The sequence below is a fragment of the Kitasatospora sp. NBC_01302 genome, from assembly GCF_035976515.1.
Taxonomy (GTDB): Bacteria; Actinomycetota; Actinomycetes; order Streptomycetales; family Streptomycetaceae; genus Kitasatospora.
Genome location: NZ_CP108404.1, coordinates 5,586,671 through 6,509,416, shown reverse-complemented (window position 1 = coordinate 6,509,416; position 922,746 = coordinate 5,586,671). Strand labels below are relative to the sequence as shown.

General features: G+C 72.1%; 812 protein-coding genes, 16 tRNA genes, 6 rRNA genes, 6 other RNA genes, 4 pseudogenes and 2 riboswitches (1 of these 846 running past the window's edge). Of the genes and pseudogenes, 323 read left to right on the top strand and 521 right to left on the bottom strand.

Annotated features, from left to right (window positions below):
- Positions 1-115: 115 nt before the first annotated feature.
- Both OG294_RS28565 and OG294_RS28560 read left to right on the top strand, forming a co-directional pair.
- Positions 116-430 (top strand): barstar family protein, encoded by a 315-nt coding sequence (locus OG294_RS28565; protein WP_327069414.1) that lies wholly within the window; start codon positions 116-118, stop codon positions 428-430.
- A gap of 51 nt (positions 431-481) precedes the next feature.
- Positions 482-1,123, top strand: coding sequence for a MarC family protein (locus OG294_RS28560; protein ID WP_327069413.1), 642 nt, complete (start codon positions 482-484; stop codon positions 1,121-1,123).
- A gap of 52 nt (positions 1,124-1,175) precedes the next feature.
- Here the strand turns inward: OG294_RS28560 and OG294_RS28555 are convergent, their stop codons facing one another.
- Entirely contained in the window at positions 1,176-1,610 is a 435-nt protein-coding gene (locus tag OG294_RS28555; RefSeq protein ID WP_327069412.1) for an Lrp/AsnC family transcriptional regulator, read from the bottom strand.
- Between the two features lie 148 nt (positions 1,611-1,758).
- On the opposite strand from OG294_RS28555, the gene OG294_RS28550 reads away from it, so the two are divergent.
- The gene (locus OG294_RS28550) at positions 1,759-2,610 is read left to right on the top strand and encodes a tryptophan 2,3-dioxygenase (RefSeq protein WP_327069411.1); all 852 of its coding nucleotides are present in this window, start codon (positions 1,759-1,761) and stop codon (positions 2,608-2,610) included.
- A complete protein-coding gene (gene kynU, locus OG294_RS28545) occupies positions 2,607-3,857 on the top strand; it encodes a kynureninase (RefSeq protein ID WP_327069410.1) in 1,251 nt (416 codons plus the stop codon). The genes OG294_RS28550 and kynU overlap by 4 nt, the downstream gene beginning before the upstream one ends.
- Positions 3,858-4,002: 145 nt before the next feature.
- On the opposite strand, the gene OG294_RS28540 is transcribed toward kynU, so the two are convergent.
- Positions 4,003-5,568, bottom strand: a complete 1,566-nt coding sequence (locus tag OG294_RS28540) for a choice-of-anchor A family protein (RefSeq protein ID WP_327069409.1) — start codon at positions 5,566-5,568, stop codon at positions 4,003-4,005.
- 273 nt (positions 5,569-5,841) lie between these two features.
- On the opposite strand from OG294_RS28540, the gene OG294_RS28535 reads away from it, so the two are divergent.
- A complete protein-coding gene (locus tag OG294_RS28535) occupies positions 5,842-6,342 on the top strand; it encodes a hypothetical protein (protein ID WP_327069408.1) in 501 nt (166 codons plus the stop codon).
- A gap of 4 nt (positions 6,343-6,346) precedes the next feature.
- Here OG294_RS28535 and OG294_RS28530 read toward each other — a convergent pair whose 3' ends face one another.
- Positions 6,347-7,417, bottom strand: a complete 1,071-nt coding sequence (locus OG294_RS28530; RefSeq protein ID WP_327069407.1) for an Lrp/AsnC family transcriptional regulator — start codon at positions 7,415-7,417, stop codon at positions 6,347-6,349.
- Positions 7,418-7,521: 104 nt separating this feature from the next.
- On the opposite strand from OG294_RS28530, the gene OG294_RS28525 reads away from it, so the two are divergent.
- Positions 7,522-8,334, top strand: a complete 813-nt coding sequence (locus OG294_RS28525; RefSeq protein ID WP_327069406.1) for an inositol monophosphatase family protein — start codon at positions 7,522-7,524, stop codon at positions 8,332-8,334.
- A gap of 117 nt (positions 8,335-8,451) precedes the next feature.
- Positions 8,452-9,090, top strand: a complete 639-nt coding sequence (locus OG294_RS28520) for a histidine phosphatase family protein (protein ID WP_327069405.1) — start codon at positions 8,452-8,454, stop codon at positions 9,088-9,090.
- Here the strand turns inward: OG294_RS28520 and OG294_RS28515 are convergent.
- The 10 genes from OG294_RS28515 to OG294_RS28470 form a co-directional block, all read right to left on the bottom strand.
- Positions 9,087-9,743, bottom strand: coding sequence for a uridine kinase (locus tag OG294_RS28515; protein WP_327069404.1), 657 nt, complete (start codon positions 9,741-9,743; stop codon positions 9,087-9,089). The two genes, OG294_RS28520 and OG294_RS28515, sit on opposite strands and share 4 nt — an antisense overlap.
- A gap of 16 nt (positions 9,744-9,759) precedes the next feature.
- On the bottom strand, positions 9,760-10,719 hold the full coding sequence (locus OG294_RS28510; RefSeq protein WP_327069403.1) for a zinc-binding dehydrogenase: 960 nt from the start codon (positions 10,717-10,719) through the stop codon (positions 9,760-9,762).
- 64 nt (positions 10,720-10,783) lie between these two features.
- Positions 10,784-11,644, bottom strand: coding sequence for a GNAT family N-acetyltransferase (locus OG294_RS28505; RefSeq protein ID WP_442789237.1), 861 nt, complete (start codon positions 11,642-11,644; stop codon positions 10,784-10,786).
- 20 nt (positions 11,645-11,664) lie between these two features.
- A complete protein-coding gene (locus OG294_RS28500) occupies positions 11,665-12,228 on the bottom strand; it encodes a DUF4291 domain-containing protein (protein ID WP_327069401.1) in 564 nt (187 codons plus the stop codon).
- 116 nt (positions 12,229-12,344) lie between these two features.
- Positions 12,345-14,351 (bottom strand): Ig domain-containing protein, encoded by a 2,007-nt coding sequence (locus tag OG294_RS28495; RefSeq protein ID WP_327069400.1) that lies wholly within the window; start codon positions 14,349-14,351, stop codon positions 12,345-12,347.
- Between the two features lie 203 nt (positions 14,352-14,554).
- Positions 14,555-16,000: a DUF2079 domain-containing protein gene (locus tag OG294_RS28490; protein ID WP_327069399.1), complete on the bottom strand. Its 1,446-nt coding sequence runs from the start codon at positions 15,998-16,000 to the stop codon at positions 14,555-14,557.
- 89 nt (positions 16,001-16,089) lie between these two features.
- Positions 16,090-16,635 (bottom strand): DUF3515 family protein, encoded by a 546-nt coding sequence (locus OG294_RS28485; protein WP_327069398.1) that lies wholly within the window; start codon positions 16,633-16,635, stop codon positions 16,090-16,092.
- A gap of 32 nt (positions 16,636-16,667) precedes the next feature.
- Positions 16,668-17,552 carry an SGNH/GDSL hydrolase family protein gene (locus OG294_RS28480; RefSeq protein WP_327069397.1) on the bottom strand — a complete coding sequence of 295 codons (885 nt, stop codon included), beginning with the start codon at positions 17,550-17,552 and terminating at the stop codon, positions 16,668-16,670.
- Positions 17,549-18,721 carry a glycosyltransferase gene (locus tag OG294_RS28475; protein ID WP_327069396.1) on the bottom strand — a complete coding sequence of 391 codons (1,173 nt, stop codon included), beginning with the start codon at positions 18,719-18,721 and terminating at the stop codon, positions 17,549-17,551. The genes OG294_RS28480 and OG294_RS28475 overlap by 4 nt, the downstream gene beginning before the upstream one ends.
- Complete coding sequence (locus tag OG294_RS28470; RefSeq protein ID WP_327069395.1) at positions 18,718-19,965, bottom strand: glycosyltransferase family 4 protein; 1,248 nt, start codon at positions 19,963-19,965, stop codon at positions 18,718-18,720. Before OG294_RS28470 ends, OG294_RS28475 begins: the two co-directional genes overlap by 4 nt.
- Positions 19,966-20,228: 263 nt before the next feature.
- Here OG294_RS28470 and OG294_RS28465 point away from each other — a divergent pair, with 263 nt between their 5' ends.
- The gene (locus OG294_RS28465; RefSeq protein WP_327069394.1) at positions 20,229-23,057 is read left to right on the top strand and encodes a penicillin acylase family protein; all 2,829 of its coding nucleotides are present in this window, start codon (positions 20,229-20,231) and stop codon (positions 23,055-23,057) included.
- A 52-nt stretch (positions 23,058-23,109) separates the two neighbouring features.
- Here the strand turns inward: OG294_RS28465 and OG294_RS28460 are convergent, their stop codons facing one another.
- On the bottom strand, positions 23,110-24,684 hold the full coding sequence (locus tag OG294_RS28460) for an MFS transporter (RefSeq protein ID WP_327069393.1): 1,575 nt from the start codon (positions 24,682-24,684) through the stop codon (positions 23,110-23,112).
- Between the two features lie 200 nt (positions 24,685-24,884).
- On the opposite strand from OG294_RS28460, the gene OG294_RS28455 reads away from it, so the two are divergent.
- The 4 genes from OG294_RS28455 (at position 24,885) to OG294_RS28440 (ending at position 30,413) form a co-directional block, all read left to right on the top strand.
- Positions 24,885-25,937, top strand: coding sequence for a TetR/AcrR family transcriptional regulator C-terminal domain-containing protein (locus tag OG294_RS28455; protein WP_327069392.1), 1,053 nt, complete (start codon positions 24,885-24,887; stop codon positions 25,935-25,937).
- Between the two features lie 96 nt (positions 25,938-26,033).
- Positions 26,034-27,566 carry an MFS transporter gene (locus OG294_RS28450; RefSeq protein ID WP_327069391.1) on the top strand — a complete coding sequence of 511 codons (1,533 nt, stop codon included), beginning with the start codon at positions 26,034-26,036 and terminating at the stop codon, positions 27,564-27,566.
- Between the two features lie 84 nt (positions 27,567-27,650).
- Complete coding sequence (locus OG294_RS28445; RefSeq protein WP_327069390.1) at positions 27,651-28,403, top strand: TetR/AcrR family transcriptional regulator; 753 nt, start codon at positions 27,651-27,653, stop codon at positions 28,401-28,403.
- A gap of 174 nt (positions 28,404-28,577) precedes the next feature.
- Positions 28,578-30,413, top strand: a complete 1,836-nt coding sequence (locus tag OG294_RS28440; protein WP_327069389.1) for a glycoside hydrolase family 15 protein — start codon at positions 28,578-28,580, stop codon at positions 30,411-30,413.
- A gap of 137 nt (positions 30,414-30,550) precedes the next feature.
- Here the strand turns inward: OG294_RS28440 and OG294_RS28435 are convergent.
- Positions 30,551-30,625 (bottom strand) — tRNA-Val (locus OG294_RS28435).
- Between the two features lie 118 nt (positions 30,626-30,743).
- Here OG294_RS28435 and OG294_RS28430 point away from each other — a divergent pair.
- Both OG294_RS28430 and OG294_RS28425 read left to right on the top strand, forming a co-directional pair.
- Positions 30,744-32,144: a hypothetical protein gene (locus tag OG294_RS28430; protein ID WP_442789236.1), complete on the top strand. Its 1,401-nt coding sequence runs from the start codon at positions 30,744-30,746 to the stop codon at positions 32,142-32,144.
- 193 nt (positions 32,145-32,337) lie between these two features.
- Complete coding sequence (locus OG294_RS28425) at positions 32,338-32,556, top strand: FmdB family zinc ribbon protein (protein ID WP_327069387.1); 219 nt, start codon at positions 32,338-32,340, stop codon at positions 32,554-32,556.
- A gap of 21 nt (positions 32,557-32,577) precedes the next feature.
- Here the strand turns inward: OG294_RS28425 and OG294_RS28420 are convergent, their stop codons facing one another.
- The 3 genes from OG294_RS28420 to OG294_RS28410 are packed head-to-tail and all read right to left on the bottom strand — an operon-like array spanning position 32,578 to position 37,299.
- A complete protein-coding gene (locus tag OG294_RS28420) occupies positions 32,578-33,534 on the bottom strand; it encodes an HAD family hydrolase (RefSeq protein ID WP_327069386.1) in 957 nt (318 codons plus the stop codon).
- Positions 33,531-36,131: a phosphoribosyltransferase gene (locus OG294_RS28415; RefSeq protein ID WP_327069385.1), complete on the bottom strand. Its 2,601-nt coding sequence runs from the start codon at positions 36,129-36,131 to the stop codon at positions 33,531-33,533. Before OG294_RS28415 ends, OG294_RS28420 begins: the two co-directional genes overlap by 4 nt.
- A gap of 34 nt (positions 36,132-36,165) precedes the next feature.
- Complete coding sequence (locus OG294_RS28410) at positions 36,166-37,299, bottom strand: HpcH/HpaI aldolase/citrate lyase family protein (protein ID WP_327069384.1); 1,134 nt, start codon at positions 37,297-37,299, stop codon at positions 36,166-36,168.
- Between the two features lie 489 nt (positions 37,300-37,788).
- Between OG294_RS28410 and OG294_RS28405 the strand changes: the two genes are divergently transcribed.
- Positions 37,789-38,853: a TerD family protein gene (locus tag OG294_RS28405; protein WP_327069383.1), complete on the top strand. Its 1,065-nt coding sequence runs from the start codon at positions 37,789-37,791 to the stop codon at positions 38,851-38,853.
- Between the two features lie 28 nt (positions 38,854-38,881).
- Here OG294_RS28405 and OG294_RS28400 read toward each other — a convergent pair whose 3' ends face one another.
- The gene (locus tag OG294_RS28400) at positions 38,882-39,604 is read right to left on the bottom strand and encodes a TerD family protein (protein WP_442789235.1); all 723 of its coding nucleotides are present in this window, start codon (positions 39,602-39,604) and stop codon (positions 38,882-38,884) included.
- 413 nt (positions 39,605-40,017) lie between these two features.
- Here OG294_RS28400 and OG294_RS28395 point away from each other — a divergent pair, with 413 nt between their 5' ends.
- Positions 40,018-41,145, top strand: coding sequence for a DUF2637 domain-containing protein (locus OG294_RS28395; RefSeq protein WP_327069382.1), 1,128 nt, complete (start codon positions 40,018-40,020; stop codon positions 41,143-41,145).
- Between the two features lie 101 nt (positions 41,146-41,246).
- Here the strand turns inward: OG294_RS28395 and OG294_RS28390 are convergent, their stop codons facing one another.
- The 5 genes from OG294_RS28390 to OG294_RS28370 form a co-directional block, all read right to left on the bottom strand.
- A complete protein-coding gene (locus OG294_RS28390; protein WP_327069381.1) occupies positions 41,247-42,386 on the bottom strand; it encodes a DUF475 domain-containing protein in 1,140 nt (379 codons plus the stop codon).
- A gap of 50 nt (positions 42,387-42,436) precedes the next feature.
- Positions 42,437-43,021 carry a TerD family protein gene (locus tag OG294_RS28385; RefSeq protein WP_327069380.1) on the bottom strand — a complete coding sequence of 195 codons (585 nt, stop codon included), beginning with the start codon at positions 43,019-43,021 and terminating at the stop codon, positions 42,437-42,439.
- Positions 43,022-43,323: 302 nt separating this feature from the next.
- On the bottom strand, positions 43,324-43,899 hold the full coding sequence (locus OG294_RS28380; RefSeq protein WP_327069379.1) for a TerD family protein: 576 nt from the start codon (positions 43,897-43,899) through the stop codon (positions 43,324-43,326).
- A 210-nt stretch (positions 43,900-44,109) separates the two neighbouring features.
- Entirely contained in the window at positions 44,110-44,568 is a 459-nt protein-coding gene (locus OG294_RS28375) for a peroxiredoxin (RefSeq protein ID WP_327069378.1), read from the bottom strand.
- A 349-nt stretch (positions 44,569-44,917) separates the two neighbouring features.
- Positions 44,918-45,355: a DUF3052 domain-containing protein gene (locus OG294_RS28370; RefSeq protein WP_327069377.1), complete on the bottom strand. Its 438-nt coding sequence runs from the start codon at positions 45,353-45,355 to the stop codon at positions 44,918-44,920.
- A gap of 551 nt (positions 45,356-45,906) precedes the next feature.
- On the opposite strand from OG294_RS28370, the gene aceE reads away from it, so the two are divergent.
- The 4 genes from aceE (at position 45,907) to OG294_RS28350 (ending at position 51,238) form a co-directional block, all read left to right on the top strand.
- The gene (aceE, locus tag OG294_RS28365) at positions 45,907-48,657 is read left to right on the top strand and encodes a pyruvate dehydrogenase (acetyl-transferring), homodimeric type (RefSeq protein ID WP_327069376.1); all 2,751 of its coding nucleotides are present in this window, start codon (positions 45,907-45,909) and stop codon (positions 48,655-48,657) included.
- A 137-nt stretch (positions 48,658-48,794) separates the two neighbouring features.
- On the top strand, positions 48,795-48,980 hold the full coding sequence (locus OG294_RS28360; protein WP_327069375.1) for a hypothetical protein: 186 nt from the start codon (positions 48,795-48,797) through the stop codon (positions 48,978-48,980).
- A gap of 239 nt (positions 48,981-49,219) precedes the next feature.
- Complete coding sequence (locus OG294_RS28355) at positions 49,220-49,888, top strand: TetR family transcriptional regulator (RefSeq protein WP_327069374.1); 669 nt, start codon at positions 49,220-49,222, stop codon at positions 49,886-49,888.
- A gap of 171 nt (positions 49,889-50,059) precedes the next feature.
- Positions 50,060-51,238 carry an alpha/beta hydrolase gene (locus tag OG294_RS28350; RefSeq protein ID WP_327069373.1) on the top strand — a complete coding sequence of 393 codons (1,179 nt, stop codon included), beginning with the start codon at positions 50,060-50,062 and terminating at the stop codon, positions 51,236-51,238.
- A gap of 19 nt (positions 51,239-51,257) precedes the next feature.
- Here OG294_RS28350 and OG294_RS28345 read toward each other — a convergent pair whose 3' ends face one another.
- Together OG294_RS28345 and OG294_RS28340 are read right to left on the bottom strand one after the other, a co-directional pair.
- Positions 51,258-52,301 carry an aldo/keto reductase gene (locus OG294_RS28345; protein WP_327069372.1) on the bottom strand — a complete coding sequence of 348 codons (1,044 nt, stop codon included), beginning with the start codon at positions 52,299-52,301 and terminating at the stop codon, positions 51,258-51,260.
- A 5-nt stretch (positions 52,302-52,306) separates the two neighbouring features.
- Complete coding sequence (locus tag OG294_RS28340) at positions 52,307-52,756, bottom strand: MerR family transcriptional regulator (RefSeq protein ID WP_327069371.1); 450 nt, start codon at positions 52,754-52,756, stop codon at positions 52,307-52,309.
- Between the two features lie 101 nt (positions 52,757-52,857).
- On the opposite strand from OG294_RS28340, the gene OG294_RS28335 reads away from it, so the two are divergent.
- Positions 52,858-53,691 carry a serine hydrolase domain-containing protein gene (locus OG294_RS28335; protein ID WP_327069370.1) on the top strand — a complete coding sequence of 278 codons (834 nt, stop codon included), beginning with the start codon at positions 52,858-52,860 and terminating at the stop codon, positions 53,689-53,691.
- A gap of 3 nt (positions 53,692-53,694) precedes the next feature.
- On the opposite strand, the gene OG294_RS28330 is transcribed toward OG294_RS28335, so the two are convergent.
- Positions 53,695-54,468, bottom strand: a complete 774-nt coding sequence (locus tag OG294_RS28330; protein WP_327069369.1) for a pirin family protein — start codon at positions 54,466-54,468, stop codon at positions 53,695-53,697.
- Positions 54,469-54,703: 235 nt separating this feature from the next.
- Here OG294_RS28330 and OG294_RS28325 point away from each other — a divergent pair, with 235 nt between their 5' ends.
- The 5 genes from OG294_RS28325 to fabF all read left to right on the top strand — a co-directional run bounded on the left by OG294_RS28325 (position 54,704) and on the right by fabF (position 59,620).
- Positions 54,704-55,852: a PucR family transcriptional regulator gene (locus OG294_RS28325; protein WP_327071699.1), complete on the top strand. Its 1,149-nt coding sequence runs from the start codon at positions 54,704-54,706 to the stop codon at positions 55,850-55,852.
- Between the two features lie 95 nt (positions 55,853-55,947).
- Entirely contained in the window at positions 55,948-56,892 is a 945-nt protein-coding gene (locus OG294_RS28320) for an ACP S-malonyltransferase (protein WP_327069368.1), read from the top strand.
- A complete protein-coding gene (locus OG294_RS28315) occupies positions 56,889-57,935 on the top strand; it encodes a beta-ketoacyl-ACP synthase III (RefSeq protein WP_327069367.1) in 1,047 nt (348 codons plus the stop codon). The genes OG294_RS28320 and OG294_RS28315 overlap by 4 nt, the downstream gene beginning before the upstream one ends.
- Before the next feature lie 81 nt (positions 57,936-58,016).
- Positions 58,017-58,256, top strand: a complete 240-nt coding sequence (locus OG294_RS28310) for an acyl carrier protein (RefSeq protein ID WP_327069366.1) — start codon at positions 58,017-58,019, stop codon at positions 58,254-58,256.
- A 95-nt stretch (positions 58,257-58,351) separates the two neighbouring features.
- Positions 58,352-59,620 (top strand): beta-ketoacyl-ACP synthase II, encoded by a 1,269-nt coding sequence (gene fabF, locus OG294_RS28305; protein ID WP_327069365.1) that lies wholly within the window; start codon positions 58,352-58,354, stop codon positions 59,618-59,620.
- Positions 59,621-59,739: 119 nt separating this feature from the next.
- On the opposite strand, the gene OG294_RS28300 is transcribed toward fabF, so the two are convergent.
- Both OG294_RS28300 and OG294_RS28295 read right to left on the bottom strand, forming a co-directional pair.
- Complete coding sequence (locus tag OG294_RS28300; protein ID WP_327069364.1) at positions 59,740-60,234, bottom strand: DUF3145 domain-containing protein; 495 nt, start codon at positions 60,232-60,234, stop codon at positions 59,740-59,742.
- A 400-nt stretch (positions 60,235-60,634) separates the two neighbouring features.
- Positions 60,635-61,660 (bottom strand): NADP-dependent oxidoreductase, encoded by a 1,026-nt coding sequence (locus OG294_RS28295; RefSeq protein WP_327069363.1) that lies wholly within the window; start codon positions 61,658-61,660, stop codon positions 60,635-60,637.
- Positions 61,661-61,762: 102 nt separating this feature from the next.
- Here OG294_RS28295 and OG294_RS28290 point away from each other — a divergent pair, with 102 nt between their 5' ends.
- Positions 61,763-62,206 (top strand): MarR family winged helix-turn-helix transcriptional regulator, encoded by a 444-nt coding sequence (locus tag OG294_RS28290; protein ID WP_327069362.1) that lies wholly within the window; start codon positions 61,763-61,765, stop codon positions 62,204-62,206.
- 24 nt (positions 62,207-62,230) lie between these two features.
- Here OG294_RS28290 and OG294_RS28285 read toward each other — a convergent pair whose 3' ends face one another.
- Together OG294_RS28285 and OG294_RS28280 are read right to left on the bottom strand one after the other, a co-directional pair.
- On the bottom strand, positions 62,231-64,930 hold the full coding sequence (locus OG294_RS28285; RefSeq protein ID WP_327069361.1) for an HAD-IC family P-type ATPase: 2,700 nt from the start codon (positions 64,928-64,930) through the stop codon (positions 62,231-62,233).
- The gene (locus OG294_RS28280; RefSeq protein ID WP_327069360.1) at positions 64,923-65,303 is read right to left on the bottom strand and encodes an ArsR/SmtB family transcription factor; all 381 of its coding nucleotides are present in this window, start codon (positions 65,301-65,303) and stop codon (positions 64,923-64,925) included. The genes OG294_RS28285 and OG294_RS28280 overlap by 8 nt, the downstream gene beginning before the upstream one ends.
- Positions 65,304-65,532: 229 nt before the next feature.
- On the opposite strand from OG294_RS28280, the gene OG294_RS28275 reads away from it, so the two are divergent.
- The 4 genes from OG294_RS28275 to OG294_RS28260 all read left to right on the top strand — a co-directional run bounded on the left by OG294_RS28275 (position 65,533) and on the right by OG294_RS28260 (position 71,433).
- Positions 65,533-67,545, top strand: a complete 2,013-nt coding sequence (locus OG294_RS28275; protein WP_327069359.1) for an FtsW/RodA/SpoVE family cell cycle protein — start codon at positions 65,533-65,535, stop codon at positions 67,543-67,545.
- A 195-nt stretch (positions 67,546-67,740) separates the two neighbouring features.
- Positions 67,741-69,267 (top strand): LCP family protein, encoded by a 1,527-nt coding sequence (locus OG294_RS28270; protein ID WP_327069358.1) that lies wholly within the window; start codon positions 67,741-67,743, stop codon positions 69,265-69,267.
- Positions 69,268-69,341: 74 nt separating this feature from the next.
- Positions 69,342-69,623 (top strand): hypothetical protein, encoded by a 282-nt coding sequence (locus tag OG294_RS28265; protein WP_327069357.1) that lies wholly within the window; start codon positions 69,342-69,344, stop codon positions 69,621-69,623.
- An 88-nt stretch (positions 69,624-69,711) separates the two neighbouring features.
- Positions 69,712-71,433 (top strand): hypothetical protein, encoded by a 1,722-nt coding sequence (locus tag OG294_RS28260; RefSeq protein WP_327069356.1) that lies wholly within the window; start codon positions 69,712-69,714, stop codon positions 71,431-71,433.
- Between the two features lie 148 nt (positions 71,434-71,581).
- On the opposite strand, the gene OG294_RS28255 is transcribed toward OG294_RS28260, so the two are convergent.
- Positions 71,582-71,655 (bottom strand) — tRNA-Ile (locus OG294_RS28255).
- 244 nt (positions 71,656-71,899) lie between these two features.
- Here OG294_RS28255 and OG294_RS28250 point away from each other — a divergent pair.
- Together OG294_RS28250 and OG294_RS28245 are read left to right on the top strand one after the other, a co-directional pair.
- On the top strand, positions 71,900-72,760 hold the full coding sequence (locus tag OG294_RS28250; protein ID WP_327069355.1) for a trypsin-like serine peptidase: 861 nt from the start codon (positions 71,900-71,902) through the stop codon (positions 72,758-72,760).
- A gap of 121 nt (positions 72,761-72,881) precedes the next feature.
- Entirely contained in the window at positions 72,882-73,649 is a 768-nt protein-coding gene (locus tag OG294_RS28245) for a trypsin-like serine peptidase (protein ID WP_327069354.1), read from the top strand.
- Positions 73,650-73,762: 113 nt separating this feature from the next.
- Here the strand turns inward: OG294_RS28245 and OG294_RS28240 are convergent.
- Together OG294_RS28240 and OG294_RS28235 are read right to left on the bottom strand one after the other, a co-directional pair.
- Positions 73,763-73,835 (bottom strand) — tRNA-Asn (locus tag OG294_RS28240).
- A 50-nt stretch (positions 73,836-73,885) separates the two neighbouring features.
- Positions 73,886-73,958: transfer RNA gene (locus tag OG294_RS28235), tRNA-Asn, on the bottom strand.
- 252 nt (positions 73,959-74,210) lie between these two features.
- Here OG294_RS28235 and OG294_RS28230 point away from each other — a divergent pair.
- The 4 genes from OG294_RS28230 (at position 74,211) to OG294_RS28215 (ending at position 80,398) form a co-directional block, all read left to right on the top strand.
- Positions 74,211-74,504 (top strand): hypothetical protein, encoded by a 294-nt coding sequence (locus OG294_RS28230; RefSeq protein ID WP_327069353.1) that lies wholly within the window; start codon positions 74,211-74,213, stop codon positions 74,502-74,504.
- 156 nt (positions 74,505-74,660) lie between these two features.
- Entirely contained in the window at positions 74,661-76,097 is a 1,437-nt protein-coding gene (locus OG294_RS28225; protein ID WP_327069352.1) for an FGGY family carbohydrate kinase, read from the top strand.
- Between the two features lie 39 nt (positions 76,098-76,136).
- Complete coding sequence (locus OG294_RS28220) at positions 76,137-77,543, top strand: glutamate decarboxylase (RefSeq protein WP_327069351.1); 1,407 nt, start codon at positions 76,137-76,139, stop codon at positions 77,541-77,543.
- 119 nt (positions 77,544-77,662) lie between these two features.
- A complete protein-coding gene (locus OG294_RS28215; protein WP_327069350.1) occupies positions 77,663-80,398 on the top strand; it encodes a GH92 family glycosyl hydrolase in 2,736 nt (911 codons plus the stop codon).
- Between the two features lie 14 nt (positions 80,399-80,412).
- Here OG294_RS28215 and OG294_RS28210 read toward each other — a convergent pair whose 3' ends face one another.
- The 3 genes from OG294_RS28210 to OG294_RS28200 all read right to left on the bottom strand — a co-directional run bounded on the left by OG294_RS28210 (position 80,413) and on the right by OG294_RS28200 (position 85,000).
- The gene (locus OG294_RS28210; RefSeq protein WP_442789234.1) at positions 80,413-81,606 is read right to left on the bottom strand and encodes an RNA polymerase sigma factor; all 1,194 of its coding nucleotides are present in this window, start codon (positions 81,604-81,606) and stop codon (positions 80,413-80,415) included.
- 132 nt (positions 81,607-81,738) lie between these two features.
- Complete coding sequence (gene dnaG / locus OG294_RS28205) at positions 81,739-83,637, bottom strand: DNA primase (RefSeq protein ID WP_327069348.1); 1,899 nt, start codon at positions 83,635-83,637, stop codon at positions 81,739-81,741.
- 22 nt (positions 83,638-83,659) lie between these two features.
- Positions 83,660-85,000, bottom strand: a complete 1,341-nt coding sequence (locus tag OG294_RS28200; RefSeq protein WP_327069347.1) for a deoxyguanosinetriphosphate triphosphohydrolase — start codon at positions 84,998-85,000, stop codon at positions 83,660-83,662.
- Positions 85,001-85,119: 119 nt separating this feature from the next.
- Here OG294_RS28200 and OG294_RS28195 point away from each other — a divergent pair, with 119 nt between their 5' ends.
- A complete protein-coding gene (locus tag OG294_RS28195; protein WP_327069346.1) occupies positions 85,120-85,770 on the top strand; it encodes an ArsR/SmtB family transcription factor in 651 nt (216 codons plus the stop codon).
- Positions 85,767-87,080: an MFS transporter gene (locus tag OG294_RS28190; protein ID WP_327069345.1), complete on the top strand. Its 1,314-nt coding sequence runs from the start codon at positions 85,767-85,769 to the stop codon at positions 87,078-87,080. The genes OG294_RS28195 and OG294_RS28190 overlap by 4 nt, the downstream gene beginning before the upstream one ends.
- Here the strand turns inward: OG294_RS28190 and OG294_RS28185 are convergent.
- Positions 87,032-88,264: an MFS transporter gene (locus OG294_RS28185; protein WP_327069344.1), complete on the bottom strand. Its 1,233-nt coding sequence runs from the start codon at positions 88,262-88,264 to the stop codon at positions 87,032-87,034. The genes OG294_RS28190 and OG294_RS28185 overlap by 49 nt on opposite strands.
- Positions 88,265-88,318: 54 nt before the next feature.
- On the opposite strand from OG294_RS28185, the gene OG294_RS28180 reads away from it, so the two are divergent.
- Positions 88,319-89,053, top strand: coding sequence for an AraC family transcriptional regulator (locus OG294_RS28180; RefSeq protein WP_327069343.1), 735 nt, complete (start codon positions 88,319-88,321; stop codon positions 89,051-89,053).
- 56 nt (positions 89,054-89,109) lie between these two features.
- Here OG294_RS28180 and OG294_RS28175 read toward each other — a convergent pair whose 3' ends face one another.
- Together OG294_RS28175 and OG294_RS28170 are read right to left on the bottom strand one after the other, a co-directional pair.
- Positions 89,110-90,096, bottom strand: a complete 987-nt coding sequence (locus tag OG294_RS28175; protein ID WP_327069342.1) for an SGNH/GDSL hydrolase family protein — start codon at positions 90,094-90,096, stop codon at positions 89,110-89,112.
- Positions 90,097-90,213: 117 nt separating this feature from the next.
- A complete protein-coding gene (locus OG294_RS28170) occupies positions 90,214-91,161 on the bottom strand; it encodes a PAC2 family protein (protein WP_327069341.1) in 948 nt (315 codons plus the stop codon).
- Positions 91,162-91,879: 718 nt separating this feature from the next.
- Here OG294_RS28170 and OG294_RS28165 point away from each other — a divergent pair.
- Positions 91,880-92,623: a GNAT family N-acetyltransferase gene (locus tag OG294_RS28165; protein ID WP_327069340.1), complete on the top strand. Its 744-nt coding sequence runs from the start codon at positions 91,880-91,882 to the stop codon at positions 92,621-92,623.
- A 102-nt stretch (positions 92,624-92,725) separates the two neighbouring features.
- Positions 92,726-93,730: a hypothetical protein gene (locus OG294_RS28160; protein ID WP_327069339.1), complete on the top strand. Its 1,005-nt coding sequence runs from the start codon at positions 92,726-92,728 to the stop codon at positions 93,728-93,730.
- Positions 93,731-93,737: 7 nt separating this feature from the next.
- On the opposite strand, the gene OG294_RS28155 is transcribed toward OG294_RS28160, so the two are convergent.
- From OG294_RS28155 to OG294_RS28130, 6 genes are all read right to left on the bottom strand, one after another.
- Positions 93,738-94,154, bottom strand: a complete 417-nt coding sequence (locus tag OG294_RS28155) for a ribonuclease domain-containing protein (RefSeq protein ID WP_327069338.1) — start codon at positions 94,152-94,154, stop codon at positions 93,738-93,740.
- Between the two features lie 125 nt (positions 94,155-94,279).
- Positions 94,280-97,099: a pyruvate, phosphate dikinase gene (gene ppdK, locus OG294_RS28150; protein WP_327069337.1), complete on the bottom strand. Its 2,820-nt coding sequence runs from the start codon at positions 97,097-97,099 to the stop codon at positions 94,280-94,282.
- Between the two features lie 451 nt (positions 97,100-97,550).
- On the bottom strand, positions 97,551-98,624 hold the full coding sequence (gene dusB / locus OG294_RS28145; protein ID WP_442789364.1) for a tRNA dihydrouridine synthase DusB: 1,074 nt from the start codon (positions 98,622-98,624) through the stop codon (positions 97,551-97,553).
- 262 nt (positions 98,625-98,886) lie between these two features.
- Positions 98,887-99,693 (bottom strand): DUF4097 family beta strand repeat-containing protein, encoded by an 807-nt coding sequence (locus OG294_RS28140; RefSeq protein WP_327069335.1) that lies wholly within the window; start codon positions 99,691-99,693, stop codon positions 98,887-98,889.
- Positions 99,694-99,695: 2 nt separating this feature from the next.
- Complete coding sequence (locus OG294_RS28135) at positions 99,696-100,340, bottom strand: response regulator transcription factor (RefSeq protein WP_327069334.1); 645 nt, start codon at positions 100,338-100,340, stop codon at positions 99,696-99,698.
- Positions 100,328-101,668 (bottom strand): sensor histidine kinase, encoded by a 1,341-nt coding sequence (locus OG294_RS28130; RefSeq protein ID WP_327069333.1) that lies wholly within the window; start codon positions 101,666-101,668, stop codon positions 100,328-100,330. The genes OG294_RS28135 and OG294_RS28130 overlap by 13 nt, the downstream gene beginning before the upstream one ends.
- A gap of 225 nt (positions 101,669-101,893) precedes the next feature.
- Between OG294_RS28130 and OG294_RS28125 the strand changes: the two genes are divergently transcribed.
- The 4 genes from OG294_RS28125 (at position 101,894) to OG294_RS28110 (ending at position 104,247) form a co-directional block, all read left to right on the top strand.
- Entirely contained in the window at positions 101,894-102,370 is a 477-nt protein-coding gene (locus OG294_RS28125; RefSeq protein WP_327069332.1) for a hypothetical protein, read from the top strand.
- 74 nt (positions 102,371-102,444) lie between these two features.
- Complete coding sequence (locus OG294_RS28120; protein WP_327069331.1) at positions 102,445-102,861, top strand: hypothetical protein; 417 nt, start codon at positions 102,445-102,447, stop codon at positions 102,859-102,861.
- Between the two features lie 42 nt (positions 102,862-102,903).
- Positions 102,904-103,605, top strand: a complete 702-nt coding sequence (locus OG294_RS28115) for a hypothetical protein (RefSeq protein ID WP_327069330.1) — start codon at positions 102,904-102,906, stop codon at positions 103,603-103,605.
- Between the two features lie 111 nt (positions 103,606-103,716).
- Positions 103,717-104,247 (top strand): GNAT family N-acetyltransferase, encoded by a 531-nt coding sequence (locus OG294_RS28110; RefSeq protein WP_327069329.1) that lies wholly within the window; start codon positions 103,717-103,719, stop codon positions 104,245-104,247.
- 6 nt (positions 104,248-104,253) lie between these two features.
- Here OG294_RS28110 and OG294_RS28105 read toward each other — a convergent pair whose 3' ends face one another.
- A complete protein-coding gene (locus tag OG294_RS28105; RefSeq protein ID WP_442789233.1) occupies positions 104,254-105,159 on the bottom strand; it encodes a helix-turn-helix transcriptional regulator in 906 nt (301 codons plus the stop codon).
- A 112-nt stretch (positions 105,160-105,271) separates the two neighbouring features.
- On the opposite strand from OG294_RS28105, the gene OG294_RS28100 reads away from it, so the two are divergent.
- The 5 genes from OG294_RS28100 to OG294_RS28080 all read left to right on the top strand — a co-directional run bounded on the left by OG294_RS28100 (position 105,272) and on the right by OG294_RS28080 (position 109,479).
- Positions 105,272-106,726, top strand: coding sequence for an MFS transporter (locus OG294_RS28100; RefSeq protein ID WP_442789232.1), 1,455 nt, complete (start codon positions 105,272-105,274; stop codon positions 106,724-106,726).
- Positions 106,727-106,856: 130 nt separating this feature from the next.
- A complete protein-coding gene (locus OG294_RS28095; protein WP_327069328.1) occupies positions 106,857-107,435 on the top strand; it encodes an NADAR family protein in 579 nt (192 codons plus the stop codon).
- A gap of 131 nt (positions 107,436-107,566) precedes the next feature.
- On the top strand, positions 107,567-107,845 hold the full coding sequence (locus OG294_RS28090) for a hypothetical protein (protein ID WP_327069327.1): 279 nt from the start codon (positions 107,567-107,569) through the stop codon (positions 107,843-107,845).
- The gene (locus OG294_RS28085) at positions 107,842-108,813 is read left to right on the top strand and encodes a WXG100 family type VII secretion target (RefSeq protein WP_327069326.1); all 972 of its coding nucleotides are present in this window, start codon (positions 107,842-107,844) and stop codon (positions 108,811-108,813) included. Before OG294_RS28090 ends, OG294_RS28085 begins: the two co-directional genes overlap by 4 nt.
- Positions 108,814-108,849: 36 nt before the next feature.
- Positions 108,850-109,479 (top strand): hypothetical protein, encoded by a 630-nt coding sequence (locus OG294_RS28080; RefSeq protein WP_327069325.1) that lies wholly within the window; start codon positions 108,850-108,852, stop codon positions 109,477-109,479.
- 68 nt (positions 109,480-109,547) lie between these two features.
- Here OG294_RS28080 and OG294_RS28075 read toward each other — a convergent pair whose 3' ends face one another.
- The gene (locus OG294_RS28075; protein WP_327069324.1) at positions 109,548-110,930 is read right to left on the bottom strand and encodes a glycine--tRNA ligase; all 1,383 of its coding nucleotides are present in this window, start codon (positions 110,928-110,930) and stop codon (positions 109,548-109,550) included.
- A gap of 208 nt (positions 110,931-111,138) precedes the next feature.
- On the opposite strand from OG294_RS28075, the gene OG294_RS28070 reads away from it, so the two are divergent.
- Genes OG294_RS28070 through OG294_RS28055 form a run of 4 tightly spaced genes read left to right on the top strand, consistent with a single transcriptional unit; the run spans position 111,139 to position 114,408 of the window.
- A complete protein-coding gene (locus OG294_RS28070) occupies positions 111,139-112,110 on the top strand; it encodes a metal ABC transporter solute-binding protein, Zn/Mn family (protein WP_327069323.1) in 972 nt (323 codons plus the stop codon).
- Positions 112,111-112,130: 20 nt separating this feature from the next.
- Positions 112,131-112,970 (top strand): metal ABC transporter ATP-binding protein, encoded by an 840-nt coding sequence (locus tag OG294_RS28065; protein WP_327069322.1) that lies wholly within the window; start codon positions 112,131-112,133, stop codon positions 112,968-112,970.
- Positions 112,967-113,950, top strand: a complete 984-nt coding sequence (locus OG294_RS28060; RefSeq protein WP_327069321.1) for a metal ABC transporter permease — start codon at positions 112,967-112,969, stop codon at positions 113,948-113,950. The genes OG294_RS28065 and OG294_RS28060 overlap by 4 nt, the downstream gene beginning before the upstream one ends.
- Before the next feature lie 35 nt (positions 113,951-113,985).
- Complete coding sequence (locus OG294_RS28055; protein ID WP_327069320.1) at positions 113,986-114,408, top strand: Fur family transcriptional regulator; 423 nt, start codon at positions 113,986-113,988, stop codon at positions 114,406-114,408.
- A 76-nt stretch (positions 114,409-114,484) separates the two neighbouring features.
- Here OG294_RS28055 and OG294_RS28050 read toward each other — a convergent pair whose 3' ends face one another.
- The 5 genes from OG294_RS28050 to OG294_RS28030 all read right to left on the bottom strand — a co-directional run bounded on the left by OG294_RS28050 (position 114,485) and on the right by OG294_RS28030 (position 118,000).
- Entirely contained in the window at positions 114,485-115,105 is a 621-nt protein-coding gene (locus tag OG294_RS28050; protein ID WP_327069319.1) for a hypothetical protein, read from the bottom strand.
- Positions 115,106-115,132: 27 nt separating this feature from the next.
- A complete protein-coding gene (locus OG294_RS28045) occupies positions 115,133-115,996 on the bottom strand; it encodes an isoprenyl transferase (protein WP_327069318.1) in 864 nt (287 codons plus the stop codon).
- Positions 115,997-115,998: 2 nt separating this feature from the next.
- On the bottom strand, positions 115,999-116,745 hold the full coding sequence (gene recO / locus OG294_RS28040; protein ID WP_327069317.1) for a DNA repair protein RecO: 747 nt from the start codon (positions 116,743-116,745) through the stop codon (positions 115,999-116,001).
- A gap of 185 nt (positions 116,746-116,930) precedes the next feature.
- Positions 116,931-117,593: a TerB family tellurite resistance protein gene (locus tag OG294_RS28035; protein WP_442789231.1), complete on the bottom strand. Its 663-nt coding sequence runs from the start codon at positions 117,591-117,593 to the stop codon at positions 116,931-116,933.
- A gap of 194 nt (positions 117,594-117,787) precedes the next feature.
- Positions 117,788-118,000: a hypothetical protein gene (locus OG294_RS28030; protein ID WP_327069315.1), complete on the bottom strand. Its 213-nt coding sequence runs from the start codon at positions 117,998-118,000 to the stop codon at positions 117,788-117,790.
- A gap of 64 nt (positions 118,001-118,064) precedes the next feature.
- Here OG294_RS28030 and OG294_RS28025 point away from each other — a divergent pair, with 64 nt between their 5' ends.
- Positions 118,065-118,337 carry a hypothetical protein gene (locus tag OG294_RS28025; RefSeq protein WP_327069314.1) on the top strand — a complete coding sequence of 91 codons (273 nt, stop codon included), beginning with the start codon at positions 118,065-118,067 and terminating at the stop codon, positions 118,335-118,337.
- On the opposite strand, the gene leuA is transcribed toward OG294_RS28025, so the two are convergent.
- On the bottom strand, positions 118,315-120,111 hold the full coding sequence (gene leuA / locus OG294_RS28020) for a 2-isopropylmalate synthase (RefSeq protein WP_327069313.1): 1,797 nt from the start codon (positions 120,109-120,111) through the stop codon (positions 118,315-118,317). The genes OG294_RS28025 and leuA overlap by 23 nt on opposite strands.
- A gap of 305 nt (positions 120,112-120,416) precedes the next feature.
- Between leuA and OG294_RS28015 the strand changes: the two genes are divergently transcribed.
- Positions 120,417-121,445, top strand: coding sequence for a M4 family metallopeptidase (locus OG294_RS28015; protein WP_327069312.1), 1,029 nt, complete (start codon positions 120,417-120,419; stop codon positions 121,443-121,445).
- A gap of 113 nt (positions 121,446-121,558) precedes the next feature.
- On the top strand, positions 121,559-121,873 hold the full coding sequence (locus OG294_RS28010) for a protealysin inhibitor emfourin (protein WP_327069311.1): 315 nt from the start codon (positions 121,559-121,561) through the stop codon (positions 121,871-121,873).
- A 66-nt stretch (positions 121,874-121,939) separates the two neighbouring features.
- Here the strand turns inward: OG294_RS28010 and OG294_RS28005 are convergent, their stop codons facing one another.
- The 13 genes from OG294_RS28005 to hrcA all read right to left on the bottom strand — a co-directional run bounded on the left by OG294_RS28005 (position 121,940) and on the right by hrcA (position 135,566).
- Complete coding sequence (locus OG294_RS28005; protein WP_327069310.1) at positions 121,940-122,539, bottom strand: hypothetical protein; 600 nt, start codon at positions 122,537-122,539, stop codon at positions 121,940-121,942.
- Positions 122,540-122,616: 77 nt separating this feature from the next.
- Positions 122,617-123,567, bottom strand: coding sequence for a GTPase Era (era, locus tag OG294_RS28000; RefSeq protein ID WP_327069309.1), 951 nt, complete (start codon positions 123,565-123,567; stop codon positions 122,617-122,619).
- A 100-nt stretch (positions 123,568-123,667) separates the two neighbouring features.
- Positions 123,668-123,820, bottom strand: a complete 153-nt coding sequence (locus tag OG294_RS27995) for a hypothetical protein (RefSeq protein WP_327069308.1) — start codon at positions 123,818-123,820, stop codon at positions 123,668-123,670.
- Positions 123,821-123,890: 70 nt separating this feature from the next.
- The gene (locus tag OG294_RS27990) at positions 123,891-124,244 is read right to left on the bottom strand and encodes a cytidine deaminase (RefSeq protein ID WP_327069307.1); all 354 of its coding nucleotides are present in this window, start codon (positions 124,242-124,244) and stop codon (positions 123,891-123,893) included.
- 78 nt (positions 124,245-124,322) lie between these two features.
- Positions 124,323-125,663: a hemolysin family protein gene (locus OG294_RS27985; protein ID WP_327069306.1), complete on the bottom strand. Its 1,341-nt coding sequence runs from the start codon at positions 125,661-125,663 to the stop codon at positions 124,323-124,325.
- A gap of 6 nt (positions 125,664-125,669) precedes the next feature.
- Entirely contained in the window at positions 125,670-126,164 is a 495-nt protein-coding gene (gene ybeY, locus OG294_RS27980) for an rRNA maturation RNase YbeY (RefSeq protein WP_327069305.1), read from the bottom strand.
- 14 nt (positions 126,165-126,178) lie between these two features.
- The gene (locus tag OG294_RS27975; protein WP_327071696.1) at positions 126,179-127,216 is read right to left on the bottom strand and encodes a PhoH family protein; all 1,038 of its coding nucleotides are present in this window, start codon (positions 127,214-127,216) and stop codon (positions 126,179-126,181) included.
- Between the two features lie 291 nt (positions 127,217-127,507).
- Positions 127,508-128,425 carry a ribonuclease Z gene (locus OG294_RS27970; protein ID WP_327069304.1) on the bottom strand — a complete coding sequence of 306 codons (918 nt, stop codon included), beginning with the start codon at positions 128,423-128,425 and terminating at the stop codon, positions 127,508-127,510.
- Between the two features lie 2 nt (positions 128,426-128,427).
- The gene (locus OG294_RS27965) at positions 128,428-128,781 is read right to left on the bottom strand and encodes an HIT domain-containing protein (RefSeq protein ID WP_327069303.1); all 354 of its coding nucleotides are present in this window, start codon (positions 128,779-128,781) and stop codon (positions 128,428-128,430) included.
- Between the two features lie 127 nt (positions 128,782-128,908).
- Complete coding sequence (locus OG294_RS27960) at positions 128,909-132,238, bottom strand: S41 family peptidase (protein ID WP_327069302.1); 3,330 nt, start codon at positions 132,236-132,238, stop codon at positions 128,909-128,911.
- A gap of 58 nt (positions 132,239-132,296) precedes the next feature.
- Positions 132,297-133,046: a 16S rRNA (uracil(1498)-N(3))-methyltransferase gene (locus OG294_RS27955; RefSeq protein ID WP_327069301.1), complete on the bottom strand. Its 750-nt coding sequence runs from the start codon at positions 133,044-133,046 to the stop codon at positions 132,297-132,299.
- Between the two features lie 96 nt (positions 133,047-133,142).
- Positions 133,143-134,279, bottom strand: coding sequence for a molecular chaperone DnaJ (gene dnaJ / locus OG294_RS27950; RefSeq protein ID WP_327069300.1), 1,137 nt, complete (start codon positions 134,277-134,279; stop codon positions 133,143-133,145).
- Between the two features lie 78 nt (positions 134,280-134,357).
- On the bottom strand, positions 134,358-135,566 hold the full coding sequence (hrcA, locus tag OG294_RS27945; RefSeq protein ID WP_327069299.1) for a heat-inducible transcriptional repressor HrcA: 1,209 nt from the start codon (positions 135,564-135,566) through the stop codon (positions 134,358-134,360).
- A gap of 353 nt (positions 135,567-135,919) precedes the next feature.
- Here hrcA and htpX point away from each other — a divergent pair, with 353 nt between their 5' ends.
- The 3 genes from htpX to OG294_RS27930 all read left to right on the top strand — a co-directional run bounded on the left by htpX (position 135,920) and on the right by OG294_RS27930 (position 138,381).
- On the top strand, positions 135,920-136,846 hold the full coding sequence (htpX, locus tag OG294_RS27940; RefSeq protein ID WP_327069298.1) for a zinc metalloprotease HtpX: 927 nt from the start codon (positions 135,920-135,922) through the stop codon (positions 136,844-136,846).
- A gap of 65 nt (positions 136,847-136,911) precedes the next feature.
- Complete coding sequence (pspAB, locus tag OG294_RS27935; protein WP_327069297.1) at positions 136,912-137,496, top strand: PspA-associated protein PspAB; 585 nt, start codon at positions 136,912-136,914, stop codon at positions 137,494-137,496.
- A gap of 54 nt (positions 137,497-137,550) precedes the next feature.
- Complete coding sequence (locus tag OG294_RS27930; protein ID WP_327069296.1) at positions 137,551-138,381, top strand: DUF3097 domain-containing protein; 831 nt, start codon at positions 137,551-137,553, stop codon at positions 138,379-138,381.
- 52 nt (positions 138,382-138,433) lie between these two features.
- Here the strand turns inward: OG294_RS27930 and hemW are convergent, their stop codons facing one another.
- A complete protein-coding gene (gene hemW / locus OG294_RS27925; RefSeq protein WP_327069295.1) occupies positions 138,434-139,672 on the bottom strand; it encodes a radical SAM family heme chaperone HemW in 1,239 nt (412 codons plus the stop codon).
- A gap of 70 nt (positions 139,673-139,742) precedes the next feature.
- Positions 139,743-141,656 (bottom strand): AMP-dependent synthetase/ligase, encoded by a 1,914-nt coding sequence (locus OG294_RS27920; protein ID WP_327069294.1) that lies wholly within the window; start codon positions 141,654-141,656, stop codon positions 139,743-139,745.
- Between the two features lie 347 nt (positions 141,657-142,003).
- Here OG294_RS27920 and OG294_RS27915 point away from each other — a divergent pair, with 347 nt between their 5' ends.
- Together OG294_RS27915 and OG294_RS27910 are read left to right on the top strand one after the other, a co-directional pair.
- Positions 142,004-143,737, top strand: coding sequence for an ABC transporter ATP-binding protein (locus OG294_RS27915; protein ID WP_327069293.1), 1,734 nt, complete (start codon positions 142,004-142,006; stop codon positions 143,735-143,737).
- A complete protein-coding gene (locus tag OG294_RS27910) occupies positions 143,734-145,725 on the top strand; it encodes an ABC transporter ATP-binding protein (protein WP_442789230.1) in 1,992 nt (663 codons plus the stop codon). Before OG294_RS27915 ends, OG294_RS27910 begins: the two co-directional genes overlap by 4 nt.
- Before the next feature lie 103 nt (positions 145,726-145,828).
- Here OG294_RS27910 and lepA read toward each other — a convergent pair whose 3' ends face one another.
- Entirely contained in the window at positions 145,829-147,700 is a 1,872-nt protein-coding gene (lepA, locus tag OG294_RS27905) for a translation elongation factor 4 (protein ID WP_327069292.1), read from the bottom strand.
- A 278-nt stretch (positions 147,701-147,978) separates the two neighbouring features.
- Between lepA and rpsT the strand changes: the two genes are divergently transcribed.
- Both rpsT and OG294_RS27895 read left to right on the top strand, forming a co-directional pair.
- On the top strand, positions 147,979-148,245 hold the full coding sequence (gene rpsT / locus OG294_RS27900) for a 30S ribosomal protein S20 (RefSeq protein WP_327069291.1): 267 nt from the start codon (positions 147,979-147,981) through the stop codon (positions 148,243-148,245).
- Between the two features lie 514 nt (positions 148,246-148,759).
- Positions 148,760-149,308: a hypothetical protein gene (locus OG294_RS27895; RefSeq protein WP_327069289.1), complete on the top strand. Its 549-nt coding sequence runs from the start codon at positions 148,760-148,762 to the stop codon at positions 149,306-149,308.
- A gap of 91 nt (positions 149,309-149,399) precedes the next feature.
- Here the strand turns inward: OG294_RS27895 and holA are convergent, their stop codons facing one another.
- Both holA and OG294_RS27885 read right to left on the bottom strand, forming a co-directional pair.
- Positions 149,400-150,395, bottom strand: a complete 996-nt coding sequence (holA, locus tag OG294_RS27890) for a DNA polymerase III subunit delta (protein WP_327069288.1) — start codon at positions 150,393-150,395, stop codon at positions 149,400-149,402.
- Positions 150,370-153,759: a ComEC/Rec2 family competence protein gene (locus OG294_RS27885; RefSeq protein WP_327069287.1), complete on the bottom strand. Its 3,390-nt coding sequence runs from the start codon at positions 153,757-153,759 to the stop codon at positions 150,370-150,372. The genes holA and OG294_RS27885 overlap by 26 nt, the downstream gene beginning before the upstream one ends.
- A gap of 213 nt (positions 153,760-153,972) precedes the next feature.
- Between OG294_RS27885 and OG294_RS27880 the strand changes: the two genes are divergently transcribed.
- The 8 genes from OG294_RS27880 (at position 153,973) to OG294_RS27845 (ending at position 156,597) form a co-directional block, all read left to right on the top strand.
- Complete coding sequence (locus tag OG294_RS27880; RefSeq protein ID WP_327069286.1) at positions 153,973-154,467, top strand: hypothetical protein; 495 nt, start codon at positions 153,973-153,975, stop codon at positions 154,465-154,467.
- The gene (locus OG294_RS27875; protein ID WP_327069285.1) at positions 154,467-154,826 is read left to right on the top strand and encodes a hypothetical protein; all 360 of its coding nucleotides are present in this window, start codon (positions 154,467-154,469) and stop codon (positions 154,824-154,826) included. Before OG294_RS27880 ends, OG294_RS27875 begins: the two co-directional genes overlap by 1 nt.
- On the top strand, positions 154,826-155,143 hold the full coding sequence (locus tag OG294_RS27870) for a hypothetical protein (protein ID WP_327069284.1): 318 nt from the start codon (positions 154,826-154,828) through the stop codon (positions 155,141-155,143). The genes OG294_RS27875 and OG294_RS27870 overlap by 1 nt, the downstream gene beginning before the upstream one ends.
- Positions 155,143-155,349, top strand: coding sequence for a hypothetical protein (locus tag OG294_RS27865; protein WP_327069283.1), 207 nt, complete (start codon positions 155,143-155,145; stop codon positions 155,347-155,349). Before OG294_RS27870 ends, OG294_RS27865 begins: the two co-directional genes overlap by 1 nt.
- The gene (locus tag OG294_RS27860) at positions 155,346-155,717 is read left to right on the top strand and encodes a DUF6907 domain-containing protein (protein ID WP_327069282.1); all 372 of its coding nucleotides are present in this window, start codon (positions 155,346-155,348) and stop codon (positions 155,715-155,717) included. Before OG294_RS27865 ends, OG294_RS27860 begins: the two co-directional genes overlap by 4 nt.
- A complete protein-coding gene (locus tag OG294_RS27855; RefSeq protein ID WP_327069281.1) occupies positions 155,714-155,866 on the top strand; it encodes a hypothetical protein in 153 nt (50 codons plus the stop codon). Before OG294_RS27860 ends, OG294_RS27855 begins: the two co-directional genes overlap by 4 nt.
- A gap of 102 nt (positions 155,867-155,968) precedes the next feature.
- Complete coding sequence (locus tag OG294_RS27850) at positions 155,969-156,313, top strand: hypothetical protein (RefSeq protein ID WP_327069280.1); 345 nt, start codon at positions 155,969-155,971, stop codon at positions 156,311-156,313.
- Positions 156,314-156,384: 71 nt separating this feature from the next.
- Positions 156,385-156,597: a hypothetical protein gene (locus tag OG294_RS27845; RefSeq protein WP_327069279.1), complete on the top strand. Its 213-nt coding sequence runs from the start codon at positions 156,385-156,387 to the stop codon at positions 156,595-156,597.
- Between the two features lie 65 nt (positions 156,598-156,662).
- Here OG294_RS27845 and OG294_RS27840 read toward each other — a convergent pair whose 3' ends face one another.
- The gene (locus OG294_RS27840) at positions 156,663-157,454 is read right to left on the bottom strand and encodes a GntR family transcriptional regulator (protein ID WP_327069278.1); all 792 of its coding nucleotides are present in this window, start codon (positions 157,452-157,454) and stop codon (positions 156,663-156,665) included.
- A gap of 261 nt (positions 157,455-157,715) precedes the next feature.
- Here OG294_RS27840 and OG294_RS27835 point away from each other — a divergent pair, with 261 nt between their 5' ends.
- From OG294_RS27835 to OG294_RS27765, 15 genes are all read left to right on the top strand, one after another.
- Positions 157,716-158,021 carry a WhiB family transcriptional regulator gene (locus OG294_RS27835; protein ID WP_327071694.1) on the top strand — a complete coding sequence of 102 codons (306 nt, stop codon included), beginning with the start codon at positions 157,716-157,718 and terminating at the stop codon, positions 158,019-158,021.
- The gene (locus OG294_RS27830) at positions 158,021-158,257 is read left to right on the top strand and encodes a hypothetical protein (RefSeq protein WP_327069277.1); all 237 of its coding nucleotides are present in this window, start codon (positions 158,021-158,023) and stop codon (positions 158,255-158,257) included. Before OG294_RS27835 ends, OG294_RS27830 begins: the two co-directional genes overlap by 1 nt.
- Positions 158,254-159,522 carry a hypothetical protein gene (locus OG294_RS27825; protein ID WP_327069276.1) on the top strand — a complete coding sequence of 423 codons (1,269 nt, stop codon included), beginning with the start codon at positions 158,254-158,256 and terminating at the stop codon, positions 159,520-159,522. Before OG294_RS27830 ends, OG294_RS27825 begins: the two co-directional genes overlap by 4 nt.
- A 73-nt stretch (positions 159,523-159,595) precedes the next feature.
- Positions 159,596-159,775, top strand: a complete 180-nt coding sequence (locus OG294_RS27820) for a hypothetical protein (protein WP_327069275.1) — start codon at positions 159,596-159,598, stop codon at positions 159,773-159,775.
- Positions 159,776-159,821: 46 nt separating this feature from the next.
- The gene (locus OG294_RS27815) at positions 159,822-160,265 is read left to right on the top strand and encodes a hypothetical protein (RefSeq protein ID WP_327069274.1); all 444 of its coding nucleotides are present in this window, start codon (positions 159,822-159,824) and stop codon (positions 160,263-160,265) included.
- 102 nt (positions 160,266-160,367) lie between these two features.
- Positions 160,368-160,670, top strand: a complete 303-nt coding sequence (locus OG294_RS27810) for a hypothetical protein (RefSeq protein ID WP_327069273.1) — start codon at positions 160,368-160,370, stop codon at positions 160,668-160,670.
- Between the two features lie 123 nt (positions 160,671-160,793).
- A complete protein-coding gene (locus OG294_RS27805) occupies positions 160,794-163,292 on the top strand; it encodes a hypothetical protein (protein ID WP_327069272.1) in 2,499 nt (832 codons plus the stop codon).
- 251 nt (positions 163,293-163,543) lie between these two features.
- Positions 163,544-163,855: a DUF7739 domain-containing protein gene (locus OG294_RS27800; protein ID WP_327069271.1), complete on the top strand. Its 312-nt coding sequence runs from the start codon at positions 163,544-163,546 to the stop codon at positions 163,853-163,855.
- An 84-nt stretch (positions 163,856-163,939) separates the two neighbouring features.
- Positions 163,940-164,158: a hypothetical protein gene (locus OG294_RS27795; protein WP_327069270.1), complete on the top strand. Its 219-nt coding sequence runs from the start codon at positions 163,940-163,942 to the stop codon at positions 164,156-164,158.
- 91 nt (positions 164,159-164,249) lie between these two features.
- Positions 164,250-164,690 carry a hypothetical protein gene (locus tag OG294_RS27790; protein WP_327069269.1) on the top strand — a complete coding sequence of 147 codons (441 nt, stop codon included), beginning with the start codon at positions 164,250-164,252 and terminating at the stop codon, positions 164,688-164,690.
- Between the two features lie 29 nt (positions 164,691-164,719).
- Positions 164,720-164,977: a hypothetical protein gene (locus OG294_RS27785; protein WP_327069268.1), complete on the top strand. Its 258-nt coding sequence runs from the start codon at positions 164,720-164,722 to the stop codon at positions 164,975-164,977.
- Positions 164,978-165,071: 94 nt separating this feature from the next.
- Positions 165,072-165,266, top strand: a complete 195-nt coding sequence (locus OG294_RS27780) for a hypothetical protein (RefSeq protein ID WP_327069267.1) — start codon at positions 165,072-165,074, stop codon at positions 165,264-165,266.
- 37 nt (positions 165,267-165,303) lie between these two features.
- On the top strand, positions 165,304-165,858 hold the full coding sequence (locus OG294_RS27775; RefSeq protein ID WP_327069266.1) for a DUF6197 family protein: 555 nt from the start codon (positions 165,304-165,306) through the stop codon (positions 165,856-165,858).
- A 37-nt stretch (positions 165,859-165,895) separates the two neighbouring features.
- Entirely contained in the window at positions 165,896-166,264 is a 369-nt protein-coding gene (locus OG294_RS27770; protein ID WP_327069265.1) for a hypothetical protein, read from the top strand.
- Between the two features lie 178 nt (positions 166,265-166,442).
- On the top strand, positions 166,443-166,910 hold the full coding sequence (locus OG294_RS27765; protein WP_327069264.1) for a helix-turn-helix domain-containing protein: 468 nt from the start codon (positions 166,443-166,445) through the stop codon (positions 166,908-166,910).
- 136 nt (positions 166,911-167,046) lie between these two features.
- Here the strand turns inward: OG294_RS27765 and OG294_RS27760 are convergent, their stop codons facing one another.
- The 21 genes from OG294_RS27760 to OG294_RS27660 all read right to left on the bottom strand — a co-directional run bounded on the left by OG294_RS27760 (position 167,047) and on the right by OG294_RS27660 (position 181,155).
- Positions 167,047-170,574: a phage tail tape measure protein gene (locus OG294_RS27760; RefSeq protein ID WP_327069263.1), complete on the bottom strand. Its 3,528-nt coding sequence runs from the start codon at positions 170,572-170,574 to the stop codon at positions 167,047-167,049.
- A 67-nt stretch (positions 170,575-170,641) separates the two neighbouring features.
- On the bottom strand, positions 170,642-170,968 hold the full coding sequence (locus tag OG294_RS27755; RefSeq protein WP_327069262.1) for a hypothetical protein: 327 nt from the start codon (positions 170,966-170,968) through the stop codon (positions 170,642-170,644).
- A 3-nt stretch (positions 170,969-170,971) separates the two neighbouring features.
- Positions 170,972-171,259 (bottom strand): hypothetical protein, encoded by a 288-nt coding sequence (locus OG294_RS27750; protein WP_327069261.1) that lies wholly within the window; start codon positions 171,257-171,259, stop codon positions 170,972-170,974.
- 187 nt (positions 171,260-171,446) lie between these two features.
- Positions 171,447-172,016 carry a hypothetical protein gene (locus OG294_RS27745; RefSeq protein WP_327069260.1) on the bottom strand — a complete coding sequence of 190 codons (570 nt, stop codon included), beginning with the start codon at positions 172,014-172,016 and terminating at the stop codon, positions 171,447-171,449.
- Positions 171,973-172,497 (bottom strand): helix-turn-helix domain-containing protein, encoded by a 525-nt coding sequence (locus OG294_RS27740; RefSeq protein WP_327069259.1) that lies wholly within the window; start codon positions 172,495-172,497, stop codon positions 171,973-171,975. The genes OG294_RS27745 and OG294_RS27740 overlap by 44 nt, the downstream gene beginning before the upstream one ends.
- A complete protein-coding gene (locus OG294_RS27735; protein ID WP_327069258.1) occupies positions 172,494-172,748 on the bottom strand; it encodes a hypothetical protein in 255 nt (84 codons plus the stop codon). Before OG294_RS27735 ends, OG294_RS27740 begins: the two co-directional genes overlap by 4 nt.
- A gap of 77 nt (positions 172,749-172,825) precedes the next feature.
- Complete coding sequence (locus OG294_RS27730; RefSeq protein ID WP_327069257.1) at positions 172,826-173,923, bottom strand: tyrosine-type recombinase/integrase; 1,098 nt, start codon at positions 173,921-173,923, stop codon at positions 172,826-172,828.
- A gap of 36 nt (positions 173,924-173,959) precedes the next feature.
- Complete coding sequence (locus OG294_RS27725) at positions 173,960-174,193, bottom strand: hypothetical protein (RefSeq protein WP_327069256.1); 234 nt, start codon at positions 174,191-174,193, stop codon at positions 173,960-173,962.
- Positions 174,190-174,486, bottom strand: a complete 297-nt coding sequence (locus OG294_RS27720; RefSeq protein ID WP_327069255.1) for a hypothetical protein — start codon at positions 174,484-174,486, stop codon at positions 174,190-174,192. Before OG294_RS27720 ends, OG294_RS27725 begins: the two co-directional genes overlap by 4 nt.
- Before the next feature lie 32 nt (positions 174,487-174,518).
- Positions 174,519-174,731 carry a hypothetical protein gene (locus OG294_RS27715; protein ID WP_327069254.1) on the bottom strand — a complete coding sequence of 71 codons (213 nt, stop codon included), beginning with the start codon at positions 174,729-174,731 and terminating at the stop codon, positions 174,519-174,521.
- Between the two features lie 103 nt (positions 174,732-174,834).
- Positions 174,835-175,035, bottom strand: coding sequence for a hypothetical protein (locus tag OG294_RS27710; protein ID WP_327069253.1), 201 nt, complete (start codon positions 175,033-175,035; stop codon positions 174,835-174,837).
- 103 nt (positions 175,036-175,138) lie between these two features.
- On the bottom strand, positions 175,139-175,537 hold the full coding sequence (locus tag OG294_RS27705; RefSeq protein ID WP_327069252.1) for a hypothetical protein: 399 nt from the start codon (positions 175,535-175,537) through the stop codon (positions 175,139-175,141).
- A gap of 36 nt (positions 175,538-175,573) precedes the next feature.
- Positions 175,574-175,909: a hypothetical protein gene (locus OG294_RS27700; RefSeq protein WP_327069251.1), complete on the bottom strand. Its 336-nt coding sequence runs from the start codon at positions 175,907-175,909 to the stop codon at positions 175,574-175,576.
- A 235-nt stretch (positions 175,910-176,144) separates the two neighbouring features.
- Positions 176,145-176,501 (bottom strand): hypothetical protein, encoded by a 357-nt coding sequence (locus OG294_RS27695; protein ID WP_327069250.1) that lies wholly within the window; start codon positions 176,499-176,501, stop codon positions 176,145-176,147.
- 225 nt (positions 176,502-176,726) lie between these two features.
- A complete protein-coding gene (locus tag OG294_RS27690) occupies positions 176,727-179,372 on the bottom strand; it encodes a hypothetical protein (protein ID WP_327069249.1) in 2,646 nt (881 codons plus the stop codon).
- Positions 179,369-179,791, bottom strand: coding sequence for a hypothetical protein (locus tag OG294_RS27685; RefSeq protein ID WP_327069248.1), 423 nt, complete (start codon positions 179,789-179,791; stop codon positions 179,369-179,371). The genes OG294_RS27690 and OG294_RS27685 overlap by 4 nt, the downstream gene beginning before the upstream one ends.
- Positions 179,782-179,994, bottom strand: a complete 213-nt coding sequence (locus OG294_RS27680) for a hypothetical protein (protein WP_327069246.1) — start codon at positions 179,992-179,994, stop codon at positions 179,782-179,784. Before OG294_RS27680 ends, OG294_RS27685 begins: the two co-directional genes overlap by 10 nt.
- Positions 179,991-180,296 carry a DUF6907 domain-containing protein gene (locus OG294_RS27675; protein WP_327069245.1) on the bottom strand — a complete coding sequence of 102 codons (306 nt, stop codon included), beginning with the start codon at positions 180,294-180,296 and terminating at the stop codon, positions 179,991-179,993. The genes OG294_RS27680 and OG294_RS27675 overlap by 4 nt, the downstream gene beginning before the upstream one ends.
- The gene (locus OG294_RS27670; RefSeq protein ID WP_327069244.1) at positions 180,293-180,619 is read right to left on the bottom strand and encodes a hypothetical protein; all 327 of its coding nucleotides are present in this window, start codon (positions 180,617-180,619) and stop codon (positions 180,293-180,295) included. Before OG294_RS27670 ends, OG294_RS27675 begins: the two co-directional genes overlap by 4 nt.
- Before the next feature lie 150 nt (positions 180,620-180,769).
- Positions 180,770-180,916, bottom strand: coding sequence for a hypothetical protein (locus tag OG294_RS27665; protein WP_327069243.1), 147 nt, complete (start codon positions 180,914-180,916; stop codon positions 180,770-180,772).
- Positions 180,913-181,155, bottom strand: a complete 243-nt coding sequence (locus OG294_RS27660) for a helix-turn-helix transcriptional regulator (RefSeq protein WP_327069242.1) — start codon at positions 181,153-181,155, stop codon at positions 180,913-180,915. The genes OG294_RS27665 and OG294_RS27660 overlap by 4 nt, the downstream gene beginning before the upstream one ends.
- Positions 181,156-181,280: 125 nt before the next feature.
- Between OG294_RS27660 and OG294_RS27655 the strand changes: the two genes are divergently transcribed.
- Positions 181,281-182,063, top strand: a complete 783-nt coding sequence (locus OG294_RS27655) for a hypothetical protein (RefSeq protein ID WP_327069241.1) — start codon at positions 181,281-181,283, stop codon at positions 182,061-182,063.
- A gap of 73 nt (positions 182,064-182,136) precedes the next feature.
- Here the strand turns inward: OG294_RS27655 and OG294_RS27650 are convergent, their stop codons facing one another.
- The 7 genes from OG294_RS27650 to OG294_RS27620 all read right to left on the bottom strand — a co-directional run bounded on the left by OG294_RS27650 (position 182,137) and on the right by OG294_RS27620 (position 192,408).
- A complete protein-coding gene (locus OG294_RS27650) occupies positions 182,137-183,582 on the bottom strand; it encodes a recombinase family protein (protein WP_327069240.1) in 1,446 nt (481 codons plus the stop codon).
- Positions 183,583-183,591: 9 nt separating this feature from the next.
- Complete coding sequence (locus OG294_RS27645) at positions 183,592-184,824, bottom strand: helix-hairpin-helix domain-containing protein (RefSeq protein WP_327069239.1); 1,233 nt, start codon at positions 184,822-184,824, stop codon at positions 183,592-183,594.
- A gap of 146 nt (positions 184,825-184,970) precedes the next feature.
- A complete protein-coding gene (locus OG294_RS27640; protein ID WP_327069238.1) occupies positions 184,971-185,822 on the bottom strand; it encodes a DegV family protein in 852 nt (283 codons plus the stop codon).
- Between the two features lie 58 nt (positions 185,823-185,880).
- Complete coding sequence (locus OG294_RS27635) at positions 185,881-186,663, bottom strand: hypothetical protein (protein ID WP_327069237.1); 783 nt, start codon at positions 186,661-186,663, stop codon at positions 185,881-185,883.
- Positions 186,664-186,891: 228 nt separating this feature from the next.
- Entirely contained in the window at positions 186,892-189,792 is a 2,901-nt protein-coding gene (leuS, locus tag OG294_RS27630; protein ID WP_327069236.1) for a leucine--tRNA ligase, read from the bottom strand.
- 246 nt (positions 189,793-190,038) lie between these two features.
- A complete protein-coding gene (gene galE / locus OG294_RS27625) occupies positions 190,039-191,028 on the bottom strand; it encodes a UDP-glucose 4-epimerase GalE (protein ID WP_327069235.1) in 990 nt (329 codons plus the stop codon).
- A 42-nt stretch (positions 191,029-191,070) separates the two neighbouring features.
- Positions 191,071-192,408 carry a hypothetical protein gene (locus OG294_RS27620; protein ID WP_327069234.1) on the bottom strand — a complete coding sequence of 446 codons (1,338 nt, stop codon included), beginning with the start codon at positions 192,406-192,408 and terminating at the stop codon, positions 191,071-191,073.
- 238 nt (positions 192,409-192,646) lie between these two features.
- Here OG294_RS27620 and OG294_RS27615 point away from each other — a divergent pair, with 238 nt between their 5' ends.
- Entirely contained in the window at positions 192,647-193,918 is a 1,272-nt protein-coding gene (locus OG294_RS27615; protein WP_327069233.1) for an MFS transporter, read from the top strand.
- A gap of 78 nt (positions 193,919-193,996) precedes the next feature.
- On the opposite strand, the gene OG294_RS27610 is transcribed toward OG294_RS27615, so the two are convergent.
- Together OG294_RS27610 and OG294_RS27605 are read right to left on the bottom strand one after the other, a co-directional pair.
- Positions 193,997-194,069 (bottom strand) — tRNA-Ala (locus OG294_RS27610).
- A gap of 186 nt (positions 194,070-194,255) precedes the next feature.
- Entirely contained in the window at positions 194,256-195,734 is a 1,479-nt protein-coding gene (locus OG294_RS27605) for an MFS transporter (protein WP_327069232.1), read from the bottom strand.
- Between the two features lie 102 nt (positions 195,735-195,836).
- On the opposite strand from OG294_RS27605, the gene OG294_RS27600 reads away from it, so the two are divergent.
- Positions 195,837-196,754: a helix-turn-helix transcriptional regulator gene (locus OG294_RS27600; RefSeq protein WP_327069231.1), complete on the top strand. Its 918-nt coding sequence runs from the start codon at positions 195,837-195,839 to the stop codon at positions 196,752-196,754.
- Positions 196,755-196,815: 61 nt separating this feature from the next.
- Here the strand turns inward: OG294_RS27600 and OG294_RS27595 are convergent.
- The 8 genes from OG294_RS27595 to OG294_RS27560 form a co-directional block, all read right to left on the bottom strand.
- Positions 196,816-196,888 (bottom strand) — tRNA-Ala (locus tag OG294_RS27595).
- Positions 196,889-196,925: 37 nt separating this feature from the next.
- Positions 196,926-196,998, bottom strand: a tRNA-Ala gene (locus OG294_RS27590).
- Positions 196,999-197,112: 114 nt separating this feature from the next.
- Entirely contained in the window at positions 197,113-197,760 is a 648-nt protein-coding gene (locus tag OG294_RS27585) for a histidine phosphatase family protein (RefSeq protein ID WP_327071693.1), read from the bottom strand.
- Positions 197,757-198,212 carry a ribosome silencing factor gene (rsfS, locus tag OG294_RS27580; protein ID WP_327069230.1) on the bottom strand — a complete coding sequence of 152 codons (456 nt, stop codon included), beginning with the start codon at positions 198,210-198,212 and terminating at the stop codon, positions 197,757-197,759. Before rsfS ends, OG294_RS27585 begins: the two co-directional genes overlap by 4 nt.
- A 118-nt stretch (positions 198,213-198,330) precedes the next feature.
- Positions 198,331-200,148 (bottom strand): LCP family protein, encoded by a 1,818-nt coding sequence (locus OG294_RS27575; RefSeq protein ID WP_327069229.1) that lies wholly within the window; start codon positions 200,146-200,148, stop codon positions 198,331-198,333.
- 27 nt (positions 200,149-200,175) lie between these two features.
- Positions 200,176-200,799: a nicotinate-nucleotide adenylyltransferase gene (gene nadD / locus OG294_RS27570; protein ID WP_327069228.1), complete on the bottom strand. Its 624-nt coding sequence runs from the start codon at positions 200,797-200,799 to the stop codon at positions 200,176-200,178.
- A 129-nt stretch (positions 200,800-200,928) separates the two neighbouring features.
- The gene (locus OG294_RS27565; protein ID WP_327069227.1) at positions 200,929-201,075 is read right to left on the bottom strand and encodes a hypothetical protein; all 147 of its coding nucleotides are present in this window, start codon (positions 201,073-201,075) and stop codon (positions 200,929-200,931) included.
- A gap of 160 nt (positions 201,076-201,235) precedes the next feature.
- The gene (locus OG294_RS27560; RefSeq protein WP_327069226.1) at positions 201,236-201,379 is read right to left on the bottom strand and encodes a hypothetical protein; all 144 of its coding nucleotides are present in this window, start codon (positions 201,377-201,379) and stop codon (positions 201,236-201,238) included.
- A gap of 217 nt (positions 201,380-201,596) precedes the next feature.
- Between OG294_RS27560 and OG294_RS27555 the strand changes: the two genes are divergently transcribed.
- Positions 201,597-202,682, top strand: coding sequence for a M48 family metallopeptidase (locus tag OG294_RS27555; RefSeq protein WP_327069225.1), 1,086 nt, complete (start codon positions 201,597-201,599; stop codon positions 202,680-202,682).
- Between the two features lie 6 nt (positions 202,683-202,688).
- On the opposite strand, the gene OG294_RS27550 is transcribed toward OG294_RS27555, so the two are convergent.
- The 22 genes from OG294_RS27550 to OG294_RS27445 all read right to left on the bottom strand — a co-directional run bounded on the left by OG294_RS27550 (position 202,689) and on the right by OG294_RS27445 (position 230,820).
- Positions 202,689-204,128, bottom strand: coding sequence for a DUF2079 domain-containing protein (locus tag OG294_RS27550; protein WP_327069224.1), 1,440 nt, complete (start codon positions 204,126-204,128; stop codon positions 202,689-202,691).
- 108 nt (positions 204,129-204,236) lie between these two features.
- Positions 204,237-205,313, bottom strand: coding sequence for an SCO2583 family membrane protein (locus OG294_RS27545; RefSeq protein WP_442789229.1), 1,077 nt, complete (start codon positions 205,311-205,313; stop codon positions 204,237-204,239).
- Between the two features lie 94 nt (positions 205,314-205,407).
- Positions 205,408-206,001 carry an SCO2584 family spore wall biosynthesis protein gene (locus OG294_RS27540; protein WP_327069222.1) on the bottom strand — a complete coding sequence of 198 codons (594 nt, stop codon included), beginning with the start codon at positions 205,999-206,001 and terminating at the stop codon, positions 205,408-205,410.
- Between the two features lie 71 nt (positions 206,002-206,072).
- Entirely contained in the window at positions 206,073-207,365 is a 1,293-nt protein-coding gene (locus OG294_RS27535) for a glutamate-5-semialdehyde dehydrogenase (RefSeq protein ID WP_327069221.1), read from the bottom strand.
- Positions 207,366-207,440: 75 nt separating this feature from the next.
- The gene (locus OG294_RS27530) at positions 207,441-207,893 is read right to left on the bottom strand and encodes a hypothetical protein (protein WP_327069220.1); all 453 of its coding nucleotides are present in this window, start codon (positions 207,891-207,893) and stop codon (positions 207,441-207,443) included.
- Positions 207,894-207,951: 58 nt separating this feature from the next.
- Complete coding sequence (proB, locus tag OG294_RS27525; RefSeq protein ID WP_327071692.1) at positions 207,952-209,076, bottom strand: glutamate 5-kinase; 1,125 nt, start codon at positions 209,074-209,076, stop codon at positions 207,952-207,954.
- A gap of 129 nt (positions 209,077-209,205) precedes the next feature.
- A complete protein-coding gene (gene obgE, locus OG294_RS27520; protein ID WP_327069219.1) occupies positions 209,206-210,696 on the bottom strand; it encodes a GTPase ObgE in 1,491 nt (496 codons plus the stop codon).
- A gap of 98 nt (positions 210,697-210,794) precedes the next feature.
- Positions 210,795-211,052 (bottom strand): 50S ribosomal protein L27, encoded by a 258-nt coding sequence (gene rpmA / locus OG294_RS27515; RefSeq protein ID WP_030309712.1) that lies wholly within the window; start codon positions 211,050-211,052, stop codon positions 210,795-210,797.
- 16 nt (positions 211,053-211,068) lie between these two features.
- A complete protein-coding gene (gene rplU / locus OG294_RS27510; protein ID WP_327069218.1) occupies positions 211,069-211,383 on the bottom strand; it encodes a 50S ribosomal protein L21 in 315 nt (104 codons plus the stop codon).
- 229 nt (positions 211,384-211,612) lie between these two features.
- Positions 211,613-215,134, bottom strand: a complete 3,522-nt coding sequence (locus OG294_RS27505; protein ID WP_327069217.1) for an Rne/Rng family ribonuclease — start codon at positions 215,132-215,134, stop codon at positions 211,613-211,615.
- Positions 215,135-215,557: 423 nt separating this feature from the next.
- A complete protein-coding gene (locus OG294_RS27500; protein ID WP_327069216.1) occupies positions 215,558-216,361 on the bottom strand; it encodes a TIGR03936 family radical SAM-associated protein in 804 nt (267 codons plus the stop codon).
- Positions 216,362-216,559: 198 nt separating this feature from the next.
- Complete coding sequence (locus OG294_RS27495; RefSeq protein ID WP_327069215.1) at positions 216,560-218,485, bottom strand: TIGR03960 family B12-binding radical SAM protein; 1,926 nt, start codon at positions 218,483-218,485, stop codon at positions 216,560-216,562.
- Between the two features lie 107 nt (positions 218,486-218,592).
- Positions 218,593-219,795: a rod shape-determining protein RodA gene (gene rodA, locus OG294_RS27490; protein WP_327069214.1), complete on the bottom strand. Its 1,203-nt coding sequence runs from the start codon at positions 219,793-219,795 to the stop codon at positions 218,593-218,595.
- The gene (mrdA, locus tag OG294_RS27485; RefSeq protein ID WP_327069213.1) at positions 219,792-221,999 is read right to left on the bottom strand and encodes a penicillin-binding protein 2; all 2,208 of its coding nucleotides are present in this window, start codon (positions 221,997-221,999) and stop codon (positions 219,792-219,794) included. The genes rodA and mrdA overlap by 4 nt, the downstream gene beginning before the upstream one ends.
- 49 nt (positions 222,000-222,048) lie before the next feature.
- Positions 222,049-222,666: a rod shape-determining protein MreD gene (gene mreD, locus OG294_RS27480; protein ID WP_327069212.1), complete on the bottom strand. Its 618-nt coding sequence runs from the start codon at positions 222,664-222,666 to the stop codon at positions 222,049-222,051.
- Positions 222,667-222,669: 3 nt separating this feature from the next.
- Positions 222,670-223,635, bottom strand: a complete 966-nt coding sequence (mreC, locus tag OG294_RS27475; protein WP_327069211.1) for a rod shape-determining protein MreC — start codon at positions 223,633-223,635, stop codon at positions 222,670-222,672.
- Positions 223,636-223,681: 46 nt separating this feature from the next.
- The gene (locus tag OG294_RS27470) at positions 223,682-224,707 is read right to left on the bottom strand and encodes a rod shape-determining protein (protein WP_281404108.1); all 1,026 of its coding nucleotides are present in this window, start codon (positions 224,705-224,707) and stop codon (positions 223,682-223,684) included.
- A 314-nt stretch (positions 224,708-225,021) separates the two neighbouring features.
- The gene (gene ndk / locus OG294_RS27465; protein ID WP_327069210.1) at positions 225,022-225,435 is read right to left on the bottom strand and encodes a nucleoside-diphosphate kinase; all 414 of its coding nucleotides are present in this window, start codon (positions 225,433-225,435) and stop codon (positions 225,022-225,024) included.
- Positions 225,436-225,554: 119 nt separating this feature from the next.
- Positions 225,555-225,905, bottom strand: a complete 351-nt coding sequence (locus tag OG294_RS27460) for a DUF4233 domain-containing protein (RefSeq protein WP_327069209.1) — start codon at positions 225,903-225,905, stop codon at positions 225,555-225,557.
- 2 nt (positions 225,906-225,907) lie between these two features.
- Positions 225,908-227,308 carry a bifunctional tetrahydrofolate synthase/dihydrofolate synthase gene (gene folC / locus OG294_RS27455; protein WP_442789228.1) on the bottom strand — a complete coding sequence of 467 codons (1,401 nt, stop codon included), beginning with the start codon at positions 227,306-227,308 and terminating at the stop codon, positions 225,908-225,910.
- Between the two features lie 110 nt (positions 227,309-227,418).
- Entirely contained in the window at positions 227,419-227,925 is a 507-nt protein-coding gene (locus OG294_RS27450; RefSeq protein ID WP_327069208.1) for a hypothetical protein, read from the bottom strand.
- Positions 227,926-228,156: 231 nt separating this feature from the next.
- Complete coding sequence (locus tag OG294_RS27445; protein ID WP_442789227.1) at positions 228,157-230,820, bottom strand: valine--tRNA ligase; 2,664 nt, start codon at positions 230,818-230,820, stop codon at positions 228,157-228,159.
- Positions 230,821-230,969: 149 nt separating this feature from the next.
- On the opposite strand from OG294_RS27445, the gene OG294_RS27440 reads away from it, so the two are divergent.
- Positions 230,970-231,851 carry a hypothetical protein gene (locus OG294_RS27440; RefSeq protein ID WP_327069207.1) on the top strand — a complete coding sequence of 294 codons (882 nt, stop codon included), beginning with the start codon at positions 230,970-230,972 and terminating at the stop codon, positions 231,849-231,851.
- Between the two features lie 92 nt (positions 231,852-231,943).
- Here the strand turns inward: OG294_RS27440 and clpX are convergent, their stop codons facing one another.
- The 5 genes from clpX to OG294_RS27415 form a co-directional block, all read right to left on the bottom strand.
- The gene (clpX, locus tag OG294_RS27435; protein WP_327069206.1) at positions 231,944-233,227 is read right to left on the bottom strand and encodes an ATP-dependent Clp protease ATP-binding subunit ClpX; all 1,284 of its coding nucleotides are present in this window, start codon (positions 233,225-233,227) and stop codon (positions 231,944-231,946) included.
- Positions 233,228-233,488: 261 nt separating this feature from the next.
- On the bottom strand, positions 233,489-234,145 hold the full coding sequence (locus tag OG294_RS27430) for an ATP-dependent Clp protease proteolytic subunit (RefSeq protein WP_327069205.1): 657 nt from the start codon (positions 234,143-234,145) through the stop codon (positions 233,489-233,491).
- A gap of 56 nt (positions 234,146-234,201) precedes the next feature.
- Positions 234,202-234,819 (bottom strand): ATP-dependent Clp protease proteolytic subunit, encoded by a 618-nt coding sequence (locus OG294_RS27425; RefSeq protein ID WP_442789363.1) that lies wholly within the window; start codon positions 234,817-234,819, stop codon positions 234,202-234,204.
- Between the two features lie 306 nt (positions 234,820-235,125).
- Complete coding sequence (tig, locus tag OG294_RS27420; protein ID WP_327069203.1) at positions 235,126-236,517, bottom strand: trigger factor; 1,392 nt, start codon at positions 236,515-236,517, stop codon at positions 235,126-235,128.
- A gap of 259 nt (positions 236,518-236,776) precedes the next feature.
- Positions 236,777-236,853 (bottom strand) — tRNA-Pro (locus OG294_RS27415).
- A gap of 166 nt (positions 236,854-237,019) precedes the next feature.
- Here OG294_RS27415 and OG294_RS27410 point away from each other — a divergent pair.
- Positions 237,020-237,090: transfer RNA gene (locus OG294_RS27410), tRNA-Gly, on the top strand.
- Between the two features lie 86 nt (positions 237,091-237,176).
- Positions 237,177-237,986, top strand: a complete 810-nt coding sequence (locus OG294_RS27405) for a DUF6348 family protein (RefSeq protein ID WP_327069202.1) — start codon at positions 237,177-237,179, stop codon at positions 237,984-237,986.
- 55 nt (positions 237,987-238,041) lie between these two features.
- Here OG294_RS27405 and OG294_RS27400 read toward each other — a convergent pair whose 3' ends face one another.
- The gene (locus OG294_RS27400; protein WP_327069201.1) at positions 238,042-238,236 is read right to left on the bottom strand and encodes a hypothetical protein; all 195 of its coding nucleotides are present in this window, start codon (positions 238,234-238,236) and stop codon (positions 238,042-238,044) included.
- Between the two features lie 383 nt (positions 238,237-238,619).
- Complete coding sequence (locus OG294_RS27395) at positions 238,620-239,852, bottom strand: PP2C family protein-serine/threonine phosphatase (RefSeq protein ID WP_327069200.1); 1,233 nt, start codon at positions 239,850-239,852, stop codon at positions 238,620-238,622.
- A gap of 254 nt (positions 239,853-240,106) precedes the next feature.
- Between OG294_RS27395 and OG294_RS27390 the strand changes: the two genes are divergently transcribed.
- Entirely contained in the window at positions 240,107-241,372 is a 1,266-nt protein-coding gene (locus OG294_RS27390) for a GNAT family N-acetyltransferase (RefSeq protein ID WP_327069199.1), read from the top strand.
- A 28-nt stretch (positions 241,373-241,400) separates the two neighbouring features.
- On the opposite strand, the gene OG294_RS27385 is transcribed toward OG294_RS27390, so the two are convergent.
- Positions 241,401-241,886, bottom strand: a complete 486-nt coding sequence (locus OG294_RS27385) for a ribose-5-phosphate isomerase (RefSeq protein WP_327069198.1) — start codon at positions 241,884-241,886, stop codon at positions 241,401-241,403.
- Between the two features lie 73 nt (positions 241,887-241,959).
- The gene (locus OG294_RS27380) at positions 241,960-242,562 is read right to left on the bottom strand and encodes a biotin transporter BioY (protein WP_327069197.1); all 603 of its coding nucleotides are present in this window, start codon (positions 242,560-242,562) and stop codon (positions 241,960-241,962) included.
- Between the two features lie 194 nt (positions 242,563-242,756).
- Here OG294_RS27380 and OG294_RS27375 point away from each other — a divergent pair, with 194 nt between their 5' ends.
- Positions 242,757-244,169 carry an amino acid permease gene (locus OG294_RS27375; protein ID WP_442789226.1) on the top strand — a complete coding sequence of 471 codons (1,413 nt, stop codon included), beginning with the start codon at positions 242,757-242,759 and terminating at the stop codon, positions 244,167-244,169.
- Positions 244,170-244,306: 137 nt separating this feature from the next.
- Positions 244,307-246,889 (top strand): aminopeptidase N, encoded by a 2,583-nt coding sequence (gene pepN, locus OG294_RS27370; RefSeq protein ID WP_327069196.1) that lies wholly within the window; start codon positions 244,307-244,309, stop codon positions 246,887-246,889.
- Between the two features lie 71 nt (positions 246,890-246,960).
- Here pepN and OG294_RS27365 read toward each other — a convergent pair whose 3' ends face one another.
- From OG294_RS27365 to acnA, 4 genes are all read right to left on the bottom strand, one after another.
- Positions 246,961-247,914 (bottom strand): carbohydrate ABC transporter permease, encoded by a 954-nt coding sequence (locus tag OG294_RS27365; RefSeq protein ID WP_327069195.1) that lies wholly within the window; start codon positions 247,912-247,914, stop codon positions 246,961-246,963.
- Between the two features lie 12 nt (positions 247,915-247,926).
- Positions 247,927-248,859: a carbohydrate ABC transporter permease gene (locus tag OG294_RS27360; protein WP_327069194.1), complete on the bottom strand. Its 933-nt coding sequence runs from the start codon at positions 248,857-248,859 to the stop codon at positions 247,927-247,929.
- A 155-nt stretch (positions 248,860-249,014) separates the two neighbouring features.
- Complete coding sequence (ngcE, locus tag OG294_RS27355; RefSeq protein ID WP_327069193.1) at positions 249,015-250,409, bottom strand: N-acetylglucosamine/diacetylchitobiose ABC transporter substrate-binding protein; 1,395 nt, start codon at positions 250,407-250,409, stop codon at positions 249,015-249,017.
- Positions 250,410-251,043: 634 nt separating this feature from the next.
- Positions 251,044-253,689, bottom strand: a complete 2,646-nt coding sequence (gene acnA / locus OG294_RS27350; RefSeq protein ID WP_327069192.1) for an aconitate hydratase AcnA — start codon at positions 253,687-253,689, stop codon at positions 251,044-251,046.
- Between the two features lie 271 nt (positions 253,690-253,960).
- Here acnA and OG294_RS27345 point away from each other — a divergent pair, with 271 nt between their 5' ends.
- On the top strand, positions 253,961-254,389 hold the full coding sequence (locus OG294_RS27345; RefSeq protein WP_327069191.1) for a type II toxin-antitoxin system VapC family toxin: 429 nt from the start codon (positions 253,961-253,963) through the stop codon (positions 254,387-254,389).
- Between the two features lie 48 nt (positions 254,390-254,437).
- Here OG294_RS27345 and argF read toward each other — a convergent pair whose 3' ends face one another.
- The 3 genes from argF to OG294_RS27330 form a co-directional block, all read right to left on the bottom strand.
- Complete coding sequence (gene argF, locus OG294_RS27340; RefSeq protein ID WP_327069190.1) at positions 254,438-255,439, bottom strand: ornithine carbamoyltransferase; 1,002 nt, start codon at positions 255,437-255,439, stop codon at positions 254,438-254,440.
- Positions 255,440-255,586: 147 nt separating this feature from the next.
- Positions 255,587-258,256 carry a polynucleotide kinase-phosphatase gene (locus OG294_RS27335; RefSeq protein ID WP_327069189.1) on the bottom strand — a complete coding sequence of 890 codons (2,670 nt, stop codon included), beginning with the start codon at positions 258,254-258,256 and terminating at the stop codon, positions 255,587-255,589.
- A complete protein-coding gene (locus OG294_RS27330) occupies positions 258,253-259,830 on the bottom strand; it encodes a 3' terminal RNA ribose 2'-O-methyltransferase Hen1 (protein WP_327069188.1) in 1,578 nt (525 codons plus the stop codon). Before OG294_RS27330 ends, OG294_RS27335 begins: the two co-directional genes overlap by 4 nt.
- Positions 259,831-260,011: 181 nt before the next feature.
- Between OG294_RS27330 and dapD the strand changes: the two genes are divergently transcribed.
- Together dapD and OG294_RS27320 are read left to right on the top strand one after the other, a co-directional pair.
- Positions 260,012-261,004 carry a 2,3,4,5-tetrahydropyridine-2,6-dicarboxylate N-succinyltransferase gene (gene dapD / locus OG294_RS27325; protein ID WP_327069187.1) on the top strand — a complete coding sequence of 331 codons (993 nt, stop codon included), beginning with the start codon at positions 260,012-260,014 and terminating at the stop codon, positions 261,002-261,004.
- Between the two features lie 394 nt (positions 261,005-261,398).
- Positions 261,399-261,713 carry a hypothetical protein gene (locus tag OG294_RS27320; RefSeq protein WP_327069186.1) on the top strand — a complete coding sequence of 105 codons (315 nt, stop codon included), beginning with the start codon at positions 261,399-261,401 and terminating at the stop codon, positions 261,711-261,713.
- Positions 261,714-262,132: 419 nt separating this feature from the next.
- Here the strand turns inward: OG294_RS27320 and OG294_RS41195 are convergent.
- From OG294_RS41195 to OG294_RS27295, 6 genes and pseudogenes are all read right to left on the bottom strand, one after another.
- Positions 262,133-262,567, bottom strand: a pseudogene (locus OG294_RS41195) (DUF6099 family protein); the annotation flags it as partial.
- Between the two features lie 186 nt (positions 262,568-262,753).
- Positions 262,754-263,116, bottom strand: a complete 363-nt coding sequence (locus OG294_RS27315) for a nucleotide pyrophosphohydrolase (RefSeq protein ID WP_442789225.1) — start codon at positions 263,114-263,116, stop codon at positions 262,754-262,756.
- Entirely contained in the window at positions 263,113-264,462 is a 1,350-nt protein-coding gene (locus tag OG294_RS27310; protein ID WP_327069185.1) for an AAA family ATPase, read from the bottom strand. The genes OG294_RS27315 and OG294_RS27310 overlap by 4 nt, the downstream gene beginning before the upstream one ends.
- A 147-nt stretch (positions 264,463-264,609) precedes the next feature.
- On the bottom strand, positions 264,610-265,500 hold the full coding sequence (locus OG294_RS27305) for a putative RNA methyltransferase (protein ID WP_327069184.1): 891 nt from the start codon (positions 265,498-265,500) through the stop codon (positions 264,610-264,612).
- A gap of 38 nt (positions 265,501-265,538) precedes the next feature.
- Positions 265,539-265,964: a fic family toxin-antitoxin system, toxin component gene (locus OG294_RS27300; RefSeq protein WP_327069183.1), complete on the bottom strand. Its 426-nt coding sequence runs from the start codon at positions 265,962-265,964 to the stop codon at positions 265,539-265,541.
- Positions 265,961-266,206 (bottom strand): toxin-antitoxin system HicB family antitoxin, encoded by a 246-nt coding sequence (locus tag OG294_RS27295; protein ID WP_327069182.1) that lies wholly within the window; start codon positions 266,204-266,206, stop codon positions 265,961-265,963. Before OG294_RS27295 ends, OG294_RS27300 begins: the two co-directional genes overlap by 4 nt.
- Before the next feature lie 111 nt (positions 266,207-266,317).
- Between OG294_RS27295 and OG294_RS27290 the strand changes: the two genes are divergently transcribed.
- Positions 266,318-266,902 carry an HdeD family acid-resistance protein gene (locus tag OG294_RS27290; protein ID WP_327069181.1) on the top strand — a complete coding sequence of 195 codons (585 nt, stop codon included), beginning with the start codon at positions 266,318-266,320 and terminating at the stop codon, positions 266,900-266,902.
- An 82-nt stretch (positions 266,903-266,984) separates the two neighbouring features.
- On the opposite strand, the gene OG294_RS27285 is transcribed toward OG294_RS27290, so the two are convergent.
- A complete protein-coding gene (locus OG294_RS27285) occupies positions 266,985-268,316 on the bottom strand; it encodes a class I SAM-dependent RNA methyltransferase (RefSeq protein WP_327071687.1) in 1,332 nt (443 codons plus the stop codon).
- Between the two features lie 416 nt (positions 268,317-268,732).
- Complete coding sequence (locus tag OG294_RS27280) at positions 268,733-270,886, bottom strand: APC family permease (protein ID WP_327069180.1); 2,154 nt, start codon at positions 270,884-270,886, stop codon at positions 268,733-268,735.
- A gap of 240 nt (positions 270,887-271,126) precedes the next feature.
- On the opposite strand from OG294_RS27280, the gene OG294_RS27275 reads away from it, so the two are divergent.
- Complete coding sequence (locus tag OG294_RS27275) at positions 271,127-271,792, top strand: potassium channel family protein (RefSeq protein ID WP_327069179.1); 666 nt, start codon at positions 271,127-271,129, stop codon at positions 271,790-271,792.
- On the top strand, positions 271,792-272,463 hold the full coding sequence (locus OG294_RS27270) for a potassium channel family protein (protein WP_327069178.1): 672 nt from the start codon (positions 271,792-271,794) through the stop codon (positions 272,461-272,463). The genes OG294_RS27275 and OG294_RS27270 overlap by 1 nt, the downstream gene beginning before the upstream one ends.
- 75 nt (positions 272,464-272,538) lie before the next feature.
- Here the strand turns inward: OG294_RS27270 and OG294_RS27265 are convergent, their stop codons facing one another.
- The 17 genes from OG294_RS27265 to eccD all read right to left on the bottom strand — a co-directional run bounded on the left by OG294_RS27265 (position 272,539) and on the right by eccD (position 294,850).
- Positions 272,539-273,306 carry a DUF3159 domain-containing protein gene (locus tag OG294_RS27265; protein WP_327069177.1) on the bottom strand — a complete coding sequence of 256 codons (768 nt, stop codon included), beginning with the start codon at positions 273,304-273,306 and terminating at the stop codon, positions 272,539-272,541.
- The gene (locus OG294_RS27260) at positions 273,303-273,710 is read right to left on the bottom strand and encodes an OB-fold nucleic acid binding domain-containing protein (RefSeq protein ID WP_327069176.1); all 408 of its coding nucleotides are present in this window, start codon (positions 273,708-273,710) and stop codon (positions 273,303-273,305) included. Before OG294_RS27260 ends, OG294_RS27265 begins: the two co-directional genes overlap by 4 nt.
- A 54-nt stretch (positions 273,711-273,764) precedes the next feature.
- Positions 273,765-274,445, bottom strand: a complete 681-nt coding sequence (locus OG294_RS27255) for a response regulator (protein ID WP_327069175.1) — start codon at positions 274,443-274,445, stop codon at positions 273,765-273,767.
- Complete coding sequence (locus OG294_RS27250; RefSeq protein ID WP_327069174.1) at positions 274,442-277,096, bottom strand: sensor histidine kinase KdpD; 2,655 nt, start codon at positions 277,094-277,096, stop codon at positions 274,442-274,444. Before OG294_RS27250 ends, OG294_RS27255 begins: the two co-directional genes overlap by 4 nt.
- 184 nt (positions 277,097-277,280) lie before the next feature.
- On the bottom strand, positions 277,281-277,967 hold the full coding sequence (locus tag OG294_RS27245) for an ABC transporter ATP-binding protein (protein ID WP_327069173.1): 687 nt from the start codon (positions 277,965-277,967) through the stop codon (positions 277,281-277,283).
- A gap of 240 nt (positions 277,968-278,207) precedes the next feature.
- Positions 278,208-278,324, bottom strand: a 5S ribosomal RNA gene (gene rrf, locus OG294_RS27240).
- Between the two features lie 86 nt (positions 278,325-278,410).
- Positions 278,411-281,531: ribosomal RNA gene (locus OG294_RS27235) — 23S ribosomal RNA — on the bottom strand.
- Positions 281,532-281,807: 276 nt separating this feature from the next.
- Positions 281,808-283,329, bottom strand: a 16S ribosomal RNA gene (locus OG294_RS27230).
- The 16S, 23S and 5S rRNA genes sit together here, the layout of an rRNA operon.
- Positions 283,330-283,890: 561 nt before the next feature.
- Positions 283,891-285,576 carry a ribonuclease J gene (locus OG294_RS27225; protein WP_327069172.1) on the bottom strand — a complete coding sequence of 562 codons (1,686 nt, stop codon included), beginning with the start codon at positions 285,574-285,576 and terminating at the stop codon, positions 283,891-283,893.
- 204 nt (positions 285,577-285,780) lie between these two features.
- Positions 285,781-286,695 (bottom strand): 4-hydroxy-tetrahydrodipicolinate synthase, encoded by a 915-nt coding sequence (dapA, locus tag OG294_RS27220; RefSeq protein WP_327069171.1) that lies wholly within the window; start codon positions 286,693-286,695, stop codon positions 285,781-285,783.
- A 229-nt stretch (positions 286,696-286,924) separates the two neighbouring features.
- On the bottom strand, positions 286,925-287,659 hold the full coding sequence (thyX, locus tag OG294_RS27215; RefSeq protein ID WP_327069170.1) for an FAD-dependent thymidylate synthase: 735 nt from the start codon (positions 287,657-287,659) through the stop codon (positions 286,925-286,927).
- Entirely contained in the window at positions 287,656-288,096 is a 441-nt protein-coding gene (locus OG294_RS27210; protein WP_327069169.1) for a tetratricopeptide repeat protein, read from the bottom strand. Before OG294_RS27210 ends, thyX begins: the two co-directional genes overlap by 4 nt.
- 15 nt (positions 288,097-288,111) lie before the next feature.
- On the bottom strand, positions 288,112-288,858 hold the full coding sequence (gene dapB, locus OG294_RS27205) for a 4-hydroxy-tetrahydrodipicolinate reductase (protein ID WP_327069168.1): 747 nt from the start codon (positions 288,856-288,858) through the stop codon (positions 288,112-288,114).
- Between the two features lie 30 nt (positions 288,859-288,888).
- Positions 288,889-290,238: a M16 family metallopeptidase gene (locus OG294_RS27200; protein WP_327069167.1), complete on the bottom strand. Its 1,350-nt coding sequence runs from the start codon at positions 290,236-290,238 to the stop codon at positions 288,889-288,891.
- Between the two features lie 94 nt (positions 290,239-290,332).
- Positions 290,333-292,543 (bottom strand): polyribonucleotide nucleotidyltransferase, encoded by a 2,211-nt coding sequence (locus tag OG294_RS27195; RefSeq protein ID WP_327069166.1) that lies wholly within the window; start codon positions 292,541-292,543, stop codon positions 290,333-290,335.
- A gap of 477 nt (positions 292,544-293,020) precedes the next feature.
- Positions 293,021-293,311: a 30S ribosomal protein S15 gene (gene rpsO, locus OG294_RS27190; protein WP_184935315.1), complete on the bottom strand. Its 291-nt coding sequence runs from the start codon at positions 293,309-293,311 to the stop codon at positions 293,021-293,023.
- 84 nt (positions 293,312-293,395) lie between these two features.
- A complete protein-coding gene (gene eccD, locus OG294_RS27185; protein WP_327069165.1) occupies positions 293,396-294,850 on the bottom strand; it encodes a type VII secretion integral membrane protein EccD in 1,455 nt (484 codons plus the stop codon).
- A 319-nt stretch (positions 294,851-295,169) separates the two neighbouring features.
- Here eccD and eccCa point away from each other — a divergent pair, with 319 nt between their 5' ends.
- Both eccCa and OG294_RS27175 read left to right on the top strand, forming a co-directional pair.
- Positions 295,170-299,120, top strand: coding sequence for a type VII secretion protein EccCa (eccCa, locus tag OG294_RS27180; RefSeq protein WP_327069164.1), 3,951 nt, complete (start codon positions 295,170-295,172; stop codon positions 299,118-299,120).
- A gap of 537 nt (positions 299,121-299,657) precedes the next feature.
- Complete coding sequence (locus tag OG294_RS27175; protein ID WP_327069163.1) at positions 299,658-301,064, top strand: APC family permease; 1,407 nt, start codon at positions 299,658-299,660, stop codon at positions 301,062-301,064.
- A gap of 110 nt (positions 301,065-301,174) precedes the next feature.
- Here the strand turns inward: OG294_RS27175 and mycP are convergent, their stop codons facing one another.
- The 4 genes from mycP to eccB all read right to left on the bottom strand — a co-directional run bounded on the left by mycP (position 301,175) and on the right by eccB (position 305,129).
- On the bottom strand, positions 301,175-302,428 hold the full coding sequence (mycP, locus tag OG294_RS27170) for a type VII secretion-associated serine protease mycosin (RefSeq protein WP_442789362.1): 1,254 nt from the start codon (positions 302,426-302,428) through the stop codon (positions 301,175-301,177).
- Between the two features lie 221 nt (positions 302,429-302,649).
- A complete protein-coding gene (locus tag OG294_RS27165) occupies positions 302,650-302,946 on the bottom strand; it encodes a WXG100 family type VII secretion target (protein ID WP_327069160.1) in 297 nt (98 codons plus the stop codon).
- A gap of 101 nt (positions 302,947-303,047) precedes the next feature.
- Positions 303,048-303,353, bottom strand: coding sequence for a WXG100 family type VII secretion target (locus OG294_RS27160; RefSeq protein WP_327069159.1), 306 nt, complete (start codon positions 303,351-303,353; stop codon positions 303,048-303,050).
- Between the two features lie 201 nt (positions 303,354-303,554).
- The gene (eccB, locus tag OG294_RS27155) at positions 303,555-305,129 is read right to left on the bottom strand and encodes a type VII secretion protein EccB (protein ID WP_327069158.1); all 1,575 of its coding nucleotides are present in this window, start codon (positions 305,127-305,129) and stop codon (positions 303,555-303,557) included.
- Between the two features lie 273 nt (positions 305,130-305,402).
- Between eccB and eccE the strand changes: the two genes are divergently transcribed.
- The 3 genes from eccE to OG294_RS27140 all read left to right on the top strand — a co-directional run bounded on the left by eccE (position 305,403) and on the right by OG294_RS27140 (position 309,858).
- Positions 305,403-306,671, top strand: coding sequence for a type VII secretion protein EccE (gene eccE, locus OG294_RS27150; RefSeq protein ID WP_327069157.1), 1,269 nt, complete (start codon positions 305,403-305,405; stop codon positions 306,669-306,671).
- A complete protein-coding gene (locus OG294_RS27145) occupies positions 306,671-307,438 on the top strand; it encodes a hypothetical protein (RefSeq protein ID WP_327069155.1) in 768 nt (255 codons plus the stop codon). The genes eccE and OG294_RS27145 overlap by 1 nt, the downstream gene beginning before the upstream one ends.
- Positions 307,439-307,647: 209 nt before the next feature.
- Positions 307,648-309,858 carry a nucleotide-binding protein gene (locus tag OG294_RS27140; protein ID WP_327069154.1) on the top strand — a complete coding sequence of 737 codons (2,211 nt, stop codon included), beginning with the start codon at positions 307,648-307,650 and terminating at the stop codon, positions 309,856-309,858.
- Positions 309,859-309,924: 66 nt separating this feature from the next.
- Here the strand turns inward: OG294_RS27140 and OG294_RS27135 are convergent, their stop codons facing one another.
- The 10 genes from OG294_RS27135 to rimP form a co-directional block, all read right to left on the bottom strand.
- Complete coding sequence (locus OG294_RS27135) at positions 309,925-310,869, bottom strand: bifunctional riboflavin kinase/FAD synthetase (protein WP_327069153.1); 945 nt, start codon at positions 310,867-310,869, stop codon at positions 309,925-309,927.
- A 39-nt stretch (positions 310,870-310,908) separates the two neighbouring features.
- Positions 310,909-314,613, bottom strand: coding sequence for a serine protease (locus OG294_RS27130; protein WP_327069152.1), 3,705 nt, complete (start codon positions 314,611-314,613; stop codon positions 310,909-310,911).
- A gap of 230 nt (positions 314,614-314,843) precedes the next feature.
- Positions 314,844-315,749 (bottom strand): tRNA pseudouridine(55) synthase TruB, encoded by a 906-nt coding sequence (gene truB, locus OG294_RS27125; protein WP_327069151.1) that lies wholly within the window; start codon positions 315,747-315,749, stop codon positions 314,844-314,846.
- Positions 315,750-315,869: 120 nt separating this feature from the next.
- Positions 315,870-316,964 (bottom strand): DHH family phosphoesterase, encoded by a 1,095-nt coding sequence (locus tag OG294_RS27120; RefSeq protein ID WP_327069150.1) that lies wholly within the window; start codon positions 316,962-316,964, stop codon positions 315,870-315,872.
- A gap of 2 nt (positions 316,965-316,966) precedes the next feature.
- On the bottom strand, positions 316,967-317,413 hold the full coding sequence (gene rbfA, locus OG294_RS27115; protein ID WP_327069149.1) for a 30S ribosome-binding factor RbfA: 447 nt from the start codon (positions 317,411-317,413) through the stop codon (positions 316,967-316,969).
- Positions 317,414-317,575: 162 nt separating this feature from the next.
- Positions 317,576-317,872: a DUF503 domain-containing protein gene (locus tag OG294_RS27110; protein ID WP_184935330.1), complete on the bottom strand. Its 297-nt coding sequence runs from the start codon at positions 317,870-317,872 to the stop codon at positions 317,576-317,578.
- Between the two features lie 138 nt (positions 317,873-318,010).
- Positions 318,011-321,148, bottom strand: a complete 3,138-nt coding sequence (gene infB, locus OG294_RS27105; protein WP_327069148.1) for a translation initiation factor IF-2 — start codon at positions 321,146-321,148, stop codon at positions 318,011-318,013.
- Between the two features lie 236 nt (positions 321,149-321,384).
- A complete protein-coding gene (locus OG294_RS27100) occupies positions 321,385-321,678 on the bottom strand; it encodes a YlxR family protein (protein WP_327071686.1) in 294 nt (97 codons plus the stop codon).
- Between the two features lie 80 nt (positions 321,679-321,758).
- On the bottom strand, positions 321,759-322,772 hold the full coding sequence (nusA, locus tag OG294_RS27095) for a transcription termination factor NusA (RefSeq protein WP_327069147.1): 1,014 nt from the start codon (positions 322,770-322,772) through the stop codon (positions 321,759-321,761).
- Between the two features lie 31 nt (positions 322,773-322,803).
- Positions 322,804-323,394: a ribosome maturation factor RimP gene (gene rimP / locus OG294_RS27090; protein WP_327069146.1), complete on the bottom strand. Its 591-nt coding sequence runs from the start codon at positions 323,392-323,394 to the stop codon at positions 322,804-322,806.
- 286 nt (positions 323,395-323,680) lie between these two features.
- Between rimP and OG294_RS27085 the strand changes: the two genes are divergently transcribed.
- The gene (locus OG294_RS27085) at positions 323,681-324,874 is read left to right on the top strand and encodes a ferritin-like domain-containing protein (protein WP_327069145.1); all 1,194 of its coding nucleotides are present in this window, start codon (positions 323,681-323,683) and stop codon (positions 324,872-324,874) included.
- 82 nt (positions 324,875-324,956) lie between these two features.
- Positions 324,957-325,880 (top strand): aminoglycoside phosphotransferase family protein, encoded by a 924-nt coding sequence (locus tag OG294_RS27080; RefSeq protein ID WP_327069144.1) that lies wholly within the window; start codon positions 324,957-324,959, stop codon positions 325,878-325,880.
- Position 325,881: 1 nt separating this feature from the next.
- On the opposite strand, the gene OG294_RS27075 is transcribed toward OG294_RS27080, so the two are convergent.
- From OG294_RS27075 to OG294_RS27040, 8 genes are all read right to left on the bottom strand, one after another.
- Positions 325,882-326,445: a GNAT family N-acetyltransferase gene (locus tag OG294_RS27075; RefSeq protein ID WP_327069143.1), complete on the bottom strand. Its 564-nt coding sequence runs from the start codon at positions 326,443-326,445 to the stop codon at positions 325,882-325,884.
- A gap of 73 nt (positions 326,446-326,518) precedes the next feature.
- Complete coding sequence (locus OG294_RS27070) at positions 326,519-327,346, bottom strand: GNAT family N-acetyltransferase (protein WP_327069142.1); 828 nt, start codon at positions 327,344-327,346, stop codon at positions 326,519-326,521.
- Positions 327,347-327,455: 109 nt separating this feature from the next.
- Positions 327,456-328,616 carry a flavodoxin-dependent (E)-4-hydroxy-3-methylbut-2-enyl-diphosphate synthase gene (gene ispG, locus OG294_RS27065; protein WP_327069141.1) on the bottom strand — a complete coding sequence of 387 codons (1,161 nt, stop codon included), beginning with the start codon at positions 328,614-328,616 and terminating at the stop codon, positions 327,456-327,458.
- A 112-nt stretch (positions 328,617-328,728) separates the two neighbouring features.
- Positions 328,729-330,036 carry a M50 family metallopeptidase gene (locus OG294_RS27060; RefSeq protein ID WP_327069140.1) on the bottom strand — a complete coding sequence of 436 codons (1,308 nt, stop codon included), beginning with the start codon at positions 330,034-330,036 and terminating at the stop codon, positions 328,729-328,731.
- Between the two features lie 62 nt (positions 330,037-330,098).
- Positions 330,099-331,328 carry a 1-deoxy-D-xylulose-5-phosphate reductoisomerase gene (gene dxr / locus OG294_RS27055; RefSeq protein ID WP_327069139.1) on the bottom strand — a complete coding sequence of 410 codons (1,230 nt, stop codon included), beginning with the start codon at positions 331,326-331,328 and terminating at the stop codon, positions 330,099-330,101.
- A 127-nt stretch (positions 331,329-331,455) separates the two neighbouring features.
- Positions 331,456-332,898: an aldehyde dehydrogenase family protein gene (locus OG294_RS27050; protein ID WP_327069138.1), complete on the bottom strand. Its 1,443-nt coding sequence runs from the start codon at positions 332,896-332,898 to the stop codon at positions 331,456-331,458.
- Positions 332,899-333,036: 138 nt separating this feature from the next.
- The gene (locus OG294_RS27045; protein ID WP_327069137.1) at positions 333,037-334,653 is read right to left on the bottom strand and encodes a PucR family transcriptional regulator; all 1,617 of its coding nucleotides are present in this window, start codon (positions 334,651-334,653) and stop codon (positions 333,037-333,039) included.
- Between the two features lie 185 nt (positions 334,654-334,838).
- Positions 334,839-336,740 carry an ATP-binding protein gene (locus OG294_RS27040; RefSeq protein ID WP_327069136.1) on the bottom strand — a complete coding sequence of 634 codons (1,902 nt, stop codon included), beginning with the start codon at positions 336,738-336,740 and terminating at the stop codon, positions 334,839-334,841.
- A 432-nt stretch (positions 336,741-337,172) separates the two neighbouring features.
- On the opposite strand from OG294_RS27040, the gene gabT reads away from it, so the two are divergent.
- The 3 genes and pseudogenes from gabT to OG294_RS27025 all read left to right on the top strand — a co-directional run.
- Positions 337,173-338,513: a 4-aminobutyrate--2-oxoglutarate transaminase gene (gene gabT / locus OG294_RS27035; protein ID WP_327069135.1), complete on the top strand. Its 1,341-nt coding sequence runs from the start codon at positions 337,173-337,175 to the stop codon at positions 338,511-338,513.
- A 170-nt stretch (positions 338,514-338,683) separates the two neighbouring features.
- The gene (locus tag OG294_RS27030; protein WP_327069134.1) at positions 338,684-339,598 is read left to right on the top strand and encodes a phosphatase PAP2 family protein; all 915 of its coding nucleotides are present in this window, start codon (positions 338,684-338,686) and stop codon (positions 339,596-339,598) included.
- A gap of 80 nt (positions 339,599-339,678) precedes the next feature.
- Positions 339,679-340,044, top strand: a pseudogene (locus OG294_RS27025) (MarR family winged helix-turn-helix transcriptional regulator); the annotation flags it as partial.
- Positions 340,045-340,180: 136 nt separating this feature from the next.
- On the opposite strand, the gene OG294_RS27020 reads toward OG294_RS27025, so the two are convergent.
- Entirely contained in the window at positions 340,181-341,161 is a 981-nt protein-coding gene (locus tag OG294_RS27020) for an EamA family transporter (RefSeq protein WP_327071685.1), read from the bottom strand.
- 134 nt (positions 341,162-341,295) lie between these two features.
- Between OG294_RS27020 and OG294_RS27015 the strand changes: the two genes are divergently transcribed.
- Positions 341,296-342,228: a LysR family transcriptional regulator gene (locus OG294_RS27015; protein ID WP_327069133.1), complete on the top strand. Its 933-nt coding sequence runs from the start codon at positions 341,296-341,298 to the stop codon at positions 342,226-342,228.
- 39 nt (positions 342,229-342,267) lie between these two features.
- Here the strand turns inward: OG294_RS27015 and OG294_RS27010 are convergent, their stop codons facing one another.
- From OG294_RS27010 to OG294_RS26955, 12 genes are all read right to left on the bottom strand, one after another.
- Entirely contained in the window at positions 342,268-343,950 is a 1,683-nt protein-coding gene (locus OG294_RS27010) for a restriction endonuclease (protein WP_327069132.1), read from the bottom strand.
- A gap of 156 nt (positions 343,951-344,106) precedes the next feature.
- Positions 344,107-346,035: a hypothetical protein gene (locus OG294_RS27005; protein WP_327069131.1), complete on the bottom strand. Its 1,929-nt coding sequence runs from the start codon at positions 346,033-346,035 to the stop codon at positions 344,107-344,109.
- Between the two features lie 427 nt (positions 346,036-346,462).
- Entirely contained in the window at positions 346,463-346,822 is a 360-nt protein-coding gene (locus OG294_RS27000) for a cupin domain-containing protein (RefSeq protein WP_327069130.1), read from the bottom strand.
- 116 nt (positions 346,823-346,938) lie between these two features.
- Complete coding sequence (locus OG294_RS26995) at positions 346,939-347,598, bottom strand: YigZ family protein (protein ID WP_327069129.1); 660 nt, start codon at positions 347,596-347,598, stop codon at positions 346,939-346,941.
- Between the two features lie 123 nt (positions 347,599-347,721).
- Positions 347,722-349,026, bottom strand: coding sequence for a DUF6986 family protein (locus tag OG294_RS26990; RefSeq protein ID WP_327069128.1), 1,305 nt, complete (start codon positions 349,024-349,026; stop codon positions 347,722-347,724).
- A 156-nt stretch (positions 349,027-349,182) separates the two neighbouring features.
- A complete protein-coding gene (locus OG294_RS26985) occupies positions 349,183-350,895 on the bottom strand; it encodes a DUF2637 domain-containing protein (protein ID WP_327069127.1) in 1,713 nt (570 codons plus the stop codon).
- A 182-nt stretch (positions 350,896-351,077) separates the two neighbouring features.
- A 5S ribosomal RNA gene (gene rrf / locus OG294_RS26980) occupies positions 351,078-351,194 on the bottom strand.
- A gap of 87 nt (positions 351,195-351,281) precedes the next feature.
- Positions 351,282-354,401: ribosomal RNA gene (locus OG294_RS26975) — 23S ribosomal RNA — on the bottom strand.
- A 276-nt stretch (positions 354,402-354,677) separates the two neighbouring features.
- Positions 354,678-356,199: ribosomal RNA gene (locus OG294_RS26970) — 16S ribosomal RNA — on the bottom strand.
- Between the two features lie 722 nt (positions 356,200-356,921).
- On the bottom strand, positions 356,922-358,445 hold the full coding sequence (locus OG294_RS26965; protein ID WP_327071684.1) for a CoA-acylating methylmalonate-semialdehyde dehydrogenase: 1,524 nt from the start codon (positions 358,443-358,445) through the stop codon (positions 356,922-356,924).
- 269 nt (positions 358,446-358,714) lie between these two features.
- Positions 358,715-359,203: a hypothetical protein gene (locus OG294_RS26960; RefSeq protein WP_327069126.1), complete on the bottom strand. Its 489-nt coding sequence runs from the start codon at positions 359,201-359,203 to the stop codon at positions 358,715-358,717.
- A gap of 114 nt (positions 359,204-359,317) precedes the next feature.
- Positions 359,318-360,838, bottom strand: a complete 1,521-nt coding sequence (locus OG294_RS26955; protein ID WP_327069125.1) for a gamma-aminobutyraldehyde dehydrogenase — start codon at positions 360,836-360,838, stop codon at positions 359,318-359,320.
- Between the two features lie 229 nt (positions 360,839-361,067).
- Here OG294_RS26955 and OG294_RS26950 point away from each other — a divergent pair, with 229 nt between their 5' ends.
- Positions 361,068-362,711, top strand: coding sequence for a PucR family transcriptional regulator (locus tag OG294_RS26950; protein ID WP_327069124.1), 1,644 nt, complete (start codon positions 361,068-361,070; stop codon positions 362,709-362,711).
- 36 nt (positions 362,712-362,747) lie between these two features.
- Here OG294_RS26950 and OG294_RS26945 read toward each other — a convergent pair whose 3' ends face one another.
- On the bottom strand, positions 362,748-364,106 hold the full coding sequence (locus OG294_RS26945; RefSeq protein ID WP_327069123.1) for an aspartate aminotransferase family protein: 1,359 nt from the start codon (positions 364,104-364,106) through the stop codon (positions 362,748-362,750).
- Positions 364,107-364,398: 292 nt separating this feature from the next.
- On the opposite strand from OG294_RS26945, the gene OG294_RS26940 reads away from it, so the two are divergent.
- Complete coding sequence (locus OG294_RS26940; protein WP_327069122.1) at positions 364,399-365,352, top strand: IS481 family transposase; 954 nt, start codon at positions 364,399-364,401, stop codon at positions 365,350-365,352.
- A 35-nt stretch (positions 365,353-365,387) separates the two neighbouring features.
- On the opposite strand, the gene OG294_RS26935 is transcribed toward OG294_RS26940, so the two are convergent.
- Positions 365,388-366,833, bottom strand: a complete 1,446-nt coding sequence (locus tag OG294_RS26935; protein ID WP_327069121.1) for a gamma-aminobutyraldehyde dehydrogenase — start codon at positions 366,831-366,833, stop codon at positions 365,388-365,390.
- Positions 366,834-367,167: 334 nt separating this feature from the next.
- On the opposite strand from OG294_RS26935, the gene OG294_RS26930 reads away from it, so the two are divergent.
- From OG294_RS26930 to OG294_RS26915, 4 genes are all read left to right on the top strand, one after another.
- The gene (locus tag OG294_RS26930; protein ID WP_035846077.1) at positions 367,168-367,641 is read left to right on the top strand and encodes an Lrp/AsnC family transcriptional regulator; all 474 of its coding nucleotides are present in this window, start codon (positions 367,168-367,170) and stop codon (positions 367,639-367,641) included.
- Complete coding sequence (locus OG294_RS26925) at positions 367,638-369,032, top strand: aspartate aminotransferase family protein (RefSeq protein ID WP_327069120.1); 1,395 nt, start codon at positions 367,638-367,640, stop codon at positions 369,030-369,032. The genes OG294_RS26930 and OG294_RS26925 overlap by 4 nt, the downstream gene beginning before the upstream one ends.
- Positions 369,033-369,386: 354 nt before the next feature.
- Positions 369,387-370,109: an ABC transporter ATP-binding protein gene (locus OG294_RS26920; RefSeq protein ID WP_327069119.1), complete on the top strand. Its 723-nt coding sequence runs from the start codon at positions 369,387-369,389 to the stop codon at positions 370,107-370,109.
- Positions 370,110-370,173: 64 nt separating this feature from the next.
- Positions 370,174-371,331 (top strand): hypothetical protein, encoded by a 1,158-nt coding sequence (locus OG294_RS26915; protein ID WP_327069118.1) that lies wholly within the window; start codon positions 370,174-370,176, stop codon positions 371,329-371,331.
- A 52-nt stretch (positions 371,332-371,383) separates the two neighbouring features.
- On the opposite strand, the gene rlmN is transcribed toward OG294_RS26915, so the two are convergent.
- The 7 genes from rlmN to OG294_RS41190 form a co-directional block, all read right to left on the bottom strand.
- On the bottom strand, positions 371,384-372,484 hold the full coding sequence (rlmN, locus tag OG294_RS26910; RefSeq protein WP_327069117.1) for a 23S rRNA (adenine(2503)-C(2))-methyltransferase RlmN: 1,101 nt from the start codon (positions 372,482-372,484) through the stop codon (positions 371,384-371,386).
- 100 nt (positions 372,485-372,584) lie between these two features.
- Positions 372,585-373,544 carry a phosphatidate cytidylyltransferase gene (locus tag OG294_RS26905; protein ID WP_327069116.1) on the bottom strand — a complete coding sequence of 320 codons (960 nt, stop codon included), beginning with the start codon at positions 373,542-373,544 and terminating at the stop codon, positions 372,585-372,587.
- Positions 373,544-374,101 carry a ribosome recycling factor gene (gene frr, locus OG294_RS26900; protein ID WP_327069115.1) on the bottom strand — a complete coding sequence of 186 codons (558 nt, stop codon included), beginning with the start codon at positions 374,099-374,101 and terminating at the stop codon, positions 373,544-373,546. Before frr ends, OG294_RS26905 begins: the two co-directional genes overlap by 1 nt.
- Before the next feature lie 74 nt (positions 374,102-374,175).
- Positions 374,176-374,931: a UMP kinase gene (gene pyrH, locus OG294_RS26895; protein WP_327069114.1), complete on the bottom strand. Its 756-nt coding sequence runs from the start codon at positions 374,929-374,931 to the stop codon at positions 374,176-374,178.
- Positions 374,932-375,198: 267 nt separating this feature from the next.
- Entirely contained in the window at positions 375,199-376,035 is an 837-nt protein-coding gene (gene tsf / locus OG294_RS26890) for a translation elongation factor Ts (protein WP_327069113.1), read from the bottom strand.
- 131 nt (positions 376,036-376,166) lie between these two features.
- Complete coding sequence (rpsB, locus tag OG294_RS26885; protein WP_327069112.1) at positions 376,167-377,057, bottom strand: 30S ribosomal protein S2; 891 nt, start codon at positions 377,055-377,057, stop codon at positions 376,167-376,169.
- 533 nt (positions 377,058-377,590) lie between these two features.
- Positions 377,591-377,737: a pentapeptide repeat-containing protein gene (locus tag OG294_RS41190; RefSeq protein ID WP_442789361.1), complete on the bottom strand. Its 147-nt coding sequence runs from the start codon at positions 377,735-377,737 to the stop codon at positions 377,591-377,593.
- A gap of 49 nt (positions 377,738-377,786) precedes the next feature.
- On the opposite strand from OG294_RS41190, the pseudogene OG294_RS26880 reads away from it, so the two are divergent.
- Positions 377,787-378,275: pseudogene (locus tag OG294_RS26880) on the top strand (peptidoglycan DD-metalloendopeptidase family protein); the annotation flags it as partial.
- 137 nt (positions 378,276-378,412) lie between these two features.
- Here OG294_RS26880 and OG294_RS26875 read toward each other — a convergent pair.
- The 18 genes from OG294_RS26875 to proS form a co-directional block, all read right to left on the bottom strand.
- Positions 378,413-378,982: a TetR/AcrR family transcriptional regulator gene (locus OG294_RS26875; RefSeq protein WP_327071683.1), complete on the bottom strand. Its 570-nt coding sequence runs from the start codon at positions 378,980-378,982 to the stop codon at positions 378,413-378,415.
- Between the two features lie 136 nt (positions 378,983-379,118).
- Positions 379,119-379,967, bottom strand: coding sequence for an RNA polymerase sigma factor WhiG (whiG, locus tag OG294_RS26870; RefSeq protein WP_327069111.1), 849 nt, complete (start codon positions 379,965-379,967; stop codon positions 379,119-379,121).
- Positions 379,968-381,566: 1,599 nt separating this feature from the next.
- Positions 381,567-382,784: a DNA-processing protein DprA gene (gene dprA / locus OG294_RS26865; protein WP_327069110.1), complete on the bottom strand. Its 1,218-nt coding sequence runs from the start codon at positions 382,782-382,784 to the stop codon at positions 381,567-381,569.
- Positions 382,781-384,415: a YifB family Mg chelatase-like AAA ATPase gene (locus tag OG294_RS26860; RefSeq protein ID WP_327069109.1), complete on the bottom strand. Its 1,635-nt coding sequence runs from the start codon at positions 384,413-384,415 to the stop codon at positions 382,781-382,783. Before OG294_RS26860 ends, dprA begins: the two co-directional genes overlap by 4 nt.
- Position 384,416: 1 nt before the next feature.
- The gene (locus OG294_RS26855; RefSeq protein WP_327069108.1) at positions 384,417-384,914 is read right to left on the bottom strand and encodes a YraN family protein; all 498 of its coding nucleotides are present in this window, start codon (positions 384,912-384,914) and stop codon (positions 384,417-384,419) included.
- 140 nt (positions 384,915-385,054) lie between these two features.
- Positions 385,055-385,381, bottom strand: coding sequence for a DUF2469 domain-containing protein (locus OG294_RS26850; RefSeq protein ID WP_110669769.1), 327 nt, complete (start codon positions 385,379-385,381; stop codon positions 385,055-385,057).
- Positions 385,382-385,438: 57 nt separating this feature from the next.
- Positions 385,439-385,933 carry an NUDIX hydrolase gene (locus OG294_RS26845; RefSeq protein WP_327069107.1) on the bottom strand — a complete coding sequence of 165 codons (495 nt, stop codon included), beginning with the start codon at positions 385,931-385,933 and terminating at the stop codon, positions 385,439-385,441.
- A 46-nt stretch (positions 385,934-385,979) separates the two neighbouring features.
- Entirely contained in the window at positions 385,980-386,780 is an 801-nt protein-coding gene (gene lepB, locus OG294_RS26840) for a signal peptidase I (protein ID WP_327069106.1), read from the bottom strand.
- A 113-nt stretch (positions 386,781-386,893) separates the two neighbouring features.
- A complete protein-coding gene (gene lepB, locus OG294_RS26835; protein ID WP_327069105.1) occupies positions 386,894-387,907 on the bottom strand; it encodes a signal peptidase I in 1,014 nt (337 codons plus the stop codon).
- A gap of 243 nt (positions 387,908-388,150) precedes the next feature.
- A complete protein-coding gene (lepB, locus tag OG294_RS26830; RefSeq protein WP_327069104.1) occupies positions 388,151-389,230 on the bottom strand; it encodes a signal peptidase I in 1,080 nt (359 codons plus the stop codon).
- Positions 389,214-390,110, bottom strand: coding sequence for a signal peptidase I (lepB, locus tag OG294_RS26825; RefSeq protein ID WP_327069103.1), 897 nt, complete (start codon positions 390,108-390,110; stop codon positions 389,214-389,216). The genes lepB (OG294_RS26830) and lepB (OG294_RS26825) overlap by 17 nt, the downstream gene beginning before the upstream one ends.
- Before the next feature lie 65 nt (positions 390,111-390,175).
- Entirely contained in the window at positions 390,176-390,526 is a 351-nt protein-coding gene (gene rplS / locus OG294_RS26820) for a 50S ribosomal protein L19 (protein ID WP_327069102.1), read from the bottom strand.
- Positions 390,527-390,692: 166 nt separating this feature from the next.
- Entirely contained in the window at positions 390,693-391,511 is an 819-nt protein-coding gene (gene trmD / locus OG294_RS26815; RefSeq protein WP_327071682.1) for a tRNA (guanosine(37)-N1)-methyltransferase TrmD, read from the bottom strand.
- 53 nt (positions 391,512-391,564) lie between these two features.
- On the bottom strand, positions 391,565-392,113 hold the full coding sequence (gene rimM / locus OG294_RS26810; RefSeq protein WP_327069101.1) for a ribosome maturation factor RimM: 549 nt from the start codon (positions 392,111-392,113) through the stop codon (positions 391,565-391,567).
- Between the two features lie 135 nt (positions 392,114-392,248).
- On the bottom strand, positions 392,249-392,488 hold the full coding sequence (locus OG294_RS26805) for an RNA-binding protein (protein WP_266293475.1): 240 nt from the start codon (positions 392,486-392,488) through the stop codon (positions 392,249-392,251).
- Positions 392,489-392,490: 2 nt separating this feature from the next.
- A complete protein-coding gene (rpsP, locus tag OG294_RS26800) occupies positions 392,491-392,922 on the bottom strand; it encodes a 30S ribosomal protein S16 (RefSeq protein WP_327069100.1) in 432 nt (143 codons plus the stop codon).
- 240 nt (positions 392,923-393,162) lie between these two features.
- On the bottom strand, positions 393,163-393,786 hold the full coding sequence (locus tag OG294_RS26795) for a hypothetical protein (protein WP_442789224.1): 624 nt from the start codon (positions 393,784-393,786) through the stop codon (positions 393,163-393,165).
- Positions 393,787-394,096: 310 nt separating this feature from the next.
- On the bottom strand, positions 394,097-395,509 hold the full coding sequence (gene proS / locus OG294_RS26790; RefSeq protein WP_327069097.1) for a proline--tRNA ligase: 1,413 nt from the start codon (positions 395,507-395,509) through the stop codon (positions 394,097-394,099).
- Between the two features lie 225 nt (positions 395,510-395,734).
- On the opposite strand from proS, the gene OG294_RS26785 reads away from it, so the two are divergent.
- A complete protein-coding gene (locus tag OG294_RS26785) occupies positions 395,735-396,511 on the top strand; it encodes a class I SAM-dependent methyltransferase (protein WP_327069096.1) in 777 nt (258 codons plus the stop codon).
- A gap of 27 nt (positions 396,512-396,538) precedes the next feature.
- Here the strand turns inward: OG294_RS26785 and ftsH are convergent, their stop codons facing one another.
- The 7 genes from ftsH to nsdA all read right to left on the bottom strand — a co-directional run bounded on the left by ftsH (position 396,539) and on the right by nsdA (position 406,822).
- Complete coding sequence (gene ftsH / locus OG294_RS26780; protein ID WP_327069095.1) at positions 396,539-398,458, bottom strand: ATP-dependent zinc metalloprotease FtsH; 1,920 nt, start codon at positions 398,456-398,458, stop codon at positions 396,539-396,541.
- Between the two features lie 72 nt (positions 398,459-398,530).
- Positions 398,531-399,061 carry a GNAT family N-acetyltransferase gene (locus OG294_RS26775; RefSeq protein ID WP_327069094.1) on the bottom strand — a complete coding sequence of 177 codons (531 nt, stop codon included), beginning with the start codon at positions 399,059-399,061 and terminating at the stop codon, positions 398,531-398,533.
- 94 nt (positions 399,062-399,155) lie between these two features.
- Positions 399,156-400,724 carry a signal recognition particle protein gene (ffh, locus tag OG294_RS26770; protein ID WP_327069093.1) on the bottom strand — a complete coding sequence of 523 codons (1,569 nt, stop codon included), beginning with the start codon at positions 400,722-400,724 and terminating at the stop codon, positions 399,156-399,158.
- Between the two features lie 88 nt (positions 400,725-400,812).
- The gene (locus OG294_RS26765; protein WP_327069092.1) at positions 400,813-403,260 is read right to left on the bottom strand and encodes a [protein-PII] uridylyltransferase; all 2,448 of its coding nucleotides are present in this window, start codon (positions 403,258-403,260) and stop codon (positions 400,813-400,815) included.
- 87 nt (positions 403,261-403,347) lie between these two features.
- The gene (locus OG294_RS26760; RefSeq protein WP_327069091.1) at positions 403,348-403,686 is read right to left on the bottom strand and encodes a P-II family nitrogen regulator; all 339 of its coding nucleotides are present in this window, start codon (positions 403,684-403,686) and stop codon (positions 403,348-403,350) included.
- Positions 403,683-405,044 carry an ammonium transporter gene (locus tag OG294_RS26755; protein ID WP_327069090.1) on the bottom strand — a complete coding sequence of 454 codons (1,362 nt, stop codon included), beginning with the start codon at positions 405,042-405,044 and terminating at the stop codon, positions 403,683-403,685. The genes OG294_RS26760 and OG294_RS26755 overlap by 4 nt, the downstream gene beginning before the upstream one ends.
- Positions 405,045-405,364: 320 nt before the next feature.
- The gene (gene nsdA, locus OG294_RS26750; protein WP_327069089.1) at positions 405,365-406,822 is read right to left on the bottom strand and encodes a transcriptional repressor NsdA; all 1,458 of its coding nucleotides are present in this window, start codon (positions 406,820-406,822) and stop codon (positions 405,365-405,367) included.
- Positions 406,823-407,171: 349 nt separating this feature from the next.
- On the opposite strand from nsdA, the gene OG294_RS26745 reads away from it, so the two are divergent.
- Positions 407,172-407,888 carry a bifunctional DNA primase/polymerase gene (locus OG294_RS26745; RefSeq protein ID WP_327069088.1) on the top strand — a complete coding sequence of 239 codons (717 nt, stop codon included), beginning with the start codon at positions 407,172-407,174 and terminating at the stop codon, positions 407,886-407,888.
- Positions 407,889-407,986: 98 nt separating this feature from the next.
- Here the strand turns inward: OG294_RS26745 and ftsY are convergent, their stop codons facing one another.
- The 6 genes from ftsY to OG294_RS26715 form a co-directional block, all read right to left on the bottom strand.
- Positions 407,987-409,219, bottom strand: coding sequence for a signal recognition particle-docking protein FtsY (gene ftsY, locus OG294_RS26740; RefSeq protein WP_327069087.1), 1,233 nt, complete (start codon positions 409,217-409,219; stop codon positions 407,987-407,989).
- A gap of 262 nt (positions 409,220-409,481) precedes the next feature.
- Positions 409,482-413,261, bottom strand: coding sequence for a chromosome segregation protein SMC (gene smc / locus OG294_RS26735; protein ID WP_327069086.1), 3,780 nt, complete (start codon positions 413,259-413,261; stop codon positions 409,482-409,484).
- A gap of 322 nt (positions 413,262-413,583) precedes the next feature.
- Positions 413,584-413,787, bottom strand: coding sequence for a hypothetical protein (locus OG294_RS26730; protein ID WP_184935389.1), 204 nt, complete (start codon positions 413,785-413,787; stop codon positions 413,584-413,586).
- Positions 413,788-414,146: 359 nt separating this feature from the next.
- On the bottom strand, positions 414,147-414,425 hold the full coding sequence (locus OG294_RS26725; RefSeq protein ID WP_327069085.1) for an acylphosphatase: 279 nt from the start codon (positions 414,423-414,425) through the stop codon (positions 414,147-414,149).
- Positions 414,426-414,453: 28 nt separating this feature from the next.
- Positions 414,454-415,002 carry a winged helix-turn-helix transcriptional regulator gene (locus OG294_RS26720; protein ID WP_327069084.1) on the bottom strand — a complete coding sequence of 183 codons (549 nt, stop codon included), beginning with the start codon at positions 415,000-415,002 and terminating at the stop codon, positions 414,454-414,456.
- A gap of 94 nt (positions 415,003-415,096) precedes the next feature.
- A complete protein-coding gene (locus OG294_RS26715) occupies positions 415,097-416,491 on the bottom strand; it encodes a hypothetical protein (protein ID WP_327069083.1) in 1,395 nt (464 codons plus the stop codon).
- A 302-nt stretch (positions 416,492-416,793) separates the two neighbouring features.
- Between OG294_RS26715 and OG294_RS26710 the strand changes: the two genes are divergently transcribed.
- The 3 genes from OG294_RS26710 to OG294_RS26700 all read left to right on the top strand — a co-directional run bounded on the left by OG294_RS26710 (position 416,794) and on the right by OG294_RS26700 (position 420,103).
- Positions 416,794-417,396 carry a DUF6542 domain-containing protein gene (locus OG294_RS26710; RefSeq protein WP_327069082.1) on the top strand — a complete coding sequence of 201 codons (603 nt, stop codon included), beginning with the start codon at positions 416,794-416,796 and terminating at the stop codon, positions 417,394-417,396.
- A complete protein-coding gene (locus tag OG294_RS26705; RefSeq protein ID WP_327069081.1) occupies positions 417,389-419,035 on the top strand; it encodes an LCP family protein in 1,647 nt (548 codons plus the stop codon). Before OG294_RS26710 ends, OG294_RS26705 begins: the two co-directional genes overlap by 8 nt.
- A 156-nt stretch (positions 419,036-419,191) precedes the next feature.
- On the top strand, positions 419,192-420,103 hold the full coding sequence (locus OG294_RS26700; RefSeq protein ID WP_327069080.1) for a hypothetical protein: 912 nt from the start codon (positions 419,192-419,194) through the stop codon (positions 420,101-420,103).
- A 73-nt stretch (positions 420,104-420,176) separates the two neighbouring features.
- On the opposite strand, the gene mutM is transcribed toward OG294_RS26700, so the two are convergent.
- The 10 genes from mutM to OG294_RS26650 all read right to left on the bottom strand — a co-directional run bounded on the left by mutM (position 420,177) and on the right by OG294_RS26650 (position 429,985).
- Positions 420,177-421,049 (bottom strand): bifunctional DNA-formamidopyrimidine glycosylase/DNA-(apurinic or apyrimidinic site) lyase, encoded by an 873-nt coding sequence (mutM, locus tag OG294_RS26695; RefSeq protein ID WP_327069079.1) that lies wholly within the window; start codon positions 421,047-421,049, stop codon positions 420,177-420,179.
- 59 nt (positions 421,050-421,108) lie between these two features.
- On the bottom strand, positions 421,109-421,888 hold the full coding sequence (gene rnc, locus OG294_RS26690; protein WP_327069078.1) for a ribonuclease III: 780 nt from the start codon (positions 421,886-421,888) through the stop codon (positions 421,109-421,111).
- 20 nt (positions 421,889-421,908) lie between these two features.
- A complete protein-coding gene (rpmF, locus tag OG294_RS26685; RefSeq protein ID WP_030056747.1) occupies positions 421,909-422,082 on the bottom strand; it encodes a 50S ribosomal protein L32 in 174 nt (57 codons plus the stop codon).
- A 2-nt stretch (positions 422,083-422,084) separates the two neighbouring features.
- Positions 422,085-422,726, bottom strand: coding sequence for a YceD family protein (locus OG294_RS26680; protein ID WP_327069077.1), 642 nt, complete (start codon positions 422,724-422,726; stop codon positions 422,085-422,087).
- Positions 422,727-422,898: 172 nt separating this feature from the next.
- Positions 422,899-424,089 carry a cell division initiation protein gene (locus tag OG294_RS26675; RefSeq protein ID WP_442789223.1) on the bottom strand — a complete coding sequence of 397 codons (1,191 nt, stop codon included), beginning with the start codon at positions 424,087-424,089 and terminating at the stop codon, positions 422,899-422,901.
- A gap of 127 nt (positions 424,090-424,216) precedes the next feature.
- A complete protein-coding gene (gene coaD / locus OG294_RS26670; protein ID WP_327069075.1) occupies positions 424,217-424,705 on the bottom strand; it encodes a pantetheine-phosphate adenylyltransferase in 489 nt (162 codons plus the stop codon).
- A 67-nt stretch (positions 424,706-424,772) separates the two neighbouring features.
- Positions 424,773-425,336 carry a 16S rRNA (guanine(966)-N(2))-methyltransferase RsmD gene (gene rsmD / locus OG294_RS26665; protein ID WP_327069074.1) on the bottom strand — a complete coding sequence of 188 codons (564 nt, stop codon included), beginning with the start codon at positions 425,334-425,336 and terminating at the stop codon, positions 424,773-424,775.
- A gap of 134 nt (positions 425,337-425,470) precedes the next feature.
- A complete protein-coding gene (locus tag OG294_RS26660; protein ID WP_327069073.1) occupies positions 425,471-425,980 on the bottom strand; it encodes a hypothetical protein in 510 nt (169 codons plus the stop codon).
- 116 nt (positions 425,981-426,096) lie between these two features.
- Entirely contained in the window at positions 426,097-428,304 is a 2,208-nt protein-coding gene (gene recG / locus OG294_RS26655; RefSeq protein WP_327069072.1) for an ATP-dependent DNA helicase RecG, read from the bottom strand.
- A 37-nt stretch (positions 428,305-428,341) separates the two neighbouring features.
- Positions 428,342-429,985, bottom strand: coding sequence for a DAK2 domain-containing protein (locus tag OG294_RS26650; RefSeq protein ID WP_327069071.1), 1,644 nt, complete (start codon positions 429,983-429,985; stop codon positions 428,342-428,344).
- Between the two features lie 351 nt (positions 429,986-430,336).
- Between OG294_RS26650 and rpmB the strand changes: the two genes are divergently transcribed.
- Positions 430,337-430,522 carry a 50S ribosomal protein L28 gene (gene rpmB, locus OG294_RS26645; RefSeq protein ID WP_035846000.1) on the top strand — a complete coding sequence of 62 codons (186 nt, stop codon included), beginning with the start codon at positions 430,337-430,339 and terminating at the stop codon, positions 430,520-430,522.
- 118 nt (positions 430,523-430,640) lie between these two features.
- On the opposite strand, the gene thiD is transcribed toward rpmB, so the two are convergent.
- Genes thiD through OG294_RS26630 form a run of 3 tightly spaced genes read right to left on the bottom strand, consistent with a single transcriptional unit; the run spans position 430,641 to position 433,527 of the window.
- Positions 430,641-431,453, bottom strand: coding sequence for a bifunctional hydroxymethylpyrimidine kinase/phosphomethylpyrimidine kinase (thiD, locus tag OG294_RS26640; protein WP_327069070.1), 813 nt, complete (start codon positions 431,451-431,453; stop codon positions 430,641-430,643).
- Positions 431,454-431,485: 32 nt separating this feature from the next.
- Positions 431,486-432,511 carry an ATP-dependent 6-phosphofructokinase gene (locus OG294_RS26635; RefSeq protein WP_327069069.1) on the bottom strand — a complete coding sequence of 342 codons (1,026 nt, stop codon included), beginning with the start codon at positions 432,509-432,511 and terminating at the stop codon, positions 431,486-431,488.
- A gap of 47 nt (positions 432,512-432,558) precedes the next feature.
- Positions 432,559-433,527 carry a thiamine-phosphate kinase gene (locus OG294_RS26630; protein WP_327069068.1) on the bottom strand — a complete coding sequence of 323 codons (969 nt, stop codon included), beginning with the start codon at positions 433,525-433,527 and terminating at the stop codon, positions 432,559-432,561.
- A gap of 245 nt (positions 433,528-433,772) precedes the next feature.
- Between OG294_RS26630 and OG294_RS26625 the strand changes: the two genes are divergently transcribed.
- Complete coding sequence (locus tag OG294_RS26625) at positions 433,773-434,006, top strand: Lrp/AsnC family transcriptional regulator (RefSeq protein WP_327069067.1); 234 nt, start codon at positions 433,773-433,775, stop codon at positions 434,004-434,006.
- 68 nt (positions 434,007-434,074) lie between these two features.
- Here OG294_RS26625 and OG294_RS26620 read toward each other — a convergent pair whose 3' ends face one another.
- Genes OG294_RS26620 through OG294_RS26610 form a run of 3 tightly spaced genes read right to left on the bottom strand, consistent with a single transcriptional unit; the run spans position 434,075 to position 437,146 of the window.
- A complete protein-coding gene (locus tag OG294_RS26620; protein ID WP_327069066.1) occupies positions 434,075-435,217 on the bottom strand; it encodes a D-alanine--D-alanine ligase family protein in 1,143 nt (380 codons plus the stop codon).
- Between the two features lie 40 nt (positions 435,218-435,257).
- Positions 435,258-436,259 (bottom strand): NAD(P)H-dependent glycerol-3-phosphate dehydrogenase, encoded by a 1,002-nt coding sequence (locus OG294_RS26615; RefSeq protein WP_327069065.1) that lies wholly within the window; start codon positions 436,257-436,259, stop codon positions 435,258-435,260.
- The gene (locus OG294_RS26610) at positions 436,256-437,146 is read right to left on the bottom strand and encodes a lysophospholipid acyltransferase family protein (RefSeq protein ID WP_327069064.1); all 891 of its coding nucleotides are present in this window, start codon (positions 437,144-437,146) and stop codon (positions 436,256-436,258) included. The genes OG294_RS26615 and OG294_RS26610 overlap by 4 nt, the downstream gene beginning before the upstream one ends.
- Positions 437,147-437,378: 232 nt before the next feature.
- Here OG294_RS26610 and cofC point away from each other — a divergent pair, with 232 nt between their 5' ends.
- Both cofC and OG294_RS26600 read left to right on the top strand, forming a co-directional pair.
- Positions 437,379-438,125, top strand: a complete 747-nt coding sequence (gene cofC, locus OG294_RS26605) for a 2-phospho-L-lactate guanylyltransferase (protein ID WP_327069063.1) — start codon at positions 437,379-437,381, stop codon at positions 438,123-438,125.
- 40 nt (positions 438,126-438,165) lie between these two features.
- Positions 438,166-438,396: a hypothetical protein gene (locus OG294_RS26600; RefSeq protein WP_327069062.1), complete on the top strand. Its 231-nt coding sequence runs from the start codon at positions 438,166-438,168 to the stop codon at positions 438,394-438,396.
- A gap of 163 nt (positions 438,397-438,559) precedes the next feature.
- Here the strand turns inward: OG294_RS26600 and OG294_RS26595 are convergent, their stop codons facing one another.
- From OG294_RS26595 to leuC, 4 genes are all read right to left on the bottom strand, one after another.
- A complete protein-coding gene (locus tag OG294_RS26595; RefSeq protein WP_327069061.1) occupies positions 438,560-439,231 on the bottom strand; it encodes an HU family DNA-binding protein in 672 nt (223 codons plus the stop codon).
- 133 nt (positions 439,232-439,364) lie between these two features.
- A complete protein-coding gene (locus tag OG294_RS41185; RefSeq protein WP_442789222.1) occupies positions 439,365-439,712 on the bottom strand; it encodes a hypothetical protein in 348 nt (115 codons plus the stop codon).
- A gap of 191 nt (positions 439,713-439,903) precedes the next feature.
- Positions 439,904-440,500, bottom strand: a complete 597-nt coding sequence (gene leuD, locus OG294_RS26585; protein WP_327069060.1) for a 3-isopropylmalate dehydratase small subunit — start codon at positions 440,498-440,500, stop codon at positions 439,904-439,906.
- 6 nt (positions 440,501-440,506) lie between these two features.
- Positions 440,507-441,958: a 3-isopropylmalate dehydratase large subunit gene (gene leuC / locus OG294_RS26580; RefSeq protein ID WP_327069059.1), complete on the bottom strand. Its 1,452-nt coding sequence runs from the start codon at positions 441,956-441,958 to the stop codon at positions 440,507-440,509.
- A gap of 150 nt (positions 441,959-442,108) precedes the next feature.
- Between leuC and OG294_RS26575 the strand changes: the two genes are divergently transcribed.
- Positions 442,109-442,822, top strand: a complete 714-nt coding sequence (locus OG294_RS26575; RefSeq protein WP_035845980.1) for an IclR family transcriptional regulator — start codon at positions 442,109-442,111, stop codon at positions 442,820-442,822.
- 169 nt (positions 442,823-442,991) lie between these two features.
- Here the strand turns inward: OG294_RS26575 and OG294_RS26570 are convergent.
- The 8 genes from OG294_RS26570 to OG294_RS26535 form a co-directional block, all read right to left on the bottom strand.
- Positions 442,992-443,066, bottom strand: a tRNA-Gln gene (locus OG294_RS26570).
- 46 nt (positions 443,067-443,112) lie between these two features.
- Positions 443,113-443,185 (bottom strand) — tRNA-Glu (locus OG294_RS26565).
- An 81-nt stretch (positions 443,186-443,266) separates the two neighbouring features.
- A tRNA-Glu gene (locus OG294_RS26560) sits at positions 443,267-443,342 on the bottom strand.
- A 28-nt stretch (positions 443,343-443,370) separates the two neighbouring features.
- Positions 443,371-443,443 (bottom strand) — tRNA-Glu (locus OG294_RS26555).
- A gap of 31 nt (positions 443,444-443,474) precedes the next feature.
- Positions 443,475-443,546 (bottom strand) — tRNA-Gln (locus OG294_RS26550).
- 214 nt (positions 443,547-443,760) lie between these two features.
- A complete protein-coding gene (gene gltX / locus OG294_RS26545) occupies positions 443,761-445,272 on the bottom strand; it encodes a glutamate--tRNA ligase (protein WP_327069058.1) in 1,512 nt (503 codons plus the stop codon).
- Positions 445,273-445,284: 12 nt separating this feature from the next.
- Entirely contained in the window at positions 445,285-446,085 is an 801-nt protein-coding gene (locus tag OG294_RS26540; RefSeq protein WP_327069057.1) for a fumarylacetoacetate hydrolase family protein, read from the bottom strand.
- Positions 446,086-446,199: 114 nt separating this feature from the next.
- Positions 446,200-446,445, bottom strand: a complete 246-nt coding sequence (locus OG294_RS26535) for a hypothetical protein (RefSeq protein WP_327069056.1) — start codon at positions 446,443-446,445, stop codon at positions 446,200-446,202.
- Positions 446,446-447,142: 697 nt separating this feature from the next.
- On the opposite strand from OG294_RS26535, the gene OG294_RS26530 reads away from it, so the two are divergent.
- The 8 genes from OG294_RS26530 (at position 447,143) to OG294_RS26495 (ending at position 458,531) form a co-directional block, all read left to right on the top strand.
- Positions 447,143-451,039: a nitrate- and nitrite sensing domain-containing protein gene (locus OG294_RS26530; RefSeq protein ID WP_327069055.1), complete on the top strand. Its 3,897-nt coding sequence runs from the start codon at positions 447,143-447,145 to the stop codon at positions 451,037-451,039.
- A gap of 10 nt (positions 451,040-451,049) precedes the next feature.
- Positions 451,050-451,463, top strand: a complete 414-nt coding sequence (locus OG294_RS26525; RefSeq protein ID WP_327071680.1) for a roadblock/LC7 domain-containing protein — start codon at positions 451,050-451,052, stop codon at positions 451,461-451,463.
- 100 nt (positions 451,464-451,563) lie between these two features.
- A complete protein-coding gene (locus tag OG294_RS26520) occupies positions 451,564-451,989 on the top strand; it encodes a DUF742 domain-containing protein (RefSeq protein WP_327069054.1) in 426 nt (141 codons plus the stop codon).
- Positions 451,970-452,554 (top strand): GTP-binding protein, encoded by a 585-nt coding sequence (locus tag OG294_RS26515; RefSeq protein ID WP_184935419.1) that lies wholly within the window; start codon positions 451,970-451,972, stop codon positions 452,552-452,554. The genes OG294_RS26520 and OG294_RS26515 overlap by 20 nt, the downstream gene beginning before the upstream one ends.
- A 491-nt stretch (positions 452,555-453,045) precedes the next feature.
- Positions 453,046-456,582, top strand: a complete 3,537-nt coding sequence (locus OG294_RS26510) for a sensor histidine kinase (RefSeq protein WP_327069053.1) — start codon at positions 453,046-453,048, stop codon at positions 456,580-456,582.
- A gap of 10 nt (positions 456,583-456,592) precedes the next feature.
- A complete protein-coding gene (locus OG294_RS26505; protein ID WP_184942492.1) occupies positions 456,593-457,006 on the top strand; it encodes a roadblock/LC7 domain-containing protein in 414 nt (137 codons plus the stop codon).
- 342 nt (positions 457,007-457,348) lie between these two features.
- Positions 457,349-457,966 carry a DUF742 domain-containing protein gene (locus tag OG294_RS26500; RefSeq protein ID WP_327069052.1) on the top strand — a complete coding sequence of 206 codons (618 nt, stop codon included), beginning with the start codon at positions 457,349-457,351 and terminating at the stop codon, positions 457,964-457,966.
- Positions 457,947-458,531 (top strand): GTP-binding protein, encoded by a 585-nt coding sequence (locus OG294_RS26495; protein WP_327069051.1) that lies wholly within the window; start codon positions 457,947-457,949, stop codon positions 458,529-458,531. Before OG294_RS26500 ends, OG294_RS26495 begins: the two co-directional genes overlap by 20 nt.
- A 78-nt stretch (positions 458,532-458,609) precedes the next feature.
- Here the strand turns inward: OG294_RS26495 and cimA are convergent, their stop codons facing one another.
- The 4 genes from cimA to OG294_RS26475 form a co-directional block, all read right to left on the bottom strand.
- Positions 458,610-460,253 carry a citramalate synthase gene (gene cimA / locus OG294_RS26490; protein WP_327069050.1) on the bottom strand — a complete coding sequence of 548 codons (1,644 nt, stop codon included), beginning with the start codon at positions 460,251-460,253 and terminating at the stop codon, positions 458,610-458,612.
- Positions 460,254-460,732: 479 nt separating this feature from the next.
- Positions 460,733-461,845: a branched-chain amino acid aminotransferase gene (locus tag OG294_RS26485; protein ID WP_327069049.1), complete on the bottom strand. Its 1,113-nt coding sequence runs from the start codon at positions 461,843-461,845 to the stop codon at positions 460,733-460,735.
- A gap of 182 nt (positions 461,846-462,027) precedes the next feature.
- On the bottom strand, positions 462,028-463,068 hold the full coding sequence (locus OG294_RS26480) for a 3-isopropylmalate dehydrogenase (RefSeq protein WP_327069048.1): 1,041 nt from the start codon (positions 463,066-463,068) through the stop codon (positions 462,028-462,030).
- Positions 463,069-463,127: 59 nt separating this feature from the next.
- Positions 463,128-463,709, bottom strand: coding sequence for a Uma2 family endonuclease (locus OG294_RS26475; RefSeq protein WP_327069047.1), 582 nt, complete (start codon positions 463,707-463,709; stop codon positions 463,128-463,130).
- A gap of 91 nt (positions 463,710-463,800) precedes the next feature.
- On the opposite strand from OG294_RS26475, the gene OG294_RS26470 reads away from it, so the two are divergent.
- On the top strand, positions 463,801-466,380 hold the full coding sequence (locus tag OG294_RS26470) for a YfhO family protein (RefSeq protein WP_327069046.1): 2,580 nt from the start codon (positions 463,801-463,803) through the stop codon (positions 466,378-466,380).
- On the opposite strand, the gene OG294_RS26465 is transcribed toward OG294_RS26470, so the two are convergent.
- The 21 genes from OG294_RS26465 to OG294_RS26365 form a co-directional block, all read right to left on the bottom strand.
- Positions 466,331-469,744: a S8 family peptidase gene (locus OG294_RS26465; RefSeq protein ID WP_327069045.1), complete on the bottom strand. Its 3,414-nt coding sequence runs from the start codon at positions 469,742-469,744 to the stop codon at positions 466,331-466,333. The two genes, OG294_RS26470 and OG294_RS26465, sit on opposite strands and share 50 nt — an antisense overlap.
- Before the next feature lie 249 nt (positions 469,745-469,993).
- Positions 469,994-470,218: a hypothetical protein gene (locus OG294_RS26460; RefSeq protein WP_327069044.1), complete on the bottom strand. Its 225-nt coding sequence runs from the start codon at positions 470,216-470,218 to the stop codon at positions 469,994-469,996.
- Positions 470,219-470,552: 334 nt separating this feature from the next.
- Positions 470,553-472,145 carry a phosphoglycerate dehydrogenase gene (gene serA / locus OG294_RS26455; protein ID WP_327071679.1) on the bottom strand — a complete coding sequence of 531 codons (1,593 nt, stop codon included), beginning with the start codon at positions 472,143-472,145 and terminating at the stop codon, positions 470,553-470,555.
- A gap of 338 nt (positions 472,146-472,483) precedes the next feature.
- On the bottom strand, positions 472,484-473,479 hold the full coding sequence (ilvC, locus tag OG294_RS26450) for a ketol-acid reductoisomerase (RefSeq protein ID WP_327069043.1): 996 nt from the start codon (positions 473,477-473,479) through the stop codon (positions 472,484-472,486).
- A 113-nt stretch (positions 473,480-473,592) separates the two neighbouring features.
- On the bottom strand, positions 473,593-474,117 hold the full coding sequence (ilvN, locus tag OG294_RS26445) for an acetolactate synthase small subunit (RefSeq protein WP_184935429.1): 525 nt from the start codon (positions 474,115-474,117) through the stop codon (positions 473,593-473,595).
- A gap of 24 nt (positions 474,118-474,141) precedes the next feature.
- A complete protein-coding gene (locus OG294_RS26440) occupies positions 474,142-475,995 on the bottom strand; it encodes an acetolactate synthase large subunit (RefSeq protein ID WP_327069042.1) in 1,854 nt (617 codons plus the stop codon).
- 309 nt (positions 475,996-476,304) lie between these two features.
- Positions 476,305-479,466, bottom strand: coding sequence for a putative bifunctional diguanylate cyclase/phosphodiesterase (locus tag OG294_RS26435; protein WP_327069041.1), 3,162 nt, complete (start codon positions 479,464-479,466; stop codon positions 476,305-476,307).
- Between the two features lie 239 nt (positions 479,467-479,705).
- The gene (locus OG294_RS26430; RefSeq protein ID WP_442789221.1) at positions 479,706-482,816 is read right to left on the bottom strand and encodes a helix-turn-helix transcriptional regulator; all 3,111 of its coding nucleotides are present in this window, start codon (positions 482,814-482,816) and stop codon (positions 479,706-479,708) included.
- 176 nt (positions 482,817-482,992) lie between these two features.
- Positions 482,993-483,247, bottom strand: coding sequence for a hypothetical protein (locus tag OG294_RS26425; RefSeq protein ID WP_327069039.1), 255 nt, complete (start codon positions 483,245-483,247; stop codon positions 482,993-482,995).
- 255 nt (positions 483,248-483,502) lie between these two features.
- Complete coding sequence (gatB, locus tag OG294_RS26420; protein WP_327069038.1) at positions 483,503-485,005, bottom strand: Asp-tRNA(Asn)/Glu-tRNA(Gln) amidotransferase subunit GatB; 1,503 nt, start codon at positions 485,003-485,005, stop codon at positions 483,503-483,505.
- 72 nt (positions 485,006-485,077) lie between these two features.
- Positions 485,078-485,338 carry a hypothetical protein gene (locus tag OG294_RS26415; protein ID WP_327069037.1) on the bottom strand — a complete coding sequence of 87 codons (261 nt, stop codon included), beginning with the start codon at positions 485,336-485,338 and terminating at the stop codon, positions 485,078-485,080.
- Positions 485,335-486,828 (bottom strand): Asp-tRNA(Asn)/Glu-tRNA(Gln) amidotransferase subunit GatA, encoded by a 1,494-nt coding sequence (gene gatA, locus OG294_RS26410; protein ID WP_327069036.1) that lies wholly within the window; start codon positions 486,826-486,828, stop codon positions 485,335-485,337. Before gatA ends, OG294_RS26415 begins: the two co-directional genes overlap by 4 nt.
- Positions 486,829-486,834: 6 nt before the next feature.
- A complete protein-coding gene (gatC, locus tag OG294_RS26405; RefSeq protein ID WP_184935436.1) occupies positions 486,835-487,131 on the bottom strand; it encodes an Asp-tRNA(Asn)/Glu-tRNA(Gln) amidotransferase subunit GatC in 297 nt (98 codons plus the stop codon).
- A gap of 172 nt (positions 487,132-487,303) precedes the next feature.
- Entirely contained in the window at positions 487,304-489,349 is a 2,046-nt protein-coding gene (locus tag OG294_RS26400) for a putative bifunctional diguanylate cyclase/phosphodiesterase (protein ID WP_327069035.1), read from the bottom strand.
- Between the two features lie 326 nt (positions 489,350-489,675).
- Positions 489,676-492,015 carry an NAD-dependent DNA ligase LigA gene (ligA, locus tag OG294_RS26395; protein ID WP_327069034.1) on the bottom strand — a complete coding sequence of 780 codons (2,340 nt, stop codon included), beginning with the start codon at positions 492,013-492,015 and terminating at the stop codon, positions 489,676-489,678.
- Between the two features lie 19 nt (positions 492,016-492,034).
- Complete coding sequence (locus OG294_RS26390; RefSeq protein ID WP_327069033.1) at positions 492,035-493,045, bottom strand: methionine synthase; 1,011 nt, start codon at positions 493,043-493,045, stop codon at positions 492,035-492,037.
- Between the two features lie 10 nt (positions 493,046-493,055).
- Positions 493,056-493,886 (bottom strand): RNA methyltransferase, encoded by an 831-nt coding sequence (locus tag OG294_RS26385; RefSeq protein WP_327069032.1) that lies wholly within the window; start codon positions 493,884-493,886, stop codon positions 493,056-493,058.
- 11 nt (positions 493,887-493,897) lie between these two features.
- Positions 493,898-494,587 (bottom strand): SDR family oxidoreductase, encoded by a 690-nt coding sequence (locus OG294_RS26380; RefSeq protein WP_327069031.1) that lies wholly within the window; start codon positions 494,585-494,587, stop codon positions 493,898-493,900.
- A 14-nt stretch (positions 494,588-494,601) separates the two neighbouring features.
- Positions 494,602-495,132 (bottom strand): TIGR00730 family Rossman fold protein, encoded by a 531-nt coding sequence (locus OG294_RS26375; protein WP_327069030.1) that lies wholly within the window; start codon positions 495,130-495,132, stop codon positions 494,602-494,604.
- Positions 495,133-495,165: 33 nt separating this feature from the next.
- On the bottom strand, positions 495,166-496,323 hold the full coding sequence (mnmA, locus tag OG294_RS26370; RefSeq protein WP_327069029.1) for a tRNA 2-thiouridine(34) synthase MnmA: 1,158 nt from the start codon (positions 496,321-496,323) through the stop codon (positions 495,166-495,168).
- 28 nt (positions 496,324-496,351) lie between these two features.
- The gene (locus tag OG294_RS26365; protein WP_327069028.1) at positions 496,352-497,521 is read right to left on the bottom strand and encodes a cysteine desulfurase family protein; all 1,170 of its coding nucleotides are present in this window, start codon (positions 497,519-497,521) and stop codon (positions 496,352-496,354) included.
- Between the two features lie 133 nt (positions 497,522-497,654).
- Here OG294_RS26365 and OG294_RS26360 point away from each other — a divergent pair, with 133 nt between their 5' ends.
- Positions 497,655-498,476, top strand: a complete 822-nt coding sequence (locus OG294_RS26360; protein ID WP_327069027.1) for an IclR family transcriptional regulator — start codon at positions 497,655-497,657, stop codon at positions 498,474-498,476.
- Here OG294_RS26360 and OG294_RS26355 read toward each other — a convergent pair.
- The 8 genes from OG294_RS26355 to OG294_RS26320 all read right to left on the bottom strand — a co-directional run bounded on the left by OG294_RS26355 (position 498,412) and on the right by OG294_RS26320 (position 507,489).
- Positions 498,412-499,068, bottom strand: a complete 657-nt coding sequence (locus OG294_RS26355) for a trimeric intracellular cation channel family protein (RefSeq protein WP_327069026.1) — start codon at positions 499,066-499,068, stop codon at positions 498,412-498,414. The two genes, OG294_RS26360 and OG294_RS26355, sit on opposite strands and share 65 nt — an antisense overlap.
- Before the next feature lie 59 nt (positions 499,069-499,127).
- Positions 499,128-500,225, bottom strand: a complete 1,098-nt coding sequence (locus OG294_RS26350; RefSeq protein WP_327069025.1) for an ABC transporter ATP-binding protein — start codon at positions 500,223-500,225, stop codon at positions 499,128-499,130.
- Between the two features lie 64 nt (positions 500,226-500,289).
- On the bottom strand, positions 500,290-501,360 hold the full coding sequence (locus tag OG294_RS26345) for an ABC transporter ATP-binding protein (RefSeq protein ID WP_327069024.1): 1,071 nt from the start codon (positions 501,358-501,360) through the stop codon (positions 500,290-500,292).
- On the bottom strand, positions 501,357-502,367 hold the full coding sequence (locus OG294_RS26340; protein ID WP_327069023.1) for an ABC transporter permease: 1,011 nt from the start codon (positions 502,365-502,367) through the stop codon (positions 501,357-501,359). Before OG294_RS26340 ends, OG294_RS26345 begins: the two co-directional genes overlap by 4 nt.
- A 113-nt stretch (positions 502,368-502,480) precedes the next feature.
- The gene (locus OG294_RS26335) at positions 502,481-504,241 is read right to left on the bottom strand and encodes an ABC transporter substrate-binding protein (RefSeq protein ID WP_327069022.1); all 1,761 of its coding nucleotides are present in this window, start codon (positions 504,239-504,241) and stop codon (positions 502,481-502,483) included.
- A gap of 70 nt (positions 504,242-504,311) precedes the next feature.
- Positions 504,312-505,307: an ABC transporter permease gene (locus tag OG294_RS26330; RefSeq protein WP_327069021.1), complete on the bottom strand. Its 996-nt coding sequence runs from the start codon at positions 505,305-505,307 to the stop codon at positions 504,312-504,314.
- A gap of 309 nt (positions 505,308-505,616) precedes the next feature.
- Complete coding sequence (locus tag OG294_RS26325) at positions 505,617-506,513, bottom strand: enhanced serine sensitivity protein SseB C-terminal domain-containing protein (RefSeq protein WP_442789220.1); 897 nt, start codon at positions 506,511-506,513, stop codon at positions 505,617-505,619.
- Between the two features lie 163 nt (positions 506,514-506,676).
- Positions 506,677-507,489, bottom strand: coding sequence for an enhanced serine sensitivity protein SseB C-terminal domain-containing protein (locus OG294_RS26320; RefSeq protein ID WP_327069020.1), 813 nt, complete (start codon positions 507,487-507,489; stop codon positions 506,677-506,679).
- A gap of 159 nt (positions 507,490-507,648) precedes the next feature.
- Positions 507,649-507,753: riboswitch (glycine riboswitch) on the top strand.
- 149 nt (positions 507,754-507,902) lie between these two features.
- On the opposite strand from OG294_RS26320, the gene gcvT reads away from it, so the two are divergent.
- From gcvT to OG294_RS26300, 4 genes are all read left to right on the top strand, one after another.
- Complete coding sequence (gene gcvT / locus OG294_RS26315) at positions 507,903-509,021, top strand: glycine cleavage system aminomethyltransferase GcvT (RefSeq protein WP_327069019.1); 1,119 nt, start codon at positions 507,903-507,905, stop codon at positions 509,019-509,021.
- Between the two features lie 109 nt (positions 509,022-509,130).
- Complete coding sequence (gene gcvH, locus OG294_RS26310; RefSeq protein ID WP_327069018.1) at positions 509,131-509,511, top strand: glycine cleavage system protein GcvH; 381 nt, start codon at positions 509,131-509,133, stop codon at positions 509,509-509,511.
- Between the two features lie 160 nt (positions 509,512-509,671).
- A complete protein-coding gene (gene glyA, locus OG294_RS26305) occupies positions 509,672-510,940 on the top strand; it encodes a serine hydroxymethyltransferase (RefSeq protein WP_327069017.1) in 1,269 nt (422 codons plus the stop codon).
- Positions 510,941-511,085: 145 nt separating this feature from the next.
- Positions 511,086-512,453 (top strand): L-serine ammonia-lyase, encoded by a 1,368-nt coding sequence (locus OG294_RS26300; protein ID WP_327069016.1) that lies wholly within the window; start codon positions 511,086-511,088, stop codon positions 512,451-512,453.
- A 78-nt stretch (positions 512,454-512,531) separates the two neighbouring features.
- On the opposite strand, the gene OG294_RS26295 is transcribed toward OG294_RS26300, so the two are convergent.
- The 4 genes from OG294_RS26295 to OG294_RS26280 form a co-directional block, all read right to left on the bottom strand.
- Entirely contained in the window at positions 512,532-513,587 is a 1,056-nt protein-coding gene (locus tag OG294_RS26295; RefSeq protein WP_327069015.1) for a basic secretory protein-like protein, read from the bottom strand.
- A gap of 107 nt (positions 513,588-513,694) precedes the next feature.
- Entirely contained in the window at positions 513,695-514,279 is a 585-nt protein-coding gene (locus OG294_RS26290) for an ATP-binding protein (RefSeq protein ID WP_327069014.1), read from the bottom strand.
- Between the two features lie 159 nt (positions 514,280-514,438).
- Positions 514,439-515,680, bottom strand: coding sequence for a L,D-transpeptidase (locus tag OG294_RS26285; RefSeq protein ID WP_327069013.1), 1,242 nt, complete (start codon positions 515,678-515,680; stop codon positions 514,439-514,441).
- A gap of 236 nt (positions 515,681-515,916) precedes the next feature.
- Positions 515,917-517,155 (bottom strand): L,D-transpeptidase, encoded by a 1,239-nt coding sequence (locus OG294_RS26280; protein WP_327069012.1) that lies wholly within the window; start codon positions 517,153-517,155, stop codon positions 515,917-515,919.
- A 354-nt stretch (positions 517,156-517,509) separates the two neighbouring features.
- Between OG294_RS26280 and glgX the strand changes: the two genes are divergently transcribed.
- The 3 genes from glgX (at position 517,510) to OG294_RS26265 (ending at position 523,398) form a co-directional block, all read left to right on the top strand.
- Positions 517,510-519,690, top strand: coding sequence for a glycogen debranching protein GlgX (gene glgX / locus OG294_RS26275; RefSeq protein WP_327069011.1), 2,181 nt, complete (start codon positions 517,510-517,512; stop codon positions 519,688-519,690).
- Between the two features lie 91 nt (positions 519,691-519,781).
- Positions 519,782-521,584 carry an ABC transporter ATP-binding protein gene (locus OG294_RS26270; RefSeq protein WP_327069010.1) on the top strand — a complete coding sequence of 601 codons (1,803 nt, stop codon included), beginning with the start codon at positions 519,782-519,784 and terminating at the stop codon, positions 521,582-521,584.
- Positions 521,581-523,398, top strand: a complete 1,818-nt coding sequence (locus OG294_RS26265) for an ABC transporter ATP-binding protein (RefSeq protein WP_327069009.1) — start codon at positions 521,581-521,583, stop codon at positions 523,396-523,398. The genes OG294_RS26270 and OG294_RS26265 overlap by 4 nt, the downstream gene beginning before the upstream one ends.
- Positions 523,399-523,417: 19 nt before the next feature.
- Here OG294_RS26265 and OG294_RS26260 read toward each other — a convergent pair whose 3' ends face one another.
- Positions 523,418-524,128, bottom strand: coding sequence for a hypothetical protein (locus OG294_RS26260; protein WP_327069008.1), 711 nt, complete (start codon positions 524,126-524,128; stop codon positions 523,418-523,420).
- A gap of 177 nt (positions 524,129-524,305) precedes the next feature.
- Positions 524,306-526,942: an alpha-glucan family phosphorylase gene (gene glgP, locus OG294_RS26255; RefSeq protein ID WP_327069007.1), complete on the bottom strand. Its 2,637-nt coding sequence runs from the start codon at positions 526,940-526,942 to the stop codon at positions 524,306-524,308.
- Between the two features lie 961 nt (positions 526,943-527,903).
- Between glgP and OG294_RS26250 the strand changes: the two genes are divergently transcribed.
- From OG294_RS26250 to pyk, 8 genes are all read left to right on the top strand, one after another.
- The gene (locus OG294_RS26250; RefSeq protein WP_327071677.1) at positions 527,904-529,829 is read left to right on the top strand and encodes an alpha-1,4-glucan--maltose-1-phosphate maltosyltransferase; all 1,926 of its coding nucleotides are present in this window, start codon (positions 527,904-527,906) and stop codon (positions 529,827-529,829) included.
- Positions 529,826-531,529 (top strand): maltose alpha-D-glucosyltransferase, encoded by a 1,704-nt coding sequence (gene treS, locus OG294_RS26245; RefSeq protein WP_327069006.1) that lies wholly within the window; start codon positions 529,826-529,828, stop codon positions 531,527-531,529. Before OG294_RS26250 ends, treS begins: the two co-directional genes overlap by 4 nt.
- 350 nt (positions 531,530-531,879) lie before the next feature.
- Positions 531,880-533,307 (top strand): maltokinase N-terminal cap-like domain-containing protein, encoded by a 1,428-nt coding sequence (locus OG294_RS26240; RefSeq protein WP_327069005.1) that lies wholly within the window; start codon positions 531,880-531,882, stop codon positions 533,305-533,307.
- A gap of 78 nt (positions 533,308-533,385) precedes the next feature.
- On the top strand, positions 533,386-535,812 hold the full coding sequence (gene glgB / locus OG294_RS26235) for a 1,4-alpha-glucan branching enzyme (RefSeq protein ID WP_327069004.1): 2,427 nt from the start codon (positions 533,386-533,388) through the stop codon (positions 535,810-535,812).
- A 141-nt stretch (positions 535,813-535,953) separates the two neighbouring features.
- The gene (locus OG294_RS26230; RefSeq protein WP_327069003.1) at positions 535,954-537,171 is read left to right on the top strand and encodes an alpha/beta hydrolase; all 1,218 of its coding nucleotides are present in this window, start codon (positions 535,954-535,956) and stop codon (positions 537,169-537,171) included.
- Positions 537,172-537,324: 153 nt separating this feature from the next.
- On the top strand, positions 537,325-539,487 hold the full coding sequence (gene pta / locus OG294_RS26225; RefSeq protein WP_327069002.1) for a phosphate acetyltransferase: 2,163 nt from the start codon (positions 537,325-537,327) through the stop codon (positions 539,485-539,487).
- On the top strand, positions 539,484-540,692 hold the full coding sequence (locus OG294_RS26220; protein WP_327069001.1) for an acetate kinase: 1,209 nt from the start codon (positions 539,484-539,486) through the stop codon (positions 540,690-540,692). The genes pta and OG294_RS26220 overlap by 4 nt, the downstream gene beginning before the upstream one ends.
- A gap of 61 nt (positions 540,693-540,753) precedes the next feature.
- Positions 540,754-542,184 carry a pyruvate kinase gene (gene pyk / locus OG294_RS26215; RefSeq protein WP_327069000.1) on the top strand — a complete coding sequence of 477 codons (1,431 nt, stop codon included), beginning with the start codon at positions 540,754-540,756 and terminating at the stop codon, positions 542,182-542,184.
- An 81-nt stretch (positions 542,185-542,265) separates the two neighbouring features.
- On the opposite strand, the gene OG294_RS26210 is transcribed toward pyk, so the two are convergent.
- The 4 genes from OG294_RS26210 to trxA form a co-directional block, all read right to left on the bottom strand.
- Positions 542,266-543,705, bottom strand: coding sequence for a hypothetical protein (locus tag OG294_RS26210; RefSeq protein ID WP_327068999.1), 1,440 nt, complete (start codon positions 543,703-543,705; stop codon positions 542,266-542,268).
- The gene (locus OG294_RS26205; protein WP_327068998.1) at positions 543,702-544,295 is read right to left on the bottom strand and encodes a DUF6114 domain-containing protein; all 594 of its coding nucleotides are present in this window, start codon (positions 544,293-544,295) and stop codon (positions 543,702-543,704) included. The genes OG294_RS26210 and OG294_RS26205 overlap by 4 nt, the downstream gene beginning before the upstream one ends.
- A gap of 151 nt (positions 544,296-544,446) precedes the next feature.
- Positions 544,447-545,127, bottom strand: a complete 681-nt coding sequence (locus tag OG294_RS26200) for a DUF6230 family protein (RefSeq protein WP_327068997.1) — start codon at positions 545,125-545,127, stop codon at positions 544,447-544,449.
- Between the two features lie 633 nt (positions 545,128-545,760).
- Complete coding sequence (gene trxA / locus OG294_RS26195; protein WP_327068996.1) at positions 545,761-546,753, bottom strand: thioredoxin; 993 nt, start codon at positions 546,751-546,753, stop codon at positions 545,761-545,763.
- 438 nt (positions 546,754-547,191) lie between these two features.
- Between trxA and OG294_RS26190 the strand changes: the two genes are divergently transcribed.
- Positions 547,192-547,857 (top strand): TetR/AcrR family transcriptional regulator, encoded by a 666-nt coding sequence (locus OG294_RS26190; protein WP_327068994.1) that lies wholly within the window; start codon positions 547,192-547,194, stop codon positions 547,855-547,857.
- Here the strand turns inward: OG294_RS26190 and OG294_RS26185 are convergent.
- From OG294_RS26185 to OG294_RS26170, 4 genes are all read right to left on the bottom strand, one after another.
- Positions 547,833-549,518 (bottom strand): acyl-CoA mutase large subunit family protein, encoded by a 1,686-nt coding sequence (locus OG294_RS26185; RefSeq protein ID WP_327068993.1) that lies wholly within the window; start codon positions 549,516-549,518, stop codon positions 547,833-547,835. The genes OG294_RS26190 and OG294_RS26185 overlap by 25 nt on opposite strands.
- 147 nt (positions 549,519-549,665) lie before the next feature.
- Entirely contained in the window at positions 549,666-550,004 is a 339-nt protein-coding gene (locus OG294_RS26180; RefSeq protein ID WP_327068992.1) for a DUF3817 domain-containing protein, read from the bottom strand.
- 82 nt (positions 550,005-550,086) lie between these two features.
- Positions 550,087-550,611 (bottom strand): MarR family winged helix-turn-helix transcriptional regulator, encoded by a 525-nt coding sequence (locus OG294_RS26175; protein WP_327068991.1) that lies wholly within the window; start codon positions 550,609-550,611, stop codon positions 550,087-550,089.
- A gap of 94 nt (positions 550,612-550,705) precedes the next feature.
- The gene (locus OG294_RS26170; RefSeq protein ID WP_327068990.1) at positions 550,706-551,017 is read right to left on the bottom strand and encodes a DUF3817 domain-containing protein; all 312 of its coding nucleotides are present in this window, start codon (positions 551,015-551,017) and stop codon (positions 550,706-550,708) included.
- A gap of 216 nt (positions 551,018-551,233) precedes the next feature.
- Here OG294_RS26170 and OG294_RS26165 point away from each other — a divergent pair, with 216 nt between their 5' ends.
- Both OG294_RS26165 and OG294_RS26160 read left to right on the top strand, forming a co-directional pair.
- Positions 551,234-552,010, top strand: a complete 777-nt coding sequence (locus OG294_RS26165; protein WP_327068989.1) for a DUF2127 domain-containing protein — start codon at positions 551,234-551,236, stop codon at positions 552,008-552,010.
- Between the two features lie 134 nt (positions 552,011-552,144).
- Positions 552,145-552,660, top strand: a complete 516-nt coding sequence (locus OG294_RS26160; RefSeq protein WP_327068988.1) for a MarR family winged helix-turn-helix transcriptional regulator — start codon at positions 552,145-552,147, stop codon at positions 552,658-552,660.
- 25 nt (positions 552,661-552,685) lie between these two features.
- Here OG294_RS26160 and meaB read toward each other — a convergent pair whose 3' ends face one another.
- Together meaB and OG294_RS26150 are read right to left on the bottom strand one after the other, a co-directional pair.
- The gene (gene meaB / locus OG294_RS26155; protein WP_327068987.1) at positions 552,686-553,651 is read right to left on the bottom strand and encodes a methylmalonyl Co-A mutase-associated GTPase MeaB; all 966 of its coding nucleotides are present in this window, start codon (positions 553,649-553,651) and stop codon (positions 552,686-552,688) included.
- 41 nt (positions 553,652-553,692) lie between these two features.
- Positions 553,693-554,898 (bottom strand): acetyl-CoA C-acetyltransferase, encoded by a 1,206-nt coding sequence (locus tag OG294_RS26150; protein ID WP_327068986.1) that lies wholly within the window; start codon positions 554,896-554,898, stop codon positions 553,693-553,695.
- 208 nt (positions 554,899-555,106) lie between these two features.
- On the opposite strand from OG294_RS26150, the gene mce reads away from it, so the two are divergent.
- The 3 genes from mce (at position 555,107) to OG294_RS26135 (ending at position 561,729) form a co-directional block, all read left to right on the top strand.
- Entirely contained in the window at positions 555,107-555,556 is a 450-nt protein-coding gene (mce, locus tag OG294_RS26145) for a methylmalonyl-CoA epimerase (RefSeq protein ID WP_327068985.1), read from the top strand.
- A gap of 381 nt (positions 555,557-555,937) precedes the next feature.
- Positions 555,938-560,692 carry a hypothetical protein gene (locus OG294_RS26140; RefSeq protein WP_327068984.1) on the top strand — a complete coding sequence of 1,585 codons (4,755 nt, stop codon included), beginning with the start codon at positions 555,938-555,940 and terminating at the stop codon, positions 560,690-560,692.
- 107 nt (positions 560,693-560,799) lie between these two features.
- Positions 560,800-561,729 carry a cellulose-binding protein gene (locus tag OG294_RS26135; protein ID WP_327068983.1) on the top strand — a complete coding sequence of 310 codons (930 nt, stop codon included), beginning with the start codon at positions 560,800-560,802 and terminating at the stop codon, positions 561,727-561,729.
- Between the two features lie 108 nt (positions 561,730-561,837).
- On the opposite strand, the gene OG294_RS26130 is transcribed toward OG294_RS26135, so the two are convergent.
- Positions 561,838-562,614, bottom strand: a complete 777-nt coding sequence (locus OG294_RS26130; RefSeq protein WP_327068982.1) for an alpha/beta fold hydrolase — start codon at positions 562,612-562,614, stop codon at positions 561,838-561,840.
- 142 nt (positions 562,615-562,756) lie between these two features.
- On the opposite strand from OG294_RS26130, the gene OG294_RS26125 reads away from it, so the two are divergent.
- Positions 562,757-563,797, top strand: a complete 1,041-nt coding sequence (locus tag OG294_RS26125) for an ABC transporter ATP-binding protein (protein WP_327068981.1) — start codon at positions 562,757-562,759, stop codon at positions 563,795-563,797.
- A 1-nt stretch (position 563,798) separates the two neighbouring features.
- A complete protein-coding gene (locus OG294_RS26120) occupies positions 563,799-564,566 on the top strand; it encodes an ABC transporter permease subunit (protein WP_327068980.1) in 768 nt (255 codons plus the stop codon).
- A 28-nt stretch (positions 564,567-564,594) separates the two neighbouring features.
- Here the strand turns inward: OG294_RS26120 and OG294_RS26115 are convergent, their stop codons facing one another.
- Positions 564,595-564,933, bottom strand: a complete 339-nt coding sequence (locus OG294_RS26115) for an ATP/GTP-binding protein (protein ID WP_442789219.1) — start codon at positions 564,931-564,933, stop codon at positions 564,595-564,597.
- 480 nt (positions 564,934-565,413) lie between these two features.
- Between OG294_RS26115 and OG294_RS26110 the strand changes: the two genes are divergently transcribed.
- Positions 565,414-566,586, top strand: a complete 1,173-nt coding sequence (locus tag OG294_RS26110) for an LLM class flavin-dependent oxidoreductase (protein ID WP_327071676.1) — start codon at positions 565,414-565,416, stop codon at positions 566,584-566,586.
- A gap of 119 nt (positions 566,587-566,705) precedes the next feature.
- Here OG294_RS26110 and OG294_RS26105 read toward each other — a convergent pair whose 3' ends face one another.
- On the bottom strand, positions 566,706-567,098 hold the full coding sequence (locus tag OG294_RS26105; protein ID WP_327068978.1) for an SCO5389 family protein: 393 nt from the start codon (positions 567,096-567,098) through the stop codon (positions 566,706-566,708).
- Positions 567,099-567,756: 658 nt separating this feature from the next.
- Between OG294_RS26105 and nucS the strand changes: the two genes are divergently transcribed.
- On the top strand, positions 567,757-568,416 hold the full coding sequence (gene nucS / locus OG294_RS26100; RefSeq protein WP_327068977.1) for an endonuclease NucS: 660 nt from the start codon (positions 567,757-567,759) through the stop codon (positions 568,414-568,416).
- 91 nt (positions 568,417-568,507) lie between these two features.
- Here nucS and OG294_RS26095 read toward each other — a convergent pair whose 3' ends face one another.
- The 17 genes from OG294_RS26095 to OG294_RS26015 form a co-directional block, all read right to left on the bottom strand.
- Positions 568,508-570,937 (bottom strand): hypothetical protein, encoded by a 2,430-nt coding sequence (locus OG294_RS26095; RefSeq protein ID WP_327068976.1) that lies wholly within the window; start codon positions 570,935-570,937, stop codon positions 568,508-568,510.
- 267 nt (positions 570,938-571,204) lie between these two features.
- Entirely contained in the window at positions 571,205-571,543 is a 339-nt protein-coding gene (locus OG294_RS26090) for an STAS domain-containing protein (RefSeq protein WP_327071675.1), read from the bottom strand.
- Positions 571,544-571,794: 251 nt separating this feature from the next.
- Positions 571,795-572,667, bottom strand: a complete 873-nt coding sequence (locus OG294_RS26085) for a 3-hydroxyacyl-CoA dehydrogenase family protein (protein ID WP_327068975.1) — start codon at positions 572,665-572,667, stop codon at positions 571,795-571,797.
- Positions 572,668-572,815: 148 nt separating this feature from the next.
- A complete protein-coding gene (locus OG294_RS26080) occupies positions 572,816-573,475 on the bottom strand; it encodes a response regulator transcription factor (protein WP_327068974.1) in 660 nt (219 codons plus the stop codon).
- Entirely contained in the window at positions 573,472-574,671 is a 1,200-nt protein-coding gene (locus OG294_RS26075) for a sensor histidine kinase (RefSeq protein WP_327068973.1), read from the bottom strand. Before OG294_RS26075 ends, OG294_RS26080 begins: the two co-directional genes overlap by 4 nt.
- A gap of 84 nt (positions 574,672-574,755) precedes the next feature.
- On the bottom strand, positions 574,756-575,328 hold the full coding sequence (locus tag OG294_RS26070) for a cob(I)yrinic acid a,c-diamide adenosyltransferase (RefSeq protein WP_327068972.1): 573 nt from the start codon (positions 575,326-575,328) through the stop codon (positions 574,756-574,758).
- Positions 575,329-575,445: 117 nt separating this feature from the next.
- Complete coding sequence (locus OG294_RS26065; RefSeq protein WP_327068971.1) at positions 575,446-575,946, bottom strand: DUF2550 domain-containing protein; 501 nt, start codon at positions 575,944-575,946, stop codon at positions 575,446-575,448.
- A gap of 169 nt (positions 575,947-576,115) precedes the next feature.
- Positions 576,116-576,496 (bottom strand): F0F1 ATP synthase subunit epsilon, encoded by a 381-nt coding sequence (locus tag OG294_RS26060; RefSeq protein ID WP_327068970.1) that lies wholly within the window; start codon positions 576,494-576,496, stop codon positions 576,116-576,118.
- A 181-nt stretch (positions 576,497-576,677) separates the two neighbouring features.
- The gene (gene atpD, locus OG294_RS26055; RefSeq protein WP_327068969.1) at positions 576,678-578,132 is read right to left on the bottom strand and encodes a F0F1 ATP synthase subunit beta; all 1,455 of its coding nucleotides are present in this window, start codon (positions 578,130-578,132) and stop codon (positions 576,678-576,680) included.
- A gap of 2 nt (positions 578,133-578,134) precedes the next feature.
- A complete protein-coding gene (locus OG294_RS26050) occupies positions 578,135-579,049 on the bottom strand; it encodes a F0F1 ATP synthase subunit gamma (RefSeq protein ID WP_327068968.1) in 915 nt (304 codons plus the stop codon).
- 32 nt (positions 579,050-579,081) lie between these two features.
- Positions 579,082-580,656, bottom strand: a complete 1,575-nt coding sequence (gene atpA, locus OG294_RS26045) for a F0F1 ATP synthase subunit alpha (RefSeq protein ID WP_327068967.1) — start codon at positions 580,654-580,656, stop codon at positions 579,082-579,084.
- Between the two features lie 165 nt (positions 580,657-580,821).
- Positions 580,822-581,637 carry a F0F1 ATP synthase subunit delta gene (locus tag OG294_RS26040; protein WP_327068966.1) on the bottom strand — a complete coding sequence of 272 codons (816 nt, stop codon included), beginning with the start codon at positions 581,635-581,637 and terminating at the stop codon, positions 580,822-580,824.
- Positions 581,634-582,191, bottom strand: a complete 558-nt coding sequence (locus OG294_RS26035; protein ID WP_327068965.1) for a F0F1 ATP synthase subunit B — start codon at positions 582,189-582,191, stop codon at positions 581,634-581,636. The genes OG294_RS26040 and OG294_RS26035 overlap by 4 nt, the downstream gene beginning before the upstream one ends.
- Before the next feature lie 29 nt (positions 582,192-582,220).
- Positions 582,221-582,451, bottom strand: a complete 231-nt coding sequence (gene atpE, locus OG294_RS26030; RefSeq protein ID WP_327068964.1) for an ATP synthase F0 subunit C — start codon at positions 582,449-582,451, stop codon at positions 582,221-582,223.
- An 86-nt stretch (positions 582,452-582,537) separates the two neighbouring features.
- Positions 582,538-583,353, bottom strand: a complete 816-nt coding sequence (gene atpB / locus OG294_RS26025; RefSeq protein WP_327068963.1) for a F0F1 ATP synthase subunit A — start codon at positions 583,351-583,353, stop codon at positions 582,538-582,540.
- Positions 583,354-583,655: 302 nt separating this feature from the next.
- Positions 583,656-584,090, bottom strand: a complete 435-nt coding sequence (locus OG294_RS26020) for a hypothetical protein (protein ID WP_327068962.1) — start codon at positions 584,088-584,090, stop codon at positions 583,656-583,658.
- Positions 584,091-584,312: 222 nt separating this feature from the next.
- On the bottom strand, positions 584,313-584,936 hold the full coding sequence (locus tag OG294_RS26015) for an acyl carrier protein (protein ID WP_327068961.1): 624 nt from the start codon (positions 584,934-584,936) through the stop codon (positions 584,313-584,315).
- Between the two features lie 371 nt (positions 584,937-585,307).
- On the opposite strand from OG294_RS26015, the gene OG294_RS26010 reads away from it, so the two are divergent.
- The 3 genes from OG294_RS26010 to OG294_RS26000 are packed head-to-tail and all read left to right on the top strand — an operon-like array spanning position 585,308 to position 587,640.
- On the top strand, positions 585,308-586,060 hold the full coding sequence (locus OG294_RS26010; RefSeq protein WP_442789218.1) for an NAD-dependent epimerase/dehydratase family protein: 753 nt from the start codon (positions 585,308-585,310) through the stop codon (positions 586,058-586,060).
- 33 nt (positions 586,061-586,093) lie between these two features.
- Positions 586,094-586,981: a metallophosphoesterase family protein gene (locus tag OG294_RS26005; RefSeq protein WP_327068960.1), complete on the top strand. Its 888-nt coding sequence runs from the start codon at positions 586,094-586,096 to the stop codon at positions 586,979-586,981.
- A complete protein-coding gene (locus OG294_RS26000; protein WP_327068958.1) occupies positions 586,978-587,640 on the top strand; it encodes a 4'-phosphopantetheinyl transferase family protein in 663 nt (220 codons plus the stop codon). Before OG294_RS26005 ends, OG294_RS26000 begins: the two co-directional genes overlap by 4 nt.
- A 69-nt stretch (positions 587,641-587,709) precedes the next feature.
- On the opposite strand, the gene OG294_RS25995 is transcribed toward OG294_RS26000, so the two are convergent.
- The 15 genes from OG294_RS25995 to OG294_RS25925 form a co-directional block, all read right to left on the bottom strand.
- Entirely contained in the window at positions 587,710-589,128 is a 1,419-nt protein-coding gene (locus OG294_RS25995) for an MraY family glycosyltransferase (protein ID WP_327068957.1), read from the bottom strand.
- Positions 589,129-589,260: 132 nt separating this feature from the next.
- Positions 589,261-590,559 carry a serine hydroxymethyltransferase gene (gene glyA / locus OG294_RS25990; protein WP_327068956.1) on the bottom strand — a complete coding sequence of 433 codons (1,299 nt, stop codon included), beginning with the start codon at positions 590,557-590,559 and terminating at the stop codon, positions 589,261-589,263.
- A 38-nt stretch (positions 590,560-590,597) separates the two neighbouring features.
- On the bottom strand, positions 590,598-591,266 hold the full coding sequence (locus OG294_RS25985; protein ID WP_327071673.1) for an arsenate reductase/protein-tyrosine-phosphatase family protein: 669 nt from the start codon (positions 591,264-591,266) through the stop codon (positions 590,598-590,600).
- A 56-nt stretch (positions 591,267-591,322) separates the two neighbouring features.
- Positions 591,323-591,970 carry an L-threonylcarbamoyladenylate synthase gene (locus OG294_RS25980; RefSeq protein ID WP_327068955.1) on the bottom strand — a complete coding sequence of 216 codons (648 nt, stop codon included), beginning with the start codon at positions 591,968-591,970 and terminating at the stop codon, positions 591,323-591,325.
- Between the two features lie 40 nt (positions 591,971-592,010).
- A complete protein-coding gene (gene prmC / locus OG294_RS25975) occupies positions 592,011-592,877 on the bottom strand; it encodes a peptide chain release factor N(5)-glutamine methyltransferase (protein WP_327068954.1) in 867 nt (288 codons plus the stop codon).
- Positions 592,878-592,900: 23 nt separating this feature from the next.
- On the bottom strand, positions 592,901-593,980 hold the full coding sequence (gene prfA, locus OG294_RS25970) for a peptide chain release factor 1 (RefSeq protein WP_327068953.1): 1,080 nt from the start codon (positions 593,978-593,980) through the stop codon (positions 592,901-592,903).
- Positions 593,981-594,115: 135 nt separating this feature from the next.
- A complete protein-coding gene (gene rpmE, locus OG294_RS25965) occupies positions 594,116-594,340 on the bottom strand; it encodes a 50S ribosomal protein L31 (RefSeq protein ID WP_327068952.1) in 225 nt (74 codons plus the stop codon).
- A 179-nt stretch (positions 594,341-594,519) separates the two neighbouring features.
- Positions 594,520-595,659, bottom strand: a complete 1,140-nt coding sequence (locus tag OG294_RS25960; protein WP_327068951.1) for an LCP family protein — start codon at positions 595,657-595,659, stop codon at positions 594,520-594,522.
- 205 nt (positions 595,660-595,864) lie between these two features.
- Complete coding sequence (gene rho, locus OG294_RS25955) at positions 595,865-597,946, bottom strand: transcription termination factor Rho (protein WP_327068950.1); 2,082 nt, start codon at positions 597,944-597,946, stop codon at positions 595,865-595,867.
- A 609-nt stretch (positions 597,947-598,555) separates the two neighbouring features.
- Positions 598,556-599,473 (bottom strand): homoserine kinase, encoded by a 918-nt coding sequence (thrB, locus tag OG294_RS25950; RefSeq protein ID WP_327068949.1) that lies wholly within the window; start codon positions 599,471-599,473, stop codon positions 598,556-598,558.
- Positions 599,474-599,883: 410 nt separating this feature from the next.
- Positions 599,884-600,975 (bottom strand): threonine synthase, encoded by a 1,092-nt coding sequence (gene thrC / locus OG294_RS25945; protein ID WP_327068948.1) that lies wholly within the window; start codon positions 600,973-600,975, stop codon positions 599,884-599,886.
- Between the two features lie 3 nt (positions 600,976-600,978).
- A complete protein-coding gene (locus OG294_RS25940) occupies positions 600,979-602,271 on the bottom strand; it encodes a homoserine dehydrogenase (RefSeq protein ID WP_327068947.1) in 1,293 nt (430 codons plus the stop codon).
- 126 nt (positions 602,272-602,397) lie between these two features.
- A complete protein-coding gene (lysA, locus tag OG294_RS25935; protein ID WP_327068946.1) occupies positions 602,398-603,792 on the bottom strand; it encodes a diaminopimelate decarboxylase in 1,395 nt (464 codons plus the stop codon).
- Between the two features lie 56 nt (positions 603,793-603,848).
- A complete protein-coding gene (gene argS / locus OG294_RS25930) occupies positions 603,849-605,510 on the bottom strand; it encodes an arginine--tRNA ligase (RefSeq protein ID WP_327068945.1) in 1,662 nt (553 codons plus the stop codon).
- A 114-nt stretch (positions 605,511-605,624) separates the two neighbouring features.
- Positions 605,625-606,032, bottom strand: coding sequence for a response regulator (locus tag OG294_RS25925; RefSeq protein ID WP_327071672.1), 408 nt, complete (start codon positions 606,030-606,032; stop codon positions 605,625-605,627).
- A gap of 167 nt (positions 606,033-606,199) precedes the next feature.
- On the opposite strand from OG294_RS25925, the gene OG294_RS25920 reads away from it, so the two are divergent.
- A tRNA-Arg gene (locus OG294_RS25920) sits at positions 606,200-606,271 on the top strand.
- 30 nt (positions 606,272-606,301) lie between these two features.
- On the opposite strand, the gene OG294_RS25915 is transcribed toward OG294_RS25920, so the two are convergent.
- Positions 606,302-606,904, bottom strand: coding sequence for a hypothetical protein (locus OG294_RS25915; protein ID WP_327068944.1), 603 nt, complete (start codon positions 606,902-606,904; stop codon positions 606,302-606,304).
- A gap of 130 nt (positions 606,905-607,034) precedes the next feature.
- On the opposite strand from OG294_RS25915, the gene OG294_RS25910 reads away from it, so the two are divergent.
- Positions 607,035-607,790 (top strand): GntR family transcriptional regulator, encoded by a 756-nt coding sequence (locus tag OG294_RS25910; RefSeq protein ID WP_327068943.1) that lies wholly within the window; start codon positions 607,035-607,037, stop codon positions 607,788-607,790.
- Position 607,791: 1 nt separating this feature from the next.
- Here OG294_RS25910 and OG294_RS25905 read toward each other — a convergent pair whose 3' ends face one another.
- From OG294_RS25905 to OG294_RS25885, 5 genes are all read right to left on the bottom strand, one after another.
- Positions 607,792-608,049 (bottom strand): hypothetical protein, encoded by a 258-nt coding sequence (locus tag OG294_RS25905; protein WP_327068942.1) that lies wholly within the window; start codon positions 608,047-608,049, stop codon positions 607,792-607,794.
- Positions 608,046-608,396, bottom strand: coding sequence for a hypothetical protein (locus tag OG294_RS25900; RefSeq protein WP_327068941.1), 351 nt, complete (start codon positions 608,394-608,396; stop codon positions 608,046-608,048). Before OG294_RS25900 ends, OG294_RS25905 begins: the two co-directional genes overlap by 4 nt.
- Before the next feature lie 122 nt (positions 608,397-608,518).
- Positions 608,519-609,622 carry a trypsin-like serine peptidase gene (locus OG294_RS25895; protein ID WP_327068940.1) on the bottom strand — a complete coding sequence of 368 codons (1,104 nt, stop codon included), beginning with the start codon at positions 609,620-609,622 and terminating at the stop codon, positions 608,519-608,521.
- 269 nt (positions 609,623-609,891) lie between these two features.
- Positions 609,892-611,382, bottom strand: coding sequence for an MFS transporter (locus OG294_RS25890; protein WP_327071671.1), 1,491 nt, complete (start codon positions 611,380-611,382; stop codon positions 609,892-609,894).
- Between the two features lie 214 nt (positions 611,383-611,596).
- A complete protein-coding gene (locus OG294_RS25885; RefSeq protein WP_327068939.1) occupies positions 611,597-613,348 on the bottom strand; it encodes a DUF885 domain-containing protein in 1,752 nt (583 codons plus the stop codon).
- 151 nt (positions 613,349-613,499) lie between these two features.
- On the opposite strand from OG294_RS25885, the gene OG294_RS25880 reads away from it, so the two are divergent.
- Complete coding sequence (locus tag OG294_RS25880) at positions 613,500-614,276, top strand: TetR/AcrR family transcriptional regulator (RefSeq protein WP_327068938.1); 777 nt, start codon at positions 613,500-613,502, stop codon at positions 614,274-614,276.
- A gap of 61 nt (positions 614,277-614,337) precedes the next feature.
- Here the strand turns inward: OG294_RS25880 and OG294_RS25875 are convergent, their stop codons facing one another.
- The 9 genes from OG294_RS25875 to OG294_RS25835 form a co-directional block, all read right to left on the bottom strand.
- The gene (locus OG294_RS25875; RefSeq protein WP_327068937.1) at positions 614,338-615,189 is read right to left on the bottom strand and encodes a fumarylacetoacetate hydrolase family protein; all 852 of its coding nucleotides are present in this window, start codon (positions 615,187-615,189) and stop codon (positions 614,338-614,340) included.
- A gap of 157 nt (positions 615,190-615,346) precedes the next feature.
- Complete coding sequence (locus OG294_RS25870) at positions 615,347-616,528, bottom strand: serine/threonine-protein kinase (RefSeq protein WP_327068936.1); 1,182 nt, start codon at positions 616,526-616,528, stop codon at positions 615,347-615,349.
- Between the two features lie 19 nt (positions 616,529-616,547).
- Entirely contained in the window at positions 616,548-617,765 is a 1,218-nt protein-coding gene (locus OG294_RS25865) for a serine/threonine-protein kinase (RefSeq protein ID WP_327068935.1), read from the bottom strand.
- A 123-nt stretch (positions 617,766-617,888) separates the two neighbouring features.
- The gene (locus tag OG294_RS25860) at positions 617,889-618,854 is read right to left on the bottom strand and encodes an ABC transporter substrate-binding protein (protein WP_327068934.1); all 966 of its coding nucleotides are present in this window, start codon (positions 618,852-618,854) and stop codon (positions 617,889-617,891) included.
- A 13-nt stretch (positions 618,855-618,867) separates the two neighbouring features.
- On the bottom strand, positions 618,868-619,635 hold the full coding sequence (locus OG294_RS25855; RefSeq protein WP_327068933.1) for an amino acid ABC transporter ATP-binding protein: 768 nt from the start codon (positions 619,633-619,635) through the stop codon (positions 618,868-618,870).
- The gene (locus tag OG294_RS25850) at positions 619,632-620,558 is read right to left on the bottom strand and encodes an amino acid ABC transporter permease (RefSeq protein WP_327068932.1); all 927 of its coding nucleotides are present in this window, start codon (positions 620,556-620,558) and stop codon (positions 619,632-619,634) included. Before OG294_RS25850 ends, OG294_RS25855 begins: the two co-directional genes overlap by 4 nt.
- A gap of 39 nt (positions 620,559-620,597) precedes the next feature.
- A complete protein-coding gene (locus OG294_RS25845) occupies positions 620,598-621,530 on the bottom strand; it encodes an ABC transporter substrate-binding protein (RefSeq protein WP_327068931.1) in 933 nt (310 codons plus the stop codon).
- Complete coding sequence (locus OG294_RS25840) at positions 621,527-622,015, bottom strand: GNAT family N-acetyltransferase (RefSeq protein WP_327068930.1); 489 nt, start codon at positions 622,013-622,015, stop codon at positions 621,527-621,529. The genes OG294_RS25845 and OG294_RS25840 overlap by 4 nt, the downstream gene beginning before the upstream one ends.
- Positions 622,012-623,175 (bottom strand): LLM class flavin-dependent oxidoreductase, encoded by a 1,164-nt coding sequence (locus OG294_RS25835; RefSeq protein WP_327068929.1) that lies wholly within the window; start codon positions 623,173-623,175, stop codon positions 622,012-622,014. Before OG294_RS25835 ends, OG294_RS25840 begins: the two co-directional genes overlap by 4 nt.
- Positions 623,176-623,881: 706 nt before the next feature.
- Between OG294_RS25835 and OG294_RS25830 the strand changes: the two genes are divergently transcribed.
- The 3 genes from OG294_RS25830 to OG294_RS25820 are packed head-to-tail and all read left to right on the top strand — an operon-like array spanning position 623,882 to position 629,171.
- Positions 623,882-624,907 (top strand): amino acid ABC transporter permease, encoded by a 1,026-nt coding sequence (locus OG294_RS25830; RefSeq protein ID WP_327068928.1) that lies wholly within the window; start codon positions 623,882-623,884, stop codon positions 624,905-624,907.
- Entirely contained in the window at positions 624,904-626,865 is a 1,962-nt protein-coding gene (locus tag OG294_RS25825) for an FAD/NAD(P)-binding protein (RefSeq protein ID WP_327068927.1), read from the top strand. The genes OG294_RS25830 and OG294_RS25825 overlap by 4 nt, the downstream gene beginning before the upstream one ends.
- A gap of 23 nt (positions 626,866-626,888) precedes the next feature.
- A complete protein-coding gene (locus tag OG294_RS25820) occupies positions 626,889-629,171 on the top strand; it encodes an FdhF/YdeP family oxidoreductase (protein ID WP_327068926.1) in 2,283 nt (760 codons plus the stop codon).
- 67 nt (positions 629,172-629,238) lie between these two features.
- On the opposite strand, the gene OG294_RS25815 is transcribed toward OG294_RS25820, so the two are convergent.
- On the bottom strand, positions 629,239-630,876 hold the full coding sequence (locus OG294_RS25815; protein WP_327068925.1) for a C40 family peptidase: 1,638 nt from the start codon (positions 630,874-630,876) through the stop codon (positions 629,239-629,241).
- Between the two features lie 346 nt (positions 630,877-631,222).
- On the opposite strand from OG294_RS25815, the gene OG294_RS25810 reads away from it, so the two are divergent.
- From OG294_RS25810 to OG294_RS25800, 3 genes are all read left to right on the top strand, one after another.
- A complete protein-coding gene (locus OG294_RS25810) occupies positions 631,223-632,488 on the top strand; it encodes an inorganic phosphate transporter (RefSeq protein ID WP_327068924.1) in 1,266 nt (421 codons plus the stop codon).
- Positions 632,489-632,498: 10 nt separating this feature from the next.
- A complete protein-coding gene (locus tag OG294_RS25805) occupies positions 632,499-632,741 on the top strand; it encodes a hypothetical protein (protein WP_327068923.1) in 243 nt (80 codons plus the stop codon).
- A 142-nt stretch (positions 632,742-632,883) separates the two neighbouring features.
- On the top strand, positions 632,884-633,357 hold the full coding sequence (locus OG294_RS25800; protein ID WP_327068922.1) for a hypothetical protein: 474 nt from the start codon (positions 632,884-632,886) through the stop codon (positions 633,355-633,357).
- Here the strand turns inward: OG294_RS25800 and OG294_RS25795 are convergent.
- The 3 genes from OG294_RS25795 to OG294_RS25785 form a co-directional block, all read right to left on the bottom strand.
- Positions 633,341-634,945, bottom strand: a complete 1,605-nt coding sequence (locus OG294_RS25795) for an MDR family MFS transporter (protein ID WP_327068921.1) — start codon at positions 634,943-634,945, stop codon at positions 633,341-633,343. The two genes, OG294_RS25800 and OG294_RS25795, sit on opposite strands and share 17 nt — an antisense overlap.
- Positions 634,946-635,071: 126 nt before the next feature.
- The gene (locus OG294_RS25790; RefSeq protein WP_327068920.1) at positions 635,072-635,557 is read right to left on the bottom strand and encodes a MarR family winged helix-turn-helix transcriptional regulator; all 486 of its coding nucleotides are present in this window, start codon (positions 635,555-635,557) and stop codon (positions 635,072-635,074) included.
- Positions 635,542-635,724 carry a hypothetical protein gene (locus OG294_RS25785; protein WP_327068919.1) on the bottom strand — a complete coding sequence of 61 codons (183 nt, stop codon included), beginning with the start codon at positions 635,722-635,724 and terminating at the stop codon, positions 635,542-635,544. The genes OG294_RS25790 and OG294_RS25785 overlap by 16 nt, the downstream gene beginning before the upstream one ends.
- Here OG294_RS25785 and OG294_RS25780 point away from each other — a divergent pair.
- Complete coding sequence (locus OG294_RS25780; RefSeq protein WP_327068918.1) at positions 635,716-636,774, top strand: DUF3533 domain-containing protein; 1,059 nt, start codon at positions 635,716-635,718, stop codon at positions 636,772-636,774. The two genes, OG294_RS25785 and OG294_RS25780, sit on opposite strands and share 9 nt — an antisense overlap.
- A gap of 7 nt (positions 636,775-636,781) precedes the next feature.
- On the opposite strand, the gene OG294_RS25775 is transcribed toward OG294_RS25780, so the two are convergent.
- The 3 genes from OG294_RS25775 to OG294_RS25765 all read right to left on the bottom strand — a co-directional run bounded on the left by OG294_RS25775 (position 636,782) and on the right by OG294_RS25765 (position 640,871).
- Entirely contained in the window at positions 636,782-637,306 is a 525-nt protein-coding gene (locus OG294_RS25775) for a GtrA family protein (RefSeq protein WP_327068917.1), read from the bottom strand.
- A gap of 149 nt (positions 637,307-637,455) precedes the next feature.
- Positions 637,456-639,864 carry an endopeptidase La gene (lon, locus tag OG294_RS25770; protein WP_327068916.1) on the bottom strand — a complete coding sequence of 803 codons (2,409 nt, stop codon included), beginning with the start codon at positions 639,862-639,864 and terminating at the stop codon, positions 637,456-637,458.
- 140 nt (positions 639,865-640,004) lie between these two features.
- Positions 640,005-640,871, bottom strand: a complete 867-nt coding sequence (locus tag OG294_RS25765) for a rhomboid-like protein (protein WP_327068915.1) — start codon at positions 640,869-640,871, stop codon at positions 640,005-640,007.
- 539 nt (positions 640,872-641,410) lie between these two features.
- Here OG294_RS25765 and OG294_RS25760 point away from each other — a divergent pair.
- The 6 genes from OG294_RS25760 to OG294_RS25735 all read left to right on the top strand — a co-directional run bounded on the left by OG294_RS25760 (position 641,411) and on the right by OG294_RS25735 (position 649,951).
- Positions 641,411-642,142, top strand: a complete 732-nt coding sequence (locus OG294_RS25760; protein ID WP_327068914.1) for a response regulator transcription factor — start codon at positions 641,411-641,413, stop codon at positions 642,140-642,142.
- 63 nt (positions 642,143-642,205) lie between these two features.
- Positions 642,206-643,336 (top strand): sensor histidine kinase, encoded by a 1,131-nt coding sequence (locus OG294_RS25755; protein WP_327068913.1) that lies wholly within the window; start codon positions 642,206-642,208, stop codon positions 643,334-643,336.
- 407 nt (positions 643,337-643,743) lie between these two features.
- A complete protein-coding gene (locus OG294_RS25750) occupies positions 643,744-647,502 on the top strand; it encodes a multifunctional oxoglutarate decarboxylase/oxoglutarate dehydrogenase thiamine pyrophosphate-binding subunit/dihydrolipoyllysine-residue succinyltransferase subunit (RefSeq protein WP_327068912.1) in 3,759 nt (1,252 codons plus the stop codon).
- A 121-nt stretch (positions 647,503-647,623) separates the two neighbouring features.
- Entirely contained in the window at positions 647,624-647,806 is a 183-nt protein-coding gene (locus OG294_RS25745) for a DUF6104 family protein (protein WP_184935680.1), read from the top strand.
- 208 nt (positions 647,807-648,014) lie between these two features.
- On the top strand, positions 648,015-648,929 hold the full coding sequence (locus tag OG294_RS25740) for a DUF4097 family beta strand repeat-containing protein (RefSeq protein WP_327068911.1): 915 nt from the start codon (positions 648,015-648,017) through the stop codon (positions 648,927-648,929).
- Positions 648,926-649,951, top strand: a complete 1,026-nt coding sequence (locus OG294_RS25735; protein ID WP_327068910.1) for a PadR family transcriptional regulator — start codon at positions 648,926-648,928, stop codon at positions 649,949-649,951. Before OG294_RS25740 ends, OG294_RS25735 begins: the two co-directional genes overlap by 4 nt.
- An 81-nt stretch (positions 649,952-650,032) precedes the next feature.
- Here the strand turns inward: OG294_RS25735 and OG294_RS25730 are convergent, their stop codons facing one another.
- Together OG294_RS25730 and OG294_RS25725 are read right to left on the bottom strand one after the other, a co-directional pair.
- The gene (locus OG294_RS25730) at positions 650,033-650,995 is read right to left on the bottom strand and encodes a zinc-binding dehydrogenase (RefSeq protein ID WP_327068909.1); all 963 of its coding nucleotides are present in this window, start codon (positions 650,993-650,995) and stop codon (positions 650,033-650,035) included.
- Between the two features lie 94 nt (positions 650,996-651,089).
- On the bottom strand, positions 651,090-652,286 hold the full coding sequence (locus OG294_RS25725; RefSeq protein WP_327068908.1) for an NAD(P)-dependent malic enzyme: 1,197 nt from the start codon (positions 652,284-652,286) through the stop codon (positions 651,090-651,092).
- A 672-nt stretch (positions 652,287-652,958) separates the two neighbouring features.
- On the opposite strand from OG294_RS25725, the gene OG294_RS25720 reads away from it, so the two are divergent.
- The 4 genes from OG294_RS25720 (at position 652,959) to OG294_RS25705 (ending at position 656,476) form a co-directional block, all read left to right on the top strand.
- Positions 652,959-653,885, top strand: coding sequence for an ABC transporter substrate-binding protein (locus OG294_RS25720; RefSeq protein WP_327068907.1), 927 nt, complete (start codon positions 652,959-652,961; stop codon positions 653,883-653,885).
- 31 nt (positions 653,886-653,916) lie between these two features.
- Positions 653,917-654,891 carry an amino acid ABC transporter permease gene (locus OG294_RS25715; RefSeq protein ID WP_327068906.1) on the top strand — a complete coding sequence of 325 codons (975 nt, stop codon included), beginning with the start codon at positions 653,917-653,919 and terminating at the stop codon, positions 654,889-654,891.
- A gap of 38 nt (positions 654,892-654,929) precedes the next feature.
- A complete protein-coding gene (locus tag OG294_RS25710) occupies positions 654,930-655,682 on the top strand; it encodes an amino acid ABC transporter ATP-binding protein (protein ID WP_327071670.1) in 753 nt (250 codons plus the stop codon).
- Between the two features lie 134 nt (positions 655,683-655,816).
- Positions 655,817-656,476, top strand: a complete 660-nt coding sequence (locus OG294_RS25705; protein ID WP_327068905.1) for a CGNR zinc finger domain-containing protein — start codon at positions 655,817-655,819, stop codon at positions 656,474-656,476.
- On the opposite strand, the gene sodX is transcribed toward OG294_RS25705, so the two are convergent.
- Positions 656,451-656,843 carry a nickel-type superoxide dismutase maturation protease gene (gene sodX / locus OG294_RS25700; RefSeq protein WP_327071669.1) on the bottom strand — a complete coding sequence of 131 codons (393 nt, stop codon included), beginning with the start codon at positions 656,841-656,843 and terminating at the stop codon, positions 656,451-656,453. The genes OG294_RS25705 and sodX overlap by 26 nt on opposite strands.
- A 284-nt stretch (positions 656,844-657,127) precedes the next feature.
- On the opposite strand from sodX, the gene sodN reads away from it, so the two are divergent.
- The 4 genes from sodN (at position 657,128) to OG294_RS25680 (ending at position 660,053) form a co-directional block, all read left to right on the top strand.
- Positions 657,128-657,523, top strand: a complete 396-nt coding sequence (gene sodN, locus OG294_RS25695; protein WP_327068904.1) for a superoxide dismutase, Ni — start codon at positions 657,128-657,130, stop codon at positions 657,521-657,523.
- Between the two features lie 82 nt (positions 657,524-657,605).
- On the top strand, positions 657,606-658,118 hold the full coding sequence (locus OG294_RS25690; protein ID WP_327068903.1) for a GNAT family N-acetyltransferase: 513 nt from the start codon (positions 657,606-657,608) through the stop codon (positions 658,116-658,118).
- A 313-nt stretch (positions 658,119-658,431) separates the two neighbouring features.
- Complete coding sequence (locus tag OG294_RS25685; protein ID WP_327071668.1) at positions 658,432-658,806, top strand: anti-sigma regulatory factor; 375 nt, start codon at positions 658,432-658,434, stop codon at positions 658,804-658,806.
- Between the two features lie 137 nt (positions 658,807-658,943).
- A complete protein-coding gene (locus OG294_RS25680) occupies positions 658,944-660,053 on the top strand; it encodes a SigB/SigF/SigG family RNA polymerase sigma factor (protein WP_442789217.1) in 1,110 nt (369 codons plus the stop codon).
- Between the two features lie 78 nt (positions 660,054-660,131).
- Here the strand turns inward: OG294_RS25680 and OG294_RS25675 are convergent, their stop codons facing one another.
- Entirely contained in the window at positions 660,132-660,539 is a 408-nt protein-coding gene (locus OG294_RS25675) for a hypothetical protein (protein WP_327068902.1), read from the bottom strand.
- Between the two features lie 51 nt (positions 660,540-660,590).
- On the opposite strand from OG294_RS25675, the gene OG294_RS25670 reads away from it, so the two are divergent.
- Both OG294_RS25670 and OG294_RS25665 read left to right on the top strand, forming a co-directional pair.
- Positions 660,591-661,562 carry a diacylglycerol/lipid kinase family protein gene (locus OG294_RS25670; protein ID WP_327068901.1) on the top strand — a complete coding sequence of 324 codons (972 nt, stop codon included), beginning with the start codon at positions 660,591-660,593 and terminating at the stop codon, positions 661,560-661,562.
- Positions 661,563-661,946: 384 nt separating this feature from the next.
- The gene (locus tag OG294_RS25665; protein WP_014138019.1) at positions 661,947-662,198 is read left to right on the top strand and encodes a WhiB family transcriptional regulator; all 252 of its coding nucleotides are present in this window, start codon (positions 661,947-661,949) and stop codon (positions 662,196-662,198) included.
- A 505-nt stretch (positions 662,199-662,703) separates the two neighbouring features.
- Here the strand turns inward: OG294_RS25665 and OG294_RS25660 are convergent.
- The 6 genes from OG294_RS25660 to OG294_RS25635 all read right to left on the bottom strand — a co-directional run bounded on the left by OG294_RS25660 (position 662,704) and on the right by OG294_RS25635 (position 671,100).
- Positions 662,704-664,221, bottom strand: coding sequence for a sensor histidine kinase (locus tag OG294_RS25660; protein WP_327068900.1), 1,518 nt, complete (start codon positions 664,219-664,221; stop codon positions 662,704-662,706).
- 485 nt (positions 664,222-664,706) lie between these two features.
- Positions 664,707-666,008, bottom strand: coding sequence for an extracellular solute-binding protein (locus tag OG294_RS25655; protein WP_327068899.1), 1,302 nt, complete (start codon positions 666,006-666,008; stop codon positions 664,707-664,709).
- Between the two features lie 293 nt (positions 666,009-666,301).
- Positions 666,302-667,873 (bottom strand): glycoside hydrolase family 3 protein, encoded by a 1,572-nt coding sequence (locus tag OG294_RS25650; protein ID WP_327068898.1) that lies wholly within the window; start codon positions 667,871-667,873, stop codon positions 666,302-666,304.
- 9 nt (positions 667,874-667,882) lie between these two features.
- Positions 667,883-668,722, bottom strand: coding sequence for a carbohydrate ABC transporter permease (locus OG294_RS25645; RefSeq protein ID WP_327068897.1), 840 nt, complete (start codon positions 668,720-668,722; stop codon positions 667,883-667,885).
- A complete protein-coding gene (locus tag OG294_RS25640) occupies positions 668,719-669,720 on the bottom strand; it encodes a carbohydrate ABC transporter permease (RefSeq protein WP_327068896.1) in 1,002 nt (333 codons plus the stop codon). The genes OG294_RS25645 and OG294_RS25640 overlap by 4 nt, the downstream gene beginning before the upstream one ends.
- Before the next feature lie 108 nt (positions 669,721-669,828).
- Positions 669,829-671,100, bottom strand: a complete 1,272-nt coding sequence (locus OG294_RS25635) for an extracellular solute-binding protein (protein ID WP_327068895.1) — start codon at positions 671,098-671,100, stop codon at positions 669,829-669,831.
- 331 nt (positions 671,101-671,431) lie between these two features.
- Between OG294_RS25635 and OG294_RS25630 the strand changes: the two genes are divergently transcribed.
- Positions 671,432-672,235, top strand: coding sequence for a GntR family transcriptional regulator (locus tag OG294_RS25630; RefSeq protein WP_327068894.1), 804 nt, complete (start codon positions 671,432-671,434; stop codon positions 672,233-672,235).
- Positions 672,236-672,290: 55 nt separating this feature from the next.
- Here OG294_RS25630 and OG294_RS25625 read toward each other — a convergent pair whose 3' ends face one another.
- Positions 672,291-673,292 (bottom strand): LppU/SCO3897 family protein, encoded by a 1,002-nt coding sequence (locus OG294_RS25625; protein WP_327068893.1) that lies wholly within the window; start codon positions 673,290-673,292, stop codon positions 672,291-672,293.
- Between the two features lie 461 nt (positions 673,293-673,753).
- Between OG294_RS25625 and OG294_RS25620 the strand changes: the two genes are divergently transcribed.
- The 7 genes from OG294_RS25620 to OG294_RS25590 all read left to right on the top strand — a co-directional run bounded on the left by OG294_RS25620 (position 673,754) and on the right by OG294_RS25590 (position 680,911).
- Entirely contained in the window at positions 673,754-674,248 is a 495-nt protein-coding gene (locus OG294_RS25620) for a DUF6879 family protein (protein ID WP_327068892.1), read from the top strand.
- A gap of 93 nt (positions 674,249-674,341) precedes the next feature.
- Positions 674,342-675,172 (top strand): MerR family transcriptional regulator, encoded by an 831-nt coding sequence (locus OG294_RS25615; RefSeq protein ID WP_327068891.1) that lies wholly within the window; start codon positions 674,342-674,344, stop codon positions 675,170-675,172.
- A 334-nt stretch (positions 675,173-675,506) separates the two neighbouring features.
- Entirely contained in the window at positions 675,507-676,589 is a 1,083-nt protein-coding gene (locus OG294_RS25610; protein ID WP_327068890.1) for a phytanoyl-CoA dioxygenase family protein, read from the top strand.
- Complete coding sequence (locus tag OG294_RS25605; protein ID WP_327068889.1) at positions 676,571-677,881, top strand: DUF6271 family protein; 1,311 nt, start codon at positions 676,571-676,573, stop codon at positions 677,879-677,881. Before OG294_RS25610 ends, OG294_RS25605 begins: the two co-directional genes overlap by 19 nt.
- A gap of 25 nt (positions 677,882-677,906) precedes the next feature.
- Positions 677,907-679,112: a type III PLP-dependent enzyme gene (locus OG294_RS25600; protein ID WP_327068888.1), complete on the top strand. Its 1,206-nt coding sequence runs from the start codon at positions 677,907-677,909 to the stop codon at positions 679,110-679,112.
- Positions 679,109-679,702 (top strand): GNAT family N-acetyltransferase, encoded by a 594-nt coding sequence (locus OG294_RS25595; RefSeq protein ID WP_327068887.1) that lies wholly within the window; start codon positions 679,109-679,111, stop codon positions 679,700-679,702. Before OG294_RS25600 ends, OG294_RS25595 begins: the two co-directional genes overlap by 4 nt.
- 6 nt (positions 679,703-679,708) lie before the next feature.
- Positions 679,709-680,911, top strand: a complete 1,203-nt coding sequence (locus OG294_RS25590; RefSeq protein WP_327068886.1) for an MFS transporter — start codon at positions 679,709-679,711, stop codon at positions 680,909-680,911.
- A 92-nt stretch (positions 680,912-681,003) separates the two neighbouring features.
- Here OG294_RS25590 and OG294_RS25585 read toward each other — a convergent pair whose 3' ends face one another.
- Entirely contained in the window at positions 681,004-682,392 is a 1,389-nt protein-coding gene (locus OG294_RS25585) for an MFS transporter (RefSeq protein ID WP_327068885.1), read from the bottom strand.
- Positions 682,389-682,961, bottom strand: a complete 573-nt coding sequence (locus OG294_RS25580; RefSeq protein ID WP_327068884.1) for an ArsR/SmtB family transcription factor — start codon at positions 682,959-682,961, stop codon at positions 682,389-682,391. The genes OG294_RS25585 and OG294_RS25580 overlap by 4 nt, the downstream gene beginning before the upstream one ends.
- Before the next feature lie 253 nt (positions 682,962-683,214).
- Here OG294_RS25580 and OG294_RS25575 point away from each other — a divergent pair, with 253 nt between their 5' ends.
- The 3 genes from OG294_RS25575 to OG294_RS25565 all read left to right on the top strand — a co-directional run bounded on the left by OG294_RS25575 (position 683,215) and on the right by OG294_RS25565 (position 686,067).
- Positions 683,215-683,496 carry a DUF3311 domain-containing protein gene (locus OG294_RS25575; RefSeq protein ID WP_327068883.1) on the top strand — a complete coding sequence of 94 codons (282 nt, stop codon included), beginning with the start codon at positions 683,215-683,217 and terminating at the stop codon, positions 683,494-683,496.
- Positions 683,493-685,124, top strand: a complete 1,632-nt coding sequence (mctP, locus tag OG294_RS25570; RefSeq protein ID WP_327068882.1) for a monocarboxylate uptake permease MctP — start codon at positions 683,493-683,495, stop codon at positions 685,122-685,124. Before OG294_RS25575 ends, mctP begins: the two co-directional genes overlap by 4 nt.
- 178 nt (positions 685,125-685,302) lie before the next feature.
- Positions 685,303-686,067 (top strand): histidine phosphatase family protein, encoded by a 765-nt coding sequence (locus OG294_RS25565; RefSeq protein WP_327068881.1) that lies wholly within the window; start codon positions 685,303-685,305, stop codon positions 686,065-686,067.
- A gap of 28 nt (positions 686,068-686,095) precedes the next feature.
- On the opposite strand, the gene OG294_RS25560 is transcribed toward OG294_RS25565, so the two are convergent.
- Both OG294_RS25560 and OG294_RS25555 read right to left on the bottom strand, forming a co-directional pair.
- Positions 686,096-686,449: a winged helix-turn-helix domain-containing protein gene (locus OG294_RS25560; protein WP_327068880.1), complete on the bottom strand. Its 354-nt coding sequence runs from the start codon at positions 686,447-686,449 to the stop codon at positions 686,096-686,098.
- Positions 686,446-686,943: a hypothetical protein gene (locus OG294_RS25555; RefSeq protein ID WP_327068879.1), complete on the bottom strand. Its 498-nt coding sequence runs from the start codon at positions 686,941-686,943 to the stop codon at positions 686,446-686,448. The genes OG294_RS25560 and OG294_RS25555 overlap by 4 nt, the downstream gene beginning before the upstream one ends.
- A gap of 221 nt (positions 686,944-687,164) precedes the next feature.
- Between OG294_RS25555 and OG294_RS25550 the strand changes: the two genes are divergently transcribed.
- A complete protein-coding gene (locus tag OG294_RS25550; protein WP_327068878.1) occupies positions 687,165-688,880 on the top strand; it encodes a ricin-type beta-trefoil lectin domain protein in 1,716 nt (571 codons plus the stop codon).
- Between the two features lie 58 nt (positions 688,881-688,938).
- Here the strand turns inward: OG294_RS25550 and OG294_RS25545 are convergent, their stop codons facing one another.
- On the bottom strand, positions 688,939-689,883 hold the full coding sequence (locus OG294_RS25545; RefSeq protein ID WP_327068877.1) for a helix-turn-helix domain-containing protein: 945 nt from the start codon (positions 689,881-689,883) through the stop codon (positions 688,939-688,941).
- A gap of 225 nt (positions 689,884-690,108) precedes the next feature.
- Here OG294_RS25545 and OG294_RS25540 point away from each other — a divergent pair, with 225 nt between their 5' ends.
- From OG294_RS25540 to OG294_RS25505, 8 genes are all read left to right on the top strand, one after another.
- Positions 690,109-690,621 carry a GNAT family N-acetyltransferase gene (locus OG294_RS25540; protein WP_327068876.1) on the top strand — a complete coding sequence of 171 codons (513 nt, stop codon included), beginning with the start codon at positions 690,109-690,111 and terminating at the stop codon, positions 690,619-690,621.
- A 98-nt stretch (positions 690,622-690,719) separates the two neighbouring features.
- A complete protein-coding gene (locus OG294_RS25535) occupies positions 690,720-692,009 on the top strand; it encodes a LamG domain-containing protein (RefSeq protein ID WP_327068875.1) in 1,290 nt (429 codons plus the stop codon).
- Positions 692,010-692,277: 268 nt separating this feature from the next.
- Positions 692,278-693,882: a glycosyltransferase family 2 protein gene (locus OG294_RS25530; protein ID WP_442789216.1), complete on the top strand. Its 1,605-nt coding sequence runs from the start codon at positions 692,278-692,280 to the stop codon at positions 693,880-693,882.
- Complete coding sequence (locus OG294_RS25525) at positions 693,879-694,976, top strand: glycoside hydrolase family 26 protein (protein ID WP_327068874.1); 1,098 nt, start codon at positions 693,879-693,881, stop codon at positions 694,974-694,976. Before OG294_RS25530 ends, OG294_RS25525 begins: the two co-directional genes overlap by 4 nt.
- A gap of 11 nt (positions 694,977-694,987) precedes the next feature.
- Positions 694,988-696,664: an ArnT family glycosyltransferase gene (locus OG294_RS25520; protein WP_327068873.1), complete on the top strand. Its 1,677-nt coding sequence runs from the start codon at positions 694,988-694,990 to the stop codon at positions 696,662-696,664.
- 110 nt (positions 696,665-696,774) lie between these two features.
- The gene (locus OG294_RS25515; protein ID WP_327068872.1) at positions 696,775-698,433 is read left to right on the top strand and encodes a glycosyltransferase family 39 protein; all 1,659 of its coding nucleotides are present in this window, start codon (positions 696,775-696,777) and stop codon (positions 698,431-698,433) included.
- Between the two features lie 75 nt (positions 698,434-698,508).
- Positions 698,509-698,637: riboswitch (cobalamin riboswitch) on the top strand.
- Positions 698,638-698,898: 261 nt separating this feature from the next.
- Complete coding sequence (locus tag OG294_RS25510) at positions 698,899-701,235, top strand: ribonucleoside-diphosphate reductase subunit alpha (protein WP_327071665.1); 2,337 nt, start codon at positions 698,899-698,901, stop codon at positions 701,233-701,235.
- A 20-nt stretch (positions 701,236-701,255) separates the two neighbouring features.
- Entirely contained in the window at positions 701,256-702,251 is a 996-nt protein-coding gene (locus tag OG294_RS25505) for a ribonucleotide-diphosphate reductase subunit beta (protein ID WP_327071664.1), read from the top strand.
- Positions 702,252-702,324: 73 nt separating this feature from the next.
- Here OG294_RS25505 and OG294_RS25500 read toward each other — a convergent pair whose 3' ends face one another.
- From OG294_RS25500 to OG294_RS25460, 9 genes are all read right to left on the bottom strand, one after another.
- Positions 702,325-704,313 carry a glycoside hydrolase domain-containing protein gene (locus tag OG294_RS25500; RefSeq protein ID WP_327068871.1) on the bottom strand — a complete coding sequence of 663 codons (1,989 nt, stop codon included), beginning with the start codon at positions 704,311-704,313 and terminating at the stop codon, positions 702,325-702,327.
- A 259-nt stretch (positions 704,314-704,572) separates the two neighbouring features.
- Positions 704,573-705,211: a peptide deformylase gene (gene def, locus OG294_RS25495; RefSeq protein ID WP_327068870.1), complete on the bottom strand. Its 639-nt coding sequence runs from the start codon at positions 705,209-705,211 to the stop codon at positions 704,573-704,575.
- Positions 705,212-705,263: 52 nt separating this feature from the next.
- Positions 705,264-706,253, bottom strand: coding sequence for a hypothetical protein (locus OG294_RS25490; RefSeq protein ID WP_327068869.1), 990 nt, complete (start codon positions 706,251-706,253; stop codon positions 705,264-705,266).
- Between the two features lie 308 nt (positions 706,254-706,561).
- Positions 706,562-708,262, bottom strand: a complete 1,701-nt coding sequence (locus OG294_RS25485; RefSeq protein WP_442789215.1) for an HD-GYP domain-containing protein — start codon at positions 708,260-708,262, stop codon at positions 706,562-706,564.
- A complete protein-coding gene (locus tag OG294_RS25480) occupies positions 708,259-709,707 on the bottom strand; it encodes an HD-GYP domain-containing protein (protein ID WP_327068868.1) in 1,449 nt (482 codons plus the stop codon). Before OG294_RS25480 ends, OG294_RS25485 begins: the two co-directional genes overlap by 4 nt.
- A gap of 332 nt (positions 709,708-710,039) precedes the next feature.
- Positions 710,040-710,396, bottom strand: coding sequence for a mycothiol system anti-sigma-R factor (gene rsrA, locus OG294_RS25475; protein WP_327068867.1), 357 nt, complete (start codon positions 710,394-710,396; stop codon positions 710,040-710,042).
- Positions 710,393-711,043 carry a sigma-70 family RNA polymerase sigma factor gene (locus OG294_RS25470; protein ID WP_184942562.1) on the bottom strand — a complete coding sequence of 217 codons (651 nt, stop codon included), beginning with the start codon at positions 711,041-711,043 and terminating at the stop codon, positions 710,393-710,395. Before OG294_RS25470 ends, rsrA begins: the two co-directional genes overlap by 4 nt.
- Before the next feature lie 557 nt (positions 711,044-711,600).
- Positions 711,601-712,263, bottom strand: a complete 663-nt coding sequence (locus tag OG294_RS25465) for an alpha/beta hydrolase family protein (protein ID WP_327068866.1) — start codon at positions 712,261-712,263, stop codon at positions 711,601-711,603.
- Positions 712,263-713,018 (bottom strand): SOS response-associated peptidase, encoded by a 756-nt coding sequence (locus OG294_RS25460; protein ID WP_327068865.1) that lies wholly within the window; start codon positions 713,016-713,018, stop codon positions 712,263-712,265. The genes OG294_RS25465 and OG294_RS25460 overlap by 1 nt, the downstream gene beginning before the upstream one ends.
- Before the next feature lie 215 nt (positions 713,019-713,233).
- Between OG294_RS25460 and OG294_RS25455 the strand changes: the two genes are divergently transcribed.
- The 4 genes from OG294_RS25455 to OG294_RS25440 all read left to right on the top strand — a co-directional run bounded on the left by OG294_RS25455 (position 713,234) and on the right by OG294_RS25440 (position 716,894).
- Complete coding sequence (locus tag OG294_RS25455; RefSeq protein WP_327068864.1) at positions 713,234-713,941, top strand: M50 family metallopeptidase; 708 nt, start codon at positions 713,234-713,236, stop codon at positions 713,939-713,941.
- Between the two features lie 105 nt (positions 713,942-714,046).
- The gene (gene aroA / locus OG294_RS25450) at positions 714,047-715,378 is read left to right on the top strand and encodes a 3-phosphoshikimate 1-carboxyvinyltransferase (RefSeq protein ID WP_327068863.1); all 1,332 of its coding nucleotides are present in this window, start codon (positions 714,047-714,049) and stop codon (positions 715,376-715,378) included.
- 17 nt (positions 715,379-715,395) lie between these two features.
- The gene (gene rsgA, locus OG294_RS25445; protein ID WP_327068862.1) at positions 715,396-716,487 is read left to right on the top strand and encodes a ribosome small subunit-dependent GTPase A; all 1,092 of its coding nucleotides are present in this window, start codon (positions 715,396-715,398) and stop codon (positions 716,485-716,487) included.
- Between the two features lie 83 nt (positions 716,488-716,570).
- Positions 716,571-716,894, top strand: a complete 324-nt coding sequence (locus OG294_RS25440) for a DMT family transporter (RefSeq protein ID WP_327068861.1) — start codon at positions 716,571-716,573, stop codon at positions 716,892-716,894.
- A gap of 59 nt (positions 716,895-716,953) precedes the next feature.
- Here the strand turns inward: OG294_RS25440 and OG294_RS25435 are convergent, their stop codons facing one another.
- A complete protein-coding gene (locus OG294_RS25435) occupies positions 716,954-718,537 on the bottom strand; it encodes an IS1182 family transposase (protein WP_327071662.1) in 1,584 nt (527 codons plus the stop codon).
- Between the two features lie 316 nt (positions 718,538-718,853).
- Between OG294_RS25435 and hisN the strand changes: the two genes are divergently transcribed.
- The gene (hisN, locus tag OG294_RS25430) at positions 718,854-719,651 is read left to right on the top strand and encodes a histidinol-phosphatase (protein WP_327068860.1); all 798 of its coding nucleotides are present in this window, start codon (positions 718,854-718,856) and stop codon (positions 719,649-719,651) included.
- Positions 719,652-719,729: 78 nt separating this feature from the next.
- Here the strand turns inward: hisN and OG294_RS25425 are convergent, their stop codons facing one another.
- The gene (locus OG294_RS25425) at positions 719,730-721,205 is read right to left on the bottom strand and encodes a catalase (protein WP_327068859.1); all 1,476 of its coding nucleotides are present in this window, start codon (positions 721,203-721,205) and stop codon (positions 719,730-719,732) included.
- A 100-nt stretch (positions 721,206-721,305) separates the two neighbouring features.
- On the opposite strand from OG294_RS25425, the gene OG294_RS25420 reads away from it, so the two are divergent.
- A complete protein-coding gene (locus tag OG294_RS25420) occupies positions 721,306-721,722 on the top strand; it encodes a Fur family transcriptional regulator (RefSeq protein WP_327068858.1) in 417 nt (138 codons plus the stop codon).
- 88 nt (positions 721,723-721,810) lie between these two features.
- Here the strand turns inward: OG294_RS25420 and OG294_RS25415 are convergent, their stop codons facing one another.
- The 6 genes from OG294_RS25415 to OG294_RS25390 form a co-directional block, all read right to left on the bottom strand.
- Positions 721,811-723,739, bottom strand: a complete 1,929-nt coding sequence (locus OG294_RS25415) for a tetratricopeptide repeat protein (protein WP_327068857.1) — start codon at positions 723,737-723,739, stop codon at positions 721,811-721,813.
- 311 nt (positions 723,740-724,050) lie between these two features.
- On the bottom strand, positions 724,051-726,117 hold the full coding sequence (locus tag OG294_RS25410; protein ID WP_327068856.1) for a glycosyl hydrolase family 18 protein: 2,067 nt from the start codon (positions 726,115-726,117) through the stop codon (positions 724,051-724,053).
- Between the two features lie 94 nt (positions 726,118-726,211).
- A complete protein-coding gene (locus OG294_RS25405) occupies positions 726,212-727,744 on the bottom strand; it encodes a chitinase (RefSeq protein ID WP_327071661.1) in 1,533 nt (510 codons plus the stop codon).
- 350 nt (positions 727,745-728,094) lie between these two features.
- Positions 728,095-730,071 (bottom strand): AfsR/SARP family transcriptional regulator, encoded by a 1,977-nt coding sequence (locus tag OG294_RS25400; protein ID WP_327068855.1) that lies wholly within the window; start codon positions 730,069-730,071, stop codon positions 728,095-728,097.
- Between the two features lie 186 nt (positions 730,072-730,257).
- Positions 730,258-730,331: transfer RNA gene (locus OG294_RS25395), tRNA-Met, on the bottom strand.
- Between the two features lie 86 nt (positions 730,332-730,417).
- Entirely contained in the window at positions 730,418-733,414 is a 2,997-nt protein-coding gene (locus OG294_RS25390; protein ID WP_327071660.1) for a UPF0182 family membrane protein, read from the bottom strand.
- A gap of 179 nt (positions 733,415-733,593) precedes the next feature.
- On the opposite strand from OG294_RS25390, the gene OG294_RS25385 reads away from it, so the two are divergent.
- A complete protein-coding gene (locus tag OG294_RS25385) occupies positions 733,594-734,163 on the top strand; it encodes a PPA1309 family protein (protein ID WP_327068854.1) in 570 nt (189 codons plus the stop codon).
- 96 nt (positions 734,164-734,259) lie between these two features.
- Here OG294_RS25385 and OG294_RS25380 read toward each other — a convergent pair whose 3' ends face one another.
- The 4 genes from OG294_RS25380 to OG294_RS25365 form a co-directional block, all read right to left on the bottom strand.
- The gene (locus OG294_RS25380) at positions 734,260-735,342 is read right to left on the bottom strand and encodes a YlbL family protein (RefSeq protein WP_327068853.1); all 1,083 of its coding nucleotides are present in this window, start codon (positions 735,340-735,342) and stop codon (positions 734,260-734,262) included.
- A 69-nt stretch (positions 735,343-735,411) separates the two neighbouring features.
- Positions 735,412-735,612, bottom strand: a complete 201-nt coding sequence (locus OG294_RS25375; protein ID WP_327068852.1) for a hypothetical protein — start codon at positions 735,610-735,612, stop codon at positions 735,412-735,414.
- 239 nt (positions 735,613-735,851) lie between these two features.
- Positions 735,852-736,310 (bottom strand): molybdenum cofactor biosynthesis protein MoaE, encoded by a 459-nt coding sequence (locus tag OG294_RS25370; protein ID WP_442789214.1) that lies wholly within the window; start codon positions 736,308-736,310, stop codon positions 735,852-735,854.
- A 100-nt stretch (positions 736,311-736,410) separates the two neighbouring features.
- Positions 736,411-737,559, bottom strand: a complete 1,149-nt coding sequence (locus OG294_RS25365; protein WP_442789213.1) for an NAD-dependent epimerase/dehydratase family protein — start codon at positions 737,557-737,559, stop codon at positions 736,411-736,413.
- 187 nt (positions 737,560-737,746) lie between these two features.
- Between OG294_RS25365 and OG294_RS25360 the strand changes: the two genes are divergently transcribed.
- Together OG294_RS25360 and OG294_RS25355 are read left to right on the top strand one after the other, a co-directional pair.
- Positions 737,747-739,276, top strand: a complete 1,530-nt coding sequence (locus OG294_RS25360; RefSeq protein WP_327071658.1) for a zinc-dependent metalloprotease — start codon at positions 737,747-737,749, stop codon at positions 739,274-739,276.
- Positions 739,273-739,836 (top strand): NUDIX hydrolase, encoded by a 564-nt coding sequence (locus tag OG294_RS25355; protein ID WP_327068850.1) that lies wholly within the window; start codon positions 739,273-739,275, stop codon positions 739,834-739,836. The genes OG294_RS25360 and OG294_RS25355 overlap by 4 nt, the downstream gene beginning before the upstream one ends.
- A gap of 33 nt (positions 739,837-739,869) precedes the next feature.
- On the opposite strand, the gene OG294_RS25350 is transcribed toward OG294_RS25355, so the two are convergent.
- Positions 739,870-740,445 carry a M48 metallopeptidase family protein gene (locus OG294_RS25350; protein ID WP_329587696.1) on the bottom strand — a complete coding sequence of 192 codons (576 nt, stop codon included), beginning with the start codon at positions 740,443-740,445 and terminating at the stop codon, positions 739,870-739,872.
- A gap of 448 nt (positions 740,446-740,893) precedes the next feature.
- On the opposite strand from OG294_RS25350, the gene OG294_RS25345 reads away from it, so the two are divergent.
- Positions 740,894-741,988 carry a ThiF family adenylyltransferase gene (locus OG294_RS25345; protein ID WP_327068849.1) on the top strand — a complete coding sequence of 365 codons (1,095 nt, stop codon included), beginning with the start codon at positions 740,894-740,896 and terminating at the stop codon, positions 741,986-741,988.
- Positions 741,989-742,163: 175 nt separating this feature from the next.
- The gene (locus OG294_RS25340) at positions 742,164-743,507 is read left to right on the top strand and encodes an ABC1 kinase family protein (RefSeq protein ID WP_327068848.1); all 1,344 of its coding nucleotides are present in this window, start codon (positions 742,164-742,166) and stop codon (positions 743,505-743,507) included.
- A 110-nt stretch (positions 743,508-743,617) separates the two neighbouring features.
- On the opposite strand, the gene OG294_RS25335 is transcribed toward OG294_RS25340, so the two are convergent.
- The 4 genes from OG294_RS25335 to OG294_RS25320 all read right to left on the bottom strand — a co-directional run bounded on the left by OG294_RS25335 (position 743,618) and on the right by OG294_RS25320 (position 747,492).
- Entirely contained in the window at positions 743,618-743,860 is a 243-nt protein-coding gene (locus tag OG294_RS25335) for a hypothetical protein (protein ID WP_327068847.1), read from the bottom strand.
- 146 nt (positions 743,861-744,006) lie between these two features.
- Positions 744,007-744,366, bottom strand: a complete 360-nt coding sequence (locus OG294_RS25330) for a WhiB family transcriptional regulator (RefSeq protein WP_442789360.1) — start codon at positions 744,364-744,366, stop codon at positions 744,007-744,009.
- Positions 744,367-744,546: 180 nt separating this feature from the next.
- The gene (locus OG294_RS25325) at positions 744,547-745,008 is read right to left on the bottom strand and encodes a hypothetical protein (RefSeq protein WP_327068845.1); all 462 of its coding nucleotides are present in this window, start codon (positions 745,006-745,008) and stop codon (positions 744,547-744,549) included.
- A gap of 240 nt (positions 745,009-745,248) precedes the next feature.
- Complete coding sequence (locus OG294_RS25320; protein WP_327071657.1) at positions 745,249-747,492, bottom strand: ATP-dependent DNA helicase UvrD2; 2,244 nt, start codon at positions 747,490-747,492, stop codon at positions 745,249-745,251.
- Positions 747,493-747,803: 311 nt separating this feature from the next.
- Between OG294_RS25320 and OG294_RS25315 the strand changes: the two genes are divergently transcribed.
- Positions 747,804-748,058, top strand: coding sequence for a mycoredoxin (locus tag OG294_RS25315; RefSeq protein WP_327068844.1), 255 nt, complete (start codon positions 747,804-747,806; stop codon positions 748,056-748,058).
- 25 nt (positions 748,059-748,083) lie between these two features.
- Here OG294_RS25315 and OG294_RS25310 read toward each other — a convergent pair whose 3' ends face one another.
- The 6 genes from OG294_RS25310 to OG294_RS25285 form a co-directional block, all read right to left on the bottom strand.
- A complete protein-coding gene (locus OG294_RS25310) occupies positions 748,084-748,968 on the bottom strand; it encodes a GntR family transcriptional regulator (protein WP_327068843.1) in 885 nt (294 codons plus the stop codon).
- Positions 748,969-749,216: 248 nt separating this feature from the next.
- The gene (nudC, locus tag OG294_RS25305) at positions 749,217-750,149 is read right to left on the bottom strand and encodes an NAD(+) diphosphatase (RefSeq protein ID WP_327071656.1); all 933 of its coding nucleotides are present in this window, start codon (positions 750,147-750,149) and stop codon (positions 749,217-749,219) included.
- Between the two features lie 53 nt (positions 750,150-750,202).
- Positions 750,203-751,615 (bottom strand): dipeptidase, encoded by a 1,413-nt coding sequence (locus OG294_RS25300; protein WP_327068842.1) that lies wholly within the window; start codon positions 751,613-751,615, stop codon positions 750,203-750,205.
- A gap of 95 nt (positions 751,616-751,710) precedes the next feature.
- Positions 751,711-754,500, bottom strand: coding sequence for an FtsX-like permease family protein (locus OG294_RS25295; protein WP_327068841.1), 2,790 nt, complete (start codon positions 754,498-754,500; stop codon positions 751,711-751,713).
- Positions 754,497-755,270 (bottom strand): ABC transporter ATP-binding protein, encoded by a 774-nt coding sequence (locus OG294_RS25290; protein ID WP_327068840.1) that lies wholly within the window; start codon positions 755,268-755,270, stop codon positions 754,497-754,499. Before OG294_RS25290 ends, OG294_RS25295 begins: the two co-directional genes overlap by 4 nt.
- Complete coding sequence (locus OG294_RS25285; RefSeq protein ID WP_327068839.1) at positions 755,267-755,878, bottom strand: PadR family transcriptional regulator; 612 nt, start codon at positions 755,876-755,878, stop codon at positions 755,267-755,269. Before OG294_RS25285 ends, OG294_RS25290 begins: the two co-directional genes overlap by 4 nt.
- A 70-nt stretch (positions 755,879-755,948) precedes the next feature.
- Here OG294_RS25285 and OG294_RS25280 point away from each other — a divergent pair, with 70 nt between their 5' ends.
- The gene (locus tag OG294_RS25280) at positions 755,949-756,920 is read left to right on the top strand and encodes an endonuclease/exonuclease/phosphatase family protein (protein WP_327068838.1); all 972 of its coding nucleotides are present in this window, start codon (positions 755,949-755,951) and stop codon (positions 756,918-756,920) included.
- An 11-nt stretch (positions 756,921-756,931) separates the two neighbouring features.
- On the opposite strand, the gene OG294_RS25275 is transcribed toward OG294_RS25280, so the two are convergent.
- The 4 genes from OG294_RS25275 to OG294_RS25260 form a co-directional block, all read right to left on the bottom strand.
- Entirely contained in the window at positions 756,932-758,059 is a 1,128-nt protein-coding gene (locus tag OG294_RS25275; RefSeq protein WP_327068837.1) for a PP2C family protein-serine/threonine phosphatase, read from the bottom strand.
- Between the two features lie 280 nt (positions 758,060-758,339).
- Positions 758,340-761,573, bottom strand: coding sequence for an ATP-dependent DNA helicase (locus OG294_RS25270; RefSeq protein WP_327068836.1), 3,234 nt, complete (start codon positions 761,571-761,573; stop codon positions 758,340-758,342).
- Positions 761,574-761,621: 48 nt separating this feature from the next.
- The gene (locus tag OG294_RS25265; protein WP_327068835.1) at positions 761,622-765,074 is read right to left on the bottom strand and encodes an ATP-dependent helicase; all 3,453 of its coding nucleotides are present in this window, start codon (positions 765,072-765,074) and stop codon (positions 761,622-761,624) included.
- A 161-nt stretch (positions 765,075-765,235) separates the two neighbouring features.
- Positions 765,236-765,583, bottom strand: a complete 348-nt coding sequence (locus OG294_RS25260) for an MGMT family protein (protein ID WP_327068834.1) — start codon at positions 765,581-765,583, stop codon at positions 765,236-765,238.
- Between the two features lie 124 nt (positions 765,584-765,707).
- Here OG294_RS25260 and OG294_RS25255 point away from each other — a divergent pair, with 124 nt between their 5' ends.
- Positions 765,708-768,422, top strand: coding sequence for a lysylphosphatidylglycerol synthase transmembrane domain-containing protein (locus OG294_RS25255; RefSeq protein WP_327068833.1), 2,715 nt, complete (start codon positions 765,708-765,710; stop codon positions 768,420-768,422).
- Positions 768,423-768,488: 66 nt separating this feature from the next.
- Here OG294_RS25255 and moeZ read toward each other — a convergent pair whose 3' ends face one another.
- The 3 genes from moeZ to OG294_RS25240 form a co-directional block, all read right to left on the bottom strand.
- Positions 768,489-769,667, bottom strand: a complete 1,179-nt coding sequence (gene moeZ, locus OG294_RS25250; RefSeq protein ID WP_327071655.1) for an adenylyltransferase/sulfurtransferase MoeZ — start codon at positions 769,665-769,667, stop codon at positions 768,489-768,491.
- 134 nt (positions 769,668-769,801) lie between these two features.
- Positions 769,802-770,767, bottom strand: coding sequence for an NAD-dependent epimerase/dehydratase family protein (locus tag OG294_RS25245; RefSeq protein ID WP_327068832.1), 966 nt, complete (start codon positions 770,765-770,767; stop codon positions 769,802-769,804).
- Positions 770,768-771,528: 761 nt separating this feature from the next.
- Complete coding sequence (locus OG294_RS25240; RefSeq protein ID WP_327068831.1) at positions 771,529-772,533, bottom strand: alpha/beta fold hydrolase; 1,005 nt, start codon at positions 772,531-772,533, stop codon at positions 771,529-771,531.
- Positions 772,534-772,718: 185 nt separating this feature from the next.
- Between OG294_RS25240 and OG294_RS25235 the strand changes: the two genes are divergently transcribed.
- The 3 genes from OG294_RS25235 (at position 772,719) to OG294_RS25225 (ending at position 774,214) form a co-directional block, all read left to right on the top strand.
- Positions 772,719-773,366 carry a TetR/AcrR family transcriptional regulator gene (locus tag OG294_RS25235; RefSeq protein WP_327068830.1) on the top strand — a complete coding sequence of 216 codons (648 nt, stop codon included), beginning with the start codon at positions 772,719-772,721 and terminating at the stop codon, positions 773,364-773,366.
- A 120-nt stretch (positions 773,367-773,486) separates the two neighbouring features.
- Positions 773,487-773,714, top strand: a complete 228-nt coding sequence (locus OG294_RS25230) for a DUF3107 domain-containing protein (RefSeq protein WP_327068829.1) — start codon at positions 773,487-773,489, stop codon at positions 773,712-773,714.
- A gap of 206 nt (positions 773,715-773,920) precedes the next feature.
- Complete coding sequence (locus OG294_RS25225) at positions 773,921-774,214, top strand: hypothetical protein (RefSeq protein WP_327068828.1); 294 nt, start codon at positions 773,921-773,923, stop codon at positions 774,212-774,214.
- Between the two features lie 24 nt (positions 774,215-774,238).
- Here the strand turns inward: OG294_RS25225 and OG294_RS25220 are convergent, their stop codons facing one another.
- Entirely contained in the window at positions 774,239-774,961 is a 723-nt protein-coding gene (locus OG294_RS25220) for a ferritin-like fold-containing protein (protein WP_327068827.1), read from the bottom strand.
- Between the two features lie 619 nt (positions 774,962-775,580).
- Between OG294_RS25220 and OG294_RS25215 the strand changes: the two genes are divergently transcribed.
- From OG294_RS25215 to OG294_RS25195, 5 genes are all read left to right on the top strand, one after another.
- The gene (locus OG294_RS25215) at positions 775,581-778,016 is read left to right on the top strand and encodes a DEAD/DEAH box helicase (protein ID WP_327068826.1); all 2,436 of its coding nucleotides are present in this window, start codon (positions 775,581-775,583) and stop codon (positions 778,014-778,016) included.
- 136 nt (positions 778,017-778,152) lie between these two features.
- Positions 778,153-779,040 carry an alpha/beta fold hydrolase gene (locus tag OG294_RS25210; protein ID WP_327068825.1) on the top strand — a complete coding sequence of 296 codons (888 nt, stop codon included), beginning with the start codon at positions 778,153-778,155 and terminating at the stop codon, positions 779,038-779,040.
- Positions 779,041-779,372: 332 nt separating this feature from the next.
- Complete coding sequence (locus OG294_RS25205) at positions 779,373-779,519, top strand: hypothetical protein (RefSeq protein ID WP_327068824.1); 147 nt, start codon at positions 779,373-779,375, stop codon at positions 779,517-779,519.
- A 279-nt stretch (positions 779,520-779,798) separates the two neighbouring features.
- On the top strand, positions 779,799-780,437 hold the full coding sequence (locus OG294_RS25200; protein ID WP_327068823.1) for a DUF6758 family protein: 639 nt from the start codon (positions 779,799-779,801) through the stop codon (positions 780,435-780,437).
- A gap of 44 nt (positions 780,438-780,481) precedes the next feature.
- Positions 780,482-781,342: a PHP domain-containing protein gene (locus OG294_RS25195; RefSeq protein WP_327068822.1), complete on the top strand. Its 861-nt coding sequence runs from the start codon at positions 780,482-780,484 to the stop codon at positions 781,340-781,342.
- Positions 781,343-781,376: 34 nt separating this feature from the next.
- Here OG294_RS25195 and OG294_RS25190 read toward each other — a convergent pair whose 3' ends face one another.
- The 3 genes from OG294_RS25190 to OG294_RS25180 are packed head-to-tail and all read right to left on the bottom strand — an operon-like array spanning position 781,377 to position 783,546.
- Positions 781,377-782,021 (bottom strand): suppressor of fused domain protein, encoded by a 645-nt coding sequence (locus tag OG294_RS25190; RefSeq protein ID WP_327068821.1) that lies wholly within the window; start codon positions 782,019-782,021, stop codon positions 781,377-781,379.
- Positions 782,022-782,051: 30 nt separating this feature from the next.
- Positions 782,052-783,008, bottom strand: a complete 957-nt coding sequence (locus tag OG294_RS25185) for a DMT family transporter (RefSeq protein ID WP_442789212.1) — start codon at positions 783,006-783,008, stop codon at positions 782,052-782,054.
- The gene (locus OG294_RS25180) at positions 783,001-783,546 is read right to left on the bottom strand and encodes a hypothetical protein (RefSeq protein WP_327068820.1); all 546 of its coding nucleotides are present in this window, start codon (positions 783,544-783,546) and stop codon (positions 783,001-783,003) included. The genes OG294_RS25185 and OG294_RS25180 overlap by 8 nt, the downstream gene beginning before the upstream one ends.
- A 126-nt stretch (positions 783,547-783,672) precedes the next feature.
- Here OG294_RS25180 and OG294_RS25175 point away from each other — a divergent pair, with 126 nt between their 5' ends.
- The 3 genes from OG294_RS25175 to OG294_RS25165 all read left to right on the top strand — a co-directional run bounded on the left by OG294_RS25175 (position 783,673) and on the right by OG294_RS25165 (position 786,824).
- On the top strand, positions 783,673-784,974 hold the full coding sequence (locus tag OG294_RS25175) for a magnesium transporter MgtE N-terminal domain-containing protein (protein WP_327068819.1): 1,302 nt from the start codon (positions 783,673-783,675) through the stop codon (positions 784,972-784,974).
- Positions 784,964-785,596 carry a DUF1003 domain-containing protein gene (locus OG294_RS25170; RefSeq protein ID WP_442789211.1) on the top strand — a complete coding sequence of 211 codons (633 nt, stop codon included), beginning with the start codon at positions 784,964-784,966 and terminating at the stop codon, positions 785,594-785,596. The genes OG294_RS25175 and OG294_RS25170 overlap by 11 nt, the downstream gene beginning before the upstream one ends.
- A 67-nt stretch (positions 785,597-785,663) precedes the next feature.
- Positions 785,664-786,824, top strand: a complete 1,161-nt coding sequence (locus OG294_RS25165; RefSeq protein WP_327068818.1) for an Mrp/NBP35 family ATP-binding protein — start codon at positions 785,664-785,666, stop codon at positions 786,822-786,824.
- 57 nt (positions 786,825-786,881) lie between these two features.
- Here the strand turns inward: OG294_RS25165 and OG294_RS25160 are convergent, their stop codons facing one another.
- The 4 genes from OG294_RS25160 to sigE all read right to left on the bottom strand — a co-directional run bounded on the left by OG294_RS25160 (position 786,882) and on the right by sigE (position 789,976).
- The gene (locus tag OG294_RS25160) at positions 786,882-787,541 is read right to left on the bottom strand and encodes a hypothetical protein (RefSeq protein ID WP_442789210.1); all 660 of its coding nucleotides are present in this window, start codon (positions 787,539-787,541) and stop codon (positions 786,882-786,884) included.
- 164 nt (positions 787,542-787,705) lie between these two features.
- Complete coding sequence (locus tag OG294_RS25155) at positions 787,706-788,143, bottom strand: sec-independent translocase (protein WP_327068817.1); 438 nt, start codon at positions 788,141-788,143, stop codon at positions 787,706-787,708.
- A gap of 166 nt (positions 788,144-788,309) precedes the next feature.
- Positions 788,310-789,257, bottom strand: a complete 948-nt coding sequence (locus tag OG294_RS25150) for a zf-HC2 domain-containing protein (protein WP_327068816.1) — start codon at positions 789,255-789,257, stop codon at positions 788,310-788,312.
- A complete protein-coding gene (sigE, locus tag OG294_RS25145) occupies positions 789,254-789,976 on the bottom strand; it encodes an RNA polymerase sigma factor SigE (protein ID WP_327068815.1) in 723 nt (240 codons plus the stop codon). Before sigE ends, OG294_RS25150 begins: the two co-directional genes overlap by 4 nt.
- Before the next feature lie 330 nt (positions 789,977-790,306).
- Here sigE and OG294_RS25140 point away from each other — a divergent pair, with 330 nt between their 5' ends.
- Positions 790,307-790,939 carry an O-methyltransferase gene (locus tag OG294_RS25140; RefSeq protein ID WP_327071651.1) on the top strand — a complete coding sequence of 211 codons (633 nt, stop codon included), beginning with the start codon at positions 790,307-790,309 and terminating at the stop codon, positions 790,937-790,939.
- Between the two features lie 176 nt (positions 790,940-791,115).
- Here OG294_RS25140 and OG294_RS25135 read toward each other — a convergent pair whose 3' ends face one another.
- Positions 791,116-791,283 (bottom strand): DUF3117 domain-containing protein, encoded by a 168-nt coding sequence (locus tag OG294_RS25135; protein WP_280668201.1) that lies wholly within the window; start codon positions 791,281-791,283, stop codon positions 791,116-791,118.
- Positions 791,284-791,670: 387 nt separating this feature from the next.
- Between OG294_RS25135 and OG294_RS25130 the strand changes: the two genes are divergently transcribed.
- Positions 791,671-792,471: an enoyl-CoA hydratase/isomerase family protein gene (locus OG294_RS25130; protein ID WP_327068814.1), complete on the top strand. Its 801-nt coding sequence runs from the start codon at positions 791,671-791,673 to the stop codon at positions 792,469-792,471.
- A gap of 89 nt (positions 792,472-792,560) precedes the next feature.
- On the opposite strand, the gene OG294_RS25125 is transcribed toward OG294_RS25130, so the two are convergent.
- Both OG294_RS25125 and OG294_RS25120 read right to left on the bottom strand, forming a co-directional pair.
- Positions 792,561-793,127, bottom strand: coding sequence for a DNA-3-methyladenine glycosylase I (locus OG294_RS25125; RefSeq protein ID WP_327068813.1), 567 nt, complete (start codon positions 793,125-793,127; stop codon positions 792,561-792,563).
- Positions 793,124-793,588 (bottom strand): DivIVA domain-containing protein, encoded by a 465-nt coding sequence (locus OG294_RS25120; RefSeq protein ID WP_327068812.1) that lies wholly within the window; start codon positions 793,586-793,588, stop codon positions 793,124-793,126. The genes OG294_RS25125 and OG294_RS25120 overlap by 4 nt, the downstream gene beginning before the upstream one ends.
- A 199-nt stretch (positions 793,589-793,787) precedes the next feature.
- Here OG294_RS25120 and folP point away from each other — a divergent pair, with 199 nt between their 5' ends.
- Entirely contained in the window at positions 793,788-794,600 is an 813-nt protein-coding gene (gene folP, locus OG294_RS25115; RefSeq protein ID WP_327071650.1) for a dihydropteroate synthase, read from the top strand.
- A 53-nt stretch (positions 794,601-794,653) separates the two neighbouring features.
- Here the strand turns inward: folP and OG294_RS25110 are convergent, their stop codons facing one another.
- Both OG294_RS25110 and dapE read right to left on the bottom strand, forming a co-directional pair.
- Complete coding sequence (locus tag OG294_RS25110; RefSeq protein ID WP_327068811.1) at positions 794,654-795,493, bottom strand: TIGR00730 family Rossman fold protein; 840 nt, start codon at positions 795,491-795,493, stop codon at positions 794,654-794,656.
- Positions 795,494-795,584: 91 nt separating this feature from the next.
- A complete protein-coding gene (gene dapE / locus OG294_RS25105) occupies positions 795,585-796,673 on the bottom strand; it encodes a succinyl-diaminopimelate desuccinylase (protein ID WP_327068810.1) in 1,089 nt (362 codons plus the stop codon).
- Between the two features lie 158 nt (positions 796,674-796,831).
- Here dapE and OG294_RS25100 point away from each other — a divergent pair, with 158 nt between their 5' ends.
- Positions 796,832-797,845 carry a hypothetical protein gene (locus OG294_RS25100; protein ID WP_327068809.1) on the top strand — a complete coding sequence of 338 codons (1,014 nt, stop codon included), beginning with the start codon at positions 796,832-796,834 and terminating at the stop codon, positions 797,843-797,845.
- A 354-nt stretch (positions 797,846-798,199) separates the two neighbouring features.
- Positions 798,200-799,144, top strand: coding sequence for a hypothetical protein (locus tag OG294_RS25095; RefSeq protein ID WP_327068808.1), 945 nt, complete (start codon positions 798,200-798,202; stop codon positions 799,142-799,144).
- 89 nt (positions 799,145-799,233) lie between these two features.
- Here the strand turns inward: OG294_RS25095 and dapC are convergent, their stop codons facing one another.
- Positions 799,234-800,376: a succinyldiaminopimelate transaminase gene (dapC, locus tag OG294_RS25090; protein ID WP_442789209.1), complete on the bottom strand. Its 1,143-nt coding sequence runs from the start codon at positions 800,374-800,376 to the stop codon at positions 799,234-799,236.
- A 4-nt stretch (positions 800,377-800,380) separates the two neighbouring features.
- On the bottom strand, positions 800,381-800,710 hold the full coding sequence (fdxA, locus tag OG294_RS25085) for a ferredoxin (protein WP_184935784.1): 330 nt from the start codon (positions 800,708-800,710) through the stop codon (positions 800,381-800,383).
- Positions 800,711-800,851: 141 nt separating this feature from the next.
- On the opposite strand from fdxA, the gene OG294_RS25080 reads away from it, so the two are divergent.
- Both OG294_RS25080 and OG294_RS25075 read left to right on the top strand, forming a co-directional pair.
- On the top strand, positions 800,852-801,874 hold the full coding sequence (locus OG294_RS25080) for a GNAT family N-acetyltransferase (protein ID WP_442789359.1): 1,023 nt from the start codon (positions 800,852-800,854) through the stop codon (positions 801,872-801,874).
- A 99-nt stretch (positions 801,875-801,973) separates the two neighbouring features.
- Positions 801,974-802,858 carry a transglutaminase-like domain-containing protein gene (locus tag OG294_RS25075; protein ID WP_327068806.1) on the top strand — a complete coding sequence of 295 codons (885 nt, stop codon included), beginning with the start codon at positions 801,974-801,976 and terminating at the stop codon, positions 802,856-802,858.
- 25 nt (positions 802,859-802,883) lie between these two features.
- On the opposite strand, the gene OG294_RS25070 is transcribed toward OG294_RS25075, so the two are convergent.
- Positions 802,884-803,525, bottom strand: a complete 642-nt coding sequence (locus OG294_RS25070; protein WP_327068805.1) for a response regulator transcription factor — start codon at positions 803,523-803,525, stop codon at positions 802,884-802,886.
- A 168-nt stretch (positions 803,526-803,693) separates the two neighbouring features.
- Between OG294_RS25070 and OG294_RS25065 the strand changes: the two genes are divergently transcribed.
- On the top strand, positions 803,694-803,903 hold the full coding sequence (locus OG294_RS25065; protein WP_327068804.1) for a hypothetical protein: 210 nt from the start codon (positions 803,694-803,696) through the stop codon (positions 803,901-803,903).
- Between the two features lie 108 nt (positions 803,904-804,011).
- Here the strand turns inward: OG294_RS25065 and OG294_RS25060 are convergent, their stop codons facing one another.
- The 4 genes from OG294_RS25060 to OG294_RS25045 form a co-directional block, all read right to left on the bottom strand.
- Positions 804,012-805,340 carry a sensor histidine kinase gene (locus OG294_RS25060; protein ID WP_327068803.1) on the bottom strand — a complete coding sequence of 443 codons (1,329 nt, stop codon included), beginning with the start codon at positions 805,338-805,340 and terminating at the stop codon, positions 804,012-804,014.
- Between the two features lie 8 nt (positions 805,341-805,348).
- On the bottom strand, positions 805,349-806,071 hold the full coding sequence (locus OG294_RS25055) for an ABC transporter permease (protein WP_327068802.1): 723 nt from the start codon (positions 806,069-806,071) through the stop codon (positions 805,349-805,351).
- Positions 806,068-807,033 (bottom strand): ABC transporter ATP-binding protein, encoded by a 966-nt coding sequence (locus OG294_RS25050; RefSeq protein WP_327068801.1) that lies wholly within the window; start codon positions 807,031-807,033, stop codon positions 806,068-806,070. Before OG294_RS25050 ends, OG294_RS25055 begins: the two co-directional genes overlap by 4 nt.
- 126 nt (positions 807,034-807,159) lie before the next feature.
- Positions 807,160-809,301: a S9 family peptidase gene (locus OG294_RS25045; RefSeq protein WP_327068800.1), complete on the bottom strand. Its 2,142-nt coding sequence runs from the start codon at positions 809,299-809,301 to the stop codon at positions 807,160-807,162.
- A 280-nt stretch (positions 809,302-809,581) separates the two neighbouring features.
- Here OG294_RS25045 and OG294_RS25040 point away from each other — a divergent pair, with 280 nt between their 5' ends.
- The 9 genes from OG294_RS25040 (at position 809,582) to OG294_RS25000 (ending at position 820,628) form a co-directional block, all read left to right on the top strand.
- Entirely contained in the window at positions 809,582-809,776 is a 195-nt protein-coding gene (locus OG294_RS25040; protein WP_327068799.1) for a DUF2304 domain-containing protein, read from the top strand.
- A 44-nt stretch (positions 809,777-809,820) separates the two neighbouring features.
- Positions 809,821-810,735: an N-acetyl-1-D-myo-inositol-2-amino-2-deoxy-alpha-D-glucopyranoside deacetylase gene (gene mshB / locus OG294_RS25035; RefSeq protein WP_327068798.1), complete on the top strand. Its 915-nt coding sequence runs from the start codon at positions 809,821-809,823 to the stop codon at positions 810,733-810,735.
- Positions 810,735-811,166, top strand: a complete 432-nt coding sequence (locus tag OG294_RS25030; protein WP_327068797.1) for a DUF6113 family protein — start codon at positions 810,735-810,737, stop codon at positions 811,164-811,166. The genes mshB and OG294_RS25030 overlap by 1 nt, the downstream gene beginning before the upstream one ends.
- A 188-nt stretch (positions 811,167-811,354) precedes the next feature.
- Positions 811,355-813,742, top strand: coding sequence for a peptidoglycan binding domain-containing protein (locus OG294_RS25025; protein WP_327068796.1), 2,388 nt, complete (start codon positions 811,355-811,357; stop codon positions 813,740-813,742).
- Between the two features lie 553 nt (positions 813,743-814,295).
- The gene (locus OG294_RS25020) at positions 814,296-815,321 is read left to right on the top strand and encodes an ABC transporter permease (RefSeq protein WP_327068795.1); all 1,026 of its coding nucleotides are present in this window, start codon (positions 814,296-814,298) and stop codon (positions 815,319-815,321) included.
- Between the two features lie 150 nt (positions 815,322-815,471).
- The gene (locus tag OG294_RS25015) at positions 815,472-817,211 is read left to right on the top strand and encodes an ABC transporter substrate-binding protein (RefSeq protein ID WP_327068794.1); all 1,740 of its coding nucleotides are present in this window, start codon (positions 815,472-815,474) and stop codon (positions 817,209-817,211) included.
- A 160-nt stretch (positions 817,212-817,371) separates the two neighbouring features.
- Positions 817,372-818,352, top strand: a complete 981-nt coding sequence (locus OG294_RS25010) for an ABC transporter permease (protein ID WP_327068793.1) — start codon at positions 817,372-817,374, stop codon at positions 818,350-818,352.
- A gap of 55 nt (positions 818,353-818,407) precedes the next feature.
- Complete coding sequence (locus tag OG294_RS25005) at positions 818,408-819,478, top strand: ABC transporter ATP-binding protein (RefSeq protein ID WP_327068792.1); 1,071 nt, start codon at positions 818,408-818,410, stop codon at positions 819,476-819,478.
- A gap of 28 nt (positions 819,479-819,506) precedes the next feature.
- A complete protein-coding gene (locus tag OG294_RS25000) occupies positions 819,507-820,628 on the top strand; it encodes an ABC transporter ATP-binding protein (protein WP_327068791.1) in 1,122 nt (373 codons plus the stop codon).
- Positions 820,629-820,687: 59 nt separating this feature from the next.
- On the opposite strand, the gene OG294_RS24995 is transcribed toward OG294_RS25000, so the two are convergent.
- From OG294_RS24995 to OG294_RS24965, 7 genes are all read right to left on the bottom strand, one after another.
- Positions 820,688-821,845 (bottom strand): ABC transporter ATP-binding protein, encoded by a 1,158-nt coding sequence (locus tag OG294_RS24995; protein ID WP_327068790.1) that lies wholly within the window; start codon positions 821,843-821,845, stop codon positions 820,688-820,690.
- A complete protein-coding gene (locus OG294_RS24990; RefSeq protein WP_327068789.1) occupies positions 821,838-822,890 on the bottom strand; it encodes an ABC transporter ATP-binding protein in 1,053 nt (350 codons plus the stop codon). The genes OG294_RS24995 and OG294_RS24990 overlap by 8 nt, the downstream gene beginning before the upstream one ends.
- A gap of 16 nt (positions 822,891-822,906) precedes the next feature.
- The gene (locus OG294_RS24985) at positions 822,907-823,935 is read right to left on the bottom strand and encodes an ABC transporter permease (protein ID WP_327068788.1); all 1,029 of its coding nucleotides are present in this window, start codon (positions 823,933-823,935) and stop codon (positions 822,907-822,909) included.
- On the bottom strand, positions 823,928-824,851 hold the full coding sequence (locus OG294_RS24980) for an ABC transporter permease (RefSeq protein ID WP_327068787.1): 924 nt from the start codon (positions 824,849-824,851) through the stop codon (positions 823,928-823,930). The genes OG294_RS24985 and OG294_RS24980 overlap by 8 nt, the downstream gene beginning before the upstream one ends.
- A 67-nt stretch (positions 824,852-824,918) precedes the next feature.
- Positions 824,919-826,556 (bottom strand): peptide ABC transporter substrate-binding protein, encoded by a 1,638-nt coding sequence (locus tag OG294_RS24975; RefSeq protein ID WP_327068786.1) that lies wholly within the window; start codon positions 826,554-826,556, stop codon positions 824,919-824,921.
- Between the two features lie 185 nt (positions 826,557-826,741).
- Positions 826,742-828,610 carry a translational GTPase TypA gene (gene typA / locus OG294_RS24970; protein WP_327068785.1) on the bottom strand — a complete coding sequence of 623 codons (1,869 nt, stop codon included), beginning with the start codon at positions 828,608-828,610 and terminating at the stop codon, positions 826,742-826,744.
- 132 nt (positions 828,611-828,742) lie between these two features.
- Positions 828,743-830,311 carry an ABC transporter family substrate-binding protein gene (locus tag OG294_RS24965; RefSeq protein ID WP_327068784.1) on the bottom strand — a complete coding sequence of 523 codons (1,569 nt, stop codon included), beginning with the start codon at positions 830,309-830,311 and terminating at the stop codon, positions 828,743-828,745.
- A gap of 125 nt (positions 830,312-830,436) precedes the next feature.
- On the opposite strand from OG294_RS24965, the gene OG294_RS24960 reads away from it, so the two are divergent.
- Genes OG294_RS24960 through OG294_RS24950 form a run of 3 tightly spaced genes read left to right on the top strand, consistent with a single transcriptional unit; the run spans position 830,437 to position 833,886 of the window.
- Entirely contained in the window at positions 830,437-831,222 is a 786-nt protein-coding gene (locus OG294_RS24960; RefSeq protein WP_327068783.1) for a hypothetical protein, read from the top strand.
- Between the two features lie 20 nt (positions 831,223-831,242).
- A complete protein-coding gene (locus OG294_RS24955) occupies positions 831,243-833,126 on the top strand; it encodes a fumarate reductase/succinate dehydrogenase flavoprotein subunit (protein WP_327071648.1) in 1,884 nt (627 codons plus the stop codon).
- On the top strand, positions 833,113-833,886 hold the full coding sequence (locus tag OG294_RS24950; RefSeq protein ID WP_327068782.1) for a succinate dehydrogenase/fumarate reductase iron-sulfur subunit: 774 nt from the start codon (positions 833,113-833,115) through the stop codon (positions 833,884-833,886). Before OG294_RS24955 ends, OG294_RS24950 begins: the two co-directional genes overlap by 14 nt.
- A 43-nt stretch (positions 833,887-833,929) precedes the next feature.
- On the opposite strand, the gene OG294_RS24945 is transcribed toward OG294_RS24950, so the two are convergent.
- The 5 genes from OG294_RS24945 to OG294_RS24925 form a co-directional block, all read right to left on the bottom strand.
- Positions 833,930-836,716, bottom strand: a complete 2,787-nt coding sequence (locus OG294_RS24945; RefSeq protein ID WP_442789208.1) for a SpoIIE family protein phosphatase — start codon at positions 836,714-836,716, stop codon at positions 833,930-833,932.
- A gap of 234 nt (positions 836,717-836,950) precedes the next feature.
- Positions 836,951-839,731 carry a SpoIIE family protein phosphatase gene (locus OG294_RS24940; protein WP_327068781.1) on the bottom strand — a complete coding sequence of 927 codons (2,781 nt, stop codon included), beginning with the start codon at positions 839,729-839,731 and terminating at the stop codon, positions 836,951-836,953.
- A 98-nt stretch (positions 839,732-839,829) separates the two neighbouring features.
- Positions 839,830-840,297: a (deoxy)nucleoside triphosphate pyrophosphohydrolase gene (locus OG294_RS24935; protein WP_327068780.1), complete on the bottom strand. Its 468-nt coding sequence runs from the start codon at positions 840,295-840,297 to the stop codon at positions 839,830-839,832.
- 941 nt (positions 840,298-841,238) lie between these two features.
- Positions 841,239-842,669: a DUF4190 domain-containing protein gene (locus tag OG294_RS24930; RefSeq protein WP_327068779.1), complete on the bottom strand. Its 1,431-nt coding sequence runs from the start codon at positions 842,667-842,669 to the stop codon at positions 841,239-841,241.
- Positions 842,670-842,727: 58 nt separating this feature from the next.
- A complete protein-coding gene (locus OG294_RS24925; RefSeq protein WP_327068778.1) occupies positions 842,728-843,540 on the bottom strand; it encodes a methyltransferase domain-containing protein in 813 nt (270 codons plus the stop codon).
- A 146-nt stretch (positions 843,541-843,686) separates the two neighbouring features.
- Between OG294_RS24925 and OG294_RS24920 the strand changes: the two genes are divergently transcribed.
- The 8 genes and pseudogenes from OG294_RS24920 (at position 843,687) to OG294_RS24885 (ending at position 851,223) form a co-directional block, all read left to right on the top strand.
- Positions 843,687-844,268 carry a pyridoxamine 5'-phosphate oxidase family protein gene (locus tag OG294_RS24920; RefSeq protein WP_327068777.1) on the top strand — a complete coding sequence of 194 codons (582 nt, stop codon included), beginning with the start codon at positions 843,687-843,689 and terminating at the stop codon, positions 844,266-844,268.
- A gap of 35 nt (positions 844,269-844,303) precedes the next feature.
- A pseudogene (locus tag OG294_RS24915) lies at positions 844,304-845,436 on the top strand (dihydrofolate reductase family protein).
- 59 nt (positions 845,437-845,495) lie between these two features.
- Positions 845,496-846,158, top strand: a complete 663-nt coding sequence (locus OG294_RS24910) for an HAD-IA family hydrolase (protein ID WP_327068776.1) — start codon at positions 845,496-845,498, stop codon at positions 846,156-846,158.
- A 106-nt stretch (positions 846,159-846,264) separates the two neighbouring features.
- On the top strand, positions 846,265-846,441 hold the full coding sequence (locus OG294_RS24905; RefSeq protein WP_327068775.1) for a type II toxin-antitoxin system Phd/YefM family antitoxin: 177 nt from the start codon (positions 846,265-846,267) through the stop codon (positions 846,439-846,441).
- Positions 846,438-846,698, top strand: coding sequence for a Txe/YoeB family addiction module toxin (locus tag OG294_RS24900; RefSeq protein WP_327068774.1), 261 nt, complete (start codon positions 846,438-846,440; stop codon positions 846,696-846,698). The genes OG294_RS24905 and OG294_RS24900 overlap by 4 nt, the downstream gene beginning before the upstream one ends.
- A 198-nt stretch (positions 846,699-846,896) precedes the next feature.
- Positions 846,897-847,025, top strand: coding sequence for a DUF6408 family protein (locus OG294_RS24895; RefSeq protein WP_327068773.1), 129 nt, complete (start codon positions 846,897-846,899; stop codon positions 847,023-847,025).
- Positions 847,026-847,198: 173 nt separating this feature from the next.
- On the top strand, positions 847,199-849,232 hold the full coding sequence (locus OG294_RS24890) for a DUF2075 domain-containing protein (protein WP_327068772.1): 2,034 nt from the start codon (positions 847,199-847,201) through the stop codon (positions 849,230-849,232).
- Between the two features lie 110 nt (positions 849,233-849,342).
- Entirely contained in the window at positions 849,343-851,223 is a 1,881-nt protein-coding gene (locus OG294_RS24885; RefSeq protein ID WP_327068771.1) for a DUF2075 domain-containing protein, read from the top strand.
- A 175-nt stretch (positions 851,224-851,398) separates the two neighbouring features.
- On the opposite strand, the gene OG294_RS24880 is transcribed toward OG294_RS24885, so the two are convergent.
- Together OG294_RS24880 and OG294_RS24875 are read right to left on the bottom strand one after the other, a co-directional pair.
- The gene (locus OG294_RS24880) at positions 851,399-851,653 is read right to left on the bottom strand and encodes a Txe/YoeB family addiction module toxin (RefSeq protein WP_327068770.1); all 255 of its coding nucleotides are present in this window, start codon (positions 851,651-851,653) and stop codon (positions 851,399-851,401) included.
- Positions 851,650-851,931, bottom strand: coding sequence for a type II toxin-antitoxin system Phd/YefM family antitoxin (locus OG294_RS24875; RefSeq protein WP_327068768.1), 282 nt, complete (start codon positions 851,929-851,931; stop codon positions 851,650-851,652). The genes OG294_RS24880 and OG294_RS24875 overlap by 4 nt, the downstream gene beginning before the upstream one ends.
- A 384-nt stretch (positions 851,932-852,315) precedes the next feature.
- Here OG294_RS24875 and OG294_RS24870 point away from each other — a divergent pair, with 384 nt between their 5' ends.
- Both OG294_RS24870 and OG294_RS24865 read left to right on the top strand, forming a co-directional pair.
- The gene (locus OG294_RS24870) at positions 852,316-852,585 is read left to right on the top strand and encodes a type II toxin-antitoxin system Phd/YefM family antitoxin (RefSeq protein ID WP_007266282.1); all 270 of its coding nucleotides are present in this window, start codon (positions 852,316-852,318) and stop codon (positions 852,583-852,585) included.
- Complete coding sequence (locus tag OG294_RS24865; RefSeq protein ID WP_327068767.1) at positions 852,578-852,841, top strand: type II toxin-antitoxin system RelE family toxin; 264 nt, start codon at positions 852,578-852,580, stop codon at positions 852,839-852,841. The genes OG294_RS24870 and OG294_RS24865 overlap by 8 nt, the downstream gene beginning before the upstream one ends.
- Positions 852,842-853,082: 241 nt before the next feature.
- Here the strand turns inward: OG294_RS24865 and OG294_RS24860 are convergent, their stop codons facing one another.
- The 35 genes from OG294_RS24860 to OG294_RS24690 all read right to left on the bottom strand — a co-directional run bounded on the left by OG294_RS24860 (position 853,083) and on the right by OG294_RS24690 (position 869,290).
- On the bottom strand, positions 853,083-854,363 hold the full coding sequence (locus OG294_RS24860) for a tyrosine-type recombinase/integrase (RefSeq protein WP_327068766.1): 1,281 nt from the start codon (positions 854,361-854,363) through the stop codon (positions 853,083-853,085).
- A 44-nt stretch (positions 854,364-854,407) separates the two neighbouring features.
- Entirely contained in the window at positions 854,408-854,587 is a 180-nt protein-coding gene (locus OG294_RS24855) for a helix-turn-helix domain-containing protein (protein ID WP_327068765.1), read from the bottom strand.
- Positions 854,584-854,844, bottom strand: a complete 261-nt coding sequence (locus OG294_RS24850; protein WP_327068763.1) for a hypothetical protein — start codon at positions 854,842-854,844, stop codon at positions 854,584-854,586. The genes OG294_RS24855 and OG294_RS24850 overlap by 4 nt, the downstream gene beginning before the upstream one ends.
- Positions 854,841-855,077 carry a hypothetical protein gene (locus OG294_RS24845; RefSeq protein ID WP_327068762.1) on the bottom strand — a complete coding sequence of 79 codons (237 nt, stop codon included), beginning with the start codon at positions 855,075-855,077 and terminating at the stop codon, positions 854,841-854,843. Before OG294_RS24845 ends, OG294_RS24850 begins: the two co-directional genes overlap by 4 nt.
- Positions 855,078-855,091: 14 nt before the next feature.
- Positions 855,092-855,520 carry a hypothetical protein gene (locus OG294_RS24840; protein WP_327068761.1) on the bottom strand — a complete coding sequence of 143 codons (429 nt, stop codon included), beginning with the start codon at positions 855,518-855,520 and terminating at the stop codon, positions 855,092-855,094.
- Complete coding sequence (locus OG294_RS24835; RefSeq protein ID WP_327068760.1) at positions 855,517-855,966, bottom strand: hypothetical protein; 450 nt, start codon at positions 855,964-855,966, stop codon at positions 855,517-855,519. The genes OG294_RS24840 and OG294_RS24835 overlap by 4 nt, the downstream gene beginning before the upstream one ends.
- 56 nt (positions 855,967-856,022) lie before the next feature.
- Positions 856,023-856,868 carry a deoxynucleotide monophosphate kinase family protein gene (locus OG294_RS24830; protein ID WP_327068759.1) on the bottom strand — a complete coding sequence of 282 codons (846 nt, stop codon included), beginning with the start codon at positions 856,866-856,868 and terminating at the stop codon, positions 856,023-856,025.
- 16 nt (positions 856,869-856,884) lie between these two features.
- Positions 856,885-857,508 carry a hypothetical protein gene (locus OG294_RS24825; protein ID WP_327068758.1) on the bottom strand — a complete coding sequence of 208 codons (624 nt, stop codon included), beginning with the start codon at positions 857,506-857,508 and terminating at the stop codon, positions 856,885-856,887.
- A 17-nt stretch (positions 857,509-857,525) separates the two neighbouring features.
- Positions 857,526-857,592, bottom strand: an RNA gene (locus OG294_RS24820) — hammerhead ribozyme type II.
- A 23-nt stretch (positions 857,593-857,615) separates the two neighbouring features.
- On the bottom strand, positions 857,616-857,930 hold the full coding sequence (locus tag OG294_RS24815; protein WP_327068757.1) for a hypothetical protein: 315 nt from the start codon (positions 857,928-857,930) through the stop codon (positions 857,616-857,618).
- A 23-nt stretch (positions 857,931-857,953) separates the two neighbouring features.
- Positions 857,954-859,204 carry a DNA cytosine methyltransferase gene (locus OG294_RS24810; protein WP_327068756.1) on the bottom strand — a complete coding sequence of 417 codons (1,251 nt, stop codon included), beginning with the start codon at positions 859,202-859,204 and terminating at the stop codon, positions 857,954-857,956.
- Positions 859,201-859,434 (bottom strand): hypothetical protein, encoded by a 234-nt coding sequence (locus OG294_RS24805; RefSeq protein ID WP_327068755.1) that lies wholly within the window; start codon positions 859,432-859,434, stop codon positions 859,201-859,203. Before OG294_RS24805 ends, OG294_RS24810 begins: the two co-directional genes overlap by 4 nt.
- The gene (locus OG294_RS24800; RefSeq protein WP_327068754.1) at positions 859,424-859,672 is read right to left on the bottom strand and encodes a hypothetical protein; all 249 of its coding nucleotides are present in this window, start codon (positions 859,670-859,672) and stop codon (positions 859,424-859,426) included. Before OG294_RS24800 ends, OG294_RS24805 begins: the two co-directional genes overlap by 11 nt.
- Positions 859,666-859,926 carry a hypothetical protein gene (locus tag OG294_RS24795; RefSeq protein ID WP_327068753.1) on the bottom strand — a complete coding sequence of 87 codons (261 nt, stop codon included), beginning with the start codon at positions 859,924-859,926 and terminating at the stop codon, positions 859,666-859,668. The genes OG294_RS24800 and OG294_RS24795 overlap by 7 nt, the downstream gene beginning before the upstream one ends.
- 23 nt (positions 859,927-859,949) lie before the next feature.
- An RNA gene (locus tag OG294_RS24790) (hammerhead ribozyme type II) lies at positions 859,950-860,019 on the bottom strand.
- 44 nt (positions 860,020-860,063) lie between these two features.
- Positions 860,064-860,297 carry a hypothetical protein gene (locus OG294_RS24785; protein WP_327068752.1) on the bottom strand — a complete coding sequence of 78 codons (234 nt, stop codon included), beginning with the start codon at positions 860,295-860,297 and terminating at the stop codon, positions 860,064-860,066.
- A 16-nt stretch (positions 860,298-860,313) separates the two neighbouring features.
- Positions 860,314-860,535 carry a hypothetical protein gene (locus tag OG294_RS24780; protein WP_327068751.1) on the bottom strand — a complete coding sequence of 74 codons (222 nt, stop codon included), beginning with the start codon at positions 860,533-860,535 and terminating at the stop codon, positions 860,314-860,316.
- A gap of 103 nt (positions 860,536-860,638) precedes the next feature.
- Complete coding sequence (locus OG294_RS24775; RefSeq protein WP_327068750.1) at positions 860,639-861,190, bottom strand: antirestriction protein ArdA; 552 nt, start codon at positions 861,188-861,190, stop codon at positions 860,639-860,641.
- An 18-nt stretch (positions 861,191-861,208) separates the two neighbouring features.
- Positions 861,209-861,271, bottom strand: an RNA gene (locus OG294_RS24770) — hammerhead ribozyme type II.
- An 8-nt stretch (positions 861,272-861,279) separates the two neighbouring features.
- Positions 861,280-861,675 carry a hypothetical protein gene (locus OG294_RS24765; protein ID WP_327068749.1) on the bottom strand — a complete coding sequence of 132 codons (396 nt, stop codon included), beginning with the start codon at positions 861,673-861,675 and terminating at the stop codon, positions 861,280-861,282.
- Positions 861,672-861,926: a hypothetical protein gene (locus OG294_RS24760; RefSeq protein ID WP_327068748.1), complete on the bottom strand. Its 255-nt coding sequence runs from the start codon at positions 861,924-861,926 to the stop codon at positions 861,672-861,674. The genes OG294_RS24765 and OG294_RS24760 overlap by 4 nt, the downstream gene beginning before the upstream one ends.
- Positions 861,923-862,174, bottom strand: a complete 252-nt coding sequence (locus OG294_RS24755; RefSeq protein WP_327068747.1) for a hypothetical protein — start codon at positions 862,172-862,174, stop codon at positions 861,923-861,925. Before OG294_RS24755 ends, OG294_RS24760 begins: the two co-directional genes overlap by 4 nt.
- A gap of 26 nt (positions 862,175-862,200) precedes the next feature.
- Positions 862,201-862,347, bottom strand: a complete 147-nt coding sequence (locus OG294_RS24750; RefSeq protein WP_327068746.1) for a hypothetical protein — start codon at positions 862,345-862,347, stop codon at positions 862,201-862,203.
- A gap of 52 nt (positions 862,348-862,399) precedes the next feature.
- The gene (locus OG294_RS24745; protein WP_327068745.1) at positions 862,400-863,146 is read right to left on the bottom strand and encodes a DUF2786 domain-containing protein; all 747 of its coding nucleotides are present in this window, start codon (positions 863,144-863,146) and stop codon (positions 862,400-862,402) included.
- Between the two features lie 19 nt (positions 863,147-863,165).
- An RNA gene (locus OG294_RS24740) (hammerhead ribozyme type II) lies at positions 863,166-863,252 on the bottom strand.
- Between the two features lie 25 nt (positions 863,253-863,277).
- Positions 863,278-863,601 carry a hypothetical protein gene (locus OG294_RS24735; protein ID WP_327068744.1) on the bottom strand — a complete coding sequence of 108 codons (324 nt, stop codon included), beginning with the start codon at positions 863,599-863,601 and terminating at the stop codon, positions 863,278-863,280.
- Positions 863,598-864,011, bottom strand: a complete 414-nt coding sequence (locus OG294_RS24730) for a hypothetical protein (protein WP_327068743.1) — start codon at positions 864,009-864,011, stop codon at positions 863,598-863,600. Before OG294_RS24730 ends, OG294_RS24735 begins: the two co-directional genes overlap by 4 nt.
- Before the next feature lie 19 nt (positions 864,012-864,030).
- Positions 864,031-864,098: hammerhead ribozyme type II (locus OG294_RS24725), an RNA gene on the bottom strand.
- Positions 864,099-864,128: 30 nt separating this feature from the next.
- On the bottom strand, positions 864,129-864,782 hold the full coding sequence (locus OG294_RS24720) for a hypothetical protein (RefSeq protein ID WP_327068742.1): 654 nt from the start codon (positions 864,780-864,782) through the stop codon (positions 864,129-864,131).
- Between the two features lie 21 nt (positions 864,783-864,803).
- Positions 864,804-864,868, bottom strand: an RNA gene (locus tag OG294_RS24715) — hammerhead ribozyme type II.
- Positions 864,869-864,884: 16 nt separating this feature from the next.
- Complete coding sequence (locus OG294_RS24710; protein WP_327068741.1) at positions 864,885-865,142, bottom strand: hypothetical protein; 258 nt, start codon at positions 865,140-865,142, stop codon at positions 864,885-864,887.
- A gap of 1,259 nt (positions 865,143-866,401) precedes the next feature.
- A complete protein-coding gene (locus OG294_RS24705) occupies positions 866,402-866,839 on the bottom strand; it encodes a hypothetical protein (protein ID WP_327068740.1) in 438 nt (145 codons plus the stop codon).
- 79 nt (positions 866,840-866,918) lie between these two features.
- Positions 866,919-867,392, bottom strand: a complete 474-nt coding sequence (locus OG294_RS24700) for a Pycsar system effector family protein (RefSeq protein ID WP_327068738.1) — start codon at positions 867,390-867,392, stop codon at positions 866,919-866,921.
- Positions 867,393-867,511: 119 nt separating this feature from the next.
- Positions 867,512-868,297 carry a hypothetical protein gene (locus tag OG294_RS24695; protein ID WP_327068737.1) on the bottom strand — a complete coding sequence of 262 codons (786 nt, stop codon included), beginning with the start codon at positions 868,295-868,297 and terminating at the stop codon, positions 867,512-867,514.
- 33 nt (positions 868,298-868,330) lie between these two features.
- Positions 868,331-869,290, bottom strand: coding sequence for a hypothetical protein (locus tag OG294_RS24690; RefSeq protein WP_327068736.1), 960 nt, complete (start codon positions 869,288-869,290; stop codon positions 868,331-868,333).
- Between the two features lie 686 nt (positions 869,291-869,976).
- Between OG294_RS24690 and OG294_RS24685 the strand changes: the two genes are divergently transcribed.
- The 20 genes from OG294_RS24685 (at position 869,977) to OG294_RS24595 (ending at position 888,647) form a co-directional block, all read left to right on the top strand.
- The gene (locus OG294_RS24685) at positions 869,977-870,405 is read left to right on the top strand and encodes a phage terminase small subunit (RefSeq protein WP_442789207.1); all 429 of its coding nucleotides are present in this window, start codon (positions 869,977-869,979) and stop codon (positions 870,403-870,405) included.
- Between the two features lie 12 nt (positions 870,406-870,417).
- Positions 870,418-872,058, top strand: a complete 1,641-nt coding sequence (locus tag OG294_RS24680) for a terminase (RefSeq protein ID WP_327068734.1) — start codon at positions 870,418-870,420, stop codon at positions 872,056-872,058.
- A 27-nt stretch (positions 872,059-872,085) separates the two neighbouring features.
- The gene (locus OG294_RS24675) at positions 872,086-873,525 is read left to right on the top strand and encodes a phage portal protein (protein ID WP_327068733.1); all 1,440 of its coding nucleotides are present in this window, start codon (positions 872,086-872,088) and stop codon (positions 873,523-873,525) included.
- Positions 873,522-874,664, top strand: coding sequence for a VG15 protein (locus tag OG294_RS24670; protein WP_327068732.1), 1,143 nt, complete (start codon positions 873,522-873,524; stop codon positions 874,662-874,664). Before OG294_RS24675 ends, OG294_RS24670 begins: the two co-directional genes overlap by 4 nt.
- Positions 874,657-875,124: a hypothetical protein gene (locus tag OG294_RS24665; protein ID WP_327068731.1), complete on the top strand. Its 468-nt coding sequence runs from the start codon at positions 874,657-874,659 to the stop codon at positions 875,122-875,124. Before OG294_RS24670 ends, OG294_RS24665 begins: the two co-directional genes overlap by 8 nt.
- Positions 875,125-875,203: 79 nt before the next feature.
- Complete coding sequence (locus OG294_RS24660; RefSeq protein ID WP_327068730.1) at positions 875,204-876,265, top strand: hypothetical protein; 1,062 nt, start codon at positions 875,204-875,206, stop codon at positions 876,263-876,265.
- A gap of 70 nt (positions 876,266-876,335) precedes the next feature.
- Entirely contained in the window at positions 876,336-876,791 is a 456-nt protein-coding gene (locus OG294_RS24655; protein ID WP_327068729.1) for a hypothetical protein, read from the top strand.
- On the top strand, positions 876,788-877,123 hold the full coding sequence (locus OG294_RS24650; RefSeq protein WP_327068728.1) for a phage head-tail adapter protein: 336 nt from the start codon (positions 876,788-876,790) through the stop codon (positions 877,121-877,123). Before OG294_RS24655 ends, OG294_RS24650 begins: the two co-directional genes overlap by 4 nt.
- A complete protein-coding gene (locus tag OG294_RS24645) occupies positions 877,123-877,506 on the top strand; it encodes a DUF5403 family protein (protein ID WP_327068727.1) in 384 nt (127 codons plus the stop codon). Before OG294_RS24650 ends, OG294_RS24645 begins: the two co-directional genes overlap by 1 nt.
- A complete protein-coding gene (locus OG294_RS24640) occupies positions 877,506-878,009 on the top strand; it encodes a hypothetical protein (protein ID WP_327068726.1) in 504 nt (167 codons plus the stop codon). Before OG294_RS24645 ends, OG294_RS24640 begins: the two co-directional genes overlap by 1 nt.
- 16 nt (positions 878,010-878,025) lie before the next feature.
- Complete coding sequence (locus OG294_RS24635; RefSeq protein WP_327068724.1) at positions 878,026-878,772, top strand: phage tail tube protein; 747 nt, start codon at positions 878,026-878,028, stop codon at positions 878,770-878,772.
- A 56-nt stretch (positions 878,773-878,828) separates the two neighbouring features.
- Positions 878,829-879,170, top strand: a complete 342-nt coding sequence (locus OG294_RS24630) for a phage tail assembly protein (RefSeq protein ID WP_327068723.1) — start codon at positions 878,829-878,831, stop codon at positions 879,168-879,170.
- Between the two features lie 98 nt (positions 879,171-879,268).
- Positions 879,269-879,541, top strand: coding sequence for a hypothetical protein (locus tag OG294_RS24625; protein WP_327068722.1), 273 nt, complete (start codon positions 879,269-879,271; stop codon positions 879,539-879,541).
- A gap of 3 nt (positions 879,542-879,544) precedes the next feature.
- Entirely contained in the window at positions 879,545-882,724 is a 3,180-nt protein-coding gene (locus OG294_RS24620) for a phage tail protein (RefSeq protein ID WP_327068721.1), read from the top strand.
- Positions 882,721-883,575, top strand: a complete 855-nt coding sequence (locus OG294_RS24615) for a phage tail family protein (RefSeq protein WP_327068720.1) — start codon at positions 882,721-882,723, stop codon at positions 883,573-883,575. Before OG294_RS24620 ends, OG294_RS24615 begins: the two co-directional genes overlap by 4 nt.
- A gap of 27 nt (positions 883,576-883,602) precedes the next feature.
- Complete coding sequence (locus OG294_RS24610; protein WP_327068719.1) at positions 883,603-885,846, top strand: siphovirus ReqiPepy6 Gp37-like family protein; 2,244 nt, start codon at positions 883,603-883,605, stop codon at positions 885,844-885,846.
- Positions 885,847-885,908: 62 nt separating this feature from the next.
- A complete protein-coding gene (locus OG294_RS24605) occupies positions 885,909-887,210 on the top strand; it encodes a tail fiber domain-containing protein (protein WP_327068718.1) in 1,302 nt (433 codons plus the stop codon).
- The gene (locus tag OG294_RS24600; protein ID WP_327068717.1) at positions 887,200-887,541 is read left to right on the top strand and encodes a DUF2746 domain-containing protein; all 342 of its coding nucleotides are present in this window, start codon (positions 887,200-887,202) and stop codon (positions 887,539-887,541) included. Before OG294_RS24605 ends, OG294_RS24600 begins: the two co-directional genes overlap by 11 nt.
- On the top strand, positions 887,538-888,365 hold the full coding sequence (locus OG294_RS41180) for a peptidoglycan recognition protein family protein (RefSeq protein ID WP_442789358.1): 828 nt from the start codon (positions 887,538-887,540) through the stop codon (positions 888,363-888,365). The genes OG294_RS24600 and OG294_RS41180 overlap by 4 nt, the downstream gene beginning before the upstream one ends.
- A gap of 63 nt (positions 888,366-888,428) precedes the next feature.
- Entirely contained in the window at positions 888,429-888,647 is a 219-nt protein-coding gene (locus OG294_RS24595) for a DUF7439 family protein (protein WP_327068716.1), read from the top strand.
- A 54-nt stretch (positions 888,648-888,701) separates the two neighbouring features.
- Here the strand turns inward: OG294_RS24595 and OG294_RS24590 are convergent, their stop codons facing one another.
- A complete protein-coding gene (locus OG294_RS24590; RefSeq protein ID WP_327068715.1) occupies positions 888,702-888,965 on the bottom strand; it encodes a hypothetical protein in 264 nt (87 codons plus the stop codon).
- A gap of 160 nt (positions 888,966-889,125) precedes the next feature.
- Here OG294_RS24590 and OG294_RS24585 point away from each other — a divergent pair, with 160 nt between their 5' ends.
- Positions 889,126-889,605 carry a hypothetical protein gene (locus tag OG294_RS24585; RefSeq protein WP_327068714.1) on the top strand — a complete coding sequence of 160 codons (480 nt, stop codon included), beginning with the start codon at positions 889,126-889,128 and terminating at the stop codon, positions 889,603-889,605.
- A gap of 113 nt (positions 889,606-889,718) precedes the next feature.
- Here the strand turns inward: OG294_RS24585 and OG294_RS24580 are convergent, their stop codons facing one another.
- Entirely contained in the window at positions 889,719-890,147 is a 429-nt protein-coding gene (locus tag OG294_RS24580; RefSeq protein ID WP_327068713.1) for a hypothetical protein, read from the bottom strand.
- Positions 890,147-890,986 carry a helix-turn-helix transcriptional regulator gene (locus tag OG294_RS24575; protein ID WP_327068712.1) on the bottom strand — a complete coding sequence of 280 codons (840 nt, stop codon included), beginning with the start codon at positions 890,984-890,986 and terminating at the stop codon, positions 890,147-890,149. Before OG294_RS24575 ends, OG294_RS24580 begins: the two co-directional genes overlap by 1 nt.
- A 280-nt stretch (positions 890,987-891,266) precedes the next feature.
- Here OG294_RS24575 and OG294_RS24570 point away from each other — a divergent pair, with 280 nt between their 5' ends.
- The 16 genes from OG294_RS24570 to OG294_RS24495 all read left to right on the top strand — a co-directional run bounded on the left by OG294_RS24570 (position 891,267) and on the right by OG294_RS24495 (position 898,850).
- Positions 891,267-891,503: a hypothetical protein gene (locus tag OG294_RS24570; protein WP_327068711.1), complete on the top strand. Its 237-nt coding sequence runs from the start codon at positions 891,267-891,269 to the stop codon at positions 891,501-891,503.
- A 4-nt stretch (positions 891,504-891,507) separates the two neighbouring features.
- The gene (locus OG294_RS24565; protein ID WP_442789206.1) at positions 891,508-892,428 is read left to right on the top strand and encodes a hypothetical protein; all 921 of its coding nucleotides are present in this window, start codon (positions 891,508-891,510) and stop codon (positions 892,426-892,428) included.
- Between the two features lie 10 nt (positions 892,429-892,438).
- The gene (locus OG294_RS24560) at positions 892,439-892,921 is read left to right on the top strand and encodes a hypothetical protein (RefSeq protein ID WP_442789205.1); all 483 of its coding nucleotides are present in this window, start codon (positions 892,439-892,441) and stop codon (positions 892,919-892,921) included.
- Positions 892,922-893,063: 142 nt separating this feature from the next.
- The gene (locus tag OG294_RS24555) at positions 893,064-893,480 is read left to right on the top strand and encodes a hypothetical protein (protein ID WP_327068708.1); all 417 of its coding nucleotides are present in this window, start codon (positions 893,064-893,066) and stop codon (positions 893,478-893,480) included.
- 69 nt (positions 893,481-893,549) lie between these two features.
- The gene (locus OG294_RS24550) at positions 893,550-894,416 is read left to right on the top strand and encodes an AAA family ATPase (protein WP_327068707.1); all 867 of its coding nucleotides are present in this window, start codon (positions 893,550-893,552) and stop codon (positions 894,414-894,416) included.
- Positions 894,417-894,428: 12 nt separating this feature from the next.
- Positions 894,429-894,824 (top strand): hypothetical protein, encoded by a 396-nt coding sequence (locus tag OG294_RS24545; RefSeq protein ID WP_327068706.1) that lies wholly within the window; start codon positions 894,429-894,431, stop codon positions 894,822-894,824.
- Positions 894,821-894,964, top strand: coding sequence for a hypothetical protein (locus OG294_RS24540; RefSeq protein ID WP_327068705.1), 144 nt, complete (start codon positions 894,821-894,823; stop codon positions 894,962-894,964). The genes OG294_RS24545 and OG294_RS24540 overlap by 4 nt, the downstream gene beginning before the upstream one ends.
- The gene (locus tag OG294_RS24535; RefSeq protein ID WP_327068704.1) at positions 894,961-895,101 is read left to right on the top strand and encodes a hypothetical protein; all 141 of its coding nucleotides are present in this window, start codon (positions 894,961-894,963) and stop codon (positions 895,099-895,101) included. The genes OG294_RS24540 and OG294_RS24535 overlap by 4 nt, the downstream gene beginning before the upstream one ends.
- 113 nt (positions 895,102-895,214) lie before the next feature.
- Complete coding sequence (locus tag OG294_RS24530) at positions 895,215-895,520, top strand: CHC2 zinc finger domain-containing protein (RefSeq protein ID WP_327071646.1); 306 nt, start codon at positions 895,215-895,217, stop codon at positions 895,518-895,520.
- The gene (locus OG294_RS24525) at positions 895,402-896,019 is read left to right on the top strand and encodes a toprim domain-containing protein (RefSeq protein ID WP_327071645.1); all 618 of its coding nucleotides are present in this window, start codon (positions 895,402-895,404) and stop codon (positions 896,017-896,019) included. The genes OG294_RS24530 and OG294_RS24525 overlap by 119 nt, the downstream gene beginning before the upstream one ends.
- On the top strand, positions 896,016-896,378 hold the full coding sequence (locus tag OG294_RS24520) for a hypothetical protein (protein WP_327068703.1): 363 nt from the start codon (positions 896,016-896,018) through the stop codon (positions 896,376-896,378). Before OG294_RS24525 ends, OG294_RS24520 begins: the two co-directional genes overlap by 4 nt.
- Positions 896,375-896,737, top strand: a complete 363-nt coding sequence (locus OG294_RS24515; protein ID WP_327068702.1) for a hypothetical protein — start codon at positions 896,375-896,377, stop codon at positions 896,735-896,737. The genes OG294_RS24520 and OG294_RS24515 overlap by 4 nt, the downstream gene beginning before the upstream one ends.
- Positions 896,734-896,952: a hypothetical protein gene (locus OG294_RS24510; RefSeq protein WP_327068701.1), complete on the top strand. Its 219-nt coding sequence runs from the start codon at positions 896,734-896,736 to the stop codon at positions 896,950-896,952. The genes OG294_RS24515 and OG294_RS24510 overlap by 4 nt, the downstream gene beginning before the upstream one ends.
- Positions 896,945-898,135: a hypothetical protein gene (locus OG294_RS24505; protein WP_327068700.1), complete on the top strand. Its 1,191-nt coding sequence runs from the start codon at positions 896,945-896,947 to the stop codon at positions 898,133-898,135. Before OG294_RS24510 ends, OG294_RS24505 begins: the two co-directional genes overlap by 8 nt.
- The gene (locus tag OG294_RS24500) at positions 898,132-898,470 is read left to right on the top strand and encodes a hypothetical protein (protein ID WP_327068699.1); all 339 of its coding nucleotides are present in this window, start codon (positions 898,132-898,134) and stop codon (positions 898,468-898,470) included. Before OG294_RS24505 ends, OG294_RS24500 begins: the two co-directional genes overlap by 4 nt.
- On the top strand, positions 898,467-898,850 hold the full coding sequence (locus OG294_RS24495; protein ID WP_327068698.1) for a hypothetical protein: 384 nt from the start codon (positions 898,467-898,469) through the stop codon (positions 898,848-898,850). Before OG294_RS24500 ends, OG294_RS24495 begins: the two co-directional genes overlap by 4 nt.
- A 104-nt stretch (positions 898,851-898,954) precedes the next feature.
- On the opposite strand, the gene OG294_RS24490 is transcribed toward OG294_RS24495, so the two are convergent.
- Positions 898,955-899,200: a hypothetical protein gene (locus OG294_RS24490; protein WP_327068697.1), complete on the bottom strand. Its 246-nt coding sequence runs from the start codon at positions 899,198-899,200 to the stop codon at positions 898,955-898,957.
- Positions 899,197-900,063 carry a helix-turn-helix domain-containing protein gene (locus tag OG294_RS24485; protein ID WP_327068696.1) on the bottom strand — a complete coding sequence of 289 codons (867 nt, stop codon included), beginning with the start codon at positions 900,061-900,063 and terminating at the stop codon, positions 899,197-899,199. The genes OG294_RS24490 and OG294_RS24485 overlap by 4 nt, the downstream gene beginning before the upstream one ends.
- Positions 900,064-900,283: 220 nt before the next feature.
- Between OG294_RS24485 and OG294_RS24480 the strand changes: the two genes are divergently transcribed.
- From OG294_RS24480 to dnaE, 6 genes are all read left to right on the top strand, one after another.
- Positions 900,284-900,757, top strand: coding sequence for an ATP-binding protein (locus tag OG294_RS24480; RefSeq protein WP_327068695.1), 474 nt, complete (start codon positions 900,284-900,286; stop codon positions 900,755-900,757).
- Positions 900,747-901,193 (top strand): hypothetical protein, encoded by a 447-nt coding sequence (locus OG294_RS24475; RefSeq protein WP_327068694.1) that lies wholly within the window; start codon positions 900,747-900,749, stop codon positions 901,191-901,193. Before OG294_RS24480 ends, OG294_RS24475 begins: the two co-directional genes overlap by 11 nt.
- 47 nt (positions 901,194-901,240) lie before the next feature.
- Positions 901,241-901,537, top strand: coding sequence for a hypothetical protein (locus OG294_RS24470; protein ID WP_327068693.1), 297 nt, complete (start codon positions 901,241-901,243; stop codon positions 901,535-901,537).
- A 158-nt stretch (positions 901,538-901,695) separates the two neighbouring features.
- Positions 901,696-901,926 (top strand): DUF397 domain-containing protein, encoded by a 231-nt coding sequence (locus OG294_RS24465; RefSeq protein ID WP_327068692.1) that lies wholly within the window; start codon positions 901,696-901,698, stop codon positions 901,924-901,926.
- Between the two features lie 82 nt (positions 901,927-902,008).
- The gene (locus tag OG294_RS24460; RefSeq protein ID WP_327068691.1) at positions 902,009-902,896 is read left to right on the top strand and encodes a JmjC domain-containing protein; all 888 of its coding nucleotides are present in this window, start codon (positions 902,009-902,011) and stop codon (positions 902,894-902,896) included.
- 133 nt (positions 902,897-903,029) lie between these two features.
- Positions 903,030-906,584, top strand: coding sequence for a DNA polymerase III subunit alpha (gene dnaE, locus OG294_RS24455; RefSeq protein ID WP_327068690.1), 3,555 nt, complete (start codon positions 903,030-903,032; stop codon positions 906,582-906,584).
- 230 nt (positions 906,585-906,814) lie between these two features.
- Here the strand turns inward: dnaE and ychF are convergent, their stop codons facing one another.
- Positions 906,815-907,888 (bottom strand): redox-regulated ATPase YchF, encoded by a 1,074-nt coding sequence (gene ychF / locus OG294_RS24450; protein ID WP_327068689.1) that lies wholly within the window; start codon positions 907,886-907,888, stop codon positions 906,815-906,817.
- Between the two features lie 138 nt (positions 907,889-908,026).
- Here ychF and OG294_RS24445 point away from each other — a divergent pair, with 138 nt between their 5' ends.
- Complete coding sequence (locus tag OG294_RS24445) at positions 908,027-908,629, top strand: DUF6542 domain-containing protein (protein WP_327068688.1); 603 nt, start codon at positions 908,027-908,029, stop codon at positions 908,627-908,629.
- A 57-nt stretch (positions 908,630-908,686) separates the two neighbouring features.
- Here OG294_RS24445 and ppgK read toward each other — a convergent pair whose 3' ends face one another.
- The gene (gene ppgK, locus OG294_RS24440) at positions 908,687-909,448 is read right to left on the bottom strand and encodes a polyphosphate--glucose phosphotransferase (protein WP_327068687.1); all 762 of its coding nucleotides are present in this window, start codon (positions 909,446-909,448) and stop codon (positions 908,687-908,689) included.
- A 134-nt stretch (positions 909,449-909,582) separates the two neighbouring features.
- Positions 909,583-910,557, bottom strand: a complete 975-nt coding sequence (locus OG294_RS24435; RefSeq protein ID WP_327068686.1) for a 4-hydroxy-3-methylbut-2-enyl diphosphate reductase — start codon at positions 910,555-910,557, stop codon at positions 909,583-909,585.
- A gap of 97 nt (positions 910,558-910,654) precedes the next feature.
- On the opposite strand from OG294_RS24435, the gene OG294_RS24430 reads away from it, so the two are divergent.
- Positions 910,655-912,019: an APC family permease gene (locus OG294_RS24430; protein WP_327068685.1), complete on the top strand. Its 1,365-nt coding sequence runs from the start codon at positions 910,655-910,657 to the stop codon at positions 912,017-912,019.
- 10 nt (positions 912,020-912,029) lie between these two features.
- A complete protein-coding gene (gene xseA / locus OG294_RS24425; protein WP_327068684.1) occupies positions 912,030-913,307 on the top strand; it encodes an exodeoxyribonuclease VII large subunit in 1,278 nt (425 codons plus the stop codon).
- On the opposite strand, the gene OG294_RS24420 is transcribed toward xseA, so the two are convergent.
- Positions 913,308-913,805 carry a GNAT family N-acetyltransferase gene (locus OG294_RS24420; RefSeq protein WP_327068683.1) on the bottom strand — a complete coding sequence of 166 codons (498 nt, stop codon included), beginning with the start codon at positions 913,803-913,805 and terminating at the stop codon, positions 913,308-913,310.
- 73 nt (positions 913,806-913,878) lie between these two features.
- Between OG294_RS24420 and OG294_RS24415 the strand changes: the two genes are divergently transcribed.
- Together OG294_RS24415 and OG294_RS24410 are read left to right on the top strand one after the other, a co-directional pair.
- Entirely contained in the window at positions 913,879-914,142 is a 264-nt protein-coding gene (locus OG294_RS24415; RefSeq protein WP_327068682.1) for an exodeoxyribonuclease VII small subunit, read from the top strand.
- 131 nt (positions 914,143-914,273) lie between these two features.
- A complete protein-coding gene (locus OG294_RS24410) occupies positions 914,274-914,882 on the top strand; it encodes a malonic semialdehyde reductase (protein WP_327068681.1) in 609 nt (202 codons plus the stop codon).
- Between the two features lie 114 nt (positions 914,883-914,996).
- Here the strand turns inward: OG294_RS24410 and OG294_RS24405 are convergent, their stop codons facing one another.
- A complete protein-coding gene (locus OG294_RS24405; protein ID WP_327068680.1) occupies positions 914,997-915,539 on the bottom strand; it encodes a DUF4245 domain-containing protein in 543 nt (180 codons plus the stop codon).
- A gap of 197 nt (positions 915,540-915,736) precedes the next feature.
- Here OG294_RS24405 and glpX point away from each other — a divergent pair, with 197 nt between their 5' ends.
- Positions 915,737-916,777, top strand: coding sequence for a class II fructose-bisphosphatase (glpX, locus tag OG294_RS24400; RefSeq protein WP_327068679.1), 1,041 nt, complete (start codon positions 915,737-915,739; stop codon positions 916,775-916,777).
- A gap of 159 nt (positions 916,778-916,936) precedes the next feature.
- On the opposite strand, the gene OG294_RS24395 is transcribed toward glpX, so the two are convergent.
- Positions 916,937-917,311, bottom strand: a complete 375-nt coding sequence (locus OG294_RS24395) for a WhiB family transcriptional regulator (RefSeq protein ID WP_327071644.1) — start codon at positions 917,309-917,311, stop codon at positions 916,937-916,939.
- Between the two features lie 350 nt (positions 917,312-917,661).
- Positions 917,662-918,375, bottom strand: a complete 714-nt coding sequence (locus tag OG294_RS24390) for a DUF1707 SHOCT-like domain-containing protein (RefSeq protein WP_327068678.1) — start codon at positions 918,373-918,375, stop codon at positions 917,662-917,664.
- A gap of 208 nt (positions 918,376-918,583) precedes the next feature.
- Here OG294_RS24390 and OG294_RS24385 point away from each other — a divergent pair, with 208 nt between their 5' ends.
- A complete protein-coding gene (locus OG294_RS24385; protein ID WP_327068677.1) occupies positions 918,584-920,245 on the top strand; it encodes a fumarate hydratase in 1,662 nt (553 codons plus the stop codon).
- Between the two features lie 45 nt (positions 920,246-920,290).
- Here the strand turns inward: OG294_RS24385 and OG294_RS24380 are convergent, their stop codons facing one another.
- On the bottom strand, positions 920,291-920,614 hold the full coding sequence (locus tag OG294_RS24380) for a nuclear transport factor 2 family protein (protein WP_327068676.1): 324 nt from the start codon (positions 920,612-920,614) through the stop codon (positions 920,291-920,293).
- A 206-nt stretch (positions 920,615-920,820) separates the two neighbouring features.
- Between OG294_RS24380 and OG294_RS24375 the strand changes: the two genes are divergently transcribed.
- Entirely contained in the window at positions 920,821-921,321 is a 501-nt protein-coding gene (locus OG294_RS24375; protein ID WP_327068675.1) for a hypothetical protein, read from the top strand.
- 111 nt (positions 921,322-921,432) lie between these two features.
- Here the strand turns inward: OG294_RS24375 and OG294_RS24370 are convergent, their stop codons facing one another.
- Entirely contained in the window at positions 921,433-921,642 is a 210-nt protein-coding gene (locus tag OG294_RS24370; protein WP_327068674.1) for a hypothetical protein, read from the bottom strand.
- 211 nt (positions 921,643-921,853) lie between these two features.
- Between OG294_RS24370 and OG294_RS24365 the strand changes: the two genes are divergently transcribed.
- Positions 921,854-922,746, top strand: partial view of an AfsR/SARP family transcriptional regulator gene (locus OG294_RS24365; protein ID WP_327068673.1) — the 5' portion only. Its footprint extends 2,131 nt past the window's final position; 893 of the gene's 3,024 nt are visible here — the first part of the coding sequence; it begins with the start codon at positions 921,854-921,856; the stop codon falls past the right edge of the window.

Genomic DNA, 922,746 nt, shown 5'->3' with positions numbered 1-922,746 from the left:
GTGTCCTCATCTCCTCTGCCCCCGTGCGCCTCCCATCCCAGCCGACCCCCGGCGCCTCCTCGACCGGAGCAGGCCATCCGGGGGACCCTGGAGGCCTGACGAGGGAGGCCCGCCGATGACGGCGCAGCGCGAGGTCCGGCAGCCCGGGTCCCAGCGGCCCGAGTTCCAGCTGGACGGCACCGGGGCCGGTACCCGGGCCGGCCTGTACGCGGCGCTGGGCAGCGCGGTGAACGGTCCGGGCGGCTACTACGGCCGCAACCTGGACGCGCTGGCCGACTGCCTGCGCGGCGGCTTCGGCCCGCAGCCGCCGTTCACCCTGGTCTGGCACGACTGGACGGTGGCCGAGCACTCGCCCCAGCTGCCGGACGGCTACGCCCGCGCGGTGGTCGACCTGCTGCGTGAGACGGGAGTCACGGTGCGGCTGCGCTGACCCCCGGTGCGGCAGCGTCCCGGCGCGCCCGTGCTCGACGATGCTGTGGGGATGTCGGTTCTCAACCTGAGCAGTGCGTTCATCACCTTCTTCGCCGTGGTCGGCCCGCCCAAGGTGCTGCTGGCCTACGCCCAGCTGAGCCGCACCCGCACCCTTGCGGAGGTGCGCCGGCTGCTCGCGGTCAGCTCGCTGCTGGCCCTGCTGGTCGGCGTGGTGATGGCGTTCAGCGCGGATGCGATCACCAACTTCTTCCACGTCAGCGACGAGTCGCTGCAGCTGGCCGGCGGGGTGATCTTCTTCCTCTACGCGGTCGGCCTGGTGCTCGGCGTGCACTTCGGCGGCGCGAGCGAGGACGAGGAGGACGGGCTGTCCAACCCGCTGGCCGAAGGGGTGCGCGAACTGCTGCTGCCGTACGTGGCGAGCCCGCTGGCGATGACGGCCGTGCTGGTGGAGTCACTGACCAAGGAGGAATGGGGCTGGCGGTTCACGGTGGCCGGCGCGTACACCGCGGTGGTGGCGATCAACACCGTGTGCGTGCTGGTGCTGGCTCCGCTGCTGCGGCGCACCCACCAGACCTCGCTGGAGGTGCTCTCCCGGCTGCTCGGGCTGCTGCTGGCGGCGGTGGGCGTGGAGCTGTTCCTGAACGGCCTGCAGGGGCTGGGCGTGCCGTTCCACAGCGCCGGCGGGCACTGACGCCACCGCACCGGCGGGCGCCGACCCCACTACGCCGGCGGGCGCCGACCGTTCACGGAACGACCACCGGGCGCCAGGGCACCGGGGTGGAGAGGATCATCGAGGTCGCCGGCTGCCCGTAGGTGCCCAGCCGGTCGATCAGCTCCTCGAACCGGGCCATCTCCGGCACCGCCACCAGCAGCACGCAGCAGGCCCCGCCGGTGACCCGGTAGAGCTGGAGCACCTCCGGCCAGGTCGCCACCGCCGGATCGCGCAGCACGCAGCGCGGGCCGTAGCACTGCACCTGCACCAGCGCGGTGATCGGCAGCCCGGCCCGGGTCAGGTCCACGTGCGCGTGGTACCCGCCGATCACCCCGTCCGCCTCCAGCCGGCGCACCCGCTCGGCGACGGCCGGCGCCGAGAGGCTGACCCGGCGGGACAGTTCGTTGTACGAGAGCCGCGCATCGGCCTGCAGCTCGGCGAGCAGGCGGCGGTCGAGGGCGTCCAAGGCCCCTCCTTTCCGAGCGACAGGCCGAACCGGAAAAGACCTTGCAAACGCAAGGTCAGCGGCCCGATCGGGTCCCCGTCACCCATTCAAGAGCGCGCGGGGCCGCCGCACAATAGGGGGCAACCAGCCACCAAGGGGGAACGAGATCATGGCCCCGTCCACCGTCCAGACACCCAACCTGGCTTTCGACCCCACGCGTGAGGGGGCGGTCGCGGACCTGCGGACCAGCGGCGCCACCCCCTACGAGAGGTACGCCCGGCTCGACGTCCTGCACACCCTGCAGCAGCCGCGCAGCACGGTCGACGCCGAACTCTCCTTCATCATCACCACCCAGGTGATGGAGCTCCTCTTCGACCTGCTCAAGCACGAGTGGACGCTCACCCAGCAGGCACTGCGGGCCGACGACCTGCCCGGCGCGGTGGCCGCGCTGCGCCGCGGCGCCCACGTCCAGGACGTGCTGAACAGTTCCTGGGACCTGCTGGCCACGCTCACCCCGGTGGAGTTCAGCGCGTTCCGGCCGGTGCTCGGCGAGGCCTCCGGCTTCCAGTCCTCGGCCTACCTGCGGCTGGAGTTCACGCTCGGCAACAAGTCCGAGCGGCTGCTGGAGATGTACCAGGGCTCCCCCGAGGTGCACCGGGAGCTGTCCGAGGCACTGACCGGGCCGAGCCTGTACGACGACGTGCTCGCCCTGCTCGCCCGCCGCGGGCTGACCGGCGAGCCGACGGTGAGCAGCGAGCGCTACCGCGCCGACGAGGCGGTCCAGGCCGCCTGGCACACCGTCTACACCGACCCCGGCCAGGCGGAACTCGTCGTCCTGGCCGAGGCACTGCTCGACACGGCCGAACGCGTCTCCCGGTGGCGGCAGCGCCACTACGCTTCGGTGAAGCGGTCGATGGGCGCCAAGCCCGGTACCGGCGGCTCCAGCGGCCTGAGCTGGCTCAAGGCCGCCGCCGATCAGGACGTCTTCCCCGAACTGTGGAACGTACGAGGAGAGTTGTGAGCAGCAGCCCGGTGCAGATCCCCACCTCCCGTGAACAGTGCCTGGCCCTGGACGCCGACGATCCGCTCGCGCTGTTCCGCGCGGAGTACACCCTGCCGTCCAACGGCATCTACCTGGACGGCAATTCACTCGGCGTGCTGCCGGCCCGCACCCCCGAGATCGTCCGCCGGACGGTCGAGGAGGAGTGGGGTCAGGACCTCATCACCAGCTGGAACAAGCACGGCTGGACCGAACTGCCGTTCACCCTGGGCGACCGGATCGCCCGACTGGTCGGGGCCAGGCCGGGCGAGGTGGTGGTCTGCGACAGCGTCTCGGTCAACCTCTTCAAGGTCCTGACGGCCGCGCTGCGGATGCGGCCCGGGCGGCACGCGGTGCTCGGCGAGCGCGAGTCCTTCCCCACCGACCTGTACATCGCCGAGGGGGTCACCGGCCTCTTCGAGGGCGCGCGCAGCGTGCTGCTGCCCTCGCTCGACTCCGCCGACGACCTGGACGCCCACCTGGACGAGGGGGTGGCCGCCGTGGTCCTCTCCCAGGTCGACTACCGCACCGGGCGACTGCTCGACATGGGCGAGATCACCGCCAAGGTGCACCGGGCCGGCGCGCTGATGATCTGGGACCTGTGCCACTCGGCGGGCGCGCTGCCGATCGACCTGACGGCCCACCAGGTCGACTTCGCCGTCGGCTGCACCTACAAGTACCTGAACGCCGGCCCGTGCGCGCCCAGCTTCCTGTACGCCGCACCGCGCCACCACGCCGGCGCCGAGCAGCCGTTGACCGGATGGTTCGGGCACGCCGCGCCGTTCGCCTTCGAGCCCGGCTACCGGCCGGCCGAGGGGATCGGGCGGTTCCTCACCAGCTTCCCGCCGCTGCTGGCGCTGGCCGGGCTGCGGGCCACCCTGGAGATCTGGGAGAAGGTCGACCTCGCGCAGCTGCGGACCAAGAGCCTCGCGCTGACCGGGCTGTTCATCGACCGGTGCGCGGACCTGGAGGTGGTGACGCCCGGTTCGCCCGAGCTTCGCGGCAGCCAGGTGGCGATCCGGCACCCGGACGGGTTCCCGGTGGTGCAGGCGCTGATCGAGCGCGGGGTGATCGGCGACTTCCGGGCGCCGGACCTGATGCGCTTCGGCTTCACGCCGCTGTACCTGTCGTACACCGAGGTCTGGGACGCGGCGCAGGCGCTGCACGAGGTGCTGGCGAGCGGGGAGTGGCGCGAGGAGCGGTTCGGCAGGCGGGGTGCGGTGACGTGAGCCGCTGAGCCCTGGGTGCCGACCTGAGCTGAACGAGGCCACCCGGCCACCCTGATGAGGGTGGCCGGGCGGCCTCGGTGTTGCGGCTGTCGGGGGCGGCCTTGGGGGTTCGGCCCGTCCAGCAGTTCTCTACCTCGTGGTCGGCTCAGCTGTGGCGGCCTCGACGACGGCGGTTGCCGAAGAGCAGTGCGCCTGCACCGGCCGCCAGCAGCGATCCGGCCAGGCCGAGCAGCGGGACGGTAGCGGTCTCGCCGGTGGTCGGCAGCTGACCGGTGTGGCTCGGCGCGGGGTGCGGGCCCTGGCCGTGGTCATGGTCGTGGTCGTGACCGTGGCCGTGGGACGGGGTGCAGGTGGGGGTCGGCGTCGACGTCGCGGTGGGAGTCGGCGTAGGCGTCGGGGTCGCGGTGGGAGTCGGCGTAGGCGTCGGGGTCGGGGTCGGGGTCGGCGTGGGAGTCGGCGTGGGAGTCGGCGTCGGGGTCGGCGTCGGCGTGGGAGTCGGCGTCGGGGTCGGTGTGGGAGTCGGCGTGGGAGTCGGCGTGGGAGTCGGCGTCGGGGTCGGCGTCGGCGTGGGAGTCGGCGTCGGCGTCGGGGTCGGCGTGGGAGTCGGCGTGGGAGTCGGCGTGGGAGTCGGCGTGGGAGTCGGCGTCGGCGTCGGCGTCGGCGTCGGCGTCGAGCAGTCCGGGAGGTCGCCGTTGAACGGGTAGGCGTGGATCTCGTAGCCGCCCGTGCCGGTCTGGATCAGGCTGCCGGCCAGGTAGACCCGCCCGTTCATGCCGGGCTGGGCGAGCGTCATCGTCCCGTTCGGGTTGCCCGCCAGGACCGAGCCCTGGAACTGCGCGCCGCCCTTGATCTCCGCGGTGTCCTGGGTCGGGAAGTTCCACAGCAGCGTGGGCCCGAGGGTGGTCAGCTGGTCGCCCGGCAGCCCCGTCCCCGTATTGGTGTTGATCAGCGCATTGGGCTCCAGCATGTTGACAATCACGGTCGCGCCGGCCGGGATGTTCTTGAAGTTCAGGTCGATCGCCCGGGCCGCCGTGCCCAGGTCCTGGGTCACGTTGAAGACCTGGCGGGCGCTGGTGCCGTCGCCCGTGAAGGTGGCGTCGAAGCTGGTGACCGCCACCGTGCCGGTCGCGGCCGCCGCAGCCGCGCACGCGGAGATGGACTCGATGTCGGTGCGCAGCGGGGCGTAGGTGCTCGCCACCGTGGAGTCCTGGATCTGCTGCCCGTTCGGGACCAGGTTGATCGTCCCGGTGCTCAGCGCGCCGTAGCGCAGGTTGCCCCAGACGGTGGTCTTGGAGTCCGAGCCGCCGATCTCCACCGAGTTGCCCGGCAGCACGGTGACGTTGCCGCCGACCGAGACGAAGTCCGAACCGGTGGGCGGCGGGACCCGCGAACCGACGCCGACCACGCCCATGTTGAACAGGCCCCCGCCGTCGGTCTTCTCCACCGTGAGGTTGCCGAGCGTCACCACCCGGCCCTCGACCTCGGCCGCCCGCCCTGTGACGGTGTAGTCGCCGCCGGTGAAGACGTTGATGTTGGAGTCGCGGCCGGCGAAGTCGCCGTTGCTGACCGGCGGGAAGGGCACCGGGCAGTCCGGCCCGGCGCAGGGCCCCAGCGGCGTCGGGAACGGCACCGCGGACGCGCCGGGCAGTGCGATCACCGCACCTGTCACCGTGGTCGCCACCAGGAGCGCGGCTTTGGTCACGTGTCTCATGCGTCTACCTCCCTGGCCCCGGCGTCTGGGGTGTGCCGGGCTCGGCTGACCAGGGCGGACGCGGACCATCCAAGGCAAACGGTGGGCAAAGGCGGGGTAGGCGGCACCGCCCCAGAGTGATCATCATCCGAATCCCACTCGGACGGCGTAGTTTTGGGCCGGGGTCAAGCCGCCGAACGGGCGAGTGTTAGCGTGCCGGGCGGGGCTGCCGCACTCCAGCGCCCCCGGGCCCCCGCCCGCCACCTCGGACAAGCGCGAAGGCTGTCGATCCCCATGGCCAAGTTTCTGTTGAGCCTGCACGTGCTGGCTGCGATCATCGCGATCGGCCCGGTGACGGTGGCGGCGAGCATGTTCCCCCGCAAGGCGCAGGCCGCGCTGGCCGCCGCCGGGAACCCGGAGGCCGCCGCGGGCGAGTTGGCCGAGAACACCGCCTCGGTGCGCCTGCTCTACCGGATCACCCAGGTCTACGCGCTCCTCGGGATCGCCGTGCCGGTACTCGGCATCGGGACCGCCCAGGTCATGGGCGTGATGGGCAGCGCCTGGCTGATCGCCTCGCTGGCCATCACCGTCGTCGCCGCGCTGGTCCTGCTGGTGCTGGTGCTGCCCCGGCAGGAGGCCGTGGTCTCCGCGCTCGCCGGCCGGCCGGACGCCGACCCGGTGGGCGCGGCCGCGGGGCTCAAGCTGCTCACCATGAGCACCGGGATCTTCGCGCTTCTCTGGGCCGTGGTGACGGTCCTCATGGTGCTCCGCCCGGGCTCCACCACCCACGCCTGACGCCTCATCGGCTGTCCGGTGCACCGGGCCGGACGGCCCCCGGCCTGGTGATCCGCACTCCGGCGCGCTTCACCGCACGCGCCACGATCGCGGTCTCCACCCGGTCGGCACCCAGGGGGCCGAGCACCTCGGTGGTGAAGCGGTAGAGCGCCCCGTGGTCGGGGCAGAAGACGGCGGCCATCAGATTGTGCGGCCCGCTGGTCGCCACCACGCCGTGCACCTGCGGGTGCGCGGCGAGCACCCGGCCCGCCTCGGCCAGCCGCCCGGGCGGTACCGAGAGCCAGAGGTTGGCGTCCACCGTCATGCCGAGCAGGCGCGGGTCGACGGTCGCGTGGGTGCGCAGCAGGCCCGCCGCCGCCAGTCGGCGCAGCCGACGGCGCACGGTGGACTCCGGGGCGTCCAGGGCCTGGGCCAGCCCGGCCGCCGAGCGGCGCGCATCCTCGGCCAACTCCCCCAGCAGCGCCCGGTCCAGCTGGTCCAATTCCGGCGGCGCGGCCGGCGCGGCGGTCGACGGTGCGGGCTCGGCGGGGGTCGGGTCGGCGGCGGTCGGCGCGGTGGGGGTCAGCGCGGTGGGGGTCAGCGCGGCGACCTCCTCCGGGGTCAGCAGCCCGGCCTGCCAGCGGGCGGCGTCCGCGAACAGGTGCAGCACCGCGTGGACCGTGGTCTCGACCACCGCGTCGGTGGCCGGCAGCTGGCGGTAGAGCAACTGGTCACGTCCGGCCCGGTCGGTGACCACGACCGCGCTGATCTCCTGACCGCCGAGCATCAGGTCGACGAACGGCACGTCCGACCTCGCCACCAGCGCGTCCGCCACCGCGGCCACCCGCCCGCTCAGCACCCGTACCCGCAGCAGCAGCGCGCCCACCGCCTCGTCCGCGGCCCGTGGCAGCAGCACCACCCGCAGCACTCCGGTCTCGCGCAGCCGGGCCAGCCGCCGGGTCACGGTGCGCACCGAGACGCCGAGCACCTCGGCCAGCAGGCCCGGCTCGGCCCGGCCGTCCACCTGCAGGGCGCAGACCAGGCGGCGGTCCAGCGGGTCGAGCAGGGTGGCCGGATCCGTCGTTTCGGTGCGCATGGTTGTCCGATCTCCGGCGCCAGGGCGGGTTGCGACGTCGCGATCTGCCGCGGTGACGGTACTCCTTGGGCCGACGAGAACACCACCCGAGAGGAGCCGGACCGATGGAGCAGCTGATCACCGAGATCGAGCAGGCCGCGCAGGTCGAGCAGGTCGTGCGCGAGGTCGGCCATCTGCTGGCCGAGCGGCAGAGCGCCGAACCGATCGCGGCGCGCACCCGCGCCGAGGCGCTGGCCGCGTTCGGCGCGCTGGACCGGCCGGCCACCGGCCTGCTGCGCGAGCGGCTGGGCGCCCTGCGGCCGCAAGCCGGCTGGCTGACGGACGAGTTGGCGACCGCACTACCGGCCGACGGCGAGTGGTGGAGCTGCGACGCCACCGATGGCGCCGTGCAGTACCTGCTGGGCCTGCCGCACTGGGCGGTCACCGCGACGCTGCTGCGCGAGGGCCGGGCCGTGCTCGCGGTGGTCCACGCACCGCGGCTGGGCGCCACCTACACCGCCGTCCGCGGTGCCGGGGCCCGGCTGAACGGACGTCGGATCAGGCCGTCCGAGCGGGAGTTGGCCGTTGCCGTGGTCGCCACCAGCCACCCGCCGACGATCACCGAGGAGCCGGACGCGCTGCGCCGGGTCGGCGCGACCACCTCCGCGGTGATCGGGGCCGGGGTGCTCGCGGTGCGCAACCTCGGGCCGACCGCGCTGCAGGTGGCCCAGGTCGGCTCCGGCCACCTGGACGCGTTCTGGGAGTGCGGACTGGATGCGCCCAACCTGCTGGGCGGGGCGCTGATCGCGGCCGAGGCCGGGGCCAGGGTCACCGACCACGCGGGCCGGCCCTGGCAGCCGTCCACCTCGACCGGCTTCCTGGCCGCGCCGGTCGGGCAGCACGAGGCGCTGGTTCGGGTGCTCGGCGCCGTGGCGTGACGTGAGGGGCGCGAACGGCGCGAACGGCGCGGCGGAGTGAACGGCGGCGCGGCGGAACCGCGGTGACCGGCGGCACGTCCCTGCTGGGCAAACCTGCAGCCCGTCGGAGGAGCCCGCATGACCACCAGCGCCACCCGCTGTCTCTACCTCGCCCGGCACGGCGAGGCGCTGCCGGGGCAGCCGGGGCAGGACGGGGCAGGCCTCTCCGAGAACGGGCGGCGGCAGGCGGTACTCCTCGGGCGCCGGCTGCGGGACGTGCCGCTGGCCGTGGTGCACCACGGTCCGCTGCCGCGGGCGGCGCAGACCGCGCGACTGGTCGGCGAGCAGCTGGGCGCCGTCCCGCTGCGGCTGGACGAGGCGGCCGGCGACTACCTGCCCTGCATACCAGGAAGAGCCGAACTACCTCAGGAGAGCGGCGACTTCCTGCTCGACTTCCTCGGCGAGGTGCCGGCCGCCGAGCGCGAGCGGGGCGCGGCCCTGGCGGCAGAGGCGACAGCCCGCTTCACCGGTCCGGTGGCGGGCGAGGCGGACCGGCACGAACTGGTGGTCACCCACGCCTTCCTGATCGCCTGGCTGGTCCGGCACGCGCTGCACGCACCCGACTGGCGCTGGCTCGGCCACAACAGCGCCAACGCCGCGCTCACCGTGATCCGCTACGCGCCCGACCGCCCGGCCGCCGTGATGACCCTCAACGACCAGCGCCACCTGCCCACCGAGCTGCGCTGGACCGGCTTCCCCCCGGAGTGGCACATCTAGGGAGTGTCCGGGGGCTGGTTCCAGGCCGGACGCTCGGGGTCGTCCGCCCGGACCAGGACGTCGGCCGCCTCGTCCGGGTGGACCTCCTCCTGGTAGCGGGCGAAGGCCGGCAGGGTCCACTGCTCCGGCTCCGGGGTGCGGCGGCGCAGTGCGGCCTGCGACATCCGCAGATGCACCGTCAGGTCGGCCGGGAACCAGCGCCCGAGCAGCAGCGGGCCGTCCAGCACCAGCACGGCGCCCGGGGGCAGTTCGACGTACGGGCTGCGGGTGGAGCGGTCGGTGTCCGGGTCGCGCAGGTCGGGCAGCACCCGCCCGCTGCCGCCCGGGTCCAGTGGCGTGAACACCTCCCGGAAGAGCGCGTTGTCGTCGAGCCAGAGGTCGAAGTAGGCGTCGGCGTCCTGGTGTCCGTACTCCAGGCGGATCGAGGCCGGGCGCAGGAAGGAGCGCGAGCGCACCCGCTGCACGGCCCGGCCGCGCAGCCGCAGCTCCTCGGCCAGGTCGGCGGCCAGCCGCTCGGGCCGGGCCGCCGGGGCGCCGTCGATCAGCACCCGGGGCCAGGCACCGCCGTCCGCCGGGGTCAGCCGCTCGACGCGGTCGGCCAGTTCGGCGGCGAGCCGCGGCCAGCTGATCGGGTGCAGTCGGACGGCGCTCATCGGTGCGTACTCCTGGTCAACTCGCGGTCTCCAGCAGGGTCTTGCCGAGCGTGGCGCGGGACTCGATGGCCGCGTGCGCGTCGGCCGCCCGCTCCAGCGGGAAGCGCTGGCCGATCACCGGGTGCAGCCGGCCCGCGGCGGCCTCGGCGAGCGCGTGCTCGGTGCAGGCCCGCAGCTGCTCCGGGCTGCGGTCGGCGCTGACCAGCCGTACCTCGCGGGTGGCGGCCTGCGCGTCGGTGATCCCGGCCCACTCGCCGCTGGCCAGGCCGTAGCTGTCCATCCGGCCACCGGGCGCGAGCAGTCCGAAGGCGGCCCGACCGACGGCACCGCCGACACCGTCGAACACAACGTCGACCGGGCCGACTTCCTGCTCCACGCGCACGGCCCAGTCGGCCTCGCGGTAGTCGAAGGCGAAGTCCGCGCCGAGCTCACGGGCCAGCGCCAGCTTGCCCGCACCACCCGCGACGGCGACCACCTGCGCCCCGGCCGCCTTGGCCAGCTGCACCAGCAGGCTGCCGACCCCGCCGCCGGCCGCCTCCACCAGCACCCGGTCCCCGGCCGCCACCTCGGCCGCCCGCAGCTGCATCACCGCGGTCCGCCCGTCGGCGAGCAGCGCGACCGCGTCGTCCAGCGCGACACCGTCCGGCACCGCGAACACCCCGTCGGCCGGCACCGCCACCCGCTCGGCGTATCCGCCCGACCCTCCGGTCCCCGTCACCACCCGCCGCCCGAGCAGCCGCGGATCGGCCCCCGCACCCAGCTCCCCGACCGTGCCGCCCACCCCGTTTCCCGGGATCAGCGGCGGCTCGGCCCGGAACGGCCCGGCCCCGGTCGCCCGGAACTGCGTCTCGACGAAGGTGATGTTCGCGTAGGCGACGTCGACCACCACCTCCCCGGCCTCCGGCACGGGGTCGGGCGCCTCCCCCGCGACGAGGACGGACGGGTCGCCGAACTGCTTCAGCCAGACGGCACGCATGGGTGTGACTCCTTGATCGCTTTGACGGCCGATCAGCATCCTCGCTCATCAAGTGAGCTTGAGGTCAAGCGGCGGCCGGCTCCGCGATCAGGGCGGTTCCCACCGTGCGGAAGCCGAGGCGGGCGTAGATGCGGCCGACGTCCTCGGTGTCCGCCGAGAGGAAGACGGTCCGTACCCCGGCCGCGCGGGCGTCCGCGACCAGGGCGGCGGTGACGGCGAGGGCCAGGCCCCGGCGGCGGGCGGTGGGCAGGGTGCCGAGGCCGGCGATCTCGGCCACCTCGCCGACCGCGAGGCACTGGCCCGCGCACAGGGCCGAGCCGTCGCGGAGGGCGGCGGCCACCGTGGTCAGGCCGGCCCGGATGCGGTCGGCCGTCCGGGGGACGTCGGCGGCGCGCTCGCGGATGGCGGCGGCGAGTTCGGCGGGGCCCGCCGTGCCGACGCGGGTGCCGGGCTCGGCGAAGGCCAGGTGGGGGACGGCGAGGGCGCCCGGCAGGGCCGGGTCCTCGGGCCCGACGATCCGCACCGAGGCGTCGTCCGGCGCGGCGACGGCCGGGGTCGGTGCATCCGGGGCGAGCACCATCAGCGGGTGCTCGTGCACGGTGAGGCCGGCCCGCTCGGCGGCCGGGCGCAGGGTGGGCGAGGTCTCGGCCACCCATTCGAAGGCCTCGGGGAGGCCCAACTCCCGCTGGCGGGCGCGGACCCGGCGCACGTCGGCCTCGGTCACCGGTGCGGTGCCGGGCCGCGCGGGCCGCGCGTAGTACGGCCAGCCGGCGCCCTCGCGGACGAAGAGGGTCAGCGGTCCGAAGTCCTCGGTGCGCGCGGCGGCGCGCGGCACGGCGTCGTAGTAGCGTTCCAGGCGGGCCAGCAGGTCGTCATCGGTGGAGGTCACCGGCGGATCCAAGCACTGAAGTGCCGGCAGCGCCATTGGATTTGCCCCGGACTCCGTCAGCCCATCCCCAACTGCCGGGCCAGCTGCGGCTCCAGTGGATACGGCCGCTCGGGCGGCAGCAGCCGGGCGGCCTGCGCGGTGCGGCCGGAGCGGACCAGCGCGGCGATCCTGCGCACGCGCGGGGTGAGGTCGGTGATGGAGACGGTCCAGTCGTCCGCCAAGGCATCGATGAGAGCGCGCCCGACGCCGACCTGGATGCTGTAGTGGTTGAGTGCGGCACCGGACAGCGAGCGCTCCGGGTCCCACTGCAGGTGCACGGCGGCCCGCGCCAGCGCGGCCGGGTGGGCCGTGGTGAGCACGGCCGAGCCCAGCGCCCGCCGCCAGCCCTCATGGGTGATCCGGACCGCCAGCACCCGCTCCTGGCCGGGCTTCCGGGCCCAGTTGCTGCGGTGCATCAGCCAGCGGAAGGAGGGCTTGAGCCAGGTCATCCGGCCGCGCGAGAAGGGCGCCACGAAGCGTCCGGCGGCCACCGCCGGATCGGCGATCGCCGGGGCGTAGGCCTGGTAGAGCACGATGCCGGTGGCGTCGTGGTCGGCACGGATCTCGCGCAGTGGGGTCACCCCGGGAGTCTGCCCCGGCGACCGGCGGACGGAAAACCGGTTTTCACCGCGGCAGGCGCCCGCGCGGACCGGAGGGCACACTCCGGCCCGCACGGGCGCCGATCATTGACGGTGCGTCAGCTTTCGTGGGCCGAGGCGTCGTCGATCAGGAAGGCGGTCGTGGGAGTGAGGCCGCTCTCGTGCGAGACGAGCTGGAGACCGATGGTGGTGCCCCAGCCGACCTGGCTGATGAAGGGGCTCAGGTCCACCGACTGCTGCTGGTAGCCGTTGGTCGGGTTCTGGCTGCTCCAGGTCCGCACCGTGCCGAGCGGCTGGCCGGTGTACTGGTCGACCGCCACCAGCGAGAGCGTGTCGGGCGCGCTGCTGGAGGTGTTGGTGGTCTCGGTGTCGAGCCAGAAGGAGAACGTGGCCGAGGAGTAACCGGGGTAGGTGTCCAGGTAGTTGGTGATCGAGTCGGCGCCGGTGTCCTGACCCAGCCAGGCGTACCAGCTGCCGGAGTGCGGCGCGTGCAGGCTGGAGGGCGTGATCACGTTGTAGCCGGAGGGGCTCCACGCGTCGGTCATCACGGTGTGGTCGACGTCCGCCGAGCCGTTCTCGAAGCCCGCGTCGGTGAGCTGCTCGATGCCGCCGCAGCCCGGCTGCCCGGCACTGGTGACGGACTCCCAGAACCCGGTGCTCGCCGTCTTCCCCGAGGTGTCGGTCGCGTTGACGGTGACCCGCTGGTAGCCGTTGGTGGCGGCGGCGGTGCCGGAGATGACGCCGGTCGCGGCGTTGATGCTCAGGCCCCCGGGCAGACCGGTGGCGCTGTAGCCGACCGCCGAACCCGCGCTGTCCACCGCGACGGCGGGGATCGAGACGGGGGTGTTCGGCGCGTCGATCCGGTCGCACATGGTGCTGAGCACCACGGGCGGGTTGGTGTAGACCGGGTCCGAGGCCATGCACAGGTGGTCGGTGTTGGACCAGAGCGTCTGCAGCGGGAACGAACCGGTGGACAGGTTCTCGAAGAAGAGGCCGCCGTTGGAACCCTTGGGGATCCAGGCGCACTTGTCGGCGATCTCCTGGCCGGTGCCGTCCGTCCAACCGCCCGGGGTGTCCGGGTCGGTGACCGTCTCGGCGTACTCGTGGCCGCCGATGATGCCGTAGCCGTCGAGCCTGCCGCGCGCGGTGTTCTCGCCGAACCAGTTGGTGCCGCAGCCCGCGACGTCGGTCAGGTAGGGCATGTTGGTGTACGCCAGCTGACCGTAGGACGAGCGCTGGAAGTCGTGCCAGGCGCAGTAGCCCAGCTCGTGCCACTTGTCCGGGTCGGTGCCCTGCGGCGAGTCGATGACGTACTGCACGTTGCGGTTCTGCGCCTCGGTGGTGTTGCCGAAGTGCTGGGCGGCCGCGAGGGCTTCGGCCCCGAGCTGCGGCTCGGTGGCGGCCTGCGGGGCGGCCGTGCCGTTGTCCACCCAGACGCCGGCGAGCACGCTGCCCGCCTGCGGGTAGGGGATGTGCGCCGCGCTGGAGGGGCACTGCACACTGCCGGTCGCGATGCCCTCGCAGTACTGGGTCAGCACCGCGCTCCAGCCGTCGCCGGCGCTGCCGAGGCCCTTGAAGAAGTCCTGCTGGTAGGGGACGGCCTGGTCCTTGTCGCTGGACATCACCACGTCGCCACTGGAGTTGGTGGACGGGGTGCCCCACTGCGAGCCCCACACCACCAGGTAGACCTTGGGCGGCCCGATCACCACGCCGGCGGAGTCCTGGCCGCCCTTGTAGGTGACCTGCTGGTCGTACTCGTTGGCGACGTTGCCGTCGCCGTCGTCCCCGGTGCCCGGGTCGGCGCCGTCGGCGAGGTTCGGCGTGACCTTGCCGCCGCTCTTGCCGACGGAGTTCGCGGCGAGCTGCGCGGCGGAGGCCGGGTGGGCGGCGCCGATCCGGCCGGGTGCCGCGCGGTGCGGGCCGGCCGGGGCGGCGACGCTCTTCGGGGTGCCGGGCTTGGCCGGCGCGGCCACGGCGCCGGGGTGGCCGGGGTCGGCGGCGGCCGTCAGCGGGCTGGCCAGCCCGGCGGCGGCCAGGGCTGCGGCCACGGCGAGCAGCGCCGTCCGCCGGCCGCGGTGGAGCAGGCCCGATCTGTCTGTGATCACGGGGTCAGCGTCCGTTTCTGGTGGCGTGGAGGACCCGCCCGCGGCCTGCGGGCGGGGGGTGGTCCAGAACGCATGATGCAATGTGCAATACGATATTTTACTGATCGGGGCAGCACAAGACCCAACGCAACCACTCAGAAGTGATACGCGCTTATGGTGCTTTCTGTTTGATATGCGAACGACCCGACGGTCCGGCGGACCCGTCAGCCGGCGCTGCGCTTGAGCAGCGTGATCCCGTCCTGGGCGTCCGCCACCGTGTATCCCGCCTGCTCGGCGTCGCTCACCACGCGGTTCCACCCGGCCGGGCAGTTGGAGGTGTCGGCGGTGGGGTCCTTCGGGTCGACCACCAGCCACTGCACCGGCTGGGGCGGCTTGTGGTACGGGCAGGCCATGCTCACCGTGGTCCGGCTGGTCAGCTGGGCGGCGAGCTGGTTGGTCGCGGCCACCGTCGCGCCGTCGGGGACCTCGGCGGCCAGGCGCAGCGCGGCCCGTTCGTGCGGCGTGGTGCGCCAGGTGGCCGGACTGACCACCTCGGAGAGCGGGAAGGAGGGCAGGGTCGCCACCGTCACCGCCAGGCCGGCCGCCAGCACCAGGCGCAGCCGCAGCCCGGAGAAGTACGCGGGGCGGCGCGCCAGCACGTCGATCATCGCGCCGAACGCGATCGGCACCAGGATGCCGTTGTAGTGGTAGGACTGGCCCCAGTAGGCGGGGTTGTGCGAGATGAAGCGCCAGCCGAGAGTGGGCAGCGCGATCGCGGCCAACGGGGAGCGCAGCGCCAGGAACGCGGTGGGCGCCAGCAGCATCAGCACGGTGTCCAGCCGGGTCGGCGGCCACCAGTGGTTGCCCGGGATGTGCGGGGCGGCGCTGGGCTCCAACTGCTGAAGGTAGTCGTTGGCCCCCAGCGGGCTGGCCATCGGGATCAGCACGAACATCTCCACCGCGGTGGCGACCAACCCCACCACGACGAGCGTGATGCCGAGCTTGCGCGGGCCGCGCCAGGCGATGTAGCAGCCGAACATCGCCACGGTCAGCCCGAGGTCCTCCTTGACCAGCACCAGCGGCAGCGCCCAGAGCGCCGCCTGGCGCCAACGGCCGCGCCCGGCCGCCTCCATGGCGAAGGCCACCAGCGGGACGCCGAAGCAGATCTCGTGGAAGTCGAAGGCGACCACCCGGGCGATGCCCCAGGCGCAGCCCATCCCGAGCCCGGCGGCCAGGCCGACCCACAGGCCCCTGGTCTGCTGGGCCCACCGGGTGATCGGGATCACCGCGAGCGCGAGCAGCAGGGCCTGCGCGACCAACAGCGTGATCGGCGTCGGGAAGAGGCGGTAGAAGGGCGCGATCACGGCGATGATCGGGCTGAAGTGGTCGCCGAGCACGCTGTAGCCCGGGCCCTTGAGGGCGGCGACCGGCGCGTGCAGGTGCGCGTAGCTGCGGATCGCCTGCTCGAAGATCCCGAGGTCGTAGCCGCCGGACATGACGCGCTGCTGGCGCCGGATCGAGACGATCGCGTAGACCACGAAGAAGAGGCCCGCCAGACCGTAGGGCAGCCAGCGCGGCCCCACCCGGTCCGGGGCGGCACTCTGCGGGGAGCCGGTCCCGGTCGCCGGTATCGGCTCGGCGATCGTTTGCTGTACGGCGTGTCCCGTCACGAGACGGTCCCCCTCAGAGTCTGCCCGGCGCCCTCACCTGGGCAGTATTCAGAGCAGCCGATCCTACCATCGGAGAATTGTGCGTCGGCTCACGACCCCTGGGAGGCCTCGCCGACCCGGCCGTCGAGACCGGGGACGGTGGCGGCGATCGAGCCGGACAGGTCCACCAAGGGATCAGGGGCGTTCGGGTAGGCGCCGGCCGGCACGGCGACCTCGACGTACAGGCTGAGCTGGCTGGTGGTGAAGCGGTAGCCGCCGTGGCCGTCGTGCTCCACGAACCACTGGACGCCGTGGATCTCGGGCCCCAGGTCATGGGAGCCGTCCAGTGCGGCCGGCCTCGGCACCCCGCAGCGCAGCACCGTCCGCGGCGAGCTGTGCCAGACCGCCACGTAGGGCGAGGAACCGGCGGCCTCCCGCGGGTGGCCGAGCAGTTGGTCCGGCAGTGCGGCGGCCAGCGAGCGACAGGCGGCCGCCACCCGTGCGTCGGGGGTCGGCGCAGCGGTCGGCGGCTGCCAGCCGGGCGCGCCGCCGCTCGCGACCACCAGCGCCACCACGGCGGTCAGGACGACCGGGGGCAGAAGCCAACGCAGCGGCGCGGGAAGCCTCTTGAGCAACTGGGTCGGATTCGGCGGCATCGCACGATCGTACGCGTCCGAGTCGGCGACCCTCAGGGCGGCACCGGCAGGTCGGCCAGCGCCGCCGCGGTGGCGGCCCGGGAGCGGGCGTCCAGCGCAGGCGCGGTGCCGCGCAACCGGTGCGCGCTCTCGACGGCGGCCAGCGCGAGCAGGCCGGGGAGCAGATCGACGCTGCGCCGCGCCAGCCAGGCGGTGCCCCGGGTGGCGAGCCACCAGAGGTCGGCGGCGCGCCCCGGCGGCGGGGGTGCCTGGACGGCGGACGGCGGCGGCCCGACCCGGTGGCCGGACTCCGCTAGCAGGAGGTGGAACTGACGGGCGATCAGCAGATGGCCGGCCGGACTCGGGTGCAGCCGGTCGGCACTGAGCAGGGCCCGCTCGCGCAGCCACGGAAGCCCCGCGAGGTGGAGGTGGACCGCCCGGTAGCGGTGGGACAGCTCGTGGACGACGGCGTTGACCGCGGCCATCCGCCGCTCCAGCGGCCGGGCCAGCGCGGCGGGCAGGCCGAGCAGCAGACCCGGGTCGGGCAGGCAGGCGGTCAGCGGCACGGCGCCCCGGTCGACCAGCGCGCGCAGCGTGGTGTCCAGCGCGGCGGCGGTGCGGGCGATGTCGAAGCCCGCGCGCAGGGTGTCGTTGCCGCCGATGACCACGGCGGCGAACTGCGGCTCCAGGGCCAGTGCTGCCGGGAGTTGAGTGAGCGTCAGATCGGCGGCGAGTGCTCCGCTGGCCGCCAGGTTGTGGTGCGCGACCAGCGCCGGGTCCGACGCCAGCGCGGGGGCGAGCAGCGCGGTCCAGCCCCGCCAGCCGTCCGCGCAGGGGCTGCCCACCCCTTCGGTGAGCGAGTCGCCGAGGGCGGCGAACCGGACGGCCTGCGGACGGGCGGCGGCTCCGGCGGCCCCGGACCGGGTCGGCGCGGTCATCGCGGCCTCCCGACCAGCTCCGCCTCGCCCGCCCGGTGCGCGGCCAGGAACGCGGAGACCGCGGCGGGCCAGCCGTAGCGCTCGGCCCTGGCGCGCGCCGCCGCCCGCCGCCCGGCCGCCGGACGGGCCAGCAACTCGGCCACCGCGGCGGCGAATCCCGCACCGGTGTCGACGGCCACCGCCCCCGCGGGCCCGACGATGTCCGGCAGCGCGGAGGAGCGGCTGACGGCCACGGGGGTGCCGCAGGCCAGCGCCTCCAGGGCCGCCAGCCCGAAGGTCTCCACCGGCCCCGGGGCCAGCACCACGTCCGCCGAGGCCAGCAGCGCGGCCAGCCCGGCCCGGTCGGCCAGGTGCCCGAGGAACCGGACGGGCAGCCGGGCCCGGTCGGCGCGCTCGGCCAGCCGGGCGTGCAGCGGCCCGGTGCCGGCCACCACGAGGACGGCGTCCCGCCCGCCGCGCCGCAGTTCGGCCAGGGCCGCCAGGGCCAGGCCGGGACGCTTCTCCGGTGACAGCCGGGAGCAGAGCACCAACAGCGCCCGGCCCGGGCCGGCGTACCGGGCGCGCAGCGCGGGGTCGTGGCAGCGCGGGTGCAGCCGCGCGAGGTCGACGCCGAGCGGCGCGCGGACCAGGTTGCGGGTGCCGAGCCGGGCGAACTCCTCGGCGGCCCAGGCGGTGGTGCACACGACGGTGTCGTAGCACCGCGCGGTACGGGAGTTGAGCCGGTCGGCGAGGGCGCGGGCGGCCGGGGCCGGCAGCCCGCGGGTGCGCAGCAGGCCGGTGACGTTCTCGTGCGAGACCATCGCGGCGGGGATCCCCTGACGGCGGGCCCAACTGCCCGTCCAGCGCAGGGTGGTGCGGTCGGAGACCTCCAGGCGGTCCGGGGCCAGCGCGGTCAGGGTGCGGGCTAGCAGGCGGCGGTCGGTGAGCAGCCGGTAGCCGCCGCTGGCCGGCAGTACGGGGCCGGGCAGCGTCACCACCCGTCCCTGGTCGGTGAGTTCGTCCCGGTGCTCGGGGCCCGGCAGGACCAGCACGGGCTCGTGCCCGGCCGCCAGGTAGCCCGCGCCCAGGTGGCGCAGCGCGGTGCGCAGGCCGCCGGAGACGGGGGTGACGAAGTTCGCCACCCGGACGATCCGCAGCCCGGCGCCGCCGGTTGCTCTCGGCGCGCTCATGCCGGCTGCTCCTCGACGGGGGCGGGTGCGGGCGCGGGTGCGGGTACCGGGGCAGGCGTCAGCGCGGGCCCGGGCGTCGCGCCCGAGGCCACCTCCAGCACCTCGCCCCGGTGCTCGGCCAGCACCTCGGCGTAGTGCCGCAGCAGCAGGTCCCCCACCGCCTCCCAGGTCCGCGCGGTGACGTCCGCCCGCCCGGCCCGCCCGTAGGCGGCCCGGCGCCCGGGGTCGCCCGCCAGCTCGGCGACCGCCTCGGTCACCGCCCGCCCGTCGCGCGGTGCCACCAGCAGGCCGGTGCGACGGTGGCCGACCAGGTCGAGCGGACCGCCGGCGGCCGGGCCGATCACCGGCACGCCGCTGGCCATCGCCTCCTGGATGGTCTGGCAGAAGGTCTCCAGCGGACCGGTGTGCACGAACAGGTCCAGGCTCGCGTAGCAGCGCGCGAGCTCCTCGCCGGTGCGGCGGCCGAGGAAGACCGCACCGGGCAGCGCGGTGCGCAGGGCGGCGGCGCTCGGCCCGTCGCCGACGATCACCAGCCGCACGCCGGGCAGCGCGCAGACGCCCGCCAGCAGGTCGACCCGCTTCTCCGGCGCCAGCCGGCCCACGTAGCCGACCAGCACCTCGCCGCCGGGGGCCAGCGCACGGCGCAACGCCTGGTCGCGGTGGCGCGGGTGGAAGCGCAGCGAGTCCACGCCGCGCGGCCACAGGTGCACCCGCGGGACGCCGTGCGCCGTCAGGTCCTGGGCGGCGGGGGTGGAGGGGGCCAGGGTGCGGGCAGCGACCCGGTGCACCGTGCGGATCCGGTGCCAGGCGGTGGCGGCGCCGAGGCCGCCGCCGACCCGGTAGGCCTGGGCGTAGCCGGCCAGGTCGGTCTGGTAGACGGCGACGGCGGGCAGCCCCAGCCGGGCGGCCTCGGCCATCGCCCGGGCGCCGAGCACGAACGGGCTGGCCAGGTGGACCAGATCGGGCCGGTGGGCGGTGAGCGCCGCGGCCAGCCGGGAGCTGGGCAGCGCGAGGCGGACCTGGGGGTAGCCGGGCAACGGGACGGAGGGGATCCGCACGACCGGCAGCGGGGCGGCGTCCGGTCCGAAGGAGTGCGCCGGGCAGCTCGAACCGCGGGCCGGCGCGGGAGTGATGACCAGGGGTTGGTGGCCGCGCCGGACCAGGTGCTCGGCGGTGCGGAGCACGCTGTGGGCGACGCCGTTGACTTCGGGCGGGAAGGACTCGGTGACGAGGGCGACACGCATGCCTAGGTTGTTGCCGGGCCGAACGTGCGCTGGGCCAAAGGGATCTGTCGAACAGGCGAACTGCGGCCAGCTCTTTGCCGCTGCCGCCGGTCGCCGCTGCGCCACGGCGGGTCCGGCCCGGTCAAGCCGAGCCTGCGCGGCCAGGGCTCAGGTTTGCCTCCGCCATGTCAAACAATCATGACAATTCGGTGCGGCACGGCTAGGCAACCGGCCGGTAACCAACTTACGGTCAACTCCCCACCCCCCAGCGTGAGGAGTCGCCCATGACCCGTCACCGCTCCGGCCGTCCGGGCAAGCCCAGACGGCTCAGGTTCCCGGCCGCCGCCCTCGCGGCCCTGCTGGCCGGCGCTCTGCTGGCCGCCTCGCCGGGCGCGGCCTCGGCCGGCGCCCGTCCGGCCGCCGTGCCCGCCGCGGCGCCCGACTACTGCGGCGGCCAGTGCAACGACATCCTGCCGCCCGGCGAGAACGGCAACGCGACGCTGGCCGACATCATCGGCAACAAGCTCTTCGGCACCCGCCCGGCGCACACGGACGACCAGCTCGGTCCGTACGCCTCGCTCGCCTCCGCCTATCCCGGCCTCACCGACGCCCAGTTGGGCGACTTCTTCAACGACTCCTCGTTCGGCGTGCCGGCCGACCAGGTGGCCAGCAGCATCAGCCCGCGCCCGGACGTCACCATCGTGCGCGACAAGGCCACCGGGGTCCCGCACGTCACCGGCACCACGCGCTACGGCACCGAGTTCGGGGCGGGTTACGCCGCCGCGCAGGACCGGCTCTGGGTGATGGACCTGTTCCGCCACGTGGGCCGCGGCGAGCTGTCCGGCTTCGCGGGCGGCGCGGCGGCCAACCGCCAGCTGGAGCAGAGCTTCTGGCAGGCCGCGCCGTACACCGAGGACGAGCTGCAGCAGCAGATCGACGCCATCTCGCAGGAGGGCCCGCGCGCCCAGCAGGCGCTGGCCGACGCGCAGGCCTACATCGACGGCATCAACCAGTACATCACCCAGGCGTACAACAGCCGGACCTTCCCCGGCGAGTACGACCTGACCGGGCAGATCAACGCGATCACCAACGCCGGTTCGATCCAGCCGTTCAAGCTGACCGACCTGGTCGCCCTCGCCTCGGTGATCGGCGCGCTGTTCGGCTCCGGCGGCGGCGGACAGCTGCAGTCGGCCGAGGTCAAGCAGGCCGCCGAGGCGCGCTACGGCACGGCGGTCGGCGACCAGGTGTGGCAGTCGCTGCGCGAGGCCAACGACCCGGAGGCGGTCACCACGCTGCACGACGGGCAGTCGTTCCCCTACGCGCTGCCGCCCGCCGACCCGCAGGGCGTGGCGATGCCCGACCCCGGCTCGGTCGTCCCCGAGCAGCTGATCTACGACGCGACCGGCTCGGCCACCAGCAGCACCACCGCGGCCCCCGGCGTGCTGCCGGGCAACCTGCTGACCGCCAAGCACGGCATGTCGAACGCCCTGCTGGTCTCCGGCAAGGACACCGCCAGCGGACACCCGGTGGCCGTCTTCGGCCCGCAGACCGGCTACTTCGCGCCGCAGCTGCTGATGCTGGAGGAGTTGCAGGGCCCGGGGATCAGCGCGCGCGGCGCCGCCTTCGCCGGCCTGAGCTTCTACGTGGAGCTGGGCCGCGGCCAGGACTACGCCTGGAGCGCCACCTCGGCCGGCCAGGACATCACCGACACCTACGCCGTGCCGCTGTGCACCACCGACGGCTCGCCGGTCACCCTGGCCGCCCAGTCCTACCTCTACCACGGCGTCTGCACGCCCTTCGACAAGCTGGTGCAGCAGGACTCCTGGGCGCCGACCACCGCCGACTCCACGCCGGCCGGCTCCTACTCGCTGGTGATGTACAGATCCGACTACGGGCTGGTGACGGCCCGCGGCACGGTCGGCGGCAAGCCCGTCGCCTTCACCTCGCTGCGCTCCACCTACCAGCACGAGGCCGACTCGATCATCGGCTTCCAGATGCTCAACGACCCCGGCGCGGTGCACGATCCGGCGAGCTTCCAGCAGGCCGCCCAGAACATCAACTACGCCTTCAACTGGTTCTACGCCGACGACCAGCACATCGCCTACTACAACTCCGGCAGCAACCCCGTGCGTTCGCCGGTGGTCGACCCCGGCCTGCCGGTCATGGCCGAACCCGCCTACGAGTGGCAGGGGTTCGACCCCGCGACGAACACCGCGCAGTACACCCCGCCCGCCCAGCACCCGCAGTCGGTGGACCAGGACTACTACGTCTCCTGGAACAACAAACAGGCCCAGGACTACGGTTCGGCCGGCTACGGCAACGGACCGGTGTACCGGGCCAACCTGCTGGACTCGCGGGTGAAGGCGCTGGTGGCGGGCGGCAAGGTGACCCGCGCCTCGCTCACCCGGGCGATGGAGGACGCGGCGGTCACCGACCTGCGCGGTGAGGACGTGCTGCCCAAGCTGCTCCAGGTGATCGACAGCGCTCCGGTGACCGATCCGAACCTCGCCCCGGTGGTCGCCGAGCTGTCGGCCTGGCAGGCGGCCGGATCGAAGCGGACCGAGACCACCGCGGGCAGCCAGACCTACACCGACGCCGACGCCATCCGGATCATGGACGCCTGGTGGCCGCTGGTCGCCGACGGGGTGATGCACCCCGGGCTCGGCGACCAGCTGTTCAGCGCGCTGACCGGCGCGCTGCAGATCAACGAATCGCCCTCCGGCGGCCAGACCGGCCCGGTCGGCGGTGGTTCGGTGAGTGCCAACGAGTCGATCCCGCACAAGGGTTCGTCGTTCCAGTACGGCTGGTGGAGCTATCTGGACAAGGACCTGCGCTCGGTGCTCGGCGAGCCGGTGACCGATCCGCTGGCCCAGCCCTTCTGCGGCGGTGGCAGTCTGACGGCCTGTCGGACGGTGCTGCTCGACACCCTCCAGCAGGCGGCGGCCGAGACGCCGGCCCAGGTCTACCCCGGGGACAGCGACTGCGCGGCGGGCGACCAGTGGTGCGCCGACACCATCATCCAGCGTCCGCTGGGCGGGGTGACCGACGGCAAGATCAGCTGGCAGAACCGGCCGACCTACCAGCAGGTGGTGGAGTTCCCCTCGCACCGCTGACATGCCTGGTGGGGGTGCCGACTTCGGCACCCCCACCCGGTGTTCGTGCCGGTCAGTCCTGCTGGACCGGAGCCGGGGCGCCGACCCGCACCCCGCGCAGCAGCACCGCCGCGAGCACCGCGCCCAGCGCCATCAGCACCGCGGCACCGATCGCCGCACCCTGCATGCCACTGGTGAACGCCTGCCGGGCCGCCGCGAGCACCTCGTGCGAGAGCCCGCCCGGCAGCTGCCCGGCCACCACGTCGGCCCCGCCGAGCGAGTCGCGCACCGGGCCGAGCAGGTTGCCCGGCAGACCGGCCGGCAGCAGGCCGCGGATGTCCGAGCGGTAGAGCGCCGTGCCGATGCTGCCCAGCAGCGCCATCCCGAGCGCGCCGCCCAGCTCGGTGCCCGACTCCAGCAACCCGGCTGCCGCACCTGCCCGTTCGGCCGGCGCCGCGGCCATCACCACCTCGCTGACCTGCGACATCACGCCGACCGCACCGCAGGCGTAGAAACTGGCGGCGACCAGCAGCAGCCAGAGCGGCGAGTGGGGGGTCACCAGGGCCAGCAGGGCGAACCCGGGCAGCATCACGGCGAATCCACCCGCCACCACCGGGCCGGGCCCGAACCGCCGGCCGAGCGAGGCTGCCACCGGAGCCACCGCGCCGACCAGGAGGCTGGGCAGCACACTCCACAGCGCGGCCCGCAAAGTGCTCATGGCGAGCACCAGTTGGAGGTACTGGGTGAGGTAGATGGCCATCCCGACCAGCGCGAACATGGCCAGCACGTTCATCGCGACCGAGGCGGAGAAGGCCCGGCTGCGCACCAGCACCAGGTCGATCAGCGGGTAGGGGTGGTTGCGCTGACGGCGCACGAAGACCGCCCCGAGCACCGCGCCGACCAGGATCGCGACCGGCGGCAGCGGCTGGAACCCGTTGCGGGCCAGCTCCTTGACGCCGTAGACCAGCGACAGGATCGCGGCCAGCGAGAGCACGGCGCTCACCAGGTCGAAGCGGCCGTCCCGGCGGCGCGGCGTCTCGGGCACCAGGATCGGGCCGAGCACCAGCAGCAGCGCCATCGCCGGCAGGTTGATCAGGAAGACCGAGCCCCACCAGAAGTGCTCCAGCAGGATGCCGCTGAGCACCGGTCCGACCGCGACCCCACCGCTGGTCACCGCGGTCCAGGTGGCGATGGCCTTGCTGCGCTGCGCGGGGTCGGGGAACAGGTTGCGGATCAGGCCGAGGGTGGAGGGCATCAGGGTGGCGCCCGCCACGCCGAGCACGGCGCGGGCGCCGATCAGGGTGGCCGCGCCACCCGCGTAGGCCGCCAGGGTGGAGGCGGCGCCGAAGGCCAGGGCGCCGATCAGCAGCAGCCGGCGGCGGCCGATCCGGTCGCCGAGCGCGCCCATGGTGATCAGCAGACCGGAGAGCACGAAGCCGTAGATGTCGAAGATCCAGAGCTGCTGGGTGCTGCTCGGGTGCAGGTCCTGACTGATGAACGGCACGGCGAAGTAGAGCACCGAGACGTCCATCGAGACGAGCAGCAGCGGCAGCAGCAGGACCGCGAGCGCGATCCAGGCCCGACGGGTGGCGGCGGGTGCGGGTGCGGTGTCACCGACCGGGCGGGCCGGGCGTTCCTGGGTGTCCATCTGCTGTCCCCCTGGGCGGTCAGGTGCGGCGAGGAGCCGACGCGTACGACGTACGCGCTTGATGCGTACAGAGTACGCATAGTGCAGTGCACGGCGCAACGGTTGCCCTAGCGGGTTCAGCAGAGGGCAGCTTGGCCAGCACCAGTAGTGCACTAGTACACTCGACGGAGAAGGCAGCACGAATGGCGAGGAGAGAACCCATGGCCACCCCTGACGCACCGCCCTACCTGCGGATCGCCGCGGAGCTGCGGGGGCGGATCGCCGCCGGCACCCTGAAGCCCGGCGCGCGGGTGCCGTCCACCCGCGCGATCACCCAGGAGTGGGGCGTGGCGATGGCCACCGCCACCAAGGTGCTGGCGACCCTGCGCCAGGAGGGCCTGGTCCACTCCCGCCCCGGCGCGGGCACGGTGGTCGCCGACCCGCTGCCTGCGCAGCCGGCCGCCACCGTCGTGCCCGCCGCCGCACCCGAGCCCGCCGCCACGCCCGACGTCGCCCCCTCCCCCACGCCCACCACCGCACCCGCCCGCCCACGGCGACGGGAGGCGCGCGGCGGCGACCAGCAGCTGACCCGCGAGCGGATCATCCAGGCCGCCATCACCATCGCAGACGCCGAGGGCCTGGCCCCCGTGACCATGCGCCGGGTCGCCGCCGAACTCGGCGTCGCCCCCATGGCGTTGTACCGCCACGTGGCGAGCAAGGAGGAGCTGAGCGACCTGATGGCCGACACCGTGATCGGCCGCGTACCGCTCCCGCCCGCCGACCTCACCGGCTGGCGCCCCCGGCTGGCCGCGCTGGCCCACCTGCAGTGGTCGATCTTCCGCCGCCACCCCTGGCTGGCCGGCACGATCTCGCTCACCCGACCCACCCCCCTGCCCGCCGCACTGCGGCACGGCGAGTGGGTGCTCAGCAGCGTCCAGGGCTTCGGCCTCCCGCCGACCACCCGGCTCTACCTCCACATCACGATGTTCGCCTTCGTCCGCGGCATCGCCGTCAACCTGGAGGCCCAGGCCCGCGACCACGCGAACAGCACGCTGACCGACGAGGAGTGGATGCAGTCCCAGGAGGCCAACCTGGCGGCCACCTTCGGCAGCGGCCAGTACCCGGTCTTCGGCGCCCTGCTCGCCGAGCTGGACATCGAGACCGGGGAGGACGACTTCGACTTCGACCTCGACCAGCTCTTCGAGTTCGCACTGGCCCGGCTCCTCGACGGGCTCGCCCTGCTCCTCGAACCGCCGGCCGCCCGGGCGGACTGACGCGGCCCCACGGACTCCGGAAATCCGGTTGGCGCTCCACCGGCCCGTTCTTATACGCTGTAGAAGTCATATACGCCGTACAGGAGCGGAGCGGGCATGCCCCAGGTGGAGCGCAGGCAGGACCGGTGGGTGATCCTCGCGGTCATCTGCCTCGCACAACTCGTCGTGATTCTGGACAACACCATCCTCAACGTGGCGATCCCCTCCCTGACCGAGGAGTTGGGCGCGACCACGGCGCAGACCCAGTGGATCATCGGCGCCTACTCGCTCGCCCAGGCCGGCCTGCTGATCGCCGCCGGCGGGCTCGCCGACCGGTACGGCCGCAAGAAGGTGCAGCTGCTCGGACTCGCGCTGTTCGGGGTCGGCTCGCTCGGCGCGGCCCTGGCCGGCAGCCCCGGGCAGCTGATCGCCGCCCGCGCGGGCATGGGCGTCGGCGGCAGCCTGCTGCTGGCCACCAGCCTGGCCATCATCGTGCGCACCTTCGACGCCGAGGAGCAGCCCAAGGCCATCACCATCTGGAGCGCCATCGCCTCCCTCGGCTTCGCCCTCGGCCCGGTGCTCGGCGGCCTGCTGCTCAACCACTTCTGGTGGGGCTCGGTCTTCCTGGTCAACCTGCCAGTCGCGGCGCTGGGCCTGGTCGCCATCGCCAAGCTGGTGCCCGAGTCCAAGGACCCGCGCGGCGACTCCCCCGACCTGCTCGGCGCGGTGCTGTCCATCGCGGGTCTGGTCGGGGTGGTGTACGCGATCATCCAGGGCCCCGGCATCGGCTGGACCTCCCCGCGCACCCTGCTGCCCGCCGGCCTCGGCCTGCTCCTGCTGCTGCTCTTCGTGCTCTGGGAGCGCCGGGTCGAACACCCCCTGCTGGACCTCTCCTTCTTCCGCAACGCCCGCTTCCGGGGCGCGGTCTCCGGCGGCATCCTGGTCGCCTTCGGCCTGGGCGGCTCGCTCTTCCTGCTGACCGAGCACCTGCAGTTCGTGCTCGGCTACGGTCCGCTCGCCGCCGGCCTGCGCACCGCCCCGATGGCGCTGACCGTCGTCGCGCTCAACTTCACCGGCATCGGCATGCGACTGACCACGAAGCTCAAGCCGCCGTTCGCGATCGCCGGAGGCCTGGGCCTGCTGGCCGCCGGTCTGGCCGCGATCGCCGAGTTCGGCCGCAACGGCTCCTACCCGGGCATCCTGCTCGGCCTGGTGCTGATGGGCACCGGTGTCGCCTGCTCGCAGCCCACCATGGCCACCGCGGTGATGTCCTCGATCCCGCCGGAGAAGGCCGGCCTCGGCTCCGGCCTGATGGGCACGCTCAGCGAGCTGGGCAACTCGCTCGGTGTCGCGGTGCTCGGCGCGGTGCTCACCGCCGGCTTCGCCTCCTCGCTGCCCTCGGGGTTCCCGCACACGGCGGCCCGCTCGCTGCCGGACGCGCTCGCCGCCGCCGGCCCGGACGCCGGCCACCAGCACCAGGTCCGCAGCGCCTTCGCGGACAGCCTGACCAGCAGCCAGCTGATCGGCGCGGTGGCCGTCCTGCTCGGCGGACTCGTCGCCGCCTGGCTGCTCAGCCGGGCGGCCGGCCAGCCGCAGCTCACCGCCGAGCCCGAGTCGGCAGCTGCCGAGCCGCTCGCTCCGGCGGGCTGAGCAACCCGCTCGGCGGACGCCCCCTACCATCGCTGCATGGCCGCCGACCAGCGGTCATGCAGCGATGACCCCGAAGGACAGAGCATGGCCGACACGCCCCGCGACCCCGCTGTCAGCATCTGGGTGCGCCCGCCCAAGCGCGCCAAGCGCGGCAGCGCCCCCACCGGCCTGAGCCGGGACCGGATCGTGCACGCGACCGTGGCCCTGCTGGACGCCGCGGACGCGCAGAGCTTCTCCATGCGCCAGCTGGCGGCCGAGCTCGACGTCACGCCGATGTCGGTCTACTGGTACGTCGACAACAAGGACGAACTCCTCGAACTCGCCCTGGACCACGTGCTCGGCGAGACGCGCGCCGTGGCACTGGCCGAGTACGAGACCTGGCGCCAGCACCTGAGCGCCATGGCCCACGCCTACCGCGACTGCTTCCAGCGTCACCCCTGGGCCGCCCTGCTGGTCGGACAGTTCATCGCCCTGGGCCCCAACTCCCTGGCCTTCTCCACCAGCGGCGTCGAGGCGATCGTCCGCACCGGCCTGCCCAAGGACCAGTTCAGCGCCGCCCTCGGCCTGGTCTTCGAGTACACCTACGGCTTCGCGGTGCTCGACGCGCAGTGGACCCGCCGGGTCCGCCAGTCCGGCCTGAACGAGGACGAGTTCTACCAGCGCGTCCACGGCGTGGTCCAGCAGGTCGACCCCCGCTTCACGGAGAACGCCGACGTGGTCGAGTCCCAGCACGCCAACGGCTCCGGCGCCGCCCGCAACCACCGCTTCACCCAGGGCCTGGACCTCGCCCTGGCCGGCATCGAAGCCACCATCGCCGCGGCCCGCCCGAGGAGCTGACCGACCCGCCCTCGCATTCCGCCGGACGCCACCCCCGTTCCCCGCCCCGCCGGCCCAGCTGCACCACGCCCGTTCTCCCTGCCCGACGCCGAGCCCCCCTGGTTCCGGCCGGCGATCTAGCATGGGAGGAAGTCCTACTCTCCAGGCCCGCGCCGCAGCGGCAGGGAGGCCCGCATGGCGTTCGACACCGCTGGTTTCGAGCAGACGGACAGCAGCCGCTACATACCGATCTCCGAGCACGGCCTGATCGGCGATCTCCGTACGACCGCCCTGGTCGGCACGAACGGCACCATCGACTGGTACTGCTGCCCGCGCTTCGATGCGCCCAGCGTCTTCGGGGCCATCCTCGACGCCGAGCGGGGCGGGTCGTTCGAGCTGGCCGCCGAGGTCCCGACCCGCACCCGGCAGTTCTACTTCCCCGACACGAACGTGCTGATCACGCGCTTCTTCGCCGCGGACGGGGTGGCGGAGATCCAGGACTTCATGCCCGTGGTCGACGAGTCGCGCGAGGCGGCCCGGCACCGGCTGATCCGGCGAGTGGTCTGCGTCCGCGGAGCCCTCCCGTTCCGGGCACGGATCGCCCCGCGCTTCGGCTACGGCACCGAACCGCACACCACGCACCTCGAGGGCCACGCCGCGGTGTTCCGCTCCCCTTCACTGTCGCTCGCCCTGACCGCCACCGCACCCCTGGAGACCGACGGCCTGGACGTGTGGTCGCGCTTCAAGCTCCTCGAGGGCGAGTCCAACGTGTTCGCCCTCGACCAGGTCGACGACGAGGTCCCGACCCGGTCGTGCCCGCGGGCCGAGGCGCAGGAGCAGGCCGAGGCGACCGTGCGGTTCTGGCGCCACTGGCTGGCCGGTTCGCGCTACCACGGGCGCTGGCGGGAGATGGTGAACCGCTCCGCGCTGCTGCTGAAGCTGCTCACCTACGCGCCGACCGGTGCGATCGTCGCCGCACCGACCACCAGCCTGCCCGAGCAGATCGGCGGCGGGCGCAACTGGGACTACCGCTACGTCTGGGTCCGCGACGCCGCCTTCTGCGTCTACGCCATGCTGCGCCTCGGGTTCACCTCCGAGGCGGAGGCCTTCATGGGGTTCCTGTGCGAGCGCGGCCTCATGCGCGGCAACGGTGCGGCCGGCCCGCTGCAGATCATGTACGGCATCGACGGGCGCAGCGAGCTGCCCGAGTACGAGCTGCCGCACCTGGAAGGCCACCTCGGCTCCGCACCGGTCAGGGTCGGCAACGCCGCCACCGGCCAGCTCCAGCTGGACATCTACGGAGCCCTGATCGACTCGATCTACCTGTACGACAAGTGGGGACAGCCGATCAGCAGCGCCCGCTGGGACGAGGTCGGCACGATGGCGGACTGGCTCTGCGAGCACTGGGACCAGCCCGACGAGGGCATCTGGGAGACCCGCGCGGGCCGGCGCAACTTCGTGTACTCGCGGCTGATGTCCTGGGTGGCGCTCGAACGGGCGATGCGGATGGCGAACCACCGCGGCCTGCCGGCCGACCTGCCCCGCTGGCGGGAGTCCCGGGACGCGATCTACCGGCAGATCATGCAGCGCGGCTGGTCGACCGAGCGGGGCGCCTTCGTCCAGGCCCTGGACGACGGTGACCTGGACGCCTCGCTGCTGATGATGCCGATGGCCAAGTTCATCGCCCCCACCGACCCCAAGTGGCTCTCCACCCTGGACGCGCTCACCACGAACCTGGTCTCCGACTCGCTGGTCTACCGCTACGACCCCACCGCCAGCCCCGACGGCCTGCACGGCCCCGAGGGCACCTTCTCCATCTGCTCGTTCTGGTACGTCGAGGCGCTGGCCCGCGCAGGCCGGCTGGAGGAGGCCCGGCTCGCCTTCGAGAAGATGCTCACCTACGCCAACCACCTCGGCCTCTACGCCGAGGAGATCGGCCCGACCGGCGAACAACTCGGCAACTTCCCCCAGGCCTTCACCCACCTCTCCCTGATCAGCGCCGCCTTCAACCTCGACCGCGCCCTCGGCTGACCCGGATCGTTCCGACCTGCCTCACACGAGCGGTCACGGGAGTACGTGCACACCCGAAAGACGGGCCGAGCCCAGCCGTTGCCCTCAGTTGTCGAACGCACATGGCCCGGACCGTCATCGGTCCGGGCCATCGATGCTGGTGGGCGCAGACGGTTTCGAACCGCCGACATCTGCTTTGTAAGAGCAGCGCTCTACCGCTGAGCTATGCGCCCCCGCCGCCTGCTGGTCCCGGGTGGGGGCGTGCGGTGAAAGGTAAGAGTACCTGGTCCCGGGCGCGGCACGGTGCAGGGTGCGGGGCGGGGCTAGGGAGGTGGGGGGTGATCGGGGAGAATGAGGGGTCCAGTTCGGTGGAGCAGGGAGCACGCGGTGAGGGCGGGTAGCACGCGGGGGTACGCGGGGCGGGTCGCGGCGGAGCTGCTGGTGGTGCCCGTGGCGATGGCCGGGGTCCTCGTGGCGGTGGCCGGGTCGTTCTCCGGGCCGGGGGCCGGCGGTGGGCGGTCCTGGTGGCGGCGTGGCGAGGACGGGCAGCGGGCGGCGGCGGTGGCCGCGCGGGACGCGGCGCAGGAGGCGTTCTACGAGCTGGACTCCGCGCAGCGCGAGGTGGAGCTCGCCGTCGAGACGGTGCGGGCCGCCGAGGAGGGTGCGTCGGTGCGCCAGGTCCTCGCCGACTTCCAGGATCTGAGTGCCCGGATCAACCAGGTCACCATGGCGTACCTGGCGGCGTTGGACTCGATCGATCTGGAGGCCGTGGAACTCGCGTCGGGGGCGGTTGCCCAGGCCAGGCAGCGGCTGGAGCAGGCCCAGCGCGAGCTGGCGGCCAAGCAGACCGAGTTGGCCGACTTCCTGCAGCGGCTGCAGCCGCTGGTGCAGCACGCGGAGGCGCAGCTGGTGCGGGTGGTGCCGGCGGTCGAGCAGGCCAAGCAGGCGCTGCTGGCGGCCGGCGGCGGGCTGGAGGCGGTGCGGGCGGCGGGCCTGGGGGCGGACGATCTGGCGGCCCGGCTGGCCGAGCTGCGGCCGGAGCTGACCAAGCTCAACGAGGGTGCGGCCCGGCACGGCGTGACGGACACGCTGCGACGGGCCGAGGACGTACGCCTGCGGGCGACCACGATTCTGGCGGACGCCGAGCAGCGGCCGGAGCGGGCCCGCGAGGTCGACCGCCGGGTGGCGAGCCTGCGGACCCGGGTGCAGGCGCTGGAGACCAAGGCCGGCACGGTCGAGCCGACGCTCAGCGAACTGCGCCGGCGGTTCTCCGCGGAGTGCTGGCAGGACCTGCAGCGGGTGCCGCAGCAGGTCGCGGAGGCGGGCCGGGCGGCGCAGTCCAGGCTCGCGGAGGCGGCCCGGGCTCGCGACGAGCAGCGGTGGGCGGACGCGGCGTCGGTGCTCGGGACGGTGCGGGCGCTGCTGGAGACGGCCGACGGCTCGGTGGCCGCGGTGGCCGACCGACTGCGGCGGCTGAACGCGGCGGAGCGTGATCCGCAGGCGGAGGTGGAGCGTGCGCGCTTCGCGCTGCGGGACGCGCAGCGGCTGGCCATGGCCGGACGCCAGGCGCCCGATCCGCGCCACGCGGGACCGCTGGACGCGGCGGTGGGGCGGCTGGACCGGGCGGTCGCCGCGTTGTCGGCGGCCGGACGGCACCCGGACTACTGGCGCTTCCTCACCGAGCTGGACGGCGTGCGCGCGACGGCGGCCGAGGTGGTGGGGCTGATCCGCGGCCAGTTGGGCCAGCAGTAGCGAGCCGGAGCCGGAACCACCGCGCACCGCAGAAGCCGCAAAGTCTGCAAGACCCGCACGACCCGCAAGCAGCGAGCAGCGAGCAGCGAACCGCACGCCGCTCCGGCCCGGACGCGCGGGCCCCGCGCAGCGGCCCCGCACCGCAATCGACCGCTGCCGGAGTGAGTCCGCCCCGGCCGGGTACGCTGCGGGCATGCCACGCTACGACTTCCGCTGCCGTTCCTGCGGTGCGACCTTCGAACTGCGCCGCGCCATGGCCCAGGCCAACGACCCGGCGACCTGCCCGCAGGGGCACGCCGACACCGTGAAGCTGCTCTCCACCGTCGCCGTGACCGGCGCGGGCGGCGGCAGCGCCCCGCAGCCGCCCGCCGGCGGTGGCGGTGGCTGCTGCGGTGGGGGCTGCTGCGGCTAGCCAGTGCCCGGCGGACAGGCCCTAACCGTCGGTGGCCTGGCCGTTCAGCTGCCGGACGCGGGTGAGCAGCGCGCTCAGGATCTGCTCGCCCGCGAGCGCGCCGCGCTGCTCCAGCGCCGTCACCCGCGGGCCGGTCCAGCCCCGCTCGGCCAGTTCGCCGTGGCCGGGGCGCCAGGCGTGGTCGGCGGCGAGCAGCAGGTCGGCATCGAGCAGCGAGTCCCCGGCCGCCAGCACCGTGGCCCGGCCGCCCTGGCGGCGGACCACCTCCGCGACCGCGGCGCTCTTGGTCAGCACGCGGGGGACGGCGTAGAGCTTGCGGCCCTGGAGCGAGACGGTCCAGCCCCGCTCCGCGCACCAGGCGGTCAGCTCGTCGAGCCAGGCGGCGGGCAGCCGCTCACGATCCACGATCGCGTAGACGAACAAGCCCTCGGCCACCCGCTGCCGCAGCAGCCAGCCACCCTCAGCACCACCGCCACCACCGCTGCCGCCACAGCCGGCGCCGCCCGCAGCGCCGCGACCCGCCAGCCGCTCGGCCACCTCCGGCAGCGGCGCGGCGTGTGCGGCGAGCCGCTGCGCCACGACGGCCGCCCAGTCCTGGTCCGGCTCGCCCGCGACCAGCAGCCGGCCCCCGTTGGCACAGATCGCGTACGGCGGACGCCAGTCGGCCCCGTCACCACCGCCCGCCGGGCCGAAGCCACCAGCACCCGCCGGGCCGGGCAGCCGGATCCGCCGGTACTGCTCGACGGTGCGGGTGGTGGCCGGGACGAACACCGCCTCCCGGGCCAGCTCGGCCAGCAACTGGGCAGCCCGCTCGGTGAGATGGCTCAGCGGAGCGCCCTCACCGTCGCGCTCGACCAGCCGCAGCCGCACCGGCGAGCCGGGCGGCAGTTCGGCCGACCGCAGCGAGTAGATCAGCGTGCGGTCCAGATCGCTCGCCACCATCACGGCCGACGCCGAGCGACTCTGACGCTCCGTCATACCGCGTGCCCCGTCGGCCCGGTCGCACCCCGGCTGAACTGCGGGTGGATCAGTCCCACGCACGAGTACGGCAACTCGTCCACCTCCTCCACCGGCACGCCGCGCTGCGCGGCCAGCAGCCGGACGTGGTCCAGATCCGCCCCCGCGCCCCGGCGGGCCAGGATCCGCCACGGCACCCGGCGCAGCAGGACCCGAGTGGTCTCGCCCACGCCGGGCTTGACCAGGTTGAGGCTGCCGATCCCGTACTCGGCGCTGATCCGCTCCACCGCGGCCCAGCCCGTCCAGGTCGGCGCCCGGTCGGCGTCGGCCGGCGGCTCGGCGGCGGCCACCTCCGCGCGGACCTCGGGGAACCACTCGGTCACCGTGTCCAGGAAGGCGCGCGAGACGTCCGCGGGCGCCAACTCCTGGTAGTACTTGGCGCCGTGGAAGTCGCCGGGCCCGATCAGGTCCCGCCGCAGCACGGTGCGCGAAATCAGGCCGGAGACCGTCGAGTTGAGGCAGGCGGACGGGATCAGGAAGTCCTCCCGGGTGCCGAAGGTCCGCACGCAGCGGCCGGGGTCGGCGAGCACCGCGAGGTCGGGGTCGAACGGGGTGCCGGCCAGCGCCTCGGACAGCTCCCGGGTGATCGCACCCTTCCCGGTCCAGCCGTCCACGAAGACGACCTGACGCGGATCATGACGCTCCGCCAGATAGCGCAGCGCGACCGGATCGACGCCCCGGCCACGGATGATCGAGACGGCGTAGTGCGGCGCGTCGATCCGGTGCTCGGCGGCCAGCCAGCGGCGGATCAGGATGCCGACGGGGGTCCCGGCCCGGGCCAGCGAGGCCAGCACCAGGTCCCGGCCGCGCTCACGGACCAGCATCTCCGCGACGGTGCCGACGGCCAGCGCGATCCGCCGGGCCGAGCCGCGCAGCGCCTGCTGGAACAGCTCCAGGTACTCGGGGCCCGGGTGGTACTCCACCGGCAGCGACTCCGCGTAGTGGGCGCCGCCGGACTGCACGGCCTCCTCCCGCTCCTCGGTGGGCGCCTCCAGCGCGACAGCGGACAGATCGGTCAGCAGCCAGCCCACCTCCTCGGCCGCGTAGGAGGAGAAGGCCGGACCACGCAGCGGGACCGGCAACGGCGCGGGCGGCGCACTCGCAGGCACCGGCGCAGACAACGCACCCGCAGGCACCGGCGCGAGCAGCGCCCCCACCGGCGGCGCGGCGGCAGCGCCGGGGTGCCAGACCGGCAGCACCACCAGCACCACCCGGTCCGTCACCGCCCGCAGCTGGTCCAACAGCCCGCCCGCCGAGCGCAGTTCGGGCGTGTCGGAGACGGCGTCGACGACCAGCACGACCGTCTCGAACCGCCGCGCCGCCTCCCGCCCCGGCGCCACGTTGTACGCGAACCGCGTGCCGCCACCCTCCTGCGGCGCACCGTGCGCGGGAAAGGCCAGCCCGCTCCGGATCGCGTAGCCGGGGTCGTCCACCACGAGGACCGGCGAGCGCGTGGTCGTCGAGAAGCGGACCGAGCAGCCCACCGACGCGCCCGCGCCCTCCAGCGCCGCCTCCAGCGCGTGCGCCAGCCGCAGCGGCGCGTAGCTCAACTCTTCGCAGCCCAGCACCAGGACCCGCCGCTCACTGCCGCGCAGTTCCTTGGCCAGCCGCTCCCCCAGATCGGGCAGCGCCGCCTCCAGCGCCCGGCGCTGCGCGGGCCGGAATCCGTGCCGCCCGCCCTCGGGCACCTCGGCCGGCCACGGCAGCTCGGCCCGCACCAGCTCACCGCGCGCCGCCCGGCCGGCTCCCGCCTCACCCGCCCCGCCCGGCACGTGCCCCGCCCCACTCGCCGCGGATCCCCCGTCCGCGGCCAATGCCGCCACCAGCTCCCGCCCCCGCGCATTCGCATCCGCCGGCAGTCGCACCCGCCCCTGGGCCAGCGCCACCACCTCGACGCTCGCACCCAACTCGGCTGCGAACGCGGCCAGTCGGGCCCGGTCGGTGTCACCGCGCAGGTCGACCAGCGCGGCCAGCAGGTACCGCCGACGCGGCCAAATCCGGTGCAGCGCCTCGATCGTGTTCAACACCGTCTGCCCGGTCGACAGTTCGTCGTCCACCAGGACCAACGGCCCGTCACCCGCGAGCAGTTCCGGATGGTCGGGCAGCAACAGGTGCGAGGTGGCGTGCGAGTGCACCTCCTCGAAGCCGGCCGCCGGCACCATCCAGGCCACCGGCCGCCGGGTGGAGTGCAGATAGCACGCGTCCAGCTCGTCGGCCACGCAGTGGCCGAGCCCGGTCGCGGTCTCGGCGAAGCCCAGCACCGTCACCGGCTCCGCCGGGCCCACCCCGTCGCCCAGCCCCTCGCCCGCCCCGCCGTCGCCCAGCCGCTCGCGCACCGCCGCGCCCAGCCGCCGTCCGGCGCCGAGCACCAGCCCGGGCCGCTGCGGCACGTGCTTGCCGAGCACCTGCGAGACCAGCAGCTGCGCCCGCTTCGGATTGTCCCGGACCGCGAGCCCGAGCAGCTCGGTCAGCTCGGGATCCCCCACCAGCTCCATGCCCAGCCGCTCGGTGACCCAGTCCCCGGACCACACCGCACCGTCACACACGCCAGCACCCATCCGATCAGCACCCACCCCTCCGGCACCCACGCGATCAACGCCCACCACGAACCTCCGCATCCCGGCAGGCCGCGAACAGCTCCGCGAACCCGACCCCCGCCCGTGCCACCCCGAACAGCTCAGCGCGCCCCAACACCCGCTCCGCCCAGGCGCGGTGCGGCTTGACCTCGTTCATCTTGTTGGCGTACGCCGAACCCACCACGCCCCCGCCGCGCTCCGCCGCGCTGCCGAGCACGTCCCGCGCGTCGCAGTACTCCTCGTGTCCGACCACCAGGCCGGCGTGCACCGCCGGCACCTGGCTCGGGTGCACGCAGGTCTTGCCCAGCAGCCCGTTGACCCGGTCGAGTGCGATTTCGCGCAGCAGGCCGGTCAGCTCCGCCCCGCTGCGCCCGAGCGGGAAGTACTCCCAGACCGGCCCGGTCACGGTGAATCCGCTGCCGTCCGCCCGGCCGAGCACGTTGACCACGTCCCCGATCACGCCGGCCACCAGGGCCAGGTCGTAGGCCGTCGACTCGGGCGACCGGCGCAGCCCGTAAGCCGCGCACAGGTCGGTCACACCGAGCCGAACGGCCAGCACCCGGTCCCGGTACTTCGCCAAGAGCGCAGCTATGCCGAGCAGTTCCAGGCGGCGGTGCTCCAGGTGGGCGAGTTCCGGCGACTCCAGCACCGGCATGGCGAACATCCGCTGTCCGCAGGCGAGTTCGGCGTCCGCCACGGCGTCCAGATAGCGCGCGCCGTTCTCCTCGGTGAACTTGGGCAGCACGAAGCCGCTCAGCAGCCGGGCCGCCGGGCCCAGCCGACCCACCAGCACCCCGATCTGCTCAGGGACCCGGACCCGCACAAAGAGCAGCGGCAACCCGACCGGCCCCGGACCGGCCGCGCCGACCGGCTCCGCCAGCGCGCGCAGCCCGTCGACCAGGTTCGCCTCGGCGGCGGTCACCTCGCCGTCGGCGATGGCGTCCTCCAGGCAGAGCACCATCGAGGTCACCCCGCGGGCCGCCTGCCTGCGCACATCGCTCACCAGCGTGCCGCGGGTGGCGGGCAGATAGAGGGTGGCGCCCAGCGCGGTGGCCAGCGTCGCCGCCGGGGCATGCCGGTCGAACGCCGCCGGCTCGACCAGGAAGAGCCGACGGCGGACGTCCACGCCGAGGTGGCCGAAATGGCGCAAAATGCACTCCCAGGAGCGTCGCGACGAACGGGCGGAGCGGAACGGAGAAGTCAGCGGACCGACCGGGTGAAGCAGGCGAGGGCGCGGACCGCGGACCGGACGAGCGGCTCGGCGCGGGCGGAACCGACTGCTTTCGCCACGAACCAGAGCGCCCGGCGAACCGTCGGCACCGCGGACCGAAAGCGTCGAATCCGCAGCTCGCACCCCCTTCGGCCGCCATCGTACGGTCCACGGCGAGACCTGGCGGCGGCAGGGAACATGGAATTCGCTGAACATTCTCCGCCCGCCCCGAACCACCGCAAAGCCAGACCGGAAGACCAGAGCGAAAGAAGCGGAAGAACACGATCATCGGATTGGCGCCCATAAATTGCTTGCTCAATTGCGCAAGTTTTCAGCCAGCACAATCCGCCGCACCACCCGGCAGCACGCCGCGGACCCTCCCGCACCCACGTTGTCCGCAGCGGTGCCCAGCAGGCAGGATGGACAGCTATGACGCACGTGATGGCGAAGGGCGCCAACATCTCGCTGACCGCGACCGCGGTCCGCGCCGTGCTGCGCTGGAGCGCGGCACCGGGGACCCCGGACCTGGACGCCTCCGCGCTGCTGCTCGGCGCCGCCGGCAAGGTCCGCTCCGATGCCGACTTCGTCTTCTACAACCAGCCGCGGCATCCTTCGGGCACGGTGCGTCACCTGCCCAAGCACCAGAGCCCGGGCGGTGAGGAGATCACCGACGCCATCGAGGTCGACCTCGGGAAGCTGCCGGCCGAGGTCCACCGGGTGGTGCTGGCCGGCTCGGTCGAGGGCGGCGACTTCCGCGCCGTCCGCGGGCTGCGGGTGCTGCTCCACGACGCGGCCGCGCCCGGCGCCGAGCCGCTGGCCGAGTTCCCGGTCAACGAGACCGAGCCGGTCTCGGCCCTGGTCTGCGCCGAGCTCTACCGGCGGGACGGCGGCTGGAAGTTCCGCGCGGTCGGTCAGGGCTACGCCTCCGGCCTCGGCGGTCTCGCCACCGACTTCGGGATCGCGGTCGAGGAGGACGCCGCTCCCACCGCCACCGCCCGGCCCGAGCCGGCGCCCCCGGCACAGCACCCCGCCGCGCCCTCGGCGCGGCCCGCTCCGCGCACCGAGGAGCCCGGCACCTACACGCTCGCCCCGGCCGTCCCGTCCCCCGCCGCCGGCATCCCGGCCGTCCCGTCCCCGGCCGCCGGCGCCCCGACGCCCCCGCCGCCCGCCGCCGCGCCCGTCACCGCCACTGCGCCCGCGCCCACCAGCGCGCCCGGGTACGGCTACCCGCAGCAGCCGCCGACCGCCCCCGCCTACCCGCCGGCTCCGCCGCACCAGCCCAGCTACGGCTACCCGCAGCAGCAGCCCCCCTACGGCTACCCCCAGCAGCCGGCCCCCGCCCCGGCGCCCGCCCCCACGTACGGCTACCCCCAGCAACCGCCGCCCTACGGCTACCCGCAGCAGCCCCCAGCGCCCCTGCCGTCCCAGCCCACCCAGGTGCTCGACCCGGACTTCGCCCTGCCCCCGCAGGGCCCCCAGTTCCAGCCCCGCTGACCCCGCCCCGCAAGGGCGCGGACCCCGGCTACTCCTCCTTGTACCCCCGCTGCCAGTCCATCCCGAACCCGTACAGCCGGTCCAGGTCCGACTGGAACCCGTGCACGTACCGCACCTCGCGACGGACCATCAGCTCCCCGTCCCGGTTCTCGATCAGCACCACCGCGCACGAACGGGCCGCCGCCGCCCGCTCGTCCAGGTTGATCTCCAGCCGCGGCCCGCTCGGCGGCACGATCTGGATCTGCGCGTGCGTCTGGTCGAAGGCCGGCGTGCCGTCGTAGATGTAGACGAAGATCAGCAGCCGCTTGAACTGGTCCTTCTTCTCCAGGTTGATGTACATCGTCTCGCCGGACGGCGCCCCGTACTGGTCGTCGCCGCTCAGCTTGATGTAGGGCGGATGCTGCAGGTCCCCGAAGAACTTCCCGAGCGGCTGGACCACGCCCCGGGTCCCGTCGGTGAGTTCGTACATGCAGGCGAGGTCGAGGTCGACGTTCTCGGCGCCGCCCTGGGTGGTCTCGGTCTGGGACGGGCGCAGCAGCCGGGGCTGGAGCAGCTTGCGGCGCAGCGCGCCCTGCGAGCCGGAGACCAGACGGGCGGTCCAGTGCAGGTTGACGTAGAGGGTGCCGGTGGTCGCCCCGGAGGTGGTGATCGAGTGCTGCGGCCGGGACTTGGTGAGCGTCACCTTCCCCACCTGCCCCATCATGTCGGGCAGGTTCCGCTCGCCGCGCAGGTACTCCCAGATCGTGGCCATCCCGACCGCCCCCAGCCCAGAGGTGTCGCCGTCCGGCTCCGGCGCCGGACAGCTGACGAGTCATTGTGCACTGCGGTCCATACCCAGCAGCGGCTCTGAGCCACCGTCGGTTTCGAACACGACACCGGCTGTCCGGTCCGCCGCCGGCTCTGCCACCCGAGCGGCGGATAGCAGCACGATCGTGACTCCCGTACCATGCCGCCCCGCCAGACGCGATATCGTCTAGCCGCACAGGTGTCCCCGTCACCCGCGCGAGCTCGACACGGCCTGGCCCCACCCGTCCCGTCAGCGCGTTCCTGCGTGCACGACGGACCATCAGGGCGGGTGCTCGCTCTGGGAACTGACGCCGTTCCGGCCATCGCCGGGGACCGTCCACTCCCACCCGACCGCGGAAAGCAGAGGCCAACGCCGCAATGTCATTCTCGTCCACACAGCTGGCCTGGGTCGTCGTCGGCGGCGCGGCCCTGCTCGTCATAGCCGTCCTGACGGCCACGCTGCGCTTCAAGAGTGCCAAGACCCAGGAGAACGGGGACTCCTGGGAGCGCAGCGAGGAGCGCCGCCGCCGCAAGGAGATGGTGTACGGGATCTCCTCCTACGTGCTGCTCTTCTGCTGCGCCGGCGTCGCGGCCGCGCTCTCCTTCCACGGCCTGGTCGGCTTCGGCACCCAGAACCTGGGCTTGTCGGGCGGCTGGGAGTACCTCGTCCCGTTCGGCCTGGACGGCGCCGCGATGTTCTGCTCGGTGCTCGCCGTGCGCGAGGCCAGCCACGGTGACGCGGCGCTCGGCTCCCGCCTGCTGGTCTGGCTCTTCGCCTTCGCCTCGGCCTGGTTCAACTGGGTGCACGCGCCGCGCGGCGGCGACCACGCCGGTGCCCCGCAGTTCTTCTCCGGCATGTCGATCTCGGCCGCCGTGCTCTTCGACCGCGCGCTCAAGCAGACCCGCCGGGCGGCGCTGCGCGAGCAGGGCCTGATACCGCGTCCGCTGCCGCAGATCCGCATCGTGCGCTGGCTGCGCGCCCCGCGCGAGACCTACGCCGCCTGGTCGCTGATGCTGCTGGAGAACGTCCGCAGCCTGGACGAGGCGGTCGAGGAGGTCCGCGAGGAGCGGCAGGCGAAGCTGGACGCCAAGGTGCAGGCACGCAGTGCGGACCGCCGCGAGCGGGCCGAGCTGAAGGCGATCTCCCGGGGCGGTGTGCTGGCCCGCACCCGCGGCGGGCGCCAGGTGCCCGCGCTGACCGCCGGCGCCGGCGACGGCCAGCCCGCTTCGGAGCCTGCCCTAGCCGAAGCCGCCCTCACCGACCACGCCGTGACCGAAGGCGCACCGGCCGGCTCCGACGCCACCCGCAGCACCCTCGGCCGGTCCGCACTGGAGCCCGCCGCGCTCTCCGCCTCCCCGCGCCGCACGGCCGTCGGCGGCAGCCGCAGCGCCTCCGACAGCATCGACCTGACGGCCGAGGACGACACCCTCGCGCTGCCCAAGCTCGACTCCCCCTTCGACTCCCTGGAGCGCAAGCTGCGCGCCATGGAGAAGCGCCTGGGCTGAACCCCCGGCGGGCGGCACGGACAGGCCGCCGCCCCGGGAACGACGGGAAGGGCCCTGCTCGTGCGAGCAGGGCCCTTCCCGTCGGTGGCGGCGACCGGCGGTCAGCGCTTGCCGACCGCCGTCGGCTCCGGTTCGGCCACCGACTCCAGCGCAGCGGTGCGCCGGTTGCGCAGCATCGAGGAGGCGAGGGCGGCGCCGATGAAGGCCACGCCGATCAGCCCGGTGACGATCTCCGGGATCTTGTACTCGATCGAGATCAGCAGGATCGCCGCCAGCGCGCCGATCGCGTAGTGGGCGCCGTGCTCCAGGTAGACGTAGTCGTCCAGGGTCCCCTTGCGGACCAGGAAGACGGTCAGCGAGCGGATGTACATCGCCCCGATGCCCAGGCCCAGGGTGATCTGGAAGATGTCGTTGGAGATCGCGAAGGCGCCGACGACCCCGTCGAAGGAGAACGAGGCGTCCAGCACCTCCAGGTACAGGAAGAGGAAGAACGCGGCCTTGCCGGCCACCTGGACCAGCGACTTGCCGGGCTTCGCGGCGGCACCGGCCCCGGCGGCACCCTCCTCCTCGGCCTCCTCGTCACTCTCCTCGGCAGCCTCCATGTTCGACTCGAAGACACCCGAGAGCCCGTTGACCGCGAGGTAGGTCGCCAGCCCCAGCAGCCCCGCCAGCAGGACCGTTTCCGCGTGCCCCGCCGCGAAGAAGCGGGCCGCCAGCGCCAGCGCGACCAGTGCGATCACCGAGGAGAGCGCCTCCAGCCGGCCGATCCGCTCCAGCGGGCGCTCGATCCAGCGCAGCCAGTGGTAGTCCTTCTCCTCGAGGATGAAGTCGAGGAAGATCATCAGCAGGAAGGTCCCGCCGAACGCGGCGATCGCGGGATTGGCCGCTTCCAGATGCTGGGCGTAGGTCAGACCGTGGTACGTGTGGCCGGAGTTGAGCGCGAGGTCGATCACCGTGCTCGGGCCGATGTGCGCGGTCAGGCCTACGACCAGCAGCGGGAAGAGCAGCCGCATGCCGAAGACGGCGATCAGCACGCCCACCGTCAGGAAGATCTTCTGCCAGAACGGAGTCATCCGCTTCAGCACTGTGGCGTTGACCACGGCGTTGTCGAACGAGAGTGAGATCTCCAGGACCGCGAGGATCAGCACCACGCCGAAACCCTCGGCGCCCCAGATCAGCCCGGCCGCGATCAGCCCGGCGACCGTGGTCGCGAAGGACCATCCGAAAGTGCGGAGGAACACGGTATTACTACCTTTCGGTGACATGGCGCGCCGAGAATTTGACGATGCCTTTACTGTACGTTGACCCCAAAGTCGAGGGCGATTCCGCGCAGACCGGACGCGTACCCCTGGCCGACCGCCCGGAACTTCCACTCGCCCTGGTAGCGGTAGAGCTCGCCGAAGATCATCGCGGTCTCGCTGGAGGCGTCCTCGGTCAGGTCGTAGCGGGCGATCTCCTGACCGCCGGCCTGGTTGACCACCCGGATGTAGGCGTTGCGGACCTGGCCGAAGCTCTGCACCCGCGCGTCCGCGTCGTAGATCGAGACCGGGAAGACCACCTTGTCGACCTGCGCGGGCACCAGGTCCAGGTTGACCACCATCACCTCCTCGTCGCCCTCGTCACCCTCCTGGCCGCCGACCAGGTTGTCGCCCAGGTGCTCGACCGAGCCCTCCGGGCTCTTGAGGTTGTTGTAGAAGACGAAGTACTCGTCGCCGAGCACCCGGCCGCCCGAGCAGAGCAGCGCGCTCGCGTCGAGGTCGAAGGGCGCGCCGGTGGTCGACCGGGCGTCCCAGCCCAGGCCGATCTGAACCTGGGTCAGGCCGGGCGCGGCCTTGCTCAGCGAGACGTTGCCGCCCTTGGCGAGCGTGACACTCATCGTCGTCTTTCCTCCCACTCCCTGGCAGCCGGCACCGTGCGGTGAGACACAGAGGGCGAACTCCACATGTACGCCCTCCGGCCCCCGAACGGTTCCGAACCGCCCACTGAACATGCTGAACTTCGAACCTATCAAGGGGGCGGAACCCCGCTTCAGCCCGGCGTTCGGGTATCCGGCCGCCGGGCCGCGCGCTCCCCGGCCGGGCCGTCAGCGGACGCACCTTTTCGCCGTACGCACGGCAGGACCCCGGTCGCCCGAGCGGGCGACCGGGGTCCTGGTCGGGCCATCCGTCCGAGGTGCCGTCAGACGTTCACACCGAAGTCCTGGGCGATGCCGCGCAGGCCCGAGGCGTAGCCCTGGCCGATGGCGCGGAACTTCCACTCGGCGCCGCTGCGGTAGAGCTCGCCGAAGACCATCGCCGTCTCGGTGGAGGCGTCCTCGGTCAGGTCGTAGCGGGCGATCTCCTGACCGCCGGCCTGGTTGACCACCCGGATGTAGGCGTTGCGGACCTGGCCGAAGTTCTGCAGCCGGGTCTCCGCCTCGTAGATCGAGACCGGGAAGACGATCTTGGCGACCGAGGCCGGCACGGCGGCCAGGTTGACCTTGATCGTCTCGTCGTCGCCCTCGCCCTCACCGGTCAGGTTGTCGCCGGTGTGCTCGACCGAACCGTCCGGGCTGGTCAGGTTGTTGAAGAAGACGAAGTCGCTGTCCTTGGCGACCTTGCCCTGCTCGGTGCAGAGCAGCGCACTGGCGTCCAGGTCGAACTCCGCGCCCGTCGTGGTGCGCGCGTCCCAGCCGAGGCCGACGAGCACCGCGGTCAGGCCCGGGGCCTCCTTGGTCAGCGAGACGTTGCCGCCCTTGCTCAGGCTGACACCCACAGGTTCCTCCAAGATGCGGGAGGCACCCGGGCGGCGCCTCGGCGGTGTGGCCGTCGAGCCCTTGGGACCGACCCACGCTCCGACCAACGGCCAGATCGTAGTACCGGGTTCCCGGACCGCACACTAGGCGGCCCGGCGTGGCTGGTGGAGATCTCCGGCCCCGGGCCCCGCCCGGGAGCCCCGGGCCGGAGATCCCCGCCAGGCGCCGCCTCAGAGCGCGGCGAGCACCGTGAGGTACTCCTGCTCGTCCCGGGCGTCCGGCAGGCCGTTGACGACCGACCAGCGCACCACGCCGGCCTTGTCGATCACGAAGGTGCCGCGGACCGCGCAGCCCTTCTCGCCGTCGAAGACGCCGTAGGCCTCGGAGACCGCGCCGTGCGGCCAGAAGTCCGACAGCAGCGGGTAGGAGAGGCCCTCCTGGTCGGCGAAGACGCGCAGGGTGAAGGGCGAGTCGTTGGAGACCGCCAGGATCTGCACGTCCTCGTTCTGGAGCCGCGGCAGCTCCTTCTGGATCGCGCAGACCTCGCCGGTGCAGACACCGGTGAAGGCGAAGGGGTAGAAGACCAGGACGACGTTCTTCTCGCCCCGGAAGTCGGAGAGCTTGACCAGCTCGCCGTGCTGGTTCTTCAGCTCGAAGTCCGGAGCCTGGGTGCCGACCTCGATGGCCATGGTGAGACCTTTCTCAGCGGTGGGCGCGGCGCGCACCGTGCCCACGGGTTCCCGCGGGCGACGCACCGGCCGACCGCGCGATCATCCTCGCATCCGGGCTCCGGATTTCGGCCGTACGAGTGAGCCGGCACCACCCGGCAGGGGCGATTCACGGCCGATTTCGCCGCGAGCGAACAACGGTCTCGGTGATCCCGACAAACCGGCCGCGCTGACGGCGGGACCCCGCTGGAGGCTCCTCCAGCGGGGTCCGTCAGGCTCCGGGTGCGCCGGGCTCGATGCGGCCCGACGCGGTGCGGCCCGGCTCAGTGCGGGCCGCGCTCAGGGTGGGCCGGAGCCGGGGCGGCCGGGCTCAGCGCCGGCCGGACTTCGCCGCCTTCGGCGTGGCCAGGCGGGTACCGGCCCAGTCCTTGGCCACCGTGATCGAGCTGGTCTGCGAGAGGCCCGCGGTCTGCGCGGCCTCCGCGACCTCGTGCGCCTCGACGTGGCCCTCACGGCCCTTCTTGGGCGTCAGCAGCCAGATCAGGCCGCCATCGGCCAGGTACTCCTGGGCGTCGACGAGGGCATCGGTCAGATCCCCGTCCTCCTCGCGGTGCCACAGCAGGACGGCGTCGGCGACGTCGTCGTAGTCCTCGTCGACGAGGTCCTCACCAGTGATCTCCTCGATGCCCTCGCGGAGCTCCTGGTCGGTGTCTTCGTCGTACCCGAGCTCCTGAACGATCTGGCCGGGCTCGAAGCCCAGCTTGTTAGCCGGGTTGGACTTGTCCGCGGGGTCCGCGGTCGCGCTCACGGGAATAACCTCCAGTATTCGGCCTGGCGTCGATGCCAGGGCTGTGGCCGTAGTCCACACGGGCGCGGCGGTTCGCGCAAGTACCCGACCCCCGATCCCACCCAAAGGTTGACGTCTCGTAGCAAGACACGCCGAGTCCTGTGCCGGGAATCACACCGATTTGCCCTTTTGCGGACCGTTCGCCCATGCTGCGGATGCCACTCGTCCGCCGGCAGGTTCGCGACCAGTCGACCGCCTTCCCGCCCGCGATACGAACGGCATTCGAGACCAGTACGACCACGGGCGTAAAGTCTCCTGTTGGCCCTCACCCCGACCGCCCGCCATCGGACGAGCGGGGCACCTGGAGCAGTCCAGGTACACAGGTCGGACCACCTCTTCGTAAGACCCGGTGGAGTCGGTGACGGCGATGACGCCCGAAGCGCCCCCACCTGACCGATTCGCCCACCAGGCGCTTCGGTTACCCATCGGTAGAGATGACGGATCTCCGAGTTGCGGTACACGATGGAGGCGGCGCGACACACCTCAGTTTCGACCGACAGTGAAGGAACAGCGTGGCTTCCGGATCCGATCGCAACCCGATCATCATTGGCGGCCTTCCGAGTCAGGTCCCGGACTTCGATCCCGAGGAGACCGCGGAATGGCTGGAGTCGCTCGACGCGGCCATCGACGAGCGGGGCCGTGAGCGCGCCCGCTACCTGATGCTCCGCCTGATCGAGCGCGCCCGCGAGAAGCGTGTCGCCGTGCCCGAGATGCGCAGCACGGACTACGTCAACACCATCGCCACCAAGGACGAGCCGTTCTTCCCCGGCAACGAGGAGATCGAGCGCAAGGTCCTGAACGCGACCCGCTGGAACGCGGCCGTGATGGTCTCCCGGGCCCAGCGCCCGGGCATCGGCGTCGGTGGCCACATCGCCACCTTCGCCTCCTCCGCGTCCCTGTACGACGTGGGCTTCAACTACTTCTTCCGTGGCAAGGACGCCGACGGCGAGTCCGGCGACCAGATCTTCTTCCAGGGCCACGCCTCCCCCGGTATCTACGCCCGCGCCTTCCTGCTGGACCGACTGAGCGAGCAGCAGCTCGACGCCTTCCGCCAGGAGAAGTCGAAGGCCCCCTACGGCCTGTCCAGCTACCCGCACCCGCGGCTGATGCCGGACTTCTGGGAGTTCCCGACCGTCTCGATGGGCCTCGGCCCGCTCGGCGCGATCTACCAGGCGCGGATGAACCGCTACCTGGAGCACCGCGGGATCAAGGACACCTCCGACAGCCACGTCTACGCCTTCCTCGGCGACGGCGAGATGGACGAGCCGGAGTCGCTGGGCCAGCTGTCGCTCGCCGCGCGCGAGGGCCTGGACAACCTGACCTTCGTCGTCAACTGCAACCTGCAGCGCCTGGACGGCCCGGTCCGCGGCAACGGCAAGATCATCCAGGAGCTGGAGTCGCAGTTCCGCGGCGCCGGCTGGAACGTCATCAAGCTGGTCTGGGACCGCAGCTGGGACCCGCTGCTGGCCCAGGACCGTGACGGCGTCCTGGTCAACAAGCTGAACTCCACCCCGGACGGCCAGTTCCAGACCTACGCCACCGAGACCGGCTCGTACATCCGCGAGCACTTCTTCGGTGACGACCTGCGGCTGCGCGCGATGGTCGAGAGCATGTCCGACCAGCAGATCCAGCACCTGGGTCGCGGCGGCCACGACCACAAGAAGGTCTACGCGGCCTTCAAGGCGGCCCGCGAGCACAAGGGCCAGCCGACCGTCATCCTGGCGCAGACCGTCAAGGGCTGGACGCTGGGCCCCAACTTCGAGGGCCGCAACGCCACCCACCAGATGAAGAAGCTGACGGTCGAGGACCTGAAGCGCTTCCGCGACCGCCTGCACCTGCCGATCACGGACAAGCAGCTCGACGAGGGCTACCCGCCCTACTACCACCCGGGCAAGGACTCCGAAGAGATCCAGTACATGCACGACCGGCGCCGGGAGCTGGGCGGCTACGTGCCGACCCGCAAGGTGCGGCCGCGCAAGCTGGAGCTGCCGGGCGACGACGCCTACAAGGGCGTCAAGAAGGGTTCCGGCCAGCAGACCATCGCCACCACCATGGCGTTCGTCCGCGTGCTCAAGGACCTGATGCGGGACAAGGGCATCGGCAACCGCTTCGTGCCGATCGCGCCGGACGAGTACCGGACCTTCGGCATGGACTCGCTCTTCCCGTCCGCCAAGATCTACAACCCGCTCGGCCAGACCTACGAGTCGGTCGACCGCGAGCTGCTGCTGGCGTACAAGGAGTCCCCGACCGGCCAGATGCTGCACGACGGCATCTCCGAGGCCGGCTGCACCGCCTCGCTGATCGCCGCCGGTTCGTCCTACGCCACCCACGGCGAGCCGCTGATCCCGGTCTACGTCTTCTACTCGATGTTCGGGTTCCAGCGCACCGGCGACCAGTTCTGGCAGATGGCCGACCAGCTGGCCCGCGGCTTCGTGATCGGCGCCACCGCCGGCCGCACCACGCTGACCGGTGAGGGCCTGCAGCACGCCGACGGCCACTCGCACCTGCTGGCCTCGACCAACCCCGGGGTCGTCGCCTACGACCCGGCCTACGGCTTCGAGATCGCGCACATCATGCAGGACGGTCTGCGCCGCATGTACGGCTCCTCCGCCGAGCACCCGCACGGCGAGGACGTCTTCTACTACATGACGGTCTACAACGAGCCGATCCAGATGCCGGCCGAGCCGGAGAACGTGGACGTCGAGGGCATCCTCAAGGGCATCCACCGCTACCAGGCCGGCACCGCGGGCCAGATCCCGGCGCAGATCCTCGCCTCCGGCGTGGCCGTGCCGTGGGCCCTGGAGGCCCAGCGGATCCTGGCCGAGGAATGGAACGTCAAGGCCGACGTGTGGTCCGCGACCTCCTGGAACGAGCTGCGCCGCGACGCGGTGGAGGCCGAGGAGTTCAACCTGCTGCACCCCGAGGAGCCGCAGCGCGTCCCGTACGTGACGGAGAAGCTCTCCGGCGCCGAGGGCCCGTTCGTCGCGGTCTCCGACTGGATGCGCGCGGTGCCGGACCAGATCGCGCGCTGGGTGCCGGGCCAGTACCAGTCGCTGGGTGCCGACGGCTTCGGCTTCGCCGACACCCGTGGTGCGGCGCGCCGGTTCTTCCACATCGACGCGCAGTCGGTGGTGCTGGGCGTGCTGACCGAGCTGGCCAAGCAGGGCAAGATCGACCGCCACGCGCTGAAGGAGGCGATCGACCGCTACCAGCTGCTGGACGTGGCCGCCGCCCACCCGGGCGCTGCGGGCGGCGACGCCTGAGCCGGCCGGACCGTCGAACACCCCGAGGGCCGGACTCCTGCTGGAGTCCGGCCCTCGGGCTTTTCCACACCCGGGAGGCCCATCGTCCGGCCCAGTCCAGCGCGCCCGGCGGCCGCCCCGGTGGTGATGATCGCCCCATGCACGACGACGAGATCCTGGCCCGCGCGCGCTGGCTGCTGCGCGAGGTGCAGCTGTCCCCCGCCGAGGCGCACACCCGCCTGTTGGACTACTTCCCGGATCTGGAGCGCGAGGAGCGCAGCCGCTACCTGCGCGAGGCGGCGGCGGTGCCGGTCGAGCGCCCCGGCCTGACCGGCCGGCGCTAGGGCCGGACAGGCCTGGGGCCTCTCCGGCCGACGGCAGACGGCAGACGGGTGGCGCCCGGGCCCCGCCCGTCCCCACGAGCTCGTCGGCCGCGCGGGCGCCACCGTGACGAGATTATGTCAGCAGCTGACAATCGGCAATCAGTGACTTATGGTGCCCGATGAATCACGGCACGGCGTGCCGCCCGGGGGCAGCGGCTTCACCTCCCGGCCGGGCCCGGACCGCGCGCTATCGTGTCGGCATGTCCACCACCACCGCTGCCCCGCCCGCCGCGCCCCCGGGTCTGCGCGAGCGCAAGAAGCAGCGCACCCGGGACGCCCTGGTGGACGCGGCACACCGGCTCTTCCTCACCCAGGGCTACGCGCGCACCACCGTGGACGAGATCGCCGCCGCCGTGGACGTCTCGCAGCGCACCTTCTTCCGCTACTTCGCCAACAAGGAGGAGGCCGCGCTCGCGGTGCTGGCCGACGCCGAGCGGTACTTCCTGGAGCGGCTGCGGGCCCGGCCGGCCGCCGAGAACCCGCTCACCGCGATGCACGCGGCCGTCTGCGAGTCCTGGCGCGACCTGCACGACGCGCACCGGCACGACGGGCGCGGCGTCACCGCCGCGCTGGAGCTGGTCGCGCTGATCGAGTCGACTCCCACCCTGCTCGCCGCCCACCTGCGCCGCTCGGCCGAGCAGGAGCAGCGGGTGGTCGAGGTGCTGGCCGCCCGCGAGGGGGTGGACCCGGCCACCGACCTGCGCCCGCGGCTGCTGGCGGCCACCTTCGGGGCCGTGATCCGCTCCGCCCACCAGGCCTGGACGGCCGCCGGGGGGTGTCCCGGCGCCGACGGCCCGGACGGCATGATCGCCATGATCGGGCGTCACCTCGACCAGCTCGGACCGGCGTTGGCCGGCGACTGGCACTGACGAACGAGCGGGTCGCACGGGGGTCACTGTGACTCAACCCACAGTTTAGGGCGACTCCAGCACTCCTTCGGACCGAATACGCTGGCCGACTGAACGTTGTCTTGTCCCGGCCGCCGTGTGGATCCGATCACTCGATCGTCCCGGCCGCCATAGCACCAGGAGTTGACGCGAATGCAGCGCAGGCGGCTGAAGCGCATGCTGATCGGCGCTTTCGCGGCCTGCTCGGTGCTGGCCGACGCCGGCGCCGCGGCCGCCCAGGCCGCGGCCTCCAACGAGCAGGTCGCGATCACCACCCCGCCGGCCGGTTCCAGCGCCTGGGTGCACGACACCTCGCTCGGCCGTCCGCTGCCCGACCCGGCCACCGCCGACGCGGCCACCGTGGCAGGCTTCTTCGCCACACTCTCCGCCGCCCAGCAGGACCGCCTGGCGAACGCCTACCCGCTGGTGGTGGGCAATCTGGACGGCGCCCCGCTGCAGCTGCGCTACCGGGCCAACGCACTGGCGCTGGCGGCCGAGGTGGCCCGGGCCAAGGCCCAGGCCGCGGACCGCAGGGTGGACCCCACCACCCACGCGCTCGCCGTCTCCCGGGCCAACGACTGCCAGGCGCTGCTGGCCCCGGGCCGCCAGATCCTGGCCTTCGACCCGCGCGGCCGCGGCCTGGTCACCGAGGTCTTCGGCGACCTGGCGAGCGCCCAGCGCGTCTCGGTGATCGTGCCCGGCTCGGACACCGACCTCGGCCACCACGACCGCGCGGTCGACCCGCTGCGCTCGCCGGCCGGGATGGCCCGCGCGCTGCAGGCCGAGGAGCGCAGCCAGGAGCCGGGCGTGAAGACCGCCGTCATCGCCTGGACCGGCTACGTCACCCCGGTGGGCCTGGGCCCCGACGCGGTCACCTCCCGGCTGGCCGACGCCGGCGCGCCCCGGCTGGCCCGGCTGCTCGACGGCCTGGCCAGGACCAGCTCCCCCGTCGCCCCGCCGACCCTGATCTGCCACTCCTACGGCACCGTGGTCTGCGGCACCGTGGCGCCCGGGCTGCACGGCCGCACCACGGACATGGTGGTGCTGGGCAGCCCCGGCATGGGCGTGCAGAACGTGGACGAGCTGGGCGCCGGGGTCCACCTGTGGGCCACCCGCAACCCGAGCGACTGGATCGGCAACGTCCCCTACCTCCAGGTCGGCGGCCTGGGTCACGGGGCCGACCCGACCAGCGCGGACTTCGGCGCCGAGCAGATCTCCTCGGCCGGCGCCGCGGGCCACGTGGGCTACTTCGACCCCGGGACCACCAGCCTGCACAACTTCGCGGCGATCGCGCTGGGCGACTACCGGTCCGTCGTCTACCGCACGGGCTGACCCACCGCCAGGCGGGCGGCTACTCGCGGGCGGTGGCCGTGAAGGCCATGTCCGGGTAGCGGGTGCCGGCGACCTCGGCGGCCAGCGGCTCCAGCGCGGCGAGTTCGGCCGCGTCGAGCAGCAGGGTGGCGGCGGCGGTGTTCTCGGCCAGCCGGCTGCGCTTGCGGGTGCCGGGGATCGGAACCACCGTCAGGCCGTGCACCGCGGCCCGCTGGTGGACCCAGGCGAGCGCGACCTGAGCCGCCGTCACCCCACGCTCGGCGGCGATCCGCTGGATCGGGGCGATCAGCGCGGCGTTGGCGGCCGCGTTGTCCCCGCTGAAGCGCGGCTGGTGGCGACGGAAGTCGTCCTCGGCCAGCTCGGTGGCGCTGGCGAAGGCGCCGGTCAGGAAGCCCCGGCCGAGCGGCGAGTACGGGACGAAGCCGACCCCGAGCTCGGCGGCGGCCCCGACCACGCTCTGCTCCACATCGCGGGAGAAGAGCGACCACTCCTGCTGGACGGCCGCGATCGGGTGCACCGCGTGCGCCTCGCGCAGCTCGGCCCCGGTCACCTCGGACAGGCCCAGGTGGCGGACCTTGCCGGCCTGCACCAGCTCGGCCATCGCGCCCACCGACTCGGCCAGCGGGACCTGCGGGTCGCGGCGGTGCATGTAGTAGAGGTCGATCACCTCGACGCCCAGGCGGCGCAGCGAGGCGTCCACCGCGCTGTGGATGTAGCCGGGGTCGTTGCGGATGGCGCGGTAGTGCGGGTCGTCGGCCCTGCGCTCGATGGCGAACTTGGTGGCCAGCACCACCTGGTCGCGGTGAGCCCGCACGAACGGGCCGATCAGCTCCTCGTTGTGGCCCGAGCCGTAGATGTCGGCGGTGTCGAAGAGGGTGACCCCGGCGGCCAGTGCAGCCTCCAGGGTGGCCAGCGCCTCGGTGGTGTCGGTCGGGCCGTAGAACTCGCTCATGCCCATGCAGCCCAGGCCCTGGACGCCGACGAGCGGTCCGTCCGTGCCCAGGCGGGCGGTGGGGAGGCCGGCCGGGAGGTCGGCGGGGAGGGGGGACGTCGACTGCGTCATGCGGATTACTTCCCTGAGTAGAGGTCGATCTTGTGCTCGATCACCGCGAGGGTGGCGTGCAGGTCGGCGATCTTCTGCCGTACCCCGTCGCGGTGGGCCACCAGCAGGTCACGCCGCTCGTCGAAGGTGCGCTCGCCCCCGCGGGCGAGCTCGACGTAGCGCAGCATGTCCGCCACCGGCATGCCGGTCAGCCGCAGCCGGCTCAGGAAGGCCAGCCGGTTGAGGTCGGCGTCGCTGTACAGGCGGCGGCCCGAGTGCGAGCGGTCCACCGGGTCGAGCAGACCGATCCGCTCGTACCAGCGCAGCGTGTGCGCGGTCAGCCCGGTGCGGGCGGCCACCTCGCTGATGGTGTGGCGCAGCCGGTCGGTGGGTTCGGCAGGCGCGTGGTACTCGGCCAGGCCACAGCTGTTCAGCACCGGGTCGAGCGCGGACTCCACGGCGGGCAGGGCACTCATGACGGACTCCCCCGAAGGTGTGCGGCGTGATGCACTCGACGTTATCGAGTTCGAGTGCACTCGAAGCAAGCGGCTTCGGCCGCCGCACTACAGTTCCTGCCATGCAGAGCTTGCGGATGATCGAGGACTGGCCGGTCGACACGGCGGCGGTGGCGGTGGTGCGGGGCGCGGACGGCGCGCTGCTGGGCGCGCACGGCCCGCAGCACCACCGTTTCCCCCTGGCGTCGGTGACCAAACCGCTGACCGCCTACGCGGCGCTGGTCGCGGTCGAGGAGGGCGTCTTCGAGCTGGACGACCCCGCCGGGCCGGCCGGCTCCACGGTGCGCCACCTGCTGGCCCACGCCTCGGGGCTGGCGTTCGACGACAACCGGCCGATGGCCGAGCCGGGGACCAGGCGGCTCTACTCCAACGCCGGCTTCGACGTGCTCGCCGACACGCTGGCCAAGGCGGCCGGGATCCCCTTCGAGCAGTACGCCGCCGAGGCGGTCTTCGAGCCGCTGGGCATGACGGACACCGTCATCGAGGCGACCCACCGCACCCCGGCCGGGGCCGGCGGCGTCTCCACCGCCGCCGACCTGGCCAGGTTCGCCGCCGAGCTTCAGGCCCCCCGGCTGCTGCACCCCTCGACGCTGGCCGCCGCCACCCGCGAGGTGGCCTTCCCCGGGCTCGGCGGGGTGCTGCCCGGTTTCGGGCACCAGAAGCCCAACGACTGGGGCCTGGGCTTCGAGATCCGCGACCACAAGGCGCCGCACTGGACGGGCGGCACCAGCTCGCCCGAGACCTTCGGCCACTTCGGCCAGTCCGGCACCTTCCTGTGGGTGGACCCGGCCGCAGGGGTGGCCTGCGTGGCGCTGGCCGACCGGGACTTCGGGCCGTGGGCGGCCGAGGTGTGGCCGGTCCTCACCGACGCGGTGCTCGCCGAGCTGCGCGGCTGACGGCTACCCGACCTTCAGGTCGGAGTGCATCTCCCAGAGCAGCAGCTCGGCGCCCGCGGGTCCGGCCACCGGGCTGGCGAAGGCCTCCCCGGTGAGCCGCAGGCTGTCCCCCGGCTCCATCGAGCGGCCCACTCCGCGCGGGCCGGGGATGGTGCGGTAGCCGAGCGAACCCGCCGTCAGGTGCGCGTAGCGCCACTGGGCCTCGGGCAGGTCGGGCAGCGCCCGCCCGGGGCCGGCGGTGACCAGGTGCAACGCGGCGTCCGAGCGGCGCAGCCGCAGCGCCTCGGTGCCGGCGTCGCGCTCCATCCCGGAGGCGAGCAGGGTGACCGCGTCCGCGGTCCGCGCCACCCGGCGCAGGCCGTAGGACGGCTCGGAGTCGAAGACGTCGGGCTGCAGCCACATCTGGACGAACCGGACCGGGACGTCGGCCCCGCCGACGTTGCGCTCGGTGTGGCTGGTCCCGCGCCCGGCGCTCAGGTGCTGGACCATCCCCGGGCGCACCACCCCGGCGTGCCCGTCCCCGTCCCGGTGCGCCAGTGCGCCCTCCAGTACCCAGGTGACGATCTCCACGTCACGGTGCCGGTGCGCCTCGAACCCGGCGCCGGGCTGCAGGGTCTCCTCGTTGCAGGCCTGCAGCGCGCCGAAGTGAACGTTCTTCGGGTCGTAATGCCCCGCGAACGAGAAGGCGTGCCGGGTTTCGACCCCGGGTGCGGGCGTCGAGCGGTAGCGTTCGGCGGTACGGCGCAGGTCGGCCCTAGGGCGCGCGGGGTCGGTCATCTGACCCACCGTAGCGGTTGTGCGCGGCCCCATCCGCGTGCAGCGCGAGGGGGGCGGGCGCGAGGTCGGCGCGCGGTGAGGCAGTCTTGTCCCTGTGCCAGCCCCCTCAGATCCAGAAGCTCCAGCGGGCCCGGCGGCGAGCGAACAGTCGCCGCCCGCCAAGCGGCCCGTACGCAAGACCGCCACCGCCGGTGCCACCGCCACCGAGCGCCGGCTCGCCGCCGAGCGTGCCGAGCTGCGGGCCGCCACGCTGAAACGGCTGGAGAAGTCGGCCGGCAAGCTGGCGACCGCCGCCATCGCCCGGATGGACGACCAGCTCGGCTGGTACCGGCGCATGCCACCGGAGCACCGCTCCTGGATCGGCCTGGTCGCCCAGGCCGGTATCGCCGCGTTCACCGAGTGGTACCGCCATCCCGAGGCCCCCCAGGCGATCAGCACCGACGTCTTCGGCACCGCACCGCGCGAGCTGACCCGGGCGATCACGCTGCGCCAGACCGTGGAGCTGATCCGCACCACGATCGAGGTGATGGAGGAGGCGATCCCCGAGGTCGCCGCGCCCGGCGACGAGGACGGCATGCGCGAGTCGGTGCTGGTCTACGCGCGCGAGATCGCCTTCGCCACCGCCCAGGTGTACGCCCAGGCGGCCGAGGCGCGCGGCGCCTGGGACGCCCGGCTGGAGGCCCTGGTGGTGAACTCGCTGCTCTCCGGCGACGCCGACGAGGGCGTGCTGTCCCGGGCCGCCGCCCTGGGCTGGGGTCAGCCCAGCCAGGTGCGGGTGGTGATGGGCAGCGCCCCGGACGGCGACAGCGAGGCGGTGGTCGAGGCGATCCGGCGGGCCGCCAGGTACGCCCGGCTGCACGTGCTCACCGGGGTGCTCGGCAAGCGCCTGGTGGTGGTGGTCGGCGGCGAGAAGGAGCCGGTGCACGCCGCGCGCGCGCTGATCGGCCAGTTCGCGCCCGGTCCCGTGGTGATCGGCCCGACCGTCGGCGACCTGCTCTCGGCGACCCGTTCGGCCCATGCCGCAGCCGCCGGTCTGCGGGCCTGCGCCGCCTGGCCGGATGCCCCGCGCCCGGTGCTCGCCGACGATCTGCTCCCGGAGCGCGCGCTGGCGGGCGACCAGGTCGCACGCCGTCAGCTGGTGGAGGAGATCTACACACCGCTGAACGAGGCCGGCTCGGCACTCCTGGAGACGCTGAGTGTCTATTTGGAGCAGGCGTCCTCCTTGGAGGGTGCCGCACGGATGCTCTTCGTCCACCCGAACACCGTGCGCTACCGGCTACGTCGTGTGACTGACGTCACCGGCTACGCACCCTCGGATGTGCGTTCGGCCTTCACGCTCCGCATTGCGCTGGCCCTGGGTCGGCTGGACTCCACCGGGGATTGAGTCAGTCCTCCTGTAGAGACTCCACAATCCGAGGTCCTTATCTTCGTTACCGTCGCCTACCCGCCCACGGGCGCCTGGCGAGAGAGGGTTGAACCGTGCTCGTAATCGTCGCCCCTGGACAGGGTGCCCAGACCCCCGGATTCCTCAGCCCCTGGCTCGAGCTGGACGGCGTTGCCGACCAGCTGCGCGCCTGGTCCGAGGTGGCCGGCCTCGATCTGGTGCACTACGGGACCGAAGCCTCGGCCGAGGAGATCAAGGACACCGCCGTCGCCCAGCCGCTGCTGGTCGCCGCCGGCCTGGTCACCGCCCGTGCGCTCGTCCCTGATGAGCAGGACGCCGGCAAGCTGATCGGCGCCGTGGCCGGCCACAGCGTCGGTGAGATCACCGCCGCGGCCGTGGCCGGCGTGCTCGGCGCCGCCGACGCGCTGACCTTCGTCCGTGAACGCGGCCGGGCGATGGCCGAGGCCGCCGCGGTCACCGAGACCGGCATGCTCGCGGTGCTGGGCGGCGATCCGCAGGAGGTCGCGGCCAAGCTGGCCGAGCACGGCCTGACCGCGGCCAACAACAACGGCGGCGGCCAGATCGTGGCGGCCGGCACGCTGGACCAGCTGGAGGCGCTGCGCGCCGACCCGCCGGCCAAGGCGAAGCTGGTCGCGCTCAAGGTGGCCGGTGCCTTCCACACCGAGCACATGGCTCCGGGCGTGGCCCGGCTGGCCGAGCTGGCCCCCAGCCTGACGGTGGCCGACCCGGCGCTGCCCTACATCTCGAACAAGGACGGCGAGGTCGTCCAGTCCGGCGCCGAGGTCCTGGCCCGGCTGGTCGCCCAGGTCTCCAACCCGGTCCGCTGGGACCTGTGCATGGAGACCATCGAGCAGCTCGGCGCGACCTGCGTGATCGAGCTCTCCCCCGCCGGCACGCTGACCGGCCTGGTCAAGCGCAACGTCAAGGGCGTCGCCACGCTGGCCCTGAAGACCCCGGCCGACCTGGAGAAGGCTGCCGCCCTGGTGGCCGAGCACGCCGGTGAGGAGAACGCCGCATGACCGCCGCCCAGCAGATCCGACCCGTCGGCGGTGCCGCGTTCGCCCGGATCCACGGTGTCGGCGGCTACCGTCCGGTCCGGGTGATCCCCAACAGCGAGGTGCTGACCTGGATCGACTCCTCCGACGAGTGGATCCGCACCCGCAGCGGCATCACCGAGCGCCGCTGGGCCGGCCCGGAGGAGACCGTCACCGAGATGTCGGTGCAGGCCGCCGGCAAGGCGATCGCCCAGTCGGGCATCGACCCGGCGCAGATCGGCGGCGTGATCGTGGCCACCGTCTCGCACTTCAAGCAGACCCCGGCGGTGGCCACCGAGATCGCGCTGCGGCTGGGCTGCGGCACCGCGCCGGCCTTCGACATCTCCGCGGCCTGCGCCGGCTTCGGCTACGGCCTCAACCTCGCCGACGGCATGATCCGCGGCGGCAGCGCCGAGTACGTGCTGGTGATCGGCGTGGAGCGGCTGAGCGACCTGACCGACGTGCATGATCGTTCCACCGCCTTCATCTTCGGTGACGGCGCGGGCGCGGTCGTGGTGGGCCCCTCGGACACCCCGGGCATCGGCAAGGTCATCTGGGGTTCGGACGCCTCCCAGAAGGACGTCATCACCCAGACCGAGGCCTGGGACACCGCCTTCGCCAAGCCGGACGCCGTCAACGGCCACAGCGAGCACCCCGAGGCCGGCCCCCGGTGGCCCGCGCTGCGGATGGACGGCCAGCCGGTCTTCCGCTGGGCGGTCTGGGAGATGGCCAAGGTGGCCCAGCAGGCGCTGGACGCCGCCGGGGTGAGCGCCGACCAGCTCGGCGCCTTCATCCCGCACCAGGCCAACATGCGCATCACCGATGCCATGATCAAGGCCCTCAAGCTGCCCGACTCGGTGCCGGTCGCCCGCGACATCGCCGAGACCGGGAACACCTCGGCGGCCTCCATCCCGCTCGCCATGGAGCGGATGCTGGAGAGCGGCGAAGCCAAGAGCGGAGACCTCGCCCTGATCATCGGGTTCGGGGCGGGTCTGGTCTACGCTGCGGCAGTCGTTACCCTCCCATAGGCACACATAGCGCCTTACGTACCGTCAAACCGGCGCCGAGCATTCCGCCTGGCGCCACCATCACTCAGAGGAGCAGCCAAGATGGCTACCAAGGATGAGGTCCTGGAAGGTCTCGCGGAGATCGTCAACGAGATCGCCGGGATCCCGACCGAGGATGTCGCACTCGACAAGTCCTTCACCGATGACCTGGACGTCGACTCGCTGTCCATGGTCGAGGTGGTCGTGGCCGCCGAGGAGCGCTTCGACGTCAAGATCCCGGACGACGAGGTCAAGAACCTGAAGACGGTCGGCGACGCGGTGGAGTACATCCTCACCCACTGATCCGTTCCGGGTGGGGGCGGCCGATCCGCCGCCCCCACCCGGGCCCCCTCCGGCCGGCCCCACCCGCCCCCGCACACGTGAGAGAAGAAGAACCAGTGACCGCTGAAAACCGCACCGTGGTAGTCACGGGTATCGGCGCCTTCACGCCGCTGGGCGGCGACGCCGCCACCACCTGGGAGGGACTGCTCGCCGGCCGTTCCGGGGTTGCCGCCCTGACCGAGGAGTGGGCCGCCGACCTGCCGGTCCGGATCGCCGCGCGCACCGCGGTGGACCCCGGCGAGGTGCTGCCCCGGCCGCTGGCCCGCAAGCTGGACCGCTCGGCCCAGTTCGCGCTGATCGCCGCCCGTGAGGCCTGGGCCGACGCCGGCTACCAGGTCGCGGCCACCGACGAGGCCTCCACCCTGAACCCCGAGCGCCTGGGCACCGTGATCGCCTCCGGCATCGGCGGCGTGACCACCCTGCTCGACCAGTACGACGTGCTGAAGGAGAAGGGCGTACGCAAGGTGTCCCCGCACACCGTGCCGATGCTCATGCCCAACAGCCCCTCCGCCAACGTGGGCATCGAGGTCGGCGCCCAGGCCGGCGTGCACACCCCGGTCTCGGCCTGCGCCTCGGGCGCCGAGGCGATCGGCTACGCGATCGAGATGATCCGCAGCGGTCGCGCCGACGTCGTGGTGGCCGGCGGCACCGAGGCGGCGATCCACCCGCTGCCGATCGTCGCCTTCGCCAACATGATGGCGATGTCCAAGAACAACGACGAGCCGCAGCGCGCCTCGCGCCCCTTCGACAAGGGCCGCGACGGCTTCGTGCTGGGCGAGGGCGCCGGCGTGGTGGTGCTGGAGTCGGCCGAGCACGCCGCCGCCCGTGGCGCCAAGGTCTACTGCGAGGCGGTCGGCCAGGGCCTGTCCTCGGACGCCCACCACATCGCGCAGCCGGAGCCGACCGGTTCGGGCATCGCCCGGGCGCTGGCCCACCTGTTCGCCTCCACCGACCTGGACAAGGCCGAGGTGGTGCACGTCAACGCGCACGCCACCTCGACCCCGCAGGGCGACGTCGCCGAGATCAAGGCGCTGCGCAAGGAGCTCGGCGAGCACCTGGACCACGTGGCCGTCTCCTCCACCAAGTCGATGACCGGCCACCTGCTGGGCGGCGCCGGCGGCATCGAGACGGTGGCCACCGTGCTGGCACTCGCCACGCGCCAGGCCCCGCCGACCATCAACGTGGACGACCTGGACGACGACGTGGACGCGGACATCGTCCGCTTCGAGCCGCGCGAGCTGCCCGCCGAGGGCCGGATCGCCGCGCTCAACAACTCCTTCGGCTTCGGTGGTCACAACGTGGTGCTGGCCTTCCGCACCGTCTGACCGACCGCCTGACGAAGACAGGGACCGGTCCGCCCGGCAACCGCACCGCCTGACGGACCAGCACGCGAAAGGGGCCCCCTCGTGGGGCCCCTTTCGTATCGGGTCCTCGCCCCGCGCCCTCAGACCACCTGGTGCAGCCAGCGCACCGGTGCCCCCTCGCCGGCGTACCGGAACGGCTCCAGTTCGTCGTCCCAGGGCTTGCCGAGCAGCCGGGAGAGCTCCGCCTCCAGGTCGCTGCCCTCGCTGCGGGCCCGCAGGAGCACCGCGCGCAGCCGGTCCTCGGGGATCAGGATGTCGCCGTGGATGCCGGTGACGGCGTGGAAGATGCCGAGCGTGGGGGTGCTGCTGTAGCGCTCGCCCTCGGCGCCGGCACAGGGCTCGCTGGTCACCTCGTAGCGCATCAGCTGCCAGCCGCGCAGCGCGGAGGCGAGCTTGGAGGCGGTGCCCACCTCCCCCTGCCAGGACAGCTCGGAGCGCCACTGGCCGGGGGCGACCGGCTGGCGGATCCAGTCAAGGCTGACCCGCACGTTGAGCACGCCCGCCACCGCCCATTCGACGTGCGGGCACAGCGCGCGGGGCGCGGAGTGGATGTACAGGACTCCACGTGTCGTCACCGGGACCTCCAGGCTGTGGACGAGGGTCGCCTTCCCCAGCTGCCTCGTGCCGGTGGCCGGTTGGTCCTGGGCGCCACACTTGGCCGACTCCTGTCCGATTCTGATCCTGTTGTGACTCAGATCAACCGACATTAAGTCACTAACTTGAGCAAAACGGACAAGCTTCCACCATGGTAGTCAGTTCCGAGGAGAGGTCTACCCCTGATCGGGATCTCTCCCCCGAACGGCCCCATCGGGTGGCGCTTCGGCGGTGTCCTCACGCTATCGCGCCGCACCCGGGGTCGTCTGACGCTCCGTCGGAACCGGCTGGAACGCGCCCTCCGGGGTCGCGCGCGACAACGCCGCGCGCCCCGAGCGGCCTTGACGGCCGATCGGGGCGCGGGCAGATCCTGACGTCGGATCAGGGGGCGAGGCTGACGACCATCTTGCCGGTGTTCTCGCCGTGCATCAGGCCGAGGAAGGCGTCCATCATGTGCTCGACGCCGTCCACCACCGTCTCGTCATAGTGCAGGCTGCCGTCCTTCAGCCAGCCGGCCACCTCGGCCACGAACTGCGGCTGCAGCGCGGTGTGGTCGCGCACCAGCAGGCCCTGCAGCCGCAGCCGCTTGCCGATCGCCAGCGCCAGGTTGCGCGGACCGGTCGGCGGGGCGGTCTCGTTGTACTGGGCGATCGCCCCGCAGAGCACCGCGCGGCCGTGCACGTTGAGGGCGCCGATCGCGGCCTCCAGGTGGTCACCGCCGACGTTGTCGAAGTAGACGTCGATGCCCTCGGGCGCGGCCTTGGCGAGCTGCTCGGCCACCGGGCCCTGCTTGTAGTCGAAGGCGGCGTCGAAGCCGTAGTCGTCCACCAGCTTGGCCACCTTGGCCGCCGAACCGGCCGAGCCGACCACGCGGGAGGCGCCCTTGAGCCGGGCGATCTGACCGACCAGCGAACCGACCGCGCCGGCCGCGCCGGAGACGAAGACCGCATCGCCCGGCTTGATGCCGGCCACCTCGACCAGACCCGCGTAGGCGGTCAGGCCGGGCATGCCGAGCACGCCGAGGTAGTAGGAGAGCGGCGCGTGCGCCGGGTCCACCTTGACCGCGTGCGCCGCCTGCACGGTGGCGTACTCGCGCCAGCCCAGGCCGTGCAGCACCGCGTCGCCGACGGCGAAGCCCTCGGCGGCCGAGGCCACCACGTAGCCGACCGCGCCGCCGTCCATCGGCTGGTCAAGCTCGAACGGCGGGACGTAGGACTTGACGTCGTTCATCCGGCCGCGCATGTACGGGTCGACCGAGAGGTAGGCGTTGCGCACCAGGATCTCGCCCGGCTGCGGCTCGCGGACCGGCGCCTCGACCAGGGCGGCGTCGGAGGGCACCGGCCAGCCGTTGGGCCGGGCCTTGAGGTGCCACTCGCGGGCGGTTGCGGGCACGGACTGCTCAGCCATCGGTTCGCTCCTTGCTGTCGTTCCACCTGAAAGGTTGATGCAATGAAGTAACCATGACCATGAAAGGTTCACTGTGTCAAATATTCAGGTAGACTGACCAGCATGTCGAACGAGGAGCTGACCCGCGAGGACGCCCTGACCCGCGAGGTGGTCGACCTGATGGCCGGCCTGGTCGCGATCTTCCACCGCGAGTACGAGGAAGCCGCCGCCGCCCGCTCGCTGACCGGTGCCCAGGCCAAGGTGCTCGCGCTGCTGCGGCACGGCCCCAGGCCCATGCGCCACATCGCCCAGACGCTCAGCTGCGAGCCCTCGAACATCACCGGCATCGTGGACCGGCTGGAGGCGCGCGGCTTCGTGACCCGGGAGAGCGATCCGCAGGACCGCCGGGTCAAGCTGGTCGCCGCCACCGACCAGGGCCGGGCGGCCTCCGCGGAGCTCCGCGAGTCCCTGAACTTCGCCCGCGAGCCGCTGGCCACCCTCGGCCCCGAGGAGCGCCGGACGCTGCGCGACCTGCTGCACCGGATGCTGGTCGGCGCGAGCGGCTGACCCCGCCGCTCCGGCGGATCCGGCTCAGAACGCCTCGCGCCCCAGCCACCGCCACCAGAGCCAGCGCCCCGCCCCGAGCAGCAGCGCGTACCCGGTCACCACCAGCGCCAGCGGTCCGTAGGCGGCCAGCGGCAGCTCCTCGAAGCCGAGCCGCTCGCCCAGCGCGCTCGGCGGCAGCAGCAGTCCGACGACCGCGAGCAGCCCCGCCGCACACCAGACCGGGCGCGGCGGGCGCAGCCGGGTGCGGCTCAGCCGGTAGAGCACCGGCAGCGCTATCGCCTGGGTGACCAGGTTCTCGGTGAACCAGGCGGTGTGGAATACCGACTCCGAACTCGCGGCCGTGAAGCCGTGGGTGACCGCCCGCATCGCCTGGAACATGGCGATGTCGGAGAGCGAGTTGAGCAGCCCGAAGACGGCTGCGAAGCCGGCCAGGACGCCCCAGCGCAGCTTGACCGGCCGCTCGCCCGGCCCGGCGGCCCGGCCGCTGACCGCGAAGGAGAGCTGGGCCGCGTCGAAGCAGAGGTTCTGCAGCAGCACCTGGGCCGGCTGCATCGGCAGGAACGGCAGCAGCACCCCGCCGGCCAGCATCGAGACCGCGTTGCCCAGGTTGCAGGAGAGCGCGATCCGCAGGTAGGCGGCCACCCGGGCGGTGGCCTCCCGGCCCACCGCGAGCGCCCGGCCGAGCGGCACCAGGTCACGCCCGCCGAGCACCAGGTCGGCCCACTCGCGGGCGGCGCCGACCGCTCCGGCGGTGCCGATCCCGAGGTCCGCGGCGCGCAGCGCGGGGACGTCGTTCACCCCGTCGCCCAGGAAGCCGACCGAGCGGTGCGCCCGCCGCAGCGCCCGCACCACCCTGGCCTTCTGCTCGGGGGTGCAGCGGGCGAAGACCGCCTGCTCGGCTGCCGCTGCGGCGATCGCCGCCTCGCTGAGGCCGGCCAGCTCGGCACCGAGCAGCACCCGCCCCGGGGCCAGGCCGAGCCGCTCGGCCAGCCGCAGCGCGGTACTCGGGTGGTCGCCGGTCAGCACCGTGAGGGTGACACCGGAGCGGCTCAGCAGCGCGAGCGCCTCCTCGGCCGAGTCCACCGGCTCGTCGGAGAGCTCGACGAAGCCGAGCAGGGTCAGCTCCTGCTCGTCCGCGAGCCGGTGCGCCCCCAGCCGCGGCTCGTGCTCGGCGCGGGCCACCGCGATCAGCCGCAGACCCCGCCCGGCCCGCTCCTCGATCAGCCGTGCCAGCCCGGCGCGGGCCGAGGGGTCCAGCGGGCGCGGCGGCCGGCCCGGCTGCGCCCCGGCCAGCGTGGTGCAGCGCTCCAGCACGGCCTCCGGCGCCCCCTTGATCACCAGCAGCCGGCGGCCCGCCTCGCGCAGCACCGCACCGGAGCGCCGCCGCTCCGGGTCGAAGGGGATCACCTCCAGCACGCTCGGGGCCGGCCCGGCCAGCAGACCGGCGGCCTCGGCGGCGTCCAGCAGCGCCTCGTCCAGCGGGTCCAGCAGGCCCGGCTCGTCGTGCAGCAGCGCGGCCTCGCCCAGCAGCGCGGCCCAGCGCAGCGGCTGCGGGTCCGGGCGGCCGGCCGGGTCCAGCGCGCCCGCCACGACGAGCTCACCGGTGGTCAGGGTGCCCGTCTTGTCCAGGCAGAGCATGTCGAGGGCACCCAGCTCGCTGATCGCCGGCAGCCGCCGCACCAGCAGCCCCTCGGCGGCCAGCTGCCTGCTGCCGCGGGCCAGCACCGAACTGACCACCAGCGGCAGCAGCTCCGGGGTGAGCCCGACCGCCGCGGCCACCGCGAACGGCAGCAGCGCGCCGCTCCAGCCGTGCAGCAGGGTGTCGGTGCCGATGGTGACGGGGACGGCGGCGATCATGAAGAGGATCAGCGCCAGCACCGCGCGCCGCACCCCGCGCTCGACCACCGAGGGGCCCTGGTCGACCGGGGTGCCCGGGGCCCCCGGCTGGTGCGCGGCACCGAAGCGGGTGGCGGCGCCGGTGGCCAGCACCAGGCCGGTGCCGCTGCCGGTGACCACCGTGCTGCCCGCGAAGCAGAGCTGCGGTTCGTCGAAGGGGCCGCCCGGCGGCTCGGCGGGCGGCAGGTCGAGCGCGTGGCGCGGCACCGCGGCGGCCTCGCCGGTGAGCGCCGACTGGTCCACCGTCAGGCCCTGGGCGCGCAGCAGCCGCAGGTCGGCCGGGACGGCGTCACCGCCGGCCAGCTTGACCACGTCACCGGGCACCAGCTGCTCGGCCGGCACCTCGCGGGCGGTCGGCAGTTCGCTGTGCCCGGCCCGGCGCAGCACGGTCGCGGTGCCCGGTGCCAGGGCGCGCAGCGCCCGCAGAGCCGTCGCGGTGCGGCGCTCGCCGTGCAGCCGCAGCAGGCCGGCGGTCAGCACCAGCAGGGTCAGTATCAGCACGCTGCCCCAGGAGCCGATCAGCGCGCAGACGCCGGCCAGCGCGGCCAGCAGGGCGGCGAACGGGTCACCGAGGGCGGCCCGCAGCCGGCCGGGCCAGGTGGGCTCGGGCAGCGGCAGGACCAGGTTGTCGCCGTACTCGGCGAGGCGGGACTCCGCCTCGCCCTCGGTCAGGCCGCGCGGGGTGGCGGCCACCGCGCGCAGTGCGGCCAACCGGCTGAGCCGGGCGGGGTCGCCGGGCAACGGCCCGTGCGGCCCTCCGGACAGCGGGCGCCGGCCCGGCGCGCGACCGCCGGGCAGCGGGAGCAGGCGCGCCCCCTGGTCAGGCACCGCTGCTCCGGAACCGGTACACCTCGCCGCCGCCGGTTCGCGGCGGCTGGTGGGGCAGGGCGCCGGGGCCCGCGAGCTTCTCGATCATCAACCGCACCAGCGTGGCCACCTGGGGGTCGTCCACGCCGTAGACCTGGCGGCGGCCCTCGCGGCGGTTGGAGACCATGCCGGCCAGCTTGAGCTTGGCCAGGTGCTGGCTGACCGCCTGCAGGGTGCCGCCGACCCGCTCGGCCAGCGTGCCCACGTCGGCCTCGCCCTGGCTGAGCACCCAGACGATGTGCAGCCGCATGGTGGAGGCGAGCAGGCCGAAGGAGGCCGCCGCCGCTTGGAGCAGCTCGGCGGACGGGTCGTCCGATCCGCTGACGCCCGCCATCCGTACCGCCCTCTTTCTGGTCGCCCCTGGTCCCCGCGTGGCCCGTGCATGCGCCCGGGCCGGCCACCCGGGCCGACCACCCATGGTCGCGAAGGCGCTCAGTCTAACCGCGCCGCCCCCCGGCGCGAAGGGTCCCGCACACCACCCCCGAGCGGACCGGTGGCTCGGCGGACCCTCGGTTCGTGCGAGAATTCGCCGGTCCAGAGTGCCGTGCCGGTGGGGAGTTCGTGTGATAGGCAGCCAGCGGACCGAGGGCCAACGCGGAGCTGATCGCCGCCGCAACATCGAGCTGGTGATGCTGCTCTTCGCCCTCGCGGTCTGCTTCTTCGCCTACATCTACGCCGACGAGGCGTTGAACGACAAGCTGCCGCCGGGCCTGCTGGTCTACGGGGTGTCGTTCACCGTGCTCACCCTGGGCGTCCACCTGGTGGTGCGGCGCTTCGCGCGCTACGCCGATCCGCTGATCCTGCCGTGCGCGACGCTGCTCAGCGGCTTCGGCCTGGTGCTGCTCAACCGGCTGGACCAGTCGTACGCGATCGCGCACGCCGCCAAGGGCGACTACCAGAAGCTGCCCTCCGCACCGTCCCAGGTGATGTGGCTGTTCATCGCGGTGCCGGTGTCCATGGGGCTGGTCGTGTTCATCAAGCACCACCGCTTCTTCCAGCGCTACGTCTACATCCTGATGATCGGCGCGCTGATCCTGCTGGCCGCGCCCGCGTTCTTCCCCGGCGACGACTTCGGCGCCAAGCGGTGGATCCACCTGCCCGGCATCCAGGTGGAGCCGGACGAGTTCGTCAAGCTCGCCATCTGCGTCTTCTTCGCCGGTTATCTGACGATCAGCCGGGACGCGCTGGCGCTGGTGGGCCGCAAGGTCTGGGGCCTGAGCCTGCCGCGCGGGCGGAACGCCGGGCCGGTGCTGGCGATCTGGCTGATCAGCCTGCTGGTCCTGATCTTCGAGCGCGACCTGGGCACCTCGCTGATCTTCTTCGGCGTCTTCATCGTGATGCTCTACGTGGCCACCGAGCGGACCAGCTGGGTGGTCATCGGCCTGGTCATGGCGGTCGGCGGGGCGGCCGTGGTCGGCACCCTGGAGCCGCACGTGCATGGCCGGGTCACCGCCTGGCTGGACCCGCTGGAGTACTACAAGACCAACCCGCCGGGCACCGGGGCGGTCCCCTCCAACCAGCCCGCCGAGGCGCTGTTCAGCTTCGGCAGCGGCCACATCCTGGGCACCGGGCTCGGCTCGGGCTACCCGTGGCTGATCGGCTTCGCCGGGCGCAGCGACTTCATCTTCACCACGGTCGCCGAGGAGCTGGGCCTGGCCGGGGTGACCGCGATCCTGCTCATCTACGCGCTCTTCTTCCAGCGCGGCCTCAAGACCGCGCTGATGCTGTCGGACCCGTTCGGCAAGCTGCTGGCCGCGGGCCTGGCGAGCGCGGTGGCGCTGCAGGTCTTCGTGGTGGTCGGCGGCGTCTCCGGGCTGATCCCGCTGACCGGCAAGGCGCTGCCGTTCCTGGCCGCGGGTGGCTCCTCGACACTGGCGAACTGGCTGCTCACCGCGCTGCTGATCAAACTGAGCGACGCCGCCGGGCGCACCGAGCTGGAGCCCGAGCCGGAGCCGACCGGCAGCATCGCACCGCCGAAGCCGGCCGTGACCGGCGAGGGCGGCGTGCCCGGCCAGCAGGGCGGCACGCTGCACGGCTCGGCGGTCCCCTACGGGTCGCCGACCCTGCACGGGACGGCGACGGGCGGCGGCACCGCGGGCAACGGCGACGGCGGCACCCCGGGGACCGAGACGCCGGACGGCGGGTCACCCGCCCCCGGCACGCCGGCACCGGCCGCGCCCACGGGCGTCGGGATCCCGCAGCCGGCCGCGCCGCTCGGCGGGCCGGGCGACCAGCAGCCGGGCTACCCCGGCGCGCAGCCGGACCAGGCCGGCCACCCTGGCACCCTGCCCGGCCACCAGACGGCGGGCTACCCCGGCGCCCAGGGCGGTCAGGCGCTGATGCCGGGCTACCCAGGTGCCCAGCCGACCCAGCCGGCGGCGCCCGCATACCCGGGCGGGGGCTGGCCCACGGGACAGCAGAACCCCGGCTACCCCCCGCCGGCCAACACCCCCACCGGCTACCCGGCGTACCCCAACTCCGGCTTCCCGACCGGCAGCCACCCCGAGTACCTGACCGGCTCGGCGATGGAGTTCCCGCCGCGCTCCGAGCCGGGCGCACCGATGCCGGGCTTCTGAGGCCTGCTCACCTGACGCGGCGGCCGGGGATCCACCACCCGGCCGCCGCTGTCGCCCACCCGTCTGGCGGTGTTGCCAACGTGTCTTCCATGGCCAATACTTGCTAAATTGCGCAACTGTGCAACTGGCCATCCGGCCGAGCCGTCCTATCGAGCACCCGAACCGGCTCGCCGGCGACCGCGCGGAGACCGCCCCATGACCGATCCCGAGGGCCACCTCGGACCACAGCGCTCCCGTCCCACGGCCGAAGACCCCACCTTACGGCCCGACTCCGGACCTGCCCAGCCGCGACGCCGCCGGCTGATCAGGATCGCCGCCGCGACCGCCGCCGGCCTGGTGCTGCTCACCGCGGGCGCCGGCTTCTGGCTCTACCAGCACCTGACCGGCAACCTCAGCACCTTCGACAGTGCGGGCGTCGCCGCCAGCCGCCCCCCGGCCGGCCCCAGCGACGCCTCCGGCGCGACCCCCGTCAACGTGCTGCTGCTCGGCTCGGACAGCCGGGCCAACGGGAACCAGGAGCTGGCGGGCGGCGAGTCGGGCACCGGCAACTCGGACACCGCGATCCTGCTGCACGTCTACGCCGACCACCGGCACGCCGTCGGGGTCTCGATCCCGCGCGACTCCCTGGTGGACATCCCGCCCTGCCTGCTGCCGGGCGGCCGGTGGACCGCTCCGCAGCACAACCAGATGTTCAACTCCGCCTTCTCGGTCGGGGGCGCGCCGAACGGCAACCCGGCCTGCTCGCAGAACACCGTGGAGACGCTGACCGGTCTGCGGATCGACCACACCGTCGTGGTCGACTTCAAGGGCTTCGCCGCGATGACCTCGGCGGTCGGTGGTGTGCCGGTCTGCGTGCCCAACGACGTGGACGGCTTCGGCATCCGGCTCAGGAAGGGCCGTCAGAACGTCTCCGGCCAGCAGGCGTTGGCCTTCGTGCGGGCCCGGCACGGGATCGGCGACGGCTCGGACATCGGCCGGATGCGGCGTCAGCAGGCGTTCCTGTCCGCGCTGATCCAGAAGATCCAGGCCCAGGGCTTCGACCTCACCACGCTGCTCCCGCTGGCCGACGCGGCCACCAGGTCGCTCACCGTCGACCAGGGACTCGGCAGCCCGCTGAAGCTCGCCTCCTTCGTCCAGTCGCTGCACGGCGTCAAGTTGGCCGACATCACCTTCGTCACGGCGCCCTGGCGGTACGCCGGCGACCGGGTCGCACTGCTCCACCCCGACGCCGATACTCTGTGGACGCTGCTGCGCCAGGACCGCACACTGGACGGCCGGAGCACCGGCCGGGCGACCGCCTCCGCCCCGGCCGGCGCGAGCGCCACCCAGCCCGCCGATCTCACGGTGCCGATCGCCGTGCAGAACGGCACGCACACCCCCGGAGTGACCCTCAAGGCGATCCGCGACCTGCGGGCCCAGGGCTACCAGCAGGTCACCGAGGAGGACGACGGCATCGACCGCGCCGTCACCAGCATCGGCTACGGCCCGGGCCACCAGGCCGACGCCGAGCGGCTCGCCCGGCTGTTCCCGGGCGCGGACGTCCGGGCCGACTCCGAGAGCACCACGGTGACGATCACCCTCGGCACCGACTACGCCACGGCGCTCGCCGCCGCGGGCCCCAGCAGCACGCCGAACGCCTCACCGGGCACGGTGCCCGGCGGGATCGCCCAGAACACCCGTCCCGCCGACGCCGACGCCTGCAGCGGACTCAGCTATGGCTGACCCGCCCGCGCACCACCCTTCGAGCCGTTCGACCCCGTTGACCTGTCCGAGCTGCGAAAGGAACGACGCTGACCATGTCCTGGGGGGACCACGCGTCCACCGACTCCGCCACCCTGCGCCTGGCCGCGGCCGTCGCCGAGATCGAGGGCCTGCACGCCGCCCTGGCGCACACCGGCGAGCCGGAGCGCCGCCGTCGGCTGCTGGCCGAGCTGGCCCGCTCCGCCACCCGGCTCGCCGACCTGGCCGCCACCCCGCCGGGCCGGATTCCCGCCCAGGCGCGCCTCAACTCCCGGCGCCAGCGCCGCCGGGCCGCCGTGCTGCGCGGCGCTCGCTGGCTGACCGACCGGCTCAGCTAGTGCCCGGCCGGACACCGCCCGGGCCTGACGCCCGCTCAGGGATGTGATCCTCCCGACGGCGTCGGCGGGATGCGGCAGCATGGTCGCCATGAGCCGTATCCGCCATCCCAGGACCAGTGAGATACCCCGCCGACTCGGCCGGCTCAGCGCGGTCGAGCGGCGGGTCTGGCAGGCCTTCCCGCACGGCGACCTGGTCGACCTGCGCTCCGGGGACGAGGAGTTGGACCGTCCAGCGCAGGCGCACCGGTGGGGTGCCGAGCGAGTGGTGCGGGGGGAGGTGATCGCCGCGCTGCTGCTCGGCGCCCGGCCGGCGGTGGCCGGAGCGGTCTCGGCGCTGCGGCTCGCCGGGGCCCTGATCACCGGTCGACTCGACGGGGCACACGGGCAGTTCAGCTCCCAGCTGCTGCTGCAGGGCTGCCGGTTCGAGGGGCCGATCACGCTGGACGAGGCGACCACCGGGCCGATCGATCTGAGCAACTCCCACCTGACCACCCTCAGTGCGTACGGCGCCCAGGTGCACGGCACCCTCGACCTGCGCGACGCGGTGGTCGAGGGCGGCGAGCACTTGGCGGTGCACGCCGACGGCATCATGGTCGAGGGCAGCCTGCTGGCCAACCGGATCACCGTCACCGGTTCGTTCAGCCTGATCAACGCCGTGGTCAACGGCCAGGTGACGGTGAACGACGCGAAGCTGCGCAACACCGCACCCGACGGCAAGTCCCTGAACGCCGGTGGCGCCCGGATCGGCCGAAGCCTGCTGGCCCAGCGTTTGGAGGCGCTCGGCGAGGTGCGGCTGCCGGGGGCGCACATCGGCAGCGCCCTGCTGTTCGACGGTGCCACGCTGACCGGCCCGCAGGGCGCGTTCAACGGCACCTCGATGACCGTCGCCAGTGAGGCCTCCTTTCGCCCCGACCGCAGCACCGCCACAGCGCCGGTCTTCACCGCCCACGGCTCGATGAGCCTGATCGGCGCGCGGATCGGCGGCAGCCTGATGATGAACGGGGCGATCCTGCACCGCCCCCCGCTGACGACCGGCGAGCGGCCGGTGCTGAACGCCGGCCGGATGGTGGTGGCCGGCACCGTGTACCTGAGCAACGGCTTCAGCACCGACGGGGAGATCCGGCTGAACGGGGCCCGCTTCGGCCACCTCGACCTGGGCGGAATGACCAGCCCCGACGCCCTGTTGACCCTCTACGGTGCGACCGCCGAGTCCGGCATCCGCGACGACCTGGCCTCCTGGCCGAACCGGCTCAACCTGGACGGCTTCAGCTACGGCTCCTTCGCCCGCTACCTGGAGGCCCGCGAGCGGCTGCAGCTGCTGCGCCGCCAGGTGCGCACCGACCGGACCAGGACCGGCGGCTACCGCGCCCAGCCCTACGAGCAACTGGCCGCCTACTACCGCGCGCTCGGCAACGACGGCGAGGCCCGGACCGTGCTGCTCGCGAAGATGCGCTCGCTCAGCGCCCAACTGCCCTGGTACCGGCGGATACCCGGCCGGCTGCTGGACGCCCTGGTCGGCTACGGCTACCGGCCGATGCGCGCCTTCGGCTGGGCGATCGGCCTGCTGGTCGTGGCCAGCTGCTACTTCAGCACCGTGCGGCCGCAACACATCAGCACCGAGGACGAGTCGGCCTTCAACCCGGTGCTCTACGCCGCCGACCACCTGATCCCGATCATCCACTTCGGCCAGTCCGACGCGTGGCAGTACCACGGGGTCCCGGCGGTGGTCACGGTGGTGCTGACCGTCCTCGGCTGGAGCCTGGGCCTGGCCATCGCCGCCGCGGCCACCCGCACCTTCACCCGGAGCTGACCGGCGCCAACGGTTCGGCCAAGGAGGTGAATTCCGGCGTGGCACGGGGCCCGAAGGCAACCCGGTGCCCTATGCTCTGGCCTGGCGAGCGAGGGTTTCCGCAGGTCAGCCACCGGGATTCGATGGATGGACCCCGAGGATCCTGGAGTAGGGCGGGTGGGACTCGAACCCACGACCCAGGGATTATGAGTCCCCTGCTCTAACCGGCTGAGCTACCGCCCCGACTCACCGCGTCGGTACTGGCCACCACAGTGGCTGTCCATCGCAGCACAGACGGCCCTGCTGGGCCGCCTCGGGCAGCATATCCGGTCGATCAGCCGTGGTGCGCGCCGGGGGCGCACCACGAATGCGCTCCCGGGCCCGGTCCCGCTGGTCACGGGTCGCCCGGAGCCCGGCCGGCGCCGGGGTGGCAGGGCACTGCCGCCCGAGTGAAGCTGGTGCCTCAGGAGCCCGTGGAGGGAGTCTTATGACGGCGCGTAGCGTGCCGCTCGGCCTGGCGGCCGTCATGGTGATCTCGGTCACGGCGACGGGCTGTGGTTCGTCCGCCGGGAGACCGGGCCAGGCGCTCTCCCTCAGCCCCTCGGCCGGTGCGAGCGCCTCGCCGGGCGCACACCACCACGGCTGGAACAAGCAGCGGTTCCTGGCCGCCTTCGACAAGCACAAGGGCACCACCCGGACCGCCTCCCCCACCCCGGTCAACGCGCTGGTCGGCGCGGTCTTCACCAATGACGCCTCGGGCGACCACTTCTGCACCGCCAGCGTGGTGGACAGCGCGGGGCAGAACCTGATCGTCACCGCCGCGCACTGCGTCTACGACCCCGGCGTGGGCCAGCGGGCCGACCTGGTCTTCGTCCCCGGCTACCGCGGCGGGGACGCACCGAACGGCGTCTGGCCGCTGACGGCGATCACGGTGGACCCGAGCTGGGCGCAGCAGGGCAACCCGGACCTGGACGTGGCCTTCGCCGTCGTCCAGCCGCAGGGCGGCAAGCAGGTGCAGCAGGTGCTGGGGGCCAACAAGCTCGGCGTCGACAAGGGCTACCAGCTGCCGGTGCGGATGACCGGCTACCCGAGCACCGCCGACGTGCCGATCACCTGCATGAACACCACCGCCGAACAGAGCGCCACCCAGCTGAGGATCGCCTGCCCCGACTACACCGGCGGCACCAGCGGCAGCCCGTGGGTGACCGGCTTCGACCCGCGGACCAAGACCGGCACCGTGGTCGGGGTGATCGGCGGCTACCAGCAGGGCGGGAACACCCCGGACATCTCCTACACCAGCTACTTCGACGACGCCGTCCAGACGCTCTACGACCGCGCCACCGGCTGAGCCGGCGCCGGTCGCCCGCCCCGGACCGGACCGCACCTGGCGTGGGCCGGTGTCGGCCTGGTAGATCTTGAGGCTGACGTCCGGCGCGACCGCGCCCGGAGCGGACCGAAGGGTGCGGCGGATGACCGGGCGGGGGCAGGCGCGCCGCGCGCTGACGATCGGCGCCGCGCTGGCCGGCGTCCTGGTCGCCGCGGGCTGCCGGCCGCCCGGCGCCCACCCGCCGCCCGGGCTGAGCGCCAGCGCCGCCCCACCGGACGCGCTCGACCAGCGGGTCGGGGTGCTGCTGGCCGACCAGGGCACCAGCCGCTCCTGCACCGCCAGCGTGGTGACCAGCCCGGCCCGCGACCTGCTGATCACCGCCGCGCACTGCGTCACCAACGCCGACGGCACCCCGATGACCGGCCTGTCCTTCGCGCCCGGCTACCGCAACGGCGACACGGCGCTCGGCACCTGGACGGTGGACCGGGTGATCACCGACGAGCGCTGGCAGCAGGACGCCGACCCGGAGTACGACGTGGCGTTCCTCACGGTCGAGCCCGTTGACGGCAAGCAGATCGAGGACGTGGTGGGCGGCAACCGGCTGGGGGTGAACCGCGGCTTCGACCTGACGGTCACGGTCACCGGCTACCCGTACGACCACGAGGCGCCGATCACCTGCTCGACCAGGACCACCGCGCAGAGCGCCACCCAGGAGCGCTTCGACTGCGGCGGCTTCTCGGACGGCACCAGCGGCAGCCCCTGGCTCACCGACCTGGAACCGGGCGGGGGCGGCGGCACGGTGGTGGGCGTGATCGGCGGCTACCAGCAGGGCGGCGACAGCCCGGACGTCTCCTACAGCGTGAGCTTCGACGACCGGGTCTCGGCGCTCTACCAGCAGGCCATCGCCTGAGACCGGCTGACGGCGGGTCGGCCCCCTCGGGCCGCCGCCCCGGGGCGGCAGGAGCCGGCGGCGGGGGCGGGAACGACGAAACGCCCCCCGGCGGACCGGAGGGCGTCTGACTGCTCCCCCAATTGGACTCGAACCAATAACCTGCCGATTAACAGTCGGCTGCTCTGCCAATTGAGCTATGGGGGATCACTGCGCCAAGCGACCCGAACCGGATGACACCGGCTCAGTTGCTTGAGCTCCCGCAATTGGACTCGAACCAATAACCTGCCGATTAACAGTCGGCTGCTCTGCCAATTGAGCTATGCGGGATTGTGTTGTTCGCAGCGCACACTGTCGGGCGCTTGCTGCGGGACATACATTAGCGCATCCAGGGGGGTGCTCCGCCAATCGCTTTCGCGGAGCGGCCCCGCCCCGGGCCGGCTTCGCCCCCTCCGGCGTGCCCCGGCGCGCCGCGCGGGTCCGGGGCGGGGATGCTGGACGGGACGCGGGGCGGTTCGCCGGCCGGCGGGACGGGTAGGGCATCGCGGCAGGCGCCGCGTGGAGAGGGTGGAGGCCCAAGAGATGTGGAAGCTGACGTTCGTCGTGGGGGCCGCGACCGGCTACGTGCTGGGAGCCCGGGCCGGCCGGCAGCGCTATGAGCAGATCGCCGCCGCCGCCCAGAAGGTCGCTCAGCACCCGACGGTGCAGAGCGCGACCCAGCGGGCCAAGGAGTCGGCCGGCTCGGCGGCGGGCAAGGCGGTGGGCGCGGTCACCGGACGGGTCGGCGAGAAACTGCCGAACGCGCTCACCGACCGGGTGTCCTGCTTCAACCGCAAGCGGGAGGCGGACGACAGCTGGGGCACCGTGCGCCCGTGAGCGGGTCCGCCCGTGGGGGCCGGCTCTCGCCGTGCGCTCACGGGCGGCCGCCGTGGGTGACGGCCGGGGCCCACCGGCCGTGGCGGGCGTACCGAGTGGGCAACACTTGCCCGGGACGGCGGAACGAGCGGCCCCGGCTGCGGCATGATCTCTCTCATGGCCATCGTCGCGGGCATCGACAGCTCGACCCTTCGCACCCGGATCGTCGCGTGTGACGCCGACACCGGGGCCGTGCTGCGCTCCGGCAAGGCCCCGCACCCGGCCTCCGAGGCCTCGCAGGCCCGCGCCACCGAGGCGGACCCGCAGTCCTGGCTGCACTCGCTGGGCGAGGCGGCCACCGGCGGCCTGCTGGAGGGCGTGCGGGCGATCGGCGTCTCCGCCCAGCAGCACAGCCTGATCGGCCTGGACGCGGGCGGCGTGCTGGTGCGCCCGGCGCTGCTGTGGACCGACCCGCGCTCCTCGGGCGCCGCGGCCGCGCTGGTGGACGCGCTCGGCGGCCCGGCCGCCTGGACGGAGGCGATCGGCGCGGTCCCGGCGGCCACCTACACCATCGCCAAGCTGCGCTGGCTGGCCGAGTTCGAGCCGGCCAACGCCCGGCGGATCGCCGAGGTGCTGCTGCCCCACGACTGGCTGGTGTGGCAGCTGCTCGGCCACCCGCAGCGGCGCACCACCGACCGCGGCGACGCCTCCGGCACCGGCTACTGGTCGCCGATCACCGGCGAGTACCGGCAGGACCTGATCAAGCTGGCGCTCGGCCACGAGCTGCTGCGGCTGCCCGAGGTGCTCGGCCCCAACGAGCCCGCCGGGCACACCCCCGAGGGCCTGCTGATCTCGGCCGGCACCGGCGACAACATGGCCGCCGCCCTCGGCCTCGGCCTGCGGCCGGGCGACGCGGTGGTCTCGCTCGGCGCCTTCGGGACCATCTTCGCGGTGCACGAGCAGCCGGTGGTGGACCCCAGCGGCACCGTCTCCTCGTTCGCCGACGCCACCGGTCACCACCTGCCGATGATCGGCACGCTCAACGCCGCCCAGGTGCTGCGCTCCACCGCCAACCTGCTCGGGCGCGACCTGGAGGGGCTGAGCGAGCTGGCACTGCGCTCCTCCCCCGGCGCCTACGGGATGGTGCTGCTGCCCTACCTGGAGGGCGAGCGCACGCCCCGACTGCCGCACGCCGCAGGCACTTTGACGGGCCTTCGGGCCGAGTCGATGACGCCCGAGCACCTGGCCAGGGCGGCCGTGGAGGGCATGCTCTGCAACATCGCCGACGCGCTGGACGCGCTGCGCGCCAGGGGCGTGACGGTCCGTCGGGTCTTCCTGCTCGGGGCGGTCGGGCGACTGCCGGCAGTGCGCGAGATCGCCCCGGCGATCTTCGGCGTACCGGTGCTGATCCCGCCGCCGGGCGACCACGCGGCGCGCGGCGCGGCCCGGCAGGCCGCCTGGGCACTGGCCGGCACACCCGAACCGCCGCAGTGGGAGCTGCCCGAGGCGCAGACCTTCGAACCAGATCCTGATCAGCCGTTCGGCACCGCCATTCGGCAGCAGTACGGCGTGGTGCGGGACCAAACCCACCCGGAGATCGCTGAGATGGCCTAGCGTGGAAAGCCCTGGTCTCCCACGAAGGGCTTCTGAGGCATGGCGCTGCACCCCGGCTCGAGCGCGGACCACCGACTGGCCGTCAACGCCCTCCTGGGCGAGGCCGATCCGGTCGGAGCGATGCGGATGGCTCCGCCCAAACACCGGCTGCACCACGCACCGCTGCCGCCGCACATCGCCTACCAGCTGATCCACGACGAGCTGATGCTGGACGGCAACGCCAAGCTCAACCTGGCGACCTTCGTCACCACGCAGATGGAGCCGGAAGCCGACCGGCTGATGGTCGAGTGCGCCGACAAGAACATGATCGACAAGGACGAGTACCCGCAGACCGCCGAACTGGAGCGGCGCTGCGTGGCGATCCTGGCCGACCTGTGGCACGCACCGGACCCGGAGCAGGTGGTCGGCTGCTCCACCACCGGCTCCAGCGAGGCCTGCATGCTCGCCGGCCTGGCGCTCAAGCGCCGCTGGATGCGCCGCAACCAGGACCGGTACGACGCCGGGGCCCGGCCGAACCTGGTGATGGGCGTCAACGTCCAGATCTGCTGGGAGAAGTTCTGCAACTTCTGGGAGGTGGAGTGCCGGCTCGCGCCGATGGAGGGCGAGCGGTACCACCTGGACGCCGAGTCGGCCCTGGCGCTCTGCGACGAGAACACCATCGGCGTGGTGGGTGTGCTGGGCTCCACCTTCGACGGCTCCTACGAGCCGGTCCAGGAGATCTGCGCGGCGCTCGACGAGCTGCAGGAGCGCACCGGCCTGGACATCCCGGTGCACGTGGACGGCGCCTCCGGCGGCATGGTGGCGCCGTTCCTCGACCCCGACCTCCTCTGGGACTTCCGGCTGCCCCGGGTCGCCTCGATCAACACCTCGGGACACAAGTACGGGCTGGTCTACCCGGGCGTGGGCTGGGCGCTGTGGCGCGACCACGAGGCACTGCCCGAGGAGCTCGTCTTCAAGGTCAACTACCTGGGCGGCGAGATGCCCACCTTCGCGCTCAACTTCTCCCGGCCCGGTGCCGAAGTGGTCGCGCAGTACTACAACTTCCTGCGGCTGGGCCGCGAGGGCTACCGCGCGGTGCAACAGTCCTGTCGCCGGGTGGCCCGCCATCTGGCCGCCGAGGTCGAGAAGCTGGGCTCCTTCCGACTGCTCACCCGGGGTGACGAGCTGCCGGTCTTCGCCTTCACGGTGGCCGACGAGGTGACGGCCTTCGACGTCTTCGACGTCTCCCGGCGACTGCGCGAACGCGGCTGGCAGGTGCCCGCGTACACCTTCCCGGACAACCGGACGGACCTGTCGGTGCTCCGGATGGTCTGCCGCAACGGGTTCACCATGGACCTGGCCGACATGCTGCTCGCCGACCTCGCCCGGCTGCTGCCCGAACTCTCGCGCCAGCCGGGCCCGGCACAGGAGCGGGGCATCGAGCCGGAGAGCGGCTTCCACCACTGACCGGACGGGAGGCAGGGGTGGCGGCGTAGTGTACCGAAGATTCGCCGATTGCGTGGGAGATCCTCAGATTTACTACCCTCCGCATGGGAACACTGACGGGGAGTCAGTAGGAGGAACCCGTGCGCATCCTGAGATCCCATCGGCGCCCCTGCCCCGTGCGCCCACCGTCCCGCCCGTCCAACCCCACCCGGCCAACCGGTCCCTGTCGCACCAAGCGCACAACCCGCCCCTGGCGGCGGCAGGGCCCGGCCACCCTGGTCGCCTGCGCCACACTCGTCGCGGCGAGCTGCGCAGGGCGCCCCGCCACCCAGCAACCGGTCGTCGTCCACACAACCGCCGCCTCGGGCGGAGCAGTTGCCGCGACCACGGTCGACGACCCGGCTCAGTACGTGAACCCCTTCGTCGGCACGCAGTCACCCACCGACGACTACGGCGGCGGGGGTATGGCGGGCAATACCTTCCCCGGCGCCGTGGCCCCGCTCGGGATGGTGCAGTGGAGCCCGGACACGGTCAGCAGGCAGCCAGGCGGCTACGTCTACGACGACAACCGGATCCACGGCTTCAGCCTCACCCACATATCCGGCGCGGGCTGCGGCGACTACGACAACGTCCCGTTCATGCCGTTCCTGGGCAGCACACCGGTCGCATCCTCGACCTTCTCGCACACGAACGAGTCCGCCTCGCCGGGCACCTACTCGGTCACCCTGGACGACGGGATCCGCACCGACCTGGCCGCCACCCCGCGCTCGGGCATCGCGCAGTTCAGCTACCCGGCGGGCCAGCAGGCCTCGCTCACCGTCGATGCGGGCACCGCGGCCAACGCCGCCACCGGCAGCATCACCCTGGGCAGCGCGCAGCTCTCCGGGTACACCGACAGCGGCAACTTCTGCAACAGCGGCAACCACTACCGGCTGTACTTCACGGTCGCCTTCGACCACCCCTTCAGCCAGGCCAGCGTCTCCGGCGGCTCCCTGGCCCAGCTCTCCTTCGACACCACGACCAGTCAGACCGTCACCGCCCGCGTCGGCCTCTCCTTCGTCAGCGTCGCGGGCGCCCAGGCCAATCTGCAGGCCGAGCAGGGCTCCGACACCTTCGGGCAGGTGCAGACGGCCACCCGGGCGAGCTGGGACAGCATGCTGAGCCGGATCGCGGTCTCCGGAGGCAGCAGCACGGACACCCGGACCTTCTACACCGCGCTGTACCACGCGCTGCAGGACCCGAGCGTCTTCAGCGACGTGAACGGCCAGTACATCGGCTTCGACGGCCAGCAGCACACGGTCGCCGCCGGGCACACCCAGTACGCGGACTTCTCGGGGTGGGACATCTACCGCTCCCAGATCCAGTTGCTGGCGCTGCTGGCGCCGCAACAGGCCTCGGACATCGGCCAGTCGATCGTCAACCAGGGACAGCAGGACGGCTACCTGGACCGCTGGACGCTGGCCAACACCGGGACCGGGGTGATGGTCGGGGATCCGATGACGATCATCGCCAGCGATCTGTACGCCTTCGGCGCCACCGGCTTCGACGCCCAGACGCTGCTGCAGCTCGCGGTGACCGGGGCCGAGAACGACAAGGAGCGCGGCGACCACGAGGGGTACGACGCGATGGGCTACGTCCCCGCCAGCGCCGACTCGGAATCGGCCTCGGTGACCCTGGAGTACGCCAGCGCCGACTTCGCGATCTCCCAGCTCGCCCAGCGCCTGGGCAACTCCACGGTCTGGCAGGAGTTCCTGCACCGGGCGCAGGACTGGCGCAACCTGCTCAACAGCGGGACCGGCTACATCGGTCCGCGCAACACCGACCACAGCTTCCAGGCCCAGGACCCGACCTCCTCGAGCGGCTTCGCCGAGGGCACCAGCTCGCAGTACACCTGGCTGGTCCCGCAGAACCTGCAGGGCCTCATCGCCACCCTCGGCGGCGACAGCGCGGTGAGCAGCCGGCTCGACGCCTTCTTCGGCCACCTCAACGCGGGCACCAACGCGCCCTACGCCTACCTGGGCAACGAGCCCTCGGTGGCCACCCCCTGGATCTACGACTACGCGGGCAGCCCCTCCCGCACCCAGGCCGTGGTCCGCCAGGCGCTGACGACCCTCTTCTCCGACGCTCCGAACGGCGAGCCCGGCAACGACGACCTCGGGGAACTCTCGTCCTGGGCCGTCTGGGCCGCGGTCGGCCTCTACCCGGAGGTGCCGGGGCGCTCCGAACTGGCCATGGCCAGCCCGCTCTTCCCCGCCATCACGATCACCCGCGGCAACGGCGTGGTGATCAACCTCAACGCCCCGGCCGCCGCGGACAACGCGCCCTACGTGACCGGGCTGACGGTCAACGGCGCCGCCTCCGAGCAGCCCTGGCTGCCGGAGAGCCTCATCAGCAACGGGGGCACCCTGCAGTACGCGCTGAGCAGCACCGCCAGTTCCTGGGGCTCGGCTGCGGCGGACGCCCCACCGTCCTTCGACGTCGGTCCTGCCACCCCGGTCACCGGGCAGGTGACCGGACTGGCCGGCAAGTGCATGGACGTGCTGCACAGTCAGACCGCCAGCGGCACCCCGGTGCAGATCTGGGACTGCAACGGAACCGCCGCCCAGCAGTGGACGCTCGCCTCCGACGGCAGCGTCCAGGCCTTCGGCAGCTGCCTGGACGTCACCCAGAGCGGAACGGCCGACAACACCAAGGTGCAGCTGTGGACCTGCAACGGAACCGGGGCCCAGCAGTGGTGGCCGCGGCCGGACGGCTCGCTGCTCAATCCGCCCTCCGGCCGCTGCCTGGACCTGCCGAACAGTGACACCACCGACGGCAACCAGCTGCAGATCTACGACTGCAACGGCACCGGTGCGCAGAAGTGGACCGTGCCGTAGCAGGTGACGGACGGTCAGTCCAGATAGCCGCGCAACTGGTCGGCGAACGCGTGATCGCGCAGCTTGGCCAGGGTCTTGGCCTCGATCTGGCGGATCCGCTCCCGGGTCACCCCGAAGAGCGCGCCGATCTCCTCCAGGGTGCGCGGCCTCCCGTCGGCGAGCCCGTAGCGCAGTTCCACCACCTTGCGCTCGCGCTCGCCGAGCGTGGCCAGCACCGCCTCCAGGTGCTCGCGCAGCAGCAGGAAGGCGGCACTCTCGGCCGGGGAGGTGGCGTCGGCGTCCTCGATCAGGTCGCCGAGCGCCACCTCCTCCTCGTTGCCGATCGGGGTGTGCAGCGAGACCGGCTCCTGGGCCAGCCGCAGCACCTCGCGCACCCGTGCCTCGGACAGCTCCAGCACCAGGCCCAACTGGGCGGCGGTGGGCTCGGTGCCGTGCTCCTGGAGCAGCCGGCGCTGCACCCGCAGCACCCGGTTGATCAGCTCGACCACATGGACCGGGACCCGGATGGTGCGCGCCTGGTCGGCGAGCGCGCGGCTCATCGCCTGACGGATCCACCAGGTCGCGTAGGTGGAGAACTTGTAGCCGCGGGTGTAGTCGAACTTCTCAACGGCCCGGATCAGTCCGAGGTTTCCCTCCTGGACCAGGTCCAGCATGGTCAGGCCGCGGCCGATGAAGCGCTTGGCGACCGAGACCACCAGACGCAGGTTGGCCTCGATCAGCCGCCGCTTGGCGATCCGGCCGAGCACCACCAGCTGGTCCAGCTCGTCGGCCAACGGGCCCTCGGGCAGGCCGTGTTCAGCGAGGTGCTGCTCGGCGAAGAGGCCGGCCTCGACCTGCCGGGCGAGCTCCACCTCCTCGACCGCGGACAGCAGCTTGATCCGGCCGATCTCGCGCAGGTACTGGCGGAACAGGTCGGCGGCGGGGCCCTGGGCGTCCTGGGCCGATGCCGCGGACGGGCCGCGATCGTCCGGCTCCTCGCTCTCGGACTCGGGCTCCGTCTCGACCTCGGTCTCGGTCTCGGGCTCGGGCTCGGCCTCGAACGCGTCGGTGTCCGGCTCGTCCGCCTCGTCCGCCTCGGGCTCGTCGGCGTCCGACGCCGGCCCCGCCGCGGTGGGGCCGGGATCCGGCGCGGCGGGGCCGAATCCGGCCGCGAACCCGGCGGTCGGCGGCACCGCCTCGGGCGCTCTGACGATCTCCAAGGGGCCCACCCTCCGCGGGCGAGGACGCCCGGACGTCGACGGACTAAAGACCCCTTCAGTGTGGGGTACGCCACAGGCCGACGCCGAGAGGGGCGCTGCTGAAAATCCGTCACCAACCGCTCGGCCGGGCAGCCGTGCGGCTCACAGCCCGGCGGACCCGCGCGTCTTGAGGTTGTCGTCGTACTGCTGCAGCGCCCACAACTCCTGCTGCACCGGAGCGAGTTCCTCGGCCGTGGCGCGGCTGCCCAGCCGCTGGAGCTGGGCGCGGACCTCCTGGACCCGGCGGCTGACCGAGGCCCGGCGCAGCTTGACCAGGAACTCGCCCGCGTAGATCTCGTCCGGCTTGCGCCGGGTCCGCACCGGCTCGACCGTCAACTCGTTGATCAGCGAGCGGATCTGGTCGTTCTCGGCGTTCTCCTGGACCTGGGTGAGGAAGTGCGGCAGCGCGGCACCGTAGGTGGTGCCGCCGGCCTTGCCGATCGACCGGCGCACGGCCGCGTACGGCGGCGCCGTGAACTCCTCCTCGCCGTACTGGTCGAAGGCCGGGCTCACCAGCTCCGGGTGCTGCATCGCGAGCTTGAGCAGCTCGCGCTCGACGAACTGCGCCGGGTCGCGCGGGTCCAGGCGCAGCACCGGCCGCGGCGGCGCGGCCTGCGGCTCGATCCGGCGCTGCTGCTGACCGCGGCCCTGCTGCGGCGACTCGCGCTGCCAGCGGGCGATCTGACCCACCCGGCGGACCACGAACTGCTCGTCCAGGATGCCGAGCAGGCCGGCGAGTTGGACCGCGTACTCGTGCCGGATCGACGGGTCCTTGATCTTGGCGACGATCGGGGCCGCCTCCTCCAGCGCGGCCGCGCGACCCTCGGCCGCGTCCACCCGGTGCCGGGCGACGGTGGAGCGCAGCGCGAACTCGAAGAGCGGCACCGGGTTGGCGATCAGCTCGCGGACCGCCTCCTCGCCCTGGGCCAGGCGCAGTTCGCACGGGTCCATGCCGCCGGGGGTGATCGCGATCGAGGTGCGGGCGGCGAACTTCTGGTCGTCCTCGAAGGCGCGCAGCGCGGCCTTCTGGCCGGCCGCGTCGCCGTCGAAGGTGAAGACCGTCTCGCCGCGGTACTGGCTGGTGTCCATCAGCAGCCGACGGATGATCTTGATGTGGTCCTCGGCGAAGGCGGTGCCACAGGTGGCCACCGCCGTGGTGACACCGGCCAGGTGACAGGCCATCACATCGGTGTAGCCCTCGACCACCACCGCGCGCCCCGACTTGGCGATCTCCTTCTTGGCGAGGTCGATGCCGTACAGCACGTGCGACTTCTTGTAGATCGGCGTCTCGGGGGTGTTGAGGTACTTGGGCCCGTTGTCGTCCTCGCGCAGCCGGCGCGCGCCGAAGCCGACCACCTCGCCCGCCACGTCCCGGATCGGCCAGACCAGGCGACCGCGGAAGCGGTCGATCAGCCCGCCGCGCTGGCCCTGCGAGGCCAGGCCGCCCTGCAGGATCTCCCGGTCGGTGAAGCCCTTGCCGCGCAGGTAGCGGACCAGGTGCTCCCAGCCGGCCGGGGCGTACCCGACGCCGAACCGGGCCGCCGCCTCGGCATCGAAGCCGCGCTCGGCCAGGAAGGTGCGGCCGATCTGGCCCTCGGGCGTCTCCAGCTGCTCGCGGTACCAGGCGGCGGCCACCTTGTGGGCCTCCACCAGCCGGGTCCGCTCGCCCTGCTGCCCGCGCGAGGAGTAGCCGCCCTCCTCATAACGCAGCGTGATGTTGGCCTGCGCGGCCATCCGCTCGACGGCCTCGGCGAAGGAGAAGTGCTCGATCTTCATCAGGAAGGAGATCGTGTCGCCGCTCTCCTGGCAGCCGAAGCAGTGGAAGACACCCTTGCTCGGACTGACGTAGAAGGAGGCGGACTTCTCGTCGTGGAACGGGCAGACGCCCTTCAGCTGACCCCCGCCACCGTTGGTGAGCTGCACGTAGTCGCCGACGACCACGTCGATGGGCAGCGCGTCGCGCACCGCCTGCACGTCTTCATCCCTGATCCGTCCCGCCACCTTGGAAGTGTACGGGGTCGGTTCACGGTCGGGCGGCGGAAACCAGGCGGCCGTGCCAGGCCAGTGCCGAGGCATCGGTGAGGGTGGCGATCTGGTCGATCACGGCGCGTAGCGCCCCCTGGTCGTCCTCGGCCTCGGCGTACTGGGCGGCGAAGACCGGGTCCAGCTCGGCCGGGTCGCCGGCGGCCAGCAGCTCGGCCAGTTCGGCGATCACGATCCGCTGCCGGGCCCGCAGCTGGGCCTGCTCGTCGCGCTGCATCACGTAGCGCACGGCGACCGCCTTGAGCACCGCGCACTCCAGCCGCACGCCGGTGGGGACCACCAGCTCGGCCGCGTACCTGGTCAGCCTCCCCGGGCCGTAGCGCGCCCGGGTGGCCTGCTCGGCGGCCAGGCAGAACCGGCCGATCAGCTGGCTGGTCATGTCCTTGAGCCCGGCCCGCCCGCGCGGCGTGCCGTCGTAGGAGGCGGGCCACCACTCCTCGGCCTGCAGGCGGTCCAGCGCGGCGCCGAACTCCTCGGGCTCGGCGCCGGGCGCGTACCGCTCGGCCACCTTGAACAGCTCGGCCCGCTCGTCCGCACTGCGCAGCGCGGCCGGGTCGATGTGCCCGGCGTACAGGCCGTCCTCCACGTCGTGGGTGGAGTAGGCGACGTCGTCCGACCAGTCCATCACGGTGGCCTCGAAGCACCGGCGGCCCTGCGGGGCCCCCGAGCGCAGCCAGCGGAAGACCGGCAGGTCGTCGGCGTAGACGCCGAACTTGGCGGAGTCCGGATCGAGCGGGTGGGCGCCGCGCGGCCAGGGGTACTTGGTGGCGGCGTCCAGCGCGGCCCGGGTCAGGTTGAGGCCGACGCTGCGCCCGGGGCGGGGGGCCAGCCGGGCCGGGGCCTCGTCGAGCGGCGCGAAGCGCTTGGGCTCCAGGCGGGTCAGGATGCGCAGCGACTGGGCGTTGCCCTCGAAGCCCCCGCACCGCTCGGCGGCCTGGTCCAGGGCTTCCTCGCCGGTGTGGCCGAACGGCGGGTGGCCGATGTCGTGCGCCAGGCAGGCGGTCTCCACCAGGTCCGGGTCGCAGCCCAGCGCAGCGCCCAACTCCCGCCCCACCTGGGCGCATTCCAGCGAGTGGGTGAGCCGGGTACGCGGGAAGTCGCTGCGCATCGGGACCACCACCTGGGTGGTGCCGGCCAGTCGGCGCAGCGCGGCGGAGTGCAGCACCCGGGCCCGGTCGCGCTGGTAGGCGGTGCGGCCCGGGCGCTTGTCCGGCTCGGGCACCCAACGGGCCTCGGCGTGCTCGTCGGGTCGGCCGCCGGATGGGCCGTTCGGTCGGTCGTCGTGCGGGTCCTGGTGCGCGGCAGCGTACGTGGCGTCCATAGGACAGCTACCGTACGCCGCCGCTGTGACGGTTCCGGAGCAGCGCGCTCGAAATGTTGCAGAGAACTCTCTGCAGAATCTCCTATGCAGAGAACACTCTGCAAGCTAGGGTCTTCACCGTGACCAACGAAACCCCCGCCGGGCCCACCGAGCCCACCCCGACGCCCGGCTCCCGGACCGTCGACCCGCGCAGCCTGCGCGCCCTCGCCCACCCGCTGCGGATGCGGATCCTGGACCTGCTCAGCGACCAGGGCCCCGCCACCTCGGCCAGGCTCGCCGCCCAGCTCGGCGAGAACACCGGCACCGTCAGCTGGCACCTGCGCCACCTGGCCGAGCACGGCTACATCGAGGAGGAGGAAGGGCGCGGCACCAAGCGCGAGCGCTGGTGGCGGCGCAAGGACCGCACGCTGGTACTCAGGACCCGCGACATGCAGGGCGATCCGCAGACCCGCCAGGCCCTGGAGGCCTACCAGCGGCACTACCTGGAGCGGACCTTCCAGCGGGCCGCCCGGGCGCTGTCCGTGCCGCTCACCGGCGACTGGGTCGGCGCCGGTCAGATGTCGGACTGGGGCGACGTACGGATGACGCCCGATCAGCTGCGGGCGCTGAACGCCGAGCTGACCGCGGTGGTCAAGCGCCATGTCCCCGGTCCGGACGCACCGGTGCCGCCGGACGCCCAGCCCGTCCTGATCCAGTTCCAGAACCTGCCCATGCTGCCCGAACCGACCGAGCCGACCGAACCGGCCGCGCCGACCGAGGAGTCCGAGTGAAGACCTCCACCGCCACCGCTGACGTCGCCGACACCTCCTGGGCCGCGGTGCCCCAGCGCAGCCTGCTGCGCCGCCACCGCGACTTCAGGCTGCTCTTCACCGGCGAGGTGGCCGGCAAGTACGGCTCCTCGGTCACCGGCCTCGCGTTACCGCTGATCGCCGTCACCGCACTGCACGCCACCGCCTTCGAGGTGGCCGCGCTGACCGCCGCCACCTGGCTGCCCTGGCTGCTGATCGGCCTGCCGGTGGGCGCCTGGGTGGACCGGCTGCGCCGGCGGACCGTCATGCTGGCCTCGGCCGCCGCCTCGCTGCTGCTCTACCTGACCGTTCCGGTGGCCGCCGTCCTCGGCCTGCTGAGCTATCCCCAGCTGCTGCTCGTCGCGCTCTGTGCCGGCACCAGCGCCGTCTTCTTCCAGACCGCCTACACCGCCTACCTGCCGAGCCTGGTGGCCGCGGCGGACCGCGCCGAGGGCAACGCCAAGCTGCAGGGCAGCGCCTCGGCGGCCCAGATCGTGGGCCTGGGCACCGGCGGCGCCCTCGCGCAGGTCTTCGGCCCGGTGGACAGCCTGCTGGCGAACACCGTGACCTTCGTGGTCTCACTGCTCTGCACCGGCTCGATCCGCCAGCGCGAGGCGCTCACCCCACCGGGCGACCGCAAGCGGGCGACCCTGCTCAGCGAGGTCGGCGAGGGACTGCGGGTGATCGCCCGGGACTCCTGGCTGCGCTGCTTCATGATCTACGGAGCACTGGCCAACCTCTCCCTGACGGCCACCCAGTCGATCCAGGTGGTCTTCCTGCTCGGCCGTGCCCAGCTGCCGGAGAGCGCGCTCGGCACCCTGATCGGCGCCGCCAGCATCGGCGGCATCGTGGGCGCGCTGGTGGCCCGCCGGGTCGGCGCCGCGCTCGGCACCGCCCGGGCGCTGCTCCTCTTCCTGATCGTGCTGCCCGCCCTGGAGCTGCTCGTCCCGCTCACCGGCCCGGGCGCCGGGATGCTCTGCTACCTGGTCGGCGCCGCGGCCGTCTCGGCGGGCGTGGTGGCGGGCAACGTGCTGCGCGCCACCTTCACCCAGAGCTACATCCCCACCGAGTTGCTCGGCCGGATCACCGCGAGCGGCTCGTTCGTCAACTACAGCCTGATGCCGCTCGGGGCACTGGTCGGCGGGGCGCTGGCCGGCTGGCTCGGGGTGCTGCCCGCGATGTGGCTGACCTGCGCCGCGCTGCCGCTGGCGGGACTGACCCTGTGGTTCTCCCCGCTGCGCCGCTACCGCGACCTGCCGGCCGGATCGCTCGTCCGGGCCGTGGCCGCCTGAGCCGTCGCTCCGACCGCTGGCGCCGGCTCGACCAGGAAGCACCCGAGCGCCACGCCCAGCAGCGGCACCGCCCAGAGCACCGCGAGCACCCCCTGCGGACCGTGCCGCTCGGCGATCAGGCCGAGCAGCGGAGCGACCAGGCCGCCCACGCTGACGGCCAGGCCCAGCGTCACCCCCGCCGCGGTACCGGGGCGGCTCGGCAGGTAGTCCTGTCCCAGCTTGACCTGCACCGCGAACGGCAGGTTGAGCGCCGCACCCGCCAGCAGCGCGAAGAGCAGCGGCGGGTACTGCCCCGGCGTCAGCCGCAGGGCCAGCAGCGCCGGCACCGTCAACGCGGTGCCCAGCTGGATGGTGCGCACCAGGCCGATCCGGTCCGCGAGCCGCCCACCGCCCAGCGTGCCGGCCACCCCGCCGCCCAGGAAGCAGGCCAGCGCGACGCCGCCGAGCAGGTGCGAGGCGTGCAGGTGGCGCAGCCAGTACAGCTCGACGAAGGTGCTGACGCCGAAGAAGACCACCGAGCGGACCACGTCCACCGCGGTCAGCACCGCGAACGGTCCCCAGCGGTCGCTGCCCGCGCGCACCCCTGCGGCAGCGGTGGCCGCGCCGTGGTGACGCCGCCCGGCCCGCAGCAGCGCACAGGCCATCAGCAGCGCGGGCGGCAGGAAGAGCGCGGTGGCCCCCACGCCCCAGGCCACCAGCGCGGGGGTGGCCAGCACCGGGGCCAGGAAGAAGCCGACGCTGCCGCCGGCCGCGAAGACGCTCATCGCGGCGGCGCTGTCACCGGCCGCCACCCGGGCCGCCTTGCCCGCCGCCGGGTGGAACATCGCCACCCCGAGCCCCGAGAGCAGCACCAGCAGCCAGACCAGTGGATAGGGGCGCACCAACCCGGACAGGCCGAGGCCGAGCCCGGCGACCGCGACCCCGGCCGGCGCGAGCCGGGGCAGCGCGAACCGGTCCACGGCCAGGCCGATGAACGGCTGCGGCACCGAACTGCCCAGGGTGGCGGCCAGGGTGAGCCCGCCGGCGGCCAGGTAGCCGTAGCCGCGGTCGAGCACGAAGTAGGGCACCACGGCCGGGACCAGGCCCTGGTAGAGATCGTCGACGGCATGGGCCAGGCCCCACAGGCGCATCCGGCGCCAGCCGGTCCCCCCGGGTGCCGCCGTACTGGTGGCTGGTGGATTCATACCGCCAGCCTGGCCCGGCGAGGTGGCTGCCGGCTTCCGCTACTCTGCCAACATATGTCGCCAACCCGCCATGACCCGGCCGGACCCGTCCGGCGGCCGCTCACCCACGGGGAGCGGGTCGACTGGCACCTGCACTCCGACAACCAGCTGATCTCGCCGGGCCTCGGAGTGCTGCGGGTCTTCACCCCCGCGGGCAGCTGGGTGGTCCCGCCGCACCGCGCAGTCTGGGTGCCGGCCGGCGTCGCGCACGCCCACCAGGCGCACGGCCCGACCGAGTTGCGCTGCCTGGCCTTCGCGGCCGCACTCAATCCGCTCAGCCTGGACCGGCCCACCGTGCTGGCCCTCACACCCCTGCTGCGCGAGCTGATCGCCGCCCTGACCGGGCCGCAGGCGCTGGGGCGGGCGACCCTGGAGCAGGCCGTACTGGAGCAGTTGCGGGCCGCCCCGGAGCTGCCGCTGGGCCTGCGCACCCCGCGCGACCCGCGGCTGCGCGACCTGGCCGGGCTGCTGGCCGCCGACCCCGCGGATCCGCGCACCCTGGCCCAGCTCGGCGCGGCGGTCGGGGCCGGCGAGCGGACCCTCAGCCGGCTGTTCCGGCGCGAGACCGGCCTGAGCTTCCCGCAGTGGCGGGCCCAACTGCGGCTGCAGCACGCGCTGGCCCTGCTCGCCGAGGGGCGCTCGGTGACGGCCGTGGCGGCGGCGGCCGGCTACCGCTCGCCGAGCGCCTTCATCGAGGCGTTCCGGCTGGCCTTCGGCACCACCCCGGGGCGCTACCAGCGCGAGTCCTGAGCAGCCGCACCCGGGCGGCGCCGCCCCATCGCGCCCTGAGCCGCCGTCAGCCGCCGTCAGCCGCCGCGGACGCTCCGCAGCACCGCCGCCGCCATCCCCTGCTGGCCCGCCGCGTTCGGGTGCAGCGGGGCGCGCCCGGCGGCGGGGAACGGCGGCTCGATCCAGCGGGTCGACTGGCCGGAGCACATGTCGTGGCCGAGCGAGGGCGTGTAGGTGTCCACGAACACCGCGCCGGCCGCCTCGGCCCGGTTCTTGAGCTCCGCGTTCAGCCGCTGCTCCTGCGCGGCCAGGAAGGCCAGATCACCGGCGGTGACCGCACCGCCGAGCAGCGAGCCGCAGCGTGCCGGGTCGGCGGGCAGCAGCGCCGGGTAGCCGACCAGGTACACCTTGGCGTGCGGGGCCCGGCGGGTGACCTCGCCCAGCACCCCGGCGACGTTCTGCCCGACGGTGCCGATCACCCCGGTCAGCTTGTCGCTGCCGTCCGCCGCGGTGTACGAGTCCCGGCAGGGCGCGTCCTTGGCGCCCTTGGGATCGACCGCCCGCAGCAGCGAGGCGGCCACGCCCTGCTCGGCGCAGTGCTCCATCACCTTCATGAAGCCCGCGTCGTTGCCGCCGATCCCGATGGTGACCAGCCCGGTCGCGGCGCTGAGCGCGTCCAGCTGCGGCGGGTTGCTGCCGCCGGCCACCTGCTGGGCGGCCGTGAGGTCGGCCGTGGTGGCGGAGGAGCAGCTCACGTCGGTGAACCGGCCCGGCGCCAGGTGCAGGTCCGCGGCGACCAGCGAGGGGTAGTTGGCCGCCGAGCGGGAGCAGCCGCGCACTCCGCCGCCGGCCGGGTCGACCTTCAGCCCGGCCGTGTAGGAGTCGCCGATCGCCACGTACGGGCCGCTCGGCACGGCGGGCCTCGACGCGGTGGCGCCCGGTGCGGAGGCCGCCCCGTGCGGGGCCGGCTTCGCACCGCCGGAGCAACCGCCCAGCGCCAGCAGCACGGCCAGCGTGCCCGCGCCCGCACCGGTGATACGGCCACACCTGGCTCGGCCGTTCACCCCCGCCTCCCGAAGGCCGTCGCCATGGAGGTCATGGCCACCCGGTCGTGACGGTCGGTCACCACCACCGAAGCAACGAACGACCGGGCGCCGATGACTCCCGGCGCCCGAGCGGCCCTACTGCTCGCCGCGCTCGTGCTCGGCCAGGAACTCCTCGAAGCGGCGGCCCAGCTCGTCGGCCGACGGGAGCTCGGCGGCCTCCGCCAGCAGGCTCTCGCGGCCCTCGGCGCCGGCCACCGCGTCGTACTGGCCCTCCATGCCGCGGATCGCCGAGCGCAGCTCGCCGTCGCCCTGGGCCAGCTGCTCCTCGATGTCGGCGTAGACCTCACCGACCCGCTCGCGCAGCTGGTGACCGGGCAGCACCAGGCCCGTGGCGGACTGGACGGCCTCCAGGATCAGCACGGCGGCGGCCGGGTAGGCGGAGCGGGCCACGTAGTGCGGCACGTGCACGGCGAAGCCCAGCACCTCGTGGCCGGCCTCGGCCAGCCGGTACTCGACCAGCGCCTGCGCGCTGCCGGGCACCTGGGCCTTCTCGAACCACTGCGGGTAGCCGGCGGCCAGGTCGAGGCGGTTGCCGTGCGGGGTCAGCCCGACCGGGCGGGTGTGCGGCACGCCCATCGGGATGCCGTGGAAGTCCACCGCCAGGCGCACCCCCAGCTGCTCCACCAGGCCGGCGATCGCGGCGGCGAAGGCCTCCCACTCGACGTCCGGCTCCGGGCCGGTGAGCAGCAGGAACGGGGTGCCGGTGGCGTCCTGGACCAGCTGGAGCAGGATCTGCGGCGGCTCGTAGGAGGTCCAGCTCTCGCGGTCGAAGGTCATCGCGGGCCGGCGGGCCCGGTAGTCGACCAGCCGGTCGTGGTCGAACCTGGCCACCACCTGCGGGCTGCCCTGGGCCAGCAGATGGGCCATCACCTGCTCGCCGGCCTCCCCCGCGTCCATGAAGCCCTCGAAGTGGTAGAGCAGCACCAGTCCGCCCTTGGCGGTCGAGGTCACGGCCGCGTTCGCAGCCGCCACCGCCGCCACGCCCTGCGGTTCAAGCTCGTACAGCGCCTCGGGATCACGCACCGCGCACCCAACCGTTTCTCGTCGTCGGCTCTGACCTGCCCGGAGCGCCGCCCCGCCGTACCGATCCCGGCCGGCGGTGGCACTCCGGTCTACACACCAGCGTGCCGCGCGGCACCGACATTCCCGGCCGCCGGGGCAACGCTGGAATCCTCTCATCCCCGGACCGGGCCCGATGTCCGGCGCCCGGCCGCCACCCGGGCCATCGGTGCAGGTCAGAGCGGGGAAAGTCGGCGGGCCGCTGGCCTTCGATGCCCGGCGGGGCGTAGCATCGGCACACTCGCGCAGCCGACCCGCGTGCCGCGAAGTGACGCACGGGGCCAAGCCGGGTATGGTCCTCTCGCTGCCACGCATCATCGCGTCGTCGCCACGTCGTCTGTCACGCCGTGGGCCGCGGTCCCGATCCATGCACGAGCAGCCACCCACATCGCACCTTGCCTTCACCTGGCCGCCTGCTTCCCTTCGCGCACTCCTTCCCCTCTCGGCCATCTCGCGGACGCACACTGTCCCCCCGCACCTCCCCGCCGGACCGGTTTCGTGAACCGTGCCCGCTCCGGCACCGCGCTGCCTGCCTTCGGGCCACCCCCACCCCGCCGTACGGCCGAGCTCCGGCGTACCCGGGGCGTGGTGGAACACCTCGGGGCGGGGCGAACTGTCCACTCCCGGACGCCCGTCACCCGGGCGCGAGGGTCCCTCCGACTGCCGAAGGACCGAAGGTTCCGTGCCAGCACCTGTCACCCTCACCGGCCGCACCGTTCGGCTGGAGCCCCTCTCCGAGCAGCACGCCGAAGCCCTGGCCGCGGCCGGCTCGAAGGACCGCACGACGTACGCCTTCACCGCCGTCCCGCAGGACCTGGCCGCCGCGCGCGAGTTCATCGCCACCGCGCAGGCCGACCAGGCCGCCGGCCGCTCGCTCGCCTTCGCCACCGTGCGCGCCTCGGACGGTCTGGTGGTCGGCTCCACCCGGTTCCTGGAACTCGACTACTGGCAGGGCCCGGTGGTCTGGCCGCCGCTGCCCGCCGGCCCGATCGGCGACCCGGACACCGCCGTGCCGGACGCCGCCGAGATCGGCCGCACCTGGCTGTCGCCGCTCGCCCAGGGCACCGGGATCAACACCGAGGCCAAGCTGCTGATGCTGCGCCACGCCTTCGAGGCCTGGGGCGTGCAGCGGATCTCGCTGCGGGCCGACGCCCGCAACCTGCGCTCGCGCGCGGCGATCGAGCGGCTCGGGGCCACCTCCGAGGGGGTGCGCCGGGCCCACAGCCGGGGGCTGGACGGGGTGGTGCGCAGCACCGCCTTCTACTCGATCCTGGCCGACGAGTGGCCGGCCGTGCGCGACATCATCGAGCTGCGGATCGCGGCGGCGATCGCGCCGAGCGCGCCGGAGCGGCGGATCGACCGGGGCATGGGACGCGAACTCGACCAGGAGTGCGTCAGACACGCCGGCTCGCTGATCGCGGTCTGACCGGGCCCGGCCCCGCGCGGGGCCGGAGTCAACCTGCGGCGACGGTGACCCCCTGCGGGGGATATTTCGCATACCCACGGTTCTGTTGGGCACCACCCCGCCATGACTGCCCTCGATTCCGTCCGGCTGCTCGGCGCCGACCAGCAGCACATCGTCACCCGCGCGCAGCTGATCGAACACGGGGTCCCGTCGGGGACCATCGCGCACCGGCTGCGCCCGGGCGGGCCCTGGCAGCGGGTCCTGCCGCGGGTGATCTGCCTGCAGAGCGGACGGCTGACACCGCATCAGCGGCTGCGCGCCGCGCTCAGCTACGCCGCTCCGAAGGGCGAGCGGCCGATGCCCGGCTCGGTCCTGCTCACCGGGCTCGCCGTGCTGGCCGACGCCGGGCTGGCCAGCGCCGGGCACCCCTCGGACGTCGAGGTGGTCGACGTCCTGATCCCGGCCGGGCGGCGGGTGGCCAGCCGGGACTTCGTCCGGGTGCACCGCTCCCCCGCGAGATCGAGCGCCTTGCCGGCCGGCTTCGAGCGGGACGACGGCCTGTGGAGCGTCGGGGTGGGGCGCGCGCTGGCCGACGTCGCGCCGCACCTGACCAGCACCCGGCAGTTCCGGGCGCTGTGCGCGGAGGCGGTGCAGGGCCGGCACTGCGAGCGGGCCGACCTGCTGGCCCGGCTGCTGGGCGGACCGCCGGCCACCGTGGCACTGCCCCAGGTGCGGCAGGTGGCCGACGAGCTGACCTGCGGGATCTACTCGATCGCGGAGAGCGAGGCGCGCGAGGTGCTGCGCCGCGGCGGCCTGCCCGAGCCGCTGTGGAACCCGGTGCTGCTGCTGGACGGCCGGTTCCTGGCGATCCCCGACGCGTTCTGGCCGCAGTCCTGCGTGGCGCTGGAGATCGACTCGCGGGCCTGGCACCTGCGTCCGGCCGACTACGAGCGGACCCTGACCCGGGGCAACCGCCTGCAGGCGGCCCGGCTGCCGGTGGTCCGCGCCACCCCGCACCAGCTGCGCACCGACGCGGCCACGGTGCTGCGCGAACTGCGCACCCTGCTGGCGACGGGGCCGCACGGGCCCTACCACCGGATCACCTGGACCCGGTCCCGGGTCGGGTAGCGGGCCCTCAGCAGCGGGCGTCGATCCGCTGGAAGGTGGCGTAGTGGTCCGCCGTCCAGTACTCCTCGCCCGCGCCGCCGGTGACGATCCGCCGGGCGCCGCGGTCCCCCGAGCCCGGGGTGACCACGGTGTACTCGTGGTAGTAGCCGCTGGGCTCCTTGGGCAGCCGCTTCTCGCGGTTGTCGAAGACCACGCCGTCGGTGCGGTACGGGTAGGGGCCGCCCTTGCCGATCAGCACCAGGGTGTCGCGCGCCTGGCCGGGCAGCCGGCTCTGGCAGACGGTGCCCGCGGCGGCCGTGCGGGTCGCGGTAGCGGGCCCGGACGGGCCGTGATGGCGCCCGGTCGCGTACAGGGCCGTGGCCGCCAGCGCGCCCAGCAGCACGACGGCGAGGGCGATCAGGCGGAGGCGGCTGGAGATGCGCATCCGAACAGCGTAGAGCCGGGGCGGGTACGGACGCCGTTGTCCGTACCCGCCCCGGCTCTGTACGGCCGGCGGCTCTCCTGCGCCGAGCGCCGCCGGTCGCCCCTCCCCGTTGGAGGGGGCGCGGGTCAGCGGGAGTCGCTGCCCGCAGTCTCAAGGGCGGCGCGACCGGCCTCCAGGCGCGCCACCGGGATCCGGAACGGCGAGCAGGAGACGTAGTCCAGGCCCGCCTCGTGGAAGAAGTGCACCGAGTCCGGGTCGCCGCCGTGCTCGCCGCAGACGCCGAGCTTCAGGTCGGGACGGGTCGCCCGGCCCTCCTTCACGGCGTGCTTGACCAGCGAGCCGACACCGTCGCGGTCGATGGTCTCGAACGGGGAGACCCCGAAGATGCCCTTCTCCAGGTAGGCCGTGAAGAACGAGGCCTCCACGTCGTCCCGGGAGAAGCCCCACACCGTCTGGGTGAGGTCGTTGGTGCCGAAGGAGAAGAACTCGGCGGCCTCGGCGATCTGCCCGGCCGTCACGGCGGCGCGGGGCAGCTCGATCATCGTGCCGAGCTTGATGTCCAGGCTGACGCCGGTGGACAGCGCGACCTCGGCCAGCACCCGCTCGCACTCGTCGCGCACCAGCTCCAGCTCCTGGACGGTGCCGACCAGCGGGATCATCACCTCGGGACGCGGGTCGCCGCCGGCCAGCCGGCGCTCGGCGGCCGCCTCGGCGATCGCCCGCACCTGCATGCCGAACAGGCCGGGGATGACCAGGCCCAGGCGCACCCCGCGCAGGCCCAGCATCGGGTTCTGCTCGTGCAGCTTGTGGACGGCCTGCAGCAGGCGCAGGTCGTTCTCGTTGGGGTCCTTGCGGGCCTCGGCGAGGGCGACGCGCACCGACAGCTCGGTGATGTCGGGCAGGAACTCGTGCAGCGGCGGGTCGAGCAGGCGGACCGTCACCGGCAGCCCGTCCATCGACTGGAAGAGCTCGACGAAGTCGCTCTTCTGCAGCGGCAGCAGGGTGGAGAGCGCCTGCTCGCGGTCCTTGTCGTTGTCCGCCAGGATCAGGTGCTCGACCTCCTTGCGGCGCTCCTCGCCGAGGAACATGTGCTCGGTGCGGCACAGGCCGATGCCCTGGGCGCCGTAGCGGCGGGCCCGGTTCGCGTCCTCGGCGTTGTCGGCGTTGGCCCGCACCGCGAGGCGGCGGCGCACGTCGGCGTGCGACATCAGGCGGTGCACCGCCTGGACCAGGCCGCCCTGGACGTCGGCGCCGGCGTGCAGGGTGCCCTCGAAGTACTCGACCACCGGGGACGGCAGGACGGGTACCTCGCCCAGGTAGACCCTGCCGGTGCCGCCGTCGACCGAGACGACGTCGCCCTCCTCGATGACCAGGCCGTTGGCGGTGGTCATCCTGCGGCGCTTGGTGTCGACCTCCAGCTCCTCGGCACCGCAGACACAGGTCTTGCCCATGCCGCGGGCCACCACGGCGGCGTGCGAGGTCTTGCCGCCGCGCGAGGTGAGGATGCCCTCGGCGGCGATCATGCCGTCCAGGTCGTCCGGGTTGGTCTCGCGGCGGACCAGGATGACCTTCTCGCCGGACCGCGACCACTTGACCGCGGTGTAGGAGTCGAAGACGACCTTGCCGATCGCGGCGCCGGGCGAGGCGGCCAGGCCCCGGGCGATCTGCTTGGAGGTGGCCTCCGGGGCGAAGCGCGGGAACATCAGCTGGGCCAGCTGGCCGCCGGTCACCCGGTGCAGCGCCTCGTCCAGGTCGATCAGGCCCTGGTCGACGAGCTGGACGGCGATCCGGAAGGCGGCGGCGGCGGTGCGCTTGCCGATCCGGGTCTGCAGCATCCACAGCTTGCCGCGCTCGATGGTGAACTCGATGTCGCACAGGTCGCGGTAGTGCAGTTCGAGCTTGTGCATGATCGCCATCAGCTCGTCGTACGACTTCTTGTCCAGCTGCTCCAGCTCGGAGAGCGCCAGCGTGTTGCGGATGCCCGCCACCACGTCCTCGCCCTGGGCGTTGGAGAGGTAGTCGCCGTAGACGCCGACCGCACCGGTGGAGGGGTCGCGGGTGAAGGCGACACCGGTGCCGGAGTCCTCGCCGAGGTTGCCGAAGACCATGGAGCAGATGTTGACGGCGGTGCCCAGGTCGTTGGGGATCCGCTCCTGGCGGCGGTAGAGCCGGGCCCGGTCGCCGTTCCAGGAGTGGAAGACGGCGTGGATGGCCAGGTCCATCTGCTCACGCGGCTCCTGCGGGAACTCCCGCCCGGTCTCGCGCAGCACGATCGCCTTGAAGGTCTCGACCAGCGCCTTGAGGTCCTCGGCGTCCAGGTCCAGGTCGCTGCCGGTGCCCTTGGCGTGCTTGGCCTCCTCCAGCGCGTCCTCGAACAGCTCGCCGTCGACGCCCAGCACGGTCTTGCCGAACATCTGGACCAGACGGCGGTATGAGTCCCAGGCGAACCGCTCGTTACCGGACTGGGCGGCCAGGCCCGCGACCGAGACGTCGGACAGGCCGATGTTCAGGACCGTGTCCATCATGCCGGGCATGGAGAACTTGGCACCGGAACGGACCGAGACCAGCAGGGGGTTGTCGGCCTGGCCGAGCTTCTTGCCCATCTGCTGCTCGAGCGCTGCCAGGTGGTCGCTGACCTCACGGTTCAGCGAAGCCGGCTCGGCCCCGGTCTCCAGGAAGACCTTGCAGGCCTCGGTGGTGAGGGTGAACCCCGGAGGAACCGGGAGACCGAGGTTGGTCATCTCGGCCAGGTTCGCGCCCTTGCCGCCCAGCAGGTCCTTGAGGTCCTTGTTTCCTTCGGTGAAGGAGTAAACAAACTTCTGCGTCGCCGCCACGGGTCGGTCTCCTCGCACGGGGTTGCCCTGACGCCGGAGAACATACCCATTTCGAAGGCGGTTTCGCGCCGTCGATAGGCCGTCCGATCCCGAGGGCCAGGCTCGACCCATGAGATCAAAAGCTTGTGAAGGCGTTCACCTCTGTTGCTGAAATCGTCCGGCTGACGCTAGCGATCGTTCAAGTCTTGAACGCATTGCCACTGAAGATCGCGTGGAGCGGACGGAGGGTAGCGATGAGAGGACCGCCTCGATTCCCCGGCTTGATTTCCTGCAGCCAAGCGCGCAATCGGCCGCGATGCCCGTTCGGGAAGCGATTTGGACACCGTGGCACTTTCGACACCCCTGACGTGCCGTCAGCCGTGCCACGGTGTGGCCAGTGTCACGGACGCGGCTCGCTCATCGTACGTATCGAAACTCGTCCATTCGTTGCCCAACGCGCCGGTTTGACTGCTCTCCGTGATGAAAATCTGCCAGAAAGGAGCCCTCTTGGCCAGATTGGCCAAGAGGGCTGGGACACCGCGTCCCGCCGCCTTCGCGTGGCTACTTGGACGCTATGGATGAATCATCCGCCAGAGGTGTCCAACTCGGCCTCAACGCTCGGAATGGCGCAGTCGTACGGATCGTCCAACCAGCCGTCCGGCAGAACCACCCGTCCGTTGCCGCTGGTACGCCCGCGCGGGCCGTCGGCACCGGCCGGCCAGCGCTGCTCCTGGTCCACCTCGGCGAGCAGCCCGGCCAGCTCGTCGAGCGAGCTGGCCGTGGCGAGCCCGACCCGCAGCTGGGAGCCGACCGAGAAGCCCTTGGTGTACCAGGCCACGTGCTTGCGGAAGTCCACCACGCCGCGCTGCTCGTCCCCCATCCAGCGGCCCAGCAGTTCGGCGTGGCGCAGCATCGCGGCGCCGACCTCGGCGAAGCTCGGGCGGACCGGGTCGGTGACGCCTTCGAAGACGGCGACCAGGTCCTTGAAGAGCCAGGGCCGGCCCAGGCAGCCGCGGCCGACCACCACGCCGTCGCAGCCGGTCTCGCGCATCATCCGCAGCGCGTCCGGGGCCGACCAGATGTCGCCGTTGCCGAGCACCGGGATGTGCGCCGGGACCGCCTCGCGCAGCCGGGCGATCGCCGACCAGTCGGCGGTGCCGCCGTAGTGCTGGGAGGCGGTGCGGCCGTGCAGCGCGATCGCCGAGACGCCCTCCTCGGCGCCGATCCGCCCGGCGTCCAGGTAGGTCAGGTGGTCGTCGTCGATGCCCTTGCGCATCTTCATGGTGACCGGCAGCCCGCCCGCGCCCGCCACCGCCTCGCGCAGCAGCTCGCGCAGCAGGTTGCGCTTGTAGGGCAGGGCCGAGCCGCCGCCCTTGCGGGTCACCTTGGGCACCGGGCAGCCGAAGTTGAGGTCGATGTGGTCGGCCAGGTCCTCCTCCGCGATCATGCGCACGGCCTTGCCGACGGTGGCCGGGTCCACGCCGTAGAGCTGGATCGAGCGCGGCTTCTCACTCGGGTCGAAGTGGATCAGCTGCATGGTCTTGGCGTTGCGCTCGACCAGGGCCCGGGTGGTGATCATCTCGCTGACGAACAGCCCCTTGCCGCCGGACTGCTCACGGCACAGGGTGCGGAACGGCGCGTTGGTGATCCCCGCCATCGGCGCCAGCACCACCGGGGGCCAGACCTGCAGCGGGCCGATCGAGAGCGGGGCGAACTCGCCGCCTGGGGCGGGCCCGGCGCCCTGGACGGGCGCGGCGGGCTCGGTCGCGGCAAGGGCGTTGGGGACTTCGGGCGTGGCGGTCATGCGCAGCGGGTCCTCGGCGGGAGCGGGCGGAGTGGACTCTCCATTGTCCCCCACCCGGAGCAGCACCCTTCGGGACCCGATCGGCCAGCCGGCTCGGCCGGCCCGGCCCGGCCCGTCAGCCGCCGGCCGTGTAGTCCAGGCTGGCGTGCCCCGAGCCGACGCTCGCCGTGATCGACCGCGCCGAGGCCGAGTCGTTCAGCGCCGGGTTCGTGTCGGCCGAGCCGCGCACGTTGACCCGGTAGGTGCTGCCCGGCGGCAGCCCCGCGGTGAGCGAGCCCGAGGTGGCGGTCACCGACAGGTCCTGCGGCGGCGCGACGAACTGCAGGTTCAGCGATCCGGAGGTGGTGTGGGCCTGCACCTGGGCGGAGGAGACCCGCTGGGCGTTGAGCGTGCCGCTGGTCAGCTGCGCGGCGAGCCGGCCCGAGACGTCGTCCAGCTGGAACGAGCCGGAGGTGGTGCGCAGGCTCAGGTCACCGCTCAGGCCGCGGATCCTGGTGTCGCCCGAGGTGCTCCGGACCGTGACGGCGGTGCTCGCCGGGGCGCCGATGTCCAGGTCCACCGAACAGGAGGGCTCGTCGATCCCCAGCACCTTCGGGCAGCGGGCCGAGATCTTCAGCGTGTTGCCCACCACGACGCGGCTGATCTGCGGCTGCCGCACCGTCCAGCGCTCGGCCTGCTGGACGGCGATCTGGTCGTCACCGCCGGCGGTGACCGTGGCGCTCGCGTTCTGCAGGTCCAGTTCCAGCGCCGTGACCGTGCTCGGGTAGCGGTCGGGGCGGATGCTGGTCTGGCGCACCAGGCTGGTCCAGGTCTGGCCGGCGCCGAAGAGGATCACCGCGGCTCCGGCCAGCGTCCCGACCACCCGCCAGGCGCGCCGCTCGGCGCCCTGAGGCCGTGGTTCCCCCTGCTGCGCCGGCGTCACGGCTAGCCCTCCCCGAGGAAGCGGAGCACCGCGAGCACCCGGCGGTGGGTCGCGTCGGCGGCCGGCAGGTCCAGCTTGGTGAAGATGCTGTTGATGTGCTTGGCCACCGCGCTGTCGCTGACCACCAGCGACCCGGCGATCGCGGCGTTGGAGTGGCCCTGGGCCATCAGCGCCAGCACGTCCCGCTCGCGCGGGGTCAGCCGCTCCAGCGGATCGCGGTGCCGGCGCACCAGCAGCTGGGCGACCACCTCGGGGTCCAGCGCGGTCCCGCCGGCCGCGACCCGCTCCAGTGCCTCCAGGAAGTCGTCCACATTGGCCACCCGCTCCTTGAGCAGATAGCCCACCCCGCTGGTGTTGGTGGCCAGCAGGTCGGCCGCGTACCGCTCCTCCACGTACTGGGAGAGCAGCAGCACGGCTACCTGCGGCCACTGCCGGCGGATCATCAGGGCGGCCCGGACACCCTCGTCGGTCATGCCGGGCGGCATCCGCACGTCGGTCACCACCACCTGCGGCTGGTGCTCCTCGACGGCGGCCAGCAGCGCCTGCGCGTCACCGACCGCGGCGGCCACCTCGTACCCCACCGCTTCCAGGACCTTGACCAGGCCCACCCGCAGCAGGACCGAGTCCTCGGCGATCACAGCTCGCACGGCAACTCCACAGTGATGATGGTGGGGCCCCCGAGGGGGCTGCTGATGGCGAGGGTGCCGTCCACCGAGGCGGCGCGCTTGCGCAGCCCGGTCAGGCCGGTCCCCCGGGAGGCGTCGGCGCCGCCGACGCCGTCGTCGTGGATCACGATCCGCAGCTTCGGGCCCAGCTGGCGGACCGACAGGTCGACCCGGGAGGCGCGGGCGTGCTTGGCCACGTTGGCCAGCGCCTCGGAGACCACGAAGTAGGCGACCGCCTCGACGGTGGGCGACATCGGCGCCGCCAGGCCGACGGTCAGCCGCACCGGCAGCGGGGCCCGGGCCGCGATGCCGGAGAGCGCCGCGTCCAGGCCGCGGTCCTCCAGCACCACCGGGTGCAGGCCGCGCACCAGGTCGCGCAGCTCCACGATGGCCGCCTGCGCCTCCTCGTGCGCCTCGATGATCACCCGCATCGCCTCCGGCGGGACGTCCTTGAGGGTCTTGCGGGCCAGGCCCAGGTTCATCGCGAGCGAGACCAGCCGCTGCTGGGCGCCGTCGTGCAGGTCGCGCTCGATCCGGCGGCGCTCGGCGTCGGCCGCGTCCACCACGCCGGCCCGGCTCTCGGCCAGGTCCTCCACCCGGCGCTCCAGCTCGCGCGCCCGGCTCGGCCCCAGCAGCGCGCGGGCCGCCCGCCGGTCCACCCGGGCCGCGCGCACGGCCAGCCAGGGGCCCACGAAGAGCAGCAGCACGCCGACGGCGGTGAGCGCCAGATCGATCACGCCGTGCCCGCCGCCGCCGCGCACCAGGCTGCCGCGCGGCATCAGCCCGTGCCAGGCGAAGACGGTCGCCATGGCGAGCCCCGCGCCCAGCCCCAGCAGGCCGAGCAGCCCGAACAGGGCCACGGTCGGGCCGATCAGCACGTGGTAGCCCACCTGGCGCCAGGTGGACTCCGAGCCCAGCCAGGTCAGGCAGCGCACCCCGGCCGAGGTGCCCGGCGGTGTCAGCGGCGGGCGCTCGGGTATCTCCAGGCCGCCCAGCGCCCGGAACCGGCTGCGCTGGGCGCGGGTCAGCAGGGGCAGCAGGATCAGCAGCAGGACGCAGACCGCGGTGACCAGCTCGGTAAAGGTCACCAGGATCAGCAGCGGCAGCAGGAACGGCAGCCCCGCCGCCACCAGCCGCAGGTCGCGCAGCGCCCGGGCGGACCAGTCCCCGGGTACGTGAGGTCGCTCGCCCCGCTGTCCGGGGGCCGGGTGCCGCTCGTCGTGACCGGACCAGAGCCAGGCCAGGCTGGGGTGCGCGGTGCCCCGGCGCATCCCCTCGCGCAGTCGGCGCCGCCAGCTGGTCCTGATCACCCGGACAGCTTAGGGCGCGTGCCCGAGGGCCGGCAGTGCAGCTGGATGCCGCCCGGGGGTGTAGCCAGGTACACCCCCAAGACGGCAGTGCACGACAACGACGGCGGCACCCCTCGGGCGGGAGGCTGGAGCCTGTCGGCGCCCGGAGCGCGCCGCGCCGCACCGGCAGGACGCGGCACACGACGCGACGACGGACGGGGCAGGGACGTGAACGGGGTGGCTCGGATGGACACCGCGCACGAGGTCGCCGGGGACAGGCCTGCCCGGGACGGCTGGACCTGGCCGGTGGACGGGCCGTGGTCGATCCGGCTGGCCGACGGCGGCGCGCGCCCCGCCCTGGAGGTCTACGAGCACGGCGAGCTGATCGACGTGCTGGTCGCCAGCAGCCTCAGCGAGCACCTGCTGCGCGGGGCGCGGCACCTCGACGGCTCCGGCGTGCTGGACGAATCGGGCGGGCTGGAGGTCGCCGGACCGGGCGACGGGACGGTGGCCGGCTTCGCCTGGGGGCGGGTGGACGCCGACGGCAGCGCGCCGGAGGTCGACTTCGCCGGTGCCCGGCTGCGCCGCACCTGGCGGCCGGCCGAGGTGGTGGTGGTCGGCGGCGCGTTCTGGCTCGGCTGGGCGCCCGGGCCGCTGGTGGACGTGCGGGCCCGCCGGGCCGACGGCGGCACCGAGCGGCTGCGGGCCGGGCGGGCTCGCTGAGCGCCGCGGAAGCAGGACGGGCCCGGGGGCGGGCCTTGGGGACACACCTCGTCGAGGGAGCGGGAGGAAGCGTCATGGGAATCGGGAGCGAGTGGACGGCGGCGCGTCGCCAGGCGCGGCTGCTCGGCGCCGCGGGCCTGGTGCTGCTGCCGTGGATCGCGGTCCTGCTGCTGGCGCTGCGCGACTCGGCGGGCTGGGCCGCGCTCGACCTGGCCGAGGCCGGCTGCCTGCTCGGCACCGCCGTGCTGCTGAGCGCCGGCCACCGGCTGCACCGCCCGCTGGCCGGGTGCGCGGCGCTGCTGCTGGTGAGCGACGCGCTCTGGGACCTCGGCACGGCGAACACGGCCTCGGGGCTGCTGGTCGCGCTCGCGATGGCCGTGCTGGCCGAGCTGCCGCTGGCGGCGCTCTGCGCGGCGCTCGCGCTGCGCGGGCCGGGGCGGATGCCGCGCCGCCGGGTGGCCGGGGCAGCGGTGCTGGCCCTGGCAGCGTAGCTGTTAGCGTCGCCCTGCCGTGCGAGTCGCAGGAGGGGTGTCATGGCGATGGACCACGCGATGGACTCCGAGCCGGGCCCCGGGCTGCACTACGCGACGGACTCCGGGCTGGACGAGGAGGACGCCCAACTCGTCGCCGAGCGCGGGCGGGTGGACCGCCCGCCCACGGCGGCCGAGCTCACCGTGCCCGCCCTCAGCCGCTTCCTGGTGGAGGTCGCCGGACCGGCCACGGTCGAGGAGTACCAGGCCCGGCTGCGCGCGGTGCTCGGCAGCGCCCTGGACCACACGGTGGCCGGGCTGGACCTCGACCACCTGCCGGACTCCGCGGCCCTGGCGCTGGACCGGTCGGTCCGGCCGGTGCCACCGTGGTTCGCGGCGGTCAGCACCGGCCCCGGCGCGGCGCACGCCGCACGGGAGACGGCGCCGGAGTTCGCCCGTCAGGGCGCCGGGCGGTTCGTCGCCGCCGGGCACGGGACCGGGTGGCGCCTGGCCGGGTGGCTGGAGCGGTTCGACTGGGACAACACCTTCCGCACCTGGCAGTGGTGGGACGTCACCCGGACCGGCGGGCGGACGGTGAGCATCTGGGTCGACGCCCACGGCGAGGACTTCTTCGCCTGCCAGGAGTTGCGCTGGGCCGCCTGGACCGCCGGGGCCGCCCGGGTCGACGGTCCGGCGCTGGTGGACGCCCGCGTCTGGCTGGCGGAGCGCTCCGGTCATCCGCTGAGACGGTCCGCCGGACGCTGAGTCCGTCCGCCGGATTCGTCCGCTCATCCGCCGGGACCGGACCCTCTGCCCAAGAAGCCGGCAGCGTAATAGACTGACTGCGCCAGTGACTATTACACCGGGGGATCCGCCATGCTCGTCGACACCACTCCGATCGCCACCACCGACCGCCTGCTGCTGCGCCGGCCCGCACCCGGCGACGGGGCCGCCGTCTTCGCGGTGCACGGCGACCCGGCCACCAACCGCTACAACCCCACCGGCCCGCACCCCGACCTGGCCAGGAGCGAGGCGACGCTGCGGATCTGGCTCGACGACTGGGCGGAGCGGGGCATCGGCTACTGCACGGTGAGCCTGCGCACCGACCCGGAAGCGGTGATCGGCTTCACCGGGACGCGGCTGTTCGAACTCGACGGCACGCCCACGCTCAACCTCTACTACCGCTACTCCCCCGCCGCCTGGGGCCGGGGCATCGCCGCCGAGGCCGCCCGGGCCACGCTGGAGCTGGCCGGCGAACTGCGCCCGCAGACGCCCGTGGTGGCGCTGATCGACGCCGCCAACCTGCCCTCCCGCCGCCTCGCCGAGAGCCTCGGCCTGCGCCACTCGGGCGTCGACGACCGCGAGGGGCGCGGCATCTACCGCTTCCCGGGCCGGCCGGTGGCGTAACCGGCTTCAGCCCCTCGCCAGTCGCTCCAGCTTGACCCGCCCCTCCTCGTCGCTGGGGCTGTACACGACCAGCCGGGTGCCCTCGCGCGGGCCGAACCACATGTTGGTGTAGTCCATCCGCAGCACACCGACCTCGGGGTGCAGGAAGCCCTTGTTGCCGTTCCCGCGGCCCAGCACCTCGTGCCGCTGCCAGCGCTCCTCGAACTCCGGTGAGGCCTGCCGCAGTCGGGCCACCAGGGCCTTCCAGGCCGGATCGGCCACGTGGTCGGCCATCGCACCGCGCATCCGTCCCACCACCTGCTGCTGGGCCGCCTCCAGGTCGAGCCAACGCGACTGGTAGGCCGGGTTGGTGAAGATCAGCCAGACCACGTTGCGCTCTTCGGGGGGAAGTTGGCCGAAGTCGCCGAGCAGTCGCACGCACATCGCGTTGTAGGCGAGGATGTCGTAGCGGCTGTTCAGCACCCAACTGGGCAGCAGCGTCATCTGGTCGAGCATCTGCCGCACCGCCGGGGTGACCACCGGGCAGTCCTTGCTGGGCGTGGGGTTGCCGGCCCCGGCCAGGATGTAGAGGTGCTCGCGCTCGTTGGGGTCGAGCAGCAGCGCGCGGGAGACCGCCTCCAGCACCTGCCCCGACACCTGGATGTCGCGCCCCTGCTCCAACCACGTGTACCAGGTCACCCCGACCGCGGCGAGCTGCGCGACCTCCTCGCGCCGCAGGCCCGGGGTGCGGCGGCGCCCGGTGTTCGGCAGGCCGACCTGCTCGGGCGAGATCCGCTCGCGGCGGCTGCGCAGGAAGGCGGCCAGCTCCTGGCGGCGCATGTCCGGCGCGTCGGACACCGGGGTGGCGGCGCCGGTGCGAGGGGGTTCCGCGGCTGGAACGCTGACTGTGGTGGGCGAGTTCGCGATGCGCATGCCCCCAGCATGCGCCCGGCGCGCGCCCGGGGCGACCCTGGTGCCTGGTAGTCGTTATAACAGGATAACGAGACTCTGGTACCAGGGTGGGAACTGCCGGATCGTAGGACCCGTGACTCAGCAACTGGAACGCCCACAGGCTCTCCCCATCAGCTCATCGCACCTGACCACAGCGGCTCCCGTCCGTCACACCCTGACGACGGCCGGCCTGGTCACCGTCCTGCTCGGCGCCTTCCTGCCCATGCTGGACTTCTTCATCGTCAACGTCGCACTGCCCAGCATCGACCACCAGCTCTCGGCCGGCCCCGCCGTCCTGGAGCTGATCGCGGCCGGCTACGGCATCGCCTTCGCCGTCCTGCTGGTGCTCGGCGGCCGCCTCGGCGACAGCCTGGGCCGCCGCAAGCTCTTCCTGATCGGCGTCACCGCCTTCGCCCTCACCTCGCTCGCCTGCGGCCTGGCCCCCACCGCCTGGACGCTGGTCGCCGCCCGGGTCGCCCAGGGCGCCTCGGCCGCGCTGCTGGTCCCGCAGGTGCTCGCCATCATCACCGCGACCACCGAGGGCGCCCACCGCGCCCGCGCCCTGAGCATCTACGGCGCGGTCGGCGGGATCAGCGTGGTGATCGGCCAGGTGCTCGGCGGCATGCTGGTCCAGGCCGACCTGCTCGGCAGCAGCTGGCGCTCGGTCTTCCTGCTCAACGTGCCGTTCGCGGTGGCCACCGTGCTGCTGGCGCTGCGCTTCGTCCCCGAGAACCGCTCCGCCGCCCCCAGCCGGGTCGACCTGCCGGGCACCGCGCTGCTCAGCGTCGCGCTGCTCAGCCTCTTCGTCCCGCTGATGGAGGGCCGCGCCGTCGGCTGGCCGCTGTGGACCTGGCTGCTGCTCGCCCTCTTCCCGTTCGCCGCCTGGGCGTTCGTGGTCGTGGAGCGCCGCACCGAGCAGGCCGGCGGCAGCCCGCTGGTGCCGCTGTCGCTGCTGCGGATCCCCGACATGCGGCGCGGCCTGGGCATCGCGGTGCCGTACTTCACCAACTTCGGCGCCTTCATGTTCATCCTGGCCATCACCCTGCAGCAGGGCCTCCAGCTCAGCCCCGTCAACGCGGGCCTGGCCCTGGTCCCGCTGGCCGTCGGCTACTTCGCCTCCTCGCTGGCCGGTCCGCGGCTGATCGGCCGCTTCGGCAGCCGCGTCATCACCGCCGGCTCGCTGATCAACCCGCTGGGCACGGTGGTGCTGCTGGTCACCGTCCTGACCGACTTCCACGGCCTGAGCGTCCTCACCCTGCTGCCCGGCATGGCCCTGACCGGCCTGGGCAACGGCCTGATCGGCACCCCGCTGTTCCGGGTGGTCCTGGCCAAGGTCCCGCTGGAGCGGGCGGGCGTCGGCAGCGGCGTCCTGGCCACCACCCAGCAGTCGAGCCTGGCGCTCGGCGTCGCGACGCTCGGCACGCTCTTCCTGACGCTGGTCCCGTCGATCGGCATGGCCCACGGGCTCGCGGTGGTGCTGGGCATCGAGCTGGTGGGCGCGGTGGTCATCACCTACCTGAGCACCCGGCTGCCGCGCAGCATGAACTGAGTCACACACAGCTGATGGGCCATCCGCTCGGCCCTCGTCCGGCCCCGCTCTGCGGGTCCCCGGGCGAGGGCCGAGCCGTCTCCGGTTTTCCATTCGCCCTCCCCCGCCCCGCCCTGCGACGATTCCCCCCATGAACCGCCCCGCCGAAGTGAGCCACCCAGCCGACACCCGCACCCGTGACGACCTCGCCGCCCTGGTCGCGGCCGGTGCGCGACCCAAGTACCTCTTCTTCTGGGGCCACCAGCCGCAGCGCGACGGCCGGATCGGCTCCGGCACGCTGAGCCAGTGGTGGCCCTCGCCGTTCACCGTCGACGGCGTCGCGTACGCCTCCGCCGAGCACTGGATGATGGCCGGCAAGGCCCGGCTCTTCGGGGACGGCGGGACCGAGGAGCGGATCCTGGCCGCCCGCACCCCGGCCGAGGCGAAGAAGCTCGGCCGACTGGTGCGCGGCTTCGACGAGGAGCGGTGGACGGCCGAGCGGTTCGCGCTCGTGGTGGCCGGCAGCGTGGCCAAGTTCGGGCAGGACGAGGCGCTGCGCGACTACCTGCTCGGCACCGGCAAGCGGGTGCTGGTGGAGGCCAGCCCGGTGGACCGGGTCTGGGGCATCGGCCTGGCCGCCCACGAGCTGGGGGCCGACGACCCCCACCGCTGGCGCGGGCTCAACCTGTTGGGCTTCGCCCTGATGGCGGCCCGCGAGCAACTGGGCTGAGGCCCGTTGGTGCCCCCGGCCGGACTCCGCACGCTTATTCTGGTCGTCCTGATCCTGGCACCATCCAGCACACCGTCATCATGGGGGAACGAGTCATGCGGGAACCAGACGTTCAGGTACAACCCAATGCATTGGTCACCTACAGCCAGGTGATAGACCAGGAGTACGGCGTACTGAGCCAGATACAGGCGACGCTCGCCCAGGTCCAGATCCCCGACGGGGCGTTCGGCAAGCTGCCGAACTCCGCCGAACTGCTGGACGCGTACAGCGGCCACGCCACCGCCGAGCAGCAGAACTGCAGCGATCTGATGGACTGCCTGGACTACGCCACTGGCGGCCTGCAGACCACGGCGGTCAACTACAGCGGTACCGACGCCGACATGGCCGGGATGTTCGGGGGTGGGCAGTGAGGGCTCCCGACCCGAGCGGCAACGCCTACGGGTGGGCCGCCGCACAGCCGCCGGCGCCGCTGAAGCCGCTGCCGCAGATCCACGGCGACAACCCGGGCGTGATCGGCTCGTTCCTCGACGACGTGGTCAAGGGCGTCCTCGAAGCAACCGGGCTGCTCGACCAGCTCGACAAGGTGACCGGCCAGCCGCAGGCCCTGCTCACCGCCGCCCAGACCTGGCAGGACCAGGCCATGGCGCTGCGCGGTGTCGCCGAGGCACTGCGCCAGGGCGCCGGGCCGGTCTCCCAGCAGTGGCACGGCAGCGCCTCCAACGCGTTCGGCACCCACATGGGCCAGCTGGTCGCCGCCATCGACGCCACCGCCGACGACGCCGCCAACACCGCCCAGATCATCGGCTCGGCCGCGGCGGAGTGCCAGCTCGCCGAGGACACGGTGATCGGCATCATCCGCGAGGCCATCGAGTGGATCGGGATGACGGTGGCAGCGGGGTTCGTCGCGGACATCCTGACGCTGGGCCTGGCCTCGATCGTGGACGGGCTGGTGGCGGACGCGGAGATCACGGCGTTCGTCGAACGGGTGAGCGTGGTGTCGGAGACCCTGGCGGCGAAGTTGACGAAGCTCCAGGAAGCCTTGAAGGAGCTGCGGGAGGCCGAAAAGATCGGTAAGGAGATCTCGGCGGCCAACAAGGCCCGCAAGGTCATCAGCGACATACGCAAGGGCGGCAGGTCGCTCACGGACTTCCAGTCCATCAAGGACTCGTACAAGGGCTCGAACCTCGCCGGGCAGATCCTGTCCAAGCCGATCAAGAGCGGTCTGGCCGCCCCGCTCCTCGGGGCCGTCACCGGCGTGCACCCTGATCTGAAGGGCGAGGCCGAGAAGTTGGCGGGCCAACTGGACGGCCCCCCGCCGGCCGATCCGCCAGCGCCGTACCACGTGCTGGCGAGTCGTATCGAGCAGGCTTTCGGCTGAGACTCGACAGCGGACGCAGGCAGTTGGAGGAGAGCAGTGAACGAGGCGCGAGCGGAACGGCTCCGGGCCAGGATCGCCGCCCGAGTGGCCCGACAGGAGCAGGCCGTACGGGACCTGATCTCTCCGTGGCTGCAGCCGCAGGAGCGGGTGCGCGGTTCGATGGACGTTCAGGTGGACTGGTTGACGCCGCTTCGCGCGCCTCGGCGACTGCGGGCCGCGAAACCGGTTCCACCGGACGGCTGGGACGTCTCCGTCTTCGACCGGGTGCTGCGCATCGTCCACCACGCGCTGCTGGGCTGGTTCCTGGGCCTGCGACGGATTGTCTGGAGCTATCCGCACGGCCGACCGTTCACGGGCGGCTGGTCGAGCCAGGCCGGGCTCTTCCTGCTCATGGTGCGCTCTGGGCCGTCCCGGCACCGGTACTACGAGAACGACGACGCCTTCCTCGTCTTCACCGACCGCCGCCTCCTCGTGCTGCACCGCGAGAGCGGTGAGCGCCTGGGCGAACTGGCCCTGCACCACCTGGTCGTCGGTGAGCCCAAGGAACGCGAGTTCCGCCAGAGCGAGCGAGTCGATCTGAGCTTCACCGACGGCTCGCTACTCGCCCTGACCATGGGGTCTGACGAGGTGAAGAAGCTCCGCGACCTGCTCGCCGGCCGAGCCTGACGCAGCGACCGCGAAGGGGCCGCCCCCGCCGAAGCGGGAGCGGCCCCTTCACCACGTGGGTGGCCGGATCAGCAGCCGATCAGCCGCGCGCCCAGGTAGGACTTCACCTGGTCCAGCGAGACGCGCTCCTGCGCCATGGTGTCCCGCTCGCGGATGGTGACCGCGTTGTCCTCGAGGGTGTCGAAGTCGACGGTGACGCAGAACGGCGTGCCGATCTCGTCCTGGCGGCGGTAGCGCTTGCCGATCGCGCCCGCGTCGTCGAACTCGACGTTCCACGCCTGGCGCAGGTCGGCGGCGAGGCCGCGGGCCTTCGGCGAGAGGTCGGCGTTGCGCGACAGCGGGAGCACCGCGACCTTGACCGGGGCGAGCCGGGGGTCGAGCCGCATGCCGACGCGCTTCTCCATGACGCCCTTGGCGTTGGGCGCCTCGTCCTCGAAGTAGGCGTCGAGCAGGAAGGCCAGCATCGCGCGGTTGAGGCCCGCTGCCGGCTCGATGACGTACGGGAAGTACCGCTCGCCGGACTCCTGGTCGAAGTACTTGAGGTCCTGGCCGGAGGCCTCGCTGTGGGTCGCCAGGTCGTAGTCGGTCCGGTTGGCCACACCCTCCAGCTCGGAGAACTCGCTACCGCCGAAGTTGAAGCGGTACTCGATGTCGACCGTGCGCTTGGCGTAGTGCGAGAGCTTCTCCTTCGGGTGCTCGAAGTAGCGCATGTTCTCGGTGCGCAGGCCCAGGTCGGTGTACCAGTTCCAGCGCTGCTCGAGCCAGTACTCGTGCCAGGTCTCGTCCTCGCCCGGCTTGACGAAGAACTCCATCTCCATCTGCTCGAACTCGCGGGTGCGGAAGATGAAGTTGCCGGGCGTGATCTCGTTGCGGAAGCTCTTGCCGACCTGGGCGATGCCGAACGGCGGCTTCTTGCGCGAAGTGGTCTGGACGGCCTTGAAATTGGTGAAGATGCCCTGCGCGGTCTCCGGGCGCAGGTAGGCCAGGCCACCCGCGTCCTCGGTGACGCCCAGGTGCGTCTTCAGCATGCCCGAGAACTCCTTGGGCTCGGTGAAGGCGCCCTTGGTGCCGCAGTGCGGGCAGTTGATGTCGGCCAGGCCGTTGGCCGGCAGCTTGCCGTGCTTGGCCTCGTAGGCCTCCTCCAGGTGGTCGGCGCGGTAGCGCTTGTGGCAGGAGGTGCACTCGGTCAGCGGGTCGTTGAAGGTGGCGACGTGGCCGGAGGCCTCCCAGACCTCGCGGGCCAGGATCACCGAAGAGTCGAGCCCGACGACGTCCTCCCGAGCGGTGACCATCGCACGCCACCACTGGCGCTTGATGTTCTCCTTGAGCTCGACGCCCAGTGGCCCGTAGTCCCAGGCGGCACGCGTACCACCGTAGATCTCGCTGCAGGGATAGACGAAGCCACGGCGCTTGCTCAGGCTGACGATCGTTTCGATCTTGTCGGCGGCCACAGTGCTCTCTTCAGACGACGTCGCAACTCGGTACGACGGCACGGTCAAGGCGCGGCTGGTTGCACGCACCCGAATACCTCAGGTTACCGGGCGGGCGGGTGGCGGGTTCAAATCGATAATGTCCGCGCGCGTTCGAGGCGGCGAACAACCTCCCCCCTCCACCGTCGGAAGTTGACAATCATTTCCAATTAAGATGAGAATGGTTGTCATGATGCACCGCCCCCTCCGTACCTCCATAGCCCTGGCGGCCACCGCCGCCGTCGGCGCGCTGCTGCTCACCGCCTGCGGTTCGGGCGGCACCGACAGCTCCGACGCCAAGGGCGCGAGCGGCAGGCTGGGCGTGGTCGCCTCCTTCTATCCGATGCAGTACCTGGCCGAGCAGATCGGCGGTGACCAGGTGAAGGTCACCGATCTGACGCCCGCCGGCACCGAGCCGCACGACCTGGAGCTCACCGCCAAGCAGGTGGGCACCGTCCAGAAGGCCGACGTCGTGCTCCACCTCAAGGGCCTGCAGCCCACCGTGGACAAGGCCGTCGCGCAGTCGCACAGCAAGCACGTGGTGGACGCCGCCGCGATCTCGCCGCTGGTCGACCACCACCTCGACGAGGGCACCGAGGAGACCGACAGCGCCGGGCACACCCACGAGCACCCGGGCCCGAGCGGCGACCCGCACCTCTGGCTGGACCCGACCCGCTACGCGGCCGTCGCCCAAGGGGTCGGCGCGGAGCTGGCTAAGGCCGACCCGGCACACGCCGCCACCTACCAGCGCAACACCGAGGAGCTGGTGGGCCGGCTCGGCGCCCTGGACCAGAGCTTCCGCAGCGGCCTGCAGAGCTGCACCGACACCTCCTTCGTCACCAGCCACGCCGCCTTCGGCTACCTCGCCGACCACTACGGGCTGCACCAGATCGCGATCAACGGGGTGGACCCGGAGTCCGAGCCGACACCGGCCCGGATGGCGCAGATCCAGCAGGCGGCCAAGGCCAACGGCGTCACCACGATCTTCTTCGAGACCCTGGTCAGCCCGAAGCTGGCGGACAGCGTCGCCAAGGACCTGAACCTGAGGACCGCGGTGCTCGACCCGCTGGAGGGCGTCAAGAAGGGCAGCGGCGACGACTACTTCTCGATCATGCAGCAGAACCTGACCAGCCTGCGGTCGGCGCTCGGCTGCGCGAGCTGACGGGACAGGAGTCGGTGACGATGAACACCCCCGACGAGACGGTCCGGCCCGACGAGGCGGTCCGACCCGACGAGACGGTCCGGACCGACGACGTGATCCGGCTCCGCGGCGCGCACGCCGCGCTCGGCGGTCGTCCGGTGCTGCGCGGGGTCGACCTGCGCGTGGCCCCGGGCGAGGTGGTCGCGCTGCTCGGCGCCAACGGCTCGGGCAAGTCCACCACCGTGAAGGCGGTGGTCGGCTCGGTGCCGCTGACCGGCGGCGAGCGCGAGCTGTTCGGCACACCGGGGGCACGGTTCCGCGCCTGGCACCGGATCGGCTACGTCCCGCAGCGCACCACGGCGGCCGGCGGAGTGCCGGCCACCGTGCGCGAGGTGGTCGCCACCGGGCGGCTGGCGCGGCACGGGCTGCTGCCGCTGCGGCGCCGGGACCGGGCCGCGGTGGACCGGGCACTGGACGCCGTGGGCCTGCTGGACCGGGCCGGCGACTCGGTGGCGAACCTGTCCGGCGGGCAGCAGCAGCGGGTGCTGATCGCCCGCGCGCTGGTCGGCGGTCCGGAGCTGCTGATCATGGACGAGCCGATGGCCGGGGTGGACCTGGCCAGCCAGCGGGTGCTCGCCGACACGCTGCGCCACGAGGTGGCCAAGGGCGTGGCGGTCCTGCTGGTGCTGCACGAACTGGGACCGCTGGAGCCGCTGATCGACCGCGCGGTACTGCTGCGGGACGGGCGGGTGTGGCACGACGGGCCACCGGCGACGGCGCCGCGGCCCGACGGCCACCACGACCACGGCCACGACCGCCACGAGCACGCCGCCACTCCCCCGACCACCCATGACCTCTCCCAGCCTGGACTGTTGATATGACCGGCCTGACCGACATGCTGTCCTTCGACTTCATGCAGCGCGCGCTGCTCGCCGCCCTGCTGGTCGGCATCACCGCGCCGGCCGTCGGCGTCTACCTGGTCCAGCGCCGCCAGGCGCTGATGGGCGACGGCATCGGGCACGTGGCACTGACCGGCGTGGGCCTCGGCCTGGTCTTCCAGACCAGCCCGGTCTGGATGGCGGTGCTGGTCTGCGTGGTGGCCGCGGTGATCATGGAGCTGGTCCGCTCCCGCGGCAACCAGCGCGGTGACATCGCCCTGGCCATGCTCTTCTACGGCGGGATGGCCTGCGGCCGGCTGCTGATCAGCAAGGCACCGTCGGCCAGCGGGACCAGTGGCAGCCTGGACAGCTACCTCTGGGGCTCGATCCTGGCGGTGGACACCGGCGACCTGGTGACCATCGGGGTGCTCGGCGCGGTGGTCATCGCGGTCACCCTCGGGCTGCGGCGCCAGTTCTTCGCGGTCTGCCAGGACGAGGAGTTCGCCAAGGTCACCGGGGTGCCGGTGCGACTGCTCAACCTGCTGCTCGCGGTGATGGCCGCGGTCACCGTCACGGTGGCGATGCGGGTGGTGGGTCTGCTGCTGGTGAGCGCGCTGATGGTGGTGCCGGTCGCGGCCGCGCAGCTGCTGACCCGTTCGTTCCTGGGCACCCAGCTGCTGGCGATCGGGCTCGGCGTGCTGGTGTCACTCGGCGGGGTGGCCACCTCGTACCAGGCTGACGTGCCGCCAGGTTCCGCGATCGTGCTGCTGGCGATCGCCGTCTTCGCGGTGTTCAGCGTGCTGGCCGCACCGCTGGCCCGACGCCGACACCGCGGCGCCGGCACGAGCCACGACACGAGCGGCACCGACACGAGCGACGACGCCGGTGCCGGGAGCCGCGAGGCCGCCCGCCCGGCGATTCCGGGGCCCGCGAAAGCCGCCGCACCGCACGACCCGGTCGGCAGTGCGAGGCTGGCACAATGAGGTGTGACCCGCCCCGACCTCCAGGAGGAGCACCGGTGACCACCGCAGGCCCGTCGCCACGCGCCCGATCCACCAGGCAGCGCGCAGCCGTCTCCGCGGCGCTGGACGAGATCGAGGACTTCCGCAGCGCGCAGGAACTGCACGACATGCTCAAGCACCGGGGCGATTCGGTGGGTCTGACCACCGTCTACCGCACGCTGCAGTCGCTCGCCGACGCCGGCGAGGTGGACGTGCTGCGCACGGCCGACGGCGAGGCCGTCTACCGGCGGTGCAGCAGCGGACACCACCACCACCTGGTCTGCCGGCTCTGCGGCAGCACGGTGGAGGTCGAGGGCCCGGCGGTCGAGCGCTGGGCCAACACGGTGGCGGCCGAGCACGGTTTCAGCGACATCGCGCACACCCTGGAGATCTTCGGGACCTGCGCCGAGTGCACGGCCAAGCAGCGGGCCGGCGCCTGATCCGGCCGCGCCGGGGCCCGGTCCGGTCCGTCGGCTCCGAGCCCATCAGCTCCGGACCGCCGGACAGGCCCTGGCCTCAGGACCAGCCGCGCCACTGCCAGACGGCAGCCGGAAAGGCCGCCACCAGCAGGTCCAACCGCTCGGCCAGCGCGACGAGTTCCTCGTACGGACGACGCCCGTCGGTCCAGCCGATCAGCCGGGCGCCGTCGATCCGCCAGCCGCAGTCGGCCGCCACGGTCAGCTGCTTGAGCCGGTCGGTGATCAGCAGCTCGCCGAACTCGTAGTCGGCACACACCCGTTCGACGTGCGCGCCGGGCCCGCCGCCCGGCAGCGGACGGCGCTGCCACAGGCCCGGCGGGATCGGCCAGGACCGCTCGCCGCGCCACTTGGCCGCCAGCCGACGCGGCGTCACGGCGGTGGCGGGCAGCGCCCGGGGCAGGTCGAGCGCGACGAGCGAGAAGTCGTGCAGCGCTCCGCCCCGGCTGGGCGCCGCCGGCGCCACCAGCAGGTGCGCCAGCACCGCGTCCCGGCCCGCCACCTGACCGCGCGCCAGGTCGTACAGCCGGTCGGTGCCGGAGCCGAGGGTGAACGGATAGCCCCGGGTGCCGAGGCCGACGTCAGCAGCCGTCGCCCGCCTGCGGTGCTCCCAGTGCGGGTCCTGCCGCAGGCGCCGGATGCTGCGCCGGACCTCGAACACCCGAAACGCCTCGCGGACCCGGGACGCTCAGCGCTGCGCCGGCAGGTCGGCGGCGCCCGGCAGCCCGTCCGACGGCTCACCCGGCAGCTCGTTGGGCAGCGCGCCGCCGAAGCGGCGGTCGCGCATCGCGTACTGCTCGCAGGCCCGCCACAGGTCACGGCGGTCGAAGTCCGGCCAGAGCACGTCCTGGAACACGAACTCGGCGTAAGCCGACTGCCAGAGCCAGAAGTTGGAGGTGCGCTGCTCGCCGCTGGGGCGCAGGAAGAGGTCCACGTCGGGCATGTCGGGGTGGTACATGTACTTGCCGAGGGTCTTCTCGTTGACCTTCTTCGGGTCCAGCTTGCCGGCCGCCACGTCGGCGGCGATCGCGGCGGCGGCGTCGGCGACCTCGGCCCGGCCGCCGTAGTTGACGCACATGTAGAGGGTGACCAGGTCGTTGCCCTTGGTCTGCTCCTCCGCGACCTGGAGCTCCTGGACCACGCTCTTCCAGAGCTTGGGCATCCGCCCGGCCCAGCGGATCCGCACGCCCAGCTCGTCCAGCTCGTCGCGGCGGCGGCGGATCACGTCCCGGTTGAAGTTCATCAGGAACTTCACCTCATCCGGGGAACGCTTCCAGTTCTCGGTGGAGAAGGCGTAGAGCGAGATGTTCCTGACGCCCAGCTCGATCGCGCCCTTCAGCACGTCCAGCACGACGCTCTCGCCGACCTTGTGGCCCTCGGTGCGGGGCAGTCCGCGCTCCTTGGCCCAACGGCCGTTGCCGTCCATGACGATGGCGACGTGCTCGGGGACCAGCTCTCCGGGGATCTTCGGCGGCCGGGCGCCGCTCGGGTGCGGGTCCGGGGTGCGGTAGGTCCGCTGCTTGCTGCCGCCGAAGAGCCGTCGCGCTGCCATGCTCACTTCTCCACGTATCTCATCGAGCGGATACCCCGCTCAAGGTGCCACTGCAGGTAGGCGGCGACCAGACCGCTGCCCTCCCGCCAGTACCGGGGTTCGCTGGCGTCCGCCGTCCGCCAGTCTCCGGAGAGCAGGGCACCGAGCAGAACCAGTGTCTCAGGGGAGGGTACGGCACAACCGGGCACGCGGCAGTCCGCGCAGAGCACGCCGCCGGCCTGCAGCGAGAAGAAGCGGTTCGGGCCGTCCAGGCCGCACTTGGCGCAGTCGGTGAAGCTGGCGCCGTAGCCGTTGACGGCCAGCGAGCGCAGCAGGAAGGCGTCCAGCACCAGGTGGGACTCGTGGGTGCCGGCGGCCAGCGTGCGCAGCGCGCCGATCAGCAGCAGGTACTGCTGGACGGCGGGCTCGCCCTCGTTCTCGGCGAAGCGCTCCGCCGTTTCCAGCATCGCGGTGCCGGCGGTGTAGCGGCCGTAGTCGGTGACGATGCCGCCGCCGTAGGGGGCGATGGTCTCCACCTGGGTGCACAGCGGCAGCGAGCGGCCGACCAGTTCGCTGCCCCGGCTGAAGAACTGCACGTCCACGTGGGAGAAGGGCTCCAGGCGGGCGCCGAACTTGGACTTGGTCTTGCGCACCCCCCGGGCCACCGCGCGGACCCTGCCGTGCTGGCGGGTGAGCAGCGTGATGATCCGGTCGGCCTCGCCGAGCTTCTGGGCGCGCAGCACGACGCCGTCGTCACGGATCAGACTCATTCCCCCATTGTCCCGCACGGCGCGGGCGTCCCGGACAGCCGGGCGCCGCACCGGGCACTCGGGGGGAGCCGATGCGGGCACGGCGGGCCCGGAGGGGGGAACGGGCCCGGCTCGGGCGCCCCGACGCACGGGGCGGGCGAGGAGCTGGGTCGGTGCGGGGTGCGAGGTCAGGGCGGGGTGCGAGGTCAGTGCGGGGTGCGGGCCGCCTCCAGCAGCCGGAGCACCACGTCGTCGGCCAGCCGCAGGCAGCGGCCCGCCGCGGCCAGCGCGGCCCGCTCCTGCGGCAGGTAGCGGCCGTCGGCCAGCGCGATCCTGGCCCCCTGCAGCACCAGCCGCTCGCGCCCCTGCTGGGCCAGGTGCGGGGCCAACGGCTCCAGCGCGGCGTGCAGTTCGATGGCCAGGCCGGCGCCGGGGCCGCGCAGTTCGAGCGGCTCGCCGCTGTCCAGGCCCGACAGCGCGGCGAGCGCGGCCAGCACCTGCGCCTCGCCGCAGTCCTCGAAGCCCGCGGACCGGACCAGCTCACAGGCCTCGGCCCGGGCGGCGGCAGAGCCGGTGCCGCCGGCCGCGAGCAGGGTGAGCGCGATGGAGTACTGCGCGTCCCGCAGCAGCCCGGTCAACCGCCCGCTGGTGGGCTGCTCCAGGCACTCGACGCCGTACCGGCCATGGCAGTTGGTGCACTGCACGGTGCTCAGCACCGGCCCGAGCGGCAGCACCGGGGTGCCGAACAACCGCAGCCACCGCCGACCGTGCTGCCGACGGTAGTTGCGGTCCCCGCCACAGCCCGGACAGAAGAACTCACCGAGCACATCCGTCCGCCACCGCGGACGAACACCCCACAACCGTGTCACGGCGCCAACTCCCCAGACCTGGCAGGCGGCCTGCACGACAACGGGCAGGTCACGCGACCGCAGGCGCCGGCCGTCCCACCGACCGCGCTTCCGGTGGGTCGATGGTGCCACGGTTGCCTGGCGGTGTCAGCACCCCGAACGAGTGCCGAGAGGAAAAAATGTGGCCCAGGACACAGCTGCTCGAAATGCGCCGACTACCAGCCGGTAACCTGGCGGATGTAGACAGACTCGTGCCGGGGAACCACCAAATAAACGAACATGCCCCCGGGCACCAGGGCATCCTGCCCCTTCGGCCCGTCGCCCTCGTAGCCGGTCCCGTCGAGGTAGAACGCCGAAGCGGCCCGGACCAGTTCGTCCGCCTTCTTCTCCACCTCGGCGATCAACGCCGCAGGTGCGCCGCCCGCCACGAACTCCTCACCGGGGCCGTACTCCCTAGCGCTGGCTCGCGTCGCGGCGCATCGCCTGGCGGAGATGGAGCGGCAGAAGAACGAGACGTTCGCGCTCGCCGCGCAGCATGACACCCTCGGCCCGCTGCACGGCTGGCTCACCATCTGGGCCGACGAGGTGGAGATCGAACGGCGCCCCGATCTCTACGAGCGGCGACTGAAGGCCGAGGAGCATCATCTGCTCCTCCTCTGGGCGCTCGATCCGCCCTATGGCACGGTGGCCTGCCGCCCGGCACGGGCGGCAGGCCACCGTGGAAGAACCCGGACGGCGGATATCAGCGCCGGCCGCTCCGGTTGACGGCGCTGATGATCGCCTTCAGCGAGGCGCGCACGGTGTTGGCGTCGATGCCGACGCCCCACAGCACCTGGCCGTCCACCGCGCACTCGACGTAGGCGGCGGCCTGGGCGTCGCCGCCCTCGCTCAGGGCGTGCTCGGCGTAGTCCAGGACGCGTACGTCCACGCCGATGCCGGCCAGCGCGTTGGTGAAGGCGGAGACCGGGCCGTTGCCGGAGCCGGTCAGCTCCACCTCGGCGCCGTTCAGCAGCGCCTGCACCGAGAGGGCGTCGCGACCGTCCTCGGTGGTCAGGCTCTGCTGCTCGCGCAGCGCGATCCGGCCCCACGGGTTCTCGGGGGTCGGCAGGTACTCGTCCTGGAAGACCGCCCAGATGTCGGCCGGGGTGACCTCGCCGCCCTCGGCGTCGGTCTTGGCCTGGATGATCTTCGAGAACTCGATCTGCATCCGGCGCGGCAGGTCCAGCTTGTGGTCGTTCTTCAGCACGTAGGCGATGCCGCCCTTGCCGGACTGCGAGTTGACCCGGATGACCGCCTCGTAGGAGCGGCCCACGTCCTTGGGGTCGATCGGCAGGTACGGCACGCCCCAGGTGTACTCGCCCACCGGGACGCCGGCCGCCTTGGCGTCGGCCTCCAGGGCGTCGAAGCCCTTCTTGATCGCATCCTGGTGCGAGCCGGAGAACGAGGTGTACACCAGGTCGCCAGCGTAGGGGTGGCGCTCGGGGACGTTCATCTGGTTGCAGTACTCGTAGGTGCGGCGGATCTCGTCGATGTTGGAGAAGTCGATCATCGGGTCGACGCCCTGCGAGAACAGGTTCATCCCGACGTTGACCAGGTCCAGGTTGCCGGTGCGCTCGCCCTGGCCGAACAGGCAGCCCTCGACCCGGTCGGCGCCGGCCATCACGGCCAGCTCGGCCGAGGCGACCCCGGTGCCGCGGTCGTTGTGCGGGTGGGTGGAGAGCGCCACGAACTGCCGGCGGGACAGGTTGCGGGACATCCACTCGATCTTGTCCGCATACACGTTGGGCGTCGAACGCTCCACCGTGGTGGGCAGGTTGAGGATGATCTCGCGGTCCTCGGCGGGCTGCCAGACGTCCATCACGCCCTCGCAGACCTCCAGCGCGAAGTCCAGCTCGGTGTCGATGAAGATCTCCGGCGAGTACTGGTAGCCGAAGACCGTCTCGTCGCCCAGCAGCTTCTCGGCGTACTCCATCACCAGCCGGGTGCCGTCCACCGCGATCTGCTTGATGTCCTCCCGGCTGCCCTTGAAGACCACCCGGCGGAACAGCGGCGAGGTCGCGTTGTACAGGTGCACGGTGGCGCGCGGGGCACCGACCAGCGACTCCACGGTGCGCTCGATCAGGTCCTCGCGGGCCTGGGTCAGCACCGAGATGGTGACGTCCTCGGGGATCGCGTCCTGCTCGATCAGCGAGCGGACGAAGTCGAAGTCGGTGGCCCCGGAGGACGGGAAGCCGACCTCGATCTCCTTGTACCCCATCGACACCAGCAGGTCGAACATCTTGCGCTTGCGGGCCGGCGACATCGGGTCGATCAGCGCCTGGTTGCCGTCGCGCAGGTCGGTGGAGAGCCAGCGGGGGGCCTTGCTGATCACCGTGTTCGGCCAGGTGCGGTCCGGCAGGTCGACCGCGCCGAACGGCAGGTAGCGCTCGAAGGGCATCCCGGACGGCTTCTGGCGCACCGTCCCCGCGGTGATCGGCGTGGGCCGGTCGACGAAGGGGCGGGCACGGAAAGCGCCGGTGACAGAAGGCTGCTCAGTCATGTGATGAGACTCTCGGCTTCTCTTCGAATGCGGGCGGGTCGGGGGCTCTGGTCACCCGACGGGCCGACTGGGTGCGGCGCTCCACGGTCCACGCGTGCGCACAGCACAGCCTCCGCGACGAGGGAGCCGGCCTTCAACGGTCTTACAGGCCCTCGCCGCGGCAGCTAAGAAGAAGCAGCCCGTAACGCATGATGGGGCCAGCGTAGCCGAGCGACCGGCGAGGCCGAAGCCGGCAGCGCGACATTTCCACTCCGTGAGACGGCACCTGCGTGACACCCGGTGTCTTTGCCCGGACGCTGGGTGCCATGACGCAGCCCAGCACTCCGATCTGCTCGATCGTGCCGCCCTATCTGCTGGACCGACTGGTCGAACTGGGCGACGAGGACGCCCGGCGCTCGCGCGAGACGGACGACGCCCTGCGCGCCACCCGCGCCGCGCTGCCCGCCGCCGCCCGGCCCGCCCCGGCCGGACGCCCCGGGCGGACCATCGCGAACGCCGGTCACCACACGGCGCTGCCCGGGCGCACGGTGCGCACCGAGGGCGGGCCACCGACCGCCGACCCCGCCGTCAACCGCGCCTACGACGGCCTGGGCGCCACCCTCGCGCTGCTCCTGGAGGTCTACGGCCGCCGCTCGCTGGACGGCGCCGGCCTGCCGCTGCACGCCACCGTGCACTTCGGCGAGGGGTACGACAACGCCTTCTGGGACGGCGGGCGGATGGTCTTCGGCGACGGTGACGGCGTGCTGTTCGACGACTTCACCGGCTGCCTGGAGGTGATCGGCCACGAACTGGCGCACGGGCTGGTCCAGTACGGCCCGGCGCTGGCCTACCACGGCCAGTCCGGGGCGCTCAACGAGTCGGTGGCGGACGTCTTCGGCTCGCTGGCCAAGCAGTACGCGCTGGGCCAGCAGGTCGCGGACGCCGACTGGCTGATCGGCGCGGGGCTGCTGGGCCCGGGGGTGCGCGGGGTGGCGCTGCGCTCGCTCAAGGCTCCGGGCACCGCCTACGACGACCCCAGACTCGGCCGCGACCCGCAGCCGGACTCGATGGACGGCTACCTGGAGACCACCGCGGACGAGGGCGGGGTGCACATCAACTCCGGTATCCCCAACCGGGCCTTCCACCTGCTCGCGGTCGAGCTCGGCGGCGCGGCGTGGGAGCGGGCCGGGCGGATCTGGTACGACGCCGTCACCGGCCCCGCGGTGCACCCGGACACCGACTTCGCCGGCTTCGCCCGGGCCACCCTGGCCGCCGCCCGGGCCCGGTTCGGCGAGGGGCCGGTGCCGGAGGCGGTGGCCGGCGCCTGGAAGCAGGTCGGCCTGGCGGTGGGCTGAGGGGCTTCGCCGGTGGGGCCAGTGCCGCCTCTTCTCGGGTCTGACGACACGCAGTTGAGGACTTCTCAGGAAAATCCCAGCATCGGCCAGCGGTGCGTAGCAGACTGGCGACCATGCGTATACAGGTGTGCAGGAGCGGCGGCTTCACCGGACAGGTTCTACGGGCCGAGCTGGACACCGCCACCCGGATCGACGCGCCGCACGTGCACGCGCTGGCCCGCGAGGCGGTGGCCGGCGCCTCCCGGGCACCCGGGTTCGGCGTGCCCGACGGCTACCACTACGAGATCAGCGTGGACGGCCGCACCGTGCACTGCGCGGACCCCCGACTGACCGACTCGCAGCGGGAGTTGATCTCGCTCATCCTGCACCAGGGCATCGAGCTGCCGCCGCTCTCCCCCGGTGGCGACTGGTTCGCCGCCGGCGCCTGACCGGCCTGCCGCCGACTGCTGGCCGCTTGCCCCTTGCCCGCTTACCGCCCACCGGCGCGCGGCCGGCTACCGCCGACCCTCGAAGCGGACCGCGCCGCGACCGTGCGCGACGGCCCGGGAGACCGGCGAGTGGCCGACCAACTGCACCGGCAGACCGAAGAGTTCACACAGCTGCCCGAGCAGCGGCGCACCAGCGGCCGGCCCGTCGGCGACGGCCGCCGCACGGCAGAGTCCGGCCAGCGCGACACCCCGCCCGGGGTGGCCGGCCATGGTCGCGAGACGGATGCAGCGCCGCTCCCAGTCGGCCCGGCGCGCCGCCGCCCCGGCCGGCCAGTCGAGCCCGGCCGCCGCACCCTCGGGGGTGAGCACCGTGGCGCGGGTGCCGCCCGCCCGGTCCAGCAGGTGCCAGACCGGGGCCGCGAGCTCGACGGCGAGGTCCCGGGCGAACCGGCGGACCCGCCGCTCGCCGGCCGGCTCCGGCCATGGTCCGGGCCACAGTCCCGACCGCAGTCCCAGCCGCAGGCGCGGCGGATCCGGCAGCAGGGCCGTGCCGCCCGGACCGGTCGCCAGCAGATAGCCGCCGGTGCGCATCCGGGGCAGCACCGCGCGGACCTCTCCGGCCGGGACGGCGACACCCACGGCGTGGGTGATCACGGCATTCTGCATCCACTGATGATATTGAATTGTTCAGCTTTCCCAAATCTCTGCCCCATTTGGGCAAAGCATGGGTAAAGCACTGGCGGTCAGAAGCCGAGCTTGCGCAGCTGCTTCGGGTCGCGCTGCCAGTCCTTGGCCACCTTGACGTGCAGGTCGAGGTAGACCGGCGTGCCGAGCAGCGCCTCGATGTGCTTGCGCGCGGTCGTCCCGACGTGCTTGAGCCGGGCTCCCTTCGCGCCGATCACGATGGCCTTCTGGCTCTGCCGCTCGATGTAGACGTTCGCGTGGATGTCCAGCAGCGGGCGGTCGGCCGGCCGGTCCTCGCGCGGGATCATCTCCTCGACCACCACGGCCAGCGAGTGCGGCAGCTCGTCGCGCACGCCCTCCAGGGCGGCCTCCCGGATCAGCTCGGCGACCATGATCTGCTCGGGCTCGTCGGTCAGGTCGCCGTCCGGGTAGAGCGGCTGGCCCTTGGGGAGCAGCTTGGTGAGCAGTTCGGCCACCAGGCCCACCTGCTTGTCGCCGACCGCCGAGACCGGGATGATCTCCGCCCACTCGATGCCGAGCTCGGCGCCGAGCTGGGAGATGGCGATCAGCTGCTCGGCCAGCCGCTTGGAGTCGACCAGGTCGGTCTTGGTGACGATGGCCACCTTGGGGGTCTTCTTGATCTCGGCCAGTTCCTTGGCGATGAACTTGTCGCCGGGGCCGAGCTTCTGGTCGGCGGGCAGGCAGAAGCCGATCACGTCCACCTCGGCCCAGGTGGAGCGGACCAGGTCGTTGAGCCGCTCGCCGAGCAGGGTGCGCGGTTTGTGCAGGCCGGGGGTGTCGACCAGGACGAGCTGCGCGTCCGGGCGGTGCACGATGCCGCGCACGGTGTGCCGGGTGGTCTGCGGGCGGTCGGAGGTGATCGCGACCTTCGTTCCCACCAGGGCGTTGGTCAGGGTCGACTTGCCCGCGTTGGGTCGGCCGACGAAGCACGCGAAGCCCGAACGGTAGGGGGCTGCCGGGGAGGAGGGGGTGTCGCTCATGGGGACCATTCTCCCTGATCGGCCGATCGCCCCCGGCCACCCCCGCCCGAGCGCCGCGTCGGACCCGGCAGCCGGGGCCCGCGGCGGCCGCAGGACGGGGTGGCCGCGGTCACTTGCGGCGCGACTGCAGCGCCCCGAGCAGGGTGAGGACCAGCAGCGCGATCGATCCGCCCAGCCAGTAGGGCGAGCCGGTCTCGTGCCAGCGCCCCATGCCCATCACCACGGCCAGCAGCGCCGCGAAGAATCCGAGTGCCCCGAGCATGACCCCACCCCCTCGGGCGAGATTATCTGCTTTTCCTACTTACGGGGCTCTGCTGGAGCTCTCGGGTGGCTCAGGCCTCGGCGCGGACCCGCAGGGTGCCGTCCGGCCCGGCGAGCAGCAGCGGCGTGCCCGCGCCACCGAGGTCGCCCACCACGGCCAGGTCGGCCGCCGCCGGGGCCGCCTCGGCCGTCACCACGGCCGCCGCCTCCAGCCCCTTGGCCCCGCTGGCCACCGCCATCGCCACGGCCGCCTGCACGGCGGTCAGCCGCAGCGACGCCAGCTCCACCGAGCCGGCCACGTAGGTGCGCCCGGTCTCGTCGCGCACCGCCGCGCCTTCGGCCACACCGTTGCGGGCCCGGGCGGAGCGGGCCAGCGTGATGATCTTCTGGTCTTCGGGATCAAGGTCAGTCATGCCGCCGAGCATAAGCGGCCGCCCGCGGGGCCCCACGCCTCACCCCGCGGGGCGCCACGCGGCCCGGCCCGGAGGGCCGGCCGGCCGGGGTCAGACAGGTTCGCCCTGCTCCTGCTGGACCTGCGGCTGCGGCCCGACCGGCGCGGCCACCACCGTGCCGATCCGGTTGCGCCGCCCGGCCGAGCTCTCCGCGGTCAGCCGGATCGCGGTGATCGCGGCCGGCCCCGAAGGACCGTCCGGCGGCAGCGGGATCTCGCAGGCCGAGCCCGGGATCGGCACCCGGCCCAGGTGCTTGGCGAGCAGGCCGCCCACCGTCTCGACGTCCTCGTCCTCCAGCTCGATGCCGAACAGCTCGCCGAGGTCCTCCACCAGCAGGCGGGCGGTGATCCGGTAGGAGCCGTCGCCGAGGTCCTGCACCGGGGCGGTCTCCCGGTCGTACTCGTCGGTGATCTCGCCGACGATCTCCTCCAGGATGTCCTCGATGGTGACCAGGCCGGCGGTGCCGCCGTACTCGTCGATCACGATCGCCACGTGCGAGCGCATCTGCTGCATCTCGCGCAGCAGGTCGTCCACCGGCTTGCTGTCCGGGATGAAGACGGCCGGGCGCATCACGGTGTCCACCTGGTCGGCCTCCGCCTCCGGGTTGACGTGGGTGCGCCGGACCAGGTCCTTGAGGTAGACGATGCCGACCACGTCGTCCTCGTTGTCGCCGACCACTGGGATCCGCGAGAAGCCGGAGCGCAGTGCCAGGGTGAGGGTCTGGCGGACCGTCTTGTGCCGCTCGATCATCACAAGGTCGGTGCGCGGCACCATCACCTCGCGCACGATGGTGTCGCCCAGCTCGAAGACGGAGTGCACCATCCGGCGCTCGTCGTCCTCGATCAGGTCGTCCTTCTCGGCCAGGTCGACCAGCGCGCGCAGCTCCGCCTCGGAGGCGAAGGGGCCCTCGCGGTAGCCCTTGCCGGGGGTGAGTGCGTTGCCCAGCAGGATCAGCAGCCGCGGGATCGGGCCGAGGACCGCGGCCAGCGGCAGCAGCACGAAGGAGGCCGCGGTCGCGGTGGTCAGCGGGTGCTGGCGGCCGATGGTGCGCGGCGAGACGCCGACCGCGACGAACGAGACCAGCACCATCACGCCGAACGCCAGCAGGATCGCCTGCCAGGCCTGGCTGAGGTTGCGCACGCAGACCACGGTGACCATGACCGCCGCCGCCATCTCGCTGGCCACCCGGATCAGGGTGGCCAGGTTGAGGTAGCGGATCGGGTCGGAGGCCAGGGTCAGCAGCCGGTCGGCGCCGCGCCGCCCGGCCCGCACGGCCTCCTCGGCCCGGAACCGGGAGACCCGGGAGATGCCGGCCTCCGCACAGGCGGCCAGCCAGCCCAGCATCACCAGCAGGAAGGACGCAACGAGAAAGCTCGTACTATCGCCACTCATACCGGATCAGTGCGTCGTCGGGGCCGGGGAGATCCCCGACAGCCCGCGACCGGCCCGCCAGTCGTCGAGGATCCGCTTCTGGAGGCCGAACATGGCCTGCTCCTCCTCCGGCTCCTCGTGGTCGTAGCCGAGCACGTGCAGCACCCCGTGGACGGTGAGCAGCTGCAGCTCCTCGTCCATCGAGTGCTTGGAGGGCGCGGCCAGGCCCTGCGCCTTGGCCACCTCGGGGCAGAGCACGATGTCGCCGAGCAGGCCCTGCGGCAGCTCCTCGCCCTCCTTGCCGGGGCGCAGTTCGTCCATCGGGAAGGACATCACATCGGTGGGACCGGGCAGGTCCATCCACTGGATGTGCAGCTGCTCCATCGCCTCGGCGTCCACGAGGATCACGGACAGTTCGGACAGCGGATGGATCCGCATCTTGTCGAGGGCGAAGCGGGCGACGTCGAGGATGGACTCCTCGTCGGCCTCCCAGCCGGACTCGTTGGCGATGTCGATGGACATGGAGCGGTGTCGACTCAGCTTTCGGTGCGATGGGGCTGTCGGGGGGTGCGGCTGCGGGGGCCGCGCGGGGCGCTCTTGCGCGAGGACTGGCCCTGGGCCTCGCGGCCCGGGTCCTCGCCGTTCTCGGCGTCCCAGCGCTCGTAGGCGTCCACGATCCGGCCGACCAGCTTGTGGCGGACCACGTCGGTGCTGGTCAGGATCGAGAAGTGGATGTCCGGGACGCCGGCCAGGATCTCCTGGACCACCTTGAGACCGCTGCGGGTACCGCCCGGCAGGTCGATCTGGCTGGTGTCACCGGTGACCACGACCCGGGAGTTGAAGCCAAGGCGGGTCAGGAACATCTTCATCTGCTCGGGCGAGGTGTTCTGCGCCTCGTCCAGGATGATGAAGGCGTCGTTCAGGGTCCGGCCGCGCATGTAGGCGAGCGGAGCGACCTCGATGGTGCCCGCCGCCATCAGCCGCGGGATCGAGTCGGGGTCCATCATGTCGTGCAGCGCGTCGTAGAGCGGACGCAGGTAGGGGTCGATCTTCTCGTAGAGGGTGCCGGGCAGGAACCCGAGCCGCTCGCCGGCCTCGACCGCCGGGCGGGTCAGGATGATCCGGTTGACCTCCTTGGCCTGCAGCGCCTGCACGGCCTTGGCCATCGCCAGATAGGTCTTGCCGGTACCGGCCGGCCCGATCCCGAAGGTGATCGTGTGCCGGTCGATGGCGTCGACGTAGTTCTTCTGGTTCACCGTCTTGGGGCGGATCGTGCGGCCCCGGTTGGAGAGGATGCTCGCGGTGAAGACCGCCGAGGGGCTCTCGGCCGCGCCGTCCGGGTCGGCGGCGGCGCTCTTCAGCATCGCGATGGACCGCTCCACGGAGTCCTCGGTCAGCGGCTGGCCGGTGCGCAGCACCAGCATCATCTCGCTGAACAGCTGCTTGACGAGGGCGATGTCGGCGCTGTCGCCGGTGGCGGTGACCTCGTTGCCCCGCACGTGGATGTCGGTCCGCGGGAACGAGCGCTCGATCACCCGCAGGAGGGAGTCGGTGGCACCGAGCAGGGTGACCATCGGGTGCTTCTCGGGGATCACGATCCGGGCGGTCGATCCGTCACCGTCGCGGGTGGCGGCCCTCGCGCCGTTCTGCGCGCCATGCTGTGCGGTGTCACTCATCGGTTCGCTCATGGGTCGGCGCTGAGGCCTGCCTCATCCCATCCGTCTCTCGGGGTGCCGCTCGGTCGGTTCCGGGGTCACCAGGGTACGCCGCGCAGGTGTTCGCTGTGACGCGGCCCGATCGATGGTGGGCCAGTTCCGCGAGGGACGCCAGCGCTTTTCGCCCCCCTGGGCGGCGCACCGCGGACGTCACCGTCGTGGCGGCACCGGCACCCGGGCGAGGTCCTCGGCGATCACCAGCTCGCCGTCGAAGTGCTCGCGGGCCTCAGCCAGGTGACCGGCCAGGTCCGGGTAGCGCTGCGAGAAGTGGGTCAGCACCAGGGTCCGCACACCCGCCGCGGCGGCCAGCCGCGCGGCCTGGGCGGCGGTCAGGTGGCCGTGCTCCTCGGCGAGCCGGGCGTCGGCGGTCAGGAAGGTCGCCTCGATCACCAGCAGGTCCGCGCCCTCGGCCAGCGCCTCGGCGCCCGGGCAGAGCCGGGTGTCCATCACGAAGGCGAAGCGCTGGCCGCGCCGCACCTCGCTGACCTCCGCCAGGGTGACCAGCCGCCCGTCCAGCTCGATCGCGCCCTCGCGCTGCAGCCGGCCCACCGCCGGACCGGCGATGCCGAGGGCGGCCAGCCGCACGGGCAGCAGGCGGCGCCCGTCGGGCTCGGTCAGGCGGTAGCCGAAGGCCTCCACCGGGTGCGAGAGCCGCACCGCCTCCAGCGCGAACGGCGCGCCCTCGGCGGGCAGCGCGCCCGCCTCTTCGACCGGGTGCGGGCGCAGCTCGGCCGTCTCGTGGAACGCCGTTGCCCGGCGCAGCCGGTCGAAGAAGACCTGCCCGCCGGCCGGGTAGTAGGCGTGCACCGGGTGCGGGACCCGGTCCAGGTTGATCCGCTGGACCACCCCGGCCAGACCCAGGCTGTGGTCACCGTGGAAGTGGGTGACGCAGATCCGGGTCAGGTCGGTGGCCGAGACCCCGGCGTACTGCATCTGGCGCTGCGTGCCCTCCCCCGGGTCGAAGAGCAGTCCCTCGCCGTCCCAGCGCAGCAGGTAGCCGTTGTGGTTGCGGTGCCTGGTCGGCACCTGGCTGGCCGTGCCGAGGACGACGAGTTCGCGCTGCGACACCGTCAGACCATGCCCTCGCGCAGCGGCTTGCCGCCGAGCACGTGGACGTGCACGTGGAAGACGGTCTGACCGGCGCCGGCCCCGACGTTGGAGATCAGCCGGTAGTCGGCGAGCCCCTCGTCGGCGGCGACCGCGGCGGCCTCGGTGAGCAGCTCGGCGGCGACCTCCGGCTCGGCGGCGGCGAGCTCGGGGGCGTTCGGGTAGTGCGCGTACGGCATCACCAGCACGTGGGTGGGTGCCTGCGGGTTGATGTCCCGGATGGCGATGGTGCGCTCGGTCTTGCGGACCACGGTGGCCGGGATCTCACCCGCCACGATCTTGCAGAACAGGCAGTCCGCCTGCGGCTCGCCGGACATCCGGGGCTCCTTCGCACTACATCGTCGGCATCTGACGGTCTGACGGAACCGCAGCCTAGCCGAGCCAGCCGGCGTCCGCGGGCCCGGCGGGGGTCTCCCGCCGGGCCCGCGGACGGGCCTGGAGCGCTCAGAGCTCCGGCAGCGGCGGCGGCGTCCTGGCAGGCGTGGTCGCCAGGCTCTCCAGCGCGATCCGCACCGCCTCGGCCAGCTGCGGATCCTGCCCGGCCGCCCAGTGGTGCGGGGCGATCGGGACCTCGACGTCCGGGGTGACCCCGCGGTTCTCCAGGCCCCAGCCGTAGCCCTCCACCCAGGTCGCGTACTTGGGCTGGGTGACCGAGGTGCCGTCCACCAGGCCGTAGCGGCTGTCGATGCCGATCACCCCGCCCCAGGTCCGGGTGCCGACCACCGGGCCGATGCCGAGCGCCTGGATCGCGGCGTTGACGATGTCGCCGTCCGAGCCGGCGTGCTCGTCGGCCAGCGCCACCACCGGTCCGCGCGGCGCCTCGCCCGGGTAGGGCTCGGCGGTCGCCAGGCCGCGACCGCGGCCCCAGCCGATGATCCGTCGGGAGAGCTTCTCCAGGATCAGCTGCGAGGTGTGGCCGCCGCGGTTCTCCCGCAGGTCGACCAGCAGGCCCTCCTTGGCCAGCTCCACCCGCAGGTCGCGGTGGAGCTGGGCCCAGCCGGCGCTCATCATGTCCGGGATGTGCAGGTAGCCGAGCCGCCCTCCGGAGAGCCGGCGCACCTCCGCCCGGCGCCCGGCCACCCAGTCGTGGTAGCGCAGCGCCTCGTCGTCGGCGAGCGGGACGGCCACCGGGTGGCGCACCGTGCCGTCGGCCCGCTGGACGGTCAGCTCGACCGGCTGCCCGGCGGTGCCGGCCAGCAGCGGGGCGGGCCCGGTCACCGGGTCGACCGGGCGGCCGTCCACAGCGAGCAGCGCGTCACCGGCCTTCACCGCGACGCCGGGGGCCATCAGCGGGGAGCGGGCCCTGGGGTCGGAGGACTCGCCGGGCAGCACCCGGGCGATCCGCCACACCTCGCCGTCGCGCACCAGGTCGGCGCCGAGCCGACCCTGCGGCCGTGCGCCGGGCGCGCCCCGCCCGGGCGGCGAGACGTAGGCGTGCGAGGTGCCGAGTTCGCCGACCACCTCCCAGAGCAGGTCGACCAGCTCGTCGTGCGAGCCCAACCGCTCGACCAGCGGGCGGTAGCGCGCCAGCACCCCGGCCCAGTCGACCCCGCCGAGGTCGGCACGCCAGAAGTTGTCGCGCATCAGGCGGCCGTTCTCGTCGAACATCTGGCGCCACTCGGCGGCCGGGTCCACGGTGACCCGCAGCCGCGCCAGGTCCACCCGGGTCTCGTCCTCCTCGGCGGCCTTGTGGTCGGCCGGCACGATCCGCAGCTCGCCGCCGTCGAGCACGGCCAGCCGGTTGCCGTCCGCGCTGACCGCGAAGGTGTCCAGGCTGTCCAGCAACTGCTCGACCCGCAGCTTGGCCAGGTCGTAGCGCTCCAGCACCGGACCGGGGCGCTCGTCCTCGGGCGTGGCGGCGTCGTCACCGAGCTCGCCGACCACCTGGTAGCGGGTCCACAGCACGCCGTCCTTGGCCGCCCGCAGCTCGCCGAACCGGCCGCCCTCGACCGGGAACGGCACGATCCGGTCGGCCAGCCCCGCCAGGTCCACCACGGTGGCGGGCGCCGACGGGCCCTCGGCCGCCTCCGCGGCCGGCTGCCCGCCCGCCTCGGGTTGCCCGGTGGACGGCTCGGAGGTCTCGGCGCTCTCCTCCGCGCCGTCCACCGGGCGGCCACCGCGCCGGGGCCCGAACGGCGAGGGGGTGTCCGCGGCCAGCGTCAGCAGGTAGGGCCGGGCGCCGGTGGGGAAGCCCAGGTCGAAGCTGTGCGCGTCGTAGACCGGGTCGAAGTTGCGCATCGACAGGAAGGCGAGGTGCTTGCCGTCGGCGGTGAAGGCGGGCGAGGTGTCGATGAACCGCTGCGGGGTGGCCTCGGCGACCTCGCCCGAGGCGAGGTTCACCAGCATGATCTGGCGCAGCAGCCACGGGCCCAGGGTCGGCTGCGACCAGGCCAGCCAGCCCGAGTCCGGGGCGAAGGCCAGCCCGCTGACCTCGCCGTCCACGCTGCGGGCCAGCTCGCGCACCGCTCCGTCGGCCAGCGCGACCAGCAGCAGCCGGCCGTCGTCCGCGGCGACGGCGGCGTGCCGGCCGTCCGGGGCGACCTGCAGGCCGAGCACCCGGCCCAGGCCGCCGGCCGCGTACCGGCGCCGCTCGGCCGCCAGCGCGTCCGGGGCGTACTCCAGCGCGTCGTCGCCCTCGGCATCGGTCACCCAGAGCGCGCCCTGCGGGCCGCCCGCCTCGGTGGGCGGGACCACCCGGGCCAGCCGGGCACGCGCCCCCGGGGTCTCGGCCAGCACCCGCGCCGGGCCCTCGCGGTGGGTCAGCCAGTGCACGGTGCCGCGCACCACCACGGCGGCGGCGCGCCCGGTGGCGTCCGGGGCGGCGGTCGACAGTTGCCCGGCCGCCGGCAGCGGGTAGGGGCGGCGGCCGGTGCGCGGGCCGGCCGGGTGCACCGCGAGGCGGCGCGGCCGGGCCACGCCGTCCAGCGCGTCCAGCAGCCACAGCTCACCGCCGCTGTGCCAGACGACCCGGGTGCCGTCGGTGGCGGCGTTGCGGGCGTAGAACGGGGCGCCGGGCGAGGGGTGGGTGTGGCGGCGCAGGTCCGAGCCGTCGGGGCGGCTGGAGTAGAGGTGGCCGCTGCCCTCGTGGTCGCTCAGGAAGGCGATCCGGTCGCCCACCCAGAGGGGGGACTCGATGTTGCCGTCCAGCTCGCTGTGCAGGCGGGTGAACTCCCCGCCCTCGGTGCCGATCCACAGCCGCCCGGCGGTGCCGCCGCGGTAGCGCTTCCAGCGGGCGGGCTCGGCGCTGTAGGCGGACAGCAGCAGGACCCGGTCGCCGGACGCCTCGTCGGGAGCGGCGTCCGGGGTCGCCTCGGGGGTCGGGGCGGCGGCCTCGAAGGCGAGGTGCCCGATCGGCCCGAAGGGCAGCCGGCGCGGCTGCCCGCCGTCCAGCGGGACGGCGAAGGCCCAGGCCTGACGGGTCGTCGCCTGGCCGGCGCTGGTGACCGCCACCGGCTCGCCCTGCGGGGTCCACCCCCGCAGCAGGGTCCGGGCGGTGTGGCCCCAGTGGGTCAGCCGCCGGGCCTCGCCGCCGTCGACGGGCGCGAGGTGGATCTCCGCCGCACCGTCGCGGGTGGAGGCCCAGGCGATCGAGCGGCCGTCCGGCGAGAAGCGCGGGTGGGAGACCGGGGAGCGGTCCGCGGTCAGCCGCCAGGCCCGGCCACCGTCCAGCGGGGCGAGCCAGATGTCGTCCTCGGCGACGAAGGTCACCAGGTCGCCGTGCAGGTGCGGGTGGCGCAGGTAGGCGCCGGCAGAGGTGCTCTCGGATTCCGTCACGGCGTCAGGTTATGCAGCTCCCGGCCGGTGCCACCAGCGATTCCCAGGAGGAACGGGATCAGGACCAGCGACCGGTGCGGCCCAGCAGCAGGGCGCCCGCCGCCACGCCCGCCGTGGAGGTGCGCAGCACCGAGGAACCCAGCCGGTAGGGGCGCGCGCCGCACTCCGCGAAGGCCGCCAGTTCCTCCGGGCTCACCCCGCCCTCCGGTCCGACGATCAGCACCAGGTCGCCCTCGGCGGGCAGCGCGGCGGTGGCCAGCGGCTCGGCCCCCTCCTCGTGCAGCACGGCCGCGAACGCGGCGCCGGCCAGCAGCGGGGCCAGCTGGCGGGTCGTCATCGACTCGCGCACCTCGGGAAAGCGCAGCCGGCGGGCCTGCTTGCCCGCTTCGCGCGCGGTGGAGCGCCACTTGGCCAGCGCCTTGGCGCCGCGCTCGCCCTTCCACTGGGTGATGCAGCGGGCGGCCGCCCACGGGATCACCACGTCGACGCCGACCTCGGTCATCGTCTCCACCGCCAGCTCGCCGCGGTCCCCCTTGGGCAGCGCCTGGACCACGGTGATCCGCGGCCGGGGCTCGGCCTCGGCGCGCACCTCGGTGAGCGTGACGTCGAGCGCGTCCTTGCCGTGCACGGCGGTCACCGTGCCGTGGCCGCCCAGGCCCAGACCGTCGGTCAGGGTGACCGCCTCGCCGGGCAGCAGGCGCTTGACGGCGGCCGCGTGCCGGCCCTCCGGTCCGTCCAGGCGGATGGAGTGCCCGGCCGCGGCGGTGGCCAGCTGGGCGGTCTCGACGACGAAGACGGGTGCGGTCATGGCGCGCTTTCCTCGGTACGGGTCGGGCCTCGAAACGGGTCGGGGTGGGCCTGGATGCTCCGGGCCCACCCCTGTGCCGATGAAACTGGTGGCCGCTCAGCGGCCGTTGAAGGCGTCCTTCAGCCGGGAGAAGAGCCCCTGCTGACCGGGCGAGAACAGGCCCGAGGGCCGCTCCTCGCCGCGCAGCACCGCGAGGCGGCGCAGCAGGTCCTCCTGCTCGGGGTCGAGCTTGGTCGGCGTCTGGACCTCGACATGCACTATCAGGTCGCCCCGGCCTCCCCCGCGCAGGTGGGTGACGCCCCGTCCGTGCAGCGGGATCGACTGGCCGGACTGGGTGCCGGGCCGGATGTCGACCTCCTCCGGACCGTCCAGGGTCTGCAGCGGCACCTGGGTGCCGAGGGATGCGGCCGTCATCGGGATGGTGACGGTGCAGTGCAGGTCGTCGCCGCGACGCTGGAAGGTCGGGTGGTTGATCTCGGCGATCTCCACGTAGAGGTCACCGGCCGGACCACCACCGGGGCCGACCTCGCCCTCGCCGGCCAGCTGGATCCGGGTGCCGTTGTCGACACCGGCGGGGATCTTGACCGTCAGCGTGCGCCGGGCCCGGACCCGGCCGTCGCCCGCGCACTCCGGGCACGGGGTCGGCACCACGGTGCCGAAGCCCTGGCACTGCGGGCACGGGCGCGAGGTCATGACCTGGCCCAGGAAGGAACGGGTGACCTGGGAGACCTCGCCCTTGCCGCGGCACATGTCGCAGGTCTGGGCCGAGGTCCCGGGGGCCGCGCCCTCGCCGCTGCAGGTGGTGCAGGTGACGGCGGTGTCGACCTGGAGTTCCTTGGTGGTGCCGAAGGCGGCCTCCTCCAGGGTGATCTCCAGGCGGATCATCGCGTCCTGGCCGCGCCGGGTGCGCGAGCGCGGGCCGCGCTGGCCCGAGGCCGCGCCGAAGAAGGCGTCCATGATGTCGGAGAAGCCGAAGCCCGCCGCACCGCCGCCGAAGCCGCCCCCGCCGCCGCCCGGCGAGAGCGGGTCCCCGCCCAGGTCGTAGACCTGCCGCTTCTGCGGGTCGGAGAGCACCTCGTAAGCGGCGTTGATCTCCTTGAACCGCTCCTGCGTCTTCGGGTCCGGGTTGACGTCCGGGTGCAGTTCACGGGCAAGGCGCCGGAACGCCTTCTTGATCTCGTCCTGCCCCGCGTCCCGTCGGACGCCGAGTACCGCGTAGTAGTCCGTGGCCACCAAATACTCCGCTTGTTCCGCCTCTAGAAAAGTGCTGCTGGTACTGCCGCTGCGCCACCCAATGTACGCAGGGACCGGTTAGGACTCTGCCAGGATCTGCCCCACATACCGGGCGACCGCCCGCACCGCCCCCATGGTGCCGGGGTAATCCATTCGGGTGGGCCCGATCACGCCGAGCTTGGCGACGCTCTCGTCACCCGAGCCGTAGCCGACCGAGACGACCGAGGTGGAGTTCAGGCCCTCGTACTCGTTCTCCCGGCCGATCCGCACGGTCATCCCGGCCTCGTTGGTCTCACCGAGCAGGCGCAGCAGGACCATGTGCTCCTCCAGCGCCTCCAGCACCGGCTGGATGGTGAGCGGGAAGTCATGGCCGAAGCGGGTCAGGTTGGCCGTGCCGGCCAGCATGATCCGCTCCTCGTTCTGCTCCACCAGGGACTCGAAGAGCGTGGAGAGCACGGTGGAGACGATCGGCCGATCGGCCGGCTCGAAGGCCGCGGGCAGGTCCTCCACCAGGGACGGGACGTCGGGGAAGCGCCGGCCGCCGGCCCGGGCGTTGAGCCGGGCGCGCAGGTCGGCCAGGGTGCTCTCGCGCACCGGGCCCGGGCAGTCGACCATCCGCTGCTCGACCCGGCCGGTGTTGGTGATCAGCACCAGCATCACCTTGGCGGGCGCCAGCGCGACCAGCTCGATGTGCCGGACCGTGGAGCGGGTCAGCGAGGGGTACTGGACCACCGCGACCTGCCGGGTCAGCTGGGCCAGCAGCCGCACGGTCCGGGCGACCACGTCGTCCAGGTCGACCGCACCGTCCAGGAAGTGCCGGATCGCGCGCCGCTCGGGGGCGCTCATCGGCTTGACCTCGGCCAGCCGGTCGACGAAGAGCCGGTAGCCCTTGTCGGTCGGGATCCGGCCGGCGCTGGTGTGCGGCTGCTGGATGTAGCCGTCCTCTTCGAGGGTGGCCATGTCGTTGCGCACGGTGGCCGGCGAGACGCCGAGGTTGTGCCGCTCGACCAGCGCCTTGGAACCCACCGGCTCCTCGGTGCCGACGTAGTCCTGCACGATGGCACGCAGCACGGAGAGCTTGCGCTCGTCGAGCTGGCGGACCTCCAGGCCGCCCGGCTCGCCGCCGGGGCGCGCGGCGGCGGCGCCGGAGGCGCGCCCCGCGGCACGCGGCGGCGCGGACTTGGCCGCTGCCCGAGGGCCGGCGGCGGTGCGCTGCACTCTCGTGGCCTCGGTGGCCGCCGGCTCGCGGCCGCTCGGACGCGGATCGGAATCGGGTTCGTCGAACATGGCACGCACCTCCCTCTTCGCGCGTTGTCCAGGTACCAGGTCCTGCCCTGACAAGTACTGCCCGGTGATCGGCTTGGCACTCTGCCCAGACGAGTGCCAAAACCGTACCTGCCAGTGTAAGGCCCGGGTCCGATCGCAGGAACGCCCTGGCCCGGGATGCCGCGCGGATCACTCCGCATGACGTCCCGGTCCGCCGGGCACGACACGCCTGGTGCGAACGTCTCCGGACAGGGTGGTGCCCGGCGCCGGACGAAGTGGCAGCATCGATAGCAACTGAGACCTGAGCACCGGCAAGGACCGCTCGGGCGATGGAAAACCCGGTGGATACATTGAAGGACCAAAGAGGAGCAGCCATGTCGGCGTCCGGCCCCCACACCCGCTTCGCTCCCGATCGTGGACTGACCGGGCGGATGGTCACCACGATGTTCCTGATCGGGCTGCTGTACGTCGGCTTCACGGGTGTGCTGATCGTCCTGCTGCGGGGCGCCTGGCCACTGATCGTCCTGCTCATGGGCGGTCTCTTCGTCGCGCAGTTCTGGTTCAGCGACAAGATCACCGAACGGGCGATGGGCGCCCACGCGGTCACCCCGGAGCAGTACCCGCAGCTGCACGGCACCATTGACCGGCTCTGCGCGCTGGCCGACATGCCCAAGCCGCGCGTCGCGGTGGCCGACAACGACATGCCCAACGCCTTCGCCACCGGGCGCAACCCGGAGAACGCCGTGGTCTGCGTCACCACCGGGCTGCTGCGCCGGCTGGAGCCGGAGGAGTTGGAGGGCGTGCTGGCGCACGAGCTCTCGCACGTGGCGCACCGGGACGTCGCGGTGATGACGGTGGCCGGCTTCCTCGGCGTGCTGGCCGGCGCGATCACCCGGATCGCGCTCTACAGCGGCATGATGAGCGGCGGCAACCGGAACAACAACAACAATGACAGCGCCGCGATCGCGATGATCCTCATCCCGCTGGTCAGCATGGTCGTCTACGCGATCAGCTTCCTGCTCACCCGGCTGCTCTCGCGCTACCGCGAGCTGGCCGCCGACCGGGCCGCCGCCCAGCTCACCGGCCGGCCCAGCGCGCTCGCCTCGGCGCTGACCAAGGTGACCGGGCAGATCGCCGCGATCCCGACCAAGGACCTGCGCCAGGCCCAGCCGTACAACGCGTTCTACTTCGCGCCCGCGCTGAGCGCCAAGGAGACCGCCTCGCAGCTGCTCTCCACCCACCCCAGCCTGGAGCAGCGCCTCGAGCAGCTGGGCAAGATCTCCGCCGAACTGGGACGCTGACCTCCGGTCACCCCGCCGCGCTCCCCGGCCCGCGCTGGGGAGCGCCCGCTTGGAAGGAACAACCCGTGGGATTCCTGGACTCGCTGCTCGGCCGGACCAAGCCCGTCAAGCCGGACCTCGACCAGCTCTTCGGTGTGCCCTCGGCCGCCCTGACCCTGGAGGCCGCCGCCGGCTTCACGCCCACGGGCCTCGGCTCGGTCTGCTTCGCCGCGGTCGAGGGCGGCGCGTTCGGCGAGGTGGAGCGCCAGGTGCGGGCCCTGCTGGACGCCGACACGCCGAACGGCGGCACCCCGGTCGAGGCCAGCCGCGACGAGTACGGCTACTCCTGGCTGCTGGCCCGGCACACCCCCGAGGAGCTGCCGGAGCTGGTCAACGACCTGCACGCGGTCAACAGCGAGCTGGAGGCCAACGGCTTCGGCCCGCAGCTGCTCTGCTCACTGGTCGGCTTCCGCAACGAGGCGGGGCAGTCGCTCGCGCTGGTCTACCTCTACAAGCGCGGCTCCTTCTACCCCTTCGCCCCGATGCCCGGCGGCGGCGAGCGGCGCAACAGCCCGCTGGAGCTCCAGGTGAAGGCGATGCTCGGCAACGACCTGCGCCTGGAGAACGACCTGAGCCGCTGGTTCCCGGTCTGGGGCGCGCCCGGCCTGTGAGGCTGACGGGCCGTCCGTCCCGGGGCCGCCCGAGGGCTTTCCTATAGTTCCTCCATGCGCAGCACTCAGTACGGTCCCGATCTCACCCCGCCCTGGAAGCGGCAGCAGCCCGCCCCCGAGGTGGCCGCCGAGCGGGAGCTGGTGGTCGAGGAGGTCGTCACCGGCTTCTGCGGCGCGGTGGTGCGCTGCGAGAAGACGGCCGAGGGCCCGACCGTGACCCTGGAGGACCGGTTCGGCAAGCACCGGGTCTTCCCGCTGGTGCCGCGCGGCTTCCTGCTGGACGGCCAGCTGGTCACCCTGGTCCGCCCGAGCGGGCCCGCGCCGGCCCGGGGGCCCGCTCGCACCGCCTCCGGCTCGGTCGCCGTCGCCGGGGTCCGGGCGCGGGTCGCCCGGGAGTCGCGGATCTACGTCGAGGGCCGGCACGACGCCGAACTGGTCGAGCGGGTCTGGGGCGACGACCTGCGGATCGAGGGCGTGGTGGTCGAGTACCTGGAGGGCATCGACGACCTGCCCGCCATCGTGGCCGAGTTCGGCCCGGGCCCGCAGCGGCGGCTCGGCGTGCTGGTGGACCACCTGCTGCCCGGGACCAAGGAGCACCGGATCGCCTCGGCGGTCACCTGCGAGGCCGTCCTGGTGGTGGGCCACCCGTTCATCGACGTCTGGCAGGCCGTGAAGCCGGCCAGCGTGGGGATCCCCGGCTGGCCGGACGTGCCCTACGGGGAGGTCTGGAAGGAGGGCATCTGCCGCCGCCTGGGCTGGCCGGTGGACTCCCCGGCCGCCTGGAAGCGGATCCTGGCCTCGGTGAACTCGTACAAGGACCTGGAGCCGGCCCTGCTCGGCCGGGTCGAGCAGCTGATCGATTTCGTCACGGAGCCCGGGACCTAGCTAGAGCCTGTCCGATGGATGTTGTCGGACAGGCCCGAGCCCCCGCAGGGCCTCAGTCCACCAGGTCGCGCACCACCGCGTCGGCCAGCAGTCGCCCGCGCAGGGTCAGCGCGGCCCGTCCGGCGGCGAACGGCTCGGCGGCCAGCAGGCCGTCCGCCAGTGCCTGCTCGGCCGCGCGCAGCCCGGTGGCGGTGAGCAGGTCGAGCGGGCAGCCGTCGACCAGGCGCAGCTCCAGCAGGATCCGCTCGACCCGCTGGTCCTCGGCCGGCAGCACCTCGCGCCCCTGGGCCGGCGTGCGGCCCTCGGCGAGCGCCTGGGCGTAGGCGGCCGGGTGCTTGGCGTTCCACCAGCGCACGCCGCCCACGTGGCTGTGCGCGCCGGGGCCGGCGCCCCACCAGTCGCCGCCGGTCCAGTAGAGCTCGTTGTGCCGGCAGCGGCCGGCCTCGGTGGTGGCCCAGTTGGAGACCTCGTACCAGGCGTAGCCCGCCTCGGCGAGCGCCTGCTCGGCGATCAGGTAGCGGTCGGCGTGCACGTCGTCGTCGACCATCGGCAGTTCGCCGCGCTTGATCCGGCCGGCCAGCCTGGTGCCTTCCTCGACGATCAGCGAGTAGGCGGAGACGTGATCGGGTCCGGCCCCGATCGCGGCGGCCAGCGAGGCCCGCCAGTCCTCGTCGGACTCCCCCGGCGTGCCGTAGATGAGGTCCAGGTTGACGTGCTCGAAGCCGGCCGCGCGGGCCTCGGCGACGCAGGCCTCCGGACGGCCGGGCGTGTGGTGGCGGTCCAGCACCTTGAGCACGTGCGGCCGGGCGCTCTGCATCCCGAAGGAGATGCGGTTGAAGCCGCCCTCGCGCAGCTCGGTCAGGTAGGCCGGGTCGACCGACTCGGGGTTGGCCTCGGTGGTCACCTCGGCGTCCGCGGCGAGCCCGAACTCCTCCCGGATCGCGCCCAGCATCGCCACCAGGTCACGGGCCGGCAGCAGGGTCGGCGTGCCGCCGCCGAGGAAGACGGTGCGCACCGGCAGGTCGACCGGGCCCAGCACCTTGCGGGCCAGCCGGATCTCGCCGATCAGGTTCTGCGCGTAGGTCTCCTGCGTGGCGACGGGGCCACGTCCGGCCTGCGCGTGCAGCTCGGTGGCGGTGTAGGTGTTGAAGTCGCAGTAGCCGCAGCGGGTGGCGCAGTACGGCACGTGCAGGTAGAAGCCGAAGGGCCGTTCGCCCAGCCCTGTCAGGGCGTGGGCGGGCAGCGAACCATCGGACGGCACGGGTTCGCCGTCGGGGAGTGCGGAGGGCATGCGTCCATTGTCCGGTACGGCGCGAGTGACCTGGCCGATCGGTCGCGCCGTACCGGTGTGATCATGCGACTCAGGCCTCGTTGGCGCCCGCGTACATCTGCGCGACGGCCTCGGCGTAGGTCCGCTCGACCACCGGGCGCTTGATCTTCAGGCTCGGGGTCAGCTCGCCGTGCTCGACGTCCAGGTCGCGCGGCAGGATGGTGAACTTCTTGACCGTCTGCCAGCGCTGCAGCTCACCGTTGAGCTTCTTCACGAAGCCCTCGATCAGCGTGTGCACCTCGGGCGAGCCGACCACCTCGGCGTAGCTGCGGCCCTTCTGGCCGTGCTCGGCGGCCCACTGCATGATCACCGGCTCGTCCAGCGCGATCAGCGCGGTGCAGAAGTTGCGGCCGTTGCCGATCACCAGGATGTTGCTGACGAAGGGGCAGAGCGCCTTGAACTTGCCCTCGACCTCGCTGGGCGCGACGTACTTGCCGCCGGAGGTCTTGAACATGTCCTTCTTGCGGTCGGTGATCCGCAGGTACCCGCCGGGGCCCAGCTCGCCGATGTCGCCGGTGTGGAACCAGCCGTCCGCCTCCAGCACCTCGGCGGTCCGCTCGGGGTCCTCGTGGTAGCCGCGCATCACGCCGGGGCCGCGCAGCAGGATCTCGCCGTCCTCGGCGATCCGGACCTCGGTGCCGGGCAGCGGCAGGCCCACGGTGCCGATCCGGACGTCCTCGGCGGGGTTGACCGCCGAGCCGGCGCTGGTCTCGCTGAGCCCGTAGCCCTCCAGGATCGGCACGCCGGCACCCATGAAGAAGTAGCCGATCTCGGGGGCCAGCGCGGCGCTGCCGGAGACCGAGCCGCGCAGCCGGCCGCCGAAGGCCGTGCGGATCTTGGCGTAGACCAGTTTGTCGGCGATCGCGTGCTGCACCGACAGCGCCAGCGGAGCGCTGTCGCGGCCGGTGGCGATCCGGTTGTCCTGGGTGGTGCGGGCGTACTCGCGGGCCACCTTGGCCGCCCAGAGGAAGATCTTGTACTTGGCCCCGCCCTCTGCTCTGGCCCGGCCCGCGATGCCGTTGTAGACCTTCTCGAAGATCCGCGGCGCGGAGGCCATCAGGGTCGGCTTGATGACCGGGAGGTTGTGGATGATCCGGTCGACCCGGCCGTCCACCGCCATCACGTGGCCGGTGGCGATCTGGCCCGAGATCAGGGTCTTGCCGAAGACGTGCGAGAGCGGCAGCCACATGAACTGCACGTCCTCGGCGCGCAGCAGGCCGCTCTCCTGCTGCGCGATGCCCTCGTAGGCCCAGCAGTCGTGCACCAGGCGCACGCCCTTGGGGCGCCCGGTGGTGCCGGAGGTGTAGATCAGGGTGGCGAGCTGCTCGGGGTCCAGCGCGTCGACCGCCTCGCGGACCGCCTGCGGGTGCTCCTTGAGGTGGGCCGCGCCGCGCTCCTCCAGCTCGGCCAGGGTGAGCACGGTCAGGCCCTCGGCCTCGGGCCGCTCGGCCGGGGCGTCGAAGAGGATCACCCAGGACAGCGCGGGCAGCTGCTCCCGCTGCTCGACCGCCTTGGCGAGCTGGGCGGCGTTCTCGGCGAAGAGCGCCCGGCTGCCGGAGTTGGCGAGGATGAAGCCGGTCTCGTCGGCGTTGGTGCTCGGGTAGACGGTGGTGGTGGCGGCGCCCGCGCACATGTTGCCGAGGTCGGCCAGGATCCACTCGACCCGGGTCGAGGCGGCGATCGCGACCCGGTCCTCGGACTCGATGCCCAGGGACATCAGGCCGGCCGCGATGTGCTGCACCCGCACGGCGGTCTGCGCCCAGCTGAGCGAGCGCCACTGCTCGGCGCCCGGTGCACCGTCGGCCGCGTGCTCGTCGACCGGAACGGGGAACCGGTATGCCTCGTCGTCCGGGGTGGCCTCTACCCTACTGAGAAAGAGATGCGCCACTGAGGCCGGGCGCCCGGCGATCTTGTCGGAGCCGATGACGGACTGCGCTGAACTCAACGAGACCTCCGGGGGACCAGGTGGCCGAGGGTGGATTCCGTACGGGGGCTGAGGGGTGGACCACCCGACGGGCTTGGTGACCGGCGAGTAATTAACTGGCGGGTAACAAGACTGGCGACAGCCTAGGCCCAACAGGGCACCCCTGTTAAGAGGGCACGAATGTCTGACACGTCCCAAAGGCACCGGTGCAGCAAACCGGTGGTGGGCACCGGCCCGTTCACCGATGGGGGACGAGCGCAGCGACCCCGGCCCGGCCCCGGCCGGATCGAGTGATAACGCCGCAACCCTGCGGTGGGAAGGCAGAAAATGAGGGTACGAATCCTCCCGTCGACAACGAGAGTGTCCGAGTGCTGATCAGACTCCTGAGGGCCCACCTGAGGCCCTACACCAAACCCATCCTGCTCCTGGTCCTGCTCCAGCTGGTATCGACCGTCGCCACCCTGTACCTGCCCACCCTGAACGCCGACATCATCGACAGCGGAGTGATCAAGGGCGACACCGGCTACATCATGCGGATCGGCGGGGTGATGCTCGCGATCACCCTGGTCCAGATGATCGCCTCGGTCGGTGCCATGTACTTCGGTGCCCGCACCGCCATGCAGATCGGCCGCGACATGCGGGCCTCGGTCTTCGACCAGGTGCAGAGCTTCTCGGCCCGCGAGGTCGGCCAGTTCGGCGCGCCCTCGCTGATCACCCGCACCACCAACGACGTCCAGCAGATCCAGATGCTGGTGCTGACCTCCTTCACGCTGCTGGTCGCCGCGCCGATCATGTGCGTGGGCGGCATCGTCATGGCGCTCAACCAGGACGTCCCGCTCTCCAGCCTGCTGATCGTCGTGGTCCCGCTGCTCGGCCTGGTGATCTATCTGATCGTGCGCAAGCTGCGCCCGGCCTTCCGCGGCATGCAGGTGCGCATCGACGCGGTCAACCGGATCCTGCGCGAGCAGATCACCGGTATCCGGGTGATCCGCGCCTTCGTCAAGGACACCCACGAGCAGCAGCGGTTCGGCGGCGCCAACGACGAGTTGACCGACTTCTCGCTGCGCACCGGCCGGCTGCTGGCCTTCATGTTCCCCTCCGTGATGCTGGTGGTGAACATCTCCAGCATCGCCGTGCTCTGGTTCGGCGCGCACCGGATCGAGAGCGGCGGCATGCAGATCGGGGCCCTGACCGCCTTCCTGTCCTACCTGATGCAGATCCTGATGAGCGTCATGATGGCCACCTTCATGTTCATGATGGTGCCGCGGGCCGAGGTCTGCGCCGAGCGCATCGTCGAGGTGCTCGACACCGATTCCAGCGTGGTGCCACCGACCGCACCGGTCACCGAGCTGCGTCAGCACGGCCACCTCGAACTGCGCGACGTCGACTTCCGCTTCCCGGGCGCCGAGGCCTCGGTGCTGCGCGGGATAGCGTTCACCGCCCGTCCCGGCGAGACCACCGCCGTGATCGGCAGCACCGGCAGCGGCAAGAGCACCCTGCTCAGCCTGATCCCCCGGCTGATCGACGCCACCGACGGACAGGTGCTGGTCAACGGCGTGGACGTGCGCGAGATCGCGCCGGCCACGATGGCCGAACTGGTCGGCCTGGTACCGCAGAAGCCCTACCTGTTCAGCGGCACGGTGGCCAGCAACCTGCGCTACGGCAAGCCCGACGCCAGCGACGAGGAGCTCTGGCACGCGCTGGAGACCGCCCAGGCCCGGGACTTCGTGGAGCGCCTGGAGGGCGGCCTCGACGCCCCGATCGCCCAGGGCGGCAGCAACGTCTCCGGCGGCCAGCGCCAGCGCCTGGCGATCGCCCGGGCCCTGGTCCGCAAGCCCCAGATCTACCTGTTCGACGACTCCTTCTCGGCGCTCGACTACAGCACCGACGCCAGGCTGCGCGCGGCACTGGCCCAGGAGACCGCCGACGCGACGGTGGTGATCGTCGCCCAGCGGGTGAGCACCATCCGCGACGCCGACCGGATCGTCGTCCTGGACGAGGGCGCGGTCGTCGGCACCGGGACGCACCACGAGCTGATGGCCGACAACCCGACATACCGGGAGATCGTGCTCTCCCAGCTCACCGAGCAGGAGGCGGCGTGACCACCGTGCAGAAGCCCGGCGGCACCGCCGAGCCGGGCAACGGGACGTCCTCGGCCTCCACGGAGGCGGCGGCCCGCCGGGGACCGGCCGGTCCGGGCCGCATGATGGCCGGTGGCGGCACCGAGAAGTCGATGAACTTCAAGGCCTCCAGCCGCCGGATGCTCGGCCTGCTCGCTCCGGAGCGGGCCTCGCTGATCGGCCTGCTGGTGCTCGGCACCCTCAGCGTGGGTTGCGCGGTGACCGGGCCCAAGGTGCTCGGCCACGCCACCGACCTGATCGTGGCCGGCGTGATGGGGCACACCTTCCGCTCGCCCCAGATGCTGCAGGCGGCCATCCAGCACGGCGGCAAGCAGGCCGACCTGCTGCGCTCGCTGCACTTCACGCCCGGCCAGGGCATCGACTTCGACGCCATCGGCACCGTGCTGCTCTGGGTGCTGCTGATCTACGTGTTCTCCTCGGTCTTCGGTGTGCTGCAGGGCCGGCTGGTGGCGCGCGCGATCAACCGCTCGGTCAACCGGCTGCGCGGCGACGTGGACGCCAAGCTCAGCCGGCTGCCGCTGAGCTACTTCGACAAGCAGCCGCGCGGCGAGGTGCTCAGCCGGGTCACCAACGACATCGACAACGTCGGCCAGTCGATGCAGCAGACCATGAGCCAGGTGATCAACTCCGTGCTCACCATCGTCGGCGTGCTGGCGATGATGTTCTGGATCTCCTGGCTGCTGGCCCTCATCGCGCTGATCTCGGTGCCGCTGTCGGTCCTGGTGGCCGCCCGGGTCGGCAAGAAGGCCCAGCCGCAGTTCGTCGCCCAGTGGAAGACCACCGGCAAGCTGAACGCGCACATCGAGGAGATGTACACCGGCCACGCGCTGGTGAAGGTCTTCGGCCGGCAGCACGAGGCCGCCGAGACCTTCCGGCAGGAGAACGAGGAGCTCTTCGCCTCCAGCTTCAGGGCGCAGTTCATCTCCGGCATCATCCAGCCCGCGATGATGTTCATCGGCAACATCAACTACGTGCTGGTGGCCGTGGTCGGCGGTCTGCGGGTGGCCAGCGGTGCGCTGACCATCGGTGACGTGCAGGCGTTCATCCAGTACTCGCGCCAGTTCAGCCAGCCGCTGGCCCAGGTGGCCAGCATGGCCAACCTGGTGCAGTCCGGCGTCGCCTCGGCCGAGCGGGTCTTCGAACTGCTCGACGCCGAGGAGCAGTCCGACGAGCCGCAGCAGCCGGAGCGGCCCGCCGAACTGCGCGGGCTGGTCGCCTTCGAGGACGTGGCCTTCCGCTACACCGCCGAGAAGCCGCTGATCGAGGACCTCTCGCTGAAGGTGGAGCCCGGCCAGACGGTGGCCATCGTCGGTCCCACCGGGGCCGGCAAGACCACCCTGGTCAACCTGCTGATGCGGTTCTACGAGGTCAGCGGCGGACGGATCACGCTGGACGGCGTCGACATCGCGGCGATGTCGCGCGAGGAACTGCGTTCCGGGATCGGCATGGTGCTCCAGGACACCTGGCTGTTCGGCGGCTCGATCGCCGACAACATCGCCTACGGGTCCACCGACGCCACCCGCGAGCAGGTGATCGAGGCCGCGAAGGCGGCCCACGTCGACCGCTTCGTGCGCACCCTGCCCGAGGGGTACGAGACGGTCATCGACGACGAGGGCACCAACGTCAGCGCCGGCGAGAAGCAGCTCATCACGATTGCCCGGGCCTTCCTCGCCCAGCCCAGCATCCTGGTCCTGGACGAGGCCACCAGCTCGGTCGACACCCGTACCGAGGTGCTGATCCAGCGGGCCATGGCCCGGCTGCGCAGCGGGCGCACCAGCTTCGTCATCGCGCACCGGCTGTCCACCATCCGCGACGCGGACGTGATCCTGGTGATGGAGAACGGCGCGATCGTGGAGCAGGGCACCCACGACGAGCTGATCGCCGCCGAGGGGGCCTACGCCCGCCTCTACCAGGCGCAGTTCGCCCAGGCCGTCGCCGAGATGGACTGACGGACGGGCCGACCCAGGAGCACTGACCCGGCACACCGAAGGGGCCGCCGTCCGAGCGATCGGACGGCGGCCCCTTCGGCATCGGCGCCTCGGGCGGACCCGGCTACTTCTTGGCGTCCTTGGGGGCGTCGGCATCGGTGGACAGCGCGGCGATGAAGGCCTCCTGCGGGACCTCCACCCGGCCGACCATCTTCATCCGCTTCTTGCCCTCCTTCTGCTTCTCCAGCAGCTTCCGCTTACGGGAGATGTCACCGCCGTAGCACTTGGCGAGGACGTCCTTGCGGATCGCGCGGACCGTCTCACGGGCGATCACCCGGGAGCCGATCGCGGCCTGGATCGGCACCTCGAACTGCTGGCGCGGGATGAGCTTCTGCAGCTTGCCGGCCATCATGACGCCGTAGTTGTAGGCCTTGTCCTTGTGCACGATGGCGGAGAAGGCATCCACCGCGTCGCCGTGCAGCAGGATGTCGACCTTGACCAGGCTGGCGCTCTGCTCGCCGACGGGCTCGTAGTCGAACGAACCGTAGCCGCGGGTCTTGGACTTCAGCTGGTCGAAGAAGTCGAAGACGATCTCGGCCAGCGGCAGCGTGTAGCGCAGCTCGACCCGGTCCTCGGAGAGGTAGTCCATGCCCTGCAGGTTGCCGCGGCGGGCCTGGCAGAGCTCCATGATCGCGCCGACGAACTCGTTCGGGGCCAGGATGGTGCCGCGCACCACCGGCTCGTAGACCTCGGCGATCTTGCCGGTGGGGAACTCGCTCGGGTTGGTGACGGTGTGCTCGGTGCCGTCCTCCATCACCACCCGGTAGATCACGTTGGGGGCCGTGGAGATCAGGTCCAGGTTGAACTCGCGCTCCAGGCGCTCCCGGATGATCTCCAGGTGGAGCAGGCCGAGGAAGCCGCAACGGTAGCCGAAGCCGAGCGCGACCGAGGTCTCCGGCTCGTAGACCAGCGCGGCGTCGTTGAGCCGCAGCTTGTCCAGTGCATCGCGCAGCAGCGGGTAGTCGGAGCCGTCCAGCGGGTAGAGGCCGGAGAAGACCATCGGGCGCGGGTCCTTGTAGCCGCCCAGCGGCTCGGTCGCCCCCTTGTGCATCGAGGTGATCGTGTCACCGACCTTGGACTGCCGCACGTCCTTCACGCCGGTGATGATGTAGCCCACCTCGCCGACGCCCAGGCCGTTGGCGACCTTGGGCTCGGGCGAGATGACGCCGATCTCCAGCAGCTCGTGGGTGGCTCCGGTGGACATCATCGCGATCCGCTCGCGCTTGGTCAGCTCACCGTCGACCACACGGACGTAGGTGACCACGCCGCGGTAGGAGTCGTAGACCGAGTCGAAGATCATCGCGCGGGCCGGGGCGTCCTTGACGCCGACCGGGGCGGGAATCTTCGCGACCACGTGGTCGAGCAGGTCCTCGACGCCCAGGCCGGTCTTGGCGCTGACCTTGAGCACGTCCTCCGGGTCGCAGCCGATGATGTGCGCGAGTTCGGCCGCGTACTTCTCCGGCTGGGCGGCTGGCAGGTCGATCTTGTTGAGGACCGGGATGATCGTGAGGTCGTTCTCCAGGGCCAGGTAGAGGTTGGCCAGGGTCTGCGCCTCGATGCCCTGGGCCGCGTCCACCACCAGGATGGTGCCCTCGCACGCCGCCAGCGAACGGGACACCTCGTAGGTGAAGTCCACGTGGCCGGGGGTGTCGATCATGTTGAGGATGTGGGTCTTGCCCTCGTCGGCACCACTGCGCGGGGCCCAGGGGAGGCGGACCGCCTGCGACTTGATGGTGATGCCGCGCTCGCGCTCGATGTCCATCCGGTCGAGGTACTGGGCACGCATCTGACGCGGGTCGACCACGCCGGTGATCTGCAGCATCCGGTCGGCGAGCGTCGACTTGCCGTGGTCGATGTGGGCGATGATGCAGAAGTTGCGGATCAGCGCCGGGTCGGTACGGCTGGGCTCTGGCACGTTCGTAGGGGTCGCGGGCACCTTGGTCCGATTCTCCGTTGGTCCGGTGGGCCGGACGCTGTCGTCCGATCCAGGAGCCCTGGGATGTCTCACTCACTACCAGGGTTCTGCCCATCTTCCCACGAGCGCGCCGTCGCACGCCGGTTTGGGGGGCGTGGCAGGGCCCTGGTAGCGTGGGGCGCTGCACCTCGCTTTTCGGCATGCCCTCTCAGCCTGGCGGAAGCGAAGGTCACACCCGTAGAACCCTCCGGCCCATGGGCCAGGGGTGCCCACAACACAGACAAGACTGAGGCTCCTTCGTGGCGAACATCAAGTCCCAGATCAAGCGCAACAAGACCAACGAGAAGGCGCGCCTGCGCAACAAGGCCGTCAAGTCCTCGCTGAAGACCGCGCTGCGCAAGGCCCGCGAGGCCGCTGCCGCCGGTGAGACCGAGAAGGCCGCCGTGCTGGCCCGCGAGGCCTCCAAGGCCCTCGACAAGGCCGTGAGCAAGGGCGTCATCCACAAGAACCAGGCCGCCAACAAGAAGTCGGCGATCACCAAGCAGGTCGTCGGCACCCAGGCCTGAGCCTCGCGCTCACCCTGGGGCCCGCCGCTGGGCGGGTCCGGCAGGACTTTCGCAGTACCCCTCGGGTGACCCCGGCCCTCTACCCGGAGCCCTGAGGCGCACAGACTCGTACCGCACGCGGCCTGCGTTCGCCACGCGGGTGCGGTGCACAGCTTGACCGGCAGGCGCCGTGGCTCGTCCCCTTCCCCGGGACGCCACGGCGCCTGTCGGCGTTCCCTGCGGTATTCGTTCGCGGCGCTCCTGCGTTCCCTGCGGTATTGCGTTCCAGCGCTCTTGCGTTCCCGGCGGATTTTCGGCGATATAGGGTCGAGCAACAGCCGCCCAGCCACGCTCCGTTCGGCCTCGTCACGCTCCGCCACGCCCTGGGGGACCGCTCATGTCGACACCGCCCTCGCACGCTGCGCCCGGCCACGACCGCCCGGGGCGACGGTTGCTGCGGCGGGCCCGGTGGGGGTTCGGCGGGGCGGTCCTGGCTTCGGTGGTCTGGACCGCAGCGGTCTGGACCGTGCCCTCGATGGTCAGACCGCCCTCCGCCGCGCTTCCGGCCGGGCGGTACCGGATCGCGGACAACCTCTGCGCAACGGCGCCGCTGAGCCAGTTCGGCCGGCTCTACCCCGTACAGAGCGGCGCCCCGTACCACTACACGACGCGGACCGGGGCGCTGGACGACATGTACTGCAGCGAGTACCTCAAGAAGACCGGCACCGACAGCGGCTACGTGACCCTCTACCTGGAGGTCCAGCTGCACCACGCGGTCAACCCGGCACCGGAGTTCGAGGCGCAGCGCGCCGGATTCGCGCAGCGTCGGTTCCAGCTGAGCGACGTCCCGCAACTGGGCAGCGAGGCCTTCGTCGCCTACCTGGACGATCAGAGCGGGGCGGACCGCACCCGGCACTACCTCACCCAGACGCTCTACGTGCGCGATGGCGCGATGACGTGCTACCTGAACTGGTCCGGCTCCTACCAGGCGGCCACGGAGACACCACCGGACCGGGAGACGATCCGCGAGGCGCTGCTGATCGACACCCGGGACGCGCTGCGGGCACTGGGCGGCCAAGGCTGAAGCAGCCGGGGTCGAAGCGACCGGAGCTGCCTCCGGAGCTGCTTCCGGACGGCGGAGGGCCGCCCACCCCGCGGTACGGGCGGGAGGCGGCTCAGTACGGGCGGGAGCCGGACCGGGCAGCCCGGGCCACCGTGACCACGGCGCGTTCCAGGGCGTAGGCCGGGTCGTCCGAACCGCCCTTGACGGCGGCGTCGGCCTGGGCGATCGCGGTCAGCGCGAGGGCCACTCCATCACCGGTCCAGCCGCGCATCTGCTGGCGGACCCGCTCCACCTTCCACGGGGGCATCCCCAGTTCGCGGGCCAGGTCGGCCGGACGCATCGAGCGGTCCGCGGTGGCGAGCCGGCCGATGCTGCGGACTCCGGACGCCAGCGCATAGGTGATCCCGGTCGGCGGCTGACCCACGGCCAGCGCCCAGCGCAGCCGCTCCAGCGCGTCGGCGGCGCGACCGGTCACGGCGAGGTCGGCGACCTCGAAGCCGGTGGCCTCGGCCCGGCCGCTGTAGTAGCGGGCCACCACCCGCTCGTCGATGGTGCCCTCGACGTCGGCGGTGAGCTGGCTGCACGCGGCGGCCAGCTCGCGCAGGTCCCCGCCGAGCGAGTCCAGCAGCGCCTGGCAGGCCTCCGGACTGGCGGAGCGCCCGAGGGTGCGGAACTCGCCGCGCACGAAGGCGATCCGCTCACTCGCCTTGGTCAGCTTGGCACAGGCCACCTCACGCGCCCCGGCCTTGCGGGCCGCGTCCAGCAGACCCTTGCCCTTGGCCCCGCCGGCATGGACCAGGATCATGATCACTTCGTCGACGGGCGCGTCGAGGTAGGCCTTGACCTCCTTGACCGACTCGGCCGCGAGGTCCTGCGCGGCCCGGACCACGATCACCTTGCGCTCGGCGAAGAGCGAGGGAGTGGTGAGCTCGGCCAGGCTCCCGGGCTGCAGCCCGCCCGGGGCGAGGTCGCGCACATCCGTGTCCGGGTCGGCCGCCTTCGCCGCGGCCACCACCTGGGCGACCGCACGGTCGAGCAGCAGCTCCTCCTGGCCGACCGCGAGGGTCAGCGGGGCGAGCAGGTCATCGGGTGCACTCTTCCTGGCCATCGCGTACCAGCATCCCACGCCCGACCGACAGCACCGGGCGCCCGGGCGGCGGCCGAAGGCGGGGCTGCGGCAGGGAGAATGGCTGTCGTGAGCTCTCCCCACGTCGACGACACCGATGCCCAGAACCACCGCCCGCTGACCCGTGGCCGACAGCTGCTGGTCCTCGCCGACCGCGACGCCGCCGAGGAGGTGGCACGGACCCTGCTCGAACGATGGCCATCGCTGGGCCCCTTCGAGCTGGTCCGCGACGCCCTGGCCGGCGAGGACGACGCCGAGGACGCGCAGTGGCTGGTGGTCCTGGAGGAGCCCGCGCAGGCCTGGGACCCGGTGCTCGTGGCAGCGGTCGACGCGGTGGTGGCGGCCCACGACGGCTGGCGCGAGGAAGGCTGAGGGGGCGCGCGACCCCAGGGCGCGCGGCGGCCTCGGCGGCCGGGCGGGGGTGGGTGACCGCGCGCAGGGTGGCCGGGGTGTCGCCCAGCACCGCGATGTCACCGGCCCGGTCGGTGCGCAGCACGGTGCTGCCGAGCGCCCGCAGGCGGTCCACCGTGCGCACGGACGGGTGGCCGTACGGGTTGCCCTCCCCGACCGAGACCAGCGCCAGGCGTGGGTGCAGCGCGCGGGCCAACTCCCAGTCCTGGTTGGCCGAGCCGTGGTGCGCCACCTTGAGGACGTCCACCGGCCCCGGCCTGGCCCGGCTCAACAGCTCGGCCTGGGCGGCCGGTTCGAGGTCGCCGAGCAGCGCGAAGCGCAGCGCTCCCGCAGTGACCAGGAGGGCGACGCTCGCGTTGTTCGCCCCGGGCGTCTCGGGGCCGAGCCGCCCGGTCGGCCACAGCACGTCCCAGGACAGCTCCGGGCCGGCGCTGCGGTGCTCCCCCGGCGTGACCCGCAGCAACGGCACCCGGGCCTCGGCCGCCCAGCGGGAGACCCTGGCCACTTCGCCTTCCGGCAGGTCCACGGTGGTCGTCTCGACCGCCCCGACCGACCGGTGACGCAGCACTCCGGGCAGGCCCTCGCTGTGATCGGCGTGGAAGTGGGTCAGCAGGACCAGGGCGACCCGGGTGATGCCGAGGTCGCGCAGGCAGGCGTCGGCCGCCGCCGGGTCCGGGCCCACGTCGACGACCACCGCGGTGTCGGGCGCCCCGGCGGCGGGGCCGGCCGGAACCGGGAGGACGAGCAGGTCCCCCTGGCCCACCGAGCACATGACCAGCCGGGCGCCGACGGGCGGCCAACCGGTGGCGATCCGCACCAGCGCGGGCGGACGGAGCAGCAGGGCGACGAACCCGGCGACGAGCAGGGCGACCACCAGCGCCCGGGCAACCCGGACCAGCCGCCTGCTGCGGCGCACGGCAGGCGGCCCGACGCCGGGCGATCGGGCGTCGGCGAATCGGGCGTCGGCGAATCGGGGGTCGACTGCCAGAGCCTCGAATGACGGGGCGTCGGGTGACAGGGCGTCGAGCGACAGGGCGTCGGATGTCACGACCTCGGGCGGACGGGCAGCCGACCGGGCTCTCGACCACCGGCCCGCAGCGGACCCGCCCGCGCGCTCCTGCTCCCGCCGGCCGGGCGGCAGGAGCAGCGGCGCGGCGAAGCAGGCGGCCAGGACGGTGACCGCGAGGGTGACGGCGCCCAGCCAGCCCGGGGTCCAGGCCAACTCCGCGCCTGGCAGCGCCGCACCGTGCCGGGCCACCGCCGCCAGCCACTCGGTCGGCCATCCGGCCAGCTCGGCGAGGAAGCGGGCCAGGCCGGCCGAGAGCGGGGCACTGACCAGCGCGGCGAAACCGATCAACGTCGCCGGGGCGACGGCGAGTTCGGCGAGCAGGTTGCACGGGATGCCGACCAGGCTGACCCGCGGCGCGAGCAGTACCGTGGCCGGGGCGCAGAACGCCTGAGCGGCGGCGGCTGCGGCGATCCCGTCGGCGAGGTGGTGCGGCCAGCCCCGCTCGTGCAGCGCCGCGGCCCAGCGCCGACCGGCGGTGAGCAGGCCGAGGGTGGCCAGCGCCGACAGCAGGAACCCGTAGGACCGGGCCAGGAAAGGATCCACCAGTAGCAGGACCAGCACGGCGCCGGCCAGCGCCGGCACTGCCTGCCGGGGGCGCCCGAGGGCGAGCGCGAGCAGGCCGAGCAGACCGGTCGCGGCAGCCCGCAGCACGCTCGGATCCGGCCGGCAGAGGGTGACGAAAGCCACCGTGAGGACCGCGCCGAGCAGCGCCGAGACGCGCAGCGGGAGCCCGAGGAGGGCGGCCAGCCCACCGCGCTCGGCGGTACCCGCCCGGGCGGGCGCGCCGAGCAGCACGGCGAGCACGATGGAGAGGTTGGCCCCGCTGACCGCGGTGAGATGGACCAGGTCGGTGACGTGGAAGGCCTCGTCCAGCTCGTCCGGGATCCCGGAGGTGTCGCCGATCACGAGGCCCGGCAGCAGGGCGCGCGCATCCGGGGACAGGCCGGCGCAGGCCTGGCGCAGACCCGCCCGCAGGCGCCCGGCCAGCCGCTGCGCCCAGTTCGGCGGCGACAGTAGCCGTGGCGGGCCCTGGGCGATCAGGACGGCTCCGGTGTCCTGGCCGGTACGGGAGGCAGGCAGGACCCGGGCCTCCGCGGCGATCCGGGCGGACGGCAGCAGGCCCTGCCAAGCCGCGGTGTCGGGGTCCTGGACGATCACGACGACCGGGGTGCGGGTGCGCGTGCGGGTGGCAGCCGCCGGGGCGCCGACCTGGTCGACGGTCGCCTCGACGGTCAGCACCGGCCGCCCCGGGCTCGAACCGCGCGCCCGGGCGGTACGGGAGCGCGGGTCACCGGTGACGGTGAGGTCGACGCTGACCGCGCTGCGCGCCGCGGCGGGGCCCGGCCCGGCACCCGGGCCCCCGTCAACTTCCTTGCTGGCAGCCGATTTGAGCGCGAGCGCGGGGATCGGTCCGCGGTGCAGATCGGCGGTGTGCAGCACGGTACAGGTAGTGGCTGCCGCACCGGTCAGCAGCACGGCTGCGGTCATCGCGACGGGCGAGCGCGGACGCCGACGGGGGTCTCGTTCGTGGTTCCGGTCGTGATCGTGGTCCTGGTCGCCGTCACCCGAGGGGCCTGGAGGCCGACGGTCGGGGAACGGACGGTCGGGAAGCGGGTGATCGGGCAGCGGGTGATCGGGCGGAGGGTGGCGGCGGTCACGGTGGCGGGCGACCAGCAGGAGCAGGGCGCCGCAGCCGGCGGCACAGGCGGCGGCGATCAGGAGTCCGGGGGCGGCGTGGGCATCGGCGCCGAGCAGCAGCGCGGTGACGCACCAGGCTGCGACGGTCGGCAGCAACAGGCGCAGGTCATGGGAGGGTGGCGACGGGGCCGCCGGGGACCGGCCGGCCGCGGTGCGAGGCTTGGACATCGGAGTCCCCCGAGGGTGGTGACGTGGCAGGTGCGGGGCTGCGGTGGAGAGCGTTCAGAGAGTGAGCAGCGGTTTGAGGTCGCTGAGCTTGCGCTCACCCAAGCGGTCGTGACGACCTATTAGGTGAGCTGCGGAAACGCGAACGGCCCCCGCCGGTGGTGGAACACCGACGAGGGCCTGACCGACCACCTGATCTAGCAGGGAGTCAGCTCCGTGTACTTTCTCATGCCGCGCGCCCCTCGTGTGAGCCTGCGCGCCACCTTCTCCCGGGCGATCGCCCGGACCGCGCTCCGGATCGCGGATGCCGCCTCCGAGTTCACCGCCCCGCTCCCGGCCCAGCCGGTCGAGCAGCCGGCGGAGGACCCCACCGACACCTACACGGCCGACGACATGCCCGAGCTGGCCGTGATCGAGGCCGCCGCCGCCGAGTACGAGCGGGCGGCCGAGCAGGCCCGGCGGGCCGACCGCGGCAAGCGGGCCGCCCGCAAGGTTCTGGATCGTCTCCCGGCCGGCAGCTACGGCCGGTGGCTGGTGGAGCGGGTCTCGAACAACCGGCAGACCGCGGACCTGCAGGAGATCGCCCGGATCTTCAAGGCGAACGGCCTGGGCCCCGTGCCGATGAAGCAGTCCGCGCCGTCGCTGAAGGTCAAGCAGGCGCCGGCCGTCACCGCCCCGGTCGAGTTCCAGGTGCTGGCGGGGGTGGCGTGATGACCGTCATCGCCGAGCGCCCTGTTCAGACCGCCGGCTGCCGCCTGCCGGACTGTGATGGCGCCACCCACGACGCGGGCGAGGACCGGTTCTGCCCGGCCTCCGCCGTCGACCTGGAGATCCCCGGGGCCCAGTTGGGCCTGGAGTTCACCGTCGAGATCTACGACGACCCGACCGCCCGCGGCCCGCAGCTGTCCCTGTTCGGGATCAGCAGCGACTGGTACGAGGCGTTCCTGCACCGCACCACCGTGCCGGGCGAGGTGATCGGCCTGGCGGAGCACTTCGAGCGGCTGGCGGATCAGCTGCGCCGTTCGGCGGTCGAGCTGGCGGAGCTGCGACGCCGGGCGGGGGTGGCCTGATGTACGGCAACCCGTGTGTGCTGCCGGGCTGCAGCGAGCACCTGCTCGGCCCGAACCGGATGGAGTGCTCGGCTCTGACCGAGAGCGTGACCGCGCCGGGCAACACCGAGCCGTCGCTGGTGATCGGTCTCGGCCAGGTCGATGGCGAGGACACCGTCGTCGTCACGGTCTGGACCGGCGGTGAGGACGCCGACGCGGCGTTCGAGGAGCCGGGTGAGGCCCGGGAGTTCGCGGCCCGGCTGCGTCGGCTGGCGGATCAGCTGGACCGGGACGCGTCCCTGCTGGAGCGGCTGCGGGCCGGGGCGGGGGTGGCGTGATGGCGAAGAAGTCGAACGTGCACCGGCCGACGGAGAACGCGGCGGTCGGTGCGACGTGTTCGGACCCGAGGCCGGCGACCAACTTGGACCGGCTGTGGCGGATGCTCGCGGAGGCGGTGTGGCGGCACGACCGGCACGGCGCCCAGCTGATCCGGAACCTGCTGGTGCGGGCGATGGCGACCGGTCCGGTTGGGGCCGCGTCGTGAGCCGGGTCAGCAAGGTGCGCCTGGCCAACGGGCAGTCGATCGAGCTGCCCGAGCCGGACTGGTGCACCGGGGCGCACGAGCCGGGCATGGAGCTGGTCGACATCTTCCACGAGGGCCCGGAGGCGGCGCTGACGGTGGAGACCGTGCTGGGTTCGGTGCGGGTCCTGGAGGCGGCGCTGACGGCCTATCCGTTCGCGTCGACCGGGGCGGGCCGGGTGCCGGTGGTGACGGTCGCGTTGGACGGCGGCTACGTGTCGTTCGATCCGCAGGGGCTGCGCCGTCTGGCGACGGGTCTGGCGGGGCATGCGCTGCGGCTGCGGGGTCTGGCCGCCCAGTTGGACCGGGTGCGGGCGGAGGCCGGCCGGTGACCGCCTGCGTGGGCTGCGAGGCCGTGTTCGACGAGGACGACCTGGCGCCGGATCACAACGGGGACCTGGCGTGCTGGGACTGCCTGACCTTGTGGGCCGGGTTGGACGACGCGGCGGAATGGCGGTGGTGGGCGTACGGGGCGGCCTGACGGCTGCCTGTCCCTGCCCGGCAGATGTTCAGTTCTGAACACGTCGGGCGGGGGCGGGGAGCCGGGACAGACCCGGCCCGCCGATCACCCGAGGAGCACACCGTGCCGAACACCGACCCGAACAAGACCGCCATCGCCGCCGCCGAGGCCATCCGCAAGCTCAACCACGCCACGCTGAACCAGACGCTCCCCGCGCCGGCTATCAGCTCGATCGCTCAGGCCCTCGTGCAGTTGGTCGAGCGGCTGCCGCAGACCCTGGAGCAGCTCGGCACTCAGCTGAGGCAGCGCCAGGCCGAAGGAGCGATCCGCATGGACACGAGGGAGAACCCGGCCGCGGCCGTCGCCGAGACGACGCTCGCCCTGGACGACACCGTGCAGCACCTCGCGGACGTCTCCAGGAGCTTGCACCAGGCCGCCTCGCCGCTGTTCCACATGGCCGCCAGGTAGCCGCGGACCACCCGACCCCACCTGCAAGACCCTGGCCGCACCCCGGCCACCCCACCCTGACTGGAGATCACATGTGCGAAGAGTGCGACGACTGGGACTCCGAAGCCGAGGACGACGGCTACTACGAGGACAGCGGCGAGTGGCAGACGGGCGAGTGCGACAACTGCTCGGGTGGTGACGAGAGCGGCGTGACCGCCACCGGCCCGCTCGGCCCGCTGTACTGCGCGTGCCGGATCGGGCAGGGCGCTACCCCCGAGGGCTGTGCCTGCGGTCCTGAGGACTGAGCCCGCACAATGCAAAGGGCCCTGGTCGTCTCCCGCGACCAGGGCCCCGCAAACCGGCGTCAGCGTCAGCTGCGCGGGTCGGCCTCCCACTTGTAGGACAGCTCCCACAGGTGTACCGGCATCACGTGCAGCGCGACCTCGATCGCCGTGCCGTCCTCGGTGCGGGCGACGTGGACGATCTCGTAGACGCGGTGGTCCTCGGTGAGGTTGAGCCGCTCGGCCTCCTCCTCAGAGGGGGTCCGGACGTTGATGGTCTCCTCGATGGTGGCCTGCGCGTAGCCGGCCTCCGTGAGGCGGGAGAGCATCCCGCCGACGCCGGTGTCCTCGTTCTCCAGGCCAGCGGCCTCGGCGATGGCTACGGGGATGTAGCTGTCGGCGAGCTGCACGGGGGTGGAGTCGGCGAACATCTGGCGGGCGCGGACGATCGTGGTCTCGGTGTTGTGCTGGAGACCGAGGATCTTCGCGACGTTGGCCGGCGGGGCCACTCGGGTGACGCGGACGCGGGACTCGGGGGTCATGCCGAGGGCTTGAATCTCGGCGTTGAAGGAGCCGCGGGCGGGCTGGCCGGCCTGCTGGCCTTCGCGGAAGGCGCGGGCGTAGCGGGCGGTGGAGTCGCGGCGGATCTTGGCGATGATGGCGCTCACAGTGCTTCCTCGCTGGTTGGACGTCTTGTTGACGTATCCCTCGGCGGTGAGTAGCTCGATCGCCCGCTTCACGATGTTGCGGTTGCCGCCGTACTGCTCGGCGAGCTGAACATCGGTCGGCAGCGTCGAGCCCTTGGCGTAGGTGCCTTCGTGGATGGCTGCTCGGATCTGGTCTGCGATGACCCGGAAGGTCGGGCGGTCGGGATCACTCATGTCCGGATCGTACCTCGGTGCATCGCGCTCGCAAGTCGATGGAGTGCGCTTTCTCGAAAGTGCATCGCACTTCATTGACAGTGCATCACATTCCACGCTCTACTGAGTAAGCGCCATCCGACGGGGCGTCAGTTCCGAGCAGATTGGCGAGAGCCCCACAACTTCCCTGCCCTGAAAAGGGCGTGGCCTCGGCGCACCCACGCGCACCGAGGCCGACCAACCACCCAAACCCGAACCCCCTTGGAGGGACCCGTGTCCAGCATGCCCCAGGACGGTCAGCGAGGTGAGCCCAACCGGCGCCCCTGCACCGACTACCCGGCCGACCACTTCTTCCCCGAGACCGAGACCAAGGGCGGCAAGCCCAGCGCCGGCGAGGCCGCCGCCCTCCGGGTCTGCGCCAGCTGCCCGCTCGCCACCCGCGGCGCCTGCCTCGAAGACGCCCTGCGCTTCAAGAGCTGGGACCAGCACGGCGTCGTCGGTGGCACCACCGCCGCACAGCGCCGCCTGATCGTCCGCTCCCGCCGCGCCGCCCGCACCGTCCAGGCCCCGCTCGCCGAGGTGGCGTGATGGACACCGCCGCCGCCCTGGACGCTGCGAAGGCCCGCCTGGCGATCGGCTGGCCGCTGCTGATCCTCGCGATCGCCCTCTACTCCCCGCTGCACGGCGCCGCCCAGCTCGTCGTGCTCGCCGCCGGCCTGTTCTTCCTCTCCCGGCAGCCCGCCGGCACCAGCGCCCCGCGCACCCAGCCCAGCAAGCCCGCCGCCCGGCGCGGCCGAGACGAGAAAGGGAAGTGGACGAAGTGACCAGCACCGGCTTCTACAAGGAGCGCAGGGCCGATCGCGCCGCCGAGCGCCTGGCCGACCGCGAGGACGCCGCTGCCCGGCGGACCGAGGACCGCAAGGACGCCGACGCCGAGCGCCGCCGCAAGGCCGCCGACCGGCGCGAGCGCGACGAGCGCAAGGCCAAGGCCCGCCGAGCCCGCGCCGCGAAGGTCGCCAAGCTGACCGGCTGGGTTCAGGCCGACCCCGCCCGCGCGTTCGTGAGGCTCGTCCAGACCTGCTCGATCGTCCCCGCGGTCGTCTCCCAGGTCGGCGCGCTCACCGGCGCCGGGGTCGGTGAGCTCTTGGCCGGGCTGCTCGCCGCGATGCTGGAGGGCGCCGCCTGGGCGCTGGTCGCGATGGGCTCGAAGGCCGAGGGCGAGCGCTCCACCCGGACGTACAGGGTCGGGGCGTGGACGGCCGCGCTGGTGGCCGCCGCCATCAACTTCTCCCACGGCCGCCAGGAGTACGCCGCGCACACCTGGGTCGCGGTCGTCCTGGGCCTCTCCTCGCTCGTCGCGGTCTGGCTCACCGACCTCCAGACCCACGGCGGCCGGGGCCCGACGAAGACCGAGAAGAAGCTGGCCGCCGAGCGGGCCGCGCACACCAAGCGCCGAGCCCAGCATCACCCCGAGGTGCTGGCGGTGGCGGAGCGGCTGCTGTCCGCCAACCCGTTCGGGGCGCTGCACCCGGACGACGCCTGGCGGGTCGCCTGGCAGTTCGCCGAGGGGATCGAGGTGACCGGGGTGACCGCCGATCTGATCGCCGGTCAGCTGAAGGCTCAGGCCCGCGTGAGCGAGGTCTCGGCGCCCCCCGCGATGCCGGTGGACTGGGACCCGGAGATGCCTCCGGACCCGTTCCTGACGGACGAGGAGGGCGTGTATCGCAGGGCGTTCCCGGAGGCGCTGGAGGAGGCTTCCCGCCGATCTTCCGATGGCCCGCTCGCCCTTGACGGTAAAGGGCTCCAGGGGTCCCGCAGGGGCCCGGAGGCGGCCGTCCCGGCGCCGCAGAAGCAGGCTCCCGGGAACGGTCGGCAGGTGGCCGACGAGAGGCCGCTGGTGCCGGAGGATCTGGCTCAGGTGAGGGTCCTCGCCGATCTTCTCGCGGGCACCGGTCAGGGCCTGTCAGTGAAGAAGATTCGCGACTTGCTCCACTGCCGCAGCGACTACGCCGTGAGGTTGCGGAACGCGGTCGAGGCGGAGCGGTCCGGCCGGGACGACGACGGCGGTGAACTCGCCGGCACCCGCTGACGGAGACGGCGGCCACCCACCGGCCGTCACCCGGGCCAGGCGAGCCACCCGAACGGGAAGAGCACCGGCCCCCTTGATCCACAGCACCATCGGCCCGGAGGCCGCCATGTACGAGCACCAGCCCCGTCCCCGCTACGACTGCCCGACTTGCCAGGACTGGGGGACCGTGATCGCCCCCGACGGCAAGGGCACCCAGCCCTGCCCCGAGAAGTGCCCCGCCGCGCACCGGATCCGCACCGCGACCGGCCGCTGAACTCCCCAAACTCCGCCTGCTCGACCTGATCTCCGAGGAGACCGCCATGACGCTCGCCATCACCTTCGCCGCCGCCACCACCGTCCCGGTCACCTGGACCACGCCGTCCGGCCAGGCCGCCACCGTTCAGATGCCGACCCAGCTCCACGCCGCCTATGGCAGCAGCGAGCACACCGCGACCGTCGTGCAGCTCGCCGACGCGCAGAACGGCGTCCAGCCGGCCGTCACCCAGGCGTCGACCGGCGGGGTGATCGGCCTCGGCGGCGCCACCCTCCTCGGCCTGGGCCTGCTCGTCTGGGCGGTCGCGAAGTGGCGTCACGGCTGGGGCAAGGAGCACAAGACCGCTTTCCTCATGGGGGCCGCCGCGGCCGTCCTGATCGGCTCCTGGGGAATCTTCGGGCAGCTCACCAACACGGTGAAGACCACCGGCGACTCGGTCGGCAACTCCGTCGGCACCACGATCAGCCAGCAGACCTCCGTGACCCGCTGACCGGCCTGCCGCCCGACCGTCCGCCACGGTCTCCCACCCCATCCCAGCCCGTGGCGGGCGGCCGGCCGGAAAGACCGGCCCAGAGCCCGAGAGGACAAGCCCATGAGCACCGACACCACGAGCGTGGCCGCCCAGTACCTGACCGTCGGCGGCGCCACCGTCGACCTCACCGTCCGGATCAGCCACGACCACATCGCCGACGAGGACGGCCAGAACTGGGCCGACATCAACCACCAGGCCGCGTGCACCGGCTGCGGCGCGAAGGAGGACTTCGAGGACTTCGGGACGGAGGACACCGAGCCGGCCCGCAGCGCCGCCACCAACCTCACCTCCCCCAACGGGCACGCGGCCAAGCGGTGGGCCCAGGACCACGCCGCCACCTGCCGGGCCCTGCCCCGCGGCTGACCCTCACTCGGCGAGCCACAAGGGGTGCGACGGCTCGCATCTGCCGCACCCCTTGCCCTCCCCGTACACCCACAACTCCAGGCACAGGACAACCCGTCCGGCCCGAACCGAGAGGACGAGCCCGTGAGCATCACCTTTGATCCGCCGTCGATCGGCCCGCAGGACCAGCCCGCACCGGTCTCCTTCATCAAGGACACCCCGCCGCTGTACGTGTCGGCGCCGCCCGTCGCAGCCGAGCAGTACGTGCCCGAGCCGCAGGAGGAGCCCGCCGAGGCCTGGGCCGGCGCGCTGAAAGCCCGGCTGATCGCCTCCTTCGCCGAGGGCGGCGCGGTGCGCGCCCACCTGCTGCGGGCCCGCTCCCAGACCTGGACCTGGCTCACCGCCGAGCAGGTCACCGACGAGCAGCTCGTCAAGGAGATCCTGGAGCAGCGCCAGCACAACCATGAGGCCCGGGAGAAGCAGCTGCGGCACGAGCTGTCCCGGGTGACCCGCCAGCTGGTTGACCACAAGGTGCGCGAGGCTCGGCAGGACGCGGCAATGCGCTCCGCGGGCGGCCGGCCGCTGGACGGCAACGAGAACGGGCGGCACCGCGACAGCGCGACGGACGCCAGCCTGCGCCGCCGCCAGGAGGAACTGGAGGTGCTGCTGCAGGAGCACGGCCGCAGCCGAGATCTGCTCGACCTGGCACCCAGCAAGGTCGAGATCGGCAGCGAGCGGTGGAAGAAGCGCACCGGCCGCGCGATCGCCCTGATCGGGTCGGTCGTCTGCGGCGGAATCATCCTTCCCCTGCAGAACCCGCTGTGGCTCCTCGCGTCGCTGCCCGCCGCCGCGGTCGCGCTGTGGCGGGTTGGGATGGTCGTCGAGGACCAGGACCAGCAGCAGGCCGGGCAGGTGGCGACCGCCGCCGAGGGGATCCCCGCGCAGGCCGGGCCGGTGGACGAGGTGCCGGTGGAGGGTCCCGCGTTCGCCGCAGCGGTGGTGGCCGCGCGTCAGGCCGCCGCCGAGGCGACCACCCCGGGCGCGGCGGCGGCCCGTGAGGTCGCGCAGGCCGCCGAGCAGGCCGCGCAGGTCCAAGGCGCCTCCGACCTCATCAACGCGCTCGTCAAGGCGAAGATCATCGACAAGTCGGAGGTCGAGGAGACCTCGATCGTCGGGGTGATCCGCCCCGACGGGCCCGGCTGGACCGCCACGATCGAGCTGCCCGGCGGGCGCCCGGCCGAGCAGGCCATCGGCCGGGACACCGAGCTGGCGTCCGCGCTGAAGGTGAAGTCCGCCCAGCTGCAGATGTCCAAGGACGTCAGCGAGGAGGGTCACGAGGGACGGTTCGTCATCTGGGTGGCCAACAACGCGAACCCGTACAAGGGCGACCCGGTGCCCAGTGAGCTGATCAAGGCGGACAGCTGGGACTTCTGGGCGCAGGGCGTGCCGCTCGGCAGCAACGCGCGCGGGGTCCGCAAGGTCCTCAACATGCTCTGGAGTTCGCTGCTGATCGGCGGGCTCATGGGCTTCGGCAAGTCGTACCTGGCCCGGCTGGTGGCCGCCGCCGCGGTCCTCGACCCGTACCTGAAGATCGTGCTGCTGAGCGGGAAGGCCGGCGCCGACTGGGCCTCCCTCAAGCTGGTCGCGCACCGGTTCGTGTGCGGCAACCAGTCCTCCGTCATCCGCGAGATGAACCGGGTGATGGAGGAGACCATCGAGGAGATGGCGGAGCACGGCGAGCGGCTGGAGAAGCTCTTCGAGACCGACCCCAAGGCCTGCCCCGAAGGCAAGATCACCCCGGAGCTGGCCAAGACCGACGGCCTGGAGATGACGCTGCTCCTGGTCGACGAGCTGCAGGAGATCCTCGACGCGGCGGCGGCGATGAAGCTCATCTCGGCCGACGACGCCGAGGCCGCCGCTGCTGCCGAAGGCGAGGGCGGTGGCCGCAAGCCCCAGGGCCGCAACGGCAAGGACGTGATGGTCTCCCTGTTCGCCCGGTTCATGCGGGTGGCCCGCTACGTCGGCGGGATGGCGGTCATCATCACCCAGCGCCCCGACTCCAACAGCGTGCCGACCGAGCTGCGCGAGGTCGCCTCCAAGCGGGCGTCGTTCAGGGTCAAGGGACAGAACAGCTCGAAGATGGTCCTCGGTGACGACGCGGTCGCCGCCGGCGCGGCCCCGCACCTGCTCCTCGACCAGCACAAGGGCGTCGCAGTGCTGGACGAGGGCGCCGAGGAAGGCCACGACACCATCAGGGCCGACGTCATCAATCTCGACCAGTTCAGGGTCATCTGCGAGCGCGGCCGGGACCTGCGCTTGAAGGCCGGCACCCTGACCGGCCACGCGGCGGAGCGCTGGGAGAAGGAGCGTGAGCAGGTCCAGAAGCGCCAGGTGGTCGCGGACGCGGTCGCCGCGATGGATCACGAGGGCGTCGACCGGGCCCGCCTGAGCGTTCTCGCCACGTGGATGACCGCGCTCTTCCCGGAGCGCTGGCACGACCTGACCGAGGTGTCGCTGGGCGCTCGGCTGCGCGACGCGAACGCGGGCAACACCGAGCGGATCGGCTCGGTCGACGGCGTCGGCAAGGCCTCCGGCTACACCCGCGAGCGGCTGGCCGCGCTCCTCAGCGACAAGGCCGCCTGACCGGTTCACCCCGGTTCATACCCCCGTCCGGCGTACGGATCCGGGCCGACGCACCCCGTCGGCGCCCGCTTTGACCAGGTATGTCACCCCGTCCGATGCCCGCCGGACCCCGTCAGCAGGACGGGGTGCCCACCCCAGCGGACGGGGTCACAAACCACCGTAAACCAGGACACGAACGGGGTCAGCCGGACAGGCCTACCAGCGCCGGCCGACCCCGCAAACCACCACAACTCAGACAGGAGACCACGCCCATGGGCTGGATCTGGGACCACGACCGCGCCGGCTACGACGGCTGGGGCGGCCACTCCTACACCTCGCACGCCGAGTTCGGCAACGAGCTGAGCCGCATCGCCGGCCGTCAGGACTGGGCCGCGCTCAGCATCCTGTTCGACCGCCACACCGGCGACCCGTTCGACGTCCCCAACCAGCAGGCCGGCCGGATCGCCGAGGCCCTCACCGCCCTGGCCCCGCACATGACCCCGGCCTGGGCGCCCCGGACCCGGGAGATCGCCGCGGCTGCCCGCGCCGCTCACCGCGCCGGTGCCGTCTGGCACTGGGGCTGACCGATGCCGATGTGGACCGGAAGCCCCGCCGAACGCGCCGCCGCACAGCTCGCACACGCCAAAACCCGCACCCGAAGGAGCGCCATGACCGCCGCACGCACCAGCATCACCGTCGCCGAGATCGACGCCTACCAGGCACGGATCCACGCGGTGATCGACGAACTCGCCGACATCGCCAGGGGGTGGCCCGTCGGCCCCGTCTGGAGTGCACTCGGGACCGCCCACCACGCCGTAGAAGGCGTCGACCAGGCCCTCCTCGACCTGAAGCTCGGCAACGACCGCGCCCTGACCGTCGAGAACTGACCCCGCCCCGGGGCGGCCGTCCAGCCGCCAAGCATCAACCGGCCGCCCCGGGCCCCGAATCCACCAGAAACCAGCAGATCGGAAGCCCATCATGCCTCTCCTCGCCCGCCTCGCCGACAAGTTCTGCGACCGGTACGCCGACCGGATCGACACCTGGGTCCGCGAGACCGTCAGCGCGATCCCCTCCAGTGAGGCCGAGCGGCACATGCGCACCCTGCACGACGTGTGGGCCAGCACCGCCCAGCTCCACCGCTCCTACTTCGACCCCGAGGCCTCCTTTTTCTGGGCTGGGGACGGCGTCCACAGCGACGTGCGCCTCGCGTGCGTCGGCGAGTACGTGTTCGTTCGTCGGGACCGCACCGGGCTGTACACCGCGGGTGGCACCCACTCCTGGGACGCGTTCTACCGCGCCGGCGTCAAGGGTCTGACCACCGACGAGCCGCCCAAGCCGCCCAAGACCCAGGAGTTCACGATCACCGGCGAACTCGGCGACGCCGAGCACCCCGAGCGCTGGGAGATCACCCTCCACTGATCCGCTCACCCGCAGGAAGGACCACCGACATGCCCGACACCCAGAGCGTCACCAAGACCGTCCTCGCCACCCACTACACGGCCGCCGGCAGCGCGGTGGAGGTCGTCCAGTACGACATCACCCGCGCCGCCAACCTGGAGGAGGCCGCCGCCCAGTCCGGCCCGTACTGGCGCTGCCACGGATGCCACGACCGCAGTGACCGGCCGCTGAACAACCCGGCGATCGGCGACCCGGTCGGCGTCGTCACCGGCGCCGCGATCGGCCACGCCGGCATCTGCCGCTACTGACCGCCCGGCCCGCTCACCGTGCTCCATCCGCCCAGCTGCGGGTGGGGTGCGGTGGCCGGACCGACCGGCCACCGACACCAAGGAGACCCTCCAAATGATGCTGATCTCCCACAAGGGCAAGGGCAGCGTGAACGTCTTCAGCGACGGTGCCGGAGGCGCTGAAGCCGAGTGCACCGAGTGCCCGTGGAGCATGCACATCGGCCACTTCCACCCGATCGCGACCATCGGCGGCCCCATCGACGAGGCGCACTGGTACGCCCGCCAGCACATCGAGGAGAAGCACAGCTGACAACCCTTGGCTCCGGCTGCTCGGAAGGAGGCCCGCCGTGCCCGCACTGCTCACCGCAGCACCGTTCGATCTGGACGCGGCGGGCCTCCGCCTGGTCGCCGAGGTCGAGGCCTACCTGGCCCAACTGCCCGCCCCCGCCAACACGGCGGGGGCGGCCGGCCCGCTCCACCTGACCTGCCACCAGCCCCCCGCGCCCACCCCGCGGTACGGCAGCGTGCTGCAGCCGTGGCACCACGGGATCGACCTGCCGGCACCGACTCTGCTCGATCGGCTCCACCGTCGCCGGCCCGTCGCCCAGGTGACGCCCGGCCAGCATCTGCTGCTGGTCTCCCGGTACATCCACCAGCACGGCTGGCTGCAGGGCGCCCTCTGGGACGAGGCCGGCGCTGTCTGTGTGCTCGGCGCCCAGCTCGGGATTCTGCAGGCCGGCTACTCCACCCCCGCGGTCGTCGAGCGGGCCCGGGAGCTGATCGGCAACGAGATCGGCTACCTCGGCGAGACCGGGCCGATCGATTCGTGGAACGACGCCCCGAACCGGCGCGCCGCCGACGTCCACCAACTGCTGCAGCGGGCCGCCGCGCGCGTCCGCTGACGCTGCCCCGGAACCACCTGCCCCGTGAGGAGACCCGATGAACGACTCGCCCAACACTGTTGCCGCCCAGCGTGCCGACCTGCTCCGCCAGGTCGTGTTCAACCGCGCCGAAAGCGTCCCCGCCGACCAGCGGCGGTGGTTCTCGGCCGAGATCGGCCTGACCGTCCACGCGTTCATGGCGGACTTCTACGCCGCCGCGCTCGCCGAGGTCGACCCCGAGCGCGCCGAGCAGGTTGCTCGCGAGCTGGCCGAGTACTTGGAAGACGGGGCGCTGCCCGAGTACTCGTGGGACCGTGCCGTCGAACTCGGCCACGACCCGCGCGTGTGGGTCGCCGAATGGGACAAGGCCCAGGCAGCCATGGTCGAGAAGCCCGCGCAGACGTGCCACGACACCGACGGCGGCTGAGCAGGCCCGGTCACGGCATCGCCATCAGCCGCGCCACCAGCAGCCCGGCCACGCCCACCATCACGACGATCGCCACGATCAACCCGGCCATCTCAACCCAGCGCCGCTTGCCCATGTGTTCCATGTGCAGCGCCTGCCCCACCCGCCGCCCGCTAGTCCACCACTGCTGAGGAGCAGCATGCCTCGTCCCCTCACCCCCTTCGAGACCCAGATCCTGGGCCTCGCCGCCCGCGGCCACAGCCCCCACGACATCGCCCATCAGCTCGGCGTCGAGGAGCGTGTCGTGCGGAACGCGATCGCCCGGATCCGCCGCGCGCTCGGCGCCCGTGACCTGCACCACGCCGTCCAGATCCACCAGACCCCCGAGCACGGAATGGCCGTGAAGACGAGGGAGAATGGGCCCATGACCGACAGCACCCCGCGCGAGCGCCTGCGCCAGGCCGTCCTCACCCAGGACGGCGACTGGACCGTCCAGAGGGCCACCGAGGCCCTGGGCCTCTACCCCGCGGTCCCGGGCTTCCCGAAGGACGACCCCGAGGTCGGCGAGAAGCACGCCCTCCCCAGCCGCGCGACGTACGAACTCCAGCGGCTCACGGAAGAAGGCCTGCTGGCCAAGGACGGCCGCGTATGGCGGCGCCCCGAGTAGCAGCACGAAATGGCCCGCACCCCGGCATGGGGTGCGGGCCATTTTTCGTTTCGGGATCTCCAGACGGGGCGATATCCACAGGCTGTGAACCGCAGCTCCCAGGCGCCAGCTGGAGACACCCCGACGAGGGGTTCGATCACCGGCGGGCGTATTGCTGCCAGGTCTGGGAGTTGCGCATTCCGAGCTGGTACATCTGGCGTTCCATGACTGTCCGCAGCTCCTGCTCGGAGAGCACGGATCCCTGGACGGTGACGTTGAGGACGTAGGTGGGCGTGCTGCCGCCGGGAGTGGGGCCTGCGGCGAGCGATCCGTAGGGGGCGGCGGCGCCCGTCAGTGACCCGCTGCCCGTGCCGGTGAGGGCGAGGTTGGCGGTCATGGTGGGGGACAGGCTGCCGATGTGGTCTGTGATCCCGGTCAGCTGGGACTTGAGTGCGGGGATCTTGTTGGTGATGCCTTGGATCAGGCCGGTGATCAGGGATTCGCCGGCGGGGGTGAGGAGTTTGGCGTCCTTCTCCGGCGGGCCTTTCCAGGAGGTCAGGTCGCTGGTGAGGGACGTCAGGGTGCTCTTGACGGAGCCGATGGCCGACTTGATGCCGTTGACGAGACCGCTGATGATCTTGGAGCCGGCGTCCCAGAGCCAGCGGCCGGCGTCAGCGAAGATGCTGGCGATCTGCCCCGGCAGCCCGGCGATCCACCCGACCGCGGTCGATATCGCCGAGGTGATCCCCTGCCAGGCAGGGTCGATGACGTTGTGCCACAGCCACAGGGCGACATCGGCGATGCCGTGAAAGGCAGGCGACAGGACGTTCTGCCAGAGCCAGACTGCGACTGCGGCGATCCCGCGGAACGCCGGCTCGAACACGTCGTGCCACAGCCACAGGGCGATGTCCGCGACAGCCTGGAAGGTCGCCTCGACCACGACGCGGAACTCCGTGCAGTGATTCCACGCATACACGATCGCTGCGACGAGCGCCGTTATCGCAATGATCACCAAGCTGATGGGGGTGGCATCCAATGCCGCATCCAGCAGCCACTGGGCGGCCGTCATCACACCGTCCGCCACCGCCGACGCCAGGGTCGCGACCTTCTGCGCGATCCAGGACGCCGCGGCCGTGGCCGCCTCCACACCGGCATCGAACGCGGCCTTCCCCGAGGCGACGATCCACTCCAGCGCACCCTTGGCCGCAGTGCCCGCAGCGGACACCGCAGCCGACAGGCCCTGCCAGATCGCTGCCGTCTTGGAGCCGAGAGCGGACAGCCCAGCGGACAGGCCGGTGGTGATCCGGCTGCCGATGGCCTGTGCCGCGGTCGTCGCACTGCTCGCCCACCCGGATATCGCGGTGCCGAGCGAGGTGCCCCAGCCGCGGACCGTCCCGGCGATGCCGCCGCCCAGGGATCGGACGGACTGCATGGCCGAGCTGCTCCATCCGGAGATCGCACCCGCGACGTCCGACCCCTTGTCCTTGACGGACTGCAGGAACAGGCTGGCGTCGACCTTGGTCGGCATCACGTTCTTCACGGCGTCGCCGATGGAGGAGCCCCAGTCGGAGACGGTGGAAGCGATGGTCGATCCGGCCTGCTTGAACGCGCCGATGTACGACTGGAGCTGGAACTTGGTGGCACTGAAGGCCCCGGAGAGGAGGTCGCCGGCCGCGGATCCGCCGGACTTCAAGGAGGCCCAGCCGGCCGAGATGGCACTGCCGATCTTCGGGAAGAAGCCCTTCACTTCGCTGACGACCCCGTCGGCATCGGTCTTCTCCCCGCCGAACAAGCTCGTCCGGATGCCCTTCAGCTGCTTGACGATGGCCGAGGCTTGGGAGAACGGAAAGCCCACGATGCTCTTGGTCAGATCTGCCAGCACGGACACCGACTTGACGGTGGCCAGCAGACCAAGGCGGACAGTCAGCGGGATCAGGAAGCCGTCGATGATCCACGTCATGATCGTCTTGTGCTTCTCTGCGAAGCTAGCGAAGTCGGACATGGCTGGGGCGACCACGTCCTTGAGGATCCCGCCGACGGCCAGCAGGCCGCCGAGGATGGCGGCACCACCGATCTTCTCCGCCTGCGGGACGACCTCCTTCATCAGGACGTCCGCCAGGCGGCGCCCCGCATCGATGAATGTGCCGATGTCGTCCGAGACTTCCCGCAACACCTTGCCGAGCTCCTGCATCGGCGTCAGCGGCACCGGCGCAGCCAGCGCACCGCCGTGCTGCTCGCCGCCCGCGGTCGTCTCCACCGCGCCCTCGGCCGGCTTCGCAGTCTTCCCGGTGAAGCCCGAAGCGATCCCCGAGATCGCCGAGGTGAAGTCGTGGACGACCGGGGCGCCCCGCTTCTCCAGCAGGTCGATGAACTTGCTGATCTGCGGAATCAGGAAGTCGCCGAGGCGGATCATCACCGAGTCGAAGCCGGCGCGCAGCTGCTTCAGCTGCTGGCCGAGCGTCTGCTGGACCAGGGCGAAGCCTTGCACCTTGCCGGACGCGTCCGCAGTCGCGGAACCGACTGCTTTGATCGTGTCGGACGTCGCCTGGAAGTTGGCACCAACCGTGGCCAGGGCAGCATTGGCGCCCGGCGCCGTACCCATCATTGCCTTGAGTGCCGCGGCGAAAGCCGGGGTCCCCTCCTTGCCCGCCTTGGTTGCCGCCTGCGACACGTACTCCATCGCATCGGTCAACCCATCGGGCCCGTTCAGCTTCTGCTTCAGGACGTCACTGGAGAGGCCGTACTCCTGGAACGCGGTCGCCATCGTGCTGGTCGGATTCAGCAGCGACCGCAGTGCTTGTGCCAGGTTCTGCGAGGCTCGTTGCGCCGTGAATCCGTGGTTCGTCATGTTCGACAGCGCGGCCATGACGTCCTGGAAGCTGATCCCCGCAGCTGACGCGGCCGGGACGATGCTGGCGAACGCGGAGGAAAAATCCTGCAAGTTCGTTTTGCCGTGGGCAACCGCTGTGATCATCTGGGAGGTTACGTTCGCAGCCGACGACGCCTTAAGGTGATAGTCCACCAGCACGTCGGTCAACGCTTTGGCGACCGTTGTGGTGTCGGCACCCTCAGCCGCAGCGCCCTCCGCGGACGCTTTCAGCACGGTCAGACCGTCCGCCGCGTGATAGCCCGCAGCCTCCACGTAGTACATGGCCTGGCTGAGGTCATCCGCGCTGACACCGACCTGACCGGCCATGTTCAGCATGCCCTGACGGACCATGTCGATGGCCGAGGACGACTCGCCGGCCGAGGTCACCAACCGGGTTGTGGAACTCTGAAACGTGCTGGCCATCTTCACGGCCTCGACACTGATCCCCGCCAGCCCCAGGGCGCCGAACGTGGAAACCCCTTCGAGCACGCCACCCAGCCCGAGGGCCTTGCTGCCGAGTAGGTCAGAGCTGGCCGCAGCCTCCGTGGTGCTGGCCGATGTTTGCCGCGCGGCAGTGGCGGAGGCCTCCATGGCCGCGGTGAGGCGATCCATGGAGGCGGTCGACAGATCGGCCGCGGCGGTTGATGCGTCCATACTCACGGCCAAGGCGTCGATGCTCGGCGTGAGCGTTTCGATGGTCGCCGTCAGTTCTTCGACGCCGGCGGCGCCCTCGGCCCCCAGACTGCTCAGGCTCACCCCACTCTCGGCGAGTGCCGCGTTCATCGCCTCCAACTGGGCAACGAACTCCTCGGCCACTCCGCCAGCCTCAGCCAGGCCAACCGTGAACGGGGTCGTTATGGCGCTGAACGTGACGTACAGATCCTCAACCTGGACAGCCATCACGACCCCGAAGCACATCGTCGATGCTCCAGGCGGCCAACAGCATCGCCTCGGCGTCCTTCACGGCCTTCCGCGTCCGACCGTGAATCTCCACCACCGAGGCCGAGCGCAGCCGATCCGCGGCGGCCAGCAGCATCGTGGCCTGCCCTGGGCGCAGACCGTCCTCAACCGAGATTCGCACCAGACCTCCGGGAATCTCCGGCAGTGCGCGGGCAGCCGCCACCGGCTCACCGGCCGGGGCGACGTGCCGCCGGTACGGGCCCGGGGCCTCGCGCAGCGTCGTGACGATCCGCGGAGTGCCTGTGCCCATCGGTTACTCCCGCCCCTGGGCGAGGTACTCGCCGAGCGTCAGTGGCTGCCGGTCGGTCCACAGCGGCGAGCGCATGCCCTCGCCCTGTCGGGCCCAGTAGCCGGCCGCCTCGCTGTGGAAGTCGTCCCAGCTCATCTCGTGCAGCGGCTTGCCCGGCCCGGCGGTGTTCTCGGCCACCGCAGTCGCGGCGGCGGGTGCCACCTCCTGGATCTCGGTGATCGCCTTCGCGGTCTCCTTGATCCGGTCGATCGCCGCAGTGAATTCGGAGATGGTCATCGCGCGTTCAGCCATGTCGTCCTCCCGGGACGCGAAGTGGTGCAGAGGGGTGAGGCTGGCGCGCTGCCCCGGCCTGGCGCAGGTCGGTCTTCGCGGGGAAAGGAGTGAGAAAGCCCGCTCGCGGCCTTGGATCCCAGTGCCGGACTGCCATGGATGTCCCGGGCGGGCGACTTTGACGCCACGCCGGGGCAGCGGCTGCCGGTCAGGAGAGCCGGGGGTTGCGCAGGATCTGGCCGAGGAGCGGGTGCTGCTCGAATCGGGCCCTGGCGTTGTTGGGGATCGGCGGCACCGGGTAGTCCGCTGGGAGGTGCCCGGCGCCGACGCCGGCTGTGTGGGCGTCCCGGCGGGCGCCCCCGACGCGGATCTCGGCGGCCATCGCGGCGGCCATGGCCTGCTGCAGCGCCTCGTACGCGACGGGCACCTCGGCCATGTGCCGGGCAACGTCGTCGAGCGCGGCGGCCTCAGCCTCGCGGGCCTGCTCGTACATGGCGGCGGCCTGGTCCCTGCGCTGCCGCTCGCGGGCGGCGCGCTCCTCCTGCTCCTGGTGCTCCTGCAGGGCGCGCACGGCCGTCTCCAGGGCCTGAACGTGCGCCTGGGCAATCATGGCGGGCTGGCGCAGGGAGTCGGCGGTGCCCTTCAGCGTTTCCGCGTCGGCGTACCGCCGTTCCTCCAGGGCCTCGGCCAGGTCCGTCTCGGCGCGGGACAGCCGGTCGCGCAGGCCGCCGGCCTCACGCTGCGCCAGGTTCAGCTGTTCGTTCAGGGTGTCCGCCATGGCTTCTCCTCGTTCGGCCGGCGCGCCAGGCGCGGACGTCGTCGAGGTCGACCAGCCACGTGTTGCGGGGAGCTTGTTCGGCGCGGATGCGGCCTTCTGCCGCGGCCCGCCGGATCCACTCCGGGCTGACCCCGACGGCCTCCGCGGCGACCGCCGTGGTGACCATCTGGGTTGAGGCTGCCGGGGGTTGGGCTGGCGGAAGAACCGGTGGTGTTGGGGTGGCCAAAGCGGCGCGGGCTGTCTCGCGCCGGCGGTGGAGGACGGCGGCGTCGCGGGCGGCTTGCAGGACGCCTTGTGCGGCCCTGGAGAGGCGCGGTGCCCGGCAGGACGCGGGCGGGGGCGTGCCGCGCAGGTAGGCGGCGAGGAGGTCGAGGGCGCCGGCGAGTTCGGCGCACAGCTCGGCGGGAACGATGATCCCGCTGTGGAAGACGGTGGGGGCGGGCCGGTCGTCGCGGGCCGGCGGCTGGGCGGGGGCGGTCACCGGTCGCCGTCCTGGAGGGCGCCGAGGCCGAGGTGTTGCAGGACCGTGGTGCGGCCGTCCGCGCCGAGCACGGTGCCCAGGGCGGCGTGCAGGGCGCAGGACAGCACGGAGACGACCTGGAGCGGGTCGGCGTCACCGAGGAGGTCTTCGACGGTCAGGCCGGTGTCTTGGAGGCCGGTCGCGGTGGTCAGGGCGACGGCTGCGGCCAGGGCGCGCAGTTGGGCGGGGGTGGGGTCGGGCTTGTGGGTCACGGTTGGGTTCTTTCGCCAAGGGGTCCAATGCGGGGGCGGTGGCGAGGGTGGTGGTGAGCCAGGCAGGGGGGTGGGGGTCAGAGCAGGCCGGAGGCGGCGTTGTCGGTCCAGTCGTCCGAGGTCTGCATGTAGCCGAGCATCGAGCGGCTGTTGGGTGCCCAGCCGCCCTGACGGGCGATCGCAACGGAGTCCTTGCCTGCGTTGCGGCCTTCGCTGGCCAGGCCAGAGCGCAGTGAGTGGCCGGTCCAGCGCAGCGGCACGCCAGCGCGCTCGGCGACACGGGCGATGGCGTCGGTGACGGCGTCCGGGGACATGGCACCGCCGACGTGGCCCCACCGGTCGATCGCGTGGAACGCCGGGTCGGCCGGGTCGGCGTAGCGCTCGTCAATGGCCAGCAGCGCCTCGCGCCAGGCGGTCCAGGCGAGGACCGGGCACACGTCGGGGTCCTTGGCGTAGGGGATCGCGGGCTGGCGGACGGACCACTTCGTCTTGCCGGTCAGGATCGACACCCGCATGCCCTGCTTCTGCAGCGTGACGTCGCCGAGCAGCAGCCCGGCGGGTTCGGAGGCGCGGCCGGCCACGTTGAACGAGAGCAGGACGAGGGACTTGTCCCGCAGCCCCGCGAGGGTGTTGGGGGTGCTGGCGGCGATGCGCCGCAGGCCGTCCGTGTCGGCGGCTGGGGCTTTGCCGCGGCCTCGGCGTTCCCCGGCCTTCAGGAGCTTCACCGTGAGCCCGTCGAGGGCTTCCCGAGCGGCCGCGGAGTCGTCCTTGGTGACCTGGTGGCCGCGCTGGCGCAGACCGACCACGGCGCCGGTCAAGTGGACGCCTGCGGAGGCCGGCGCGTAGCCGAGCACGCCACCGGGTCCAGGGGTCTGCCGGCCTTCGTGCAGCAGCCAGGCCGTGAAGGCGACCAGGGCGCCGCGGGTGCCCTCGGTGACGGGGAAGCCCTGGGTCGAGCAGAACCGCTCCCAGACCCGCCAGGACTTCTCGTACGTGCCGACAGTGTTGGGTGGGGTGATCTCGGCCTGGACGGCGTCGGCGAAGTCTTCGGCGGCGGCGAGCCGGTCGGCGGCGGCTACGCCGTGGCGCTGCGCCCACTGCTCGTGGAGTTCGGGTCGGGGTCCGGTCCGCTCGATCGCGGCGGACGCCTGTTCGGTTGACGTGTCGTCATGCACCTTTTGTCGCTCCCGATAAGAAGGAGTTATCCGGGGTCAGGGGTTGATGAAGTCGGCGTCCACCGGGTCCGGCTCGACCACGGCCGGCCGGAGCGCCTGCGGCCCGCGCCGCTCGATCGCCGCGGCGGCCAGGTTCAGCGCTTCGCGGATCGACAGCTCGCCGTCCGATGTCTCCCGTAGCTCGAGCGCCCGCCGCACCAGTTCCTCGGCCACCGCGCGCTGCTCCTCGTCGAGCCTCACCCAGCGCCGCGGCACGTCCTCCTCGCTCACGCCGCACCCCCGTCCTGCGCCCGCCACAGCGCCGCCAGCAACGTCCGTGCGGTCCGAGCGGCCTGGTCGGTGCGCCCGACGATCCGCACGTCCCCGGCGGAGCGCAGGTGCCGGGCCAGCACGGCGGACACAGTCGAGTCGACGTCCATCCCGTAGCCGACCCGCACCGTGACGGACTGGCCAGCCTCGACCGGCGGCCAGCTGTCCGGCCTGTGCGCATCCAGGTCGCCGGGGCGCGGCCTGCGCTCGGGATCGAGCCGGACAATCGGCCGGCGGGTTGGGGGTGTGGTCATCAGGTGGTCCTTCCGGTTGAGGTGGGCCGCGCTCAGGCGGCTGCGAGAACGGGGCTGGGCTGACGGGGCGGCAGGCACCAGATCAGCTCGCACGCGGGCTCCGTGCACTGCCAGGCCTCCAGGAGCTGGCCGCGAACGACGACCTCGCCGAGCTGCTTCACGGGGCGGCCCTGCCAGCAGGACGGGCAGTGCTTCGACACGGTCGGGCACTGCTTCCACGGGCTGGTGGTGCGGGTCCTCTTCACGGTGCTGCTCCCTCACGGGTCGGCTTGCGGCTGGGCGGTGAAACGGGTGCGGGCCCGGCGGAGGGTGCCCCCGGAGTGGGCACCGGGCCACGCTGAGAGGCAGTCAGGCCGCGGTGCGGGCCTGCCGGGGCGGCCGGACCACGTAGATCGCGCCGCACGGGCTGCGCCGGACGCCCAGCCCCAAGTGCCTGTGCAGCTGCGAGCAGCTCGGACACTTCACGACGGCCTGGAGATGGCCGGCGGTCGCCAGCTGTCTGGCCCGGACGTTCGGCACCGGGGCGCTCTGAGAGGTGTACTCGGACAAGGTGATCTCCTACTCGGTTGCCGGGCCCGACCTGCTGCCGGACCCTTGGGGATGCCGGGAGCGGGCTCGTTGTGGGCGGGCCCGACCCCGGCAAGCTGTTGGGTCAGACGGGCTTGATGCCGTGCCGGCGGACCGTCCTGTACGGGTCCGCGCCACCGGGCCGCTGCGGCACCAACACGCCGTCACGGCCCGCCGTGTAGGTCAGCGCCACGCCCGTGCGGAGCAGCTCCGCGAACCGGGCCACCTCCAGGCAGCGGCCGGCGACCGAGCCTCGCTGCTCCTGCTCGATCTCGCGCGCCAACGCGTTCTTGATCAGCGACAGGCCCTGCGCGACGTCGCCCAGCCCGTGGGTTCGGTCGGTGGCGCAGTACTCGCACAGGCGCTGCCCGGCCTGGTTGATGACGGTGAAGTAGTCGTTGCCGACGTACTCGGGGCAGTGGGCGCACGGGGTGTCGTCGGCGAAGTCCGGGTTGTCGACGCTGAGGATCTTGTAGTCGGACATGTTGGTCTCCTCGTGTGATCGTTGGGTGGTGGGGCGTCAGGCCGGCACGCGGCCGGTGCCTCTGCAGTGGGTGCATGGCACGGTGTTGGGCGCCGCGGTCGGGGCGACGATGCGGCTGTGGGCGCCGTAGTCGACTCCAGCTGCCCGGCCGACGGCGACTATCCGCCGCGTTTCTTCGTAGGCGGCGTTCAGGCTCATCTCGCCCGTGGCGACCTTCTCGGCGAGTTCGGGGGCGTAGCGGCTGACGGTCTTCGCCTTCTCGATGGACCGGGCGGAGATCCCACTGACCTTTGCCGCCTTCTCGCTGGACTTGCGGTGACGCTTCACCACTGAGGGCGAGCGCCGATCGGCGCTCGGCTGGTCAGTAGCCACGGTGTTCTCTCCTTCGTATTGGACGGCGGGTATACGGCGCATCTCGTGCCACGGCCGGTGGGTTGGGTTTTCGAACGGTCATGACCCTGGGCTGGCGGGGGCTCGGTCACGACCTGGTGCTCGTGCCCGCGGGCGGGCGGGAGGGGCGGCAGGTCCTCAAACGGCAAATTTGCCGTTTGAGTTGGCCACGCGTCCGCGCGGGCGGGGTGGTGAACGTCCATTAACCGCGTGGCGGTCAGGCGCTCGGGATGGTGCCGGCGGCGCCGGGGATGGGGCCGTCGGGGTCGTAGTCGAGTGCGGCGTGCCAGCACCAGCCGCAGTTGCAGGTGTGGGCGGCGAAGTCGGTGGTTCGTTCGGCGTGGTCGGCGTCGATTTGGTGCTCGTCGATCTGGCCCCACTGTCCGGATTCGAGTTCGCGTTCGGCTGCTTGGCGGAGCTGGTTGGTCATGTTGTCGATGTGGTCGAGGCGGTTGAGGACGGTGGCGGGGTGTTCTTTGAGGTGGCCGCGTACGAGGAGGTCGCCGAGGTCTTCGATGGCGGTGGTGGCGGCGACGTGGAGCGAGTCCATCTGGGTGTTGGTGCTGGTGGTCAAGGTCTTCTCCTGGGTTGGGTTGGAGGGGTGGACATGGGGTGGACAGGTGGACAGGTTTTGTCCACCCCCCTCTCCCCCGCGCGCTATGCGAGTCAAGATTTTTGATCCTTCCTATCTATATGCGCAGGTCAGAGGATTGATTGCCTAGGTTGATAGTTAGGTTCGCGAACCGCTTTGGGTTCTTCTGGAGGGAGAGGGGGTGGACATGTCCACCCCGTCCACCCCTCAGCTCGGCCGGGATCCTCCCGGCGCGATCTTGCTGTCGATGAGGGCGACCCAGTCCCGGAGCACCGCATAGTCGAGGGCAGCGTCTCGATGCCTTCGGTCGCGGCTGGCGAGCGTTCGCCCGAGGTCGCTGCGCGATGTCGGACCGTTCTGATGGATCTTCGCGGCGATGCTCTTCGCAATCCGTTCCACGGTCTTCTCCTCGGCCGTCGCCTCGGCCTCGGCTTTGGCCCGGTCGATTCGGACCTCTTCGATGATTCGGGCCTGCGTCCGCTTCTCCAGCTCCAACTGCCGCTGGCGGGCGCTGTAGGCGATGGCCCAGTCACGGGTCTCGCAAGAGGCTGCCCAGACCATTTCCGCGAACCGCCAGTCGTCTAGGTCGACATGGTGGCGCCCGCTGAGGATGGCGAGCAGAGAGGCGATCTTGACCCGCATCAACGGGGCGTGTGAGTCGAGCGGGTTCATGTCCTGCGGTGCGACCTCGCCGCGCGCCTTGGCTAGGTCGGCTCGCCGCAGCTCGTCCTTGATCTCCTGTTCGAAGCTGATGAGCGTCGGCTGATCGGCCTTGATCGCCTTCTTCCATGCGTACAGCTCGCCAGGCCAGGTCGGCTGCTTGTCCGGGATGGACGGGTCCACGACTTGGGTCCAGAGGAACCGTTGCGGGGTGCCCTCGGCTGTCTCCTCGAAGAGAGGCGCGACGGTTTCGGGCTGAAAGCCCACCAGCAGCCCCAGGCTGTAAGAGCCGCTGGGGATGTAGCGGCTGGTGTCCTTGCTGGCGTTGGTCTGGCCGAGCGTCTGACCGACAGCTGCGCTCCGGAGCGTCTCACCGAGGGTGGATCCTGAACGCTCCTTCATGAGACGGGTGAGAGTGGCGCCCTCGTCGACGTAGAAGAAGGCGTTGTGCCGGACCTGGGCACGAACCCGCTCCATGATGGGGTCGCCCTTTCGGGTGTGGTTGCCTGTCTCCCTCTCGACGACGTCCATGAACACCTCGGCGAGACCTTCGCCGGAGCCGATCGGCAGCCCGTCGCGGAGGTCGAGGCCTTCAGGTGCTGGCATCAGATGAGTAGAGACGTCGACGCCGGTGGACTTGCCGATGCCGGACGGCCCGATGATGCCGCCGAACAGGTTGAGGGACGCGTGGCCACCGACTCCGGTGTCGGCTCGGATGTGGTGCGACACCATGGCGGAGAGACGCGTCAGGCAGCTAAGAACGGCAACATCGCCGGAGCGCGTACGGGAGTGGCCGGCCAGCCGAATCTGACGGTGCACCTCGCGGCCGGCGTAGAACTCCTCCGGCAGTAGTCCGGGGATCCTCCGAGCTCTGCCCGCCGGTTCGTCGCCATCAGACGACGCCGTTTCCACCAGACTGGTCCAGTCCTCATCGGCGAACGAAGGCTCGGCCGTCCGCCGGTCCGGCCCCGTCATGCACCGCCGCTTCACCTCGGCGAGCAGCATGAACGGCAGGGCGCCGGCCGCGCCGGTGGTGGAAAGGCCGGCGGCGGCCCGCATGATGTCCTTCGCCGCGGCACTGACGTCGCCGCCGTAGTGCAGGTGGGCGAAGAGCGTGCCGATGGTGAGCTTCCGGCCGGGCGGCTGCGCACCGACGGGCAGGTCGGAGCGCTCGGACCAGTTGACGGCGACGTGGTCGTCGCAGAGCAGGCTGTGCGCGCTGCTCGCACGGCCGTCGGCGCCAGCGGGGCGGAGCCACTTCTCCCGGCCGTCACTGTGGTAGCCCTCGAAGGTGAAGCCGGCTGGCCGCAGCAGGTCGCCGAACCGCATGAGTTCGCCGAGGACGTCGAGCGGGCCGTCGCCGGGGCGCGGCGCTGTCGCGGTGGCGCGCGGTGCGGGGACCGTCTTCTGCTGCCGCTGTGCGGCCCGCTGCTGCTTCTCGCTGGCCGCTTGGGCCATGGTGGCGTGCGCGGCCGGGGCGAGCTGGGTGACGACCTCGATGAGTTCGTTCAGGGTGTAGAGCGCGCCCGACCCCAAGGAGACGGTGGTCTGCCGGTCTTCGTCGGTCTTCCGGTTGATCGTTCCGGGCAGCCGCATGATGCGGGCGAGGTCGCCGACGCCGACGTCCCAGGAGTAGCCGGCTCGGTAGGCCGACGCCCCCAGGATCGCCTGGGTGCTGGTGGTGAACTCCTTGATGCGGGCGCGGTCTTGCTCGTCACCGATGGGGTGGGGCTCGGCGAGCATCCACATGGGGTTGAGGCCGCCACCCGTCAGTGACCATCCGGTCGGGTCGGGGAGTCCCGAATCCGCGACGATCTTCCGGACGGTGTCCGCGTCGGGCGGGTGCGGGAGGTCGTCACGGCTGGGGCTGTGGCCGGTGGTGCCGTAGTCGCCGTCGGCCCAGAGGTAGCCAAGGCCGAGTGCGAGGTCTTCGCCTCCGCGGCCCTCGGTCGGGTGCTCGCGGAGGGTGGTGACCTGGGCGTAGATGCCCTTCGGGCGCCTCCGGTCGAGGCGCATGACGTGCTCGACCGCCTTGGTGATCCCGGCCTGGTCGGTGCCGAAGCGCTTGCCGGTGAACCGGTCCGCGTCCGAGCAGATGGAAAGGTAGCCGGGCAGTCCGGCGTACATCTGGGTGAGGTAGTTCTCGACCGTCGTGCGGTCGGCTGCGAGCTGGACTGCAACGGCTGCGGTCACTGGTCACCGCCGCGGCGCTTGTTGGTGGCGACGTCGTCGGCGAGCAGGCTGATCGCGGCGCAGATGCGGCGGCCGGCGGTGCGGGTGGCACGCTCGGAGGGCTGCTCCTCCAGCATGGCGCGCACGGTGCCGAGGACGATGTGGAAGCGGGCGCGGGTCTCGTTCGCGTCCGGGTGGTTCTCGGCGAGGCGGGCCGTGTGGCTGCGGGGCACGGGCCAGTCGCCGGGGTGCTGCTCGGGGGTGGCCGCCGCGCCCTTCGGGCGGCCGTGGTCGGTGGACAAGTCCTTCTCCGGGGGGTGGAAGGGGCTGGGGGCGCCGGGGTGGGCGAGGGTGGTCCCGGCGTTGGTGCTGGCCCGGCCGGGCCGCCGCGGTGTGGTCCGCGGCGACTCGACGGGGTGGTGCTGGTCGGTCACGGGCACCCGCCGATGTGTTCGGCGATGGCCTGGCTGCCGTCGACCTCGACGTAGTCGCCGTAGTTGACGTGCAGCCAGGCGGTGGCGATGTCGCGGGTGACCCGGGTGGGGTCGTAGGCGGCGATCACCGTGTCGTCGGTGATCTGCATGGACCGCACGGCGGTGCCGGTGGGGTCGAGCCGGAGGCCGAGGATGCCGATGCGGATCACTGGGCCACCTCCTCGGCCTGGTCGGCGAGCTGGTCGATGCGGGTGGCGATCGCGCGGATCTCGGCGGCCACCTGGCGCGCGTCGGCGGGGGTGATGTCGACGGTGGTGCCGCCGGCGGTGAGCGCGATCTCGGTGTCGAGGCCGTAGCGGACGAGCTGCACGGCCAGCGCCGAGGTGCCGGGGAGGGCGCCGTAGGGGTGGAGGTCGACGGCGTGCTGCTCGGCGCCCTGGTGGACGTCGTCGTCGAGCCGGTGGTCGTGGTCGCACCAGGTGGGGCAGCCGGTGATGAGGGTGCTGTTCACCGCTCCTCCAGGGTGGTGAGGAGGGCGGCGGCCAGGCCGCGCCGCATGTACGGCCGGGTTTCGACGGTGAGCCAGTCGGTGAGGGCCTGGGCGGGGTTGGGGGCGGTGACGCAGTCGACGAGGTGCTGCTGGTCGTCGGGGGTGAAGCCGAGGGTGTGGAGCTTCTCGGCGATCTCGATGGCCTCGTGGACGGCCTGGGCGTCCGTGACGAGCGTGGCCCGCCTGAACGCGGGGCCGATCAGCTGGTTGGCGTCGGCGTCGCCGAGCGCGACGCGAAGGAGTTCGGGGGCAGTTGTTATGCCCGGGTCAGTCGTGTGGTTCACTGGAACCACGTCCTCTCTGAGAGGGAGACGAACAGCCCCGGTCGGCCTGGCAGCTGATGAGCCGGGGCTTCGTCATGTTCGGGGTGGGACAGGGGTCCGCGTCTGCGCCCGGTGCGACCTGCACCGGCACGTAGGCGGGGGTCGTTTCCATCAGGCGGCGGTGTCGTCCACCGGCGCGGACGCCTGTGGGCGCGGTTCTGCCAGTCGAAGGATTCGGACGATGCGCCGGACCTGTTCCGGCGTCAGTTCGTCGATCACGTCCGAGAGCGTGATGTGCTCGCGCATCTCACTGTTCACCGAACTGCCTCCTTCAAGGCCCGGAGCGCTTCGACGTATCGGTCAAGTAGCGGTCCCCGCGGCGTTCGCACGCCGCGTTCCCACTGGCTGACGGCCGCCCGATTGACGCCGACAACTTCAGCGATGTCTTGCTGCGAGAGCCCTGACTCCTTGCGCAGGCGACGGCGTTCGCCGGGGCTGGGCAGGTCGAGTCGGACACGCAGACGTGTGCGGATCTGATCCGCGACCGTTACGTTCACTCGACCATGTAAGCACGGGTGGTGGGTTCAGTTCAACAGGTCTGCACGGCTGGTTGGTCGCTTTTGTCTCAGCCCTGCACGGCTGGCCTGTTGACCATCACCTTGCCGATTGGGATGCTCGACAAGTGACCACCTCGAATGAGCCGAACGCACCCCGCTCTCCCAGCGGCTTTATCGGTGCACGACAAGCAGCGCTTCTCCGTCAGATCCAGGAGGCAGCAGAGGATGCAGCCAATGCGCTGCCAGTCCGAACCTTCTATCCGACGGAGGAATCCGCTGCGCACGGGGTCGTTGCCCACTTCGAGTGCTCGCTGGACAACTCCTGGACGATCTTTGGTGACGTGAGCCGCAACGCTCACGGACTGATCATTTCCAGGATGGAAATCACGCCGGCTGAGAACTCCACGGGCGTGACGGGCGGATTGCTGCGCAAGATCCCCACCGGCGAGATCCTCGCCTCGGTCAGGACGAAGGCGGCGTGGGAAGCCGCCCAGCGCGAAGGGACACGGGTCCTTTTGGGTGAGGAGCCCGTGGCCGGCCTGTTCAACGACGAGGACGCCAAGGGCTCGCAGCGCGGCGGTCGGGCACGGATCACGCCAGCATTGCTCCGAGAGGTTGCTACTGCCTACCTGGAGGAAACAGGGCCAGGCGTGCCATCGGGGGCGATGAAGCGAATGGCCGAACGATTCGGGCGCCCGGAGGAGACGGTACGCACTTGGGTGACGAGAGCCCGAAAGGACGGCTGGCTTGGACCTGGTGCCAAGGGTCGCACGGGCGCGGAGCCCGGCCCCCGACTCCAGGAATGGCAACTTGAGGAGCTCAAGCGGCAGCACCCCGGATTGATCTCGCATGTCCGCGTGGCGAAGGACGGCGCCGTCGAGGACATCTCGGCGCCACAATCCGAGTAGTGAACCGACGTTCCGATACGAGAACGGGCCCGGCCGAGGTCACCCGGCCGGGCCCGTTCAACGCTTTCGGGACCTACTTGTCCACCCCCCGCAGGCGCAGCCTGGCCGGGTCGAACGCTCGTCGCCCGCCCTGCTGGGCCGGCAGGACGTCCCAGCCATCTGGAACGAGAGCCATCACCACTTCCCGTTTCTCGGTCGGCTCCAGGTCGCGCCAGTGGACTGCCACATCGCCGGACAGCAGCCCGCGCAGGATCCGAGGCGCCGCGGCCAGCATCATCGCGCGAGCGTCTCGGACACGCGCCTCCACGATCTTGCGGGCCTCCATGTACTCGGCGAAGGTGATCTGTCGGCGGGCGTAGGCGCCGGCCATCTCCTTCAGCTGCTGCTCGTCGTCCGCAAGTGCCGCCCGAGCCTCACGCGTCGAGCTACTGCCCGCCAGCCCCCGCAGCTGCTCCAAGATCCGCGGCTTCGAGAGGAGGTCGAGGATCTGCCGCTCGATCTCTTGCTCGGCGCCGGCCGCGTTGATGGCGACCCCGCCGCAGCCCCCGCGCGGCGTGGCGCACCAGTAGCGGGGCGCAGGGTTGCCCTGCCAGCCGATCAGCCCAGCCCCGCACGCCGGGTGCCACAGCGAGCCGTTGAGCCAGCGGATCAGCTTGTTCTTCGAGCCGATGCCGCGGGTGGCGAGCTTCGCGCAGACCTCCTCCCAGGTCTCCTGGTCGAGGATCGCGGGCCAGGTCGCCGGTCCCACGATCTGCATCGCGGAGTCGCGTCCGGTGGAGCGAAGGCCGGCGACACGCGGCTTGGTCACGACGGAGCGGATGGTTCGGGTGCTCCAGTCGCTTCCGCTGACGGTGAGTACGCCCCGTTCGTTCAGGTCGGCGGCGATCTCGTACATGCTTTCGTCGTCGAGTAGGCGCCGAGCGATCTCACGGATGATCGCGGCTTCGTGCTCGATCACTGTCGCGCGGTCGGCGGCGTATCCGTAGGGGCGGATCCCGCCTCCGCCTGGCTTGCCCTCTGACGCCAGTTGTTCATGCTTTCGGGTGACACGTCGAGAGGTATCCCGCGAGCTCTTGTTCGCGATGGCGACCATGACTCGTGCCATCGTGATATCGGCGTCGTTGGACAGCCTGAGGGAGCCGGTGACGGACTCGACCGGGATCTTCGTCTGCTCGATGACGTCGATCAGGTCTTCGAGGTCGCGCGGGTCACGGGCGACGCGGTCCAGGTCGTACGCGAGAAGGCCGTCGGCCTGGCCGCTGGAGAGGAGTTCGAGGACTCTGCGGAACCCTGGGCGTACGACCCGCAGGCCGGTGGTTCCGTCGGGGAGTTTGACCTTGCGGCGCTTGAAGGCGCTGGTGTCGTTCTCGACGACTACCTCGCCGATGCCCCAGTGGAGGCGGTCGGCCCGTTCGCGGCAGTCGTCTTCTTGGCGTCCGACGCCTTTGGCATCCTCAGCCTTGTCATCGCTGATCCGAGTCAGGAGTACCGCTTGGCGCGGAGGGGTTGATACGGCCATAGGGCTAGGTTACAGTAGACCCATCGGCTCACCGATCCCGCTGATCTGACGCAGTTGCTCGACGGACCGGAACAGGCCGTGCGAGCTGCGGAAATCGAGGATGTGCCGGGCCAGGACCGGTCCGACGCCGGGCAGTGCGTCGAGCTGGTCCAAGGTCGCGCGGTTGAGGCTGACCGGCGACCTGGGCGCTGCCGACGGCTGGGCGGCGACCGGCGGGGCGGGTGCGCCGACCAGGACCTGCTCGCCGTCGACCAGCACCCGGGCCAGGTTGAGCCCGTCGGTGTCGACCCCGGGCAGCGCGCCGCCGGCCGCCCGCAGCGCATCGGCCACCCGCGAGCCGCCCGTCAGGGTGCGGACGCCCGGGTGCGTGACGCGGCCGGCGATGTCGACCACGACGGGTGCGAGGGCAGGCGCACCACGCGCCGCACCACCGCTCGGCGGCGAGGCGGGCCCCGAGCCCGCGGCATCCGCCGGCTCGACCGGGGCGGCCGGGGCAGCCGGTTCCGACTGAGCCGCAGTCTCCGGGCCGGCCGGCTCGGGCGGGGCGCCCGGATCGGACTCGGCGACCGGGCGGGCCACTGGTCTGGCGGCGGCGACCGGGACGGCCACGGCCTGCGGGCGGCCGAGCCAGAAGTGCTGTACCGCATAGCCGACGGCGATCAGGAGCAGCAGCACCAGACCGAGCACCGCCTTGCGGTCGACCCAGAACAGGGACTGGAGAGCGCCGGGCAGGCGGGATCCGAACCGACTGGCACGGTAGGCGTGTTGGGCGGAGGGCACAGCGATCGGGTCGTGCGGGTCGAGCGCAGCAACCGTGCTCAGGGCGGCACGCACGGGGTCGGCCACGGGGTCGGCCGCGCGGTCGGACCCAGGCGTGGACGCGGCCCGACGGCGACCGGTGCGGCGCCCGTACCCGTGCGGCCAGTCGTCCGGCAGGCTCTTCGCCGCCCGGTCGGCGCCCCGAGCCGAGGCAGCCCCGGACAGTGCGGACGGAGGATCGACCATGGCCACGGAGCCCGCACCCGGCGGGCCGAGCCCCGGTGCATCGCCCGGCGAGCCGAACGGCGCATCGGGTGACGACTGCGATGGCGGCTCAGGTGGCGACTGGGACGGCGACTCGGGTGGTGCGTCGAACGGCACCTCGGGCGGCGACTCGGATGACAGGAGGACCGCGAGCCGGCTCCGGGTGAGCTCGGCGGCCTCGTGACGGCGGATGGCGGCGGGAGCGATGAGAGCTTTCATGCCGCCGAACGTACGCAGACCCCGCACCACCCGCAGTCTCGGCTCAGAATCTGTGGACAACCCCACCACTGTGGACAACTGACCGACCGTCAGATCAGATCATCGCCACTCATCCCGTCAGATCAGCACACCGTACAAGCAGTGCTTCAGCCACCCACCGGCGCGACCACCACGGCCAGCAGCCCGGGCCCGACATGAGCGCCGATCACCGCCCCCACCTCCAGCACCTCCACCGCGCGCACCCCGGGCACCCGCTCCCGCAGCCGCTCCGCCAGCGGCTCCGCCCGCTCGGCAGCGGCGAGATGGTGGACGGTGATGTCCACCTCCCCCTGGCCGGCCTGCTCGACCGCGATCTCCTCCAGCCGCGCGATCGCCCGCGAGGCCGTCCGCACCTTCTCCAGCGGCTCGATCCGCCCACCGGCGAGGTGCAGCAGCGGCTTCACCGCGAGCGCCGAGCCGAGCAGCGCGCGCGCCGTACCGATCCGGCCGCCGCGGCGCAGGTGCTCAAGGGTGTCGACGTAGAAGAAGCCCCGGGTGTCCGCAGCCTGACGGACAGCTGCCCCGGCGACCTCGGCCGGGGCCAGTCCCGCGTCGCGCGCCCGGGCGGCGGCCAGCACCGTATACCCCAGCGCCATCCCGACCAGTCGGCTGTCCACCACCTCGACCGGAATCGGCGCCCGGGCGGCGGCCAGCCGGGCCGCCTCGGCCGTGCCGGAGAGCTCGGCCGAGAGGTGGACCGACAGGACCGCCTCAGCGCCCCCCTCGGCCGCCGCGCGGTAGGCGGCGGCGAAGGTCTCCGGGTTGGGTCGCGAGGTGGTCAGTCGCTGCTTGGCGCGCAGCGCCTCGGCGACGTCCTTGGGGGTGATCTCGACGCCCTCGGTCAGGACCTCCTCCCCCAGCACCACGCTCAGCGGGACCACCGAGATTCCGTGCCGGTCGAGCGCCTGCTGCGGCAGGTAGGCCGTGGAATCGGTGACAAGAGCGAGGTCGGCGGGCATGTGCCGGAGGTTACTCCCCGAAGGCGACCGAGGACAGCCGGGCCCGGACGGCCCGGTCTCAGCCCACCGAGGAGCCGGGGTCGGCCTTGCGCAGCCGCTGGCCGAGCCGGCTCAGCGGCTCGCCCAGGTTCAGCGCCTCCTGCGCGCTGAGTCGTCCGACCCGTGCGGCGATCCCCGGCCGGGCGGCCCCAGCACCGGCCCCAGCACCGGCACCGGCCGCGGACCCCGAACCGGCAGCGGCAGCACCCGGAGCGGCGCCACCAGCAGCACCGGTACCCCGCTGCGCCACCCGGTCCCAGTGCCGCAGCGCCCCCGCCTCGCTCTCGCACTCCTCGCTCAGCCGGCTCAGCTCGTCGTCCGCGAAGCGCTGCATCCGGTCCTGCGCCGCCCAGCGGATCGACTCGGCGGAGTGCGTGATCCGGTCCGCCCGCTCGCACAGCTCGGGCAGCTTGGCCGCGATCCGGGACGACTCCGGTTCGCGCTCCAGCATGCGCAGTTCGGCGTCCAGCTCCTGCGCGTGCGCGTCCAGCCGGTCCAGCAGCCGCAGCGCCTCGGCGAGCTGCCCGTCGGAGCCGACGCCGCCCGCCAGGACCTCGCGGGTGCTGGTGAGCGAGGTGCGCAGCCCCAGGCGGGCCGCGGCGATCTCGCCCTGGGCGCCCGGCTTGGTGAAGGTCTTGGCCTTCAGCGTGACGTTCTCCACCGCCCGGCGGGCCTGCTGCTCGGTCCGCTCGACCTTCGCCGCCACCGCCTTCGTCGCCTTGACCGCGCCGACCACCACCAGCGTGACCACGGCGATCCCGAACAGCGAGAGCAGGATGACCAGTGCGCCGATCGCTTCCATCAGGGGTGCCGCCTTCCACCAGGGCGGGCTCGTACGGGCTCCGCGTCAGCTTCCACGGTAGCCGCCGCGGAGCGGGCGGAACCCGGTCGGCGGCCAAATCGCGGGGCAGATCAGGGTCGCTTCAGGGATGTCCCTGAGCGGGAAAGAGCGGCCCGGCCCGCCCCGTGAACGCACCGGGCCGACCGCCCCGTGAACGGAGCGGCCGGCCCGGTGGTCGGCGTGCGGAGGTCAGCCCGTGACGATGTTCACCAGCTTCGGCGCCCGCGCGATCACCTTGCGCACCGGCGCGTCCCCGATCGCGGCGACCACCGCGGGGTCGGCCAGCGCCAGCGCCTCCAGCTCGGCGTCCGAGATGGTCGGCGGCACCTCCAGGCGGGCCTTGACCTTGCCCTTGATCTGGACCACGCAGGTCACCGCCTCGTCGACCACGTAGGCCGGGTCGGCGACCGGGAAGTCGGCGAAGGCCAGCGAGTCGGTGTGGCCCAGCCGGTGCCACAGCTCCTCGGCGATGTGGGGCGCCAGCGGCGCGACCATCAGGACCAGCGACTCGGCCACCTCGCGCGGCGTCGAACCACGCTTGACCAGGTGGTTGTTCAGCTCGATCGCCTTGGCCACGGCGGTGTTGAAGCGCAGCCCGGCCAGGTCGCCGCGGATCCCGTCGATCGCCTTGTGCAGCGCCCGCAGGGTCGGCTCGTCGGCCGGCTCCTCGGCGACCACCAGCTCGCCGGTCTCCTCGGAGACCACGTTGCGCCACAGCCGCTGCAGGAAGCGGTAGGAGCCGACCACCGCACGCGGGTCCCACGGGCGGGAGACGTCCAGCGGACCCATCGACATCTCGTACAGGCGCAGCGTGTCAGCGCCGTACTCCTCGCAGATGGTGTCGGGCGCGATCGCGTTCTTCAGCGACTTGCCCATCTTGCCGGCCTCGCGGGTGACCGCCTCGCCCTGCCAGAACCAGCCGCCATCGCGCTCCTCGACCTCGACCGCGGGCACCGGGAAGCCGCGCGCGTCACGGTAGACGTCGGCGGTGATCATGCCCTGGTTGAACAGCTTGTGGAACGGCTCGACCGAGGAGACGTGGCCCAGGTCGTGCAGCACCTTGTGCCAGAAGCGGGCGTACAGCAGGTGCAGCACCGCGTGCTCGGCGCCGCCCACGTACAGGTCGACACCGCCGGCCGGCTTCTGCTCGGTGGGGCCCAGCCAGTAGGCCTCGTTGGCCGGGTCGACCACCTTCGCGGCGTTGACCGGGTCGACGTAGCGCAGCTCGTACCAGCAGGAACCCGCCCAGTTCGGCATGGTGTTGGTCTCGCGGCGGTAGGTCCGCACGCCGTCGCCCAGGTCCAGCTCGACGGTGACCCAGTCCTCGTTGCGCGACAGCGGGGTCTTCGGGGTGCTGGCGGCGTCGTCGGGGTCGTAGGTGTGCGGCGAGTAGTCGTCCACCTCGGGGACCTCGACCGGCAGCATCGACTCGGGCAGCGCGTGCATCACGCCGTCCTCGTCGTAGACGATCGGGAACGGCTCGCCCCAGTACCGCTGACGGCTGAACAGCCAGTCGCGCAGGCGGTAGTTGACGGTGCCCTCGCCGATCCCGCGCTCGGTCAGCCAGGCGGTGACGGCGGCCTTGGCGTCGACCACCCGCAGGCCGTCCAGCGAGATGCCCTCGCCCGCCGAGTTGACGATCACCGAGTCGTAGGTGTCGAAGGCCTCGTCCCAGGCCGCCGGGTCCGCCCCGCGCCCGTCGGTCGGCTCGACGACGCAGGTCATCGGCAGCGAGAAGGCGCGCGCGAAGGCGAAGTCGCGCTGGTCGTGCGCGGGCACGGCCATGATCGCGCCGGTGCCGTAACCCATCAGCACGTAGTCGGCGATGAAGACCGGGATCGGCTTGCCGGTGACCGGGTTGGTCGCGTAGGCGCCGGTGAAGACACCGGTCTTGACCTTCGCGTCGACCTGGCGCTCGACGTCCGACTTGGCCGCGGCCATGGCCCGGTAGGCGGCGACGGCCTCGGCCGGGCTGTGCGCCTCGCCCTTCCAGTCGGCGTGCGTCTGGGCCGGCCAGGCGGCCGGGACGATCGAGTCGACCAGCTCGTGCTCGGGCGCCAGCACCATGTAGGTGGCGCCGAACAGGGTGTCGGGACGGGTGGTGAAGACGGTGATCGCCCGGTCCTGCGCGCCCCCGTTGTGCGCCTTGACCGGGAAGTCCACCCGGGCGCCCTCGGAGCGGCCGATCCAGTTGCGCTGCTGCAGCTTGATCGCCTCGGGCCAGTCCAGCTGGTCCAGGTCGGAGATCAGGCGGTCGCCGTAGGCGGTGATCCGCATCATCCACTGGCGCAGCTTGGACTTGAAGACCGGGAAGTTGCCGCGCTCGGAGCGGCCGTCGGCGGTGACCTCCTCGTTGGCCAGCACGGTGCCCAGCCCGGGGCACCAGTTGACCGGCACCTCCTTGCTGTACGCCAGGCGGTACTCGCCCAGCACCTCCTCGCGCTCCAGGCCGGACAGCTCGGACCAGGCGCGGCCGTCGGGGGTCGGGCGCGAGCCGTCGGCGAACCGGGCGATCAGCTCGGCGATCGGGCGGGCCTTCCCAGCCTCCTGGTCGTACCAGGAGTTGAAGATCTGCAGGAAGATCCACTGGGTCCAGCGGTAGTACTCCGGGTCGATCGTGGAGATCGACCGGCGGGAGTCGTGGCCCAGGCCCAGCCGGCGCAGCTGGGTGCGCATGTTGGTGATGGCCGCCTCGGTGGAGACCCGCGGGTGCACGCCGGTGGCCACCGCGTGCTGCTCGGCGGGCAGGCCGAAGGCGTCGTAGCCCAGCGTGTGCAGCACGTTGTGGCCGGTCATCCGCTGAAAGCGGGCGTAGACGTCGGTGGCGATGTACCCCAGCGGGTGGCCGACGTGCAGGCCGGCGCCGGAGGGGTACGGGAACATGTCCATGATGAAGCTGTGCGGCTTGGCGGCGACCTCGGCGGCACCGGCGGTCGCGGAGGCCAGCGGGCCGACCGGGTTGGGGGCGTTGAACGTCCCCTCCTTCTCCCAGCTGTCCTGCCAGCGGGCCTCGATGTCGGCGGCCAGGCTCGCGGTGTACCGGAACGGCTCGGTGGCCGCCGCGGTGGCGGCGGGGGTCGTCTCGCTCATGATCCTTCAGGCTCCATCGTGTCAGATCGCGAATCGTCAGCGGGGGTGCCGGGCACGGCGCGCAAGGCCCGGAGAAACAAAAAAGCCCCTCGACAGGAGGGGACGCCACGCTGACTCCGGCGTGGCCCGCTGGGCTCGGCCGGTCCTGGTCAGCGCGGCCGGCTAAGGAGCAGGCGCACGGTTCGCATGGCAGCAGGGTACCGCAGGCGTGCTCGGGGCGTGGTGCGCGCCCCGAGCACGGGGCGCTCAGGCCAGCCGCTCGTCGCGGATCGCGGCCCAGCGCAGCGAGTCGCGGATGCCCTCGGCGAGGCTGAGCTGCGGCTCCCAGCCGAGCAGCCGCTTGGCCCGGTCGCTGCGGGTGTAGGCGCCGGCCACGTCGCCGGGGCGGCTCTCGGTCTCGACCTTCGCCACCGGCGGGGTGACCACGCTGTTGAAGGCGTCGATCAGCTCGTTGACGGTGGTGCCGGTCCCGGTGCCGAGGTTGATCACCGAGGAGCGCTTGCCCTCCAGCGCCGCCTCGAACCCCTTCAGCGCCGCGACGTGCGCGGCCGCCAGGTCCCAGACGTGCACGTAGTCGCGGATGCCGGAGCCGTCGCGGGTCGGCCAGTGGGTGCCGGTGACCTGGAACGGCACGCCGGTCTCCTGCGCCTCGATCAGCTTGCCGAGCGCGTGGCTGGGCCGGCGCACCTGCAGGCCGGTCCGCAGCCGGGGGTCGGCGCCGATCGGGTTGAAGTAGCGCAGCGAGAGGATCCGGATCGGCTGGGTGGCGGCGATGTCGGCGAACATGCCCTCGCAGACGGCCTTGGTGCGCGCGTACGGGCTCTGCGGGGCGATGCCCGACTCCTCGTCGACGCTGAAGTCCTCGCCCGGCAGGTAGATCGACCCGGAGGAGGAGAAGATCATCTTCTCGCAGCCGTTGCGGATCAGGTGCCCGACGAAGTCCAGGCTCTTGGCCACGTTCGCCCGGTAGTACCCGATCGGGTCGCCCACCGAGTCCGGCACCACGATCAGCGCGGCGCAGTGCACGACCGCCTCGATCTCCGGGTGCTCGGCGAAGATCCGGTCCACCAGCGCGCCGTCCGCGATGTCGCCCTGGTAGAAGGCACGCCCCTCGGCGAACTCCTGACGGCCCGTCACCAGGCTGTCCAGGACGACGGGCGTGACACCGGCGTCCAGGCAGGCCGAGGCGACGGTGCTGCCGATGTACCCGGCGCCACCGGAGATCAGTACCTTCATGAGCTGCGAGCCTTCCCGTCCGTCCGCTGTTCCCCGGGAAGCCTAACCGAGCCCTTCCTGCCCGAACTCCGCCCAACGCCCGGGCACTGCCGGGGCGGCGCCCTGTCCGGGGCGCCCGTCCAGCTCCCGCAGCGCCCGGGCGACCACCTGCGACTGCATCCCGGCGGCCAGTCGGCGCGCCTGGTCGGCGGCCTCGGCCGCGCGCACGGCCTCGCCGGTGCGCTGCCAGGAGCCGGCCAGGCGGATCAGCAGCAGTGCCCGGGACCTGGCCCCGGCCGCACCGGCCACCGCCTCGGTCAGCATCGGCCGGGCCTGTTCGTGCTCGTCCAGGAAGAGGTACGCCCCGCCGACCAGGCCGAGCAGCTCGGCCCGCCGCCACCCGCCCTCCGCGCCGAGCAGGGCGAAGGCCTCCTCGGCCGCCGCCTCGGCACCCGCCCGCTGCCCGGACCGGGCGCGGGCCAGCGCCAGCCGGCCCAGCTGACGGGCCCGCTGGCGCTGCGAGAGCCGGTCGCCGACCGCCGCCAGCGCGCGGCCGAGCAGTGCGGCGGGGTCCAGGCCGCGACCGGCGCCCTGGTAGGTGACCTGGACCGCCAGGCTGCCGACCACGCTCATCGCCAGCCGGGGCCGCCCGGCCGCGTGGGCGGCCCGCAGCGCCGCGACGTACGAGCGCTGGGCCGCCGCCTCCTGCCCGAGGTCGGCGGCGGCCCAGCCGACCAGCCGGGCCAGCCGCCCGGCCGCGCCGTAGAGCGCCCGCCCCAGCCGCTCGTCGTCCGCGTAGCCGCCCAGCTCCAGCAACTTGCCCGCCATCGCCAGCTCGGCCCTGGCCGGCTCCAGCACCAGACCGCCGCCGCAGGCCTGGGCCAGCCGGCGCTTGCCGTGGTAGCCGAGCCGCAGATCGGTCAGCTGTCCGCCCGTGACGCGCAGCGCGCCCTCGCCGCCGGTCAGCGGCGGCGGCGGGCTCGACCAGTGCTCGACCGCCGCCGCCAGCTCCCCGCCGCGGAACAGGTCGGTGAGCCGGACCGGCGCGGCCTGCGCCCCCGCCTCGCGCAGCGCCAGCTGCGCGGTGTCCGCCGTCCACGGATCGGTCAGCAGCCGGGCCGACAGCACCTTGGCGCCCCGGTTGCTGCCCATCCGGCCCCACAGCTGCTCATAGGTCACCGCGATGCCCACCGCCCGGCTCAGCACCTCGCAGACCGTCAGATCGTGCGGGGCGCGCGGCACCATGCCGCGGTCCCGCCACTTGTACGGCGCGGTCAGGCTGATCGACAGGCCTGCGGGGAGCACCAGGTTGACCTCGCGCGCCAGCCGCTCCGGGCTCCAGGAGAGCTGGTGGAGTATCCGGGCGAGTTCTTCGTTGCGCTTGCGGACGAGGTCGGCCATGGCCCGACCGTAGCGGGCCGTGGCCGGGACTCGGGCGCTATCACACACAGGTCACCCTCCGTATTCAGAACCGCCGATTGGGTCAGACGATTCACCAGCCCAGGGCCGCACCCGCCGCAGCGCGTAACCAGAAGCGGTCACGGAGCGTAAGACAGCCGGAACCCGGCGTCCGCGTGCTCGGCTGCCCGTCACGCGGCTGGGAGATGAGAAGAGTGCCATGAGAAGAACGGTGATCCCCGTGCAGTCAGCCATCCTGCTCCCCCGCCCCGGCCTCGACGGGGCCGCTCCGCCCAGGCGCCGCCGGCGGATCGGCCGCCGCCGGGGCCTGGTGGCCGCCGCCGTGGTGCTCAACCAGCTCGCCTACGGGGCCATCTACTCCTGGAGCATCCTGTCGGCCGGGCTGCAGAATCCGGACAGCAGCTTCGCGCTCGGCCGCGGGGAGGCCGGGCTGCCGTTCGCCACCGCGCACGCGCTGGTCTTCCTGGGCACCGTGCTGGGCGGACTGCTGATGAGCAAGCGGCCACCGCGCGGGATCGCCCTGCTGGCCGGTCTGCTCTACTCCGGCGGCCTGCTGCTGGCGGGCTGCGCACACGGCCGGGCGGACTTCTGGCTGGTGCTGCTGGGCTACGGCGTGGTGAGCGGAGTGGGCCTCGGGCTCGGCTACATCGTGCCGACCACCCTGCTGCAGCGCTGGTTCCCCGGACACCGGGCGCTCGCCGCGGCGGTGGCAGCGGGCGGCTTCGGGCTGGGCTCGGTGCTCAGCGCGCCGCTCGCCCGGCTGCTGGTGGCGCACTACGCGGCCGACCCGGCGCGGGCGCTGCTGGTGCTCGGCGGGATCTTCCTGGTGACCACGCTCACCGGCGCCGCCTTCTTCCGCAATCCGCCGCGTCCGCTCGCCGTCCCGGCCCAGCACGGTCCGCTCGCCGCCCGTGACTACCGTCCGGCCCAGGCACTGCGCACCCGGCAGTGGTACCTGCTGACCCTGATCCTCTTCTTCAACACCGCGGCCGGGATCAGCATGCTCTCGGTGCTCGCCCCGGCGGCCCGCAGCCTGACCGGGCTGAGCCCGACGGCAGCCGCCGCCGTGACCGGCGCGCTCGGGGTGTTCAACACGGTCGGCCGGCCGATGTGGGCATGGCTGTCGGGGCGGACCGGGCTGACCGGTGCCTTCGTGCTGATGCTCGCCTCGCAAGGACTGTGCCTGGTCGCGCTCTCCCAGGTCAGCACCCCCGGGCTCTTCCTCCCGCTGGCGGCGCTGGTCTGCCTCTCCTTCGGCGGCGGCTTCGCCACGATGCCGGCCATGGCCTCGGAGTTCTTCGGGCTGACCCACGCGGGCGGGGTGTACGGGCTGATGCTGATCGGCTGGAGCCTCGCGGGGATCGCCGGACCGCTGGCGGTCTCCGAGCTGGCCGCGCGGGCCTCGTACGGGACGGCCTTCCTGGTGCTCGGCACGGTCACCGTGGCGGCGGCGCTGCTGCCCAGGTTCGCCCGGTCGCCGCGACGGGTCTGAGCCGGGCACCGGCTGACGGTCACCCGCGAAACGCCCGAGGGTCGCCTCCCGATGTGGAAGGCGACCCTCGGATCACTGTGGAGCTACGGGGAATTGAACCCCGGACCTCTTGCATGCCATGCAAGCGCTCTACCAACTGAGCTACAGCCCCGTATGCGATTTTCGTGGCGCATATTTTTGCCGCCCTGGTCTCCCGCGGCGACACGTCTTACTTTACACGGTCGACGGGATGGTTAACGAATCCGTTCCCCGCCCCGCCCCGGGGAGGCCGGGAGCGGGACGCGGGCGGGTCGGGAACGGACGGGAGATCGCCGCTGCGCCGGGGCCCGGTGCCGGTTCAGCCGAGGGCCGCCGCGCGGCGGGTGCGCGCGGCGAAGCCCGCCGCCACCACCGAGGAGGCCACCAGCACGGCGGTGGTGACGGCCAACGCGTGGCCGGAGACGGCAGCCGGGGCCGGGTAGTGCACCGAGCTCAGAAAGACCGTCCCGACCAGGGAGACGCCGACCACCTGCCCGAGTTGGACCATCGTGACCAGCACGCCGCTGGCGTCCGCCGCGTCCGCGGGTGCCACCCGGCTGAGCGCCCGGGCGAACAGCGGGCTGTAGGCGCAGCCCGATGCCGCCCCCACCACCACCAGCAGCGCTCCGCCGGCCAGGCCCAACTGCCCGCCCGAGCGCATCAGCTGGCCCACCGCCAGGTAGCCGAGCGCCACCACCAGCAGGGCGGCCACCGGCAGCGGCAGGTGCAGGCGCGCGGGCAGCCGCTGCCAGTGCAGGCCGCAGAGCCCGAAGCCGAGCGCGACCGGACCGAACAGCAGGCCCGCGCGGAGCGGGCTGTCTCCCAGGCCCGCCTGCAGGTGCAGCGCGAAGGAGAACATGAAGCCGGAGAAGTTGAGCATGACCACGAAGATCCCCACCGAGGCGGGCAGCAGACCCGCCGAGCGCAGCACCCGCCCGTGGATCAGCGGCTGGCCGCCGCGCGCCGCGATCCGGCGCTCGACCAGCACGAAGAGGGCGAAGGCGAGCACCGATGCGGCCATCGCCAGCCAGCTCCAGCGCGGCCAGCCGAGGTCGTGGCCGAGCACCAGCGGCACCACCAGCAGCCCGATCGCCAGCGCCAGCACCACCAGGCCCACCAGGTCGAGGCGGCGCTCGCGGTCCACCGGCAGCCGGGGCAGCGCCCAGTGCCCGGCCACCAGCAGCAGCACGCCGATCGGCACGTTCACCAGGAAGACCGGCCGCCAGCCCGAGCCGAAGAGGTCGGCGCTGACCAGCACCCCGCCCAGGATCTGGCCGACCACGGTGGCGCCGGCCAGGACGGCGGTGTAGATGCCCAGCGCCCGGGCCCGGGCCGCCCCGGTGAAGGTCTTCTGGATCAGGCTCATCACCTGGGGCACCATCAGCGCCGACCCGATCCCCTGGAGCACCCGGAAGGCGATCAGGCTGCCGGTGTCCTGGGCCAGGCCGCAGGCCAGCGAGGAGGCGGTGAAGACGGCCAGGCCGGCCTGGAAGAGCGGCCGGTGGCCGAACCGGGCGCCCAGCCGGGCACCGGTGATCAGCAGCACCGCGTACGCGATGGTGTAGCCGGCGATCACCAGTTGCAGGCCGGCGCCGGAGGCGTGCAGGTCGAGCCGGATGGTCGGGACCGCGACGTTGACGATCGCCACGTCCAGCACCGCCATGAACTGGCCGGTCAGGATGAGGGCGAGGAGCAGGCCCGAGCGGTCGCGGGCCGCGCCGGTCGGCTTCGGCCCCGAGGGGCGGCTCCGGGTCGGTCCCAGGGACTCGGCTGGTCCGGCGAGCTGAAGGTCCGTCATGGGGACCAGCCTGCCGGGGCGCTGGTACTGGTGGTTAGAGCCTGCTGATCCTGGTACCGGCACTACCTCCCAAAGCCCGCGGTGCTGCGTCAGGATGGGCGCATGACCGTGCTCGACAGCCCTCCCGTGAACGCCGCTGGCCCCGCCCCCGGCAGCGGTCGGGCACACGCCCGCCGCACGGAGCTCGCGGCCTTCCTCAAAGCCTGTCGGGCCCGGGTCGCGCCGGGGGACGTCGGCCTGCCGCCCGGCCTGCGCCGCCGCACCCCGGGCCTGCGCCGCGAGGAGGTGGCGCAGCTCGCCGGCGTCGGGGTCACCTGGTACACGTGGTTGGAGCAGGGCCGCCCGATCAACGCCAGCGAGCAGGTGCTGTCGGCCATCGCGCGGGCCCTGCTCCTGGACGAGGTGCAGCGCGCGCACCTGTACCGCCTGGCCGGCCTGCCCGCGGACGACACCGTGGGCGCCTCCTGCCCCGCCACCGACCCGGCGCTGCAGAAGGTCCTGGACGCCCTGGCCCCGATGCCCGCCGCGATCAGCAACCGCGCGTACGACATCCTGGCCTACAACGCGGGCTACGACGCGCTCTTCCCCGGCGCCACCCGGTCGGTGGCCCCGCACGGCAGGCGCAACTCGATGTGGTGCGCGCTGACCGTGCCCGACTGCTGCAACCCCTTCGTCAACCGTGACGAGGAGCTGCCGCGGATGGTCGGGGTGATGCGGGCGGCCTACGCCTCGCACGTCGGCGAGCCGGGCTGGGAGCGCTGGGTGCGCGAGCTGTGCACGACCAGCTCCCGGTTCCGCGAGCTGTGGGCGACCCAGCAGGTGGCGCCGCCCACCACCACGCTGAAGGTGTTCCGGCACGCGGCGGTGGGCGAGATCCGGGTCCAGGCGGCGTACCTGACCATGCCGGGCTCCCCGGAGCTGTACCTGGTGGCCTACACCCCGGAGCGCCCGGTCGACCAGGAGCGGATGGCCTGGATCACGGCCAACCCCGGCGCGCCCGTCGTCGACCACCAGCACTGAGCGGTGCGCGCGGAAACGCCGAAGGGCCGGTACCTGGAGGTACCGGCCCTTCGGCGGTCTGTGGAGCTACGGGGAATTGAACCCCGGACCTCTTGCATGCCATGCAAGCGCTCTACCAACTGAGCTACAGCCCCGCGACACGCACGGCCCTCGCGGACCGCTGGTGCGGAGTGGAGCTACGGGGAATTGAACCCCGGACCTCTTGCATGCCATGCAAGCGCTCTACCAACTGAGCTACAGCCCCGCACTCCCAGGATTTCCCGCCTCCCTTCCGGGCGGCGTTCTCTCCTGCGAACGAGGAAGACTCTAGCTGGTCAGACCCGGAATGACGAAATCCCGCCGTCGCCCGCCCTCCGACTCAGGTGTCGTCGCCGATGACCGGCTCCGGCAGCGACCCCGCGTTGTGCTCCAGCAGCCGCCAGCCGCGCGCACCCGGCCCCAGTACCGACCAGGAGCAGTTGGACAGCCCGCCGAAGCACTCCCACTGACTCGGGTCCAGGCCCAGCAAATGGCCGAGCATGGTGCGGATGGTGCCGCCGTGGCTGACCACCACCAGGGTGCCGTCCTCGGGCAGCTTCTCGAAGGCCGCCAGCACCGGCGGGACCGCGCGGTCGGCGACCTCGGTGCTCAGCTCCCCGCCACCGCGCCGTACCGCCTCGCCGCGCCCGAAGGCCGCGTACTCCTCGGCGTAGCGCTCGCGGATCTCGGTGTGGGTCAGGCCCTGCCAGCTGCCCGCGTAGGTCTCCCGCAGGCCCTCGTGCAGTTGCGCGTCCAGCCCGGTGACCCGGGACAGCTCGGCCGCGGTGGCCGCCGCCCGCTGCAGGTCGGAGGAGATCAGCAGGTCGGGCCGCAGACCGGCGAGCAGCCGGGCCGCCCGCCTGGCCTGGTCCAGGCCGACCTCGGTCAGCGGGATGTCGGTGCTGCCCTGGAACCGGGACTCCAGGTTCCAGGAGGTCTGGCCGTGCCGCCAGAAGACGATCCGCGGTCCCCCCGCGCGGCTGGTCAGCTGAAGTCCTGGATGAAGTAGTCACCGGCGGCGACGGCGTTGCCGGCCTCGTCGGTGTCGGCGTCCTCCGGACGGTTGCGGGTGGCCATCGCGTCCGCGGGCAGCGGCAGCTCCGGACAGTCCTTCCAGAGGCGGTCCAGCGAGTAGAAGGAGCGCTCCTCGGAGTGCTGGACGTGGACCACGATGTCCAGGTAGTCGAGCAGGATCCAGCGGCCCTCGCGCTCGCCCTCGCGGCGCACCGGCTTGGCGTCCAGCTGCTCGCGCAGCGCGTCCTCGATCGCCTCGGCGATCGCCTTGACCTGGCGGTCGTTGGCCGCCGAGGCGATCAGGAAGGCGTCGGTGATCGACAGGACGTCGCTGACGTCGAAGGCGATCACGTTCTGTGCGAGCTTGTCGGCCGCCGCCTGGGCGGCGACGGTGATCAGTTCCTGCGAGCGTTCGGTTGCGGTCACGGTGTTCTTCCGGTCGATGACATGAATTTCCTCATCCAGGATCTCACGCCGCCACGCGCGCCCCGGCCGGAGTTTCTCCGACCGGGGCCGGTGCCCGTGTCATCGCCGCGCAGGCCCGCTACTGCTTGGGCGGCTGGTAGTCCTTGCCCAGCACCACCACGAGGTCGGCGGTCTGCGCGGTGCTGACCTTCTTCACCACCGAGGTCGGCAGGCCCAGGCTGGTGGCCAGCGACTGCGCGGCCTGCGCCCGGCCGTCGTCGGTGTAGTCGATCTCGGTGGTGGCCTGCGGGCTCGGCGCGGTGGAGCCGCCGGGCACGAAGTTCAGTCCGGCGTCGACCACCTGGATCTGCGCGGCCTGGGCCGCGCTGCCACCGCTGCCGGTGGCGTCCACGATGCTGACCCGGGCCGGGCCGCTGGTGGCGGCCGCGGAGTGCACGGTGCCGCCGAGCACGTCCTTGACCACCGGGCCGGCCTTGCCCTGGTCCAGCGTGCCGTCCGGCTGCACCGGCAGGGTGGTGGTGGCGAGGTGCCCGGCCGCCGACTGCTGGGACAGCTCGACCAGCAGACCGGCCAGCGCCTTCTCCGGCAGTGAGGGGTCGAGCACGGCGCCCATCCGGTGCACGTCGTCGGTGGCGTCCGCGAGCGTGGTGGGCATGGTGGCGATCACCGCCGAGAGCACCTGGCCGAACCGGGCCAGCTGGGCGTCGCGGCTCTCGCCCGGCGCCTGGTAGGTGGCGTAGGCCACCGCGGCCTGCCCGCTCAGCGTGCGCTGGCTGCCCTGCTCGACCAGCGTCTTGCCGTCCGGGCCGGTGAGCTGCGCGTTGGTGTCCACCTTGATGCCGCCCAGCTGGGAGACGAGCAGCTGGAGGTAGGGGGTGTCCAGCCGCCAGGTGCCGGCCACCGGGGCGCCGAGCAGGTTGCTCAGCGCGTCGCGGGTGGCGGCCGGGCCGACCGAGTCCATCGCGCTGCCGAGCGGTGTGGTGGGCGTGTCCCCGCCGGTGGGCAGCTGCAGGGTGTCCGACATCAGCAGGATCGAGCCCTTGTGCCCGGCCGCGTCGTTGATCAGCATCGCGCTGCTCACCTTGCCCTGCAGGTCGCGCATGTGGACCACGACGACGTTGCGCGAACCGACCGCCGCGGCCGCCGACTGGGAGTTGCCCAGCGCACCCGTGTAGAAGAGGTAGCCCACCGTGCCGCCGCCCACCAGGGCCAGCGCGACCGCCCCGCCGATCAGCCGGTTGCGCAGCTTGCGGCGGCGCTCGTCGCGGCGCTCGGTGCGCGACTCGGCGAACTTCAGCCAGTCGATGACGTCCTCGGTCTCCTCCGCCTGCTCATCGACGAAGGTGAACTCGCCCGTCTGGTACGGGTCCTGGTCACCGGCGCGGGCCGGCTTGGCGGTGGCGCGGCGACCGCCGACCTGCTCCGAGGGCTCCTCGGGCGCCACCGCGACGGCGCTGGGCGCGGCTGCTGCCGGCCGGGGGCGCGGCGGCGCGGGCACGGTCGGCGCGGGCGCCTGGACGGGCGCGGCGGGGGCCGGCGCAACCGGCGCCGGCTGGACGGGGGCCTGCGGCTGGTACGGCTGCTGGTAGGCCTGCTCCTGGTACGGCTGGGCGTACCCCTGCTGCTGCCGGTAGCCCGGCTGCCCGTACCCCTGCTGCTCGTACCCCGGCTGCTGGTAGACCGACGGCTCGTACGGCTGCTGGCCGCCGCCGTGTCCCGGCTGCTGGTACCCCGGCTGCTGGTAGGCCCGGTCCTGGTACGGCTGGGCATACCCCTGCTGCTCGTACCCGGCGTACTGCTGCCCGCCGCCGCTGTAGCCCTGGTGCTGGTGGGCCTGCTGCTGGGCCTGCTGCTCGTACGGGTACGCCTGCTGCGGGTACTGCCCCGTGGACCACTCGCCGTCCTCGGGCCCGCCGTGGTCTGCCGTTCCGGTCACGCCGTCCTCACAAGGTCTTCCGCAAGCTCAGCCCGCGTCCAGGTAGAGCGCTCGCTTGTCGATGTAGCGCACCACGCCGTCGGGGACGAGGTACCAGACCGGCTCGCCCTTGGCCACCCGCTGCCGGCAGTCGGTGGAGGAGATCGCCAGCGCCGGCACCTCGACCAGCGAGACCCCGCCGGCCGGCAGCCCGGCGTCGCTCAGCGTGTGCCCCGGGCGGGTGCAGCCGATGAAGTGGGCCAGCGCGAAGAGCTCCTCGGCGTCGCGCCAGGACAGGATCTGGGCCAGCGCGTCGGCGCCGGTGATGAAGAAGAGATCGGCGTCCGGGTGCTGGTCGCGCAGCTCGCGCAGGGTGTCGACGGTGTAGGTGGCGCCGCCGCGGTCGATGTCGATCCGGCTGACCGAGAACTGCGGGTTCTCGGCGGTGGCGATCACCGTCATCAGGTACCGGTCCTCGGCCGAGGAGACGGCCGTACCGCTCTTCTGCCAGGGCTGCCCGGTCGGGACGAAGACCACCTCGTCCAGGTGGAAGGCGCTGGCCACCTCACTGGCCGCGACCAGGTGGCCGTGGTGGATCGGGTCGAAGGTACCGCCCATCACACCGAGCCGCTTGCGCCGCCGGGGCTCCACCGTCGGCCTGCTCTCTCCCATGCCGAGACACCTTACGCGACCTGTCCGGCGCCCGGTCGCGCCACCTGCGTCGTCCTACACCGAAGGGAGCGTCCCGTCGCCCGGGGCGCTCCCTTTGATCGCACGCGTCTGATCGCACGCGTGCGCCACTCAGCGGTCCCGGTTGAAGCGGGTCACCACGAAGAGCAGCAGGAAGAGGATGAACAGCGCGCTGCCACCGGTGAGCAGCGGGTTCAGGCTCTGGTGGTTGCTGCCCTCGGCGAGGCTGGTCAGGGCGGGCAGAGCGCTTGAGGTCATGATCGGCAAGGCCTTCTCGACTCGGTGGGTGGCCAGGACACGGGGTCCCGGCGAGCCGGGGCGGCCCGCCGGGTCATCGTACGGGGCCCGGGTGTGCAACCGCGCGGCGGCTCCCCGCGTCTGATGGCAGGTGAGGCGTGCCCGCGGTGGTGGCCGGGCGTCAGTTGTTGCGGCCGGCCCGGACCAGGATCCAGGCGAGCAGGCAGACGCCGACCATGGAGCCCAGCACGATCAGGCGCAGGAAGAGCCCCGGGCCGGGGCCGTTGGAGATCGCGGCCAGGTTCACCAGGTCGGCATGAGACATCGGCGGACTCCTTGGGGAGGGTGGAGACGGTGGTGACAAATCGGGAAGCCAGCCTAGACCCGGTCCCCCGCGGGAGCACCCACCGCCCCCGGTGCGATGTCGCGCCGCCGTCGTACGCTGAGCCGGGGACGAGTACGCGCGAGCAGGCGTTCAGCAGTCGAAGCAGCGGGGGCCGGCGCACCGCCGGGACCGGCGTCGAGCAGGAGGTACTCAGCACATGACCGATTCCACCCAGCCCAGCGGCACCCCGGGATCCCCCAGCCGTCGCCGCCGGCGCTTTCCCGACATCTCCACCCGGGCCTGGGAGCACCCGGCCGACCGCTCGGCGCTGGTCGCGCTGCGCAAGCTCTCCGGTTTCGACGAGGTCCTGAAGAAGCTGGCCGGCCTGGTCTCCGAGCGCAGCATGCGGCTGATGTTCCTGGCCACCGCGGTCAAGACCTCCGAGCGCCAGTACCCCGAGCTGTTCGACATGGTCCGGGACGCGGCCTACGTGCTCGACCTGGAGCAGGTGCCCGACCTGTACGTGACGCAGGACCCCAACGTCAACGCGATGTGCATCGGGATGGACACCCCGGTGATCGTGGTGACCTCGGGCCTGGTGGAGCTGCTGGACGAGGAGGAGCTGCGCGCGGTGATCGGCCACGAGGTCGGGCACGCGATGTCCGGCCACGCGGTCTACCGCACGATGCTGCTGATCCTCACCAACCTGGCCGCCCGGGTGGGCTGGATCCCGCTGGGCAACCTGGCGATCACGGCGCTGATCACCGCGCTCAAGGAGTGGTTCCGCAAGGCCGAGATCTCCTGCGACCGGGCCGGCCTGCTGGCCGGTCAGGATCCGCAGGCGGCGATGCGCGGCCTGATGAAGCTGGCCGGCGGCCACAACCTCGCCGAGATGAACGTGGACGCCTTCCTGGAGCAGGCCGAGGAGTACGAGAAGGCCGGCGACCTGCGTGACAGCGTGCTGAAGCTGCTTCAGGTGCTGCCGCAGACGCACCCGTTCGCGGTGGTCCGGGTCGCCAAGCTCAAGCAGTGGTCGGAGAGCGAGGAGTACCGCTCGATCATGGCCGGTGCCTACCCGCGCCGTTCGGACGACCCGAACGCCTCGGTCGGCGACCAGTGGCGGGCGGCTGCCGACTCCTACGGCAAGTCGATCAAGGAGAGCAAGGACCCGCTCTTCAACCTGCTGCGCGACATCGCGGACGGCGCCGGCACGGTGGGCGGCAAGCTGCGCGACACCTTCACCGGTGCCCGCAGCAGTGGCGAGCGCGGCCCGCAGGACGAGGAGCCGCGCGACCAGGACTGACCGGGGCTACTCCGTCCCCGCCCAGTGGTACACCGTGACGCCGCCGCCGCGCGCCACGCTCCGGTAGCCGGCCCGGGTCAGCTGGGCGATCGCGTCCAGCTCCTGGGCCACCGGCGTGGGGAAGCCGTTCGGCCGGTCGAAGGCGGCCACCCAGGCGGCCACCGGCCGGCCGGCCGGGCCCTGCTGCCCCGGGTAGGTCAGGTAAGGGAAGAGCGAGACCTCGCAGCGCCCGGTCAGCTGCGGGGCCAGCTGGTTGCTGACGGCCACCGACGCACCGTCGGGGATCACCGCCAGCGTCTCGCGGACGGCGACCACCGTCGGGCTCGGCCCCGACAGGTCGGGGATCGGCGCGGCCAGCAGCGCCAGTGCCAGCGCCGCGCCCGGCACCAGGCCGGCCAGCCCCGCGACCAGCCGCCCCGGGCCGCGGGCCCTGATCCGGCGCAGCCCGTCGACCATCGCCAGGAAGAGGATCGGCATCAGCACCGCGTTGTACTGGTCGGTGGCGTGCCAGTACACCGGGGCCGGGCTCCAGAACCGGCCAGCCAGCGGCAGCACCAGCACCAGAGCGAGCGGCGACCGCAGCGCCACGAAGAGCGTGGGCAGCAGCAGCAGGCCCACCGTGTGCCACTTGTCCATCGGCAGCAGCAGCCGGGTCAGCGGGTCGCCGCCGTCCCAGCGCCCGTTGGCCGCGTAGTCGTAGACGCCGTGCACGTTGGCGGCGGGGATCAGCACCAGCACGATCAGCGCGGTGCCGAGCGCGGCCACCGCCACGGTGGCCGCGCCGAGCAGCCGGCGGCGGCCGAGCAGGAACACCAGGACGCCGATCCCGGCCAGCACCAGCCCCTGGTCCTCCTTGACCAGCATCAGCGGCAGCCCCCAGCAGACCGCCGCCCGCCACCGCCCCCGGGCCAGCGCGGCCACCGACCAGGCGATCAACGGCACCGCGAGCGCCACCTCGTGGAAGTCGAACTCGTCCAACTGCCAGAGGCCCCAGGACAGTCCGTAGGCCAGCCCGACCGCCACCGCCGCCCGCCGGCCGAGCACCGACTGGGCCAGCGCGGTGACCGGCAGCACCGAGCACCCGAGCAGCAGCGCCTGGACGACCAGCAGGGTGACCGGCGTCGGGAACACCCGGTAGATCGGGGCCAGCACCGCGAGCAGCGGGCTGAAGTGGTCGCCGAGCTGGCTGTAGCCGGTGCCCTTGAGGGTGGCGACCGGCGCGTGCAGGCCCGCGTAGGCGCGCACCACCTGCTCGAAGATCCCGAGGTCGAACCCGGAGGTCTCCATCCGCCACTGCCGCGGAACGGCGAGCGCCAGCTGGAAGAGCGTGACCGGAAGGGCCACCAGCCACGGGAGCAGCCGCTCGCCGCGCAGCGGGCGCGGGCGGTGCACGAACGGGGCGCTGCGGATCGGGGCCGGGTGGGGCGTCAGCTGAAAGGTGGTCACCTCGGCGACGCTAGGAAAGTGCCGCTGAGGGAATCCTGAACGGAGCTGAGGATTCTTTCAGTTGGGATGAACCGGACAGTTCGGACGGCGCTTCGGTGACGGCGCCGGTCAGCTCTTCGGCGCGGCCATGACGGCGCAGTTCTGCCAGGCCGGGGCGGAACGGTCGGCCGGGTCGACGACCGCGGGACCCGCGGTGCCCGTGCCGGCGTTGCCGACCGGCAGCGGCTGCAGGTACTCCGCCTGCGCCGCCCCGCAGGAGCTCGGGCCGGCCTGCACGACCGAGTCGGCCAGGGTGAGCTGGCCGGCCGCGATGTCGGTGCGGCTCAGATCGAAGCGCAGCTCGCGGCGGACCGTGTAGAGGCTGACCGGCCCGCTGCTCTCCGCACCGGCCGGACGCACCGCGTAGACCAGCGTGTGGTCACTGGTGAGCTCCAGGGTGCCGCTGTCCGCCTCGGTCACCCGGACCGTGCCGGCCACCTTGACGGTGTCCGAGGCCAGCGCGGTGCGCATCGGGTCGAAGCGGACCATCCAGCCGGTCGCCGCGTGGTGCTGGTCGTCGCTGGGAGCGGTCAGGCTCTGGTCGAACTGGCTCTGCTCGGTGGGCGCCAGCAGCGCGCGCACCGGCGTCGTCTCGCCCTGCACCAGTACCGCCGGGGCCAGCTCGGAGGCCTCCAGGTAGCGCCGGACGAGGTCCACCGCCGCGCTGACCTGGGCCTGGCCGAAGTGCGCGGTGGAGCTGCCGGCGGCAGGCAGGCCGAAGCCCGCACTGCCGTCCGCATAGCCCGCCGTGGCCGCGAGGGAGCCGAACGGGCTGCTCGGGTCGGCCGCCGCGACGATGCCCGCGGCCGGGGTGAGCACGGTGAGCTCGCTGGTCAGCTCGGCGCCGGAGCCGCCGACCGCCTCGTGCTGCGGCGAGGTGATGCCGAAGTAGACGGCGGCGGTGAAGGCCAGCACCAGGAGCATCAGCAAGGTCAGCGCCTGGCGCGGCAGCGAGCCGAACGGACCCGGGCCGAGCCGGCGCCGGATCGCGTTCGCGGCGCCGCCGTTCAGGCGCTCGCTGGCCGAGAGTTCGGTGATCCGGGCAGCCTTGACGAAGGACTCGTCGAACACGACGGATCGGTATTCGTCATCGCTTCCGGAACCGCCCTCGGGCGCACCCTCCGGAGGCTCACCCGGGTCACCCATGACTCAAGGGTAGAGCGCGCGGCGGGCCCGATACGAGGCCCGGGAACGCAACGTGTCCGAGCGGTGACCTGCGACGCCCCGGCGCCGCGTGAGGTCAGCCGGCCGGCAGCGACATCGCCGCCGCGCTCGGCTGCACGCCGGCTCCGGCCGTGGGCGGCGGCGGGGTGGCCGACTGGTTGGTGCCGACCTCGGGCCGTCGCACCGGCGCCTGGCCGGTGCCCCGGTAGACCGCCGCGACGGCGACGGCCACCAGGCTGACGCCCATCACGATCACCAGCACCCAGGCCAGCGGCCGGTGCCAGCGCTGCTGCGCGATCTGGCCCCGCCCGCCGCCCCGCGGACCGTATCCGGGCCAGCGCACCGCCCGGCGGCGCCCGACGCCCCGGTGCGAACCGACCCAGGGGTCGGTGTAGATCCGGTCGTCCTCCAGGCCCAGCGGATGCGGGCGCAGCTCCAGCGGCAGCCCGTCGAAGCGGTCGGCGGCGTAGTCGGTGCCGCGGCCCGCGCCGCCCGGCTCCGGCTCGCTGCGCGCCTCGGCGGCGGCCAGCTGGCGCTCGCGGGCGGTCGGTTCGTGGACGGCGGCGGATCTGACGAAGGCCTCGTCAAGGACCACGGTGGCGAACTCGTCGTCCGTTCCACCGTGGTCGGCGCCGTCGGAATACGGCGAGCCCCCCAGATCCTCAGCCACGGAATCAGCGTATTACCGGGCGCGCGATTTGTCTGTGGCTCCCGGCACTTGAGCTGACCTGAGTCGGCCGATCAGCCGCCGACAGTCCGGGTGGCCTCGCCGCGCACATGACCGTCACCGGTGACGATGTACTTGGTCGAGGTCAGCTCCGGCAGGCCCATCGGTCCCCGGGCGTGCAGCTTCTGGGTGGAGATGCCGATCTCGGCGCCGAAACCGAACTCACCCCCGTCGGTGAACCGGGTGGAGGCGTTGACCGCGACGGCGGCCGCGTCCACCAGTTGGGTGAAGCGGCGCGCGGCGCTCTGCGAGGTGGTCACGATCGCCTCGGTGTGCCCCGAGGACCAGCGGCGGATGTGCTCGACGGCGGCGTCCAGCGAGGGGACCACGGCGGCGGCCAGGTCCAGCGACAGGTACTCGGCCGCCCAGTCCTCGTCGGTGGCCGGCAGCACGGTCGCCGGCGAGTCGGCGGCCAGCTTCAGCACCGCCTCGTCGCCGTGCACGGTCACCCCCGCCCCGGCCAGGGCGGCCAGCGCGAGCGGCAGGAACTCCTCGGCCACGTCCTGGTGGACCAGCAGGGTCTCCGCGGAGTTGCAGACGCTGACCCGCTGCGCCTTGGAGTTGAGCAGGATGCCCACCGCCATCGCGAGGTCGGTGTCCGCGTCCACGTAGACGTGGCAGTTGCCGGTGCCGGTCTCGATCACCGGCACGGTGGAGCCCTCCACCACGGTCTTGATCAGTGAGGCACCGCCGCGCGGGATCAGCACGTCGACCAGGCCCCGGGCACGCATCAGCTCGGTCACCGACTCACGGCTCTCGCCGGGGACCAGCTGGATCACGTCGGCCGGCAGTCCGGCGGCGGCGACCGCCTCGCGCAGCACCGCGACCAGCGCGGTGTTGGAGCGGTAGGCGGAGGCCGAGCCGCGCAGCAGCACCGCGTTGCCGGACTTCAGGCAGAGCGCGGCGGCGTCCACCGTGACGTTCGGGCGGGCCTCGTAGATGATGCCGACCACGCCGAGCGGGACCCGGACCTGGCGCACGTCCAGGCCGTTCGGCAGCGTGTAGCCGCGCACCACCTCGCCGACCGGGTCGGGCAGGCCGACCACGTCGCGCACGTCGGCGGCGATCGCGGCGATCCGCTGCTCGGTCAGGGTGAGCCGGTCGATCACCGACTCGGCGGTGCCGGCCGCCCTGGCCCGCTCGACGTCCTCGGCGTTGGCCGCGGTGATCTCACCGGCCCTGGCGATCAGCGCGTCGGCGATCGCCAGCAGCGCGGCGTCCTTGGCCGAGCGCGGCAGCGGGGCGAGTGCGGCGGCGGCCGTACGGGCGCGGCGCGCGGTGGCGAGGACAGGGCTGTCGATGGTCATGCCCTGAAGGGTAGCGACTGGACGGCCCCGCCAAAGTGCCCCGTCACCCAGTGAGACGGACCCTCTCGGACCCGCTCAGTAGGGGTGCACCCCGCCCAGCTGCGCGGTGGGCTCGCCGAAGCCCTCGGCGACCCGCTGGTGGTAGGTGGCCCGGTCGACCACCTCCAGGCCGACGATCTCCCAGGGCGGCAGCTTGGCACTGGCCTTGTGCTCGCCCCACAGCCGCAGCGCGATGGCCGCGGCGTCGTGCAGGTCGCGGGCCTGCTCCCAGTAGCGGATCTCGGCGTGGTCGGCGGCGTAGCGGGCCGTCAGGAAGAACGAGTGGTCGTGCGCGAGCCGCTCCAGGCCCGCCCGCAGGCCGGCCAGCGCCGTCACCTCGCCGGCCACGCTGAGCACCACGTGCCAGAGCCGGCCCTGCTCGACGGGCTCGGCCGGCTCGGCGCCACCGGTCGCCGGGTGGAGCCGGCGGACGGTGGCGCCGCCCTCCCCGGTCGGCTCGGGTAGCGTTCGGTCGCCCCTGCGTGCCACCGGCGGCCTCCTGTTCGACGCTGGATTGTCCCCGGCCCCGCCGCGACCGGACGGGCCGTCAACCGCGCAGCACCACCAGATCGTCCCGGTGGACGACCTCGCGCTCGTAGGCGGCACCGAGCTCCTGGGCCAGGTCCCGGGTCGACCGGCCGAGCAGGCGCGGCAACTCCCTCGCATCAAAGTTGACCAGGCCACGGGCGACGATGTGGCCGTTTTCGGCAAGAAGGTCGACCGGATCACCCGCGGCGAACTCGCCGTCCACCTTGGTGACGCCCGCCGGGAGCAGCGACTTGCCGCCCTCCATCACCGCGCGCACCGCGCCCTCGTCCAGGTGCAGGGCGCCGCGCGGGCTGCTGGCGTGGGCCAGCCAGAGCAGCCGGTCGGCGGTGCGCGAACCGGTGCGGGTGAAGAGCGTGCCGGTGGGGCGCCCGGCCAGCGCGTCGGCGGCGTGCCGGGCAGCGGTGAGCACCACCGGGATCCCGGCGCCGGTGGCGATCCGGGCCGCCTCGACCTTGGTCACCATGCCGCCGGTGCCGACCCCGGCCTTGCCGGCGCTGCCGATCTCGACACCGGCGAGGTCCTGCGGGCCGCGCACCTCGGCGATCCGCCGGGTGCCGGGCCTGCCGGGGTCGCCGTCGTAGAGGCCGTCCACGTCGGAGAGCAGGATCAGCAGGTCGGCCCGGACCAGGTGGGCCACCAGGGCGGCCAGCCGGTCGTTGTCGCCGAACTTGATCTCGGCGGTGGCCACCGTGTCGTTCTCGTTGACCACCGGGACCGCGCCCATCGCCAGCAACTGGTCCAGGGTGCGGTAGGCGTTGCGGTAGTGCGCGCGGCGGCTGGCGTCCTCCGCGGTGAGCAGCACCTGGCCCACCCGCAGGCCGTAGCGGGCGAAGGAGGCGGTGTAGCGCGCCACCAGCAGGCCCTGGCCGACACTGGCGGCGGCCTGCTGACGGGCCAGGTCCCCCGGCCGCTTGGCCAGTCCCAGCGGCGCCAGGCCCGCCGCGATCGCTCCGGAGGAGACCAGCACCACCTCGGGCGCCGTGGGTCCGGTGAGCGTCTTGGCCAGCGCGTCGACCAGCGCGTCCACCCGGTCCGCGTCCAGCCCGCCGGCCGCGGTGGTGAGCGAGGAGGAGCCGACCTTGACGACGATCCGCCGTGCCGACAGGACGTCCTGACGCAGCATCGGATCCGGCTGGGGTGTCGATTCGGTCATGTGTCAATCCTCGCTGCGCCGGTCCGGTCCTCCGCGCAATCTACGCGAAAGGCCGGACCGGACCGAAGCGGGTTTCACCCGGTGGACCAGCCGTCGGGACTACTCGTCCTCGTCGTCGCCACCGTCGCCGCCGTCGATCGCCGACGGGCGGCCGGAGGAGAGCGCCTCGAAGGCGAGGAACTCGTCCTCGGCGGCGTCCCGGCCCTTGGCCTTCTCGCGGCGGCGGTCGACCGCCGGGCGCGGGGTCTCGAAGCGGTGGTCCTCGCCGCGGCGGCCGAGCATCTCGGCGCCGGCGGCCATGGTCGGCTCCCAGTCGAAGACGACCGCGTTCTCGTCGGGACCGATGATGACGGTGTCACCCTCGTGGGCGCCGACCTTCCACAGCTGGTCCTCGACACCGAGGCGGGCGAGCCGGTCGGCCAGGTAGCCGACGGCCTCGTCGTTGCTGAAGTCGGTCTGGCGCACCCAGCGCTCCGGCTTGACGCCGCGCACCCGGAAGGCGCCGTCCTCCTCGGTGACGGTGAAGCCCGCGTCGTCCACGGCCTTGGGCCGCAGCACGATCCGGGTCGACTCCTCGACCGGCTTGGCGGCCCGCGCCTCGGCGACGATCCCGGCCAGCGCGAAGCTCAGCTCGCGCAGCCCGGAGCGGGAGGCGGCGGAGACCTCGAAGACGCGGTAGCCGCGCTCCTCCAGCGAGGCACGGGTCAGGTCGGCGATGTCCTGGCCGTCCGGGACGTCGACCTTGTTCAGCGCCACCAGCCGCGGCCGGTCCTCCAGGCCGCCGTACTGCGCGAGCTCGGCCTCGATGGTCTCCAGGTCGGTGAGCGGGTCGCGGCCGGGCTCCAGGGTCGCGCAGTCCAGCACGTGCACCAGCACCGAGCAGCGCTCGACGTGGCGCAGGAACTCCAGGCCCAGGCCCTTGCCCTGGCTGGCGCCGGGGATCAGCCCGGGCACGTCGGCGATGGTGTAGACGTTGTCGCCGGCGGTGACCACACCGAGGTTGGGGATCAGCGTGGTGAACGGGTAGTCCGCGATCTTCGGCTTGGCGGCGGAGAGCACCGAGATCAGCGAGGACTTGCCCGCGCTCGGGTAACCGACCAGGGCGACGTCGGCGACGGACTTGAGCTCCATCACGATGTCGCGGACCTCGCCCGGCTCACCGAGCAGGGCGAAACCGGGAGCCTTGCGGCGGGCCGAGGCCAGCGCCGAGTTGCCCAGGCCGCCGCGGCCGCCGGCGGCCGCGATGAAGCTGGTGCCGTGGCCGACCAGGTCGGCGAGCACATTGCCCTGCCGGTCGAGCACCACGGTGCCGTCCGGCACCGGCAGCACGATGCTCTCGCCGGTGGCCCCGGTCCGGTGGCCGCCCGCGCCCGGCTTGCCGTTCTGGGCCTTGCGCTTGGGCGAATGGTGGTACTCGAGCAGGGTGGTCACGTTGGCGTCGACCACGAGGGTGACGCTGCCGCCCTCCCCGCCGTTTCCGCCGTCCGGTCCGCCGAGCGGCTTGAACTTCTCCCGGTGCACGGAGGCGCAGCCGTGGCCCCCGTTACCCGCGGCGACGTGCAGTTCGACGCGGTCCACGAAGGTGGTCATGGGGTGTGCCTCCAGTTAGCGACAGGGTGGAGAAAAGCGTGCAGGGTGGACCGGAGAGACCCGATCCACCCTGCACAGGATCCAGCGGAAGAGCTGGATCAGGCCTCGACGGCCACGATGTTGACGACCTTGCGGCCGCGACGGGTGCCGAACTGAACCGCACCGGCGGTCAGCGCGAACAGGGTGTCGTCGCCACCGCGACCGACGCCCGCACCCGGGTGGAAGTGGGTGCCGCGCTGGCGGACGAGGATCTCGCCGGCGCTGACGACCTGGCCGCCGAAGCGCTTCACGCCGAGGCGCTGGGCGTTCGAGTCACGACCGTTGCGGGTAGAGCTTGCGCCCTTCTTGTGTGCCATCTCGCTATCCCCTTACTTACTTCGCGGTGTCGATGCTGGTGATGCGGATGGCGGTGTGGCGCTGGCGGTGACCCTGGCGCCGACGGTAGCCGGTCTTGTTCTTGTACCGAAGGATGACAATCTTGTCGCCCTTGGTGTGGTCGACGACCTCGGCGTGAACCTTCACACCGGCCAGCACCCACGGGTCGGAGGTGACGGCCTCGCCGTCGACGACCAGGATGGTCGAGAGCTCCACCGAGTCACCCGGCTTGACGTCAACACGGTCGATCTCCAGCACGTCGCCCACGGCGACCTTGTGCTGGCGGCCGCCGGCGCGAACGATCGCGTACATGCGGTACCTGCTTTCCTTGCTCGGTGCGGAACTCTCGATGCCAGCCACTGGGTATGGACACAGCGGCCTCCCCCACCCTTCTCGCGAACGAATTCGTGAACGAGGCGGGAGGTGATGTGCTCGGGAGCGTGGCGTAGACACGCCGAAGGTCAAGAATACGGACCGCGAGCCCGCTGGGCAAACCGGCCGTACGGGACGCGGGGTGACCATGGCCACCCCGCGTCCTGGGTCACTCCGCCGCCGAATCACCCTCGGCAGCGGCTGCCTTCTTGGCCGCCGCGCTGGTCCGCTTGGTCGCGGTCTTGCGGGCGGTGGTCTTCTTGGCCGCCGTCGCCGTCGTCTTCTTGGCGGCGGTGGTCTTCTTGGCCGTAGTGGTCTTCTTGGCGGCGGCCTTGCGGGGAGCGCGCTTCTTCGGCGCGGCCTCCTCCTCGGCGGCCGGCTCGGCACCCTCGGCCGGGGCCTCGTCGGACGCGGCCTGCTCGACGGGCGCCTGCTCGGCCTCGACGGCCTCCTCGGCGGCCTCGGTGAGCTGCTCGGCCACCACCGGGGCGGCGGCGGCCAGCGCGGCCTCCACGACGGCCTCGGCGCGCGACTGCAGCACCACGATCTCGGCCTCGCCCGGCGTACCGGCCGACGCGGTCGCCTTGCGCACCGCCCGGCGGCGGGTGCGCCCGGCAGCCGGGGCGGCGGCCGGGATCTCCACCAGGCTGGGCTGCTCGGCGGCCGGAGCCTCGGCGACCGGCTCGGCGGCCTCGGCCTCGGGGGCCTCGACGACCGCGGCCTCGGCAGCCGGGGCCTCCGGAGCGACCAGCTCGAACTCCTCGTGCTCGTGCTCGGCGGCCGCCTGGTCCTCGACCAGGAACGGCTGCGGCTCCTCCGGCCCGGCCCCGCCCTTGCCACGGCGACGGCGCTTGCTCGTGCTCTCGCCCGAGGTGCCCACCGGGCCGCCGCCACCGGCGGGGGCGGTCGGCTGCTCCATGTGGACGATCACGCCGCGCCCGTTGCAGTGCACGCAGGACTCGGAGAAGGACTCCAGCAGGCCCTGGCCGACCCGCTTGCGGGTCATCTGCACCAGGCCCAGCGAGGTGACCTCGGCCACCTGGTGCTTGGTCCGGTCCCGGCCCAGGCACTCCAGCAGGCGGCGCAGCACCAGGTCGCGGTTGGACTCCAGCACCATGTCGATGAAGTCGATCACGATGATGCCGCCGAGGTCGCGCAGCCGCAGCTGGCGGACGATCTCCTCGGCCGCCTCGATGTTGTTGCGGGTGACGGTCTCCTCGAGGTTGCCGCCCTGGCCGACGAACTTGCCGGTGTTGACGTCGACCACGACCATCGCCTCGGTCCGGTCGATCACCAGCGAACCGCCGCTGGGCAGCCAGACCTTGCGGTCCAGCGCCTTCATCAGCTGCTCGTCGATCCGGTAGGTGGCGAAGACGTCGACGTTGGACGTCCACTTCTGCAGCCGGTCCACCAGGTCGGGGGCCACGCCGCCGACGTACTCGTGGATGGTGTTCCACGCGTCGTTGCCGGAGACGATGACCTTGCTGAAGTCCTCGTTGAAGATGTCGCGGACCACCCGGACGGTCATGTCCGGCTCGCCGTAGAGGAGGGTCGGCGCGTTGCCGCCGGCCGCCTTCTTCTGGATCTCCTCCCACTGCTGCTGCAGACGCTGCACGTCGCGGGTGAGCTCCTCCTCGCTCGCGCCCTCGGCGGCGGTGCGCACGATGACGCCCGCGTCGTCCGGCACGATCTTCTTGAGGATCTGCTTCAGGCGGGCGCGCTCGTTCTCCGGCAGCTTGCGGCTGATCCCGGTCATCGAGCCCTCGGGCACGTAGACCAGGTAGCGGCCGGGCAGCGAGATCTGGCTGGTCAGGCGGGCGCCCTTGTGGCCGATCGGGTCCTTGGAGACCTGCACCAGCACGGACTGGCCGGACTTGAGCACCGACTCGATCCGGCGCGGACCGCTGTGGCCGAGCTGGCCGAAGTTGACCTCACCGGCGTAGAGCACCGCGTTGCGGCCCTTGCCGATGTCGACGAAAGCGGCCTCCATCGACGGCAGCACGTTCTGGACCTTGCCCAGGTAGACGTTGCCGACGTAGGAGGTGGCCTGCTCCTTGTTGACGTAGTGCTCGACCAGGACGCCGTCCTCCAGGACGCCGATCTGGGTGCGCTCGCCGTTCTGGCGGACCACCATCACGCGCTCGACCGACTCGCGGCGGGCCAGGAACTCGGCCTCGGTGATGATCGGCACCCGGCGGCGGCCCAGCTCGCGGCCCTCGCGGCGGCGCTGCTTCTTGGCCTCCAGGCGGGTGGAGCCCTTGATGGACTGCACCTCGTCCGGGTCGAAGGACGGCTCGGTGGAGCGGCGGCGCGGCTCGCGCACCTTCACGACCGTGCGGACACCGTCCTCGTCGGCGGTCTCGGCGACCTCGACCCCGGTGTCCCCGCTGCGGCGGCGACGGCGGCGACGGCGGCGGGAGGAGGCCAGGCCACCGGCCAGGTCGTCCTCGTCGTCCTCGTCCTGCTCAGCGCCCTCGGCGAGCTCGGCAGCTGCGGCAGGTCCGGCAGCCGCGGCGGGCTCGGCGACGGCGGCCGCGGCGGACTGCTCGTTCTCCTGGCCCTCGGTCTCGAACTCCTCGGCCTCCCCGCGACGGCGGCGACGGCCACCCCGACGGCGGCGGCGGGAGGACGGACGGCCGTCCTCCTCCCAGTCGCTCTCCTGCTCGGGGCCCTGGGCGGGCGCGGCGGTGGCCTCGAGGTCAGCGGCCGCGGGGGCCGGAGCCTGCGCGGGGGTCTCCACGGCGGCCGGGCGCGGCGGGGTGGCGGTGACGGCGGCGACCGCGGCCCTGCGGCTCTGCGCGGTCGAGCGGCCGGAGGCACCGGTGCCGATCCGGACCGGCTGGCGGCCCCCGCGGCGGCGGCGGCCGACGCCGCTGTACTCGTACTCGTCGTCTTCGGTGGACGCGGCGGGCGCGGCGGCGGCCACCGGCTCGGCGGGCGCCGGGGCCTGCGCGGCGGCCGGCTGCTGGGCAGTGGCGGGGGCCACGTAGGCGGTGGGCTCCTGGAAGACCGGAGCCTGGAAGACCGCGGTCGCCGGGCGCACGGCGCGACGGCGGGCCCGGGGGGCCTCGGTGTGCTGCTCGGCCTCGGGGGCCGGGGCGGCGGGCTGCTCCTCGGCGGCCGGCTCCTCCTCGGCCGCGGGCTCCTCCTCGACCGGGGCTTCCTCGGCGGCAGCGGGGGTCGCGACCGGCGCCTCGACGCGCTTACGGGTCCGGCGCGCCCGCACCGGCTTCTCCGCCACCGGCTCCTCGGCGACCGGCGCCTCAGCGGCCGGGGCCTCCTCGGCGGGGGTCTCCTCGGCGGCAGCGGGGCTGGCCACCGGCGCCTCGGCCCGCTTACGGGTGCGACGCGCCCGCACCGGCTTCTCCGCCACCGGCTCCTCGGCCACCGGCGCCTCAGCGGCCGGAGCCTCCTCGGCGGCGGCCGGGCTGGCCACCGGCGCCTCGACGCGCTTACGGGTCCGGCGCGCCCGCACCGGCGCCTCGGCCTGCACGGGCTCGGCGGCGGGGGCGGACGCGGTCACGGCCTCGACCGGGATGACCGTCTCGGCACTCTCGGAGGCCGCTCCCTGCGGGGTGCCGGCCGGGCGCGACACGGCGCGGCGCCGGCGGCGCGGCGGCGCGGCGTCGCCGCTCGGCTCGCCGCTGTTCTGTGCTGCTTCGTCTCGCTGTGATTCGTTGTTCTCAGGCATGCGGGTGGATCTCCCGTCAGGCCCCCGGGCTCCGCATCCAGGCACGGCCGGGCACCGGTGGCCGGCCCGGGGCGCTTCGGCGCCCAGGCCGACTCTCCACGGTGCCGCCGTGCGAACGCGAGGCCGCACAGGGGCTCGTAGTCTCGCTCGGCGCCCCGCACGGTGCGGGGTGTCGAAAAGTCTTCTGGTCTGGCCAGTGTTCTCAGGTTTTCCCAAGCTGCGCGGCCCCACAACCCAGGGTGGCTCCCGGGGCGGGCCCCACCGGCCCGAAGGCGGCGTGGTTCTCCTGGGGCCCGCCGACCCGGCGGGTCGAGGGGCCACCACAGAAGTGGCCTGTGCGCGACGACGCTCGCTCCCCTGGGGAGCCGCGGGGGCCTGGAGCGCGCAGCACCGGGCGGTTAATCCGGTCCTCGCCTCCGCCCGCTAGGCGGACGCTGCGGACTGCGGCTCAACGGCCGCCTCAGTAAGGACGGCCGGGGCCGCAGCGCGGTCGAGCGCCAGCGGGTCGGTCACCGTGCCGATCTCCTCGTCGAGCGGCCCCTGCGCCAGCCTGGTCACCTCTGCGGGGACCGGCAGCGCCAGGTCAGCCGTCGCCCGGAGACCGGACAAAACGTCGTCTGGTCGTACGGCGGGTGTGGCGTGTCGTACTACCAGGCGCAGTATCGCACAGGCCTGACCGGTACGAACATCGGAGGTGGCTGTGGATTCCCCGAGCGGACCAACGCCGACCTGCGCCGGAACCAGTTCCAGCCGGGCGACGGCCTCGCGCGCGTCGAAGACCCTTAGCCCATTCTTCGTCTGGCGTTGCACCTCGACCCGCTCGGCCGCCAGGAACAGCTCCACCGCCCGGCCCGCGTCCTCCTCGGTCACCTGCGGCAACCGCAGCTCCCAGAGGGAGGCCTCCAGCCGCTCCACGAAGTTCGGGGTGCGCACCTCGACGGCGTCCACGATGTCCAGCCCGGTCGGCAGCGACTCGTCCAGCTGGGCGCGCAGCGCCTGCGGGTCCCGGAAGTCGGCCAGGCCGATCTCCAGATACTCCGCCTCACTGGCCACCCCGGTCGGGGCGGCATTGGCGTAGGACACCTTGGGATGCGGGGTGAACCCGGCCGAGTACGCCATCGGAACGGCGGATCGGCGCAGGGCCCGCTCGAAGGCGCGCTGGAAGTCGCGGTGGCTGGTGAAGCGCAGACGGCCCCGCTTGGTGTAGCGCAGTCGAATGCGCTGCACCGTCGGCGCGGGAGGCGGACCGTCGGGCGTGCGGCGTGCCAGGGTCGCTCAGTCCTTCGGGAGAAGTCGCGTCCGGAGCCGGCGGCCCGATACAGCTGGGCCACCGGGATGGACTCTGTCAAGGAGCAAGGGTACGCGCCCGTACCCACCCCTCGCGTCGCAGCTCAGCCCGGTGGCCCTGGTACCGCTCGATCGGGACTACTTCAGCACCGTCAGGGGCAGCAGCTTCTTGCCCGTCGGACCGATTTGGATGGTCGTGTCCATCTGAGGACAGACACCGCAGTCGAAGCACGGGGTCCAGCGGCAGTCGTCGACCTCGACCTCCTCCAGCGCGTCCTGCCAGTCCTCCCAGAGCCAGTCCTTGTCGAGGCCGCTGTCCAGGTGGTCCCAGGGCAGGACCTCCTCGTAGCCGCGCTCGCGGGTGGTGTACCAGGCGACGTCGACGCCGGTGCCGGCCAGGCCCCTCTCGGCGGCCTGCATCCAGCGGTCGAAGGAGAAGTGCTCGCGCCAGCCGTCGAACCGGCCGCCGTCCTCGTAGACCGCGCGGATGATCCTGCCGGTGCGGCGGTCACCGCGGGAGAGCAGGCCCTCGACGATGCCGGGCTTGCCGTCGTGGTAGCGGAAGCCGATGTTCTTGCCGTACTTGCGGTCCTGGCGGATCGCGTCGCGCAGCTTGGCGAGCCGGGCGTCGGTGTCCTCCGCGGACAGCTGGGGGGCCCACTGGAAGGGGGTGTGCGGCTTGGGGACGAAACCGCCGATGGAGACCGTGCAGCGGATGTCGTTCTGCCCGGTGACCTCGCGGCCCTTCTGGATGACGTTCTTCGCCATCTCGGCGATCTGCAGCACGTCCTCGTCGGTCTCCGTCGGGAGGCCGACCATGAAGTACAGCTTCACCTGGCGCCAGCCGTTGCCGTAGGCCGCGGCGACGGTGCGGATCAGGTCCTCCTCCGACACCATCTTGTTGATCACCTTGCGGATCCGCTCACTGCCGCCCTCGGGGGCGAAGGTGAGGCCGGAGCGCCGGCCGTTGCGGGTCAGCTCGTTGGCCAGGTCGATGTTGAAGGCGTCCACCCGGGTGGAGGGCAGCGACAGGCCGATCTTGTCCTCGGTGTACCGGTCGGCCAGGCCCTTGGCGATGTCGCCGATCTCGGTGTGGTCGGCCGAGGAGAGCGAGAGCAGGCCGACCTCCTCGAAGCCGGTCGCCTTCAGCCCGCGCTCCACCATCTCGCCGATGCCGGTGATGCTTCGCTCCCGCACGGGGCGCGTGATCATGCCGGCCTGGCAGAAGCGGCAGCCGCGGGTGCAGCCGCGGAAGATCTCCACGGACATCCGCTCGTGCACCGTCTCGGCGAGCGGGACCAGCGGCTGCTTGGGGTAGGGCCACTCGTCCAGGTCCATCACGGTGTGCTTGGAGACCCGCCACGGCACGCCGGGGGCGTTGGGGACCACGCGGGCGATCCGGCCGTCCGGCAGGTACTCGACGTCGTAGAACCGCGGCACGTAGACCCCGCCGGTCCTGGCAAGGCGCAGCAGCAGCTCCTCGCGGCCGCCGGGGCGGCCCTCGGCCTTCCAAGCCCGGATGATCTCGGTGATGTCGAGCACGGCCTGCTCGCCGTCGCCGACCACCGCGCAGTCGATGAAGTCCGCGATCGGCTCGGGGTTGAACGCGGCGTGGCCGCCGGCCAGCACGATCGGGTCCTCGTCGGTGCGGTCGGCCGCGTCCAGCGGGATGCCGGCCAGGTCCAGCGCGGCCAGCATGTTCGTGTAGCCGAGCTCGGTGGAGAACGAGAGCCCGAACACGTCGAAGGCCTTGACCGGGCGGTGCGCGTCCACCGTGAACTGCGGGACCTGGTGCTCGCGCATCAGGGCCTCCAGGTCGGGCCAGACGCTGTAGGTCCGCTCGGCCAGCACGCCCTCGCGCTCGTTCAGCACCTCGTAGAGGATCATGACGCCCTGGTTGGGCAGCCCGACCTCGTACGCGTCCGGGTACATCAGCGCCCAGCGGACGTCGCAGGAGTCCCACTCCTTGACGGTCGAGTTGAGCTCGCCGCCGACGTACTGGATCGGCTTCTGGACGTGCGGGAGGAGGGCCTCCAGGCGTGGGAAGACCGATTCGACTGGCATGCGGCGAAACCCTTTGGCTTGACGGAGGGGGTGACCCTCAAGGGTAGCGTGACCGGAGGGCAGAACCTGCTGGCCCGGGTGGTGGTCACCACCGCCCGGGCCGCGCCTCACATCGCTATCGGCCGCTGGGTGCGGACCGCCTGGAGCAGCCCGATGGCGATCCAGCCCGCGAACATCGAGGAACCGCCGTAGCTGACGAAGGGCAGCGGGATGCCGGCCACCGGCATGATGCCCAGCGTCATGCCGATGTTCTCGAAGGACTGGAAGGCGAACCAGGCGATCACGCCGCCCGCCACCACGGTGCCGAACAGGTCGGTGGCCTGGCGGGCGATCCGGCAGGCGCGCCACAGGATCACCCCGACCAGCAGGATGATCGCCAGGCCCCCGACGAAGCCCAGCTCCTCCCCCGCGACCGTGAAGACGAAGTCGGTCTGCTGCTCGGGGACGAACTGCCCTATCGTCTGGGTGCCGTGGAACAGGCCCTTGCCGGTCAGGCCGCCGGAGCCGATCGCGATCCGGGCCTGCGCGGTGTTGTAGCCCACGCCCGAGGGGTCCAGCGCCGGGTTGGCGAAGGCGGCGAAGCGGTCGATCTGGTACTTGCTCAGCACGTGCAGCTTCCAGACGGCCGCGGCGCCTAGCCCTCCGGTGGCCAGCAGACCGAAGATCCACCGGTTGGCCACCCCGGAGGCCAGCAGGATGCCCAGGATGGTCACCACCATCACCATGACCGAGCCGAGGTCGGGCATCAGCAGCACGATGCAGATCGGCAGCCCGCCCAGCGCCAGCGCCTGGAGCACGGTGCGCCCCGGCGGTATCGCCCGCTCGCCGGTGTCCACCCGGGAGGAGAGCACCAGCGCCATCCCGAGCACGATGGCCAGCTTGGCGAACTCGGCCGGCTGGATCGAGAAGCCGCCGCCGAACTGGATCCAGGAGTGCGCGCCGTTGATCGTCGAGCCCAGCGGGCTGAGCGTGGCCAGCAGCATCAGGATGGAGAGCGCGTAGAGGACCGGCACCGCGGCGCGGATCCGGTGGTGCCCTATCGCGATGGCGCCGGCACAGAGCACCACGCCGATCACCAGGTTGGTCAGGTGCCGGTAGAGGAAGTACTGCGGATCGCCGTGGGTCAGCGAGTCGCGCCCCCGGGTCGCCGACCACACCAGCATCGAGCTGCCCAGTGACAGCGCGAGCGCGGCCAGGATTATCACCCAGTCCAGCCGGCGCAGCGGGGCGTCCTTGGCCAGCGCCCGGGCCAGCGGGCCGCGCTGCGGCGAGAACCGCAGCTGGCGGTAGGAGCTGTAGGAGGAGGTCATGCCCGGCTCCTTCCGACGCCGCGCTGCGCGGGCTCCAGCGCGTACAGGTCGGTGTAGACGCCCGACCGGGCCGGCACCGGCGGGATGTCGGCGTAGGCCACCGACTTGAGGATCGCGGTGCCGTCCGGGTTGAACTTGGGCAGGTCGGTCTGCGGGGTGGGCAGCAGCGCCTTGCCCGGGTCGACGTTGCCCTTGTCGTCCACGCCGTACAGCGCCTGGTAGATCCGGCGGACCGCGTCACCCGAGCCGCCCGAGCCGGTGCCGCCCTGGCTGATCGTCATGACCACCGCGTAGTCCTTGCTGTAGGTGGTCAGCCAGGAGGTGGTCTGCTTGCCGTAGACCTCGGCGGTACCGGTCTTGGCGTGCAGCTGGATCTTGTCCTGCGGCCAGCCCGCGCCGGTGAACTTCCAGGCCGCGGTGCCCTCGGTGATGACGCCGGCGGTGGCCTGGTCGATGTACTGCAGGGTCTTGTCGTCGTCCGGCAGCTTGCCGTCCACGTGCGGGTCGATGTTGCGCACCAGCTGGCCGCTGGGGGTGACGACGGCCTTGGCCACGGTGGGCCGGTAGAGCGTGCCGCCGTTGGCGATCGCCGAGTAGATGGTGGCCATCTGGATCGGGGTGACCAGCGTGTCGCCCTGGCCGATCGCGTAGTTGACCGAGTCACCGGCGCGCAGCACGTTGCCGTCCACGCAGTTCTCGCGGGCGATCTGGGTGGCGTAGTCGGTGCCGCCGCCGGCCGCCTGCTTGCACCAGGCGTCCTTGTTGGCGTTGAAGAAGTCGGTCTTCCACTGCCGGTCCGGCACCCGGCCCGGGACCTCGGCCGGCAGGTCGATGCCGGTCTTGGCGCCGAGGCCGAACTGGTGGGCCGTCTTGTAGAACCAGTCGGCGGGGTCGGCCTTGGGCTTGGTGCCGCCGTCCTTCATCCACTGGTCGTAGGACAGGCCGTAGAAGACGGTGTCGCAGGAGATCTCCAGTGCCTTCTCCAGCGAGATGTCACCGGCCGACTCGCCCTCGAAGTTCTTGAACTCCCGGCCGCCGATGGTCAGGCTCGACGGGCACGGGTAGTGGCCGTCCAGCGAGTAGCCGGCCTGGACGGCGGCGCTGGTGGAGACCACCTTGAAGGTCGAGCCGGGCGCCGACTGGCCCTGGATGGCCCGGTTGAGCAGCGGGTAGTTGCTGTCCTGGCCGGTCAGACCGGCGTAGTCCTTGGCGGAGATGCCGCCCACCCAGAGGTTGGGGTCGTAGGTCGGGGCGCTGGCCATCGCGATGATCCGGCCGGTGTGCACGTCCATCACTATGGCCGCGCCGGAGTCGGCCACGAAGTTCTGGTTGGTCACCGTGTCGTAGGTGTTGCGGGCGTCCTTCATCGCCTGCACCAGGTTGTCCTCGACCACCTTCTGCACCCGGGCGTCCAGGCTGGTCACCACGTTGTCGCCGGGCTGGGCGGGGGTGGTGCCGGCGCTGCCGATCACCCGGCCGAGGTTGTCCACCTCCAGGCGGTCGACGCCGGTGGCGCCGCGCAGGTCGTTGTCGTAGACCGACTCCAGACCGGCCCGGCCGATCTGGTCGCTGGGCAGGTACTTGCTCTTGCCGCTCTGGTTCGCGGTCTTGGTGACCTCGTCGTCGGTGACCGGCGACAGGTAGCCGAGCACCTGGGCCATGTTGGCGCCGTCCGGGCCCGGGTACTGGCGCACGGCGGTGGGCTGGGCGGTGATGCCGGGGAAGTCCTCGCGGCGTTCCATTATCTGCATCGCCTGCTGGGTGGTGGCCTGGTCGGTCACCGGGATCGGCTGGTAGGGCGAGCCGTTCCAGCAGGGCTGCGGGGTCTTGGCGTCGCAGAGCCTGACCTTGTCCTGGACGTCCTTGGGGTTCATCCCGAGCACCTGGGCCAGCTTGGTCAGCGCCGCCTTGCCGTGGTCCTTCTGCTCCAGCAGCGAGGTGCGGCTGACCGAGACCACGAGCTTGGTCTGGTTGCCGGCCAGCACCCGGCCGTCGGCGTCCAGGATCTCGCCGCGGATCGCCGGTGAGACCACCTCGCGGATGTGGTTGTTGGAGGCCTGGGCGGTGTACTGGCTGCCGTTGCGGATCTGCAGGAACCACAGCCGCCCGCCGAGGGTGGCGAGCAGCGAGAGGACCAGGATCTGCAGGACGACCAGACGGATCGTCACCCGGCGGGTGCGACCGGTCTCCGGGATGTTGCTCACCTCGAGGACTCCCCGCTTGAGAGGTGGTCGGTAGGGGGCCGGCCGGCTATCAGGACTTGGCCCGGATCTTGCGGCTGCTGCTCGGCAGTCCCGAGGCCTCCCGGGTGGTGCGGTAGCGCGCGATGGTGCCCAGGCCCGGCCCGGTCACCTCGCCGCCCGGCCCCGACGGGTCCGCCCAGCGGGCCAGCAGCATCACCGCGGGCACCACGAAGGGGGCCAGCAGCAGGTCGTACAGGAGCGCGGTGCCCATCAGCGAAGGCAGCCCGACGTGCCGGGCGGCGGTGTCGCCGACCAGCGCGCCGACCGCCGCGTACAGCAGCGTGGAGACGATCGCGGCACCGGCCACCACCAGCAGCGGCACCAGCACCGAGCGAGGCCGGCCCGGCTCGGCACGCAGCAGACCGGCCGCGTAGCCGATCAGGCAGAGCACCAGCGCGTAGCGGCCGATCGCGTGGTCGGAGGGCGGCGCCAGGTCGGCCAGCAGCCCGGCGGCGAAGCCGGTCAGGCAGCCGCCGGAGGGGCCGAAGACCAGGCCGAGACCGACCACGACCAGCAGCAGCAGGTCCGGGGTGGCCCCGGGCAGCTGCAGCCGGCCCAGCACACTGACCTGCAGCAGCAGGGCGAGCAGGACCAGGACGGCGGAGAGCAGGGCGCGCTTGATGACCATCGGTCAGTTCCCCCCGGTCGGCGAGTCGGACGGCTGCTGCGGGGCGCCGGACGGCTGCGCCGCGGGCGCGGCCGGCGGCTGGGCGGGGGCCGCGGGGGTGGGGCTCGGCGGGGCCGGCGGCAGCACCGAGTCCCTGGGGTCGGTGCGCGGCGGCACCACGACCACCCCGACCAGGTCCAGCCGGGTGAACGAGACGAACGGGTCGACCAGCACGGTCTTGGTCAGCTCGCCCGGCGTGGCCTGCACCTGGGTGACGGTGCCCACCGGCACGCCCGGCACGAACGGACGGCCGTTCTGCGAGCCGAAGGTGACCAGCCGGTCGCCCGGCTTGACCTGCGCCTTGCCGTTGAGCAGCTGGACCTTCATCGGACCCTGGCCCTGCCCGGCCGCGAAGCCGATCTCGCCGCTGCCCTCCATCCGGGTGCCGGCGGTGAAGCCGGGATCGGTGGCGAGCAGCACCGTGGCAGTGGTCGGGGCGACCGTGGTGACCCGGCCGACCAGGCCCTGACCGTTGATCACGGTCATGTCCCGCTGCAGGCCGTCGTCGCTGCCCGCGTCGATGGTGATGGTCCAGGAGAAGCCCTGGGCCGCGCCGATGGCGATCACCTGCGCGGCCTTGATGGTGTATCCGCCGGACCCGGCGGTGCGCAGCATGTCGTCCAGCTGCTTGGTCCGCCCGGTGGCGGTGTCCGAGGAGGCCAGCTTCTGGCGCAGCTCGGTGTTCTCGGCGCCGATCTGGTCCAGCCGCTGCTGCTCGGTGCCCGAGTCGCGGATCGCCCGCACCGTGCGGGCTATCGGATCGACGGCCCCCGCGGCGCCGCGCTCCGCCGGACCGAACAGGTCGGCGGCGGTGCGGCGGGCGCCGTTCAGCGGGGAGCTCTCACCGCCCTTGATGTCCACGGTGATCAGCGCGAAGGCTACGGCCACCAGCAGGACGAGCAGCAGTCGGCTCTCTCGTGTGTCCCTCACGGCGACGAGGCTGCCCCTTCTGAATGTGTCGGGTCTGACGGGGTGTCTAACGACGCGGCTGCGCGTCCAGTACCTGCTGCAGGGCCTCGAACTCCTCGACGCAGCGGCCCGAACCGAGCGCCACCGAGTCCAGCGGGTTCTCCGCGATGTGGATCGGCATCCCGGTCTCCCGGCGCAGCCGCTCGTCCAGCCCGCGCAGCAGCGCACCGCCGCCGGTCAGCACCACGCCGCGGTCCATCACGTCGCCCGCCAGCTCCGGCGGGCACTGGTCCAGGGTGGTCTTGACGGCGTCGATGATCGAGTTGACCGGTTCGTCGATGGCCTCGCGGACCTCGGCGGCGGAGATCACCACGGTCTTCGGCAGGCCGCTGACCAGGTCCCGGCCGCGGATCTCGGCGTGCTCGTCCTTCTCGTTCTCCGAGCCCCAGGCCGAGCCGATGCTCATCTTGATCTGCTCGGCACTGCGCTCGCCGAGGAGCAGCGAGTACTCCTTCTTGATGTGCTGGACGATCGCGTTGTCCAGCTCGTCGCCGGCCACCCGGATCGACTGCGCGGTGACGATGCCGCCCAGCGAGATGACCGCGACCTCGGTGGTGCCGCCGCCGATGTCCACCACCATGTTGCCGGTGGCCTCGTGGACCGGCAGACCGGCGCCGATCGCGGCGGCCATCGGCTCCTCGATGATGTGGACCTGGCGGGCGCCGGCCAGGTGACTGGCCTCCACCACGGCGCGGCGCTCCACGCCGGTGATGCCGCTGGGCACGCAGACCACGACCCGCGGGCGGACCAGGTAGCGGCGGCGGTGGATCTTCTGGATGAAGTACCGCAGCATCCGCTGGGTGATCTCGAAGTCGGCGATCACGCCGTCCTTGAGCGGGCGGATGGCGATGATGTTGCCGGGCGTGCGCCCGATCATCTTCTTCGCCTCGGACCCGACCGCCAGGATGCCGCCGGTGTTGGTGTTGACCGCCACGACTGACGGCTCGTTCAGGACGATCCCCTTGCCCCTGACGTACACCAGCGTGTTGGCAGTGCCGAGGTCGATCGCCAGGTCACGGCCGATGAACGACAGATTGTTGGCCATGGAGTGTGGAACGCCTTCCCGAACTGGATGTCATGGGCAGGGAGTTGAGCCTCACACGAGGCCCGCACAGCAGCGCGCGAACCGCGCGCCGGGCCGTTCGGGCCCGTAGGGTGCCTCCATCGTAGCCACGCCCGGCGAACTGGTCGGCGGGATGGGCATGGCGTCCATTCTCCGTCGCAGGATCGGTTCTCCCCGGATTGGGACGCCGTGTCGGACTATTCAGTTCCATATTTGAGGATCAGATTCCCACGGTTGGCTGAGCCTGAGCGGCTCGGCCGACCGCGGGCCGCCCCGATGCCGGGTCAGGCGTGGGCGGGAAAGAAGATCTTGATCTCGCGCTCGGCCGAGGCCTCCGAGTCCGAGGCGTGGATCAGGTTCTCCCGGGTGATCGTGGCGAAGTCACCGCGGATGGTGCCGGGGCCCGCGGCCAGCGGGTCGGTGGCGCCGGCCAGCGCGCGCACGCCCGGGACCACGTTCTCGCCCTCGACGATCAGGGCGAGCGAGGGGCCGGAGGTCATGAACTCGAGCAGCGGCTCGTAGAACGGACGGCCGACGTGCTCGGCGTAGTGCGTCTCCAGCGTCGCCCGGTCGAAGGTGCGCAGCTCGACGGCGGCCAGTCGCCAGCCCGCCTTGCGCTCGATCCGGCTGATGATCTCGCCGGTCAGACCACGGCGGACGGCGTCGGGCTTGAGCAGGACGAGAGTGCGCTGGGTCACGGTGCGGCTCCAGAGGTTTCGGGGCTGAATGGTGTATGCCACTGCCCAGAGGTTACCTTGCGTGAACAGCGGGTCGGTGACCGCCACCGCGCGGGGGCAACCGGCGGCCGCCGACCGTTCTAGGCGGTGGCGCCGACGGTCGTGCGGCCCTCGCGCTCCGCCTTGATGACATCGATCTTGCGGCCGTAGTGCACCGAGCACCACCACAGGCCCGCGAAGATCACGCCCAGCGCGTACATCGTCGGCAGCAGCAGCCCGGCCGCGATCAGGCCCAGCTGGAGCGCCCAGCCGACGGCCACCGCGCCGCGGCGGGTGATCATGCCGCACAGCAGCACGCAGCAGAGCATCACCGCCCCGCTGACACCCCAGATCACGGCGGTCGAGACGTCCGTCATCTTCATCGCGACGCAGGCCGCGAAGAGCACCACGAAGACCTCGCCGATGAGCGTGGACGCACAGAGCGTACGCATCGTCACTTCCTCCCGAGCAGCAGGCGGGCCTCGCCCACGGTGATCACCGAGCCGGTGATCAGCACGCCGGAGCCGGTGAGATCGCCCTCCGCCTCGGCCAGCGCCACGGCGGCGTCGATCGCGTCGTCCAGCCGGGGCTCCACCTGCACCCGGTCCTCGCCGAAGATCTCCACGGCCTGGGCCGCGAGGTCGTCCACCGGCATCGCCCGGTGGGTGGTGTTCTGGGTGATGACCACCTCGGCCAGGATCGGCTCGAAGGCCTCCAGCAGGCCGGTGACGTCCTTGTCGCCGCTGGTGGCGATCACCCCGACGAGCCGGTTGAAGGCGAAGGCCTCGCCAACCGCGGCAGCGGTGACCCGCGCGCCGGCCGGGTTGTGCGCGGCGTCCAGCAGGATGGTGGGGCTGCGCCGGACGACCTCCAGGCGCCCGGGCGAGCTGACACCGGAGAAGGCGTGGCGCACCTTGTCGGCGTCCAGCTGGCCCTCGCGGGCCGCGCCGATGCCGAAGAACGCCTCCACCGCGGCCAGTGCGAGGGCCGCGTTGTGCGCCTGGTGCTCGCCGTGCAGCGGGATGAAGATGTCGCTGTACTCGCCCCCGCCGAGGCCACGCAGGGTGATCAGCTGGCCGCCGACCGCGACCTCGCGGCTCAGCACCCCGAACTCCATGCCCTCGCGGGCCACCGTGGCGCCGACCTCGACCGAGCGGGCCAGGATCGCCTCGGCGGCGTCCAGCGGCTGCTGGGCGACCACCGCGAGGGAGTCGGGCTTGATGATCCCGGCCTTCTCGGTGGCGATCTGACCGGTGGTGTCCCCCAGGAACTTGGTGTGGTCCAGCGAGACCGGGGTGAGCACGGAGACGGCCGCGTCGATCACGTTGGTGGCGTCCCAGGTGCCGCCCATGCCGACCTCGACCACGGCCACGTCCACCGGCGCGTCGGCGAAGGCCGCGTACGCCATGGCGGTGAGCACCTCGAAGAAGGAGAGCGCGACGGGCTGCCGCTCGTCCACCATCCTGATGTAGGGCTCGATGTCGTTGTACGTCTCGACGAACTTCTCGACGCTGATCGGCTGCCCGTCCAGGCTGATCCGCTCGGTCACCGACTCCACGTGCGGGCTGGTGTAGCGCCCGGTGCGCAGCTCGAAGGCGTTCAGCAGCTGCTCGACCATCCGGGCCGTGGACGTCTTGCCGTTGGTACCGGTGATGTGGATGGACGGGTAGGCGCGCTGCGGCTCACCGAGGATGTCCATCAGGGCCGAGATCCGGTCCAGCGAGGGTTCGAGCTTGTTCTCCGGCCAGCGCCGGGAGAGTTCGGCCTCGACCTCCTGCAGGCCGGTCGGCTGGTCGCCGGCCTCCGCGTTGCTGGGACGGCTGGTGTACGGGTTCGGCCCGGCGGAGCTGGTCACCCGCCCAGTGTACGAGCGCGAGGCCCGCCCGCCCGCCGCGGGGCCGCCGGTGCGCCGCGGCGCTGGTGGCGCGTCCTCGGGCCGGCGGCGCGCTCAGCTGCGCGGACGGGTCAGACCGCGGCTGGTACCGGGCTCTGCCGCAGCCGCAGCTCGGCGAGCACTTCGTCGACCTCGTCCTCGGGGAGCAGCGGCAGCATCATGGCGACCGCCTGGAGCAGGCCGCCGAGCAGGAAGGTGGTGTCCGGGGTGGCGGCCACCAGCGCCCGCACCGCGGCCACCTGCCCGCCGCGCACCGCCTCGATCAGCCGCGCCGCGTCCGCCGACTCCTCGTCCACCAGCACCCCGATCTCGCCCTGCGGCGCCCGGCGGGCCAGCGAGCGCAGCACCCGGTCGCCGACCTCGGGGGCGTAGGCCTTGCGCACCGCCTCGGCCGCGACCCAGGCGAGCAGGGTGACCACCTCGCGTTCGGCCTGGTCGTCCAGCAACCGGTCCAGGGCCGTGTCGAAGGCGACCTGGTTGCCGTGCCGGAACGCGAGCAGCAATGTCGCGGCCCGTCCCTTTGCCTCCTCGACCCGCTGCGCAGGAAGTTCGCCGGCCAACTTGTGCGCTGTCACCATGCCCTGCCTTCCCTTCACGAGTGCCCGTACTCGGAACTTCAGCACACCGTATACGGGACGCCTTCGCAGGTCACCGGACCTGGCCGCAAGAAGTGGCAGAAGAACGGAAAAAGCCGGTCACGGGATTAAAGCAATCAGAAATTCCTCGCCCGATTACAAACCGAAACGCCACTGGCCGCACCCCGGTTGGGGGTGCGGCCAGTGGCGTGGTACAGCGGGTGCGGCTGTCGGTCAGGCCTTGGGCAGGCCGGCCAACTGCGCGGTGATGCGGGCGATGTCGGCCTCGGCCGCCTGCTGGCGGGCCCGGATCTTCACCACCACGTCCTCCGGCGCCTTGGCCAGGAAGCCCTCGTTGCCGAGCTTGGCGGCGGTCTGGGTACGCTCCTTCTCGGCGACCGCGAGGTCCTTCTCCAGGCGCTTGCGCTCGGCGGCCACGTCGATGGTGCCGGACAGGTCCAGCGAGACCGTGGCACCGGCCACCGGCAGCGAGGCGGTGGCCGCGAAGCCGTCCTCGGGCCGGGTCAGGCGCAGCAGCGAGCGGATCGCGTCCTCGTGCGCCCCCAGCACCGTGCCGCCCAACTCCAGCTCGGCCGGGACCTTCTGGCCCGGCTTCAGGCCCTGGTCGGAGCGGAACCGGCGGACCTCGGTGACCACCTGCTGGACGGTGGCGATCTCCGCCTCGGCGGCGGCGTCGCGGAAACCGCTGTCCTTGGGCCACTCGGCGATCACCAGCGACTCGGCACCGGTCAGCGAGGTCCACAGCGTGTCGGTGACGAACGGGACGATCGGGTGCAGCAGTCGCAGGGTCACATCCAGCACCTCGCCCAGCACCCGGCGCGCGGCGTCGGCCTGCGGACCGCCCTTGGCCAGGGTGGTCTTGGAGAGCTCGACGTACCAGTCGAAGACCTCGTCCCAGGCGAAGTGGAAGAGCGCGTCGGAGAGCTTGGCGAACTGGTAGTCGTCGTAGAGCGCGTCGACCTGGGCGACAGTCTCGTTCAACCGGGACAGGATCCAGCGGTCGGCCGCGGTCATCTCCTCGGAGGCCGGCAGCGGGCCCTCGACGGTGGCGCCGTTCATCAGCGCGAACCGGGTGGCGTTCCAGATCTTGTTGCAGAAGTTGCGCGAGCCCTTGACCCAGTCCTCGCCGATCGGCACGTCCGCGCCGGGGTTGGCGCCGCTGGCCAGGGTGAAGCGGACGGCATCGGCGCCGAACTCGTCCATCCAGTCCAGCGGGTCGACCGCGTTCGGGTTCGACTTGGACATCTTCTTGCCGAACTGGTCACGGACCAGACCGGTGAGCGCGATGGTGTGGAACGGCGCCTGGCCGTCCATCGCGTACAGGCCGAACATCATCATCCGGGCGACCCAGAAGAAGATGATGTCGTGGCCGGTGAGCAGCACGTCGGTCGGGTAGAACTTCTCCAGGTCCGGCGTCTGCTCGGGCCAGCCCAGGGTGGAGAAGGGCCACAGGCCGCTGGAGAACCAGGTGTCCAGCACGTCCTGGTCCTGGGTCCAGCCCTCGCCGGTGGGCGGCTGCTCGTCGGGGCCGACGCAGACGACCTCGCCGTCCGGGCCGTACCAGACCGGGATCCGGTGACCCCACCAGAGCTGGCGCGAGATGCACCAGTCGTACATGTTGTCGACCCAGTCGAAGTAGCGGCGCTCCATCTCCTTCGGGTGGATCTGGACCCGGCCGTCACGGACCGCGTCGCCGGCCGCCTGGGCCAGCGGCTCGACCTTGACCCACCACTGCAGCGACAGCCGCGGCTCGACGATGGTGTGGCAGCGCGAGCAGTGGCCCACCGCGTGCATGTAGGGGCGCTTCTCGGCGACGATGCGCCCCTGCTCGCGCAGCTCGCCGACCACGGCCGAGCGCGCCTCCAGGCGGTCCAGGCCGAGGAAGGGGCCGTGCACGGTGATCGCGCCGTGCTCGTCCATCACGGTCAGGTTGGGCAGGTTGTGCCGCTGCCCGATGGCGAAGTCGTTGGGGTCGTGCGCCGGGGTCACCTTGACCGCGCCGGTGCCGAACTCCGGGTCGACGTGCGCGTCGGCGACCACCGGGATGCGGCGGTCGGTCAGCGGCAGCGCGATGGTGCGCCCGATCAGGTGCCGGTAGCGCTCGTCGTCCGGGTGGACGGCCACCGCGGTGTCGCCCAGCATGGTCTCGGCGCGGGTGGTGGCCACCACGATCGAGTCGTCGCCGTCGCCGTAGCGGATCGAGACCAGCTCGCCGGGGCTGTCCTCGTGCTCGACCTCGATGTCGGAGAGCGCGGTCAGGCAGCGCGGGCACCAGTTGATGATGCGCTCGGCGCGGTAGATCAGGCCGTCGTCGAAGAGCTTCTTGAAGATGGTCTGGACGGCGCGCGAGAGGCCCTCGTCCATGGTGAAGCGCTCCCGCGACCAGTCCACGCCGTCGCCGAGGCGGCGCATCTGACCCAGGATCTTGCCGCCGTAGTTCTCCTTCCACTCCCACACCTTCTCGACGAAGGCCTCGCGGCCCAGGTCGTGGCGGGACTGGCCGGAGGCGGCGAGCTGCTGCTCCACCCGGTTCTGGGTGGCGATGCCGGCGTGGTCCATGCCCGGCAGCCAGAGGGCCTCGTAGCCCTGCATCCGCTTACGGCGCGTCAGGGCGTCCATCAGGGTGTGCTGGAAGGCGTGGCCCAGGTGCAGCGCGCCGGTCACGTTCGGCGGCGGGATCACGATCGTGTAGGGGGGCTTGTCGCTCTTGGCGTCGGCGGTGAAGTAACCGCGCGATACCCAGCGCTCGTACAGCTCGCCCTCTACCTCGCCGGGAGCGTAGGTGGTCGGGAGGGCTGCGGCGTTGTCCACGGACACGTCCGTGGAGTTGCCCTCGGACGTGTCGTCGGTGGGGCGCTGGTTCGTCTTGTCGGTCACGACGCACAGTTTACGGAACCGGAGGTAATGCCCTGTGCCCGCGCGCTGTGCGATAGCGTGCCGGTGCTCGGACACACGGTCGGCCGAGCCCGGCGAGGCCGGTGGAGCACGGGTGTTGCGCCGCACGGGCGGCGGGGGAGCGAGAGCGCATGTACGGCCAGGGTCAGCCGCAGTATCCGCCGCCGGGGCAGCCGCAGTATCCGCCGCCGGGCCAGCCGCAGCCCGGCTACGGCCAGCCGGCGTACGGGCAGCCGCAGCCCCAGCCCGGGTACGGTCAGCCCCAGCCCGGCTACGGCCAGCCACAGCCCGGGTACGGGCAGCCCCAGCCGGGGTACGGCGTCCCGCCGCAGCAGCCCTACCCGCCGCAGCCGCAGGCCGGTTGGGGCCAGCAGCCGCAGTACGCGGGGGGCTACCCGCCGGCGCCCAAGAAGGGCAAGGGCGGTGTGGTGGTCGGCGTGGTGGTCGGCGTCCTGGTGCTGGGCGGTGGCGGTTTCGCCGCCTACAAGTTCCTGGGCTCCGCCGCGGCCGGCAGCTACAAGCTCTCCGCCCCGCAGACGCTGGCCGGCGGCTACACCCAGAAGAGTGCCAAGAGCGCGCCGGCGGACCCCGCCAAGAGCGCGAGCCTGGGCAGTGACATCACCGCCATGTCGGCCAGCTACGCCAATGACGCCGATCCGGGCGACACCATCACGGTCGGCGGCGACTACGGCAAGCTGGGCGACCCGGACAAGGCGATCTCCAACTTCTCCAGCCAGATGACGCAGAGCGGCGCCACCTGGACCACGCCGCTGACCAGCTACTCGGGCGGCAGCAACAAGGACGACGCGACGCTCAAGTGCGGAGTCCTGGACTTCAAGATCCCCGGTGCCCCGGACGCCGGCGGCCAGTCGGTCTGCATCTGGGCCAGCCACTCCACCATCGCCAGCGTGAGCTTCACGAAGCTGAGCGGGATCAAGGTGGTGGCCCTCCCGCCGGCCGACGCCGCCAAGAAGGCCGAGGCCATCCACGACGCCATGGTGGTGGCGAAGTAGCCCCCGGGGCTGACAGCGCCGCAACGCCCAGGGGGCCCGCGACCGGTTCGGTCGCGGGCCCCCTGGCGTTACCGCCGCCGGGCGGTGGGAGGTCAGGCGCTCTTGTCGCGGCGCTCGCGCTTGATCATGTCGCGCGGGACCAGGGTAGGGATCGCGTGCTTGGAGACCACGTCGCCGGTGACCACCACGCGGGCGACGTCCTGACGCGAGGGGACCTCGTACATCACGGACATCAGCACCTCCTCCATGATGGCCCGCAGCCCACGCGCGCCGGTGCCGCGCAGGATCGCCTGGTCGGCGATCGCCTCCAGCGCGTCACGGCTGAACTCCAGCTCCACGCCGTCCAGTTCGAAGAGCTTGCGGTACTGCTTGACCAGCGCGTTCTTCGGCTCGGTGAGGATCTGCAGCAGCGCCTCGCGGTCCAGGTTGTGGACGCTGGTGATCACCGGCAGCCGGCCGATGAACTCCGGGATCATGCCGAACTTGACCAGGTCCTCCGGCATCACCTGGCGGAAGTGGTCGCTGGCGTCGCTCTCCCGCTTGGAGCGGATGTTGGCGCCGAAGCCGATGCCCTTGCCGCCGGCCCGGCCCTCGATGATCCGCTCCAGGCCGGCGAACGCACCGCCCACGATGAACAGCACGTTGGTGGTGTCGATCTGGATGAACTCCTGGTGCGGGTGCTTGCGGCCGCCCTGCGGCGGGACCGAGGCGGTGGTCCCCTCCAGGATCTTCAGCAGCGCCTGCTGGACGCCCTCGCCCGAGACGTCACGGGTGATCGACGGGTTCTCGCTCTTGCGGGCGACCTTGTCGATCTCGTCGATGTAGATGATCCCGGTCTCGGCCTTCTTGACGTCGTAGTCGGCCGCCTGGATCAGCTTGAGCAGGATGTTCTCGACGTCCTCACCGACGTAGCCGGCCTCGGTGAGGGCGGTGGCGTCGGCGATGGCGAACGGCACGTTCAGCATCCGGGCCAGGGTCTGCGCGAGCAGCGTCTTGCCGGAGCCGGTGGGGCCGAGCAGCAGGATGTTGGACTTGGCCAGCTCGATGGCGTCCTCGCGGCCGCTGCCGCGTCCCGCCTCGCCGGCCTGCACCCGCTTGTAGTGGTTGTAGACCGCCACCGAGAGGGCCTTCTTGGCGAGGTCCTGGCCGACCACGTACTGGTCCAGGAACTCGTAGATCTCGCGGGGCTTCGGAAGCTCCTCGAAGCGCACCTCGGAGGACTCGGCGAGTTCCTCCTCGATGATCTCGTTGCACAGGTCGATGCACTCGTCGCAGATGTACACGCCTGGGCCGGCGATGAGCTTCTTCACCTGCTTCTGCGACTTGCCGCAGAACGAGCACTTGAGCAGGTCGCCACCGTCTCCGATGCGTGCCACGAGGTGCTTCCCCTTCGCCAGGGGCCCCGCGGGGGTCCGGGGCCTGGTGCTGTGGACCGCGGCCGCCACAGGCGGCGGCAGGTCTCGGTACCGACGGTACTCTGCCACCTCGCAGAATCCGTCGTCTTCGACAGCTCTGCCCTACGCCCTGGGCGAATTGATACCGAACAGATGCCGGCGGGCCGAGCAGGTTCTGTGGGCCGGAGCCCGGGCGGGCGGAGCGTACTCACCGGTACGCTCCGCCCGGATCCGCGGTGGGACTCAGTCGGTGAGCGAGGCCTTGCGGGTCGAGATGATCTGGTCGATCAGCCCGTACTCCAGGGCCTCCTCGGCGGTGAGGATCTTGTCGCGCTCGATGTCCTCGCGGACCTGCTCGATCGCCTTGTTGGAGTGCTTGGAGAGCATCTCCTCCAGCTGCTCGCGCATCCGGAAGATCTCCTTGGCCTGGATCTCCAGGTCGGAGACCTGGCCGCGGCCGGTCTCGGTGTACGGCTGGTGGATCAGGATGCGGGCGTTGGGCAGCGCCATCCGCTTGCCGGGGGTGCCGGCGGCGAGCAGCACGGCCGCGGCGGAGGCCGCCTGGCCCATGCAGACGGTCTGGATGTCCGGCTTCACGTACTGCATGGTGTCGTAGATCGCGGTGAGCGCGGTGAACGAGCCGCCGGGCGAGTTGATGTACATCTGGATCTCGCGGTCCGGGTCCATCGACTCCAGGCAGAGCAGCTGGGCCATGATGTCGTTCGCCGAGACATCGTCCACCTGGGAGCCCAGGAAGATGATGCGCTCCTCGAAGAGCTTGGCGTACGGGTCGTACTCGCGGATGCCCTGCGAGGTGCGCTCGACGAAACGCGGAACGATGTAGCGGCCTTCTGCGCGGGCGCCCTGGTACTCGCCGCGGGGGGTGTAAAGGGGGTTCATTGCGGGTCCGTCCTCCGGAAGCGTGCCGACGTGTCTGGGATGCGGGGCATGGGCGCTCAGGCGCCGGTGCCACCGCCGCCGGGGACGTCCGCGGCGCTGTGCATGATGTCGTCGATCAGGCCGTACTCCTTGGCCTGCTCGGCGGTGAACCAGCGGTCGCGGTCGGAGTCCTTGGTGATCTGCTCGAAGGTCTGGCCGCTGTGGCTGGCGATCAGCTCGGACATCCGCTGCTTGGTGCGCAGCAGCTGCTCGGCCTGGATCCTGATGTCGGTGGCCGAGCCGCCGAGGCCCGCGGAGGGCTGGTGCATCAGGATGTTGGCGTTCGGCAGCGAGAACCGCTTGCCCGGAGTGCCGGCGGTGAGCAGGAACTGGCCCATCGAGGCCGCCATGCCCATCGCGATGGTGACCACGTCGTTCTTGATGTACTGCATGGTGTCGTAGATCGCCATGCCGGCCGTGATCGAGCCGCCCGGGGAGTTGATGTAGAGGTAGATGTCCTTGTCCGGCTCGGCGGCCAGGAGCAGCAGCTGGGCGGTGATCTTGTTGGCGATCTCGTCGTCCACCTGCTGGCCGAGGAAAATGATGCGCTCGTTGAGCAGCCGGTTGTAGACCTGGTCGCCCAGTCCGCCGAGCACGTCACCACCGGCGGCGCGCGGCGTCATGAGGCCAGGCATCTGCATCTGCGGGAACGTCACTTAGCCACCTGCTCAGTCGATTCGGACGGCCCATCTGGTTCGACCGTCGCTACGTCACATACGGGGTCCGGGGCTGGGCTTCCTGGGCATGGACCCACGTCAGGCCACCCCGCCCGCGCTGTTGAAAGCTTGCTTTCGTCGACCCTAACGCGCAGGCGGGGCCCGACCATCCCCCACGCTGAACTGTTCGCTGTGAGCGCAGGGTAGCGGCCCGGGAAGCCGGTGAAGACGAACGGGCCCGGACGCACAGCGGCGTCCGGGCCCGTTACCGGGGGTCTGGCAGGATCAGGCCTGCTCGGTGCCCTCGTCCTCGACAGCGGCGGCGGCCTCGGACTCGGCGGCCTCGACCGTCTCGTCCTCCTCGTCGAAGTCGATGACCTTGCCGGTGGTGTCGGTGACCTTGGCGGCCTCGACGACCAGCGCCAGCGCCTTGCCGCGGGCGACCTCACCGACGAGCAGCGAGACCTGGTTGCCCTGGACGACCTGCTGGGCGAACTGGTCCGGGGTCAGGCCGGAGCCGGCGGCGCGGCGGATCAGGTGCTCGGTGAGCTCCTCCTGGTTCACGCCCACCTCCTCCTTGGCCACGATCTCGTCCAGCACGAACTGGGTCTTGATGCCCTTCTTCGCCTGGTCCTCGGTCTCCTGGTCGAACTCCTCGCGGGTCTTGCCCTGCGCGGCGAGGTAGCCCTCGAGGTTCTGGCCGATCGGCTCCAGCTGGTGGTGCTCGAGGTTGTGCTTGCGGGTCTCGACCTCGTCCGCGAGCAGCTTGGCCGGGTACTCGATCTCGATCTTCTCGAGCAGAGCGTCCAGCACGCGCTCCTGGGCCTGGGTGGCCTGGTCGAACTCCTTCATCCGCTCAAGGCGCTTGCGCGAGTCACCGCGCAGCTCCTCCAGGGTGTCGAACTCGCTGGCCAGCTGGGCGAACTCGTCGTCCAGCGCGGGCAGCTCCTTCTCCTGGACAGTGGTGACCGTGACGGTCACCTCGGAGCTCTTGCCGGCCTGGGTGCCGCCCTTGAGCTCGGTGTCGAAGGTCTTCGACTCGCCGGCGGACAGGCCGATGACGGCCTCGTCGATGCCGTCGAGCAGACGACCGGAGCCGATCTCGTAGCTCACGCCGGTGGCGGTGCCGTCCTCGGGGACCTCACCGTCGACCTTGGCCTCGAGGTCGATCACCACGATGTCACCGGCAGCGGCGGCGCGCTCGACGTCCTTGACCGAGGAGAAGCGCTCGCGCAGCTGCTCCAGGGACTTCTCGATGTCCTCGTCGGTGACCTCGATCGGGTCGACCTCGACGGAGATCTCGGAGAACTCCGGCAGGGTGATCTCCGGACGGATGTCGACCTCGGCGGTGAAGGTCAGACCGGCGGCGGCCAGGTCCTCCACGCCCTTGATGTCGGTGATGTCGGGCTGGCCGAGGACCTCGATCTTGCCCTCGTCGACGGCCTGCGTGTAGAAGCGCGGCAGCGCGTCGTTCACGGCCTCCTCGAGAACCGCGGCACGGCCGAAGCGCTGGTCGATGACCCGGGCCGGAATCTTGCCCTTGCGGAAGCCGGGAACCGTGACCTGCTGGTTGATCTTCTTGTACGCCGCGTCGAGGCTGGGCTTGAGCTCCTCGAAGGGCACCTCGACGGTGAGTCGAACCCGGGTCGGGTTCAGAGTCTCGACGGCGCTCTTCACGGTTGGGTCTCCTATGGGGCTTGCGGTCGGCTTGTCTGCATCCGGACCGTGCCCTCACGGGCCGCGGGCCGGGCAGACGGGTGATGAGCCACCTGGTGCGGCATCTCCCGTATGGGGTGGACGGCGAGCGGCCCGTCCCCGGCTGGTTCGCGCGGGAAGGGGCGGTGGCTCTTCCGCCAGCGGCCCATCCTACCGGTACCACAAAGCCACATCGCAGATGGCCGTGATCGATGGCCCTGATCGAGACCATGAGCAGTGATGGTCGGGGTGACCGGATTCGAACCGACGGCCTTCCGCTCCCAAAGCGGACGCGCTACCAAACTGCGCCACACCCCGCACTTCGCGAGAGGAAGCGTACACGCCGAGCCTGCTCCGCTCGGCGATATTCCGGGTGGTGGGCACGGGGCGAGTGGCACTGCGGATGTCACGTGCGCGCGGGCCGCCCGACCAGGTACGCTGATCCCCGTCCACCTCGGCCAGTCGGCCGGGTGCGGACGCGTATGCGGGCGTAGCTCAATGGTAGAGCCCTAGTCTTCCAAACTAGTCACGCGAGTTCGATTCTCGTCGCCCGCTCCGACCCACAGGCCCCGGCTTTCGCGAGCCGGGGCCTTTGGCATGCCCGGGCAGGCATGCCCGGGTGCGACTCAGGAGGAGGGCGGGTGGACGCCGAGCAGCGGCTGGCGGTCATACAGCGCGGCGTGGTGCGGGAAATGGCGCGTTACGGGCGGGAGTTCACCGTGGACGGCACCCTGGTGCACGGCCCGGACGGCACCGCCGTGGCGTTGCGCGAGCACCCGGGCCAGGGCGGCGGCCACGTCGACCTGGGCTTCGTGCTGCACCTGGGCAGCGCCGAGGCGCCGGTGCTCTGGGACTGCACGGCGGGCCTGGGCACCACGGAGGAGGAGAAGCTCGACAGCGCGGTGCGGATGTGGGCCTCGACCACGGCCGCCGCGGTGGTCGAGTTCCTGGAGCGGCAGGGTCGGCACGGCGACCACCTGCAGTTGCCGGCGCTGCCGGGCTGGCAGGCGGTGCAGGGCCCGGCCACCGTCTTCGGCTTCCGGAGCGCGCAGTTGTCCGGCTGGCTGGGCGAGCGGGAGCTGCTGGCCGAGCTCGCGCCGTCGCTGGCCGGGGAGTTGACCGACGAGCGGCTCAACGGCGTGAAGCTTTTCTTCGGCGGCCGGGCCGGCGACGAGGTCGCCGAGGTCCGGGTGAACGGCACCGTGGCGCACGAGGCCTCCCGGGTGCTGGGCAGCCTGGACTGGCCGCGCGCCGAACGGTTCTGCTGGGCGCGGCTGTTCGTCCTGCTGGCAGCCGACGGGCAGGAGGACGCGGCGGGCCGCCCGGCCGAGGACCCGCTGCTGTTGCCGGAGGCATACCCGCGGGCGCACGCCCCGGCCGCCGCCGGCCTGGTGGCACGGCGGCGTGCGGCGATCGGCCGTTGGTGGCGGGCCAGGCGCGCCGGGAGTTGACCCGCCGACCCGTCCGCCCGGTCTGCCCGTTCGGCTCCGGACGGCTGCCCGGGCGTCAGGTCCCGATGTTGGAGAGCGTCTTGGCCACCTGGCTCAGGAAGTCCTGAATCGGCTTGGCGGCGGTGGACTGGTTCAGCATGAACCCGAACAGCGCGGCGAGGATCGCGTGCGGCACCTTGATCTGCTTGTTGCGGATGAAGATGATGAGAATGATGCCGAACAGGACCAGCGCGGAGACGGAGAGTGCCACCCGGACTCACTTCCTCGTGTCGTGGCGGAACGGACCCCGGCCTGTCCGACGGTCCCGAGACGCAACCCGCCGCCACCTCCGTTCCCCCGAGATCCGGCCAGTCCCGCCCCGACTCAGTGTGGTCGACCGTGCCGACTGCGTAAAGGACTTGCCGCTGACCCGTGGCCAACATTCTGCGATGTGAGACGAGTTTCCGCCGGACGAGACGATAGCCCACCGAAGTTGACAGAGCGTCGGCACCCTCTCCCGACTGGGCCGTTCGTCCACCGAACACCCGCCGGCCGGGCCGAACCGAATTGGCCGAAGATCACCGTTGATCGTTGACAGCACCGCCGCCGCTGCTCCCGCCCGCGCAGCCGTGCGGCGGTCCGGATTCGGCCGGTTCACGCCCGCCAGAGCAGCAGCACGGCCCGGTCGTCGTTGATGTCCTTGGCCACCGTCTCGATCAGCCGCACCGCCGCGCCCACGGTCCCGCTGCCCAACTGACCGCCGGCCACCAGCCGGTCGGCCTCCCCCATCAGCCGGTCCATGCCCTCGGACAGGTCCCGCCCCGGCGCCTCGACCATGCCGTCGGTGCACAGCATCAGCACGTCGCCCGGGCCGAGGCGGCCGCGCACGCCCTCGAACTTGGCGCCGTCGTAGAGGCCGAGCAACGGCCCCTCGGTGGCCTCCTTGACCTCCCAGCGCCCGGCCCCGGCCAGCCGCTGCATGCCCGGCAGGTGGCCGGCGGAGAGCAGTTCGTACTCCCCGGAGTCCAGGTCCAGGGCCAGGTGGACGGCGCTGGCGAAGCCCTCGTCCCAGTCCTGGCGCAGCAGGTAGCCGTTGGCGGCGGGCAGGAACTCGTGCGGGGGCAGCGACCCGAGCAGGCCGCCGAAGGCGCCGGAGAGCAGCAGCGCCCGTGAGCCGGCGTCCATGCCCTTGCCCGAGACGTCGGCCAGCACCACCTCCAGCATCCGCCGCCCGGCGCCGGTGCGGGCCGCGACGACGAAGTCGCCGGAGAAGGACTGGCCGCCCGCGGGGCGCAGCGCCATGTCCGCGTGCCAGCCGTCGGGCAGGTTCGGCAGCCGGCTCTGCACCTTGAGCCGCTCGCGCAGGTCGAAGAGCATCGAGCCGCCGCCGCGCCAGGGCACGCCGACCCGGCTGCGGAACTGGGCCAGCAGCAGCCCGGCCACCCCGACCGCGCCGACCACCAGGGCCGCGCCGGGCGTGACGCCGAAGACGTAGGCGTCGGGGTGCCGGCTGGCCGCCCGCTCGCCGGTGTGGATCACCGACTCGGTGGACAGGCCCAGCGCGGCGGTGGCGTAGAGCAGCACCAGCGAGACCGGCCGCAGCAGCAGCGCACCGACGAGGATCGGCAGCACCAGCGCGGTCGGCGGGACCCAGGCCGGGATCCAGACGTTGAACGCGACCAGCAGCGGGACCAGCAGGAGCAGCACCGCGAAGGCGAGCCAGTCGGCGGCGTCGCCGCGGAAGTAGTCCACCCCGGTCCGGCGCAGGGTGCGGCGGGCCCGGTAGAGGCGCTTGCGCAACCGGGCCGTCAGCGGGTCCGCGGCCGTGGTCGCGGCGGTCCCCGTCGCACTCGTCTGGGGCGATGTGCCCGGCGTGGTGCCAGCCATGGGGCTTGACCCTATCCAGCGTTGACGGCCCACGTCGACGGGCGGTCGGCCACGAGCTGCGCGGGCGCTCGATTTCGGCTGCCCAGGCGCTTGCTTTCGGCCGGGAGGTGAGCCCGCGCGGGGGCTCACCCCGGTGGCAAGCGAGGCGGCCAAGGGCGCGTTGCCGCACTGTGCGCCGGGGCGTGCGGGTCTCCGCCAGCGCGCCGTCCGAGAATCGGCTCGCCCCGTCCGGGCCCGGGTGATAGCTGTGGCATATGACACAGCCTGCCGACGCCCACGAAGCGCTCAGCCTGCGACCGCTCGCCCCGGCCGACTGGGATGCCTGGTACGACGCGCTGGAGGTGGCCTTCGGCGAGACCGAGTCGCCCGAGCGCCGGGCGCTGTGGCGGGCGCTGACCGAGGTGGACCGCTCGCTCGGGGTCTGGGACGGCAGCACGGCGGTCGGCTCGGCCGGCGCCTTCTCGTTCCGGATGGCGGTGCCGGGCGGCGCGCTGCTGCCCACGGCCGGGGTCACCATGGTCGGCGTACTGCCCACCCACCGCCGGCGCGGGGTGCTCACCGCGCTGATGCGCCACCAGCTGGACGAGGTGCACGAGCGCGGCGAGTCGCTCGCGGCGCTGACCGCCTCGCAGCCGGCGATCTACGGTCGGTACGGCTACGGCCTGGCCACCTGGCAGCTCGCGGTGCGGATCGACCGGGCCCGGGTGCGGGTGGAGCGCGCCGAGGCGAAGGACGACCGGATCCGGCTGCGGCTGACCGACCCGGCGCGCTCCTCGGCGGCCTGCGAGCGGCTGTACGCCCGGCGGGTGCCGCTGCGCCCGGGGATGCTGGCCCGCGGTCCCGGCTGGGAGCGGGTGGCGCTGTTGGACGCCCCGTCCGAGCGGGAGGGGCACACCGCGCTGCAGTGCGTGCTGGCCGAGGACCGGCGGGACGGCGAACTGCTCGGCTACGCGCGCTATTCGGTGCGCGCGGCCTGGCAGCACGCGGGGCCGGCCGGGCAGGTGCGGGTGCGCGAGGTCACCGCCGCCGTCCCGGAGGCGGCGGCCGCGCTCTGGGGCTACCTGCTGGATCTCGACCTGACCGAGACGGTGGAGGCGGCGAACCTGCCGGTGGACGACCCGCTGCTGCACCTGGCCTCCGACCCGCGCCGGCTCAGCTCCCAGCTCTCCGACTCGCTCTTCGTGCGCCTGGTGGAGGTCGGCGACGCGCTCGGCTCGCGGCAGTACTCGGCACCGGTGGACGTGGTGCTGGCGGTCGCGGACGAGTTCTGCCCGTGGAACGCCGGGCACTGGCGGCTGCGCAGTGCCGGGCGGCAGGCCGGGGCGGTCTGCGAGCCGACCGACGCACCGGCGGATCTGGCGCTCTCGGTGCGGGAGTTGGGCTCGGCCTATCTGGGCGGCCGGACGCTGGCGGCGCTGGCCGCGGCCGGCCTGGTGCGCGAGCTGCGCCCCGGCGCGCTGGCCGAGGCGTCCGCGGCCTTCGCCTGGGACGTGGCGCCCTGGCTGCCGCACGGGTTCTGACGACCCGTGCGGCAGGCGGGGCAGCGGCTCAGCCCTGCGGGTGCCCCTCGGGAATGGGCGGCAGCTCGCCGGTGACCTCGTAGCGGGTCAGCATCTCGATCCGGCGGGTGTGCCGCTCCTCGTTGCTGTACGGGGTGCTGAGGAAGACCTCGACGAAGCGGGTCGCCTCGGCCTCGGTGTGCATCCGGCCGCCGACGCTGATCACGTTGGCGTTGTTGTGCTCGCGGCCGAGCGCGGCGGTCTGCTCGCTCCAGGCCAGCACGGCGCGCACGCCCTTGACCTTGTTGGCGGCGATCTGCTCGCCGTTGCCCGAGCCGCCGATCACGACGCCGAGCGCCTCGGGGTCGGCCGCGGTGCGCTCGGCGGCGCGCAGGCAGAACGGCGGGTAGTCGTCCACCGCGTCGTAGATGTGCGGGCCGCAGTCGACCGGCTCGTGGCCGGCCTCCTTGAGCCACGCGACAAGGTGGTTCTTCAGTTCGAATCCGGCATGGTCGGAACCCAGGTACACGCGCATGGGGAGAAGTCTGGCATGCGCGTGCCCCCGGGGCGCCGAAGGGCGGGTACGACGTCAGGTCCGCACCCGCGGGTCAGGAGCGGCGCCCGCCCAGCAGCCGCCAGCCCAGCGGCAGCGCGCCCATCGCCAGCAGCACCTTCAGGCCGTCGCCCAGCAGGTAGGGGTAGAGGCCCAGGTCGGCGGCCCTGGCCAGGGACACGTGCAGCGAGGCGGCCAGGTACGGCACGCCCACCGCGTAGATCGCCAGGTTGCCCAGCACCATCACCCCGGCCACCCGCAGCGGCGTGCGGTCGCCGCCGCGCCGGGCCAGCAGACCGGTGAGGGCGGCGGCCAGCACGAACCCGAGGACGTAGCCCAGGGTCGGCAGCACCCAGCCCGAGCTGTGCTCGGCGAACCAGGGCAGCCCCGAGGCGCCGGCCAGCAGGTAGAGGGCGAGCGAGGCCGCGCCGCGCCGGGCACCGAGCGCGGTGCCGACCAGCAGCGCGGCGAAGGTCTGGCCGGTGACCGGCACCGGCGAGCCCGGCACCGGCAGCGAGAGCTGGGCGGCCAGCCCGGTCAGCGCGGCACCGCCGGCCACCAGGCCCAGCTCGCGCAGGGCGGCGCCGAGCCGGCTGTCGGCGGCGGGCAGCAGGTCGGCCAGCACGGCGCGGGACGGTATCGCGGTGGCGAGGGCCATCGGGGACTCCTTCGTCAGTGGTCGTCGTCGTAGTCGAACGGTTCCTCAGCGGAACGGCTGTACGAACGTATCCCATCACTGTGCGTCACCATTCGTTCCGGATGGTGAGCCCTTCGGGAAGCTCCTTGGCGCCGACCCCCCTCCAACCGGATAGTGAGATGGGTAGTCCGGTTACCGAACGTCTGGATCGCTCGATGCCCACTCCCACCGCCCCGCCGGCGGCCCCCACCGCCCCCGCGGCGACGGCCCCCGCCGGCAGTCCGCAGCTGAGCCACGGCCTGAAGCAGCGTCACCTCTCGATGATCGCGCTCGGCGGCGTGATCGGGGCGGGGCTCTTCGTGGGCTCCGGCGCCGGCATCGCCGCCGCCGGGCCCGCGGTGATCCTCGCCTTCACCCTCTCCGGCCTCCTGGTCATGCTGATCATGCGGATGCTCGGCGAGATGTCGGCCGCCCACCCGGCCTCCGGCTCCTTCTCGGTGCACGCCGAGCGGGAGATCGGCCCCTGGGCCGGGGTCACCGCCGGCTGGATGTACTGGGTGATGCTCTGCTGCGGGGTGGCCGCCGAGGCCACCGCGGCCGGCTCGATCATGAACTCCTGGCTGCCCTCGGTGCCCGGCTGGGCCTGGGTCGGCGTCTTCATGGCCTTCTTCTGCGCCAGCAACCTGACCGCGGTGAAGAACTTCGGCGAGTTCGAGTTCTGGTTCGCCGCGATCAAGATCGCCGCCATCGTGGCCTTCCTGGTGCTCGGCGTGCTCGGCGTCTGCGGTGTGCTGGGCGGCGGTGCGCCCGGCGCGAGCAACCTGACCGGGCACGGCGGCTTCCTGCCCAACGGCGGTAGCGGCCTGGTCGCGGGCCTGCTCGCCTCGGTCTTCGCCTACGGCGGCCTGGAGACGGTGACCATCGCGGCGGCCGAGTCCGACGACCCGCGGCGCAACGTGGCCAACGCGGTGCGCACCGCGGTGTGGCGGATCGCGATCTTCTACATCGGTTCGATGGCCCTGGTGGTCACCCTGGTGCCGTGGAACGACCCCGACGTGGTCAAGCTGGGCCCGTACGTGACGGTGCTGCAGTTCCTGCACGTGCCCGGCGCCGCCCAGGTGATGCAGGGCGTGGTGCTGATCGCGCTGCTGAGCGCGATGAACGCGAACATCTACGGCTCCTCCCGGATGGCCTTCTCGCTGGTCTCGCGCGGCCAGGGCCCGCGCGCACTGGCGAAGGTGAGCGGCGGCGTGCCGCGGCTGGCGGTGCTGGCCTCCTGCGCCTTCGGCTTCGCCGCCGTGCTGGCCGGCTACTGGTGGCCCGACACCGTCTTCAGCTGGCTGATGAACACCACCGGCGTGGCGATCCTGGTGGTCTGGGTCTTCATCGCGGTGGCCCAGCTGCGGATGCGCAAGCGGCTGGAGCGCGAGAGCCCCGAGCTGCTGACGGTGCGGATGTGGGGCTACCCCTACCTGACCTGGATCGCGCTCGCTGCGGTGGTCGGGGTGCTGGCGCTGATGACCACCACGCCCGCCGACCGCGCCCAGCTGTACGCGGCCGGGGTGCTGGTGGCGGTGCTCAGCGGTGCGGGCTACTGGCGCCAGCGCCGGGTGGCCGCGCGCGCCTGACGAGGGCTCCGGGAGCGGGTCCGGAACGCGCAGAACCGGCCGGACCCGCCCGCGCGGGCGCGTGAAAGGATGCCCCGGGGCAGGACCTGCCCCGCCACCTGCACAGCACCGTGCGAGCCGGACAAAGGAGTACCGCAGTGCCGGGCAAGAACCTCAGCCGGGACGAAGCGCACGCGCGCGCCGGCATCCTCAGCGTGGACGGCTACGAGGTTCGCCTCGACGTCAGCGGCGCACCGGACGTCGCCAACGCGACCTTCCGTTCCCTCACCACGATCCGCTTCCGCTGCGCCGAACCGGGCGCCGGCAGCTTCGCCGACCTGCTCGCGCCGAACGTGCGCGCCGTCACCCTCAACGGCCGCGCGCTCGACCCGGCCGTGGTCTTCGACGGTGCCCGGGTGGCGCTGGACGACCTGGCGGCCGAGAACCTGCTGGTGGTGGACGCCGACTGTGCCTACAGCCGCACCGGCGAAGGCCTGCACCGGTTCACCGACCCGGCCGACGGCGAGACCTACCTCTACACCCACTACGAGCCCGCCGAGGCCCGCCGGGTGTTCGCCAACTTCGAGCAGCCCGACCTCAAGGCGCCCTACCTCTTCACCGTGACCGCCCCGGCGGGGTGGGACGTCTACGCGAACGCCGCCGAGCGCGAGGTCACGGAGCACGAGAGCGCCGAGGGCAGCGTCAGGACCTGGCACTTCCTTCCGACCAAGCCGATCTCCACCTACCTGACCGCGGTGGTGGCCGGCCCGTACCACGTGGCGCGCGACCACTGGAGCCGTGAACTGGCCGACGGCAGCACCCTGGAGATCCCGCTCGCGGCCACCTGCCGCAAGTCGCTGGCGCCGTACTTCGACGCCGAGGAGATCTTCACGGTCACCAAGCAGGGCCTGGACTTCTTCCACGACGAGTTCGACTACCCGTACCCGTTCGGCAAGTACGACCAGTGCTTCGTGCCGGAGTACAACATCGGCGCGATGGAGAACCCGGGCTGCGTGACCTTCCGCGAGGACTTCGTGTTCCGCTCCAAGGTCACCGAGGCCGCCTACGAGGGCCGGGCCAACGTCATCCTGCACGAGATGGCGCACATGTGGTTCGGCGACCTGGTCACCATGAAGTGGTGGGACGACCTGTGGCTGAAGGAGTCCTTCGCGGACTTCATGGGCTCCTTCGCGGCGCACGAGGCCACCAAGTACCAGGCCGCCTGGGTGACCTTCGCCAACCAGCGCAAGGCCTGGGCCTACCGCCAGGACCAGTACCCGACGACCCACCCGATCACCGCGGACATCCGCGACGTCGAGGACGCCAAGCTCAACTTCGACGGCATCACCTACGCCAAGGGCGCCTCCGTCCTCAAGCAGCTGGTCGCCTACGCCGGACGGGAGGCGTTCTTCGAGGGCGCCCGGCGCTACTTCCAGGAGCACGCCTTCGGCAACACCGTGCTGGGCGACCTGCTCAAGGTGCTGGCCGTCACCTCGGGCCGCGGCGAGCAGGCGATGGCCGAGTGGTCCAGCGCCTGGCTGCAGACCGCGGGCGTCAACGCGCTCACCCCGCAGCTGACCGTGGACGCCGAGGGCCGGATCACCGAGCTGGCCGTGCTCCAGGACGGCACGACGCTGCGCCCGCACCGGATCGCCGTCGGCCTCTACGACCGCGAGCCGGACGGCACCCTGCTGCGCACCGCACGGGTCGAGCTGGACATCACCGAGGCCCGCACCGTGGTGGCGGAGCTGGCCGGCCGGCCGCGCCCGGCGCTGGTCCTGGTCAACGACGACGACCTGACCTACTGCAAGATCCGCTTCGACGCGGACTCGCTGGCCACGCTGCGCGGCTCGCTCGGCGACATCCAGGACACCCTCGCGCGCGCGCTGGCCTGGTCGGCCTGCTGGAACCTGACCCGGGACGCGCTGCTGCCGGCCCGCGACTACCTGGACCTGGTGCTGCGCTTCGCCGGCCGCGAGTCGGACATCGGAGTGCTGCAGACGCTGCACGCCCAGGCCAAGGGCGCCCTCGACCTCTTCGTCGACCCCGGCCACCGCGCCGAGAGCGCACGGCAGTTGGCCGACTGCGCGGTGCGCGAGCTGCGTGCCTCCGCGCCCGGCAGCGACCACCAGCTCGCCTGGGCCCGGTTCGTGGCGACCACCGCGCAGGACGAGGAGCAGCTGGCCCTGCTGGAGGGCCTGCTGGCCGGCACCGCCCGGATCGACGGGCTGGAGGTGGACCAGGACCTGCGCTGGTCGCTGTGGATCGCGCTGGCCGCCGCGGGGCGGGCCGACGCCGGGCAGCTGGCCGCCGAGCTGCGGCGGGACAACACCGCCAGCGGCAACCAGAAGGCCACCCAGGCGCTGGCCGCCCGGCCGCTGCCCGAGGCCAAGGCCGCGGCCTGGTCGGCGGTGGTCGACGACGACTCGCTGCCCAACGCGATGGTCAGCGCGCAGACCGCCGGCTTCGCCCAGGCCGGGCAGCGCGAGCTGATCGCGTCGTACGCGGCGCGGTACTTCGAGCTGCTGGAGACCATCTGGGCCGAGCGCAGCATCGAGATCGCGATGCGCTTCGTGGGGGGCTTCTTCCCGCGGCTGCAGACCGACGACGCCACGCTCGCCGCCACCGACACCTGGCTGGCGGACCACCAGGACGCGGCGCCGGCGCTGCGCCGGCTGGTGCTGGAGTCCCGCGACGAACTCGCCCGCGCGCTGCGCACGCAGGCCGCCGACCGGGTCTGACGAGGTCAACGCCGAGCGGCCCGCTCCCCTGCTGGGGGGCGGGCCGCTCGGCGTTCGGCGCGGGTCGGGCGCTACTTGAGGGTGGCCGAGGTGAGACCGGCCTGCACCTGGCGCTGGAAGGAGAGGTAGACCACCAGCACCGGCAGCATCGCGATCGTCATGCCGGCGAAGAGCGCCGGGAAGTCGCTGGCGTAGCCGGTCTGCTGGGCCAGGTTCAGCAGCCCCTGGGTCAGCATCGAGCGGTCCGGGTCGCCACCGTGCTGCTGCTGCATCAGGGTCACCGGCAGCAGGTACTGGTTCCACTGGCCGAGCACGTTGAAGATGCCGACGCTGATCAGGCCGGACTTCGCCATCGGCACCATGACCTGGAAGAAGGCCCGGGTGTGCGAGCAGCCGTCGATCATCGCCGCCTCGTGCACGGCGGTGGGCAGCGAGCTGAAGAAGGAGTACAGGAAGAAGACGGTGAACGGCAGCGAGTAGGCGACGTACACCAGGATCAGGCCCAGGTAGCTGTTCAGGCCGAGCAGCGGGCTGATGTCACCGAGGTTCTTCACCATGAAGAAGAGCGGCACCAGGGCCAGGTAGACCGGGAACATGGCGCCGGCCACGAAGAAGTAGTAGATGGTCCGGTTGCCCGGGAACTCGTAGCGGGCCAGCACGTAGGCCGCCATCGCGCCGAGCAGCATCGTCAGGGTGATCGAACCCACGAGCACGATCAGGGTGTTGAGGAAGTAGTTGGCGATGCCCTTGTCCCAGGCGTGGGCGAAGGCGTCGAACCGCCAGTGCGAGGGCCAGCTCCAGGCGCTGCCGCCGATCTGCGCGTTGGTCTTGAAGGAGCTGATCACGATCCAGACCAGCGGGGCGATGATCATCAGGGCCCACAGGGCCAGGAAGCCGTGCGAGAAGACGTTGAGCACGCCTCCGCCGTCGGCGAACCGCCCTTCCTTGGACGGTCGCCCGGCGCCCGGGGCGCCGCCGCGCTGGGCCGGGACCTTGGTGCCGGTCTCGTCAGTCTTGGTGGTCATGGCTGGCCCCGCTCAGAACTCGATCCGCTCGCGCCGGGTGACCCGCAGCGAGACGACGGACAGGATCATGGTGATGAAGAAGATCACCACACCCATGGCGCAGGCGTAGCCGGCCTTGCCGAAGGTGATGAAGTTGCGCATCAGGTAGGTCGCCATGACCTCGGAGTGGTTGTCGGGACCACCGCCGTAGTAGGCGCCGGGCGTCATGGTGGAGACCAGTGCGAAGGCGTCCATGGCGGCGATGGCCAGGTACACCCACGCGGTCTGCACGGTCTCCCAGAGCAGCGGGAGGGTGATCTTCAGGAAGGTCTGGGTGCGCTTGGCGCCGTCCAGCAGCGCCGCCTCGTAGATGTCCTTGGGGATGTTCTGCATCGCCGCCGAGAAGAGCACCAGGTAGAACCCGACGCCCGACCAGATCAGCACCCCGACGATGCACCACAGGGTCATGTCGGGGTCGGAGAGCCACTGCCAGGGGTGGTTGGCGTCCTCCAGGCCCAGCTTGACCAGCACGCCGTTGAGCAGGCCGCCGTCGTCGGTGCGGTAGACCGCCTGGAAGAGCACCGAGAGGATGGCCACCGACAGGACCTGCGGGAAGAAGAAGACCACCTTGTAGAAGGCCGCGCCGCGCACGCCCTGCACACCGCCGGTGCCGCCCCGGCCGCCGACGTTGAGCATGAAGGCGAAGAACAGCGCCAGCACGATGGTGGCGATCGGCAACACGATCAGCAGGAGCATGTTGTGCTCCAGCGCGGTGAGGAAGACGCTGTCGCCGAACAGCTTGGTGTAGTTCTGCAGGCCGATGAAGTGCATCGTCTGCGAGGCCCCGGACCAGTCGGTCAGGGAGTAGCCGAAGGTCTGCAGGTACGGCCAGATGACCAGCACCACGTAGAGCACAACCGGGATGATGAGGAACCCCACGATGAAGGGGTACTTGCGGTGACGCATGCGCCTGCTCCTGTCCGCCACAGCCTGTGTCAGACAGGCTTTGGTACCGCGGGTATCGCCTGAGAGCGTCCACGGACACCGGGGTCCGCGCGGCGAACCCCGGTGTCCGTGGACGTCTCTCGCCGGCCCGACGACCGCTCGGGCCGGCGGGACCGTCAGACCTTCTTGGAGGTCGCCGCCTTGGCCGCGGCGATCCACTGCTGCGGGGTCATCCGGCTGTTGACCAGCTCGTTGGTGGCGTTCTGCAGCGCCAGGTCGAAGGCGGTCTGCAGGTCCGGGTAGGTGAAGTTGAAGGTGTTGGCGCCGGCCGCGGTGACCGCCGTCGCCGAGGACTTCGTACCCGGCTTGAGCACCACGTCGGGGCCGATGCCGTCCTTCAGCACGGTGAGCGAGTTGGCCGCCGCGGCGAACTTGCCCGAGGCCTCCTTGGTCAGCATGATCCGCAGGAACTCCAGGCCGCCGGCCTGGTTCTTGGCCTTGCTCGGCACGATGAACGGCTCGCCCGCGCCGGCGCGCACCGCGACCTGCGGGAGCTTGTCGCCGTTCTGCGAGGGCACCGGCAGGAAGGCCATGTCGAAGTCGGCCGGGGTGATCTTGATCATCTCGTTCTCGAGCCAGGACCCGCACGGGATGAAGGCGGCCTTGCCCTGGCACCACGCGGTCTGCGACTCGGTGTGGGTCATGCCGTTGGTGCCGGGGAGCAGGTAGTCCTTCTGCATGATCTCGAAGAACGCGCTGACGCCCGCGAGCGCCGCCGGGTCGTCCCACGCGGTCGGGTCGAGCGCGTCGATCCGCTTCACCAGGTCCAGGCCGCCCTGCTTGGCGATCAGGTCCAGGATCAGGTAGTTGGCGTAGTACGGGTACTTGCCCTGGTGGCAGAAGGGCGAGATGCCGGCGGCCTTGATGGTGCCGCAGAGGGTGATGAAGTCGTCCCAGGTCTTGGGCGGGGTCCAGCCCTTCTCCTGGAAGAGCTTGTTGGAGTACCACAGGCCGTAGACGGTGTAGACGTAGTTCAGCGAGTACATCTTGCCGTCGATGGTGCCCTGCTCGATGGTGCCCGGCAGCAGCACGTCGCGGACCTTCTTCGACGTGTCGTCCCGGTAGGGCGCGTCGAGCAGCACGGTGAGGTCGGTGAGCTGGCTCGCCTTCTCCAGCACGTCGATCTTCATCTGCTGGGCGCCCGAGTCGTCGATGACGTCCGGCGGGTTGCCCGCGTTGAAGCGCGGCTGGAGCTTGCCGCTGATCTCCTGGGTGGCCAGGTGGGTGATGTTGGCCCCGGTGTAGGTGGCCTTGTAGATGCCCTCGATCGCCTTGGCGTAGTCGTCGCCGTAGCCGCCGTTGAAGATCACGACGTCCAGCGGGTCGCTCGACTTGACCCCGAAGGGGTTGGTGGCGGAGCCGGTGGCCGTGGCGCCGCCACCGCTACCGCTGCTACTGCCGCCACCGGCGGCGCAGGCAGCCAGCAGGGGGCCGCCTGCGACCGCCATGACGGTGACGGCGGCCGCGCGCTTGAAGATGTCGCGGCGGTTGTACTCAGTTGCAGAGCCCATGTGTGCCCTAACCCCTCAGTGTCCAGATGGAGCGACGGTGCGTTGAACTCCGCGTCGGGCCACAGTGGTTGGCCGCGCGGACAAAGATTTCGGGTCGACCGACGATCGCGTTGCCAGATCTGACGGATCGTCAACCTGCTTCCCTCGAACGTGCCTTAACCGTGCCTCGCGGCGAAGGTGCCGGTCAGAAGGGGGTTTTGTCGATGCGCAAAGGTATAGTCCACTGTTCACCCGGCGGCAATAGTCTCCCCATTGGTAACGGCCCGCAGCGCTCAAAGCGTTGTCGGCGGTGCAGCATGTGCAATGTTCAGGGAGCCTGCATATTTGCGCCACGCGCCGTCCGAAGCACCGTTGATCACGACATTAGCGTCGTTTTGCTCGTTTGAACATAGAAACGAGCAGCTTTGCGCATCGCGGCTTGGTGTTCCGCGCACCTCGGGCGGGAGGCGCGGGGAGCTCGGCAACGGCTCTCCCGCTCGGCGACGGCTCACCCGCCCGGCCACCGGTTCCGGCCCGCCGCTCACGTTCCTTCCCGCCGATCAGCGGGTTCGAACCAACTGCCCCGGAAACGACAGGGGCCGCGCCCCTCCCGAAGGAGGAGCGCGGCCCGCTGCCTACGTGCAGACGGCTACCGTCAGCCGATCAGGCTGCGCAGCACGTACTGCAGGATGCCGCCGTTGCGGTAGTAGTCCGCCTCGCCGGGGGTGTCGATGCGCACGACCGCGTCGAACTCGATCTCGCCCGCCTTGACCTTGACGGTCTTGGGGGTGCGGCCCTCGTTCAGCTCGGTCACGCCGGTGATGGCGAAGGTCTCCTCGCCGGTCAGGCCCAGGCTGTCGGCGTTCTGGCCGGCCGGGAACTGCAGCGGCAGCACGCCCATGCCGATCAGGTTGGAGCGGTGGATGCGCTCGTAGGACTCGGCGATGACGGCCTTGACGCCGAGCAGCGCGGTGCCCTTGGCGGCCCAGTCACGGGACGAGCCGGAGCCGTACTCCTTGCCGGCCAGGACGACCAGCGCGGTGCCGGCGGCCTGGTAGTTCTGCGCGGCGTCGTAGATGAACGCCACCGGCGCGTCGGCCTGGGTGAAGTCGCGGGTGTAGCCGCCCTCGGTGCCCGGCGCGATCTGGTTGCGCAGGCGGATGTTGGCGAAGGTGCCGCGGATCATCACCTCGTGGTTGCCACGGCGCGAGCCGTACGAGTTGAAGTCGCGCTTCTCCACGCCGTGCTCGGTGAGGTACTGAGCGGCGGGCGTACCGGCCTTGATGTTGCCGGCCGGGGAGATGTGGTCGGTGGTGACCGAGTCGCCCAGCTTGGCCAGCACGCGGGCGCCGGCGATGTCGCCCACCGGGCTCGGGGTCTTGGCCATGCCCTCGAAGTACGGGGGCTTGCGGACGTAGGTGGACTCGGCGTCCCACTCGAAGGTGTTGCCGGTCGGGATCGGCAGCGACTGCCAGCGGTGGTCACCGGCGAAGACGTCCGCGTAGTCCTTGGCGAACATGTCCTGGTCGATGGAGCCGGCGACGGTCTCCTCGATCTCCAGCTCGGTCGGCCAGATGTCGGCGAGGAAGACGTCGTTGCCGTCCGCGTCCTTGCCGAGCGCGTCGCGGGTGATGTCGACGTTCATGTTGCCGGCCAGGGCGTAGGCGACCACCAGCGGCGGGGAGGCCAGGTAGTTCATCTTGACGTCCGGGTTGATCCGGCCCTCGAAGTTGCGGTTGCCGGAGAGGACCGAGACCACCGCGAGGTCGGACTCGTTGACGGCGGCCGAGACCTCCTCGGGCAGCGGGCCCGAGTTGCCGATGCAGGTGACGCAGCCGTAGCCGACCAGGTTGAAGCCCAGCTTCTCCATGTACGGGAGCAGGCCGGCCTTCTCGTAGTAGTCCATGACGACCTTGGACCCGGGGGCCAGGGTGGTCTTGACCCAGGGCTTGACCTGCAGGCCCTTCTCCACGGCCTTCTTCGCCAGCAGGGCGGCGCCCAGCATGACGGAGGGGTTGGAGGTGTTGGTGCAGGAGGTGATCGAGGCGATCACGACCGCGCCGTTGTCCAGCTCGTAGGTCGTCCCGTCCGGGGCGGTCACCGGGGTGGGCTTGGAGGCCTGGGCGGCGTAGGACGGCAGCACCTCGGCGAACTTCGCGGCGGCCTCGGCGAGGATCACGCGGTCCTGCGGGCGCTTCGGGCCGGCGATCGAGGGGACGACCGTGGCCAGGTCCAGCTCCAGGTACTCGGAGTAGACCGGCTCGTGCGACGGGTCGTGCCACAGGCCCTGGGCCTTGGCGTAGGCCTCGACCAGGGCGAGCTGCTGCTCGTCGCGGCCGGTGAGCTTGAGGTAGTTGATGGTCTCGGCGTCGATCGGGAAGATCGCGCAGGTCGAGCCGAACTCCGGCGACATGTTGCCGATGGTGGCGCGGTTGGCCAGCGGGATCGCGGTGACGCCGGCGCCGTAGAACTCGACGAACTTGCCGACCACACCGTGCTTGCGCAGCATCTCGGTGATGGTGAGCACCAGGTCGGTGGCGGTGGCGCCGGCCGGCAGCTGGCCGTTGAGCTTGAAGCCGACCACGCGCGGGATCAGCATGGAGACCGGCTGGCCGAGCATGGCCGCCTCGGCCTCGATGCCGCCGACGCCCCAGCCCAGCACGCCCAGGCCGTTGACCATGGTGGTGTGCGAGTCGGTGCCGACGCAGGTGTCGGGGTAGGCCTGGCCGCCGCGGACCATGATGGTGCGGGCCAGGTGCTCGATGTTCACCTGGTGGACGATGCCGGTGCCCGGCGGGACGACCTTGAACTCGTCGAACGCGGTCTGGCCCCAGCGCAGGAACTGGTAGCGCTCCTTGTTGCGGCCGTACTCGATCTCGACGTTCTGGGTGAAGGCGTCCTTGGTGCCGAACTTGTCGGCGATGACCGAGTGGTCGATGACCAGCTCGGCCGGGGCCAGCGGGTTGATCTTGGCCGGGTCGCCGCCCAGCTCCTTGACGGCCTCACGCATGGTGGCGAGGTCCACGACGCACGGCACACCGGTGAAGTCCTGCATGATCACGCGGGCCGGCGTGAACTGGATCTCCTCGCTCGGCTCGGCGTTCTGGTCCCAGTTGCCGAGGGCGCGGATGTGGTCGGCGGTGATGTTCGCGCCGTCCTCGGTGCGCAGCAGGTTCTCCAGCAGCACCTTGAGGCTGTAGGGCAGCCGCTCGGAACCCTCGACGGCGGAGAGCTTGAAGATCTCGTACGACTCGTCGCCCACCTGCAGCGAGCTGCGGGCGTCGAAGCTGTTCGCGGACACGACTGACTCCTTCTAGGTGCTTCGTGCTAGGTGCTTCCTGCGGCTGCATGGGCTCGGGTGGACCACGCGCTGAAGCCCGGATCGCCTCTCGGCAGTTATCTTGACGTCAAGATAAAGCATAGTGCGAAGTTATCTCGATGTCGAGATAAACCATAGTGCATGGGTGGACACGGAGCGCCCTCAGGCACCCCCTTGGCGCGTCCGCGTTCCGGTGCCCACCGGCGCGGTTGGACGCACGCCCGGGGTCGCACGAACGGCTACGGTAGCCCCCATGATCGTTGTCGATGCCTCCGCCCTGGTGCTCGCGCTGGCGGAGAAGGGTGAGCGCGGCACCGCGGCCCGGGCCGCACTCGCGGCGGATCCGCAGTGGGCCGCGCCGGAGCACCTGTTGATCGAGGTGATGCAGTCGCTCCGGGGCCGCTACCTGGCCGGGGAGAACACGGCCGAGCAGGTCGCCCAGGTGGCGGCCGAGCTGCCCGCGATCGCGTTCCGCAAGGTGGAGCTGGCGCCGCTGCTGGGCCGGATCTGGGAGTTGAAGGACAACCTGACGCCCGACGACGCCGCCTACGTCGCGGTCGCCGAGCTGCTCGGGGCGCCGCTGGTCACCGCGGACCTGCGGCTGAGCCGGGCCAGCGGGCCGCGCTGCGAGATCCGGGGGATCACCGCGCCGGCGGCCGCGAAGCCGGCCGCCGGCGGGTAGGCAGCGGTCAGGGCCACGGGCGCCCGGAGCAGGCAGGGGCGCCCCCGCTCAGTCGCCCAGAGTGGCGACCAGCACCGCCTTGATCGTGTGCAGGCGGTTCTCCGCCTGGTCGAAGACGATCGAGTGCGGCGACTCGAAGAGCTCGTCCGTGCACTCCAGCTCGGCCAGGCCGGTGCTCTCGAACAGCTGCCGGCCGACCGCCGTCCCCAGGTCGTGGAAGGCCGGCAGGCAGTGCAGGAACTTGACCTGCGGGTTGCCGGTGGCCCGGACGGTGTCCATCGAGACCTGGTACGGCAGCAGCTGCTCGATCCGCTCGGCCCAGACCTCCTTGGGCTCACCCATCGACACCCAGACGTCCGTGTAGAGGAAGTCGGCGCCGGCCACGCCCGCCGCCACGTCCTCGGTGAGGGTGATCCGGGCGCCGCTCACCGCCGCGAGGCGCTCGGCAGAGGCGCGGACCTCCGCGCCCGGCCAGTACGCCTCGGGGGCGACGATGCGGATGTCCAGACCCAGCAGCGCGCCGGTGACGAGGAGCGAGTTGCCCATGTTGTAGCGGGCGTCGCCCAGGTAGGCGAGCGCCACCTCGGTCAGCGGCTTGTCGCTGTGCTCCTGGACGGTGAGCAGGTCGGCCAGCATCTGGGTGGGGTGCCACTCGTCGGTCAGGCCGTTCCAGACCGGGACTCCGGCGTGCGCGGCCAGCTCTTCGACGATCGCCTGGCCGTGCCCCCGGTACTCGATGCCGTCGAACATCCGGCCCAGCACCCGGGCGGTGTCCCTGACCGACTCCTTGTGGCCGATCTGCGAACCGGACGGGTCCAGGTAGGTGGTGGCGGCACCCTGGTCGGCGGCGGCGACCTCGAAGGCACAGCGCGTCCTGGTCGAGGTCTTCTCGAAGATCAGCGCGATGTGCTTGCCGCGCAGCCGCGGCTCCTCGGTGCCGGCGTACTTGGCAGCCTTGAGCTGGGCGGCGAGGTCGAGCAGGAACCGGAACTCCTGGGCCGTGAAGTCGAGTTCCTTGAGGAAGTGCCGGTTCCTGAGGTTGCGGGCCATGCCGGACTCCTGGAATGACGGGACGGGTGGCAGACGAGGACTTGGCAATAGTATACGAATACTCGAATTTATATGCAGCAAGGTCCGTGGTACTGCCCGGAATCGGGCCGGCCCGCCACCCGGAGGGGGTGACGGGCCGGCCTTCCACTACAGCCGCGGGTCCACCGGCTCCGACTCCAGCGCGAGGACGGCGAACACCGGCTCGTGCACCCGCCAGAGCGGCTCGCCGCCCGCCAGCCGGTCCAGCGCCTCCAGGCCCAGCGCGTACTCGCGCAGGGCGAGCGAGCGCTTGTGGCCCAGCGCCCGCTGGCGCAGCGCATCGAGGTGCTCGGTGTAGTCCGGACCGTAGATCAGCCGCAGGTACTCCCGGCCGCGGACCTTCAGCCCCGGCTGCACCAGGCCGCCGGGCCGCCCCTCCCCCGGCGCGGTGCGCACCAGCGAGGCGAGCGGCTTGACCACCATGCCCTCGCCGCCGGCCCCGGTGAGCTCCTCCCACCAGGCGATGCCGGCGGCGATCGAGGCCTCGTCCGTGGTGTCCACCAGGAGGCGGCCGGTGGCCCGCAGCAGCGGCTCGGACTGAGCCGTGCCGTCCGTGTGCTGCCGCGCCTGCTGCCCGGCCCTGGCCTGCTCGGCCACCCACTGCTCGTCGGCCGCGACCAGGCGGTCGATCCAGGCGAGGTGCTCGTCGTGCGGGCGGACCGCGAGGTTGGCCCCCTCGGCGGCCAGCACCTGGAAGGGCGCGAGCCGGACCCCGGAGAGCCCCTCGGTGGGCCAGCAGTAGCGACGGTAGGCGGCGCTGAACGCCTCCGCGTCCGTCACCCGGCGCCGATGACGCTCGGTCAGCTCGGCCAGCCCGTCGATGCCGCGGGCCCCGGTGCGCTCCAACGCGGCCAGCACCTCGGGCAGCGCCGACCGCGCCGCGGCACCCACCGCCGCGTACTGGCGGCGCAGCAGCTCGACCGCCTTCAGCGACCAGGGCAGCAGCTCGGTGTCGAGCAGCAGCCAGTCGGTGGCCAGCTCGGCGAAGAGGCCGGAGCGCTCGGCGGCGGCCCGCACCCGGTCCAGCAGCGCCTCGGTCAGCTGCTCGTCCCCGAGGAAGGCGCGCCCCGTCCTGGTCCAGATCGCGCCCGGCCCGACCAGGCCGAACCGCTTCTCCAGCGCCTGCGGATCGCGGGCCACCAGCAGCACGGCACGCGAGCCCATGTGCTTCTCCTCGCAGAGCACCTGGCTCACGCCGTCCGCCCGGTAGGCGAAGAAGGCCTCCTCGGGGTGCTCCAGGTAGCCCTCGCGGCGCGAGGTGGCACTCGGCGCCATGGTGGGCGGCAGGTAGCTGAGCAGCCGCGGGTCGAGGGCGAAGCGGCTCATCACCTCCAGTGCGGCGGCGGCGTTCTCCTCGCGGACCGAGACCCGCCCGTGCAGCGAGGTCTCCACCACCCGGCGGCCCGCCACGTCGGCGAGGTCCAGCGGACGGCCCTCCCGGGCGCCCGGGGCATCGGTGATCAACGGCCGCACCGGCGCGTACCACTCCTGCTCCGCCGGGACGGCGACCAGCTCGCGCTCGGGGTAGCGCAGCGCGGTGAGGCTGCCGCCGAAGACGCAGCCGGTGTCCAGGCAGATGGTGTTGTTGAGGAAGCTCGCCGTCGGCACCGGGGTGTGGCCGTAGACCACCAGCGCCTTGCCCCGGTACTCCTCCGCCCACGGGTAGCGGACCGGCAGGCCGAACTCGTCGGTCTCACCGGTGGTCTCACCGTAGAGCGCGTGCGAGCGGACCCGGCCCGAGTTGCGGCCGTGGTACTTCTCCGGCAGACCCGCGTGGCAGACCACCAGTCGGCCACCGTCCAGCAGGTAGTGGCTGACCAGGTCGCGCATGAAGGCCCGGACCTCGGCGCGGAACTCCTCCGGCTCGGCGGCCAGCTGGTCCAGCGACTCCTGGAGGCCGTGCGCGACGGTGACCTGACGCCCGGCCATCGCACGGCCGAGCTTGTTCTCGTGGTTGCCCGGCACGCAGAGTGCGTGGCCGGCCGCCACCATGCCCATCACCAGGCGCAGCACGCCCGGGGTGTCGGGCCCGCGGTCGACCAGGTCGCCGACGAAGACGGCCGTGCGGCCCTCGGGGTGCTCGGCGTCGACCGGGCGGCCCTGGTCGTCGCGGGTGAGGCGGTAGCCGAGCCGGGTGAGCAGGGTCTCCAGCTCGGCGCGGCAACCGTGGATGTCACCGACCAGGTCGAACGGGCCGGTGCGTTCGCGCAGGTCGTTCCACCGCTTCTCCAGCACGATCTCGGCGGCTGCCACCTCGGCCACCCCGCGCAGGTGGTGCACCTTGCGGAAGCCCTCGCGCTCCAGCCCGCCGAGCGAGCGGCGCAGCTCGCGGTGCTGGCGCGGGATGACGTGCCCGCCGAAGTCGCGATCCGGGCGGGAACGGTTGCGCTCGGCGCAGATGCCGGGCGGCACGTCCAGGACGATCGCGATCGGCAGCACGTCGTGCTCGCGGGCGAGCGCGACCAGCTGCTTGCGCGCGGCCGGCTGCACGTTGGTCGCATCGACCACGGTCAGGCGGCCGGCGGCCAGCCGCTTGCCGACGATGAAGTGCAGCAGCTCGAAGGCGTCGGCGGAGGCGGACTGGTCGTTCTCGTCGTCCGAGACCAGGCCACGGCAGTAGTCGGAGGAGATCACCTGGGTGGGCGCGAAGTGCTCGCGCGCGAAGGTGGACTTGCCCGACCCGCTGGTACCGATCAGCACGACGAGGGAGAGGTCGGTGACGGGCAGGCGCCGGGGCTTGGCGGCGCCGTCAGGGGTGTGCTGCGTCTCGTCGGTCATCGGTTCGCGCTCCTCTCGGGGTGCGGGACGGTGTCACTGGGCTCGGTGTCACTGGGCTCGGTGCCACGGCGGAACAGGGCGAGCTGGGTGGGCGGGCCCACCTCCGGGTCGTCCGGGCCCACCGGCCGGACAACCACCGTGTACCCGTAGTTCGTCGCGACCCGCTCGGCCCAGGAGCGGAACGCGCTGCGGTCCCACTCGAAGCGGTGGTCGGCGTGCCGGTGGTGCCCCGCCGGGAGGGTCTCCCAGCGGACGTTGTACTCGGCGTTGGGCGTGGTGACGATCACGGTCGCCGGGCGGGCCGCACCGAACACCGCGTGTTCGAGCGCCGGGAGCCTCGGCAGGTCCAGGTGCTCGATGACCTCGCAGAGCACGGCGGCGTCATAGCCCTTGAGCCGGGCATCGGTGTAGGTCAGCGCACCCTGGACGAGTTGCACCCGGGCGGCCTGACGCTCCGGCAGCCGGTCCAGGCGCAGCTTTCGGGTGGCGGCCGCCAGCGCGGTCACGGAGACGTCGACCCCGAGGATCTCGGTGATCTGCCGCTCCTTGAGCAGCGCTCCGACCAACTCGCCCTGACCGCAGCCGAGGTCGAGCACCCGGGCCGCGCCCTCCTGGCGCAGCAGCTCGATGATCGCCTCCCGGCGCCGGCGCGCCAGCGGAACGGGCTTCGCCTCCTCGGCGACGTCCTCGGCGGGCTCGCCGGCCGCCCCGGCCGCTGCACCCTCCTCGACCGTGGCCGGTGCGAGGGCCACCGCGTTGTCCAGTTCCTCGGCCTCGCGGTCGTCGGCCTCGGCCAGCCGGGCCAGCTCCAGGCGACGCATCGCCTCCGTGGCCAGCGACCAACGCCGGTGCAGGTAGCGGCGGGTGATCAGGGCGCGCTCCGGGTGGTCCCCGAGCCAGCCCTCGCCCGCGGCGAGCAGTTTGTCGACCTCGTCGGGCGCCACCCAGTAGTGCTTGGCCCCGTCCAGCACCGGCAGCAGCACGTAGAGCTGCTGCAACACGTCCGCCAGCACCAGGGTGCCGGTCAGCTCCAGGCGCTGGTAGCGCGAGTCGCCCCAGGCGGGAAACGCCTCGTCCAGCGGGATCGCGGACGCCTCGACCTGCCAGCCGAGCGGCTCGAAGAGCCGGTTCACCAGCGGGAGCCGCTCGTCCGACCGGCTCTCCCCGCCGCCCACCGCCACCGCCGGCAGCAGCACGGTCAGCTGTCGTGGCTGCTCGGCCAGACCGGGCCGCAGCTCGCAGACGCCCTTCATCGCCGTGCGGAAGACCGTGCGCAGCGCCACCGCGAGCAGCGAGGAGGCCGCGTACGGGCGGTCGTTGACGTACTGCGAGAGGGCGAAGTCCGGGGAACCGGCCCGCCCCCTGCCCCGGCTGCGCCGGACCAGCGTGATCGGGTCGATGTCCAGGAGAAGGGCGGCTGTGCACCGCTGCTCGCTCGCCTCGGGGTAGAAGACGTGCGCCTCGCCGTGGGACGTACTGAAGCGCTGCGCCTTCTCGGGGTGCTTGTGCAGCAGAAAGCCCAGATCGGTGGCCGGGTGCTCGGCAGTGCCTGTGGTGGAGATCGAGATGAACACCTGCTCGAGTATTCCTCTTCCGTCCGGCCCCGAGCACATGGTTTTGTGCTGGCCCCGGCTGGTCGGGCGGGCCGTGCCGAGCCGGCCGGCAGGCCCCGCGCAGCCGCGCGCGAGCCGCCGCACCCGTCCGCTGCATGGTCGGTTTCGGCAGGGCTGGCCGGAATTGGTTACCGTGCACGGTGTGACTGCTGAAACGACCTCCTCCCGCCTCCGTGGTGCCACCGCGGTCGGCCTGGCGACCATCGCCGCCGACGGCACCGTTCTGGACACCTGGTTCCCCGCCCCCACGCTGACCGACGAGCCCGGCCCGTCGGGTACCGAACGACTGACGGCCGAGCAGGCCGAGGCCGAGCTCGGCGCGGGTGCCGGCGCCGCACTGCGGACCGACGCCCGCCGCGGGGTCGAGGTCGTCGCGGTGCGCACCACGATCGGCTCGCTCGACGAGAAGCCGCTGGACACGCACGACGTCTACCTTCGTCTGCACCTGCTGAGCCACCGTCTGGTCCAGCCGCACGGGCAGAGCCTGGACGGCATCTTCGGGCTGCTGGCGAACGTGGCCTGGACGAGCATCGGCCCGGTGCCGGTGGACTCGGTCGAGCGGGCCCGGCTCGCCGTCCGCGCCGAGGGCGGTGCGCTGGCCGTCTACGGGATCGACAAGTTCCCCCGGATGACCGACTACGTCGCGCCGAGCGGCGTGCGGATCGCGCATGCCGACCGTGTCCGCCTGGGCGCCCACCTGGCCTCCGGCACCACGGTGATGCACGAGGGCTTCGTGAACTTCAACGGCGGGACCCTCGGCACCTCGATGGTCGAGGGCCGGATCAGCGCCGGCGTCGTGGTCGGCGACCACAGCGACATCGGCGGTGGCGCCTCGATCATGGGCACCCTCTCGGGCGGCGGCAAGCAGGTCGTCTCGGTGGGCGAGCGCTGCCTGCTCGGCGCCAACGCGGGCATCGGCATCTCGCTGGGCAACGACTGCGTGGTCGAGGCCGGCCTGTACGTCACCGCCGGCACCCGGGTCACCCTGCCGGACGGCACGGTCGCCAAGGCGGTCGAGCTCTCCGGCCAGGACAACCTGCTGTTCCGCCGCAACTCGCAGTCCGGCGCGGTCGAGGTGATCGCCCGCTCCGGTTCGTGGGGCGGCCTGAACGCCGATCTCCACGCGCACAACTGACCTCCCAGCAGACGAGGTCGAGCAGGTCGGCGCGGTGCCAGCGCGCCACCGCGACCGCACCGCGGTCCGGTCCACCGACAGCTCCTGCGGCCCCGGCCGTGCCACTCGGCACGGCCGGGGCCGCCGTGTTGACGGGGTCGGGCGGCGAGCGTGCGGGACCGAGGCGGTCAGGAGCGGCCCCGGCACTAGCCCAGGCGAGGGGGCAGGGCAAGCCCGGATCACTCGGGAGACTGAGCCGGGGCCGGAGGTGGACCTCATCGGGTGGTCGGCGGTGACCGGCCGCGCCGAGCCGTCGTTGCACTGACGGGGTGACACACCCCCGCGGAGCCCGGTCGCATCGTCATGGCCGCCGCCCGACGCATCAGATCGCACTCCCGAGCTGGAGGGTCCCCTCATGTCCGAGCCCAGGTACGAGGCGCCCTCCCCCGGCCTTCGGCCGGGGGAACCCCCATCACCGGCACCGCAGCCCACCGCGCCGGCCCCGGTGGCCAAGAGCCTGCTCGACCAGCTGCAGGAACTCCTCGCCTCGGTCAACGCCGATCTGGCCGACCTCGCCGGCCAGGGAGCCGAACCCGGCCCGGCCCTCGGCTCCGCCCTGGGTGCGCAGAACGCGGACTTCGCGGCCGCTCTGGAGCCCTCCAGCGCCCTCGCCGCGGACCGCCCGGGCTCGGCCGAGGCCCCTTGCGACCTGCGGGTCGGCGACCGGTAGCCCGCCGCGGGCGGCGTCGGACGAGTCGGCGGCGGAGCCAGCGTGATCACCAGCCGGGGCTCGTCGTCGGCCGAGCCGCCGCCCCGATCACCGGCCGCCGGCTCGCCCGACGCCGGTTCGTCGCCACCGGGATCGTCACCGCCCGGTCCGGCCTCGGCCTCACCCGTGAGCGCTCCGCCAGTGGGCGGCTCCTCCTCGGCCGCGCTCTCGTCGCCCGGCGGCCCCTCGAGCCGACCGATCGGCACGCCCATCGGCACCCGCCGCGGCACCCTGCCCAGCGACCGCCCCGACGGCGGGCCGACCGGGCCGGGCGAGGGAGCGGCTCGTGGGCCGGTGCCCGCGCGCCGATCACCATCGGGCTCGCCGTCGACCACCGGGCCGTCCTCGTGGGCGAGTCGGCGCAGCACCCGGAGCAGTTCGATGACCAGGGAGCGGCACTCGGCGCTGGCGTCGAGCCCGTCGATCGCCAGCCAGTAGGCCCCCTGCGCCACCGAGTCGCTGGAGCCGGCGATGGCGATCAACGCCTCCGCCGTCTCGACCAGCAGCAGCCGCAACTGCTCCAGCGGCGGCCCGAGTTCACCGACCCGGCTGAGCCGGTCGGCCCGGCTGGCCGCGGCCTGGCCCGCCGGCTCCACAGGGTCGGCCGCGGCTTCGAGCAGACTGACGGCATGCCGGCCGGCGCGGGCGAGCAGACGGGCGACGTCGGCCACCTCGCCGACCGGATGACCGCAGATCCGCTCCGCCAGCGCCTGGGTGAGCGCCGCCCCCTGCCAGGCCTCGGACAGCACCCCCGGCACCGTGCGGGCCTCGGCGAGCGCGCGGCGGGTGGTCTTGATCAAGCGCAGTGCGTCCATGGCGGCGGCCTGCCCTTCGCTCCGGTGTGGGCCTCGGGCCGCTCCGCTGAACGGCCCGTCAGGAGTCGAGGGTGCGTCCGAAACCCGGCCCGTGCAGCCGACCACCGCAGAACTGTGGACAACCCCGGGACTGTGGACAACCGTGCGGCACGATCATCGGATCACGGGAGCCGCGATCGGCCGGGCTCACTCGTCCGGCGCCGCCGGGAACCGCAGCTCGTTGCGGTCGATCTTGGCGTCCAGCGCCGCCAGCGGGTCCACCCCGACGGCCGCGCAGAACTGCAGCAGGTAGGCGAGCACATCGGCCACCTCGTCCCGCACCCGGTGCGCGTCCTTCGGGTCGTCCATCACGGCGGCGGCCTGCTCGGGGGTGAGCCACTGGAAGATCTCCAGGAGCTCCCCCGCCTCCACGCTGAGCGCCGCCGCCAGGTTCTTCGGCGTGTGGAACGGCTGCCAGCGGCGCGCGGCGGCGAACTCCGCCAGGCGTGCGGTGAGTTCGGTGAGCGTGGGCACGTCGGCCGGCGGCTGGGGATCTTCGGGTGCGGTCACCGGTCCAGGTCTACCGCATCCTCGGCCCCCGGCGCCGCGGCACCCCCGGGCTGGGGCGGCACCCGGTGCGCCGGCGACCGCAGCACGCTGTGCCCGCTGGTCGGATCGCGCCGGCACTCCACCAGCTCGATCCCGTCGACCGACTGGGCCGCCGCCGGGTCCTGCACCGCTGCCAGCAGCCGGAGATGCTCCTTGTCGCACATCTCCCGGGCCAGCCGCAGCAGGGAGGCCGTCTGCTCGGTCGCGAGACCGGCGCCCACGTCCTCGGCGAGCACCGCCAACTGCCGTCTGGCCCACGGCACCTCGATGGCCGGGTCGACGTCCAGCACGTCGGCCCCGGTGAGCAGCACGGCCGCGAAGGCGAGCACCCGCAGCATCCCGTCCGAGGCCTGGTCCGCGCCGGTGCGCCCGAGCACGCCCTCGTCGAAGACCGCGAGCAGCCGCTCCTGCACCTGGGTGCCGCGCCGCGCCACGTCCAGCCCGAGCAGCGGGTGCGGAGCCGCAGCCTGCACCGCCTTCAGCAGCCGGCCGTACCGGCGCGGGCACTCGCCCTGCAGCCGGGCCAGCACCGCCGACACGTTGGCGGCGCTCGGCAGCAGCCGGGCCTGCGGATCGGGCCGTGCCCAGCCGCGCATCAGCGCGGGGACGGGGTGCACCGGGAAGACCTCGCGCAGGGCGGTGAGCATCTGCTCGGCCGCGGCCAGCACCTTGCGCTCGCCCGCGGAGGAGCCGGCCACCCGCAGCGGGAGCTGGGCGGTGATCAGGCTGCCGCTGGGGAACGGCGCCCGGATGTCGCCCTGCCGGCTGTCGTTGTGCCAGCTGACGTTGACCCGGCCGCCGGCCACGTCCTGCTCGCCGGTCTCCATCAGGGTCCGCCCGTCGCAGGCCAGCCACTCGCGGGCCACCCGGACCCGTACGTCGGTCCGGATGACCAGTTCCAGGCGGATCGGGCCGGCGCAGGAGCGCACGGTGCAGCCGAGGATGATCGCATTGCGCCCGTGCGGGACGCAGCCGAGCAACCCGCCGCGGATCGGGGCGGCGAGCGGTCCGCCGGCACCGCCGATCCCGTCCAGCGAGGGCCGGACCTCCTCGCCGTGGGCCAGCCGGGAGAGCACCGCGAGGGCGTCCAGCGCATTCGACTTGCCGACGCCCGAGGGGCCGTGCAGCACGGTGAGCGGGGCGAGCGGGAGGGTGGCGCGGCGGTAGGACTTGAAGGAGGTGAGGCGCAGTTCCTCGACGGTGGGCCGCAGCGTCGGGCGGGCCTGGGGCCTGGCTCCGGCGGTCGCGGCGGCCGAGGGCTCGGTGGGCGGGGTGGCGGTGCGGCGCTGAACGACTTCGCTGGTCACCGAGCCGACCCTACGGACGGAACGTCGGAGCGCGGGACGCAGAAACGTGCCTGCGCCCGTCGATTCATCCCATCGGGGAGTGCCCTTGGACCCGGAAGTCGACGACGCCGACGCCCGGTCCGCCCGGCCGCACCTGGCGGCCCGGGATCAGTCGGCCCGCCGGTACCGCGCGACCCGGACCGAACCGGTCACCGGGACCGGGTCGGGCAGCCGCGCGAGCGCGTCGGCCAGGCGCTGCGGATCGGTGTGCCAGGCGTTGGGCCCCATGCCGACCACGGCCGCCGCCGCCGCGTGCCCGAGCCGCAGCTCGAACTCCACCTCCTCGCCGGCCACCGGGACCAGCCAGGGGCTGAGCTTCTGGTCGATCCGCCGGTCCTTCTCCTCGTCGACCGAGAGCAGGCCCAGCGCCGCCACCAGCTCCCGCAGGTGGCGCGGGGTGGGCGAGACCAGCAGCAGGCTGCCACCCGGGCGCAGCACCCGGTGGATCTCGGCACCGTTGCGGGGCGCGAAGACGTTGAGCACCAGGTCGGCGCAGCCGTCGGCCAGCGGCAGCGGGCGCCAGGCGTCGCAGACCACGGCGCCGGCCCCGGGGTGCGCCTTGGCCGCACGGCGCAGGGCGAACTTGGAGATGTCCAGCGCCGCGCCGGCGGCTCCGGGCAGCGCGTCGAGCACCTGGGCGAGGTAGTACCCGGTGCCCGCGCCCAGGTCCACCACCAGGCGCTCCGGCCCGTCGGCGGAGGCGGCAGCCGACCCGGCGACGGACGAGCCGGCGACGGACGAGCTGAGGGCCGCGGCGGCCAGCGCCCGCGCGATCGGCCGGTAGTGCCCGGCGGCGAGGAAGTCGGCCCGGGCGGCGACCATCTCGGCGGTGTCCCCGGTGCCGGTGTGCGCGTCGCCGGGCAGCAGGCTGACGTAGCCCTGCTTGGCCACGTCGAAGGCGTGGCCGCCCGCGCAGCGCAGGGTGCGCCCGGCCTCGTCGAACGCGAGGCCGAGGGCACAGTGGGGGCAGGTCAGGTACCGCTCGATGTCCCGGAGCACCGACCTACCTTAGACCCCCGCCCCCGGCTGCTCCTGCGTCACTCCGTGTCGTCGTCGCCGTCCTCCCCCGGCACCCCTTCGCCGGCCGCCTCGTCGACCACCCAGCCGCCCAGCCGCTCGGCCACCCCGTCGATGCCCAGCCGGCCCTCGCGGATCGCCCGGGCCAGGCTGCGCACCTCCCGGGCGGTGGTGGCGACGTGGCAGCCGCTGGCCACCAGGTAGGCGTAGGCGACCGCGGTGGCGAACAGTTCGTTGGTCCGCTCCAGGGCCGGGACCCGGATCAGCTGGTGCATCAGGGCGGCGGCGCGGTCCTGCGGCTCGGGGTAGACGGCGATGTCGAAGATCTCCGCCTGGTGCCGCGCGACGGCCGCCAGCAACGAGCCGTAGTCGGTCACCTGTGGGTCCCCGGGGGTGTACTGCTCAGCGGTCATGAGCAGCCAGGACAGGTCGACCTCCAGCCTCAACGACGGCCGCCAGGCCGCTCGCCCGCCGCACCGTGCTCGCCGAACTCGGCGAGGAACTCGTTCTCGAACTCCTTCATGAACTGGGCCGCCGCGTCCACGAACGTCAGTCCGGTCTCGCCCATGTCCTGCTGGACGAGTCGCTCGATGTACTGGTTCATGCTGATCCCCTGCTGCTCCGCCCGTTCCCGGGCCATCTCGGCGGTGGTGGCGTCCACCCGCACGTTGAGCTGCTTCTTACCCATGCCCTCGAAGCTAGCGCTGTTGTGCTAGCTCGACAAGGGCGCGGACCGGGCCAACTCGCGCGCCCCCGGCCCGAGTCGCGAGCCGCCCGTTCTGCTCGGACGGTGGAGGGTATGACTCTCTTCCCGAACGACATCCTCCCCGGTCCGCTGCAGCAGTTGGCACGGGCCGCCTGGCAGGCGCTGCTGCTGGCGGGACTCGCGGCGGCGGTGCTCGGTGTGCTGGTGCTGGCCTGGCCGCACGCGACGCTGGTCGTCGTCGGCGTGCTCTTCGGGCTGTTCCTCCTGGTCAGCGGGTTGGTTCAGCTTGCCGCCGCCTTCGGTACGCACACCGCGACGGCCCTGCGGGTGATGGCCTTCATCAGCGGCGCGCTGTCGATCGTGCTGGGCCTGTTCTGCTTCCGCGGCACGCTGGAGTCGATCCTGCTGCTGGGCCTGTGGATCGGCATCGGCTGGCTGTTCCGCGGGATCACCCAGATCATGGCGGCGGCCTCCGACCCCAGTACGCCGGCCCGCGGCTGGCTGATCCTGCTGGGCGCGATCAACGCGCTGGCCGGGATCGTGCTGGTCAGCTGGCCGATCCGGTCGTTCACCGTGCTGACGGTGGTCGCCGGCTGCTGGCTGCTGGCGGTCGGGCTGGTGGAGATCGCCACCGCGCTGCGGATGCGCCACCTGGGCAAGCGGATCGCCGCCGGCTGAGCAGGCCCGGGCCCGGCCGGAGCGGCGGGCGAACAGACGGGGCCCGTTCGGCGCAATCCGCCGGACGGGCCCCGTCAACGGCTCAGGCCAGGTCCCCGCCCACGGGCTCCAGGATCGCCACGCACTCGAAGTGGTGCGTCATCGGGAACAGGTCGAACGCGCGCAGCGAGACGGGCCGGTAGCCGCCCTCGGCGAAGAACGCCAGGTCGCGCGCGAGGGCGGCCGGGTCGCAGGCCACGTACGCGATCCGGCGGGCCTCCAGGCCGACCAGGTGCTGCACGGTCTCGCGCCCGGCGCCGGCCCGCGGCGGGTCGAGCACGATCAGGTCGGTGCTGGTGATCCCGGTGCGCGGCAGCAGGGTCTCCACCTTGTCGCACTCGATCTGCACGTTCTCCAGCTCGGCCAGGTTGTGCCGGGCGTCCTGCACCGCCTGCTTCGAGGACTCGATGCCGAGCACCGCGCCGTCCTCGCCGACCCGGTCGGCCAGCGCGCCGGCGAAGAGCCCGACGCCGCAGTACAGGTCGAGCGCGTTCTCGCCCCACTGCGGGTCGAGGCCGGTCAGCACCGCGTCGACCAGGGTGTCCGGGGCCTCGGGGTGGATCTGCCAGAAGCCGCCGTTGGTGACCCGCCAGGTCCGCCCGGCCGCCCGCTCGCGCACGAAGTTGCGCCCGTGCACCCGATGCAGCAGCTCCTGCTCGTCGATCCGGGTGATCGAGACGGGCTTGTCCAGCTCGACCAGCGGCAGCTGCTCGCCCGGCAGCGGGCGCAGGATCAGCTGGCGGTCCGAGGAGCCGGAGGCGGCGATCGCCTCCACCGCGGCGAGACCGGTCCAGTCCCGGGCCTCGATGCCCAGCTCGGTCACGCCGGGCGCGGCGATCAGGCAGCGGTCGATCAGCTGGACCTCGTGCGAGCGGTGCTTGCGCAGCCCGACCTGGCCGCTCTCGCCGTCCACGGCGTACTGCACCCGGGTCCGCCAGGCCGGCACCTCGCCGGCCTGCAGCTTGCCGCCCACCGGCTCCACACTGCCGTCCCAGCCGGCCTCGGCCGGGGTGAGGCCGGCCAGCTTGGCCAGCTGCTCGGTCAGCACCTGGACCTTGAGCTTGCGCTGGCCGCCCGGGCTGACGTGCTGCCAGTCGCAGCCGCCGCAGCGGCCGGGGCCGGAGAACGGGCAGGGCGCCTCGATCCGGTCCTTGGCGGGCTGCAGGATCTCCACGGCGTCGGCGCGCAGGAAGCGCGACTTGGTGGTGCCCTCGGTGACCTCGACGATCGCCCGCTCGCCGGGCAGCGCGTGCCGCACGAAGAGCACCCGGCCCTCGTGCCGCGCCACGCAGTGGCCGCCGCCGTGCGCGACCGCGCCGATCTCGACCTCGTAGCGCTCGCCGACCAGCGGGTCGCCGCCCGGGCCCTTGGGCACGCGCGGCGCGGCGGGCCGAGCGGTACGCGGCGGCCGCTGCGCGCGGGGGGCGCGCGCCTGCTTGGCGCCACCCTCCTTCGCGCCGCGCTCCTTGGCGCCGCCCTGCTTCGACGCACCGGCGGCCTTCTTCGCCGCCCCGCCGCCCGAGGCCTTCACCGCCCCGGTCCGCACCTGGCCGACCGGCGCCGGGCTCGGCCGACCGCCGGCCTGCCCCTCGCGCGGCTCACGCGGCGGCTCGCCCGGGGCCAGCGGCGCGGTCTGCGCCGTGTAGCCCTCACGGTCGGTGGCGGCCGGGCGTGCCGCCTTGGCCCCCCAGCGCGGCCGGGCGACCTGGCCGACCTTGCCGGCCTGCCCAGCCTTGCCGGCCTTGCCGGACTTGCCAGACTTGCCCGAGGAGCGGGGCGGGGTGTTGCGACTCACGAAGTGGTGTCCTTGCTGGGCTCGGCGGAATTCTGGGCCGCGTCGAGGAGCCCGACCGAACCGGGGCCCTCGACCGCGACGGGTGAAGCGGTGGTGTCGGCACCGCGGTCCTGGACCGGACCGGGGTTCTCGACGGAACCCGACGGTACCGTGCGCCGCCGCGGTTCGCCGCGCCGGACGTCCCCCGGGGCGGACCAGCTGCGCGGCGCGCGGCGCCGCTCGGCGGACTCCAGCTGCCAGGGCACCGAGGTCACCATCACCCCGGGCCGGAAGAGCAGCCGCCCCTTGAGCCGCAGTGCGCTCTGGTTGTGCAGCAGGTGCTCGTACCAGTGCCCGACCACGTACTCGGGGATGTGCACGCTCACCACCGCGCCCGGGGTGGCCTGGCGCAGGTGCTTGACGTACGCCAGCACCGGACCGGTGACGTCCCGGTACGGCGACTCCAGCACCCGCAGCGGCACGTCCACCTCGCGGGCCAGCCACTCCTCGCGCAGCGCCCGGGTGTCGGCCGGGTCGACGTCGACGGTGACCGCCTCCAGCGTGTCGGGCTGGGTCAGCCCGGCGTAGGCCAGCGCCCGCAGGGCCGGGTTGTGCAGCCGGGAGACCAGCACGATGGCGTGGATCCGGGTCGGCAGCACAGCGGCCTCGGCCCGCGGACCGGGGGTCAGCTCCTCGGCCACCCGGTCGTAGTGCCGGCGGATCGCCTTCATCAGCACGTAGAGCACCGCCATGGTGGCGATCGCGATCCAGGCGTGGCCGATCTTGGTGACCAGCACCACCAGCAGCACGGCCGCGGTCATCACCAGGCCGAAGGCGTTGATCGCCCGCGAGCGGAGCATCCGGCGCCGGGCCCTGGGGTCGGTCTCGGTGCGCAGCAGCCGGGTCCAGTGCCGGATCATGCCGGACTGGCTCATGTTGAAGGAGACGAAGACTCCGACTATGTACAGCTGGATCAGCCGGTTCGGGTCGGCGCCGAAGGCGGCGATGAAGACGATGGCGACGGCGGCCAGCAGGATGATGCCGTTGGAGAAGGCCAGCCGGTCACCGCGGGTGTGCAGCTGGCGCGGCAGGTAGCGGTCCTGGGCCAGGATCGAGCCGAGCACCGGGAAGCCGTTGAAGGCGGTGTTGGCGGCCAGCACCAGGATCAGGCCGGTGACGGCGGCGATCAGATAGAAGCCCGGGGTGAAGTTGGCGAAGACCGCCTCGGAGATCTGCGCCAGCGCCGTCTTCTGGTGGTAGCCGGCGGGGGCGCCGAGCAGCTGCCGGGCCGGGTCCTCGGCCATCTGGGTGCCGGTCAGATGGGCCAGGTAGATGATCCCCATGAACATGGTGACGGCGACCGTGGCCATCAGCAGCAGCGTGGTGGCGGCGTTCTTGCTCTTGGGTGCCCGGAAGGCCGGCACGCCGTTGCTGATCGCCTCGACCCCGGTGAGCGCGGCGCATCCCGAGGAGAAGGCGCGCAGCAGCAGGAAGACCAGCGCGAAGCCGGTCACCGCCTCGTTGCCCGCGGTGGGCTGCAGTTGGAAGCCGGCGCTCTCGGCGTGCATCGTGGCGCCGAAGACCAGGTGGCGCACCACCCCGTAGAGCACCATGCCGAGCACGCCGGCCATGAAGGCGTAGGTGGGGATGGCGAAGGCGGTGCCGGACTCCCGCACGCCGCGCAGGTTCATCGCCATCAGCAACAGCACCAGGGTGACGCTGAGCAGCAGCTCATGGCCGCGCAGCGCGGGTACCGCGGAGACCACGTTCGCCACGCCCGAGGTGGTCGAGACGGCCACGGTCAGCACGTAGTCGACCATCAGTGCGCTCGCCACCACCAGCCCCGCGCTCTGGCCGTGGTTGACGGTGGCGACCTCGTAGTCGCCGCCGCCGCTCGGGTAGGCGTGCACGTTCTGCCGGTAGGAGGCGACCACGGCGAGCATCACCATCGCCACCACCAGGCCGATCTGCCAGGAGAAGCGGATCGCCGAGACGCCCGCCAGGGAGAGGGTGAGCAGGATCTCCTCGGGGGCGTAGGCGACCGAGGAGAGTGCGTCCGAAGCGAACACCGGCAGCGCGATGCGCTTGGGCAACAGCGTCTCGCCGAGCTTGTCGCTGCGCAGTGCGCGGCCGATCAGGATGCGTTTGGGGACCTCGGTCAGACTGGGCACGTTAAGAAATCGTAAGGGCTCTTGCCGCCCCGGTGTAGCGCACCTCACGCCCGTCGCGACCTAGTCCGATGAACCGGATAGCGTGTCGAATGACGAACTTACGGGCAACACTCCGGTTGCCGAGCCGCTCCCGCCCGACGGGTGCGGCCCCCACTCGCCCCCGGTCGCCGGGCACGGAAGGATGATGAACGGTGTTTGCGCAGGTCAAGACCCCAACGGACCGGGTGAGGTAAGAGCACCGTGCACATCGTCATCATGGGTTGCGGGCGCGTCGGTTCCGCCCTTGCCAGAGCCCTGGAGAAGCAGGGCCACTCGGTGGCCGTCGTCGACCAGGACCCCACCGCGTTCCGCCGCCTGGGCGCCGGGTTCCGCGGGCGCCGGGTGACCGGTGTCGGCTTCGACCAGGACACCCTGCGCGAGGCCGGGATCGAGGAGGCCGGGGCCTTCGCCGCCGTCAGCAGCGGCGACAACTCCAACATCATCGCGGCCCGGGTCGCCCGGGAGAACTTCGGCGTGGAGCACGTCGCGGCCCGGATCTACGACCCCCGCCGCGCCGAGGTCTACCAGCGCCTGGGCATCCCGACCGTGGCCACCGTGCGGTGGACGGCCGACCAGATGCTGCGACGGCTGCTGCCCACCGGCGCCGAGCCGCTGTGGCAGGACCCGAGCGGCACCGTCCAGCTGGCCGAGGTGGCCTTCGCCCCGTCCTGGATCGGTCACCGGTTCACGGAGCTGGAGGAGGCGGCCGGCGCCCGGGTGGCGTACATCACCCGGCTCGGCGAGGGCGTGCTGCCCACCGCCCAGATGGTGGTGCAGGAAGGCGACCTGGTGCACATGATGCTGCGCCGGGCGGATCAGGCGGCGGTCGAGGCCGCGTTCGCCAAGGGTCCGGAGGAGGGTCACTGATGCGGGTAGCGATTGCGGGAGCGGGTGCGGTCGGCCGGTCGATCGCCGGCGAGCTGCTGGAGAACGGCCACGAGGTGCTGCTCGTGGACAAGAACCCCAACTCCATCTCGGTGGAGCGGGTGCCGATGGCGGAGTGGCTGCTGGCCGACGCCTGCGAGATCACCGCGCTGGACGAGGCTGCGCTCCAGCAGTGCCACGTGGTGATCGCGGCCACCGGCGACGACAAGGTCAACCTGGTGGTCTCGCTGCTGGCGAAGACCGAGTACGGGGTGCCCCGGGTGGTCGCGCGGGTGAACAACCCGAAGAACGAGTGGCTCTTCAACGAGTCCTGGGGCGTGGACGTGGCGGTCTCCACGCCGCGCCTGATGTCCGCGCTGGTCGAGGAGGCGGTGAGCGTCGGCGACCTGGTCCGGCTGATGCGCTTCAGCCAGGGCAACGCCAACCTCGTCGAGCTGACCCTGGCGCCGGACACCGAGCTGGTCGGCACCCGGGTCGGGGACGTCAGCTGGCCGACCGACACCGCGCTGGTGACGATCATCCGCGAGGGCCGGGTGCTGGTGCCGGCCCGCGACGACACCCTGGAGTCCGGGGACGAGCTGCTCTTCGTGGCCGCGCAGGAGCGCGAGGAGGAGCTGGAGGCGCTGCTCTCGGCGGGCTCCGGCGCGCAGTAGGCACGGACGCACGCGAGGGCCCGCCTCCCCCGATCGGGAGGCGGGCCCTCGCGCTGTGCGGTCCGTGTCCTGCGGTCAGGAATCCTCGGGCTGCTCGGCCTTGATCGGCGGCGGCGCGGTGAGCAGGATCCGCCAGGTCACGTACATCGCCAGCAGCATCGGCGGGATGCCGAGCGCCACCTTGAGCCAGCCCAGCAGGTTGATGTTGTCGGTGAAGTAGAGCGGGAAGAGGATCACCGGCTTGATGCCCATGATCACCGCCCAGGCCCAGGTGGCCTTGGTGTAGGCGGCCAGCCGGCCGGGGTTCTGGGTCCGCCAGGTGAACATCTCGCCCGTCACCGGGCCCAGGGTCAGGCCGATCAGCGGCCAGCGGACCAGCGCGGAGACCGCCAGGCCCAGGGCGTAGCCGACGTTCCACAGCAGCCCGGGCAGGTAGAAGTTCTCCGCCTTGCCGGTCTTCATCGAGATGTACGCGCCGATGGCCACCCCGAAGACGCCGCTGAAGGCGTGCTGGATGGTCTCCCGTCGCAGCAGCCGGATCACCACGAAGACGCCGCTCAGCGCGAGCGCGCCCCAGGCGGCGGTGGAGACCTGGTGGGTCAGGTTGTAGGTGACGATGAAGGCCAGGCCCGGCAGGGTCATGTCGATCATGCCGCGGACGCCGCCGAAGGCCTGGATGATCGAGTCCGCGGCCTCCTTGCGGGCGGCCTCGTCCTGGGCGGCCCGCTCGCGGGCCTCCTCCTCGGTCAGCGCCTCGTCGGGCGAGACCCCCGGGGGGAACTGCTGGTTCTCAGTGATCAGTGTGTGCGGGGCGGCGTGGTCGCCGCCGGGCGGATTGGTCACTGGTGATCGCTCCCCTGTCCCACCGGACGCAGCTCGTAGCGAGGGTTGAAGAGCACGCGGCGCCCGCGTGCGTGGCTGATCCGGCCGCTGGCGGTGAGCCGGCGGCCCGGCTCTATCCCGTTGATCGAGCGGCGCCCGAGCCAGACCACGTCCAGCGCGTCCGTCCCGTCGAAGAGCTCGGCCTCCAGCGCCGGCACGCCGGCCCGCGGGCGGAGCGTGACGGTGCGCAGGGTGCCCGCCACGGTGACCACGTCGCGGTCGCCGCAGTCGGCGATCGGCGTGCAGCCGCACACCACGGAGTCCTGGCGCAGCTCCTCGGCCTGGAGCTCCTCCGTACTGGAGGTGAGCCGGGTGAACATCCGGCGCAGGCGGCCCTGCGGCTGGTCGCTGCTGTTACCACTCATGATGAAAGGCTACCGGCTGGACCCCCGCCACCGGGGCCCCGTGACACGTTCGCCTCAGGGTTCGAAGCGGTATCCCATGCCGGCCTCGGTGATGAAGTGGCGCGGGTGCGAGGGATCCACCTCCAGCTTGCGGCGCAGCTGGGCCAGGTAGACCCGCAGGTAGTTGGTCTCGGTGCGGTACGCCGGGCCCCAGACCTCCTGCAGCAGCTGGGTCTGGCTGACCAGCCGGCCGGCGTTGCGCACCAGCACCTCGAGCAGGTGCCACTCGGTGGGCGTGAGGCGGATGTCGGTGCCGTCCCGGTTGACCTTCTTGGCCGCCAGGTCGACGGTGAACGCCTCCGTCGTCACCAGGGAGTCGTCCTCACCGGCCACCGGCTCGGCCCGGCGCACGGCCGCGCGCATCCGGGCCAGCAGTTCGTCCATGCCGAACGGCTTGGTGACGTAGTCGTCCGCCCCCGCGTCCAGCGCCTCGACCTTCTCGTCGGAGGCGTGCCGGGCCGACAGGACGATGATCGGCACCCGGGTCCAACCGCGCAGACCCTTGATCACCTCGACACCGTCCATGTCGGGCAGGCCGAGGTCGAGCACCACCACGTCGGGATGGCGGGCGGCGGCCAGTTCGAGGGCGCTGGCACCGTCATGGGCCGCGTCGACCTCGTACTTGCGGGCCTTGAGGTTGATCACCAGGGCGCGGACGATCTGCGGTTCGTCGTCCACGACGAGGACCCGGGTCATGCGAGCTCCGTCTTTCGGGGGGCCAGGGAAGAGGTGGTCAGCGGGGGTTGGGCGGGCGGATCGGGCGCCTGGTCGGAGCCGGTGGAGCCGTCCCCCGGCTCGGGCGGATGTTCGACGGCGGGCAGCGAGACCACCATGGTCAGTCCACCGCCCGGGGTGTCCTCGGCCGTGATGGTGCCGCCCATCGCCTCGACGAAGCCGCGGGCCACGGCGAGGCCGAGCCCGACGCCCGCGCCGCGCGGGGCGTCGCCGTAGCGCTGGAAGGGCGCGAAGATCTTCTCCTTGGCCTCCTCGGGGACCCCGCGCCCCCGGTCGACCACGCGAAGCTCGACTCTTCCCGCCGCGCCGGCCGCCCCGAGGCCGGCCGGCGCGGGCTCCAGCACATCGGCCTTGACCAGCACCTTCACATCCGGCGGGCTGTACTTCACGGCGTTCTCGATCAGGTTGGCCAGCGCCCGTTCCAGCAGCCCGGCATCGGCCGGGACCATCGGCAGGGTCTCCGGCACGTCCAGGCGCACCGACTCCAGCGGGACGCCGCCGAGCGCGAAGGGCACCACCTCGTCCAGGTCCACCTCCTGGATCAGCGGGGTGACCGTGCCGGTCTGCAGCCGGCTCATGTCCAGCAGGTTGTTGATCAGGTGGTCCAGCCGGTCGGCACCCGCCTCGATGCCCGCGAGCAGTTCCCGCTCGTCCGCCTCGTCCCACTGGACGTCCTCGGCCCGCAGCGAGGAGACGTTGGCCTTGATCCCGGCCAGCGGGGTGCGCAGGTCGTGCGAGACGGCGGCCAGCAGCGCGGTGCGGATCCGGTTGCCCTCGGCCTGGCGGCGGGCGGCGGCGGCCTCCTTGGCCAGCCGGCGGCGCTCCAGCAGGACGGAGGCCTGGGCGGCGAAGGCGCCGAGCAGCCGACGGTCCGCGGCCGGCAGGACGCGACCGGAGAGCACCAGCGCGAGGTTCTCGCCCAGCGGCACGTCCGCGTCCCCGTCCTCCGGGCGGCTCGGCGGCTGGGAGCCGCTGGCGGCCGTGCAGGTCCACGGCTCGTGCTCGTCCAGGCGCTCCAGCAGCGCCACCGCGTCCTGCTGGAAGGTCTCCCTGACCTGGTCGAGCAGGGCGCTCAGGCCCTCACCGGTGGGTGCCCGCAGCACGGTGCCGGCCAGCGCGCTGAGCGTCTGGGCCTCGGCCTGGCTGCGCGCCGCCTCGTGGGTGCGCCGGGCGGCCAGGTCCACCACCGTGGCCACCGCGATGCCCACCGCCGTGAAGATGCCCACCGCCAGGATGTTCTGCGGATCCGAGATGGTCAGGGTGTGGGTCGGCGGGGTGAAGTAGTAGTTGAGCGCGGTGGAGCTGACCACCGCGGAGGCGATCGCCGGGAAGAGGCCGCCGACCAGCGCCGCCGAGATCGTCACCGAGAAGAAGAGGAGCATGTCGGTGGGCAGCCCGGTGTCGCGCACCTGGGTCAGCAGCACGGCCAGCAGCGGCGGACCGGCCACGCCGATCAGCCAGCCGCTGATGGCGCGGGGACGGCCGAGGTCGGTCACCTTGCGCAGCGGCAACCGCCGGCCGCGACCGTGCGCCACGTGCTCGTGGGTGACGATGTGCACGTCGATGTCGCCCGAGTCGCGGGCCACCGTGGAGCCGACACCGGGACCGTAGACGTACTGCCAGGCCTTGCGGCGGCTGGAGCCGAGCACGATCTGGGTCGCGTTCACCCCGCGGGCGAAGTCCAGCATGGCGTGCGCCGGGTCGTCGCCCAGCACGGTGTGGAAGCTGCCGCCCAGGCTCTCCACCAGCGCGCGCTGCTCGATCAGCGCCTGCGGGGAGCCGCCGGTCGCCAGGCCGTCGGAACGCGTGATATGCACGGCGAGCAGCTCGCTGCCCGAGCCCTTGGCGGCGATCCGCGCGGCCCGGCGGATCAGCGTGGCGCCCTCGGGGCCACCGGTCAGGCCGACCACGATCCGCTCGCGGGCCTGCCAGGTGCTGTCTATCCCCTGCTCGGCGCGGTAGGTCTGCAGGTACTCGTCCACCCGGTCGGCGGTCCACAGCAACGCCAGCTCGCGCAGCGCGGTCAGGTTGCCGGGGCGGAAGTAGTTGGAGAGCGCCGCGTTGATCTTCTCCGGCGCGTAGACGTTGCCGTGGGCCAGCCGCCGGCGCAGCGCCTGCGGGGACATGTCGACCAGCTCGATCTGGTCGGCCCGGCGGACCACCTCGTCGGGCACCGTCTCACGCTGGCGCACGCCCGTGATGCCCTCGACCACGTCACCCAGCGACTCCAGGTGCTGGATGTTGACGGTGGATATCACGTCGATGCCCGCTGCGAGCAGCTCCTCGACGTCCTGCCAGCGCTTGGCGTTACGGCTGCCCGGGACGTTGGTATGAGCCAGCTCGTCCACCAGGGCCACCTGCGGCTTGCGGGCCAGCAGCGCGTCCAGGTCGAGCTCGGTGAACTCGGCGCCCCGGTGCTCCATCACCCGCCGCTGCACGGCCTCCAGGCCGTTCAGCAGCTCCGCGGTGTTGGACCGGTTGTGGTGCTCGACGAATCCGACCACCACGTCCGTGCCGCGGGCCAGCCGCCGGTGCGCCTCGCAGAGCATCGCGTACGTCTTCCCCACCCCGGGGGCCGCCCCGAGGTAGATCCGCAGCCTTCCGCGTGCCATGCGTCCCATTCTTGATCGTGCCCACGCCCGGGACCACCCCCGGACGCCTGTTCGCGCAGTCGAGACTACGGGGTGAGGCGGCGCTCGCCTTCGATCAGGCTGGTCGGAAGGTAGATTTAGCGGCATCTTGACGACCTATGGGGGCTCTCGCCAACGCGTTCGACGACCGGCCCGCGCCCGGGGTTCACTCCACGATGTGGCCGTCGCGCAGCTCGATCACCCGGTCGGCCAGCTCCATCAGCTGGGGGTCGTGGGTCGCCACCAGGACCGTCACGCCCTCGCTGCGCACCACGGCGCGCAGCAGCTCCATCACCGAGCGGCCGGTCTCCGAGTCGAGCTGACCGGTCGGCTCGTCCGCGATGATCAGAGCCGGCTCGTTCGCCAGCGCCCGGGCGATCGCCACCCGCTGCTGCTGCCCGCCGGACATCTCGGTGGGCCGCTGCTCCGCGTGGTCGGTCAGCCCCACCAGTGCGAGCAGCGTGGCCACCCGCTCCTCGCGCTGGGCCGTCGGGACCTTGCGCAGACGCATCGGCACCCCGACGTTCTCCGCCGCGGTCAGGATCGGGATCAGTCCGAAGGACTGGAAGACGAAGCCGATCCGGTCGCGTCGCAGCCCGAGGCGGCCGGGCTCGTCCAGCTCGGCGAGGTTCTCGCCGTCCAGCGTGATCCGGCCCGAGGTCGGACCGTCCAGGCCGCCGACCAGGTTGAGCAGGGTGGTCTTGCCGGAGCCGGAGCGGCCACGGAGCGCGGTGAGCTCGCCGCGCCGAACACTGAACGAGACACCGCGCAGCGCGTGCACGGCGGTGTCACCACTGCCGAAACTGCGCCAGACGTCCTCGACCTCGATCATGGGCACGAGCGTGGTGCTCATCTGCTGCTGACTCACAGTGCGGTCCCCTCCCGTTCCGCCGGCATCCGGCAGTCACCTGGATCAGTACGGTAACCCCGAACAGGTGATCCGCGGGGGGTTCGGAGCCGAGGTTTTCCCTTATGGGCCGCCCAGGGCGGCAGCGGGCGGCCTCACGCGGCAAGCGCGGCCGGGCGGAATTGGTCATGAACGCGAGAAAGCCCCGCACCCGGTCTCCCGGGGCGGGGCTTTCTCTGAATGATTGTTCGGCGGCGTCCTACTCTCCCACAGGGTCCCCCCTGCAGTACCATCGGCGCTGTGAGGCTTAGCTTCCGGGTTCGGAATGTAACCGGGCGTTTCCCTCACGCTATGACCACCGAAACACTATGAAACTGTCGACCGCAACCCGCCCATCTTTCCCTGGCGGGGGTCGTTGTTTCAGAACAACACAGTGGACGCGAGCAACTGAGGACAAGCCCTCGGCCTATTAGTACCGGTCAGCTCCACCCCTTACAGGGCTTCCACATCCGGCCTATCAACCCAGTCGTCTACTGGGAGCCTTACCCTCTCAAGGAGGTGGGAGTGCTCATCTCGAAGCAGGCTTCCCGCTTAGATGCTTTCAGCGGTTATCCCTCCCGAACGTAGCCAACCAGCCATGCCCTTGGCAGGACAACTGGCACACCAGAGGTTCGTCCGTCCCGGTCCTCTCGTACTAGGGACAGCCCTTCTCAACACTCCTACGCGCACAGCGGATAGGGACCGAACTGTCTCACGACGTTCTAAACCCAGCTCGCGTACCGCTTTAATGGGCGAACAGCCCAACCCTTGGGACCTACTCCAGCCCCAGGATGCGACGAGCCGACATCGAGGTGCCAAACCATCCCGTCGATATGGACTCTTGGGGAAGATCAGCCTGTTATCCCCGGGGTACCTTTTATCCGTTGAGCGACGGCGCTTCCACAAGCCACCGCCGGATCACTAGTCCCTGCTTTCGCACCTGCTCGACCCGTCGGTCTCACAGTCAAGCTCCCTTGTGCACTTACACTCAACACCTGATTGCCAACCAGGCTGAGGGAACCTTTGGGCGCCTCCGTTACTCTTTAGGAGGCAACCGCCCCAGTTAAACTACCCACCAGACACTGTCCCTGATCCGGATCACGGACCCAGGTTAGACATCCAGCACGACCAGAGTGGTATTTCAACGTCGACTCCACAACAACTGGCGTTGCCGCTTCAAAGTCTCCCACCTATCCTACACAAGCCGAACCGAACACCAATATCAAGCTATAGTAAAGGTCCCGGGGTCTTTCCGTCCTGCTGCGCGAAACGAGCATCTTTACTCGTAATGCAATTTCACCGGGCCTATGGTTGAGACAGTCGAGAAGTCGTTACGCCATTCGTGCAGGTCGGAACTTACCCGACAAGGAATTTCGCTACCTTAGGATGGTTATAGTTACCACCGCCGTTTACTGGCGCTTAAGTTCTCAGCTTCGCCCCGACGAATCAGAGCTAACCGGTCCCCTTAACGTTCCAGCACCGGGCAGGCGTCAGTCCGTATACATCGCCTTACGGCTTCGCACGGACCTGTGTTTTTAGTAAACAGTCGCTTCTCGCTGGTCTCTGCGGCCGGCCCCAGCTCGGGCAGCAAGTGCCTCCACCAGTTCCGGCCCCCTTCTCCCGAAGTTACGGGGGCATTTTGCCGAGTTCCTTAACCATAGTTCACCCGAACGCCTCGGTATTCTCTACCTGACCACCTGAGTCGGTTTGGGGTACGGGCCGCCATGAAACTCGCTAGAGGCTTTTCTCGACAGCATAGGATCATCCACTTCACCACAATCGGCTCGGCATCAGGTCTCAGCCTTAATGAGTGACGGATTTGCCTATCACTCGGCCTACACCCTTACCCCGGGACAACCACCGCCCGGGCTGGACTACCTTCCTGCGTCACCCCATCGCTCACCTAATACCCTGTTGGATCAGCGGCTCCACCACGTCCCATTGTCCGAAGACTCCGGGCCGGCTTCACGGCTTTAGCATTCAGAGGTTCAGCGTTGGCGCTTCAAAGCGGGTACGGGAATATCAACCCGTTGTCCATCGACTACGCCTGTCGGCCTCGCCTTAGGTCCCGACTTACCCTGGGCAGATCAGCTTGACCCAGGAACCCTTGGTCAATCGGCGCAAGAGTTTCCCACTCTTGTATCGCTACTCATGCCTGCATTCTCACTCGTATACCGTCCACGACTGGATTCCTCCGCCGCTTCACCCGGCACACGACGCTCCCCTACCCATCCACAGCGCCGTTGGGCGTATTCTGTGAATGACACGACTTCGGTGGTGTGCTTGAGCCCCGCTACATTGTCGGCGCGGAATCACTTGACCAGTGAGCTATTACGCACTCTTTCAAGGGTGGCTGCTTCTAAGCCAACCTCCTGGTTGTCTCTGCGACTCCACATCCTTTCCCACTTAGCACACGCTTAGGGACCTTAGTCGGTGTTCTGGGCTGTTTCCCTCTCGACCATGGAGCTTATCCCCCACAGTCTCACTGCCACGCTCTCACTTACCGGCATTCGGAGTTTGGCTAAGGTCAGTAACCCGGTAAGGCCCATCGCCTATCCAGTGCTCTACCTCCGGCAAGAAACACGTGACGCTGCACCTAAATGCATTTCGGGGAGAACCAGCTATCACGGAGTTTGATTGGCCTTTCACCCCTAACCACAGGTCATCCCCCAGGTTTTCAACCCTGGTGGGTTCGGTCCTCCACGCGGTCTTACCCGCGCTTCAACCTGCCCATGGCTAGATCACTCCGCTTCGGGTCTTGGGCATGCAACTCAACCGCCCTATTCGGACTCGCTTTCGCTACGGCTACCCCACACGGGTTAACCTCGCTACACACCGCAAACTCGCAGGCTCATTCTTCAAAAGGCACGCAGTCACGGCCCGCCAAGCAAGCTTGACGAACGACGCTCCCACGGCTTGTAGGCACACGGTTTCAGGTACTATTTCACTCCGCTCCCGCGGTACTTTTCACCATTCCCTCACGGTACTATCCGCTATCGGTCACTAGGGAATATTTAGGCTTAGCGGGTGGTCCCGCCAGATTCACACGGAATTTCTCGGGCTCCGTGCTACTTGGGAGAAGCTCAAGTGAGCCGTACAAGTTTCGTCTACGGGGGTCTTACCCTCTACGCCGGACCTTTCGCATGTCCTTCGACTACCCATACGGTTTCTGACTCACCCGATCGCCGGCAGACGACCGAAGAACTTTCCCACGACCCCGAAGTGGCAACCCCTGCCGGGTCTCACACCACAACGGTTTAGCCTCATCCGGTTTCGCTCGCCACTACTCCCGGAATCACGGTTGTTTTCTCTTCCTGCGGGTACTGAGATGTTTCACTTCCCCGCGTTCCCTCCACATACCCTATGTGTTCAGGTATGGGTGACAGCCCATGACGACTGCCGGGTTTCCCCATTCGGACACCCCCGGATCAAAGCTCGGTTGACAGCTCCCCGGGGCCTATCGCGGCCTCCCACGTCCTTCATCGGTTCCTAGTGCCAAGGCATCCACCGTGCGCCCTTAAAAACTTGGCCACAGATGCTCGCGTCCACTGTGCAGTTCTCAAACAACGACCAGACACCCACCTACACAACCCGGCAAACACCAGGTCGGTCCGTGGGACCGGCACTGAGACAACGATTACTCGTTCCCTCAGGACCCAACAACGTGCCCGCCACACCAGACTCAAGAAACGCTTTCCACGCCGAAGCAGTACTCACGAACCATCACCCAGTGTGCCGAATAGTCAACGTTCCACCCATGAGCAACCGTGCGAGACATTCGCTCGCATCCGGCCATGTGCTCCTTAGAAAGGAGGTGATCCAGCCGCACCTTCCGGTACGGCTACCTTGTTACGACTTCGTCCCAATCGCTGGTCCCACCTTCGACGGCTCCCTCCCAAGGGTTAGGCCACCGGCTTCGGGTGTTACCGACTTTCGTGACGTGACGGGCGGTGTGTACAAGGCCCGGGAACGTATTCACCGCAGCATGCTGATCTGCGATTACTAGCAACTCCAACTTCATGGGGTCGAGTTGCAGACCCCAATCCGAACTGAGGCCGGCTTTTTGGGATTCGCTCCACCTCACGGTATCGCAGCCCTTTGTACCGACCATTGTAGCACGTGTGCAGCCCAAGACATAAGGGGCATGATGATTTGACGTCGTCCCCACCTTCCTCCGAGTTGACCCCGGCAGTCTCCTGTGAGTCCCCATCACCCCGAAAGGCATGCTGGCAACACAGAACAAGGGTTGCGCTCGTTGCGGGACTTAACCCAACATCTCACGACACGAGCTGACGACAACCATGCACCACCTGTATACCGACCACAAGGGGGCGACTATCTCTAGCCGTTTCCGGTATATGTCAAGCCTTGGTAAGGTTCTTCGCGTTGCGTCGAATTAAGCCACATGCTCCGCTGCTTGTGCGGGCCCCCGTCAATTCCTTTGAGTTTTAGCCTTGCGGCCGTACTCCCCAGGCGGGGAACTTAATGCGTTAGCTGCGGCACCGACGACGTGGAATGTCGCCAACACCTAGTTCCCAACGTTTACGGCGTGGACTACCAGGGTATCTAATCCTGTTCGCTCCCCACGCTTTCGCTCCTCAGCGTCAGTAATGGCCCAGAGATCCGCCTTCGCCACCGGTGTTCCTCCTGATATCTGCGCATTTCACCGCTACACCAGGAATTCCGATCTCCCCTACCACACTCTAGCCTGCCCGTATCGAATGCAGACCCGGGGTTAAGCCCCGGGCTTTCACATCCGACGCGACAGGCCGCCTACGAGCTCTTTACGCCCAATAATTCCGGACAACGCTCGCACCCTACGTATTACCGCGGCTGCTGGCACGTAGTTAGCCGGTGCTTCTTCTGCAGGTACCGTCACTTGCGCTTCTTCCCTGCTGAAAGAGGTTTACAACCCGAAGGCCGTCATCCCTCACGCGGCGTCGCTGCATCAGGCTTTCGCCCATTGTGCAATATTCCCCACTGCTGCCTCCCGTAGGAGTCTGGGCCGTGTCTCAGTCCCAGTGTGGCCGGTCGCCCTCTCAGGCCGGCTACCCGTCGTCGCCTTGGTAGGCCATTACCCCACCAACAAGCTGATAGGCCGCGGGCTCATCCTGCACCGCCGGAGCTTTCCACCAACCCCCATGCAGAGGAAGGTCGTATCCGGTATTAGACCCCGTTTCCAGGGCTTGTCCCAGAGTGCAGGGCAGATTGCCCACGTGTTACTCACCCGTTCGCCACTGATCCACCCCGAAGGGCTTCACCGTTCGACTTGCATGTGTTAAGCACGCCGCCAGCGTTCGTCCTGAGCCAGGATCAAACTCTCCGTGAATGTCTGCTCGGCAGTGCTTAATTAAAAGCACGAGCAACACCCGCGTCGAGCGGCACGACAACCACCGGAATAGGGTGGCCTCGCGCACTGCGTCCTCGCTAGTGTTTTACTTCAAAAGGAATCTCCAACCCCGATCAAGCGATCGAGGCCGGGGATGTCAACATATCTGGCGTTGACTTTTGGCACGCTGTTGAGTTCTCAAGGAACGGACGCTTCCTTCGCAGCCACTTCCGTGGCCCCTCCGGGCGCTTCGTTCTTTCGTGTTTCCATATCAGATCCGGCTCAGTGCCTTTTCCGCTTCACTTTCCGCATTTCGCTTCCGGCCTTTCGGCTTTCCGCTGTCCCCGACTCTACCAGAGTTTCAGTTTCGCTATTTCCTTCGAAAAGGACGTGCGAAACCGCCAAGCTGTTCGTCCGGGGGTTTCGCCTCCGAACCGCTCCTGCGGTCGGGGCAACTCGGAGAACATTACGCACCAGCGGCTCCGGAGTCAAACCGGCCCCGGGCAGCCGAGCTGCCCGGGGCCGGTCAGGCGCGGGTGATGCCCGCGATCGAAGGCGAGGTCAGACCTCGACCACGACCGGCAGGATCATCGGCCGGCGGCGGTAGTTGTCCGCCACCCACTTGCCGATGGTGCGGCGCACCAGCTGCTGCACCTGGCGCACCTCCAGCACGCCGTTGTCGGCGGACTTGCGCAGCGCCTCCTCCAGCTTCTGGACGACCGGGCCGAAGGCGTTGTCGTCGATGCCGGAGCCGCGGGCCTGGATGGTCGGGCCGCTGACGATCTTCCCGCTGGTGGAGTCCACCACGACGAAGACCGAGATGAAGCCCTCCTCGCCGAGGATCCGGCGGTCCTTCAGCGAGGACTCGGTGATGTCGCCGACCGAGGACCCGTCGACGTACACGTACCCGGCCTGCACCTTGCCGACGATCTTCGCGACGCCGTCGACCAGGTCGACCACCACGCCGTCCTCGGCGATCACGGTGCGGTTCTTCGGCACGCCGGTCTTGATGCCGAGATCGGCGCAGGCGCGCAGGTGGCGCCATTCGCCGTGCACCGGCATCAGGTTCTTCGGGCGGCAGATGTTGAAGAAGTAGAGCAGCTCACCGGCCGAGGCGTGGCCGGAGACGTGCACCTTGGCGTTGCCCTTGTGCACGACGTTGGCGCCCCAGCGGGTCAGGCCGTTGATGACCCGGTAGATCGCGGTCTCGTTGCCCGGGATGAGCGAGGAGGCCAGGATCACGGTGTCGCCCTCGACGATCCGGATCTGGTGGTCGCGGTTGGCCATCCGGGACAGCGCGGCCATCGGCTCGCCCTGCGAACCGGTGCAGACCAGCACGACCTCCTTGTCCGGGAGGTCGTCGAGCTGCTTGACGTCCACGATCAGGTTGCCGGGGACCTTCAGGTACCCGAGGTCGCGGGCGATGCCCATGTTGCGGACCATCGAGCGGCCGACGAAAGCGACCTTCCGCTTGTACTCGTGCGCGGCGTCCAGCACCTGCTGGATGCGGTGCACGTGGCTGGCGAAGGAGGCGACGATGATGCGCTTGTCCGCATTGGCGAAGACGTTGCGCAGCGCGGCGGAGATGTCGCGCTCGTGCGGGATGAAGCCGGGGACCTCGGCGTTGGTGGAGTCCACCAGCAGCAGGTCCATGCCCTCCTCGGCCAGCTTGGCGAAGGCCGGCAGGTCGGTCAGGCGGCCGTCCAGCGGGAGCTGGTCCATCTTGAAGTCACCGGTGGCGACGACCATCCCGGCGGGCGTGCGGACGGCGACCGCGAGCGCGTCCGGGATGGAGTGGTTGACCGCGATGAACTCGCAGTCGAAGGGGCCGATCTGCTCGCGCTGGCCTTCGACGACCTCCAGCACGTAGGGCCGGATCCGGTGCTCGGCGAGCTTGGCCTCGATCAGGGCCAGGGTCAGCTTCGAGCCGATCAGCGGGATGTCCGGGTTCTCCCGGAGCAGGTACGGGACCGCGCCGATGTGGTCCTCGTGGCCGTGGGTCAGCACGATGCCGTCGACCTTGTCGAGGCGGTCCCGGATCGAGGAGAAGTCCGGGAGGATCAGGTCGATGCCCGGCTGCTCGTCCTCGGGGAAGAGCACCCCGCAGTCGATGATGAGCAGCCGTCCGGCGTGCTCCAGCACGGTCATGTTGCGACCGATCTCCCCGAGGCCGCCGAGCGGGGTGATCCGGATCGCGTTCGGCGCGAGCGCGGGGGGCGCGCCGAGGTCAGGGTGAGGGTGGCTCAAAAGACTCTCCTTCGCGCCGCGCGCCACATGCCCGGGGGTCTCCCTGCGACATATGGCGCGCGGCTTGTACTAGCTACCTGTCAGGTCGATCCGCCCGTCACCGAGCGGCTGGCTTGCTGCGCCTCGCGCCTGCTCCGGTCCAGCGGCGGATCCCCGGGTGCGGCAACGGGGGTCCGGCGAGCCGGGGGCGCGCACGTCTCTTTGCTACAGGTGTACCCCGCCTGCGGCGAGATCCTGCTTCAATTGCGCGATCTCCTCGGGTGTGGCGTCGACCAGCGGCAGCCGGACCGGGCCGGCCGGGTGTCCCTGCAGGTTCAGCGCCGCCTTGGAGAGGATCAGGCCCTGGGTGCGGAACATCCCGGTGAAGACCGGCAGCAGGCTCTGGTGGATGGCGGTGGCCTCGGCCACCCGGCCCGCGGTGTGGGCCTCGATCATCGCGCGCAGCTGCTCGGAGACCACGTGGCCGACCACGCTCACCACGCCGACCGCGCCGACGGAGAGCAGCGGCAGGTTGAGCATGTCGTCACCGGAGTACCAGGCGAGGCCGGAGCGGGCGATCGCCCAGGCCGCGGCGCCCAGGTCGCCCTTGGCGTCCTTGTTGGCGACGATCCGCGGGTGCTCGCCGAGCCGGACCAGCGTCTCGTGGCTCAGCGCGACGCCGCTCCGCCCCGGGATGTCGTAGAGCATCACCGGCAGCCCGGTGGCATCGGCGACCGCGACGCTGTGCCGGTACAGGCCCTCCTGCGGGGGCTTGCTGTAGTACGGGGTGACCACCAGCAGACCGTGGGCGCCGGCGGCCTCGGCCTGCCGGGCCAGCTCCACGCTGTGCGCCGTGTCATTGGTGCCGACGCCCGAGATCACCTGGGCCCGGTCGCCGACCGCCGCCACCACGGCCCGCACGAGCTCCGCCTTCTCGGCGTCGCTGGTGGTCGGCGACTCGCCGGTGGTGCCGTTGAGCACCAGGCCGTCGTTGCCGGAGTCCACCAGGTGGGTCGCCAGGCGCTGGGCGCCGTCGAGGTCGAGCTCACCATCGGGGGTGAACGGGGTCACCATCGCGGTCAGAACCCGGCCGAAGGGCGCGGTGGCGAGGGCAGCTGTCGGTGTGGAGGTCGGAGCCATGGGTCCAAAAATACTCGTAGCCGATAAGGAGGCCGTGACTCCGGTCCAATGTTCGGACAGCGGGAGCCCGGAGAGCCGGCCTGAAATCCGGACACATCATAGGATTCCGGCGCCACCCGCTCGGGGGTTCAAGTGGCGCCGGAATCCGTGCCCTGAGCCTAGGGAGCGCCCGAATCGGTCGCAATCCAGACATGCCGGGCCAATGCGTCCATATGCCTATCCGGCCAGGTCAGGGCGCGACCCGACCGTGCTCGTTGAAGGCCGCATGGGTGAGCGGCATCAGCTCGGCCCAGATCGCCTCCATCCGCTCGGCCACCATCTCGATCTCCCGCTGCGGGAAGCTCGGCACCTTGGCGTTCTCCGCCTTGGTGCGCAGCGAGAGGAAGTGCATCAGCGAACGGGCGTTGCAGGTCGCGTACATGGAGGAGAACAGGCCCACCGGCAGCACCGCGCGGGCCACCTCGCGGGCCACGCCGGCGGCCAGCATCTCCTGGTACTCGGCGTAGGCCTGGGTGTAGGAGCGCTCCATCGCCGTGGTCACCGTCTTGTGCTGCTCGGCGGTGCCCTCGACGAACTCGTACCGGCCGGGGCGGCCCTGCTGGACCAGCTTGCGCTCCTGGCCCGGGACGTAGAAGACCGGCTGCAGCTCGCGGTAGCGCCCGCTCTCCTCGTTGTAGGACCAGCCGCTGCGGTGGCGGTGGAACTCGCGGAAGACGAAGATCGGCGCGCTGATGAAGAAGGTCATCGAGTTGTGCTCGAACGGGGTGCCGTGCCGGTCGCGCATCAGGAAGTTGATCAGGCCCGTGGACTTCGCCGGGTCCTGCGCCAGCGACTCCAGGGACTGCTCGCCCTTGGTCGAGACGCGGGCCGCCCAGAGCACGTCGGTGTCGGTGGCGGCGCTGCGGACCAGCTCCACCGTGACGTCGCTGCGGAACGTGGGGGTGGCCGCTGCTTCGTCGGTCACGGGTTACTCCTCAACTTGATGGCGTGGTGCATGGTCTTGCGGGCCCGCGGAGTGTCCCCGGCATCCGCGTACGCGACGGCGAGGCGGAACCAGACCCGCCAGTCGCCCGGCTCGGCCTCGGCCTCGGCCCGTCGCTTGGCGAACACCTCGTCGGCCGAGGCGCGGTCGATCCGTCCGCCGGAGGTGCGGCGCAGCTCGTCCACCGGCAGGCCGCCCTCGGCCTCCAACTCGCGCGACATCGCCTCGGTGGTGCGCCCGAACCTGACCGTCTGGCGCAGGAACCACACGCCGATGCCCGGGATGATGAACGCGCAGATCCCGATGCCGATGCCGAACGGCTTTCCGGTGGCGATGAGTTGGACGCCCTCGCCGACGCAGACCAGCGCGGTCAGCAGCAGCACGGCGGCGAGGATGAAGAAGCCGGTACGGGAGGTCATTCGCGGTTCACCGGCTCACAGGTCGAGGAAGTTTTCGAGACCCAGGGTCCGCCCCGGGGTCTGCCCGACCCGGCGCACCCCGAGCAGGATGCCGGGCATGAAGCAGCTGTGGTGCAGCGAGTCGTGACGGATCGTCAGGGTCTCGCCGGTGTCCCCGAAGAGCACCTCCTGGTGGGCCAGCAGGCCGCGCAGCCGCACCGCGTGCACCGGCACCCCGTCGACGTCCGCACCGCGGGCACCGGGCAGCCCGTGGGTGGTCGGGTCCGACTGCCGCGGCAGGCCGGCCGCGTCCCGGGCGGCGGCGATCAGCTGCGCGGTGCGGGTGGCGGTGCCCGAGGGGGCGTCGGCCTTGCGGTCGTGGTGCAGCTCGACCACCTCGACGGACTCGAAGTACTTCGCCGCCTGCTGGGCGAAGTGCATGGTGAGCACCGCGCCGATGGAGAAGTTGGGGGCGATCAGCAGCCCGACCTCGGGCAGCCGGGCGAGCCAGTGGTCCACCTCGGCGAGCCGTGCCTCGTCCCAGCCGGTGGTGCCGGTGACCACGTGGATGCCGTTGTGCAGGCAGAAGTCGAGGTTGCGCATCACCGAGTCGGGGTGGGTCAGCTCGACGGCCACCTCGGCGCCGCTCTCCACCAGGGTCTCCAGCTTGGAGCCCCGGCCGAGCGCGGCGACCAGCTCCAGGTCCTCGGCGGCCTCGACGGCCTTGACGGCCTCCGAGCCGATCCGGCCGGTGGCGCCGATCACGGCGACGCGCAGGGTCATGAGCTGTCCTTTCAGAGCAGGGGGCGTTGGTCAGACGAGGTCGGCGAGCCTGGCCGCGCGCTTGTCGGCGATCGGGCCGATCAGCGCCAGCGAGGGCCGGTGGGCGCCCAGCACGTCCTGGGCCACCTCCTGGACGTCCTCCAGGGTGACGCCCGCGATCTTCTCCAGCATCTCGTCCACCGACAGGTGGTGGCCGTAGGCCAGCTCGGCCTTGCCGATCCGGTTCATCAGCGAACCGGTGTCCTCCATGCCGAGCACGGTGGAGCCGGAGATCTGGCCGATCGCGCGGCGCAGCTCCTCCTCGGTGATCCCCTCGTCGACCACCTTGGCCAGCTCGGTGCGGCAGATCCGCAGCACCTCCTCGACCCGCTTGGGCTGGCAGCCGGCGTAGATGCCGAACAGGCCGCTGTCCGCGTAGGAGGAGGAGTAGGAGTAGACCGAGTAGGCCAGGCCGCGCTTCTCGCGGACCTCCTGGAAGAGCCGCGAGCTCATGCCGCCGCCGAGCGCGGAGTTGAGCACGCCCATCGCCCAGCGCCGCTCGTCGTGCCGCGGCAGTCCGGGCACCCCGAGCACCAGGTGGGCCTGCTCGGTGGACCGGTTGAGCACCTCGACCCGTCCCGCGGTGCGCATCGCCCGCAGGCCGCGGCGGGCCTCGGCGGGCGCCGCGTCGGACTTGGCGAGCAGGCCGGCGAAGGCCCGCTCGACCTGCTTGACCACCGTGCGGTGGTCCAGGTTGCCGGCGGCGGCCACCACCAGGTGCTCGGGCTTGTAGCGGCGCTTGAAGAAGCCGGCGATCTGCTCGCGGGTCAGCGCCTTGACGGTCTCCTGGGTGCCCAGGATCGGACGGCCCAGCGGGGCGTCGCCGTAGATCACCTTGGCGAACAGGTCGTGCACCACGTCGCCCGGGTCGTCCTCGGCCATCGCCATCTCCTCGAGGATGACGCCGCGTTCGGCCTCCACGTCCTCGGGGCGGATCAGCGAGCCGGTGAGCATGTCGCAGACCACGTCTATGGCGAGCGGCAGGTCGGTGTCGAGCACCCGCGCGTAGTAGCAGGTGTTCTCCTTCGCGGTGAAGGCGTTCATCTCGCCGCCGACCGCGTCCAGGGCGGCCGAGATCTCCAGCGCGCTGCGCTTCTCGGTGCCCTTGAAGAGCAGGTGCTCCAGGTAGTGGGTGGCGCCGTTCAGCACCGGGGTCTCGTCCCGGGAGCCGACACCGACCCAGATGCCGAAGGTCGCCGAGCGCACGGTCGGCAGCGTCTCGGTGACGACCCGCAGGCCACCGGGAAGGACGGTACGGCGCACCGTGCCGGCGCCGTCCACGCCCTTCAGCAGGGTGCGGGTGGTACCGGGGCGCTGCGTGGTCGCCGAGGCCTGGGCCACGAAGGGTTCCTCTCAAACACGGGACAACAGGGTGCGGCCCGTACGCTCCGAGTCCGGAACGTACGGGCCGCGGTGTTTCACAGCTGGTGGTGCGTCACTCGGCGGCGGCGGTCTCGCCGCCCTCCTCGCCCTCGATGACCGGGATCAGCGAGAGCTTGCCGCGCGGGTCGATCTCGGCGATCTCGACCTGCACCTTGGCGCCGACGCCGAGCACGTCCTCGACGTTCTCCACGCGCTTGCCACCGGCGAGCTTGCGGATCTGCGAGATGTGCAGCAGGCCGTCCTTGCCCGGCATGAGCGAGACGAACGCGCCGAACGTCGTGGTCTTCACCACGGTGCCCAGGTAGCGCTCGCCGACCTCCGGCATGGTCGGGTTGGCGATCTGGTTGATCGTCGTACGGGCAGCCTCCGCCGAGGGACCGTCGACCGCACCGATGTAGATGGTGCCGTCGTCCTCGATGGTGATGTCCGCGCCGGTGTCCTCCTGGATCTGGTTGATCATCTTGCCCTTGGGGCCGATGACCTCACCGATCTTGTCCACCGGGATCTTGATGGTGATGATGCGCGGCGCGTTCGGCGACATCGCGTCGGGCGCGTCGATCGCCTCGTTCATCACGTCCAGGATGTGCAGACGCGCGTCCTTGGCCTGCTTGAGCGCGGCGGCCAGCACGGAGGCCGGGATGCCGGTCAGCTTGGTGTCCAGCTGCAGGGCGGTGATGAAGTTGCGGGTACCGGCGACCTTGAAGTCCATGTCGCCGTACGCGTCCTCGGCACCCAGGATGTCGGTCAGCGCGACGTAGTGCGTCTCACCGTCGATCTCCTGCGAGATGAGGCCCATGGCGATACCGGCGACGGCGGCCTTCAGCGGCACACCGGCGTTCAGCAGCGACATGGTCGAGGCGCAGACCGAGCCCATCGAGGTGGAGCCGTTGGAGCCCAGCGCCTCGGAGACCTGGCGGATCGCGTAGGGGAACTCCTCGCGGGTCGGCAGCACGGGCAGGATCGCCCGCTCGGCCAGCGCGCCGTGGCCGATCTCGCGGCGCTTGGGCGAGCCCACGCGGCCGGTCTCGCCGACCGAGTACGGCGGGAAGTTGTAGTTGTGCATGTAGCGGCGACGCGTCTCCGGGGAGAGCGTGTCGAGCTGCTGCTCCATGCGGAGCATGTTGAGGGTGGTGACGCCCAGGATCTGGGTCTCGCCACGCTCGAACAGGGCCGAGCCGTGCACCCGCGGGATGGCCTCGACCTCGGCGGCCAGGGTGCGGATGTCGGTGACACCGCGGCCGTCGATGCGGACCTTGTCCTTGATGACGCGCTCGCGCACGATCTTCTTGGTCAGCGCGTTGTAGGCGGCGCTGATCTCCTTCTCGCGGCCCTCGAACTCCGGGAGCAGCTTCTCGGCGGCGACCGCCTTGACGCGGTCCAGCTCGTTCTGGCGCTCCTGCTTGCCCGCGATGGTCAGCGCCTTGGACAGCTCGCCCTTGACGGCGGCGGTCAGCGCGGCCAGCACGTCGTCCTGGTAGTCCAGGAAGACCGGGAACTCGCCGGTGGGCTTGGCGGCCTGGGCAGCCAGCTTGGACTGCGCGGCGCACAGCACCTTGATGAACGGCTTGGCGGCCTCGAGGCCGGCGGCGACGATCTCCTCGGAGGGGGCCTCGGCGCCCTCGGAGACCAGCTGGATCGTCTTGGCGGTGGCCTCGGCCTCCACCATCATGATCGCGACGTCGCCGTCCGGCAGCGCGCGGCCGGCGACGACCATGTCGAACACGGCCTCCTCCAGCTCGCTGTGGGTCGGGAACGCCACCCACTGGCCGCGGATCAGCGCGACGCGGACGCCGCCGATCGGGCCGGTGAAGGGCAGGCCGGCCAGCTGGGTGGAGGCGGAGGCGGCGTTGATGGCGACCACGTCGTACAGGTGGTCGGGGTTGAGCGCCATCACCGTGACGACGACCTGGATCTCGTTGCGCAGGCCCTTGACGAAGGACGGGCGCAGCGGGCGGTCGATCAGGCGGCAGGTCAGGATGGCGTCCTCGGAGGGGCGGCCCTCACGACGGAAGAACGAGCCGGGGATCCGGCCCGCGGCGTACATCCGCTCCTCGACGTCGACCGTCAGCGGGAAGAAGTCGAAGTGCTCCTTCGGCTGCTTGGAGGCGCTGGTGGCCGACAGCACCATGGTGTCGTCGTCCAGGTAGGCCACGGCGGAGCCGGCGGCCTGACGGGCCAGGCGGCCGGTCTCGAAGCGGATGGTACGGGTGCCGAAGGAACCGTTGTCGATCACGGCCTCGGCGTAGAACACGTTCTCTTCCACCTGGAAGATCTCCTCTTTCGTACGTCTCCGGGAGAGCGTCCCCGCGCTTGCCTGCCGGTGGCCCTGACCTGCCGGGCCGGTCTTCGATCGAAGCCCCCGGGTCGTCCGCTCATTCGGACTCCCGGCGGCCACTACCGAGGACCGGCGCCTCTCGGCTGCCAGGCCGCTCAGCGGTGGGCGTCTGGACGCTCTCCTGGATGCGGGCGGCTTCCGTTTGAAGCCTTCGGCCCGCAAGGGGGTCGTGCTGCTCGGGGTGAAGCGCGTGGTCGCGCCACCACCCGGCATGCCCACAACCCTACGGTGCGAATCTCGGCCGCTTTGGGAGGCGGACCGGAAATTCTGGCACCCTGCGTCTGTCGTCGAGGTCCGCAGAGCGTCTGGAGCTCGTCGGGACGTCGTCGGAAGCAGACGGCCTACAGGGGGATGGTACGCGCGAGGGGCGGCTCCCCGTGTGGGGAGCCGCCCCGGGCGGCGGTCTTAGCGGGCGCCACCGGCGGCACCGCGGCGGATGCCCAGGCGGTCGACGAGCGTACGGAAGCGCTCGATGTCCTTCTTGGCCAGGTACTGCAGGAGGCGGCGGCGCTGGCCGACCAGGATCAGCAGGCCACGACGGCTGTGGTGGTCGTGCTTGTGGAACTTGAGGTGCTCGGTCAGGTCCGAGATCCGGCGCGAAAGCATGGCGACCTGAACCTCGGGGGAGCCCGTGTCGCCCTCCTTCTGGCCGAACTCGGCGAAGATCTGCTTCTTGACGGCGGCGTCGAGGGCCACGGCAACTCCTTCTGGGGTGTCCGAGTGATCCTGGTCTACTGCACAGGATCTTTTGGAACTCGGAAGCCCCAGGGTACCAGCCGGTCAGCTCACGCCGCGGACGAGGGTGTAGATGCCGAGCACCGCCAGGGTCAGCGGGACCAGCGACATCAGCAGCAGGCTGTCCACCATGTCCAGCAGTCGGCCCCAGAAGGGTGACACGCCCAGCCGCGGCACCACCAGGGCGATCGCGATCAGCAGCGTGGCGCCGAGTGCGACCGAGCCGCCCAGCCAGATGGTGCGCAGGTCGACGGCGGTGGTGCTGGTGGCCTTGAGGATGTACAGCGGGGTGTGCAGCGACAGGCCCAGGATCAGCAGGCCCAGACCCAGCAGGCCGGCGATGGTCAGGCTGAAGACCTGCGCGGTGTAGCGGAACAGGCGGGCCCGCAGCATCGTCGAGATGCCCAGCGTCAGCGCCAGCACCTGCGGGAACATCCGGTCGCTGAAGCCCAGCACGGTGCAGGCCCCGATGATCACCGCGGCGCAGCCGCCGACCAGGCCGACCAGCACCTCGTGGCCGCGGCGCGCCTGGTGGGCGATCCGCTCGTACTGCACGGCCTCGGCCCGGCTGCTCTCCTCGGCGGCCCGGCTGCCGCGGGTGCGGGTCTGGCCGGGGGCGCTGAAGCCGACCGGGAGCCGGGCGAAGCGGGCCGAGAGGGCCGGCAGGAAGCCGATCGCGGCGAATGCCGCGACACCGGCCACGGCGGCGATGTGGTCGGCGGAGGTGCCCGGCATCAGCACGGCGGCGAAGGTGGCCAGGCTGCCGGCGGCGGAGAGCACCGCGGCGGCCACGAAGACCGAGTCCTTCTCGGGGAGCAGGCCGATCAGCAGCACCGAGACCACCAGCATGGTCACGCAGCCGACCAGGAACTGCAGGCGGCCCGGCCCGTCGTACTTGTGCGCGACGCCGAGGATGCCGCTGCCGGCGATCAGCGCGTGCGGCAGGGCGCCGATGCCCAGGGTGAGGGCCGCCATGTGGTCCTTGTAGACCCGGGCGCGCACACCGGCGAAGGCGACCAGCACCACGGTGGCCACACCGGAGAGCACCCCGGGCAGGCCGTGCATGTCGTGGGTCAGGTCGGAGAACCACAGGGCGAAGCCGAGCAGCACGATCAGCAGACCGGCGCCGATCAGGCCGAAGGCCCGCATCAGGTCCGGGCTCCAGAACCGGCGGTCGGCCTCGACGGCGCTGGCGATCGCGTCGGCCACGTCGTCGTAGACGGCCGGCGGCAGCGACTCGGCGAACGGGCGCAGACTCAGCAGGTCGCCGTCGCGCACCTGTTGGGCGGCCAGCGGCAGGCCGCTGTCCAGCACCGTGCCGTCGCGGCGCACCAGGTGGAAACCGGTGGGGGCACCGTCGGCCTGGGTCTGGCCGGAGAGCCGCAGCACCTCGGGATAGACGTCGGCGAGCGGCACGTCCTCCGGCAGGGCCACATCGATCCGGCTGTCCGGCGCCACCACGGTGACCCGACAGAATCCGGTCGCTGCGTTCGAACTCACCGGTGCTCCCCCTTGCTCACTGTCCTTCATCAACCGTGCGCCGCGTCCACCGGAGTTGGCGCTGCGTCACCCTACCGCCCGGCGGAGCGTCACCGTCCCGCACCCCGGCCGCCCCCGGCCGACGCCTGCCGCGCGGCAGCAGGACCCGGCCCTGGCTCGGCGCCCGGTCGGGCTCGGTAGGATCTGCCCCTGCGCAGGGTGCGTGCCGGGGGCGGGATGGATCGCCGCGGCGGCGCCCCGGTCCGCGTCGGGGGCAGGGCAGTCACAGGGGCGCCTCCTTCGGGACCCTTCGAGTCGCGTGAGGCTGGTGCGGTTGTAGATGAGTGTCGTGACGGTCAAGCGTCCGCCCCGGGCGTATCCGCCCGTGGTCCAGGACGAGCCCGTGGAGCTGGTCAATCCGCCCGAACTGCCCCGCGGGGGCGGCGACGACTGGGTGATGAGCCTGCTGCCGCTGCTCGGCATGGGCGGCTCGGCGGCCTTCCTGTTCAGTCCGGGTGCGGCCCCGATGATGAAGGTCATGGGCATGCTGATGGTGGCCTCCACCGCCGGCATGGGCATCGCCCAACTGGTCAAGGCCCGCAAGGGCGGCGGCGCGGGGCTGGCCGACGAGCGGCGCGACTACCTGAAGTACCTGCAGCAGATGCGCCGTCAGGTCCGCCGCACCGCCGAGCGCCAGCGCGGCGCGCAGCTCTACCTGCACCCCGAGCCGGACCAGCTGTGGTCGATCGTGGCCGAGGGCCGCCGGCTGTGGGAACGCCGGCCCAGCGACCCGGACTTCGCCCAGATCCGGCTGGGCCGCGGCGCGCAGCAGCTGGCCACTCCCCTGGTGGCTCCGCAGACCGCGCCGATGGACGAGCTGGAGCCGCTGTCGGCCGACGCGATGCGCAACTTCCTGCAGGCGCACGGCACCCTGCAGGACCTGCCGCTGTCGGTCTCGCTGCGCGCCTTCTACCACATCACCGTCTGCGGCGACCCGGACGCGGTGTACGCCAACGTGCGGGCGATGATCGCCCAGTTGACCACCCTGCACTCCCCCGACGACCTGATGCTCGGCGTCGCGGCCGCCCCCGGCGCGCTGGACGAGTGGGAGTGGGTCAAGTGGCTGCCGCACACCCAGCACCGCAAGCAGAGCGACGGCGCGGGCTCGCGCCGGCTGATCGCGGCGGGCCTGGGCGAGCTGGAGCTGCTGCTGGAGGACGAGCTGTCGGGCCGCCAGCGGTTCAGCCGCGACGCCGTGCCGACCTCGGACCAGCCGCACCTGGTGGTGGTCCTGGACGGCGCCGCGGTGCCCCAGGACTCGCTGCTGGCCTCGGTGGACGGGGTGCACGGGGTGACCGTGATCGAGGTGGTCCCGGGTGACCTGGACGAGCCGACCGGGCACCTGGTGGTCACCGTCGGCGCCGAGGAACTGCTGCTGGAGTCGGCCTCCGGGGCCTCCTACTCGGGCCGCCCCGACGCCCTGAGCGCCTGGCAGTCCGAGGCACTGGCCCGGCAGCTGGCGCCGTACCGGATCTCGGCCGGCGGCGACGACGAGCCGCTGCTGTCCAACCTGGACTTCACCGACCTGATGGGCGTGGGCGACGCCGGCTCGGTGGACACCGCCCGCACCTGGCGACCGCGTCCCCAGCACGAGAAGCTGCGGGTGCCGATCGGGGTGGGGGCCGGCGGCGAGCTGGTCCACCTGGACATCAAGGAGGCCGCGCTGGAGGGCATGGGCCCGCACGGCCTGTGCGTGGGCGCCACCGGTTCCGGCAAGTCGGAGCTGCTGCGCACCCTGGTGCTGGGCCTGGCGATGACGCACTCCTCCGAGACGCTGAACTTCGTGCTCGCCGACTTCAAGGGCGGCGCGACCTTCGCGGGCATGGCCGACATGCCGCACACCTCCGCGGTGATCACCAACCTGGAGGGCGAGCTCACCCTGGTCGACCGCATGCGCGATGCGATCGAGGGCGAGCTGAACCGCCGCCAGGAGCTGCTGCGCTCGGCCGGCAACTACGCCAACCTCAACGAGTACGAGCGGGCCCGGGCGGCCGGCGCGGCGCTGGACCCGCTGCCCTCGCTGGTGCTGATCATCGACGAGTTCTCCGAACTCCTCACCGCCAAGCCCGACTTCATCGACATGTTCATCCAGATCGGCCGGATCGGCCGATCCCTCGGGGTGCACCTGCTGCTGGCCTCGCAGCGCCTGGAGGAGGGCAAGCTGCGCGGTCTGGACACCTTCCTGTCCTACCGGATCGGTCTGCGCACCTTCTCGGCCGCCGAGTCGCGGGCGGCGATCGGCGTGCCGGACGCGTACCACCTGCCGCCGGTGCCCGGCGTCGGCTACCTCAAGTTCGGCACCGACGTGATGGACCGCTTCAAGGCCGCCTACGTCTCGGGGCCCTACCGGGCGCCGGGCCAGCAGCGGGCCAGCGGCCGGATCTCCACCGTGCAGCCGGTGCTCTTCACCGCGGCCGAGGTGCCGGTGATCGAGACGGTGGTGCAGGAGGTGGCGCCCGAGCCGGAGCAGCTGGACGACGCGCTGGTGGACACCGTGCTCGACGTGATCGTGCAGCGGATGGTCGGGCAGGGCCCGCCGGCCCACCAGGTCTGGCTGCCGCCGCTGGACGAGGCGCCGAGCATGGACCAGCTGGTGCCGCCGCTCCAGGCCACTCCCGAACGCGGCCTGACCTCACCGGAGTTCGGGGCGCTGGGCCGACTCGTGGTGCCGGTGGGCATCGTGGACCGGCCGCGCGAGCAGCGGCGCGACGTGCTCTACCAGGACTACTCCGGCGCGGCCGGCCACGGTCTGGTGGTCGGTGGTCCGCGCTCGGGCAAGTCGACCATGATCCGCAGCATGGTGGCGGGCTTCGCGCTCACCCACACCCCGGTGGAGACCCAGTTCTACCTGCTGGACTTCGGCGGCGGCGGCTTCCAGTCGCTGCAGGACCTGCCGCACGTCGGCGGGGTGGCCGGGCGCCTGGACACCGACAAGGTGCGCCGGATGGTCAGCGAGGTGCACGGGGTGCTGAACCGGCGCGAGGAGCTGTTCCGCGCCACCGGCATCGACTCGATCGGCACCTACCGCACCCGCCGGGCCGCCGGCCAGCTGCCGGACGAACAGTTCGGCGACGTCTTCCTGGTGGTCGACGGCTGGCTCACCTTCCGCCAGGAGTACGAGATCCTGGAGCCGGTGGTCACCGACATCGTGGCCCGCGGTCTGGGCTACGGCGTGCACGTGGTGCTGACCGCCGCCCGTTACGCCGAGGTCCGCCCGGCCCTCAAGGACGCCCTGCAGAACCGCACCGAGCTGCGGCTGGGCGATCCGATGGAGTCGGAGATCGACCGCAAGGTGGCGCAGAACGTGCCCAACGGCGCCCCGGGCCGCGGCCTGACCAGCGGCAAGCTGCACTTCCTGAGCGGCCTGCCGCGCCTGGACGGCTCCTGCTCGGTCGACGACCTGGTGACCGGTGTCGCCGGACTGGTGGAGGCGGTCAACGCCGCCTGGAGCGGCCCGCGGGCGCCGCAGGTGCGGATGCTGCCGGCCGTGCTGGACGGCTACTCGCTGCCCAAGGGCTTCGAGCAGCCCGAGCGCGGCATCGCCTTCGCCCTGGACGAGGTCGAGATGGCGCCGGTCTTCGTCAACTTCGAGACCGACCCGCTCTTCATCGTCTTCGGTGAGAGCGAGTCCGGGAAGTCGGCGCTGCTGCGGATGCTGATCAAGCAGATCACCGAGCGCTACACCCCCGAGCAGGCCGGCATCGTGATCGGCGACTACCGGCGCGCACTGCTGGGCGCGGTGCCGCCGGAGTACCTGGTGGAGTACGCCGCCGCCCAGCCGGCGATGACCGCGATCGTGGACATGCTGCGCGGGGCCTGCGCGCGCCGCCTGCCCGGCCCGGACGTGACCGCCGACCAGCTGCGCAACCGCAGCTGGTACAGCGGCAAGGACATGTTCGTGATCGTGGACGACTACGAGCTGGTCGCCACCTCCTCGGGCAACCCGATGGCGGCGCTGGCCGAGTTCCTGCCGTTCGCCCGCGACATCGGCCTGCGCGTGATCATCGCGCGCAACGCGGGTGGCGCGGGGCGCTCGCTCTTCGAGCCGGTGATGCAGCGGATGCGCGAGCTGGGCGGGCAGGGCGTCATGCTCTCCGGCAACCGGGACGAGGGCGCGCTGCTGGGCACCGTCAAGCCGCAGGCGCTGCCGCCGGGCCGCGGCATGTTCGTGTCGCGGCGGATCACCAGCGGACAGATGGTGCAGACGGGCTGGCTGCCGCAGCAGCAGTGAGGTGACCGGGGCGGCCCGCCAGGCCGTCACCGACAGTGGTCGAGGGGTCGGGTGCGCGCAGTCGCCACCCGGCCCCTCGGCGTTTGCCCTGTCCAGCAGCCGGAAAGTTATCGAGGTTTTTTCGCCGCCGAGCTGCGGTTCTCGTGGTGGCCGCGATCCGGTCCGCAACGCCGCCGCGATACCCGGGAGTGCCTGGACCCCTGGCGACTGTTGCCGATGGCAACCTTCGAATCAATCCCCGCAATCCGAGTTCACCTTTGATTCATACGCCGTTGGCCAAAGGTAACAAGTCGGACATCAATCCTGGGCGCCCACCGCGGGCCACAGATGTGGATGCCTATGCGGATTACCGCAACGGATTCCGAAGGTCAACCGCCATTGACGCAAGCTATACGCCCCCGCACCATGGCGATCCAAGGGAGCCAGCAGACCAAACCCCCAGGCAGGGGCCTCGAAGACGTCGCGGAGGCGATACCGCTCCCCACCCCAGCACCGCACAGGACCGCGCACCGCCGCGCTGAGCCGATCGGACCCGCCATGACCGACACGCTTCGCCCACCCGCCGCCACCCCCACGGTGACGGTCAGTACCGCCGAGGCCTCCCGAGGGCTGCAGCGCTCGCTCGGCGTCGTGGGCGGAACGCTGCTCACGCTCTCCTGCGTCACGCCCGCCTCCTCGCTCTTCGTCATCGTGCCGCTGCTGTTCAACTCGCTCGGCACCGCGACCGCGCTGACCATCGGCATCGGCGCGGTCATCTGCGTGGCGGTGGCGTTCTGCTACTCCGAGCTGGGCACCCTGATCCCCAGCGCGGGCGGCGAGTACGCGATGGTGGGCACGCTGGCCGGCCGGTTCGCCGGCTGGCTGGTCTTCATCCAGTCGCTGATCGTGGTGATGATCGTCCCCTCGGTGATCGCCATCGGGACGGCCGCCTACCTGGCCCCGATCGTGCACGTCAGCGGCCCGGTGGCCGGCGCCGCGGTGATGCTGGCCGCCACCGTGGCCGGCCTGCTGGACCTGCGGGCCAACGCCTGGATCACCGGCATCTTCCTGGTCCTGGAGGTGATCGCGGCCGGCGTCGTCTCCGTCCTCGGCTTCGCGCACAGCCAGCGCGGGGCGGGCAGCCTGTTCCACGGCGTGCTGGCCGACGCCCACGGCGCCACCAGCGCGGTGGGCCTGGGCGGGATGATGGCCGCGATGGGCACCGCGCTCTTCGTCACCCAGGGCTTCAGCACCGCGATCTACCTCTCCGAGGAGCTGGAGAACCCGCGCCGCAACGTGGCCCGCACGGTGCTGTGGACGCTCGGCCTGTCGGCGGTGGTCATCATGGTCCCGGTCGTCGCGATCACCCTGGGCGCGCCCGACCTGGCCACGCTGACCGGCGGCGACATCTCCGGCATGGTGGCCGGCTGGAGCGACTCGGCGCTCGGCACCTTCATCAGCCTGTGCATCGCGCTGGCCATCATCAACGCCGGCATCGTCATGGTGATCCAGAACTCCCGGGTGCTGTTCGCCTCCGGCCGCGACCGGGCCTGGCCGGAGCCGATCAACAAGGCCTTCGGCACGCTGAACCGCTTCAACGCCCCGTGGGTCTCCACCCTCGCGGTCGGCGTCCCCGGCGCGGTGCTGTGCTTCGTCCCCGGCGAGACGCTGAGCAACATCACCGGCGTCGCGGTCGCCGCGCTCTACCTGCTGGTCGCCGTCGCCGCGCTGTTCTCCCGCCGCGGCACGCACAAGCACACCCCCGCCTGGCGCCAGCCGCTGTGGCCGGTGCTGCCCGTGCTGCTGATCGTCGCCCTCGGCTACACGCTGACCCAGCTGGACACCCACGCGCTGATCTGGACCGGCGTGATCACCGCCGCCGCCTCGCTCTACTGGGTCTTCTACCTGCGCCCGCGCCAGGCGACCCGCTGGGTGATCACCCTGCCGGAGGACGAGCAGGTCTGAGCCCACCGGCCCCGCGCACGACGAAGCGGCCCGGACGCCCCGCTGGGGGGTGTCCGGGCCGCTTGCGGCTGTCCGGGCTGTCCGGGCGGTCGGGGCTGCCGACCGGCCGCTCAGCCCTGCTGCTGGCGCCGGTGGTCGCGCAGCACCACGAAGCCGCCGAAGAGCAGCGCCACCAGCAGGACCGCGCCGCCGAGCACGTAGGTGGCGGTGCGCCGGTCGCGGTCGGCCTGGGTCTCGCCCAGGCCGAGCGGCTGGGGCAGGATCGGCGAGCCGGCCAGCTGGACCGCCGGATCGGGCACCGGGTCGTTGGTCGGCGGGTCGGTGTCGGTGACCGCCTTGACCGGGTCGACCACCCCCCAGCCGAGGTACTTGTCGGGGGTGCGCTGGGTGCGCTGCGCGGTCTGCTCGATCCGGGCGCGGATCTGCCGGGCCGTCCAGTCCTTGTGCTCGCCGCGCAGCAGCGCGGCCACCCCGGCCACGTACGGGGCGGCGAAGCTGGTGCCGTTGTCCACGCACTGGCCGCCGCCCGGGACGGTGGAGAGCATGTCCACGCCGGGGGCGGCGACCTTCACGAAGTCGCCGTACTCGGAGAAGGAGGCGCGCTCGTTGTTGCGGTCGGAGGCGCCCACCGCGAGCACCGTGGGGTAGGCGGCCGGATAGGTCGCACCCTCCTGGCCGTCGTTGCCGGAGGCCGCGACCACCACCACGTTGTGCGCCTCGGCGAGGTCGATCGCGCTCTTGAGGGCGCCGCTGCCGGCGAAGTCGGCGTCCCCGTTGGTGCCGCGGACGTCCTGCGAGATGTTGATGACCTGGGCGTTGGCGTTGACCGCGTCCACGACCGCCTGGGCCAGGGTGTCCACGTTGCCGCTGCCCGCGTCGTCGTTCTGCCGGATCGACAGGATCTGGGAGCCGGGCGCCAGGCCCACGAAACCGACGCCGTCACGGTGCGCGGCGGCGATGATGCCGGCCACCTTGGTGCCGTGGCCGACCGTGTCGGTGGTCGACCCCCCGGCCACCGGCTGGTTGTTGTTGTTCTTGTCCAGCAGCAGCGTGGGACCGGCCTGGACCTTGCCGGCCAGCTGCGGGTTCTGGTTGTCCACGCCGGTGTCGATCACCGCGACCAGCACCCCGCTGCCGGTGACCGTGTTGTTCTGCCAGAGCTGGTCGAGCAGCACCCGCTGCAGCGCCCACGGGGTGCCCGGCACGTCCTTGGCCGGGAAGGTGCAGTCACCGGCCGCCGCGATGCTCAACGGCGACCAGTGGCTCCCCGGCGGATCCGCCGCCACCGCGGGCGCGGCTGCCGTCCCGCCCAGCACACCGAGCACCGCGCCGACCGCCGCGATCCGGCTCAGCCTTCGCCCCAACGCCACCTGGCACCCCTCGACTCGCGTGTTCCGCCCACGTGTCCTGCCGCGTGTCCGGCCCGTCCTCACGGGCCCGCTCCCGGGCCGGCTGCGGCCCGGACACGCGATGGGGGCGGGCGTCCACGGACACCCGCCCCACCTGCTGCGCTTTCGCTCCGCACCGCGCGCGGCGGTGCGGAGCGGTCCGGCCGGGGGCGACTGGGCCGACCCCGGCCGATGGATCAGTTGTGCCAGATCGCGGCGTTGGCCGACTCGGTCTGGGTGTAGCTCTGGTGAGCGTTGTCCAGCGCCGCGGCGATCTGGTTCAGCGTGGTGTGCAGGTCGTTCGCCTTCGAGTCCCAGATGGCCTGGCGGGCGTCGTAGCCCTCCTTGGCCGCACCGGTCCAGGAGCTGGCGATCCGGGTGACACCGGCCTTGAGGTCGTCCAGCTGCTGCTGGACCCGCGTGGCGGTGGCACGGACCTCGGAGCCCGCGTTCTGGATGGTGCTGAAATCGACCTTGATGTGTCCGTCAGCCATGATGGCTCCCTTTCAAGAAGAGGTGGGTCGGGGCGCCCCTCCGGGACGGCCCCGGCTGATGCGCTGCCGCGCAGCTGCGTGCCGGCCAGGCCGGCGGAGCGTCAGGCGCCCTGGACGCCGCTGAGCGAGGAGCGCTGGTCCTCTTCGGTGGCCGAGTACTTCGAGGTGGTGGCGTCGATCGCCTGTCGGATCTCGTCCAGCACCTTGTTGAGCGCGGTCGCGTCCTCGTTCCACCGCTCCTGCAGCTGGTGGTAGGCGGTCGCAGCCGCACCCTGCCAGCCGCCGGCGATCGACTCGACCAGCGCGTTGAGCTTCGAAAGCTCCCCCTGGATCTGCGAGTTGACCTCGGTGATCTTGCCCGAGAAGGCCCGCATCTCCTCAGCGGTCGTCGTGAACTGACCAGCCATAATCCACCGTCCCCCATGAGACAGACTCATTCCGGCTGTGCGGTCACCCTGCCCACCCGGACGACACCACGGTGTGATGCTTCGCAGCACTGTAGCCAACAGCGCCGACAGTCCCAACATCGGGAGCCGTTTGGTTACCAACCCATGACGATCCGCCGGACGTTGGCGCAACCGACACTGACCTGCAATCAACTGCCGTGGTCAGGAGGTCTGCTCCTGGAGCGCGGCCTTGGTGTTGAGCGCCGGGCCCGCCGGGATCAGGTCCGACCAGGCCCTGGGCACCAGCACCGGCGTCGTGTCCTTGTAACCGAGCCTGGCCTGCGCCTCGTTGACCTGCTGCTGGCTGTCGGACGGCGGGCTCGCGGAGGGCGCCGGGGTCGGTGACGCACCGGAGGCGGGGCCGTCGTTGCCGGCCGGCACGAAGTAGCGCAGCCCGGTCTCGGTGACCAGGTAGTCGCTGCCGGAGCCCTGGGCGGAGGCGTCCACCGCGCGGTAGAACAGCCCGTGCCCCGGGCTGACGTAGGCGCTGGCCGAGCCGGGCACGAAGGCCGCGGGGAAGTCGGTGCCGGCCCACACGCTCCGCTGCGCCGTGCCGCCGTTCATCCCTTCGAGGGTGGAGCAGATCACCGGACGGGCGGCGGCCGGGTCGCCGCCGTTGACCGGGGCGACCGGCTTGGCCGTCGGCCAGTCGGACACCTTGGCCATCGGACCCGAGGTGTCGAAGTCGCGGCCGTAGCGGGCGTTGTCGGCCGGGGTGATCTCGGTGACGGTCGGGTTGCCCTGGTCGTAGGCGTAGCCGGTGATCGGGGCCTGTCGGATCAACTCGGCCTCGAAGGGGGTCACCTGGTAGAGCCGGTCGGTGCCGACCACGTAGTAGGTCCCCTGCGAGCTGACCAGCCGGCCCACGTAGTTCAGGCTGGAGTCGGAGAGCTGCACGCTGGAGCGGGTCTTGGCGGCGGTCATCCCCGGCACCTGCGGGAAGCCGATCGCGCTGCCCTGCAGATCCAGCGTGCCCAGCCAGTCGTCGGTGACCTGCTCCGGCTTGGCCTGGTTGCCGAAGAGCGCGATCCGCAGCGCCCGCAGGTCGGAGTCCGACATGCCCGGGGTGCCGATCACGTGTCCGCGGCCCGCCGAGTCCACCAGGTACTGGGTGCCCGGTGCGCCGTTCTTCTGCACCGCCTGGACCCAGAGCGACTGACTCGCGTTCAGCATCCGGTCGGGCCGCGCCAGGGTGGCCGCGTCCGCGCCGGCCGTCACGAAGACGCCCTGGTTGGGGTGGGAGTCGTCGGAGCCGGGCCGGTCGCAGACCGACCACTTCTTGGCCGTGCCCGCGTCCGCGGCGCTCGGCAGCTTGTCGGGGGCGTACGGAATGCCGATCGTCGGGCCGTGCGCCTTGTAGTTGTCGATCGCCGAGTCGGCGACGATGACCACGCTGGAGTCGGCCGGCAGCACCAGCTTCGCCGAGGACATGTTGAGCACCGGGTGCAGCATCTTGGTGCCGTCGGCGCTGGTCAGCACGACGTAACGGGTCGTCGAGTCCTTGCCGAGGATGACGTTCTTGCCGTTGTCCCAGCCCTGCGGGGCGGTCGGCTTGATCAGGCCCCAGAGCCCGAAGCCGGCCACCGCCACCACCGCCATCACCAGCGAGGGGAGCACCGCGCGGATCGGGCGCGGTGCGTCCTCGTCGCTTCCACCACCGGCCGGCTGCAGGAAGGCGCCCACGGTGCGCTTTCGCGCGAAGGTGTAGGCGTTCAACTCGTCCCTGCGTGATGCCATCGTGCTTGGCCCTCCCCTGTTACGGCCGCCCGCTCGCCTCCGGTCCCTGGCGACCCTCTACGATGCGGCAGACGTGAGTACGGTACGGGTACTGTTCAGCACCCGGCCAACCGGGCCGTGACAGCGAATCAGAGAGGGTCACGCGGGGGAATGCCAAGCCAGACCGCGCAAGGGCGACGCAGGGCGGCACGGGGCAGGGGGAACCGCCCGAGCGGCACGACTCCCCCGCAGCCCACCGGAGTCCAGGAGAACGGTGGTGGTGGCCCGGCGCCCGTGCCGGTGCGGGTGCACCCGCGCCCCGGGCTGCTGGGCGGCCGGCTGCGGCTGCAGCAACTGGTGCTGATCGAGGTCGCCGCGGCGCTGGTCGCGGTCGGCTGGACGGTGAACCGCGCGACGGCCGGCGCCCTCGCGGTGCCGGCCGTGCTGCTGCTGGTGCTGGCCGTGGTGCCGGTGCGCGGGCGCACGCTGCCCGAGGCGCTGCGGATCCGCTCGGCCCACCGCGCCCGCCGCCGCGAGGCACCGAACCTGCTGCCGCCGGCCGGCAGCGACCCGGGCCTCGCGCCCGCGCTGGAACTGGAACCGGCGCTGCGCACCTACACCCACGCCACCGAGACCGACGTCGGCGCGGGCCGCCCGGTGCGCCGCGAGACCGGCATGATCGGCGACGGCACCTTCCTCACCTCGGTGCTGCTGGTGCAGGCCAAGGACCAGCCGCTGCGCCCGATGCGCACCGCGCTGCCGCTGCCGCTGGACATCGTCTGCTCGGCGCTGCAGGTGGACGACATCGCGCTGGAGTCGGTCCAGGTGCTCCAGCACACCCAGCCCGCCCCGGCCCCGCACCTGCCCGAGCAGGCCCTGGCCACCCGCGCCTACCAGGAGCTCGCGGACGGGCTGAGCACCCCCGCACTGCGCCTGACCTGGGTCGCCCTCAAGCTCGACCCGGAGCGCGCGGCCACCGCCGTGCTGGCCCGCGGCGGCGGCGAGGAGGGCGCCCGCAAGGCGCTGCAGCGGGTCACCGACCAGCTGGCCGGCCGGCTCAACGGCGCCGGCTTCACCGCCACCGCGCTGGACGAGCGCCAGCTGATCGGCGCGCTGTCCATCGCCACCTGCGCCAACCCGCTGGCCACGGCCGGTCGTCAGGGCACCGGCAGCGGTGGCGGCGGCACCCGCCGCACCCAGGAGAGCAGCCGGTTCTGGCGGGTCGACGACCGCTTCCACACCACCTACTGGATCTCCAAGTGGCCCCAGCTCAGCCGCTCGGCGGGCACGGGCGCCGGGGTCTCGGCCCCCGACCTGGTCAACCTGGCCACCGGCACGCCCGCGCTGGCCAGCGTGTTCAGCCTGACCGCCCGGGCCGGTACCGGCGACGCGGCGGCGATCAGCGGCCACGTCCGGGTGGTGGCCCGCAGCGAGGCCGACGTCGCCCAGTTCGGCCGGCTGCTGGAGCAGCGCGCGCAGAGCGCCGGCCTGGGCCTGTCCCGGCTGGACCAGGAGCAGGCGCCCGGCCTGCTCGCCACCCTGCCTCTGGGGGGATGTGCCTGATGGCCTACCAGACCTACTCCGGCCAGACCCGGCCGCAGCCCGCCGACCGCAGCACGCCGCTGGCCCGGATCCGGGCCGGCTTCGGCCTGCGCGGCCCGCGCCGTGAGCAGCACGTGCTCGGCCCCGAGCAGTTGGCCGCGCTCTCCTTCCCGGTCGGCGACGACGGTGTGGTGATCGGCGAGGACCCGCACCGCCAGGCCGCGGTGCTCGGCCTGTTCCGGCCCACCGCCTACGACGTGGTGCTGGTCGGCGGGGTGTGGACGGCGCAGGTGATCGCGCTGCGGGCCGCCGCCACCGGCGCCCGGGTCGCGGTGGAGACCGCCCGGCCCCAGCTCTGGGCACAGCTGGCGCAGGCCGCCGGCGGCGGACAGCCGTGCGTGACCGTGCACCAGATCGGCCGGCTCGGCGCGCAGGGCGCCTCCGTCTCGGCGCCGGTCCTGGTGGTGCGCGACCTCGGGCCGCGCCCGCCGCGCAGCCGCCTGTCGGCCACCCCCTGGCAGTCCACGCTGACCCTGCTGCCGTTCCTGGGTCCGAACGCGGCCCGGGTGCTCAACGCGGCCGACCTGGTCGGTGTCCAGCGCATCTCCCCGCCGGAGGCCGAACTGATCGGCCGGGTGCTCTCGTTCAGCGGTCAGGACGTGGCCGCGCTGCCGCAGCTGGGCGACGACCTCACGCTCTGGGCCACCAGGATGCACCGCCAGTACGTGCGCACCGAGCCGGGCTCGGCCGAGCACCAGCTGCTGGGACCGCCCCGCCGGGTGGACTGAGCGGTACCCGGTCGGCGGTCGGCCCGCCGCGGCGCCGTCACCCTTGCCGGTGACGCCGCCGCGGGGCCGTGCCCGCACGGTTGCGCCGACGGCTGAGCCCCCATCAGGTCCAACGAGTCGCGACGGCGCAGTCAACCTGGCGACCCGCAGGTTCTAGTCTTGTGCCTACGGCACCGCGACCAGCGGCGGCGAACACGAGGGAGCCCAAGGTGAGCAGCGATCGGGACGGCGTCTACGTCGGCGACAACGCGGCGGCGGAGGACGACGACGACTGGTCCGACGCCCCCGACTACACTCCCCCGTCCTGGTACACGCAGGGCGAGGCGGCACCGGCGGCCGAGCCGCAGCCCGCGCCCGCCGCGACCGGTGAACCGCTGAGCCCCGCTGCGCCGATCCCCGCGCAGGCCGGGCCGGGCGGCGCGGCCGAGGCCCCGCCGGCGGCCGTACCTCCGGCCGTTGTGCCCGCCCCTGCCCCGGCCCCGGTGGACCAGGTGGCGCCGGTCGCCGCACCGGTGGCCGCCGCACCGCCGGCCACCGGCGAGCCGGCACCGGTTGCCCAGCCGGCACCGGCCCCCCAGCCGACGCCGTCCGCCGCGGGCGGTGCCCCGGGCGTGCCCGGTCACCCCGGTGCGCCCGCCTGGCCGGGCGCCGAGCAGCAGGCGTACCAGGCCGGCCCGCCGCAGAGCGGCGTCCCGGGTCAGCCCGGCGGCCAGCAGCCCGCCACCGCACAGCCCGCGCAGGCGTACCCCGCCGCCTACCCCCCTGGCGGGTACCCGCCCCACCTGCAGCAGGGTCAGCCGGTACCGCCCGTGCAGCAGCAGCCGGTCCCGGAGGCCGTGCCGCCGGGCGTGCCGGGCGCTCCGGCGGTCGGCGCGCCGTGGGGCCAGCCGCCGGCGGTCGCGCAGCACCCCGCCACCGCTCAGCCCGGCGTGCCGCAGGCGGGTCCGGTCGACCCGCGCCAGGGCGGCTGGCCGCACTCCGGCCCGGCCGCGCCCGGACCCACCGCGGGCCAGCAGCCCTACCCCGCGCCGGTGGCCTACCCGCACCAGCAGGCCGTGCCGCAGGCGCCCGCCGCCTTCCAGCAGCCCGGCGGCCAGCAGCCGACCGCGCAGGGTGCCCCGCTCGGCTACACCGCGGCCGTGGAGCTCTCCTCCGACCGGCTGCTGCGCAACCAGCCCAAGCAGCAGCGCCAGGCGCCGCGGCTGAAGTTCGGCGGCAAGGCCGCGCAGGCCGAGCGCGAGCGCAAGCTGGGGATCATCCGCACCCCGGTGCTGAGCTGCTACCGGATCGCCGTGATCAGCCTCAAGGGCGGCGTCGGCAAGACCACGACCACCACCTCGCTCGGGGCCACGCTGGCCAGCGAGCGCCAGGACAAGGTGATCGCGATCGACGCCAACCCCGACGCCGGCACCCTGGGCCGCCGGATCAAGCGGCAGACCGGGGCGACCATCCGCGACCTGGTGACGGCCATCCCGCACCTGCGCAGCTACATGGACATCCGCCAGTACACCTCGCAGGACCTCAACAGCGGCCTGGAGATCCTGGCGAACGACGTCGACCCGGCGGTCTCCACCACCTTCAACGACTCCGACTACCGCCAGGTGATCGACGTGCTGGGCCGCCAGTACCCGATCATCCTGACCGACTCCGGCACCGGCCTGCTGTACAGCGCGATGCGCGGAGTGCTCGACCTGGCCGATCAGCTGATCATCGTCGCGACCCCGAGCGTGGACGGCGCCAGCAGCGCCAGCACCACCCTCGACTGGCTCTCCGCACACGGCTACGCCGATCTCGTCCAGCGCAGCATCACCGTGGTCTCCGGGGTCCGCGAGACCAGCAAGATGATCCGGATCGAGGACATCGTCGCGCACTTCCAGACCCGCTGCCGCGGCGTCGTGGTGGTGCCGTTCGACGAGAGCCTGGCGGCCGGGGCCGAGGTCAACCTGGACATGATGCGGCCCAAGGTCCGTGAGGCCTACTTCGATCTGGCCACCCTGGTCGGCGAGGACATCATCCGGGCCCAGCAGGCCGCGGCGAACGGCGGCTGGCAGCAACAGCAGCAGGCGCCCGGCGCGCCGCAGCAGGGGTGGCCCGGCCAGCCCGGACCGGCCCAGCAGCCGTACGGCGCCCCCGGACCGGAGGCCGGTCAGCCCTGGGGTGCGCCGCAGGGCGGCGGCCCGGCCGGTGGGCAGCCCTGGGCGCCGCAGCCCGGCCAGCAGGGGTACGGCTACCCGGCGCCGGGCGGCCCGCAGGCGGCCCCGCCGCAGGGGTACGGCTACCCGCCGGCACCCGGGCCGGTCAACCCCGGGCAGCAGCAGCCGGGCCCGTGGCCCCCGGCCGCGCCGCAGCCCGGCCCTGCCGATCCGGCGCAGCAGCCCCCGCAGCCCGGCTACGGCTACCCGCCGCCGCCTCAGCAGTGACCGCACGCGACTGCGCCCGCCCCCGGAGTCCGGGGGCGGGCGCAGTCGCGTCGTGGTGACGGCTCGTCACTCCGTCGCGGTCAGCTCCCTGGCCTGCTTCACATCGGCGGCCATCCGGTCGAGCAGCGCCTCGACGGTGTCGAACTTCTCCATCCCGCGCAGGAAGGCGAGGAAGTCGACGGCCACGTGCAGCCCGTACAGGTCCAGGCCGACCCGGTCGATCGCGTAGGCCTCGACGGTGCGGTGGGTGCCGTCGAAGGTGGGGTTGGTGCCCACCGAGATGGCCGCCGGCATCCGCTCGCCGTCGGCCGTCAGCCAGCCCGCGTACACCCCGTCGGCCGGGACGGCGCTGTGCGGCACCACGTCCACGTTGGCGGTCGGGTAGCCCAGGTCGCGCCCGCGCTGCGCGCCGCGCACCACGATGCCCTCGACCCGGTGCGGCCGGCCGAGCACCTCGGCCACCGCGCCCATCTCACCGGCCGCGACCAGCCGGCGGGCCAGCGTGGAGGAGAACGGCTCGCCGCCGCCGGCCGCACCGCGCACCTGGAGGTCGACCACCTCGACCTCGAAGTCGGCCTGCTGCCCCAGCTCGGCCAGCAGCGCGACGTTGCCGGCCGCCTTGTGCCCGAACCGGAAGTTCGGCCCCTCGATCACCAGCCGCGCGTGCAGCGCGTCCACCAGCACCTGCTGGACGAAGGCCTGCGGCGACTCCTTGGAGAACTCCGCGGTGAACGGCAGCACCAGCACCGCGTCCACGCCGAGGGTCGCCATCAGCTCGGCCCGACGCGGGTGCGGGGCCAGCAGCGGCGGGTGGCTGCCGGGGCGCACCACCTCGCTCGGGTGCGGGTCGAAGGTCACCACGACGGCCTTGGCGCCCAGCTCACGCGCCCGGGCGACCGCCCGGTTGATGATCAGCTGGTGCCCCAGGTGCACCCCGTCGAACGAGCCGATGGTGACGACGCTGCGTCCCCAGTCGCCGGGAATCTCCTCCAGGCCACGCCAGCGCTGCACCCTGACCGCTCCTCTTCTCAACAGCTCAAACCCGAACCCCTATAGCGTGCCATGCGCCGCTCCGCGCTCCGGCACCGGAACACCCGCTGCGCGCGGCAGCGCGGCGATGACCGGCCGCACGGCCGTGCGCTCGGCCTCGGCCGCCGCGTACTGCGGGTCGCGGCCCTGCGCGAGCAGCACGCGCATCCGGGCCAGCAGCGGACCGCCGGCGGGCGGGTGCGAGTCGGCGGGCCACTCCGCGAGCAACTGGGCGAAGTCGGCGGCCCGGCCCGCGCAGCCCACCAGCAGGGCGTCCCAGCGCTCCGGGCCGCCGGTGCCCTGGGCCCAGGCGTCGGCGATCCGGCGCACCATGGCCCGGGCCCGCTGCGGGTCCTGGCGGGCGGTGGTGTTGGCCAGCCGCTCCAGGGCGGGGGCCAGCACCGCCGGATCCCGCTCGGTGACCAGCAGCCGGTCCAGGAACTCGCCGCGCAGCAGCTCACCGGCCGCCGGGCCCGGCGCCGGCCCGTCCGCGTGCGCATCCGCCCGGGCCGCCGGTGCCGCGGCCCCCGGGGTGGCCAGCACCAGCGCGAAGGCCCGCCGGACCGGCGCCGGCCGCTCGCCCGGCGGCGCGCCCAGCAGCGCGGTGAGGTCGCCCCGGGCGGCCGTCCCCAGCGCGAGCCGCCGGTTGAGGTACTCGGCCACCAGCTCGGCCCGCTCGGGCCGGGCCCGCAGCAGCCGCCCGGCCAGCCGGGTGGCCGGGTCGGGCAGCGAACCCGGGGCCGCCACCGCGCCGGCCCCGGGCGCGGCGTCCGCGAGCACCCGCAGCACGGCGGCAGCGGAGCCGCCGGGCAGCGCCAGCCGCGCCTCGAACGCGTCGAGCACGGCGGCCGCGTCGGTGGCCAGCGCCACCGCGAGGGCCGCCGGCGGAACGAACGGATCGTCGGCCGCGTACGCGCGCAGCGCGCCTGCCAGATGGCGGGCGCGGGTGACCGGATCGCGGACCAGCAGCGCGAGGGCGGCGCCGTGCAGGCCCGGCTCCGCCTCCCGGGCGAGCAGGGTCAGTGCGGCGTGGCGCAGCAGCTCGACCCCCGCGCCGGTGGCGTACGGCGCGGTGCGCAGCGCGTGCACGGCGGCGGCCACGTGGCGCTCGGGACGCGGGTCGTGGCTCCAGCGGTCGACCGCGCGGCAGAGCGCGGAGGGCTCCTCCACGGCGAGCACGGTCAGCAGCGCGTCGGCGCGCGGGTGCGCGACCGCCACCAGGGCCTCCGTCAACTCGTCGACGGCGAGGGCCCGGTGGGCGTAGAGCAGGTCGTGGGCGAGGTCGGCGACGGTACCGCCGGGGCGGGCCGGCAGCCCGTGGCCGTCCTCGAACCAGCGGCACAGCAGGGGGAAGGCCCACGCCCCCGAGGCGGCGAGGCGGGCGGCGGCCGAGGCGAGGAAGCCCTGCTCGGGGCCGTCCGCCCGGCTGAGCGTGCGCAGCAGCGCCCAGTGGCAGTCGGCGGGCAGCGCGAGGGAGTCCCAGAACTCCGGCCCGAACCGGGCCAGTTCGACGGGCGCCGGGCCGTCCGGCGCTCCCCGGCCCAGGGCCGCGAAGCCGCCGGCGCTCGCGGCGGCCTGCGCGATCCGCTGCGCCATCCGCTGGAGCAGCTCCTGGTGCGCCGCCGGCTCGGGGCTGGCGCGCAGCGCGGTGGCCAGCAGGCGGGCCGCCCACCAGCGCCGCTCCCGGTCGAGCTCCGCCGTCGGGGCCGTCGCGCCGGCCGGGCCTTCGGGCGCCCCCGCGGCGCTCAGCGCGTCCCAGAGCCGGTGCAGCCAAGGGTCCAGCCCCGCCGCTCCCCGGCTCTCCCCGAGGGCGCGCAGCGCCGCCTCCACCGCGCCGACCCGGTGCCGGGGCATCGGTCGCCGCACGCCGCCTTCCTCGCCGTCGGCCAGCAGCAGCCGCAGCGCGGCGTCCAGGTCCAGATGGGTGCCCTGCAGCCAGTCCGCCAGCTGCGCGTGGGCCAGCCAGTAGCCGTCACCGGCCGGGACGAAGAGCCCCTCGCCCAGCACCGCGCGGGCCCAGCCGCCGGGCGGGAAGAGCTCCTCGAACGCGGACCGCCCCAGGCCGCCCTGGCCCGCGCCGAGCATCCGGCGGGCGGCCTCGTGCACCCGCCCGGCCACCACGGCGGCCAGCCGGCGCACCCGCCCCGGCGCGACGAGCGGTGCGGCTGCCCGCAGCGCACTCCCCTTGCGGTGCGAGGCGGGCCGGTCCCCCTCCCGGGCCAGGTGCTCGGCGATCCGCAGGCAGCGCAGGTCGAGCCAGCCCTGGCAGAGCTCGGCCGCGCTCGCCCCCGCCGGATCCACCCCCGCGGCCCGCAGCTCCCCCGCCATCCGGAGCAGCAGCGGGTCCACCGCCCGCTGCGTCCAGACTCCCTGGGCCGTCGTCAGTCCGTAGTGCTGGACGGCGAGTTCCAGCGCCGCACCGGACCATGGGCGCAGCCGGTGCAGCCGCACCGACTCGGGGCCGCCGCCGAGCCCGGCGCTGCCCACGAGCCCGGCCTCGACCTGCGGCCCGTACCGCTCCCAGCTCTCCGGCCGGCAGGCCACCAGCAGCCGCACCCGGGCGGCCACCAGCCACTCGATCGTCGCCGCCCACCAGGCGGCGCCGAGCACCCCGGGCGCCTCCTCGGGCCCGTCGAGCACCACCAGCAGGGGGCGCCCGGCGGCCGCGCAGACCTGGGCCACCGCCGCCTCGTCGACCGGTGCGGCCGACCGCGCCTGCTCCCGTTCCCGCGTGGCGAGAGCGGCCAGCGCACGGCCCAGGGGCGCTCGCAGGCAGCGGTCGGTGGCCCGCAGATCCGCACCGCGCAGCCAGAGGGTGGGCAGCGGCCGGGCGCCCGCCGACCGGCGCACCGCGAGGGCCGCCAGCTCGGTGCTCGCGCCGCTGCCGGGCTCACCGACCAGGACGGTCAGCACCGCCGCCGGCTCCTCGCCGGCCAGGCCGTCCGCGCGCTCCACCCGCTCCGCGGCCAGCTCGCCGATCCGCCCCGGGCCGGCGCAGGCCGCCGCCAGCTGGCGGGCGGTCAGCCCGAGGGCGCCGCCCAGGTTGAGCGAGTGGCCGTAGGCCGGTGCGGCCACCGCGTTGCGGGCGAGCAGGTCGACGAGGGCCGGCGGACCCAGCGAGCGAGCGGTGGCGAGCGGGATCGCGCCGGTCAGCCCGTCCGGCAGCCCGCGCAGGCCCGGCGCCAGCAGGCCGAGCACCACCCGGGTGACGGGGTCCAGCACCGGCAGGCCGGGAACCGGTGCAAGGCCCGGCGGCAGTTCGAGCAGCAACACCCCGGCCAGCAGCCGGGCCGGCGCCGCTCCCGCGGTCAGCGCGGCCGCCGTGCCGTGCAGCACGCCCGTCACGGCGGGCGCCCCGGGGACGAGGACGTGCTCCCCCGGCTCGGCGAGCGGCCCGGTCGCGGGCTGCGGCCCGGCCTCGGCCACCGGCAGCGGCCCTCCCGAGGCCTCCGGGCCGTCCCGCGCCACCGTCAGCCAGGCCAGGCCCAGTTCGGGACAGCGCGTCAGCATCCCCGTCCCGACCTCGTGCCAGGTTCCGGCGGCCGTGCGGACCCGCAGGCCCGCGCCGTCGGCCGGCTGCTCGGCGACCACCTCGTCGGCGGTCAGCACCGTGCCGCGTGCATCGGCCCAGAACCCGTAGCCGAGCGGGCGCCCGGCGCCCGTGCTGATCGCGACCAGCGCCCCGTCCGGGTCCGCCGGCCCGCCGCCCCGCAGATCACCCGCCATCGTGCTGCCCTCCCCGGCGGCCCCGGTGGGCACCCGTTCGGGCCCGTCACCGCTGCCGTGCTCGCCGCGAGGAGCCTGCCCGGGTGGTGGGCCGGGCGACCCCGGCCACACCGTTCACCACGGGCTTTCACCTCGCGCGCTCGCCCGTTCGGGTGAGCACAGCCTGGGCATGCGCAGACCGGGCAAGCGCAGAGGCGGGTGAGCCCAGCAGGGCTCCGGCGTCTCCGGCGTCAGCCGACGAAGACCGCCACCGGCTTGGCCTGCCCGCCCTGCTCCTCCACCAGGGCGAGGAACTGCTCGCCCGGCCCGAAGACCGCGATCGGCCCGTCCACCCCGAGCCCCGGCGCGGGCAGCCGCACACCCGTCGACAGCCGGCGCGCGTCCTCCTCGCCGACGTCCCAGCGCGGGAAGGCGGCAGCCGCGGCCTCGCCGATCGGCAGCACCGTGAGCTGCTCCTCCAACTGCTCCAGGGTGTGCGCCGACTCCACCGAGTACGGCCCGACCTTGGTGCGGCGCAGCGCCGTCAGGTGACCGCCGACGCCCAGCGCGCCGCCCAGGTCGCGGGCCAGCGCCCGGATGTACGTCCCGGAGGAGCACTCCACGGTGACGTCCAGGTCGAGCACCGGCGTGCCGTCCTCGGCCACCGCCTCGCGCAGCTCGTGGACGGTGAACGAGTGCACGGTGGTCGGCCGGGCCGGCAGCTCGAAGTCCTCGCCCTCCCGCACCCGGTGGTAGGAGCGCTTGCCGTCGATCTTGATCGCGCTGACCTTGGACGGCACCTGCATGATCTCGCCGGTCAGCACCGCGATCTGCTCGTCGATCGCCTCCCGGGAGACCGCACCGGCCGGCACCGAGGCGGTGACCTCGCCCTCCCGGTCGTCGGTGATGGTGGTCTGGCCGAGCCGGATGGTCGCCTCGTAGGTCTTGGCGGTGAGCATCAGGTGCCCGAGCAGCCGGGTGGCGCGCTCGACGCCGATCACCAGCACTCCGGTGGCCATCGGGTCCAGGGTGCCGGCGTGGCCGACCTTCCGGGTCCCGGCGAGCCGGCGCAGCCGGGCGACCACGCCGTGCGAGGTGATGCCTTCGGGCTTGTCCACGATGACCAGGCCGTCGGGGCCGGTGCTCTTGCGCTTCATCAGTTCTTTCTCTGCACAGTTTGCCAACCATGGTTGCGGGGCCCCGCAACGCCTGCGGACCCCGTGTGACGCACCCGGCCGGTACGGCCCGGCCGGTGCGCCGCGCCGCGCCGCGCCGCCTCAGCGCACCGCCCGCGCCAGCGCCGCCCGGAACCGGGCCACCGCGCCCGGCGCGTCCCCCCGCACCGAGAAGCCGGCCGCGAACGCGTGCCCGCCGCCACCCAGCTCGCCGCAGGCCGCGGCGACGTCGACCGCGCCCTTGGCGCGGCAGGAGCCGCGCAGCGTCCCGTCGGGATCCTGCTTGAGCACCAGCGCGACCTCCGCCTCGGCGGGCTTGCGCAGCACGTCGATCAGGCCCTCGATCTCCTCCACCGGAACGCTGAACAGTGCCAGGTCCTGGTAGGGCACCCAGGTCCACACCAGTCCCAGCCCGCCCGCGGCCTCGGGCTCGTAGACCGCGCGGTCCAGCGCGGCGGCCAGCACCTTGAGGTAGCCGAACGAGGTGGTGTCCCAGAGCTGGCGGGAGATCAGGTCCTGCCGGATCCCGGTGGCCAGCAGCCGCCCGGCCAGCTCATGGGTGGCCGGTGTGGTGCCGGCGTACTTGAACGAGCCGGTGTCGGTGGCCACCCCGGTGTACAGGCAGGTGGCGATGGACTGGTCCAGCCGGACCCCGAGCCGCCGCAGCAGTTCGTCGACCAGCACCGCGGTGGCCGGCGCGCTCGGATCGATGATCCGGTGGCTGCCGAAGCCGGGATTGGAGGCGTGGTGGTCCAGCACCACCAGGTGCCGCGCGGCGAACGCCTTCTCCCGCAGCAACCCGAGCCGCCCCTCGGAGGCGACGTCGAAGCAGAGCACCAGCTCCGGCCGGTCCGGCACCTCGGCGGCCGGCACGATCAGCTCCTGACCGGGCAGGAAGGAGAGCGACTCCGCGATCACCTGCGGGTCGTCACCGAAGGAGACCCGCACCCGGTGGCCGAGCGCGCGCAGGCCGAGTCCGGCCGCCAGGGCCGAGCCGAGCGCGTCACCGTCGGGGGTGATGTGGCAGATCAGGTCGATCACCGGGCTCTGCTCGACGAGGGCCACGATCCGCCGCCACTCCCGCTCGAAGCCGAGCGGTGTCTCCTCGCGAGGCGCCGGAAGCACCGCGAGGGCGTCCTCCACCGGATGGGTGGAGAACGCCCTCGCCGAACCGGCCGCCGCCGGCTCACCTGCCATGACTACTCGTCCTCGTCCGCGTCGTCGCGCTCGGCGGCCCGCTTGTACGGGTCGGCGTCACCGGCGTACTGCGCGCCCGCCGCGGCGGAACGCACCGCCGCGTCGGAGCTGCGGACCCGGTCCAGCAGGTCGTCGATGGTGCGCGCGGTGTCCGGCAGCGCGTCCGCGACGAAGGTCAGCGACGGGGTGAAGCGCACCCCGGTCTGCTTGCCGACCTCGGAGCGGAGCACGCCCTTGGCACTCTCCAGCGCAGCCGCCGTCGCCTCCCGCTCGGTCTCGTCGCCGAAGACCGTGTAGAAGACGGTGGCCTCCCGCAGGTCGCCGGTGACGCGGGTGTCGGTGATGGTCACGAAGCCCAGGCGCGGGTCCTTGATCCGCCGTTCCAGGGTCTCCGCGACGACCACCTGGATTCGGTCGGCGAGCTTGCGCGCCCTTGCGGTGTCGGTCACGTTGCCTCCTCGTGCAGTGGGCACGGTACGTGGCGCGCCGCAGCGCCCCGCGGGGCCCACGCCCCAACGTACCGGCCCGCGCCCAGCCTTGTGGGCGCTCTCGGTCCTCGTCGGTGTGATGGTGGCGACTTCCCGGGGTCGGTCGTCGGCCATCCGCCGCTCTCAATCATCGTCGTCGCCGTAGTAACGCCTGCGGGCAGCCAGCAGCTGCACCTCGGGGCGGCCGGCGACCAGCCGCTCGCAACTGTCCAGGATCTCGGTGACAAAACGGTGCTCGCCGGAGACCACCGCCAGGCCGATCTCGGCCCGGCGGTGCAGATCCTGGTTTCCGACTTCCGCGGCGCAGACGCTGTACTTGCGCTGCAGTTCGGCCACGATGGGCCGCACGATCGAGCGCTTCTCCTTGAGCGAGTGGACATCGCCCAGGAGCAGGTCGAAGGTGAGTGTTCCCACGAACATGTGTGACAGGTCTCGCCGACCTGGGGGCCTCGTAGGACCCCCGTGCGATCACGGGGGCTGATGCCGAGGACCCTACACAGCGAGACCGGGGCCGGTCGACGGGAATTCCCGCCGACCGGCCCCGGCTACCGAGCAGCCTTAGGAGCGCGGCTTCTCGCGCATCTCGAAGGTCTCGATGACGTCGTCCACCTTGATGTCGTTGAACGACCCCAGGGTGACACCGGCCTCGAAGCCCTCGCGGACCTCGGTCGCGTCGTCCTTGAAGCGGCGCAGACCCTCGATGGTGAGGCTCTCCGCCACGACCTTGCCGTCGCGGATGAGGCGGGCCTTGGCGTTGCGGCGCAGCAGGCCCTCGCGGACGATGACACCCGCGATGTTGCCGAACTTGGAGCTGCGGAAGACCTCGCGGATCTCCGCGGAGCCGAGGCGCACCTCCTCGTACTCCGGCTTGAGCAGGCCCTTGAGCGCCGCCTCGATCTCCTCGATCGCCTGGTAGATGACCGAGTAGTACCGGACGTCGACGCCCTCGCGCTCGGCCGCCGTGCGAGCACGGCCCTCGGCGCGGACGTTGAAGCCGATGATGATGGCGTCCGAGCCCATCGCCAGGTCCACGTCGGACTCGGTGATCGCACCCACACCGCGGTGCAGGATGCGCAGCTCGACCTCGTCGCCCACGTCCAGCTTGACCAGCGCGTCCTCAAGGGCCTCCACCGAACCGGAGACGTCACCCTTGATGATCAGGTTGAGCTGCTGGATGCCGCCGGCCGCGATCGCCTGGTCCAGGTTCTCCAGGGAGATCCGCAGCGGACGCTTGGCGAACATGGCGTTGCGGTCACGGGCCGAACGCTTCTCGGCGATCTGGCGCGCGGTGCGGTCGTCGTCGACAACGATGAAGCTGTCGCCGGCGCGCGGCACCGAGGTCAGACCGAGCAGCAGGACCGGACGGGACGGGCCCGCCTCGGCGACGTTCTTGCCGTTCTCGTCCAGCATGGCGCGGACGCGGCCGTGGGCGTCACCGACGGCGATCGAGTCACCGACGCGGAGCGTACCGCGCTGGACCAGGACGGTCGCCATGGCGCCGCGACCCTTGTCCAGGTGCGCCTCGATGGCGATACCCTGCGCGTCCTGCTCGGGGTTGGCCCGCAGGTCCAGCGAGGCGTCCGCGGTCAGGACCACGGCCTCCAGCAGCTGGTCGATGTTCAGGCCCTGGCGCGCGGAGATGTCGACGAACATCGTGTCGCCGCCGTACTCCTCGGCCACCAGACCGAACTCGGTCAGCTGACCGCGGACCTTGGTCGGGTCGGCACCCTCGACGTCGATCTTGTTGACCGCGACCACGATCGGCACACCGGCGGCCTTGGCGTGGTTGAGCGCCTCGACCGTCTGCGGCATGACACCGTCGTTGGCCGCGACCACCAGGATCGCGATGTCGGTGGACTTGGCACCACGGGCACGCATGGCGGAGAAGGCCTCGTGACCGGGGGTGTCGAGGAAGGTGATCTTGCGCTCCTCCCCGTTCACCTCCGCCGACACCTGGTACGCGCCGATGTGCTGGGTGATGCCACCGGCCTCGCCGGCCACCACGTTGCTCTTGCGGATCGCGTCGAGCAGGCGGGTCTTACCGTGGTCGACGTGACCCATGACGGTCACCACCGGCGGACGCGGCATGAGCTCGTCCTCGTCGCCCTCGTCGGCACCGAACTCGATGTCGAAGGACTCCAGCAGCTCGCGGTCCTCGTCGTCCCGGCTGACGATCTCCAGGATGAAGCCCATCTCGCCGGCCAGCAGCTCGAGGGTGGCGTCCGCGACCGACTGGGTCGCGGTGACCATCTCACCGAGGTTGAACATCACCGAGACGAGCGCGGCCGGGTTGGCGTTGATCTTCTCCGCGAAGTCCATCAGCGAGGCACCGCGCGACAGGCGGACGGTCTGTCCGTTGCCACGGGGCAGCATCACACCGCCGACGGACGGGGCCTGCATGGCCTCGTACTCCTGGCGACGCTGACGCTTCGACTTGCGGCCACGGGCCGGACGACCGCCCGGGCCACGACCGAAGGCACCCTGCGTGCCACCACGGGCACCCGGGCCGCCGGGACGGCCACCGAAGCCACCGGGACGGGCACCGCCGCCACCGAAGCCGCCACCACCGGCACCGCCACCCGGACGGGGGCCGCCGAAGCCGCCGCCACCGGCCGGACGCGAGCCCGGACCGGCCGGACGACCGGCGAAGCCGGGACGGGCGCCGCCACCGGCACCCGGGCCGCCGGGACGACCGCCGGGGCCACCGGGGCCACGGCCGCCGGGGCCCGGACGCGGGCCGGTGCCCGGGCCGGGACGCTGCGGCATCATGCCGGGGTTCGGACGGGGCATGCCGGACGGGCTCGGCCCGCCGGGACGCGGACCGGCCGGACGGGGCATCCCGTCGGGACGCGGCGCGCCGGCGCCGGGGGCACCGGCGGGACGCGGACGGTCGCCGCCCGGACGCTGCGGGCGGTCGCCCGGAGCACCGGCGGGACGCGGACGGTCGCCACCGGGACGCTGCGGGCGGTCGCCCGGAGCACCGGCGGGACGCGGACGGTCGCCACCGGGACGCGGGGCACCGGCGCCGGGGGCACCGGCCGGACGCGGGCGGTCGCCCTGCGCACCCTGACGGCGCTCGCCGGGACGCGCCATGCCGGTCGCGCTGCCCGAGGTGAAGGGGTTGTTGCCCGGACGCGGACCCGCGGGACGCGGGCCGGGACGGGCGCCACTGCCGGCCGCGGAGCCGCTGGGACGCGGAGCCGGGGCGGGAGCGGCGGGACGCTCGGCGGCCTCGCCACCGGCCGGAGCCGGCGAGGAGAACTCGGCCGCCGGAGCAGCCGGAGCGGCGGGACGCGCCGCCGGGCGCGGGCCCGGGGTCGGGGCGCCGGCCGGACGCGGTGCGGCTGCCGGGGCGGGGGCCGCCGGAGCAGCCGGGGCCGCCGCCGCAGCGGGGGTCGGACGGGGGCCGGGGGTCGCGGCGGGGCGCGGACCCGGCGTGGGGGCTCCCGGCTTGGGTGCGGCCGAGGCGGCACCGCCGGGGGTGGGCGCCGCGGGCTTCCGCGGGCCAGGCTTAGCGGAGGAACCACCGGAGGGCGGCGTCGCTCCCAAAGCGTCAGTCAACTTGCGCACAACCGGCGCCTCGATCGTCGAGGACGCCGAACGGACGAACTCACCGAGCTCGGTGAGCTTGGCCATGACGGCCTTGCTCTCCAAGCCAAGCTCCTTGGCGAGTTCGTATACCCGGACCTTAGCCACTTCGCTCCTGTCTATAAGTCCGGGGTAGTTGTCCGCCGGACCGTCGCTACTTCATGGGCGTACTCATCGCGTACTCATCGAGTGCTCATCGCAATCTCGACCTACTTCCATCTCGCGAGGTACCTGACTGGTGGCGCGGTGCACCGAGGTGCGCGCGCCGTGCTCTGTACGGTGGTTCTCCCCCGTGTCCACGGGGGTGGTGCCCTGCGCTCCGACCGGGGCCCAAGCCTTGCTGGTCAGGGCGCCGAAACACTGTTCGCCCGGGCCTCGAGCCACTCCCGCAGCGCTTCCGTGTCGAGCGTCTCCTGGAGCCGGAAGGCCCTCGGGAACGCCCGGCGGCGGACCGCCAGGTCGAGACAGGCCGGATCGGGGTGCAGATACGCGCCCCGGCCGGGCAGCGAACCCTGAGGATCGGGGACGCAGCCGCCCTCGATCGCCCTGATTCGCAACAGCTCTTGCTTGGCCGCTCGCTTGCGGCAGCCCACGCAGGTGCGTTCAGGGCATGCGCGGACACGCGTCCGGCCGGACACCATCAAGTCTACCCCTCCGCAGGGACTGACCGCGGCCCCGTCGATCAGGACGGGGCCGCTGCACGTGATTGACAACACCGCTACTCGGCGGCGGATTCCCCGCCAGGCTCGGCACCGGCGGTCTCGGTGTCCGGGCGGATGTCGATCCGCCAGCCGGTCAGACGGGCGGCCAGGCGGGCGTTCTGCCCCTCCTTGCCGATCGCCAGCGACAGCTGGTAGTCGGGCACGATCACCCGGGCGGAGCGCTGGGCGTAGTCCACGATCTCGACCTTCGTCACCCGCGCGGGCGACAGGGCGCTGGCCACCATCTCGGCCGGGTCCTCGGACCAGTCCACGATGTCGATCTTCTCGCCGTGCAGCTCGGCCATCACGTTGCGCACCCGGCCGCCCATCGGGCCGATGCAGGCGCCCTTGGCGTTCAGGCCGGCCCGGCGCGAGAAGACGGCGATCTTGGTACGGTGACCGGCCTCACGGGCGATCGCCGCGATCTCGACGCTGCCGTCGGCGATCTCCGGGACCTCCAGCGCGAAGAGCTTGCGCACCAGGTTGGGGTGGGTGCGCGAGAGCGTCACCGAGGCGCCGCGCACACCGCGGCGCACCGCCACCACGTAGCTGCGCAGCCGGGTGCCGTGCTTGTACTCCTCGCCGGGGACCTGCTCCTGCGGGGGCAGGATGGCCTCCAGCTTGCCGATGTCGACCAGCACGTTCTTCGGGTCGCTGCCCTGCTGGACGACACCGGTGACGATGTCGCCCTCCTTGCCCGCGTACTCGCCGAAGGTCTGGTCGTCGGCGGCGTCCCGCAGACGCTGCAGGATCACCTGCTTGGCCGTGCTGGCGGCGATCCGGCCGAAGCCGCTCGGGGTGTCGTCGAACTCCTTGGGCTCGACGCCCTCCTCCAGCTCGCTCGCGTCCTCAAGCGCCCACACGGTCACATGGCCGGTCTTGCGGTTCAGCTCGACGCGGGCGCGGCGGCGCGAGCCCTCGGTCCGGTGGTACGCGATGAGGAGCGCCGACTCGATCGACTCGACCAACAGGTCGAACGGGATGTTCTTCTCGGTCACCAGCCCACGCAGGGCACTCATGTCGATGTCCACGGCTACGCCTCCTCTGCTCTGCTCTTCTTACTCACTGCTCGTCGCGGTCGGCGTGCGCGTCGGCTTCGGTGCCGTCGCCCTCCGCGGACTCCGCGTCGTCCGTCTCCTCGAGCTCCGCGTCGTCGGCGAGCAGCTGCTCGTCCTCCTTGCGGTTGAACTCCACCTGGATCCGGGCCTTGGCGACCTCGGTGAACTCCAGACGGCGCTCCTTGGCGCGGCCACGGCCCTTGACCGGCTGCACCTCGACCAGCGCGCCGTCCTCGTCGCCCGACAGGATGCGGGCGACGATCTCGCCGCCCTCGACGAGCTGGACCTTCACCAGGCGGCCGGTGTTGCGGCGCCAGTGGCGGGGCTCGGTGAGCGGGCGGTCGACGCCCGGGGAACCGACCTCCAGCAGGTACGCGGCGCTGCCCATCAGGTCGCTCTCGTCGAGCGCCTGACCCACCTCGCGGCTGAACTCGGCGATCGCGTCCAGATCCACACCGCCGTCCGCGTCCACGTCGATCTGCACCTGGCGGCGGCTGCCTGCCTGGGTCACCTTGACTTCCTCAAGGTCCAGACCGGCGCGCTCGGCCAGCGGTGCCAACAGGGCACGCAACCGATCGGTGGGGGTGGTGCTCATCCGGGTGACTCCTCGGCCGCGTCTGCTGTTGTCAGAAGGTCGTAACTCGACCCAAAGCCTATCGGGTCGACCCCCGAACCGCCGATTCCGACCAGGCCGGGCGCCGGGACGGGAGCCCGCGGCAGCGCGGGGGCGCGCCCCCGCGCTCGGCGGCGCGGCGGCGGACGGTACGGTCGAGCGGGGCGGGCACAACTCTTTCACCTGACGGATACGCGCTGGTTCCCACATCAGTCATGGCCGCGGGGGCGTTCGGCGACTTCCCGCACGAACCTCCTGGAGCGCGTCGATGCAGTCCCCCAGCCGACGGACCTTCCTGGCCTCCGGGGCCCTGGCCGTCGCCGGGCTCCTGACCGCCTGCACCTCCTCGGGCGGCAGGTCCGACGGGTCCGGCGGACCGGGTCGCGGGGGTGCCAAGCCCGACCCCGACCTGGCGCTGCGCACCAAGGCGGTCGCCGCCACCGACGCGCTGCTCGCCCAGTACGCGTCCGTCACGGGGGCCGGCGGCGGATCCGGCTCGCCGGTGGCCCAGTTGCGCACCGAGGTGGCGGCCCAGCGGTCCGCGCTGGCCGCCGGGCTGCCGGCCGGCGCCGCCTCGCCCTCCGGCAGCGCCGCTGCCGCCCCGCCCGGTTCGTCCGCCCCGGGTGCCGGCGCATCGGCCGGCGGCGCATCGGGCGGCCCCGGTACGCCGACCGGCCAGGCGGCGCTGGCCGCAGCCGAGTGGAGCACCGCGCAGGCCCGGCTGACCGACCTGGCAGCCGCCTCCCCCGAGCTGGCCCGGCTGCTGGCCTCGGTCTCGGCGGCGGGCGCACTGCACGCGGTCGAGCTGGGCAATCAGGCCCCCTTCGCGGCGAGTGCGCCGCCGTCGGCCTCCCCCGCCGACCCCCCGTCCGCGGGCGGTTCCCCGGGTACCGCGGGCGGCGTGCCGTCGGGCACCGCCTCCCCCGGGGCCGCCGCGTCCGACAAGGCCTCAGCCGGTGCCGCCACACCCGGTGCCGGCTCGGCGGCCCTCCCCGCCGGAGCGGTCACGGCGCTCCAGGCGGCACTGGCCGGCGAGCACAGCGCCGTCTACGCCTTCGGGGTGATCGCGGCCAGGATCGCGCCCGGCGCCAAGCGCGACGACGCCCGCTCCTGCTACGCCGCCCACCAGGCCCGCCGGGACGCCTGGCAGCGCCTGCTGACCGGCGCCGGCGCTAACCCGACCGCGGCTGCACCCGGCTACCAGCTCCCGTTCGCCGTCACCGACGCCGGCTCGGCCGCCCGGCTGGCCGCCGAGATCGAGACCCGGCTGACGGCCGTCTACGCCGATCTGGTGGCGGCCGGCTCCGGCGCGCTGCGGCTGGACGCGGCCACCGCGCTGCGTGCCTGCACCCTGCAGGCCAACCACTGGGGCGCCACTCCCGGGGCGCTGCCCGGCCTGCCCGCCCCGGCCTCCCCCGCTCCGGCCTCCGGCGCAGCGTCGAGCCCGCCGCCGAGCCGCTGACCAGCGCGGCTCCCCGGTCACGAGCGGCGCTGGGCGGACAATGGACGGGTAGCACCAGGGGGAGTCGAAGCGGAAGGCCAGCATGTCGCCAGCAGCAGGGAAGTGCACCGTACCGGACCGACTGCGGATGAGCGTGCTGGCCCGTCAGGGCGAGGCCGGCGCCGCCTGGCTGACGGCGCTGCCGGAGCGCGTCGCCCGCCAGCTGGAGCGCTGGGAGCTGACCCTGGACCGGGTCGCCGAGCCCGGCGGCCGGCTCAGCCTGATCGGCTACGTGCGGCGCGCGGACAACACGCCCGCGGTGCTCAAGGCCGGCCTGGTCACCGCCGAGACCGCCCAGGAGCCCGCCGCACTCGCCCACTGGGCCGGCCGTGGCGCGGTGCTGCTGCTGGACGCCGACCCGCCCGAGGGCTTCCTGCTGCTGGAACGCCTGCACGGGGAGATCCCGCTGCGCTCGCTGGCCGAGGCGAAGGCGATGCTGGAGGCCTGCGGCCTGCTCCAGCGGCTGTGGAGCGACCCCGGCCCGCAGCACCCGTTCGGCTCGGTGGCCGAGCATGTCGCCGTCCGGTCCAGCTGGATGGCCGAACATCCGGCGCTGGCAGCGGAGTTGGACGCCGGCCCGCTGCTGGAGGCGGCGCTGCGCACCGCCGCCGAGCTGCTGGGCTCCAGCGAGGAGACCTTCCTGCTGCACGGCGACTTCCACCACGGCAATGTGATGGCCGCCGACCGTGCGCCCTGGCTGGCCATCGACCCGCAACCGCTGGTCGGCGAACGCGCCTTCGACCTGGCCTGGCTGGCCCAGGACCGCAAGGAGACGCTGGCCGCCGCGCCCGGCCCCGAGGCCGCGGTGCGCAGGCGCCTGCACCAGCTGTCCGAGGCGGTGGAGGTGGACCTGGAGCGGCTGCGCGGCTGGGCGCTCTTCCGCAGCGTCGCGGCCGGCCTCGCCTCGCTGGCGGCCGGCGACCGGGCGGGGGCCGAGCTCTACCTGGAGTTCGCGGGGCGGCTGTAGGTCAGGCCCGGCCGGCCGCGTCGGTCCGGTCCAGCAGCGGCAGCCGGGCGCCCATCACGGCGTACGGCCGGTCGGTGTTGGGGAACCGCACCGCGCGGGCCAGGTCGCGGTAGCCCAGCGAGCGGTAGAGCCGGCGGGCGGGGGTCTCGGCGTCGATCGCCGACAGGATGCTGCGCGGCAGGCCGGAGCGCTCGCACAGGCTGCGGATCAAGGTGCTGCCCAGGCCCTGCCCCTGGTACTCGGGCAGCACGTGCAGTTCGGTGACGGCGAAGACGCCGTCCAGCCAGTCGCCGTGCCCGCGGGCCTCCAGGTAGGGCTCGATCACCGTGCTCCACCAGTGCTCGCGCAGGTTGGGCATGCCGTAGCCGAAGCCGACCAGCCGGCCCGCGCGCAGCGCGCCGAGCGCGATCACCCCGGGCTGCAGGGCGTGCCGCCCCACGATGTGCAGCCGCACCGCGATCTCCGAAGGCGACAGCCCGAAGGCCGCCGCCTGCACCTCCAGCGCGTACGGCGCCCAGGCCGCCAGGTCGATCGGCTGGACGGTCACCTCGGTCAGCTGCTCCATGGCCGGGAGGTTACTCCCTCCCAGCGATCACCGAGGCGAACACCGCAGACTCGTGGGCAGCAGCCGGGCTGCCTCAGAAGAGCACCGACATGAAGGCCCCGACCTCGCGGAAGCCGACCCGGTGGTAGGCGGCCCTGGCCGGCAGGTTGTAGTCGTTGACGTAGAGGCTGACCACCGGGGCGACCTCGCGCAGCGCGATCTCCAGGACGGCGGCCATGCCGCTCTCGGAGAGCCGCCGGCCGCGGTGCGCCGGCGCGACCCAGACCCCCTGGATCTGGCAGGCCCCCTCGGTCACCGCACCGATCTCGGCCTTGAAGACCACTTCGCCCTGCTCCGAGATCCGTGCGAACGAGCGGCCGCCGCTCACCAGTTCGGCCACCCGGGCCTGGTAGAGCAGACCGCCGTCACCGGCCAGCGGGGAGACCCCGACCTCCTCGGTGAACATCGCCACGCAGGCCGGCATCAGCAAGTCGATCTCGTCCTTGCGGACCCGCCGCACCAGCGGGTCGGGCGCGACCTCGGCGGCGGGCTCGGTGGTGGCCAGCAGCGGCTGACGGGCCCGCACCTCGCGGGCCGGGCCCCAGCTGGGCTGCAGCAGCTCCCAGAGCGCGGCCGTCGGCCCTGCGGGGCCGACGATCGAGGAGCAGCGCCGCCCCTGGCGGCGGGCCCGCTCGGCGAAGGCCCGCACGGCCTGCGGTCCGGCGTTGATCGGCACCAGGTTGGCCCCGGCGTAGCAGAGCGACGCAAGGCGCCCGTCCGGGCCGAACCAGCCCCACATCTCGCCGCCGAGCCGCCACGGGTCGAGGCCGACCGCCTCGACCCGGGTGGCCACGAAGGCGTTGGCGACCGGGTCCCGGCGCAGCACCTCCAGGGTGTCGGCGAGATCGGGACCCTCCAGCACCCGAGTCGACTCACCCGGCCTGCGGCCGGGCGGACCCCCATGACCGCGGGCGGCCTGCTTCGCGCCGGGGAGCATCACACCTCGATCGAGCACAGCGCCTCATCCACCGTCATTCGGCGGCGATCACGGTGGGGGCACCGGAGGCGACGCCGTCGGCCTGCATCTGCTCGGCCAGCTTGAGGGCCTCCTCGATCAGGGTCTCGACGATCTTCGACTCGGGCACGGTCTTGATCACCTCGCCCTTCACGAAGATCTGCCCCTTGCCGTTGCCCGAGGCCACCCCCAGATCCGCCTCGCGCGCCTCACCCGGACCGTTCACCACACAGCCCATCACCGCCACCCGCAGCGGCACCTCCATGCCCTCGAGCCCGGCGGTGACCTCCTCCGCGAGCTTGTACACATCCACCTGCGCCCGACCGCACGACGGACACGAAACGATCTCCAACCCGCGCTGACGCAGGTTCAACGACTCCAGGATCTGGATCCCGACCTTGATCTCCTCCACCGGCGGCGCCGACAGCGAGACCCGGATCGTGTCCCCGATCCCCTCCGCCAGCAGCGCACCGAACGCCACCGCCGACTTGATCGTCCCCTGGAACGCCGGACCCGCCTCCGTCACACCCAGGTGCAGCGGATAGTCGCACGCCGCCGCCAGCTGCCGGTACGCATTGATCATCACCACCGGGTCGTTGTGCTTCACCGAGATCTTGATGTCCCGGAAGTCGTGCTCCTCGAACAGCGAGCACTCCCACAACGCCGACTCCACCAACGCCTCCGGCGTCGCCTTGCCGTACTTCTCCAGCAGCCGCTTGTCCAGCGAACCCGCGTTCACACCGATCCGGATCGGCACACCCGCCGACTTCGCCGCCCGCGCGATCTCACCGACCTTGTCGTCGAAAGCCTTGATGTTGCCCGGGTTCACCCGCACCGCCGCACAACCCGCGTCGATCGCGGCGAACACGTACTTCGGCTGGAAGTGGATGTCCGCGATCACCGGGATCTGCGACTTCCTCGCGATGATCGGCAGCGCGTCCGCGTCGTCCTGCGAGGGCACCGCCACCCGCACGATCTGACACCCCGAAGCGGTCAGCTGCGCGATCTGCTGCAGCGTCGCGTTCACGTCCGAGGTCAGCGTCGTGGTCATCGACTGCACCGACACCGGCGCGTCACCACCGACCGGAACGTTGCCGACCATGATCTGACGCGAGACGCGGCGGGTGGCGAGCGGCTTGAGCGGCAGGGACGGAATACCGAGCGAGATCGCGGTCATGTGCGCAGGGTTCCCCGGAGTAGAGGTGACGGACGCCGGGTGCGCAGTCGCGCACCCGGCGTCCAACGGTACGGCACCCCGGGGGGCGCGCACGCACACCCCCTGAGCGGGGCTAGCTGATCTTCACCGGGTTGATCACGTCGGCGATCAGCACCAGCAGCGTGAAGCCGATGAAGATGCTGGCCACCACGTAGGCCAGCGGCATCAGCTTGGCCACGTCGAACGGTCCGGGGTCGGGCCGCTTGAAGAGCTTGGCGGCGCGCCGGCGGACCGACTCCCACACCGCCCCGGCCACGTGCCCGCCGTCCAGCGGCAGCAGCGGCAGCATGTTGAACAGGAAGAGCGAGAGGTTGATCCCGGCCAGCAGGTTGACCATGAAGGCGATCCGCTGCGAGGCCGGCATGTGCAGCGCGAAGACCTCGCCACCGACCCGGGCCGCCCCGACCATGCCGACCGGGGAGTCGGCCTGGCGCGGGGTGCCCTTGACCACCGAGTCCCACAGCGGCGGGATCTTGCCGGGCAGTGCCACCAGCGAGTGGACGCCGGTGTCGGCCATGTCGGACATCTTGCTGAGGCTCTCGCCGAAGCCCAGCTGGACCACGCCGGTGGTCGGGCTGATGCCGAGGAAGCCGGCCGTCACCGGCTTGGCGCCCGGCACCGGGTCGCCGTACTTGTCGAGCTTGGCGAGCTGGTTCTGGGTGATCTGCGCGGTCAGCGTCAGCTGCTGGCCGCCGCGCTTGACCACGATCGGCACGGTCCTGCCGTAGGAGTCGCGGATGTCCGAGGAGAGCTGCTGGTAGCTGTGGATCGCCTGGCCGTCGAAGGAGACGATGCTGTCGCCCGCCTTCAGCCCGGCCGCCGCGGCCGGCGAGGGGGGCGCGTCCTTGCTGCAGGTGTCGCTCGCCTGGGTGGCCGGCACCACGCACTGCGAGACCGAGCCGACGATCGGCAGCGACTTGGGCACGCCGAAGCCCATCATGGTGATCAGGAAGAGCGCGAACGCCAGGATCAGGTTCATGAAGGGCCCGGCGAACATCACGATGATCCGCTGCCAGGGCTTGCGGGTGTAGAAGAGCCGGTTGTCGTCGCCCGGCTGCAGCTCCTCGTAGGAGGCCTCGCGGGCGTCCTCGATCATCGAGCGCCAGGGCGAGCTGCTGCGCTTGGTGATCTTCCCGTCGGCCCCCGGCGGGAACATCCCGATCATCCGGATGTACCCGCCCAGCGGGATCGCCTTGAAGCCGTACTCGGTCTCGCCCTTCTTGCGGGACCAGACGGTCGGCCCGAAGCCGACCATGTACTGCGGCACCCGGATCTTGAAGAGCTTGGCCGTCGACAGGTGGCCCAGCTCGTGCCAGGCGATCGAGAAGAGCAGCCCGACGAAAAAGACCACGATGCCCAGCACCGTCATCACTGCAGTCACCGCTGGTCCTCCGTCACATCGCTCCCATTACCGGCCCCGGCGCGCAGCGTAACGCCCGGTTCTTAACCCGCCGCCAGCTCCCGGGCCCTGGCCCGCGCCCAGCCCTCCGCTTCCAGGACGTCCTCGATCGTCAGGGAAGTTCCCCGACCGGCGCCGTCGTGCTCGGCGACCACCTTGGCGACCGTGTCGACGATCGCGGTGAAGGCGAGCGAGCCGTGCAGGAAGGCGTCCACGCACTCCTCGTTGGCCGCGTTGAAGACGGCCGGCGCCGTTCCGCCGAGCGTACCCACCTCGCGGGCCAGCGCCACCGCCGGGAAGGCCTCGTCGTCCAGCGGGAAGAACTCCCAGGTGGCGGCCTTGGTCCAGTCGCAGCCGGGGGCCGCGTCCGGGATCCGCTCGGGCCAGCCGAGGCCGAGCGCGATCGGCATCCGCATGTCCGGCGGGCTGGCCTGGGCCAGCGTTGACCCGTCCGTGAACTCCACCATCGAGTGGACCACCGACTGCGGATGCACCACCACGTCGATGCGCTCGAAGGGGATGTCGTAGAGCAGGTGCGCCTCGATCACCTCCAGGCCCTTGTTGACCAGGGTGGCCGAGTTGATCGTCACCACTGGGCCCATCGCCCAGGTCGGGTGGGCCAGCGCGTCCTTCGGGGTGACCCCGGCCAACTGCTCACGGGTACGGCCGCGGAACGGGCCGCCGCTCGCGGTGACCACCAGGCGGCGCACCTCGCGCGGGGTGCCGGCGCTCAGCGCCTGGAAGAGCGCGGCGTGCTCGGAGTCGACCGGCACGATCTGCCCTGGCGCGGCCACCGCCTTGACCAGCGGGCCGCCGACGATCAGCGACTCCTTGTTCGCCAGCACCAGCACCCGCCCGGCGCGCAGCGCGGCCAGCGTCGGCGCCAGGCCGATCGAACCGGTGATGCCGTTCAGCACCGAGTGGCAAGGCAGCTGGGCCAGCTCGGTGGCGGCGTCCGGGCCGGCCAGCACGGTCGGCAGCGGACGCCCGGCGGCCCGCTCGGCCAGTGCGGCGCGCAGCGCCGGCTCGGCCTCGGGACGGGCCACCGCCACGGTGTGCACGCCCAGCCGCAGGGCCTGCTCGGCGAGCAGCTCGACCTGCCCGCCGGCCGCGGAGAGCGCGACCACCTTGAACCGGTCCGGGTTGCGGAGCACGATGTCGATGGCCTGGGTGCCGATCGAGCCGGTGGAGCCGAGCAGGACCAGCTCCCGTGGGCCTGACGGGTCGTCGACGACCGGAGTGAAGCGCAGCTGCGGGTGGGCGAGCGAGTTCATGGGCTCCATTGTGGCGTGCCGCCGCGCACCGGCCTACCGCTGCCCCGCACCCGATCCGGACGGCGCCACGGTCGCGCCCCCGGCTCCACGCGGGAGCCGGGGGCGCGACCTCGGTACGACGCGACCGTCAGAGGTCCAGGCCGGTGAGCACCAGGACCTTCTCGAAGGTGAAGTCGTCCATCGCGTACTTGACACCCTCGCGGCCCACGCCCGAGTCCTTCACGCCGCCGTACGGCATCTGGTCGGCGCGGTAGGAGGGGGCGTCGCCGATGACCACGCCGCCCACCTGCAGCTCGCGGTGGGCCCGGAAGGCGGTCTGCACGTCGTGCGTGAAGACGCCCGCCTGCAGGCCGAAGGCCGAGTCGTTGACGGCCGCGAAGGCCTCCTCGGTGGAGTCCACCCGGTGCAGCGACAGGACCGGGCCGAAGACCTCGGCGGTGGCCAGGATCGCGTCGGCGGGCAGCTCGGCCAGCACGGTCGGGGCGTACGCCGCGCCCTCGCGGGTGCCGCCGGTGAGCACCTTGGCCCCCTTGGCGACGGCGTCGGCCACCCACTCCTCGACCCGCTTGGCCGCGTTCACGTCCACCAGCGGGCCCACGTCGGTGGCGTCCGCGGCCGGGTCGCCGGTCACCTGCGCCTCGACCTTGGCGACCACCTTGTCGACCAGCGCGTCGTACACCGTCGCGTCCGCGATCACCCGCTGCACCGAGATGCAGGACTGGCCGCCCTGGTAGTTGGCGAAGGTCGCGATCCGGGTGGCGGCCCACTCCAGGTCGGCCTCCGAGGACCAGTCGGCGAGCACCACGGCGGCGGCGTTGCCGCCGAGCTCCAGGGTGACGTGCTTGCGCGGCACCGAGTCCATGATCTGGTAGCCGACCTTGTCCGAACCGGTGAAGGAGATCACCGGCAGGCGGGGGTCCTGGACCAGCGCGGGCATCTTGGCGTTCTCCACCGGCAGCACGCTCCAGGAGCCGGCCGGCAGCTCGGTCTCGGCCAGCAGCTCGCCCAGCAGCAGGGCGGAGAGCGGGGTGGCCGGGGCCGGCTTGAGGATGATCGGGGCGCCGACCGCGATCGCCGGGGCGACCTTGTGGGCCACCAGGTTGAGCGGGAAGTTGAACGGGGCGATGCCGAGCACCACACCGCGCGGGAAGCGGCGCACCACCGCGTAGCGGCCCACGCCGCCCGGGTCGGTGTCCAGCCGCATGGTCTCGCCGTTGGTGCGGCGCGCCTCCTCGGCGGCCCAGCGGAAGACCGAGGCGGCCCGGCCGACCTCGCCGCGCGCCCACTTGATCGGCTTGCCGTTCTCGGCGGTGATCAGCCGGGCGATCTCCTCGGTGCGCTCGGTCAGCCGACGGGCCACGTGGTCGAGCGCGGTGGCCCGCACGTGCGCCGGGGTGGCCGCGAAGACCGGCAGCGCGGCGACGGCGGCCTCGACGGCCTGCTCCACCTGCGCGTCGGTGGGGATGCCGACCGTGCCGACCAGGCTGTCGTCGAACGGGTGGCGGACCTCGAACTCGGTCTCGCCGGTCTCCTGGCGGCCGGCCAGCCAGAATGCGTGGGTCGTGGTCACGGTGCTACCGGCCTCTCCTGTCGGTGAATCGTTCGCCCCAACGGTAGGCGGACAACCGTTCACAGCGGATTGGCCAAGGTGGAGCGGTCGCCGATGCGCTTTACGCCTCGCCGGTGCGCCGTGCGCCTCCTGGACCTCTCAGTCCTCGCCGGAGCGCAGCGCCAGCCAGAGCTCCATCCGCACGTCGGTGTCGTCCAGCGAGCGGCCGAGCAGCTCCTCCACCCGGCGCATCCGGTAGCGCAGGGTGTGCCGGTGCACGCCGAGGTCGGCGGCGGCGGCGTCCCACTGGCCGTGCCGGGAGAGCCAGGCGCGCAGCGAGGCCACCAGGTCACCGCGGGCGGTGCGGTCGTGCTCGCGCAGCGGGCGCAGCAGGCCCTCGGCGAAGGCGGCCACCGCGTCCTCGCCGAGCAGCGGCAGCAGCGAGCCCGCGCCGACCTCCTCGTGGCCCACCGAGCGGCGACCGCCGCGCAGTGCCACCGCCAGCGCCCGCTCGGCCTGCGCGTAGGCGCCGCCGGCCTCATCGATCGCGGCCGGGGCCGAGACGCCCAGCGCCAGGCCCTCGTGCTCCTCCACCGCGCCCAGGCAGGCCCGGTGCACCGCGCCGCCGTCCATCGCGAGCAGCACCAGCCGCTCGCCGTGCGCGACGCCCTCCTTGCCGTCCTTGCCCTCCCGGCCGGCGGGCTCGCGGGCCACCAGCAGCTTCTCGCCGGCCCGGCCGCCGGCCTGCTCGGCACGCTCGGCCAGCTCGGTCAGGTCGTGCACCGGGGTCTCGCCCTCGGCCCGCTCGGCGCCGGGGGCGGCGCCGGCCACCAGCACCCGTATGGTGCCCTCCGGCAGACCGCCGAACAGGCCCGCGGCGACCTGCCGGGCGGTGCCCACCTGCCCGGCCAGCACCAGGCGCAGCAGCGCGGCGCCCATCCGCTCCTCGGCGTGCCGCAGCTCGCGCGAGCGCTCCAGGGTCAGCGTCAGCAGGGCGACCGCGGCGTTCAGCACATAGCGCTCGGTGGGGGTGATCCGGTCCTCGGTGCCCACCGCGAGGAAGCCGCGGGCCCGCCGGTCGGCACCCAGCGACTGGACCACCACGAAGTCCTCGTCGGCGGTGTCGAAGCCGGGTGCGCGGCCCTGCAGCGCGGCGCTCGCCGGGGCCGGGCGGCGGCGCAGCCGGTCCACCTCGGAGGCCAGCCGGGCCGCCCGGCGGGCCGCCCAGTCCGGGGCCACCACCGAGAGCGCGCCCGAGCTGTCGTAGAGCGCGGCCCAGCCGCCGAGCCGGGCCGCGAGTCTGCGCACCACCGCGGCCGTGCCGTTCTGGCCCAGCGCCGCCCGGGTCAGCTCCTCCTGGGCCTCGAAGCTGGTGGTCACCGCCTCGTACTGCTCGGCCGCCAGCGCCGCCGAGACCGCCTTGCTGATCGCGATGAACGGGGTCGGCTCCGGCACCCGCAGCAGCGGCAGCCCCCGCTGGGCGGCCGCCTCCACCAGCGGCTGCGGCACCTCGGTGTGCGACAGGCCCACCCCCAGGCCCAGACCCACCACCCCCGCGTCGGCCAACCGGTGGACGTAGGACTGCAGGCTCTTGGTGCTGGTCCCCAGCTTGATCCCGGTGGTGAGCAGCAGCTCGCCACCTTCGAGGAACGGCGTGGGGTCGTCCAGCTCACTGGTGTGCACCCAGCGGACCGGCCGCTCCAGGTGGTCCGCGCCGGCGAGGACCGTGAGATGGAGCGAGGAGTTGCGCACGACGGAGGCGAGTGTGGGGGGCATGGCACCTTCGATGGGACGACCCGGCGGCCACGTTGCGACCGGGCGGCGGCGGGAGCTTCGCTCTGCTGGAACGCTTTCATTATGGACGCTGCGGACAAGCCGTGACGCCGAATCCACCGCCGCGTAGCTAACCGAATGCCTGTCGAACGACCGCCCTGCGACCGCACCGCCCGCCTGACCGCCCGTCAGGCCCGCAGATCCACCAGGAGCGGCGGCACCTGCTCCCCGCCCACCGTGGTCAGCGAGACCACCGCGTGCCCGGTCGGCAGCGCGTGTGCCAGGTCCGAGGGCGACCAGCGCTCGCGCTCCACCTCCCGAGTGGTCACGCTCTCGGTCTGCGCGGTGGTCCCCGACAGCGCCTTGCGGGCCAGCCGCCCGGCCTTGCGCAGCATCCCGCCCGAGGTGTCCGGGGCCAGCGTCACCGCCCGCTCGCGCACCAGTACCGTGCCCCAGGCCTCGGAGAACAGCTTCCCGTCCCACGGCGCGATCCCCGGGAAGGCCATCCGGCACCCCACCGCCCCGAACAACGGCACCCGCAGCGCCTCCGGCAGGTCGACCAGACTGCGCAGCAGCAGCACCGCACCCGCGTTGGCCCCCGGCAGCCGGCGCAGCCCCTGCACCGCGCCCGCGTCCAGTGCCGCCGAGGCGTCGTCCACCACCAGACCCGCGAAGAGCGAGCGGTCCTCGCGGGCCACCGCGGCCTGCAGGAACTGCCCCACCACCAGCCGCGACAGGATCCGGGCCGCCTCCGGGTGCCCGCGCTCGGGCAGCTTCACCCGCACCCGCAGCGGGTGCTCCAGCGCCCGCATCGCGAAGGCCGGCCGGGCCCCCGACCCCGCGGTCTCGAAGCAGCCGGCGAAGGCCGGCCGGTCCAGCAGCGCCAGCCGGTCGGCCAGCAGCGCCCCCGGATCGTCCACCTTGCCGTGCCGGCTGCGCCGGTGCTGCACGTCCGGCTCGTGCAGCGCCCACAGCTCCTTGGCCCGCAGCCGCTCGACCAGGCCCGACCAGCCCTCCTCGTCCCCACCGAGCAGCGCCCGCAGCTCACGCACCCCCGGGTAGCGCCCGTACCCCGCGTGGAACGGCCCGATCACCTGCTGCAGCGCCATCCGCGCGCTCTGCTCCCGCGCCGAGAGCTCGTCCGGCAGCAGCGCATCCGCCAGCCGGGCCGCCGCCACGTCCGGTTCCCGCGCCGCCCCGTACAGGTCCAGCCCGTACGCCGACCCCGGATCGCCCGGCGCGATCACCACGTCGTACCCCGCGTCCGGCCCCAGCTCGGCCTCGGCCGCACCGACCACCACCACGCAGGCCGTGCGGGCCAGCGCCTGCAGACACAGCGCCTCCGCCACCGGCCTGGCCAGCCGGCTCGTCTTCCCCGTCCCCGCCGGCCCCACCGCCAGCAGCGAGGTCGCCAGCACCTCCTGGTCCAGCGCGAACCCCGCCCCCCGGTGCGTCGCCGGGTTCTTCGGGACCTCCTGCGCCACCCCCAACCGCACCTGCCCCACCAACAGATCGTGCTCGGCCACCCGCACCGGCAGGTCCCGCGCCTCCGACGGATGCGCACAGGCCCCCGCCCCCCGCACCGCCACCTGCTCCCCGAACGCCCCCACCAACCCCGGCTGCCCCACAACCTCCCGCCACACCCGATGGATCCGCACATAGTCGACATCACTGACCCGCCCGGCGACCGTCTCCTTCTCAAGACGGTGCGCGGCCTGCGGCAGGCCGCCTTCGCGCAACTCCCGCCACGGATCCAGCTCGCCCGGCTCGTCCACGTCGATCACGGGTTCTTCCTGGGTCACGGTGCTGGCGATCAGCGGTGCGCCGAATCGTCGCCACACCTCCGCCCAACGCCCCATCCGCCCGAACACGACGATGACGACCGCCGCCACCGGCGCGTTCTCCAGGAGGATGACCGGCAACGCGTAGCCGGCAGGGATGTCCTCTATCCCGAAGACCTGTCCGAGGATGAAGGACTCGAGTTCACTGGCGTACCAGAACGCGAACCAGCCGACCACGACATTCAGCGCTGCACGGAGCAACAGCGCCCAGGTCGGTACCTGAGCCTGCACGAGATCACGTTCCGCCATCGCCGGGCGGTATCCGAAGCGGTAGACCCCGACTCCCGCCACCGGTCGGCGCTCGGTCACCCAACTCGCCAGGGGGAATCCCGCCCCAGTCCCCCGCGCCGCCTGCCCCGGGAGGTGGCCGGCGGCTCCCGACGGGTCCGGCACCAGGTCCACCCGCCGCCCGTATGCGCCGTCCAGTCCCATTGCGGCCCCGCTCCCTTGCCCCGACCTGCCCGGCTGAGTGTTACCCATGCCGCCCGGCGGGCGACACCCCGCGCTCAATGTAGTGGAGGGGCGGCCGGGGCCACGGTTCTTCCGCCGGGTGGGCGGTGCTGGCCGGGCAGGACAAGTCGGACGGCCCAGTGCGCCCCACTGGCGCATGCCGGGCGCGTCGGGGCGGCCGTAGCCTGCGAGGAACAGCCGTCCAGAAACAACGCCGACTGGAGATACCCCATGAGCGCCGCACCGCTGCTCCCGCAGGAGCGCCGACTGGTCACCGCGATCCCCGGCCCGAAGTCGCAGGAGCTGCAGGCCCGCAAGCTGGGCGCGGTGGCGGCCGGAGTGGGCACCACCCTGCCCGTCTACGTCGCGCGCGCCGGTGGCGGCGTGCTGCAGGACGTCGACGGCAACAGCCTGATCGACTTCGGCTCCGGCATCGCCGTGGTCAACGTCGGCAACAGCGCCGAGGCCGTGGTGGACAAGGCCGGCGAGCAGCTGGCCGCCTTCACCCACACCTGTTTCATGGTGACCCCGTACGAGGGCTACGTGGCGGTCGCCGAGCAGCTGAACGCGCTCACCCCGGGCGACCACGACAAGCGCACCGCGCTGTTCAACTCGGGTGCCGAGGCGGTGGAGAACGCGGTGAAGATCGCCCGCGCGTACACCAAGCGCACCGCCGTGGTGGTCTTCGACCACGGCTACCACGGCCGGACCAACCTGACCATGGGCATGACGGCGAAGAACGTGCCGTACAAGCAGGGCTTCGGGCCGTTCGCGCCGGAGGTCTACCGAGTGCCGGTCGCCTACCCCTACCGCTGGCTGACCGGTACGGAGAACTGCGCCGCCGAGGCGGCCGCCCAGGCGATCGACATGATCAACAAGCAGATCGGCGCCGACAACGTCGCGGCGATCGTGATCGAGCCGATCCAGGGCGAGGGCGGCTTCATCGAGCCGGCCAAGGGCTTCCTGCCGGCCATCGTGGAGTACGCGAAGGCCAACGGGATCGTCTTCGTCGCGGACGAGATCCAGACCGGCTTCTGCCGCACCGGCCAGTGGTTCGCCTGTGAGGACGAGGGCATCGTCCCGGACCTGATCACCACCGCCAAGGGCATCGCCGGCGGCCTGCCGCTGGCCGCGGTGACCGGCCGCGCCGAGATCATGGACGCCGCGCCGACCGGCGGCCTGGGCGGCACCTACGGCGGCAACCCGGTGGCCTGCGCCGCCGCGCTGGGCGCGATCGAGACCATGAAGACGCTGGACCTGAACGCCAAGGCGCAGCGGATCGGCGAGGTCATGCTCGGGCGCCTGCGCACGATGCAGGAGAAGTTCGAGGTCATCGGGGACGTCCGCGGCCGCGGCGCGATGATCGCGATCGAGCTGGTGCAGCCGGGCTCCAAGGAGCCCAACCCGCAGGCCGCCGCCGCCCTGGCGAAGGCCTGCCACGCCGAGGGCCTGGTGGTGCTGACCGCCGGCACCTACGGCAACGTGCTGCGCTTCCTGCCGCCGCTGGTGATGCCCGAGCACCTGCTCGTCGAGGGCCTGGACATCATCGAGAACGCCTTCGGCACCATCTGAGCCGGCGTCAACTCCGCTGTACCGGTGCGCCCGGGCCCTCGTCGGCCCGGGCGCACCGGCGCACGGACGCTTGGCCGGCGGTGCAGGTTGCGCCGGTTCCGGTGAAGATGCTGTGCAATCCCGGGGAAGCCCGATCCGCTCGGAATCGGCTTGACGTAGTGTCGAGACAGATGGACAGCGAGCCTCGTCCAGCAGTCGGCGTGCCGACCCGCGAGGACAACTCGGCGCCCCCGTCGGCGCCGCCACAGGACCGATCGACCGGCCGTCCGGCCCACACCCCCCGGGGCGCACGGAGCGGCGATCACCCCAGCCGCCCCGGGGCTCTCCCCCCCGCTCCGGGGCGGCTCCTGGCTGTCCCGATCCGCCCACGGCGCGCCGTCGACGCGGCCCTGGCCAGGGCGCGCGAGAGCCTGGCGACCCCACTGCTGCTCGGCCTGCTGCTGGCCCTGGTCTCCTGGCAGGTCGCGGCCGCTGGGCCGCTGCTCGGCCTGGACCGCTGGGTGCGGCGATCGGTGGCGCAGCTGCGCGACACGCTGCACAGCGGCGCCCTGGACTGGTGCGCCCACCTGCTGTCCGACCTCGGCAGCACGGTGCCGGCCATTCCCGTGCTGCTCGGCGCCGGCGGGCTGGCCGCCTGGCGGTCCCGGCGCGCCGGGGTGCGGCGCTGGTGGCTGCCGCTGCTGGTCGCGCCGCTCGCCGCACTGCTGATCCCGCTGCTGGTGGTGCCGGCCAAGGACTACTTCGCCCGTCCGGGGCCGCTCGAGCAGCCGCTGAGCCCGGGGTCGTGGGGCTGGTACCCGTCGGGTCACACCACCACGGCCGGCGTGAGCTACGGGGTCGGCGCCCTGCTGGTCGGCCGCACGCTGTCGGCGGCGGCCCGGCGGATGCTCCACACGGCCACCGTGCTGCTCGGGTTCGGCGTGGGGATCGGGCTGATCTGGTGCGTCTACCACTGGTTCCTGGACGTGCTGGCCGGGTGGTGCCTGTCCCTGCTGGTCCTCTGGTGCCTGACCAGGTGGCTGCCGCGGGCCCCGGCCCCACGGCCGCCCGCCGATCCGGGCGGAGCCGGCTCGGCAAGAAACTGAGCCTGGCTCACCATGTGGCTGGCTCGCTACCGGGGCCGGGCGCTACCCTGGGCCCACTTCCCCCGCCGAGGAGCCCGCGCATGACCAGCTCGCCCACCGACCACTCCCCCCTCGGCGACGCACCCGTGGACACCGCACCCGCGGACGCCACCGCTGTGGACGGCGCACCCGCGGACGGCGTGGCCGAGCTGGCCGACGAGCTGACCCGGGCGATGAAGCGGATCAGGCACCGCACCGTGCACCGCCTGGAGCCCTACGGCCTGACCCCCGGCCAGGGCCGCGCGCTGCGGGTGCTGGCCCACGCCGAGCAGTGCGAGACCCCCGGCCGCGCAATGCGGCTGAGCGAGCTGGCCGACCGGCTGAACGTGGCCCCGCGCTCGGCCACCACCGTGGTGGACGCGCTGGAGCAGGGCGCGCTGGTCGAGCGGGTGCCCGATCCGGTGGACCGGCGCTCGGTCGGTCTGGTGCTGACGGCGGCCGGACGCGCGGCGGTGGAGCGGGTCGCGCAGGTCCGCCACGAGGTCGCCGAGGAGTACTTCAGCGAGGCCGATCCGGCGGACGTGGCCGCGATGCTGCGGGTGCTCAGGGCCGCGGAAGCGGCACACGCCCAGGCGCCGGCTCGCTCGTCCGCCCCCGAGCCGCACTCCCCGCTCCGCTCCGGGTCCCCCGCCCCGCCGGCCGGCGCAGCGCCGCCGCCAGTCGACGCACGGCCGAGGCCGGCAGCGCACTGAGCGCGATCCCCGCGATCACCAGCAGCGCCGCGGCGCCGGCCAGCGGGGTGATCGCCTCGCCGAGCAGCAGCCAGGCCGAGGACATCCCGAAGACCGGCACCAGCAGCGAGTACGGCGCCACCGCGCCCGCGTCGTAGGTGCGCAGCAGGAAGCCCCAGGCGCCGAAGCCGAAGAGGGTGGCGAGCAGGCCGACGTAGGCGACCGTCCCCAGGCCGGCCGGGGTGATCGAGGCCAGCGCGTGCAGGTCGGTCCTCGGCCCCTCGACCAGCAGGGAGAGTGCGAGCAGCGGCAGCGGGGGCACCGCGCTGACCCAGACCATCCAGCGCAGCAGGTCCGGCGGCGCCGCCTTGCGGGTGAGCACGTTGGACAGCCCCCAGGCGATCGCCGCCGCGATGACCAGGGCGAAGGACCGCACCGGCCCGCCCAGTCCGTTGTCGACCGCGGCCAGCGCGATGCCCACCGTCGCCAGCGCCAGCCCGGCGACCCGCCGCGGTCCGGGGCGTTCGCGCAGCATCCCGGCCGCGAAGAGCGCGGTGAAGACGGCCTGGCTCTGCAGGACCAGCGAGGACAGACCGGCCGGCATCCCCTCGTGCATGCCGAGGAAGAGCGAGCCGAACTTCAGCACACCGAGCACGAAGCCGACGGCCAGCACCCAGCGCCAGGCGACCCTGGGCGGCCCGACGAAGAAGACCGCCGGCACCGCGACCACGGTGAACCGCAGGGCGCAGAAGAGCAGCGGCGGGAAGCTCTTCAGGCCGACGTCGATCAGCACGAAGTTCAGGCCCCAGACGGCGGCGACCAGCACGGCCAGGGCGATGTGACGGGGCTTCATGACGCCGGTGGCGCCGGGCGTACTCACAGTGGCGGACATGCCCCGAGGATGTCCCAGCAGGCCTCTTCAGCACCAGCGAAGAATTCTGAAGCGAACCGTTCAGCACTGCTAATGCGTGGCGGATAATCGGGCCCATGATGGATCTCGGAAGGCTCCGCGCCCTGCACGCGGTCGCGGTGCACGGCTCGGTCGGCAGAGCGGCGGCGGCGCTCGGGTTCACCTCCTCGGCGGTCTCCCAGCAGATCTCCAAGCTGGAGCGGGAGACCCGCACGGTGCTGCTGGAGCGCCAGGGCCGCGGGGTCGTGCTCACCGACGCCGCCCAGGAGCTGGCCGGTACCGCGCGACGGGTGCTGGCCCTGGTGGAGCAGGCCGAGGTGACGCTGGAGCAGCAGCGCGGCCAGGCGATCGGCCAGCTGCGGGTGGCGTCCTTCGCCACCGGCGCGCGCGGGCTGCTGCCCGGGGTCCTGGCCGAACTGCGGGTGAGCTGCCCGGAGCTGGAGATCCGGCTGCTGGAGACGGATCCCTACCTGGCGGCCGAGCTGGTGGCGCGCGGCGAGGTGGACCTGGCGCTGGTGCAGGACTGGCCCTCCGTCCCGCTGCCGGTCCCCGAGGGCCTGTCCCGGCTGGATCTGGGCCTGGATCCGGTGGACCTGCTGCTGCGCGCCGAGGACCCACTGGCCGAGCTCGCCGAGGTCCCGGTGGCCCGGCTGATCGGTCAGCGATGGACCAGTGTGCCGCCGGGGAACATCTGCTACGACTGGCTGGTGCGCACCATGCGCGAGGCCGGCGAGGAGCCCGATGTGCTCTACCAGGTCGGTGAGTTCGAGACCCAGATCGCGCTGATCGCGGCCGGTCTCGGGCTGGGGCTCGTCCCGCGGCTCGGGCGCGGTCCGCTGCCGGCCGGCGTGGTGGCCCGCCCGGTGGTGCCGCGGCCTACCCGGCGGGTCTTCACGCTCTGGCGCACCCAGGCCTCGCGACGCCCCGCGATCACCGCCGCGCTGGAGGCGCTGCGGCGCCGCTGGCCGCTGCGGGAGGCGGCGCAGGAACCGGGCAAGGCGGCCGGCTGACGTCACGGCGGTCGGAACCGACGCCGGCCGGAGGTGGCGTCAGATCACGGTGCCGATGGTCAACGGCAGCCCCAGGTGGGTCTCGGCCAGCGCACGGAAGCCCGCACCGTCGGCGAGGTGGATCTGGCGGAACTCGGGGGTGTCGATCAGGTCGAGCGCTTCCTCGGAGAAGCCGCCCGCGCTCAGCCAGAGGCCGTGCCCGGCCGACTCCTCCGCGACGGCCTCTGCCAGGGTGCGGACCTCGCCGGCACCCACCTCACCCGGGCGCCGCGAGGCGCAGACCACCCAGCGGCCGGGCAGCGCGCTGTCCGGGGCGCCGGTCCCGGTGGCCACCAGGCCGGAACGCCCGCGCAGCCGCACGCTCCAGTCACGCAGGCCACCGCGGGTCAGCACCTCACGGACCAGCACCACGAACTCGCCCGGCGACAGGTCGCCCACCGCGGGCACCGCCGCACCGGCCGTGGCGCACGGCTGGACGGCCGCCCTGGCATACGGGTCGGGGGTGACCGCCGCGCCCAGCTCGCGCAGCCGCACCAGCGCCTCGTCCTGCTCGGCCGCCGCGTAGACGCCGGGGTCGCCCTCCTCCTCGGCCGGCTCGGCGTCCACCACCAGCCGGGTGCGGGCCAGCGCGTCCCGGTCCGCGTCGACGGTGAGCAGGCAGGTCGGGGCCGGCTCGCGCAGCCACCCGTTGAGCACCACCCCGGACAGGATGCCGTCGGTGTCCACCGCGTCGGCTGCCTGCAGGGCCCGCAGCGCCAGCCGGGAGACCAGGCGCAGGTAGTCCGCGGCGCGGTCGGCGGGCGCGCGCGGCACCGGGTCGATCTCGCCGTCGGTGGTCAGCCGGTAGCCGTCCAGCGAGGGGACCAGGCCGAGCGGCGGCAGGTCCAGGTCGAGAACAACGGTCCGGGTCAGTGGCCGGAACACCGCCCGGCAGGGGGCGGGCAGTTCGGGGGTGGTGGCCTCGGCAGCGGCCAGCGCCCGCTCCAGCAGCGACTCGACGGCAGCCGGCTCGGCCTCCCGGTAGGCCCGCCGGCACTCCTCCAGGCTGTCGTTGTACTCCTGCACCGCACGGGCCCTGGCCTGCTCGGCCTCCTCGTGGGCGAGCCGGGAGGCGGCCTCGTTCGGGTCGACGGCGGCTGCCCGTTCGGACCGCCAGCGCCGCAGCGCACGCTGGTGGGTGAGCCTGGCCTGGGCCAGCTCGCGCTGGTAGCCGGAGTCCAGCAGCCGGCGCGCCACCGTGGCGTCCGGGTCGGCGGCGACGGGCTCGGGCGGCGCGAAGTCCGCCCAGCGCGGCTCGCGCTCGGCCGGCTCCCCGGCCCCGCCCTCGGGGTAGGGCCGCGGCTCGTAACTGCGCCGCTGGCTCTCGAAGTCCATCGCACTGACCGGCAGCGCGAGCCGGACGAGCAGCTCGTTCAGACGCTGCTGCTCGGCGCGGACGGTGGCCGTCCGATGGTGCGTCAGCTCGGCGGCGCGCACGTGCGCAGCCACCGCGGGATCGATCCCCCCGGCGCCCAGGGCGTCACCGCCCCGGGCGGGCGCACCCGGCCCGCCCGCGGCGTCGGCGCCGGACCCGCCGCCCGCGACGCCACCGCCGGGCTGGAACTGCTGGGGGACCGTCTCGTCGGGGCCACCGGTCGAGCCGCCGAACACCGAGGCCAAGAAGCCCGAACGGGCGCCGAGGGCACGGTCGACGTCCGAATGGCGCTTGGTCGAATCCTGCATCGGCGGTCGGTCCCCCGTGCTCGTCCGGCGCTTCTGCGATGGCCGGGCAACTGCGCTGGCGGGGCATGCCCGTGGTGGCGGCATACCCCCCACGAGCATTCTCCACCGCCCGGCGCCCAGATGGTCGGGGTGTCCTCGGTTGGTCCCGGGGTGTCCTCAGTTGGTCATCGTGTTGGTGAGGTGCATGCCGATGTAGCCGACGTAGATCCGGCCGCTGCCCGAGCAGTCGTCCAGGTAGTGCAGGCGGGGCGCCGTCCGGCCGCCACCGATCCGCAGATGGGCGCCCATGAAGGCACGTCCACTGGGATCCACCGACGGCGGCACGGCGAACATCCGCTCCCGGCGCATCTTGCTGTGGCTGCAGACCGTGCGCGACTCGTTGCGAACGGCCTTGCGCGGCGGGAAGTGGCTGCCCCCGACCGGCGCGTGCTCGCACCACTGCTTGAAGTCCCCGCGGGCCGCGCCGTGCACGGCCACGGTGGCGTACTCCTGCAGCGCGGTCAGCCCCTCCCAGGTGAGCCTGACCCAGTTGCCGCCGACCGTGTGCGCGTCCAGCGCCATGGTCTCCTTCTCGTCCCCGGTGAAGCTCAGCAGCGGGAACTCGCCCATCCGGTAGAGCAGTTCGGTGAAAGTGCCGGGACCGTCCGGGCCCGCCGCGAGCAGCCCGGCCGGATCGGGCACGGCCTCGCCCGGCGGGCAGAGCATGCTGCCCAACGCCCGCAGCTGGGCGCTGACCCGGCGCAGCGCGGTGCCCTGCAACTCGTTCTCCGTGCGCAGGTGCAGCTCGCGCCGGTGCGAGCGGTGCAGGCTGTGCCGCACCCGCTGCAGCTCCTCCGCCCGCACTTGCTGGGTGTCCGTCAGCTCGGTCACCAGCTCGGTGAGTTCGGCGGTGAGCCGGGCGGCCGGGCCGGCGCCGCAGCGGGGGGCGGCCTCCGCCGGGGCGCTCGGGCGCAGTCGCAGCACCGGCACCCGGGCCAGCGGCTCGGGCAACGGGGCGAGGTCGGCCAGCCGCCTGGGCTCCCGGGCCAGCAGCGCGGCCGCGCGGCGCGGCTCACCCTCGATCCGGTGGCGGGGCAGCACGAGGTGCCGCTGACTGTCCCGCCGGGAGGCCGGGTCGACCTCGGGCAGGTAGGTCCGGACGGCACCGCCGTAGACGGCGTGGAACTCCAGGGCGGTGTTGAACGCGACCCGGGCGCCCGAGTCCAGCACGTAGCAGACGGCGAGCCCTGCCACCTTGCCGAGCAACGGCTCCAGTTGCTCGGCCGCCCAGTCCCGCGGATCGCGGTCGGCGGGCACGCTGGCGACCACGATCGGCAGCCGGCGGGCCGGATCGCACAGCTCGTCGATCAGCTCGTCGACCTCGGCGGCGGTGATGATCCGGGGCTGCGTGCGGACCTCGACCGCGCCGTCCAGCGCGTCGATCAGCGGGAGCAGGCTGTGGACCAGCTCGGGGACCGGAACGCCGCTCGGGGTGCGCAGCCCGGGCGCGGCCGCCGACTGCTCGGCCTCCAGGCGGATCCAGCTGGCACCGCCGTCCTCGGTGGCCACGGTGATGGTGAGCTGGTGGGTGCCGTGTGCGGCGGGGGTGCGCAGCCGGCGGCGGGCGTAGCGGCCGGGCGGGGCGCCGGGCGGACCGGCGGGCAGCGGGCCGGCGTCCCGGTCGAGGAGGACGCGCTCGCCGAGGCGGTGCCGAACGGCGGCCGGCGCGGGGCCGGGGGAACTCCCGGGCGGGGCGCCGATCAGCTGGGGCGCGCTCGCGGGCGGATCCGAGGGCAGACCGGGCGAGAGGCCCGGGGGGAGACCTGGCAGCGGGCCCGGCAGGTCTCCTGGCGGGCGGTCGAGCGAGGGGGGCGGGAGCGACTCGGACAGGGGGTCGAGCCGGGGGTCGGGCGGTGGGGCCGGCGGGGGCTCGGCATGGCCCTCGTACTTGAGCCAGGCGCCCAGGCACTGGTCCACCAACGCGACCGCGTCGGTATGGGACTGGCGGGTGGTCACCGTCATCCGGTAGGGCGTGGCATGGCCCGGCTGGAGCGGTCCGGGGCGGGGGGCTGCGGCCGCTGGTGGCGCGGCACGGTCGATGCTCATGGGTGGTGCCTCCGTGGTGCGCTGGTGGGGTCTGACGGTCCTCCATCGATGGGGTGATGTCTGGCTCCGGCCGGCGGGCGCCGACCAAGTCCTTGCCGGGAGAACGCCGCGGCCCGGAGCTGGAGTTCCAGTTCCGGGCCGCGTTCATTCGTTCGAGTGTCAATTGCCCGTCACCTGATGGCCATCACAGCGGGTGTTGTATAAGAGGGTCCGCCAGTAGGGGGCCGGGTGAAGGAGCGCCCGCCGCGTCAGCGGCTGATGTCCGCAGTGGGCCGAGTCTGGGCGGCGCCGACGAGGGAGTCCATGCGGAGCATCGGCGACTGAGGAGAAGCCGTCCAGGCGAGAGTCCGGGCGTCGCGACGCCGGCCCCCTACTGGCGGACCCTCTAAGCCGCGGAGCCATGCAAGGTGGCCGGAAAACGCGGTCGTCACGCGCTGCTGAGCCGCTGCGCCCCGCCGATCCGGCAGGCCGGCACCGCGGACACATCGGGCGGCGGCGCCGGAACCGCCAGTGGACAGCCCTGCGCCACCTGGTAGTTGGCCAGGATCACCAGGGGCTCACTGCCGTGGTTGTAGCCGATGTGCACCTGCTGGGGCAGCTCGACCAAGGGCTCCCCGGGCCGGGTGATCTCCACCGTGCCGTCCTGCAGCACCCGCGTGAGGGTCCCGGAGAGGACGACCGCCTGCACCAGCGCCGGATGGTAGTGCCAGCCGGTGTTCTCGCCCGGCGGGATGGTGATGGTACGGATCACGGCCATCGGGATCTGCTCCTGTGACTCGGCGGTCATCTCAGGCTACTGACCGTCAGCCGTGCGAGAGGCCGATTCCGTGGGCTTTGGCCGAAAGAACATGCGACTGGGTCGATTACCGACAGAATCGTCCGCTCAGCTGCTCATCGGACTGATCAGAGGCCGTCCGACCACGGCACCTCGATGCGGAAGCACCCCGCGGGCATCGCCGTCGCGGTGCCGCCGCTGGCCTCCGCCAGCCAGGCGTGGAAGCCCGCGAGCTCCGGCTCGGGCACCCCCACCTCGATGCGCACCCCCGCCGCCTCGTAGTGCAGTTCGCGCACCGCGTAGCCGGCCGCCCGCAGTTCGTTCTCCAGCCGACCGGCCCTGGTGTGGTCGGCCGCCACCTCCAGCAGCGCCACCGGCCGGCGCTCGACCAGCCCGACCTCGTCCAGCGCCGCCGACACCACTCCCCCGTAGGCACGTACCAGGCCGCCCGCACCCAGCAGCACCCCGCCGAAGTAGCGGGTCACCACCGCGACCGTGTCGGTGACGCCGCGACGGCGCAGCACCTCCAGCATCGGCACACCCGCGGTGCCGGCCGGCTCGCCGTCGTCGCTGGAGCGCTCACGGCGCAGCTCCGCACCGACCACGAAGGCCGTGCAGTTGTGCCGGGCGTCCCAGTACCGCTTGCGGATCCCCGCGATGAACTCCTGCGCCGCCGCCTCGTCGCCGACCCGGGCGAGATGGCAGATGAACCGGGAGCGCTTCACCTCGATCTCGTGGCTGCCGTCCGCGCGGATGGTCAGGTCGGGCTTGGCAGCGGGCTGTGACATGGCGCGGCGGGTCTCCGACCGGTGAGCAGGCGAACGGGCGTCCGGCCAGCCTAACCAGCCCGGTGCCCGGGGCGACGCTGCCCCGGGCACCGGAGCAGGGGCGGCACCGGCGCAGCGCGCGGGTCAGCGACCGCTCAGCGCGTCCAACTGCCCGCGGTCCAGGCCGGTCAGCGCGGTGACCTCGGCCAGGTCCACCGCACCGCAGTCCAGGCCGCGCAGCAGGTAGCCGCTCAGCGCCTTGGCCGTGGCGGGCTCGTCCATCACGTCGCCACCGGCCTTGGCGACGTACGCCGCCAGACGGGCAGCGGCGGCGGCCAGCCCCTCGCGGTAGAAGGCGTAGACCGCCGCGTACCGGGTCGGCAGGTGGGCCGGGTGCATGTCCCAGCCCTGGTAGTAGGCGCGGGCCAGTGAGCGCCGGACCAGCGTGTGGTGCAGTCGCCAGGCGGCGGCCACCTGCTCGTGCGACCCGGTCGGGATCACGTTGGTGGAACCGTCCGACAGCCGGACCCCGGTACCGGCCGCGGCCACCTGCATGACGGCCTTCGCGTGGTCGGCCACCGGGTGGTCCATGCTCTGGTAGGCGGCGCTCACACCGCAGGAGGCGCTGTAGTCGAAGGTGCCGTAGTGCAGGCCGGTGGCCCGGCCCTCGGCCGCCTCGATCAGCAGCGCGACGGTGGCCCGGCCGTCGGGGCCCAGGATCGCCTGGGTGGTCTCGATCTGGATCTCGAATCCGATCCGCCCCGCGGGCAGCCCGGCCCGCCGCTCGAAGTCCTCCAGCAGCCGGACCAGGGCCGTCACCTGTGCCGGGTAGGTCACCTTGGGCAGGGTGAGGACCAGGCCCGCCGGCAGCTCGCGCCCGTCCTCCAGCAGGGTGGCCAGGAAGAGCTCCAGGGTGCGGATGCCCCGGTCGCGGACCGCGGCCTCCATACACTTGATCCGGATCCCGAGGTACGGCGGCGCGGTGCCGTCGGCCACCGCCGCGCTGACCAGCCGGGCCGCGCGCACCGCCGCGGCGTCCTCCTCCGCGTCCGGGCGCGGGCCGTAGCCGTCCTCGAAATCGATCCGCAGGTCCTCGACCGGCTCGCGCTGCAGCTTGGCCCGGACCCTGGCGTGCACCTCGGTGATCAGCTCGTCGGTCGGCAGCCCGAGCGCCTCGGCCAGCTCGGCCGGCGTCCCGGCGTGGGTGTCCAGCACCTCCAGTGCCTGACGGCCCCACTCGGCCACGGTGTCGGCGGCGAAGACGTCGGCCGGGACGTAGACGGTGTGGACCGGCTGGCGGCTGGCGGGCTCGCCCGGGTAGCGGGCGGCGAGTTCGGCGTCGACCGGGCCGAGGAGCGCGTCCACGGCGGCGCGGGCGGCGGCGGAGAAGGTCAGGCTCTCCACGGGTGCGTCGGCTGCGGTGGCACCGCCCGGCTCGGCCTGCGACATCAGGGCTCCTCCACACTGAAAGCTTTCAACAATTTGTTGATGCGTGTGAAGGTAGCCGCGGCCGCCACCGGGCGTCAATGGTCGCCCGGTGGGTGGACTGTTCGCGCTGCTCGCCCTCGCGGCGGCCGGGGCCTGGCCGGAGAGGTCCAGGGGTGACTACTCGCGACCGAGCGTCGCGTAGCGGTCCCGCAGCTCCGGCAGGATCCGGCGGATCTCGCTCTGACTCACCGGGGCGCCCGGGCGCTTGCCGCTGACGCCGTACTGCGTGAAGAGGAAGTCGGCCAGCCGGCCCTCGTCGGGCTCGTGCCCGTACGCGTCCTGGTAGGCGACCAGGGCCTCGACGGCCAGATCCACCGTCAACTGCTGGGCGTGCGAGGCCGGCTCACCCTCGGGGGCTTGGGCCTGGGCGGGATTCGGGGCGGCGGCACCGGCAGGGGCCTCCGGCCGGTTCTGGGCGCGGACCCTCGGGGCGAAGACGTCCATCGCGGGCTCCGGAGCGGGGGCCACCGGGACCGGGAACTCCTCCACCGGGGCCTCCGCCACCGGCAGCGGCTCGGCCTCGGCCACCACGGGCGCGGTCGCCGGAACGGCGGTCTCGCCGGCGTGCGCATGCTCGGACCGGCCGTCGGCCTGCGGCTCGACGCGCTGCTGGGCCTGGGCGGGAGCCGGCTGCGGTTCGGGCTGGGGCTGCTGATGTTGGGTCTGCTGGGGCTGTGGCTGCCGCTGCTGAGGGGGCATCTGCTGCGCCACCGGCTCCTGCGACCGCTGCTGCGGCGGGCGCGGTGCCTGCTGCTGAGGCTGCTGCTGGAGGTGCGGCTGTGCCGGCCGGGGCTGAGCGCCTGCCGGCGCCTTGAACCACGGGGACCGCTGCCCGGCGGGACGCGCCGCGTCCGGAATCGTCTCGGCGACGGGGTGCGGAGCAGCCTCCTGCTGCCCGACCGCCGCGCGGATGTCCCGCAGTGCGGTCACCGGCCGGGCCGGCCGCGCCGGGGCTTCGGCCCCCGCCGGAGACGCCGCGGCCTCCTGTGGATCCTGCGCGTTCTGCCCGTCCCGCCAACGTGCGGCGGCCAGCTTCGCGAGCGTGGGCACCGCAACTGCCGCCGACACCGGCGGAACCTCCACCGATGCCTGCCCCACCGCCCGCTCCGCGGTCGGCGTCGCGGTGGCAGCGGCAGCGGCAGCCGGCACGACAGGCGGATCGATCCGGTCCAGCAGACCAACGTCCAGCGGCACGCCGTACTTGGCCAGCTTGAGCGGCAGCAGCGCCTGGATCGGCGCCGAACGCCGCCAGCCCCGGCCGTACCGGAAGCGCAGCTGCGCGCGGTAGACCAGACGATTCTGCTCCAGCCGCACGACCTCGTCGTAGGACCGGAGCTCCCAGAGCTTCATCCGTCGCCAGAGCCGGAAGGTCGGCACCGGCGAGAGTATCCAGCGCATCAGCCGGACGGATTCCATATGGCGGTCGGCCGAGATGGCCGCAATGCGCCCGACCGCGTGCCGCGAGGCCTCGACCACCACGACGAAGAGCACGGGGATCACCGCGTGCATGCCCATCCCGAGCGGATCGCCCCAGGAAGCCGCCGCGTTGAACGCGATGGTGGCCACCGTGAGCAGCCAGGCCGTCTGACGCAGCAGCGGGAACGGTATGCGCAGCCAGGTCAGCACCAGGTCGAGCGCGAGCAGCACCACGATGCCGGCGTCCACGCCGATCGGGAACGCGTAGGCGAAGTTGCCGAAGCCCTTGTGCAGGGCCAACTCACGCACTGCCGAGTACGACCCGGCAAAGCCGATGCCGGAGATCAGACAGGCGCCGACCGCCACCAAGCCAAGCAGCACGCGGTGCGCGCGGGTAAGGGATGGACGTGCCATTCGTTGATCAACCCCTGGGTCGTGACTCGAGCCATCGGGATCCTACTCGGACACACGTTCAGCCCTGTGCGCGGCACTCCCCCTGGCCTGAAGAACGCTGCCAGGAGAACAGGCCCGGGCAAAATGACGATGAACGCGAAGAAGCCCCCTTCCCGAAGGAAGGGGGCTTTCTTGGAATGATTGTTCGGCGGCGTCCTACTCTCCCACAGGGTCCCCCCTGCAGTACCATCGGCGCTGTGAGGCTTAGCTTCCGGGTTCGGAATGTAACCGGGCGTTTCCCTCACGCTATGACCACCGAAACACTATGAAACTGTCGACCGCAACCCGCCCGTTCTTTCTCTGGCGGGGGTCGTTGTTTCAGAACAACACAGTGGACGCGAGCAACTGAGGACAAGCCCTCGGCCTATTAGTACCGGTCAGCTCCACCCCTTACAGGGCTTCCACATCCGGCCTATCAACCCAGTCGTCTACTGGGAGCCTTACCCTCTCAAGGAGGTGGGAGTGCTCATCTCGAAGCAGGCTTCCCGCTTAGATGCTTTCAGCGGTTATCCCTCCCGAACGTAGCCAACCAGCCATGCCCTTGGCAGGACAACTGGCACACCAGAGGTTCGTCCGTCCCGGTCCTCTCGTACTAGGGACAGCCCTTCTCAACACTCCTACGCGCACAGCGGATAGGGACCGAACTGTCTCACGACGTTCTAAACCCAGCTCGCGTACCGCTTTAATGGGCGAACAGCCCAACCCTTGGGACCTACTCCAGCCCCAGGATGCGACGAGCCGACATCGAGGTGCCAAACCATCCCGTCGATATGGACTCTTGGGGAAGATCAGCCTGTTATCCCCGGGGTACCTTTTATCCGTTGAGCGACGGCGCTTCCACAAGCCACCGCCGGATCACTAGTCCCTGCTTTCGCACCTGCTCGACCCGTCGGTCTCACAGTCAAGCTCCCTTGTGCACTTACACTCAACACCTGATTGCCAACCAGGCTGAGGGAACCTTTGGGCGCCTCCGTTACTCTTTAGGAGGCAACCGCCCCAGTTAAACTACCCACCAGACACTGTCCCTGATCCGGATCACGGACCCAGGTTAGACATCCAGCACGACCAGAGTGGTATTTCAACGTCGACTCCACAACAACTGGCGTTGCCGCTTCAAAGTCTCCCACCTATCCTACACAAGCCGAACCGAACACCAATATCAAGCTATAGTAAAGGTCCCGGGGTCTTTCCGTCCTGCTGCGCGAAACGAGCATCTTTACTCGTAATGCAATTTCACCGGGCCTATGGTTGAGACAGTCGAGAAGTCGTTACGCCATTCGTGCAGGTCGGAACTTACCCGACAAGGAATTTCGCTACCTTAGGATGGTTATAGTTACCACCGCCGTTTACTGGCGCTTAAGTTCTCAGCTTCGCCCCGACGAATCAGAGCTAACCGGTCCCCTTAACGTTCCAGCACCGGGCAGGCGTCAGTCCGTATACATCGCCTTACGGCTTCGCACGGACCTGTGTTTTTAGTAAACAGTCGCTTCTCGCTGGTCTCTGCGGCCGGCCCCAGCTCGGGCAGCAAGTGCCTCCACCAGTTCCGGCCCCCCTTCTCCCGAAGTTACGGGGGCATTTTGCCGAGTTCCTTAACCATAGTTCACCCGAACGCCTCGGTATTCTCTACCTGACCACCTGAGTCGGTTTGGGGTACGGGCCGCCATGAAACTCGCTAGAGGCTTTTCTCGACAGCATAGGATCATCCACTTCACCACAATCGGCTCGGCATCAGGTCTCAGACTACGTGCAAGGCGGATTTGCCTACCTTGCGTCCTACACCCTTACCCCGGGACAACCACCGCCCGGGCTGGACTACCTTCCTGCGTCACCCCATCGCTCACCTAATACCCTGTTGGATCAGCGGCTCCACCACGTCCCATTGTCCGAAGACTCCGGGCCGGCTTCACGGCTTTAGCATTCAGAGGTTCAGCGTTGGCGCTTCAAAGCGGGTACGGGAATATCAACCCGTTGTCCATCGACTACGCCTGTCGGCCTCGCCTTAGGTCCCGACTTACCCTGGGCAGATCAGCTTGACCCAGGAACCCTTGGTCAATCGGCGCAAGAGTTTCCCACTCTTGTATCGCTACTCATGCCTGCATTCTCACTCGTATACCGTCCACGACTGGATTCCTCCGCCGCTTCACCCGGCACACGACGCTCCCCTACCCATCCACAGCGCCGTTGGGCGTATTCTGTGAATGACACGACTTCGGTGGTGTGCTTGAGCCCCGCTACATTGTCGGCGCGGAATCACTTGACCAGTGAGCTATTACGCACTCTTTCAAGGGTGGCTGCTTCTAAGCCAACCTCCTGGTTGTCTCTGCGACTCCACATCCTTTCCCACTTAGCACACGCTTAGGGACCTTAGTCGGTGTTCTGGGCTGTTTCCCTCTCGACCATGGAGCTTATCCCCCACAGTCTCACTGCCACGCTCTCACTTACCGGCATTCGGAGTTTGGCTAAGGTCAGTAACCCGGTAAGGCCCATCGCCTATCCAGTGCTCTACCTCCGGCAAGAAACACGTGACGCTGCACCTAAATGCATTTCGGGGAGAACCAGCTATCACGGAGTTTGATTGGCCTTTCACCCCTAACCACAGGTCATCCCCCAGGTTTTCAACCCTGGTGGGTTCGGTCCTCCACGCGGTCTTACCCGCGCTTCAACCTGCCCATGGCTAGATCACTCCGCTTCGGGTCTTGGGCATGCAACTCAACCGCCCTATTCGGACTCGCTTTCGCTACGGCTACCCCACACGGGTTAACCTCGCTACACACCGCAAACTCGCAGGCTCATTCTTCAAAAGGCACGCAGTCACGGCTGATCAGCAAGCTGACCAACGACGCTCCCACGGCTTGTAGGCACACGGTTTCAGGTACTATTTCACTCCGCTCCCGCGGTACTTTTCACCATTCCCTCACGGTACTATCCGCTATCGGTCACTAGGGAATATTTAGGCTTAGCGGGTGGTCCCGCCAGATTCACACGGAATTTCTCGGGCTCCGTGCTACTTGGGAGAAGCTCAAGTGAGCCGTACAAGTTTCGTCTACGGGGGTCTTACCCTCTACGCCGGACCTTTCGCATGTCCTTCGACTACCCATACGGTTTCTGACTCACCCGATCGCCGGCAGACGACCGAAGAACTTTCCCACGACCCCGAAGTGGCAACCCCTGCCGGGTCTCACACCACAACGGTTTAGCCTCATCCGGTTTCGCTCGCCACTACTCCCGGAATCACGGTTGTTTTCTCTTCCTGCGGGTACTGAGATGTTTCACTTCCCCGCGTTCCCTCCACATACCCTATGTGTTCAGGTATGGGTGACAGCCCATGACGACTGCCGGGTTTCCCCATTCGGACACCCCCGGATCAAAGCTCGGTTGACAGCTCCCCGGGGCCTATCGCGGCCTCCCACGTCCTTCATCGGTTCCTAGTGCCAAGGCATCCACCGTGCGCCCTTAAAAACTTGGCCACAGATGCTCGCGTCCACTGTGCAGTTCTCAAACAACGACCAGACACCCACCTACACAACCCGGCAAACACCAGGTCGGTCCGTGGGACCGGCACTGAGACAACGATTACTCGTTCCCTCAGGACCCAACAACGTGCCCGACACACCAGACTCAAGAAACGCTTTCCACGCCGAAGCAGTACTCACGAACCATCACCCAGTGTGCCGAATAGTCAACGTTCCACCCATGAGCAACCGTGCGAGACATTCGCTCGCATCCGGCCATGTGCTCCTTAGAAAGGAGGTGATCCAGCCGCACCTTCCGGTACGGCTACCTTGTTACGACTTCGTCCCAATCGCTGGTCCCACCTTCGACGGCTCCCTCCCAAGGGTTAGGCCACCGGCTTCGGGTGTTACCGACTTTCGTGACGTGACGGGCGGTGTGTACAAGGCCCGGGAACGTATTCACCGCAGCATGCTGATCTGCGATTACTAGCAACTCCAACTTCATGGGGTCGAGTTGCAGACCCCAATCCGAACTGAGGCCGGCTTTTTGGGATTCGCTCCACCTCACGGTATCGCAGCCCTTTGTACCGACCATTGTAGCACGTGTGCAGCCCAAGACATAAGGGGCATGATGATTTGACGTCGTCCCCACCTTCCTCCGAGTTGACCCCGGCAGTCTCCTGTGAGTCCCCATCACCCCGAAAGGCATGCTGGCAACACAGAACAAGGGTTGCGCTCGTTGCGGGACTTAACCCAACATCTCACGACACGAGCTGACGACAACCATGCACCACCTGTATACCGACCACAAGGGGGCGACTATCTCTAGCCGTTTCCGGTATATGTCAAGCCTTGGTAAGGTTCTTCGCGTTGCGTCGAATTAAGCCACATGCTCCGCTGCTTGTGCGGGCCCCCGTCAATTCCTTTGAGTTTTAGCCTTGCGGCCGTACTCCCCAGGCGGGGAACTTAATGCGTTAGCTGCGGCACCGACGACGTGGAATGTCGCCAACACCTAGTTCCCAACGTTTACGGCGTGGACTACCAGGGTATCTAATCCTGTTCGCTCCCCACGCTTTCGCTCCTCAGCGTCAGTAATGGCCCAGAGATCCGCCTTCGCCACCGGTGTTCCTCCTGATATCTGCGCATTTCACCGCTACACCAGGAATTCCGATCTCCCCTACCACACTCTAGCCTGCCCGTATCGAATGCAGACCCGGGGTTAAGCCCCGGGCTTTCACATCCGACGCGACAGGCCGCCTACGAGCTCTTTACGCCCAATAATTCCGGACAACGCTCGCACCCTACGTATTACCGCGGCTGCTGGCACGTAGTTAGCCGGTGCTTCTTCTGCAGGTACCGTCACTTGCGCTTCTTCCCTGCTGAAAGAGGTTTACAACCCGAAGGCCGTCATCCCTCACGCGGCGTCGCTGCATCAGGCTTTCGCCCATTGTGCAATATTCCCCACTGCTGCCTCCCGTAGGAGTCTGGGCCGTGTCTCAGTCCCAGTGTGGCCGGTCGCCCTCTCAGGCCGGCTACCCGTCGTCGCCTTGGTAGGCCATTACCCCACCAACAAGCTGATAGGCCGCGGGCTCATCCTGCACCGCCGGAGCTTTCCACCAACCCCCATGCAGAGGAAGGTCGTATCCGGTATTAGACCCCGTTTCCAGGGCTTGTCCCAGAGTGCAGGGCAGATTGCCCACGTGTTACTCACCCGTTCGCCACTGATCCACCCCGAAGGGCTTCACCGTTCGACTTGCATGTGTTAAGCACGCCGCCAGCGTTCGTCCTGAGCCAGGATCAAACTCTCCGTGAATGTCTGCTCGGCAGTGCTTAATTAAAAGCACGAGCAACACCCGCGTCGAGCGGCACGACAACCACCGGAATAGGGTGGCCTCGCGCACTGCGTCCTCGCTAGTGTTTTACTTCAAAAGGAATCTCCAACCCCGATCAAGCGATCGAGGCCGGGGATGTCAACATATCTGGCGTTGACTTTTGGCACGCTGTTGAGTTCTCAAGGAACGGACGCTTCCTTTGCAGCCACTTCCGTGACCCCTCCGGGCGCTTCGCTCTTTCTTCTCTTCGAGCTTATCAGGCCCGCCTCTCGGCGTTTCCCGACTCGCTCTCGGTGTTTCCAACCTTACCAGGTCTTCCGCACCGCTCGGCCTCAAGAGGCCTTCGCCGTAACCGACCTGACGGCCTGTCCGACGTGTTGAACTTTAGCCCAGCCCCGCTCCGAAAAGCGAATCCGGCCCACTCGCTGAAATACCGGCACGACAAAGAAAGCCAGCCGCATAAGCGTGCGAAAAAGCGACGCGTCAACGACCGACGTTCATGTCGGAAATGGTGTTCCAGGAGAGTGGCCGCTCCGGGACCGTCCGCGCCGATGCGTGTCCGGTGCTCCCTGCCGAGCGACTAGGACACGCTACGCCCTCCGGGGCCGCCATGCAAACGCCGGTTGAACGGCTCCGGCCGGTCCTCCCACAGGGGAGAGACCGGCCGGAGCCGCATGGGGGAACAGGGTGAGCGCTGCCCCGCTCAGCTGTTGGTCGGGAAGCCGAGGTTGATGCCCCCGTGCGAGGGGTCGAGCCAGCGCTGGGTCACCGCCTTGCCGCGGGTGAAGAACTGCACCCCGTCCGCCCCGTACGCGTGCGCGTCACCGAAGAGGGAGGCCTTCCAGCCGCCGAAGGAGTAGTAGGCCACCGGCACCGGGATCGGCACGTTGATCCCGACCATGCCGATCTCCACCTCGTGCTGGAAGCGCCGGGCCGCGCCGCCGTCGTTGGTGAAGATGGCGGTGCCGTTGCCGTACGGGTTGGCGTTGATCAGTTCCAGGCCCTCCTCGTAGGAGGAGACCCGGACCACCGAGAGCACCGGGCCGAAGATCTCGTCGTTGTAGACCGACATGCCCGGCTTGACGTGGTCGAAGAGCGTGGGGCCCAGCCAGAAGCCGTCGGCGGTGTCCTGCCCGTTCACGTCCTGTCCGGTGACCGGGTGGGTCCGACCGTCCACGGCCAGCTCCGCGCCGTCGGCCAGGCCCGACTCGAGGTAGGAGGTCACCTTGTCGCGGTGCTGGCCGGTGACCAGCGGGCCCATCTCGCTGTCGCCGTTACAGCCGGGTCCGACCTTGAGGGTCGCGATCCGCTGCCTGATCTTCTCGACCAGCTCGTCACCGATCGGGTCGACCGCGACCAGCACCGAGACCGCCATGCAGCGCTCGCCGGCCGCGCCGAAGCCGGCGTTCACGGCCGCGTCCGCGCTGAGGTCGAGGTCGGCGTCGGGCAGCACCAGCATGTGGTTCTTCGCGCCGCCCAGGGCCTGTACCCGCTTGCCGTACCGGGTGCCGGTCTCGTAGACGTAGCGGGCGATCGGGGTGGAGCCGACGAAGCTGACGGACTTGACGTCCGGGTGCTCGAGCAGGCGGTCGACCGCGACCTTGTCACCGTGCACGACGTTGAAGACGCCGTCCGGCAGACCGGCCTCCTGCCAGAGGCCGGCGATGAAGTTCGCCGCCGACGGGTCCTTCTCGGACGGCTTGAGGACCACGGTGTTGCCCGCCGCGATCGCGATCGCGAAGAACCACATCGGCACCATCGCCGGGAAGTTGAAGGGCGAGATGATGGCGACCGGGCCCAGCGGCTGACGGATCGAGTAGACGTCGATGCCGGTGGAGGCCTGCTCGGTGAAGCCGCCCTTGAGCAGCTGCGGGATCCCGCAGGCGTACTCGACCACCTCCTGGCCACGGGCCAGCTCGCCGAGCGCGTCCGAGTGCACCTTGCCGTGCTCGGCGACGATGATCGCGGCCAGCTCGTCCTTGCGCGCGTTGAACAGCTCGCGGAAGGCGAAGAGCACCGCGGTCCGCTTGGCGATCGAGGCGTGGCGCCAGTCGGCGAAGGCCCCGGCGGCAGCGGCGACCGCCTGGTCGACCTCGGCGATGCCCGCGAAGTCCACCTGGCCGGAGACCCGCCCGGTGGCCGGGTCGTACAGGTCGCCGCGGCGGGGTGCGGTGCCCGCGGTCGGCACCGCCGCGCCGCCGATCCAGTGGATGACGTGCTTGTCCATGCCGGCCGGACGCCCGGTGTTCTCGGCGCTCTCAGTGGGCTTGCTCACGGTTCGTCTGCCTCCAAGTCACGGGCGGTCTGCCTGCCGCCGGATCCGCGCGCCGACCGTGCGCTCAGGGGTGCGGCCGGCCGTCGGGGTCGCGGGGCTACCGCGCTCGGGCTCCAGTCTGGTCGTCGCCCGGTAGCCGCTCAACGAGCACACTGACGGTCATCACCCGGTTGGTCTTACACCTCGTCGCCACCAGAGCGGCCCATCGGGCGCCGGACACCTCACCGGTGCTCCCGGGGCCCGTCGAGCCCGGCCGCGGCCTCGTGCAACGCCAGCTCCAGGGCCATCGGATCGGTGAGCCGCCCCGAGCCGTCGGGCGCGACCAGCCACTGCAGCCCGGGGCCGCGCCGGGCAGGGTGCGGCACCACCACCCAGCTGCCCTCGCCCGCGCCGCGCAGCCCGGTGCCGACCCAGCGCGCGGCGGTACCGACCGGGACGAGGAAGGCGAGGCTGTCGTCCCCGGGGTCGAAGAGCACCGGCCCGCTGCGGACGGCCCTCCCCCGGCCACCGACCGGGGGTGCTCCGCCGAGCAGGCGCAGTGCCGGGCGGCCGAGTGTCCCGGGAGCCGAGAGCACGTCCCAGCGGCGGCCGGCCGGGAGCAGCGCGAGGCCGGCCGCGCTCTGCTCCCACTCCCGCCGGCATGCCTCGGGGTCGGGTGCGGCGGCGGCCAGCCAGGTCACGGCGGCGGCGATGGGTCCATTGGTCTCCATGGCCCGTCCTCTGCTCGGTTCGCACGGCGGCCCTGGGCGGCCGACGTTCTGCGAGGAGAGACGGGTCCGGGGTCGGACTCTTACACCGGTTGGCCCGACGCACTCGGAGCCGGCTCAGTCCCGGTCGCCGAAGACGGTCCGGTGCCAGTCCTTCCTGGCCACCGCCGTGGTGTCGAACATGACGTGCTTGACCTGGGTGTACTCGTCCAGCGAGTACTGCGACATGTCCTTGCCGTAGCCGGATGCCTTGTACCCGCCGTGCGGCATCTCACTGATGATCGGGATGTGGTCGTTGACCCAGACGCAGCCCGCCGCGATCTCCCGGGTGGCCCGCAGTGCGCGGTGCACGTCCCGGGTCCAGGCGGAGGCGGCCAGCCCGTACGGCGTGTCGTTGGCCAGCCGCAGCGCCTCGTCGTCGGTGTCGAACGGGAGCACCACCAGCACCGGTCCGAAGATCTCGCCCTGCACCACCTCGCTCTCCTGGGCGGCGCCGGTGATCAGGGTCGGCCGGTAGTAGGCGCCCCGGGTCAGGTCGGTGCCGTCGTGGCCGGTGTCCGGCGCAGCGCCGCCGGTGACGACGGTGGCGCCGTAGCCGCGTGCCCGTTCGACGAAGGCGGCCACCCGGTCGCGATGGGTGTAGGAGACCAGCGGGCCGAGGTCGGTGCGCGGATCGCGCGGATCGCCCAGCCGGACGGCGGCGAACAGCTCGGCGACACCGGCCACGAAGGCGTCGTAGAGCGGGCGTTGGACATAGGCGCGGGTCGCGGCGGTGCAGTCCTGGCCGCTGTTGATCAGCGCGCCGGCCACCGCCCCGTGCACGGCGGCCTCCAGGTCGGCGTCCGCGAAGACCACGAACGGCGCCTTGCCGCCCAGTTCGAGGTGGGTCCGCTTGGCGGTGGCGGCGGCCAGTTCGGCCACTCGCCTGCCGACCGGGGTGGAGCCGGTGAAGGAGACCATCGCCACGTCCGGGTGCCCGGCCAGCCGCTCGCCGACGTCGCGGCCCGCGCCGGTGACAACGTTGACCACACCGTCGGGCAGCCCGGCCGCGGTGGCGGCGCGGGCGAACATCAGCGCGGTGAGCGGGGTGAGCTCGGCGGGCTTGAGCACCACGGTGTTGCCCGCCGCGATGGCCGGCAGGATCTTCCAGGCCGCCATCTGCAGCGGGTAGTTCCACGGTGCGATCGAGCCGACCACGCCGATCGCCTCGCGCCGCACGTAGGAGGTGTGGTCGCCGGAGTACTCGCCGGCGGCCCTGCCCTCCAGGTTGCGGGCGGCGCCGGCGAAGAAGGCCGTGTTGTCGATGGTCCCCGGGACGTCGAACTCGCTGCTGAGCTTGATCGGCTTGCCGGTCTGGGCGGTCTCGACGTGGGCGAACTCCTCGGCCTGCTCGGCCAGCAGGGTGCTGAGGCGCAGCAGCACCTCGGACCGGGCACCGGGCGTGGCCCGTGACCAGTCGGGCAGGGCGGCGGTGGCGGCGGCCACGGCGGTGTCGACGTCGGCGACCGAGGCGAGCCGCACCTGCGCGACCGTGCTGCCGTCGGCGGGGTTGACCACCTCGAACGGCTCCTCGCCGGTGCCCGCGCTCAGCTTGCCGTCGATGTACTGGGCACCGTCCGCGAAGTCGCTCAGGTCCATGTGTCGGCTCTCCTCCATAGGTCCATTCCATCGGCTCCGGTCCGCCGACGATGCCCCTCGGCCGGGAGGCCGGGCAAGGCTCACTCCGACAGCCGAGCCGCCAAGGGGCTTACACAGTGCCAGGGCCGGTTGGCGGCAACAGGTCGTCACGGGGCTGCATGATTCACCTGACACCTTGCTCCCCTCGCCAGTTCCCCCGCCGCCGCCACGCCCAGCCAGGAGGTCCACCGTGCTGCCCACCGTCGCCCGTGTGCTCGATCTGGACGTGATGCGCCGCGGCCTGCCGCAGGTGGTGGCCGGGGCCGACCGGCTGGAGCGGCCGGTGCGCTGGGTGCACGTCAGCGAGCTGCCGGACGTGGCCGGCATGCTGCAGGGCGGCGAGCTGGTCCTGACCACCGGCATCGCGCTGCCCGAGGACCGCGAGGGGCTGGCCCGCTACGTCCGGGAACTGGTCGAGATCGGTGTGGCCGGGCTGGTGGTGGAGTTCGGCCGCCGCTACTTCGACACCCTGCCGCGTGCCCTGGTGCACGCCGCCGAGCAACGCGGTCTGCCGCTGATCGTGCTGCGCCGGGAGCTGCGCTTCGTGGCGGTGACCGAGGCGGTGCACGCGCTGGTGGTGAACGCACAGCTGGAGCAGTTGCGCGCCTCCGAGGCGGTGCACCAGGTCTTCAACGAGCTGGCGGTGGAGGGGGCCGAACCGGCCGAGGTGCTGCGCCAGATCGCCCGGATGGCGGGGGCGCCGGTGGTGCTGGAGAACCTGAGCCACCAGGTGCTGGCGCACGATCCGGCCGGGCGGACCGAGGACGAGCTGCTGGACCGCTGGGAACGCCGCTCCCGCGCGGTGCGGCCGGCCGGTCGCACCGGCCACGACCCGCGCAGCGGCTGGCTGGTGACGGCGGTGGGCGCCCGGGGCGAGGACTGGGGCCGGCTGGTGCTGGTCGAGGAGCCGGGCGCGCTGCCCGACCAGGAGGCGCACCCCTGCACCATGCTGCTGGAGCGCGGTGCGGCGACGCTCGCGCTCAACCGGCTGCTGGTGCGCGACCGGGAGAGCCTGGAGCGGCAGACCCACCGCACGCTGCTCGCCGGGATCCTGACCCACGCGCTGACGGTCAGCGAGGTCGCGCTGCGGGCGCAGGCGCTGGGCGTGCCGCTGGAGGGCCGGCGACTGGTCGGGGTGGTGCTGCGCCGGCGCGGCGGCCCGCTGCCCGCCGCGCTGGAGGCCCAGGCCCGGCTGCGGGACTTCACCGAGCTCGCGGCCACCGCGGCGCGCGCCAGCCGGCTCCCGGCGCTGGTCGGCACGCTGGACGACGAGGGCGTGGGGCTGCTGATCGCGCTCGGCTCGCAGCAGGACGAGCACGCCGCGCTGGAGGCCTTCTCGGCGGCGCTGCGGCGGTTGGTGACCGACGGCGGCAAGGAGACGGCCGCGCCGGTGGTGGCGGTGGGCTCCTCGGTCGGCTCGGTGCGCGACGCCCGGCGCACGCTGATGGAGGCCACCCAGGTCGCGGATGCGGCGCTGCACGACGCACCGGGCGCGCGGGCCGCCTCGTACTACCGGCTGCCGGACGTGCGGCTGCGCGGGCTGCTGCACCTGCTGCGCGACGACGCCCGCCTGCAGACCTATGTGGAGCGCGAGCTGGGGCCGCTGCTGGCCCACGACGCCGAGCACGGCTCGCAGTTGGTGCAGCTGCTGCGGGTCTACCTGGAGCAGGGGCGGAACAAGTCGGCCGCGGCAGATGCGGCGCATCTGTCGCGGCCGAGCTTCTACGACCGGCTGCACAAGGTGGAACGGATCCTGGCGGTGGACCTGGACCAGGTGGAGTCCTGTCTGTCGCTGCACGTCGCCCTGCTGGCGCTGGACGCGGTGCGGCGCTGACTCCCGGGCGGGCGGCCGGCCTGCCCGCCGTGCGGATCAGCCCACGTGGGCGTCGGCCACCGCGAGCGCCTCGTCGAGCAGCGCGAGGCCGGCCCTGGTCTCCTCGACGCTGACGGTGCACGGCGGCGCGACGTGCAGGCGGTTCATGTTGAAGAACGGCCACAGCCCGCGCTTCTTGCAGGCCGCCACGAACTCGGCCATCGGCGTGTTGGCCGCGCCGCTCGCGTTGTACGGAACCAGCGGCTCGCGGGTGGCCCGGTCGCGCACCAGGTCCAGTGCCCAGAAGACGCCCAGACCGCGCACCTCGCCGATCGAGGGGTGGCGTTCCGCCAGCTCGCGCAGGCCGGGGCCGAGCACGTTCTCGCCGATGTGCTTGGCGTTCTCGACGATGCCCTCCTCGGCCATCACGTTGATGGTGGCCACGGCGGAGGCGCAGGCGAGCGGGTGGCCGGAGTAGGTCAGGCCGCCGGGGAAGGGTCGCTCGGCGAAGGTGGCGGCGATCTCGGCGCTGATCGCCACCCCGCCCAGCGGGACGTAGCCGGAGTTGACGCCCTTGGCGAAGGTCAGCAGGTCCGGGACGATGCCCCAGTGGTCGGCGGCGAACCACTCGCCGGTGCGGCCGAAGCCGGCCATCACCTCGTCCAGGATGAAGACGATCCCGTGGCGGTCGCAGATCTCCCGCACCCCTGCGAGGTAGCCGGGCGGCGGCACCAGGATGCCGGCGGTGCCGACCACCGGCTCCAGGATGATCGCGGCGACCGTGGCCGGGCCCTCGAAGGCGAGGGTCTGCTCCAGGTGGGCGAGCGCGCGCTCGCACTCCTGCGCCTCGTTCTCGGCGTGGAAGGCGGAGCGGTACAGGTGCGGTCCCCAGAAGTGCACGATCCCGGAGGTACCGGTCTCGCTGGGCCAGCGGCGCGGGTCGCCGGTCAGGGCGATCGCGTTGGCGGTGGCACCGTGGTACGAGCGGTAGGTGGCCAGGACCTTCTGCCGGCCGGTATGCAGCCGCGCCATCCGCACGGCGTTCTCCACCGCCTCGGCACCGCCGTTGGTGAAGAAGATCTTGTCGAGGTCGCCGGGAGTGCGCTCGGCGATCAGCCGGGCGGCCTCGCTGCGCGCCTCGACCGCGAAGCCCGGCGCCAGCGTGCAGAGCTTGCCCGCCTGCTCCTGGATCGCGGCGACCACCTTGGGGTGCTGGTGGCCGATGTTGGTGTTCACCATCTGGGAGGCGAAGTCGAGGTAGCGGTTGCCCTCGTAGTCCCAGAAGTACGAGCCCTCGGCGCCGGCCACCGGGAGGGGGTCGATCAGGGCCTGGGCGGACCACGAGTGGAAGACGTGCGCGCGGTCGGCGGCCTTGACGGCCTGCCCGGCGGCGGGATCGGCGGTGGGGATGCTCATGCCCGCCAGCGTAGGGAGCGGGCCCGCCGACGGGGAGCGGCATCTTGTCAGGTGGTCACCGGGAACGGCGACAGGGTGGAAAGCCACAAGCGGGCCCGGGGAACACCCCGGGCCCACTTGGAGGAAGAACCGATCAGAGCGCGGTCATACTGCGCTCAATGGTCATGACCCGCTAGATGTACTGACCACGGAGGTTGGTGACAGAGCTCACGGCTGGGTGATCTTGAAATGAGTGAGGGCCTTCTGGCTCGGTGTGGATTGCGACATCTACCCGGCACCCAGAAAGGCCCTCATGCCACACCGTAACGCACCCCTGACCGAGACCGGACGCCTGCGCCTGGCCCGCTGCGTGGTCGAGGACGGCTGGCCCCTGCGCCGGGCCGCCGAACGCTTCCAGGTCTCACCGACCACGGCCAAGCGCTGGGCCGACCGCTACCGTGCGCTCGGCGAGGCCGGGATGGTCGACCTCTCCAGCCGGCCCCACCACAGCCCCCGCCGGACCCCGACCCGCACCGAGCGGCGGATCATCAAGGTCCGCGTCCTGCGGCGCTGGGGCCCGGCCCGCATCGCCTACCTCCTGCGACTCAACCCGGCCACCGTGCACCGGGTCCTGACCCGCTACCGCCTCGCCCGCCTGGCCCACCTCGACCGCGCCACAAGTCGGCCGATCCGACGCTACGAACACTCGGCACCAGGCGAGTTGATCCACGTCGACATCAAGAAGCTCGGCAACATCCCCGACGGCGGCGGCCACAAAACCCTGGGCCGCCAGGCCGGCCGCAAGACCCGCTCCGCAGCCGGATACAGCTACCTCCACAACGCCGTCGACGACCACTCCCGCCTGGCCTACAGCGAGATCCTCCCCGACGAACGCAAGGAGACCGCCACAGCGTTCTGGACCCGGGCGAACGAGTTCTTCGCCCGGGCCGGGATCACCGTGAAGCGCGTGCTGACCGACAACGGCTCCTGCTACAAGTCCCACCCCTGGCGCGACGTCCTCGCCGCCGCCGGGATCACCCACAAGCGCACCCGGCCCTACCGCCCGCAGACCAACGGCAAGGTCGAACGCTTCAACCGCACCCTGCTCGACGAATGGGCCTACGCAAGGCCCTACCGCACCGAGCAGGAACGACGCGACGCCTACCCCACCTGGCTCCACACCTACAATCACCACCGCGGACACACCGCACTCGCAGGCAAGCCACCCGCCAGCCGCGTCCCCAACCTCACGGGTCAGAACAGCTAGAGCGCGGTCATACAGCGCTCAACGGTCATGACCCGCTAGAGCGCGGTCATGACGTGCTTGATCCGGGTGTAGTCCTCGAACCCGTACGCCGACAGGTCCTTGCCGTACCCGGACTTCTTGAAGCCACCGTGCGGCATCTCGGCGACCAGCGGGATGTGGGTGTTGATCCAGACGCAGCCGAAGTCCAGCCGGCGCGACATCCGCATCGCGCGCGCGTGGTCCTTGGTCCACACCGAGGAGGCCAGCGCGAACTCCACACCGTTGGCGTAGCCGACGGCCTGGTCCTCGTCGGTGAACTTCTGCACGGTGATGACCGGGCCGAAGACCTCGTTCTGGATGATCTCGTCGTCCTGCTGCAGGCCCGAGACGACGGTCGGGGCGTAGAAGTAGCCGACCTCGCCGACCTGGTGGCCACCGGTCTCGACCTTGGCGTGCGACGGCAGCCGCTCGATGAAGCCGGCCACCTGCTGGAGCTGGTTGGCGTTGTTCAGCGGGCCGTAGAGCACATCCTCGTCGTCGATCCCCCCGGTCTTCGTCTCGGCGGCGGCCTTGGCCAGCGCGGTGACGAAGGCGTCGTGGATGGACTCGTGCACCAGCACCCGGGTGGCCGCGGTGCAGTCCTGGCCGGCGTTGAAGAAGCCGGCCACCGAGATGCCCTCGACGGCCTCGGCGATGTCGGCGTCCTCGAAGACCACCACCGGCGCCTTGCCACCGAGCTCCAGGTGGACCCGCTTGACGTCCTTGGCGGCGCTGCCGGCCACCTGGATGCCCGCGCGCACCGAGCCGGTGATCGAGGCCATCGCCGGGGTGTGGTGCTCGACCATCAGACGCCCGGTCTCGCGGTCGCCGCAGATCACGTTGAAGACGCCGGCCGGCAGCTCCAGCTCGGCCAGGATGCCGCCGATGATCTCGGCGAGCAGCACGGTGGAGGCCGGGGTGGTGTCGGAGGGCTTGAGCACCACGGTGTTGCCGGCCGCGATCGCCGGCGCGAACTTCCAGACGGCCATCATCATCGGGTAGTTCCACGGCGCGACCTGGGCACAGACGCCGACCGGCTCGCGGCGGACGATCGAGGTCATCCCGTCCATGTACTCGCCCGCGGCCTTGCCCTCCAGCAGGCGGGCGGCGCCGGCGAAGAAGCGGATCTGGTCGGCCATCGGGCCGATCTCCTCGGACTTGGTCAGCCCGCGCGGCTTGCCGGTGTTGCGACACTCGGCGTCCACCAGCTCGTCCGCGCGCGCCTCGACGGCATCGGCGATCTTCAGCAGCAGCTTCTGCCGGGTGGAGGGGGTGGCGTCGCGCCAGGTCTCGAAGGCCGCGGCGGCCGAGGCCATCGCGGCGTCGACGTCGGCCGCGCCGGACAGCGGGGAGGTCGCGTACGCCTGGCCGTTGGTGGGGTCGACGATCTGCAGGGTGCGGCCGTCCGCCGCGTCGACGAACTGGCCGTTGATGTAGTTGCGCAGCGTACGAAGGTCGCTCACGACTCTCTCCTCGGGTTGCGGTCGGCGCGGTGGCGGCCGATCCGTCGGGGGGCTGTGCCGGTGGACCGGGCGCGGGTGTCGCCGCCCGGCACCGCCGGTGGGATCCCGGAAGCCGGGTCCGGTGGTCCGCACGATGGGCCGGTGGTCCACTGGTGGGGAGCGTACGCCCAAGGGGGTGGCGCGCGCGTGACCCCGCCAGAGTAGCCGCAACCTTGCCGGTATCGACATAGGGGCGCATCAATCGCAATGAAATCCGCGCCGTTTTCAGATCACGGCAACGAAATCAGCAGTAGGACCACTTGCGTGCACACCGGCGATCGGGCACAGTGGCCACGTGGCCAACCGCGACCGGAACAGCAGCGTTCCCCTCGACTCCGTCTCCAAGGCGATCATCGAGCAGCTGCAGGAGGACGGCCGCCGTGCGTACGCGACCATCGGCAAGGCCGTCGGCCTCTCCGAGGCCGCCGTCCGGCAGCGGGTCCAGAAGCTGCTCGACCAGGGCGTGATGCAGATCGTCGCCGTCACCGACCCGCTGACCGTCGGATTCACCCGACAGGCGATGGTCGGGATCACCGTCGAAGGTGACATCGAGCCGATCGCCGACGCGCTGGCCGCCATGGACGAGGTCGACTACGTGGTCTGCACCGCGGGCTCGTTCGACCTGCTGGCCGAGCTGGTGTGCGAGGACGACGAGCACCTGCTCGAAATGATCAACAAGCGAATCCGTGCGCTTCCCGGCGTGCGGAGGACCGAGAGCTTCGTTTACCTGAAGCTCCGGAAACAGACCTACACCTGGGGCACCCGATGAGCGCCGACCCGGCACCGAAGGACCTTTCGAAGACCGCCTACGACCACCTGTGGATGCACTTCACCCGCATGTCGTCGTACGAGAACTCGCCCGTGCCGACCATCGTCAAGGGCGAGGGCACCTACATCTGGGACGCCAACGGCAAGAAGTACCTCGACGGCCTCGCGGGCCTGTTCGTGGTGCAGGCCGGCCACGGCCGCGAGGAGCTGGCCGAGGCCGCCGCCAAGCAGGCCAAGGAGCTGGCCTTCTTCCCCGTGTGGAGCTACGCCCACCCGAAGGCCGTCGAGCTGGCCGAGCGGCTGGCCAACTACGCGCCGGGCGACCTGAACAAGGTCTTCTTCTCCACCGGTGGCGGCGAGGCCGTCGAGACCGCCTGGAAGCTCGCCAAGCAGTACTTCAAGCTGACCGGCAAGCCGACCAAGTACAAGGTCATCTCCCGTGCGGTCGCCTACCACGGCACCCCGCAGGGCGCCCTGTCGATCACCGGCCTGCCGGGCCTCAAGGCCCCGTTCGAGCCGCTGGTGCCGGGCACCCACAAGGCGCCGAACACCAACATCTACCGCGCCCCCGCCTTCCTGGCCGGCCCCGACGGCACCGTCGACCCGGAGGCCTACGGCCGCTGGTGCGCCGACGAGATCGAGGTCGCGATCCTCAACGAGGGCGCCGAGACCGTCGCCGCCGTCTTCGTCGAGCCGGTGCAGAACGCCGGCGGCTGCTTCCCGCCGCCGCCCGGGTACTTCCAGCGGCTGCGCGAGATCTGCGACCGGCACGACGTGCTGCTCGTCTCGGACGAGGTCATCTGCGCCTTCGGCCGCCTGGGCACCATGTTCGGCGCCGACAAGTTCGGCTACCAGCCCGACATGATCACCTGCGCCAAGGGCATGACCTCGGGCTACTCCCCGATCGGCGCCACGATCATCTCGGACCGCCTGGCCGAGCCCTTCTACAAGGGCGACAACACCTTCCTGCACGGCTACACCTTCGGCGGCCACCCAGTCTCCTCGGCGGTCGCGCTGGCCAACCTCGACATCTTCGAGCGCGAGGGCCTCAACCAGCACGTGCTCGACAACGAGTCGAAGTTCCTCGGCACCCTGAACAAGCTGCGGGACCTGCCGATCGTCGGCGACGTGCGCGGCAACGGGTACTTCTACGGCATCGAGCTGGTGAAGGACAAGGTCACCAAGGAGTCGTTCAACGACGAAGAGGTGGAGCGCGTGCTCTACGGCTTCCTCTCGAAGGCGCTCTTCGACAACGGGCTGTACTGCCGTGCCGACGACCGTGGCGACCCGGTCATCCAGCTGGCCCCGCCGCTGATCTCCGACCAGTCGACCTTCGACGAGATCGAGCAGATCCTGCGGGTCAGCCTCACCGACGCGTGGAACAAGATCTGATCACCCGGACCTGTTGATGCCGCTCGGTGACCTGCGCCGAGCTGCGGGCGGGTACCGCCTCGTTCCTCGGCGATCCCCACCCTCCGCTAGTCGCAGGTCAGTCGCGGGCTGACCACCCTCACACCGCGGGGCGGTCCCGCGCAGTCCCCTTCCCGGGGCTGCCGGGACCGCCCCACGGTGTTTTTCTGATTGATCTGCTGATAGTTCGTCCGGGTTTACCCCAGCTACGTCCCGTGTGCCGCAACCGCAACGCGACCTTGTCGTTCTAATCTGACGACTGTCATTCCCCTGCTCCGGACCGCACCTCCCGTGCGGCACCCGTGCAGAGCCCTCTCGGACCGGCGGAGGAATTCCATGTCAGCGGCCCCGCCCGACAACGACGTGCTGTGGGCCCGGGGGATCGTCAAGTCCCACCAGGGGACCCCGGCGGTGCGGGACGTCTCGATCGCCGTCCGGGAGGGCGAGGTGCTCGCCATCACCGGCGCCCGCGGCTCGGGCAAGTCCACCCTGATCGGCTGCCTCTCCGCGCTGCTGCCGGTGGACTCCGGCGAGGTCTGGTTCAACAGCTCGCCGGTGCACACCCTGAGCCGGGCCGGACGGGAGAAGCTGCGCCGCGACCGGTTCGGCTTCGTCGGCTCGCAGCCCCACCTGGTACCGGAACTGACGGCCCGGGAGAACGTCGCCCTGCCCCTGCTGCTGGCCGGCTCCGGCCACAAGGCCGCCTACAGCGCCGCCGACGACTGGCTGGAGCGGCTCGACGTCACCGACTGCGCCAAGCGCCGCCCCGCCGAGCTGATCCAGAGCCAGCGCCAGCGGATCGCGGTGGCCCGCGCCCTGGCCCCGCTGCCCCGGGTGGTCTTCGCCGACGACCCGACCGCGCCACTGCACCGCGAGGCCCAGGACCAGGTGCTGCGGATACTGACCAGCGCCGCCCGCTCCCACCAGCTCACCCTGGTACTGGCCACGCACGACCCGGAGCTGGCCAGGTACGCGGACCGGACCGTCGCGCTGGTGGACGGCCGCACCCCGGCCCCCGCCGCTCCGGTGCGCCGCGCGGCGGTTCCGGCCGGCCACTGACCGACTGCCCCGCTGCGCCCCGCACCACCCCACCGGTCACCGCGAAGGACTGAAGGACTATCAGGTGTTCTACTTCCGCCTGGTCAGGGGATACCGGGTCCTGGACCTGGGCCGCTGGCTGCTCACCGCCGCGGCGGCCGCCGTGGTCGCCGCCTTCCTGCTGCGGGCACTGGGCCGCGCGCTGAGCGACCCGCCGGGCAGCGGCGAGACGGTGGAGCGCCTGCTCTGGTGCCTGCCGCCGCTGGTGGCGATCGCCTGGTTCACCGCGGCTGCGGCCCGGGCCCTGCCCGCCCAGCGCCCCGAGCGGATGGCCGGGCTGACCGCCGCGGGAGCCGGACCGCGGCGGCTGCGGCTGCTGATCGCCGGCGAGACCGCGCTGGCCTGCGCCCTGGGCGCGGTGGCCACCCTGCTGCTCTTCCTGGTGCTGCGCAACAACATCGCCGGCCCGGGCCTGGCTCCCGAGCTGGGCATGGGCGTGCCACTGCCGCCGGCCGCGCCGGTGGCCCTGCTCGCCCTGCTCCCGCTCGCCGGCGGGCTCGCGGCAGCCGTGGCCGTCCGGGGAGCAGAGCTGCTGCCCGGCGGCGAGGAGCAGGCCGCGGCCGAGCGCTTCGGCCCCCTGCGCACCACCCTCGCAGCGCTCCTCGCGTTCGGCGGCACGTTCACCGAGCTGTACGCGCTGCGCCCGGCCGCGGCCTACGATCCGCGCCCGCTGCAGCTGCCCGCCGACCTCGGCCACACCAGTGCCACGCTGCTGGCCGGCTGGGTGGCGGCGGCGCTGGGGCTGGCCCTGCTGACCGGGCCGCTGCTGGCCGGGACCGGACGGCTGATCGCGGTGGGCCGGCCCAGCCCCCGGCGGCTGCTGGCCGGCCGCGGGCTGACCGGCGCGGCCCCCGCGCTCGGCGCTCCGCTGGCGGTGCTGGCCTTCACCATGGCCGTGGTGCTGACCTCGGTACGGCACTGGGTGGCCCCGGGCGCGGACGGCACCGGGCCGCTGCCGGCCACCGAGGCGCTGCTGACCACCGGCTGCGTGGTCGCGGCGGTGCTGGCCCGGCTGACCGAGATCCGGGCCGGCCGGCAGCAGGGCGGGGCCGCCCTGCTGCGGCTCGGCGCGCCGCCGCGGCTGCTGTTCGGGGCGGCCCTGCTGCGCTGGGCCGCCGCCGGCAGTGTAGTGCTGGCCACCGGCGCACTGACCGCGGTGCTGGGCGCGGGGATGCTCTCCTAGCGCCCGTCCCGGCCCCGGGCCGCTCGCCTGCCGGGCCGCCTTCCGCGGTGCGTCAGCCGGCGGCCGCGAGCTGGCCGCAGGCGCCGTCGATCTCCTGACCGCGGGTGTCGCGGACGGTGGTGGGCACCCCGTGCGCCTCCAGCCGGCGGACGAACTCGCGCTCGTCCTCGGGCCGCGAGGCGGTCCACTTGGAGCCCGGAGTCGGGTTCAGCGGGATCAGGTTGACGTGCACCCGGTGGCTCCTGATCAGCCGGCCGAGCAGGTCGGCCCGCCAGGCCTGGTCGTTGATGTCCTTGATCAGGGCGTACTCGATGGAGATCCGCCGGCCGGACTTCTCCGCGTAGTTCCACGCGGCGTCCAGCACCTCGGCGACCTTCCAGCGGGTGTTCACCGGAACCAGCTCGTCGCGCAGCTCGTCGTCCGGGGCGTGCAGCGAGAGCGCCAGGCGGCAGCTCAGGCCCTCGTCGGCCAGCCGGTTCATCGCCGGGACCAGGCCCACGGTGGAGACCGTGATGCCGCGCTGGGAGAGGCCGAAGCCGTCCGGGGCCGGGTCGGTCAGCCGGCGGATCGCGGCCAGCACCCGGTTGTAGTTGGCCAGCGGCTCGCCCATGCCCATGAAAACCACGTTGCTCAGCCGCGCCTCGCCACCGGGGATCTCGCCCGCCTTGAGGGCGCGCATCCCGGCCGCGATCTGCTCGACGATCTCGGCGGTGGACAGGTTGCGGGTCAGGCCCGCCTGGCCGGTGGCGCAGAACGGGCAGTTCATGCCGCAGCCGGCCTGGGAGCTGATGCACATCGTCACCCGGTCCGGGTAGCGCATCAGCACCGACTCGACCAGGGTGCCGTCGAAGAGCTTCCAGAGCGTCTTGCGGGTGGTGTCGTCGTCGCACGAGACGTGCCGGACCACCGACATCAGCTCGGGCAGCAGCGCCGTGACCAGCTTCTCGCGCCCGGCGGCCGGAATGTCGCTCCAGGCGGCCGGGTCGTTGCTGAGCCGGGCGAAGTAGTGGTTCGCCAGCTGCTTGGCGCGGAAGGGCTGCTCGCCCAGCTCGGCGACGGCCTCCTTGCGCTCGGCGGGGCTGAGGTCGGCGAGGTGTCGCGGGGGCTTGGCGCCACGCGGCGCGACAAAGGTCAGTTCTCCGGGTGCAGGCATGGTCCGTCCAGTGTCGCAGATGGCCGAAGGCCCCGGACGCGGTGCGTCTGGGGCCTTCGGGTGCCGTCCGCAGTGCGGCGGCGGGGGTGGGCCGGGTCGGTCAGCTGCCGACGAAGGCGGTCAGCAGCAGCCAGACCACCGGGGCGGTCGGCAGCAGCGAGTCGAGCCGGTCCATGATGCCGCCGTGGCCCGGCAGCAGGGTGCCCATGTCCTTGATGCCGAGATCACGCTTGATCATAGACTCGGCCAGGTCGCCGAGGGTCGCGATGACCGCCGCGCAGCCGCCCAGGATCAGGCCCTGCCACCAGTGGCCGTCATCGATGATCCACTGCATCAGCAGCGCACCGGCCAGCATCGACAGGCCGATCCCGCCGGCCAGGCCCTCGCGGGTCTTGCCGGGGCTGATGGTCGGCGCCAGCTTGTTGCGGCCGAACTTGTAGCCGACCGCGTACGCCCCGGTGTCACTGCAGATGGTGACCACCAGGAAGAGCACGATCCGCTGCGGACCGTCGTGGGCGGAGAGGAGCAGGGCCACGAAGGTGGCCAGAAAGGGCACGTAGAAGGCGGTGAAGACACCCGCGGTTATGTCGCGCAGGTAGTTCTCCGGCGGCGCGCTCATCCGCCAGATCATCAGTGCCAACGCGGTCAGTGCGAGCGCCGCCGCCGCGCCCTGCGGGCCGATCCAGTACCCGGCGGTCAGCATGCCCACCCCGCCGAGCAGCAGCGGCAGCAGGGCGACGTTGACGTCCTTGCGCTCGGCCAGCCGGCTGGTCAGCTCCCAGCTGCCGACCGACGCCGCCGCCACCACCACGATCAGGAAGAGCACCTTGACCACGAACAGCGAGACGATGATCACCGCTCCCAGTCCCAGCCCCACCCCTATCGCGGCGGGGAGGTTGCGGCCGCCACGCTGCTTGCGAGGCTGCTGCGGCTCGGGCTGGGCCACCGGACTCTCCTGCGCTGGGGGTAGGGACCCCCGGTCCACCTGCGGCGGGCGCGGTGTCACGGGGGCCTGCGGGGTTGCGCCCCTTTCGCCAGGGGCTTGGGGAGCGTCGTTCATCAGACTTCGAGGAGCTCGGCTTCCTTGTGCTTCAGCAGCTCGTCGATCTGCGCCACGTAGCCCGCGGTGGTGTCGTCGAGCTCCTTCTCCGCGCGGCGGACCTCGTCCTCGCCGGACTCCTTGTCCTTGACCAGCTTGTCCAGGGTGTCCTTGGCCTTGCGGCGGATCGCCCGGATGGAGATCTTGGCGTCCTCACCCTTGTTGCGGGCGACCTTGATGTAGTCCCGGCGGCGCTCCTCGGTGAGCTGCGGGAAGTTCACCCGGATGATGTTGCCGTCGTTGGACGGGTTGACGCCCAGGTCGGAGTCGCGGATCGCCTGCTCGATGTTGCGCAGAGCGCTCTTGTCGAACGGGGTCACCACCGCCATCCGGGGCTCCGGAACGGCGAAGGAGGCGAGCTGGTTGATCGGCGTCGGGGCGCCGTAGTAGTCCGCGACGATCTTGGCGAACATCGCCGGGTGCGCCCGGCCGGTGCGGATGGCGGCGAAGTCGTCCTTCGCGACCGTGACGGTCTTCTCCATCTTCTCCTCGGCCTCGAGGAGGATCTCTTCGATCACAGTCTGCTCCCTGTCCGGTTGCCTTGGTGGCGTTCTGACGGTCCGTACGGCCTGGCCGTGCGGATGATTGCTGCTCAGGCCCGGACGGAATCCTGGCTGATGAGTGTGCCGATCTTCTCACTCTTCACCGCGCGAGCGATATTGCCCTCCGCGAGCAGCTCGAAGACCAGGATCGGCAGGCCGTTGTCCTTGCACAGGGTGATCGCGGTGAGGTCGGCGACCTTGAGGTCGCGCGAGATGACCTCGGAGTACTCCAGGGCGTCGAAGCGCACCGCGTCCGGGTTGGTCTTGGGGTCGGAGTCGTAGACACCGTCGACGCCGTTCTTGCCCATCAGCAGCACCTCGGCGTGGATCTCCAGGGCACGCTGCACGGCGGTGGTGTCGGTGGAGAAGTACGGCATGCCCATACCCGCTCCGAAGATCACCACGCGGCCCTTCTCCAGGTGCCGGACGGCGCGCAGCGGCAGGTACGGCTCGGCGACCTGTCCCATCGTGATCGCGGTCTGGACCCGGGTCTCGATCCCTTCCTTCATCAGGAAGTCCTGGAGCGCCAGGCAGTTCATCACCGTGCCGAGCATGCCCATGTAGTCGGAACGGGCCCGGTCCATGCCCCGGACCTGCAACTCCGCGCCACGGAAGAAGTTGCCCCCGCCGATGACCACCGCGACCTCGGTGCCCTGCCGGACGACCGTGGCGATCTCACGGGCGATCTTGTGGACGACGTCGGGGTCGACGCCGAGGCCGCCTCCGCCGGCGAACGCCTCACCGGACAGCTTGAGCAGAACACGACGGCGGGCGCCGTCCTGCGCGGACTCCTGCGTCTTCTGCATGGACTTCTCCTTCTACACCTGCTGGTTCACAGGTATGTCACCTGCTGGCACACGGGCCGGGGTGTGCGGCCCCCGGGCCCGGACGCGCGGCCCGCAGGGCCTGCCGGAGCACCCGGCGGCCCGCGCGTACACGCGAGGAGGCCACTGCCGCGGGAACCGGTACGGTCTCCTGCACGGCAATGGCCTCCTCGTCGTTCTGGTGCCGACTCACTGATGGACAGCGGCGGCCGCGGTTCCTACCTTAGGCGGGAACCAGATGAACGTGGCTCAGGCGCCGACGCGGAAGCGGGCGAAGCGCTTGAGGGCGACGCCGTTCTCCTCGAGGACCTTGGCGACGGACTTCTTGTTGTCCTTCGCGAAGGCCTGCTCCAGGACGGAGTTCTCCTTGACGAAGCCGGTGACGCGACCCTCGACGATCTTCGACAGGGCGGCCTCGGGCTTGCCCTCCTCGCGAGCGGTGGCCTCGGCGACGCGGCGCTCGTTCTCGAGCACCTCGGCCGGGATGTCCTCGCGGGAGAGGAACTTCGGCGCGAAGGCCGCGATGTGCTGCGCGACGTCCTTGGCGACCTCGGTGTTCTCCTTGTCGAGCTCGACCAGGACGCCGACCTGCGGCGGCAGGTCGGGCGAGGTGCGGTGCAGGTAGACCGCGACGAAGCCGTCGGCGAACTGGGCGAAGCGGTCCAGGACGATCTTCTCGCCCAGGTTCGCGTTGGCCTCGTCCACGAACTGCTGGACGGTCTTGCCGGCCTCGATCTCGGAAGCCAGGGCGGCCTCCAGGTCGGCCGGGGCGGCCTTGGCGAGGTGCGCGGCGATCGCGTCGGCGACCGCGACGAACTTGTCGCTCTTGGCGACGAAGTCGGTCTCGCACTTGAGCTCGACCAGCACGCCGGACTTGGCGTCCTCGGCGATCAGGGCAACGACGGCGCCGTTCTCGGCGGTGCGGCCCTCACGCTTCGCGACACCCTTGAGGCCCTTGATGCGGATGAGCTCAAGAGCCTTCTCGACGTCGCCCTCGGCCTCGTCGAGAGCCTTCTTGCAGTCCATCATGCCGGCGCCGGTGAGCTCACGGAGCTTCTTGACGTCCGCGGCGGAGATGTTCGCCATGGTGTGAATCTCTTCTCGCGTCTCGCGTGTCTGCGGGGTGGGTGCGCCGGGGCTCATGGTTCAGCCCCGGCACGTGGAGAGAGGGGCACTCGCCGGTGTTCACCGACGAGCACCCCTCACCCTTCGGTGCGTCAGGCCTGCTCGGCCTCGGCGGCCGGAGCCTCGGCGGCGGGGGCCTCGGCGGCGGGGGCCTCGGCAGCGGGAGCCTCAGCGGACTCGGCGACGGGGGCCTCGTCGGCCTTCTTGTCACCGGTCGCCAGGAGGTCCTGCTCCCAGTCGGCCAGCGGCTGGTCGGCGCCCGGCTCGGCCTTGACGTCGCCCTTGGCGACACCGGCACGGGCCTTGAGGCCCTCGGCGACGGCGTCGGCGATCACACGGGTGAGCAGGGTGACGGAGCGGATCGCGTCGTCGTTACCCGGGATCTTGTAGTCGACCTCGTCGGGGTCGCAGTTGGTGTCGAGGATCGCGACGACCGGGATGTTGAGCTTCCGGGCCTCGCCGACCGCGATGTGCTCCTTCTTGGTGTCCACGATCCAGACAGCGCTGGGGACGCGCTGCATGTCGCGGATACCGCCGAGGGTCTTCTCCAGCTTGTCGTGCTCGCGCTGGAGGACCAGGAGCTCCTTCTTGGTCAGGCCGGAGCCGGCCACGTCCGAGAAGTCCAGCTCGCCGAGCTCCTTGAGGCGCTGCAGACGCTTGTAGACGGTGGAGAAGTTGGTCAGCATGCCGCCGAGCCAGCGCTGGTTCACGTAGGGCATGCCCACGCGAGTGGCCTGCTCGGCGATGGCCTCCTGGGCCTGCTTCTTGGTGCCGACGAAGAGGACGCTGCCGCCGTGGGCAACGGTCTCCTTGACGAACTCGAACGCGCGGTCGATGTAGTTCAGCGACTGCAGCAGGTCGATGATGTAGATGCCGTTGCGCTCCGTGAAGATGAAACGCTTCATCTTCGGGTTCCAACGACGGGTCTGGTGACCGAAGTGGACGCCGCTCTCCAGCAGCTCCCGCATCGTGACGACGGCCATGGCCGCGCTCCTCAGGTGTTGCGCCCGGCTCGTCGTTGCTGCCTGTTGGCACTCGGCGACTACCGGGTCTGCCTCGGTTGTCCGTGCCGGTCGGGTGACCGTCACGCCTGACGCCCCGACGTGCCGAGCCGTCCGGGCCTGGGCGGCGGGGCCGCTTACAGGCTCGGGGGACCGAGCGGCACTCGCACCGGGCGGGGCGGCGGACCGGGCCTGGGGGCGGTGGGCCGCGCGCTTGATCGCCGGTGGCGGGGCGTGCGAAGTCGACCCGAGAGACCGGGTCGCGTTGTGAAGTGTACGGGAAGCGCCGCGTGACCGGCGACTCTGCGGTCAAGGGGCTGGCTCAGGGGCCGCTGAGGGGCTGTCCGGGGGCAGGCTGGGGGCTTGCCCAGGAGGGGCTGGGCGGGGCCGGCTGGGCGGATCACGCGAGCTGATGATCGGGTCGTCGGCTCGCAGATGCGGCTGTACAGGTGAGAGGCACTGTGCACAGGGCCCGGGTTGTCCACAGATTTCGGGACGGGGGTGGTGACGGCGAGCTACCGGGCGGAGCCTCGCGGCATGACTACTCCGCTCAGGTCCGCTCCCCTGCGGTCCGCACTCCTGAAGTCCGCACTCTTGAAGTCGGCACTCCTGAAGTCGGCACTCCGCCCCCGTTCCCTTCCTTCCGTCCTCGGCTCGCTCATCCGCTTCGGCTCTCTTGTCACCGGCGGCTCCCGCTGTGCCGGGCGCACGGTGCTCCGCGTGGCGGCGTGCTCGGCCCTGGTGCTGACCGCCTGCGCCGGGCCGTTGCCGGCCAGCGCCCGGGCGTCGCCGCTCGTGGGCGGCGCACCGCATGGTCCGGGTCCCGGCCCCGGCCCCGGCCCCGGGCGAGCTTGGCCCCTGGGCGGTGCGGCCGGGGTGCTGCGCCGGTTCGCGCCACCGCCTGCGGCATGGGCGGCCGGGCACCGCGGCGTCGATCTGACCGCTGCAGCAGGCGAGCCCGTCCATGCCGCCGCGGCGGGGGTCGTCGCCTTCTCCGGCGAGGTCGCCGGGCATCCGGTGGTGACGGTGCTGCACCCGGGCACCGGCACGCCGCCGCTGCGCACCACCTACCTGCCGGTGCTCGACGGCGCCGCGGTGGGGACACCGGTGGCGGCCGGTGCCGTCATCGGCCGCCTCGCGCCGGGGACTGGGCACTGCCCGGCGAGCTGCCTGCACTGGGGGCTGCTGCGGGGCGGGCGCTATCTCGATCCGCTCGCGCTGCTCGGGGCCGGACAGGCACGGCTGCTGCCCCTGCGCCCGGCAGAGCGGATCGCCGTTGCCGCGCCGCGGCCCCTCGCTCTCGCGCCGGGTGGGCGCCCGTCGGCGGGTGCGGCCGATCAGTTCGCGGGCGTGGTGGCCAGGCCGCGCAGGGCCAGTGCCACGGCGGTGTCGGCGATCAACTCGCGCTCGGCGGCGGACCGGCCCTCCGAGTATTTGACGGCCGACTCCACCACACCCTGGAGCAGGGTCGCTGCCAGCCGCGGATCCTGGTGGCCCAGCGCGCTCAGGGCCTCCACCACCAGCCCGACCAGCCCTGCGTGGGCGACCCGGATCCGGTTGCGCGCGGCCTCGTCCAGCTCCGCGGCGGAGAGCGCCACGATGGCCCGGTGCCGCGGATCGCCGGCCAGCACGAGCTGACCGCGGATGTACGCGGCCAGCTGCTCGTCCGCGCTGTCGCAGGCGGCCATCCCGGCCTCGATCTCCGCCGCCCAGAGCGGGAAGTCCACCTCGCAGAGCTGCTCCACCACGGCGGCCCGCGATCGGAAGTACTCGTACACCGACGAACGGGCCAGCCCGGTCCTGGCGGCCAGGGCCGGGAAGGTGAGCGCTTCCATCCCGCCTTCGGTCAGGAGCTCGCGGGCGGCGTCCAGGAGGGCGGCACGCTGCAGTTGGCGGTGCTCGGCCAGGGTGGCAGCTCGGATCTTCGGCACCCTCCCACTGTACGGAGCCCATCTGAGAGCCGAGCCCTCGGCGCACCCGCCGGGGCGGGTGGCCGACCCGGCAGCACACCCCCTGGCATCGAGCCGGCCGACGGGCGGGCCGTCAGCGCAGATCGGAGAGCTTCGCCCGCAGCTGGAGGACCGACTTGGTGTGGATCTGACTGACCCGGCTCTCGGTCACCCCGAGGACCTGACCGATCTCGGCAAGCGTCAGGCCCTCGTAGTAGTAGAGCGTCACCACGGTCTTCTCCCGGTCCGGAAGCGTGTTGATGGCCCTGGCCAGCAGCTTGCGCAGCTCACGGTCCTCGGCGACCTCGACCGGGTCGTCGGCGCCCGTGTCCTCCAGGGTGTCCATCAGACTCAGCCGTTCGCCACCCTCACCGGCCGGGTGGAGCAGTTCGTCCAGCGCCACCACGTTGGCGAGCGAGAGCTGACTGAAGATCGCGTGCAGGTCCTCGATCGCGATGCCCATCTCCGCGGCCACCTCGGGCTCGTGCGGAGTCCGTCGCAGCCGGGCCTCCAGGGCGGCATAGGTCCGCTCGACCGCCTTGGCCTTCTGCCGGATCGAGCGGGGGATCCAGTCCAGGGCCCGCAATTCGTCGATGATCGCGCCGCGGATCCGGCTGATCGCGTAGGTCTCGAACTTGATCGCCCGGTCCAGGTCGAACTTCTCGATCGCGTCGATCAGCCCGAAGACACCGGAGGAGACGAAGTCCGCCTGCTCGACGTTGGCGGGCAGGCCGACGCCGACCCGGCCGGCCACGTATTTCACCAGGGGCGAGTAATGGAGGATCAACTGCTCGCGGAGGTAGGGGTCACCGCTGCCCTTGTAGGAGCGCCAGAGCGACTCGAGTGCGCTCTGTCCGCCTGTACCCCGCGCACCCGGCCGCGCGTCGGCCGCGCGGGCCGGAGTGCAGGCGGCCACCGTGGGGGGCGCGGTGGTGGAGGGCACGCGGCCCGAGGGCGGGGTTGCTGACGACTGGGCAGGTGTCGGCGGGGCGGCCGGTGTCGCGGCAGCTGGCGGTGGGGTGCCGGCCGGTGGCGGCGCAGCCTGCTGACCGAGCCGCGGCCGTGCCCCGGTGGCGGGTTCGGCAGCACCGGGTGGGCGGCCGGGGCCGCTCTGCCCCCCGGACGGCCTGGCCGGTGCGGGCACCGCCACCGCCGGATCCGCCGGCAGCGGTCGCGGACCGCAGTCGGCCCCCCGCCCTGCCGAGCCGGTCGGCGTCGGGGGTGCCGGGGCGGAAGGGCGGTCCCGTCCGGCGTGCGGCCCGGGCTCCGCGGCGACCCGGGCCGCACCGCTGCCGCCGACGCTCTCGCCCTGCCCCCGCCGGGCCGGACTGCGGTCCGGCCCGCGTCCGGGTGCCGGCACCGAGGCCATCCCGGGCACCCCGGACGCTCTCTGCGCCACCACTGCGGCCCGCCCCGCCGCACGGCCGATGGCCCGGTTCCCGCCTGCCTCCGCACCGGCGGGCACGATGACGCTCTGCCCGCGCGTGGCGTCGATCCGGCGTGCCCGTGCTGCGTTGCCCGGGCCGGCTCCGGGGACCGCCTGCTGCTCGGGGCTGCGCCCAGGCGCGGGGAGCGCATGCGGGAGAACGTGTGGCGCCCGCGGACCTGGCACGTCCTCACGTCGCCCGGTGGGCGGGACGGCCGCCGGAAAGGCCGGCTGGTCCGCTTGCGGAGCCGGGGGTTGCTCGGCGGAACCGGCCGGGTGGTGCTGCTCAGGGTCGGGCGCCGGGCCGGCGCCGAGGCTGGGGTCGGCGAGCGGTCTCGCGGGCGGGCCGAGTTCCGAGACCGGTGGACGGCCCACAGGGGGGAACGGCGTGGCGTTCGGCCTGGGCAGCCGGGCGGGCGACTCGGCACGGGTGTCGCCTGGCAGCGCCGGCCGGGCCGGCCGAGCTGCCACCGGCGCTGCCCGGCCGGCAGCGCCCACTGCGGCGCCCACTGACGGCTGGTCGGCCGAGGATCTGCGCGGCTCCCGGGCGGATGGCTCCCCGGAGAGTGCTTCCCTCGGGTGCGCGGTGCGTTCGGCCGCGCGCCCGGTCGGCTCCGGCGCGTTCAGCGCCCGCCCTCCGACGACCGCGCCCCCTGCCTCCGCGCCCGGTGCGCTGCGCCACTCGGCGCCGTGCTCCGGGCCCAGAGTGCTTGGCGGGACGTCAGCTCCGGACAGCGGCACGGCGACGCTCGGCGGATGACTGCTCGACAGGACGGGCTTCGCGGGCTGGGCGTCGGTGCTGAGTCGCGAGTCGGTGCCGGAGCCCCCCGAGGGCAGGCCGGCACTGGTCACCCTGTGTCCGGGAATGTGTGTGGGCATACGTGGGTCTGCGCCGTTCTGCCGAGTCATGTGCTGATAGGGAAGCCATAGCGAGCGTAGCGTGACCGAGTCGATGCGCTGTGCTACCACCACCTGGCCGTCGCTCGTTCCGGTGGCGTTCACTCCGTCGTGGGAACGGGCGCGCACGATTCGGGACCTCCGGGGCGGCGCCGTCGCGCGGTGCGGATGCCCGTGACCGCACCAACGAGCACCGCGCACCTCACGATTCGTCAGCCGTCAACGGATCACCCTCCAGTGCGATCCCACGCGTTGGACGAAGCCCAGCGAACAGAGTCCGTAGAGCTCCTTGCGGACCTGATCGGCGGGGAAACCGGTGCGCAGCACCAGGTCAGGGACCGATGCGCCGGCCGGCCCGCCCGGGATCGCCTCCAGCAGCTGAGCGGCGGCGTGGTGGAGCAGGTCCCTGGGGCGGGGCCGGGAGTCGCGCGGTGGGGCGAGGTCCGCGCCGATCGAGCCGATCTGCTCGGCCACCTCCGCCGCGTCGGTGACCAGCGTGGCGCCACCGCCGCGGATCAACGCGTGCACACCGGCCGAGAGCTCGGAGGTCACCGGCCCGCACACGCCCATGGTGTGCCGGTTGAGCTCCTGGGCGCGCCGGGCGGTGCTGAGCGCGCCGCTGCGCACCGCCGCCTCGACGACGACGGTCCCCCGGGTCAGCGCCGCCAACACCCGGTTGCGGAGCACGAAGCGGAAGCGGTTGGGATGCTCCCCCGGCGGCAGCTCGCTGAGCAGCTGGCCCTGTTCGGCGATCCGGCCGATCAGTTCGCTGTTGCCGCGCGGGTAGCGCACGTCCACTCCACAGGCGAGCACCGCCACCGTCATACCGCCCACCGCGAGCGCGCCGCGATGGGCCGCCGCGTCGATGCCGTAGGCCGCCCCGGAACAGACCACCCAGCCGCGCTCGGCGAGTGCGGCCGCGAGCTCCGTGGCGACGTGCGCGCCGTACGCCGTGCAGGCGCGGGCGCCGACCAGCGCGACCGAGCGCAGGGCGAGCAGCCGGAGCGAACCGGTGCCCAGCACCCACAGGCCGATCGGCTGGGCATCGGCCAGGTCGGCCAGCTGGCTGGGCCACTCCGCGTCGGTGGGGACGAGGAAGCGGCCACCGATCGCCCGCAGCCGTTCGAGGTCGGCGACCGGATCGGTGAGTGCCAGCCGCCGGCGCAGCACCTCCAGGCGTTGCTGATCGAGGCTCAGCTCGGGCACCTCCTGCCCGGTCCGCACCAGCTCGATCAGTTCGGCCGCGGACCGCGAGCGCAGCCACCGGCCCACCGCCGTGGTGCCGGGCTCGACCAGCCGGGTCAGCGCGACCCGGGCCAGCCGCTCCTCCCCCGGGAGTGCCGCCCGGACGGCACCCGCACCGGTGTCGGCACCCGTGCGCGGACCGGTGCCGGCCGTGAGGTCCAGCGCGGTCTGTCTCTCTGCCCGCTCGGTCATGGCCGCCCTCCCAAGGGCCTGCTCAGCGGCGCCCCCAGCGATCGGACACCGCTCGGAAAGCCACGCCGCAGCACCAGGGCCGCCTGCACCTCGGCGGCCCCGGGGGCGTCGCGGCCTGCCAGGTCGGCGATGGTCCAGGCCACTCGCAACACCCGGTCCAGCCCGCGCGCGGTGAGGTGGCCGTGCTCCATCTCGCGCTCGGCCTCGGTCAGCGACCCCTCCAGTGGCCGCCAACGGGTGCGCAGCTCACGGCCGGGGACCTCGGCGTTGGTGCGCCACGGCGTCCCGGCGAGGCGGGCCGCGGTGCGCTCCCTGGCGGCCCGGACCCGGGCGGCCACCACGGCGGTGCGCTCGGCCGAGCTGTCCCGGTCCAGCAGTGCGGCCCGGGTCACCGGCTCGACCTGGACCCGGAGGTCCACCCGGTCCAGCAGCGGCCCGGACAGCCGCGCCTGATAGCGGCTCACCATGGTCGGCGTGCACTCGCACCCCTCGCCCCGCCGGGAGTGCCGGCCGCACGGACACGGATTGGCCGCCAGGCAGAGCAGGAAGTTGGCCGGCAGCCGCAGCGAGCCCGCCGAGCGGGCGATCACCACCTCACCGGACTCCAGGGGCTGGCGCAGTGCGTCCAGGACCCGGACCGGGAACTCCGGTGCCTCGTCCAGGAAGAGCACGCCGCGGTGGGCCAGCGAGACGGCGCCCGGGCGGGGCAGTCCGCTGCCGCCGCCGATGATGGCGGGCATCGTGGTGGAGTGGTGCGGGGCGCAGTAGGGCGGCAGGTCGACGAGTGGACGCCCGGCGGGCAGCAGTCCGGCCACCGAGTGCACCGCGGTGACCTCCAGCGCTTCGGTCCGGGTCAGCGGCGGGAGCAGCCCGGGCAGGCGCTCGGCGAGCATCGTCTTGCCGGCTCCGGGCGGACCCTTGAGATAGAGGTGGTGGGCGCCGGCGGCGGCGATCTCCAGCGCCTGGCGGGCCTCCTCCTGCCCGGCGACGTCCGCCAGGTCGGGGCCGAACTCGGGGTCGGTGGTGGTCCGGCGCACGGCGGCGCCCGGCAGCAGCAGGCCGGACATCAGCGGGTCGGGGCTGCCGGCGACCGGATCCGGCGGCTCCTCGGGGACGGGCGCATCGGTGAGCAGGGCGATCAGCTGGCGCAGGCTGCGCACGCCGAGCACCGAGACGCCGGGAACCAGCGCCGCCTCGGCCGCGGTCTGCTCGGCGACCACCACCTGCCGGTAGCCGGCATCGGCGGCCGCCAGCACCGAGGGCAGCACGCCGCGCACCGGGCGGACCCGGCCGTCCAGCCCGAGCTCGCCGATGACCAGCAGGTCGGCGATGGCCTCCGGCGGCAGGCGCTCGGCGGCGGCGAGCACCGCACAGGCCACCGCGAGATCGAAGCCGCTACCGCTCTTGGGCACCGAGGCGGGACTGAGCCCGACCGTGAGCTTGCGCTGCGGCCAGCTCTCCCCCGAGTTCACCACCGCCGCCCTGACCCGGTCGCGGGCCTCACTGAGCGCCTTGTCGGGCAGCCCGACCAGGGTGAAGGCGGCCACGCCCGGTTCGAGGTCGGCCTGCACCTCGACCACGACGCCGTCCACCCCGATCAGGGCCACCGAACAGGTTCGCGCGAAGGCCATCTCAGACCACCCCCCGCAGGTGCTCGATCCGCGCGGCACCGCGCGCCCGGCTGACCACCGCGACGAGGTCGATCCGGACCCCGCCGGGCGGCAGCGGCACCACGGTGGCGGGTGGGACGGGTGGGGTCGGCGCCGGGTCGCCCGGCGGGGGCGCGGCTCCGGTGTCGTCGCGGGGCGGCGGCGCCCCGGTCACGCCCTCGGCCAGCCGGACGAAGTGCTCCGGCCAGCGTTCGGCCAGCCAGCGTTCGGCGAGGTGGCGCAGGCGCTGCGCCTTGACCGTGCCGATCGCCTCCGCCGGCTGCTGGAAGCCCTGCTCCGAGCGGGTCTTGACCTCGCAGACGGCGACCGTGTCGCCATCGAGCACGATGATGTCGAGTTCGCCCTCGGGGCAGCGCCAGTTGCGCTCAAGGACCCGCAGGCCCTGTTCGGCGAGCCGGCGGGCGGCCACCTCTTCGCCGTAGCGGCCCAGGGCCGTGTGTGCGTTCTGCACGGCGATCACCTCCGATCACGGAGGTTGCCGTCCAGCATCCGTCCCGACCAGCGGGTGCCGTCGAACTGTGGACAACCCGGGGGGTGTGGACAATCGCCGCCACCCGGACGGACGCACCGGGGCCCCGCCGGCTCGGGGCCCCAGCAGGTTCAGCTGCCGAAGCCCGCCTCGTCCGAGGGCAGCTCCAGGTCGCTCTTCGCCAGTTCCTCGATGTTGACGTCCTTGAAGGTCAGCACCCGCACCTTCCGGACGAACCGGGCGGGGCGGTACATGTCCCAGACCCAGGCGTCGGCCATCGAGACCTCGAAGAACACCTCCCCCTGGACCGAGTGCACCTGCAGCTCGTAGTCGTTCGTGAGGTAGAACCGCCGTTCGGTCTCGATCACGTACTTGAACAGGCCGACGACGTCCTTGTACTCCCGGTAGAGCTTGAGCTCCATCTCGGTCTCGTACTTCTCGAGATCTTCCGCACTCATGCAGGCGTCCCCTCAGCTCGGCATGTCCCTCCCCATTGTGGACCACGCCACCCTCGGTCAGAGGCGGACCGGGTCGACCGGTGACCCCTGTTCCAGCAGGAGTTCCAGCAGCTCCGCCAGCCGCACCGGGTAGACCTGCTCGGTCGTACCGCGCAGTTCCGCCAGCGTCCACCAACGCGCCTCCCGCAGTTGGGCGCGCTCCTGCCGCTCGGAACCCGAACTGTCCGGCTCGGGCCCGGCGCGCCGGATCCGGGCGAGGTGGAAGCTCTGGCGCTGCTCGTACCGCTCGCCGTCGTACGGGAACAGCGCCAGGTCGACGGCGACCACCGGCCCCAGCTCGATCCCGGTCAGCCCGGTCTCCTCCGCCAGCTCCCGCCGCGCCGCCGCCCGGCTGTCCTCCCCCGGCTCCAGCCCGCCGCCCGGGGTGAACCACCAGGTCCGGGCCGGTTCGGCGGGGTCGAAGCCGTGGAAGAGCAGCAGGCGGTCGGCCGAATCCAGCAGCAGCACCCGGGCCGCTTCACGCCGCCGCACCACCGGCTCACCGGCACCCATCCCGTCCACCGCTCCCGTATCCGGCTCTCAGCGCCGCAGCCGCGGCTCAGCGCCGCCCGCGCGCCCGGCGCGCCAACGCGGCCACCGGCCCGGTCAGCGAGGTCAGCACGATCACCGCCGCACCGGCCACCGACGCCCAGGCGGCGGGCACCAGCAGCCCCGGCCGGCTCGCCACCGGGCCGCCCAGCGCGTCGAAGGCCACCGTACGCCCGCGCAGGCCCGCGTGGCCGGACGGCCAGACGGTCGCCTCCACCCGGGCGATCACGTCGGTGGCGGGCACCGTCCCGGAGAGCTCCTCCAGGTGCGAGCGGGAGTCCAGCGAGCTGCCGCGGTTGTCGCCGAGCAGGAAGAGCCGCCCCGCCGGGACCTGGATGCTGAAGGGTGTGCCCGGCAACTGGTCGGGCGCCAGATAGGGCTCGGTCACGGGCTTGCCGTCGACCGTCAGGCTGTGCTCCGCGCTGCCGTAGGCCACCGTGTCGCCGCCGACCGCCACCACCCGCTTGACCATGGTGGCGCCGCCTTCCCAGGTCGGATCGTGGAAGACCACGATGTCACCGCGCCCGACCTGCCCGCCGTCGACCTTGCGGGCGAGCACCGTGTCACCGGCGGAGATGGTCGGCTCCATCGAGCCGGTGGGCACCGCGTAGGGGCGGTAGTCCAGGGCGATCAGCCCGAACCCACCCAGCAGCAGGCCGAGGCCGAGCACCAGGGCCACGGTCTGCAGCACCGCGCCGGCTCCCCAGCGACGCGGGCGCGCCGCCGGTGCGGCGCCCGGCGCCGCAGCCGCGGTGTCCGTCCCAGCACCGGGCCCGGACGGGCCGGGACCTTCTTCGGTGAGCCTGCTCATCGGGACCGTCCTGGTTCGAGGGCCGGGCACGGCGGCGGGCCGTGACACGTCCGAGCAGATTACTCGTCGGTACCACGGCCCGCGCAAGAGAAAACGGAAGGAAAAGGGACGGGTCAGTCGCCCTTCGTGCGCCGGCGGCGCAGCCACCACGCCACCGGCAGGGTCCCGACGGCGCCGAGCGCCGGGGGCACCAGGCCCGCCGTCGCGATGCCCTTCTGCCCGAAGGTGGACGGCACCGGCAGGGTGGACCAGTGGTTGACCGGCCAGGCCACCACGAAGGCCCGCCCGACCACGTCGTTCACCGAGACGAAGCCGCCGCCGGGCTCGCTCTTGGTGGCCGGCTGGTCCATGTGGAAGCGCGAGTCCAGCGAGTCGCTGCGGTGGTCGCCCATCACCCAGATCGCGTTCGGCGGCACCTTGACCGGCCCGAACGGCTTGCCCGCGCACGGGTCCGGCGGCGTGATGCCCGGGGTGTAGACGTAGGGCTCGTTCAGCGCCACGCCGTTGACCTTGAGCGGCCCGTTGCCCTGGCACTCGATCGTGTCGCCGGCCACCCCGATCACGCGCTTGATCAGGTCCTTCTCGTTGGCCGACGGCATCAGGCCGATGAAGCTCAGGACGTCCTGGGCGCCTCGGACCACCGCGTTGGAGCTCTGCTGGGTCCCCTCGCCGTCGAGCCAGCCGCCCGGGTCGTGGAAGACCACCACATCGCCGCGGTCGGGCTTGGAGCCGAACCACGGGGTCAGCTTGTCCACGAGCACCCGGTCGCCGATCTGGAGGGTCTGCTCCATCGACGCGGAGGGGATGGAGAAGGCCTGCACGAAGAAGGTCTTGATGACCAGGGCCAGGACCAGCGCGATACCGACCAGGATCGGCAGTTCCTTCCAGAACGAGCGCTGCTTGCGCTCGCCGGCCCGCTTCTCCTTGTCCTCCGCCGGGGCCCCGGGGGCCTGCGGACCACCGTCGCCGGGGCGCTCGTCGGCCGCGCCCGGCAGCGGGCCACCGCCCTGGCCGCCCGCGCCGTCGCCCGGCTCGGTCGGCTGCCCGGACTCGGTGGACTGGGCCGTACGGCCGCCGGAGCCCTCAGGCTCGCCGGCCCCGCGGGCGCCGATCACCAGATCCCCCACGACATCTCCTCCCTGCTGTGCGGACGACCATCGTCCGCGCTCACCAGTGCCGCGCAGCGGACACCTCGTCTGTGACCGACCGTGAACCCGGCTCAGGCCTGCCCATCAGCGGACGGCCTGACACCAGCACAGCCTTCGGAACCATCCGCACGGCACGGGCCGCGAGGATGTCTGCACTTCTCTATCACTCCGAGTGGTCCACCCGGCTCTCCCACACGGCGGCTCGGCGGACCGGACGGACCGTCAGTCCGGGCCCGCTGATCGCCGGGCCGCCCGCCAGCGGCGTCGGGCCGCGCGCGAGCCGCCGGTGAGCACCCCGGATCGTCGCCGCCGCAGCAGCGCCGGGGAAACGCCCAACATCCCCATAACGAGCGAAGGTTCCAGGGGATCCGGGTTGAGCCCGACCGATTGGCCCGTGCTCCCAGCGGCGAGCGCACCGCCCCCCGGCGACCCGAGTGCGGCCGGAGTCCGGTAGCTGGGCCGGGAGATCCCCTGCAGGCGGTCCAGCGGCCACGCGATCAGGAAGGCGCGCCCGATCACGTTCCCGACCGGCACGGTGCCCTGCCCCGGGCCGCTCATGTGGTAGCGCGAGTCGGCGGACAGGTCGCGATGGTCGCCCATCACCCACAGGCGCCCCTTGGGCACCGTGACCCGGAACGGGATGCGCGAGGGCAGGTTGCCGGGAGCCAGGTACGGCTCCGCGATCGGCGTGCCGTTGACGGTGATCCGGCCCTGGTCGTCACAGCAGGCCACGGTGTCGCCGCCGACCCCGATCACCCGCTTGATCAGGTCCTGCTCGTTCGAGGAGGGCAGCAGGCCCACGAAGCTGAAGGCGTCCTTGAGGCCGCGGACGACCGGGCCGCCGGCGTCCGTGGCGGGCTGGTTCTCCAGCCAGCCGCCCGGGTCCTTGAAGACCACCACGTCGCCGCGCTGCGGTGTGCTGCCGAACCAGGGGGTGAGCTTGTCCACCAGCACCCGGTCACCGACCTGGATGGTCTGCTCCATCGATCCGGAGGGGATCGAGAAGACCTGCACGAAGAAGGTCTTCAGCACCAGCGCGATCAGCAGCGCCACCACGGCGATCACCGGGAGCTCGCGCCAGAGCGAGCGCCGGCCGGTGCGCGCGGCCCGCCGGGCGGTGCGCCGCCGCTGCGCGCGCCCGCGAAGGGGCACGGCCGAGCCGGTCGGCGGGCCCTCGGCCGAACGCTCCGCCGACGTGGACCGGTCGTCGCTCACGCCCGACGGCCCGGCGCCGCCGTGCGGGTCCGCGGTGCCGTCGGGCCGCGGGTGGCCGCTGGGTGCGGGTCTACCCCTGGTTCCCATGGGCACCGCCCTTCGCTGCCGCGGCGACGGCGGCGAAGCCGGCCGGCGGGTCCAGCGAGGACCAGTGCCCGACCGGGAAGATCACCCAGGCGGCCCGGCCGATCACCTTGCTGACCGGCACGAACCCGCCGCCGGGATCGCCGAGGTGGTCCCGGGAGTCGCTCGAGTTGCTGCGGTGGTCGCCCAGCACGAAGAGCTTGCCGGGCGGGACCTGGACGTCGAAGCCCACGCTGGAGGGGGCGTCGCCCGGGTACAGGTAGTCCGACTCGGCCAGCGGCACGCCGTTGACGGTCAACTCGTGGGCGCCGGCCCGGTAGGTCACCCGGTCGCCGCCCACACCGATCACCCGCTTGACGAAGATCGAGCCGTCCGAGGGCGCGAGGCCCAGCGCCGAGCCGAACTTGCGCAGCTCGGTGCCGATGCCGATCGACTCGTTGCCGCCGGGCACGAAGGAGTCGGTGCCGTCGAAGACCACCACGTCGCCGCGGCTCACGGTGCCGCCGAACTGGTAGGACAGCTTGTTCACCACCAGGCGGTCGCCCGGGCGCAGGGTGTTCTCCATCGAGCCGGAGGGCACCACGAAGGGCTGCGCGACAAAGACGTTGACCAGCAGCAGGATCAGGACGCAGGCGGCGACGAGCTTGGCCAGGTCGCGCAGCCGCCAGCCGCCCTCGGGCGCGGGCTCGGTCGGCTCGGCGGAGGCCGGCTCGGGCTCGGTCGGCTCGGCGGCGCCGGTGCTCTCGACGGCCTCGACGGCGTCACTGACATCACCGGCTTCACCGGCTTCACCCAGCGAAACGACCGCGGACCGCGACGGCGGTCCCGCACCCGGAGGTGCGGAGGTGCCGTCGCGGTCCGCGATCGGTTCGTGCGTGCTCATCGGGGCTGAGCTTAGCGGCCCAGCCTGAGCGTGCCGCACCCCCGACTCGCGCCGGGGGCAGCGACTCAGCGGTCGCGCTTCTCCTTGATCTTCGCGGCCTTGCCGCGCAGGTCACGGAGGTAGTACAGCTTGGCGCGACGGACGTCACCGCGGGTGACGACCTCGATCTTCTCGACGACCGGGGTGTGCACCGGGAAGGTGCGCTCCACGCCGACGTTGAAGCTCACCTTGCGGACGGTGAAGGTCTCACCGATGCCCGCGCCGTGGCGGCGGATCACAACGCCCTGGAAGACCTGGACACGGGAGCGGTTGCCCTCGATGACCCGGACGTGAACCTTCAGGGTGTCACCGGCGCGGAAGGCCGGAATGTCGGTACGCAGCGAGGCCGCGTCGACAGCAGCGAGCTTGTTGCTCATGATGCTCTCCATCGCGGGCGCCACGGGCCGCCCACGGAAATTCGTGACAATGGGATGGGTTGCGGGTCGCCTCGGCCATAGCGATCCCCCCGTGGCGGGGGCGCAGGACCACCGGCTCTCCTGGTCGATAAGACCTGTGAAGAGCCCGGCGACAGACAACAGCGGCCTATTCTTCCACAGCCTCGGCTACTCGGAGAAATCGGCCGCGCTCCTCGTCCCAGCCGAGCCCGAGCACGCTCAGCGCCTCGCGCTCCTTCTTGTCGAAGGAGGAAAGGCGCCAGCGCCCCACCAGATCGGGGCGATTGGCCAGCGTGCGGGTGAAAGCCTGCTCGCGCCGCCAGCGGGCGATCTTGCCGTGGTTGCCGCTGAGCAGCACCTCCGGCACCGCCCGGCCGCGCCACTCGGCGGGCTTGGTGTAGACCGGGCCCTCCAGCAGGTCGGCCATCGCGCCGGGGGCGAAGGAGTCGTCGCGGTGCGACTCGGCGTTGCCGAGCACGCCGGGCAGCAGCCGGGCGATCGCCTCGACCATCACGAGCACGGCGACCTCGCCGCCGGCCAGCACGTAGTCGCCGATCGAGGCCTCGACCACCGGCATCCGGGTGGCGGCCTCCTCGATCACCCGCCGGTCGATGCCCTCGTAGCGCGCCGGGGCGAAGGCCAGCCACGGTCGGGCGGCCAGCTCCTGGGCCAGCTCCTGGGTGAACGGCACACCGCTCGGGGTGGGCACCACCAGCGTCGGCAGCTGCCCGGCCGGCCCGGCGGCGCAGACCGCGTCCAGCGCCTCGCCCCACGGCTCGGGCTTCATCACCATGCCGGGGCCGCCGCCGTACGGGGTGTCGTCCACGGTCCGGTGCACGTCGTGGGTCCAGGAGCGCAGGTCGTGCAGGTGCACGTCCAGCTGACCGCGCGCGCGGGCCTTGCCGACCAGCGAGACGTTCAGCGGCTCCAGGTACTCGGGGAAGATCGTGACGACGTCGATCCGCATGCCGTGCGGCTCCTCGGCCACGGCCACGGGCTCCTCGACCCCGTCGGCGGCCGTCATCGGTCGCCCTCCGGTCCGCCGGCCACCTCGGCCCCCTCGCCGTCGATCAGCCCGCCGGGCGGGTCGATGACGGCCCGCTGGTTCTCCAGGTCGATGGTCGGCACGATCTTGCTGACGAACGGGATCAGCACCTCGGTGCCGTCCGGCCTGGTGACCGTCAGCAGGTCCTGGTACGGCAGGTGGACCACCTCGGTCAGCTCGCCGACCGGGGTGCCGTCCAGCAGCACCACGTCCAGGCCGATCAGCTGGTGGTCGTAGTACTCGTCCTCCTCCTCCGGCCGCTCCTCCGGGTCGACCTCGGCGATCAGCATGGTCCCGCGCAGCGCCTCGGCGTCGGTGCGGTCCTTGACGCCGGCGAAGCGGATCAGCAGCCGACCGCTGTGCACCTTGCCGGACTCCACGGTCAGCGGGCCCACGGCGGCGGGGTCGGTGAGCAGGACCGCGCCGGGCCCGAGCCGCAGCTCGGGTTCGTCGGTGCGGACCTCGACGAAGACGTCCCCCCTGATGCCGTGGGCGCGGCCGATCCGGCCGACGACGAGCTGCACGGTGCACTCCTGAGCGCTAGCTACTACGGGTACGAGCCGCCGGGGCGGGCTCGCTTAAGAAGGTACGGGGATGGGAAAAGAGATCCGGCCGGGACGCGTGGAGCGTCCCGGCCGGATCTCAGGCGACGGTGACCGTCAGCGGATGTTGTCCACGTCGACCAGGTCGACCCGGACGTTGCGACCGCCGAGCGCGCCGACCACGGTGCGCAGCGCACGCGCGGTGCGGCCGCCACGGCCGATCACCTTGCCGAGGTCATCGGGGTGCACTCGCACCTCGATGGTGTTGCCCCGACGCAGATTGCGCGAGCGCACCTGAACGTCCTCGGGGTGCTCGACAATGCCCTTCACCAGGTGATCGAGGGCGTCCTCGATCACGCTCAGGCCTCGGTGGAAGCGGCGTCGGCGTCAGCCTCGGCCTTGTCCGACTTCTTGGCCTTCGGGGTGATGGCAACACCGGTGGTGGCGTCCTCGAAGCCGGCGACGGCCTTCGCGAACAGGTGCGAGAAGTCCTCGACCTTGGGCTCGGCGACCAGCAGCGGGGCCGGGGCGGGCAGGCCCTTGAACTTCTGCCAGTCACCGGTCAGCTTGAGGATGGCGAGCACCGGCTCGGTCGGCTGGGCGCCGACGGACAGCCAGTACTGGGCGCGGTCGCTGTCGACCTCGATCTTCGAGGGGTTGTAGGTCGGCTGGTAGATGCCGATCTCCTCGATCGCGCGACCGTCACGCTTGGTGCGCGAGTCGGCGATGACGATGCGGTAGTGCGGGGCGCGAATCTTGCCGAGACGCTTGAGCTTGATCTTGACTGCCACGGGAGTGGATTCTCCTGGAGTTGACGTGGGTGAGCGACCGCGCTCCCGCGTGGGGTTGCGGGGTCGGTCGTTCGAATGACACGCCAGCCGTAGGCGAGAGGGTTCCTGTTGGCTGCCGGGTATCAGCTATCGATTGTGCCACATCACGCACAGCCGCCCGACCGGGGGCGGAACCCGACCACGGGCTGTGCGTGACGCGGCACAGACCGCGGGCCGGGCCCGGCCGGAGGGCGTACGCGATCAGGCGATCTTGAACGGCTGCTGACAGGCGCCGCACACGATCGAGGCCTGGGCCAGCACCGACGGCACCACCCGGACGTTGCGGCCGCAGCCGCAGACGGCCTTGACCCGCACGCCGCCACCGGAGGAGCCGTGCCGGGCCGCCGGGCCGCGGAACGCGCGCAGCACTCCGCCGTCGGGCGTCCCGGCCACCGCCTGCTGGTGGGCGCCGAGGGCGAGCTCCAGCCGCTCGATGGTCGCGGCGTACCGCTCCTGGGTCTCGGCGAGCATGGTCACCTGGGAGAAGCCGCTGCTGGCATGCGGTTCGACCGGGTGCGCCAGCCCCAACTCGGAGGCGAGCAGAAGGAATCGACGGTTGTGGTAGCGCCCGGCCCGGGAGGTGTCCCGGATCTCGCGGGCGGCGGCCAGTCCGTGGGCGGCCTCGTGCAGCAACCGCTCGAAACCGAGCCGGGTGCCGCAGGCCGAGGACGACTCGCCGATCAGTGCCTCGGGCGAGGCGAGATCGGGGAGGTCGTGATGGTGGGCCTGGATGTCGCTCCAGGCGGCGGCCAGTTCGGCCGCGAGGACGAGAGGCTGTGTCGTGCTCACGCTATGCCAACGAGGGAGTCGGTTCCGACGTTCCATTCTTGAGCACTCACCAGGAATTCCCGGAGAACTCTCAGCTGGGCGTAACAATGCCCGTGTTGAGCGTTCGAAATCTGACGCAAGACCAACCCCCTCGGTGTCTGCACCCGTCGTTCCTCGCCGGGTCGCCCGATTCCCGGGCACGGCAGAGCGCCGCGCCGAGTTGTCCGGCCCGGGCCCTGTACGTGTTTTTGACAGGGCCACGGGCCGTACACCGTACCGCTAGTTCGCCCGCACTGGGAGTTGACCGGCCAGTAGGCGAGACGCCGTCACCCACTGGTTACTCAGCCGGTGAAACAGCGCGCCTAAATCAGTAGGCCCGCGCGACAATCGCGAGGTTGCCTTCCTGGTCGTACGAGTCCGGGACCGAACCGTCGGCGGCGACCAGGCAGCGGACCGAGACACCCTGCTCGGCGAGCTTCGTCTCGCCCTCCGGGCCGAGGTCGGCCCAGGAGATCCGGCCCCAGCCGGTGGCGGCGGCCTCGACGCACTCGTCGATGGTCTTGACGTCCACCGTGCGGGACTCGCGGCGCTCGCGGGACTGGCGCAGCAGCAGCGCCTGGTCCTCCTCCAGGATCCCGGGCACCAGCGCGGCCAGCGCGTCGATGGAGACCGGCTCCTTGCCGCCGGGGATGCGGCGGGCCAGCATCGCGGTGCCGTTCTCCAGGTCGCGCGGGCCGACCTCGATGCGCAGCGGGACGCCCTTGAGCTCCCAGTCCACCGCGCGGCGGCCGAACGGGGTGTCGGTGCGGTCGTCGACCACCACGCGCACGCCCGCCGCCTCCAGGGTGGCGCCGATCTCGCGGACCTTGGCGATCACCGCGTCGTCGCCCTTGATGGCGAGCACGACGGCCTGCACGGCCGCCAGCCGCGGCGGGACCCGCAGGCCGTTGTCGTCGCCGTGCGACATGATCAGGCCGCCGACCATGCGGGTGGTGACACCCCAGGAGGTCTGCCAGACGTGCTCGCGCTCGGCGCCCTGCAGCTGGTAGGTCGTGTTGAAGGCCTTGGCGAAGTTCTGGCCCAGCTCGTGCGCGGTGCCCATCTGCAGCGCCTTGCCGTCGCCCATCATCGCCTCGAGGGTGAGGGTGTTGATGGCGCCGGCGAAGCGCTCCTTGACGGTCTTGCGGCCGAGCACCACGTCGATGCCGAGCACGTTGGTCATGAAGTCGCCGTAGACCTGGGTGTGGATCATCGACGCGTACGCGCGGGCGTCCTCGTAGGTGGCGTGGGCGGTGTGGCCCTCCTGCCAGAGGAACTCGGTGGTGCGCAGGAAGACTCGCGGGCGCAGCTCCCAACGGACCACGTTGGCCCACTGGTTGATCAGCAGCGGCAGGTCGCGGTGGCTCTGCACCCACTTGGAGAAGTACTCGTTGATGATGGTCTCGGAGGTGGGCCGGACCACGACCGGCTCCTCGAGGTCCTTGCCGCCGCCGTGGGTGACCACCGCGAGCTCGGGGGCGAAGCCCTCGACGTGCTCGGCCTCCTTGGTCAGGTAGGACTGCGGGATGAAGAGCGGGAAGTACGCGTTCTGCGCACCGGCCTTCTTGATCCGCGCGTCCAGGTCCTGCTGCATCCGCTCCCACAGCGCGTACGCATACGGTCGGATGACCATGGTGCCGCGCACCGGACCGTTGTCGGCCAGTTCGGCCTTGTTGATCAGATCCTGGTACCAGCGCGGAAAGTCGTCCGCCTGGGGGGTGAGAACGGGAGCCTTTGCCATGGGGCGAATGGTACGGCGTGGGACGGACGGAGTGTGAATCGATTCCATCCGCACGGCCGGGAGCGGGAGCCGGAGCAACCCCAGGGGGCGCACGCCCGCCGAACGGCGATGCTCCGGCGTGCTCCTCTGGACGCCGCGCCCGCGCCGCGCTTCGCTGGAGTCGGGACGAACCGTGGGGGGAGCATCCGCAGCTCGTTGGACCGGACCTGATTGGGAGGCCACCCGATGGCTTCAGCGCACGGCACGGCACCCGCACCGCCCCGACCGCGGCCCGCCTCACGGGCGCGCGACTGGGCCGAGATCCAGGAGCGCACGCTGGTGCCGCTCTACGAGGCGGTGCACGAGCGTGCGGCCGTCGGCCCCGGGACCAGCCTGCTCGACCTGGGCTGCCGCTCCGGCCTCGCGCTGCTGCTGGCGGCCGGGCGCGGGGCCCAGGTCGCGGGCCTGGAACCGGACCCGGAGCTGCGCGAACTGGCCCGGGCCCGCCGGCTGGCGGTGGCGGCCGGGAGCCCGGGGAGCAGCCCGGCCCACCGCGTGGTCACCGTCTTCGAACCGCTGCGGATGGCCGAGGAGCCGCACCGGGTGGCCCGGGAGGCCGCGCGCCTGGTGCTGCCCGGCGGGCTGGTGGCGCTGGCCGGCTTCGGGCCGGCCCGGGACTGCCAGAGCGCGGCCGTGCTGGAGGTGGCCCGCCGGCGCAGCGGACCGCGCCGGGCGCCCGACCCGCTGCGGCTCGGCGGGGCCGGCGAGCTGGCCGCACTGGCCGCCGGGGCGGGGCTGCGCGTGGTGGCCAGCGGGCGGGTGAGCTGCCCGTTCGGCTATCCGGACCTGGACAGCGCCGTGCGCGGGCTGCTGGCCACCGGCTGGCTCGACGCGGCGGTGGCCTACGCGGGCGAGGCACCGGTGACCAAGGAGGTCGCCGAGGCGCTGCACCCGTTCACCCGGGCGGACGACACCGTCCGGATGGCCAACGGGTTCCGCTACGTGCTGGCCGAGCGGACCTGACGCGGTCCGCCGCGACCTCACGCAGCCTCAGGCGGAATCCCGCGCAATCCCGGCGGCCCGGTAGGCGGCCTCCTCGTCCAGCGTCTCGTGCTCCAGCAGGGCCGCGGCCAGCGCGTCGAGCCGGGGGCGGTGCTCGTTCAGGGTGGCCAGTGCCTCCTCGTAGCACTCGGCGACGATCCGCCGGGCCTCGTGGTCGACGAGGTCCAGCGTGCTGGGCGCGGCGGACAGGCCGTAGGCGCCCTGGCTGTCGTCGGGGATCGCGGTCAGCCGCCCGACCCGCTCGCTCATGCCCCAGCGGCCGGCCATCCCGCGGGCGATGTTGGTGACCTGCTCCAGGTCGCTCTCCGCGCCGGTGGTGATCAGCCCGTAGACCACCTGCTCGGCGGCCATCCCGCCGAGCGCACCGATGATCCGGCCGCGCAGGTACTGCTCGGTGTAGGAGTAGCGGTCGGCCTCCGGGGTGGACATGGTGACGCCCAGCGCCCGGCCGCGCGGCACGATGGTGACCTTGCGGACCGGGTCGGCGCCGGGCTGCAGCATGCCGAGCAGCGCGTGGCCGCTCTCGTGGTACGCGGTCCGCCTGCGGTCCGCGTCGGGCATCACCAGCGGCCGCACGGCGCCCAGTTGGACCTTCTCCAGTGCCTCGGAGAGGTCCCGCTGGTCCACGCTGGGCCGCCGGCGCCTGACCGCCAGCAGGGCCGCCTCGTTGACCAGGTTGGCGAGTTCGGCGCCGGTCATCCCCGGGGTGCTCTTGGCGACCTCGGCCAGGCTGGTGCCCTGGGCGAGCGGCACCTCGCGGGCGTGGATGGCCAGGATCGCGGTGCGGCCGTCGCGGTCGGGCGGGCTGACGTTGACCACCCGGTCGAACCGCCCGGGGCGCAGCAGCGCGGGGTCGAGCACGTCGGCCCGGTTGGTGGCGGCCAGCACCACGACGCCCTCGGAGCCGGAGAAGCCGTCCATCTCGGTGAGGATCTGGTTGAGCGTCTGCTCGCGCTCGTCGTGGCCGCCCATCGTGTTGCCGCCGCCGCGCTTGCGCCCGATGGTGTCGATCTCGTCGATGAAGATGATCGCCGGGGCCACCTTGCGGGCCTCGGCGAAGAGTTCGCGCACCCGGCTGGCGCCGACCCCGACGATCATCTCGATGAACTCCGAGGCCGAGGCGGAGAAGAACGGCACCCCGGCCTCGCCGGCCACCGCCCGGGCGAGCAGCGTCTTGCCGGTGCCCGGCGGGCCGGCCAGCAGGACGCCGCCGGGCATCTTGGCGCCCAGCTTGCGGTAGGCGCCCGGGTTCTTCAAGAAGTCCACCACCTCGGTCAGCTCCGCCTTGACCTCGTCGATGCCGGCCACGTCGGCGAAGGTGGTGCGCTTGCCCTCCTCGGGGGTGACCGGCTTGGGCGGGGCCTTGCGGCCCAGCGGCCCACCGCCCGGCCCGCCGGCCATCCGGCGGGCCAGCAGCACCCAGACGACGATCAGCAGCAGCATCGGGGCCAGCGAGATCAGCAGGTTGGCCAGGAAGCTGCGCTGCTGCACGACCGGTTCGGCGGTGACCTCGACGCCCTGGGTGAGCAGGGTGCTGTAGAGGTTGTCGTTGGCGAACGAGGGCCGCTGGGTGGTGAACTCCGTGTAGCTGCCCTTGCCGCCGTCCGGCTTGGGCGCGGACGCCTTCAGGGTGCCCTCGATCGCGTCGCCCTTGGAGTAGATCTTGGCGATGTTGCCCTTGTTCAGCTCGTTGTTGAACTCGGTGTAGGAGACGGTGGTGCCGCCGCCGTTGCCGAAGAAGCTCAGCAGCAGATCGCTGATCAGGAAGACCACCAGGGCGGTGAGGATCAGTCCGATCCAGCCGCCGGGCATCTTGCGGCGCGGCGGGGTCGGCGGCGGCGGAGGCGGCGCACCCTCGGAACGCCAGGGCTGGTCGGGACTCTGGCGGGGCGGCACGGGTTCGGTCACAGTCCGGACCATACGGGCCGAAAACCGGACAATCCACCAGCAACGCCGCCGCGCCGGTCTACCCCGGAGTGCTCATGAGACCCCCCGCGGCGGCCACTCCTCGGCCGTCAGGGCGAACCGCTCGTGGTCGCGCCAGGCGCCGGCGAGGAAGAGCATCCGCGGAGTGAACCCCTCGTGCCGGAAGCCCAGCCGGCGGGCCAGTGCGATCGAACGCTCGTTCTCCGGCTGCACGTTGATCTCCAGGCGGTGCAGGCCCAGACCACCGGCCACCTGGTCGGCGAAGCAGCGGTCCACCACCAGCCGCATGCCCTCGGTCATCCGCCCGGTGCCCGCGTAGGGCAGGTAACTGTCGTAGCCGAGGGCGGCGTTGCAGAACCGGCCCATCACGATGTTGGACACGTTGCACTTGCCGACCAGCCCGGCGTCCACCCGGTCGACGATCAGGTAGCTGCGCAGCCCGGGACCCTGACGCTGCAGCAGGTCCGGCAGGCCGTCCGGCTCGACCGGGTTCCACGGCCTGATGTGCTCGGCCGATCGCAGCACCGCTGCGGCGTACGGACCGGTGTCGGTCGATCTGGGGGCACGGATGGTCACTCGGCTCATCGCAACATCATCGGGCACGCGTACGGCCCGCCACCTCATGACGAAGGCGGCGGGCCGTACGGCGATCACCTGCTCAGCGCAGGTCGGACGAGCATCAGAGCAGGTCCTTGAACTCCTTGGGCAGCTCGAAGTCGGCCGGGCCCTTGCCCGCACCGATCCCGAACGCACCGCCGTCGGCGCCGGCCTGCTGCCCCGCGCCCGGGCCCAGCGCCCGGCGCTCGGCGGCGGCGGCCTCCTCCTGGGCCCGCTTGAGCGGGTTGCCGCTCTTGCGCTTGCCCTTGGCGACCGGCGCCTTCTTGCCCGACTTCTTGCCGCCGCCGCCCATGCCCGGGATCCCCGGCATGCCCGGGATGCCCTTGCCCGAGGCCATCGCGGTCATCATCTTGCGGGCCTCGAAGAAGCGCTCGACCAGGTTGTTGACCTCGCCGACACCGACGCCCGAACCCTTGGCGATGCGCAGCCGGCGCGAGCCGTTGATGATCTTCGGGTCGGTCCGCTCGGCCGGGGTCATCGACTTGATGATCGCGCCGACGCGGTTGACGTCCTTGTCGTCGATGTTGTTGATCTGCTCGCGGATCTGGCCCATGCCGGGGAGCATCCCGAGCAGCTTGGAGATCGAGCCCATCTTCTGGACCTGCTCCAGCTGCGACAGGAAGTCGTCCAGCGTGAAGTCCTTGCCGCCGCCCTGCAGCTTGGCGGCCATCTTCTCGGCCTCGGCCTGCGAGAAGGTCTGCTCGGCCTTCTCGATCAGCGACAGGACGTCGCCCATGCCCAGGATCCGCGAGGCCATCCGGTCCGGGTGGAAGGCGTCGAAGTCGTCGACCTTCTCACCGTTGGAGGCGAACATGATCTGCCGGCCGGTGATGTGCGCCACCGAGAGCGCGGCACCACCACGGGCGTCGCCGTCCAGCTTGGAGAGCACCACGCCGGTGAAGTCGACGCCCTCGAGGAAGGCCTGCGCGGTGGTGACCGCGTCCTGGCCGATCATCGCGTCGACGACGAACAGGACCTCGTCCGGGTTGACCGCGGCCCGGATGTCGGCGGCCTGCTGCATCAGCTCGGCGTCGATGCCCAGGCGACCGGCGGTGTCGACGATGACGACGTCGTACTGCTTCTGCTTGGCGTACTCGATCGCGTCCGAGGCCACCTTGACCGGGTCGCCCACGCCGTTGCCCGGCTCGGGGCCGTAGAAGGCGACACCGGCCCGGTCGGCCACCACGTTCAGCTGGGTGACCGCGTTGGGGCGCTGCAGGTCGCAGGCGACCAGCAGCGGGGTGTGCTTCTGCTGCTTCAGCCAGTGGCCGAGCTTGCCGGCCAGCGTGGTCTTACCGGCGCCCTGCAGACCCGCCAGCATGATCACGGTGGGGCCGGTCTTGGCGTACTGCAGGCGGCGGGTCTCGCCACCGAGGATGCTGATGAGCTCCTCGTTGACGATCTTGATGATCTGCTGCGCCGGGTTCAGCGCCCCGGAGACCTCGACGCCGAGCGCCCGGTCCTTGATCTGCTTGATGAAAGCCCGGACCACCGGGAGCGCGACGTCCGCCTCCAGCAGGGCGATCCGGATCTCGCGGGCGGTGGCGTCGATGTCCGCCTCACTGAGGCGGCCCTTGCCCCGGAGGTTCTTGAACGTCGCTGCGAGGCGGTCGGAAAGAGTGTCGAACACGTCGGTCGCGGGTCCCTTGCGGCATCGGTATGAGTACGGTCGTCGCCCACCAGGGTATCCGGACACCCCGGCCACCGGCCCCACCCGGTCAGCGCAGTGCTCCGCGCACCTGCTCGGCCACCGCCTCGGCGGCGGCCCCGGTCAGTCGGGCACCGGCCGCGTCGGTGAGGTAGAAGGCGTCCACCGCGTCCGCACCGAGGGTGCTGACGTGGGCGGTGCGCACCCGCACGCCCGCCTCGTCCAGCGCCCGGCCGATCCGGTGCAGCAGGCCGGGGGCGTCGTGCGCGCGCACCTCCAGGACGGTGGCGGTGGCCGAGACGCCGCCGGGCGCCACCGTGACCGTGGGCGGCGGCACGCTGCTGCCGCGCCGACGGGGCACCGCCGCGTCCCGCTCGGCCAGCCGGCGTCCGGGGTCCAGCGAGCCGTCCAGGGCGCGGCGCAGGTCGGCCCGCAGCCGGGCGGCCTCGGGCAGCTCGCCGAACTCGGCGGCCACCCGCCAGGAGAGCAGCAGCACCGGGCCCGCGCCGATCGGGTCCAGCTCGCGCAGGGTCAGCGTGCGGACGGTGAGGCGGTTGAGCGCCAGCACCCCGGAGACCGTGCCGAGCAGCCCCGGCCGGTCCACGATGGCCAGCGTCAGCTCCGCACCGGTCGGCTCGCCCTGCCCGGTGGCCTCCTCGGACGGCACCGCGGCCGCGGAGGGGAGCATCGCCAGGGCCGGCTCACCGGTGCGCGCCGCCTCCACCGCCAGCCGCTCCTGCGCCACGGTGGCGCCGCCGGCCTCGCCCTGCGGCGACGCCGGCTCCTCCCCCGCCAGCACGCCCGCCACCCGGTCGGCCAGGGTGGCCACCAGCGAGGCCCGCCAGGCGCTCCAGGCGGCCGGTCCGGTGGCGAGGGCGTCCGCCTCGGTCAACGCGTGCAGCAGCTCCAGGTGCTCGGTGGTACCCACCGTCTTGGCGATCAGCTCCACGGTCGCCGGGTCGCCCAGGTCGCGCCGGGTGGCGGTCTCCACCAGCGTCAGGTGGTGGCGCACCAGCAGCGCCAGGCTCGCCACGTCCGCCTCGCCGAAGCCCATCCGGGCGGCCACGTCGCGCACGATCACCTCGCCGGCCACCGAGTGGTCCCCCGGCCAGCCCTTGCCGAGGTCGTGCAGCAGGGCGGCGACCAGCAGCAGGTCCGGGCGGGCCACCCGGCGGGTCAGCGCGGCGGCCCGCACCGCCGTCTCGATCAGGTGCCGGTCCACGGTCCAGGTGTGCACCGCGTTGCGCTGCGGGCGGCAGCGCACCCGCTCCCAGTCCGGCAGCAGTCTGGTGATCAGCCCCTCGGCCTCCAGCGCCTCCCAGACCGGCAGGCAGGCCTCGCCCGCGCCGAGCAGGGTGATCAGCTGTTCGCGCGCCTCGTCGGGCCAGGGCACCGGCAGCGCCTTGGTCTCGGCGGCCAGCCGGCGCACCGTGGCGTAGCCGACCACCAGGCCGGCCTGGGCGGCGGCCGCCGCCGCGCGCAGCGGCAGCACCGGGTCGGTGGCCGGGCGGGCGCCCTGGGCGAGCACCGCCTCGCCGTCCTGCTCGACCACGCCCTCGGCCAGCGGGCGCCGCGCCGCGCTCCCGCGGGACAGCGCGTCGGCCCCGCGGGCGGCGGCGCGGCCGAAGCGGAACGGCCGCCGGCCGCGGGAGCGGCGGGCGGCCAGCAGCCGGTCCACCGCGCGCCAGGTCACGTCGCCGGCGTAGGCGATGGTGCGGGCGGCCTGGTAGACCTCGCGCAGCAGGGTGTCCGCGTCCAGCACGCCGAGCGCGGCGGCCACCTGGTCCTGCTCCTGGAGCGCGAGCCGCTCGGTGGCCCGCCCGGTGGCCAGGTGCAGCGCGTCACGGACGTCGCTGAGCCTGCGCTGGGCGGCGTCCAGGCCCTGTCGCGGCGCGTCGGCCAGCCAGGAGGCGGCGATCGCGTCCAGCGCCACCACGTCCCGCAGGCCGCCCCTGGCCTCCTTCAGGTCGGGCTCCAGCCGGTAGGCCAACTCGCCGTGGCGCTCGGCCCGTTCCCGCCCGAGTTCACGCAGCTCGGGCAGCCGCTCGGCGGCCCGCTCCCGCCAGTCGGCCAGCACCGCCGAGCGCAGCGCGGCGGTCAGCTCGGCGTCGCCGGCCAGGTGCCGGGCGTCCAGCAGGCCCAGCTGCGCCTTCAGGTCGGCGGCGGCCACCGCACGGGCCTCGGCGGGCTTGCGCACCGAGTGGTCCAGGCCCACACCGCTGTCCCAGACCGGGTACCAGAGCCGGTCGGCGAGCGCGCCGACCGGGGCGCCGTCGTGCAGCAGCAGCACGTCCAGATCGCTGCGCGGGGAGAGTTCGCCGCGGCCGTAGCCGCCGACCGCGACCAGGGCGACGCCGTCCGCGCCACCGCCGGCCGCCGCGAGCAGGCCGGTCAGCCAGCGGTCCGTCAACGCGGCCAGCGCGGTGCGCCGTTCGCGGCCGGTCAGTGCGGGGGCGGCGAACAGGTCGGCCCGGGCGGCCTGGTAGTCCACGGGTTCGAGCGGGTCAACGACGGTCATGGCGGCTCCCGACCGAGCGGGAACGGACCCGCGGTGGGTGCTCTCCGCTGCGGGTCCGTCCGGTGAGGTGATGTCAGACTGGGTGATTCACAGGGCGTCGGGTCCGCGCTCGCCGGTCCGCACCCGGACCACGGTGTCGACCGGGACGCTCCAGACCTTGCCGTCCCCGATGCGTCCGGTGCGGGCGGCCTTGAGCAGGACCTCGATCACGTCCTCGGCGTCGTCGTCGGCGACCAGCACCTCTATCCGGATCTTCGGGACCAGGTCGACGGTGTACTCGGCGCCCCGGTAGACCTCGGTGTGGCCGCGCTGGCGGCCGTAGCCGCTGGCCTCGGTGACGGTCAGGCCCTGGACGCCGAAGGCCTGCAGCGCGTCCTTGACCGGCTCCAGCTGGTGGGGCTTGACGACGGCGGTGATCAGCTTCATCGGGCGTCCACTCCGGTCTTGTGCGTGGTCCTGGGTCCAGCGGGCTCGGCGGCGCCGGGCTTGGCCGCCGCTGTCGCGGAGCCGCCCAGCGCCCGGGCCAGGCTGGCCCCCACCGCGCTGAAGTCGTAGGCGGTCTCGGCGTGTTCGGCCTGGTCGATGCCGGCCACCTCGACCTCCTCGGCGACCCGGAAGCCGATCGTCCTCTGAATCGCCTGGCCGAGCAGCCAGGAGAGCACGAAAGAGTAGCCCGCGACCACCAGGACGCCCAGCACCTGCTTGCCCAACTGCCCCCAGCCGCCGCCGTAGAAGAGGCCCTGGGCGCTCTGGCCGACGTGCCCGGTGGCGAACAGGCCGATCAGCACCGAGCCGATCGCACCGCCCACCGCGTGCACACCCACCACGTCGAGCGAGTCGTCGAAGCCCAGCTTGTACTTGAGGCTGATCGCGGCGGCGCAGACCGCGCCGGCGATCAGGCCGATCGCCAGTGCCCCGAGCATCGAGACCGAGCCGCAGGCGGGGGTGATGGCCACCAGGCCGGCCACCGCGCCGGAGGCGGCGCCGAGCGAGGTGAAGGCGCCGTGCCGCAGCTTCTCGTAGGCCAGCCAGCCGAGCATCGCGGCGGCGGTGGCGACCTGGGTGTTCATGAAGGCCATGCCGGCCACGCCGTTGGCGGCCAGCGCCGAACCGGCGTTGAAGCCGAACCAGCCGAACCAGAGCAGCCCGGAGCCGAGCATCACCAGCGGCAGGCTGTGCGGGCGCATCGGGTCCTTCTTGAAGCCGACCCGCTTGCCCAGCACCAGGCACAGGGCCAGGCCCGCGACCCCGGCGTTGATGTGCACCGCGGTGCCGCCGGCGAAGTCGATCACGCCCAGGTGGTCGACCAGCCAGCCGCCGTGGCCGTTGTCGGTGTAGAAGACCCAGTGCGCGACCGGGAAGTAGACGACGGTGACCCACAGGGCCACGAAGAGCGACCAGGCCGTGAACTTGGCCCGGTCCGCGATCGCACCGCTGATCAGCGCCGGGGTGATCACCGCGAACATCAGCTGGAACGCGGCGAAGGCGGTGACCGGGATCGAGCCGTTCAGGTCGTTCATCCCGATGCCACGCATGCCGAGGTGGTCGAGATTGCCGATCAGACCGTGGAAGGAGTCGTTGCCGAAGCTGAGGGTGTAGCCGTAGAGCACCCAGAGCACGCTGACGATCGCCAGCGAGATGAAGCTCATGACCAGCATGTTGAGGGTGCTCTTGACCCTGACCATGCCTCCGTAGAAGAAGGCCAGGCCCGGGGTCATCAACATGACCAGGGCCGCACTGATGAGCACGAAGGCGGTATCGCCCCCGCTGAAGCCGTCCGGCATCGGCGTCTCCTCCAGGTGTCCGCCGCGCCACCCTCGGGATCCTGTCCCGTGCCACCCGGGGTGTCGGCGATGGACAGGAGAGTGCCGAAGACGGGTTTCGGCCAGTGCGGCTCGGTGTTTCGCCGTCGTGAAGCGGTCGACGCACCGGTTACGGGTACGTGAACTACGGCCGTGCCATGACAGGCCGTGAGGTACCGTACCGCCGCACACCACCCGGGGTGGCTATTCGATCACCCCGGGTCCACCGAACGGGCTACCGCGGGGCTAGGCCGTGTCTCACAATTCCCGCCAGGCGCGCGACGCGAATTGTGAGACACGGCCTAGACCGCCTCGTACTCCGGGATCTGCTCCACCACCAGGTCGGCCAGCCGGTGGACGGCCGGAACCGAGCGGTAGTCCCGGGTGGCCGCCGCCGAGGTCTTGCGGACCCGGGTGTTGAGCCGCTCGGAGCGCACCTTGCCCGCGATCTCCACCGCCTCCTCGGCCAGCACCGTGGCCTGCTCCGGCTCGCCGCGCAGCAGGTGCACGCTGGCCATGCCGACCAGGTTGAAGGCGTAGGAGCGGGTGTGGTTCTCCTTGTCGGCGCGGAACAGGTCGACGGCGGTGGCCATCACCGGCTCGGCCATCGAGGCGTACCGCGGGCTGCGGCTGGAGTGGTAGGCGAGGTCGCGGAAGGAGTGCGCGTTCTCCGCGTACAGCTCGGCCTTGGAGAAGAACCGCAGCCAGTCGGGGTCGTTCTCCACCGCGCCGGTGTCGGTGAAGGTGTCCTCCGCCAGCCGCACCGCGCGGGCGCAGCGGTTGACCTCGCCGATGTTGGAGTACGCGCGGGCCTCCATCGCGTAGAGCAGCGCCTGCTGGCGCGGGGTGGCGGAGTCCCGGCTGCCGTACTGGGCCAGGTGGATCAGCTCCAGCGCGTCCTCGCCGCGGTTGAGGTGGATCATCTGGCGGCTCATGTCGGTCAGGATCTGCGCGCCGAACGGGCGGTCGCCGGCCTCCTTGGCCGCGTGCAGGGCCAGCACGTAGTACTTCTGCGCGCTGGGGTGCATGCCCACGTCGTAGGACATCCAGCCGGCCAGGTGGGCGAGTTCGGCGGTGAGCCGGAACAGGCGCTGGGTGATCTGCGGCGCGTAGGTCTCCTGCAGCAGGTCGGTGACCTCGTGCAGCTGGCCGACCACCGCCTTGCGGCGCAGGCCGCCGCCGTTCTGCGCGTCCCACTGGCGGAAGGTTCCCGCGGTCTGTTCCAGCAGCTGCAGCTCCGGCTCGGAGAGCCGGCCGGTGAACGGCTCACCGCCGCCGGCCGCCGCCAGGATCGGGGTGGGCGAGCCGCCGGGGCCGGGTGTGAGCCAGCGCTGCATCGGCTCGATCAGCGCGGCGCCGGCCGTCAGGGCCAGCGAAGTCCCGAGGAAGCCGCGGCGGTTGAGCATCAGGTCGCTGCGCGAGTACTCGCTGATCAGCTGCACCGTCTGCGGGCCGCTCCAGGGCAGGTCGACCCCGCCGCCGGCCACCGTGGAGACCGGCACGACGGTGCGCAGCCCGAGGTCCTCGACCGAGACCACCGAGCCGAAGCGCTCGGAGAAGAGGTCGGCCATGATCTTCGGAATCGGCTCACGCGGCTGCTCGCCGTCCAGCCAGCGGCGTACCCGTGAGGTGTCGGTGCTCACGTGGTGCGCGCCGAGCTGGCGCGCCTGCCGGTTGACCTGTCTGGCGAACTCGCCCTTGGACCAGCCGCTGCGCGCGAACCAGGCCGTCAGTTTCTCGTTTGGCTGCTTCTCTGCCATTGAGGGTCCACCCCAGTCCCGCCGGGCCCCGCTCGGGGGCCTGCCGTCATCCCGCCCACGCACCCACCGCCCCGGTCCGTGTGCTGAACGTAACCTGCCGCGCCGGGCCCGGGGGATGCTTCGCCGGGAATCGCCACCATTCGCCACCCCCACGACGGGAGCCGACGGTCCGTCAGCAGCGCTTCACTGGTAGCCGGATCCCGCCCGGTACCGGGTGGATCGACTCCTGCACTCGACGGCGCACTCCGCTCGCCGCGCGCCGCCACGCGAGAACGCACGCTGGACGCGAGAATTTGACTGTGCGTCACAGTCCCGTAACCGCCGGCAATCGAATTCTGTTGGGGGAGGCATGGACAACCTGTTCGGCGATCTGAGGTTCGGCTCGCGCCGCCGCATCCGCGCCACCGCGTGCCAGGCCGCGGCCGAGTACGCCGGGCGCTGGGGCTGGACGGTCGCCCTCGGCGGCTCGCAGGCCCGCTCGGGAGCCGCGGCCCGGGTGCGACCGGCCCATCCGTGCGCCTGCGGCCGGCCGCACTGCGCGGCGCCCGGGCTGCATCCCCCGCACGGCGCCGCCGCCCGCGAGCTGCCGCCCGGCGCCGCGCCGCACGAGGCGCGCGAGCTGTGGAGCGGCGAGCCCGGGGCCAGCGTGCTGCTGCCGGCCGGGCGCACCTTCGACGTGCTGGACGTGCCGGAGCCGGCCGGGCTGCGCGCGCTGGTCCGGCTGGAGCGGATGGGCACCCAGGTGGGCCCGGTGCTCGCCTCCCCCAGCGGCCGGCTGCTCTTCTTCGTCGCCCGCGGCACCGCTGCCAAGCTGCCCGACCTGCTCTACCGGATGGGCTGGGACGACGCCGCGCTCGACCTGGTCTGCCACGGCGAGGGCACCTTTCTGGCCGCGCCGCCCACCGTGCTCACCGGCCTCGGCCCGGTGCGCTGGCTGCGCCACCCCTGCCGGGAGAGTGCCGCCCGGCCGCCCGAGGCCCGGCTGCTGCTGGGGACCCTCGCCTACGCCTGCCACCGCGGGCGGGAGCGGGCGGTGGCGGCAGAGCCGGCCTGGCTCGCCTCCTGATCCACGGATCCAGTGGCCACGGCTCCACGGCGCCCGAACGCGAACGGGGCGCCCTCCCCCACTGGGAAGGACGCCCCGCGAACCGGCCCCGACGGGGGTCAGTCGCCGATCAGCGCGTCCACGAACGCGGCCGGCTCGAACGGCGCCAGGTCGTCGGCACCCTCGCCCAGGCCGATCAGCTTGACCGGCACGCCCAGCTCGCGCTGGACCGCGACCACGATGCCGCCCTTGGCGGTGCCGTCCAGCTTGGTGAGCACGATGCCGGTGATGTCCACCACCTCGGCGAAGACCCGGGCCTGGACCAGCCCGTTCTGCCCGGTGGTGGCGTCCAGCACCAGCAGCACCTCGTCCACCGCGCCGTGCTTCTCCACCACCCGCTTGACCTTGCCCAGCTCGTCCATCAGGCCGGTCTTGGTGTGCAGCCGGCCCGCGGTGTCGATCAGCACGGTGTCGGCGCCCTCGGCGATGCCCTCCTTGACCGCGTCGAACGCGACCGAGGCCGGGTCGCCGCCCTCGGGCCCGCGCACGGTGCGGGCACCGACCCGCTCGCCCCAGGTCTGCAGCTGGTCGGCGGCCGCGGCCCGGAAGGTGTCGGCCGCACCGAGCACCACCGAGCGCCCGTCCGCGACCAGCACCCGGCCGAGCTTGCCGGAGGTGGTGGTCTTGCCGACACCGTTGACGCCGACCACCAGGACCACCGCGGGGCGGCCGTCCTCGTGCTTGGCGGTCTTCAGCGAGCGGTCGGCCTCGGTGCCGATCAGCGCCACCAGCTCCTCGTGCAGCAGCGCGCGCAGCTCGGCCGGGGTGCGGGTGCCGAGCACCTTGACCCGGGTGCGCAGCCGCTCCACCAGCTCCTGGGTGGGAGCCACGCCGACGTCGGCGGTGAGCAGGGTGTCCTCGATCTCCTCCCAGGTGTCCTCGTCCAGCCGGTCCCGGGAGAGCAGCGCCAGCAGGCCCTTGCCGAGCGAGTTCTGCGAGCGCGACAGCCGCGAGCGCAGCCGCACCAGCCGGCCCGCGGTGGGCTCGGGCACCTCGATCGCGGGCGCCTCGACGGCCTCCTCCGGCTCGACCTCGACGGTCTCGACCGGCGCGGGGAGCTCGACCTCCTCGACGGTGGTGACCGGGGCCTCGCGCGGCGGGGCGGCCTCGTCACCGACCTGCGGCTCGGCCGGGGCCGGCTGCTTCGGCTCGGTCGCCTTCGGCTTGGCGGGCAGCGGCGCGGTGGGGGCCTTGGGGGGCAGTTCCTTGCGCCGCCTGCCGCTGACGACCAGGCCGGCGACCGCGCCGACGGCGATCACGGCGATGACCACGGCAAGGATCACGTATTCCACATCAAACTCCTTCGCTGGTACTCCGGCCGTGGCCGGGGTATCGAGTGATCCTCCCGCGGATGACCTTTCGTCACACCGCCGCTACGCCCTGTCACGCACCCGTGCGGTGCCGCTCGGGGCCCGGCCGTCGCGAAGCGTTCGGACGGCCGAGTGAGAAGCCCTCTCGCCGTGAGAGGGAGGAGTCACAACGCGACCCAGTATCCGTGATCGCACCGCCCCACGGGCGGATGCCCCGGCATCGGGCCTGTCCGGCGGCGGCTGGTCAGTCGGCCGGTCGCGGGGCGGCTCCACCGGCGAGGGCCGCGTCCTGCTGGTGCGGCAGCGCCGGGGGCCGCCGCCGCTCCCGGTCCTTCTCGCGCAGCCGCTGGCTGATCACCTGGGAGATGCCGTCGCCCTTCATGGTCACGCCGTAGAGCGCGTCGGCACACTCCATGGTGAGCTTCTGGTGGGTGATCACGATCAGCTGGGAGCTGTCCCGCAGCTCCTCCATGATCCCGATCAGCCGCCGCAGGTTGGTCTCGTCCAGCGCCGCCTCGACCTCGTCCATCACGTAGAACGGGCTCGGCCTGGCCTTGAAGATGGCGACCAGCAGGGCCACCGCCGTCAGTGAGCGCTCGCCGCCGGAGAGCAGCGACAGGCGCTTGACCTTCTTGCCCGGCGGCCGGGCCTCCACCTCCACGCCGGTGGTGAGCATGGAGTCCGGCTCGGTCAGCACCAGCCGGCCCTCACCGCCGGGGAACAGCCGGGCGAACACGCCCTCGAACTGGGCAGCGGTGTCGCGGTAGGCGGCGGTGAAGAGCTCCTCCACCCGCTGGTCCACGTCCCGGACGATCTCCAGCAGGTCGCGCCGGCTCTTCTTGAGGTCCTCCAACTGCTCGCCGAGGAACTGGTGGCGCTCCTCCAGCGCGGCGAACTCCTCCAGGGCCAGCGGGTTCACCCGGCCCAGCTGCTGGAAAGCCTTCTCGGCCGCGCGCAGTCGCTTCTCCTGCTCGGCGCGGACGTAGGGACGGCTCTCGCCCGACGGCCGCCCGTCCTTGCCGGGCTGCTTGCCGGGCTCCTTCGCGGACTCCTTGCCCGGTCCCCCGGCCGGCTCCTTGTCCGGATCCTTGTCCGCTGCCTCGTCGAGCGGGGGCGGCACCGGCTGGTCCGGCCCGTAGCCGCTCAGCAGTTCCTCGCCCTCGATGCCGAACTCCTCCAGGGCCCGGGTCTCCAACTGCTCGATCCGCAACCGCTTCTCGGCCCGCAGCACCTCGTCGCGGTGACCGGCGTCGACCAGCTTGTCCAGCTCGTCCTTCAACTCCCGGCCGCGCTCGCGGATCTGGCGCAGCACCGTCTCGCGCTCCGCCCTGGCCTGCTCGACGGCGGTGCGCTCGGCCTCGGCCCGGCCCAGCGAGACCTCCAGGCAGGTGAGCAGCGCGCGGGCGCCGGCGGCCACCGCACCGGCCACCCGGGCGTGCCGCTCGGCGCGCTTGCGGCGCTCGGCGGCGCGGGCCCGCGCCTCGCGCTCGGCGCGGGCCGCGCGGTCCAGGCTCTCGGCCCGGCCGGCCAGCGAGCGGACGCGTTCCTCATGGGTGCGCACCGCCAGCCGGGCCTCCAGCTCGGCCTGCCGGGCCGCGGTGCCCAGCTCGGCCAGCCGGTCGCGCTCGGCCGAGTCGGGCTCTTCGCTCTCCTCGTCCGCCAGTTCCTCGGCCGCTGCGAGCCTGGCGGCCAGCTCCTCGGCGGCGTCGGCCGCCGCGGCCAGGCCCTGCTCGGCCCGCTCGACGGCCGCCGTGGTGCGCTCGGCCTCACCGGCGGCGGCCCTGGCCTGCCCGCCGAGCCGGCCCAGCGAGCCGGCCACCTCGGCCCGCTGCTTCTCGGCCCGGCGGCGGTCGGTGGCCAGCTGCTCGACCGCCGCGGCCAGCTCGCTGCGGTGCTCCTTGGCCTGCGCCAGCCGCTCGGCCAGCTCGGCGCAGCGCCCGGTCAGCTCCTCGATCGCGCGGGCCGCCGCGTCGACGGCGGCCTGGGTCTCCAGCTGGCTGGGCGGGCCTGCCGAGCCGCCCTGGGCGAGCGCGGCGGCGAGCAGATCGCCCTCGGCGGTGACGACGGTCAGCCGCGGGTGGGTGGCGAGCAGGCGCCGGGCGGCGGCCAGGTCGGCGACCACGGCGGTGCGGTGCAGCAGCGCGCGCACGGCGGGCAGCAGGTCGGCGGGGCCGCCCACCAGCTCGGCGGCCCAGCGGGCGCCGAACGGCGCCAGGTCGGGCAGTTCCACACCGCCCGGTTCCGGGCCGCTCGGTTCCTGGTCGGTGCGCGCCAGGCCGGTGAGCGCCAGGTCGGCCCGCTGGGTGCCGGCGATCAGCAGCGCCGCCCGCCCGGCGTCCGCCTCGCGCAGCAGGCGCAGCGCGCCGACGGCCGTGTCGAGGTCGGCCACCGCGACGGCGTCGGCCACCGCCCCCAGCGCCGCGGCCATGGCCACCTCGTGGCCGTGGGCCACGGTGAGCAGTTCGGCCGCCGGGCCGAGCACGCCGGCCAGGCGCTCGGCGGCGCCCAGCAGCGCGCCGGTGCCGTCCTTGCGGCGCAGGCCGAGCGAGAGCGCCTCATGACGCGCGTTGAGCGCGGCGCGTTCCCGCTCGGCCGCGCTCTGCGCCTCCCGGGCGGCGCTCAGCGCCTGCTCGGCGCCGGCCAGTTGCTCGCGCGCCTGCTCGTGCGTGTCCGCGAGCTGTTCGTCGCCGGTCTCCAGTCCGGCCACCTGCTCCCGGAGCAGCTCGAACTCGGCCTGCGCAGCCTCGGCCCGCACCGCGGCCTCGTCCCTGGCGGCCGCCAGCCGGTCGATCTCGGCCTGTGCGCCCGCCGCCCGGCTGGCCGCCGCGGCGGCCTGGCCCTGCAGCCGGGCCAGACCCTCGCGGCGGTCGGCCACCGCCCGGGCGGCCGCCCTGAGCCGCTGCTCCTCGGTGCCGAGCGCACGCTCGGCACCGGCGCGGGCCTCCACCGCCTCGGCGAGCGCATCGGCAGCCGCCTCCAGCGCCTCGGTCAGCGCGGCCTCCTCGGTGCGCACCCGCGCGGCCTCCGCGGCCAGCTCCTCCGGGTCGCGGCCACGGCGCTCCTCGCCCTGCCGCTCGGTCTCGGCGTGCCGGACCCTGGCCTCGGCCAGGGTGATCGTGCCGCGGGTCCGCTCGACCAGGGCGGAGAGCCGGTACCAGGCCTGCCGGCCGGCCTCCAGGCGCGGCCCGAGCTGCTCGACCTGGGCCTCCAGCACCGCCTCGCGCTGCCGGGTGCGCTGCAGTTCCTGCTCGACCGTGGACTGCCGCAGCCGCAGGGCGAGTTCGTCGGCCACCTCGGCCTGTATGGCCTGACGCAGCGTCAGCAGGTCGTCGGCGAGCAGCCGCAGCCGGGCGTCGCGCAGCTCGGCCTGGATGCCGGCCGCCCGGCGGGCGATCCTGGCCTGCCGGCCGAGCGGGCCGAGCTGGCGGCGCAGTTCGGCGACCAGGTCCTGCACCCGGTTGAGGTTGGCCGCCATCGCGTCCAGCTTCCGCAGCGCCTTCTCCTTGCGCTTGCGGTGCTTGAGCACTCCGGCGGCCTCCTCGATGAAGGCGCGGCGGCCCATCGGGTCGGCCTGCAGCACGGAGTCGAGCCGGCCCTGGCCCACGATCACGTGCATCTCGCGGCCGATCCCGGAGTCGGAGAGCAACTCCTGGATGTCCAGCAGCCGGCAGGCGTCGCCGTTCAGCGCGTACTCGCTGCCGCCGTTGCGGAACATCGTGCGGGTGATGGTCACCTCGGCGTAGTCGATCGGCAGCGCGCCGTCGGTGTTGTCGATGGTGAGGCTGACCTCGGCGCGGCCGAGCGCGGCACGCCCGCTGGTGCCGGCGAAGATGACGTCCTCCATCTTGCCGCCGCGCAGCGACTTGGCGCCCTGCTCGCCCATCACCCAGGAGAGCGCGTCGACCACGTTGGACTTGCCGGAGCCGTTCGGGCCGACCACGCAGGTGATGCCCGGCTCGAAGCGCAGCGTGGTGGCCGAGGCGAAGGACTTGAAGCCGCGCAGCGTCAGACTCTTGAGGTGCACGCGCTGCTCTCCCTACCGCTTCCCGTGTCCCGCGAGAGGTCCCACGGGCTTCCCGCGCCCCGACTGTATCCGCCCGGCGCGGCGGTTTCGGGAGGGCTGGCCGTGGGCAGCCTCAGACAAAATGAAGGTCAGGGCCCCGGTAGCAGGCGAGGGGCGGCAGGTGGGGGCCACAGGCAAGGGGAGAGACGACGAAGGGACGCCGGTGAGGGCGTCCCTGATGATCGCGTTCCGTCCGGGATCACGCACGACCCCGACGCGGAGCGAAACACATCCACGTACGGCTGACCCGCCCGGTCTCCATCCGGTCGAGTCGGTGTTGCTTTCAGGTGAGTGCGGGCTCCCGCTGTCCCAGGTCGATGCTGTCGAGCAGGGAGTGCTCGTCAGCGACCGCGACCAGCGCGTCGTTCTCGGCCTGCATCCGAACGAGTTCGGCTTCCAGGTCCTGGACGCGCTGCTGAAGCCGCCGCATCTCGGACAGCATTCGCGGGTCGGGGCCGCCGACGTACCCGAGAAGCGCCTTTGCCATGATGTATGGTCCTCCACGCTGAGTGACCGAACCGGTACGGTACAGGTCGAGGGGAAGGGGTGACGCGCGCGCTGGCGAATCCAGGGCAGCCGAGCTGGCAACACAGGTCAGACACTGTGGATGTACGGCCACAGGGCATGACCCTGCCCGAAATCACGGTCGCGTGCGCGGGCTTCCAGCGTCTCACCAAAGACCGTACGGGTCAACACGATCACCGCGTGCTACAACCCCGCTGTCACCTGCATGGCGGTCGACTCACGCCACGGGCAGCGGACCGTGCCACCGGAGGGACGGTGGATCACTGCACGATGCGGAGTTAACCACGGGTAGGCCCTGATGGCAACCATCACGTCACCCGCTCAGCGGATGGCAAAGCTGTCGTACCCGTCGCCGGTCGCGCTCCAGATCTCGGTCACCCCGGTGACCCGGCCCGGCGTTCCGGGGCCGCGCAACAGGGCCAGCAGCAGCTCGCAGTCGGCGTGCGTGCCCTCGGCCACCACCTGGACCCGGCCGTCGTCGAGGTTGCTCGCGTAGCCGGTCAGGCCGATCTCCAGCGCTCGGGCCCTGGTCCACCAGCGGAAGCCGACGCGCTGGACGGTGCCCCGCACCCAGGCGGTGGCTCGGACGTTTTCGTGCATCCCCCGAGCCTATGGTGCGCGGCGCGGGTCAGCCCAGCGGGCCGGACCGCTCCCAGCCCGGGGTGTGGATGTCGAGGGTGAGGGAACCCTGCACGACCTCCTCGCCGCAGCAGCGGCAGACCCAGGCCGGATCCAGCTCGTGCTCGGCCTGTCCGCCGCCCGTGTGGCACAGGGTGACGGGCGGCTCGGTCACGGCCCAGCGGTCGCCCCAGACGAGCAGCGCCTGGGTGACCGGGGCCAGCTCACGGCCCGCCCGGGTCAGGTGGTACTCGTAGCGGGCCGGGCGCTCCTGGTAGAGCCGGCGCTCGACCACGCCGGCCTCCTCCAGCGCCCGCAGCCGGGCGGTGAGCCGGTCCCGCGGGGCACCGGTGTTGCGCACGATCCGGTCGAAGCGGTGGTTGCCGTAGAACAGCTCGCGCACGGCGAGCAGCGCCCACTTCTCCCCCAGGATCTGCAGCGCGGCGGCGATCGAGCAGGGCCGTCCGGCGGGCTTGGCGGTCGCCGCCCGGGCGGCGGCCGGACGGCCGGACGGGTCAGCCTGGCCGGCGGCGGGGGCGATGACGGGATCGGTGCTCACAGCGCCAGCCTGCCACAGGGGGTTCCATTCTCAAACCAAGCAGGCCGGGCCCGCTCCCGAAGGAGCGGGCCCGGCCGATCGGCGTGGCGGCGGCTCACCAGTCGCCGCCACCCCCGAAGTCCCCGCCGCCGCCGAAATCGCCGCCACCACCGAAATCGCCGCCGCCGAAGCCGCCGAAGTCGTTGCTGTTGAAGTCGCCGCCGGAGTCGTCGCCGCCCTCGTAGCGCTCGTGACCACCGTCGAAGCCACCGTCGTAGCCGCCCTCGTAGCCCGGACCTGCCGCCCAGGCGCTGGGGCCGGAGAAGACCGAGCCGAGCATGGTGCCGACGAGCAGGCCCGGCAGCAGGCCGGAGCCGTAGCCGCCGAAGTAGCCGCCCGCCCACGGGCCGTAGGCCGGCCCCGCGTTCCAGTACGGCTGCGGACCCTGGTCGGTCTGCACGGTGCGGATCGCCGGGTCGAGCCCGGTGGCCAGCCGCTGCGCGTCGGCCGCGCAGACCGGCACCGGGCGGGCGGCACCGTCCGCCGGAGCCCAGTCGGCGTCCTGCACCGAGGGCCCGTGCCGCGGGTCGAAGAAGCACGGCGGGCGGCGCTCCGGCAGCGCCCGGCCCGCGCGCCGGGCGGCCAGCGTGGCCAGCGAGAACCGGCCGTCCTCCAGCGCCTCGGTGACCGCCTTGACGTCCTCGGGGCGCTTGGCCTCGTCCATGCTGCGCTTGGCCCGCTCGTAGGCGTCCAGCGCGTGGGTGTAGTCGGCGCGCTGGACGTCGTCGGCCCCGGCGGCACCGGGGTTGAAGTCCAGCCGGTCCAGTTCCTCGCCGAAGGCGGTGATGTCCTCGTCGACCACGGTGCGCAGCGCACGCAGCTCGGCGGCCTGCTGCTCCTCCTTGCGCTTGCGGGCCCGGCGCAGCAGCAGGAAGCCGCCACCGGCGACCAGCGCGATGATCACCAGCGGCACCACGATCACGGCGGCGCTGATGCTGGAGTCCTTGGCGCCGGGCGCGTGACCCTTCACCTTGGGACCCGCGGTGGTGACGAAATCGGTCAGCGTCGCGTTGATGTCTCCGTGGTGGGAGTCGAACGAGGCCTGCGCGTAGTTGCGGGCGGTCTGCGCGTTCATCGCCGTGGGGTCGGTCCGCACGGCGAACTGGTCGCCGCGCCAGATGGCGTAGACCCCGGTGATCCCGGCCTTGGTGCGCAGGTCCTGAAAGACGTTCGCCGCCGGGTACTGGTCACTGGCCGGGACGACCGCGACCATGATCGGCTTGTCGGCGTCCTTGATCTTCTTGGTCAGGGCGTCGGCCTGGTCCTGGCTGAACCGGCCGGTCATCGCCGGGTCGACGTAGACCTTGCCGTGCTTGAGGGCGGCACCGGCATCGTCGAGCCCGCCCGCGGCGAAGGCCGAGCCGGGGATCAGCAGGAGCAGCAACCCCAGCAGCGTCGCCAGGGCCGCGGCCGGGCGCAGGGCCCCGGAGCGGCGAAGAACGATTCTCATGGTCCAGACGCTACCTGGCCGCAGATCGGACCAACGGGTACCAGCCGGGCACCGCGAGGGTGCGCGAATCGCCTGCGAGCCATCAACTCTCCGACTCGACAAGCTGGTTACCATGTCAACCAAGCCAGAACCAAAGTCACATCAAAACTTATTCTCTTACGCGAGCGTTACGTTCCCAGAAGCGCGGAACCGTCAAGGCTCCCGATGCCGTCCAAACGCTTGCTAGATTTCGCAACTGTCACACGCCGGCGGCCGTCGGCTAGACCGCCGGACACACCGGCCGACCGGACGAGGTAGGGGACATGGCAGGCCAGCGGGCGGATTCGCCCATCGGCGAAGCACAGGACCAGGCGCACTCTCGAACCAGAGCGCGCGGTGCGCAGCTGCCATCCCCCAGACGCGGTGCCGACACCCCGCTGCCCGACCGGCCGTCCGCGGGCCGGGCCGCCGCCCGCTCCCGCGCCGGCGCACCCCGCAGCCGCCGGGCGACCCCCGGAGCGACCGCGCTGGCCGCGCTCGGCCTGCCCGTGATCGGTGCCTTCACCGACGAACTGCTCGGCTCCGCGCCGGGCGGCGTCTTCACCGTGCTCACCGTGCTCGGCACCGCCGCCGCGGCCTGGCTGGCCACCCGCAACGGCTGGTGGTGGGTGCTCACCGGGGTGGCACCGGTGGTGCTCGGCTGCACGGCCGGCGCCGAACTGCTGGCCCACCGGGACAAGTACGCCGACACCAAGTCGGTGGCGACCGGCGCGGCCAGGTGGGCCGTGCACGCCTTCCCCGTGATGGGCTGGGCGATCGGCGCCGCGGTGCTGGTGATCGTGCTGCGGCTGGTCCGGGAGAAGAACGCCCGCTCGAAGTCCGCGCGTGAGGGGCGCGGGCGGCAGAAGGAGAGTCGCCGTGGCTGACCGTCCAAGGGGCGAGCGCCGCCCGACCACCGGCAGGCCCAGGCCCAAGGCGAAGCCCAGGCGCCGCTCGCCGCTGCTGATCGCCGGTCGCACCATGGCCTGCGCCACCTCCCTCGCGGTGCTCGGCACCTGCGGCTTCACCTGGTACGCGTACACCTCGCTGACCAACGGCCTGACCACCTCCAGCGCACTGAGCGAGATCCGGAAGGGTGCGCCGCCGCACCTGGACAACTCGGTCAACCTGCTGCTGATCGGCCTGGACAGCCGCAAGGACATGAACGGCAACGACCTGCCGGGCGAGTTCGTCCAGGACGAGCTGCACGCCGGCTCCAGCAGCGACGTCGGGGGCTACAACACCAACACCCTGATGGTGATGCACATCCCGGCCAACGGCGGCCAGGTCACCGCGCTCTCCATCCCGCGCGACGACTGGGTGCAGACGGTCAGCGCCGACGGGAAGATGCACAAGATCAAGGAGGCCTACGGCATCGCCAAGGCCGCCTTCGAGGCCAAGAACGCGAGCAGGGGACTCTCCAAGGCGGACATGGAGCGGCAGAGCCGCGACGCGGGGCGCCGGGCCACCCTGGCCACCGTGCAGTCCTTCCTCGGCATCCCGATCGACCACTTCGCCGAGGTCAACCTCAAGGGCTTCTACGACATCGCGCAGGCCGTCGGCCCGGTCCAGGTCTGCCTGAAGAACGCCACCAAGGACCCGGCCATGGCGGGCCAGGGCTCGGGGGCCGACTTCACCAAGGGCATCAACACCCTCAACGCCTCCCAGGCCCTGTCCTTCGTGCGCCAGCGCCACAACCTGGCCGGCGGCGACTTCGACCGCACCCACCGCCAACAGGCCTTCATCTCCTCGGTGATCGCCAAGCTGAAGGCCGACGGGGTCATCGGCGACCTGGGGAAGATGCAGAAGCTCTTCGACGTGGTCAAGCAGGACGTGGTGATAGACGACCAGTGGAACGTGCTCGACTTCGCCCAGCAGGCGCCCAACCTGTCGGGCGGCCACGTCGAGGCGAACACGCTGCCGGTCGCCCAGCTCTCGAAGATCAACGGCCAGGACGTCAACATCGTCGACCCGGTGCAGATCAAGCGGATCGTCCAGCAGCTCACCGGGCACGACCCGGCGCCGGCCGACAACCCGGTGGCCGGCGGCGCAGCCCCGAGCCCGGCCCCCGCCGCGCCCAGCACCGCGCCGAGCCAGGCGCCCGACCCGGCGGCCAAGCTGACCGGGACGGTGGACGTGACCAACACCTCCACCGTCCCGCACGCCGCCGACACCGAGGCCAAGGCGCTGGCCGCGCTCGGTCTCACCGAGGGCCGCACCGCGCAGGGACCGCACCAGAGCAGGACCACGGTGACCTACGGCACGGGCGAGAAGGACGCGGCCGAACAGGTCGCCGCCCGCTACGGCGTCACCGCCGCGCCCAGCACCGGCGTGCGGGCCGGGCACATCCAGCTGACCCTGGGCACCGGTTTCACCCCGCCCGACGCCCCGGCCTCCCCGGCACCGGCCTCCCCGGCTCCGGCCGCTCCCGCCGCCGGCAGCTCGGCGCCGGCAGCCGATCCGGCGGCCGGACTCCCGATGCAGGGCAGTGCCGTGAAGATGGGCGGCATCCCGTGCGTCGACTGACCCGCGCCCTGGCTCCCCGGCCACGCGGCTGACCAGCGCGCACGACCGGGAGGGGGTTTCTCCAGACCCCCTCCCGCAGGGCATAGTGGACCCCATCCCGCCCCCCTGTGCTTGTCCGACAAGCCTTGCGCCTGCCGCCCCTCGATCGGAGTACATGTGATCATCGGCTTGGTGACCGCCGTCGCGGCCTCCACCTGCTACGGCCTCGGTTCGGTGCTGCAGGCGGTCGGCTCACGCCGCTCGGCCCGCGAGGAGCGGGAGTCCGAGCAGGCGCAGGTCACCGAGCACGGCGGACCGAGCCTCAGCTCCACCGCGAAGGCCGCGGTCACCTGGGAGTTCATCCTCGGCACCGTGCTCGACTTCGTCGGCTTCCTGCTCGGCGCGCTCTCCGCCCGGCTGCTGCCGCTCTTCCTCTCCCAGACGGTGATCAGCGCCAACCTGGTGATCACGGCGCTGTGCAGCATCAAGCTGCTCGGCATCCGGCTCAAGCGCCCGGAGTGGGCCTCGATCGGCGTGGTCTGCGGCGCGCTCGTGCTGCTCGCGCTGGCCGCCGGCCACGAGGGCACCGGGACCACGTCGATCGCCACCCACTGGTGGCTGCTGGGGATCTCCGTGGTGGTGATCGCCGGCGGCGCGGTGCTGGTGCGCCGGATGGGCACCAACGGGGCGATCGTGGCGGGCCTGCTCTCCGGTCTCGGCTTCGGCGCCCTGGGCATCGGGGTCCGGGTGCTGAACGGTGTGAACCCGCTCGACGTGGGTCAGCTGGTCAGCGACCCGGCGCTGTACGCGATCCTGGTCGGCGGCCTGGGCGGGATGTACCTGCACACGGTGGCGCTGCAGATCGGCTCGGTGAACGGCGCCACCGCCGCCCTGGTGGTCGGCGAGACGGTGGTCCCCGGCCTGGTCGGCGTCCTGTGGCTGGGCGACGCCACCCGGGAGGGGCTGGCCTGGCTCGGCGTGCTCGGCTTCGTGCTCGCGGTGGCCGGCGCGATGGCGGTGGCGCACTTCGGCGAGGGCGAGGGCGCGATCCAGCTGGAGGCCAAGGAGCACGAGGCGGCCCACCACTAGGCCGTGTCTCACACTTCCCGCCAGGCGCGCGAATTGTGAGACACGGCCTAGGCAGCGGTCCGGTCGGACCCGCTCAGCCGGCGGTGCGCAGGCGCGGTACGCGCTGGCAGCGCGGGCAGAAGTAGCTGGAGCGGTTCATCCAGGCCGCGCGCCGGATCGGCGTGGCGCAGCGGTAGCAGGGCTGGCCCTCGCGGCCGTAGGCGTCCAGCGAGCGGGAGAAGTAGCCGCTCTCGCCGTTCACGTTGACGTAGAGGCTGTCGAAGCTGGTGCCGCCGACCGCGAGCGCCGCCGTCATCACCGCGCGGGCGTTGGCCAGCAGGGCCTCGGCCGACGGGCGGGTGAGGGTGTCGGTGGGGCGGTCGTAGTGCAGCTTGGAGCGCCACAGCGCCTCGTCGGCGTAGATGTTGCCGACTCCGCTGATCAGGCTCTGGTCGAGCAGGGCGCGCTTGACGGTGGTCCGCTTGGCGCGCAGCGCGAGGAGGAACGCGGCGTCGTCGAAGCGCGGATCGAGCGGATCGCGCGCGATGTGCGCGAGCGAGGCGGGCAGTTCATCGCCGTCCACCGGCGCCAGCGGTTCGACCGCGAGGTGGCCGAAGGTGCGCTGGTCGACGAAGCGCAGCTCGCGCCCGCCGTCGGTGAAGCGCAACCGGATCCGCAGATGCGTCTCGTCCGCGGTGACCGGGTCCTGGACGAGCAGTTGGCCGCTCATGCCGAGGTGCCCGAGCAGGGAGAACCCGCCGTCCGCGAAGGGCAGCCAGAGGTACTTGCCGCGCCGCTGCGCCTCGCCCAGGGTGACCCCGGCCAGGCGTGCCGCGAAATCGGCGGCGCCGGCCGGCTGCCGGCGCACCGCACGCGGGTGCAGCACCTGGGCCTCGGCGACGGTGCGACCGCTGACCCAGCGGGCCAGGCCGCGCCGAACCACCTCGACCTCTGGCAGCTCGGGCACGGTCGGTCAGCTCCTTCGGGCAGCGATGCTCACAGCGGCACCGGTGACGCCGGCTGTGGTCAGGCCGCGGGAGCGGCCGGGTCGCTGTACTTGGCCTTGATCGCCCGCCAGGCGCTCTCGGCCGCCTTCTGCTCGGCCTCCTTCTTGGAGCGGCCGGTGCCGCTGCCGAAGGCCTCGCCGGCCACCCGGGCAGCCGCGTTGAAGGTCTTCTCGTGGTCGGGACCGGACTCCTCGACCACGTACTCCGGCACGCCGATGCCCACCGAGGCGGTGAGCTCCTGCAGGCTGGTCTTCCAGTCCAGGCCGGCGCCCAGCTGCGAGGACTCCGCGATCAGCGGGTCGAAGAGCCGGTGGACGAACTCGGTCGCCGACTCCAGGCCCTGGTCCAGGTAGATGGCGCCGATCACGGCCTCGACGGTGTCCGCCAGGATCGAGGACTTGTCGCGACCGCCGGTGCCCTCCTCGCCCTTGCCGAGCCGGATGAAGGTGCCCAGTTCGAGACCGCGGCCGACCTCGGCCAGTGCGCGCGAATTGACCACCGCGGCACGCAGCTTGGCGAGCGTGCCCTCCGGCACATCCGGGTGGATGCGGTAGAGGGTGTCGGTCACCACCAGGCCCAGCACCGAGTCGCCGAGGAACTCCAGGCGCTCGTTGGTGGGCAGGCCGCCGTTCTCGTAGGCGAACGACCGGTGCGTCAGGGCACGTACCAGAAGGGCGCGCTCGAGTTGGTACCCGAGGCGCCCTTCCAGGACGTCGTATGCGGTCGAGGCCGGCCCGCCGCCCGGTTCACCCCCGCTTTTGCGAGGACCCGACTTGCGGGAGGCGTGAGCGTCCGACATCGATCCGTCCACCCCGCCGATCAGACCGAGAGGACCTGGCGACGGTTGTACGTGCCACAGCTCGGGCACGCGATGTGACCGAGCTTGGGCTCGTGGCAGCGGTCGCACGCCACGAGGGCCGGGACGACGGCCTTCCAGTTGCTACGGCGGTGGCGCGTGTTGCTGCGCGACATCTTCCGCTTCGGAACAGCCACGGCTACTTCTCCTGGTTCTCGGCGAGACCCTCACGGGTGTCGCTGTCCTTGTTCTCGTCACCCTCGTCGCCGGGGGCGGCGGAGAGTCCCTGCAGAGCCGCCCACCGGGGGTCGACGGCGTCGTGGTGGTGGTCCGGGTCGTCGCTGAGCCGCGCTCCGCACTCGGAGCACAGGCCCAGGCAGTCTTCCTGGCACACCGGCTGCAGCGGCAGTGCGAGCACCACCGCGTCACGCAGCACCGGCTGGAGGTCGAAGAAATCGCCCTCCAACCGGTAAGTCTCTTCGTCGTCCTCCTCGGACGACTCCTCCTGGGAGGGGGCCCGGCGGCCGCGCTCGTCGGTCTCGGGGTAGTAGTACAGCTCCTGGAACTCCACGTCGAGGTCGTCCTCGACGGGCTCCAGGCAGCGCACGCACTCACCGGTCACGTGGGCCTCGGCGGTGCCCGAGACGAGCACTCCCTCGACCACCGACTCCAGGCGCAGCTCCAGGGCCATCTCGCTACCGGTCGGAACGCCGATCACATCGACGATGCCGAGCCCCTCGGGCGCCTGGAGAGTGCGCTCGACCGTGCGCATCGAACCGGGGCGACGGCCGAGCTCATGCGTGTCGAACACGAGCGGGTCGCGGTGGTCGAGGCGGTTCACGGTTCCTGACTTCCTGGCGGCGGGCGCATCACTGCGCGGCGCGAGTAGTGGCTTGAGGGTCCGGCCCACCGCTGTCGCGCGGGCAGCCGAACAGTCCGGCAGCAGAGAGCCGGAGTGGTCAGCGTACCCGAGAGCGCGCTCAGGCCCAACTTCGCTCCCCCGGCGGACCGGGCTACCGGCCGCCGAGCTCCCGCAGCCTGGTCATGTCGATCATGCTGGTGTCGAAGAAGCTGGTCTCGTCCAGCGAGGCCGCGGCGGCGGGCGCCGGCGGCGCGGCAGGCTGCTGGTAGTAGCCGTGCTGCTCGTAGCCGGGCTGGGCCTGCGGGTAGCCGGGCTGCTGTTCCTGGTAGTAGCCGGCGGCGTACGGGTCACCGCCCTGCTGGCCCTGGTAGTACTGGCCCGCGTACGGGTCGCCGTGGCCGGTTGCCGGGTCGTAGCCGCCGCCGTAGGCGTCCTGGTAGCCGCCCTGCTGCGGTGCGTACGCCGCTGCCGCGGCCGGCTCGGCGTACTCCTGCCCGCCCGCGAAGCCCTCCTGGCCCGGGTAGGCCGGGGTGCTCTGGTAGACGCTCTCGCCGGGCGCCCCCTGCCAGGCCGGCTCGGCCGCGGGCTCCTGCGGCCAACTCTGCTGGACCGGGACCTCCTCGCGGTACCAGGGCTGCTCCTCCTGGTCGGTGGCGGCGAAGCCCGCCGCCACCGCCTCGGCGCGGTCCTTCTGCTGCTGGGCCTGGTCGGCGGCGGCCAGGTAGGCGCCCAGCTCGTCGATCGGGGCCTTGCCGAGCAGCTTGTCGCGGCCGCGGCCGACCGCCTCCAGGGTGCCGCCGAGCACCGCCTGCAGGGTGGCCAGCTTGGCGTCGACGTACTCGTCGACCTCCGGGCTGGGACTCGCCGCGGACTGGAACTCCTCGCCGTCCTCGATCTCCAGGCCGGCCGCCCCGCGCAGCTTGTCGCGGCCGCGGCCGACCGCGCCCAGCGTCTTGGTGAGGACCACCTCGAAGTTGGCCAGCTTGCTGTCGACGTAGTCGTCGGCCTCCTGGCGCTTGAGGCCGACCTCCTCGCGGGCCTCGGCGAGGATCCGGTCGGCCTCGGCCTGGGCCCGGCGGACCACCTCGGTGTCCGAGATCAGCGAGCCGCGCTCGGCGTGCGCGCCCTGGATGATCCGGTCCGCCTCGCCCCGCGCGTCGGCCACCACCTGCTCGTGGTCGGCCATCACGGACTGGGCCTGGGCGAGTTCGGCGGGCAGTTCCTCGCGCAGCCCCTGCAGCAGGGCCACCAGCTCGGCCCGGTTCACCACACAGGAGGCCGACATCGGCATCGCACGGGCGCTCTCGACCACGGCGATGATGTCGTCGACTTTCTTCTGCACGTCCACGGGGCTTCTGTCTTTCCGTGAGTACCGCGGGGCGGGACTACAGACTGTACGTCAGAATCCTCGGCGCCCTCGTCGCCCCTGGGCGCCCCCGTCGCCCCGCGGTCCCAGCCCCTCGGTGGCCCTAGCGGGCGGCCCGCTCGGCGATCCGCTCCACCAGGCGGCGGTGCACCACCGGGGGGATCAGGTGCGAGACGTCACCGCCGTAGGAGGCCACCTCCTTGACGAGGGTGGAGGACAGGAAGCTGTAGGTCGGCGAGGTCGGTACGAAGAGCGTCTCGACGCCGCTGAGGCCGCGGTTCATCTGGGCCATCTGCAGCTCGTAGTCGAAGTCGCTCACCGCGCGCAGGCCCTTGACGATGGCCGGGATGTCCCGTTCCCGGCAGAAGTCCACCAGCAGGCCCTGGTGCGACTCCACCACCACGTTGCCGTACGGCGCGCAGGTCTCCTCGATGAGGGCGATCCGCTCCTCGATGCTGAACAGGCCCTGCTTGTTCTTGTTGATCGCCACCGCGACGTGGACCACGTCGTAGAGCTTGGAGGCCCGCTCGATGATGTCGAGATGCCCGTTGGTGATCGGGTCGAAGGAACCCGGACAGACGGCGCGGCGCATTGCGGTGTGGCTCCCTTGTCGGCGGTGGTGTTGTCGGCAACAGCGGTGGGCGGCGGGGACCGCCCGGTCAGACGGCCTGGCCGTACCAGAGCGTGCCCTCGCCGTACCGGCGCGAGCGCAGCGCTTCGAAGCCCCCGGGCCAGACGAACTCGCCGCCCCGGGTGCTGCGTTCCACGGTGACGAGTCCCTCGTCCGTGAGCCAGCCCTGAGCCCGGAGTGTGATCAGCATCTCGCGCAGTTCCTCGTCCGTGACCGCGTAGGGCGGATCGAGGAAGAGCAGGTCGTAGGGCTGCGCCGGGGCCGGCCCGGCCAGCACCCGCTCGGCCCGCTCGCCGCGCACCTCGGCGCCGGGCAGCGCCACGGTCTTGACGTTGGCCCGGATCACCCGCGCCGCCGCGGCGTCCGCCTCCACCAGCAGCACGTGCGCGGCGCCCCGGGAGAGCGCCTCCAGGCCGACCGCGCCGGAGCCGGCGAACAGGTCGAGCATCCGGGCCCCGGCCAGGGTGCCGCGCAGCGACTCCAAGGTGGAGAACATCGCCTCGCGGGCCTTGTCGGACGTCGGGCGGGTGCCCCGGCCTGGCGGTACGGCCAGTCGACGGCCGCCGGCCGCTCCGGCGATGACGCGGGTCATGAGTCGTGGTTCCCTCTCTTGCTGGCGGTCACCACGCTATATGGACCGGCCCGCCCGATGTCCGCGGGGCAGCACGACGCGCTGCCCCGCGGACATCGGGCGGGACCGGGATCAGCAGGGGACGTGCCCTGGCGCTACTCCGGTGCGGCCGCGCCGAGCAGGGCCGGCGAGGCGTAGCGGGACCAGGACAGGCAGCCGTCGGGCGGGCAGTACTCGGGGCGGCGCGGGTCGTGCCCCAGCTCGCGCAGCTTGCTGCGCACGGAGTCCGGGGTGCGGCCGAACCGGGCGGCTATCCGGGCGATGGTCTCGCTCTCGTGGAACCGCCGGACCAGCTCCTCCTCGTGCTGCGGCACCCAGGGGGCGCCGTGGCCGGGGTAGAGCTCGCGCAGCACGTCGCGGTCGGGGATGGGCTCGGAGACGTCGGCGACGATCGCCAGGGCGCGCAGCGCGCGGTTGAGCGCGATCCGCAGGCTGGCGACGTCCTCCACCGGGAGGCGGAGCTTGCCGCTGGCCAGTGGGGCGGCGGCGGCGCCCTCGCGCCAGCCGGTCAGGGTGAGGGTGACCTCTCGGTCGTCGTCGCTGGCGAGTTCGATCCGGAAGACCTTGTCGCCCAGCGGGAGCTCGTTGAGATGACGGAATGCCATGGCAGGACCCCCAAGTGTCGCGCCAGGAGCGGAGCTTGACGCTCCGTCCTGAACACCTCCATTGTCGCGCGGGGCACTGACAGTCCGCGGGCCGCAGCCGGCGGCATCCGGGCAGCTCAGCCCTTGTCGAGATAGGCGGCGCGGTCCTCGTCGAGCAGGCCGGCCAGCGCCGCCCGCAGGTCCTGGTGGGCGTCGAGCTGCGGGTCGGCGGCCACCAGCGCGGTGGCCTCGGTGCGGGCCTCGGCGATGACGTCCTCGTCCTCGAGCACGGAGAGCACCTTGAGCGAGGACTTCACCCCGGACTGGGCCTGGCCGAGCACATCGCCCTCGCGGCGCTGCTCCAGGTCGATCCGGGAGAGCTCGAAGCCGTCCAGGGTGCCGGCCACCGCGTCCAGCCGGGCCCGGGCCGCGCTGCCCGCCGGCATCTCGCTGACCAGCAGGCACAGCCCCGGCGCACTGCCGCGCCCGACCCGGCCGCGCAGCTGGTGCAGCTGGGAGACCCCGAACCGGTCCGCGTCCATGATCACCATCGCGGTCGCGTTGGGCACGTTGACGCCGACCTCGATCACCGTGGTGGCGACCAGCACGTCGAGCTGTCCGGCCGTGAAGCGCCGCATCACGTCGTCCTTGGCCTCGGGCGCCAGCCGGCCGTGCAGGATCTCCACCCGCAGCCCGGCCAACGGGCCCTTGGCCAGCATCTCGGCCGTCTCCACCACGCTCAGCGGCGGCCGGCGCTCGTCAGTGGCCGCGCCCAGGTCCTCGGGGTCCTCGGCGGCGGCCTTGCGCTTCTTCTTCTCCGCCGGCTCCTCGGGCTCGTCGCCGATCCGCGGGCAGACCACGTAGGCCTGGTGCCCCTTGGCGACCTCCTCGCGGATCCGCTCCCAGGCGCGGGCCAGGAAGTTGGGCTTCTCCAGCGCGGGCACCACGTGGCTCACGATCGGCGAGCGACCGGCCGGAAGCTGGTCCAGGACCGAGGTCTCCAGGTCGCCGAAGACCGTCATCGCCACCGTGCGCGGGATCGGGGTGGCGGTCATCACCAGCAGGTGCGGCGGCGCTCCGCCCTTGGCGCGCAGCGCGTCGCGCTGCTCGACGCCGAAGCGGTGCTGCTCGTCCACCACCACCAGGCCGAGGTCCTGGAACTGCACCTTGTCCTCGATCAGCGCGTGGGTGCCGATCGCGATCCCGGCGTCGCCGCAGGCCATGTCGAGCAGCACCTGACGCCGGGCGGGCACGCCCATCGAACCGGTGAGCAGCGCCACCTTGGTGCCGTTCTCGGCGCCGCCGAGCATCCCGCCCTCGGCCAGCTCCCCCATCATCGCCACGATCGAGCGGTGGTGCTGCTGGGCCAGCACCTCGGTGGGCGCGAGCAGCACGGCCTGTCCGCCGGCGTCCACCACCGCGAGCATCGCGCGCAGCGCCACCAGCGTCTTACCGGAGCCGACCTCGCCCTGCAGCAGCCGGTGCATCGGGTGCTCGCCGGCCAGGTCCGCGAAGATCTCGGCGCCGACGTGTCGCTGGCCGGCCGTCAGCGTGAAGGGCAGCTTGGCGTCGAAGGCGTCCAGCAGGCCGCCGCCGCGCACCGGTCGGGGCACCGCCGGCAGCGCGTGGGCGGCGGCCCGGCGCTGGGCGAGGGCGACCTGGAGCACGAACGCCTCGTCCCAGCGCAGCCGGTCGCGGGCCCGCTCCAGCTCGGCCTGGTCGTGCGGCCGGTGGATCAGCTCCAGCGCCTCGGGCAGCGGCAGCAGCCCGCGCTCGGCGCGCAGCGCCTCGGGCAGCGGCTCGCCCACCGCGGCGAGGTGGGTGGTCAATGCCATCTCGATCGCCAGCGAGAGCTTCCAGCTGGGCATCTGGGCACTGGCCGGATAGACCGGGATCATCCGCCCGGCGAACTGCTGCGCGGCCTGCGAGTCGGCGTCGTCGTCGAGCAACTGGTAGTCGGGCGAGGCCAGTTGGCGGCTCCGGTTGAAGACGCCCACCTTGCCGGCGAACAGCCCCTGCAGCCCCGGGCGCAGCTCCTTCTGCCGCCAGCCCTGGTTGAAGAAGACCAGCGAGAGCCGCCCGCGCCCGTCGGTGACCACCACTTCGAGGCGGTCGCCCTTGCGGCCCCGGAACGGGATCAGGGTGACCTTCTCGATCCGGGCGAGCACGGTGACGTGCTCGTCGACCTCCAGGTCGTCCAGGCTGGTCAGCTGGCCCCGCTCGGCATACCGGCGCGGGTAGTGGTGCAGCAGGTCGCCGACCGTGCGCAGCTTGAGGCTGTCGGCGAGCACCTTCGCGGTGCGGTCGCCGACCAGCTTGGTCAGGGGTTCGTCCAGTGCGGCCATCGGAACCTATTGGACACCACGGAGCCGACAGCCCGTGCTACTCCACCCCGATGAGCAGCGGCGCGCTCTCCCGGCCGCCCGCGAATACCACCGTGTCGACCTCCGGCCGCTGGCGCCGGGCGTGCGCCACCAGGTGCTCGGCGAGGCCGGGGTCGACGCCCTCGCCGAGCACCAGGGTGACCAGTTCGCCGCCGGCCGCGAGCATCCGGGAGAGCACCTCGGCGCCGGTCTGCGCGATGCCGGAGCCGATCACCGCCACGTCCCCGTCGATCAGGCCGAGCACGTCGCCGGCCTGGCAGACCCCGGCCATGGTCCAGGACTCGCCCTCGGCCACGGCCAGTTCGGCGTAGCGGGTGGCACCGGCGGCCGAGGTCATGGCGACCACGTCCTCGTCGAACCGGCGCCCCGCCTCGTGCACGGCCAGGGCGGCCAGCCCCTGCACCGGGGAGCGGGTGGGCAGCACCGCGATCCGCAGGCCCTCCTCGCGCAGCTGGTCGGCGGCCGCGCCCGCGCCGGCCCGCAGCTCGGGGTCGTTGAGCAGCACGATCACCTCCCGGGCGGCGCAGCGGCGCACCGCCTCGGCGAGTTCGGCGCTCGCGGGCGGCGCGTCCGGGGCCGCGGTCAGCACGGCCGCGCCGGCCGCACGGCACAGCTCGGCCAGCCCCGCCCCGGTGACGACGCTGAGCACGACCCGCTCCGCCGGCCCGTCGGGGAGGTCACCGGCCCCGGCGCCGCCCGCGGTGCCCCGCGCGCCGGCCCGGGCGGCGGCCTCGGCGAAGTGGGTGATCCGGATCTGGTGCGGGCGCCCGGCCCGCACGCCCGCCTCCACCGCCGCACCCGCGTCGTCCACGTGGACGTGGACGTTCCACAGCCCGTCGCCGCCGCCGACCACCAGCGAGTCGCCGAGCCCGGCCAGCGTGGCCCGTAGCTCGGGCAGGGCCCGGTCCGGGGCGTCCAGCAGGTAGATCACCTCGAAGGCGGGGTGGCCGGGCAGGCGCTCGGGCTCGACGCAGTGGTGCCCGCCGGCGGGCAGGTCCTCGCCGAGCGCGACCGGCCCCATCGGCTGCCGGCCCGCCACCGCGTCGGCCAGCGCGCCCAGCACGGCCACCAGGCCGCGTCCGCCGGCGTCCACCACCCCGGCCCGGGCCAGCACCGCGAGCTGCTCGGGGGTGCGCAGCAGTGCGCCGCGGGCCCCCTGGTGGGCGGCGGCGGCCACCTCGGCGAGCCCGCCGGCCGCCTGGTCGGCAGCTCCGGCGGCTGCCGCGGCGACCGTCAGCAGGGTGCCCTCCACCGGATCGAGCACCGCCTGGTAGGCCGCCTCGGCGCCGCGGGCGAGCGCCCGGCGCAGGTGCACGGGGCCTCCGCCCTGTGCGGCCAGGATCTCGGCGACCCCGCGCAGCAGCTGGGCCAGGATCACCCCGGAGTTGCCGCGCGCACCCAGCAGCGCGCCCTTGGCCATCGCCTTGACCGCGGTCGGCAGGCCGGGGGCGGCACCGGACTCGAAGCAGTGCTCCACGGCGGCGGTGGCGGACTCCACGGTGAGGAAGAGGTTGGTGCCGGTGTCCCCGTCCGGGACCGGGTAGACGTTGAGCGCGTCGATCTCCTCGCGGGCCTGGCCGAGGGCGGACAGCGCGAGGTGGCACCAGGTGCGGACGGCGGGGGCGTCGAGCGTCTCCAGCACCGGGTCTCCTCCAGGTGAACACGACGGGAACGGGCGGTGGGGCTGCTGGCAGGTTATCGGGGCGGCCGGCCGCGGGCCGGGCGGCCTCGGGGGTGGCCGGGCGGGCGGATCCGGCGCCGAAAGGCCAGGCCGGACCGGGCCCGGCGGGGGCTTCGGGGCTGGTCACGAGGCCCGGCGATCAAGCCCCCGCGCATGGTAGTTTCGTGGAGCGGGAGTAGTCGATGTATGCTGCTCCGGTTGCCTGGAACAGTCCGGGCTTCCCCCCTTGACCCGATCCGGTCCACGTGAGTGGGCAGGATGGATCAGCCGGGGTTTCGAACGTAAATGATCTGAAGTCTTGGAGTGACTCCTGTGGCTGCCAACTGCGACGTCTGCGGCAAGGGGCCGGGCTTCGGCAACAACATCTCCCACTCGCACCGCCGTACCCGCCGTCGTTGGAACCCCAACATTCAGACGGTGCGCGCTGTGATCGGGCGGACGCCGAAGCGGCTCAACGTGTGCACCTCGTGCATCAAGGCCGGTAAGGTCTCGCGCTGACGCGCAGACCGGTGCGCCGGTCCTCCGGGCAGGCCGATCCATCCTCGGATGGATCGGCCTGTCTGCTTTTCTGCATCACCCCGTAGGGGGCCCGGCCGCGGCCGGGCCCCCTACGCGTTCAGCCGCGCCACCGCCAGCCGTGGTCCACCGGTCCGATGCCGGCGCCGAGCGCGAAGCCGGCCCGGATCGCGCCGGTGATGTACTCCTTGGCCGCCCCGACCGCCTCCGGCAGCTCGCGGCCCTTGGCCAGCTCGGCGGCGATCGCGCTGGCCAGCGTGCAGCCGGTGCCGTGGGTGTGCCGGTTGTCGTGGCGCGGGGCCCGGAACCAGTACTCCTCGCCGTCCCGGCTGGCCAGCAGGTCGGCCGCCGCACCGCTCAGGTGTCCGCCCTTGACCAGCACCCAGCGCGGGCCGAGCTCCAGCAGCGCATCGGCGGCCGGACGCATCTCGCCCTCCTCCAGCACCGTGATGCCGGTGAGCTGGGCCACCTCGTGCAGGTTGGGGGTGGCCAGCGTGGCCAGCGGCAGCAGCCGCTCGCGCAGCGTGGCCACCGCCTCGGCGGCGAGCAGCGCGTCGCCGTGCTTGGAGACCCCCACCGGGTCGATCACGATCGGCGCGTCGAGGCCGGTGAGCAGCTCGGCGACGGTCTCGACCAGCTCGATCGAGGCCAGCATGCCGGTCTTCACGGCCTGCACCCCGATGTCGTCCACCACGCTGCGGAACTGCGCCCGCACGGCCTCGGCGGGCAGCTCCCAGTAGCCCTGGACGCCGAGCGAGTTCTGTGCGGTGACGGCGGTGAGCACGCTCATCCCGTGCACGCCCAGCGCCAGCATGGTCTTCAGGTCGGCCTGGATGCCGGCACCGCCGCCGGAGTCGGAGCCGGCGATGGTCAGGACGCGCGGGGGTGCCGCGGCGGGTGCTTCTTCGGACATGGGCCCAACCTACCCGGCCGGGCCGGGGGCGCTCAGAGCACCGCTTCCGATTCCGCCCAGCGGTCCGCGGGCACCGTCTTCAGCCGGGTGACCGCCTCGCCCACCGGGACCAGCCGGATGTCGTTGCCGCGCAGCGCGGTGAAGTGGCCGAAGGCGCCCTGGTGGACGGCCTCCACCGCGTGCCAGCCGAACCGGGTGGCGAGCACCCGGTCGCGGGCGGTGGGGGTGCCGCCGCGCTGGGTGTGCCCCAGGATCACCGGGCGGGCCTCCTTGCCGAGCAGGTCCTCCAGCTCGTGGGCGAGCCGGGTGCCGATGCCGCCGAAGGTCTGGTGGCCGAACTGGTCGACCGTGCCGTGGTCGAAGGGGAAGGTCCCGGGCATCGGCTTGGCGCCCTCGGCCACCGCGATGATGGCGAACTTCTTGCCGCGCGCGAAGCGCTCCTCGATCATCCGGGCCAGCGCCTCGATGTCGAAGGGCTTCTCCGGGATCAGGATGCCGTGCGCGCCGCCGGCCATGCCCGCGGTCAACGTGATCCAGCCAGTGTGGCGGCCCATCAGCTCGACCACCATGACCCGCTGGTGCGACTCGGCGGTGGTCTTCAACCGGTCGATCGCCTCGGTGGCCACGTGCACGGCGGTGTCGAAGCCGAAGGTGACGTCGGTGGCGTCGATGTCGTTGTCGATGGTCTTGGGCACCCCGACCACCGGGAGTCCGGCGTCGCTGAACATCTTGGCGGCGGTCAGCGTGCCCTCGCCGCCGATCGCGATCAGGGCGTCGATGCCGAGGTTGGCGGCGAGCGTGCGCGCGTTCTCGACGGCCCAGGCGATCCGCTCGCGCCGCACCCGGGCCGAGCCGAGCACGGTGCCGCCCAGGGTGAGCAGGCCGGTGACGTCGTCGTGGCCGACCACCCGGGCCCGGCCCTCGATCAGACCGAGGAACCCGTCCTCGATGCCGAGGATCTCGTCGCCGTGCACATCGAGACCGCGGTGCACCACCGAGCGGATCACCGCGTTGAGCCCGGGACAGTCGCCACCGCTGGTCAGCACACCGATACGCATGGTGGGCAGCCTACGCGGTGGCCGGTGCCCGATCGGGCGGCCGACACTCATTCGGCCGAGAAGTGGTCCCAGCCCGCCGTGCGCTCCCAGGGCGCGCCGTCCACGGTGACCCGGCCGCGCCCCTGGCCCCGGGCGGGGCCGGTGACGGTGCCGACCACCCGCCAGCGGGCGGGCAGCTGGACGCCGGGCGGGAAGGTCGCCACGATCGCGTGGTCCTCGCCCCCGGAGAGCACCCAGACCAGCGGGTCCACGCCGACCGCCTGCCCGATGTCGGCCATCTGCGCCGGCACGTCGAAGTCGGCGGCGCGCAGGTCGATGTCCACCCCACTGGCCGTGGCGACATGGCCGAGGTCGGCGACCAGGCCGTCGCTCACGTCGATCATCGAGGTGGCGCCCAGCTCGGCGGCGGCCGGGCCCGCGTGGTACGGCGGCTCGGGACGGCGGTGCGCCTCGACGAAGGCGCGCGGCGAGCGGAAGCCGCGGGAGAGCACGGTCAGGCCGGCCGCCGACCAGCCGAGCCAGCCGGTCACGGCCACCACGTCACCCGGTTGGGCGCCCGAACGGCGCACCGGATCCCGGCCCTGCAGGTCGCCGAGGGCGGTGATGGCCAGCGTGATGGTCTCGCCGCGCACCACGTCGCCGCCGACCACCCCGGCGCCGGCCACCTGGCACTCGTCGCGCAGACCGTCCATCAGTTCGGTGGCCCAGGTGGTCGGGAGGTCGGCGGGTACCACCAGGCCCAGCAGTATCGCGGTGGGCACCGCACCCATCGCGGCGACGTCGGCGAGGTTCTGGGCGGCCGACTTGCGGCCCACGTCGTAGGCGGTGGACCAGTCGCGGCGGAAGTGGCGGCCCTCGATCAGCACGTCGGTGGTGGCGACCACCCGCTTGTCCGGTGCCTGGACCACGGCCGCGTCATCCCCGGGGCCCAGCTCCACCGCAGAGGTGAGCGGCAGCCGGGCGGTGAGCTCCCGGATGAGGCCGAACTCGCCGAGCTCGCCCACGGTCCCCTGCATGTGCCGTCCTCTCCCGAAGCCCGAATCCCGGACCAGCCGGGAGGGCGCGGTGCGCGCCCCGCGCGAAGCGTACGCCCACGGCCCGGTCCCGGGTCTCCCCTCCCGGGCCCGGTGCGCGGTAGCGTGGTGATCCAGTCTTTTGCGGCGCGCCCGCCCCACCACCCGATCTCCGCGCGGGTCGCGCCCCCTTACCCGTGGCCGCCAGTGTCGTCGCGCCACCACCCCGAGCCGCCGGGAGGTCCTCCGTGGTACAGGCATACATCCTGATCCAGACCGAAGTAGGCAAGGCCACCGCCGTGGCCGAGGCCATCTCCAAGATCGAGGGAGTCATCCAGGCCGAGGACGTCACCGGCCCCTATGACGTGATCGTGCGGGCCGAGGCCACCACGGTGGACGACCTGGGCAGGCTGGTGGTCGCGCAGATCCAGCAGGTCGACGGCATCACCCGAACGCTGACCTGTCCGGTGGTGCATCTGTAGTCCGGCCCGCCGGACCGCAAAGCCGGTGCCGCCCCCACCCAGGTGGGGGCGGCACCGGCTTCTTCGGCTCAGCGCAGCCCGGTGGAGCGGCGCAGCGCGCCCTGCAGCAGGCGGTCGATCAGCTCGGGGTAGGACACCCCGGTGGCCTCCCACATCTTGGGGAAGGCCGAGATGGGGGTGAAGCCGGGCATGGTGTTGATCTCGTTGACCACCCAGCGGCCGTCGTCGAGCAGGAAGAAGTCCACCCGGGCGAGACCCTCGCAGCTGAGCGCGTCGAAGGCGGTGACGGCCTGCGCGCGGATCGCGGCGGTCTCCTGCTCGGTCAGCTGGGCCGGGATCCGCACCTCGGAGGAGTCGATGTACTTGGCCTCGAAGTCGTAGAACTCGAAGCCCTCGCCGACCAGCACCTCGGCCGGCAGGCTGGCCCGCGGACCGTCCTCGAACTCCAGCACCGCGCACTCGAGCTCGCGGCCGTTGAGCATCGCCTCGACGATCACCTTCGGGTCGTGCCGACGGGCCTCCTCGATCGCCGCGTCCAGCTCGGCCGCGTCCTTGACCTTGGTGATCCCGATGCTGGAACCGGCCCGGCAGGGCTTGACGAAGACCGGCAGGCCCAGCGCCGCGATCCGCTCACGGGCGGCGGCACGGCCCGCCTCGCTCTCCCAGTCGCGCGGGCGCACCACGGTGTAGGGGCCCACGCCGAGGCCGAAGGACTCGAGCACCCGCTTGGTGTACTCCTTGTCCATGCCGACCGAGCTGGCCAGCACGCCGGAGCCGACGTAGGGCACACCGGAGAGCTCCAGCAGCCCCTGCAGCGTGCCGTCCTCGCCCCACGGGCCGTGCAGCAGCGGCAGCACCACGTCGACCTCGCCGAGCGCCTTGGGCGCGCTGCCCGGCTCGCTCCACACCACCTCGCGCGAGACGGGGCTGGCCGGCAGCGCGAGCTGGCCCTCGGTGGACTCGGCGATCTGCTCGACGTCGGGCATCCGCCCGTCGCTGATCGCCATCCGGGCCGGCTCGTCGGCGACCAGCGCCCAGCGGCCCTCCTGGGTGATGCCGATCGGCAGCACCTCGTACCGGCTCCGGTCGATCGCCCGGAGCACGCTGGCGGCCGTGACCACCGAGACGCCGTGCTCGGATGAGCGGCCGCCGAAGACGATCGCGACGCGCGGCTTCGCCGCCTGGTTCGGGGAGGTCGATTCGATGCTCATATCGAGGGTGAGACTACCTTGCGAGTTCCGTGGTTCCCGGTCAGCGGCGCTCGGGGCCCGCGGAGCGTCCCATCAGGTCCTTGAGCACCTGCTGGGTGGGGCGCCCGTTGTGCACCACCTCGACCACGGCCGCGACGATCGGCATGTCGACGCCGTTGCGCCGGGCCAGGTCGAGCACCGACTCGCAGGACTTGACGCCCTCGGCGGTCTGCTTGGTGGCGGCGATCACCTGTTCCAGGGTCATCCCCTTGCCGAGGTTGAACCCGAAGGTGTGGTTGCGGGAGAGCGGCGAGGAGCAGGTGGCCACCAGGTCGCCCATGCCGGCCAGGCCCGCGAAGGTGTGCGGGTCGGCGCCCAGCCGCTCGCCGAGCCGGGTGATCTCGGCCAGACCGCGGGTCATCAGGGTGGCCTTGGTGTTGTCGCCCAGGCCCATCCCGTCGGCCATCCCGACCGCCAAGCCGATCACGTTCTTCACCGCGCCGCCCAGCTCGCAGCCGATCACGTCGGTGTTGGTGTACGGGCGGAAGTACGGTGTGTGGCAGGCCTGCTGGAGCCGCTTGGCGACCGCCTCGTCGGCGCAGGCGACCACGCTGGCGGCCGGCTGGCGCTTGGCGATCTCCGGTGCCAGGTTGGGCCCGGAGACCACGGCGACCCGCTCCGGACCGACCCCGGCGACCTCGCGGATCACCTCGGTCATCCGCTTGGCGGTGCCCAGTTCGATGCCCTTCATCAGGCTCACCAGGACGGTGTCCGGGCCGATCAGCGGCTTCCAGGCGGCCAGGTTCTCGCGCAGCGTCTGGGACGGCACGGCGAGCACCGCGAAGTCGGCCCCGGCCAGCGCGGCGGCGGCGTCGGTGGTCGGCACGACCGCCTCGGGCAGCACGATGCCGGGCAGGTACTCGGGGTTGGTGCGGGTGGCCGCGATGGTGTCGACCAGCTCCTTGCGGCGGCCCCAGAGCGCGACCTCACAGCCGGCGTCGGCCAGGATCATCGCGAAGGGGGTGCCCCAGGAACCGGTGCCGAAGACGGCGCAGCGGGTCATCGCTCGCTCCCGTTCTGCTCGTCGGTGCGGGTTTCGTTGTCGGTGGCGGCCCCGGCGCTCTGCTGCCCGGCCGCGCTCCGCCCGGCCGCCGAGTGCTGGGCGCGGGCCTCGCCGGCCCGGGCCGCACGGCGGTCGCGGGCGTCCTTGCGCAGGTCGAAGCGCTCGGCGGGCGGCCGCTCGCCGCGGATCTGGGCGAGCACCTCGGTGATCGCGTCCATGATGTCCTCGGTGGCCTCGCGCAGCACCTGACTGGTCAGCTCCTTGCCCTGGTAGCGGCTCAGGTCGACCGGCGGACCGGCCGCCACCACCACCTTCTTGCGCGGGAACAGGCTCACCTTGGCCGACCGCCCGCCCAGGCCCTTGCCGTACGGCGGGACGATCTCGTGCGCGCCCCAGTGCGCCACCGGGATCACCGGCGCGCCGGTCATCAGCGCCACCCGGGCCGCCCCGCTCTTGCCGGTCATCGGCCACAGCTCCGGATCGCGGGTGATGGTGCCCTCCGGATAGAACTGCACCACCTGGCCGCTGTTGACCGCGTCGATCGCGGCACGGAAGGCCATCGCGGCGTCCGTGGAGTCGCGGTAGACCGGGATCTGACCGGTCTTGCGGAGCATGAAACCGATGAACGGCACCTTGAAGAGGGAGGACTTGCCCAGGATCCGCGGCGGCCGGCCGCTGTTGTACTGCCAGTGCGCGTAGACCACCGGGTCGATCACCGAGTTGTGGTTCACCACCGCCAGGTAGCCGCCCTCCTTGGGCAGGTTCTCCCAGCCACGCCAGTCGGGCTTCACCAGAGCGGTCGTCACCGGCTTCACCAGGACCGCGGCGAAGCGGTACCAGATTCCGTAGTCGGCGTTGCCGAAACTGGCGTACGAGCGGCGGGCCACCCCAGGTCCTCCATCGTGTCGCGCGGCACAAGGGGTGCCGCGACCGTCGTCCATCGCATGATCACATCCGGGCGCCCCGGCCCAGCGGACCGGCAAACCCTGGTCATCCTCGCCCTGCTGACCGGCCGTGTCGAGCAGGGCCGGGCGCGGGTCGGCACCGAGTGACCAATCGCACGCCGGCGCCGGGAGGCGCTCTGGCGGAGCCTGACGGACCGAAGCGAGAATGACATCGATGACCGAGCACACCGTACGCCCCATCCGGCCCGCGCAGCTCCGGACCGCACAGGTCCCGCCCGCGCCGCTCGCACCGGCGCAGCCGGCCCGCGCGCGAGCGGGACGATCGGCCGCGTGGAGCCTGGTGCTGCCGCTGAAGCCGCTGGCGCTGGCCAAGAGCCGGCTCGACCCGTACGCCGGAGCGCACCGGGCCGACCTCGCGCTGGCGTTCGCCCTGGACACCGTGACGGCCGCGCTGAACTGCCCGGCGGTGGCGCAGGTTCTGGTGGTCTCGCGGGACCCGGTGGCCGGTCCGCGGCTGGCGGGCCTCGGCGCGGTCCTGGTCACCGACGAGCCCACCGGGCACCCGGGCGAGGGCCTCAATCCCGCACTGGCGCACGGCGCGGCGCACGCGCGGCGGCTGCGGCCCGACGCGCCCCTGGCGGCGCTCTCCGCGGACCTGCCCGCGCTGCGGCCGGCCGAACTGGCCCGCGTGCTGGGCGCGGTACCGGCCGGGGCGCGCGCCTTCCTGGCGGACGCCCCCGGGCAGGGCACCACGCTACTGGCCTGTGCGGCCGGCCGGCAGTTGGAGCCGGCCTTCGGTGGCGCCTCCCGGCAGCGGCACGCGCTCGGAGGCGCGCTCGAACTCGCGCTGCCCGACGTGCCGTCGGTGCGCCGGGACGTGGACACCGGGGCCGACCTGGCCGAGGCGCTGCTGCTCGGAGTCGGGCCGCACACCCGGCGGGTGGCGGCGGCGCTGGTCTAGGGCTGGGGCGGGCCGCGCTCCCCCGCTCTATGCTGCTGGTATGCAGGCCACCGCGTACACCTTCGACCCCGCCACCCGGGCCGGCTCCGTGCTGCTCGACGACGGCACCCCGATCCCGTTCGACGCGGCAGCGTTCGAGGCGGGCGGACTGCTGCTGCTGCGCCCCGGGCAGCGGGTGCGGATCCGGCTGGCCGGCAGCGGCGACCAGCGCAGGGCGGTCTTCGTGACCCTGCAGACCTTCCCCGACCCCGAGGCACCCGAGCAGAGCTGACGGCTGTTCAGCCGACAGTGCTCGGCGCCCCCGGCCGGTCACGGAAACCGGACGCAGAAAGCCGCGGCGGCCCGCCCTCATGGCAGAGGGCGGGCCGCCGCGGCCTTGCTCGGTCCTGACGGACCACCAGAAGTCCCAGTTTCCTGGACCCGACCGGACGCGATTACTTCGCGGCGGTCTTGCGGGCCGTGGTCTTGCGGGTGGCGGTCTTCTTCGCCGGGGCGGTCTTCTTCGCCGCGGCCGTCTTGGCAGCGGTCGTCGCCTTCTTCGCGGTGGTGGTCTTCTTCGCCGCGGCCGTCTTGGCGACGGTCGTCTTGGCGACAGTCGTCGCCTTCTTCGCCGGGGTGGTCTTCTTCGCCGCGGCCGTCTTGGCGGCAGTCGTCGCCTTCTTCGCGGTGGTGGTCTTCTTCGCCGCGGTCTTCTTGACAGGGGCGGCCTCGGCAGCGGCAGCGGCGCGCTTGGTGGCAGCGCGCTTGACCGCGGCAGTGGTGCCGCTCTTGCCCGGGGTCAGCGAGCCCTTGGGGGCCTTCTTGACCGAGGGACCGTCCTTCGGCAGCTTCTTGCTGCCGCTGACCAGGTCCTTGAAGCCCTGGCCCGGGCGGAAGCGCGGGACCGAGGTCTTCTTGACCTTGACCCGCTCGCCGGTCTGCGGGTTACGGGCGAAACGCGCGGAGCGCTCCACCTTTTCGAAGGTGCCGAAACCGGTGACCGACACACGGTCACCGGCCACAACGGCACGCACCATGGTGTCGAGCACTGCGTCGACGGCCTCTGCGGCAGCCTTGCGACCACCCAGCTGCTCGGCCACCGCTTCGACAAGCTGAGCCTTGTTCACGTCTTCCCCTTCAGAAACGGGCGCCGGATGATTCCATCCGTTCAATTCGCACGTTAGGCATCTATTTGCGGACTTTCAATTACCAAACGCGCGAATCACCCTAGTGTCGCAATGGATTTGCGCGTCTGCGACCTCAGCCGAGGGGTGGCTGCCCCTCGTCGAGGTCCTGCACAAAGCGACTCAACCGCCGTGCCGCCTCCGGGAGATCGCGCTTGGCGGTCTCGGTGACGATCAACAGTTGCCGGGTGAGAGCGGTCTTTGCTTCCTCCGACGCATGCAGCGCGTGCACACGTGTGTGAGCCTGCTTCAACCGCTCTGCCACTAGCGCGTAGAGCGCCGCGACTTCCGGGTCGTCCGGTCCCTCATCGGCTGAGGTCTCGACGTCCGGCCGATCGTCAATTCGACTCTCGGCTTCCCGGTCCCCGAACTCCGACGACGCGGGTTCGCCGCCCGCGTACGGAGGTTCGTGGTGCCGGTGCATGCCTTGATTGTGCCATCCGTTCGGAGTTGCGACGCGTCGGCCCCGTCTTCATCCAAATCCGGGGCCGGTATCTTGCCACATCTCACGCGGTGTCAGGACCTAACTCCCCCCCGCAACGGACCGATGGCCCGTCCCCCGGGAAGGGGGCGGGCCATCGGCGGTGCTGCGGGTTTGTCGACCTTTGCCGCTCCTCAGGAGACCGGCAGGGTGCGCGGCTTGAAGTTCGGCCGGCGCTGCTCGAAGGCGGTGATGTCATCAGCGTTCCCCAGGGTGATGCTGATGTCGTCCAGCCCGTTGAGCAGCCGCCAGCGGGCGTTCTCATCCAGTTCGAACGGGGCGGTGACGCCTTCGGCGCGCACCTCGCGGGCCTCGAGGTCGACGGTGATCTCGGCCTTCGGATCGGCCTCGGTCAGCGCCCAGAGCCGCTCCACCGTCTCCTGCGGCAACACCACCGTGAGCAGCCCGTTCTTCAGCGAGTTCCCGCGGAAGATATCGGCGAAACGGGAGGAGATCACGGCCTGGAAGCCGTAGTTCTGCAAGGCCCAGACAGCGTGCTCGCGCGATGATCCGGTGCCGAACTCGGGACCGGCCACCAGGACGGTCGCACCACTGCGCTCGGGCTGGTTGAGGATGAAAGAGTCGTCCTTGCGCCAGGCCTCGAAGAGTCCGTCCTCGAAACCCGAGCGGGTGACCTTCTTGAGCCAATGGGCGGGGATGATCTGGTCGGTGTCGACGTTGCTGCGGCGCAGCGGAACGGCCCGGCCGGTGTGGGTGGTGAACTTCTCCATCGCGCTTCAGACCTCCAGGGCGACGGTGCCCGCAGCACGGGTTCCGGCGGAACGGTTGGCAGTGAGATCGGACGGTGCGGCCAGTCGGCCCAGCACCGCGGTGGCGGCGGCCACCTGAGGCGACACCAGGTGGGTGCGGCCGCCCTTGCCCTGGCGGCCCTCGAAGTTGCGGTTCGAGGTCGAGGCGCAGCGCTCGCCCGGCGCCAGCTGGTCGGGGTTCATGCCCAGGCACATCGAGCAGCCCGCGTGCCGCCATTCGGCCCCCGCGGCGGTGAAGACCTTGTCCAGGCCCTCCTCGACGGCCTGCAGCGCGACCCGGACCGAACCGGGCACCACCAGCATCCGCACGCCCTCGGCGACCCGGCGGCCCTCCAGGACGGCGGCGGCGGCCCGCAGGTCCTCGATCCGGCCGTTGGTGCAGGAGCCGACGAAGACCGCGTCGACCGCGACCTCGCGCAGCGGGGTGCCGGCGGTCAGGCCCATGTAGGCCAGCGCGTTCTCGGCGGCGGCCCGCTCCTGCGGGTCCTCGAAGGAGGCCGGGTCCGGCACCGAGGCGCCCAGCGGCGCGCCCTGGCCGGGGTTGGTGCCCCAGGTGACGAACGGGGTCAGCTCGCTCGCGTCGATGAACACCTCGGCGTCGAAGACCGCGTCCTCGTCGGTGGCCAGCGTGCGCCAGTAGGCGACCGCGGCCTCCCAGTCGGCGCCCTCGGGGGCGTGCGGACGGCCCTGCAGGTAGTCGAACGTGGTGTCGTCCGGGGCGATCATGCCGGCCCGGGCGCCCGCCTCGATGGACATGTTGCAGATGGTCATCCGGGCTTCCATGGACAGCCCGCGGATCGCCGAACCGCGGTACTCCAGGACGTAGCCCTGGCCGCCGCCGGTACCGATCCTGGTGATGATCGCCAGGATCAGGTCCTTGGCGGTCACGCCCTCGGGCAGCTCGCCCTCGACGGTGATCGCCATGGTCCGGAACGGCGCCAGCGGCAGGGTCTGGGTGGCCAGCACGTGCTCGACCTGGCTGGTGCCGATACCGAACGCCAGCGCACCGAAGGCGCCGTGGGTGGAGGTGTGAGAGTCGCCACAGACCACGGTCATGCCGGGCTGGGTCAGCCCCAGCTGCGGTCCCACCACGTGGACGACGCCCTGCTCCACGTCGCCCAGCGAGTGGATCCGGACGCCGAACTCGGCCGCGTTGCGGCGCAGCGTCTCCAACTGCACCTTGGAAACCGGGTCCGCGATGGGCTTGTCGATGTCCACCGTGGGGGTGTTGTGGTCCTCGGTGGCGATCGTCAGATCGGTGCGGCGCACCGGGCGGCCGGCCAGCCGCAGGCCGTCGAAGGCCTGCGGGCTGGTCACCTCGTGGAGCAGGTGGAGATCGATGTAGAGCAGGTCGGGCTCGCCCTCCGCGCGCCGCACCACGTGGTCGTTCCAGACCTTCTCAGCGAGTGTCCGTCCCATCGGTTTCCCTCCAGCCGGCCGCTCTGCCGGCCTGATCGTGTCGTTGGGGTGCCCGTTCCCGGGGATGTCACCCGGGCTGCTCCTCCAGGGTGGCGCGTTTCTCCGAAGATTGAACTTGCGTCTCGCGGAATGAGACTGCAGTATCGGCGTATGGACAACACTAGCGGCGTCGGCGTTCTCGACAAGGCCGCTCTGGTGCTCAGTGCACTGGAGTCGGGCCCCGCCACGTTGGCGGGGCTGGTCGCCGCCACCGGCCTGGCGCGGCCCACCGCCCACCGACTCGCCGTCGCACTCGAACACCACCGCCTGGTCACCAGGGACATGCAGGGCCGGTTCATCCTCGGCCCCCGACTTGCCGAACTCTCCGCCGCGGCGGGCGAGGACCGGCTGCTCGCCACCGCGGGCCCGGTCCTGACCCACCTGCGCGACGTCACCGGCGAGAGCGCACAGCTCTACCGCCGGCAGGGCGAGATGCGGATCTGCGTCGCCGCCGCCGAGCGGCTCTCCGGCCTGCGGGACACCGTCCCGGTCGGCAGCACCCTGCCGATGAAGGCCGGCTCGGCCGCCCAGGTCCTGCTCGCCTGGGAGGAGCCCGAGCGGCTGCACCGCGGCCTGCAGGGCGCGCGCTTCACCGCGACCGCCCTCAGCGGCGTGCGGCGCCGCGGCTGGGCCCAGTCGATCGGCGAGCGGGAGCCCGGGGTGGCCTCCGTCTCCGCGCCGGTCCGCGGGCCCTCCAACCGCGTGGTGGCCGCCGTCTCGGTCTCCGGCCCCATCGAGCGCCTGACCCGGCACCCGGGGCGGCTGCACGCGCAGGCCATCATCGAGGCCGCCAACCGGCTCACCGACGCCCTGCGCCGGGGCTGAGCGGCCCCCGCGCCACGGGACGGCACCGGAAGGGGCCGCGCACCAGGATCTGGTGCGCGGCCCCTTCTGCCGTCCGGACCCGGGGTGTTCCGTCCGGGGCGTGAGTTCCGTCCCGGAGCAGCCTGCCCCGAAAACGCAAAAAACCCCCGGATTCACCGGGGGAATTCAGTGGCTGGGATACCAGGACTCGAACCTAGACTAAATGAACCAGAATCACTCGTGCTGCCAATTACACCATATCCCAACAGCAATCAAGCCGATGGTTTTAGACCATCGGCCGAACTGCTGAGTACCCCCGACCGGATTCGAACCGGCGCTACTGCCGTGAGAGGGCAGCGTGCTAGGCCGCTACACAACGGGGGCAAACTGGCGATCCAGCTTCGCCGCCTCCGGGGTCCGACTCGATCGAATCGGCCTCATCCGGATGGTGACTGATGAAGGATCTGGTACCCCCGACCGGATTCGAACCGGCGCTACTGCCGTGAGAGGGCAGCGTGCTAGGCCGCTACACAACGGGGGCTCCTGCTATGCATATGTTCTGCATTGCGTACCCCCGACCGGATTCGAACCGGCGCTACTGCCGTGAGAGGGCAGCGTGCTAGGCCGCTACACAACGGGGGCTTGCTGGACTGACGATACTGCGGGTACTGCGCTGGGGTACCAGGACTCGAACCTAGACTAAATGAACCAGAATCACTCGTGCTGCCAATTACACCATACCCCACCAGAACTCAACCCCTGTACGGGGGTCTTGCTCGATGCTTGCGCCGGTACCGATCGGTGTGGATCCCGGTGAGGCTTCTGGTCCCTCGCCGTTGCCCTCCCGGGCGGCGCAGAAAGAACATTACCCGACGCGTGGCCCCGCTCCAAAATCGATAACCGCAGGCCGGGCGTCGGGCCTGGTCACGGCGGCTCGCCCGACCAGGCCCGACAGCGCGTCAGGCCTCCGGCAGGGCGTCCAGCGCCGCCGCGAGGCGGCGCAGCGTCTCCGGGCGGCCCAGCAGCTCCATCGACTCGAAGAGCGGCGGGGAGATCCGCCGGCCCGTGACGGCCACCCGCAGCGGCGTGAAGGCGAACTTGGGCTTGATGCCCAGCCCCTCCACCAGCGCCTCGCGCAGCGCGGCCTGGATCGGCTCGGGGCTGAAGTCCGCCAGCTCCTCGATCGCCTTGATGCTGGCGGCCAGCACCGGGCCGGCTTCGGCGGTCAGCGCCTTGGCCGCGTCGTCGGCGTTGACCGCGAAGGCCTCGGGGGCGACGAAGAGGAAGCCGAGCATGTCGACCACCTCGGAGAGCACGACCATCCGCTCCTGGGTCAGCGGCGCGGCCTTGGCCAGCAGCTCCAGCTGGGCCGCGGTCGGCTCGGCCGGCAGCAGGCCGGGGCCCTGCAGGTACGGGACCAGCCGGGCCGCGAAGTCCTCGGGGCTGAGCATCCGCAGGTGGTCGGCGTTGATCGACTCGCACTTCTTCAGGTCGAAGCGGGCCGGGTTGGCGTTCACCTTGCTGATGTCGAAGGCCTCGACCAGCTCCGCCATGGAGAACCGGTCCCGGTCCTCGGCCAGCGACCAGCCCAGCAGCGCCAGGTAGTTGAGCAGGCCCTCGGGCAGGAAGCCGCGCTCGCGGTAGAGGTTGAGGCTGGCCTGCGGGTCGCGCTTGGAGAGCTTCTTGTTGCCCTCGCCCATCACGTACGGCAGGTGGCCGAAGTGCGGGGTGCCGCCGTTGCCCACGCCGATCTCCGCCAGCGCCGCGTAGAGGGCGATCTGACGGGGCGTGGAGGAGAGCAGGTCCTCGCCGCGCAGCACGTGGGTGATGCCCATCAGGGCGTCGTCCACCGGGTTCACCAGGGTGTAGAGCGGGGCGCCGTTGGCCCGCACGATGCCGTAGTCCGGCACGTCCTTGGGCTCGAAGCTGAGGCTGCCGCGGACCAGGTCCTCGAAGACGATGGTCTCGTCGGGCATCTTGAAGCGCAGGATCGGCTGCCGGCCCTCGGCCCGGTAGATCGCCTTCTGCTCCTCGGTCAGCGTGCGGCACAGGCCGTCGTAACCCGAGGGCAGGCCGGCCGCGCGGGCCGCCTCGCGGCGCGCGTCCAGCTCCTCGGTGCTGCAGAAGCACTCGTAGGCGTGCCCGGCCTCGTGCAGCCGGCGGGCGACATCGGCGTAGATGTCCATCCGCTGGGACTGCCGGTAGGGCGCGTGCGGGCCGCCGATCTCGGGGCCCTCGTCCCAGTCGAAACCGAGCCAGCGCATCGCGTCGAGCAGCTGGTTGTAGGAGTCCTCGGAGTCCCGGGCCGCGTCGGTGTCCTCGATCCGGAAGACCAGCGTGCCGCCGTGGTGGCGGGCGAAGGCCCAGTTGAAGAGGGCGGTGCGGACCAGGCCGACGTGCGGGTTGCCGGTCGGGGAGGGACAGAAGCGGACCCGGACGGTGGGGTCGAGGTCCGGGGTGGAGTTAGCCACGCGTACGGCCTTTCAAGCGCGGGAGATGACCTTGTTGGCGAGAGTTCCGATGCCCTCGATGGTGACGGCGACCTCGTCGCCGACCTGCAGCGGGCCGACGCCCGCGGGAGTACCGGTGAGGATGACGTCGCCCGGAAGCAGCGTCATCGCCTCGGAGATGTGCGCGATCAGTTCGGCGACGCCGCGGATCATCTGCGAGGTGCGACCGCTCTGGCGCGGTTCGCCGTTGACCGTGCAGCTGACGGCCAGATCGGCCGGGTCGAGCTCGGTCTCGATCCACGGACCGAGCGGACAGCTGGTGTCGAAGCCCTTGGCCCTGGCCCACTGCCCTTCGCGCTGCTGGACGTCACGCGCGGTCACGTCGTTGGCGCAGGTGTAGCCGAAGATCACCTCGGACGCCCGGTCCAGCGGCACCTCGCGGCACATCCGGCCGATCACCACGGCCAGTTCGGCCTCGTGCTGGACGTCCTCGGAGAACGGCGGGTAGGCGATCGACTCGGTGGGGCCGATCACCGCCGTGGAGGGCTTGAAGAAGGTGAGCGGGACCTCGGGGACCTGGTGGCCCAGCTCCGCGGCGTGCGCGGCGTAGTTCCGGCCGACCGCGACGATCTTGCTGGGCAGCATCGGGGTGAGCAGCCTGACCTGGCCGATCCGATAGCTCTCACCGGTCAGTTGCGGAGTGCCGAAGGGGTGACCGGCCATGGCGTGCACCGTCAGCGACTCCGGCTGGGAGGCGTCCCCCTCGACCACACCGAAGGACACACTGCCGGCGGCAGCGCCTCCTTCTCGGACAGAGAACCTGGCAATTCGCACGGCTGGGCAACCTCTCAGCGCTGGATCGACGAGTGCTCCAGGCTATCGCCCGGTCAATCGCCGAGGGCGCCGCCACCAGCGGTGACGGCGCCCTCGGGACGGAATGCGCGCAGCTCAGCCCTGCTGCTGCTCGGGCACCTTCATCAGGATGGTGCGGCGCGGGTTGGCGGTGCTGGTCGGCAGGTCGGCCGAGTACTCGAGCGGCTCGCGGCTGGTGCGGGCGCCGGGCAGCTGGCTGAAGTCCTCCAGCGAGGCCAGGGTGGTCCGGCGCGGGTTGGCGGTCGCGCGGGAGCCGATGGTCGACTTGCTGACCGCCTTGCTGAGCGGCTTGCTGACCGACACGGCCGGCGTCTGGGACATCGCTTCTGCACCTTCGATTCGGGGGAAGTACCGGTGGTCCGCTGCAACCGGTCGCCTGGGGCACCGGTGGGACTCAGCAGCCAGCGTAGGGATCTCATTCCACAGACGCCGTGACCAAAGCTACACATTGACCTGTGAGTTTGCTCACAATTTCCCGGCCAACGCGCGCATATTGGATATTTCACCCAAGAAGTAAATTCCGACAATCCAGAAGTACCCGGCATACCGGGAAGCCGTCCGAGCGGCGAGTTTCGGACGATGAGCCGTCAACTGTCCGAAAACTGCCGTATTCGCGACCTGCACCGCACCGTCTGTGAGACCGCGCACGCACTCGGTAGCGCCCCTGCAGTCGCCACCCCGCCCCTTGTTGGAGTTCCCGCGCTGTGCTGGAATGCCACGAACCGCCGGAGGTAAACCTCCTTGGCACCGCGAGCGCCGCGAAGCGCGATCCAACCGACCGTCACCGGCCGAACGCAGTGCAGAGGAGCTACCCACGGCGGCTCGTGTGCATGCCCGGATCAGCCGGGTCTGCCGAAATCGAAACTCGCCACCGCCCTGTCCTCGGTAACGCGGAGGGGCGCCCGGTCCAGAGGTTGCGACGCCAGTGCAGGGACGTTTCAAAAGGGGTAGCGGCGCCGCAGGCCAGGCGGAGTCGGCGGAGCCCCTGGCTGCCCCCCACCAGTCGGAGCCGGACGCCGTGCCGGGCGACCGGCTCACCAGCGGCGCCCCGGAGGCTGCCGACGACCACCTCGACGAGGGCGGCGAGGGCCGTGAGAGCGGGCGCGCCAGACTGCGCGGCTCGCTGAACCGTCGCCGGTCCACCGGCTTCAGCCGGCTCCGGCTGCGCAACTGGCGAATCCGCACCCGACTGATCGCGCTGCTGCTGCTCCCCGTGGTGGTCGCGCTGGTCCTCGGCGGCCTGCGCATCTCGAGCTCGACGGCCAGCTCCAAGCAGCTCGCCCAGATGACCAACCTCAGCGACCTGGCGGTCAAGGCCACCGCGCTGGCCGACGCGCTGCAGCAGGAGCGCGACGTCAGCGCCGGTCCGCTGACCACGAACCCGAACCAGCAGTACGACGTGGTCAACAACGCGCGGGCGGCCACCGACGTGGCGACCAAGGCGTACAACGCGCGTGCCGACAGCTTCGACGGCATGGACCTGTCGGGTGGTGACTCGCTGCTCCTGCAGGTCCGCAAGGACATGCAGCTGCTGCCCACCACCCGCACCTCGGCCTACAGCCAGAAGGACAACATCGAGGCGACGGTCACCAGTTACGACACGATCATCAAGGACCTCGTGTCGATCAGCCAGGACATCGCGCTCGCCTCCTCCAACCCCGACCTGGTCAAGGCCACCCGTGCGCTGGAGCAGTTCTCCACCGAGAAGGAGACCAGCTCCGAGCAGCGCGCGCTGATCGCCGCCGCGCTGGCCCGCCCGGGCGGCGCCGACATGTCCACCTCGGACCAGAGCTTCGGCTTCCGTCTGAACACCGCGTTCGACAACGCCGTCTCCAACTTCAACGCGATCTACGGCAACGTCGCCGCGCTGAAGCTGCGCGCCCGCCAGACCAACAACACCAACATCCAGCTGGCCGACCGGTACGCCACCCAGGTGCTCGCCACCAACGGCATCAAGCAGGCCGACCCGCGCACCTACCAGGACTGGTACGACCAGGCCAGCGTCCGGATCGACGCCGACACCGCGATCGAGCAGCGACTGCTCGAGGAGCTCAAGTCCAAGGCGCAGTCGCTGCAGGCGCAGGCCGACAACGACGTGATCCTCAACAGCGTCGTGGTCGCGCTGGTGCTGCTGATCTCCGTGATCGGTGCCGCGCTGGTGGCCCGCTCGATGGTGCGCTCGCTGACCAGGCTGCAGACCGCCGCCGAGGACGTCGCCGAGCGGCGACTGCCCGAGCTGGTCAAGACGCTCTCCGAGACCGACCCGCACGACGTGGACGTGACCGTGGAACCGGTCGGCGTCGACTCCTCCGACGAGATCGGCCACGTGGCCCACGCGTTCGACATGGTGCACAGCGAGGCGGTCCGCCTGGCCGCCGAGCAGGCGCTGCTCCGAGGCAACATCAACTCGATGTTCACCAACCTCTCGCGCCGCAGCCAGGGCCTGATCCAGCGCCAGCTGTCGCTGATCTCCGAGCTGGAGAGCCGCGAGGCCGACCCCGACCAGCTGGCCAGCCTCTTCAAGCTCGACCACCTGGCCACCCGCATGCGCCGCAACGGCGAAAACCTGCTGGTCCTCGCCGGTGAGGACCCGGGCCGCCGGTGGACCCGACCGGTGCCGCTGGTCGACGTGCTGCGCGCCGCCGCCTCCGAGGTGGAGCAGTACGAGCGCATCGAACTCGCCACCGTGCCGTCCGCCGAGGTGGCCGGCCGTGTGGTCAACGACCTCGTCCACCTGCTCGCCGAGCTGCTGGAGAACGCCACCTCGTTCTCCAGCCCGCAGACCAGGGTCCGGGTCACCGGCCACGCGCTGCCGGACGGCCGGGTGCTGATCGAGATCCACGACACCGGCATCGGCCTGTCCCCCGACGACCTGGCCGAGATCAACGAGCGACTGGCCAACCCGCCGACGGTGGACGTCTCGGTCTCCCGCCGCATGGGCCTGTTCGTGGTCGGTCGCCTCTCGCTGCGTCACGGCATCCGGATCCAGCTGCGTCCCAGCGACTCCGGTGGCACCACCGCGCTGGTCATGCTCCCGACCGACGTCACCAACTCGGCCGACCGGCGCGGCGCGCGCCCCGGCCCCGCGCAGCCGAGCAAGGCCCCGCGCACGGCCGCACCGACGCCGCGCCAGCACCGCACGCTGCCCGGCAACCCGACCCCCGCGCTCGGCCAGGGTGCCGGCCCGGGCGCTGCGCCCGGCGGCCGTCCGCAGCTCGGCCAGGGTCCGCAGGGCCCGCAGACTCCGCAGCAGGGCCAGCAGCCCGCGCCGACCGCCCAGGGCGCACCGGCCGCACCGGCGGCCCAGAGCAGCCCGAGCAGCGGCCTGCCGACCCGGGCGCGTGGCGAGTCGCTGCGCCAGAACCGGCCCGGCAGCCCGCCGCAGCAGGGTGGCCGCCGGGCCGGCGGTGCTCCGGCCGGCGCAGCGCCCGCCGGAGCACCGGCCGCCGGAGCACCCGCCGGTGGTCCCGGCCTGCCGCGCCGCGGTGCCCCCGCGGCGCCGCAGGGCGCCCGGACCGGTGAGCAGCCGCAGCACGGCCGCGCCGCCGGCCCGAACACCCGCACGGATGTCGGCCCCGCCGGACGCCCCGGCGGCCTGCCGCAGCGTCAGCCCGGTCAGACGACCCAGGGCCTGCCGCCGGCCGGCGGCCAGGCACAGCGCCCTGCGCGCACCGGCCAGCAGCCGCCCGCGGGTCGCCCGCAGGGCCCGCAGGTCGGCCGTCCCGCGGGCCGGCCGGCCGAGCGCCCGCAGGCGCCGGGCGGCGACCCGCAGGGTCCGCCCACCGTGCAGCAGCCGGCGCTCGGCCGTCCCGGCCCGCAGCCCGCTCCCCAGCACGCCCCGCAGGGCACCGGCCCGGGCGGCAACACGCCCCCGCCGGCCCCGGTGGAGAGCACCGTGCCGTTCTCCCGGCCGCGTTTCGAGGCCAGCGAGATCGACCCGCGCGACCCGCTGGGCCTGGGTCTGGTCGAGCCGGTGCTGCCGAGTGTGGCCAACCCGCGGCCGGCCGGCGAGCAGCGCCCGCAGCAGCCCGGCGGCTACCAGGGCATGCCCCCGCAGGCTCCGCAGCAGCAGGCCCAGCCGCCCGCGCCGTACCAGGGCGCGCCGCAGCAGCCGCAGCAGCCGATGGCCCTGCCGCCGCGCCGCTCGCCCGAGCACGGCACCGCCGTCGGTGACGGCCAGGGTGCTCCCGGGCAGGCCGGGGACGGCTCCGGCTTCCGCAACGGCGGCGCCAGCCGGATGGCCTCGGTGCAGGTCAACCAGCAGCAGGCCGAGGAGGCGGCGCAGCAGCAGGGCCGCTCTCGCGGCTACCAGCCGCAGCGCCCCGGCACCAGCGCCCCCGGCTTCGACCAGCAGCAGGGCCTGGGCCAGCAGGGCCTGGGCGAGCAGGCCCACCGGCCGATGCCGGAGCAGGGTCAGGGTCAGGGCGGCCAGCAGCCGTTCGGCGGTCCGGGCGAGGCGCCGTGGCGTCCGTCGGCCAACGACGAGCGCTGGCGCCGCGCCGAGCAGGTCCGCGAGCCGTCCTCGGACGGGGTCACGCTCTCCGGTCTGCCCCGGCGCACGCCGCAGGCGAACCTGGTGGCGGGGACCGCCGAGGCCGCTCCGCTGACCGGTCCTCAGGTGTCCCGGGCCCCCGAGGAGGTGCGCGGCCGGTTGACCAACCTGCGCCGCGGCATCCAGCAGGGCCGCCGGGCGGGCGCGGAGTCCACCCAGGCCGTGCCGGTCCAGGGCCAGGGTCAGCCGGGCCAGGGCCCCGCCGGCCAGGGAATTGCCCAGCCCGGGCAGCAGTTCGACGGTTTGGGGCGCCCCGCCGGTGCCGACGATTGGCAGAACGGCTACCGTTCTGCCGCGCCGGACGCCTTCGGCGGCGGCGGTCGCGGCAGCAACGGCTTCGGCACGGATAACCAGGAGCGTTGAGTTGAGTCAGATGAGTCAGGCTGCCAGCAACCTGAACTGGCTGATCACCAGTTTCGTGGACAACACCCCCGGGGTGTCGCACACGGTGGTGGTCTCCGCCGACGGGCTCCTGCTCGCCATGTCCGAGGGCTTCCCGCGTGACCGCGCCGACCAGCTCGCCGCCGTCGCCTCCGGCCTCACCTCGCTGACCTCCGGCGCCAGCCGGATCTTCGAGGGCGGCGACGTCAACCAGACCGTCGTGGAGATGGAGCGCGGCTTCCTCTTCCTGATGGCCATCAGCGACGGCTCCTCGCTCGCCGTCCTCGCCTCCCCCGACTCCGACATCGGCCTCGTCGGCTACGAGATGGCCCTGCTCGTCGACCGGGCCGGCGCCGTCCTCACCCCCGCCCTGCGAGCCGAACTCCAGGGCAGCCTCCTGCACTGACAGGGACTCACGTCACCCTCCGTCGGGCCCGGCACACCGCCGGGCCCGGCGACCTACCCACAGCTGACGCAGAATCAGCCGCAGCGCAAGGAGGATCCGCATGACCCCGCCCCCGACACCGGCCGGCTCGTACGGCAACGGGTACGGCTCCGGCTACGGCGACCAGAACAACGGCGGCTACGAGCAGCAGCCGCTGGTGCGCCCGTACGCCATGACCGGTGGCCGTACCCGGCCGCGTTACCAGCTGGCCATCGAGGCCCTGATCTCCACCACCGGCAACGCGGCCCGCACCACCGGCCTGCTGCCCGAGCACCAGCGGATCGTCCAGCTGTGCCAGGAGGTCAAGTCGGTGGCCGAGATCTCGGCCCTGGCCCAGGTGCCGCTCGGGGTGGCCCGGATCCTCGTGGCCGACCTCGCCGAAGCCGGCCTGGTCGCCATCCACCAGCCCGCCGCCGCCGGCGAGTCGGGCGGCACGCCGGACGTCACGCTGCTCGAAAGGGTCCTCAGTGGACTTCGCAAGCTCTAGCCCCGCGGCCGCCACCCGCGCCACCACCTCCGCGAAGATCGTCGTGGCGGGCGGCTTCGGTGTCGGCAAGACCACCCTCGTCGGCGCCGTCTCCGAGATCAACCCGCTGCGCACCGAAGCCGTCATGACCAGCGCCTCCGCCGGCATCGACGACATCAGCAAGGTCTCCGGAAAGACCACCACCACGGTGGCCATGGACTTCGGCCGCATCACCCTCGACGAAGACCTCATCCTCTACCTCTTCGGCACCCCCGGCCAGGACCGCTTCTGGTTCATGTGGGACGACCTCGTCCGCGGCGCCATCGGCGCCGTCGTCCTCGTCGACACCCGCCGCCTCGCCGACTGCTTCCCCGCCCTCGACTACTTCGAGAACAGCGGACTGCCCTTCGTCGTCGCCCTCAACGGCTTCGACGGACACCAGGCCCACACCCCCGACGAAGTCCGCGAAGCACTCCAGCTCGGCCCCGACACCCCGATCATCGCCCTCGACGCCCGCCGCCGCGACAGCGCCAAGAGCGCCCTGATCACCCTCGTCGAACACGCCCTGCTCGCCAGACTCCGCTGACCGAAGGATCGGGGACCTCGCGGGGTCCCCGATCCGTCCTGCGCGTTACGGGTTCTGTGCATCGCATAACGGTTCGGTAGGCATTTCGGACGTTTCGGTGACAACCCGTAGTCGTTCGGGTGCGCTCGGCTTACGGCACCCGAGGGTTTGGGGGAGCCTGTGGCCGAATGTCCTATATGTGCTCCGAGGCGCGACTCAGCTGAGCTGTTTGTCCCGTTCTCCCGCACGTGCTGAAATTCCAGCTACCCCCGAAGTGACCCAGATAGCAGTTCCACCCAGCAGCGGGCTGCGGCCAGGGGTAGCCGCTGGATTGATCCATGGCCGCCGAGCGGCCGAGAGGTTGTTGTCGAGTGAGGCGTAAGCAGCCAGTCACGCCGCAGAAGGGCTCCGAGCCCCGCGAGACGGACCGCAGCGGCCAGAGTTCTGCCGGGTTCTCCCCCTTCGCGGCGAAGCCCGAGCGTCCCCTGCCCGGCTCCGGTACCCCGGGCCGATTGGTCAGTTCGCCCCTGGAGCCCGGTAGCGGCACCGACGAACGTCCAACGCGGACCAGCCGGTACGAGTTCCTGGCCTTCCGCAACTGGCGGGTGCCGGTCCGACTCGTCTCGATCATGCTGATACCGGTCATCATCGCGCTGGTCTTCGGCGGTCTGCGCGTCAACACCTCGTTCGACAGCTACGTCAAGGCCAGCCAGGCCGAGAAGATCGCCGAGCTGGCCCGCGCCGCCACCAACCTGGCCGACGCGCTGGAGAACGAGCGCGACCTCAGCCTGACCCCGCTGCTCACCGGGCAGGACCCGGAGGGCACCGTCGCCAAGCTGCGTGCCACCACGGACCAGCGGATGACCACGTACCGCGCCGCCGTCGCCAAGATCAGCAACAGCGCCGAAATCACCCAGGACGACTACGCGTTCGAGTCGGACGCCGCCTCGCTGGCGCACCTGCGCAGCGTCGCCTACACGCCCGAGCTGTACGCGAGCGCCACCATCGACGCCTACTCGGTGATGATCAACCCGCTGCTGTCGATCGACGGTACGGTCGGCGCCGGCAGCGCCGCAGGGGTGAACCGCGGTCGCGCCATCTACAACATCTCGCAGACCAAGGCCTACTCCTCGACCCAGCGCGCCCAGATGCTGATGCTGCTGGTCGGGATCGGCGCCCAGAAGACCACCCGGTGGGAGAACATCCAGCTGATCCAGGATCTGCTGGTCTCCTCCAACATCCAGCAGAACGCGCTGGCGAGCTTCCAGACCGGCTCCTCCCCGCAGGACAACCACGTCTACGCGGACGCACTGGTCGCCGAGGCCACCGCCGATGCCAAGCTGCCGCTGCGGATGCCGGACAACCAGACGCTGCCCAGCGTGACGGGCCTGATGAGCATCGGCCTGGCCTACCAGCAGGCCGCCTCGGACGGCATGTCCACCCCGGACTCCGCCGCCGCCGCGGCGCAGGCCGCCGCCAGCGCACAGTCCGCCGGCCTGACCCCGGCGAACTGGCTGCAGGCCACCCAGAGCGAGATCAACCCGCTGCGGTCCACCGAGACCTCGCTGCTGAACAGCGTCGTCAACGACGCGGTCACCGCCAAGGACAGCGCCCAGACCGACGCCATCCTGAACGCCTCGATCGTGGTGGCCTCGCTGGTGCTGGCCGGTCTGCTCACCGGCTTCATCGCCCGCTCGATGATCCTCGGGATGCGCGTGCTGAACACCGCCGCGCTGGAGATCGCCAACCACCGACTGCCCGACCTGGTCGAGAAGCTCTCCAAGACCGACCCGGACCGGGTGGACACCAACGTCGAGAAGATTCCGCTCTGGGGCCGGGACGAGATCGGCGAGGTCGCCCGCGCCTTCGACCAGGTGCACAGCCAGGCGGTCTCGCTGGCCGCCGAGCAGGCGCTGCTCCGAGGCAACCTGAACGCGATCTTCTCCAACCTCTCGCGCCGCAGCCAGGGCCTCATCCAGCGCCAGCTGGCGCTGATCACCGACCTGGAGAACAACGAGGCCGACCCGGACCAGCTGGAGAACCTCTTCAAGCTGGACCACCTCGCCACCCGTATGCGCCGCAACGGTGAGAACCTGCTGGTTCTGGCCGGTGAGGAGCCGGGCCGTCGCTGGAACACCCCCGTCCCGCTGGTCGACGTGCTGCGCGCCGCCGCCTCCGAGGTGGAGCAGTACGAGCGCATCGAGCTGTCCGGCATCCCGGAGGCCGAGGTCATCGGCGCGGCCGTGACCGACCTCGTCCACCTGCTCGCCGAGCTGCTGGAGAACGCCACCTCGTTCTCCAGCCCGCAGACCCGGGTCACCGTCACCGCGACCCGGCTGCCGGACGGCCGGGTGCTGGTCGAGATCCACGACAAGGGCATCGGCCTGACCGCCGAGGACTTCGCCGAGATCAACGAGAAGCTCGCCGAGCCGCCCACGGTCGACGCCTCGATCTCCCGCCGCATGGGCCTGTTCGTGGTCGGCCGGCTCTCCGACCGCCACGACGTGCGCGTCCAGCTGCGTCCCTCGGGCGAGTCGGCCGGCACCACCTCGCTGGTCATGCTCCCGGCCGCGCTGACCCAGATGCGCGCCATGCCGGAGCCGGAGGAGGAGTTCACGGTCTCGCGGATCTTCGCGGACCAGGAGCCCTCGACCGCCGGCTGGGACCAGGACGGCTACGCCGCGCCGCGCAGCGCGGCCGAGCTGGGCTTCGACGACAACCTCGCCCTCGGTGGGCGCGGCGCCGGCGGCTTCAGCCCGGCGCTGGACTCGATGCAGCGCTCGCAGCGGCTGGACCAGCGCCGCCGGGCCGCACTGGAGTCCGGCTCCGGCGAGGCCGGCGAGTTCGACGGCGGCGAGCAGGAGTTCGCCGGCGAGGGCTTCCAGCCGGACGGGTTCCAGCAGCAGGGCTTCGGCCGTGACGAGCTGCAGCAGGGCGAGTTCCGCCAGGACGACTTCCAGCAGGGCGACTACGCGACCGCCGAGTTCAGCCGGGCCGAGCTCGGCCACGCGGAGGCCGCCGAGGCGGACTACGTCGAGGCGGAGTTCGTCGAGCCCGAGCCGGAGCAGCAGGACTACGGGCAGCAGGCCCACGAGCAGTCCTACGGCTACGGCCAGCAGCAGGGCTACCAGGACGGCGGCTACTACGCCGACCAGCAGCCCTACGCCGGCCAGGGCTACCAGCAGCAGGCCCCCGAGCAGTCCTACGGCGGCTACGGCCAGCAGCAGGGCTACTACGCCGACCAGGGCGCCGGGGCCTACGGCTACCAGGACGGCGGCTACCAGCCCGAGGGCTACCAGCGGCACGGCTACCAGCAGCCGGCGGACGACGGCTACCAGGACACCGCCGCCCTGCCGCAGGTCTCCGAGCGCGGCTTCGACGGCTTCGCGCCGCGGGGCACCTCGGGCCCCGGCCGCGGCGAGACCCCGGCCGGCCACCCGTACGGTGCCGAGTCCCCGGCGCTGCCGGCGGCCCAGCCGCCCACGCTCGACTCGGGTCTGCCGCAGCGCCGCCCCGGCCAGCAGCTGGTGGGCGGTGGGCTCGGCTCCCGCGCGATCGGCGAGCTGAACTCGGACGAGCAGCCGAACTGGTTCACCGGTGCCAAGGACACCTCGGCCGACGAGGCCGAGGCGGCGCGCGGTCACCAGGTGTCGGGCCTCGGCGCCTCGGGCCCGACCGGCCCGACCGCCTGGCAGTCGGCGAACGACGGGGCCTGGCAGCGCGCCGAGCAGGTGCGCGAGCCGGCTGCCGGCGGGGTGACCGGATCCGGTCTGCCGCGCCGGGTCCCCAAGCAGAACCTCGTCCCCGGCAACGCCAAGTCGGGCAGCAGCGAGGGACCGCAGGTCTCGCGCAGCCCCGAGGAGGTGCGCGGTCGCCTGACCAACCTGCGCCGCGGTGTGGCCCAGGGCCGCAACGCGGGCAGCGAGTCCGGCCAGACCGGCAGCTTCCGGATCGACCCCCAGGACATGTCCCAGCCCGGTCACCCCGGGGCAGGACACCAGAACGACAGCACCGATCTCTTCGGCGGCTCGAACCACCAGGAGCGTTGAGTTGACTCAGATGAGCCAGGCCGCACAGAACCTGAACTGGCTGATCACCAATTTCGTGGACAACACCCCCGGGGTGTCGCACACGGTGGTGGTCTCCGCCGACGGGCTCCTGCTCGCCATGTCCGAGGGCTTCCCGCGCGACCGCGCCGACCAGCTCGCCGCCGTCGCCTCCGGCCTCACCTCGCTGACCTCCGGCGCCAGCCGGATCTTCGAGGGCGGCGACGTCAACCAGACCGTCGTGGAGATGGAGCGCGGCTTCCTCTTCCTGATGGCCATCAGCGACGGCTCCTCGCTCGCCGTCCTCGCCTCCCCCGACTCCGACATCGGCCTCGTCGGCTACGAGATGGCCCTGCTCGTCGACCGGGCCGGCGCCGTCCTCACCCCCGCCCTGCGAGCCGAACTCCAGGGCAGCCTCCTGCACTGACCGGCCGTCAGGGGCTCGTCCCGGCGCACTGCGCCGAACCGACGCCCCTGACGGTCCGTCGGTCGGTCGGCACTGCGGTCACGCCCCCTCGGACCAGCTGTTTTCGGTCCGGCGTAGCGCTCCTGACGGTCCATCGGGTATCACTGACGGGCCATCGGACGTACCCCGGTGAGGGCATGCGGTCACCGTCGTAGTACTTGTAGTATCCAGCCGCCCCTTTCCGAGCCCGTGGCGACGGGCACGGTGTCGGGCTTGTACGGCACCTCGCACCACCGGCACCGGTCCCACAGCCGACGCCGCGCCCGCACCTTGCAACAGCCGCATCCTGTGAGGAGAGGAACCGTGACACCGCCCGACGATCGCCAGGGCTCGTACGGAGTCCCGTACCCCGGCACCGGCCACGACGCGTTCGGTACTCCCGGCGCAGGCCAAGGCCAGAGCTACGGCCGACCGCAGTACGGCGAGTACGGCGACCCGTACGGTCGGCCCCTCCCGCAGCACGGCCAGCCGTACCCGCAGCAGCAGATGCGGCCTGCCCCGCAGGCAGAGCCCGCCGCCGCGGACCAGCGGCAGGCCGCTGGGCTCCAGGACGCGGCGGGTGCCGACGAAGCGGACAGCGGTCCGCTGATCAGACCGTTCGCGATGACCGGGGGCCGCACCCGACCGCGGTACGAACTGGCTCTGGAGGCACTGGTTTCGGCCAATGTCGACCAGGCCCGCCTGGCCACGCTGCTGCCCGAGCACCAGCGGATCTGCACGCTGTGCGCCACCGAGGTGAAGTCGGTGGCCGAGGTCTCGGCGCTGCTCTCCCTGCCACTCGGGGTGGCCCGGATCCTCGTGGCCGACCTCGCCGAAGCCGGCCTGGTCGCCATCCACCAGCCCGCCGCCGGGGGCGAATCCGGCAACCAGCCCGACGTCACGCTGCTCGAAAGGGTCCTCAGTGGACTTCGCAAGCTCTAGCCCCGCGGCCGCCACCCGCGCCACCACCTCCGCGAAGATCGTCGTGGCGGGCGGCTTCGGTGTCGGCAAGACCACCCTCGTCGGCGCCGTCTCCGAGATCAACCCGCTGCGCACCGAAGCCGTCATGACCAGCGCCTCCGCCGGCATCGACGACATCAGCAAGGTCTCCGGAAAAACCACCACCACGGTGGCCATGGACTTCGGCCGCATCACCCTCGACGAAGACCTCATCCTCTACCTCTTCGGCACCCCCGGCCAGGACCGCTTCTGGTTCATGTGGGACGACCTCGTCCGCGGCGCCATCGGCGCCGTCGTCCTCGTCGACACCCGCCGCCTCGCCGACTGCTTCCCCGCCCTCGACTACTTCGAGAACAGCGGACTGCCCTTCGTCGTCGCCCTCAACGGCTTCGACGGACACCAGCCCCACACCCCCGACGAAGTCCGCGAAGCACTCCAGCTCGGCCCCGACACCCCGATCATCGCCCTCGACGCCCGCCGCCGCGACAGCGCCAAGAGCGCCCTGATCACCCTCGTCGAACACGCCCTGCTCGCCAGACTCCGCTGACCTGGGCCCCGGTCCGGCGCTCCCGCCGGTGCGCCGGGGCGGTCGGGGACCCCGTGGGCCGGGGTCCCCGCATCCGTGTCAGCCCTGCTCCGTCTCCCGGTGCCCCGGCTCCCGGTGCTCCGGTTCGAGGCCGGACTTGAGCAGGATGTAGGTGTAGGCGTCGTCCAGCGCGTGCCAGGAGGCGTCGATCACGTTGTCCGCGACACCCACGGTGGACCAGGTCGCGCTGCCGTCGGCGGACTCCACCAGCACCCGGGTGCGCGAGCCGGTGCCGTGCCGGCCCTCCAGGATCCGGACCTTGTAGTCCACCAGCTCCAGCTTGGCCAGCTGCGGGTAGATCCGCTCCAGCGCGGTGCGCAGGGCCTTGTCCAGCGCGTCGACCGGCCCGTTGCCCTCGCCGGTGGCCACGATCCGCTCGCCCTTGGCCCAGAGCTTCACCGTGGCCTCGTTGCCCGTGCCGCCCTCCTGCCGCTGCTCGCTGATGGTGCGCCAGGACTCCAGCGTGAAGAAGCGCTCGCGGCTGCCGTGCACCTCGTCGCGGAGCAGCAGCTCGAAGGAGGCGTCGGCGGCCTCGTAGGTGTAGCCGAGGTTCTCCTGCTCCTTGACCTTGGCGACCACCCGGCCCACCAGCTCGCGGTCGGCGGAGAGGTCGTAGCCCAGCTCCCGGCCCTTGAGCTCCACCGAGGCCCGCCCGGCCATGTCGGAGACCAGCATCCGCATGGTGTTGCCGACCCGCTCGGGGTCGATGTGCTGGTACAGGTTCGGGTCGACCTTGATCGCGGAGGCGTGCAGGCCACCCTTGTGCGCGAAGGCGGAGACGCCCACGTACGGCTGGTGGGTGCCGGGCGTCAGGTTGACCACCTCGGCGATGGCGTGCGAGATCCGGGTCATCTCGGCCAGCTTGCCGAGCGGCAGCACCGGGCGCCCGTACTTGATCTCCAGCGCGCCGACCACCGGGAACAGGTTGGCGTTGCCGACCCGCTCGCCGTAGCCGTTGGCCGTGCACTGGACGTGGCTGGCCCCGGCGTCCACCGCGGCCAGCGTGTTGGCCACCGCGCAGCCGGTGTCGTCCTGCGCGTGGATGCCGAGCCGGGCGCCGGTGGCGGCCAGCACCTCGGCGACGGTCTCGCGGATGCCCGCGGGCAGCATCCCGCCGTTGGTGTCGCAGAGCACCACGACGTCGGCGCCCGCCTCCTGCGCGGTGCGCACCACGGCGAGGGCGTAGTCGCGGTTGGCCCGGTAGCCGTCGAAGAAGTGCTCGCAGTCGACGAAGACCCGGCGCCCCCGCGCGCGCAGGTGGGCGACGCTGTCCCGGATCATCGCCAGGTTCTCGTCCAGCGTGGTGCGCAGGGCCAGCTCCACGTGGCGGTCGTGCGCCTTGGCGACCAGGGTGACCACCGGGGCTCCGGAGTCGAGCAGCCCCGCCAGCTGCGGGTCCGTCGCCGCCTCGCCGCCGGCCCGGCGGGTCGCCCCGAAGGCCACCAACTGCGCGTGCTTCAGGTCGAGTTCGGTGGCGGCCCGGGCGAAGAACTCGGTGTCACGGGGGTTGGCGCCCGGCCAGCCGCCCTCGATGAACCCGACTCCGAAGTCGTCCAGGTGCCGTGCAATGGTCAGCTTGTCGGCCACCGTGAGGTTGATGCCCTCGCGCTGCGCGCCGTCGCGCAGGGTGGTGTCGAAGACGTGGAAGCTGTCGTCGGGGTGACGCGTACTGCCGTCGGTCATGGCCCTGGTTTCTCCGTTCGGGGAGATGTCTCTGCTTGTCTGCCGGTCTTCCGTCCCCGGCTCCACTGTCCACCATCCCGCGCGCCACCCGGCTCCCGCTCCCGCCTGGTGGGCTGGAGCCGGTCCGTCGGGTCCTGGCCGGCCGGCGTGGGGTGGGCCGGACCTGGCAAAAACAAAAGACCCCTCGCGGGTGCGAGAGGTCTGCGCGCGGGTCTTGAGACACGGTGGTCGTCCCGCGGGGATCACTGCGGAACGGTCACTGCGGACCGGCGCGCCTGCTGCCAATAATGAGCGCGAGCGAGGACACGCTGGAAGTCTGGCACATGATCCGGAAGGCGGTCGGGACGTCTCGCGATCCGGGACGGGAGTATCAGGACAGGCGATCGGTGTCGAGGGTGAAGGAGAAGGGCTCGGAGCGGAACGCTTCGAGGCTACCCACCCGGGTGTCCCAGCGCCGTGGAACACCCGGGTGAGGTGGTTCAGGCGATCGGGTGCATCCAGTTGTGGGTGTCCTTGACGGTGCCGCCCTGGAGGGCGAGCAGGGTCTCGCGCAGGCGCATGGTGACCGGGCCGGGCTCGCCCTTGCCGACGGTCCAGTCGGCGCGGGCGGACTTGACCGAGCCGACCGGGGTGATCACGGCGGCGGTGCCGCAGGCGAAGACCTCGGTCAGGGTGCCGTCGGCGTTGCCCTGCTTCCACTCGTCGGTGGAGATCTTGCGCTCCTCGGTGGCGTAGCCGAGGTCGGCGGCGATGGTGAGCAGCGAGTCACGGGTGATGCCGGGCAGCAGCGCGCCGGACAGGGCCGGGGTGACGATCTTCGCGTCCTCGCCCTCGCCGAGGACGAAGTAGAGGTTCATGCCTCCCATCTCCTCGATCCACTTGTGCTCGGCGGCGTCCAGCCAGACCACCTGGTCGCAGCCCTGGGCCGCGGCCTGGGCCTGGGCGACCAGCGAAGCGGCGTAGTTGCCCGCGCACTTGGCGGCGCCGGTGCCGCCGGGCGCGGCGCGCACGTACTCCTCGGAGAGCCAGACCGAGACCGGCTTCACGCCGCCGGGGAAGTAGGCGCCGGCCGGGGAGGCGATCACGATGAAGAGGTACTCGTTGGCGGGCCGGACCCCCAGGCCCGCCTCGGCGGCGAACATGAACGGGCGCAGGTAGAGGCTCTGCTCGGCCTCGGTGGGCACCCAGTCGCGGTCCTGCTGGACGAGCAGCTCACAGGCCTTGACGAAGGCGTCGGCGGGCAGCTCGGGCATCGCCAGGCGGCGGGCCGAGGCCTGGAAGCGGGCCGCGTTCGCCTCCGGACGGAAGGAGGCGATCGAGCCGTCGGGCTGGCGGTAGGCCTTGAGGCCCTCGAAGATGGCCTGCCCGTAGTGCAGGGTCATGTTCGCCGGGTCCATCTCCAGCGGCGCGTACGGGGTGAGCTGGGCGTCGTGCCAGCCGCGGCCCTCGGTCCAGCGGATGGTGACCATGTGGTCGGTGAAGATCCGGCCGAAGCCGGGGTTCGCCAGCCTGGCCTCGCGCTCCGCCGCGGGCAGCGGGTGCGCGGAAGGCTTGAGCTCGAACGTGATGGGCGCCTGGGTGGGCGTGGTCATGGCTTCTGTCCTTCACCGTGTGGTTGGTCAGGGCCGTGACCGCCTCCCGGCGGCGGGTCGGGGGAACCCGGGTACGCCGAAGGCACGGCCCACTGTTGATACTCGCATCTAAGGGGCCGTGCCGAACAGCTGTGGATTTGTAGCGCCCCCGGGGCGCCTCGCTCCGCCTCTCAGCCGGCCCGTCAGCCGGATACTCGGCCGGCGAGCGCGTCGCCGACCTCGGTGGTGGTCCGCACGGCGCTGCCGCGCCCGGCCAGGTCGGCGGCGACGGCCGCCTCGACCTTGGCCGCCTCGGCGGTGAAACCGAGGTGGTCGAGGAGCATGGCCACCGACAGCACGGTGGCCGTCGGGTCGGCCTTGCCCTGGCCCGCGATGTCCGGGGCGGAGCCGTGCACCGGCTCGAACATCGAGGGGAAGGCCCCGGAGGGGTTGATGTTGCCGCTCGCGGCCAGGCCGATGCCACCGGTGACGGCGGCGGCCAGGTCGGTCAGGATGTCGCCGAACAGGTTGTCGGTGACGATCACGTCGAACCGCTCGGGCTGGGTGACGAAGAAGATGGTCGCCGCGTCCACGTGCAGGTAGTCGGTGGTGACCTCGGGGAACTCCTGGCCGACCTGCTGGAAGATCCGGGTCCACAGGTGGCCGGCGTGCACCAGCACGTTGTTCTTGTGGACCAGGGTCAGCTTCTTGCGCGGACGGGCGGCGGCCCGGCGGTAGGCGTCGCGGACCACGCGCTCGATGCCGAAGGCGGTGTTGAGGCTGACCTCGGTGGCCACCTCCTGCTCGGTGCCGGTGCGCAGCGAGCCGCCGTTGCCGACGTAGGGGCCCTCGGTGCCCTCGCGGACGACCACGAAGTCGATCGCCGGGGTGCCGGCCAGCGGCGAGGCGACGCCGGGGAAGAGCTTGCCCGGGCGGAGGTTGATGTGGTGGTCGAAGGCGAACCGCAGCTTGAGCAGCAGCCCGCGCTCCAGCACCCCGGAGGGGACGGAGGGGTCGCCGATCGCACCGAGCAGGATCGCGTCGTGCGTCTTCAGCTCCGCCAGCACCGCGTCCGGGAGGGTCTCACCGGAGGCGTGGTAGCGGCGGGCGCCGAGGTCGTACTCGGTGGTCTCCAGCTTGACGTCGCCGGGGAGGGCGGCGGCAAGCACCTTGAGGCCCTCGGCCACGACTTCCTGGCCGATACCGTCACCGGGGATCACTGCGAGACGAAGGCTGCGAGACATGCTGGGAACGGTACTCCCCTGTCTTGGAGAGTGACATCCGGCGTCCAGAATGCGGACGGTCAGCGGCGGGTCAGCTCGATCTCCACCGGGAACGGGTGATCCAGCTTGAGCACCTCCCGGTGCACACCCGTACCGATGTAGGCGCCGGCGGCGGGGTCGATCTCGTAGGTGTAGGCGACCGGGCGGCCCTCGTCGCTCTCGACCCGCCAGAAGTAGCGGATGCCTGCTTCGGCGTACTTGCGCGGCTTGACGTCCCGATCGCGCTCGACGGACTCCTCCGACACCACCTCGATCGCCAGCAGGACGTCCTCGGGCTGGAAGGCGGTCTGCTTGGGGCCTCCGTAGGCCCCTCGCCTGGCCGCCAGGAGGTCCGGCTCCGGACGGTTCCGCTTGCCGAGCACGACCGACATCTCCCGCCAGACCTCCCATTCGGTCGGCACCGACGTCCGAAGCCCGTACTCCAGAAGCCACATGGCCCAGTTGTGGAATGTCGTCTGCGGGCTCGCGAAGATCAGGCTCCCGTCGATCAGCTCCGTGTGCGGAGGCAGCTCGGGGAGCCGGTCCAGATCTTCCGCCGTCCAGCCACCGACGGGCGGGCGCAGCCAGGCCGGGAACGGTTCGGCGCTCATCATTGCTCCCATGCGGAGATTCTGGCGGTCCACTTCAGGCTACCCGGCGGGTCCTGAGGGGGAATCACCCGAAAGTGGCCGCCGCGCCGCGCCGGGTTCCGCCGTGCTCGCGGTGGGGGTGTACGTGGTGGCGCTGGCGGCGCGGCGGGGGTATCCGTTCGGGGCGGGGCCGCGGGCGGGGACGGTGCTGGCCGAGCAGGTGGTCCCGCTGCACGCGCACCTGTGGGACCTGCTGCACGGGCGCGGTGGCGGGGACCTGCTGGTCAACTGGAACAGTGGTTACGGGGTGCCGTTCCTGCCCGACCTGGTGACCGATCTGCTGAACCCGTTCTCGCTGCTGGTCCTGCTCGTCCCGCGCGAACAGGTGGCTCTGGCCGTCTTCCTCGGCACCCTGCTGAGCATCGGCCTGGGCACCGCGCTGATGACCGTCTTCCTGGGGCGGCTGGCCCCGGGCCCGGGGTGGCTGCGGGCGCTGCTCGCCACCGGGTACGGGCTCTGTGCCTGGGTACTGGTGGAGGGGGTCGGGCGGCCCGCCTGGCTCTGGGGACTGGTCTCGCTGCCGCTGGTCGGCCTGGCCTTCGACCGCTGCCTGCGGCGCACCGGGTGGCCGCTGGGCGCGGTGGCGGTCGCGCTGGCCTGGGTCGGCAATTTCTACACCGCAGCGGCGGCCACCCTCGGGGCCGCCCTGGTCCTGGTGCTGCGCCTGCTGGTGGACCGGCGCCCGGCGGGTGAGCGGCTGCGCTCGCTGGGGCGGGCGCTGGCGATGACGGCGACCGGGGTCGCGGCGGCGGCGCCGGTGCTCTGGGTGACCTTCGAGGCCGGGCGGACCGCGGTGCCCGCCGCCGTGCCGCACCCTGGCACGCCGGGGCTCACCGACTACCTGGCCCGGCTGCTGCCCGGCACTCCCGCCGGGAGCGGGCTGCCCGAGGTCTTCACCGGTGTGCCGGTCCTGCTGCTGGTGGCCGCGCTGCCGTTCAACCGCGCGGTGCCGGTGCGCGAGCGTCTGGTTTGGCCGCTGGCGCTGGCGCTGGTCGCGATCGCGTTCGTCTGGCGGCCGAGCCAGTTGCTGTGGCACGTGGCGACCGCGCCGCAGGGCGATCCGTACCGGTCGACCTTCGTGCTGGCCGGGCTGCTGACCATGGCGGCCTGGGTCGGCCTGGCGCACCGGCCCGGCCCGCTCGCGCTCGGCTGCGGGGCGGCGCTGCTCGCCGGGCCGGCCGCACTGGCCGGGGCCCGCGGGTCGACCCCGCTCACCTGGGTGCTGCTGGGGGCCGGGGTCCCGGTGCTGGTGGGGGCGCTGTGGGCGCTGGCCTCCACCGGGGCCGGCCGGCGGCGCGCCGCGGCGACGGTGCTGGGTTGCGCCGTCCTCCTGGGGTCGGGCGCGGCGGCCTACGCGGCGCTGGGGCCGCGTGACCGCGAGCCGGACGATCCGACGGCGGCGACCACCGCCGCACTGCCCGTGCCGGTCCAGGCCGTGCTGCCGGCACCCGAGCCGGCGGCCGAACAGGCCGCGGCGGCACGGCGGTTGCTCCGGTCGGCCGAGGACTGGCCGGCCGCCCGCGCCGACCCCGGGCCGACGGCACTCACCGGCAACGATCCGATGCTGCTGGGCGGCCAGGGCGGCGGCTACCGCAGCGACTACCTGCCGCTGGCCACCGCGCAGGCGCTGCACTCGCTGGGCGCCGGCTGGCTGCTGCAGGGGCGCCAGACGCTCAGCGCCGCCGATCCGGTCGGGCAGGCGCTGCTCGCGGTGGGCAGCTCGCTCCAGCCCGGCCCGACGGTGCGCCGGTCACCCGCGGCGCCGCTGGTCACCGTGCGCCCGCCCGGGGCGCCGACCCCGCCGAGCGGCGCCCCGGTCTGGGCGCGCCAGCAGGCGCTGCTCGGCGCGGCGGTCTGGGCGCGCCAGCAGGCGCTGCTCGGCGCGGCGGTCTACCAGGTCCCGGTGCTGGTGCCGGGCGCCGGGCCGGCCCCGACCGACCACGGCCGCAGCGGCTGGTCGCTGCCCACCACGCCGGCGGGCGAAGCCGGTACCGAACTCACTGCCGGCTGCGCGCCCGGACGCCTGGCCTACCTCTACGCGCCTTATCTGAACGGCCGGTTGAGCTGGCCGGGCGGTGTGCTGACGGTGCGCGGGGAGCAGAACGCGACGGCGCTGCCGATCCTGCCGCTCGGTCCGGTGCCGGCGGACGGCGTGGTCCGGGTGACGGTGCACGTCGAGCTGGCCACCCAGGTACCGGCCAGCCCGTTCGGCTGCCTGGATCCGGCGGCGCTGGCGCAGGCGGTGCAGGGGCTGCGCGCGGGCGGGGCCCGGTCGGTGCGGGCCGGCGGGCACACCGTCAGCGCCGAGCTGCCGCCGGGCAGCACCGGCAGCGCGGTGCTCGCGGTGCCCGCGGTGCCGGGGTGGCGGTGCGGGGTGGACGGCGGACCGTCGGCACCCGCGGGGTCGGTGCAGGGACTGCTCGCCGTCCCGCTGGGCCCGGGCGCGAGCCGGATCGGCTGCACCTTCGAGCAGCCGGGGCTGGCGCCGGGGCTGTGGGTCTCGGCCGCGGCGGTGGGCGGGTGGCTGCTGGTGACGGTGGGGTCCTGGTGGCGCCGCCGCGAGCGGGCGGCGGCGCCACCGGGGCCCGCTGGGCTCAACCCGCCGGCAGGTCGAGCAGCTGGGCCCGATGTCCGTCGGTGTTGAGGTGGTGCACCAGGAGCAGGCGGGCCGGGGCGGGGGTCGAGCGGCGCACCTCCAGCACGGTGCCAGGGGCCTCGGGCGAGGCGATGGCGCTCGATCCGCCCAGGCCGGAGCGGATGTCCAGGGCCGGGTGGAGCGGATCGAACTCCAGTCGCGGGCGGCCGTCGGTGAGCCCGACGGCGGAGAGCGCGTGCGCCGGGTCGGGTGTGCCACCCACCGAACCGGTCCAGATGGCGTAGCGGATCCGGCCGCCCGCGGGCGAGAACCTGGGCAGCGCGGACATCCGGATCGGCAGGACGACGGTGTCGCTGTCCAGCAGATCGGTGTCGGTATCACCCCATCGGGCGTTGAGCGGCTGGACGTCGAGCTGCGCTCCGCTGCGGGCGTCCAGCAGCCGGGCCACCAGGACGTCGCTGCCCGGCAGCCGGTCGGCGACCACGAACGCGTCCGGCACGCCGTCGCCGTCGGTGTCGAGCGCGGCGCGCACCGCCGTGGCGGCCACCGGAGTGACGGCCGGGGCCCAGCTGGTGGCCGCCAGGTAGAGCCTGGCGTCGGCGGCCGGCACGGTGGGCGCGTCGCCGGCCGCGCCCACCGCTCGCAGGTCGGCCGAGCGGTCGGGACCCTGGGCGGCGCACGGGGCGCCGTCCTGGCTGTGCTCGGGGCGCTCGATGCTGCCGGGCGCCGCCGCCCGGCCACTGGGCGCGGGAGTGGGGGCGGGTTCGGCAGGCGCGCAGTCCGGCCACCGCGCGCCCTCGCCGCCGAGCTCGAAGGCGCTGATCAGCGAGGCCGGCCCGGCGCTGGTGAGCGCGGGGGTGCCGGTGACGGCGAGCCTGGTCACCACCGGCCCGGCGGGACCCGCCTGCGCCGCCTGTCCCGGCTGCCCCGGCTGGGGCCCGGGCCGCACCGCCGGCGTGGTGGCGCCGACGGACGTCGCGGTCAGCTCGGAGGCGGCGCGCGGGGCGGCGAAGAGCGGCACCCGGAGCTCGGGCGCACCGCCCGCGGCCGGGGTGAGCAGCAGGCGCCCGGAGAGCTCGCCGCGGAAAGTGCGGGCCCGCCCGGACTGGGTGCGGGTCAGGGTGGGATCGGGCACCCGGTCGAGCGGGCCGGGAACGCTCAGGGTGACGTGGACCAGGGCGCTCTCCCCCGGCGCGACCGTCAGCTGGTCCGGCGTCAGGTCGAAGCGGGCGCCGGGCAGTTCGGCGTCCGCCTGGTACCCGGTGCGATAACTCATCGGCGCGCCGGACAGGTTGCGCACCGCGACGTCGCGGGTGACGGTGAGCGGCCCGGTCACCGGGACCGGGCCGAAGGAGAGGCCGACCTGGCCGGCGTCGTCGGCCGCGTAGGCGACGGCCGGGGTGGCCACGGCCAGGTCGACGCGCACCCGCCCGGCCCCGGCCCGCTCGGGGCCGAGCAGCGGGCCGCTGCGGCCGTTGCCCGCCCGCAGGTCGGTGGCGGTGTTCATCAGCGCGGCCTTGACCTCGGTGACGCTCCAGTCGGGGTGGGCGGCGCGGACCAGCGCGGCGGTCCCGGTGATGTGCGGGGCGGCCATCGAGGTGCCGTCCTCACGGGTGCCCCAGCTGCCGGTGCCGGCCTTGGCGGACCAGATGGTCTCGCCGGGCGCCGCCAGGTCGGGCTTGACCACGCCCGGTTCGCCGATGCCGCGGGAGCTGAAGCCGGTGAGCGTGTCGACCCGGTCGGGCCAGTCCTGGCCGACCGCACCGTGCAGCGGGTTGCCCGCGGTGGCGAGCCGCACGGTGAGCCCACCCCGGCCGGCCGGCGGATCCGCGGCCTGGCGCAGCCGGTCGCCGTCCTCGGCGCCGAGCAGCGCGGCGGGGATCCGCTCGTCTCCGCCGATCTCGTCCAGCCGGCCGCCCGCGGCCGGGTCGGCGGCGCCCGTCCCGGCCAGCAGCACGCCGACGGCGCCCGCGTCGGCGGCGTGGTCGGCGCGCGGGGTGGAGCCGCAGGCCCGGTCGGCGTCGGTCCGGGCCCAGTCGAGCAGGGCGATCCGGCCGCGCAGCCGGGCCGCGTCCACCGGGCCGAAGGCGGTGCAGCCGTCCGGGTCGGCGGTGGGCCGCACCACCTCGGCGGTCACCTCGGCGGTGCTCCAGCCGGTGTAGCGGGCGCTCCAGTGGGCGGGCAGCACCCCGGCCAGCGCCGCCGGGGCGAGCACCCGCACGCCGTCGGCGTCGCCGTGGCCGTCGACCGAGGCGGCCACCGCGATGGCCCGGGTGGCCACTCCCGGGCTGCCGCCGATGCCGTAGACGTCGCCGTCGTTGCCGGCCGAGGCGACCACCACGGTGCCGGCCTCGGCGAGCTTGTCGGCGGCCAGCGCGTCGGCGTCGCCGGGGTCGCCGAAGCCGCTGCCGAGCGAGAGGTTGACCACGTCCAGATGGTCGGCGAGGTCGCCCTTCTGGTCCGGGTCGGCGGCCAGGTCCAGGGCGTGCGCGAGCTGGTCGGTGGAGCCCTGGCAGCCGAAGACCTTGATCGCGTAGAGGGTGGCGCCCGGTGCGGCGCCGGGGCCGATCCGGAAGGCGGCCGGGTCCAGGCCCGGGCGGTACGGGCCGCGGTAGGTCTGCCCCTGGGCGTCGACGCCGTAGCCGGCCGCGGTGCCGGCCACGTGGGTGCCGTGGCCGTTGCGGGCGCAGTCCAGCGGATTGGGGTCGGGGTGCGGCACCGGCTGGTAGCCGGCGCCGCTCGGGTCGGGGTCGTAGTCGTCACCGACCAGGTCCTGCCCGCCGGTCACCTTGGCATTGGGGAAGAGCCCGGCGGGTGCGGGCCTGGCGGGATCGACCGCGCGGTAGGCGGCCTCCGTCCCGGGGCCGCCGAAATCGGCGTGGGTGTAGTCGATCCCGCTGTCGATGATGCCGATCCGCACCCCCTGCCCGGTGTTCCCGGGCACCCCGCCCCAGAGCGCCGGTGCGCCGGTGAGCGGGACGGAGTGCGCGTTGGAGCGCTGTTTGGGCGCGATCGGGTGCGCCGCACGCACGCCGGGCAGCGAGCGCAGCGCCGCGAGCCGGGCCGTGGGGGCGTTGACGGCCAGGCCCGTGAAGAGGGTGTGGGTGCGGTAGAGCACCCGGACGCCCGACCCGAGCCGCTGCTCCAGACGGGTGAGGGCCGCCTCGGCGCGCTGCCGGGCCGCCCGGCCCGCCTCGGCTGCCGCCTGGCCGGCCTGGGCCGCCGAGCGCTGCTCGCGCCGGGCGCCCTCGGCCGCCCGGCGCCAGGCGGGGGCGGCGGACTCGGTGTCCAGTTCGAGCAGCACCGAGCTCCGGGCGCCGCCCGCGGCCCCGCTCTGCTCGACCGCCAGGCCGGTGGGGGGCACGGCGGCGAGCACCAGCGGTCCGGCCAGCAGGGCCAGCGCGAGCAGCACCCCGGGGAGCCGGCGGCGCGCCGCGCGGTGCCGGGGGCCGTGCCGGTGCTGGGGTCCGTGCTGGTGCTGAGGTCCGTGCCGGTGCAGGTGACGGGGAGCGGAGGATCGGGAGCGGGGTGGCCCGGGGCGAAGTGGTCGGATACGCACCACCTCAGGATCTCGGGCTGCCCGCGACCCCGTCCCGGATACTGACGCCACGTCAGGCGAATGGCCCAACGCGCGGTCCCGGCAACGGCCGGGTCCGCGTGGTCAGTGCCCGGTGGCGCCGCCGTTGTCGCGGCGGTCGAGCGCCCGCTGCAGCGCGGCGGCGGCCTGCCCGGCACTCTGGCCGAAGCCGGCCGGGGCGTGCGGGTCGAGACGGCGCCGGCGGCGGCGCGGCTGTCCCGGGGCGCCCAGGACAGCGGCGTTCCGGGCGGCGATGCCGAGGGGGGCGGCGGTGTGACGGTGGCTGACCTGCTCTGCGGTGGAGGGCATACCAGGCTCCTTGGTCCAGAAGACGCCGTGCGGCGCCGGAAGCGGGAGGAGGGGGGTATACGCCTGGCGGGGATCGCCCGCCGCGCTGCGTACGGCGCACCCGGCCCGCGCGCGCCGGGCGGCTTGGTGGGGCCCTGGCGGGGGAACCGGATGGTCATTTCACGGTACGCCGAGCCCAGGCCGCTGTCTGCACGACTAGTTGGATTTCCTACTATCTGAGACGACTCTCACCCGGGCGGGCCCAACCGGGCCTGACCTGGCCGAAAACGCACGCCGACCCCGGACCGCTCGGCGGTCCGGGGTCGGCGAACTGACGGCGCGTCGGCCGGCCGGATCAGCCCAGGTCGACCCCGCGGGCGAACTTGGCGCCCACCTCGCTGGCGATCTCGGCCAGCACCTCCTGCGGGATCTGGGAGTCGACGGTGATCGAGGCCAGCGCGTCCTTGGTCTCGCCGTCCCGGGCCACCTGCATGCCGGCGATGTTGATGCCCGCGTCGCCGAGGATCCGGCCCAGGGTGCCGACCACGCCGGGGCGGTCCTCGTACTTGAAGAAGGCCATGTGGTCGGTGAGCGCCACGTCCACCTCGAAGGCGTCCACGCCGACGATCTTCTGCTGCTGCTTGGGGCCGGACAGCGTGCCGGAGATGGCGATCTCGGCGCCGTCGGCCAGGGTGCCGCGCACGGTGATCACGTTGCGGTGCTCGACGCTCTCGCTGCTGGTGGTCAGGCGTACCTCGACGCCGCGCTCCTGGGCGAACAGCGGGGCGTTGACGTAGGACACCGTCTCGGCCACGACGTCCTCGAAGACGCCCTTGAGCGCGGAGAGTTCGAGCACCTTGACGTCGTGCTGGGTGATCTCGCCGCGCACCTCGACGTCGAGCCGCACCGCCACCTCGCCGGCCAGCGCGGTGAAGATCCGGCCGAGCTTCTCGGCCAGCGGCAGGCCGGGGCGCACGTCCTCGGCGATCACGCCGCCCTGGACGTTGACCGCGTCCGGGACCAGCTCGCCGGCCAGCGCCAGGCGCACCGACTTGGCGACGGCGATGCCGGCCTTCTCCTGCGCCTCGTCGGTGGAGGCGCCCAGGTGCGGGGTGGCCACCACGTTGTCGAAGGTGAAGAGCGGGGAGTCGGTGCACGGCTCCTTGGCGTAGACGTCGAGGCCGGCGCCGGCCACCCGGCCCTCCTTGAGGGCGGCGGCGAGCGCGGCCTCGTCGACGATGCCGCCGCGGGCGGCATTGACGATCCGCACGCTCGGCTTGACCTTGTGCAGCGCGTCGTCGCCGATCAGGCCGATCGTCTCGGGGGTCTTGGGCAGGTGGACGGTGATGAAGTCGGAGACCTCCAGCAGCTCGTCCAGCGAGAGCAGCTTGACGCCCATCTGGGCCGCGCGGGCGGCCTGGATGTAGGGGTCGTAGGCGACGATCTTCATGCCGAAGGCGGACATCCGCTGGGCGACCAGCACGCCGATCCGGCCCAGGCCCACCACGCCGAGGGTCTTCTCGGACAGCTCGACGCCGGTGTACTTGTTGCGCTTCCACTCACCGGCCTTGAGCGCGGAGTTGGCGGGCGCGATGTTGCGGGCCACCGAGATCAGCAGCCCGCAGGCGAGTTCGGCGGCGGTGACGATGTTGGAGGTCGGCGCGTTGACGACCATCACGCCGGCCTTGGTGGCGGCGGCGACGTCGACGTTGTCCAGGCCGACACCGGCCCGGGCGACCACCTTCAGCTTCTTCGCCACGGCCAGCGCCTCGGCGTCGATCCGGGTGGCCGAGCGGATCAGGATGGCGTCCACGTCCGCGATGGCGGTCAGCAGTTCGGTGCGGTCGGCTCCGTCGCAGTGGCGGATCTCGAAGTCCGGCCCCAGGGCGTCGACGGTGGCGGGCGACAGCTCTTCGGCGATCAGTACGACGGCGCTCTGAGAGGTCACGGCCTTGGATGTCACAGTGCTCACGACAGTTGGTCCTTACTGTCCGGTACTCCCCCGCTCCACGGTCACGTGGGTGGCGTGGCCGGCGCAGCGCTCCGGCGGGCGTGGGGATGGTGGCATGCCGCGTAGGTAGACGCACGACGCTGTGGGCCTGACGCGCACTCGGAAGTCTATCGGCGGGCAAGGGCTTTGCCTGTGCCCGTGCGGCGAAATCACCCGCACGGGACCGACGCCGTGTACAGCGGCGCAGCGGGCCCACGCCGGGCGCCGGAGCAACGGTGGGGACGGGCCCGTCGGCTTCCGATCGGGCCCGCCCCCACCACTCACCGACCGGCTGGTCAGGCCTCCTTGACCCAGCTCATCAGCTTGCGCAGCTCCTTGCCGGTGGTCTCCAGCAGGTGCTCGGAGTCCGCGGTCTTGTACTCGTTGTACTTCGGCAGACCGGCCTTGTACTCGGCGATCCAGGTGTTGGCGAAGGTGCCGTCCTGGATCTCGGCCAGGACCTTCTTCATCTCGGCCTTGGTGTCGGCGGTGATGATCCGCGGGCCGGTGACGTAGTCGCCCCACTCGGCCGTCTCGGAGACCGACCAGCGCATCTTCTCCAGGCCGCCCTCGTACATCAGGTCGACGATCAGCTTCAGCTCGTGCAGGCACTCGAAGTAGGCGATCTCCGGCTGGTAGCCGGCCTCGACCAGGGTCTCGAAACCGGCCTTGACCAGGGCGGCGGTGCCGCCGCAGAGGACCGCCTGCTCGCCGAACAGGTCGGTCTCGGTCTCCTCGGTGAAGGTGGTCTTGATGACGCCGGCCTTGGTGCCGCCGATGCCCTTGGCGTAGGAGAGCGCCAGCGCGAAGGCGCCGCCGGTGGCGTCCTGCTCGACGGCCACGATGCACGGCACGCCGCGGCCCTCGACGTACTGGCGGCGGACCAGGTGACCCGGGCCCTTGGGGGCCACCATGCAGACGTCGACGTCGGCCGGGGGCTTGATGAAGCCGAAGCGGATGTTCAGGCCGTGGCCGAAGAAGAGGGCGTCGCCCGCCTTCAGGTTCGGCTCGACGGCCTCCTTGTAGACGTCGGCCTGGATCGGGTCCGGCACCAGGATCATGATGACGTCGGCCTCGGCGGCGGCCTCGGACGGGGTGACCACGCGCAGGCCCTCCTCCTCGGCGGCGGCCCGGGACTTGGAGCCCTCCAGCAGGCCCACGCGGACGTCGACACCCGAGTCGCGCAGCGACAGCGCGTGGGCGTGGCCCTGGCTGCCGTAGCCGATGACCGCGACCTTGCGGCCCTGGATGATGGACAGGTCGGCGTCGTCTTCGTAGAACAGCTCGGCCACGGTGGGACTTCTCCTTGGTTGGTCACGTCGGTGCTCTGGCTACCGTACGCGCAGGTGACAGGGGTTCAGGGGGTCGCGCTCAGCTGCTGAGACAGCGGGGAGACGCGGTTCGGTCAGGCGCTGCGGTCGAGCGCGCGCAGCGAGCGGTCGGTGATCGACCGGGCACCGCGCCCGATCGCCACCAGGCCCGACTGCACGAGCTCCTTGATGCCGTACGGTTCCAGCATTCGCAGCATCGCCTCCAGCTTGTCCGAGCTGCCGGTGGCCTCGATGGTGACGGCGTCCGGCGACACGTCCACGGTCTTGGCGCGGAAGAGCTGCACGATCTCGACGACCTGGGACCGGGTCTCGTTGTCGGCCCGGACCTTGACCAGGACCAGTTCCCGCTGGATCGCAGCGGACTGGTCGAGCTCGACGATCTTTATCACGTTGACCAGCTTGTTGAGCTGCTTGGTGACCTGCTCAAGGGGCAGATCCTCGACGTTGACCACGATGGTCATCCGGGAGATGTCCGGGTGCTCGGTCGGGCCGACGGCGAGGGAGTCGATGTTGAAGCCCCGACGGGAGAACAGGGCGGCGACGCGGGCCAGCGCGCCGGGCTTGTTCTCGACCAGGACGGAGAGGGTGTGCTTGGACATGGTCTCTGATTCCTAGTTCGAGGTTCAGTCGAGGTCGTCGCCGAAGTCGGGGCGCACGCCCCGGGCGAAGAGGATCTCGTCGTTGCTGGTGCCGGCGGCCACCATCGGCCAGACCATGGCGTCCTGGTGGACGATGAAGTCGATCACCACCGGGCGGTCGTTGATCTCCATCGCCTGCTTGATCACCGCGTCCAGGTCCTCGGGGCGCTCGCAGCGCAGACCCACGCAGCCCATCGCCTCGGAGAGCAGCACGAAGTCCGGGATCCGGGTGCCCTGCGGCGGCGGGGCGACGCCGTCGTGCTCGGGGCCGGCGTGCAGCACGGTGTTGGAGTAGCGCTGGTTGTAGAAGAGGGTCTGCCACTGGCGGACCATGCCCAGCGAACCGTTGTTGATGACCGCGACCTTGATCGGGATGTTGTTCAGCGCGCAGGTGACCAGCTCCTGATTGGTCATCTGGAAGCAGCCGTCGCCGTCGATCGCCCAGACCGCGGCCTCCGGGCGGCCCGCCTTGGCGCCCATCGCGGCCGGGACCGCGTAGCCCATGGTGCCCGCGCCGCCGGAGTTGAGCCAGCTGGCCGGCTTCTCGTAGTTGATGAACTGCGAGGCCCACATCTGGTGCTGCCCGACGCCGGCCGCGTAGATCGCGTCCGAGCCGACCAGCTGCCCGATCCGCTCGATCACCTGCTGCGGCGACAACTCGCCGGCGGGGGCCGACTCGTAGCCCAGCGGGTAGGTCTTCTTCCACTCGTTGAGCTTGACCCACCAGTCGCTGTAGTCGCCCGTGCGGCCGGCCTCGTGCTCGGCCTGGACGGCGACGATCAGGTCGGCCAGCACCTCGCGCGCGTCGCCCACGATCGGCACGTCGGCCGGGCGGTTCTTGCCGATCTCGGCCGGGTCGATGTCGGCGTGCACCACCTTGGCGTACGGCGCGAAGCTGTCCAGCTTGCCGGTGACCCGGTCGTCGAACCGGGCGCCGAGGGTGAAGAGCAGGTCGGACTTCTGCAGGGCGGTGACCGCCGGGACGCTGCCGTGCATGCCGGGCATGCCCAGGTGCTGCGGGTGGCTGTCGGGGAAGGCGCCCAGCGCCATCAGCGTGGTGACCACCGGGGCGCCGGTCAGCTCGGCCAGGATCCGCAGCTCGGTGGTCGCGTTCGCCTTGAGCACGCCGCCGCCCACGTAGAGCACCGGCTTGCGGGCGGCGACCAGCAGCTTGGCGGCCTCGCGGATCTGCTTGGCGTGCGGCTTGGTGACGGGGCGGTAGCCCGGCAGCGACAGCTCCACCGGCCAGCGGAAGGTGGTGGTGGCCTGCAGCGCGTCCTTGGCGATGTCCACCAGCACCGGGCCCGGACGTCCGGTGGCGGCGATGTGGAAGGCCTCGGCGATCACCCGCGGGATCTCGGCCGGGTCGGTGACCAGGAAGTTGTGCTTGGTGATCGGCATCGTGATGCCGCAGATGTCCGCCTCCTGGAAGGCGTCGGTGCCGATCGCCTTGGAGGCGACCTGGCCGGTGATCGCGACCATCGGCACCGAGTCCATGTAGGCGTCGGCGATCGGGGTGACCAGGTTGGTGGCGCCCGGACCCGAGGTCGCCATGCAGACGCCCACCTTGCCGGTGGCCTGCGCGTATCCGGTGGCCGCGTGGCCCGCGCCCTGCTCGTGGCGGACCAGGATGTGCCGGACCTTGACCGAGTCCATCAGCGGGTCGTACGCCGGCAGGATCGCACCGCCCGGGATGCCGAAGACGGTCTCCGCGCCGACCGCCTCGAGCGAGCGGATGAGCGACTGCGCGCCGGTCATGGTCTCGACCACCGCGGGAGCCTCCTGGGACGGGCCGCCCTGCTGGTCCCCGCGGCGGGGGGATGCCGTGTGCTCAGTCATCTGCCTGTCTCTTCTCGGTTTCGGCCGGCCCGGCGGGCTCCCCCGGGGCGCTGTGCTGCTCCGCCGGCGAGGGTCCGGTAGCCGGGTGCTGGTCCGTTCCGTCCGATATCCGGAGGGACGAACCGGCGGTACATCGGTGTTCAAACAGTGCGAGTGCAACAAAAAACCCCTCGTGCCAAGGGCAAGCGAGGGGTGGCGCGTCGGCCAGGTACGAGTCCGGACGAGGTCCGGGGCTCAGCCGACGCGCCCGCCAAGTACGAGAATTCGGGTGGTCATGGCACCGACCTTGCTCCTCGGCGCGGGCCGATGTCAAGCAGGTGGGATCGACGTCTCGTTATGCGGACCGGCCGTGGACCCCGGCACGGTGCCGCAGGCGGCCTGGCACTCCGCGGACTCGTGCGCCGGGTGCGGCTGCGCGGGGCGGCCTGCGCCGGGCTCCGGACGTCCACCCGAACGGGTGTCGGCGGCGGACAGGTAGGCGAGCCGGGCCGAGACCGCGCCCAGCGGCCGGGGCAGCGGGTAGAGCCGGCGGGCCAGCGCCCGGCGCAGCCGGAACTCGTCCAGCGGCTGGGCGAAGGCCAGGCCCTGCCCGTACCGGCAGCCCAGCTCCTGCAGCACCGTCACCTGGCGCTCCTTGTCCACCCCCTCCGCGCAGGTGGCCAGGCCCAGTTCGCGGCCCAGCCGCAGCGCGTGGCCCGCCAGCGCCCGGCTGCGCGGGTTGTCGGCCAGCTCCTGGACCAGCGCGCGGTCCAGCTTCAGCGCGTCGAACGACAGCCGGGCCAGCGCGCTCAGCGAGCCGCTGCCGGCCCCGAAGCCGGCCAGCGCGGTGCCCACCCCGAGCCGGCGCAGCGCGGCCAGTTTGCGGCCCAGCTCGTCGGCCATGGCGTCCGATCCCATCCGGGCCAGCTCGATCACCAGCCGCCCGGGCGGCAGGCCGCACTCGCGCAGCGCCGCGGCGATGGTCTCGTGCACCCCGGGCGCGCACAGCCGCTCGGCGGTCAGCCGCACGGTGACCGGCACCGCGCCGGCCGGCCCGCGCCCCGCGCCGCCGGGGCCCACCGCCGAGCGCAGCGCGGCCTCGGCGATCGACTGCTGGAGCAGCCAGCGGGTGAACCGGCCGGCCGCGTCACCGGCCTCGGCGGCGCGCAGGAACTCGGCCGGGGTGAGCAGCAGGCCCTGGGCCGAGCGCCAGCGGGCCAGCGCCTCCACCCCGGCCACGGCGCCGGTGCGCAGGTCCACCACGGGCTGGTGGTACAGCGCGAAGCCGCCCTCGCGCACCGCCAGGCGCAGCCGGTCGTCCAGCTCCCGGCGGTGCTCCACGTCGGCCCGCATCGCGGGGCTGTAGAGCACCACCCGGCCCTTGCCCTCGGACTTGGCCCGGTACATCGCGAGGTCGGCGTCGCGCATCAGCTCGTCGGCCAGTACGGCCACCTCGCCCACCGGCTGGCCGTACTCGTCCAGGCCGCGCGGGCCGAAGGCGATCCCGATGCTGGCGGCCACCCCCAGTTCGGTGCCGCCGATCCAGTACGGCTCGGAGAGCGCCAGGCGCAGCCGCTCGGCCAGCTCCTGCACCCGCAGCCGGCCCAGCGGGCCGCAGACCAGCACCGCGAACTCGTCGCCGCCGAATCTGGCCACCGTGTCACCGGTGCGCACGGTGGCCTGCAGCCGGCGGGCCGCCTGCACCAGCAGCTGGTCGCCGACCTGGTGCCCGACGGTGTCGTTGACCGCCTTGAAGCCGTCCAGGTCCAGGAAGAGCACCGCCACCGTGCCGGGCTCCTGGTAGGGGTGCTCGCGCGGGGACTCGGCCCCAGGCGGTTGGAGGGAGCGCCCGCCGAGCGAGGCGCGCAGCCGCTCGGCGAACAGCGCCCGGTTGGGCAGGTCGGTGAGCGGGTCGTGGAACGCGTTGTGCTGCAACTGCGCCTGCAGCCTGACGCGTTCGGTGACGTCGCGGCTGTTCAGGATCAGCCCGTCGCGGTAGCGGTTGACGGTGGACTCCACGTGCAGCCACTCCCCGCCGCCGGCCCGGATCCGGCACTCCACCCGGGCGCTGAGCTCCATCGCGCGCGGGGTGGGCCGGTGCGCGGTGGGGGTGAGCTGGCGGGCCAGGCGCTGGCTGCGGGCCAGGAACCGGTGCACCTCGCCGACCACCCGGTCCGCGTCCTCGGGATGCACCAGGTCCAGCAGCCGGCCGCCGACCAGCTCCTCCGGATCGCGGCTGTAGACCCCGAGGGCGGCCGGCGAGACGTAGGAGAGCACACCGTTGGCGCCGGTGATCATGATCACATCGCTGGACCCCTGGACCAGCGAGCGGAAGTGCGCCTCCTTCTGGGCCAGCTCCTGGGCCAGCGACAGGTTGTCGAGCAGCATGATGCCCTGACGGACGATCAGGGCCAGGCCGACCGTGCAGGCGACCACGATCACCACCCGGTCCATCGGATGACCTCCGAGGGCGTTGTCGAGGATGCCGGCCGTGCAGACCGCGGCGGCGGCGTACGGAGTCAGCGCGCTGAAGGTCGAGGCCACCCGGCGGCGCGGCAGGCCGCCGGCCGAGGGGTGCTCACGGCTCGGGCGCCCGCGCCCCCACCGGGTCGACCAGGGCGCCGAGGCGAGCAGCAGGCTGCCCGCGACCCAGCCCGCGTCCAGCAGGTTGCCGGAGTGGTAGGTGTCGTGCAGGGTGCGCGAGGTGAAGAGGCCGTCGCAGACCACGGTGACCGCCAGGGCCAGCATCACGGTGTGCACGGCGGCCCGGTTGCCGTCCCGGCCGCGGAAGCGCAGGCCGACCACGAGCGAGACCATCAGGATGTCCAGCACCGGGTAGGCCAGGCCCAGCGCCAGCCGCAGCGGGTCGCCGACCTCGCCCTCGGCGGTGCGGCCCAGCGCCAGGCTCCAGCTGAGCGTGAAGAGCGAGCCGGCCACCATCCAGCCGTCCAGCAGCAGGCAGAGCCAGCCGGCCGCGCCGCGCGGGCGCTGGGCCAGCACCAGCAGGCCGGTGATGGCCAGCGGGGCGAACGGCAGGAAGGCGTAGTCGGCCAGCGAGTCCGGCGGCAGGTCGGTGCGCAGCACCACCTCGTACCAGCCCCAGGTGCCGTTGCCGAGCGCCACGGAGGCGGAGGAGAGGCCGAAGAGCAGCCAGGCCGGCCGGGTCGGCCCGGGCACCGTGCAGCCGTGCGCCAGGCAGGACAGGGCGGCCACCATGGCCGCGCCCGCCAGGCCGAAGTCACCCATGAACTTCGCCACTGCCGGCGACCCCCAGCCGGTGGCGGCACCGACCGCGTAACCGAGGCCGAGCAGCGCCAGCAGCACCCCGGGCAGCCGGCCGATCGGCAGCAGCGGTCGGCGCCCCGGCGGCGGGCCGAGGGCCGAGGCGCCGGTGGGCACCGCACCGGGGGCGGGCGCCGCGGTGGTTTGCGGCTGCGTTGCCTCCCGGGGGCGGGCGGGCAGCGTCTGGGGCACGACGTCGGCCGGGCTCACCGGGCACCTCCCCCTCCGGTCCGGGGCACCGGCGGCGCACCGGGTCGGCCGAGCCCGGTACCGCCCGGGGTTCCCAGCCGGGACCCTGCACCACTTCGGTCACTCAATGACACGCGCACTCAACTTAGAGTAATGGTCCGAGAGTAGGGATATGCACCCGCTTCCACCAGATCGGCCCGGTTGGCCGTAGCGCACGCCCGGGAGCACGCGCGCCGGGGCGCGTGCGTCCGTGCGCCGGACTACGCGCCGCCGGATACCGGTACCAGGACGGGCTCGGGGAACAGCCGCAGCCGGTGGGCCAGCGCCGCCGCCTCGCCGCGCCCCGAGACCTCCAGCTTGGCCAGGATGTTGGAGACGTGCACGCTGGCCGTCTTCGGCGAGATGAAGAGCTCCTCGGCGATCTGGCGGTTGGTCCGGCCCTCGGCGAGCAGGCGCAGCACGTCCGTCTCCCGGGGCGTCAGGTGCAAGGCCGCGGCCCCCACCGCCGGCTCGCCGCCCGCCGTCGGCCCGCCCGCGGGCCGGCCCTCGTCGGCCGGCCCGGCGGCGCGCAGGACCCGGGCCACGCCGGCGCGCTCGGCCAGTCGGGCGATCTGCCTGGCCAGCTCCAGGTCACCGCGCAGCTCGGCCAACGGGCCCGCCTCGCGCAGCAGTTCGCCCGCCCGCTCACGCTCGCCCAGCGCTGCCGCCGCACCGGCCGCCCCCAGCAGCGCCAGCACCAGCGGATAGGGCAGCCCGGTGGCGCGCAGCGGCTCGACGGCAGCCGCCCAGTGCGCCGGGGTGTCGCTCCCCGTGGCCCTGGCCAGCTCGGCCTCGGCCAGCGCCAGCCAGCCCCGGTGCAGCGGGGCGAGCGGGCGCGCCACGGCCAGTTCGGCGGCGATCCGGCGCAGCACCTCGGGGCGGTCGGGCTCGGCGGCCGGCAGCCCGCGGGTGTCGGCCTCCACCCCGGCGGCCCGGGCCAGCAGCGGCAGCAGCACGGCGGTGCGGACCGGCGGGAGGGCGTCCAGCAGCGTGGTCAGGGCGCTCCTGGCCTTCAGCGGGTGCCCGGCGCGGGCGGCGAGTTCGAGCTCCAGCAGCGCGCTCGGCACCGTGTGCTGCGGCTGGTGCCGGTCACCGACCCGGGCCAGGGCGAGGAACTCCTCGGCCCTGGCCCACTCCCCGCGGTGCAGCGCGAGTTCGCCGCGCAGCCGGAACAGATAGGGGTCGTGGGCCTCGGGGCGCCCGTCGCCCTCCCAGTCGGCCAGCACGGCGGCCGCCTGCGCCGGGTCCCCGGCCATCAGCAGGCACTCCGCCAGGTTGCCGGCCAGGATCGCCCCGGTGTTGCGCAGCAGGCCGAGGTCACCGGCCACCGCCAGCCCCTCCCTGGCCAGCGCGACGGCCTCCTCGGCCCGGCCCAGCTGGCCGAGCATGCTGGCCAGGTTGTTCAGCCCCCGGGTCAGCAGGTCGGGCACGCTGAGCCGGCGGGCCTCGTCGATGGCCTCGCGCAGCGTCGTGATGCCGCGCTCGGGGTCGCCGAGGTCGGTGTGGATCGAGCCGAGGGTCATCCGGGCGAAGAGCTCGACGCTGGTCGCACCGACCTGGCGGGCGATCGCCACCGCCTGCTCGGCGATCGCCCGGTCGGCCTCGGTGACCTCGCGGAGCAGCGACTGGCCGGCCACCATCGCGTAGACGTCGGCCTTGACGGCCGAGGGCGGCGTGCTCTCGACCAGCCGCCGGGCGTGCGCCAGCTCCTGGTCGCCGCCGAGACGGTTGAGGTGGGCCAGCATCCGGGCCCGGTTCATCCGGAACCAGGCCGCGCGCAGCGGGTTCTCGGCCTCGTCCACCAGTTTGAGGGCCCGCTTGGCCAGGCTCAGGCCGCGGTCCCGGTCGCCGGACCGACGGGCCGCGACCACCGCCTCGGCCAGCACGTCGACCAGGCGCAGCCGGTCGCACTCGGTCCGGTGGGCGGCCGGCTCGCAACAGCACGGCGGGTAGCTCTCGGCCCAGTCGTACGGGCGCAGGGTGGTCCGCAGGCTCTCCTCGTCCACCTCGTCCCACACCTCGATGGCCCGCTCCAGCAGGCTGAGCTGCTCGGCGAAGGCGTTGCGGCGCCGGGCGGCCCGGGCGGCCTCCAGCGCGGACGGCAGCGCGCGGGCCGGATCGTGCGCGTGGTACCAGTAGTTGGCCAGCCGGGCCGGCTGCTGGTCGCCGCCGACCAGGCCGGGATCGGCCGCCAGGGCCTCGGCGAAACGGCGGTTGATCCTGGTCCGCTCGCCGGGCAGCAGGTCGTCCGAGACCGCCTCGCGGACCAGCGCGTGCCGGAACCGGTAGCCCTCGCCGTCCTTGTCCGGCTGCAGGATGTTGGCGCCGACCGCGGTGCGCAGCGCGTCCAGCAGGTCGTCCGCATCGGCCTCGCGCCCGCTCGCCAGGACCGCTTCGAGCAGCTGGTGCTCGACCCGCGAGCCGCCCTCGGCGGCGATCCGCAGCACCCGCTGGGTCTGCTCGGGCAGTGCCTCCACCCGCACCAGCAGGATGTCGCGCAGCGAGTCGCTCAGCCCCACCGAGCAGCCCTCCTGGTGCGAGCAGGCCAGCTCCTCGACGAAGAACGGGTTGCCCTCCGAGCGGCGGTGGATCCGCGCGACCAGCCGGCCGTCCGGCGCCTCGACGCCCAGGATGCCCGCCAGCTGGGCGGCCACCTCGTGCTGGCCGAACCGCTCCAGCTCCAGGCGGTGCACGGTGCGCTGGCGTTCCAGCTCGGCCAGGAACGGGCGCAGCGGGTGGCGGCGGTGCAGGTCGTCGGTGCGGTAGGTGGCCAGGATCAGCACCCGGGACCGGTGCAGGGTGCTGATCAGATAGCTGAGCAGCTCACGGGTGGAGCGGTCGGACCAGTGCAGGTCCTCGATCGCCAGCACCAGGGTGCGCTCGGCGCTCAGCCGCTCGAAGAGGCGGCCGACGTGCTCGAACAGCCGGGCCCGGCCGTACTCGTCGTTGGGTTCGGCGTCGGCCTCGCCGAACTCGGGCAGCAGCCGGGCGAGATGGCCCTCCATGCCGGCGGCGGCCTGCTCCAGCTCGGGGCCCAGCCGGCGGTGCAGCCGGCGCAGGGCGGTGACCAGCGGGGCGTACGGCAGCCCGGTGGCACCGACCTCCAGGCAGTTGCCGAGCATGGTGACGGCGGCCGGCCGCTCCTCGCGCTCGGCCCGGCAGAGGAACTCCTCCAGCAGCCGGGTCTTGCCCACCCCCGCCTCGCCGCCGACCAGCAGCGCCTGCGGCTGCCCGGCCGCGGCACGGCGCAGTGCCCTGGTGAGCGAGGCGATCTCGCTGCCACGGCCGACGAACACAGGACTGACCGAGATCTGCTCCACGGCGCAGAGCATGCCACAGCGGTCCGACGGGGGCCGAACGGTTATCCCGGGGAGCGGACCTGGCGATCCGTCGGCAGGCGTGCGCGCGGACGCGACGCGGGGGAGGGCGCCCTCGGCATCCCTCCCCCGCGTCGCATGCCCCTGCGGTCGCAGCGCTCTCGACGGAGCGTCGCAGACCGGTGGTCCGATCAGCATTCGCCGATCCCGGGCGAGCCGGCCGTGCTCACCACCGGGCGGCGGGCGGCCGTCGTCCGGGCGGCGGGCGCCTGGTGGGCCTGGCGCGGGCCGCGGCGCAGGCCCGCGGCGAGGCGGCCGAGGCGGCCCGTGCCGCCCTGGCGCGCCCGGTCGGCCTGACGGGCCTGTGCCACCAGGCGCCGGTGGGCGGCCTCGGCGCGCAGCTCGGCACCGCGCTGGCTGTAGAGCTGGTACTCGATCTCGGTCATGGTGCGTTCCCCTCGGAATCCCTGCGGGACGCTTCCCGGTCCCCTGCGGCCGGTCCGTCGTCCGATACCTAGAGACTCCTCGCCCAGGGGGGTGCGGCACATCGGCAGCATGCCCGATCTTGGGAGGGGTGGGCGCCTTAGAAGGAGAGGCAAAAGCCCGTGGCCACCCCTAAGGAGGGGTGGCCACGGGCTTCGCGAGGTCCTTAGAGCGCTACTCAGGCGGCGCCGAGCCGCTCCAGACGGCGCCCGATGTCCTTACGCGGCAAGCCGCTCCAGGATCAGGTCCTTCACCTTGGCCGCGTCGGCCTGGCCGCGGGTGGCCTTCATGACCGCGCCGACCAGCGCGCCCACCGCCTGCACCTTGCCGCCGCGGATCTTCTCGGCGACGTCCGGGTTGTCGGCGATCACCTGGTCGACGGCGGCGCCGAGCGCGGAGTCGTCCGAGACCACGGCCAGCCCGCGGGCGGCCACCACCTCGTCCGGCCCGCCCTCGCCGGCCAGCACGCCCTCGATCACCTGGCGGGCCAGCTTGTCGTTCAGCTTGCCCTCGGCGACCAGCGCGCAGACCCGGGCCACCTGGACCGGGGTGATCGGCTGCTCGGACAGCTCGGTGCCGGTCTCGTTGGAGCGGCGGGCCAGCTCGCCCAGCCACCACTTGCGGGCCTGGTCGGCCGGCGCACCGGCCGCGATGGTCTGCTCGATGAGCTCCACCGCACCGGCGTTGAGCACCGACTGCATGTCCAGGTCGGACAGGCCCCACTCGGCCTGCAGCCGGGCCCGGCGCACCCGGGGCAGCTCGGGCAGCTCGGCCCGCAGCTGCTCGACCCACTCGCGGGCCGGGGCGATCGGGACCAGGTCCGGCTCGGGGAAGTAGCGGTAGTCCTCGGCGTTGTCCTTGATCCGGCCGGCGGTGGTGGAGCCGTCCTCCTCGTGGAAGTGCCGGGTCTCCTGGACGATGGTGCCGCCGTCGGTCAGCACGGTGGCGTGCCGCTGGATCTCGAACCGGGCCGCCCGCTCCACGCTGCGCAGCGAGTTGACGTTCTTGGTCTCCGAGCGGGTGCCGAAGGTCTTGGTGCCGTTGGGGCGCAGCGACAGGTTGACGTCGCAGCGCATCTGGCCCTTGTCCATCCGCGCCTCGGAGACGCCCAGCGCCTTGATCAGCTCGCGCAGCTCGGCGACGTACGCCTTGGCCACCTCGGGGGCGCGCTCGCCCGCGCCCTCGATCGGCTTGGTGACGATCTCGATCAGCGGGATGCCGGCCCGGTTGTAGTCCAGCAGCGAGTGCGTGGCGCCGTGGATCCGGCCGGTGGCACCGCCGACGTGGCTGGACTTGCCGGTGTCCTCCTCCATGTGCGCGCGCTCGATCTCGACCCGGAAGGTCTCGCCGTCCTCCAGGCGCACGTCGAGGTAGCCGTTGAAGGCGATCGGCTCGTCGTACTGCGAGGTCTGGAAGTTCTTCGGCATGTCCGGGTAGAAGTAGTTCTTCCGCGCGAACCGGCACCACTCGGCGATCTCGCAGTTCAGCGCGAGGCCGATGCGCACCGCGGACTCCACGCCGACCGCGTTCACCACGGGCAGCGAGCCGGGCAGACCCAGGCAGGTCGGGCAGGTCTGCGAGTTCGGCTCGGCACCGAGCTCGGTGGAGCAGCCGCAGAACATCTTCGTCTTGGTGCCCAGCTCGACGTGGACCTCCAGACCCATCACCGGGTCATAGGAGGCGAGCGCGTCGTCGTAGGACACCAGGTTCATGACGCTCACAGCGTCCCCTTCACTAAAAAGACTTGGGAGGTACCGGTCCGGTCCCGCGGGCGGGACCGGACCGACGGGGCGTCAGCCCGCGAGGACGTCGTCGCTGCCCAGCTGCCGCAGCTCACGGACCAGCAGCAGCGTGCCGGTGAGCAGCGCGGCGGCGCCGACCACGGCGTTGGCCAGCAGCAGCGTGTCGTTCTCGCTGCGAGCCTTCCGGAATTCCTTGACGACGCCCAGCGCACCGAAGGTGCTGGTGCCGATGGACAGCCACAGACCGGGCTTGCTGTGCTTCCAGCCCTTGATCTGCGAACTGCTGGCCTTGGCCTTCTCGATCTTGCTCACAGTGCCGGTGCCTCCTCGAGCAGGGGATGCCCCCACTTGTCGTTGAGTGCGGCCTCGACGGCGCCGCCCACGCGGTACAGGCGGTCGTCCGCCATCGCGGGTGCGATGATCTGCAGGCCGACCGGGAGATTGTCCTCCGGGGCCAGGCCGCAGGGCAGCGACATGGCCGCGTTGCCCGCCAGGTTCGAGGGGATGGTGCACAGGTCGGCCAGGTACATCGCCATCGGGTCGTCGGCGCGCTCGCCGATCGGGAAGGCGGTGGTGGGGGTGGTCGGCGAGACCAGCACGTCGACGTCGGCGAAGGCGGCGTCGAAATCGCGCGAGATCAGGGTGCGGACCTTCTGGGCCGAGCCGTAGTACGCGTCGTAGTAGCCCGAGGAGAGCGCGTAGGTGCCCAGGATGATGCGGCGCTTGACCTCGGGGCCGAAGCCGGCCTCGCGGGTGAGCGCGGTGACCTGCTCGGCGGAGGCGGTGCCGTCGTCGCCGACCCGCAGGCCGTAGCGCATCGCGTCGAAGCGGGCCAGGTTGGAGGAGGCCTCGCTGGGCGCGATCAGGTAGTACGCCGGCAGCGCCAGGGTGAAGGACGGGCAGGAGACCTCGACGACCTCGGCGCCCAGCTCGCGCAGCAGCTCCACGCTCTCGTTGAAGCGCTGCATCACGCCGGCCTGGTAGCCCTCGCCGGCGAACTCCTTGACCACGCCGATCTTCATGCCGCGCACGTCGCGCCGCCGGGCGGCCTCGACCACGGCCGGCACCGGGGCGTCGATCGAGGTGGAGTCCAGCGGGTCGTGGCCGGCGATCGCCTCGTGCAGCAGCGCCGCGTCCAGCACGGTGCGGGCGCAGGGGCCGCCCTGGTCGAGCGAGGAGGAGAAGGCGACCAGGCCGTAGCGGGAGACCGAGCCGTAGGTGGGCTTGACGCCGACCGTGCCGGTGACGGCGCCGGGCTGGCGGATCGAGCCGCCGGTGTCGGTGCCGATCGCCAGCGGGGCCTCGTAGGCGGCCAGCGCGGCCGCCGAGCCGCCGCCGGAGCCGCCGGGGATCCGGGACAGGTCCCAGGGGTTGCCGGTGGTGCCGAAGGCGGAGTTCTCGGTGGAGGAGCCCATCGCGAACTCGTCCATGTTGGTCTTGCCCAGGATGACCACGCCCGCGTCCTTCAGACGGGACGTCAGGGTCGCGTCGTAGGGCGGGATCCAGCCTTCGAGGATCTTGGAGCCGCAGGTGGTGGGGACGCCCTTGGTGGTGAAGACGTCCTTGAGCGCGAGCGGCACGCCGGCCAGCGGGCCGAGCTCCTCGCCCTTGGCGCGCTTGTCGTCCACCGCGCGGGCCGCGGCCAGCGCGCCCTCGGTGTCCACGTGCAGGAAGGCGTTGACCTTCTTGTCGACGGCGTCGATCCGGTCCAGGTGCGCCTGGGCCACCTCGACCGCGCTGACGGTGCCGGCCGCGACGGCGGCGGCGGTCTCGGCAGCGGTGTACTTGATGAGGTCGGTCATCGGTGGTCAGTCCTCCCCGAGGATCTGCGGAACCCGGAAACGCTGCTCCTCGGCGGCCGGGGCGCCGGAGAGCGCCTGCTCGGGCGTGAGCGAGGGGCGCACCTCGTCCGCGCGCATGACGTTCGTCAGCGGCAGCGGGTGGGAGGTCGGCGGGACGTCCGCTCCGGCGACCTCGGAAACGCGGGCGACCGCGCCGATGATCACGTCAAGCTGCTCGGCGAAGTGGTCAAGCTCCTCCGCCTGCAACTCCAGACGCGACAGCCGGGCGAGGTGGGCGACCTCCTCGCGCGTGATGCCAGGCATGCAGCGATCCTCAAGGTGAGTTCTGAATGAGGCCGGCGGCGCCCGATGGGGCGAGCACCGACCCGGACGGGGACCTGCGGGCAGGGCCGCGCCGGTCTCCGTCCTCTTGTCTGTGCTGACCATCCTAGGGGGTTTGACGACAGGCCCTGGGGTGCGCCGGATGTCGCGGACGTTACTGCGGGCTGGTGGGGGCCTCGGTGGGCGGGCTCAGCGGCTGCCGGGGCAGGCCGGGGCAGGGCAGCTCGGCCTGCCCGGTCCAGCGCTCCAGGTGGGTGAGCCGCTCGGCGGAGGGCGGCCCGGTGCGGTGCACCCGCAGCCAGGCGGTGGCCTGGTCGGCGGGCAGCGCGGCGGAGACCAGCCAGCCCTGCACCGCGTCCACGCCCAGGCCGTGCAGGCGCTCCCAGGTCTCGTCGTCCTCCACGCCCTCGGCCACCACGGTCAGGCCCAGCGAGTGGGCCAGCTCCACCGAGCAGCGCACCACGGCCGCGTCGTGGTCGTCGGCGACCATCCGGGAGACGAAGGAGCGGTCGATCTTCAGCTCGCCGACCGGCAGGCTGCGCAGCCGCACCAGCGAGGAGTGGCCGGTGCCGAAGTCGTCCAGCGACATCCCCACGCCGTGCCGGCGCAGCTCGGCCAGGGTGTCGGCGGCCCGCCGCGAGTCGTCGAGCAACAGCCGCTCGGTGATCTCCAGTTGGAGCGCGTGGGCCGGGACCTGGTGGCGGCTGAGGTGGGCGGCCACCCGCTCGGCGAAGCCGGGGTTGAGCACGTCGCGCGGCGAGACGTTGACGGCCACCTGCACCTGCAGGCCCTGCCCGCGCCAGGCGGCGAGCTGGCCGATCGCGGCCTCCAGCACGTAGTCGGTGAGCCGGGGCATCAGGCCGCTGGACTCGGCGAGGCCGACGAACTCGTCCGGGGAGACCTTGCCGCGCCCGGGGCGCTCCCAGCGCAGCAGCGCCTCCAGGCCCACCACCCGGCCGTCGAAGGCCACCTTGGGCTGGTAGTGCAGCTGCACCTCGCCGGTCTCCAGCGCCCGGCGCAGGTCGCCGAGCAGGCCGATCCGGTAGGGGGTGTCGGCGTCCTGCGAGTGGTCGTACTGTTCGACACCGGTGCGTCCGCGCTGCGCGTGGCCCATCGCGACGTCCGCGCGCCGCAGCAACGATTCTGCGTCGCCCGCGTGCTGCGGGTAGACGCAGACACCGGCGCTGGCCTCCAGCACCAGCAGCAGGCCGTCGAGCCGGATCGGCGCGGCCAGCTCGGCGATCAGCGCCTTGGCCAGGCGCTCCAGGGTGTCGGCGTGCCCGACGCCGGGCAGCAGGACGGCGAACTCGTCGCCGCCCATCCGGGCCACCACCGCACGGCGGGCGTGCTCGGCGGCGGGCGGCAGGCAGGCCAGCAGCTCCTCGGTCTCGCGGCGGCGGTCGGCGGCGCCCAGCTGGCCGAGGGGGTCGCCCGGCGGGGCCACGGACGGCAGCGCGGCGAGCGGCGAGGTGAGGGGGAAGGCGGGGACCGCGGGGCCCGGGTCGAGCGGGAGCGGCTGGCCCGGCGGGGCCGGCAGGTAGGGCGGGGCGAGCAGGTCGCGGGGGCCGGACGGCGCCGACGGGTACGGCCCCGCGGGCGATCCGGTGCCGGGCGGTGCGGCGGCGAACGGTCCGGCGGGCGGCGGCGGCACGGCACCGAGGTCGAGCCGGGCGGTGGGAGCCGCGCCGTACCCGGTGGCCGTCGCGGGCGCCGGGGGCGCGGTGCCCGGTCCGGCGCCCGGCAGGCCCGGGCGGGCGTCCAGTTGGCCGCCGCGCAGCACCCGGTGCAGCCGGCGGCCGATGTGCACGAGTAAGCGGTCGCCGGCGGCATGCCCGAGAGTGTCGTTCAACGACCGGAACCGATCGAGGTCGAGCAGGATCAGCCCGACGCTGTACCCCTCCTCGGCCTCGTGCTCGGCGATCGACTCCTGCGCGGCCAGCAGCAGCGCATGTCGGTTCGGCAGTCCGGTCAGCGGATCGGTGAGCTGGTCCCTGGCCCGGTCACGGGCGATCCGCCAGGCCGCCACCAGGACGGCCATCGGGACCGCGAAGAGCGGCAGCAGTTCGGGCTCGTGCCGGCTGACCAGGACGGCCAGCGGGATGAGCGGTGCGGCCCCGGCCAGCAGGACGCCGAGCAGCAGGACCGCACCCGCAACCCCCTGCGGCGGACGCGTCAGCGCACCGCCGGTCGTACGATCCATACGCCCTGTCCTCCGTCAGGCCCGCCCCCGCCAGGCCGCATCGCGGCTGGAACCGACCGGAAGAACAGTCGGTCCTGACACCCCTGATCACGTGTCAGTCGGTCTCAGCCGGGAAGCGCCCCCTGTCGACGCCCTAGGACCCGGTGCCCCCGTCCTGCTGACACACTGTTGCGCTCCAGGGTAAGTCCGCCCTCACCGTGAGGGCGGACTTTCGGTCATCCGGGAGCACGCCAGCACGGGTCCGGCGCCACACAGTGACACGATGCCCCCTTTGCGCGCCCACCACCCTGGTGACGGGGCATCAGCACGATAACAAGAGGGACACGTCAGGCCTGGTCAGCCCCCTCGGGGGTTACCTCGGCCGGCCCCTGCGCGGGGGGCTCAGTGGCGGCCCCGGCGGCGGGGTCGGCGGCGGGCTCCTCCAGCGGGGGCAGGCCCAGGTGCTCGCGGGCCGCCGCCGGGCCGCGCTCCAGCAGCACGGCGAAGCCGGCGTCGTCCAGGACGGCCAGCCCCAGCTGCACCGCCTTGTCATACTTCGACCCCGGATTGTCACCGACCACCACGAAGTGGGTCTTCTTCGAAACCGATCCGGTCACCTTCGCCCCACGCGAGACCAGCGCCTCCTTGGCGCCGTCCCGGGTGTGGTCGGCCAGCGTGCCGGTGACCACCACGGTGAGCCCCTCCAGCGGCCGCTCCCCCGCCTCCTCGGTGGCCTCCTCGACGAAGCGCACCCCGGCCGCGCGCCACTTGGCGACGATCTCGCGGTGCCACTCCTCCTCGTACCACTCGATGATCGCCCGCGCGATGACCGGGCCGACGCCCTCGGTGGCCGCCAGCTGCGCCTCGTCGGCCGCGAAGATCGCGTCCAGGTCGCGGAACTCGCGGGCCAGCGCCTGGGCCGCGACCGGCCCGACATGACGGATCGACAGGCCGTTGAGGTAGCGCCAGAGCGGTCGCTCCCTGGCGGCTGCCAGGTTGTCCAGCAGCAGCCCTGCCGTCTTCTTCGGCTCGCCCTTGAGGTTGGCGAAGAAGGTGACCTTCTTCTCCTTGCCGGTCTTGTCGTCCAGCTTCGGCATGCCGGTCTTCTGGTCGCGCACCAGCACCTTGATCGGCAGCAGCTGCTCGACGGTCAGGCCGAAGATGTCCCCCTCGTTCTTGACGGGCGGCTCCTTGGGCTCCAGCGGCTGGGTGAGCGCGGTCGCGGCCACGTAGCCCAGGCCCTCGATGTCCAGCGACTCGCGACCGCCCAGGTAGGCGATCCGCTCGCGGACCTGGGCCGGGCAGAACCGGGCGTTGGGACAGCGCAGGTCGATGTCGCCCTCCGACATCGGACGCAGCTCGCTGCCGCACTCGTGGCAGTGGCTCGGCATCACGAACTCCCGCTCGGTGCCGTCCCGCAGATCCTCCACCGGGCCGAGGATCTCCGGGATCACGTCGCCGGCCTTGCGCAGCACCACGGTGTCGCCGAGCAGCACGCCCTTGGCCTTGACCACGTCCTGGTTGTGCAGCGTGGCGTACTGCACCATCGAGCCGGCCACCTTCACCGGCTCGGCCAGCACCGCGAACGGGGTGGCCCGGCCGGTGCGCCCGATGCCGACCTGGATCCGGTCCAGCTTGGCGGTGACCTCCTCCGGCGGGTACTTCCAGGCAATCGCCCAGCGCGGCGACTTGGAGGTCGCGCCGAGCCGGCCCTGCAGCGCGATCTCGTCCACCTTGACCACCACGCCGTCGATCTCGTGCTCGACCGAGTGGCGCTGCTCGCCGTACTGCTTGATGAAGGCGCGCACCTCCTCGAGGGTCGAGACCACCCGGTTGTGCCGGGCGGTGGGCAGGCCCCAGTCGCGCAGCAGCTGGTAGGCGTGCGACTGGCAGTCGATCTCGAAGCCCTCGCGGGCGCCGATCCCGTGCACCACCATGTGCAGCGGGCGCGAGGCGGTGACCAGCGGGTCCTTCTGGCGCAGCGAGCCGGCGGCGGCGTTGCGCGGGTTGGCGAAGAGCTTGATCAGGGCGCGCGGGCGCTTGCCCTCCTTGGCGCGCTCCTCGTTCTCCAGCCGGCGGCGCTCGTTCTCGGCCGCGAAGGAGGCGTTGAGCTCGGCGAAGGCCTCGGTGGGCAGGTAGACCTCGCCGCGGATCTCCACCAGGGCGGGGACGTCCTCGCCCTTGAGCTGGTGCGGGATCTCCTTGATGGTGCGGATGTTGGTGGTGATGTCCTCGCCGACCCGGCCGGTACCGCGGGTGGCGGCGAGCACCAGGCGGCCGTGCTCGTAGGTGAGGTTGACCGCCAGGCCGTCCACCTTGAGCTCGCACAGGTAGTGGTAGTCGACGCCGTCCAGCTCGCGGGCCACCCGCTCGGCCCAGGCGGCCAGCTCCTCCTCGTCCATGGCGTTGTCCAGGCTGAGCAGCCGCTCGCGGTGCTCGACCTTGGTGAAGCCCTCGGCGGCCCCGCCGCCCACCTTCTGGGTCGGCGAGTCGGGGGTGACCAGCACCGGGTGCTCGGCCTCGATCGCCTCCAGCTCGCGCATCAGCCGGTCGAACTCGGCGTCGCTGACGATCGGCGCGTCCTGCTCGTAGTACCGGACGCGGTGGTCCTCGACCTCGGCCGCCAGCTCGACGTGGCGCCTGCGCACCTCCGCCGGGACCTCTTCCCAGCCCTCGACAGCCGCCACCGTACGCCTCCAGTTCGCCCTACTCCGGGTTGTCCACCAGGCTCTGGGCTCCCCTCACGCTGAGTGACAGCGCGGTACGGGCGTAGGCCGGGCTCGCGCCCGCCAGCCCGCAGGTCGGCGTCACCAGCACGCGGCGGCCCAGCAGTTCCGGATCGAGTCCGAGCCTGCGCCACAACGTCCTGACACCGGTGACATTACCGGCCGGGTCCGACATTCCCGTGTCGGTGGAAGGCACCACTCCGGCGAGGAACACCGTCCCCGCCTCGATGGCCTCACCGATCTCCTCGTCATTACGCTCCGTCAGCAGGCCGAAGTCGAGCGAGATGCCCGCCACACCGGCCCGGCGCAGCAAGGGGATTGGCACCCCGGGCGCGCAGCTGTGCACGAGCACGGGGACGTCGAGCCCGTTGACCAGCCCGCGCAGCACCTCCTCCGCCACCTGCCGGTCCACCGAGCGCAGCCGCTGGAACCCGCTGGCCGTCTTCACCGCGCCGGCCAGCACGGCGGGCAGCGAGGGCTCGTCCAGCTGGAGCACCAGCTGCGCACCCGGCACCCGCTTGCGCAGCTCGGCCAGGTGACGGCGCAGGCCCTCGGTGAGCGAACCCGCGATGTCGCGGCAGGCCCCCGGATCGGCCAGTGCCTTCTCGCCGTGGCGCAGTTCGATGTTCGCGGCCAGCGTCCACGGCCCGACCGCCTGCACCTTGAGCGCACCGGTGCAGCCCTGGGTGAACTCCTCCAGCGCGTCCAGGTCCTCGCCGAGCCAGGAGTGCGCCCGCTTGGTGTCCCGCCCGGGCCGGTCGGCGAACCGCCAGCCGCTCGGCTCGACCTGCGCGAACAGCTCCACCAGCAGCCCGGCGGAGCGCCCGATCATGTCCGCCCCGGGCCCCCGCGCGGGCAGCTCGGGCAGGAAGGGGAGCTGCTCCAGGGCCCCGACCGAGGTCCTGGCGGCCTCCCGGGCGTCGGTGCCGGGCATCGAGCCGACACCGGTGGCGGCGCCGAGCAGGTCGGGGAAGGTGAGGTTGCTGGTCACGGTGTGCAGACTACGCGCCCGCGCGCCCCGCCACGATGCGCTGCCGGGACGCCTCGTACAGCACGGCCGTGGCCGCGTTGGCGGCGTTCAGCGAGCTGGCCGAGCCGGTCATCGGGATGCTCACCGTGTAGTCGCACAGGTCCCGCCAGGCGCTGCTCAGACCGGAGGTCTCGTTGCCGATCAGCAGCAGCGTCGGCTGGGTGAAGTCGAAGTCGAAGACCTCGCAGTCGCCGTGCTCGTCCGTGCCGACCAGCACCACCGGGCGGCCGGCCGAGCGCTCGCGCTCGACCCAGTCGGCCACCTCGCGGTGCGAGGGCACCCGGACCGCCGGCAGGGCGAAGAGCGAACCGGTGCTCGCGCGCACCGACTTGGAGTCGTAGACGTCCGCCGCGTGGCCCGAGACGATCATCCCGTGGGCGCCGAAGGCGTCGGCCGACCGCAGGATGCTGCCGATGTTGCCGGGGCTGGTGGGGCGGTCGAAGAGGACGCCCAGGAAGTCCTCGCGCACCGGGATCCGGTCCAGGTCGTCGGCGGGCAGGCCGACCACCGCGATCAGCTCCGGGGCGTCCTCGTTCTTCTCCCCCAGCTCGGCCAGCAGCTCCGGCGCCATCGCGACGACCTCGGTGTCGCGGGCGGAGGTGCGCAGCAGCTCGGCGGCCCAGCCCGAGGGCCGCCGAGCCTCGTCGTGGAGCAGCGCGTGGACCGGCCAGCCGTGTTCCACCGCCAACGAGATCGGGCGCACGCCCTGGACCAGGAACTCGCCGAGGCGCTGGCGCTTGTTCCGGTTGCTGAGCAACGACTCCCACTGCTGGAAGCGGGCGTTACGAGAGGTGATCCGCATAGCGGCCCACGCTACCGCCCCGGGCGCACCGTGATGTCGGTGAGCTCGGCGTCGCGCGGCAGGTCGAGGGCGGTCAGCACGGTGGTGGCCACCGACTCGGGCGCGATCCAGCGCTCGGCGTCGTACTCCTTGCCCTCCTGCTGGTGCACCTTCAGCTGCATCGCGGTGGCCGTGCGGCCCGGGTAGACGCTGGTGACCCGCACGCCCGCCGCGTGCTCCTCCTGGCGCAGCGAGTCGGCCAGCGCGCGCAGGCCGAACTTGCTGGCCGCGTACGAGCCCCACTCGGCGTGCGCGCTCAGGCCCGCACCGGAGTTGACGAAGACGACGTGGCCGCGGGACAGGCGCAGCTGGGGCAGCAGCAGGCGGGTGATCTCGGCGGGGGCGATCAGGTTGATGGCCAGGGTCTCGTTCCAGACCTTGACCGGGGTGTCGCCGATCGGGCCCAGCTCGACCGCGCCCGCGATGTGCAGCACCGAGTCGAGCTCGACGGGCAGCGTCTGCTGGCCGAAGGCCCAGGCGAGCTTGGCGGGGTCGGCGAGGTTGCCGACCAGGGTCTGCGCGCCGGGGAAGCGCTCGCGCAGTTCGGTGGCGCGGCGGGCGTCGCGGGCGAGCAGCCAGAGCTCGTCGCCGCGCTCCAGCAGGCGCTGGGCGACGACGGCGCCGATGCCGGAGCCGGCGCCGGTGATCAGATGAGTAGCCATGGTCGGGGGTCCTGTCAGGAAGTGGCGGCGAGGTGGGCGAAGACCTCGGCGGGGGTGTCGGCGAAGGTGATCAGCTCGGCGAGCGGGCGGGGCAGGAAGCCCTCGGTGTCCATCCGCCGCAGCTGACTGCGCAGGCCGTCGTAGAAGCCCTCGGTGTCGAGCACCACGACCGGCTTGTCGTGCAGGTTGTGCTTCTTCAGCTCCAGCACCTCGGTGATCTCGTCGAGCGTGCCGAGGCCGCCGACCAGCACCACGATCGCGTCGGCGCGGGCCAGCAGCTCGGCCTTGCGCTCGGCCAGGTCGCGGGTCATCACCAGCTCGTCGGCGCCCTGGTAGGCCTTGTGGGCCAGCAGCTCGACCAGGATGCCGACCAGCTTGCCGCCGGCCGCCTTGACGCCGTCGGCCAGCAAGCCCATCAGGCCGGCGTTGGAGCCGCCCCAGACCAGGGTGTGGCCGCCCTCGCCGAGCAGTCGGGCGAATTCGGCGGCGGGGGCGGAGTAGCGCTCGTCGAGCGAGTACGCGGAGCAGAAGACGGTGATATTCATAGTGGAAAGAGACTTATCAGATCTCCGTCGCCACTAGATCCCCGCGGCTGCGGTCCGACGCTCGGTCGAGGCGATGGTGGCCGACCCCACGACCCGGCTCCCGTCGTACAGCACCACGGCCTGCCCGGGGGCGATGCCGCGCACCGGGCGCTCGAGACGCACCCGCAGCTCGCCGTCGACCAGCTCGGCGCTGACGGGCACCTCCTCGCCGTGCGCGCGCAGTTGAGCGGTGTAGGTCCGGGCGGATCCCCCCTGCTCATCGGGCGCCGCACCGCACCAGCGCGGGCGGATGGCGGTCAGCCCCTGCACGTCCAGGCCCTCCACCGGGCCGACCGTCACCGTGTTGTTCACCGGCGAGATGTCCAGCACGTAGCGCGGCTTGCCGTCCGGCGCCGGGCGGCCGATCCGCAGGCCCTTGCGCTGGCCGATGGTGAAGCCGTAGGCACCGTCGTGCTCGCCGACCTTGGCGCCGGTCTCGTCCACGATGTCGCCGGTCGCGGTGCCCAGGTGCTCGGCCAGGAAGCCCTGGGTGTCGCCGTCGGCGATGAAGCAGATGTCGTGGCTGTCCGGCTTCTTGGCCACCGCCAGGCCGCGGCGCTCGGCCTCGGCGCGGATCTCGTCCTTGGTGGTGTCGCCGAGCGGGAAGAGCGAGTGCGCCAGCTGCTCGGCGTCCAGCACGCCCAGCACGTAGGACTGGTCCTTGGCCATGTCCACCGCGCGGTGCAACTCACGTCCGCCACCGGGGAGTTCGACGATCCGCGCATAGTGCCCGGTGCACACCGCGTCGAAGCCCAGCGCGACCGCCTTGTCCAGCAGCGCGGCGAACTTGATCTTCTCGTTGCAGCGCAGGCACGGGTTGGGGGTGCGCCCTGCGGCGTACTCGGCGACGAAGTCGTCGATCACGTCCTCGCGGAAGCGCTCGGCGAGGTCCCAGACGTAGAACGGGATGCCGATCACGTCGGCGGCCCGGCGGGCGTCCCGGGAGTCCTCCAGGGTGCAGCAGCCGCGGGCGCCGGTGCGGAAGGACTGCGGATTGGCCGACAGTGCCAGGTGCACGCCGGTGACCTCGTGACCGGCTTCGGCCGCCCGGGCGGCGGCGACGGCGGAGTCGACCCCACCGGACATCGCCGCGAGGACGCGCAGTCGGGAGCCGGCGGCAGGCCCGGTCGGGGCACCAGGGAAGTCAGTCATAGTCCCCCCAGGGTACGCAATGGGTGGATCAGCGCTGTCCCGCGTTGCGGGCGCGGGCCACCACCGGGCCGATCGCCTCCACCAGCGCCGCCACGTCCGCCTTGGTGGAGGTGTGCCCCAGCGAGAAGCGCAGCGAGGATCGGGCCAGCAGCGGATCCGCGCCGATCGCCAGCAGCACGTGGCTGGGCTGCGGCACGCCCGCCGAGCAGGCCGAGCCGGTGGAGCACTCGATCCCGGCTGCGTCCAGCAGCATCAGCAGCGCGTCGCCCTCGCAGCCGGGGAAGGAGAAGTGCGCGTTGGCGGGCAGCCGGCCGGCCGCGCTCGGGTCACCGTTGAGCACCGCGTCCGGGACGGCCGCCAGCACCCCGGTGATCAGCTGGTCGCGCAGCACGGCCAGGGTGTCGGCGTGCTCGGCCTGCCGCTCGACCGCGAGGGCCGCGGCGGTGGCGAACCCGGCGGCGGCCGGCACGTCCAGCGTGCCGGAGCGCACGTCGCGCTCCTGGCCGCCGCCGTGCAGCAGCGGGACCGGCGCGGCGGTGCGGGCCAGCAGCAGTGCGCCGACCCCGTACGGGCCGCCGATCTTGTGCCCGGTCACGGTCAGCGCGTCCAGCCCGGACCCGGCGAAGGAGACCGGCACCTGGCCCAGCGCCTGCACCGCGTCGGCGTGCATCGGAATGCCGAACTCGCGGGCCACTTCGGCCAGTTCGGTGACCGGCTGGAGGGTGCCGACCTCGTTGTTGGCCCACATCACGGTGACCAGCGCAACCGCCTCGGGCTCCGCCTCGATCGCCGTGCGCAGCGCCTCGGGGTGCACCCGCCCGTACCCGTCGACCGGCAGGTACTCGACCCGGGCGCCCTCGTGCTCGGCCAGCCAGTGCACCGCGTCCAGCACCGCGTGGTGCTCGACCGGGCTGCACAGCACCCGGGTGCGGGCCGGATCGGCGTCCCGGCGGGCCCAGTACAGGCCCTTGACCGCGAGGTTGTCCGACTCGGTACCGCCGGCGGTGAAGACGATCTCGCTCGGGCGCGCGCCCAGCGAGGCGGCCAGCGACTCGCGGGACTCCTCGATCACCCGCCGGGCCCGTCGGCCGGCCGCGTGCAGGGAGGAGGCGTTGCCGGTGACACCGAGGTGCGCCGTCATGGCGGCGATCGCCTCGGGGAGCATCGGGGTGGTGGCCGCATGGTCGAGGTATGGCATAGCCGCACCAGTCTAGGGGCCCGGCGCCCGGGTCCGGCCCGCCAGGGCCCGAGGAGCCCTGCGAGGGTCACGATTTGGCCATTGCACGGGCTGCAACGCGGCGGCTAGCCTCCTGCTGAATTGGGGGTGGGCCATGTCACAGACCGTGGACCGGGCGCTGACGATCCTGGTCTCGCTGGGCGACGGCCCGGCCTCGCTGGAGCAGGCCGCGAACCGGATCGGCGTGCACAAGTCGACCGCACTGCGCCTGCTGCGCACGCTGGAGGAGCACGGCTTCGTGCACCGCCAGTCCGACCACCGCTACCGGCTGGGCGGACGGCTGCTCTCACTGGCCCAGACCGCGCTGGAGGGCATCGACGTCCGCCAGGTCTCCGCCCCCTACCTCGCCTCGCTCAACGAACGCTACGGGCACACCGTGCACCTGGCGGTGCTGGAGGGCTCCGAGGTGCTCTACGTCGACAAGGTGGAGGGCCGCTACCCGGGCGCCACCACCGGCTGGCTCGGCGCCGCCTCGCGGATCGGCCGGCGCGCCCCGGCCGGCGCCACCGCCACCGGCCGGGTGCTGCTGGCCGGCCTGAGCGAGGATCAGCTGGCAGCCGCGCTGGACGGCCAGGAGTTCCCCGCCCGCACCCCGCACAGCCTGCGCTCGGCCACCGAGCTGCGCGCCGAGCTGGCCGCGGTCGGCCGCCAGGGCTGGGCGCTGGACCAGGCCGAGTACGAGGAGACGGTGAACTGCCTGGCGGCCCCGATCACCGGCATCGAGGGCACCGCCATCGCGGCCTGCGCGATCTCGGCGCCGGTCTCGGTGGCCCCGGTGAGCGAACTGAGCCGGCTGCTGCCGGAGCTGCTCTGCACGGTGGAGGCGATCTCGCTGGCCTACGGCGGCTCGCCTACTCCTCGCTGGTGCGAGAACCGTTGCGGTGCCAAGCACGCGGTGCGCGCCAGCCAAACCTGAGCGCGCAGACCCGCAGCACGAAGGCGAGCAGCGCGGCGCTGCTGGCGGTCAGCGTGGTCAGGTGGCCGGTGGCGATCAGCACGGCCACCAGGGTGGAGCCGACCAGGGCGGGCACCGCGTAGATCTCCCGGTCCCAGCGCAGCAGCGAGGGCGGCTCCATCGCCAGCAGGTCGCGGACCACGCCGCCGCCGGCCGCGGTCAGCATGCCCAGCGCCACCGAGGCCACCGAGCCGAGCCCGTAGTCGTGCGCCTTGACGGTGCCGGTGACGGCGAACAGGCCGAGCCCGAGCGCGTCCAGGATCTGCACCACGCCGTTGATCCGCTCCACCTCGGGGTGCAGGAAGAAGACCACCACGCCGGCCGCCAGCGGGGTCAGGAAGTAGCCCAGGTTGGTGAAGGCCGCCGGCGGGGTGGCGCCGATCAGCAGGTCGCGCATCACCCCGCCGCCCAGTGCGGTGGCCTCGGCGAGCACGCAGATGCCGAAGATGTCCATGTTCTTGCGGACCGCGAGCAGGCCGCCGGACAGGGCGAAGACGAAGATGCCGATCAGGTCCAGCGTCTGCTGCACGTCGGGGGAGAAAAGCGAGGTCACCGGGCCAGTGTCCCCCGGGCGGCGCCCGGCCACCGAACGGCGGCGGCCGGGCGCGGGGGTCAGGCCCTGCGGGGACCGGCGTCCCCGGCGCTCCCGGCGTTCGCGGTGTCCCCGGTGTTCTCGGGGAAGTGGCAGGCCGCCTGGTGCCCCGGCGCCAGCTCGGCCAGCGGCGGCTCCTGGCTGGCGCAGATGTCCTGCGCCTTCCAGCACCGGGTGCGGAACCGGCAGCCGCTGGGCGGGTCGATCGGGGAGGGCACGTCGCCGGTCAGCAGGATCCGCCCGCCGCTGCCGCCGGGCCCGCCCGTCCGGTCCTCCTTGCGCCGCGGGTCCGGTACCGGGACGGCGGACATCAGCGCGACGGTGTAGGGGTGGGCCGGACGGGAGTAGAGCGCGTCGCGGTCGGCGATCTCCACGATCTTGCCCAGGTACATCACCGCCACCCGGTCCGAGACGTGCCGCACCACCGACAGGTCGTGCGCGATGATCAGGTAGGTCAGGCCCAGCTCGCGCTGCAGGTCGTCCAGCAGGTTGACCACCTGCGCCTGGATCGAGACGTCGAGCGCCGAGACCGGCTCGTCGGCCACGATCATCTTCGGCCGCAGCGCGAGCGCGCGGGCGATGCCGATCCGCTGGCGCTGGCCGCCGGAGAACTCGTGCGGGTAGCGGTTGTAGTGCTCGGGGCTGAGGCCGCACAGCTCCAGCAGCTCCTGGACCGCCTTCTTCACCCCGCCCTCGGTGGCCACCTTCTGCAGCTTGAACGGCGCGCCCACGATGGTGCCCACCGTGTGCCGCGGGTTCAGCGAGGAGTACGGGTCCTGGAAGATGATCTGGATGTCCTTGCGCAGCGGCCGCATCGCACCGACGCCCAGGTGGGTGATGTCCTGGCCCTCGAACTCGACGCGCCCGCCGGTCGGTTCGTCCAGCCTGGTGATCAGCCGGCCCATGGTGGACTTGCCGCAGCCGGACTCGCCCACCACGCCGAGGGTCTCGCCGGGGCTGACCGAGAAGCTGATCCCGTCCACCGCGCGCACCGCACCGGTGCGGCGGCGCAGCACGCCCTGGCGGATCGGGAAGTGCCGCTGCAGGTCGGTGACCCGCAGCAGCGGCTCGTCCGCGGCCGGCGGCGCGGACACCGCCGCTCGCTGAGTATCCGTCATGATTCCTTGCTCTCAGTCGTGTTCGCTGACGTGGCCGGGCCGGATCCGGGCATGGCCGGGCCGGTCACAGCCGGGGCGCGATCTCGTCGGCGAAGATCCGGCGGCGCTCCTCGATCGGCAGGTGGCAGGCGGCGACGTGCCCGGGACCGGCCTCGGTGAGCAGCGGGAGTTCGGTGCTGGAGCGCCCCCCGGTGCGCTCGGCGTACGGGCAGCGCGGGTGGAAGGCGCAGCCGCCGGGCACGTTGATCAGGCTCGGCGGGGTGCCGCGCACCGGCACCAGGCGCTCCTGGAGCGGCCGGTCCAGTCGCGGCATCGAGCCCAGCAGCCCCCAGGTGTACGGGTGTTCGGGGGCGTCGAAGAGGGTGGTGGCCGAGCCGCGCTCCACGCACCGGCCGCCGTACATCACCAGGATGTCGTCGGCCAACTCGGCCACCACGCCCAGGTCGTGGGTGATGATGATGACAGCCGAGCCGAACTCGCTCTGCAGGTCCCGGATCAGGTCCAGGATCTGGGCCTGCACGGTGACGTCCAGCGCGGTGGTCGGCTCGTCGGCGATCAGCAGTGCGGGGTCGTTGACCAGCGCCATGGCGATCATCGCGCGCTGGCGCATGCCACCGGAGAACTGGTGCGGGTAGTCGTCCACCCGCCGGTCGGGCTGCGGGATGCCGACCCGGTCGAGCATCTCGATCGCGCGCTTGCGGGCCTCGCGCTTGGTGGCCTTGGGGTGGTGCACCCGGTAGGCCTCGACGATCTGCGCGCCGACCGTGTAGTACGGGTGCATCGCGGTGAGCGGGTCCTGGAAGATCATCGCCATCGAGCCGCCGCGCAGCCGGCGCACCCGGTCGGGCTCGGCGGCCACCAGCTCCTGCCCGTCCAGCCAGATCTCGCCGCTGATCCTGGCCCGCTTGGTGCGGTGCAGGCCCATGATGCCCAGCGAGGTGACGGACTTGCCGGAACCGGACTCGCCGACGATGCCCAGGGTGCGCCCCTTGGCCAGGTCGAAGCTGACCCCGTCCACCGACTTGACCAGGCCGTCGTCGGTGTCGAAGTGGATCCGCAGGTCCCGCACGGACAGGAACGCGTTGCCGGCGGGGGCGCCCGCCTCGGCGGAGGGAGCGGCAGGCTCGGTGGTCATGACAGCCTCACCCGGGGGTCGACGGCGGCGTACAGGAGGTCAACCAGCAGGTTGCAGAGCACGATGAAGAAGGCGGCGACCAGCGTCACGCCGAGGATCTTCGGCAGGTCGTTGTCGGAGATCGAGGAGACCGCGTAGAAGCCGATGCCCTGCAGCGAGAAGACCTGCTCGGTGATGACCGCGCCGCCCAGCAGCAGCCCCAGGTCCATGCCGAAGATGGTCAGGATCGGGGTGAGCGCGGCCCGCAGCCCGTGCCGGACCACCACCTTGTGCTCGACCAGGCCCTTGGCCCGGGCGGTGCGGATGTAGTCCTCGTTCATCGTCTCCAGCATTCCGGACCGGGTCAGCCGGGCGTAGAGCGCGGAGTAGAGGAAGGCCAGCGAGATCCAGGGCAGCACCAGGTTGCTGGCCCAACTGATCGGATCGTCGGTGAAGTTGACGTAGTGCAGATTGCTGAAGATCGGCCACTTGTAGCTGAACAGGGTCAGCAGCAGGGCGCCGGTGAAGAAGATCGGCAACGAGACGCCGGCCAGTGCCACGCCCATCGCCACGCGGTCGAAGATGGAGCGGGGCCGCAGCGCCGAGATCACGCCGGTGGCGACCCCGGCCAGCAGCCAGAGCACCGCCGCACCGATGGCCAGCGAGAAGGTCACCGGGATCCGGTTGCGGATCTCCGGCCAGACCTCCACGTGGTTCTTGAAGGAGTAGCCGAAGCACGGCACGTGGCAGGTCGCCGCGTCCGGGCCGTAGCGGTACTGGGCGCCGACGAAGATCTGCTTCACGAACCGGCCGTACTGGATGTACAGCGGCTGGTCGAAGCCGAGGTTCCGCTTGATCGCCTCCATCGCGGCGGGCGTGGGGTTCTTGCCGATGTACTGGGCGGCCAGCTGATCAGTGGTCTCGCCCGCGATTTTCGGGAGCAGGAAGAAGATGCCGAAGGTGACCGCGCTGACGACCAGCAGCAGTACCAGGGCGGCGAACGTCCTGCGGATGATGTAGGCCAACACAGTTGGACGGCTCCGGGTGCCCCGCCCCCGTCCGGCGCGACCGCTCGGGTCGCGCCGGACGGAGGCCGGCTCCGCTCGCCTTCACCTGCCTTCGGGGACGGGGAGCCAGGCTCTTACTTGGCGGTGGTACCGATGTTGAGGTAGTCGTACTCGCCGTCGTAGGCCGAGGTGGCCACGACGTTGGTGTTGGTGCTCGGCCGGAAGTTGAAGACCTTGTAGTCGGTCAGCGGCACGATCACGGCGTCGTTCATGACCTGCGCGTCGATCGCCGCGTAGTCCTTCTCGCGGGCCGCCTGGTCGGTGTTGCTCGCGGCGTCGTCGAGCAGCTTGTTCACGGCCGGGTCGTCGAGCTGCGACAGGTTGCTGTTGCCGGAGGCCTTGATCGCGCGGCCGTCGACGATCTGCTGCAGGAAGCCGTAGCCGGTGGGCCAGTCGGCCGCCCACTGCATCATCATCATGCCGACGTTGTTCTTGTTGACGAAGTCCGGCACACCCGCGTAGTCGGAGAAGTACTTGCCCTGCGGGTACTGCTGGATGTTGAGCTTGATGCCGACCTTGGCCAGCGCGGCCTGGATGGAGGTCGCGGCCTGCACCTCGGTGTCGCGCTCACTGCGGGCGATGATGGTGGTGCTGAAGCCGTCCGGGTGGCCGCAGGCCTGCAGCTCGGACTTGGCCTTGGCGATGTCGCCCTTGTTGCCGTCCGACGGGTAGGGGTTGATGTCCTGGTGGCCCGGCAGGTCCGGCGGCAGGATGCTGGTGGCCACCGAGCCGCGGACCGGTCCGCCCTGGGCGGTCTGCGCCGAGACCTTGTCGATCGCGTACTGGACGGCCTTGCGGCAGTCCGCGTTGTCCAGCGGCGCGACCTTGGTGTTCAGCGCCAGGTAGGCGAGCCGGCCACCGAAGGCGTTGTCGGTCTGCGCCTTCAGCTTGGGGTCGAGCAGCAGCTTGGCCTGGGTCTGCGGGTCGACGCCGCCGCCGACCAGGTCGACCTGGGCGTTGCCCGCGATCAGGTCCTGGTCGATGGTGTTCTGGTCGATGTTCATCTTCAGCACGATCTTGTCCGCGAGCTGCTTGCGGATCGGGTCGCTGGACTGGTCCCAGTTGGGGTTGGGCACCAGCACGGCGTCCTTGCCGTCGTCGTACGACTGGAACTTGTACGAGCCGCTGGAGACGATGTGCTTGACGTAGCCGGCGCCGTCGTCCTTGGCCTGCGGCACCGGGGCCGTCTGCGGGGCGCTGACCAGGTAGTCGAAGTCCGCGAACGGGTGCTGGAGGTGGAAGACGATCGTGGTGTCGTCCGGGGTCTGGATCGAGTTCAGCCCGCCGGTCGGGTCGGCGTAGGGGCCCTTGTACGGCGTGGGGTTGTCGACCAGCAGTTCCTGGAAGTAGGTCGGGCCGTTGGAGTTCACGGTGGGCGCGAAGTTGCTGCGCTCCACCGCGTACTTGACGTCCTTGGCGGTGATCGGGGTGCCGTCGTCGTACTTCAGGCCCGCACGCAGGTGGTAGGTCCAGGTCAGGCCGTTGTCGCTGACCTGGCCGAGGCCGGTGGCCAGGTCGTTGACCAGCTTGTCGCCGCTGCTGCCCGGCCCCGGCTGGAAGGTGGTGAGCGAACGGGCGTACAGGCGCGAGAAGTTCCAGATGTAGGCGTAGTACGTGTTGCCCGGGTCCAGGGAGTCCGGGGTCCCCTTCATCTCGTAGGTGACCGTGCCGCCCTTCTGGTCCGAGGCGTTCACGATGCCCTTGGTGGCGGCGTCCGCCCCGGCGGAGCCGGCACCGCCGCCACCACCGGAGGACTTGCTGCTCGAACAGCCGCTCACCACCAGCGCGGTGGTGGCGACCACCGCGGCCAGAGCGAGGGTACGAGATCGGCGCATTGCTGGATCAACCCCTTGTAGTAGTGGCCGAAGTAGTGGCCCGGGCTGGAGAAGTGAGGAGGGTGGAAGCTCAGTTGCTGCGCGGGTCGAGCGCGTCGCGCAGCCCGTCGCCGAGCAGGTTGAAGGCGAGCACGGTGACGAAGATCGCCAGGCCCGGGACCACCATGTACTCCGGGTCGACCTGGTAGTACTTGATCGCGTCGTTCAGCATGCCGCCCCAACTCGCCTGCGGGGGCTGGATGCCGACGCCGAGGAAGCTGAGCGCCGCCTCGAAGAGGATGTTGGTCGGGATCAGCAGGGTCGAGTAGACCAGGATCGGGCCGACCAGGTTGGGCAGCAGCTCCTTGAAGAGGATGAACGGCCCGCGGGCACCCAGGCTGCGGGCGGCGAAGACGAACTCCCGCTCGCGCAGCGAGAGCGTCTGGCCGCGCACGATCCGGCCCATGTAGGGCCAGTTGAAGAAGCCGATCACGAAGATCAGCACCGCCAGGTGCAGCGGCAGGCCGTGCAGTCCGAACGCGCCGCCCTGCAGCGAGGCCGAGATGGAGATCGCGAAGAGCAGCAGCGGGAAGGCCAGGAAGGTGTCCATCACCCGGCTGATCACGGTGTCCACCCAGCCGCCGTAGTAGCCGGCCATCACGCCGAGCACGGTGCCGATGGTGTTGGAGAGCACGGTGGCGCCGAAGGCCACCAGGAGTGAGACCCAGGAGCCCTCGATGATCCGGGAGAGCAGGTCGCGGCCCTGCAGCGGGTCGACGCCCAGCGGGTGGCTCAGGCTCATCCCGCCGAACGAACCGGTGGGCAGGCTGCCGAGGTCGGGGTCCAGCAGGTCCTGGTGCAGTGCATCGGGGCTGAGGCCGAAGGCCGACTCGATCGGCTTGGCCAGGACGGCCAGCAGGACCAGCAGGATGACCACCACGCCGCCGGCGACGGCGGCCTTGTCGCGCCGGAAGCGCAGCCAGGCGATGCGGCCGAGCGAACGGCCCTCGATCGCGGCCGGCCCTGCGGAGGCGCTCGCCGCGGGCTCGCCCGGAGCGGCGGGGGTGGTGTCGGTGGGTGTGGTCATGGGCAGTTGGCGTCCCCTCGCCGACGGTTGTCGGCCCATGGCAGCCCGGCGCAGGCATGACTGTGTCAGGTCCTGGTCAGAACCAGCCGTCGATGCCGCCCGAGCTGCTCGGCTGGTGCGGTGCGCAGAACTCTTCACGCTGGCTCCAGCCTCGCGCCAGCCCTGCCCGGCGAAGGATGCCCAACTGTGATCTTCCACAGTCCATGATCAATAAACCTGACGGCCACTCAGGTGACTTGTGAAGATCATCAGTTCACCGCACCCACACCACGGGGTGATCGGTACACGGACCAGCCGGACGGCGAAAGGTCAGCGCCCGGGCCAGGGCTGCTGCGGCCACCCCGACTGCGGCGGCAGCGAACCGCCGTACGGCGCCTGCGGATAGGCGGCCTGCGGGTAGGTCGGATACGGTGCGGGCGCCACCTGCGGGTAGGGCGCCGGAGTCGCCTCACGGTGGTAGAACGGCCGGCTGTTGGCGCGCATCCACAGCGCCACCGGGTCGAACTCGTCGCTCATCGCGACCGTGGAGACCGCGAGGCCGGGCGGCGCCTGCGCGATCGCGCGCTGCATCAGCGCCCGCACCGCCTCCACCGCCGGCGGCGAAGTGTCGTACAGCTCAAGCCCGATGGCCAGGTACGCCTCGCCCACCACTGGCCGTACCCAGGCCCGGCGCAGCGCCCGTACCGGACGCACCGAGGGCGCCTGCTGCTCCAGCAGCGCGTAGAACCGCTCGGTGCCCGGCAGCTGGGGATCGGACAGCTGCAGCGGACCGGCCGGCAGCCGGTCCAGCCCGGCCGCCACCCGGCGCAGGTCGGCCCAGGGCACGCCGACCCCGCCGCCGGGCGCGTGCGGGTTGAGCCACAGCCCCCAGCGGGTGCGGTAGAGCGCGGCGGCGATCTCCCGCCCGGAGATCACCTCGTGGGCGCGCGCCCAGCCGCTGGCGGCCAGTTGACCGGGCGAGGTGACGGCCGGCGCGTAGCCGTGACCGCCGATGTCCATGTTCCCGTACTGGGCGTCCGGGCTGCCGGGGGTGCCGTGCCAGAGCAGCATCCAGACCCGGCCCGCGGCGAGCTCGCTCAGCAGCTGCTCGTACGCCGCGAAGCGGTCCGGGGCGACCTCGCCCAGGGCCCGCTCCAGGGCGCCCGGGTCCGCACCGGGGGCCGGGCCCCACGACCCCGCTCCACCGCCCGCCGCTCCCGTCGTCACCGGTACCCACTCCTGTCCATGCCGCCGCCCTCGCCACGGTCCGGCCCATCCACGGCCTGGCCCATCCACGCTCCGGGCGCCACCCTACGGGGCCCGGCCGACACCCGTCATGCCGACGCCCTGGGTGGCACCGCGGTGCGCTCGCGTCGAGGCCCGAGCCCGCTCAGCCCCGTACGTAGAAGGGTGCTACCCGGTACAGCAGCCAATCCACCACCGGGTCGGCCGCCAGGTCCAGCAGCACCATGTGCACCCCGCCGGGCAGCGGCGCGGCCCCCAGCGCCCGCCCCAGCGCGGCGTTGACCTCCACCGGGTCGGCGGGCGCGGCCGGGTCGAGCTGGACGCCCACGAAGAGCACGGTCGGCTCGCCCTCCACCGAGGCCAGCGCCCGTCGGGCCGTCAGCACGCCGCCCAGCGCCGCGAGCTCGGCGCACACGGCCTGCAGGAACACCATCGGCTCCTCGCCCGGCTCCGGCTCTCGCAGCGCGACCCGGGCGCCCTCGGGCATCCCCGCGCCCGCCCCGGTGCTCTCCCAGCGCCCCTCGCGCGGTCCGCGCCGCAGCTCGGCGACTCCCGCGGGCGGCACCGGGATGCCCACCGGCGCCTGCGGGTTGACCGCGATGCCGATGCCCAGCGGCAGGCCACGGGCGAAGTCCCAGGCCGGCGCGACCGCGCAGGACAGCCCCGGGGCGTGCCGCAGGAACTGCTCCTCGGAGGAGAAGACCGGCACGTAGGGCGCACCCGCCAGCTCGATGGTCGGCAGGTCGAGAGCGGCACCGGCCGGGTCGGCGCCGACGGGCAGCGGGATCCAGACCTGGCTGCGGGCCAGCACCTCGATCACCCGGGGCGTGGCACCGGGGTCGCCGATGGCCGCGCTGAGCACCCGCTCCAGCTCGTTGGCCGGCCAGCCGCTGCCGACCGGCGCCCGACCGGGCTCGGTCCACCCCGTCGCCGTCGCGGCGTACCCCTCTGATTCCATCCGCCCCTGCCCCGCTTGTGACCCGGACCGTCTGGCACAAGCGCTTGTCACGCAGTGCGTCCGGTCGAAGCGTACCGAGACGGCCCCCTCTCCCGCCGGGCGGACGGACATGCCATGATGTCCGCGTACTCCACAGGACCCAACTTCATACTGGCCGCTCGAACCCGCGCGGGAGAGCCCGGAGGTGCCCCTGTCGGCACGGACCGGCGCCGAAGGAGCAAGTCCTCCCCGGAATCTCTCAGGCACCCCTACCGCGTAGGCGAGGCGAATCTGGAAAGCGGAACACGGCCGTGCCGTGCGCCCACCCACGGTGCAAGCCGCGTCATCCTTGGTGCGGTGAAGCTCTCAGGTTGTGACGACAGACGGGGAGACTCCACCCCACCCTGCCCGCACCCAGCTTCGGGAGTCTCACCATGTCCCCCCGTCTGACCGCGCTCGACGCGCTGCACCGTGCCCTGGGCGCGACCATGACCGACTTCGCCGGCTGGGACATGCCGCTGCGCTACGGCAGCGAGCGCGAGGAGCACCTCGCGGTCCGCACCAAGGCCGGGCTCTTCGACCTCTCGCACATGGGCGAGATCACCGTCTCGGGCCCGCAGGCCGGCGAGCTGCTGGACCACGCGCTGGTCGGCTTCATCTCCGCGCTCGGCGTGCTGCGCGCCCGCTACACGATGATCTGCCGCGAGGACGGCGGCATCCTGGACGACCTGATCGTCTACCGGACCGCCGAGAACGAGTACATGGTGGTCGCCAACGCCTCCAACGCCCAGGTGGTGCTGGACGCGCTGACCGAGCGCGCGGCCGGCTTCGACGCCGTGGTGCGCGACGACCGCGACGCCTACGCGCTGCTCGCCGTCCAGGGCCCCGAGGCGAACGCGATCCTCTCCTCGGTGACCGACGCCGACCTGCCGGGCCTGAAGTACTACGCCCTGCTGCCCGCGACGGTGGCCGGCCAGCAGGTCTGGCTGGCCCGCACCGGCTACACCGGCGAGGACGGCTTCGAGATCTTCTGCGCCCCCGCCGACGCCGAGCACCTGTGGCAGGCGCTGACCGAGGCCGGCGCCCCGCACGGTCTGGTCCCGGCCGGCCTGTCCTGCCGCGACACGCTGCGCCTGGAGGCGGGCATGCCGCTCTACGGGCACGAGCTGGACACCTCGCTGACCCCCTTCGACGCGGGCCTGGGCCGGGTGGTGCGCTTCGACAAGACCACCAACGGCGGCGAGTTCGTCGGCCGCAAGGCGCTGGAGGCCGCCGCCGCGCAGGCCGAGGTCAACCCCCCGCGCAAGCTGGTCGGCCTGGTCTCCGAGGGCAAGCGGGTGCCGCGCGCCGAGTACGCGGTGGTCTCCGCCGAAGGCGCGGTGATCGGCCGGATCACCTCCGGCTCCCCCTCCCCCACGCTCGGCAAGCCGATCGCCATCGCGTACCTGGACGCCGCCTTCGCGGCGCCCGGCACGGCCGTCGCGGTGGACGTGCGCGGCAAGCACGAGCCGGTCGAGGTCGTCGCGCTGCCGTTCTACAAGCGCGCCCGCTGAGCCCGGCGGACCCGGCCCCTCCCGCTGAAAGTCCACTGAGCGGACTTTCGACCGTCCGCTCGGCGGACCGTTCCCTCGTTCCCGCTTCCCATCCTGGAGAATGACCACCATGAGCAACCCGCAGCACCTGCAGTACAGCAAGGAGCACGAGTGGCTGACCGCCGCCGACGCGGACGGCGTGTCGACCGTCGGGATCACCGAGTACGCGGCCACCGCCCTCGGTGACATCGTCTACGTGCAGCTGCCCGCGGTCGGCGACACCGTCACCGCCGGGGAGACCTGTGGGGAGCTCGAGTCCACCAAGTCGGTCAGCGACCTGTACTCCCCCGCCACCGGTGAGGTGACCGAGGTCAACGAGGCCCTGGCCGACGAGCCCGCCCTGGTGAACTCCGCCGCCTTCGAGGGTGGCTGGCTCTTCAAGCTCAAGGTCTCCGAGGCCCCCGCGGACCTGCTGGACGCCGACGGCTACGCCGAGTTCACCAAGTCCTGACCGGAACGCCGGCCGGGCCGCCCGGCCGGCCTCCGATCCACCCGGCGGGCGGCCGCAGCGCGGCGGCCGTCCGCACCAGGTTCCCCTCGCCCGCCACCCGCCGCCACCCTTGCCACGGCGCGCTGCGCGCGGCAGCCCCCTTTCACGGGAAGACGCCACCATGACGGTTCTCAACCAGTCCCTGCACGCACTCGACCCCGAGATCGCCGCCGCGGTCGACGCCGAGCTGCACCGCCAGCAGTCCACCCTCGAGATGATCGCTTCCGAGAACTTCGCCCCGGTGGCGGTCATGGAGGCCCAGGGCTCGGTCCTCACCAACAAGTACGCCGAGGGCTACCCCGGCCGCCGCTACTACGGCGGCTGCGAGCACGTCGACGTGGTCGAGCAGATCGCCATCGACCGGGTCAAGGCGCTGTTCGGCGCCGAGGCCGCCAACGTGCAGCCGCACTCCGGCGCGCAGGCGAACGCCGCCGCGATGTTCGCGCTGATCCAGCCGGGCGACACCATCCTGGGCCTGAACCTGGCCCACGGCGGTCACCTGACCCACGGCATGAAGATCAACTTCTCCGGCAAGCTCTACAACGTGGTGGCCTACCACGTGGACGAGCAGACCAACCTGGTCGACATGGAGGAGGTCGAGCGCCTGGCCAAGGAGCACCAGCCCAAGCTGATCATCGCCGGCTGGTCCGCCTACCCGCGCCAGCTCGACTTCGCCGAGTTCCGCCGGATCGCCGACGAGGTCGGTGCGCTGCTCATGGTGGACATGGCCCACTTCGCCGGCCTGGTGGCCGCGGGCCTGCACCCCTCCCCGGTGCCGTACGCGGACGTGGTCACCACCACCACCCACAAGACCCTGGGCGGCCCGCGCGGCGGCGTGATCCTCTCCAAGGCCGAGTGGGCCAAGAAGATCAACTCCGCGGTCTTCCCCGGCCAGCAGGGCGGCCCGCTGGAGCACGTGATCGCCGGCAAGGCGGTCGCCTTCAAGGTCGCCGCCTCCCCGGAGTTCAAGGAGCGCCAGGAGCGCACCCTGGAGGGCGCCAAGATCCTGGCCGCCCGCCTGCTCCAGGAGGACGCCAAGGCGGCCGGCGTCTCGGTGCTGTCCGGCGGCACCGACGTCCACCTCGTCCTGGTGGACCTGCGCAACAGCGAGCTGAACGGCCAGGACGCCGAGGACCGCCTGCACGAGGTCGGCATCACGGTCAACCGCAACGCCGTCCCGAACGACCCGCGTCCCCCGATGGTCACCTCGGGCCTGCGGATCGGCACCCCGGCGCTGGCCACCCGCGGCTTCCAGGCCGAGGACTTCCGCGAGGTCGCCGACATCATCGCCGAGGCGCTGCTGCCGACCTTCGACGCGGACCGGTCCACCGCCCTCAAGGCCCGGGTCACCGCTCTGGCCGAGAAGTACCCGCTCTACCCCGAGCTGTAAGGCAGCACCCTCGGGCGTGGTCGGCGTCACCCCTGCCGACCGCACCCGGGCCCCGGGGCACCGCGCACACTGGAATGGTGAGCCGGTGCCCCGTCTCATGCACCGCCCTTCTCTCTCCACGAGAACCAGACAAGGACGTCCCCCCGTGGCCATCAGCGTCTTCGACCTCTTCTCCATCGGCATCGGCCCCTCCAGCTCGCACACGGTCGGCCCGATGCGCGCGGCCCGGATGTTCGCCCGCCGGCTGCGCTCCGAGGGCCTGCTGGAGCAGGTCACCACGGTGAAGGCCGAGCTCTTCGGCTCGCTCGGCGCCACCGGCCACGGCCACGGCACCCCCAAGGCCGTCCTGCTCGGTCTGGAGGGCAACTCGCCGCGCACGGTCGACGTCGCCAAGGCCGACCTGGACGTGGCCCGGATCAACGAGGCCAAGCGGCTGAGCCTGCTCGGGACCCACTCGATCGCCTTCGACCCGGACCTCCAGCTGGTCCTGCACCGCCGCCGCTCGCTGCCGTACCACGCCAACGGCATGACCCTGGTGGCGCACGACGCGGCCGGCACCGAGCTGCTCGCCAAGACCTACTACTCGGTCGGCGGCGGCTTCGTGGTGGACGAGGACGCGATCGGCGCGGACCGGGTGGTCCCGGACGACACCGTGCTGCGCTACCCCTTCCGCACCGGCGAGGAGCTGCTGCGGCACACCCGGGAGACCGGCCTGTCCATCTCCGGCCTGATGCTGGAGAACGAGAAGGCCTGGCGCACCGAGGAGGAGATCCGGACCGGTCTGCTGGAGATCTGGGGCGTGATGAAGGAGTGCGTGAGCGCGGGCATGTCCCGCGAGGGCATCCTGCCCGGCGGCCTCAAGGTCCGCCGCCGCGCCGCCGCCGGTGCCCGGGCGCTGCGCGCCGAGGGCATAGGCCCGGCGAACGCGATGGAGTGGGTCACCCTCTACGCGATGGCGGTCAACGAGGAGAACGCCAGCGGCCAGCGGGTGGTCACCGCCCCCACCAACGGCGCGGCCGGCATCATCCCCGCCGTCCTGCACTACTTCCAGAACTTCGTCCAGGGTGCCGACGACGAGGGCATCGTCCGCTTCCTGCTCGCCGCCGGCGCGATCGGCATGCTCTTCAAGGAGAACGCCTCGATCTCCGGCGCCGAGGTCGGCTGCCAGGGCGAGGTCGGCTCCGCCTGCTCGATGGCCGCCGGCGGCCTCGCCGAGGTGCTCGGCGGCTCCCCCGAGCAGGTCGAGAACGCCGCCGAGATCGGCATCGAGCACAACCTCGGCCTCACCTGCGACCCGGTCGGCGGCCTGGTCCAGATCCCCTGCATCGAGCGCAACGGCATGGCCTCGGTCAAGGCCGTCACCGCCGCCCGGATGGCCCTGCGCGGCGACGGCCGCCACCACGTCTCCCTCGACAAGGCGATCAAGACCATGAAGGAGACCGGGGCGGACATGAAGGTCAAGTACAAGGAGACCTCGCGCGGCGGCCTCGCGGTCAACGTCATCGAGTGCTGAGCACCACTGCCTGACGAGGCCCGCCCGGCCGGGGAGTCCTCCCGGCCGGGCGGGCCTCGTCATGGGTGCCCGTGGGTGCTACTGGTACATCGAGTCCCAGAGCTGCTGCGCCGTCTTGCCGGTGTGCTGGATCCACCACTGGTCGGCGTTGTCGACGGGGTAGGCCTGGGCGTGGCCCGCGTCGTTGAGTTCGCGCACGATGTTGCTGTCGTAGTGCGTGGCCACGTAGTTGAGGAAGTAGGCCGTGGTGCTGTAGCCCGCCAGGTAGGTGTTCTTGGTGTTCTGGTCGGGGCGGGCCAGGTTGGTGGGCTGGTAGTTGTAGTAGCGGAACCAGTCGGCGCTGCCCTCCACCAGGCCGCTGGGCAGGTTGCTGCCGTCCTGGACCACGTGGACCTGCTCGTGGACCAGGAAGCCGGTGTCGTCCGGGTGCTGGCGGACCCAGTCGGGGTTGACCTTGACGGTGAGGTTGTTCGCCGAGCCGTCCCAGTAGGTCGCCGCGATGTCGCCCGGCCCGTTGTAGGCCGGGTCGAAGACGACCCGGTAGCTGGTGGGCGCCTGGTAGGCGCCGCCGTCGATCAGGTTCACGGTCGGGCCGTACCACTGCTGCAGGATGGACTGCTCGGTGCTCGCCCAGCCGGCCAGGTCACCGGCCTGCGAGGTGTCCATGGTGATGCTGACGCCCGGGGCGGGCTGGGAGCCGCCACCGCCGAAGACCAGGTCCGGGCTGGTCTGGTAGTCGTAGGCCGCGCCGCCGGTCCAGTGCAGCTGGAGCTCGGTCTTGTAGTCGTGGCCCTGAGTGGGGTTGCCCAGCACGCTGGTCGCGTAGTGCTGGGAGCCGGTCCGGCAGGTGGCCGAGCTGGTGAAGACCTGCCGGTTGCTGGTGTAGTCCCAGAGGATCACGTCGACCGTGCAGTTGGGGTCGACGCTCTGGAAGTTGGTGTACGCGTCCGCGGTGATGTAGCCGCTGCCGTTGACGCCGATGCAGGCGCTCTCCCAGGCCGGGCCGCCGCAGCCGCCGGGGGTGGTGTCGGCGTGCGCGGCAGCCGCGGAGGTCAAGGACGCCCCCGCGGCGAGTGCGAGGCCGACGCCGGTCAGCGCGGCCCGCTTCGCGAGGGTTCGTATGCTCCGTGCCATGGGCTTCCTCCTTGGGCGAGAGCTGGGATGTCCAGCGGCTCGCATGCTGTCCCCGGCGGATCGACAGCCGATTGACAGCGGGGAAGCCCACCCGGGGAGGCCCGGGCTCAGTTCGCGGTGCGCTCACGCACCTTCAGCTCGAACCAGACGGTCTTGCCGCGCGGCAGCAGGTCGGCGCCCCAGCGGTCGGCGAGGGTGTCGACCACGAACAGGCCGCGGCCGCACTCGGCCAGGCCCGGCTCGGCGACGATCAGGCAGGGCAGCGCGCGGGAGGAGTCGCGCACCTCCACCCGCAGCCAGCCGGGGCGGCGCAGCAGGCGCAGCCCGATGGTGCGGCCGCCGGTGTGGCGCACGGCGTTGGCGACCAGCTCGGCGGTGAGGAGTTCGCCGGCCTCCAGGAGCGGGTGCAGCCCCCAGCTCTGCAGCACCGAGAGCACCAGCCGGCGGGCCAGCGGCCCGGACTCGCCGCGGGAGGGCAGCCGCGCCTCCTCCTCGCCGGCGGGGTCGCGTAACCGGGGCAGGACCGCGCGCTCCAACTCGTAGAAGGAGAGCCGTTCCAGGGCCGCGAGCCCGGAGCGGGACGCCGTCCCCGCGGGGGCCGCCGTGCCGATCCGCTGAGACCCCGGCAGGGGGTCAGCGGCCGGACCGGGCCCGAGATGTGATGACTGCTCGACTTCGCCCCATCCCGCCATGTGCCCATCATTGCGGTTCGCAAGCAGCCGCGTACGGACAATGACGAAACGATCACTATTCATTTGGCATATGACGCTCGCACCCGGTGTCGGCGCGGCTCGAAAGCCGGTCGAACACCGGGTGCGAATGGGGCCGCAGGGGCGCTGGAGACGCAGGCTCTACCAGGTGCTCCAGGCCATGTTCCAGCCGCTCAGGCCGTTGTCCGGGGTCACCTGCGCACCCTTGGAATTGATCACCTTCACCACGTCGCCGACCAGCGAGGCCGCGTAGAACTTGGCCGCCGGGGTGTCGGTGCCGCCCGCGTTTCCGGGAGCGTCCTGCAGGCCGACGCAACCGTGACTGACGTTCGCGCTCCCGAACGTGCTCGCCGAGGACCAGTTGTTGCCGTGCACGTAGGTGCCACTGTCGGTCAGGCGCATCGAGTGCGGGACCTCCAGGTCGTACTCGCCCGGCTTGAGGCCCGGCACCGAGGCCGAGGTCATGTGGGCGGTGCCCTCCTTGGCCTCGATCACCATGGTGCCGTTGTAGGTCGGGTGGTCGTCCGAGCCGGAGCTGATCGGGATCGTCTCGGTGGTCTGCCCGTTCGTCTGCACCGTCATGGTGTGGGCGGCGGCGTCCACCGTGCTGATCTGCGAGCGGCCGATGGTGAACGACTCGTCGCGGTCCGAGCCGCCGTAGACGCCCGGCGAGACCTCGACGCTCTTCAGCCGGATGTGGATCTTCACCTGGGTGTTGGGCTGCCAGAAGTTCTGCGGACGCAGGTCGAGCCGGTTGTTGCCCATCCAGTGGCCCTTGAGCTGGGAGCCGTCGGAGGTCTCGAAGGTGATCGCCTTCTCCACCGCCTGCTTGTTCTGGATCGGCATGCCGAAGTCGAACGAGACGATCATGCCGACGCCGTAGGTGGAGCCGGTGATGACGTTGTCCTGGCTGCGCGAGGTCTTGGCCGGGGTCAGCGTGCTGAAGCTGCTGCTGGCGGTGGTCGCCACGCCCTTGGCGTCGGTGGCCTCGGCCTTCACCTGGTAGGAGTCGGCCACCGACAGGCCCGCGGCCGGCACCCAGCTGGTCCCGTCGGCCGAGATGCTGCCCTGCACCGCCTGGCCGCTCTTGTCGGTCACCGTCACCTGGCTCAGCCTGCCGCTGGCGACCGCGACCTTGAGCGCGTCCGGCGCGGCGTTCTGGGTGCCGTCCTTCGGCTCGATGTCGACCACCGCGCTCGACGCCGGGGAGGCCGAGGTGGCCGGCGCCGCGGGCGAGCCGCCCGCCGCGCCCCCGGACGCACCCCCCGCCGCCGCGGCAGGCGCGGAGCCGGCCTTCGGGCTGCTGCTGCCACCACCGCAGGCCGTGGCCAGCAGCAGGGTGGCGCCGACGGCGAGTGCCGCTCCCACGCGTATCGAGCGCATGCCTCTACTCCCCTGATTCAGTCCCGTACGCCTACACGTCGTTGACGGGCCCCCGGTTCCGCACCGGTTTCGAACAAATCGGCTGATTGTCGCACCTGTTTCCTTCGCCCGTTCGACCGCCTTCATGCCCTCCCCCGGATATCCGCGGCCGAATGGTGACCATCACGCGAATGGCCCACCTCGACAACGTTCCGAGGTGGGCCATTGGTTGCACTCAGCTACCGGTTTTCATGGAATTACCAGCTTGCCCAGGGCAACGTCCAGCCGCTGAGCCCGTTGCTGGGGCTGACCGTCTTGCCCTTGGCGTTCTTGATGATCACGACGTCGCCGATCATCGAGGAGTTGAAGAACTTCCCGGCCACCGAGTTGTCGTCGCCGCCCTTGGCGTCCTGCATGCTGACGCAGCCGTGACTGGCGTTCGACTGGCCGAACGCGTTGCTCCAGTAGTTGCCGTGGACGTACGTGCCCGAATCGGTCAGCCGCATCGCGTGCGGCACGTCCGGCACGTCGTACTCGCTGCCGACCACGTTGGAGACGGTCGCGGAGTTCATCCGGGTGACCTTCTCCTTGCTCTCGATGGTCATCGTGCCGTTCCACGACGGGTTGTCGTCGTTGCCGGCGGTGATCGGCAGCGTCTCCAGCGTCTTGCCGTCGCGGACCACGGTCATCTTGTCGGTGCTCGCGTCGGCGGTGGAGATCTGCGAGCGGCCGATGGTGAACGACTCGTCGCGGTCCGAGCCGCCGTAGACGCCCGGCGAGACCTCCACGCTCTTCAGCTTGTAGTGGATCTTCACCGTGGTGCCGGGCTTCCAGTACGCCTGCGGGCGGAAGTCGAGCCGGCGGTTGCCGAACCAGTGGCCCTTGACCTGGGTGCCGTCCGAGGCCTCGAAGGTGATGCCCTTGACGACGTCGTCCTTGTTCTTGACGTCCTTGTTGAAGTTCACCGAGACGATCATGCCGACGCCGTAGGTGGAGCCGGTGGAGACGTTGTCGTTGGTGGAGACGGTCTTGGCCGGGGTCAGCGTGGTGAAGCTGCTGTCCACCGCGGCCTGCAGGCCGGCCGAGTCCACCGCCTGGGCGCTCACCTTGTAGAGCATGCCGACGGCCAGCGCTGCCGACGGCGACCAGGACAGGCCGTCCGCCGAGATGCTGCCCTGGACCGCGTTGCCGTCCTTGTCGGCCACCGAGACCTGGGTCAGCTTGCCGTTCGCCACCGCGACCTTGACCGCCCCGGTGGGCGCCACGTCCTGGGTGCCGTCGGCGGGCGTCACGGTCAGCTGGGCCGCCGAGAGCTTGGGCGAGGACGCGGCCGACGGCGCGGCCGACGAGGACCCGCCGGCGGCCGCGCCGCCGCCGCCCGAACCGCCGGCCTTGGCCGGGGTGTCGTCCGGCCCGCAGGCGCTCGCCAGCAGCAGCACGCCACCCGCCAGCAACGCTGCGGTGGCCCGGCGAGCGGCCCCCCTGCCCGTCCACATCCCTCTCGCGGCTGCCGCCGCCCGAACCGGCTCCACTGGGCGCTCCCCCTCGTCGTCTGTCGCCGGACCACACCTCGGGGGTCCGCGCTCGCGCAAGGATAACTGGGCCAACTGAGTGAATCTTCGGCGGGAGGGTCGTGGCCGACAGGTGAAAGCGCGTCAGCCGGCCCCGGGTCGCCCTGGCAGCATTTGTCCCGGTTCGCCGCTCGGCCGGCCGGCCGTGCCCACCGCGCGCCCAGCCGATCGGGTCCCGCTGTCCACGATCGGATTCCGCCTGGGGCACGAGGGAACGATTCACTCTGCGGACATCCGTCCGTAACAGTCGCGGGTGACCGGCCTCGGAGGACTGCGGGCATGACGGCATGGCAGGAACTGGAGCAGGACCGCCCAGAGCCCCTCACCGCCACCCACCTGCCACCCGCCGCGCCCTGGCCGGGCAGCTGGCAGCCGCTGGGCGCCCGCTACCGGCACGGCGCCGACGGCAGCCACGGCACCAACTTCGCGCTCTGGGCGCCGGGCGCCGAGTCCGTCGAGCTCTGCCTGTTCGACGAGGAGGGCACCGAGACCCGCCACCCGCTCTCCGAGCAGACCTTCCAGACCTGGCACGGCTACCTGCCCGGGATCGGCCCCGGCCAGCGCTACGGCTACCGGGTGCACGGCCGCTGGGACCCGTGGACCGGTGCCCGCTGGAACCCGGCCAAGCTGCTGCTCGACCCCTACGCGCGGGCCGTCGACGGGGAGTTCACCGGCCACGGCGCCTGCTGCGCCTCGGTGCGCGACTGGCCCGAGGCGGACGTCGCCGACACCGTGCGCGACAACCGCGACTCCGCGCCGTACACCGCGCGCGGCGTGGTGGTGCACGACGACGACGACTGGTCGGACGACCGCCGCCCCAAGACGCCCTGGGCCGAGACGGTGCTCTACGAGCTGCACGTGCGCGGCTTCACCATGCGCCACCCCGGCATCCCGCCCGAACTGCGCGGCACCTACGCGGGCCTGGCGCACCCGGCGGCCCTGGCGCACCTGACCTCGCTCGGGGTCACCGCCGTCGAGCTGCTGCCGGTCCACCAGTTCGCCAGCGAGGACCACCTGCACCGGCGCGGCCTGACCAACTACTGGGGCTACAACTCGATCGGCTGGTTCGCCCCGCACGGCGGCTACAGCGCGAGCGGCACCCGCGGCCAGCAGGTCGGGGAGTTCAAGCGGATGGTGCGCGCGCTGCACCACGCGGGCATCGAGGTGATCCTGGACGTCGTCTACAACCACACCGCCGAGGGCGGCGAGCTGGGGCCGGCCCTCTCGCTGCGCGGGATCGACAACGCCGGCTACTACCGCCTGGGGCGCGGGAACCGGGGCGGGCGGGGCTACACCGACTACACCGGCTGCGGCAACACGCTGGACACCCGCCAGCCGCAGGCCGTGCGGCTGGTCACCGACTCGCTGCGCTACTGGGCCGGCGAGATGGGCGTGGACGGGTTCCGGTTCGACCTGGCCGCGGCCCTGGCCCGGGCCAGCGACGGGGTCGACATGCACCACCCGCTGCTGGCGGCCATCTCCCAGGACCCGCTGCTGAGCCGGGTCAAGCTGATCGCCGAGCCGTGGGACGTCGGCAACGGCGGCTACCAGGTGGGCAACTTCCCGCCGCTGTGGGCGGAGTGGAACGACAAGTACCGCGACACCGTGCGCGACTTCTGGCGCGGTGCCCGCCCGGACGTGGCCGAGCTCGGCTACCGGCTCTCCGGCTCCTCCGACCTCTACCAGCGCGGCGGGCGGCGCCCGTACGCCTCGGTCAACTACATCACCGCGCACGACGGCTTCACCCTGCGCGACCTGGTCTCGTACAACGGCAAGCACAACCTGGCCAACGGCGAGGACGGCCGGGACGGCACCGACGACAACCGCTCCTGGAACTGCGGAGCGGAGGGCGAGAGCACCGATCCGGCCGTCCAGGAGCTGAGAGCGCGCCAGCTGCGCAACCTGCTGGCCACCCTGCTGCTCGCCTCGGGGGTGCCGATGCTGATGGCCGGGGACGAGTTCGGGCGCACCCAGGGCGGCAACAACAACGCCTACTGCCAGGACAACGAGACCAGTTGGGTGGACTGGTCACTGCTGGACCAGCCGGCCTGGCGCCGCCAGAGCGAGCTGACGGCCCAGCTGATCCGGCTGCGCCGGGCCCACCCGGTGCTGCGCCAGCGGGCCTTCTTCTCCGGGCGGGCCGCGGTGCCCGGCGGCCGGCGCGACCTGACCTGGTACACCGCGCGCGGCACCGAGATGACCGAGGCCGACTGGTACGCCCCCACCGCCCAGCTCGGCATGCTGCTCAACGGCGACGCGATGTCCGAGCGCGACCAGCACGGCTGCCCGCTGACCGACGACAGCTTCCTGCTGCTGCTCAACGGCGCCGACCACCCCGCGCAGTTCGCGCTGCCGCCCGGCGGCCCCTGGGAGCTGCTGCTGGACACCGCCGACCGCGGGGTCGCACAACCGCTGGCCGCGCGCTCGCTGAGACTGCTGCGCGCCGCCGGACACGAGTGACGCCCCGCGGTGGCCGGTTCCCGGCGGCGCACCACGTCAGGTGTGAAAAACCGGATGAGAAATGTCAGTCGCTCCGCCTACGCTCGGCCCGATGGCCGAGAACGCTGCACCCCCGCATCAGCCGCCCACCGACCGGCCCGACAGGTCCACGGTGCGCTCGCTGCTCAGGCTCAAGCCCTACGCGTACCCCATCCGCTGGTACCTCGTCGGCGCGGTGGCCGCCGCCCTGATCGCCTCCGGCGCGGTCCTGGTGGTGCCGCTCGTGCTGGGCCGGATCGTGGACGGCCCGATCGGCCACCACGACCAGGCCGCGCTCTGGCCACTGATCGGACTCCTGCTGCTGCTCGGCGCCGCCGAGGCCGGCCTCTTCGGGCTGCGCCGGGTGCTGATCGCCCGCCCGCTGGCCCGGGTCGAGGCCGCCATGCGCAGCGACCTGTACGCCAAGCTGCAGCGCCTGCCGGTCTCCTTCCACGACCGCTGGCCCTCCGGCCAGCTGCTCTCCCGGGCCACCTCGGACCTGTACACCCTGCGGCTCTTCCTGGCCTTCCCGCTGGTCTTCCTGGTCGTCAACACCCTGACCTTCCTCGCCGGTTCGGTGCTGATGCTGCTGCTGGACTGGCGGCTGGGCCTGATCGCGCTGGTCCCCGCGGTGCCGCTGATCCTCATCTGCACGCACTTCGAGGCCCGCTACTCGGCCGCCGCCCGGACCGCCCAGGACCAGAACGGCGACCTCGCCACGGTGCTGGAGGAGTCGGTGCTCGGCATCCGGATCCTCAAGTCCTTCGGCCGCCAGCGCACCATGGCCCGGCACTTCGCCGAGCGGGCCGAGCTGCTGCGCGGCACCGAACTGCGCAAGGCCTGGATGCTGGCCGACCTGTGGGCGGTCATCGTCGGTCTGCCCGAGCTGGCCCTGGGCAGCGCACTGGCCGTCGGATCGGTGCTGGTGGCCCACGACGAGCTGAGCGCCGGCACCCTGGTCGCCTTCCTGTCCACCGCACTGGCGCTGCGCTGGCCGGTGGAGTCGCTGGGCTGGCTGCTGGCCTACAGCAACGAGGCGGGCACCGCCGCCGACCGGCTCTTCGACGTGCTCGACACCCCCGAGCAGCCCGAGCCCGAACCGGCGGCGCCCGGCCCCGCGGGTGACGGCATCCGCTTCAGCGGTGTCCGCTTCCGCTACCCCGACGCGCCCGCCGACAGCCCCGACCTGCTGTGCGGCATCGACCTGCACATCCGGCGCGGCGAGACGATGGCGCTGGTCGGCGCCACCGGCAGCGGCAAGACCACGCTGACCGCGCTGCTCCCCCGGCTCTACGAGGCCACCGCCGGCACCATCACGGTGGACGGCCAGGACACCGCCCACCTGCCGCTGCCCCGGCTGCGCGAGCTGGTCTCGGTCGCCTTCGAGGAGCCGACACTGTTCTCCGCCACCGTGCGCGAGAACGTGCTGATGGGCGCGCCCGGCGCCGGCCCGGAGCAGTTGGAGCGGGCGCTGGCCACCGCCCAGGCCGGCTTCGTGCACCAGCTGCCCAAGGGCGTGGACACCGAGGTCGGCGAGCAGGGCCTGAGCCTGTCCGGCGGCCAGCGCCAGCGCCTGGCGCTGGCCCGCGCGGTGGTCGGCTCGCCGGAGTTCCTGGTGCTGGACGACCCGCTCTCCGCGCTGGACGTGCACACCGAGGCGCTGGTCGAACGGGCCCTGCGCGAGGTGCTCGGCGACACCACCGCGCTGGTGGTGGCGCACCGGCCGAGCACGGTGCTGCTGGCCGACCGGGTCGCGGTGCTGGCCGAGGGCCGGATCCTGGCGGTCGGCACCCACCAGCGGCTGCTGGAGACCTGTCCCGAGTACCGCGAACTGATGTCCGGCGAAAGCGCGCTGGAAGCGAGTGTGACCCGATGACCACCACTGCCGCCCCCGAGGCCGACGAGCTGCCGGTCGCCGAGGACGAGGAGATCCCCGTCCCGCCCGGCGCCTCCGCCGCCCTGCTGCGCTCGCTGCTCGCCCCGCACCGGCGCCGGGTGCTGACCGGGGTCATGATGATCCTGCTCCAGCAGGCCGCGCTGCAGTCCGGTCCGCTGCTGGTGTCGCTGGCCATCGACCGGGCCATCCCGGCGCTGCGCCACCACGACAGCGGCCCGCTGATCGCCGTCACCGCCGGCTACCTGGGCTGCGCCGCGCTCAGCACGCTGCTGCAGCGCGCCTTCATCCGGGTCTCCGGGCGGCTCAACCAGGACGTGCTGCTCGAACTGCGCACCCGGATCTTCCGGCACGCCCAGCGGCTCGGCCTGGACTTCCACGAGCGCTACACCTCCGGCCGGATCATCTCGCGCGGCACCAGCGACGTGGACACCCTGCGCGAACTGCTCAACGAGGGCCTGCAGGAGCTGCTCGCGGTCTTCCTGTCGGTCTGCTACATCGCGGTCATCCTGCTGGTGATGGACTGGCGACTGGGCCTGCTGGCGCTCAGCTCGGTGCTGCCGATGACGCTGCTGGTCCGGATGTTCCGCACCCGCAGCTCCCGGGTCTACCGCACCTCGCGCACCGCGGTCGCCTCGGTGATCGTCCGGTTCACCGAGACCATGAACGGCATCCGCCCGGTGCAGGCCTTCCGCCGCGAGGCGGACAACCAGGCCGCGTTCGGCGAGCTCAACCGCGGCTACGCCGACGCCAACGCCAACGGCCTGCTGGAGATGGCGCGTTACGTCGGCTTCTCGCGGGCCACGGCGAACCTGTGGGTCACCGTGGTGGTGCTGGTCGGCGCCTACCTGGTGACCGACGGCAGCCTGGAGCTGGGCGTGCTGACCGGGTTCGTGCTCTACCTGCGACGGCTGTACGACCCGATCGACCAGCTGGCGATGTTCCTGAACAGCTACCAGTCGGCCGCCGCCGCGCTGGAGAAGATCTCCGGCCTGCTGGCCCAGGAGCCCTCGGTCGCCGAGCCGGTCACCCCCGTGCCGCTGCCGGCCACCACCGCCACCGGGCGCACGGTCGAGTTCCACCAGGTGGGGTTCGCCTACCGCACCGGTAAGGAGGTGCTGCCGGCCTTCTCGCTGACCCTGCCGGCCGGCCGGACCACCGCGGTGGTGGGCGCCACCGGCGCCGGCAAGTCCACCCTGGCCAAGCTGCTGGCCCGGTTCTACGACCCGACCTCCGGCCGGATCACCCTGGACGGCGTCGACCTGCGTTCGCTGGCCGCGGCCGAACTGCGGCGCGGCGTGGTGATGGTGACCCAGGAGTCGTTCCTCTTCTCCGGCACGGTCGCCGAGAACATCGCGGTGGGCCGCCCGGAGGCGAGCCGCGAGGAGATCGAGCAGGCCGCCAAGGCGATCGGGGCCCATGACTTCATCGCCGCCCTGCCCGACGGCTACGACACCGACGTGCGCAAGCGGGGCGGCCGGATCTCCGCCGGCCAGCGCCAACTGGTGGCCTTCGCCCGCGCGTTGCTGGCCGACCCGGCGGTGCTGATCCTGGACGAGGCGACCTCCTCGCTGGACGTCCCCGGCGAGCAGGCCGTGCAGCGCGCCATGCGCACGGTACTGGCGGGCCGCACCGCGGTGATCATCGCGCACCGGCTGTCCACCGTGGAGATCGCGGACCGGGTGCTGGTGATGGAGTCGGGCCGGATCATCGAGGACGGCACCCCGGCCGAGCTGATCGCCGGCCGCGGTCGCTTCGCCGACCTGCACACGGCCTGGCGCGACAGCCTGGTCTGACGCCGGCTCCGGACCCGGGTCAGCCGGCGGGCAGGGCGGGCGGCTGGTCCAGCATGCGCAGCTGGTTGGTGCACGGGATCCGCCGGGCGGTGGCCTTGGCCAGCTTCAGCGCGATGTCGGCGTAGGCCGCCCGGACGCTGCCGGTCGACGCCGTGCCCAGGTCGGCACTGGCCACCACAATCCGGAGGTAGGGCGAGGGCTTGGCCGCGGCGGCGGCCTGCTGGTAGGCGCAGGCGAACTGGAGCGCCATGGGGCCGGTGCCGGGCGCGAACCACCCGGTCACGTCCGGGCCGAAGCCCACCTGCCGCAGGGTGCTGCCGAGCAGTCGCTGGTCGTCGGCGACATCGGTGCCGTCCGCCGAGCCGATGCTCACGGACAGCATGCTCGAGTGGTGCTTGTCGTTCCACACCAGCCGACAGCTGGACAGCAGCAGCCCGTTGGCGACCGGGCCGTCGATGCCGCCCCGGGTGGTGGCCTTGGCCCGGCCGTCCGGGCCGGCCAGCACCCGGTAGTCGGCGGGGCCCAGCTCGCCCCAGCAGGCGCTCTGCGGCAGCTGCACCGACTGCCACGGTTTCCACCAGAACCCGGTCACCGCCGCCCCGGCCACCAGGGCCGCCAGCACGCCCCAGACCAGTAATCGGCGCCGGCCGTGCCCCGGCGGCGGGCTCTCCCGACCTATTCGACCGGGGAGTTCATCGGTGGTCAACTGCTCGAATTCCAGGCGTGCCATGGTCCCCCCATGCGATACCGCCAGCAACAGAGGGCAACATCCTAACCACGGATTGTGAACGCCGGGCGAACTTTGGCGCATTCCTGACAGGCGGTCCGAAAGGTCGACGGTGTCCGGGAAGTCGACCCACCCGACTTCCCGGACACCAGCTCAACAGCCGGAGGTGTCCGGCACGCCCTACCGCAGCACCCCGGCGTCCATCCCCGCCGACTCCGGCGGCAGCGCCACCAGGCCCAGTTCGGCCGGGGAGGCCAGCAGCGGATGGCTGGGCAGCACCCGGACCGTGTAACCGAACGGCCCGGTGCGGCTCAACTCCAGCGTGCCCTCGTAGCGTTGGCAGCCGTTCAGGTCCGGGCCGCCGACCGGCTTGAGGGTCTGGGCCTCCGCCTCGCGGATGCGGTCGCGCTCGTCGACCGCGCCGGAGACGGCCTGCACCTCGACGTCCTCCGGTGCCAGCCCGCCGAGCGCGACCTGCACCCGCAGCGCGAGCGCCGAGCCCAGCTCGGCGGCCTCGGCCTCGGCCCCGGCGGCGGCCGAGGCGTCCACGTGCTCGACCCGGACGGCCGGCCAGGCCGACCGGACCTTCGCCTTCCAGAGCGCGAGCAGCCGCGCCCCCTCGCCGTCCAGCCCGCGCTGGGCGAGCGCGGCCGGCGCGTAGAGCCGCTCCACGTACTCCCGCACCATCCGCCCGGCCAGCACCTTGGGGCCGAGCGTCACCAGGGTGTGCCGGACCATCGCGATCCAGCGGTGCGGCAGCCCGTCGACGCCCCGGTCGTAGTAGGCGCCCGCGACCTGGTGCTCGATCAGGTCGTAGAGCGCGGCGGCCTCGATGTCGTCGCGCTGGTCCTCGTCGAAGCCGGGGCCGTCGGCCGTCGGGATCGCCCAGCCGTTGCGGCCGTCGTACCACTCCTCCCACCAGCCGTCCAGCACCGACAGGTTGAGGCAGCCGTTCAGCGCGGCCTTCATCCCCGAGGTGCCGCAGGCCTCCAACGGGCGCAGCGGGTTGTTCAGCCAGACGTCGCAGCCGGGGTAGAGGTGCTTGGCCATCGCCATGTCGTAGTCCGGCAGGAAGACGATCCGGTGGCGCACCGCCGGATCGTCGGCGAAGGCCACCAGCTGCTGGATCAGCCGCTTGCCGCCGTCGTCCGCCGGGTGGGCCTTGCCGGCCACCACGATCTGCACCGGCCGGGTGGGGTGCAGCAGCAGCGAGCGCAGCCGGTCCTGGTCCCGCAGCATCAGGGTGAGCCGCTTGTAGGAGGGCACCCGGCGGGCGAAGCCGATGGTCAGCACCTCCGGGTCGAGCACCGCCTCGGTCCAGCCGAGCTCGGCGTCGCCGGCCCCGCGCTGGCGCCAGGAGGCCCGCAGCCGGCGCCTGGCCTCCTCCACCAGCTGGGCCCGCAGCGCGCGCCGCACCCCCCAGATCTCGGCGTCGCCGATCTGCTCGACCCCGCTCCAGCGCTCGGCCCCGCCCACCGACATGGCGCTCTCCGCCCGGTCGGCGCCGATCTCGGCGGCGCCCAGGCGCACCACCGCCGGATCGATCCAGGTGGGCGCGTGCACGCCGTTGGTGATCGAGGTGATCGGCACCTCGTCGGCGTCGAAGCCGGGCCACAGCGCGCCGAACATGGCGCGGCTGACCGCGCCGTGCAGGGTGCTCACACCGTTGGCGCGCTGGGCCAGGCGCAGGCCCATGGCGGCCATGTTGAACAGCTTGGGGTCGCCGCCCGGCCAGTTCTCCAGGCCGAGCGCGAGCACCTGGTCGACCGGCACCCCGCGCAGCGCGGCGTCCCCGCTGAAGTGCCGGGCCACCAGCTCCCTGTCGAAGCGGTCGATGCCGGCGGGCACCGGGGTGTGGGTGGTGAACAGGGTGCCCGCCCGGACCGCCTCCAGCGCGCTGGAGAAGTCGGCCGGCGCGGTGTCCACCAGCTCGCGGATCCGCTCGATGCCGAGGAACCCGGCGTGCCCCTCGTTGGTGTGGAAGACCTCGGGCGCCGGGTGCCCGGTGAGCCGGCAGAACACCCGCAGCGCCCGCACCCCGCCGATGCCCAGCAGCATCTCCTGGAGCAGCCGGTGCTCGCTGCCGCCACCGTAGAGGCGGTCGGTGACGTCCCGTTCGGTGGCCGCGTTGACCTCGAGGTCGGAGTCCAGCAGCAGCAGCGGGACCCGGCCGACCTGGGCCTTCCAGACCTGTGCGGCCAGCGTGCGCCCGCCCGGCAGGGCCAGCTCCACCCGACAGGCGGTGCCGTCCGTCTCGCGCAGCAGGGTCACCGCCAGCTCGTCGGGGTCGAGCACCGGGTAGCGCTCCTGCTGCCAGCCGTCCCGGGCCAGCGACTGGCGGAAGTAGCCGTGCCGGTAGAACAGGCCCACGCCGATCAGCGGCACGCCCAGGTCGCTGGCGGCCTTCAGGTGGTCGCCCGCCAGGATGCCCAGGCCCCCCGAGTACTGCGGCAGCGCGGCGGCGATGCCGTACTCGGGCGAGAAGTAGGCGATGGCCGCGGGGGCCTCACCGGGCGGCAGGGCCGACTGGTACCAGCGCGGCCCGCTGAGGTAGTCGTGCAGGTCGTCGGTGAGGTCGCCCAGCCGGCGCAGGAAGCGGCGGTCGGCGGCGAGCGCGGCCAGCCGGGCCGCCGGCACCTCGCCGAGCAGCCTGACCGGGTCCTCTCCGACGGCCTCCCAGACCCCGGGCTCGACCGAGCGGAACAGCTCCCGGGTCTCCGGGTGCCAGGACCAGCGCAGATTGAGCGCGAGTTCGTGCAGCGGCTGGAGCTGCTCGGGCAGGACGGTGCGGACGGTGAATCTGCGGATGGCCTTCACGGCCCGAAGCGTAGACCGCCCGGATGGGGTGATGGTGTGTCAACTCTCTTAACACAGCTCCATTCGGGCGACAGATGAGATCGCGTCGGGCGCAGTTCGCAACACAGGGGGCGCAGGGGGCGCACGGCGCGATCCACGCGCACGCTGGGCGCGCGGACAGCCTGCGGGCGGGCGTCAGGCGGTGGCCGGTCTGCTCCCCCGCACCACCACGCTGGCCTCTGACCGAGTGGTAAGAGCTACGAACAGTGCGAGGATGGGCACAGGCCGCAGTCGCAGCGGGTGTGCTTGGGTGGCGAATCCCGTGCGCCGCGGTCGGTCCTCCGCGACTCGACTTCTTCCCCGACCCTCCGTCAGCTCGCCGGCCGTTAGCCCACCCGGCGCACCTGTGGTCCTCCTTGGTGTGCCACCGCGTGTCCCCACACCTGCCCTGATCGTTTGCCAGGGTGGGTCGGAATCGCCCTTCGGGCGTGCCCGCGAGGCCGCGCGCCGGGACACGTGCCGCCTCGCCGTTCCGGGCCGCCGTGGGCGCCGGATCCGGCCAGGTTCCCGGGCACGGCGGCCACGGGCAGGCTCCGGTCGCTCGTCAGTCCCCCCACCCAGCAGTCCTTCCGGTGCTCCCCGGTGCTCGAATCCGCCCGCGGGACCGCCGACCGATCTCGGGCAGGAGTTTGGCATGCACGGCGAGACACGGAATCAGTCCGCACTGGTGTCCGAAGGATTGGAACCGATCCTCTTCGAGCGGTCGACACCCCTCGCCCAACCGGTACCAAATCCGGCCATTTCGGAGCGGGAAACCACACGCGCCCCCCGAACGGCCGAAACCCCGGCCGCGAAGTCCGCCGCCCGCCGCACTCCGGGCACCACCGGTACCGGCACCCCCCGGACCAGCACGCCCCGGAGCACCACCGCCACCCGCACCGCGTCCCCCCGCGCCACCCGGCGGGCGAAGGCGGGCGACCCGCTGATCGGCCGGATCCCGGTGCTGGACGTCGCCCCGCTGGTGGACGGCGGGCGCCGCCCCGCCCGCGCCGTGGTCGGCGAGACCTTCCAGGTCACCGCCACCGTCTTCGGCGAGGGCCACGGCAAGGTCAACGCCAATGTGGTGCTGCGCGATCCGCGCGGGCGCACCGGCCCGTGGACGCCGATGCGCGAACTGGCCCCGGGTACCGACCACTGGGGTGCGGCGGTGACCCCCACCGCCGAGGGCCGGTGGAGCTACAGCGTGGAGGCCTGGAGCGACCCGGTGGCCGGCTGGCAGCACACCGCCGCCGTCAAGGTCCCGGCCGGGCAGGACGTCGAGCTGACCCTGGAGGAGGGCGCACTGCTCCTGGAGCGCGCCGCCGCCGGCATCCCCCGGCGGGCCGGCCGCGCCGAGGTGCTGAAGGCGGTCACCGCGCTGCGCGACCCTGCGCTGCCGCCGCTCTCCCGGCTGGCCGCCGCGCTCGCCCCCGCTGTCACCGAACCTCTGCTCCAGCACCCGTTGCGGGAGCTCGTCACCGCCTCGGCGGCGCTGCCGCTGCAGGTGGAGCGGCAGCGGGCGCTGTACGGCTCCTGGTACGAGTTCTTCCCGCGCTCCGAGGGCGCCACCCTGGACCCGCCCCGCTCGGGCACCTTCCGCACCGCCGCCGAGCGGCTGCCCGCGATCGCGGCGATGGGCTTCGACGTCCTCTACCTGCCGCCGATCCACCCGATCGGCCACTCCTTCCGCAAGGGCCCCAACAACACCCTGACCCCCGGCCCGGACGACGTCGGCTCGCCCTGGGCGATCGGCTCGCCCGAGGGCGGCCACGACGCGGTCCACCCCGACCTCGGCACCATCGAGGACTTCGACGCCTTCGTCGCCCGCGCCCACGAACTCGGCCTGGAGATCGCGCTCGACTTCGCCCTCCAGGCCTCCCCCGACCACCCCTGGGTCAACAAGCACCCCCAGTGGTTCAGCCACCGGATCGACGGCACCATCGCCTACGCCGAGAACCCGCCCAAGAAGTACCAGGACATCTACCCGATCAACTTCGACCAGGACTTCGACGGCCTGGTGATCGAGACCCTGCGCCTGCTGCGCCACTGGATGGGCCACGGCGTGCGGATCTTCCGGGTCGACAACCCGCACACCAAGCCCGTGCACTTCTGGGAGAAGGTGATCGGCGAGATCAACCGCACCGACCCGGACGTGATCTTCCTCGCCGAGGCCTTCACCCGGCCCGCCATGATGCACACCCTGGCGAAGATCGGCTTCCAGCAGTCCTACACGTACTTCACCTGGCGCAACAGCAAGCACGAACTCACCGAGTACCTCACCGAACTGTCCGGCCCGGCGGCGGCCTACATGCGGCCCAACTTCTTCGCCAACACCCCGGACATCCTGCCCCGCCACCTGCAGCACCAGGGCCCCGCCGCCTTCGCGGTGCGCGCCGTGCTGGCCGCCACCCTCTCGCCCAGCTACGGCATCTACGCCGGCTACGAGCTCGCCGAGTCCGCCCCGGCCGGGCCCGACACCGAGGAGTACCTGGACAGCGAGAAGTACCAACTGCGCCCGCGCGACTGGACCCGCACCGACACCCTGGCCCCGCTGCTCACCACCCTCAACCGGCTGCGCCGCGAGCACCCCGCCCTCCAGGAACTGCGCAACCTCACCTTCCTGCCCACCGACAACGATCAGGTCATCGCCTACACCAAGCGCACCGGCGACGACCAGGTGATCCTCGTCGTCAACCTGGACCCGCACCAGGTCCAGGAGGCCACTGTCACTCTCCCGAGTGACGAGCGGCTCATCGTCACCGACGAGCCGACCGGCGAGAGCTACACCTGGCACCGCCACAACTACGTCCGGCTCGATCCCTCAACGGCGCCGGCCCACCTCCTCACCGTTCGGAGGACCTCCCTGTGATTGTGAACGAGCCCGTCCACGACACCTTCGCGGACACCGAGAAGAAGGACCTGGACCCGGAGTGGTTCAAGCGTGCGGTCTTCTACGAGGTGCTGGTGCGGTCCTTCCAGGACAGCAACGGCGACGGTGTGGGTGACCTCAAAGGGCTCACCGCCAAGCTCGACTACCTCCAGTGGCTCGGCGTCGACTGCCTCTGGCTGCCGCCGTTCTTCGCCTCCCCGCTGCGCGACGGCGGCTACGACGTGGCCGACTACAAGGCGGTGCTGCCGGAGTTCGGCGACCTGGCCGACTTCGTGGAGTTCGTCGACGCCGCCCACAAGCGCGGCATGCGGGTGATCATCGACTTCGTGATGAACCACACCAGCGACCAGCACCCGTGGTTCCAGGCCTCGCGCAACGACCCCGAGGGCCCCTACGGCGACTTCTACGTCTGGGCCGACGACGACAAGCAGTACCCCGACGCGCGGATCATCTTCGTCGACACCGAGACCTCCAACTGGACCTACGACCCGGTGCGCAAGCAGTACTTCTGGCACCGGTTCTTCTCCCACCAGCCCGATCTGAACTACGACAACCCGCGGGTCCAGGAGGAGATGGTCGCGGGCCTGCGGTTCTGGCTGGACCTCGGCATCGACGGCTTCCGGCTGGACGCGGTGCCCTACCTGTTCGCGCGCGAGGGCACCAACTGCGAGAACCTCCCCGAGACCCACGAGTTCCTCCAGCGGGTCCGCAAGGAGATCGACGCCGACTACCCCGACACCGTGCTGCTGGCCGAGGCCAACCAGTGGCCCGAGGACGTGGTCGACTACTTCGGCGACTTCGGCTCCGGCGGCGACGAGTGCCACATGGCCTTCCACTTCCCGGTGATGCCGCGGATCTTCATGGCGGTGCGCCGCGAGTCGCGCTACCCGGTCTCGGAAATCCTCGCCAAGACGCCGACCATCCCGCACGGCTGCCAGTGGGGCATCTTCCTGCGCAACCACGACGAGCTGACCCTGGAGATGGTCACCGACGAGGAGCGCGACTACATGTACGCGGAGTACGCGAAGGACCCGCGGATGCGGGCCAACGTGGGCATCCGCCGCCGGCTCGCCCCGCTGCTGGAGAACGACCGCAACCAGATCGAGCTGTTCACCGCCCTGCTGCTGTCGCTGCCCGGCTCCCCGGTGCTCTACTACGGGGACGAGATCGGCATGGGCGACAACATCTGGCTCGGCGACCGCGACGGGGTGCGCACCCCGATGCAGTGGACACCCGACCGCAACGCGGGTTTCTCCTCCGCCGACCCGGGCAGGCTCAGTCTGCCGCCCATCATGGATCCGGTCTACGGCTACCAGGTGACCAACGTCGAGGCGCAGCAGAGCAGTTCCTCCTCGTTGCTGCACTGGACCAGGCGGATGATCGAGATCCGCAAGCTCAACCCGGCGTTCGGGCTGGGCAGTTACACCGAACTCCCGTCCAGCAACCCGGCCGTGCTGGCCTTCGTGCGCGAGCACGAGGGCGACCTGGTCATGTGTGTGAACAACTTCTCCCGCTTCCCCCAGCCCACCGAGCTGGACCTGCGGCAGTACGGCGGCCGGTACCCGGTCGAGCTGATCGGCGGGGTGCGGTTCCCGTCGATCGGCGAGTGGCCCTACCTGCTCACCCTCGCCGGGCACGGCTTCTACTGGTTCCAGCTGCGCAGGCCCGGCGCGCAGTAACGATCCACCAGCTCTGCCCCGCTCGCACCACGGCGCGCGGTCCGCCCATACGCCCCATGGCGGCCCGCGCGCCCTCTGGTACGGAGAACAGCCCAATGCGTACCCACCCTCAGGCGTGACACCCGAGTCCGTCTCGCGTGCCGCCGCAGCAGCGCCGCCGAAATCCGGAAGACTGGCGGGCCCGGCCTGATCCTGTCGGGTCATCGGTCCGCTTCCGGGGAAAGGGAGTCATGTCGGAAATCTCCCGTTCTCAAGCCCACGCCCATCGCGACCCGGGTACCGCACCACGCGGTTCCGGCAGTCCGGGCGGTCCGGGCGGACCGCGCGGGGCCGCCGGCGCCGGCCGCGTCGTGGCGGGACACAGCCCGGGCGGGCACGGTGGCAGGCTTCGAACGGGCGGCTCACTGGCGGTCGGCGAGCTGGTCGAGGCCGCCCTGCCGCTGATCGCCGACTGGCTGCCGGGGCAGCGCTGGTACGCCGGCAAGGGGCAGGCGATCACCGGCCTGCGCCCGCTCACCGCCACCCCGCTGCTGACCGGCGACCCGGCGATGCTGCACCTGCTGCTGCGGGTGGAGCACGGCGAGGGCGCCGACCTCTACCAGCTGCTGCTCGGCCTGCGCACCGAACCGCCACCGAGCCTGCTCCCGGAGGCCTCGCTCGGCAGCCTCAGCCACGGCCCGTACGACGGCGCCGTACTGTACGACGCGGTGCACGACCCCGAACTGACCGGGCGGCTGCTCGGCCACCTGGCCACCGCCGACCGGTTCGGCCCGCTCGCCTTCCGCCGCACCCCCGGGCCGGGGCTGCCCAGCGACCTGCTCGGCCGGGCCGGCACCGCCGAGCAGTCCAACACCTCGGTCATCTACGGCACCTCCTTCATCCTCAAGCTGTTCCGCCGGATCAGCCCCGGCACCAACCCCGACCTGGAGCTCTCGCTGGCCCTCTCGCGGGCCGGCAGCACCCGGATCCCCCGGGTGGCGGCCTGGTTCGAGAGCCGGCTGGTCGGCGCCGAGCCGGCCACCCTGGGCCTGCTGCAGCGCTTTCTGCCGGACGCGGAGGACGGCTGGGAGCTGGCCCTGGACCAGGTGGCCCGGCTCAAGGGCGACCCCAGCCCCGGCAACTTCGCGGTGGAGGCGCACCGGCTGGGCCGGGCCACCGCCGAGGTGCACCGGGTGCTGGCCAGGGCGCTGCCGGTGGCCAGGCTGGACCGCGAGCAGACCGGCCGGCTGGCCACCGCGATGGCCGAGCGGCTGGACGTGGCGGCTGCCGCGGTGCCGGCGCTGCGCCGCTACCGGGCCGCGCTGCACGCCGCCTTCCAGCAGCTGACCGCCGACCACCTGACCGGGCTGACGGTCCAGCGCATCCACGGGGACCTGCACCTGGGACAGGCGATGCGCACCCCGCACGGCTGGGTGCTGCTGGACTTCGAGGGCGAGCCGGCCAAGTCGGTGGCCGAGCGGCGGGTGCCGCAGCCGGCCCTGCGGGACGTGGCGGCGATGCTGCGCTCCTTCGACTACGCCGCCGCCCACCTGCTGGCCGGCGCCGACCCCGATCCGCAGCTGGCCCACCTGGCGGCGAGCTGGGCGGCCCGCAACCGCACCGCCTACTGCGCGGGCTACACGGCGGCCGGCGGCACCGACCCGGCCGGCTGCCCGGAGCTGCTGCGGGCACTGGAGATCGACAAGGCGGTCTACGAGGTGGTCTACGAGGCCCGGCACCGGCCCGGCTGGCTGCCGATCCCGCTGACCGCCATCCACCGCCTAGCCACCACTCCTTGACGTGTCATCAGGAATCGCCGCGCGGTTCCCGAGGGCGACGCCAGCACTGATCCCCTAGCCGCCAGGAGGAACCCCGCAGTGGCCCCGCTCGACCGCACCAATCCGACCGTTCCCGCCACCTTCCTGTCCGGCGGCGGTCCGCGTGCCGCGCAGGCGCCCCGGCGCGGCACGCCCGCGGCCGAGCCGCCGGCCAGCCGGGCCGGCGCCGAGGCACCCGAAGCACCGGCGCCGGGCCCCGCTCCGACCGCGGCCCCGGCCCCGGCCCCGGCCCCGACCCTGATGGACGCGCCACCGCGCGGGGCCGACGTCCCGGTCCTGCGGCTGGCCGAGGCGCCGCTGCCGCCGGCCGAGATCGACCGGCTGGTGAACGGCGCGCACCACGACCCGCACGCCCTGCTCGGCGCGCACCCCACCACCGGCGGCACCGCGATCCGGGTGCTGCGACCGCTCGCCGACCGGGTGACCATCGAAACCGTGTACGGGCCGGCCGAGTTGACCCACCAGCAGGCCGGCCTCTTCACCGGCCTGCTGCCCGGCTCGGCCATCCCGGCCTACCAGTTGACCGTGGCCTACCCGGGCTGCGCGCCGCTGGCCCAGCAGGACGGTTACCGACTGCCGCCCACGCTGGGTGAGTTGGACCTGCACCTGATCCGCGAGGGCCGCCATGAGCAGCTCTGGCGGGTGCTCGGCTCGCACCTGCGCACGGTGGAGGGCGTGACCGGGACGGCCTTCGCCGTCTGGGCCCCCAGCGCCGTCGGGGTGCGCCTGGTGGGCGACTTCAACCACTGGGACGGCACCGGGTTCCCGATGCGCTCGCTGGGCGCGAGCGGCGTCTGGGAGCTGTTCGTACCGGGGCTGGGCGAAGGTGCGCTCTACAAGTACGAGATCCGCACCCGGGACGGGCGGTTGCTGCAGAAGGCCGACCCGCTCGCCCGCGCCGCCCAGTGCCCGCCGGCCACCGCCTCGGTGGTGCACCACAGCGACTACACCTGGAACGACGCCGACTGGCTGGCCCGCCGGGCCCGCACCCAGCACCACCGCGCGCCGATGTCGGTCTACGAGCTGCATCCGGCCTCCTGGCGGCCGGGGTTGGGCTACCGTGAGCTGGCCGAGGAACTGCCTGCGTATCTGCGGGAGTTGAACTTCACGCATGTGGAGTTCCTGCCGGTGATGGAGCATCCCTTCGGCGGTTCCTGGGGCTACCAGGTGTCCGGGTTCTACGCCCCCACCGCCCGGCTGGGCTCGCCGGACGACTTCCGGTACCTGGTGGACGCGCTGCACCAGGCCGGGATCGGGGTGATCGTCGACTGGGTGCCCGCGCACTTCCCCAAGGACGACTTCGCGCTCGCCCGCTTCGACGGCACCCCGCTCTACGAGCCCGCCGACCCGCGCCGCGCCGAGCACCCCGACTGGGGCACCCTCACCTTCGACTACGGCCGTACCGAGGTGCGCAACTTCCTGGTGGCCAACGCGGTGTACTGGTGCGAGGAGTTCCATATCGACGGCCTGCGGGTGGACGCGGTCGCCTCGATGCTCTACCTCGACTACTCCCGCCAGGACGGCCAGTGGGCCCCCAACGAGCACGGCGGGCGGGAGAACCTGGACGCGGTGGCCTTCCTCCAGGAGATGAACGCCACCGTCTACCGGCGCTGCCCCGGGGTGGTCACCATCGCCGAGGAGTCCACCGCCTGGGACGGCGTGACCCGCCCCACCGACAGCGGCGGCCTGGGCTTCGGCCTCAAGTGGAACATGGGCTGGATGCACGACTCGCTGGTCTACATCGCCAAGGAGCCGGTGCACCGCAAGTACCACCACAACGAGATCACCTTCTCGATGGTCTATGCCTACTCCGAGAACTACGTGCTGCCGATCTCGCACGACGAGGTGGTGCACGGCAAGCAGGCGCTGGTCAGCAAGATGCCCGGCGACTGGTGGCAGCAGCGCGCCAACCACCGCGCCTACCTCGGCTTCATGTGGGCCCACCCGGGCAAGCAACTGCTCTTCATGGGACAGGAGTTCGCCCAGGGCGCCGAGTGGGACCACGAACAGGGCCCGCAGTGGTGGGTGCTCGACCCCGACTGGCCCGCCGCCGAGGAGCACCGGGGCGTGCAGCGCCTGATCGGCGAGCTCAACCGCACCTACCGCGCCACCCCGGCGCTGTGGGAGCAGGACACCAGCCCCGACGGCTTCCGCTGGCTGGACGGCGGCGCCGCCGAGGACAACCTGCTCTCCTTCGTCCGCTACCCCCTCGACGGCCCCCCGCTCGTGGTGGTCTGCAACTTCTCCCCGGTGGTCCGGCACGGGCACCGGGTCGGCCTGCCCAGCCTCGGCGGCGCCGACCAGCTGTGGACCGAGGCGCTCAACACCGACGCCGGGCGCTACGGCGGCAGCGGCGTCGGCAACCCCGCCGTGCTGAAGGCCGAGCCGGTGGAGTGGAACGGCCAGCCGCGCAGCACCGAGCTGGTGATCCCGCCGCTGGCCACCCTCTGGCTGCGTCCGGCCTGACCGACCGGCCGTTCGGTTGTGGGCCCGCGGGGCTCCCAGGAAACTCCCCGCTGACACGCAACCGAACAGCCGTGCCCTAACGTCTCTCCTTGCGCCGGACAGCGGGTCCGGGCGAAAGCGGAGCTGGGTACGAAGAGCGCGATGGCACTGACGGGCACCCCCTTCTTCATTCTGACGATCGTTCTGTTCGTGGGATCGATCGCGCTGGCCATGGTCCAGTGGCTGTCCCGTGGCAACGGCGCGGGCGGCAACGCTTGCGCCGCCCCCCGGGCGGCGGGGCGGCGCAAGCGGTCCGGCGGCGGCACCGGGCCGGTGCGCACCGTCGGCTTCTTCGCCACCATCCTGTTCAGCCAGGCCACAGCCATCGCCCTGGTCTTCGTGATGGTCAACAACGACAACCAGCTCTACGGCAGCTGGGGCGACCTGCTGGGCACCTCCAACCACGTGCGCTCCGTCCCCGTCCCGCCGAAGGACAACGGCCTGGCCGGGGACCAGGCGGCGGCCGCCGCCTCGCCCGGCGCCTCCGCCCCGGCCAAGGTGCTGGCGAAGTTCAAGGAGCCGGACTCCGACGCCGTGCCCCGTGACGTCAAGCAGACCGATCTGAACGGCAAGCTCTCCGGCGTCGAGGGCGAGGTGCTGGTGTGGACCCCGCCGCAGTACGACGACCCCGCCTACAAGGACAAGACCTTCCCCGTGGTCGAGTTGCTGGTCGGCTACCCCGGCAGCTCCAGCGCCTGGTACGGCAAGTCCGGCATGAACGTCACCAACCAGCTCGGCCCGCTGATGAAGTCCGGCCAGGTGACGCCGTTCATCCTGGTCTCGCCCCGGTTCAACCTGCTGCCCAACAACCAGGACAGCGGATGTGCCGACATCCCCGGCAAGGTCAACGCCGAGACCTGGCTCACCCGTGACGTCCCGCAGATGGTGCTGGACAACTTCCGGGCCCAGGACACCGCCTCCGGCTGGGCGGTGGCGGGCTACTCGGCCGGCGGGCACTGCGCCACCCGGCTGGTGATCGGCCACCCGGACCGCTACCGCGCCGCGATCAGCATGTCCGGCTACAACAACCCGCAGAACGAGGCGGATTCGCTGGTCGGCAAGGACCCGCAGCTGAACCAGGCCGACAACCCGCTCAACATGCTCACCCGGGCCACCACCCCGCCGAACATCGGGCTGTGGCTGAGCGGCGGCCAGGGCGCCGACGGCCTCCCGGACGCGCAGGCGCTGAAGCAGGCCGCCAAGGCACCGACCGCAGTGACCGTCACGGAGACCGCCGGCGGGCACCTGACCTCGGTCTGGAGCCAGCAGGTGGTGCCGGCCTTCAAGTGGCTCTCGGGGATCATCCCGACCCCGAAGTGAGTGACCTCCGGCACCCCGCCAGGTGACCTTCGCCCCTTGCGCCGCCCGGCCCAGCCCACGTGCGAACACCTCATCCGACTGCGAAGGTATGGTCGAACCGATGACCGGGCCCGTGGGGTGCCGGAGGCAGTGGTGAGGGACGGAGATACTGGCGTGGCACGCAGTGTGTACGTGACCGGGATCGACCGGGGGGACGGGCGGCAGGCCGTCGAACTCGGGGTCATGGAACTGCTGACCCGCCAGGTGGACCAGGTCGGGGTGTTCCGGCCGCTGGTGCACGGGCGGGCCACCGGCGAGGCGGGCACCGACCACGTGGTGGAGCTGCTGCGCGGCCGCTACCGGCTGGAGCTGCCGACCACCGAGCTCTACGGGCTGACCTACGAGGAGGCCGCCGCACTGCAGGCCGCCCAGGGACAGGACGAGCTGGTCTCCACCCTGGTCGACCGGTTCCGCGCGCTGGAGCAGCAGTGCCAGGCCGTGCTGGTACTCGGCACCGACTTCGCGGACACCAACATCCCCGACGAGCTGGCCTTCAACGCCCGCCTGGCCAACGAGTTCGGCGCCTGGGTGCTCCCGGTGGTGGGCGGGCACGGCCAGGACCCGGCGACCACGGTCGCCGAGGTCCGCAACGCCTACCGCGCCTACACCGACCTCGGCTGCTCCACCCTCGCGATGATCGCCAACCGGGTGGTGCCGAGTGCCAAGCAGCCGGTGCTGCGCGGGCTGACCGGCAAGCTGCCGGTGCCGGCCTACGTGATCCCCGAGGAGCCGGCGCTGGCCGCGCCGACGGTGGCCCAGCTGATCGAGTCGACCGGCGCCGAGGTGCTGCTCGGCGACGCGGCGGGGCTGGCCCGGGACGTGCGCGGGTTCGTCTTCGGCGGCGCGATGCTGCCCACCTTCCTGCCCGCGCTGACCGAGGGGGCCCTGGTGGTCACCCCCGGCGACCGGGCCGACCTGCTGATCGGATCGCTGGCCGCGCACGCGGCGGGCGCGCCGCCGATCGCCGGCGTGCTGCTGACGCTCGCTCAGCACCCGGGCCCCGACGTGCTGGCGCTGGCCGCGCGGCTGGCGCCCGGCACCCCGGTCGCCGTGGTCCCCGAGGGCAGCTGGCCGACCGCGGCCACGCTGACCCACGTGGAGGGCCGGCTGACCGCCGGCAGCCCGCGCAAGGCCGAGATCGCGCTCGGCCTGTTCGAACTGCACGTCGACACCGTCGAGCTCACCAGCCGGATCGAGCTGAGCCGCTCGGACCGGGTGACCCCGATGATGTTCGAGCACGCCCTGCTGGAGCGGGCCCGCAGCACCCGGCGGCACGTGGTGCTGCCGGAGGGCACCGAGGAGCGGGTGCTGCGCGCCGCCGAGATCCTGCTGCGCCGCAACATCTGCGACCTGACCCTGCTCGGCGAGGTGGACGCCGTGCGCCGCAAGGCCGCGGGCCTGGGCATCGCGCTGCCGCACGAGGAGACCGGCGACCGGGCGCAGGTGCGGATCGTGGACCCGGCCACCAGCCCGCTGCGCGAGCGCTTCGCCGAGCTGTACGCCGAACTGCGCGCGCACAAGGGCATGACCGTCGAGCTGGCCCACGACGTGGTCACCGACGTCAGCTACTTCGGCACCCTGATGGTGCAGGAGGGCATCGCCGACGGCATGGTCTCCGGCGCCGTGCACTCCACCGCCGCGACCATCCGGCCCGCCTTCGAGGTGATCAAGACCGCGCCGGGCGCCGCGATCGTCTCCTCGGTCTTCTTCATGTGCCTGGCGGACAGGGTGCTGGTCTACGGCGACTGCGCGGTCAACCCCGACCCCGACGCCCAGCAGCTGGCCGACATCGCGCTCCAGTCCGCCGAGACGGCCGCGCAGTTCGGCGTCGAGCCCCGGGTGGCGATGCTCTCCTACTCCACCGGCACCTCGGGCTCGGGCGCCGACGTGGACAAGGTCCGCAGGGCCACCGAGCTGGTCCGGGCGCTGCGTCCGGAGCTGCTGGTGGAGGGTCCCATCCAGTACGACGCCGCGGTCGACCCGCACGTCGCCGCGACCAAGCTGCCTGGCTCCCCGGTCGCGGGCCGGGCCACCGTGCTGATCTTCCCGGACCTCAACACCGGCAACAACACCTACAAGGCGGTGCAGCGCTCGGCCGGCGCCGTCGCGGTCGGGCCGGTGCTGCAGGGCCTGCGCAAGCCCGTCAACGACCTGTCCCGCGGCGCGCTGGTGCAGGACATCGTCAACACGGTGGCCATCACCGCGATCCAGGCCCAGACCACCGTGAACGGTCAGAGCCCCGTGCCGGACCAAGCCGCCGAGGAGGCGATCGCATGACCGAGGCGACCCGGGTCCTGGTGCTCAACGCCGGCTCCTCGTCGGTCAAGTACCAGCTGATCGAGATGGTGGACGGCGAGCGGCTGGCCGCCGGGCTGGTGGAGCGGATCGGCGAGCAGGGCGGCCGGCTGGTGCACACCCCGCGCAGCGGCCTGAAGCGCGAGACGGCGCAGCCCTTCCCGGACCACGCCGCCGCGCTCAAGGCGGTGGCCGAGGAACTGGCCGCCGACGGACTGGGCCTGGACTCCCCCGAGCTGGCCGCGATCGGGCACCGGGTGGTGCACGGCGGCAAGCGGTTCACCGCACCCACCGAGATCACCGACGAGGTGCTCCGCGAGATCCACCGCCTGGTGCCGGTGGCCCCGCTGCACAACCCGGCCAACATCATCGGCATCGAGGTGGCCCGGGCGCTGCGCCCCGACCTGCCGCAGGTCGCGGTCTTCGACACCGCCTTCCACACCACGATCCCCGAGTACGCGGCCCGCTACGCGATCGACCGGGCGGTGGCGGACGAGCACCGGGTGCGCCGCTACGGCTTCCACGGCACCTCGCACCAGTACGTCGCCCGCGCCACCGCCGAGCTGCTCGGCCGCGATCCGGCCACCGTCAACGTGATCGTGCTGCACCTGGGCAACGGGGCCTCGGCCTCGGCGGTGGCCGGCGGGGTCTGCGTGGACACCTCGATGGGCCTGACCCCGCTGGAGGGCCTGGTGATGGGCACCCGGTCGGGCGACATCGACCCGGGCGTGGTCTTCCACCTGCACCGGGTCGGCGGCCTGTCGATCGACGAGATCGACGACCTGCTCAACCGCCGCAGCGGCCTGCTGGGGCTGTGCGGGGACAACGACATGCGCGAGATCATGCGCCGCGCCGAGGAGGGCGACGAGGCGGCCGAGCTGGCCTTCCGCGCCTACGTGCACCGGCTGCGCAAGTACATCGGCGGCTACTACGCGGTGCTCGGCCGGGTGGACGCGATCGCCTTCACCGCCGGGGTCGGCGAGAACGCGGCGCCGGTGCGCGCGGCGGCCACCGAGGGGCTGACGGAGCTGGGCATCGAGGTCGACCCCGAGCTGAACTCGGTCCGCTCCGGCGAGGCCCGGGTGATCTCGCCCGCGTACGCGCGGGTGGCGGTGGCGGTGGTGCCCACCGACGAGGAGCTCGAGATCGCGCAACAGGTATACGCACTGGTCCACCGGGGTCGATGACCGGCTGTTCGGAGGTTCGTCCCCATGCCCGGGAATAACTCGTACGGATAGGATCATCGATATGCGCCGAGCGAAAATTGTCTGCACCCTGGGTCCGGCCACGGACTCCTACGAACAGCTGAAGGCCATCGTCGAGGCGGGCATGAACGTCGCCCGACTGAACATGAGCCACGGCTCCCACGCGGAGCACGAGGAGCGATACCTCAAGGTCCGCCAGGTCTCCGAGGACACCGGTCGCACCATCGGTATCCTGGCCGACCTGCAGGGCCCCAAGATCCGTCTGGCGACCTTCGCCAACGGACCGGTGACCGTTGACAACGGCGACACGTTCACCATCACCACCGAAGACGTCCCCGGTGACCAGCACATCTGCGGCACCACCTACAAGGGCCTGCCCGGCGACGTGAAGCCCGGCGACCCGATCCTGATCAACGACGGCGTCATCGCCCTGGAGGTCGTCAGCGTCGACGGCCCGCGGGTGAAGACCGTGGTCATCGAGGGCGGTGTGCTCTCCAACAACAAGGGCATCAACCTGCCCGGCGCGGCCGTCAACGTGCCCGCCCTGTCCGAGAAGGACAAGGACGACCTGCGCTTCGCACTGCGCCTGGGCGTCGACATGGTCGCGCTCTCCTTCGTCCGCAACGCCGCCGACATCGACGACGTCCACAAGGTGATGGACGAGGTCGGCATCCGGGTTCCGGTGATCGCCAAGATCGAGAAGCCGCAGGCCGTCGAGGCGATGGAGGAGATCGTCCTCGCCTTCGACGCCATCATGGTGGCCCGCGGCGACCTGGCCGTCGAGTACCCGCTGGAGAAGGTGCCGCTGGTCCAGAAGAAGCTGATCACGCTGGCCCGCCGCAACGCCAAGCCCGTCATCGTCGCCACCCAGATGATGGAGTCGATGATCCACGCCTCGCGCCCCACCCGCGCCGAGGTCTCCGACGTCGCCAACGCGATCCTGGACGGCACCGACGCGGTGATGCTCTCCGCCGAGTCCAGCGTCGGCAAGTTCCCGGTCGAGACGGTCAAGACCATGAGCCGGATCGCCGAGCAGGCCGAGGAGGAGCTGCTGGCCCAGGGCCTGCAGCCGCTCAACCCGGGCCGCAAGCCCCGCACCCAGGGCGGCTCGGTGGCCCGCGCGGCCTGCGAGCTGGGCGACTTCCTGAACGCCAAGGCGCTGGTGGCCTTCACCAAGTCCGGTGACACCGCCCGCCGCCTGTCCCGCTACCGCTCGCCGATCCCGGTGATCGCCTTCACCCCGGACGCCGCCACCCGCAACCAGCTCTCGCTGAGCTGGGGCGTCGAGGCGTACGTGACGGAGCAGGTGGCCACCACCGACGAGATGGTGCTGCAGGTCGACCGCGAGCTGCTGTCGATGAAGCGGCTGGCCGAGGGCGAGACCGCCATCGTCACCGCCGGCTCGCCCCCCGGCGTGCCGGGCAACACCAACATGGTGCAGGTGCACCACCTGGGCTCGCGCAACGCCAAGTGAGCCGTCGCCAGCACGCAGGAGCGGGCCCCCTCCGCTGGGAGGGGGCCCGCTCCGCTGTCCGGGCGCGAGTGACCGTCCTGGTCAGTGCCCGTACTGGTAGGGCGTGGTGTCGTTGTAGAGGTGCATGCCCGGGATGTGCAGGGTGCCGCCGAACTGGCCGGCCTGGATGGCGGTGACCCCGGTCATGGTGATGTCGAGCGGGATCGGGACCGCGCCGATCAGGTCGTAGAGCCAGGTCGGCAGCGTGTCGGGGGTCAGCGTGATGGTCCCCAGCGGCGGCAGCGGGATGCCGTACAGCGCGGAGAGCTCACCGCTGAGGCTCTCCACGTACATGGTGATCGGGCCCTGGGTCATGGTCGAGGTGCTGCCCGGGGCGCCCTGCACGTGGAAGGTCTGCGGCGGCTTGCCGCCGGCCGCGGTGTTCTCGATCGTCGACATGTCGAGATCGCCGATGTCCACCGAGCTGACGGTGAACTTGAGCACCCGCTTGGTGGTGGTCGGGGTGTGCACCTCGTAGACGCCGCCGAAGACCGCGCCGTGCAGGGCCAGCTTGGTGGACTTCAGCGTCCAGTTCTGGTCGGGCACCACCTGGCCGCCCTGGGCGGCGGCGGCCGAGAGGTTGCTGGTGTCCACTGGGCAGAGCGGGCGGGTGTCGCCGTTGGCGAGCGCGGAGGCGACGGCCGAGGGCGCGGCGGTGCCGGTCGGCGCCGGGGAACCGCTCGGGGCGCTCGATGCGCCCGGCGCCGGGCTGCCGGTGGCCGAACCGCTCGGCGAGGCGCTGGGGGTGGTGCTGGGGGCCGTGCTGGGCGCGCTGCTCGGGGACGCGCCGCCGGACGCGCTGGGGGCGCCGGACGTCCCGGCGGACGGCGTCGGCACGGCGGCCGGACCCGAGGACGCGGGCGCCGGTGCGGCGGGGCTCGCCGGGGGCTGCGCGGCGGCCTGGCCGCTCGGGGACGCGGGCGCCGGCGAGGAGGTGTTCGGGGTGACCGGCGCACCGATCCGCGGCGCGGCGGGGACCGCCGGGGTCGCCGTGGCGGACGGGCTCGGCTTCGACGGGTGGCTCGGCGTGAAGATGCCGGTGATCCCGTTGATGATGTCGCCGATCAGGTTCCCGCCGCCGCTGCCGTCGTCCGCCTGCACCACCCGGCTGGTGACCGCCGCGGCGGCCTGCTGCTGGGCGCCCGGGCCCGCGTTCGGCGAGACGAAGGCGGCGCTGATCGCCTGACCGCCGCCGCTCGCCGAGGCCTTGGTGGCACTCGGGTCCGGGACCGGGGTGAGCTGGCTCTTGGGCACCTGGGTGATGCTGCCGGTCGCGTTCGCGGCGGTCGAACCGCTGGCGCAGGCGCTGTTCGTGGTGGTCGCGGCCGAGGCCAGGTCGGGCACCACGCTGCCGCCCATCAGCAGGGCGGTCGGGACGGCCGTGAAGGCCAGCAGCCGGGCCCGCCTGCGCCCGCTCGCGCGCGGCGCGGCGTGCCGGGGGCCCTCGCTGCGCCGCGGCTCTTGCTCGTCCCGGCCGGTCACTTCACGTCTCCCGCCTGCTCGGTCGTGCCGGACTGCTCGGGGAGCTGCACGGTCTGCTCGACCTGCTCGGCAGGGGCAGGCTCGGCGGTGAACTCGGCGGTGGCGTGCTCGGCCGTGGTCTGCTGCGGGAGGGAGGGCGGGATGTTGGGGTCCGCGGCCACCGCGACGGCGGCCTGCTCCTGGTCCTTGACCGGCGCCCAGGCGCAGAGCAGCCCGCCGCCGATCAGACCGGGGATCAGACCGAGGGTGAAGCCACCGAGGTTGGAGACCGGGATCGAGATCAGCGCCAGGATGGTGACCGCGATCCCGCAGAAGTATCTGGTGGCCGGCTGGAACCAGGCCGAGACCCCGAGCGCGATCATCAGCAGCCCGATGACCAGGGCGCCGGCGCCGCCCGTGGTCGCCATCGCCATGGTGAGGTCGCCGATGCCGAGGTGGGCGTAGGGGAAGTAGAGGATCGGAAAGCCCGCGACGGCGGACAGCAGACCGCCCCAGAACGGCCGGGTGCGGCGCCAGGCTCGGAACCTGAGCCGGAGCCGGGTGAAGAGGCCCGCGCCGTCGGGCCAAGCGGGGGCAGATGCGCTGGTCACGATGGAACTCCTCGCGAGGTCTGTCCGAGGGGGGAGCGTCGGTGTGCGGGTAGGGGACGGCCAGTAGCGCGCCGCCCCCTCCCCCTCATGACCGGCTCGGGCCGGTCATGGTGTCCGTTCCGGCCGGTCCTGGGGGACCGTCAGGGCCGGCTCAGTAGCACTCGTTGGCACCCTTGGTGATGCCGAGCTTCAGACCGGGCAGCTTGAAGGTGCCGGCCGAGGTGGCCCAGGCCTCCTGCTGCACGTTGTGCAGCGCGGCGTTGGGCGCGGACTGGGCGAAGCCCATCGCACCGGTCGGCTTCGGGTTGTTCCGGATGTCCTTCCAGTTCTGCGTGGCAGAACCGGTCAGCGTGGAGGCGTCCTGGCCGATGTTGATGTTGGTGAAGGTCGCGTCGGCGTTGAGCTGGTCCAGGTCGATCAGCAGGTTGGTGGCCTGGACCTGGCCCGCGTCGGTCGACGGGTCGTAGCTCGGGTCGTCCGTCGGGTTCTGCTCGGCGGCCTCACCGGCGTGCAGGGTCAGGGTGTACTGGCCCAGCAGCGGGATGTCCGTGACGACGGACTGGCACAGGTTGTGAATGGTGGCGTGGTCGAAGGCGGAGACCGCGATCACGTGCGGCGTCCCGTTCTTCTCCGCGTCCACGGAGCCGAACTGGGCGAAGTTGGTGCCGCGCAGATGGTCGGTGGTGACCTTGAAGCTCTGCCCCGACACGCTGAACGACGCCGCGAGCGCGCTCTGCGCGATGCTGACGCCGACCACGGCGGTGGCGGCGATGCTGGGCACCATCACCAGGGCGAAGCGCTTCCAGCGGGTCTTGCCGTAAGTCTGGGACATGCGTGTCCTCCTTCTCGGACGTACATCTCCGGTCGGGCCCGACACGCTAGGGCGGATCCCGTCCTGGAATGGGAGACGTGCAACGTCCTCGGTAGCCGAAAGCACCGCCGTCGGCCGGAACCGGACGACGGGCGATCACCCCCGAGCGACAACCAACGGCCACGCGGGGCCGCGCGACCGCATCGAGGACAGGACCGCGGTGGGACGCGGTACCCCCCTGCCCTCCCAGCCACCGATGGGTGTCGGCGGCTGCCCGGTGGGGACCCCGCACCGGCATCTGTCCAGCAGGCGGCCGGAGGATGAAGTGAGGGACCAGGCGTGGCCGATGCTGCTGGAATACCGGCCGGAGCACAAGGGGTGCATTACTGACGGGTAATCCAATAACCGTCCAGGTTGACAATGGCCTGTTCATGACATCGACGCATCGTGACGAAATCCGAGCGTCGCGCCCGAGAAACATGCTGGAAACAGGAGGGAAACACCCGCGCGCGGTCACCCAAGGTGACCGCGCGCGGCTCTTGTCAAGATTTGATAAACCTCAGCCGGAGTTGACAGCAATGTCGCCTTATCTCCGACGACACCGCAGGTCACCCGCCGTGCCACCTGCCCCAAGGGGCAGTCGCCGAGGAGGCGTCAGAAGAGCACCCGGGCCAGCGCCGAGCGGGCCGCGGTGACCCGCGGGTCGTCCGCGCCGATCACCTCGAAGAGCTCCAGCAGCCGCACCCGCGCGGCGTCCCGGTCGGCGCCGGCGGTACGGCCGACGGTGTCGACCAGGCGCCCGAAGGCGTCCTCGACGTGGCCGCCGACGAGGTCCAGGTCGGCCGCGTCCAGCTGGGCCTGGACGTCCTTGGGGTCACCGGCGGCGGCACCGCGCACGGCCTGGGGGTCCATGCCCTGCACGCGGAGCAGCAGCTGGGCCTGGGCGAGGCCCAGCTGGGCCTCCTGGTTGCCGGGCTGGTCGCTCAGCACGTTCTGGTAGGCCTGCACCGCGCCGCCCAGGTCGCCGCGGTCCAGCGCCTCGTGCGCGGCGGCCAGCGCCGGGTCCTCGGGCAGGCCGGGCAGCGCACCGTCCTCGCCGGCGGGCAGGCCCGCGCCGCCGACGATGCCGAACTTCTGCTCGGCGACCGCGATCAGCTGGTCGAGCACCTTGCGGACGTTGGCCTCGTTCTCGGCGCCCTGGAAGAGCGGCACCAGCTGGCCGGCCACCACGGCCATCACGGCCGGGATGCTCTGGATGCCGAACTGCTGGGCGATCAGCTGGTTCTGGTCGACGTCGATCTTGGCCAGCACGATCCGGCCGGCGTACTCCTCGGCCAGCCGCTCCAGGATCGGGCTCAGCTGCTTGCAGGGGCCGCACCACTCGGCCCAGAAGTCCACCACCACCGGCACTTCGGTGGAGCGCTGGACGACCTCCTCCTCGAAGGTCGCCTCGCTGACGTCGAGGACGAGCTGGTAGCCGACGCCCGGGGCCGCCACCCCGGCGGCCTCGGCAGCGGCGGCCTGGCGGGCGCGTTCGGCCCGGGCCTGCTCGGCCTTCTGCGCGGCCTCGCCGGCCGCCTTCACCGCGGCGAGGTCGACCGCACCGCGCAGAGCGGAGCTGTTCAGATGCGTGTTCCGTGGCTGCATGGCACTATCCTCCCCCGTCCGCGTGGATGCCGGGCGCCATCCGCCCGGAAATGCTGCTCCGGGCCCGACGTCGCCGGCCGGGAGGTGCCCTCACCCCCGGCCCGGCTCCGCGCCGCCTGGGCGCGCAGCCGCTTCACTCCGGTAGCGACCGGCCCAGGGCCGGTCGGTCAGCGGCGCGGATCCCCACCCGCGCTGCGTGCCCGCCCCTCCCACAGGACCGGCACGTGGTTGTCGCTCTATTCGCTACAGGTCGTAGCGTATCTGCCTCCGACCCCCGGTGCGCAAGCCCTCCTCGGCTGTCAAGCGCGTGATGTGGCCCACTCTCGGGCCGCACCCGCCGGGGGCCGGCCGGTCCAGATGCTTTCGCTGGTGCCGAAGTGTCGATACGGTGACATCCCCCACCCAAAAGCTACTCGCCAGTACACGCAAGGAGGCCCGGTGGCCCCCACACCGCAGCCGGCCCCGCCCCGCGCGAAAGGGCGACCCCGCAGCGCCGCCGCGGACCAGGCGATCCTCGACGCCACCCGCGAGGTCCTGGCCGAACTCGGCTGGGGCGGGCTGACCATGGGACACGTCGCGGCCCGGGCCGGCGTCGCCAAGACCACCCTGTACCGCCGCTGGCCCTCCAAGAACGAGCTGGTGGTGGACGCCGTCGCCAGCCTCTTCGACCAGCTGGAGATGACCGACCGGGGCAGCCTGCAGGCCGACATCGAGGACGTGGTCACCCAGTTCGCCACCGTGCTGGCCAGACCGGAGAGCCAGGCCTCGCTGCTCGCCCTGTTCGCCGAGGGCTCCCGCGACCCGCAGCTGCGCCGCCGGATCCGCGAGCACATCGTGGACCCGCAGAAGCGGCTGGTGCACCAGGGCCTGGCGCAGGCGCTGGCCCGCGGCGAGCTGGCCGAGACTCCGGACCCGCTGGCCGCCGCCGAGGAGATCGACATCATCTTCGACACCATCGCGGGCGCCGTGGAGCACCGGATGCTGGTGATCGGCGACCCGGTCACCCCGCAGTGGATCCACCGCTTCACCGACCTGCTGCTCAACCCGGGGCTGTACCGCAGGCTCTGCCCGGAGGGCGCTCAGAAGCCGGCCGGCTCGCGGTAGGTCCCCCATTCCTCCCGCAGCGCGTCGCAGATCTCGCCCAGGGTGGCCTCCGCCCGCACCGCCGCCAGCATCGAGGGGATCAGGTTCGAGCCGTCCCGGGCCGCCGCCAGCATCGCCGCCAGCCCCGCCCGCACGGCCGCCTCGTCGCGCCCGGCCCGGCGCGCGGCCAGCAGCCTGACCTGCTCGCGCTCCACCTCGTGGCCGACCCGCAGGATCGAGAGCTCCTCGGTGACGCTCTGCGGGAAGCAGTTGACGCCCACCACCCGCTTCTCGCCGCGCTCCACCGCCTGCTGGTAGCGGAAGGCGGACTCGCCGATCTCCTGGGTGAACCAGCCCTCCTCGATCCCGCGCAGGATGCCGGAGGTCATCGGGCCGATCCCGTGCTCGGCCGAGCCCTTGGCCAGGATCCTGGCGAAGACCTCCTCCGCCTGCGCCTCGATCCGGTCGGTCAGCGCCTCCACGTACCAGGAACCGCCCAGCGGGTCGGCCACGTTGGCCACCCCGGTCTCCTCCAGCAGCACCTGCTGGGTGCGCAGCGCGATCTCGGCGGCCTGCGCGGAGGGCAGCGCCAGGGTCTCGTCCAGCGCGTTGGTGTGCAGCGAGTTGGTGCCGCCCAGCACCGCGGCCAGCGCCTCCACGGCGGTGCGCACCACGTTGTTGTAGGGCTGCTGGGCGGTCAGCGAGACCCCGGCGGTCTGGGTGTGGAACCGCAGCCAGCGCGCCTTCTCGGTCCGGGCGCCGTAGACGTCGCGCAGCCAGCGGGCCCAGATCCGGCGCGCCGCGCGGAACTTGGCGATCTCCTCGAAGAAGTCCAGGTGGGCGTCGAAGAAGAAGGACAGGCCCGGTGCGAACACGTCCACGTCCAGACCGCGGGAGCGGCCCAGCTCCAGGTAGGCGAAGCCGTCGGCCAGCGTGTAGGCCAGCTCCTGGGCGGCCGTGGCCCCCGCCTCGCGGATGTGGTAGCCGGAGACCGAGACCGGCTTGTAGTCGGGCAGCTGCTCGGCGCAGTACTCCAGCAGGTCGCCGATCAGGCGCAGGTGCGGCTCGGGTGCGAAGATCCACTCCTTCTGCGCGATGTACTCCTTGAAGATGTCGGTCTGCAGCGTGCCGTTGAGCACCCGGTGGTCCACGCCCTGCCGCTCGGCGGCCACCAGGTACATGCAGAAGACCGGCACCGCGGGGCCGCTGATCGTCATCGAGGTGGTCACCTCGCCCAGCGGGATGCCGCCGAAGAGCACCTCGAGGTCGGCGGCCGAGTCGACGGCGACCCCGCAGTGGCCGACCTCGCCGAGCGCGCGCGGGTCGTCCGAGTCGTGGCCCATCAGGGTCGGCATGTCGAAGGCGACCGAGAGCCCGCCGCCGCCGGCCGCCAGGATCATCCGGTAGCGCTCGTTGGTCTGCTCGGCGTTGCCGAAGCCGGCGAACTGGCGGATCGTCCAGGGCCGGCCGCGGTAGCCGGTGGAGTGCAGGCCGCGGGTGTAGGGGTACTCCCCCGGCCAGCCGATCCGTTCGAAGCCCGGGTGGTCCGCGCCGGACGGCGGCCCGTAGACCGGGTCGACCGTCTCACCCGAGAGCGTGGTGAAGTCGGCCGCCCGCTTGACGGCGCTGTCGTAGCGCTGCTGCCAGCGGCGGCGGCCGTGCTCGATCTCCTCGGCGTCCATCGGGCTCCGCTCCGGGGTCGGGGGTAGGGGGTCCCCGAAATCTACGGAGCCGCCGGGCCGACCCGTCGGCGGCGCGGCGGAGCGGGCCTCTTCCGGACACACAGAAGGCCCCCACCTCGGTGGGGGCCCCGCGGTCGGCGGTGGCTCTCAGGCGCTGACCGGCTGCTCGGCGGGCGCCGGGGCGGTGGTCCCGGCGACGTCGCGCATCAGCCGGCGCTCGGCGACGAAGGAGGCGAACGGGATGCAGCCGGCGGCCAGCGTGAAGAGCATCCGGCCGAGCGGCCACTTCAGCTTCTGGCCGAGCAGGAAGGTCACCACGAAGTAGGCCAGGTACAGGTAGCCGTGCAGCATCGCGACGTACATGGTGGCCTGCGCGCCGGTGTCGAAGCCGTACTTCGCGACGATGAAACCGCAGAAGATCAGCAGCGCGCAGCCGGTGGCGATCGCCAGGGCCCGGTACGCGGTCAGCAGGGGGGTGGACTTCATGTTCGGCAGCTTTCGCTCGACAGGGGGGATCTCGATGGGGGGTACTGAGACACGGCGGCCCATCCGAGAGTAGCCGCCGGATTCACACCGGCCGTGCCGGGGGCTCGGCGAAGTCGCCGGCCGCCACGCGCAGCGGTCTGAGCAATTCGAACACCTCGCGGCACTGCTCCTCGTCGTAGGACTCCAGGCCGAACTCGATGGCCATCAGCTCCCGGGTGGCCTGCTCCACCACCTCGCGCCCGCGCGCGGTGATCGCCGCCAGCACCCCGCGCCCATCCAGCGGGTTGGGCCGCCGGGAGACCAGGCCCGCCTTCTCCAGCCGGTCCACAGTGTTGGTGACGCTGGTCGGGTGGACCATCAGCCGCTCCCCGATCTTGGACAGCGACAGCTCGCCGGTACGGCTGAAGGTGAGCAGCACCAGCGCCTCGTACCGGGCGAAGGTCAACCCGTACGGCTTGACCACCGCGTCGACCCGGCCCAGCAGGATCTGGTGGGCGCGCATCACCGAGGTGATCGCCGCCATCGACGGCACCTCGCCCCAGCGCCGGGCCCACAGCTCGTCGGCACGGGCGATCGGGTCGAAGTCGAGTGCGAGGGGTTTGGCCACGTCCCACACCGTACCGGCGGGCCCTGCGCGGCCCGCCCGACGGCCCGCATGGTGGGACCCGGCCGTCGGCCCCGGCGCCGGCCGGGGCGCCGGTTCAGGCGGTGGCCGGCGCGAGCTCGCCGCGCTCCTCCTTGGCGAGCATCCGCTCGGCGAAGAAGCCGCCGGTCGGCAGCACCGACAGGACGAAGAGCAGGGCGACCCGCTTGAGGTCCCAGCCCTGCTTCTGCCAGGCCAGGCCCAGGAAGGCGACGTAGGCGAGGAAGAGCATGCCGTGGATCATGCCGAGCACCGGGACCGGGTTGAAGCTGGTGTTGTACTTGAAGATCATCCCGACCAGCAGAAGTATGAAGGACAGGCCTTCGGGGCCGGAGACGAGACGCAGGCGGTGGGCGGCGCTGTTCTGCATGACGAGGACCTCACGGGTGACGGGTTCGCTTGTGAACGGGAGCACAAGCCGTCGCCCATTATGAGCAGACCACTGCTGCGGACCCGGCTCCGGGGGGCCCGTGGTGCCGGAGGTCACACTGGGAACGACGCCGGGGACCACCCGGGCGCCGGCTCGCTATCCTGCTTCCCGCACACCCCGAGCGGGTGTACGGGAACCGAACGGGGGAGCTCCACCATGGGCAAGCTGGACTGGAACCTACGCACCTGCGCCAGGCGCGGCCACACCACCTACGCACCGAGCGAGCCGGAGCTGCGCGCCCGGCTGCACGCCAGCACCGCCATCGGCGAGGCCTGGCGCTGCCTGCGCTGCGGCGACTTCGCGCTCGGCGAGCCGCACGGCAGCGGGCCGGCCGCGAACGCGCCGCTGGTGGTGCGCGGCAAGGCACTGCGCGACCTGTTCGTGCTGCGGATCCTGGCCGTGGAGCGCGGGCTGCGCGGGGTGCTGGGGATCCTGATCGCCTGGGCGGTGTGGAAGTTCTCCAACAGCCAGGACGCCCTGCACGAGCTGTTCGACCAGAACCTGACGGTCTTCAAGCCGGTGGCGGACCACTTCCACTGGGACCTGGAGCACGCCTCGGTGGTGGACACCATCCGCAAGACCTTCGACTACGAGCACAAGACGCTGGTCTACGTCGCGGCCGGCGTGCTGGCGTACTCGCTGATCGAGGCGGTGGAGGGGGTGGGCCTGTGGCTCGGCCGCCGCTGGGCCGAGTACCTCGCGGTGATCGCCACCGCCGCCTTCCTGCCACTGGAGGGCTACGAGCTGTCCGAGCACGCCTCCGCGGTCAAGATCGCCACCACGGTCGTCAATGTGCTCGCCGTCCTGTGGATCCTGCTCTCCAAGCGGCTGTTCGGGCTGCGCGGCGGCGTCGCGGCCTTCGAGGCGGAGCGGCACTCGGCCTCGCTGCTGGAGGTCGAACAGGCGGCCGAGGTGGCCCCGATCGGCGTGTGACACCGCAGGTGGGAGCAGGTGACGCGGATCCGGCCTCACTGGTTCGAGTGATTCCGGCGGCCAGCAGGGGCCGAGATGCTTCCTGGACCATCCAATATAGTAGAATGTTGAACAATATCGCGTATCATGGCGTCATGGATACGCACGCCACCGAGCCGACCACGGCCGCGCCCGAACCCGCCGCCGATGAGACCCCCTGGCTCAACGCCCGCGAGCAGCGGCTGTGGCGTGCCCACCTGGAGGTCAGCAAGCTGCTGGAGTACCAGCTCAGCCGCGAGCTGCAGCAGCACGACCTGGCGATCAACGACTACGAGATCCTGGTGGTGCTCTCCGAGTCCCCCGACCGGCGGATGCGGATGACCGACCTGGCCACCGCCACCCTGCAGTCCAAGAGCCGGCTCTCGCACCAGATCACCCGGATGGAGAGCGCCGGCCTGGTGCTGCGCCAGGAGTGTCCGGGCGACCGCCGGGGCCTGTACGCCCACCTGACCGAGCAGGGCTGGCAGACGCTGCGCGCCGTCGCGCCCGACCACGTGCGCAGCGTGCGGGCGCACTTCATCGACCGCTTCGACAACGACCAGATCGACGCCATGTACGAGGCGCTGGCCCCGATCGCCGAGCACCTGCGCGCGCTGCGCGGCCGGGCCTAGGCCCGGCCGCTGCGGCGCCCGGACGTCAGCCCCGCTGTTCGTCCGTCAGGCCGGCCACCAGCTCGTCGGCCGCGCCGTACGGGTCGAGCCGGCCGGCCGCGACCCGCTCGGCCAGCGCGTCGAGGTGCCGGTCGCCGCGCAGGTCGCCGATCCGCGAGCGCAGCGACGCCAGCGCGATCGCCTCGATCTCCTGCGCCGCGCGGCGCTGCCGGCGGGCCGCCAGCCGGTCGCCCTCGGCGAGCCAGGCGCGGTGCTTCTCCAGCGCCTCGACCAGCTCGTCCAGCCCCTCGCCGCGGGAGGCCACGGTCTTGACGATCGGCGGCCGCCAGTCACCGGGCCGGCGCGACTCGCCCAGCCCCAGCATGTGCCCCAGCTCCCGCACGGTGGCGTCCGCGCCCTCCCGGTCGGCCTTGTTGACCACGAAGACGTCACCGATCTCCAGGATGCCCGCCTTGGCGGCCTGGATCCCGTCGCCCATCCCGGGGGCCAGCAGCACCACCGTGGTGTCCGCCTGCGCGGCCACCTCCACCTCGGACTGGCCGACCCCGACGGTCTCCACCAGGATCGCCTCGCAGCCCGCCGCGTCCAGCACCCGCAGCGCCTGCGGGGCCGCCCAGGAGAGCCCGCCCAGGTGACCGCGGGTGGCCATCGAGCGGATGAAGACGTCCGGGTCGGTGGCGTGCTCCTGCATCCGTACCCGGTCGCCGAGCAGCGCACCGCCGGAGAACGGCGAGGACGGGTCCACCGCCAGCACCCCGACCCGCCGGCCGAGCCGGCGGTAGGCGGTGACCAGCGCCGAGGTGGAGGTCGACTTGCCCACCCCGGGCGAGCCGGTCAGCCCCACCGTGTGGGCCCGGCCGGTGTGCGGAGCGAGCGCGGCCATCACCTCGCGCAGTTCCGGGGCGGCGTTCTCGACCAGCGAGATCAGCCGGGCCACCGCACGCGGGTGCCCCGCCCTGGCCTGCTCGACCAGGGCCGGCACGTCGGTCATGGAGCTTCTCCTTCGGGTCCTTGCGGTGGGACGGCCGGTGCTCAGGCCTTGGGCACCCGGACGATCAGCGCGTCGCCCTGGCCGCCGCCGCCGCACAGCGCCGCCGCGCCGACGCCGCCGCCGCGCCGGCCCAGCTCCAGTGCCAGGTGCAGCACCAGCCGGGCGCCGGACATCCCGATCGGGTGACCGAGCGCGATCGCGCCGCCGTTGACGTTGACCTTCTCGTCGGTGACGCCGAGGTCCAGCATCGACTGGTGGGCGACGGCGGCGAACGCCTCGTTGATCTCGATCAGGTCCAGGTCCCCGACCGCGATGCCCTCCTTCGCCACCGCGTGCAGGATCGCGTTGGACGGCTGCGACTGCAGCGAGTTGTCCGGGCCCGCCACGTTGCCGTGCGCGCCGATCTCGGCGATCCAGCTCAGGCCCAGCTCCTCGGCCTTGGCCCGGCTCATCACGACCACGGCGGCGGCGCCGTCGGAGATCTGCGAGGCGCTGCCGGCGGTGATCGTGCCGTCCTTGCTGAACGCCGGGCGCAGCTTGGCCAGGCCCTCGACCGTGGTGTCGGCACGGATGCCCTCGTCCTGGCTGAACAGGACCGGCTCGCCCTTGCGCTGCGGGATCGGGACGGGCACGATCTCGGCCTCGAAGAGGCCGTTCTTCTGCGCGGCGGCGGCCCGCTGGTGCGACCGGGCGGCGATCTCGTCCTGCACCTCGCGACCGATACCCAGGCGGGTGTTGTGCTTCTCGGTCGACTCACCCATCGGGATGTTCTCGTAGGCGTCGGTGAGACCGTCGTGGGCCATCGCGTCGAGCAGCTCGATCGAGCCGTACTTGTAGCCCTCGCGGGACTTGGGCAGCAGGTGCGGGGCGTTGGTCATCGACTCCTGGCCGCCGGCCACCACGACGTCGAACTCGCCGGCCCGGATCAGCTGGTCGGCCAGCGCGATGGCGTCCAGGCCGGAGAGGCAGACCTTGTTGATGGTCAGCGCCGGCACGCTCATCGGGATGCCGGCCTTGACGGCGGCCTGGCGGGCCGGGATCTGCCCGGCGCCGGCCTGCAGCACCTGACCCATGATCACGTACTGCACCTGATCGCCCGTCACACCGGCCCGCTCCAGCGCGGCCTTGATGGCGAAGCCGCCCAGGTCGGCCCCGGAGAAGCCCTTGAGCGAACCGAGCAGCCGACCCATCGGGGTGCGGGCGCCCGCGACGATCACGGAGGTGGTTGCGGTGGAATCGGAAGGCATGGAACGAGCCCCTTCGCGCGTCATGGCCAGCGAGTCCTGCCGGATCTAGCACGACGACAGGGCCCGGGGGGAGGATGCAGCTCAATGTACTGACCCGTAACCCGGGCGTCACCGGAGCAACGGTGTGATCAGGCTCGCACGAGACCCGGTGGCGCGAGGCCCGGAATCTGCGCTGCACTGGTGCGACCCACCTTCAGGAGGCTTACCCGTGTTGACCCGGATCGACCACATCGGCATCGCCTGCTTCGACCTCGACAAGACCGTCGAGTTCTACCGGGCCACCTACGGCTTCGAGGTGTTCCACAGCGAGGTGAACGAGGAGCAGGGCGTCCGCGAGGCGATGCTCAAGATCAACGACACCGGCGACGGCGGCGCCTCCTACCTGCAGCTCCTGGAGCCCACCCGGGAGGACTCCACGGTCGCCAAGTGGCTGGCCAAGAACGGCGAGGGCGTGCACCACATCGCTTTTGGCACCGCGGACGTCGACGGAGACGCGGCAGCGATCAAGGGCAAGGGCGTGCGGGTGCTCTACGAGGAGCCGCGGCGCGGCTCGATGGACTCCCGGATCACCTTCCTGCACCCCAAGGACTGCGGCGGGGTACTGACCGAACTGGTCACCTCCGCGGGGACGCACCAGGAGCCCGGCGAGGGCCACTGACCCGGGACCGACCCGCCGGTAACCTGCGCCAGTGCCGACCTCGGCGGTTACAGCCCCGCTCCGGCCCACTACACTGCCCAGGGTCGCAGGGGAGTCCAACCAGGGCACGGCTGAACAGTCGCAGTACGGATCTGTCACCATTCTCCACAAGGCAAGAGTTCGCCCAGGAGTCCACCCGGTCGGCGGAGCGCGATCAACCGTGCTCCACACCGACCGACCGGCTCCGACCCGTGGCGGGTGCCCCAGGACCAGGGGCACCCCCAGTTCCGGCCCGTCCGGGACTGGCCCGCGGTGCAAGGACCAGCGCGGCCGGCCCACCCGACGGGGTCGGGGTGGCCGCACCGGTCGAGGACGCGACCAGGAGATGGATGGGACCGCGCAGTGCGGGGCAACGACCGCTACGAGGTTGATGATCACCTCTCCCAGTTCGAGGCCGAGATGGACCGGCTTCGCAAGGAGCGGGACAAGACCGTCGAGCATGCCGAGGACCTCGCCTACCAGGTGGAGGTGCTCCGGGCCAAGCTGCACGAGTCCCGTCGGCAGCTTGCACAGCCGCGCGCCTTCGACGCCGTCTCCGGGCAGGCCGAGCAGCTGCTGCGCACCGCTGAGCTGCAGGCCCAGCAGCTGCGCGCCGACGCCGAGCGCCAGCTGCGCGAGTCCCAGGCGGCCACCCAGCGCCTGATGGCCGAGGCCGCCGAGCGCACCGCCCGGCTGGAGGCCGAACTCCAGGCCCGCCGCCGCCAGCTCGAAGAAGAGATGGCCGAGCTGCGCCGGGCGGCCGAGCAGCACGTCAACGAGAACGTCAGCTGGGCCGAGCAGGCCCGGGCCGGTACCGAGCAGGAGGCCCAGCGCCTGCTCCAGGAGGCCCGCGCCGAATCCGACCGGCTGATGGCCGCCGCACGCGCCGAGGCCGCCGCACTGGCCGACCAGGCCCGGGCGCAGACCGCCGCCGACGTGGACGCCGCCCGCGGCGAGGCGCAGGCCGCCGCCGAGGCCGCGCTGCTGCGCGCCCAGAGCGACGCCGAGGCGCTGCTGCGGGCCGCCAGCGAGCAGGCCCAGCAGACCGTGGGAGCGGCCGAGGAGCTGCGCGGCAGTGCCGCCAGCGAGGCCCAGCAGCAGCTGGCCGGCGCGCAGGCCGCCGCCGTGCAGCGGCTGGCCGCCGCACAGGACGAGATCGCCCAGCTGAAGCGGCAGGCCGAGGAGGACCAGCAGCGGGCCGAGGCCGCTGCGGCCCGCGCCCAGGCCGAGATCGAGCGGCTGCGCGCGGAGGCCGAGGCGGAGGCCGAACGGGCCCGCCTGGAGGCCGCCGAGCTGCGGGCCACCGCCACCGCGGCCGCCGACCGGCTGCAGGCCGACGCGCAGGCCGCCGCCGAGCAGCGGGTCGCCGACGGCGAGGCGGCCAGCGAGCAGCGTTCGCAGACCGCCAAGGCCGAGGTCGCCCGGATGGTGGCCAAGGCCACCGAGGAGGCCGAGCAGATCAAGGCCGCGGCCGCCGAGCTGCTGGCCAGGGCGCAGACCGCGATGGCCGAGGCGGTGGCCGCCAAGGCCGCCGCCGACGACGAGAACGACCGGCTGCGCACCGCCGCCGAGTCCGTCGCCACCCAGCTGCGTTCCGAGGCCGAGGCCGCCATCGCCGAGCTGCGCGCCGCCGCGATCGCCGAGGCCGCCGAGCTGCGGGCACAGGCCGAGGGCGCCGCCGAGGCGCTGCGCAACGACGCCCGCGAGCAGGGCCGGGCCGAGGGCGCCAAGGACGCCACCGTGCAGCTGGCCAAGGCCGCCAAGAGCGCCGAGGAGGCGCTGGCCCGGGCCACCGAGGACGCCGAGGCCACCCGCGCCACCGCCGCCGCCGAGGCCGAGCGGGTGCGGGCCGAGGCCGCCGCGGAGGCCGAGCGGCTGCGCGAGCAGGCTCAGCAGGCCGTCGAGCAGGCGCAGAACGCCGCGCTGGACGACGCCGCGGACATCCGGGCCCGGATGGAGCGGATGCAGGACGAGGCGGCCCGGCTGCGTGCCGAGGCCGAGGAGCTGCGCACCCAGGCGGCCACCGAGGCGGAGAAGGTCCGCGGCGAGGCGCGCCGGCAGGCCGTCGCGCAGATAGAGGAATCCGCGAAGACCGCCGAGGAGCTGCTCACCAAGGCCAAGGCCGACTCGGACGAGCTGCGCGCGGGCGCCGCCGCCGAGGTCGAGCGGCTGCGCACCGAGGCCAAGGAGCAGGCGGCACAGACCCAGGCGCGCGCCGAGCAGACCCTGGCCCGGGCCAGGGGCGAGGCCGAGAAGCTCACCGCGGCCACCGAGCAGCAGCACAAGGACACGCTGGCCGCCGCGAAGGCCGCCGCCGCCGAGAACCGCGCCGCTGCCGAGCGGGAGACCGCCGAGCTGCGCCGCGAGGCCGCCGAGTACGACCAGCGGGTACGGGCCGAGGCCGAGGAGCGGGCCACCGAGGTGCAGGCGGCGGCCCAGCAGGCCGCCGAGGAGCGCGAGGCGCAGGCGCTGGCCGAGGCCGAGCGGGTGCTGGCGGAGGCCGAGGCCACCGCGAACGCGCTGCGCGAGGAGACCCGCCGCGCGGCCGAGCAGGCGGCGGAGGAGCTGCGCCGCGAGCGGGAGGCGGCCGCCGCGCAGTTGACCGCGGCTCAGCAGACGCGTGAGCAGGCCGAGTCCGCGGCCGAGGAGTTGACCGAGCGGGTCGACGCCGAGCTGACCGCGCTGCGGGCGGACACCGAGCGGGAGACCGCCGAACTGCGCGCCGCCGCCGAGCGGGAGAGCACGGAGCAGCGCGCCGCCGCCGAGCGGGAGAGCGCCGAGCTGCGCCGCGAGGCCGCCGAGTACGACCAGCGGGTACGGACCGAGGCCGAGGAGCACGACCGGCAGGTCCGCGCCGAGGCCGAGGAGCAGGCCGCCCGGCTGCGGGCCGAGGCCGAGGCCGCCGCGGAGGCGCTGCGCGCCCAGGCCGCCGAGCAGCTGGCGCAGGCCGAGGCCGCCGCCCGGTCCTCGGTGGCCCAGGCCGCCGAGGAGGCCACCGCGCTGCGGGCCGGCGCGGCCGAGGAGTGCGACGCACTGCGGGCCGAGGCCGCCGAGGTGCTGGAGCAGGCCCGGTCGCAGGCCGCCAGTGCGGTCGAGACCGCCACGGCGGAGGCGGCCGAGCTGGTCACCGCCGCCGAGGAGGAGGCGGCCGGCGTCCGTCAGTCGGTGGCCGGACTGCACGAGCGGGCCGCCCTGCAGGTCGGCAAGCTGGTCGAGCGCACCGAGCAGGAGACTGCCGAGCTGCGGGCGACCGCCGAGCGGGAGACCACCGAGCTGCGCGAGCGCACCGAGCAGCAGGCCGCCGAACTGCGCGCCACCGCCGAGCGCGAGACTGCTGAGCAGCGGGCGACCGCCGAGCGCGAGACCGCCGAACTGCGCGAGCGCACCGACGCCGAACTCGCCGCTCTGCGCGCCACCGCCGAGCACGAGACCACCGAACAGCGGGCGACCGCCGAGCGCGAGACCACCGAACTGCGCGAGCGCACCGAGCAGCAGGCCGCCGAACTGCGCGCGAGCGCCGAGCGCGACGCCGCCGAGGAGCGCGAGCAGGCGGCTGCCGCAGCCGCTGCCGAGCGGGAGGCGGCCGAGCGCGAGGCCGCCCGGATCGCCGCCGAGGCGGAGACCTACCGCGAGCGGCTGCGGGCCGAGGCGGACGCCTACGACAGCGGTCTGCGGGCCGAGGCCGAGCAGTACGCCACCCAGCTGCGGGCCGACACCGAGGCCGAGTCCGCCCGTCTGGTCGCCGAGACCCACGAGTACGACGCGGCGATCCGGGCCGAGGCCCAGGCGCACCGCGAGCAGACCGAGGAGGACGCCCGCCGCCTGCTGGCCGAGGCCGAGGCGCAGGCCCAGCACACCGTCGCGGAGGCCGAGGAGCGCGGTGCCGCGCTGCTGGCCGAGGCCGAGCAGTACGCGGCCCGGCTGCGCACCGAGGCGGAGGAGTTCGCCGCCGCCACCCGCACGCTGGCCGAGGAGTACGAGGTCGCCACCCGGGCCCGCGCCGACGCCTTCGACGCGAGCACCCGCGAGCAGGCGGAGCAGTTCGACAGTGCCACCCGGGCGCAGGCCACCTCGGTGCTGGAGAAGGCCTTCGCCGATGCCGAGTCGCTCGGCGAGGAGGCCCAGAGCACCGCGCTGGCCACCACCGCAGCCGCCGAGGAGCAGGCCGACGCCATGGTGGCCGCCGCCCGCAAGGAGGCCGAGCGGCTGGTCGCGGCCGGCGAGGCCGCCGGGCAGGCGGAGGTCGAGCGGGCGCGCGCCGACGCCGACGCGCTGCTCTCCGAGGCCCGCCGGGACGCCACCGCGATCCGCGAGCGCGCCGAGGAGCTGCGCGAGCGCACCGAGGCCGAGGTCGAGGCGCTGCACGAGCGGGCCCGCAAGGAGAACGCGCAGGCCATGAAGTCGGCCGGCGAGCGGGTCGACGCGCTGGTGACGGCCGCTCAGGAGCAGCTCACCGAGGCCGAGGAGCAGGCGGTGGCCGCCGTCGCCGAGGCCGAGGAGCGGGCCGCCGCGCTGGTCACGGCCGCCGAGGAGCGCGCTGCCGAACTCACCTCGCAGGCCTCCGCCGAGGCGAGCAAGGTCCGGATCTCCGCCGTGCGCAAGGCCGAGGGCCTGCTCAAGGAGGCCGACCAGAAGCTCGCCGCCTCCACCGCCAAGGCCGAGAAGCTGGCCGCCGAGGCCGAGCGGCGGCTCAAGTCCGCCCAGGACGAGGCCGAGGAGCAGCTGGAGGCCGCGGCCGGCGAGGCCGCCAAGCGGGTGCGGGCCGCCGAGGAGACCGCGGCCGAGCAGCTGCGGCTGGCCGAGGAGGAGGCCGACCGGGTGGCGAGCGCGGCCCGCAGCGAGGCCCAGCGGGTGACCGACGAGGGCCGGCGCGAGCTGGACGAGCTGGTGCGCCGGCGCAAGGACATCAACACCGAGATCTCGCGCGTGCAGGACGTGCTCTCAGCACTGGAGGCCTTTGAGGCACCGTCACCTGTCCAGCAGGCGGCGGCTCGCGAGACGCCGGCCACGCAGGGCGGCGGCAAGGGGAACGGAAGCAACGGGGGATCAAAGGCGGGCGCTGGAGTGGGCGCCCCCCGATCGGGTGGCGGTCGCTCCCAAGGGACACCACCCGATTGAGCGGACATTGTCCGTCAGCCATAGGCTTTTCGCCTACGACACTCCGGTAACGTGTCAGGATTCCCTCAACCACCTCAGCGGTTTGACGACAGGAAGCCCAGAACCCCATGAGCGACAGTCACTCCCCTCACGGCTTCGACCTGGTACGCCGTGGGTACGAGCGTGCCCAGGTCGACGAGCGGATCACCAAGCTGGTGGCCGACCGTGACAGCGCATTGACCCGGATCAGCGCGCTGGAGAAGCGGATCGAAGAACTCCACCTGGAGACCCAGAGCGCCCAGGCTCAGGTGGCCGACGCCGAGCCTTCGTACGCTGGTCTCGGCGCGCGGGTCGAGAAGATCCTGCGGCTGGCCGAGGAGGAGGCGAAGGACCTGCGCGAGGAGGCGCACCGCGCCGCCGAGCAGCACCGCGAGCTGGCCGAGGCCGCCGCCCAGCAGGTCCGTTCCGAGGCGGAGAACTACGCCAAGGACCGCAAGGCGAAGGCTGAGGACGAGGGCCTGCGGATCGTCGACAAGGCCAAGAGCGACAGCTCCCAGCTGCGCGCCGAGGCCAACAAGGACGCGCAGAACAAGCGCGAGGAGGCGGACGCCCTCTTCGAGGAGACCCGCACCAAGGCCGCCCAGGCCGCGCTGGAGTTCGAGACCAACCTGGCCAAGCGCCGCGAGCAGTCCGAGCGCGACCTGGCGGCCCGTCAGGCCAAGGCCGAGAAGCGGCTGGCGGAGATCGAGCACCGGGCCGAGCAGCTGCGCCTGGAGGCCGAGAAGCTGCGCACCGACGCCGAGCGCCGCGCCCGCCAGACGGTGGAGACGGCCCAGCGCCAGTCCGAGGACATCGTGGCCGACGCCAACGCCAAGGCCGACCGGATCCGCAGCGAGTCCGAGCGCGAGCTGGCGGCGCTGACCAACCGCCGCGACTCGATCAACGCCCAGCTGACCAACGTCCGCGAGATGCTGGCCACCCTGACCGGCGCGGCCGTGGCAGCCGCCTCGCTGCCCACCGACGACACGCTCGGCGTGCCGGCGCAGCAGTCCCGCTGAGACCTCAGGGCCCGCCCGTCCCGGCCCGCACCAGCGGCGCCCGGTCCCGCGTCAGCGGGGCCGGGCGCCGCTGCGCTGTCCCGGTGCGCGGCGCCCCGGCGGCCGCGCTCAGCCGACCCGCCGCAGCAGCGCCGTCACCGCCGCGTTGAACGCCGCCGGGGCCTCCAGCGCGCTCAGGTGCCCCACGCCCGGAATCACCGTCAGCTCCGCGTCCGGCAGGGCGTTCGCCATGGCCTGGGCGTCCGCGAGCCCGGTCAGCGCGTCGTACTCCCCCACCACCACCGCGGCGGGCACCGTCAGCTGGGCCAGCGTCTCGAAGGAGTCCGGCCGGGCCGCCATCGCCCGCTGCGCCCAGGCGACCCCGGCCGGGTCGGCTGCGGCGATCAACTCCCTGACCTCGGTGACCAGTTCCGGCGTGGACTCGGGGCCGAGCAGTGAAGCCTCGGTCTTCTCCTCCAGCAGCAGCGCCACGCTCCGCCGGGCCAGCACCGCCGCCGCGATCCGCTCCCGGTTGACCACCGCCCCCGGTGCGTCCGCGCTCGCCTTGGTGTCGGCCAGCAGCAGGCCGGCCAGCCGGTCGCCGTGGCGGCGGGCGAAGGCCATCGCCAGGTAGCCGCCCATCGAGAGGCCGCCGAGCACCACCCGCTCCAGCCCGGCCCCGTCGAGCACCTCGGCCACCCGGTCGGCCCAGGTGTCCAGCGCCGGTGCCCCGAGCGGCGCCGGCGAGGCGCCGAAGCCCGGCAGGTCGGGGGCCAGCACCCGGGTCTCGCCCAGCGCCCCGTCGAGCTGGGCCCGCCACATCCCGGCGTGCAACGGGAAGGCGTGCAGCAGGAGCAGCGGCGTCCCCACACCCGGGCCACTGTCACGAACAGCGAGATCGGTCATGGCGCCCACCGTAGGCGGCATACCGGTCTGCCGCCCACGCGGGCCCGGGTGTCCTTTCGGCTACGACCTGCCGGGCGGCGCTGCTTGTCATACCCTGCCGGTGGATGGGCCCCAGGGCCTGGGAGCGGCAGCAGGAGCGGCGATGATCGAACTGCACGAGCTGACCAAGCGGTACGGCGACAAACTGGCGGTCGACGGGCTGAGCTTCCAGGTGCCGCGCGGGGTGGTGACCGGCTTCCTGGGCCCCAACGGCGCCGGCAAGTCCACCACGATGCGGCTGATCCTCGATCTGGACCGCCCCACCAGCGGTCGGGTCAGCATCGACGCCAAGGGCTACGGCCACCTCAGCGAGCCGCTGAAGTACATCGGCGCGCTGCTGGAGGCCCAGGCGGTGCACCCGGGCCGGACCGCCTACAACCACCTGCTCTGGCTGGCGCAGAGCAACCGGATCCCGGTCCGCCGGGTGGACGAGGTGCTGGGCCTGGTGGGCCTGACCGAGGTGGCCGGCAAGCGGGCCCGCGGCTTCTCGCTCGGCATGCGCCAGCGGCTCGGCATCGCCTCCGCGCTGCTCGGCGACCCGGAGATCCTGATGTTCGACGAGCCGGTCAACGGTCTCGACCCCGAGGGCATCCTGTGGATCCGCAATCTGATGAAGCGCCTGGCCGCCGAGGGCCGCACCGTCTTCGTCTCCTCGCACCTGATGAGCGAGATGGCGCTGACCGCCGAGCACCTGGTGGTGATCGGCCGGGGCCGGCTGCTGGCCGACCTGCCGATGGCGGAGTTCATCCGGCGCAACTCGCGCTCCGCGGTCCGGCTGCGCACCCCGCACCCCGAGCAGCTGCTGGACGCGCTGGCCGCACAGTCGATCGTGGTGGAGCCCGGCCCCGACGGCTGCTACGAGGTGGTCAACGGCGACCCGGCCGCGCTCGGCGACCTGGCCGCCAGCCACGGCGTCACGCTGCACGAGCTGAGCCTGCAGCGCGCCTCGCTGGAGGAGGCCTTCATGCAGATGACCGCCGACTCGGTCGAGTACCACGCGGGCGCCGGCGCGGACGCCGGCGCCGGCCCCGTGCAGACGGACGCGGCGGGCGCCCCCGGCGCCTGGGGGGCGCAGTGGCAGCCGGCCGGCGGCCGGCCCGCCAGGAAGCAGCGGCACGAGCAGCAGCAGAAGGGTGCGAACTGAGATGGCCTCCTTCCCCGCGATCCTGCGGTCCGAGTGGACCAAGATCCGCACGGTGCGCTCCACGGTCTGGACCCTGCTGCTCGTCTTCGTGGTGACGGCCGCGCTCGGCGCGCTGCTCTCGCTGCTGACCAAGAACAACTTCGCCGACTTCCGCAAGGGCGTCGGCACCCCCTTCGACGCGACCGCGACCAGCTTCTCCGGCATCGTGCTGGGCGAGATCGCGATGATCGTCTTCGGGGTGCTGGCGGTCGGCAACGAGTACAGCAGCGGGATGATCCGGGTCTCACTGGCCGCCGTGCCGCAGCGCGGCACCCTGCTGACCGGCAAGATGGTGGTGATCGGGGTGCTGGCACTGATGATCTCGCTGCTGACCGCGTTCATCACGTTCTTCCTCGGCCAGGCGCTGCTCGGCAACCACCACACCACGATCGGCGCGCCCCACGTGCTGCGCGCGGTGTTCGGCGCGGCGGTCTACCTGACCCTGCTCTGCCTCTTCTCGGCCGGAGTGACGGCGATGCTGCACAACCAGACCCTCGCGCTGGGCGTGCTGGTCCCGTTCTTCTTCCTGCTCTCGCCGATCCTCTCGGCGGTGCCGAAGGTGAAGAACGTGGCGCACTACTTCCCGGACTTCGCGGGGCGGCAGATGCTGACGGTCTTTCCGACCTCGGACACCCCCTACGGCTGGGTGGCCGGCTTCGCGATCTGCGGCGGCTGGACCCTGGCGGCGCTGCTGGGCGGCGCCGCGGTGCTGAAGACCCGGGACGCCTGAGGGGCCGGTGCGCCCGGCGGTGCGGCCGTCAGTACTTCGGGGCGCTGCGCCCGCGCTGGATCGCCGAGCCGCGCCGCTCGCGGGCGCCCCAGCAGGCCCGGTGCCAGTGCCGCCGGTCCTCCACCCCGGCGCCGTGGTCCGGCCAGGCCACCACATGGCCCATCCCCGGCGGGATCTCCTGGTCGCAGCCGGGGCAGCGGTAGGAGCGGCCGGCCGTGCCGGCCACCGTCTGCACCACCCACTCCTCGCCCCGGTAGCTCTCGGTGCGCCGCAGCGCGCCGCCCAGGGGCATCGGCGCCCCGGCGCGCCGATCGGCGAAAGCGGCGGAATCGGCAGGGTTACTGGTCCGGTTGCGACGCGGCGACACGATTGTTCACCTCTCGGTGGGGGCGCGGTTCGCTCTCCAGGTTACGGTCACTGGGCGGGCGGCCGGCGACCCGCGGGTGGCCGGACCGGCCATCAAGGTATTGACCATTATCACGATCTGGGTGGATCCTGACGGGTTTTCGGGGATATCCACCCGATCTTCCGCGAAATTGGCTGCCCCGCGTGCCAATGGCACATGACATGGGTTACTCACGTGGTGACAGAGCGGGGCTCGCACAGCCTGCGCGCACCCGAGGAGGGTATATCCGTGACCCAGAGCCGCGCCGCCATCGGCAGCCGTCCCGTTGTCGGCAGCCGTCCCGGCGTCGACACCGGCGTCGACAACGACCACCTGCCCAGCGGTCCCCGGGGCAGCCGGGGGCCGCTGGCGCCCCGGGCCCCGCGGGCCGCCCACCCGGTCGGGCTGGCTCCGGCCCCCGAGGCCGAGCGGGGCGGCAGCCATCCCGCGGCCCAGGACACCATCCGGGTCGGTGCGTTCCTGCTCTCCGCCCAGTTCCCCGGGCAGAGCCACGCCCAGGCGCTGGACCGGACGGTGGCGGCCACGCTGGGCGCCGAGCGGGCCGGGCTGGACTCGGTCTGGCTGGCCGAGCACCACTTCGTGCCGTACGGGGTCTGCCCGAACGCCGCCACCCTGGCCGCGCTGCTGCTCGGGCGCACCCGGCGGATCCACCTCGGCACGGCGGTCAGCGTCCTGTCCACCACCCACCCGGTCGCGCTCGGCGAGCAGGCCGCGCTGCTGCACCTGACCACCGGCGGGCGGTTCACCCTCGGGGTGGGGCGCGGCGGACCGTGGATCGACCTGGCGGTCTTCGGCAGCGGGGTGGCCGCGTACGAGCAGGGCTTCGCCGAGCGGCTCGACCTGCTGATGGACTTCCTGCGCGGCTCGCGGGTGCGCGGGGACGGGCCGCAGTTCAGCTTCCCCGAGGTCCCGGTGGTCCCGCGGGCGACCCAGCCGGCCCGGACCGGGCACGGTGAACTGGCCGACTGGCTGGGCCTGCGCGGCGAGCCCGCGCTGCGCCTGCCGCGCCAGCGCACCGAGGCGGGCGCTCCGGCCGGGGCGGGCGAGGCCGGCGGCGGCGAGGCGGGCAGTGGCCGGACGGGCGCCGGCGGACCGCCCGTGGTGGTCGCCTGCACCTCTCCCGCCAGCGTCCGGCTGGCCGCCGAGCGGGGCCTGCCGATGCTGCTGGGCATGCACTCCGGCGACGAGGACAAGCTGCGGATGCTCAACAGCTACCGGGCCGCCTGGCGGGCCTGCGGGCGTGGCGAGGAGCAGCTCGCGCGGGTCGAGCGGGAGCACCTGGCGGCCGGGGTGGCCCAGGTGGCCGACCGGACGCCGGCGGCTCGGGCGACCCTGCTGCGGTCGATGCCCGGCTGGTTCGAGTACGGCCTCGGCGCGCACCGCACGGTCGACGGGCGCGAGCGCAAGATGCGCGACCCCTACGCCTACACCGAGTTGCTCTGCGACCTGCACGCGGTCGGCACCCCGCGGCAGTGCGCGGACCGGCTGCTGGCCACCGCCGAGCGGACCGGCCTGCGGCGGTTCGCCCTGCTGGCCGAGGGCTCGGGCGATCAGGAGGCCACCTTGGAGAACATCGCCCGGCTGGGCGCCGAGGTGCTGCCGCAGCTGAGCTGAGGCGGGCGCTCGGCCCGGGCGGGGCGCTCGGAGCAACTGCCCCGCGTGCGCCATGAGACGCGCGCCGTCAGTGCGGCCGGCCCCCACCGCCGGGAGTGGCAGCCGACCGCATTGACGGGTCAACAGTCGCGCAGCTCCGGCGACTGGTTGAGCAGCTGGGCCCGGACCGAGGTGAAGCGCCGGTGGCGCTCCTCGGCCTCGGCGGACGGCCCGAAGACCGCGACGCGGTGGCAGTTCTGGAAGGCCAGCTGCACCCCGAAGTGCCGCTGCAGGGCACCGCGGATCGCGTCACTGGCCATCGCGCGCAGCAGCTGGCCGCGCGCCTGCTCGCTCGGCGGCGGGACCTGGTTGTCCGCGAAGCCGGTACCGTCGACCTCCATCTGGGCGACGAGCGAGCTGATCAGGTCCCAGGCATAGGGCAGGGACGTACGGACGCAGTCGACGAACTCCCGCTCGTCGACCTCGCCTCGCTCGGCCTTCTCCAGAAGAGCCGGTGAGACGTCGAGCGACATGGGTTCTCCTCTCGCGGTCCACCGCGCGCACCTCGCGCGGGTGGTGGTTCCTGGTGCGATGGTGCGGATCGTGCCGTGCCGTGCTCAGTCGGTGGTGGGGCGGCGGCGTCCCCGCGCGCGGGGACAGGCCGGTCGGACCCGGTGCAGGGCGGTACTTGCCGCGGTCGGCACCCCTGCCGGGGCGGACGCGGCCTCGACCAGGGTGGCAGCCCGAGCCAGACAAAACTGGCGAATGCCGCTATTCCCGTCGAAGTCATGGCCAACGCGGCCGAAAGGGCCGGAATGGCCGGAATTCTCTCCAGTGGTACGCGTGGCGCTCCATCTCCACTCCATCCCCGTTGGCTACGCGGGCGTTCGAAGACGTCACCCAACGTAGCGGTCAGCGCCTGCGGGCGCCAGCCTCCGGAAGCGAAACGCTCCCGGCTTCCCATGGTTCGCCCCTTGCTACTCCTCGGCGCACCCCCAGCATGGAGTTGCTTCAACTGGCCCCAGCAGCACGGGTCGGGCGACCGGCCGTCTTGCGGCAGCCGGCCAGGAGACCGGGCATCCCGTCCGCAGTCGAACGGCGACCGCCACCCTTGACGTACGCAGCGTTGCGGACTCGTCACCTCAGGTGATCGTGCTCAGGGCTGCCCGGGGAGCGCCTAGGCTTGCCCCCATGCGTCTTGTCATCGCCCGCTGTTCCGTCGACTACGCCGGCCGGCTCTCCGCCCATCTGCCCTCCGCCACCCGGTTGATCCTGGTCAAGGCCGACGGAAGCGTGAGCATCCACGCCGACGACCGCGCCTACAAGCCGCTCAACTGGATGTCGCCGCCGTGCAGCCTCAAGGAGGGCGAGGGCGCCTGGACCGTGCAGAACAAGGCGGGCGAGAAGCTGATCATCACCCTGGAGGAGGTCCTGCACGACTCCTCGCACGAGCTCGGCGTGGACCCCGGCCTGATCAAGGACGGTGTCGAGGCGCACCTGCAGGAGCTGCTGGCCGACCGGATGGAGGTGCTCGGCGCCGGCTGGTCGCTGGTCCGCCGGGAGTACCCGACCGCGATCGGCCCGGTCGACATCCTGTGCCGGGACGCCGACGGCCGCACCGTCGCGATCGAGATCAAGCGGCGCGGCGAGATCGACGGCGTCGAGCAGCTGACCCGGTACCTGGAACTGCTCAACCGCGACCCGCTGCTCGCCCCGGTCAAGGGAGTCTTCGCCGCCCAGGAGATCAAGCCGCAGGCCCGGGTGCTGGCGACGGACCGCGGGATCGACTGCGTGGTGCTGGACTACGACGCGCTGCGCGGCATCGAGGACGACAAGCTGAAGCTCTTCTGAGACACCGTCAGCAGGGCCGGGGGGCACCTGGGGCAGTACACCGGCGCGTGAGCCGGGTACTGCCCCCTCTGCGTGCCTCGCCGGGCGCCCCTCAGGGCGAGGTGGTCGCGCTGCTGGGCACCCCGGTGGCCGGAGCGCTGCTGGGCGAGCCGGGAGGCGTCGTCGACGGGGACGTCGAAGGCGGCGGGGTGGTGACCGGTGCGGCCGTGGTGGGTGCGGCGGAGGTGGGCGGCGGCGCCACCGGCGACGTGGGCGGCTTGGTGGGCGGCTGGACCGGCGTGCCCGGCGAGCTCGGGACGGTGACCGGTGCACCGGACGTGCTGGGTCCGGGCGGTGCCGCCGTCGGCTGGAGCGGGGTGTCCGGCGCCGAGCTGGTGCCGCCGCTCGGCTGGGCGTTCGCCGTCGGCGCCGTGCCGCCGCGCCAGCCCCACGTGGTGGCGCCCGCACTCGCGCCCGGCGCGACCGGCCCGCTCGCCGAGGCCGAGGCGGTGGCCGAATCGGACGCCGAGGCGTCGGCCGAGTCGGTGGGGGCGCTACTGGCCGGGGCCGAGCCCGAGGCGCTGCCGGAGGCCGAAGCGCTCGGCGCACCGCCCACGTTCAGCACGGCGCCGGTGCCGCCGGTGCCGCCGCCGGCGGGGGCGCTGCCACCGCCGGAGACGCCGAGCGCCACCGCCGTCCCCACCGCGCTCAGCGCCAGCAGGCCGCCGACCGCGAGCAGCGCGTTCCGTGGCGACCAGCCGCGCAGCAGCCCGCCCGGCGGCCAGGAGCGCTCGGCCAGCACCCGGATGACGGGCCGGCGGATCATCTGGGTCGGCGCCTCGGCCGCCTCGGGCACCCGCTCGCTGGCCTGAAGCAGCATCAGCAGCCTGCGCGAGGCCGCCAGTTGCCGGCTGTCCCCGGAGAGCTGGCGCAGCGCGCAGGCCGCCTCCACGGCGGCCGTGGCCCGCTCCCGGGCCGGTGTGGCGCCCTCGGGCGCCGTCCCGGAGTCCAGGCAGATCCAGTGGACGCCCAGCTCGTGCTGGAACCAGGCCTCCTCGCGCCGCCGCCCGGTCTCCCGGGCGCAGTCCAGGCCGAGTTCGAGGACCTGGCGCCAGGCCCCCCAGCGCAGCGTCAGCGCCAGCGCCGGCGCGGCCGACTGGGCCAGCCGCAGCACGGAGTCGGTCCGCCCGGCCGCCAGGTCGGCGCGCAGGGCGCCGATCACCACCTCCGCCTCGGCGGCTATCTGTTCGGGGCTCACCGCGCTGTGGCCGACCCACCAGGAGAAGTGCCGGGCGGCGCCCACGGTGCTCTGCCCGTCGGGCTCGCCGCGCGCCGCGAGTGCCTCCAACACGCCCTCGGTGAGGCGGTGGTGACCACCGATCGACTCGGCCAGGCCGCACTCCACCAGTTCGCGCAGCGCGCTCTCGCCGTGGTCCACGTCGATCAGCGCGGGCAGGTGGGAGGCGGTCGGACACTCACCGCCGAGCGCCACCGCGAGCCGCAGCACCGCCTGCGCCTCCTCGCCGAGGCCCTCCACCAGGAGCAGCGCGGGGGCGGCGGCCTCCGCCACCGAGGGCAGCGGCACGGCGGCCCGCAGCTCGGCCTCGCGGATCGCCGGATCCGCGTCCGCGGGCTCCGGCTGCTCACCGCCGAAGACGGTGCGCCGGTCCTCCTCGGCGGCCTGCAGGGTGTCCACGGCCAGGTCGCGCCGGCGCAGCAGCGCGGCGGCCCGCACGAAGCGCAGCGGCAGGCCCTCGGACTCGAACCAGAGGTCGACCGCCCAGGAGCGCTCGGCCTCGTCCAGCGCCCGTCCGGCCAGCCGGGCGGTGAGCGCCAGGCAGGCGGCCCTGGGCAGCCCGCCGATCGTCTGGTCCTCCAGCCGGGAGCCGGGCGGCAGCGGGCGCTCGGCGCCGGGCGCCGGGGCCAGCAGGAAGGCGCACTCGGGGGCGCGGGCCAGCAGCTCCTCCAGCTCGGTGCCCGCCTGGGCCACCTCGTCGATGACCACGATCGCGCCCACCGTGGCCAGCAGCTCGGGCAGTTGGGACTCGTCGGGGCGGTAGCCGGGGGCCTGGTAGGCGGCCGTGAAGAGGTCCTGGAGCAGGTCGGCACCCTCGCGCCGGTGGCCGCAGAGCCGGATCACCCCGTGCGGGGCCAGCCCGGCGGCGCCCTCGGCGACGGCCGCCAGCAGCGCGCTGCGGCCCGAGCCGGGCTCGCCGAGCAGGCGGATCGAGCGTCCCTCGGCGAGCATGCCGAGCAGCTGGGCCACCTCGGCCTCGCGGTCCAGCAGCGGCAGGTCGCCCGGGCCGCTGCCCATCGCCAGCGGTCCCACCGCCGGGCTCGGCCCCGGGCCGGCTCCGGCCCGGCCGCCGCCGCGCTGGTCCCCGGTGGTCCGGCGGCGCGGGATGGGCCAGTACTCGGGCGGGCAGGGCCGCAGGTCCGACCCGTCCGGTCCGCCGACGGACACCAGGTAGCGCCCGGCGACCAGGTCGCCCGACCGCACGCGCAGGTTCTCCTGACCGAAATCACCGGATGGCTGTGCCACGATGCGCTCCGCCTGTGCTCCGCCGGTCAGCGGGTGGCCGCCGGCCGCTGTGAGGGACCGGGCCGAGGGAACGCGGGACCGCGTCCGTCGGCCGACGGACCGCCGCGCCGCCGGCCGGTGCCGCCCGGGGCGGGCCCCACGGCGTTCGAACGGTCCTGTCGAGCGCTGACTCTCGCACATCCGGGCCCCGCCGTGCAGCCCGGACCCCTGTGCGGGACGGGATCGGCACTCAGCGCGATGACGTGGGCACGCCGGGTGCGGGTGCGGTCAGTGGGCCGGCAGGGTGGCGCCGTAGGGATCGGCGGTGACGCCCTCCACCGCGAGGATCCGGTGCAGCTTGGTGGCCACCAGCAGGCGCTGCAGCTGCGGCGGCACCTCGCGCAGCACCAGGCGCCGGCCGAGCCGGCCGGCCCGGCGGTGGGTGCCCATGATCACGCCCAGCCCGGTGGCGTCCCAGGCGGCCAGCGCGCTCAGGTCGAGCACCAGGTCACCGGTGCCGCCGTCGACGGCCTGGTGCAGCCGGGCCCGCGCGTCGGCGGCACTGCGCACGTCCAGCCGGCCCTCCAGGGCCAGGACAGCATGGCTGCCGGGCACTGGGTACTCCACGATGCGCACGCTGCCCTCCTTCAGCAATGAGGTCCCCACCATCTGACGCCGGACCAGTCGTCCAGGTTGCTGCTCCCCCGGCGAATCTGAAGCGACTTCACTCGTCCGAGGGAATATACGCAGTAGTGCCTGGGGCGCACTCTCGATTACCGCGCAAATCACCCATCTGCGGCAGTGCCGTGAGCAAACTCACCCCACGGCACCCGCCCCGCGACCGGCCGGTCGGGCCGAGGCGGCCGGGCCTGAACCGATCAGCCCTGGTAGCCGTAGAAGCCGCGCCCGCTCTTGCGGCCCAGGTCGCCGGCGGTGACCATCCGGGCCATGATCTCCGGGGCCGCGAACTTCTCGTCCTGGGTCTCCTCGTAGATGTTGCGCGCGGCGTGCAGCAGGATGTCCACGCCGGTCAGGTCGGCGGTCTGCAGCGGGCCCATCGGGTGGCCGAAGCCCAGCCGGCAGGCGGTGTCGATGTCCTCGGCGCTGGCCACGCCGGACTCGTACAGCTTGGCGGCCTCCACCACCAGGGCGGTGATCAGCCGGGTGGTGATGAAGCCGGCCACGTCGCGGTTGACCACGACCACCTCCTTGCCCACCCCCTCGGCGAAGGCACGGGCGGTGGCCAGCGCGGCGTCGCTGGTCTTGTAGCCGCGGACCAGCTCGACCAGGCGCATCAGCGGGACCGGCGAGAAGAAGTGCACGCCGACCACGGACTCGGGGCGCGCGGTGACGGCGGCGATCCGGGTGATCGGGATGGCGGAGGTGTTGCTGCCCAGCACCGCGCCGTCCTTGGCGATCTTGTCCAGCTCGCGGAAGACGCCCTCCTTGACCTCCAGCTGCTCGAACACCGCCTCGATCACGATGTCCGCCTCGCCGACGGCGCCGAGGTCGGTGGTGGTGGTGATCCGGCCGAGCGCCGCGGTGGCCTCCTCGGCGGTCAGCTTGCCCTTGCCGACGAACTTCTCGTAGGAGGCCTCGATCGCGTCCATGCCGCGGCGCAGGGCCTGCTCGGTGACGTCCCGCAGCACCACCGGGTGGCCGGCCTGCGCGGACACCTGGGCGATGCCCGCGCCCATGAGGCCGGCGCCGATCACGGCGATCTGCTGACGCTGCGTGGATACGTTGCTCATGGCTGCTTCTCCCGAAGTCCCGTCCAGGCGCGCTCCGGGGCAGGGATTGCCTTCCCGCAGGGAGCAGCGCCGCTCACCGCTCGGACTGTAGTGCCCCGGGCCGAGCCGTGGGGCGATTGGCAGGTGTGATCTGCGTCCGGACGGCGCCTCAGCGCCGGGGTGGCGCCGGTGGCAGCGCCAGGCCCAGGTCCTGCGCCAGGATCGCGGCCTGGACCCGGCTGCGCAGGTCCAACTTGGCCAGGATCCGGCTCACATGGGTCTTGGTGGTGGCCTCCGCCATCGCCAGCCGGCGGGCGATCTGGCCGTTGCTCAGACCCGCGCCGATCGCGGCCAGCACCTCGCGCTCGCGCTGGGTGAGGCTGGCCACTGCCGCCGGGTCGCCGCCCTCGGGCCGGGCGAAGGTGCTGATCAGGCGTCGGGTGACGGTGGGCGCCAGCATGCCCTCGCCGCGGGCCACCGCACGGATGCCCGCCACCAGGGCGTCCGCCTCCAGGTCCTTGAGCAGGAAGCCGGCCGCACCGGCCCGCAGCGCGCCGTGCACGTACTCGTCCAGGTCGAAGGTGGTCAGCACCAGGACCTGGGCGGCGCCCGCCGCGGTGATCCGCCGGGTCGCCGCGACGCCGTCCAGCCTGGGCATCTGGATGTCCATCAGCACCACGTCGGGCCGCAGCTCCAGCGCCAGCGCCACGGCCTGCTCGCCGTCGGCCGCCTCACCGACCACGTCGAGGTCCGGCTCGCTGCGCAGGATCATCACCAGGGCCGCGCGCACCGCCGCCTGATCCTCCGCCACCAGCACCCGGATCGTCATGCCCGCCCACTCTCGCTCTGCGCCGCCGCACCGACCGGCAGCACCGCCCGTACCTGCCACACCCCGTCGCGCGGGCCCGCCCGGAAGCTGCCGCCGAGCAGCTGGGCCCGCTCCCCCATGCCGACCAGTCCGGCCCGCGCACCGGGCAACGCCCGCCCCGCGTCCGGACGGTACGGACTGTCCACGGTGATCTCGACCTGCTCCGGGCCGTGCTGCAGGCACAACCGCACGGTGCCCCGGCCGGCGTGCTTGAGCGCGTTGGTCAGCGACTCCTGGACGATCCGGTAGGCGGCCAGCTCGACCGGCGCGGGCAGTTCGCCCGGCTCGCCCCGCTGCTCGGCCTCGAAGGCCAGCCCGGCATCCCGGCCCGCGGCCCGCACCTGGGCGAGCAGGCTGTCCAACGCCCCGAGCCGGGGCGCCTGGTAGTTCTCCGGCTCCTGGTCGCCGGCCCGCAGCAGGCCGATCATGCGGCGCATCTCGGCCAGGCCCTGCACGCTGTTCTCCCGGATCACCGCGAGCACGGCCACCAGCGGGTCCTCCTCCGGTCGCTGCTGACGGCGGGCCAGCGACTGGGCCCCGGTGGCGTGGATGGCGATCGCCGAGAGGTGGTTGGCCACCACGTCGTGCAGCTCGCGGGCCATCCGGGCGCGCTCGGCGACGACCGCGCCGCGCCGGTCCAGCTCGGCCAGCAGCTCGATCTGCTCCGCCCGCAGCCGCTCGCTGTCGGCCCGGTCGCGGTGCTTGCGCACCAGGTCGGCCGTCCACACCGGGGCCAGGAAGAGCAGCGTGGCGAAGATCGCCACCAGCAGCGCGACGGCGACCGTGTTGGTGAGCGCCGTCAGGCAGGTGAGGGCGAGGGTGGTGGCGGCACCGAGGAGCTGCATCACCCGCGGCATCCGGCGCGAGCCGTAGAGGGTGCCGGCGTAGAGCAGGTCGGTGTACATGATGACGGTGGCCGTCAGGGCGCCGCTGAAGAGGGCGGCGACGAGCAGCACCCCGCCCAGCGCCGCCACCAGGACCGGCCGGGTGCGCCGGACCGTCTCCAGCGCCGCCATCGGCACCAGCGTCAGCGCCGGCAGCCAGGGCGGGAAGCCGGGATTGTACACCCGGAAGGCGATCAGCAGCAGACCGCCGAGCAGCCCGGCGACGGCGATCGCCTGGTCCTGCCGACGCGGGGGGAGGCGGTGCGCGAACACCCTCCCATCTCACCATCCGCCGGGCGCCCTGGCTGTACATCGAAGGTCGCACGGAGCCGGGTCCGCCGGGCCGGCCCGACTGCGCTAGCGGTTCTCCCCCGGCACCCAGAGCACGTCCCCGCGCTCCTTGTTGGCGGTCCTGGCCAGGATGAAGAGCAGGTCGGAGAGCCGGTTGAGGTACTTCGCGGTGAGCGGGTTGATGCTCTCCCCGTGCACCTCGATCGCCGCCCAGGTGGCCCGCTCGGCCCGGCGCACCACGGTGCAGGCCAGGTGCAGGTAGGCGGCGCCGGGGGTGCCGCCGGGCAGGATGAAGCTGCGCAGCTTCTCCAGGTCGGCCAGGTAGCGGTCGCAGTCGGCCTCCAGCCGGTCGACGTAGCCCTGCTCGACCCGCAGCGGCGGGTACTGGGGATTCTCGACCACGGGCGTGGCGAGGTCGGCACCGACGTCGAAGAGGTCGTTCTGAATCCGCGTCAGGACCTCGGTCAGCTCCGCCGGGAGCGCCCCGGCGGCGATCGCCACGCCGAGCGCGGCGTTGGCCTCGTTGGTGTCCGCGTAGGCGATCAGGCGCGGATCGGTCTTGGTCGTGCGGCTCATGTCACCGAGCGCGGTGCTGCCGTCGTCGCCGGTGCGGGTGTAGATGCGGGTGAGGTTGACCATGCGGGCAGCCTAGTCAGGACTTCCTGCGTACAGTGTGGGCGGACGCGACCAGCATCCACAACAGACCCGCGCCGTCGCGGCCGAATCCGTTCCCGCTGCTCGAAGGAGCGATCGCCGCTACGCGACGTTGACCCGCTGGCCGGGCGGGGCGGCCTCCAGCCAGGCGAGGAAGCCGGTGAGGGCGTCGTCGCTCATCGCCAGCTCCAGGGGGGCGCCGTTGTGCAGACAGCGCAGGACGACCGAGCCGGAGAGCAGGGCGAGCTCCTCCTGGCCCTCGGGGTAGCGGCGGCCGAGCACCTCGATCTCGCGGCGGGGCAGCACCCTGCGGGGGCGGGGGGCGTAGGAGAAGACCCGGAACCACTCGATGTGGTCACCGCTGTAGCGCCCGATACCGAAAACCCACCCCTTGCCGTCGGTCACGGGGACCGGGGCCGAGGTGGGCTGTCCGTTCTCGTCGAGATCGGGAAGGATCGAGGCGTCCGCCGGCATTTTGAGGCGGTAACTGCAGTCGAACGTTCCGCCGAGCCGCTGGATGAGGCGGCGGCGTACCGCGAACGCCACCAGGCCGACCACCCCCAGGGCCACGACCGTCGCGCACACCACAAGGGCGAGGACCATGCTCACCGACCTCCTCGCTGACTCGCCGACGCGCGGCCGGCCGTGTCCCACCGGCTCCGCGACTCCCCGTGACCGGCAGTCCTATCGAACGACCGGGTTGTCCCTACCAACCGATACGACTGTCCCGGGGTCACGCTCGCGCGTCCCCGGGACCGTCGGTCACTTGCGTTCAGGCTGCCTGACGGCGGCCTGCCGCGACGAGGCGGACCTCGGCACGGCGCTCCGCGTGGGCGTCGCTGTCGCTCTGGGCGAGCTCCAGCGCGCGCTCCGCGCGGTCCACATCGATCTCGTCCGCCAGCTCGGCGATCTCCGCCAGCAGCGAGAGCTTGTTGTTGTTGAACGAGATGAAACCGCCGTGCACAGCGGCGATGACGGTGCCGCCATCCACGGTGCGGATGGTGACCGGGCCGGACTCCAGCACGCTCAGCACCGGGGTGTGACCCGCCATGATGCCGGTGTCGCCGGAGGCCGTGCGCGCGACAACCAGGGTGGCCGCACCGGACCAGACCTTGCGGTCGGCTGCGACCAGCTCGACGTGCAGCTCAGCCAACGTGGGCTCCTAGGCTCTTGCAACGCCCGATTACTCGGGAGTTTCGGTAAGAATAACGGGCTCGCGCCCCTGGCATGAAACGTGGAGCGCGGAGATGACCGGAATCACAGCCGACGTGCCGTGAGGGGTGGTCCCCAGGATGCGGGAACCACCCCTCACGGTCACGCTGCCATGCGGCCGGTTACTTCTTGGCCAGCTCGGCGGCGTTCTTCTCGAGGTCCTCGATGCCACCGCACATGAAGAAGGCCTGCTCGGGGATGGCGTCGTACTTGCCGTCCGCGATCGAGTTGAAGGCCTCGATGGTCTCCGACAGCGGAACCGTCGAACCCTCGACACCGGTGAACTGCTTCGCCACGTAGGTGTTCTGCGACAGGAAGCGCTCGATGCGGCGGGCCCGGTGGACGGTGACCTTGTCGTCCTCAGAGAGCTCGTCGATACCGAGGATCGCGATGATGTCCTGGAGGTCCTTGTACTTCTGCAGGATCCCCTTGACGCGCAGCGCCGTGTCGTAGTGGTCCTGCGCGATGTAGCGCGGGTCCAGGATGCGGGACGTGGAGTCCAGCGGGTCGACGGCCGGGTAGATGCCCTTCTCCGAGATCGGGCGCGACAGAACGGTCGTCGCGTCCAGGTGGGCGAAGGTGGTGGCCGGGGCCGGGTCGGTCAGGTCGTCCGCGGGGACGTAGATCGCCTGCATCGAGGTGATCGAGTGACCGCGGGTCGAGGTGATGCGCTCCTGCAGGAGGCCCATCTCGTCGGCCAGGTTCGGCTGGTAACCCACCGCGGAGGGCATGCGGCCGAGCAGGGTCGACACCTCGGAACCGGCCTGGGTGAACCGGAAGATGTTGTCGATGAAGAGCAGCACGTCCTGGCTCTGCACATCGCGGAAGTACTCCGCCATGGTCAGCGCGGACAGGGCGACGCGCAGACGGGTGCCCGGCGGCTCGTCCATCTGGCCGAAGACCAGGGCGGTCTTGTCCAGAACGTTGGAGTCGATCATCTCCTCGATCAGGTCGCCACCCTCACGGGTGCGCTCCCCGACGCCGGCGAAGACCGAGACACCACCGAAGTTGGCGGCGACGCGGTAGATCATCTCCTGGATGAGGACGGTCTTGCCGACACCGGCACCACCGAACAGGCCGATCTTGCCACCGCGCACGTACGGGGTGAGCAGGTCGATGACCTTGATGCCGGTCTCGAACATCTCGGTCTTCGACTCGAGGTCCGCGAAGTTCGGCGCCTTGCGGTGGATCGGCCAGCGCTCGGTCACCTGGGTGTTGAACTCGGCCTGGTCGACGTTGAGCACCTCGCCCAGCGCGTTGAAGACCTTGCCCTTGGTGACGTCACCGACCGGGACGGAGATCGCCGCACCGGTGTCGGACACCGTGGCGCCACGGACCAGGCCGTCGGTCGGCTGCATCGAGATGCCGCGGATCAGGCCGTCGCCGAGGTGCTGGGCAACCTCGAGGGTCAGCGTCTTGGTACCCGTGCCGTCGGGGTTGTCGACCTCGACGTGCAGGGCGTTGAACATGTTCGGAATGGCGTCGACGGGGAACTCCACGTCGACGACCGGGCCGATGACCCGGGCGACGCGGCCCGTGGCCAGTCCGGCGCCCGTCGGCTCAACAGTGGTGGTCATTCTCATTCGCTCCCCGCGCTAGCGTCGGCCAGCGCGTTGGCGCCACCGACGATCTCGCTGATTTCCTGGGTGATCTCGGCCTGACGGGCCGAGTTGGCAAGCCGCGTGAGCGACTTGATGAGCTCGCCGGCGTTGTCGGTCGCGCTCTTCATCGCGCGCCGGCGGGCGGCGTGCTCGGAAGCGGCCGACTGCAGCAGCGCGTTGTAGATCCGGCTCTCGACGTACCGCGGCAGCAGTGCGTCCAGCACGCCTTCGGCCGAGGGCTCGAAGTCGTACAGCGGGAAGATCTCCGTGGCGGCCGGCTTGTCGTCGCTGAGCTGGACCTCGTCGAGCTTCAGCGGCAGCAGCCGGGCGTCGATGGCGGTCTGGGTCAGCATCGAGACGAACTTGGTGGAAACCAGGTGCAGCTCGTCGACCCCGCCCGTCTCGGCGGTGAACGCCTCGATCAGGTCCGCGGCCACCGTCTTGGCGTCACCGTAGGTCGGCTTGTCCGAGAAACCCGTCCACGACGCCGCGACCGGCTGGTTGCGGAAGCCGTAGTACTGGACACCCTTGCGGCCACAGATGTACGTGACCACCTCCTTGCCCTCCGCCCGGAGCCGGGCGGTGAGCAGGGTCGCCTGCTTGATGGCGTTGGTCGAGTACCCGCCGGCCAGACCGCGGTCGGCCGTGATCAGCAGCACCGCGGCGCGGCTGGCGTTCGGGTTCTCGTGGGTGAGCGGGTGCTTGGTGTTGGACCGGGTGGCCACCGCCGTCACCGCCCGGGTCAGCTCATCGGCGTACGGAGTGGAGGCGGCCACCGCGCGCTGCGCCTTGACGATGCGCGACGCGGAGATCATCTCCATCGCCTTGGTGATCTTCTTCGTCGCGGTGACAGAGCGGATCCGGCGCTTGTAGACCCGAAGCTGTGCTCCCATGGGTCGTTACGTCCTTTCCCTCGCTACCGGACTCAGGCCTGCTCGCCGAGCAGCTTGCCGTCGGCGGTGGTGAAGCCCAGCTTGAAGGACTTGATCGCCTCGGTCAGCGCGTCGACGGTGCCGTCCTCGAGCTGGCCGGTCTCGACGATGCCGCTGAGCAGCTCCTTGTGCTCGATCCGCAGGAAGTCGAGGAACTCGCGCTCGAAGCGGCGGATGTCGGCGACCGGGACCTCGTCCAGCTTGCCGGTGGTGCCGGCCCAGATGGAGGCGACCTGCTCCTCGACCGGGAACGGCTGGTACTGACCCTGCTTGAGCAGCTCGACCATGCGGGCACCGCGCTCCAGCTGCGCCTTGGAGGCCGCGTCCAGGTCGGAACCGAAGGCGGCGAACGCCTCCAGCTCGCGGTACTGGGCCAGGTCCAGACGCAGACGGCCGGCAACCTTGCGCATGGCCTTGATCTGGGCGGAGCCACCGACGCGGGAGACCGAGATACCGACGTTCACGGCCGGGCGGATGCCGGCGTTGAACAGGTCGGACTCCAGGAAGCACTGGCCGTCGGTGATCGAGATGACGTTGGTCGGGATGTACGCCGAGACGTCGTTGGCCTTGGTCTCGATGATCGGCAGACCGGTCATCGAGCCGCCGCCGATGTCGTCGTTCAGCTTCGCGCAGCGCTCCAGCAGGCGGGAGTGCAGGTAGAAGACGTCACCCGGGTAGGCCTCGCGGCCCGGCGGGCGGCGCAGCAGCAGGGAGACGGAGCGGTAGGCCTCGGCCTGCTTCGACAGGTCGTCGAAGATGATCAGGACGTGCTTGCCGTCGTACATCCACTCCTGGCCGATGGCCGAACCGGTGTACGGGGCGAGGTACTTGAAGCCGGCCGGGTCGGAGGCGGGAGCAGCCACGATCGTGGTGTACTCCAGCGCGCCGGCCTCCTCCAGGGCGCCGCGGACGGCGGCGATGGTGGAGCCCTTCTGGCCGACGGCGACGTAGATGCAGCGGACCTGCTTCTGCGGGTCGCCCGAGCGCCAGTTGTCCTTCTGGTTGATGATCGTGTCGATCGCCACCGCGGTCTTGCCGGTCTGGCGGTCACCGATGATCAGCTGACGCTGGCCACGGCCGATCGGGGTCATCGCGTCGATGGCCTTGATGCCGGTCTGCAGCGGCTCCTTGACCGACTTGCGCATCATGACGCCGGGGGCCTGCAGCTCCAGGGCGCGGCGGCCGGTGGCGGTGATCTCGCCCAGACCGTCGATGGGGTTGCCCAGCGGGTCCACGACGCGGCCGAGGTAGCCGTCGCCGACCGACACCGAGAGGACCTCGCCGGTGCGGTGCACCGTCTGGCCCTCCTCGATCCCGCCGAACTCACCGAGGATGACGACACCGATCTCGCGGGTGTCGAGGTTCAGCGCGAGTCCGAGGGTGCCGTCCTCGAACCTCAGCAGCTCGTTGGCCATGACCGAGGGCAGGCCCTCGACATGGGCGATACCGTCCGCCGCGTCAGTGACCGTGCCGACCTCTTCACGCGAGGCGGCGTCCGGCTGGTACGACTGGACGAAATCGGCCAGCGCGTCCCGGATCTCCTCCGGCCGGATCGTAAGCTCCGCCATCAGGCTTCCCTGCTCTCCTAGGTTGCGATCCTCGGCCCGCCCAAGGAGGGCCGCAAGTATTCGATCCTCGGCCGGTGCTGTTGAACCGGCCGTTCGTATGTGCCGGCTGTCCCGTGGGTGGGACCGGCGCCCGACCGAGGGTCGGATGTTGCTGTGCGGGTGGCTTCAGCCTTCGAGGGCCTGTCGAGCGCCTTCGAGGCGGCTCGACACGGTGCCGTCGATGATCTCGTCACCGATCTGCACCCGGACACCGCCGACGACCTCGGGGTCGACGTCGATGTTCAGGAGCACCGCGCGCCCGTACAGCTTGGCCAGCGCGCCCGACAGGCGCTCCTTCTGGCGGTCGCTGAGCGGAACAGCGGTGGTGACCAGGGCCACCACGCGGTCGCGGCGGTCGGCAGCGAGCCTGGCGTAGGACGCGAGGCCCTGTTCCAGGCTACGGCCACGCGGGGTGGCGACCAGCGAGGTGACCAGACGGACGGTGCCTGCCTGGGCACGGCCACCGAGCAGCTTCTTGACCAGCCCCGCCTTGGCGGCGGCACCGGCCTTCGGCTCGGTCAGGGCGGCGCGCAGCTCGTGCGAGCCGGCCACGACGCGGCCGAAGCGGAAGAGCTCGTCCTCCAGGTCGTCCAGCTTGCCGGCCTTCTCGGCGGCGATGATCTCGCCGTAGGCGGCGAGCTCCTCGACCGAGTCGACCAGGTCGCGTCCACCGGACCAACGGGAGCGGACCAGACCGGAGACCAGGTCCACGGTCGGACCGGAGACCTGGCGGCCCAGCAGCGAGCCGACCAGCTCGGCCTTGTCCTGACCGGACCGCGAGGGGTCGGTCAGCACGCGGCGCAGCGAGACCTCGCGGTCCAGCAGCGTGGTGACGGCGCTGAGTTCCTCCGCCAGCTTGGCCGCGTCCACCGAGGTGTTGTCGGTCAGGCTGTCGAGGTTCTCCCGGCCGGCGGCCAGGGCCTCACGGCTGGCGCCGATCACTTGGCGCCCGCCGCGGTCGCGCTGGCCTTGGCCTCCAGCTCGTCCATGAAGCGGTCGATCACGCCGGTCTGCCGGGCGTGGTCCTCGAGGGACTCGCCGACAATGCGGGACGCCAGCTGGGAGGCGAGCGAACCGACGTCCTGACGCAGGGCGGCGGTGGCCGTCTTCTTGTCGGACTCGATCTGGGCGTGACCGGCGGCGATGATGGCCTCACGCTGACGCTGGCCCTCTTCGCGCATCTCGCTGATCAGGGCAGCGCCCTGCTCACGGGCGTGCTCGGTGATCCGAGCGGCCTCGTGACGCGCCTCGGCGAGCTCGGCGCGGTACTGCTCGAGCAGGGCCTGAGCCTCGGCCTGCGCGGCCTCGGCCCGCTCCAGGCCGCCCTCGATCTGGTCCCGACGCTCCGCCAGCACCTTCTCGATGCTGGGGAGGAGCTTCTTGCCGAGCAGACCGAAGACCACGAAGAAGCAGATCAGGCCGATGATGAGCTCAGGCGCCTTGGGCACCAGAGGGTTGAAGTCCTCCGACGCCAGCTGCATCGCGATGAGCGACATATCTGGACCTTCCGTCGAGTCTGTCGGACTTACTTGCCGAAGACGAACGGCATGACGATGCCGATGAGCGCGAGCGCCTCGGTCAGCGCGAAGCCGATGAACATGTTGGAGCGGATCAGGCCGGCGGCCTCGGGCTGACGGGCCATGGCCTGGACACCGTTACCGAAGATCAGACCAACACCGATGCCGGGGCCGATCGCAGCGAGGCCGTAGCCGATGGAGGCGACGGAACCGGTGACGCCAGCAGCGAGAACAGACATCTCAGCTCATCCTTTGCGGGGTGGAGATCCGGTGGTGAGTGCCCACCGGAAGTTTGGGGGGGTTGGGCGGGGTACTGCGAGGGGGCTCAGTGCGCTTCTTCCAGCGCACCGGCGATGTAGCTGCTGGCCAGCGTCACGAAGATGTAGGCCTGCAGGAACTGGACCAGCAGCTCGAAGGCGGTCAGGCCCAGGGTCACCACGAACGAGGTGGTCCCGTACAGCGCGCCAAGGCTCGGGCTCAGCAGGTACCAGGTCGCGACCGAGAACATCGTGATCAGCAGGTGACCGGCGAACATGTTGGCGAAGGACCGGACGGCGAGCGTGAACGGCCGCACGAAGATGTTCGAGAAGAACTCGATGGGGACCAGGATGAACATGACCCAGCCGGGGACACCCGACGGCCAGCAGAGGTTCCTCAGGCCGCCGACGAAGCCGTGCTTCTTGAACGTCAGGCTCATGTAGGTGATCCAGCAGACCAGCGCCAGGCCGGCCGGCCAGCCGATCACCGCGGTGACCGGGAACTGCGCCACCGGGATCACGGACATGATGTTCATGATCCAGACGAAGAAGAAGATCGAGACCATCATCGGGACGTACTTCTCGCCCTTTTTACCGATGTTCTCGAAGACGATCGCGCGCTTGACGAAGTCGAGGCCGATCTCGCCAACCAGCTGCATCTTGCCCGGCACCACCTTGGGCTTGGCGAACGCCGCCCAGAAGAACCCGATCACCAGCAGGGCACAGATGATCGACAGCAGCATCGGCTTGTTGAAGCCGAAGCCCGCCACGGTGAACATCGGGTGGAACTGGAACTCGTTCAGGCCGGGGGCCGGGAAGCCGCAGCCGGAGAACAGGTGGCATCCTCCTGAGGCAAGCTGCTGCGTGAGCCTGTCAGCACTCACCACGGACTCCTTCGTCGTGACACATAGTTACGGCAACCTCGGTGTGTCGGCGCGGCATTCAGCCACGGTGCGGCACTGGAATGTTTCTTGTTACGCGGGCTGGAGACGCCAGTGAGCTGTGTGGAGACGCAGCCCTGCACGATCCCAGGGATTCTGGAGGCTGTGCGGCGTCAACGGTGATCAGTCCGGCTGGTGGAGCGATCCGGACGCTTCCCGCACTCCGTGGCTGCCCCGGACGATAGCAGCCTGTTGGTTTCGCATAAGCGTCAGCCCCCTCCCTCTGGGGAGGGAGACGGTGACGCTCACGGTTGACGCTCCGTGGAGGCCCCCGCTGCGGCGGCGGGCTCCGGCACCACGTAGAAGATCTTGGCCTTCATGCCGCCCCGCACCATGAACGCGGTCCAGACCGCGGTGCAGCCGAGCACGGTGAAGCCGAAAACCTTGGTGTCGAACAGAGTTGTGCCCTTGAAGAGGGCCAGCACGATGCCCACGGCGAGGAGTTGCGTCATGTAGACGACCATCGCGACGGGGAGCATCATCTGCGGGTTGTTCCTGCTCAGGCGACCGATGGCGATCTGCCCGAAGCTGAAGAAGGCCAACACCAGGAGCGCGGCGAACAGCGCGCCGTACAGGCCTTTCGCACCCGCGATCGCGGTCGCGGCCGCGACAGCGGCAACTCCGGCGACCGCAGTGGGAATTGCGGCGCCTCGAACAAGCGGGGCGTCAGCGGACGGCATGTCGGCAACTCCGGCGGCATGTCGGGGAACGTGGACGGGGGTTGGGGATGAGCACGGGAGGTGCGTGTGCTCAGCGACCGAAGGGCTGACCTGGTCAGCCGGGAAGTCCTCCATACGAGGTGCTTCGGCTCATCCCTTGGTCCTCGTGAACGATATCACAAACTATTTGATGAGAGCTTTACTGAGGGAGTGTGGCGCTAGACACACCAACGGGCGAACCCATCACTCTTGTGGGTGAAAGCGTAGGGGACTGGACGGGCGAAGCTCCCGTCCAGCGCCGGAATCCGTCGCCCGGCCGCCCCGGAAGGACTCTGCGGGGACGGTGAGCACCGTCGCGGACAGGCCCGGCCCGGTCCGGACAGGGTCGGCAAGACGTTTCTGCCGGGGGCGAGTTCGCCGCTCTCCAGCATGTGGTTGAGCGAGACGATGACGTCGGAACCGCCCATGTGTCCGACGGACCTGCCGAAGTCCCAGCGGCGAGGGGTGGTCGAACACGACGGTGGCCCGCAGTCGGAGCCCGGTCACCGTGGTGAGCCGGTTACGGACCCCGACCGCCGACAGCGAGCCGAACCCGAGCTCCTTGAGCGGCCGGTCCGGCCGCACCGCCTCGGCGGAGGCGTGGCCGAGCACCTCCGCCACCGTGCCGCGGACCAGCTCCAGCACCAGCGCGTCCCACTCTGCCTCGGGCACCCCCGCCAGCTGCTCACGCAGCGTGGTGGCGGGGCCGGCCTGCACCGTGCCGGCCACCCGCCGGGACGGCGTGCGGACCAGACCGCGGAAGAGCGGCGCCAGGCTGCCCGCCCTGGCCTGGTCGCGCAGCGCCCCGAAGGCGAACCGAGCGGCCACCGGCGAAGAGGACAGCCTGGACGACGTCGACCCGCGCCAGCGTCGGCGCACCTTCGGCCTCGCGCAGCACACCGGTCAGCGACCAGTCCACGAAGGGGGCAGTGCGGCTTCGCAGTCGGCGACGCTGGGCGGTGATCTGATGAACGCCACCAGGCTTACTGCGATGGGCGGTTACCACCGCATCCTGCCCGAGCGGCACCCGGAGGAGATCAACACGCCCACCCTCCTGGCGCGCGCCATGGACCAGATCCCGCTCGCTCCCCGCGGGGCCGGCCCGGACCCGGTCGCCACCGGCCGACTGCACATCGAGTGGCAGCTGAAGCACGCCGAAGTGCCCGTCCCCGGCGCCCACTTCACCATCGTCGAGGGTCATGCCGCGACCAAGCGGACGCGGTCGAGCAGTGGATCGCCGGCACCCTCTGAGCCCGGCACACCCCCACCCCCAGCGCGACGAGGCCGCCACCGCCGTCTTCCTGCGGAAGGAGCGCCCGGACGCGGTGGTACTGACCGCCGCCAAGGTCGGCGGGATCATGGCGAACAGCACCTACCCGGTGCAGTTCATCGAGGACAACCTGCGCATCCAGCTGAGCGTGATCGCCGGTGCGCACGCGGCGGGGGTGCGGCGACTGCTCTTCCTCGGCTCCAGCTGCATCTGTCCGCGGGTGACGGCGCAGCCGATCACCGAGGAGGCCCTGCTCACCGGCCCGTTGGAGCCCACCAACGAGGCGTACGCGCTCGCCGAGATCGCCGGCATCGTGCAGGCCCAGTCCTACCGCAAGCAGTACGGCGCCTCCTACGTCGTGGCGATGCCCGGCAACCTCTACGGCCCGGGCGACGACTTCGACCTGAAGACCTCGCACGTCCTGCTGCTGCGCCGTTACGACAGCGACGCACCGGTCAACGTTGGGTGCGGATACGATCTGACGATCCATGAACTGGCGCGTACGGTGGCCGATGCGGTCGGTTTCACCGGCGAGCTGGTCCGGGACACCGACAAGCCGGACGGCACGCCCCGCAAGCTGCTGGACACCAGCCGGCCGGCCGCCCTCGGGTGGCAGCCGCGCATCCCGCTGGGCGAGGGGATCGCGGCGACCTACCAGGCCTGGCGGCAGGCGCAGGCCTGACCGCCTCCGCTCCTCCCGGAAGGTACGTACGCAGTGACGAGAACCACTGATGGGCGAGGCGGTTCCCTCCTCGCCATCAGCGATCTGCACATCAGCTACGCCGAGAACCGCTCGCTGGTCGAGGCGCTCAAGCCGGAGAGCCCGGACGACTGGCTGCTCGTGGCCGGTGACGTCAGCGAGATCGTGGACGACATCGCCTGGGCGCTCGGGCTGCTCGCCGAGCGGTTCGCCAAGGTGATCTGGGCACCGGGCAACCACGAGCTCTGGTCGCACGGCGACGACGCCTCGCAGCTGCGTGGCGTCGCCCGCTACGAACGCCTGGTGGAGGTGTGCCGTGGCCTGGGCGTGGTGACGCCGGAGGACCCCTACCCGGTCTGGTACGGCGAGGGCGGCCCGGTGCGGATCGCGCCGCTGTTCCTGCTGTACGACTACACCTTCCGCCCGGCCGGCACGCTGACCCAGGAGCAGGCGCTGGAGCGCGCGCACGAGGCCGGGGTGGTCTGCTCCGACGAGTTCCTGCTGCACCCCGACCCCTACCCCAGCCGCGAGGCCTGGTGCCGGGCGCGGGTGGCCGAGACCGAGCGGCGGCTGGCGGCCTGCGACCCCGAGGTGCCACTGGTGCTGGTCAACCACTACCCGCTGGTGCGCACGCCGACCGACGTCCTGTACTACCCGGAGTTCGCGCTCTGGTGCGGCACCACCGCCACCGCCGACTGGCACACCCGGTTCAACACCGCGGCCATGGTCTACGGCCACCTGCACATACCCAGGACCACCTGGTACGACGGGGTCCGCTTCGAGGAGGTCTCGGTGGGCTACCCGCGCGAGTGGCAGCGGCGCGCCACCGGTGCCCCCGGGCTGCGGCGGATCCTGCCGGCGGCCACGGCGGCGCAGGCCGGACCGACGGGCGGTGCGGCGTGATCGAGCGGATCCTGCCCGACGCGGTGGTCACCGTCGCCGACACCAGCGGCGCCGCGGTGACCGAGCTGCTCTTCCCCGCCGAGGAGGCGCTGATCAGCACCTCGGTGGCCACCCGCCAGCACGAGTTCCGCGCCGTGCGGCTCTGTGCCCGCCGGGCGCTGACCGAGCTCGGGGTGCCGGTGGCGCCGATCCTGCCGGGCCTGCGGGGCGCGCCGACCTGGCCGGCCGGCGTGGTCGGCAGCATGACCCACTGCCTGGGCTACCGGGCTGCCGCGCTGGCCCACGCGAAGGAACTGCTCAGCATCGGCATCGACGCCGAGCCCGCCGAGCCGCTGCCGGAGGGGGTGCTGGAGGCGATCGCCCGCCCCGAGGAGCTGACCCGGCTGCGCACGCTGGGCGCGCAGCGGCCCGAGGTCCCCTGGGACCGGCTGCTGTTCAGCGCCAAGGAGAGCGTCTACAAGGCCTGGTTCCCGCTGACCCAGGTGTTCCTCGACTTCTCCGAGGCCTCGCTCTCGTTCGACGTCGAGGGCGGCTTCACCGCGCAGCTGCTGGTCCCGCCGCCGCTGGTGGAGGACCGCCCGCTGACCGGTTTCACCGGCCGCTGGCTGGTGGCCGAGGGGATCGCGCTGACCGCGATCGCGGTGCCGCACCGGAGCTGACCGCTCCGGACGTACGGCAGCGGCCCAGGGCTTGTCCAAGAAGCCCTGGGCCGCTGCCGTACGTCCGGGTCAGTGCCGCTCGCCGCTGCGGCCGCCACCGAGCGCGGTGGCGCCGCCCCCGCGCAGGATCTCCCGGTCGGCCGCGGAGAGCTCGGCCGCGACCGGCTCGGCGGGGGCGGGCTCGCGCAGCCCCCGGGTGGCCGCCCGCAGCTCCACGGTGCGCAGCTCGGTGGTCTGCGGGTCGGCGGCCAGGGCCTCGGCCGCGCGGGCCGGGGCGGTGCGCACCTCGGCCTGGACCGGGCGGCGCCGGCCGGAGCTGCCGCGCCGGTAGCGCGGCGGGACGATGGCCTGCACCGCCGCCGGCGCCTTGGGCCGGAACCAGGGCAGCAGCAGCACCACGATCCCGATCAGGCAGAACCCGGCGCAGGCCAGCACGACGGTGCGACCGGTGTTGGTGACCGAGAAGGCCACCGTGCCGAAGGCGATCAGCGCGGCCCAGAAGTACATGATCAGCACGGCGCGGCTGTGCGAGTGGCCGATCTCCAGCAGCCGGTGGTGCAGGTGCTGCTTGTCGGCGGCGAACGGCGAGCGCCCGGCCCAGGTGCGCCGGACCACGGCGAGCAGCAGGTCGGCCAGCGGCAGCGCGACCACCGCGAGCGGCAGCAGCAGCGGGATGTAGATCGGCACCAGGATGTGGGTGGTGGCGGTCTGCGAACCGGCCTGCGCGGTGATCAGGTCGGGGTCGACCCGGCCGGTCACCGAGATCGCGGCCACCGCCAGCATCAGCCCGAGCATCATCGAGCCGGAGTCGCCCATGAAGATCCGGGCCGGGTGCAGGTTGTGCGGCAGGAAGCCCAGGCACATGCCGATCAGCAGCGCGCTGAACAGCACGGCGGGCGCCGCCTCGCTGATCGAGTAGCCGTACCAGAGGCGGTAGGAGTACAGGAAGAAGGCCATCCCGGCGATGCAGACCATGCCGCCGGCCAGACCGTCCAGACCGTCGATGAAGTTCACCGCGTTGACCATGACGACCACCAGGGCCACCGAGATGATCATGCCCAGGGTGGGGCTGAGCGCCACCGGGCCGACGCCGGGCACCGGGATCGAGATCACCGTGATGCCCTGGTAGACCATGACGCCCGCGGCGATCATCTGACCGCCGAGCTTGACCAGCGCGTCCACGCCCCACTTGTCGTCCAGGACGCCGAGCACCCACATGATGCCGACGCCGGACAGCAGGGCCCGGATGTCGGAGGGGTCGTCGGAGAAGACCTTGCCCAGGTTGGTCAGGTGGTAGGCCACCAGCAGCCCGGCGCAGAGCCCGCCGAACATCGCGATACCGCCCAGGCGCGGGGTGGGCTCGCGGTGCACGTCCCGGGCCCGCACCGCCGGCATCGCCCCGGCGATGATCGCGAACTTCCGGACCGGGCCGACCAGCAGGTAGGTCACCGCCGCCGTACAGAAGAGCACGAGCAGGTACTCACGCACCGACTGGCTCCTTCCACACACGCGGCTGGGTGCGTACGGAAGGTACTCCCGCACGGCTGAGGGGTTCGAGGTGCGTCGCCACGGTACACACCTTATTGAATCGGACGACGGGCGCGTGCATCGCGGTTCGCTCTACCGAGGGCCTTTCGCCCCGGCGGTCCGGACCAGTTCGCGCACCCGCGCCGCCGCCGCGGCCGGTTCACCCCCGCTGAGCAGGGCGCCGATCAGCGCTCCGACCTCGGCGAGCTCGGCCGGGCCCAGTCCGAGCGCCGCCGCGGCTCCGGTGCCCAGCCGGATCCCGGAGGTCTCGGCGGCGGGCACGGGGTCGAAGGGCACCGCGGCCTTGCCGAGCATCAGCCCGGCCGCCGCGCAGCGGCGCTCCGCCTGCGCACCGGTGACGCCCAGCGGGCTGACGTCGGCGGTGACCAGGTGGGTGTCGGTACCGCCGGTCAGCGGCCGGGCCCCGGCCCCGGCGAGTGCCGCGGCCAAGGAGCGCGCGCCGTCCACCGCCCGCCCGATGTACGCGCCGAACTCCGGGGTGGTCGCCTGGGCGAAGGCCACCGCCTTGGCCGCCACCTCGTTCATCGCCGCCCCGCCCTGGGTGAACGGGAAGACCGCGCGGTCCACCCGGTCGGCCAGCTCCGCGGTGCACAGCAGCAGGCCGCCGCGCGGGCCGCGCAGCAGCTTGTGGGTGGCCGCCACCACCACGTCGGCGTAGGGCACCGGGGAGGGCGCCACGCCCGCCGCCACCAGGCCGGTGATCTGCGCGACCGAGGCGACGAGGTAGGCGTCCACCTCGTCGGCGATCTCCCGGAAGGCCGCCCAGTCCAGGTGGCGCGGGTAGGAGATCGAGCCGGCGATGATCGCCTTGGGCCGGTGCACCCGGGCCAGGTCGCGGACCTGGTCCAGGTCGATCCGGCCGTCCTGCTCGCGCACCCCGTAGCCGATCACGTCGAACCAGCGGCCGGAGAAGTTGGCGCGCGAGCCGCAGGAGAGGTGGCCGCCGTGCTCCAGCGACATCGCGAGCACTCCGTCGCCCGGCCGCAGCAGCGCCGCGAAGGCCGCCAGCATCGCCGAAGTGCCGGACCGGGGCTGGACGTTGGCGTGCTCGGCGGCGAACAGGCCGCAGGCCCGGGAGATCGCGAGGAGTTCGGTGGCGTCCGCCACGGCGCAGCCGGTGTGATGGCGGCGGCCGGGGTAGCCCTCGGCGTACTTGTCCACCAGCGGGCCGGCCAGCGCCGCCAGCACGGCCTCGGTGGCGAGGTTCTCCCCCGCCAGCAGCTGCAGCCCGCCGGCCCGGCGCTCGGCCTCGGCCGACAGCAGGTCGGCGAGTTCGGGGTCGGCCGCGCGCAGCGCCGCGGACGGTTCCCAGCGGAGGGGTTCGGCGGTGTGGGGGTCTTGAACAGCGTGCGCGGCATCAGCGAGGGTCATGGCGGCGCTCCGGGGCCGTTCGGGCGGTGGAGTCCAGCCTAGGACGGAGCGTGGCCGCCGTCCTGATGGCGCGGGGCGGGCACGCCCGTCAGGGCGGTGAGCACCGGGTCCAGCGCGTGGAATATCTCCTCGCCGCAGTTGCGGAACATGCCGATCGGCGCGCCGTAGGGGTCGTCCACCTCGTCGGCCTCGGGGCTGGCGGCCAGCAGCCAGCCGCGCAGCGCGGCAGCCGCCCGCACCAGGGCACGGGCCCGCTCGGTGACCTCGGGGCCGGCACCCACCGCGGGCAGCGTGGCCGGGTCTATCGAGCCCACCAGGCGGGTGAACTCCTTGAGCGTGAAGGTGCGCAGGCCCGCCGCGTGGCCCATCGAGATCACCTGCGCGCGGTGGTCGAGGGTCGCGGTGAGCACCAGGTCGGCCTCCACCACGTGCTCGTCGAGCAGCTCGCGCCCGGCGAAGTTGCCGCTGTCCACGCCGTACTCGCCGAGCACGGTGGCCGCGTGCGCCTCCATCGGGGCGCCCTCGTGGCCCCAGGTGCCGGCGCTCTCCACCACGATCCGGCCGGCCGCCCGCTCGTGCAGCCGGGTGTCCAGCTCATGGCGGGTCAGCCGCTCGGCGATCGGCGAGCGGCAGACGTTCCCGGTGCAGACGAAGAGGATCTTGAAGCTGTCGGCCGGGCGCGGCGTGACGGCCAGGTAGGAGGCCAGGCCGCCGGGCGCCCAGCCGGCCTCGATCGGGTCGAACCCGGAGTAGAGCTGGGCCGTCAACTGCCGGCCTCCAGGTCGGGGACGACCTCCCTCAGCTGCTCGATGCTCACGGCACCCGCGCGCAGCAGGACCGGCACCTTGCCGGTGACGTCGACGATGGTGGAGGCCAGGCCGTGCTCGGCCCGGCCGCCGTTCAGGTAGACCGCCACCGAGTCGCCCAGCTGGTACTCGGCGTCCTCGCAGTCGCCGGGGGCCGGCTGGCCCGACTTGTTGGCGCTGGAGACGGCGAGCGGGCCGGTGGTGTTCAGCAGCTCGATGGCGACCGGGTGCAGCGGCATCCGGACCGCGACGGTGCCGCGGGTCTCGCCCAGGTCCCAGCGCAGCGAGGGCTGGTGCTTGGCGACCAGGGTCAGCCCGCCGGGCCAGAAGGCGTCGACCAGCTCCCAGGCCTGCTCCGAGAAGTCGGTGACCAGGCCGTGCAGCGTGGTCGGCGAGCCGACCAGCACCGGGGAGGGCATGTTGCGTCCGCGGCCCTTGGCGGCCAGCAGGGCGGCCACGGCCTCCGGGTTGAAGGCGTCCGCGCCGATCCCGTAGACGGTGTCGGTCGGCACCACGACCAGCTCGCCGCGGCGGATCGCCGAGGCGGCCTCGCGCAGCCCGGTGGCACGGTCGCCTGCGTCGGCACAGTCGTAACGGCGGCTCATCGGAGCAGTCCCCTCTTCGAAGTCACAGCGAAATCCGACGTCACAGCGACGTCTTCCGAGCGGTGGTGAAACGCGGCCGCCCGTTGAGATCCCGGTGGTCGGCCGTGTCCGTCCAGCCGCCCTCCTCGTTGAAGATCCAGGGCACCTGGCCGCCCTGGGTGTCCGCGTGCTCGATCACCACCGCGCCGCCGGGCCGCAGCAGCCGCGCGGCCACCCGCTCGATGCCGCGGATGGTGTCCAGGCCGTCCTCGCCGGAGAAGAGCGAGAGCTGCGGGTCGTGGTCGCGGGCCTCGGGCGCCACGTACTCCCACTCGGTGAGCGGGATGTACGGCGGGTTGCTGATCACCAGGTCGAACCGGCCGTCCCAGGAGCTGTCCCCGGCGAAGGCCCGGGTGGCGTCGCCCGCGTGCAGGGTGACCCGGTCGCGGTCGGGACTGGCGGCGATGTTGCGCCGGGTGTAGTTCAGCGCCCCCTCGTCCAGCTCGAAGGCGTGCACGATGGAACGCGGCAGCTCCTGGGCCAGCGCGAGCGCGATGGCGCCCGAGCCGGAGCACAGGTCGACCACCAGCGGCTCGGCCACGTCCATCTCGCGCACGGCCTCTATGGCCCACTCGACGACGGTCTCGGTCTCCGGGCGCGGCACGAAGACACCGGGGCCGACCTCCAGCTCCAGGTAGCGGAAGAAGGCCCGCCCGGTGATGTGCTGCAGCGGTTCGCGGGCCTCGCGCCGCGAGACCGCCTCCCAGTACCGGGCGTCGAAGTCCGCGTCCTTCACGGTGTGCAGCTGGCTGCGCTTGACGTGGTGGATGTGTGCGGCGAGTTCCTCCGCGTCGAAGCGCGGCGACGGCACGCCGGCCGCGGCCAACCGCTGGGTGGCCTGGGCCACCTCGGCGAGCAGCAGGTTCATCCGTACGTACCCCTCTGCGGTGGTTACTGCTCTTGCGCCGCGGCGAGCTTCGCGGCGGCGTCGGCGTCCACGGCGGACTGGATCAGCGCGTTCAGGTCGCCGTCGAGGACCTGGTCCAGGTTGTAGGCCTTGAAGCCGGTGCGGTGGTCCGAGATGCGGTTCTCGGGGTAGTTGTACGTCCGGATCCGCTCCGAGCGGTCGACCGTGCGGACCTGGCTGCGCCGCGCGTCGGACGCCTCCTGCTCGGCCGCCTCGACCGCCGCGGCCAGCAGTCGCGACCGCAGGATGCGCATCGCCGACTCCTTGTTCTGCAGCTGGCTCTTCTCGTTCTGGCAGGAGGCCACGATACCGGTCGGCAGGTGGGTGATCCGGACCGCGGAGTCGGTGGTGTTGACCGACTGGCCGCCCGGGCCCGAGGAGCGGTAGACGTCGATCCGCAGGTCGTTCTGGTTGACCTCCACCTCGACCTCCTCGGCCTCGGGGGTGACCAGCACGCCCGCCGCCGAGGTGTGGATGCGGCCCTGCGACTCGGTGGCGGGGACCCGCTGCACCCGGTGCACGCCGCCCTCGTACTTCAGCTTGGCCCAGACGCCCTGGCCGGGCTCGAGGGCGCTCCCCTTGGTCTTCACGGCCACCGAGACGTCCTTGTAGCCGCCGAGGTCGGACTCGTTGGAGTCGATGATCTCGGTCTTCCAGCCCACCCGCTCGGCGAAGCGCAGGTACATCCGCAGCAGGTCGCCGGCGAACAGCGCGGACTCCTCGCCGCCCTCGCCCGCCTTGACCTCCAGGATGACGTCCTTGTCGTCATTGGGGTCGCGCGGCACCAGCAGCAGCCGCAGCTCCTCGGTCAGCTCGTTCTGGCGCTGCTCGGCGGCCTTGGCCTCGGCGATGAAGTCGGGGTCCTCGGCGGCGAACTCGCGGGCGGCCGCGATGTCCTCGCCGGCCTGGCGCCAGGCCCGGTAGGTGCGGGTGATCGGCGTGAGCTCGGCGTAGCGCTTGGCCAGCCTGCGAGCGTTGGCCTGATCCGCGTGCACCGACGGATCGGCCAGCCGCTCCTCGAGGCCGGCGTGCTCGATGAGGAGCTCTTCGACTGCCTCGAACATGTGGGGTGGCCTTCTTTCCCGGAAGCTGAGATGACGGAGTGGGTGGCGCGCTGGACTGCGGGGGGACGCGAACGGCGCCGGCCCTGACGCCCCCGTTCGAGTACGGGGACGCCAGAGACCGGCGCCGCTTGAGCGCTAGGCCCGGTTGCCGCTGAGGCCCTTGCCGAAGCGGGCCTCGAAGCGGGCCACGCGGCCACCGGTGTCGAGGATCTTCTGCTTGCCGGTGTAGAACGGGTGGCAGGCCGAGCACACCTCGGCGCGGATGACGCCGGAGGCCTCGGTGGAACGGGTGGTGAACTCGTTGCCACAGGTGCAGGTCACCGAGGTGACCACGTACGTGGGGTGAACGTCGGGCTTCAAGGGATTCTCCTAGGATTCGGGAGGGCACCGGGTCGGCGGCATGGTGTCGCACGTGAACCGGGACCGACGGACCAGTGTGCCAGCACTGACCGCTTCTTCCCAAACCGGCTCCGGCCCGCCGATATTCCACCGTCGGCCGCGGAGCCGCCGCGCTGCTCCCCGCGAGCCGCGCGCAGTGCTCAGGAGTGCGTGGCGGCGGCCGTGGCGGGGGCGCCGGCGCTCGCCGCGGGGTCGGCCGGATTGACCGGCTGGCTGCTCACGATGGACGCCGGCACCGGCTGGTCGGCCCGCAGCGCGCTCCACACCTGACCGGCCTGCGGCTGCTGGGCCACCACCCGGTTGGGATCGCTCGGCGCGGTGACCACCGGCAGGGTGACCATGGTCAGGTGGTCGGTGCCGATCCCCTTGAGCTCCTCGCCGAGGCCGGTCAACGCGCTCACCGAGGCGAGCTGGGAGTCGGTGGTGATCGCCTTGGTCAGGGTGTCGCCCACCGAGTAGAGCTTGACCGGGTTGGTGAGCAGACCGATCGAGTCGACCTGGGAGATGATCGACTTCACCATCTGCTTCTGCAGCTCGATCCGGCCCAGGTCGCTGCCGTCCCCCACGCCGTGCCGGGTGCGCACGAAGGCCAGTGCCTGGTCCCCGTCGAGGTGGGTGGTGCCGGCCTTGAGGTTCAGGCCGCTGTCCTGGTCGTGGATGTCCACCGTGGTGGTCACCGTGGCGCCGCCGATCGCGTTGACGAAGGCCGCGAAGCCAGCGAAGTCGATCTCGACGTAGTGGTTCATCCGCAGGCCGGTCAGCTGCTCGGTGGTCTTCACCGCGCAGGCCGCACCGCCGACCTCGAAGGCGCTGTTGTACATCGCGCCGGCGGCGGCCGGCACCGCGGTGCCGTTCGGGGCGGTGCAAGCGGGGCGGTTCACCAGCGTGTCACGCGGGATGGAGACCACGGTGGCGGCCGAGTGGCTCTGGTCGACGTGCACCACCATCGCGGTGTCCGAGCGGGCGGTGCCGTCGGTGGCGCCGCCCGCCAGTGCGCCGTTGGCGCCGCTGCGCGAGTCGGAGCCGAGCACCAGCACGTTGAAGGAGCCGTTGCCGGGTGCCGAGGGGCGGGCGCTGCCGAGCTGGGAGTCGATGTCGACGCTTCTGATGTTCGAGTTCCACTTCCAGTACGCGTACCCGGCCACGCCGGCCCCGGCCAGCAGCAGCCCCGCCACGGTCAGTGCCACCGCCCGCAGCACCTTCGCCCTGCGGCTGCGCACCTTGCGGGGGCGCGCCCCGCGGCCCCCGTCCGGGGCGTCGCCCTGCTGCTCGTCGGCCATCGGTCCTGGTCCTCACGTCGGTCGGCCGATCCGGCCATTCCTCTGAGGATAAGCGACCTTTTAGTGCCATATGTCCGTTCTGTGCAACAGCCCTGCCCCAACCTTGCGACGACACGCAGAACGCCGCCGGCGGCCACGGGGAATCCGTGGCCGCCGGCGGCGTTGGAGCACGGCCGCCGAGGACGGCCGTGCTGCTGATGCGAGGTCAGTCGCCCGAACCGGGGGTGGTCTTGGCGATCTGCATCAGGAACTCGGCGTTGGACTTGGTCTGCTTCATCTTGTCCAGCAGCAGCTCGATCGCCTGCTGCGAGTCGAGCGCGTGCAGCACCCGACGCAGCTTCCAGGTGATCGCCAGCTCCTCGCTGCCGAGCAGGATCTCCTCCTTGCGGGTGCTGGACGCGTCCACGTCCACCGCGGGGAAGATCCGCTTGTCGGCGAGCTTGCGGTCCAGGCGCAGCTCCATGTTGCCGGTGCCCTTGAACTCCTCGAAGACCACCTCGTCGGCCCGCGAGCCGGTCTCCACCAGCGCGGTGGCGAGGATGGTCAGCGAGCCGCCGTTCTCGATGTTGCGCGCGGCGCCGAAGAACTTCTTCGGCGGGTAGAGCGCGGTCGAGTCGACACCACCGGACAGGATGCGGCCGGAGGCCGGCGCCGCCAGGTTGTAGGCACGGCCCAGGCGGGTGATCGAGTCGAGCAGGATCACCACGTCGTGGCCCAGCTCCACCAGGCGCTTGGCGCGCTCGATGGCCAGCTCGGCGACCACGGTGTGGTCCTCGGCCGGACGGTCGAAGGTCGAGGAGATGACCTCGCCCTTGACCGAGCGCTGCATGTCGGTGACCTCTTCCGGACGCTCGTCGACCAGGACGACCATCAGGTGGCACTCGGGGTTGTTGCGGGTGATCGCGTTGGCGATCGCCTGCATGATCATCGTCTTGCCGGTCTTCGGCGGGGCGACGATCAGACCGCGCTGGCCCTTGCCGATCGGCGACACCAGGTCGATGATCCGGGTGGTCAGCACGCCCGGGTCGGTCTCCAGGCGCAGCCGCTCCTGCGGGTAGAGCGGGGTGAGCTTGCCGAACTCGGGGCGGTTGCGGCCGCTCTCCGGATCCATGCCGTTGACCGAGTCCAGCCGCACCATGGCGTTGAACTTCTCGCGGCGCTCGCCGTCGCGCGGCTGGCGCACCGCGCCGGTGATCGCGTCACCCTTGCGCAGGCCGTTCTTGCGGACCTGGGCGAGCGAGACGTAGACGTCGTTCTGGCCCGGAAGGTAGCCGGAGGTCCGCACGAAGGCGTAGTTGTCGAGGATGTCCAGGATGCCCGCGACCGGGATCAGCACATCGTCGTCGCCCACCTGCGGCTCGGCCACGCCGCCCTCGAAGCCGTCGCGGCGGCTGCCCCGGCGGTTGCGGTCGCGGTAGCGCCCGCGACGGCCGCGGCGCCCGTCGCCGAACTCGTCGTCGTCGTAGCCGCCCTGCTGGGCGGCGGCGGGCTGGGCGGCCGGCTGCTGGGCGGCCGGCTGGGCGCCCTGCTGGCGGTCGGAGCGCTCGGGGCGGTCCGACCGGTCGCGGCGGTTGCGGCGGTCGCGACGCGACTCGCGGCCCTCGCCACCGTCGCCCTCGGCCGTCTCGACGCGCTGCTCGCCGCGCTCACCGCGGTCGCGGCGGTCACGGCGCTCCCGGCGGCCCTCGCGCGCCTCGCCCTGGCCCTCGGCGGTGCGGGTCTGCTCGGCACGGGCCTCGCCCTTGGGCTCGGCGGCGGCCGGCTCGGCGGGGGCCTCGGTGCCCACCACGGTGGAGACCGCGGCGGCGGGGGCCTCGACGGCGCCGGGGGCACCGGCGGCGGAGGTGGCCCGGCGGCGGCCGCGCTCGGCCCGCGCCGGAGCGGCGGCCTCGGGGGCGGCCTGGCCCGGGATCTCGATCTGGGTCGGCGCCTCGGCGGCGGCCGGGGCCGCGGCCTGGGCGGCGGCCCGGGTACGGCGGGCGGGCTTCTCCGCGGCGGGCGCGGCCTCCTTGGCGGCGGCCTTGGCCGGCGCGCTCGCGCCGGCGGAGGCGAGCAGCGGGTCGCCGCCGCTCTTCTCCTTGATGGCCTCGATGAGCTGGCTCTTGCGCATCCGGCCCGTCCCGCTGATGCCGAGCGTCGAGGCGAGCTTCTGCAGCTCGGCCAGGACCAGACCGTCAAGGCCTGCGGCAACGGTGCGGCGGCGCTTGGCCGGCGCCGCGGGGGCGGCGGACGTGTCCGTCGCGTCGGCGTCCGGGCGCGCGCCCATCAGATCGGTGGTGTCGCTCACTAAGGGTCCTTCCCTGGAGCGGACGTCGGCCTGTCTGGCTCGGCGACCGGTTGTGCTGTCTGACCTGCACTCTGCTGTGCGCAAGTCCGATGCGGTATTCCCTCCACGCGGCACGGTGCCGGCTGGGGGGAGGAGGTGCGAAGTGCGGTGCACGAGGCACGGTGGTGCGAAAAGGCGTGGCGGACGGTACTCATGCCGACCGCGCTGCCGGCGAAACCCGGGGCCCCGTCGCGTGGCGGTCTCCCGCGCTCCCGATCGTCCGGGGTCAGCTGGAGGCCGGCCCAGGCGGTTGGGGGTCAGGATCCGACACGGCTTCGGAATGCGGCCTCAGTCGCGCAGGCAGGCTGCGTACGCGCTGTGGCGGGCTCCCGGAGAATCGTGGTCCCCGACAACGCCGTGACCCCGCACGAGCGGGCTCAGAGGTGGGGGACGCGGTGCACCGTGCCCCGCGGGGCGCCTGATGCAGCATTGAGGTTAACACTACCGACCCCCTCACACATTCCCCAGCCTTGTGCTTGCCAATCGTGTCCGTCCCGCCGGCCGACCACGCTGCCCGATTGGGCGCACGGCCGTGCGGACGCCCACCGCGCCGGCCGCGCAGCTCGGACGTCATCCGTCCAACGGCAGGACACCCGCCCCGTCACGGTCGAGGCGCAGCCGATGGGCGGCGAACGACTCACCGGCGAACGAGAGCAGCTTCTCCGCGCCGGCCTCGTCGGACAGCGCGAGCACGGTGGGGCCCGCGCCGGAGATCGTCGCCGGCACCCCCTCCGAGCGCAGGGCGGCCACCAGGGCGGCGCTGTCCGGCATCGCGGCGGCGCGGTAGTCCTGGTGCAGCCGGTCCTCGGTGGCCGGCAGCAGCAGCTCGGGGCGCCTGGTCAGCGCCTCCACGAGCAGGGCGGAGCGGCCGGCGTTGGCCGCGGCGTCGGCCAGCGGGACGGTCTTCGGCAGCAGGCCGCGGGCGGTCTCGGTGAGCACCTCGGTGCTCGGGACGAAGACCACGGGGACCACCTCGGCGGCGGGGTCCAGACGGACCGCCCTGGCCCCGTCCTCGTCGGTCCAGGCGATGGTGAACCCGCCGGCCAGGCAGGCGGCGACGTTGTCCGGGTGGCCCTCCAGCTCGGAGGCGAGGGCCAGCATCGCGGCGTCGTCCAGGGCGGCGGGACCGCCGATGGTGACCGCGCGGGCGGCGACGATGCCCGCGCAGATCGCGGCCGAGGAGGAGCCGAGGCCGCGGCCGTGCGGTATGCGGTTGGCGCAGACCACTTCGAGGCCGCGCGGCTGTCCGCCGAGCCGGTCGAAGGCGGCACGCATCGCGCGGACCACCAGGTGGCGCTCGTCGCGGGCCAGTTCGCCCGCGCCCTCGCCCGCGATGTCGACGCTCAGCCCCGAGTCGGCGACCCGCACCACGATGTCGTCGTACAGGCCCAGCGCGAGCCCGAAGGCGTCGAACCCCGGACCCAGGTTGGCGCTGGTCGCGGGGACTCGGACCCGGACGGCGGCGGCACGGAACGCGGGACCGGCCATGCGGTGGACTCTCCTGGGGAGTGAGGCAGGCCCGTCGTGGGGGGCCGGCGGTGGTACGGCGGCGGGGGTGTCAGTGCGCAGCGAGGGTCAGGTCCTGCCCGTTCGGGGCAACGGCTGAGCCCTTGGCATGTGCCACACCGCCAGGTTCAGAGTATCGAAGAGAGGTTCCACAGCGGTACACCCCGCTCCCTCTCGATCTGCCGTGTTGCAGGTTATGGCCGGAATCCGGCTGGAATTGACATCGCAAAGAACAACGAAAGCGACACCCCGGCCGTTACGAATCGGCACCCTGCTATCGATTCCCGCCCGCTTCTCGTCAGATTCCGGCCGGGCCGGCCACGGCGGCCGGCCCGGCCGGTGGGACCTCCTCGACAGCGGCCCGGTCGGCGCCGGGCGCTGTCGACGGTGCGTCAGTCCAGCAGGCCCAGGCGCTGGGCGGCGGCCTCGGCGCTCACCGGGACCACGTGCGGCTGCGGCGCACCGGCCACCGCCCAGTCCGGGTCCTTGAGACCGTTGCCGGTCACCGTGCAGACGATCCGCTGACCCGGGTCGACCAGGCCGGCCTCCGCCTTGGCCAGCAGGCCGGCCACGCTGGCGGCCGAGGAGGGCTCGACGAAGACGCCCTCGGTCGCGGCCAACAGACGATAGGCGGCGAGGATCTGACGGTCGGTCACCTTGTCGATGAGGCCGCCCGACTCGTCCCGGGCGGCCTCGGCCATGGCCCAGGAGGCCGGGTTGCCGATCCGGATCGCGGTGGCGATGGTCTGCGGCTTGAGCACCGGGGCGCCGTCCACGATCGGGGCCGAACCGGCCGCCTGGAAGCCCCACATCCGGGGGGTGCGGGTGGCCATGCCGTCCTTCGCGTACTCGCGGTAACCACGCCAGTAGGCAGTGATGTTGCCCGCGTTGCCGACCGGCAGCACGTGCAGGTCGGGAGCGTCGCCGAGCATGTCGACGATCTCGAAGGCGGCCGTCTTCTGGCCCTCGATGCGCACCGGGTTCACCGAGTTCACCAGCGCGACCGGGTAGTTCTCGGACAGTTCACGCGCGAGGGTGAGGCAGTCGTCGAAGTTCCCGTCCACCTGGAGGATCTTCGAGCCGTGCACCAGGGCCTGGCCCATCTTGCCCAGCGCGATCTTGCCCTGCGGGACCAGCACCGCGCAGACCATGCCCGCGCGCACCGCGTAGGCGGCGGCGGAGGCCGAGGTGTTGCCGGTGGAGGCGCAGATGACGGCCTGGGCGCCGTCCTCCTTGGCCTTGGAGATGGCCATGGTCATGCCACGGTCCTTGAAGGAGCCGGTCGGGTTGGCGCCCTCGACCTTCAGGTAGACGTCGCAGCCGGTGCGCTCGGAGAGCACCTGGGCGGGGACCAGCGGCGTGCCGCCCTCCAGCAGGGTGACCACCGGCGTGCTGGCGCTGACCGGCAGGCGGTCGCGGTACTCCTCGATGATCCCCCGCCACTGGTGGGTACGGCCACCGACCTGGTCGATCACGGCGTTCATTGGCTATTCCCCTTCAACCCGCATGATGCTGGCCACGTCCCGCACGCTGTCCAGCGCGCGGAGCTTGTCCACGGTCGCCGACAGGGCGGCGTCGGTGGCGCGGTGGGTGACCACGACGAGCGAGGCGTCGCCGTCGCGGCCCTGCTGGCGCACGGTGTCGATGGACACCCCGTGCTCGGCGAAGACCGAGGCCACCTGGGCCAGCACGCCCGCGCGGTCGTCCACGTCCAGGCTGACGTGGTAGCGGGTGACGACCTGGTCCATCGGCTTGGCCGGCAACCGGGTGTAGACCGAGTCGCCGGGCCCGGTGGCACCGCTGAGCTTGTTGCGGCAGACCGCGACCAGGTCGCCGAGGACCGCGGAGGCGGTCGGCGCACCGCCGGCGCCCGGACCGTAGAACATCAGCCGCCCGGCCGCCTCGGCCTCCACGAAGACCGCGTTGTAGGCCTCGCGGACCGAGGCCAGCGGGTGGCTGAGCGGGATCATCGCGGGGTGCACCCGGGCGGTGACCGAGGCGCCGTCGGCGGCCCGCTCGCAGATCGCCAGCAGCTTGACCACGCATCCCATCGCCTTGGCGCTGGCGATGTCGGCGGCGGTCACCTCGGTCAGGCCCTCGCGGTAGACGTCGGCGGCGGTGACCTTGGTGTGGAAGGCGATGCCGGCCAGGATCGCGGCCTTGGCGGCGGCGTCGAAGCCCTCGACGTCGGCCGTCGGGTCGGCCTCGGCGTAGCCGAGCGCGGTGGCCTCCTCCAGCGCCTCCGAGTAGCCGGCGCCGGTGGTGTCCATCTTGTCGAGGATGAAGTTGGTGGTGCCGTTGACGATGCCCAGCACCCGGTTGACCCGGTCCCCGGCCAGCGACTCGCGCAGCGGGCGGATCAGCGGGATCGCGCCGGCCACCGCGGCCTCGTAGTAGAGGTCGACCCCGGCCTCGGCGGCGGCCGCGTGCAGCTCGGCACCGTCCTTGGCGAGCAGCGCCTTGTTGGCGCTGACCACCGAGGCACCCTGCTCGAAGGCGGTGAGGATCAGGTTCTTCGACGGCTCGATGCCGCCGACGACCTCGATCACCACGTCGATGTCGCCCCGTGCGACCAGCGCCTCGGCGTCGGTGGTGATCAGGTGCTCCGGGACGCCCGGGCGCACCCGCCCGGCCCGCCGGACCGCGATGCCGGCGAGCTCGACCGGCGCGCCGATGCGCGCGGCGAGGTCGGCGGCGTCTGTCGTCATGATGCGCGCCACCTCGGAGCCCACCACACCACAGCCCAGCAACGCCACCTTCAGCGGCCGCGTACGCATCATCCGACTCCGCTCATCCTTCTCGTTTCCGGCGGCATTTCGGCAAGCCGCCGGACATTGGCTGGTTCCAGTCTCGGGGACGATTCGGAAAGATCTACGGACGTCTCAGGATTCGAGACGCGATTTCCGTCATCCGACATCGAGACGCAGGAGATCCTCCTCCGTCTCGCGCCGCACGATCACCCGGGCCGCGCCGTCGGCCACCGCCAGCACCGGCGGTCGCAGCGCGTGGTTGTAGTTGCTCGCCATCGAACGGCAGTACGCGCCGGTGGCGGGCACCGCGATCAGGTCACCCGGCGTCAGATCGCCCGGCAGGAAGGCGTCCTTGACCACGATGTCCCCGGACTCGCAGTGCTTGCCGACCACCCGGACCAGCATCGGCTCGGCCTGGCTGCGGCGCGAGACCAGGGCCACCGAGTAGGCCGCGTCGTAGAGCGCGGTGCGGATGTTGTCGGACATCCCGCCGTCCACGCTGACGTAGGTGCGCAGGCCCGCCAGCGGCTTGACGGTGCCGACCCGGTAGAGCGTGAAGGCCGTCGGCCCGACGATCGCGCGGCCCGGCTCGACGCTCAGCCGCGGTGCCCGCAGCCGCTGCGCGGCGCACTCGCGGCGCACGATTTCGGCCAGCGCGGCGGCGATCTCGGCGGGCTCGCGGGGGTCGTCCTCACTGGTGTAGGCGATGCCCAGGCCGCCGCCGAGGTCGATCTCGGGCAGCTCCACGCCGTGCTCGTCGCGGATCCGCGCCAGCAGGCCCACCACCCGGCGGGCGGCCACCTCGAAACCGGCGGTGTCGAAGATCTGCGAACCGATGTGCGAGTGCAGACCGCGCAGCTCCAGCGCCTCGTGGTGCCCGAGCACCCGGGCGACCGCGTCCGCCGCCGCGCCCTGGGCCAGCGAGAAGCCGAACTTCTGGTCCTCGTGCGCGGTGGCGATGAACTCGTGGGTGTGCGCCTCGACGCCCACCGTCACCCGGATCAGCACCGGCTGCCGCACGCCCTGTCCTGCGGCGATGGCGGCCAGCCGGTCGATCTCCTGGGTGGAGTCGACCACGATGTGGCCGACCCCCGCCTTCACGGCCTGCTCCAGCTCGTGCACCGACTTGTTGTTGCCGTGCAGCGCGATCCGGGCCGCCGGCATGCCGGCGGCCAGCGCCACGGCCAGCTCGCCCGGGCTGCACACGTCGAGGCTGAGCCCCTCCTCGTGCAGCCAGCGGACCACGGCCTTGGAGAGGAAGGCCTTGCCCGCGTAGTAGACGTCGGCCCCGGCCCCGAAGGCCTCCCGCCAGGCCCGGGCCCGGGCCCGGAAGTCCGCCTCGTCCAGCACGTAGGCCGGCGTGCCGAACTCGGCCGCGAGCTCCGTCACCGCGACCCCGCCCACGGTGACCACCCCGTCGGCGCCGCGGGCCACCGTGCGCGACCAGACCTTGGGGTCCAGCGCGTTCAGGTCGCTCGGCGGGGCCGGGTGGTGCCCCTCCGGCAGCACATCGCCGTGACGGGGGCCTGCGGGGTGCGCGGAGCGGCTCATCGGGGAAGGTCTCTCTCTGGGCGTGCGCGGGGGCGCAGGTGCGCAGGTGCGCGGGGCTACATCCGCTCGGGGGCGGAGACGCCGAGCAGGGCCAGGCCGTTGGCGGTGACCGTCTGGGCCGCCTGGACCAGCCAGAGCCGGGCGCGGTGGGTGTCGGTCAGCTCCTCGTCGCCCTTGGGCAGGAACTGGCAGTTCTCGTAAAGGCGGTGGTACTTGCCCGCGAGGTCCTCCAGGTAGCGGGCCACGTGGTGCGGCTCGCGGTGCTGACCGGCCTTGGCCACGATCCGCGGGAACTCGCCGAGCGCGCCGAGCATGTCGGACTCCCACTCGGTGGCCAGCAGCTCGGGCTTGAACTGCTCGGCGGCGCCCTTGTCGACGCCCAGCTGCGCGGCCTTGCGCGCCACGCCGCACATCCGGGTGTGCGCGTACTGGACGTAGTAGACCGGGTTCTCGTTCGACTGGCTGGTCAGGATGTTGATGTCCAGCGTGATCGTCGAATCGGTGGAGGAGCGCGACAGCGTGTAGCGCGCGGCGTCCACGCCGATCCAGTCGACCACGTCGTCGATGGTGATGATGTTGCCGGCCCGCTTGGACATGCGGACCTCCTCACCATCGCGCAGCATCTTGACGAACTGGCCGATCTTGACCTCGATGTTGCGGTTCATGTCGTCGCCCGCGCAGGCCGCGATGGCCTTCAGCCGGTTGACGTAGCCGTGGTGGTCGGCGCCCAGCATGTAGACGCTGACCTCGCTGCCGCGGTCGCGCTTGCTGAGGTAGTAGGCGGCGTCGGCGGCGAAGTAGGTGGTCTCGCCGTCGGCCTTGATCAGGACGCGGTCCTTGTCGTCACCGAAGTCGGTGGTCCGCAGCCAGATCGCGCCGTCCTGGTCGAAGACGTGGCCCTGCTCGCGCAGCCGCTCGATCGACTTCTCGACGGCGCCCGAGTCGTGCAGCGACTTCTCGGAGAACCAGGTGTCGAAGTGGGTGCCGAACTCGTCCATCGAACGCTGGATCTCGGCCACCATGAGCGCCAGGCCCTCGGTGCGGAAGACCTGCAGCTGCTCGTCCTCGGGCAGCGCGAGGACGCCCGGGACGCCGTCGGTGATCGCCTTGGCGATGTCGCCGATGTACTCGCCCACGTAGCCGTCGGCCGGCACCTCGCGCCCGTTCGCGGCGGCCTGCAGCGAGGCGGCGAACTTGGAGATCTGCACGCCGGCGTCGTTGAGGTAGTACTCGGTGCTCACCTCGGCGCCGGTGGCACGCAGGATCCGGGCCAGCGAGTCGCCGACGGCCGCCCAGCGCACGCCGCCGATGTGGATCGGCCCGGTCGGGTTGGCGGAGACGAACTCCAGGTTGATCTTCAGGCCCTTGAGCGCCTCGTTGCGGCCGTACGCCGCACCCGCCTCGACGATCGTGCGGGCCAGCTCGCCCTGGGTGGCGGCGTCCAGCGTGATGTTCAGGAAGCCGGGCCCGGCGATGTCGACCTTGGCGACCCCGGGCAGCTCTCGCAGGCGCGCGGCCACCAGCTCGGCGACCGCGCGCGGCGGCTTGCCGGCCGGCTTGGCGAGCTGGAGCGCCACATTGGTGGCGTAGTCGCCGTGGTCGCGGTTCTTCGGTCGCTCGACCGTCACCGTCTCGGGGACGTCGACGGACAGCTCGCCCGCCTCGACGGCGGTGCGCACGGCGACCTGGACTGCGTGGGAGAGCTCTGCGGGTGTCACGCGCCCAAGCCTAGGCGAGAGCGGCCGGCCCACGGCCACGCGGCCACCCGTTGAGACGGCCGGACCGGTGGTTTCCTGTTCGCTGTGAGCGAAATGGGCGACCTGTCGACGGGGTCAGCCGCTGCCGAACGTCATACCGCCGCCCGGGCCCGCCGCCTTGATCCCCATCAGCCGCCGCACCAGCGCGACCAGGTCCGCCGGGTCGAACGGTTTGCCGAGGTACCCGTCGACGCCGACCGACTCCCCCTTGTCGAGATCCGCCGGTGTGCACGCGCTAACGATCGCGATCGGCAGCCGCGCCGTCTGCTTCTCGGCCCGCAGCCGCGCGGCCGTGCGCAGCCCGTCGAGCCGGGGCATCATCACGTCCAGCGTCACCACGTCCGGCCGCACCCGCCGGACCACCTCCAGGCACTCGGCACCGTCGGCCGCGGTCACCACCTCGAAGCCCTCCAGCTCCAAGTTGACCCTGATCAGCTGACGGATCACCTCGCTGTCGTCCACCACGAGGACCCGCCCGGACACGCCTGACGACACCCCCCGAGCCTACGACCGCCCACCCTCGCGCGTCCGGGCTTTGTGGACTTCGCCGGAGCCCGGTCGACGGCTGATCGAAAACCCCTGCACGGAGCACCCGGCCGAGCTGGTAATGTTCTCTCCGTCGCAGCGATGCGACGCGAAACACCGAGCAGGCCCCCGTAGCTCAGGGGATAGAGCACCGCCCTCCGGAGGCGGGTGCGTAGGTTCGAATCCTACCGGGGGCACTTCGCAGGAAGTGCCGGATGAGGCCCAGGTCAAGCGACCTGGGCCTTCGTCATGTCCGGGGCTCGTACCGCACACCCGCGCAGCACCCGCGCCAACTGCCCGGCCATCACCCACCGGGCGCGCGGTTCATCGACGCCGACGACGGCCTCGCCGGCCCGGCCGGGGCGGTACAGCCTGCCGTGGACGCCCAGCTCCTGACACTCCCTCACCCGGACAGTGACGCACCCCGCGCGCAGGTGCGGGCACATCCGGACAGCCGGGCCGGCGCAGGGGAGGCAGACGGGCGGATGGGTGGCCGCCATCCCCTCGGGCCAGCCCGGCCAATCGCCGCGATCGTCCCTGAGCAGCCAGAGCACCCCCTCCTCGGTCCGATCGGCGGGGCCACCACAGATCTGGCAGAGAAGAAGTCGCATCGCCCGCCGCTGCCGCCCGACGTGCACCCGCCCGTAGTCGGGCCAGCCCCGGCCACGGGCGAGCGTCATCCGCGCCCAGAGAATCCCGTCGGCATCGCGGTCGTGCGGCACTTCGTCGCGATACGCGATCTCGCCGGCGGGATGGGCGACGACCTCGGAGCGGACGAGCCGCTCCTCGCTCCACGCGGTGATGTAGGGGACGAGGCTCGCTTCCGCCATGAGGACCTCCAGAACGAATGACGCTACATCTCTAGAGAACTCCTCATCTCTAGAGATGTCAAGCGCCCCTCGGTCAGTCGCTCGCCTCGCGAGGCCGCCCTAGGATGTCTAGAGATCAACGAGGAGGACCATGGCCACCAGCGGCGAGAAGCAGCCCAAGTACCAGCGGATTGCCGACGCCCTGAAGGCGGCCATCGACTCCGGCCAGTACCGGGCTGGTGACCGGCTCCCCGGCGAGAACGATCTGATGGAGAGCTACGGCGTTGCCCGGATGACCGCCCGTCAGGCGCTGGGAGTCCTGCAGAGCGAAGGCATCGCCGAGGCGCGCAAGGGCGCCGGGGTCTTCGTCCGCGACTTCCGACCCCTGCGTCGCCGGAGCATCCAGCGGCTGGCGGAGGGTCAGTGGAGGTCAGGGCGGTCGATCTGGGCGGCCGACATCGAGAACCGCGCTTTGGAAGTCGACCAGGTCGACGTCTTCGAACAGCCCGCGCCGGAGCTGATCGCGGGGGTGCTGGGACTGGAGCCGGGCGAGGCCGTGTGCGTGCGGGAGCGGCGGTTTGTGCTGGACGGGAAGCCGGTGCTGCTGTCCACTTCGTACCTGCCGGCGGCCCTCGTCGCGGGCACCAGGATCACGCAGCCGGACACCGGGCCGGGCGGGAGTTATGCCCGGCTGGCCGAGATCGGCGCAGGACCGGTGCACTTCCGCGAGGAGGTCCGCTCCCGGATGCCTGTGAAGGACGAAGCCGCCCGACTGGAACTGAGTGCCGGGACGCCCGTGATCCTCGTCTGCCGCACCGCGTACGCGGCGGACGGGCACGCGGTGGAGGTCAACGAGATGGTGTTCGACGCGGCGTCCTACGTACTGGAGTACGACTTCGACGCGTGAATCACACGGGCGGCGGGGTGACCTGGCAGACGACGACAAGTTCCAGGCGGGGAATGACGTAGTAGGCGATCATGCCTCCCGCGACGTCGAGGTACTGCATCGGCTCACCGCTGCCCTCGTAGGTCGTCCCGTCCAGGTAGCGGGCCTCGGCGGCGCGGACGAGTTCGGCGGCCCTGAGGGCGACCGCGCGGAGGAAGTCGGCCGGGGCGCCGGCGGTGACGTGCTCCTCGCTCGGCAGGTACTCCCAGGCCCAGCTCACCCGTTCACCGCGGCGAAGGCAGTGCGGTAGATCTCGGCGACCTCGACGGCGTGGGACCGGCACTCCAGGGTGCTCTCGGCGTGGTTGGCCAGGTAGTTCCCGCGGTGGTAGGCCTGGGCGGTGTGCGGGTGGCGCTCGATCTCCACGATCGCGGCCCAGTGGGCCAGGAAGGCGCGGATCGGGTTGACGCTGCCCTGGGTGACCGCCTCCGCCATGGCCCGGGTCTGCCCGTCCACCATCTCCGGGAGGCGGTCCGCGGCCACGACGGCGAGCGCCGCCTTGAGCGCGGCCGGGGTCTTCTCCGGTCGGGGGATGATCGCGACTCCGTCGTGCACGGGCTGGCTCATGGCGGCACTCCTCTCGTCGGGTGCGAGGCTACCCGTGATCGGCGGCCGCCGGGCGGCGGGGCACACCCGAAGGCCCGGGTCCCTGGGGGCCCGGGCCTTCGGGGTGGTGGTGGTGGGGGGGCTCAGGTGGCGCTGGAGACGGCGTGGGCGTACAGGTTGCCGATGGTCTGGTCGAAGTAGGCGCTGTACGAGGTGTCCGGGGTGTTGCCGCCCTGCTGGTAGCCGCCGATGATGCCGATGATGTTGCCGTCGGCGGTGTTGATCCAGGGGCCGCCGCTGGTGCCGCCGGTGTAGGAGGGGCAGTAGATGCTGCGCTGGTAGGTGCTCTGCTGGCCGGTGGTGTTGGAGCAGAGCAGCGGCGTCTCACCGCTGTTGGGGTAGCCGTAGAGGCGGACGGTGGCGCTGAAGGACTCGTTGAGGCCGAGCTGGTTGCCGCCGACCACGTCCTCGATGCGCTGGCCGCTGCTGTTGGGGGCGACCTGGAGGAAGGCGAAGTCCTGGTCGGGGTCGCCGTTCTGGGTCCAGCCGGTGGTCTCGTAAACCTGGGTGACCTGCCAGACGCCGTACGGGGTCTGGCCGTTGCGGTAACCGGGGGCGAAGACCACGCCGCTGGGGCTGCTCACGCAGTGAGCGGCGGTGACCAGCAGGTTGCGGGTGCTGCTGTGCACCACGCTGGCGGAGCAGAAGTGGTTGCCGGGGGTCGCGGAGCCGCCGCTGAACAGGGCGCCGACCCGGTTGGCCTCGGAGTTCGACGGTGCCGTGCTGGTGGTCGCCAGCGAGCGCGTGGAGTCGGTGGAGTCGGTCGCGTCCGTGGAGTCGCTCGGCGAGGGAGCCGCGGACGGCGTGGCCGAGTCGCTGGGGCTGGGCGTCGGGGTCGGCGTGGGCGTGGGCGTGGGCGTGGGCGTCGGCGTGGGTGTCGGCGAGTTGACCGGCGGCAGCTGGGCCAGCGGCATGGAGCTGGCGGCGGGCGGTCCGGCCGGTGCGTCGCCGGCGGACGGCGCGGGGTCGGCCGACGGGGAGGGGGTGCTCGACGCGGTGCCCTTGGTGTTCTTCACGACCGAGGCGGTCAGGGCGCTGGCCAGCCGGCTGGAGGCGGAGGCCTGCGAGGTCAGCAGGCTGATCCCGGCCACGGCCACGAGCAGCAGGGTGGCGAGCGAGGCCACCAGAACGGTCGGACGCAGGAAGAGGGGACGGGGACTGCGGTGCCGGCGCTGCTGACTTGTCATCAGGTCGGTTACTCCTGCCCGCGATCGGTGGCCTGGCGGCCGATTGGTCGGCACCCGAAGCGTGCCCGGCTACCTACGACTATCGCCCCCCTCGCTGCGAACGCGATGATCCTGCACTGAGAGCCGTGTGAGAATCCACCGGGCGGCTCAGGAGGCCGCAACAGCTGACCGGGACCCATCATGTCGGACGGGTCCCGGCGCGAGAAGAGTGTCTGCCGTTAAAGGCCAGGTCAAAAGGGGCCGACAGGGACCCCGGGCAGCGTTCCCGGTCAGTCCTCCTGCCAGGCCGCCCTGGGGGCCTCCGCCGCGGCGCTCTCCCCCGTCGCCTCGCCGGGCGCGGGCCGGTGGTCGACCATCACGAAGGCGAGCACCGCCGCGAAGATCAGCACGCCCAGCGCCACCGTGGTGGCCACCGTGTAGCCGTGCACCGAGGCGGTCGCCTGGACCAGTTTGCTGCCGGCGTCGCGGCCCACCAGGTAGGTCGTGGTGACGCTGGCCGCGATGGTGTTGAGCAGCGCGGTGCCGATCGAGCCGCCGACCTGCTGGGCGGAGTTGATGGTGGCCGCCGCCGCGCCGGTCTCCCGTGGGGCGACGCCCAGGGTCGCCAGGTTCATCGAGGGCATGAAGACCAGGCCCATGCCCAGCCCGAGCAGGAGCTCGGCCGGCAGCACCGAATCGACGTACGCACTGCTCACCTTGAGCTGGGTCAGCCAGGCCATGCCGGCGGCGGCCAGCAGCAGGCCGGGCACGATCAGGTTGCGCGAGGGCACTCTGGTCATCAGTCGGGCGGCGAAGCCGGTGGAACTGAGGATGATCGCACCGGTCATCGGCAGGAAGGCGACGCCGGTCATCAGCGGCGAGAAGTTCTTGATCTCCTGGAGGTAGTAGGTCAGGAAGAGGAAGAGGCCGAAGAGTCCGACCACCGCCAGGCCGACCGAGAGCGCCGCGCCGCCGCGGTTGCGGTCTCCGACGATGTGCAGCGGCAGCAGCGGGTGGTCAGAGCGTCGCTCGGCAGCCACGAAGAGCGCCAGCAGGGCCGCGCCCAGGGCCAGGCAGAAGAGCACCAGCCAGTCGCCCCAGCCGCGCGACTCGGCCTCCGAGGTGCCGTAGACGATCGCCAGCAGCCCGCCGCAGCCGAGCAGGGCGCCGGGCAGGTCGAGCGGGATCCGCTTGCCCTTGGCGATGTGGTCGCGGTGCAGCAGCCGGGCGGCGCCGACGGCCGTGACGAGCGCGATCGGCACGTTGACGAACAGGCACCAGCGCCAGTTCAGGTACTCGGTCAGCACCCCGCCCACGATGAAGCCGATCGCGCTGCCGCCGGCGGCGATCGCGCCGAAGATGCCGAAGGCGGTGGACCGTTCCTTCGGCTCGGTGAACGTGGTGGAGAGCAGCCCGAGCGCCGAGGGGGCGAGCAGGGCACCGAAGGCGCCCTGCAGGGCGCGGGCGGCGAAGAGCATCACCGGGGTCACCGAGGCGCCGCCGAGGGCGGAGGCCAGGGCGAAGCCCAGCAGTCCGACCGTGAACGTGCGCTTTCGGCCGTAGAGGTCTCCCACCCGGCCGCCGAGCAGCAGCAGTCCGCCGAAGGCCAGCGTGTAGGCGGTCACCACCCACTGCCGGTCACCGTTGGAGATCCCCAGGTCGCGCTGGGCGGAGGGGAGGGCGATGTTCACGATCGTGATGTCGAGCACGATCATCAGCTGGGCGATGGCGATCACTGCGAGCGCCCGCCAGCGGCGGGGGTCCGGCACCGATTCGACCATGGCGTTTTGCGCGGACACGGCAGGAGCCTTCCGGACGGGGGTGCCGTCGGCGTGCGCGAACGGCACTGTTCTCCAGCCAAGCTCGCGATCGGGGGAAGGGGCAAGCGAAAGTGCTGACAAATACGGACAAAAAGCCATCTTTTGTCCAAGCTTTAACAGGCTTGTCCAGGCTGGTGGGCCCCGCTCCCCCGAGCGGGGCCCACGCCGCAGCGGTTCAGAGCTGCGCGAGCACCGCCTCCAGGTCGTCGAGCCCGAGCGAGCCCTGCGAGAGCGCGGCCATGTGCCAGGCCTTGAGGTCGAACTCCTCGCCGCGCGCCTCGTGCGCCGCCCGCGCCGCCGCCCGGCCGCGCAGCCAGGCGCGCTCGCCGAGCTTGTAGCCGATCGCTTGGCCCGGCAGGCCCAGGTAGCGGACCAGCTCGCTGTCCAGGAACGCGGGGGCCAGGCCGCAGTACTGCCCGAAGAACTCGCGGGCCGACTCCGGCGTCATCAGCTCGCCGGGACGGTAGGGCGAGTCGGCCGGGAACTCCAGGCCCACGTGCATGCCGATGTCCACGATCACCCGCAGCGCCCGCAGCATCTGCGCGTTGAGGTAGCCGAGCCGGTGGCCGGGGTCGGTCAGGTAGCCCAGCTCGTCCATCAGGCGCTCGGCGTACAGCGCCCAGCCCTCCAGGTTGGCGCTCACCCCGCCGAGGCTGACCTGGTAGGTGGAGAGGCTGCCGGCCACGTAGTTCCACTGCGCGAGCTGCAGGTGGTGGCCGGGCACGCCCTCGTGGTACCAGGTGCTGACCAGGTCCCAGACCGGGAAGCTGTCACGGCCCATCAGCGGCAGCCAGGTCCGCCCGGGGCGGCTGAAGTCCAGCGAGGGCGCGGTGTAGTAGGGGGCGCTGGCGGTGCCGGGCGGGGCGATCTTCGACTCCACCCGGGTGACCGGCTCGGCGAGGTCGAAGTGGACGCCCTGCAGGTCGTTGATCGCCTGGTCCATCAGGCCCTGCAGGTACTCCCGGGCGGCCTCGCTGCCGGCGATCGCCGGGCCCTCGTTCTCCAGCCAGTGCATCGCCTCCATCGGCGTGCTGCCCGGGCGCACCTTCTCGGCCTCGACGCGCATCTGCGCGGCCAGGTCGTGGAACTCGGTCCAGGCCCACCGGTAGGCCTCGTCCAGGTCCAGGTCGGCGCCGTTCCACAGCCGCACCCAGCGCTGGTAGCGCTCGCGCCCGATCGGGTCGGGCGTGCCGGCGGCGGCGGGGGCGTAGACCTCGGCCAGCCAGTCGCGCAGCTCGGCCAGGGCGGCGGAGCCGGCCAGCGCGTGCCCGGTCAGCTCGGCCCGCAGCGCCTCGGGCGCGGGCTCGACCAGGGCGCCGAACCAGCCGGCCCCGGCGGCCTCGGGCCGGGCGGAGGCGTCCGGGGCCAGCCACTCGGCGATCTGCTCCAGCACCGTGACGACCTGGCGCGGACCGGAGAGCAGGCCCTGCTCGATGCCCTCGGCCAGCGTGGCGCGGTACTGCCGGACGGCCAGCGGGAACCGGGCCAGGCGCCGGCCGAGCCGGGCCCAGTCCTCCTCGGTCTCGGTGGGCAGCAGGGTGAAGACCTCGCGGACGTTGTGCAGCGGCGAGCCCAGGTTGCGCACCGCGCGCAGCTCCTCGCCGGCCTCGTGCACGGCCAGTTCGGCGGTCAGCCGCTCGCGCAGCAGCCGGGCGCAGCGCTGCTCGGCCGCTGTGTCATCGGCGGCGCCGAGCGCACCGCCGGCGCCGGCCGCCTCGGCCGCGTCGAGCTCGGCCAGGGTGCGGCGGCCGAGATCGGCGACGGCCTTGTGGCCCTCCGGTGACAGGTCGGGCAGGCGGTCGTCCTGCGGGTTGAGCCCGAGGTAGACCGCGGTCAGCGGGTCGAGGTCGGCGAGGGCCTGGACGTACGCGTCCGCGATCTGGCGCGGGGTACGGCCGTCGGCGGCGGGATTCGGTTCGGAAGCCATCCGGACATCTTTTCGCAGCCAGGACGCTTTGCAAGCCCCTTTTCCGGAACCGGGCCTTCGGGATCCGCGGGGCCGTGGCCGAGCGCCTGCGCACCCGCAGGTCGCGCACGCGGGGGTTCCGCCGGGCCGCCCGGCCACTACGCTGACCGGCATGAACGCCAGCGAGCCGGTCGCGGACAGAGCCGACAGAGCGGACGCCGCAGCGCCCGGTGCCCCGGACGAGCGGCCCCGGCGCGCCGGGTACCGCCGCCTGCCGGTGCAGCAGCGCCGCGAGCAGCTGATCGCCGTGGCGCTGGAGCTGTTCAGCACCCGCCCGCCGGACGAGGTGAGCCTGGACGACGTGGCCGAGGCCTCCGGCGCCTCCCGCCCGCTGGTCTACCGCTACTTCGCCGGCGGCAAGCAGCAGCTCTACGAGGCCGCGCTGAACAGCGCCGCCGAGGAGCTGATCAGCCGCTTCACGGTGCCGCCGCGCGGCACTCCGACCGAGCAGCTGGGCGCGGTGCTGGACGGCTACTTCTCGTTCGTCGCCGAGCACGCGGCCGGCTACGGCGCGCTGCTGCGCGGCGGCTCGGTGGTGGAGACCGCGCGCACCGGCGCGATCGTGGACCGGGTGCGCCGCTCCGCGCTGCGCCGCACCCTGCGCTACATGGGCGTGCCCGAGGCCGGGCCCCGGCTGACCCTGCTGGTCCGCTCCTGGATCTCGGTGGTGGAGGCCTCCTCGCTCAGCTGGCTGGACGAGGGCCGGCAGATCCCGCAGCGCCAGCTGCGGGAGTGGCTGGTGGACGAGTTCGTGGCGATGACGGCGGCCACCGCCGCGCACGACCCGCAGAGCGCCGAGGTGCTGACCGGTCTGCTGGCGCTGGAGGCCCCGGACGGACGGGCTGCCGCGCTGCTGGCCCGGCTGGCCGCGCTGCGGGTCGGCACCTGACGAGGACGCACCCGCCGGTCAGGGCCTGCCGCACACGGCTCGGGCCCGGACCGGGCGCGGCTCAGGCCTTGCCGAGCACCTGCCGCTGCCGGCCGAGCCCGCTGACCTCCAGCTCCAGCACGTCGCCGGGCTGCAGGAAGGCGGTGCCGGGCCGGCCCATGGTGACGCCGGCCGGAGTGCCGGTGGTGACCACGTCACCGGGCTCCAGCACCATGAACTGGCTGATGTAGCGGATCACCTCCAGCACCGGGAAGATCATGTCGGCGGTCCGACCGTCCTGCCGCAGCTCGCCGTTGACCCACAGCCGCAGCTCCAGCGCCTGCGGGTCGCCCAGCTCCTCGGGGGTGACCAGGTAGGGGCCCAGCGGGTTGAAGGTCTCGCAGCACTTGCCCTTGTCCCACTGGCCGCCGCGCTCCAGCTGGAAGGCCCGCTCGGTGACGTCGTTGGAGACGGTGTAGCCGGCGATCACCGCCGCCGCCTGCTCCGCGCTCTCCAGGTAGCGGGCGGTGCGCCCGATCACCACGGCCAGCTCGACCTCGTAGTCCGTCTTGGTGCTGCCGCGCGGGACCAGGACCTCGTCGTTCGGGCCCACCACGGTGTTGCTCGCCTTGAGGAAGAGCACCGGCTCCGCGGGGATCGGCGCGCCCGCCTCGGCGGCGTGGTCGCGGTAGTTCAGCCCGACGCAGACCACCTTGCCCGGCCGCGCCACCGGCGCACCGATCCGCTGCCCCGCGAGGTCGACGACCGGCAGCTCACCGCGCCCCAGCGCACCGGTCAGCTCGGCGGTGTCCAGCCGGGACAGGAACGCCCCGTCCAGGTCGGGAGTGCGCCCCGAGAGGTCGTACGCGGTGTCGTCCGGGCCCAGCACGATCGGGCGCTCGGCGCCCGGGGGGCCAACTCGGAGGAGCTTCATCTGCCCATCACCACCTGTGGTCTCGTCGGTCCCCGAGGTATATCAACCGGGCGCGGCGGCCAGCCAGGGGGTGCTCCTCGGCCAGTTCCTATCAATTCCTCCAAGCGCCCGGGGGTCCGGATCAGCCACCCGTACGGTTGACAGGCCCGGGGAACCGTCAGACCGACCCGAGCAGCGCCGCGAGCATGCCCGCCGGGCAGGGGCGTTCGGGGGCGGGGGTGCGGGCGAGCCGGCGCTGGATGTCCTCGACGTCCGGATGCCCCTCGCCGAGGGCCGCGGTGGCGTGCGGGAGCAGCTCGTCCAGCAGGCAGTACGCCTGGTCGAAGGCGCCGACCCGGGTCAGCAGCACCGCGAAGTCGTGGCAGGTGCGCACGGTGCGGCCGTCGCCCGGCCCGAAGGCCAGCGCGAACTGCTCGATCAGCGGCCGGAGCTCGTCGAGCGCCTCGGCGGCCTTGCCCTCGCCGGCCGCCAGGAACGCGGCGTCGGCCCGTCTGCGCAGGTCGCGGATGGTGTCGGCGGCCCGCTCCAGGCGGCGGCCCACGGCGACGGCGTCGGCGGGCCGGTCGGCGGGCTCCTTGGCGAGCAGTTCGAGCAGCAGGTCGGCGAGCTCGACGGGCAGCGCCGGCGGGCGGGCAGGGGGTTCGTCCAGGTGCTGGGCCATCAGGCCGTAGGTGCTGGTGGCGGTGAACGGGCGGGCGCCGGTGAAGAGTTCGAAGAGCACGCAGCCGACCGAGTAGAGGTCGCTGCGCACCGTGCCCGGCTCGCCGCGCCAGCGCTCGGGGGCGAGGTAGGGCGCGCTGCCGATCACCGCACCCTCGGTGGTGATCGCTTCCTGGTTGTCACCGATCTGGGCGATGCCGAAGTCCAGCACCTTGAGCAGCTGCTGGTCGGGCCCGGTGAACATGATGTTCTCCGGCTTGACGTCACGGTGGATCACCTCGGCGGCGTGCGCGGCGGCGAGCGCGTCGCACAACTGGCGGGCCCAGAGCAGCGCGCGCGGGAGCGCCGGGCGCTGATCGGCGAGCACCTGCTTGAGGGTCAGGCCGTTGAGCAGCTCCATCACCAGATAGCTGTAGCTGCGGCCGGGCTCGGCCGCCTCGCCCTGGTCGAAGATCAGCACCACGCTCGGGTGGACCACCCGGGCCAGCACCTTCATCTCCCGGGCGAACCTGGCCAGGTCGGTCCCGGTGCTCGGCGAACCGTGCTGGTGGAGCAGCGTCTTGACCGCCACCTGGCGGCCGAGCCGCTGGTCGTAGGCCTCCCAGACCACCCCGAACCCGCCACGGCCCAGTTCGCCGACCAGGCGGTAGCGGTCTCCCAGCAGCTCGCCGGCTCTCATCTCTCCCCCAGCACCAGGTTCAGTAGACGGGGAGGCCGAGCAGCATCGCCAGCTCCCCGGGGCGGGAGTGGCCACGATTGCGCTTGCGCTCCAGATCACGAGAGAAGGACCACAGGTCCTGTGTCGCCTTCGCCACGTCCTCGTCCCCCGGTCCCAAGGTGGCGGTCATCAGCGGCAGCAACTCGCCCAACAGTCCTGCCGCTCCAGCGATATCGTCAGCCATCCCCCGCCAGATGGCAAGGTCGTAGCAGATCTGCAGGGTCAGCGGATCGGCGGCGCCGAGCAGCCGGGCCGCGTGCGTCACCAGTGCGGTCAGCCGGCCGACGGCCTCGCCCGGTTGCCCGGCCTCGCCGAAGGCCCAGGCCTGGTCGACCTGGGCCTGCAGCTGGTCCCGCGGGTCGGGCTGGACCGGGCCCCGGTAGCCGGCCGCCACCGCGGCGAGCCGGGCCCCGGCGTCGGCGGCGTCCGCCGGGCGGGCGGCCGGCTCCTTGGCGAGCAGCGCCTGCACCACCTGGTCCAGGCCCGGCGGCAGGTCGGGGCGGACCTGACCGGGCCACGGGACGGGGTCGTTCAGGTGCCGGTGCATCAACTCCTGCGCGGACCCGCCGAGGTAGGGCGGGCGCCCGGTGCACAGCTCGAAGAGCACGCAGCCCAGCGCGTAGAGGTCGCAGCGGCCGTCGGCGGGCGCCTGGCGCCACTGCTCGGGCGCCAGGTACGGGGCGTTGCCGGTCTCGGTGGCGGGCGCCAGGTGGGCGGTGCCGAAGCCGAGCAGCTTGATCGCGCCCAGGGGGGCGCCACCGGCGACCGGCTGGGGCGTGAGGAGGAAGATGCGCCCCGGCTTGATCCCCCAGTGCACCACCCCCGCGGCGTGCGCGGCCTTCAGCGCCTCGCAGATCTGCTGGGCCCAGACCAGCACGTGACCGAGGTCGGCGGGGCCGGCCGCGATCACGGCGTCCAGGGTGTGGCCGCTGAGCAGCTCCAGGGCCAGCGCGCGCGGGGCGCGGTTCTCCACCGCCACCAGGTGCGGGTGGCCCAGCCGGCCGGCCCGCTCGGCCTCGTCCAGGAAGCGGTCCACCGCGGGCGGCGGGGCCGGGGAGTGCGGCGGCACCAGGTGGAGGACGACCCGGTGACCGTCGGACCGGTCGACCGCCTCCCAGCGGTCCCCGGTGACCGACTGACCCAGTCGGCGCACCATCTGATAGCGGTCGTCCACCAGCGGGGCCTGGAGATCTGACATGCGGATCAGCCTATCGGGCGGGGAGGTCGGCGGAACTGGCTTTCCCCACCCGCCCATCGCCTGCTTTCCCCGCCCGGCCATCGCCTGCCTTCCCCGCCCGGCCGCCGGTCCGTACCGCGCTGACTAGCCGTCGGACTTCGGCAGGCCCGGCGGGTTGAGCTCGGAACTCGGCACCGCCTCGTTCGCCAGCCCCCAGCGCTGCAGCACCTGCCCGTACGTCCCGTTCCTGATCACCTCGTCGAGCGCCGCCTGGACCGCGGTGATCAGCGGGTTGCCCTTCTTGACGGTGGCCGCGATCTTGCCCTGCAGACTCGCCCCGGCACCCGAGTAGGTGCCGATCACCTGGGTCTGCCCGGTCTGCGCGGCGTGGAAGGCGCTGGTCGGGTTGGGCCCGACCCAGGCGTCGATCCGGCCCGAGCCGAGCGCCAGGTAGTAGTCCGAGGAGTTCTGGTAGTAGGCGATCTTCACCGGCTTGAGGCCGGCCGCCACGTCCTGGGCGCTCCAGTCCAGCAGCAGCTTCTCCTGGTTGGTGCCGGAGGAGACGCCGATGGTGCGGCCGGCCACGTCCCTGGGACCGGTGACCTTCCAGTCGGCGCCCTTCTTGGCCTCGAAGGCCAGGTTGTCCAGCCGGTAGGTGGCGAAGTCGTACTTCTCCTTGCGGGTCTCGGTCACCGTGATGTTGGTGAAGCCGACGTCGTACTTGCCGCTGTCCAGGCCGACGAAGACGTTCTCCCAGCTCTCGGGGTGGAACTGCACCTTGAGTCCGAGGACGTCGGCCACCAGGGTGGCGAGGTCGGGTTCGGCGCCGATCACGGTCTTGTCGTCGGTGGCGTAGAAGTCCAGCGGCGGGACGGTACCGAGGGAGTCGACCACCTCCAGGGTGCCGTGGGCGCGCACGTCCGCGGGGACCAGCGCGGCGATCGAATCCACCTTCGGGGTGCTGATCCGGTTCTGCTGTGGCGTCAGGTTGATGCCCGTGCCCGTGCCGGCGGCGGCCGGGCCGGGATCGGCGGTGGCGCTGGCGCAGCCGGCCAGAGCCAGGGCGGCGGTGAGCGCGAGCAGCAGGCGGGGCAGGCGGGTGCGGGTCATGGGTCGGCTCCTCTCAGAGAACCTTGGCGAGGAAGGCGCGGGTGCGTTCGTGCTGCGGGTGGTCCAGCACCGCGGCGGCGGGGCCCTGTTCGACCACCACCCCGCCGTCCATGAAGACCACGGTGTCCGCCACCTCGCGGGCGAAGCCGATCTCGTGGGTGACCACGATCATCGTGGTGCCGGAGCCGGCCAGGCCCTTGATCACCTCCAGCACCTCGCCCACCAGCTCCGGGTCGAGCGCCGAGGTGGGTTCGTCGAAGAGCAGCACCTTGGGCGTCAGGGCCAGCGCCCGCGCGATCGCCACCCGCTGCTGCTGCCCGCCGGAGAGCTGGCGCGGGTAGGCCTTCGCCTTGTCCTCGAGGCCCACCCGGCCCAGCAGTTCCAGCGCCGCCTCCCGGGCCTGCGCCCTGGGCCGGCCGAGCGCGCTGATCGGCGCCTCGGTGATGTTCTCCAGCACCGTCAGGTGCGGGAACAGGTTGAAGTTCTGGAACACGTAGCCGATCCGGGTGCGCTGGCGCAGCACCTCGCGCTCGCGCAGCTCGTGCAGCCGGTCCCCCACCCGCCGGTAGCCGATCAGCTCGCCGTCGATCGAGACCACCCCGCGGTCCAGCTTCTCCAGGTGGTTGATGCTGCGCAGCAGCGTGGACTTGCCGGAGCCGGAGGGCCCCAGGATCACCGTGACCGAGCCGGCCGGCACGCTCAGGTCCACCCCGCGCAGCACCTCCAGCGTGCCGAAGCTCTTGTGGACGCCCCGGACCTCGACCATCGCGCTGGCGCTCATGACTGGACCCTTCGGATCAGACGGTGCAGGGGCGTCGGCGCCGCGGTGCGCTGCGCGCCGCGGGCGAAGTGCCGTTCCACGTAGTACTGCAGGACGGAGAGCACGGTGGTCAGCAGCACGTACCAGACGGTGGCCACCATCAGCAGCGGCACCACCCGGCCGTTGCGCCCGTAGACCACCTGGACCTGGTAGAAGAGTTCGCCGATCGCCATCACGTAGACCACCGAGGTGCTCTTGAGCAGCGCGATCACCTGGTTGGCGGCGTTCGGCAGGATGGAGCGCATCGCCTGCGGCAGCACGATCCGGCGGATCTGGCGCAGCCGCGGGATGCCGAGCGCGGCGGCGGCCTCGAACTGCCCGGCCTCGATCGCGATCACCCCGGCGCGCACCACCTCGGCCGCGTAAGCGCTCTGGTAGAGCGCCAGCCCCAGCACGGCCGCGCCCTGCGCGCTGAGCACGTCGACGGTCCGGAAGGACCACAGCTCAGGGCCGAACGGCACGCCCAGCGCCAGGTGTTGGTAGAGGTAGGAGATGTTGAACCAGAAGACCAGCTGGACGATGAGCGGGATCGACCGGAAGACCCAGGTGTAGGTCCAGGCGATGCTCTGCAGCACCAGACTGCCCGACAGCCGCCCGAAGGCCACCACGACGCCGAGGGCGAAGCCCAGCACGGTGCCGTAGGCGGTGAGTTCGAGGGTGGTGCCGACCGCGCGCAGGATGGACGGCGTGGTCAGGTAGCGGGCGAAGGTCGGCCAGTCCCAGCCGGGGTTGACGGCCAGCCCGTGGACGAACTGGCCGACCAGCAGCAGGGCGAGCAGGGCGGCCAGCCAGCGCCCGGGATGCCGGGCCGGCCGCACCGGCAGGGTGGTGGGATCAGCGTCGGAGCCGGGCGGGGCCGCGGCCCGGCGCAGGGTGAGGCTCACGCGGAGGACTCCTGTCGGTGGGGTGGGGAGGACACGGGATCACGTGTGCTCGAGCGGGCTGATCTGCGACTGGGTGATGGCCGAGCCGCCGGTGCCCCACTTGTCCAGGATCCGCTGGTAGGTGCCGTCCTTGATCAGCTGGTTGACCGCCGCCTGGAAGGCCGGGGTCAGCGGGCTGCCCTTCTTGAACGCGAAGCCGACGTCCAGACGGTGGAACTCGCCGACGAACTTCGTCCCGGCGGCCGGCTGGGCGGCCTGGTAGCGCAGGCCGTTGATGGTGGACATCACCGCGTCGATCCGGCCCTGCTGGAGACTGGTCAGGATCGCGCCGTTCTCGGAGAAGGACTGCACGGTGTACGGCTTCTTGCCGGCGTCGGTGCACAGGTGCTTCTGCGTGTTGAGCGTGGTCTCGAAGGTGGTGCCGGCGCCGGTGCCGATGGTCAGCCCGCACAGCTGGGTGAGCTGGGTGACGTCGGTCAGCGCGGTGTTGTCCTTGCGGACGGCGAAGCCCTGGCCGTCGTCGATGTAGGTGACGAAGTCGATGGTCTTCAGCCGGGCCGTGGTGACGCCGAAGTTGCCGGTGCCCACGTCGTACTTGCCGCTGCCGAGCGCGGGCAGGATGGTCTCGAAGGCGGCGTCCTCGCGGTCCACCTTCAGGCCCAGCACCCGGGCGACGGCGTCGGTGACGTCCACGTCCAGGCCGGCCGGCTTCTTGGTCGCCGGGTCGGGGTAGTAGGCGCTGGGCGGGGTGCCGAAGGAGCTGCCGACCTTGAGCGTGCCGCCCTGGCGGACGTCGGCGGGCAGCAGGGCGGCGATCGCGTCGACCTTCTGCTCCTGGGAGACCACGTCGCGGTTCGGGTCCACCCCCTGGGCGGCCGGCCGGGCCGTGGCGCCGCCGCTGCCGGAGCCGCAGGCGGTGAGCGCGAGCAGCGGCAGCAGGGCGACGGCGAGGGCGGCGGTGCGGGGTCTCACGGGGTTCGTGCCTCTCGGTTCAGGAACTTCTCGAAGGGCAGCGGGCCCGGGGTCGCGGGCTCGCCCTCCACGAAGAGCGGGGTGTAGCCGGCCGCCGGATAGAGACCCTTGGCCTCGGGCTGGCGCGGCCCGGTGGTCAGGAAGATCCGCCGGTAGCCGGCGAGGCGGGCGCGCTGCTCCAGCTCGCCCAGCACCCGGCGGGCCAGGCCGCGGCGGCGGTGCGCGGAGTGCGTCCACATCCGCTTGAGCTCGGCGCTCGACTCGTCGTAGCGGCGGAAGGCACCGCCCGCCACCGGTTCGCCGTCCGCCAGCAGGAGCAGCAGCAGGCCGTGCGGCGGGGCGAACTCGGCGGCCGGGTAGCGGGCCATCTCCTCGTACGCCCCCTCGCCGTACCGGGCCACGTACTCCTCGGTCAGCTCGCGGATCAGCGGCTCGGCCAGCTCGTCCGCCAGGCCCGCCTCGCGGAAGGTCAGGACCGGGCTCACGCCTGGACCGCGATGAGCTGGTGGCGGTCCCGCTCGGCCTCGGCCGCCTTGCGGGCCCGCTCGGCCGCCACCGCGGCGTCGCGCCTGGCGACCTCCTCGCGGACCAGCGGGATCACGTAGCGGCCGAAGTCGATCGCGTCGTTCAGCAGGTGGTAGCCGCGCGCCGAGAGGATGTCCACGCCCAGGTCGTAGTAGTCGAGCAGGGCCTGGGCCACCGTCTCGGGGGTGCCGACCAGGGCGTTGGAGTTGCCGGCCCCGCCGGTGGCGGCGGCGGTCGGCGTCCACAGCGCCCGGTCGTAGCGCTCGCCCGCCTCGGCGATGGCGATCAGCCGCTGCGAACCGGTGTTCTCGGGTGCCTCACCAGCGGTGCCGCGGCGGACCAGCTCGCCGCCGGCCTTGCGGGCGTTGATCCGCTCCACCGTCCGGTGCGCCTTCTCCCAGGCCAGCTCCTCGGTGGGCGCGATGATCGGCCGGAACGCCACCTGGATCCGCGGCGGGGTCGTGCGCCCGGCGGCAGCGGCGGCCTGCCGCACCCGCTCGATCTGCGCCGCGGTCTCGGCCAGCGGCTCGCCCCACAGGCAGAAGATGTCCGCCTCGGCCCCGCCGGCCGCGTACGCCGCCTCCGAGGAGCCGCCGAACGAGACGCCGGGCCGCGGCTGCTGGACGGGGAAGACGTCCGCGACGAAGTCGTTGAAGCGGTAGTACTCGCCCTCGTGGTCGAAGGGCTCGTGGCTGGTCCAGGCCCGCTTGACGATCTGGATGTACTCCCGGGTGCGGTCGTAGCGCTGGTCCTTGGTCAGGAAGTCGCCCTCGCGCTGCTGCTCGTGGTCGTTGCCGCCGGTGATGAAGTGGACGGTGAGCCGGCCCTGGCTGATCTGGTCCAGGGTGGCGAAGGTCTTGGCGGCGAAGGTCGGGATGGAGAGGTTGGGCCGGTGGGCGAGCAGGATCTGCAGCCGGTCGAGCCTGCTGGCCAGGAAGGCGGCGCCCTGCGCCGGGTCCGGCGAGCCGGAGCCGTAGGCGAACAGCACCCGGTCCCAGCCGTTCTCCTCGTGGGCCCGGCCCAGCCGCAGCGTGTAGTCGCGGTCGAAGGCTTCGGTGCTGCGGGCGGTGGTCTCCGAGCCGTCACTGGTGGCGGCGATACCGAGGAACTCGACGGGCATGACTGACGACCTCTCAGGTGATGGGGCACGCCGCAGGAGCCCCGGGCGGCGGACGGGCAGCGCGGAGGCGGCCACGGGGCACGGGGCGGACGGCGGGATGGGACGGACGGTGCGGTGGCGCGGACGGCACGGTGGCGCGGACGGCGCGGTGGCGCGGTTCCGGGGCGGCGAACGACGGACGGCGGGCGCGGGCGGGGCACAGGCGCGGAGCAGGCGCGTGCGGGCGATCAGCCTCAGCGGTTGGCGAGGGCGGCGGCAGCGTGCGCCTGGCGGCCGACGGCGGCTCCACGGTGCGCGGTGCGCGTGTGGCGGCGGCCGACGGCAGGTCCCGGCCCGGGAAGGGGCACCGAGGGAGATGGCCGCGTCGAGGAACGCGGCGCCGGGCCGGTCAGACGGCCCGCTGCCGGGTCAGCCGCGACACGCCGCGGACCACACCCGACCGAAGTCGATGTGGTCGCGAGTGACCAGGGGCTGGGCGGCGTTCATGTGCCCAGTTGAACAGTGAGTCATGGACTTCGTCAACCACTGTCCAGAACCGCGGTCCGGCGGCACGGTCACCCTTGACAGCCGTTCACCGGTGCCACGTACGATCGTTGACGGAGCAGAGCAGTGCCGCCGCGTTGAGGGACGCGGCCCGCGTGATCGGCGACCCATCGCCCGCGTGATCGGCGACCCATCGCCCGCCCGCCTGCTCTGGAGCCCTCCCATGGCCACCTCGAACGAGGTCCTGCCCGCCACCGGCCCGCCACCCTCCGCTCCCCCGCCCGATGAGCCCCCGCCCGGCGGACTCCCCGCCGGCGGACTTCCGCTCGCCGAGCTCCCGATCGCCCGCCGCCGGCGCCCGGTGCAGTGGCTGACCACCGCGCTCGCCCTGCTGGTGCTGGCGATGGTGGCCGACTCCGTCGTGCGCAACCCGCGTTTCCAGTGGGACGTGGTCGGCTCCTACCTGACCACCACCGCGGTGCTGCACGGGCTGACCCTCACGCTCTGGCTGACCGCCGCCACCATGGTGCTCGGCTTCACCCTCGGCACCCTGCTGGCCGCCGCCCGGATCTGGGGCAACCTGCTTCTGCGGAGTCTGAGTTGGGGCTACGTCTGGTTGTTCCGTTCGATCCCGCCCCTGGTCCAGCTGCTGCTCTGGTTCAACCTCGGCGCCCTCTACCCGACGCTCGGCCTCGGCATCCCGTTCGGTCCCGAGTTCGTCACCGTCAGGACGGTGCACCTGTTCGGCCCGGTGCTCACCTCGGTGATCGGACTGACCCTGCTGGAGGCCGGTTTCGCGGCCGAAGTGGTGCGCGGCGGCATCCTCTCGGTCGACCAGGGGCAGTTGGAGGCCGCCCAGTCGCTGGGCCTGGGCCGGCTGCGGGTGATGCGCCGGATCGTGCTGCCGCAGGCGATGCGCTCGATCGTGCCGACCGCCGGGAACATGCTGGTCGGTCTGCTCAAGAGCACCAGCATCGTCAGCGTGCTCGCCGTCCAGGACCTGCTCTACTCGGTGCAGTTGATCTACAACCAGACCTACCAGGTGATCCCGCTGCTGCTGGTGGCCACCCTCTGGTACCTGCTGCTGACCACCCTGCTGTCGGTCCTGCAGTACTACCTGGAGCGGCACTTCGCCCGCGGCTCGACCCGCGGCGCACTACCGCCCACCCCGCTCGGGCGCCTCGGCGCCCGGCTGTCGCGGCTGCGCGCCGCGGTGGACGCACCTCCGGCGCCGGAGGCTCGGGCATGAGGGCACTCGCGATCATCGGCGCCGGGCCGCGCGGCACCGGCCTGCTGGAGCGGATCGCCGCCAGCGCCTGCGAACTGCTGCCCGCGGAGCAGCAGTTGGAGATCCACCTGATCGACCCGCAGCCGCCCGGCGGTGGCCGGATCTGGCGCCACCGGCAGTCGCCGCTGCTGCGGATGAACTCGATGGCCGAGGACGTCACGATGTTCACCGACGAGACCTCCGTCGTCGAGGGACCGGTCCGCCCCGGCCCCTCGCTCGCCGAGTGGGCCGCCGACCAGCCGGCCTTCGCGCCCTACCGGCCGGTGGCCGACCCGGCGGTGCGGGCCGAGCTGGCCGCCCTGGCGCCCACCGACTTCGCCACCCGGCGGGCCCAGAGCGCCTACCTGGACTGGGTGTTCCGCCGGGCGGCGGCCCAGCTGCCCGACCGGATCAGGCTCACCGTGCACCGCGAGGCGGCCGTCGCCCTGCACGGCCCCGCCGACGGCCCGCAGCACATCACGCTGGCCTCGGGGCGCGAGCTGCGGGCCGACCAGGTGGTGCTGACCGTGGGCCACCTGGGCTCCGCGCCGGACGAACGGCACGCCGCCACCGCCGCGTTCGCCCGCCGCCACGGCCGCTTCCACCTGCCGCCCGCCTTCTCCTGCGAGGCCGCCGTCGCCGCCGTCGCCCCGGGCGAGCGGGTGATCCTGCGCGGTTTCGGCCTGGCCTTCGTCGACCTGATGGCACTGCTCACCGAGGGCCGCGGCGGGCGGTTCGAGCACCGCCCGGCCGGCGGGGTGCACTACCACCCCTCGGGCCGCGAACCGCTGCTGCTGGTCGGCTCGCGGCGCGGAGTGCCCTACCACTCAAAGACCGGCTACCCGCTGCAGGGCCCGCCCGCCCCGCTGCCGCGCTACTTCGGCCCGGCCGCCGTCGAGGAGCTGCTCGACCGCCCCGGACCGCTCGAACTGCGCCGGGACGCCTGGCCGTTGATGGCCAAGGAGATCGGCTTCGGCTACTACCACGAGCTCTTCCACGCGCACCCCGAGCGGACGACGCTGCCCTGGGCCGAGTTCCTGGCCGGCTACGACCGGTACGGCTGGTACCAGCCGGAGTTGACGGCCCTGGTCGAGCGCGCGGTGCCAGAACCGGGCGACCGGCTCGACTTCGAACGGCTGGACCACCCGCTCGCCGGTCTGCGCTGCACCGACCCCGAGCAGCTCCAGCAGCAGCTGCGCGCGTACATCCGGGCGGACGCCGACCGCCGTGCCGACCCCGCGTACAGCGCGGACCTGGGCGCCTTCCTGGCCCTGCTCTCGCTCTACGGCCAGCTCCCCCGGCTGCTGGCCGCCGGACGGCTGACCGCCCGCTCGACCGCGCGGGAGCTGGACGGCTGGTGGCAGGGCTTCTTCAGCTTCCTGGCCTCCGGCCCGCCGGGCTTCCGGCTGCGCGAACTGCTGGCGCTCTCCGAGGCCGGCGTGGTCCGCTTCCTGGGCGCCGGCCTGACCGTGAGCGAGGACGAGGCGAGCGGCACCTTCGTGGCCGCCAGCGAGAGCCTGCCGGGCCACCGGACCACCGCCACCGCGCTGATCGAGGCCTACCTGCCCCGGCACGACCTGGCGCGCACCGAGGACCGGGTGCTCGCGCAGCTGCTGCGCGAGGGCCGGCTCGCCGAGGAGGTGCTCGCCGACCCGGACTTCACCCACCGCTCCGGCCTGCTGACCGTCGACCCCCGCGACGGGCGGCTGCTCGACCCCGGCCTCGGCGGTGCCCCGCACCCGCGCCGCCTCGCGCTCGGCCCGCACACCAACGGCCGTGCCGTGGCCGCCTTCGCCCGCCCGCGCACCAACGCCCCGGCCTTCCGGCAGAACGACGCAGCCGCCCGCACCCTGCTGCGCGCGCTGGCGGCTCCCGGCCAGGTGGGCCCGGTTGCGGCAGATGACAGGATGGTGGTGGGGCTGACGACGGCGCGGCCCTGATCCCAAGCTGGAGGTGGGCGACAATGGCCAAGCAGGCTCCGCAGAGCGACCCGGCGCAGGACGCCCCCGAGGTCGGCGCCCCGCAGAACGCCGCCGCAGGGCTCAAGGCCGTGCGGCAGAGCCTGTCGATGGCGCACGAGCAGATGAGCCCCCGCCGCACACTGGCCACCCTGACCAAGGTCAACCAGCACGGCGGCTTCGACTGCCCCGGCTGCGCCTGGCCGGAGCCGGACAAGCCGCACGCCGCCGAGTTCTGCGAGAACGGCGCCAAGGCGGTGGCCGAGGAGGCCACCGAGCGCCGGATCACCCGGGCGTTCTTCGCCGAGCACCCGGTGGCCGAGCTGGCCGGGCGCTCCGGCTACTGGCTCGGCCAGCAGGGCCGGCTCACCGAGCCGATGCTGCTGGCCGAGGGCGCCACCCACTACGCGCCGATCGGCTGGGACGAGGCCTTCGCGATCATCGCCGAGGAGCTCAACGCGCTCGACACCCCCGACGGCGCCGCCTTCTACACCTCGGGCCGCACCAGCAACGAGGCCGCCTTCAGCTACCAGCTCTTCGCCCGCAAGCTGGGCACCAACAACCTGCCGGACTGCTCCAACATGTGCCACGAGTCCTCGGGTTCGGCGCTGGTGGAGACCCTCGGGGTGGGCAAGGGCAGCGTCAGCCTCAAGGACCTCTACCAGGCCGACCTGATCATCGTGGCGGGCCAGAACCCGGGCACCAACCACCCCCGGATGCTCTCCGCGCTGGAGCGGGCCAAGCGGGCCGGCGCGACCATCGTCAGCGTCAACCCGCTGCCGGAGGCCGGCCTGGAGCGGTTCAAGAACCCGCAGCACGCCCGCGGCCTGGTCGGCGGCGGCACCAAGCTCACCGACCTGTTCCTGCAGATCCGCCTCGGCGGCGACCTCGCGCTGTTCCGCGCGCTCAACCAGCTGATCCTGGCCGCCGACGGCGGCGTCGATACGGCCTTCGTCGCCGAGCACTGCCACGGCTTCGAGGAGTTCGCCGCCGAGGCGGAGTCGACGGACCGTCAGCAGGTGCTCGCCGCAACCGGTCTGCCCTGGGAGCAGATCGAGGAGCTGGCCCGGCACGTCCTGGCGTCGAAGAAGGTCATCGTCTGCTGGGCGATGGGCCTGACCCAGCACAAGCACTCGGTGCCGACCATCCGCGAGGTGGTCAACTTCCTGCTGCTGCGCGGCAATGTGGGCCGCCCCGGCGCCGGAGTCTGCCCGGTGCGCGGGCACAGCAACGTGCAGGGCGACCGGACCATGGGCATCTTCGAGCGCCCCGCGCCCGCCTTCCTGGACGCGCTGGAGCGGGAGTTCGGCTTCCGGCCGCCGCGCGAGCACGGCTACGACGCGGTGGAGTCGATCCGGGCGATGCGCGACGGGCGGGTCAAGGTCTTCTTCGCGATGGGCGGCAACTTCGTCGCGGCCACCCCGGACACCGAGGTCACCGAGGCCGCGCTGCGCAACTGCCGGCTGACCGTGCAGGTCTCCACCAAGCTCAACCGCTCGCACCTGGTCACCGGCGCCCGGGCGCTGATCCTGCCCACCCTCGGGCGCACCGACCGGGACACCACCGAGCGCGGCGACCAGTTCGTCACCGTCGAGGACTCGATGGGCATGGTCCACTCCTCGCAGGGCCGGCTGCGTCCGCCGGCCCCCGGCATCCTCTCCGAGACGGCGATCGTCTGCCGGCTGGCCCGCGCCGCGCTCGGCCCGGCGGACCCGATCCCGTGGGAGGAGTTCGCCGCCGACTACGGCAGCATCCGCGACCGGATCGCGGGCGTGGTGCCGGGCTTCACCGACTTCAACGCCAGGGTCAAGGCGCCGGGCGGCTTCGCGCTGCCGCACGGCCCGCGCGACTCGCGCACCTTCCCCACCGCCACCGGCAAGGCCAACTTCACCGTCAACGAGCTGACCGCTCCCGAGGTCCCCGCCGGGCGGCTGCTGCTGCAGACGCTGCGCTCGCACGACCAGTACAACACCACCATCTACGGCCTGGACGACCGCTACCGGGGCATCACCGGCGGTCGGCGGGTGGTGCTGGTCAACCCGGCGGACGCGGCCGAACTCGGCCTGACCGAGGGCGGCTACGTGGACCTGGTCAGCGAGTGGCGCGACGGGGTGGACCGGCGCGCGCCGCACTTCAAGGTGGTGCACTACCCGGTCGCCCGCGGCGGCGCGGCGGCCTACTACCCGGAGACCAACGTGCTGGTCCCGCTCGACTCGACGGCCGAGATCAGCAACACGCCCACCTCCAAGGCCGTGGTGATCCGCTTCGAGCCGGACAGCGGGGCCTGATCCACACCGGACCCGTCGGTCACCAGGACCGACGGGCCCGCGCGGTCAGTGCTCGGCCGGCGCCCGGTCAGTGCGAGGGGCTGTCGGACGGCGTGCCCGAGGGCGGACCGCTCACCGGCGCGGTGCCCGAGGGCGAGGCCGACGGGCTGCCCGAACCGCTGCCCGAGGGCGAGGGGCCCACCGACGCGGTGCCGGAGGGCGACCCGGACGGCGTCGGCGAGGTGCTGCCCGACGGCGAGGCGCTCACCGGCGCGGTACCCGAGGGCGACCCGGACGGCGTCGGCGAGGTGCTGCCCGACGGCGCGGCCGGCCCCGGGCCGGCCGGCGACGGGGAGCCGCCGGAGGGCGAGGCACCGGAGGGCGAGGAGGAGCCGGGCGAGGGCTTGGCGGCGGACGGCGGCGCCGACGGGCTGATCGGCACCACCGGCAGCAGCGCGGGCAGCGGCGGCTCGCTCGGCAGGCCGGGCGCGGTGGCCGGGCCAGGGGCGATCGGCGTGATCGTCTCGGCGTCCTGCAGCGTGGCGGGCACCTTCCAGGCGCCGCCCGCCTCGTCCGAGGCGTTCTGCGGGTCGGGCCGCACCGCGCCCAGGATCGGCGCCATGCCGATCGGCGAGACCCGCACGAACGCGCCGGTGTGCGGGGCCTGCACGACCAGTCCGCCGCCGATGTACATCGCGACGTGCTCGGCGCTCTCGTAGTAGACCACCAGGTCACCGGGGCGCAGCTGGTTCAGCGGGACGTGCGGCAGCTGGGCCCACTGGTCCTGGCTGGTGCGCGGGATCTGCACGCCCGCGCTCAGCCAGGCCTGCGAGGTGAGGCCGGAGCAGTCGTAGGCTTCGGGCCCGATGCCGCCCCACAGGTACGGCTTGCCGAGCTGGGCGAGCGCGTAGGCCACCGCCTTGCGCCCGGCGGCCGAGGGCGTGCGCTCCCCCTGGCCGAGCGCGCCGGAGGCCAGGAAGGCCAGCTGCGCCTGGTCGATCTGCTGCTGCTCCAACTGCTGGAGCTCGTTCTGCTGGGCGCCGGTGAGCGAGGAGACCACCTGTTCGACGGTGGCCAGCTGGCGGGAGATGTCGGCCTTGTTCCGGTCCTGCTGGGCGAGCAGCGCCTTGCTGGCGTTGACCGCGTCGCCGGACTGCTTCTTCAACTGCTGCAGCGACGCCTGGTCGCTCTTCAGCTGACCGATGAACTCGGCCTGCGAACGGCTGGCGGCGGACAGCAGCGCCGCGAGGTGGGCGGCCTGGTACGGGTCGTTGGTCAGCAGCAGCTCGCCGAAGCCGGAGAGGTCGCCGTTGCGGTACTGCTCGGAGGCGATCTCCGAGGCGACGTCGATGCCCTGGTCGACCAGCGCCTGCTGGGCGTCGACCTTGCTGTCGATGCCGGCCGCGGTGATCTGCTGGGTGGCCAACTGCTGGGCGGTGGCGTTGTACTGCTCGGTGGCGGCCTCGGCGTTCTGGTAGAGCAGGTGGATCTTGTCGAGCAGCGGGCCGAGCGTCGCCTCGGCCTGGGCCAGCGGATCGGCACCGGGGGCGCCCGCAGCGGTGGACGGCGCCGAGGAGGCGCCGGGCGCCGGCTCGCCGGCGGCGAAGGCGCTCTGCCCGGCCAGCGGCAGCACCAGGGCCGCCATCGCGAGCACCGCTCCGCAGCGCAGCGCGGCCCGCAGCCACGGCTGAGTCCCGACCATGTGTTCGCGCCGCACGGCACGCATCGGCCCGCCTCCCCAACGTCCGGTGACACCCCACGGCCCGCCGACGGCGAACCCCGACCGATCCTGCCATGCCAAGGACCGGCTGCGGCAGGGAGCGTCCGTACCCGTGGATGAATTCTCGGCACCTCCGGGCCGTGACACAGATCTCAGCAATCCGGCAGCAAACCGGACGTTGTTCGCATAAGACCAGGCCAGACACCTGACAGACTCCTCTTTGTAAGGTGCAGGAAGGAAACGGAGCCCGGAGTCCCAGCCCAGTTAACCTTCCGTTCACCCGCCATCCCTACGGTCGCGCTGAACACGGCAGCAGAAACCACAGTCCGACTACTACGACGATTGTTTGGTAATGGAACACATCACGTTCCTGGTGGCGGTAGTGATCGTCACGGCCCTGGCCTTCGACTTCACGAACGGCTTCCACGACACCGCCAACGCGATGGCCACCTCCATCGCCACCGGCGCGCTGCGTCCCAAGATCGCCGTCACCATCTCGGCGGTCCTCAACTTCGCCGGTGCCTTCCTGTCCGTGAAGGTGGCAAGCACCATCTCCGGCGGCATCGTCAATGAGAAGGCCGGCATCCACCCGGCGGTGATCTTCGCCGCGCTGGTCGGTGCGATCCTCTGGAACCTGCTGACCTGGCTGCGCGGCCTGCCCTCCAGCTCCTCGCACGCGCTGTACGGCGGTCTGATCGGCGCCACTGTCGTCGGAGTCGGCCTCGACGGCGTGAACTTCAGCACCGTGGTCACCAAGATCCTCATCCCGGCCGTCGCCTCCCCGATCGTGGCCGGCGCGGCCGCCTGGGGCGCCACCAAGATGGCCTACCTCATCACCAGGCGCGGCAACGAGAAGACCACCACCAAGGGCTTCAAGACCGGCCAGATCTTCTCCGCCTCGCTGGTCTCGCTGGCCCACGGCACCAACGACGCCCAGAAGACGATGGGCATCATCACCCTGACCCTGGTCTCGGTCGGCGCGCTGCCCAAGCACGCGCTGCCGCCCACCTGGGTCATCGCCAGCGCCGGTCTGGCCATCGCGCTGGGCACCTACAGCGGTGGCTGGCGGATCATCCGCAGCATGGGCAAGGGCCTGACCGACGTCCAGGCGCCGCAGGGCTTCGCCGCCGAGAGCGCGACCACCGCGGTGATCCTGACCTCCTCGCACATGGGTTACGGCCTGTCCACCACCCAGGTGGTCTCCGGCGGCATCATGGGCGCGGGCCTGGGCGGCCCCAAGGCCCAGGTGCACTGGAGCATGGCCCGCCGCATGGTCTACACCTGGGCGCTGACCCTGCCCGCCGCCGCCGTGGTGGCCGGTGCGGCCGCCTACGTCGCCGTCCAGGGCACCTGGGGCGTCGTGCTGGTCGGCGCCGCGCTGGTGGCCGGCTCGGGCGCGATGTGGATGCTCTCGCGCCGCCAGCCGGTGACCGCGAGCAACGTCAACGAGCTGCCGCAGGAGGGCGCGCGCACCGAGGGCACCGAGCTCCCGGTCGTCGCCGAGCTCTCGCCGGAACTGTCCGACGTGGCCGTGGTGACGCCGCCCGGCATCACCGTCACCCCGGTGACGCCGCCGGCCACGCCCACCACCCCGCCCACCGCCACCGTCGCCGCCTGAGGGGCTCGCCATGCACATCAACTGGAGCGCCCTGGCCGACACCGCGGGCGTCAGCTTCCTGGTCACCGTCGCCGTGGTGAGCGCCTTCGCCCTCGGCATCCTGGCCCTGTCCCGTCGTGAGGCCGCCGTCGAGGCCGCCAAGGCCAGTGCCCCGGGCGGCGGCAGCGGCACCGTGGCGCTGGCCGCGGCCGGCGTCTGCTTCGCCGCCTGCGCCGCCGCGGTGGGCTACGGCCTGACGCTCATCGCGAGCTGACGACCCCGAGACACCCGCAGGACGAGGAAGGCCGCGAGCTGCTGGGCAGCTCGCGGCCTTCCTCGTACCCGCTCCCCCGCGCGCGACCTGCGCGAACCGGCCGTGTGGCACTGCCTAGGATGGGCGCCGACCAAGGGGGATCATGAACAACTACGCCACTGCGGTGCCGGTCGCACCGCCGACCACGGCGCACCGCAGCCACCCGCCGCTGCTCGGCATCGGCTACCCACTGCTGGTGGCGGCCTCCGGGATCCCGGCCAGCGCCCTGGCGATGTGGGCCGACTCGCACTTCGTGCGCGAGGTCATGAGCAAGTGCCACGACAGCAACGGGATCCCCGGCTACGGGCTCGCGCTGGCCTGGGCCGGGGCACTGGCCTCGCTGGGCGCCGTCCTCTGGCTGCTCCGCGGGCTGCTGACCAGGCGCACGCACCCGGTGGGCTGGCTGGTGCTGACGGTCCTGCTGGTCCCGCTGCTGGTCCAGGCGCTGGTGCTGAACAGCGCCGCGCACGACAGCGGTCACCGGCCGACCTACTGCGCCGGACTCGCCGCCCCGGCCACCCCGGCCGTCCCGGCCCTGCCAGCCACGCCGGTCACGCCGGTCACGCCGGCTCGCTGACCGCCTCGGCCGGCGCGGGTGCGGGTGCGGCGGCCGAGGCCGTGCGCAGCGGCACCTCGCGGATCAGCAGCACCACCAGGAAGGCCACCGCCGCGAACGGCGAGGCCACCAGGAAGACGGTGCCCACCCCGTGCCCGAAGGCATCGGTGACCAGCGGGACCAGCGGTGCGGGCAGCGTGTGCAGGTCCGGCAGGTCGCCGCCGCCCAGCGCGGCGGCGCCGGCCGGCGGGATGTGCGCGGCGGTCAGGTTCTGGGTCAGGTAGTGGGTCACCCGGGTGCCGAGCAGTGCGCCGAGCGCCGAGACGCCCATCGCGCCACCCATGGTGCGGAAGAAGGTGACGGTCGAGCTGGCCGTGCCCAACTCCTTGGCCGTGACCGTGTTCTGCACCGCCAGTACCAGGTTCTGCGAGGTCAGGCCGAGGCCCACGCCGGTGGCCGCCATGTAGAGCGAGAGCAGGCCGTAGCCCGTGTCGGCCCGGGCGGTGCCGAGCAGCAGGAAGCCGAGCGCGAGCAGGAAGGTGCCGGCCACCAGGTAGCGCTTCCACTTGCCGTACTTGGTGATCAGCCGCCCGGCGACGGCCGAGGAGACGGCCAGGCCCAGGATCATCGGCAGCGTCATGATGCCGGCCATGGTCGGCGTCTTCTCCTTGGCCAGCTGGAAGTACTGGCTCAGGAAAGTGGTGGCGCCGTACATCCCGATGCCCACGAAGGTGCTGGCCACCGCGGCCAGGCTCACCGTGCGGTGACGGAACAGGGTGAGCGGCATGATCGGCTCGGCCGCCCGGCGCTCGGTCAGGACGAAGAGCACGACGAGCAGCAGCCCGCCGCCGACCATCGCCACGGTCTGCCAGGAGCCCCAGGCGTAGTTCTTGCCGGCCAGCGTGACCCAGACCATCAGCAGGCTGACCGCACCGGCGATCAGCAGCGCGCCCAGGTAGTCGATCTTCGCCTTCCGCTTCACCACCGGCAGGTGCAGGGTGCGCTGGAGCACGATGATGGCGATCACCGAGAACGGGATGCCGACGTAGAAGCACCAGCGCCAGCCCAGCCAGCCGGTGTCCACGATGACCCCGCCGATCAGCGGTCCGCCGATCGTGGCCAGCGCGAAGACGGCGCCGAAGTAACCGCTGTAGCGCCCGCGTTCGCGCGGCGGGACCATCGCCGCCAGGCAGATCTGGCCGAGCGCCACCACCCCGCCCGCGCCCAGCCCCTGGAGCACCCGGCAGGCGATCAGCTCGCTGGTGTTCTGCGAGAGGCCGGCCAGGGTGGAGGAGACGATGTAGATCACCAGCGCCAGCTGGACCAGCAGCTTCTTGCTCACCAGGTCGGAGAGCTTGCCCCAGATCGGGGTGGAGGCGGTGAGCGAGAGCAGCGCCGCGGTGATCACCCAGGTGTAGGCGGACTCCCCGCCGTGCAGGTCGTTGAGGATGGTCGGCAGCGCGTTGGAGACGATGGTCGAGGAGAGGACCGCCACGAAGAGGCCGAGCAGCAGCCCGGAGAGCGCTTCGAGAATCTCGCGGTGCGTCATCGGGCGGTCGGAGTCGGCCGCGCCGTGGTGACGGCGGTGGGCCGGCTGGCTGCTGGTCATGGGGGTCCTTAGAAATCGTTGCCTAGGGCAACCATAGGTCAGGATAGTTGACCAGGGCAACCTTTTCGCGGCCGCACCGGACCCCCGTCACGGCGGACGGCCCTCGCAACCCGGCGGACCGGGCGGCTACTCCAACGGCTCCTCGTACCGGCCGGCACCGGCCACCGTGTCGTTGAACCGGGCCAGCAGCCGGGCGAACTGCCGCAGCTCGGCGGGCTCCCAGTCGGCGAGCATCGCGCGGAACGTGGTGATCCGGTACTCGTGGGCGCGCAGGTAGCGACGGGCGCCGTCCTCGGTGAGCGAGACCAGCGAGACCCGGCCGTCCAGCGGGTCCGACTCGCGGGCCACCAGGCCCAGCTCCTCCAGCGCCTTGATCTGCCGGCTGATCGTCGCCTTGCCGACCCCGAAGTGCGCGCCGACGTCGGTCACCCGCACCTGCCCGGCCTCGGCGAGGTGGGCCAGCAGGCTGTAGGCCAGCCCCTCCAGCTTGGGGTGCACCAGCCGGGACATCTCGGCCGAACGGGCCCGCCCCCGGCGGAACATCACCGCGACCTCGCGCTCCACCGCGCGGTAGACCGCGCCGACCTCACCGTTCGTCAGTTGCTCGTCCACGCCAACCCGTCGCTCGTCCGCGCGGCACCGGTCGCCGGCGCGTGATCAGTATCCATCAGCCCGGCGCGGTAGGGATCGCCGGGAAAGTGCTTGATGATATGAATTATCTGCAAGGTCCGTTTTTCTCCGCCCATCGCACCGCCGATCGAGGAGAGTTGATGTCCCACCAGAGCCAGGGCTTCGTCAAGGAACTCAAGGACGCCGTCAGCGGACGCTCAGCACTGCTGGTGGTCGCGGTGCTGCTGCTCCAGCTCGCCTTCATCACCTCGTACGTCGGCGCGCTGCACGAGCCGAAACCGCACCACCTGTCGATCGGCGTGGTGGCCCCGGCGCAGCAGCAGGCACAGGTGGTCGGCGCGCTCGACCAGGTGCCGGGCGAGGCGGTGCGCGCCACTGCGGTGGCCGACGAGGCCACCGCGGTCGCCCGGATCAAGGACCAGAAGCTCTACGCGGCCCTGATCGTCGACCCCTCCGGCAGCCAGGACACCCTGCTGGTGGCCGGTGCCCGCGGCAAGTCGGCCGCCACCGCCGCCCAGAGCATCGTCACGCAGCTGGAGCAGCACCAGGGCCGCACCGTGCAGACCAAGGACGTGATCCCGCTGCCGCCGGGCGACGCCAACGGGCTGACCTCGTTCTACCTGGTGATCGGCTGGTGCGTGGGCGGCTACCTGGTCGCCTCGATCCTGGGCATCAGCGCCGGCTCCCGGCCCGCCAACCGTGACCGCGCGCTGATCCGCACCGGGGTGCTGGCGCTGTACTCGATCGCGGCCGGGCTCGGCGGCGCGCTGATCGTGGGGCCGATCCTGAACGCGCTGCCCGGCAGCACCGCGGGACTCTGGGGCGTGGGCAGCCTGGTGGTCTTCGCGGTGGGGACCGTCACGATGGCCCTGGAGTGCCTCTTCGACCTGGTGGGCATCGGGCTGGCCGTGCTGCTCTTCGTGGTGCTCGGCAACCCGAGCGCCGGCGGGGTCTACCCGCCGCCGCTGATGCCGCCGTTCTGGCGGGCGATCGGCGCCTGGCTGCCGAACGGCGCGGGCACCGACGCGACCAGGTCGATCGCCTACTTCGGCGCCACCAATCTCACCGTCCCGCTGCTGGTCCTGGCCGCCTGGGCGGTGCTGGGGATGGCGGTGACACTGGTCGCGGTGAGCACCAGGCCCCGGGGCGGCCGGGAGATGACCGCCCCGTCGGAGCCGGGAACGACGACCGCCGGGTGAGCCCGGGTCAGTGCACCGGCGTGGACGACTCGGCGGACTCGGAGACCACTGAGCTGCGGGTGGTGGTGAAGACGAACCGCTTCATCGCCCAGTAGCGGAAGGCCATCGCCACCAGGGTGCCGATGATCATGCCGCTCAGGAAGTCGGAGACCTCGGCGGTGAAGTGGGTCACGTGCGGCGTGCGCAGGTTGAGCACGTAGTGGCTGATGGCCTGCGGCAGGTCGTTGACCCCGACCGCGACCGCACTGACCACGAAGAACGGGATGGCCTCCTTGTGGCTGCCCTCCGAGCGGAACGACCACTGCCGGTTCAGCAGGTACGAAGCCACCGTGGCGATCGCGTTGGCGACGGTCAGTGCGACGAGCGGCTTGTTCTGGCAAACGGTGAACCTGAGCCCGTAGTTGATCACCAGCGTCAGCAGGAAACACGTCCCGCCCACCACTAGGAACTTCACCAGACTTCGGTGCTGCACCAGGAAGGGGCGCAGCGGCCCAGGCACCTTGGCCAGGGCTTTCTGTGTAGGCGACGGCATTGGCGCAGTGTCGCATGACTACCGGGCCGCCCGTCACCCGACTCCCCATTCCCGCGACCCTGCGGGGCCGCGTCGCTGCGCTGCGGCACTGCGGTCCGACCCCCGGCGCCGTTGTCGGCGCCGGGGGTCGGACCGCAGGCCGCCCGCCGTCAGGCCGCGGCGGCCACCAGGACCTCGGCGGGCTCCAGGGCCAGCGCGAGCACCTCGCGGACGTCGGCCACGGGGTGGACCGACAGGCGCTCCAGCACCTCGGCCGGGACGTCGTCCAGGTCGGGCTCGTTGCGCTTGGGGATGATCACGGTGGTGATCCCCGCCCGGTCGGCGGCCAGCAGCTTCTGCTTCACCCCGCCGATCGGCAGCACCCGGCCGGTCAGCGAGACCTCACCGGTCATCGCGACGTCGGTGCGCACCTTGCGGCCGGAGAGCAGCGAGGCCAGCGCGGTGGTCATGGTGACGCCCGCGCTCGGGCCGTCCTTGGGGACGGCGCCGGCCGGCACGTGCAGGTGGATGCCGCGCTCCCGCAGGCCGGTGACCGGCAGCTCCAGCTCCGCCCCGCGCGAGCGCAGGTAGGAGAGGGCGATGTGGGCGGACTCCTTCATGACGTCGCCCAGCTGGCCGGTGAGGGTCAGGCCGGTCGAGCCGGTCTCGGCGTCGGCCAGCGAGGCCTCGATGTAGAGGACGTCGCCGCCGGCGCCGGTCACCGCCAGGCCGGTGGCCACGCCCGGCACCGCGGTGCGGCGCTCGGCCGGCTCCTGGGCCGCCTCCGGCGTGTGGTGCGGGCGCCCGATCAGGGCCCGCAGGTCGTCGGCGCCGATCGCGGCGGGCAGCTCGCGCTCGCCCAGCTCGGTCTGCGCGGTGACCTTGCGCAGGATCCGGGCCACCGCCCGCTCCAGGGTCCGCACGCCGGCCTCGCGGGTGTACTCGCCGGCCAGCTTGCGCAGCGCGGACTCCTCGACCGTGACGTCCTGCGGCAGCAGCCCCGCCCGCTGCAGCTGGCGCGGCAGCAGGTGGTCGCGGGCGATGACGACCTTCTCGTCCTCGGTGTAGCCGTCCAGGCGGACCAGCTCCATCCGGTCCAGCAGCGGCTCCGGGATCGCCTCCAGCACATTGGCGGTGGCCAGGAAGACCACGTCGGACAGGTCCAGCTCGACCTCCAGGTAGTGGTCCCGGAAGGTGTGGTTCTGCGCCGGGTCCAGCACCTCCAGCAGGGCGGCGGCCGGGTCGCCGCGGTAGTCCGAGCCGACCTTGTCGATCTCGTCCAGCAGGACCACCGGGTTCATCGAGCCGGCCTCCTTGATGGCCCGCACGATCCGGCCCGGCAGCGCGCCGACGTAGGTGCGCCGGTGGCCGCGGATCTCGGCCTCGTCGCGGACACCGCCGAGCGCGACCCGGACGAAGTCGCGGCCCATCGCGCGGGCCACCGACTCGCCGAGCGAGGTCTTGCCGACACCGGGCGGCCCGACCAGGGCCAGCACCGCGCCGCCGCGCCGCCCGCCGATCAGGCTCAGCCCCTGGTCGGCCCGGCGCTTGCGGACCGCCAGGTACTCCACGATCCGGTCCTTCACATCGGCCAGGCCCGCGTGGTCGGCGTCCAGCACGGCGCGGGCGCCGGTGATGTCGTAGGCGTCCTCGTTGCGCTTGTTCCAGGGCAGCTCCAGGACGGTGTCCAGCCAGGTGCGGATCCAGCTGCCCTCGGGCGACTGGTCGCTGGAGCGCTCCAGCTTGTCGACCTCCTTGAGGGCCGCCTCGCGGACCTTCTCGGGCAGGTCGGCGGCCTCCACCCGGGCGCGGTAGTCGCCCTCCTCGTCGGCGGCCTCGCCGTTCAGCTCGGCCAGCTCCTTGCGCACGGCCTCCAGCTGGCGGCGGAGCAGGAACTCCTTCTGCTGCTTGGCCACGCCCTCCTCGACGTCCTTGCGGATGGTGTCGTTGACCTCCTCCTCGGCGAGGTGGTCGCGCAGCAGCTGCAGGGCGAACTCCAGCCGGGCCACCTGGTCGGCCTCCAGCAGCACCTTGAGCTTCTGCTCGGCGGTGGCGAAGGGGGCGTAGCCGATGTTGTCGGCCAGCTCGCCGACGCCCTCGATGCCGGCCACCCGGTCGACGATCTGCCAGGCGCCGCGCTTGCGCAGCCACTGGGTGGAGACGGCCTTGTACTCCTTCACCAGCTCGGCGGCCCGGCCGCCCACCGGGATCCCGACCGAGGACTCCTTGAACGGCGTGGTCTCCACCCAGAGCGCGGCGCCGGGCCCGGTGGTGCCGGCCCCGATCCGCACCCGGCGGACCGCGCGGACCAGCGCGGCCGGCTCGCCGTCGGCCAGTCGGCCGACCTGCTCGACGGTGGCCAGCGAACCCACCGCCGCGTACGAACCGTCCAGCCGCGGCACCAGCAGCACCTGCGGCTTGCCGCCGTCCACCGACGCCCGCGCGGCGGCCCGGGCGGCCTCCACGGCGGCGCGCACCTCGGTGTCCTTGAGGTCCAGCGGCACCACCATGCCGGGCAGCACCACCTCGTCGTCGAGCGGCAGCACGGGCAGGGTGAGCGAAGCGGACGTCGATGCCATGATCTCTCCCCAGTCAGTGAACTTGAGTCGACATGACTAAGGCTTCGGGAGAGCTGGATGTTCCCGGGACTTTGTTCGCTCTGAGCGATGAAGGAAGACCGGGGGAAGAAGACCGGGAAGGGGCGGCGCCGACCGGTCGGTCAGGCCGACTGGTCGGGCAGCGCGAGCCGGCGCGGCGCCCAGCGCGACAGCCAGCGCGCCATCCCGCCGCGCCCGCCGCCGGAACGCGGCGGCGGTGTGCGGCGCAGCACGCCCCCGAGCGCCATCCCGACCAGCAGCGCGGTCGGATGCCCGATCCCGGTGACCAGGTCGGGGCTGGAGAGGACCTGGTGGCCGACCAGCAGCAGCGCCCCGGCCACCGCCAGGTAGCGCCCGCGCGGCGGCAGCAACCCGGCCATCGCGCCCAGGCTGGCCAGCACGCCGTAGCTGACGCCGATGTCCAGCTCGTCCAGCATGCTCGGCCCGACCTTGCCGGTGGCCACCGCGATCGCCACCACCAGCTGGGAGAGCAGGGTGCCGACCACGTGCCCGGCGGCGAAGACCCCGGCCGCGCGCAGCGAGCCGACCCGCCGCTCCAGCGGGGCGACGGTGAAGGCGAAGGCCCACAGATAGGGCATCCAGGCCGGCCCGGCCACCCAGAGCCCGCTCATCAGCAGCGAGCGCAGAGGGGTGTGCAGCAGGTGGTGGCCGTCGGTGCTGGACATGGTCTGCAACTGGTGCACCAGGTCCGGGCTGGCCGCCTGGGCGAAGACGGTGGTGCCGGCCAGCACCACCAGGTAGCCGACGGCGAAGGGGTTGCGCCGCGGGGTGGGCAGCCGTTCCAGCACCCACTGCAGCGGAACCTCGCGCAGCCCGAACCGCAGGCAGGCCAGCGGTGCGACGGGCAGCCGACGGCCGCCCGGGCGGCCCGCCGCCCATGCCCGCGCCGGTGCCGCGGGGGCCGGCGATGCCGCCGGGACCGGGCCCGTCGGCGCACCCGCCGACGCACCGAACGACGCGTCCGCCATGGCGCCTCCGTCCCTCACTGCCGATGTACCCGGCGGACCGTGCCACGGCCGCACCCGGTGCGCCCGAACGCTCGCTGCGCGTGCACACCGTGCCATCGTTGGCTGAATTCGTCCACGGTACGACGTACGTCTGAGAGTCCGCTGAGGATCTGCCTGCCGTCCCCGTTACGGCAGTTCAGGAGTTGGTACGGACCAAAGCCGACCGCCCCCCGCGCCGGGACCACCTGCAGGGTTCCCGCATACACACCGTTACGGTGAGGCGACATGGACGGGTAAGGTAGCGGCCCGTACCGGGTCCCCGGGGCGCGTGTGACGGCCCGCGGACCGGAAATCCGCGGACCACCTGCCGGTGCTCGCCGGGTGTCCGTACGCTGCGAGGTGTGCGCGCCCGGACCGGCGGTCAGGCCGCGGTCCACCCGTGCTTGGCGGAGCCGGGGTGCCAGAACCGGTACCGGAAAAATCGACGGAACAAGACTACGAGCGGTGCCCGCCATTCCCACAGGTGGCGGCCCGCAGGCCCTGGGGGCGGTGGCGTGACCGTGACAGAGATTCAACAGGACACCAGCACGAGCGGTGTGATTGCCCAGCGACGCGTCTTGGTGGTGGAGGACGAACCCACCATCGCCGAGTCCATCGCTGCCCGGCTGGGCGCGGAGGGCTTCAAGGTCGCCGTGGCCCACGACGGCCCGGGCGCGGTGGACGGCTTCCACACCTGGCAGCCGGACCTCGTGGTGCTCGACATCATGCTGCCCGGCTTCGACGGGCTCGAGGTCTGCCGCCGGATCCAGGCCCAGCGGCCGGTGCCGGTGCTGATGCTGACCGCCCGCGACGACGAGACCGACCTGCTGGTGGGCCTCGGTGTGGGCGCCGACGACTACATGACCAAGCCGTTCTCGATGCGCGAACTCGCCGCCCGGGTCAACGTGCTGCTGCGCCGCGTCGAGCGCGCCCAGCAGGCGGCCAGAACTCCGGCGCTCGGCAGCCTGCGGTTCGGCGAGCTGGAGATCGACCACGTGCAGCGCCGGGTCCGGCTCGCCTCCGGCGACGTGCACCTGACGCCGACCGAGTTCGACCTGCTGGCCTGCCTGGCCGCCCAGCCGCGCGCGGTGCTGACCCGCGAGCAGTTGCTGGCCGAGGTCTGGGACTGGACCGACGCCTCCGGCACCCGGACCGTGGACAGCCACGTCAAGGCGCTGCGCCGGAAGATCGGCGCCACCTGGATCCGCACCGTGCACGGCGTGGGCTACGCCCTCGAGGCACCGGTCGGCTGAGCCGGGCGCGGTACCAGCTGCGGGGGCCACGGGGGCGCACGGGAGTACGGGGACCAAGCACCGATGAACACCTCACCACGGGCTCACGACGAGCCCGACCGGACGCCGCCCTCGGCGCGGCTGCCGGGACGCGTGGCCGCGCGGATCTGGCGGGAGATCCGGCCGTTCGACCCGCTGCGCTCGATCAAGGGCAAACTCGCCCTGCTGGTCATCGTGTCGGTGATGGTCGCCACCGGCCTGGTGGTGATCGCGATCCGCTCGGAGACCCAGATCCGGGTGATCATGGCCTTCTCCATGATCGCCTCGCTGCTCTTCATGCAGCTGCTGGCGCACACCCTGACCGCCCCGCTGCGCGAGATGACCGCGGCGGCGCGCGCGATGGCCGGCGGCGACTACAGCCGCCGGGTGACGACCGGCTCCCGCGACGAGATCGGCGAACTGGCGGTGACCTTCAACAAGATGGCCGCCGACCTGGAGGCCTCCGACCGCCACCGGCGCGAGCTGGTGGCCAACGTCTCGCACGAGCTGCGCACGCCGATCGCGGCGCTGCGCGCGGTGCTGGAGAACATGGTGGACGGCGTGGTGCCGCCCGAACCGGGCACCCTGGGCGCCGCGCTGGAACAGACCGAGCGGCTCGGCCGCCTGGTCTCCCACCTGTTGGACCTGTCCAAGCTGGACGACGGCGTGGTGCCGTTGGACGCCCGCGAGTTCGAGGTCGCGCCGTTCCTGGCCGGCGTCCTGCGCGGGCTCACGGTGGACGGTGCGACGGCGGGCGGCGCATGGAGCCGGCGCGACGACGTGCAGTTGCGCCTGGACGTCCAGCCGCAGGGCCTGACCGGACTGGCCGACCCGGAGCGGCTGCACCAGGTGGTGGCGAACCTGGTGGACAACGCCTGCAAGCACTCCCCCGCCGGCGGCACCGTGACGGTGCGGGCCCGGGCGGGCGAGGCACCGCTGGCCCTGCTCCTCGAGGTGGAGGACCAGGGCCCCGGCATACCCGCCGCGGACCGCACCCGGGTCTTCGACCGGTTCAGCCGCGCGGGCACCGCGACCGCGCAGGGCCCCGGCAGCGACGGCGGCACCGGCCTGGGCCTGGCCATCGCCCGCTGGGCGGTGGACCTGCACGGCGGACGGATCGAGGTGGCGGACGGCTCGCGCGGCTGCCTGATCCAGGTCGCCCTGCCCGGCGGCTGAGCCCGCTCCGCCCGGCCGTCCGCCCGCCGTCCGCCCGCCGTCCGCCCGATTGAACGTCCGGGTGAACGACGGGTGAACCGGCACACCGGACCACCACGTCCTGTCCACGTCGGCCAGCTTTGTCACAAAATTGGGACAATCTGGTAGTCGACAGCCTCAGATCGGCCATATCTGGTCGGCCAGGGGCAACTTTGTCCGGTTTGATACCGTTTAATCCGGTGATCAAGAGCGCCCGTTTCCCCGCTCGACCACGTGGCTAACGTCTTTTTCCAGCCAATGTGGCCGACGGCACTGTGATCTGGACGACGCCGACCCCCCGGGGACTGCGCGAGGACTGGTCAGGGGCGTAGCCTTAATCCCCGCTGTCCAAACATCCCAAAAGGAAGCGGAAGAGGGCGGTTGCCGCCGTGTCGCCACAGTCCCCTGAAACCCCCAACAGCTCGGCAAGCTCCACAGGCTTCGGCCCCAATGAGTGGCTCGTCGACGAGATCTACCAGCAGTACCTCCAGGATCCCAACTCGGTCGACCGAGCCTGGTGGGACTTTTTCGCCGACTACAAGCCCGGTACCGAGGTGACCCCAGTGACCCAGGCCGCGACCCAGGCCGGCCCCACGCCGACCGCCGTTGCCGCCCCTGCCCCTGCTGCGACCGCTGCTGCGGGAGCTCCTGCCCCCGCCGCCGCCCCGGTGGCCGCCGCGGCTGCGGCGCCCGCCGCAGCCGCGCCGCTGGCAGCCGCTCCCGCAGCGCCGCCGGCTCCGAAGGCAGCCGCCGCGCCCGCCGCCCCCGTGGCGGAGATGAGCGCCGGCCCCGAGCTGGTCCCGCTGCGCGGTCCGGCCAAGGCCGTGGCCACCAACATGGACGCCTCGCTCGAGGTGCCGACGGCCACCAGCGTGCGCGCCGTGCCGGCCAAGCTGTTGATCGACAACCGCATCGTGATCAACAACCACCTGCAGCGCGCCCGCGGCGGCAAGGTCTCCTTCACCCATCTGATCGGCTACGCGCTGGTGCAGGCCCTGAAGGCGACCCCGGGCATGAACCACAGCTACGCGGTCAAGGACGGCAAGTCCTACCTGGTCAAGCCGGAGCACGTGAACCTGGGCCTGGCCATCGACCTGGTCAAGCCCAACGGTGACCGCCAGCTGGTCGTCGCGGCCATCAAGAAGGCCGAGACGCTGGACTTCTTCGGCTTCTGGCAGGCCTACGAGGACATCGTCCGCCGGGCCCGCGCCAACAAGCTGACGATGGACGACTTCACTGGCGTCACCGTCTCGCTGACCAACCCCGGCGGCATCGGCACCGTGCACTCGGTCCCGCGCCTGATGCAGGGGCAGGGCACCATCCTCGGTGTCGGCGCCATGGAGTACCCGGCCGAGTTCCAGGGCTCCAACCCGGACACGCTGGCCCGCCTGGGCGTCTCCAAGATCATGACGCTCACCTCGACCTACGACCACCGGGTCATCCAGGGTGCGGCGTCCGGCGAGTTCCTGCGCTCGATCCACCAGCTGCTGCTGGGCGAGCACGGGTTCTACGACGAGGTCTTCGAGTCGCTGCGGATCCCGTACGAGCCGGTCCGCTGGGCCACCGACGTCGCCACCACGCACGAGGACGACGTCAACAAGACCGCCCGCGTGATGGAGCTCATCCACTCCTACCGGGTCCGCGGCCACCTGATGGCCGACACCGACCCGCTGGAGTACAAGCAGCGCAAGCACCCCGACCTGGACGTCGTGGAGCACGGGCTGACCCTGTGGGACCTGGAGCGCGAGTTCGCGGTCGGCGGCTTCGGCGGCCAGAAGATCATGAAGCTGCGCGACATCCTCGGGCTGCTGCGCAACTCGTACTGCCGCACCGTCGGCATCGAGTACATGCACATCCAGGACCCCAAGCAGCGCAAGTGGATCCAGGAGCGGGTCGAGAAGCCGTACACCAAGCCGGAGCGCGAGGAGCAGCTGCGCATCCTGCGCCGGCTGAACTCGGCGGAGGCCTTCGAGACCTTCCTGCAGACCAAGTACGTCGGCCAGAAGCGCTTCTCGCTGGAGGGCGGCGAGTCGCTGATCCCGCTGCTCGACGCGACCATCGACGCCGCCGCCGAGCACCGCCTGGACGAGGCCGTCATCGGCATGGCCCACCGCGGCCGCCTGAACGTGCTGGCCAACATCGTCGGCAAGCCGTACGGCAAGATCTTCGGCGAGTTCGAGGGCAACCTGGACCCGAAGTCGATGCACGGCTCCGGCGACGTGAAGTACCACCTGGGCTCCGAGGGCACCTTCACCGGCCTGGACGGCGAGACCATCAAGGTCTCGCTGGCCGCCAACCCCTCGCACCTGGAGACGGTCGACCCGATCGTCGAGGGCATCGTCCGCGCCAAGCAGGACGTCCTGGACCAGGGCGGCACCACCTACCCGGTGCTGCCGATCCAGATCCACGGCGACGCGGCCTTCGCGGGCCAGGGCGTGGTCGCGGAGACCCTGAACATGTCGCAGCTGCGCGGCTACCGCACCGGCGGCACGATCCACCTGGTGGTCAACAACCAGGTCGGCTTCACCGCCGCCCCGGCCTCCAGCCGCTCCTCGATGTACTGCACCGACGTGGCCCGGATGATCGAGGCCCCGATCTTCCACGTCAACGGCGACGACCCGGAGGCCGTGGTCCGCGTGGCGCGGCTCGCCTTCGAGTTCCGCCAGGCGTTCCACAAGGACGTCGTGATCGACCTCATCTGCTACCGCCGCCGCGGTCACAACGAGGCCGACAACCCGTCGTTCACCCAGCCGCTGATGTACGACCTGATCGACAAGAAGCGCTCGGTGCGCAAGCTCTACACCGAGGGCCTGATCGGTCGCGGCGACATCACCATGGAAGAGGCGGAGCAGGCGCTCCAGGACTTCCAGGGCCAGCTGGAGAAGGTCTTCGCCGAGGTCCGCGACGCGGCCGGGGCGCAGCCCGAGGCGGCCGGCGCCCGTCCGGTGGCCGACTTCCCGGTCAGCATCCAGACCGGCATCTCCCAGGAGATGGTCAAGCGGATCGCCGCCTCGCAGGTCAACCTGCCCGAGTGGCTGACCGTGCACCCGCGCCTGCTGCCGCAGCTGCAGCGCCGGGCCGCCTCGATCGAGGACGGCACGATCGACTGGGCCACCGGTGAGTGCCTGGCCATCGGCTCGCTGCTGATGGAGGGCCACCCGGTCCGCCTGGCCGGCCAGGACAGCCGCCGCGGCACCTTCGGCCAGCGCCACGCGGTGCTGATCGACCGGGTCACCGGCGAGGACTACACCCCGCTGCTGTACCTGACCGAGGACCAGGCCCGCTTCACCGTCTACGACAGCCTGCTGTCGGAGTACGCGGCGATGGGCTTCGAGTACGGCTACTCGCTGACCCGGCCCAACTCGCTGGTGATGTGGGAGGCGCAGTTCGGCGACTTCGTCAACGGCGCGCAGACCGTGGTCGACGAGTACATCGCCTCGGCCGAGCAGAAGTGGGGCCAGCACTCCGGCGTCACCCTGCTGCTGCCGCACGGCTACGAGGGCCAGGGGCCGGACCACTCGTCCGCGCGTCCCGAGCGCTTCCTGCAGCTGTGCGCGCAGAACAACATGACGGTCGCGATGCCCACCTCGCCGTCGAACTACTTCCACCTGCTGCGCTGGCAGGTGCACAACCCGCACCACAAGCCGCTGGTCGTCTTCACCCCGAAGTCGATGCTGCGTCTGAAGGCCGCGGCCTCCTCGGCGGAGGAGTTCACCTCCGGCTCGTTCCGCCCGGTGATCGGCGACTCCACGGTCGACCCGAAGAACGTGCGCAAGGTGGTCATCACCGCGGGCAAGTTCTACTACGACCTGGAGGCGGCCCGCACCGAGCGCGGCGTCACCGACACCGCGATCGTCCGGGTCGAGCGCCTCTACCCGCTGCCGATCGCCGAGCTCCAGGAGGAGCTGGCCCGGTACGGCGAGGACGTCCAGTTCATCTGGGCCCAGGAGGAGCCGGCCAACCAGGGTGCCTGGCCGTTCATCGCGATGAACCTGGTCGACCACCTGGACGTCGTGGTCGGCCGCAAGGCCGGCGCCGCCCGCCTGCGCCGGGTGGCCCGCAGCGCCTCCTCGGCTCCGGCCGTGGGCTCGGCCAAGCGGCACGCCGCCGAGCAGCAGGCGCTGATCGAAGAGGTCTTCAGCCTCTGACGCCTGCTCCATCGAGCTGATGAGCAGTGGGTCGGGCCCGGTCTCCACGGAGACCGGGCCCGACCGTTTGGAACCCGTCGACCGTTTGAACCCGTTCTACGCTGAATCCGGAGAGCACACCGTGTACTTCACCGACCGCGGCATCGAGGAGCTGGAGAGCCGGCGCGGCGAGGAGGAGGTCAGCTTCGAGTGGCTGGCCGAGCGCCTGCGCGAGTTCGTGGACCTCAACCCCGACTTCGAGGTCCCCGTCGAGCGGCTGGCCACCTGGCTGGCCCGGCTGGACGACGACGAGGACGAGGACTGACGGCCACCGCGACAGCGGCGGGGAGCAGTGCAGCAGGGCCCGGCAAGCAACCGCTTGCCGGGCCCTGCTGCGTTCTCGGCACGAGGAAGTGCTTGACTTCCCCGCCACGCGATATATCGTGTTACTTGGAAGACGCGATACATCGCGACTCGCCGGATCGTCGCCCCTCCAGGGTACGACGGCGGCCGCCGGACGGGAGGACGAAGAGATGAGCCAGTGGACAGTCAGCGGGCCTGACCGGATCACCATCGACGAGACGGTCAGCGCACTGCACGTGCGGATCATCGGCGGAGCGGTCAACGTGGTCGCGGCCGAGGGCCCGGCCCGACTGGAGGTCACCGAGCTGGAGGGCGAGCCGCTCGAGGTCACCCTGGTGGACGGCGTGCTGACGGTGACCTACCCCAACCTCAACTGGGCCGACTTCAGCGACAAGCTCAAGTCCGTCGAGGCGGTCAAGGGCCTGCTCGGTTCGCTGCGCCGCAAGCGCCGCGCCGTGGTCTCGCTGACCGTCCCGGCCGAGGCCGCGGTCAAGGTCGGCACGGTCACCGCCGAGGCCACCGTCTCCGGAGTCCGGAGCGGCACCAGCGTCTACGGGGTGGCCGGCGGCATCACGCTGGTCGGCCTGGACGGCCAGGTCAGCGCCAAGAGCGTCTCCGGCGACGTGGACGCCCAGTCGGTCACCGGCGAGTTGACGGTCAACACCGTCTCCGGCGAACTGACCGTCATCGCCAGCACGCCCGACACGCTGCACGCCAACACGGTCGGCGGCGCGGTGACGCTGGACCTGGCGGGCACCGGGCCGGCCACCGTGAAGATCAACACCGTCAGCGGGGACGTCGCGGTCCGGCTGCCGCAGCCGGCCGACACCACGGTCGAGGCGGGCAGCACCAACGGCCAGTTCTCCAGCGCCTTCGACGAGCTGACGGTGGGTGGCAGCTGGGGGGCCAAGAGGCTCAGCGGCAAGCTCGGCGCCGGCACCGGCAAGCTGCAGGTCTCGACCGTCTCGGGGGCGATCTCGGTGCTGCGTCGCACGGAGACCGAGGACGAGGCGCCCAGCCTGGTCAAGGAACTGACCACCGCTGAGAGCGCCGACAAGGCCCCCGAGGACGGTGACCAGGGATGAGCAGCGTCTTCGGACACGGCCGGCTCCGGCTCTACCTGCTGAAGCTGCTGGAGGAGTCGCCCCGGCACGGCTACGAGGTGATCCGCCTGTTGGAGGAGCGCTTCCACGGCCTCTACGCGCCCTCGGCCGGCACCGTCTACCCGCGGCTGGCCAAGCTGGAGCAGGAGGGGCTGGTGGAGCACAGCACCGAGGGCGGCCGCAAGGTCTACCGGATCACCGACGTCGGCCGGGCCGAGCTGACCGAGCGCCAGGAGGACCTCGCGGAGCTGGAGGTGGAGATCAGCGACTCGGTCTCCCAGCTGGCCGGGGCGATCCGCGAGGACGTCCGGGACTCCGCGAAGGACCTGCGCGAGGAGCTGCGCAACGCCGCCCGCTCGGCCCGGCAGGCCGGCGCCGCCCCGGCGGCCGGCGCCGAGGCCGGTGAGGGTGCCTCGGGCGCCTGGTCCGAGCGGCTGCTGGGCGACCCGGCCGGCTGGCAGCGCACCAAGGAGGAGTTCGCCGAGTTCAAGGCCCAGGCCAAGAAGGCCAAGGAGCAGGAGCGGGCCGCCAAGGAGCAGGCCAAGAAGGCCAAGGAGGAGGCCCGCAAGGCCCGCGAGCAGTCGCAGGCGGTGCGGCAGGCGGCCCAGCAGGAGGCGCTGCGGATCAAGCGCCGGGTGGAGCAGCAGGTCCGCGAGCACGTCAGCAAGGGCGACTGGCCCACCGGTCTGGCCGAGGGGCTCTCCGAGCTGACCCGGGGCCTGACCGGGCTGGCGGACTCCAGCCGCTGGGACACCTCCGGGGCCGGCGCCGGCGCGGCCGGCAAGGTCGACCTGGACAAGGACGCCCCGGCGGACCTGCCCGGCTGGGCCCGCACCGAGCCGGGGGCCGACCCCGCACGCGAGTTGGAGCGCCTGCTCGACCGGTTCCGTGACCAGGTCCGCGACGCCTCCCGGGACGGCGGCCCGGTGACCGCCGCCCAGCTGGGCGAGGCCCAGACGGTGCTGGCCTCGGCGGGCGAGCGACTGCGGCGCCTGCTCGGCTGACGGCCGGGCGTCACCAGCCGGACGGCCTGTCCGTGCGCCCCGGGCGCACGGACAGGCCGTCGGCGTCCTGGCGGGTGCCCGTCACGGCTCCAGCACGATCTTGCCGAACACGTCGCCCTTCGCGAGCCGTCCGAACGCCTCGCGCGCCTCGGTCAGCGGCACGACGGAGTCCACCAGCGGACGCACTCCCGCGTGGCCGCACAGGGCCAGCAGTGCGGCCAGCTCCTCCTTGGTCCCCATGGTCGAGCCGACCACCTTCAGCTCGTGGTAGAAGATCCGGGTCAGCTCGGCGTCGGCCGGCCTCGAACCGCTGGTCGCGCCGGAGATCACGATGGTCCCGCCGGGGCGCAGCGACCGCACCGAGTGGGACCAGGTGGCCGCCCCCACCGTCTCCATCACCGCGTCGACCCGCTCCGGGAGCCGGGCCCCGCTCTCGAACGCGGCGGCGGCGCCGAGCCCGATCGCCCTGGCCCGCTTCTCCTCGTCCCGTCCGGTGACCCAGATCCGCAGACCGGCCGCCTTGCCCAGCACGATCAGCGCGGTGGCCACGCCGCCGCCGGCGCCCTGGACCAGCACGGTGTCCCCCGGCCGGACCCCGGCGTTGGTGAAGAGCATCCGGTAGGCCGTCAGCCAGGCCGTGGGCAGGCAGGCCGCCTCGGCGAAGGAGAGCTCGGCCGGCTTGGGCAGCAGGTTCCCGGTCGGCACCGCGAGCCGCTGGGCGAAGGTGCCGTGGTAGCGCTCGGTCAGGATCGAGCGCTGCTCCCCCGCCGGCACCCCCAGGCCGTGCCAGCCGACCACCGGGAAGACCACCACCTCGTTGCCGTGCTCGTCGATCCCGGCCGCGTCGCAGCCCAGGATCATCGGCAGCCGCTCGGCGGGCAGGCCCACGCCGCGCAGCGACCACAGGTCGTGGTGGTTGAGGGTGGCCGCCTTGACGGTCACCACGCTCCAGCCCGGCCGCGGTTCGGGCTCGGGCAGCTCCCCGAGCTCCAGGGCGCTGAGCGGATCGTCGGGATCGATGCGTGCGGCATAGGCGGCGAACATGGCACCGGACACTAGCCGCAGACCACCAGGGCCCGGAACCAGCGGCGGGTGTGACCTGCGCCGCGTGCCCGGGCCCTGACTACTCGTCAGTAGATCAGCGTCGTGCGACGCCCTCGCGGCGGGCCGCCTCGGCGACCGCCTTGCCGACCGCGGCGGCCACCCGCGGGTCGAACGGGGAGGGGATCACCTGCTGCGGAGTCAGCTCGTCGGCCACCACCGCGGCCAGCGCCTGCGCGGCGGCCAGCTTCATGCCCTCGGTGATCTGCCGGGCCCGCACCTGGAGCGCGCCGGCGAAGATGCCGGGGAAGGCCAGCACGTTGTTGATCTGGTTGGGGAAGTCGGAGCGCCCGGTGGCCACCACGGCCGCGTACTTGGCGGCGACCTCGGGGTGGATCTCCGGGTTCGGGTTGGCCATCGCGAAGATGAGGCAGTCCTTGGCCATGGTGGCCACCGCCTCCTCGGGCACCGTGCCGCCGGAGACGCCGATGAAGACGTCCGCCCCCTGAAGCGCCTCGACCAGCGAGCCCTTGAGGCCGGCCTTGTTGGTCAGCTCGGCGATCTCGGCCTTGACGTCGGTCAGGTCCTCGCGGCCCTGGTGCACCACGCCGCGCCGGTCGCAGAGCGACACGTCGCCGATGCCCGCGGCCACCAGCATCTTGGCGATCGCGATGCCGGCCGCGCCGGCGCCCGAGATGACCGCGCGCAGCGCGCCGATCTCCCGCCCGGTCACCTTGGCGGCGTTCCACAGCGCGGCGGTGGTGACGATCGCGGTGCCGTGCTGGTCGTCGTGGAAGACCGGGATGTCCAGCGCCGCCTGGAGCCGGCGCTCGATCTCGAAGCAGCGGGGCGCCGAGATGTCCTCCAGGTTGACGCCGCCGAAGGACGGGGCGAGCCGGACCACGGTCTCCACGATCGCGTCCACGTCGGTGCAGTCCAGCGCGATCGGGACCGCGTCCACCCCGCCGAACTGCTTGAACAGGATCGCCTTGCCCTCCATCACCGGCAGCGAGGCCTGCGGGCCGATGTCGCCCAGGCCCAGCACGGCGGTGCCGTCGGTGACCACCGCGACCGTGTTGGCCTTCCAGGTGTAGTCGTCGACCAGCTCGGGCTGCTCGGCGATGGCGGTGCAGACGCGTGCAACACCGGGGGTGTAGGCGAGGGACAGATCGTCCGCGTCCCGCACCGGAACCGTGGCGCGCACCTCCATCTTGCCGCCGCGGTGAAGCGCGAAGACGGCGTCGACGGGGGCGTCGGTGTCCGGGGTACGAGGGTGAATGAGCTCCGCTGCCACGATGACCTCTTCGTCATGTTCGGTTCGGTGAGGGCACCGGCCCGAGCGCGGTCGGCCTGTTCCGGGAAAACTCAAGCCCCCGGATCCGCTGTCACGGACCCGGGACCCGGGAGGCCGGGGGCGCGTCGAACTGCGCCCTCGGATGAGGGTTTTGTCTACCGCCTGCGTTGCACGTCAGCGCTGAGCCTAGGCCCGGGAATCGGCACCGCACCTGTGCCTTGGATTCCTCGTCACGCACTGTTCACCCCGTGAGCCTCCATGGCGGCGCTCGGGTTTCGGAAGAACCCGAGTACCGGTGGCATCGACGGCGATTCGGTACGCGCACCCGCAGGAGTGAACAGAGGCCTGGAGGGGAACCGGCGCTTCGGATACGGAGTCGGCGTCGTCGACTTCCGGTCCTCGGCACCCCGGCTCTGTGGCGAACCGGTGGTCTCTGTTCGGTGTCGGGGGTCACCCGATACCAGATTCTGACACACCCGCCACCCGGCGCGGCAGATGGGCGCCGGTGGCCGTGGCGGACCTCACTCCGCCGTCACCTGGGACGTCGCACACCCAGACCCCACCACCGGGCGGAAGCTGACCTCCGGTGAGAACCTGACTGCACATGCCGCGGAGCTATCGCTTTATCCACTTTTTGCTGTGCCGAGTGCTCCGCTCGAGCAGGAGGCTCCCATGCGAATCCGCACCCGCCGCTCCGGTCCCGCCGGATTCGGTGCCCTGCTCGCCGCAGGCACCCTGGTCGTCACCGGTTGCAGCAGCAGTAGCAGCAGCAGCACGAGCAGCTCCGCCGGTTCGTCGGCGATCCCCACCCCCAGCGCCGTGGCCTCGCTGGCCTCGCTGCTGCCGGCCGACGTCAAGGCGAGCGGCAAGCTCGTGGTGGCCACCGACGCCTCGTACGCGCCCAACGAGTTCAAGGACGCCAACGGGAACATCGTCGGGATGGACGTCGACATGGCCAAGGCCGTCGCGCAGACCCTGGGTCTGACCGCCGAGGTGCAGAACGCCGACTTCACCTCGATCATCCCCGGCATCACGGCGAACAAGTACCAGCTCGGCATGAGCTCCTTCACCGACACCAAGGACCGCGAGGCCACCGTCGACATGGTGACCTACTTCTCCGCCGGCACCAGCACCGCGGTCAAGGCGGGCAACCCCGCGAACGTCGACCCGAACGACCTGTGCGGCAAGAAGGTCGCGGTGCAGACCGGCACCACCCAGGCCGACGAGATCACGAACGTGATCAACCCCGCCTGCCAGAAGGCCGGCAAGCCGACCGTCCCGAACGGCGGCGACAAGTTCGACCTGCAGACCGACGTCACGCAGGCGCTGGTGGCCGGCCGCGACGACGTCATGCTCGCCGACTCCCCGGTGGTCGACTACGCGGTCCAGCAGACCGGCGGCCAGCTGGAGAAGATCGGCAGCACCACGGACACCGCGCCCTACGGCATCGTGGTCGCCAAGAACTCGCCGCTGACCAAAGCCGTGCAGGGCGCGGTGACCTCGCTGATGGCCGACGGTGTCTACAAGTCGATCCTGACCAAGTGGGGCGTCCAGGCCGGCTCCGTCAACCAGTCCGTGATCAACGGCGCCAGCAGCTGACCGACGCCCGACCTACTCCCCTGGGGCCACCGTGAACCAGTCCGATCAGGGGTCGGCGACCAGGAAGCGGCCTGAGGACATCAAGGCCGTACCGGTCCGCCACCCCGGCCGCTGGGCCGGAGCCGTCGTCGTCGCGGTGCTCGCGGCGATGCTGATCCACGCCCTGCTCTTCAACAAAGCCTTCCAATGGCACGTCGTCGGCACGTACCTGTTCCATCCCACCATCATGAACGGCCTGGTCACCACGCTGGAGCTGACCGCGCTCGCGATGCTGATGGGTGTGGTGGGCGGGGTCGTCCTGGCGATCATGCGCCTGTCGCCCAATCCGCTGCTGTCGGGGACCGCCTGGTTCTACATCTGGGTGTTCCGCGGCACCCCGGTCCTGGTCCAGCTGCTGTTCTGGGAGTTCATGGGCTCGCTGTGGCCCCGGCTGTCGATCGGCATCCCGTTCGGCAGCAGCTTCTGGTCCGAGTCCACCAACCAGCTGATCCCGGTCTTCACCGCCGCGCTGCTCGGGCTCGGCCTGAACGAGGCCGCCTACATGGCGGAGATCGTCCGCGGCGGCATCCAGTCCGTCCCGCTGGGCCAGACCGAGGCCGCGCACGCGCTCGGCATGAGCCAGGCCAGGACGATGCGGCGGATCGTCCTGCCGCAGGCGATGCGGGTGATCATCCCGCCGACCGGCAACGAGACCATCTCGATGCTGAAGACCACCTCGCTTGCGTACTCGATCTCCCTGGTCGAGCTGCTCGGCGCGGCCCACGACATCTACTCGCGCACCTTCCAGACCATCCCGCTGCTGATCGTGGCGAGCCTCTGGTACCTGCTGCTGACCTCGATCCTCACGGTCTTCCAGTACTACATCGAACGCCACTACGCCCGGGGCGCCAACCGGGTGCTGCCCCCGACGCCGCTGCAGCGGCTGCGCGGCCTGTTCCACGGCCGCCCGGTGCGGCCCAGCACGCCGGATGTGGTCCCCGGTCTCGAAGGAGGCGGTCACCTGTGAGCGACCCGCTGAAGTCCGCCGGCCCGCCGACCGCGCCGATGGTCAAGGCCGAACAGGTGCACAAGTCGTACGGCCTGGTGGAGGTGCTCAAGGGCATCGAGCTCCAGGTGCGCCAGGGCGAGGTGTTCGTCCTGGTCGGCCCGTCCGGCTCCGGCAAGTCCACCTTCCTGCGCTGCATCAACCACCTGGAGAAGATCAACGCCGGGCGGCTCTACGTGAACGGCAACCTGGTCGGCTACCGGCAGAAGGGCGACCGGCTCTACGAGCTGCGGGACAGCGAGGTCGCGCTGCAGCGCCGGGAGATCGGCATGGTCTTCCAGCACTTCAACCTCTTCCCGCACATGACCGCGCTGGAGAACATCGTCGAGGCGCCGGTGCAGGTCAAGGGCGAGCCGAGGGCGGGCGCGCGGGACCGGGCCCGGGCCCTGCTGGAACGGGTGGGCCTGTCCGACAAGGCGGACAGCTACCCCTCCCAGCTCTCCGGCGGCCAGCAGCAGCGGGTGGCGATCGCCCGGGCGCTGGCCATGGAGCCCCAGCTGATGCTCTTCGACGAGCCCACCTCGGCACTCGACCCCGAGCTGGTCGGCGAGGTGCTGGACGTCATGCGCGGCCTGGCCCAGGAGGGCATGACGATGATCGTGGTCACCCACGAGATGGGCTTCGCCCGCGAGGTGGGCGACGCGCTGGTCTTCATGGACGGCGGCACGGTGGTGGAGTCCGGGACCCCGCGCGAGGTGCTCGGCAATCCGCAGCACGAGCGCACCAAGGCCTTCCTGTCCAAGGTGCTCTGAGGGTGCGCTGAAGGCGCCCTGGAGGTGCCCTGGGCGGGACGGCGCCGGCCCGGTGGTCGGCGCCTTCGTCATTTCCCGGCCGAGGTAATAGGCTTAAAGCTGGTTACCCGTTACGTATTCGCGGAGGATTTCCGGTGGAGCTCGCCCTGTACGCCGACTTCGCCGTTCGGTTGGTGAACAGCGAGGAGCCGGAGCGCGGCACCGACACGCTGGTCAGCGTGGACGCGGTCCGCGCGCTGTTCAGCAGCCCGGCCTCGCGCGGCGCCCAGTTGGCCGAACCCGCCGACGTGCCCCGGCTGCGGTCGGTGCGGGCCCGGCTGCGCGCGGTCTTCGAGGCCGCGGCGGGCGGCGACGAGGTGGCCGGCGTCAACCTGCTGAACGCCCTGATGGTCGAGTACCCGGTCAGCCCGCTGGTCTCGGGCCACGACCACCTGGACGAGAGCGGCCGGCCGCGCTGGCACCTGCACCTGGCGGACAACGCGCCGAGCGCCACCGCGACCTTCACCGCGGTGGCCTGCATGGGTCTGGCGATCCACCTGACCGAGCTGGGCGCCGACCGGCTGGGCATCTGCCAGGCCGCGCCGTGCCGCAACGCCTACCTGGACACCTCGACCAACCGCTCGCGGCGCTACTGCTCGGACCGCTGCGCGACCCGGGCCAACGTGGCCGCCTACCGGGCCCGCAAGCGCCAGGAGGCCGCGGCCGCCCTGGCCGGCACCGATCCGGGTACCGCCGCGGCCGGTCCGGCCACCACCGCGACCGGGCCGGCTACAGCTCCGGACGCAGGCGCCTGAAGACACCGAACCGGGCGGCCAGACCCGGCCAGCGGCCCAGCGGCCTGGTACAGAGCAGCCGTTCCAGCCAGCCCGCCGGGGCCAGCCAGACCGGGTTCGGCGCGATCCGCAGCAGCACCCGGCCGAGCACCAGATCGTCAGGTACCGCGCCGTACTCCCGGCTGTCGCTCTCGACGAACTGATTGTCCGACAGCAGCCACCAGCCCTTGGCCCGCAACTCGGTGGCCCGCTTGACCACCAGCAGGTCCTGCCGCAGCGGGTGCCGCACCAGCACCACCGCGCCGGGCCGCACCCGGGCTCCGTACCTGACCACCACCCGGTCGCCGTGGTACAGGGTCGGGACCATCGACGGCCCGGCCACGTCCATCAGGCCGAACGGCAGCAGCCCACCTCCCGCGCTCTCCACCGGCTCTGGGTCTGCGTCAGTGTCACGTCGCCGCATCGCCGCCATCGTGCCCGCCTCCTCGTCGCACCGGCTGCGCCCGCCGCTCGTCGGCCGGGCAGAGACCAGCATCCCGCATGGACAACGCGTGCCCGATATCGACCGGTTCCGACTCCGCCTTTTGCCCTAGGCCCCTGTCCCGGCCGCGAGATTCGAGGCGCCGCGGGGTAATCTCAGCCCCGGGAAGACGATCTAAGGAAGGACTTTCCATGCTCTCTCGTCTGTTCGCCCCGCGGGTCACGGCTCACGCCCACTGCGACCTTCCGTGCGGCGTCTACGACCCCGCGCAGGCCCGTATCGAGGCCGAGTCGGTGAAGGCCACTCAGGAGAAGTACCAGGCCAACGAGGACGCGCACTTCCGCGCTCGCGCCATCATCATCAAGGAGCAGCGCGCCGAGGCCGTCAAGCACCACCTCTCGGTGCTGTGGAGCGACTACTTCAAGGCCCCGCACTTCGAGAAGTACCCGCAGCTGCACCAGCTCTTCAACGACGCCCTGAAGGCCGCCTCGGCCACCAAGGCCTCGACCGACCCGGCCACCGGCCAGGCGCTGCTCGACCTGATCGCCCAGATCGACAAGATCTTCTGGGAGACCAAGCAGGCCTGATCGCCGCCCGCGTCATCGGTGCCCCTCACTCCGTGGAGTGAGGGGCATCGCGCGTTCGGGGGAGCCAAGTACGCTCGGCAGCATGATCAGAACCGCTGTCGTCGAGGACGTTCCCACCATCATCGAGCTGATCCGCGAACTGGCGGAGTACGAGAAGGCCCTGGACCAGGCCAAGGCCACCGAGGAGCAACTGCGCGAGGCGCTGTTCGGCGAGCAGCCGGCGGTCTTCGCACTGATCGCCGAGGACGGGACGGGCACGACCGTCGGCTTCGCGCTCTGGTTCCGCAACTTCTCCACCTGGACCGGGACGCACGGGATCTACCTGGAGGACCTCTACGTGCGCCCGAGCGCACGCGGGGGCGGGCACGGCAAGGCCCTGCTCACCGAGCTCGCCCGGATCGCCGTGGAGCGCGGCTGCAGCCGCCTGGAGTGGTCGGTGCTGGACTGGAACGAGCCCTCGATCGGGTTCTACAAGGCACTCGGCGCCCAGCCGATGGACGAGTGGACGGTTTTCCGGCTGACCGGCCCGGCGCTGCGTGAGCTGGGCACCGCAGAACCCGTCAGTGCAGATGAAAACCCGCAGCCCGCGGGGTGAATCCGGTCCAGGGTCGCGACATCCGTCGGCCGATCGCGGTAACGTCTCGGCGGACGGCCCGCGTCCGGCGCCGACCTGTTGGGTAGGACTGGGACGTACCGCACCACCCCTCAAGACAGTTGGGGCGAAGCAGTTGAGCCAAGCAACAGAACGTGCCGCGGCCCTTGGGTCACCAGCACAGCGCGTCACCCAGGAGGTGAGGGTGTCCCAGACCGACGGCGATCCCGGGAGCCTGGACGACCGGGCGGACCAGCCCGCCGAAGCGGCCGAGGCCGCCGAGACGGCTGAGACTGCCGAGACGGCAAAGGACTTCGTGGAGGTGCGGCTGCCCGCCCAGGGCGCCTACCTCTCGGTCCTGCGCACGGCCACGGCCGGTCTCGCAGCCCGCCTGGACTTCACCCTCGACGAGATCGAGGACCTACGGATCGCGGTGGACGAGGCCTGCGCCATCCTGCTCCAGCAGGCGGTGCCGGGTTCGGTGCTCACCTGCGAGTTCCGGCTGGTCGGCGATGCGCTGAGAGTCACCGTCTCGGCCCCGACCACCGACGGCCGGGCGCCCGAGCGGGACACCTTCGCCTGGACGGTGCTCTCCGCACTGGCCGGCGAGGTGGAGTCCTCGGTGGCCGAGGACCGCACGGTCAGCATCAGCCTGCACAAGAAGCGCGGCGGGTCGATCCTCCAGCCGTGAGCCGGCCTCCCGGCCGCGCCACGGCCGCTTCCGGAGCGGAGTCGTTCCCGCTCCGGAGCCCGGTCGCGGTACAACCAATGTGATGGCCCGGCCGCGCCGGCGGCCCGGGCGCTCCCGGAACGGAACGGGGGATCGCCGTGAGTGATCTGGATCGCAACTCTGCCGCCGGAGCGCGGCCCGTGGACGGCCTGCCCACGGAAGCGGTGCCGGGCCACGGGCCCGCCGACGGCGCCGCCGTGCCCGGGAGCGGCCACGCCGGCCCACGCCGCCGTACCGTGCCCGCACCCGCCGCCGCCACCCACGACGCGTACTCGAAGGACTCCCAGCGGATGAGCCAACCGACCGACCCGATGCCGGAGCCGACGGCGCCCAGCCGCCCGACGGCGGACGCGGACGACCTCAGCGGGGAGGCCGCGGGCGGGGCCGAGCAGGAGCTGACCGAGGTGGTCCAGGCCTCGCTGCCCGCCCAGGTGGTCGGGCACCGCACGGCCGCCCCGGACCGGGAGGCCGCCCGGGCGCTGTTCGTGCGGCTGGCCGCGCTGCCCGAGGGCTCGGCCGAGCGGGTCGAGCTGCGCAACCAGCTGGTCCGGATGCACATCCCGCTGGTCGAACACCTGGCCCGGCGGTTCCGCAACCGCGGCGAGCCGCTGGACGACCTCACCCAGGTCGCCACCATCGGGCTGATCAAGTCGGTGGACCGGTTCGACCACGAGCGCGGGGTGGAGTTCTCCACCTACGCCACCCCGACCATCGTGGGCGAGATCAAGCGGCACTTCCGGGACAAGGGCTGGGCGGTGCGGGTGCCGCGCCGGCTCCAGGAGCTGCGGCTGTCGCTGACCACCGCGACCAGCGAGCTCTCCCAGCGGCACGGCCGCTCCCCCACGGTGCACGAGCTGGCCGAACACCTCGGCATCTCCGAGGAGGACGTGCTGGAGGGCCTGGAGTCGGCCAACGCCTACTCCACGCTCTCGCTCGACGTGCCGGACAGCGACGACGAGTCGCCGGCCGTGGCGGACACCCTGGGCGCCACCGACGAGGCGCTGGAGGGGGTGGAGTACCGCGAGTCGCTCAAGCCGCTGCTGGCCCAACTGCCGCAGCGCGAGCAGAAGATCCTGGTGCTCCGGTTCTTCCGGAACATGACCCAGTCGCAGATCGCCGCCGAGGTGGGGATCTCGCAGATGCACGTGTCGCGGCTGCTCGCCCGCACCCTGGCCCAGCTGCGGGACAAGCTGCTGGTCGAGGAGTGACGAGCGGCAGCACGCGCTGAGAAGGGACGAGCCGGGCCCAGGGGGCCCGGCTCGTCCCTTCTCGGCGTGCGGGCCCGGTCAGTCCTCGGTGCGGTAGAGCACGGCGGTGACGGTCGGGTTGAGCAGCATGACCAGGCCGGCCACGCCCGCCAGGCCCACCAGCGCGCCGAGGGCCGCCATCGAGCCACCGCTCTGGCACATGTAGTAGGCCACCGGCAGGCAGGTGGTGTGGGTCAGCACCGCCGGGCTGCGGCCCCAGCGCTGCAGCCGCAGCAGCGCCCCGGCGGCCACCAGCGGCAGCAGTCCGAGCAGCAGGATCACCACGCCGCCGTACTCGACGAGGCCCTGGTTCCTGGTGCTCTCGACCAGTCCGGCCACGATCATGTAGCCGCCCCAGACGGTCAGCGCGGCGCCCTCGACGGCGGTCAGCGCCACGGCGGCGATCAGCTTGGCGGGACGGGCGGCGGTGGAGGTCTCTGCGGTCACTCCAGCAGGGTAGCCGCCACCGGGGCGCCACCGAGCCGTAGGCTGATCCTCATGCGCGCGCTCCTGGTCGTGAACCCGAAAGCCACCACCACAAGTGGCCGAACCAGGGATGTCCTCACGCACGCCCTGCGGAGCGATCTCAAGCTGGAGGTCGCGGTCACCGACCGCCGGGGCCACGCCCGTGACCTGGCCCGCGAGGCGGCCGCGGACGGCACGGTGGACCTGGTGGTCGCGCTCGGCGGGGACGGCACGGTCAACGAGGTCGTCAACGGACTGCTCGCGCACGGGCCCTCCGATCGGGTGCCGCGGCTGGCCGTGGTGCCCGGTGGCAGCACCAACGTCTTCGCCCGGGCGCTCGGACTGCCCAACCACCCGGTGGAGGCCACCGGTGTGCTGCTGGACGCACTGGAGCAGCGCCGGGAGCGGGCGATCTCACTGGGCAAGGCGATGACGGAGGGGCTGCCGGACCGCTGGTTCACCTTCACCGCGGGGCTCGGCTTCGACGCCGGCGTGGTCGGCCGGGTGGAGGAGCAGCGGCGCTCGGGGCGCAAGTCCACGCACGCGCTCTACATCAGAGAAGCACTCCGGCACTACGTGACCGAGCGTGAACACCGCAGGTCCGGCCCCGTGACCTTGGAACTCCCGGGCCGCGCACCGCAGCCGGGGCTGGTGATGACCATAGTCTCGAACACCTCACCGTGGACTTTTCTCGGTAATCGCCCGGTGCTGCCCTCGCCCGCGGCTTCGTTCGAGACCGACCTTGATGTCTTCGGCATCACTCGAATGACGGCGTTCGGAACCGCTCGTACGGTCCGTCAGATTCTGCGGCCGCACACTCCTTCGGAGCAATCCCAGAAGGCCGTTGGAGCTTCCGGGAAGCACGTTGTCTCTTATCACGACGTCCGACACTTCACCTTGGTTTCCCAGGAACCGGCCCCATTTCAGGTCGACGGGGACCACCTTGGTGAGAGGAGTCGCGTCAGTTTCACAGGCGTACGACGGGCACTGCGTGTGATTGTGTGACCAGAAGGGGGTCCCGCCCTTCTTCTCGAACGCGCTAGCCCCCTTCACCCCATAGAAGTACGGCCTGTGAGGTAGGCGACACCGAAGAATCAAAAATTCCTCCTCGAAGGGGGTTGTATCCAGGCCCGAGGTTTGCGAACCTCTACATGGCGAACGGGACGCCTCGCAGCGGGACAAGCGAGACGGCCCCACCGAGCACCCCCTGGCACCTGTGGCTGCCTGGAGCCCTCGGGTTTCGCCCGAACCCCCCTCTGCACAGACTGCCGGGCCGTGAAGGCCTTAGGTCCCTTTTGCCGTTGCGGGATTCGTGAAAGCGTTCACATTCACAAGCCATCGATTGTGTCGGCCGGGCCACCGCCTGGCGACCGGAGGAGTTGGACGACCATGGACTGGCGCCACCGCGCTGTCTGCCGCGAAGAGGACCCGGAGCTGTTCTTCCCGATCGGGAACACCGGTCCTGCTCTGCTGCAGATCGAGGAAGCCAAGGCCGTGTGCCGCCGCTGTCCCGTCATGGAGCAGTGTCTGCAGTGGGCTCTGGAGACCGGCCAGGACGCCGGCGTCTGGGGCGGCATGAGCGAGGACGAGCGTCGTGCGATGAAGCGCCGCGCAGCCCGCAACCGCGCCCGCACCGCCTGAGCGAGTGCCTCGCGCACCGCACCCTGAAGTACCGCACCACTGAAGTACCGATCAACACATGATCACAGGCTTCGACCGCCACTCCGTCGAAGCCTTCCGCAGGAGCCGTCACACACCGGGCTGCCGACCAGGCAGCCGACCGGCGTGGCGACCCCGACACTTCGGCCCGGCTCGGTCCGGACACTTGATACTGTTCACTCAGAGCAATATCGTGGACCTGGGACGCTCACCGTACGCAATATGACGCGATGAGCAGCCCGGCAGTGACCGCCGCCCGTGCCGACGGTGTCACGCATCACCAGAGCCCCCGTTCCGACCGACTCCCCCCGACGGCCGGAACGGGTTGAGAGGCCCTGTCGACCCTCCCCCCCCGGTCGACAGGGCCTCGTTTCTTCTGCTCCCAGCGGCCCCCGCTCCCCCTGCGGGCCCCTCATGGCCCCCGGCGCGCATCGATCTGCCGTACTGCGCACCGGAGTTGACGCAGTACGGCGCGCCGCTGAACCGCTTATCGCACCGGGATCTCCAACACCACCTTGGTGCCGCCGTCCGGCGCCGCGACCATGTCGAAGGTGCCGCCCAGCTCACCGGTGGCCAGCGTCCGCACGATCTGCAGCCCGAGGTTGCCGCCCTGCTGCGGGTCGAAGCCCTCCGGCATGCCGCGGCCGTCGTCCTGCACGGTGATCAGCAGGTACTCCTCCGGCTTCGAACCGCCCGTCCAACTGTCGGACCAACCCTTGCCGTTGACCGGCGCCCGGCCGCGCAGCGCGGTGACGAAGACACTGCCGGTGGCCCTGTCACCGAACGCGTGTTCCAGTGCGTTCTGCAGCAGCTCGGTGAGGACCATCGCCAGCGGGGTGGCCACCTCGGCCGACAGGATGCCGAAGCTGCCGCTGCGCCTGGTGTTCACCTGGCCGTCCTGGGACAGCTCCATCACCATCGCCAGCACCCGGTCCGCGATCTCGTCGAAGGCCACCTGCTCGTCCAGCGTCTGGGAGAGCGTCTCGTGCACGATGGCGATCGAGCCGACCCGGCGCACCGCCTCGTCCAGCGCGGCCCGCCCGGCGTCCGAGTCCATCCGGCGGGACTGCAGGCGCAGCAGCGCGGCCACCGTCTGCAGGTTGTTCTTCACCCGGTGGTGGATCTCCCGGATGGTGGCGTCCTTGGTCATCAGCTCCCGCTCGCGGCGGCGCAGCTCGGTGACGTCGCGGGCCAGCACCAGCGAGCCGGTGTGCACGCCCTTGGGCTTGAGCGGGATCGCACGCAGGGTGACCACGCCCCCCTGCGCCTCCACCTCGGACTGGCGCGGGGCCCACCCGCTGGCGAGCTTCACCAGCGCCTCGTGCACCGGCCCGCGCGACGGGGGCGCCAACTCGGCGGTCGTGCGCCCCAGGTGACCGCCCACCAGGTCGGTGGTCAGGCCCAGGCGGTGGTAGGCGGAGAGCGCGTTGGGGCTGGCGTAGGTGACGATGCCGTCGGCGTCCAGCCGGATCAGGCCGTCGCCGACCCGGGGGGCCGCGTCCATGTCGACCTGCTCGCCGGCGTAGGGAAACGTTCCGGCAGCGATCATCTGGGCCAGGTCGGAGGCGCTCTGCAGGTAGGTGAGCTCCAGCCGGCTCGGGGTGCGCACGGTCAGCAGGTTGGTGTTGCGGGCGATCACCCCGAGCACCCGGCCCTCGCGGCGCACCGGGATCGACTCGACCCGGACCGGCACCTCCTCGCGCCACTCCGGGTCGCCCTCGCGCACGATCCGACCCTCGTCGAAGGCGGCGTCCAGCAGCGGGCGGCGCCCGCGCGGGACCAGGTGGCCGACCATGTCGTCCTGGTAGGAGGTCGGTCCGGTGTTGGGCCGCATCTGGGCCACCGAGACGTACCGGATGCCGTCCCAGGTGGGGATCCAGAGCACCAGGTCGGCGAAGGAGAGGTCGGAGAGCAGCTGCCACTCCGAGACCAGCAGGTGGAGCCACTCCACATCGGCACCGGTGAGGGTGGTGTGGCGGCGGACGAGTTCGTTCAACGAGGGCACACCGCGAGGGTAGCCCGCGGGCGGCCCGGGCGGCCGGTCGAGGCGGGCCGGCGGCGGTCGTCGGTCATCGGCGATGGGCCCGGCAGTTGTCCAGACCAATTCTGGGCATCTCCTGGACAACCCAGATTGGTCTAGTCCACAATGGAGGAGCACCAAGGAGAGGCCCCCCGCGCACACTGCCCTGACCGCGCGCGGCCCCTCCTCGGTCGGCCGCCGCGCCGCCGGGACCCCGCACAGTCCCGACAGCGCGCCAAGGCGGCCGACGACAGCTCCGGGCTGCGGTGCCGCACAGGTTGAGGGTCCTGTGTCGGCGCCGTGGCCCGTAGTGCTGTCCGGACTCCTGCGCACTGCGACTCCCCGTGCTCTGCAGCTCCTCGGGCACCCCGGCCGGCAGCGCGAAGCCCGCCGAGGCCGCCGTCCACCTGGTCCCGCCGGCCGAAGACCGCCCGCGATCACCGGCGAGACGTTGTCCACCTAGTGCCGCACTAGGACGGGTTGTTGATCAACTGGTTGATCTGCGCGTCGGCCGCCTTGGTCGCCTGGTCCACCGACTGGCCGGCCAGGATGGCGCCGAGCATGTCGCCCAGCACGTTCTTCTTCTCCACCGCGCCCCAACCCGGGGCCACCGGGGTGAACCAGGCGTCGGGCACCGAGTTGGCCGCCGCCGCGGTCGCCGGCTTGTAGCGCAGCGGGTCGAGCTGGGTCAGGTTGTTCGGCAGGATGTTCTTGCTCGCCAGCAGGGCCTCGGACTTGGCGCTGGTGAAGAGCTTCACCCAGGCCGTGGCCGGCCCGCTCACCTGGGTCTTGGCGGTGATCGCCAGGTCGGAGCCGCCGATGAAGCTGGGCAGCGGCTTGCCGTTCGGGCCGGGGAAGGCGGCCACCTTGAGCGAGTCCTTGAGTGCGGGGTCGCCGCCCGGCGGCGTGACGGCGCTGGTCGCCTCCCAGGCGTTGCCGTAGATCGCCGCGGCCTGCTGCTTGCCCAGCACGTCGGACTGGTGCAGCTCGTTGACCGTCAGATCACCGTGGTTGTACCGCTTCACCAGGTCGATGAAGTGCGAGATGCCCTGCTGGGACTTCGGGTCCTCCAGGGTGCCGTGCCAGCTGCCGGTGGAGTCGAAGCGGGCGATCGTGCCGCCGTACGCGGCGACGTAGGACATCGCGGCGTACCAGTAGGGGCCCGGCAGGTAGAGCGGCGAGAAGGACTTGTCGCCCTTGTGGGCCGCCTGGAGCTTGTCGAGGGCCGCCGTCAGGTCGTCCTCGGTCGTGGGGAAGTCCGCGCTGCCGGTGGCCTGCTGGAACATCGCGGAGTTGTAGACGCCGACCCGGGCGCCCGCGTAGTAGGGCACGCAGAAAAGCTTGTCGTTGTAGGTGCAGGTGTTCTCCAGGCCGCGGATCCAGCTGTCCGAGTTCTCGTAGTCGCTCTTGTTCACCTGGGCCAGCGAGCCGTTCAGGATGTACTTCATGGTCTCGGTGTTGCCCAGTTCGACCACGTCCGGAGCCTTGCCCGAAGCGAGCGCGGCGTCCAGGTTGTTCACCTTGTCCGCCCAGGTCTGGTAGCTCAACTTGAGGGTGACACCCGGGTACTGGGCACCGAACTCGTCGTTGACCTGCTGCACCAGGTCGGGCCAGCTGTTCTCCGCGTCGTTCATCAGCCAGACGGTCAGCGTGCCGGTGACGGCCCTGGGGTCAACAGACGCGCTGGCCTTGGGACTTGTGCTGGTGCCGCAGCCGGCCGCGCTCGCGAGGAGCACGGTTGCGACGGACGCGGTGATGAACTGACGCTTCACGCTGTCCTCCTGGAATGGTCTGCCGCCATTGGTTCAGACCAGATTTCTGGAGCCTGGCCCAGGTCAATCCGGCTGTCAATGCCCTCCAGGGGACTCCCGGCGTGCCGTTGTGAATCTGTGTCTTAATCCTTGCTTAAGGCATGACAATTGACGTGCACTCAGAAGGCAAAAACGACAATTGGGCCCCGCGGTGGAGTAATTCCACCACGGGGCCCATTTGTTGAGCGGCGGTCAGAAAGTACCAGCGAGGCACGGCGGGCCTCGCAGAAAGTATCAGCGAGGCACGGCGAGCCTCAGGAGCGCACCGTCGGCTGACCGGTGAGCACCTCGACGGCGGCCAGGCCGCAGACCCGGGCGGCGCCGTGGGTGGCGATGTGCAGCGCGCCGACCGGCGCAGCCTGCGGCACCCCCATCTCCACCACCAGGGCGTCCGGGCGGGCGGCCAGCAGCCGGTGCACGGTCGCCGCCATCCACGCGTGCCGGTGCAGGTCGCGGACGACCAGCACCAGGCGGCGCCCGTCGGACTCGCCCAGCACCCGGTCGACCAGCGCGTCCAGCTGCCCGTCCGCGGCGTCGGCGGGGCCCGCGCTCAGCGCGCGGGTGCCCGGGAAGCGCTCGGCCAGCATGCCGGCCACGCCCCACGGGGTCTCGTCGCCCACCGCGATGTTGGCCTCGGGCGAGAACGAGGCCACGTACGGACGGTCCGTCACCGGCGTGAACGGCTGCGCCGGGTCGGCGGTCACCAGCAGCGCCCGGCGGGCGGCCCGCAGGCCGATCGACAGGTCCGGCTCGGTGGGCGCGGCCTGCCCTGCCTTTCCGTACCGGGCGAGTCGCGTCCAACTGCCCAGCGAGCGCACCCGCGCGGCGGCGTCGGCCAGCCGCTCCTCGGGGAGCCGGCCCGAACGGACCGCCTCCACGATCGCGTCCCGCAGCCGCAGCACGGTCTCCTCGTCGCAGAGCCCGCCGCCCACGCAGATCGCGTCGGCGCCGGCGGCCAGCGCCAGCACCGTGCCGTCCGCGATGCCGTAGGTGTTGGCGATCGCGCCCATCTCGATGGCGTCGGTGACGATCAGGCCCTCGTAGCCGAGCCCGCCGTCCTCCGGACGGCCGCGCAGCAGCCCGCCCAGCACGGCCCGGCTGAGCGTGGCCGGCCACACGGGGTCGACCGCCGGGAGCATGATGTGCGCGCTCATCAGGGCCTTGGCGCCGGCCTCGACGGCGGCCCGGAACGGCACCAGGTCGCGCGAGCGCAGCAGGTCCTCGTCCACGCCGATCATCGGCAGGCCGTGGTGCGAGTCGATCGCCGTGTCACCGTGGCCGGGGAAGTGCTTGGCGCAGGCGGCCACGCCCGCCGACTGCAGGCCCTCGACCCAGGCGGCGGTGTGCCGGGCGCACAGCTCGGGGTCGGCACCGAAGGAGCGCACGCCGATGATCGGGTTGCCCGGGTTGGAGTTGACGTCCGCCGAGGGAGCCCAGTTGTAGTTGATGCCGCAGGCGGCCAGCGCCCGGCCCAGCTCGCGGGCCACGTCGCGGGTCAGCGCCGGGTCGTCGATCTCGCCGAGGGCCAGGTTGCCCGGCCAGGAGGAGCCGTTGCCCACCTCCAGGCGGGTGACGTCGCCGCCCTCCTCGTCGATCGCGATCAGCAGGTCGGGGTTCTCCTGGCGCAACTGGGCGGTGAGCGCCGCCAGCTGGGCCTGGTCGGTGACGTTGCGCCCGAAGAGGGCCACCGAGCCGAGGCCGGCCGCCAGGTGGCGGCGGACCCACTCGGGCGGGGTGATGGTGCCCTCGAAGCCGGGCTGCAGGACGGTCATCGCGTCGCGGTGCAGCTGGTCGCTGTCCGGGATGCTCGGGATGAGGATGCTCATGGCGGCCGATCAGCCCTTCACTGCGCCGGCGGTCATCCCGCCGACAGCCTTGCGTTGGAGGAACAGGAAAATGACCAGGACCGGGATGGCGAACAGGGTGGAGGCGGCCATCGTGGCGCCCCAGTCGTCACCGAAGACGCTCTGGAACGAGGTCAGCCAGAGCGGCAGGGTCTGCGCGGTGCCGGGGCCGGTGGACTTCTCCAGGATCAGCGCGAGCGGCAGCTCGTTCCAGGCGGTGATGAAGCCGAACAGCGAGGTCGACATCAGGCCCGGGGCGAGCAGCGGGAAGACCACCTTCACGAAGGCCTGGAAACGGGTGCAGCCGTCCACCATCGCCGACTCCTCCAGCTCCTTGGGCACCGCGGCGATGAACCCGCGCAGCGTCCAGATCGTGAAGGGCAGCACCATCATCATGTAGAAGAGGGTCAGCGGGACCAGGCTGTCGAGCATGTCCTTGTCCCGGACGATCATGTAGACCGAGATCGTCATGACCTCCCAGGGCGCCATCTGGGCCAGCATGATCACCAGGACGAAGGCCTTGCGGCCGCGGAACCTCATCCGGGCGACGGCGAAGGAGGCCAGCGTGGCGATCACCAGCGAGGCCAGCACCGCGATGATCGTCACGGTGAAGCTGTTGCCGACCATCTCCCAGAACTGCGCGGCGCCGGTGGCGGCCTTGAAGTGGTCCAGCGTGCCGCTCAGCGGCAGGAAGACCGGGGTCTTGCTGATGATGTCCCGGTTCGCCTTGAAGGCCGTGATGAGCATCCAGTAGACCGGGAACACGAAGAAGACGAAGAGGACGGCCGCGATGATGTTCGGCCAGCTCCGTCCGATGAGCGAGCGCCTCACAGCTCGTCCTCCTGCTTCAGAATGATCCGGAAGTAGTACGCCATCATCACGCCGAGCATCAGGATGGTCAGCACGGCGATGGTCGAGGCGACTCCGTAGTGCTGGTTGCCGGTGCCCTGGATGTAGGCGTAGAGCGGCAGCGTGGCGGTCAGGCCGCCGGGGCCGCCCGCGTTGATGGCGAGCACCTGGGTGAAGGCCTTGAAGACCCAGATGACCTCGAGGAACGTGGTGCTGAGGAAGAACGGCTTGAGGCTGGGGTAGACCACGCACTGGAAGATCTTCCACGCGCCGGCGCCGTCCATCCGGGCCGCCTCGTAGAGCTCGGTCGGGATGGTGGTCAGGCCGGCGTACATGTTGAACGCCACGAACGGGATCGAGCCCCAGACGATCAGCAGGATGATCACGAAGAACGTGCCGGTCTGGGTGCTGTACCAGTTGTACTCGGCCATGGCGTGCCAGCCCAGCTTGTCCAGCAGCCAGTTGACCACGCCGTAGCGGGAGTCGAAGAGCCAGCTGAAGACGGTGGCGCTGGCCACGATGGGCATCGCCCAGGCGAGGATCAGACCGGCCTGGAGCAGGATCCGCATCTTCTTGCCGAGCCGGTTGAGCAGCATGCCGACCAGGGTGCCGCCGACCATGATCGCGACGACGTTGATCAGGGTGAACACCACCGAACGCTCGGTGGTGTGCCAGAAGTCAGGGTCGGTCAGCTGGTCCTTGTAGTTCTCGAACCCGTTCCACTCGGTCAGGTGGAGGATCAGCTGACGCTTGTTCAGGTTCTGGAACGACAGCTCGAAGGTCTTGATCAGCGGCCAGCCGAGCAGGGCCAGGGTGGCCACGATGGCGGGCAGGAGCAGCAGGTAGGGGGTACTGCGCGCCAGCAGGGTCGGACCGACCAGCGGTCTGACCCTGCTCGTGGCGACGTCGGCCGGGCTGCCCCCGGCACCGTTGCCTGGCTCCGGGGATCGAGTGGGCACCCGCTCCGATTGCACAGCCATCGTTCTCTCTTCCTCACACCTGGCCGGACAAGTGGCCATACAGACAGGGCGGCGGCGCCGCCCGCCCGCCCTCCGTGGTGGGGGCGGGCGGGCGACGCCGCTCGGGGACTACTGCTTCTGGCCGAGAAGCTTCGTCATGGTGTCGTCGTACTTCTTCGCGGTGGAGTCGTAGTCCGCACCCTGGAGGACCGCGGCGAGGAAGTCCTTGATCGGGTTCGGGGTGTTCTCCACGTTGGCCCAGTTCGGCGTGTTCGGGGTGGTGGAGCCGTTGGCCGAGGCCGGGATGGCGGCCTGGGCGAACGGGGTGGTGGCCAGCGAGTCCAGCGAGGTCTTGTTCGGGATCAGGCCGGCGGAGGCCATCTGGCCCTCGTACTTGTCCGACAGCATGATCTTCAGCAGACCCTTGGCCAGGTCGGGGTTCTTGGTGTCCTGGGCGATCGCCAGGTTCGAGCCGCCGAGGAAGACGCCGGACGGCTTGTCCGCGGTCTTGCCGGGGAGCGGGAAGTAGCCCACCTGGTCGGCCGGGATGTCCTTCGGGTCCGGGGCCTCCCAGCCCAGGCCGATCATGGCGCCCACGTCACCCTTGGAGAAGACGGTGGTCTGCTCCGGGGTGGCCTCGTCCTTGTCCTTCGGCGCGGTCGAGTAGCTCTGCAGCTTCTGGTAGGTCGCGAAGGCGTCCTTGGCCTCCGGCGACTCCAGGTTGCCGACCCAGGTCGAGCCGTTCTGCTTGGCGATCTGGCCGCCCTGGCCGGCGAGCAGGCCGAAGTAGGTGTACCACTCCTGGCCCGGCAGGTAGATCGGCTGGCTGACGCCCTGGGTGGCCTTCAGCTTGTCGAGGTCGCCGTAGAACTCGTCCAGCGTCTTCGGGGTGCCGGTGATGCCGGCCTTGGTCCACAGCGCCTTGTTGTAGATGACCACGCGGTTGGTGAAGTACCACGGGGCGGCGTACTGCTTGCCGTCCAGCACCGAGGAGGCGTTCAGGTTGGCGGCCCAGTCGTTGCCGCCGAGGTCGGCCTTGGCCGAGGTGAGGTCCAGCAGGCCGCCGCTGGCCGCGTAGCCGGCGGTCTGGGTGTTGCCGACCTCCAGCACGTCCACCGAGTTGTCGGACAGACCGGTGGTGACCTTCGCCCCGATGCCGTCCCACTTCTGGATCTGGATGTTGAGCTTGGCCCCCGGGTACTGGGACTCGAAGTCGGCCTTGACGCCGTCCTGCCAGGCCTGCGAGGCCGAACCGGACATGAGCCACGCGGTGATGGTCTTGCCGTTGTAGTTGGCCGGCTTGCCGCCCGCGCTGTCGTCCTTCTTGCTGGACGAGCCACACGCCGCGAGGCCGACGACCATGGCCGCGACGCCGACCGCCGCGATGAGCTGACGCTTCACGCCATCCTCCTGAGGGATGCCCGGGTGCCCCCCATCGGTGGCCGGCGGCATATCCCCGTAGAAGGGGAGGAATGGTGCCGCGAACCTTGAGATGGTCTGGGGATTCATGAGTTGGTCTGCAGTGGTGTAGACCAGATGCCTGGAGCTTGGCCTAGACCAATGGGCGTGTCAACGGGCCGAAGAGCAATCCGGACGAGCCGTTACCAAGCCGACACCGCTCATCGTTCATCGTGTGATGCGCTCCCCGTCGCCTGGGCATACGTGCAACGATGTGTGCCGTTAACGAGGCAGTGAGGGCCAGGAGGGCCTCACGAGGAGCGGAGAAGCGCCCATGAGCAGCGACGGGGGCAGCACGGCCCAGCTTCGGGCGGAGGAGCCCCAGGCGGAGCCGTCCGCCCAGGTGCCGGCGGGCGATCCCGCCGCGGCGCGGGTGCCCAAGTACTACGGACTGAAGCGCCACCTGCTCCAGCTCACCGAGACCCAGCCGGCCGGCACCCCGGTCCCGCCGGAGCGCGCGCTGGCCGCGCAGTTCGACACCTCGCGCACCACCGTGCGCCAGGCGCTCCAGGAACTGGTGGTGGAGGGCCGGCTGGAGCGGATCCAGGGCAAGGGCACCTTCGTGGCCAAGCCCAAGGTCGCCCAGGCGCTCCAGCTCACCTCCTACACGGAGGACATGCGCGCCCAGGGCCTGGAGCCCACCTCGCGGCTGATCGAGGTCGGCTACATCACCGCCGACGAGCACCTCGCCCCGCTGCTCGACATCAAGCCCGGCAGCCGGGTGCTGCGGATCGAGCGCCTGCGCCTGGCCAACGGCGACCCGATGGCCATCGAGGTGGCGCACCTGTCCGCCAAGCGGTTCCCCGCGCTGCGGCGCAACCTGGTCAAGCACAACTCGCTCTACGCCGCGCTGCGCGAGGTGTACGACGTGGTGGTGGCCGAGGCCGAGGAGACGATCGAGACCACGCTGGCCAACCCGCGCGAAGCCGGGCTGCTCGGCTCGGACCTCGGGTTGCCGATGCTGCAGCTGTCGCGGCACTCCTTCGACGCACAGGGGGCGCCGGTGGAGTGGGTGCGGTCGATCTACCGGGGGGACCGGTACAAGTTCATCACCCGGCTGCAGCGGCCGGGGCAGTAAGGGACGGCTCCTCGGTGATGGCGGTCCGGTGGGAACCGGACCGCCATCACCGTGCTCAGGTGCCGGCGCCGGCCGCGGGCTTGTTCGTCACCAGGCAGAGCACGTAGTTGTTGCCGGTCTCGTGGTGGGTGAACGACTTCTCGTAGTTCGGGTACTTGTCGCAGGCGGTCTCACCGTCGGTGGCGCCGTTGACCCGGCCCAGCACCTTGAGCTCGGCGCTCGGGTCGGAGCAGGGCAGCTGCTTGAGCGCCGGGCTGTCGTCGGTGCCGGTGTTGTGCAGGCAGTCGCCGGTCACGATGTCGAGCGGCAGCGGGGTGTGCAGGCCCGCGGTGGAGTTGAACGGCGAGTTGTCGTTGCTGTTCGTGCTGTGGCCGACCGCGGCGCCGAACACCACCAGGGCGAGGAACAGCGCGATCCCGGCCGCCGGCACGAGCAGCATCAGCGCCGCCGGGCGGCGAAGCAGCGGCTTGCCCGGGTCGAGCTGCGGTCCGAGCGGGCCGGGCGCGGCGGGCGGCAGGCGCTTGATCTTGTTGTGGGCGACCAGGTTGCGCAGCAGGGTGATCGGGGTCATCACCGAGGAGAGGTAGCCCCACCAGCCCTGGACGAGCGTGCGGGCCGACATGTGGCGGACCATCGCCGTGCCGCAGGTCCGGCAGAACGGGCCGGGCTGGCGGAGGAACCGCATGATGATGATCATGCCCTGGTGGCCGCGGACGGTCGTCTGCACGGCCGGGAAGCCGCCGCAGAACCGGCAGGTGAGGACGCCGGGCGGGGCGTAGGCGGGGGCGGGGGCGCCGTAGGGCTGCGCGCCGTAGGCGGGGGCGCCGTAGGCCGGGGCGGGCGCGCCGTAGGCCGGGGCGGGCGCGCCGTAGGCGGGCGCCGGGGCACCGTAGGCCGGGGCCGGGGCTGGGGCGCCGTAGGCGGGCGCGGGCGAACCGTACGCGGGGGCCGGGGCGCCGTAGGCCGGCGGCGCGCCGTACGGAGCGGGCTGCGGCTGCTGCGGCGGGGCGGCGGTGGCGTACGGGTTGGACTGCGGCGGCGGGTAGGGCGAACTCAAGGTGTGATTCCCCGTTGGTGGTGATGGCACCGGTCCCCGATCCGGCGTGCGTGGCCAGCGGGGTCGGGCGACCGGGACGACGCATGAAGATACCGCGTGGTCACCGCTCGTCACGAGCCGCGGGCGGGATTCGGGGCGGGCCGGTAGGGCCCACCAGCACCGGATCTGACTCGCCGTCGCCCTCGCCGGGACGGTGCCCTCGGGCTCCTCGGCGCTCACGACGGCCCGGTCCGCGCGTGGCGCGGGCAGGCACAGGCCGGCCACCGACGGACCCCGCAGGCCCGGCCCTCGCTCTCCCCACCCACTCCTTTGCCGCGTTCGTCGCGACCCTCAAGTCCGGCTCGCCCAGCGCCTCCTGAGGCGACGCTGCGACCCTCGTGCGCCCCTTGACCGTACCGGCGCTTCGGGAGACGGTGGCGCGCAACCGGGCGGGCGTACCCCGGACTCCGAGGGGGCTTGCGATGCCAGTGAAAGCGCCGGACTTCACCACACTGCTGCAGGGCGCACGGCGCACGGCGGCGCACCTGGAGCTGCGCGACAACTACCGCACCACCGGCGAGGCTCCCGGCGTGCAGCTGATCCGCGAGACCGCGGCGCGGGGCGTGGTGCTGCGCCGCGCCCGGATCACGGACGAGCCGGGAGCCGACGCCGCCACCCTGGCCGCCTCCTGCGCCGCCGGCGAGCTGGTCCGCTGGCTGCCGCGGACCAGGGCCTCGGGCATCGCGCTGCCGGGCAGGGACTTCTGGCTGATCGACACCCGCCTGGTGCTCTTCCACTGGTACGCCGACGACGGCGCGTGGGCCGGCCACCACTTCACCGGGGACCCCGGCGCCGTCAGGCTCTGCAGCGCGGCGTTCGAAGCGGTCTGGGCCCGGGCCCTTCCGCATGCGCCGGACCGTGCCGGTGGCACATCGCTCGGCCCGGCGCGCAGCACCTGGGAGCACCTGCACCCGTGACCGCCGCCGCGTGCCCTTGACCTTCCCCTTTGGGGAGGCCGCACAGTGGGCGGTGACCGGGCACCCCGCCCGGGGCGAGGAGGCGAGCCGACCATGGGCCTGATGAGCATCGGCGAGTTCGCGCACCTGTCGCGACTCTCCCCCAAGGCGCTGCGGCTCTACGACGAGCTCGGGCTGCTGGTGCCGGCCCGGGTGGACGCGGCGACCGGCTACCGCCGGTACGCGGACGCGCAGCTGGACCAGGCCCGCCTGGTCTCCTCGCTGCGCCGGCTCGGCGTCCCGCTGGCGCGGATCAAGGAGGTCCTCTCGCTGGAGCCGGCGTCGGCCGCCGAGGCGATCCGCGCCCACTGGGCCTGGAGCGAGGCCGAGCACGCCGCCCAGCGCGTCCTGGTGGCCCGCCTCGTCGACCGTCTTCACGGAGAGAAGCCCGCCATGTACGAGGTCACCGTCCGCGACATCCCCGAGCGCAGCCTGCTCAGCCGGATCAGCCGGGTCCACCAGGACGAGCTGGAGGAGGTGACCCGGGAGCTGTTCATCCGCCGTCTGCGGGGCGGCGGCGCGCCGCGGACCGAGGGGGTCGCCGGAGCACCGTTCATCGTCTACCACGGAGAGGTGAGCGGGGACAGCGACGGCCCGGTCGAGTGGTGCTGGCCCGTCCCCGCGGAGCGGGCCGAGGAGGTCGCCACCGGGTTCCCCGACCTCACGCTGCGCACCGAGCCCGCGCACCAGGAGGCGTTCGTCCGCCAGGACGCGCCGGGGCGGTGGGTCAGCAGCGCGCAGGCGGAAGTCGCCGTCGAGAGCCTGTACGCCTGGGCCGCCGACCGGCACCGCCGACCGTCCGGCGGGCTGCGGGGCGTGCTGGTCCCGGACCCGGCCGGCACGGGCGCCGGGCCGTACTGCGAGTTCGCGATCGCGCTGCGCTGAGCCGGCCGGGAGGCAGCGACGGCACGCACGGCGCCAGGCCCGTAACGTACCGCACCCCTGCCCCGGTTCACCCGAACCCGTCGTTTCGGGCACACACATGACGGATCGGTAGATATCTCGCAGAGCAACCCATCGATCACCCAATTGGTCTGGACCACGCCACCAGCCCCCGGTTAGGGTCGCTGTCGGAGGCCGCGCTGGAGCGCGGCTCCGTCCCCTCGCAACCCATCCGGCGGGCCCGTTCGCCCTGCGCGCGTCGACCGTGCCCGAAGCCGAGCCGTTGCGGAGCGGTCGAGCTTCTCGGCCACAGTCAATTCGAGCCTGGAGTGATGGCATGCCGACGTCTGACGACCGATATCTGCATCGAGCCGCTTCCTCCCTCCCGTACTTCAGCGCGGACGGCGAGGCCTACCTCACGCCCACCCCGCTGCGGGACCTCAAGAAGGTGCGCCCGCTGCGGGTGCTCTCCGAGGCGGACTTCGCGTTCTGGCAGACGTACGGCTACGTGGTGGTCAGGGAGGCGATCCCGGCCGAGGCGGCCCAGCAACTGCTGGACTTCGCCTGGGACTTCCAGGGGCTCGACCCGGACCGGCCGGAGACCTGGTACGAGGAGCAGAGCTTCCGCTCCGAGCTGGAGCAGGAGTTGCACGTCTACGGCTTCGTCGAGGCGTACCAGCACCAGCTGATCTGGGACAGCCGCCAGGCCCAGCGGGTCTACGACGCGTTCGTGGACGTGTGGGACTGCGAGGAGCTGTGGGTGACGCTGGACCGGCTCAACCTCAACCCGCCCAACGTCAGGACCCGCGACCGCGCCCTGATCGCACCCACCGACAAGGGCTTCGACATCGAGCTGCACTGGGACGTGGACTCCACGCTGAGCGTGCTGCCACAGCGGGTGCAGGGGATCATCGCGCTGAACGACACCCGCCCGGAGCTCGGCGGGTTCCAGTGCAACCCCGAGCTGTTCCGCCGCTTCGAGCAGTGGCGGATGGACCAGCCCGCCGACCGGGACCCGATCCGCCCCGCCGTCGACCGCGAGGAGTTCCCGGTGGTCCGGCCCGAGTTGAAGGCCGGCGACCTGCTGATCTGGAACGGCATGCTGGCGCACGGGGTGGCTCGCAACACCTCCGAGGACGGCGTCCGCTCGGTGCAGTACCTGTCCATGATGCCCGCGCTGGAGGAGGCCGAGGAGATGCGGCGCTCGCGGATCGAGTCGTGGCGCACGCTCTCCACGCCCACCTGGAACCGGACGCTGGTCGGCGACGCCAAGCGGCACGAGTCGCTGCGCTACGGCGCCGCCGAGCTGACCGGGCTGGGCGAGAAGCTGCTGGGTCTGCGGTCCTGGAACGCCACGGACGCCAAGCCCGCGGACATCGAGGCGTCGAGCGGGGGACGGTCATGCGACGCATCTGCCTGACCCTGCCCACCAACCGGGCCTGCGAGGCCACGATCTCGGCGATCCGCGAGGAAGCCCGGTACGCGGCAACGCACTTCGAGGTCGAGGTGCACCTGCTGATCCTGGACTCCTCGGACGAGCCGACCTTCGCCGTGCACGCCAAGGCGGTCGACGGGGCCGACCCGGTCCCGGGCGTCGTGGTGCACCACCTGGACGAGGCGGCCCAGCGGGACTTCCTGCAGCGGACGATCGAGCGCTCCGGCCTCGCGGAGCCCGAGCTGCTGCTCGACCTGATGCTGCCCGAGGGCGTCTCCTACGGGGCCTGCACCAACCGCGCCTTCCTGATCGCCGCCGCGCTCGGCTGTGCGTCGGTGCACCGCAGGGATTCCGACAGCGACTACCAACTCAGCGACGGCGAACCGGTCTTCCCGATCCTGCACGAGCTGCGCTCGCTGGGCAGGCGGGCCGGCGAGGCGGCCGATGGCGTCACCGAGAGCACGCTGGACCCGGCGCACGAGCACAAGCCCGTGGTCCTGGTGGGCAGTTCCTTCATCGGTGAACTCTCGGTGGACATCAGCGAGATCCAGCAGCTGGACCCGGAGGTCTACCACGACGTGGTCAGCCTGTGGGCACCGGAGCACTGGTCGGCCGAGCAGAAGCGGGAGTTGGTGGCGGAGTCGTTCCGCGGCGCCGGCACCGACCCGTTCACCGAGGACCTCGCCACGCTGGACATCGTCGACCCGATGCGGCTGGACATGTGCAACATCAGCTTCGCGCAGGTGCAGGAGCTGGTGCCGCTGCCGCCCGCGCGGGACACCATCGGCAGCGACTACTTCCTCATGCACCTGGTGCAGGACGCGAAGCTGCCGGGCGTGCTGCACAACCGGCACATCGTGAACTTCTACACCGGCGAGCGGCGCACCGACGCCGGATTCCTGGCCTACCAGCTGCGGTTCACCAAGTTCTTCCTGTCGATGCTCTACTTCAACGCCGTCTACGAGCAGCTGGCCGCGGCCGGCGAGAGCCTGCTGGACGACCGCCAGCAGGTGCGCCCGCGTGCGGTCGCCGCGATCGTGCGGGAGAGCGCCGGCCTGGACACCGCGGAGAACCTGCGGCGGCTGGCCGTCATCGACCGCTGCTACCGCCGGCTCGGCGGCCGGTACGCGCAGTTCGCCGACCTTCTGGCACCCCGCCACGACCAGCTGCTCGACGAGGCGCGGCTGGACATCGAGAACTTCGCTCTGCTGATCGAGGCCTGGGAGCCGCTGATCCGGGCGAGCAGGGCCACGAGCGTCCATCCGCTGCCCCGGTAGCCCGAGTCGGACCCGGACCATCACCATGACGCACACCAATACCCGGCTGCGCGCTGCCCTGGCAGCCGCCACCGAGGACCAACTCGTCTACGACCTCGCCGGAATCCAGGACCAGTACGCAACGCTGCAGCGGGAGTTGCCCGAGGTGGCGATCCGCTTCGCCATGAAGGCCTGCCCGGTGGACGAGGTGCTCACCGCACTGGCCCGGCAGGGCGCCGGCTTCGACGCGGCGAGCCCGAGCGAGATCGAGCAGGCGCTCGGCACCGGCGTGCCGGTCGAACGGATCCACTACGGCAACACCATCAAGTCCGACCGGAACATCGCCGACGCCTACCGGCTCGGCGTCCGGGACTTCGCCACCGACAGCCTGCCGGACGTGGCGGCGATCGCCGCCAACGCGCCGGGCGCCCGGGTGTTCTGCCGACTGGCCACCAGTGGAGAAGGGGCGCTCTGGGGCCTGAGCCGGAAGTTCGGCTGCTCGGCCGAGGACGCGGTGCTGGTGCTGGCGGCGGCGCAGGCGGCGGGTCTGACGCCGGCCGGGGTGTCCGTGCACGTCGGCTCGCAGCAGATGACGGCCGAGGCCTGGCGCGACACCTTCGAGCAACTCGCGGACGTGATCGAGGAACTGGGTCGGCACGGGATCCGCCTCGCGCACGTCAACCTCGGCGGCGGCCTGCCCGCGCTCGGCTACCGCGACCGGCGCGGCACCCGGCTGGACCCGCCGCTGGAGAAGATCTTCACCGCGATCCGCGAGGGCATGCAGCGACTGCGGGCGGTGGCCGGCTCCTGCGGCGGCGCCCCGCTGCACTTCCTGATGGAACCCGGGCGCTACCTGGTCGCCGACCACGGCGCGATCCGGGCGCACGTCTACCGGCTCTCCGCGCGGCAGCAACTCGACGGGGAGCGGCAGTACTGGCTCTACCTGAGCTGCGGGAAGTTCAACGGGCTCTACGAGATGGACCAGTTGCAGTACCAGCTGGAGTTTCCCTCGCACCCGCAGGCGACGGACGCGGACCACGTGCCCGCCGTGGTCGCCGGCCCCACCTGCGACAGCGACGACGCCTACCCGCACGAGGACGACCTGGTGCGGGTGCCGAGGGCCGTCGAGTCCGGGGAGCCGGTCTGGATCTTCTCCTGCGGCGCCTACGCCACCAGCTACATGACCCAGGGCTTCAACGGGTTCAGCCCGGTGCCCTACACCCTCCTCCCAGGCGAAGGTCCCGACCGATGAACCAGGACATCCGCATCCGGCCGATCCACGACGGCGACTGGGACGCGATCGTCGCACTGGAGGCCGCCACCTACACCGACGGCGAACTCTCGGAGGAGCGAGCCGCGTTGGAGTCCCGGGGCCGGGTCGCGCCCGGCACCAGCTTCGTGCTGGAGCGCGAACGGCGTTTGCTGGGCTACGTGTTGGCGCTGCCCTACCCGGTGGACCGCTACCCGGACCTGAGCCGGGCGGAGCACCGCGCCCACCGGTCGCGCAACCTGCACCTGCACGACCTCGTCATCGCCCCGGGTGCGCGTGGCCGGCGGCTGGGCACCCGGCTGCTGGCCCACCTCACCGCGACGGCCGCGGCCAAGGGCTACGAGCGGATCTCGCTGGTCGCCGTCGGCGGGGCGCACACCTTCTGGGCCGCGCACGGCTTCGCCGCCCACCCCGGGATCGCGCTCCCAACGGGGTACGGCCCGGACGCGCACTACATGTCCAGCACGGTGCCCGAGCACCCGTCCGGCACGGTGCCCGGGCACCGGAGCGAGGAGTCGAAGCCCGTCAGCGACCTGTCCCCCGGGTCACCCTCAGAAGACGAAGTAGGCTGATTTCAGATGTTCCGCGCCCGCGATCCGTTCCGCCGCTCCCAACTGGCGATCGCCGCACTGTTCTGCTTCCTCGGGTTCCAGTACGGCACTTGGGCCTCGCGGATCCCCACCATCAAGGCGCACCTGGGCCTGAGCGCGGCCGAGGTGGGTCTGCTGCTGATGGCCACCGGCGTGGGCGCCGCCGCCTCGTTCCCGCTGGTCGCGCTGCTGATGAGGCGCCTGGGCTCGCGGCGGCTGTCCGTCCTGTCGGCGCTCTGCCTCGGGGTGATCCTGCTGGCGATGGCCGGGCTGCCGAACTATCCCGTCGCCCTGCTGGTCATGCTCTGCGACGGCGTCGCCGTCGGGGCGCTGAACGTCGCGATGAACGCGCAGGGGGCGGCGCTCGAAGTCCGGTACGAGCGGACCACGATGACCAAGCTGCACGCCACCTTCAGCGCCGGTTCGCTCTGCGCGGCGCTGCTCGCCTCCGCAGTGAACGCCTTCACCACCGCCCTGGTGGCGCACTTCGCGGTGGCCGCCGTCCTGCTGCTCCTGCTGGTCGGCTACGCCCGCGCCGACCTGCTGACGGAGGACCAGCAGTCGGCCGCGGAGAAGACGGAGAAGAAGAGCCGCCGCCGGTTCGCCCTGCCCGCGCGCCTGACGCTGTGGATGGGCCTGGCGATGGCGTTCGGCACGGTGACCGAGGGCGCCATGAACGACTGGTCGGCGCTCTACCTGAAGGACGTCGCCAAGGCGGCGGCCTCGTCGGCGCCACTGGGCATCGCGGTCGTCTCGGTGATGATGGTGCTGGCCCGGATCTTCGCCGACGGCTGGCGCGAGCGGGTGGGCGACGCGCGGATCGTGCGGGTCGGCAGCGCAATTGCCGGCGTCGGCCTGGCGCTGGCCCTGCTGGTCGGCGGCGTGCTGCCGGCGCTGATCGGCTTCGCCTGCGTGGGCCTGGGCATCGCCGCCGTCACACCGTGCGTCTACGTGGCCGCGGCCCGGCAGGGCTCGGACTCGCTCACCCTGGTCGCCACCATGGGCACGGTCGGCCTGCTGGCCGGGCCGGCCACGATCGGCTTCATCGCGAGTGCGAGCGGCCTGGTCTGGGGCATGGGCGCGGTCGCCTGCGCCGCGCTGCTGGTCTCCCTGTGCAGCACGCAGATCCCCTGGCCGCCCCGCGCCGAGGCCGCCGCCGAGGCACCGGCCGAGGCGCCCGCCGCAGCCTGACGCGACGGCACCCGGCGGCCGACGAACGGACCGAGGCCGGTGCGGGCTGCTCCCCTGTGACAGCCCGTACCGGCCTTCGCCGTTCCCCGCGTTCAGGCCGCCGCCGGCTCCCCCGCGGCGACCGCCGCCAGGGCCTGCTCGATCGAGCGGTTGCTGGTGAGCGTCAGGCTGAACACCGCGGTGGCCGCCAGCATCACCGCGCCGGCCAGGAACGGCGCGCGCAGCCCCTCGGAGCGGGCCAGCCAGCCGCCGAGCAGGGCGCCCAGCGGGGCCGCGCCGACCGAGAGCAGCCGCCGGGCCGCGCCGACCCGGCCGGCCAGCTCCGCCGGGATCAGGGCCTGCCCGACGGACGGCCCGAGCACCATGGTGGCCGCCATCGCGGCGCCCAGCAGGGCCAGCGCCGCGCCGCCCAGGAACGGGTTGCCGGACAGTCCGAAGCCGAGCAGCGCCGCCCCTTCGAGCAGCGCGGTCGCGGTCAGCGCGCCGCCGGTGCCCAGCAGCGAGCCCAGCCGCCCGGCCAGCGCGGCACCGAGCAGGCCGCCGACCGCCTGGCTGGCGAGCAGCAGGCCGAAGCCGAAGTCGCCCAGGTGCAGCAGCTGGTGGGCGAAGAGCACCAGCACCGCGTCCGCCCCGACGAAGGCGAGGTTGCCGATCGCCGGCCGCAGCGCCAGGCCGAGCAGCACCTTGTGGCGCACCAGGCAGCCGACGCCGGCCCTGGCCTCGCGCCAGAGCGAGGGGCCGTCCGCGGTCTTCTCGCGCACCGGCGCCGGCCGGGCCGTGCTGTCGCCGCCCGGCAGGCTGCGGATCAGCAGCGAGCTGGCCAGGAAGGAGAGCGCGTCCAGGCCGAACGGGAAGGCGCGGCCGAGGGTGAAGAGCAGGCTGCCGGCCGGCGGGCCGGCGAAGTCGGCGAAGACCGTGGTGGTGCCCTGCTGGCGGGCGTTGGCCTGCTGGAGCAGCGTCATGTCCCGGCGCAGCAGCTGCGGCAGGTAGGCCGAGCCGGCGGTGTCGAAGAGGATCTGGCCGATGCCGAGCAGGAAGGCCACCGCGATCAGCAGCGGGATGCTCAGCCGGTGCAGGACGGCGGCGGCGACCGGGACGGCGAGCAGCACGGCCCGGGCCAGGTCGGTCAGCCACATGGTGCGCCGGCGGTCCCAGCGGTCCACCAGCGCGCCGCCGAGCAGGCCGAAGAAGAACCAGGGCAGCAGCGCGGCCGAGGTCACCAGGCCCAGCAGCACCGGGTCGTGGGTCATGGTGGCGGCGAGCAGCGGCAGCGCGGCGTAGTAGACGCCGTCGCCGAGCGAGGAGGACGCCGAGGCGGCCCACAGGCGGTGGAAGGCGGGCGGCAGCTTCGGCGCGGCGGCCGGGCTCCCGGGCGAGGCGACGGGCTCGGCGGTGGACGAGGCGACGGGCCCGGCGGTCGACTGGGCGGGCCCGGCGGTCGTCGAGGCGGTCGGCTCGGCTATCGGTTCGGTGACGCTCATGTCGGTTCCCCCGGTCTGAAGAAGGCAATGGCAAGAGTGGCGTCCGGCTCGGCGGGGTCGCCGGCGGCGCGCATCTCCCGGACGAGCGCGGTGAGGCGGGCGGTGAACTCCTCGTAGGCCGCCTCGCTGAGCCGCAGGTGGGTGAGCGAGACCGCGCGCGGCCCGGGCGGCGCGGCCTCCAGGTCGGCGACCATGTGGCGCATCAGGATGTCCGGTTCGCCGGGTGCGGGGTCGGGCAGCTCGATGCCGCGCGAGGTGCGGCCGTAGTACCGCTCGGTGACACCGCGCACCTTGTTGGTGCTGACCACCTCGACCAGGCCCGCCCGCTCCAGCAGCCGCAGGTGGTAGCTGGAACTGCCCTTGGCCAGCTCCAGCTGCTGGGCCACCTGGGTGATCGTGGCCGGTCCGTCCCGCAGCAGCCCGAGGATCCGATGGCGCGTCACGTTGTTGATCGCGCGCAGCTGTTCGTCGGTGGTCAGCTTCACCGTGCCCTCGGGCACGGCGGGGAAGGCGTTCCCGGACGCGGTGGGCGCTGCGGCGGGCCGGTCGGCGCTGGGGTCGTCGCTCATGGGCACTATGGTCAACGCTTCTTGACCATAAGTCAACGGTTCTTGACCATTCATCGCCCCCCGGACCTGACGCATCGCCCGATCGCCGGTCCATTCACCGAGATTGCCGGTCTTTCCTGGTGACAGCAGGGTGGTTGGTGCCCTACATTCCGGTCCAAGCCGATCACCATGGGCGCTGCTCGGCGGGCGGGGCGGCCACGGGTCGGCGCGCTGCGGCGCTGCTGGGGATCCCTGCCACTGCCGGAGTCGCCCCATGTCCAACGAAACCGACGCTCCGCCGGCGCCCCCGGGGCAGCTGCCGGTCGTCACCCCCGCCCGCGTCCTGGCGGGGGTGAGCCTGGCCGTCCCGGTCGTCGCGCTGCTGTGGGTCTCCTCCTACGCGTCGCTGACGCCCAGGCTCGGCGGAGTGCCGTTCTTCTACTGGTACCAGATCCTCTGGATCCCGGTCTCGGCCCTCTTCACCACCGCCGCCTACCTGCTGCTGAACCACGACGCGCGCCGGCGCAAGGACCTGCGAGGAGGTGCGTCGCGATGAACCACGGCGTCAACACCGTTGCCCTGCTGGTGTTCGTGCTCTTCTTCCTGCTGGTCACGGTGATGGGCTTCCTGGCCTCCCGCTGGCGGCAGGCGGGCAGCGCGCAGCACCTGGACGAGTGGGGCCTGGGCGGCCGCAGCTTCGGGACCTGGATCACCTGGTTCCTGCTCGGCGGCGACCTCTACACCGCGTACACCTTCATCGCGGTGCCCGCGGCGGTCTACGGCGCGGGGGCGGCGGGCTTCTTCGCGGTGCCGTACACGATCATCGCCTACCCGCTGGTGTTCCTCTTCCTGCCGCGGCTGTGGTCGGTGGCCCGGGTGCACGGCTACGTCACCCCCGCCGACTTCGTGCGCGGCCGGTACGGCTCGCGGGCGCTGTCGCTGGCCGTGGCGCTGACCGGGATCCTGGCCACCATGCCGTACATCGCGCTGCAACTGGTCGGCATCCAGGCGGTGCTCGACACCCTCGGGGTGGGCGGCGGGGCGAACGCCAACTGGTTCGTCAAGGACCTGCCGCTCTTCATCGCCTTCGCGGTGCTGGCCGCCTACACCTACTCCTCCGGGCTGCGCGCGCCCGCACTGATCGCCTTCGTCAAGGACACCCTGGTCTACATCGTGATCATCGTCGCGGTGATCTACCTGCCGATGCGCCTGGGCGGCTACGGCCACATCTTCGACGTGGCCGCCAAGAAGATGAGCACCGTCAACCCGGCCACCCACCAGCCGACGGGCGCGATGGTCAGCGGCCCGAAGGCGCAGTGGGCGTACGCGACCCTGGCGCTCGGCTCGGCGCTCGCGCTCTTCATGTACCCGCACACCGTCACCGGCGTGCTGGCCGCCAAGTCGCGCAACACCGTGCGCCGCAACATGGCCATCCTGCCCGCCTACTCGCTGATGCTCGGGCTGCTGGCGCTGCTCGGCTTCCTGGCCATCGCGGCCGGGGTGGGCAAGGGCGTCAAGGGCTACAACCCGCAGCTGGCGGTGCCGCAGCTGTTCGCCGGCCTGTTCCCGGACTGGTTCACGGGCGTGGCCTTCGCGGCGATCGGGATCGGCGCACTGGTGCCGGCCGCCATCATGTCGATCGCGGCGGCCAACCTGTTCACCCGCAACATCTACAAGGAGTTCCTGCGCCCCGAGGCCACCCCCGAGCAGGAGACCAAGGTGGCCAAGCTGGTCTCGCTGCTGGTCAAGGTCGGTGCGCTGGTCTTCGTGCTCGGCATGGACAAGCAGCTGGCGATCAACCTGCAACTCCTCGGCGGCATCTGGATCCTGCAGACCTTCGTCTCGGTGGTCAGCGGGCTGTTCACCCGGTGGTTCCACCGCTGGGCGCTGCTGGCCGGCTGGCTGGTCGGCATGGTCTACGGCACCTGGAAGGCCTACGGGATCGCCTCGCCCGCCACCAAGCACTTCGGCGGCAGCAACGCCACGATCCCCGGCATCGGCGAGATCGGCTACATCGGCCTGACCGCCTTCGTGCTCAACCTGCTGATCGCGGTGGTGCTCACGCTGGTCTTCCGGGCGGCCGGGACCCCTGACGGCGTGGACGAGACCTCCCCGGCGGACTACAGCGCGGAGGAGGGCGACCCCGAGCTTGCCGGTGCGCCCCTGCCGGTGGCAGCGCATTAAGCGCCTCATCGTGCGCCCTGTGATCGCGCCGTCACCCCGCTCAACACTGAGGGGGTGGCGGCGCGATCATATGAGGGGGACACTGCGTGCAGTCGCCCTGCCGAAGGCGCCCCGCTGCCGTCGGTCCAGTACGGTCGCCCCGCCCCCACGCCCTTGACACCCACGGGGAGCAGTCGCCATGCCAGAGCTGAGCACCATCCTCAACGGACATCCGCGCCAGGAGCCCCCCGTCGCGCTGCCGTCCGTCCTGATCGCCACCCGGCACGGCGAGAGCACCGCCAACGTCGAGTTCCAGCTGGCCGAGGCGAACGGCGCACTGGCCGTGCCGATCACCTGCCGCGACGCCGACATACCGCTCTCCATGCACGGACAGTCGCAGGCCCAGGCGCTGGGCCGGTGGTGGGCCGGGCTGCCCGGCGCCGACCGGCCGCGCTCCGTCTGGTGCTCCCCCTACGTGCGCACCACCGAGACGGCGCGGATCGCGCTCGCCCAGGCGGCCGGGCTCGGCGCGGTCCCGGTGGGCCTGCCGGTCCGCTACGACGAGCGGCTGCGCGACCGGGAGCTGGGCGTCCTGGAGATGCTCACGGCCGCCGCGATCGACAAGCGGCACCCCGAGGAGGCCGCCCGCCGGCGCAAGATGGGTGAGCTGTACTACCGTCCGCCCGGCGGCGAGAGCTGGGCGGACGTCGCACTGCGGGTCCGCGACTGCCTGCGCGACCTGTGCGCCGCGCACACCGGGCGCCCGGTGCTGGTGGTGGCGCACGACAACGTGGTGCTGATGCTGCGCTACGTGCTGGAGCGGCTCACCGAGGCGGAGCTGCTGGCCCTCGAACCGGTGCGCAACTGCTCGGTGAGCACCTGGCGTTCGGCCGGCGGCGAGCTGCACCCCGAGCAGTGGAACGCGGTCGGGCATTTGGCGGCCGAAGGGGCCACACACAGCTGACTGTCCATCATCTTCGGTGCTTGCAGCCCTAGGCGGTGGCCGCCGCGCGAGCGTGGTCCACGATCGCCTGGAGCGCGCTCAGGTGCGCCTCCAGCGCCCGGCGGCCCACCGGGGTGAGCGAGAGCCAGGTGCGCGGGCGCTTGCCGACGTAGCCCTTGCGGACCTTGACGTACTCGGCCTGCTCCAGCGCCGAGACGATCCGGCTCACGCTGGCATCCGAGATCCGGCAGTAGTCCCGCACGGCGGCGAACTCCGCCTCGTGGCAGCCGGAGAGGAAGCCCATCAGCGCGAGCCTGGTCGGGTGGTGGATCACCTCGTCAACGGCGGGCGGCGGGCCCTCGGCAGGCGACAGCGGACCCTCGACGGGCGGCGGGGTGCTCATGAGCGGCCCGCTTCGAGCGCCAGGCGCCGCTCGCGCGCGGTGGTCCACCACAGGTGGACGCCGAGCGCCAGCGAGGAGGTGACCGCGCCCACCCGCAGGCCGAGCAGGGCGTCCGCCGTCCACAGGCCGACCGGGATCCCGGGGAGCCAGCCCAGCGGCCAGACCAGCATGCTCCACCAGTGCGCGCGCAGCTTGGCCTGCCGGTGCGGGTCGTCCTTGGGCAGCACGAGGACGCCGCCGGGCCGGACCGCCGCGGCGTGCACGCCCAGGAACGCGAGGATGGCCACCACCGACAGGACGAGCTGCCAGATCGCCGGATGCCGGGTGAGCAGCGTGGTGAAGGTGAGCCCGTAGCCGACGGCTGCGAGGATGCCGCGGGCCGCCGGATACCAGGCCGGGGTGGGCCGCGGCCCGACCGCGGCGCCGCGCGCCCGCTGGTAGTCCCGGAGCGCGGCCGCGGCGGACTCGGCCGACGGCTGGTCGGTGACGGACATGGTGATCCCCCTGCTCTCTTGTTCCACTGACGCACTTTCATCATGCCATCTACTTTCGTGATGCAAAAGTACTTCCGTCAAACCAGGACATCGGAGCCTCCATGCGCGTTTCTGTTCGTTCAGACCGTTCTATTGACAGGAATGAGCGTCAACGCTGCACTGGTTGCGCGCACCAGACCCAGCTCGAACTTCCCCCGCCCCCACGCTCGGAAGGAGCTTCCGTGCCATCGGTCCGCCGTACCCTCGGACACCTGTTGACCGCCACCACGCTCTTCGCCCTCCCCCTGGCCGGCGCCGCCCCCGCCCTGGCCGCATCCACCGCCGCTGCCCCCGCGCCGAGTACCCCGAGCGCCCCCGCGACCCTGGCCGCCACCCCGCCGATGGGCTGGAACGACTGGGCGCACTACCAGTGCGGCATCACCGAGCAGACCATCACCGGCAACGCCGACGCGCTGGTCAGCAGCGGCCTGGCCGCCAAGGGCTACACCACCGTGACGGTGGACGACTGCTGGATGGCCGCCCAGCGCGACAGCGCCGGCAACCTGGTCGCCGACCCGGTCAAGTTCCCGCACGGGATGGCCTGGCTGGGCGACTACCTGCACAGCCGCGGCCTGAAGTTCGGCATCTACGAGGACGCCGGCTCCAGCACCTGCGGCGGCTACCCCGGCAGCGGGGTGCCCCAGGGCGGCGGCGCCGACCACTTCGCCCAGGACGCCGCCTCGTTCGCCGCCTGGGGCGTGGACTACCTCAAGCTGGACGGCTGCAACGTGTGGACCGCGCCCGGCCAGAGCCAGGAGCAGGCCTACCGCCAGGCCTACGACGCCCAGGCGGCCGCCCTGCGCGGCAGCGGCCGGGCGATCACCTTCTCCGAGTCCGCGCCCGCCTACTTCCAGAGCGGCGAGTGGGGCAACCCGAGCTGGTTCTCGGTCCTCGGCTGGGTCGGCCAGGACGGCCAGCTCTGGCGCGAGGGCTATGACATCGCCACCTACGACGCCTCGAACCCGACCGCCTCGCGGTGGTCCTCGGTGCTGTCGAACTACGGCTACAACCGCTGGATCGGCCGCTACGCCAAGCCCGGCAACTGGAACGACCCGGACTTCCTGATCGCCGGGGACGGCGGCCTGAGCGACGACGAGTCCCGCAGCCAGGTGGCGCTCTGGTCGATGATGGCCGCCCCGATGATCCTCTCCTCCGACGTCGCCCAGCTCTCCCCCACCGCGCTGGCCGCGCTGGGCAACACCGACCTGATCGCGCTCGACCAGGACAGCGCGGGGCACCAGGCCGCCGTGGTCTCCAGCAACGCCAGCACCGACGTGCTGGCCCGGCCGCTGGCGAACGGCGACCGCGCGGTGGCCGTGCTCAACCGCGGCAACAGCGCCCGCTCGATCACCACCACGCTGGCCTCGATCGGCCTGCCCGGCTGCTCGGTGAGCGCCAAGAACCTGTGGACCGGGGCCAGTTCGACCACCGCCGCGGCGCTGACCGCCACCGTGCCGGCCCACGGCACCGCGATCTGGCGGCTCACCCCGCAGGGCTGCGCGGCCCCGGTGCCCACCGGCCAGCTGACCGGCAACGGCGCCAAGTGCGCTGACGACTCCAACAGTTCGACCACCGACGGCAACCCGGTGATCCTCTACGGCTGCACCGGCAACCCGAACCAGCGCTGGACCCTGAACACCGACGGGACCATCCGCACCCTCGGCAAGTGCCTGACCGCCGCCGGCAGTTCGGCCGGAGCGGCGGTCACCCTGAACACCTGCGGGGCGAGCGGCGCGGGCAACCAGCGGTGGACGCCGAACGGTGACGGCACCCTGGTGGCCGCCGACTCCGGCCTGTGCCTGGACGTCTACGGCGGCGGCACGGCGGACGGGACGAAGCTGGACGTCTGGACCTGCGGCAGCAACCAGGCCAACCAGGCCTGGTCCCTGCCGGTCTGACCCGACGCCACGCGCGTGCGGCGGTGCCCGACTCCCGAGGAGCGGGCACCGCCGCACGTCACCCCCCGAACGCCCGCCGGTAGGCCTGCGGCGTGGTCCCCAGCGACCGCCCGAAGTGGTGCCGCAGCGCCGCCGCACTGCCGAAGCCGACCCGCACCGCCACCGCCTCCACCGACTCGCCGCTCTCCTCCAGCAGTTGACGCGCGAGCAGCACCCGCTGGCCGATCAGCCAGCGCAGCGGCGTGGTCCCGGTCTCCTGCTGGAACCGCCGGGCGAAGGTCCGCGGCGTCATGTGCGCGCGGGCGGCGAGCTGCTCGACCGTCCAGTCCCGCTCCAGCTCCTCGCGCATCCAGCCGAGCACCGAGCCGAACGAGGTGCACTGCACATGGGCCAGCGGCCGGTCGACGTACTGCGCCTGGCCGCCCTCGCGGTGCGGGGCCACCACCATCCGCCGGGCGATCCCGCGCGCCACCTCCACCCCCTGCACCTTGCGCACCAGGTGCAGGCAGGCGTCGATCCCGGCCGCCGTGCCCGCCGAGGTGATCACCGGGTCGTCGTCCACGTAGAGCACGTCCGACTCCACCCGGGTCAGCGGGAACCGCCTGGCCAGCTCGGCGGCGTTGCGCCAGTGCGCGGCGCTGCGCCGCCCGTCCAGCAGCCCGGCCGCGCCCAGCAGGAAGCTGCCGGTGCAGATGGACAGCACCCGCGCACCGCGGTCCACCGCCGCCCGCAACGCCGTCACCAGCTCCACCGGATAGCTCTCCCGGATGCCGGTGGCGGCGGCGATCACCAGGTCCGCCTCGGCCAGCCGCTCGAAGCCGTGCGGCACGTTCACCGTGAACCCGGCGTGCGTGCGCAGGTCGCCCGGCCGGTGCGAGGCGAGCGCGAAGTCGTACCCCGGTAGGCCCTCCCCGGTCCGGTCCAGCCCGAACACCTCGCAGGCCACCCCGAGTTCGAACGGATGGACCTCTTCGAGCACCAGCGCGACGACGTTCCTCAGCATGCCCGACAGGCTAGCGGGAAAGGTGGCAGTAATTCGATGGAGATAGTCGTTCCTGCCACTCGTCCCGGCTCGAACCAATCGCCAGAGTGGAGCCATGACCTCCCCGACCACCCCTGCCGGCACCCCCGCCGGGAAGCCCGTACCGACCAGCACCGGCGACCTCGCCGACCGCCTGCGCGGCACCCTCCCCGCCGCCTCTGACCTGCGCCTTGACACACTGTTCCGATGGACCTCATCATCCGCCGCGCCCACCGAGAAGACCTCGCCCCCGCCGGCGAGGTGACGGTCGAGGCCTTCGTCGGCGACGGCCACACCGCGCCGGACGCCGAGTACGTCAACCTGCTGCGCGACGCCCACCGCCGCGCCGCCGAGGCCGAGCTGCTGGTCGCCGTCGACCCCGCCGACCTCTCCCAGGGCCCCGGCGGGCGACTGCTCGGCTGCGTGACCTTCGCGGTCGGCGGCACCCCGTGGGCCGACATCGCCACTCCCGAGGAGGGCGAGATCCGGATGCTGGCCGCCGCGGCCAGTGCCCGCGGCCGCGGCGTCGGCGAGGCCCTGGTGCGCGCCTGCGTCCGGCGCAGCCGTGAGCTGGGCCTGACCGGCATGGCCTTCTCCACCCGCCCGGCGATGACCGCCGCGCACCGGATATACGAGCGGGTGGGCTTCACCCGCTCCCCCGAACGCGACTGGTGCCCGCGCCCCGGGATCGACCTGTGGGTCTACGCGATGTCCCTGTGACCTTGCGGGACCGCTGGGGCCGGGTCCGGGTCACGGAAGTGCCACTGGGCGGACCGAACCACCGCTCCGGTCATAGGCATGGCATATGATCCCGAGCCATGACTGATGGCACTGGCGCGCGGGACGGGGTGACCCCGGCGAACGGGGAGCAGCCGGCGCAGCCGAGCGGTGGTACATGGCAGCCCGGGGGGCCTGCGAACGCACAACTCCCCGGCCAGGCAGGAGCGCCCGGAGCGCAGCCGCCGGCTACCGGACCGGTCGTACCCGGACCGGTCCCTGCGGCCGGGCACTTCCCGCCCGCCGCACCGGCCGCACCGGTCGGCCAGTTCCCGCCCGCCGCACCACAGCCGTACCCCTCGCCCGCGCAGCCGGCCTCCGGCCAGTACCCGGGCCAGGGGTCGTACCAGCAGCCGCAGGCGCCGTACCAGCAGCCGGGCGGTCAGTTCCAGCAGCAGCCGGGCGGCTTCAACCCGGCGGCCTCCTCGGGCATGGACTGGGAGGCCCTCGCCGACCAGACCGCGCAGGCCGGCAAGCGCAAGCGGCGGCTGCGCTTCGCGGCCATCGGCCTGGCCGTCGTCCTGGTGGGCGGCGGCGTCGGCGGCTACCTGGCGCTGACCTCCGGCAAGAAGGGCAGCACCCAGGCGGGCAAGTCCACGACGCACGGCAGCCCGACGCCCTCCGGCTCCGCCGCGGCACCGTCCGCCTCCGCCCCGGCCCCGCAGATCACCACCACCAGCGGTGCGCTGGCCGACAGCGGTGGCGCCTACCCGGCCACGATCGGCCCGCACGCCTGGGTCACCGAGGAGAAGGACCGCGGCGGCCACGGCCTGGAACTCCAGGGCGTCGACGGTTCCTTCGCGCAGACCGCGGGGCCGGTGATCGACACCTCGCACAGCTTCACCGTCTCGGCACTGGTCCGCAACGACGCCCCGGTCGGCAGCCGCAGCGCGATCAGCCAGGGCACCACCGCGGGCTTCTCCTTCGAGCTGGGCCGCGAGGGCTACAACGGCGCGAACAAGTGGGCCTTCAAGGTCAACACCGCTCCCGGCGACGGCAACAGCCAGGAGGCGCTCTCCCAGCAGGACGCGGCCACCGGCCGCTGGACCCTGCTGACCGGCGTCTACGACCAGTCCACCCAGAAGATCAGCCTCTACGTGGACGGCACGCTGGCCAGCTCCACCCCGGTCACCGGCGTGCTGAACGTCGCCGAGCCGCTCTCGATCGGCAAGTCGGTCTACAAGGGCCAGCCGGTCGACTTCTGGAGCGGCGCGATCGCCCGGGCGCAGGTCTGGAACCAGGCGCTGCCGGCCGACAAGGTCTCCGAACTCTCCTCCGCCAAGGGCACCGTGGCGGCCACGCCGGCCACCGCCTCGTGGATCATGGACTAGGCCGTGTCTCACAATTCCCGTCAGGCGCGCGACGCCGGGCATCCCGCCTGGACGCACCGGCGAATCATCCAAGTACGACCCAGTACGCGGACGCTTCGCCGGCACGCCCAGCCGGGCGCCCAACGCCGCGCGCTGATCCGACGCGAATTGTGAGACACGGCCCAGAGGCCGCTCCGGCCTCCGCCTGGTCACCTCCCCGTCGCCGGTGCCGCCCCACAGCCGTGGGACGCCGACGACCGCATCTGCCCGCTTTTCGTTAGGTATCCCGGTGAGCCCAAAGAACAGCACCGCGACGGCGAGCCGCCGTCGCGGTACCCCGGCGCGCCGGAGCCAGCCGCCCGCCTGGCGCGGTCTCCTCCCGCAGCCGCCGGACGACCAGGAGAAGTACTCCTACGCCAAGCGGCACGTGTGGGTGCTGACCGTGCTGTCGGTGGTCTGCTTCGGCTGCCTGGCGGTCAGCCAGTTCCGCTTCTCCTCCTCCAGCCCGTGGTTCTGGATCTTCGCCCCCTTCCTGGCGCTGATCAGCCTCGACTACCTGATCTCGCTGCGGCTGGACAGCTTCACCCACGACTTCGACCTGCGCGCGCACCGTCGGCGGGTGCTGCGCTGGAAGCCGAGCGAGTACCCGAGCGTGGACATCTTCCTGCCGGTGTGCGGGGAGCCGATCGAGGTGCTGCACAACACCTGGACCCATGTGCGCAGGCTCTCCTGGCAGTACCCGGGGATCGCCCGGCCGTACGTCCTGGACGACTCGGACAACCCGCAGATCGCCGCGATGGCCGAGGACTTCGGCTTCCGCTACGTGGTGCGCCCGGACCGCGGCCGGTTCAAGAAGGCGGGCAACCTCAACCACGCGCTGGGGCTCACCGAGGGCGAGTACGTCCTGATCCTGGACGCCGACTTCGCCCCCCGCTCGGACCTGCTGGAGGAGTTGCTCCCCTACCTGGCCACCGACCCGAGCGCGGCCATCGCCCAGTCCCCGCAGTTCTTCCGGATCCTGGACCAGCAGAACTGGATCGAGCGCGGCGCCGGCTCGGTCCAGGAGCTGTTCTACCGCTCCGTCCAGGTGTCCCGGCAGCGCAGCGGCGGTGCCATCTGCGTCGGCTCGTGCGCGGTCTACCGCCGCTCCGCCCTGCTGGAGGTCGGCGGCATCACGCTGATCGACCACTCCGAGGACATCTACACCGGCTTCGACCTGGCCGCTCGCGGCTACACCCTGCAGTACGTGCCGGTGCCGCTCTCCACCGGTGTGTGCCCCGACTCGGTGGCCTCCTTCCAGAACCAGCAGTACCGGTGGTGCGCGGGCTCGTTGAGCCTGGTGACCAGCAAGCGCTTCTGGGAGACCGAACTGGCCTTCAACACCCGGCTCTGCTTCATCTCGGGCTTCCTGCACTACCTGCAGACCGCGCTGTTCACGCTGCTGGCCCCGCTGATCCCGATCTTCCTGCTGCTGCTCCGTCCCGACCTGCTGCGCGCCGAGCAGACCGTCTGGCTGCTGCCGAGCGTGCTCTACACCGCGGTGGCGCTGCCGCTGTGGCACCGCAACCCGTACCGGCTGGAGGCCTGGGCGGTGCGGCAGATGTACGGGTGGGCCCATGTCTTCGCGATCTGGGACCAGTTGCGCGGCCGGGAGATCGGCTGGAAGCCCACCGGATCGGCGGGCGCCCGGCAGACCCGGCCGATGCGCCGGTTCTGGATCGGCATGTACGGCTGGTGCGCGCTGACCGCCCTGCTCTGGGTGGGCGGCGCCGTGTGGCGGCTGCTGACCCTCTACCCGCCGGACTTCGCCCTGGTGTTCAGTGGTGGACTGTTCTACGCGTGCGTCGTCGGCCGGGTGCTGATCCAGCCGCGCACGCAGGAGGCGCTGTCATGACGCACGGGCCCATCGACCGCGCCCGCCCCGCCCGCCGCCGGCGGACCGGGCTCGCCCTGTTCGCCGTCGGCATGCTGCTGGCCGGCCTGACCGGCTGCTCGACCTTCTCCGCCGGCGGCCGCGCGCAGTACAACGCCGACGGGATGGCGCCGCAGCCGCTGGCCCCGACCAGCGCCGCCGCCACCACCGGCGCTGGCCCCAGCGCGTCCGCCAAGCCGGCCCCCGATCTGCCCTACGACGTCCGCCCGTTGCTCGACCCCGCGCACAAGTACTTCGGGGTCGCGGCGGAGGGCGCGCCGGACTCGATGCAGTCGGTGCAGGACTACACCAACCTGGTGGGCAAGAAGCCGAACCTGGTCGAGTTCTACTCCGCCTGGGGCGACCCGTTCGACGGCGGCGGCTCGGCCAACGCCTGGAACTCCGGCGCGCTGCCGTTCATGTCCTGGGAGCCGAAGACCGTCTCGCTGGCCGACATAGCGGCCGGCAAGAGCGACGACTACATCCGCCAGGTCGCCACCGCGATACGGCAGACCAACCGGCCGCTCGCGCTCAGCTTCGGCCACGAGATGAACGGCGACTGGTCGCCGTGGGGCAACAAGCACGCGACCCCGGCCGACTTCGTCGCGGCCTGGCGGCACATCCACGACATCTTCCAGAACGTCGGCGCCACCTCGGTGATCTGGGTCTGGAGCCCGAACCAGACCAACATCGCGCACAACCCGCTGCAGCCGTACTGGCCGGGCGACGGCTACGTCGACTGGGTCGGGGTGATCGGCTACTACGGCCAGAGCAACCTGCACACCTTCAAGACGCTCTTCGAACCGACCCTGGACGAGATCCGGGTGTTCACCGCCAAGCCGTTCCTGATCGCCGAGACCGCCTCCTCCCCCGGCCCCGGCAAGGGGGACGACATCGACGACCTGTTCAGCACCGTCGAGGCGCGCAGCGACATCCTCGGGTTCGTCTGGTTCAACTTCCACAAGAACGTCGCCGGCGAGACCAACTGGCGGGTCGACAGCAGCCCGCAGGCCCAGGACGCCTTCCGGCACGACGCCGCCGACCCGCGCTTCGGATTCGACGTGCGCCAGCCCTGATGGACACGACCATGAAGACCACCGAACCCATCGAACCCACCGGGTCCGCCAGGTCCACCGATCCCGGTGAGCCCGACAACCCCGGCGACCCCGGCGACCCGCCCGGGCCCGTCGACAGCGGGCCCGCCGAGCCCGAGGGGGCCGCGGCCCGGCCCGACCGCGGCTACCAGCTGCCGACACCGCAGGACGCCGCCTGGTCCGTCGACTCGCGGCGGGCCAGCCGGATCAGCCGACTGCTGCTGCTCGGCATCCTGGCGATCCAGGGCGGCCTGTCGCTGCGGATGCACGGGCGCGCCTTCGAGGACGAGGCGCTCTACATCGCGGCCGGCCACCTGGAGCTGCACCACCTGCTGCACGGTGCGCCGATCCCGTCCGACTTCAACGGCTTCTTCTCCGGCTACCCGCTGCTCTACCCGGTGCTGGCCGGCGCGGTCGACTCGTTCGCCGGCCTGACCGGCGTGCGGCTGGTCAGCCTGGCCATGATGCTCGGCACCACCGGGCTGCTGTTCGGCATGACCCGGCGGATGTTCAACGACCGGGCCGCGCTGGGCGCCGCCGCGCTCTTCTCGGTGGTGCAGTCGACGATCTTCCTCGGCTACTTCGCCACCTTCGACGCAGCCGCGCTCTTCCTCCTCGCGGTGGCCGCCTGGACCGTGGTGCGGACCACCGGCAAGCACCCGGCGACCATCCTGCTGGCCGTGGTGCCGGCGGTCCTGGCGATGGCCGTCAAGTACGCGGCCGGCCTGTTCCTGCCCACCCTGCTGGTGCTCGCCGTGCTCTCCGGCGCGCGGTTCACGCGGCACCAGGCGCTGGCCCGCGGGCTCTGCTTCGGGCTCGGCACCGGCACGGTGCTGGGGGTCGTGGCGTACTTCTCGGGTGCGATCAGCGGCCTCAGCCAGACCACCACGGCCCGCGCGCACGGCACGTCCTCGCCGCTGTCGCTCTTCGAACTGTCCGGCCAGTGGGGCGGGCTGGTCTTCCTGACCGCGGTGGGCGGTGCGATCGCCTACGTCCGCCGTTCCCGGATGGGCGAGATGCCCTGGTCCCCGAACGACACCCCGGGGCGGGTCCGGCGCATCCTGCTCGGCGTGACGCTCTGCGGCTCCGCCCTGCTCGCCCCGGCCTACCAGTCGTACCTGCAGACCGACACCTCGCTCTTCAAGCACGTCGGCTTCGGCCTGTTCTTCGCCGCCCCGATGGCCGGGCTCGGCCTGTCCCGCCTGGTCGGCCCGCACTTCCGGCAGCCGCAGCTCGGCATCATGCTCTACGTGCTGGTGCTGGTCCTCGGCATGGTCCAGGCCCACCACGAGTTCACGCCGCCGGACTCCACCCGGATGGCCGAGGAGGTCCAGCGCCTGACGGTGCCGAACGGGCACTACCTCGCCGAGGAGTACGAGATCCCGGCGTACTACCTGCGCAGGACCACCAGTTGGGACCAGTGGCAGTCCACCTTCGCGATCGACTACGTGGGCAAGGACCACAAGCACCACTACGGGAACGACGGGTTCAGCACCGCGGTCAAGGACGGCTACTTCAACGTCATCGTGCTGACCGGGAACGTCACGCCGGACGCCGACGCCGCCGTCACCGAGGCACTGCAGGGCAGCTCCGCCTACCGACTGGTCGCGACCCTGCCGTTCCACACCCAGTACGGCGACAGCACCTACCGGATCTGGACCCGGCAGTGATCCCCCGCAGCCGACCGGCTTCCGACGGCCCCGGCACCCGACGCCCCCGTCCGACCCCCCGTCCGACCCCGCAGCCATCCCCCCAGCCATCCCCCAGCGGAGACTCCCCCATGAGCCTGGACGAGGCCCCGGCCGCCGACCTGGCAGCCGTCCCCGAGCGGGATCCGGACGCCGCCGCGGCACCCCCCGCGGGCGGGCGGCGCGCCAGGCGCCAGGCCGAGCGTGCCGAGCGCGCCGACCGCACCGGCGGGCCGCTCGCCGCCCTGCTGCTGCTCGGACTGCCGGCCGCCACCGCACTGGTGCTCTGCCTGCACGACATCGGCAAGCGGCAGATGTGGCGGGACGAGCACGCCAGCTGGTGGGCGTCCACCCTGTCGATCGGCGACCTCAGCAAGCTGATCCACAACGTGGACATCGTGCTGCTGCCCTACTACCTGTTCCTGCACGGCTGGATCGACCTGTTCGGCGACTCGCCCACCGCGCTGCGGGTCCCGTCCGCGATCGCGATGGCGATGGCGGCGGGGTGGCTGGCGCTGCTCGGCCGCCGGCTCTTCACGCCCGCCACCGGGCTGCTGGCCGGCCTCCTGCTGGCGGTCCTGCCCGGCGCCGTCCGGTACGGCCAGGAGGCCCGTCCCTACGCCTTCGCGGTGCTGGTCGCCATCGCCTCCACCCACCTGCTCGTCCGCGCCCTGGAGCGCCCCTCGCTGAAGGCATGGGCGGGCTACGCGGCGACCGTCCCGCTGCTCGGCTGGACCCACCTGGTGACCCTCTCGGTGCTGGCCGGCCACCTGGCCGCCGTGCTCACCGGCACCCGCAAGGCCGACCTGGTCCCCCGCTGGGCCTTCACCGCCGCCGTGCTGGCCGGCGGCTCGCTGACGGTCCCGATGGTGCTGCAGGGTCAGGCGCAGAGCGCCCAGATCGCCTGGAACAGGACCGGGCTCACCGACCTCAGGAACTACCCGGACACGCTCTTCCTGTCCTGGCACGTCGGGCTCGCGGTGCTGGCCGTGGGTCTGCTGGGGCTGCTGGCGGCCCGTCGGCACGCCGCCCTGCTCGCGGCCTGGGCGCTGCTGCCGCCGCTGGTGACCTTCGCCACCGCGAGCTGGCTGCACCTCTTCCTCAACCGCTACCTGCTCTTCACCCTGCCGGCCTGGGCGCTGCTGGCCGCCGCCGCGGTCTGCCGCATCGCCGGGCCGCTCACTCGCGAGGCCCGCCCCGCACTGCCGCGCCGGCTGCTCAGCTGGGTGCTGGTCGCCGCCGCGGTCGCCGGACTCGGCTGGACGGCCTGGCCCGGGATCCGGGCGACCCATCAGGACCTTGCGGGCGAGCCGGACTACGACCAGCTCACCCGGATCATGCTGCACGACCAGCAGCCCGGCGACGGCATCGTCTACAGCGGGATCCTGCAGGAGCGGATGTCGATGGCCTACGAGCTGCGCGACGTCAGGACCGCCCCGAAGGATATCCTGCTGCAGAAGTCGGCCGCCGTCACCGGCCTCTACTCGGCCCAGGAGTGCGACGACCCGGACGCCTGCGCGGCCAACACCAACCGGATCTGGCTGGTGTCCACCGGCACCGGAGCCGACCCGCTGGCCGCGCTCCCGCCGCAGACCGCCGAGGTGCTCCGCAGCCAGTTCCAGGCCACCCGGACCGACGCCCTCCCCTGGGTCAAGCTGGTCCTGCTGAGCCGGGTCCACCCCTCCCGCCGGGCCTCGGTGGCGGACGACCTCGGCGACCACAACGTGCAGATGGCGCCTGGCACCAGCTGACATTGCGGCCATCTGGTGTCGGTTTCACCACTCCACGCGACACTACATATGGGGTTGCTCGAAGCGGCTACCACTACATGTATGCTCACTCTCGCTGTCGACGCAGGGGAATCCGGTGGAAGTCCGGGACTGCCCCGCAACGGTGAGCGGCTGCGCCCACGGGTGCCCGCGAGTCCGGTTACCTGCCGACGGTGTGCCACCGGGCTTCCCCGCAGACGCCTTCATGCACAGCTGTACCGTCCGGCCTCGCGGGCAGGCCAGGGTGGATGACGCGCGCCGGAAAGTTTCGGCGTGCTGTTCTGCCCTGCCGCGCGCGCGGGCCACGGACTCCGCCAGTCCGCCGCCGCCACAGGAGAGAGCGCCTTGACCGTCGTTGACTCAGTTACCCTGCCCTCACAGGGTTCTTCCCCCAGCCTCCGGCCTGGCGGTGCCTCCAACGACGCCCAGACCGACCCCGGGGCCGCGCTGCTTCGGCTGCTCACCGACCGAAGCACCGACCTCCCCCAGGTGGACCCCGGCCACGTCGCCGCCGCCGCGCTGCGCGGCCGTCACGCCGGTTCGGACTTCGCCGAACTGCGCGGGCTGGCCGTGGACGCCGCAGCCTCGATGATCGCCGAGGACCCCCAGTACTCGAAGCTGGCCGCCCGCCTGCTCGCCCAGGAGATCGCCGACGAGGCGATCGGCCAGGGCGCCCTGTCCTTCGCCGCCTCGATCGCGGTGGGCCACACCGAGGGCCTGATCGGCGACAGCACCGCCGCCTTCGTGGCCAAGCACGCCGAGGCCCTGGACGCGCTGATCGACACCCGCGGCGACGACCGGTTCGAGTACTTCGGCCTGCGCACCGTGCAGTCCCGCTACCTGCTGCGCCACCCGATCACCCGCAAGGTGATCGAGACCCCGCAGCACTTCCTGCTCCGCGTCGCCTGCGGCCTGGCGGTCGGCGACGACGAGCAGTCGGTGCGCGAGGTGGCCGAGCTCTACGCCCTGATGAGCGCGCTCTCCTACCTGCCCTCCTCGCCCACCCTGTTCAACTCCGGCACCCGTCACCCGCAGATGTCCAGCTGCTACCTGCTGGACTCGCCGCTGGACAACCTGGACTCGATCTACTCCCGGTACGCCCAGATCGCCCGGCTGTCCAAGCACGCCGGCGGCATCGGCCTGTCCTACTCCCGGATCCGCTCGCGCGGCAGCCTGATCCGCGGCACCAACGGCAAGTCCAACGGCATCGTGCCGTTCCTGCGCACCCTGGACTCCTCGGTCGCCGCCGTCAACCAGGGCGGCCGTCGCAAGGGCGCGGCCTGCGTGTACCTGGAGACCTGGCACGCGGACATCGAGGAGTTCCTGGAGCTGCGGGACAACACCGGTGAGGAGGCCCGCCGCACCCACAACCTCAACCTGGCGCACTGGATCCCGGACGAGTTCATGCGCCGGGTCAACGCCAACGCCGACTGGTCGCTCTTCTCCCCCGCCGACGTCCCCGAGCTGGTCGACCTGTGGGGCGCGGAGTTCGACGAGGCGTACCTGAAGGCCGAGGCCCAGGGCAAGGCCGTGCGGACCATCCCGGCCCAGACCCTGTACGCCCGGATGATGCGCACCCTGGCGCAGACCGGCAACGGCTGGATGACCTTCAAGGACGCCTCCAACCGGGCGGCCAACCAGACCGCGCTGCCCGGCCGCACGGTGCACTCCTCCAACCTGTGCACCGAGATCCTGGAGGTCACCGACGACTCCGAGACCGCGGTCTGCAACCTGGGCTCGGTCAACCTCGGTGCCCACGTGGCCGACGGCGCCACCGCCGGCGACCTGCTGAACGCGATGGACTGGGCGCGCCTGGACGCCACCGTGCGCACCGCGGTGACCTTCCTGGACCGCGTGGTGGACATCAACTTCTACCCGACCACCGAGGCCGGCGCCTCCAACTCGCGCTGGCGCCCGGTGGGCCTGGGCGTGATGGGCCTGCAGGACGTCTTCTTCAAGCTGCACCTGGACTTCGACTCCGCCGAGGCCAAGCAGCTCTCCACGCTGATCGCCGAGCGCATCATGCTCACCGCCTACGAGCGCTCCAGCGAGCTGGCCGAGAGCTTCGGGCAGCACCCGGCCTACGCCGAGACCCGCGCCGCCCGCGGCGAGCTGCACATCGACCACTTCGCCACGGCGCCGCACTGGCAGGACCGCTGGGACGCGCTGCGCGCGAAGATCGCCGCCACCGGCCTGCGCAACTCGCTGCTGCTGGCGATCGCCCCGACCGCCACCATCGCCTCGATCGCGGGCGTGTACGAGTGCATCGAGCCGCAGGTCTCCAACCTCTTCAAGCGCGAGACCCTCTCCGGCGAGTTCCTCCAGGTCAACCCCTACCTGGTGCGCGAGCTCAAGGAGTTGGGCGTCTGGGACCAGCAGACCCGCGACGCGCTGCGCGACGCCAACGGCTCGGTCCAGGAGCTGGGCTGGCTGCCCGCCGAGCTGCGCTCGCGCTACCGCACCGCCTGGGAGCTGCCGCAGCGCGCGCTGATCGATCTGGCCGCCGCGCGGCAGCCCTACATCGACCAGAGCCAGTCGCTGAACCTCTTCATGGCCGCACCGACCATCGGCAAGCTCAGCTCGATGTACGCCTACGCGTGGAAGGTGGGTCTGAAGACCACCTACTACCTGCGCTCGCGCCCGGCCACCCGGATCGCCCAGGCCGCCAGCGGCGCCGCCAAGACCGCGGTCCCGGTGCCCTCCCCCACCATGACCGCTGAGGAGCAGGCCGCCGCCATCGCCTGCTCCCTGGAGAACCCCGAGTCCTGCGAGGCCTGCCAGTGACCACCCCCGCGCGCGACAAGATGCTGCTCGACCCCGGCTTCGAGCTGACCCTGCGTCCGATGCGCTACCCGTCGTTCTACGACCGGTACCGCGACGCGATCAAGAACACCTGGACCGTCGAGGAGGTGGACCTGCACTCCGACGTCGCCGACCTCGCCAAGCTGAGCGAGGGCGAGCGGCACATGATCGGCCGTCTGGTCGCCTTCTTCGCCACCGGTGACTCGATCGTCGCCAACAACGTGGTGCTGAGCCTCTACAAGCACATCAACTCGCCCGAGGCGCGGCTCTACCTGTCCCGGCAGCTCTTCGAGGAGGCCGTGCACGTCCAGTTCTACCTGACGCTGCTCGACACCTACCTGCCCGACCCCGAGGACCGCAACGCGGCCTTCGCCGCGGTGGAGAACATCCCCTCCATCCACCAGAAGGCCCAGTTCTGCTTCAAGTACATGAACGCGGTCGACCACATCGACTCGCTGCAGACCAAGGCGGACCGCCGGGCCTTCCTGCTCAACCTGATCTGCTTCGCGGCCTGCGTCGAGGGGCTGTTCTTCTACGGCGCCTTCGCCTACGTGTACTGGTTCCGCAGCCGCGGCCTGCTGCACGGCCTGGCCACCGGCACCAACTGGGTCTTCCGCGACGAGTCCATGCACATGGACTTCGCCTTCTCGGTGGTGGACACGGTCCGCGAGGAGGAGCCCGACCTCTTCGACGACGAGATGGCCAAGCAGGTCACCGAGATGCTGGAGGAGGCCGTCGAGGCCGAGCTCCAGTTCGCCCAGGACCTCTGCGGCGACGGCCTGCCGGGGATGAACACCACCTCCATGCGCGAGTACCTGCAGGCCGTCGCGGACCAGCGGCTGGCCCGCCTCGGGATGCCGATCCGCTACGGCTCGACCAACCCGTTCGGCTTCATGGAGCTGCAGAACGTGCAGGAGCTGACCAACTTCTTCGAGCGCCGGGTCTCCGCGTACCAGGTGGCGGTCGAGGGGTCGGTCGCCTTCGACGACGACTTCTAGGTCGTCCCGGCACCACGAACGCCCCCGGTCGGCAGCGGCCGACCGGGGGCGTTCGCGTTCTCCTGCCGCCGCCTCAGGAGGCGGCCATGTACGTCCCGCTGGACCAGGCCGAGCCACCCGTGGTGGGGCCGCCGCCCGGACGGTAGACGACGAAGTTGCCGTCGTTCTGCAGCGTCGCGTAGGAGCCTGCGGTGTAGGTGTTGCTGGCCCACAGGGCGCCGCCGGTGGACGGGCCGCCGCCGGCGCGGTAGAGGACGAGGTTGCCGTCGGTCTGCATGATCATGAAGGCGTTGGCGTTGCCCCAGCTGCTGGTGGACCACAGCGCCCTGCCGTCACTGTTGCGGTAGATCACCAGGTTGCCGTCCGGCTGCATCACGAGGCTGGTCAGCGTGCCCGCGGTCCAGTGGCCCGCGGTGAGCCAGTTGCCGCCGGTGAAGGTGGAGCCGATCGAGTTGGTGCCGCTGGCCCAGGCCGCGCCGCCCGTGGTGGGGCTGCCACCGGCGCGGTAGACGACGAAGTTGCCGTCGGCCTGGATCATCGCGTAGGAGCCGGCGCCGGCGGTGTAGGTGCCGCTGGACCAGGCCGCCGTTCCGTTGGGCCGGTAGACGACGAGGTTGCCGTCGGCCTGCATCAGCGCGTAGGCACCCGGGTTGCCACTGGTGCCGCTGCTCCACATGAGCGGTCCCTGGTTGCCGCCGAACACGGCGTAGGCGGCCAGGTTGCCGTCGGTCTGCATGACGATCTTCATGCTGGTGCTGGTGATGCTGTTGCCGGGGTCGAGCTGCTGCCCGGGCTGCATGACGTTGCCCGAGGCCTCCGAGTTGACGTTGACGTTGTCCAGGTCGACGCCCCCCGAGTACCCGCCGTAACTCACGTTGACGTCACCGGAGTACTGGTGGACCCGCCGGCCGCCCGGCCAGTAGCCCGCGCTGGCGGCGGTCAGCCCCATCGCGGCGCTGGTGGTGTCCCCGGCCGTGCCCCAGGACGCCGACCACAGCACGTCGGGCATCGAGTACCCGGAGGTGTTGTAGACGCTCGACAGGTCGGCGACCCCGCTGTTGGCGCTGGCGTAGACGCCGGAGCGGTAGTTGGCCGCGTGGATCGCGTCGGTCCACCCGCTGAGGTAGTTGAGCACCTGGCTCTTGTACGTCGCGGAGTCGTAGCTCTCCATGTCGTTGTAGAGCACCGAGCCCGAGGTGAAGCCCAGCGACTGCGCCTGGGTGACCGCGTCGGTGGCGGCGGCGGCGCCCTGCGAGCGGGCGGTGCCGGGGTCGGTGGCGATCGTGGAGGCGTCGGCACCGACGTAGATCGGCAGGAAGGTCCAGCCACCGGCCGCCCGGTCGCTGACCCAGCCGGCCGTCAGGTTCGGCTGGGCGCAGGCGCGCCGGCCCCCGATGTAGATGCCGACCGCGTTGTAGGTGCCGTACCAGGCGTTCATCTGGGCGGCCGAGGGCGCGGTGCAGGCGTCGAAGCCGTTCCCGGAGCCGTTGGTCTGCGGCGCCACCGTGCCCGAGGCGTTCGCGTTCGCCCGCGGCGTGGCCATCAGCGAGCGCGGTGCGCCGGCGGCCGGCTTGTTGGCGCTCCCGGTCACCTTCGCGCCGGCCAGGATGGTGTCCACCTGCTGCGGGCTGTTCCCGTAACTGGCCGTCACCTGCAGCCCGGTGCCGCGCAGCTGGGCCCGCAGCTGGTGGCTGGACGCACCGGCCTTGAGCACGGAGGCGGGCAGCGCGGCGCCGGGCTCGACCACAGGCGCGGCCGGCTGACCGGCCACCGGGGTCGGCGTCGGCTGGATCACCAGGGCCTCGGTCAGGGCGGAGCTGATGTGCGCCGGGCAGTTCTCGTCGGCCCCGGGACTGCCCAGGTAGACGGTGTTCTGGTCGAATCTGACGCAGGCGTTCGGGTTCTGCGCCAGGTCCACGACCTGCCAGGTGCTCGGCACCTGGAGCTGATAGCCCTGGTAGTCCACGGTCCGGGAGCCCGCGGCGTCCGCGGCCTGGGCCCCGGGGACGGCGGCGGCGAGTCCTGCGGTGGCAAGAAGAATGACGGCGGTACTGCCGGCCAAACGGCGTGAAGCCGAGCTCTTTGGCATAACGGTGGTTCCCACCCCTTCAGTTCGTCCGCGATCTTGATCATTCAAGCGCGACCCGAAAGATAATATGCACAGCCTTCACCGGTTCCCCTTGCGCCCCGGCTGTGACAAACCCACGACATTCTCCGATCGGCGGCATCCCCCGGCCGACACGCCGACAGGCCTGGCGGCAGCACGACGGCGGCCCCGCCGAAGCGGGGCCGCCGTGGTGTCCTTGCCAGGTGACGCAGGGTCAGCTGTTGGGGACCGTCGCGTAGCTCGGGGTGCCGTCGGCCATCTGTCGCAGCGCGTCCTTGCGGTCGCGCTTGGAGAGGCGGTCGATGTAGAGGTAGCCGTTCAGGTGGTCGGTCTCGTGCTGCAGGCAACGGGCGAAGAAGCCGGTGCCCTCGACCCGGATCGGGTTGCCGTCCTTGTCCTGCCCGGTCACCGCCGCGTAGTCGGGGCGGGCCAGCTCGGCGTAGGCGGTGGGCACCGACAGGCAGCCCTCGTTGCCGTCGTCCAGGGTCCGCCGGTCGACCGGGAGGTCCTCCAGCACCGGGTTGATGATGTGCCCGATGTGCCGCACGTTGTTGTCGTCCGGGCAGTCGTAGACGAAGACCTTGGCGTCCACGCCGATCTGATTGGCCGCCAGGCCCACGCCCGCGGCCGCGTACATCGACACGAACATGTCGTCGATCAGCGCGGACAGCTCCGCGTCGAAGGCCGTCACGATCTTGCACTCACGATGCAGCACCGGGTTGCCGACCACCGTGATGGGGCGCGCGGTGCCCTTGGACAGATCGGGCTCCTCGCCGATCACCTTGACCGGGGCCTGCTCGGCCGACTCGGCCTCGTGGTCGTGGTCGTGCGTGTGCTCGTGCTGCTCCGCCATCGCTGTTTCTTCCGCTCCTCTGGGCTGCTGAGATCACACCCAGAGTAGGGCGTCAGCAGACCTCTTCGACGTCGCGGTAGGCCCGGGTGGTCGGAGAGGCGGCCACCCAGCGGTCCAGCAGCAGCCGCACCAGCCCCGCCGGTGCCGCGATGCCGCACTCGCGCTCGGTCAGCCAGGCCATCCCGCCGCTGCCCTGGCTCAGGTGGCTGAGGTGGCCCGGGTGCGCCGCGTCCCCGTCGTCGTGCGGGTCGTGGTGCACGGTGCGGCCGTCGTCGGTGACCATCCGGCTCTCCGAGCAGGCTCTGCAGAGCAGCCGCACCGAGGAGGTCCAGTCCTCGGCCGCGTAGCCCGCCTCGGCCACCAGGCGCTCCAGCGCGTCCCGGTCGGCCTCGGTGGCGGCCTGCAGCAGCACCACGTAGGTCGGCACCGGCGAGGGCGCCCACAGCTCGATCTCGTCGAAGACGGGGTAGGCGGCGCCGCCCGCGACCCGCTCGCCGTGCGGCGCGCCGTCGTGCAGCACCACCTCGCCCCAGCGGCGGCCGGAGGAGGGCAGCGGGATGGAGAGCACCTCCACCCGGGCCGGGTCCAGCCGGCGGCCCCAGACCACCTCGCTCTCGCCCTCCGGCGACAGCCGCACCGGGGTGGTGCCCAGGTCGAGGCGGACCGGGGCGTCCGGCGCAGCGCCGCCACCGCCGGGCAGCCGCAGGCCGTACGCCTGCCAGGCGCGGCGGGCCAGCGGCCAGTCCTGCAGCGCGGTGGCGGTGATGCCCAGGTTCCACCAGTCGGGAGCCCCGTGGTCGCGGTCCAGCAGTGCGACGGCGCGCAGGCCGGCCACCCTGGCCTGCTCCCAGTCCCGGCGGAACTTGTGCAGCAGGGCGAGGTTGAACCAGGAGTCGGAGAGCCAGGGCTCCAGGTCGGCCGCCATCACCAGCAGCGCGCCGGCGTCCTCGTAGCGCCCGTCGCCGATCAGCGTGAAGGCCCGGTCGGTCGTCTGCCGCCAGGTGGCGGACGGCCGATGCCGTGCCCGGTGGAAGATCTTCACGTTGCCCTGCCGCCTGTCCGCTCGGTGCTGCTGAGTCCTGCCGGGAGCCTGGCCGCCCGAGCCGGTCCGGTCGGCCCGCCTGCCTCGGCGGGACCGCCCCGGGCCGAGCGCCCCGGCGGGGTTGTGGCACCCGCTCCCGCCACGCCCGCCCGGTCCGGCCGTGCCACCCGGTCCCGCTGCCGCCGGCGCCTTCGCCACGGTGGCCGGAGCCGAGGAGCCGACGGCCCCTGCTCGGGTGTTCCACGCTACGACCGCATCCAACCACGGCGGCGGCAGGGTGCGCTCCCCACGCGTCAGGTCACGCTGAGTCACCCGCTCTCGGCCCGGCCCACCGTGCACGGGCCGGAGCCGACGGCGCGCACCCGCTCCAGCGCCGCGACCACCACCGGGTCGTAGAGCCGCCCCTGTCCCGCGCGCAGCACCGCCAGCGCCGCCTCGCCACCACCGGCGGGCCCGGTCAGGTCCTCGTGGGCGTTGGCGACCCGGATGATCCGGGCGGCCAGCGGCAGGCTCCGGTCGGTACGCCCGTCCGGGCCAAGCAGCGGGTCGGCCAGCCTGGCCACCTGCTCGGCGACCGGTCCGGGCACACCGGTGCAGCGGATCACCTCGCTGCCCAGCCGGGCGATCCGCTGCTGCTCCGGCTCGGGGAGGGTCGCCGTGGCGCCCCCGCGCACCGGCTCGACCAGCGAGAGCTGACCGATGTCGTGCATCAGCGCGGCGTACTCCAGCAGGGCGAGGTCGTGGGTGCTCAGGCCGAGCTCCCGGCCGAGCGCGCACGCGGTGTCCGCGACCCGGCGCGCGTGCCCCGGCGCGGTGTACCCGGCCACCTCGGTGGCGCGGGCCAGGGTGGCGATGGTCTGCCCGTAGGTGGCCCGGACGGCAGCCGCGCGCCGCAGCGAAGCCTGGGCCAGCAGCAGCGGCAGGCAGAAGACCGGCAGCGCCCACAGCCCGACCTCGCCGGCCGCCAGGCTGATCAGCATCCCGGTGGCCGCGATCGCCGAGCCGATGCCCGGCAGCGTGCGCAGCTCCTCCTCCAGCGCCGCGCCGAACCGCCCGCCGCAGCGGTGCTGGCAGGCCGCGAGCACCGCGTCCGCCAGCCCGGCCAGCGCCGCCACCAGCACCAGGAACACGCCGTAGGCCGGACCGGCCAGCGGCACCCGGTCCAGGGCGCCGCTGTTGTAGAGCGGCTGGAAGAGGGTGGCCGCGAAGGCCACCGCGAGCAGCCGACGCGCCGCACCGTCGCACCGGGCCACCACCCGGGGGCCGTACGGCCACCCGTGCGCCCGGTAGCGCCGCACCGCCGGCAGGACCGGGCGGCCCGGCGTCCGGGCGGTCGAGCGGTCGAGCCGGCGGGTGCGCCAGGGCAGCGGGAGCGGCCGGCGGGCCGGGCCCGGGGGCCGCGTGAACCCGCGACGCCCGGGCCGGCGGTGCCCGGACCGGTGCTCAGCGCCGCACACCGTCTCGCGCGCCGTTGCGCGCCCGGCATCGCCGCCCGGGCCGCGTACCGCGCCGCGCACCGTGATGCGCCCCGGGCCGGGCGCTCCGGCCGTCCGCGACCTGGGCCGCGGCACCGAGGCCATCACCCGCGAGCGCTCGGTGCCCCGCAGCCGGCCGCACCCGAGCACCAGGGTGCGGACCAGCGCCCCGGTGGCCAGGCCCAGCCCCGCCACCGCCACCACCTGGAGCACCCCGTGCCCGGTGGGCAGCCCGCGCAGCGGCCCGAGCAGCGCGTAGGCCAGCCCGATCGCGGCGCCCAGCGGGGCCTGCGCCCGCCCGCCGGGCGAGCCCACCCGGACCGCCTCGCCGATCGCGATCAGCACCCCGAAGGCCAGCGCCACCGGGGGCTGGGTCAGCCCGTGGGCGAGCAGCGCGGCCAGCGAGCCGGCGAAGAGCAGCAGCGCCGCCGCCCGCACCAGCGAGGCGCCGTTCACCCCGCCGCGCACCGGACCGCCGAGCACCCTTGCCGGCCCGCCGAGCTGCCGCGCGGGGCGGCCGGGCGCCGGCGTCACCGCGCGCCCCGGCTCGGGGACCGCACACCCCGGGCGGCCGGCCGGGAGACGGGCTCCGGCACCCCGAGCGGGATGTCCGGCACCGCCGCGTCGGTCTGCTCGGCCGACGGCAGCACCGGCTGCCAGCCGCACCGGTCCACCGCCGTGACCAGCGCCTCCACCATCACCGGGTCGAACTGGCTGCCCGCGCACCGGCGCAGTTCGGCCACCGCCTCCGGCACCGGGCGACCGCGCCGGTAGGAGCGGGTGGAGGTCATCGAGTCGAAGGCGTCGGCCACCGCGATGATCCGGGCGAACTCGGGGATCCGCTCGCCGGCCAGCCCGTGCGGGTAGCCGCGCCCGTCCATCCGCTCGTGGTGGTGCAGGATCCCGGCGTGCGCCTCGCCGAGGAACTCGATCCCGCGCACCAGGTCGTGGCCGTACTCGGGATGCACCTCCACCGCCCGGCGCTCGGCCTCGTCCAGGGGCCCGTTTCTGCGCAGCAGTTCGGTGGCCACCCCGAGTTTGCCCACGTCGTGCAGGGTGCCGGCGAAGTGCAGGGTGCGCAGCCGCTCCCCCGCCATGCCGAGCTGACCGGCGATCAGCACCGAGGCACGGCCGACCCGTTCGCTGTGGCCGCGGGTGTAGGAGTCCTTGATCTCCACGGCCTGCACCAGCGCCTCCACGGTGGCCCGGTGGGCGGCCCGCTCCCGGTGGCCCTGGGCGAAGACCCAGGCCGAGATGGAGAGCGGCAGCAGCGCGAGCAGCGCGGCGAACGCCCCGTACGGGCCCTGCCAGAGCACCGCCACCATCAGCCCGCCGAGCGCGTGCAGGAAGGCGGGCGGGCCCAGCACGCTCAGCGCCCCGCGGCGCAGCTCGGCCATCGAGCAGTGCTCGGCCAGCAACCGGATGCCGGCCACCAGCACCCCGTTGACCAGGCAGAAGACCAGGACGGCGGCGAGCGCGGGCAGCAGCGCGTCCGGGTAGCGCGAGCCGAGCAGCAGCCGCGGACCGTTCAGCAGCCGGAACAGCGCGGCGGCCGGCCAGGCCGCGAGCGCGAACTGCGCCGCGTTCCAGGCCCGGCGCAGCAACCGGGGGGCGGCCGCCGCGCCGGTCAGCGTGGCGGGCAGGGCGACCAGCGCCGCGGCGGCCGGCGGCAGCATCAGCACTCCGGCGAAGAGCACCGGCAGGAAGGTGTTGGCACTCGGCCGCACCGGCTCGTTGACGCTCGCCCGGGGCCTGGTGCCGCGGCCCAGCAGGCGTGCGGCCCAGGCGCGCACCCGCCGGGCCAGCCGCAGGCAGGGCGTGGGCAGCCCCTGGGCCAGCGACTCCCAGCAGGCGTGCAGGAAGGCGAGCAGCGCGACCTTGGGCCAGTCGACCGGCCCGTCCAGCCGGGCGGGCAGCCCGATGCCGGCGGCGACGCCCGGCAGCAGGGGCAGCAGCGCCGCGGCGGCGGCCAGGAGCACCAGCAGGACGTATCCACCGGCCGCCGCGGAAAGCCGCGTCGGCGTCTGTCCAGGGAGCGTGCGGCCCCCGCGATCGACAGCGATCTCAGCCTCCCCAGCTCGCCGACGGCCTCGTCTGAGGAGGATAGGTCTCCACCGCGGCGGCTGAACGCGTCAGCGCGCGATACCCGCGTCAGCACGGCCCACACTCACCCGATCGAGTGAGTAGCGAAACTGACGCCACGTCACACTGCCGAAACGCGAACAGGGCCGCCCACGGGAACGACTGGGGCCCGGGAGTGCGCGCACTCCCGGGCCCCAGGGGACCGAACGGCCTACTCGGCGATCACGGCCTACTCGGCGGGCGTCGCGGCCTGACCGGCCGCCAGTAGCCCGGCCTCCCCGTGGGCGGGGGCGTCCGGAGCCACCTCCACCACGGGCTCGCCGCTGCGCTGGCCGGCCCGGATGCTGTCGATCCGCGCCAGGACCTTGCTCCGCAGGTCCGACGGGGTGTCGTCGCATCCGCAAGAGCGCTTGATCAAGGCCTTGATGGCCTGCTCCAGGCCGTACTTCTCCAGGCAGGGCGAGCACTCCTCGAAGTGCTCGCGCAGCTTGGCGCAGTCGCCTTCGGCCATCTCGTTGTCAAGGAACTCGTAGAGGTGGTCAAGCACCTCGCCGCAGTCCGTGTTGTGCGGACCTCCGCAGCTCATGAGCCCGTGCCTTTCGCCTCGCGCCCAGCCCCGCTGCCGGCCGGGACCAGCCCGCGCTCGCGGGCGTAGTCCTCCAACATGCCCCGCAGTTGGCGGCGGCCTCGGTGCAGCCGGGACATCACCGTACCGATGGGGGTGCCCATGATGTCGGCGATCTCCTTGTATGCAAAGCCCTCGACGTCCGCGAGGTAGACCGCGATGCGGAACTCCTCGGGGATCGCCTGCAGGGCGTCCTTCACGTCACTGTCCGGCAGGTGGTCGAGCGCCTGGGTCTCGGCCGAACGCAGACCGGTCGACATGTGCGACTCGGCCCGGGCCAGCTGCCAGTCCTCGATCTCCTCGGCGGCGGTGCGCTGGGGCTCCCGCTGCTTCTTGCGGTACGAGTTGATGAAGGTGTTGGTCAGGATGCGGTAGAGCCAGGCCTTGAGGTTGGTGCCCTCGCGGAACTGGTGGAAGGAGGCGTAGGCCTTGGCGAAGGCCTCCTGCAGCAGATCCTCGGCATCGGCCGGGTTGCGGGTCATCCGCAGCGCGGCCGAGTACATCGGGTCCAGGTAGCCCAGCGCGTCGCGCTCGAAGCGCTCGCGGCGGGCCTGCTCACTCTCCTCGGCGGACACCCGGAAGGTGTCCTCACCGATCGCCTCGGCCAGCTCCTCGCCAGTCAGCGGCTCCGCCGCGTGGGCAGCAGAGAGCGGCTCCGCCGCGTGGGCAGCAGAGAGCGGCTCCGCCGCGTGGGCAGCAGAGAGCGGCTCCGCCGCGTGGGCAGCAGAGAGCGGCTCCGCCGCGTCATCGGCAGCGTCGGGCTCGACCACGGAGTCGGCAGCGTGCGACTCGGCCGCGAAGTCGGACCCGGCAGCGGGGTCGTGCCCGCCCAGGCCCACGTTCGGCTCGTCCTCGGTCGCGACGACCGGACCCACCTCCTCGCTGAATCGGGACCGACCCACCGCGAGCCGACCCGGAAGGGAGGATATCGGGCTCACGGGCTTCTCGCCCGCGACAATCCAGTCGGACCACGGGAGGAAGGCGCTCTGCGCGCTCGCCTCATCGGGTCGCTCGGGGCACGCGATCGGACCCATGTGCGCTGCCTTTCGCCTGGGGCACTACTGACAGAGGGGTTAACCCGCCTCCCCGCCCGGGCATTCCCGGCCCTGCACAGAACGACCGCCGCCGCCAGCGGGCGGCCAGGGCCTGTCCGGCCCGCGCCCGCTCAGCCGAGCGGCAGCTCCGCCAGCCAGTCCGCGACCGCCCCGGTGAGCTGCTCCAGCGCCGCCTCCTGCCCCAGCGGCGCCGACTTGGGCAACGCGAAGCCGTGGTTGGCGTAGGGCACCGGCACCACGCGCTGCCCGGCCGCGAGCGCCGGAACCGCCGGAAACTCAGCAGGGACCCCGAAGCTGTCCCGCTCCCCCTGCACCACCAGCGTCGGCAGCCCGCTGCCGAGCAGCTCCGCCACCCGCGAGCGCTCCGGCTTGCCGGGCGGATGCAGCGGGAAGGCCAGCGCCAGCACTGCCACCGCCCCGCTGGCCGCGCCGGTGCGGCAGGCCACCCGGGCGCCCGCGCTGCGCCCGCCCACCACCAGCGGCACGCCCTCGGCGGCCAGCCGCTCGGCCACCGGCAGCCAGCCGGTGTCCAGCGTCTTCGGGGCCGGCGCCACCTTCTTGCCGGCCACCCGCCAGGGCTGCTCGACCAGCGCCACGGTGATCCCGTGGCCGGGCAGCACGGCGGCCAGCGCCACCAGGTCCGCCGCCTCGATGCCGCCACCCGCCCCGTGCCCGAGGCCGAGCACAGCCCGGGGGCGCCCGGCGGCCCGGTGCCAGCTGATCCTGGCCTCGCCGGCCGGCGTGGCCACCAGGGTTGTCGACGGCTCGCCCATCAGAACAGCGCTCCCTCGGTCTCCGGGGTGGCCTGCGCGGTCAGCCCCGGGTGGTTGTTGCGGATACTGCCGACGGCCGCGGAGACCGGCGTCAGGCTGAGCAGCCCCGGCCGTGGCGCGACCAGCAGCGAACGGGCCCGCTCGGGGTCGTCCAGACCCGGGTCCAGCCAGTCGGCGAAGCTCTCCGGCTGCAGGAAGAGCGGCATCCGCTCGTGCACCGGCGCCAGCAGCGGTTCGGCCTCGGTGGTCACGATGGTGCAGGTCACCAGCCACCCGGCCGGGTGGTCGGCGGGGTGGGAGCGGTCGCGCCAGAACTCGTAGAGCCCGGCCAGCGCCAGCGGCGCGCCGTCCGCCCGGCTGACGAAGAACGGCTGCTTGCGCGGCCTGCCCTTGCCGGAGGCGCTCTCGACGGTCTGCCACTCGTAGTAGCCGTCCACCGGCAGCAGGCAGCGGCGGGAGGCGAAGGCCTGCCGGTAGGAGGGCTTCTCGTGCACGGTGTCGGCCCGCGCGTTGATCATCTTCACCGCGGTCTCCGGCGACCTCGACCAGGCCGGGACCAGGCCCCAGCGCAGCTGTCGCAGCTGGCGCACCGGCGCCGTGCCGCCCTTGGGCACCCGTTCCAGCACCACGAGCACCGGGTCGGTGGGGGCCACGTTCCAGCTGGGCGCGATCGTCTCGGCCGCGTCCCACTGGCTGACGCCGAACAGCTCGACGATGTCCTCCGGCCTGGCACTCGCCGCGAATCGACCACACATACCCGCCAGCCTGCCATGCCCACCGGGCCGCCCGCGGCCGTTCCGCCACAGCCGCCCCCACCGCCCCCGGGCGCCGCCCGCACCGGCGCCTTCCCATCGTCCCGGCGCCTTCTCACCCGTGGCCGGGAACCGGTGGCTACCGCCCGGCGGTCCTGGCATGGGAGGCTGCTGGCCTCCCTCGAACAGCAGGCACTCCCGGCACGGCAGGAACGATCATGAACCAGAGCATCAGCGGGGTCTGGCAGCGGGTTCTGGGCACCCAGCCCGACCCGCCGCGCTGGCTGGTCCTCGGCTGCGCGGCGGTCGCCCTGCTGGCGATCCTGCCGCACCCGCTCTGGCGGGTGAGCCGCAACGTGGTGACCATCGCGCACGAGGGCGGGCACGGCCTGATCGCGCTGCTGACCGGGCGCCGGCTGGACAGCATCCGGCTGCACTCGGACACCTCGGGCCTGACCGTCTCCTCCGGGCGGCCGACCGGGCCCGGCATGATCCTGACCGCCGCGGCCGGCTACACGGCGCCCTCGCTGCTCGGCCTGGGCGGGGCCGCGCTGCTGGCCGCCGGGCGGATCACGGCGCTGCTGTGGATCTCGATCGTGCTGCTCGCCGCGATGCTGGTGATGATCAGGAACGCCTTCGGCCTGCTCTCGGTGGTGCTCACCGGCGGCGCCTTCTTCGCCGTCTCCTGGTACGGCAGCGCCCAGCTCCAGGCCGGCTTCGCCTACCTGGGGATCTGGTTCCTGCTGCTGGCCGGGGTGCGCCCGGTGGTCGAGCTGCAGCGCAAGCGCCGCCTCGGCGGGGCCCGCGACTCGGACGCCGACCAGCTGGCCCGGCTGACCGGGGTGAGCGCGCTGCTCTGGGTGACGCTCTTCCTGGTGGTGGCGCTGGCCTGCCTGGTGGCGGGCGGCAGCCAGCTGCTGGCCTGACCGGCGTCCCGGTGGCCGACCGGGAGAGTTCTCCACAGGGGCCGGGTTGTCCACAGGGCGGGATATCTGCGGAGCCCGGACAAGGGGTCCCCCTAAACTGGCCGCATGACCGAGACCCTGTGGCCCGCCCCCGTCGCGACCACCGCTGTCGACGCGACCGTGACCATCCCCGGCTCCAAGTCCGTCACCAACCGGGCGCTGATCCTGGCGGCGCTGGCCGGTGAGCCCAGCTGGGTGCGGCGCCCGCTGCGCAGCCGGGACTCCCAGCTGATGGCGGACGGCCTGCGGGCCCTCGGGGTCGGCATCGAGGAGCTGGTCAACAACTCCTCCGGTGGCACCGGCGGCGGCGAGGCCTGGCGGATCATCCCGGCGGGCCGGCTCAGCGGCCCGGCCCAGGTGGACGTCGGCAACGCCGGCACCGTGATGCGCTTCCTGCCCCCGCTGGCCGTGCTCGCCGACGGTCCGGTCCACTTCGACGGCGACCCGCGCTCCTACGAGCGCCCGCAGCACGGCGTGATCGACTCGCTGCGCGCCCTCGGCGCCCGGATCGAGGACGGCGGGCGCGGCGGCTTCCCGCTCACCGTGCACGGCACCGGCGCGCTGGACGGCGGCACGGTCGAGCTGGACGCCTCGTCCTCCTCCCAGTTCGTCAGCGCGCTGCTGCTCTCCGGCGCCCGCTACAACCAGGGCGTGGAGATCCGCAACATCGGCGGCCCGGTCCCCTCGCTGCCGCACATCCGGATGACGGTCGACATGCTGCGGCTGGCCGGCGTCCAGGTCGACGCGCCGGAGGACGGCGGCGAGAAGGACGTCTGGCGGGTCACCCCCGGCGCCCTGCTCGGCCGCGACCTGGTGGTCGAGCCCGACCTGTCCAACGCCGCGCCGTTCTTCGCCGCCGCGCTGGTGACCGGCGGCCGGGTGACGGTCCGGGACTGGCCCAGGCACACCACCCAGCCCGGCGACCAGTTGCGCGAGATCTACACCCGGATGGGCGGCAGCTGCCGCTTCACCGACGAGGGCCTGGAGTTCAGCGGCACCGGCGTGATCCACGGCATCGACGCCGACCTGCACGACGTGGGCGAGCTGACCCCGGTGATCGCCGCCGTGGCCGCGCTGGCCGACTCCGAGTCGCACCTGTCCGGCATCGCCCACCTGCGCCTGCACGAGACGGACCGGCTGGCCGCGCTGGCCAAGGAGATCAACGACCTGGGCGGCGACGTCTCGGAGACCGAGGACGGCCTGCGGATCCGCCCGCGCCCGCTGCACGGTGGTGTCTTCCACACCTACGAGGACCACCGCCTGGCCACCGCCGCGGCGGTGCTGGGCCTGGCCGTCCCCGGCGTCCAGGTGGAGAACGTGGCGACCACCGCCAAAACACTGCCGGACTTCCCGGCGATGTGGACCGCACTGCTCGATCCAGTGGCGGCCAGGGACTGAGCGGGAGTACCAGCACCATGCGCCGCTACGGCAAGGACGCCGACGAAGACGACATCCGCAACCGCCCGGGCCGCAAGGGCTCCCGGCCACGGACCCGGATCCGCCCCAAGCACGAGGACGCCGACGAGGCGATGATCCTGACCGTCGACCGGGGCCGGCTGACCTGCCTGGTCGAGGCGGGCACCAAGCGCGAGCGCGAGGTGGTCGCGATGAAGTCCCGGGAGCTGGGCCGCAAGGGCGTGGTGGTCGGCGACATCGTCAGCGTGATCGGCGACCTGTCCGGCGAGCCGGACACGCTGGCCCGGATCGTGCGCGTCGAGGAGCGCACCTCGGTGCTGCGCCGCACCGCCGACGACGACGACCCGTACGAGCGGATCGTGGTCGCCAACGCCCAGCAGCTGGCCATCGTCAGCGCGCTGGCCGACCCCGAGCCGCGGCCCCGGCTGATCGACCGCTGCCTGGTGGCGGCCTACGACGCGGGCATGGAACCGCTGCTGGTGCTCACCAAGTCCGACCTGGCCCCGGCCGAGCCGCTGCTGGAGACCTACGCGCCGCTGGGCATCTCCTACGTCGTCACCCGGCGCGACGAGCTCGCGACGGCCGGCGCCGAGGCGGTGCGCGAGCACCTGCGCGGGCTCTCCACCGTCTTCATCGGCCACTCCGGCGTCGGCAAGACCACCCTGGTCAACGCGCTGGTCCCGGAGCACCAGCGGAGCACCGGCCGGGTCAACGCGGTCACCGGCCGCGGGCGGCACACCACCGTCTCGGCGCTGGCGCTGCGGCTGCCGCCGCCCCCCGGGGCCAAGCCGGGCTCGAAGAAGGCGCTGGATCCCGGCTGGGTGATCGACACCCCGGGCTTCCGCTCCTTCGGCCTGTCGCACATCGACCCGTCCCGGGTGATCCACGCCTTCCCCGACCTGGAGCCCGGCACCGTGGACTGCCCGCGCGCCTGCAGCCACGACGAACCGGACTGCGCACTGGACGCCTGGGTCGCCGAGGGCCACGCCGAGCCGGCCCGGCTGTACTCGCTGCGCCGCCTGCTGGCCTCCCGCGACCCCCGCGAGGAGGAGGCCGCCCGGGACGCCAGGGATGCCCGGGAGGACGACTGATGTGTCGGATCACCCATCAGCGGTGATCATAAGAAAGTAGGTTGATCACACCCAACGCCCCGGCCCACCAGAGAGGCGACCCGATGGCATGGTTCATGGTGGTCCTGGCCGGCCTGCTGGAGACCGGCTTCGCGATCAACCTCAAGCTGAGCCACGGTTTCACCAAGCTGGTCCCCACCATCGCCTTCGGCCTCTTCGCCCTGAGCAGCTTCGGCCTGCTGACCCTCTCCCTGAAGCACCTGCCGGTCGGCAGCGCCTACGCGGTCTGGACGGGCATCGGCGCGGCCGGCACGGCGATCTACGGAATGATCTGGATGAACGAGTCCTCCTCCGTCCTGAAGCTGGTCTCGATCTCCCTGGTCATCTGCGGCGTCGTCGGCCTCCAACTGAGCGGCTCCGGCCACTAGGAGGCTCGTGAAGATCTTGTTGAGGGGCTGTCCGGCCGTAGGCCGGGCTGCCCCTCTGGTTATGCGTTGGTTGCCGGGGTGAGTTGCCAGGTGCTGCCGGTGTGGGTGAGTCCGAGGTTGATCAGGCGGCGGAGGTTGAGGGCGGCGGCTCGGGTGTGGAGCCAGGTGTCGTTCTTGATGGTGCCGCGGTAGCGGAGTCTGCGGTTGCCCCGGTGGACGATCCAGGCGACTGCGCGTTCGACGGGTGGTCGCCAGCGGCGGTAGTCGGCTTGCCAGTCGGGGTCGGTGGCGGCCTGGCGGCGGGCGGCGGTGAGGAGGTCGTGGTGCGGGCGGATGGTCAGGGTGCGTCCGGCCCTGGCCTTGGTGCACCGCTCGCGCAGGGGGCACCCGGTGCACAGGCCGGCGAAGGTGGCCTTGCGCTGCTGGTGGCGGCCGCCGGGGTCGGAGAGCGGGACGGTGTGTCCGGCGGGGCAGGTCACGGTGGCGGCGGTGGTGTCGATGGTGAAGTCGTCGAGGGTGAAGCCGCCGGGGACGGCTGCCCGCAGTGGGGCGGGTTTGAGGAACAGTCGGTGCCCTTGCTGTTCCAGGGCCTGGCGGGCGTCGCCGGTGGAGTAGGCGGTGTCTGCGAAGGCGTCCACCGGGGCGTCCTCGTCGGCGAGCAGGTCGAGTCCGACGGCGGCCTCGTGGTGTTCTGCTCCGGCGCCGGGCCGCAGGGCGACCGCGGTGTATAACCCTGTCTCGGGCTCGATGGCGAGGTGGGCCTTGAAGCCGTCCTGCCGGTGGGTGCGGGTCTTGTGCACGTGCCGGGCCTCGGGGTCGACGGTGGAGACCATCCGGTCGTGGGCGGTGCCCCGGGTGATGCGCCAGCGTCCGTCGCGTCCGTCGGAGTCCTCGGCGGGCTCGACGTCCTGCCCGGCGACCAGGGCCAGCAGGCCGACCGCGTTCGCGGCCTTCTCGCCGAGCTGTTGCTCGGGCAGGTGCCCGAGCAGCCGCAGCGCGTCGCCGACCAGGGCGTCGACGAGGTCGGCTCGGGCCTGCTCGTCGTTCCACGCGATGCGGGGTTTGCCCGGGTCGGTGTAGTCGTGGGCGGTGCAGTGCACGGCCGCGACCGCATCCGCGCCGGGGACTTCGCGGATCACCGCCCGGACGGAGGCGATGATCTGGGTGACGGTGTCCTGGGTGGCCACCGCGTCGTCCAGCACGGTGGAGTCCAGCGCCCGCCGGTGCTTGCCCTTGAGGACACCGGTGGCCCGCACGACCTCCCGCACGGCCTCGAAGATCCGGTTGGGCCGGGGAGAGCGGGCCAGCCGGCGGCGGAAGTAGGCCAGCAGCGACGGGTCGAACGCGGTGTCGTTCAGGCCCAGTCCGCACGCGGCCTTCCACCGCAGGTCGCACCGCAGTTCCTGGACCGTCTCGAAGTCCGACAGGCCGTGCAGGGCCTGCAGCGCGATCGCCGCGGCCAGGATCTGCGGCGGCATGCTCGGCCGCCCGTTCGCCGACGGGTACATGTCCGCGAACATCACCGCCGGGAACAACTCACCACGGTGCTCGGCCAGGAACGCGAACACGCTGCCCACCGGGATCAACCCCCGGCACGTCTCCCAGACATCCGGCCCGACCGTCTCCCCGGACCACTCACCCATCGCCACAAGAAACAGTCTGGCCCCGCCGCTCGCGCGGCGAGGCCAGAACCCAAGATCTTCACGAGCCTCCTAGGGCCTGTCCGGCGGATCTTGCCGGGCGCCCGACGCCGGGAATCCCGCCTGGACGCACGCCCGAATCGCCCAAGTACGGCCCAGTACGAGGACGACTCGGGCGCACGCCCAGCCGAGCCCCCAACGCCGCGCGCTGATCCGACAAGATCCGCCGGACAGGCTTAAGGCCCGCCCGAAGCCTCCTGATGGTCCGCCACGCGAGCCGAACTGTCGATCCGCCGGGCGGCTCGCTACTGTTCGACCCATGGCCGACTACCACGATGATCTCCGCCTTGCCCATGTCCTCGCCGACTCGGCCGACTCGGTCACCCTGGATCGTTTCCGGGCACTGGACCTGAAGATCGAGACCAAGCCCGACCTGACGCCCGTCAGCGACGCCGACAAGGCCGCCGAGGAGGCGGTCCGCAGCGTGCTGCAGCGGGCCCGGCCGCGGGACGCGGTGCTGGGCGAGGAGTTCGGGCTGGCCGGCTCGGGACCGCGGCGCTGGGTGATCGACCCGATCGACGGGACGAAGAACTACATCCGCGGCGTGCCGGTCTGGGCCACCCTGATCGCGCTGCTGGAGGAGGACGCGGACGGCGAGCAGCACCCGGTGGTGGGCATCGTCTCGGCGCCCGCGCTGCACCGGCGCTGGTGGGCGGCGAAGGGACTGGGCGCCTACGCGGGGCGCAGCCTGGCGAGCGCCGGGCGGATCCGGGTCTCGGGCGTCTCCCGGCTGGAGGACGCCTCGCTCTCCTACTCCTCGCTGAGCGGCTGGGAGGAGCGCGGCCGGCTCGACCCGTTCCTCGACCTCACCCGGGCCTGCTGGCGGACCCGGGCGTACGGCGACTTCTGGTCGTACATGATGCTCGCCGAGGGCGCAGTGGACATCGCCGCCGAGCCGGAGCTGAGCCTGTGGGACATGGCCGCGCCGTGCATCGTGGTGCAGGAGGCCGGCGGCCGGTTCACCGGCCTGGACGGCATCGACGGACCGGGCGGCGCCGACGCGGTGGCCTCCAACGGCATCCTGCACGAGGAGATGCTGCAGCGGCTGAGCGTGTGACGCGGCGCGCACCTGGGTGCGGGCCCCGACGGTCAGTCAACTGACCGTCGGGGCCCGCTGCTCACGGGGTGCCGCCGGTCACTGCTTGCGCAGCTCGCGGACGGCGGCCTCCAGGCGCTGGCCGTAGTCGGCGTCGGCCTGGCGGAAGTTGCCGATCGCCCGCTCGACGATGTCCTCGCGGTCGGCGGAGACGTTGGCTATGAAGCCGGCCAGGTTGGCGATCAGGCGCTGCTTCTCGTCCTCGGAGAAGAGCCGGTAGAGGTTGCCGGCCTGGACGAAGTCGGTGTCCTCGCTGTGCGAGGGCGCCTCGGAGGTGCCGGTGAGGCCGCTGACCTCGGTGGCGGCCCAGAGCGGGCGGCCGGTCTCGACCGGGCCGCCGAAGCTGTTCGGCTCGTAGTTCTTCCGGCGGCCGTGGCGGCCGTCGTAGAGGTGGCCGTCGCGGTTGTTGTTGAGCGCCTCGGTGGCGTGCGGGCGGTTCACCGGCAGGTGGTCGGCGTTGATGCCGACCCGGTAGCGGTGGGCGTCCGCGTAGGCGAACAGCCGGCCCTGCAGCATCTTGTCCGGGGAGGGGCCGATGCCGGGCACGAAGTGCGCCGGGGAGAAGATCGACTGCTCGACCTCGGCGAAGATGTTGTCGGGGTTGCGGTTGAGCTCCAGCTTGCCGATCTCGATCGGCGGGTAGTCCTCGTGCGGCCAGACCTTGGTCAGGTCGAACGGGTTGAAGCGGTAGTTCGCCGCGTCGGCGGCCGGCATGATCTGCACCTGCACGGTCCAGCTCGGGAACTCACCGCGCTCGATGGCCTCGCGCAGATCGCGCTGGTGGCTGTCCGGGTCCTCGCCAGCGAGCTTCGCCGCCTCGTCGGCCGTCAGGTTCTTGATCCCCTGGTCGGTCTTGAAGTGGTACTTGACCCAGAAGTACTCGCCGGCCTCGTTCTGCCACTGGTAGGTGTGCGAGCCGTAGCCGTTGAGGTGGCGGTAGCTGGCCGGGATGCCGCGGTCGCCGAAGAGCCAGGTCACCTGGTGGGTCGACTCGGGCGACAGGCCCCAGAAGTCCCAGACGTTGTCCGCCTCCTGCGAGCCGGTGTACGGGTCGCGCTTCTGGGTGTGGATGAAGTCGGGGAACTTGATGGCGTCCTTGATGAAGAACACCGGGGTGTTGTTGCCGACGAGGTCGTAGTTGCCGTCCTCGGTGTAGAACTTCAGCGCGAAACCGCGCGGGTCGCGCACCGCGTCGGCCGAGCCGAGGTTGCCGGCCACGGTGGAGAACCGCAGGAAGGTCTCGGTCTGCTTGCCGACCTCGGAGAGGAACTTCGCCCGGGTGTACTGCGTGACGTCGGCGGTCACCGTGAAGGTGCCGTAGGCCGCCGCACCGCGGGCGTGCACCACGCGCTCCGGGATCCGCTCGCGGTTGAAGTGGGCGAGCTTCTCGAACAGCAGCTGGTCCTGGATCAGCGCCGGTCCGCCGATGCCGGCGCTCGCCGTGTTCTGGTTGTCGGCCACCGGCGCGCCGGCCTCAGTGGTCAGGGTTGGCCGCAGCTCGTCCTGGGCAGTCATGGGAGCACCTCCGTGTGGTCCGGTCGTGTGACTTGATCCTAACTTGGACTTTGTCTAAGTCAACACTGGACCTAACCTCGGACCTTGCTATCGTTTGTGTATGAGCGATCTCCTGACACGGCTACGCGAGCAGGGCTGGCGACTCACCGCACAGCGGCGTGTCGTGGCCGAGGTCCTCGACGGCGAACACGTCCACCTCACCGCCGACGAGGTGCACGCCCGCGCGGTCGGCCTGTTGCCGGAGATCAGCCGCGCCACGGTCTACAACACGCTGGGCGAGCTGGTGTCGCTCGGCGAGGTGCTGGAGGTCAGCACCGACGGCCGGGCCAAGCGCTACGACCCCAACGCGCACCACTCGCACCAGCACCTGGTCTGCTCGTCCTGCGGCACCATCAGGGACGTCCACCCGAGCGGCGACCCGCTCGCCGCGCTGCCGGCCGCCGAGCGGTTCGGCTTCGCCGTCTCCGGCGCGGAGATCACCTACCGCGGCCTGTGCCCGGACTGCCGGGCGCACTGACCGCAGCACACCCCGCAGCACCCCAGCTCGCAGCACCCCGGCCCGCACCGCCCCAGCACGCAGCACCCCCGGCGGCGGAGACCTGAGGTCAGGCGCTCAGCTCGGGGTGCAGCGCGTCCAGCAGTCGCGCCGCGCGCTCGGCGACCTCCGGCGGACCGTAGTCGGTGGCCCGCCTGCACCAGTTCTCCGCCTGCACCGGCTCGCCGCGGCGCAGCGCCAGCAGCGCGAGCCGCAGCGCGGCCCGGCCGTGCCCCGCGTCGGCGGCCCGGGTGTACCAGAGCATCGCCTCCGCCTCGCGCTCCTGCCGGGCCAGCAGCAGGCCGAGGTTGAAGGCGCCGCTGCGGCTGCCGTTCGCCGCCGCCCGGCGGTACCAGCTCTCGGCGATCTCCAGCGCGCCGCGCTCGGCGGCCCGCACCCCCATCCGCACCTGGGCCCGGCTGTGGTCGGCGTCGGCGGCCACCGCGTACCAGTGCTCGGCCTCCTCCGGCACGTCCCCGCGCCGGTCCAGCAGCGAGGCGAGGCGGAAGGCGCCCTCGGCGGAGCCGCCGGTGGCTGCCTGGCGGTAGCGCTCGAGTGCGGCGGAGAGGTCGCCGCGCTGCTCCTTGGCCACCGCGAGCTGCAGCGCGGCCTCGCCGTGGCCCTCGGCAGCGGCCCGGGCGTACCACTCCTGGGCCTGCTGGTGCTCGCCCCGGTTCGCGTGCAGGATGCCGAGATTGAAGGCACCGTCCACGCTGCCGGCCTCGGCGGCCTTGGAGAACCAGGGCTCGGCGCCCGACTCGTCGCCGCGCTGCAGCAGGATCACGGCCAGCGCGTTGCACGCCTCCCGGTGACCCGCGTAGGCGGCCCGCCGGTACCACTGCTCGGCCTGCGCCTGGCGGCCGGCGCTCGCGCACAGCAGGCCCAGGTTGAAGGCGCCGTTGTGGTCACCGGCCTCCAGCGCGGCCCGGTACCAGCGTTCGGCGGCGTCGTCCTCGCCGCGGCCCGCGTGCAGCGCGCCGAGCGCGTTGGCCGCGTTGCCGTCGCCGGCCTCGGCCGCCTCCTGCCACCACTCGGCCGCCGACGGCAGGTCGCCGCAGTCGCGCAGCAGGAAGCCCAGCGCGCAGGCCGCCCGCGGCTCGCCGTTCTGCGCGGACTGCCGGTACCAGCGGGCCGCCTCCTCGCGCAGCGCGTGGTCCCCCTTGGCCCGCTCCTCGACCAGCACGCCCAGGCGCAGCGCCGCCCTGGCGTGGCTGCGCGCGGCGGCGGTGCGGTACCAGGTCTCGGCACTCTCCTTGTCCCCGGCCGCCTCGCGCATCCGGGCCAGCCGGTAGGCCGCCTCGCGGTGGCCCGCGTCGGCCGCCGCCTTGAACCAGCGCTCGGCGCGCACGTCGCGCCGGTGCTCCATCAGGTCGCCCAGCGCGTAGGCGCCGAGCGCGTGCCCCTGCTCGGCGGCGAAGTGCAGCCAGTACTCGGCGGCCTCCTCGTCGCCGTGGTCGCGCAGGTGCAGGCCGAGGGCGTGCGCGGCCGGGGCGCTGCCCGCCACGGCGGCCTGACGCCACCAGCCGCCGGCCTCGACCCGGTGGCCGCGCTGGTGCAGCAGCACGCCGAGGTTGTTCGCGGCAGCGCGCAGTCCGGCCGCGGCGGCCTTGCGCAGATACGGTTCGGCGTCGTCCAGATCGCCCCGGCGCAGCAGCAGGGCGCCGAGCTGGCTGGCGGCATTGGGGTCGCCGGCGTCGGCGGCGGCCCGGTGCCTGGTCTCCAGCGCGGCCGACTCGCGCGCGGCCAGCTCGCTCTCGAACGAGGCGGTGTCGGACTCGGGGTCCTCCACGGAGCCCTCCGCCGGGGAACGACCGGCCGCGGCGGCCGGGTAGCGGCCACCGACCTGCGGCACGGGGACGTGGACCAGGCTCTCGGGGCCGTACGGACGCCCGGCCCCGGTGCGCCAACTGCCGCGCTGGGCGGGGACCGGAGCGGACTCGGTGTCGATGTCCTGCTGGGGTGCACCGGTCTGCGGCTGGCTCTTGCCGATCAGCTTCATGCCGACTCCCGCTCCCCCCGAGTGCCGCGGCGTCCAACGGGGGCCCCGATCGGCTCACGGCTCGTCAACTGCCGTGCCCCGTCCCCCATGTGTTCCATCGTCGCATCACCCGAACACCCGCGTACACCGACCCGCGCGATTTTGCCGGGCTGGGCCGAAGCCAGCGAGATTGCTTCAGCGTTTTGTCGATTTCCCGACACTTGCGCCTCACAAACCCCGCGGCACCGGGTGATGTGCCGAGTGTCCGTCCATAGTACCGGAGGCGGTGCCACCGCTTATGGGTGACACCGCCTCCGTCAGCTCACGAACCCTCAGCTCACGCTGATGTCATCCGCGTAGTACGTACCCTGCCCATACCAGCCGTGCACCCAGATGGTCACCGACGTGACCGAGGAGCCGGTGGTGAACTTGGTGGAGAGCTGGGACCAGCCGGGGCTGCTGGTCCAGGCCGAGGTGTCCGCGCCGGAGCCGGTGACCCCGAGGTAGGTGTAGCTGCCCTGCACCCAACCGGAGAGCGTGTAGGTGGTGTTGGGCTTGACCGTGACGGTCTGCGAACACTGGGCGTCGTCACTGCTGCTGGCGGCGCCCGCCAGGGCGTGCGAGCCGGAGTGCACCGGGCTCGCCACCACCGATCCCAGGTTTCCGGTGCAGGTCCACGGGGAGAGCGCGCCGGACTCGAAGCCGCCGTTGGCCACGATGCCGCCGGCCGGAGGCGTGGGGGTCGGCGTGGGCGTCGGGGTGGGGGTCGGCGTGGGCGTCGGTGTCGGTGTCGGGGTGGGCGTCGGTGTCGGGGTGGGCGTCGGTGTCGGGGTGGGCGTGGGCGTCGGGGTGGGAGTAGGCGTCGGCGTCGGGCTCGGCGCCGGGCAGGAGGCCGCGGAACCGTTGGTGTCCTGCACCGCCGCATTGAAGAGGGTCGCCGCCGGATCCAGGTCGTAGAGCGAGAACATCATCGTCCCGCCCAGCCCGTTGCAGTGCAGGTAGTCCGCCTTGGCCTGGATCGACTGGGCGTTCTCACCGGACCAGAAGTTGGTGCCGTCGTAGAAGTACGCGGCCTGCGCCACCGGATCCCAGAAGGTGTCGGCGGGGTTGTCGACCACGCCGGAGAGCTCCTTGTACATCCGGGTCCCGGCCACGTTGCCGGAGTCCGCCGCCCCCGGGGCCGGCCCGGTGGCCGTCTGGAAGAGCCCGTGGTTGCTGCCCGCCGGCACGCCGGTCCAGCCGCGGTAGTAGAACGGCACCCCGATGTTGAGCTTGTTCGCGGGGAAGCCGCCGGGTATCCCGTACTGCGGGTCGCCCACCGTGTAGGCCTTGATCGCCTCGTCGGTCGAGTACTTGCTCGTCCCCGGCGCGATGGGGGCCGACGGGTCCGCCGGATTGTCGTACAGCGGCGACTGGTGGTTGGTCTCGGTGGGCTCCCAACCGCCGTGCATGTCATAGGTCATGGGGTCGCCGAAGGTCAGGTACTGGCCGATCTTGTCGGTCTCGACGTTCTGGATCTTGTCCTGACCGGCCGGCAGCGCCGCCGAGAGCGAGTAGGTCTTGCCGTCGGCCGCGCCCTGGGCGTCCAGCTCGCTGCGGAACTCGGCCAGCAGCGCGGTGAAGTTCTGCTTGTCGGCCGTGCTGGCGTGGTTGCCGACGTGGCCGCCGCCGCCCGGGTACTCCCAGTCGATGTCGAAGCCGTCGAAGATGCCCTTGCCGGTCCCCGGGCCGCCGTAGCCGTTCTGCGAGGGCAGGTTGCCCTTGATGAACATGTCGATGCAGGAGGAGACCAGCTTCTTGCGCGAGGCGTCGGTGGCCGCCGCGTCCGAGAAGTACTTGGAGTAGGTCCAACCTCCCAGGCTCAGCACGACCTTGAGGTTGGGGTACTTCGCCTTCAGCTCCTTGATCTGGTTGAAGTTGCCCACGATCGGCTGGTTCCAGGTGTCGGTGCTGCCGTCCACGCTGGTGCCGTTGGCGAAGGTCTTGCCGTAGTCGGCGTAGGAGTCGCCGGCCCCGTCACCCGCGTTCGGGTTGTTCTCGTCCTGCGAGGCGGCCGAGTTGGCCTCGAAGCAGGTGAGATTGGTGGGGTCGATGTTCTCGAAGTCGTAGATCAGGTAGTTGAGGTTGGCCGCCTCACCGCTGTCGGACACGTTCTTCAGGTAGAACGCGTTCTGGTAGACCGACCACTGGTCGTAGTAGGCCACCTTGAGGCCGCCCGAGGTGGCGGGCGCACCGGTGGTGTTGGCCGGAACAGCAGCCGCGGCGGCCGGTGGGGCGGCCACCGCCGGCTGGCTCTGGGTGGCCTGGGCATGAGCCATGCCCAGCACCGACAGGGCGCCGCCCAGCAGGATGGAGGCTGCCGAGGTCACCGCCCATGCCGACTTGTTCGCTCTGCGCATGCGGTTCTCTCCTGTGATGTGGGGGTTGAGGAGACCGCCGGACCGCTCGCCGCGCGAAGGCGAGCGGGGGCGGGGTCAGGTGGGGGCGGTCGGCTCAGCTCATCTGGTGCAGATGGCCGCCGACCGCGGTGGCGATGGAATTGCCGTTACTGGCATCCCAGTTGGTGGACCAGGTCATCGCACCGCCGATGCCCGGCCAGGTCGCGGGCGGCTTGAAGGAGCCGCAGTTCGTCCCCTTCGCCAGGCAGTCCAGGGCGTTGTCCACGGTCGCCGGGGAGAGGTAGCCGCTGCCGGCCGCGCTGGTCGAGGCCGGCACGCCGAGGCCCACCTGGCTCGGCGCGAGGCCGCCCTGGAGCTGGATGCAGGCGAGCGCGGTCAGGAAGTCCTCGGTGCCCTCGGAGTAGACGTTGCCGTCGCAGCCGTTCATCGAACCCGAGTTGTAGTACTGGGTGTTGACGACGGTCAGGATGTCCTTGGTGTCCAGGGCGAGTTGGAAGTACTGGGTGCCGGTGGACTGCATGTCGATGGTCTGCGGTGCCATGGTGAGCACGAACCCGCTGCCCACCTTCGCGGCGAGCGAGTGCAGCGCCTGGCTCATGTACGTCGCCGTGACACCGTTCTCCAGATCGATGTCCACCCCGTCGAAGCCGTACTGCTGGATCAACGCGTAGGCGCTGGTGGCGAAGTTGGCGGCCGAGGTCGAATCAGCCACCGAGATGGTGCCGTTCTGGCCGCCGACCGAGAGGACCACCTTCTTGCCGGCCGCGTGCTCGGCGGCGATGTCGGCCTTGAACTGGGCATCGGTGTAGCCGCCGAGCTTGCCGGCCAGGGTGGGGTCCAGGCCGAAGGTGATGCCACCGGGATTCGCCGGGTCGGCGTCGGCGAAGGCCACCGCGATGATGTCGTAGGCCGGGTTGACGTCACTGATCCGCTGGTCGGTGGCGCCGTTGTCGAAGTCCTGCCAGTAGCCGGTCAGCAGGTGCCGGTTCCCGCCGCCAGGTCCCGTGGGGGTGGAGGTGGTGGTGGGAGAGGTACTGACGGGCGGCGCGGTGGTGGGCGGCGCGGTGCTGGGCTGCGGCGAACTGGTCAGCGTGGGCGAACCGGTGGGCTGCCCGGTGGTCGAGACGGTCGAGGTGGGAAACACGCCGGGGCCGCTGAGCACCAGGTCGTCGGCCTGGTAGGCGCCGGTGCCGTACCAGCCGTGCAGGTAGACGGTCACGCTGGTGGTGGACGGCCCGGTGGTGAAGCTGGTGGACAGCTGGTTCCAGGCGGAGTTGGTGCTCCAGGTCGAGGGATCCGTCGTCCCGGTGCCGCTCGCACCCAGGTAGACGTAGCTGCCCTGGACCCAACCACTGAGACTGTAGGCCGAGCCGGGCTGCACCAGAACCTGCTGGCTGCACTGCGCGTCGTCACTGCCCACCGGCGTGGCCTGCAGGGCGTACTTTCCGCTGTGGACCGGACTGGTGACGACCGCTCCGGAGTTCGCCGTACAGCTCCAGCTCCCGAGGTTCCCGGTCTCGAAGCCCGGGTTCTGCAGCAGGTTGATGGTGTCGGCGTTGGCGCTGCCGCCGGTGGTGATCAGCACCGCCCCGCTCACCGCGAGGGCGAGCGCCGCCACCGAGGCCAGCGCGGTACAGGCCGGCGAAAGGCCACCTGGTCTCGGTGCGCCGGGTCTTCTCTCGGTCTGTCTGGTCGCACGGTGCACGGGGCAGCTCCTCGGATCGGCGGGACGGCGCGGCGCACTCGGCCGCGCCCGGACGCGGACGGGGCGACAGGGAGCGCGCTCTCCCCCGGCACGGCGAAGCCCGCCGGGGTGAGACGGACTCAGAGTGGACTAGACCAAATAGCCGGTCAAGGGGAGCCGCCACGGCCGTCCGCGCCGAGCGCACGTCAAGAGCCCGACGAGCTCACGCAATGCCGCCTGACGTGACATCGGGGCAGGTCGGACCAGGCGCACCAAGGGATGTCAGCGGGTCGTCAGCATCCGGATTCCATCCCGCGTCCATCCGGCACCGGACCTCCCGCCCGCCCGCCGGTCGGCGCCGCCGGCCGGTCGGCCGGGCGGGCGGCGGCCCGCGCGAAGAGCGCCGTGAGCGGATGCCACCGGTAGCGACCGTCCGGGTCGGCCAGCAGCAGACCGTACTCGGCGAGCAGCTCCAGCAGGTGCTCGGTCTCCCGCTCGGTGCGGCCGAGCAGCGCTGCGGCCGCCGCCGTATCGAAGCCGGTCGGCCCCAGCACGCTCAGCCGCCGCAACGCCGCCACGGCCGCCGCACCACCCGGCGCCCGGCGCAGCCGTGCCCGGGCCGTGCCGAGCGCCTGCGCCACGCCCCGTCCGCCCGAGCTGAGTTCGGCCAGCCGCCCGTCCTCCTCGGCCACCCGGGCCGCCAGCCACGGCAGTCCGCGCCCCGGCCGGGCCAGCAACCGGGCGGCGGCGGCCCGCAGCGCCAGCGGCAGCCCCGCGCAGGCGGCCAGCACCGCCGCCTCGGCCGCCGGGTCGGCGACGGCCTCGTTCGTCTCCCCCGGAGCGACTCCCTGGGCCACCAGCGCCGACGGCTCCGGCCCGGCGACCAGCCGCCGCCAGAGCCGCTGCGCGTCCTGGGCGCCCAGGCAGTCCAGCGCCAGCAGCCTGGCCCCGGGCAGCCCGGCCGGCCGCCCCCGACCGGTGACCAGCACCGCGCAGCTCGGCGAGCCGGGCAGCAGCGCGGTCAGCTGCGCCTCGTCCTGCGCGTCGTCGAGCACCAGGAGCAGCCGGCGGCCCGAACTCACCGAGCGGAAGAGCGTGCCGCGCCGCTCCGCCTCGGGCGGCAGCGACTCACGCGCCACCCCCAGATCGGTCAGCAGCCGGCCCAGCAGCGCACCCACCTCGCACGGTCGCCCGTCCGCCTCGTGCAGGCCCAGGAAGAGCTGCCCGTCCGGGAAGCGCTCGCGCAGCCGGTGCGCGGCGTGCACGGCGAGCGCGGTCTTGCCCACCCCGGGCGGGCCGCTCACCACCACCACCGGCACCGCACCGGCCCGGCGCCCGGCCCCGCCGGCACCCAGGGTGCGTGCGATCACCCTGGCCTCGGTCGATCTTCCGGTGAAGTCCGCCAGCTCGGAGGGGAGTTGAGCAGGGCGGCAGAGCGCCCGCAGCCGCACCGCCGGCTCCGGCGCACCAGGCCGGTCCAGTTCCAGGTTCGGGTCCGTACGCAGGATCCGCTGGTGCAGTTCGTCCAACTCTCGTCCCGGCTCAAGGCCCTGATGTGCGATCAGTGACTGCCGGGTCTCCGCGAAGACGGCCAGCGCCTCGCTCTGCCGCCCGGCGCGGTAGAGCGCCAGCATCAACAGGCCGCGCAGCCGCTCCCGCAGCGGCCGCTCGGCCGCCAGCAGCCCCAGCTCGGCGACCACCTCGTGGTGCCGGCCGAGCAGCAGGGCGAGTTCGAACCGCTCCTCCTGCGCGGCCAGCCGCAGTTCGGCCAGCCTGCCCCGGTGCAGCGCGGCGAACGGGCCGGGCAGCCCGTCCAGCCCACCGCCGCGCCAGAGCGCGAGCGCCTGGTCCAGGGTCCCGGCCGCCGTGGCCGGCTCGCCGGCCGCCCGCTGGGCGCGGGCCCGCTGCCGGGCGGCCTCGAACTCGTGCAGGTCCAGCTCACCGGGCCCGACCGCGAGCCGGTAGCCCGCGCCGTGCGAGGCGAGCACCCCCGCCGGTGCCCGCCGCGGCCGGTCGGGCTCCAGGATCTGCCGCAGCCGGGAGACGTAGGTGGCCACCAGGCCGGGCGAGTTGACGGTGGCCCTGGCACCCCAGACCCCCTGCACGATCTGCTCGCGCGGCACCGGTTCGTTGGCGCTGAGCAGCAGGACGGCGAGCACTGCGCACTGCATCGCCGGCCCCGGATCCCGGGCCGCCCCGGCCCGGTGGACCAGCAGCGGCCCGAGCACCTCGTAGCGGAGCGCCGCGTCCGCCCCGGCCCGCGCGACCATCCTCCGCTCCCCTCGCCCGTGGGAGCGGCCCGCGGGGTGGACCCACGGTGGACTAGACCAGAGGCGACGTCAACACGTCCGGCGGAAAAACTTGTCGCGACGGCGACAACAACGGTACCGACCAGCACGGGCCGTCCGGGAAACGCCGAAGGCCCGGAGATGAGATCTCCGGGCCTTCGGTTTCAGTAGCGGGGACAGGATTTGAACCTGCGACCTCTGGGTTATGAGCCCAGCGAGCTACCGAGCTGCTCCACCCCGCGTCGTTGTGTCTTAACCATAGCACGGTCTTCGGACCGGCTGCGCCCACCGCCGGAACGGCGACGGGCGCAGCTGCCCAGCTCAGCGCCTACGGCGAAGCACTCGGCGCCGCGGACGGCGGTGCGGACGGCGGTGCGGACGACGGCGCAGGCGACGGTGCCAAGGGCGGCGCGGCCGACGGTGCGGACGGCGTGGCCGAGGCCGACGGCGCCGGTGCGCCGGCGCTCTTCGGCTCCGCCGCCACCGCCGCGTTCAACGCGTCCTGCAACGCCTTCTGAGCCGCCCCGTACGCCACCCAGTCCCCCGCCTTGAAGGCGTTCTGCGCGTCCGTATTGGCCTTCTGTATCGCGTCCAGCGCCTGCTTCAGCGCCGGGTCCAGGCTGCCGCCACCGCCGCCCGGTGCGGGCGGCGTCGTGCCGGACCCGCCACCCGGCGCCGTCCCGGTGGCCCCGGGAGCGGTGCCCAGAACCTTCGTCAGCGCGTCCGACAGACTGCCCTGGAAGGCCACGTTGTCGTTCCCGTACACCGCGAGGACCTTCTGCAGCACCGGGTAGTTGGAGCCGCTGCCCTTGACGTACACCGGCTCCACGTTGAGGAAGCCACCGCCCACCGGCAGCGTCAGCAGGTTGCCGTAGTCCAGGTTCGAGTCACTGCCGTTCTTCAGCAGGGTGATCTGACTGGCCACCGTGGAGTCGGAGTTGAACTTCGCCTGCACCTGGGTGGGCCCCGGTGTGTTGCTGTCGCTGGGCACGGTGAGGATGCGGATCCTGCCGTAGTCGGGCCCGGGGTCCGAGTCCACCGACATGAAGGCCGCCAGGTTGCCGCGACCGCTGGGCACGAAGGTGCTGTTCAGCGAGAAGGTGGCGGCCGGCATGTCCGGCATCCGCAACGTCAGGTAGTACGGCGGCTGCACCTGCTTGCTGTCGTTGGTCGGGTCGACCGGCACCTGCCAGATGTCCGTCCCGTTGAAGAAGGCGTTCGGGTCGGTCATGTGGTACATGCCCAGCAGGTCGCGCTGCACCTTGAACAGGTCCTGCGGGTAGCGCAGGTGCGGCAGCAGGTCGGCCGGGATCGCGCTCTGCGGCTGGACCGTGCCGGGGAAGGCCTTCATCCAGGTCTTCAGCACCGGGTCGGTGGCGTCCCACTGGTAGAGCGTCACCTGGCCGGTGAACGCGTCCACCGTCGCCTTGACCGAGTTGCGGATGTAGTTGACCTGGTCGGCATCGCCCACCACCTCGCCGCGCTCACTGCTGAGCGAGTCCTTGGTGGCGTCGCCCAGCGTGGTCCTGGAGGAGAACGGGTAGCCGTCCGAGGTGGTGTAGCCGTCCAGCACCCAGGTCAGCCGGCCCCCCTCGACCACCGGATAGGGGTCGCCGTCGATCGCCAGCCAGGGCGCGACCTTCGCCACCCGCTCCTTGGGCGTGCGGTCGTAGAGCACCTTGGCGCCCTTGGTGATCGCGCCCGAGTAGAGGATCTGCGGCTCGCTGAACTTGACCGCGTACGCGGCCCGGGTGAGCGGGTTGTCCAGCGAGACCCCGCTGTCGCCGGTGTACTGGTAGGTCTGCGCGCCGCCGTCCGCGGTGTTGTCGATCTCGTGGTTGGAGCCGCCCACGATCGAGTACGTGGTGGTGTTCTCGCCGTAGTAGATCCGCTGCTGGTAGTCGCCCAGGCTGCCGGTGGCGGGCAGCCCCGACTCGGTGAAGACCGGCTGGCCGTTGCCGTTGACCTGGTTGCCCTTGGCCGCCACCACCCCGTAGCCGTGGGTGTACTTGAAGTGGTCGTTGATCCAGTTGTGCTGCTGGACGCCGTTCGGGTTCAGCTCGCGCACGCCGATCACGGTGTCCTGGACGCCGCCCGGCGTGCTGTACCGGTCCACGTCCAGGGTGCTCGGGAAGCCGTAGTAGGAGCGCTGCTGCTCCATCTGCTGGAAGGTCGGCGAGACGATGTTGGGGTCGAGCAGCCGGATGTCCGAGATGGTCCGGCTGTCCTTCTGCACCGAGCCGGCGTCGGCCGTCGCGGTCGGCGTGTACTGCTGGGACTGGCTGCCGGCGATCCCGTAGGCCTGCCTGGTCGCGTCGATGTTCTGCTTCAGGTAGGGCGTCTCCTTGGCCTGCTCGTTCGGCTTGACCTGGAACTGCTGCACGAGCGCCGGGTAGAGCCCGCCGATCAGCACCGCCGAGAGCGCCATCAGGCCGAAGCCGATCAGCGCCGGCGCCCAGGTGCGCCGGATCGGCGTCAGGAAGAAGAGCAGCGCGCAGATGATCGCCACGCAGAACAGGATCGTCTTGGCCGGCAGGAACGCGTTGGCGTCCACGTACCGCAGCCCGGTGTAGCCCGGCACACCCTTGTAGGAGCCGGTCTTGACCGCCAGCGCGTACCGGTCCAGCCAGTACGCGACGGCCTTGAAGAGCACGAAGAGCCCGAGCAGCACCGCGAGGTGGCCCTGCGCGCCCGTGGTGGCCCGCCGGCCCGGACCCTGCATGCGCAGGCCGCCGTAGAGGTAGTGCACCAGCAGCGCGGCGAGCAGCGAGACGACCACCGCGCTGAACGCGAAGCCGAGCAGGAACTGGTACCAGGGCAGGTCGAAGGCGTAGAACGAGACGTCCAGGTGGAACTGGCTGTCCTTCACCCCGAAGTCCGTCGCGTTGGTCCACAGCAGCCACAGCCGCCACTGCCCCGCCGCCGCCGCGCCCGCGATCAGGCCGACCGCCAGCGAGATGCCGGCCAGCAGCCACCTGCGGTAGGGCGCGACCCCCATCCGGTAGCGGTCCAGGCTCTGCTGCTCGACCGACATCGCCGACAGCGGCGGCCGCAGCCGGTGGGCCAGCCAGATGTTCAGCCCGGCGACCACCGCCATCAGCAGCCCGAAGACCACGAAGAGCCCGACCTTGGTCCACACCTCGGTGCTGAAGACCGAGGAGTAGTGGACCGACCTGAACCAGAGCCAGTCCGTCCACAGGCCCACGAACAGCACGAACCCCAGGAACAGCAGCACCAGGACGCCCACCGTGAGCAGCAGGACCCTGGCTCGACGGGAGGGCGGCCCGATCCTTGGCCGGAAGCCCTGCCCGCCCCGGTCGGGCATCTGGAACACCAAGACGGCACCTCTGCTGTTGTTGTGGTCGGATCGGGCACGGACGAGCAGCCCTTCGGGGCACTTCCCCCGAGTGCAACTTAATCAGCCGTTCGCCGAGTTCCCGGGCCCAGGTCGCCCCCACGCGGGTCCGGGCCCGGAAGGGGCCGCTGACGTGTGAGGATGGGGCCATGTCCGATGCCACCAACACCCCCACCCCGCCGACGGACGGCCTGCCGCCGGCCGCGACCCCGCTCACCCGCGCCGCCCTGGAGATCGACGAGTACGTCGCGGGGCTCGGCTGGGACAAGCCCGCCCGCCTGTTCGCCCTGGTCGACAGCGCCAAGCTGCGCCGGACCAACCCCGCGGTGGCCAGGCAGCTCGGGCTGGACGACGAGACGGCCGGTGCCCTGACCCCGGTCGAGCAGGAGGAGCTGGCGCCGAACACCGTGCTGGACGAGTTCCTGGCCACCATCGCCTGGCCGCCGGAGGTCGCGGGCTGCGCGCTGGTGGTCGAGCGCCTGATGCTCCCGCCGGGGGCGGAGAAGAGCCGCCCGGCCGGCGCCACCGAGGCGCAGCTGGCCGACTGGGTGGCCAACCACCCCGACCGCCAGGAGGTGCGGATCACCGCCGCCGTGCTGCGCGACGGCAAGCGCGAGATCGCGCTGCGGCTGCGCGAGAAGGACCTGGCGCGCGAGGTGCTGACCGGTCCCGACCTGGTGCCGGGGCTGACCAAGGCGCTGCTGGCCACCTTCGCCTGAGCCGCGAAAGGCCCGGGCGCTGCGCCCGCTCCCAGAACCGCCGCCCGGCCCGGGGTCAGCCCCGGACCGGGCGGCGGTTGCGCTCTGCCGGGCCGCTCAGGACGCCGAGCAGGAGGCCAGCGCCGAGTCCTGCCCCGCCCGGATCTGCCCCAGCGCCTTGAGCGCGTCGTCCAGCGTGTTCACCTTGATCAGCCGCAGCCCGCTCGGGGTGTCCTTGCTCGCCTCGGCGCAGTTGTCGCTCGGGGTGAAGAAGAACTTCGCGCCGGCGTTCCGGGCCGCGATCACCTTCATCGAGATGCCGCCGATCGGCCCGACGTTGCCCTTGTCGTCGATCGTCCCGGTGCCCGCCACGAAGGCTCCGCCGGTCAGGTTGGTGGGCGTCAGCTTGTCGATGATGCCGAGGGTGAACATCAGCCCGGCACTCGGACCGCCGACGTCCTGCAGCCCGATGTCGATCTTGAACGGGTAGCTGTGCCCCATCTGCGTCTGGATGCCGACCAGCGCTTTGCCGGTCTGCGGCGACTTGCCCGTGGTGATGGTCACCTGGCTCTCGTCGCCCGGCGCCGGGTTCATGCTGTCCTTGTCGTGCGGCACCACGGTGAAGACCACGTTCTCGCCCGGCGCTTGCTTGGTGACCAGATCGGCCACCTGGCTGTTGTCGGTGACCGCCGTGCCGTCGACCGCGACGATGCGGTCCCCCGCGTGCAGCTTGCCGTCGGCCGGGGTGCCGGCCACCACGGCGGCGATGTTCACCTCGCTGCCGATCGGGATGCCGAGCTCGGTCAGCGCGGCCGTCTTGGCGCTGTCCTGCGAGGAGGCGAACTGCTCGGCGTTCTGCTGCTCCGACTGCTGCTCGGTCTGCCCCTGCGGGTAGAGCGTGTCGTGCGGCACCACCAGCACGTCGTTGCGCAGCCAGCCGACCACCACCGAGACCAGGCTGGGCTGGTAGTCGGCGCCGGTGACCTGGACCGTCGTCATGTTCAGGTGGCCGGTGGTGGGATAGGTCTGATGGCCGGCGATGCTGATCACCGGGGTGCCGGCCTTGTCCTGCGCGCCCAACGTGTCGTACGTCGGGCCGGGGCTCAGCTGCGAGTAGGGCACGGGGATCAGCACGGCGGCACAGAGCAGCGCTATGAGCAGCAGGGTGGCGGCGAGCATCGTCGCAGAGCGGCGTGGCATGCAACGACAGTACGGGACCGATGCTGCACGGCGCCCCCCGGGCCGGGCACCGGGACCGCCGGACCGGCCCTAGGCGGCCGGACGGTCGGTGCTGGCCTCCGGCACCCGGTGCGCGCCGGTGCTGCGCTCCATCGCGGCCAGGAACCGCTGGTGCTCGGCGAGGGATGCGCCGTCACCGGTGGCGCGCGGCGGCCGGGCCGCCCAGGTCGCCCAGATGGCGGCGATCACACCCGCTACGACGGGGATACCCAACCAGGCCAGTGCTCCCATGTCCGGTCCTCCCACTCGTCGCCCGGCTGGTCGTGGGCGGCCGGACCCGCCCTGGCCACTCCCAGCCCGTCGTCGTACCTATCAGCACATTAACCGCCCGGTCTGAGAACGGCCTTGGCACCGTCGCGGTCACGGCACGGCCCAGGACGCCACTCCCCGGATGTATTCGTAGGACTGCTCCACGGCCGAATGGGTTCCCGTTCCGGACGGGATCCGCGCTCGCGCCAGGTCGGCGCCGGTCAGCAGGAGCCTGCGCCGACCCACTCCTCCTCGCCGTCGGTGAAGACCTGGTGCTTCCAGATCGGCACCTCGTGCTTGAGGTCGTCGATCAGCTTGCGGGCGGCGGCGAAGGCCTCGCCCCGGTGCGGGCAGGAGACCGCCACGATCACGGCGGCGTCGGTGATCGCCAGCCGGCCGACCCGGTGCACGGCGGCCAGCGCCCGGACCGGGTAGTCGGCGACCACCTTCTCCGCGATCCGCCGCATCTCCTGCTCGGCGCTCGGGTGGCAGCTGTACTCCAGCGCGGCCACCGACTTGCCTCCGTCGTGGTCGCGGACCGTCCCGACGAAGATCGCGGTGCCGCCGGCGGCGTCGTCGCCGACCGCCGCGTACACCTCGTCCAGCGAGAGCGGGGTCTCCCGGACGGCCAGCAGGCGGATGGGGTCGTGAATCTCGGACATGCCCCCATGATCGGTCATGTCCAGCGGGCGGCGGCAATTGTCGGGTCGTCCAAGACGGCCCGCACCCCGGCCGCCGGCTTCCGTGGCCCCGCCCCCGCGGCCCGGGACGGACCCGGCCTCAGATCCGCCGCCGCTTGCGGGCCCGGCGCACCAGCGCCGCCGTACCCACCAGGGCGACCGTCGCACCCGCCGCGCCCAGGCTGGTGGCGGCCTCCTTGCCGCCCAGCCGTCGCCCGGCCACCGCGTGCTTCCCGGCGACCTGCCCCAGCAGCTCGGCCAGCACCTCCTCGTTGCTGTACCGGGGCCGCCAGCCCGCCTCGTGCAGCCGGCTGCCGGACACCACCCACGGGTACATCGTGTACGCAAGGTCACCGGCCGGTGCCGGGGTCAGGCCAAGCCGGTGCAGCCGGGCCGCGGTGCCGAGCGCGAGCGCGGCCGGCAGCTCCATCCGGCGGATCCCGGAGAGCTCCTCGACCTCCTCCTGCTCCAGCCAGCCGTCACAGCCGACCGTCACCTCCCCCTCGACCAGGCCGAGCACCGCGTACTCCAGCGCGCAGGCCAGGTCGTCCACGTGGCAGAACTGCCAGCAGGGCCGCGAGCCGGCCACCACCAGCAGCCGGGGCGCCTCGAAGTGCCTGGTCAACACGGTGTCCACGCCGGGGCCCACGACCACCGCCGGACGCAGCACGGTGACCTGCAGCCCCGGATGGGCGCGCGGGGCGCGCCGGGCCAGCCGCTCGATCTCCAGCAGGTCGCCGACCAGGCTGGCCTCCTCGGTGGCCCGCAGCTCACCGTCCTCGGCCAGCGGCACCTCGTTGTCCGCCAGCGCGCCGTAGACCATCGCCGAGGTGCAGAGCACCACCCGGTGCACGCCGGCGGCCGCGGCGGCGGTGAGCACCGTCTGCGCGCCCCGGACGTTGTAGGCGCTGCGCGCCCGCGGGTCCGACTCCATGTTCAGGTCCATCGCGAGGTGCACCACCACGTCCACCCCGCGCAGCCGCTCGGCCACCGCCGGGTCCCGGATGTCCAGCACCCGCCACTGCACGCCGGCCGCCTCACCGCGCCGGTCGTCGATCGCGAGCACCTTGCGCACCCCCGGCGATCGCACCAGCCGGGCGGTGACCAACTCGCCCAGGACACCGGCGGCGCCGGTGACGGCCACGGTCAGCGGTCGTCCGCCGTAGGCTGGGGAGGCGGACCCAGGGTCCGCCTGGTCCTGATCGCCTCCGGTCAGCCCAGAGCGAACGTCCGAAGGCGGGGAACTCACCGGCCATCCTCCACGGTTAGCTTATGTGCGTACGTACGAGTGTCACGTACGGTCCATCCTGCCCGAGGAGAGGGCCTGGCGGTGCACCCGGCACGGGCGAGCCCACCGTGGCCCCTGACTCGCTTCCCCCCACTTGCTTTCCCGCCACACCACCCAGCGCGTGACGGCCGACCAGATCGAGGACCCAGTGAGCGACCTCCCCTTCGGATTCGGTGTCCCGCCCGAGGAGCCCGACGAGGGCAAGGACCAGGGCGGCAAGCAGGATGACCAGGCAGCTTCCGGGCAGTCCGGCAAGCCCGGGAACTCCGGCGAGCAGCCTTCGCCGTTCGGTTTCGGCGCCAACCCGCTGGGCGCGATGTTCGGCATGGGCGGGGCCGGCGGTCAGGGCGGCGCGGGCGACAACCCGTTCGCCGCGATGATGGGCGGCCTCAACCCGAACGACCTGGGCGCCGCCTTCCAGCAGCTCGGCCAGATGCTCTCGTTCGAGGGCGGACCGGTGAACTGGCAGCTCGCCAAGGACATCGCGCGCCAGACCGTGGTCGCCGAACCGGCCGAGGGCAAGCAGAAGGACCGCTCGGTGAGCGCCGCCGAGCACTCGGCCGTCGCCGAGGCGGTGCGGCTGGCCGAACTTTGGCTTGATTCGGTCACCGAGTTCCCGTCCTCCTCGGCGAGCGCGGCGGCCTGGAGCCGGGCCGAGTGGATCGAGGCCACCCTGCCGGTCTGGCAGGAGCTGGTCGACCCGGTGGCCGAGCGGGTCGGCAACGCCATGGGCGGCGTGCTGCCCGAGGAGATGCAGGCCATGGCCGGGCCGCTGATGGGCGTGATGCGCTCGATGGGCGGCGCGATGTTCGGCACCCAGATCGGGCAGGCGCTGGGCGCGCTGGCCGCCGAGGTGCTCGGCTCGACCGACGTCGGCCTGCCGCTGGCTCCGGCCGGCAAGGCCGCGCTGCTGCCGCAGAACATCGCCGAGTTCGGCGAGGGCCTGAGCGTGCCCGCCGAGGAGGTGCGGCTCTACCTGGCCCTGCGCGAGGCCGCCCACCAGCGGCTCTTCGCCCACGTGCCGTGGCTGCGGGCGCACCTGTTCGGGGCCGTGGAGGCCTACGCCCGGGGCATCAAGGTCGACACCTCCCGGATGGAGGAGCTGATGGGCCAGCTCGACCTGGAGAACCCCGAGGCGATGCAGGACGCGCTGGCCGGCGGCCTGCTGCAGCCCGAGGACACGCCCGAGCAGAAGGCCGCGCTGGCCCGGCTGGAGACGGCGCTGGCGCTGGTCGAGGGCTGGGTCGACGCGGTGGTGCACGCCGCCGCCGAGCCGCACCTGCCGCAGGCCGGCGCGCTGCGCGAGACGCTGCGCCGCCGCCGGGCCACCGGTGGTCCGGCCGAGCAGACCTTCGCCACCCTGGTCGGCCTCGAACTGCGTCCGCGCCGACTGCGGGACGCCTCGCGCCTGTGGGCCTCGCTGGCCGACGCGCGCGGCATCGAGGGCCGCGACGGGCTCTGGGAGCACCCCGACATGCTGCCGACCGCGGCCGACCTGGACGACCCGGACGGCTTCGTGCACCGTGACGGCGCGGAGCCGATCGAGGGCGGGCTGGACTTCGACGCGATCACCAAGCTGCTCGGCGAGGCCGCGGGCGAGAGCCAGGCCCCGACGGACAAGCCCACCGCGGGCGAGCAGCCGAAGGACGACGACCAGAAGGACGACCCGACCGCATGATGCACGCCGATGCCGTCCGCGCGCTGACCTCCTGGACGGCCGTCGAGGCCGACCAGGAGCAGTTGCGCGGCGACTACCTGGCCCACCTGGCGCAGCACCAGGACGGCCTGTGGCGCTCCTGCCGGCCCGCGCACATCACCGCCAGCGCCGCCGTGGTCGACCCCGCGGCCGGCCGGGTGCTGCTGACCCTGCACCCGAAGGTCGGGCTCTGGCTGCAGATGGGCGGCCACTGCGAGCCCGGCGACCGGACGCTCGCGGCGGCAGCGCTGCGCGAGGCCACCGAGGAGTCCGGGATCACCGGCCTGCGGCTGCTCACCGGCGCGGACGGGCATCCCGAACCGGTCAAGCTGGACCGCCACCAGGTGCGCTGCGCCGGCAAGGACCAGCCGGAGAACACCCACCTCGACGTGCAGTACGTGGCGGTGGCCCCGGCGGGCGCGCAGGAGCTGATCAGCGAGGAGTCGCTCGACCTGCGCTGGTTCGGCTACGACGAGCTGCCGGAGCTGACCGACGTCTCGGTGCGGCGGCTGGTGGCACGGGCCCGCGAGCTGACGGCCTGACCGGGCCTGGCGGCCTGACGGCCTGACCGGAGTTCAGCCGCAGACCTCGCCCGGATCGGGCGCCTCCTCGGGCATCCCGGGTGCCCGGGCACCCGGGATGTGCGGCAGGCGGGCTGCCGAGGCAACCCCCTCCAGGTAGCCGCGCGCCCGCTCGGTGCGCGGGTAGGCCTCCAGCAGCGCCCAGAAGCGCGGGCCGTGGTCCGGGACCAGCAGGTGCGCGAGCTCGTGCAGCAGCACGTAGTCCAGCACGTACTCCGGCATGCCCTGCAGGCGGTGGGAGAGGCGGATGGTGCGCTCGCTGGGGGTGCAGGAGCCCCAGCGGGAGTTCTGGTTGGTGACCCAGCGGACCTGGTCGGGCCGGGCCCGGCCGCCGAGGTAGGCGGCGGAGAGCCGGCCCGCCCGCTCGGCCAGCGCGTCGTCCCCGAGGGTGCGGCGACTCTCCTGGGCGGCCAGCCGGTCCAGCATCTGGGCCACCCAGCGGTGCTCCTCGGCCGCGGACATCCGGGCCGGGATCAGCACGATCGTGCGATCACCCTCGCGGTAGGCGGAGACGGTGCGGCTGCGGCGGGCGCTGCGGCGCACCTCGACCGGCCCGTGCGGGTGGTTCAGCGTGTGCGGGCCGGTCGGCGCGTGCGAGCTGTGCGGCCCGTGCGGGCCGTTGGGGGCGGTCTCGGGCCCCGGGCTCGGATGCGCTGCGCCTGGCCGCCCGCGTGTACCGGGCGTCGCGACTCCCGACCCGGCCGCTGGACGGGCACGCCGAGGCGACGCCGGGGGCTGGGAGTCCCGTTCGGCTGCCATGGCACAGGACGTTACCCGGTGCTACCGACAGAAGTCCGGTGCCCCGGCCGATTTGTTTGCAGCAGTGACCGTGCGTGGCACGCGAAGCGAATGAGCGAATTGACTGCCGATCGGATCTTCTCCCCAGGCTGTGGATAACCGGCTTGGCCAATTCCCGCAGGTGCGGGAGGCTTTCCTCACCCGGCGCAATCAGTTGATTCCGATCAGCCATCGCGCATTCGTCGGGAGAATCGCGCGTTCGTCGGGAGAGGAGACCGCCATGCGTCCCATGCTCAAGCCCGCACTGTCGAAGGCCTGGCGCGACCGGCAGACCTTGCAGTTCGGCACCGCCCCCGAGCGGGCCCATGTGGTCGACCAGGCCGATGAGCAGTTCTGCGCCTTCCTCGGCCTGCTCGACGGCGAGCGGGACGGTCCGGCCGTAGCGGCCGCTGCCGAGGGTCTGGGCCTGAGCCCCTCCTATGTCGCCCAGGCACTGCGCTCACTGACCGAGACCGGCCTGCTGGACGACGCGCTCGCCGTCGAGCAGGCGCTGGCCGCTCTGCCGCCGGCCCGGCGGGAGCTGCTCGGCCCTGATCTCGCCTCGCTCTCGCTGCTGCACCCCGAGCCCGGCGCGGGGGCCGCGGCGCTGGCCCGCCGGGCGGGGCTGCGGGTCCAGGTGCGGGGCGCGGGGCGGGTCGGCGCGGCGGTGGCGGCGGTGCTCGCGGCCGGCGGGGTCGGCGGGGTGGAGGTGGCGGACCAGGGCCGGGTGCTGCCCGGGGACTGCGCACCCGGCGGCATCCCCGCCCAGGAGGTCGGCCGTCCCCGTGCCACGGCCGCCCGGGAGGCGGTGCGGCGGGCGGCCGGCCTGCCGGGCGGGGCCGCCGCCGCGGTCGCTAGCTCGCCCCGGGCCGCCCCGCCCGCCGAACAGCCGCCCGATCTGGTGGTGCTCGCCCCGCGGGACGGCAGCGGTGCCCTCGCCGGCGACCCCGCCGAGGCCCACGCCCTGATGCAGTCCGGCGTCCCGCACCTGTACGTCGGTGTGATCGAGCATCTGGGCGTGGTCGGCCCCCTGGTGATCCCCGGGGCCTCGGCCTGTGGCCGCTGTCTGGCGATGACCCGCACCGACCAGGACGCGGCCTGGCCCCGGCTGCTCGCCCAACTCACCGCCGACGTCCGGGCCAAGGCACCCGAGCCCGCCTGCGACGGCGCGGTGGCCGCGGCGGTGGCCGGCCTGGCCGGGCTGCACGCGCTGCTGCTGCTCGACGGCGGGCGACCGCCGAGCGTGGACGGCTGGTGCGAGGTCTCCGCCGTCGACGGCATGGTCCGCCGACTGCGACTGCCACCGCACACCGAGTGCGGCTGCTTCTGGCGCTGACCGCCGCCGGCGCGGCCGACGCCCGGGGGCCGGTCCGGCGCCGATCCGGTCCAAAGCCACAGCCCAGGCCCTGACCGGCTCTTGGGTGGGAGCGGGCACAATGGCCTAGTGACCGCCGTCCCCCAGCCGCCGCAGCCGCGGTGACTGCCGGCACACGTTCGATTCGGAGGCCCCGGTGAGCGATCTTCCGCGCAAGGCTGTGACCCGCACCGCAAGGCTCGCCGCCCTGCCGTTGGGGATAGCTGGGCGCGCCACGCTCGGTCTGGGCAAGCGAATCGGCGGGCGATCGGCCGAGGTTGTCACCGCCGAACTCCAGCAGGCGACCGCGGACCAGCTCTTCAAGGTCCTCGGGGAGCTGAAGGGCGGCGCGATGAAGTTCGGGCAGGTACTCTCGGTCTTCGAGGCCGCACTGCCCGAGGAAGTGGCCGGTCCCTACCGGGCGGCGCTGACGAAGCTTCAGGACGCCGCCCCGCCGATGCCGGCCGCCAGTGTGCACACGGCGCTCGCCCAGCGGCTCGGCCGGGACTGGCGGGCCAACTTCCGCAGCTTCGACGACCGTCCGGCCGCCGCGGCCTCGATCGGCCAGGTGCACAGAGCCGTCTGGCAGGACGGGCGGCAGGTCGCCGTCAAGGTCCAGTACCCGGGCGCCGGTGAGGCGTTGCTCTCCGACCTGGGCCAACTCAGCCGGGTGGCCTGGCTGCTCGGGCCACTGATCCCGGGCCTGGACATCAAGCCGCTGATCACCGAACTGCGCGACCGGGTCACCGAGGAGCTGGACTACGCCCTGGAGGCCGAGGCCCAACGGGTGCACGCCGAGGAGTTCAGCGGGGATCCGGACATCGCGGTGCCCGCCGTGGTCGCCCAGGCCGACCAGGTGCTGGTCAGCGAGTGGCTCGACGGCACACCGCTGGCCGAGGTGATCAACAGCGGCACCAAGGCCGAGCGGGACCGCGCCGGACACCTGCTGGCACGTTTCCTCTTCGCCGGCCCCGCCCGCACCGGGCTGCTGCACGCCGACCCGCACCCCGGCAACTTCCGCCTGCTGAAGGACGACGGCCCGGTGGGCGGCTGGCGCCTCGGGGTGCTCGACTTCGGCACGGTCGACCGGCTTCCCGGTGGGCTGCCCACGCCGATCGGGAACGCGCTGCGGATGGCGCTGGCGGGCGATGCCGAGGGCGTGCTGGAGATGCTGCGGGCCGAGGGCTTCGTGAAGCCGACCATCCAGCTCGACCCGGACGCGGTGCTCGACTACCTGCGGCCGATCATCGAGCCGGCCGCGGTGGACGACTTCCACTTCACCCGGGCCTGGATGCGCGCCCAGGCCGCCCGGATCGCCGACCCGCGGTCCCCCGCCTACAACCTCGGCAAGCAGCTCAACCTGCCCCCGGACTACCTGCTGATCCACCGGGTCACGCTGAGCACCATCGGCGTGCTGTGCCAACTCGGTGCCCAGGCGCCGTTCCGCGCCGAGATGCTCGACTCCCTCCCCGGCTTCGCCGAGGAGTCGTCCGGCCAGTAGCGAGAGGCCCTGCCCCCGCTCGGGCGGGCATGACGGTGCCCGGCTTCCGCGATTCGCGGGAGCCGGGCACCGTCACATCAGGGGATTCGCCTCAGGCGCGGACCGGGCGGTCAGAGCACCGCCGAAGCCAGCACCTTGCGGGCGCGCAGCGAGGCACGCTCCGCCTTGCGCCGCAGCCGGGAGGCCCGGACGGCGCGCAGGACCATGCGTTGGTCCTCCGCCTCCTGGAGGCGTTCTTGCATATGGGTTCGGGCCAGGTTTTCGTGCATGAGATGCATCTCAAGGGTCCTGTTCTGGATCAGAAGTTCAGTGGTCTGCTCGGCGCGGGCGCTGGGCCCTGCGGTGATCGCCATGTCGGTGTCCTGCTCGTGGTGCGTCGTCGGGTAGGGGGTCTGGACCGCGGCATCAGCCTGGGCAAGGGCGATGCGTACGGAGTGGCGCAGTGCGCCGTCCGCCGGGGGGCATTCCCGGGGGACTGAGGCTGCTCGATGCGCCGGGTTCACGCCGTGACCTCGGTCTTGCGCGGGCGGCCACGCGGCCGCTTGCGGGCTACCACGACACCCTGGACGAACAGCTCGCCGCCCCAGACACCCCACGGCTCGCGGCGGTCGAGGGCGCCGGCCAGGCAGGCCTCCTTGACCGGGCAGGTGCCGCAGAGGCTCTTCGCGTACTCGACGTCAGCGGGGGTCTCGGCGAAGAAGACCTCCGGGTCGAAGGAGCGGCACGGGATGGGGGCGCCAAGAGCCTCGGCGTCGTCGAGCGCGGTGATCTGCATGAGAGAGCCTTCCGGAGGAGGGAATGGAGCGGGCGCGGCCTGGGTCGGCGTTGTCGGCGGTACGGACGGGAGGGGCGGCGTGATGACCGTGGACACTGTTGGCGTCTTCCTCGTCTGGGTTGTGGTTCCGGGCCAGCTGACTGGTGGGGCTGGACCGGAGGCCCCTGGGGGCCTGGTGGTCTGTCGTACCGGACAAAACAAGAGGGCCGCGGATCCCGGTGGACGGGTTCCGCGGCCCTGGAAAGGTGCCGACCTGAGGGTGCCTCAGGTTCGCTCTCTCCAGGGTTCAGGCCCGCGGAAGGCCCGGCTCCGGATGGCCTCAGCGCCGATAAAGGCGGCCTTGGCCTGGTTGATCAGCTGCTCGTCCTGCTTCGGGGCGGCACCGACGACCTGCAGATAGGCGCCCTGCTTGGCCGCCGCTCCTGCTGACTTCGGTGCCTTGGTCGGTCGGTCATCACGCATTACGCGCGGGGAGCCGACGGCGACCATGGCCCAACCGTGGGACAGACCGGTCTCGACAGCCGTCCCCGCGATTGCGCCGGTGAGCACACTGGTGCGCAGGGCACCGGTGGTTCCAACGGCAGCGACACGGGTGGCATCGAGATCCAGACCGCCACGGACACCGGAGAGCGAGACTCCGCCAGTGCAAGCACCGAGGACGGAGGGACGCCGGGAAGCGGCAACAGCGGTCTGGCCAGTCACTTTGTTCATCAGCTGGATCTTCACGGTGTTCTCGCCTCCTCTCGGCGTCTCGCGGTGCCCAGTTCCCCGGGCTCCGGTGTTCGGATGTTTGGTTGGTCCAGCGACCCTGCGGTGAGGCAGGGGGTGAAGCAGGTCATACGTTCATGCGCAGGGGAAAGCCGGTTCAGGAGTGCTCCCGATCGGCTTCGCGGTCGCGTCCCCTTGACCGCTCCGGCAGGCTATTGCGCTTCATGCACGGCGCGCAAACTATTTTTCCGGCGAGTTTCAGGGCTGGTCCGCGGGGGGCTCGAACGGCTCCCCCGACAGCTCCTGCGGAGCCTGCTCCGCATCGTCCGTGGCGTGGTCGCCGACGGCTTCACCCGGGAGTTCCTCCGCCTCGGCGGACGCCTGCCCGGGGTCTTCCCCCGAGCACAACGACAGCACGGCGGCACCGTATTTGTCCAGCTTCATGGCGCCGACGCCCGAGATCAGGCTCAGTTCGCCGGTGGTCGAGGGCGCGTCCTCGGCGATCGCCATCAAGGTCGCGTCGGTGAAGACCACGTAGGCCGGCACGGCCTGCTCCTTGGCCTGCTGCGAGCGCCACTCCCGCAGCCGCTCGTACAGGCCCTCGTCCATCTGGGAGGGGCAGTCCTCGCAGCGGCGCAGCTTGCGCTCCACCGCCTCGGTCAGGGTGCGCCCGCAGACCCGGCACTTGACCGGCCCGCGCGGCGCCCGGCGCCCGGCCGAGCGCTCCGCACCGCCCTCCGCGCCCCCGCGACCGGCCCCGCGGGAGCCACCCGCCGTGGAACCCGGCCGCAGGCCGTCCAGGAAGCGGCTCGGCTTGCGGCTGGCCCGCCCGCCCGGCGAGCGCGACAGCGCCCAGGAGAGCGAGAGGTGCTCGCGCGCCCGGGTCACCCCGACGTAGAGCAGCCGGCGCTCCTCCTCCACCTGCTCGTCGGTCTTGGCGTAGATGATCGGCAGCGTGCCCTCGGTCAGACCGACCAGGAAGACGGCGTCCCACTCCAGGCCCTTGGCGGCGTGCAGCGAGGCGAGCGTCACGCCCTCCACCGCCGGGGCGTGCTGGGCCGCGGCCCGCGCGTCCAGCTCGGCGACGTAGGCGGCGAGGTCGCCTGCCTCGCCGGCCGCCTGCCGGGCGGCCTCGAACTCCTCGGCGAGGCGGACCAGCGCGGCCAGCGACTCCCACCGCTCGCGCACCGCACCGGAGCCGGCCGGCGGCGTCGCGGTGAAGCCGCGGGTGGCCAGCACGGCGCGCACCTGGGCGGCGAGGTCGGGCGCATCGGCGGTCAGCGGATCGCTGCCGGCCCTGGCGGCCCCGCGCAGCAGCAGCCCCGCCTCGCGCACCTCGGGCCGTTCGAAGAACCGCTCGGCGCCCTTGAGCTGGTAGGACAGGCCGAGATCGGCCAGTGCCTGCTCGTAGACCTCGGACTGGCCGTTGGTCCGGAACAGCACCGCGATCTCGCTGGCCCGCACGCCCTGGGCGAGCAACTCCTTGATGCGGTGCGCAGTGCTCTCGGCCTCGGTGGGCTCGTCCACGTACTCGACGTAGACCGGCTCGGGGCCGGCCGGGCGCTGCGAGACCAGCTCCAGCCGGTGCCGGGCGGCCGCGCCGCGGGCCTGGGCGAGCAGGCCGTTGGCCAGGTGCACCACCTGCGGGGTGGAGCGGTAGTCGCGGATCAGCTTCACCACGGTGGCGTCGGGGTGCTTGACCCGGAAGTTCAACAGGTAGTCGGGGGTGGCGCCGGTGAAGGAGTAGATGGTCTGGCTGGCGTCGCCGACCACGCACAGGCTGGCGCCCGCCCCGCCGCCGGTCCACTGGTCGAGCAGCCGCTGCTGGAGCGGCGAGACGTCCTGGTACTCGTCGACGGTGAAGTGGCGGTACTGGGCGCGCACCCGCTCGGCGATCTCCGGGCGGTCCTCCAGGATCGCGGCGGTGAGCAGCAGCACGTCCTCGAAGTCGATGACGTTGCGGTCGCGCTTGGTCTGCTCGTAGGTCGCGTAGACCCGGGCGATCTCGGCGGGATCGCGCGGCGCCTCCCGGCCGGACTTGCCCACCGCGACCGGGTAGTCGTCGGGCACGATCTGGGTGACCTTGGCCCACTCGATCTCACCGGTCAGGTCGCGCAGCTCGGTGCGCTGCACCCGCAGGCCGCTGCGCCCGGCGGCCTCGGCGACCAGCTGGACCTTGCGCTCCAGCAGCCGCGGCACCTCGCCGCCGACCGCGCGCGGCCAGAAGTACTGGAGCTGGCGCAGCGCGGCGGCGTGGAAGGTCCTGGCCTGCACCCCGTCGGCGCCGAGCTGGCGCAGCCGGCCGCGCATCTCGCCGGCCGCCCGGGCGGTGAAGGTGACGGCCAGCACCTGCTGGGGCTGGAAGACGCCGCTGCGCACGCCGTAGGCGATCCGGTGGGTGATCGCCCTGGTCTTGCCCGTGCCGGCACCCGCGAGCACGCAGACGGGCCCGTGCAGAGCGGTGGCGACCGAGCGCTGCTCGGGGTCGAGCCCGGCCAGCACGGCGTCCGGGTCGGCGGGGCGCCCGCCGTACCCGCCGCCGTACCCGTCGTCGGGGCCGCCGTGGTTACCGATCAACAGCTCTTCCTGCATGGGCTCCATCCTCTCAGCCCGCCGGACGCAGTAGCCCGGGTTCGGGCACATCGGCCCGGTCCGGACATCCTGGCAGGAATCACCGACAGCCCACGGCCCGCTGTCCACAGGCCCGGTACGACCATCAGCCCGGGTCGCGCCCCACCGGTCGGCCAGGAATGGCGGCGCCGTCACGTACGTTGTGCAGCGCGAGACCACCCGATGGCGAAGGAGCCCGTTCGATGTCCGGCAGCGTGACGATGTACAGCACGACCTGGTGCGGCTACTGCCAGCGGCTGAAGAGCCAGCTGGACCGCGAGGGCATCGGCTACACCGAGATCAACATCGAGCACGACCCGGGTTCCGCGTCGTTCGTCGAGTCGGTCAACGACGGCAACCAGACGGTCCCCACCGTCCTGGTGGTCGCCCCCAGCGGCAAGGAGACCGTGATGACCAACCCGAGCCTGCGCGACGTCCAGAAGGCGCTCGCCGCCTGACGCCGGCTGCGAGCGGCCCGGCCGGTCAGCCGACCGGCCGGGCCGCCAGCTCGCCGAGCCCGTAGACGAGCCGGCAGCGGTCCGCCGAGTAGCGGGTCTCGATCACCCGGACCGGTCCGCGCCGGTCGTAGGTGACCCGGGTCTGCACCAGCAGCGGCACCCCGGGCCCGCCCTGGAACCACTGCGCCTCCTCGGGCCCGGGCATCCGGGAGACCAGCTGGTCCACCGCCCCGATCTCGCTGCGCCCCAGCGCCGCCAGCACCGCCTCGTCCCCGCCCGGCACCGGGTCGGGCTCCATCAGCGCCGTCCCGGCCGCCACCCCGGCCCGGTAGTGGCTCTCCTCGATCGAGTAGGGCTCGCGGTCCATCAGCCGCAGCTGGCGGCGGACCACCACCGCTTCGCCGGGCCGCAGCCCCAGGCGCTCGGCGATGTCCACCCGGGCTCGCACGATGAGCATCTCGAACTCGGCCGTCAGCGACCGGCCGGCCGCGTCCGCCTCGACGCTGTAGACGGCGCTGGGCGATGCCAGGCCGTTGCGCTGCGCGGGCACCGCAGGGGCCGGCCCGGCGCGGCCGGGCGACAGCAGCTCCGCCGCCGGCCCCACGGCCTGGTGCGCCACCGCGTCCACCGGCGAGGCGGTCAGCGGCGGCCCGAAGGCCCAGTGGTCCAGCACCGGGTGTTCACGCAGGAAGGTGCCCTTGCCTTGCAGCCGCACCAGCCGCCCCTCGTTGACCAGCACGTCGACCGCCAGGCGGACGGTGTTGCGGGCCACGCCGTACTGCTGCTCCAGTTCGGACTCCACCGGGAGGGCGGTGTCGCCGCGCCACTCTCCGGCCGCGATCCGGCGGCGCAGGTCGGCGGCCAGTCGCTGGTACTTGGGGGACGGAACGCTTCCACTGGAGATGGTCACCCTGGGAATGTAGCGACGCCGGCCGGGGCATTTCAGCTAAACCGCCCATAATTGGCCATGATTGCCCGCCGGGAAATTGATCAGAAGATCGAGACAGGGTATCTGACCTGCACAGACACCCAATACTCCCGGACCTGTGACCGTTCGAGCGCGCGGCAAGACAACGGGGGGCGTGGGTTATTTCCCACACGCCCCCCGCGCTATTTCCACTCCTGTGCGGGGCGCCGCCGAGGCCGCGCCCCCGTCCGCTACCAGCGCGCAGCGCTCGGCATCGGCCCGCCGTACCAGCGCTCGATCAGGTGCCGGGCGATCGAGATCCCCGAGGGCGGCAGGATCTCGCCGGACTCCATGCCGGCCCGCAGCTCCTCCCGGGAGAACCAGCGCGCCTCGGCCAGCTCCTCGCCGTCCACCGTGATCGCGGTGCCGCCCGGCTCGGCCTTGCCGACGAAGCCCAGCATCAGGCTGGCCGGGAACGGCCACGGCTGGCTGGCCACGTAGCTGACCTCACCGACCCGCACGCCGGCCTCCTCCAGCACCTCGCGGGCCACCGCCTGCTCGATCGACTCGCCCGGCTCGACGAAGCCGGCCAGCGTCGACCAGCGGCCCTCCGGCCAGAGCGCCTGACGGCCCAGCAGGCAGCGGTCCTGCTCGTCGGTGATCACCATGATCACCGCCGGGTCGGTGCGCGGGTAGTGCTCGGCCGCGCAGGAGGTGCAGCGGCGCAGGTGGCCCGCACCGGCCTTCTCCGTCGGGTGCCCGCAGCGCGAGCAGAAGCTGTGCAGCCGGTGCCAGTGCTCCAGGGCCACCGCGTGCACCAGCAGCCCGGCGTCGCGGTCGGAGAGGGTGGCGCCGACCTCGCGCAGCCCGGCCGGGCGCGCGTCGCCGTCGAGGCGCCCCGGCAGCGTCTCACCGGCCAGCGCGAAGTAGGACACGCCGTCCGCGTCGGTGCCCAGGAAGTAGCGGTCACCGGTCTGCGGCGCCTCGAAGGAGGGCAGCAGGACCAGCTCGGTGCCGGTCTCGGTGTCCACCACGAAAGCCTCGCCACCGGCGATCGGCAGCACCTTGGTGCTGGGATGGCTCCAGGCGGCCGCCAGCCACGGCTCGTCCAGGCGGTGCTGGGCCGCCCGGTCCACCCCGGCCCTGGCCAGCACGGGCCCCAGCGGCTGTTCGGTGTCAGGCATGGTGCTCACGTCGATCCGTCCCCGATCCGAGATACGTCAGTTGAGCCGGCACGTCAGCGGCCGGCGGCGGGCAGCCGGTAGTTCTCGGCGAGGTCGCCCCACAGGTAGGCGGCGGCCTCCACCCCCTTGCGCAGCAGGTCGAGTTCGACCTTCTCGTTGATGGAGTGCCAGCCGTCCGAGGGCACCGAGATGCCGAGGAAGAGCACCGGCGCCCCGAGCACGTCCTGCAGGTCGGCGGCCGGCCCGGAACCACCCTCGCGGGTGAAGAGGATCTCCTGCTCGAAGGCCCGGCCCATCGCCCGCACGGTGGACTGCAGCGCCGGGTGGTCCAGCGGGGTCAGGCAGGGACGGGTCGCGGCCCGGAAGGTGATCTCGTGCCGGATGCCGTCCGGCAGCTGCCCGGCCACCCAGTCGGCAATCGCCTGCTCGACCCGCTCGGTGTCCTGCCCGGCGACCAGCCGGAAGGAGATCTTGAGGTGCGCCTCGGCCGGCACGATGGTCTTGCTGCCCGGGCCGGTGTAGCCGCCCCAGAGGCCGTTGACCTCGGCGGTGGGCCGGGCCCAGACCCGCTCCAGGGTCGAGTAGCCGGCCTCGCCCTGGGTGCCGTGCGACTTCGCGGTGCGCAGCCAGCCCTCCTCGTCGAAGGGCAGCTTGGCGAAGAGCTCGCGCTCGTGCCCGGTCAGCTCGACCACGCCGTCGTAGAAGCCGGGCACCGCGACCCGCCGCTCGGCGTCGTGCAGCGCGGACGCCAGCTCGGCGGCGGTGGCGGCCGGGTTGGGCACCGCACCGCCGAAGGAGCCGGAGTGGATGTCGCTGTCCGGGCCGTACAGGTCGATCTGGCAGTCGGCCTTGCCGCGCATGCCGGTGCAGACGGTGGGCGTGGTCTCGCTCCACATCCCGGTGTCCGAGACGAAGACCAGGTCGGCGGCGAGCCGCTCGGCCTGACGACGGATCAGCGCGCTGAAGTTCGGTGAGCCGGACTCCTCCTCGCCCTCGATCAGCAGCTTGAGGTTGACGGCCGGCGCGGTCCGTCCGGTGGCGGCCAGGTGCGCGCGCAGGCCCAGGGTATGGAAGAACACCTGGCCCTTGTCGTCGGCGGCGCCGCGGGCGTAGAGCCGGTTGCCGATGGTCACCGGCTCGAACGGCTCGGTGTCCCAGCCGTCCGCCTTGGCGGCGGGCTGCACGTCGTGGTGGCCGTAGACCAGCACGGTGGGCGCGTCGGCCTCGCCCGAGGGCCACTCGGCGAAGACCGCGGGCAGCCCGTCGGACTCCCAGACCTCCGCGACCGGGAACCCGGTCTCGCGCAGCTTGGCCACCAGCCACTCGGCCGACCGGCGCACGTCGCCGGCCCGCTCCGGGTCGGCCGAGACCGACGGGATGCGCAGCCAGTCGGCCAGGTCGGCCAGGAAGCCGGCCTGGTGCTGATCGATGAAGGAACGGACGACGCTGTCCGGGGTTTTCGTCATACGGACGACTTTAGTTCGCCCGACCTGCCACGTGTCGCTGTGGTCCGCGACCCGGGACCACAGCGACATGTAACCTCCATCACCCGCCGCGGCCGCTAGCCGGCCCGCCGCAGCAGGACGATCCGCGAGCGGGTCAGCAGGGCGGCCAGCAGCACGGCCAGCAGCGGCAGACCGACCAGGGTCAGCGCGATGTTCGCCCAGGGGAAGGCGATCACCGTGTGCGCGTGGTCGATCGGCGAGGCGGCTGTCCCGTCGACCCGTCGCAGCGCCACCGCCGGCACCATCCCGCAGACCGTGCCGAGCACCGCGCCCATCGCCGCGATCACCCCGCACTGGAAGCCGGAGAGCGTGCGCCGGATCCGCGGCGCCGCGCCGACCGCGGCCAGCGTGGTCAGGTCCTGCTGCGAGTCGGCGGAGGCCAGCCCGGTGGCGATGCCCGCCGCACCCAGCGCCACCAGGACGGCGAAGCCGGTCAAACCGAGCTCCATCAGGCCGTGCTGCGTCTGGTAGCCGCGCTCGACCTGCAGGTCCCAGCCCTGCTGACTGACGGCCGCGACCTGCGCGCGGGCGTGCTGCTCGGCGGCCGACTTCGGCATCGCCGGCGGCACCCAGACCGAGCCCGCGTCGGCGGTGCCGAGCCCGAGCCGGACGGCTGTCTGCGGGGTCATGAACATCCCCCCGAGTGAGTTCGGGAGCGACGCCAGCATGGCGTCCGCCGTGATCTCGTGGCTCGGCGGCGGCCCAAAGGGGGCCTGCTGGGACTGCGAGTAGGGTTCCTCGAGCCGCAGGTAGGCCTTGCCGTCCTGCAGCATCCGCTGGTCGAAGACCAGCACCCGGCCGTCGGCCGCCGCCTGCTCGGCGGCGCTGTCGTGCAGGCCGAAGAAGGTGCGCAGCACGGTGGCGTCGCCGACCACCAGCGAGCCGAAGGCACCGTGGGACAGCATGGTGTCCGCACAGCGCGGGTCGCTCCGGGACTGGTCGTACTCCGCCGGACTGTGCCTCTGGCCGTCCTCCAAGGGGCAGCGCTGGGCCGGTGACGCCTCGGCCAGCACGAGCCCGCACCGGTTGTGGGTCGCATCGCACCCCACGGGGTAGCGCGTGGTGCTGATGTCGGCGCGGGGCCCCAGGTCCGGGATGGAGCGCTCGACCGCGGCGCGCTGGTCGGCGAAGACCGCCGGGCTGCCCACGGCGGCGTTGTAGAAGGACAGGGTGACCCCCTTGCTCGGCGCCGAAGGCTGGTAGGACTGCCGGCTCGCCTCGTCGGCGCTCGCGGTGTAGATCCCCACCGCGACGGCCCCGGCCACCGCCGCCATCACGGCGGCCACCGCCGGCGCGGTCCGGCCGCGGTGGCGCACCGAGTCGCGCAGCGCCAGTCGGGGGCCCAGCGGCAGCCAGCGACCCAGCTTGCCGAAGAGCCCGACCACCATCGGGGTGCAGGCGACCATGCCCAGCTCGGCGATCATCGAGCCGCCGAGCACCGTCGCGCTACGGGCGCCCAGCCCACGGGTCGCGCCGAGCAGGGCAAGCGCCGCCCCGCCGGTCAGCATCAGCAGCCCCAGCAGGGTGAGCTTCCTGGACGGCGGCTTGACCCCGCCCCGGCCGGTGAGCGCGGCCACCACGTCCTGCCGGGAGGCCTGGAAGGCCGGCACGACGGCGGCGAGCAGCCCGGTGGCCAGCCCGATCGCGATGATGCCGAGCAGGTCGAGCGGGAGCACCCGCAGCGCTCCGAACCGACGGCCGGCCATCGGTTCGGTCCACGGCCGGGTGACCGCCACGAGCAGCACGGCCAGCAGCACGCCGACCGCCGCCCCGGCCAGGCCCAGCACCACCCCGCCGCCCAGCACCACCGCGCGCACCTGCGCCTGGTCACCACCGGCGGCGGCCAGCAGACCCAACTGCCGCCGGGAGCGCCGGGCCCCGACGGCGAAGGCAGGGCCCGCCAGCAGCACGATCTCCAGCAGCGCCATGCCGGCGACGGTGACCAGCACCACCACGGTGGTCCGGTTGAAGTAGCTGTCGCCCGACACGTTGCCGTGCTGGACGTAGTACGGCACCTGGGAGCGGGCCGGCGGGTTCAGCACCACGCTGCGCGAGGTGGCCACGAAGCCGTACTGGTTCAGTTCCTGGACCTTGGCCCAGTCGACGGTGGCGCCGGCCGGCAGTCGCACCAGCCAGCCGGTGACCGGGGAGGCGTCCGAGGGCTGCCCGCCGCTCAGCGCGCCGGGGCGCGCGACCATGGCGTTGAGCCCGAGCTCGTCCGGGTACTCGACCACCCCGGTGATGGTGAAGGGCGCCTCGCCCAGGCCCTGCAGCCTGGTGGTGCCGCCGAGCTCGAGGCCGGAGTCGTCCAGGAAGCGCTGCGTGACGGCGATCTGTCCGCCGTCCACCGGGGCATGACCGTGAATCAGGTTGATCTTGCCGTGCCAGATCGGGTCGGTCAGGTCGGCCTCGGTCGCCACGGTCTGCAGCTGTCCGTGCGCGGTGCCGGCCTGCAGGCCCTGGCTCTTCTGCAGCGGGACCAGCACCGAGCCGGGCGGCAGCAACTGGGCGGCCAGCACGGCCGGGTCGGTCTGCACGCTGCGCTGCTGCTGGGGGGTGAGCGTCGCGGCGGGGGGTTCGTCGAACTCGCCCTCGCTGGGGAGCGGTGCCTGCTGGACGGTGCCGCCGCGCAGGTGCGAAGCGAGCAGCAGGTCGGCGCGGCCCTGCCCGCGGTCGAGCTGCTCGGCGGGGGTCAGGGTGCTGCTGTGGTAGACCACGTCGATGCCGGTGACGCCGAGCACCGGCAGCGCGATCATGGCCAGCACCAGCAGGCTGCGGCCCTTGGCGCGCAGCGCGTCGCGGCGGGCGATGCGCAGCGCGACCTTCCAGGAGAGGAACTTCCTCACTCGGCCACCGGCCGCTTCAGGCTGTTGGTCGCGGCCGTGACGAGCAGGCTGTCGGCGTCCTGCCGACCGGTCTCGTCGACCAGCCGGCCGTCGCGCAGGAAGACCACCCGGTCCGCCCAGGCGGCGTGCCGGGCCTCGTGGGTGACCATCATGGCGGCGGCGCCCGCGTCGCAGCGGTTGCGCAGCACGGCCAGCACGGTCTCGCCGGTGGCGGAGTCCAGTGCGCCGGTGGGCTCGTCGGCCAGCACCAGGCGGCGCTCGCCGATCAGCGCGCGGGCGATCGCCACCCGCTGCTGCTGGCCGCCCGACATGTCCTCGGGGAAGCGGTTCGCCAGGTCGGCGATGCCCATCTCCTCCAGCGACGTGGCCGCCTCGCGGCGGGCGGCGCGGGTGGACACCCCGTCCAGTTCGCGCGGCAGCATGATGTTCTCCAGCGCCGTCAGCGCCGGTATCAGGTTGTAGTCCTGGAAGACGTAGCCGACCGAGCGGCGGCGGACCTCGGCCAGCTTGCGGCGCGAGAGGTCGCCCAGCGACCGCCCCTCCACCAGGACCCGCCCGCTGGTCGGGCTGTCCAGCCCGCCGGCCAGCGTGAGCAGGGTGGACTTGCCGGAACCCGAGGGGCCCATCACGGCGACGAACTCACCCGGATGGACCTGCAGGTTCACGCCGCGCAGGGCGTGAACCTCGGCGGCGCCCTGGCCGTGGACCCGGTTCACCTGCTCCAGGTGCAGCACGGGCTCGGTGCGGTCGCGGGACGGCGTACGGTTCAACGTTCCCCCAGCTGTTCCTTGACACGGCGGCGAGCGGGCACCGCGTCCGGGGCCGCGGCGGGCTGGGCCCGGTGGGCGGCGAGCCGGGTCTCGCAGTGGTCCAGCCAGCGGACCTCGGCCTCGGCCTGGAAGATCAGCTGCTCCAGCACCAGCAGCCAGGCCAGCTCGGCCCCCTGGGCGGCGCCGGCGGCGCTCTCGCCCGCCAGCGCCCGGGCCTTGAGCCGGGTGTAGTCCTGCAGCGCCTGGATGCTGTGCCGGCGCTGGGCCTGGACCACGGCCTGGACGTCGACGCCGGGCACGGTCACCGCCATGGCGAGCTTGATCGCCAGTTCGTCCCGGGGCGGATTGGTCCGCGGCACCGGGCTGTCGAACCAGGCACGCAGTTCCGCACGTCCCTTCTCAGTGACGGCGTAGAACAGGTGCCCATCCTCGTCCTCCCCGTCGGGAACGACCAGGCCGTCGCGCTCCAGGCGGTTGAGGGTGGTGTAGACCTGGCCGACATTGAGTGGCCAGGTGGCACCGGTCCTCGCCTCGAACTCGGTGCGCAACTGGTAGCCGTAACGGGGCCCCTGATCGAGCAGGGCGAGCAGACCGTGTCTGATGGACATACCAGGTATGTATACCTGGTATGCAGTTCACTCTCAAGCTTCGCCACCTTCCTGGCGTACCGTCGCCAAGGTGAGCCCGCTTCGCATCGCGACCTTCAACCTGCTGCACGGCCAGCCGCTGGCCGCCGACGGCAGCCCCCTGCCCTACCCGGACCAGGCCGACGACCCGCTGCACGAGGCGATCGCCGCGCTGGACGCCGACGTGCTGGCGCTCCAGGAGGTGGACCGCTACCAGCAGCGTTCCGGCCTGAGCGACCAGAGCGCGGTGGCCGCCGCCGCGATGGGCGCCGGCGACTGGCGGTTCGCCGCCGCGCTGCACGGCCGCCCCGCGCCGGTGGCCGGCTGGCTGCGCGACCCGGCGGTCCCCGGCCTGCGGGTCTACGGGCCCGAGGAGCTGGACAGCGCCACCGACCTGCCCTCCTACGGCACCACCCTGCTCACCCGGCTGCCGGTGCAGCACTGGCGCGCCCGGCGGTTCGCACCGGCCCCGTTCGGGCTGCCGCTGCGGGTGGCGGGCCGGCGCGGGCTGACCCCGGTGCCGGACGAGCCGCGCGCGGCGCTGGCGGCGGTCCTCACCGGCGAGCGCGGTCCGTTCACCGTGGTCGCCACCCACCTGTCGTTCGTCCCGGGCTGGAACATGGCCCAGCTGGCCGGCATCCGCCGCTGGATCGCCGATCTGCCCAGGCCCTACCTGGTGCTCGGCGACTTCAACCTGGTCGGCCCGGTGCCGCGCACCGTGCTCGGCGGGGCCACCGCGCTGGACCGCTCACCGGCCGCGGGCCGCCGTCCGCGCGAGGCGCGGGCCGTCCGCTACCCGCGCCCGCTGCCGAGTGCGCGCCGCCGGGCCGCGCGCGAGGCGGGGCCGCGGCTGCGCGGCTGGCACGACCTGGCCCGCACCCCCACCTACCCCTCGCACCGCCCGACCGTGCAGTTCGACCACGTGCTCGCGGTCGGTGTGCCGCGCACGGCGGTGGGCACCGTCTCGGCGCCCCGGGTCGGGGTCTCGGACCACCGGCCGCTGCTGGTGGAGGTCGACCTCTGAGGGGCTGACGACTACTGGCGGGCCAGCCGGCCGTTCTGGTGCGGCAGCTGCTGCGGGGCGCCGCCCAGCACCGGCTCGTACTGCAGCAGCAGCATCGCCGCGTCGTCGCCGAGCTGCTTGCCGACGTGGCGCACCACGTCGGCGTGCAGCCGGTGCAGCACCTCCACCGGGCCGCCCGTCGCGCAGACGGGCAGCCGCTCGGCCAGCGGGTAGAACTGGCCGGCCCGGTCGCGCGCCTCGATCACGCCGTCGGTGAAGAGCAGCACCCGGTCGCCGGGTGCGAAGGGCACCCGTTGCACCGGCGGCGCGACCTGGTCCGGATCGAGCACGCCCAGCGGCGGCACCGTCTCCGCCAGCTCCAGCACGCGCACCACGCCGTCGCCGCCCAGCAGCAGCGGCGCCGGGTGGCCGCAGTTGACGATCTCGGCGCTGCCGTCCGGCGCGACCCCGATCAGCACCAGGGTGACGAACTCCTCCTCGACCCCGGGGTGCTCGTGCTCGTGCAGGGCCCGGTCCAGGCTGACGGCCAGCCAGCCGGCCACCTTGTCCAGGGCCGGCTCCTGGTGCGCCGCCTCGCGGAAGGCACCCAGCACGGCCGCGGCGGTCTCCACCGCTCCCAGCCCCTTGCCCCGCACGTCACCGACGACCGCGCGCACGCCGTGCCGGGTGTTGACCACCTCGTAAAGGTCACCGCCGATCCGGGCGTGCGCGGCGGCGGCGGCGTAGTGCACGGCGGCCCGCACGCTGCCCACCCGGTCGGGCACCGAGCGCAGCAGCACCCGGCGGGCGATCTCGGCCACCAGCTGGGCATCGGCCAGCGCCTGCTCCTGGCGGACCCGCAGGGTGGCGCTGACCCAGCTGATCGCGGTGACCAGCGCGACCGCGAAGACCGTGGCGCTGTGCACGGACTCGCCGAGCACGTGGTTGTAGCCGGCCAGGGCGAAGGCGGCGATCTCGGCCAGGAAGCCGGTCAGGATCGGGTACCAGACCCGGCGGCTGACGATCGCGGCCAGCGCCGGCACGGCGGTGAGGGCGGGCTCGACCGTGACCTCGGTGGTGCTGAAGTAGTCCAGGCAGGCCACCAGGGCCATGCCGATGAACGGCAGGGCGAGTGCTGTCCTGGGCCAGGTCCCCGTCACGCGAACGGTGGCCGGGCCCCGGGTCGGACCGGCCAGCCGGTCTCTGAACCATCCGGTCGCGCTCAACTTCCCGGTGGCGCTCAACTTAGGTGTCTCCAGCAGAAGGCGCCTGGCGCCCGCTTGGGCACCTGCGGCGATGACTGAGGGTGAGGAAATGGGGCCTGTCCGGCGGCCGAGCAGACGCGGGTGACCGGTTACCGACCCCACAATAGGCGCGAAACGTGCACGACGCATCGGTTTCGCGCGACTCCGTGACGAGTTGGATGCTCTCTGTGACCTATTAGTCACTCTTCCCGATCAGAAGCATTTCCAACACGTTCCGGTCGGGAAGTCCTGGCGGCCGCTCGATCCGGCCGCTGCGGACGTAGCAGAAGGCCGCGGTGACCTGCTCCAGCGGCAGGCCGAGCTGCTCGGCCCAGGCCACCCGGTAGATGGCGAGCTGGAGCGGATCGGCCCGCTCCAGATGGCCGGTCTTCCAGTCCACCACCTCGTAGCGGTACCCGCCTCGTGACCCACAGTCGTCGTCACGCTCGCGGTACACCGCGTCGATCCGGCCGCGCACCACCCGCCCGGCGAGCACCAGCTGCACCGGCGCCTCGACCCGGAAGGGCCGCCGGTTCGCGTAGGGGCCGCGCAGGAAGGCCTCCTTGAGGTGTTCAAGATCACGCTCGTCCTCGATCTCGTCGTCCTCCAGCCCCGGCAGGGCGTCGGGCTCCAGCAGCGGCAGCGGGGCGTACTGGGCCTGGATCCACGCGTGGAACCGGGTGCCGCGGCGGGCCGCGGTGGCCGGGGGCCGGGGCATCGGGCGGGCCAGCTCCTGCGCCAGGCCGTCCGGGTCGGCGGCCAGCCGCATCAGCTGGGTGGCCGAGAGCGCGGGGGGCAGCGGCACCTCGCGGCCTGTGCGCCGGGCCCGCTCCAGCTCGCCGAGCAGCGCGGTCAGGTCGCGGTCCCAGGAGTCCACCTGGCGCTGCTCCTCGGGCGCCAGCCGCTCGGGCGCGGGCGCCGGGGCACCGGCCAGGCGCCGGTTGACCACCTCGGCCACCCGGCGGCGGGCCAGCTGGGCGCCCGGGTCCAGCGGCAGCGGCCAGGGCGTGTCACCGGCCCGCCGCAGCGCCGGGTTCTCGGCCCCCTCGACGGGCGGCTCGGCCCAGTGCTCGATCTCGCCCGCACCGGGCCGCTCGGCGTGATCGCGCAACTGCTCCAGGTACTCGGAGGGGCCGCGCACGGTGCTCTGGGTCGGCCCCCACCAGTGGCCGCCGGCCAGCAGCAGCGAACGCGGACGGGTCACCGCGACATAGCCGAGCCGCAGCTCCTCGGTGACGGTCTGGTCCTTCAGCGCCGCCTTGAAGGCGGTCATGCCCTTGGCCGTCCAGCTCCCGACGGCGGGCAGGGTGGCCGCGTCGCCGCGCAGCGGGTAGGGCAGCACCGGTCGCCGGCTGGTCCAGCGCTCCCGGCCGCGGCTGCTCGGGAAGGCGCCCCTGACCAGCCCGGGCAGCGCCACCACCTCCCACTCCAGGCCCTTGGCCTTGTGCGCGGTGAGCACCTTCACGGTGTCCTCGCCGCCCGGGAGGCTGCTGTCCAGGCCGCGGTCGTACTCCTCGGCGGCCCGCAGGAAGCCCAGGAAGGCGGACAGGCCCGGATCGCCGTCCAGGTCGGCGAAGCCGGCCGCGACGTCCAGGAAGGCCTGCAGGGTCTCGCGCCGGCGGGCGGCCAGTGCCAGCGGCGAGGCGGACAGCTCGACGTCGAGACCGGTGACGGCGAGCACCCGGTGCAGCACGTCCATCAGCGGCTCGGCCAGCGCCCGGCGCAGGTCGCGGATCTCCCTGGCCAGGTGGGCGAAGCGGGTCCGGGCCTCCGCCGAGAAGGGCAGCTCGTCCGGCTGCTCGCCCGGGCTGACGAAGGTCTCCAGCGCGTCGCAGAGCGAGACCACCTCCGTCGGGTCGGTCTCGGCGACGGCGGCGGCCAGCGCGTCCGGTGCCTGCGGCCGCACGGCCCGCACCAGCTCGGCCGCGCGCCGGCCGAGCAGCGCCAGGTCGCGCGGGCCGATCCGCCAGCGCGGGCCGATCAGCAGCCGGACCAGGGCGGCGTTGGCGGTCGGGTCCTGCAGCACCTCGCAGACCGCGACCAGGTCGGCCACCTCGGGCAGCTGGAGCAGCCCGCCCAGGCCCACCACCTCGACCGGGACCTCGCGGGCCACCAGCGCCGCGTGGATGTCGGGGAAGGCCGCGCCGCCGCGGCAGAGCACCGCGATCGAACCGGGCGCGGTGCCGGTGCGCACCAGGTGGGCGATCGAGTCGGCCAGCCAGTCGATCTCCTCGGCGTGCGTGGGCAGCAGGGCGAGCCGGACGAACCCGTCGAGCTCCGCGCCCGGGGCCGCACGCAACGCCTCGACGCCCTCGTGGCGCGCCCGCAGCGGCGCGGCCAGCCCGTTGGCGAAGGCCAGCAGGCGCCCGCCGCTGCGGCGGTTCTCGCTCAGCGCGTAGCGGGCGGCCGGGCTCGCGTCGGCCTTGGGGAAGTGGGCGGGGAAGTCGTCCAGGTTGGCCACCGAGGCGCCGCGCCAGCCGTAGATGGCCTGGCAGGGGTCGCCGACGGCGGTGACCGGGTGGCCGCCGCGGTGGGCCGGCGTGGCGCCGAAGAGCCCGGCGAGCAGCAGGCGCTGGGCCACCGAGGTGTCCTGGTACTCGTCCAGCAGCACCACCTGGTACTGCTCGCGCAGCAGCCGGCCGACCTCGGGGCGCTGCTGGGCGAGGCGGGCCGAGGCGGCGATCTGGTCGCCGAAGTCCATCAGGCCGGCCGCGCGCTTGCGGCGGCGGTACTCCTCCACCAGGGTGAGCAGCTCCAGCCGGCCCCGGGCGGTCTCGGGGATGTCCCGCAGCTCCTGGTTGGTCAGCTTGGCCACGGCCAGCTCGTCCAGCAGCGCGGTGTCGAAGGCCCGCAGCTCGTCGGGCTCGACCAGGTGCTCGGCCAGCTCGGCGTCGAGCGCGGTCAGCTCGCCGACCAGGGCCGCGAAGCGGTCCTTGAGGTGCGGGAACGGCCCGCGCGCCGAGCGCAGCACCCGGGCGGCGAGCTGGAACCGGGTGGCGTCGGCGAGCAGCCGCACGTCCGGCTCGATGCCGATCCGCAGGCCGTGCTCCTTGAGCAGGCGGCCGGCGAAGGCGTGGTAGGTGGAGATCTCCGGCTCGCCGCCGTCCGGTCCGCTCCCCTCGGGCCCGCCGGCCTCCGCCGGGCCGCCCTCGCGCAGCCCGGCCCTGGCCAGCGCGGTGCGCACCCGCTCGGCCAGCTCGGCGGCCGCCTTGTTGGTGAAGGTCAGGCCGAGCACCTGCTCGGGGCGCACCGCGCCCGAACCCACCAGCCAGACCACCCGGGCCGCCATCACCGTGGTCTTGCCCGAACCCGCCCCGGCCACGATCACGGCAGGCTCCAGCGGGGCGCCGATGGCCAGCATCTGCTCCCGGTTGAAGGGGATGCCGAGCAGCTCCTTGAGCTGGTCGGGGTGGGTGAGCATGGCAGCCACGGTAACCGGGAGAGCGGACAGGTGAGCCGGCCGGGCAGCCCGCCGGCCTCAGTCGAGCAGCTGGCGGCCGTCGCGCTGGGCGGAGCAGCTGCGCTTGAAGGTGCAGGTTCCGCAGCCCTCCCCGGTGGTCGGCACGAAGCGCTCGGCCAGCACCCGGCCGGCCGCGTCCGCGAGCAGATTCTCGATCCACGGCTCGCCCTCGGGCGGCGGCTGGTGCTGGACCTTGGGCGCCTCGGGGAGCTTCTTGTCCTCGAAGCGCAACTGGACCAGCTCGGCACCGCCCAGCGGCGGCCGGTCGTTCACCAGCCCGTCCAGCGCGCCCTCGCGGACGGCCAGCTGGTAGACCGCGAGCTGCTTGTGCTCGGGCAGCGACTTGTCGGTCGGCGCCCGCTTGCCGGTCTTGAAGTCGACCACGTACGCCCGGCCGACCGCGTCCTGCTCGACCCGGTCCATCACCCCGCGGATCCGCACCGCCAGCTCGCCCACCGGCAGGGTGAGGTCGAAGCCGTGCTCGGTGGCCAGCGTGGTGCGGCCACGCTCCAGCACGTGCCAGTGCAGGAACCGCTCCAGCGCGGCGCGGGCCTGCGCCTTCTCCTGCGACGACTTCCACGGGGCGTCGAAGGCCAGCGCGTCCCAGACGGTGTCCAGCCGGTCCAGCAGCACCGCGAGGTCGGCCGGGGTCCGCCCGGAGCCCACCTCGTCGGCCAGCGCGTGCAGCACGTTGCCGAAGCCCTGGGCGCCGGAGGTCGCGGTCTGCGCCTTGACCTCCTTGCTCAGGAACCACTGCAGTGAGCAGGAGTCGAGCTGCTCCAGGCCGCTGCCGGAAAGCTGGACCGGGCGGTCCGGCTCGCGCAGCGGGGCCGGGCTGCTGGTCGCCTCGGCCATCCCCCACCAGCGGTCCGGGTGGGCGGCGGGGACCAGCGCGGTGCCGTCCTCGCCGCGCGCCGCGGCCAGCGTGGCCAACCGCTCGGCGGCGGTGCGGCGCAGCTCGGGCGAGCGGGCGGGGTCGACGGTGACCGCGCGCAGCTCGGCGACCAGGGCGGCGACGGACAGCGGTCGGCGGGGGCGGTGGGTGATGTCCGCCACGGTGACCTGCGGGACCCGTCCCAGCACGGCACCGGTCCGGGGATCGACCTGCTCGCGGTAGAGCTCGCGCAGGAAGCGCGAGGGCTCGTCGCCGTCCTCGGCCGGCGCCTTGACCGCGGTGACGATCAGCCGCTCCTTGGCCCGGGTGACGGCCACGTAGAAGAGACGGCGCTCCTCGGCGAGCAGCGCACCAGGGGTGAGGGGCTCGGCCAGACCGTCGCGGCCGATCCGGTCGGCCTCCAGCAGCGAACCGCGGCGGCGCAGGTCGGGCCAGAGGCCCTCCTGGACGCCGGCCACCACGACCAGGCGCCACTCCAGGCCCTTGGAGCGGTGCGCGGTCATCAGCCGGACCGCCTCCGGGCGCACCGTGCGCACGGTCAGGGTGTCGGCGGCGATGTCCTGCGCCTCGACCTCGGCGAGCAGGTCGAGGGCGCCGCGGTGGCCGGTCACCTGGTCCTCGGCGCGGGCGGCCGTCTCGAACAGGGCGCAGAGCGCGTCCAGGTCACGGTCGGCGTTGCGGCCGACGGTGCCGGGGCGCAGGGCGGCGCGCTCCAGGCGCTCGCGCCAGCGCGGGCTGCCGTCCCACAGCTCCCAGAGCGCCTCCTCGGCGGTACCGCCGCCGGCCAGCAGGTCCCGCACCTTGCGCAGCAGGGTGCCGAGCTCGCGGGCCCGGCGGGCGGGCGGCAGGTCGAGGGTCACCAGTTGCTCGGGGTGGGCGAGCGCCTCCCGGATCAGCTCGTCCGACGGGCGCACATGCGTTCGCACGCGCCCCTGCGGTGCATCGACCGCCTCGGGCACCTCGCTGGCCCCAGCGTCCCCAGCAGCCCCATCGTCCTCAGCATCGTCGGCGGCCCGCACATCCTCGACGGCCTCGCCCGGCGCCTGCCGTTCCCGCAGCGCCGCCCGCTCCTCCTCGCGCAGCGCACGGCCCAGCCGGCGCAGGTCGGAGCCGTCCAGTCCGCCGAGCGGACCGGTGAGCAGGGTGTGGGCCAGCTCGACGGTCAGCGAATCCACACCGGAAGTCGATTCCGCCGACTTCTGGTGCACAGCCCCCTCCGCACAGACCCGCAGCGCGAGCAGCAGCGGCACCACGGCCGGCTCCTCGCGCAGCGGCAGGTCGTCGCCGTCGATCTCCAGCGGGACGCCCGCCGCGCTCAGCGCCCGGCGCACACCGGGGATCGCCCGTGCGCCGGCTCGCACCAGCACCGCCATCTCGCCCCACGGCACCCCGTCCTCCAGGTGCGCGCGGCGCAGCAGGTCGGCGACGCTCTCCAGCTCGGCGCCCGGGGTCGGGTAGCTGTAGACCTCCACGCTGCCGGCCACCGCGGGGCCGGGACCGGCCGCCCCGGGGGGACCTGCCGCCGGCCCCCCCGGCAGCAGCGCGCGGTGCTGCGCCAGCTTCTGGGTCGGCAGCCGCCCCATCGGCAGCCGGGTGGCGAGCTCCCGCGAGGCCGCCAGCAGCACCGGCGCCGAGCGGCGCGAGACCCGCAGCACCTTCACCTCGGCAGGGCTCCCGTCGCGCTGCCGGAACTGCTGGGGGAAGTCCAGGATGCCGTTCACGTCCGCGCCGCGGAACGCGTAGATCGACTGGTCCGGATCGCCCACCGCGACCAGGTCCCGCCCGCCGCCGGCCAGCTGCCGCAGCAGCCTGACCTGGGCCGGGTCGGTGTCCTGGTACTCGTCCACGAAGACCGCGTCGTAGCGCGCGCCCAGGTCGACCCCGGCGCGCTCGGCCAGCAGCACCGCCCGATGCACCAGCTCCGCGTAGTCCAGCACCCCGCGCAGGTCCAGCACGTCCAGGTACTCGGCGAGGAAATGCGCCGCCGCCTTCCAGTCGGGCCGCTGCACGCCGTCCGCGAACCGGGCCAGCTCCGCCTCGCCCAGCCCGAGCTCGCGGCTGCGGGCGAGCACCGCGCGCACCTCGTCGGCGAAGCCGCGGGTGGTCAGGCAGGCGCGCAGGTCCAGCGGCCAGCTGATCTTCGAGCGCCCGGCCGCCGCGTCCTCGGCCCCGCCGGCCAGCAGCTCGCGGACCATCACGTCCTGCTCGGGCCCGGACAGCAGGCGCAGCGGCTCGGCGTAGCGCTCGGGCTCCTGCTCGGAGCGCAGCAGCGCGTAGCAGAAGGAGTGGAAGGTGGTCGCCTGCGGCGCCGACGCCAGCCGCACCGCCATCCGGTCGCGCAGCTCCATCGCCGCCTTGCGGCTGAAGGTCAGCACCAGGATCCGCTCCGGGTCGGTGCCCCGCTCGACCCGGCGGGCCACCGTCTCGACCAGCGTGGTGGTCTTGCCGGTCCCGGGTCCCGCGAGCACCAGCAGCGGGCCGCCCGGGTGCTCGGCCACGGCGCGCTGGTAGGGGTCCAGCACGGGCGGCGCGGGCGTCACGAGCGGGCTGCGCACCAGACGGTAGGGGGAAGCCACGGAAGTCCTGCGGATCGGCGACAGGTCTGACGGTCAAAGAAGGTGAGGAAAACGGAAGGGAGTCTTAGAGCCTACGAGATCCATCGGCGCGCGCGGGAACGGGTGCGCCGGGCCGAGGTCCGCCGGGGCCGCCGAGGAGGCACGATCGTGGTGTGTCCGCGCTACTGCCCGTCCCACCGGGCCTGCCGCAGGTCCACCCGCGGCGAGTCCTCGGCCCTGCCGCGCAGGGGTGTGGCCTCCTGCCGGTAGGCCGCCAGCGCCCGCTGCTCGTGGCCGGGCAGCAGCGCGCCGTCCGCGCGCACCACCCGCCACCAGGCGACCGAGCCGCCGTAGAGCGCCATCACCCGGCCGACCTGGCGCGGACCGCCCTCCCCGAGGTACTCGGCCACGTCTCCGTACGTCATCACCCGCCCCGGCGGGATACGGTCGACCAGTTCGAGCACCAGCTCGGCGTACGGGGGCAGGTGAGGGCCCGCGCTGTTGTCCGTCACTCGGGCATTCTTGCCCATCCGGACCAGCCCGGGGCCTCCTGCGGGGTATTCGCCGCGCCCGGTCCGGCCCCTGTCCGGCGGCAGGCTGCCCGGCATGCCACCATCTTCGGGGCGGTGAGTGGTGATACGAGGACAAGACCAGATGACCGGGACGGTTGACGTGGATGTGGACGAGGGCGCTGGCGAGTCCGCCTCCGCGCTCCCCCCCGTTGTGGAGCCCAAGGTCTCGCTGGTGAAGCAGACGCCGCCGCGGCGGCGTCCCGTCGCGCTGCCCGCACCCGCTGCGACCCCCGCGCCCGGACCGGCGCCCGAGGAACCCGAGCCCGAGGGCCACGAGTCCGAGGACCACGAGGACCACGAGGACCACGAGGACGACGAGAACGAGGACGACGAGCTCGCGGTCGACGAGCCGCTGCTCGCGGCCCGCGCCCACCGCCCCACCGACCTGATCCGCTTCGTGGCCGGCCTGCTCGGCATCATCGCGGTCTTCGCGCTCGCCAACTACGCCAAGTCCACCACCAGCGGCATCGGCACGGACATCCACGACAACGTGAAGAACGTGGCGCCCTGGCTGAGCACCGTGACCAGCCTGATCTCCACCGTGGCGGTGCTGGCCGTGCCGCTGGCCTTCGCGGTCGAGCGGCTGATCAAACGCGACGGCCTGCGGGTGGCCGACGGCGTACTCGCCTCGGTCCTGGCCTACGGCGTCTCGCTGGCGGTGGACTGGTGGGTGGCCGACGGCGCCTCGGAGACGATCCGCCAGGCGTTGACCCAGCAACCCGAGGGCGCCGGCCCGCTCACCGAACCGGTCCACGGCTACCTGGCACCGGTGATCGCCTACATGACCGCGGTGGGCATGGTCAGCAGACCGCGCTGGCGCCTGGCGCTGTGGGCCGCGGTGCTGCTCAGCGGCGCCACCGAGCTGGTCAGCAACTACACCACCCCGCTGTCGCTGCTGCTGACCGTGCTGATCGGCTGGTCGGTCGCCTGCGGGACGCTCTACGCGATCGGTTCGCCGAACATCCGGCCCACCGGGCAGCACCTGATGCTCGGTCTGCGCCGGGTCGGCTTCGCCCCGAAGAACGCGCACCGCGCCCCGGACGCGCCCGGCGGCACCCGCCGCTACTTCGTCGCCCAGCAGGAGGGCCCGGCCCTCGACGTCCACATCATCGACCGTGAGCAGCAGGCCTCCGGGTTCTTCTACCGGATCTGGCGCCGGGTCCGGCTGCGCTCGGTCGCGGTGCGGCGCAGCCCGCAGTCGCTGCGCCAGGCGCTGGAGCAGGAGGCGCTGATCGCCTACGCCGCCGCCGCGGCGGGCGCGCACGCCCCGCAGCTGGTGGCCACCTCCGAGCTGGGCCCGGACGCGGCGATCCTGGTCTACGAGAAGGTCGAGGGCCGCACCCTCGACGAGCTGGCGGACCAGGAGGTCACCGACGAGGTGATGGCCTCGTTCTGGCTCTCGGTCAACGCCCTGCACCAGCGCCGGATCGCGCACCGCCGGCTGACCGGCGAGTCGCTGCTGGTGGTGGACGAGAAGCTGGGCGCCCTGGTCAACCTGTCCGGCGGCGACATCGCGGCCGGTGACCTGACGCTGCGCATCGACGTCGCCCAGCTGCTGACCACCTTCGCGCTGCGGATCGGACCCGAGCGCGCGGTCGCCCTCGCCAACCGGGTGCTCGGCGCGGAGCGGGTGGCCGCCGCGCTGCCGCTGCTGCAGCCGGTCGGGATGAGCCGGCAGACCCGCGCCGACCTGGCCCGGCAGACCAAGGAGCGCAAGGGCGCCGCGCAGGCGAAGGCGCTGGAGCAGGTGGCCAGCGGCGAGCGCACCCGGGAGGAGGCGGAGGAGGACATCGCCACGGCCGGCGAGGACCTGCTCAGCCGGATCCGCGGGCAGATCCTGCAGATCGCCCCCGAGGCCCCGATGGCCCCGGCCAAGCTGGAGCGGCTCAAGCCCAAGACGTTGATAACGGTCGTCGCGCTGGCCTTCGCGGGCTACCTGGCGGTGACCAGCATCCAGCCGGGCCAGCTGAAGTTCTCGCACATGCACCTGGGCTGGACGGCCGCGGCCCTGGCCGCCGCGGCGGCCAGCTACGTGGCGGCGGCGATGAGCCTGACCGGCTTCGTGCCCGAGCGGCTGCCGTTCCGGCGCACGGTCGCGGCCCAGCTGGCCGGGTCCTTCGTGAAGCTGGTGGCCCCGGCGGCGATCGGCGGCATCGCGCTGAACACCCGCTACCTGCAGAAGGCCGGCATCCGCCCGGGCCAGGCGGTGGCGAGCGTGGGCGCCTCGCAGCTGGCCGGCCTGGGCGGGCACCTGCTGCTGCTGTTCGCCTTCGGCCTGATCACCGGCAGCCAGAACAACGGCGACCTCGGCAACGAGCGGGCCGCGATCATCGGGGTGCTCACCGCGGCCGTGCTGGCGCTGGTGATCGCGGCGGTCGCGCCGCTGCGGCGGTTCGTGGTGACCCGGGTCCGCTCGCTCTTCTTCGGCGTGGTGCCGCGGATGCTCGACCTGATGCAGCGGCCCAGCAAGCTGATCACCGGCTTCGGCGGCATCGTGCTGCTGACGCTGACCTTCACCGCCTGCCTGGACGCCTCGGTGCGGGCCTTCGGCGGCTCGATGAACTTCGCCACCGTCGCGTTCATCTTCCTGACCGCCAACGCGGCCGGTTCCGCCGTCCCGACCCCGGGCGGCATCGGCGCGATCGAGGGTGCGCTGATCTTCGCGCTGGGCATCGCCGGGCTGCCGGCGGCGACCGCCACCTCGGCGGTCTTCCTGTTCCGGCTGCTCACCTTCTGGCTGCCGGTGCTGCCGGGCTGGATCGCCTACAGCTACCTGCACCGCCAGGGCGCGCTGTAACGGACGAGGCCGGCCCCGCCGTGGGGCCGGCCTCGTCCGTGCGCCGGGATCGGATACCCGGACCGGTCAGTACACCGGCTTCTCGGGCTCGATCTGGTTGACCCAGCCGATCACCCCGCCGCCCAGGTGGACGGAGTTGGCGAAGCCCGCCGCCTTCAGCACCGCCAGCACCTCGGCCGAGCGGACGCCGGTCTTGCAGTGCAGCACGATCTTCTTGTCCTGCGGCATCTTCTCCAGCGCGTTCCCCATCAGGAACTCGTTCTTGGGGATCAGCACCGCGCCCGGGATGTTGACGATCTCGTACTCGCCGGGCTCACGGACGTCGATCAGCAGGATGTCCTCGCCGCCGTCCTGCATCTCCTTGAGCTGCTTGGAGGTGATCGTGGAACCGAGCGCGGCCTCCTGGGCCTCCTCGGAGATCACCCCGCAGAACGCCTCGTAGTCGATCAGCTCGGTGACGGTCGGGTTCGGGCCGCAGACCGCGCAGTCGGGGTCCTTGCGGACCTTGACCTGGCGGTAGTTCATCTCCAGGGCGTCGTAGATCATCAGCCGGCCGACCAGCGGCTCGCCGACCCCGGTCAGCAGCTTGATCGCCTCGGTGACCTGGATCGAGCCGATCGAGGCGCAGAGCACCCCGAGTACGCCGCCCTCGGCGCAGGAGGGGACCATGCCCGGCGGCGGGGCCTCCGGGTAGAGGCAGCGGTAGCACGGGCCGTGCTCGGCCCAGAAGACGCTGGCCTGGCCGTCGAAGCGGTAGATCGAACCCCAGACGTACGGCTTGCCGAGCAGCACCGCGGCGTCGTTGACCAGGTACCGGGTGGCGAAGTTGTCGGTGCCGTCGACGATCAGGTCGTAGCCGGAGAAGATCTCCATCACGTTGTCGTTGTCAAGGCGCTCCTCGTGGAGGATCACCTCGACGTACGGGTTGATCTCCTTGACCGAGTCGCGCGCGGACTCGCCCTTGGAGCGGCCGATGTCGGACTGGCCGTGGATGATCTGCCGCTGCAGGTTGGACTCGTCGACGGTGTCGAACTCGACGATGCCCAGGGTTCCCACGCCGGCCGCCGCCAGGTACATCAGGGCCGGGGAACCGAGACCGCCCGCGCCCACACAGAGCACCTTGGCGTTCTTCAGCCGCTTCTGCCCGGCCATCCCGACATCCGGGATGATCAGGTGGCGGGAGTACCGGCGGACCTCGTCTACGGTGAGCTCGGCAGCCGGCTCGACCAGGGGTGGCAGCGACACGGGGACTCCGATGGTCGTCAAAACGTTGGTTCCTTGAGCCAACAGTGTCACGCCGGTGCCCTATTCCGAGACAGCTGGTCCACTGGTCGAGACAAGCCCCACCGGATGCTGGGAACCGGCTCGCGGTCGGGCGTTCAGACCCGGCAGGCGGTCTCCAGCCAGACGTCCCCCAGCGACTCCTCCAGCGGGGTCTGCGCCCGCCAGCCGAGCCGTTCGCGGGCGGTCCGGACGTCGGCCTGGCGCCAGGGCACCGGCTCGATCACCGGGCGCGACTCGACCGCGGCCGGCGCCGGCGGTGCCGTGGCCGGGCCCGGCTCGGTGGCCGCCTGGGCGGGCAGCAGCACGGTCCGGATCTCCTCGCTCAGCGCCCCCTCGAAGCCCGAGGCGCGGATCAGCAGCTCCGCCGCCTCCCGGGCCTGGACGGCGTGCCCGGTGCCGATGTTGATCACGCCGGTCGCCGCCGAGACCGCCGCCGCCCGGACCGCCTGCGCGACGTCGCGGACATCGACGAAATCCCGGAATGCGGACAGATCCGGCATCCGGACCTGTCCCTCCTGCTGCTCCAGAGCGCGGCGCAGGCCCTCGGCCAGCCGGCCGAAGAGCGAGGCGGCCGGGGTGCCGGGGCCGACCACGTCGAAGACCCGCAGCACCGCCGCGTCCAGCCCCGAGGAGAGCACCAGCTCGGTCCCGGCCAGCTTGGACACCCCGTACGGACCGACCGGGCGCGGCTCGGCGCTCTCGCTGATCGGCGACGACGGCGGCACGACGCCGTACTCGGCCGCCGAGCCGATGTGCACCAGGCGGGCCGGCTCGTGGCTGCGCCGGATCGCCTCGCAGACCGTCGCCACCGCGAGCACGTTGGCCCGCACCAGGGTGCGGGAGGTCCCGTAGGTGGCCCCGGCGCAGTTGATCACCACCTGCGGCATCACCGCGTCCAGGAAGCGGGCCAGCGCCCCCGGACTCCCGGCCGCCAGGTCGAACCGGATGTCGGCCGAATCCCGCCGCCCGAGCACCGTGACCTGGAGGTCACGATCCATCAGCAACCGATCGGCGACCCGACGGCCGATGTAGCCGCCGGCACCCAGCAGCAGCACCCTCATCCCTGACTCCTGACCTGACCGTTGATTAAGCCGTTGATGAAGCCCTTGACGGGCCCTGCGAGCCCGCTTCCAGCAGCCGGCCGGCGCCTGCCCCCGCGCCGACACCGAGCCGATCGGTCCGCCGCCCGCGCCGCCTCCCCAGGGTCGGGGCCGCACGGCGGCCTCACCGGTGGACCTGCGGACGGCCGAGCAGCAGCCAGGACGTCGTGCAGCGGCGGTCGCCCGGCGGCGGTCCGCCGGTCGCACCAGGCATCGCGGGCACGCTGCGCCGAGCAGCGGGCACTCTCGGTGAGCATGGCAATGCGCATGACGACCTCCCAGTCGCACCAGTCCGAACCTGTCGTAGAAAAAGCAGTCGAAGGAACCGTCAGCGGAAGCCGCGACCGCGGTCCTGCCCGGCGCCGCCCCGCGGCCACCGGCCCTGAGAGACACTCAGCACGGCGGCAGACTCCGCCTCTTGGTCAGCGGGCGCCCCCACGCCCCGCCCTGCGGCCGGCCCGCACGGCCGCGCCACCGATGACCGCCCGACCGGGCAGCCGCCCGGCCCCCGGGGCCACTGCGCACATCAACACACCCTCAGGCGCCCGCCGCGGCTCGCCGGCGGCCACGCCCCCCACATCTGTTCGGTCCGACACCACGAAGGTAGAGCGGATTCCGCCGCGGCTGCGCCCCACGGCCCGGCTGCCACCTGAACGAGTGAACGCCCGTAACCTCCGCCCCCGCCACGCGTACGATCCCCCCGGACAGGCCCCCGACGCTCCCTAGTCCCCGGCCTCGCGCAGGAACTCCCGCACCGCCCGCCCCACCTGCACCGGGTGCTCCATCATTGCCACGTGCCCGGACTCCGGCAGCACCAGCAGCCGGGCATCCGCGAAGGCCGCGCAGGCCCGGGCCGCCGAGCGGTAGGAGACGAGCTTGTCGCGCAGTCCGTAGACCAGCAGCACCGGCGCCTCCACCCGCTGCGCCTGGCGCCACAGCGCCTGGTCGCCGCGCTCGGTGTACGCCGAGACGATCCCGCGGGCCGAGCCGACCAGTACCTGCATCGCGTACGGCAGCCCCATCCGCCGCCGGTACTCGGCGACCGCCAGCTCCCGGCGCTCGACCGGAATCGCCCGGACGTTGCCGTAGACCAGGTCGAGCAGCCCGTCGGTGGCCTGCTCCACGCTGCGCCCGCCGGCCGACAGGCGCTGCAGCAGCCGCGGTACGCCCGGCACCGCGAGCAGCCCGGTGGGCAGCGCGGTGCGCTGCGGGGGCAGTTCGGGCAGCGCCGGCGAGATCAGCGTCAGGCTGCGGACCAGGTCGGGCCGCAGCGCCGCCAGCCGCACCGACACCGCCCCGCCCAGCGAGTTGCCGAAGAGGTGCACCGGCCCGCGCCCGGTCGCCTCCAGGTAGCCGATCACCGCCCGGACATGGCCGGAGATCGACAGGTTGCCGTCCCGCGGCGGCGCGGACCAGCCGAAGCCGGGCAGGTCCAGCGCCTCGCCCCGGACCACCCCGTCGAGCTCGCCCATCAGCTCGGTCCAGTTCTCCGCCGAGCCGCCGAGACCGTGCACGAAGAGCGCCTCCGGCAGGCCGGCCGACCGGTCCGCGGTCGGGCCGGTCACCGAGAGCGCGGCCCCGGGGACCTCGACCACCCGGGTCGCCCACCTCTCCCGGCCCTCGGCCGGGCGGGTGCCGGTGCCGGCCGCACCGCCGCCCTGCGCCCCGGCGGCCGCCGCCGGGTCGAAATCCGCCGCCCCGGCCCACTCCTGCTGCTCAGTGCTCATGGGAGAAGATGGTAGTGAGACCCTGGCGCCCGGTGGCGCCGCGCGCCGTATTGTGGGCACCCGACAACCCGAGAGCTGCAGCTTTCCCGGTCCGAGCAGGCGCGTACCGGGTTACCCGAAAGTAGAATCACCACCCGTTGCCCGGACGACCCGAGCACCGAACCGAGCCAGAAGTGAGGAGCGCCGTGACGGCCATCCAGGAGGCCCAGGACCGCCCACGCGGCGCCCGGCTGCCGCGTAGCGCCCGCCGGGAACAGCTGCTCGGAGCCGCGCAGGAGGTGTTCGTCGCGCAGGGTTACCACGCTGCCGCGATGGACGACATCGCCGAGCGGGCCGGGGTCAGCAAGCCGGTCCTCTACCAGCACTTCCCCGGCAAGCTGGAGCTCTACCTCGCGCTGCTGGACAAGCACTGCGACGCCCTGGTCGAGTCCACCCGCAACGCGCTGGACGCCACCACGGACAACAAGCAGCGCGTGGCGGCCACCATGCAGGCCTACTTCGACTACGTGGCCAGCGAGTCCGGCTCGTTCCGGCTGGTCTTCGAGTCCGACCTGACCAACGAGCCCGCGGTGCGCGAGCGGGTGGAGCGCGCCGCCGACCTGAGCGCGACGCTGGTCAGCCGGGTGATCGCGGAGGACACCGACCTGCCCGAGGCCGAGGCCAAGCTGCTCGCCGCCGGCGTCTGCGGGCTGGCCCAGATCACCGCGCGCTACTGGCTCTCGCAGGGGCGCGAGATCCCGCGCGAGGAGGCGGTGCGGCTGGTCGCGAGTCTGGCCTGGCGCGGCCTGAAGGGCTTCCCGATGCACCCCGCGGAGCTGCCGGCCGCAGGCTGATCCGCCCCGGAGCCACCCGGTTGCTCTAAGGTGAAGCCGTACGGCGCGGTGACCGGGAACTCCTGTTCGGACGACACGGCCCCGTGCGTGACTGGCTGCAACCCCGGAGGGACGGAAGCCGTGGAGGTCAAGATCGGCGTGCAGAACGCACCCCGAGAGATCGTCATCGAGAGCGTTCAGAGCGCTGACGAGGTCGAGAGCGCGGTCGCCAAGGCGCTGGAGGGCACGTCCAAGCTCTTCACGCTGACCGACGAGCACGGCCGTCGCATCATCGTCCCGGCGGAGCGCCTGGCGTACGTCGAGATCGGCGAGCAGGCCGCGCGCAAGGTGGGCTTCGGCACCATCTGAGCATGACCGGCGTGATGCCCGCCGCCCCTCGGGGCGGCGGGCATCACGCTTTTCCATCGGATTCCCATCGATTGGGATCCACCGGACGACAGGCACCTTTTCGAGCGGATACTGGCAGGCGTAGAACAACGCGGCCGAGGGTATGGGTGGGCCACCGCGGGCACTCCCCCGGCCGCGGACCGCCCCACCAGTTCGGGAGGCCGACCGTGCCCCTGCCTGTCGAAGCCGTCGTCTTCGCGCTGATCGGCCTGCTGGCCGCGGCCGCGGCGCTGTTCCTGGTTCCCGCGTACTACCCGATGGCGCGCGGCCTGACGATCGGCACGGGCCTGGTGTCGGCGCTGCTCAGCGGCGTGATCACGCGGATCACGCTGGCCAACGGCCATCCGGCCACCACCGTGCTGATCACGCTGGTCTGCACCGGGCTGCTCACCTCGGTACTGGCCCGGCCCGACCAGGCCGCCAAGCGCGGCAGCCACCGCCGCCGCCGGCACGCCGCGTAGCGGTCGGCCGGGCCGCGCGGTCGGTCAGGAGGCCAGGCCGAGCGCGCTCATCCGCTTGGTGTGCGCCTCGGTGATCCGGTTGAACATCTTGCCGACCTCCACCAGGTCGAAGCCGCGCACCTCGGCGCCGCCGACCAGCAGGTTGGAGAGCGCGTCCCGCTCGGCCACCACCCGCTGCGCCTGGCTGAGCGCCTCGCCCATCAGCCGCCGGCCCCAGAGCGCGAGCCGGCCGCCGACCCGCGGGTTCTCCTCGATCGCCTGGCGCACCTTGTCCACCGCGAACTGCGCGTGCCCGGTGTCGCTCATCACCCGCAGCACCAGGTCCCGGGTGTCGTCGTCGAGACGGACGGCCACCTCGCGGTAGAAGTCGGTCGCGATCGAGTCGCCGACATAGGCCTTGACCAGGCCCTCCAGCCAGTCCGAGGGCGCGGTGACCCGGTGGAAGGACTCCAGCGGCTCGACGAAGGGGGTCATCGACTCGGTCGGGTCGGCACCGATCTCGGCCAGCCGGTCGTGCAGCAGCTGGTAGTGCGCGAACTCGGCCGAGGCCATCCGGGCCAGCGCCGCCTTGTCGGCCAGGCCCGGCGCGAACTTGGCATCGTCGGCCAGGCGCTCGAAGGCGCTCAGCTCGCCGTAGGCGAGGGCGCCCAGCAGGTCGAGGACGGCCGCCCGGTAGTTCGGGTCGGCCGAGCAGGTGGTCCAGTCACCGATCGAGCCGACCTGGCCGGCCTCGCCTTGAGTCTCCATGGATCGTCACTCTAGACCGCCGTGCCGTCACCGTGAGCCCGCCCAGCTGGCATGTCAGACGCGTCACGTGTTCGAGTCGTCGGCTGACTGTACAGTGGTGCAGAGACCCGTATGCCCGCACGGTCCGCAAACCGCGCGGGTTCGCTTCGCCCGGACGACTCCGGTGCGAGGCGCTTGGGGACTCACGTACGCGGATGCCCGGTCGGAGAGCCGATCGGCTCCGACCTTGGCTTGGACCCCAAGCCAGGCACCGCATCAGTGGCCGAGCGAGGGCCGCCGCGGACCGCGCCGCAGGGCGCCGGTCCCGCGCCGGACCCCTCACGGGACCTCTCCCCCACGCCACGGGACGCCGCGGCCCAGCCAGGGCCCGGCCGCGCCCGGACGCCGCAGGGACCGGCGCGGTCGTGCACGACCTCGCAGCTCGCGAACCGCCCCCCGGGCAGGACGCAGCCGCGAGGCTGCCCGCCGCCTCTCGCTCTGCCCGCCACACGGAAGAGGCAGCACCCTGTCCACCACGACTGAACCGACGAAGACCACGTTCCGCGAACTCGGCATCCTCCCGGAGACCGCCGAGGCGCTGGAGGCGGTCGGCATCATCCACCCGTTCCCGATCCAGGAGATGACCCTGCCGGTCGCCCTGACCGGGCACGACGTCATCGGCCAGGCCAAGACCGGCACCGGCAAGACCCTGGGCTTCGGCCTGCCGCTGATCGAGCGCGCCATCGTGCGCGCCGACGTCGACGCCGGCCGCGCCACCGAGGCGCAGCTCTCCGACAGCCCGCAGGCGCTGATCGTGGTCCCCACCCGCGAGCTGTGCACCCAGGTCACCAACGACCTGCAGACGGCCGGCAAGGTCCGCAACGTGCGCGTGCTGGCCATCTACGGCGGCCGGGCCTACGAGCCGCAGGTCGAGGCCCTCAACAAGGGCGTCGACATCGTGGTCGGCACCCCGGGCCGACTGCTCGACCTGGCCGGGCAGAAGAAGCTCGACCTCTCCAAGGTCCGCGCGCTGGTGCTGGACGAGGCCGACGAGATGCTCGACCTGGGCTTCCTGCCCGACGTCGAGAAGATCATCACCATGCTGCCCGCCAAGCGGCAGACCCTGCTCTTCTCGGCCACCATGCCGGGACAGGTGATCAGCCTGGCCCGCCGCTACATGAGCCAGCCGACCCACATCCGGGCCGCCGCGCCGGACGACAGCGGCCACACCGTGGCCAACACCACCCAGCACATCTTCCGGGCGCACTCGCTCGACAAGGTCGAGCTGGTCTCGCGCATCCTGCAGGCCGACGGCCGCGGCCTGGCGATGATCTTCTGCCGCACCAAGCGGACCGCGGCGGACGTCTCCGACCAGCTGACCCAGCGCGGCTTCGCGGCCGGCGCGGTGCACGGCGACCTCGGCCAGGGTGCCCGCGAGCAGGCGCTGCGGGCCTTCCGCAGCGGCAAGGTCGACGTGCTCGTCTGCACCGACGTCGCGGCCCGCGGCATCGACGTCGAGGGCGTCACGCACGTCATCAACTACCAGTGCCCCGAGGACGAGAAGACCTACCTGCACCGGATCGGCCGCACCGGCCGGGCCGGCGCCTCGGGCACCGCCGTCACGCTGGTCGACTGGGACGACATCCCGCGCTGGCAGCTGATCAACAAGGCGCTGGAGCTCGGCTTCAGCGAGCCGGAGGAGACCTACTCCACCTCGCCGCACCTGTACGAGCTGCTCAACATCGCACCGGGCACCAAGGGCGTGCTGCCCCGCTCGGAGCGCACCCGGGCCGGACTGGCCGCCGAAGAGGTCGAGGACCTCGGCGAGACCGGCGGGCGCGGTGCCCGCTCCGGCCGCGGTGACCGCGGCGGTGACCGCGACCGTGGTCGCGGACGTGGCGGGGCCGACAGCTCCGGCCCGCGCCGCGGCCCGGCCGTCGAGCAGCCGGCGGCCGAGGAGCGGCCGGCCCGCGCCCCGCGCAACCGGCGGCGGACCCGTGGCGGCGCGTCGGTCGCGGGCGAGCAGGCGCAGGCACAGCAGCAGGTGACGGCCGGCGGCCAGAGCACCGCCGCGCCGGCCGGCGGGCCCGTGAGCGTGGACGGCGAGAGCACGGCCCCGCGCCGTCGCCGCCGCCGCTCGCGCGGTGGCGCCTCCGGTGAGGCCCAGGTGGCGGCGGCCGTGGCCGCGCCGCAGAGCGCGCAGGGCGAGGTCACCGTCGCCGAGCCGGCCGCCGCCCCGGCGCCCGCGGTCGAGACCCTCGTGGTCGAGGCCCCGGCCGCCGCCACGGTGGTGCCGAGCCAGGCGGAGGCCCCGGCCGAGGAGAGCGCGACCCCGGCGGTCAAGAAGACCACCCGGACGCGGAAGAGCGCTGCCAAGCAGGCCGCCGCCGTCGAGGCACCGGCCGCCGAGGCACCGGCCGTGGTGGAGACCATCGAGGCAGAGGCCGCACCGGCCCCCGCCAAGAAGACCACCCGCACCCGCAAGACCGCCGCCAAGAAGACCACCGCCCCCGAGGCCACGGTCACCGAGGCACCGGCCACCGAGGTCACCACCGAGCCCGAGGCCGCACCGGCCAAGGCCCGCAAGACCGCCGCCAAGCGCACCACCAAGAAGGCCACCGCCGCCGAGGCACCGGCCATCGAGGCACCGGCCGTGGTGGAGACCATCGAGGCAGAGGCCACACCGGCCCCCGCCAAGAAGACCACCCGCACCCGCAAGACCGCCGCCAAGAAGACCACCGCCCCCGAGGCCACGGTCACCGAGGCACCGGCCACCGAGGTCACCACCGAGCCCGAGGCCGCACCGGCCAAGGCCCGCAAGACCGCCGCCAAGCGCACCACCAAGAAGGCCACCGCCGCCGAGGCACCGGCCATCGAGGCACCGGCCGTGGTGGAGACCATCGAGGCAGAGGCCACACCGGCCCCCGCCAAGAAGACCACCCGCACCCGCAAGGCCACCGCCAAGAAGACCACCGCCCCCGAGGCCACGGTCACCGAGGCACCGGCCACCGAGGCGGTCCCCGCCCCGCGCCGCCGTACCCGCAAGGCCGTCGCGGAGGCCCCGGTCGCCGACTGACCCGGCGCCGACAGGCACAGCACGCACCGAGAGGGGCGGTCGGACCAGCTGGTCCGACCGCCCCTCTCGGCCGTCCCGGCAGCTCAGGCCCTATGCTCGGGTCGGCGCTGCCAGCCGGCCGACGAAGGAGTTTCCCTTGAGCACGCTGCCCTTCCTCGCCCTCCCTCCGTGCGCCGCCGCCGTGCGGCTGGCCACCACGCGCGGGGAGTTCGCCGCGCTGCGGGCCGAGCCCGCCGGTGTCCCGCGCGGCACCGCGCTGCTGGTGCCGGGGTTCACCGGCAGCAAGGAGGACTTCATCGCGCTGCTGGAGCCGCTCTCGCTCGCGGGCTTCCGGGTCGTCGCCTACGACCAGCGCGGCCAGTACGAGACCGGCGGCGGTGCCGATCCGGCCGGCTACGCGCTGCCCGAGCTGGGCCTGGACCTGCGGGCGGTCACCGAGCTGCTGGCCGCCGAGCCCGCGGCCGGACCGGTGCACCTGCTCGGCCACTCCTTCGGCGGCTTCGTCTCGCGGGAGGCCGTGCTGTCCGGCAGCGCGCCGCTGCCCTGGGCCTCGCTGGTGCTGCTCTCCACCGGCCCCGGGCCGCTCGACCCGCCGGAGGCGGCGCGCACCAAGCTGCTGATGGACGCCCTGCTGGGCGGCATGGACCTGGAGACCATCTGGCAGGTGAAGGAGGAGATGGACGGCGACCAGTCGGACGCCGCCCTGTCCCCGGCGCCCGAGGTCACCGACTTCCTGCACCGGCGCTGGCTGGCCAACGTGCCGCAGGCGCTGGTGGCGATGGGCGAGCGGCTGGTCGGCCAGGAGGACCGGACCGAGGAGCTGGCGGCCGTCGCGCTGCCCAAGCTGTACGTCTCCGGGAGCGAGGACTACGCCTGGCCGGTCGAGGAGCAGGCCCGCACGGCCGCGCGGCTGGGCGTGCCGCACGTGGTGGTGGACGGCGCCGGCCACTCCCCCAACGCCGAGCGCCCGGCCCGGACCGCCGCCGTGCTGCTCGACTTCTGGTCCTCGGTGGGCACCGGCTGACCACCGCTCACCCGTCCCCGATGCACCGCCACGGCCGCGCACCGGGGATTTCTGCTGGCCCAAAAATCCTTAGTTACGGTAATATTTGATTCTGGCTGGGAATGAACAGCCCCACCTGTGCGGTTGAGCCCCGATGGACGTCACCGAAACCACGACGTCATCAGCGGGCAATCGCCAGGCAAACGTCCGGCGCCACGCTGGCGGACCGGGCCCGATCGGGCCGCCGTCCCGCCGGCAGCGAGGGGGGACACATGGCACTGACCGCCGTACCGCGACCGACGAGCAGCACCCCACCGCCTCGGGTGCCACCGAGGCCAGCAGAGGAGAGGCCCATGCGTTTCGAGATTCTCCGACTGGACGACCAGCAGGGTTCCGCCACCGATCGGCTGATCGCCGACGCCGAGACCGTCCGCCAGCTGGTGGCGGACGCCGCCCTGACCGGCGAACGTCTCTACATCCGTCCGTGCCACAACGCCTGACACCGCACCAGGCCGCCCCGGCGCCCTGCCTGGCCGCGTCCCGCTCCCTGACGCCCCGACCATCGATTCGTCGATGACGGGGCGTCAGCCGTTCCCCCCGGCGCTGCCGTGCGCCCCCGGCGCGCCCCGCCGACGTTTGCCGTCGGGCGGGGCGGGACATCCCCTAGCCGGGGCCGCCGCCCCGGCCGAGCGGGCCCGCCACCGGATCCGCTCGCCGAGGCCCTCCGTACGGGTGATCGTCCTTGACGCGGCGGCCCGGAGGGAGGAGCGTTGGCTGTTATGAGGGGCGAGCCAAGTTGCCCGAGGTGCGGCGGTCGGGTGCGTGCCCCCGGGCTCTTCCGTGACACCTGGCAGTGTGACGAGCACGGTGCCGTCCATCCGATGCAGCCGGTGCTGCCACCGAGCATCGAGGCGCTGAGCGTGGCCGTGGCCCGCTCCCAGGTGCCCGTCTGGCTGCCCTGGCCGCTTCCGGTCAGCTGGCTCTACACCGGCATCGCGCACGTGGGTGACGACCTCTCAGGGGCCCGCGCCACCGCCGTGGCCTGCTCCGGCCCCGCGCCGCTCGGTGGCTTCGGCGAGCTGGTCCTGGTGGCCGAGGAGCTCGGCGTCGGTCTCGGCGCCCGGTACGCGGGTCTGCCCGGGCCCGACCCCGGCGACGCCCTCTCGCTGCACAAGCCCGCCGACACCAAGCTGCTGGCCGCCGGCCGGCCCACCCCGATGTGGCACCTCCAGGGCGCCCCCGACGACCGTGCGGTCTACGTCGGCGAGGCGCTGGGTCTGTGGCTCTGGGCGATCGCCTGGCCCGAGCAGTCCGCGCTGCTGATGTACGACGAGCTGGTCCTCACCGACCTGCGGGACGCCGGAGCCGAGCTCGAACTGCTGCCCTGCGGAGCCCTCTCCCAGCAGCTCCTGGGCTGACTATCCTGGGCTGCCTTGACCCGCAGCGAGCCAGGAGCCAGCCCGTGCGCATCGACCTGCACGCCCACAGCAACGTCTCGGACGGCACCGACACCCCGAGCGAGCTGATCGCCGCCGCCGTCGCCGCCGGGCTCGACGTGGTGGCGCTGACCGACCACGACACCGTCGCCGGCCATGCCGAGGCGGCCGAGGCGCTGCACGCGCTGCCGCCCGGCCGACGCCCTGTCCTGGTGCCCGGGGCCGAGCTCTCCTGCCGGGTCGGCGGGATCAGCATGCACCTGCTGGCCTACCTCTTCGATCCGACCGAGCCGGAGTTCGCCCGTGAGCGCGAGCTGGTGCGCACCGACCGGTTCCGCCGCGGGCAGGCGGTGGTCGAGCGGTGCCGGGAGCTGGGCGCACCCATCAGCTGGGAGCAGGTGCAGCGGATCGCCGCCGGGGGCAGCTCGGTGGGCCGTCCGCACATCGCCAGCGCGCTGGTGGAGGCCGGCGTGGTCAAGGACGTCTCGGCCGCCTTCACCGCCGAGTGGCTGGCCAACGGCGGGCGGGCCGACGTGCCCAAGCACGAGACCGACCCGGCCGTCGCGGTGCGGCTGGTCCGCGCCGCGGGCGGGGTGCCGGTCTTCGCGCACCCGGGCGCCGACAAGCGCGGACGCACCGTCTCCGACCAGGTGATCGCCGACCTCGCGGCGGCCGGGCTGGCCGGCCTGGAGGTCGACCACACCGACCACGACGAGCCGACCAGGGTCCGGCTGCGCGGCCTGGCCGCCGAGCTGGGCCTGTTCACCACCGGCTCCAGCGACTACCACGGCACCCGCAAGACCGTGCGGCTGGGCGAGTTCACCACCGCGCCCGAGGCCTACCAGGCGCTGCTCGACCAGGCGACCGGGGCCAAGCCGATCGACTGACCCGGGCCGGTCCGACCGGCCCGCCGACGGGCCGTCAGTCCAGCGCCACCGCGCGCCGCTGCGGGTCCCGCAGGTCGGTGCCGCGTTCCAGCCAGCGCTCCTGCAGCGCGCCCGCGCCGTGCACCCGCTTGTGGGCCGCCTCGTTGGGCGTCATCGGCAGCAGCGGCAGGAAGCGCACCGGGTCGGCGGGCTCGTCCAGTTCGAGGTCCGCGACCAGGCCGCCGCTCTCGGCCGCCAGGACCGAGGTGAACGGCGCACCCTCCCAGAGCGGTGCGCCCAGGTCGAGCGAGCTGCCGGGGGCCACCACCAAGCCCTCGACCTGCGGCGTCGCCGCGAAGGTGGCCAGTGCCCGGAGCACGTCGTCGCGCCCGCCGCGCAGGGTCAGCAGCAGTTCGGCGCGCGGGCCCCGCACCGGGTCGGCCAGCGCCGCGGTGGGGTCGGCCATCGGTGCGGCGGCCATGCCCAGGGTGGCGTACCGCACCAGGCCCTCGGTGTCGGGGCCGAACCGCAGCACCTCGATCCGCTCGGCCCCGAGGAAGGTGATCGAGGCCCGTCCGCTCGGCTCGCCGAAGGTGGTGAGCAGCCGTGCCTCGACGGCGGCCAGCACCTCGTCACGGGTCGGACCCTGCGGTCCGTGCGGTTGGCCGGGGTCGCCGAAGAGCGGGAAGTCGTGCGCCATACCGCGAGCGTACCGGTCGGTAGCCGCCGCTCAGCGGCGCCCGCCGCGCACCACCAGGGCCAGCCCCAGCAGGATCAGCGCCACCGCCGGATAGGCGGCCGCGGCCGGCCACTGGCCCAGCCAGACCGCGGCGATCAGCGCCGCCCCCGGGGTCTCCAGCAGGATCGCCGTGGAGGTGACCGAGGGACCAAGCGTGCGCACCACGCGGTTGCTCAGCGAGTGGCCGAGCAGCTGGGCGGCGAGCATCAGCAGCGCGATCTGCCCCCAGACCCCGGCCGACCAGCCGGTCAGCCCGGTCCCGGTGGCCAGGCAGAGCGCGAGCAGGACGAGCGCGGTGGTGCTGTAGCAGACCAGCGTGTAGGCGGTGGTGCTGACGGTGCGCCGGACCTCGGCGCCGAGCAGCAGGTACCCCGCCGCGGCCAGTCCGGCCCCCAGCGCCAGCGCGTCGCCGAGCAGCGCGCGCGGGGAGACCGTCAGGTCCACCCCGGTGAGCACCAGCACGCCGGCGAAGGCCACGCACATGCCCAGCCAGACCAGCCGGGGCGGGCGCACGCCGGTCAGCCGCAGCAGCAGGATCGTCCACAGCGGGGTGGTGGTGACCAGCGCGGTCGAGGAGGCGACCGAGGTCATCCGCAGGCTGGGCATCCAGAGCGCGAAGTGCACGGCCAGCAGCGCCCCGGCGGCCATCGCGAGCAGCAGCGCGCGCCGGCCGATGGCACGCAGCTCGGCCCGGTGGCGCAGCAGGGCGTAGGGGCCGAGCACGCCCACCGACATGAGGTTGCGCCAGCAGGCGATGGCCAGCGCGGGCGCGGCCGTGGCGCTGATCAAGGGCGCGGAGAGCGAGATCCCCGCGATCGAGACGGCGAGCAGCAGCAGATCGGTCTTCGGCAGCCCGGCCGGGGCGGCGGGTGCGAGGGACGCCGGGGACGGCCCGGCCGCCGCGGTGGTGGTGGTACGGCCGTGCACCGGGGCGGTGGACTCAGCCACGGCGCTTCAGTCGGCCCAGCACCAGCTTGGGCAGCCCCGCCGGGATCGGCCGCCGGGTGGTGGCGGAGCTCGGCATCGGCGCGGCGGCGTGCGAGTCCTGCGGCATCGCGCCCGGGTGCTCGGTCAGCGGGCCGACCGGCTCCAGCCGCAGCACCCGGCACTCGCGCGCCCAGCGCTCGCCGATGGTGTCGGTGTCGGGCGCGTTCAGCCGCTTGCCCTTGAGCTCCTCGACGGCGCCGGTCCAGGCCTCGCTGTGCGGCTCGGCCACCACCACCTGGGCCGGGAAGGCGACCAGCCGGCCGCCCTTGTCCTTGCTGCGCAGCACCACCTCGGCGCCGGCCCCCGCCGTCAGCCCGTGCAGCGGCTGCTCACCGGCGTCGCCGACCACCACCACGGCGCCGTCGTGCCAGGCGTGCCAGAGCGGACGGCGCTCGGCGGCACCGTCGGCCCGCACCCAGAGCAGACCGGACTTCTTCACGGCCTCCTCCAACAGGGCGCGGTCGAAGAAGTCGTCAGCTGTGGCTCGCGTACCGTCCATAGCGCACAGCGTACGGGGCCGCCCGAGCGGCCCCGGGCGGCGGCGCAAGCCTGACGAGCCTGGCTCGATGGCGTTCGGTAGCCTGGCCCCCCACAGCCTGACCCACCGCGAGCGAGAGGACGTGCTTTGGCAGCGCACGGCAGTCGGGTCTTCATCTCCCACCTGACCGGAGTCGCCGTTTTCGATCCCAACGGCGATCAGGTCGGCCGGGTGCGCGACGTGGTCGTCTCGCTGCGGATCGGCGGCCGCCCGCCCCGGGTGCTCGGTCTGGTGGTCGAGGTGATCGGACGGCGCCGGATCTTCCTGCCGATGACCCGGGTGACCAGCCTGGAGTCCGGCCAGGTACTGACCACCGGGGTGGTCAACATGCGCCGCTTCGAGCAGCGCCAGACCGAGACCCTGGTGCTGGCCGAGCTGCTGGACCGCCGCGTCACCGAGACCGCCTCCGGCGACGAGGTGACCGTGCTGGACGTGGCCATGGTGCAGACCCGGCTGCGCGAGTGGGAGATCACCAAGGTCTTCGTGCAGCGCGGCAGGAGCAGCCGGCTGCGCAAGAACCGCGGCGAGGCCCTCACCCTGGACTGGTCCGCCGTCACCGGGTTCACGCTCACCGAGGAGGGCCAGGGCGCGGCCAACCTGCTGGCCACCTTCGAGCAGCTGCGCCCGGCCGACCTGGCCAACGTGCTGCACCACCTGTCGGCCAAGCGCCGCGGCGAGGTGGCCGCCGCGCTGGACGACGAGCGGCTCGCGGACGTGCTGGAGGAGCTGCCCGAGGACGACCAGGTGGAGATCCTCGGCAAGCTGCAGGACGAGCGGGCCGCCGACGTGCTGGAGGCGATGGACCCGGACGACGCCGCCGACCTGCTCTCCGAGCTGCCCGGTGACGAGGCCGAACGCCTGCTCCAGCTGATGGAGCCGGAGGAGGCGGCCCCGGTGCGCCGGCTGCTCTCCTACGAGGAGGACACCGCGGGCGGTCTGATGACCACCGAGCCGATCGTGCTGGAGCCGGACGCCACGGTGGCCGAGGCGCTGGCCCGGGTGCGCGTCGCGGACCACAAGCCGGCGCTGGCGGCGCAGATCTACGTCTGCCGGCCGCCGAACGAGACGCCGACCGGCAAGTACCTGGGTATCGTCCACTTCCAGCGGCTGCTGCGCGAGCCGCCGTACACGCTGGTCGGCTCCATCGTGGACGGCGACCTGGACCCGCTGCCGCCGGACACCCCGCTCCCGCTGGTCACCAGCTACCTGGCCACCTACAACATGGTCGCGGCACCGGTGGTCGACGAGGCGGACCACCTGCTCGGCGCGGTCACCGTGGACGACGTCCTGGACCACCTGCTGCCCGAGGACTGGCGCGAGGCAGCGCTGCACGGCGGCGAGGTGCACCGCAGCACCGAGCAGGAGAGCGAGGAACCTGGTGGACACTGACCGCAAGCACCGCCGGGAGGGCCGCGAGGAGCCGGCCCGCCAGCGCCTGCAGGGCGAGCTGCGCGACCTGCGGCAGCTGCGCGAGCTGCGCGCCCGCGAGGGCAGCCGCAGCCAGACCGTGCACGGCACCTCGGTGCGCTCCCGGCTGGACCAGCCGCGCACCGCGAGCCCGGGCCTCTTCTCGCTGCCCGCCTACGATCCGGAGGCCTTCGGCAAGCTCTCCGAGCGGATCGCCCGGTTCCTGGGGACCGGCCGGTTCATCGTCTGGATGACGGTGGTGATCATCATCTGGGTGCTCTGGAACACGATCCTGCCCCCCGCCGTCCACTTCGACAACTACCCCTTCATCTTCCTCACCCTGGTGCTGTCCCTGCAGGCCTCCTACGCCGCGCCGCTGATCCTGCTGGCCCAGAACCGCCAGGACGACCGGGACCGGGTCAACATGGAGCAGGACCGGGCCCGCAGCGACCGCAACATCGCCGACACCGAGTACCTGGCCCGCGAGGTGGCCTCGCTGCGCCAGGGGCTGGGCGAGGTGGCCACCCGGGACTTCATCCGGTCCGAGCTGCAGAGCCTGCTCAAGGAGTTGGACGAGCGCCGCGACGGGGTGGAAGTGGCCTGACCGGCTGTGACCCGCAGCACGCTACCGGCCAGTCAGGTGGCCGCGGGGCGCGCCGTACCATCAAGGCATGGCCAATGAGACTGAGGTGGCGACCGGCGTGACGGAGGAATCCGTCCGCGAGGCGCTGTCGACCGTGCAGGACCCGGAGATCAACCGACCGATCACCGACCTCGGCATGGTGAAATCGGTGGAGATCTCCGGCGACGGCACGGTACGGGTGGCCGTCTACCTGACCGTCTCCGGCTGCCCGATGCGCGAGACGATCATCGATCGGGTGAAGACCGCGGTCGGCCGGATCGCCGGCGTCACCGGCGTCGAGGTCGAACTCGACGTGATGAGCGACGAGCAGCGCAAGGAGCTCTCCCAGCTGCTGCGCGGCGGCGCTCCCGAGCGCGAGATCCCGTTCGCCAAGCCCGGCACGCTGACCCGGGTCTACGCCGTGGCCTCCGGCAAGGGCGGGGTCGGCAAGTCCTCGGTCACCGTCAACCTGGCGGCCGCGCTGGCCGCCAAGGGCCAGAAGGTCGCCGTGGTGGACGCCGACATCTACGGCCACAGCGTGCCGCGGATGCTGGGCGTCGAGGGCCGCCCGACCCAGGTCCAGGACATGATCATGCCGCCGTCGGCGAACGGCGTGAAGGTCATCTCGATCGGCATGTTCACCCCCGGCAACGCCCCCGTGGTGTGGCGCGGCCCGATGCTGCACCGCGCGCTGCAGCAGTTCCTGGCCGACGTCTACTGGGGCGACCTGGACGTGCTGCTGCTCGACCTGCCGCCCGGCACCGGCGACATCGCGATCTCGGTGGCCCAGCTGGTGCCGAACGCCGAGATCCTGATCGTCACCACCCCGCAGATGGCCGCCGCCGAGGTGGCCGAGCGGGCCGGCACGATCGCGCTGCAGACCCACCAGAAGATCGTCGGCGTGATCGAGAACATGGCCGGCATGCCCTGCCCGCACTGCGACGAGATCGTCGACGTGTTCGGCACCGGTGGCGGCCAGATCGTCGCCGAGGCGCTCACCCGGGCCACCGGCGCCACCGTCCCGGTGCTCGGCAGCATCCCGATCGACGTGCGGCTGCGTGAGGGCGGCGACGACGGCCGGCCGGTCGTGCTGGCGGCCCCCGACTCCCCGGCCGGCGCCGCGCTGCACGCGGTCGCCGACAAGCTGGGCGGACGCCAGCGCGGCCTGTCCGGCCTCTCGCTGGGACTCACCCCGAAGAACAAGTTCTGACCACGAGGTCCGCCGGCCCCTGGCCGGCGGACCTCGTCGGTACGCACGGACGGGCCCTCAGGGCCTGGTGTACGCCGCCAGGTCCGCGATCGCGCTGAAGCCCACGCCGTAGGCACTGACACCACGGCCGTAGGCGCCGAGCAGCACGCCCGGGGCCTCGCCGGCCAGCACCCAGCCGTACTCGGACTCGCGGTAGCGGAAGGGCTGCGGCAGGCCGTTGACCGGCAGGGTGAGCGGGGACCAGCCGGGGCCGCCGAGGTCGTCGGCCAGGTCCCAGGCCAGTGCGGTCTGCTGGTCCAGCCACTCCTGTCGACGGCCGCGGTCCAGCTGGCCCGGCCAGGTGACGGCGAGCAGCCCGGAACCGGCCAGCCAGGCGGCCGAGGCGGCGGAGGTCGCCTCCAGCACACCGGTGCCGTCCGCGCTGCGCCGCCCGGGGCGGCGGGCGACCGTGACCACGACCGCGAACCGGCGCGGCCCCGGGGCCTCGGGCTGCTTGGGCGGCTGCTCGCCGTGGCCGACCGAGCCGTAGTCGATGCTGCGCGCCGGGCCGGGGCGGTTGCCGCCGGCGCCCGCCTGGAGCAGCCAGCGCCGGCCGGTCCAGCCCTCGTCCAGGCCGTACCAGGGGAAGTCGGCCGCCTGGTAGGGCGCCAGCGGGTCGGTGGGCTCGGCCACCCGTCGGCCGGGCACCTCCGCCGCCTTGGCGGCGGTCGTTCCCACCGTACGACTGCTCGTCGCGTCCAATCCGGGACCTCCTTGGCAACCTGTCGGGCACTCAGCACAATAGCGGCGCAACGGCCGACACCCCGTCCGGCGGCTGGCCGGGCGGGGTGTCGTCGTCGTACAGGGCCGTACGGGAGTTCGTGCGGGGCGGTCCCCGGTGCTCAGGTGGCGTCGAGGTCGTAGGGCGGGCGCTCGCCGGCCGCCAGCGGCGGACCGGCCGAGGCCGGGCTGGGGACGGCACCGCCCGCCGCGGCGGGGGTCTTGGTGGTGCTGACCCGGCCGGCGGCCGGCTTGTCGTCGAGCACCGACTTGAGGTCCAGCCCCTCGCGCAGGTCCTTCAGCCCCAGCGGGTCCTCCTCGCCGCCGACCAGCGTCTTGCGCACGAAGGTCTTGGGGTTGAGGTCCTCGAACTCGAAGTCCTTGAACTCCGGACCGAGCTCGTTGCGGATGTCCTCCTTGGCGTTGTCCGCGAAGGTGCGCACCTTGCGGATGAACCCGGTGGCATCCTGGATCAGCTTCGGCAGCTTGTCCGGCCCGAAGATCACGATCGCCATGATGATGAGAGTGATCCACTCCAGGCCGCCGATGTCGAAGAACACGTGAACTCCCAGCTGCTGGCGGACGATCCCGGTTCGGCCCGCGACACCGGCTCCCTACAGGGTAATAGCCACCGGCCGGTCCTGGCCCACGGGTGGAAGAAGCCGTGGCAAAGACCAGCCGGTGGCCGGGGTACCTCGAGGTGGCGGGGCCAGGGCCTGTCCGGCCCTAGGGCGCTGACACGCGTCCGTGCGCCACCGGGCTGACTCCCCGGGCGGTGGGCCCGGGGCTCAGCAGGTCGTAGCCGTGGTCGGCGGGGCCGCCGAACGGCAGGTCCACCGTCTGCGGGCCGTGCAGCGGAGCCGCCGGGACACCGCCGGGCACCTGGGGGTTGACCGCCGTACCGTGCTGCTCGTCCGAGGGGCTGTCACCGGCGACCGCGGCCAGGCCCAGGCTGCCGAAGCCGCCCAGTGCCACCGCCGCCACCGAGAAGGCGCCCGCCGCCGCCACCACCAGGCGCCGTCCGCGCGGCGCCGCGCCCGGACCCGAGCGCGGGCCCAGCGCCGCGGGGCGCTGGCTCTCGGCGCTGCCGCCCGAGCGGGAGGCACCGCGCCGGCCGCTCCACAGCCGCCCGTCCGGGCCGCGCCCGGTCTCCGGGTACCACCGGCCGGGGGCCGGGCGGGGGTCGACTCCGGGCAGCGGACTGCCGGCGCCCAGCGCGCCGGAACCGAACGAGGCACCCGCACCGCGGCCGAACGAGCCGCCGGTCAGCCTGCTGCCGCCCAGGGTGGGCGCGCTCGGCAGCACCGAGCCGCCGCCGGGGCGGTGGTCCTCGTCGTCGGGCAGCGCGGCGACCGCGAGCAGCCGGGCCATCAGCTGCCCGGACGGGCCGGGGGCATCGGTCCTGGTGAGCAGCTGCTTGACCGACCGGGCCTCCTCGGCCTCGGCCAGGCAGCCCGCACAGGTCGCCAGGTGCGCCTGGACCCGCTCACGGTCGTCATGGCCCAGCTCGCCGTCCAGGTAGGCGGTCAGCCGGTCACCGAGGTGGTGCTCCTCCACCGGGGACGACTCGCTCTGGCGTACGGCGATCGGCCGCAGCACGGACGCCTCCTGCCGGGCGTTCCCCTGCCCGGCGGGCACCGGGCGCCGGGCGCCGGAGCGGCCTGCGGCGCTCACGATCGCCTCCGCCCGCTCCCGCCCGCACCGGCCTCTCCCACGGCCGCCGCCACCGGCTCCAGCTGCTCCGAACCACCGCGCCGGACCCGGCCGGGCGCGGAACCGGGCGCACGGTGCTTGAGCGCGGCGCGCAGGTGCGAGCGGCCGCGGTGGATCCGGCTGCGCACGGTGCCCAGCTTGACGCCCAGGGTGGCCGCGATCTCCTCGTAGGACAGGCCCTCGATGTCGCAGAGCACCACGGCGGCGCGGAACTCCGGCGCCAGGGTGTCCAGCGCCTGCTGCACGTCGGCGTCGAAGTGGGTGTCGCTGAAGGCCTGGGCCGGGCTCGGCTCACGGCTGGGCAGCCGCTCGGCGGCGTCCTCGGCCAGCGCGTCGAAGCGGATCCGCTGGCGGCGGCGGACCATGTCGAGGAAGAGGTTGGTGGTGATCCGGTGCAGCCAGCCCTCGAAGGTGCCGGGGGTGTAGGTGGACAGCGAACGGAAGACCCGGACGAAGACCTCCTGCGTGAGGTCCTCGGCGTCGTGCTGATTGCCCGTCAGGCGGTAGGCCAGGCGGTAGACGCGGGCGCTGTGCGCCTCGACGATCTCCTCCCAGCTGGGCGGGGTCCAGTTCTGCGCGTCGGGCCCCTCGGCGAAGGTCGCAAGCGCAACGGGAGCCGAGGACTCGGCGGCGGTGCCGTCGGACGACTGGTTCAGGGGGGAGGACGCAGACTGGTTCATCACGGGCTTCGGCGTACGGGCCGACGAGGTGCCGCGGAGTTGCCGCCGCACAGGGACGTCGCCCTCGGCCACACCTCCTCGGTTGGCTCTTCTGCCCAGCAGGGCCACCACCATATCCACCTCACCCGTCAGTTCCGGATAAAAGTGTGCTCATCCACCCGACAGCACCACGAACCGTCTCCCGAGCCCCCTGGCAGGGCAACCCGGCGGGTTGGCACAGTCGCTCTCTGACCGTTCCAACGGCCCGCCGCCGGACGCGGTTCCCACCCGGCCAGTAATCTGTGGCAGGAAATATCGACATCCGGCAGCGCCCCTACTCCCCAGGACCAGATCATCGACTTCGGGCCCGCGGCTGCGACCCTCGCCGACACCTACGTCGGCGAGGACGCCGTGCTGACCTATGCCCGGGCGCAGGCGGCCCGCACCGGCGTCCAGGCGGTGGGTCCCAGCGGCGGCGCCTGCCTGCGGCTGCTGGCCGCGGCGCTGGGCGCCAAGGCGGTGGCCGAGATCGGCACCGGCACCGGGGTGTCGGGCCTCTACCTGCTGCGCGGGATGCGCCCGGACGGGATCCTGACCACCGTCGACCCGGAGCCGATCCGCCAGGAGCTGGCCCGCGAGGCCTATCTGGCGGCGGGCTTCGCGGCCGGCCGGGCCCGCTTCATACCCGGGCGCGCGCTGGACGTGCTGCCGCGGCTCGCCGACGGCCAGTACGACCTCGTCTTCTGCGACGGCGACCCCGCCGAGTCGCGGTCGTATCTCGCAGAATCGTTGCGGCTGCTGCGCCCGGGCGGCGCGGTCTGCTTCGAGGGGGTGTTCCAGCAGGGGCGGCTGACCGACCCCGCACTGGAGGATCCGGGGACCGCCGCCATGCGCGAGCTGGTGCAGGCGGTGCGGGAGAGCAAGGCACTGGTGCCCGCGCTGCTGCCGGTCAGCGACGGGCTGCTGTGCGCCGTCAAGCGCTGACCGGCACGGCCCGGGTGGGCCGGGAGCCCGGCGGGCCCGCACGGGCCCCGGGAAGGCGGCCGTACGGGCACGAGAGCGGGGCCCGGTGCCGCTGGTGAAACCAGTCGGTGCCGGACCCCGAGAGTGCGCCGTGGCGATGCTGAGTGACGTCGCGGGACGCGTCCTTCGTGCGGGAGTCAGCCGCAGGCCTGCTTCAGGGCCTCACCCAGGGCGATTGCCTCGTCCGGAGTGAGCTCCACCACCAGGCGACCGCCGCCCTCGAGCGGAACTCGCATGATGATGCCCCGCCCCTCTTTGGTGACCTCGAGCGGGCCGTCACCCGTCCGCGGCTTCATGGCCGCCATGCTCGTTCCCCTTCCTGCAACCGCTCAGGTACGTACCAGCAGTCCGTCCACCGCCGGTATCGAACGCATTGATCGGAAGCCATTATCCCGCATACGGCGCCCCGATGACCAACATCACTCTTTCCGCACCAGCGGCCACACCGGTACGGACCGGCTGAATACGCCTCAGTCCCGCCCTCACCCGACCGGGCGAAGACCCATCAGTTACCGCGCCATACCTGCCCGAGCCCGCTACTATCCGGCCGTCCGGAGCCCGCGCGGTGACCGCCGCGCTCCCCGCGCGCAAGAGGCGACAAAGGTGCGCTACCTCACACTCCCGCCCGTCCGCGCGCTCCGGCATGCTGACTCAGGTCCGCGGTGTTACCGAACGGTTGGGAGCCCTCACCGATGTCCGACTCCGTCCTGTACGAGCTCGACGGCGCGCTCGCCGTCATCACCATCAACCGGCCGGACGCGATGAACGCGCTCGACACCCCGACCAAGGTGGCGCTGCGGGACATCGTCACCGAGGCGGCCGGCGACCCCGCGGTGCGCGCGGTGCTGCTGACCGGCGCGGGCGGCAAGGCGTTCTGCGTCGGGCAGGACCTCAAGGAACACCTCGAACTGCTCGGGCGCGCCGAGCAGACCGGCGAGCCGCCGCTGAAGACCGTCGCCGAGCACTACAACCCGCTGGTGCGGGCACTGGCGGGGATGCGCAAGCCGACCGTGGCCGCGGTCGGCGGGGTGGCGGCCGGCGCCGGGGCCTCGCTGGCCTTCGCCTGCGACTTCCGGATCGTCGCCGACAGTGCCGGGTTCAACACCTCGTTCGCGGGCGTGGCGCTGACCGCCGACTCGGGCGCGTCGTGGACGCTGCCCCGGCTGGTCGGGCCGGCCCGGGCCACCGAGCTGCTGATGTTCCCGCGGACGGTCAAGGCCGCCGAGGCGCTCACCCTCGGGCTCGCCACCCAGGTCGTCCCGGCCGCCGAGCTGGCCCAGGCCGCCCACGCGTTCGCCCGGAAGCTGGCGGACGGCCCGACGGTGGCCTACGGCGCGATCAAGGCCGCGGTGGACTTCGGCGCCTCGCACTCGCTGAGCGAGACGCTCGACAAGGAGGACGAGCTGCAGACCCTGGCCGGGGCCAGCGAGGACCACCGGATCGCGGTGCGCGCCTTCCTGGCCAAGGAGCAGCCGAAGTTCCTGGGCCGCTGACCGGTCCCCGAACGCGAACCGGCCCGCTGACGCACGGTCAGCGGGCCGGTCGGCTCTGTCGGATCGGTCGGCTCTGCCGGAGCAGCCGGTCAGCGGGCGTGGCAGCCGGCCAGGTGGTCGTTGACCAGCCCGCAGGCCTGCATCAGCGCGTACGCGGTGGTCGGCCCGACGAACTTGAAGCCGCGCCGCTTCAACTCCTTGGCCAGCGCGGTCGATTCCGGGGTGACGGCGGGGACGTCGGCCAGCGTGCGCGGTGCCGGGCGGGCCGGATCGGGGGCGAATCCCCAGATCAGCGCGTCCAGACCGCCGTCCAGGTCCTGGGCCGCGCGGGCGTTGGCGACCGCCGCCGCGATCTTGAGCCGGTTGCGGATGATCCCGGTGTCCGTCAGCAGCCTGGCCTCGTCCTGCTCGGTGAAGGCCGCGACCCTGGCGATCTCGAAGCCGGCGAAGGCCGCCCGGAACCCCTCGCGGCGGCGCAGGATGGTGATCCAGGAGAGTCCGGACTGGAAGGCCTCCAGGCAGATCCGCTCGAAGAGCGGGTCCTCGCCGTGCACCGGCTTGCCCCACTCGGTGTCGTGGTAGACCCGGTAGTCGTCGGCGGACTCGCCCCACGGGCAGCGCAGCAGGCCGTCCGGGCCGGTCCTGAGGTCGGTCACGCCCGCTCCGCGCGCTCGGGCGCCTCCAGCGTGGCGTCCACCCGCCCGGAGGCGTCCACGGCGGCCTGCACGGGCTCGGGCGCCGCCACGGCGGTGTCCTGGCCGGCGGCGAAGTCCTCCAGGCCGGGCAGCGGCTGCGAACCGGCCTGCTCGGCATCGCCCGCGCGCCCGGCGTCCAGCCCCGCCACGGCCGCCTCCAGCTCGGCGATCCGCGTGTCGCGGTAGGCGAGTTCGGCGCCCAGTCGGTCCAGCACGTCGTCCACCTCGTCCATCCGGTAGCCGCGCACCGCCATCGGCAGCCGGATCTCGTCCACGTCCTGCCGGCTCAGCGGACGCTCCTGCGGCAGCCGGGCCGCGATCCGGTCGTGCACGGCCTCCGGCAGCGAGCCACCGCCGCCCAGTGCCACCAGTGCGGCACCACCGACCACCACGGCCATCGCCACCACGATCACCCAGAACACGAGCTGTCCTCCCGACACGTGAGTATGCGGCCGAGTGAGGGATCATGGTCCCTGGGAAGGCCGGGGCCCCATCATCGCACCAGGGTCCCCCTGGATCGATACCCGGCGATACCAGCGACACCTGCCGGGGACGGCGGAAGGAGCAAGGGTGGCACTGCGCCTTGGACCGCGCGAGTTCGGCGCGGATGAACTGGTCATCATGGCCATCGTCAACCGCACCCCGGACTCCTTCTTCGACCGCGGCGCGACCTTCGCCGACGAGGCCGCGTTCGCCGCCGCCGACCGGGCGATGGCCGAGGGCGCGGCGATCCTGGACATCGGCGGGGTCAAGGCCGGTCCGGGCGAGGAGGTGACGGTCGAGGAGGAGCTGCGCCGCACCGTGCCGTTCGTGGCCGAGCTGCGCAAGCGCCACCCCGGGGCCGTGATCAGCGTGGACACCTGGCGGCACGAGGTGGGCGAGGCGGTCTGCGAGGCCGGCGCCGACCTGCTCAACGACGCCTGGGGCGGGGTCGACCCGCGGCTCGCCGAGGTCGCCGCCCGGCACGGCGTGGGCCTGGTCTGCACGCACGCCGGCGGGGCCGAGCCGCGCACCCGCCCGCACCGGATCGGCTACCCGGACGTGATGGCGGACATCCTGCGGGTCACGGTCGGGCTGGCCGAGCGGGCCGCCGCGCTCGGGGTGCGCCGGGACGCGCTGATCATCGACCCCGGGCACGACTTCGGCAAGAACACCCGGCACTCGCTGGAGGCCACCCGGCGGCTGCCGGAGATGACCGCCACCGGGTTCCCGGTGCTGGTCTCGCTCTCCAACAAGGACTTCGTCGGCGAGACCCTGGACAAGCCGGTCGACCAGCGGCTGCTGGGCACCCTGGCCACCACCGCCGTCTCGGCCTGGCTGGGCGCCCGGATCTACCGGGTGCACCAGGTGGCCGAGACCCGGCAGGTGCTGGACATGGTCGCCTCGATCCAGGGCGTCCGGCCGCCGGCGGTGGCCCGCCGCGGCCTGGCCTGATCCGGGCCCGGGGTCCGATCCCCGGGCCCGGATCAGCGGCCGCCGGACAGGTCCTAGATCTCGCCGTTGGGGCGGCGGCTCTCGGCCAGGATCTTCAGCACCTCGTCCACCTCGTCGGTGACGTGGAACAGTTCGAGGTCCGCCGCCGCGGCCTTGCCCTGGGCGACCAGGGTGTCCCGCAGCCAGGCCACCAGCCCGCTCCAGTAGGCGCTGCCGAAGAGGATCACCGGGAACCTGGTGACCTTCTTCGTCTGCACCAGGGTGAGCGCCTCGAAGAGCTCGTCCAGGGTGCCCAGGCCGCCGGGCAGCACCACGAAGCCCTGCGCGTACTTCACGAACATCGTCTTGCGGACGAAGAAGTAGCGGAAGTTCAGCCCGAGGTCGACGAACTCGTTCAGGCCCTGCTCGTAGGGCAGCTCGATGCCCAGGCCCACGCTCAGCCCGCCGGCCTCGGAGGCGCCGCGGTTGGCCGCCTCCATCGCCCCGGGGCCGCCGCCGGTGATCACCGCGTAGCCGGCCTCGGCCAGCGCCCGGCCGATCGCCACCCCGGCCGCGTACTCGGGCGAGTCGACCGGCGTCCGGGCCGAGCCGAAGACGCTGACCGCGGTCGGGAGTTCGGCGAGCGCGCCGAAGCCCTCGACGAACTCCGAGGTGATCCGCCAGACCCGCCAGGGGTCGGTGTGCAGCCAGTCGGTGGGGCCGGTGGTGTCCAGCAGCCGCTGGTCCGTGGTGCCGGTGCCGACCTGCTCGCGGCGCAGCAGCACCGGGCCCTTCTGCTTCTCCGGCCAGGCCTTCTTGGTCGGCTCCGAATCCGTGAGGTCCGGCTCCACCAGCTCCGGCCCGTGGCCGAAGCGCCGTCCGTCTGCGCCGTCGTGCGCTGATGTCCCTGTCATGACGAAACTGTACGCCTGGCAGGGGTGATTAACGGGGAACCTTTGTCGGGCCGGCAGCTGACGGTACGGCGACGGTCAGGCGGTCAGGCGGTCAGGCGGTCAGCCAGTCGCGCAGCCGGCGCTCGCACTCGGCGATCGCGCTCAGCGAGCAGTGCTCGTCCCGCTTGTGGGCCAGGTTCGGGTCGCCCGGGCCGTAGTTGACGGCGGGCACGCCCAGCGCGCTGAACCGCGCCACGTCCGTCCAGCCGTACTTGGCCCGGGCGCTGCCGCCGGTGGCCGCCAGGAAGGCCTGGGCGGCCGGCTGGGCGAGCCCGGGCAGCGCGCCGGGCGCACTGTCGGTGACCTCGACCCGGAACCCCTGGAACACCTCGCGCACGTGCGCCGCGGCCTCGGCCTCGGTTCGGTCCGGCGCGTAGCGGAAGTTGACGGTCACCACGCACTCGTCCGGGATCACGTTGCCCGCCACCCCGCCCTCGATCCGCACCGCGTTCAGGCCCTCGCGGTACTCCAGGCCGTCGATCTCCACCCGGCGCGGCTGGTAGTCGGCGAGCCGGCCGAGCACCACGGCGGCCTGGTGGATCGCGTTGTCGCCGAGCCAGCTGCGGGCCGAGTGGGCCCTGGTGCCGGTCAGCAGCACCTGGGCCCGCAGGGTGCCCTGGCAGCCGCCCTCGACCATCGCCTCGCTGGGCTCCAGCAGCACCGCGAAGTCCGCGGCCAGCCAGTCGGGGTGCTGGGCGACCAGGTGGCCGAGGCCGTTGCGGGCGGCGTCGACCTCCTCGCAGTCGTAGAAGACGAAGGTCAGGTCGCGGTTGGGGTCGGTCAGGGTGGCGGCCAGCCGCAGCTGGACGGCGACGCCGGACTTCATGTCGGTGGTGCCGCAGCCCCAGAGCAGGTCGCCCTCGACCCGGGAGGGCAGGTTGTCGGCGATCGGCACGGTGTCCAGGTGGCCGGCCAGCAGCACCCGCTCGGAGCGCCCGAAGTCCGTGCGGGCCACCACGTTGTTGCCGTAGCGGTCCACGGTCAGGTGCGGCAGGGTGCGCAGCGCGGCCTCCACCGCGTCGGCCAGCGCCTGCTCGTCCCCGCTGACCGAGGGGATGTCGACCAGTTGCGCGGTGAGCGCACCGCCGTCCAGGCTCAGATCGAGGGCGGTCGGGACGCTGGTGGCGGGCTGGCTGCTCATGGCGCAAGCCTAGTGGGGGCGCCGGGAGCGGCTCCGCGCGGCACGGCCGAGGTGATCGCTTGCGTCCCGACGCAACCAGCACAGACCGCACAGTCGTCCGGTCAGGTGGTGACTGAGTACGGTGTGCGGGACACAAACGCGAGGCGAGAGGGGCCACGGTGGTCATTGAGGAGGGGGCGGCCCGTGGCCGCCGTCGGCGCCGCAGGCCGCTGCGCTGGGTGCTGACGTCGCTGCTGCTGGTCGGGGCGGTGATCGCCGGGCTGGTGCTGTGGAACCGCAACCACCTGGGCGAGAGCGCGGAGCAGTGCGAGGTCACCCAGCCCGGCGGCAAGCCGGTCACGATGGACCTGGACCAGGGCTCCAACGCGGCCACCATCGCGGCGGTGAGCATCTCCCGCGGGCTGCCGGAGCGCGCCCTGACCATCGCGCTGGCCACCGGGATGCAGGAGTCCAAGCTGCACAACCTGGCGGGCGGCGACCGCGACTCGGTGGGCCTGTTCCAGCAGCGGCCCTCCCAGGGCTGGGGCACCGAGCAGCAGATCATGGACCCGGTCTACGCCACCAACAAGTTCCTGGACGCGCTGGTGAAGGTGCAGGGCTACGCGCGGCTGCCGCTCACCGAGGCCGCGCAGGACGTACAGAAGAGCGGCTACCCCGGCGCGTACGCCAAGCACGAGGCCAACGCCACCCTGCTGGCCGAGGCGCTCACCGGCCACACCCAGGCCACCTTCAGCTGCACGGTGAACTCCTTCCCGCAGTCCGACCAGGTCGACACCGGTGCGGCCTCGCCGAGCGGCACGGCGAGCCCGGCCGCCCCGAGCGGGGCGCAGCTGGTGACCCTCCAGGTGCAGCGCGAGTTCGGGCGGGCGGTGGCGGCGAGCCCGGCCACCAGCAGCCCGGCCATCAGCGGGGCCACGACGAGCCCGGCGCTCGCCCTCACCCCCGACCCCGGCCTGAACACCGGCGGGGGCCAGGACGCGCAGCTGCAGAGCGGCTGGGCGGTGGCGCAGTGGGCGGTGGCGCACGCCCAGGAGCTGAGCATCGGCACCGTCGCCTACAACGGCAAGGTGTGGCGGATCGACCGCTCCTCCGGCGGCTGGCAGCCGCTGGCGGGCGCGACCTCGACGACCCAGGTCCTGGTGACCCTCGGGATGCCCTCCGCGAAGCACTGACGCCCGCCCCTCGGGATCGTCAACGCGAATTGACGAACACCGGGCCGTTTGCCCCTCCGGCGAGTGAACATCGGGACGCCGAGTGGACGCGGCCGTCCGGTACGGCGCGCGCCGCGGCCGGTCCGTCCCCGCGCGGGGGCGGACCGGCCGCGCATCCCCGAGCCTTGGCGCGCAACGGAAGTGACGTTCCTTCGGAAGCGCGGCCCGCGGACGAAATGTCCCGGATGCCAGAAAAAAGATCATGCGATCTTTAGGGACTCTTTACCCTCGGTCACCGAAACCTTCTCGCTCCTCAGGCGGTAATCACGGCGTCCGCCCGGCGGACCCGTCGTGTCGTCACCTCTTAGGAGCACCATGTCCCTCCCCCTCTCGCGCCGGATCGCCCAGGCCGCACTCCTGGTCGCGGCCGGCGCGACCCCGCTGATCGCCGCCGGGTCGGCGTCGGCCGCCGAGCTGGTCCCGCACGGCACCGACCTCGGCTCCGGGTTCAGCAAGCTGGACGGCGTCACCAAGACCTCGACCCTGCAGGGGGAGACGCACCAGGCCGGGCAGGCCCTGGGCACCACCGCCGCGGTGCTCGGCCGCACGGCCGTGCCGGCCGCCGCCGACGCCACCGGCATGATGGCGGCCACCGCGCTGCCCCAGACCGACAAGATGGTGGACGAGCTCAACCACCAGGACGGCTCGACCACGGCCGCCAGCGGCCTGCTGACCGAGACCGCCCACAAGCTGGTCCCGCTGGTCGGCGGCTCGCTGCCCGGCGGCGCGACCCGCTCGATGCCCGCGATGCCCGCCTCGCCGCTGTCCGGCACCGGCGCGCTGGCCGCCCCCGGCTCGCTGCCGGGCCCGCCGACCGTGAGCGGGGTGGACAAGGTGGTCAACGCCGACACCGTGAGCAACCCGCTCGGCGCCACCCGCCACCTGCTCGGCCAGGTGCCGGCCACCAGCAGCCTGTCCGCCGCGATGCCGGGCCAGGACCGGCTGGCCGGCGCGCTGCCCAGCTCCGAGGGCCTGGGCAGCGCGCTGCCCGACTCCGGCCACCTGCTCGGCGCGGTGCCCGCCACCCAGCACCTCGGTGAGCACGGCCTGCCCAGCGCCGAGCACCTGACCAGCGGCACCCCGCAGGCCGGCGACCTGGTGCACCCGACCGAGGCCACCGACGCACTGCACCTGGCCCAGCTGAACGGCCAGGCCGGCGAGAGCGCCCACCGGCTGGGCGGCCTGCCCGACCTGGGCAGCGTGCCGAACCTGCTCGGCGGCCTGACCGGGGCGCTGCAGCACACGCCGTCGGTGAGCTGACCGGCCGGCAGCCGCACCTGACGAAACGGGCGGTGGGGACGGTTCTCAACCGTCCCCACCGCCCGTTGTGCTGCCGTCCCGGCCGGGTGTCAGCCGTTCAGCCGCCGCACCGCCGCCGCGACCCGCTCGTCGGTCGCGGTGAACGCGACCCGGACGAACCGCTCGCCCGCGGGCCCGTAGAAGTCGCCGGGCGCCACCAGGATGCCCAGCTCGGCCAGCGCCGCCACGGTGTCCCAGCACGGCTCGTCCCGGGTGGCCCACAGGTACAGGCTGGCCTCGGAGTGCTCGATCCGGAAGCCGTGGGCGGTCAGCGCGTCCCGCAGCGCCGAGCGGCGGGCGGCGTACCGGGACCGCTGCTCGGCCACGTGCGCGTCGTCACCGAGCGCCGCGATGGTGGCCGCCTGGACCGGCGCCGGCACGATCATGCCGCCGTGCTTGCGGATCTCCAGCAGCTCGCGCACCACCACCGGGTCGCCCGCCACGAAGGAGGCGCGGTAGCCAGCCAGGTTGGAGCGCTTGGAGAGCGAGTGCACGGCCAGCAGGCCCTCGTGCGAGCCGCCGCAGACGTCGGCCCGCAGCACCGAGACCGGCTCGGCCTCCCAGCCCAGCTCGAGGTAGCACTCGTCGCTGACCAGCAGCGCCCCGTGCGTCCTGGCCCAGGCCACCGCGCGGCGCAGCTGATCGGCCGTCAGCACCCGCCCGGTGGGGTTCGAGGGCGAGTTGAGCCAGATCAGCCGCACCCGGGCGGGGTCCAGCTCCTCGACGTCCTCGTACTCGACCGGCGTCGCGCCGCACAGGCGGGCGCCGACCTCGTAGGTGGGGTAGGCCAGGCGCGGATAGGCCACCTGATCGCCCGGACCGAGGCCGAGCTGGCCCGGCAGCCAGGCCACCAGTTCCTTGGAGCCGATGGTCGGCAGCACGGCGTCCGGCGCGATCTCGGCGCCGACCCGGTGGCGCAGCCACCCGGCGATCGCCTGCCGCAGCTCGGGCGTCCCCCACACGGTCGGGTAGCCCGGGGTGTCGCTGCTGGCCGCCAGCGCCTTCTGGACCAGCTCGGGGACCGGGTCCACCGGCGTGCCGACCGAGAAGTCGCACAGCCCGTCCGGATGGGCGAGCGCGGTGGCCTTGTACGGCTCCAGCTTGTCCCAGGGGAAGACCGGCAGAAGGTCGGAGACGCGGCGCGCCGCCCCCGGGTGACCCGGGAACGGCGCGCGCGGTTCGTTCGTGCTCACAGGCTCAGTGCTCGCCCTGGTTCTGCGGCGGCAGGGCCGCGATGAACGGGTGGTCCCGCTCGATCAGGCCGAGCTTCGAGGCACCACCGGGCGAACCGAGGTCGTCGAAGAACTCGACGTTCGCCTTGTAGTAGTCCTTCCACTCCTCCGGAGTGTCGTCCTCGTAGAAGATCGCCTCGACCGGGCAGACCGGCTCGCACGCACCACAGTCGACGCACTCATCCGGGTGGATGTAAAGGGAGCGCTCGCCCTCATAGATGCAGTCAACCGGGCATTCTTCGATGCACGCCTTGTCCTTGACGTCGACACAAGGCTGCGCGATGACGTAGGTCACGCTGTCGTTCCTCCTCGGTTGGGCCGGTGCCCAAACTATCTGCTTGCGTGCGCGGGTGAGCGCGGCGTCGTCGATGCCCGCACCTAGTATCGCGGGTCAGAGACTACAAATGCACCGGAGGTTAGCTTGAGTAGCACCCCTATTCCGATCGGTGCCCGCCCCGAGGTCCGGATAGACCGCTCTGACGTGGGACGACGGGTCTCTGTGCGACAGGTCGAGCCGGCGCCCGACCCGGCCACCGGTCGCCCTTCGTTCCGCGATGCGATCGGCGTGCTCACATCCTGGGACGATCATGAGCTGACCGTGGTCACCCGCGACCGCTGCGAGGTGCGGATCCCGCTCGAGCGACTGGTCGCGGGCAAGGCGGTCCCGCTCTTCCCGGCCAGGAACACGCCGCTGCCCGCCACCGGCCCCGTCGAGCTGCAGCGGATCGCCGCGCGCGGCTGGCCCGCCGTGGAGCAGCAGCCGCTCGGCGAGTGGCTGCTGCGCGCCTCGGCCGGCTTCACCCGCCGAGCCAACTCGGTGCAGACCCTCGGCGACCCCGGGCTGCCGCTGCCGCAGGCGCTGGTGCGGGCCCGGCAGTGGTACGGCGAGCGCGGGCTGCCCACCTGGGTCGAACTGGTCACCCCGGGCTCGCCGGCCGAGCTGACCGCGGAGCTGGACCGGCTGGGTGCCCGGTTCGCGCCGACCCTGGTGCGCACCGCGCCGCTGGCCCCGCTCGCCCGGGCCGGCCGCGGCGCGGGCGCGGGCGCGGGGGCGGGGGCGGTCCGGCTGTCGCGCGTCGCCGGCCCCGGGTGGCTGTCGGCCTACCAGCGGGTGGAGGCCGACCCGGCGCTCACCGAGGCCGCCCGCCAGGTGCTGCACGGCGGCCCCTCGGTCTGGTTCGCCACCGTCCCCGACCCGCACGGCGGCGTCCCGTCGGCGATCGGGCGGTGCGTCATCGACGGCCCGTGGGCCTGCTTCGGGGCCGTCGAGGTGCGCCCCGACGCCCGACGGCGGGGGCTTGCGACGGCCGTGATGGCGGCGCTGGCGGCACGCGCCGCCGAGGAGGGCGCGCAGGGCGCCTACCTGCAGGTGGAGGCCGAGAACAGTGGTGCGATCACGCTCTATGACGGACTCGGCTTCACGACGAGTCACACTTACCACTACGCCCGTCTTCCTTAGGGCTCGGCCCTCCACGTAGGTTCCCGCCATGGGAATCCCCTCGCGGGGTCCCCGCCCGTCAGCCGAAAGCCGTCACGCACGAAAGCCAGCGCAGCCACCGTGACCGAGCAGAGCAGAACCCGCTTCCGCGCCGAGGCCAGGTCGGAGCAGCCCGATCCGGTGCTGCTCTGCCTGTTGGCCGCCGCAGAGCACACCCTGGCCGACCCCGGCTACACCGAGGACGGCCGCCTGGAGCCGCCGCCCACCCTGGAGGCGCTGCTGGCGGCCTGTCAGGCCGCCCTGGACCGACACGCGGCCGCGGTGCGGCGCGCGGTCGCCGAGCGCTCCCCCGCCACGCCGGAGGAGACCGCGGCCCTGCTGGCGGCGGTGCTGGGCGGCCGGGAACGTTTCCACGGCCGGCAGTCGGACTACCGGCGGCTGGAGTCCTCGCTGCTGCCCGAGGTGCTGCGGCGCCGGCGCGGCCTGCCGATCATGCTGAGCCTGGTCTGGTCCGCGGTGGCCGCCCGGGCCGGGCTGACGGTGCACGGGATCGCGCTGCCGGGGCACTTCATCGTCGCGGTGGGCGGCCCCGAGCCGGGCGAGGAGTACGTGCTGGCGGACCCCTTCCACGGCGGGCGGCTGCTCAGCTCGCAGGACGCCGCCACCATCGTGCTCGCCGCCGGCCACCGCTTCACCCCCGACCTGCTGACGCCCGCCCAGCCGCTGGACCTCACGCTGCGGGTGCTGGGCAACATCCGCAGCTGGGCCGCCGACCGGCCGGAGCAGGCCAGGGTGCAGCTGTGGGCCACCGAGCTGTCGCTGCTGCTCCCCCGGCACCCGGCCCAGCTGCGCCTGGAACGGGCCGAACTGCTCGTGCGCACCGGCGACTTCCTGGGCGGGGCGGCCGAGATGGAGGACTACGCGCGGATCCTGGACACCTTCGATCCGGAGTCCGCCGCCAAGGTCCGCCAGGAGGCCCGGTCGGCCCGGCACCGCCTCAACTAGGCGGTCGGGCCGGGCCGGTCCGGGGTCACATCCAGCCCTTCTCCTTGGCGATCCGGATCGCCTCGGCGCGGTTGCGGGCGCCGGTCTTCTGGATCGCCATCGACAGGTAGTTGCGCACCGTGCCCTCCGACAGGTGCAGGCGCCGGGCGATCTCGGCGTTCACCGCGCCGTCCGAGGCCGCCCCGAGCACGTCCAGCTCGCGCCCGGTCAGCGGGTTGGCGCCCTCGGCCAGCGCGGCTGCGGCCAGGGTCGGGTCGATCACCCGCTCGCCGCGCAGCACCCGCCGCACCGCCTCGGCGAGTTCGGCCGCCGGGGCGTCCTTGACCAGGAAGGCGTCCGCCCCGCTCTCCATCGCCCGGCGCAGGTAGCCGGGGCGCCCGAAGGTGGTGGCGATCACCACCTTGGTGCCCGGGCAGCGCCGCTTCAGCTCGGCCGCCGCCTCGATCCCCGTCATCCCGGGCATCTCGATGTCCAGCACGGCGACCTGGACGTCGTGCGCGAGCACCGCGTCGACCACCTCGTCCCCCCGCGACACCTGGGCGACGACCTGGATGTCGCCCTCCAGCCCGAGCAGCGCCGCCAGCGCCTCGCGCACCATGCCCTGGTCCTCGGCGAGCAGGACCCTTATCCCTTGCACAGGCGTTCCTGCCCCCGTCTTGTCCGTCATGCGGCCAGCCTAGGCAATATCCGCCCGCCGCCTTCCACCAGGAGTGCGGCGTACTACGCCCAACAGGGTGAAAGCGTGCGTACGCGACTAACTGACCCCATGTCAGATAGTGCATTCTCTTGGACATAACGGGCCATAATCATCGGTCCGCCGGAGAAGGGAATACTTATGCGAATTCGCACCGCCCTGGTCGGCTTTGCCCTCGCTGGCATCGCGGTCGCCGGTACCGCGACCGGCGCCAGCGCCCACAGCATCAGCGGCTCCGAGGCGAAGTACCACAACAACAGCGGCACCGCCATGGCGGGCCGCGGCCAGGCCGGCGCCACCTGGAGCAACGAGGGTGGCTCCGAGGGCAGCTTCGACGCCTCGTCCGACTGATTTCCCCCGCGAGTCCCCCGCGCGGATCTCAATCGTGCGGCCGGGCCGGCCAGGCGCACCTGTGCGCCGCCGTCCCGGCCGTTGCCGTTGACGGGGCCTGAGGCGCCGTCAGGCCACCCGGGCGCCCAGCGGGACCAGGGCCCGGATCCGGAATCCCTTGCCGTGCTGGCCCGGTGAGGTCTCCAGGCGGCCGCCGACCAGCGCGAGCCGCTCGTCGAGGCCGGACAGCCCGTTGCCGGGGCCCGACTTGCCCGGCCCGGCCCCGTTGTCGGTGATCTCCAGGACGGCGTAGCGCCCGCCCTCACCGTCCCAGGTCTCGTCCAGGCCGATCGTGCAGAGGGTGGCGCCCTGCGCGTGCCGGACGATGTTGGTGACCGCCTCGCGCAGCGCCCAGGCGAGCGTCTCGGCCTCCGCCGCGCCGAGCCCCGGCCGGTCCTCGGCCAGTGCGGCGGGCGCCTCCAGGGTCACTCCGACGGTGCTCAGCGCCCGGCGGGCGGCGGAGAGTTCGACCGGCAGGGTGGGCCTGCGGTAGCCCGTGATGGCCGCCCGGACGTCGGTCAGCGACTCGCGCGCCACCTGCTCGATGTCGGTCACCTGGGCCCGCGCCGCCTCCTGCTGGCCGGCCTCCATGAACCGTCCGGCCAGCTCGCTCTTGAGGGTGATCAGCGAGAGCGAGTGACCGAGCAGGTCGTGCATGTCACGGGCCAGCCGCAGCCGCTCCTCGGCCGCCGCCAGGTGCGCCACCGTCTCACGGGCGTCGCGCAGTTCGCGCATCACACCGACCAGGCGCTGCATCCCGATCATCGCGGCGCCGCTGAGGAAGGCCGGCAGGGCCAGCTCCCCGATCGTGCCCAGGTCCTGGGAGAGCGACAGAGCGGTCACCGCCATCGCCCCGGTGACCGTGGCGACCCCGGCGAGCGCCAGCCGCGGCACCAGCACCGCACCGACCGCGACCGCCAGGTAGTTGAACATGACCAGCCAGTCGGTGCCCAGGCCGAGGCTGGTGGCCGGCGCGAGCACCGCCATCACGGCGACCAGCGGGTAACTGCCGCGCCACCGGATGCCCCGCATCGAGCGGAAGAGCACCAGGGTGACGTAGCAGCCCAGGAAGCCGGCCAGGGCGGCCCAGCCGAACGCCTTGGCGGCCGGACCGTGGTGGCTGCCCGTCAGGTCCTTGATCGGGTAGACCAGGTAGAACGCCCACAGCAGCATCCAGCAGAGCTTCACCAGCAGCTGGCGCCGGTTGTCCACCGGACCGCCCGGGACCGCGCCCTTGAACTGCAGCTCGCCGTCCGCGGCGGCCAGCGCCCGCTCGGCGGCGCCGGACGATGAGCCGGCGCCGGACGGTGAGCCGGCGCCGGACGGTGAGCCGGTGGAACGCCCCTGGTCCGCCGCCTCGGACTCGTCCGGGCGGCGGTCCAGCGGTGTTGTCGACATGGCGGCCATCATGCCTGCTTGGTGTCCCTGTGGTACAGCACGGCCGCCCCGGCCACGAAGACCGCCAGGAACCCGGCCAGCCCGGCCGCGGCCGACACGTCGAAGGAGGTGCCGGGGTGCACGAAGCCCGCCAGTTGGTTGTACAGGTAGACCGGGTTGAACCGGGCCACCGACTTCAGCCCGCCGGTGACCGGGAACCAGGTGCCGCCGAAGGCCGCCATCAGCATGTAGACGATCATCACGATCGGCTGCACCGCGCTCGGCTCCGCCGCGTACCCGAGCGCCACGCCCAGGGCCGCGAAGACGAAGCTGCCCACCCAGAGCGCGGCCACCAGGCCCAGCCACTGCCCGGCGTCCAGCCGCACGCCCTCGAAGGCGCCGAGCACGAAGACCACCAGGATCGAGGGCAGCGTGGTCACCGCGCAGGAGCTGATCTTCGCCACCGCGTACGCCCGGCCGGGCAGCGCGGTCAGCCGCAGCTGTCGGGTCCAGCCGCTCTTGCGCTCCAGCGAGATCCGCTGCGCACTGCCGGTGAGCACCGCGCCGACCGCGCCGAAGGTGGCCATCGAGACCATGAAGTAGCTCTTGGCACTGACCCCGGTGGAGACGTTGCCGTTGCTGTAGGCGCTGATGAAGAAGAAGTACATCAGCGACGGGTACAGCACCGTGAAGAAGACGTAGCGCCGGTTGCGCAGCGTGCGCAGGATCTCCAGCTTGATCAGGGTCCTCATCGCGCCTGCTCCGTCCCGCTCAGGGTGCCGTCGTGCTCGTCCTGCTCGTCCTGCTCGCTGGTGATGGTCAGGAAGGCCTGCTCCAGCCCGAGGCTGGTGACCTCCAGACCGCGCGGGTAGCAGCCGGCCCGGTAGAGCCCGGCCACCACCGCGTCGGCGTCGGTGGAGCGGATCCGCACCGTGCGCACCCCGCTCGCCGGGCCGCTGATCTCCAGCGCCACCAGGCTCGGCAGCGCCCGCAGCGCGGACTCCTCGACCTGGCCGTCCGTCGCGTGCAGCTCGAAGCTGACCCGCCGGGCGCCGGCCTTGGCCTTGATCTCGGCGGACGAGCCGTCGGCGATCAGCCGCCCGCGGTGCAGCACCAGCACCCGGTCCGCGATCGAGTCGGCCTCTTCCAGGTAGTGGGTGGCGAAGAGCACCGTGCGGCCCTCCTCGGCCTGCCGGCGCATCGCGCCCCAGAACTGCTGGCGGACCGAGACGTCCATGCCGGTGGTCGGCTCGTCCAGCACGATCAGGTCGTTCTGCCCGGCGATCGCCAGCGCGAAGCGCACCCGCTGCTCCTGGCCGCCGGAGAGCTTGTCCACCCGGCGGTCGGCGATCTCGGTGATGCCCGCGTCCTGCAGCACCTGCTCGACCCGGTGGCCGCGCGGGTGCACGTCACAGGCCAGCTGCACCAGCTCGCGCACCTTGACGTCGGTCATCAGGCCGCCGCTCTGCAGCATCGCGCCCACCCGCCCGGCCGCCACCGCCGCGCGCGGGGTGCCGCCGAACAGGGTGACCTCCCCCTGGTCGGGGTCACGCAGGCCGAGCAGCAGGTCCAGGCTGCTGGACTTGCCCGCGCCGTTGGGACCGAGCAGCGCCACGGTCTGGCCCGGATGGAGCGTCAGGTCGAGCCCGTTCACCGCCTTGACGTGACCGTAGCTCTTGCTGACCCGTCTGAACGCGGCCACTTCCTCGGGCATGGCGGCTCTCCCCGTCGTCTACTGCCGTTGTGCTGACCCGACCAGGATGGCGGAGCGGCGCCGGGCGCGGCAGTGTGCGTCGTCGCGTCCTCGGCATGACGGATGTCATGCCGAGGACGCCCGGGGTCACGGCGTCGGCTTCAGGCCCAGCTTCTCCTTCAGGAAGTCGACCTGGAGCAGCAGCAGGTTCTCCGCCACCTGCTCCTGCGGCGTCATGTGGGTGACGCCGGACAGCGGCAGCACGGTGTGCGGGCGGCCCGCGGCCAGCAGGGCCGAGGAGAGCCGCAGGGTGTGCGCGGCCACCACGTTGTCGTCGGCCAGACCGTGCACGATCATCAGCGGGCGCTCCAGCCGGGCCGCGTCCCCGGTCAGCGAGTTGGCCTCGTAGACCTCCGGGCGCTCGTCGGGGTGGCCCAGGTAGCGCTCGGTGTAGTGGGTGTCGTAGAGCCGCCACTCGGTCACCGGAGCGCCGGCCACCGCCGCGTGGAAGACGTCGGGACGGCGCAGCACGGCCAGCGCCGACAGGTACCCGCCGTAGGACCAGCCACGGATGGCCACCCGGCCCAGGTCCAGCGGGAACTCCTCGGCCAGCGCCTGCAGGGCCTCGACCTGGTCGTCCAGGGTGACGCCGGCGAAGTCGAAGGCGATCGCCTTCTCCCAGGCCGGGCTGCGGCCCGGGGTGCCGCGGCCGTCGGCGACCACCACGGCGAAGCCCTGGTCGGCGAACCACTGCGAGCTGAGGAAGGCGTTGTGGGCCTGCACCACCATCGCGGCGTGCGGGCCGCCGTACGGGTCCATCAGCACCGGCAGCAGGCCGTCGCGCTCCCGGTCGTAGCCGGTCGGCAGCACCACGGCGGCCGGGATCCGGCGCTCCCCGGCCAGCCGGAACTGCGGCCGGGTGGTGAGCACCGGGGTCTGCGCGTACGAGGTGACGGTCAGGAGGCTCTCCCCACCGCGCAGCACCTCGGCCCGGCGGCCCGGGCGGTCCAGGGCCGAGCTGGAGAGCACGGTGACCTCGCCGCCGCGCACCGCGTCCAGTGCCGCGCCCCGGCGCAGCAGGCGCGGGCCCGAGCCGTCCAGCGGGACGGCGTACAGGCCCTGCAGGCCCGGGGTCTGGTCCTCGGCGCCCTCGCCCGCGCTCGCGGTGCACAGGACCTCCCCGGCACCCACCGCCAGCACGGCCCGCAGGTGCAGGGTGTCGTCGGTCAGCTCGACCTGGTCGACGAGGAGCGCGCGGTGGCCGGGCTCGTCGCTGATCCGCACCAGCCGCCCGTCCGGGGTCCAGGCGGGCGCCCCGGGGAACAGCTCCAGCCAGGCCGCGTCACGCTCGGCGAGCAGCTCGCCGGTGGCGCCGGTGGCCGGGTCGACGGTCAGCAGCAGCTGGCTGCGCTGGTCGCGGGCCTGCACCAGGAGCAGCGGCACGCCGCCCGCCGACCAGTGCACCCGGCCCAGGTACGGGTAGGCGGCGCGGTCCCAGACGACCTCGGTGCGGGTGCCGTCCAGGGTGACCAGCCAGAGCGTGACCTCGGCGTTGGGGGTGCCGGCGGCCGGGTAGGCGACCTCGGTGGGCACCGTCGCGGGACTGGCCGGGTCGGCGATCCACCAGCGCTGCACCGGCGCGTCGTCGGCCCGCGCGACCAGCAGCGCATCGCTGCGCGGGGACCACCAGTAGCCGCGGTCCCGGTCCATCTCCTCCTGGGCGATGAACTCCGCCTGACCCCAGGTCACCCCGGCCGCCTCGGGCTCCGCGAGCGCGCGGTCCGCGCTGCCGTCGGCCGCGATCAGGCGCAGCGCGCCCGCGGTGGTCGGGTAGGCGATCCAGCGGCCGTCGGGCGAGGGGCGCGGGTCGAGCAGCGGTCCGGCGGCGGGCAGCTCGCGGGCCGCGCCGGCCACCAGGTCGGCGGTGAAGAGCCGCCCGGAGAGGGCGAAGGCGGCAAGCGTGGCCGCACCGTCCAGCGCGTAGCCGACGATGCCGGCCGAGCCCTCCCGGCTGCGCTCGCGGCGGGCGCGCTCGGCCGGCGAGAGGTCCTCCTCGCCGCCACCGAGCAGCTGCGCGGGGTCGGCGGCGACGGTCTCCGCGCCGGTGGCCGGGTCCAGCGTCCAGAGCAGGTTGGCCCGGTCCTGACCGGTGGAGCGCAGGAAGACGACCCGGGCCCCGTCGGGTGCCACGGCGAACGAACGGGGCTGGCCGACGGTGTAGCGCAGGGTCCGCGCGTACTGCCGGGGGAAGGTGTCCTGAGCGGTGGCTGAGGGAGCTTCAGTGGTCATGGCACCGCACCTTACGGCGTCGACCTGCCGCCGCTCACTCGTTCGGCGCAGCGTCAGGAAGTCGCCCGCACAGCCCCTCGCACCCCTTCCCACCGGCTGTTGCGCCGCTTCGAGGGCCCGCGCCACGACCGGCGCGGACTCACGGACAGTAATGCGATCCTCACTGATCGGGTATTCCTTGTTCGGGGATCCGGATGATCGATATCCGGTTCGACCCTGTCCGACACGGTCCAACCGCCGCCCGCACGGGCGGCGCACCCGAGAAGGGGTGTGAGCCGTCATGGCTTTGTCCATCTCCGCAGCCATGCTGATGCTGGTCATCGTGGTGGTCCTGGTCCGCCGCTCCGGCCTCAAGCTGGCCCACGCGGTCATCTGCTCGCTGCTGGGCTTCTACCTCGCCTCCACCTCGATCGCGCCGTCGATCCAGCAGGTGACCAGCAACCTCGCCGGGATGCTCAATGACCTGAAGCTCTGAGACCTGGGGCAGCGGTCGTGGCGGCGGTCGTTAGGCTGCTCCCCATGACCGCTGCCGCCGACCGGACCACGACCGCAGACCGCCGCCTGCTGCTGGTGCACGCCCACCCCGACGACGAGTCGATCGGCAACGGCGCCACCATGGCCCGCTACGCCGCCGAGGGCGCCCAGGTCACCCTGGTGACCTGCACCCTCGGCGAGGGCGGCGAGGTGATCCCGGCCGAGCTGGCCCACCTGACGGCGGACCGGCAGGACGAACTGGGCGCCCACCGGATCGGCGAGCTGGCCGCCGCGATGCGGGAGGTCGGCGTGACCGACGTCCGCTTCCTGGGCGGCCGGGGACGGTACCGGGACTCCGGCATGCTCGGCATGCCGGAGAACGACCGTCCCGACTGCTTCTGGCAGGCCGATCCGGACGAGGCCGCCGCGGAGCTGGTCGCCGTGGTGCGCGAGGTGCGCCCGCAGGTCCTGGTCACCTATGACGAGCACGGCGGCTACGGGCACCCGGACCACATCCAGGCGCACCGGGTCGCGATGCGCGCCGCCGAGCTCGCCGCCGACCCCGCCTTCCGCCCCGACCTCGGCCCGGCCTGGCGGATCGCCAGGATCTTCTGGAACCGCATGCCGCGCTCGGTGCTGCTGACCGGGCTGCGGGCCGCCGCCGAGCGCTTCGAGCTGGCCGCCGACCCCGAGGACGTGCCGGGCGTGGTCGCGGACGAGCTGATCGACGCGGCACTCGACGGCGCCGGGTTCGCCGACCGCAAGGCCGCCGCGATGCGCGCGCACGTCACCCAGATCACCGTGGACGGCACCTTCTTCGCGCTGAGCAACGACCGCTGGCAGCCGCTGGTGGCCGACGAGTACTACCAGCTGGCCCGCGGCGAGGCCGGCACCACCCGACCGCTGACCGACCTGTTCGCCGGCCTGTCCGGCGACGGCGCCACCGGAATCGAGTCCTGATGAGCAACCCGCTGCACACCCTGTTCGGCACCCGGGCCCAGCGGCTGGCCGAGCCGCTGCCGGCGCGCCCGGTGCGCATCGCCTGGTACGCGGTGCTCTTCGTGCTCGGCGCGCTGGTCTCACTCTGCGGTTGTTTTGTGCAGGGTCTGTGGAGCCCGGCCGGCCTGCTGTTCGCGCTGCTCGCCAACGGCGCCGTCTGCTACCTGGGCCTGCGGGCGACCGGCACCAAGCTGGGCGCGGGCGTGCCGATGATCGGCTGGTTCCTGGTCCTGCTGGTCCTGCTGTCCCCCCGCCCCGAGGGCGACTTCGTCCTGGCCACCGGGGTTGACTCGTACGTGTACGTCCTGGGCGGCTGGCTGCCCGGTCTGGTGTGCGCGACGCTGCCGACCCGCTCACCGTTCACCTTCGGCATTCCGCGCCAGCGGGACTGACCGGACCCGACGGGCAGTCAACGCGCCCGCCCCGTAGGCTCGACGGTGCGGAACCGGACGTATCGGGTCCTGGAACCGGACGTATCGGGTTCTAAGGGAAGCAGTTCGCCACCCTGGGGTTCCCAGTATGGTGGTGCCGCAGCAACGTCGGACGAGCCGTCCGGCCGCGAACCCGGAGCAGAGCAGCATTGAGCAGCCGCGAATCTGACAGCGCCTACCCGTCCTCCCGGCGGGCGACGCCCCCCGGCCACCGGGCGGGTGAAGGGCTCGACGCCTACCCGTCGGGCACTCCCCCCTACGGCATCCCGGGGCTGGCGAACGGCTTCGGTGGCGACCCCTTCGGCTCCCCGAGCCCGGCGGCCCACGAGGAGACCGAGCCCGAGGTCCCCAAGACCGAGACGACGCTGACCACCCGAATCTCGATCAACATCCCGGGCTCCCGGCCGATCCCGCCGGTGGTGATGCGAAGCACCGTCAAGCCCGAGGAGCAGGCCGCGGAGCCGGAGGCCGGTGCCCGACGCCGCCCGGCGGCGCCCGCAGCCCCGGGCGCCGGGCCGGAGCCGACGCCGGCGCCGGACTGGCGCACGCCGCCCGGCGGGACCCCGGTGCCCGGCGGTGCCCAGGCGCCCGCCGGGGCCCAGCAGGGCGAGTCCGAGGCGGAGTCGACGGGCGAGTGGTTCCGGCCCCGGCAGAAGAGCCGGCCCGAGCCGGTGGGCTCCACCGCGCCGCGCGCCGCCGCCCCCAACCCGGCGCCGAGCGTGGGCGCACCCGCCGCCGCACCCACCGGCGCACCCACCGCGCCGCAGGGACAGACGCCGTACCCCCAGGGCGGCGCGCCCGCCGCCCCGCTCTTCTCCGCGGAGAGCACCCTGCAGACCCCACTGCCCCGGCCCACCGGCACGCCGCCCTCGCCGTTCGGCGGCGGCGAGTTCGCGGGCAACGAGTTCGGCGGCGGCGGGTTCGGCGGCGGCGTACCGCAGCAGCCGGCCGTCGGCAGCCCGTACTCCGACCAGCCGTACCAGCACACCGGCGGCACCTCCTACCCGGGCGCCGACCAGTCGTACGCGCCCGGCTCCCCGTACGCGAACGCCGGGCCGTACCCGGGCGACCCGTACCAGGGCAGGCCCGAGGGCCCGGCCGCCTCGTTCCCGGGTGCCGCCGACCCGCAGCCCGGCCTGGGCACGCCGCCCCCTGCCGCGGACCCCTTCGGGACCACCGCCAACCCGCGGCCCACCGGCACGCCCGGCGCGCCCGGACGGTTCGCCAAGCCGCAGCCGCCGGTCAACCCGCCCGGCGCCTTCGGCCGGCGCGCGCCCGGGTCCGAGGAGCCCGAGGACACCCAGATCGGCGGCTTCGACCCGATCAGCGGTGAACTGCCCGAGGAGGCCATACCGGGCCTGCCGGTCGCCGGTGTGTACGGCGCGGCCCCCGCTGCGCCGCGGCCCGGCGGCGCCGCCACCGCGGCGGGCGCCCCCCGGTCGGCCACCGAGCCGCCGGCCCCCGGCGCTCCGGTGCCCGCCCCCCTGGGCACCGAGCCGCTCGGCGGCGCCGAGGCCGCCCCGGCGGCCCCTGCGGCCGCGCCGCCCAAGAAGCAGGCCGCCGCCAAGCCCAAGGCCCGCTCCAAGGTGCAGAAGCTGCTGGTCACCGGCGTGGGCGGGGTGCTCTTCCTGGGCGCCGCCGCGTACGGCACCGGCCTGATGCTCAACCAGGCGGACGTGCCCCGCGGCACCACCGTCCTGGGCACCGACATCGGCGGTGACAGCCGCGACCAGGCGGTCCACCAGCTCGACGGCACGGTGGGCCAGATCGGCGCGAAGCCGATACAGCTCAAGCTCGGCGACCAGACGCTGCCGCTGGACCCCGCGACCGCCGGCCTGAGCTTCGACACCACCGCCACCGTGGACGGCCTGACCAAGCACAGCTACGGCCCCATGACCGTGATCGGCTCGCTGGCCGGTGGCACCAAGAAGGTGCCGCCGGCCATGCGGATCGACCGGGCCAAGCTCAAGGCCGCGCTGGACAGCCTGGCGGCAAGCTCGGCGCACGGGCTCAAGGAGGGCTACGTCCAGTTCAGCGACACCGGCGACCCGACCGTGGTCCCCGGTCAGGCCGGTCAGGCGGTGGACGGCAACTCGGCGGTCGACCAGGTGGTGCAGAGCTACCAGGACCGGGCCAACGGCAAGGCGGACGCCCCGGTCACCCTGGCGGTGACCGCCGCCCAGCCCAAGGTCTCCACGCAGGCGCTGCAGCAGGCCGCCGACGGTCTCGGCAAGGCGATCGTCAGTGGCCGGGTCACCGTGCTGGCCGGTACCGGCAGTGCGACCAGGAAGTTCGTCTTCACCAAGGCAATCGCCGCCAAGACGCTCACGCTGGTGCCGGACGGCAACGGAAACTTCGTTCCCAAGTGGGACCTCAACCAGTTGGCGACGGCTGTCGGACCGGTCTTCGACAAGCTCAAGTTCCGTAAGAGCGACGGTACTTTGGCCCCGATCACAACCCAGGACGTGGCCGACGCGATCGCTTCCGTCTATGACAAGAACACCGATGCGGAGCGCACTTCCAAGTTCCATATGTGAGCATGTCAAAAATGCTCGCCCGAAGCCCCGGAACGTCGATCGTTCCGGGGCTTCGACGTGATTCACGGCGACTTCTCGCCACTGGCGTGTAACCGACAGCGGGCTTGGGCAGCACCTCTCCCGACGGATTCCGGGAAGCCATTAATGGCTGACGAAAAGTCGCCAGCGGCGGCTTCCCGCCAAATCCGTCCGGATACCGGACGCTGAAAACCGACGAGTATTCACCCCATAGCAGGTCAAAACGGACACCTTTATCTATGCGCGTCAACCTTACAAAGAGCCGCCCTCGGCGTTCAGATACCGGTGCGACTAAGCCCTCGTTACGAACTTATGAACGAGCTTTGCCGGTATATGTCCGTTTTGGTACGTCTCGTCATGAGGCTGTCAAGTATCTGAAAGCTACAACCTGGTGGACATTCCAGAACGAAGCCAAAACTGCCTGTCCAGCTACAGAGAAACTCTTGACGTTCGATAAACGAGTTGCGAGAGTCCGTTCGACCAACTTCTTCCTCGTTGCTGCTGCACAGACCACACCGGCGGGAGCTTTCGCACCATGACGACGCCAACTGAGGACACGACAGAGACCGACCCGGTCCTCGTCGCGTCCGCGACAGGAGACGGCGGCAAGAAGCCCGCCGCGCTCCTCGGGCGCACCCCGGGCCAGATTGCCTGGAGCCGCTTCAAGCGCAACCGCATCGGTGTGTTCTGCGCCGCGATCGTGATCCTCTACATCCTGATCGCGATCCTCGCACCGGTGATCACGAAGTTGTACGGCCAGTCGCCCTACATCCCCTACGGGGTGCGCGACATGTCGCTGCTCGACGACTCCGGCATCCCGATCGGCGCGAACGGCGGCATGAGCTCGACCCACTGGTTCGGCGTCACGCCGAACGCCGGGTACGACATCTTCGCCAAGCTGGTCTACGGCATCCGCACCTCGCTCGGCATCGGCCTGCTCATCACCATCGCCTCCGGTGTGGTCGGCATCGTCGTCGGCGTCGCGCAGGGTTACCTCGGCGGCCGTTTCGACTACTTCGTCGGACGCTTCACCGACATGCTGCTGGCCCTGCCGCAGCAGCTCTTCTTCATCGCCTTCACCCCGATCGTGCTGGCCGTCTTCGTCGCGCCGGACCGGCCGACCCCGGTCTACATGCGCGTCATCGCGATCGTGCTGGTGCAGACGTTCCTCGGCTGGATGGCCACCGCCCGTCTGCTGCGCGGCCTGTCGCTCAGCCTGCGCGAGCGCGAGTACATCGAGGCCGCCAAGATCACCGGAGCCTCCTCCTGGCGCATCATCTTCAAGGAGCTGATGCCCAACCTGGCGACCACCATCCTGGTGCAGATGACCCTGCTGCTCCCGGCCATGGTGACCGCGGAGGCCGGCCTCTCCTTCCTCGGCGTCGGCATGACCGAGCCGACCCCCGACTGGGGCCTGATGTTCCAGGACGCGGTGAACAACTACCGCAACGACCTGACCTACCTGATCTTCCCCGGACTCTCGCTGATGATCTTCACCATCGCGTTCAACCAGTTCGGAGATGCGGTCCGGGACGCGCTCGACCCGAAGACCATCCGCTAGCCGCTCCACCCCCCTTGTAACACCCTGTTTCACCTCGCTCCCCCCAGCACCGGCCACCCCGGGGCAACGCAGCCCCGCCGGTCCGCGCTGGTTAGACAGTTCATGACCAGTGACAGGTAGGAACCAATGAGACTTCGCAAGGCAGCACTCATGCCGGCGCTCGTGGCGGTCAGCGCCCTCACGCTGACGGCATGTGGTGGGGGCGGCGGCACCAAGTCCGACAACGCCAAGGGTCCGGCCGCCTCGGTCTCCACGATCGCCGTGGGCACCAAGGCCGACTCGACCGGCCCGGCCGCCGACGTTCCCGGGGCGAAGCAGGGTGGCACCGCCCACGGCATCGAGGCCGCCGGCTTCGACTACCTGGACCCGAGCCAGCAGTACGTCAACGAGTACCAGGCCGTCGGCATGCTCTACAGCCGTCAGCTGACGAACTACAAGACCGACCCGACGACCGGCAAGACCACGCTGGTCGGCGACATGGCGACCGACACCGGCACCGCCTCCGACGGCGGCAAGACCTGGACCTGGACGCTGAAGGACGGCCTGAAGTTCGAGGACGGCACGCCGATCACCTCGAAGGACGTCAAGTACGCCATCGAGCGCCTCTACGCGGACTACCAGACCAACGGTCCGACCTACTTCCCGGTCTGGCTCTCCGGCCAGGACTACCGCAAGGTCTACCAGGGCCCGGACCACGGTGAGCTGCCGGACAGCGTGATCGGCACCCCGGACCCGAAGACCATCGTCTTCCACTTCCAGGCCGTCCACTCGGACGCGAACTTCGCGGCCGCGATGCCCGACGTGACCGCGATCGAGAAGTCCGCGGACACCAAGCAGGACTACAACAACCACCCGGTCTCGATCGGTCCTTACAAGATCAAGGACTACCAGCCGGAGAAGTCGCTGACCCTGGTCCGCAACCCCAACTGGGACCCGAAGACCGACCCGCTGCGCCACCAGTACGTGGACAGCTGGGTGTTCGAGCTCAACGTCAGCAACCCGCAGCTGACCCAGCGCCTGATGGGTGGCGCCGGGACGGACAAGGACGCGCTGACCCTGGTCCAGAACGCGGACCCGAGCCTGACCCAGACGATCCAGAACGACCCGCAGTACAAGGCCCGCACCATCAGCCTGTACCAGCCGTACGTCGACGTCTTCTCGATCAACACCACCCGGGTGACCGACCCCAAGGTCCGCCAGGCGATGGCCAAGGCGTTCCCGTACTCCGCGGTGCTGCGTCAGTTCGGTGGTCAGACGGCCGGTGACCTGGCCGGCAACCTGGTCAGCCCGACCGTGTCCGGTTGGAAGGACACCGACCCGCTGGGCATCAAGGCCAACCCGGCCGGTGACCCGGACGCGGCCAAGAAGCTGCTCCAGGACGACAACAAGGTCGGCTACCACATCGTGCTGGCGTACGCCAACACCACCAGGTGGCAGACCATCTCCGCGACCATCCAGGACGCGCTGAACCGGGCCGGCTTCAACGTCGAGACCAAGGCGATCGACCCGACCACGTACTACACCGAGATCGGCAAGACCGACAACGGCTTCGACATGTACCGCACCGGCTGGGGCGCCGACTGGCCGAACGGCTCGACGGTCATCCCGCCGACCCTGGACGGCCGCACCATCGCCACCGGTGCGCCGAACTACTCGCACTACAACAACCCGGCGATGAACGCCGAGATGGACAAGATCAGCGCTGAGGCCGACCCGGCCCAGGCCGCGTCCGACTGGATGAGCCTCGCTGACAAGATCCTGAGCACCGACGTCCCGCAGATCCCGTACGCGTACGACAAGTTCTTCCAGGTCTACGGCGCCGGTCTTGGCGGCGTGGCCTACAACCCCGGCCTCGGCTGCATCGACCCCTCCAGCATCTTCATCAAGTAAGCACCGGACCCGGAGTCGGCCTCCGGGCCGACTCCCCCGGGCGGGGCCACCCTCATCGGGTGGTCCCGCCCGGGGGACGTGCTGACCGTCTGTGCCCCGGGCGGTCGCACTCTCCACGACGTGGCCGCCGTAGGCGCCCTCACTCGGAAGAGCTCACCCAATGCTCCGATTTCTCATCCGCCGGGCGCTCGGCGCGATCGTCATCATGTTCCTACTCATCTGCCTCACCTTCTTCGCCTTCCACGCGATGCCGGTGGACGCTGCGCAGCTGAACTGCCCCAAGGGCTGCAGCCCGCAGCTGCTGGAGCAGATCCGGCAGAACATGCACCTGAACCGGCCGATCACCACCCAGTTCTGGGACTACATCAGCGGTCTGTTCGTCGGCCAGGACATGGGCAACATCGGCCACTGCGCCGCCCCGTGCTTCGGCTACTCGTACAACACCTCCACCTTCGTGTGGAGCCGGATCGTCTCCAACTACCCGGCCACCTTCGTGCTGGCGATCGGCGGCGCGGCCTGCTTCCTGATCATCGGCGTCGGCCTGGGCATGCTCTCCGCCTGGAAGCAGGGCACGATCATCGACCGGATCGCGAGCTCGATCTCGCTGATCGGCCAGTCGACCCAGATCTACTTCATCGGCCCGCTGGCGATGGCGCTCTTCGTCTACAACCTGGGCTGGCTGAACCGTCCCGAGTACATCCCGATCACCCAGGACCCCTGGGGCTGCTTCATGGGCATGCTCCTCCCCTGCCTGGTGATGTCGGTGATCTTCTGGTCCAACTACACCCGCCAGGTCCGCTCGCTGATGCTCGAGCAGCTGTCGGAGGACCACATCCGGGCCGCCCGCGCCAAGGGCATGTCGAGCTCCTACGTCTGGTGGCGCTACGCGCTGCGCGGCGCGATGGCCCCGATCATCACGATCTTCGGCATCGACCTCGGCACCGTCTTCTCCGGCGCGATCATCACCGAGTTCACCTTCAACATCCAGGGCCTCGGCTTCCTCGCGGTCAAGTCCGTGACCTCGCAGGACATCAACCTGGAGCTCGGCGTGCTGATCTTCAGCTCGGTCGCCATCCTCGTCTTCAACATCATCGTCGACGCCGCCTACGGTCTCCTCGACCCCCGGGTCCGGCTGGGATGACCCCCTCCGCATCCGTATCAGTTCCGCACCACCCCGCCCCAGAGGAGATCCGACCGTGAGCACCCTCACCACGTCCGAGGCCGTTCCCGCGCCCCGGGCCGGCAGCAGCTTCCTCTCGGTGCGCGACCTGCAGGTCCGCTTCCGCACCGAGGACGGCATCGTCAAGGCCGTCAACAACCTCACGTTCGACCTCGAGAAGGGCAAGACCCTCGGGATCGTCGGTGAGTCGGGCTCCGGCAAGTCGGTGTCCAACCTGGCCGTGATGGGCCTGCACAACCCGAAGAACACCACCATCGAGGGCTCCGTCGTCCTCGACGGCCAGGACCTGCTCAAGGCCTCGCAGAAGGACCTCGAGAAGCTCCGCGGCCAGAAGATGGCGATGATCTTCCAGGACGCGCTGGCCGCGCTCTCGCCGTACTACACGATCGGTCGGCAGATCGCCGAGCCGTTCATGAAGCACACCGGCGCGAACAAGAAGGAGGCCCGCGAGCGCGCGATCGAGATGCTGCGCCGCGTCGGCATCCCGCAGCCGCAGACCCGGGTGGACGACTTCCCGCACCAGTTCTCCGGCGGTATGCGCCAGCGCGCCATGATCGCCATGGCCCTGGTCTGCGACCCCGAGCTGCTGATCGCCGACGAGCCGACCACCGCGCTCGACGTGACCGTCCAGGCCCAGATCGTCGACCTGCTCAAGGACCTCCAGCAGGAGTTCGGCACCTCGATCATCTTCATCACCCACGACCTCGGCGTGATCCGCGAGATCGCCGACGACGTGCTGGTGATGTACGCGGGCCGGGCCGTCGAGCGCGGCACCATGCGCGAGGTGCTCAAGAGCTCCCAGCACCCCTACGGCTGGGGCCTGCTGAGCTCGATCCCGCGGATCAACGCCTCGGTGGACGTGCCGTTGGAGCCGATCCCGGGCTCCCCGCCGTCGCTGCTGAACCCCCCGGCCGGCTGCGCCTTCCACCCGCGCTGCGCGTACCGTGAGCTGGTGGTCGGCGACAAGTGCGAGACCGAGCGCCCGGCACTCGAGCTGGCCAACGGACACCTGTCCGCCTGCCACCTCACCGCCGCGCAGAAGCAGTCCATCCTCACCGAGCAGATCCTGCCCCGGCTGAGCAGCTGAGCCTCGGTAAAGGAGCCAAGGAAACCCCATGAGCGCAGAGCAGACTCTGAGCAAGTCGGCCGGCAAGGCCGCCGCCTCCGGCACCCCGCTGCTGGAGGTCGAGGGCCTCACCAAGCACTTCCCGGTGATGGGCGGCTTCCCGTTCAAGCGCCAGGTCGGCGCGGTGCAGGCGGTCGACAACGTCAGCTTCACCGTGGCCGCGGGCGAGAGCCTGGGCCTGGTCGGCGAGTCCGGCTGTGGCAAGTCGACCACCGGCCGCCTGGTCACCCGCCTGTACGAGCCCACCAGCGGCTCGATCAAGTACAACGGCCAGGAGATCGCGCACGCCTCCCGCAAGGAGCTGGCGCCGATCCGGTCCGAGATCCAGATGATCTTCCAGGACCCGTACTCCTCGCTGAACCCGCGGCACACCGTCGGCACGATCATCACCAGCCCGATGGAGATCAACGGGATCAACCCGCCCGGTGGCCGCGCCGCCCGGGCCAAGGAGCTCCTGGAGATCGTCGGTCTCAACCCGGAGCACTACAACCGCTTCCCGCACGAGTTCTCCGGCGGCCAGCGCCAGCGCATCGGTGTCGCGCGCGCTCTCTCGCTCAACCCGAAGCTGATCATCGCGGACGAGCCGGTCTCCGCGCTGGACGTGTCGATCCAGGCCCAGGTGGTCAACCTGCTCCAGGGTCTGCAGCGCGACCTGGGCATCGCCTTCGTCTTCATCGCGCACGACCTGTCGATCGTGCGGCACTTCTCGCAGCGCGTCACGGTGATGTACCTGGGCAAGGTGGTCGAGATCGCCGACCGCGACTCGCTCTACAACAAGCCGCGTCACCCGTACACCCACGCGCTGCTGTCGGCCGCGCCGGACGCCGACCCGGACAACGAGTCCACCGACCGGATCCGCCTCACCGGTGACGTCCCCTCGCCGCTCAACCCGCCGTCGGGCTGCCGCTTCCGCACCCGCTGCTGGAAGGCGCAGGAGAAGTGCGCGACCGAGGAGCCGCCGCTGGTGCAGCTCAGCGGCAGCGCCGAGGGCCACCTGACGGCCTGCCACTTCCCCGAGGACGGCAGCACCACCGATGCCGTGCGCATCTCCAAGAGCGACACCAAGGCGGCTGCCACGCCGGCCGCCAAGGCCGAGCCGGCCAAGGACTGACCGGGCCGCACTCCGACGAAAGGGCCCCCTCCGTGCGTGGAGGGGGCCCTTTCGCGTGGTCACTGCGCGGGGTTCTCGCCCTCCGGCGCGCCGTGCCCGTTCTGCCCGTCCTGCCCGTACTCGCGCTCCGCCGCGCTCTGCCCGATCTCGCGCTCCGCCGCGAAGTGACACGCCGACTCGTGCGCCGCCGGCCCCGTCAGCCAGGACGGCCGGGCCAGCAGCGGCTCCTCGCTCGCGCAGCGCTCCTGGGCCTTCCAGCAGCGGGTGCGGAAGCGGCAGCCCGAGGGTGGGTCGGCGGGCGAGGGCACGTCGCCGGTCAGCACGATGCGGTCGCGCCCCTCCCGCGCGCTGGGGTCGGGCACCGGCACCGCGGAGAGCAGCGCCTGGGTGTACGGGTGCGTGGCGTGGTCGTAGATCTCCAGGTCGGAGCCGATCTCCACCATCTTGCCCAGGTACATCACGCCCACCCGGTCCGAGATGTGCCGCACGATCGACAGGTCGTGCGCGATGAAGATGTACGACAGCTCGAACTCGTCCTGCAGCTTCTCCAGCAGGTTGATCACCTGGGCCTGGACCGAGACGTCCAGCGCGGAGACCGGCTCGTCGCAGATGATCACCTCGGGCTTGAGCGCCAGCCCGCGGGCGATGCCGATCCGCTGCCGCTGGCCGCCGGAGAACTGGTGCGGATAGCGGTTGATGTACTCCGGGTTGAGCCCGACCACGTCCAGCAGGTCCTGGACGGCCTTGCGCCGCTCGCCCTTGGGCGCCACCTCGGGGTGGATCTCGTACGGCTCGCCGATGATGTCGCCGACCGTCATCCGGGGGTTGAGCGAGGTGTACGGGTCCTGGAAGACCATCTGGATGTTGCGCCGCACCACCTTGAGCGCGTTGCCGGAGAGCCGGGAGATCTCCTCGCCCTTGTAGCGCACCGAGCCCGAGGTGGCCGGCTCCAGGTTCATCAGGACCTTCGCCAGCGTCGACTTGCCGCAGCCGGACTCGCCGACGATGCCCAGCGTCTCCCCCTTGCGCAGGTCGAAGGAGACCCCGTCCACCGCCTTGACCGCCCCGATCTGCTTCTTCACCACGACGCCCTGGGTCAGCGGGAAGTGCTTGACCAGGTCGCGGATCGCCAGGATCGGTTCGCCCTCGGAGACCGGCCGGCCGAAGGCCGCGTCCTGCGGCACGGGCGCGTTGAGCGCGGTGGCGCCGTCAGTCATCGAGGGTCTCCTTCCAGAAGTGGCAGGCGCTGGCCCGCCCCGGCAGCGGCGCGCCGTTCGCGTCCGTCACCTCGAAGAGCGGCGGCACGGTGGTCCGGCAGATCTCCTTGGCCCTGGGGCAGCGCGGGTTGAAGGCGCAGCCGGGCGGGATGCGCAGCAGGTTGGGCGGCAGCCCCTTGATCGCGTAGAGCTCTTGGCCCTTCTGGTCGAGCCGCGGGATGGAGTCCAGCAGGCCCCGGGTGTAGGGGTGGGCCGGCTTGGCGTAGAGCTCGTGCACCGGCGCGGTCTCGACGATCCGCCCGGCGTACATCACCGCGATCTTGTCGGCCACGTCCGCGACCACTCCGAGGTCGTGGGTGATCAGGATCAGGCCCATGTGGTACTCGGCCTGCAGCTCCGCCAGCAGGTCCATCACCTGGGCCTGGACGGTGACGTCCAGCGCGGTGGTCGGTTCGTCGGCGATGATCAGGTCGGGCTCCAGGGCCAGCGCCATCGCGATCATGATGCGCTGGCGCATGCCTCCGGAGAACTGGTGCGGGTAGTTGCCGACCCGCTCCGCGGCGGCCGGGATGCGCACCCGGTCCATCAGCTCGATGGCCTTGGCCTTGGCCTCCTTGCGCGACGCCCCTTGGTGCACCCGGTACATCTCGCCCAGCTGCGCGCCCACCGTGTGCACGGGGTTGAGCGAGGAGAGCGCGTCCTGGAAGATCATCGCCATCTGCGAGCCGCGGATCTTGCGCCGCTCCTCGGTGCCCAGGGTGAGCAGGTCGCGGCCCTTGAAGACGATCTGACCGCCGGTCACGAAGCCCGGCGGGCTGTCCAGGATGCCCATCACGGCCTGCGCGGTGACCGACTTGCCGGAGCCCGACTCGCCCAGGACGGCCAGCGTCTCGCCGGCCCGCACCGAGTAGTTCACCCCGTTGACGGCCGTCGCCACCCCGTCCCGGGTACGGAACTCCACGTGCAGGTCGCGGACCTCCAGCAGCGGGGACTCCTCGGTGTCCGCGGTGCTTTCGCGCGGCTGGGCGCTGATGCTGCTACTCATCGGTGGTGACCCTTCCTCAGCGCAGCTTGGGGTCGAGGGCGTCGCGGACCGCGTCGCCGAGCATGATGAACGCGAGCACCGTGATGCTCAGCGCGCCGGCCGGGAAGAGCAGCATGTGCGGCGCGATGCTGAAGGTGTCCGACGCGGCCGAGATGTCGATGCCCCAGGAGACGGTGGGCGGCTTGAGGCCGACGCCGAGGTAGCTCAGCGTGGCCTCCAGTGCGATGTAGGTGCCCAGCGCGATGGTGGCCACCACGATGATCGGGGCCACCGCGTTCGGCAGGATGTGCCGGATCATCAGCCGCCCGCTGCCGGCGCCCAGCGCGCGGGCGGCCGTGACGTAGTCCTGCTGCTTGGCCGTGATCACCGCGCCGCGGGCGATCCGGGCCAGCTGCGGCCAGCCGAGGACCACGATGAACGCCACCACGATCCAGACCGACCGGGTGGAGATCACCGAGAGGAAGACCAGACCGCCCAGCAGGATCGGGATACCGAAGAAGATGTCGGCGACCCGGGAGATCACCGAGTCCGACCAGCCGCCGAAGAAGCCGGCCAGCCCGCCCAGCAGGGTCCCGACGATCGCCGAGCCGGCGGTGGCGCAGACGCCGACGGTGATCGAGGCGCGTGCGCCGTAGACGGTGCGGGCGTAGACGTCGCAACCCTGGGTGTCGTAGCCGAACGGGTGGCCGGAGGTGGGGCCCTGCTGCGACTTGGTCAGGTCGCAGCTGAGCGGGTTGGTCGAGGTGAGCAGGCTGGGCCAGATCGCCACGATGACCAGGAAGAGGATCAGCAGGCCGGAGATGATGAAGATCGGGTTGCGCCGCAGGTCCCGCCAGGCGTCCTGCCACAGGCTGCGCGGCTCCACCCGCTCCTCCGCCGCCGCGGTCTCCGGGTGGTCGGTCAGCCGCTCGGCCTTGATCAGGGTCTCGGCCTCCATGGTGCCGAGATCGAGGGTCCGGCTCTCGACCGCGCTCTGCATCTCCTCGTCTTCGTCGCCGGCCCCCGCCATCGGGTCCGATTGGTTGTACTTCTCCTGGTCAGGCATACCGGATCCTTGGGTCCAGGACCGCGTAGAGCAGGTCGACGAGCAGGTTGGCCAGCAGGAAGACGATGACCAGGATGGTCACGAAGCCGACCACGGTGTTGGTGCTCTGCCGCACGATCCCCTGGTAGAGGGTGTAGCCGACGCCGTGGATGTTGAAGATGCGTTCCGTCACGAGCGCGCCACCCATCAGCGCTCCCAGGTCGGTCCCCAGGAAGGTGACCACCGGGATCAGCGAGTTGCGCAGCAGGTGGTTGATCACCACCCGGCGTCTGGGCAGCCCCTTGGCCACCGCGGTGCGCACGTAGTCCGCCTTGCTGTTCTCCGCGACGGTGGTGCGGGTCAGCCGGGCGACGTAGGCGAGCGAGACCGAGGCCAGCACGATGCCCGGCAGGATCAGCGACTCGAAGGTCACGTCGAAGCCGACCGTGGCCGGCAGGATCCCCCACTTCACGCCGACCAGGTACTGCAGCACGTAGCCGGTGACGAAGGTCGGGATGGAGATGACCACCAGGGTGAGGACCAGCACCGAGTTGTCCGCGATCCGCCCCCGCCGCAGTCCGCTCAGCAGGCCCAGGCCGATGCCGAAGACCACCTCGATGACGAAGGCCACCGCCGTGAGCTTGAGGGTGACCGGATAGGCGGCCGCCAGCTGCGAGGTCACCGTCTGGCCGCTGAAGGTGGTGCCGAAGTCCCACTGGAAGAGCTTGCCCATGTACTTGACGTACTGGAGCCACAGCGGGTCGTTCAGGTTGTACTGGGCCCGGATCTGCGCCGCCACGGCCGGATCCGGGGCCCGGTCGCCGAAGAGGGCGTTCACCGGGTCACCGAGCGCGTGCACCATGACGAAGATCAGGAAGGTGGTCCCGATGAACACCGGGATCATCTGGAGCAGGCGCCTCAGGACGTAGCGTCCCATGCGAACCTCCACTGGGCGGGCGAAGACCGGCGGCCGACTCCGCACGGGAGCCGGCCGCCGCCGCTGACTAGCTGACAGTGATCTCGGTGTAGACCGGGACGCTGAACGGGTCGAGCATCACGTTGCTGACGTGGCTGGACCAGGCGACCGTGCCGTTCTGGTACCAGAGCGGGATCGCGGGCACGTCGGTGACGAGCATCTTCTCGGCGGTCTGGAAGTCGGAGACCGAGGTGGCCGCGTCGGACGCCGCGTTGGCAGTGTTGACCTGCGCGTCGAACTGCGGGTTGCTGTAGTGCGAGTCGTTGGACGAGCCGCCGGTGGTGTAGACCGGCTGGATGAAGTCCTGGATCAGCGGGTAGTCCATCTGCCAGCCGGTCCGGAAGGGGCCGGTCATCTTCTGGCTGGTGACCTGGTTGCGGAAGTCCGCGAAGGTGCCGATCGGGTTGCCGACACAGGCGTTGTTGTTGCCCATCACCGTGTTGATGCTGTTGCAGGTGGCGTCGACCCAGTCCTTGTGCGGGCCGTCGGCGTTGTAGCTGATGGTCAGCTGGCCGCCGGGGATGCCGCCGCCCTGCTCGATCAGCTGCTTGGCCTTGGTCGGGTTGTAGGTGCAGAGGTCACCGCAGAGCCCGTCCTTGAATCCGCCGGTGGCGCCGAGAACCGGGGAGGTCCAGTCGCTGGCCGTCGTCCGGGTGTTGGTGAAGATGTTCTTGACGATCGTGGGCCGGTCGATCGCCATCGAGATGCCTTGGCGGACCAGCTTCGCACCATCGGTGTTCCACTGCGGCTGGTACAGCGGGAACGAGATGGTCTGGATGATGCCGGCCGGCGTGTTCAGGAAGCGTGCCGTACTCGGCCCGCCCGCGAGCTGCTTGATCGCCGTGTTGGAGAGCGTGTTGTCGACGTCCAGGGCACCGGACTGGAGATCGGAGTAGGCGGCGTTCGGGTCGGTGTAGACGACGAGGTTGATGCCGCCGTTCTTCGGCTTGTTGGTGCCGCTGTAGTCCGGGTTCGGCACCAGCTGCATCTGCTGGCTGCGGGTGTACGACTGGATCATGTACGGCCCGTCGCCGATCGGCTTGTTCAGGTACCCGGCGTGGTTGCTGAAGAAGCTGGCGGGCAGCGGGTAGTACGCGTTGTAGCCCAGGGTCTGCGGCCAGGTGGTGAACTTCTGGGTGAGCGCCACCGTGAAGGTGTTGTCGTTGACCACCTTGAGGCCCGACATCGTCTGCGCGGTCGGCGAACCGCTGGCCGGCGCGACGTCGTTGTAGCCCTGGATGTACTGGAAGAAGCTCGCGTTGACCTGCTTGTTGGTGGAGAGCGCGCCGTAGTTCCAGGCGTCCACGTACGACTTGGCGGTCACCGGGGTGCCGTCGCTGAACTTCCAGCCCGGCTTGAGCGTCACCGTCCAGTTCTGCTGGTCGGAGGAGGTGATCGAGTCGGCGTTGGCGTTGCTGGCCGCACTCGTCTTGGGGTCGTACTGAACCAGTCCGGCGAAGATCATGTTCATCACCGCGCCGCCGTTCACCTCGTTGGTGTTGGCCGGCTCCAGCGGGTTCTGCGGGTCGCCCCACCATGCCTTGACGACGCCACCGCCCGAGCCGCCGCCACTGCTGCTGCTGTTGCTACTGCTGCAGCCGGTGGCCGCCAGCGCCACCGATGTCACAGCGATCACGGCCCAGCGCACTCGGGTGGCTGCAGGCATGAAGGACCTCCTCGTGGTGTGTGTGAGGCATCACATCCCATTCGAGGGGCCCAGCCATGGCGGCGCACCCGCAGCAGGGCCACACGGGCGCCCGGTGCCGCCGAACGGGTGGCCGGAACGCCGTCAGCCGGCTCCCCCGAAGGGGAACCGGCTGACGGGCTGCGGTGCGAAGAGCTGGCGCTGTGTCAGTTCTTCTTGGCGCGCGAGGCGCTGCGGCCGCGCTCCTTCTGGTCCAGCACGACCTTGCGGATGCGCACGGTCTCCGGGGTCACCTCGATGCACTCGTCCTCGCGGCAGAACTCGAGCGACTGCTCGAGCGACAGCTTGCGCGGCGGCACCAGGTTCTCGGTGGTGTCGGAGGAAGCGGCACGCATGTTGGTGAGCTTCTTCTCCTTGGTGATGTTGATGTCCATGTCGTCCTGGCGCGAGTTCTCGCCGACGATCATGCCCTCGTACACCTCGGTGGTGGGCTCGACGAAGAGCGTGCCGCGCTCCTGGATGCCCATCATCGCGAACGGCGTCACGACGCCCGCGCGGTCGGCCACCAGCGAACCGTTGTTGCGCATCCGCAGCTCGCCGAACCACGGCTCGTGGCCCTCGAAGATGCTGTGCGCGATGCCGGTGCCGCGGGTGTCCGTGAGGAACTGGGTGCGGAACCCGATCAGGCCGCGCGACGGGACGATGAACTCCATGCGCACCCAGCCGGAGCCGTGGTTCGTCATGGTCTCCATGCGGCCCTTGCGGACGGCCATCAGCTGGGTGATCGCGCCGAGGTACTCCTCGGGGCTGTCGATGGTCATCCGCTCGACCGGCTCGTGCACCTTGCCGTTGATGATCTTGGTGACGACCTGCGGCTTGCCGACGGTCAGCTCGAAGAGCTCCCGGCGCATGGTCTCGACCAGGATGGCCAGCGCCAGCTCGCCACGGCCCTGGACCTCCCAGGCGTCCGGACGCTCGGTCGGCAGCACGCGGAGCGAGACGTTACCGATGAGCTCGCGGTCCAGGCGGTCCTTCACCATGCGGGCGGTGACCTTGTGGCCCTTGCCGCCCTTGCCGACCAGCGGCGAGGTGTTGGTACCGATGACCATGGAGATGGCCGGCTCGTCCACCGTGATCAGCGGCAGCGCGATCGGGTTCTCCAGGTCGGCCAGGGTCTCGCCGATCATGATGTCGGGGATGCCCGCGACGGCGCAGATGTCGCCGGGGCCGGCCACCTCGGCCGGCTTGCGGGTGAGCGCCTCGGTCATCAGCAGCTCGGTGATCTTCACCTGCTGGATCGAGCCGTCCCGCTTCATCCACGCGACCTGCTGGCCCTTGCGCAGCTCACCCTGCTCGACGCGGCAGAGCGCGATGCGGCCGAGGAAGTTGTCGGCGTCCAGGTTGGTGACGTGCGCCTGCAGCGGGGCCTCGGCGTCGAACTCCGGGGCCGGGACGTGCTCCAGGATGGTGGAGAAGAAGGGCTCCAGCGAGTCGCTGTCGGCCGGGACGGTGCCGTTCTCCGGCTTGGTCAGCGAGGCGACGCCGTCACGCGCACAGGCGTAGACGATCGGGAACTCGATCTGCTCCTCGGTGGCGTCCAGGTCCAGGAAGAGGTCGTAGGTCTCGTTGATGACCTCGTCGATCCGGGAGTCCGGGCGGTCCGTCTTGTTGATGCAGAGGATGACCGGGAGCTTGGCGGTGAGCGCCTTGCGGAGCACGAAGCGGGTCTGCGGCAGCGGGCCCTCGGAGGCGTCGACCAGCAGCACGACCGCGTCCACCATCGACAGACCGCGCTCGACCTCGCCACCGAAGTCGGCGTGGCCAGGGGTGTCGATGATGTTGATGGTGATCGGCGCGCCACCCTCCTTGGGGTGGTACTTGACCGCGGTGTTCTTCGCGAGAATGGTGATGCCCTTCTCGCGCTCCAGGTCGTTCGAGTCCATCATGCGGTCGTCGAGGTGCTGGTGAGCCGCGAAAGCGCCGGCCTGCTTGAGCATCGCGTCGACCAGGGTCGTCTTCCCGTGGTCGACGTGGGCGACGATGGCGACGTTGCGGATGTCATTGCGCGTGGGCATGCGGAGCGAACTCTCCCGGAGTCGTGGATTGCGGCGCCCCGGCCTGTCCCGGTCCACCCGCCGGGCTTACCATGCCACGGCTTGTCCTATGGTACGTGGCCGCCCACCGCTGACGCGAAGCGGAGGACCAGCTCAGCGCCGGAAGCCCAGGTCCTGGTAGCGCGGCCAGCCGAATCCGTAGGCGCCCGCACCCGCCACCCCGGCGCGCACCGCCACCAGATCAGGGCGCTGGTAGAGCGGCACCGAGTGGCCCAGCTCCCAGATCGCGGCATCGGCCTGCTGGAGCAGCGCGGTCCTCCTGGCCTGGTCCGGCTCGGCGGCGGCCCGGTCGAAGAGCCGGTCGATCTCGTCCGTCCCGGCGCCGCCGTAGTTCAGACCCGCCACCGGCTTGCCGTCCGGGCCCGGCTGCGGCTTGGCGTAGAGCGGGCGCTCGTCGGTGGCGGGGAAGGCGGTCGCGGGCCAGGAGAAGAGCGCGAGGTCCCAGTCGCCGGCGGCCAGCTGGTCGTGGACGAAGCTGTCGGGGGCGGCGGCCTTCGGATGCACGGTGACGCCCTGCGGGGCCAGCTGCGCCACCAGGGCGTCGGCGGTGCGGCGGGCGGTGGCCGAGCCGTCCGGGTAGAGCAGGTTCAGCTCCAGGTGCAGCTGCTTGGCGGTGGCGCCCAGGTAGGCACTGTCGTCCTGGTAGCCGCTCTGGCCGGTCATGAGCAGGTGGTTGCCGAGCGGGGCCGCGGGCAGGCCGAGCGGGGTGAGCGCGGCCTGGACGAGCTTCTTGCGGTCCACGCAGGCGGCCACCGCACGGCGCACGGCGGCGTCGGCCAGCGGGCCGCGGGAACCGTTGAAGGTGAGCTGGGTGTAGGCGGGAGCCGCCGCGCGGTGCAGGGTGATGTCGGGCAGCGTCTGGGCCCGCCGCAGCGCCTGGACGGAGGAGTCCAGCGCATCGGTGGAGCCGGCACCCGGCGGGTGGTCGACGGTGCCCTCCAGTGCGGCCACGTCGACCTTGCCCTGGCCGAGCGCGTCCAGCCGGTCCGTGGTGGCCAGGAAGTCGAGCTCGTCGACCTTGGGCGGGTCGCCCCACCAACGGGCGTTGCGCACCAGGACCGCCCGTCCGCCCTTGGCGTCCAGCGACTGCAGGGTGAGCGGGCCGGCGCTGCGGGGCATGCCGGCGGCCGGGTAGAGCGGGCTGAACAGGCCCTGCCACTCGGCGTACGGGTGCTTGAAGACCACCGTGACCTGGTGCGGGTCGGCGCCGGGCGCGACCGACTCGATCGCCGCGTAGCCGGGGTGGACGCCCCGCTGCGCCGCCCACTGGGCGCTGAAGTCGGCCGCCGTCACCGGCGTGCCGTCGCTCCACACGGCCTTCGGGTTGAGCCGGTAGGTGACCGTGCGGCCCACCGCGTCGGCGCCGGCCAGGTAGTCCGGATCGGCCACCGGGCGGGCGCGGTCGTCCAGCCGGAAGAGGCTGGGCAGCAGGGCGTGGGCGATCAGCGCGGTGTCGGGGGTGGCGTCGGGCTGGTAGACGTCCAGTGAGGCGGGCACCGCGTCCACCGCCCAGCGCAGCGTGCCGCCCTCGCGGACCGAGCCGCGGTCGGCGGAGGTGAGGTCGGAGGCGGACTGGGAGGGCGTGGCCGGACCCTGCGCGCCGGAGCAGCCCGCCAGTGCGCCGAGCAGTGCGGCGGCGGCGAGCACCCTGATGCTCTTCATGGCGCCCACTCAACTCCCGCATCAGGGCGAAGAGCTGACGACACGACAAGTTGTCCTCCGATCGGCGCAGAGTCAATCCCGTCCGAGGTCTTCCGACCTGATGTGATCAAGGTCACACTCACAGGATGGCCATCACGACCAAGCGCGCTGCGATACCGGAACGCACTCTCCGTACCGACCGCTGGTGGTTGCCCCAGCTGAGCACGGCGGCCGGCCTGCTGGTCTTCATCGGCTACTCGACCTGGCGGGCCTTCAGCGGCAGCCACTACTACGCCGCCCCGTACGTCTCGCCGTTCTACTCCCCCTGCCTCGCGACCAACTGCGTGCCGATGCGCGGCGGGGCCGACTGGGCGGTGGTCGGCGACTGGTGGCGGCTCTCCCCCGCCCTGCTGGTGCTGATCTTCCCGCTCGGTTTCCGGCTGACCTGCTACTACTACCGCAAGGCCTACTACCGCGCCTTCTGGGCCTCGCCGCCGGCCTGCGCGGTGGGCGAACAGCACGCCAGGTACACCGGCGAGACCCGGTTCCCGCTGATCCTGCAGAACCTGCACCGCTACTTCTTCTACCTGGCCGTCCCGGTGGCCGCGATCCTGAGCTACGACGCGGCGCTCGGCTTCCGCAACGCCGCCGGCGCCTGGGGGCACGCCGGGCTCGGCACCCTGGTGCTGCTCGTGAACGTGGCATTGATCTGGGCCTACACGCTCTCCTGCCACTCCTGCCGGCACATCGTCGGCGGGCGGCTGCGGCACTTCTCCAAACACCCGGTGCGCTACCGGGCCTGGCAGCTGGTGGGGCGGCTCAACGCCCGTCACATGCAGCTGGCCTGGGCCTCGCTCGCCTCGGTCGGGCTGGCCGACCTGTACGTCTACCTGGTCTCGTCCGGCGTGTTCAGCGACCCGAGGTTCTTCTGAGGAGGGGCACTGTGACGGAGATGCACAGCTACGACGTCCACGACGGGTACGACGTGGTGGTGGTCGGCGCCGGCGGGGCCGGGCTGCGGGCCGCGATCGAGGCCCGCGAGCAGGGGATGCGGGTCGCGGTGATCTGCAAGTCGCTCTTCGGCAAGGCGCACACCGTGATGGCCGAGGGCGGCATCGCGGCCTCGATGGGCAACGTGAACAGCGGCGACAACTGGCAGGTGCACTTCCGCGACACCATGCGCGGCGGCAAGTTCCTCAACCACTGGCGGATGGCCGAGCTGCACGCCAAGGAGGCGCCCGAGCGGGTCTGGGAGCTGGAGGGCTGGGGCGCGCTCTTCGACCGGACCGCGGACGGGCGGATCTCGCAGCGCAACTTCGGCGGCCACGAGTACCCGCGGCTGGCGCACGTGGGCGACCGGACCGGGCTGGAGCTGATCCGCACCCTGCAGCAGAAGGTGGTGGCGCTGCAGCAGGAGGACTTCAAGGAGAGCGGCGACTACGAGTCGGGCCTGAAGGTCTTCCAGGAGTACACGGTCACAAGGATCCTGAAGGACGGCGAGCGGGTCGCGGGGGTCTTCGGCTACCAGCGGGAGAGCGGGCGGTTCTTCGCCGTCGCCGCCCCCGCCGTGGTGCTGGCCACCGGCGGGATCGGGAAGTCGTTCAAGGTGACCTCCAACTCCTGGGAGTACACCGGCGACGGCCACGCGCTGGCGCTGCTGGCCGGCGCCCGGCTGCTGAACATGGAGTTCGTCCAGTTCCACCCCACCGGCATGGTCTGGCCGCCCTCGGTGAAGGGCATCCTGGTCACCGAGTCGGTGCGCGGCGACGGCGGGGTGCTGCGCAACAGCGAGGGCAAGCGGTTCATGTTCGACTACGTGCCCGAGGTGTTCCGCGGCCAGTACGCCGAGACCGAGGCGGAGGCGGACGGCTGGTACGCCGACCCCGCCGGGCACCGCCGCCCGCCCGAGCTGCTGCCCCGCGACGAGGTGGCCAGGGCGATCAACTCCGAGGTCAAGGCGGGGCGCGGCACCACGCACGGCGGAGTCTTCCTGGACGTCTCCAGCCGGCTGCCGGCCGAGGAGATCATCCGGCGGCTGCCCTCGATGCACCACCAGTTCAAGGAGCTGGCCGACGTCGACATCACCCTCGAGCCGATGGAGGTCGGCCCGACCTGCCACTACGTGATGGGCGGGGTGGAGGTGGACCCGGACACCGCGGCCAGCCCCGCCGTCCCCGGGCTCTACGCCGCCGGCGAGGTGGCCGGCGGGATGCACGGCTCCAACCGGCTCGGCGGCAACTCGCTCTCCGACCTGCTGGTCTTCGGCCGCCGCGCGGGACTGCACGCGGCGCGGTACGCGGCCGGGGCGCCGGCGCGGCCGGCGCTCGACGAGGCCCAGCTGTCGGCCGCCGCCGCCGAGGCGCTGGCCCCGTTCGGCGAGGGGAGCGAGCACCCGTACGCGCTGCACCAGGAGCTCCAGCAGACCATGAACGACCTGGTCGGGATCATCCGCCGGGCCGGCGAGATGAAGCAGGCGCTGGACCGGCTGGCGGTGCTGGGGCGGCGGGCCGAGGCGGTGGCGGTGGAGGGCCACCGGCAGTTCAACCCCGGCTGGCACCTGGCACTGGACCTGCGCAACATGCTGCTGGTCTCGGAGTGCGTGGCGCGCGCCGCGCTGCTGCGCCGGGAGAGCCGCGGTGGGCACACCCGGGAGGACTGGCCGGGGATGGACCGGGACTGGCGGCGGGTCAACCTGGTCTGCTCGCTGGCCGAGGGGCAGCTGACGGTCGAGCGGCAGCCCAACCCACCCGTCCGGGCCGACCTGCTGGCGCTGTTCGACCGCACCGAACTGGCGAAGTACTTCACCCCGGAGGAGCTGGCCGATGAGCACGGATGACAGGGAGTTCCGGATCTGGCGGGGCGAGGGCGGCGCGGGCGGGTTCGTCACGTACCGGGTGCCGGTCAACGAGGGCGAGGTGGTGCTCGACCTGGTGCACCGGCTGCAGGCCACCCAGGCTCCCGACCTGGCGGTGCGGTGGAACTGCAAGGCGGGCAAGTGCGGCTCGTGCAGCGCCGAGGTGAACGGGCGTCCGCGGCTGCTCTGCATGACCCGGATGTCGGTGCTGCCACCGGACGAGCCGGTGGTGCTGACCCCGCTGCGTGCCTTCCCCTCGGTGCGCGACCTGGTCACCGACGTGACGTTCAACTACGCCAAGGCCAGGGAGGTGGCCGCCTTCGTGCCGCCGGCGGGACTGGCGCCGGGCGAGTACCGGATGCGGCAGGAGGACGTGGCGCGCTCGCAGGAGTTCCGCAAGTGCATCGAGTGCTTCCTGTGCCAGGACACCTGCCACGCGGTGCGCGACCACGAGGAGAACAAGGCGGCCTTCGCCGGGCCGCGCTTCCTGATGCGGGTGGCCGAGCTCGACATGCACCCGCTGGACGCGGCCGGTGCCGGCGGCCTGGACCGCCGTGCCAGTGCCCAGGACACCCAAGGCCTGGGCTACTGCAACATCACCAAGTGCTGCACCGAGGTCTGCCCGGAGCACATCCGGATCACCGACAACGCGCTGATCCCGCTCAAGGAGCGGGTGGCCGACCGCAAGTACGACCCGCTGGTCTGGCTGGGCTCGAAGATCGGCCTGCGCCCGCGGGACTGACCCGGCCGCCGGGCCCCCTTGCGGCGGGGGCCCGGCGCGGCGGTCAGAGGCCCAGCTCGAACCAGACGATCTTCCCGTGCGGGGTCCGCCGGCTGCCCCAGCGCTCGGCCAGCAGGCTGACCAGCTGCAGGCCGCGCCCGCCCTCGTCGGTCTCCTGCGCCCGGCGCCGGCGCGGCTGGGCGTACCCGTCGTCCCAGACCTCGCAGACCACCGTGGTGTCGCGCAGCAGGCGCAACCGGATGTCGCCGCGCCCGTGCCGCAGCGCGTTCGTCACCAGCTCGCTGACCAGCAGCTCGGTGGTGTCCACCAGGTCGTCCAGGCCCCGGGTCAACAGCCAGGCGCAGGCCTTCTCGCGGGCCTTGGCCACCGAGGTCGGCTCGGGGGGCAGCTGCCAGTCGCCCACCGCGTCCTCGGGCAGCGCCCGGACCCGGGCCAGCAGCAGGGCGATGTCGTCCTCGCCGTGGTGCGGGTCGAGCTCGTTCAGCACCTCGTCGCAGAGCGTCTCCAGGACGGGCGCGCCGTTCTCCAGGGCGATCCGGAAGGCCTGCAGGCCCTCGTCCAGCTGGTGCTTGCGGGACTCCACCAGGCCGTCGGTGTAGAGGCCGAGCAGGGCGCCGTCGGGGAGGGTCAGGGTGACCTCCTCGAACGGCTCGCCGCCCACGCCCAGCGGCAGGCCGGGCGGCACGTCGAGCATCCGGGCCGGCTCGCCCGGGCTGAGCAGCGCCGGGGGCAGGTGGCCGGCGTTGGCGAAGACGCAGCGCCGGGTGACCGCGTCGTAGACCGCGTAGACGCAGGTGGCCAGGTAGACCTCGGGGGCGTCGTTGTCGCCGGTGCGCTGGGAGCCGTAGCCGGCCATCGAGCCGGGGCCCGGGTCGCCCAGGCCCCGGGCGATCTCGTCCAGCGAACCGAGCACCTCGGCCGGCTCCAGGTCGAGCATCGCCAGCGTCCGCACCGCGGTGCGCAGCTGGCCCATCGCGACGGCCGCGCGCAGGCCGCGGCCCATCACGTCGCCGATCACCAGCGCGGTGCGGTTGCCCGGCAGCGGGATCACGTCGAACCAGTCGCCGCCGACCTCGGTGTTGTTGTTGCTGGGACGGTAGCGGCAGGCGATCTCCAGGCCGCTGGCCTCCGGGTTGCCCGGGGGCAGCAGGCTGCGCTGCAGGATCAGCGCCCGCTCGTGCTCACGCCGGTAGAGCCGGGCGTTGTCCACGCAGACCGCGGCGCGCGCCGCGATCTCCTCGGCGATCGCCACGTCCCGCGCGTCGAAGGGCTCGCTGCCGATCGCCCGGGAGAGCTGGATCAGGCCGAGCACCACGTCCCTGGCGACCAGCGGGACCACCAGGGTGCTGCGCAGCAGCGGGTCGGGGCCCGGGTCCGGGATCGCGCTGCGCCCGGTGCGCAGCGCCCGGGCGTGCGGGGAGCGCGGCGGGTAGCAGAGGGTGCCACCGGCCTCGGCGGCGGCCAGGCGCGCGCCGTAGGCCTGGTCCGGGTAGCCGCCCTGGTCGCCGCCGAGCAGCGAGCCGAAGCCCACCGCGCCCGCGCCGACCACGCTGGAGACCGCCACCCGGCGCAGCTCGCCGCTGCCGTCGTACGGGTGGGCGCCGGACCCGGTCAGCGAGGGACCGCTCTCGCCGGAGAGCAGTGCCGAGTAGAGGTCGACGGTGGCCAGGTCGCAGAACTGCGGGACGACCACGTCGAGCAGTTCCTTGGCGGTGGTCTCCAGGTCCAGGGTGGAGCCGATGTGCGCGCTGGCCTCGTTGACCAGCGCCAGGTTGCGGCGCACCCCGGCCGCCTCGCGCTCGGCGACGTGCCGGCTGGTGATGTCATTGACCTGCCCGGCCACGCCCATCGGGCGCTCGCCGGGGCCGGTGAGGCGGTAGAGCGAGATCGCCCAGCGGCGTTCGCCGGACCGGGTCGGCACGGCACCGCTGAACCGCAGGTCGACCACCGGGTCGCCGCTCTGCAGCACCTGGCGCAGCGCGGACTCCAGCCGCTCGGCCTCGCTGGTGGTGAACAGGTCGTGCGCGCTGCGCCCGGCCAGCGCCTCGGGTTCGAGCCCGACCGCCTCGGCGAAGGCCCGGTTGACCCGCTGCAGCCGCAGCTGCCGGTCGAACAGGAAGAAGCCGCTCGGGGTCTGCCCGAAGACGGCCTCGGAGGCGGCCAGCTCGGTCTCGATCCGGCGCAGCCGGCCGAGGTCGACGGCCAGGCAGAGCGCGCCCGGCGAGCGCTCTCGCGAGTCTTCGAACTCTGCGCCCGGCTCGCCCGCTTCGTCCTTGGGGCCGACGGCCGGCATCAGGTAGACCTCGGCCAGGCCCTCGCGGCCGTCCGCTCCCCGGTAGGGCGCGGTGCCGACCCACTCCTCGCCGGCCAGCGTGCGCTCCAGCCTGGTGCGGCCCCGCCGCCACAGCTCGCGCGGCACCAGGGTGGTCACCGGATCGGCGCCCAGTGCCTCGGCGGCGGGCACCGCGAAGAAGTCGGCGGCCCGCTCGCTCCACTGGCTGATCAGCCCGTCCGGGCCGATCGCGAAGGTGGCGACGCGGATGAACTCGTAGATCGAGCCCGGATCGCCCTCGCCCCAGCGCGGCGAACCGAGCGGCTGGCGCTCGGCGGCCTCCGCCAGCTCGGCGTCCGTCGGCTCCGCGTCCGTCGGCTCCGCGTCGGCCGCGGCGGCATCGCGCCCGGGGTGGGTCTCGGGGACACGGGGGACGGCGGCGGCTGGCCCGGACACCGGTGCACCCGACTGTCCGGGCACGCCGACATGGCCGCTACCACTCAGCGCCTCCCGCGCCGGCAAGCTGTTCAAGGACCGACCCCTCCAACCCGCGCCCATCCGGATGTCGAGAAGACCTGAGATGACCGAGTATTCATCATCCGAGGGCACGCGCACACGCCCCCAACATCACAACATCAAATCGGGCGAAGGATTTTGCCCCTGGCTTCGCGCCACCAGCCTGCCACCCTCGCGCCCCTGGTCCGCTCCCGTGCGCCTGGTCGGCGGACGTGACGTGAACAAGCCTTGAAAATTCGAATATCTGACCGAATCCCGCCCTGATCAATCCCGTGATCAATCTCGCCCCGGCTCCTTCCCCGGCAATTCCTGTTCGAACCAGACCACCTTGCCCATTCCCTCGGCCCGCGCGCCCCAGCGCAGCGCCAGCCGGCGCACCAGCTCCAGCCCCCGGCCGCCCTCGTCGGCGGCAGCCGCGTGCCGCTCCCTGGGCGGGTCGGGCAGCGGGTCGGAGATCTCCACCAGCAGCGTGTTGCCGAGGGTGAGCCGGACCCCGATCGGCGCGCTGGCGTACCGCACCGAGTTGGTCACCAGCTCGCTGACCAGCAGCTCGGCGGTGTCGCTCAGCTCCTCCACGCCCCACTCCTGGAGCGCGCCGCGCACCAGCCGGCGGGCCCGGGAGACCGCGGTGGGCTCGGCCGGCAGCGTCCAGCCCACGGTGCGGGCGCCTTCCTCGCCCCGGCCGAGGCGGGCCAGCAGCAGCGCCACGTCGTCGGGCTCACGGCCCTGCTCCATGGTGTCGAGCACCGCCTCGCAGGCGTGCTGGATCGACACGTACGGCTTCTCCAGCACCGACTGCAGCCGGCCCAGGCCGACGTCCAGGTCCTTGTCCCGGGACTCCACCAGGCCGTCGGTGCACAGCGCCAGCACACTGCCCTCGGGGATCAGCAGCTCCACCGCCTCGAACGGCACCCCGCCGACGCCCAGCGGCGCGCCCGAGGGCAGGTCCAGCACCTCGCCCTCGCCGCCGGGCAACGGTCCGCCGGAGCGGGCCGGGCCCGGCGTGGGCGGGCGCACCAGCACCGGTGGGATGTGGCCCGCCTTGGCGACCGTCAGCCGCGCGGTGGCCGGGTCGTAGACGGCGTAGACGCAGGTGGCGAGCAGCGCCTCGTCCGGCCCCTGGGCGAGGTCGTCGGCCAGCTCGTGGACGTGGCGCAGCAGCACGTCGGGCGGCAGGTCGAGGGCGGCCAGCACCCGCACGGCGGTGCGCAGCCGGCCCATCGTGGCGGCTGCCCGCAGGCCGTGGCCCATCACGTCCCCGACCACCAGCGCGGTGCGGTCGCCGGGCAGCGGGATCACGTCGAACCAGTCGCCGCCGACCTCGGTGCCGCTGCTGCCCGGCACGTAGCGGTAGGCGACCTCGACGCCGGTGGGCTGCGGTACCTGCTGCGGCAGCAGGGTGCGCTGCAGGGTGAGCGCGGCGGTGCGTTCACGCACGTACAGCCGGGCGTTGTCGAGCGAGCTGCCGGCCCGGTCCGCGAGCTCCACCGAGAAGGCCAGGTCGTCCCGGTCGAAGGCCTCGCGCCGGCCGGCCCGGCTGAGCACCAGCAGGCCGATCACGATGCCCCGGGCGCGCAGCGGGACCACCAGCATCGAGTGCGCGCCGAGCGCCAGCGCGGCCCGCACCTTGGGGTCGCCGGGGTAGGTTGCCTCCGCCAACTCCTCTGCTCCGGAGAGCAGTTCGGGCACTCCGCTGCGCAGCACCCGGCCGTAGCAGGACTCCTCGGCGAAGCTGATCCGGGCGCCCCGGCGGAGCATCACCTCGACGTCCTCGCCGTCCTGGACGGCCGCCACGCCGAGTTGGAGCAGCGAGGTGCGCCGGTCGTGGGCGTGCCGGGGCAGGTCGTCGCCGTGCGCCACCGCCTGGAGCAGGATCGCCGCCGCGAAGTCGGCGAGCCGGGGCACCACCGCGCCGGCCAGCTCCTGGGCGATCCGGCCGGCGTCCAGCAGGTCGCCGATCCGCGAGCCGAACTCGTTGAGCAGCGCCAGGCGGCGGCGGGCGTGCTCGACCTTGGCCACCGCGCGGTAGCGCTCGGTCACGTCCATCACGGTGCCGGAGATGCCGAGCACCTTGCCGCCGCGGTCGGTGAGCCGGCTGTAGGAGATCGACCGGTAGCCCGAGCGGACCGCGCTCTGGGCGGCCAGCGTCACGTCGATCACCGGCTCGCCGGTGGCCAGCACCTGACGCTGGATCACACTGACCTCGTCGGCCGCCCGTTCGGGCAGCGTCTCGCCGGTGGTGCGGCCGATGTGGTCCTCGGCCGCCACCCCGTTCATCTCGGCCAGCGTCTGGTTGACGGCCGTGTAGCGCAGTTCGGTGTCCAGCACCGCGATGCCCAGCGGCGACTGCTCGAAGAGCGCGTCGCGCACCGCCAGATCGCGTTCCACGGCCTGCAGGGTGCGCGCCTCGGCGAGCGCGACCAGCAGGAACGGGGTGCCGTCGCCGTCCACCAGCAGGGAGATCCGGGCCTCCACCGGGACCCTGGGGCCGTCGCGGTGGTGCAGCCAGGTCAGCCCCTTCCAGCCGCCGGTGCGCAGCGCGATCCGGAACGCCTCGCGGGTCTGCGCGACGCGTTGCTCGTCGGCCATCAGTTCCTCGATCCGCCGGCCCACCAGCACCTCGCTGGGCCAGCCGAGCAGTTCCTCGGCGGCCGGGCTCCAGAGCACCACCCGGCCCGCGGTGTCGAGCATCGCGATGGCGACCTTGACGACGTCGAAGAGGCTGCCCTGGGTGTGCTCGCCGATCGCCTCGGGCGAGCTGGCGGCGCCGGCCGGGAACGGCTCCCCCGGTGCGCCGCGGTGGACCGGGGCCGCCCGGGCGGCGGGGCGGGGGGCGGCGCCCGGGGCGGCAGCGGTGGGTACGGCCCCGGTGGCGGGTGCGGCCGATGCGGAGCGGGGGCGCGCGGCGGGCCCGGTGGACGGGCCTGCGGACGGGCGCTGCGCGCCGGGCGCCGGGGCGCTGACGCGCAGGCGCGCGCGGGCGGCTGCCCCACCCGTCCGCCCGGAGCGGGGGGCGCGGGTGCGTCGCGCTCCGTCGGCGCTACCCGTGCTGGTCACCGACGCGGCCTCCCAAGTACCGACGCGGACTGACGCCACTCGACACGCCAAACGTTACGGATCATGCCGAACTGTGACATACCCAGACGCAATGTGCACTATCCATGCGTTCGGGTCATCTTTTCCGATCGGCCTACAGGACCTGACGCCGGGCTCTGCGCTGACGGCGCATCAGCGGCCCTGAGCAGGCCGGCCACCTCCGGAAGCACCGCGCGGTCGTGCTCCAGCCAGTCCACCGCCGTCAGCTCGTCAGGTCCCAGCCAGCGCACCTCGGAGTGGTCCTGCAACGGCCGCGGCTCGCCCGCCACCAGCTCGGCCGCCCAGATCCGCAGCACCAGCCCGGCTCGGACCGGCCACTCGCCCGCCAGCCGGGTCACCGCCCTGGCCCGCACGCCCAGCTCCTCGGCGAGCTCGCGCTCCAGCGCCTGCTGCTCGCTCTCCCCCGGCTCGGCCTTGCCGCCGGGGAACTCCCAGCGCCCCGCCAGCTCGGCGGGCGCACTGCGCCGGGCGGCCAGCACCCGGCCCTGGGCGATCAGCGCGCCGCCGACCACGATCCGGTTCTCCATGCTGGGGAGCTTAGTCGGGCGGCCGGCGGAAGCCGGCGGGCCGAAGGGGGGCCGGGCGGCGGGCCGCAGGAGGCCTGGGCAGCCGGCCCGCACGGGGGCCTGCGCCTGGGCCGGGGCGGGGCCTGCGCCTGGGCCTGGGCCTGGGCCTGGGCCGACGATGGCGGGCTGCGCCGCGCCGGGCCCGGCTCGGTGGGGGTCGAGTCGGGCCCGGGGCGGTGCCGGTCGCACCCTGGCCCGAGGCTAGGGACGACCCGCTAACGGGACGTACGGACGAGGTTTCGGCGTCGTCACACACCCGGGGAGCCGGGTTAACGGCGCGTAAGACGTTGGGGTTCGCGGGTCGGCCGGACCGCCGGCCCACACCTCCGACACATGATTCGCCTACGACTGGCTCCGCTGATGCGGCTCCCGCACCAGCGAACCCCTACCGACGCGTGCACCTGCCCCCGTTTCGCCCCCGTCCGACCGCCGCGCGGGAGGAGCCAGCACGTGGCCGCGTCGAGCCGCCCCCGCCCGGCGGGTGGGCGCAGCGCCGACAGCGGCCGTGGCAACGCGGTCCGCCCGGATCTCTCCGGCGCGGCCACCTCACGGACGACTATCGCAAGGGTGGACCGGCTCCCGCGTCGGCGCAAGGTCCTGGCTGTCTCGTTCCGGGCCGGGTCACCGGGTCGCCGTGCGGCGGACGGGCGGCCGACCGCGCCTCGGCCCCGCCCGGGTCCGGGCGCGCGGGCACCGTGGGCGCGGGCGCGCGGCGGCGCGGGCCGCCGTCGGCCGAGGCCACCGCGGCCGGCCCGGCGCCCGCCTGGCCGGGCCTGGACGGCACTGCGGTGGCCCCCGGTGCCCGTGGGGTCGGGTGCCGGTCCCGCACAGGCACCGGGCAGCGCTGCCCGCCACGGGCCGCGCTGCCCGTACTGAGTGAGGTCCCGACCGCTGCCCCGACGTCAGACGCTGTGCGGGACGTCGTCACTTCGCGGCGAAGCGCCGCCCTGGGCCGGCGGGTTGAGCCAGGACTCGTCGGTGGAGAGCTGGAGCAGCTGCCGGACCGCCTTCTGCTGGTCGTAGCCGCGGTGCTGGTCGGCCTGGGCGATCGCGCGCACCAGGTCGCCCGTCCCGGTGGAACCGGCAGCCTGCTGCAGGGCCGGGATCCGCTGCCGCAGCTCGGCCAGCTGCGCGTCGAGCGCGGTGCGGACGTCGGGGTCCCAGCTGCCCGCGTCGAGTTCGGTGGTCTGGGTGCGCAGCACGGTGGCCAGGGCGCCGGCCCAGTCGCGGTAGCCGTCCGGGTCGTCCGCGGCCGAGCCGCTCGGGCGCCGGCTCGCGGCCTCGTCGATGGCGTCCATCGCCTTCAGATAGTCGAGCTGGGCCGCGGTCGCGTTGCCGGCGTCCTTGCGGACCGAGCCGGTGTGCTGCTCGTCCGGGTCGGTGAGGAAGCAGGTGGCCTTCCGGTCCCCGGTGTCCCAGGAGGCCTGTTCCGGATAGAAGTAGTGCACCACCATGCCGTCGGGGACGGCCCAGTCGTCCATCGCGTAGTTCTGCGCCTGCTGGTCGCAGACCGTGCCGACCTGGCTCTTGCGCGCGTCCGCGTCCGGGTAGGCCTGGCCGGTGAGCAGGGTGTGGCCGACCACCTCGCCGTCGTGCGCGTCCGTGCAGGAGACCTGGTCCACCAGGCCGCCGGAGGTCCGGTTGAAGCAGTCGCCGACCCCCAGGTCCTCGGCCGAGCTGCCGTGGTCGGCGGCGAACGAGCCGCCGGCGTTGTGGGCGAGCGTGGCGGTGGTCACCACACCGAGGGTGGCCAGCAGCCCGAGGCCGGAGAGCACCAGGCCGCTCACGGCCAGGCCGGTGCCGCGCTGGCGGCGGTTGCGGATCTGGACCAGGCCGGTGATCCCGAAGGCGATGCCGAACGGCCACAGGAAGCAGGTCAGCGCGGTGACCAGGGCGGCGACGGCGAAGCCGTTCACGCCGGTGCGCGGTGGCGGGTAGGGCGCCGGGCCCCAGTACCCGCCGTACGGGGCGTGCGCCGCGCTCTGGGGGTACGCCGCGCTCGGGGGGTACGGGGCGTAGGGCCCCGGGGCGGCCGGGTGGGGCGGGAGGCCGGGGGTGGACGGCGGGGCGAAGGGGTCGAAGGGGGGCGGGGTGGCGGCTGGCGGGGCGTCGGCGGGCGGTGCGTCGGCGGGCATCGGTGATGCGGAGGGGGCGGGGCCGGCTTCGGCCGGCGGGGTGGCGGCCGGCGGGGTGGCGGCCGGCCCGCCCTCGGCTGCCGCCGTCGGCGCCGGCGGGGTGGCGGCCGGTCGCTTGACGAGCGACACGGCCTCCTCCCGCGCCGCGTCCTGCTTGTCCTCTGCCGTCATCAGGCCCTTGCCCCCCTGCCCGCCCATGCGCGCACCAGTTCGATGGATGCGCGGACTCTAACCGACCGGGGCGCCGGCCAGCCGCTCAGCCTCGGGCCAGCACCTCGCCGTGCAGCACGGCGAACCAGCCGTCCGGCTGCACCGTCCAGCGCTGCCAGCCCTCGGCGATCGCGGCCAACTCGGCCGCGTCGGCCAGGCCGTGCTCCAGCGCGGTGGCCGCCAGCCCGGAGCCGCGCACCCGCTCCGCCCAGGACTCGCCCCACCACAGCCGCTCGCCGGGTGTGGCGAAGGTCCAACTGGAGCTGCCCGCCGCCACCTCGGTGAACCCGGCCGCCTGCGCCCAGGCCAGCAGCCGCCGCCCGGCGTCCGGCTCGCCGCCGTTGGCCCGGGCCGTGCTCCGGTACAGCTCCAGCCAGGCGGTCAGCTCGGGCAGTTCGGGGTACCAGGTCATGGCCGCGTAGTCGGCGTCCCGGGCGGCCAGCACCCCGCCCGGCGCCAGCACCCGGCGCAGCTCGCGCAGCACGGCCACCGGGTCGGCCACGTGCTGCAGCGTCTGGTGGGCGTGGATGACGTCGAACTCGCCGTCACCGTACTTCAGTTGGTGCGCGTCGCCGACTTCGAAGACGACGTTGTCCAGCCCCCGCCCGGCGACGTGGGCGGCGGCCTGCGCCAGCACCTCGGCCGAGGTGTCCACGGCCACCACGCGTCCGGTGGGGCCGACCAGCTCGGCCAGGTCGGCGGTGATCGTGCCGGGGCCGCAGCCGACGTCCAGCAGCGCCTGCCCGGGCCGCAGCTCGGGCAGCAGATAGGCGGCCGAATTGGCCGCGGTGCGGCTGCGGTGCGAGCGCAGCACCGCCTCCTGATGGCCGTGCGTGTAGACAGTCCGATGCTCGGTCATGACCGGTCCCCTCCATGGCTGGTGCGGCCTTCAGCGGCCCTTCGAGCTTAACCAGCGTCTCAGTTGGCAAGAAATTCTGTCTCGCAATACGGGACGACAGGGCATGGACCTTTCCGGCTCCGAGCAGCCGGGCGAATAATCGAGCCATGGGAAAGAGCTACGACCGAATCGACGGCAGGCTCCGTACGTTCATCGAGGCCCAGCCGATCTTCTTCACCGCCACCGCCCCGCTCGCCGGGGACGGCCATGTGAACCTCTCGCCCAAGGGCCGGGCCGGCACCCTGGCGGTCCTGGACGAGCTGACCCTCGCCTACCTGGACTTCGGCGGCAGCCACGCGGAGACCATCGCGCACCTGCGCGAGAACGGGCGGATCACGCTGATGTGGTGCGCCTTCACCGGCCCGCCCACCGTGGTGCGGGTGCACGGCCGCGGCGAGCCGGTCTTCCGTGACGACCCGCGCTTCGCCGAGCTGCTGACCCGCTTCGCCCCCGGGGCGGACGGGCCGGGCCTGCGGGCGATCGTGCTGGTGCGGGCGGAGCGGATCAGCGACTCCTGCGGGTTCGCGGTGCCGTTCCTGGAGTACCGCGAGGAGCGCCCGCTGCACGCCGACTACTTCGGCCGCAAGAGCGAGCAGGAGTTCGCCGACTACTGCGCCGCCAAGGAGTACGTCGGGGTGAGCGTGGACGGCCTGCCCGGCCTTCCGCTCCCGCTGCCGCCCCGGCCGTGACCGCAGCGGCCCCGCGGCACCGTACGGTGGAGGGCATGCCCAACCGCCCGTACGTGCTGCTCAGTGCCGCGATGTCGATCGACGGCTACCTGGACGACGCCTCCCCCGAGCGGCTGCTGCTCTCCAACGCCGCCGACTTCGACCGGGTGGACGAGCTGCGCGCCGACTGCGACGCCATCCTGGTCGGCTCCACCACGCTGCGCCGCGACAACCCGCGCCTGCTGGTCAACCACCCCGACCGGCGGGCGGCCCGGGTGGCCGCCGGGCGAGCGGCCCACCCGCTCAAGGTGACCCTGAGCGCGCGCGGCGACCTCGCGCCCGACCTGCGGTTCTGGCACACCGGCGAGGGCCGGCTGGTGTACACCACCGACCGGGCGGCCGAGCGGCTGCGCGGAACGCTGGACGGGCTCGCGGAGGTGGTCGCGCTCGGCCCCCTGGTCGACCTCGGCGCACTGCTCGACGACCTCGGCCGGCGCGGGGTCGGCCGGCTGCTGGTGGAGGGCGGCGGCTCGGTGCACACCCAGTTCCTGGCCGAGGGGCTGGCCGACGAGCTGCAGCTGGCCGTCGCGCCGCTGCTGGTCGGGCAGGCGACCGCGCCCCGCTTCGTCAACCCGGCCGAGTTCCCCGGCGGGAGCACCCGGCGGCTGCGGCTGCTGGCGGCCCAGCCCGTCGGCGACGTCGTCCTGCTCCGCTACGCCCCCAAGGAGTCCACCCCGTGACCGACCGGACCGATCTCGACTTCCTCGCCCGCGCCGTCGAACTGTCCCGGCGGTGCCCGCCCTCGGCCGGCGCCTTCTCGGTCGGCGCGGTGATCGTCGGCGCCGACGGCGAGGTGCTCGCCGAGGGCCACAGCCGCGAGGGGGACCCGGTGGTGCACGCCGAGGAGTCCGCCCTCGGCAAGCTGGCGCCCGGCGACCCGCGGCTGCGCGCCGCCACCCTGTACAGCTCGCTGGAACCGTGCAGCCGCCGCGCCTCGCGCCCGCACCCCTGCGCCGACCTGGTGATCGCCGCCGGGATTCCCCGGGTGGTGCTGGCCTGGCGCGAACCGGACCTGTTCGTCACCGGCTGCGAGGGCGTGGACCGGCTCACCGCCGCCGGGGTGCGGGTGGTGGAGCTGGCCGAGCTGGCGGACGAGGCCCGGGCGGTCAACGCGCACCTGCTCGGCTGAGCGCGCCCGCCTTTTGTATCATCGGGGAACATAATCTCCCGCGCCCCGAGGAGCCAGGCATGTCCGCCGTCACCGAACTGTCCGTCCGCGCCCTGCTGCTCGACATGGACGGGACGCTGGTCAACTCCGACGCCGCCGTTGAGCGCTGCTGGCGGCGCTGGGCGGAGCGCCACGGGCTGGACGCGGACGCCGCGATGCACGTGGTGCACGGCCGCCAGGGCCACCTGAGCATGGCGATCCTGCTGCCGGACCGGCCGGTGGAGGAGAACCTGGCCGAGAACCGGATCATGCTCGCCGAGGAGAGCGCGGACACCGAGGGCATCGTCGAGGTCCCCGGCGCCACCGCCTTCCTGGCCGCACTGGCCCCCCACCCGCACGCCCTGGTCACCTCCGCCGACCTGGCCCTCGCCCGCACCCGGATGGCGGCCGCCGGCCTGCCGATGCCCGAACTCGCCATCACCGCCGAGTCGGTCGGCGCCAGCAAGCCCGACCCCGAGGGCTTCCTCAAGGCCGCCGCCGCCCTCGGCATCGACCCCACCCACTGCCTGGTCTTCGAGGACTCCCAGGCCGGCATCGAAGCCGCCCACGCCGCGGGCATGCGAGTCATCGGCGTCGGCCCGCGCGCCGCCGCCCACGCCCCGACGGCGCACGTGGACACCCTGCAGCAGATCCGCCTCACCCCGGGGCCGGACGGCACCCTCCTGGTCCGGGTCACGGCCTGACGGCGGACCGCGAACCTTGTCGCCATGTGAGCATGGACGGACAATTTCTTGTACCTAGAAGGAGGCGGCCCATGAAGACGATGACCTACTCGGAGTCCCGCGCATCGTGATCACTCGCGCGGGCCGCGAACCGGTGGTCATCGCGTCACTGGAGGACTGCCAGTCCCTGAAGGAGACCGCCCACCTGATGCGCAGCCCTGCCAATGCGCGTCGACTTCTGGCCTCCATCGAGGAGTTGGAGACCAGCGGCGGGACCGCACGGGAGCTCGCGGATCCCGAGTGAAGATCACCTTCGCCTCCCGGGCCCGGGAGGACTACCAGTGGTCGCAGCTCCAGGACTGCAAGATCCTCAAGCGGATCAATACCCTCATCGCCGACGTCGCCCGCAATGGCAACGAGGGGATCGGGAAGCCCGAGCCGCTCAAACACGGCTTCCAGGGCTACTGGTCACGGCACATCAATGACGAGCACCGCCTCATCTGCAAGGTCACCGACCACTCGGTCCTGATCGCCCGGTGCCGCTACCACGACGCGGGCTGACCGGGCGTGAAACTCCGTGCCCGTACTGCACCGTCATAAGCTACGTTTGTCCTGCACCGCGTGTCCTCCCGGAGGATGTACGCGACGCGGCCTACGGAGACGTGGACCCCTTTGGTTCGGTGACGCCGCCTCATGGCGTGCTCCCGGCGGGAGCCGTCCGGCATCCGTCGCCGATCACAACCAAAGGGGACGGTTCGGATGGCTGTCGTCAAGTACACGCCCAAGCGTCGCATCTGGGTCCGCAATGTCCTGATGAGCATTACGGCGAGCCTCGGCTCGAACCTGATGTGGGCGCTGGCGCAGGCCGTGGTGCACCGCCTCGGCTGAGCCGGGCGGTGGGCGGGCCTCCGGGGCCCGCCCGCACCCCGTCAGAGCCCAGGTAGTCTACGGACTGTCATTGCGGCCCGACGGGCTTCCGCTCCGCTTCGGTGGAGCCACGAAGGACATGCCCCCACCCGCACGAGTCATATCGTGCCTGGGGACCCTTCGTGCTCCTGCAAATGTCCGCGGCCGAGCTGGGGCAACTCATCGTCGCCCCAGCCGGATCGGCGTATTCTCCGCTCGCCGAGCGACTGATCGACGAGCATTCCAGAGTCAAGAACCGACCGGCCGGCCCGGGCGATGTCGCCTCCTGGAACAACAGCATCCCCGTCGTGGTCAACGCTCTGCTGGAATGCGGCCGCGACGACGTGGAGGTGCAGATCGAGGTCGGACTACCGCACACCAACTCTGCCGTCGACCTGGTGCTGTGCGGCCAGCATCCCGGCACCGGCGCGGACTCCTACCTCGCGGTCGAGCTGAAGCAGGTACGGTACGCCAGCGTCGACCCCCGCTGTCCGATCGCCGTCGATCTCGGGTTCGACGACGGCAAGAACAAGCTGCATCCGGTGCGGCAGATCCAGCGCTACTGCGAGTACATGGTGCGCTACCTCCCCCACCTCCGGGAGAGCGACGGCCGGTTGACGGGGGTGGCGCTGCTCCACAACGCCCGGGACGAGAACGTGGAAGCGCTGTTCGACCTGGGCGAGAGCGACCACGGCTTCCTCTACACGCTTGACGACCTGGAACGGTTCCGGCGAGCACTCACCTCAAGGTTCGCAGCTGCCTCCGGAAAGCGCGCCGCCCGTGCGCTGGAAGAGGCCCGACTCGATCCACTGCTCAAAGTCACCGACGTGGCACGGCAGCAATCCGTCGGCGGCGGCGGTCTCACTCTCCTCGACGAGCAGTACGTCGCCTTCGACCGCATCACCCGGCACCTGGAGAAGACCGCGCCCCTCGGCGCCTTCGACGTCGGGCTGTTCCACGACGCCGACAGCGTCCCCGAGCCAGGTCCCAAGCGCGTCCACATCCTGCGAGGCGGCCCGGGCAGCGGGAAGAGCGCGGTGGCCCTGGAACTGCAGCGTGAGCTACGGCTCAAGAACCGCGAGGCCGTGCTGGCCAGCGGATCGCACGCCTATACGGAGACACTGCGCCAGATCATGCGCGGGACGGCACGCGGCAGGCAGAGTTCGGGCAGGACCAAGGCGGCTGCCAAGCTGTACAAGTACTTCAACAGCTTCACCGACACCCCGCCGGACAGCATCGATGTCCTGATCTGCGACGAGGCACACCGCGTACGGCGCAGCTCGACAGACCGCTGGACGCGGAAGGAACTCCGGGACGACAAGCGGGCGCAAGCAACTGAGCTGATCAACGCCGCCAAGGTGCCGATCTTCCTGCTCGACGACCACCAGTCGATCCGCCCCGACGAGGTGGGAACCGCCGACTATCTCAAGAAACTGGCCGAGGAGAGCGGTTGCCTGGTCGAGGTGACGGATCTGGAGGGAACGTTCCGAGCCGGCGGCAGCAAGCGGTTCCAGCACTGGGTTCAGCAGTTGTTGGGGCTGGATGTCTCCGATCCGGTGACCTGGCGCCCGGACGGGCGGACGACGCTCGCGGTCGCCGACTCTCCCGAGCAGCTGGAGGAGTTCCTCCGGGCACGGCACCTCGAGGGGGCCACGGCACGCATCACCGCAGGCTACTGCTGGAAGTGGAGCAACCCCGAAGACGGCCGGCTCGTCCAGGACGTGACCATCGGGGACTGGCACCGGCCGTGGAACGTGAAGCCCCAGCACAGTGTCGAGAACGCACCGCCGTCGGACCTGTGGGCAACCGATTCCCGCGGCATCGGTCAGATCGGCTGCGTCTACACGGCGCAGACCTTCGAGTACGACTGGAACGGCGTCATCATCGGCCCCGATCTGCTCTTCCGCAACGGGAAGTTCACGGTGGACCGGACCGCCTCCCACGATCCCGCCTTCCGCAAGTCGGTCGACGACGCGACCGTCATCCGGTGCGTCCGTAACGCCTACCACGTACTCCTCACCCGCGGAGTGGTCGGCACCGTGGTGTACGCGGTCGACCCGGCGACCCACAACGAACTGCGCAGGCTCATCCCCGGCACCATCGGCCTGCAGCACTACGCCGGCGCCCAGGCCAAGCTGACCGCCGAAGGACCACAGCTGCCGCCCGACTACAGCAAACGGCACAGGTAGCCTTGATCCCGTCGTAGCTGCGGCCCGCCGGGCTTCCGCTCCGCCTGGCGGAGTCACCGAGGACATGCCCCCACCCGCACGAGTTCCTTCGTGCTGCCTGGGGGCTTTCCTTGCTGTTCCGCGACTCCGCCGCCGCGGTTGCCGCCGAGTGCCTCTCCGGTGCTCTCTTCTTCCGCCTGACGGAGCAGTTCGTGCACATGCACGGCCACAGACCTGGTCCGTCGGAGGTCCGCTCGTGGGAGCGGAGCATCCCGGTCCTCGCGAGCGCGCTCAACGATGCGGGGCTCGGGCAGGTGGAGGTGCTCCTGGAGTACGGGCTGCCACTGAACAGCAAGCGGGCCGACGCCGTGCTGGCCGGAGTGCATCCCGAGACCGGTCTGCCGTCGTACGTCGTCGTGGAGTTGAAGCAGTGGGGCGGCGCCGAGCCGGACGAGGACGATCCCTCGCTCTGCCGCATCGACGCGTACGCCCGGGCGGTGCTGAACCCCGTCGACCAGGTTCGCGGCTACTGCGAGTACCTCGTCTCCTTCAACGGAGCGCTGGCCGAGCACCAGGATCGCATCAGCGGCGTCGCCTATCTGCACAATGCCACCGACCTCACCGTCAGCGGGCTCTTCGAAGCCGAGCAGGACCAGCACGGTCAGCTCTTCACCGGTGCGCGGCGCGGGGAGTTCATCGACTTCCTGCGCGGGAGGTTGGGACCCGAGCCCGGGGCTTCGGCTGCGGACGAGCTCGTCAGCGGGAAGATCGGCCCGTCCAGGCAGCTCATGGCCGTGGCCGCCCAGGAGGTGCGCGAACGCGAGCAGTTCGTCCTGCTGGACGAGCAACGGATCGCGTACCGGACGGTCCTCAACGCCGTCCGCCGCGCCAAGCAGTCCGACCACAAGGAGGTCGTGGTCGTCACCGGCGGGCCCGGCACCGGGAAGAGTGTCATCGCGCTCTCGCTCCTCGGTGAGCTGTACCGGCAGGGCACCACGGCACTGCACGCGACAGGCTCGAGTTCGTTCACGACGACGATGAGGAAGGTCGCTGGCGCCCGGAAGCGTGAAGTGAAGGACCTCTTCAAGTACTTCAACAGCTTCATGACCGCCGAGCGCAACAGTCTCGACGTCCTGATCTGCGACGAAGCCCACCGCATCCGGGAGACCTCGGCCAACCGCTACACGTCGGCATCGAACCGCACCGGCAAGGCCCAGATCGAGGAACTCATCGACGTGGCGCGCGTCCCGGTGTTCCTGTTGGACGAGCATCAGGTCGTCCGGCCCGGCGAGATGGGCACGGTCGCTGAGATCGAGGCGGCTGCCGCGAAGAAGGGACTCAGCTGTCAGGTGGTGTCGCTGGACAGCCAGTTCCGCTGCGGTGGCAGCGACGCGTATCTGCGCTGGGTGGTGCGGCTGTTGGGGCTCGAGCCGGGCGGTCCGGTGGTGTGGGAGCCGGACGACAAGATGCAGCTCATGCTCGCGGAGAGTCCGCAGGAGATGGAGGCGTTCCTCGACGACCGCCGTACACAGGGGTACAGCGCGCGGATGTCCGCCGGCTACTGCTGGAAGTGGACGAAGAAGGTACCCCCGGGGCAGGCCCTGCCCGCCGACGTGGTCGTCGGGGAGTGGGCCCGGCCCTGGAACGTCTTCGGTGACCGGGCCGTCGCAGGTGCTCCTCCGGCCGCCCTGTGGGCGACCGATCCGGCCGGTTTCGGGCAAGTGGGCTGTGTGTACACGGCGCAGGGCTTCGAGTACGACTGGAGCGGCGTCATCATCGGCCCCGACCTGGTGTGGCGTGACGACCGCTGGGTCACCGACCGTACCGCGTCCAAGGATCCGGTTTTCCAGAAGTCGACGTCGGACGCGGATGTGCACCGACTGATCCGCAACACCTACAAGGTGCTGCTGACGCGAGGCATGATCGGCACGGTGGTGTACTCGACCGACGCGGAGACGCGCGAGAAGCTGCGGGAGCTGACCGGCGCAAGCCTGGGCCTTGCGGCCGTGTGAGAGCAGGAATGGGGCCCACCTCCGAGGAGGCGGACCCCATTCGATCTGCACACGACGCGCGAGCGCAGTGTGTTCATCCGCTCACACGTTGAAGCGGAACGTGAGTGCAGAGCAGCGACCTGCGGAAACGTCGTTTCGGAGGGGCTTCTCCCAGCACCGTCCCAGCACGGGCGGGTCAGTAGTGGTACCGAGCAGCGAGGATGACGATCTCCTTGTCCGTTACCAGGTAGACAAGGCGGTGCTCGTCGTCGATCCTCCGCGACCACGCCCCAGGCAGGTGATACTTCAAAGGTTCAGGCTTGCCGACCCCGGAGAAGGGGTCACGCCTGACGTCCTCGATGAGCTTGTTGATCCGGGCGAGCATCTTGCGGTCGTTCTTGAGCCAGGACGTGTAGTCCTCGCAGCCCTGATCCTCGAAGACAAGCCTCACGCGGCACCCGTACCCGCGTCCGCCGACTCGGGATCGATCAGCTCACGCTCGGACAGGTTGACGTTGGCCAGGGCGTTCTCATACGCCTTGAGGAGCCGCCGAGCGTTCGCCGGAGAGCGCAGCAGGTACGAGCCCTCACTCAACGCCGCGTAGTCCTCGGCCGAGACAAGTACGGCATTGCCGTGCTTGGAGACGATCTCGATGGCCTCGTGGTTCTCGTTGACCTTCTTGATCAGCGGAAAGAGTTCCTTGCGGGCTTCGCTCGCAGTGATGGACATGACCGGCCCCCTCCCTCAAGTGGTACCTAATAACGTACCACTCTCGACGTTCGCTCGGCGGGTGAACAGCTGACGGGCAGCCAGATTTCCCAGCACCGTCCCAGCACGGGAAACAAGCAGGGCTCGACTCCGTAGAGCCGGGCCCCCTTGTGACCTGCATGTTTGCCACGTCAGCGACGTGGTGTACTTTCATCCGCTCACACGTTGAACCTGAACATTCAGCACAGGGCTGCGACCTGCGGGAACGTAGCCTTGGAAGTGGTCATCCAGCACCCATCCAGCACGGTGCGGACTTGTCCAGCGCATCCAGCACACGCAACCGCGACCACGCCCCACATAGCGAAGCGTTGTGTACACATGGAACACTCGGTACGCTTGGGCGCTATGACGCAGCCACTGCCCATAGAGTCCATCCGGGATGTGCGCGCACACCTGGCCGAGGTCGTGGAGCGAGCCGATCGGGACGACGTGCCCACGGTGATCACACGCCGAGGCAAGGAGGTCGCCGCCGTCGTCTCCATCGAGGTACTGCGCAAGTACCAGGAATGGGAAGAGCGCGAGATCAACCGGATCATCGACGAGCGCATGGCGAACCCGGCCCCCGGTATCCCGATCGAGGACATCATGAGGGAGACCCTGGCTCGCAGTGAGTGAGTACCGAACCGTATTCCGACCTGAGGCTCAGGCCGAGCTTCGGAAGATTCCCCGCGACATTGCACTGCGCATCCTGGCCAAGCTGACCGAGCTGGAGAGCGATCCCCTCGGCTTCAACACCACCGCGCTCGTGTCGCAGCCCGAACGTCGGCGCCTGCGAGTCGGCGATTACCGAGTCGTCTACACGATCGACAACGGGGAGCTGGTGGTGTGGGTCGTGCACGTCGGGCATCGCTCCACCGTTTACGGCACCTGACACCGGCTGATCCAGCGTCAGGATATCCAGCACCTATCCAGCACGGTGCGGACGAAGGGGTCGACCCCCAGAGGAGCCGACCCCTTTCGACCTGCACGCTTGACGAATCACCTAGCGTGCAGTAATGAGTCGATCACACGTTGAAGCGGAACTTCCACCACAACGCTGTGACCTGCGAAAACGTCCCCCAGAGAGGCCCGAGTCAGCACGGAATCAGTACCGTCGGGACAGGTCAGCACAGTCACGCGGCGGGGCCGTAGCCGCCGGAGTCCGCAGCGGCCGGGCTCTCCACTACCAACGGTAGCGGTCGCATGGCGGCCTGCATGACCTCGCGGCAGCGGTGCCAGGCGCCCGGGACGAGGTGCCCGTAGGTGTCCACGGTGATCTTGATTGACTTGTGTCCGAGCCAACGCGAGACCTCGTGGATCGGAATTCCGTTCGCGAGGGCGGTCGAGGCGAAGAAATGCCTCAGCGAGTGCGGGGTGTACTTCGGCTTGCCGTTTGAATCAACGAGCCCGGCCGCGATGCACGCCTTCTTGAAGTGGTAGCCGAAGGTGTTGGCCGTGGGCATGGTGCCCTTGCCCCGCTCGCGCGGTGCGAAGAAGACTTCGAGCTCCCGGTCCTTGCCGGCCTTGTCCTTGAACGCCACCGGGATGGGCGCCCACTGTTCCTCGTGGGCGTCGATCTCCTCGTCCAGGAACGGAGCGATCGGGACGTCCCGGTACTCGCCTTCCGCGCGGTGCTTCAGCGGGACGAACCGACTCCGGCTGTCACCACGGCTCGCCTTCGCGCTGACTTGCCACCGGATGCGGATGAACTCGGTGCGGCGGCACTCGCAGGCGAAGGCCAGGGCTTCGCTCGGCCTCAGGCCGGCGCCGGACATGAGGTAGATCGTCAGCCGGTACTGGGGCGAGATGTGCTTGCCGAGGAGATCAACCTCCTCCAGGGTGGGGATCTCGTCCTCGTCGACGGCAATGCTGCTCGTCCTGGGGATCTTGACGCCCTTGGCCGGGTTCTCGGAGATGCGCTTCTCGACGATCGCCGCTTCGAGCATCGCGATCGGGATGTTCATCCGGTCGTTGATCGTCGAGGCGGCCATACCCTCGCCCTTGCGATGGAGGGCGGCGACGAACCGCTCGAAGTCGCTCTGAGCGAGGCCGGCCAGGGTCTTACGCCCGAGGTGCGGTATCAGGTGGTTCCGGATGAAGCCCTCGTAGTTCCGGTAGGTTCCCTCCGCGAGGATCTGCCGCTCCAGCCACTCCTTCGCGTAGGCCCGGAGAGTGATGGCGCCCCGCTGGGGGTCGAGGTAGACGCCCATGCCCTTGTCGTGCTCGACCTTGCTGGCGAACGCGTCCGCGCCGTCAGGCCCGGTCTTCTTGGCGAAGCTCTTCTCGCGCTGCCTCCCCGACCGGCCGCCCGGCTCCCGGTAGCGGACGAGCCACTTGTGGCCGCAGCGCACCTTCGTGCAGGGGTAGAAGCGATCCTGCTCTTCCTCTTTGCAGGGCTGAAAGACGGTGGCCACGTGGCCCCTTTCTGTCTTGATGGGGCGGTGCGGCCTGCTTGGTGCTACCCGTATCTGCTGTCGAGGTAGGTCACGATGTCGCGCTCGCGAAAGCGCAGCAGCCTGCCGACCTTCTGTGCTGGAAGGCCCCAGGTTCGGTACTTGTTCTTGACGGTGATCTCGCTGACCTTGAGCCAGTCGGCGACCTCCGCCGGGGTGAGGAGGCGGTTGCTGCCGCCCTTCATCCGGCGTCCGCCCGGTGGGCAATCAGGACGGCGGCGCGAAGCGCGGTCCGGTAGTCGCGGCGGAGCTGGTCGATCCGGTCGAGGATCTGTGCGCCGCTGGCCCCGGGGGCGCCGAGGCGACGGGCGATCTCGGTGATCAGTTCCTCGTCGGTCTCGGGCTGGGGTTCGGCGCCGGCCGGGTACTGCCGAGCCGCGCTCCCGCTGACCCCGAGAACCCAGCTCCAGCCGTTGGCCAGGGCGGCCTCGGTGGGACTCAAGCAGCCACCCCCAGGTGTCGGGTGCGGGACTGGGAGGTCAGGTGGTACATGCCGTACTCGCACTCGTAGGTGCGGCTCTCGTGGCGGATGCCTCGTCCGGTGCCCCGGCGGTCGGCGACCCGGGCTCGCTTGGCCTGGGCCTTGCCTAGTGCCTTGGTGGCGGCGTGGTCGTCTTCGTAGGCGCGCTTCGACCCGCACGGGCAGGCTCTGAAGTCGACGGTCTTTGCCGTCATGCGGTTTCCTCCGTCTACTTTCGGAACTGCCCGCAGGGGCAGGTGGGGATGTGGCAGGCGCCTCGGGCGGCGCTGACAGTGGAGTGGGTGAAGGGGGCGTGGCCGCAGTCGGGGTCTTGGCAGTACCCCTTCCAGCCCTTCTTGCCGTCCACGTTGGCGAGCATCACGCCGGGCGCGTACAGCTTGATCAGGCGCCCGCTGCCTCCGATGGCGATCTTGTCCGCGAACGACTTGGCCTCGGTCTCGCTGCCGAAGGGTGCCCAGTTCAGTCCGCGGGTGCCGTCGCTCCAGGTGTGTGCGAGGGCGTACCAGTCGCGCATCTGGAGGACTTCGGCGACCTCCTTGATGACGGCCTTGGCCATCTGGTCGGCGCTCTCGAAGTCCTCGGACTCCAGGAGCGCCTTGACTGCGGAGACTTCCTCCTTGCGGGGGGTTAGCCTCATGGGCCGCTCCGGTGGTCGGCGAGCGCCTCGATGGCGGTGAGGACGTCGTCGAGCATCCGGGCCGCCTCGCGGTCGTGCCGGGCTTCGAGTCGCTCGATCTTGGCGGTGTTCAAGCCCGGCTGGTCGGCCGCCGCCTCGATCGCGGCGTCCTGGCGCCGGTACATCTCGTCGGCCTTGCCGATGAGTGTCCGCAGCCCTTCGAGCACGGAGTGCAGGTTGAGCTCGCTAGACAAGTCGGCGACGAGGCTGGCGGTGGCTGGCGTCGGATTGAGAACGGTCACCGGATAGGCGAACCAGTCGGCATCCAGCGGGGTCTTCCAGCCGGGGACGGTGAAGCCCTCGGCGGCCTTGATGCCACTGTCGCCTTCGTAGTCCTTGATCTCGGTACCGATGGGCAGTTGGTCCAGGACCGCGGAGGTGTGGACGAGGGTGTTTGTGCTGGTCAAGGGGTTCCCCTTTCTTCGTTAGTCACACTATCTCAATGGCTTGAGCGAAACAACTCTTACATTCGTGCCGCAGTCGCCCGGATGCTGTCCCCGAGTTCAGCAAGGCTGCCGCGGTTGAGGATCACGGCGTCGAAGGAGTATCCGGTGAGGGCCTGCTCGCTGGCATGGTCAGAGTCCTGGATGAGCTCCTGGCTCGGCCGGACGATCTGAACGACCAGGCCGCCGTGCCTCTTGATGGCGTCGGCTTCGTTTGGGAACCGGACGTCGGTGATGACGGTCGGCCCCCACCAGTCGCGCTGACGGAACATCTGGTCCACCCAGACCGATTCGCCAAGGGTCGCCCGGCCGGCGTCCGTGCCGAGGCGCTGGAGCAGGGCCCGGACTTCGGGGATCTGCACCTTCGCCACGTCCCAGCCGAGTGTGTCGATGGCCATCCGAAGGCGGATCGGGCCGGTGCCGCACGGGCTGGGCACGAGGGGGTCGAGCGAGTAGAGCATCTGCCGGAGGGGGTCGGCGAACGCGCGGCGCATCCACCCCTTCTCGGCGAGGAACCCGGCTGCGGAGTCCTTGCCGCACTGGGCAAGTCCGGCCAAGCCGATGAGCGGCGAGGCGGTCTCCCGGGCCTTGGCGGTGGTGCGTGGGGCAGTTCGCCGCGCGTCCTGGACCTGTAGCTCGAACTCGCCAAGGGCCACGTTGACGGCCGCCGCGAGGACGGGCTGGTGGCTCGGGCCGGGGAGGCGCGCTCCGCTCAGCACCTGGCAGAGGGTTCCGTTGTCGATGCCGGTCGCGTCGGCGAGGCGCGTGCGAGCTCCAGAGCGTGGGATGTCCACCTCGAAGCCAGCAGTGACCGCCTTTCCGGTGAGCCAGCGGCCGAACTCGGCGAACTTCTTGTCGTTGATCACGTTCGTCTCCATGGTGTTAGGCGGTCGCAGGTCGGGCGGGTCGGGTCGGGGCGGGTGCGTGGAGGGCGAGGGCCTTCTCGAAGTTGCGGTCGTCGAGCTCGTCGATCCGGGCGCCTGCGGCGAACACGGCAGCCTGAGCCTCGCGCAGTGCCCGCAAGGCGTCGCGCTCACTGTCGCGGAGGTCGCGCAGGCGGGAGGCCCGCAGATGCTGGGCATACTGGGCCGCCTGCTCGTAGGCGTGCTGCTCGTCGCCGACATGCGCCTGCACGACGGCCTGAAGGATCTCCCGGCCACGTCGCTGGGTGGCCTCAGGAGCCTCACCGTACGAGCCCTCGGTGACGCGACGGATCGTCACCAGCGGCCAGTTGGGGGGCGTCTTCGTGGAGATGTGCAGCGCGCCTTCGAGCTGAACGCCGTTGATGTGCAGGCTGCCCACATGTCGGCTGTACTTGTCCCAGCCGTAGGCCACATGCAGGTCGGTGGGCATGAACTCCCACCCCTGCGAATGGAATCGGGGGGCGATCTCGACGGTGCCCGAGATCCGCCGGCCAGTGACGGCGTAGGTGGTCGTCCAGGGGTCCGCCGCGCGGTTGCGGGGGTCGGTGGCGTTGACGCGCTCGATCAGCAGGTCGCTGGTCATGGTGTCTCCTTGCTCGTTCTCGGCTGGTCTCGTCAGGCCGCGGGCGCCACCCCGCGACGACCTCCCTCTCGGAAGGTTTCGCCAGTTACACTCTTACAATGTGGAGGTTAGTAGCACTGCTCGACTGGGATGCCCTCGGCCTTGGCGTGCTCGATGCACGCCTCGGCGCTCGCGGTGAAGAACGCGAGGGCGATCTCCGCTCCTTCCGCGTCGTCGGCGGCGCTGGCCCAGCGGTCGGGGACGATCGGGGTCAGGAATCCGCGGGTAACGAGATGCATGGTGGTGCCGATGCGCATGAGGCTGCCGGCCGGGCGCTGGCGACTGGGGATCTCGCGGTAGACCGTTCCGGTGATGCCGCGATCCGTACGGATCTTCAGCGTGGTTCCGTCAGTCAGCGTGACGGTGTCGGTGTACTTGCTCATGTGGTTCTCTCTGCTGTTCATGGTCAGGCGGCCAGTGCGTGTTCGGCCCGGACGGTCGGATGGGTGCTGTAGATCTCGGCGAGGTACTCGCGAAGCCGGGCCTCCCAGGCCATGCCGAGGAGCGCACCCAGGACAACGGCGCCCATCGGCGGTGCGACCACGTCGCCGATCTGCTGGGTGCAGGACGAGCGGGAGCCGGTCCAGGGGTGGCCGGGCCGGAAGCCCACCAGGAGCGCTGCCTCGTCAAGATCGAAGCGGTGGGAGGGATCGTCTTCCCGGTACCAGCCCCGGATCTTCGATGTGATCGCGGTGGCGGGCTTGTCGGCCGACCAACAGTTCCCACCGGCCGTCCGGCGCACACCCCGTGTGTTGACTCTGATGCCGGGCGGCCAGCCGAGGGCCTGCGCCGCCGTGGTCGTGGGGATTTCGCTCTCGGGCTTGGTGCTGCCCGCGATGGAGTAGCGGTGCCGGGCTGCGAGCATGAAGGTTCGCCTCCGGCGGCTGGCGAGCCCGTAGTCCTTGGCGTCGAGGACCTCGAAGTTGATCGCCAGCCAGTCCGCGCACCGGAACTCGTCGCGGATGCCGTCGATGATGACCTCGGGCAGAGCGCTGGACTGCTCCATCGCGATCCATCCGAAGTCGTACGAGGCGACGGACAGGGCGAGGCCCCAGATCACTACTTCGGCAAGCAGGCCGATCCGTTCGTCGGTCAGGTCCTTGGCCATGGCGCGGACCTCGTCGACGCCGTAGATCGGGCCGGACCACCCCTCCCAGCACTCGTCGCACTCGTCCGGGCATTCGGCCGTGCAGTCCAGCTCGGCCCAGATTCCGACCGTGGCCTCCCAGGCGCAGGTAAACATGTCCAGGAGGATCTGCTGGTTACGCGGGTCCTGGCCGGCCCGCTTGCCTGCGGGGGTCCAGCACTGACACGGGGCGGTGACGATCAGGCCGCGCGTCCAGCGCAGGGCCGGGTGGTGCGGGTCGAGCGTGCGCACGTCGGCGACGATGCGCTGAAAGCCGGCCTTCACCGCGGTCGCCGCAGCGTCCTTGTTGGATTCGACGCCGATGATGTCGAGTTCGCGTCCGAGTACGTCTCGTGTGCCGACTTCGAGGCCACCCGGGCCTGCGAAGAGGTAGACGACGCGCTCCGGATCGCCGGGCTTCGGTGGCAGGAGCCACCGTGCCGGCCATGGGGCAGCGAGCTGTTCGAGCTCCTCGATCGACCAGTCGACCAGCTCCTCCAGGTCGGGAAGGGTGGCCGTGGTCACGCTCACCGGTCACCGATCTTGACGGTGGCCTCAGTGACTTCGAGCATCGACAGGTCGGTGACGGAGCTGCACACGTACTCGACGACGGACTTGCGGACCGCGCCGCCGTCCGGCCCGGCGCCGTCTTCCTCCGCCCACCGGTCGCGATCGACGGTGATGGTGATCGCTGGTATCCGGACCTTGACGAGTCGGGACTTCCCACACCCGCAGGCGCACTTGCCGTACTCACCGGCCATGGTTGGCCCCCTGGCCCGCACGGACGGCGAGGCTGGCGATCCGGTCCCGCGTGCGCCGGACAATCAGGTCCCTTGTGCTGAAGCCGTGTTGGGCAGCGTCGAGTGCGTCGGGGTGGAACAGGTCCACGTCTGCCGGGAGCAGGCCGGTGCGCTGGGCCTCGTCGAACCAGGCGAGCGCGGCGGCCGGCGTCTCGAACTCCAGCGGCAGGTGGAGGCGGTAGGAGTGCGACTTCACCATCCGAGGAACTCCTCTTCCAGCCGGTCGTACTCGTCCTCGTCCTCGTCGTACTCAACGCTGGTGAGCCACCCGGCATCGGTGATCTCCCAGTAGTACCCGGGTCGAACGAGGCCGTCGCTCCCGTAGATGCCTCGGCCGCAGTCGACGCACTCGTACGGCTTGCCTTCGGGGTGGCGTATCGGTCCGTTGCACTCGACGCAGCGGACGACGTTGTCGGGCGGCGCAACCGGCGTCCGCACGTGGGTATTGGGCATCTCGTATCCTTGGAAGTGATTGATGTCGGCTGGCATCGTCAGGAGGTGGGCACCACCCCACCTCGACCCCGATTCACCACCGGGGTTTCGCCTTGGCGCCCGCCCGTTGTCCTGTCAGGCAGGGCGGGCGCCTTGCGTCAGACCAGGTCGGTCTCTGCGGCCATCTCGGCGAGAGCGGTCTCGAATTCCTGGATCACCTTCGCCTCGGCCGCGTCGGCGGTCGGCGCCTCTATGAAGCTGGTGAGCCGGTAGAGGTTGTCGCTGGTGTAGATCGAGGTGCTTTCGTCGCCGTGCCATCCAGCTACCACTCCGGCGACCACGAGGGCCTCGCTGTCTTCGTCGTGCAGTGCGACTACGGTCCATCGGTTCATAGCTGGTCTCCTGTGATCAGTAGGCGTTGAGGATTTCGAGGACCGTGGTGCCCTGGATCTCCTCGAAGAACGGCTCCGACAGCTCCCACTCGCCCGGGTTGTCGTTGAGCCACTCACAGAAGCCGTCCTCGTCACCGATCTCTCCGTCTTCGTCAAGGAACTCCTCGGGGACGGTCAGCTCCAGCTCGACCTCCGCCTCGGTGGTCCGCTCGACCGAGAACTTGACGGTTTTCTGCACGATCTGGCCCTTCAGGTGGATTCGGATGCGGCACGGGCCGCAGGTGAGGTCTTCGTCGAGGAGTTCGGGCACCGCGCCGCACTCAAGGCAGGCCGGCCGCCATTCAGCCGATGCAGAAGACATAGATGCCGCCCCCAGGTGCGTCCTCGGCGGTGTAGCCGCCGGTGAATAGGTGGTGGGAGGCTCGCTCCCAGTCGATGTCGCTGAACGGCCACTGGGTCAGGAGCTCCTTGCTCTCCTCGTCCATCTGCTCCTCGGCGTGCTCCTGGGCGTAGTCGGCCTCGGACCGCCACTCACCACAGAAGGCGTCCCGGAACTCCCCGACCGCGTCGGCCGGATCGGCGTCGTCGTCTGCGTAGGTGCTGAACCAGATCGCGAAGGGCTGACGCTCGTAAGGCGGGATCTCGGCGAGGAGTTCGGCCATCTCAGTGGCGTGGGAAGGAGAGCACTCACCCTCGATCAGGCCGAGGAAGTTGTCATGATCCATGACCCACAGCTCTTCGTGATCGGTCGGTTTGGCGTGCAGATCTTGAGGGGTGACCAGGTCGGCCACGTCGGCGTCGTGCCAGTCGCCGGTCAGGAAGCCCGCGTTGTAGCAGGCCAGGCATCCGATCCAGACGCGCGGGGCGTCCGTGTCGGTCAGGATCGTGGGCATGTGTCCTCGCAGTTCAATGAAGGGCTGGCTTCGTCAGGCGGGGGACACCACTCCCCCGCGACCCCTTCCGGGGTTTCGCCTTGTCGGGTCTACTTCTCGGCCTTCTCCAGGACCGGCCAGTACGAACGGCTTCGCGACCAGCCGTTGGCCTTGTGGAGCGCGTCCATGGAGTTCTGGGCGTCGGCAACGCACGGCGCGCACATGAACCGCTCCTCGGCGGGCGTGCGCATCCACGGTCCTCGGCGGCCGGTCGCCGGGCCGCACCACTCGCACAGGCCGCCACCCTCGATGTGGTGGAAGGCGGTGCAGACGTTGCCGTTGTGCGGGCTGACGGTGCGGACGATGGCGTGGGCCTGGGTGGCTGCGGCCTTGAAGGCGTCGCGGAACCCGTGGTCAAAGAAGGTGTCACCAGGGGTCCACAGCTGGCACGAGTCGCCGTGATTGTCTGGCGCCAGGCAGATGAGCACTTCGTACTTCCAGCTCATCGGGCGCCCGCCTCGCCGACCGCGCGGCCGGCCGATTCCGACAGTGCGCCATTGGAGGAGACGACCTCGTACACAGCGTCGACCAGGACGTCCTTGGCCCGGAGCCACTCGAACTCGGTCAGCTTCCGCTGTTCGTCGTCCTCGTCGGTCGCGTACTCCTCCAGCTCCCAGCGCTCCCAGTAGGTCAGGCACACGTCGGGAAATTCGTCCTGGAACTTGGCGAATGCCTCGTCGAAGCTGGGCGCGCTCATCGGGCCGGTTCCTCTCCGATGAGGGCGATCATCTCGTCGAGCAACTCGTACTCGCGAGGGTTCGGGGTGCGGACCTCCTCCTCCGGGAGCATCTCGACGGGTAGGGCGAAGACGAGCCGGGCTGCCACCTCCGCGAGGTTGACCAGGGTGTACCACTCCTGGGAGCCCGGGTCGTGGTCCTCCCGCCATTCCTCGACCTCGCGGTGTATCGCGAGGACTTCGCGGGCGAGGTTCTTGATCTGTTCCACGTGAACTGCCTTTCGGGGGTGTGAGGTCAGCGGGCTTCGAGCCACTGGCAGGCGGCGGCGAAGCCCTGCTCGCAGTCGTCGTGCTTGGAGTCGGCAAAGCCGTCGTTGAAGTCGGTGACGGTCGCGTGGGCGTGGTGCCGGGCGTCGTAGGCGAACTGGATGGGGGCTCCCAAGAGGGCCCCGGCGGCGAGGGTGAGGAGGAATCGGCGGCGACGGCTCACGGGATCACGCGGCCAGAGCGGTGCGGCGGGCGTTCGCGAGGTGGTTGTTGCCGAGGTCGGCGCGCTTGCCCGCAGCGTTGCCCGCGTGCCAGCCGGAGCCGGTCAGGCGGCGCTTCGGGGCGGTGCGGACCTTCGGGTGTGCCTCCTTGAACAGGGCGAGGATCGCATCATCGCGGGAGGCGAGCACGAGCTCTGCCGAGCGACTGCCGGCCGGGAGCGAGAGGTCGGCCTCGGCTGCGGCCTGGCGCTCGGAGTCGGTCAGTCGCTGGAACACTGCGCTGCGGAACCCGGCCAGCCAGGTCTTGCGGTAGGCAGTCGTGGACTCGCCCATGCGGGGCGTGCCGTGCTTCATGCCGTTGAATGCCTGGAGCATGAGGGAGGTGTAGAGCATCTCGACGCGGTCGAGCGTCGACTCGTAGCCGTGCAGCTCGACCCTCTGGACATACTTGCGGGCGGTCCTGTCCCAGGTGCGCCATCGGACGGACTGGCCGCCGAGCGCCTCGTTGACCGACATCAGCAGGTTCACGCGGTCGAGGACGTAGGAGCCGCTCTCGACGATGACTCGCGTGGTGGGACGGTCGGTCTCCGGCTTGGCGTCGGCGAGCATCGCCCGCTCGATCCCGTACTTCGCCATCAGCGCGGCGGCCTTGGCGAAGTACGCCTGGGCCTCCTCGGGCGACGCGGCGGGGTCCTCGGCCTTGGCCAGGATCGCCCGGACCTTGGCGAGCATGGGGTTGTTCTGGGTCGTCATGTGTACCTCGTTGGTCGTGATGCGGCTGGCATCGTCAGGAGGGGGACACCACTCCCCCTCGACGCACACGCCGGCCGACTCGCGGGCAGACGTGTGCGTTTCGCCTTGCGGATCGCCCAGGGCGTCCGGGCTCAGATCGGCTGCTTCGTGGGCTCGGCGCCGAACAGCGCGGAGTACTGCTCGTCGAGGTTTCCGGTCACGATGGCGAGCTCAAAGGCACTGGAGTTGGGGATCAACCGGTGCTCCGTGAAGACGGCCAGCACGTGAGCGATGAGCTCGGACTTGTCGCGCCGCTCGACGAGCTCGGCGCAGGGGCCGCAGGCGTTCCAGCCCCCGTCGTCGAGGAGGTCGACACCGAACGGGCCGCTCGCGATCGAGGGGAGAAAGCCCATCGGGAGGGTGAAGACCCAGGCGACTTCACCGACGACACAGAAATCGCAGTCCATCGCCGTCATGCCGCCAGCTCGACGAGGTACTTGCCCAGGTCAACGACCGTCCCGTCCTTGGCGTCCTCGTCGTCGAAGGTCTTGTGGAGGTCGTCCGCGTCGTCGTCCTCTTCGGCGTGGCACTCCAGCCACAGCTCGGCGACTTCCTCGCGGCCGACCCGGGCGAAGAACCGCACGAGCGCATCGGCCTCGCCACAGGTAAACCTGCCGCCGACCATGGAGGCGAGCATGCCGTCGTTGAACATGTCGGCGAACTCGTTCACGTCCTTCCGGAGCTGGTCGTACGCAGCGGAGGTGTGCTCCGCACACTCCAGGTAGGCCATCGCGGCGTCACCGAACTGCTGGTGCGCTTCGCGCTCGGCACGCCGACCGGCCCAGGGGTTGAGCTTTCGGTTGATCTTGCACAGGGTCTTCCGCATGGGGACCTCGCTTCGAACTGAGCGGCTGGCTCATCAGCACCCGGGCACCACCCCGGGCGGACGCCCCCCGGAGGGGGCGTTTCGCCTAGTTACACTCTTACGATCGGCTGGACGCCACTACGCGCGGGCCAGGTCGGGGTTCGAGGCCACCTCCTGCACCGAGATGCCGTGCTCGTAGATCGCGCCGCAGTCCTCGTCATCGCACCCGCACTCCTCGCGGAGGGTCTGGGCATGCATCGCCGCGCAGCCTTGGGCGTACTGCCAGGCCGACCACAGACTCGTGAAGACGGAGGCGGCGTCTCGCTCGTACCCCTCACGCTGGACAACCACGACTCGTTCGGCCGCCTCGACCCGCACTTCCCACAGGCCGACGAGGACGCCATCCTCGCGCCAGACGCGGACCTCGTGGTCGGGTTCACACTCCCCAGGGAAGGTGCATCCGCGCCCGTCACAGTGGTCCGTGAAGCAGTGCCACGTCACCGCGGGATCGCAGCCGTCCGGATTCTCCCGGCACTCCCGGCACTGCCGGCGTCCGACGACCTCGATGCCGCAGCAGTCACAGGCGTGACTGCCGCGCACGATCTCCTCCGACTCGTCTTCGAGGAGTTCCCAGCCCTCCGGGACGAACAGCGTCACGTCGTAGGGCTCTTCGGAGAGGTACTCCTGGATGTACGTCGTCTGGGTGGCCCCGGGCACCCCCTTATATGGCTGCCCGACGACCAGCATCAGGTTGTAGTTCGCGTCGCTCGGAGCAACGACCACGGCGTTCATGTGACCTCGACTTCATGCACGATGCGGCTGGCATCTTCAGCACCCGGGCACCACCCCGGGCGGACGCCCCGAAGGGCGTTTCGCCTAGTTACACTCTTACATTCAGGCCGCCGGAAGTCCGAGGGCGCACTCCAGGATCACGACCGCAGTCTCCAGCTCGTCGACCCGACCCAGCAGGCTCTCGACCACGTCAACCCAGATCACCTCTCGAACATCGCGGCGGGCCAGCTCTGCACGGGCAGCGTCCAGCTGCCGGCCGAGCTCGAAGTTGCGCTCCGCCAAGTTCGCGGCCTGCTCGATCGGGTCCAGCGCGGGGACGGCAGACTTGGCAAGGGCCACAGGGGTGATGGTGATGCTCATGTTTCTCCTCAAGGTGTCGCCGGGCAGAGCCCGACGCGGCGCCGCCCGTCGATCAACGGATGGCGAGCACGCACCGATTAGTTACACTCTTACGATCGGGGCGCATAGAACCTTCCGGCGGCTTCGCACCTACGCCCACGGCGTCCGGAAGGCACCCGGCCCGTTCGGGCCGGACAGTCAACTCGGGTGATTCGGCTTGGGGTTCAGCGGCGGGATTACTCCGATCACCGGGCTCACCGTCCCCACCCGCAGGACTGGCCGGTCCCTCCCGGCCGCTTCGCTTCGTTCCGACCGGATCTCTCCGGCCCGTTCGAGTGAACGGTGAGCCCTGACCTCGGAAGTCCGCACGGTTCCCCTGACGCCACCACCCACGGGCATCCGTGGACAGCTTCCCACCGCGCCTGCCTCGGATCGAGGCGGTTCACGGCTTCACCAAGGCCGTACGGGCGGGACTGCGGACGAAGAATCCGCGCCACTGCCTGTTACGTTGGCTGTACCCCAGGGGTTCGGCGTCGTCTCCAACACGCTGCCATCACAGGCGGGATGCCCCGCCTCCGGATCGCGCATCTTCGGGCCTACCGTCGCCCTGCGCACCCACCCACACCGCCTGCTGGCGGCTGCGACATCCACTCCCGAAGGGTGGGGCCGGGTGAGCGTCAAGCTCAAGATCTTCGCGCCTTCCGGACTGACCGGCCTGGCGTCGAGTCCGACCCTATCGGGCCGGTCCTTCGTTTCGCAACTCTTACGATCGGCGATTGCGATCCCGCCTGCCCATCGTTCCGGCGGCGCCGCTCTTGCGGCCCGTTCTCGGTCACCCGGGTTCGGCGTTGGTTCCAACCCTAGACGGGCTGGCCTTGCGTCGCAACTCTTACGTTCGCTCAACTTGCTTGCCGGTTCCCGTGGTTCGCCCTGCCTTGCGGCTGGCGTCCCGTGGTGGCGACGGGGAGAACATTACGCATTCAGTCACACTCTTGCAAATCGGGTCACATAAGCGCAGGTCAGGGGCCATGTGATGAGCCCCTGAGTGGCCCCGTGACGGCCTTCCCGGGCCCTGTTGGCTGGTCCAGCGCGCGCGTTCCTCTTCGGGGGTGTGGGGGGGCGAGTGTGCCCGCGTGCGACGCGCGACCGTAGTGCATGCCGAGCCGAGCCGTACGGGGTGGGGGTATGACCCCCGGAGAACGAATTCGCGGACCGCCACGTCTTAGCCGCTCGGATTCTGCCACGGTTCCAAGGCCGTTCAGCCAGGGCGGCCCGTCCGATCAGCCCGCGTCGGTACCGCCGCCGAGCGCCTTCAGCGCCTCGTCGAGGCTCGTCAGTTCGAGGTACCGGAGCTCGGTGAAGAGCACCCCGCGTTCGACCCCGTAGACGGTCCACGGGCCTCGGATGCTGAGCTTGTCGCCGTCGCGGCTCACCTGCCAGGCGATGTCCGGCGCCTCGCCAGTCCCGTCCGGCGGAAGGGTCCAGGAGGTATCGGTCGGATCGCCGGCAGCCCACTCCCGCAGGCGCCAGGCTTTGTGCCCACGCACCTGCTCGAAGGCCGCTGCCAAGTACGTCAGGTCGGCCGCCGGCACGACGGCCTCGTGCCGGCTGGGAACGGTGCACCCTCCGGCCTCGGTGCGGTTGAGGTAGAAGGACTCCGAGCGGATCTCGACTCCGTACGGGCCCATCTCTCGGGTGGGCTCCTGGATGGCTCCCACAGCTTTCTCCGTTCGTCGGTTGCGGTACGCGACCGACGATAGCGCTCGCTACCGTCAGGTCGCGCACTGCTTTGACCAACTATCCGGCCAGTGCTACCGCGAGCGCGAGCGCGAGGGTCAGCACGGCCGCGATGCTGATGTAGATCGCGATCCGGAAGACCCGGAACTTCCTGCGAAGCAGGGCAGACCGGCGGATGAGCCGCTCGGGGCGGCGGTCTTCAGCGAGGTCGTCGAGGACTTCGTCCGCCGTCGTGCACGAGGCCCAGCGCAAGAAGGAGCCGCGCGGCTCCTTGTAGACGCCGATGGGCAGGAGGGCGAGCAGCGCGGTCACGACTCCGGCTGCCAGCCCGGCACCGGCCAGGCCGGCCAAGAGGGCGACGGCGGTGGAGAGCGTGCGGCCGGGGATGACGGCCGCCAGGACCGCCAGCGGGAGGCCGAGCGCGGAGAGCAGGGCCGCGATCTTCGCCTCCATCCGGCCCATGTCGGTGGTCACCTCGTCGTGGGCTCGCGCGAGGGCCTCGTTCAGGTCGGGGTTGCTGCTGGGGTGTTCCACGGTTCTCCTTCGATCAGAGCTGTTCGCGCCGCCCGGGTGGCGGCACGAAAAAGCCCGCCCAACCCAGCGGAAGCGGGGGTTGGGCGGGCCGGGGGGGGCCGGGCAAGTGAGGCGGGCTGTCAGGCCGCCGTCGCCAGCCGGAGGTAGCGGTATCCGGAGCGGGTCGAGCAGCCGAGCTCGCTGGCAAGGGCGGGGCCGGTGAGCCGCCGCTCCTTGTCTGCTCGGATGGCGGCGACTGCCGCATGGACTTCTGTCAGCGGGATTGCCTGGCGGGTCTGGCGCTTCGGCGCGGTGTCCGCCGGGTCCGGCTCTGCCAGGTCAGCCTCCAGTTCGTCTGCCAGGTCGGCCGCCTCCTCCGCCAGCTCGTCGAGGCCGTTCGCGATCCCGGCCGCCAGCGACACGAGCTCCCGTCCTTCGCGGTCGAGCGCTTCTGCCACCTCGTTCGCCATCACGTCGAGCAGGACCTCCAGCTCGTGAATCCGTTCGGCGGCGGAGAGCTCGGCTTCCGGAGTCGCTGCCATGTGCAGCATGTGTGCCACTACGAGCGGTGGCACGGCTGAGACGGCCGCCACGAGGAATCCCGAGGTGGCGATGTACCCCTTGTCGAAGAGGTGTGCCATCACCTGGGCTGCCAGTGCCAGGCCGAGCGCGGCCCCGGCGCCGATGGTGGCACTGGCCCGTCCGGGCGCCTTGATGTGGCGGCGGTGCTCGGAGATGACGGCGGCGGCGCCGGCGTAGACGGAGACGGAGACTGGCATGAGCCAGGTGACCCAGCCGTGCCAGCCGGCGATCTGTGCCATCCGGATCTCACCGGGCACGGACATCACCAGGGCTGCCACGAGGACGAACGGCCTGCCAGCAGTGAAGACGACGCGGGCGTACCAGGGCATGTGCATCGAAGACATCGGTGTGTGGTGCTCTCTGTGCGCGTCGGGCTGTCAGGCGGCGGCCGGCATGGCCGGGATGAAGCGGCTGCGGGCGCCCTTGGCGAAGGTGCCGCTGGCACGCCGCTGGCGGATGGCGGCGATCAGGCCGTCCTTGTCGGCGGGGCCGGGCTGATCTCGGCGCGCTTCCTGCGAGCACGTCTTGCACAGGCTGTGGATAGCTCCCGGGGGGAACACGGCGTCGCACTGCTGGCAGCGGGCGCGGGTGTCCGGCTGCGGGGCAGGCGTCGGCTCCGCCTTGGCCGGGCGGTGGGACTTCAGGCGGTAGGCGATCAGGGCGGCCGGGGAGTCGACCTGCTCCGGCAGGCGGGCGGTAAGGACGCTGGCGAGCTTGAGCTGGGTGTGCCCGTCGGCGAGCCACTGGGCGGCGAGCGGAGCGAGACGGAGTACGTCGGTGGTGCCGAGCGCGAGGCGCCGGTCGCTCTCGCCGAGCTTGGCGAGCACCGCGGCTGCCCGGCCGGTCTCGGCGTCAGCCGGGGCGGCCGGGGCCTTCTCCCCCTCGGGCTGGCTCTCCTCCTCCTTGCTGCCAGCCGCGTCCGGCTGCTGGCCGCCGCCCGTCGGCGAAGGGTTCGGGAGGAGGTTCTTTGCCTGGTGCTTTTCCCCCTTGGGGAGATCGCCGACGCTCCGGGCCTCCGGCTCACCGACCGCCGGGATGTGGTTCATCGGGATGTCGGAGACGTGGGTGTGGGTGCGCCACCGGCCGGTGTCGGGGTCCTGGGAGCGCTGGCGACGGAGGTAGCCCGCACCTTCCAGCGCCTTGAACGCCTTGGCGACGGCCGTCTTCCCCTCCTCGACCTGCTCCGTGACCTTCTCGATGGTGACGGCGGAGCCGTCCGGCAGGGACAGCAGGCGGACCAGCAGGCCGACGGCGGCCAGTGAGAGCCGGTCGTGTCGGGCTGCGGCGTTGGGCACGACGACGAAGGCGCGGTCGTGCCGGTTACGATGCACTCGCATCTAGAGGACTCATCTCTAGGTCGGGGCCCTGGGAGCGTAGGCGCGCTTCCGGGGCCCGCTGCGTCTGACGGGTTGTCGAACGAACCATAGTAAGAGTGTCACTCTGAATGCAAGACTTGAACTTGTTCCACTATCCATGATCCGTAAGAGTGTGACCGCAGTCACGGGCGGGCCGCTTCCAGAACCGGGCACCAGCTCCGTATATATGAGTAGAAGGCTGAAGCTGATGAAGCTTCCCCTGGGGGCGCCGTAGGCGCCCAACTCCTCTAAGCTCCTTCGCCGTTGCAGCCTTCTGCTGGGCCCCCGGCCGGGGGCCACCTGGTGAAGCTCCTTAGTCGCCGCCGTTGCTCGACCCAGGAGGCTCATGTCCTGGACGACCTCCGACCGACGACTTCGCTTGCCGCCGAACTGGCCGCAGATCCGGCGCCGCGTCCTGGCCAGAGACGGCCACCGCTGCACCGCCACAGACCACTACGGCGTGCGGTGCCCCGAAGCCGCCACGGACGTGGACCACATCCGACCCGGTGACGACCACCGAGAGGCCAACCTGAGATCGCTCTGCGGGTGGCATCACCGGGTCAAGTCGTCCAGAGAAGGGGCCGCCGCGAAGGCAGCCGCCCGGCGCCGGCACGACCGGCGGTTCCGCAGGGCCGAGGACCACCCCGGCCTGCTGTGAGGAGGTGGCGATGCCCGGCCCTGTGCCCAACCGAGAGGCGGACCTCGCCCGCCCGCGAGAGCGTAAGGGCAGCGAGATTCAGCCCGTGACCAAGGGCGTCATGCGCGACGTCGAGATCCCGGGTGCTGACCCCGACTGGCACCCGATCGCCCGGCGGCTGTGGGACTCGCTGAAGTCATCCGGCCAGGCCGACTTCTACCAGAACTCCGACTGGGCGTTCGCGTACTCGCTCTGCGAAGACCTCTCCGTCTACAAGCAGTCCGGCAAGCGGAGCGGCCAGATGCTCCAGACCATCTACTCCGCCTTCGAGCGGCTCTTGGTGGCCGAGGGCGACCGGCGCCGTGTGCGGATCGAGCTGCACGAGCCTGAGCCTGAGGTGCAGTCAGCTGCGGTGCTCGCCATCGCCGACTACAAGAGGGAGCTCGGGCTCGCCGAGTAGCGGGGGTGATCATTGCAGACGCCCCCTGCTCTCACCGACGAGGAGATCGACGGTCTCGCCCCTTCGTTCCTCGGTCCGACCTGGCAGCGCGACCCGGACGGCTCCTGGCGCCTCCCCCGGTGGACCCTTGGCTGGCAGATCGCGGGCTGGTGCGCCGAGTACCTGCGGGCCGACGACGGTGGCCCCTGGCGGTTCACCCCCGAGCAACTCCGCTGGCTCCTCCACTGGTTCGCCGTGGACGAGGCCGGCCGGTTCACCTCCCGCAAAGGCGTGCTCCAGCGGCTCAAGGGCTGGGGCAAGGACCCGCTCCTGGCCGTCGTCGCCCTGGTCGAGTTCGTCGGCCCGTCACGCTTCTCCCACTGGGAGAACGGCCAACCAGTCGCCGTGCCACACCCGCAAGCCTGGGTGCAGATCGCCGCCGTCTCGCGCGACCAGACGCGCAACACGATGACCCTGATGCCCAGCTTGATGAGCGACCGACTCATCGAGACCTACGGCATCAAGGCGGGCGCCGAGCTGATCCGGGCCAACGGTGGCCGGCAGCGCCTCGAAGCGGTGACGAGTTCCTTCCGCGCGCTCGAAGGCGGCCGTGTCACGTTCACGGTGCTCAACGAGACGCACCACTGGGTCACCGGCAACAACGGCGACCGGATGTACGAGACGATCGACGGGAACGCGACCAAGAAGGACTCGCGGTACCTGGCGATCACCAACGCCTATCTGCCCGGTGAGGACTCCGTCGCCGAGCGGATGCGTGAGGCGTACGAGAAGATCCTCGAAGGCCGGGCCACCGACGTCGGCTTCATGTACGACTCGATCGAGGCCCACCCTGCGACCCCGCTGACGCCCGAAGCGATCCGCATCGTCCTGCCGAAGATCCGCGGGGACGCAGTCTGGCTGCGGGTCGAGACGATCCTCCAGTCGATCCTCGACACAACGATCGCCCCCAGCCGCTCTCGTCGGATGTGGCTCAACCAGATCGTGGCCAGCGAGGATGCCCTCTACGGTCCGGCCCAGTGGGACGTGCTCCGCGACGACACCGCGACGTTGGTGGCCGGCGACGAGATCGTGCTCGGCTTCGACGGCGGCCTCCGCGACGACTCAACTTGCCTGGTGGCACTGCGCCTCAGCGACATGTACAGCTGCATCCTCGGCCTGTGGGAGAAACCCGACGGGCCGCAGGGCCAGGGCTGGGAGGTTCCCCGGGGCCAGGTCGACTCGGCCGTCCACGACGCCTTCCGCGTCTTCAACGTGCAGGGCTTCTACGCCGACGTGGCCCTGTGGGAGAGCTACATCTCCGAGTGGTCGGAGGCGTACGGCGAGGGCCTGGCCGTCAAGGCCCCGGGGCGGGACGCGATCGGCTGGGACATGAGGTCGAGCCTCAAGACCAGCACCTTCGCGCACGAGCGGCTGATGCGGAGCATCTTCGACCGCAAGCTCATCCACGACGGCGACCGCGCTCTGCGGCGCCACGTGCTCAACGCAGTTCGCCGGACCAACAACTACGGCATCAGCTTCGGCAAGGAGACCAAGGACTCCCCCCGCAAGGTCGACGCCTATGCCGCGCTGATGCTCGCGCACGAGGCTCTCGTCGACCTGCGCGCCCGAGGCAAGAAGGTCCGCGCCCGCTCCGGCCGCGGCTTCTTCCTGTGACCCAATTGTAAGAGTGTAACGAAGGCGGTGATCACCCTGGCCGCCTCCGTCTCTCCTGCTGCGCTCGCGCGGCAGCTCCTCGCCGTCCTGGGCCGCGACGGCGCCCGACTGCGCCGGATCGACGACTACCTCCACGGCAGCCACGACGACCCGTACATGCCGCCGCAGGCCGACGACGAGTACCGACTGCTGGCCCGGCGGGCCGTGTCCAACTGGATGCCCCTGCTGGTCTCGACGCCCGCACAGGCGCTGTACGTCGATGCCTTTCGCCCCGGTGACTCGGGCGGACAGGCACGGGCCGCCGCTGACTCCACGACGGTGGAGTGGGAGCACTGGCAGCGCAGCCGCCTGGACGCCCGGCAGGCTGCGGTGTACCGAGGTGCTCTCACCTACGGCCACAGCTTCACCGTGACCGAGCGGTCGCGGGCCGGGCAGATCCGCACGAAGGGCCTGTCCGCACTGCGGACGGCCGCGTTGTTCGAGGACCCGGCCAACGACGACACCCCCTTCGCGGCCTTGACGGTCACGGCCTGGCCCACCGGCGATGACGCCGGCCGGGCTCGACTGTGGGATGCCCGCAACGAGTACGCGGTGCGCTTCCTGTCGTTGGACGACCCGAGCAGCATCGCCGTCTCGGAGGCGCGTCGGCACGGTGCGGGCGAGTGCCCAGTCACTCGCTTCGCCGCGTCGGTCGACCTGGAGGGCCGCACGGTCGGCGTGATCGAGCCGATGATGGCCCTCCAGGACCGGATCAACCAGAGCGTCTTCGATCTGCTGTTGGCCCAGACGTACGGCAGCACCAAGGTTCGGACCGTCTCCGGCATGGCACCACCGATCCAGCGAGACCCGGAGACCGGCGAGCCGGTTCTGGACGCGGCCGGCAACCCCGTGCCACTGCCGATCAACCACAACGCCAAGCGGTTCCTCTTCGCCGAGGACCCGGATGTTCGCTTCGGCTCGCTGGACGAGACCCCGTTGCAGGGGTTCATCGACTCGATCGACATGTCCGTACGACACCTGAGTGCCGCCTCGCAGACCCCGCCGCACCATCTCCTGGGCCAGATCGCCAACTTGAGCGCCGAGGCGCTCCTGGCGGCCGAGACCGCGCTGAGTCGGAAGATCGCCGAATTCAGAGTGGCGTTCGGCGAGTCGTGGGAGCGGGTGTTCCGTCTCGCCGCGGAGCTGGCGGGCAACCTCGCGTCGGCCGGCGACTACCGGGGTGAAGTGATGTGGCGCGACATGGAGTCCCGCAGCCTCGCACAGTCCGCTGACGCACTCGGCAAGCTGCGCGAACAGCTCGGCATCCCCGCTCGCGGCCTGTGGGCACGGGTTCCGGGCGTCACGCAGACCGAGCTGGAGGACTGGGAGCAGAAGGCCGAAGAGGACGACTCTGTCGGACAGTTGGCTACAGCCCTCAAGCGGGCGACGCCCGAACCTGCGGCCCGACCGCTGCCGGTGGCGGCGTGACGCGGCCAGCACGGCAGGACGACGCCGACCGGGCCGCCGAGGCGTTCCACCTCGCGCTCAGCCAGATCGGCGCGGAGACCACGGCCGACGCGTTCGCCCTCTGGTCGGAGGTCCCGGCCGCGCAACGCGCGGCTACGGCCTCAGGCTGGCTGCGGCGAGCGATCACCCTGGTGATGGGCCGCAGGCGCATGGCCCGCGACCTGGCCCGCGCCTACTACCGCCTCGCCCGCGCGCTCCAGACAGGTACGACGATCGCCGACCCGTACCACCCGGAGCCCTCGACCGTGACGCTCGGCGACCTGCGCCGCCAGTTCGGCGAGCTGGCCGGCACCTACGAGCCGCCCGCGCCGGGGGGCGCCTCTGCCCACCCAAGCGAGGCGGTCGACCGGCCGGTCAGCGAGCAGGCCAGCCGCACCGAGCACGACGCCCAGGAGGCGCTGCAGAACGATGACGGCCGGGACCTCGACGACCACGCGGAGGACTGGGAGCACGTCCTCGTCGAGGAGTTGGAGGGCCTGCGCGACGAGGAGGACCGGATCGAGCGGGAGGCGGAGGAGGAACTCCGCACGGTGCTCGACGCGCTCGGTAGCCGCAACCTCGACAAGCGGCTCTCGCAGGTCGACGGCGACCAGGCCGCCAAGCACGCGGACCGGCAGCGCGAGGAGGCGCACCGCCAGGCGGGCGCCCAGCAGGCCGGAGCCGCGGGCCGGGTCGCGATGAACGGCGGTCGGTCAACGGTCTGGCACCACACCAGCCGGGACGGCCGCGCGCTTGGCTACGTGCGGCTGTCGCGCACCGGCACCCCGTGCGGCTTCTGCGCGATGTTGATCAGCCGCGGAGTCGCCTACAAGAGCGAGCGGTCCGCCACCTACAAGGACGGCGACCTCTTCCACGACCACTGCCACTGCTACGCCGAGCCGATCTTCAGCCGCTCCCAGTTCGACGGCAGTGGCCTGTTCGAGCTGAACCGGCAGTACCAGGCGCTGTGGCCGGAGGGCACCAAGGGCTACAGCGGCAAGGCCGCGCTGAACGCCTGGCGGCGCTTCCTGCGCGCCCAGCAGCGCGTACACCACCAGTCCGCAGCCCAGGCGGCGCGGCAACCCGACGACCACAGCCCAGGAGGCGTGACCCGTGTCTGAGCAGAACACTGACCCGAACGACGAGACCAAGCCCGCAGACGAACAGCCCGCTCCGTCGCCGGAGGACGAACTCCCCGACTGGGCTCGCAGGGAGCTGTCGAAGACTCGCGCTGAGGCTGCGTCGTACCGCACACGCCTGCGTGACGCTGAGACGCAGCTGACCGAGGCCCGCAGCCCGGAGGAGTTCGAGGCGGCGCTCGCCGAGGTGAAGTCGAAGAACGCCGAGCTGGAGCACTCCCTGGTCGTGGCCCAGGTAGCCCGCCGCTACGAGCTGCCCGAGGCGCTCGCCGCCCGCCTGCGCGGCGGCACCGTCGAGGAGCTGGAGGCCGACGCGAAGGCGCTCCAGTCGTTCCTTGCCCCGCCGGCACCGGAGTCGCTGGGCGGTGGCCTGAACCCGTCCGACGAGGACGACGGGGAGATGGACCCGCGCAAGCTCGCGCGCCGCTCCCGGCGCATCTAGCGCCTTGAAGAAACGATCCTCCCGCCCCTGAGCCACCCGGCCCGGGGGTTTCTCTATGCCCCCGGAGTTGCAGAACCCCTTGCCTACCACTCAGCACCAGGTCGTCAAGCCGCAGAAGCTCGTCAACACTGCCGTCGGGATGCTGGAGCAGGAGCTCCTGATTCCCAACCTGTTCCAGAAGCACGGCATCGACCAGTTCAAGGGCGCCGACAACGACACGATCTCGATGAAGGTCGAGGGCATCCTCCCCTTCCACGACTACGCGTGGCGCAACGACCGCAGCCAGCCGATCCAGTTCGACGAGTACTCCGAGCGGAAGATCGCCGTCACCTTCGGCGGCAACTCCTACTCGGCCGTCAAGCTCACCGACGAGCAGAACGACTTCGACATCGACCAGTGGTCGACCCTGCTCCGCCCGCAGGTCAAGGCCGTCGGCCGTGGCCTCCAGCGCCGGGCCGTCAAGACCCTCACCGGCCAGACGTACAACGTCACGATCGGCAACGCCCAGCAGAATCTCCGCAGCGCGCTCATCGAAGCCCGCCGCGTGCTGAACGCCTTCCACGCGCCGAAGGAGGGCCGCTACCTGCTGGTCGGCTCCGACTTCGAGTCCGCCCTGCTCAACGACGACAGGCTCAACCTCGCCCAGAACGTCGGCGACTCCGAGGCCGAGTCCGCACTGCGCACCGCATCGCTGGGCGACCGGTACGGCTTCCGCATCGTCGTCGACCAGACGATCCCCTCGGACGCGGCCTACGCCTTCGCCAGCTCCGCGTTCATCTTCCTGTCCGGCGCCCCGTCGGTGCCGCAGTCCGTTCCGTACGGAGCGACCACGTCCTTCGAGGGCATCGCGCTGCGCTGGATTCGCGACTACGACAGCCTGTACCTCCAGGACCGCTCGGTGGTGAACACCTACAACGGCTTCCGCAGCGTGACGGACATCCTGGTCGGCTGGGACGACGCGGCCGAGAAGGAGATCATCAGCTCGCAGGAGCACTTCGTGCGCGGCATCAAGCTCACCCTCGACGGCAAGAGCGACTACCCCGCCGCGGCCTCCGAGCTCGCGAAGATCACCGGCATCTCCGACGCCAAGGTCTGGACCCCGGCCGGCATGAAGCCGGAGACCGACCCGGCCAACGTCTAACCCCCGTGTGCAGGGGCCGGCTCCGCGCGGGCTGGCCCCTGCACGGCCCTGCCCGAAAGGAGGCTCGCCCATGGCGTACGCCACTGTCGACGAGCTAACGGGCCGCCTCGACTGGGCCCTCGACGAGGACGAACTGCGCATCGCCAAGGCCGCGCTGGAGGACGCCTCCGACCTAGCGGCCGAGTACGGCCGGGACTGGCCGGCCGACAAGGCGCCCCGCCTGGTCAAGACGCTGGTCCTCAAGGCGTCGGCCCGCTACCTGCGCAACCCAGGTGGCTATACACAGTCCCGCGCGGGGGACGAGACGCTCGCCTGGTCGGACATCGGCCGCGATGCCGGCACCGTGTACTTCACTCGCGAGGAGATCCGGCTACTGGCCGAGCTCGGTGGACGCAAGCCGGGCCTGTCCAGCGTCGCCATCAGCGCCTGGGGCACGAAGCTCCGCCCAGGCACGGGCGGCCTGGTGCCCGTCGACTACGCCGGAGACCGGTTCCCGCTCTTCTCCGATGACCGGGGGCCCTGGTGAGCGTGCAGCGCAGGCGCGGCCAGAAGGCCCGGATCTGGAAGACGAAGACGATCACCGACAGGCGCGGGAACCAGGTCCTCCTCGCGGACGGCGACGGCCCTCACGAGGTCCGCGCGGCGTTCATCCCGCAGCGCTCCTCCAAGGCCGAGGTCCCCGGCCAGCAGCAGATCAACATCGTCCGGATGCTCGTCGACCCGGCCCTGAACGACGTCACCCTGTGGTCCCGCGTCGAGTTCGACGGCAAGCAGTGGGACATCGTCTCACCGCCCGCCTACCACCACGGCTCGCGCCGCACCCGCCACTGGTCCATCGACATCCGGGAGCGGCCCTGATGGCGTACGTCTACCGCGGCCTCAACGGCAAGTCGCTCGGCGAGGTCATCGCCGGACTCGACGAGGTCAAGGCCGTCCACGAGCAGAAGGCGTTCGAGATCGCCGTCCGCGCCGAGGAGCTGCTCCTGGAGCACCGGCTCGAAGGCCACGCCGAGATCGACATCGTCAAGGGTGACTGGGACTTCTACGTGGTCCTCTCCGACGATCGCGGCGACAAAGCGGCCCTGTCCATCGAGTACGGCCGCCAGGCGGGAGAGAAGGAAGTCCTCAACCCGAAGACCGGCAGGCGCGAGACCGTCAGCTGGGGCGAGATGGACGGCCTGTACATCCTGGCCCGCGCCTCGAACCTGCCCAAGAAGCGCAAGAACAAGGTGAGGCTCTGATGGCCGGCCTGCCCAACCGCATCAAGGCCATGGCCGAGCTGTCCCCCGTCGAGGACCTCCTCCTGGCCGTCCTGCGCGAGGGGCTGCCCGGCATCCAGGTGCAGTCCCTGATCCGCAAGGCCCAGACCTTCCCGCTCGTCCTACTCCGCCGCGACCCGAACTTCGGCTCCTGGGACGGCGATCCGCGCTTCACGGACTCCGCCCTCGTCACGGTGCACACCTTCTGCGAGGACCCCGACGGCGACGAGGACGCGGCGATCCTCGCGGAGGCGGTCCGCGTGACCATCCGCGACGCGTGGCTCAAGCACAAGGTCATACCCGGCCGGGGCCACATCACCCGCGCGAACCTCAACTCCGCTCCCCGCCGGGCTCCGGACTGGTCAACCAGCTCCGGCCCCGTGCAATACGCCGACCTCCCGGTAGGTGTGTGGCGCTACGAGACCACGTACCAGATCGAGATCCGTCGTCCGCGGAGCCGCCCTTACGCCCAACCACCCCCCTGAGTAAGGAGCCTCGCTCTTGCCCATCAACGACGACGCGACACTGGTCGTCGGCAGCGGAAACTTCCTGACCGCACCGGCCGGCACGTCGATGCCCACCGACATACTCACCCCCACCTCGCCCTGGGACACCGTTGGGCACACGTCGCTGGAAGACATCTTCGGCATCAGCTCCGAGGGCGGTGACGCAACCGTCATCGGCACGCTCCAGAACAAGAACCTGCGGACGAAGTACTCGGCGCGCACCGAGACGATGGCACTGACCCTCCAGCAGTTCGACGTGGCGGGCCTGCGCCTGTTCTACGGCTCCAACGCGCCGCTCCTGCCGGACGGCAGCGTGGGTGTCCCGACCGACCCGACCCCGACCGTCGCGGCCTTCCTCGCCGTCTTCGTGGACGGTAGCCACCACTTCGCCTTCTACGCCCCGAAGGCCGAGATCTACCGGGCCGACGACCTGTCCCTGTCGGACACCGAGTCGCTGGCCGGCCTGCCGATCGGCGTGAAGCCGATGGCATACGGCTCCAACTCCTGGACGTACGCGGTGACTCCGCTCGGTGTCACCTCCTTCCCCGCGACCGGCGCGACCGCCGGAACCCCGGGCTCCTTCACACCGACCGGCGCCGTGACCCCGGCCAACCTGGCAGCCATGTCCGGCCTCGTAGCCAGCCCGAACACGGCCTGGACGACCGGAAAGCACGTCCTGCTGGGCGATGCCTCCAAGACGTACTGGAACGGCACCGCCTGGGTCGCCGGCCAGGCGACCTGATCGCCGCCCGCCCCCCTCTCCTTCCTGTCTGACTATTCCCGGAGGTTGCAACCCCCTTGGCCAGCTACACCCTTGACGACATCCGCGCCGCCGCCGACGCGAAGTACGCCTCGACCGACATCGACCTCGGCACCGGCGACGTGGTCCACCTCGTCAACCCGCTCCGTCTGCCGAAGGCCAGCCGGGACAAGCTCCACGAGCTCCAGGACAGGCTCGAAAAGGACGGCGCCGACCAGCAGGTGCTCCTGGAGGACGCCATCCGGCTGGTGTCCGACAACGGCCAGAAGGCCGACGCGCTGCTGACCGAGATCGGCGGCGACCTCGCGGTGCTCGCCCAGATCTTCGAGACCTACGGCGAGAGCACCCAGGTGGGGGAAGCCTCAGCCTCGCGCGGCTGATCGACGAGCTCGGAGAGGGGCTGTACCCCGACCTGCGCTTCCACTACGGCATCGACCTCGGTGACGTGATCGCAGGCCGGGGCCCGAGCCCCGCTCTGGTGCTCCTGCTCGCGCAGAGGCTTCCCGACACCTCCCTGACCGTCGCCCTCGCCTCCGGCGGCCGGGAGTACTTCGGCTGGGGAATCGATCGCTACCTTGCGGCCGATACCTTCGACGCGCTCAACCAGAACACCCGGGCTACCGGCAACTGGGGCAAGGGCAAGGCGCCGAAGATCCCGCCCTGGCCGCGCCCCACGGTGCAGCCCAAGAAGGCGCCGGCCAAGAAGCACACCTCCGTCGCGGGGATCTACCAGCAGTTCACCCGGAGGTGACGCATGCCCGCAGCGGGACAGATCGTCGGCCGCGTCTCGGTGAAGGTCCTCCCCGACACCGACGACTTCCGGGCCAAGGCCCAGGTGCAGCTCGACCGGATCGAGAAGCAGCTGAAGGTCACGGTCAGCGCGAAGATCGACGCCACGGGACTCCAGCGGGACCTGCTGACCCAGATCAGGGAGATCAACGCCCGGAACAAGACCACCGACGCACGGAAGGTCCGCTTCTACACGGCGATCTCCACCGCCGGGATGAGCCGGGCCATCCAGCAGGCGGCCCGCGACCTTCAGCAGCGCGCCCGCGACAAGAAGATCACGTTCCGGGCCGACGACGTCGAGGTCACCGGGGACATCAAGCTGGAGCTCGACCAGGCCAACCTCGACAAGATCAAGCACGACCTTGAGCACTGGCGGGACAAGGTCTCCCCGCTCAAGGTCGAGGTCAAGCTCGACATCGCCAACGGCGCGGGCGCCGCCGTCTCGGCCCGGCTCCAGGTCCTCACCCGGCCCCGCACGGTGCCGATCCTGCCCGAGCTGGACAACACCTCGGTCGCCAAGGTCGGCGCCGCGCTGGCCGCGTTGTCGGGCGCACGGGTGCTGAACGACATCTTCGAGAAGCTCGGCCGCACCCTGCGGAACCTGGACAAGTCCGTCCCGGTCATCGGTTCCCTGGCGCTGGCGATTGCTGGCCTGGCCGGATGGGGACTGTCCGCAGCGAGCAACCTGGCTGCGCTGAGTTCCTCGCTGGCCCAGATCGGCCCAGCCGCACTCCTGCTGCCCGGCCTGCTCGGAGGCGTAGCGGTCGGCCTCGGCGTCACAATCGCCGCGCTCAAGGACTTCAACAAGGTCCTGCCGGAGGTCAAGACCTCGCTCAGCGGCCTCCAGGACACGATCAGCAAGAACTTCTGGGACAAGGCCGCCCAGCCGATCCGCGAGCTGGTCGACGGCCTCCTTCCGAAGTTCACCGCGGGCCTGGCCCAGACGGCGACGCAGCTCGGCGGCTTCTTCTGTGGCCTGGCGACCGGCCTTCAGGGGGCGCTCGACCCGGCGCTGAACCAGATGTTCACCGACCTCGCCGGGTCGATCACCATCGCCACCACCGGCACCGGGGCGTTCGCGAACATCATCGCGGTGCTCGGCAAGGTCGGCACCTCCTACCTGCCGTCCCTGGCGCAGTGGTTCGTCGACATCTCGACGCGCTTCTCGAACTTCCTCACGGCGGCCGAAGGGGACAGCCGCCTGGCGACCTGGATCACCACGGCGATCCAGAACGTCAAGGACCTCGGCTCGGTCCTGTTCAACCTCGGCGGCATCCTGGCCGGCATCGGCCGAGCCGCCCAGGAGGCGGGTGGCTCCACGCTGGGGATGCTGGCCGACACGCTGGAGCGCGTCCACGGCATCGTGGACAGCTCGGGCTTCCAGGCCGGGCTCGTCGGCACGTTCAAGGCCGCGCACGAGGCGATGGCCAACCTGGCCTCCCAGGCCGGGCCTGCGGTGAAGGGCCTGTTCACCGAGCTTGCCCAGCTTGCAGAAACGATTCTGCCGAAGGTCGGCACGATCCTCGGCACGGCGATCGGCGCCATCGCGGCGGCGCTGTCGCAGCCCGCGGTGACCGGCGGCGTCACGGCGTTGTTCGCCGGCATCGAGTCCGCCGTGCAGGCCCTCGCCCCGGCGATGGCCCCGCTCGGCCAGGCGCTCGGCGCCCTCATGCAGGTGATCGGCGCGTTCGCGGCGATGCTCGGCCCGCTCATCTCGGCCGCCCTGGTACCGCTCGCGCAGGCGTTCACCGCCCTCGCCCCGTCGATCATCCCGATCATCGCCCTGTTGGGCGGTGCCCTGACAGGCGCCATTCAGCAGCTCGCGCCGATCGTCACCCAGCTCGTCCCGATCGTCGGCCAGTTGCTGACCGCCGCGTTCGCAGCGCTGTCGGCGATCCTGCCGCCGATCGCCCAGATCTTCGGCCTGATCCTGGCGTCCGTCGCGCCGCTGGTCGAGCAGCTGGTCACCGCGCTGGCCCCGATCCTCGGAGTGCTGGCCCAGCTGATCGCGACGGTTCTGACCGCGCTGACCCCGGTCGTCGCGGTCCTGCTCCAGATCATCACGGCGGTCATCACGCCCCTGCTGCCGATGCTCCAGCAGGTCATCGCGGAGTTCCTGCCCCAGCTCGGCGAAGCGTTCACCCGCGTCGTCGAGGCGATCCAGCCGTTCCTCAAGGCACTGCTGGCCGTCACTGAGTTCCTGATGCCGGTCCTGGTGCCGATCCTCAAGTTCGTCATCGAGATCCTGGCGAACTCGCTGGTCAACGCGATCAACGGCGTCGCCCTGGTCCTTGAGGGCTTCAAAGAGATCTTCGTCGGGATCTGGAACTTCATCAAGGGATTCTTCGAGATCTGGTGGGGCCTGTTCAAGGGTCTGTTCACCGGCAACTGGGACACCTTCAAGCGCGGCTGGTCGGACCTGTGGAACGGCATCTGCTCCTTCGTGAAGGGCATCTGGGACACGATCCTCGGCCTGATCGAGGTCGTCCTCAACGTCGGCATCATCGGCCTGGTCGGCAAGGGGCTGAAGGCCGTCGGTGGCGTCGCCAAGGCGGGCTGGGACGCGGTCGCCACACTGTTCAAAGACGCCTGGAGCGGCCTGGGCACAGCCGTGTCCGACGGCATCGGCGCGGTGGTCACCTTCATGAAGGACCTGCCGGGCAAGGCGCTCGATGCACTGGGTGACATCGGCTCCAAGCTCGTCGAGGCGGGCAAGTCCCTGATCAAGGGCTTCATCGCCGGCATCGGCTCGATGTTCGGCGACGTGAAGAAAAAGCTCGGCGACCTGACCAGCAGCCTCACCGACTGGAAGGGCCCCGAGACCCTCGACCGCGTCCTGCTGACCAACGCCGGCCAGCTCGTGATCGACGGGTTCATCCGCGGACTTGAGTCCCGCTACGACGCCGTACGCCAATCCCTCAAGGGCTTGACCGATGACGTGGCCGGCACCGAGTTCCACTCCCCGACCATCGGCCAGCTCCGCGCGGCGCGCGGCGTCTACGCCTCCGCTGCGGGCGCGCTCGCCGGGTCCTCGCCCGGCGGCACCACGAAGGTCCTCAACTACTACGCCGCCCCGGGCAGCAGCCTCGGCGCCGAAGAGGACCTGTTCACGGCCGCCGGCCGAGCAAGGATGGTGGGCTGGTGATCAAGCTCCAGCTGGAGAGCACGCTGGACATCCTGAACCTCAACGAGGTGCAGGAGAAGGGCACCGGGTTCCAGGCCCTGACCGGCATGACCGGTGCCGGCCTGCCCCCGGTGTCCGTCCAGTGGCTGGAAGGCGCCGGGGACGGCTCGGTCTACCGGGGCAGGCGCGTCCTGTCCCGCGACATCGACCTGCCGCTCGACATCGTCGGCCGGGACCGGGCCCACCTAGCGGACCTGCTGTCCCGCCTCGCCCGCGTCCTGGCCGAGCCGTGCACCCTCGCCCTGGTGAACGAGGACGGCTCCCGCTGGACGACCGAAGTCGTACGCACCGGCGGCGGCGACGTGACCTACGGGCAGAGCACGACCGGCGAGCGCGATCTTCAGACGGTGCTGACCTTGCGTGCGGACCCGTACTTCACCTCGTCCGAGGCATCCTTCCAGGTAATCGGCGGCGACACCAAGACGGCCTCGCTCCTGTCGAACCTGGCGTCCCTGCCGGTCGCCGCCTCCCAGGCGATCGGCTCGATCACCTTGGAGAACGCCGGCGATTCGGTTGCCTACCCCGTCTGGGAGATCCACGGCCCCGGCTACGGCTTTCAGGCCGTCTCCCCCGACAAGGAGACCCTCGCCTGGGGCGGGACCATCGCCGCAGGCGAGGTCCTCACGGTGGACGCCCGCACCGGCAGCGTCGTCGACCAGGCCGGCACCAATCGGTACGCCGACCTCGCGCCCGCGCCTCGCTTCTGGAGCATCAAGCCAGGTCTGTCCACCGCCACCGCCCAACTGCTCGGCGTCACCGCCGACTCGAAGATCATCTGCTCGTGGCGACCCAGGAAATGGATGGTGATCTGACTGAAGCTCAGCGATCTGACCGTCGAAGTGCGGGACAAGGCCCTCGCGCGACAGGGCGTCATACGTCCCGAGGAGCTCGTCCTGGAGCTGCAAGACACGTTCAACAACGTCGGCACCTGGAAGCTGTCCCTCGCCGCCGAGCACCCGCTGACCACCGTCCTACGCACGCCCGGGTCAGGCATCATCGTCACCGGTCCGACCGATGTCCTCATGTCCGGTCCGACCGTGAAGTCGGAGCTCGCGTCGACCCCGGACGATCCGGCCGGCACAGTGTCGTTCGAGGGCGTGTCCGACAGCATCACGCTGTCCGACACGCTGGCCTGGCCCGAGCCGAGCAACCCGGACGCCTCCGCCCAGAAGGTCAGCCACGACATCCGCACCGGCCCTGCCGAAACCCTGATGCAGGACTTCGTCAACGCCAACTGCGGCCAGTACGCACCCGCTGCCCGCCGCAAGGCCGGACTGCGCATGGGCGGAAGCCTGGGGCGAGGAGCCACACTCACGAAGAAGGCGCGCTTCCCAGTGCTGGGCGACCTGCTGTCCGAGATTGCGCTCGTCGCCGGACTCGGCTTCCGTATCGTCCAACGCGGCAACCAGCTCGTCTTCGAGACTTACCAGGTCACCGACCGCTCCAAGACCATCCGCCTCGATGCCCGCAACCGCACGCTCTCCGGACAGCGGGTCGCCATCTCCCCTCCCGGCGTGACCCGCGTACTGGTCGCAGGCCAGGGCGACCTCACCAACCGCCAGTTCCTCCAGGTCGACGACGCAACGTCCGTCGCCGCCGAAGCCGACTGGGGCCGCCGGATCGAGAAGTTCGTCGACCAGCGCAACACCAACGACGTGACCGAGCTGAAGCAGGCCGGCACCGAGGCGCTCGCCGACAGCGGCTTCACCGGCATCGCTGTCCAAGCTGTCCCCGTCGAGGACTCCACGATGCGGTTCGGCATCGAGTGGTACCTCGGTGACCGCGTCGGCGTCGTCGTCGAGGGGCAGGAACTCGCCTCCACCGTCACCGGCATGCTGCTGAAGGCCAACGCCGACGGCTTCAAGGTCGGCGCCCTGCTCGGCGACCCGGCCGGCTTCACACTCGGCGCTGCCCTCACCCGACACATGCAGACCACCGATGCGCGGGTGTCCGCCCTGGAGCGCACAGCCGAAGCCACACCAGCCGGGCCAAGGGTCCTGGCGCCCTCCGCCATCACCCAGTCCTCGCCCGAGTCCGCGTATCCACTCGGCGCGTCGGTCACCTACCTCACTGGCGACCAGGCCACCGCGGGTGGCTGGGACTTCGGCGGCCGATACGGCTTCCTGTTCACCCAGCACCAGGACACCGGCGACATCTCCCAGCGATGGAGCCGCGTTCACGCCAACACCACCACCCACGAGGAGTACTACCGGGGCGGCAACCGCCCCAGTGGCTGGGGCCCGTGGCGCGCCGCGACGATGACGACGCTCCTCAACCCCGACGGCGCCCGCACGCACCAGCGCTCGCAGAACCAGCTCACCGGCGGCGGCAGGATCTATTGGGACGGCAACGGCTTCTCCTGGTCGACACGCTTCATCGCCATCTCCATCGGCCGCGGCTCTTGGGCGCCCGACGGGTACTTCGACATCAGCATGCCGCCCGACGGCACAGTCATCCCCGTCGTCGGGCACTACGGGGCCACGAGCGTGACCGTGACCGGCGGCAGGATCAACATCAGCGGCCTCACCAGGTGGGCCGCACTCTGGTACAAGATCCCCTACGGCTCGGGTTCTGCGTCCAACCCCGCCAACTTCCTGGTCACGGGCTACACCGCTGGTGCCCCTGCCCCGCCCGACGACTGCGTTCTTGTAGCGGCCTTCAACAGCGACGGCTGGGGGGCCCCGTCGCTGAAGCTCGGAACCGGTGAACTGATCGACCACTGGCGCAACCTGACGCTCCAGAACTCCTGGGTCAACTTCGACTCCAATCTCACCGCCACCAACCCCGACGTGCCCACCAACACGTGGTCCTCCGCTGCCTTCCGGAAGCTGCCCGGCGGCCAGGTCGAGGTGAAGGGGTTGATCAAGGGTGGCCTGTGCGAGCAGGAGCGGGTCATCGCCACGCTCCCGGCTGGTTACCGGCCGGCAGGCAGGCGGATCTTCATGGCGCCGAACAACGGCGCCGCGATGCGTCTCGACGTGGACTCCGCGGGCGACATCTTCGTCCGCCTCGACGGAGGCGTCGGCACTGTCAACAACGGCTGGCTCGACCTCGGTTGTCTGCGCTTCTCCGCCGACTCGTAGTCGAAGCCGTCACCCAGCGCTCAGCTGATCCGCCAGCCCCCGCCCGCGAGCACGCGAGGCGCTTGTACGCCCCACGCCAAGGAGGCTTCTCCATCGCAACCAGTTCCTATCCGTTCGACGGCCAGGCAACCACCGAGACCGACTTCTCTCGCCTGTTCCGCGAGCTCCAGGACTCCGGCATCGCCGGTACGGCCACCGGCCTAGACCTGAAGGTGGCCGCCGACGCATCGGGCATGAAGGTGTCCATCCAGCCGGGTTTCGCTCTCGTGCGCGGGCACGCCTTCCTCTCAACTGCCGTGGAGGTCCTGCCAGTCGCCGCAGCCGACACGGCGGCCCGCACCGATCGGGTCGTCCTGCGGCTCAACCCGACGGCCAACAACATCACACTGGCTGTACTGAAGGGCGCACCGGGCGGCAGCGCGCCGGCCCTCACCCAGACTGACACCGACCTGTTCGAGATCTCGCTGGGCCTGATTGCCGTCAGCGCCTCGGCCTCCAACATCGCCCTGTCAGCCGTGACCGACGACCGCTCCTTCCTCGGGACGCGGGTTGGCACCTGGACCTCGTCAACCCGCCCGGCGAGCGCGCGCGTTGGCAAGCTCGGCCTGAACCGCACCACCTCGAAGTGGGAGTACTGGGACGGGGCGGCCTGGACCGACCTTGCTCCGATCGTGTCCTGGACGAGCGTCACCAACAAGCCGAGCACGTTCCCGCCGAGCGCACACAGTCACACCGTGGACTACAACGACGTGGTCAACAAGCCGGGCTCCTTCCCACCTTCCGGGCACTCGCACTCGTTCTGGTCGCTGACCGACATCCCGCGCGAGTACACCCCCGCCGGCCACACGCACTGGTGGGACCAGATCCAGGGCAAGCCCGGCCAGTTCCCGCCCACCGACCACGGGCACGGCCAGTACCTGGAGTGGTGGGGAACGATCAACCGGGCCAACGGCTCGGACCGGCCCCACAGCAACACGCCGGCCGGGTCCAACTGGTACGCGGTATGGGTCGACGGGAACCACAACTTCTGCCGCAACACCAGCTCGATCCGCTTCAAGGAGAACGTCCGGGACGTCGCCATCGCCCCGACCGACGTCCTCGCGCTGCGGCCCCGCGTGTACGACCGCAAGCCCACCGTCAACGACGAGGGCGAGCAGGTCGAGGGCCGCAAGGACGAGTACGGCCTGATCGCCGAGGAGGTCGCCAAGACCCTGCCGGAGATCGTCGTCCACGACGAGGAGGGCCGGATCGACAGCGTCCGCTACGACCTGCTCGGCGTCGCCCTCCTGCCCGTCGTCCAGGAGCAGGCCCGACGCCTGGCCGCCTTGGAGCGGAGGATCGAGGAGCTCGGTCGTGACCGTTGAGCCCTCCGTCCAGGTCGCGCTGGTCTCGGCCGGCGGGGCTATCACCGCCGCCTTGGTCGGCGTCCTGGTCGAACTCGTGCGTCGCCAGAGCGCCACAATCGCCGAAGTGCGCGAGCACGCGCAGGAGGCTCGCGAACAGGTCGCCAACTCGCACGGCACCAACCTGCGCGACGACCTCGACCGAGTGATCGAGGGCTTGGGCCGGGTGCTCGACGGACAGGACCGCCACGGCGAGGAACTGGCCAGCCTGCGCCGGGAGATCGGCCACGAGCGCGCCGAACGCCTCGCCGTCGCCGAACGCCTCGACACCCACCTGCACCACCCTAACTGACTTCCGCCTGCCGCCCGTTCTGGCGGCCAGCGGCATCCCCCGCCCCCGATCGCGCATCGCGCCGGGGGCTTTCCCATGCCTGGAGGCAAACCCTGAGCGTCAACATCATCTCCCGCAGCTCCTGGGGCGCGAAGCCGTGGACCAGCGGCGTTTCCAGCGTCCCGCTCTCCGAGCGCACCGAGTACTACATCCACTACGACGGCGGCACCCCCATCACCCGCACCGGCAACGCGATCCCCCAGGCGATCGAGCGCGAGCACCTGAACAACGGGTGGAGCGGCATCGGCTATAACTTCATCGTCGACCAGGCCGGCAACGTCTACGAGGGCCGCGGTTGGGGCCTCCAGGGCGCCCACTGCCCGAACCACAACCGCAGCGCGATCGGCGTCCAGATCGCCATCGGCGGAGATCAGGCCCCCTCGGACGCGGCTCTGCGCTCGGCGCGGGCGCTGTACGACGAGGCGTGCTCCAAGACCGGCCGGGTCCTGTCCAAGCACGGCCACCGCGACGGCTTCGCCACCGAGTGCCCCGGCGGCCGACTGTACGCGTGGGTGAAGGCTGGCATGCCCGCACCCGGCGGTGGCGGTAGCACCGGCACGCCGTACCCCGGGTACCTCATCGCCCGAGGTGCCAAGGGGGCGAGCGTCCGCGTCATCCAGACCGCCCTCACTCAGCGCGGCTACGGCTGGGCCCTGGCGCCGTGGGGTGTCGACGGCGACTTCGGCGGCGGGACGGAGCGGGCTGTGCGCGCATTCCAGGGAGATCAGCGCCTGGCCGCCGATGGCGTTGTCGGCCCAGCGACGTGGGGCCGACTGGTCGCCTGACCTGCCGATCCGCTTGGGCACTCAACTACCCGACGCACCACTACCCCGATGGAGGAATCCCCAATGAGCAAGATGACGACGCCCGGCTTCAAGCCGGTAACTCTCCTGAGCCTGCTTCCAGTTCGGTACCGATCCCGCGTGGGTGCGGTGCTGGCCCTGATCGGTGTCATCGTCTCCGCGCTGGCAGTCGCGTACACCGACCGGCCGGAAATCGCCCTGGCCGTACAGGTGCTGACCGCGCTCGGCGTGGTTGCACCGAAGGAGCCGGACCAGACCGAGTAGCTCAACAGGCCCCACCGACCTCCCCGGCTCGGTGGGGCCTTTCTCGCGTTCCCGCTACTGCGGGTTACTGAGCTGCGCGATCTCCTCGACAGTCATCGTCTTCGTCGTGCCGCGCGGCCGACCGGCGGTCTTCTTCGCCGGGGCCTTCTTCGCCGGGGCCTTCTTCGCTGTGGCCTTCTTCACGGCGGCCTTGCGGGCGGGCTGTGCCTCTGCCGGCTCGGGCGGCTCCTCCATCAGCTCTTCGACGGGCTCTCCGTGCTCCGCGCACAGATCTCGCGTGACGCTCCGCTCGCCTTCCGTAAGGGTGTAACGACGCACCGGGTGATCCACCCGCTTGCACCGATCACACACTCTTACCGTAACCTCGACCATGGCCGCCCTTCTTGGCTTGACTGCATCAACTCTTACATGTCACTGTAGGGCGCATGTGCGCGGCGAGGGCAAACGTCGCGCCGGGCCGCTGACCGAAGGGGAGCACATGCCCGCCAAGACCAAGGTACAAGACGAGCAGGAGGCTATTCGCTGGCTTCGCGAGGGCAAGTCCTACGCGTGGATGGTCGAGAAGTACCTGGAGAAGTACAACATCCAGACGACCACCTCGATGTGGGCAACCTTCCGGCACCGCAAGGGCCTCGATCTGCGAATCACCAGAGATGCCGATCTCATTCCTTGGGAGGTCAAGGAAGAGCACCGGTGGCAGTACCCTCTGGTAATGCTGCGATTTGAGGCCCGGCGACGCGCGGGGCACGAGCTGAAAGAGGCAGACCTTTCTCGACTGACCTCCTGGAAGGCGGAGCGTGAAAGCACAGGAACCGTTGTTTACTACGCCCCTCAGACCGAGGACGGTTTCTTTTATGTGCCACGCGAAGCCAGCGATACGGATCTGATCCGCGAGCCCATCGCGAGCCTGAGGCGACAGTCCACAAGTGCAGCCAGCGACAGCGAACCTCTCTCCTAAAGGGGGCCCCTTCTTCGGGGCCCCCTTTCGTATTGCACGGTAGGCACAAATGGGCGGCAGGGTCAGTGGTGCCGTCCCCCGCCCGGCACCAACTCCCCCTGTTCCTCGGGGGCTTAGCCGACGGAGAGCAGCTCATCCCGGAGGGCGCGCAGGTGGGCGAGGCGCTCCTGGAGATCGTCTATCTGCTCGTCGAGCTGCGTGGGCAGCACATCGGGGCGACCGTCGAGCGTTGCGCGAAGCAGCAGCCGGTATTCGTGCGGCGCTTCGCGGCGATGCCGGGGCCGCACCTGCATCAGGGCCCGTTCGGCCGACAGCTCCTCGGTCAGCCACTGGCCGTCGGCTTGCTGACTGGCCCAGATCACCGTGCGGGTGTCGGGCGCGAAGACGAGTTGCTCACGTTGGCCGAGGTGACGGCTCATCTCAGTGAGGCGTACGCCTTCCGGCCCGGCGAGTTCGACTGCGGAATCGAGGTTCGGCACGGTTCCGTATTGCTGAAGGGCCGCCTTCGGAGCGGGCGAGGCAGAGGCGGTGCGATCTGCCATCATGCCGGCTTGGCCTCGATCGCCTCGGGCTCGTCCTCGGAGCCGAGGTAGGAGATGACCACGAAGCGCAGATCGGGGTACGTGGCGGGCACCAGGACCTGGGACACCACATCGATCTGGGACTCGAACCTCGGGATGTCCAGGCGGAAGTGGTGCCCGTCACGGTGACTGACCAGAGTCGGCCCCTCGTTCCAGAAGGCGTCCACGACGGGGTCCTTGCGGACCTCGGCCAGCAGCGCAGTGAGCGCCAGGTCGTTCTTGAACCTCGCGAGCGCCTGACGGACCATGGCGAGATAGATGCGGGCGTGGTGGTCCCAGCCGACGAGCTGCGTGCGGGCCTCCTTGGAGGTCAGGCCCCACTTGATGAGGTTCGCACCAGGCTCAAGCACCCAAGGGAACCAGTCGGACATGGCCCTGTTGTAGCCGACGATGTTCCAGCTGGCATCGCTCAGGTAGGCCGGCCTGGGCTCCTGCTGGTGGAGCAGGAGCTGTAGCGCGCCGTGCGCCGCGGAGTCGCCCAGCGGACTGCTCTTCTCAAGCGGTGCGCTGCCCTGTGTGTAGTAGTAGAGAGTCAAGCGTTCCTCGTTTCCCAGTAGGAGCACCTCCGCCATTCGCTCGATGGTCTCGCGGTCCAGGCGGAGGGTAGCTCCGCTTTCCAGCTCTCGATACCAGCGCTCGCTCTTCCCTGCGGCGGCTGCGACCTCCGCCTGCGGCAAGTGCTTCCCGAGGCCCAGCTCCATGCCGGCGGCCTTGCGCCAGGCCCGCAGGAGACCCGCGAGCCCCATCAACTCCTCCGCTGGAGTCGGGTCGGGGTCGCCGTGGCGTCGGTTGGTATTCACAGAGATCACCTTCAAGCGGTCTTGCGATTTCGGAATCATCGTAACTGGTCATTCATTTATTCAACCGGCAAGTGTTTGCCGGAAAGTTTTTTCCGGCGGCAACCTCCTGCCGGTTTACACGCGTAGATCACCTGCCGGGCCGCCAAGCATAGCATCGGGCCCTTGACCTGGGCTTTTAACTAAGTTGACCTTTCTGCAACCTTGGATACAGGATCGACCACGTGAACGACGTGCACCGCGTATGGGGCCGCAGCGCCAGCGCGGGGGGAGGAGCCAGCACATGACCTGCCATCACGCGGTGGCCTCGGAGCCAGGGGTATGGCTCCACATCGACGAGGAGTCCGTCGACTTCCACATCACCGTGGACCCCGGCCACCGAATCGAGGACCTGCGGTTCGCGCTGAGCTATGCCGAGGGATGGGGGCTCGCTCTGCTCTCACAGGACGAATGCGAGCCCGAGTTTCTCGACAACGACCGCATCAGGCTCTATCTCAAGTCCGTTACCCGCCAGGAGTGATCGAGTGCCTTTGACGTTGACCGACCTGCCCGACCGTCGCGAGGTGCCGCGAGACGGCTGGAAGCGCCCGCTTGTCGTCCCCAAGGGCGGCGGGAAGCCGCGCGCTCTCACCCGGACCACCACGTTCATCGACTGCATCGAGGACAAGTCGGCGCTGACCTCTTGGGGCAAGCGCATGACCCTGGTCGGGGCGGCCCGCAAGCCTTCCCTGTTGGCCGGATTGCAAGACTTGAACCCGGCAAGCCGAGAGGGCAAGGCCGCACTGGACCGCGCCGCTGAGCACGCCGCCGAGATCGCGGGCGCCAACGACCGGCGGGAGAAGGGCACTCATCTGCACGCCCTCTCCGAGCTAGTCGACCAAGGTAAACCGCTACCGCCCGGCACGTCCGCCAGCGACCTCGCGGACATGGCGGCCTACAAGGCGGCCACCGCGGACTTCGACGTGGCGGCCGTCGAACAGTTCGTCGTGGTCGACGAGCTCGGCGCAGGCGGTACCTTCGACCGTATGCTCCACTACAGCGGCCCCGGCCCGGACGGCAGGTACATCGAGGGCCTGTTCATCGGCGACTTGAAGACGGGCAGCGTGGAGTACGGGGGCCTCAAGATGGCCGCCCAGCTCGCGGTCTATGCCCACGGCGAGATGTATGACCACACCCTGTTCCCGGTCGACCAGCGGGACCAGCGGGAGCTCGCCCAATGGAAGCGGTCCGACGTACCGGCCGAGCTCGCCGCAGTCGCGTACGCGCCCCTGCCGGCCGTGAACCAGGACTGGGGCGTGATCATCCACCTGCCTGCGGGCCAGGGCGAGTGCTCGCTGTACTGGGCGGATCTGCGTCTCGGTTGGCGGGCTGCCCGCCTGGCCCTCGACATCCGAAGGATGCGGGGAGAGAAGGGAGCCCTGGCGCGGTTTCCTTCTAGCATCTGATTGAGATAGTGTGACTAGCAGAGCGGGGCGGACAGCCCCGCACGAGAGAGGGGCTGTGCGCGTGGCCGACGAGGGCCGAATTACCGTGACCATCAAGTACGGCAAGGGCTACGACGACTCCTGGGTCGTCTTTCGCGGCTCTGCAGAGACGGTCCAGCAGGACATCGTGGACTACTTCGGACTCGATGGTAAGAGTGTAGCTGGCCTGGCGCCGAGCGAGCTCGTCCTGGAGGCCACGCGCACTGCCCAGGCCGCCTCGATGGTCGTCAAGGGCCTGGACGCCAGGGTTCTGCCGGCCCAAGCCGCACCGAAGGCCCCGCAGTCTCCGGCCCCTGCGGCCGAGACGCCGGGCGGCCTGCTGGAGCAGATCGAGCACTGCGCGAGCACCGACGACCTCAAGCGGCTGTGGGCAACCAACCAGGCGGCCTTCTCCGACCAGTCCGTGATGGACGCCTGGAAGTCCCGAGGCCGGGCACTGAAGGCGGCGGCCTGATGGCCCGACGCCTGCTGGTCGCCGCCGTGGCGGTCGCCCTCGCGGTCAGCTCCCTGGCCGCTCCCCAGCCAAAGCCCCGAAATACCCCCTACGCCGTACACCGGCAGTCTGGAGACACTCAGTGACGTTTGCCCTCGCCAACATGCCCACCGCTAACGGCGGTTGGTTCAAGCCCGCCGACCACCAGGATGCGCTCGCGATCCTTCTGGAGGTCAACGGCTTCGAGCGGCAGAGGCCCACCCCCAACGGCCCGAAGGACTCGGCCCTGGCCGATGTGACCGTTTTCAAGACCCCCGACCAGCTGAAGCAGTACACCCCCGAGGTCAGCCAGGGGCAGCGGATCGAGCAGACCGTTCTCGCCCGCGACCTCGAAGGCGTGGTGGGCAGCGCGGTCCTGGTGACCGTCACCCAGGTCCCGGCCAAGAAGCCCGGCGCCCACCCCGCGTGGGTGTGGAAGCAGGTCACCGATACCGGCATCAAGAACCAGGTCATCGCGTACGCCGAACAGCGCGATGCGGCGGTGAAGGCCGCGGTGGACACGGCGCCCGACTTCGACTGACGTACGGCCGGCACGAGGGGGCGGCCCGGTGTCGCCCCCTCCCCCACCCTGAACGATTGGAGCCGACCAGTGCTCACCCCCGGACGGTCCCTGACCCTCCACGCCGAAGCGGGCCGCGAGCTGCCTCGCGTCGAAGCCCTCCAAGCGCTCTACAACATCGGCTGCCGCCCCCGGCACGGCGAGGTCATCATGATCGCCGGACGGTCCGGCACCCAGAAGTCCGGCCTCGCCCTGTTCTGGGTCGCCCAGATGGGACTGCCCACCCTCTACTTCTCTGCCGACATGTCCGCCTTCACCGCTTCGTCGCGGCTGGCCAGCATGGCGACCGGCGACAGTACGGAGATGGTCGAGGCCGGCATGGCGGCCGGTGGCCGATACCGCGAGAGCTACATCAGCGCGCTCACCGACTCGCGGATCACCTTCTCGTTCGGCAGCCCGATCACGTGGAAGGCCGTGGACGAGGAGCTCGAAGCGCACGTGGAGCTCTGGGATGCCTACCCCGACGTCCTTGTCTTCGACAACCTCATGGACTTCGAGAACGCCGAGTCGGACTACACCGAGCAGATGGCCGTCATGTCCGGCCTGACCGAGCTCGCCCGTGCCACGGGTTCGACGGTGATCGTCCTGCACCACGCCTCCGATAAGTCGTGGGAGGCGAAGTCCGATCCGTGGGCACCGCCCAGTCGCGACCAGGTCAAGGGAGGGCTCTCGGAGAAGCCCGAGTTGTCCCTGTCGGTGGCGCTGGACCCGATGAGCCTGGAGTACCGCATCGCGGTGATCAAGCAGCGCATGGGCCCGTGTGACCCGACCGCTCGCCGGTACGCGACGCTGCGGTGCCACCCGGAGGTCACCCGGTTCTCCTCGCTGGAGCCTCGCCTGTCGCCCGTTCCGAGCCCCGCGACCCGCCCGTGGTCGCCGCTCGACGCCTTGAAGTGAGGATTGTAAGAGTTGACTGACGTTGCGGCTCGCAACCGCAGGAACAAGCGCCGGGGCGCCTCGTGGGAGAGCGAACTGCGAGACGAACTCCGCCGGGCCGAGTTCGACATCGAGCGCCTGCGGCTCACCGGCAAGGACGACGAGGGCGACCACGTCATCCGGCAGCCGGCACCCGTGCGCCACCGCCCCTTCCTCGTGATCGAGGCGAAGAACGCCCGGTTCGAGCCGGGCGAGTTCATCAAGGAGGCGCTGCGCGAGCGGGACAACTTCGCCCGGCACCGCGGACTCGCCCCGGCCGACGTGGACGTGATCGTGGTCGTCCGCCGCAGGGGCGCGAGCTGGCGCAAGGGCTACGTGCTGACCACCGTCGAGGAGTACTTCGACCTGCCGCCGGAGGTTGCGGCATGAGGCAGTTCGAGGAGGCCGCCGAGCACCGGCGGATCGAGCGGGAACTCGCGGACCTGCTGGGCGACACCGAACCCAGCGGCCTCGACGAGCTGGGCTGGGACGCCGTCGGCGAGCACTTCCGGGGTCGGCGGATCGCGTGATCGAACCCGAAGTTCTGGGCTTCGAGGCGTTCCTCGACCTCCTCGAAGACCCGGAGTTCGATGGCCCGGCGCTCTTCGAGTGGGAAGAGTTCTTCGAAGTCGACATGCGCGACCTGGAGGAGTGGATGCTCCCGTGAGGTTCGAGCCCGTCGGCCGGCACGGCCCGGAGGACGAGAGCGAGCACAAGCCCACGCTCGAATCCGTCCTCGACCACTACGGCGTCGACTACAACCCACAGCGGTCCATCGGCATGGCGCCCTGCCCGCTGCACGAGGACAGCACCCCCTCCCTCTCGTACAACACCGACCGCCAGGTGTGGAAGTGCCACTCCTGCGGGCGAGGCGGAGACAGCTACACGCTGATCATGGAAAAGGAGAGTACGGACTTTGTCGGAGCGCGAGCCCTTGCGGCCTCTGTCGCCCTCGCAACGAGAGGCGCTGGAGGAGGCGACAGCTTCGTATCAGGCAGCGCTTACGGCGGACGCCGCACGCTACCTGGCCGCTCGCGGGATCGGGCAGGCCGAGGTGGATACGTTCCGGCTTGGCGTCGTCGTTGAGCCCCACCCGGGCCATGCCCGCTACCGGGGCATGCTGGCGATCCCCTACCTCGGCCACGACGGCCGGCCGCTGACGATCCGCTTCCGCTGCCTGGAAGAGCACAACCACCGTGACCACGGGCACGGCAAATACAACACCCTGCCGGACGACCCGCCCCGCCTCTACGGCGTCGACTCGATCCACGCGGCCGGGGACGAGATCCACCTCACCGAGGGCGAGCTCGACCGGATCATCCTCTGCAAAATCGGCTTCCACGCGGTGGCCGCCCCCGGCTCCGAAATGTTCTTCGGCCGCCACCGCCGGATGCTCGCCGGGTTCAGCCGCGTCCCGGTCTGGGGCGACCCGGACGACGCAGGAGCCAAGTTCACCAACAAGGTCTGCCGGTCCCTGCGTTCGGCCAAGGGCGTGCGCCTGCGCATCGGCGACGTGACCGAGACCTACCTGCACGGGGGCGCCCAGGCGCTCCGCGACCTGCTCGACAAGGAGAACCCGAAGTGACCGAGACGACCGCGAAGAAGACCACGGCCCGGCGCGTGCAGCCGAAGCCGGACCTGCTCCACCTGGCGATGACCGAGGCCCGCGCCGAGGCCCGCGCACTCGCGGACCTCCCGAAGGAGCTGATCGGCGGCCAGCACCCGCAGCGCGCCGCAGATATCTACCGCAGCCGCGGTGACGACTGGGACCTGATCAACCGTCGTCGCGAGAAGGTCGGCACCGCAGGCGTGGACGGCCTGATCGTCCAGGCCGCCTTCGCGGCGTTCGGCACGCGCGACACCGCGCAGGTCCGCGAGGGCCTGGTCCGCCTGGCCGCCCTGGCTGGCGCCGCCGTCGAGCGCATCGACAAGGCCGCCGCTTGACCGACCTCTTCGAACACGTGCAGCTCGACTCTGAGAAGGAGCCGCTGCCGGCCACCGGTCGCCCTCACTGGCTGGTGGTCGAGGGAACCGACTCCGACCACTGGCTGTACACCGAGCACGCGGCCGACTGCCTCGACCGGCGGGGCGAACTCCGCTGCGACGTGGCCTTCCACGAGGAGGAGGGCCTCGACTGCTGGTTCCACCGGGACGGCATCGACGAAGGCCATTACGGCTCGGTCGGCCTCCGCCCTGGCCGCTACCTGATCGAGGCGTGGTCGTCCCGCTCCTACTGCCACTACTACGGCACGTACGAGTACGACGGCGGCCTCGCGCTCCTTCACCCGGAGGTAGCCGAGTGACCAGCACCCTGCCGGGTCGGCCCGGCCCTCGCCTTCAGTCCATCTGGGAGGCCCTCGGCGGCGCCGAGCGCGAGGCGTTCGAGCGGCACTTGCTCCAGGACACCGCTGCCGAAGATCTTGTCTGGATTCTCGAACGCCACGGGCACCACGTGTCCGCCTCCACCATCCGCACGTACCGGCGCCGCCTGCGCCAGGAAGACAGCCCACGTGACTGACACCCTGCTGGACGAGCTCCTCTCCAAGCCCGTCGGCCCCACGCTTTCAGCCCGGCCGGCCGACCCGGAGCGCGACTTCACCCGCCAGATCGAGGTGAGCGGCGACGCCGCCGAGGTGACCGTACGCGGCCCGCTCGACACCGTCACCGAGGACGCCGCCACCGCCTACCTGCGCGCGCAGGGCCTCGACCCCACCGACTGGACCGCGACCGGCTTTCGCAGCTCGGAGTGGACCATGCCGAGCGGCGACACGGGGGTGAGCACGCGCTTCGCCTTCACCCGCAGCAAGGAGGCCACGACCGAGCGCCCCGACATCGGCGAGCTCCTGGCGGCCGTCGAGACGTACAAGCCGTGGATTCCCCACGCGCTGACCGGCGGTGACCACACGTTCGTCATCGCGCTCGGCGACATGCAGTTCGGCAAGATCGACGGCGACGGCCCGGCCGGCACCCTCCGACGCACGATCGACTGCCTCAACCGCGCGGCCGACCTGCTGGAGCTCTACCGGGGCCGCTTCAGCATCGGCCACGTCCACCTGGCCTGGCTCGGCGACCATGTCGAGGGCTTCCAGTCGCAGGGCGGCGCGAACACCTGGCGCACCCAACTCACGCTGAACGAGCAGATCCGGCTGACGCGGCGGGTCATGCTGCACGCTCTCCTGACCTTCGCCCCGCTCGCGGAGCGGGTGACCATGGCCGCGGTGCCCGGCAACCACGGCGAAGCCGTACGGATCAACGGCAAGGGCCTGACCCGGTACGACGACAGCCACGACACCGAGGCGCTGATCGCCGTCAAGGACGCCGCCGACCTGTACCCCGAGAAGCTCAGCCACGTCGAGTTCTACGTCCCCGACACCGACGAACTGACCGTTGTCGTGGACTGCTCGGGCACCACTGTGGCCCACGCGCACGGCCACCAGTGGCGGGCGGGCAAGCACTTCGACTGGTGGAAGGGGCAGGCGTTCAACAAGGCCAGCGCGATGCACCAGGCCGATCTCCTCCTGGCCGGCCACCTGCACCACGAGCACATCGACACTGACGGGCCTCGCACCTTCGTGCAGCCCCCGGCGATGGAGTCCGAGTCCACCTGGTGGCGGCACAGCAAGGGCACCACGGGAGCCCCCGGCTTGATGGTCGCGGTGACCAGGGGCGGCGAGACCACGGTGAAGGAGGTGGTCCGATGAATCTCGTGGAACTCGAACCCGCCGACACTCAGGCCGTCGACTGGTCCGTGCTCTCCGAGCCGCACATCGACAGCGTCGCCCAGGCCGTCGCCCGGTCCATCTCGCGCGACTACGGCTTGACGCTGGAGTTCGACGACGCGCACCAGGAGGCGCTCCTGGTGATGGCCGAGCGCGGCGCCCAGGTCCGCAGCATCCTCGCGGACGCCGGGCCCGGCTTGCTGAACCGCTGGCTCTCCCAGCGTCTTCGGGACCGCTGGCTGACCGAGGCCCGCCGCCGTGCCGGCCACACCTCCTACGAGGCGGCCCGCCTCACGGCCGAGAGGGCCGAACGGTGAGCGGCTACGACCGCAGACTCGTCGAGCACCTTCTCCCGGCGGTCTGGGATAGGGAAGCCGCGTACGGGATCAGGAGCCCAACTGCGCCGGACGCCGATATGCCGAAGGGCTCCGTCGACAAGAAGACCGCGGGAGTCCTGTTCGCCCACCTCGCCGACATCAGGAAGGGCTGGACGGCCGCACCGCTGTCCATCGGCGAGCGCCAAGCCCTCCTCTTGCGGTACGGGGCGGACCTTCCCGACGACGAGGCCGGAGCCTTGCAGGGCATCACCGGCCGGGCAGTGCGGTACCGGTGCGAGCGAGGCGTGGGAAAGCTCGCCGCCCATCTGAATGGGCACGAGTACATCGACGGCTACGACGAGCCGGAGGCCGCGAGCTGACCACGCCCACGAAGGCACCCTAACGAACGGCGCTGTGCCCCAGGCTTGATCGGCCCGGGGCACAGCGCCATACCGTGAGAGCGGGCGCACGGTGCACCCCAGCGTCAGAGACCCAGTCGAGCCCGAATGGCACCAATGCCGTCGGCCATCGCCACGAACTCCTCAGGCGTCAGCCGGATGCCCAGCAGCTCCGGGTTCTTGCTGTCGCCCAGGAAAACGCCAGTCGCAGCGCCGTTCTCGTCCCAGCCAGTGGCCGCGAAGTCTGCACAGCCACCGTTCTCCGCGCTCAGCGGGGACTTGAAGCGCTCCTCGATGGGGGGAGTGATGTCGTACAGTTCGGCCTTGTTCATGGTCGCATTTCTCTCTTGGCAGTCTCGATGAGCTCGTCCGACTGCTTCGGACTGAGGGCCTTGGCGGCGAGGTAGTCGAAGCGCTGGCGCCATTCTCGCACCTCCTTGGCTTCTTCCAGGAAGTCCGATCCAGCGACTGTGTCGACAGCTACGATCCCCGGGTCGTTCTTGACCGGGAAGTCCAGGATCGTGGCGACGGACATTGCCACGTACGTGCCAGCTGTGAACGGTACGACTCGCACGGTGATGTTCGGCCGTCGGGCCACTTCTTGTAGGTGGTCGAGCTGTGCGGCCATCACGGCAGGACCTCCCATCTGGGTGCGGATCGCGCCTTCGGACAAGAGCAGGTCGACGGTCAGGGGGCGGGGTTCGCGGAACAGTACGTCCTGCCGCCGCAGCCGCACCTCATGAGACGTCCGGGTCGCCTCTTCGCCATGCTCGCGACGGTAGTGCTCATCAATCCACCACATGTAGTCGCGCGTCTGGAAGGGGCCCGGAATGATTCCGGCCATCGCCGACATCTTCGATGCCGTGTCCTCAAACTCGATCAGCCTGATCACGCTTCGCGGCATGCGTCTATAGGCGGTCCACCACGTCTCGGCCTGCCTCTTGGCCTCTCGGATCTCGGCCAGCACGTCGAGCTGGGTGGTGGTATCGACGCCGCACAGCTCGAAGATCACGTGCAGCTCTTGATCAGTGGGCATCTGGGCGCCGCGCTCCATCAGCGACACCGCGTCCTGGGACTTCCCCAACGCCTCGCCGAGAGCCGCTTGAGTGAGGCGCGGCCGAACGGCCTTGCGGATGGCTTGCAGGCGCTGGCCGGCCGCCAGCATCGCACGAGTCGCTGCCGGTCTGGTAGCCACGCTCCTCCTTCCAGTCAAGGTCGGTACTGAAGTGAGCGTAGCGCGCGGCGAAACCTCAACTGCCACTTAGGGGTGAATCCGTGACGAGTACTCACGAGGGGGTTGCCTTACGAGGTGTCGTACGAGCATGATGCTTGTGCACCGACCGCAACAGTCCGATGGCGGAGTGTAGAGCGTTCGCCACGGCGTACGGCCCCCTCCGGCTGGCTAGGAGGATGCCGTGCAAGATCCGCCCAACCATGTGCACCTCGGTGGCCTTGTTCGACTGATCTTGTCCAAGGAGTTTCCGGCGAAGCTCACTTCGGCCTCGCTCGCCAGGCAGTTCGTTCGCCAGGCATGCGAAATGGTCGAGGAAGACCCGGAGATCCCGGAGCTCCTGGTGAGCGAGGTCGTCACCAATGCCATCGTCCATGCTCGGACGCCCTTCAAGGTGACCTTCGTCGCCTTGGCCGGCAGGCCGCTGTGGATCGAAGTGCAGGATGGCTCGCCCAAGCGCCCCGAGCTGCGAACTGCCGGGCCGGCCGACGTCGGCGGGCGGGGCCTGGAACTGCTTAATGCGCTATCTGCCACCTGGCACGACGACGTGGACGAGTCGACCGGCTCCAAGATCATCTGTTTTACTCCCAAGGGGGACCAGCAAGATGACTCCGATGCCTGCGGAGAGCACAGCACCCTTACGGCCCTTGCCGGCTGACCAGACTCCCTCCTGGCAGGGCAGCCGGATCACCGTGGAGGAGATTCCTCCGGCGGAGATGCAGCACCTCGCCGAGCCGGGGCTGCCGATGCGCCTCGTGGTGAGCGGCGTCGTCCACGACCCGACTGGTGCGCATCCCCCGCAGCAGCTGGAACTCCGGCTCAGCTGGGCCATGTTGGCGGACCTGAAGTCCCAGATCCACGCCTTCCAGATGAGCCGCTTCGCTGAGGGCAGGCGACGGGCGATGCCGCCGCCGGAGCCGCCTCCCGAGGTGGCCGTGGTCCAGTCCCTGTCCGCTCGGCGTGAGCCCGGCGCCTGGCTCGCCGCCACGCTCACGCCGGAGCAGATCGCCGAGAGGCACCACACCTGGACCCCGCCGGGCGCCACGGCCGCTGTCCATGCCGGCTTGTTGAGACAGCTTCAGGTCCCGGCGTGAGTGCGGGCCGACCCACGGGGCCGATCTGCCTCGCTCGGCCCCTCCTGGTGCCTGACGGTGAGGGCGGCCTCGCACCCTCCCGCGAGACGGTATCCGCGCTGCTCCGGCCCGGCTTCGGCCGATTCAACTTCCCCTTGGACGAACCCGGCCTCCAGGTTGTGGGATCGGTACTCCACATGCGGGAGTTGGCCGTCCGGACGCTGCGAATCACCGGCGTCGGCAACGGCGTACACCGGTACGTTCTGGAGGAGATTCTGAGGCTTTCGAGCCTCTCCGAGACACCCCAGCTGACGCTGGGGCATTTCCCGCCGTTGGCTCCGGGGAAGGCGCCGACGCGCGGATGACGCGAGGGGCCAGCGGTTCGACCCCCCGGCTCCGGATTGCTGGCCTCTCGCGGCCCCGAACTCCCCGCACGCGCCGTTTCTTACGCTCCACGGCCGCGCAGGGGCACCACCCCGCACCGGAGCGGTGCGGGCAACTCCAAGAGGTTGAGGGGAAACCCATGTCCAACCTGTACGAGAGCGAGATCGTCGGCCCGTTCGCCGCGCTCTGCGGCGGCGGCACCGACAACGACGGGTCGATGGAGAGCTGCATCTCCGTCGCCGAGCTGGCGGGCGGTGGTTACGCCCTCGGCGACACCAAGCCCGAGGGCGCCGGCCGTCAGCTCCGCATGAGCCGCGAGGAGATCACCAGCTTCGCGGAGGCGTGGCTGGCGGAGAACCCGCGGGCCTGACGCACAGCACCAGCGCAGGGCGCCTCGGGATCGGCCCGGGGCGCCCTGCGCCTTCCCCGCCCAACGGTTAGGAGAATCGCTGATGTTAAAGAGCCTGATCGACAACGCAGACGAGGTGCTGGCACGCTGGCCCGAGCAGCCGCAGCGCTACCACCGCGAGCCCGTCGCCTTCGAACACCTGCTGACGCTGGCCGAGGTGAACCGGTTGGTCGACTCCGAGTGCCTGGCGATGCGCAACCTCGCGCTGATCAAGGACAGCTCGGTCGTCGAGAAGTGGATGTACGCCGACGGAGACATGCCCCGCAAGGGATCAATCCGCGCGCACCTCGACGAGGGCGGAACGATCTCGGTTCGGTCCCTGGAACGGCTGGTCCCCTCGATCGCCGATCTGCATCGCTCGCTTCAGGATGAGACGGGCTACGGCGTTCATATCAACGCCTACCTGACCCCTGCCGGGCACCAGGGCCTCAAGTACCACTTCGACCCCTACGTCACCTTGATTCTCCAGCTCTCCGGCAGCAAGGCGTGGCCGGTCCACGAGCCGTTCGTAGAGAACCCGGTCAAGGAGTACGCCTCCTTCCATACGGTGGGGTTCACCGACGAGCAGAAGCGCTACCTCGCCAACACCGCGCCGGCTCAGACCTTCACCCTTGAGCCGGGGGACGTTCTGTGGCTGCCCCGCGGCTACGTCCACTCCCCTTACACCGTCGGTGACGAGCCGTCGCTGCACCTGACGGTTGCGTTCAAGGAGCGCACCTACCACTGGGTGGCCGAGCAGCTGACCCGCGAGGTGCTTGAGCAGGCGTTGGTCGACCCGGCCATGCGGGAGTGGGTGCAGCCGATCGAGATCACCCGCGACCCGTCCGAGGCCATTCGGCAGATGCGCGCGTACCTCATCGGCTCGCTCCTGAAGCTGGACGCCGAGGAGGCCGCTCAGCGCATCCAGCGGGCGGCTCTCCGGCCGCTCTGAATCTCCTTCCGGCAGTCCTCTCGCCGCTGAGCTGGGACGGGGCTGGCCCCCGGCTCGGCGGCCGTTTCAGCTCGGCGAGTCGCCCCGCGAGCGCGGCTATCGTGGGTTGCTCGCGGTGGATGAGGAGACCCCTGTGCCAGACGGTTTTGTGCACCTGCACGTTCACACCGAGTACTCGATGCTCGACGGGGCGGCCAAGAACGGCAAGCTGATCGCCGAGGTGGAACGGCAGGGCATGCCGGCGGTGGCCATGAGCGACCACGGCAACATGTTCGGCGCCTACGAGTTCTTCCAGAAGGCGAAGGACAGCGCGGTCAAGCCGATCATCGGCATCGAGGCGTACATCGCGCCCGAGTCCCGCTTCCATAAGAAGCAGGTCTTCTGGGCGCCCGGCGGGCGCCGGACGACCGGAGCCGACGGCGAGGGCGGCAAGGACGTCTCCGGCGGTGGCCGCTACACCCACATGACCATGTGGGCGGAGAACGCCACGGGCCTGCGCAACCTCTTCAAGCTCTCCTCGCTCGCCTCGATGGAGGGCTACTACGGCAACCCTCGGATGGACCGCGAGATCCTCGCCGAGAACGCTCGCGGAATCATCGCCACCACCGGCTGCCCCTCCGGCGAGGTGCAGACCCGCCTGCGACTCGGGCAGTACGAGGAGGCGATCAAGGCTGCCAGCGCGTACCAGGACATCTTCGGCAAGGAGAACTACTTCCTGGAGCTGATGGACCACGGCATCGACATCGAGCGCGAGGTCCGGGCCGACCTGCTTCGACTGGCCAAGGACCTGAACATCCCCCTGCTGGCCACCAACGACTCGCACTACGTCACCGCCGACCAGGCCGACGCCCACGACAGCCTGCTCTGTGTCGGCATGGGCAAGAACAAGGACGACCCGAACCGTCTCAAGTTCGCGGGCTCCGGCTACTACATCAAGACCGCCGAGGAGATGCGCGAACTCTTCCGCGAGCTGCCGGAGGCGTGCGACAACACCCTGCTCATCGGTGAGCGAGTGGAGTCGTACAAGGAGGTCTTCGACTACGTCGACCGGATGCCGCAGTTCGACGTACCCGAGGGCGAGACCCAAGCGTCCTTCCTGCGGCAGAAGATCGCCGTCGGCCTCCAGCAGCGCTACGGGGACAACCCGAGCCAGGAGGTGCTGGACCGGGTCGAGCTGGAGATGGGCGTCATCTCCCCGATGGGCTTCGACGCGTACTTCCTCGTGGTCGCGGACATCTGCCAGTACGCCCGTGACAACGGCATCCCGGTCGGCCCCGGCCGTGGTTCGGCGGCCGGCTCGATGGTCTCGTACCTGACCCGGATCACCGAGCTGGACCCGCTGGAGCACGACCTCCTCTTCGAGCGGTTCCTCAACCCCGAGCGCATCAACCCTCCGGACGTCGACATCGACTTCGACGACCGCCAGCGCGACCAGATGGTGCGCTACGTCACCGACAAGTACGGCGAGGCGTACACCGCCCAGGTGAACACCTTCGGCACCATCAAGGCCAAGGCCGCCGTCAAGGACGCCAACCGCATCCTCGGCTACCCGTTCGCGATGGGCGACCGGATCACCAAGGCGATGCCGCCGGACGTGATGGGCAAGGGCGTACCGCTGGCGGACCTCTTCAACGAGAAGCACCCCCGGTACAACGAGGGCACCGAGATCCGCACGATGTACGCCAACGAGCCGGACGTCAAGAAGATCATCGACACCGGCCTCGGCATCGAGGGCTTGATCCGCGGCACCGGTGTGCACGCGGCGGCCGTCATCCTCTCCTCGACCCCGCTGCTCGGCCTGATCCCGCTGCACAAGCGGGACAAGGACGGCGTGATCATCACCGGATTCGACTACCCGTCGTGCGAGTCCATGGGTCTGATCAAGATGGACTTCCTGGGTCTGCGGAACCTGGGCATCATCGACCACTGCATCAAGATCGTGAAGGCCAACCGCGGTGTCGAGGTCGACATCGAGAAGATCGCGCTCGACGACCCGACCACGTACCAGCTGCTGGCCCGGGGCGACACCCTCGGCGTCTTCCAGCTCGACGGTGGCCCCATGCGCGCCCTGCTCAAGCTGATGAAGCCCACCGAGTTCGCCGACATCTCCGCCGTCTCGGCGCTGTACCGGCCGGGCCCGATGGGCATGAACTCGCACACGAACTACGCGCTGCGCAAGAACGCCCAGCAAGAGATCGTCCCGATCCACCCGGAGCTGGAGGAGCCCCTAAAGGACGTCCTCGGCCCCACCTACGGCCTGATCGTCTACCAGGAGCAGGTGCAGCGAGCCGCCCAGGTACTGGCCGGCTACTCGCTCGGACAGGCAGACCTGCTCCGCCGCGCGATGGGCAAGAAGAAGAAGGAGGTGCTGGAGAAGGAGTTCGTCCCCTTCCATGCGGGCTGCAAGGAGCGCGGTTACTCGGACGAGGCGATCCAGGCGGTGTGGGACGTGCTGGTCCCGTTCGCCGGGTACGCGTTCAACAAATCGCACTCCGCCGCGTACGGTCTGGTCTCGTACCAGACGGCCTACCTGAAGGCGAACTACCCCGCCGAGTACATGGCCGCCCTACTCACCTCGGTAGCGGACGACAAGGACAAGATGGCCGTCTACCTGGCCGAGTGCCGGGCCATGGGCATCAAGATCCTCTCCCCCGACGTCAACGAGTCCGTCGTCGACTTCACCGCCGTCGGCTCCGACGTGCGGTTCGGCCTCAAGGCCGTGCGCAACGTCGGCGTGAACGTCATCGAGTCGCTGATCAAGACCCGGCAGGAGAAGGGCAAGTACACCTCCTTCGCGGACTTCCTGGACAAGGTCGAGCTGGTCGCCTGCAACAAGCGCACCATCGACTCGCTGATCAAGGCCGGCGCCTTCGACTCCCTCGGCCACTCCCGCCTGTCTCTGGTCACCGTCCACGAGAACGCGATCGACGCCGTCACCGGCCTGAAGAAGCAGCAGGCCATCGGCCAGGACGATCTCTTCGGCGCCCTGGACACCGGGGCCGATACCCCGGCGATCGGGCTCGACTTCGAGCTGACCGACCGTGAGTGGCCGCGCAAGCAGCTGCTCAGCCTGGAGCGCGAGATGCTCGGCCTCTACGTCTCCAGCCACCCGCTGGACGGCGCCGAGCACATCCTCTCCCGCAACCGGGACATCTCGATCGCCGAGTTGCTCGGCTCCGGTCGCACCGAGGGCGAGGTCCGGCTCTCCGGCCTGATCACCAACGTCGACCGGCGAATCAACAAGGCGGGCAACGCCTGGGCGATCATCACCCTGGCCGACCGGGACGGCTCCGTCGAGGTGCTCTTCTTCCCGGCCACCTACAACCTGATGGCCGACCAGATGGTCGAGGACAACGTCATCTCCGCCCGAGGCCGCTTGAATGAGCGCGACGGTTCGCTGAGCATCTTCGGCCAGGAGATCACCACCCTGGACATCTCCTCTGCCGAATTCGGCAGCAGGCCGCCGATCTTGATTACGGCCCCGCTGAATCGCTTCAACTCGGAGACCGTCGCAGAGCTGAAGCAAATTCTCCAGGCCCACCCGGGCGATGTGCCGATCCGGCTTAAGACCACCAGCCGGGAAAAGGACACCCTGTACGAGCTCGGCTTCCTGGTAAACCCTGACAACGGCGCCCTCGCATCCGAGGTCAAAATGCTCTTTGGCCCTGGGACCTGGACCGTTTCGTAGCCTCTTGGCTCTGCCGAGCCGCCCGCTACATCCCGGCCGCCCGAGCTGCCAGGGCGGCCACGCTGAGTCAGCACGAAGTCAGCACGGGGCGGGTGATGGCGGGTGCTCAGAGGTGCTTCCAGGTCAGCACCAAGTCAGCACGGGAATGAGAAGGGGGCCTGACCCGGAAAGGCCAGACCCCCTTTGACCTGCATGTTTGCCAGATCAGGCGAGTCGTGCTAACGACTACGTCAGACGTTGAAGCGGAACTCCACCACGTCGCCGTCCTGCATGACGTAGTCCTTGCCCTCGATGCGGGACTTGCCCTTGGCGCGGGCCTCGGGGATGGAGCCGCAGTCGACCAGGTCGTCGAAGGAGACGATCTCGGCCTTGATGAAGCCCTTCTGGAAGTCGGTGTGGATCACGCCGGCGGCCTCGGGGGCGGTGGCGCCCTTCTTGATGGTCCAGGCGCGCACCTCCTTGGGGCCGGCGGTGAGGTAGGTCTGCAGGCCGAGGGTGTCGAAGCCGACGCGGCCGAGGGTGGCCATGCCGGGCTCTTCCTGGCCCATGGACTGGAGGAGTTCGAGGGCGTCGGCGTCGTCCATGCCGATCAGCTCGGACTCGATCTTGGCGTTCAGGAAGATCGCCTCGGCGGGGGCGACCAGGGCGCGCAGGCCGTCCTTGAAGTCCTCGTCGGTCAGCTCGTCCTCGTCGACGTTGAAGACGTAGAGGAAGGGCTTGGTGGTGAGCAGGTGCAGCTCGCGGACCGAGGTGGCGTCGAAGCCGGCCTCGAAGAGGGTCTTGCCGGACTCCAGGACCTTCTGGGCGGCCTCGGCGGCGGCCAGCGTGGCGGCCGACTCCTTCTTGAGGCGGGCTTCCTTCTGCAGGCGCGGCAGCACCTTCTCGACCGACTGCAGGTCGGCCAGGATCAGCTCGGTGTTGATGGTCTCGATGTCGTCCTTGGGCGAGACCTTGCCGTCCACGTGGACCACGTCGGGGTCGTTGAAGGCGCGGATGACCTGGCAGATCGCGTCCGACTCACGGATGTTGGCGAGGAACTTGTTGCCCAGGCCCTCGCCCTCCGAGGCGCCGCGGACGATGCCGGCGATGTCCACGAAGTCGACGGTGGCGGGCAGGATCCGCTCCGAGCTGAAGATCTCGGCGAGCTTGGCCAGGCGGGCGTCCGGGACACCGACCACGCCGACGTTCGGCTCGATGGTGGCGAACGGGTAATTGGCCGCCAGGACGTCGTTCTTGGTCAGGGCGTTGAACAGAGTCGACTTGCCGACGTTCGGCAGGCCGACGATTCCGATCGTGAGCGACATGAAGCGAGATCCCGTGGGCTTGGAGGGCGTGGAGCGGCACCGTACGGGCCGACCGCCCAGTCTAACGGGGCAGGACACGGAGCAGGTCTTGAGGCGTCATTACCCAAGGTGATGTAAATCGGACCGTACGTTGGGCATGTGGAGCAGAGCATCCGAACCCAGCCGCCCGGGCCCCGACCCCGACCGCCAGCCGGCGGCAGGTCGCGCGAGGCCGCCGTTCCGGGGCCGGCCGCGCCCCGCGATGCCGTCACCGTACGGCCGTCCCGTCTCCGCCCCACCTCCGGTGGACCCGCGCCGCTGATCCGGCTGCGGCAGCGGCTGGGGCGGGGCGGGTCCGGTGCGGAGGCGGCCAGACGGCCCGGGCCGCCGACCCGGCTGACCGCGATCGGCACCGGCCTGCTCTCGGTGCTCGGCACCCTCGCCTTCGGGCTGCTCGACCAACTGTTCTTCGGCGGCCTCGGGGTGCTGTTCGGGCTCGGGTTCCTGGTGGTCTGCTTCCAGAGCGCGGTGCGGGTGCGGCTCGCCGACCTGCCGGCCGCGCCGATCAGCGGGCCGATCGCGTTCGCACTGGCCATCGGGCTGCTCGGGCCCGCACCGCTGCCCGGGGTGATCGGTCAGCTGCTGGCACTGGCCGGCGGGCTGGCGCAGCGCGCGGGGTGGCTGTTCGCCGGGACGGGGCTGGCCACCGTCATCGTCGCCGCGCGGTTCGTCGCCCAGCGCCGGATCCGCCGCAGCCGCTGAGCGACCAGCGGATCCGGCGGGCCTGCCAGCGGGACTGCCCGCGCGCCTGGCGGCGCGTCAGCGTCCGGGACCGGCCGCGGCCATCGCGGCGCCGACGATGCCCGCGTCGTTGCGCAGTTCGGCCGGCACCACCGTGGCCGCCCGCTTGCTGAGCAGCGGCAGGAACTTCTCGTGCTTGCGGCTGACGCCGCCGCCGATGATCACCAGCTGCGGCGAGAAGAGCCGCTCCACCAGATCCAGGTACTCGTCCACCCGGACCGCCCAGTCCGCCCAGCTCAGCTCGTGCCGCTCACGGGCGGCGGCCGAGGCCCGGCGCTCGGCGTCCTTGCCGCGCAGCTCCAGGTGGCCCAGTTCGGTGTTCGGCACCAGCTTGCCGTCCACGAAGAGCGCGCTGCCGATCCCGGTGCCGAAGGTCAGCACCAGCACCACGCCCTGCTGGTCGCGGCCCGCGCCGTGCGCGATCTCGGCCAGTCCGGCGGCGTCCGCGTCGTTGAGCACGGTCGCGGGCAGGTCGAGCGACTCGCGGAACAGGCCCTCGGCGTCCAGGTCGATCCAGCCCTGGTCCACGTTGGCGGCGGTGCGGGTGCGACCGCCGACCACCACCCCGGGGAAGGTCAGACCGACCGGGCCGCGGTAACCGAAGTGGTCGACCACCTCGCGCACCGCGGCGACGACCGCTTCGGGGGCGGCGGGGTGCGGGGTGAGCACCTTGAACCTCGGCTCGGTCACCTCACCGCGGGTCACGTCCACCGGGGCACCCTTGATGCCGGTGCCGCCGATGTCCACGCCGAACAGTACGGATCCTGCGGGTGCCGTCACGTCGCCTCCTCAAGGACACAAGCGAGCGGGTCCGGGCCCGGCCGGCCGGCCGGGCCTCACCGTACGACCGTACGAGAGGTGGCGCCCGAAAGCAGCCGGGACGCCGCCACAGCGTCAGGTCGCCACGGCACCGGTCAGAGCTTGCCCGCCGCCTCGGCGCGCAGGTCGCGGCGCAGCTCCTTGGGCAGCGAGAAGGTGAGCGTCTCCTCGGCGGTGCGCACCGTCTGGACGTCCTCGAAGCCGCGCTCGGCCAGCCAGCCGAGCACGCCCTGGACCAGGATCTCCGGCACCGAGGCGCCGCTGGTCAGGCCCACCGTGGTGACGCCGGTCAGCCAGGCCTCGTCCAGCTCCTCGGCGAAGTCGACCAGGTGCGCGGCCTTGGCGCCGTACTCCAGGCCGACCTCGACCAGGCGGACCGAGTTGGAGGAGTTCTTGGAGCCGACCACGATCAGCAGGTCGGTCTCGGGGGCGATCTGCTTGACCACCACCTGGCGGTTCTGGGTGGCGTAGCAGATGTCGTCGCTGGGCGGGGAGACCAGCAGCGGGAAGCGCTTCTTCAGCTCGCCGACGGTGGCCATGGTCTCGTCCACCGAGAGGGTGGTCTGGGAGAGCCAGACGACCTTGGACTCGTCGCGCACCTGGACGTTGGCGACGTCCTCGGGGCCGTCGACCAGGTGGATCCGCTCCGGGGCCTCGCCCATGGTGCCGACCACCTCCTCGTGGCCCTCGTGGCCGACGAGCAGGATGTCGTAGTCCTCGTCGGCGAACCGGACGGCCTCCTTGTGGACCTTGGTCACCAGGGGGCAGGTGGCGTCGATGGTGGCGAGCTTGCCGGCCTTCGCCTCGTCGTGCACCGAGGGGGCCACGCCGTGCGCGGAGAAGACCACGATCGAGCCCTCGGGCACCTCCTCCGTCTCGTCGACGAAGATCGCGCCCTGCTTCTCCAGGGTCTGCACGACGTACTTGTTGTGGACGATCTGCTTGCGGACGTAGATCGGCGCCCCGTACTGCTCCAGGGCCTTCTCCACGGCGATGACGGCGCGGTCGACGCCCGCGCAGTAGCCCCGGGGGGCGGCGAGCAGGACGCGGCGCGAAGCGGTGGTCGACATGGCACCTATCGTACGGGCGGCCACCGGGGCCGGTGTGCCGCGCCGAGAACCCGGGGCCTGCGGGTCGGGTCCGGCGTTCGGTGATCAAATCTGAGGAATGAGCGATCGAGTCGGACCAGGTGGTCTGCGGCGCAGTCTCGGCCTGCGCGATCTGGTGGTCTACGGGCTGCTCTTCATCGCGCCGATGGCACCGGTGGGGGTCTTCGGGGTGCTGGACGCCAAGAGCCACGGCGCGGTGGCGGCGGTCTACCTGGCGGCCACCGTGGCGATGGGCTTCACCGCCTTCTCGTACGCGCAGATGGTGCGCGCGGTGCCGCGCGCCGGTTCGGTCTTCGCGTACGCCCGGGCCGGGCTGGGCGAGGGGCCCGGCTTCGTCGCCGGCTGGATGGCGATGCTCGACTACCTGCTGATCCCGGCGGTCGCCTACCTCTTCTCGGGCATCGCGCTGCACTCCCTGGTGCCGGGCGTGTCGCGGTGGGTGTGGACCGTGCTGGCCGTGCTGGTCACCACCGCGCTCAACCTGGCCGGGGTGCGCACGGCCGCCGCGGTGGGCTTCGCGGTGCTGGTGATGGAGATCGCGGTGCTGGTGGTCTTCGTGGTGGCGGCGCTGGTGGTGCTGGTGCGGGACGGGGCGGCGCGGCCGCTGCTCTCGCCGCTGGTGGGCACCGGGGGCTTCTCGCCGGCGGCAGTGCTGAGCGCGGTGAGCGTGGCGGTCCTGTCCTACCTGGGCTTCGACGCGATCGCCTCGTTCGTGGAGGAGGCGGTGGGCGCGTCGGCGGCGGTGGCCCGGGCGGTGCTGCTCTGCCTGGTGCTGGCCGGGGTGCTCTTCGTCGTGCAGACCTACCTGGCGGCGCTGCTGGAGCCGCTCACCCCCGAGCAGCTGGCCGCGCGCCCCGCCGCGCAGGGCTCGGCCTTCTACGACACGGTGCAGAGCGCGGTCGGCGGCTGGCTGCACACGCTGGTCGCGGTGAGCAAGGCGATCGGCGCCGCCTTCGCCGCACTGGCCGGGCAGGCGGCGGCCGGCCGGCTGCTCTTCGCGATGGCCCGCGAGGGGCGGCTGCCGCGCCGGCTCTCGGTGGTGGACCCGGGCTCGGGCGTGCCGCGCCGGGCACTGCTGGTCGCGGCGGTGGTGACGCTGGCCGCGGCGGGCTGGGCGGCGGGGCGCGACGACGGGCTCGACCAGCTGACCTCGGTGGTGGACATCGGCGCGCTGACCGCCTTCGCGCTGCTGCACGCCTCGGTGATCGGCTGGTACGCCGTGCGCAACGGCTCGCGGGACTGGCTGCGGCACGTGCTCGCACCGGTGCTGGGCATCGCGGTGATCGTCGCGGTGGTCCAGCAGGCCACGCACACCGCGCAGCTGGTGGGGGCGGTGTGGCTGGCGGCGGGGCTGTTGGTGCTGCTGGCCCAGCGGGGGCGCGGGGCGCGCGGATCGGGCGGCGCTGTCGGCCGCTCGCGCTAGCCTCAGGGGCATGGCCAACAGCAGCTCCCCCGAAGCCCCGCTCCCGGTCGCCAAGGTCTCGCAGCTGATCGGTGGCTGGGTGGACCGGCTGGGCGCGGTCTGGGTGGAGGGCCAGATCACCCAGCTCAGCCGGCGCACCGGCATGCAGTTCCTGACGCTGCGTGATGTCGAGCACGACGTCTCACTCGTCGTCACCTGCTTCCGCTCGGTGCTCGAACCGCTCGCCGACACCCTGCACGAGGGCTCCCGGGTGCTGGTGTACGCCAAGCCCGAGTGGTACACGGCGCGCGGCACCCTCTCGCTGCGGGCCACCGAGGTCCGGCTGGTGGGGCTCGGCGAGCTGCTGGCCCGGCTGGAGCAGCTCAAGCGCAGGCTGGCCGACGAGGGCCTGTTCGCCAGCGAGCGCAAGCGGCCGCTGCCGTTCCTGCCCGGCTGCGTCGGGCTGGTGACCGGCCGCGCCTCGGCCGCCGAACGGGACGTGCTGGAGGTGGCCCGGCGCCGCTGGCCCGCGGTCCGCTTCGAGGTGCGCAACGTGCTGGTGCAGGGCGCGCAGGCGGCTGGCCAGGTGAGCGCGGCGGTGCGGGAGCTGGACGACCACCCCGAGGTGGACGTGATCATCGTGGCCCGCGGCGGCGGCAGCGTGGAGGACCTGCTGCCCTTCTCCGACGAGGAGCTGTGCCGCACCGTGGCGCAGGTCCGCACCCCGGTGGTGAGCGCGATCGGGCACGAGCCGGACCAGCCGCTGCTCGACTTCGTCGCCGACCTGCGGGCGGCCACCCCCACCGACGCGGCCAAGCGGGTGGTCCCCGACGTGGGCGAGGAGCAGGCCCGGGTGCGGCAGCTGCGCGACCGGGCCCGGCGGATGGTCACCGAGCTGGTGCGGCGCGAGGAGCACGGGCTGGCCACCGTGCGCACCCGCCCCGCGCTGGCCGCGCCGCACCGGCTGGTGGCCGAGCGGGGGCAGGAGCTCACGGCGCTGGTCGAGCGCGCCCGGCGGACGCTGGGGCACCGGCTGGACCGGGCCGAGTCGGACCTGGGGCACACGCTGGCCCGGGTGGTGGCGCTCTCCCCCGCCGCCACGCTGGAGCGCGGCTACGCGGTGCTGCAGCGGCCGGACGGGCAGGTGATCACCGATCCGGCGCTGCTCACGGCGGGCGAGGAGCTGCACGCCCGGGTGGCGGGCGGCGGCTTCGGGGTTCGGGTCGGCCGGCTCGACGAGGACGGGCTCGCCGCGGCGCGACCCGACGGGGACGGGCCCGACGAGGGCCAGGTGCCGCGGACTCCCTAGCTAGGGCCGCGGGCGGTTGCGGGAGAGCGGCACCGAGTGCTCGGCGAAGCCGAGGCTGCGGTAGAGCTGCTCGCCGCCCTCGGTCGCGTGCAGGTCGATCCGGGTCACCCGCTGCTCGTCGAACCAGGCCAGCAGCGCCGCGGTGCAGGCCCGGGCGTAGCCGCGGCGGCGGTGCGCCGGGTCGGTGCAGATGTTGAAGACGAAGCCGAAGCGGCCCTCGGGGTGGCCGGGCGCCGGCAGCCGCTGCTCCAGGGTGCCGACCGCGCAGGCGGCCAGCCGGCCGGGGGCCGTGGCGTCGTCGACCACGAAGGCGGGCATGGTGGTGCGGCCCGGGTCGGCGAGCCGCTCGCGCAGCAGCGCCTCGGCCCGCTGCTGCCAGGGGCCGGGGCGGAGCTCGCCCTGCATCGTCTCGAACATCAGCAGGCGCAGCCTGACCAGCTCCGGGGCGTCCTCGGGCCGGGCCTGTCGTACAGCGGTCGTCGAACCTGTGTCGCTCATGGCGCCCGACCGTAGCGAGCGGGCCCGCGCGGGCGCAGCTGGATTTGTCGGGGCCTGCCCCTACGCTGAGCCCATGGCCGACGAGGAGACCGCAAGCAGCACGACACCCGATCAGCTGGGCTACGAGCAGGCCCGGGACGCCCTGATGGAGGTGGTCCGCCGGCTGGAGACCGGGGGCACCACGCTGGAGGAGTCGCTGGCCCTGTGGGAGCGCGGCGAGGAGCTGGCCAAGGTCTGCCAGCGCTGGCTGGACGGCGCCCGGGCGCGGCTGGAGGCCGTGCTGGCGGCCGAGCAGCAGGCGGACGGCGCCGGGGAGGGCGGCAGGGCCGGCGAGTGAGCCGGTCCGGCGGCGGTGCGAGCGGAGTGAGTCAGGTCACTCCACTTGAGAAATGGTTGAAACTTCACCTACATTGGTCCATGTGAGCGGCACTCGGCCGCCCGTACCGATCCAGCATGAGGTGCAGCACCATGACCACCGGCAATGACGCTCTCGTTCTCGACACCGCCGCCCAGGACCTGCTCTTCCGTGAGGCCCGCACCGCCAACACCTTCACCGACGAGCCGGTCAGCGACGAGCAGGTCCAGGCCGTCTACGACCTGGTGAAGTACGCGCCCACCGCCTTCAACCAGCAGGCCCTGCGCGTCGTCCTGGTCCGCAGCGCCGAGGCCCGCGAGCGCCTGGTGGCGCAGATGTCCGACGGCAACAAGGCCAAGACCGCCAGCGCCCCGCTGGTCGCGATCCTGGCCGCCGACAACGAGTTCCACGAGGAGCTGCCGGCCCAGTTCCCGGCGTTCCCGCAGGCCAAGGACGTCTTCTTCAGCGAGCGCCCGGTGCGTGAGAACTCCGCGCGCTTCAACGCCGCGCTGCAGGTCGGCTACTTCATCATCGGTGTGCGCGCCGCCGGCCTGGCCGCGGGCCCGATGACCGGCTTCAACGCCGAGGGCATCAACAAGGAGTTCTTCGCCGACGGCGACCACTCGGTGCTGGCCGTGGTCAACCTCGGCAAGCCGGGCGCCGACGCCTGGTACCCGCGTTCGCCGCGCCTGGCCTACGACGAGGTCGTCACCACCGTCTGAGCCACCGCGCCGCACAGCGTGCCGCGAATGGCCGTGGGCCCGGCCCCCCGAGGGGGGCCGGGCCCACGGCCATTCGCGTCGGTGCGTCGGTGCGTCGGTGCGTCGGACAGACCCCTAGGACTTGAGCGCCTGGGCCAGCTCGCCCAGCTCCTGGTAGGAGGCGCTGCCGGTGACCAGGGTGGTGTCCGAGCCGCTGGTGACGGTCAGGCCGCGGTAGCTGTCGCCCTGGTAACGGGACCAGTCCTGCCCGGCGATGGTCGCGCTGCCGTCCGGTGCGTAGCCCGTGACGATGCTCTTGAGCAGGTCGGCCTTCGGCGCGTTGCTCTGCTCCACCGCCGCGTACTTGCCGTCCGGCGTCACGAAGCCCAGGTGCCAGCCGGCGTGGCCCTCGGCATCCGAGGGCTGGTAGGTCACCGAGGTCGCCCGCCACTTGTCCGAGAGCCCCTCGGGAGCCGCGATCGGGTACGGCGCCGCACGCTTGGCCGAAGCCAGCGCGGCGCTGTAGTCCACCACGTGCACGGGGTCGCCGTCGGTGCTGTGCGGGATGGTGAGATACGCCACCAGGGCGACGCCCATCACGGCCACCATCGACAGGATCATGTCCCGGACGGTCTGCCGCCCTCTGCTGCTTGCTGCCACCCCCACATGGTGAACCATCACCGCTTCCGGGCCGACCACCGGGGTCCTCCGTGGCACCGCAAACCGCCCATAACGACGCAGAAGCGCAGGTAGAGGGGACCCGCGCCACAGACAGTCATTCCATCCACAGATACGATCGGATGACCCTCATCGCAGCGCTCGACCAGACAGTAGTCGACCGCTGACTGGCCGTCGCGTACAGAGAGGTAACGACGATGACCACGCAGCACCCCTCCCACCTTCCGCGTTCGCTGGAGGTGGCCCCGGAGGCCCCGGACCGCAACCTGGCCCTGGAGCTCGTCCGGGTCACCGAAGCCGCGGCCATGGCCGCCGGCCGCTGGGTCGGCCGTGGCGACAAGAACGGCGCCGACGGCGCGGCCGTCAAGGCCATGCGCACGCTCGTCTCGACCGTCTCGATGAACGGCGTCGTCGTCATCGGGGAAGGCGAGAAGGACGAAGCCCCGATGCTCTACAACGGCGAACGGGTCGGCGACGGCACCGGCGCCGAGTGCGACGTGGCCGTGGACCCGGTGGACGGCACCACGCTGACCGCCAAGGGCATGGCCAACGCGGTCGCCGTACTGGCCGTCGCCGACCGCGGCACCATGTTCGACCCGAGCGCCGTCTTCTACATGGACAAGCTCGTCACCGGCCCCGAGGCCGCCGAGTTCGTCGACATCACCGCCCCGCCGGCGGTGAACATCCGCCGGGTCGCCAAGGCCAAGGGCAGCTCGGTCGAGGACGTCACGGTGATGATCCTGGACCGCCCGCGCCACGAGCAGCTGGCCCGTGAGGTCCGCGAGGCGGGCGCCCGGATCAAGTACATCGCCGACGGCGACGTGGCCGGCGCGATCATGACCGCCCGCGAGGGCACCGGCGTCGACCTGCTGCTCGGCGTCGGCGGCACCCCCGAGGGCATCATCGCGGCCTGCGCGATGAAGTGCATGGGCGGCGTGATCCAGGGCCGGCTGTGGCCCAAGGACGAGGCCGAGAAGCAGCGGGCGCTGGACGCCGGCCACGACCTGGACCGGGTGCTGACCACCAACGACCTGGTCAGCGGCGAGAACGTGTTCTTCGTGGCCACCGGCATCACCGACGGCGAGCTGCTGCGCGGTGTGCACTACCGCCACGAGACCGCCACCACCAGCTCGCTGGTGATGCGCTCCAAGAGCGGCACGATCCGGCAGATCGACTCCGTCCACAAGCTGTCCAAGCTGCGGGCGTACAGCGCGATCGACTTCGACCGGGCGAACTGACACCTCGCACGAACGGCGCTCGGCGCGGCCCCCTCGGGGGTCGCGCCCAGCGCCGTTCTGTTGCCGCGCCGCCGCGGTCGCCGGGTGCCGGGTCGCCGTTCTGCCGTGCCGCCGGGCGCCGGGTTGCCGCCGCGCACCGCCGGCCGGCGACGGCGCCGCTCAGCCCGCTATCCGCCCGGGCTCGGCCACCCGGCGCCGGGCAGCCCCGCGCTGGCCGGAGACCAGCTGGGCCTCGGCGCGCAGCTCGACGTCGCGGCGCCGCCGACGGGCCAGCACCACCCGCCGCTCGGCCGCCGTCAGCCCGCCCCACACGCCGTACGGCTCCGGCTGGGCGAGCGCGTGCTCGCGGCAGGAGAGCAGCACCGGGCAGCGGGCACAGACCTGCTTGGCGTGCTCCTCACGGGCCAGCCGGGCGGCCGTCGGCTCCTTGGAGGGCGCGAAGAACAGGCCCGCCTCGTCCCGGCGGCAGGCCGCGCCGGTGTGCCACGGGTTCTCCTCGGAGTGGTCGAGCCCGACCGCCGCGGGCGCACTCAGCGGGGCACCCCCGGACCCGCGCCGCTCGGTTGCGGCCCGGACGACGTCGGTGGTGCTGGGCTCGATCTGGTGCAGCACGGCGAACTCCTGACACAGCTCGGGAAAGGCTCGCGACACTGCCCGGCTGCCGCCCTGAGTGCCGTACGACGCCGTCTGACCGCAGCCGTTCAAGAAAACGATGTGCCGGAGGAATTACCCCGCACGATCCCGGTTCATGCACACCGTGTTCGTCCGGCCACAGCCTGCACTCGGGTCAACCAGTCGTGCCGGAAAAGGAGTTGACGGAACACCAGATTCCATCTGATGCTCCGTCAGACCATCGGGCGATGAGCTGCGCAAACCCGCGCCCGTCAGTCGCCCAGCTGCTTGCGCGCCCACTCCTTGAGCTTCTTGCCGCGGCGCGGCTTGGCGTCACAGCCGCCGAAGATCGCACTCCCCTTGACCCGGACCACCGGTGCGTACGGGTCGGCCGCGGTCTGCTCACGCACGTCGAAGCCACCGAAGACGCCGACCCCGCTGCCGATCAGCGTGACGTTCTCCGGCACCCGGATCGAGACCCCGCCGAACATCGCGGAGACCTCGATCAGCACCTCGGGGGCCTCGAAGACCGCGTCCGTCAGGTCGAGGTCCACGCCGCCGAAGATCGCCGTCGCGCGGATGTGCGAGCCGACCCGCCAGCGCCCCTTGCGGGTCGCACCGCCGAAGACCGCCACCAGGCTGGCCGACTCCTCGCGGGCCGGCGGCAGCGGGGCGGCGGCCGGCGCCGGGGCCGGGCGCGGAGCGCCGCCGGGCAGCGGCTGATGGGCGGGAAGGTCGCGGGTCAGCGGAGCCAGCTCGCCCAGCGTCTTGGCGCTGTAGGCCGCCTCGATCCGCTCGGAGTGCTCCTCGACGGTCAGCCGGCCCTCGGCGTAGGCGTCGCGCAGCAGCTCGGCGATCCGCTCCCGGTCGGCGTCCGAGGCCCGCAGCTCGGCCTCGGCCACCGGAGCATGGGGCGCCGGCACGGCATCGGCCTTGCGCAGCGGAACGGGCTGGTCGGACGGCGCGGGTGACGGCGTATTCTCCACGTCCCTCAGCCTAGGGGCTGCACCCGCCCCGAACGAGGGGTATCAGGGTCGACTCCGGGTGCTCTTAGGGTCGGCAGCGGGTCCCCCTGAGGGTCGCCGACGTGACGCCGGTCACCCCGGCTCACCCGGGCGCGGCGCCACCGCCCGCGGGTTCTAACCTGGAAGGCGCTTCGCCGACGCAGCACCCCCGATCCGTGAAGGACCTCGCATGGCACCCACGCCAGACTTCGCCTACTCCGACCTCCTCCCGCTCGGGGCCGACCCGACCCCGTACCGCAAGCTGACCTCCGAGGGTGTCAGCACCTTCGAGGCGGGCGGACGGCGCTTCCTGCAGGTCGAGCCGGAGGCCCTGCGGCTGCTCACCGCCGAGGCGATGCACGACATCTCGCACTACCTGCGCCCCGCGCACCTGGCCCAGCTGCGCCGGATCCTGGACGACCCGGAGGCGAGCCCGAACGACCGCTTCGTGGCGCTGGACCTGCTGAAGAACGTCAACATCTCGGCCGGCGGCATCCTGCCGATGTGCCAGGACACCGGCACCGCGATCGTGATGGGCAAGCGCGGCCAGAACGTGCTGACGCAGGGCGGCGACGAGGCCGCGATCGCCCGCGGTGTCTTCGACGCCTACACCAAGCTCAACCTGCGCTACTCGCAGATGGCCCCGCTGACCATGTGGGACGAGAAGAACACCGGCTCCAACCTGCCGGCCCAGATCGAGCTCTACGCGACCGACGGCGACGCGTACAAGTTCCTCTTCATGGCCAAGGGCGGCGGCAGCGCCAACAAGTCGTACCTGTACCAGGAGACCAAGGCGATTCTCAACGAGAAGAGCATGCTCTCCTTCCTGGAGCAGAAGATCCGCGGGCTCGGCACCGCCGCCTGCCCGCCGTACCACCTGGCCATCGTGGTCGGCGGCACCAGCGCCGAGTTCGCGCTGAAGACCGCCAAGTACGCCTCGGCGCACTACCTGGACGAGCTGCCGACCAGCGGCGACGCGGCAACCGGCCACGGCTTCCGGGACCTGGAGCTGGAGGCCAAGGTCGTCGAGCTGACCCAGAAGATCGGCATCGGCGCCCAGTTCGGCGGCAAGTACTTCTGCCACGACGTGCGGGTCGTCCGGCTGCCGCGGCACGGCGCCTCGCTGCCGGTCGCGATGGCCGTCTCCTGCTCGGCCGACCGCCAGGCGCTCGGCAAGATCACGGCGGAGGGCATCTTCCTGGAGCAGCTGGAGACCGACCCGGCCAAGTACCTGCCGGAGACCACGGACGACCACCTGGACGACTCGGTGGTGCGGGTCGACCTCAACCGGCCGATGGCGGAGATCCGGGCCGAGCTCTCCAAGCACCCGGTCAAGACCCGGCTGTCGCTGACCGGCACCCTGGTCGTGGCGCGCGACATCGCGCACGCCAAGATCAAGGAGCGGCTGGACGCCGGCGAGGGCATGCCCCAGTACCTCAAGGACCACCCGGTCTACTACGCCGGCCCGGCCAAGACCCCCGAGGGCTACGCCTCCGGCTCCTTCGGCCCCACCACGGCGGGCCGGATGGACTCCTACGTCGACCAGTTCCAGGCGGCCGGCGGCTCGATGGTGATGCTGGCCAAGGGCAACCGCTCCAAGCAGGTCACCCAGGCCTGCGCCACGCACGGCGGCTTCTACCTCGGCTCGATCGGCGGCCCCGCGGCCCGTCTCGCCCAGGACTGCATCAAGAAGGTCGAGGTCCTGGAGTACGCGGAACTCGGCATGGAGGCGGTCTGGCGGATCGAGGTCGAGGACTTCCCGGCGTTCATCGTGGTGGACGACAAGGGCAACGACTTCTTCTCCGAGGTCACCGACGGCCCGCTGATCACCAGCATCCGGGTCCGCTCGTAGCTCTCGGGCGCAGCGCCCCGGAGCGGTCCTCGCTCCGGGGCACTGTCATGCCTGGCCGGTCTCGAAGCGGCTGACCTTGCCGTCCTCGACGGTGAACCGCCAGGCGGTGCGCATCTCGCCCCAGGTCTCGTTGCGGAAGTTGGCGATCAGCGCCCGACCGCCGTCCGACTCGGTCTGCACCTCCATGTGGCCGCGGCTGGAGAAGATCTCCTTGTCGATCCACTCCACGAGGTCGCGGTCCGAGCCGTCGTCGGTCATCGTCGCGCCCTCGGTGAGCAGGGCGAGGAAGGCGGCGCGGTCTCCCGCGTTGATCGCGGTCACGAGGGCGCGCACGGTCGGGTCGGAGAGCTTGGCGGGGGCGATGGTCATCTGATGCATCCTCATGCTTGGGGGACTGGGGACTACTCCCGCACTGTCGCACGCAGGATCGATGCCCCCAGGCGCGAAAAGCCCGTCTCTTTATGCCTGTTCACCCGTACGGGGCATATGCACCGCGCGCTGGCATCGGCAATGTGGTTCGTCCGCAGATGATGTGAAGGCTCGTCACATATCTGGAACCACAAGGATGGTGTCGCATGCTCCTTCGGTCCCCCGCCCGGCCCCGGCGACGTCTGATGACCGCCGCCGCCGTGGTCACCCTCGGTCTTGCGCCGCTGACCGCTGCGGCAGCCGCCGGTGCGGCGACGCCGTCGGACTCCCGCCTCGAGGTCGTCCGGATGAACCCCGACCCGGTTCCGGCCGGCGGGCAGACCGTCGTGCACGGTTTCGTCGCCAACAACGGCCCCGACACCACCGCCAGCCCGATCACCATGACGATCCTGTTCCCCGTCGGGAGCTACGCGGCGGAGCCGTTCTTCCCGACCGACTGCCAGCCCGGCATGGGCGGGCACAGCGTCACCTGCGTCTTCCCGGCCGGTCTGCTCCCCGGGCGGTCGGCCACGGCGCTGATCCCGGCCAACGTCTATGCGGGCACCCCCGCCGGGACCGTGCTGACGGGCGGGAGGGTGACGGTGACCAGCCCCGACGACCCGAACCCGACAGGCCACAGTCAGCCGTTCGAGATCCTGGTGCGCTGACCCGCCCTGAACGCAGCAGAGCCCCCGGAGGTTCCGGGGGCTCTGCGCGCGTAGCTACGGTGGCCAACTACGCGATGCAATCAAGCCAAAGTCAGGACCTGTCCGACGCTGTCACTGTGTGGAGACGATGGACCCAAGAGGCCCGACGGTACCGTTGCCGCTCGCCTGCGCGGGCGCTGCGGGAGCCGGCGTCGCGGCGGTGTTGCTGGGCGCAACATGCTGGTCGCCAGCCTGCTCCGTCGCCTGGACAGCGCTCGTCAGAACGTTGTCCGCCTCGTCGGTCTGCTCGGGGAGCGCGATCGGAGTGTTGTTGTCGGCCATCGCCGAACCACCTCTCGGGTGCCAGTACTGAAGCGCCCCGGGCGGTCTGTCCGTGGCGTGGGGACAGTATCCTAGGGACCGTTAAATGTCTTATAAACGGCCCTCCCGCTGAACAATCCGTCCGTTTTGCCCTTCCTGACCAGGCATTCCGGCCGGAGCATGGAGGGCATCGACTTCGAGGTTCGAAGTAACAGGCCATCGGGGGACCCTCATGGAGCTTCAGGCAACGCCGCACAATGCCGTGCTGCGCTTCCAGGTGCTCGGACCCGTCCAGGCCTGGCGCGACGATCAGCCCCTCGCGCTGGGATCGCCACAGCAGCAAGCCGTTCTGACCGCCCTGCTGCTGCACCGCGGACGGCCGGTGACCACCCAGGAGCTGGTGGACGGTCTCTGGGGCGACCGGCCGCCGCCGCAGGCGGTCGCGGCGTTGCGCACCTATATCTCCCGGCTGCGTTCCGTGATCGAACCAGGGCGAGAGGTACGAAAGCCCGCAGAACTGCTGATTTCGGTCCGTGACGGATACGCACTGAGGATTCCGGACGAATCGCTCGACCTCGCGGTCTTCGACGCCCGCTGTGCCGAGGCGGCGACCGCCCGGCAGGCGGGCCAGCCGGAGGCAGCGCACCAGGTGATGACTTCGGCGCTGGAGCTCTGGAGCGGGCAGCCGCTGAGCGGGATTCCCGGTCCGTATGCGGACTCCCAGCGGCAGCGCCTGGTGGAGCATCAAGTGGCAGCTCGCGAGGAGCGCTGCACCATCGCGCTGGAAATCGATCTGCACGCCGACATCGTTGCCGAATTGAGCTCCTTGTCGTCCGAGCATCCGCTGCGCGAGCGACTGCGCGAGCTGCTGATGCTCGCGCTTTATCGGTGCGGCCGACAGGCCGAGGCACTGAGCGTGTACGCGACCACGCGGAAGCTCTTGATCGACGAACTCGGTGTGGAACCCGGCACCGCCCTCGCGGCCATGCACGCACGGATCCTCTCCGCCGACCCGGCTTTGATGAATTCCGCGCCGGAATTGCGGATTCCGGCGGCCGATCCCGTGCCACTCGCGCCGCCCGCCCAGCTCCCCGCTGACGTCTCCGACTTCAGCGGGCGCGGCGA

Coding starts and splice junctions, on each gene's coding strand:
- OG294_RS28060 (WP_327069321.1), top strand. CDS start 112,967: ATGACCGGCCTGACCGACATGCTGTCCTTCGACTTCATGCAGCGCGCG.
- OG294_RS25165 (WP_327068818.1), top strand. CDS start 785,664: ATGGCCAATGAGACTGAGGTGGCGACCGGCGTGACGGAGGAATCCGTC.
- OG294_RS26600 (WP_327069062.1), top strand. CDS start 438,166: ATGCAGGCCACCGCGTACACCTTCGACCCCGCCACCCGGGCCGGCTCC.
- OG294_RS24555 (WP_327068708.1), top strand. CDS start 893,064: ATGCCCACCGCTAACGGCGGTTGGTTCAAGCCCGCCGACCACCAGGAT.
- glyA (WP_327069017.1), top strand. CDS start 509,672: ATGACGGTTCTCAACCAGTCCCTGCACGCACTCGACCCCGAGATCGCC.
- rodA (WP_327069214.1), bottom strand. CDS start 219,795: ATGACCTCCTCCTACAGCTCCTACCGCCAGCTGCGGTTCTCGCCGCAG.
- OG294_RS24720 (WP_327068742.1), bottom strand. CDS start 864,782: ATGAACGCCGTGGTCGTTGCTCCGAGCGACGCGAACTACAACCTGATG.
- OG294_RS28515 (WP_327069404.1), bottom strand. CDS start 9,743: ATGAGCGCCGTCCGACTGCACCCGATCAGCTGGCCGCGGCTCGCCGCC.
- OG294_RS27000 (WP_327069130.1), bottom strand. CDS start 346,822: ATGACCGCCGAGTCACAGGAGCAGATCCCGATGGCCGTGATCCGTACC.
- OG294_RS24840 (WP_327068761.1), bottom strand. CDS start 855,520: ATGAGGCTAACCCCCCGCAAGGAGGAAGTCTCCGCAGTCAAGGCGCTC.
- OG294_RS24875 (WP_327068768.1), bottom strand. CDS start 851,931: ATGTCCATCACTGCGAGCGAAGCCCGCAAGGAACTCTTTCCGCTGATC.
- OG294_RS27745 (WP_327069260.1), bottom strand. CDS start 172,016: ATGGCGGACACCCTGAACGAACAGCTGAACCTGGCGCAGCGTGAGGCC.
- OG294_RS25415 (WP_327068857.1), bottom strand. CDS start 723,739: ATGAAGCTGATCGGCAAGAGCCAGCCGCAGACCGGTGCACCCCAGCAG.
- OG294_RS25800 (WP_327068922.1), top strand. CDS start 632,884: ATGAACAACTACGCCACTGCGGTGCCGGTCGCACCGCCGACCACGGCG.
- OG294_RS26635 (WP_327069069.1), bottom strand. CDS start 432,511: ATGCGTATCGGTGTGCTGACCAGCGGTGGCGACTGTCCCGGGCTCAAC.
- OG294_RS28470 (WP_327069395.1), bottom strand. CDS start 19,965: ATGCGTGTCGCCCTCGTCACCGAGTCCTTCCCGCCCGAAGTCAACGGC.
- OG294_RS27375 (WP_442789226.1), top strand. CDS start 242,757: ATGCCCACTCCCACCGCCCCGCCGGCGGCCCCCACCGCCCCCGCGGCG.
- OG294_RS24800 (WP_327068754.1), bottom strand. CDS start 859,672: ATGGTGAAGTCGCACTCCTACCGCCTCCACCTGCCGCTGGAGTTCGAG.
- OG294_RS28475 (WP_327069396.1), bottom strand. CDS start 18,721: ATGAGCGCGCCGAGAGCAACCGGCGGCGCCGGGCTGCGGATCGTCCGG.
- ppdK (WP_327069337.1), bottom strand. CDS start 97,099: ATGGGTCGAGCCTGGCCCTCGGGATCGGACGGCCTATCGACGGCGCGA.
- argF (WP_327069190.1), bottom strand. CDS start 255,439: ATGGCCCGCAACCTCAGGAACCGGCACTTCCTCAAGGAACTCGACTTC.
- OG294_RS26050 (WP_327068968.1), bottom strand. CDS start 579,049: ATGGGAGCACAGCTTCGGGTCTACAAGCGCCGGATCCGCTCTGTCACC.
- OG294_RS28260 (WP_327069356.1), top strand. CDS start 69,712: ATGAGCCGTATCCGCCATCCCAGGACCAGTGAGATACCCCGCCGACTC.
- OG294_RS25830 (WP_327068928.1), top strand. CDS start 623,882: ATGGCCACCTCGAACGAGGTCCTGCCCGCCACCGGCCCGCCACCCTCC.
- OG294_RS27875 (WP_327069285.1), top strand. CDS start 154,467: ATGACCGTCATCGCCGAGCGCCCTGTTCAGACCGCCGGCTGCCGCCTG.
- lysA (WP_327068946.1), bottom strand. CDS start 603,792: ATGAGCCGCTCCGCGCACCCCGCAGGCCCCCGTCACGGCGATGTGCTG.
- OG294_RS25240 (WP_327068831.1), bottom strand. CDS start 772,533: ATGAGCACTGAGCAGCAGGAGTGGGCCGGGGCGGCGGATTTCGACCCG.
- OG294_RS28025 (WP_327069314.1), top strand. CDS start 118,065: ATGGAGCGGCAGAAGAACGAGACGTTCGCGCTCGCCGCGCAGCATGAC.
- OG294_RS25880 (WP_327068938.1), top strand. CDS start 613,500: ATGAACGCCAGCGAGCCGGTCGCGGACAGAGCCGACAGAGCGGACGCC.
- OG294_RS26320 (WP_327069020.1), bottom strand. CDS start 507,489: ATGGAATCAGAGGGGTACGCCGCGACGGCGACGGGGTGGACCGAGCCC.
- OG294_RS28505 (WP_442789237.1), bottom strand. CDS start 11,644: ATGGCGCTGCCGGCACTTCAGTGCTTGGATCCGCCGGTGACCTCCACC.
- OG294_RS27770 (WP_327069265.1), top strand. CDS start 165,896: ATGAACGACTCGCCCAACACTGTTGCCGCCCAGCGTGCCGACCTGCTC.
- OG294_RS26120 (WP_327068980.1), top strand. CDS start 563,799: ATGGCCTCCTTCCCCGCGATCCTGCGGTCCGAGTGGACCAAGATCCGC.
- OG294_RS27640 (WP_327069238.1), bottom strand. CDS start 185,822: ATGCCCGCCGACCTCGCTCTTGTCACCGATTCCACGGCCTACCTGCCG.
- OG294_RS25690 (WP_327068903.1), top strand. CDS start 657,606: ATGATCAGAACCGCTGTCGTCGAGGACGTTCCCACCATCATCGAGCTG.
- OG294_RS27810 (WP_327069273.1), top strand. CDS start 160,368: ATGAGCACCGACACCACGAGCGTGGCCGCCCAGTACCTGACCGTCGGC.
- OG294_RS27030 (WP_327069134.1), top strand. CDS start 338,684: ATGGACAGCGAGCCTCGTCCAGCAGTCGGCGTGCCGACCCGCGAGGAC.
- OG294_RS27160 (WP_327069159.1), bottom strand. CDS start 303,353: ATGGCTGGTCAGTTCACGACGACCGCTGAGGAGATGCGGGCCTTCTCG.
- OG294_RS24745 (WP_327068745.1), bottom strand. CDS start 863,146: ATGACGACCCAGAACAACCCCATGCTCGCCAAGGTCCGGGCGATCCTG.
- OG294_RS25390 (WP_327071660.1), bottom strand. CDS start 733,414: ATGCCCGACCGGGGCGGGCAGGGCTTCCGGCCAAGGATCGGGCCGCCC.
- OG294_RS26795 (WP_442789224.1), bottom strand. CDS start 393,786: ATGGAACGTCGGAACCGACTCCCTCGTTGGCATAGCGTGAGCACGACA.
- OG294_RS27505 (WP_327069217.1), bottom strand. CDS start 215,134: ATGCCTGAGAACAACGAATCACAGCGAGACGAAGCAGCACAGAACAGC.
- OG294_RS28450 (WP_327069391.1), top strand. CDS start 26,034: ATGCCCCAGGTGGAGCGCAGGCAGGACCGGTGGGTGATCCTCGCGGTC.
- OG294_RS28010 (WP_327069311.1), top strand. CDS start 121,559: ATGCGTATACAGGTGTGCAGGAGCGGCGGCTTCACCGGACAGGTTCTA.
- OG294_RS27995 (WP_327069308.1), bottom strand. CDS start 123,820: ATGCTCGGGGCACTCGGATTCTTCGCGGCGCTGCTGGCCGTGGTGATG.
- OG294_RS25545 (WP_327068877.1), bottom strand. CDS start 689,883: ATGCTGAGGAACGTCGTCGCGCTGGTGCTCGAAGAGGTCCATCCGTTC.
- OG294_RS25375 (WP_327068852.1), bottom strand. CDS start 735,612: ATGGGAGCACTGGCCTGGTTGGGTATCCCCGTCGTAGCGGGTGTGATC.
- OG294_RS24775 (WP_327068750.1), bottom strand. CDS start 861,190: ATGCCCACGATCCTGACCGACACGGACGCCCCGCGCGTCTGGATCGGA.
- OG294_RS24890 (WP_327068772.1), top strand. CDS start 847,199: ATGTCCGCGGCCGAGCTGGGGCAACTCATCGTCGCCCCAGCCGGATCG.
- OG294_RS24805 (WP_327068755.1), bottom strand. CDS start 859,434: ATGGCCGGTGAGTACGGCAAGTGCGCCTGCGGGTGTGGGAAGTCCCGA.
- OG294_RS28510 (WP_327069403.1), bottom strand. CDS start 10,719: ATGCGTGCCGTCTGGCTGAAGCAGTTCGGCGACCCGTCCGTCCTCGTC.
- OG294_RS25260 (WP_327068834.1), bottom strand. CDS start 765,583: ATGGGCAAGAATGCCCGAGTGACGGACAACAGCGCGGGCCCTCACCTG.
- OG294_RS27390 (WP_327069199.1), top strand. CDS start 240,107: ATGACACAGCCTGCCGACGCCCACGAAGCGCTCAGCCTGCGACCGCTC.
- OG294_RS27835 (WP_327071694.1), top strand. CDS start 157,716: ATGCCCCAGGACGGTCAGCGAGGTGAGCCCAACCGGCGCCCCTGCACC.
- OG294_RS24465 (WP_327068692.1), top strand. CDS start 901,696: ATGTCCAACCTGTACGAGAGCGAGATCGTCGGCCCGTTCGCCGCGCTC.
- OG294_RS25865 (WP_327068935.1), bottom strand. CDS start 617,765: ATGTCAGATCTCCAGGCCCCGCTGGTGGACGACCGCTATCAGATGGTG.
- OG294_RS26035 (WP_327068965.1), bottom strand. CDS start 582,191: ATGTCGCTCATCGCGATGCAGCTGGCGTCGGAGGACTTCAACCCTCTG.
- OG294_RS25030 (WP_327068797.1), top strand. CDS start 810,735: ATGAGCAACCCGCTGCACACCCTGTTCGGCACCCGGGCCCAGCGGCTG.
- OG294_RS28110 (WP_327069329.1), top strand. CDS start 103,717: ATGCTCGTCGACACCACTCCGATCGCCACCACCGACCGCCTGCTGCTG.
- OG294_RS24980 (WP_327068787.1), bottom strand. CDS start 824,851: ATGGGACGCTACGTCCTGAGGCGCCTGCTCCAGATGATCCCGGTGTTC.
- OG294_RS25805 (WP_327068923.1), top strand. CDS start 632,499: ATGCACATCAACTGGAGCGCCCTGGCCGACACCGCGGGCGTCAGCTTC.
- OG294_RS27885 (WP_327069287.1), bottom strand. CDS start 153,759: ATGTCCAAGCCTCGCACCGCGGCCGGCCGGTCCCCGGCGGCCCCGTCG.
- gcvT (WP_327069019.1), top strand. CDS start 507,903: ATGTCCCCCCGTCTGACCGCGCTCGACGCGCTGCACCGTGCCCTGGGC.
- OG294_RS25610 (WP_327068890.1), top strand. CDS start 675,507: ATGCCGACGTCTGACGACCGATATCTGCATCGAGCCGCTTCCTCCCTC.
- trxA (WP_327068996.1), bottom strand. CDS start 546,753: ATGCAGCCACGGAACACGCATCTGAACAGCTCCGCTCTGCGCGGTGCG.
- OG294_RS24955 (WP_327071648.1), top strand. CDS start 831,243: ATGCACAGCTACGACGTCCACGACGGGTACGACGTGGTGGTGGTCGGC.
- OG294_RS26350 (WP_327069025.1), bottom strand. CDS start 500,225: ATGACGGATACTCAGCGAGCGGCGGTGTCCGCGCCGCCGGCCGCGGAC.
- OG294_RS27605 (WP_327069232.1), bottom strand. CDS start 195,734: ATGACGGACCTTCAGCTCGCCGGACCAGCCGAGTCCCTGGGACCGACC.
- OG294_RS27645 (WP_327069239.1), bottom strand. CDS start 184,824: ATGAAAGCTCTCATCGCTCCCGCCGCCATCCGCCGTCACGAGGCCGCC.
- mreD (WP_327069212.1), bottom strand. CDS start 222,666: ATGGTCATCAAGCGCGCCCTGCTCTCCGCCGTCCTGGTCCTGCTCGCC.
- OG294_RS28005 (WP_327069310.1), bottom strand. CDS start 122,539: ATGCAGAATGCCGTGATCACCCACGCCGTGGGTGTCGCCGTCCCGGCC.
- OG294_RS27380 (WP_327069197.1), bottom strand. CDS start 242,562: ATGGCCCTCGCCACCGCGATACCGTCCCGCGCCGTGCTGGCCGACCTG.
- OG294_RS25585 (WP_327068885.1), bottom strand. CDS start 682,392: ATGAGCGTCACCGAACCGATAGCCGAGCCGACCGCCTCGACGACCGCC.
- OG294_RS25065 (WP_327068804.1), top strand. CDS start 803,694: ATGCGAATTCGCACCGCCCTGGTCGGCTTTGCCCTCGCTGGCATCGCG.
- OG294_RS26360 (WP_327069027.1), top strand. CDS start 497,655: ATGTCACAGACCGTGGACCGGGCGCTGACGATCCTGGTCTCGCTGGGC.
- OG294_RS26260 (WP_327069008.1), bottom strand. CDS start 524,128: ATGGCACGCCTGGAATTCGAGCAGTTGACCACCGATGAACTCCCCGGT.
- OG294_RS25820 (WP_327068926.1), top strand. CDS start 626,889: ATGGCCAAGCAGGCTCCGCAGAGCGACCCGGCGCAGGACGCCCCCGAG.
- OG294_RS28105 (WP_442789233.1), bottom strand. CDS start 105,159: ATGCGCATCGCGAACTCGCCCACCACAGTCAGCGTTCCAGCCGCGGAA.
- OG294_RS28120 (WP_327069331.1), top strand. CDS start 102,445: ATGGGAATCGGGAGCGAGTGGACGGCGGCGCGTCGCCAGGCGCGGCTG.
- OG294_RS28425 (WP_327069387.1), top strand. CDS start 32,338: ATGCCACGCTACGACTTCCGCTGCCGTTCCTGCGGTGCGACCTTCGAA.
- OG294_RS24695 (WP_327068737.1), bottom strand. CDS start 868,297: ATGTCTTCGATGCACATGCCCTGGTACGCCCGCGTCGTCTTCACTGCT.
- OG294_RS25465 (WP_327068866.1), bottom strand. CDS start 712,263: ATGGGCGAGCCGTCGACAACCCTGGTGGCCACGCCGGCCGGCGAGGCC.
- leuA (WP_327069313.1), bottom strand. CDS start 120,111: ATGACTGAGCAGCCTTCTGTCACCGGCGCTTTCCGTGCCCGCCCCTTC.
- OG294_RS24460 (WP_327068691.1), top strand. CDS start 902,009: ATGTTAAAGAGCCTGATCGACAACGCAGACGAGGTGCTGGCACGCTGG.
- OG294_RS24995 (WP_327068790.1), bottom strand. CDS start 821,845: ATGACTGACGGCGCCACCGCGCTCAACGCGCCCGTGCCGCAGGACGCG.
- OG294_RS27120 (WP_327069150.1), bottom strand. CDS start 316,964: ATGGCAGGTGAGCCGGCGGCGGCCGGTTCGGCGAGGGCGTTCTCCACC.
- OG294_RS24620 (WP_327068721.1), top strand. CDS start 879,545: ATGCCCGCAGCGGGACAGATCGTCGGCCGCGTCTCGGTGAAGGTCCTC.
- ispG (WP_327069141.1), bottom strand. CDS start 328,616: ATGACCGCGATCTCGCTCGGTATTCCGTCCCTGCCGCTCAAGCCGCTC.
- OG294_RS27295 (WP_327069182.1), bottom strand. CDS start 266,206: ATGGGTAAGAAGCAGCTCAACGTGCGGGTGGACGCCACCACCGCCGAG.
- OG294_RS25355 (WP_327068850.1), top strand. CDS start 739,273: ATGATGCACGCCGATGCCGTCCGCGCGCTGACCTCCTGGACGGCCGTC.
- OG294_RS28335 (WP_327069370.1), top strand. CDS start 52,858: ATGCAGAGCTTGCGGATGATCGAGGACTGGCCGGTCGACACGGCGGCG.
- OG294_RS26400 (WP_327069035.1), bottom strand. CDS start 489,349: ATGGATCGTACGACCGGCGGTGCGCTGACGCGTCCGCCGCAGGGGGTT.
- OG294_RS28095 (WP_327069328.1), top strand. CDS start 106,857: ATGAACCGCCCCGCCGAAGTGAGCCACCCAGCCGACACCCGCACCCGT.
- thrB (WP_327068949.1), bottom strand. CDS start 599,473: ATGGCCGGTCCCGCGTTCCGTGCCGCCGCCGTCCGGGTCCGAGTCCCC.
- OG294_RS27430 (WP_327069205.1), bottom strand. CDS start 234,145: ATGAACCCCCTTTACACCCCCCGCGGCGAGTACCAGGGCGCCCGCGCA.
- lon (WP_327068916.1), bottom strand. CDS start 639,864: ATGGCATCGACGTCCGCTTCGCTCACCCTGCCCGTGCTGCCGCTCGAC.
- OG294_RS24640 (WP_327068726.1), top strand. CDS start 877,506: ATGGCCGGCCTGCCCAACCGCATCAAGGCCATGGCCGAGCTGTCCCCC.
- OG294_RS26940 (WP_327069122.1), top strand. CDS start 364,399: ATGCCACACCGTAACGCACCCCTGACCGAGACCGGACGCCTGCGCCTG.
- OG294_RS25335 (WP_327068847.1), bottom strand. CDS start 743,860: ATGGCGATCACCGCAGGGCCCAGCGCCCGCGCCGAGCAGACCACTGAA.
- sodX (WP_327071669.1), bottom strand. CDS start 656,843: ATGGACGTGGCCGGGCCGTCGATGGTCCCGACCCTGTACCACGGCGAC.
- OG294_RS26730 (WP_184935389.1), bottom strand. CDS start 413,787: ATGGCAAAGGCGCTTCTCGGGTACGTCGGCGGCCCCGACCCGCGAATG.
- OG294_RS27865 (WP_327069283.1), top strand. CDS start 155,143: ATGGCGAAGAAGTCGAACGTGCACCGGCCGACGGAGAACGCGGCGGTC.
- OG294_RS27635 (WP_327069237.1), bottom strand. CDS start 186,663: ATGGAAGCGATCGGCGCACTGGTCATCCTGCTCTCGCTGTTCGGGATC.
- OG294_RS26130 (WP_327068982.1), bottom strand. CDS start 562,614: ATGACCGATCTCGCTGTTCGTGACAGTGGCCCGGGTGTGGGGACGCCG.
- eccB (WP_327069158.1), bottom strand. CDS start 305,129: ATGGCATCACGCAGGGACGAGTTGAACGCCTACACCTTCGCGCGAAAG.
- OG294_RS28160 (WP_327069339.1), top strand. CDS start 92,726: ATGACTGCCCTCGATTCCGTCCGGCTGCTCGGCGCCGACCAGCAGCAC.
- OG294_RS26220 (WP_327069001.1), top strand. CDS start 539,484: ATGACCGAGGCGACCCGGGTCCTGGTGCTCAACGCCGGCTCCTCGTCG.
- OG294_RS28180 (WP_327069343.1), top strand. CDS start 88,319: ATGTCGCCAACCCGCCATGACCCGGCCGGACCCGTCCGGCGGCCGCTC.
- OG294_RS28465 (WP_327069394.1), top strand. CDS start 20,229: ATGACCCGTCACCGCTCCGGCCGTCCGGGCAAGCCCAGACGGCTCAGG.
- OG294_RS28265 (WP_327069357.1), top strand. CDS start 69,342: ATGTCCTGGGGGGACCACGCGTCCACCGACTCCGCCACCCTGCGCCTG.
- OG294_RS28290 (WP_327069362.1), top strand. CDS start 61,763: ATGTCGAACGAGGAGCTGACCCGCGAGGACGCCCTGACCCGCGAGGTG.
- OG294_RS27650 (WP_327069240.1), bottom strand. CDS start 183,582: ATGGCCGTATCAACCCCTCCGCGCCAAGCGGTACTCCTGACTCGGATC.
- OG294_RS26745 (WP_327069088.1), top strand. CDS start 407,172: ATGGACAACCTGTTCGGCGATCTGAGGTTCGGCTCGCGCCGCCGCATC.
- OG294_RS26150 (WP_327068986.1), bottom strand. CDS start 554,898: ATGCCTTCCGATTCCACCGCAACCACCTCCGTGATCGTCGCGGGCGCC.
- OG294_RS27870 (WP_327069284.1), top strand. CDS start 154,826: ATGTACGGCAACCCGTGTGTGCTGCCGGGCTGCAGCGAGCACCTGCTC.
- OG294_RS25040 (WP_327068799.1), top strand. CDS start 809,582: ATGGCTTTGTCCATCTCCGCAGCCATGCTGATGCTGGTCATCGTGGTG.
- OG294_RS28345 (WP_327069372.1), bottom strand. CDS start 52,301: ATGACGCAGTCGACGTCCCCCCTCCCCGCCGACCTCCCGGCCGGCCTC.
- OG294_RS27830 (WP_327069277.1), top strand. CDS start 158,021: ATGGACACCGCCGCCGCCCTGGACGCTGCGAAGGCCCGCCTGGCGATC.
- OG294_RS26065 (WP_327068971.1), bottom strand. CDS start 575,946: ATGGTCCTCGCCCTTGTGGTGTGCGCGACGGTCGTGGCCCTGGGGGTG.
- OG294_RS27600 (WP_327069231.1), top strand. CDS start 195,837: ATGACCGTGCTCGACAGCCCTCCCGTGAACGCCGCTGGCCCCGCCCCC.
- OG294_RS27955 (WP_327069301.1), bottom strand. CDS start 133,046: ATGACCGCACCCGTCTTCGTCGTCGAGACCGCCCAGCTGGCCACCGCC.
- OG294_RS26725 (WP_327069085.1), bottom strand. CDS start 414,425: ATGCACGAAAACGTCCGAGCCACCGCCTGGGTGCGGGGCACCGTCCAG.
- OG294_RS27040 (WP_327069136.1), bottom strand. CDS start 336,740: ATGGCGGAACGTGATCTCGTGCAGGCTCAGGTACCGACCTGGGCGCTG.
- OG294_RS27495 (WP_327069215.1), bottom strand. CDS start 218,485: ATGCCAGTCGAATCGGTCTTCCCACGCCTGGAGGCCCTCCTCCCGCAC.
- OG294_RS26575 (WP_035845980.1), top strand. CDS start 442,109: ATGGACAACACTAGCGGCGTCGGCGTTCTCGACAAGGCCGCTCTGGTG.
- OG294_RS25555 (WP_327068879.1), bottom strand. CDS start 686,943: ATGTCCGTCACCGACCAGCCGTCGGCCGAGTCCGCCGCGGCCGCGCTC.
- OG294_RS25300 (WP_327068842.1), bottom strand. CDS start 751,615: ATGACGAAAACCCCGGACAGCGTCGTCCGTTCCTTCATCGATCAGCAC.
- lepB (WP_327069106.1), bottom strand. CDS start 386,780: ATGAGCAGGCTCACCGAAGAAGGTCCCGGCCCGTCCGGGCCCGGTGCT.
- OG294_RS25895 (WP_327068940.1), bottom strand. CDS start 609,622: ATGACAAGTCAGCAGCGCCGGCACCGCAGTCCCCGTCCCCTCTTCCTG.
- OG294_RS25640 (WP_327068896.1), bottom strand. CDS start 669,720: ATGGCTGTGCAATCGGAGCGGGTGCCCACTCGATCCCCGGAGCCAGGC.
- cimA (WP_327069050.1), bottom strand. CDS start 460,253: ATGACCGACGGCAGTACGCGTCACCCCGACGACAGCTTCCACGTCTTC.
- coaD (WP_327069075.1), bottom strand. CDS start 424,705: ATGCGCCGCGCCGTCTGTCCGGGTTCCTTCGACCCGATCACCAACGGG.
- pyk (WP_327069000.1), top strand. CDS start 540,754: ATGCGCCGAGCGAAAATTGTCTGCACCCTGGGTCCGGCCACGGACTCC.
- OG294_RS25940 (WP_327068947.1), bottom strand. CDS start 602,271: ATGATGCGTACGCGGCCGCTGAAGGTGGCGTTGCTGGGCTGTGGTGTG.
- OG294_RS41185 (WP_442789222.1), bottom strand. CDS start 439,712: ATGCACCGGCACCACGAACCTCCGTACGCGGGCGGCGAACCCGCGTCG.
- rplS (WP_327069102.1), bottom strand. CDS start 390,526: ATGAGCAACAAGCTCGCTGCTGTCGACGCGGCCTCGCTGCGTACCGAC.
- OG294_RS26165 (WP_327068989.1), top strand. CDS start 551,234: ATGGGCAAGCTGGACTGGAACCTACGCACCTGCGCCAGGCGCGGCCAC.
- leuC (WP_327069059.1), bottom strand. CDS start 441,958: ATGGGACGGACACTCGCTGAGAAGGTCTGGAACGACCACGTGGTGCGG.
- OG294_RS24965 (WP_327068784.1), bottom strand. CDS start 830,311: ATGAAGAGCATCAGGGTGCTCGCCGCCGCCGCACTGCTCGGCGCACTG.
- OG294_RS27010 (WP_327069132.1), bottom strand. CDS start 343,950: ATGCAGGATTCGACCAAGCGCCATTCGGACGTCGACCGTGCCCTCGGC.
- OG294_RS27130 (WP_327069152.1), bottom strand. CDS start 314,613: ATGGCGGGTGATCTGCGGGGCGGCGGGCCGGCGGACCCGGACGGGGCG.
- dapB (WP_327069168.1), bottom strand. CDS start 288,858: ATGACCCTGCGCGTCGCCGTGATCGGCGCCACCGGCCGGATCGGCTCG.
- OG294_RS26765 (WP_327069092.1), bottom strand. CDS start 403,260: ATGACCGTCGTTGACCCGCTCGAACCCGTGGACTACCAGGCCGCCCGG.
- htpX (WP_327069298.1), top strand. CDS start 135,920: ATGTCGGCGTCCGGCCCCCACACCCGCTTCGCTCCCGATCGTGGACTG.
- OG294_RS24375 (WP_327068675.1), top strand. CDS start 920,821: ATGCTCCTTCGGTCCCCCGCCCGGCCCCGGCGACGTCTGATGACCGCC.
- OG294_RS24685 (WP_442789207.1), top strand. CDS start 869,977: ATGCCCGGCCCTGTGCCCAACCGAGAGGCGGACCTCGCCCGCCCGCGA.
- OG294_RS24500 (WP_327068699.1), top strand. CDS start 898,132: ATGAATCTCGTGGAACTCGAACCCGCCGACACTCAGGCCGTCGACTGG.
- hrcA (WP_327069299.1), bottom strand. CDS start 135,566: ATGTTCGACGAACCCGATTCCGATCCGCGTCCGAGCGGCCGCGAGCCG.
- OG294_RS25795 (WP_327068921.1), bottom strand. CDS start 634,945: ATGACCAGCAGCCAGCCGGCCCACCGCCGTCACCACGGCGCGGCCGAC.
- OG294_RS24540 (WP_327068705.1), top strand. CDS start 894,821: ATGAGGCAGTTCGAGGAGGCCGCCGAGCACCGGCGGATCGAGCGGGAA.
- dusB (WP_442789364.1), bottom strand. CDS start 98,624: ATGGCGGGGATCACCAACGCGCCGTTCCGCACCCTGTGCCGTGAGCAG.
- OG294_RS27845 (WP_327069279.1), top strand. CDS start 156,385: ATGTGCGAAGAGTGCGACGACTGGGACTCCGAAGCCGAGGACGACGGC.
- OG294_RS25385 (WP_327068854.1), top strand. CDS start 733,594: ATGTCCGATGCCACCAACACCCCCACCCCGCCGACGGACGGCCTGCCG.
- OG294_RS25885 (WP_327068939.1), bottom strand. CDS start 613,348: ATGGCTTCCGAACCGAATCCCGCCGCCGACGGCCGTACCCCGCGCCAG.
- OG294_RS28125 (WP_327069332.1), top strand. CDS start 101,894: ATGGACACCGCGCACGAGGTCGCCGGGGACAGGCCTGCCCGGGACGGC.
- OG294_RS25370 (WP_442789214.1), bottom strand. CDS start 736,310: ATGACCGATCATGGGGGCATGTCCGAGATTCACGACCCCATCCGCCTG.
- OG294_RS24990 (WP_327068789.1), bottom strand. CDS start 822,890: ATGAGTAGCAGCATCAGCGCCCAGCCGCGCGAAAGCACCGCGGACACC.
- OG294_RS25525 (WP_327068874.1), top strand. CDS start 693,879: ATGACGCACGGGCCCATCGACCGCGCCCGCCCCGCCCGCCGCCGGCGG.
- OG294_RS25000 (WP_327068791.1), top strand. CDS start 819,507: ATGAGCGCAGAGCAGACTCTGAGCAAGTCGGCCGGCAAGGCCGCCGCC.
- rnc (WP_327069078.1), bottom strand. CDS start 421,888: ATGTCGGACGCTCACGCCTCCCGCAAGTCGGGTCCTCGCAAAAGCGGG.
- OG294_RS28415 (WP_327069385.1), bottom strand. CDS start 36,131: ATGGGTGCTGGCGTGTGTGACGGTGCGGTGTGGTCCGGGGACTGGGTC.
- OG294_RS25665 (WP_014138019.1), top strand. CDS start 661,947: ATGGACTGGCGCCACCGCGCTGTCTGCCGCGAAGAGGACCCGGAGCTG.
- OG294_RS26475 (WP_327069047.1), bottom strand. CDS start 463,709: ATGGGAGCAATGATGAGCGCCGAACCGTTCCCGGCCTGGCTGCGCCCG.
- OG294_RS24430 (WP_327068685.1), top strand. CDS start 910,655: ATGAGCGATCGAGTCGGACCAGGTGGTCTGCGGCGCAGTCTCGGCCTG.
- truB (WP_327069151.1), bottom strand. CDS start 315,749: ATGAAGCGCAAGAGCACCGGCCCCGACGGCCTGGTCATCGTGGACAAG.
- OG294_RS27705 (WP_327069252.1), bottom strand. CDS start 175,537: ATGTCCGACTACAAGATCCTCAGCGTCGACAACCCGGACTTCGCCGAC.
- OG294_RS24950 (WP_327068782.1), top strand. CDS start 833,113: ATGAGCACGGATGACAGGGAGTTCCGGATCTGGCGGGGCGAGGGCGGC.
- rsgA (WP_327068862.1), top strand. CDS start 715,396: ATGCGCCGCTACGGCAAGGACGCCGACGAAGACGACATCCGCAACCGC.
- OG294_RS27210 (WP_327069169.1), bottom strand. CDS start 288,096: ATGACCTCCCGTACCGGCTTCTTCATCCTCGCCGCCGTGCTGCTGCTG.
- OG294_RS26345 (WP_327069024.1), bottom strand. CDS start 501,360: ATGACCACCGAGCCTGCCGCTCCCTCCGCCGAGGCGGGCGCCCCCGCC.
- OG294_RS28530 (WP_327069407.1), bottom strand. CDS start 7,417: ATGCGCACCGAAACGACGGATCCGGCCACCCTGCTCGACCCGCTGGAC.
- sodN (WP_327068904.1), top strand. CDS start 657,128: ATGCTCTCTCGTCTGTTCGCCCCGCGGGTCACGGCTCACGCCCACTGC.
- mnmA (WP_327069029.1), bottom strand. CDS start 496,323: ATGACTGACTTCCCTGGTGCCCCGACCGGGCCTGCCGCCGGCTCCCGA.
- pyrH (WP_327069114.1), bottom strand. CDS start 374,931: ATGCAGAAGACGCAGGAGTCCGCGCAGGACGGCGCCCGCCGTCGTGTT.
- OG294_RS27255 (WP_327069175.1), bottom strand. CDS start 274,445: ATGACCCGGGTCCTCGTCGTGGACGACGAACCGCAGATCGTCCGCGCC.
- OG294_RS27620 (WP_327069234.1), bottom strand. CDS start 192,408: ATGGCCGACCTCGTCCGCAAGCGCAACGAAGAACTCGCCCGGATACTC.
- OG294_RS26990 (WP_327069128.1), bottom strand. CDS start 349,026: ATGTCGCAGGCCGAGCCGGGCGGTGCCACCGCAGCCGACGCACCCGTG.
- OG294_RS28270 (WP_327069358.1), top strand. CDS start 67,741: ATGACCGATCCCGAGGGCCACCTCGGACCACAGCGCTCCCGTCCCACG.
- OG294_RS25915 (WP_327068944.1), bottom strand. CDS start 606,904: ATGGCGGAAGCGAGCCTCGTCCCCTACATCACCGCGTGGAGCGAGGAG.
- OG294_RS26020 (WP_327068962.1), bottom strand. CDS start 584,090: ATGCCGTCCGCTGACGCCCCGCTTGTTCGAGGCGCCGCAATTCCCACT.
- OG294_RS25130 (WP_327068814.1), top strand. CDS start 791,671: ATGTCCGACTCCGTCCTGTACGAGCTCGACGGCGCGCTCGCCGTCATC.
- OG294_RS26960 (WP_327069126.1), bottom strand. CDS start 359,203: ATGGAGACCAATGGACCCATCGCCGCCGCCGTGACCTGGCTGGCCGCC.
- OG294_RS25810 (WP_327068924.1), top strand. CDS start 631,223: ATGGAACACATCACGTTCCTGGTGGCGGTAGTGATCGTCACGGCCCTG.
- atpE (WP_327068964.1), bottom strand. CDS start 582,451: ATGTCTGTTCTCGCTGCTGGCGTCACCGGTTCCGTCGCCTCCATCGGC.
- OG294_RS28295 (WP_327069363.1), bottom strand. CDS start 61,660: ATGGCTGAGCAGTCCGTGCCCGCAACCGCCCGCGAGTGGCACCTCAAG.
- OG294_RS25020 (WP_327068795.1), top strand. CDS start 814,296: ATGACGACGCCAACTGAGGACACGACAGAGACCGACCCGGTCCTCGTC.
- OG294_RS28565 (WP_327069414.1), top strand. CDS start 116: ATGACGGCGCAGCGCGAGGTCCGGCAGCCCGGGTCCCAGCGGCCCGAG.
- OG294_RS26185 (WP_327068993.1), bottom strand. CDS start 549,518: ATGGACGCCGAGGAGATCGAGCACGGCCGCCGCCGCTGGCAGCAGCGC.
- OG294_RS24385 (WP_327068677.1), top strand. CDS start 918,584: ATGGCACCCACGCCAGACTTCGCCTACTCCGACCTCCTCCCGCTCGGG.
- rsrA (WP_327068867.1), bottom strand. CDS start 710,396: ATGAGCTGCGGAGGTCCGCACAACACGGACTGCGGCGAGGTGCTTGAC.
- OG294_RS25890 (WP_327071671.1), bottom strand. CDS start 611,382: ATGGTCGAATCGGTGCCGGACCCCCGCCGCTGGCGGGCGCTCGCAGTG.
- OG294_RS24405 (WP_327068680.1), bottom strand. CDS start 915,539: ATGGTTCACCATGTGGGGGTGGCAGCAAGCAGCAGAGGGCGGCAGACC.
- OG294_RS24595 (WP_327068716.1), top strand. CDS start 888,429: ATGAGCAAGATGACGACGCCCGGCTTCAAGCCGGTAACTCTCCTGAGC.
- OG294_RS28230 (WP_327069353.1), top strand. CDS start 74,211: ATGTGGAAGCTGACGTTCGTCGTGGGGGCCGCGACCGGCTACGTGCTG.
- OG294_RS26265 (WP_327069009.1), top strand. CDS start 521,581: ATGACCACCACTGCCGCCCCCGAGGCCGACGAGCTGCCGGTCGCCGAG.
- nudC (WP_327071656.1), bottom strand. CDS start 750,149: ATGCCTGACACCGAACAGCCGCTGGGGCCCGTGCTGGCCAGGGCCGGG.
- OG294_RS26660 (WP_327069073.1), bottom strand. CDS start 425,980: ATGGCATTCCGTCATCTCAACGAGCTCCCGCTGGGCGACAAGGTCTTC.
- OG294_RS24765 (WP_327068749.1), bottom strand. CDS start 861,675: ATGAGCTGGAAGTACGAAGTGCTCATCTGCCTGGCGCCAGACAATCAC.
- OG294_RS41190 (WP_442789361.1), bottom strand. CDS start 377,737: ATGAGCGAGCCGAGGACGGAAGGAAGGGAACGGGGGCGGAGTGCCGAC.
- OG294_RS25580 (WP_327068884.1), bottom strand. CDS start 682,961: ATGAGCGACGACCCCAGCGCCGACCGGCCCGCCGCAGCGCCCACCGCG.
- OG294_RS26105 (WP_327068978.1), bottom strand. CDS start 567,098: ATGTCGCTCGACGTCTCACCGGCTCTTCTGGAGAAGGCCGAGCGAGGC.
- OG294_RS28535 (WP_327069408.1), top strand. CDS start 5,842: ATGGCCAAGTTTCTGTTGAGCCTGCACGTGCTGGCTGCGATCATCGCG.
- OG294_RS28525 (WP_327069406.1), top strand. CDS start 7,522: ATGGAGCAGCTGATCACCGAGATCGAGCAGGCCGCGCAGGTCGAGCAG.
- OG294_RS25010 (WP_327068793.1), top strand. CDS start 817,372: ATGCTCCGATTTCTCATCCGCCGGGCGCTCGGCGCGATCGTCATCATG.
- OG294_RS28280 (WP_327069360.1), bottom strand. CDS start 65,303: ATGGCGGGCGTCAGCGGATCGGACGACCCGTCCGCCGAGCTGCTCCAA.
- OG294_RS24825 (WP_327068758.1), bottom strand. CDS start 857,508: ATGACCAGCGACCTGCTGATCGAGCGCGTCAACGCCACCGACCCCCGC.
- OG294_RS25345 (WP_327068849.1), top strand. CDS start 740,894: ATGCGTCCCATGCTCAAGCCCGCACTGTCGAAGGCCTGGCGCGACCGG.
- OG294_RS26985 (WP_327069127.1), bottom strand. CDS start 350,895: ATGGCACGTCCATCCCTTACCCGCGCGCACCGCGTGCTGCTTGGCTTG.
- OG294_RS27385 (WP_327069198.1), bottom strand. CDS start 241,886: ATGCGCGTGTACCTGGGTTCCGACCATGCCGGATTCGAACTGAAGAAC.
- OG294_RS24690 (WP_327068736.1), bottom strand. CDS start 869,290: ATGCGAGTGCATCGTAACCGGCACGACCGCGCCTTCGTCGTCGTGCCC.
- OG294_RS24855 (WP_327068765.1), bottom strand. CDS start 854,587: ATGAAGGGCGGCAGCAACCGCCTCCTCACCCCGGCGGAGGTCGCCGAC.
- OG294_RS28420 (WP_327069386.1), bottom strand. CDS start 33,534: ATGACGGAGCGTCAGAGTCGCTCGGCGTCGGCCGTGATGGTGGCGAGC.
- OG294_RS25205 (WP_327068824.1), top strand. CDS start 779,373: ATGCGTTTCGAGATTCTCCGACTGGACGACCAGCAGGGTTCCGCCACC.
- xseA (WP_327068684.1), top strand. CDS start 912,030: ATGGCCAACAGCAGCTCCCCCGAAGCCCCGCTCCCGGTCGCCAAGGTC.
- OG294_RS26505 (WP_184942492.1), top strand. CDS start 456,593: ATGAGCCAGGCCGCACAGAACCTGAACTGGCTGATCACCAATTTCGTG.
- rpmA (WP_030309712.1), bottom strand. CDS start 211,052: ATGGCACACAAGAAGGGCGCAAGCTCTACCCGCAACGGTCGTGACTCG.
- OG294_RS25315 (WP_327068844.1), top strand. CDS start 747,804: ATGTCCGGCAGCGTGACGATGTACAGCACGACCTGGTGCGGCTACTGC.
- leuS (WP_327069236.1), bottom strand. CDS start 189,792: ATGAGCGAGACGACCCCCGCCGCCACCGCGGCGGCCACCGAGCCGTTC.
- OG294_RS26860 (WP_327069109.1), bottom strand. CDS start 384,415: ATGGCCTTCGCGCGAACCTGTTCGGTGGCCCTGATCGGGGTGGACGGC.
- OG294_RS24380 (WP_327068676.1), bottom strand. CDS start 920,614: ATGACCATCGCCCCCGCCAAGCTCTCCGACCCGACCGTGCGCGCCCTC.
- OG294_RS27560 (WP_327069226.1), bottom strand. CDS start 201,379: ATGTCTCATGCCGACCTGGTGAACCTGGCCGCGATCTCCAACGGCCCC.
- OG294_RS26170 (WP_327068990.1), bottom strand. CDS start 551,017: ATGCAGAACAGCGCCGCCCACCGCCTGCGTCTCGTCTCCGGCCCCGAA.
- OG294_RS25180 (WP_327068820.1), bottom strand. CDS start 783,546: ATGGACGGTACGCGAGCCACAGCTGACGACTTCTTCGACCGCGCCCTG.
- OG294_RS25595 (WP_327068887.1), top strand. CDS start 679,109: ATGAACCAGGACATCCGCATCCGGCCGATCCACGACGGCGACTGGGAC.
- thrC (WP_327068948.1), bottom strand. CDS start 600,975: ATGAACGCCGTGATCGACCAGGTCGGTGGCCGTACCCACCAGTGGCGG.
- OG294_RS25055 (WP_327068802.1), bottom strand. CDS start 806,071: ATGAGGACCCTGATCAAGCTGGAGATCCTGCGCACGCTGCGCAACCGG.
- OG294_RS24735 (WP_327068744.1), bottom strand. CDS start 863,601: ATGACGGCGATGGACTGCGATTTCTGTGTCGTCGGTGAAGTCGCCTGG.
- OG294_RS24730 (WP_327068743.1), bottom strand. CDS start 864,011: ATGCGGAAGACCCTGTGCAAGATCAACCGAAAGCTCAACCCCTGGGCC.
- OG294_RS28220 (WP_327069351.1), top strand. CDS start 76,137: ATGGCGCTGCACCCCGGCTCGAGCGCGGACCACCGACTGGCCGTCAAC.
- OG294_RS27290 (WP_327069181.1), top strand. CDS start 266,318: ATGACTCTCTTCCCGAACGACATCCTCCCCGGTCCGCTGCAGCAGTTG.
- OG294_RS25050 (WP_327068801.1), bottom strand. CDS start 807,033: ATGCCCGAGGAAGTGGCCGCGTTCAGACGGGTCAGCAAGAGCTACGGT.
- OG294_RS25980 (WP_327068955.1), bottom strand. CDS start 591,970: ATGAGCCGCCGTTACGACTGTGCCGACGCAGGCGACCGTGCCACCGGG.
- OG294_RS28225 (WP_327069352.1), top strand. CDS start 74,661: ATGGCCATCGTCGCGGGCATCGACAGCTCGACCCTTCGCACCCGGATC.
- OG294_RS25775 (WP_327068917.1), bottom strand. CDS start 637,306: ATGCCGTCGCCTACACAGAAAGCCCTGGCCAAGGTGCCTGGGCCGCTG.
- OG294_RS24925 (WP_327068778.1), bottom strand. CDS start 843,540: ATGACCGAGCATCGGACTGTCTACACGCACGGCCATCAGGAGGCGGTG.
- nadD (WP_327069228.1), bottom strand. CDS start 200,799: ATGGGAGAGAGCAGGCCGACGGTGGAGCCCCGGCGGCGCAAGCGGCTC.
- OG294_RS24960 (WP_327068783.1), top strand. CDS start 830,437: ATGGCCATCACGACCAAGCGCGCTGCGATACCGGAACGCACTCTCCGT.
- meaB (WP_327068987.1), bottom strand. CDS start 553,651: ATGACCGACGTGCCGGCCCTGGTCGAGCAGGCCAGGGCGGGGCACCCG.
- OG294_RS26995 (WP_327069129.1), bottom strand. CDS start 347,598: ATGTCACAGCCCGCTGCCAAGCCCGACCTGACCATCCGCGCGGACGGC.
- OG294_RS25255 (WP_327068833.1), top strand. CDS start 765,708: ATGACCGGGACGGTTGACGTGGATGTGGACGAGGGCGCTGGCGAGTCC.
- OG294_RS26755 (WP_327069090.1), bottom strand. CDS start 405,044: ATGCCGGACGGCTTCAGCGGGGGCGATACCGCCTTCGTGCTCATCAGT.
- OG294_RS28115 (WP_327069330.1), top strand. CDS start 102,904: ATGGCGATGGACCACGCGATGGACTCCGAGCCGGGCCCCGGGCTGCAC.
- OG294_RS25765 (WP_327068915.1), bottom strand. CDS start 640,871: ATGGCGGACGCGTCGTTCGGTGCGTCGGCGGGTGCGCCGACGGGCCCG.
- OG294_RS26440 (WP_327069042.1), bottom strand. CDS start 475,995: ATGACTGAGCACACGGCATCCCCCCGCCGCGGGGACCAGCAGGGCGGC.
- OG294_RS24410 (WP_327068681.1), top strand. CDS start 914,274: ATGACCACCGGCAATGACGCTCTCGTTCTCGACACCGCCGCCCAGGAC.
- OG294_RS26715 (WP_327069083.1), bottom strand. CDS start 416,491: ATGAGAATCGTTCTTCGCCGCTCCGGGGCCCTGCGCCCGGCCGCGGCC.
- hemW (WP_327069295.1), bottom strand. CDS start 139,672: ATGCCCTCCGCACTCCCCGACGGCGAACCCGTGCCGTCCGATGGTTCG.
- OG294_RS28245 (WP_327069354.1), top strand. CDS start 72,882: ATGACCGGGCGGGGGCAGGCGCGCCGCGCGCTGACGATCGGCGCCGCG.
- OG294_RS24785 (WP_327068752.1), bottom strand. CDS start 860,297: ATGAACCGATGGACCGTAGTCGCACTGCACGACGAAGACAGCGAGGCC.
- OG294_RS26375 (WP_327069030.1), bottom strand. CDS start 495,132: ATGAATATCACCGTCTTCTGCTCCGCGTACTCGCTCGACGAGCGCTAC.
- OG294_RS25110 (WP_327068811.1), bottom strand. CDS start 795,493: ATGACAGGGACATCAGCGCACGACGGCGCAGACGGACGGCGCTTCGGC.
- OG294_RS25835 (WP_327068929.1), bottom strand. CDS start 623,175: ATGCCCGTCGAGTTCCTCGGTATCGCCGCCACCAGTGACGGCTCGGAG.
- glpX (WP_327068679.1), top strand. CDS start 915,737: ATGACCACGCAGCACCCCTCCCACCTTCCGCGTTCGCTGGAGGTGGCC.
- OG294_RS26920 (WP_327069119.1), top strand. CDS start 369,387: ATGTCAGCGGCCCCGCCCGACAACGACGTGCTGTGGGCCCGGGGGATC.
- lepB (WP_327069103.1), bottom strand. CDS start 390,110: ATGAGCACGCACGAACCGATCGCGGACCGCGACGGCACCTCCGCACCT.
- OG294_RS25730 (WP_327068909.1), bottom strand. CDS start 650,995: ATGTTCGCCGCCTATGCCGCACGCATCGATCCCGACGATCCGCTCAGC.
- OG294_RS27360 (WP_327069194.1), bottom strand. CDS start 248,859: ATGCGTCACCGCAAGTACCCCTTCATCGTGGGGTTCCTCATCATCCCG.
- OG294_RS28355 (WP_327069374.1), top strand. CDS start 49,220: ATGTCCACCACCACCGCTGCCCCGCCCGCCGCGCCCCCGGGTCTGCGC.
- OG294_RS25860 (WP_327068934.1), bottom strand. CDS start 618,854: ATGACCCGCACCCGCCTGCCCCGCCTGCTGCTCGCGCTCACCGCCGCC.
- OG294_RS27990 (WP_327069307.1), bottom strand. CDS start 124,244: ATGCTCGGCGGCATGACTGACCTTGATCCCGAAGACCAGAAGATCATC.
- OG294_RS28385 (WP_327069380.1), bottom strand. CDS start 43,021: ATGAGTGTCACGCTCGCCAAGGGCGGCAACGTCTCGCTGAGCAAGGCC.
- OG294_RS28350 (WP_327069373.1), top strand. CDS start 50,060: ATGCAGCGCAGGCGGCTGAAGCGCATGCTGATCGGCGCTTTCGCGGCC.
- OG294_RS27720 (WP_327069255.1), bottom strand. CDS start 174,486: ATGACCACACCCCCAACCCGCCGGCCGATTGTCCGGCTCGATCCCGAG.
- OG294_RS27015 (WP_327069133.1), top strand. CDS start 341,296: ATGATGGATCTCGGAAGGCTCCGCGCCCTGCACGCGGTCGCGGTGCAC.
- prfA (WP_327068953.1), bottom strand. CDS start 593,980: ATGTTCGAGGCAGTCGAAGAGCTCCTCATCGAGCACGCCGGCCTCGAG.
- folP (WP_327071650.1), top strand. CDS start 793,788: ATGGCCATCGTCAACCGCACCCCGGACTCCTTCTTCGACCGCGGCGCG.
- dprA (WP_327069110.1), bottom strand. CDS start 382,784: ATGACCGAGCGGGCAGAGAGACAGACCGCGCTGGACCTCACGGCCGGC.
- OG294_RS25540 (WP_327068876.1), top strand. CDS start 690,109: ATGGACCTCATCATCCGCCGCGCCCACCGAGAAGACCTCGCCCCCGCC.
- OG294_RS27175 (WP_327069163.1), top strand. CDS start 299,658: ATGACCGACACGCTTCGCCCACCCGCCGCCACCCCCACGGTGACGGTC.
- OG294_RS27260 (WP_327069176.1), bottom strand. CDS start 273,710: ATGAGTGGTAACAGCAGCGACCAGCCGCAGGGCCGCCTGCGCCGGATG.
- OG294_RS28155 (WP_327069338.1), bottom strand. CDS start 94,154: ATGCGCATCTCCAGCCGCCTCCGCCTGATCGCCCTCGCCGTCGTGCTG.
- OG294_RS28065 (WP_327069322.1), top strand. CDS start 112,131: ATGAACACCCCCGACGAGACGGTCCGGCCCGACGAGGCGGTCCGACCC.
- OG294_RS25515 (WP_327068872.1), top strand. CDS start 696,775: ATGAGCCTGGACGAGGCCCCGGCCGCCGACCTGGCAGCCGTCCCCGAG.
- hisN (WP_327068860.1), top strand. CDS start 718,854: ATGGCCGACTACCACGATGATCTCCGCCTTGCCCATGTCCTCGCCGAC.
- OG294_RS25505 (WP_327071664.1), top strand. CDS start 701,256: ATGCTGCTCGACCCCGGCTTCGAGCTGACCCTGCGTCCGATGCGCTAC.
- OG294_RS24580 (WP_327068713.1), bottom strand. CDS start 890,147: ATGGCAGATCGCACCGCCTCTGCCTCGCCCGCTCCGAAGGCGGCCCTT.
- OG294_RS27075 (WP_327069143.1), bottom strand. CDS start 326,445: ATGGAGCAGCTGACCGAGGTGACCGTCCAGCCGATCGACCTGGCGGCC.
- proS (WP_327069097.1), bottom strand. CDS start 395,509: ATGGCAAAGGCTCCCGTTCTCACCCCCCAGGCGGACGACTTTCCGCGC.
- OG294_RS26335 (WP_327069022.1), bottom strand. CDS start 504,241: ATGCGCCGATCTCGTACCCTCGCTCTGGCCGCGGTGGTCGCCACCACC.
- OG294_RS25590 (WP_327068886.1), top strand. CDS start 679,709: ATGTTCCGCGCCCGCGATCCGTTCCGCCGCTCCCAACTGGCGATCGCC.
- cofC (WP_327069063.1), top strand. CDS start 437,379: ATGACCGAGCACACCGTACGCCCCATCCGGCCCGCGCAGCTCCGGACC.
- OG294_RS25670 (WP_327068901.1), top strand. CDS start 660,591: ATGCGCGCGCTCCTGGTCGTGAACCCGAAAGCCACCACCACAAGTGGC.
- OG294_RS28200 (WP_327069347.1), bottom strand. CDS start 85,000: ATGGACGCCACGTACGCTGCCGCGCACCAGGACCCGCACGACGACCGA.
- OG294_RS26775 (WP_327069094.1), bottom strand. CDS start 399,061: ATGAGCCGAGTGACCATCCGTGCCCCCAGATCGACCGACACCGGTCCG.
- OG294_RS26945 (WP_327069123.1), bottom strand. CDS start 364,106: ATGAGCATCCCCACCGCCGATCCCGCCGCCGGGCAGGCCGTCAAGGCC.
- OG294_RS28360 (WP_327069375.1), top strand. CDS start 48,795: ATGCACGACGACGAGATCCTGGCCCGCGCGCGCTGGCTGCTGCGCGAG.
- mshB (WP_327068798.1), top strand. CDS start 809,821: ATGACCGCTGCCGCCGACCGGACCACGACCGCAGACCGCCGCCTGCTG.
- OG294_RS24920 (WP_327068777.1), top strand. CDS start 843,687: ATGGGAAAGAGCTACGACCGAATCGACGGCAGGCTCCGTACGTTCATC.
- OG294_RS26180 (WP_327068992.1), bottom strand. CDS start 550,004: ATGAAGTCCACCCCCCTGCTGACCGCGTACCGGGCCCTGGCGATCGCC.
- OG294_RS25560 (WP_327068880.1), bottom strand. CDS start 686,449: ATGAGCACCCCGCCGCCCGTCGAGGGTCCGCTGTCGCCTGCCGAGGGC.
- gabT (WP_327069135.1), top strand. CDS start 337,173: ATGAGCGCCGCACCGCTGCTCCCGCAGGAGCGCCGACTGGTCACCGCG.
- eccCa (WP_327069164.1), top strand. CDS start 295,170: ATGAGTGTCGTGACGGTCAAGCGTCCGCCCCGGGCGTATCCGCCCGTG.
- OG294_RS26845 (WP_327069107.1), bottom strand. CDS start 385,933: ATGGGTGCCGGTGAGCCGGTGGTGCGGCGGCGTGAAGCGGCCCGGGTG.
- OG294_RS26430 (WP_442789221.1), bottom strand. CDS start 482,816: ATGCTCTGCGCCGTGGAGCAGATCTCGGTCAGTCCTGTGTTCGTCGGC.
- lepB (WP_327069104.1), bottom strand. CDS start 389,230: ATGGGAACCAGGGGTAGACCCGCACCCAGCGGCCACCCGCGGCCCGAC.
- OG294_RS27895 (WP_327069289.1), top strand. CDS start 148,760: ATGGTCAGACCGCCCTCCGCCGCGCTTCCGGCCGGGCGGTACCGGATC.
- obgE (WP_327069219.1), bottom strand. CDS start 210,696: ATGACCACCTTCGTGGACCGCGTCGAACTGCACGTCGCCGCGGGTAAC.
- OG294_RS27930 (WP_327069296.1), top strand. CDS start 137,551: ATGCGCAGCACTCAGTACGGTCCCGATCTCACCCCGCCCTGGAAGCGG.
- OG294_RS27965 (WP_327069303.1), bottom strand. CDS start 128,781: ATGTCCGGCGAGCCGCAGGCGGACTGCCTGTTCTGCAAGATCGTGGCG.
- OG294_RS25815 (WP_327068925.1), bottom strand. CDS start 630,876: ATGCGTGCCGTGCGGCGCGAACACATGGTCGGGACTCAGCCGTGGCTG.
- OG294_RS27440 (WP_327069207.1), top strand. CDS start 230,970: ATGTACGGCCAGGGTCAGCCGCAGTATCCGCCGCCGGGGCAGCCGCAG.
- OG294_RS26710 (WP_327069082.1), top strand. CDS start 416,794: ATGGCAGGCCAGCGGGCGGATTCGCCCATCGGCGAAGCACAGGACCAG.
- nucS (WP_327068977.1), top strand. CDS start 567,757: ATGCGTCTTGTCATCGCCCGCTGTTCCGTCGACTACGCCGGCCGGCTC.
- OG294_RS25425 (WP_327068859.1), bottom strand. CDS start 721,205: ATGACTGCCCAGGACGAGCTGCGGCCAACCCTGACCACTGAGGCCGGC.
- OG294_RS26285 (WP_327069013.1), bottom strand. CDS start 515,680: ATGCGCTCGATACGCGTGGGAGCGGCACTCGCCGTCGGCGCCACCCTG.
- OG294_RS26280 (WP_327069012.1), bottom strand. CDS start 517,155: ATGTGGACGGGCAGGGGGGCCGCTCGCCGGGCCACCGCAGCGTTGCTG.
- OG294_RS25440 (WP_327068861.1), top strand. CDS start 716,571: ATGGCATGGTTCATGGTGGTCCTGGCCGGCCTGCTGGAGACCGGCTTC.
- proB (WP_327071692.1), bottom strand. CDS start 209,076: ATGCTGCGTCAGGACGTCCTGTCGGCACGGCGGATCGTCGTCAAGGTC.
- trmD (WP_327071682.1), bottom strand. CDS start 391,511: ATGCGGATCGACGTCGTCACGATCTTCCCCGAGTACCTGGAGCCGCTG.
- OG294_RS25520 (WP_327068873.1), top strand. CDS start 694,988: ATGAAGACCACCGAACCCATCGAACCCACCGGGTCCGCCAGGTCCACC.
- OG294_RS24815 (WP_327068757.1), bottom strand. CDS start 857,930: ATGAGCAAGTACACCGACACCGTCACGCTGACTGACGGAACCACGCTG.
- OG294_RS26630 (WP_327069068.1), bottom strand. CDS start 433,527: ATGCAGGGGACCGTGGGCGAGCTCGGCGAGTTCGGCCTCATCCGGGAG.
- OG294_RS27985 (WP_327069306.1), bottom strand. CDS start 125,663: ATGAGTGGCGATAGTACGAGCTTTCTCGTTGCGTCCTTCCTGCTGGTG.
- ngcE (WP_327069193.1), bottom strand. CDS start 250,409: ATGGGCTCTGCAACTGAGTACAACCGCCGCGACATCTTCAAGCGCGCG.
- OG294_RS27755 (WP_327069262.1), bottom strand. CDS start 170,968: ATGGGCACAGGCACTCCGCGGATCGTCACGACGCTGCGCGAGGCCCCG.
- OG294_RS27345 (WP_327069191.1), top strand. CDS start 253,961: ATGATCGTTGTCGATGCCTCCGCCCTGGTGCTCGCGCTGGCGGAGAAG.
- rpsB (WP_327069112.1), bottom strand. CDS start 377,057: ATGGCCGTCGTCACGATGCGGGAGCTGCTGGAGAGCGGCGTCCACTTC.
- recG (WP_327069072.1), bottom strand. CDS start 428,304: ATGGCCGCACTGGACGAACCCCTGACCAAGCTGGTCGGCGACCGCACC.
- OG294_RS25720 (WP_327068907.1), top strand. CDS start 652,959: ATGCGAATCCGCACCCGCCGCTCCGGTCCCGCCGGATTCGGTGCCCTG.
- OG294_RS27765 (WP_327069264.1), top strand. CDS start 166,443: ATGCCTCGTCCCCTCACCCCCTTCGAGACCCAGATCCTGGGCCTCGCC.
- OG294_RS25135 (WP_280668201.1), bottom strand. CDS start 791,283: ATGGCGGCCATGAAGCCGCGGACGGGTGACGGCCCGCTCGAGGTCACC.
- recO (WP_327069317.1), bottom strand. CDS start 116,745: ATGAGTCTGATCCGTGACGACGGCGTCGTGCTGCGCGCCCAGAAGCTC.
- OG294_RS27555 (WP_327069225.1), top strand. CDS start 201,597: ATGACCGATTCCACCCAGCCCAGCGGCACCCCGGGATCCCCCAGCCGT.
- OG294_RS25200 (WP_327068823.1), top strand. CDS start 779,799: ATGAGGGGCGAGCCAAGTTGCCCGAGGTGCGGCGGTCGGGTGCGTGCC.
- OG294_RS27780 (WP_327069267.1), top strand. CDS start 165,072: ATGATGCTGATCTCCCACAAGGGCAAGGGCAGCGTGAACGTCTTCAGC.
- OG294_RS24370 (WP_327068674.1), bottom strand. CDS start 921,642: ATGGCCGACAACAACACTCCGATCGCGCTCCCCGAGCAGACCGACGAG.
- OG294_RS28185 (WP_327069344.1), bottom strand. CDS start 88,264: ATGAATCCACCAGCCACCAGTACGGCGGCACCCGGGGGGACCGGCTGG.
- OG294_RS26125 (WP_327068981.1), top strand. CDS start 562,757: ATGATCGAACTGCACGAGCTGACCAAGCGGTACGGCGACAAACTGGCG.
- OG294_RS25460 (WP_327068865.1), bottom strand. CDS start 713,018: ATGTGTGGTCGATTCGCGGCGAGTGCCAGGCCGGAGGACATCGTCGAG.
- OG294_RS26270 (WP_327069010.1), top strand. CDS start 519,782: ATGGCCGAGAACGCTGCACCCCCGCATCAGCCGCCCACCGACCGGCCC.
- OG294_RS24415 (WP_327068682.1), top strand. CDS start 913,879: ATGGCCGACGAGGAGACCGCAAGCAGCACGACACCCGATCAGCTGGGC.
- OG294_RS25215 (WP_327068826.1), top strand. CDS start 775,581: ATGACCCTGCCGGTCGCCCTGACCGGGCACGACGTCATCGGCCAGGCC.
- OG294_RS26965 (WP_327071684.1), bottom strand. CDS start 358,445: ATGGACAAGCACGTCATCCACTGGATCGGCGGCGCGGCGGTGCCGACC.
- ychF (WP_327068689.1), bottom strand. CDS start 907,888: ATGTCGCTCACGATCGGAATCGTCGGCCTGCCGAACGTCGGCAAGTCG.
- OG294_RS27165 (WP_327069160.1), bottom strand. CDS start 302,946: ATGGCTGACGGACACATCAAGGTCGATTTCAGCACCATCCAGAACGCG.
- ilvN (WP_184935429.1), bottom strand. CDS start 474,117: ATGTCCAAGCACACCCTCTCCGTCCTGGTCGAGAACAAGCCCGGCGCG.
- OG294_RS27110 (WP_184935330.1), bottom strand. CDS start 317,872: ATGTTCGTGGGAACACTCACCTTCGACCTGCTCCTGGGCGATGTCCAC.
- OG294_RS25910 (WP_327068943.1), top strand. CDS start 607,035: ATGGCCACCAGCGGCGAGAAGCAGCCCAAGTACCAGCGGATTGCCGAC.
- OG294_RS27085 (WP_327069145.1), top strand. CDS start 323,681: ATGCAGTCCCCCAGCCGACGGACCTTCCTGGCCTCCGGGGCCCTGGCC.
- OG294_RS24570 (WP_327068711.1), top strand. CDS start 891,267: ATGACCTGCCATCACGCGGTGGCCTCGGAGCCAGGGGTATGGCTCCAC.
- dapE (WP_327068810.1), bottom strand. CDS start 796,673: ATGAGCAGCCAGCCCGCCACCAGCGTCCCGACCGCCCTCGATCTGAGC.
- OG294_RS27335 (WP_327069189.1), bottom strand. CDS start 258,256: ATGACCGACGAGACGCAGCACACCCCTGACGGCGCCGCCAAGCCCCGG.
- dxr (WP_327069139.1), bottom strand. CDS start 331,328: ATGAACTCGCTCGCCCACCCGCAGCTGCGCTTCACTCCGGTCGTCGAC.
- gatA (WP_327069036.1), bottom strand. CDS start 486,828: ATGACCGACCTCATCAAGTACACCGCTGCCGAGACCGCCGCCGCCGTC.
- OG294_RS25900 (WP_327068941.1), bottom strand. CDS start 608,396: ATGAGCCAGCCCGTGCACGACGGAGTCGCGATCATCCCCCGACCGGAG.
- holA (WP_327069288.1), bottom strand. CDS start 150,395: ATGGCCAGGAAGAGTGCACCCGATGACCTGCTCGCCCCGCTGACCCTC.
- OG294_RS25400 (WP_327068855.1), bottom strand. CDS start 730,071: ATGGTCGCGCGGGCCGGGGCGGACGCGGCGCTCCGCTACGAGGTGCTC.
- OG294_RS27460 (WP_327069209.1), bottom strand. CDS start 225,905: ATGCGTACGCTCTGTGCGTCCACGCTCATCGGCGAGGTCTTCGTGGTG.
- OG294_RS27795 (WP_327069270.1), top strand. CDS start 163,940: ATGACCGCCGCACGCACCAGCATCACCGTCGCCGAGATCGACGCCTAC.
- OG294_RS25535 (WP_327068875.1), top strand. CDS start 690,720: ATGACTGATGGCACTGGCGCGCGGGACGGGGTGACCCCGGCGAACGGG.
- OG294_RS26520 (WP_327069054.1), top strand. CDS start 451,564: ATGACCCCGCCCCCGACACCGGCCGGCTCGTACGGCAACGGGTACGGC.
- OG294_RS26295 (WP_327069015.1), bottom strand. CDS start 513,587: ATGGCACGGAGCATACGAACCCTCGCGAAGCGGGCCGCGCTGACCGGC.
- OG294_RS27790 (WP_327069269.1), top strand. CDS start 164,250: ATGCCTCTCCTCGCCCGCCTCGCCGACAAGTTCTGCGACCGGTACGCC.
- OG294_RS26615 (WP_327069065.1), bottom strand. CDS start 436,259: ATGACCCGCTGCGCCGTCTTCGGCACCGGTTCCTGGGGCACCCCCTTC.
- OG294_RS25780 (WP_327068918.1), top strand. CDS start 635,716: ATGTCCCACCAGAGCCAGGGCTTCGTCAAGGAACTCAAGGACGCCGTC.
- OG294_RS24760 (WP_327068748.1), bottom strand. CDS start 861,926: ATGAGCGCGCCCAGCTTCGACGAGGCATTCGCCAAGTTCCAGGACGAA.
- OG294_RS25615 (WP_327068891.1), top strand. CDS start 674,342: ATGGGCCTGATGAGCATCGGCGAGTTCGCGCACCTGTCGCGACTCTCC.
- OG294_RS24435 (WP_327068686.1), bottom strand. CDS start 910,557: ATGTCGACCACCGCTTCGCGCCGCGTCCTGCTCGCCGCCCCCCGGGGC.
- OG294_RS28250 (WP_327069355.1), top strand. CDS start 71,900: ATGACGGCGCGTAGCGTGCCGCTCGGCCTGGCGGCCGTCATGGTGATC.
- OG294_RS27785 (WP_327069268.1), top strand. CDS start 164,720: ATGCCCGACACCCAGAGCGTCACCAAGACCGTCCTCGCCACCCACTAC.
- OG294_RS25650 (WP_327068898.1), bottom strand. CDS start 667,873: ATGAGCATCCTCATCCCGAGCATCCCGGACAGCGACCAGCTGCACCGC.
- OG294_RS25855 (WP_327068933.1), bottom strand. CDS start 619,635: ATGAGCGCCAGCGCGATGGTCGAGGTCCGGGGCGTCCACAAGAGCTTC.
- mctP (WP_327068882.1), top strand. CDS start 683,493: ATGAACCACGGCGTCAACACCGTTGCCCTGCTGGTGTTCGTGCTCTTC.
- OG294_RS25575 (WP_327068883.1), top strand. CDS start 683,215: ATGTCCAACGAAACCGACGCTCCGCCGGCGCCCCCGGGGCAGCTGCCG.
- glyA (WP_327068956.1), bottom strand. CDS start 590,559: ATGACCCTCGCTGATGCCGCGCACGCTGTTCAAGACCCCCACACCGCC.
- OG294_RS25410 (WP_327068856.1), bottom strand. CDS start 726,117: ATGCGCAGAGCGAACAAGTCGGCATGGGCGGTGACCTCGGCAGCCTCC.
- OG294_RS24585 (WP_327068714.1), top strand. CDS start 889,126: ATGCCCGCCAAGACCAAGGTACAAGACGAGCAGGAGGCTATTCGCTGG.
- ybeY (WP_327069305.1), bottom strand. CDS start 126,164: ATGTCCATCGACATCGCCAACGAGTCCGGCTGGGAGGCCGACGAGGAG.
- aroA (WP_327068863.1), top strand. CDS start 714,047: ATGACCGAGACCCTGTGGCCCGCCCCCGTCGCGACCACCGCTGTCGAC.
- OG294_RS24530 (WP_327071646.1), top strand. CDS start 895,215: ATGGCGCCCTGCCCGCTGCACGAGGACAGCACCCCCTCCCTCTCGTAC.
- nsdA (WP_327069089.1), bottom strand. CDS start 406,822: ATGGCAGAGAAGCAGCCAAACGAGAAACTGACGGCCTGGTTCGCGCGC.
- OG294_RS27750 (WP_327069261.1), bottom strand. CDS start 171,259: ATGGCTGAACGCGCGATGACCATCTCCGAATTCACTGCGGCGATCGAC.
- OG294_RS27840 (WP_327069278.1), bottom strand. CDS start 157,454: ATGAGTGATCCCGACCGCCCGACCTTCCGGGTCATCGCAGACCAGATC.
- OG294_RS25755 (WP_327068913.1), top strand. CDS start 642,206: ATGAACACCTCACCACGGGCTCACGACGAGCCCGACCGGACGCCGCCC.
- OG294_RS26425 (WP_327069039.1), bottom strand. CDS start 483,247: ATGACCGAGATCGAGTACCAGCTCTACAGCCAGCGCGGTGCCGAGCTG.
- OG294_RS25220 (WP_327068827.1), bottom strand. CDS start 774,961: ATGGAGACTCAAGGCGAGGCCGGCCAGGTCGGCTCGATCGGTGACTGG.
- OG294_RS26365 (WP_327069028.1), bottom strand. CDS start 497,521: ATGCCATACCTCGACCATGCGGCCACCACCCCGATGCTCCCCGAGGCG.
- OG294_RS26925 (WP_327069120.1), top strand. CDS start 367,638: ATGAGCGCCGACCCGGCACCGAAGGACCTTTCGAAGACCGCCTACGAC.
- OG294_RS27270 (WP_327069178.1), top strand. CDS start 271,792: ATGCGGGTAGCGATTGCGGGAGCGGGTGCGGTCGGCCGGTCGATCGCC.
- OG294_RS28440 (WP_327069389.1), top strand. CDS start 28,578: ATGGCGTTCGACACCGCTGGTTTCGAGCAGACGGACAGCAGCCGCTAC.
- OG294_RS26955 (WP_327069125.1), bottom strand. CDS start 360,838: ATGGACCTGAGCGACTTCGCGGACGGTGCCCAGTACATCGACGGCAAG.
- era (WP_327069309.1), bottom strand. CDS start 123,567: ATGGTCCCCATGAGCGACACCCCCTCCTCCCCGGCAGCCCCCTACCGT.
- OG294_RS27800 (WP_327069271.1), top strand. CDS start 163,544: ATGGGCTGGATCTGGGACCACGACCGCGCCGGCTACGACGGCTGGGGC.
- OG294_RS25620 (WP_327068892.1), top strand. CDS start 673,754: ATGCCAGTGAAAGCGCCGGACTTCACCACACTGCTGCAGGGCGCACGG.
- OG294_RS27145 (WP_327069155.1), top strand. CDS start 306,671: ATGGCCTACCAGACCTACTCCGGCCAGACCCGGCCGCAGCCCGCCGAC.
- OG294_RS28460 (WP_327069393.1), bottom strand. CDS start 24,684: ATGGACACCCAGGAACGCCCGGCCCGCCCGGTCGGTGACACCGCACCC.
- OG294_RS26480 (WP_327069048.1), bottom strand. CDS start 463,068: ATGTCTCGCAGCCTTCGTCTCGCAGTGATCCCCGGTGACGGTATCGGC.
- rplU (WP_327069218.1), bottom strand. CDS start 211,383: ATGTACGCGATCGTTCGCGCCGGCGGCCGCCAGCACAAGGTCGCCGTG.
- OG294_RS26230 (WP_327069003.1), top strand. CDS start 535,954: ATGGCACTGACGGGCACCCCCTTCTTCATTCTGACGATCGTTCTGTTC.
- OG294_RS27450 (WP_327069208.1), bottom strand. CDS start 227,925: ATGGTGACAGCGCACAAGTTGGCCGGCGAACTTCCTGCGCAGCGGGTC.
- OG294_RS27045 (WP_327069137.1), bottom strand. CDS start 334,653: ATGCCCCCCACACTCGCCTCCGTCGTGCGCAACTCCTCGCTCCATCTC.
- OG294_RS28430 (WP_442789236.1), top strand. CDS start 30,744: ATGAGGGGTCCAGTTCGGTGGAGCAGGGAGCACGCGGTGAGGGCGGGT.
- atpD (WP_327068969.1), bottom strand. CDS start 578,132: ATGACCACCACTGTTGAGCCGACGGGCGCCGGACTGGCCACGGGCCGC.
- OG294_RS24945 (WP_442789208.1), bottom strand. CDS start 836,716: ATGGGCGCGGGTTGGAGGGGTCGGTCCTTGAACAGCTTGCCGGCGCGG.
- OG294_RS26760 (WP_327069091.1), bottom strand. CDS start 403,686: ATGAAGCTGATCACCGCCGTCGTCAAGCCCCACCAGCTGGAGCCGGTC.
- def (WP_327068870.1), bottom strand. CDS start 705,211: ATGGCGGAGCAGCACGAGCACACGCACGACCACGACCACGAGGCCGAG.
- OG294_RS25455 (WP_327068864.1), top strand. CDS start 713,234: ATGAACCAGAGCATCAGCGGGGTCTGGCAGCGGGTTCTGGGCACCCAG.
- OG294_RS28070 (WP_327069323.1), top strand. CDS start 111,139: ATGATGCACCGCCCCCTCCGTACCTCCATAGCCCTGGCGGCCACCGCC.
- leuD (WP_327069060.1), bottom strand. CDS start 440,500: ATGGAGAAGTTCACCACCCACACCGGCCGGGCCGTTCCGCTGCGCCGC.
- OG294_RS27815 (WP_327069274.1), top strand. CDS start 159,822: ATGACGCTCGCCATCACCTTCGCCGCCGCCACCACCGTCCCGGTCACC.
- OG294_RS25285 (WP_327068839.1), bottom strand. CDS start 755,878: ATGTCCATCAGACACGGTCTGCTCGCCCTGCTCGATCAGGGGCCCCGT.
- OG294_RS28340 (WP_327069371.1), bottom strand. CDS start 52,756: ATGAGTGCCCTGCCCGCCGTGGAGTCCGCGCTCGACCCGGTGCTGAAC.
- OG294_RS25600 (WP_327068888.1), top strand. CDS start 677,907: ATGACGCACACCAATACCCGGCTGCGCGCTGCCCTGGCAGCCGCCACC.
- OG294_RS26905 (WP_327069116.1), bottom strand. CDS start 373,544: ATGAACGACGCTCCCCAAGCCCCTGGCGAAAGGGGCGCAACCCCGCAG.
- OG294_RS25630 (WP_327068894.1), top strand. CDS start 671,432: ATGAGCAGCGACGGGGGCAGCACGGCCCAGCTTCGGGCGGAGGAGCCC.
- rlmN (WP_327069117.1), bottom strand. CDS start 372,484: ATGCCTGCACCCGGAGAACTGACCTTTGTCGCGCCGCGTGGCGCCAAG.
- OG294_RS25740 (WP_327068911.1), top strand. CDS start 648,015: ATGAGCCAGTGGACAGTCAGCGGGCCTGACCGGATCACCATCGACGAG.
- OG294_RS26785 (WP_327069096.1), top strand. CDS start 395,735: ATGGCTTCAGCGCACGGCACGGCACCCGCACCGCCCCGACCGCGGCCC.
- OG294_RS25190 (WP_327068821.1), bottom strand. CDS start 782,021: ATGGCGCACGACTTCCCGCTCTTCGGCGACCCCGGCCAACCGCACGGA.
- OG294_RS27535 (WP_327069221.1), bottom strand. CDS start 207,365: ATGACCATCGACAGCCCTGTCCTCGCCACCGCGCGCCGCGCCCGTACG.
- OG294_RS25070 (WP_327068805.1), bottom strand. CDS start 803,525: ATGACGGACAAGACGGGGGCAGGAACGCCTGTGCAAGGGATAAGGGTC.
- OG294_RS24930 (WP_327068779.1), bottom strand. CDS start 842,669: ATGGGCGGGCAGGGGGGCAAGGGCCTGATGACGGCAGAGGACAAGCAG.
- OG294_RS24420 (WP_327068683.1), bottom strand. CDS start 913,805: ATGAGCGACACAGGTTCGACGACCGCTGTACGACAGGCCCGGCCCGAG.
- OG294_RS24870 (WP_007266282.1), top strand. CDS start 852,316: ATGACGCAGCCACTGCCCATAGAGTCCATCCGGGATGTGCGCGCACAC.
- OG294_RS27975 (WP_327071696.1), bottom strand. CDS start 127,216: ATGGTCACCCTGCTCGGTGCCACCGACTCCCTCCTGCGGGTGATCGAG.
- OG294_RS26380 (WP_327069031.1), bottom strand. CDS start 494,587: ATGGCTACTCATCTGATCACCGGCGCCGGCTCCGGCATCGGCGCCGTC.
- OG294_RS24645 (WP_327068727.1), top strand. CDS start 877,123: ATGGCGTACGTCTACCGCGGCCTCAACGGCAAGTCGCTCGGCGAGGTC.
- sigE (WP_327068815.1), bottom strand. CDS start 789,976: ATGAACCAGTCTGCGTCCTCCCCCCTGAACCAGTCGTCCGACGGCACC.
- OG294_RS26330 (WP_327069021.1), bottom strand. CDS start 505,307: ATGACCACACCCACCGACACCACCCCCGCCGCTCCGGGCGAGCCCGCG.
- OG294_RS28520 (WP_327069405.1), top strand. CDS start 8,452: ATGACCACCAGCGCCACCCGCTGTCTCTACCTCGCCCGGCACGGCGAG.
- OG294_RS26460 (WP_327069044.1), bottom strand. CDS start 470,218: ATGCCCTCCACCGCAGAGCAGGTCAGCCACCGTCACACCGCCGCCCCC.
- gatC (WP_184935436.1), bottom strand. CDS start 487,131: ATGCCTGGCATCACGCGCGAGGAGGTCGCCCACCTCGCCCGGCTGTCG.
- OG294_RS27250 (WP_327069174.1), bottom strand. CDS start 277,096: ATGGCACGCGGAAGGCTGCGGATCTACCTCGGGGCGGCCCCCGGGGTG.
- OG294_RS28400 (WP_442789235.1), bottom strand. CDS start 39,604: ATGGCCACGATCTGGGAGTACCTGCGCGGCGAGCGGAACCTGCCCGAC.
- OG294_RS26850 (WP_110669769.1), bottom strand. CDS start 385,381: ATGAGTGCGGAAGATCTCGAGAAGTACGAGACCGAGATGGAGCTCAAG.
- OG294_RS28375 (WP_327069378.1), bottom strand. CDS start 44,568: ATGGCCATCGAGGTCGGCACCCAGGCTCCGGACTTCGAGCTGAAGAAC.
- OG294_RS28455 (WP_327069392.1), top strand. CDS start 24,885: ATGGCCACCCCTGACGCACCGCCCTACCTGCGGATCGCCGCGGAGCTG.
- OG294_RS28445 (WP_327069390.1), top strand. CDS start 27,651: ATGGCCGACACGCCCCGCGACCCCGCTGTCAGCATCTGGGTGCGCCCG.
- OG294_RS26085 (WP_327068975.1), bottom strand. CDS start 572,667: ATGAGCAACGTATCCACGCAGCGTCAGCAGATCGCCGTGATCGGCGCC.
- OG294_RS25435 (WP_327071662.1), bottom strand. CDS start 718,537: ATGGGTGAGTGGTCCGGGGAGACGGTCGGGCCGGATGTCTGGGAGACG.
- OG294_RS27245 (WP_327069173.1), bottom strand. CDS start 277,967: ATGAGCACCACGCTCGTGCCCATGATCGAGGTCGAGGACGTCTGGCGC.
- OG294_RS25735 (WP_327068910.1), top strand. CDS start 648,926: ATGAGCAGCGTCTTCGGACACGGCCGGCTCCGGCTCTACCTGCTGAAG.
- OG294_RS24910 (WP_327068776.1), top strand. CDS start 845,496: ATGTCCGCCGTCACCGAACTGTCCGTCCGCGCCCTGCTGCTCGACATG.
- OG294_RS24935 (WP_327068780.1), bottom strand. CDS start 840,297: ATGGAGAACCGGATCGTGGTCGGCGGCGCGCTGATCGCCCAGGGCCGG.
- OG294_RS28560 (WP_327069413.1), top strand. CDS start 482: ATGTCGGTTCTCAACCTGAGCAGTGCGTTCATCACCTTCTTCGCCGTG.
- tsf (WP_327069113.1), bottom strand. CDS start 376,035: ATGGCGAACATCTCCGCCGCGGACGTCAAGAAGCTCCGTGAGCTCACC.
- OG294_RS24490 (WP_327068697.1), bottom strand. CDS start 899,200: ATGAACAAGGCCGAACTGTACGACATCACTCCCCCCATCGAGGAGCGC.
- OG294_RS28480 (WP_327069397.1), bottom strand. CDS start 17,552: ATGACCGCGCCGACCCGGTCCGGGGCCGCCGGAGCCGCCGCCCGTCCG.
- OG294_RS25960 (WP_327068951.1), bottom strand. CDS start 595,659: ATGGCCGACGAGCAGCAGGGCGACGCCCCGGACGGGGGCCGCGGGGCG.
- OG294_RS25245 (WP_327068832.1), bottom strand. CDS start 770,767: ATGAGGGTGCTGCTGCTGGGTGCCGGCGGCTACATCGGCCGTCGGGTC.
- OG294_RS26010 (WP_442789218.1), top strand. CDS start 585,308: ATGCCGCGACCAAGCGGACGCGGTCGAGCAGTGGATCGCCGGCACCCT.
- OG294_RS26070 (WP_327068972.1), bottom strand. CDS start 575,328: ATGGTCAACCTCACCCGCATCTACACCCGCACCGGCGACGACGGCAGC.
- OG294_RS25710 (WP_327071670.1), top strand. CDS start 654,930: ATGGTCAAGGCCGAACAGGTGCACAAGTCGTACGGCCTGGTGGAGGTG.
- OG294_RS26525 (WP_327071680.1), top strand. CDS start 451,050: ATGAGTCAGGCTGCCAGCAACCTGAACTGGCTGATCACCAGTTTCGTG.
- glgX (WP_327069011.1), top strand. CDS start 517,510: ATGACGGCATGGCAGGAACTGGAGCAGGACCGCCCAGAGCCCCTCACC.
- OG294_RS27395 (WP_327069200.1), bottom strand. CDS start 239,852: ATGGCTGGCACCACGCCGGGCACATCGCCCCAGACGAGTGCGACGGGG.
- OG294_RS25015 (WP_327068794.1), top strand. CDS start 815,472: ATGCCGGCGCTCGTGGCGGTCAGCGCCCTCACGCTGACGGCATGTGGT.
- OG294_RS24845 (WP_327068762.1), bottom strand. CDS start 855,077: ATGACGGCAAAGACCGTCGACTTCAGAGCCTGCCCGTGCGGGTCGAAG.
- OG294_RS26535 (WP_327069056.1), bottom strand. CDS start 446,445: ATGTCCCAGACGCCGGCCGTGTCGGTCAGCAAGCCGCTCAGCAAGGCG.
- OG294_RS25565 (WP_327068881.1), top strand. CDS start 685,303: ATGCCAGAGCTGAGCACCATCCTCAACGGACATCCGCGCCAGGAGCCC.
- OG294_RS26160 (WP_327068988.1), top strand. CDS start 552,145: ATGGATACGCACGCCACCGAGCCGACCACGGCCGCGCCCGAACCCGCC.
- OG294_RS26200 (WP_327068997.1), bottom strand. CDS start 545,127: ATGTCCCAGACTTACGGCAAGACCCGCTGGAAGCGCTTCGCCCTGGTG.
- OG294_RS27545 (WP_442789229.1), bottom strand. CDS start 205,313: ATGGGTGACCCGGGTGAGCCTCCGGAGGGTGCGCCCGAGGGCGGTTCC.
- OG294_RS28485 (WP_327069398.1), bottom strand. CDS start 16,635: ATGCCGCCGAATCCGACCCAGTTGCTCAAGAGGCTTCCCGCGCCGCTG.
- OG294_RS28395 (WP_327069382.1), top strand. CDS start 40,018: ATGTCATTCTCGTCCACACAGCTGGCCTGGGTCGTCGTCGGCGGCGCG.
- OG294_RS27365 (WP_327069195.1), bottom strand. CDS start 247,914: ATGACCACCAAGACTGACGAGACCGGCACCAAGGTCCCGGCCCAGCGC.
- OG294_RS28310 (WP_327069366.1), top strand. CDS start 58,017: ATGGCTACCAAGGATGAGGTCCTGGAAGGTCTCGCGGAGATCGTCAAC.
- thiD (WP_327069070.1), bottom strand. CDS start 431,453: ATGTCCGAAGAAGCACCCGCCGCGGCACCCCCGCGCGTCCTGACCATC.
- OG294_RS26080 (WP_327068974.1), bottom strand. CDS start 573,475: ATGACGATCCGGGTGCTGGTGGCGGAGGATCAGGCGGCGGTGCGCGCG.
- galE (WP_327069235.1), bottom strand. CDS start 191,028: ATGAAGGTACTGATCTCCGGTGGCGCCGGGTACATCGGCAGCACCGTC.
- OG294_RS25825 (WP_327068927.1), top strand. CDS start 624,904: ATGAGGGCACTCGCGATCATCGGCGCCGGGCCGCGCGGCACCGGCCTG.
- OG294_RS26135 (WP_327068983.1), top strand. CDS start 560,800: ATGAGCGACAGTCACTCCCCTCACGGCTTCGACCTGGTACGCCGTGGG.
- OG294_RS27565 (WP_327069227.1), bottom strand. CDS start 201,075: ATGACCTCAAGCGCTCTGCCCGCCCTGACCAGCCTCGCCGAGGGCAGC.
- OG294_RS25380 (WP_327068853.1), bottom strand. CDS start 735,342: ATGCCACGCCGCTCTGCGACGATGCTCGCCGCCACCCTGCTGCTCATA.
- OG294_RS25605 (WP_327068889.1), top strand. CDS start 676,571: ATGCGACGCATCTGCCTGACCCTGCCCACCAACCGGGCCTGCGAGGCC.
- OG294_RS24795 (WP_327068753.1), bottom strand. CDS start 859,926: ATGCCCAATACCCACGTGCGGACGCCGGTTGCGCCGCCCGACAACGTC.
- OG294_RS28550 (WP_327069411.1), top strand. CDS start 1,759: ATGGCCCCGTCCACCGTCCAGACACCCAACCTGGCTTTCGACCCCACG.
- OG294_RS27320 (WP_327069186.1), top strand. CDS start 261,399: ATGTCCGAGCCCAGGTACGAGGCGCCCTCCCCCGGCCTTCGGCCGGGG.
- OG294_RS28405 (WP_327069383.1), top strand. CDS start 37,789: ATGACGCACGTGATGGCGAAGGGCGCCAACATCTCGCTGACCGCGACC.
- gcvH (WP_327069018.1), top strand. CDS start 509,131: ATGAGCAACCCGCAGCACCTGCAGTACAGCAAGGAGCACGAGTGGCTG.
- OG294_RS24975 (WP_327068786.1), bottom strand. CDS start 826,556: ATGCCTGCAGCCACCCGAGTGCGCTGGGCCGTGATCGCTGTGACATCG.
- OG294_RS27080 (WP_327069144.1), top strand. CDS start 324,957: ATGTCGCCAGCAGCAGGGAAGTGCACCGTACCGGACCGACTGCGGATG.
- OG294_RS28330 (WP_327069369.1), bottom strand. CDS start 54,468: ATGACCGACCCCGCGCGCCCTAGGGCCGACCTGCGCCGTACCGCCGAA.
- OG294_RS24895 (WP_327068773.1), top strand. CDS start 846,897: ATGGCTGTCGTCAAGTACACGCCCAAGCGTCGCATCTGGGTCCGCAAT.
- OG294_RS27020 (WP_327071685.1), bottom strand. CDS start 341,161: ATGAAGCCCCGTCACATCGCCCTGGCCGTGCTGGTCGCCGCCGTCTGG.
- OG294_RS28540 (WP_327069409.1), bottom strand. CDS start 5,568: ATGAGACACGTGACCAAAGCCGCGCTCCTGGTGGCGACCACGGTGACA.
- OG294_RS24655 (WP_327068729.1), top strand. CDS start 876,336: ATGGCGTACGCCACTGTCGACGAGCTAACGGGCCGCCTCGACTGGGCC.
- OG294_RS28045 (WP_327069318.1), bottom strand. CDS start 115,996: ATGGCAGCGCGACGGCTCTTCGGCGGCAGCAAGCAGCGGACCTACCGC.
- OG294_RS26620 (WP_327069066.1), bottom strand. CDS start 435,217: ATGAGCATCGAATCGACCTCCCCGAACCAGGCGGCGAAGCCGCGCGTC.
- OG294_RS26385 (WP_327069032.1), bottom strand. CDS start 493,886: ATGCGGATCACCTCTCGTAACGCCCGCTTCCAGCAGTGGGAGTCGTTG.
- prmC (WP_327068954.1), bottom strand. CDS start 592,877: ATGAACCTGCTGCTCGCCGAGGTGGCCCAGGCCACCCAGCGGTTGGCC.
- OG294_RS25870 (WP_327068936.1), bottom strand. CDS start 616,528: ATGAGAGCCGGCGAGCTGCTGGGAGACCGCTACCGCCTGGTCGGCGAA.
- OG294_RS25060 (WP_327068803.1), bottom strand. CDS start 805,340: ATGTCGACAACACCGCTGGACCGCCGCCCGGACGAGTCCGAGGCGGCG.
- OG294_RS28015 (WP_327069312.1), top strand. CDS start 120,417: ATGACGCAGCCCAGCACTCCGATCTGCTCGATCGTGCCGCCCTATCTG.
- OG294_RS24710 (WP_327068741.1), bottom strand. CDS start 865,142: ATGAGCATCACCATCACCCCTGTGGCCCTTGCCAAGTCTGCCGTCCCC.
- OG294_RS24985 (WP_327068788.1), bottom strand. CDS start 823,935: ATGCCTGACCAGGAGAAGTACAACCAATCGGACCCGATGGCGGGGGCC.
- rimP (WP_327069146.1), bottom strand. CDS start 323,394: ATGAGCACCACCCCCACCGATCGGTTGCGTGCCCTGTTGGCACCGCTG.
- dapA (WP_327069171.1), bottom strand. CDS start 286,695: ATGGCTCCGACCTCCACACCGACAGCTGCCCTCGCCACCGCGCCCTTC.
- OG294_RS25875 (WP_327068937.1), bottom strand. CDS start 615,189: ATGAAGCTCCTCCGAGTTGGCCCCCCGGGCGCCGAGCGCCCGATCGTG.
- typA (WP_327068785.1), bottom strand. CDS start 828,610: ATGCCCACGCGCAATGACATCCGCAACGTCGCCATCGTCGCCCACGTC.
- OG294_RS27425 (WP_442789363.1), bottom strand. CDS start 234,819: ATGCCTGGCCTCATGACGCCGCGCGCCGCCGGTGGTGACGTGCTCGGC.
- OG294_RS25420 (WP_327068858.1), top strand. CDS start 721,306: ATGAGCGATCTCCTGACACGGCTACGCGAGCAGGGCTGGCGACTCACC.
- OG294_RS25045 (WP_327068800.1), bottom strand. CDS start 809,301: ATGACCACTGAAGCTCCCTCAGCCACCGCTCAGGACACCTTCCCCCGG.
- OG294_RS28315 (WP_327069367.1), top strand. CDS start 56,889: ATGACCGCCGCCCAGCAGATCCGACCCGTCGGCGGTGCCGCGTTCGCC.
- OG294_RS26290 (WP_327069014.1), bottom strand. CDS start 514,279: ATGGCGGGATGGGGCGAAGTCGAGCAGTCATCACATCTCGGGCCCGGT.
- atpA (WP_327068967.1), bottom strand. CDS start 580,656: ATGGCGGAGCTTACGATCCGGCCGGAGGAGATCCGGGACGCGCTGGCC.
- OG294_RS26485 (WP_327069049.1), bottom strand. CDS start 461,845: ATGACCACGCCCACCCAGGCGCCCATCACGTTCGAGCTCAAGCCTTCC.
- rsmD (WP_327069074.1), bottom strand. CDS start 425,336: ATGACCCGCGTCATCGCCGGAGCGGCCGGCGGCCGTCGACTGGCCGTA.
- OG294_RS27005 (WP_327069131.1), bottom strand. CDS start 346,035: ATGAGCATCGACCGTGCCGCGCCACCAGCGGCCGCAGCCCCCCGCCCC.
- OG294_RS25095 (WP_327068808.1), top strand. CDS start 798,200: ATGTCCCTCCCCCTCTCGCGCCGGATCGCCCAGGCCGCACTCCTGGTC.